A 908647-nucleotide genomic window follows, 5' to 3' on the forward strand; every position below is an offset into this window, starting at 1 on the left:
CGGGCACTGCTCCGTCCCCCGTGCCGGTGAATCCGCAATCGGCGAAGGCTCTCGCCTTGTCCTCTCCGCCGAACTCGACGCGCTCGTAGAGGGCCACGGTGGCGATCTGGTCGTCGCCGAGCCGGTCGTGGGCAGGCATCCCGCCATTCACAGGCTTTCCCGTGGCACCGTAGGTGGCGCCCACCTCGGTGAGCCAGCGGTCCGAACCGAGACGGATCCATTTCTGCTGATCGGAGCAGGCGGGGAAGTCGATCACCACCTCTTCGAGTGAAGGCCCGACGCCGCCCTGCCCTCGCGCTCCGTGGCACGCCGAGCAGGAATCCCCGTAGACGGTGCGACCGGCACGGATCGGGTCGTCTGCCTCCGCCGGATCGGCACAACCGACAGCGGCCAAGGCGGCGATCACCGCCAGCATGGCGAGAAGCGGGAGGCGCCTGGGCGACATCGGCGGCAGTCTAAGACGGCCCCGTCCGGCAGGCCTTTGCGGCTACTTGTACGATTGCGCATGAAGACTGGGGTGGAGATCTGGGAGGGAGGCACGACCATGTCTCAACACGAGAACCGGCTGCCGTTGGCGGCCCGAACGGTGTTCGTCACCGCTCTGATCCTGTTCGTGGCCACGATCGTCATCGGCATCCTCAACGGAGCCGATCTGTATGAACCCGACCACGACACGCTCATCGGCCACGTCCACGCCGGCACCCTGGGGTGGATCACACTCGCGGTAGCTGGCACCTCGTTCCTGGTGTGGGGCGGGACCGGGGCGACGGCCATCGCCCGGGCGTTGTCGGGGGCGGTGACCCTGTACGTGGCCGCGTTCTTCGCCGGCGATGCCATCCCGGGCGACCGCATCGCTCGACCCATCGCCGGCACCCTGCTCCTGTTGGTGGTGATCTGGTTCCTGGCTTGGGTCACCAGGGCGAACCGGACGGCAACGGGATCGTCGGCGGCAAGGATCGGGCTCATCCTCGCCTGGTGGTCGATGCTGATCGGCGCCGTGTTCGGGATCGTCCTCGGGATCGCCATCTCACGGGGGGAGGTCCCCGGCCTCTCCGACAAGGTGGCCGACTCGATCGCCGAGGCGCATCCTCCGGCGATGGTGATCGGCTTCCTGCTCCTGGCGGCGATGTCCCTTATCGAGTGGCTGATCGGCGGGGGGAAGACCGGCCGATCCGGGTCGATCCAGATGTGGCTGACCTTCGTGGCCGGAGTCCTGGTGAACATCGGCTTCATCACCGGGCGCGAAGAGGAGATCGTAGGTCTTGCCAACCTGCTGATGATCGTGGCCGTCGTGATGCTGGTCTGGCGCCATAGGGCGATGCTGACCCCGGCGTCATGGAAGGGGGCCGGAACCGGAGCCTTCCCGCGAATCGGTGTCGCCTTCCTCGTGGTCTACCTCGGTCTGATCACGGCGCTCGTGATTCAGATCACAAACGGGAGCCTGGATGTCGACGCCTTGACCGAGGTTCAGGAAGGCCTCATCCTCACATTCGACCACGTCATGTTCATAGGAGTGATGACCAACCTCCTCTTCGGGGTCCTGGCGGTGCGACTCCATGGGGCCAGCAACAGTGCTGTCGATCGCATCCTGCTGTGGGGGGTCAACGTCGGGATCGCCGGGTTCGCCACCGGGCTGATCTTCCTCAACGCGCCCATCAAGCGGGTGTTCACGCCGCTGATGGGGACCGCCCTGCTGGTGGGCATCGTGGGGTATCTGATCGAGCTGCGACGAAACGGCGCCGCCGCCTAAACCCTCGGTTCGCGGTCACCGAGTCGTGTCGAGCCGTCGCTGTGGGGCGTACGGGGGGATCTCGACGGGCTCCCCCCGCCGAACCAGGTCCTGAATCCGATGCCAGGTGATCGGATCGAAGAGATCGGCATGCACCGTCTCGAAGATCTCCCGTAACGGCTCCGGCAGACCGAGGAACGAGCGGAACTCCTCGGGGAACACGTCGGCAGGTCCGGCGCCCCAGGTCGGTCCCGAACGCATCTCGTCCTCCGGGTGCTCCGGCTCGGGGATCCGACGGAAGTTGACCGTGGTGAGGAGTGCCAGCTCGTCGTAGTCGTAGAACACGACCCGCCCGGAGCGGGTGACGCCGAAGTTCTTCACCAGCATGTCGCCCGGGAAGATCCCCGAGAGTGCCAGGTCGCGCACCGCATCACCCATGTCGATCAGGGCCGCCGCCGCCTGCTGCGACGGCCGGGTTCGCACATACACGTCGAGTGGTGTCACCCTGCGCTCCACATATGCATGGTGCAGCACCACCCTGCTTCCGACCGCCTCGACCGAACGGCCTGCGGTGGAGAGCAGCTCGTCGAGCAATCCGGGTTCGAAGCGGTCCCGATCCAGCTCGAGGTGTTCGAACTCCCAGGCGTCGATGAGACGCCCGGCGCGGTCATGGCCGAAGACCAGGCGGTACCGTTCCATGACGGCGCGCCGGGTGGTCTGCTTGGGAGCGGGAAACGAGTCCCGGATCACCTTGAACACCAGGTCCTGCGACGGCATGCCGAAGGCGACCATCACCATCCCGGGCACACCCGGGGCTCGCTCGAATCGTTCGCCACTGGACTCCAGGAATCCGATGAGGTCGCCGTACAACTCGGTCTTGCCGTGCTTGTCGAATCCGATCGAGATCCAGAGCTCGGCGCGTCGCTTGCGAGGTAGAAGGCCGCTCAGGAACTCCACCAGGGCCGCCGGGTCCTCCGTCTCGACGTGGAAGTAGGACCGCGTGTAGGAGAACAGGATGGATACGTCCTGCTCGTCGAGGAGGACGGCCTCGACGCGGGCACCTTCGGGGTGGTTGCCCACGGCGAGGACGATGGGAAGCGCCGGTCCGTCCTCAGGAAGCAGACGCCCCACCAGGTAGCCGCCCAGGCCGCGGTAGAACGGCTTCACCGCCATCTCCGCGGCCACGGGGCCGGGTGGGATCGCCCCGGCGATACGCTCGCCTACGAGGAGGGCGTCACGGACGGGATCCTCGAAGGCGACACCCGGCGACACCGAAGCAATGATCTTTCCGACCAACTCGGGAGCAGGGGCGCTCGGGATGGGCAGGCTCACCGGGTCGCCCCTTCCCTCCCGTGGTGGCGCCTCCCCGGAGACGAACTCGACGTCGCGGGCCACGCCGACCGTGCCGAACAGCCGCCTCGTGATCGAGTTGAAGAAGGTCGCAGCCAGCGGGGCGTCGTGCCGTCCTGCCAGTTCGGCAGCCAGCCTGCGCTTCATCTCGGCCCATACGAACCTATCCCCGGTGCGGCCGCCCATGGCTGCGGCTACGGCTTCCTCCAGTCGGTCGATCGCCGCCCGATAGGAGCCGAGACGCCGCGTGGCGTCGGCCTGCATCTCTCGCCATTGCCTGGAGGCGAAGTGGGTACCGGCGCGGGCGGTGATGCGGTCGAATTCGCAGCGGTGGGCGGCGTAGGCCTCCAGGATCACCGACAGTCCGGCGGCCGCCGGGTCGCCAGGCCCGACGTCGGTCATCCCACGAACTGCTCCTCCTCGGTGGAGCCGGTCAGAGCCAGGGTGGCGGCACGACCGCCGGCCACCACCTCGGCCACCAGGTCGAAGTACCCGGCGCCGACCTCCTGTTGATGTCGCGTCGCCGTATAGCCGTCATCCTCCATGGCGAACTCGTCCTCCTGGAGGCGGACGTAGGCCGGCATCCCGGACTCGGCATAGCCCTTCGCCAGAGAGAACATCGAGGCGTTGACGGCGTGAAACCCGGCCAGGGTGATGAACTGGAACTTGTAACCCATCGCCGCCAGGTCCCTCTGGAAGGAGGCGATGGCGGAGTCGTCGAGGTGTCTCTTCCAGTTGAACGACGGCGAGCAGTTGTAGGCGAGCAGCTTGCCCGGGAAGCGCAGGTGTATGGCCTCGGCGAAGCGCTCCGCCTCCTCCCGGTCGGGATGGGCGGTCTCGCACCACAGCAGGTCGGAGTACGGGGCGTAGGCGAGCCCCCTGGCGATGGCGGCATCGATCCCACTTCGCACCTCGTGGAACCCCTCCGGCGTGCGCACGCCGGTGAGGAACTGCCGGTCGGCCTCGTCAGCGTCGCTCGTGAGCAGCGTCGCCGAGTTGGCGTCGGTGCGCGCCACCAACAGGGTGGGCACGCCCGCCACATCGGCGGCCAGTCGAGCGGCGGTGAGGGTTCGCACGTGCTGAGAGGTGGGGACCAGCACCTTGCCACCCATGTGCCCGCACTTCTTCTCAGAGGCGAGCTGATCCTCGAAGTGGACGGCGGCGGCGCCCGCCTCGATCATCCCTCGCATGATCTCGAAGGCGTTGAGTGCGCCTCCGAAGCCGGCCTCGGCATCGGCGACGATGGGTAGGAAGTAGTCGACGTCTCCTCCCCCGCCCGCCCACTGGATCTGATCGGCGCGCCGCAAAGCTGCATTGATCCGCCGCACCAGTGCCGGGGCGCTGTTCGCCGGATACAGGCTCTGATCGGGGTAGGTCTCACCGGCAAGGTTGGCGTCGGCGGCGACCTGCCAGCCGGACAGGTACACCGCCTCCAGGCCGGCCTTGGCCATCTGCACCGCCTGGCCGCCGGTGAGGGCGCCGAGGGCGGCGACGAAGTCGCGCTCGTGCAGGAGGCTCCACAGGCGTCCGGCAGCGAACATCGAGTAGGGCAGCTGGGGTGGGTGCGAGCCCTGCAGGCGTACGACGGCGGCCGCCTGGTAGTCGCGCGTCACCCCCTCCCATCGAGGGTCCTCTGCCCAGGAGCGGGTCATGGCGGTGGCGCGGGCTTCGAAGTCGGACACGGCTCTCACCTCAGATCAGATCGTATGCGGGAATGGTCAGGAAGGGGATGAACTCGTCGGCGAGCGCCACCTCGAGGAACAGGCCCAGGGCATCGTCGAGACGTGGCGGCGGCTCGGCGGCCTCGATCCGGGACACCTCCTCGGCGGCGATCGCCCTCACCAGCCCATCGGTGATGACGGTGCCATCGTCCATGACCGCCCCATGGCGAACCCACTGCCACACCTGGGTGCGGGAGATCTCGGCGGTGGCGGCATCCTCCATCAGGTCGTCGATGGCGGCGGCGCCGACGCCGCTCAGCCAGGACGCCAGGTACCGGATTCCCACCGACACGTTCTGACGCAAACCAGTCTCGGTGATCAACCCACCGGGGACGGCCACATCGAGCAGGGCGGCGGCGTCGGGGGTGACATCGTCGCGAAGCCTTCCGGCCTGGTTGGGCCGGCCGTCGAGCACGGCGTCGAACTCGGACATGGCGGTGGCCACCAGGTCGGGATGGGCCACCCAGGTTCCGTCGAAGCCGTCTCTCGCCTCGCGCCGCTTGTCGGCGGCCACCTGCTCCAGAGCCCGCTCGGTGACCTCCGGATTCCGCCGGTTGGGAATGAACGCCGCCATGCCGCCGATGGCGTGGGCACCTCGCCGGTGGCATGCCCGAACCAGCTGTCGGGTGTAGGCGCCCATGAAGGGCACGGTCATCGTGATCGAGCCGCGGTCGGGAAGCACCATCTCGGGGCGGTTGCGGAAGGTCTTGACGATGCTGAAGATGTAGTCCCAACGCCCGGCGTTGAGGCCGGCACAGTGCTCCCTCAACTCGTGAAGGATCTCCTCCATCTCGAAGGCTGCGAGGACGGTTTCGATCAGCACGGTGGCTCGAATCGTTCCCACCGGCAGGCCGAGCACCGCCTCGGCGTGGAGGAAGAGGTCGTCCCACAGCCGAGCCTCCAGATGGCTCTCCATCTTGGGCAAGTAGCAGTAGGGCCCGCTTCCCCGGCGCACCAGTTCGGCGGCGTTGTGGAAGAGGTAGAGGCCGAGATCGAAGAAGCCGGCGGCCATGGGCACGCCGTCGACCAGGGCGTGGCGCTCGACGAGGTGCAGCCCCCTGGGCCTCACCATCAGAATGGCCGTCTCCTCGGCGAGGCTGTAGTGCCGGCCATCGTCGGTGGTCAAGGAGATCGCCCGGCGCACCGCATCCCAGAGGTTCACCTGCCCGTCGATGATGTTGTCCCAGGTGGGAGCGTTGGCGTCCTCGAGGTCTGCCATGAAGACGCGAGCCCCCGAGTTGAGGGCGTTGATCATCATCTTGCGTTCGACCGGCCCGGTGATCTCCACGCGGCGGTCGAGCAGATCATGGGGAGGGGGGCTCACCTTCCAGTCTGCTGCCCGAAGCGACTCGGTCTCGGGCAGGAAGCCGGGCAGCTCGCCGGCGTCCCATCGGCGTTGGCGCTCCTGGCGCATGGCCAGCAGTTCGGTGCGACGGCCGCCGAATCGGTGCTCGAGCGAGGCCAGGAAGTGCAGTGCCTCCGGGGTGAGGATCTCGGCGCGGCGCCCAGATGCGGCTCCGGTGATCTCTACGGAGTCGAGCATTGGCCTCCGGGGGCAGGGGCGCCGAGGATACAGGATGCACGGGTACCTGCCCCCAGCGCATCGACTGCCGCATGCACGACCGTCGGGCGTCCAGCCGACTCCATGCGGGTTTGCCCCACCGCCGGTCGGCGTGGAAGCGGCCTCGATCACCGCTCGCCGACGAATAACCTGCCGCTGTGACCACCGAGCACCTCAGGGTGTCGCCGAAGGCCGGAGCGACTCTCATCGTGAGCCTCGCCTTCGCCTCGGCCGGGATCACCGCCCTCTTCCTCGGGATGCGGTCGGTGATGGACATCGGCGGGTTCTGCGCCGAAGGTGGCCCCTACGTCATCGAGCACCACTGCCCCGATGGGGTCGCCGGGGTCATGGTGGGTTCGATCTGGCTGGGAGCAATCGCCGCCATCATCTACGCGGTTACTGCCGCCCGCGCCCGCATCCCTTCGTTCGTCGCCTTCTTCTGGCCGGCGCTGTTCGTGTCACTGGGCTGGAACTTTCTCGAGTACTCGTTCGATCCGCCCGTCGGCTCAGGGCCGGTGTGGGGGTGGCTGATCCCTGGAGTCCTCTTCGTCCTCATGGGCGCCGTGCCGCTGTGGCTCTGGATAAGGATGGGAGGCTTCAGCGCCGGCGGCATCCGATCCGGGCGAACCGAAGTGGATGGCCCCCACATCGGCCCTGTGGTGGCGCCGTTCCCGGTGGCGGAGGCACCGCCGTCGTCCGAATCCATCGAGGGCCACGATCTGGTCGCCACCCTCGAACGCCTCGACGAACTCCATCGCTCCGGCTCCCTGAGCGATGACGAGTTCGCCAAGGCGAAACGGAGGCTGCTCTCATGAACCGCCGAGACTGGATCTGGGTTGGAGTCCAGGCGGCGGCGGCAGTGGCAGGAGTCTGGTTCGGACTCTGGGCATTCGGAACCATCACCGGCTAGGGCAAGGCCGTCCCCGGGCGGTGGTACCGGCGCTACTTCGCGGGCTCGCTCTCCGCCTCAGGCACGTAGAAGTGGTCGGCATCCTGACGCCGGAGTGCTGCCGCCTTCTCCCGGTGCAGGGTCGTCGAACGACTCAGGTCGCGATACACCTGCTCCACGCCCTGCTTGGACTTCGACCAGTTCCGCGCGTTCGGTGCCGCCACACCGATCGCCCCGCCGGCGGCGAGCGAGTCCTGGTCGGCACCGAGGAACACGAACACCCAGCCACTGGAGCGGCGGTGTTCGATCAGTGGGAGGACGTCGGCCCGGCTGAACTCCCGGCTGGCATTCTCCAAGCCGTCGGTGAGGATCACCACGACCTGGTCTTCGGCGGGCTCGCCGTCGACTCTCCTGCGGGCGACTTCGGTGTCGATGCGGGCGATCATCCTGCCGATGGCATCGAACAGGGGCGTGGTGCCTCGGGGCCGGTACGCCTCCCGCGCCAGGGGTTGCACGGTCGTGATGTCGGTGCCGTCGACCAGCACCTCGAAAGGGTCTTCCGAGTCGAACTGGGCGAGCGTGAGCCGAGCCTCGCCTCGGACCTTCTGCTGCTCGCCGAGGTAGGCGTTGAAGCCGCCGACGACGTCGTCGGCGATCGAGGCCATCGAGCCCGACCTGTCGAGTACGACGGCGATGTGTACCGGGGTGTCTGTGGTCATGTGGTCTTCCTCCTTCAGCCTCATTGATACCAGCGGCGTGCGACAGAAACGCACAGGGGCGGTTCGGAGCAGAACTCCCCTGATTCGACTCCGTGCGTAGACATTATTATTCTGCTGACGTCGAAACGTGTCAAATGGGGCAACCAGCCTCACATTCCTATCCCGGAGCGCCTATGCTGCGCCGATGGCCACCGAGGCGACCGGTGCCGACTCCGGGTTCTACGAGGCTCTGGGCAGAAGCATCCAGGTGCTGAGGACCGACCGGGGGCTGAAGCGCAGGGAGCTGGCGACCCGTGCCGGCATCTCGTACTCCTACCTGGCCTCCATCGAGAACGGGAACAAGCAGCCGTCGTCGTCGGTGCTCATCGCCATCGCCGAGGCACTCGGACTTCGCAGCCACGAGCTGATGGCGGCTGCCGAACAGCGCCAGGAGCGGGGACCCCTCACCACCGAGTACCCGTCGTGGCTCACCGGGGATCGCCGGCCGTCGTCGCAGGGCGGGCCACCTCGAGCGCCGGTGGCCAGGACCGAGGGCCCCGACCTCGCCGCTTTCCTGGATGAGATGACCGACCTTGCAGCCCCCCTCGATCCACACGAGCGAGAGGTGCTGCTGCGCCTTGCCCGAAAGTTGGCCCCGCGCGAGCGCTGAGGCGCCTGCCGACCCCTCTCGATAGCGACTGCCCGCCCGACCCCTCTCGGCCATCGATCGCCGGGTGCGCCAACCGATCAGGTGCTCGGACGCCGGACGACCGGGATGAGGTGGCCGCCGCTGACCGACGAGCGGTGCCCGTCGTCCCAGAGCACATGGACGGTGGAGCCCTGCACCCCGAGGACGCGACCCTCCCGTCCCACCTGCCCGACCTTCCTGGTCAACTCCCGGAACCGCATCCCCTTGCGAAGCCTCATGTGTGCGAGCGTAAGCCATCTCGTGCCGAAATGGGGGGCCGACAGTGAGCAAGACTCACTCGCCGACATCGACCAGGATGAATTCGCAGGCGTGCTCCTCCATCCACTCCGCCACTCCTGCGACGCCGACCAGACCGAGATGCCTGACGACGTCATCCACCAGATGGAGCACGAGCCGGTCGTGGCCGTCGTCGACGGTCATCTCGCCGTCCTCCGACTGAACCACCAGCGTGTCGGGACCGAGCGAGAATCGAATCAGAGCGCCGGAAGCCTCGCCATGTGCCGACAGCGCTAGGTCGTGCAGCCAGCGAGTGAGCACCGCCCCGTCGTCGAACAGTGTGAGCAGCCCGGCGAGCACCACCGAGTCGACGTGGTCTGGATGCACCACGACCATCGTCACCCGGTCCCGGAGCAGCAGCGGACCGCCGACCGTGTAGACACCGTGCATGTCCTGTCCGTGAGCGCCGAGGCGCACCTGATGGCTCCCGCCGCGGCCGAACACACCGCGCGTCCAGACGAAGGTCCTGCAGTCCGGGCACCGATGTGTCGGAGCGGCGTCGGCGACGGCGCAGTCGGGGAGTTCGACCCCCCGGGTCGCCTCCCTGGGCGAACTGGAGCCGGGCACCCCGTCTCCGACGACGGGCTCCAGGCGACCCTTGCCGCACCCCGGACAGGGTCGTTCACTGCTCATGTGTCGACCGTATCCATCGGGGGTGACCGAAACCGGCTTCGACCCGCCGGCCGGCGCCGTCTTCGACCGACGGCGGACACGATCCATTGCCGCACCGGCTCCCCTTCCTACAGTTGCGATGGACAGGAGGAGGTCCCATGGCCCGACCCACTACGTATGCGACTCCGATCTGCATCGCCCTCACCGTCCTCGCCGGCCTCGGGATCCTCCTCGGACTGCTCACCGAAACGGTGCTGTATCCAATCGCCTTCGTGGTGCCGGCCGTGGGCTACGAGGCTTACCGGACGGAGGGCGCCTCCACACGATGGGCATCATGGCTGCTGGCAGTGCTCACGATCTCATTGATCGTCGTCAACGTCTTCGACATCTCGTACGACCTGAGCACTCTCCTGGGTTCGTCCAGCGCCACGGTCGGCGGCGAGGAGGTGCCACTCGGAGATGTCGCCGTTGTGTTCCCGGCGGCCATGGGGGCCCTGGCCGTGGTCCTCTGGACCCGTACCCGCGGCATCTACACGAGATGGTTGGCGGCCATCGTGTTCGTCACCGCGGCTGCGATCGTCTACCTCACCGCACCGGAAGCCCTCGGCGACCTGGTAGATCGCGTGATCTGACCGCCACGGCGGCACCGGGCGGGACTTCGGCGACAATCCCGGCCCACACAGGAGGTGTTCCATGCTCGAGGCGCTTCTCGGTGGGCTCGCCGCCGGGTTCGGCATCGCCATCCCGGTCGGGGCCATCGCCATCCTCATCGTCGAGACCGGCATGCGCTGCGGGTTCCGCTGCGCAGCCTTCGCCGGGGCAGGCGCCGCCACCGCCGATCTCCTATACGCAACGGCAGCAGTGTTCGGCGGTGCCGCCATCGCCTCGGCTGTCGAGGCCTCGGCGACGCCGTTCAAGTACGGGAGCGCAGCCATCCTGGCGCTGATGGCTTTCGCCGGGCTCCGCAAGGCGCGGCGATCGCGATCGGCCGGTCTCACCACCTTCGACCAGGTTCCGAACCGGGGCGAGCTGCTCCGTACCTACGGGAAGTTCCTCGGCCTGACGGTGGTCAACCCCCTCACCGTCGTCTACTTCACCGTATTCGTGGTAGGGCTGGGCATCGCCGAGAGCCTCGACGCCACTCAGGGAATCGTGTTCGCCGGATCGGCCTTCGCCGCATCCCTGTCGTGGCAGACCCTGCTGGCCGCCATCGGCGCCTCGGCACACCGCCGACTGCCCGATCGCTTCAGGTTCATCGCCTCGGTTGTAGGCAACCTGATCGTGCTCGGTCTGGCAGTGCTCGTGGTGACGCGGTAGGCGTCACTTCTCATTTGCGCGCCCAGGCCATCACGTCGTCGACGATCATCGTGTGGCCGGCGGCATCTGCGTAGAGGATGAACCCGAAAGTCCCGGCGGTGGCAGCAAGGGTGCCATTCCAGGTGGTGACGGCGACCCCATTGATGCTCACCGTCACCCCGCCACCATCGATCACGATCGATACCGCGGTGGCCTCCGACGGGTCGAATCCGGCCTCCGCCGGGATCCGGGCCTCCGAGACCTCCATCAGGTTCACGACGCCGTCGGCGGTCCCGAGCGAGACGAACTCCAGGAACCCGGTCTCCGACGCCGGGTTGACCGCTATCGAGAGGTAGTGGCGATCAGGGTCGAGGAACAACAGCACACCGAATCGAGTCCCGGTTCCCCATGCGTCCGAGGTGAGGGTGAACTGGAGCTTCGCCAGGTCCAGCGCGACCGGGTACTCGAACCGCCCCACACCCGACTGGGTGGCCGTGATCCGGCCCCTGCCGTCGGCCGTCACCTCCAGAGTCGCCGACGGATCGATCACGGCGAGCGGTGACGATCCCTCGAACGAATCCTCGAAGTCGGGAGGGATGGTCGTCGTCGTGGCGACGACCGTGGTGGTCGCAGCAGGCAAGGCCTCTGTGGTGGTCACGGCGGCCGTGGTCGGAACCGCCGTGGTCGCCGCCAGGTCGTCAGGGGCAGGATCACCGTCCGCCATCAGCACCCAGATCAGGGCGATCACGAGCACCAGCATCGCCCCCGAGGCGAAGGCGAGCCACGGGCGGAGGTCGGCCGGCGGCGCGGGCGGCGGCGGAGGAGGCTCGATCATGGCCGCAGCCTACGCCTCCGACTCTGGCACAACCCCCAAATCCTCAACAATCGGCCACAACCGGCCGAAGATCAGCCCATGCCGTCACGCGACGCCACCTTCGCCCGTGCCGTCCTCGACTTCCTCCGCAAGGCAGGGACCGAGAGGTCGACCGGCCGCGTGGTGGCCGAGATGTTTCGGTTCTTCGCCGAGACGTTCTCGTTCGATCGGGTGACCCTCTTCCTGGCCCGGGGACCCGATCGCCGGATGGAGCCGTTCGTGTCCGAGTACGCCGACGGCAGCGCCGACCCAGCCCTCTACGACGAGTGGCGAGCGCTGGACCCGGAGAAGTTCCCCCTCATGGATCGGATCCGCGACGGGGTCGGCTCGATGCTGGTCACCGACCCGTTCTCACCAACCGACGGCCTGCCCCCCGAGGTCGTGCAGCGCTACGACATCCAGCCGTTCGTGGTGTTCGCTCTGAGTCGCGACGGCGAACTCATCGGCGTGCTCATGGTCGAAGGCGACGTCGACACGCTTCGCCGCCATCAATCGGAGACCGCCGAGCTCGCCGACCACGTCACGACTGCACTGGCCAACGCTCGAGCGTTCGAGGACGAGCACAGACGGGCGAGCGATGCCGAGGCACTGCTCGAAGTGGCGAGCGTCCTCACCAAGACCACCGAGCTGACCTCGGTGCTCGCCGCAGTGGCCCAGAACGCCGCCCGGGTGGCCCACTTCGACCGATGCTCGGTGTTCCTGGTCGACGAGGCGACCGGTGCCCTGCAACCCACGATGAGTCAGTTCGCCGACGGCCACGTCGACGAGGCCGCCTGGGAGCGCTTCGTCGGCACCCGCTTCGAGGTTCCTCTCGCCACCGCCGTGATGAGAAGCGGCATGCCCCAGGTGATCGACGACCCGGAGAACCAACCCGACCAGATCCCGATCGAGTGGGTCGCCCCGTTCGGGATCAAGACGATGCTGTTCGTCCCCCTCAGCGCCTGGGGCCAGAGCTTCGGCGTGCTGGTGCTCGACCGCCGCCGTCGCGATCGGATCGGCGCCAAACAGATCCGGGTGGCACAGGGGGTCGCCTCCCAGGGGGCGGCCGCAATCGGGATCGCTCGACTGCTGGCCAGAGAACGAGCGGCGATCGCACGCCTCGAAGAGCTGGACCGGCTCAAGACCACCTTCGTGGCGGCGGTCTCCCATGAGCTGCGCACTCCGCTCACCTCGATCATCGGCTTCGGAGCGATCCTTGCCGACCACGTGCACGACGATGAGGGGAAGGAGTTCGTCTCGCTGATCCACCGCGAGTCGGCGCACCTTGAGTCCCTGATCAACAACCTCCTGGTGACCTCCCGCCTCGAAGCCGGCCTGCTCCGTTACGAACGGTGCCAGGTCGACGTGGGTTCTGTCATCGAGGAGGCCGCCGAACTGGTGAGAACGCTGTATCCGCACAGAAGCATCGAGCTGAACCTCGAGCCCGACCTCGTCATCCAGGAGGGCGACGCAGGCCGGCTCCGCCAGGTGTTCGTCAACCTGCTCCAGAACGCCGCCAAGTACACCCCTCAGGAGTCACCGGTGGAGGTGTCCATACGGCGAGACACCGAGTCCGGCCTCGTGGTCCGTGTCGACGACCGCGGCGACGGTATCCCCGAGGAGGAACGCGAGGCCATCTTCGACCGCTTCCGCAGGGGCCGGGACCAGACGGTTCAGGGAACCGGGATCGGCCTCTACCTTGTCCGCACCCTGGTCGAGGCCCACGGAGGTCGGGTCTGGGTCGAGGCCCGACCGGACGGTCCCGGTGCAAGGTTCGTGGTCACCCTTCCCGTGTTCGCCTCATCGGCGGAGATGGCCTGGGAGACGGCAGCAGAACGGATCGAGGTCGCCTAGCGGCTACCGGGGCTCGACCGTGAAGTAGTCGACCACCAGCCGGTTCCCCGCCGCCGAAGCGGTCACCAGGAACCCCAGGCGGCCGCTCGTCGTCGGCACCGGTCCGGCGTACTCCGTGACCAGCACCGAGTTCAGGCTCACCCGGACCACTCCTGAAGCGGTCTCGAGGGACAAGACGTTGTAGTCGTCGGCCAGGAATGCTGCGCCGGCGGGAATCCCGGTGACGACCGGATCCCCCCATGCGCCGGCGAGGAACGGCGCCACGAGGATGGTGCCCTCGATCTCGCGCACCTCGACCACCAGGAAATCGGTCAGGGAACCGTCGGAGGGATCGTCTGCGAACAGCATGACGCCGACCGCCCCGGCGGCGGTGCCCACATCCGACCGGAATCGCATCTCGATGATGGCGTCACCGAAGGGCTCCGGGTAGAGGACGGGAATCACCCCGGTGGTGCCTGCGGTCACCTCGGCCCTGCCATTCATGACCTCGACCGTCACCACCGATGCATCAAACGGTGACACTGCAGCAGTCGGCCCGTCGAACTGGTCGCCGATGCCGGGGATGGTGGTCGTGGTGGTCGTCGTGGGGGCTTCGGTGGTGGTGGTCGCCTCACTCGTGGTGGGCTGGGCGGTGGTCGTGGTCGTCCCGATCGTCGTTGCCGGCGGCAGAGTCGTCGCCCCCGGCTCGGTCGTGGACACGACGGTGGTCGAAGTGCTCGCCGTGACCGGCTCGCCGTCGTCCTTCAGCAACACCCCCCACACGACGCCGATGACGGCCAGGGCGGCGGCGCCACCGATCAGGTACTGGATCCACTGCGGCATGCCGGCTCCGGCGCCCGACGATCCGGATGGCGGGGGAGGAGGCGGGGGCGGAGGCGGCGGGGTGGGCGTCCGGCCCGACATGGCCCCGGCACCAGACGGTGGGGGCGATGGTGGAGGGAGTGGTGCGTCGGCCATTTGGCCGGAGGCTACCGGCTTCCCAGGGCGGGTGCTGTTGGCGGGGCAGCATCCGGCACAGGTCAGGCGACCGGCCCTACCCCAGGAGGTGACCCGAAGGGCCGGAGGGGCAACCGCGCGACCCGGCCTACAGCAACACCGGGCATGACCGGTGTTGCTTCTGCCCGCCCTCCCGGCTTGGCCGCTCTCCCTTACAGTTGGTGGACCGACCGGTTCGCCCTATCGGCAAACGCCTTGACTGCGCCTTTCTTCCAGCAGGCCGTACTCTTGCGCCGGTCATGCACAGAGCCCTGTCCCTCTCCGCTGGTCTCGCCCTGCTGCTCGCCGCCTGTTCCGGATCGGCGGCGTCGACGCCTGCGACCACAGATCCCCCTGGGACAACCGTGCCCACAACGAGCACCTCGACGACGGTCCCCGATGCCGCCGCCACGACCACCTCCGAAGCGCCGGCCACCACGACTACATCGACGACGGTCGCCTCGACCACGACCTCCTCGACCATTCCCCTTCCCGTGGACCCCGACCTGGAACCGTGGGCCGGCCTCTTCCGCCAACCCACGACGTTCACCGGCTACCTCCTGTTCGAGCCGAACGGCGTGGTGCGTGCGGGCGAGGCCGTGGACAACCTGCCCGTCATCGGGCGCTGGGACTACGACGAGGCGGCCGACGCCATCGTCTTCTCCGACTTCGACTTCGGCGATGGATGCGGAGGCGAGCAGGGGCGGTACGCCCGCGACTCGGCTCCGGGGGGCAGCAGGAGACTGACTCTCATCGAGGATCCGTGCACGGCGCGCGTCGAGTGGCTGATCCAGGCCGAGTCGTCGTGCCAGTGCCTCATCTACCTGAGGGTGGATCTCCCGGAGGACGCCGAGGAGACCGAAGCCACCGAAGAGCAGGCCTGAGGCGGCTCAGCCGGGGTGGCGCCGCCGGGCCTCGGCGATGACGGACTCCGCAACTTTCACCCCGCTCCACCCCAGCGCCGCCGTCTTCTTGCCCTCCAGGGCGGTGTACACCTCGAAAAAGTGCTCCAGCTCGCGCCTCAGGTGATCGGGGAGATCGGCGACATCGTCGGTCCCGTCCCAGCGTGAGTCCCCAGCAGGCACCCCGATGACCTTGTGATCGGGAAGGCCCTGGTCCTCCATCAGGAACACGCCCAGAGGCCGCACCCGCACCCTGCACCCGGGGAACGTCGGCTCTGCGGTCAGCACCATCACGTCGAGAGGGTCACCGTCCTCGGCGAGGGTGTCGGGAATGAACCCGTAGTCCGCCGGATATCGGGTGGCAGTGAAGAGCATCCGGTCGAGAAAGATCTCTCCGGTCTCCGGATCCATCTCGTACTTGTTGCGGCTCCCGCGTGGGATCTCCACCACCATGGTCACGACGGTCGACAAGGTCCCTCCCGCTCGGCTGTTCTGCACCATCGTGGCACGATCCCCTGCCAGCAGATGGCGCCGGATGCGCTACGCGCTCCAGGGGCCGCTATCATTGGTGACGGCTGCGTGGTTGGTGAGCGTTGCGTCTCGAGAACCCAAAGCCGACACTCGATCAAATCGATCGGGTGGGGACTCGAGAAAGGGACCCAAGTGAATCTATTTGTGGGGAATCTCCCCTATACGACCACCAGCGAAGACCTGGTGAGTCTCTTCTCCCAGTACGGAACCGTGGAGCGTGCGTCCGTGATCAGCGATCGCGACACCGGACGCTCCCGCGGCTTCGGCTTCTGCGAGATGCCCGATGCCGACGGCCGCAAGGCCATCGAGGCACTCGACGGGTACGAGATGGACGGCCGTCGAATCAACGTCAACGAGGCGCGTCCCCGCACCCGCTGACCCGTGGCCGCTTGGCGGCCCGTCGTCCTACAACAGCTTGGTCGGCAGCGATGTCACCGGGCGCCACTCCTTCGGCACCGCCGAGGGCGGCATCAGGCGGCGGGCCGCAGCGGCGACCTCCTCGACGGTGACCCCGTCGAGCACGACATCTGCGACCACCCGGCTCCCCCACTCCGGATCGGCGGCGCCGGTGACCCGGGCGTCGACGACCCCGGGGACCATCCGCAACGCCGACTCCACCGCGGTCGGATGCACCTTCTCGCCACCGGTGACGATCACGGCGTCGGCGCGACCCAGGACCACGAGCCGCCCCCGATCATCGATCTCGCCTAGGTCACCGGTGCGCAACCATGTCCCCGGTTCCCGAGTCTGCTCACCCAGATACCCGGGAGACACCATCGGTCCACGCACCTCCACGCGCCCATCCTCCCCGATGCGAACCGCGGCTCCGTCGATGGGGCGTCCTGAGGTCCCCAGGTCGATCTGCTCTTCGCCCGGTGCGACCGTGGCCACCTGAGAGGTGGTCTCGGTCATTCCGTAGGTCTGCAGGGCGGGGATGCCGGCGTCCATGGCCCGTTCCAGCAGGTGGCGGTCGGCGGGACCGCCACCCACCAGCACGCCCCGAAGAGTCTTCGATCCGACCGCGCCGGCGGCGAGGAGACGTCGCAACATGGTCGGCACCACCGATGCGAATGCGGCGCCTTCGAGCAGCCCCGCTGCCCGCGACGGGTCGAAGGTCGGTTCGAAGAGCACCGGTGCCCCCTGTTCGGCTTGCCGCCAGAGGATGGAAGTCCCGCCGACGTGGAAAGTTGGAAGCACCGCCAGCCAGCCGTCGTCGGGGCCGTTGCCTAGCCGCTGTGCCGATCCGGCAACCGAAGCGGCGATGTTCTCCCCCGTCAGCACCACGCCACGCGGTTCCCCCTCGCTTCCCGAGGTGAACACCACGAACCGGCACGGCCCCGGCGGACCGGTGCCCGGAAGATCCGAGAGCGGTGTGCGATCGAGGAGCCGATCGAAGGTGGCTTCGTCCAGGGTCGACCACAACCCTCTGGCGCCGGAGAGCCGCGTCAGGCGCATCGAGAGATCCGGCGGCCAGGCAGGATCGACCGGAACCGCCGTTGCACCGCCGCGCGGAATCCCCCACAGGGCGGCGGCCGCAGACGGGTGGCGCTCGCCCCAGAAGGCGACGGCGCCGCCCTCCAGCCCGCTCTGCACGACCACGGTGGCGACGACGTCGGCGGCGCGATCCAGCTCGGCGTAGGTGATCACCCGTCCCGGTGTGACCAGTGCCGGGGCCGCCGGGCGGTCGGCGGCGGCGCGACGCAACCAATCCATGCGGTCAAGCTATCACCACGAGCCGATGACCCCGTTCTCCGCAACTACCATCGACTGCCCGTCACCCCCACCGGAGCACCATGTCCTTCGACTGGAAACCAAAGGGCGAGTACACCGACATCCGCTACGAGACGATCGATGGAATCGCCAAGATCACGATCTCCCGGCCCGAGGTGCGCAACGCCTTTCGTCCCACCACGCTGTTCGAGCTGAGCGCAGCCTTCGAGGTCGCCCGCGACGACCCGGATATCGGGGTGATCATCCTCACCGGCGAGGGCGATCTGGCCTTCTGCTCGGGAGGCGACCAGCGGATCCGGGGGGACGCCGGCTACCTCGACCCTGCCGGAACCCCGCGCCTCAACGTCCTCGACCTGCAGGTGCAGATGCGGCGACTCCCCAAGCCGATCATCGCCATGGTCGCCGGCTACGCCATCGGCGGCGGACACATCCTCCACCTCGTCAGCGACCTGACCATCGCCGCCGACAACGCCGTCTTCGGCCAGACCGGCCCCAAGGTCGGCTCCTTCGACGGCGGCTACGGCGCCGGCCTCCTCGCCCGCATGGTCGGCGACAAGCGGGCGCGGGAGATCTGGTACCTGTGCCGCCAGTACACCGCCGACGAGGCGTATCGGATGGGGATGGTCAACAAGGTGGTCCCGCTCGCCGAGCTGGAGGCCGAGACCGTTGCCTGGGCCAAGGAGATCCTGGAGAAGTCGCCGCTGGCGATCCGCATGATGAAGGCTGCGATCAACGCCGCCGGCGACGGCCTCTCCGGCCAGCAGCAACTGGCTGGGGACGCCACCTTGCTCTTCTACCTCACCGAGGAGGCGCAGGAGGGACGGGACGCCTTCGTCGAGAAGCGCAAGCCCGACTTCGGGAAGTTCCCCCGGCTGCCGTGAGGGCCTGGCTGGTAGCCGCCCGGCCGCCCACCCTGCTGGCGGCGGTGGCGCCGGTGCTGGTCGGGAGCGGGTTGGCGTGGGGCGACCGGGTGTTCCGCCTCGATGCCTTCCTGGTCACGCTGCTCGCCGCACTCCTCATCAACGTCGCCGCCAACTTCGCCAACGACGCCTCCGACCATGCCCGCGGCGCCGACGGGCCGGAGCGGATCGGGCCACCGCGTGCCGTGGCGTCGGGACTGCTCACCCCCCGCCAGGTGTGGGCGGGAACCGCCGTCGTGTTCACCCTGGCCGCCGGCTGCGGCCTCTATCTGGCGTGGATCTCGGGGTGGCAGGTGATCGCCATCGGTGCTGCCGCCATCGTGGCCACCCTCGCCTACACGGGCGGCCCCTGGCCGTACGGCTATCGCGGCCTGGGCGAGGCGTTCGTGTTCCTCTTCTTCGGCGTGGCGGCGGTCGTGGGGAGCCGCTTCGTCCACGATGCCACCGCCCCCAGGGAGGCCTGGGTACTGGCAGTGCCCGTCGGCCTGCTCGCCGCAGCCATCCTCACCGCCAACAACACGCGCGACATCGACACCGACGGCGCCGCGGGCAAGCGCACCATGGCGGTGCGCCTCGGACGGCGGGGCTCCCAGATCATGTTCTGCTCGCTTCTGGTGTCCGCCTTCGTGACGATCGGGATCGCAGTCGCCTCGGGTTTGGTGTCCGCCGGGGCACTCCTAGCCATGGTCGCCCTTCCCCTGGCCATCGTCCCGGCACGGCTCGTGCTCACCGAGGAGAGCGGCCCCGAGCTGGTCAGGGCCCTCAAGGCCACGGCGAGGCTCCATGCCGCGGTCGGCCTCTTGCTGGGCGTCGGGGTGGCGCTCTGAAGATCGACCCCGGGCAACACAAGTAGCCTCCACACGGTGACCGAGCGCAACGCCGCCTTCGCCTCGACCCTCGTCGACGCCCTCCACCGGCTCGGGGTGGACCATGCCTGCGTGTCTCCCGGCTCCCGGAGCACGCCCCTGGCACTGGCCGTGGCCGACTCCCCCATCACCGACTGGTCCCACCACGACGAGCGCTCCTCGGCGTTCTTCGCCCTCGGTGTCGCCAGGGCGACTGGACGCCCCGTGGCGGTGATCACCACCTCGGGAACCGCCGCCGCCGAGCTCCACCCGGCACTGGCCGAGGCGAGGGCCGCCCGGGTGCCGCTGATCGCCATCACCGCCGATCGTCCGTTCGAGCTGCGCGACGTCGGTGCCGCGCAGACGATCGACCAGCGGGGGCTGTTCGGCCCAACGGTGAAGTGGTCGCACGACACCGGGGTGCCCGATCCGGCGTTGGTGCCGTACGGTCACGCCGCCTCCCTGGCGGCTCACCTCGTCGCCGAAGCCGGTGATCCGCCGGCGGGACCGGTGCATCTCAACCTCCGCTTCCGAGAGCCCCTCATGGGCTCGGTACCGCCGGATGCCACCCTCGTCCCCGAGATCCTGCGCCCGCGGGTTCGCCCGGACCCCGCGGCCGTGAACCGCCTGGCCGACCTGGTCTCGGGCCGGCGCGGCCTTCTGATCGCCGGACCCGACGCCGATCCGGGAACCCCAGGTGCCGCCACCGCCGCTGCCGCCGCACTCGGCTGGCCGATCCTCGCCGACCCGCTGAGCGGGGTGCGCGCCGGAGAGCATGACCTCTCACGGGTGCTCGCCGCCTCCGACGCCCTGGGATGGGCCGGCTTCCTCGATCGCGTCTCGCCCGAGGTCGTGATCCGCTGCGGAGCAATCCCGACCTCGAAGCCGGTGGTCCACTGGCTGGCGGAGCATCCCGATGTGCCTCAGGTCATCATCGACACGGCAGGTTGGCGCGATCCCGGCGGCTCCGTGAGCCTGGTCGTGCGGTCAGATCCGGGTGCCGCCCTGTACTCCCTGGCCAAGGCGGGACCCGACCCGGCCGGCTCCGATTGGTGGAACCGTTGGGCGGCCGCAGATGCAGCTGGCGCCGAAGCACTTCACTCGACGATCGATGCCGCCGGGTTCCCCAACGAGCCCGCCGTGGTCCGCACCGTCGAGGCCGCTCTCCCCTCGGACACGATGCTCTGGGTCGCCTCGTCGATGCCGGTCCGGGACCTCGACGCCGTGATGCGGCCTTCGCCGCGGCGACTCCGAGTGATGGCCAACCGCGGCGCCAACGGAATCGACGGATTCGTCTCGACGGCGCTCGGGGCGGCCGCGGCGGGAGGCGTCCCCGTGGTCGCCCTCGCCGGCGACCTGTCGTTGATCCACGATGCCACCGCCCTGGCCACCGCCAGCCGTCTCGGCATACCGCTCAAGGTGGTGGTGATCGACAACGACGGCGGCGGCATCTTCCACATGCTCCCCCAGGAAGGTCATCGCCACTTCGAGCGGCTCTGGGGCACCCCGCACGGCCTGGACCTGGCGCGTGTCGCCGAGGCGTTCGGGGTCGAGGCCGAGATCCTTGACGAGGCGGAGCGCCTTGCGTCGTCGGTCGCCTCTCCGAACGACCGGCCGCGCCTCATCCTGGCCCGCACCGACCGATCGGCCAATGCTGCCCTCCACCGGCAGATCCGCGAGGCCGTGGCCGCCGCCCTGGATGGTCTCTAGGAGAGGACCTCGACGATCGGGGCCAGCTTGAGGCGGGTCTCTTCCAGCTCGGCTGCAGGCTCGCTCTCGGCAACGATGCCGCTCCCGGCGAAGGCGGTCACCCGATCACCCCGCACCAGGGCGCAGCGAAGGGCGATCGCCAACTCTCCGTCGCCGCCGGAGTCGGCCCAGCCCACGCCGCCGGTGTACCAGCCGCGGTCGAAACCCTCGATCTTGGCGATGAACGCCACGGCCTCGTTGCGGGGATACCCCCCGACCGCGGCAGTCGGGTGCAGTGCCCCCGCCAGCTCGAGGAGCCGGGAAGAAGTCGTGCCGCCGATCGGAGTAGCCAGGTGCTGCACACTCCCGAACCGCTCGAGGCGCGGCGACGGTGACCGGTGCAAGGTGGTGACCAGGGGCTCGAGCCGGGCCATCGCATCCTCGACGACGATCTCGTGCTCCCACCGATCCTTGTCGCTGGCCAACAGGGCCTCGCCGAGCCGCCGATCGCGACCGGCATCGGGGTCACGCCGCGCCGAGCCTGCGAGGGGGCTCAAGTGGAACGTCTCGCCTCGCCGCTCGACCAGCAGTTCGGGACTGGCGCCGACGAACGCTCCCTCACCCTCCTGCCAGGCGAACACCCGGCAGGACGGGTGCAGGTCGCGCAGCCGGGCAGCAAGATCGAACGGGTCGATCGGCAGGGACCGCTTCACGGTCACCGAGCGGGCGAGCACCACCTTGCGCATGGCACCGGCGCGGATGGCGGCGACCGCCTCGTCGACTTCGCCCAGATACTCGGACGGGGGCGGCCGTTCCTCCATCTGTGGCGGGGTGTCGTCCGGGCGGCTCCGTGGCGCCTCCACCCTGGGCATGGTCGCCAGCTGCCCGAGCACGGCCTGTCCGTCCGAACCCGGGGCGAGGACCAGGACGAGGCGGGTTCGCCCGCCGTCACCGATGACCGCCACCTCCGGCACCACGGCCGTGGCTGCGCCGAACCCCTCCCACTCGACGGCGGCGGGGCCGGCCTCGTCGAAGGAGAACCCGATCAGGACCGGGAGGTCTCTCTCGAGCCCGACGATATCGGCGTCGATGGCGCCGAACCTTCCATGACCGGATGCCGAGAATCGGCGGGCCACGCCGAGCGCCCCGATCGCCCGGCCCTCGGGTGACGAAAAGCAGGCGGCGAAGCCAAAGGCCGACGCACCCGAGCGGACCAGATCGAACGGATCGAGGTCGAGTTCGACCTCGACGCGGCGGAGTCCGCCACCCGAGGCATCCGAGATCCCGGCGGCGAGCGTTCTCAGGATCCGTTCCGACAGCAGCATGGGCCAGCGATGCTACCGAGCCGCCGATGGTGCGCCGGCCGGGCCATCAGGAGAGCGGGTAGGGCTTCTCCTGCTTCTGGTCGTCCACCTGGAAGGTGAGGTGACTGTCCACCCTCACCACTCCGGCAATGCGGCGAGTGAGCTCTTCGAGCAGGTTGGCCTCGGTTCGATTCTCCAGTTCGCCTCTCAGGGCGACCACACCATCGCTCACCGTCACCTCGATGGCGTCGGGTGGCAGGAACAGCAGGCGGCGCACGATGTCCTCGCGCACCTCGTCCTCGATCACCTCATCGGGCTTGGTGAACGCGCTCATCACGTCGGCGCGGCTGATGATTCCGACCAGCACGCCGCCACCGTCGATGACCGGAAGCCGGTTCACCTTTCGGTTGGCCATCACGCGGGCCGCCTCGCCGAGGTTCGTGTCGGGGGCCACGGTCAACACCTGTTCGGTCATCACCTCGCCCACGGTCTCGGCTCCGGGGTGGGCCGGGGGCTGGTCGCCGAAGAGTGCGTCGAGGAGGCTGAAACGGTAGGGCTGGTCACGCGTGGCCTCCTGGCGGAGGAAGTCGCCCTCGGTGACGATCCCGACCAGGCGACCGTCGCCATCCACCACCGGAAGCCCACTGACGCGGGCGTCGAGCATGGCACGCGCCGCCTCCTTGAGGCCGGTCTCCGGCGTGGTGGTGATCGGCTCCGTGGTCATCAGGTCTCGAACCTTCATCTCACTCCTCCTGGTAACGAACCACTAGTACGTCACAGCGGGCATGGTTTGCCACACGATGGCTGGTGCTGCCCAGGAGCAGCGACGCCAGGTCGCCCCGGCCCCTGCTGCCCACGACCACCAGCTCGGCCCCCACCTCGGCGGCATGCTCGACCAGAGCGTCGGGGGGATACCCCTCGATGTCGATTCGCCGCACCTCCACGGTGGCGCCTTGGAGCGCAGGCGCCATCCTCTCCCAGACCGCATGCCGCTGGGCGGCGGCGAACTCCTCACCGATGGTCGGCACCCCACCCATCGCCGCCAGCACTGTCACCGGGACATGGGTGACGTGCACCGCATCGACGCTCGCCTCGAGAACGGCGGCATAACGAAGCGCCGTCCGCAGCGCATTCTCGGCGGTGGGACTGTCGTCGACACCGACCACGATCCTCATTGCGGCCACTGCTCCGGTGGATAGCGGTTCTCGTGCTCTGCCGCCACCCGGGCGACGTACGCCGCCGCCTCGGCACGACGGCTCATCTCCAGCTTGGCGAGCACGTTCGACACGTAGTTCTTGACCGTCTTCTCGGCGAGGAACATCTCCTCGGCTATCTGCCGGTTGGTGAGGCCGACGGCGATGTAGTCGAGGATCTTGCGCTCCTGCTTGGAGAGCCGGGCCAGCAGCGGATCGGCCGTCTCCTCACCCCGGATTCGCCTGAAGACGCGTTCGGTCATCTCCGGATCGAGCAGCGACTCGCCGCGCCCCACCTTGTGGATGCTCTCCACGAGTTCGTTGCCCTTGATCTGCTTGAGCACGTACCCGGAAGCCCCGGCCATGATCGATGAGAAGAGTGCCTCCTCGTCGGCAAAGGAGGTGAGCATCAGCACCCTGATCTCGGGCCAGCGCGCCCGGATCTCCCGACACGCCTCGATCCCGGAACCGTCGGGGAGTCGCACGTCGAGGATCACGATGTCGGGCTGGTCGAAGCCGACGCGGCGGATCGCTTCTTCCACCGAGCCCGCTTCACCTACCACCTCGATACCCTCGTGGCCGTCGAGCAGGGAGCGCACCCCCTGCCGAACCACCTCGTGGTCGTCCACCAACTCGACCCGCAGGACGTCTTTCACATGCCCACGATATCGCGTCACGGCACCCAGGCACCGGCCCATCGGGGACACTGTTCGAAGGGACCATGGTCACACCGTGGACGGTAGGGATGCCGCCAGGCGCGACCCGTAGACTCCCGGTCGATGGTCGACTTCTCGTCGGAGCGAATTCGGGACCTGGTGGTGGCGGCGGCCAACGTCGCCGGACAGATCGATCTCTCGTCGCTGTTGCACTCGACGGTCACGACCGCCGTCGAGCTCACCGGCGCCCGTTACGGGGCGCTGGGCGTTCTCGGGGAGCACGGAACGCTGGTCGACTTCGTCCATGTCGGCATGAGCCCCGAGGATGCCGCCCGCATCTCCCATTTCCCGAGGGGCGACGGCGTGCTCGGCACCATCACCCGGCGGGCCGAGACCGTCCGGCTCGAGGATGTCGCCGATCACCCCGACTCGGTCGGATTCCCGGAGCACCACCCGGCGATGCACTCCTTCCTCGGCGTTCCGGTGCGGGTCGGCGACCGGGTGTTCGGCAACCTCTACCTGACGGAGAAGGAGGGCGGGTTCACCGACGCCGACCAGACCCTGGTCGAGTTCCTGGCGGTCACCGCGGGCGCCGCCGTGTCCACCATTCGCCTGCAGCAGCGGTTGAGGCGCGCCGCACTGCAGGAGGATCGGGAGCGGATCGCTCGCGACCTCCACGACTCGATCATCCAGGACCTCTTCGCCCTCGGCCTCGACCTGCAGCGCGCCTCCGGCCAGGTGCGCTCGGAACCGGAGTCGGTGGAACAGCGCCTGGCATCCGGTGTCGACCGCCTCGACGACGCCATCGCCTCGCTGCGCCGGTACATCTTCGACCTGCGTCCTCCTCTGTGGGCCCGACCCGAGATGGATGTCGAGCTGCGCCGCCTGGTCACCGACATCTCTGCTCCGTACGGGATCGCGGTCGGCGTCGAGGTCGACTGCCCGCCCCAGGTGCCGGAGCCGCCCCTCAGCGACCACGTGCTCGCAGTGGTGAAGGAGACGGTGAGCAACGCCCTGCGGCACGCCCGAGCGTCGAGCATCGACGTGCGTGTGGCCTGCGACGGCTCCCGGCTGCTGATAAGCGTCGTCGACGACGGCGTCGGCTTCGATCCGAGCGTTCAGTACGGCGGTCTCGGCCTCCCCAACCTGGTGAGACGGGTGAACGTCGTGGGCGGCGAGTACAAGCTTGACAGCGCCCCGGGGAAGGGAACCGTGGTGATGGTGTCCCTGCCCTTGAGCGCCAGCGGAGCGGACCCGACCGGGTCGGAGTGAACGCCCGGACGGGACCGTCGGCCTGGTCCGATCGACGTTCGACCCTGGCGACGTCAGGAGTTTGGTGGGCAGAATGACGGTGATGGCGCGGTACGCCTACGACTTCGACCACCCCGGCGAGCCCGATCCCGACCTGCTCGGCGGGAAGGGGGCCGGGCTGGCCACCATGACCCGGCTCGGGCTTCCGGTACCCCCCGGGTTCACCCTCACCACCGAAGCCTGCCTGCTCACCCTCGAGGAGGGCGGGCTTCCCGAGACCATGTGGACGGAGGCGGTGGACGCGGTGCGCCGCCTCGAGGAACGGACCGGAAGGCGGCTGGGGGGCGACGGCGGCAGAGCGCCGCTGCTGCTCTCGGTGCGGTCGGGCGCCCGGTTCTCGATGCCAGGGATGATGGACACCGTCCTCAACCTGGGTTGCACCGCCGGGACGGTCGACGCCCTGATCGCCTGGTCCGGGAACCCGCACTTCGCCTGGGACGCCGCCCGGCGGTTCGTGCAGACCTACGCCAAGGTCGTGCTCGGGATCGACGAGATGAGGTTCCAGGAGGTGCTCACCGACCTGCGTGAGCGCCGGGGGGTGCCCGACGACGCCTCTCTCACCCCGGAGGACCTCGAGGAGGCCGAGTCGAGGTTCCGCCGGATCGTGGCGGAGGTCGGCGAGGAGATCCCCGCCGACCCTCTCCACCAGCTGCACGCCGCAGTGGAGGCGGTGTTCGGCTCGTGGAACAACAGGCGCGCCCGCGAGTACCGCCGCATCCATGGGATCTCCGAGAGTCTGGGGACCGCCGCCAACGTGCAGATGATGGTGTTCGGCGATCTGGGCGAGGATTCCGGGACGGGGGTGTGCTTCACCCGCAACCCGGCGACCGGAGAGAACCGCCCCTACGGCGACTACCTCCCCGACGCCCAGGGGGAGGACGTGGTGGCGGGGATCCGCAACACCCTCGACCTCGACGCCCTCGCCGGGCGCCACCCGCAGCACCACGCCCAGCTGGTCGAGGTGATGGGGACGCTGGAGGGTCACTACAAGGACATGTGCGACATCGAGTTCACAATCGAGCGCGAGGTCTTGTGGATCCTGCAGACCCGTGTCGGGAAGCGCACCGCCGCCGCCGCCGTGCGGATGTCGGTGGAGATGGAGTCCGAGGGGCTGATCGACCGCCGCACCGCCCTGCTCCGGGTGGATCCCTCGACGCTGGAGCAGCTTCTGCATCCCCGGCTGGTGGAGCCGGTGGAGGCGGACCCGATAGCCACCGGGCTCAACGCCTCGCCGGGCGCTGCCCGGGGCGAGGCGGTGTTCGACGCCGACCGCGCCGTCGAGGTGGCGGCCACCGGGACGCCGGTGATCCTGGTGCGGTGGGAGACCACCCCGGACGACATCCACGGGATGGCAGCGGCTCAGGGGATCCTCACCAGCCACGGCGGCCGCACCAGCCACGCCGCGGTGGTGGCCCGGGGAATGGGGATCCCGGCCGTGACCGGCGCCGGGATGATCGCGGTGGACCAGGCGGCCCGACGGTTCACCGTCGACGGGGTCGTGGTGTCCGAGGGCGACATGATCACCCTCGACGGCGGGACCGGACGGGTGTACCTGGGCGGCCTCCCGGTGACCTCACCGGAACCGGGACCCGAGCTCGAGGTGCTGCTCTCCTGGGCCGACGAGATCCGCCGGCTCGGGGTCCGGGCCAACGCCGACGACGGTCCAGGCGCTAGGGAGGCGGCCCGCTGGGGTGCGGAGGGGATCGGCCTGGCCCGCACCGAGCACATGTTCATGGGCGACCGCCTCCCCGTGGTGCGCCGGGTGATCCTGCAGGACGAGCCCGAGGCGGCCCTGGCCGAGTTGCAGCGCCTGCAGGTCGGCGATTTCGAGACGCTGCTCGAGGCCATGGACGGCAAGCCGGTGGTGGTGCGCCTCCTCGACCCGCCGCTTCACGAGTTCCTCCCCTCGCGCCTCGACCTCTATGAGGAGCGCGCCGCACTGACCGCCGCCGGGGGCGACACCGTGGAGGTCGACCGCATGGTGGAGGCGGTGAAGCGCCTCGAGGAGGCCAACCCGATGATGGGTCTGCGCGGGGTACGCCTCGGCGTGGTCCGCCCCGAGCTGTATCGGGCTCAGGTGCGCGCCGCCCTGGAGGCGGTTCGACTGCGGCTGGATGCCGGGGGCGACCCACGGCTGGAGATCATGATCCCGCTGGTGGCTACCGGGGCCGAGCTCTCGCTGATGGAGGGGATGATCCAGGAGGAGGTGGCTGCGGTCGGCCTGGAGCGCGAGGTGCCGGTGGGGACCATGATCGAGATCCCCCGCGCCGCCCTGTGCGCCGGCGAGCTGGCCACCCATGCCGCCTTCTTCTCGTTCGGGACGAACGACCTCACACAGATGACTTTCGGTATCAGCCGCGACGACGCCCAGGAGGCCTTCCTGCGGCGATACCTGGACGAGGGCATGCTCGCCTCCGACCCGTTCGCCACCCTCGACATCGCCGGGGTGGGCAGGCTCATCGAGATCGCTGCCGCCGAGGGTCGGGCGGCGCGGCCCGGCCTGGAGCTGGGAATCTGCGGCGAGCACGGCGGCGACCCGGCGACCATCGCCTTCTGCGAGCGGGCAGGGCTCGACTACGTGTCGTGCAGCCCGCCCCGGGTGCCGATCGCCCGGCTGGCGGCGGCCCAGGCGACCATCGGCGGGGAGGCCGGCCGGGCCTCGGTGTGAGGGGGGCGAGGGCACACTCAGGTGCACACGCGGGAAGCTTGGGCGAAGCCACCCGAACCAGACCCGCCTCCTCCTGATTCGCTTGGTGACAGCGCCGGGGTACGTGTACCGGGGGCACCCGAGATACCCTGCTCTACTCGCCCATGATTGACAGCGAGAGTTGCACCACGATTCGGTCAGCGGCACCACCTTGTCGCGGGCAGCCCACTCCGGGGCGATCACGGAGCTGTCTAGTTGGATGATGCACTCAATACCCAAGCCCGTAGCAGCGCTGACATGGTCTCGGCCATTGACAGGAAGTGGCACAGGGTGTACGCTGACGGAGTAAGGGAGGATCCGTGGGAGGGTTCGTCGGCCGCATCCTTCAAAGCAGACTGGTCGTTTCCCTCGGCCTCGCGTGGTCGCTCTTTGTCGTTGGATCGGTCGTAGCACCGTCCATCGCTCTTGCCTATTCCCATGGTTACGCATATCCATCGGGCTGCGACGCCGATGTCGACATCTATCGGAACCCGTATCTCGACTCCGATCCCCACAGCCTGTACGGGACCTGCTGGACTCGCCGCTACTCGCCGGGATACACCGCCGGCGGGCTCACTGCTTGGGTTCAAGCCTCCATCGACGGCGAGGGCTACTCATTGACAGTCGACGGGTACTTCGGGCCGGCGACTGAGTCGAAAGTCAAGTCCTGGCAGACAGCTCGCGGAATCACATCCGATGGCATCGTCGGCAACAACAGCTGGGTTCGAATGGACGAATGGGGAACCGTCAGGGCCTGGACCCTGGTCGGGACCTGTGGCTCCCAGGGCACACCTGGTGTCCAGTACCTCAAGAACGAACATCCAACAGACCCATTTCTCGCAATCCGGCCGTGTGCTGGAGCAGTCAATGGGGTCCCCAACGGTAGTTACTGCCTCCAAGTTGACACTTCCTGGTACTACGTGCGCGCAGACGCCACGCCTCCCGGGAGTTGGCCTGGCGACGACTGCCTGCCGATCTAGGAGGGATTCGGGCCGATGATTAGAGGTCAAGGCGAACAACCTGTGAGGAAGGGTCGGCAAGTCTCAGGGCCGATTGCCGCGGCTATGGCCATGCTGCTCATTGCCCCTGTCGTCGCGATCGGCGCGGTGAGTGCCGCCGGCGACGATCCGCCTCCGCAGACCAAGGAACTACACCTGAGTTCCAATGCCCGGGACCTGGCGTCGGTCTCCGAGGGCCTCTCCCCCAACCTGGCGCCCGACTCTGCCCCGGCCACGGCCGTCGGCCTGGAGGAGCTGACGCTGACGCCGGCCGAAGCCGCCCAAGCCTTCGGGGCCACCGACCCTGCCGCCGAGGCCCTCAGGAGGACCCGCACACCGGCGGACCAGGCACCCGCGCCCAATGAGATTCGCGCCGCACTCGCTCTGATCGAGTCGGCGCTGTCTGAGCGTGGCGCCATCGGTGGCGCGATCTTCTGGCCTGGCTGGGGGTTCGGCTACCGGGGCACGGCTCCCGGGTTTCAGACCTGGGTGGACGTCGATGTCTACCCGAGCATCGACGGTTCCCTGGAGCTCATCGCCAGACGCGAACTGGCGGCCTACTCGATGGTCGAGGAGGACCTCCCGCCGGATACACCGGCCGGCCGGGTCTGGCTGGGCGAAGGTGTCGCCTACGGTCACAACTCGGGTGACGACCCCGATGAGTGGGTCGCCCTCGAGATCGGCTCCGAGCTCTTCCTCGTTCGGGTCTTCCATTCCGGAGGCCTCGAGAACCTGATTGGCCCGGATGCCTTCCTGCCGCTCGCCCTCGACCTCGTCGAGGTGCTGAGGGAGGTCGGGATGGCCCGAGACACACTCGCCTCGTCTCCGGCGTTCCAGGCAGACCCCTTGCTCGGACAGAAGATGCTGGTGGCCCTGGTCACCGACTGCGAAGACATCTGCGGGCCCGTTTCGACCCGAGGTCCCGATCGGTAGATCGGCGACGACACGGTAAGGGTGGCGAGGATGGCACTCGGCCGCGCCGGTTGGCTGCGGGCCACCTCGTCAAGACCCTCGGGCTTGGCACTGCACCTCGGGTCAATTATCACCCGGTGCCAGAGGGTCAGCTTTCAGGCGGTGTTGACAGACCAAGCGAAGCCAAGATGCACGGCCGGGGACTTCAAGCATCCGGCTGGCCATCTTCCCAGTAACAACCGTCCGGAGGTGCGCGTTAGAGCGTTTCCTCAAAGCAAAACTGGTCTGGCGAATTCGCGGTGACCTAGCAACTTCTGCGTGCGCCTGGATCGTCCGTTCCCCAGCCCCTCCTATGCACACACCAGAGCCTCACGCGATGGAGAAGGCTCGCCCGCGATCCGGTGCCCTAAGTGTAATCGCTCTGCTCTAGCGACGCGCGCTAGGTCGAGCGCGCCGTCGAGGCGGAGACGATCGGCGGTTGGATCCGGATTGGGGGCAGGCACCTTGGCGAATGCGTGCTGACTCGGCTTCGCTGGAGAGGTCAATCGCGACGGCTTCGATCGACTGCAACCGCGGTTGCCGCGATATCTTTCAATGGCATCAACCGACGCCACACCTCATACTGGTTGCATTAGGCAATACGCGGGGCATTGCCACGAAAGGGAGAGGCCACAAGGGAGAAAGGGTACGCAAGATGTTCAGGCCCGTTGGAATCCTGACTCGGCCGTGGACTCGCTCGAGATCAGCCACGGCCCGAGTCTTGGCCGTTGCAGCGCTAGTAGGCATCGCATCGATCGCGTTTGTCGCTGCTGCTCCCCCGGCGGCGGCTTCGAACTGCCCATACCCGGGGGGGGCCGACCTCCCAGACTGTATCAACCCGAACGCTTACTGGGAGTGCGGCGGCGCGTCAACGATCAGGTCGGTTGACACCCTCATCGGGGTTCTGGAACTCAGATACAGGGGCGTCCTATGTGCGTCGGGGTGGGCGCGGATCATTACCGCAAGTTCCTTCTCGATGCTATGGACGGCTCGCGGCAATGGTGCATACACTGGCGACACTCTCGGCCTGACGTACAAGTCGGGCAACAGCAACTGGTCGGGGACACTCCACAGGCCCAGCGCAAACACCCTCAAGGCGTTCCTTTTGCGAGATATTTGGCACGCGCCGGACGCCACGGCTTGGGGATGATTGCGTAGCGGCTGAGTCGATGGGAGACAGTGGCCGTCGTTGCCTCAAAGTGCTGCTGTTTGATTGGCTCACCCAACCTCGACCCGTAGCACTCGCCAGCTCCTAGCATTAGGGAGCGTGCAGACATTGGAATCAGGTACACTATGATGTCCCGCGCTCCACGAGTGGTTGCCATGGCGTTGGCGCTATGGACGTTCACGGCCGCATGCGGCGAAGGCGCGCATCCCCCGGGACAGGCGGATGGCGTTTCGGAGGGCTTCGGGATAACGTCTGCTTACGCGGGGGTGGACGCGCTCGGCGACGCGGAGAGCATCAGTCCACTTCTCGACTTCCTCGGCGGAGGTTTCGCCACCGCTGATCATCGACTTGCCGAGGAAGAGCGGCTGGTGGCCACCTGCATGGGCGATCTGGGATGGCTCTATTACCCGATCGACCCTACCGCTGACGTCCAAAACGAACCGAGGACGGTCGGCGCCCGGCTGGAGTGGCGTAGGCAATACGGTTTTGGCCTCGCCATCGCGCCCGGCCCTGGTACGCAGCTTCAAGACACTCTGAATGCCAACAGTGCGGTGTGGGATGGACTCAGCGCTGAGGAGAGGGTCGCGTATCTTCATGATCTTGACGGCGGGGTGTCCGAGACAGATTCTCCGGACCCCGAGTCGTGTCGCGGGCGCGCGCAGGCAACGACAGGCGCTCCGATACGAGATTCCGGTGTCCTGAGGATTGTCAGCCAGGAAATCGCCGCAATTGAATCTAATCCCGAGCTAGTGGCTCAGAGGCGTGCGTGGGTGGCCTGCATGTTGGAACGGGGCTTCGACTACTCAGCAGAGGGCCTAATGGTCGTCCAACTGTCGGCGGCGATGGCGGACTCTCCGAGCGTTGATGAATTCCTCGCGCTCGAGGTCGCGGCGGCAGTGGCGGATCTCGAATGTGCGCGGGTGACGATCTGGCCAGTGCAGGTCCGCCTGGAGACGGAGATCGTGCAAAGGATCGTCGATGAGTTCCCAGAATACGCTCGGCTCGGGCAGTAGGACTGCAGCCCCTTGGCTGGCCGGTTGGGAGTCTCCCAGCATGGGCGAAAGGCGGCGGTGCCATGCGTAGGGGAACCTCGGTCTGGCTGTTGTGGCTTCTGGTGTCTGGGCTGCTGGCGGGCGGAGCCTGGTGGGCTGGTTCGCGAGTGAAGAGCCCGGCACAGGCGGCGGCTGATGCGTTGCCGGGCGAGCCTTCAGTAATCGTCGCTGAGGTGGTGTTGCGGCGGCTTTCGGACACCGTCGTTGCTTCGGGCGAGGTCGTGTCGCCGAACCCGACTGCGGTGACGGCGCCGCTACCCGACGGAGCATTGTCGGCGGTGGTGCTCTGGGTCCCTGCGGAGGGGGACGAGATCGCAGAGGGTTCGGTGGTGGCGGTGGTGTCGGGAAGGCCGGTGATCGTGCTGGGTGGAGAATTCCCGTTGTACCGGGACCTTGAGCGCGGCATGGAGGGCCCCGATGTGTCCCTGATCCAAGAGGCGCTGATACGTCTCGGCTATCTGGATGCGGAGGCGGACGGCGTCTTCGGGCGTGACACAGAGATTGCAGTCGCCGCGTTGTATGAGCATCTTGGATTCGATCCATCGCCGCCCCCGGGGGCCGGCGGGGATGGGATGCCGTCTTCGAAGGCGCCGAAGCTCCGGATGTTGATCGACGAGATAGTGATCGTCGAGGGGTTGCCGGCGATTGCCGCGGCCATCGAGACGGGCAGAGGACAACGCGTGGACCCCAGTAGCATCTTGGTGAGGCTGGTGCGAGGTGAGCCGCTGGTATCGGTAACGGTGAGGGGGGCGCCGTCGAATTCGGTGGTACCAGGCTCGTTGGCTCGGGTGTTAGTGGACGCCGCCGGACTGGAGACAGTCGGTGAAGTGGTGTCGGTGGGTGAGCAGCAAGCGGACCTGGGCGAGGGGATTTCGCGTGAGGTCATCCTCGCGGTGCGCGGGCTCGAGGCGAGACACGTGGGGATGCTCGCCCGGGCAGTATTGACGACGGCGGAGACCGAGGATGAGGTGCTGGCGGCGCCGGTGGCCTCAGTATTCACCGATGCGTCCGGCGTGTCGAACATCATCTTGGTGATCGAAGGCGTCGAGGTCAGTATCCCGGTAACACCAGGGCGGGTGATCGGCGGATTCGTGGAGTTAGTCGATCCCGATGAGCGGATCGAGCCGGGGCTGCCGGTCGTCGTGGGATGGCGGTGAGCACCGGGGCCTACATCCGGCTCGTGGGCGTCGCGCGGACCTACGAGGCAACTAGGCCGGTGGAGGCGCTCAAGGATTGCCACCTGGAGGTCCTGCCCGGGGAATTTGCGACGGTAATGGGTCCGAGCGGGTCGGGAAAGTCAACGTTATTGAACGTGATCGGACTGTTGGATCGCCCTACGGCAGGGGTGTATTGGCTCAACGATGAAGACACATCTCGACTCGATGAGCGGGCTAGAACGAGACTTCGAGCGTCGGCTCTCGGGTTCGTCTTCCAGGCGTTTCACCTCATCTCTCATCGCAGCGCCTTGGAGAACGTCGAACTGGGATTGGTCCATCGCGGCGTCCAACGAAGGGAGAGGATGGCGCGCGCTGAGGCCGCATTGGTGGCGGTGGGTCTCGAGCACCGCCTCGGGGCGCTGCCCTCAACGCTGTCGGGAGGTGAACAGCAGCGGGTAGCGATTGCCCGGGCTATCGCCGGGCGACCCTTGGCACTGCTGTGCGACGAACCCACCGGCAACCTTGATTCACGGGCTACCGATGCGCTGATGGCCCTCTTCCATCAGCTCAATAGCACCGGGTTGACGGTGGTGATCGTCACCCACAACCGGGCAGTGGCTGAAGGGAGTGACCGGGTGATCCTGGTCCGCGACGGCATGGTCACCCCCGACCGCTTGGTGGGTCGCTGAGGTGCGGCTCACCGACGTCGTCACTGAGGCGTTCGCATCGATCCGGGCGCGGCCTCTTCGGACCCTGCTCACCATGGCCGGTACCTTCCTCGGAGTCACCGCGGTGGTCACCACGCTCGGCCTTGCCGAGACTGCTGGGCGGCAGGTCTCGGCGCGGTTCGACGCTTTGCGAGCGACCGAGGTCCGGCTCGCGCTCTCTCCTGGACTCGACGCCTCCCAGCTCCCCCATGACTTTGCTGAGCGGCTTAGCGACCTCAACGGCGTTGTCGCCGTCGGCTCTGTCTCCGAGAACGAATTCAATGTCCGGGTGACCATGACAGCGCTTGGCGGAGTTGGTGCCGCCGGGTTCGCCGGGCTTGTGAGCATCTCTCCTGGTACCGAGGCGGCTCTCCGATTCGACCTCGCCGAGGGTCGTACATTCGACCTATTCCACCATCAGCCGGGGACTGACGTTGCGATCGTTGGCTCCGGGGTCGCCACCCAGCTCTCGCTTCCGCCACTCTGGACCCATCCGGTGGTTTACGTGGAAGGCCGGCCCCTTACAGTCGTCGGGGTGCTGCGCAGCGCTCCGACCGAACCACGGAGCCAGGGGTGGATCATGGTGCCCGAGAGCCAGGCCGAAGGCGAGGCCGGGCGCCGGATCGTAATCATCCAAACCGAGCCAGGAGCGGCGCAGACGATCGCCCGTCAAGCCGGCCCCGCCCTGCGGCCCGACGCCCCCCACCTACTGGTCGCCGCTGCACCCCCGGATCCCCGAACCCTGCGCATGGCCGTTGAGTCCGATACTCGATTTGCCTTCCTCGTCGCCGCAGGGATCGTGCTCCTCATTGGCTCCCTAAGCATTGCCACTGGCACCCTCGTTGCCGTGCTCGAACGTACCTCCGAGATCGGGCTGCGGCGTGCCGTCGGTGCGACCCCCCTTGACATCGCGTCTTTGGTGCTCACCGAAGCCACGATTGTGGGTGCCCTCGGCGGAGCCTTCGGCGCGAGTGTCGGGATCATCGCCGTCGTTGCTGTCGCCTCCCGATCCGAATGGACTCCCGTCCTTGACCCCGCTGTGCCTTTCGTTGCTGTCGCCATCGGCGCCGGCGCGGGCCTTCTGGCAGGTTTGGCCCCCGCTATCCGAGCCAGCCGCATCGAGCCTGTTGAGGCCCTGAAGCGGTGATCGCGATGTATCGCCACTCGGTCCCCTGCACTCTCTTCGCGGTGACGAATTCCCGTTGCACACTCAAGTTGCGTTGCACACTCAAGTTGCGTTGCGCACTCATGTAGAGGCGCGGATCGTCGCTCATCCTCGAAGACCTCAAGCCGAGACTCGACCGCTGAGCCAACCGCGTCCTCCCGAGAATCAATCGTATAGCGCTGATAAGGCGAGGCGAGGAATTGTCTTCGATCGGCCGCCGCCGGCCATGTCCGGCTCTTCGGAAACGAGTAACCCATGGCGCTCGATAACCCCTCGAACCTGGAAACTGCAATCACACCACCGGCAGCAAGGAGGAGGCCCGAGCCGATTTCGATAGGGGGAGGCTGATGACTTCTGTGGATGAGGCAGATCCGAGCGCCTCTCCGTTCCGTTCTAGGATGCCGAAACCCTTGTGTACGAGCTTCAGGCGGCTCGGCACCCGACAATGGCGGCGGCAGCCTGCCGAGTCGTCCTGACTCGACGGGCTCGGTCCCAGGTCCGGTCGGAGGCGGGCCAACGACACTCCGATTGCACGCCCGAGACGACTGCTTCGAGTCGGTCATGCCATGATCATGAGAGTGAAACCACGCCTGGTCGTCTGCCTGAGCATGGCCCTGCTGCTGGCGGCGTGCTCCGACGGCGCTGGCGCAACGGCGGCGACCACCGCCCCCGCCGGGGCGTGGACGCCCGCGCCGGGAACCACCTGGCAGTGGCAGTTGACCGGCACCATCGACACCGCCCTGGATGTCGCCATGTACGACGTGGACCTCTTCGAGGTCGACGATGCCGCCATCGAGCGACTCCACCGGGAAGGGCGCATCGTGGTCTGCTACTTCAGCGCCGGGTCCGTGGAGCAGTGGCGACCCGACGCCGAACGGTTTCCCGACGCCACGATCGGCAAGCCCCTCGAAGGCTGGCCGGACGAGCGATGGCTCGACATCCGGGCGATCGACGACCTCTCCCCCGTGCTCCTCGACCGGCTCGATCTGGCCCGGGCGCGGGGTTGCGACGGCGTCGAACCCGACAACGTCGACGGGCACCTCAACGACACCGGCTTCCCGCTAGTCGCTGCGGATCAGCTGGCGTTCAACCGGTGGCTGGCCGACCAGGCTCACGAGCGCCAGCTGTCGATCGGCCTGAAGAACGATCTCGACCAGGCTGAGCCGCTGGTCGATCACTTCGACTGGCTGCTGGTGGAACAGTGTGTCGAGTTCGCCGAATGCGACGCCGCCCACCCGTTCCTGGAGGCCGGCAAGGCGGTGTTCGCCGCCGAGTACGAGGCCGCCACGAGCGAGGCGTGCGCCGTGGCCCGTCGGCTCGGCCTCTCGCTGATCTTCAAGGACCTCGACCTGGGACCGGAAATGGAGACCTGCGCCGCCGGAGGCGACTGACCTATCGGCCGGACCGTGATGGCCCCCACGTCGACCGTCACCACGGCTGCGTGACTCCCGTCCTAACCGAGCGCCTCCTCGCAGACCCCCCAGTCGATGCTCCCCCAGTCATCAAGGGTGACGCTCCGATCCCCCTGGTAGATCACCCAGCCGTCGGCCAGGGCGGGGGTGGTGATCGGCCCGGCGAACTGCTCACAGAGGGCGGCGGAGGCATCGGCGGCAGTGCCGAACTCAGCCGTCAGCGTCCGCACGTCGGCCGGCGTGGTGCAGTCGATCCCGCCGTGACGGAACTCGCATCCCGGGATCCCCTCGGCGATTGCCTCGGTGCCCCGCACCGAGATGATCCGCAGCACGCCGTCGGAGTACACCCCGACTCCCTGATACGCCTCCTGGAACGAGGACACCCCGGGGCCAAACTCGGCGGTCGTGCCGGGACCCGAGCCGGGGACCGCCGAGGGCGAGTCGGACGAGAGCCACCCCGCGCCCTGAGCGACGAGGACGGTCCCCCCGACCACGGCCGCGACCACCGCCACCTTTGCCGCCACGGTGAGGCCGCCGAACCAGGTCACGCCGGTCGTCACCCATCCCCCCGCGGCTGCTCCACCCGCCGCTGCTCCACCCGCCGCTGCTCCACCCGCCGCTGCTCCACCCGCCGCTGCTCCACCCGCCGCTGCTCCACCCGCCGCTGCTCCACCCGCTGCTGCTCCACCCGCTGCTGCTCCACCCGCCGCTGCCGACCCTGCGGTCAGGCCCTCGATCGAGACCTTGACCAGGGTGCCTGCCTCCATGGCGGACTGCACCGCCGCCGTGGCGGTGCCACCCCACCCGGCGATCGCCTTGGATGCAGCTCCCATGCTCACCGCCACCCCGCGGATCACCACCGCAGGCGAGACCCCCAGCTGGGCGGCGATAGCCTCCACCTGGGCGGCCACGGCGGCCGGCCCCTGACGGCCGGCCATGGCTATGGACTTGAGTGCATCGAGGGTCAGGTTTGCGATCGTCCCGCCCGAGCCGTCCACCATGTCGACCACCTCTCTGATTGCGCCGAACCGGGAGGCTACCAAGCGGTGTCGAACACCGCTCTCAGAACACCCGCTCGGTTGCCGGGATGTCGCGACGACCCGGAAGCCTGCCATGCTCCACGGCGTGGATCCTCATTCGCAGGTCGACGACCCGCAGGCCCTCCCCCGGGCCCAGCACCTTCACCGGGTTGAGGTCCATCTCGGTGATCTCGGGGAGGTCCTCCACCAAGTTGGAGATCCGCAGCAGGGTCTCCCGCAGCGCAGGCAAATCGCCCGGCTCACCGCCCCGATAGCCGTCGAGCAGGCGCGACGCCTTCACCTCGCCGATCATCTCGGCGGCGTCGGTGTCGGTCAGGGGATGGATGCGGAAGGCGACGTCGCCGATCAACTCGACGAACACGCCCCCCAGGCCGAAGGCGATCAGCGGGCCGAACGACGGGTCCTCGGTCATGCCGATGATCACCTCGTGACCGCCGGGGACGAACTCCTGCACCAGCGCGCCCGTGGCGTCGGCAGCCACCGAAAACACCCGGTCGAAGGCGGCGGCGACGGAGTCGTCGCCCTGCACCCCGAGGGCGATCCCGCCCACGTCGCTCTTGTGCAGCACCGAGGGCGCCACCACCTTCAACACCACCGGGCCCTCGATCTCGGCGGCGATCGCCACCGCCTCGTCCCCGGTGGCCGCCACCCGGGACCGTGCCCGGGGGATGCGATAGGCGTCGAGAATGGCCTCGGCCTCGGCCGGCTCCAGCCAACCGCCGTCATCGCCCATGCGGGCGAGGGCGGCATCGACAACCCGGCGGGCCGCAGGCCGGTCGGCGTCGTCGAAGTGGACCACCTCGCCCAGTGGCCGCCGACGCCAGTCGGCGTAGCGCACCACCCGGGCCAGGGCTCGCGCCGCCGACTCGGGGAACGGGTAGGAGGGGATCCGGACCTCGCCCGGCGCCTTGGGTGGCGTCGTGTTCACGTCGGCCTCCATGTATACGCCGATCACGGTCTTGGCATCGGGCGACTCTGCCACCACCTCGGCCACCGCCGCCTGCACCGCCTGCAGGCCACCGGGTGCGGTGGGGATGAAGATCACGATCACGGCGTCGACCTCATCGCTGTCGAGCAGGGCTCCGAGGCAGTGGCGGTAGTTGTCGGGCGAGGCGGAGGCGATCATGTCAACCGGGTTGCGCACCGAGGCCTCGGGGGCGAGCCCGTGGCGGAGCCGCTCCTGCAACGCCTCGGAGAACTCGGGCACCACCAGACCCTCCGACTCGAGGGCATCGCTGCCGAGGATGGCGGGGCCGCCGGCGTTGGTGAGAATCGCCACCCTGTCCCCCGCGGGTAGCGGCTGGTTGGCCAACAGGGTGGTGACGTCGAACAACTCCTCCAGGGTGTCGGTGCGAATCACGCCGGTCTGGCGGAAGAGGGCCGACACCGCCCCCTCGATGCTGGCCAGGGCCCCGGTGTGGCTGCTTGCGGCCCGCGCCCCGGCCCCGGTCCGCCCCGACTTCACCGCCACGATCGGCTTGCTGCGCCCGATCCTGCGGGCGATGCGAGCGAAACGGCGCGGGTTCCCGAACGACTCCAGGTAGAGCAGGATGACGTCGGTGGCCGGGTCACCCTCCCAGTAGAGGAGCAGGTCGTTGCCGGAGACGTCGGCCTTGTTGCCCACCGAGACGAAGGTCGAGATGCCGATGTCGAGGCGTCGGGCGTGGTCGAGGATGGCGATCCCGAGGGCGCCCGACTGGCTGGACATGCCCACGTTCCCCCGGGGCGGGAACACCGGGGCGAAGGTGACGTCCAGCCGAACGGTGGGGTCGGTGTTGAGCAGGCCCATGCAGTTGGGGCCCACCATGCGCATCCCTGCCTCACGCACGATGTGGAGGAGCTCACGCTCCCGGGCGGCGCCTTCGGGCCCGGTCTCGGAGAACCCTGCGGAGATGACCACCAGGCCCCGCACCCCCTTCTCTGCACACTGGCGGGCGACTTCGAGCACGAAGCGGGCGGGGACCACGACGATGGCCAGGTCTACCTGGTCGGGGACGTCGAGCACCGACGGGTAGGCCCGCACCGCCCCCACCGAGGTGGCGCTCGGGTTCACCGGGTAAACGGTCCCGGCGAACGGCCCGCGCAGCAGGTTGGCCAGCAGCCGCCGGCCGATCGAGTGCTCCTCGCGGCTGGCGCCGATCACCGCCACCGACTTGGGGAAGAACACCGGGAGCAGCGACGCCGCCACCCCCACCTGCTCGTGGGCGCCGGCCTGCCTCTCCACCGCCTCGGTGGTCTCGGTGGGGAACTCGACCGTGTACACGCCCTGCTCCAGGTCGCGGTGCATGGTGTACCCGGAGCCGCGGAACACCCGCATCATGGCGTAGTTGTCCCCGAGCACATAGGCGCGAAACGAGCTGATCCCGTGGTCGGTCGCGTAGTTGGTGAGGTGCGTGAGCAGGTGGGTGGCCAGGCCCCGCCCCTGGTGGGCATCCTCCACGGCGAACGCCACTTCGGCCGCCGTCGGATCGTCGGACGACCGGTCGTACCGTCCGACGGCCACCATGTCCGAGCCGACGAAGGCGGCGAACGCCATGCGGTCGTCGTAGTCGACATTGGTGAGGTGGTGCAGCTCCTCGGGGGTGAGGTCGTTCTTCAGGTGGAAGAACCGCTGGTACACGGTGTCGGTGCTCATCCGATGGAACATCTCGTGGAGCGACTCGGCGTCGTCCGGGGTGACGGGGCGGATGTGCGCCATGCCGCCGTCGCGCAGCACCACGTGGAACTCGTACTCGGCCGGGTACTGCGCCATATCGTGGATTCTCGCAGAAGCGGGCGCCCCGGGGCACTAGAGCCGGACGCGCCGGGGCCCGGCGCATTCTTGTCGTGCGCCGGGCCCCCTGTTCGCTCAGCAGCAGCCAGCACCACCGCCACAGCAGTCGCTGTCGCAGCAGCCGTCGCCACCAAGGGCTCTCGGATCACCGATCATCTCGACCTCCTCCCATATAGACGGAGATCGATATGTTGACACACATATCGACATCTGTCAATATGTTCTGTGATGACCGAGATCTGCTGCTCACCCATCCTCGAAGAGCCTCTTTCTTCGGCCGACGCCGACGACCTGGCGGCAAGCTTCCGCGCCCTCTCCGACCCCAGCCGCCTACGCCTGCTCTCCCTCGTCGCCGGCCACGGCGAGGTGTGCGCGTGCGATCTGGTGGAGACGGTCGGGCTCTCCCAACCCACAGTCAGCCACCACCTGAAGGTGCTCACCGACGCCGGGTTGCTGGTCAGGGAGCGGCGCGGCAAGTGGGTCCACTATCGGGTCGACCCGGATGCGGTTGAGTCACTGCGCTCGGTGCTCGCCCCGGCGCACCCCGAGGTGCTGCTCCAGGTGGGCCTCCGCTGACCTAGGTGTGCATCGCGGGGAGGTTGTCCCTGAGGATGCTGGTGGGGGTGGCCCATCCGAGTGATCCGTGGGACCGGTGATGATTGTAGGAGCGGATGAATCCCTGGTCGGCCGCGGCGCGTTGGGTCTCTGAGGTCCAGGGCCGGGTGTAGGCCCATTCTTCCAGCAAGATGCGGTGGAAGCGTTCGATCTTGCCGTTGGTCTGGGGCCGATAGGGCCGGGTCCTTTTCGAGGTGGTGCCGGTGGCGACACACGCCCGGTGCCACAGGCCGGAGCGGTAGCACGAGCCGTTGTCGGTGATCACCCGCTGCGAGGTGATTCCGATGGACTGATACCAAGCGGCGGAGCGTGCCCAGAACCCGGCTGCGGTGACAGCCGGCTCATCGTCGTGGATCTCGGAGTAGACGATGCGGCTGCGGTCGTCGATCGCCGAATGCAGGAACCTGTAGCCGACCTGACGGATCTTGGCGCCCTCGCCGGCGTAGCCGCGTCCTCGGGTCCGCCAACCGCCTCCGGGTGGATCCCGGCGAGTTTCTTGACATCCAGGTGGATCAGCTAATCCGGTGTGTCAGGCTGATAGCGGCGCGGAGCAGGCCTCGAACCGTCAGCTCGGTCGCCTCGATCCTGGCGTCCCAGCCCCTCAGCGTTGAGGATCGCCTGCACCGTCGAGGCCGCCAACCCGACCTCGAAGCCGATATGGGCCGCACCCACCTGGGTTGCCGACGCAACACCAGCACCCGGTCACGGATCGGCTGGGGGGTGCGGAAAGGGGATTGACAGGTTGGCCGGGGGGGGATATTGTGAGTTTATGGCAGCCGTATCAAAGGTACGGGTCTGGGTTGCTGCCGTGGTGATCCTGTCACTGACACTTCTCCCGGTTCCAGCGGATGCTCACACACAGTGCGCTCACAACACGTCGGCCATCGGATCGTCACCCGCAGTGTGGAACAACAACTGGTGGATCGGCTACAACACTTCAGGGACGATCCAATGTCTGTACAACAGCAACTTCACTACCGGGGTGCAGAGGATCAACTGGGCGCAGGGCTTCCGGCAGAGCGGGATTGATGGGCAGTACGGGGCACTGACGCATCAGGACGTTCGGTCGTTCCAGTCCTTATACGGCCTCGGTGTCGACGGGTTGGTCGGCCACCAGACGTGGCTGAAGTACGCGAGCCGGATCACCTACTACTCGAGCTACCTCGGTTTCGAATCCTGGAAGACCACCACGGGCGGCAACATCTGGTTCGGTCACAGGACTTCAACCGGGCAGTGGTACGTGCTCAACCTTGCTGGCAGCAACTGGGCAACATTTGACACCAGCGGACCAAGTTGACCCACGGGAGGTTCGAAGTGGCGGCGAGACCCCGCAAGGTTTGGATAGTCGGAATCGCGACGGCGGCCACCACCCTGCTTTTCGCTCTGCCACTCGGATGGGCCCGAATCGGTGGTACCGGCGAAAGCGACTCGCCGCGAGCATTCTCATCTCCTCCGAGGGAAGAGCTCGACGCTCCAGGCGCAGCAGATTCGGTTGCACTCGATCCGGTGGTTGTAGTCCCAAGTTCCGATGAGATCCCCCTCAGCGACTTCGGCCTCGACGCCGAAGATCTACGGCCACAAAGTATTGATCGCCCTGACCCTTCCCAACTGCCGCCTCGGGGCAGCGCGGCGGCCGAGTTTCTTGCTGCCGACCTTGGCCCTCCGGCCTGGTACACCCCGCCACCGAACCCCATCTTCTCAACCTACGAGCTGGCGTTCGAGTACGGGCCCGACCGAGTACTCCGCGTGGAATGGATCGAGGATGACGACCCAGCCCTGTTCCTCAGCCGTCTCACACCCGGCTACACGCTGGAATCCATCGGCGGCATCGAAGTCGCGGTCGTGCACGACTTCGCCGGAGTCCAGATCAACGTTCACCCGGGTGAGGTGTGGGTGCGGGTCAGCGTCGACGTCGCTTCGATCCCCCCTTCGTCTCGCATCGAAGCCGCCGAGGCGAGTGAGATCAAAGAATTCGTATTCAAACAACTGCCAGGGTTGTTGTCCGCTCTCGGCGTCTAAGACCTCGGCGTCTAAGACGCATAGACAGGGAGCCGAACTCTCCTCGAGTGACATTCACGCACGCTGGGCGAAGCAGGCGAGTACACGCTTCAGAAGCGGTGTACCTGGGAGCTCTACCCCGGGGTGCGGGAGTGACACATGAGGCAGCACACCGACCCTGTTGCGGTTTCTGCTGCGGGCTACTGGCTGCCGGACCACCGTCCGGGGTTGCAGATTCGAGAACGCGCGAGTCGGCCCTTGCCCGGTCAAGTGTCCACCAGGAGGAACCGCGTGATGGATCGTCGCACCCGGTGCGTTGTCGTGTTCGCCCTGCTCATGGGCGCCTGCGCCTCGGCCAATACCGCGCCGGCGACATCGTCGGTGTTGACCACTGCCTCGGCATCCTCGCTCCCGACCACTGCGGACCCTGCCGAGACGCAGCCGGCGCCAACGGTCGTCTCAGCGACGACGGGCAGCTCCAATTCGACCTCCACCACTGCCGCGCCAACAACCACGATCGACCCGATGGCGCCTGCCCGGGAGGCATTCCTGGTGATGGAGATCGAGTGGGAAACCAGTTCCGACATCGCCCGCAACACGCACGGCGACGGGAACATGGTCCTGTGGGAGGATCAGCCCGACTGGTGCGCCGACCAGGCGATCGTCGATGCGAGTTGGGCAAGCGACGTCGCGGGCTACGCCTGGCCGCCGGAGCTTGCGGCGAGCGCGGACGCGCTTGTCGTAGCCCTGACCGTCCGGAGCGGCGTCTTCGAGGAGTGCTCACGGATGCCCGGGACATGGGACGGTCAGATGCCGATCGGCGACCGAATCGATGCCGCGTACGTTGGACTCAACACCGCGCGGGACGACCTCTGCTTGGGCCTCGGCCTGCCCCGCATCGAGTAGTCGGACTGAGTGTGCCTTACCGACGGGTTGCCCCTTCGTCACTCACGCCTCCCCTCTGATCGTGGAATCGACCATCGGGGCACAGCAGCGGCCTCATTGGGCGTTGTGACTCTTTGGCGACGGCTCGCTCCCCGCACCCGACCGAGTCCTGCGGCCTCCGCTCAGTCGGCGAGCAGGGTCACCTCGATCCAGCCCTGGCCCGCCGATTGCACGTGATGCGGGTCATCCCATCCGTCAGGATCCACATCCGGATCCCAGTAGGCCAACGCCATCAGCGAAACGCCTCCGATGGTGAACTGCGCATCCTGGCCGTCGTCGCTGGCGAGGGGGCGTCGCAGCTCCCACACCCAGGTCCCCGGCGCATCGTCGGTCGGATCGGTGTGGGTGAAGACGCCCAGAAGGTGGTTGTCAGCGCCGGCCCCGCCGTCATCGTCGCGGGTCTTGGGATCGGAAGCCCACTCGTCATCCAGGATGCACTTGGCATAATTGCCACCGAACCCGGCCTCGTAGCCTCCGGAGGAGTCACCTCCTTGGTCGACCTCGGGACCACAGTCGAGCTCCCAGTGCCAGACGTCCACCAGGCCGAGGCTGGTGTAGGTCGGCTCCTCCCCAAGCGAATCGGTGCCCATGTGAGGACCGGCGGCCACCTCGACTGCCCACATCACGGCCATCGCTGCCGACTGGTGCCGATCATCGGGGTCGTAGTCGTAGTCGTCGTCGATGGTGAACAGGACGTATACGAACTCGTCGTCGTGAGCCACCCGAACGTTCATCGGCCTGGGCTCGACCTCCTCGGTGGCGATGGGCTCGAGCATCAGATCCAACCCGGCGACACCCTCCCAGTCGTCAGCCCGGCCGTCGACCACGATGGCGGCCGCGGGTGCTTCGACTCTCAGTACCCCGTCGTCCACAGTGGTCGTCGTCGCCCCGGTCGTGGAGGTGGTCGTGGCGATCGGTGCCGACGTCGTGGTGGGCGCTGCCATGGTCGTGGTGACCACCGGGGGCCGGGTCGTCGTGGCGGCGGTCGTGGTCGTCGCCGCGCCATCGTCGTTGCCGCAGGCCGCGGCGATGAGCAGAACCACCAGGGCGAGTGAACGAGCGGGCCGGACTCTCATCTCTTTGCTCTCCTCGGATGAAGGCTCTGCCGGCACGGCATTGCACAGAACACTGTTCGGGCGACACGACCCTCGCGGGCCGAAATCGCCACCGATGGCCTCCCCGACCGGGGCGGACTGCACCTACGCCAAAGCCACCAGGTCGAGCAGGCTCTCGTCGAAGTACACCGAGTCGCCCTCGGGCATCATCACCGCCCGATCCGGGCCCAGCGCCGCCACGAAGTCGGTGTCGTGGCTCACCAGCACCACTGTCCCGGCGTAGTGCCGCAGGGCGACGAGAAGCGCCTCCTTGGCCTGTGGATCGAGGTTGTTGGTGGGCTCGTCGAGGAGCAGCAGGTTGCGCCCTGCCACCACCAGCATCGCCAGGGCCAGCTTTGTCTTCTCCCCACCCGAGAGGGTGCCCGCATCCTGATCCACCTTGTCGGCGAGGAGGAAGTGTCCCAGCACCGAGCGAAGGGACAGGTCGGTCCATCCGCCGCCCACCGAGCGCACGTGGTCCATCACGCTCACGCCGGGCCGGATCTGCTCGTGCTCCTGGGCGTAGTAGCCGAGGGTGGCGTTGTGCCCCAGCCGGACCTCGCCGATGTCGGCGGTCTCCTCGCCGGCGAGGATGCGGAGCAGGGTGGTCTTCCCGGCGCCGTTGAGCCCCATGATGATCAGCCGCTCCCCGCGCTCCAGGTGTAGACCGACGTCGACGAACACCACGTTGTCGTCGAACGCCTTGGCCAGCCCGACCGCCTCCAGCGGAATCCGGCCGGAGGGATCCGGCTGGGGGAAGTCCACCTTCACCCGCTTCGCCCGACCCGCCACCTCCACCAGCCCACCCTTCATCCGGTCGGCCCTGGTCTGCATCGCCTTGGCTCGCTTGGCCATCTTCTCCGTGGCGTTCTTGAACCGCCGCACGGTGGTCTCCAGCTGCTCGATCTGACGCTGCCGCACGGCGTTCTCCCGGATCCTCTGCTCCCGACGCCGCTCCCGCTCTGCCAGGTAGAAGGAGTAGTCGCCCCGGTACCCCTCCAGGGCGCCGTTCTCCAGAGCCAGCACCGAGGTGATGGCGGCGTCGAGCAGCGGCAGGTCGTGGCTCACCACCAGCAGGGCGCCCCGGTACTCGGTGAGGAACCCGACCAGCCAGGCCTTGGCGTCTAGGTCGAGGTGGTTGGTCGGCTCGTCGAGGAGCAGCACCTCGGTCTCGGCGAACAGGATGCGGGCCAGCTCCACCCGCCGCCGCTGGCCACCCGACATGGTCCGCACCGGCTGGGCCATCTCGTCGTCGGTGATGCCCACGGCGGCGGCGAAGCGGCGGGCCTCGGCCTCGGCGGCGTAGCCCCCCACCACCTGGAACTCGTCCTCGAGGCGCGAGTAGCGCCGGATCAGCCGGTCTCTCTCCTCGCCGGTGGCCGACTCCATGCGGCGGCGGGTGTCCTCCATCCGGTGTTGCAGCCGGCCCACCTCGCGGGCGGCGAGCACTCGTTCCAAGCCGGTCGCCTCGGCGGGTTCCAGTTCGGGAAGGGCGGCCTCCTGGGAGAGGTAGCCGATGCGCCCGGAGCGGGCGATGGTCCCGGCGGAGGCCGGCCTCAGTCCGGCCAGCGTCTTGAGCAGGGTGGTCTTGCCGGCGCCGTTACGGCCAACGAGGCCAACCCGATCGCCGGGATGCAGGGCGCAGTCGGCGTCGGTGAGCAGCACCCGATGGCCGGCCTCGATGGAGACGCCGCGGGCGATGATCACGGGCGGGTACCGGTCGGGACGGCAGGTGGCGTCGAGCGGACGCGGGTGGTGATGGAAGGCATGGGGATCGAAGACCTCGGGGTTCGTCCCGGCCCGGCGCCTTCGATCGGCGCCGGGCACGGGTCGGTCTTCCGGGGCGGCATGGTATCAAACCGGGTGCGAGGCCGCCCTGGCTACCGCTCCACCTCGAACCGTTGCTCGTGCCATCGTTCGGCCGCAGAAATGGGGGCGGACCTAGTGGCGATGGCGAACATGCCTTCCGGATCGCCGCCGATCGATCTGATGGCGTCGACGACGAAGTTGCGTGCCGCGGTGGCGGCGAGGCCCTCATCTGTGGCGGAGACCTCGACCTCGACCTCGACCTCGCCGGTGTTGAGGGTGGCGCCGACCGCCGAGTCGAAGACCACGCCGTTCTCGGCGACCGTCATGGCGCCCATCAACCGATCGGCTGCCGACTCGAGCCGTTTCTCTGGCAGCGGACCGCCGCCCACGTCGGTGACGAGGAAGCCGAAACGAAACCCGAACCTCATGGGCCCGCCTTCCAGCACGTGTGACGCTCCAGCCATCGTAAGAGGCGTACGTGGTAGTTGCGGCCGGGAGTCGGGTGCACCGCCCGCCAGTGCCTCTCCGGACACGGTCAGTAGATCTTGAAGTAGGTGTCGCCACCGCCGGTCACACGCCAGCCCAGACTCTCGGCTTGGCGTAGCACGCGCTCCAGCTCCGTTTTCGAGTGTCTCGGTCGAGCCACGAAGACGCCCCAACTCCTCGCCTCCACGGATCGCCTCGCTCAAGGTATCCCACGAAGTCGGCCGAGAGAAGGGATGCCCGCGACGCTTCCGATCAGCCGAGTAGCGGCCCCAGTGCCCCGGCCACCACCTCCAGGCCCTCGACACCGGGAGGCGCCGGGACCGCAACCCGGTCCACTCCGGCCGCGGCTAGCCGCTCCACGGCGTCGGGCGAGGGGGCGGCGCCCATGGTGACCTCCAGGGCCGCCGGGTCGCGCCCGGCCCGCTCCGCCCACTCCCGCGCCGTCGCCACCAGGCCTGGGAGCGCCTCCAGGTCGGTGCCTGCCGGGAAGAAGCCGTCCCCGAGCTCACCGGCGCGCCGCGCCGCCCGGGGGCTGTGGCCGCCGACCACGATCGGGACCGGCCGTTGCACCGGCTGCGGCCGCAGGTACACCTCGTCGAACTCCACGAACCGCCCGGAGTACGAGGCGCGCTCTTCGGTCCACAGCGCCCGCATCGCTGCCACGTACTCGTCGGCGCGCGCCCCCCGTCCCGTGAAGGGCACGCCGATCGCCCGGAACTCCTCCTCCAGCCACCCGACACCGACTCCGAGGATCACCCGGCCACCGCTCAGATGGTCGAGGGTCGCCACCTCCTTGGCCAGCACCAGCGGGTTGCGCTGGGGGAGGATGATCACCCCGGTCGCCAGGCGGATCCGGCTGGTCGCGGCGGCAGCGAAGGCGAGCCACACCAGGGGGTCGGGCGAGGAGAAGTCCTCGCGGCCGCCGGCCATGCGCCCGCTCCGGCTGTACGGGTACGGCGACCGGTACCCGGCGGGCACCACCACGTGCTCGATCGTCCAAAGGGACTCGAACCCGAGCGCCTCGGCCCGTGTCGCGTACTCGCCCGGGTCGTCGGCGGCGACCGAGTTGGCGTAGGCGAGTCCGATCCGCATGCCCGGGGGAGGGTAACGGAGGTGACGGCGGTCGGCGGGGGCGTATCCTCGGGCCGTGTCCGAGATCCTGTGGGAGCCGTCCCCGCAAGCAGTCGAATCGGCCCTGATCACCTCCTTCGCCCGCCGGCTGGGTGGCTTCGACGACTACCACGCCCTGTGGCGCTGGTCGATCGATAACCGCGGCGAGTTCTGGCAGGCGGTGTGGGACGACTCCGGTGTCATCGCCGAGCATCTTGCCGACCGTCCGATCGGCGCCGAGGGGATGCCGGGCACCGAGTGGTTCCCGGGTGCCCGCCTCAACTTTGCCGAGAACCTGTTGCGCCACATCGGTTCGGACCCCGCCATCGTCCACGCCTCGGAGTCCTCGGGACCGGCCACGATCTCGCGTGACCAACTGCGTGCCCTGGTCGCCCGGGCCCGGGCCGGGCTGCTGCGGCTCGGGGTGCGCGGCGGGGACCGCGTGGCGGCCCTGCTCCCCAACCGACCCGAGGCGGTGATCGGGGCGCTGGCGGCGTCGTCGATCGGCGCCGTCTGGTCGTCCTGCTCACCGGACTTCGGGCCGACCGGCGTCATCGACCGCTTCGGGCAGATCGAGCCCAAGGTCCTGATCACCGCCTCCGGCTACGAATACAACGGCAGGCGCCACGACGTGACCGCCACCGTGGAGCGTGCCCGCCGGGAGATCCCGGCGATCGAACATGCGGTGGCCGTGGGCGAGCCACTAGCCGGGGCCATCACCTGGGACGACCTGCTCTCCGAGGACGGTCCTCTCGAGTTCGCCGCCCTCCCCTTCGATTATCCCCTCTACGTGCTCTACTCGTCGGGGACGACGGGCAGGCCGAAGAGCATCGTCCACGGCGCCGGAGGCACCCTGCTCAAGCACCTCTGTGAGCACCGCCTCCACTGCGACCTGCGGCCCGGGGACCGCCTCTTCTGGTTCACCACCTGCGGGTGGATGATGTGGAACTGGCTGGTGAGCGGGCTCGCCTCGGGGGCCGCCATCGTCCTCTACGACGGCAGCCCCTCGCACCCGTCGCTGGAGACGCTGTGGCGCCTAGCCGACCAGGCCGGGATCACCCACTTCGGCGCCAGCCCCCGGTTCCTGGCCGCCAATGCCAACGCCGGGATCGTGCCCAGGGAGGTCGCCCGGCTCGACACCGTGCGATGGCTGGGCTCCACCGGAGCCCCGCTCAACCCCGATCAGTTCGACCGGGTGTACGCCGACGTCAAGGGCGATGTCCAGCTGGCGTCGATCAGCGGCGGCACCGACATCATCGGCTGCTTCGCCCTCGGGGTGCCCACCCTCCCGGTGCGGCGCGGCGAGCTGCAGGCCCGGGCGCTGGGGATGGCGGTCGAGGCCTGGGACGAGTCGGACCGGCCGGTCGTTGGCGAGAAGGGCGAGCTGGTGTGCACCAGGCCCTTCCCGTCGATGCCGGTTGGATTCTGGGGCGACCCCGACGGCAGCCGCTACCGGGCCGCCTACTTCGAGGAGCACCCGGGGGTGTGGACCCACGGCGACTTCATCGAGATACGGCCCGAGGGGGGTGTGGTCATCTACGGGCGCAGCGACACCACCCTCAATCCGGGCGGGGTGCGGATCGGGACCGCCGAGCTGTACCGGGCGGTGGAACCGATGGCGGAGGTGGCCGACTGCATCGCCGTGGGAAGGGACGTCGACGGCGACGTGGAGATGATCCTCTTCGTGGTGCCCGCCCCCGGCGTCGCCCTCGACGACGACCTGATCGCGCGGATCAAGCGCCGGATCCGGGAGGAGGCCTCCCCGCGACACGTCCCCCACCGGGTGTTCCAGGTGGGCCAGGTGCCGTACACGATCAGCGGCAAGAAGGTGGAGAAGGCGGTGCGGGCTGTCGTTTCCGGCGAGCCGGTCACCAACCGCGACGCCCTGGCCAACCCGGAGGCCCTCGACGAGTACGCCCGCTTCGCCGGCGGGTGAGGGCCGGTGCTCGCCGCCACCGAGCGCTCCCCTACCATCCCCCCACCCGAGCGAAGGGCAGCGAACATGAACCCCGACCTGGCCGCCCTGGCCGACGAGTACTGGCAGTTCGTCCTCGAGACCTCCCCCACCCAAGCGATGATGTTGGGGGACCACCGCTTCGACGACCGCTGGGAGGAGACCTCCCGCCAGGCGGAGGACGCCGAGATCGCGGCGCGCCGCTCCTTCGCCGCCCGCGCCCAGGCGATCGATCCCGCCGGGCTCGACGGCGAGGAGCGCATCACCCGCGAGGTCATGATCTTCCTCAACGAGAAGAACGCCGACCTGCTGGAGACCAGGTTCGCCGAGCTGTCAGTGAACCACACCATCGGCCTGCAGGCGATGCTCCCGGTGGTGGTGCCGCAGCTCCCCATCACCGAGCCCGCCCATGCCGAGGCCATGCCCACCAAGATGAGCGGCCTCGCCCAGGCTCTGCGCGACGCCGCCGAGCGCCTCCGCCAGGGGGTGGCCTCCGGACGCACTCCGATGCGATCCACCGCCCAGAAGACCGTGGCCCAGGTGGACGGCTACCTGGACATGCCGACCCGAGACCATCCGTGGAGCCGGTTCCGGGCACCCCAGGGTTGGGAAGGAGGGGCCGCCTGGCGTGACACCGTCGAGCGATCCCTGCGCGACGAGGTGCTCCCCGCCCTCAAGGAATGGCGCGACACCGTCGCCGACCAGGTGATCCCGGCCTCCCGCGACGACGATCAAGCAGGGGTGTGCTTCCTCCCCGACGGCGAGGAGACCTATCGCCGCGCCGTCGCCTTCTTCACCACCACCGACCGCACCCCCGAGGAGATCCACCGCACCGGGCTGGAGCAGATCGCCCGGCTCGCCGACGAGTACCGGGCGCTGGGCTCCGAGGTGCTGGGCACCACCGACCTGACCGAGATCTTCTCGCGGCTGCGCGACGACCCGGCTCTGCACTTCGAAGACGGGCCTTCGATCGTCGCCGCATCCGAGAAGGCCATGGCCAAGGCGAAGGCGGCGATGGGCGACTGGTTCGGGCGGCTCCCCGAGGCGGACTGCATCGTGTCGGAGACCCCGACCGGCCCCACCGCCTTCTACTTCCGGCCCGCCCAGGACGGCTCACGCCCCGGGATCTTCTTCGTCAACACGGCCGATCCGACCCGGTGGGGCCGCTACGAGATCGAGGCCATGGCGTACCACGAGGGGATCCCGGGGCACCACCTGCAGCTGGCGATCAGCGGCGAATTGGAAGATGTCCCCGAGTTCCGCAAGCACGCCTTCATCGCCTCCTACGCCGAGGGCTGGGGCCTGTACACCGAGCGGCTCGCCGACGAGATGGGCCTGTACTCGGGACCGCTGGAGCGGATCGGGATGCTCTCCGCCGACTCGATGCGCGCCGGGCGCCTGGTGGTCGACACCGGGATCCACGCCATGGGCTGGTCACGCCAGCAGGCCATCGACTACTTCCGGGAGAACTCACCGATGTCGCAGGCCACCATCGAGGGCGAGGTGGACCGCTACATCGGCATGCCCGGCCAGGCGCTGGCCTACATGATCGGCCGCCTGGAGATCCAGCGGATGCGTGCCGAAGCCGAAAAGGCCATGGGTGGGCGTTTCGACATCAAGGGGTTCCACGACACCGTGCTCGGCTCCGGTCTGGTTCCGTTGGGGACGCTGGACCGGATGGTCACGGAGTGGGCGGCGGCTCGCTGACCCTCCCCGTCAGTAGCCGCCGACGCTCCCGGTGATGCGGATGGCGATGGCGCCCGACAGCTCGTCGCCGCGGTCGTTGACGACGGTCACCGGGATCGAGATCGGACCTGCCCTCAGGTCGTCCAGGGAGACCTCGGCGCTGACGCTGCCCGTCCATCGCTGTCCGTAGCGCGAGCCGCGGCAGTAGCCGTCGACCTCACTCCCCTGGGTGAACGAGATCTCGACCTGAACGGTCACCTGCTCTCGCCACTGCGCGGTCTGTTCGAGGCTCTGGGTGGTGACGAGGCAACGGTCGTCGCCTCGCAGGTCGACGCGGCCGCCGCTCGACCCCGAGAACATCACCTCCGCCCGATGGACCTGGGAGTCGCCCCCCAGCGCATTTCGCAAGCCGACGATGTAGCGCACCGGCCAGCCTTCGGTGGTCACCCAGCCGTACCAGGGGTAGCCCTCGTCCCCCTCCCTCACGGTGGCGGCGAAGGTGACCGTTTCGCCCTCGTGGTCGGTGGCGGTGACGTTCACCGCGTACTCCCGCAGCGTGCACAGGCCTTCGAAGTACAGGAGGAACTCCTGGCGGAACTCGTCCACGACCTGCTCACGGCGTTCACCGAGCAGGCATGGGTCGTCGTCGGCGCCGTAGATGCGCGCCGAGATCCGCACCGGGCGGTCGAAGGCGAGCTCGACCCGCACCCGGTCGCGGCCCTCCGCCTCAACCCCCGAATTGAACATGTCGAGGCGAGGCTCCGCCGGGAGCACCGTCGGCACGGTGGGGGCCGGGGCGAACGACTCCGGACCCCGCACGAACCAGTCGTCCCAGCCGGCGGCGGCCCCCTCGTATGTCTCGACGAAGAGCGCCACCTCGGGCCCCGGGTAGACGGTGGTGGGCGGATCGCAGGGCCCGAACGACGAGCCGCAGAGGCCGCTGGCGCGCTCCTCGTCCAGCGTGACGAAGACCACGCGCAGGCCGGGCTCGGCATCGGGCGAGGTGCCGACGGCGATGGAGCGGCGCAGCCCCGAGGTGGTCTCGAACTCGAGGACGGTCACATCGGGCTGGGCGTAGCCCTGGTAGTCGCAGACCAGGCGGGCGTCCCTGGGGACGTGCCAGATGCCACCGCGTTCGATGTAGGCGGCGGGCACGGTGCGGCTGCCGTCGCAGCCACTGACCCGGATGGAGTCGGCATCGACGCCCCGGGCGGTCGGGGCCCAGACCGACTGCACCTCGATGCGGGTGACCCTGCGGTCGGGGGTGATCACCCAACGCGACTCGCGTTCGGCGACGGTCGACGCGTCGAAGGAGCGGGTCGGCGACCGCATCCACCACATGCAGATCAGGTAGCCGCGCCCCTCGCGCAGGTTGAGGCTCCAGAACTGGTAGGTGTCGTAGGCGGGGTCGTAGGGCCAGTCGGGAGCGGAGACGATCTCCTCTCCCATCGACTCGTCCCCGGAGTATCCCGAGCCGATGCGGTACCCGGTCTCGGGGAGCGGGACCACCCATTCGCGCCCGCCGCCGAACCCGAGCCGCGATCCGATCGCCGCCGACTCGATGTCGGTGCAGGAGAGGCCCTCGGAGGCTTCGATGGCCCGCAACACCGTGTAGTGCTCGCCGTCGCCCTGCACCGGCATCGCCACGGTCACCTTGTACCCGGCCAGGGGCGCCACCGTCACCGGCGGCCGGCCGCGCTCCTCGCTCGTGAGAAAGCTCAGCCGCGCAGTGTCGGTCTCGCCGGTGATGCTGGTGGCGGTGACCTCGAGGGTGAAGGAGCGCTGCGCCCTGCCGCCGTCGAGGACGAAGCAGTGGTGGACCTGATCCCGACCGTAGGCGGGGCCGCCGGTGGTGAGCATCAGGTCGAGCCAACGGCCCAGCTCGGGATGCGGGGCCACGCTGGTGTCGACGATCGCCACCCCGGTCTCCGACCCGGAGCCGTCGCTCGGGCGGTAGGTGATGGTCATGCGCGACGGCTGGTTGGCCATGATCATCAGCGGGTACTGCCCGGGCCGCAGATCGGGGCGGTCCGGGCAGCGCTCCCAGGTGCCCGGGATGTAGAGGGAGTCCTGGATCGAGAAGACGCCGGGGTCGCCGGGGCCGTCGTAGTCGGCGAGCACCGTGCCCCCGACCCCCGGCGGGCAGACGGCGTCGTCGCCATGGTCGGCGCAGAAGTCGAGGAAGCGGGCCCACGGGATGAGCGGCTCGTCGAAGAGCAGGCGGCCGAACAGGCCGGGGTCGATCTCGAAGTCGAACCCCGGGTCGGGTGGCGGGGAATCGCCCTCGCCCACCGGCTCGCCCGGCTCGCCGGGGGCGCCGTCGCCGGCCGGGGCCGTGGTGTCGGGGACGGTGCCGAAGCCGGGATCGCCGGGACCCGGGCCCGGGGCCGTGGTGTCGGGGACGGTGCCCGAGCCGGGATCGCCGGGACCCGGGGCCGGGGCCGTGGTGTCGGGGACGGTGCCGAAGCCGGGATCGCCGGGACCGCCGACCGACTCGGAGCCGCTCGCCGCCTCCAGGTCGACCGGGTGGTACTCGGCGGCGACCTCCGCCGGCTCCCATGGGCGGGCCGGGTCCTCGAGCGCCGCCAGGTCCTCCTCCGAGGTGATCGGCTCACCGGCGAGGAGCGGGATCACCTCGCCGGTGAGCGGCGGGACGGTGAGGGGAAGGTCCTCGGAGCGGAGGGCGTCGGCCGCCCATGCCCCGACCAGGAGGGCGAGGAGGAAGGCGCCGGCGGGAAGGAGGAGGCGTCGCATCATTCGAAGGTGCAGTCGTTGAGGGTGACGGAGGTGGAGCGCTCGGCGGTGCGGCCCAGGAGGTCGCGCACCCGGACCGTGACCGTGATCGGGAGGGACGAGAGATAGGGCACCACGTTCGGGTCATCGGCGTCGAACGGGCCGAGCGTCGCCTGGTAGTACTGGCCCTGGGCCGGGGTCATGTCGACGCTCCCCGAGATGCCGCCCACCGACCAGTAGATGCGGACCCAGGAGACGCCGGCGGGGGCCGAGATCGGGGCGGAGATCGCCGTCTTGGTGGGCTCGTCGGGCGGGGCTGCCCCGCAATAGTCGGTATAGGGCGGTCCGTAGGTCGTGTACCCCTCCCAGATCTGGGAGCGCTGCGAGGTGACCGTCCCCACCGAGGGCGGCGGCGCCGTGGTGGTGGTCGCCGGTGCCGTCGTGGTGGTGGCAGGGACCGTGGTCGTCGTGCCCGGGACCGTGGTCGTCGTCGTCGACGGTTCGGTGGTGGTGGCGACCGGCACAGTGGTCGTGGTCGTGGTGGTGGCCGGCTCGGTGGTGGTGGTTTCACCGGGGATGGTGGTCTCGACGACGGCCACCACCGGGACGGCGCAGGGGATCACCGGGAGGTCGCCCAGGTCGGCGTCGGGGGTGAGGTGGTCGGCCCGCATCCACACCCGGGAGTCGGACGACCGTGGGGACCGCACCTGCACCCACTCCCCGGTGGCGTCGCGCCCGGTGGCGAACACCCGATCGCCGCGGTGCAGCACCCCTAGGGCGTCCTCGTCGGGGCAGTGGGAGTAGGAGGCGGTGGCGTCGGCGGCGATGGGTGCCGGATCGGCGGCCAGGCTCAGGGCGCCGGTGAGACCGAGCACCGCCCCCAGGACGAGGCCGGCCCCGCCGCCGATGGCGAGCAGGAGCAGCGGCTGCGCCGCACCGGACTCCGACCGAAGCCTCATCGTCCCTCTCCTGGTCGCCTGGAACCTACCACCCGAACGATGCGCCAGGAGGGCCGAAAGGTTGACGCGGCGTTGCGGAGAGACCCGACGAGACGCCGCCGCCGGGTCGACCCGGGTATCCGGATCACGCCGAAGGGGTGAGCGCCGGTCGAGAGAGCGGGGTGCCCGGGGAGGGACTCGAACCCCCACGCCCCTTGCGGGACAGCGGATTTTAAGTCCGCGGCGTCTACCGGTTTCGCCACCCGGGCGGGCACGCCGAGGATAGGCCCGGCGCAACCGGCCGTCCTGGCAACCGGCCGGTCCGTATCCTGTGCCGGTGTCACCGGAGGACTTGGAGCAGGTCGTCACCCTACGCGACGGCACCCGGGCCCTGGTCCGGCCGATCCGTCCCGAGGACAAGGCGGCTCTGGTCGCCGGCCTGGAGCGCCTCTCCCCCGAGTCCCGCTACCGGCGGTTCCTGCGGCCCGTCACAACGCTTTCGGAGAAGGAACTGCGCTACCTGACCGAGGTGGATCACGCCGACCACTTCGCCTGGGTGGCGGTGGCCGCCGACGAACCGGGCACACGCGGTCTCGGTGTGGCCCGTTACGTGCGGGATCGATCCGACCCGCTGGTGGCGGAAGCGGCAGTGGCGGTGCTCGACGATCACCAGGGGAAAGGTTTGGGCACCATCCTCATGCGGCTGCTGGTGGCCACCGCCCGCGAGAACGGGATCCGCACCTTCCGGGGCTGGGTGCTGGGGGACAACCTGGCGGTGTTGCGCCCGCTTACGCGGATCGGGGCGCGTCGCCGACCTGACCAGGGCGTGCTGCGGGTCGAGGTGGACCTGGACGACGCCTTCGACGGGTCGTCGATCCACGAGGCGTTGCGGGCGGTGGCGGCGGGTGAGATCGAGCCGACGCCCGGGGACACCATCTAGAGCGTCGGGCCTCCGCGGCATGGTGCGACGGCGGTCCGACAAGGTTCCCTCCCCCGGGAGGTGGCCCGAAGGGCCGGAGGGGGCACAAACGCGACAGGGGTCTGTCAAGGGCTGCCCCCCCTCCCCGCTTCGCCGTACTCCCCCCTGCGAGGGGAGGAAAGATTGACCGCAGAGCCGACGACAACGTTCCCTCCCCCGGGAGGTGGCCCGAAGGGCCGGAGGGGGCACCCGCGCGACCAAAGGGTGGTCAGGGTCTGCCCCCCTCCCGGCTCCGCCGTACTCCCCACTGCGAGGGTGAGGAAAGAACCAGCCCCTGCAGGCTTCGCTGCACTCCCCTCCGAAGGGGAGGAACGATCCCTACCCCCCCAAGACCACGTCTCCACGGTCCGTGCTCACCACGACACGCCCGATCCCGGGCGGCCCGTCATCCTCCACCAGTCCCGGCACCTCCGACACCAGCCCGGCAAGAGTTGCCGGCAGCCGTCCCACGGTCACCGAGGCGATCCCCCGCGGCGCGATCGTGTGCGGGGCACTCGCCTCGCCGGGGTGATCCCCCGGCGCCACCTGCCACTCGATGAAGAATGGCAGACGTCCCGGGCCGAGCATCCCGGAAAGCCCGGCAAGCAGCCAGGAGAGCGTTCGCCCGTCCGGGGTCGCCCTGCTCATCGGCAACGGCTCCTCCCCGAGAGCCGTCGCGATGGGCCCGATGTCGTCCGTACGGAGACACAACGATGTCGGATTCGGCTCCGACGAGGCGTGTTCGAGCACGAATCGGCCTAGGGGACTTCGATCGGCCTCAGCGGGTTCGACCACCGCCATCAGCTCCAGGTAGGCGGCGCCCAGAGGCACGATCCGATTGCCGGTGCCGTGACCGGGATGACGCCCGCCAGGGATGGACGCCAGCCCGTGACGCTGCAACATCTCCTCGGCGGCCCGGTCGAGGTCGTCGACCATCAGGATCACGTGGTCGATGGCGATCACGATCGCAGCCTATCCGTGCCAGGATCGGGCCCATGAACCCGTCCGAACACCGCCGGCTCGCAGTCGATCTCAACAACGCAACGTGGGAAGTCCTCGCCGCCGGGGGTCCGCCCGATGACCATGACGCCCGAGACCGCTTCCTCTACGGTGCATACGCCTCCGCATACCACTGGTCGCAGGCCGAGGGGGCGACCGTCGCCAACCGGGTGCGGGCCGAACACCTGGTGGCTCGGGCCGCCATCGCCACCGGGCGCCACGTGGCCGGGTTGGACCACGCCATGCGTTGCCTGGAACTCTGCATCGCACATGGCGAGGAGGTCGAGGACTGGGACTTCGCCTTCGCCCACGAGGCGATCGCCCGGGCACTCGCCGGTCTGGGGCACCGCCGTGACGCCCGCCGCCACCATCGTGTCGCCGCTCAGCGCGGCGCCGAGATCGCCGGCGCCGAGGACCGCCGCGTCTTCATGGAGGAGTTCGCCCGGGGTCCGTGGTTCGGGCTCATCTGACCGGCCCTGGTAGTTTCGCCCCATGACCGAAACGGCAAGGATCTACCTGGCGGGCGAGTGGACCGAAGGAACGGGCGACACTCACCACGCCCTCATCAGCCCGGTGACCGGGGAGCACGTCGCCGACGTCCCCCTGGCCTCGGCCGCCGACATCGACCGTGCCGTGGCCTCCGCCCGGGAGGCCCAGGATGAGTTCCGCCACTGGTCCGCCTTCGAGCGGGCCGACCTCTGTCACCGGATCGCCGACGCCATCGAGGGACGGGTCGAGGAGATCGCCCGGCTCCAGACCCTCGAACAGGGCAAGCCGTACCACGCCGAGTCGCTGACCGACATCGAGGAGGCCAACGAGTACTTCGTCAACGCCGCCGAGGACGTCAAACGCCTCACCGGCGAGGTGATCCCCACCACCGACCGCAACAAGCGCATGTTCACCTTCCGCAGGCCGGTGGGGGTGTGGACGGCGATCACCCCGTGGAACTTCCCGGTGACCATCCCCCTCGAGTACATCGGACCGGGGCTGGCGGCCGGGAACGCCGTGATCGTCAAGCCGCCCGAGTTCACCTCGCTCGCCCTGCTCAGGCTGGCCGAGGCGTTCGACGAGGCCGGCGTGCCCAAGGGCCTGATCTCGATCATCCCCGGCGGTGGCGCCATCGGAGACGCCCTGGTCACCCACTCCGGCATCGATGCGGTCGGGTTCACCGGCTCCAGCGAGACCGGAAAGAAGATCATCTCCCGCATGGGCATCAAGCGCTCCATCATGGAGATGTCGGGGAACGGCCCCACCGTCGTCACCGACGACGCCGACGTCGCCGCAGCCGCCACCGCCGCCGTCTACGGCGCCTACTACAACGCAGGGCAGGTGTGCTGTGCCACCGAACGGGTGATAGTGGTCGACGCCGTTCACGACGCCTTCGTCGAGGCGGCGATGAAGGCCTCCGAGGTGGTGCGCCTGGGCAATCCGTTCGACGAGGCCACCAACATGGGACCGCTCAACAACGAGCCGACCGCGCACAAGATGGACCGCCACATCGCCGAAGCCACCGAACGGGGGGCCGAAGTGCTGCTCGGGGGAGGACGGGCCGAAGGGTTCCCGACACCGCTCTACTACCGCTTCACCCTGGTCGACCGGGTCCCGGAGGACAGCATGCTGGCGAAGGAGGAGTCGTTCGGGCCGGTGCTGCCGATAATCACCGCCCGGGACGACGAGGAGGCGGTGGCGATCGCCAACCGCACCCACCTCGGGTTGCAGGCGGCCGTCTTCACCTCCAGCCTCAGCCGGGCCTTCTGGTACGCCGACCGGATCCGTTCGGGCACGGTGGTGGTGAACGACTCCACGGACTTCTGGGAGACCTTCCAGCCGTTCGGTGGGGCGGCGGGCACCGAGACCGGCTGGGGCCGGGGACGAATCGAGGAGTTCACCGACCTGCAGACGCTGGTCATCGACATCGGGTAGGGGCGGGGTGGCCCGAAGGGCCAGACGGGGCACCGGCGCGACACGAGTCTGGCGACGCTCCCTCCCCAGGGAGGTGGCCCGAAGGGCCGGAGGGGGCACAAGCGCGGCCAAGGCGCTCGCAGAGTCTTCCCCGCTACTCCGCCAAGCCCGCCACGATCCCGTCGAGCAGGTCGCTCTCCGACACCTGCACCTCGGGGAGGCCGGAGAGCCGCAGCGCCTCCACGGCGATCACCGCACCGGCGAGGATCACCGGGGCCCGTCCCGGGTCCAGCGACGGGATGGCCGCAGTCTCGGCGATGTCCAGCCGGCGCAACATCGCCACCAGCGCGACGAGGTCGGCGAGGCCCAGGACCGCTCCATGGACCCACTCCCGGTCGTAGCGCTCCAGCCCGAGGTGGATTGCGGCCAGCGAGGTGAACGTGCCCGCCACTCCGATCATGCGCTCCGGACGACGGGGCAGCCTCACGCGTTCGGCGAAGAGTCGGCCCACCATGCCCGCAGCAGCCGCGACCGCCTCCTCGGACGCCGGACGGTCGGGCAGCGCCCGGTCGGTGAGGCGGACCGACCCGATGGGCACGCTCACGGCGTACCCCTCCTCGCCCATGATGAACTCGGTGCTGCCGCCCCCGGGGTCCACCACCACCGTCGACGACCGGCCCGGCAGACCGGCGAGCGCCCCGGCGTACGAGAGGGCGGCCTCCTCCTCCCCAGTGATCACCTCGACGGGATGGCCCAGCGCCTGGGTGGCCCGCGCCAGGAAGTCATCGGCGTCCGAGGCAGTACGGGCGGCAGCGGTGGCGACCGCGCGGACCCGGCTCGCCTCATGCCGGCGCAACAGGCCCCCGAACTCGGTCAGCACGGAGATGGCAGCCTCGACCCCGTCGGGTGAGAGCCGGCCGCTTCGCTCCATCCCCCGGCCGAGCCCGACCACGACGGTCTCACGGATCTCCCGTCCTCCATCGACCTCGATGAACAGGCGGACGGTGTTGGTGCCGACGTCGACGGCGGCGCGGGTCACTTCGGTTCCCGCCACCCCTTGTTGGAGATCACCTCGCCGGCCATGATGATCACGCAGGGAACGGCACAGTCGAGCGGTTCGATCTTCTGTGCCACCGCCTCACCGACCGGGTTGTCGTTCCCGGCGGCGTGATCGGCGTAGTGGGCGTGCAGGCACTTCACCCCGTTGTGGGTGCCGCCCACTCCTCCGCTCGGTCGCGGCGAGGCGTGGGGCGGAGTCGCGGCGTCGCGCTCCTCGGCGTATCGACGGTGCGCCTCATCGAGGCGGTCGCGGAAGTTGGCATCGCTGGTGGCACGCCACTCCATCTCGGTGACGCCTCCCTCCCCTTCCAGCCGGCCGATCCGCCGGGTCGCCAGAGGGCAGGTGAGCCAGTAGCGCGTCGGAAAAGGCGTCCCGTCCTCGAGAATCGGAGGCACTCTCGACACCACGGGCAGTCCCAGGTGACAACGAGCCACCACGTCGGCCGGGGCCCGCGGCGACCGTCCGATCTGGACGGCCATCACCGCCCGGTCATCCATCGGAGAGAAGATCCCGGCCGGTGATGAAGTCCCAGAGCTCCCGCCACCAGGAAGTGCGTTCCGGCAGCGCCGTCGGAGGCCCGGGAAGGGTCGACTCGGCCTCAGGCGTCGATTCGGCGACGTAGGCGATCTCGCCTGGCTTCACAAGGCCGAACTGCTCGCGGGCGATCCGCTCCACCTCGCTGGTCGTCAGCAGGGCCGCCACCTGCTCCTCGAGCCGGCGGTTCTCCTCGATCAGGGCGTCGCGCTGGCGACGGGCCAGGTCGAGCGTCGCCTCCTGGGCGACCACCTGACGGAAGGGGACGATCCCCGAGGCGATCGCCAGCGCCACGACGATCATCCCCATGAGCAGCGAACCGAACAGCCCGAAACCCTTGCGCTGTTCCATCAGACACCCCTCCGATACGGATCGGTACCGGCGTAACGCGCCCCGGAGCCCAGCCCCTCCTCGATGCGCAGCAGCTGGTTGTACTTGGCGGTTCGCTCCCCACGGGCGGGGGCGCCGGTCTTGATCTGACCGGCGTTGGTGGCCACCACCAGATGGGAGATGAAGGTGTCCTCGGTCTCGCCGGACCGGTGGCTCACCACCCGCCCGTACCCGGCGCCCTCAGCCATCTCCATGGTCTGCAGCGTTTCGGAGAGGGTGCCGATCTGGTTCACCTTGACCAGCACCGAGTTGGCCACGCCACCGTCGATCCCTCGCTGCAGCAGATCCGGGTTGGTGACGAACACGTCGTCCCCCACCAGTTGGATGCGGCGGCCGAGGCCGGCGGTGAGCTCGGCCCACCCGTCCCAGTCGTCCTCGGCGAGGCCGTCCTCGATGGAGACGATCGGGAACTCGTCGACCAGCCCTGCGAGGTACTCCACCATCTCGGAGGTCTTGCGCGCCCTGCCTTCGAACTGATACCTCCCCTCCCGATGGAACTCGGTGGCGGCGACGTCGAGGGCGAGGGACACCTGACTCCCTGCCTCGTATCCGGCGGCTGCGATGGCCTCCATCAGCAACTCCAGGGCACTGCGATTCTCCGGCAGGTCGGGAGCGAAACCGCCTTCGTCGCCGACGTTGCTGCTCAGGCCCCGGCCCGCCAGGACCTTGCGCAGGGCGTGGTAGATCTCGACCCCGGCGCGCAACGCCTCCCGGAAGGTCCCGAAACCGGACGGCACCAGCATGAACTCCTGGATGTCGATCGAGTTGGCGGCGTGGGCGCCCCCGTTGAGCACGTTGAGCATCGGCACCGGGAGCAGCCGGGCGGCGGGACCACCCAGGTAGCGGTACAGAGGCATACCGGTGCCGGCCGCAGCCGCCCGGGCGTTGGCCAGCGACACCGCCAGCAGCGAGTTGGCCCCGAGACGCTCCTTGTTGGGGGTTCCGTCCAGGTCGCACAGCGCCTGGTCCAGGGAGGCCTGGTCGGTGGCGTCCCGGCCGACCACTGCGGGCGCGATGACATCATTGATGTTGGCGACGGCCCGCGTCACACCCTTCCCGCCGAAGCGGGTCCCGCCGTCCCGAAGCTCGATGGCCTCGAGTGCCCCCGTCGAAGCTCCCGATGGAACCGCCGCACGACCGAAGTGGCCGCCAGCAAGCACCACCTCGGCCTCGACGGTCGGGTTCCCCCGGGAGTCGAGGATCTCGCGGGCCCGTATCGAGGTGATCTCAGTCACGGGCCCTCCTTCCAACCGAAGGTACTACGAATGCGCGCAACCGGCGAGGAAAGTCGCCTCCACCGGTCACTCCAACTCCTTGGCCCGCTCCCATGCGGCATCCATCTCGTCGAGGGTCATGGAGTCCACGTCACCTGCGGCCTCCACCTGCCGGAACCGCTCCTCGAACCGGGCGGTGGCGCCGCGCAGCGCCTGCTCGGGATCCACGTCGATACGGCGGGCGAGGTTGACCACGGTGAACAGCAGGTCGCCCACCTCGTGGGCGGTGTCGGAGCCGTCGGCGAGGACCTCGGCCAGCTCCTCCTCCACCTTGGCCACCACCCCGGCCAGGTCGGGCCAGTCGAACCCGACCCCGGCGGCTCGCCCCTGAAGTGCCAGGGCACGCGCCAGGGCGGGTAGCGAGGAGGGCACCCCGTCGAGCAGCGACTCCCGGCCCTTCTCGTCTTGCTTGATCCTCTCCCAATTGGCGATCACGTGGTCGGCGGTGGGGGCGTCGACGACGCCGAAGACGTGCGGGTGGCGGGCGATCAGCTTGCGACGGATGCGTTCGGCTACCTCTTCGATCCCGAACACCCCCGCCTCGGCGGCCAGGGTGGCGTGGAACACCACCTGGAGCAGCAGGTCGCCCAGCTCCTCCTCCAACTCGAGGTATCCGGCGACGTCGGGATCTCCACCCGGTGCATCCGCCGGCAGCGCCTCGATCGCCTCCAGGGCCTCATGCGCCTCCTCCAGGAGGTGACGGGCCAGGCTGTGATGGGTCTGCTCCCGATCCCACGGGCACTCCCGGCGCAGGCGGGCGTTGGTGCGCACCAGACCGGGCCAACCCGGCGTCTCCACCTCGAGGAACAGCGAGACCCGCAGCCCGGCGTGTCCGGCCCTCAGGTCTGTGAGAGCCACCGTCTCCACGACCTCGCCGTCCCCCCCGAGGTCGGCGAGGCGGGTGATCGGCGTCTCGGCGGCGAGCACCTCGAGCAGCCCGTCGCGCACGGCGTCCAGGGAGGCCGGCGTGTCGACCTGGGCGATGAGCGTGGGGAGGTGAAGCAGCAGCGGCTGGGGAAGGTCGTGGGCGTCGAGCACCTGCAACCCCCGCTCCAGCGGGTCCAGGCCCAATCGGAGCAACGCCAGATCGAGGAAAGACTCCGCCGGCAACACCTCCACATCGGAGCGTTCTGCCAACAGCCGCACCGTGTGCTCACCCACAAGGGGACTTCCCGGGACGGCGTAGACGACCGGTCCGCCTTCGGCAATGGATGTGACCCGATCGGCGATGCCGCGGTACACCGAGGCGAAGTCCTCGCCGGCCTCGTACAGGTCGTCGCACGGGAGCACCTCGCGCCGGGCCGCCAGGTCACGGGCGGCGGGGTGCTCGATGGTGCGCACCACCACCCGTCGGTCGGGGTCGAGCAGCAGGCCGAGTGCCCGTGCGTCGAGGCGGTCCAGGCCCGCAGGTCCCAGGCCGACCACGACGATCGAGGCGGTCACCTCACTCCGTCGGAGGGGTGATCCCCAGCGGCGACCAGGTGCCGTACTCCGCCTCGACCACGACGTCGGCCTCTTCCAGCTTGAGGTTGAACCAGTCGCTCCACATGGCGTCGCCCACCTCCGCGGGGAAGAAGGCGAGGGGATCCGCCTCCACTTGCTCCCGGGTCGGTGCCGTCCGGTCGGTCACCAGGATCACGTGCCAGCCGAACTCGGTCTCCACCGGGCTGGTGACCTCGTCCAGGTCGGCCTCGACGGCGGCGTTGGCAAACTCCAGCACGTACCGGGAGGCGAGGTTGCAGCCGAGGTCGCCGCCGGGCGAGGTGTCGGTCGACACCTCGTCGGCGACGGCGGCGAACCCCTCGCCGGCCTCCAGCCGGCCGATCACCGTCAGGGCCTCCTCTTCGGTCGCCACCAGGATGTGACTGGCGCACACGGTCGTAATCAGGGCGGGTGAGGCGAACAGGTCGTCGATCGTCGTCGGGTCGCTCACGAGTGCGCCCACCACCTGGTCGCGCAGCACACCGATCTCGGCGTTGAAGCGCAGCATCCCGCGACCGGCATTGGGTACCCCCAGGTAGGTCTCGGGGGTGACTCCCCGGGCCTCCATGTCGTCGATGATGGCGGAGTAGGTCTCGTCCACCAGAGCCTCGTCCAGCACCAGGGAGAGTTCGGCCTCCATCGCGTCGATGAGGACCGCCTTGGCGACGAGGGCGAACACGGCGTTCTGCAGGCCTTCGTCCTTGGGCACGGCGCCGCCCTCGTACAGATCGGCGACGTCGTCGAGGGTGATCTGGGTGTCGACGCCGATGGTGGCGACCAGGGACCCTCCCGACGAGCAGGCGACGGCGAAGGCGGCGAGCAGGGCAATGGGGGCGGCGAATCTGCGCAGGGGAATCACTCCGAGTCGGGGGGCCACATTGTACGGATGAACTCGGTCAACTCCGAAGCCGGCCGCCGCCCCAGCGGGACGAACAGCATCTTCTGCTTGGCCTGGAGCACCGCCCGGGGCGACAGCCTCTGCAGGCGCACCTCCTGGCTGGCGGCCAGGGTGACCGGTGTCATCCGGACCTCTCGATGCAGCGCCAGCACCTCGGTGAGACCGACCCGCAGCGCCTCCACCCGCAGCCGAGCCACCTCGATCAGGGTCTCCGCCCGCTCCGGAAGCGGTCCGAAGCGGTCGACCCACTCGGAGACCACATCGTCGACACCCCTCTGGGTGGTGGCGGCGGCGAGGCGGCGATACGCCTCCAATCGGGCGTCCTGATCGGCCACGTAGCCGTCGGGGAGGTGCGCCTCCACCGGCAGCTCGATCCTCACCTCGGCCGGGGGAGGCGCGGCGACGATGCCGGTCTCCAACTCCCCCACTGCCTCGGCCACCAGCTCCATGTAGAGATCCAGCCCGACGGCGGAGATGTGGCCCGACTGCACGTTCCCCAGGACGCTCCCGGCACCCCTGATCTCCAGGTCGCGCAGCGCCAACTGGAACCCGGAACCCAGGTCGGCGAACTCGCCGATCGCCTCCAGCCGCCGGTGGGCCTCCTCGGTGAGGCGGTGGTCGGGCGGATGGAACAGGTAGGCGTACGCCCTCTGTGTGGACCGGCCCACCCGTCCCCTCAGCTGGTAGAGCTGGGCGAGGCCGAGCAGGTCGGCGCGCTCCACGATCAGCGTGTTCACCTGGGGAAGGTCGAGCCCCGACTCGATGATGGTGGTCGCCACCAACACGTCGTGCTCCCCCGCCCAGAAGTCGAGCATCACCTGCTCCAGCTGCCCCTCCGACATGCGGCCGTGGGCGACGGCGAACCTGGCTTCCGGAACCAGGGCTCGAAGCCGGGCGACGGCGTGATCCATCGATTCGATCCGGTTGTGCACGTAGAACACCTGCCCGTCGCGCAGCATCTCCCGCCTGATCGCCGCCGACACCGTCGACTCCTCCCAAGGGCCGATGAAGGTGAGGATGGGATGCCGGTCCTCGGGCGGCGTGGCGATACGCGAGACGCTGCGGATCCCGGTGAGTGCCATCTCCAGCGTGCGCGGGATCGGGGTGGCGGTGAGGGTGAGCACGTCGACGGAGCGGCGCAGTGCCTTGATGCGGTCCTTGGCGGCCACACCGAAACGCTGCTCCTCGTCCACCACGAGCAGCCCCAGGTCCTTGAAGGCCACGTCGTCGCTGAGAAGGCGGTGGGTGCCGATCACCACGTCCACCGACCCGTCGGCGAGTCGCTTGACCACGGCGCGCTGCTGGGCTGCGGTCAGGAACCGGCTCAGCGACTCGACCCGGATCGGGTACGGGGCGAACCGGTCGGAGAAGGTCTGATGATGCTGCTGGGCGAGCAGGGTGGTGGGCACCAGCACCGCCACCTGTCTGCCGTCCTGAACCGCCTTGAAGGCGGCGCGCACCGCCACCTCGGTCTTGCCGAACCCGACGTCGCCGAACACCAGGCGATCCATCGGCGCCGCCGACTCCATGTCGGCCTTCACGTCCTCGATGGCGGTCAGCTGGCCCGGGGTCTCCTCGAAGGGGAAGGCGGCCTCGAGCTCCCGCTGCCACGGGCTGTCGGCGGAGAAGGCGTGGCCGGCGACCCGGGCCCGCGCCCGGTGCAGCGACACCACCTCCTCGGCCACGGCGGCCACCTCGCGCCGAACCCGGGACCGCGTCTTCTCCCAGTCGGAGCCACCCATCCGGCTGAGGCGCGGCGACTCGCCCCCCGAGTAACGCCGCACCGCCGCCAGCTGGTCTGTGGGAACGTAGAGGCGGTCCTCCCCGGCGTAGGCCACCAACAGGTAATCGCGCTCCACGCCGCCGATGCTGCGGGTCACCAGGCCTTCGAAGCGGCCGATCCCGTGGCGGCGGTGCACCACGAAGTCCCCGGGCCGCAGGTCGGCGTAGCCGTCGCCGGGAGTAGGACCGCCCGCCACCACTCGCCGGTGTGCTCTCCGCCTGCCGGCGATCTCCTGCTCTCCCAGCACAGCCACCCCCAGGTCGGGAGCGACGAAGCCCTTGTGGACTCCGGTGGCGATCACCGAAGAACCGCCTTCGACGACCTCGAGGCGCTCCAGGTCCAGGCCGTGCTCGTCGAGCACCCGAGCCACCCGGTCGGCGGCGGCGGTCCCGTCCATGGCCACCACCACCTGGGTGTTGCCGCCGATCAGGGCTCGCAGGCCTCGTGCCACCGATTCGGGATCCCCCGGGGTGGCGTCGAGGCCGGTGATGGTGATCCCGGGTTCTCCGGGTCGGGCGGCGGAGGCGGGGACCTGCAAGGTGCGCCCCTCCGGGACGACCGCCGCCAGCGGAAGGAACAACGAGGGATGCGCTCCCGCCTCGGGCGCCCCCGCCCCCCAGGTGGGGGCCAGGGCACGAGCCAGTTCGTCCTCCTCGGCCACCAGATCGGAGGCGCGATCCGCCGCCCGGGTCGGGTCGAACAGCACCACCCGGGTCGACCCGGACGCTTCGTCCAAGACGGTGGCCTCCGGGGCGAGCCATGGCAGCCAGGACTCGATGCCGGGGAAGGAGATGCCGTCGGCGATGCGATCCCAGGTCGGCGCCGCCCATGGGTCGGTGCGGAGCAACGCCCGCGCCGCCTCGGCCATCACCCCTTCCGGGCGCACCTCTCGGGCCGGATAGGCGGTCACCGCCGACACCGGCTCGAAAGATCGCTGGGTGGCGACCGAGAACGCCGTGATCTCGTCGACGGTGTCGCCCCAGAAGTCGATCCGGACCGCCTGGCGCGACTGTGCCGGATAGAGATCGACGATCCCACCCCTGACGGCGAACTCTCCCCTCGCCTCCACCCGGTCGGTGCGCTCGTAGCCGATGGCTGCGAGCCGACGCACCACGTCGTCGAACTCGACCTCGGCCCCTGGGCTCAGCTCCACCGGCTCCACCGGCGACGGGGAGAGACGCTGAACGACGGCCCGCACCGACCCCACCACCACCGTCGGACGCCCCAGGCGCAAGGCGTGTCGCGCCTCGGCGCGCAATGCCATCGTGCTCAGGTTCGGCGAGACGTGTTCGAAGGGAAGCGTCTCCCATGCGGGCAACAGCAAGACGTTCGCGGTGAAGAGCTCCAGGTCGTCGACCAGGTCCTCGGCGTCTCTCTCGCCAGGGACGATGGCCAGGATCGCGCCTTGTGACCGCCACGCCATCCCTGCGAGGAGGAAGGATCGGACGCCGGGGGACGCGACGAAGCGCCCCGACTCGGGGATCGGGGGATGGTCGCGCCAGCGCGTTACGAGCGCCGCCAGTGGGGCGGTCATGCGACGAGAGAGGGTAGAGGGGCGGGAGCCGCATCGAATCGCCCGTGCGGCCCCACCCCCCTCCCTCGACCTCGCCCGCCCGCCGGATCGATCACCCGGCCAGGTTCACCGCGCCGCTCCCGGAGTCGTCATGGCGAAAGCGCGGCCACCAGGCATCGCCATAGCCCTCCAGACCGGCATCGGAGATGACGCTCACCGTGCCGTCGGTGGCGACCACGAAGATCGAGCCGTCGACGATCACCGGGCTCGAGACAACGGGTGCATCGGTGCCGAGCTCGTACGCCGCCACCAGCTCGCCCTCCGTGGACACGACCCGCAGCTCGCCGCTGACCGCGAACAGCACCACGGAATCGTCGGCCAGCACCGGTGTCGACGTTCCCTGGCCGGGGGCGGTGTCGAGCAGCGTGCCGGTGCAGTCCGGCGTCACCTTCCACAACTCGGCGGTCCGCCTGGCGCCGTCGGGGACCGTGATCGAGACGTAGGCGTTGCCCTCGGCATCGATGGTCACGCCCTGGTAGTAGCCCGCGGCCATCAGCGGCCCCACCTCCACCTCGAAGGCGCACATCTCCTCGAGGTTCTCGTCGAGGTGGAACAGGGCGTAGGTGTTGCGGTCGTCGACGGCGTGGGCGAACTGCACCCAGAGGGTGCCGTCCATCGAGATCACGATCTCGCCGGCCACGGCGTCCTCGTCGGCGTTTCCGGCACCGGTGCGATGGCATCCCTCGTCGCCAGGGTCGAACGAGGCGACGACCTCGAGGGAGGCGTCGAGCTTCACCACCGAGCATCCGTACAGGTACTCGTCATCGGAGTCGCCGTGATGCTGCGGGCCGCCACCGACGTACAGGTATTCGCCATCGGTGGTGATACCGGCGCCCACCCAGGACCGGAACCCGTCCTCGGTCGCCAGCCGGGCGACGATCGTCCCATCGGACGTCATGCCGTACAGACCACCACAGGTCTCCTTGATCGGATCCTGGCAGTTGTCCTCCGGGGTGTTGATCGTCCCGAAGTAGTAGGTGCCGTCCAGGTACACCCCGGACGAGTCGCTCACCACGCTCAGCTCCTCGTTGGTGGCGATCACCTCGAACGTGGCCGGATCCAACACCTGGACCGCACCGCCGAACGTCGTGTTCCAGAACAGGAGTCCCTCGGCCTCCACCAGGGCAGGCGTCGCCTCCCCCGTGTACCCCTCGGCGAGGACGTGGAGCGTTCCGGTGGAGAGGTCGTAACCGAGCAGCGTGGCCGACAATGCGTCGCGCGGCTCGCATCCGTGCCCATGATCGTGCATCGACCACACCAGCATCTCGTCGACCACGATCGGCGACGAGGTGACGTAGGTGCATTCGGTGGCGGGGATGGTGACGTACTCCACGGATCCGTTGGTGCCGTAGACCAACCCTTCCGCCTCCGGGAACTCCGACAGCGCCGGATCGCCCGGCGGATCGGTGGTGCTGGTCGATGCCGACACCGTCGTAGTGACGGCGTCGTCGGGCGCCGAAGCCTCGGAGCCGCCGCAGGCGGCCAGCAGGGTGATGGTGAGCAGGGCTGTGATGAACCGGGTCATGTTCTCCTCCAATCGATTTGGTGAGGCTCGGCAGGCAGGGTCAAAGGCGGGTGAAGCGAGGATGAGCTCGGGATGAGACCCATGCGAGGCCGAGAACGCCCGGGGCGGCTCAGGCAGTGGGGTCGAGGACGCCCTGATCCCGATACCAGTCGACGGTCTCGGCGAGCCACACCTCGGGAGGCGCGTAACGCAATCCGAGGTCCCGCTCCGCCCGGGAGCCGTCGCACCGGTGACCGCGGCGGACGCTGCGGGCCATGTCCCGGCAGTACCTGGGGGTGCGTCCCACGATCCGTGCCGCCGCCTCGGCCACGGTGGCGCCCGGCATCAGCATCCACGGCGGCAGATACCGCACCCGATGCTCGACGCCGCCGATCACGGCGAGCAGTGCCACTGCCTCCTCAACGGTCGGGTTCCAGCCGCACACCAGGTACCGCTCACCGGGCGCGCCGCTGGTCTCGGCGAGCAGGTGTGCCTCGACGGTGTCTCCGATCGACACCAGAGGGAGGCGGGTGCGTATCGCCCACCTGAGCCGACCGTTGAGATAGTCGATGAAGATGCGAGCGCTGCCGTGGACCCGGCCCGGACCCTGCACCGAAGACGGATTCACCGCGACCAGGTCGACGCCGAGGCGGGTGGCGGCATCGAATGCGGCGCGCTCGGCCAGCCACTTGCTCTCGGCGTAGCGGGAGACCCACCTGCCGTCGGGGACGGTGGACTCGGTGGCCACGGCGCCCTCCGGCTCCCCGATGGCCGCCAGAGACGAGGTGTGGACCACGCGTCGAACCCCGGCGGCTGCTGCGGCCCCCACGGCGGCGCGGGTGCCCTCGACGTTGATCCGGAGCTGCTCCGGATCACACATCGCCACCTTCCCGGCGACATGGAACAGCGTGTCACAGCCCCGCATCCCCTCCCGCCACTCTCCCGGCTCCAGCAGGTCGCCTCGCACCGGTTCGGCGCCCAGGGCCGCCACCAGCCGGGCGGACGACTCCGAGCGGGCCAGGGCGAGCACCCGCCTCCCCGAACCCGCGAGGCGGCGGATCAAGGCGGAGCCGATGAAACCGGAGCCTCCGGTGACGAATGCGTCAGGCACGCGCTCGGTCGGAACGCAACACCACGGCGAAACGCGAGAAGTACCCGTACCCCGACATCAGGGTGACCGCAACGGCGGCGAGCATCACCCACTGGTCGGGATAGAACCCCCCGAACGTGACCGAGGGACGGAGCAGGGCGAGGAAGATCGCCATGTACTGCACATTGGCCTTAGCCTTGCCCCAGAACGAGGGCGGGACCGCGACCCCGTCCATGGCTGCCACTCCCCTGAGCCCGGAGACGGCGATCTCGCGGCCCACGATGACGAACGCCGCCCACGCCCAGGCGCGGCCCACCGCCACCAGACCGAAGAGGGCTCCCGACACCAGGAGCTTGTCGGCGATCGAGTCGAGAAAGGCTCCCAGGGCGGTCGTGATCTGCCAGCGCCGGGCCAGGTACCCGTCCGCCCAATCGGTCATCGAGGCCACCGCCATCAGTGTGGCGGCGATTCCGAAAGAGTGGTCGATCGGATCGGTGGGAAGGATCAGCGCCAGGATCGCCGGGATCAGGGCGATGCGAAGGTAGGCGAGGCCATCTGGGATCGACATGGCCCGGCGATGGTAACGATGGGAACCCCGGGAGGAGTGCCGGGGCTACTCCACCCAGCCGAACGACTTCTCCACGGCGCGGTGCCAGCCGGTGGTGAGGCGGGCTCGCGCGGATGGGTCCATCGCCGGCTCCCAGCGCCTTCCTTCGCGCCACAGGGCTCGCACCTGGTCGAGCCCGTCGAAGAACCCGACGGCGATCCCGGCGGCGTAGGCGGCACCGAGGGCGGTGGTCTCGGTGACGACCGGGCGCACCACGGGCACGCCGAGGATGTCGGCCTGGAACTGCATCAGCATCTCGTTGCCCACCATTCCACCGTCGACGAACAGGGTGTCGAGCCTCACCCCCGAGTCGGCCTCCATGGCGGCGATCACGTCGGCGGTCTGGTAGGCCGTCGCCTCGAGGACTGCCCGGGCGAGGTGCCCGGCGGTGGCATGGCGGGTGAGGCCGGCGACCACGCCTCGGGCATCGCTCCGCCAGTACGGGGCGAACAGCCCTGAGAAGGCGGGCACGAAGTAGACGCCGCCGTTGTCGGGGACGGTGGCGGCGAGGGCCTCCACATCCTCCGCGGCGCCGATCAGACCGAGGTTGTCTCGCAGCCACTGGACCCCGGCGCCTGCGATCGCCACCGAGCCTTCGAGGGCGTACTCGGCGGGCCGTCCCGGGAACTGGGAGGCAACGGTGGTGAGCAGCCCGGCACGGCTCTGCACCGCCTCGGGCCCGGTGTGGAGCAGCAGGAAGCACCCTGTTCCGTAGGTGTTCTTGGCGCCTCCGGCCTCGAACGCCGCTTGGCCGAAGAGTGCCGCCTGCTGATCGCCGAGGACCCCGGCGATCGGCACCCCGTCGAGCACCCCGACACCTTCGCCGAACGGCCCGACACTGGGGAGGATCTCGGGCAGGGCGGTGGCGGGCACCCCGAAAGCGTCGAGGAGGTCTGCCTCCCACTTCAGCGACCCGAGTCCCATGAGCATCGTGCGAGATGCATTGGTGACGTCGGTGACGTGGGCGCCGGTGAGGTTCCACAGCAGCCAGGAGTCGATGGTGCCCAGCGCCAGGTCACCGGATGCGGCGGCATCCCGGACGGCGGGCACCTCGTCGAGCAGCCAGCGCATCTTGGCGCCGGAGAAGTAGGTGGCCAGCGGGAGGCCACACCTGGGCCGGAACCGGTCGACGCCGCCCGAGGCGGCGAGGGAGTCCACCATTTCCTGGGTGCGAGTGTCCTGCCAGACGATCGCCGGCGCCAGCGGCATCCCCGACGAACGACTCCAGGCGACGGTGGTCTCGCGCTGGTTGGTGATACCCACCGCCGCCAGGTCGCAGGGGCCGATACCCGCCGCCGCAAGGGCGCCGCCGATCACGACCCGGGTGGCCTCCCAGATCTCGCCGGCGTCGTGCTCCACCCAACCGGGGCGGGGGCAGATCTGGCGGTGCTCACGCTGCTCCATGGCCACGATCGACCCGGCGCCGTCGACCACGACGAACCGCGTCGAGGTCGTCCCCTGGTCGATGGCCCCGACGAACTTCACGGGTTGTCACCCTTGGCGATGCCTAGGCGCGCCGAAGCGTCACCGGCCGCCTGACGGGCCTCCTCGCCACCGGCCTCACCGAAACGATGGAGCACCGCGGCGCCGGCGGAGACCATCAGATCGACGTCGTCTCGCTCCCGCTCGGTGAAGCGCCGCAGGACGAAGTCGGCCGGATCCTGGCGGCCGGGGGGCCTGCCCACTCCGATCTTGAGCCGCCACACGTCGCGACTTCCGATGGCGCGCATGACACTGGCCACGCCGTTGTGACCGCCCGAACCCCGTCCGTGATGGAAGCGCAGCCTCCCGAAGGGGAGGTCGATGTCGTCGTGGACGAGGATCAGGCCGGTGGGGTCGGTCTTGTACCACTTGAGGAGCGCCACCACCGGACCGCCCGACTCGTTCATGAAGGTGAGGGGAAGGGCTGCGACGGCGGGCACCCCGCCGAGGGAAAACTCGGACACGTCGGCCATGATCTTGCGAGGAGCCCGACGGAACTCGGTACCGACGGCTGCGGCGACGACCACTTCGGCGCCCACGTTGTGACGGGTGCCTCGATACTGATCGCCGGGGTTGCGCAGGCCGACGACCAGCAGGGGGGAGGCGGCCGATGTCGAGCGGCGTCTCATCGCCGAGCGGTCCCGGCGGTCGGGTGCGGCCTGACCGGCCGCACCGCGTCAGCCCTCGTCCCCGGCCTCGGGTTCGGTGCCCTCGGCGGCTTCGACATCCCCGTCCTCGCCCTCGGCTTCCCCCGCATCGCCCTCGGCCACCGCCGCCTCCTCGACGACGCGCGGGATGGCGACGGTCACCAGGTCTGTCTCGGGATCGTCCAGGTACTCGACGCCCTCGATGACGGGAAGATCCGCCACCTTGAGGGTGGTGCCGAGCTCCAGGTCCGAGATGTCGACGGTCACGTGCCCCGGGATGTCCATGGGCAGCGCCCTCAGGTTCACCGCGGTGCGGATGGTCTCCAGGATGGCGCCCTCGTTCTTCACCGCCTCCGGCGTGCCGATGAACTCGAGCAGCACCTCTGCGGTGATCGCCTCGTCCAGCGAGATGCTGATGAAGTCGACGTGGGCGATCTCTCCGCGCACCGGATGCCGCTGGATCTCCCGGGCCACCGTGAGGTACGGCTTCTTGGACCCTTCGACGGCGAGGTTGATCAGGGCGTTGGACCCGGCCTCGGTGTGCAGGGCGGCGTGCAGATCGCGCCGGTTCACCGACACCGAGATCGGGTCCAGACCCCGACCGTATAGGACCGCGGGAACCTCGCCTGCGACGCGCCGACGACGCCCGGGCCGGCTCCCGGTTTCGGTACGCGCATCGGCGCGCAGGGTCACCTGATCCATGACATGAACTCCTAGGAGGAAGTGCGGGAATCCATTATCGCCCACGGGGGGCCATTGACCAAAGTGGGGCAGGTCTTCGAGCAGAGATCGCAACACTTATGTTGTAGAGTGAGGGCATGACCATGGCAGGGACTCTCATTCGCGAGGCGCGAAAGAGAGCCGGCCTCAGCCAGGCGGCACTCGGCCATCGCCTGGGCGTGCCTGGATCGGCGATCGGCCGCTGGGAGCGGGGCGAGGTCGATCCCGGGTTCGACTCGGTGCTGCGAACGGTGCGCGCGACTGGGCTCGACCTGACGCTGGCGCTCACGCCGAGCGACGATCACGACGTGACTCTGATCCGCCGCACCCTGAGCCAGACTCCACAGAGTCGCCTCGAGGAGATGGTGACCGCGGTGCGGGCACTCGACCGGATGGCAGCCGCATCCCGTGGCTGAGTACGACCCGGTCGGGATCCTGCGGGTGCTCCACAACCACAGGGTCCGCTTCGTTGTGATCGGCGGAGTGGCGGCCCGGCTCCGAGGGGCACCTCTCATCACCCAGGACCTCGACGTGACGCCTGCCGCCGACCGGGCAAACCTGCGGGCGCTCGCCGAAGCGCTCACCGCCCTGGGGGCGCGGCTGCGCACCCCGAAGGAACCCGACGGCGTTTCCTTCCCCATCACCGCCGAGATGCTGGCTGCTGCCGACGCGTGGACGCTCATCACCAGCAGAGGCGATCTCGACCTCGCGTTCACCCCGGATGGGACCGGCGGCTACCGGGACCTGGCGGCGAGCTCGGACATGCTCCAGGTGAGCGACGACCCGCCGCTGCGGGTGTCGGTGGCTTCCCTGGCCGACGTGATCCGGTCGAAAGAGGCCGCAGGGCGGGCCAAGGATCGCGCCGCCATGCCCCTGCTCCGCCAGACCCTCGAGGAGGTGGAACGGGCCAACGGCCCCTCGTGAAGGGCCGGCCGCCCCCTGGGTCGGCCCGAGGGCAAGCGATACGTTGGCCTCGTGAGCAACGAGTTCCCCGTCCTCAGCGCTGAAACGATCGCCCCCGGGATCGTCCGGCTGCGCCTGCAGGCGCCCCGGGTCGCCCGCCATTGGAGGCCGGGGCAGTTCGCGATCGTTCGCCCCGATGAAGACGGGGAGCGGATTCCTCTGACCGTGGTCGAAACCGACCCCGACGGCTCCATCGTGCTGGTGATCCAGGCGGTGGGCGCCACCACCGACCGGCTATGCGCGATGGTCGCCGGCGACGCACTCGCAGACTTGGCCGGGCCGCTGGGAAGTCCCACCGAGGTGGACCACTTCGGAGGGGTGGTCGTGGTGGCGGGTGGGGTCGGCGCCGCAGTCGCACTTCCGGTCGCTCGGGCACTGGTCGAAGAAGGGAACGAGGTGACGGCGATCCTCGGCGCCCGCAGCGCCGACCGGGTGATCCTTGCCGCGGAGACGAAGGCCGCAGGCTGTCGCGTGATCGTGGCCACCGAGGACGGCAGCCTCGGAATCCAAGGGATGGTCACCGACGCCCTGGGCGACTTGCTGGCACGGGAGGGCCGAGTCGATCGGGTCTTCACCGCAGGGCCGATACCGATGATGGCGGCGGTGGCCGAGGCGACCCGTCGGCACGGGATCACCACCATCGCCAGCCTCAACCCGATCATGGTCGACGGCACCGGGATGTGCGGTGGATGCCGGGTGCGCATCTCCGGCGAGATGCGGTTCGCCTGCGTGGACGGGCCCGAGTTCGATGCCCATGCCGTCGACTTCGACACCCTCGCTCGGCGCAACGCCGCCTACGCCGCCTGGGAGGCCGACGCCCGGCGGGGTGCCTGCCGGGAGGTGCCGGCATGACACCGATGTCGACCCGGGAGCGGATGAAGATCCCCCGCCAGGAGATGCCGCTGCGCGACCCCAAGAAGCGTCGCCGGGACTTCGAGGAGGTCGCCCTCGGACTCGACCCGGATGTGGCGCGCCTGGAGGCGGCCCGGTGCCTGGTCTGCCGCCACCCCACCTGCGTCGATGGGTGCCCCGTACGGGTCCGGATCGACCGGTTCCTGCCCCTGCTCGCCGAGGGCGACCTGGAGGGGGCGGCGCGGGTGGTGCACGAGGACAACGCCCTGGCGGCGGTGTGCGGCCGGGTGTGCCCCCAGGAGTCGCAATGCGAGGGAGCCTGCGTGCTGAGCCGCAAGGGGGTTCCGGTCGCCATCGGCGCCCTGGAACGCTTCGTGGCCGACCATGGGCCCAGGCCCGAGCCGGGGACGGCGGCAGCCACCGGCCGGAAGGTGGCCGTCGTGGGGAGCGGCCCGTCCGGCCTCACCTGCGCCCGGGACCTGGCACGGCTCGGCCACTCGGTGACCGTCTTCGAGGCACTGCATCGCCCGGGAGGCGTTCTTGCCTACGGAATCCCCTCGTTCCGCCTCCCGGGTGACGTGCTCGACGAGGAGATCGCCTTCCTCGAGGCGCTGGGCATCGAGTTCGTCACCGACGCCGTGATCGGGCCCGGCGAGACCATCGACGACCTCTTCGTCGCCGGCTACGACGCCATGTTCCTGGGGGTCGGCGCCGGGCTGCCGCGGTTCCCAGACCTCCCCGGCGAGGACCTGGTCGGGGTGTTCAGTGCCAACGAGTTCCTCACCAGGATCAACCTGATGGGGGCCGGCCGCCCGGGGGCCGCCACCCCGATCCCGAACATGAAAGGGGCCAGGGTGGTCGTGGTCGGGGGCGGGAACACGGCCGTGGATGCCGCCCGCACCGCCCTCCGCCTCGGCGCAGCCGAGGTGCGGATCCTCTACCGCCGGGACCGACCCGACATGCCCGCCCGCCTCGAGGAGGTGGAGCATGCCCTGGAGGAGGGTGTCCTCCTGGAGGCCCTGGTGGCTCCCGTGGACTTCGTCGGAGACGGTGGAGCGGTGACCGGAGTCCGTATCGTGTCGATGCGGCCCGGCGACCCGGATGCCACCGGGCGCAGGCGCCCGGAACCCGTTGCGGGCAGCGAACGCCAGATCGCCGCCGACCTGGTGGTGGTGGCGATCGGCAACGATCCCAACCCTCTCCTCCTCCGCACCACCTCCGAACTCGACCGCACCGACCGGGGAACCATCGTGGTCGACCCTGCCACCGGCTCCACCAGCATCCCCGGTGTGTGGGCAGGCGGAGATGTCGTCACCGGCGGGGCGACCGTGATCCAGGCGATGGGCGCCGGTCGCAGGGCGGCGGCGGCGATCGATGCCCACCTCCGGGAGGAGCCGGTCTCGAATCGGGCAGGCGCCAACCCGGCGGGCCTCCCCATCACCAGGAGGGACTCTCGGTCGGGACCGGTTACCCGTAACCGCCTGCTTCCTTCGCGGGTCGAATCGTCGCCGGCAAGAGAAGGGACGACGGCATGAAGTTCGACAAGATCTGGCAAGTAGTCCTCGGCGTGTGGCTCATCTTCTGGGGAGCCCTGACGATGGACTGGATCTCGTTCAGCAGCGCCGGGGACATCCTCGGCATCGGCGCCCTGGCGGCGGGCGTCCTGACGATCCTCGACAAGTAGGGCGAATCGACCGGCGTCAGCCGGCCACGAACGACAACCTCACCTTCCTGGTGGGGTTGTCGCCGTTGGTGTCCACCAACACCAACGACTGCCATCTGCCGAGCATCAGGCTCCCGTCGACGACGGGGACGGTGATCGACGGGGCGAGGAACGCCGGGATCACGTGGTCGGCCCCATGACCGGGGGCACCATGCCGGTGGGCCCAGCGGTCGTCACCTGGGAACAGTGACTCCAGCGAGGCGAGCAGGTCGTAGTCGCTCCCCGCACCGACCTCGACGATGGCCAGTCCGGCGGTCGCATGGGGCACGAACACGGAGAGCAGCCCATCGCCCCGGCCCGAGACGAAGCCGGCGGCCTCCCCGGTGAGATCCACCACCGCGGCACGAGGGCCGGTCTCCACACCGAGTTCGATCGAGTCCATCAGTCCTGGACCGACTCCATGTAGGTGCGCACCTCGGGCATGGCGGTCATCTTCTCGTAGAAGAAGTTGTTCACCAGGTTGAGGAGCAGGTCTCGCGCCTCCTCGACCACGGCGGTGTCGACCCCGCGCTCGGCGGTGACCCCATCCCGGATTCGCAGTAGCTGGCCGACCAACTCCTCCTCCTCCACCCCTTCCAGGGCGCGAATCACCTCGATCAGCGCCCGGTCGGTCTGATCGATCACCGTCTTCGGATCGACCTGCGACCCGGGACCGGACGCCTCCTCGATCGACCGCACCAGGGCGTACAACTGGTAGAGCACGGTCGCCGGCTCGTCGAAGATCTCCCTCAGGAACGCCGCCTCCACGTACCGGCCGTCGAGGCGGAAGATGTTGTACATCCGCTTGGCCGCCTTCCCCACGTTGGCGTGGTCGGGGTCGAGGTACTTGCGCACCTCCTTCTCCAACTGGGCCACGTAGTGATCGAGGGCGTCGGCGGAGACATGCTGCGACAGCTTCTTGAACAGGGGCACCTCGTCGGTGTTGAGGTACACCTCCTGGAAGTAGGGATCCAGGTAGCCGTCGAGGGGCGTGATGGTGCCGTCGGGCGCCTCCCAGGTGACATCGAGCATGTTCGACGCATTGGCCACCTGCTTGCGCACGGGATCGGCCACGATCCAGTCGAGCTTGCACCACCCGGGTTCGATCGCCACCTCATCCCAGGCGATCACCACCGGTGCGCCCTCGGGTGTGGCCGCTTCGATCTCGCCCCGCACCACCTCGTCGGCAAGCCAGGCGATCGGAGTGCCCTTGCGCATCATGTCGCCGTTGCGAAGCACATCTGCCGGGTACTGGCCGAACTTGACCTCGATGAAGCGGTGGGTGGGGCCGTGCATCGTCGCCAGCGCCTTGGCCCGCATCACCCGGGCCAGGATGGCGCATGCCTGCTCCCGGGTGGGTGCTATCACGTTGACCCGCTCGAAGAAGTCGGCGTCTCCCGGATAGGTCTGGATCTTGGACTGTGCAGCCGAGCCGGAGAGGGCCAGGGCGGTCTCCACCACACCCTCCTCGTCGGGGATCTCCACCAGGGCGCCCACCTGGCGGAAGTAGGCGAGATCGTCGGCGGAGAAGTCGAGCATGGCGATGCGATGCCCGAACACGCCGTCGCGATGGTCCAGGGTCACCTCGTCGCCCGTGGGCGTGGTCACTGCCTCCAGCCACTGGGCCGCCTCGGCGGGGTCGAGGTCGACTCCGGCCTGTGAAGCCGACTCGATGATGCGCTGCAGTTCGGGTGTGGTCATGGTTCGAGAGTACGCCTCCGGGCGAGGGGGGACCACACGATGTGGTCCCCCCACATCCAGGCCCCCTAGAAGGAGGCCACCTTAAGTTCGAAGTTCGTGGAGTCGAGGTAGGCGATGACCGGGTTCCCCGAGACGTCCAGGACCATGGATGAGTACTTGCCCACATCGTCTGCGGTGTCGATCGAAATCATCGTCTCGTCACCTCCGGCACAGTTGGCGTCGTTGCACGACACCAATTTCAGATCGTAGTTGGTGAGGCTCCAGTGCGAGATCACAGGACGGCCTGCAGCATCCAGCACCAGCGAAGAGAAGAGGCCGACAAGCTCACCGGAACCATCGACCAGCTCGATGGACTCGTTGCCCCCATCGCAGTTGGCGTCGTTGCAGTGAGCCAGCTTCAAGTCCCAGATGGTGGTGGCCGCATAGGAGATCACCGGGAACCCAGACGCATCCAACACCAATGAGGTATACGCGCCGACGCTGCCACTCGAGTCCACCGTCTTGGGTGACTCTCCCCCAGGGGCACAGTTGACGTCGTCGCAGTGCACCAGCTTCAGATCGTCGGTCGTGGAGTCGAAGTAGGCGACCACGGGCTTGCCCGAGGCGTCCAGCACCAGCGAAGTCCACAGGCCCACGTCGTTTGCCGATGAGTCCACCGTCTGGATCGACTCGCCGCCCCCCGCACAGTTCGCATCGTTGCAGTGCGCCAGCTTCAGATCACCCGTGGTGGCGTCGTAGTAGGAGACCACCGGGAAACCCGAGGAGTCCAGCGCCAGCGACGAGTACTGGCCGACGTTGTTTGCCGATGAGTCCACCGTCTGGATCGACTCGCCGCCCCCCGTACAGTTCGCATCGTTGCAGTGCGCGAGCTTCAGATCACCCGTGGTGGCGTCGTAGTAGGAGACCACCGGGAAACCCGAGGAGTCCAGCGCCAGCGACGAGAACTGGCCGACATTGTTCGCCGACGGGTCCACGGTCTCGATCGACTCACCACCACCCCAGCACACGGGATCGTCGCAGTGGGCGACCTTCAGATCCCCGTTGCTGACGTCGTAGTAGGAGACGACCGGGTTCCCGAACGCATCCAGAGCCAGCGACGTGTACTCGCCCACCATGCCCGACGAGTCGACGGTGTGGGTGCTCCAGTTCCCCGACAAGGCCGGTCGACACACCACACCCTGGCGGTCGCGTCCCGCCATCACCTCACCATCCCCACACGGAAACGCCTGCTGTGAGATCGCAGCCGCAGTCGCATACCGGTTCGAACCCGACACCCGGATCACCGTCGGACCGAACGACAGGCCCTTCAACGTGTTCTCCACGCTGGTCGAGACCACCGCCGTGCCCCCGACGATCACGATCAGCCTGGGCTTCAGCCGGTTCAACTCCGCCGTGGTTTGCGACGGGACCGCATCTGTCTGGACCAGCAGGATCGGCCCGTTGCCCAGCGCAGCAGCCGGACCCGCGCCCAGGGCGTCTGGGAAGTTGGTCCCGGTGGCTATGTAGACCACGTCGGCGCCACGGGGATCAGGGGATTCCGCAACCGCAGCACCGACACCAATCACCCCGGCGATGAGCACGAAAGCCATCAGCCAGGACAGGGGGAAACGACGCGACATGAATTCACCTCTCGCTCGTGCCCCCGACCTGTGATGCGCACCGGAATCTACGCCTCGAGAAGACATCGCGCCCAACGAGCGCAGTGAACTCGGCTCGGAACACCAGCCCTGGAACCTCGAACTCGGGAGGCCTGGGGGGACAGCACCCTGCGGTCCCCCCAGGCCGTTCGTCAGAAGGAAGCCACCTTCAGCCTTGCGTTCGTGCCGTCGTAGTAGGAGATGACCGGGTTCCCCGCGCGGTCGAGCACCATCGAGAGGTGCGCCCCGACGGAGCCGGCCGAGTCTGGCGATATCTGCTTCTCATCGGCGCCGGCACAGTTCGGATCGTTGCACGACACGAGTCTGAGATCGCTGCCGGAGGAGTAGTAGTAGGCGACCATCGGGTTGCCGGCGGCGTCGAGCACCAACGACGAGAAAGCACCGACATCACCGGCCGAGTCCACCGTTTCAATCGACTCACCCCCCGGGGCACAGTTGGCGTCGTTGCAGTGCGCCACCTTCAGTGCCGTGTTACTGATGTCGTAGTACGAGATCACGGGGTATCCGGACCGATCCAGTGCCAGCGAGGTGTACCAGCCAACTGCACTCGAGGAGTCAACGGTCTGGATCGACTCCCCACCCGGCGCACAGTTGGCGTCGTTGCAGTGCGCCACCTTCAGGGTGGCGGCATCGAGATCGTGGTAGGAGATCACCGGGAACCCCGAGGCGTCCAAGACCAGCGAGATGAAGTAGCCGGAAGCACCGGCGGTGTCGACGGTCTGGGGCGTCTCGTCCCCGCCCGCACAGTTCACATCGTTGCAGTGCACCAGCTTCAGGTTCTCATTGCTGCTGTCGTAGTAGGCGATCACCGGGAACCCCGAGGCATCCAACACCAGAGACGTGTACTCGCCTACGTAGCCCCCCAGATCCACGGATACGATCGACTCGCCAACTCCGTCGCAGTTCGGGTCGTTGCAGTGCGCCAACTTCAGATCCCCGTTGGTGTAGTCCAGGTAGGAGATGACCGGGAACCCCGAGGCATCCAATGCCAGCGAGGTGAACCGACCGACATCACCGGTCGAGGCCACCGTCCGGACCGATTCGCCACCTCCTGAACAGGCCGGATCATCACAGTGCGCGACCTTCAGGTTCCCATCGATGACGTCGTAGTAGGAGACCACCGGGTTCCCGAACGCATCCAGGGCAAGCGATGTGTACGTGCCCACAGAGCCGGTCGAGTCCACCGTCTGGGTGCTCCAGTTCCCCGACAACGCAGCACGACACACCGGACCATGCCGGTCGGTTCCCGCCATCACCATGCCCGCATCACAAGGAAACGCCGACTCCGAAATCGCAGCCGCAGTCGCATACCGGTTCGACCCCGACACCCGGATCACCGTGGGACCGAACCCCAGTCCCTTCAGCGTGTTCTCGACGCTGGTCGACACCACCGCGGTGCCCCCCACGATCACGATCAGATGCGGCTTCAGGCGGTTCAACTCGGTGGTGGTCTGCGACGGAACCGCATCGGTCTGCACCAGCAGGATCGGCCCGTTACCCAGGGCAGCAGCCGGCCCCGCACCAAGGGCGTCGGGAAAGTTGGTCCCGGTGGCGATGTAAACCACGTCGGCGGCCTGCGGGTCCGGCGAATCCGCAACCGCAGCACCGATGCGAAAGGTCAGCCCGCCGATCAGCACTACGGCCAGCAGCCAGGACAGGGGGATAGAACGATGGGCACGCAACATGGTGGCGTCCTTTCGATCAGGCGCCACGGGTCGGGCGCTGAGATGACGGTAGGCGCAGAGCGACGGACCCACGCCACCGCCGTAGCCCTCGAAGGAAGGATCCTGGCATGCAGCTCGTCTGAGCCGTCAGCCGATCACCGCATGCATCAGACGTTCTCGCCCATGAAGATCGCCGACACCGACTCGTCGGTGAAGATCGCCTTCAGGGTGTCGGCAAGAAGCGGGGCGATCGAGAGCACCACCAGGTTGGGGAGGTCGGCGGCGTCGTCGGGCACCGGCAAGGTGTTGGTCACCACGACCTCGGTGAGCGGCGAGTTCTTGATCCGATCGGCGGCGGGAGGCGACAGGACCCCGTGAGTGGCCAGGGCCCGCACCGTGAGAGCGCCCGCCTCCATCAGCAGGTCGGCGGCCTTCACCATGGTCCCGGCGGTATCGATCATGTCGTCAACGATCACACAGTGGCGTCCCGAGACCTCGCCCACCACCTGCAGCGCCGCCACCTCGTTGGCCCTGTCCACACGGCGGCGCTTGTGCACGAACGCCACCTCTGCGTCCAAATGCCGGGCATACTTCGACGCCAGCTTCACCCGACCCGAGTCGGGCGATACCACAGTCAGCGGCCCGTCGATCCGGCCCAGGTGTTGCAAGAAGGTGGGCAGGGCCGTCAGCGAGTCGAACGGCTTGGAGGTGAACCCCTGGATCTGTGTCGAATGCAGATCCACCGAAACCAGTCGATCGGCGCCTGCGGTGACGAAGAGGTCGGCCATGAGCCGGGCGGTGATCGGCTCCCGGGGCATCCCCTTCTTGTCCTGGCGCGCATACCCGAAGAAGGGCACCACGGCGGTGATCCGCTTCGCCGATGCCCGCTGCAGGGCATCCATCATGATGAGCTGCTCCATGATGTGGAAGTTGATCGGATGGCTGTGGCTCTGCAGCACAAAGCAGTCGGCACCGCGCACGCTCTGGGTGAAGCGGATGCAGATCTCGCCGTTGGCGAAGGTGGACCGATCGACGCCGCCGAGCTCGACCCCGAGCAGGCCGGCAACCTCCTCGGCGAGCGCCGGGTTGGCCGAACCGGAGAACAGCATGAAGCGCTTCCGGTTCTTGGTGTTCATGCCCTCAGTCGCCTTCCGTCTTGGTCAAACGGGACCTGCGCTCAGCGTAGCCCGGCAGCTCTCGCTGCTGCGAACGCTCCACCGCCAGCGCCCCGGGAGCGACGTCCCGGGTGATGACCGAGCCCGCCCCGGTGTACGCGCCGTCACCCACTTCGACAGGAGCCACCAACATGGTGTCGGAGCCGATGAACACGCCGTCGCCGATCACGGTGTGGTGCTTACGCTCACCGTCCCAGTTGCAGGTGATCGAGCCCGCCCCGAAGTTGCTCGCCGAACCGATGGTTGCGTCGCCCACATAGGAGAGATGCGGCACCTTGCTCCCCTCCCCCACCTCGGACGCCTTGATCTCCACGAACGTCCCCGCCTTCGACCCGCGTCGCATGACCGTCCCGTGGCGAAGCGAGGCGAACGGCCCCACCTCTACCTCCTGCTCGACCGTCACCCCGCGGAGCACCGAGTACCAGACATGGGATCCGGCACCGATCGTGCTGTCGGCGGCGAGGACCTGAGGCCCCACGATGGCACCGGCAGCCACACGGGTCGCCCCCTCCAGATGGACACCCGCCATGAGGCGGACCCCTGCCTCGAGGGTGACGCCGGCGTCGACGAAGGTGGTGGCCGGATCCTGCATCCACACTCCCGCCTCCATCCACGCCCGGTTGATCCGCTGCCGCATCACCGCATCGACCTCGGCCAGTTGGGTGTGGGTGTTGACGCCGAGCGCCTCGGTGTGGTCGGCGGCAGCCAGTGCCACCACACCGCCGTCTGCAGCGAGCAGGGCGATCACGTCGGTCAGGTACTCCTCGCCCTTGGCTCCCTGGGGGCGAATCTCCGCCAGGGCCTTCTCCAGGGCATCGGCCCGGAAGGCGTAGGTGGACACCGCCACCTCGTCGATCTTCCTGGTGGCCTCATCGGCGTCGGTGTGCTCGACGATGGCAACGACCGACCCACCCTCTCGCACCACCCGCCCGTACCCGGTGGGATCGGGGAGGTGGGCGGTGAGCATGGCCGCTGCAGCACCCGAAGTCTCGGCAAGTGCCAGCAACGACCTCAGGGTGTCCACCCCCATCAGCGGGCTGTCCCCGGGGAGGATCAAGACCATGTCGTCTGCGGCGGGACGCTGCGCCTTCAGCGCCACGCGGGCGGCGTGGCCGGTTCCCCCCTGCGTCTCCTGAACCACCGGCACCGCCGCATCGGGAAGGGCGGCGGACACCACATCGGCGCCGTGCCCCACCACCACCGCGACCTGATCGGCCCCCGCCCCGAGCGCCGCATCCACAGCCCAGGCGACGATCGGTCGCCCCGACACGGTGTGCAGCACCTTGGGTAGATCGCATCGCATCCGGGTGCCCTTGCCGGCGGCAAGGACGACCGCCCGCACGCTCATGTGTGGCTCTCCTCGATCGATGGCTGGGGGGACAGGGCTCGAACCCATTCCTAGGGGACCAAAACCCCTCGTGCTGCCGGTTACACCACCCCCCATCGGGGCGCCCGAGTGTACCGGGGGTCGAGCCAGGGGCCGCAGCCACGATGGCGACACTCACCCCTCGTCGTCGATCCTCCACCCCCGGTCGGCCGGCGCTCCAGACCATGCGGAACGCACCGGTGGCGTCAGGCCTGTCGCCTCGGCCGCCTCCTCGGCGTCGGCGAAGAAGGCGAAACAGGCAGGACCGCTCCCGGACAGCAGGACGGGACGCCCCCAGGCCAGGGCCAGATCGGCCATGAAGTCGCCCAGGTCGGGGCGCAGCGAGAGAGCGGCGGGCAGCAGGTCGTTGACCAACGGGCCCGCCTCCCGCAGCGACGGTGGCAGATCGCGGCCCCCTGCGGGGCTGCGATCCTCGGGGGCTTCCAGGTCGTCCCACCTGCGGTACACCGCGGCGGTCGACAGTTCGAAGTCTGGGACGACGACGGCCAGGAAGAAGTCGGGCGTGAACGCCGCCTGAGCGATGCGCTCGCCCCTCCCCTCCATCCAGGCCGAACCTCCCACCAGGCAGAAGGGGACGTCCGAGCCCAGGCCGGGGGCGAGGCCGGTCAGGGAATGGTGGCCGACCCGGAACAGGGCTCCCGCCGCCACCAGGGCGGCGGCGGCGTCGGCACTTCCCCCACCCAGCCCGGCCGCCACCGGAATCCGCTTCTCCAGGTGGAGCCGAACCGTTGCGTCGGAGCCGGCGGCAGAGCGAACCGCCTCGACTGCCCTCCACGCCAGGTTGGAGGTCTCGGCCACCATGCTCCCGTCGACGGTGAACTCGTCCCCATCGCTCGGCACAAGGCTCACCCGGTCGGCCCATCCGATCGACTGCACCAGCGACAGCAGCGGGTGGAACCCGGAGTCGTCGCGCCGCCGTACCCGCAGCGAGAGGTTCACCTTGGCGAAGCCTGAGACGATCACGATCCCCGCACCAGCCTCAGCCAGCCCTCGGGCGCCACATCCTCGGGGCGGTCGGTGGGGGCGACGCCTGCGGCCAGCATCGCCGCCTCCGACATCACGGCACGCAGGGACGACCGCAGCATCTTGCGCCTCTGCCCGAGGGCGGTGGCCGCCAGTGCGATCGCCTCCTCGGCGAGCGGGTGGGCCGGCCGGCGATCGATCAGCGCCACCGCCGACTCCACCTTCGGGACCGGAAAGAAGAGGTGGGGCGGCACCCGCAACACCACCCTCACCGTGGCGTTGAGACCGACGACCACCGAGGGAAGCCCGTAGGTGCGGGACCCGGGGGCGGCGGCGAGCCGCTCCACCGCCTCGCGCTGCAGCATCACCACCAGCCGGGTGATGCGTGGCACATGCCTCAGAACGTCGAGCACGATCGGTGTGCCCACGTTGTAGGGAAGGTTGGCCACCATCACCCACTCCCCCGGAGGAAGTGCGGTCTCGAAGTCGACGGCGGCGGCATCCTCGAAACGGACCTCGGCGGCATCACCCACGGTCTCGTCGAGCACCTCACGGAGGGAGCCGTCCACCTCGTACGCCACCACCCGGGCGCCCGCCTCCGACAGTGCCCGGGTCAGCGTCCCGGCGCCGGCGCCCACCTCCACCACCTGTGATCCCGAACCGACCCCGGAGATCTCGACGATGCGGCGCACCACGTTGGGCTCGGTGAGGAAGTGCTGCCCCAGATCGCGCCGCAGGTGCACCCCGTGTCGCTCGAGCAGGGCCCGGGTCTCCGTTCTCCCCAGAGGCTCAACCGACACCGAACACCCGCCGGGCCGTGGCCGAGGTCGATGCCGCCACCTGCTCCGGAGTCATCCCCCACACCTCGGCCAGCGCCTCCCCCACCCGCACCACGTTGGCCGGCTCGTTCGGCGCATGGCGATCGGGAGGCGGCGTCAGGAAGGGGGTGTCGGTCTCCACCATGGTGCGGTCCGGGGAGCACTCACCGGCGGCGAGGCGCACGGTGTCGCCGGTCGGATAGGTGATCGGGCCGGCGAAGGAGAACACCACCCCCAGGCCGGCGAAGCGCCGCGTCCAGCGCCGGCCCCCGGTCCAGCAGTGCAGGACTGCGCGCCGGCCGGCGCCCGTGTCCTCGAGGATGTCGTAAGCCTCGGCGAAGGCATCACGGCAATGCACGATCAGCGGCTTGTCCAGCGTGATCGCCAGCCCGACCTGGGCTCGAAATGCCTCCACCTGGGCCGAGCGGGGAGACAGCTCGCGATAGAAGTCGAGGCCGCACTCGCCCACCGCCATCGCGCCTGCGGCCAGGCCATAGATCCGCTCGGCTTCCGCGGGCCAACGCTCGGCATCATGGGGATGGAGCCCGGCAGCGGCGAACACCACCCCCGGGAAGGTGGCTGCCAGCAGCATCGCCGCCTCGGAGGAGGCGGCGTCCGTGCCCGGGTCGATCATCCAGTCGACTCCCGCCGCTGCGGCGCGGGCGACCAGCAGGCCCGGGTCCTCGTCGGACATGTGGAGGTGACAGTGGGTGTCCACCCACATGGTGCTAGCCGTCGAGACGGGGGAAGAGGGGGTCCCCCTTGGTGACGGTGGTCTCGGGGAACACCCCGAACACCGCCGTCTCGGCCAGCGGCGGGAGTTCCGGTGACCCGGGCAACCCCAGCATCCCCCAGAGCCGGGCGGCGGCCGAAGGCATCACCGGAGAGATCAGGATGGCCCCCACCCGCAGCGACTCGAGAGCGGCGTTGAGCACCTGGTCGAGGCGCCCCGCCTGATCCGGGTCCTTCGCCAGCCGCCAGGGTGCGGTCGCCTCGACGAAGGCGTTGGCGGCGCCGAACAGACGCCACACCCCCTCCAGTGCCTGCTTGGTGCGGAACTCGGCGAAGCCCTCCATGGAGCGAAGGGCGTCGGCGGCGGCCACCACCAGCGACTGCTCCTCAGGCGCCGAGTGGTCGGCAACTGCCGGCACCCGTCCGTCCCGGAACTTCTCGGCCAGGTTGAGCACCCTGCTGGCGAGGTTCCCCAGGTCGTTGGCGAGGTCGGCGTTGAACCGCTCGACCATCCCCTCCCAGGAGAAGCCGGCGTCGGGGCCGAAGGAGACGTCGCGCAGGAAGTGGTAGCGGTAGCCGTCGACCCCGAAGGTGGGCACCAGGTCCTGGGGCAGGATCTGGGTGGCGTTCGACTTGGACATCTTCTCCCCGCCGACCAGCAGGAAGCCGTGGGCGGCGATCTGGCGTGGTAGCGGGATACCCGCCGAGAGCAGCATCGCCGGCCAGTAGACGGCGTGGAACCGCACGATGTCCTTCCCCACCAGGTGGCACCAGGCGGGCCACTGCCGGGCGAAACGCTCGGGATCGTCGGCGAACCCCGCAGCCGATGCGTAGTTGATCAGGGCGTCGAACCACACATAGGCCACATGCCCAGGGTCCCAGGGCAGGGGGATTCCCCAGGTGAGCGAGGACCGGCTCATCGAGATGTCCTCCAATCCCTGTTCGATGAAACCGACCACCTCGTTTCGCCTGGTCTCGGGCACGATGAACTCCGGATGGGCGGAGATGTGGTCGAGCAGAGGTTGGGCGTAACGCGACAGCCGGAAGAACCAGTTCTCCTCGGCATGGACCCCGACGGGACGCCCATGCACCGGGCAGTTCCCGTCGACCAGTTCGTCCTCGGTGTAGTAGGCCTCACACCGGACGCAGTAGGGCCCCTCGTATCGGGCGAGATAGGTGTCGCCACCGTCATGCATCCGCTGGAGCAGGGTCTGCACGGTCTGACGATGTCGAGGCTCGGTGGTGCGGATGAAGTCGTCGCACGAGATATCGAGCAGGTCCCAGGTCTCCCGAAATCCATCGACGATGTGGTCCACCCACTCCTGCGGCGCCATGGCGTGCTCGGCGGCGGCAAGGGCGATCTTCAGGCCGTGCTCGTCGGTACCGGTGACCAGATAGGTCTCCTCGCCGACCAGCCTCCAGTACCTGGCCACGGCGTCGGCCAGCACCGTGGTGTACGAGGTGCCGATGTGCGGCCGATCGTTCGGGTAGTAGATGGGGGTGGAGAGGTAGATCATCGGAGGTCCCGCCAGCGTAGCGGCAGGGTTCGCGGCCTCCCCCTGGTTAGCATGATGCGACAGGAGGGCCGTCGACTCTGGACAAGCGGGCGGCTCGGGAGGACATAAGTGAGCACTGGAATCGTGCGCAAGATCGACGACCTTGGAAGGATCGTCGTGCCGGCCGAGATGCGACGCACTCTTGGGGTGAACGTCGGGGACGAGTTGGAGATCCTCCTAGAAGGAGATCACATCGCGATCCGGCCTCGCTTCCCCACGCTGATACGTGAGTTCAGCGTGACGGAGTCGACCCGGCTCGACGTACCGGGCAACCCGGTCGAGTTGGAACCCGGCGACTACATGGTGCAGCGGATCAACCGGAAGCGCTAAGACAAGCGACCCTGGCAGGCCCCGGCCCGGCTCAGGCGACCACGGCCCGGTAGAGGTCGCGGCGCGACACGCCCGTCTCCTGTGCCACACGGCGCACCGCCTCTGAAGGGGCGACGCCGGAGGCGACGAGGCGGCGTGTCGTCGTGATCGCCGCGGTCAGGTCGGGCGCCGACGAGGTGCCCGGTCCGAGCACGACGGTCACCTCGCCCCGCACCCGGTCCATCCCGCCCCAGTGCTCGGCAGCGGCGTCCAGATCGCCCCGCCACACCTCCTCGTGCAGCTTGGTCAGCTCGCGACAGACCACGCAGGCTCGGTCCCCTTCGTGAACCGCTGCCAGATCCGCCAGATCGGCGGCGAGCCGGTTGGGTGAGGCGAAGAACACGACCGTGCGGGCCTCGGCTGCGATCCCGGCGAGCCGCTGCGATCGCTCCCGCCCCCGGCGGGGCAGAAACCCTTCGAACACGAACCTGTCGGCCGGCAGTCCGGACAGCGCGATGGCCAGGGTGACGGCGCTCGGGCCGGGCACGCCGGTGACGGTGCCGCCCGCTTGCAGGGCGGCGCGGACCGCGCTCAGACCGGGATCGGCGACACCCGGTGTCCCGGCGTCGGTGAGCAGGGCGACCGTCTCGCCTGCGGCGATCCGGGAGGCCACCTCCCGACTCCGCTCCTCTTCGTTCCCCACGAAGTAGGAGCGCACCGGACGGTCTACACCGAGTCGATCGAGCAGCACCCGGGCGCGACGGGTGTCCTCGACGTAGATGACCTCGGCGGCGGCCAGTGCCTCCCCCAGTCGGGGCGGGGCATCGCCGAGGTTGCCGATGGGCCCGGCACAGACGATCAGGGTTCCGACCATGTGGCGAGGTTAGGAGGCAGGGAGTCACCGCCTCGCCTCTCCACCACCAGGACCGCTCTGGGTGCGGGCAATCCCACATGCGGGGGCACCTCGAGCACGAGGCGGGCCCGGAGGCATGTGGCGATCCGGCCCGGCAGCACGGTACGGGCGACAAGCACGCGGCCGCCCCTGGAGACGAACACGACCCCGAGTGGCGCGGCCATCCCGAAGGTGTGGACCGAGCGGCCGGCCATGACGAGACCGAACGGCCCGGCCGCCGGTCTCAGGCCCCGCCGGCGCAGCCGGCGGCTCCCGGCCGGGAGCAAGGGTCCCGAGCACCAACCAGTCGACGGCATCCCTGGATTCGCCACGTCTCGGTTCACTGGTACCCTCCGTTCATGGCCAACGCCAAGCGACGCAAGATCAAGGCCCGCCGCCAGAAGGCGAACCACGGCCGCCGCCCCAACGCCGGCCGCGGCTAGCCCGGCGATTCCTCCCGTTCAAAGGTAGGGGTTCCGGCGCGCCCGTGGAACCACGAAGCGCCGGAGGCTGACGCGACGAAGGGGCCCCGAAGGGCCCCTTGTCCGTTCGATCCGGGTTGTCGTTACTTCTGGCCGGGCAGCTTGAGCCCCGCCTCCTTGATGGCGGTGAAGGCCGCGTAGGTGGCAACCGCTGCGGCGGCGACGCCGATGAACAGGCCGAACTTCACGGCCGACGACTCGGTCAGCCAGCGCAGCACGATCAGGACCAGCCCGCCGGCGGCCAGCAGAAAGGCCAACTGCTCGGCCTTGAACTGACCGGCGGTGACGTCCTGCTTGCCCATCGCCTTGAGCACGATCACCGCCGCACCGGCGGCGGCGATCAGGCTGCCGCCGAATGCGAGGAATCCCGCGTCGAAGGCGTTGGCGTTGAAGCTGAACACCCCGTACCAGGGCAAGAACAGATTCACGATGAGAACGGCCCCGGCGATGAGCGCCATCTTGGCCGTGTTCGAAAGCTTGCTGAAGTCCATGATCCCCCGATCTCCTCGGTTGGCTGATTCATGGCATTCAAGCAGGAAGGTGACCGCCGTGCGGCGAGCTCAGCCGCCCAGCCCGGCAACGAGGTTCTGCCCGGTTGCCGTGTCCTCGGCGGCGACGAACAGGACTTCGCTGCCCTGCAGTCTCACGTAGGCGAATCGTGCACCTCCGGAGAAGGTGGTCACCCCTTCGTCCGTCGACCGCGGCGAACCGACGTCCATGCGGGCGGCGATGCTCTCCTTCAGGGAGGTGGCCAGCTCTTCGGCATCGCGAGGAGTGTCGCCGCGAAAGAGGTAGGCGAAGGCGATGCTGGTGCCGCAGGTCCCGTCGCCCTCGCAGTCGAGGGAGCCGGGCCAGTAGATCCGATAGCGGTCGCCGCCCCACCCGGCGGAAGCCACCACCGCCTCACCGCGAGGAACTCCGTTCAACAGATAGAGGAAGGTGTTCCACTCCCCGAAGGTTCCCTCCTCGAATACCTCGTATCCGGTGATCTCGACTTCGGGGAGCACCACCTCTACCGCCGGCTCCCGGATCAGGTACTTCTCGGGATGCAGCACCTGCTCGGTGGTCTCCGGCAGCAGTTCGTATGCCTGGTTCACGCCGGCGACGTCGCCCTCGGTGATCAGGCGCTCGACGAAGCCGAACCCGGAGTCGTAGGGGAAGGTGAGGTCCTCGCCGAACCACGCCGGGAGCGAGTCCATGACGGTGGTGTCGGTCGCCAGCGACTCCTCGACCGCCTCCAGTTGCTCGGCCACGGGCAGGGTTTCCAGGTACACCAGCTGAAAGTAGGTGGCATCACCCTCGGCCAGGGCGGAGATGGCAACCGCCCTTTCGAACTGATCGGACTCCCAGTACTCGTCGGAAACGGCGGCGAATCCGTAGTGCTGATCGGTGAGAGCGTGGACCAGTTCGTGGACCACGATCGACTCGGAGAGGGGGGAGAGGCTGGAGCCTCCCATGATCACCATCTCGCCGGTGTCCGAGTCGTAGTAGCCGCCCACCTGTTCGGCGTAGAGGTCGGTGTAGGCCTGGCCCAGGTCGACGGTCCCGTCGAGCAGGCCGAGCACCTCGTAGAGCCGCTGGGCCACGGCGACGTCCTCCGGGGTGAGGTCCTCTTCGATCTGGTCACGCACCCGCTCGGCGAGCTCCTCGGGCGTGACGATGGTGATCGTCGGACTGACCACGAACTCCAGGCCGCGGATCTGCTCGGCGGCCTCGACCAACACGGCGATCTCCTCTTCGAGTGCGGCAGCGTCGATGGATGTGGGCACGCTGGTGCTGGTGTCGAGCGAGTCGTCACCGCAGGCGGCGACGACGATCAGCAGGGCGAAGATGGGGAGGAGGCGGCGCATCCGGGCCAGGTTAGGTGGTAGCGGCGCAATCCCATCACACTGGCCCTCAAGATTCGATGCGAAAAACGCCGATGGGTGAAGGAACAGGGAGGTTTCGCATGACGACTGCCAGGACGATCGTCGCCGTGGCTTGTGTGATGGCGCTGGCCACGCCCGCACTCGCCGTCGAGGACCCGGGAACCACCGACGCCGAAGATCCGGTGAAGGGCATCACCCTGCCGCTCGCAGGGGCCTTCGGCATGGACGCGGAGGCTCTAGCCGCCCTCCACGAGGAGGGGCTCGGGTACGGGCAGCTCTTCAAGATGAGCCTGTACGCCGCCGCAACGGGCCTCGACTTCGACGCGATCCTGGCGCTGGCGACCGTGGACCCGGAAACCGGGGAGACCGAGTTCTCATGGGGCACTCTGTGGGCTGCACTCACCGATGAGCAGCAAGCCGCCCTCGGCGACCTTCCGCGCAACCTGGGCCAGGTCGTCTCGGAGGCGAAACGCCACCACGGACGCGATGCCCACCGGCCCGATCATGCCGGCGGGCACGACGACGATGGCGGGGACGAGCCCGAGCCGGTCGCCGCAGAGCGAGGCAAGGGGAAGGGCAAGGGTCGGGGCGGCCGGAACGGCTGATCGAGTCGATCGGACCGGGCTGGTCTCGCCTGCCGCGAACCCGGTGACCCGTGCGTTGCCGCGACGCCGGCGAGAATCCATCGACACCCGGATCAGGGCCGACTTCTACCGGCTACGTGGGCTGGGCCGCCGAGGGACTCCGCTCACCTGCCTGGCGGGGAAACTCCGTCGACGAAGTCGGATGAGACCGTCCGGCCACCTGTGAGAATCCAGCCCGATGCACCAGGGAGATCACCGACGGGCACTGATCCTCGAGTGGACCACGATCGCCTGGAACTCGGGGGAAGTGTTCATCACCATCGCCCTCGGGGTTGCCGCGCGTTCGCTGGCACTGATCGCCTTCGGTCTCGACTCGGTCGTGGAGGTGTTCGCCTCTCTGGTGGTGGTGTGGCACATCGGCAAGGCCGGATCGGAGTTCGCCCCACGCACCCGCCGCGCCCTGCGGCTTGTCGGGGCCGCCTTCGCCGTTCTGGCCGTGCTCCTGGTCGTGGGAGCGGTGCGGGTCCTCGTCGTCGGCCATGAGACCAACGACTCACCCTGGGGAATCGCATACCTGGGACTTACGGCGGTCGTGATGTTCGTGCTCGCTGCCGCCAAGCGGCGGGTGGCGCGCAGGCTCGACTCGGAGCCGCTTCACGCCGAGGCGACCATGACCACTCTCGACGGTTTCCTCGCCCTATCCATCCTCGGCGCCCTGGCGATGGACGCCACCCTCGGGTGGTGGTGGGCAGACCCGGTGGCGACTCTGGTCGTGGCCGGGGTCGCCGCCAACGAGGCGCGGGAGGCGTGGGAGGAGGCCGAGGGCTGAGGGGGTGCGTTCCCTCCCCCGCAGGGGGAGGTGGCCCGAAGGACCGGAGGGAGCAACCCGCGACAGAGGTTTCGTAGGATCTGCACCCCTCCCGGAACGCCGCGAGCCCGCCGAAAAGGCGGGCTCGCCAGTGGAGGTGAGGGGATTCGAACCCCTGGCCTCTTCCGTGCGAGGGAAGCGCTCTGCCGGGCTGAGCTACACCCCCTGGGGGAACCTCGATTGTAGGGCGGGTGCCGCCCGGCCCCGATCCCCGGGTCGGCCACCCCGACGCCCAAGCACCGGCCGGGGTCATGAGTGCAACACACCGATCAGCCGATCCTCACCCGACCAACGAACAACGGGACCCGGCTAGAGGACCCGCACCTCCTCGTCCGCCCCATGGGACGGCAGCGGCCTTCCACCCTGTTGCGCCTGCTTTATCTGCAGGAGCATGGCTATGTATCCGGCGAGGGCCACGTCGACTGCCAGGTTGAGGAACAGGAGCAGGGTCGACCCCGTGATCAAGGCGAGGATCAGGGTCAGCGGCACGGCGGCACCCAGGACGATCAGTGCGAGACGGCGGCGCGCCAGGACCTGCTGCCGGGCGGTGATCGCACCACCCGATGAGCGGCCCCGCATCTGACGCGGAACTGGTCTTCTCGTCGCCACTTGGCCCCAAGTATGTCCGGAAGAGCCCGGGAAGGCGAGCCAATCCGGGATCAGTGGCCTGCGGGACCCCCGGCGGCAAGCCGCACTGCATGCGGAAGCACCTCGACCACCGCCCGCAGCGACTCCTCGACGCCCACAACCGAACCCGGCAGGTTGACGATCAGTGTGCTCCCGGCGACGCCACTCATGCCCCGCGACAACATCGCTCGCGGGTCGTGCGTCATCCCGACTGCCCGCATCGCCTCCGAGATCCCGGGTGCCGGCCTCTCTACGACCAATGCCGTGGCCTCCGGCGTGAGGTCGCGTGGCGCCAAACCGGTCCCGCCGGTCGTCACCACCAGGTCCAGACCTTCTGCCACCGCCTCTCGCAGTGCGACGGCAACACTCTCGACCCCGTCGGCGACGACGCTCACCTCCACCTCGAACCCGGCCTCGAGCAGGATGGCGGCGGCGGCTGGGCCCGATCGGTCTTCGGCCGTGCCGGCCGCCACCCGGTCGGAGACGGTCACCACCCTTGCCCTCACCGGGACCACTCCCCCGACTTGCCGCCGTGCTTGGCGACGAGCCGGACCGGGCCGATCTCGGCGCCCCGGTCCACGGCCTTGATCATGTCGTAGATGGCGATCACCCCCACCGACGCCCCGGTGATCGCCTCCATCTCGACGCCGGTGCGGCCGACGGTGGACACGGTCACCTCCAACCGGGCACCTGCCGGGTGCTCCTCGACGGTGACGGAGATGCCGGTGATCGGCAACGGATGGCACAGCGGGACGAGTTCGGAGGTGCGCTTGGCCCCGTTGATGGCGGCGATCCGGGCGACCGCCAGGGCATCGCCCTTGGGGAGCGTTCCGCCGAACAGCGCCCGCCGGGCTTCGTCGCCCATCGTGATGATCGCCTCGGCCACAGCGACCCGTTGCGTCTCCGGCTTGGTGGAGACGTCCACCATGCGGGCGTTGCCCCGCTCGTCGATGTGCGTCGGCTCAGTCATCTTCGGCCTCCTCGAGGGTACGCGTCTCGGCGGCGCGCCACATCTCCACAGTCACCACCTCGCCGACAGCCACAGTGCCGACGCCGACCGGAACCACCGCGAAGGCATCGGCCGCTGCGAGGGCGGAGAGCACGTTGGACGACTGCCCACCCGCAGGTCGCACCGATCCGTCGTCATCGATTGCTACCCGCACGAACACCACCTTTCCCGGATTGGTCACCAGGTCCTCGGCGGCGATCGCCCGCATCCGGGGTCGGAACAGCCGAATCGCTCCTAGCCGTCGCAGCATGGCCGGCCGCAGGAACTGTTCGAAGGCGACCGCCACCGAGACCGGATTCCCCGGCAGCCCGAAGAACGGGGTCTCGCCGAGGAACCCGAAGGCGAAGGGCTTGGCGGGCTGCATCGCCACCTTCCAGAACTCGACCCGACCCAACTCGCCCAGCACCTGCTTGACCAGGTCGTGAGCTCCCATGGAGACCCCGCCGGTGGTGACGACGGCGTCGGCGGTGGAAGCCGCCTCCTCGAGCGTCGAGCGCAGCAGCCGGGCGTCGTCGGGGATGATGCCGAGGTCGCGTACCTCCATGCCGGACTCGTGGAGAAGGGCGGTCAGCATCGGACGGTTGGAGTCGCGGATGGTGCCGGGGCGCAGCGTCACCGCTTCGGACGGGAGTAACTCGTCGCCGGTGGAGGCCACGGCGACCACCGGGCGACGCCTCACCCGGGGAAGCGTCACCCCAAGGGTCGCCAGCACGCCCATCGCTGCGGGACCGAGCCTGGTGCCTGCCTCCAGGGCCACCGCTCCCGATGCCAGATCCCCGCCAGCGGGTCGCACGTTCTCCCCGGTTCGCACCGCACGCCGAATGGTCACGGTTCCGGACTGCTCCTCGGTGTCCTCCACCATGACCACGGAGTCGGCACCATCGGGCATGGGTGCCCCCGTCATGATGCGGATGGCGGTGCCGGTCAGCACCCTATGCGAAGCCACCCTGCCCGCAGGGAGGTCCTCGACCACCACCAGCTCGATCGGCACCGAGACCAGGTCTACGGCCCGCACCGCGAAACCGTCCACCGCCGAGTTGGGGAACGGCGGAACGTCATGGGGCGCCACCACGTCGGATGCGAGCACCAGGCCGGCGGCCTCCGCCAGCGGCACCGAGATCACCGGCAGCGGCACCATGGCTTCGACCACGGTCCGCCTCGCTTCGGCCAGTGCCCTCACGGCTCGATCCGGTGCTCGGCGTTGCGCAGCAGTCGATCGATGTTGGCGCGATGCCGGGTGACCACCAGGACGGCGATGAGGGTCGCCCAGGCCAGAGTCCATCCCCTCTGCCCGACCACCCACAGACCGGGCACCAGGGCGGCGGCAACGGCGATCGAGGCGAGCGATGCCCGTTTGGTGACGGCGACGATGGCAGCCCACACGGCGAAGAGGATCAGGCCGACGAGGGGCTCCACCCAGAGCACGGTCCCGGCCGTGGCGGCCACGCCCTTGCCTCCCCTGAACCGGTGCCATACGGGGAAGCAGTGCCCGAGGACTGCGGCAAACCCGGCGGCGATGGCTGCCGGATCGCCACCGGCGGTGCCACCCATGGCGGCGGCGGCGATCCCCTTGCCCAGATCGCCCAGCATCACTGTGGTGGCGGCACCGCGGCCCATCGTCCGCAGCACATTGGTGGCACCCGGATTGCCGCTTCCGCTGGCGTAGATGTCGACGCCGCGCACCCGGGGGAGGATCACCCCGAAGTCGATGCTTCCGAGCAGATAGCCGCCGACGACGGCGGCGATGGTCCAGGGGCTCACGATCGGCGAGTCTATTAGGGGTGGCGGTGGCCGGCCCTACGATGGGCACCCGATACGGAGGAGCCATGGCGGAGGCCCGGGTGGAGCGCGAGTTCGAGGTTCGGCGGCACTCGGAGCGCGGCTCCTACGACCGCTCCGTCATCGAAGCCATCCTCGACGAGGCGATGTTCTGCACCGTCGCCTTCGTCGACACCGGTCAGCCGGTGGCGATCCCCACCATCCACGCCCGAGATGGCGACCGCATCCTCATCCACGGCTCCGTGGGCTCCCGGATGATGCGAACCCTGGCCTCGGGCGCCCCCTGCTGCGTCTCGGCGACCCTCCTCGACGGCCTGGTGCTGGCCCGATCGGCATTCAACCACTCCATGAACTACCGAAGCGTCGTCCTCTTCGGATCGGCCACGATCGTCGACGACGACACCAAGGAGGAAGCCCTGCGGCAGTTCACCGAGAAGCTGATCCCCGGGCGATGGAGCGCGGCGCGCCCGCCGTCGCCGAAGGAGCTGCGCACGACCATGGTGGTGGCGATCCCGATCGAGAGCGCCTCGGCCAAGGTGCGGTCCGGACCGCCCGAGGACGAACCTGAGGACATGGAACTCGAGATCTGGGCGGGGGTGATCCCCTACCTGGTGTCCCCAGGCCCGGCGGTCCCGGCGCCGGAGATGCCACCCGGGACACCCTTCCCCGATCACCTGTCGCAACGGTTCCCGTCGCCGGCCTGAGCACTCCCACCCTGCGGCAGCCCAGCGGCCGCCCGCTGCCGCCGTCTGCGCGCCATGTGAGGCCTCGGCGTCCTGGAAGAGACCACAGAATCGAAGAGCGCGGCCTGGTCGACCTGGCTACCGTCGGAGTAACCCGTCGTCACTTGAGGAGGGGAAGATGGATACTTCACATCGCCGCCACGAGATCCTCGTCTGGTTCGTCGCCCTAGCGGTCACCATGGCGTTCAGCCTGATGCTCGTGCGGGGTGGCGCCCCGGCGCCGTACGGCGGACAGCCGGAAGACACCTCGGCAGGAGCGGCTGGGGAGTCGTTCGCTCCCGGTGAGTTCGTGCCTTCCAGCACGCCGCGGACCGTGTACCTGGCGACGGGCCTCAACTACCCCGATGCCCTGGGCGCCGCCGCCGCCGCCGGTGTGGCCATGGGGCCGGTGCTGCTGGTGCAGCAGAACTCGATCCCTTCGGAGACCCTCGCCGAGATCAACAGGCTCGCACCGAACCGGATCGTGATCGTCGGCGGCACCGCGGTCATCTCCGACACGGTGAAGACGACGCTGGAGGGCCTCGCCTTCTCGCCCACGGTCGACCGCATCGCCGGCGCCAACCGGTACGCCACGGCGGCGGCACTCTCCGCCGACGTCCACCCGACCCGGGGCTTCTACCCGCGGGCCACCTGGTCGCAAGCGGACGGGCCGGTGGCCGGTACCGACTTAGCGCAGACCGCCGCCTCCGTCGACCACACGACCGAGCTGCCAGGGATCTACATCATCTCCGGGTCTGCCGACCTCTATGCCACCGGGTCCGACGCCTTTGTCGAGTGCTCCATCTACGTGAACGGCGTGGAGATTCCCGAGTCCGAACGCCAGCTTTCCTTCGCTGCGGGGGCAGGAGCGAACGAGTCCAACTGCGCAACCGATGCCGCGTACGTCGCCGCCACCGCGGGCACTTACACGATCTCCCTGGTCATCGACTACGCCGCGGCCAGCACGTCTTTCGACGAGCGGGGAGTGTTCGTCACCTGGATGCCTTACTACCCGGGATCGTGACCCGCACAAGAAATCGAAGCACTCGCTCACCGGATCACGCCAAGTCGAGTCACCTCGACTCGGTGAACGCGTGTCCCTGATCCTCGCCGGTAGGCGGAGATCGGTGTCGAACGAGAGGAACGCCTCTGCTCCCTCCTCCCCGGCGCCGTAGCCGAAGGCAGGACGCGTGGAAGGGAGTGACCTTCGCCCCGGCATGCACGAGGCCGGCGGTGTTTCTCGTCCCCGCCAGGCCCCGAGCGCTCGATGTCGGGGCCGACCGCCACCGGGCCTCACTGCCCGGTCGACGGGCGAAGCGGCCTACGGAGTCCTGTCAGCGCGGTCGGGACTCGCCCTCCCGGTTGAACGCAAAGGCATGGCCCCCTCCTCGACGTGGCCACGGACGACCGCCCCACCCCTTCACCCCGAGGCCTGGGGTCGATACCTTGCCCCGGTGTACTGGCTGCAGCCACCACCACACCTGCGTCGTGCCGCCGCCGCCCTCCTGATCGTCGGCGCATTTCTCTGGGACCTGCGAGGGCCGGCATCGGTCCCCCACCCCTTCGTCGCCCGTCCGATCTCCAGAGGATCTGCCATCACCGCCGACGACGTCGAGTGGCGATCGATCACCGCGGGGGCACTCCCCGCGCCGGACCTCGAGGGGGCGGTGGCGGCGGTGGACCTCACCGCAGGCGACCCGCTCATCCCGGCCGTCCTCTCCGGCGGGGTCTCGGTCCCGGACGGGTGGTGGGCGGTATCGCTAGACGCCGGGCGCCACGCCACCCCCGGCCTCGAGGTCCTGCTGGTGGTCGTGGACCCGCCGGTCACCACCACCGGCATCGTGATCGAGGCCCAGCGGGGGGACCGCCTCTCCCTCGACTACCGGCCCGCCCTGGTGGCGGTACCGGGCGATGTGGCCGCCGTGGTGGCAGCCGCCGACCACGCCGGCCTCCTGGTGACGGCGGTGCGGCCGTAGCCCCGACCCCGGGTAATGTCTCCCGGTGCTGATCGCCGCCTTCTGGGGCCTGGTCCAGGGCCTCACCGAATTCCTCCCCATCTCGTCCAGCGGGCATCTGGTGCTGATCCCCGCCCTGCTCGGCATGGACGAGCCGGATCTGGCCACCACCGCCGTGCTCCACCTGGGCACGCTGCTCGCCATCCTCTGGTACTACCGCAGCGACGTAGCCGGCCTCGTGCTGCGCCCCGTCTCCAGGTCCAGCAGGCGGATCTGGTGGCTGCTGATCCTCGGAACCATTCCGGCGGCGGTGATCGGCCTCACGCTGAAGAGCCCGATCGAGGTGGTTTTCTCCGAGCCATGGCTCGTTGCCGTCTGCCTGATGATCACCGGGGTGTTGCTGCTCGGGTCGCACTTCCTGCCGAAGGGCCGCCGCCGGGTCGAGGACGCCCGCTCGGCGGACGCCGGGGTGGTGGGGATGGCCCAGGCGTTCGCCCTGCTCCCCGGTATCAGCCGCTCGGGGGTGACCATCACCGCCGGGATGGCGCAAGGCCTCAGCCGCACCGAGGCCGCCCGATACGGCTTCCTGCTCGGGATCCCGGCCATCGCCGGCGCCGGCACCCTAGAGGCCATCGAGCTGATCGACAGCGGCGGTTTCGAGGCCAGCCTCCTGGTCGGCACGGCGGTGGCCGCCGTCACCGGCTACGCCGCCATCTCGGTGCTGATCCGACTCATCGGCCGCTTCGGCCTGCTCCCGTTCGCCCTCTACTGCCTCGCCTTCGGCGCCGCCTCGTACCTCCTGGTCTGAGGCAGGTCACAGGTCGAGAAGCCGAGTGAGGGTCGTGGTGACCAGCCAGGTCAGCACCGGGAGCACCAGCGCCGTGGAGAATCCCCTCAGGGTCGCCGTCTCCCAGGGCCAGACCGAGGCCTTGCGCACCCTCGTCCGCTCCGCCTCCAGGGCATCGAGGGCGGCACGGGCAGGGGCGACGTCGCCGTAGCGACCGGCATCGATGACCCGGTGCACCTCGGAGGTCACCACTGCGATCCTGCCCTGTGCCTCCCCCTGTAGTGCTGCCTTGGCCTCGACCAGGCGGCGGCGCATGCCGAGCAGCGGGGTGATGAATGCCGCCACCGCCACCAACCCCGACCCGGCCAGGAAGGTGATCCAGACCGGGTTCTCGAAGGTCGAGGGATCCGTGGCCATCGCATACGAGACGTTCACCAGCAGGTAGACACCGGCCAGGACCGTCACCCTGGCGAAGGCGTGAGCCGGCCCGGTGGCGAACAGGTCGACGTGGGCGGCTCGCCGGTGCAGCCGCGCCACAGCCGACAGAACCCGGATCAGCTGCACCACCACCATCAGGAACAGCGACACGCTGGCGCCGAGCGTGATGGCGACGACCACCCCGACGAAGAGCGGGTCCGATCCGGCCAGTTCGACCAGCGCCGGATCCGAGACACCGGCGAGCACCCCTATGCCGAGTCCCACCAGGCCGGTGATGAGAGCGGTGCGACGCGGCATGGCCACCAATGAGCGACGCAGCGAATCGGCCTCATCGTCACCGTCGGCCAGAGCGGGGCGAAAGCTGTCGAAGGCGCGGCCTGCACGGACGCCGAGGTATCCGTACATCGCCAGGGCGAAGACACCGTAGAAGGTGCTCAACAGCTGCAGCCGCAACTGGTAGGTGTCATCGGCATGGTCCAGCCACCAGGACCCGGCGACCACCGCCGCCGCCAGGGCCCACACCGTCAGCAGCAGGGCCCACCAGGGGACCCGCCTGCTCGTCGCCGAGGCGATCAGACGATCCAGCCAGCCCACCTTCATCGTTCCTCCTCATACCGCATCCGACCTTCCCTCCCGCACCGAAGGTGGAGCGTAGGGTCGGAGCAAGTCACCGTGCCCTCACAGGCGGTGACGAGGCAGGCGGCGGGCAGGCGGTGGAGAACGGAGTATCGCACCGGTCACAGGGGTATTGCCCCGACAACTCCGATGCAATAGGTTGCCGCCATGCAGGTGCGCCACCGAGGCGCACGGCTGGCGGTGCCCCTGACAATCATCCCGCTCCTCGTCGGGATCGCATGGCTGCTGACCTCCGTCCCGGTCCGGGCGGACGACGGCTGCGTGCTCACCCCATCTGGGATCGACTGCGGGTTCCGGGGCAGCACGACGTCGACCTCCATGGCCGTGGCGACCGGGTTTTACCGCTATCTGCGGATGCGAGAGCACCCCACCGTCGGCACCTGCTGGCAGTGGTACCGGGAGCCTCCGGGCTGGGACCGCTGGAACTGGAGCCACTCGGTGGCGATCACGATCGCCCAGCGGGACCACCCGGAGTGCCCGGCATGGGGCTGGCGGGTGGTGTCGGTGTCGACGCGGGCTTGGGCCATCTTCCGATCCTTCCCCCTATCCGGTCCGAGCCTCGACGTCAGGCCGTCGATCGGGATCGCCAACCTGGCCACCGTGATCGCCGTGGGGCGCCCCGCCGAGTTGCGGCATCGGGAGCGGCTCCCCGACGGGCGCATGCTGGAGGTACGCGCAGCCGTGGAGACCGTCCGGATCGACTGGGGTGACGGAGCCACGACCACCCTCTCACCGGGCGAGGCTTCCGGGCCCGGCGCGCTCCACGCCTACGCACTCAAGACCTGCACCGCCGCCTACCGCCGCAGCCATCCCTCGGGACGCAACTGCCACCCTGCGCTCGACTCCTACCCGATCGGCGTGGTGCTCTCATGGAGGGGCCGATACAGCACCGGAGGCGCCTGGACCAACCTCGGAACCCTGAACCGATCGACCACCCTCGGCTACGACGTCGACGAGGTGGTGGGCATCCCGGTCGCTCCCTAACCTCCCAGGCGTGCATCGCACTCCGATCGAGGTCCGCTGGGGCGAGCTCGACCCCTATCACCACGTCAACCATGCCGCCTACCTCTCCTACATGGAGCATGCCCGCGTCGCCGTCCTGGACGCCGCCGGATGGGGCATGGAGGAGCTCACCGCCCGCGGCTACATGGTGTTGGTGGTGCGGGTCGACGTGAAGTTCGTCCGACCGGCCGCCGCCGGCGACCGGCTGGAGGTCCACACCAGCGTTGTCGAGATCGGCGCCTCGCGCAGCACCTGGTCGCAGACGATCGTTCGCGGTGAGGAGAGACTGGTGGCGGCCGAGGTGCAGGCCGCCTTCACCGATCTCGAGGGGCGCCCGGTACGCGCCCCGGAAGATCTGCGTGATGCACTGAAACGCGTTGCCGGGTCCGACAACGACCCGCCGAACATCTAGCCTGGGGCCGTGGACATCGAGTACCGCCCGCCCCGCCCCATCTTCCTCGGGTTCGCCCTGGTGACGATCGGCACGCTGTTTCTGCTGCGCGAGCTGGAGGTTCTCCCCGACGTCTCGGTGTGGAGCATCGTCTGGCTGGCACTCGGAGGGTGGCTGCTGATCGGCACCCTGGCTGGGAACAGACGCGGATGGTTCTGGCCCCTAGCCCTCCTGCTCATCGGGTCGTTCATGCTGTTGCGCGACCTCGAAGTGATCAGCCGCGGGGTGGCTATCTGGCCGATCGTGGTCCTCGCCTTCGGGTTGGCGATCCTGCTCGAGGCGGTGGGCCCCAAGTCGAAGCGGGATCCCTGGCACCACTGACCGGCTCGACGGGGCCGGCCAACTACTCTCGCCGGGCGTGACCACTTCTCCCGCACTCACCGGTCTGAGCGCCGAAGAGGTCCGCCGCCGGGTCGCGGCAGGTGCCGTGAACCGGGTGCCGTCGGGCCCGAGCCGGACCGTGGCCGAGATCATCCGGGCCAATGTGGTCACCCTCTTCAACCTGCTGCTCGGGGTGATGCTGGCTGTGATCCTCATCGTCGCCCCGCCCCAGGACGCCCTCTTCGGCGGGGTGCTCGTGGCCAACGCCGCCATCGGGATCGTTCAGGAGCTGCGGGCCAAGAAGACCCTCGACAGGCTGGCACTGCTCTCCGCACCCAAGACCACCGTGATCAGGGACGGGCGGAACCGCGACATCGCCGTGGAAGACGTCGTGCTCGACGACCTGCTCCGGGTGGGCGCCGGCGACCAGATCGTCGTCGACGGGGTGGTGCTGGTGTCGGACGGCCTGGAGATCGACGAGTCCCTGCTCACGGGAGAGGCCGATCCGATCCCGAAGGAGCACGCCGACGAGATCCTCTCCGGGTCCTTCGTCTCGGCGGGGTCGGGGGTCTTCAAGGCCCGCAGGGTGGGAGTCGACGCCTACGCAGCCCGCCTCGCCGCCGAGGCCAAGCAGTTCACGATGGTCCGGTCCGAGCTCCGTGGAGGAATCGACAAGATCCTGGCGGTGATCGGCTGGGGCATGGCGCCGACGATGGCGCTGCTCATCTGGTCTCAGCTCAAGGCGAACGATGCCCTGAAGGAGGCCATCAGGGTGGCGGTGGGCGGCATGGTGGCCATGATCCCGCAGGGGCTGGTGCTGCTCACGTCGGTCGCCTTCGCCGTGGGCGTCGTGCGCCTGGGAAGGCTCCAGGTACTCACCCAAGAGCTCCCCGCCATCGAGATGCTCGCCCGCGTGGACGTGGTGTGCTTCGACAAGACGGGAACCCTCACCGAAGGACGCATGACGGTCGACGGCCTCCACGTGTTCGACGATCGAACCGACCTGGAGCAGGCGCTCGGTGCGCTCGCCGCCGCCGACACCAGCCCCAACGCCACCATGCGCGCCATCGCCGAGGCCTTCCCGGAACCCGTGGGCTGGTACCCGGAGGCCGTGGTCCCGTTCGCCTCGTCCCGCAAGTGGAGCGCCGCCTCCTTCGGCCGGCTGGGCACCTGGGTGATCGGCGCCCCGGAGATGATCCTGCCCAACGACCTCAGGGTCGGTCGGGAGGTGCTGGCCATGGCCGGGGCCGGGAGCCGGGTGCTGCTCCTGGCGATGAGCGGCACCCCCGTCACCGGCGAGAGCCTCCCGCCGGACCTCGAGGCGGCGGCTCTGGTGACGCTCTCCGACGTGGTCCGGCCCGAAGCCGCCGACACACTGCGGTTCTTCGCCGAGCAAGGCGTGGAGACGAAGGTGATCTCCGGAGACCACCCGGACACGGTGGCGGCGATCGCCCGCAGCGTCGGACTGGAAGGGCGGGTGGTCGACGCCCGCGACCTCCCAGAGCAGGGACCCGAACTCGTGCGGGCGGTCGAGGAGGGGCGGATCTTCGGCCGGGTCACCCCCCATCAGAAGCGCGCCATGGTCGGCGCCCTCCAGTCCCGCGGTCATGTGGTGGCGATGACGGGTGATGGCGTCAACGACGTGCTCGCCCTGAAGGACGCCGACATCGGGATCGCCATGGGATCCGGCTCGTCGGCTTCGCGGGCCGTCAGTCAGTTGGTGCTCCTCGACGGCAACTTCGCCACCCTCCCGTCGGTGGTCGGCGAGGGCCGCCGGGTGATCGCCAACATCGAGCGGGTGGCCAACCTGTTCGTGGTCAAGACCGTCTACGCCTTCCTGCTCGCCGTGCTGGTGGGGATCTTCTCCCGACCCTTCCCCTTCGTTCCCCGCCACCTCACCCTGGTGGGAACCCTCACCATCGGGGCACCCGCCTTCTTCCTCGCCCTCGCGCCGACCGCCGCCCGCGCCCGACGCGGTTTCGTGGCCAGGGTCCTGCGGTTCGCCGTCCCGGTCGGAGCCCTCACCGCCGCCTCGGCATACCTGGCGTACGAACTGGCGATCTCCGAGGAGGTCTCCCTGCTGCGCGCCCGTACCCTGGCGACCATCGTGCTGGTCTCGATCGGGCTCTTCGCCCTGATCATCAACTCCCGCCCGCTCACTCCCGGGCGCCGCCTGCTCATTGGCACCATGGCCGGCATCTTCGGATTAATCCTGCTCCTCCCGTCGTGGCGTGCCTTCTTCGAGCTGGAGATGCCCCGCCCGCTGGTGCTGCTCGCCGGGGTCGGGATCATCGCCATCACCGGATCGGTCATGTACTCGGCGCTGCGAGCCGTCGGCTGGCTGCGGCTGGCGCCGGAGTGGCTCCGCACCCCGTTCGAGGGAGAGGGCCGCTGGAACGGAGTGCGCGACGGGATTCGGCGGCTTCGCGAGCGGGCGGCACGGGTGGGCCGCCCAATGGACCCGGACTAGGCGATCATCACCTCGAGAAGACCGTGCGCCTCGCGCAACGCCGCCACCACCTCGTCAGGGGTGTCCGCCTCGGCGAAGAGGAACCCGAGGTAGCGGTCGCCCTCGGGGAGCCGGCGGATCGACCTTCCCGGGGGGATCGTGATCTCGATCCCGGTGATGCCCGGGACCTCGGCGACGGCCTCCGTCCCCCGAACCCCCAACAGGACGCCATCGGCGGGGATGGGAAGCATCATCGCCCCCGAGGCCGTCGCCCGGCGGCGCATCCCGCGTCGGTTGAGACCGAGGGCCGCTCGCAGCAACAGCACCTCGAGGCTCTGCCCGAGCAGGCCGAACCGCAGCGACCTCCCGCACAGCCCGCCGATGGAGCGTGCGGCGACCTCGACCAGGCGCGGGCCATCCGGTGTGAGCCGGACCTCGGCGTGTACCGGGCCGTGTGCCAGGCCGATCGCCGCCACACCAGCGGACACCAGGTCTTCGACCTCCCCCTGGACGGCAGCTGAGTAACGCGACGGCGTTACATAGATCGTCTCCTCGAAGAAGGGCCCATCGAGGGGATCGGGCTTGTCGAAGATGGCCAGCACCTCGAGACCGCCGGGAGTCGCCAGAGCCTCGACGGCCACCTCCTCTCCCCGCAGGTACTCCTCGACGAGCAACGGAGGCGACCCTCCGGCCTCGGCGATGATCACCGAGACCCGCTCGAAGGCCGCCTCCACCGCCGGGGCGTCGTCGGCTCGGATCACACCCCGGCTGGCCGACAGGCCCCGTGGCTTGAGCACCACCGGGTACCCGATCGCATCGGCGGCGGCCACGGCGGCGGCCGCGTCTTCGGCCACGGCAAACCGGGCCTGGCCGACTCCGGCTTCGCCGAGCAAGCGCCTCATCTCGGCCTTGTCGCCAGTGGCGGCAACTGCCTCCGGCCGATCGTGCGCAAGCCCGAGCCGGGCGGCGGCCAGGGCTGCCACCATCACTCCGCCGTCGTCGACCCCGAGCACGGCCTCGACCCCGTGGCGCTCCGATGCCGCCACCAGGCGCGCTGCCGCCTCTTCGGGGGCGTCACAGGAGATGGGCACCACCTCGAGGATCCGGCCCGATATGGCCGGCAGGTCCCCGTCCGAGGCCACGATCAGGTCGACACCGAGCTCCTCCGCCGCGGCGACGAAGTCGGGACCGCGGTAGGAGTGGGACGGGATCACGAGACCGACGACGGGCACGGCCCCATGTTGGTCGGTTGTGGTTGAGTAACCGGCAGCCGGTATCGTCGGCCCGGATGCCGATCGAGGACCGCTCCGTGATCGAAGTGACGCCCGAGGCCGCCGAGGCCATCCTCGGGATCAGGGCGAACGAGCCGGACGCCACCGACCTCGCCCTCTCGGTCGCCATCGCCGGCGTCAGCGGACCCAAGTTCACCTACGAGCTCACCTTCATCCCCATCGCCGACGCCGGGGGTGAGGATGTGATGCAGGTCTTCGGCGACCTCCCGGTCGTGGTACCTGCCGGCAGCGTGGAACGCCTCACCGGTGCGACGATCGCCGTCTCGGCCGACGGCCTCGCCATCGACAACCCCAACTCGCCCAGCCCCCGGATTCCGACCGGCGATCTGGCCGGGCTCGAAGGGCCACTCGCGGAGCGGATCCAGTCCCTGCTCAGCCAGAGGATCAACCCGGCGATCGCATCCCACGGCGGATTCGCCGAACTGGTGGCGGTCGAGGCGGACACCGCCTTCCTGCGCCTCGGCGGAGGGTGCCAGGGCTGCGGGATGGCGCAGGTGACCCTGCGCCAGGGAATCGAGGTCGCCATCAGGGAGGCGTTCCCGGAGATCACGCGGGTCGTGGATGTCACCGATCACGCCTCGGGCGAGAACCCCTACTACGAGGCCGCCAAGAAGTAGGCGGCGGTCAGCCGGCCTCGATCCGATCGATGCGCTCGACCAGGCCCCTGATCTGGTCGGCGAACGCCTGGCGCCTCTCGAGATCCTCGATGGATCCCGATACCAGCAGGCCCCGATTCTCGGCGAGCCGGATGGCCGACTCGAAGAGCTCGGTGGAGACCGCCTCGGGACTGCGAATCCGACGCTGCGCCCGGTACTGGTCGCCGAGGGCGAGGGTGGCCGCCACGAGGCGCTTGCGATCCACCTCCACCCGGTAGTCACGGGCCACGAGGGCGTCGGCGATCAGCAGATACGCCTCGAATATGGGACGCAGAATCCTCCCGGCGGCGGCGGGGCGAAAGCGACAGCGCACCTTCTCTCCCCCTCCGGCGATCGCCTCCTCCCAGTCGGGACAGTGGGAGGCGACCTCGCTCGCCACCTCGTCCCGGAACCGATCCTTCTCCGAGAAGAAGAACTCGAACTTGAGGAGGTCGCGCAAGGCGGCCAGCTCGGCCCAGAAGCGGGCGAGGGCGTCCTTGCCGGAAGGCACCCCGGCCAGGGCCACCTCGGCCACCGCGGTGGTGACGAAGTGATGGACGATCGTGTTGCCGTAGAAGGCTGCCGCAAGGTGCTGATCCGCCCCGACCGAGTAGACGGTCTCGGTGCCCCCATCCCACCGGGTGACGACCCCATGCTCCGCCAGGGCGTTCAGGGCGCCGGCCACCTCATCGGGATCGTCGAGATCGATCCGCTGGGTGACCGGGAGCTCCTTGGCTTCGACGTAGGTGATGAAGTCGCGCAGCTCGTGGAGGGTCTCGTCCACGGTGAGCGCCCGATCCGTTCCCAGCAGCGCCAGCGTCACCAGGGAGATCGGGGTGATCGGCGTGACCCGGTTGATCCTCGCCGAGACCTCGAAGGCGAGTTTGGCGATCTCGAGGTTCACCGACTCCGGGTCGGGCTCACCTCCGGCAGGGTGCCGTCCCAGAGCCTCTCCGAGCAGGATCGGCTCGCCGAACGAGATGTGGATGCGGCCGTAACGGCGCCGCAGGCTGCGCAGCGCTCGCAGCATCCAGGAGAAGGACTCCTTCTCCTTCGCCCGTCCACGCTGCTCGGCCGCATGGGCACCGACGTCCTGGATCTGGTCGTAGGCGATGGAGATGGGGACCAACACCACGTCGTCGCTGGAGCCGCGCCGCCACGAATCGACCACATAGGAGAGCATCCCGTAGCGCGGCGGACGCAGCTTCCCGGTCCGGCTGCGGCCGCCCTCCAGGTACCACTCCAGCGGGAAGCGGCGGGCGAGCAGGTAGTCGATGTACCTCCTGAGCACGAACTTGTAAGGCTCGTTGTCCTTGAAGGTCCGCCTGATGAAGAAGATCCCATGGCGCCTGAGCAACGGGCCGATCGGGAAGAAGTTCATGTTGATCCCACCGGCGGTGTGGTTGGGCGGCATCCCGTTCTCATATAGGACGTAGGTGAGCGCAAGGTGATCCAGGTTCGACTTGTGGCTGGGCAGGAATGCGAGGGGGTGTCGCTGGCCGAGGGCCGCGATCCGCTCCAGCACCTCGCGGTCGTAACGGATCCGCGGCTCGTACCCCATCGTGTACACCATCCGCACCAGCGCCGCCACCAGGTCGATGACGAAGGTGCTGGGCGTGGCGGCGATCTCCTTCAGGTACCGGGCCGACCTGGCTGAGAGGTCGACCGGGTCGTCACCGGTGCGACGCGCCAGGTCGTCGAGTCCCGCCTGGAACGAAGCCGACTCGAGCAGATCCTCGGAGAGGAAGCGAGGGACCTTGTACCGGTTGCCCCGCAGCCGCCGCTCCCGCACCTCCAGGGCGAGGGCACCCTGGAGGGCGACGAACTCGGTGAATCCCGCTGCGGCATCTGGGTGCTGCACCCGCTCCGCCACCCAGCGGGCCCGGAGATCGCCCAGCGTGGCGGTTTCGGCGGCGATGACGGTCACCCACGAGGGCTTGATCCGCAGGATCAGATGTTGCAGCAGCCGGTTCGGATCGCGGGGGTCGCCCAGGGTGATCAGGTCGACGAGACGCGGAACCCGGCGCGACCGACCGTGAGGCATCCACGCCACCCGCAGCGGCACCATGAGGGCGTCGCCACCCGATTCGATCGCCTCACGAAGTTGCTCGAGGCCGCGTCGGTGACGGCGCCGCCGCCGCGAGGGCGGGAGGGTGACGACCCGAAACTCACTGGCGGGACGGTTGCTCTCGATCCACCCGTCGATCAGCCGGTTCTCGAGGGGACCGGAGGCATCGACGAGGAAGCAGACCGGAAGCCCCCCCGGGTCAGGAATGGGGGGATCTGCGGGTGGAACCAGGCGCAGGGTCACCCAGGGAGTGTACGCAACGGCCCCCCCGGCCGACACCGAAGCCGCCGAGCGGTCGGCAGGGTCTCGCGGGCTCGGGTCAGCGGGGGCCCATGCGGGCGGCGGCGTCGAGTCGTACCACCTCGCCGTTGATCAGGGCGTTCTCGCAGAGATGCTGAGCCAGAGCGGCGAACTCGTCGGGACGTCCCAGACGCCGCGGGAACACGTGCACCGCGGCGAGGGACTCGCGCACCTCGTCGGGCATCCCACCGACCATTGGAGTATCCATGATCCCCGGTGCGATCGTGTTGACCCTCACCCCGATCGAGGCGAGGTCCCGGGCCAGGGGAAGGGTCAGCGATGCCACCCCGCCCTTGGATGCCGAGTAGGCGGCCTGGCCGATCTGACCCTCGGTGGCGGCGATCGAAGCGACGTTGACGACCACTCCGCGCTCGCCGTCATCGTTCGGCTCGTTGTGGGCCATGTGGCGCGCCGCATTGCGTGTGACATCGAATGTGCCGATCAGGTTGACCCGGATCACCTTCTCGAAGAGGTCGAGGGGGAACATCTCACCGGTCCGGGTCACGACCCGGTGGGCGGGAGCGATCCCGGCGGCGTTCACGCATACGTGGATGCCGCCCATCGCCTCGGCGGCTGCGTCCACCCCACCGATCACCTCGTCGGGAACGGTGACGTCGCCCGCCACGAACCGGCCCGAGATGGCGTCGGCGACATCGGCTCCGTGCGAGCCGGGAAGGTCGAAGATGGTCACGGTGGCGCCGGCGGCGGCAAGACGGCGGGCAGTGGCCTCGCCGAGCCCGCTGCCGCCACCGGTGACGAGGACCTTGGCACCCTTGATCTTCATTGCTACCTCCTAGGCATGTCCCGGGGGACGGGGGATGTCGGCGAGAGCCCGGTGGCGGTCGGCGACGATCCCCTCTGCGATCTGTTCCAGTGAATCCATCAGCCACAGGTGGGCCGCGGCACCGGGACGGTAGTCGGCCTCGGCCATGCCCTGGATGCGGCCCTGCTCCTGCAGCTCGCGTACCCCGCGGAAGTTGTTCTTCGGTTCGGTGGTGTACACGCCAAGGGTCTTGCCGCCCCTCTCGTTGACGATCGAGAAGCAGGGCACGTCGGAGGGGCCGTCGGCGATGTAGATCATGTTCTGGATGGGCACCCTTCGTTGTTCCGGTCCCATCCGGGCGTTGACGTCGAGCCCCGGGGTCACGTTGACCCCCTTGTTGATCTCGAAGATGGCCCTGGTCTTGGCCGTGTTGTCGATCATGTAACCCACGTGGGACACCGGCTGGGACGACCGGTCGACGTCGAGGTGCTCCTGATACCGGGGAGGGGCGAGCTTCTCGATGAAGGTGTTGGCCCAGATCCCGTCGAGGTGGGGGGCGACCACCGAGCCTTCGATCATGGGGCGGATCCCGGTGGACACGACATGATGTTCCACGACGATCCCCTCCCGCTCGTATCGAGGCTCCCCCGCCACGAGGTCGCGCGTCGCCTGCATGAACTCGGGGATGCCGGGCGCCGGCTTCAGCCTCGCCCCGAGCTCACGGAGCCGGTCGTTTGTGAGCCCGGCGAAGATCCCGGCCTCGACGTAGGACAGCACGTGGAGCAGGTAGACGGAGTCGCGCGCCACCAGGGTCCCACGGGAGGCGTAATGGTCCACCAGCCCGTCCACCTCGGCCCAGAAGGAGCCCTCGTCCACGCCGTACTCGGCGAACAGCACCTCCTGCTGGTTGCCCGGGATGAGGGTGCGGTCGAAGTCCCACAGGAAGGCGATGACCGTCTGGGTGTACAGAGGTACCGGCATTGCCCCCTCAGGGTACTTCCGGTCCTCCGAACCTAACCGCTTCATCGTCGGGCCACCACGGCTGCAGCGTCGCCCCGGTCCCCCGGAAGGCCCGATGTGCCTCACCCATGCGAAAGGCCGGGACCAGAACCACTACCCGCCATCCCGCAGCCACCGCCCCGGGGACGGTCTCGGCCAGTTCGTCCAGGTCCTGGGCCTCGTGCGGGAACCACTCGACCAGACCGCGCCCGGCGACGATCACGGCGACACCTTCGAGGTCGGGCGCATCGGCGAAGCGTGCCAGTGGGGTCTCCACGACCGCACCGTCGTGATAGAGGTGGAGGGACGCCGCCGTGGTGGCGGCTACCCGATGCGATGTCTGCTGCTGGACCGGGGCCAGGACCATGTCGCCTCCGTGACCGGATTACAAAGATGTAGTTTACCCGGAGCCGGCGACAGAATGTGGCGGGAGGGGATGGAGCGAGGCAGACTGCCGCCATGACCATCGCCCTCACCGACGACGACCGCGCTCTCCTCGCCGGCGAGTCGGGGGAGGCGGCCGCCCTGGCGATGCGGATCCTGGTGGAGATGGCAGGGATCTCCAACGCCCGCAGGTTCATCGCCGTGACCTCGGCCCACATCGATTCCTGCCTGTACCACGGTGACGCCGGGCTCGACTTCGCCGAGCGCCTCGCCGGGTGGGGGGCACGGGTAGCCGTATCGACCACGCTCAACGTCTCCTCACTCGATCTGCTCCATCCCGATCTCGTGGATGCAGACGACACCCTGCGCACCAAGGCCCGCCGCCTGATGGCCGCCTACGTCTCCATGGGTGGGCTCCCCACGTGGACCTGCGCCCCCTACCAGGCGCTGCAGCGACCCTCTCTCGGGGAGCACGTGGCCTGGGCCGAGTCCAACGCCATCGTCTTCGCCAACTCGGTGCTCGGAGCCCGTACCGACCGATACGGCGACTTCACCGACATCTGCGGCGCCATCGCCGGCCGCGTACCGGAAGCCGGCCTGCATCTCGACTCCGGGCGTCGGGCGCGCTCGGTGTTCCGCCTCGAAGGAGTGCCCGCCTCGATTCTCGAGTCGGAGGTGATCTACCCGGTGTTGGGCCACCTGGTGGGCCGGGCCACCGGAACCCTGGTCCCGGCAATCGTCGGGCTGTCTCCGGATGCACCCGAGGACGGGCTGAAGGCCCTCGGGGCGGCGGCGGCGTCGTCGGGTGGGGTGGCCATGTTCCACGCCGTGGGACGAACCCCCGAGGCGCCCACTCTCGAAGATGCTCTTGGGGGTGCGGCGCCGTTGCTGGAGGTGTCCGTGGACCCGGCGGCACTGCGCCGGGCACGCGCCGAACTCACCACCGATGCCACAGGGCGCCTGGGAGCGGTGAGCGTCGGCACCCCGCATTTCTCGATCGAGGAGTTCCGAAAGCTCGCCGCCCTGTTCTCGGGCCGGCGGGTGGCGCCGGGCGTCGAGTTCTACGTCGGCACCTCCCGCCAGGTGCTCGCCGAGGCTGCGGCCGACGGGTTGATCGACCCCCTGCGGGCAGCGGGGGTGCAGGTGGTGACCGACACCTGCACCTACATCACGCCGGTGATCCGGGACACCGAGGGCGTGGTGATGACCAACTCGGGGAAGTGGGCGTACTACGCCCCCGGCAACCTGGGCCTGGACGTGGCTTTCGGCTCGCTCGAGGACTGCGTCGAGTCGGCGGTGCAGGGAAGGATCGTGATCGGGGGATGGGATGGCTGATCGGATGCTGGTGGCCGGTGAGGCGGCCGGGGACGCACTGGTCCTGGACGAGCCGCTCTCGATGTGGGGCGGCCTCGACCCGAAGACCGGCGAGATCATCGACCGCAGGCACCCGCAGTCGGGTTCGGTGGTCACCGGAAGGGTGCTGGTGATGCCGGTCGGCCGCGGCTCCTCGTCGGCCTCGAGCGTGCTCGCCGAGGCGATCCGCCTGGGCACCGCCCCGGCGGCGATCGTGCTCGCCGAGCCCGACGGGATCATCGCCGTAGGGGCGATCGTGGCTCGCGAGATGTACGGGCGGGCGATGCCGGTGGTCGTCACCGACGAGGAGCGCTACCGGGCGATCGGCGACGGGCAGCGAGTGGAGATCGGTCCACAGGGGTTGCTCGGGACGGCGATGGCCTAGCGTTCTGCTCCGAATGCCCGCCTTCGACCTGAGACCGATCGATGCCGCCGAGGCACTCGGGCTCCGACGGGCCCTGCTTCCCGGATCGGAGGCACATCCGGGTGACGAACACGAAGACAGGCGCCACGTAGGCGTGTTCAAGGGTGAGCAGCTCGTCGGCGTCGGAACGGCCCACCCGCAGCCGATGCCAGGAGGCCTACATGCTGGTGCCTGGCGGATACGGGGCCTGGCCGTCGAGCACGGTCACCGCGGTCGGGGACTGGGAACGCTTCTCCTTCAAGACCTCTTCGACCACGCCACCTCGCTCGGTGGCACCCTTGCCTGGGCGCTGGTGCCGCCGGAGGCGGCGGGATTCTTCATCCGGCACCGTTTCGATGGCTCGGCTATCGACGATCGGATGCGTCTGATGTCGGTCGCCATCCGCCCGACCACCCGCTCCTGGGCGATCTGAGCCGAGCCTCGATGGAAACCGGCGTGCCGAAGGGCTTCCTGGCCGGCTCATCTTGAACATCTTCGCCGCGCGTGGCATCGTTTGGGCCTGTGAGCGACCAGACGATCGGCAAGCTGGCGGGTGGCAGGCCGCGCCGGACCTACGGGGCCGGGCGCATCTGTTCCACCAAGGGTTGCACCACCCAGCTCTCCGCATACAACAAGAATTCACACTGCTGGACCCATTTCCAGCCGATCCCGAAGCCGGCGCGCATCCCCGCCGACAACTGATCCGGATCCCCGTCGACACGCCGCCGCATTGGGGCGTTCTCGGCGGGCGCCGTCAGAACTCGAGCGCCACCGCCGCCCAGTGAAACCCTGCGCCGAACGCGGTGAGCACCACCAGGTCTCCGGCGACGATGCGGCCCGCCGACACCGCCTCGGCCAGCGCCAGGGGAACCGTGGCCGACCCGGTGTTGCCGAACCGATCGACGTTCACGTACACCTGCTCCTCACGCAGCCCCAGCTTGGCTCGCACCGAATCGATGATCCTCAGGTTGGCCTGATGTGGGATCACCACGGCGATCTCCTCGCGTAGGCGCCCCGCCATGGACACGACCTTCTCGGCGGCCTCCGACATCCGCTTCACGGCCTGGCGGTACACCTCCCGCCCGTTCATCAGGATCTGCTTCTGCTCGTTGCGCTCGGCGGCCTCGAGGGTGAAAGGCCGCCGGGTGCCTCCGGTCTCCACCATGAGGATGTCGGCTGCGCTGCCGTCGGTGCCGGCATCGGCGGCGACGATCTCGGCCCGCACCCGGTCGCCTTCCCCGACGACGACGGCCCCGGCGGCGTCGCCGAAGAGGACGCATGTGGCACGGTCGCTCCAGTCCATGATGCGCGAGATCACCTCCACGCCCACCACCAGGATCCGCTTCGCCGCCACCTGCACCCGCGTCCTGGCGATGTCGAGGGCGAGCACGAAACCGGCGCAGCCGCTGCCGCCGAGGTCGTAGGCGATCACCTGCCGGGCACCGATGCGGTGCTGAAGGTGGGCGGCGGTGTCGGGCGTGTACACCTCGGGGGTGTCGGTGGCGACGATGATCTCGTCGATGTCGTTCGGGGTGAGGCCGGCATCGGCGATGGCCTTCTCGGCGGCGTGGGCGGCGAGGTCGAGGGTCGACTCGTCGTCGGCGGCGAACCGGCGCTCCCGGATGCCGGTGCGGCTGACGATCCACTCGTCATCGGTGTCGACGAGGCGCGACCACTCCTCGTTGGTCATTACCCGCGACGGCACGTAGGAGCCGAAGCCCATGATCCCGATCCGCTGCGTCATCATGGCTCCCGTAGCTTGCAGTCCCCGAGGTTACGGGGTTCCCGGTAGGACCGTCGGCGTAGGCGCATGGTTACCGATCGATTCGGCAGCGCCGCAACACCAGACGACAATGGCGGTCCCCTCAGGTCACGGAATGGAACTCTTCCTCGGTTCGCTGGCAATCTTCGGCCTCCGCATCGGCGACGTCTCGATCTCATCGGTACGCATCGTCACCCTGATGCGGGGGCGTATCTGGCTGGCGGCGCTGCTCGGCTTCTTCGAGTCGCTGTTCTGGGTGAGCGCCGCCGCCATCGTGTTCACCAACCTGGACCATCCCATCCGGATCGTCTCGTTCGCTGCCGGGTTCGCCGTCGGAACCCTGCTCGGTGGGTACGTGGAACGCTGGGTGGCGATGGGATCGGCGCTGGTCAGGGTGATCGCCCCGGTGGAGGATCCGCCGGTGGCACCTGCGCTGCGAGCGGCCGGCTTCGCGGTGACGGTCCTCAACGCCGAAGGCAGGTACGGGGAGGTGCGACTCAACTTCACAGTGCTCCCCAGGAGAAGGGTGAGGGAGCTGATGACGATCGTCGATCAGGTGAACCCGGCGGCGTTCGTCACCGTCGAAGAGGTCCGCATCGCCGAGATGGAGCGGATCAAGCGAAGCTCGGCGATCCGGAAATAGCGAGAGGGAGCGGGTCGCCCCGCTCCCTCCTCTCGAACCAACACCGATCAGCCGCCGAAGATCTCCGCCCATCGATCGGCCAGAACCGAGTCGTAGGTCAGCGAGTATCCGCATCCCCACACCCAGATCTCGGACCCCGAGATCAGGTATCGCTGCCCCACTTCCAGGCCCGGCCCGGTGAGCGCCAGCGAGGTCTCGCCGACCAGCCCGTCGCCCCGGAAGGTCGCCTCGGCGCCTTCGCCACCCTTGAACCAGCGGTGCACTTCGAAGGTGACCAGCACCTCGGTGGCCTCGAGTCCGTCTTCGGTGCCCTCGGCGACGTCGATCGACTTGACCGTGCCGTCGAAGGCGAACTCCTGCTGGGCGAGGGTGGCCTCGTCGAAGGCGAGGCAGATCGCCATGGCGTCGCTGCCGACTGGCACGCCGCCGACGACCGGCTCCGGGGCGTCTTCGCCGAGAAAGGCCACCGCCCCCACGGCCACCGCCGCGGCTACCGCCAACGCTCCGCCCGCCAGCGCCAGTCGGCGGCCTGTCCGCCCCTGAGGTGCCGAGGCGCTCGCCTTGTGTTCCATCGTGTCCATGCTCACAACCTCCTGGAAAAGGGCCCTTGCGTGGACCCCGGTGGTGTCCTGTGGCGCGTGATGCCGGTCGAGCGGATCGGCGCGGCGCAGCGTCTCCTGGGGATCGCCCTGGAACCTCCGCCGGCTCATCTCCGTCTCTCCTCCTGCATGTCGACGCCCCTCACACCGTCAGGTGTCCGGGAGGGGTCCTGCGATTTCACTTCCTCTGCGCCGGCGCCAAGTCGAGCCAGCTGTCGGGCGAGGCGGCGACGGGCACGGTGCAACCGCACCGCCACATTGGCCGGTGTCGTGGCGAGCACCACGGCGATCTGGTCGTTGTCCAGGTCGTCCCAGGCGGAGAGGGTCAGGATCTCCCGATCGTCGGGGCGGAGGCGCTCCAACGCCCCATGCACCGCCTCGAACTCGGGGGGCGACGCCTCGGACGGCGGGGTGAGGCGCTCCTCGAGGCGGGCACGGCGATCCCGCGACCGGTACTGGTTGGCGAGCACCCGTCGCGCCACCCCGAACACCCATGGGATGCGCGCCGGGCCTTCCGGGATCTCGTCGAGGCGGCGCCACACCACCAGGAAGGTCTCGGACACGGCGTCCTCGGCATCGGACCGGGTGTCGCTGCGGCGCAGGCAGTAGGCCATGACCCGCGGGTAGGCGGAGTCGAAGAGTTGGCGAAATGCCTCTACGCGGCTCGGGTCGGATCCTTCTCCCACAGCTGTTGGACGGAAGCGCACGGGATGGGGTTCCCGCGTGGCACCATGGCGGGAATGGACGAGAAGCTCATGCGCATCCTCCTCGTGGTCGGGGCCGTGGTCGTCGCCGTCGTCCTGTTCCTGTGGGTGCTCAAGGTCATCTGGTGGCTGACGATCGGGGTGGCCGTGGTGCTGCTGATCGGCTTCCTCCTCAGGGAGAAGGCGTAGGAGGGCAGGGCACTACCCTGCTGTGCCGAAGCCTGCCATGGCCCGGCCCCCGTAGCTCAGGGGACAGAGCAACGGTTTCCTAAACCGTGTGTCGGAGGTTCGAGTCCTCCCGGGGGCGCCTTGTGATGTCGCGAGACATCCTGCACACCTCGAACGGGGAGGTGGCCCCAAAGGCCGCAGGGGGCAGAGGCGACAGACGTCTCACAACGTTCCTTCCCCCGTAGGGGAGGTGGCCCGGAGGGCCGGAGGGGGCGAGACGCGACACACGCCCACGCAGGACCTGCCCCCCTCCCGGCTTCGCCGCACTACCCCTGCGGGGTGAGGTGTGGACGGCTTCTCACTCGTAGGGGATCGCCGTCACCTCACCCGGCTCGACGATCACCACGAGGTGAGAGCCCACCGCCGAGTCGATGGCCCGAACGATCGCCCCGACATCGCCGCCGGCACCATCCGATCGCCTCAGCAGCCGCACCCTGACATTGGCCCGCTCTTCGATCTCCTCGATGTCGACGTCGCCCCCGGCCACCAGCATCACCGCACGGCGCGGCGCTCGCGTCTCGACCTCCCGCTCCGAGCGATAGACCAGCCAGTGGTACATCGAGGAGACCCCGGTGGTGAGCAGCAACGCCACCGGCATGTCGATCTGGCGAACCATCGCCTCGTCGACCACCTCTTCGAACAACGCCCGGAACACGACCACCAGGAGGGAGATCAGCGCCCCGAAGGCGACGGCGGCCCCCACCCCGAACACGGCGTACAGGTACACCCGCCGGGTCACCGACTCCACCTCTCCATGGTTCTGGGTGGCGAGGCGCTGTACCCGTCGCCAGGTCACGGCCCACATCGGCACGCCCACCACCAGGAGGGTGATGGCGGTGAGCAGCACGTCGCCACCCACCCGCTCGTCCACCACCGACGCCGGAGCCAGGGCATCGAAGACGGCAAGCACCAGGATGGCGAAGGCGACGGAGACCGTTCCCAGGCCGACACCGGTGACGATGTAGTCGTAGATCCGGTCGATCTCGTTTCGATCCCGCCGGGCCGAAGCACCGAGAACCCCCCGGTGATACCGCCACGAGGCCAACCCCACCGTCCCCAGGCCCAGCGCCGGGGCGACCTCCCGGAAGTGGTCGACAGCGCTCATCCCGGGCGATCCGAGGAACCACTCGAGCACCAGGAACACGAGCAGGCCTGCGGCCACGACGGTGGCGATCAGCCCCACCATCACTCCGAGCAGCAGGACGTAGGCGTACCAGCCCTCGCTCCGAGTGGAGCCAAGCCCGTGCCCCAGCCAGTGCCATCCCCACACCGCCCCGCCGATCACGATCCCGGTGGCCGCCAGCCACATGTCGCGGCTGTCGGGGGCGATGACCAGACCATCCGGAGCAGGAAAGAAGCGCCTCACCACGTCGTCGACGAAGAAGGCGACGGCGGCGCCCAGTACCCAGAGCCCGACGGCGGAGGCCAGCCACATGTGCAGGAAGGGGAACAGCACGGGCTGGATTCGCCGCCACACCCGCCAGTGTGAGGCCCACACCGCCGCCCAGACCAGGAGGCCGGCCACCCCCTCGGCATGCCACTCCCAGGCGACGAGACCCTCGGTGGCGTCGAAGGCATGGACCACGACCAACGACACCGAGAGCACGAGAGTGGCGTTCAGGTAGAGCGCCCATGCCACAGAGCCCGCTTCGGTGGGATCGGCGGAATGGGTGGCCAGCACCCAACGCCCCAGCAGGGCGAACACCGGCAGGCCGACCACGGTCATGGCCAGAGGTGACGCGATCTCGGCGCCGACACGATCGCCCCCCGATCCAAAGGCGATCGCCAGCAACTCGACCATGCCGATGGCACCCACCAGCAGGGCGGCGAAGCCGAGCAGGTAGACGAACAGGCGGCGCACCGAGAACCCACCGCCCGGCGGCGGCCCGTCGCCGCGGCGCCGGGCCAGGGAGGCGATGATGAACACGATCCCGCCGAGGACGATGAGCGGGATGAGGCCGGCGATCACCGTCTACCTCCAGGCACAGTTGTACAGCGGCCAGAAGGCGTCCTTCACCTGCCAGGCGTCGCCGGACATCTCCATCGTCAGCCAGGTGGATGTCTCCCAGCCCTCACCGGGGAACGGGTCCAGGTCGAAGCGACGCGGCTCCAGGCGGACGTCGATGATCACCTGATCGCCCTGGACGGTCACGGCGTCGAAGTAGACCGCCCCGAACTCATCCAGCGAGACGGCGAACTCGGCGAGGCTGCACTGCTCCCTCAGGTCGGGCGAGAGCATCCCGTAGGCGGTGGAGGTGTCGCCGGTCATCATCGCCCGTAGGTAGGTCTGAGCCGCGGCTTGCGCCGATCCCTCCGGGTACTCCACCTCGCGCAGACTCTTGAGCATGGCGACAACGACGATGGCGCCGACAACGACGATGGCGACGGCGGCGAGGAAGACATCGTTCACACGCCGGGGCGCGGACTCGCTCACGATGTCATCGTAGGTTTTCCTGGACTGCGGCGTGAGGGGCGAAATGCCCTGCGGTCAGTCCGGGGCACTCGGTGTCCTACGGGGGCGCGCTGAGCCTGACGCCGGGCGACCTGCGCGTCGACGGCTCCTCGCGCTCTTGCCCCCCTACCGGCTTCGCCGTGCTCCCCCCTGCGGGGGGAGGAAAGACGAACTTCCTCCCGGTGTCCCCTTACTCCCCCCGCGAGGAGGAAGAACGCGGATGCCTGCAGGGCCGACGGCGCCGTTGCCTCCCCCGGAGGGGGAGGTGGCCCGGAGGGCCGGAGGGGGCACGAGCGCGACACAGGTCTCCCAAGATCTGCCCCCCTCCCGGCTTCGCCGTGCTCCCCCCTGCGGGGGGAGGAATGACGAACTCCCTCCCGGCTTCGCCGTACTCCCCCCTGCGGGGGGAGGAGAGAACCGGCATGTCCCCATCCAGGCTGCCGCCGTCGGTGAGGTGCCGGTGGTGTTGCTCATCCCTCTTCTCGCCGACCGTTCCCCCGGGTCAGATCGAACAACAGCACTGCCGGCTTGGCGGTGAGCTTCACGAACTCGACGAGACCCCTGCCCACGAGCCCGGGAACGGCGCCCAGGCGCGGTCCGCCGATGAAGCCGCGACGCCCGAAGTACGCCCACAGTCCCACCGCCACCAGGACCATCAGACCCAGGACCGCCGGGTACGCCCACCGCCACTGCAACTCGGGCATGTGGGCGAAGTTCATCCCGTACACGCCGGCGATCAGCGACAGCGGGAGCACGATGGCGGCGAAGACGGTGAGCACCTTCATCACCTCGTTGGCCCGCTCCGCCATCGTCCCCCGGTAGGCCTCCAGTGCGCTGCCCAGCAGCATGCGGGCACCCTCCAGGATCTCGGTGAGGCGGGCGTGATCGTCTGCCACGTGGGCGAGACGCCGTCGCGCCGGCTTGCCGATTCCGGGCAGTGACTCGCGCACCAGGGTGCGCAGAGCGTCGCGCTGCGACAGCGTGATCTGTCGAACCGTCTGGGCGTCGCGCCGAAGAGCGAGGACGTCGGCCGGCACGCCCGGATCGCCGAGCACGGCCCGGTCCTCCAGTTCGGCTATCCGTTCCTCCAGCCCGTCCACCAGGGGAAGGTATCGAGCCGCCCCCACCTCGGCCATCCTCGCCCACAACAGGTCCGGACCAGCCCCGGCGAGAACTCCCGGTTGGAGGACGAACTGGCGGCCCCAGGCGAACGACGGCAGATCCTCACGGTGGAACGTCACCAACAGGCCGTCGCCCAGGAAGGCGTCGTGCTCCACGACCGCCAGCCGTTCCGCCTCTCGTGCCGAGAGGGCATGGCCGACGACCAACGTGTAGTCGGGGTGCTCTCCCACCTTGGGGAACTTGGACCAGTCGAGGACGTCCTCGACGTCGAGTGGGTCGAAGCCGAGAGTGGCGCCGATCTCTTCGACATCCTCGTGCGTGAAGTCGTAGACGTCGAGCCAGAGCCAGCCGCCGGCAGCCCGCACCTGGGCCAGGTCGGTGGCCGTCACCTCGACTGCCGTCTCGGCCCCGGGGGCTGAGTGGAACAGGTGCTGCACAGGTCGATTATCGGCCTGATCGGCCTCGGTGCCCGGTATTGCCGACGCGATGGCGGGGCCCCGAAGGGCCCCGCCACCAGCAGCCTGCCGAGGGAGGGTTACGGCAGGAGGACTGCGTCGATGACGTGGATGACGCCGTTGGAGGCGGCGATGTCCACGGTGACGACCTTGACCGAACCGTTGAGGATCACCTCGCCGTCGACGACCTCGATGGTGATCTCAGAGCCCTGAACGGTGGCCGCCGAGTCCAGGCCGACCACGACGTCGCTGGTCACGGCGCCGGAGACGACGTGGTACAGCAGGATGTCGGTGAGGGAAGGGATGTCGGCGAGCAACGCCTCGATGGTCCCTTCGGGGAGCATGGCGAAGGCGTCGTCGGTGGGGGCGAACACGGTGAACGGCCCCTCACCCTGGAGGGTCTCGGTCAGTCCGGCAGCCTCGACTGCGGTGAGCAGCGTGGCGAACGAACCCGCCGCCTCGGCCGTCTCCACGATGTCCATCGCCTCGGCCGGGGGCGCCGGCGGCAGGAGGACTGCGTCGATGACGTGGATGACGCCGTTGGAGGCGGCGATGTCCACGGTGACGACCTTGACCGAACCGTTGAGGATCACCTCGCCGTCGACGACCTCGATGGTGATCTCAGAGCCCTGAACGGTGGCCGCCGAGTCCAGGCCGACCACGACGTCGCTGGTCACGGCGCCGGAGACGACGTGGTACAGCAGGATGTCGGTGAGGGAAGGGATGTCGGCGAGCAACGCCTCGATGGTCCCTTCGGGGAGCATGGCGAAGGCGTCGTCGGTGGGGGCGAACACGGTGAACGGCCCCTCACCCTGGAGGGTCTCGGTCAGTCCGGCAGCCTCGACTGCGGTGAGCAGCGTGGCGAACGAACCCGCCGCCTCGGCCGTCTCCACGATGTCCATCGCCTCGGGCATCGGGGCGGTGGTGGTGGTAGTCGCCACCGTGGTGGTCGGCGCGGCCGTCGTGGTCGTCGTCGCGTCGTCGTCGCCGCATGCGGCCACGACCAGAGTGAAAGCGGCCGCCACCAGGGCGATCCGGCTCAAACGGTTGAACATGCATCTTCCTTTCGGTTCGACCCCATCCAGGAAGGACGGGGTGATTTAGTGCTAAAGAACCAATCACGCCCGATTCCTATTCCCGAAGCCGAAGGAATCCGTGGCCGGTCTGCCATCCTTCACCGGGATGACCGGCGCACCCCCACCCCACCGACCGGCTTCTGCCACCTCCCGACCTGCAGCCGGAGGGCGACTCGGGCCGAACCTCCCCTACCTCCTGGTGACCGTCATCGCCGGGAGCGCCCTGACCGGCTATCTGTTGTTCGCAGAGCCCTTCACCGACGGCCCGGGGACGACATCGAGCCTGATTGCCGTTTCGACTACTGGCACCCCGGAAACCACACTCCCGGGCGCGCCGTCCACGACCACTCAGGGGACTGGCACCACCCAGCCCGTGCTCTCGCCTGACGCCGGGCCTCTTCAGGGCCTGGCTCTGCAGACCCTGGCCACAGGGATCCCGTTCCCAGTGTTCGCCGCCTCGATTCCCGGAGACCAGCGGGTCTTCGTCCTGGAGCGACAGGGCCGGGTACGTCTGATCGACCCCGATCTCGGCCTGCTCGAGACGCCGTACCTCAACCTGCTCGACCGCGTCGGATCCGGGGGCATCGAGAACGGACTGCTCGGCATGGCGTTCCACCCTGACTTCGCAGCCAACGGAAGGCTCTTCGTCTACTACACGGACGCTTCGCTCAACTCGAAGGTCTCCGAGTTCCAGGCGGACGGAGTCGACACACCCACGGTGAGCGCATCCACCGAGCGCGTGATCCTCGAGGTTCCCCAGAGCGGAATCCGTCACCGGGCGGGAATGCTGCAGTTCGGACCCGATGGGTACCTCTACATCGCTCTCGGTGACGGGGGTATGGGAGATCACGCCGCCCAGGACCTGACGACCCATCAGGGGAGCATCCTGCGAATCGATATCGACTCGGGCGATCCGTACGCCATCCCCGCGGACAACCCGTTTGCCGCGGGCGGGGGTCTGGCCGAGATCTGGGCATACGGGCTACGCAATCCGTGGAGGTTCTCAATCGATGACGGCCTCATCTACATCGGTGACGTCGGCCAGTCGGAGTGGGAGGAGATCAATGTGCAGCCACTCACCTCGGCAGGGCTCGACTACGGCTGGCCCAATTTCGAGGGAACCTCCTGCTACAAGCCAACCGACGGGTGCGAGATGACCGGCTGGGTGGCACCGACACTGGCCTACACCCACGAGGAGGGCTGCTCGGTGACCGGTGGTTACGTCTACCGGGGAGTGTCCATCCCCGAGCTGGGTGGCCACTACTTCTACGCCGACTGGTGCAACGGCTGGATCCGCTCTTTCCGTTACGAAGGCGGCGAAGCACTCGACCAGCAGGACTGGTCCGAGGACCTCGACGGTGCCGGACAGGTGTCGAGCTTCGGCATCGACGGCAGCGGCGAGCTGCTGGTGGTCGACTCCAACGGGAGCGTGCACCGGGTGGTGGCGGAGAGATAGCGGAGCGCGGATTTCCACCGTCCCCCAAGTGAGGTGGCCCGCAGGGCCGGAGGGGCAATACGCCACAGGGCCCACATCGAGGCCGATACACGACCCGGGTTGCGTCTGCCCCCCTCCCGGCTCCGCCGTACTCCCCCTCGGGGGGAGGAAAGACCGGCCCCCCGACCCGGCTTCGGGGTACTACCTGGATGCTCGGTCAGACCGGGAGGCCGAGGCTGCGAGCGATGATCAGCCGCTGGATCTCCGAGGTCCCCTCCCCGATCTCCAGCACCTTGGCGTCCCGGTAGAGCCGGGCCACCGGCGAGTCGTCCATGAACCCGGCGCCACCGAACACCTGGGTGGCGGTTCGCGTCGCCCGTACCGCCGCCTCCGAGGCGAACAGCTTGGCCTGAGCGGCCTCGCGGTGAAACGGCCGGCCGGCGTCGCGCAGCCAGGCGGCCCGCATGGTGAGCAGACGGGACGCGTCGACGTCGACCTGCAGGTCCGCCAGGGGGAAGGCCACGCCCTGGTTGGCGCCGATCGGCCGGCCGAAGGCGGTGCGCTCCCCGGCGTAGGCCAGGGCGTGGTCCAGGCATGCCTGGGCGACTCCGACCGACATGGCGGCCACCGCGACCCGTCCCTCGTCGAGGATGGCGAGAAACTGCGACAGCCCCCGCCCCCTGTCACCGAGCAGGTTCTCGGCGGGCACCCGACACTCCTCGAGCCTGATCCCGTGGGTGTCCGAGGCGCGCCAGCCCATCTTGCGATAGCCCGGCTCCACGATCAGCCCCGACGTGCCCGCAGGCACCAGGATCGTCGAGATGCCCTCGTCGCCGGTGCGGGCGGTGATCGTCACCAGCGAGGTGATGGGGGTCCCCGAGTTGGTGATGAACGACTTCGCCCCGTCGATCACCCACTCATCGCCATCGAGCCGGGCCCGGGTCCGGGTGGCTCCCGCGTCGGAGCCGGCGTCGGGTTCGGTGAGCCCGAATGCGGCCAAGGCACGCCCGGCAGTCAGATCCGGTAGCCACCGCCGCTTCTGCTCGTCGGTGCCGTAGTGATGGATTGGGGTGGCCCCCAGGCTCACCGCCGCCTCCAGGGTGATCGCCAGCGACGAGTCCGCCCTGGCTATCTCCTCGACCGCCACACAGAAGGTCGCCAGGTCGGACCCGGCTCCCCCGTGTTCCTCGGCGAAGGGGATGCCGAACAGCCCGAGCTCGCCCATGGCTCGTACCGTCGCCAGCGGGAACTCACCGGTGCGGTCCCACTCGGCAGCATGCGGGGTGATCTCGGCGGCTGCGAACTCGCGCACCACCCGCCGCAGCGTCTCCTGCTCCTCGGTCGGCTCGAAATCCACGAAACCTCCATCCGGCTAGGAGGAGAGGCTATCCCAACCCAGGATGCCACCCGTCGGCGGGGACCGCCGCCACCCGTTCTAGCGTTGCGAAGTCGTGATCCGTCTCATCGGCCTGGCCGGCACCATCACCATCTCCTTCTCGGCGATCTTCGTCAGGCTCGCCGACGTCGCACCGACCACGGCCGCCTTCTTCCGGGTCGGATACGCCGTCCCGGTCCTGTTCTTGATCCACCGGTTCGTGTCGGACGGCCGCAGCCGCCGGCAACGGCTGATGGCGTTCGGCGCCGGCGCGTTCTTCGCCGCCGACCTGATCAGCTGGCACCTGTCGATCCGCTACATCGGCGCCGGCCTCTCCACCGTCGTGGCCAACTCCCAGGTGCTGTGGGTGGGCATCCTCGCCTGGATCCTCCTCGGCGAGAAGCCGACCAGGGCGTCTTTCGCCGTGGTTCCCCTGATGTTGATCGGCATCACCCTGATCGGCGGGCTCGGGCGCGACGACGCCTACGGCGTCAACCCGGGGTTGGGGGCGGTGCTCGCCCTGGTCGCCGGGCTCTGTTACGCAGGGTTCCTCATGATGCTGCGCTCGTCCAATCGGGGGATGGCGCATCCGTCCGGCCCACTGCTCGACGCCAGCTTCAGTGCCAGCCTGATCCTTCTGGTGGTGTCACCGCTCGACTCGGGCTTCGACCTGGCCTTTTCCTGGCCGGCGCACGGCTGGCTGCTCGCCCTGGGGGTCGTCATCCAGGTGGGCGGGTGGATCATGATCACCGCCACCCTCCCCAGGCTCCCCGCCCTGGAGACCTCGGTGATGCTGCTGCTGCAGCCTGCGCTGACCGTGATATGGGCGGGAATCATCTTCACCGAGGACCTCTCCTGGGTGCAGTGGTCCGGGGTCGTCCTGGTGATGGGAGGCATCCTCGCCTCGGCCCTGGCCGGAGCGGCCCAGATCAGACGAGCGGGCGCAGCCAGGGCCCCAGCCGGCTGAAGAACCGCGATCTCGGTTCCACCGCGTCCGCCCCCAGGCTACGCGCCCGGATCATGGCCAGGTCGTCGACATGGGGACCGAAGGCAAGGACCTTCACACCTGTGGCGGCGAGATCGGCGATCACCGTGCCGGCGTCTGGGTGCTCCAGATCGACGACCGCCTGGCGGGAGGTTTCGGCACCCGCCGTCGGGAGCCGCACCACCCGATAGCCGACGCTTCCGGCGATCCCCTCGATTCGTTCCAGATCGAGCAGATTCGAAGCCAGGGCCAACAGCACCGGCCTGACTCCGGCCGCCTTGGCGGCACCCCAGGCGGCGTGGGCACTCCAGGCCTCATCACCGAGAGCCTGCGACGACGCCGGGGCAAGGTCGTAGGAGTCACCGGGGAGGGCGGCGACGGCGGCCTGATCACGATCCGGCTCCACCACTCCCGCCGCGGCCAACGCACGATTCGGCCCCTCCATCGCCTCCTGGAGCACCTCCAGAGGGCCGCGCCGCTGCGCGGCGAAGGGCAGCACCAGGAGCTCGGAGAGGGCGGCATCGAGGCGCTCCACCGCAGACTCCACCGCTCCCGGGATCGGAGGCCACTCTCGAGTGGCAAGCAGACCCTCCAGGTAGGGGCGAAAGGCATCGAGGAATGCCCGATGCAGTTCGGCGGCGACTCCATCCACGCCGGGAGCGTAGGCGACATGGCGTCGCCACCCTGCCAGGTAGAGTCAGCCGCACACGACAAGAAGGGGTTTCTGATGCGTCGATTGATGGTCGTGGCGTCGCTGCTGGCATTGGTCGCGGCCGCCTGCAAGATCGAGACGAATTTCGGTGTCGCCATCAATGCCGATGGGACGGGCACGATCGTCGCCGAGGTCGGGTTCGACGAGGAGGCCGCCGGCTTCTTCCTCGAGGGCGACACCGATCCGTTCGAGGGGAACGACCTCTCGGATTGCCCAGGCGCCCGCACCAGCGAGGAGACGCGGGGCGACATGACGTTCTACATCATCGAGTGTGACGTCGACGACCTCGCCGAACTCCAGGACGCCGCTCTCGAAGGCGAGAACTCGCTGCTCTCCGACTTCCAGATCACCGTCACCGACGATCTGATCACGGTGACCGGGTCGGCCTCTGCCGAGGAGAGCCTCGGTGACGACGTGGAGGGATTCGATCCGGCGACGCTGGAAGACTCCTTCTCGGCGAACCTGCTGATCACCATGCCGGGGCGGATCCTGGAGCACAACGCCGACTCCCAGGACGGCAACACGCTCAAGTGGGCGATCCCGATCCTCGGCGGCACGCTCGACGTCAGCGCCTCGTCGGACCCCAAGGGCAGCCCGGCAGGTGGTGGCGGTGGCGGCATTCCGGTGTGGCTGATCGCCGTGATCGCCGTCGTCGTGCTCGGTGCCGGCTACTGGTTCATGACGCAGAAGAAGGGTGGAGGCGCCGCCCCGGCTGCCGCCGGTGAAGGCGACTTCCCGCCCCCGCCACCCCCGACCGAGTAAGTGCACCTCGTCCTGATCGACCTGGTCCCGGCCCTCCTCTCGTGGGAGGGCCGGGACCTTTCCGAGGAGCCGACGGTCGCTCCCGGCGCTGCCCACGCCCTCGGACACCTCTTCGACCGCTACCAGGTGATCGGAGTGGCCGACGCCGGCCTCTCGGCCGGGCTGCTCCGTCGGCATCTGGAACGCGAGGGTCTCGCCAACCACTTCGACACGGTGCTCACAACGGCGGCCCACGGACCCAGGTTGTCGGCGCGCACGCTGCGCCGCATCGTGGATGCCGTGGCGCCCGGCGAGCGCCCCGGGGTGGTCACCGGCCGCCCCGATGTCGCCCACCAGCTGGCGCACTCCCGTTTCACCGTCGTGCTCACCACCCAGGAGGAGTTCGAGGGGGTGCCTGATGCCCTGGCAGCGATAGAAGAGGGGCGAATCACCCCCTGAGCGAGCTCAGGCGAGCTCGATGCGCATCCGCTTGTTGCCCTTGCCCTTGCTCTCGGTCCCGACCACCCGCACCGCTCCCACCTCGGTGGTGCTGGCGACGTGCGTGCCACCATCCGCCTGCTTGTCGATGCTCCCGATCTCGATGATGCGGATCGGGTCCACCCACTCCGGGATCAGGTTCACCTTGGTCCGGATGAGGTCGGGGTCGGCGAGGGCCTCGGACCGCGGAAGGAAGCGCACCGTGACCGGATGCCCCTGGGCAAGGGCCGCGGCGAGACGCCCCTCCACCTCACGGCCGAACTCCACTGAGATCCCGTCCAGCTCGAAGTCCATGCGGGCGACTCCGGGCTCCATGTTGCCTCCGGTCACCTTGGCTCCGAAGTCGCGCCAGATCACCGCCGAGAGCACGTGCAGGGCGGTGTGCGTGCGCATCAACAGGTGTCGCCGCTCCCAGTCGATGGTCGCCGTCACCGATGCCCCCATCGGAGGAGGATCGCCCTCGACGAGATGTCGCACTCCCGACGGCCCCTTCACCGTGTCGACCACCCGCACCGAGCCTGCGTCCCACTCGATGAGCCCGGTGTCGCCCGGCTGGCCGCCGCCCCGGGCGTAGAACACCGTGCGATCCAGCACGACGCCATCGTCGCCGGCTGCGATCACCATCGCTTCGGTGCTGGTCAGATAGGCGTCGCGGGAGGCCAGCTCTTCGGTCACCACACCCTCCGGGTCGGACGGCCGCACCCTACCGCCATGGAGAGACGGCGACGAGACGCCCAGAGGCCACCGCCATCCCGTCGACCCGCAACATGGCCAGCCCGGGCCCCGCCGCATCCACCTGCACCGGGCCGCAGTGGAACCGGGCCGGAACGGCTTCGTCGACGAGAGAGCACGATGCTCGAGATCTGCCGACCGTGATCTCGATCGCACCCGTGGGTGGATCGACCATGGGCAGGAGGGTGATGGTGCATCCGACCGAGACCTCTCGCCAGGCCACGGTCGAGCACTCGACGGTCGCAGCCTCTGGGAAGAAGTCGGCGCGACCGTTCCACATCGCCAGCACGGTCTCGACGTGACGCCGGTTCACCGACCCGAACACCGGCAGCGCCGAGTTCATCAGCGAGTCGACAGAGGGCCGCACCGACTCGTCGGTACGTGTCGAGTAGCAGCCTCCGGGCACGAAGTCGATAGCCAACTGACCATCGAGCACGGGTGGTGGCGTCGCCCGGAAGCGCTTGAACGCCAGCCGATACTCCTCGATGAACGGGTCGACCTCGCCGACGAGGTCCGACCACCACTCTTGCGCGGTGGCTAGATCCGGGGCGCAGTTTGGGTATCCGTAGGCGACCTGGCGCCCCTCCTCCGAGTACTCGTCGCGCAGGTCGAAGATGGCGTGACCCCACTCGTGCGTCAGCGTCTCGGAAGCGAACACCTCGCCCTCGGCGGGCACCGCCAGGTACACGGAACCGAACCGGAGCCCGTCACGACGAAGGTCCACCGGTCCGAAGGGGGCGCTGAACGACGGCCACAGTGCCTCGGACCGACCGAACCTTCCAGGGCCGAGGACATCGACGACGGTCACCTGGACGTCGGGGAGGCCGAAGTCGGGTGCCGGGCGGTCCCATCCGACCGGCGGCGAGGTGTGATCGAGAGCCCTGGCATCGACCAGGACGTCGTCCAGCATCCATAGGTTGAAGAGGTGGCGCGACCTGGCCAGAGGAGATGTGGCAAACGGGCCGAACCTCACGGTCCACACGCTCTCGCCGGGATCGCTCACCAGTTCATCGTCGTAGCCGACCCCCACCGGACCGTCCCACCCGAGCAGCAGGCTCACGATCTCCAGCGCTTCCTGCGGTGTGGTGTCCCCGGTCGGAGCGAACACCACGTTGATGCGATCGGCAGCGGCGAGGTTCCATCCGGGAACCACCTCGATCAGTTCGCCGTCTCCCACCTGGAAGGGCACTCCTCCGGGAACGACCTCGCAGGTATCGGAATCGAACCCGAGACAAGGCGTCACCAGGTATCGACCGGGTGGCAGGGCCTCGACCTCGAGGGCGACCGGGGAGTAATCCTCAGAGCCAACGGGCGGCAACGGCAGGATGCCCATCGGCTCGGCGTCGCCCCTGCGACTCACCACCGCCCACGCCGGCAGATGGCGCTGCGGTCCGTCCACCCACAGTCGAAGTGGATTCTCCGGGAACACGTATGGCTCGCCGAACCACTCGGGCGTGAAGGTGACCGGATACGCCGAAGCGTCCCGAACCACGAACTCGGCGAGGGTCCCGGTCCTGGTGCCCCCCACGATCAAGGAGACCTTCCGGCTGCCCACCCGCCATCCGACGTCGATGCTGCGACACACCAGGTGGTCGCCCTCGACCACACACGACGGCAGATCCTCCTCCGTCGACCCGACACCCACGTCGACGACGTGAGGCCCCCAGGGGTCGAGGTCCGAGTTCTCGAGAAGAGGGAAGCGACAGTCGACCTTCTGCCCGGTGAGCACCTCCCCAGGCGTGCACTCGCCGGGGCCAACGTCGGAGGCAGCGAGATAGTCGGCGGCATGAGCCGGTGCCGGGGCGACGAGCACCGCGGCGACCAGTGTCAAGACGGGGAGAAGGTGAGATGGTGACGTGGCGACCTCGGGTCGAGTGTAAGTGCACGGCGGCTTTCGACTGCCGCCCCGCCGCCTCAGGCGCCCTCGCCTTGCTCCTCTGCACCGGAACCGGCGGCCACCACCTCCCACGGCTCTCCCAGCACCCGGGTCCGCCACAGATGGCCCGCGACGATCTTGGTCGACGCCATCACCGGGACCGCCAGGAACACCCCCCAGAATCCGCCCAGAGCGGCGCCCAGGATGAGCCCGAGAATGATCAGGGCCGGATGAAGGCGCACGGTGGCCCGCAGCACCGTCGGGCTGATGAAGTGGTTGTCAACCTGCTGGACGATCAGCGCCACCATGCCCGCCCAGGCGGCCGTCTGCAGGTCGCGGGTGGCCAGGGCGACCATCACCCCGAGGGTTCCGCCCACCCACGGGCCGACGAACGGGATGATGTTGAGGAACCCGGCGATCATCCCGATCAGCAGCCAGAACGGCAGACCGACCAACCAGAACCCGAACGAGGTCATGAAGCCCACGATCAACGCCACCATCAACTGCCCGCGCAGGAATCCACCCACCGCGGTCCCCAGGCGTCGTGACACGAAGACGATCTCGGCCCGATGCCTGGCGGGGATCAGTGCCATCGTCTTGGCGCGAACTGTCGGAAGGTCGAGCAACACGTAGAAGGCGACCACGGGAGCGAGCAACAGCAGCACCGCCGCCTCGAGCACCGACAGGGTGATGTCGGTGATCCGCCTCAGCTGGTCGCCGAAGAAGGTTCCTCCGTCACCGGCGAGGCGCTCCCTCAGCTCGTCGTAGTCGGGCAGATCGATGCCCAGGCCGAGGCCCTCCGCGAACTCCTCGACGTCGAGGACGAGGTCGTCGTAGATGCTGGGGAAGTCGTCGGCGAGCTGGCCGGCCTGCTCCCCGATCGAAGGGGCGATCAGGAAACCGACGAGGGTGAGCACGCCCATCAGCACCAGGTACGAGAGGCACGATCCCATCCAGCGCGCCATCCCCCGGCGCTGCAGGCGGGTGACCACCGGGTTGAGCACGTAGACGATGGCGATGGCGATCACGACGGGCGGCACGATGATCCAGACCCGTCCCAGCAGCCACAGGCATGCGGCGAGCAGCAGCAGTGTCCCGAGGAGGCTCCATGCGGCCACCCCCAGCGAGCGCAGGCGCTCGGTGCTCATCCGGGTCGGCTGTCGCCGGCGTGCTTCTCCCGGATGCGACGCTGGGCGTCGCTGCGAACTCGCCGCATGCGGCGAACCGTCAGCGGAGCCGTCCGTTCGGCGGAAGGGTCCTCGCAAAGCCGGCGAAGCGCCTGGTAGTAGGTGGTGGCGCTGATCCCCAGGTACTGGCGGATCGCCAGGTCCTTCGGCCCGGGGTACAGCCACCAGGACCCCTCGAACTCAAGGATGGCGCGGTCGCCCTCGGTCAGCATGCCGTGGTGATGGTACGAGCGGCTCATGACCCTTCCTGGGATTTCGCGACCCGGACGGATCGACCGCAGCGGTCGGATGTCGCCGATGCATCCGGACAGCACCGCCCATGGCATCGGTGCCGGCCCCGGTTCAAGATTGCCGGCACTCGCTGCCGATGAAGATCGCAGGGAAGGAGGCCGCTTGAGGAGGATGCGAGCTGAGGACGGCGCCACCATGATCGAGTACGCGGTCATGGTCTCGCTGGTGGCGATGATGGCCTTCCTCGCCGTGCAGCTGTTCGGCGCGGCGGTGCTCGGCCTGTTCTCCGATGCCGTCGACGTCATGCCCTGACCACACCGACCCGGTACCCTGACGATCCCGCCGGGTTAGCTCAGTTGGTAGAGCACCTCTCTTGTAAAGAGGATGTCGCCGGTTCGATTCCGGCACCCGGCTCGCGATCCCCGTCCCGGCGGGGACGACGGTCAGCCGACTCCGCTTCCTGGGCCGAATCCCCGCACCCTGGCCACCTCGTACACCGCCAGCGCCGCCGCCACCGAGGCGTTGAGGCTCTCCACCGGTCCCAGCAGCGGGATCGATGCGATCACGTCGGCTCTCTCCCCCACCAGCCGGCTCACCCCGCCGCCTTCGGCGCCGACGACGATCGCCACCGGCTCCGCCAGCAGGTCGAGGCCGAACAGCGACCGCTCGGACCCGGCGTCCAGGGCCACGACCCACACCCCCAGGTCTCGAAGCGACGACACGGCGTCGGCCACCGAAGACACCTCGACCAGGAGAAGATGCTCCAGGGCCCCTGCCGCCGACTTGAAGGCCGTGGCGCCGAGCGGGGCACCCCGGTGACGGGAGAACACCATCGCCCCGAAACCGGCCGCCACCGCCGTCCTGGCGATCGCACCCACGTTGCGCGGGTCCTCGAGATGGTCGAGCACCAGTACCGCCGCCGGCGTGGAAGCGGCCACCGCCTCGTCCAGGGAGACGGGCCGGATCGGGCGACATGTCGCCAGCACGCCCTGGGGCGCATCGGTGGCTGCCGAGCGACGCACATCGTCGACCAGATCGACGGGAACGCCGGCGGCCCGCGCCCGGTCGAGCATTTCGCCGAGGGCGTTCGCCCGCCCGCGCTCCACGGTGAGACGGGTCACTCTTCCGGCGCCTAGGGCGGCGTCGACGGCGTGAACGCCCTCGACGCTATCGCCGATGCCAGGTGGTGCCATCGGCGCCATCCTCGAGAACTATCCCCAGCCCGGCCAGGCCGTCCCTGATGCCGTCGGCGACGGCGAACTGGCGGAGGTGGCGCGCCTCGGCGCGCCGGGCGATGAGTGCCGAGATCGACGACTCTGCATCCGAGCCGGGGACACCGAACTCGGTGGCGAGTTCCGCCAGCGACAGTTCCAGGTCCGAGACGTCGACCGCAGGCTCGTCGATGGCGAGCACCCCGGTGATGACGTCGTAGGCGGCGACGATCGACGCCGCGTCCTCACCGGCATCGAGCAGCCGGTTCCCCTCGCGAACCGCATCGAACAAGGCCCCGATGGCGGCGGCGGTGTTGAAGTCGTCGTCCATCGCCTGGCGAAAGGCTGCGATCGTGCCCTCGTCGGGTGGCGTCTCGCCGGGATCGCCGGCCCGACGACGGAACGACCAGAGGCGATCGAGGGCGGCATCGGCGTCGTCGAGCAGATCGGGGGCGTACTCGATGGGCTGGCGGTACTGGGCGCGAAGGTAGAAGAGCCGCAGCACCTCGGGGCGGTGCCGTTCCAGCAGCTCGTCGAGCGAGACCACGTTCCCCTCCGACTTGGACATCTTCTCGCCGCGCAGGGTCACCATCCCGTTGTGCAGCCAGTACCGGGCGAACGGGGCCGATCCCTCGGCGGCCTCCGACTGGGCGATCTCGTTCTCGTGATGAGGGAACACCAGGTCGAGCCCGCCGCCGTGGACATCGAACCCGAACCCGAGCTCCTCGGCGGCCATCGCCGAGCACTCGATGTGCCAGCCGGGCCGGCCAGGACCCCACGGCGAACTCCACTCCGGTTCGCCAGGCTTGGAAGCCTTCCAGAGGGCGAAGTCGAGCGGATCGTGCTTCAGCTCGCCGGGTTCGATGCGAGTGCCGCTGCGCATCTCTTCGACATCGCGCCCGGAAAGGCGCCCATACTCGGGGAAGGAGCGCACCGCGAAGTAGACGTCCCCGTTCGCCGGGTAGGCATGGCCCCCCTCGATGAGCCTCTCGATGAGGGCGATCATCTGCGGGACGAAATCGGTTGCCCGGGGCATGACGTCGGGCGGCAGCACCCGCAAGCGGCGATAGGCCTCGAGGAAGGCGGCCGTGGCCCGTTGCGCCACCGCGGAAGTGGTGACACCCTCGGCGGCGGCGGCGGCGATGATCTTGTCCTCGACATCGGTGATGTTGCTCACGTGCCGAACCCGATGCCCGGACCAGGTCAAGTAGCGCCGTATGACGTCGAAGGCGACCGCCTGGCGCCCGTGGCCGACGTGGGGAGCCGCCTGAACCGTCGGCCCGCACACGTACATGGACACCTCTCCGGCGACCCGGGGGGTGAACTCCTCGACATGCCGGCCCATCGTGTTGTAGATGCGCATCGACCGGCGATGGTATCGCCGGTTAGCCTCGCCCCGTGCCCCACCCCTCGGGAAGACCCTGGATCGTCGCTCACCGCGGCGCCTCACTGGTCCGAAGGGAGAACACCGTCGAGGCGTTCCTCGAAGCCGCCCGTCTCGGTGCCGACGCCGTGGAGATGGATGTCCGCCGCACCGCCGACGGCGGACTGGTTGTGCATCACGACCACACCATCCCGGGATGTGATCGGCCGATCGTGGCCATGACCCGGTCCGAGGTGGCGATCATGGCTCCCCACGTCCCGGACCTGATCGATGCCCTCGCCGCCTGCGAAGGGATGTGGGTGGATCTCGAGATCAAGAACTCGCCCTTCGAACCGGACCACGATCCCGACGACCTCGTACTGGCCGGCGTGCTGCCTCTCGCCGACGGCGGAGTCCTGATCACTTCGTTCAACCCGGTCACGGTCGAGCGAGCAGCCGCCGCCGGCGGGTGTACCGGCTGGCTGCTCCCGCGTGGAGTCGACCCGCTCGATGCCCTGACACGGTGGCCGGGGCACGAGTTCGTCCTGCCCTCCGTGGCGGCGATGGGTGGCGTCACCGCCTCCGCAGTGGTCGAGTCGGCGACGGCGGCCGGGGTCGAGGTCGGGGTATGGACGGTCGACGACCCCGATGAGATTCGCCGCCTGGCGGCGTGCGGCGTAGGGATGATCTGCACCAACGCACCGGATGTGGCCCGCTCAGCCCTCGACGACCACCGCTACCGCTGAGGCGGCGATCCCTTCGTCGGCACCCAGGAACCCCATGCCGTCGGTTGTGGTCGCCTTCACCGAGACGACGTCCCGTGCCAGACCGAGTGCGGCTGCCAGCGAATCCCGGATCTCCTGGCGATGTGGCGCCACCCGTACCGTCTCGGCGACCACCGTCACGTCCACCGAGGAGGGGGCGAACCCGGCCGCTTCGAGGCGACCGACGGTGTCGGCGAGCAGGGCCATGCTGTCGGCGCCTTCCCAGGCAGGATCGTTCGACGGGTAGTGGGTACCGAGATCCCCCAGGGCGGCGGCACCGAGCAAGGCGTCGATGACGGCGTGCGCTGCCACGTCGCCGTCGGAGGTGGCCTCCACACCGCGGGTTGCGTCGACGACCACCCCGGCGAGAAGCACCTTCCCCGAAGGAGAGAAGCGGTGGGCGTCGAAGCCCCAGCCAACCCTCACGGCAGCATCCTCGTCAGCAGCTCGAGATCGCCGGGCCGGGTGACCTTCAGGTTGGCGGGATCCCCGGCGACCACGGCGACCCGCCCTCCCCACAGTTCCACCAGGTAGGCGTCGTCGGGGGCATCCCCCGGATGGGCCGCATGTGCCGCTCGCAGCGACTCGATCACGAACCCCTGAGGGGTCTGCACCGTCGCCAGGCCGTCGCGCTCGACGGTGCCCTCCACGACGCCATCCCCGACGCGTTTGACCGTGTCGGTCACATCGAGGGCGGGCACGACGCCGTCGACGTCGCCGACCCCGAGCCGGGCGATGACGGAGGTGACGAGTTCGGACCCGGCCAGCGGACGCGCTGCGTCGTGAATCACCACATGGGTGGCGTCTGGGGGAAGCGCGCTCAGGCCGGCCGCCACCGAATCGCGCCGCCGATCACCGCCGGGGATCCCACCAGGAATGGGTCCCACGACGATCACCTCGTCGACGCCGCCGGCTTGCAGGGCATCGAGCGCCCACACCCAGAGCGGGCGGCCGCCGAGAGTGGCCTGGACCTTGGGCCCGCCGAAACGCTCCCCGCGCCCGGCGGCCAGCAGGATTCCGTGGACGATCACGCCGCCAGTCTGCCGAAGAAGAGGCGGCCGATGCTGGTTCGCAGCGCCCCGGCGATCTCGACGACGACGGTGTCGCCCACCAAGGAGGCCGCCCCCTCCACCACCACCATCGTGCCGTCGTCCATGTACCCGACTCCTTGGCCGGGCTCCGAACCGGGCCGTTCGATGAGGAGCGATACCTGATCGCCCGCCATGGGGCCGCCACGCAGCGAGTCGCCGAGCGACTGCACATCGAGCACCGCCACACCCCGCAGGGCGGCGTGGCGGGCCAGGTTGTGATCGGTGGTCGCCAGGGTGGCATCCAGGTCGGCGGCGAGGGCGATCACCTTGGCATCCACATCGGGAAACTCCGGGTACTGGCGTGGATCCACCCGCAGCTCGATCCCGGGCACCGTGGTGAGGGCATCGAGCACATCGAGGCCCCGGCGCCCACGCTTGCGACGGTTGATGTCTCCCGAGTCGGCGATCCCCTGCAGCTCCTCGAGCACGAATCCGCCGATGCGCAGCTCGCCCCTCACCAGGCCGGCGCGGGCGAGTTCCAACAGCCGACCGTCGATGGCCGCCGAGGTGTCGACCACGAAGCAGTCCATCCGGCCCACCGGTTCGGACGGGGCGGTGCGGCGGCTGCCCAATCCGGCGGCGGCAAGCAGATCCTCGGAGCGGGCGGCGAACACTCGGGCTCCGAGAGCGGCGAGGACGATCACCAGGAAGGCGGCGATGAACCAGCCGAGGATGTCGGGGAGCAGCACGATGGCAGGCACGGCGCTCACCGCTCCGAGAAGCAGGCCGGCGATCAGGCCGAACCCTCCAGCGAAGAGTTGGGCCCCGCTGGCATGCTCCAGCGCCACCGGTGCGCGATCGATCCCGCGTCGCACCAGGCGTCCGATCAGGCCACCGGCCACGTACCCGATCCCGGCGCCGATGACGGCCCCGAACACGGCAGAGGTGTCGGGATCGCGCGCCACCTCCACCCAGTCGGGCGCTCCCTGGCCGACCAGGTAGCCGGCTGCCGTGGCAGCGAGCGTCACCACCAGGCGCACGGCCTCGATGATCATCTCATCACTCCGCTTCTTCGGCTTCTACCTTTGGAAGTGCCCGATCGAGACGCTTCATTGCATCTTCTTCGGTCAGTTTCAGGGCGAACCGAAGCTCGGAAGCGAGAATCAGCCGGGCCTTGGACAGCATCCGCTTCAGTGCCGGCGAGATCCCCTTGGTCTGCTGGGCGAAGGTCAGGTCGCGAACCACCTCGGCGACCTGATAGATGTCGCCACTGTTGATCTTCTCGGTGAGCAGCTTGTACCAGCGGCTCCAGTTGGCTCCGGCCTCCTCGGGCTCGGTGCGGAACACGGCCAGGACCCGATTTGCGGCCGCCTTCGAGATCACGGGGCGAACGCCGAGGTCCAGGGCGCGTGAAGCCGGGACCCTCAGGATGAGCTGGTCGATGGCCACCTGAAGCACGTAGAACTCGGCCGACTTGCCCTCGAACGGACGCTTCTCGATGTCGATGATCGTGGCGGCCCCGTGATGGGGGTACACCACCTTGTCGCCCTTGGCGAACGGCAGCACCACCTTCTTGGAACGCCTCGGGGCCGGGGCGGTTTCCGGCTTCGCCGCAGGCTTCTTCGCCGCAGCAGCCTTGGTGGCAGGCTTCTTCGCCGCAGCAGCCTTGGTGGCAGGCTTCTTCGCCGCAGCGGCCTTGGCCGGAGCCTTCTTGGCCGCAGCGGCCTTGGCCGGAGCCTTCTTGGCCGCAGCAGCCTTGGCCGGAGCCTTCTTGGCCGCAGCAGCCTTGGCCGGAGCCTTCTTGGCCGCAGCAGCCTTGGCCGGAGCCTTCTTGGCCGCAGCAGCCTTGGCCGGGGCCTTCTTGGCCGCAGCAGCCTTGCTCACCGCAGGGGCGGGCGTGGCATCGGGGGTGTTCTTCTTGGCGCTCATGCCTCAGGGGGGGGACGGGGCTGCCATCGTAACGGCTTGCGGTGCCGCCTCCCGCCACCATCCCCGCAGCGGATGCCAAGGAGACCCAATCACCGCCGCCCTCAGTCCTCCTCGAACTCCCAGGTGCGGGTGGTGTCGAGCAGGCGGTCGAAGTAGTGGCGAAGCTGGCGGGCGCGCGCCCTGCCCACCCCCTCCACCTGATCGAGCTCGGCGACCGATGCAAAGAGCAGCTTCTGCAGGGTGCCGAAGTGGCTGATCAACGAACCCTTGACGGCCTCCGGGAGCCTCGGGATCCGCTCCAGGATCCGATAACCCCTCGGGCGGGCCGGGCTCTCCATCGGCCCCAGGTCGAGCAGGCCGGCGACCCGGGTCTCATCACCCAGGTGTTCCGTGGACAGGGTTTCGAGGACCGCCAGCGGCTGGGGCTGCTTGGGCGGGTACTTGCGGCTGTAGTCGCCGTAGACCATGGCGGCCATCTCGGTGACCCCGGAGAGCAGGTCGAACAGCTGCAGCCGGATGAGCTCACCCTCGCCGCCCAGCTCAACCGCGTAGTGCTCCAGGTCGGTGCCGATTCGATACACCAGGGCGGCGCGCTGCAGGAACTGCACGACATCCCTGTTGACCACGATGTCATCCACCTCGAGCTGGGTGAGCCGGTCCTCATCGTCGGAAAGGCGGCGCCGGAATCGTTCCAGGGTGAGGAGATTCTGGTTGGCCTGGGCGAGCAGCACGGTAGGGCTGAGAAGCTCGAACTGGGACCGGCCGGCGTACACGGTGACCGTCTGGCGATCCTCGCTGATCACCACGACCGGCCGTCCGGTCTGGATGGCGGTCCGCTCGGCGGTGCGATGCCGGGTCCCGGTCTCGTTGGTGACGATCGACGGATCCGGGATCAGGTGCACGTTGGCCCGATAGATCACCTCCGCCCCTTCGTCGGTGATCACGGCGCCATCCATCTTCGCCAGCTCGGCGAGGCGGGCCGGACCGAAGTCGGCACCGTTGAGGTGGAAGCCCCCGGTGCAGATGGACTCGACGTCCCGGCCGTAGCCGAGGACGATCAGGGCGCCGGTCCTCTGGCGGAGAATCAGCTCGATGGCGTTGCGCAGCGGTGTCCCCGGGGCCAGGGCGCGCCTGATGTCGAGAGTCGGGTCCTTCGTGGGCATCCGGCGGCGAGGCTACTACGAGCGGCCGGAACCGGCTCCCCGCAACCCGGCCTCGGCCAGGATCTCCTCGATTCGAGCATGCCCGTTGCCGCCTGCGGCGTACACGCTGGCGATCCCGAGGCGCTTCACCTCGGACCGGCGCTGATCGCCGTGGGCCACGGTTCGCACCTCGCCGGTGAGGCCCACCTCCCCCCATGCGGCAGCGGCGCCGATCCCGCGATCGAGCAGCGAAGAGGCCAGAGCCAGCGCCACCGCCAGATCGGCTCCCGGGTCGCGCACCCGGATCCCACCCACCACCGCCACGTAGACGTCATGGGCAGAAAAGGAGAGCCCTGCGTGGCGTTCCAACACCGCCACCACCTGACTCACGCGCGCCGCCTCCAACCCCTTGACGGAACGGCGCGGCTGCGGGGCCGTGGAGGCGATGACCAGCGCCTGGACCTCCAACAGCAGGGGACGCCTGCCGTCGACGGCCGGGAACACCACGCTGCCGGGGACCGACCCGAGATGTTCGGAGAGCAGCAGCCCCGCCGGGTCGACGACCTCCACGAATCCCCCATCTCCCATCTCGAACAGGCCGACCTGGTGGGTGGGTCCGAAGCGGTTCTTGAAGCCGCGCAGCAGGCGCAGTCCCCTCTCGGGATCGCCCTCCAGGTACAGCACCACGTCGACGGCATGCTCCAGGAGCTTGGGGCCGGCGATGGCGCCCTCCTTGGTGACGTGCCCGATCAGCACCAGCGGGGTGCCCGACTCCTTGGCGTGATGAATGAGCCTTGCCGCCGCCTCGCGCACCTGTGCCGGCCCACCCGGGGTGCCTCCCAACTCGCGGGCGGCGATCGCCTGCACCGAGTCGACCACCAGCAGGTCGGGCCGCACCTCGGTGGCGGCGGCGATGATCGAGTCGACGTCGCTCTCCGCGGAGAGCATGACACCGGGATCGGCTATCCCCAGCCGGCGCGCCCTGAGCCCCACCTGGTCCAAGGACTCCTCGGCCGACGCCACCAGGCACCGCCCTCCGCCGGCAGCCAGCGAGGCGGCCGCCTGGAGCAGGAGGGTGGACTTGCCGACGCCGGGCTCACCGGCGAGAAGAATGGCGGCCCCGGCAACCAGGCCACCGCCGAGCACCCGATCGAACTCGTCGATGCCGACCGGCCTGCGGGCCGGGGCGGTGGCGCCGGCATCGCCCACCGGGACGACTCGGGCGGCGGGGCGCCCCTGGCGTCCCCTGGCCGAGCGGGACTCCACCTCGGTGAGGCCACCATCGGCGCGGCACTGGGGGCAGAACCCCATCCACTTTGGGCTCTCGTAGCCGCACGATTCGCAGCGGTACCTCACGCGCCGAGGCTACAGACGGCGTGCGACGAAGAACAGGCCGAGGGCGATGATCCCGACGAGGAGGACGACGCCGCCCACGTAGCCCAGGGCGGTCCACTGTTCGGCTTCACGAATCGTGGCGAGCATCTGAAGGGGAGGTCGAGATCCGTGGCACAATAGCCGCTCGCATCCGATCAGCCGGAGAACACAGGCGCGCATGGGAAAAGACGACACTCTGGAGCCGTTCGACGACATCTTCGAGCCGTTCGGGCTGGAAGGGGCGCCGGCGGGAGACGCCCCCAAGGAGGTGCCGATTCGGCGCCCGACGACCGTGCCGGCACGGGGGCCCGACGCCCTGGTGTGTGCTTCTTGCGGGAGCCCCAACGATGCTGCCAACCGTCACTGCGAGAGATGCGGCGCTCGCCTGGTCCGCTCGCAGATGCCGGTCGCCCCGCAGCCGATGCTGCGCACAACCGCCGGCGCGAGAGCCCTCATCGTGCTCTCCGCAGTTGTTCTCGCCGTCGCCCTCATGGCGCTGGTGGTCAATCTCTTCAGTGGCAACGGCACGGCCGAACCGACCGAGACCACCCTGGCGTCGAGCAGCTCGATCGTCCCGGTCGCCATCACCGAGCTGCAGCCGATCCGGGTGAGCTGCACCGCGGAACTCGAAGCGTTCCCGTGCACAGCACTCATCGACGGCGACCCTTCGACATCGTGGAACGGTCCCGACGGTGGGATCGGCGCCGAGATCACCTTCTTCTTCTCCCCGCCGGTGCAGATCACCGAGATGGTGATCCAGAACGTCCAGGACGAGTGCCGCTTCCTGCGCAACCATCGAATGAAGGGGGTGGAGGTCCTGGTGAACGACCTCACCCAGGCCGCGGTCAAGACCCTGGACGACAGCCGCAGCGAGCAGCGCATCGAGATCCGGTCGCTGAGCACCTCCAGCCTCACGCTGCGCATCACATCGGGGTACATCGGCCAGACCTGCGACGGCAAGGAGCCGTTCGCTGAGATGGCGGCCGAGGACGTGTTCTTCTGGGGCCGACCCACCCCGGAGGGTTAGGCCCGGAGGCGAGGCAGGATCCTCAGTCCTTGATGTACGGCTTGCCGTCCGCCGCCGGCGGACGGCTCCGCCCCACGACGCCGGCCACCACGACGATCGTCACCACATAGGGGACCATCGACAGGAACTCCGACGGGATCGGTGTGCCCAGGACGCCCAGCTTCTGCTGGATGGCACGGGCGAAGCCGAACACCAGGCCGGCGCCGAGTGCCCCGAACGGCATCCAGCGGCCGAAGATCATCGCCGCCAGCCCGATGTAGCCGATCCCTGCGGTCAGGTTCTCCTCGAACCTGGAAACCTGGGAGAGCGTCAGGAAGGCGCCACCGAGCCCTGCGATCAGACCGCCGAGGATCGTGGCGCGGTATCGGACCCGGAAGACGTCGATGCCCACGGTGTCCGCCGCCTTGGGATGCTCCCCGACGGCCCGGGCCCTGAGGCCCCACCTCGTATAGAACAGCCCGAAGTGGAGTACGGCGACGATCCCGAACATGGCGTAGACGAGGATGTTGTGGTCGAAGAACACCGGGCCCAGCACCGGGATGTCGCCGAGGACGGGGATCTTGAACGAGGTGAACCGTCCCGGCGAGTTCAGGCTCGGAGACGCCGCCAGCACCCGTCGCGCCAGGAAAGAGGTCAGCCCCAGGGCGAACATGTTGATCACCACGCCGGCGATGATCTGGTCGATCCGGTACCGGATGGCGAGCACGGCGAGGACGGCGCCGAGAACTGCCCCGGTCAGGATGGCGGCAAGTAGGCCCACCCAGATCCCCCAGGCCGATCCGACGATGGTGCCCACGAAGGCTGCGGTGAGCAGCTGCCCCTCGATGGCGATGTTGATCACCGCCACCCGCTCGCTGGTCAGACCGGACAGGGCCCCGAGCGTCACCGGCACCGACAGGATCACCGTGGAGCGCAGCATGCCCACCAGGCTGAACTGCTTGCCCACCGCCGCCCAGGTGAGGAATGCCAGGGCGAAGAGGGTGAGACCGACCGCCAGGGCGACGTTGGTCCAGCGCAGGTGTGAGCGCCGCAACACCCAGCCCCCGAGGAAGGCGATGACGGCGGCGGCGACCAGCGACAGCCAGCGCGCATCCACCACCCAGGCGAGATCCTGGAACCGACCTCCGGGCAGAGACAGGTTGAAGGTGGATCGCGCCCCCGCTTCGGCTCCGAACCCGAAGGCCCATGCGGTGAACCCGGCGAGCAGGAGCATGACGATGCCGATGGCGGTCGCCCGCCGCTGCTCGGGCGTCGCCCGGGCGGTGGCCTTGGGGACCGAGGTGGCGGGGCTGTCGGTCACGCTCCCCACCCGGTCGAGATCACAGGGGTCGTCTCCTGATCGGGCGTCTTGATCCGATAGATGGCCCGCACCAGAGCGGGGGCGGCGATCATCACGATTATCAGCGCCTGGAGCACGAGGACCAGATCGATCGGAATCCCAGCCGCCCCCTGCATCTCGCGACCTCCGGCTCGCAACGCTCCGAAGAGCAGGCCGGCGAAGAGGACCCCGACCGGCTGCGAGCGCCCGAGGAGGGCCAGGGCGATGGCATCGAACCCGATCGAGCCGGCGAAGTTGGAGATCCCCCGATACGGCTCCAGGCCGAGGACATGGTTGGCGCCGGCGATGCCTGCCAGACCGCCGCTCACCGCCATCACGCCCACATAGATCCAGGCGACGCTCATCCCGGCGTACCTGGCGCCGGTCGGGTTGTATCCGACGGCGCGGAACTGGAACCCGATCGTGGTGCGGTACATCAGCCACCAGGTGAAGGCGACGGCGGCCAGGGCTATCAGGAAGCCGATGTGAACGCGGTAGCCGTCGAGGAGCGTGGGGAACCGGGCGGACTCGAGAGCCGGCCGGGAGATCGGATCGTCCCGGCCGGGCTGCTGAAAGATGCTGGACTTGAGCAGGTAGTCGACGAGGAAGACGGCGACGAAGTTGAGCATCATCGTCGTGATCACCTCGTGGGCGCCGGTCCTCGCCTTGAGCAGTCCGGTGATCCCGCCCCAGACGGCCCCGGTGACGATGGCGGCAAGGATGGCCAGCGGGATGTGGAGGACCATCGGCAGCGAAACGCTGAACCCCACCCACAGGGCCGCCATGCCGCCGACGAGGATCTGGCCGTTGGCACCGATGTTGAACAGACCCGCCTGGAAGCCGACGGCCACGGCCAGGCCGGCGAGGATCACCGGGGTGGCGGCGAACAGGGTCTCCGTGATCGCCCTGGTGGACCCGAGGGAACCGGCGAACAGCGCCCGGTACGCATCACGGATCCCGGTGACCGTCGACCGGAAAGCCTCTCCGGGGTCGTCGCCCCAGAGCCGCAGGGTGTCGATGTCGGTGACGGCGATGATGATCGCTCCCACCACCAGTGCGGTCACCACGGCCAGGAGGGGGATGAGCAACGCCCGGCGGACCGAGGTCCCGACGCCGGTGATCCGCACGAACCACTCGGGCCGGCCGTCGGGGCCTGAAGGCATCGATGTCACGAGGCGACCACCTCCCGCTCGCCGAGCATGGCCAGCCCGATCTCGATGGGGCTGGCGGAGGGGTCGAACTCCGCCACGATCTTTCCCCTGAACATGACCAGGATGCGGTCGGAGAGGGCGAGGATCTCCTCCAACTCCGAGGAGACGATCAACACCCCAACCCCCTGGTCGCGCTCCTGGACGATCCGTCCGTGGATGTACTCGATGGAGCCGACATCGAGCCCCCTGGTGGGCTGGGAGGCGATGAGCAGCTTGACGTCGCGGCCTACCTCGCGGGCGACGATCACCTTCTGCTGGTTCCCACCGGACAGCGTGGAGACCAGCGTGTCCACGCCCGGAGTGCGCACGTCGTACTCCTCCACCAGGCCCTGTGCCCGCTCATGAGCTTTCGCCCAGTCCATCTGGATGCCGCGCGAGACCGGACGCTCGTAGTAGGAGTTGAGGATGATGTTCTCGGTCACGGTGAAGGGGAGGACCAGGCCACTCTCCTGGCGGTCCTCGGGCACGTGCGCCACCTGGCGTTCGTGAATCGCTCGCGGCGAGTGGGTGGTGACGTCCTCGTCACCGATGCCGACCGTCCCATGGATCGAGGGGCGCAGCCCGGTGATCGACTCGACCAGCTCCGTCTGGCCGTTGCCCTGAACGCCTGCGATCCCCACGATCTCGCCTGCTCTCACCTGCAGGGTCACGCCATCGACGGCCCGGCGGGAACGGCTATCGAGAACCACCAGGTCCTCCACCGACAGCACCACATCACCCGGTGTCGCCGGCTTCTTGTGGACCCTTAGATCGACCGGGCGGCCCACCATGAGCTCTGCCAGCTGCTCCTCGTCGACCTCAGAGGGCAGGACCTCGGCGACGGTCTTGCCCCTCCGCATGATGACGATTCGATCGGCGACCTCTAGGGCCTCGCCGAGCTTGTGGGTGATGAAGACGATGCCCTTTCCGTCGGCCTTCAAGCCGTTGACGATCTCCATGAAGCTCTCGACCTCGGCCGGGGTCAGCACCGAGGTCGGCTCGTCGAAGACGAGGAACCTGGCCTCGCGGACCAGCACCTTGATGATCTCCACCCGTTGCTGGACGCCGACCGGCAGGTTCTCCACGATGGCGTCGGGGTCGACTTCGAGCCGGTAGCGGGAAGAGATGTCGGTGACCATCTTGCGAGCCCGGCGCATGTCGAGCCGACCCATCCCCAGGACCGGCTCGTCGCCCAGGATGACGTTCTCGGTCACGGTGAAGACCGGAACCAGCATGAAGTGCTGGTGAACCATCCCGATGCCGGCAGCGATGGCGTCCCCGGGACCGCCGAACACCCGATCTTCGTCATCGATGCGTACTCGGCCGGAGCTCGGCGTGTACAGCCCGTACAGGATGTTCATCAGGGTGGTCTTGCCCGCCCCGTTCTCCCCCAGGAGGGCGACGATCTCGCCCTCCTGGACGCCGAGGTTCACGTCGTCGTTGGCGAGGACGCCTGGGAACTGCTTGGTTATCCCGATGAGCTCGAGTCCGGGCATGGGGGCAGGATGCTAGGAGGTGCGCTCGGGCGTCGCCAAAGGAGAGGGCCCTCCCGAAGGAGGGCCCTCTCCGATTCAGTCGGTTGGGTTGCGGCTCAGTAGCCGACGTCGTAGAACGGCCCGCCGACGGTCCCGGCCTCGATGTCGGCCAGGAGCTGGTCGACCTCGGCCGCCAGCTCGTCGGAGACCCGATCGTCCCAATCGTGGTACGGGGCGAGCCCCACACCGTCGTTGGCGAGATCGCCCAGGAACGCCCCGGGCGTCCAGGTGCCGGCCGCCTGATCGGACACGGCCAGGGTGATGAACGGCGCGATCGCCTTCTCCACCGTGGTCAGCCAGAGGCCCTTGTACTGCTCGGGCATGGCGAAGTAGGCATCGGCGTCGACCCCGATGAGGGCGGCGTCCAGGCCGAGGTCGATGATGGCATCGCCTGCAGGCAGGTTGATGGCGCCACCGACCGGGATGATCACGTCACAGCCCTCCTGGAACATGCTCTCGGCGGTCGACCTGGCCAGAGCCATGTCGGTGAAGCTGCCGGTGAACGTTCCGTCCTTGGCCGCGGGATCCCAGCCGATCACCGTGATGTCGGCACCCTTGACGTCGGCGTAGTGCTGAGCGCCGCGGGTGAATCCGTCCATGAAGATCGACACCGTCGGGAAGTTGGCACCCCCGTAGGTGCAGATCACACCGGTCTGGCTGACGCCGGCGGCGAGGTACCCGGCGGCGAACGACGCCTGGTCGGTCTGGTAGACCAGCTCACGCACGTTGGGCAGGCCCAGCGGGGCGAAGTTCTCGTCGGTCAGCACGTTGTCGATCATCGTCCAGATGATCTCCGGATGGGCCTGGGCGTTGATCGCCGTGACCTCACCCAGGGCGAACCCGACGGTCACGATGTGCTGGCATCCCTGGGCGACCATCTGGTCGATGTTGGGCTGCCAGTCGGAGGCATCGTCGGACTCCAGATAGAACGAGTCGGGCGTGGCGACACCGGCGGTCACCGCATCCTGAACTCCCTGCCAGGCGCTGGCGTTGAAGCTCTGGTCGTCGACCCCGGCGAGGTCGGTCACGAGACATGTCTTGATGGCGTCGCTCGATGCGGCCGTGGTGGTGGTCTCCTCCGCCGCGGTCGTCGTGGTGGCATCGTCGTCACCGCATGCGGCTACGAGCAGTGCGAACACAGCCAGCAGCGCGACGAGATGGAAGCGCTTTGTCATTGGTGCAATCTCCCTTGGATTGGTTTCGGTCACACGTTGGGCGACCAACGAGAGATTGTAGGCGACCAAGGGCGTCAGCGCACCCTCCACCCGCCTGTCGGGGTCGGTGAAGACCGCATCATCCTTCCCCCGGAACCAGGTCGCCCCCGGCCACTGCGACCGCCAGCTCGGAGAGCTCTGCGGCCAGTTCGGCGGGCACATCGGGTGCGGGAGGGAACGGGCCAAGGACGACTCCCCGGTTGGCCAGGTTCCCCTCGGACGATGCCACGACACCGCCGGAGCGCAGGAACTCGGCAACGGCGTCGACCACCATCTGCTCGAAGTCCTTCACCACGGACGCCAGGGCCACGGGCGAGCAGACCGGCATCCGGGCGGCGAGGTCGGTGTGGGTGAGGACCAGCCGGACCTCGGCCCCGCCGGCGTTGGCCTCAGAAGCAGCCTCGCACGCTCCCCTGCTCACCGGCAGGGCGGCCGGGAGGATCACGTCGGCGCCCCGGGCGATCAGATCGGCGGTCGCCGCCCGATCGGCGGCCATGTCGTCGAAGGTTCTGATGAAATCGCCGCTCGTCCCATCCCAGCCGAGCACACGCGTCACCGTGCCGTGGACGGAGTCGTGATGCCCGGCACCGAGACGGAACCCCTCCATGAAGTCGGTGGAGGCGGCGATGGGGAGGGAACCATAAGTGCCGACCACCCCCGTCTCGGTCACGCCTGCCGCCAGGTAGCCGGCCAGGAATGCGCCATCGACAACACGGAAGGTGACCCCGGCGACGTTGTCGGGTGGCGGATCGCCCCATGGCTCGAACGGCCCCACCGGGTAGTCGAGGATGACGAAGGCGACATCGGGGTGGTGCCGAGCCGCCTCGGACGTGGCGACCGCCAACTCGAAGCCGACGGTGATCACCAGGCCGCACCCGTCGTCGACGAGCGCCCCGATCTCTGCATCCTGGTCGTCGGGCCCCGAGGTCTCCGCCCACCGCACCGCCACATCGAGGTCGGCGGCGGCGCGCTCCATGCCGCGCCATGCAGCCCGGTTGAACTGGCCGGCGGGGCCGGTGGAGTCCATTACCAGGCAGGCGACGCCGGCCGGCGGCGGCACGGTGGTGGTCGCCGGCACGGTCGTTGTTGCCGGCAAGGCCGTGGTCGATGTTGCCGGCAAGGGATTACCGCCTGTAGAGGTGGTCGTCGAAGCCTGAGGGCCCGCCTCACCGCATGCCGCCACGAGGAGTGCCGCCATCACGACCATTCCCCTGGTTCCTGTCATCGCCTCGAGCCCCCGTCGCGTCAGCGGCGGGCGGGAGAGTACACCGGGCACCTCGGGGCCTCCGGGATGAGCGGCCGCCGGCACCCGCCGGATCGGCAGGTCATCGGGTGGGTCCATGGTGCCGCCCGACGAGACGAAAGGGTCTCGGGCCTCAGCCTTCGCTCTCGGCCAGCTCGACCATCGGCTGATCCGGGGTCTCCACGGCGGCAAAGGCGAGCTGGTCGGGGGTATCGGGGTCGACCTCGACCAGGATCGTGGACCGGGCCGGGAACTCGCCGAACAGGACCTTCTCCGAGAGCGGGTCCTCGAGGAGACGCTGGATGGCGCGTCGCAGTGGACGGGCGCCGAGCTGCGGGTCGTAGCCGCGCGTCGCCAGCATCGCCTTGGCGTCGTCGGAGAGCACCAGTTCGAGCGCTTGCGACTTGAGCTGCTCCCGCACCCGGTTGAGCATCAGGTCGACGATCGACTTGACCTCGTCGAGTGTGAGCTCGTGGAACACGATCACCTCGTCGATCCGGTTGAGGAACTCGGGCCGGAACTGCTTCTTCAGCGCCTCGGTCACCTTCTCCTTGATCTTCTCGTAGGAGACCTCCTCGGAGTCGGCGGCGAACCCGATCGCCTTGCGCTTCAGGTCCTGTGTCCCCAGATTGGAGGTCATGATGATCACGGTGTTCTTGAAGTCGACGGTGCGCCCCTGGGCATCGGTGAGGCGCCCATCCTCGAGGATCTGCAACAGGGTGTTGAACACGTCCGGATGCGCCTTCTCGATCTCGTCGAAGAGGACCACGGAGAACGGCTTGCGACGCACGGCCTCGGTGAGCTGACCGCCCTCGTCGTACCCGACGTACCCCGGCGGCGAGCCAACCAGCCGGCTGACGGTGTGCTTCTCCATGTACTCGGACATGTCAAGCTGGATCAGGGCGGCGTCGCTGCCGAACAGGAACTCGGCGAGCGCCTTGGCGGTCTCGGTCTTTCCCACTCCCGAAGGGCCCAGGAAGATGAACGACCCCGCCGGCCGCTTCGGATCCTTGAGGCCGGCGCGGGTGCGTCGGATCGATCGGCTCACCGCCTGAATCGCCTCGTTCTGGCCGACGATGCGGTTGTGCATCTCGTCTTCCATGCGGAGCAGCTTGGCGGTCTCCTCCTCGGTGAGGCTCTGCACCGGGATCCCGGTCCACTGAGCCAGCACCTCGGCGATCTGCTCCTCGTCGATGATGGAGGTGGCGAGCTCGGCCTCTTCACCCCCCCGCTCCTCGAGGTCGCTGCGCTCGGCGACCAGGTTGCGCTCCTGGTCGCGCAGCTGGGCGGCCCGCTCGAACTGCTGGGCCTGCACGGCATCTTCCTTCTCGCCCCGGATCGAGGACAGCTTCTTCTCGACCTCCTCGAGCTCCGGAGTGGCCGGCTTGCGCTTGATCCGCATGCGGCTGCCAGCCTCGTCGATCAGGTCGATCGCCTTGTCGGGGAGCTGACGGTCGGCGATGTACCGGTCGGCCAGGTTGGCCGCCGACACCAGGGCCGAGTCGGTGTAGGAGGCACGGTGATGGGCCTCGTACTTCTCGCGCAGCCCGGTGAGGATCTGGATGGTCTCGGCCACGGTCGGCTCCTCGACCTGGATGGGCTGGAACCGCCGCTCCAGGGCGGAGTCCTTCTCCAGGTACTTGCGGTACTCCTCGAGCGTGGTGGCGCCGATGGTCTGCAGCTCGCCACGCGCCAGCATCGGCTTGAGGATGCTGGCGGCGTCGATGGCGCCTTCGGCGGCGCCGGCGCCGACCAGGGTGTGGATCTCGTCGATGAACAGGATGATGTCGCCCCTGGTGCGGATCTCCTTCAGCACCTTCTTCAGGCGCTCCTCGAAGTCGCCGCGGTAGCGCGACCCGGCGACCAGGGCTCCGAGATCCAGCGTGTAGAGGTGCTTGCCCCTGAGCGTCTCGGGGACGTCGCCGGCCACGATCCGCGAGGCGAGACCTTCGACGATGGCGGTCTTGCCCACACCGGGCTCGCCGATGAGGACCGGGTTGTTCTTGGTCCGCCGGCTGAGGATCTGCATCACCCGCTCTATCTCACGCTGCCTGCCGATCACCGGGTCGAGCTTGCGCTCCCGGGCGTACTGGGTGAGGTTGCGGCCGAATTGGTCGAGGACGGTGGAGCCGGATGCCTCGCCGCCGCCGCCCGACGACGAGCCGCGCCGGCCACCGGACGGAGGCTCCTCGCCCGACTCCTCGCTTCCGGAGCCCTGGAGCAGCTGGATGACTGTCTGGCGAACCTTGGGCATCTCGGCACCGAGCTTCTGCAGCACCTGAGCGGCGACCCCCTCGCCCTCGCGGATCAGCCCGAGGAGGATGTGCTCGGTCCCGATGTAGTTGTGGCCCAGCTGCAGGGCCTCGCGCAGGGAGAGTTCCAAGACCTTCTTGGCACGCGGGGTGAACGGGATGTGGCCGCTGGGAGCCTGCGCCCCCTGGCCGATGATCTCGACCACCTGGCTTCGAACCGACTCGAGGGAGATGCCCATGGCTTCGAGCGCCTTGGCGGCGACGCCCTCACCCTCATGGATGAGGCCGAGGAGGATGTGCTCGGTCCCGATGTAGTTGTGGTTCAGGAGCCGGGCTTCCTCTTGCGCCAGGACGACGACCCGCCTGGCCCGGTCGGTGAAGCGCTCGAACACTTGCTGATCACTCCTCAGATGGCAATGGCGCACCCGGGGTTCCCCCCGGAGGCGCCCCTTTGACTATAGCGGTGAGCCGTTACAAAACCGGGGCGGCCACAAATCGCTCAACGATCGTTTCGGCGGAATCCTTCCCGAGGTGAAGCGCCGTCTGCAAGAGCGCGATCAATCGACCTGGCGGGGCCGGCGCCGACGCACCGCGCGGCGGCCGACCGGGGCGAATCCGCCTCGATGAGAGCCTGCCGGGAGCGGCCTGCCCACCTCCACTGCCAGTCGACGCCTGGTGTTCAGATGCGGGAAGAACCGCTCGTCGCCACCGCGCAGCGGGCGAAGCTGATCGAACCAGGTCGCCTCGGGATCGAAGGCGGCGAAGAAGGGACGCCCCACCAGGTCGGGGTCGCGGGCCTGGAGGTACTCGAGCACGAATGCGTCCTGACCGTCCACCCGGGCGATGCCGGAGATCCTCACCTTGCCGGGGGTGGCCGACATCGACGGGCCGCGTACGGTGCGGCCCAGTCCGGACACCTTGCTCACCGCCCTTCGGTACATCTCCCAGCACTCCACCAGCGGCACCTCGAAGTAACGGCGGGCGCCGGTGTCGCGCTCGACGAACATGTAGTAGGGAACGCATCCCAGCTGAACCCCGCGTCGCCACAGGTCGCGCCAGATTGCTGCGTCGTCGTTCACATGACGGATCACCGGGCTCTGCATTCTCACGTTGGCCCCGGTGGAGCGGATCCGACGCACCGCCTCCCGGGCGACCCCGGTGGAGAGCTCCACCGGGTGCGAGTAGTGACCCATGATCGCCAGGTGCTTGCCGGCTGAGGCGACCTCCTCGAAGAGGCGGAGCAGGTCTTCGGCGTCGTCATCCGACACGAAGCGCTGCGGCCAGTAGGCGACCGCCTTGGTCCCGATGCGGATCGAGGTGACGGTCTCGACCTGCAACAGCGGCTCCAGGTACCGACGCAGGACCCTGGTCTTCATGATCATCGGATCGCCCCCGGTGAAGAGCACGTCGCTCACCTCGGGATGCCTGTCCAGGTAGGCGATGAGGCCCGCCACCTCGGGCGCCCCGAAGCGGAGGTCCTTGGGCCCGACGAACTGCGCCCACCGGAAGCAGAAGGTGCAGTAGGCGTGGCAGGTCTGGCCTCGGTTGGGGAAGAAGAGGACGGTCTCGGCGTACTTGTGCTGCAGGCCGGGCAGCGCCACACCGTCGAGCTGCGGGATGTTGTCGGTCATCTGCCCGGCAGGATGCGGATTCAGCTCGAGACGGATGGCGTCGGCAGCGGCTTCGATGTCGTCGTCTCCGACGCCGGCCTCGAGCAGTGCTTCGATGGCGGAGAAGTGCTCCGGATCCAGCATGCCTCGCTGCGGGAAGGTGAGCTGGAACATCGGATCGTCCGGGACCCGGTCCCAGTCGATCAGCCGATCGACCACGTACTGGTTGGTGCGAAACGGCAGAACCCTCGCGACCACGCCCACCGAACGCTTGACCGACTCCGGGAGCCGCCCCCACTGGGGCAGCCGGTCCACGTTGGCGAGGGTGATGGCACGATACCTGCTCGTCTCTTCCACCTGGTTTCGACCCTACCAGCGGGCACCGGCAATGTCGGATCGACGATGGAGCGGCCGCCGAGGCCTGTGCCGCCGCGGCGTAACATCGACCGATGGAACTTCCCCCGATACGCGACCTGGTCGGCATCGATCGGGTGTGGTCGCGCCTGGAGCGGGTGGAAGAGCGTCTCCGCCAGGTGACCACCTCGGACGACCCGTTCCTGACCGGGATCGCCCAGCACCTGCTCGACGGCGGCAAGCGCTACCGCCCGATGCTGGCCCAGGTGACGGCCGAGATCGGAGGGGGTGACGGGGAGGAGCCGGTCGAGGCCGGGGTGGCGGTGGAGCTGGTCCACCTGGGAAGCCTGTACCACGACGATGTGATCGATGAGGCGTCCTCGCGCCGCGGCACGGTGTCGGTGAACACCAACTGGACCAACACCATCGCCATCCTCGCCGGTGACTTCCTGCTCGCCCGGGCCTCGGAAGTGGCGGCGCCGCTCGGCCCCGAGGCGGTGGCACTGCTGGCGCGCACGTACGCCCTGCTGTGCGAGGGGCAGATGCTGGAGTTACAGGCGGGCAACGACCTGGATACGCCCGCCGAGCGCTACTTCACGGTCATCGAGAAGAAGACCGCCAGCCTGATCCGCACCTCGGCGCGCCTAGGCGCCATGGCCGGCGGGGCCGATGTCGAAGCCGTGAAGGCGGCCACGCTGTGGGGGCACGAGGTGGGCATGGCCTTCCAACTGACCGACGACGTGCTCGACCTGACCGCCACCGAGGAGTTCCTGGGGAAGCCGGCCGGCTCGGACATCCGGGAGGGAACATTCACGCTCCCGGTGATCGACGCCCTGGCGTCGCCGGACGGAGCCGCCATCAGGAGTCTCCTGGACGGGGGCAAGCCGTACCCGGACGAGGCAGTGGTCGCCGTGATCGAGATCATCAGGACCGGCGGGCACACCCGGGGTGCGCTGGCCGAGGCGAAGCGCCGCATCGCAAGCGCCGCCGAGGCCGCGGCGTCGCTGCCCAGCCGTGAGGTCGCCGAGGTGCTCACCGGGCTCGGCGACTACCTGGTGGAACGGGTGGAGTCGGCGCCTGCAGCCACCGGCTGACGAGGGTTGGCCGATCCCGGCAACCCTTCTCGGCGCGGTGACGACCGAAGGGGCCAGGTCGCCTGGGCCGTGGGAACCCGGGCGGGCCCTGCACCACGCGAGGGAGTCCGCGACCCTTCGGGACCCCTGTCGTGAGTTGACTGCCACTCGGTTCGCGCTCCATGCTGTCCCGTGTCGCCCTAATCCGTCCGGCACGGTCGGGGTCGATACGATCCTCGGAGCGGCCCCGATCCCGTTGGAACCACCGCACCAAGAGTCAGAGAGGCCTGCGATGAGCGAACAGGGGTGGAGCGAGTTCCTCGCTGCTGACGGATTGGAGGACTGGGTGGTGCTGCACGGCGGAGCGACGGCGGCGTTTCGAGTCGATTCGCTCGGCGATGCGGCACGGCTGGCGGAGGCCGTAGCGCGCCTACCAGGCATGGGGGAAGCAGGCGCTCTGCTGACGGTCTCGTCTGACCACCTCACGATTCGACTGACTCGCGACGTCTGGGAACTCGAGTCACGCCATCTCGAACTGGCGCAGACGATCTCGGTGATGTCTCGCGAGCACGGTGCCGCTGGTGACCCGGCAGTGGTGCAGGAAGTCCAGCTGGCCATCGCGGCGAAGCCGAAGGAAGCCGATGTCGGCTTCTGGCGGGCAGTACTCGGATACGCGCCGATGGCAGACGACAACGCGGTGGACCCACTCGGCCACGGATCGACGGTCTGGATGCAGGAACTCGATGAGGCGAAGCCGCTGCGTCACGCAATGCATGTGGATGTCTCCGTGGGGCGCGAGCACGCCGAGGCGCGCCTTGCAGCTGCGCTCGCTGCCGGCGGCCGCATCGTCGACGACTCGCACGCACCCGGACACTGGACTCTCGCCGACCGCGCCGGCAACCGTGTGTGCATCGCTGCCTGGCCCGACGGATCGACGAGACCCAACTAGGGCAGCCACATCCGGGTCAGGAGTGCTTCGGGGCTCCTGTCAGGACTTCGCCAGACTCGCGTTTACCTTGCGGGTACTCAGTTCCGGCTTTACCAAGTCGCAACCGCCACCGGAAGAGTGAACGGCTCCGCCAGATGTCTCGACGTAGGCGAGCGTTCTACATCGGTCGGCGCGGGACCGGGCGGACCGGCAGTGCTGTGAGCGTGTCGCCCGTCTCCGACGCCAACGACCGCTCGAGCAGTGTGAATAGGCCGACGATGTCGGGAGCCTCGAAGACCCGATATCTGTGTCGGCCGATGTTTCGTTGGACCAGTACGCCGGCGCCGGTGAGTTGACTGATCGCGCCCGAGGCCGCCACTCTTGAGCGCTGAGTCAGTGCGGCCGCAGTCTCCACGGTCAGGAGCGGCACCCCGGGAAGCAGCCGAAGCAGCAAGTCGGTCGTCGAGTTGGCACGCACCCCCCCGAGACGTCCACGCCACTGTCCTTCAATGTCGTCAATCGTCCCGGCGTATCGCGTCGCGTCAGCGCTCGCACGCTTGGTCGCGGTCGTGAACACGCGCAGCCAGTCATGCGTCGCGCTCGAACGCTCGGGGCTGTCGGGTGCGTGGATGTGCCGGAAGGCGGTCAAGCCGCCCACATAGGCCTGTGCCCAAGTTGCGAGGATCAGGCTTATCGGGGGCACGAAACGCGGCGCCAGTCCTCGGCGACGCAACACCACATGGACCAGGGCGCGGCCGGTTCTGCCGTTCCCGTCGATGAAGGGGTGGATCGTCTCAAACTGAGCATGGACGATGGCGGCTTGCACTACCGCTGGATGCTCGTCACCGTTGAGATATGCCACCAGGTCATCGAGAAGGTCGGGAACACGGTCGGGTGGCGGTGGAACGAAGGCCGCCGAGCATGGGTTGTAGCCGCTGCCACCGATCCAGTTCTGCTGCGTCCGGATCTTCCCTGCTGAGGCGGCATCTGAAGCTTCCATGAGCAGGCGATGAATCGCCAGCAGGTCTTGGAGTTCAAATCGCTTTGGGGAGGATGCGCGGTCGATGGCGTCGGTCATCGCGGAGATGTTCGCCATGATCATTGCTGCTGCTTGGTCCGCGGCGTCGCTGCCGTGAGCCAGGAGCGCTTCAGCGCGCATGAGTCGCTGCGGTGATGCCTCGATTCCTTCGATCCTTGACGACGCAACTGACTCGGCACGCAGGAGGAACCTGGCTAGTCCTTCGAGGCTCACATGGGGTGCGTTACCGGTGTTGAGCTGGCGGATCGCCGTCTCGGCATCCGCGATGTCTGCTGCCAGATCAGCGGGGATACTGAGACCCCATCCCACCACCGGATCGGGAATGTATGCGTCGTACGAGCATCCGCCACGGTCGCGCCGGCTCGCCCCCTCAAAGTGAGGTTCCCAGCGGCACCTGATAAGTGAAGCCATGGACTACCCCTAACGAAAGGTTACGGCACAACCTTATCTTAGGTTGAGTGCTAACGAAAGGTTATGACACAACCTTAGCTTAAGTTGGATGTGGGTAAAGGTTCCTGGCCGCGTGTCTCGGTCAGTCGAGCACTGCTGCGACCGAGGGTCGCGCACTGGAACCCCGAAGTAGGCCCAAGGAGGCGGCTGCTGCGGCAGCAGCGGGGGCGGCGGCATGAGCATGACCACGACCACGACCAGGAAGATCCGCCGAGCCAGGATGAGATAGAGGTCAGGTGTCCCTCGGGACCCCTGTCACGACTTCGCTGACTATGTCGCCTTCACACTCTCGCCCTGAAGGCTTCCGAAAAACGCGCAGGCCCCTCGATTCAAGCGGGCGCGTGCGGACACCGATGTGTCACAATGTGGACAGACCCAGGGGAAGGATGATCATGCACGACACGGCGCCATCCGCTGCTGTTGAAGCCGCTCTGCAGGACGCAGAACGGCTCTACGACCGATACATCGCCCTTGCAAGCCTCGCTGAGGCGCAGGCTCTTAGAGAGCTTGCTTCGGAGACGGTGTCGGACAGCCGCCCCGACGAAGCTCCCGAGCCGCCGCCGGCCGGTCTTGTGATCTCGGCGGGTTCACGCGACCTCGCGTTCCACTGATTCATGGCTGCCTGGAACGACCTTCTCAGCGAGTTCAACGGGCAGCCTGACGACGCAGCAAGGACCGCCTGGTTCAAGGCGGAATTCGCTTCATCTCTGCAGCGGATCTCGACCATCCGCGACGACTCCAACGTCCTGATCTACTCGTCGGCGTTCCTCCACAAGCCTCAGGCACCCGCCCACAAGCTCCAGATCAGCCCGGAGGACTTGAACGGGTTCATGTCCGTCGTCTACGGCATGAGTTGGTCAAAACCCTTGACGCTTCTCCTCCACACGCCTGGCGGAATCACTAACGCGGCCGAGACGATCGTGCGATACCTGCGAGCCAAATTCCCACACATCGAAGTCGTCGTGCCCGCCTACGCGATGTCGGCCGGAACGATGATCTCCCTCGCATCAGACCGAATCATCATGGGGCACCAGAGTCAACTCGGACCTATCGACCCCCAGATGCCAGTCGGTGGCGGCCGCTTCGTCTCGGCCAGAGCAGTCGTGGATCAGTTCGCCAAGGCCAAGGAAGAGATCACCGACGACCTCACCCTTGCTCACATCTGGGCGCCGATTCTCCAGTCACTGGGCCCCTCACTCCTCCAGGAAGCCCAGAACGCCCTAGACTACGGGGAACGGATGGTGGCGGAGTGGCTCGCCGAGTGGATGCTGAAGGGCGACCCTCACCGTGTGAGCAAGGCTGCGAGCATTGCTGAGCACTTCAACGACGCGACCCAACACAAGAGCCACGGGAGACGCATCGACAGAGCTGAGGCGGCCTCAAAAGGCGTGGTAGTGGAGGCGCTTGAGGACGACCAGGACCTCCAGGACGCGGTACTCACGGTGTACCACCTTGCCACGATCCTCATGGAACACAGCCCGGCGGCGAAGCTCATGTGGACCCACCACGACCGTCAGTGGATCATGAACTGGGGAGCCGCCCCGTAGGTCGACCTGTCCGCGCCCACCTGGCGACGACGACAAACAGGGGGTTGGGGAGCCCCTCAGCACCCCTATCAGGAGTTGGCCGTACCTTTGGTGCTCTTTGCGCTGCCAATCACCTGAATCAGCCGTCTGTCAATCATGCCCGATTAGGGTTGGGACCGATGCTCGCGATCGCCATCAAGTTCGGTGAATACCGCTGGGAAGGCTGGGGGGAGATCGCGGTGCTCGTCGCTGCGGCGGGCATGGTCATCGGCTTAATCCCAACGTTGCTGCAACAAGTCGGGGAATGGCGACGCGGAGAGTGGAGCGGCCCCAAGTTCGTCCTGGTCTCCGTGCTGCAAGTCGTCCTTGCCATAGTCCTTTTGCGATGGGCCATCGCGCTCAGTGGGCCGCAATGACCTCGAAGATGTACCACACGACCGGCTAGCGGTGCGTACGGCTAGCGGGTGTCTCGGCTCGCTCAGATAGTCCTCACGGGCCGTTGCCACCAGCTCCGCCAGGAGCCCCTCGGGGCCCCTGTAATTCCGCTTGCTTTCCACGACACACGCGAACTTGATCAAGCGACGGCGTGACCGACGTGCCGACATGTGTTCAAGCCCAGATATCGTCGCCCTCACCCTCCACCGGAGGCCGTTCCGCCCACCCCGCACTCCTCTTGAGGCCATAGTCCCAGAGCACCTCGGCCATTTCCGACATGCCCTCAGCGTCGAGGCAGGGCGCATCCTCCAAGCTCCGGCTGCCGTCGAATCCGAATGCGTATCGAGCCGCCGTGCTCCGTGGGTCCCATCTAGAAATGTCGGCGACAAATCCACGGATAGAGCGCTCCACCTCATCCTCGGACGCTCGCAACGGATCGTCGGGCGGGAGCAGCTCGAGGATCTCTGCCAGGTCGTGCTCCTTCCCCACGACTTCCCCAGTTACCTCCGCGACGATCCGCTTAAGGACAAGCTCCCCAAGGTGTCGAAGAGCAAAGAGGGCCACCCGCGGAAAGTTGCTTTCGAGCAGGTACCCCACCGAGGCTTGCCACTCAGACATCAACTGAACCTCCCCGGGTTTCTTGGAGGCTCCGACCTTTGGGAGGATGGAGCCATGACACGGAGACAGCAGGGGAAGTACCCGAACGAGGTGCGCCGTCGGACGGTGCGTCTGGTGTTGGAGCATCGTGACGAGTACGCCTCGGAGTGGGCGGCGATCACGTCGATAGCGGCCAAGTCGGGGATGACGGCTGAGACGTTGCGCAAGTGGGTGCGCCAGGCCGAGGTCGATGAGGGCCGGCGGCCGGGGGTGACGTCGGAGGAGTCGGTGCGGGTCCGGGAGCTGCAGCGCGAGAACCGGGAGCTGCGTCGGGCCAATGAGATCCTCAAGGCGGCGTCGGCTTTCTTCGCGGCGGAGCTCGACCGCCCACAGCAGAGATGATCGGGTTCATCGACGCTCACAAGGGGCGTCGCACTGAGGGTCTTGTTTGGGGAGTCGAGCCGATCTGCGCGGTGTTGCCGATCGCTTCTCAGACCTACTACGCGGCCCGGTCCCGGCCGGCTTCGGCGAGACGGCTGCGCGACGAGGCCCTCGAGGCCGAGGTGCTGCGGGTATGGGAGCAGAACTACTCGGTGTATGGGGCCCCGAAGATCTGGGCGCAGCTGAACCGAGAAGGCATCATCGTGGCCCGTTGCACGGTGGAGCGTCTCATGCGCCGGTTGGGTATTCGCGGCGCCATCCGTGGCGGAGGACCCCGGACCACGAGAAGCGACCCGGCCGATGAGCGTCCCGCCGACCTGGCGGATCGCGACTTCACCGCCGAGGCTCCCGACACCAAGTGGGTGGCGGACTTCACCTATGTGCGCACCCGTTCGGGGTTCGTGTATGCGGCGTTTGTCATCGACTGCTACGCACGAGCCATCGTGGGCTGGAACGTGGCGCGGCGCATGACCACCGACCTGGTACTCACCGCACTCGAACAGGCCATCTGGGACCGACTCGGAGCCGGCGTCGTGGCCGGTCTCGTCTGCCACACCGACGCCGGAGCGCAGTACTTGTCGATTCGTCACACCGAACGACTCGCTCAAGCCGGCATCGACCCGTCGGTGGGATCCATCGGCGACAGCTATGACAATGCCCTGGCGGAGTCGATCATCGGGCTCTACAAGACCGAGCTCGTCTCGAACCTAGGACCCTGGCACGGCTGCGACGATCTCGAACTCGAGACCCTGCTCTGGGTCGACTGGTGGAACCACCGTCGACTCATGGGCACCTCCACCCCCACCGAGAAGGAGGCCACCTACTACCTTCAGAACACCACCATCGAAGCGATGACACTCAAGACATGAAGCCTCTACCAAACCCGGGGAGGTTCAGCCCTCGGTGGCTTGGACCCAGATCCCCAGCACATGCTTGACACCGTCGATGTCGACCCCGACGGCGATGTGTGCTGCCTTGTTTCGCACGTGGCCGCCGTCGCGGACCTTGACGATGATCGCATCGAGGTAGACCACCGGATACAGCGCCTCGAGCGGTCGAGACTGCCACGCCAACACCTCGTCGCAGACCGCGTCGGTGATCTTGGAGATCGTCTCGGCGCTGAGTTCGGTACCGATCGTCGACGCAAGGTGATGGCCGATGTCACGGATCGTCATCCCGCCGGCATACAGCGACACGATCATGGCGTCGAGCCCATCGAGACGCCGGATGCCTTTGGGGACCAGCATCGGGGTGAACGTGCCGTTGCGATCCCTGGGGACCGCCAGCTCGATGTCGCCGATCTCGCTCGCCACCGTCTTGGGAAACGTGCCATTTCGCGAGTTCGCAAACTCCGACGCCGCCGGATCGCCACGGTCGTAGCCGACATGATCGCTCAGCTCGGCCTCCAGGCCCCGTTCCAGCGGCGCCTTCAACATCCCCTGCAACAAGCCCTCATGACCAGTCAGCGGCTCCCCCGCGTCGATCCGGGCAAAGATCTCATCAAGCGCACCGGACTCCTTCAACGAATCGGCAATCTCGCTCTGGCGCCGACGACGCTCCTCGCGCTCGGGGTCTGGCTTGGTCATCATGGCCTCCCATCGGGTAGTGACCCGGACCGCTTACACAAACCATTAGACACCCCCGTCCACGACCCCACCGAGGTTCCAGACGCCGGCGCCGGCGGTCTCGAACTCGGAGAAATCGGCCTGCCAGAGCCGGTTCCGTCTCGCTGGGGGGTCGATGAAGGTCTCCTTGCGGACCCCGGCGAGCCGACGGACCTCGCCGGTGTAGTTCGCCGGTAACACCAGTCCGTTGCGGGCCAGCACCCGGTACATCGTCGAGTCCGACACCGGTCCCGCCTCGATCTGTCCGATACCGACTCGCCTGAGCTCAGCCAGCTTGCGATGCCCCCATCAGTCAGCGGCCAGTGTCTTGGCGTCGGCCTCGATGGCATCTTGGGTCGGGGTCGGCCACGGGCCCTTCGTCTTGCTCGAAGCGGCCCGCCACCGATACCAGGTCGGCCGCGGGATCCCGGTCACCGCGCAGAACCCGGTGACGGTCATGTGTGCCTCCTGGCGGATGACGTCGAGTTCGTCGAAGCTCCATACAGCGAGCCCCCCTTTTTCCAGAGCCGCAACTCCATGTGAGCCTCACCCAAAGCGGTGTTGAGCTGCTCGATCTCCGCAGCCAGCTGCTGCTCCCGACCTGACGGGCCAGAACGGCCGCCCGCCTCGAGGGCTCCTTGGCCCCCGGCGAGAAACTGATCACGCCACTTCGAGATCGACACCGCCGAGGTGCCCTCCCGGCGCGCAGCCTCAGCGATCGAGACCTCGCCACGTAACACGGCGAGCACGATCCTCGTCTTGTCCTCCACGGACTTGGTGGGCTGATGGCCCATCAGGGTCCTCCTTCAGGTCAGCACCAAACCATGACCCGTCTCAAGAATCCTGACACGCGACAAACTCGACACACGCGTCAGCCCCGAGCGAACGCTCGACATTCACGGCAGCATCCCCACCGATCGACACCTCACCATCGACAGCGAAGTTTCAACAGGTGTCCCTCGGGACCCCTGACCTCTCCCCGATCGGCCCCCCCTTACAGAACCCCACCCAGGGCGAGCCCGGCAGCGGCGGCACTCAGCCCGGAGGCGAGCGGCACCACCAGGTCGACCACCGCCCGGTGCGCCCCGCCATGACCCTCCACCCACAGCAGGGTCGCCTCCACCGTCCAGGTGGAAAACGTGGTGAACCCGGCAAGGGCCCCGGCAAGCAGCGCCGTGGCCATCGCCCCCAGGTCCACCCCGACCACCACTCCCATCCCGAACGAACCGACCACGTTGACCAGGGCGGTACCCCACGGCCACTCCGTCTCCAGGCGCCGCTGCACCGCCCCCACGGCCACCAGCCGGAGGACCGCTCCCACCGCACCGGCGGCCACCGCCACCAGCGTGGTCATCGCCACCTCCGGGTTCGGATCCCGACGGCGGCGGCCACCACACCACCCAGCACGGAGAGAGTGAGATACCACACCGTCGTCGCCGCCCTACCCGCCTCCCACATGGTCACGGCGTCGACGGTCAGCGCCGAAAAGGTCGTGGCCGCGCCCCCGACACCCACCACCCAGAAGGCCATCGCCCCCCGCCTGCCGCGCAGCCTCGGGATCATGGCGCCGACCACAGCAGCACCGGCCAGGTTCACCGCCAGCACCCCCCAGGGGAACCCGTCGGACGGAAGCAGGCTCACCACACCGAGACGGATCGAAGAACCGACGGCACCCCCGGCGAGGACCAGGGCGAGCAGGCGTGGGGTGGGAGGTTTGGTGATGGGCATGGCCGTGGTCTCGTGTAGGAGCCATCAGCCATGCGGCGGTTCCGGCGAGCTCCATCGCCTGGAGCAATGGTAACCCCGTCCGAAAATCGCTCAGCCCTCAGAACGCAGATGGGGGAAGAGCAGCACCTCGCGGATCGAAGCCTGGTCGGTGAGCAGCATCACCAGGCGGTCGATCCCCATCCCCATCCCCCCGGTCGGAGGCATCCCGTACTCCAGCGCCCGCAAGAAGCCCTCGTCCATCGGATGCGCCTCGTGATCCCCTGCCGCCCGAGCGGCGGCCTGCGCCTCGAACCGGCGACGCTGCTCCACCGGGTCGTTGAGCTCGGAGAAGGCGTTGGCCAACTCGGCCCCGGCGACGATCACCTCGAATCGCTCGGTCAGGCCGGGGCGGGAGCGATGCCGGCGCGCCAGCGGCGAGATCTCCTCGGGGAAGTCCATGACCACGGTCGGCTCCCACAGGGTGGGCTCCACGCGCTCCTCGAACACCTCGGCGATGAGCCGTCCTGTGCCCCACCCCGGCTCGGCCTTCACCCCGGCCGACCCGGCGAGGCGGGCGGCATCGGCCGCCGGCATCTCCGGATCCCACTCGGCGCCGGTCGCCTCCGACACCGCCCCCACGTAGTCGACCCGTCGCCACGGCGCAGCCAGCGACATCTCCCGACCCTGATGGACGATCTCGGTGGTGCCGACCAAGCGCTGCGCCGACTCCACCACCAGGGCCTCGGTGAGGTCGGCCATGTCCCCGTAGTCGGCCAGCGCCTGATACACCTCGAGCATGGTGAACTCGGGGTTGTGCCGGGTCGAGATCCCCTCGTTGCGGAACACCCGGCCGATCTCGAACACCCGCTCCGCCCCGCCCACGATCAGGCGCTTCAGGTGCAACTCGAGGGCGATCCGGAGGAACATGTCCTGGCCCAGGGCGTCGTGGTGGGTGACGAACGGCCGTGCCAGCCCCCCCGAGGGCACCGCGTGCAGCACCGGTGTCTCCACCTCCAGGAAGCCCCGGTCCACCAGGGAACGACGGATCGAGTCGACCACCGCCACCCGGGACCGCATGACCCGGCGGGCCTCCTCGGTGACGATCAGGTCGAGGTAGCGCTGCCGGTGGCGCTTCTCCACATCCTGCAGCCCGTGCCACTTCTCGGGGAGCGGCCGCAGGCCCTTGGACAGCAGGGTGAGCTCCTCCACCCGGACGCTGAGCTCGCCCCGCCGGGTGGTGATCACCTCACCCGAGGCGCCCACCCAGTCGCCGGCATCGAGTTCGACGAAGGCATCGAATCGATCCCCCATGGTGTCGGCCTCGGCGAACATCTGCAGGTCGCCGTCGCCGTCACGCAGCACGGCGAAGGCGAGGCGTCCCACATGGCGCAGGTTCATCACCCGGCCGGCGACCGTCACCCGCTCGCCGGTCGCGGAGCCGGCGGCGAGGTCCCCGAACCGATCACGGACCTCGGCGGTGGTGGCCGACCTCTCGAACCGCACCGGGTAGGGCTCCACCCCGGCCTGGCGCAGGGCATCCACCTTGGCGAGACGCGCCGCGGTGAGCCGGTGCTCCTCCAGGTCGCCGGCTTCAGACATGGCCGGCGTTCATCTCGTAGATGAGGCGCAGGCCGTCGAGGGTGAGGTTGGCGTCCACGATCTCCACGGTGCGGCAGTGGGGGACGATGGTAGAGGCGAGACCCCCGGTGGCCACGACCGCGGCGCCGTCGCCCAGCTCGGCGAGCAGCCGCTCCACGAGGCCGTCCACCAGCCCGGCATGCCCGTAGACGAGCCCGCTCTGGATCGCCTCCACCGTGTTCTTCCCGATCGCCGACTCCGGAGGCTCGAGGTCGACCCGGCGAAGCGCCGCCGTCGCCGAGATCAGGGCGTTGAGCGAGACCTCCAGCCCCGGGGCGATGGCACCCCCGACGTAGGCCCCGGAGGCGTCCACGGCGTCCATGTTGGTGGAGGTGCCGAAGTCCACCGAGAGCACCGGTGTCCCGTAGCGATGGGCCGCCGCCACCGAGTTCACCACCCGGTCGGCCCCGACCTCGCGCGGGTTGTCGATGTTGATCGGCATCCCGGTGCGCACCCCAGGCCCGACCACCACCAGGTGGCCGTCGACCAGATCCTCGGCCACCTCGATCATCGCCGCCTTCGCCGCCGGCACGACTGCGGAGAGAGCCACGCCGTCGACGTCCTCCAGTCGGTGCCCGTCTTGACGCATCAACCCGGCGAAGAACAGCTTGTACTCGTCGGCGGTGCGATCGCGCACCGTGGACAGACGCCACGAGTCGATCAGCCGCTCCCCGTCGAACAGACCCATGACCGTCTGTGTGTTCCCGACGTCGATCGCCACCAGCATCATGCCCCTCCCATCATCGAGGGCCCCTCGAGCCGGGACCCCCTGTCGGACGACCCGTCCGGCTCGAGGACGATGTTGTCGATGAGGCGCACCGGGCCGACGGTGGCGGCCACGGCGAGGAAGGCGGTGCGGTCGAGCCTGTCGATGGGGCGGGCGGTGGCGGCATCCGCCAGGGTGGCGTACTCGACGACGGCGCCGGCGACGGCGACGGCCTCTCCGGCCAGGCTCTCCAGCGCGGCCGCCGAACGCTCCCCGGCGGCGGCGGCATCGGCGGCGGCGAACAGACCTCGGGAGAGCCCGAGTGCCGCCTGGCGGTCCTCGATGAACAGGTTGCGGCTGGACAGGGCGAGGCCGTCCGGCTCGCGCACCGTCGGGACACCGACGATCTCCACCGGAAACGACAGGTCGGCGACGAGCCGGCGCACCACCGCCAGTTGCTGGGCATCCTTCTTGCCGAAGGCGGCGACTTCGGAACGCAGCCCGGCGAACAGCTTGGTCACCACGGTGGCCACACCCTCGAAGTGACCGGGGCGGCGGGCACCCTCCATGCCCTCCGATACCTCGGCGACCCGTACCCGTGTCAGCGGAGTACGGGGGTACATCTCCGCGGAGGCGGGGGCGAACACCACGTCGACGCCGGCGCGCCGGGCCAGTTCGACGTCACGCTCCAGGTCGCGCGGGTACCGCTCCAGGTCGGCGGGACGGTCGAACTGGAGCGGGTTGACGAAGATGCTCATCATCAGCGTGTCGCATGCGGGCCTGATGGCGGCAGCACAGGCCAGGTGACCCTCGTGGAGGAATCCCATCGTGGGAACCAAACCGACCCGACCCCGGCGTGCCCGCCGTGCTTCGGCGAAGGTGGCAACCACGATCATCCCAGCGCCTCCTCGATCTCCTCAGAGGTGCCCGCAACCTGGGCGACGGCACGCACCGCGGCGTCGAAGTGCGCTGCGAACTCGGGCAGGGCGGCGCGCACCGCCTCCACCTGGGCTCGCACCGTGCCCACGTCGCCCCGGGCGATCGGGCCGGTGAGGGCGGCCTCCGGGCCGAGGTCGAGTGTGTTGGCGGTGATCGCCTGGATCAGGGGCGCAGCCGCGGCGAACTCGACCCCGGCGGCGGCGAACAGGCGGCGCGACATCTCCCACGACGCCACCGGAAAGTTGGCGGCGGCGACGGCGGCGGCGTGATACAGCGGCTTGGCCCGGTCGGCGAGGTCGAAGGGACGGGCTCCGAGCGAGGCGGCGAAGGCGAAGAGGCGATCGGCCAGCATGTCGTCGTCGCTGGTCACCGCCACCCAGGCCCCGGCCAGCCGGGCCGCCCCGACCTCCGGGGTGGGCAGGGTCTGCAGCGGGTGGAACGAGGCGATGGGCACCGAGAGCGGACCCAGGGCATCGACGGGGGTGAAGCCGGAGAGGTGCGCCGCCCCCGACACCGCCCCCTCCCGCCCGGCAAGGCGCCGCGCCACGGTGGTGATGGCGTCGTCGCGCACCCCGATCAGCAGCAGGTCGGCGCCGGGAAGCGGCCGGTCCCACTCCAGCACCGCCGACTCCAGCCGGGACGCCGCCGCGGCGGCCGCATCGCGTCGGCGCGCCAGCACGCCGACGATTCGATGCTCGGCGGAGGCGGCGGCCAGGGCGACGGCGAGGCCGGCCCTGCCCGGCCCGACCAGGATCAGATCCATGCGTGTTCCAGTCCTCGGGGGTACCGGACGCCCATCAGTCTACGGGGCGTGGCCGAGGTGCCGGGCCGCCGGCACCTCAGGAGAGGCCGCGCGAGTCCTGCTTGAGTGCCGTGTCCACGCCCGCCGCCGAGGCGAATGCCAGCAGCCGCAGCGCCCCGGTCGCCTGTGGGGAGACATCCAGAAGGTAATTGTCGGCGGTGGTGAACAGGGTCTTGGCGAGGCCCTCCCACGTCTTGGTGATCCGCCCGACCTCGGTCCCGGCGGCGTCGACGATGGCGAAGTTCCAGGCCCGCCAGTTCTCCGCCTGGATCTCCCCGATCTTCTGACCGGTGGCGTCGTGCAGCCCGAAGCGGATCTTGCCGAAAACGTTCTGCTGCTGGATGGTGCCCACCTGGCTGCCGGCGCCGTCTGACACCTCTAGCGACGACTTCATGAACTTGCGGGGGCGGGTAAGGCCCAGCACCTTGTTCCCGTCGGCGTCGTACACCGAGAGGGTATGGGTCATGAACTGGTCGAGGCTGGAGACAAACCGGGCCACCTTCTTCAGCGTCGACTGGCCCTCCTGACGGATCACCCCGATCTCGTTGCCCTCGGTGTCGCGGATCAGGTACTCGTTGGTCAGCTCGACGAGCTTGGCCTTCTGGTTGATGACGATCTGGGAGTGGTCGAGGAGGCTCATGTCGACGAATCTAGCGAGGATCCGCCCCCGTCCGGCGACCACCACTCCCCGGGCACCCGTCGGCACTCCTGGGCGGCGACCCCATCGAGCAGGGTACCGACGGGCCCATGGCCCGGGATCTGTGCCTCGGGCCACACCTCGGCCAGCGGGGCCAGCACGAAACGGCGTTCGCCGAGCCTGGGATGGGGAACACGCAGGCCCGGAACGTCGATGGCGGCGTCGCCGTAGAGGAGCAGGTCGAGGTCCAGCGACCGCGGCCCCCATCGCTCACGCCGCACCCGCCCGGCGGCGACCTCGATCCCCAGGCAGGCCTCCAGCAGTGGTCGCGGCCCCCGCACGGTGTCGAGCAGGACCACCGCATTCAGATACTCCCCCTGCGGCACCGGGCCCACCGGGGCGGTCTCCCACAGCGACGACACCGCCTCGATCCGGCCCAGCGTGGCGAGGGCGTCGACGGCGCCGATCAGGTGGCCCCTCCGAGCGCCGAGGTTCGAGCCGAGGCCGATGGCGACCAGCGACTCAGGCTCCCGTCGTCATCGGGATGATCGCCCTCGCCTCCGGGCCCAGCGGTCGCTTCAGGATCTCCTGGATGAGCACGGTGGCGGCTATGGGGTCGGCCACCTTGCCGGAGTGGACCAGGAAACCGGCAAGCACCCCGGCGAGGGTGTCGTCGACGATGTCGCGGTGCAACAGCAGCACCCGATGCGGATCGGACAGCAGCGAGGACATGGTTGCCAGCACGCGCAGCACTCCGGCCGGCGTGAGCTCCACCAACGGCTCGTTGACCGCCACCATGCCCGCCTCCTCGTAGGCGGCGATGTTCTGGTTGCCCTCGAGCAGGGTGAGCACTGCGTTCACCCCGGTGGCCCGCAGCCAGGCGATCTCCTCTTCGCGACGCACCCGGCGATGCTGGAAGCCGTAGCCTCCGATCCTCTCGGAGACGGCCAGGCGGCGGGCGATCACCCAGGTGAATTCGCGGGGTTCGAGCCCGGTCGTCATCATTTGGCGCCCCTGACGATAGCGTCGGCCACCCGGGCCGCACGGAGCCCGCCGAGTGTGTCATGGACCCTGATCATCGTGGCCCCGGAGGCGATAGCCATGGTGTGGGCGGCCACCGTGGCCGGGTCGCGCTCCCGTGGAGGCACACCGCCGATCACCCGATCGATGAACGACTTCCTCGAGGCCCCGACCAGAACCGGGTGTCCGGAGTCCGCCAGGGCGGCGACACCGTTGGTGAGAAGCACCAGGTTGTGCTCCAGGTCCTTCCCGAATCCGATCCCCGGATCGAGACAGATGGCGGCCTCGGCGACCCCGGCAGCAATCGCCGCACCGGCCCGTCGCAACAGGTCGGCTCGGACCTCCTCCACAACGTCGTCGTAGCGGGGCTCGGACTGCATGGTGCGCGGCGTTCCCCTCATGTGCATCAGGATCAGGCCCGCCCCGGCGCCGGCCACGATCTCCGCCATGGCCGGATCGCCCAGGGCGGTGACGTCGTTGATCACCGCCGCCCCGGCTTCGAGCGCCGCGGCGGCCACCTCCGCCTTGGAGGTGTCCACCGAGACCACCACACCGGCGGAGGCCAGGGCGGTCACGACCGGGAGGACCCGCCTCGCCTCCTCGTCGGCGTCGACCCCCTCCGCTCCGGGACGGGTGCTCTCACCGCCCACGTCCACCATGTCCACCCCCTGAGACCACATCTCCAAGCCGCGACGAACCGCAGCCTCGGGGTCGAAGTGGTCTCCGCCGTCGGAGAAGGAGTCGGGGGTCACGTTGACCACCCCCATGACCAGCGTGTGGTCGGCGTTGCCGAGAACGCCGCCGCCCACCTCCCAGCGAACCGGCCGAAAGACGAAGGAGAAGGTCAGGATCTCCCGATCTCGTCGGTGGAGGCCATCAGGGCGGCGACACCCGACTCGGCGGTCACCCCTTCGGGAGCCTGGATGCGCATCTTCCCGTTGGAGGCGTGCTCCCACTTGGGTACGTCGTGGAGCACCTCGGCGACCTCGGCGGCATCGAGCGTCTCGCGTTCGATCAGGGCCTCGGCCAGGCGGTCCAGCGCCTGGCGATGGGTGGTGAGGATGGTGTGGGCCTCGTCGTGGGCCTGGCTGATCAGGTTGCGGATCTCCTCGTCGATCAGTGTGGCCACCTCTGCCGAGTACTCCTGGTGACGGGCGTAGTCGCGGCCCAGGAACACCTCGGCATCCGGACTGCCGTAGGTCATCGGCCCCACACGATCGCTCATGCCGTACTCCATCACCATCCGCCGGGCCAGCGTCGTCGCCTGCTCGATGTCGTTGGCGGCGCCGGTGGTGGGATCGATGAACACCAGCTCTTCGGCGGAGCGTCCCCCGAGCATCATCGCCAGCTTGTCGACCATCTCGCTGCGCCGCATGTAGTTTCGGTCCTCGTGGGGCACGGCCATCGTGTAGCCGCCGGCGCGGCCACGGGGGATGATCGTCACCTTGTGAATCGGATCGGTGTTGGGCAGGGCGAAGCCGACCAGGGCGTGCCCGCCCTCGTGGTAGGCGGTGATCCGCTTGTCCTCTTCGGTCATGACCCGGCTGCGCCTCTCCGGCCCGGCGATCACCCGATCCACCGCCTCGTCGAGTTCGGCCATCCCGATCGTGTCGCGATTCCGCCGGGCGGCGAGCAGGGCGGCCTCGTTGATGGTGTTGGCCAGGTCGGCGCCGGTGAACCCGGGGGTGGACCGGGCCAGGGAGTCGAGGTCGAGATCGTCGGCGAGCGGCTTGCCGCGAGCGTGGACGTCGAGGATGGCGCGCCGACCCTTGATGTCGGGTCGATCGACGACGATCTGCCGATCGAACCGGCCGGGGCGGAGCAGGGCGGGATCCAGGATGTCGGGCCGGTTGGTGGCGGCGATCAGGATCACGCCTGTCTTGACGTCGAACCCGTCCATCTCGACCAGGAGCTGGTTGAGGGTCTGCTCTCGCTCGTCGTGGCCGCCGCCGAGGCCGGCGCCGCGATGCCGGCCCACCGCATCGATCTCGTCCACGAAGATGATCGCCGGAGCCTGCGCCTTGGCCTGCTCGAAGAGGTCGCGCACCCGGCTGGCGCCGACGCCGACGAACATCTCCACGAAGTCGGACCCGGAGATGGAGAAGAACGGCACGCCCGCCTCGCCGGCCACGGCCCTGGCGAGCAGGGTCTTGCCGGTCCCGGGGGGCCCGTAGAGAAGCACACCCTTGGGGATCTTGGCCCCCATCGCCCGGAACTTCTGCGGCTTGGCGAGGAAATCCTTGATCTCCTGGAGCTCCTCGACCGCCTCCTCGGCCCCGGCGACATCCTTGAAGGTCACCTTGGGCATGTCCCGGCTCACCTGCTTGGCCTTGGCCTTGCCGAAGGCCATGACGCGGTTCCCGCCGCCCTGCATCTGCATCAGGATGAAGATGAACACCCCGAAGATGAGCAGGTAGGGCAGGATCGTCCCCAGGAACCACTCCAACATCCCCGGGTTCTCCGCCTCCGACTCGACCTTGATCCCGTTCTCCAGCAGCAGGGCGGTGAGGTCGCCCTCGTACCCGTCGGGGAACCCGGTCTCGAAGGAGGTGCCGTCGGTGAGGGTGCCCTCGGCGACGTTCGACTTCTGCTTGATCACCACCTCGGCGACCTCGCCGGAGACCACCTTGGACGTGAACTGGTCGAGGGACAGCTCCTCGGGGGCGGTGGCCGAGGACACGAAGGTGTTCACCAGCATGATGGCGACGGTGATCACGAGGAGGTAGACCAGGGCGGTCCTCACCGTGCGGCTCAAGGCGCGTCACCTCCGGCCCCGGGCGGGGCGATCGACAGGGTCCACATGCTATCCCGGCGGGGGGCCTAGATCGGAGACCGCCCCCCGAGGCGGTCAGGGGGCGCCGTCGTCGACCATCAACGCCACATGCGGCAGGTTGCGCATCTTCCCGTACAGGTCGAGCCCGTAACCGATGACGAAATCGGCGGGGATCTCGAACCCGACATAGCGCACGTCGAGGGGCACCCGCTGGATGCCCGTCTTCAGCAGGAGGGTGGCGATCTCGACGGATGCCGGCTCTCGCACCTCGAGATTCCGGCGCAGGTAGTCCAGGGTGAGGCCGGAGTCGATGATGTCCTCGACGATGAGAACGTGGCGTCCGGCGATCTCGGCGTCCAGATCCTTGAGGATGCGCACCACCCCCGAGGTGGTCGTGGCATGCCCGTAGGACGAGACCGCCATGAAGTCGATGTCGAGCGGAAGGCGGATCTGCCGGGCGAGGTCGGCCACGATCATGAAGGCCCCCTTGAGGACCGCCACCAGGAGCAGATCCCGTCCGGCGTAGTCGGCGGTGATCTGCTCGCCCATCTCGGCCACCCTGCTGGCGATCCGCTGCTCGTCGAGCAGCACCGGGCCCACCCTCATCCTCTCTCCTTCTTCGCCCGCATCATGACCCTTCTTCCGCCGTCGCTTGAAACCCGGACCCCGACCACCCAGGCGATTCTCCCAGACTCCTCCACGACCGGCCATCGGCTCCGCAGCCGGGGCGGCACCCCGGCCTCCCGCAGGGCTTCGACGACCGACTTGTGCCCCCCGACGATCGCCACCCGGTCGCCGGGCCGGGATGCCCGGATGGTGATCGGTCCCGAGACCGGCACCGCCACCCCTCCCGAGCCCGTCTCCACGGTCCATGGGCCGAAGCGGGCCACACCGGGAACCGGCAACGACACCGGTCCCGGCGGATCGGGAGGCGGGCCTGCCAGCGCCACGAACGGGCCCTCCCGGCGGACCGAGAGCCCGCCGGGAACCTCGCCTCCCGGATCCCCGGCAGCCACCGCCAGCACCGTCTCCACGGCCCGAGCCACACCGCCGTGTGGGCCGGCGAGCAGCCGCAGGGCGCGACGCACCACCCGCGATGCGATGGGGCCCGGGAGCAGCGACAGGGCGGATGCCGGGATCAGGACCGCCTCCTCGTCCCGGCGCAGGGGCACGGCGGCGGCACGGGCGTCGATGAGGGCGTCGTCGGCGGCAAGCAGGGCGCCGGTTCGCATCAGGGCCTGGCGAAGGCGCCGGTTGTAGGCCTCCTCCAGCATCGGAATCGTCTCCAACCGGAGCCGGTTGCGGCGGATCCCCATGTCGAGGTTCATCGGGTCGTCGACGAAGGGCAGCCCCAGGGCCTCGACGGCCGCCCGCACCTCGGCACGGCCGAGAGCGAGCATCGGACGGACGAAGCGGCCCCTTCGCACCGGGACCCCGGCCAGCCCGGCGGAGCCGGCGCCCCTCAGCAGATTGCCGAGGACGGTCTCCGCCTGATCGTCGCCGGTGTGCCCGGTCAGGATCCACTCGTCGGAGGCGGCATCGATTTCCAGGGCCTCCAGACGCACTCGACGCAGGTCCGACTCGGTGGGGGACGCCGGACCGGCGGGGATCACGGCATGCTCCAGCCCGAGGTGTGCTGCGGCCTTGACGGCCGCCTCGACCAGCGATGCCGATGCGGGCAGGCGGTGATCGACGGTGACCGCCCGCACAGGAGGTCGCTCCGCGACCGCCCAGGCCAGGAACACGCTGTCGGCTCCGCCGCTGAGCGCCACGATGGATGGCCCGGGAGGCACCTGGCGGAGCACCAGGTCCCGCAGGGCGAAGGGGGTCAAGCCACCCGAGCCAGCCATCGCTCCGGGTTCCGGACCTCGTCGAGCGTGGGCAATGCCTCGGGGCCGCTCCAAACGGCGTCGAGGGCGCCGAAGCCGGCCTTTCGCTCCACCCCCAGGATGAAGCGCTCCCCCAGCTCGTACTGCTTCATCTTCATCTCCAGCCCGGTCAGCCGGAAGAAGGCGGCGGTCCTCGGGTCGTTGCGGCGCTGCTTGAGGACGCGCGACATGCGGTCGAGCCCCACCAGCTCCCGGGCGCCGATCCGGTCCATGACGACATGGCCATGGCCTTCGAGAAGCGACATCAGGGCCTGCACCTGGTCGATGAGAAGACGCTGCCCAGGGGATGCCAGCAGGCCCATCAGCCCCGTCTCGCCGACGACGGGCCTCCCCTCGCGCCCCGCACGACGCATCTCGTCACGGAGCCGCTGCATGCGGCCTTCCTCCGGTTCGGCGGACTCCACGAGTCCCTCCACGAGCGACAGGAAGTGCTGGCGAAGCCAGGGAACGCCGGTGAATTGGAGCCGGTGGGTGCACTCGTGGAGCACCACCCAGAACCGGAACTCCTCGGGACGGAACTCGTGCTGCCGCTCCATGTGCAGCAGGTTGGCCCCCACGAGGAGGATGACGTCGCCCGACTCCTCACCCTCAACCGGGACGACCAACTCGTACTGCCCGAGGACCCGCTTGGCCAGGACCCCCACCAGGGCGCCCACCTCGGCCCCGAGCAGGCGTCCGGCGAGCCGGGCCCCGATGCCGCGCCGGCCGGGTGACGCCAGCTTGCTCTCGGCGGGACCGAGCAGCCGTCCGAAGGAAGCCAGGTTCGCCTCAGCCCACTCAGCCCGTGTCACCAGGCGGACGGCGGGGTCGCCGGCCCAGTCGAGTCCGGTCTCGGCGGAGGTGAGGGCGGCCGCCCGTTCCACCAACTCGGGAGCGCGACGATCCAATGCCGCGAAGTGATAGGTGCCCTCCAGGGGATGGTCGCCGGCCAGCCGCCGGGCGACCCGGGCGGCCAGCGGCCAATCGACGGCGCTCACCGCACGACGCGGTAACGGCCCCGCACGCGTACCCCGTACCCGACGACTACCCCGGCGACCACGAGGCCGCTCACGAGGAGAACGGTGGGGATGAGGAAACGAAAGGTCCAGTCGGCTTCGCTCGGAGGCGGCGCACCCTCGTCCACCACCACCGCCGGCCCGTCACCCGGCGGGACCGTCTCCTGGGCGAGTGCGGGTGCCATCGCCAGAGTGAGGAGTAGTGAGATCAGAGCCAGGAGACGGATGAGCCGTGACATCGGCGTCAGGATACCCCGGCCGACGGGAACCGCCGCTCGCTCGGGTCGGGGCTCAACGGCCGTCTCGGGCCAGGCTCAGGACTCGGGAACGACCCGACCCCGCAGTCGGGGGAACCGCGTCGGAGCGTGGGCGTAACAGAAGGTCCTCTTGTTGTAGCGCGAGAGCAGGGTCTCACAGCCCTCGTGGAGGCAGACGCGCCCCTCGTCGAGCTGCTTCGGCGCCCTGGTCCTCGCCTGGACTCGATTCCCCTTGATTATCTCCGACATGGTCTCACCCCTCGGTCCCGTCGTCTTGTATCCGAAGAAACGCCCGAAGGCGCTGCTCCAGTTCCCGGGGGATCTCTTCCCGGCACCCTTCGGCGACACGCACCTTGAGCTTACGCTCGAACACGAACCCATGCTCACATGGCGGGCATGCCCGCAGGTGACGCCTGATCTTCCAACGACGGTAGATAGACGTCTCGCCGTCGAGGAAAGTGTAGAGATGGGCCTTGGCTTCGCCGCAATTCATGTGCCGGTGCCCTCACGTTGGCTGGCGAACTTCCACAACGCCACCTGCAGGGCTTTTCTTCCGCGGTGCAGGCGCGACATCACGGTACCGATCGGAACGCCCATGATCTCGGCGATCTCCCTGTAGGAGAAGCCGTCGACGTCGGCTAGCAGCACGGGGATGCGGAAGTTCTCGGGCAGATCCTCGACGGCGGCCTTGATGTCCTCGTCGACGATCCGTTCCAGCGCTTCGTCCTCGGCCGAGCGGCTGGCGCCACCGGTGCTCCCCTCCTGCCCGAGCCGCTTGAACAGGTAGAGGTCCTCCAGCTCGCCCAGCTCCACCTCGTCCGGACGGCGAGCCGCCCTCCGGTACCGGTTGATGAAGGTGTTGGTCAGGATCCGGTACAGCCATGCCTTCAGGTTGGTGCCCGCCTCGAAGGTGTGATACCCGCGAAAGGCTTTGAGGAGAGCCTCCTGGAGCACGTCTTCGGCATCGGTGGGATTGCGCGTCATTCGCACCGCCGCCGTGTACAGCTGCGGCAGGTACTCCATGACGTCGTCTTCGAACTTGGCCCTGTCGGCCATCGGGCTCCTCGGTGGCCTCGGAGCCGGAGCGGGGATTTGAACCCCGGACCTGCTCATTACGAGTGAGCTGCTCTACCCCTGAGCTACTCCGGCGTGGCGGCAAAGGGTAACCGATGACAGGCATCGGGCAGGCACGATGGGCGTCGAGCAACCGCCCTCGACCGGGCAGCATCCGAACCCCTCGACCCCCGCCACGAATGAGCAAGTCGACCGCTTCGGCATCGCCTGGCTCACCGCCTGCCGCAGCGCAACACCACCCGACCCTCGACCAGGCATACGTCGCACCCATCGACCCCCTTCGAGACTTCGACGCGTCCAACCACTCGGTCGATCCGCCCAGACACTCTGGAGCAGGAGATTCGCGCTCAGTCCCATCCTGCACCTGTGAGGACGAAGAGGATTCCAGTTCGCTGGTACGAACGGTGACTTTGGAGTCGAAGCCGCTCGGCTCTATGGCACACGTAGAACACGAACAGGGTCACGCCGGGCGGCCACTACGGCCGGGGGAAGGGCTGCCGTCACCGCGGCGAGAACCGCCAGCACCGCCACCGCGAGTACGAAGGTCGGATCGGGTGCATCGCCGGTGAGACGCCATGCGATTCCACTGCCGATCGCCGATCCCAGGAGCGCGCCGAGCGACCCGGTGACTGCGGTCTGGAGGGTCACGAGTCCCATGATCGTTCCGCGGCCTGCGCCCAGAGCGCGGCGCCGCCCGAAGTCGCGCCGGCGGGACGTGGTCGCTCCATGCATGTTCAGCGACACCAGAACCAGTCCTGCACCCAGCACACTGAGGACCAGATCTCGGCCGTACTCACCCAGTTCGCCTTGCACCGCAGCGCGAATCCGAGCCAGATCCTCCGAGGTCTGCACGACCACGAGATTCGGATCCTCGGGCCCCAGCACCGCGAGAACTGCCTGCGTCACAGAAGCCACGACCTCTGGACTCTCCGCCAACACGTAGATCGATCTGACGACCGCGCTCGGATCCGACGGATCGGTTGCGACCAGGAGAGACCTATTCAAGAATGCCACCGGATCGTCGGCTTCGAACCGCCCAACCACAGCCAGACCTGCTCCTTCTGCGGCTGCCACGCCGCCAGCGGGGAGCTGTAGACCCATCACGGCCTGCGCCTCGGTTCCAACGACGACAGTGCCCGGCTCTCGATCCCATGCGAACAGCGAGATCGCCGTCGGGACCTCGCCATAGAGCACCCGTGCCGGTGCCGGCCGCCCCCCAGGGACGCCCACCGGCCTCACATCGAACGCTGGCCCCAACCCGAACACCCACTCCACGGTCGAAAGGCTGCCGATTCGAGTCACTGCCTCTTGCGTCAGTCCTGCCGCCCCTTGCGGGTCCGTTATGACTATGGACCTGGTCCCCGCCTCGTCGATCTGAGCGAGTACCTGCCGCTCCGCTGCCACGGTCTGGCCCGTCGTAGCCAGGATCACCGCGCACACCGCACCCACGATCAGCATTGTCACGGCCGACGGCACCGGCTGGCTCCTTGCCACCCGAGCCGCCTCAGCTACCAGCCCTATCAGCCTCACAGCGCCAACACCTCATCGCAAGCGGCCACCACCTGCGCGTCATGGGAGGCCATGATGACGGTGGTCCCGTCGTCGCGGGCACTTCTGCGAAGAGCTTCGATGACCATCCGAGCCGTATCGATGTCGAGATTGCCGGTGGGCTCGTCCGCCAGGATCACCGACGGCCGGTTCAGCAGGGCCCGGCACATGGCCACCCGCTGTGCCTGGCCGCCGGACACCTCGCCGGGCTTGTGATCTGCGCGCAGGCCCACTTCGAACCGCTCCAAGAGGTTCTGAGCCCTGACCAGGGCTTCTTTGCGTCTCATTCCGGAGTAAATGGCACTCTCGAGCACGTTGTCGATGACGCTCCGAGTGGGGTCCAAAGAGGCATCCTGGAACACGAAGCCGATCCGTCGGGCCCGCACCACGGAACGGATTCGATCCGGTCGCGTGCCGAAGTCCTCACCACCGATGATGATTCGACCCGACCATGGCGTGAGCAGCAAACCGAGCAGATAGAGGAGCGTCGACTTCCCCGACCCCGACCTTCCGGTGATCCCGGACACCTGACCTCTGGGGAAAGGCCACGACAGCCCCGTGAAGATCGGCTCGACCCGGCGATAGCCGAACGCCAGCTCCCTGACCTCGATCATCGCTCGGCAGGGGTTGGCGTGCTCGGCAGTGCCACGACCGTCCCGGCGTCGATGCCCTCGACCACGGCCAACCCCTGGGCCGACACCAGAATGCGAATGTCGAGCCGATCCCCGGCCTCCGTCATCACATAGGGCTGATTGCCGGCGTCGACTCGGATCGCCGCCACGGGGACCACCGGCCCAACGGTCGGGGGTATCACCACGATCTCGACCGTGAAGTTGGTCGTACGTCCCACCTGGACCCATTCGGCACATTCGTTCCCACAGATCGGCCCGCCGCTCTGCGAAGTCAACTCAAGGGTGAGCCGGGACGACTCCCGATCCTCCAACGCGCGTTCGATGTGACCCTCCCACACACCATCCGGATACGACACCTCTGCCCGTGCCGACAGGGGCACAAGGCTCCGCTGCTCCAGCGACAGTGGCACCGTGAAGGTCGGATGCGACGGCATCGCCAACACCAGCTCCTCGCCACCGCTAAGTGGTACCCCAACACGCAGCGATTCCGCCAGAGCGAAACGCGCCGGAAGCTCAGGGACGAAGATCACATCCCCCATCCGCACGACTCCGTCGACCGGGGCCCCCAGGGACGCCTGCCAGTCTCGAACTGCTGTACGGGTGCCCACTCCGAATACGCCGTCGACTTCACTCGACAAGAACCCGTGTTCAGCCAGCAACCGCTGCAACTGCGCCACGTCGGGACCTCGTACACCCAATGAGAGGTCCCGAAACGCCGGCACCTCACCTTCCGCCACCACCACCGGACGCAGATCCACCGAGTACAGCACGGTCCCCGCCGTCGCCTCGTCACCTGAGGAGAACTCCACCGAAGTGACGATCCCCTGAGCGGCGTTGCGAACCCCAGGCACGAGCTGCCACTCGGCCACCGCCGTGAAACGCAGCGACCTGCCCACTTCCCCGACGGCAACCTCGTAGGTGAGTTGCTCCGCCCCGGCTGCCAGAGGATCCTCTGGCGGCAACAGCACCCGCCGGCCTGCCCAAAACCCTGCCCCACCAGCCAGGCCTACCACGACCAACGCCAGCACGAAACGGCCGACTCGGGAGCTCCCACCGAGGTTGCCCCTCACTGTGGAGCCTTCTCGATGGCTGGCAGGGGTTGAGCGTCACCTCGAGCCGATTCGCCGGTCGGCAGCAGGGCCGCTGGGTTATCAGACACCAAGGGGTGACGGTCACCTGAGCAGAGCGAAAGAACCGCGTGCCAGCCGTGCTCGCCCTTGACGTCAGGCGGGGCCGGCACGATACGGTGGGTCGTCCAGCAGTGGTTGATCGGTCCGACGGCCACCTGTCTTCTCGGGTGAATCAGCCGCATTCTTTCCCTGACTCCGCAGGGTAGGAAAGTGCCTTGTGGGATGCATCTTCGTGCACCGTCTCGATCTTCCCGCGCCGCTGGTAGTCCATCCGGATCACCCGTCGATTCCATCACACACCCGAACCTTCGAGAAGCGAGTGCCGCGGCTCTCTGCCCGCAGCAATCCCCATGGTTCCGGTGCCAGGGCGGAAGCGCCGCGGGTGATCAATCGCTCAGCCATGGGCCCACGATGTCGTTAGACAAGGCCCATCCTCTTGGCGACGAGGATGGCAGCCGGGACACTGCTCGCGTCGAGCTTCTCGCATATCCTCCGGATCCGGCGACGAGCGGTTCTCGGCGATAGGTGCGACATGGCTGCGATCTCGCCGGGTCGACGACCTTCGACCAGGGCCTGCAGGATAACGGCTTCGGGTTCGGAGAGTTCGGTGTCGAGACGGCTTTCCCGGGCGATACGACGAGCATCATCGCAGGCGAGAAGCACGTCCCCGGTCAGGGCAGCATCCAAGGCTTGAACGATCCGAGATGGGGGGTCCGACAGGGAGCTGACCCCATCAGCTCCTAGCCGAAGGGCTCTCAGAAGCAACCTCACATCAGGCTGGGGGACGATCGCGATGGTCGTGACATCGTCAGAGTGAGCCGCCTCGGCCAGGCGGTCCCAGGACGAGACGCTATCCACGCACACCAGGGCTGCTCTCCGCCCGGCCAGGTTGAGCCAGCTGCGCCAACCGAGCTTCTCTACCGACTGGTAGACGAACCGATTCGAATCGAGAGCCTGGGCGACCGCTTGACAGAAGGTAGGGATTGGATAGAGGACGGTCACGGGCAGTTGCCACGGACCATCTGCCGGTCTCGTCGCCACAACGGAATCCCTCCCGAATGTGCCCCAGAGCACACTCCGCATGCCACCCCTCGCTGCGGAATCGCCCTGAGATGGCTTGGCATCAGGCTACCAATCTTTGTGAACTTGCGCGCCGCCTGGATGAACCCCCACCACCCGGCTGTCGCACGTTGCCATGTCGGCCGAAGGGCCCAGCCGGCGAAGTCCTTGGCATCGACCAACCCGTAGACCACTCCCTCACTGGTTCTCCGCTGGGGAAGACGAACCGTCATGGCATTCGCCAGCTCGCTCTGCATCGCCGACTGCATTGAGATCACCGAGTATCGGCGAGTCCCTACCGTCGCCTCGGCATCATCCCCGCCAGCGGATCACCGGTGCACCGCGCAGTCTCATCTCTGTCGGACGACTCCTTGGCCAGAACGGCCAACGTATTCATCAGGGCGGTCACCAGATTGGCCGTTGGGGCCATGCGGTTGGCTCCGGTGGCGGCGGCACTGGCCCAGCGCCCTGCGTTACGGTCTCGATCCGAAACGCGCTGGGCAGTCCCGATGAACGAGGAGGCACTACCAATGCATGGTGCAGGAAAGGGGAACGCGTCGCCCCCACAGATCGTTCCGCTCAGGAGGAGGCTCGCCTTGACGCTGGCGATACTGGCACTACTCACGATGGGGCACCCAGGTGTCGCAAACGCCGATGACGGGCCTGGACAGCAGTTCTACTCGACTCTGACCTGTCAGAGCGGTTGGACCGTCCGCATTTACAGCAGGGCCGAGAACTGGGTCGAGTACTCGTGGAAGCAGGGTGGGTACGCCTCCAGCTGGAACCCCTATGGGAACTACTGGGAGGTGAACACCTGGCACGGATCGACCTGGGCTGTCGTCGAGTGGGACCATCATCGCGTCTACTCGGGTCGAACCTGCAAGCCTGTAATCTGAGACCGTCACGCCGGCGATCTACAGCTTGAAAGGGCGAGACAGGATGCATGGTCTCGGGAAGGCCCCATCCCGGACAGTTGCCACTCTGATCTCGCTGATCCTGGTCGCTGGATCCGGCTGCGGACCTACCGGGCCAGCCGCCCCCGAGCTTCCCCGTTGGCCACCGACCGGACTCGCTCCGGACGAGTTCTTCTCGCGCCTCGAGGTCTGCCTGCGTGAACACGGCTATGCAGTAACCGTCGACTTCGTCCAGTACAGCGTGGAGTTCCATCTGTCAGATGACTCCCAGGTGGCACACGCACGAGAAGCGCAGCGCGAGTGCATCGAAGAGGTCGATCCATCCTTCCTGTCCGTGCCGCCACCGATGAGCGAAGAGCAGCTGCGAGCTCTCTACCCTTACATTGCCGCAAGAGCAGAGTGCCTCGCCGATCGCGGCTACCCACTGGTGGAGTTGCCGACTTTCGATGCCTTCGTAGATCTAGGCGGTCGCTTCGATCCTGCAGGTGAATTGCATCAGATGGGTGTGTCGCTCGATTTCGCCGACGTCACAGAGTGTCGCCAGCAGCACCGCCCTGGCTGGTTCGCCGGCTGACGATCGAGTGCTGCCACCTCCCCGCAGCACCGCAGATCGCGACGAACACGCAACACGCCGTCTCCGATCAGGTCGTCGTAACCAGGCCAGGCGCGTCGCCCGCACCCCGAAAGACCGGGGGTAAGTAGAAGATGTCGGCCCCCTCAGACCGCCTGCTCGCGCCTGCCGTCCGGGTACACCACCTGGAGCGTGGCGCCGAAGATGCCCGGGGCGTCCAGCAATCGCATCTCCATGAAGGTCATCCCCGGGTAGTAGGGATCCTCGTAGAGCTCGGCGACAACGTCCTCGGGCAGCAGGGCGGCGATCTTCAGCATCTCGCGCCGGTCCTCCGGGGTCGATCCCACGAAACGCAGCTCCCCGGCGGCGTCGAGACGCTCCACCAGATCGGCGGCCACGTCCCGCCGCCATTGCCGGCGCGAACGTCCTTCCTGGAACAGCGGCATGTCGGTCCTCGCCCGAGAATGACAACGCCGTGATTCTGGCGGCCATCGCCTGTCGGGTGCGGTATTTGCAGACGAACGGCCGCCACCCGCCGTGATCGGCACCTCTCGACAGGCCTCGGCGTCAGCGGGGCACCTTGGCCCAGGGAAGGTCCTTGTCGACCCTGGGCTCACCTGGCAGGCCGAGCACCCGCTCCCCCAGGATGTTCTTCATGATCTCGGAGGTGCCGCCTTCGATCGAGTTCGCCCGGGCCCGCAGGAACGCCTTGGTCCTAGGGTGCACCGTGAACTGATCGGGCCGGGTCTCCTCGTACGAGTCGTACAGCATCCCGTCGGCGCCCATCAGTTCCACCGTGTACTCGTAGATCCGCTTGTTCAACTCGGCGTAGACCAGCTTGGATGTCGACTCCTCCGGCCCCGGCGTGCCCAGACGGCGGTTGTGGGCCGCCCTCAGGTTGGTGAGGCGAGCGGCCTCCGCTTCGACCCACAGGCTCATCAGGTGATCCCTGGCCGCCGGGTCGTCGTGGCCGTACTCCCTCCAGGTCTTCACGGCGACACCGATCGGGCCGGTGCCTCGCGGGGCGACGGCGGCGCCGATCGCCACCCGCTCGTTCATCAGAGTGGTGAGGGACACCCGCCAGCCATCGCCCACGTCACCGATCCGGTTGGCATCGGGAACCCGGGCATCGGTGAAGTACACCTCGTTGAACTCCGCCTCGCCGGTGATCTGGCGCAGCGGCCTCACCTCCACCCCCGGCGACTCCATGTCGACGATGAAATAGGTGAGTCCGAGATGCTTGGGGACGTCCGGGTCGGTGCGGCACACCAGCATCCCCCACTTGGCGACATGCGCCAGAGTGGTCCACACCTTCTGACCGTTGACCACCCACTCGTCGCCGTCGCGCACCGCCCGGGTCCCCAGCGACGCCAGATCGGATCCGGCGCCGGGCTCGGAGAACATCTGGCACCAGATCTCCTCGGTGGTGAACATGGGTCGCAGCCAGCGACGCTGCTGCTCCTCGGTGCCGTGGGCGAGGATCACGTGGGCGCCCATCCCCACACCCAGGGCGTTGTACACCGCAGGCTGGGGGGCACGGGCTGCGGCGAGGCGCTCCTCGACGACAGTCTGCAAGCCCCGGTCGATCCCGAGACCGCCGAGGCCCTCCGGGAACCACACCCAGGCCAGGCCCAGGTCGAAGCGCGCACCCAGGAACTCCACCCGGTCCCCGGCAGGATCGTGCTCGGCCAGGAGTCGATCGAGCAGCGAGTCGACCCTCTCGATCACCGCCGTGTCAGTCATGGCATCCCTCCGCTGGAACCGTGGTCCCAATGTTGCCACAGACCGGGACGGGCGCCTCCGTCAGCCGGCGAGGGCGGCGGCGAGGGCCTGCTCCAGGTCGGGCTGGTGCCAGCGGAATCCGTCGGCCTCGAGCCGGGCGGGCACGACGCGCTGGCCTTCGAGCACCAGGGCTTCGGCCAGTTCCGACCCGAGGATCATCCGCAGCACGAACGAAGGGATCGGCACGACCGTCGGCCGGCGAAGCACCCTACCCAGGGCCTTGACGAACTCCCGATGGGTGACCGGCTCCTGAGCCACCAGGTTGACCGGCCCGGACAGGTCGGACTCGAGCAGATGGCGGATCGCCGCCACCTCGTCCTGCAACGAGATCCAGGACCACCACTGGCGTCCCCTGCCCACGACACCACCCAGCCCCCATCGGTACGGACTCAGCCACCGCGGCCCGAACGGAGCGAGCAGCCGACCGAGTGCGCCGCCTCGGGTGGAAAGCACTATGCCGCTGCGCAGGTGCACCACGCGCCCTCCGGCGGCGGCCGCCGGAGTCGTCGCCTCCTCCCAGGCGGCACACAGCCGCGCCAGGAAACCGTCTCCTGCTGCTGCCGTCTCGTCCAAGACTGCGTCGCCTCCGTCGCCGTAGTAGCCGACCGCCGAAGCGTTCAACAGCACGGGCGGCGAACCCATCTGCGCCACCGACTCCGCCAGGAGGCGCGTCGAGTCCACCCGGCTGGCCCACAGGGCCCCCTTCTCGGCATCGGACCACCGGCGCTCCCCGATGCTGCGGCCCGCCAGGTTGACCACGGCGTCGACCCCGGACAGGGCGTCGGTGGGGAGATGGCCTCGCCGGGGGTCCCAAGAGACGCCGTCGGCGGCGGTCTCGGGCCGCACCAGGCGGCGCACCCCGTGGCCGTCGGACCGCAGTGACCGGACCAGCGCCTCTCCGATGAGGCCGCTCGAGCCTGCGACGACCAACTGCATGGGGTGAGGCTATTACGAGACGAACCGATACCGCTCACCGACGCATGACCGATCGTCGCTTGGCAGAACACCACTTCGGCCAGGAGTCAGGCCCGGGAGATCGCCTCGCCGACCCGGCGCACCCACTCGGCGGTCATGGCCGTCACCGGATCCGGCTCCCTCTCGAAGTCCCCCGGATGGATGGGTGCGCCGCGAACGGCCCGCACCGAGGCCCGACGCGGCCGGGTGGCTTCCCTTCCCATCACCAGGTCGGTGCCGATGAGCGTCACCGGCACCAAAGGCACTCCGGCGCGCCGCGCCAGCCATGCGGCACCGCGCTTTGCGGGCCTCTCGCCCCACTCCCAGACGCGTTCCCCCTCGGGGAACACGCCGATGGTCTCCCCGGCGGCGAGGTCGGCCAGTGCCGTGCGCAACGCCCCCAGGGGCGCTCGGGTGCGGGACACGGGGATGGCGCCCACCCGGCCGATGAAGGAGTCAAAGAGACGGGATCTTCCGAAGAGCTCGTCGACGGCGAGGAACCGGATCGGGCGGCGGGCGGCGATTCCGACCATCACCCCGTCGACATGGGAGAAGTGGTTGGCGGCGACCACCACCGGTCCCGAGGGCAGCGGCGGGCCCTCGGGTTCCAGGTGCAGCCACAGCCGGGCGATGGCGGCGGCCGGAGGTCGCAGCACCTGCCAGACGGCACGCCCCCCGAACGGGAAGCCGGGTTCAGTCCGAGGTGCCAAGATCGGAGAAGAGGGCGCCGAATGCGAGGCGGGGACGCTGGTTCGCCTGCAGCGACTCCGCCGCTTCCAGGACGCGCCGTGCCCTGGCCACTGCCTTTCTCGGAGCCACCGATGCCAGCTCCGGGCCGGGGACGTCACGGTTCCGCACCGGGCCACCGAAGGAGGCGACGGCCGCATCGCGATACCAGGAGGCGAGGATCTCGAGGCCGCCCAGGTGCAGGGCGGAGGCCGCCCGACGGCGTTCCCTCTCGTGTCGATCCTTGAGGGCGCGGACGTCACGCTCCTCACTCTCGGCGACGCCGACCTCGGCCTGCTGTTGGTCGATCAGGCCCTCGAGCAGCGGATCGGCGGCGGACTCCATCTCCCGAGCCAACCGCATGGCATCGCCGGGCCTGGTGGTCACCTTCGACGGGACCGCCAGCCAGGCAGATCGGAAGGCCGCCACCTCCGAACGGGTGGCGAGCAGGGCCGCCAGGCCGGGGCGACCTCCGGAGGCGGCGACCGCCCTCTCGGCCTGTGCGCCATCGACCCCACGTTCGACCAGTCCGGACACGATCTCGTCCTCGGGAACCCTGCCGAAGAGGACCGTGCGACAACGGCTGGCGACGGTGGCGGGCAGGTCGTCGACGCTCTCGGCGACGAGGACGAAGATCGTGGATGCGGTCGGCTCCTCGAGCGTCTTCAGCAGGGCGTTGGCGGCCTCATCGTTCATGGCGCCCGCCTCCTCGAAGACGAACACCTTGCGCTCGCCCTCTACCGGCGTGCGCACCGCAAGGGATACCGCCTGGCGGGCCCTCTCCACCGTCAGGGCGCTGCGACCGTCGGGGTCGATCAGGATCAGGTCGGGGTGCAAGCCGGCAAGCGCCCTGCGAGCACACTGTTCGTCGTCGCCACAGAGTACGAGCGTGGCGAAACGCCGGGCCACCGTCGCCTTTCCCACGCTTCCCGGTCCGACGAAGAGGTAGGCGTGGGCCGGGGCCGAGAGGTCGCCTTGCAGCATCTCGATGACCGCGGCGTGGCCGATGACACCATCGAAGCCGGTCATGGTGCCTCCACGGCCTCGACGATCCGCTCCACGACCTCATGCAATGGAGCCGATGCGTCCACCACCAAGAACCGATCGGGCTCGGCTTCGGCGATCCGGTCGTAGGACTCGGCGACCCTCCTCTGGAAGTCGAGACCCTCCGACGAGATGCGATCTGCCGCCACCTCTCGATCCAGCCCGCGCTCCGGGTCGAGCCGGAGCAGAGCCACCATGTCCGGGACCACGCCCCGCAGCGCATAGCGGTTCACCCGCTCGACGGCCTCGACACCCAGCCCGCGGGCCGCCCCCTGGTAGGCGATCGACGAGTGGTAGGACCGGTCCGAGACGACGAGATCCCCGCGCTGCAGTGCCGGAGACACGACGTCGGCGGCCAGCTGGGCGCGCGCCGCGGCGAAGAGCAACGCCTCCGTCCAGTCGTCGAGCGACGAATCGCTGCCGAGCAGGATGTCGCGTATCCGTTCACCCGCCGGGGTGCCGCCGGGCTCCCGAACCAGGGTCACGGCGTGCCCCCGCTCCTCGAGGGCGTCGGCGACCATTCGGGCAACGGTCGACTTCCCCGCCCCGTCGATCCCCTCGATCGCCAGGTAGCGAATCACTTCGCACCGTTCCCGTCGATGCTGTCGATCTCGGCGGTCGGCTCGCCACCGGCAAGGGTCTTGCGGTGACGGCGGAACGCCTCCACCGCCGCCCCCACCACCGGCCGGTTCCCGATGTGGCCCAGGTCGATCAGCTCGCGTCTCACCGTCCACAGGAGCACCAGGCCGCTGCCGACCATGATCACCCCTCCCATCAGCAGGACGTCACGCTCCCCCGCAGCCAGGATTCCGGGCAGCACCCCTCCCATGAGATCGGCCGCGGGAAGCGCCACCATCATGGCGGTGAGAAGACCGATGCGCATCATCGAGAACAGGGCGGCGAAGGTGCGCCCCCGCAGTGCGTCGTCGGTCTCTTCGTGGAGGTGGGCGAAACCCAGGACGTAGGCGGAACCGGCGCCGACCCCCATGAGGGTCACCCAGCTGAGCGCCCCGATGAGCGTCTTCACGAACGCCGCCGACGCCAGCGAGGCGCCGGTGAGGAGCAGGGCGAACCCGAACATGACGTCCTTGTGCCGGAACCTGGGCCCGAAGATGGTGACCAGGACGATTCCGGTGCCGGCGCCGAGGCCGAATGCGGTGAGCAACGCCGGGAAGCCGACGGCGCCGGCTTCGAGGACCTTGGAGGCGAACGGCTTGCCCAGCACCACGATGATCCCGCCCGAGGCGAGGGCGACGGTCATGGCAAGCACGACCGGACGGATCCTGCGGTTCGATGCGACGAAGACGACCCCGTCGCGCAGGTCCTTCAGCGCCGCCGTCGGATTCCAACGCCGCTTGGTGCCGTCCCGTCGCCGGCGCGCCGGGGAGCGCAGGGAGGGCAGGGTGAAGATGATCATCGCCGACAGCAGGTAGGTGACGGCGTCGACCAGGAAAGCGAGGCCCTCCTGGGTGCCGGGGAGGAGGCCGCCCAAGGTGAAGTCGGCGCCAAGCGGTGCCAGCGCCATGAAGATCGCCGCCCCGAGCGGGAAGGTGCCGTAGGCGGCGCTGAGGGAGAGGCTGTTGGCCTGAACCAGCTCGGATCTGGAGACCAGGGTGGGAACGGTCGCCTCCTTGGCAGGCTGGAAGACCAGGGTGAGCCCCTCGAGCGCCAGGTTGACCAGCACCAGCGACTGGATCGAGTCCACGAAGGCGAGGGACATGACGAGCAGGGCCCGGCCGATCTCGCAGAAGAGCATCACCTTCTTGCGGTCGAGACGGTCGGCGACGATCCCCCCGATGGCGGCGAAGAACAGGCCGGGCAGGATGCGCGAGGTGAGGGCGAGGGCGATCCCGCCGCTGCCTGCCAGCTCTTCGGCCAGGGAGAGCGTTGCCAGGATCGCCACCCAGTCACCGGTGCTGCTGATCAGACCGGCGCGCCACAGGCGGGAGAACGGTCCCGATCTGATCAAGGCCCAGGCGGACCGGGGGGGAGCGGCGGTCACCGGCGGCAGGCTATCAGAGGCATGAGCGATGCCTACGCCGCAGGCGGCTTGCCGTCCGTGACCGGCTTGCCCTCGGACTCGAGACGGGCGCGGCGGGCCGCGAGCAGCTCGGAGGCACGCTCCGGGGTGATGGTCTCCGGGCTGTCGCCGGTCCTCAGGGAGGCGTTGACGCCGCCGTCGGTGACGTACGGCCCGAAGCGCCCGCTGCGGACCGTGATCTGCCATCCGGTGCCGGGATCGACGCCCACGATCCGCCCCGGGCTGGCCGCCGCTCGCCCCCGGCCCCGCTTCGGCTGTGCCAGCAGGTCGACGGCCTCGTCAAGGGTGACGGTCAGGATCTGCGCTTCGCCCGCCAGGCTGCGGGTGTCGTCGCCTCGCTTGATGTAAGGGCCGTAACGGCCGTTGGTGGCCAGGATCTCGTCTCCGGTCGACGGGTCGACACCTACGACACGGGGAAGAGCGAGCAGGGCCAGCGCCTCCTCCAGGGTCACCGTCTCCGGGCTCATCGAGGCGAACAGCGAGGCCCGCTTCGGCTTGGCGGCGGTGCTGCGTCCACGCTTTGGCGGCGACTTCTTGGGTGCAGGCGCCTTGGCGGCTCCCGATACGGGGTCTTCGCTCGCATCGGGCGCCACGGCAGCATCCGGTTGGAGATCGGCATCCTCGCCGGGGTCCTCCCCCAACTGGACGTAGGGCCCGAAGCGGCCGGTGCGGACGAACACGGTCAGCCCGGTCTCGGGATCGGTCCCGAGGGCACGGTCGCCCTGGGGCGCCTCCAGTATCCGGAGTACGTTCTCGGGTGTGAGATCGTCGAGCGAGGTGCCTTCCGGGATCGAGGCTCGACGACCGTCACCGGCTTCCAGGTACGGCCCGTAGCGCCCGTTGCGCACCACGACGCCGTCGATCCCGGGCAGCAAGATCGTGTTGATCTCTCTTGCGTCCCCGCCTGCGATCGCCTGGGCGACGACCTCCTTCAGACCGGGATGGCCGTTGCCGCGATAGAACTCCTCAAGGTAGGGGACCATCTCCCCCTCGCCTCGAGCGATCTCGTCGAGCTCCTCCTCCAACCGGGCGGTGAACTCGTACTCGACGAGATGACCGAAGTGGCGTTCCAGCAGCCCGACGGTGGAGAAGGCGTCGGCGGTGGGCACCAGGGCCGCCCCCGACTTGGTGACGTACCCCCGATCCAGGATCGTCTGGATGATCGCGGCGTATGTCGAGGGGCGCCCGATCCCCAATTCCTCCAGCTTCTGCACCAGAGAGGCCTCGGTGTACCGGGCCGGTGGGCGGGTCTCGTGCCCGACGGCCTCCAACGACTCGATGGCCACCGCCTCGCCCTCCGACATCGAAGGCAGCCGCCGCTCGCGATCCTCGAGCTCGGCCTCGGGGTCGTCGGAGCCCTGCACATACGCACGCAGGAAGCCGGGGAAGGTGATCGTCCGCCCCGAGGTGGCGAACTCGGCGTCACGGCCGGAAGCGCCGGCCCCACCCAGACGCACCGAGAGCGACTCGCCCTTGGCGTCCTGCATCTGCGATGCCACCGTCCGTTTCCAGATCAAGTCGTAGAGAGCGGCCTCGTCGCGACTCAGGTGGCGTCGCACCTGATCCGGGGTGCGGAAGGACTCGCCCGCCGGGCGGATCGCCTCATGTGCCTCCTGGGCGTTCTTCACCTTCGAGGCGTAGAGGCGCGGCCGGTCGGGCACGAACTCGGCCCCGAAGAGGGAGACCGCCTGTGATCGCGCCGCCGCCACCGCCGCGTCTGAGAGGGACGTGCTGTCGGTACGCATGTAAGTGATGAAGCCGTTCTCGTACAGGCGCTGGGCCAGGCGCATCGTCTGCTGGGAGCCGAGCCGCAGCTTGCGACCCGCCTCCTGCTGCAGCGTCGAGGTTCGGAATGGGGGCTGGGGCTTGCGGGTGTACGGCTTGCGGACCAACGAGCGGATCTCCAGGGTGGCCCCTTCGAGGTCGGTGACCACCGCCCGTGCCGCATCCGCGTCGAGCACGAGGACATCGCCGCCGGAGCCCTCGTCGGACGGGGCCGCCTCGGTCGGGGCCGATTCCTCCGCTCCGGTCTCCGAGCCTCCCCCCGACCTGAGAGCGCCTGCCGCGTCGAAGTCCCGGCCCACTGCCACCCTCACGCCATCGAGTGAGTGCAGCGTCGCCTCGAATCCCCCGGCGTCGACCGTGAAACGTCCGTCGACACTCCAGTACCCCGCCGCCTGGAACTCCATCCGCTCCCGCTCCCGCTCCACCACCAGGCGGATCGCCGGGCTCTGCACCCGGCCCGCAGAGAGGCGAGGGCGGATCAGCCGCCACAACACGGGCGACACCTCGTACCCCACCAGCCGGTCGAGGATGCGGCGGGTCTCCTGGGCATCCACCAGGCGCCGATCCAACTGGCGAGGGGTCTCCACGGCGCGCCTGATGGCATCGGCCGTGATCTCGTGGAACACCATGCGACGCACCGGGACCTTGGGCTTGAGCACCTCGAGCAGATGCCAGGCGATCGACTCCCCCTCCCGATCCTCATCGGTGGCGAGGTACAACTCGTCGGCGTCCTTGAGCAGGGACTTCAGGTGGGAGATCTGTTTGCGGCGCTCCGCGGGCACCACGTACAGCGGCTTGAAGTCGTTGTCGACGTCGACACCGAGGCGCGCCCACCCCTCGGAGCGCTGGGCAGCCGGGATCTCCTCGGCCTTGCGCGGGAGGTCGCGCACATGGCCGATCGACGACTCGACGACGAAGCCGGAGCCGAGGAAGCCGGCGATGGTGCGTGCCTTTGCCGGGGATTCGACGATGACGAGTTTCACTCTGGGCCGGATGCTCTCGGGGTCGAGGGAGGGAACGAACTGGGTCCGGAAAGCCGGATCCGGTCAGTAGGTGTACGCCTGGCGGAGGGTGAATGTCAAGAACGCCCGGTCGTGGCGTCTCCGCCGAGGCCCTCCTCGAGCCGCGCCAGCACCGCATCCCACGAGTAGATCCGGGCGGCGCGGGCGGCGCCGGCAGTGCCCATCCGAACGCCCAGGTCGGGGTCGTCGAGGAGGAGACGAAGGGCCTGGGTGAGGGTGTCGAGCCCATCCACGACGAAACCGGTGACGCCCGCCTCGACCGTCTCCGGTGCTCCCCCCGAATCCCCGGCGACCACGGGGAGCCCGCTCGCCGCCGCCTCCAGGTACACGATCCCAAAGCCTTCGGCCTCCAGTCCGAACCAGCGCGACCGGCAGGGCATGGCGAAGACGGTCATCTCCCGGTACAGCCCGGGGAGGGCGGCGTAGGGAACGCCCACCTCGAAACGAGTGGGGACCTCGAGGCGGTCGGCCAGGCGTCGCAATGCCTTCTCGTCTCGCCCCCTGCCCACGACCAGCACCTCCACGGGCCGCCCTTCGGCGCGCAGCCGGGCGGCGGCGCGCAGCACGCGACGCTGCCCCTTGCGGGGCACGAAGCGGGACACACACCCCACCACCGGCGTCACCGGAGTCGCCGCCGCCGGCGAGAACTCGGGCCCCACGCCGGCACCGAGGGTGACCACCTCCCGATGGGTGAGACGGCGCACCCGACCGGCGATGAACCCGGAGACGCCGAAGAGGAAGTCGGCCCGCCGCAACGGGTAACGCACGAGCCGGCGCAGACCCGGAAACGCGGCGGGAAGGGTGACCTCGGCGCCGTGACACAGGACGGCGTAAGGGACCCCCGTCTCGCGACGCAGTGCCGGTCCGGCATGGGCGAGCGGATGAGGGGCGCCGAAGAGCACGACGTCGGGGCGAAACTCGGCGATCTCGGCGGCGATCCAACGGCGGGTTCGTCGGGTCGGCCACATGAACCGACGCCGCCCGCGGCGCACCGCGGGGTCGGCGGTGGCTTCGTCGTCGCGCGGCGCCAGCACCCGGACGTCGCCACCGAGGGCCGCCACCAGCCCGGCCAGGTACTGCTGGATCCCGCCGGGCCGGGGCGGGTAGTCGTTGGTGACCAGAAGCACCCTCATGTCGCCGAAAGGTTGTAATCGACCAGGCGGAGCCTCCCGTCGATCCGTTGCACATGGGTGATGCTGGTGTTTCCCGGAATGTCGAGCAGCCGCTGCTCCGGCCATCGCAAGCCGAGGACCCGCCCCGCCAGCGTCCAGATGGCGCCGCCGTGGGTGAACAGGGCGGCGCGCTCGGCCCCGACGACCTCGGCCACCCTCTCCACCACCGCCTGCATGCGGGAGCCGGCCGCCTCGAAGGTCTCTCCCGAGCCGCCGCGCGGATCGTCCCGCCCCTCCTCGAACACCCGATGCCACTCGTCGGCGAAGCGCTCCTGGATCTCCGATGTGGTCAGGCCCTCCCAGGTGCCGAAATCGATCTCGATCAGGTCGGACTCGAGCTGGACTTCGAGGCCGAGCCGGGCGGCGTAGGCGGCCGCCGTGGTCCGGGTGCGCTCCAGGGGCGAGGAGAGGATCCGGGATGCCGGGGGGAGAGCGGACGCCGCCGCCGCCGCCTGCACCCGGCCATGGTCGCTGAGAGGGCCGTCGGTTCGGCCGTGCCACTGGCCCGAGCGGTTGGCTTCGGTCTCGGCGTGACGAACCAGCATCAGTGTGCCGGCACCGTCGGGGAGCGAGCCGGCGTGCCGGGCGTCGTTGTAGGTCTGCAGGTGGAATCGATCGCCCGCAACCACCGTCTGGGTGATCGAGGCGTTGCGAACCCGCTCCAGCGGCCATGGGCGCGCACCCGGCCCGAAGCCGAGCCGGTTGCCCATCACGGCGTGAACGTTGCCGCCGTGGGTGACCACCAACACCCTCGATCCGTGGGGCGTCGACTCGACCAAGGCGTCGAGGGCGCGCTCCACACGGGCGGAGAAACCTGGCCACGACTCGCCGCCGCCCATGGCGATCGGCTCCCCCGACGACCAGGCGGCAGACTCTTCGGGGTAGCGCTCCACGACCTCGTCGCGGGTGAGCCCCTGCCACCGGCCGATGTCGATCTCCCGCCAGGCCGGATCGGGGACGGCATCGAGGCCGGCCAACGCCGCCGTCTCCATGGTGCGGGGGAGATCGGAGACGATCACGCGATCGAACTCGTACCGGCCAAGGCGCTCTCCGAGAGCCTTGGCCTGGGCGCGTCCCCTCGCCGACAGCCCGTGACCGCCTTGGCCTTGCCAGACGCCACCGGCGTTGGCGTCGGTCTCGGCGTGGCGAACGAAGGTGATCTCGATGCTCAGGCGATGGCTCCGCGGTCGGGGTCGTAGGCTAAACCCATGCTCCACGTGCTCAATCTGCAGGCCGAGCCGGGCGGTCCCACACTCCCAGACGACGCCGGGGCGGCCTTGGTGTGGCTGGTGTTCGCCGGGATCATCACCGGCCTGTGGATCCTGGTGAGCCGCACCCGGCGCCGCGCCGAGCGCGAGTTCTGGGAGCGCAAGCGACGCCAGAACGGTTGAGGGCGGCCCTCTGGTTCCTCGCCCGGTCCTCGCCTAGACGAAGGCCGAGGCGAAGATCAGCGAGACGATGGTCATCACCTTGATGACGATGTTCATCGCCGGACCGGCGGTGTCCTTGAAGGGGTCCCCGATGGTGTCGCCCACGACCGCCGCCTTGTGGGCGTCGGAGCCCTTCCCCCCGTAGGCACCGGCCTCGATGAACTTCTTGGCGTTGTCCCAGGCGCCACCGGCGTTGGCCATGAAGATGGCCAGCAGGAACCCGGTGATGAGCGCCCCGGCGAGGAACCCACCAAGGGCCTCGGGGTCGATGAACCCGATCGAGAGCGGCAGGATCACCGCCAGGGCACCCGGGATCACCATCTCCCTGAGCGCCGCAGCCGTGGAGATGTCGACGCACCTGGCGTACTCGGGCCGGGCGTCCTCGCGGCCCTCGCGCAGGCCGGGGATCTCGCGGAACTGACGCCGCACCTCCTCGATCATCTGATTGGCGGCCCGGCCCACGGCCTTGATGGTGAGGGCGGCGAACAGGAACGGGAACATTGCGCCCAGGAACAGGCCGACCGTGGTCTCCACCCGGATGATGTCGATCACTTCGAGGCCGACCGCCTCCTTGAAGGTGAAGAACAGGGCAAGGGCGGTGACCGCCGCCGAGGCGATGGCGAAACCCTTGGCCACCGCCGCCGTGGTGTTGCCCAGCGAGTCGAGGGCGTCGGTGGCCTGGCGCACCTCCTTGGGGAGGTGGGCCATCTCGGCGATGCCGCCGGCGTTGTCGGCGATCGGCCCGTAGGCGTCCACCGAGACGGTGATTCCCAGCGTGGCGAGCACGCCGATGGCGGCGATGGCGATCCCGTAGATCCCGCCGTCGGCAAAGGCCAGCTCACCCGCCCAGTAGGCCCCGGCGATGCCTGCGGCGACGACGATCACCGAGAACGCCGCCGAGCGCATCCCGTCGGCGATGCCGGCGAGCACCACGGTCGCCGGGCCGGTCCCCGACTGCTTGGCGATGTTCTTCACCGGCCTCCAGTGATCTGAGGTGAACATCTCGGACAGCTGGCCCACCGCCAGCCCGACGGCGAGCCCGATCACCACCGCCAGGAACAGCCCGAGGGCGTTGTCCACGTCGGCCTTGTCGCCGAACATCCAGAAGGACAGCCCGAGCACTCCGAGCACGGTGAGGCCGGCGGCGGCGTAGGTGCCCCGATGCAGGGCCGCAGCCAGGTTGTCGCCGCGGGGTCGCACCAGGAAGGATCCGAGGATGGATGCGCCCATTCCCACGGTCGCCACCGCCAGGGGGAACACCAGCGCCATCGCCTGGAAGTCGGTTCCGGCGAAGACGAATGCGGCGAAGGCGATGGGGGCGATCAGCGAGCCCACGTACGACTCGAAGAGGTCGGCGCCCATCCCGGCGACGTCGCCGACGTTGTCCCCCACGTTGTCGGCGATCACCGCCGGGTTGCGGGGGTCGTCCTCCGGGATTCCGGCCTCCACCTTCCCCACGAGGTCGGCGCCGACGTCGGCAGCCTTGGTGTAGATGCCGCCGCCGACGCGGGCGAAGAGGGCGATCGAGGAGCCGCCCAGGCCGATGGCGGTCAGCACCTGGAACGGCTGGTCGACCTCGAGCCACTCCACGAAGACCAGATAACCGAGCGCCAGTCCGAGAAGGCCGAGCCCGGCGACGGAGAAGCCCATCACCGCCCCGCCCCGGAAGGCGAGCGGGAGGGCGAGGCGCACGCCACCGACGCGCGCCGCTTCGGCGGTGCGGGTGTTGGCGGCGGTGGCGATCCGCATCCCGGCGAATCCGGCGGCGGCGGAGAGGATGGCGCCGAACACGTATGCGATGGCGCCCCACGGCCGGCCGTAGTCGAGGAGCAGGAAGATCAGGGCCGCCATGGCGACGACGAAACCTGCGACCCAGGTGTACTCGCGCCTGAGAAAGGCCATGGAACCCTCGCGGATCGCGGCTGCGATCTCCTGCATCCGCTCGTTGCCCGGAGGCGCAGCCAGCACCTTGCGGGCGTACCAGACGGCGAGCAGCAGGCCCAACGCGCCGGCGGCGACGGCGGCGTACAACCAGAATTCGGTTTCCACGGGTCTTCCTCCACGACGATGCGGTGGCGGAAGTATAGGAAGGGAGTCTCAGCCCCTTCGCCCGACCAGACGCGGCAGCACTCCCAGCGCCAGCATGAGGCCGCCGACGATCACCGCCCAGGGGCGCCACGGGTCGTCGATCTCCCGCTCGGCCGCCTCCAGGACCACGGAGTGGACCTCCAGATACGACTCTCCGCCCCGCTCCTGGTCGTGGTGCCGCCACTCTCCCGTGGCCACCACGATCGGCCCCCGAACCCGATACCCGCCGGGGCGCTCCACGCCGAGAGCGTCGAACTCGGCATTGGGGATGCGCGCCCCGATCCCCGAGTTGGAACCGGCGACGGGGTTGCCCTCTCCCAGCGGAGCGTCCACATACGGGTCTCCGTTGATCTGCACCCACACGTGAACGTCGCGGCGCATGAAATCGCCGACCAGCTCGCCGCGTACGGTGATCTCACCGACCAGATCCGAGTCGTAGGCGGCGGAATCGGCGAGGAGATCGGTGACCGCCACCGTGTCGCCGGCCAAGGCGGGGGCAGCGGCCAGCAGGGAGGCGGCGGCGAAGGCGGCGATCCGGAACCTCATCGGCCCCGCACCCAAGCCACGATGAACCCGACCAGGGCGAACACGGCCACGAACTCGAGCCTTCCCAGCCACATCTGCCCCATGTAGGTGACCTGGAGCAGCACCGGCATCGAACCGTCGGTGATCCCGACGCTGAGCCCGACGTTGGCCCCGGCGCTCACCGACTCGAACAGGGCCGCCTGAAGCGATGCGCCATGGGCGATCCCGACCCCGGTACCCACCAGGTACATGGCCACGTAGAGCAGGGAGACGGTCAGCACCGCCTGGGCCAGGGCCGGGGTGAGCCGACGTTTCCCGCCCTGGCGGTAGGTCTGGGCGACCACGGCGTGCTGGGGGAGCAGCACCTGGCGAACCTGGTCCCGGATCACCTTCAGGGTCAGGCCGACCCGCAACGACTTGACCCCGCCGGCGGTCGAGGAGGCCATGCCTCCGAGGGCCATCGCCACCGCTATGCCGCCGAAGGCGAGGCCCGACCAGGCGGCCATCTCGATCGAGGGAACGGTGGCGAATCCGGTTCCGGTGTGCGCCGAGAGCACGTGGAACAGCCCCTGCCGGGTGAGCCCGACGGCGTCGGTGTAGATGCCCAGCGCCGCCAGGCCCCCCAGCGTGACCACCAGGGCGGCGACGAAGGTGCCGACGATGGTGCGGGTCTCCAGGTTGCGCATGGCATCACGGCTTCGGCGACGCCACAGGGCGAAGTGGAGCCCGAAGGAGAGCGCCCCGGCCACCATGAGGATGGCCGCCACCGCCTCGAACCACACCGAGTGGTAGTAGCCGAGGCTCGTCGACTGGGGGGCGAACCCACCGGTGTCGAACCCGGCGAAGAAGATCATGAGCCCATGGAAGAGGGCGCGGATCGGATCGAGACCGACGAGGAACACCCCGACGAGGGCGAGGAGCGCCACTCCGAACACCAGGTGCACCAGGCTCACCGCCCAGATGAAGCGTGCCGTCGAGGTGACCGACGGGAAGATCTTCTCGTCGCGGGCCTCCCCGTAGTAGAGGGTCATCCCGGCGCCTCCGGCGAACAGCGAGATGGCGGCGAGCACGATGCCCTGCCCGCCGAGGAAGTGCAGCAGATGGCGCCAGAAGTTGAGCGACGGGGCGAGATGATCGAGGTCCTGCATCACCGAGAGCCCGGTGGTGGTGAGCCCGCTGAGGGCGTCGAACACCGCGTCGAGAGGGTCGGCGAAGTGCCCCGAGAGCCAGAAGGGGATGGCCCCGATTATGGGCACCAACAGCCATGTGAGCGCCACGACCACCATCCCGTGCGACCAGTCGAGCCGCGACTGCTGGTGGCGCAGCGAGGTTCCGGCGGAGCCGAGCACGGCGAAGACGCCCGCCATGAGGACGAACGACGAGAACGGGCCCCACTCCCTCCCGATGGCCGCCCAGGCGGCCGGAAGCAGCGATGCCGCCGCCATCACGGTCGAGATACGCCCCAGGAAGTGGCCGATGAGGCGAAAGTCGTCGGCGTCGGGGCGAACCAGCATCAGACCAGGGCCAGCGCCACCAGGGCGATGACGAAGGCGATGGCGACAGACACCCCGACCGCCGCCGCCTCCCAGCCGAACACGGTGAGGCCACTGAGCAGGCGCGTACCCCAGGAGCGCCGCGGCCGGGTCACGAGCCGTTCCCGCAGAGGGTGTCGCGCACCTTGGGCTCCAGGTCCAGCGAGGTCACGGCGACGACCCGGTCACCGGGCCGGATCACGGTGGTGGCTCCGGGCACTGTCGCCAGGCCCTCCGGGTCCACCACGGTCACCACCAACGACTGGCCGGGGAGGTCGAGGTCGGCGATCCGTCGCGGCGGGCACGACGACGGGATCTCCACTTCGATGAGGCTTATCGCTCCGCCGCCGATGAGGGTCACCCGCTCCAGCTGCTCGCGGTCGATCTCGCGTTCGATCACCTCGCCGATCAGGTCGGTGACGGCGACCACCGGGATCCCCAGCGCCTTGAACGTGGCCCGGTTGCGCGGGTCGTTGAGCCGAGCAAGTGTGCGCCGCGCCCCGAGCGTGGTCCCCAGCTCGCAGGCGACCAGGTTCACCTCGTCGAGCCCGGTCACGGCGAGGAGCCAGTCGGCCCGGGCCACCTCCGCCTCGGTCAGGATCGCCGGGTCGGTGCCGTCGCCGCGTATCACCAGCACTTCGACCTCCTCGGCAAGCCGCTCGGCGTGGGCCACGGACTCCTCGACGACCACCACCGAGTTGCCCGTCTCCACGAGCTGACGAGCGACGTACCCGCCCACCTTGCCACCGCCGACGAGCACCACCCTCATGTCTCGCCCCCTTCGGCGGCGAGGAAGGCCCGCAGCTCCCGCTCGGATCCGAGCTTCACGCCGGCGACCACTATGTCGCCGCTCTCGAGTGCCATCTCCGGGTCGCCCACCATCACCTTGTCGCCGCGACGCACAGCAGCCACCCGGAGCCGTCCCTCCCTCTCCAGGGCGCGAATGGTGACCCCGGAGGCGTGGTCACCGACCACCATCTCGAGCACCTGGACGTCGCCGCTGGGGAACGACACGTGGTAGGCGAAGTCGGGCTCGCGGATCCGCTCCACCATCACCTGGGCGACCAGGTGGGTCCCGGCCACGAAATCGACGTTCAGCGCCCGGTACGACCGCTCCCGAGTCGGATCATCGAGGCGGGCGATCGAACGCGACACACCGAACACCTCCTTGGCGATCTGGGCGGCCATCAGGTTGGCGTTGTCGGAGTTGGTGACCGCCAGGAAGGCGTCGGCATCCTTGATCCCGGCCTCGATCAACACGTCGACGTCGTACACCATCCCCTGGTGAAAGGTGCCGTCGAAGGAGAGGCCTAGGGCGTCGGCCGACTCGGGGCGGCTGTCGACCACCGATACGTCGTCTCCCGCTCCGGAGAGGAGCAGGGCAACCTGGCGGCCCACCCGACCGCAGCCCGCGATGACCACCCGCATTGTTGCGAGTGTAGGAAGCCGAACTGCAGCTCCGGCGCCACCTGCGGCCGAGACGCCTCAGGCGAACAGCTTCTCCAAGGAGCGCACCGCCTCGGGGAGCACGATGGCGATCAGCCGGTCGCTGGCCTCGATGACCGTGCTGCCGTGGGGGATGAAGGCGGTATCGGCGCGGATGACGCCGCCGACGATTGCCGATTTGGGCAGGCTCACCTCGGTGAGGGTCTTGCCGATCGCCGAGCTGGCGGCGCCCACCTGGAGCTCGATGGCCTCGGCTTCGGTGTCCTGGAAGGTGGTGACCGAGTGGATGGTGCCCCGGCGAACCAGGCGCAGGATCTCGTTGGCGGCGGCGAGTCGCGACGACACCCCGGTGTCGATGCCGTGACCGGCGAGCAGGGAGACGTACTCGAGCCGCCGGAACCGAGAGATGGCGAAGGGCACGCCCAGGCCCTTGGCCACCAGGCAGCCGAGGATGTTGATCTCGTCGCGACCGGAGAGCCCGAGCACCACGTCGGCCTTGGCCACGCCTGCACCTTCGAGCACCCGGGTGTCGGTGGGATCACCACAGATGACCTCGAGGCGACCCCGGCGCTTGGTCAAGGAGCGACAGGCCTCGGAGTCGGCATCGACCAGCGTGGTCTCGATCCCGGCATCGGCGAACTTCTCGGCGGTGAGCACGCCCAGCCGGGTGGCACCGAGGATGACGGCCCGACGCGCCGGGTGCTCGCTCACCCCCATGAGGCGAAGCGCCTCGCCCGACGAGTTCCCGGAGGCCACCACCAGGACGTGATCCCCGGCCTGGACCATGGTGTCCGCCCGGGCGATGAAGGTGGCGCCGTCGCGCACCTTGGCGGCGACGATCCAGTCCCAGGCGGTGACCCGCTGCCGCAGAGCCCGCAGGGTGATCCCGTCCAGAGGCGAGTCGGGCTGCACCCGCCCGCCGAACAGGCCGATCCTGCCGTCGGCGAACTCCCTCACCTCGGACACACCCGAGTGGCGAGCGAGCAGGACGAGCTGCCGGGCCAGCGCCTCAACCGGATCGATGACGATGTCCACACCCTGGGCCTCGAGGCCGTCGCGCAGCGTCGGATCCTGGACTCTCGCCACCCGCCGCTCCACGCCGAGCCGGGCCGCCGCCCCGCAGGCGAGGACGTTCACGGCGTCGGACGAGGTGACGGCGATGAGCAGGTCGATGGCAGCGACGCCGGCGCGCTCCTGGGCCTGGATGCTGGCGCCGTTGGCCACCACCACGCGACAGTCGACCCGCTTCTCCAGTTCGGATGCGGCGACCGGATCGACCTCCAGGACCAGGACCGAGTGCCCCTCGTCGGTGAGCCTCGCGGCGAGGTGGGAGCCGACGGTTCCGGCCCCGACGATGGCGATGCGCATGTGACCTCGAAAGGGTGGGGAGAGAAAAACACTAGCGACCCAGCGGTGGCAGTCATCGAACGACCCCACCCCCCGCGGCCACTACTCTGCCTCATCGTGCCGCCACCGCCGCCTCCGCGCGATCACGTCACATGGATCACCTCGGACCGGGCCCTCCCCAGCCGGTTCGTGCGTCCCCTGCTGCGCTTCGCCCACGTCGAAGAGGTGGGGGGCATCGTCCTGCTGATCTCGGCGGCCATCGCCCTCTTCTGGGCCAACGCTCCCTTCGGCGACTCCTACGAGAGTTTCTGGAACACGCCGATCGAGTTCACACTGGGTTCATTCCACATCGAAGAGACCCTTCGCTTGATGGTCAACGACGGCCTGATGACGATCTTCTTCTTCGTCGTCGGCCTGGAGATCAAGCGGGAGCTGGTGACCGGCGACCTTCGCAACCCCAAGGCTGCTGCCCTCCCGGTGGTGGCGGCGCTCGGCGGCATGATCGTCCCGGCCGCCATCTTCCTCGCCTTCAACGGCGGCACCGACGCCTCGCACGGCTGGGGAATCCCCATGGCCACCGACATCGCCTTTGCCGTGGGGGTGGTGGCACTAGTGGGTCACCGGGTTCCCATCGGAGCCAAGCTGTTCCTGCTGGCCCTGGCGATCGTCGACGACATCGGGGCCATCCTGGTGATCGCCGTCTTCTACACCGAGGACCTCGCCATCGGTTACCTGACGGCGGCCATCGTCACCCTGGTCGTGATCAGGCTGTCGGCACGAGCCCACGTCCGATCGATCCTCTTCTACGCCGTAGCCGGCACGGTCGCCTGGTTCTTCCTTCTGGAGAGTGGCGTGCACGCCACCCTCGCCGGGGTGGCGCTGGGGTTGATGACCCCGGCACGGGCGATGTACACCGACCGTGAGTATCACGAGCGGGCTTCGCGCATCCTCGACCGATACGAGTTCGACGCCTCCGCCCCCAGCGGACCCGACCGGGTGGATCACGAGGCGCTCGCCCTGGCCCAGATCGCCCGCGAGTCGGTGTCGCCGCTCGCCCGGATCGAGGACGCCCTCCTCCCCTGGTCTTCGTTCCTCGTGGTTCCCCTGTTCGCCCTGGCCAACGCCGGGGTCTCGTTCCGCGGGGTGAGCCTCGCCGATTCGATCACCCATCCGGTCGCCCTCGGCGTGGCCCTGGGCCTCCTCGTGGGGAAGATGGTCGGGATCACCTTCTTCGCCTGGCTGGCGGTGCGCCTCCGGCTGGGGGTGCTCCCGCTGCACACCCGGTGGGGCCACATCGTGGGCGTCGCCACGGTCGGCGGGATCGGCTTCACGGTGGCGCTGTTCGTGGCCTCACTCGCCTACACCGACCCGACCGTCATCGACCTCGCCAAGACCGGCATCTTCGCCGGCTCGCTGGTCGCCGGCATCACCGGGTTCCTGCTGCTCAGGTTCCTCCCCGCCGGGCGTTCACCCAAGGGCCCGTGAGAGCGGGCACCGCACTCGCCGCCTGGACGCTGCTCCTGGGCGCCTGCGGCGGGGGTGCAGCAGCGACCAGCACCACGGTTCCTGCGGAGATCACGACCACCACGCGTTCGGCGACGACGACGGTGGCCGCCTCCTCCACGGAGGCGACGCTCGGACCGCCTCCCGAGACCCGCGCGGCGGTGACGGTTGCCTTCGAAGGCGAACCGGCTGCCGGCGCCGCCGTCGCCGGGTTCTACGCCTGGCTCGGGGACCGTTCGCGCCTGCTTCCCGACGTCCCGTTCGGCCTGGTGGACCATGTGTGGGCGGTGTCCTTCACCGAGGACGTCGACCTCGTCGGCAGCCTCTACGCCGCCGAGACCGAGGAGGGAAGCGTGGCGGTGGCGCGGGTGGACGACGACGTGGTGCTCCTGGTCGACGACGGCTCGGGTTGGAGGGTCGTCGGCGCCGACCTGACCCGCTTCGATCTTGGGCCTTGGTACGGCGATCCGATCCGCCACGTGCTGGTGCTCGGGTCCGACGCCCGGCCCGGCGAGTCGCAGCGCCTCTACCGCGCCGACAGCATCCACGTCCTCTCATCCAACGTCGATGCCCGGGCCGGGGCGATCATGGGGTTTCCCCGCGACACCCTCGTGGAGGCGTCGTACGGGGACGACAAGTTCACCCATGTCAACGCCGTCTCCGAGACCCACTCCGAGGAGATGGTCGAGATCGCCCGCAGCCTCTCCGGGCTGCCGATAGAGGGCTACCTGATCACCGGATTCAGCGGGTTCACCGCCCTGGTGAACGACTTCGGCGGAGTCCAGGTCCGGGTTCCCTACCCGATGGTCGACTGGCGGGCCGAGGCCAACCTGGTCGCCGGGCTCCAGCGGCTCTGGGGGGCGGCGGCGCTGGCATTCAGCCGGGTACGAAGCATTCCGGGAGGGGACTTCACGCGCTCGCTGCATCAGGGAGAGGTGATCGCCGCCGCCCTCGCCGCGATCCACGAGAGGAGCGTGACCGATCTGCCCGCACTGGTGGCGATCCTCGCCGATCACACCTGGACCGACCTCACACTGGAGCAGCTGCTCACCCTCGGGGCCCAGGCGTTCTACATCGACCCCGAGAAGGTGGGCAACGTCGTGTTGCCGGGTCGCTCGCAGCTTGTGAAGGGAGCGTCGGTGGTCGTCCTCGAGGAGGCAGGGGCCGAGAAGATCTACCGGGACCTCGACGACGGGAAGCTCGACGAGGCCGGGTGATCGGGCCGGATCGACCTCCCGGCCGCCGCCTCAGCGGCCCGCACGAGTGAGAACGACGAGCGAGAGGTAGGCGAGACCGCTGAGCGCCACCGCCAGTAGCACGGGGGCCGGGCCCAGCGGCACCACCTCGAAGAGGGCGGCTCCGACCGGCGTGTACAGCACGGCTGCCTGCAGCGCCACCGAGCCGGCGAGGGCCAGGGCGAGGGAGCGGTTGGGACGATCGCCCCGGGCCCGGACGGCGTAGGCGGCGGCCATCTGCACCAGGACCAGCGTGGTGAACACGGTGGTCTGCACCTCGGGCCACTCCAGGTCGAGGCCGTAGTGGGCCACGACCAGGGCGGCGAGGGTGGCCCCGGCCAGGATCACGCCGCGGGCCAGGAGATCCGGCCATCGCTTACGACCCAGGATGTCGCGCTCTCGATCCGGCGGACGGGCCATGACGTCGTCCTCCGGCGGGTCGACGCCGAGGGCGAGTGCCGGGAACCCGTCTGTGACCAGGTTGACCCACAGCAGCTGCGTCGCCAGCAGGGTCTCGCCCAGGCCCCCGAAGGCGAGGAACCCGACCACCATCACCAGGACCTCGGAGAGGTTGCCGGCGACCAGGAAACGCACCACCCGGGTCAGGTTGGCGAATATTGTGCGCCCCTCGCGCACCGCGGCGACGATGGTTGCGAAGTCGTCGTCGGCAAGGACCATGTCGGACGCCTCCCGGGCGACGTCGGTGCCACTCCCCATCGCCACCCCGATGTCGGCGGCGCGAAGTGCCGGAGCGTCGTTCACGCCGTCGCCGGTCATGGCGACCACCGCCCCCCGCCGCTGCCACGCCTCGACGATCTTCACCTTGTCCAGTGGGTCGATCCGGCTGTAGACCAAGACGCTCGGAGCGGCCTCGGCGAGGTCGGCGGCGGTCGTGGTCCGCAGGCGGCTTCCCGGCATCAGCGTCACGTCGCCGGCCTCCTCGGGGATGATGCCGACGCTCTGGGCGACGGTACGCGCCGTCACCTCGTGGTCGCCGGTGACCATCACCACTGTGATCCCGGCGCCCTGCGCCTCGGCGACGGCAGGCGCCGCCTCCGGACGGATGGCATCGGAGATGCCGACCAGGGCCAGCAGCACGAGGTCGCTCTCGGCGTCGTCGATCGTGGTCGGGGGGGAGTCGACGGTCTTCTCGGCGAGAAGGAGTGTTCGCAGGCCGTCGGCAGCCAGGTCCTGTGCTGCCTCCAGCACCCGGGCCCGCTCGCTCTCGTCGAGAGGGAGATCCCCGGCGGCGCCGGCGACCCGAGTGCAGCGTTCCAACACCGACTCCGGGGCCCCCTTTACCGCCACCCGCCATCCTCCGGAGGCCCGGTGCACCGTCGCCATACGCTTGCGGCCCGAGTCGAAGGCGAACTCGTCGTGCCGGGGAAAGGCGCCCCTGATGGCCGCCGGGGCGAGCCCGGCGATGACAGCAGCCTCGACCAGGGCGACTTCGGTGGCGTCGCCCAGCCAGCCTCCCGGCGCATCCACGGCATCGTTGCACAGCACCGCGACCTCGAGGAACCGGGGTACCCGCCGGTCGTCGTCGAGAGAGGCCAGAGACCAGGCCTCACCGGACACGTGGACCATCTGCACCGCCATCTGGTTGCGGGTGAGGGTGCCGGTCTTGTCGGTGCAGATCACGGATGCAGCACCGAGGGTCTCCACGGCAGGCAGTCGCCGCACGATGGCGTTGCGACGCGCCATGCGCTGCATCCCTCCGGCGAGGGTGATGGTGACCACCGTGGGCAGGCCCTCGGGAATGGCGGCCACGGCGAGCGCCACCGCCGTGAGGAACATGGTCTCGGCCGGGAACCCCCGGACCGATCCGCTGGCGAACACGAGCACGGCGGTGGCAGCGGCGACGAGTGCCAGGCGCTTGCCGACCCGGTCCAGCTCCACCTGGAGCGGAGTCGCCGGTTCGGCGACCTCCATGGCGGCAGCGATCCGGCCGAACTCGGTGCGGGCTCCGGTGGCGGTGACCACCGCCCGGCCCCGTCCGCTGGCGACGGTGGTGCCGGCGTGGACCATGCCTCTTCGATCCCCGATGGCGACCCCCACTGCCACCGCTGTCACGTCCTTCGCCGCGGCGAATGACTCGCCGGTGAGCATCGACTCGTCGACCTCGAGATGGGCGGATTCGACCAGCCGGGCATCGGCCGGGACCACCGAACCGGCTTCCAGGGCGATGACGTCCCCGGGCACGATCTCGGTGGCGGGGACCATCCGGGTCGCCCCGGATCGCCGGACGACGGCATCCGGCGCCGCCATCGTCTCCAGACGGGACATGGCGGCCTCGGCACGGAACTCCTGGGTGAACCCGAGCAGGGCGTTGAGGACCACGATGGCGGCGATCACTCCGGCGTCCACCCACTCCCCCAGGGCGATCCCGCTGACGGCTGCGGCAGCCACCAGGACCATGGCCAGCACGTCGGCGAACTGGTGGGCGAGCAGCCGCCACCACGGCGTCCTGGACTCGGGCTCGAGTCGGTTGGGGCCGAACTCGACGAGCCTACGCCCCGCCTCTTCGTTGGTGAGCCCTGCGGTGAGGTCGGTGCCCAGCGCCGCCGCCACCTCGTCGGCGGCGAGGTTGTGCCAGGCGGCAGTGGTGGGCTCCACGCCATGACGATACGGCTCCGGGGTCTGAGGGAAAAGCCGCCGACCACACCCACGACGGCACTGCAGCCCGCCGGCCTCCGACCCAGGCGGGTCGTATCACGCCGACGGGCTGCGGTGGCCGGGATCTCCGCCGGTTCAGTCTCCGGCGATGAAGAACTCCCAGGTGCCGTCTTCGAGGATCCCCACCCGGTACCCGACGTACCCACCGAACTCGGCGAAGAAGGCGAAGTCCTCGTCGTCGTACAGGGGACGCAGGGCTGCCCGATCGGCCTCGGGGACGTCGGCCCACTCGGGCCCGAAGGCCGACGGCCACACGTAGTAGAGCGGGTTGCCGTCACCGCCGATCGTGCCGTACGGCCTGGCCAGCAGCCCGGCCAGGTGGTACATGGGCCGACCGCCACGCGCCTCGTCCTCCTGCCAGAAGGCGATCGGGTCCTCGTCGGCACCGAAGGTGTAGGAGAAGCCTTGCCCCAGCAGCCGGTCCAGTTGCTCCCAATCGCACTCGATGGCGGCTTCCCAGATGGCGGCGCGCTTCCCGGCGACGGCGGCGGGGAGGGTCTCTTCCTGGTCGTCGATCGGGACCATCCCGGCATCGGCACCCGAGCACTCACCACCCATGGGAGGCAGGGTGCCCGTCACCACGGTGTCGTCGCCGCCCGGGACCAGCCACACCCGGTGCTCCCGGATGTTCGTCTGACGCCCATCCTCGGCTGATGCCTCCCAGGCGACCAGGCTGCCCCACTGCTCCTGCTCCACCTCGTAGGGGATGGACACCTGCCAGTCACCGCGACACCCCGTCCCGCAGGTGGCGGTGGCGAAGCCCTCCCACAGGATGAGGCCGTCGCCGTCGGTGAGGGCCAGGCTCACCGTCGCCTCGAACACGTTGGCACTGCCGGAGACGACCAACGGGTTGCCGGTGCCCGCAGGGTCCCCTTTCCCCACCCCGAGATGTGCCGGCGTCTCGATGAACACCGGCGGGAGCAGGTCCTCGAATCCGGCTCGAGTGGCGGGGTCGTCGACGATCACTCCCTCGCCGCCGAAGACGGTGGTGGGCTCACCTTCGATCTCGAAACGCACGCCGGTCACGCCATCGATGGCGGTGAGGGTGTACACGACCTGTGCCAACCGGGCGCGCATCGAGAACGACCCTCCACCGGATGCGAACTCGGTGGAGAGGTCGACCACAGCAGTACCCCCATCCATCTCGACCGAGTGGGCGACCGTGTCCGATGGGATGGCACTGCTGAGCGCTGGAGTCCCCTCCGACTGACCCGGGGTCGGGCTCGCCAGCAGCGCCCGAAGGGCGACGAGTGCAGGAGAGGAGGCCTGCCCGCTGTCCGAGAGCGTGGCCGACCACCCGGTCATGTCGACGGGAACCAGGAATGGCCCGGCGGCACCCTCGGAGACCTGGTCCATGAAGAGGTAGACGACCGACTCGACGTCGACCGGCACGGCAACGGTGGTGTCCACCCCATCCGAAGTGGCCGGGGCGAGGGTGGTCGACGACCCGCCGTCGGCGAACCCCGGCTCTGGGCCGCTGCGCAGAAACCACAGCACCCCGAACCCGGTGACCATCACGGCGATGGCGGCAACGGCCGCAGCCACCCAGCCCGGCATCCCGGCGCGTCGGCTCCCCGACACGATGCGATCGGCGACCGACATCGGCGCCCCGGGGAGCCCGTCGGACGGAGCAGGGTTGCGGCGCCTCATCTCGTCGAACGGGTCACGGCTCATCTCACACCTCTCTCCTGATCCCAGACCTCCGCCAGCCGGGCCCGGGCGCGATGCAGCCGCACGGCGGCCGCGTTCTTGGAACAGCCGAGTGCCCTGCCGATGGCGTCGGGGCCGAGGCCCTCCCACGCCGCCAGCATCAGCACCTCTCGATCGGATTCGCGGAGAGACTCCAGGACGGAGCCGAGCCCTGCCGGGTCGTGCTCGAGCCGACCTGCTGGGGCGTGGGCGGCGGCGCGAACGTGCAGGCGGTCCCGACGCCGATTCGCCCGCAGATGCGAGGCGACCACGCGCCGTGCCACGCCGTACAGCCAGGGCAAGGTCTCGGGCTCGGCCGGGACCCCTCGGATCCGCCGCCACGCCACCGTGAACACGTCGGCGGCGGCGTCGGCGGCGGCGTCGTGCCCGATCCGACGCGCCGCGTACCCGAACACCGCCCCGTAGTGGGTGGCGAACACGTCGCGAAACGCCTCTTCGGGCGACCATCGACCGGACCGGCTCACTGCCATGGCGCTCTCCATGCTCCTACATGTCCGGCAACTGCCGGGGATTACGCGGTTGGTCTCCGACGCCACTCGGGCCTCCTCGAGGGGCGTTTCGATCTCGACGGGCCCGGGATGCCCTGCGCGGCACCCACCGGACTCTCTGCCCACCTTGGACCGGGAGACGCCAATCTCCTGTTGCCCAAGACGGAAACTGCGGTCACCGGGGGCCTTGCCCATCACCGATGATTCCCCGCCGGAGTGGTGGTTCCAAGAAGGGATCAACAGCGGACGGGAGGCAAGCCTGGCTCGAACCGCCAGGAGAGGTCATCTTGCGGGGGCAAGACCGAACCTCGCGCCCTGCATGGTCTCGACCCAACGCCCGGCTCGGTGGCGGCGTAGGGTTCGACTCCACTTGCCAAGGAGAGCAACATGTTGGGACTCCGACTGCGCAGAAGGGACCTGGCCTGGACGGTCGCCCTCCTGACGGTCGTCACCGCGGTCTGGGTGGCCAGAGGCGACGTCGCCGAGGCCGGCGCCGAGCAGGGTGTCAGCGTCGACCTGGTCTACGTCGCGGTGGCGACCAACTACCCGGATTCGCTCGGGATCGGTCCTGGGGCGGGCGCGCTGGCCACTCCCGTGATCCTGGTGCCAACCGACCCTCCGATTCCGTCTGTCACCCAGACCGAGCTCATCCGCCTGGACCCGAAGAAGGTCGTGATAATCGGGGGTGAGTCGGCGATCTCGGCGGCGATGCAGAACGCCCTGGAGTCCCTGCTCCCCACGGCCACGGTGGAGAGAATCGGCGGGGCGAACCGATACGAGACCAACGCCCTCTTCGCCGCCTCCGTCTACCCGATCGAGTCCTGGTCGTCCGTGGCTGCGGCCGCCTTCACCGTCACGCAGGACTCAGCCGGCTTCGCCAGCGGGACCCAGGCATACTCCACGAGCGGTGGGACCCTCTACGCCTCGATCGACCTGCCCCACGGTGCCGAGATCCTCGAGCTGAAGGCCATCGGTTACGACTCGTCGGTGCTCGAGTTCGAGGTGGCCTTGGGACGGTCCGGGATGACTACCACACAGGAGATCGCGTCGGTGTCGTCGGCCACCAGCGGCGGAGACACTGCTTTCGCGACGATGACGATCACCGCCGGCAGAGAGATCGTCGACAACGAGAACTGGGCCTACTGGGTGAGTGCCGGTCAGACCGCCAGCAACAGGACCGTCTACGGAGTGATGGTGCGCTATCGACTGGGTGCACCGGGGGCCTGAGCGGACGCCCGCGCCGGGGTCCTCGGACCCCGGGCCGGGCCGCTCATCCCAGGAGCATCGCCGGGACGAACTCGGCCTTGCTGCGGGCGGTGACGCTGAACCGCCCCAGGGGCCAGACCTCGACGTCGACCGCCACCTCCACCTCCACGGTGCGCGGCTCCCACGAGGGGTCGGGCGGGCAGACGCACCAGACCATACGAGCTCCGTTCATCTCGGCGAAGCGGGTCGCCTCCTCGGCGGCGGTGCCCCTTGCGCCGAACGCCTGGAAGGTGACCGGGGCCGCCGCCAGGGCGGCGGCGTCGGCGGCGGCCGACGCCTCGGTGCGAGCCCGCATCCAGATGGCGACGTCGGCGATCCCGACTCCGAGCACGAGGGCGGCGGCGATCACCGCCACCAGGGTCACCGCGATGCTGCCCCTATCGGTCACCGTTCGACGCGCATCACGGCGCGCCCCATGAGGACCACGTCGAATCCACCGAACACGGGGGCCGCCACCCGATGCCGGATGCGCACCACCACCTCGGCGGCTCCACCGACGAAGTGCTCGCGCGACACCGAGACCCTCGCCCGCCCCGCCGCCTCGGGAGGAAGCGACCGCTTCACGGCGGCCACCGCCCGATCCACCTCGGGTGAGGTGGCGGCCTGACGCGCTCCCTCTCGGGCGGCGTGGGCGACTTCGATCTGGGTGCGGGCCACCACCGCCACCTCGACGACGGCGAGGAGCACGACGAGGACCAGCGGGAGCACCAGGGCGAACTCCACGGCGGCGCTCCCCCGCTCACCCGCCGGCAAACCCGCGCACCCGGTCGAGCACCGCCTCGAAGAAGGAGGGCAGCGCGTCCGACCCGGAGACCCAGGAGATCAGGGCAAGGGCCACGACGGCTGCGGCAACGATCACCAGGGCGTACTCGGCGGTCGCCTGACCCGATTCGGACATGATGGCTCCTTTCATCAGGGGAGGGTGAGCCGCGCCAGCGAGTGGATCAGGGCCGGGCCGACGGCGAGAACGACGAAACCAGGAAGGATGAGAAGCGCCAGCGGCAACAGCAGGCGCACCGGCAGGCGTCGGGCCGCCGCTACCCGCGCCGAGTGACGGGTGTGGCGTTCCTGTTCGGCGTGGGCGGCGAGGGCAGAGGCCACCGGAGCTCCCGAGAGCGCCGCCGAGGCTGCCACGCGGCACACCGGGGCGAGCCGACCCGAGGCCGCGGCAAGGGCGACGGAGGTCCCCGAGTGATCCATCTCGGCCAGCAGGAGGTCGACATCGTGGCCGACCCCGGGATGGACATGGGCGACCGCTGCCTCGAAGGAGCCCCGCACGGTGCGACCCGAGGCCACCCCCACGGCGAGCAGGTCGGCGAGGAGCACGAGGTCGCCGTCGGCGGCTCGCTCGACCCTGGTGACGGCGGCTGCCCGGCGCCACCGCACTGCGGCGATCGCGACCACGCCGCATGCCATGGCTGTCATCGGGCTAGCCAGCATCAGCCAGGCCGAGCCGGCTGCCAACACCGAGTGCAGCCCGGCGCGCTCCGCCCAGAGGCCGGCCAAGATCGCCGCAGCCCCGGCGATCATGCCTCCGCCCTCTTCACCATCGCCACCACCGAAGCCACTCCGAGCACCTGCAGGACGACACCAACGGCCACCACGAGGCCGACAACCGGGTCGTCTCCTGCCGATAGCCGACCCGAAATGACCAACCCGGCCAGGAGCAGCGCCGGGAGGCCGGCGACGACCCATGCCGATGCCCTCGCCTGGGCGGTCAGCGCCCGGCGTTCACGCAGCAGCTCGCCCTCACGGCCGGCGCGCAGAGCAAGAGACTGCATCATCGTCGCCGCCGGACCGCCACTCTCCGAGGCCAGCAGCCAGGTGGCGGCCGCCGCTCGCCCGTTCACCGGCAGCGCCTTGCCCAGCATCCTCGCCACGACGGGAGCGGGAAGCCCGGCCACCGCCGCCCGGGCCGCACCCGAGAGATCGAGGCGGGGAGCATGCCCGACGGCCGCGGCGAGGGCGGAGCGCAGCGAGGCGCCGGCGGTCAGCTCGGCGGCGAGAGAGCGCAGGAACACCGCCTCGTCGTCGGGACCGGCCCGGCCACGAGTGGCGCTCCGCCGCCCCCAGACGACCCATCCCGCCGCAACGGCCAGTGCCGCCCCCGGATGGGCGAAGACGAGCCAGGCGCCGACGGGCAGCCACCAGGGAGCACCCGACACCACACCGGCTGCGACGACCACTGCCATCAGCATCGCCAGACCTCCTCGACGGCGTCCTCACCGACCCGCCCCACCGATACCACCCGCCTCCCGCCTCCACGCCGTTCCAGGTACACGACCAGGTCGATGGCGCCGCGCAGCATGCGACGCACCGCCACCTCGGGCACCTGGTGGGCACCGGAGACCGCCAGGGTCTCCAGACGCCACAGCGCCTCGTCCGGGCCACCGGCGTGGACCGTTCCCATCGATCCTGCGTGCCCGGTGCTCATCGCCTGGATCAGGTCGAAGGCTTCGGGCCCGCGCACCTCCCCGACCACGATCCGGTCGGGGCGCAGCCTCAGGGCATGGCGAACCAGGGTGCGCAGGGTGATCTCGCCGGCACCCTCGGCGTTGGGTGGCCGAGCCTCGAGCCGAACCACGTGCCCTGAGAGGCGAAGTTCGGCGGCATCCTCGACGGTGACCACCCGCTCGTCGGTCGGAATCTCCGCCGAGAGCACGTTGAGAAGCGTGGTCTTGCCCGATCCCGTTCCGCCGCAGACGAGGACGTTGGCCCGACCGATGATCGCCTCCCTGAGCAGACCGGCGCCCTGGTCGTCGATTCCGCCGGCATCGATCAGCCCGGAGAGCGAGGCGATTGCGGCTCGGAATCGGCGGATCGCCACCACTGGCCCGTCGACGGCGGCGGGAGGGATCACGGCGTGGAGCCGGGAGCCGTCCGGGAGGCGGGCGTCGACCGCCGGGGAGGCTCGATCGAGCCGCAGCCCGAGCGAGGCGATCACGCGCTCCACCGCGGCCACCACGGCATCGGGACCGGAGAAGGCGACCGCCGCCCTCTTCAACACTCCAGAGCGCTCCACCCACACCTCGTCGTGACGGTTCACCAGGATGTCGGTGACCAGCGGGTCGGCGAGCAGCGGCTCCAGAGGGCCGAGACCGACCAGCTCGGCCACGACGCGATCGGCGACGGTGAGGTCGAGTGGCGCCTCCTCGGCTGCGAGCAACACCGCCGCACGTCCGACGTCGGGACGACGCAGCGGGACGCCTGCGGCGACGATTCGCTCGACGACACGGCTCACCGCGTCCACGGGAAGCTCCATGCCGAGTGCCAGGCGGAGACCCAGGGGTCGCTCCCGGCGGGGCGGCGACCGGAGATGAGGGCCGTCACGGTGGTGACCCGGGGCACCGGCAGACGCACTCCCGGTGCCGGGAGCCGGACCCACGCCGGGGTGGCCTGGAACACAGCCGGCTGTTCCGGCAGGGGAAACAGGCTGCCGGGCAAGAGGAGCCGAACCGGGACCACCGGCATGGGAACGCCGACCGGCTCGGGACGCGGCGGGAGCCGCAGCACCACCCGGGGATGGGCGGCGAGCAGCGCCTCCACCACCGGGGCGGCACGAGCCGGCTCCACCCCGCCGTTGCGAAGCACGGCGACGCCGGGTCGCGGCTGCAGGTCGCGGCGGCGGGGACCGGTTTCGACCATGTCTGCCAGCGACCTCTCCCCCGGGTACCGGGGCCCGCCCCGGTCCAGGTCGATCACCAGAGCCGATCCGGCGGCGAGCGCCAGACCGAGTGGTGCGAGCGCGCCTAGAAGACCGTCCTCCGGCGTCCAGATGGCGAGCGCCGGTGTCATGGCAGATGGCTCCAACGAGAGGATCCGAACCTACGGCCGCGTCGGGCCCGCTTCAAGGGGGCCGTGCGCAGGACCCCCCCGGCCGTACAATCTGCCCATGGCCACCGGCGCCGCCTTCTTCGACCTCGACAAGACCGTGATCGCCAAGTCGTCGACCCTCGCCTTCACCGGCCGGCTCTACAAGGCGGGAATGCTGGGCCGCAAGACCCTCCTGCGCGCCGCCGTCGGCCAGGTGATGTACATGATCTTCGGCGCCGACGAAGACCAGCTGGGCAAAGCGCGCGACCGGATGCTGTCGCTCACCGTGGGATGGGATCGCGCCGAGGTGGAGCGGATCGTCGAGGAAGCGCTCGAAGACGTGGTGGCCCCCCTCGTCTACGCCGAGGCGCTTTTCCTCATCGACGAGCACCTCCGGGAAGGCCGCCGGGTGTTCATAGTCTCCGCCTCGCCTGAGGAGGTGGTTCGACCCCTGGCGCGATACATCGGGGTGAGCGACGTCATCGCCACCAAGGCGAGGGTCGACGCCGACGGTCGATACACCGGCGAGGTGGAGCTGTACGCCTACGGCCCGGAGAAGGCCCGCGCCGTGCGCCAGGTCGCAGAGGCCGGGGGCATCTCGCTCGAGGGCTCGTACGCCTACTCGGACAGCACCACCGACCTGCCACTGCTGGAGGCCGTGGGCCACCCGCACGCGGTCAACCCCGAGAAGGAGCTGCGGGCCACCGCCACCGAACGGAGCTGGCCGGTCCTCGAGTTCCGGCGAAGGGTGTCCCTCACCGAGCGCCTCACCCAACCGGTGCCGCTGATCTCGGGCGCCGGCCTGGCGGCGATCGTCGGGGCCGGCATCGCCTGGGCCATGATCCGGCGAAGGCGCTCCGTCTAGGCGATCACCGACCGGCGCGGATCTCCGATCCCTTGAACGACCCTCCCGTGATGGCCGAGATCACGCACACGTCGAAGATCCCCGCCAGGAACGGGACCGCTCCCACGACGGGGACCACGACACCGGCCGCTCCGTCGAGCCCGAACAACCCCCATGTGATCAGGGCTGCGCCCGCCAGGACCCGAGCCACCCTTCCCGCCGGCGAGGCGATGACGCCCAGTACCTTTCTCATCCGCTCCTCCTCGTCTCGGCCACGATCTGCGGCCGGTCTTCGGTCCCAGGATGACAGGGACCATCGTTGGGCGACCGGGGTCCATGGTCCCGGCGAGCGTGCCGATGGTCCGGATAGGGGAACATGGTGAGCCGGGCCGATGTTGATCGCGAGGAACCGATGGCGAACAAAGAGCGGATGATCAAGGCGGACGAGGCGCTCCCCGGCCGGCACAGCCCGATGAGGGTGCCCGAGCATCACGCCGTGCTGAGCACCCCCCTGAGGCCGCCGTTCCCGGCGGGGATCGAGACCGCCGTGTTCGCCATGGGCTGCTTCTGGGGTGCCGAGAAGGAGTTCTGGAACATCCCGGGCGTGTACTCCACCGCAGTCGGCTACGCCGGCGGGTTCACCCCCAACCCGACCTACGAGGAGGTCTGCTCGGGCGGCACCGGCCATGCCGAGGTGGTGCTGGTCGCCTTCGACCCGGAGATGGTCTCCTACGAGAGCCTGCTGCGCCTCTTCTGGGAGCGGCACGATCCGACACAGGGGATGCGCCAGGGCGCCGACCGCGGCACCCAGTACCGATCGATGATCCTCGCCAACGGCGACGGGCAGCTGCAGCAGGCCGATGCCAGCCGTCGACGTTTCCAGGAACGGCTCACCGCGGCCGGCATGGGCGAGATCACCACCGAAATCGGCGCCCTCGGCGAGTTCTACTTCGCCGAGGGGTACCACCAGCAGTACCTGGAGAAGAACCCGGCCGGTTACTGCCCGGATCACTCCTGCGGAGTGAAGTACACCTGAGGCAGTCGCCCTAACCTCTGAGGCGTGACGTTTCCATCAGAGCCGGCCGGCTTCCTCGACGCCTACGGCGACGCCTGGCAGCGCCGTGAACCGGAAGGGATCGCATCCTTCTACGAATTCCCGGCGATGGTGGTGACCCCGGGTGGGGTGGTGCACCTGGCCGACGCCGGCGAGGCGGCCGGCCACTTCGGTCGGATCGTCGCCGCCAACTGGGACGACCTCGCCCATCCCTGGCCGGTGACCGACCTCCAACTGCAGGAGGCGGGGGGCCACGCCGTCCTCGCCTCGCTGCGCTGGGTGGGAAGGGCGCCCGACGGCACGCCGCTGGGCGACCACGCCCACACCTACCTGCTTGCCGACACCGGAAGCGGGTGGCGGATCCTCGCCGACGTGGTGCACGCCTGAACCGGGCCGATCACGCCTTGTTCGTGCCCGGATCCTCCTCCCAGTGACCGTCATGGTGCCGGCGAAGCATGACCTCATGGCCGCCCGGGCAGTCGGGCCGGTGCCACCAGCGGACCTTGGCCGGCGCCAACCAGTGGGCCCGCAACGACCCATGCTCACAGTGTCGGGCGCGGTCCCGAACCGCCATGACCTCACCCATGGGACTCACCCGCCTGGTCGACGACCTCACGCAACTCGGCGGCTTCACGCGCCGCTGCGAGCCGCGCACTGGAGAGCCGGGGCACGGCGTAGACCAGCAGGACGGCGTGGATCGCAGCGGCCACGAAGAAGGGCCAGCGGAGGGCGTCGCTGCGACCGACCAGCGGCGTGAAGGCCGCCACCACGAGCCCGCCGAGGATGGAGCCGATGGGCATCATCCCCCACCCAAAGAACCGGTAGACGCTGTTGACCCGTCCCAGCAGGGCGTCGGGGATGATCGTCTGGCGGAACGATACGGTGATCACGTTCCACACGACACCGGTGAACATTCCCATGAGGAACATGAGGAACACCGTCCACCAGCGGTCGGTGGCCCCGATCACGGCGCTGCTTGCACCGCCCACGACGATCGTCATGTACAGCGCCGGGCCCCTGCCCATCTTGGCGGCGACTCGCGGCGCCAGGATCGAGCCGAGAACGCCACCGATCGCCCCCGCCATCATCATCACCGAGAAGATGAAGGCGGCCACCGAGTCGGCCCCGAAGGCGGACGCCACCGGGCGAAGCACGCCGGTGAACAGACCGGTCTCCATGTCCAGGTTCTCCTGGGCGAAGAGGATGAAGGTGGAGAAGGTCATCATTCCCAAGGCGTTGAGGATGCCGAGGATGATCGCCATCGACCGGAGCACCGGGTGACGCCACAGCCAGGCGAATCCCTCTCTCACCTCCCCCTTCCAGTCGACCTTGACGCCGTTCTGCGCCTCGGTGCGGCCCGACGACCGGAACTCGCCGGAGATCAGGAAGACGAGCCCGGCGGCGAGGGCGAACCCTCCGGCGTTGAGGAAGAACGGGAGGGCGAACCCGATTCCCAGCAGCAGGCTGCCAATCGGCGGCCCGACGAACGAGTTCATCACCATCTCGGCGCCCCAAAGGGTGCCGTTGGCTCGCTCCAGGTTCTCCGGCTTGACGATGGAGGGCAGGAAGGTCTGCGCCGAGTTGTCGCGCAGGACCTCGGCCATCCCCATGAGCAGCACCACGACCAGAAGCAGGGTGTACAGCCCCAGGTCGGTCGACACCGAGACCCCGGCGGCGACTTCGGCCGGAGAGGGCAGCCCGCTCTGGGCGGCGAGGACGGTGAAGGCCACGGCGAACACCAGCCCGGCACGCACCACATCCATCGCCACCATCAGCTTGCGCCGGTCCACCCGGTCGGTGATCACGCCTGCAGGGAGCGTGAACACCAGCCAGGGAAGCCTGGAGGCGACGGCGATGAGGGAGATCAGCACCGGGTCGCGGGTGACCGCCGAGGCCAGCCAGGCGTGGGCGATGAACCCGATCCCATCACCCAGGTTGCTGAAGACGCTACCGGTCCACAGCCTCCAGTAGTTGCGGCTCAGCTTGGGACGGGCCGGGGTCTCGACGGCGGCGGTCACTGGTCGTCCTCCTTGAGGGCGGGTCGGTCGGTCGGGTACATGGCTGCCAGGAATCCGTACACGACGCCGCCGCCGCGGGGCTCAGCGGCGAAGCGCTCGGCGATCTCGATCACCTCGGCGGCGAACTCGTCGAGCCGCTCGGCGGGGATCCGGGCGTGGCGCAGGGTCACCATCGCCGTCTCTGCCTCCCGAGGTGCACGCAGCTCGGCCATCGCCTCCAGGAAGAAGCCGTGCCCGACCGGCGCCTTCTCGCCCATCGAGGGGAACACATAGGTGCGGGCCAATCTCCCGTAGAACTTCTCGGTGATCGCCCGCACCCGCCGGGTGCGGACCACTGCGATCAGACCGGCGTCTGCGAGGACCTTGACGTGGTATCCAACGGTGCCCTTGGGCTTCCCCATCGCCTCTGCAAGCTGCTGGACACTGGCGGGCCGCTCGGCGAGGAGGATCATGATGTCGGTGCGGGTCGGCTCGTTGAACACCGCAGCCTGCTCCGGGGTCATCATGAAGGTGCGTTCCCGCGATTGGTAGGTCTCGGTCATCGGATTATGGTCGGGATTGATCGACTATACGGTATCTATCGACCATTCGTCAACGCCCAACCGATACCCTCGGGCGGTGACCCGAATCCACGCCGTGGCGGGCGACATCACCGTCCAGGAGGTCGACGTCATCGTCAACGCCGCCAACCCCCACCTCTACCACGGGGGTGGCGTGGCGCTGGCGATCGCGCGGGCGGGAGGCCCGGTGATCCAGGAGGCGTCCGATGCCTGGGTGGCAGAGCACGGGCCGCTCACCCCCGCAACGGCGGCGGTGACCTCGGCAGGCTCCATGCCGGCCCGCTGGGTGGTTCACATCGCAGGGCCCATCCATGCCCCCGATCAGGACAACGCCGGCCTGCTGGCGGCGGCGGTGGGCGCGGCACTGGACGCCACCGCCGAGGCCGGGGGGCGCACCGTGGCCATTCCGGCGATCTCGGCGGGCATCTACGGGTACCCGGTGGCCGAGGCCACGGCGGTGATCGCATCCACCGCTCGGGCCTGGTGCGCCGAGCAACCCGGGCTCCTCGACGAGGTACGCCTGGTGGCGTTCGGGACCGAGGCGCTGGAGGGCTTTCGGGAGGGGCTCGAGGCGGCCGGCCTGCACTGAGGCGGTCGGACAGGACCGCACCGACGGCTGCCAGAATCGACTCCATGTCCGACCGACCGCTGGGGAAGATCGTCCGCCTCCAGGTGCAGACCGCGGCCATCAAGACCAAGGGGATCGGCTACGACCCGGCACCGATCCTCGAGGTGGAGGAGCTGGCGGTGGGCCCGCTCGGGGCCACCGGGCTCCACCAGGCCTCGTGGGTGGTGGACGTCCACCACGGCGCCCATCCCCGGTCTCGTGGCGGAGGCAAGCGGGCACTCTCCGTCGGGTTCACCGGCCACTACGACCGGATCGCCGCCAGGTTCGGATCGGCCCCGCTCGGCTGCGCCGGGGAGAACCTGCTCGTGTCCCATCCGGACCGGGTAGTCCTCGACGACCTGGCCGGTTCGCTGGTGGTCCACACCGCCGAGGGTGAGGCGGTCCTGGGTGGCGCCCGTGTCGCCGCCCCCTGCGCCGAGTTCACCTCGTGGGTCAAGGGGCTCGACTCGGTGCTCCCCAAGACCGATCAGCCCGACGACGTCGCCTTCCTCGACGATGGGATGCGGGGCTTCATCGTCGACGTGGCCCGGCTGCAGGCGCCGATCGTGCTGCGGGTGGGCGACGAGGTGGTGGTCCGGCCCGACCGGTAGGCTGGCCGGGATCGTCACCCGATCCCCAGGACCTCATTGAGCAGGTCGGGACGGTCGGTCACTATCCCGTCCACCCCAAGGGCGAGCAGTTGGCGCATCCGCTCGGGGTCGTTCACCGTCCACACGTGCACCTGCTTGCCTCCCCTGTGGGCGGCATCGATCAGCCGCTTCGAGGCGAGGCGGTCGGGCACCTGCAGGGCGTCGGCCCGCCCCCGGACCCGGGCCCCTGCGACCGCCGAGGTGACGGCGCGCGACACCTCCCTCGGTCCGGCTGAGGTCGCCACCCTCCCTTCCGTGATGCGGCGGAACCTCCGGATCCGGGTGTCGTGGAAGGATCCGATGAGAACGCGGTCCTCGACCCCCAGCCGCAGCACCTCGGTCGCCACCGCCTGCTCCACACCTCTCTGCTTGAGGTCCAGATTGAGCATCACCTCGGGGAAGGACCGCACCACCTCCTCCAGCAGAGGGATCCCCACACCCTTGCCCCTGTAAGGGAACTCGCCTTCGGTCGCGAAGTGGTGGGCGGCGTCCAGCCGCCGCAACTCCTCCCAGCCCCGCTCCCACACCCTCCCGACACCGTCGGTGAGCCGTTCCAGCCGGTGGTCGTGGAAGATCACCACCTTCCCGTCCCGGGTGAGGTGGACGTCGGTCTCCAGGTAGCGGTAGCCGAGGTCGACCGCCCCCTGGAACGCCGGCATGGTGTTCTCCGGCCACAGGACCCGCGACCCCCGATGGGCGAACCGGATCGGGTGCTCATGGGCGAGGTAGGGCTTCACCGTCGATCCCTTGGGAGGGGTGCCGAGATCGCCGGTCTGGGGAAGGGCCCGATCGACCGAGCGCTCACCGCACCACCCTCCCCGCCTTGACCACCTTCCAGGCGAGCTCGGTCCCGGGCCGGTAGGGGATGTGCAGGTGTGAAGGGGCGTCGAGCACCACCAGGTCGGCAACGGCCCCGGGCACGATCCACCCCCGGTCCTCCATACGCAGCGAGAGCGCCCCGCCCCTGGTGGCCGCCCACAGCGCCTCCTCGGGGGTGAGGCCCATCTCGAGAGACGCCAGGGCCACAACCAGCGACATGCTCTCCACGTTGGAGGTGCCCGGGTTGCAGTCGGTGGCCAGGGCGACGGTCACCCCGGCATCCCACAGCATCCGGCCCGGAGCCTGCGGCGCCCGCATCGAGAAGGAGGCGGCGGGCAACAGGGTGGCCACCACTCCGGCGGCGGCTAGGGCGGCGGCGTCTTCGGCGGTGGCATGGTCCAGGTGGTCGGCCGAGGCCGCCCCGATCTCGGCGGCGAGCACGGCGGCTCCGGTGTGGGTGAGCTGTTCGGCGTGGATGCGCACACCGAGCCCGAGGCCGGCGGCCGCAGTCAGTATCCGGCGGGCATCGTCGACGGTGAACGCCCCCCGGTCGCAGAACACGTCGCAGAACAGGGCGTATCCCGCCGCCGCCGGGAGCATCTCCCGCAGCAGGCTCTCGACGTACTCCGTGCGCTCCACCCCGCGGGCGGGAACGTGGGCACCGAGGAAGGTGGGGATCACGGTGAGTCCGGTGGCCTCGGCGACGGCGCGGGCCGCGACCAGCATCCGCACCTCGGTCATCGGGTCCAGCCCGTACCCCGACTTGACCTCGACCGTGGTGGTGCCCGACAGCAGCATCCGCCGCCCTCGAGCCGCCGCCCCGGCCACCAGGTCGGGAAGGGTCGCCTGGCGGGTGGCCGCCACCGTCGCATGGATGCCGCCGCCCGCCGCCAGGATCGCCTCGTACGACTCGCCGCGCAGCCGGCGGGCGAACTCGTCGGACCGGTCGCCGGCGAACACCAGATGGGTGTGGGAGTCGACGTACCCGGGGATCACCGCCCGTCCCTCGACGTCGAACGACTCGACCTCACGGAGGTGGGGCGGGACCGTGGACGCCGGGCCCACCCAGGCGACCGTCCCGTCGGCGATGCCGATGGCGGCTTCCTCGACCACACCCAGCTCGCCGGGAGTCCCGGAGGAGTTGGTGACCAGGCGGCCAATCCCGGTGAGCAGCCAGTGCCCGGAGGACTCCCCTTCGGCCTGCACGACCTCGAGCCCGGTCATTCGACCATCGGCAGCCGGACCCCGCGCTCGGCAGCCACCCGCAGGGCGATGTCGTAACCGGCGTCGGCGTGGCGCATCACCCCGGTGCCCGGGTCGTTGGTGAGCACTCGCTCCAACCGCAGCGCCCCCTGGTCGGTCCCGTCGGCGACGACCTGGGCGCCCGCATGGATCGACTTGCCCATCCCCACGCCCCCGCCATGATGGACCGCCACCCAGGCGGCGCCGGAGGCCGTGTTGAGAAGGGCGTTGAGGACCGGCCAGTCGGCGATGGCGTCGGAGCCGTCGAGCATCGCCTCGGTCTCCCGATAGGGAGAGGCCACCGAGCCCGAGTCGAGGTGGTCGCGCCCGATGACGATCGGGGCGACCACCTTCTCGTGGCGTACCAGTTCGTTGAAGGCGAGCCCGGCGCGGTGACGCTCCCCGTAGCCGAGCCAGCAGATGCGCGCCGGGAGCCCCTGGAACGCCACCCGCTCCTGTGCCATCTTGATCCAGCGGTGCAGCGCCCGGTCTTCGGGGAACAGGTCGAGCACCGCCCGGTCGGTGGCGGCGATGTCGGCCGGGTCGCCGGAGAGCGCCACCCAGCGGAACGGACCCTTGCCCTCGGCGAAGAGGGGGCGGATGTAGGCGGGGACGAACCCGGGGTAGGCGAAGGCGTCGGCGAAGCCTCCCAGCCGGGCCTCCCCCCTCAGGTTGTTGCCGTAGTCGAACACCTCGGCGCCGGCCTCCATGAACCCGACCATCGACTCGCAGTGGCGCGCCATCGACTCCCGGGCGTCTTCGACGTACTTGCCGGGGTCCTTCTCCCGCCAACGCGGGGCGTCATCCGGATCGATCCCCTCGGGGACGTACCCATGGAGCGGGTCGTGCGCCGAAGTCTGGTCGGTGACGATGTCGACCTCGACACCCCGCCGCAGCAGCTCGGGGAAGACGGTGGCGGCGTTGCCCACCACTCCCACCGACAGGGGACGGCGTTGCCTCTTGGCCGCCAGCACTCGCTCCACGGCGTCGTCGAGATCGACGGCCATCTCGTCCAGGTAGCGGGTCTCGATGCGACGCCGGATGCGGGTGGCGTCGACCTCTACACACAGCGCCACCCCGTCGTTCATGGTGACCGCCAGCGGCTGCGCCCCTCCCATCCCGCCGAGGCCGGCGGTGAGGGTGAGGGTTCCCGCCAGGGTCCCGCCGAACCGCAGCTCGGCGATGGCGGCGAAGGTCTGGAAGGTCCCCTGCAGGATCCCCTGGGTGCCGATGTAGATCCAGGAGCCGGCGGTCATCTGCCCGTACATGGTGAGGCCGGCAGCCTCCAGCTCCCAGAAGTGCTCCCAATCCGCCCAGTCGGGGACCAGCAGGCTGTTGGCGATCAGCACCCGGGGGGCCATCTCGTGGGTGCGGAACACCCCCACCGGCTTGCCGGACTGGACGAGCAGGGTCTCGTCGAGCTCCAGGTGCGCCAGGGTGCGCACGATGGCGTCGAACGCCTCCCATGAGCGGGCGGCCCTCCCGGTTCCGCCGTAGACCACGAGGTCGTCGGGGCGCTCGGCCACCTCGGGGTCGAGGTTGTTCATCAGGCAGCGCAGTGCCGCCTCCTGCAGCCAGCCACGGGTGGTGAGAACCGGCCCGCGGGAGGCGCGCACCGGTCGGGGACCGCTCATGTCCTCAGGCTACCGGGGTGGTCCAGGGAGCATGGAGCGAGCCACGCCTCATTTATGATCCGGGCGATGCACCGCCGCCAGCGCTTCACCGTGGGTCTGCTGATGGTCGCCGCCGTCGCCTGCAGTGCCGATCCACTGCCGCTGGGGGGCGGCGGTGAGACCGACGAGATCGCCCCGGCCGAGGCGGCGGCGACCGTGCTCGAAGGGCGCTGGGGGGACCGCCTCGGCTTCTACGCCACGATGGCGTCCCTTGATGCCGGCTACTCGGGAGACCAGGTGATCGAGCACGCCGGGACGGTTGCCGCCGATGGATCGATCCCAGGCGTCACCCCGGCGTTCGAGCCCCAGGGGGCACTCAGCCCCACCGGGCCCAACGGGGAGCCGCCACCTGGCGCCTTCGGCTCCCCTGGGGGCATCCTCGGTTCCGGTCGCAGGATTCCCCTGCTGGCGGACGGGTCCACGCCGCGAGACCAGTACGTGTCCGACCTCGGCTCGTGGCTCTCGGACGGCTTCGACGCCTGGTCCAGCGCCGACTCGGAACCGGATGACGCTCCATCCGAGGATGAGCTCAGGCTCACCGAGAACATCCTGGTGCTCACGATCATGCTGGGGAGGGTGGGCTACTCCGCCGAGCAGATCCTGGAGGCGCTGATCCTCGACGGCTTTCGCGTCACCGGGCCCTGTGTCTGGGTGGAGGGCAGCGCCGGGCCCGAGCTGCCGCGCTTCCTCCCTTCGCGAGCCTCGGACGAGGACACCGGGACGCTCGACCCGTTTGCCGAGGTGTGCCGCCAGGCGATCTTCGTGGACGACGGAACCACCACGAGCACCACGAGCACGACGACCACCACCTCCGGAGCACTGCCGGGAGGCGTCGACGGCCTCTATCTCGGCACCGTGCAGTTCAATTGGGCGAACCAGGACCTGTCGCTGATCGAGAGCAGGGTCGAGATCGTCGTGAGCGGGACCGCCATGCAGGTCTCCCTCGAGTACACGATGCGGTACCCACCGCGGTACGTGGAAGGCGAGGCGGTCTGCTGGCTGGTGATCCACGACACCTGGAGCGGCACGGGAACGATCACCGGCACGTCGTTCGAGGCGGTCATCCAGGCGGGGAGCCGCGAGATCCTGGAGCGCGAAGGGGCCGAGTGCGGCACCGGTCCGAACTGGAAGACCGACGTCGCCGACGACGTCGCCGCCGAGATGGCAGCGGAGCCCGACTGGCCCTTCACGGGGACCCTCCAGGATGGGACGCTCACGGGAGGCACCTTCCAGGGCAACATGGAGGTGGTTGCCATCCGGGAGTGACCCGGGCCTGCTGAAGGGGCGTACCCGTTACCGCCGTTCGCCGTCGCCCCCCTCCGTTCGCGACAGGTCGTGAGCCGTGACCGAGGCGCGGGACGAGTGGCGTGGCGACCCCACCAGACGCGGGGCGAACGGCCTCGAGGCCGAGGCGTCCGGCGCAACCTGCTCGCCGACCACCGGGGTTCGTTCTCGAGCTGCACAGCATCAGTCCGGTGAGCGAGATCGAAGGCAAGGTGTCGAGTGGGGTTTCACCATCCGATCGCCAACGCGCCGCATGCGGCGGCGAGGCGAACCGCCCGGCCTTCAGCCCTTCCTGGGCGAGCCGGTTGCGAGAGCGGCGATGGCCCGGGGCACATCCTCGTCGCGGACCCGCACCGCCACGCCGTTGGAGAACGCCAGCTCCGGTCCGGTGCCGCCGGCATCGTCTGCCACCACCAGAACCTCGATGCCCCGTCCGCGCAGGACCGCCCCGATGACCTCGGCATCGGGTCGCGAGTAGGCGACGTGGACTGTCGTCCAACCCATGAAGTCCTCCTCGACCCAGTATGGCGTGGTCGCCCCGTGATCGGTCACGCCACCGCCGACTGCTCCCCGAAGGCACACCATGCGCCGTCGCCATCGGATGGTCACTTATCGTGGGAGGGTGACCGAGACCCGATACGAGTGGCGCGGCGACTTCGCCAATCACGAGGTGAACGCCATCCACGCCGAAGCATTCGAGCATCGCCTGATCGACGACGACTGGAGGTCGATCACCGAGAGGCACAGCCTCGGCTGGGTGACCGCCCGCGAGGGTGATGCGCTGGTCGGGTTCGCCAACGTCGTCTGGGACGGGACCGTGCACGCCTGGCTGCAGGACGTGATGGTCGCCTCCGCCGCCCGCCGCCGGGGAATCGGCCTCGCCATGATCGGCCTGGCGACCGAACGAGCGAAGGCGGGAGGATGCGAGTGGCTGCACGTCGACTTCGACAACGACCTCCGCCCCTTCTACTTCGACGCCGCCGGGTTCGTACCGACCAATGGCGGGCTCATCGACCTGACCAGAGTCGACTGAACGCGCCGGCCTCACGGCCGACGGCCCGAGGTGGCAGGCACAGTCGCTTACGAGATGGCCTCGTCGGTCTGACGTCGGCGGAGACGGCCGAGTTGGTCACAGCGCGGCGTCGGCTCCGTGAGCTTGAGACGGAGGTGGCGATCCACCGGCGCGCTACGGAGCTGTTGAAGGGCGAGGCCTCCCCAAAAAGGCGATTCGCGGCGATCCGGGTGATGGCCGCAGAAGGACTCCCCGTGGAGAAGGCCTGTCGACTGTTGGGCGTGTCAGTGTCGGGGTACTACTCGTGGAGGGACCGGCCACCGTCGGTTCGGGCGATCCGCCACGCGTGGCTGACGGAGTTGATCGCCAAGGCCCACACCGATTCGCGGGGCACCTACGGGGCGGCTCGTGTCCACGCCGAGCTGACCCTCGGTCAGGGGATCACGGTCGGTCATCAGGCAGTGGAGATGCTGATGCGCCGTGCCGGCCTGCAGGGCCTCACCGGGCGGCCCAGACACCGCAAGGTTCCGAACCTGGCAACGTCGTCTGATCTGGTCGACCGGTCCTTTGGCCGCGACGAACCAGATCGCCTTTGGGTGACCTACATTACCGAGCACCGCACGCGCGAAGGCAAGGTCTACTGCGCCGTCGTGTTGGACACCTTCAGCCGCCGCGTTGTCGGATGGTCGATCGACTCATCGGCCACTGCCACGCTGGTGACCAGTGCCCTCGGGATGGCGATCGACCAACGAGCCCCAGTCGCCGGCGCGACCGTGATACATAGCGACCAGGGCACGCAATTCGCATCGTGGGCGTTCACCCAGCGCGCGATCGATTCGGGACTGTTGCCGTCGATGGGATCGATAGGCGATTGCTACGGCAACGCGATGATTGAGTCGTTCTGGAGCCGAATGCAGGTCGAACTGCTCAACACGCGGCGGTGGAGAACGCGGCTGGAGCTGGCCCGCGCGATCTTCGATTACCTCGAAATCTGGCACAACCGCCAGCGCCGACACTCATCGCTTGGCATGATGACACCGATCGAGTTCGAATTTCGACATCAACCCACACCGGCAGCATGAATCCAACAACCGGCCTCCGCCAAACCCAGGGTACCCCAAAGCCTTCGGGAAACCCGGACGGGTTCACTACTCCGCAATGGAGACAGTGTGGGGGCGCTGGATGGACCGTGCCGCCCCCGCGTCTCATGGTTGAGGACAGATCCCGTTGATTCGATCCCACTCAGCCGGGTCAGGGGGATCGACAGCCAAGTATGGGTGCCATACACCGGGTTGCTCCAAGAATGCCTCTAGCGACGGAGCGGGAGGTGGGAAGTACCCTTCCATCACCAGGCAGCGAGCGGTCTCAACGAGCTGCCAGTAGAAGGCGGTGAGCGCATCCTCGTCCATGGGGGCGACGACGCCGAACCTGCGGTCCATTTCCGTAAGGCACCCAGCTTCTGCGGCTTCGAATGCGGTGACCTGCGATTCCGGCGTGTTGTACATGAACATGCCGCCGGACTCACCTACCGGGGGGAACCCCTTGTCCGTTAGACAGTCAGCCATGAACTCGTTCCGCGACTGCACCTGGATCGCGGGCGGCTCCGTGGCTCCGGTGGGGTCATCCGGCGCGGCACTGCAGGCGGTCAGTATCACGACCACCGCGACCGCGAAGACTGAGGCCATGGGTCGGAAGGTTGACACCAACTGCCCCATCGGGTTCTGGTCAGGTCCGCTCATGCGGCCCGCCTGCCCACCGCGCCCAGGCTCGTCGAGACTCACGGAAGGTGGAGGCCGGGTTGTCTCGTGTCGTTAGAAGCATGACGCATACGAACCCGAGTAACTCCAATTGGCCTCGTACAACGAGACCAACGCCTTCAGCGTGTATGAATGAGTCCCGGTGAACCCGTTCCAGTAGACCTGCGTAATCCGATAACCCGAGTTGCTGTCGGTGACGTAGTAGCTGTCGACATAGTGGCGATGGTTCATGTCGGAGTAGATCCGCGTCTTCACTTCGTTCGCAAAGGGATCGTCGCAAGTCACTGTGCCGGACTCATAAGTCTTCCAGTAGGCAACCGCCCAAGCGGCCGACGCTACACCTAAGAGCAGGGTCGACACGATGATCATTACCACGAACTGCCGACGGGCCATTGGAGCCTCCGTCGTCTTGGGTACTGAATTGCTTCAAACAATAGCTTCGCCAATCTCGATTGTGGGTGTCGTAGAGCGATCGCGGGCCTGGAGGCAGGGACCGCTCACGAGGTCGCCCTCGTTAGACTTGAAGAGCCACCATCCAGAAGGGGCTGCATCCACATAAAGGCCGGTCGGGTGATGTGGTCGGCGCTGGTCGGTTGGGTGTTCGAGGTCCGTCGTGAAATCGTCCCCATGTCACGGCACCCGGAGCACCTTCACCGGGTCACGGTGGGCCGCGACCACGGCGGGGGGTAGGGCGGCGGCGATGGTGGCGATCACCGCGAGTACGGCGACGGCGACCGCGAAGGCGGGATCAGGGAGCTGATGGGTGAGCCGCCAAACCACCGAGGTCCCGACGGCGATTCCCAGGGCGGCACCGAGGACGCCGGTGATGGCGGTTTGCATGGTGACCAGGGCGATAATCGCTCCCCGGCTGGCGCCGAGGGCGCGGCGGCGGCCGAAGTCGCGGCGGCGGGTCGTGACTGCCCCATACATGTTGAGTACCACCAATACCAACCCGGCACCGAGGATCATCAGGACGAGTCTCCGCCCGTACGTACCGAGTTCGCCGGCGACGGCGGCGCGTATCTGAGCAAGGGACTCGGATGTCTGCACCCTGAGGGAGGACGGGTCCGAAGGTCCGACCACCGCCACCACTGCGTCGGCGAGTGCGGCGACCTGGTCGGGTCGCTGGGCGAGCACGTGGATGGTCCGCACCACCGGGCTGACTACAGCGGGGCCTGGGGCGGCGAGAATCGACCGGTCGAGATGTTCGAGCGGATCTCCCGCATCGAACCAGCCCACCACCGCGTAAGAGGAGCCATCGGAGGACTCCACTCCGCCGGCTGGCACCCGGAGACCGAGGAGTGTCTGCGCCTCCGGCCCGACGAGCGCGGTTCCCGGGGCGACGTCCCACTCGGAGTATGCGACCTGGGGCGGGATCGTCCCGTATATGGGCCTCAGCGCCACCGGCTCACCCCCTGGGATTCCGGCGGCCCTAACGTCGGATGCCGGTCCCAGCCCCACCACCCACTCGAGCCCCGAGAGGCTTTCGATGCGGCGTACCGAGTCGGGGTCCATCCCTGCCCGGCCTTCGGTGTCGGTCAAGGTGATCGATCGGGTGCCCGCATCGTCGATACGGGAGAGGATCGCGTTTTCGGCCTGGATGGTCTGCCCGGTGGTCGAAAGGATCACCCCGCACACCGCGGCCACGATCAGCGTCGTGACCGTCGAGGCGACTGGCTGAGCCCGGGCCACCCGTACCGCCTCAGCGAACAGTCTCATAGCGCAAGCACCTCGTCGCAGGCGGCGACCACCTTGGGGTCGTGTGAAGCGATCACCACCGTCGCTCCGTCAGCATGGGCGAGCCCGACCAGGGAGTTGATCACGACGCGGGCGGTATCCGTGTCGAGGTTGCCGGTGGGTTCGTCAGCGAGAACCACCCGCGGCTTGTTGAGCAGGGCCCGGCACAGGGCAACCCGCTGCGCCTGCCCACCGGAAACCTCGCCCGGTTTGTGGGCGGCTCGAAGACCCACATCGAAATGGACCATCAACTCACCGGCTCGCGCCACCGCGACCCGACGGCGCATCCCGGTGTAGAGGGAGCCTTCGATGATGTTGTCGAGCACGCTGCGGGTCGAATCCAACGCGGCGTCCTGAAAGACGAACCCTATCCGATCGGCCCGAACCCTCGACCGTACCCGATCCGAGCTAGCCCCCAAGTCCTCGCCGTCGAAGGCAATCCGACCCGACAACGGCGACAGCAGTAGCCCCAGCAGGTAGAGCAGCGTCGACTTTCCGCTCCCCGACCGCCCGGTGATCCCCGTGACACGGCCAGCGGGGAACGCCCAGTCGAGTCCGTCGATGATCGGCTCTCCCCGCTTGTACCCGAACGACAGACCGGATATCTCGATCATCGGTGGCCTACCCACCCGGCGGCGAGGTCACCCGGATCAGGATCACGGTGCCGACCTCGATGCCCTCGACCACCGCGATCCCCTGGGCTGACTCGACGATATCGATGTCTATGCGCTCGCCCGCAGGTGTGGTGACGAACGGTTGATTGCCGGCATCGAGCTGGATCGCCGCCACCGGCACCACCGGGCCCACCGTCTCGGGAATCACCACGATCTCCACCAGGAAGTCGGTAGGCCGCTCCAACTCCACCCACCGCCGACACCCGGCCCCACAGATCGGACCACCATCAATGGTGGTGAGGATCAGATCGAGACGGCCGATCGCGGGGTTCTCCACGGCGCGTTCCACCCGGCCCTCCCAGACGCCATCGGGATAGGTGACGAACACTGTCGACGACAGAGGCACCAGGGTCCGCTGCTCGACCGATAACGGCACCCGGAACACCGGATCCGACGGCACCTCCAACACCAACCGCTCACCGCCCGAGACCGATGCCCCCACCACCAGTTCCGAACCCAGCGCCACCCGCACCGGTAGCTGCGGCACGAAGATCACATCACCCCGGCGTACCACCCCGTCGACCGGCACCCCCAGCGACCCCTGCCACGCCCGCACCGCGGCACGGGTAGTCACCCCGAACACTCCGTTGATGTCACCCGTGTAGAAGCCCAATTCGGTCAGCAGTTCTTGCACCTGGGCGACATCGGCTCCGGCGACGTTCAAGGCCAAATCACGGAACGCCGGCACCGGTCCCACTGCAACCACCACCGGCCGCAGGTTCACCGAGTAGAGCGTCTCTCCGACCGCAAGCTCGTCGCCCGACGACACGGCCACCGAAGTGACCACCCCGGCAGCCGAGTTCCACGCCAGGGGACGCAACTCCCACTCAGCCACCGCGGCGAACTGCAGGGACCGACCCACCCGGCCCTCGGCCACCGTATAGGTCACCGGCTCAGAAACACCCTCCAACGGATCTTCCGGCGGCACCAACACCACCCGCCCCGCCCAGAACCCGGCAGCACTGACCACAGCGAGACCAAGGATGACGATCACCGTCCGGCCGGTCCTCATCGTGACTGACTCCTCGGCGCAACTGCGGGCAGGCTACCCGGCTGGCTGCGTCATCGGGATGATCGGATCACCCGGGTCCCAGGTTGACCAACCGCCCGGTGGTGTCTGGGGGCACGCCATCTGGATGGAGTCCCAACCCCCGCCTCCCGCTATTCCCGCATACGGATTCCATGGACCGGTCTGATAGCTCTCAATACAGAGATCCACCGAGGGCGGGTCGGATGGCCTGACCCCCTGAGATTGGTCCACTCGTGGCGAGAGACCGAGACCCACAAGTGTGGGTGAAGGAGGATCATCACGATGGCGAGACGACGACATACGCCGGATCAGATCGTCCGGAAGTTGCGGGAGGCGGATCGGCTTGTCGGGGAGGACGCCGATGTGGCTGCCGTCGCCAGGCACCTCGAGGTGTCGGAGGCGACGTATCACCGGTGGCGCAACCAGTACGGCGGCCTGAAGGCCGACGACTCCAAGCGCCTCAAGCACCTCGTGGTGAGAACCGGCGGTTGAAAAAGATCGTGGCCGACAAGGAGCTCGAGATCGACGCGCTGCGGGAGATCGCCCGGGGAAACTGGTGAGCCCGTCGCGGCGACGCCGGGCCGTGGACATGTTGGTGTCCCGGTTGGGGTTGTCGCAGCGGCGGGTGTGTCGGATCGTTGGTCAGCATCGTTCCACCCAGCGTCACGCCCGCAGCGAGCCGGATCCGGATCGTGGTCTGCGCCGGTGGCTGGGGGACTTCGCCAAGCGGCATCCCCGCTGGGGATACCGCCGGGCTCATGCCGTGGCGGTTCGAGAAGGGCACCTGGTCAATCGCAAGAAGGTCCAGCGCCTGTGGCGCGAAGAAGGACTACGGGTGCCGCAGAAGAGGCGCAAGCGGCAACGGCTGGGTGACTCCACCACCCCGGCGGATCGGCTGGCCGCCGAGCATCCCGATCATGGGCGCTGGACTACCAGTTCGACGTCACCGTCACGGGACGGACCATCAAGATCCTCCACGTCCTCGACGAACACACCCGGGAGTCGCTCAGCGATCTGGTGGCGTATTCGCTCGACGCGGATGCCACCGTCGGTGTCGTGGACAAGATCGTCGGGCAACGTGGAACCCATCGCCGCTTCATCCGCTGCGACAACGGACCCGAGCTCACCGCCAACGCCCTGCGCGACTGGTGCCGGTTCACCGGAGCCGGCACCGCCTACATCGACCCCGGCGCACCGTGGCAGAACCCGTGAGTCGAGTCCTACGGATCCCGGATGCGCGACGAGCTGTTGTCCATCGAAGCGTTCGACACCCTATTAGAAGCCCAGGTCCTCATAGCCGACTGGAGAGAGGAGTACAACGGGCACTCCGCGTTTCGGCGGGGTGTGATGGTGGCGAGGAGGTTCCAGTTGGGTCTGTCGGCGAAGAGCAGGGCCCGGATCCGGTAGTTGGGGAGGCTGGTGATCCCGAAGGCGGCCCGCTCGAGGCCACGATCGTCCGGGTGAGCAAAGCCCCGGTCTGCCTTCTCCCGAGCACCTCCGAGGCGTGCGCGGCGAGCCTGCTCCTCGGTCCAAGCCCTGGCGGGACCTGGGTGTTGCACCCCCGCCCTCAACCCACCTGGTCGAATTCGCCTCGTTCGATCAAGTCGGCGATGGCCTCGATCGAAGGCCCCGGCGGGCGGTCCCGGTCCAGACGGGGCACCACGGTGCGGATCAGGTCGCGTACCGCAGCGGTGGTCGGGGCCGGACGCAGCGGCTGGCGCCGGTCGATCCCCTCTGCCGCACACATCAGCTCCACCGCCACCACCCGCACCGCGTTGTCCAGCACCATCCCCAGCTTGCGGCCCGCCCCCCATTGGTGATTCCACTCAGGAGCCTCCGCCACGCCCCAGGACACACCAGAGCCTCCAAGAGGCCCAGGGTGATTCAAGCTCCCAGTTTCAACCTGGCTTGACAATGTTTGCCTGGATCGCGTATCTTGACCGCTGTGCACGATTCAGGCGTGCCGTTATCGCCGCGCGGAGGTGGAATCGATGTACCAACAGCGGAAGATGGCTCGCCAAGTGCGCGTCCTCGTGGTCGCCGTTTCTATTGTTGGGTCCATGCTGGCCGTATCGGCGACGGCATGGGGCCACAGCTGGAATTTCGAGAGTTGCCAGTTCGCGGGAACCAACTGGATGTCCGGCGGCAACGGCAACTCGAGCACGACCGAACTCAATCCCGACGAGTGCGACTACCTCTGGACCAGGCTTCAGTTTCGCACGGAAGGCTACTGGTTCTGGTCGAGTGCTGCCTACAGCTACGAAAACCTTGGCCAAGTGGTTCGGACGGTGTATCTCGTCCAGACCATCGGCGACAGCCAACACCGGGCCCAAGACAACTCCAGCAAGAACTACAGCTCGACGTACACCCACCCGTAGCGATGCAGCTAGGTGAAGCGGGAGTCCGCCGTATCGTCGCTTCAGCCGCAGTTGCGGTGCTTGGGCTCACCGGCTGCCAAGGAGGATTGGAAGTCGGTGACGCCATAGCGCGAGAGGCTGAGCTCGGGGGACTCCACGAGGCTGCCGTGGCGGGAGGATTCGAGTTTCAGGCGGAGATCCTCTCCGATGGGTTGGTGAGCTACGCCGAGTATGAGGCGGCTGTGTTCGCGACCATCAGCTGTCTGCGGGAGCAAGGTCTGAGAGTCCTGGGGCCAACAGAGTCGTCGGATGGACTTCTGGCCTACTCGTATGGTGGGGCCGAGACCAAGAAAGAATCAGACGCCCAAGTTGTCATCGGTGATGAGTGCGAGAGTCGGTATCTGAATTATGTCAGCGGAGGTTACAAGATCCTCCATGCTCCGAGCGCTGAGGAGATGCAACAGAGGCGCCTCGAGTATGCAGAATGCCTCCATGATCGCGGATACGAGATTCATGCTGGGGCCACCGGTCCGGAGATGGACGAGCTCTCATCAGCAGTAGATGACTTGACCTGCGCCATTCGGTACAGCGACACCATGGTGATCTCTGGGTACTAGGTGCTCTGGGTCGGGCCTGACGGGAACGCTTGTGTCGTACCGAGTTTCGACATCCTGATTCGATCGAGAATGTCAACCGGATCGCGCGCCCTTGATGGCACTCCGCGTTTCAGCGTGGTGTGATGGTGGCGAGGAGGTCCCAGTTGGGTCTGTCGGCGAAGAGCAGGGCCCGGATCCGGTAGTTGGGGAGGCTGGTGATCCCGAAGGCGGCCCGCTCGAGGCCCTGATCGTCCGGGTGAGCAAAGCCCCGGTCTGCCTTCGCCCGATCACCTCCGAGGCGTGCGCGGCGAGCCTGCTCCTCGGTCCAAGCCCTGGCGGGACCTGGGTGTTGCACCCTCGCCCTCAACCCACCTGGTCGAACTCGCCTCGTTCGATCAGGTCGGCGATGGCCTCTACGGACGGCCCCGGCGGGCGGTCCCGGTCCAGGCGGGGCACCACGGTGCGGATCAGGTCGCGTACCGCAGCGGTGGTCGGGGCCGGACGCAACGGCTGGCGCCGGTCGATCCCCTCTGCCGCACACAGCAGCTCCACCGCCACCACCCGCATCGCATTGTCCAGCACCATCCCCAGCTTGCGGCCCGCCCCCCACCCCATCGACACGTGGTCCTCCTGCAGGCCCGACGTGGGCACGCTGTCCACCGAAGCCGGATGGCACAGCACCCGGTTCTCGGCCACCAGCGCCGCAGCCGTGTACTGGGCGATCATGTACCCGGAGTTGAGTCCGGGCCGGGTGGCCAGAAACGGGGGCAACCCCGCCGACCGCGCCGGGTCCAGGATCCGATCGGTGCGCCGCTCCGAGATGCTGCCCAACTCGGCTACGGCGATTGCGGCGAAGTCGAGGGCGAAGGCCAGCGGCTCGCCGTGGAAGTTCCCCGCCGACACCACCTCGCCCCGATCCCCGAACACGATCGGGTTGTCCACCACCGAGCCCAGCTCGACACGCGCCACCGACTCGCAGTGGGTGAGCACGTCACGCGCCGCCCCATGAACCTGAGGGGCGCAGCGCAACGAGTAGGCATCCTGAACTGCATGGTCGAAGTCGTCGCGATGGCTGGCCACGATCTCGGAACCCGCCAGGGCGCCGCGGATGCGACGAGCCGACTCCACCTGCCCCGGATGCGGGCGCAGGGCATGCACCTCCTCGGCGAAGGGCCGTTCGCTGCCCAGCAGCGCCTCCACGCTCGCGGCCGCCGCCAGATCCGCCGCATCCACCAGCCGGCGTGCCCGCTCCAACGCCAGCACCAGCATCGCCAGCATCCCCTCGGTGCCGTTGAGCAGGCTCAGGCCCTCCTTCGGTTCCAGCACCAGCGGTTCCAGGCCGGCACCGGCGAGAGCATCGGCGGCAGGCATCACCACGCCGCCCGCCCGCACCGTCCCCTCCCCGATCACCGGCAGCGCCAGGTGGGCGAAAGGGGCCAGGTCGCCCGAAGCCCCCACCGATCCCTGCGACGGGACGACGGGCAGGATGTCACGCTCCAGCAGTTCGAGGAGCCGACGCACCACCTCCACCCGCACCCCCGAGTATCCCTGAGCCAGGGTGCGCGCCCGCAGCAGCAGCATCGCCCGCACCTGCTCGTCGGGAAGCGGCGGCCCCACACCGGCGGCATGAGATCGAAGCAGGGCCACCTGCATCTCCGCCGACATCTCGGGCTCCACCCGGGTGCTCGACAGCGCACCGAACCCGGTGGTCACCCCGTACACCACGGCGTCGCCAGCCACCGCCTCGGCGATCACCCGCCGCGCCGGCTCCAGACGACCCTCCACGTCCGGGCCGAGAACGACGCGGGTCTGGCGATGGGCCACTGCCACCACGTCGGCCGGATCCAGCGGATCGCCGGTGACGACGACGGTCACGACCCCTCCCGGGAAGCCAGCCCTGACACGAACGCCAGGAAGGCGGTGGCGGCGTTGCGCACCGTGATGCCATCACGGTCTCGTACCGGATCCACCTCCACGAAGTCGGCGGCGGCCACGGCCGGATGGCCCCCCGCCGCCCGGCAGGCGGCCGCCAGCTGCCGGGGGTTCATCCCCCCCGGTCGCGACCCGGGGCACCCCGGGGCGAAGGCCTGGTCGAGGACATCGACGTCGACGTCGACGAAGACCCAGTCGCACCTCCGCCCCAGGTCGTTCAAGGCGCTCGTCACCGCCCATCCCGCCCCCACCTCGTCGACCGTGGTCATGGTCACCACCTCCACCCCGTGGTCCCGGCACCAGGCGCGGTACTCCTGCGAGTTGGCGAACGAGTGGATCCCCACCTGGATCACCCGGCCGTCGGGAAGGCCGTCCTCGATCAGCCCCCGGATCGGACTGCCGTTGGTCGGCCCGCCCTCGGTGAGGCGGACATCGTGATGGGCGTCGAGGGTGAGGATCCCCACCCTCCCCAGGTCACCGCCGGCGAGGCCCTTCACCAGGGGGCGGGTGATGGCGTTGTCGCCGCCGAGGAAAGCCTTGACCGGCCCGGCGGGAAGCCCGGCGGCGAGCCGCTCCACCTCACCGGGCATGACGTGCATGTCGAGACCCTCCACCGGCCAGTCGCCCAGATCGGCGACGGTCACCCGGCGCAGATCGGCCTCGGTCTCCCCGTCGAACACCGACATGCCGCCCAGGGCGCTGCGCACGGCGCCGGGGCACCGCCACGCCTCGGACGGGCTGAGCGACGCCGACGACGACGGCACCCCGGCCACCAGCAGGTCGGGAGAGGAAGAGGCCGATGCCAGCCAGTCGTCGGCTCTTGGCCACAGAGGATCGGAGATCGCCATCAACCCCGAGGCTACCGGCAGCAGCGGGCCGGGAGCGTCCCCGCCGGTAGGGTTGCGCCATGACCGCCGACGGTCCGCTCCGGGTTGCGGCGAGCCTCACCATCCCCGCAGCCGAACTCAGATGGCGCTTCGACCCGTCCGGAGGGCCCGGCGGTCAGCACGCCAACAAGACCTCCACCCGCGCCGAGGTCTCGTGGGAGGTGGCCCGCAGCGAGGCGGTCACCGAGGAGGTCCGCTCCCGCCTCCTGGAGCGGCTTGGCGGCCGAGCCCCGGGCGGGGTGATCACCATCGCCGTCGACGAGACCCGGTCCCAGTGGCGCAACCGGGTCATCGCCCGGAGACGGCTGGCCGCCGTGCTCGACGAGGCGCTGCGACCCGAGGCGGAGCGGGTCGCCACCAGGATTCCGGCGTCGGCCCGTCGCAGGCGCCTGGAGCGCAAGAGGCGGCGGGCCGAGCTGAAACGAGGGCGACGAGCACCCGAACCCGACGAGTGAGCCGTGATCCGCGTCGGAGTCCCCTCAGGACGAGGGTCAGGCTCCCGGTGCCTGATGATCGACCCGGGCCAGATGGGCGCGGGCGTGGGCGATCGCCTCCTCCGAGGTGACGAAGAGGTGGTCGCGGTTGCGGCTGATCAGGTCGAGCACCCCGGCACGCTCCAGCATCGTCTCGGGCTGTGGCTGGAGGCCCGACACCAGCACCAGGATCTTGCGCCGCTCCAGGGCCTCGACCAGGTTGCGCAGGGCGGTGAGCCCGGTGGCGTCCATCACCGGGACCCGCCGCATCCGCAGGATCACCACCTTGATGTCGGAGCCCACCTTCAGCACCTGGTCGAAGAAGCGGGTGGCGGCGCCGAAGAACACGGGCCCATCGATGCGGTAGGCCATGATCGCCTCCCGTCCCAGCTCCACCTCCTCGCGTACCTCGTCGGCGGTGTCGTGATGCTCCCCATCCGAGCCCATCAGGCTCTCCGGCTGAATGCTGAGCAGCCGGCTCATCCGCACCACGAACAGTGCCCCGGCGGCGATCATCCCCACCTCGATGGCGAGGATGAGGTCGAACACGATGGTCACCCCCATCGTCAGCACGAGCACGAAGGCGTCGGAGCGCGTCGCCCGCAGAATGGTGCGCGCCGCATGGGACTCCACCATCCGGATCGCCACCACCATCAGGATCCCTCCCAACACGGCGAGCGGGATGCGGGAGGCGAACGGCGCCAGGAAGAGCACGATCACCCCCAACGCGACGCCGTGGACGATCGACGCCATCCGGGTGCGGGCCCCCGAACGCAGGTTGACGGCGGTGCGGGCGAGAGCACCGGTGGCAGGCATCCCGCCGAACATCCCGGCGGCGACGTTGGCCAGGCCCTGCCCGAACAGCTCCCGGTCGGGATCGTGCCTCTCCTCGATGGTCTGCCCGTCGGCCACCACCGCCGAGAGCAGGCTCTCCAGGGCGGCGAGGATCGCCACCGCCAGCGACACCCGGGCGAGATCGACCACCGCTCCCACCGACCAGACGGGAAGGGCGGGTGCCGGCAGTCCCCGCGGCACACCGGACACCCGGGCCACGGAGTCGAACCACGGCAGCAGCGACACCCCGACCCCGGCGAGGAGGGCGACCACACTCGCCGGGACCGCCCGCACCCGAGGGATCCGGGCCCACAGCGCCATCACGACCGCCGTCGACACGCCGAGCACCAGTGCGGGGGCGGTGGGGGTCTCGAAGAAGGCGGCCACGGTGCGACCCGCCGAGATCAGCGTCGACTCCGCCGGCTCCCCCGAGACGCCGAGCACCGACGGCAGTTGCTGCAGGAAGATGATCACCGCGATCCCGTTGGTGAACCCGGTGATCACCGGCCAGGGCACGAATCCGATGTAGCGCCCGATGCCTCCCGCCGCCATCGCCACCAGGATCGACCCGGCGATCACGGCCACCAGCGGGAGCGCCCCCGCCCCGTGCCGGGCGACGATCGGGATCAGCACCACCGCCATGGCGCCGGTGGGCCCGGACACCTGGAAGTTGGACCCGCCGAACACGGCGGCGACCACGCCGGCGACGATGGCGGTCACCACTCCGACCCCGGGGGCTGCGCCGACGGTCACGGCGAACCCGAGTGCCAGCGGCAGGGCGACCACCGCAACGGTGAGCCCCGCCACCAGGTCGGAGGCGAAAAAGGACAGGCGGTAGTCCGAGCGTCGGGGCAAGAGGGAGCGAAGGCTCACGGCGAGACGGAACTCTAGGTGTGCGCCGCCCCGCTCGAATCGGGCCCCAAGAGGCCCGTCAGCCCTCGGCGCCCCCGGTGAAGTTCCAGGAGTCGAGGCGCAGCGAAGGCGCCCGCACCAGGCCGGGACCGAACTCGGAGTCGGCGTAGCGCAGGTCGTCGCCGACGGCGGCCACGTTCCCCGGCCCCAGCGCCTTCACGAACGACTGGGTGAAGCGCAGGTTCGTGATCGCCCCGGTGATCACGCCGTGCTCGATCATGAAGGTCCCGTTGCGGGTCAACCCGGTGACGACCTGGCTCTTCGGGTCGAGGATGCGGCAGTAGTTGAATGTGGCCACGTACACGCCGCGTTCCACGCCGGCGATCAGGTCGTCGACCGACGCCGCCCCCGGCCGCACCACGACGTGGCCCGCCAGCGGGCCGTATGCGCTCGACTGCTCCCAGGCGTGACCGGTGGAGTTGGCCCCCACCTTGCCTGCGGTGCGACGGTCGTGGACGACGGCGGTCGTGACCCCGGCGTCGACCAGGGTCAGCGGCGCCTTGGCCACACCCTCGGCGTCGAAGGGAGCCCCCACGGCTTCGCCGTCCAGCGGGTCGTCGACGATGGTGATCGCCGGGTCGAACTGCTGGTCGCCGATGGCGACGAACGACTGGCCCTCCCCCACCGCCTTGCCGTTGAACCCGTAGAAGTCGAGGAAGATGGCGATGGTGGCCACCGCCTCCGGGGCAAGCACCACTTGGTACTCGCCCGGCTTGAGGTCGAAGGCGTTCATCCCCCGTCGGGCCCGGTCGGCGGCGAGGGCGCCGGCGGCGGCGCCGTCGAGGGCGGCGAGGGCGCGCGAGGTCTGATGGGCGGAACCGGCGCTCTCCCCGGTCTGATGGATGCCGTCGATCGTGGCGCGGCTTCCCCGGTAGGAGCCAGCCCGGCCGTTGCTGTTGGCAAACGCCGCCTCGAAGGAGTCCGAGTCGCAGAACCCGGCCGCCAGCATCCCCTCGCCGGCTGCGACGAAGTCGGCCACCACCCCGGCGCGGCCCGCAGGGGTGGCATCGACCGTCGACGGGTCGGAGAAGTCGCCGTCGCCGGCGTGCCCGGCAGGAGCCACCCCCGGCCAGTCGTGGTCGACAGGCTGCGTGGCCGCCACGGTGAGTGCGTCCTCGGCGAGCCGGGCGAGGGAGGCGTCGTCGGCCCGGTTGCCGGTGACCGCAGCCACCCTGCCACCGTCGGCCACCCGCAGGCGCACCCTGGTGTATTCGGACCCGACGTTCTGGTGGATGAAGGAGTTGGCGAACCGGGTCAGCTCCTCGCGACCGAAGGTGACGATCGCCTCGGCCTCGGCGCGGTCGCCCACCATCTCGACGACACGGCGCGCCGCCTCCTGCGGGTTCATCCCCGCACCCCCACCCTCACCTCGGCGAACCGGCCCGGTGATGCCGAGTGCCCGGTGTGGGCCACCTGCATCGGCTGGCCCTTGCCGCAGTTGGGGGTGCCCCAATGCACCCACTCCGCCGCCCCACCGAGCATGTCCAGCTGCGCCCAGAAGCGGGGTGTGATCCCGGTGTAGGTCGGGTTCTTGATCATCCTCCCCAGCCGGCCGTCGACGATCTCCCAGCCGATCTCGCAGCCGAACTGGAAGTTGAGCCTCTTGTCGTCGATCGACCACGAGCGGTTGGTGGACATGAGCACCCCCCGCCGGGTCTCGGCGATCATCTCCTCGACCGACGAGGCCCCCGGGAGCAACCCGACGTTGGTCATCCGCACCATCGGCAGCCGGTCGTAGCCGTCGGCTCGCACCATCCCTCCCGGCGGGAGTCCGGCGATGGCCGCCGAGTCGCGCCCGGAGAGCACCCCCACCCACAGCCCGGCGTCGACGATGGGCACCCGTTGCGCCGGGGTCCCCTCGTCGTCGAACCCGAAGGTCCCCAACGCCCCGGGAAGGGTGGCGTCGGCGGTGATGTTCATCAGGTCGGACCCGTAGCGGTGACGGCCCAGCTCTTCGAGGCGTAGGTGCGAGGTCCCGGCGAAGGCCGCCTCCCATCCGAGTATCCGATCCAGCTCGATGGCGTGGCCCACCGACTCGTGGATCTGCAGGGCCAGCTGGCTGGCCTCGAGGATGATGGTCATCTCCCCTTCGGGGCACTGCTCGGCGTCGAGGAGGGCTGCTGCCTCCTCGGCGATGCGGCCGGCGTTGGCGGCGTACTCCCACTTGCGCACCGTCTCGTACCCGCCGGTCTCGTACTGGCCGAACGACTGCGGGTAGGAGCGGCGCTGGGTCTCCGACTCGCCGATGGCGGTGGCGTCGAATCCGCCGCCACACTCCACGAGGTGCTGGTGGATGCGGTGGCCCTGGGAGGACACGAACCACTTGTGGGTGTCCCACGCCCCGAACGACGCTCGGGCGAGGCGGATCCGGTCGACGGCCGCCATCTCCTCGGTGACCGTCACCAGCAGATCCACCTTCTCGGAGAGCGGCACCTCGAGCGGCGGTTCCTGGTGCGGGGTCTCGTAGGAGGCCTCCACCACCGGCACGTCGGCCAGCTCAAACAGCGGTCCGGGCACGGCGGCCGAGGCCTTGGCGATCTCGGCGGCGCGATGTCCTGCCGAACGCAGGCCCTCTGCCGACAGGTCGTGGGTCCCGAAGAAGCCCCAGGATGATCCGAACATGGCGCGTACGCCCACGCCGACCGACTCGATGCGATCCAGGCCCTCCACGTTGCCGTTGAGCACCTCGATGTTCTCCGCCCTGGCCTCCACGAAGCGGGCGTCGGCGTAGGTGGCACCTGCGGCCAGGGCCGCCTCCACTGCTGCTGTTGCCGGGTCGAACATGCCGGAGGCACGCTACCCGATCGGACGGGAGGTTCCCACCCTCAGATCCCGGTGGCGGTGTCCACGATCAGCTCGTCCACCACCGCCTGCAGTGCCTCCCGGTCCGACGCGCCACCGCCGAGAGCGCTGCGATATGTGGCCACCTGTCGGTCGGCGCTGGTGCCGGTACCGACGATGTCCCGGGCGCCCTCCACCTCGGCCAGGCATCCCAGGGCCTCGGCCTCCTCCCCGACCAATTCCACCAGCTCGTCGATCAGGTCGGCGAACGGGACCAACATCCCTCGACCGAAGTCCATCAGCTCGGCCTCGGTGCCGTACCGTTGTGCCCTCCACACGTTCTCGGAAACCAGCATCGGGGCGTAGTTGCGCCACCGCTGGTTGCGCCGGCGCAGGCCGTAGAGCATGGCCAGGATCGACTGGTAGAGGGCGGCGACGGTGATGCCGTCGTCGAGCCGGGTGCACACGTCGGCGATCCGCATCTCCAGCGTCTCGTAGCGGGCCGAGGGGCGGACATCCCACCACAGCTTGGTGGCGTCATCCATCAGACCCGCCCCCACCAGGACATCCAGGTGGCGTTGGTACTCGGCCCAGGACGAGAAGTGCTCCGGTAGCCCGGTTCGGGGCAGGGAGCGGAACACCGAGATCCGGTACGACTTGAGTCCGCTCTCCAGGCCGTGCCAGAACGGAGACGACGTGCTCAGTGCCAGCAGGTGGGGAAGGAAGTAGGAGACGCCGTTCATCAGGTCGATCCGCAGCTCGGGGTCCTCGATCCCCACGTGGACGTGCATCCCGCAGATCACAAGGCGGCGGGCGACCACCTGGAGGTCCTTGGCCAGCATCAGGTACCGCTCCTTCTCGGTCACCTCCTGCTCGGCCCAATCGGCGAAGGGATGCGTCGAGGCGGCGATGAGCCGCATCCCGTGAGCCTCGGCGACACCGATCAGCTCGCCTCGCAGCCGCGCCAGGTCGCTTCGCGCCTCGGGAACGGTGGCGCACACCCGGGTCCCCACCTCCACCTGCGCCTTGAGGAACTCGGGGGTCACCTGCTGGCCGAGGATCTCGCGACAGGCGTCCATCACCGCGTCGCCCGGATCGCGCACCAGATCGCGCGTGACCGGGTCGACCAGCAGGTACTCCTCCTCGATGCCCACGGTGAAGGCGGGACGCGGCGGCATTCATCTCCTAATCGGCTGGGCGAACCATACCGAGCGACCCGACGCGTCGGACTCCCCGGGAGTACCGTTGCGTCATGGCTACCAAGGCAACCACCCCGGAACCGACACCGCTTGACAAGATCGCCGAGTGGGCGCGCGCCGAAGAAGGCGTCTCCGTCGCCGACGACGGCACCATCACCGTGGAGGGGGACAGCGAGCTGACCATCGCCGTCAGCGCCGACGACGAGCGCATCTCGATGGTGCACGAGCACGCCGAGACGACCTCGGATCCGGCTCGAGTCGCCGCAGTGCGCGCCGCCCTGCCCGGACGGGGCTCCCCGGTGACCGGCACGCTCAGTGCCGGTCGTACCCGCCTCACCGCCACCCTCACCTCCACCCTGTACGTCGACGGGCTGAACCGCCAGGCGTTCGTGACCGGCCTCAACGGGCTGATCGCCGCAGCCGACGCGCTGACCACGGCTTCGGCCGATAGCAGGCGGCAGGGCACCGCCGCCCCGACCGCCGGTGACGAGGCCGTTGCAGACCTCGTCGAGTCTGCGGCCGATGCGGTGGCAGGCGAGGCGGGATCGATCGTCCAGGAAGCCCTGTCGGAGGAGGAAGCGGCTGCACTCGCCGAGGCGGAAGAGGCGGAGGCCCGCGCCGCCGCCGAGGAAGCGGCGGCCCAGCAGGCGGCGCGCGCCGCACAGGCCGCCGCGACGGTCGGGGCCGCTGTTGGCGCATGGTCACCCACCCACAAGGTTCCCGAAGGTGGGATGCGGGCCTGGCCTGAGCCGAATCCTGCCCTGCCGCCGGCAGCCGACCTGCAGGCCCGAGTCGAACTGACCATCGCCGAGAAGCGTGGGGACTGGGCTCGGGTGGTCGGGTCCAACGGATGGACCGGATGGGTGGACGCCAGGAGGCTGGCCCCGATCGGAGCCGCGACGGCGACCCCGGCCTCGTCGGCCGCCGGCGCTTCCGGAGCATCGAGCACGACGTTCCCGATCGCCGCCATAGGCGGAATCGCCGTCGCCATCGCCGCCTTCCTACCCTGGTTCAGCCTGGACACGTTCGACGCCAACAGCTTCGAGGTCGCCCTCCCGTTCCTATGGGACCTTCATGCTTCCGGTCAGCCGGCGCTCGGATACCTGGTGGCGGCGCTCGGGGCCCTCGGCCTGCTGGCTCCGTTCGTGGAGCAGATCCCGAGCGGGGCCCGGAGGTTCGCCGGTGTCGCCTCGGTGGCGGTCGCCGCCCTGTAGGTGTTCCAGGTGAACCGAGGGCTGGGCACCGGGCTCGGTGACACGATCGACACCGTCGGCTACGGGGTGTACGTCGCCCTCGCCGGCGGCCTGGCGTTGATGGCTGCCCCGACGAGCAAGCCCTGAGCGGAAGCCCCAGCAGCGACTGGGATCCGGACGGCTACCTCCGCTTCGGCGGGGCACGGTTCCGTGCCTCCCTCGATCTGGTCGATCGCCTCGTCGGCTCACCGCCCGGCGTCGTGTGGGACCTGGGATGCGGCACCGGGGAGATCACAGAGGCTCTCGCCAGACGCTTTCCGGCTGCTCGGGTGCTCGGAATCGATTCGTCACCGGAGATGCTCTCGCGAGCGCGTGAGCGGCAGGGAGTGGAGTGGGTACAGGGCGACATCCGGACCTGGGACCCCGATGGACCGGTCGATCTGATCTTCTCCAGCGCCGCACTCCATTGGTTGCCCGGTCACGCCGGGCTGTTCCCCCGGCTGTTCTCGAGACTCTCGCCAGGCGGAAGGTTGGCGGTTCAGATGCCCCGCAACTTCGCCCAGCCGTCCCACACGCTTCTGGCAGAGACGGCCCGGGGCGCCAGGTGGGCGGATCGCCTCTCTCACCTTGGCCGGCAGGCACCGGTGGCGTCACCCGACTGGTACCACGACCTGCTGCGGCCCCTGGCCTCTGTCCTCGACGTCTGGGAGACCACCTACCTGCAGGCGCTCACCGGTGACGACCCGGTGGCGGCCTGGACCCGGTCCACCGCGGCGCGCCCTTACCTGGAGGCACTGGGCAGCGACGCCGAGGCGTTCATGGAGGAGTACTCGGCTCGGCTCCGCATGGCCTACCCACCACGCCCCGACGGGGTGACGCTCTTCCCCTTCACCCGCCTCTTCGTCATCGCCGGGGCCTAGCGTTCGACCATGGACCCCGAAACCTACGATCGAATCCTCTCGCTGCGAGTGACGCGGGAGTTTCAGGAGCGTCCCCTCACCGGGGACGAACTGGACGCCATCCTCGAGGCAGGCCGGTGGACCGGATCATCGAAGAACGTCCAGGGATGGGTGTTCGTGGTGATCGAAGGGCAGCGGAGCCTGGACTCCGTCGCCGAAGCCGGCAGGTTCACCGATCCGGTTCGGAACTCGGCGGCGACCATCGCCTTGGTTCGCACCGCCGCAGGAAACGACTTCGACATCGGGCGGGCGGCGCAGAACATGATGCTGGCGGCCGACACCATGGGGATCGGCTCGTGCCCGATCACTCTCCACGATGCCGAGACGGCCGGCCGAGTCCTCGCGCTCGGTTCCGACGAGGAGTGCCGCTGGGTGATCGCCTTCGGATTCCCCGACCGACAAAGGGAGGCGGAGTCCAGGGAACGGCGACGTGCCTCGGGAATGGCCGGCCGCAGGGCGCGTGAAGAAGTGTTTCGCCGGCTCGCCGACCAAGACGGTCAGCCTCGCAGCACCTGAACCATCTCGGCGAGGATCGCCACCGCGATCTCACCCGGCGTCACCGCCCCGATCGCCAGGCCGACCGGGCCGTGGAGCCTGACGAGGTCGGCCTCGGCACAGCCGGACGCCAGAAGACGCTCCAGACGCTCCCGGTGGGTAGAACGCGACCCGAGCACCCCCACGTAGCGCGGATCGGCGCCGAGTACCGCCGGGAGCAGCGAGTCCTCGAACCGGGCGGCGTGAAGCAGGGAGACCACGAAGCATCCCCCCTCCAGCGGCCGCCGCTCCAGGAGGTCGGCGGGCCACCCGACATCCACGGCGTCGGCGTCGGGAAAGCGATCGGGGCGGGCATGGGTCGGCCGGGGATCGCCGACGACGACCCGATAACCGGCAACGGCGGCCATCCGGCACAACGCCTCTGCAATCGGTCCCGCCCCGAAGATCCGCAGCGTCGGCGGTGGCGCCACCACCTCGAAGAACACCTCCACCCCGTTCACCAAGGCAAGCATCGAACGGCGAGAGGCCGCCGCCTCTGCAACCCGGCGGCGCAGACCGTCCTCCATCCCCGATGGAAGATTGCCGGCGAGTCGTTCTCCAGAGTCGTCGAACAGCGTTCGGATGCCGATGGCATCGCCGCCGAGGACGGTCGCAAGAACTCCGGTGAGCCCTTCGGCGGCAAGGCGGGCGGCGGCGGAAAGGGGATCGGTCACCAGCGGTCCACGAACACCCGGATGGTGCCGCCGCAGGCGAGGCCCACCTCGAAGGCTGCGTCGTCGGAGATGCCGTAGTCGAGAAGCCGGGGTGGGCCGCCGCCGATGACCTCCTGAGCGTGGGCGATGACGTCGCCCTCGACGCATCCGGCGCTCACCGAGCCGTGCACATCACCCGCCGACGACACCAGCAGGCGCGACCCCGGCGGGCACGGAGCAGAACCTTCGACGGCGACCACGGTGGCCGCCGCCACCGTCCTGCCCTCTGAGGCCCAGGCATCCCGCACCGCCACGTCGTCTTGCAGCCCCATCGGGCAAGTATCCCAGGACGCACAACACCCCGGGGCCTCCTATCCTCCCGGGGCCACCTCCGGTCGCCCCCTCCATGCGCAGCTCCTTCGACGCACTCACGGTCTTCGACCCCCGGCGCAGTCGACGCTTTCGTCGTCGGCGCAACTGGGGTCAGCTCACCCTGCGACTGCTGACCGTCCTCGCACTGGTTGGAACCCTGGTCGGAGGCTGGGTGATCTTCCGCTCCATGACCGGCATCGATCCGGTGCCACTGCGGGTGCTGGGAGCCGAGGGCCGGCCCCTGGGCGGGGCGCTCGTGGCAGGCGACAACGGGGCCGAAGCAGCCACCGATGCCGGCGGCCTGGCCCGCCTGCCCTTTGAGGTCCCGGCGACCCTCACCGTCACCGCCGACGGCTACGTACCCGCCGTGTTCACCGTCGAGGCCCTTCCCATCCAGGGAGCGTTGGCCCTTCAGATGGAGCCGCTGGTGCTTCAGGGGCGGGTCGTCGACAGCAACGGGAACGGCGTGGTCGGAGCCGCCGTCACCATCGGGGAGCACTCCGTGACGACCGGGCAGTTCGGGGCGTTCGAGATCGTCGAGGCCATGCCGGGCACGGTCAGGGTCGAGAAGGCAGCCTGGGAGCCTGCCGAGGCCGAGTGGGATGGCAGCCGCAAGCGATTCGACGTGACCATGGACGCCTTCATGGTGCGGGCGCTGCGTGTCGAAGAGGACACCGCCGGCGACGATGCCGCCTTTGCCCGCATCCTCGACATGGCCGACGCCTCCACGGTGAACGCCCTGGTGTTCGACACCAAGGAGGAGGAGGGGAAGGTGCTTCACACCTTCACCGATTACTCCGAGCCCCAGTCGATCGGGGCGCTGCAACCCACCTACGACGCAGCGCAACGACTCGCCGAGATCGAGGAGCACGGGTTGTATGCGATCACCCGGATCGTCGTGTTCCAGGACCCCTACGCCTCGCGGTTCCGCAACGAGTGGGCACTGCACAACTCCGAGGACGGCGGGACCTGGGTGAACGACAGGGGGCTGGGCTGGATGGATCCCACGGACAGAGGCTCGTGGGAGTACCCGATCCAGTTGGGGATCCACGCCTGCCGGCTCGGGTTCGACGAGATCCAGTTCGACTACACGCGTTTCCCGACCGACGGCGACATCGAAACCGCCGTCTACGACGACCCCGCCAAGGACACCGCCGAGGGCCGGGTCGAGGTGATCGCCGCCTTCCTCGCCGAGGCCAGGGAGCGGATCAACGCCGAGGGGTGCGCGGTCTCGGCCGACGTGTTCGCCATCGTCATGTCGGTGCGGGACGACCAGGGCATCGGACAGAAGGTGGAGGAGCTGTCCCACGTCGTGGACGCCATCAGCCCGATGGTGTACCCCAGCCACTACGGGCGCGGGTGGCTGAACCTGGAGAACCCCAACGACCATCCGGCGGAGGTCATCGGCGAGGCTCTGCGCTCCGGCATGATCCGGCTCGAAGGCGGGGCGCTGCTGCGCCCCTGGATCCAGGGCTTCTCGTGGAGTGCCGACCAGGTGCGCGAGGCTATTGCCACCGTCGACGACCTGCACATGGGCTGGATGCTCTGGAACCAGCTCTCGCTGTACGAGGAGGAGTGGCTGCCGCCCGATCCGAGCGGCTAGGCAGGTTGCGACGGGTCGAAGTGGGTCACGCGACCGGGACGGAGTCGCCCCAGCACCGCCACCACCTCGCCGGCCTGCCTGGCCGACGAGGCCAGCGCCACCGCCGACGCCGCCAGCACCCCTGCGGCGATGCCGATCCACAACACCAGCGATGCCGGCTTGCCCCGCATCCATCCGGCTTCGAGGCGATGCCAGGCGACCTGGTCGACATCGCCGATCGGGAATGCGTGGATGAGGTCCTTCGGCTTGCCGAGGCCGGCGATGCTCCACACCAGGACCCGGTGGTCGGTGACGGCGAGCAGCCCGCCGCCGCCGGGTATCGCCGGCTCAACCGGGGGCCGCTTCGCCACATCGGGCAGCGGCCTCGCCTCCGCTTCGGCAGCGTCGCGCTTCTGGTTACGGGCGTCCCAGGCGGTGCCGATGGCGGCGCCGATCAGGCCACCGGCGACGACTCCGGAGGTGGCGCCTGGGCTCGCCACCCGAAACGGGGAAGGGAAGACGTTGACCGCAGCCAGCACGGTCTCGCCCGGGGCGACTCCGGGGGCTCGAGCGGCCCTCTTGCTGAAGTCGACCACCGTCCGACCCTCAGAGCGGGATCTGCATGCCCTCGTGGGCGGCGTCGGTGAGAGGGAAACGGGACCGAGCGGCGGCGCGGAGCGCATCGATCTGATCGTCGTCGCGATCGGGATCGTGGCTGGTGAGGACGAGGCGGCCGACCCCGGCGGCGAGCGCCGCCTCTGCGGCGGCTTGCCAGTCGCTGTGACCCCAGCCCCTCCTGGCTCCGGCGCGCTCCTCGGGCGTGTACTGGGCGTCGTGGATGAGGACGTCGGCTCGATGAGCCAGCTTCACCAGCCTCTCGTCGGCCTCCGGCTCTCCCGCCTCGTGATCGGTGGCGAGCACCACGGTCTTGCGACCCTCCAACCGGAATCCGGCCACGCCTTCGGGATGATTGAGCATGGCGTGGCGCACCCGGATGGGGCCGACGTCGATGCTCTCCTCCAGAACGCGCACCCGAACCGTGGCTGCGGCCTCGTCGAGGGTGACCGGCCACCAGGGGCGACAGATCACCGAGTCGAGGCACTCCTTGGGCTGCTGTCCCTCACACTCGGCACCCCACACGTCGACCATGTTGCCGGCCGCGAACAGGGGAGCGAACACCGGCAGCCCCTGGATGTGGTCCCAGTGGAAGTGGGTGAGCAGCAGTGAGAACCGCTGGGGTGCCTCCCGCCCCGAGACCATCTTGGCCAGCCGTCGCAGGCCCGTTCCGGCGTCGATGACCAGATGGTGGTTGGGCTCCACCTCGGCGAAGTAGCAGCTGGTGTTGCCGCCGTAGCGCCGGTAGGCGGGGCCGGACACGGCCGCCGACCCGCGACATCCGGCGACGTGGAGGGTGGTTCCGATCATGGCCGCATCCGGCCGAATCCGACCACGGCCTCAGTCGGAGAGGGCGGCGTCGGTGTCACGCAGCCGACGGGCCAGTTCCGACATCATCTTCACCCCGATCTCGGGGTGGGAGGCGATCATCGCCCTGAGGTCCCACTGGGTGATCACCAGGCAGCGGGTCGGCCCGGTGGCGACGACGTCTGCCGTGCGAGGGGTGTCGTCGAGCAGCAATGCCATCTCGCCGAAGTAGGCGCCGGGACCGAAATCGGCGAGCACCAGATCGCCCTTGCGGGCCTGGGCGCCGCCCTCGAGAACCAGGTAGAAACCGCGCCCGCCCTCATGGCCGTCACGAATGATCTCGTCACCGGCGGAGAAGGTGCGCTCCTTGGCCGTGGAGAGAACGCTCTCCAGATCTCGATCCGAGAACCCGGAAAAGAGGCTGGTCTGCTTCAGAAGTTCGGCGGCTTCCATCTACTCCACCTGTTCGGTTCGGGCAACGATATCCCACCGAAGCCCCCAAGGCGCAACTCGTGGCATCACCGGGCGCCACGCGCCGACCGCAAGGGCGAGAGTGTGCCCAGCGACTCGGCCACCACCACCGCCTGATCGCCGCTCTCGAGGCGGAAGCCGACTTCGGGGTTGGTGTAGGTCTTGCCGTTTCGCGCCACGGCGAGCAGGGTGGCTCGATGGTCCCCGCGCATGCGTGCCGACAGGGCGTCGATGCTCAGGCCGACGTACTCGTCGGGGAGAATCACCCGATACAGCTCCGAGCCCTCGCCACCCGAGACGATGTCGGTGACCAGCTCACCGAGACCGGGGTACATGGCGGTTCGGGCCAGCAGGTGGGACGCGAGGCGCGAGGTGACCAGCAGCTCGTCGACGTTGGTGCGGCGGAGGTGAGGGACGTGACGCGGGTTGTTCACCTCCACGACGGTCCGCACCTGGGGAGCCAGGCTCTCGACGGCCAGCACGATCAGGATGGAACGCATGTCGGCGGCGTCGGAGCTGTCGGTGGGACAGACGATGACGGCCTCACAGGACGCGATCCCCGCCCGTTCGAGGTCCTCGACCGAGGTGGCGTCCCCGCGCACGAAGTAGGCGCCGTCGCCGGCGGGGTTCTTCTCACTGTCGTGGAGGACGACGATCCGGGCTCCGAACTCGTCCTTGCGCAGCTCCTCGACCAGGTCTCGAGCGGTCGAGTTCCAGCCGCAGATGATCACGTGCCCGGAGTAGCCGGCTGCTCCCATGCCCTGTCCCTCCTTGACGAGAAAGTCGATCACGAACCCGACGACGGCCCCGGTGACGGTGGCCAGCATCGCCACACCGAACAGTGCCAGCAACCAGTGCACCGTCCATCCCCAGGGGGTGGATACGTAGGAGATGTCGCCGGCGTCGAGGATGGTCATGATCGACCAGTAGAAGGAACGGCCGATCGACGAGATCGTGCCCTCCTTCTCCGCGAGCGTCACCGCCAGCGTGGCCAGGATCACCACGATCAGGCTCGCCAGAACCAATGGGCGCAGCACCCGGCCTCCGGTCTGCTTCCGGACGCGGCTCAGGTGCCACCGCAAGCGGGTGAACAGCATGTCGCCCAACCTCCCCTGGGAACCAGATCATACGGCCCCTGATCCCCCGTCCCGTTCAGACTCATGGGCCGGGCGCATCATTTTCGGCCCGGGCCAAAAGGCCCTATCCGCCCAGCCGATACGCCGCGACCCTGATCGGCGCAGGGAGGTCGGCGGGACGCCGGCCCGGCCCGCACAGCGCCCCCTCCTGTGAGTGGTGGGCGAGCGGACCGCCGGCCTTCCTTCTCCGCCTTCGCCCTCGTCGGGGAGCGAGACGTCTGCCATGCTGATTCCGTGGTGACCGTCGCCATCCTCGCCGGAGGTGCCTCGCGCCGAATGGGCCGCGACAAAGTCACGTTGCCCCTGGGCGACGGCACGATGATCGACCTCGTGGTTGCCGCCTGCTCCGGCCACGAGGTCCTGTGCGTGGGCCGGGAGGTGCCCGGCCTGGCGCACGTCGCCGATGCGGTCCCCGGCCGAATGGGCCCTCTCGCAGGACTGGTGGCCGCACTCGAGGTGGTCGACGGGCCGGTGGTTCTCGTTGCAGCCGACCAGCCCTGGCTGCGAGGCGAAACCGTTGCCGCCATCGCCGCCCGACCCGAGGACCTCCCCGTGGTCCCCATCGATGCCGCTGCCCGCCAGGTGCTGTGCGCCCGCTATCCGACATGGGTGCTGGAGCAGGCTCGCAACCTTCTGGTCGAGGGTGGCGGGATCAGGCGGCTGCTCGACCAGGTCCCGTTTCTCGGTGTCGAACGAAGCGAGTGGTCGCGGTGGGGGGAGGACGGCCGGTCGTGGTTCTCGGTGGACACCCCCGAGGACCTGAAGCGGGGTCTGGAGGCATTCGGGCAACCAGGACGCCCGTCGATCCCCGATTCGTGATGCCTGCCTAGGTCGGCTCGAAACGAGCGGTGAAGTGCCTCAACCAAGGTGCGCTCTTCACGATGCGCAGCCCGCCGATCTCATCGACACGGTTCGCCACGGCCAGGACGACCTCCGCCACGTAGTCGATGTGGCTCTGGGTGTATGTCCGCCGGGGCACGGCGAGCCGGACCAGCTCCATCGGAGCGGGTGTCTCTGTTCCGTCCTCGCCGGCAACTCCGAACATCACCGATCCGATCTCCACTCCACGGACCCCGCCCTCTCGATACAACTCGATGGTCAGCGCCTGGGCCGGGTACTGCGACTGGGGAACGTGAGGAAGCAGTGCCTTGGCATCGATGTAGACGGCGTGGCCTCCCGGCGGCCACACCACCGGAACTCCTGCGTCCCGGCACTTCTCGGCCAGATACTCGGTGCTGCGGATGCGGTAGCGCAGGTAGCGCTCGTCCAGCACCTCGTCGAGACCGATGGCGATCGCCTCGAGATCGCGTCCCGCCAGCCCGCCGTAGGTGGGGAACCCTTCGGTGAGGATGAGCAGGTTCCGACAGCGCGCCGCGAGGTCGGCGTCTCGCATCGCCAGGAAGCCTCCGATGTTGGCGATGGCGTCCTTCTTCGCCGAGAAGGTGACCCCGTCCACCAGGGAGAACATCTCGGAGGCGATCTCTCGCGGGGTCCGGTCGGCCTGGCCCGGCTCGCGCAGCTTGATGAACCAGGCGTTCTCGGCGAAGCGAGCCGCATCCATGAAGAACGGGATCCCGTGGCGATCACAGACCGCACGCACGTCGCGCAGGTTCTGCAGGGAGACCGGCTGTCCGCCCCCAGAGTTGTTGGTCACCGTGATCATCACCAGCGGGATCCGGTCGGCCCCGACCTCGGCGATCGTCTCTTCGAGGACGGCCACGTCCAGGTTCCCCTTGAATGGATGATCCAGCGTCAGGTCTCGCCCCTCGGGAACGACCATGTCGCGGGCCTCGGCACCCTGGTACTCGACGTTGGCACGGGTGGTGTCGAAGTGCGTGTTGTTGGGTATCACCTTCCCCGGCCCCGCCAACTCCGAGAACAGGATCCACTCGGCGGCGCGGCCCTGATGCACCGGGATCACCTCGGGAAGACCGGTCAGTGAGGTCACCGCCTCGTAGAAGCGGTCGTAGGATCGGCTGCCGGCGTACGACTCGTCGCCGATCATCATCCCCGCCCACTGCGCCGCCGACATCGAGCCGGTGCCGGAGTCGGTGAGCAGGTCGATGGTGACCTCGTCGGCATGGAGACCGAAGAGGTTGTACCCGGCACGAAGCAACGCATCCTCCCGCTGTTGCGGGGTGGTGAATGCGATCTCCTGGACGCTGTGGATCCGGAACGGTTCGATGATTGTGCGGTAGGGCATGGCTCTCCCGATGACGACGGCACCACGCTAGGGGACCGGGAGCCGGCTCCGATCGACCCGCTAGCCTCGACTGGATGACCGGACCTCTGATAGCGGTGTTCGGCTCGTCGCAGGCGCTACCCGGAGACGGCCTCTACGAAGAGGCGGTGCGCTGCGGGGACCTTCTCGCCCGGTCCGGTTTCGGGGTCGTCACCGGAGGCTACGGCGGCGTCATGGAGGCTGCGGCACGGGGCGCCCGCCTGAGAGGCGCCAGGGCGATCGGCGTGACCGTCCCCTCGGTGTTCCCCGACCGGCCCGGAGCCAACGAGTTCGTCTCCGACGAGATGCCGACCACCCACCTCATGGAGCGCATCCATGCCCTCACCGATCTGACCGAGGCCTGGATCGCCATGCCCGGGAGCCTGGGCACGCTCGCCGAGCTGGCGATCGCATGGAACCTCGCCTTCGTGGCTCGATACTCGGCGACGCCGCCCAAGCCGTTGGTCACCGTGGGCGAGGTGTGGGCGGCTCTGGTCGATCACCTTGCCGGCTCGGTGGGCGCCGACCGCAGCCTGGTGATCACCGCCCGGGACGTCGACGAGGCCGTCGCCGCAGTGGTCCGCCTGATCCCGGGAAGGGCTCACCCCGGAACCACCGCGGCACCGGGCCGTTCGTAGAATCGGCCGATGCCCGACACCACCTTCTTCCTCGGCGGCACGATCGACCCCACCACCGGGGCCCGCAGCGGAGCCGAGATCAGGTACCCGGCCTCCCACCTCACCACCCATGGGGTGATCGTCGGCATGACCGGCTCCGGAAAGACCGGGCTGGGGATGATCTACCTCGAGGAGGCTCTGCGCAACGACATCCCGACGCTGGTCATCGATCCCAAGGGTGACATGACCAACCTGTTGCTCACCTTCCCCGAGCTGGCGCCGGCCGACTTCGCCCCGTGGGTTGATGCCGGTGAAGCCAACGCCCAGGGCTCAGACGACCTCGCCGCCGACACCGCAGCCCTGTGGAAGAGCGGGCTGGAGTCGTGGGGCCTCTCCGGCGCCGACATAGCGGACCTCCGCAGAAGGGTGGGCATGACCCTCTACACACCGGGGTCGGCGGCGGGGATCCCCCTGAACGTGCTCGGCTCATTGGCCGCACCCGGGGGTGACTTTGCCGAGGACTCCGAGACGTTTCGCGACGAGATAGAGGGAATCGTCTCCGGGTTGCTCGCCCTGGTCGGGGTCGCATCCGACCCGCTGTCGGGCAGAGAGCACATCCTGCTCGCCAACCTCGTCGAGCGATCCTGGATCGCCGGAGAGGACCTGAGCCTGGAGTCGCTCATCGTCCAGGTGACATCTCCCCCGATGCGCCGCCTCGGTGTGTTCGACATGGACACCTTCTTTCCGGAGAAGGACCGCCTCGCCCTGGCGATGCGGCTCAACACGCTGGTGGCGTCGCCATCCTTCGCCGCCTGGCGCACTGGACCTGCGTTGGACCCGGCCACGATGCTCTGGGATTCCACCGGGAAGCCTCAGGCTGCGGTGCTGTACCTGGCACATCTCTCCGAGGACGAGCGCCAGTTCGTGGTGACCATGGTCCTCGGCCGACTGATCACCTGGATGCGCTCCCAGGCCGGAACCGGTGACCTGCGCGCCCTGGTGTACATGGACGAGGTGTTCGGGTTCGTGCCGCCGACGGCCATGCCCCCGGCGAAGAAGCCGATCCTCACTCTGATGAAGCAGGCAAGAGCCTTCGGCGTCGGCATGCTGCTCTCCACCCAGAACCCGGTGGACCTCGACTACAAGGCGATGTCGAATGCAGGCACCTGGTGCATCGGTCGCCTCCAGACCGAGCGCGACAAGGCCAGGATCCTGGAGGCGTTGCAGTCGGCGGCCGGTGGCACCGACATCGGCTCACTCGATGCCCTCATCTCCGGGCTGGGCAAGCGGCAGTTCCTGCTCCACGACACAAGGGAGAAGGAGCCGGCGCTCTTCACGACGCGCTGGGCGATGTCGTACCTGAGAGGCCCACTCACCCGCGATCAGGTGGCGGTGCTGGTCGGAGACGACGCCCGCCGCCACCAGGAGCACACGCCGCAACCGGTGGCCCTCCCCCATGACGCATCGCCGGTGGCACCGCAACTGGCCGGCCGGGCCAAGCACGTGGACCCGGCGGCACCGTGGCTCGATGCCATCGGGGCCAACGCCACTTCGAAGACGTTCGCCGTTGCGCTGGCGGCGCGCGTCCGGCTCACCTTCGACGACACCGCTGCCGGTGTGAACCACACGGAGGAGTGGGAGGCCGTGTTCCAGCCACTCACCGATCCCTTCGACCCCGAGGCAGGATTCATCGTGGACCACGATCCCCGCGACTTGCGCGATCAGGCTCCCGATGGGGCGGCCTACCTGACCCCGGAAGTGCCCGCGGACCGGCAGGCGTGGCTGGCGGAGGCGGAGAGATCCATCAGAGACCACCTCATCGCGACCCGCACCTTGCACACACTGCGCAATCGGGCCCTGAAGACCTACGGACGAGTCGGTGAGTCGCCCGAGGCGTTCATGGAGCGCTGCCGGTCGATGGCCCACGAGCAAGCCGACGACGCCATCGTCGCCATCAAGAAGCGCTTCGATGCCCGCATCGAACGGGCCCGTGACCAGATCGAGGCCGCCCACCTGGCGGCACGCCAGGCACGACTCGATGCCGAGACCCGTCGCCAGGAGGAGGTGGTGTCGGGTGCCGGCACCATCCTCGGAGTCCTCATGGGCCGTCGCAACAGTCGATCGATGTCGACCGCCACCTCCAAGCGTTCGATGACCCGGCGCGCCGAACAGCGCGCGCACACCGCCGACGCCAAGGTTGCCGCTCGATCCGAAGCGTTGGAAGATCTCGAGGAGGACTTGGCCGAGGCGATCGATGAGGTCACCGAGGAGTGGCTCGCCAAGGCGGCCGAAGTCGAGGTGCTGGAGATCCCGCTCGAGAAGAGCGATGTAGTGGTGGAGACCCCGGTGCTCATCTGGGTTCCGGTGACGGGCTGACCCTCACCTGAGCCCTAAACCACCGCCCCAGGGCAGCCGATGATTGAGCCATGACCGCATCGGTGACGCCAATCCACCTGGGCACGGCACGCCTGGCGCTGATGCGCGTCGACGAGAGCACGGACGAGACCGCGGCGCGCGTCCGGGTGACCCTGGCCTGGGACGGCGACGAGCACGCCGGCACCTCCGACGGATCGCCCAGCGACCGACGGCGGCCCGCCCTGGTGGCGGCCGCCACGCTCGATGCCGTGGCCTTCCTCGGTGGAGGGTTCACCCTCGTCGACACCGCCACCACGAGAGTGGGCGGGGCCGACGTGGCGTTGGTCGCCGTGGACGATCTCGAAGATGGTCGCCGCCTGTTCGGCACCGCACAGATGGAAGCGGACAACCGCCAGGTGGCATTCGCCCGGGCCACCCTCGACGCAATAAATCGAATCCTTCCCCACCAGGCCTGATCACCTGCCTGCCGGCATCCCGCTACGCTCCGTGGGCATGCCAGGACGCCCGGTTATCGTTTCAGTCGTCGACGACCCCGAGAACGGTGACAGCCGCGTCACCGTGACCCTCGACTGGGAGGACCGCGCCTGGGAGGGGCATGCGGCCGGGCCGGGAGAGCAGCGGGTGCGCCTGGCCGGAGAGGCGACCCTCGACGCCGTTGCCCACATGGTCGATGGGATCTCACCCCTCGAACTCCTCGCCATCGCATCCACGGGCCTTGGACCCGCCAGCGTCGCCCTGGCACAGGTTCGCTACGGCGACGGCGACGTCCTGGTCGGATCTGCGATCGAGACCGAACCCGACGATCGGCTGGCGGCGGTGCGAGCCGTCATGGACGCCATCAACCGGCGCCTGGAGCGCGACCTCTAACCGACGGGTGTCTCACCCTCGCCGAGGATCGCCCACAACAGGTCCCGAATGCTGACGATCCCCAGCAGCTCGCCGTCTGCCATCACCGGCATGTGCCGGTAGCCGACCTCGAGCAGCCAACGCGCCGCCTCGTCGACGTCGACGTCGGGAGAGAATGTGTCCGGCGCCTCGGCCATCCACTCCGAGACCGGAGATGTTTCCGGATCGGCGCCGGCAGCCAGGGCACGGACCAGGTCGCGCTCGGTGATGATCCCCACCAGCTTGCGGTCGGCGATCACGCCCAGGCTTCCCACACCGTCCTCGACGAGGGCACCGGCTGCATCGCCCAGGGTCGCCTCGGTGCCGATCATGACCGCCGTCCCGCCCACCAGTGAACCGAGCTTCATGTCGTCGAGCGTAGCGAACCACGCCCGCGTCGGTCCGGGGCCATCCGGCCCCATGTGTCCGAGGGCCGTCAGACCAGATCCTGCTCGCGGATCCCGAACGACGGATGCCGGAGGCGGCACAGGGCGAGCTTCTCCAGCTGACGGATGCGCTCCCTGGTGAGCTTGAACTCGTCGCCGATCTCCTCGAGGGTGCGGGGCACCCCGTCCAGGAAGCCGTAGCGCAGGGCGAGGATCCTGCCCTCCCGTTCGGGGAGCCGGGCGATCGAGCGGCGCAGCGAGTCGGCGATGTCGCCCTCTTCGGTGACCCGAACCGGGTCGACGGCATCCTCATCCTCGATGAAATCGCCCAACTGGGCACCGTCCTCGCCCACCGGCTGCTCCAGTGACACGGTGTCGGCGACGCCAAGGGCGAGCTCCACCTTGTCCACGGTGACGCCCGCCTCCTCGGCGATCTCCTCGGGACGCGGATCACGGCCCAGTTCGGCCTTGAGGCTGGCCTGGGCGGCTCGAACCGCCGCCAGCGTGTCGTGGAGGTGCACCGGGATGCGGACGGTGCGCGACTTGTCGGCGATGGCACGGGTTATCGCCTGTCGAATCCACCAGGTGGCATAGGTGGAGAACTTGAAGCCCTTGCGCCAGTCAAACTTCTCGACGGCACGAATCAGACCCAGGTTGCCCTCCTGGATGAGATCGAGGAAGTCGATGCCCGACGTGTTGGCGTAGCGACGGGCGTTGGCGACCACCAGACGCAGGTTGGCGGTGAGGAAATCGTCCTTGGCCTGCTGCCCCTGGCGCTTCGCCCGCTTGAGCTCGACCTCTTCCGCCTTTCCCTTGAAGTCGCCGGCGTCGAGACGGCGCGCCGCGTCCTCGCCGGCTTCTATCCGCTGGGCGAACTCGACCTCGTCCTCGGCGGTGAGCAGGTCGTACTCGCCGATGGCACTCAGGTACTGGCTGACCAGGTCGGTGGTGAGGCGTCCGCGCTCATCGGTGAGCTTGTTTCGATCCCGATCGCGCCGCGTCTTGGCAACTGCCATGGATGTCACGTGTCCTCTCGGAAGCCTTGATTCAGGAGAGTGGGCAGGCGGAGATGCCCGCCCGGAAACTTGTGAACTTGATCACAAGCATCGGCTCTCGGTCAATATGACACAGCTCCCACCGTTTGTGAACCCCCGAATCACAGAGATATTCCCGATCCGGGCCGGGTGGGGCCTCGTAGAGGGCCCTCAGTCGTACCGGAGGCTCTGCAAGACGCGATCGAGCTCGGCACTGCCGCTCGGGCCCACCGTGATCACCTGGACGAGGAGCACGAACGCGTCGTCATCGGGGGCGACGGCGGCCACGAAGAAGTCGCTTCCGACGGGGCCGCAGTCGGACCACCACTCGGCGAAGCCCGCCAACCCGGCGAGCTCGTACGGCTCGGATCGACCCTTGACACAGTCCCCCTGGTACTCGCCAAGCGCCTCGGACGGCGCCATGGTGCCGGTCACCCCGATGAAGACCCCCGGCGTCTCCCACCCGGCGAGCCATGCCTGGCGGTCGACCGAGGCGCTGAGGGCAGGGCCCACCTCCTCGCCTTCGCGCATCCAGCCCCCGGTCGCCACATCGTCCCAATGGGAGGGAACCTCGACCTGGATCGTCCCGGAGTCGTCGGTGATGGCTGTCCAGCCGTCCGCAGGGGAGCCGAACGAGGTCGAGGTCGGGTCGACCACCGATGTCGAGGACGCAACCGGCAAAGACTCACCACCGGAGCGGCCCACGAACAGCAAGACGGCGAAAACCAGGGCGACCACGCCGAACAGGCCGGCGACCAGGGCGAGAAGGCCCGGGAGCCGGGAGGGTGCCGTCGTTGGCCGCTCGCCGATGCTCACCCGGAGATTCTCGCCCCCTGCTCCCGTCCATGCGAACGCCCTCCGGCAAGAATCCGATCCTGCTTACGATCGCTCGGTGAGTTCCCGCAATCGGCTGGCCGACGCGACCAGCCCATACCTGCTGCAGCACGCCACCAACCCGGTGCACTGGTACGAGTGGGGCCCGGAGGCCTTCGACGCCGCCAGAAGACGCGACGTCCCCATCCTGCTCTCGGTCGGCTACGCCTCATGCCACTGGTGCCACGTCATGGCACACGAGTCGTTCGAGGATCCGGCCACCGCCGAGCTGATGAACCGCCTGTTCGTGAACGTCAAGGTGGACCGGGAAGAACGGCCCGATGTGGACCGCATCTACATGGATGCCGTTCAGGCATCGACCGGTCGCGGCGGATGGCCCATGACCGTGTTCCTGACCCCCGGCGGCGAGCCGTTCCATGCCGGCACCTACTTCCCCAAGAATGACCGGCCCGGAATCCCGTCCTTCACCCGGGTGCTCATCGCCGTACGCGACGCCTGGGATGACCGCCGTGGCGAGGTGCTCAGCCACGCCGACCGCCTGACGGAGACGATCCGGGCCGAACTGCCCGCGGGAGACCCCATCTCGACCGGCACCCTGCGCGCAGCATATGGAGCGCTCGCATCGAACTTCGACCGGGTCCAAGGCGGATTCGGCGGCGCCCCAAAGTTCCCTCAGGCCCCGACCCTGGAGTTCCTCCTCCGGATCCACAAGGAGGAGTGGGCGCCAGAGGCGGCAACGATCCTCGACACGACCCTGAGCGGGATCGACAGGGGCGGAATCCACGACCACGTCGGTGGAGGCTTTGCTCGCTACTCGGTGGACGCCACCTGGAGCGTGCCCCACTTCGAGAAGATGCTGTACGACAACGCCCTGCTCACTCGCCTCTTCGCCCGATGGCACCAGGTGACCGGCGAGACCCGCCACGCCTTCGTGGCGCTGGAGACGGCCGCGTACATGCTCGAATCCCTGCGCCTGCCCGGGGGAGCCTTCGCCACGGGAGAAGACGCCGACTCCGACGGCGAGGAGGGCACGTTCTACGTGTTCACCGAGGGTGAGGTGTTGGGTGCCGCCGGCGAGCACGGCGTGCCAGTGTGTCGCCACCTCGGCGTGACGGCTCGAGGCAACTTCGAGGGACGCAACGTCCTGCGAGTCGCCGAGCCCATTCAGGTCACCGCCGATGCCACCGGCATCGAAGTGACCGAGCTGGAGGCGGCGGTGCGGGCCACCCTTCGCAACCTCGCCCTGGTCAGAGCCGGTCGCAGCCGTCCCGCCATCGACGACAAGGCGATTGCCGCCTGGAACGGGTTGGCGATCCGTGCCCTCGCCGAGGCATCGGTGGCGCTCGGCGCCCCCCATCTCCTGCAGGGCGGAATCGACGCCGCGCGTTTCGTGCTGGCGGAGATGCGCGCTGGCTCCGGGCGACTGCACCGGACCTGGCGCCAGGGCCGGTTCGGCCCTCCCGGTTTCTGCGACGACTACGCCGCCATGGCGTTGGCCTGCTTCGCCATCTACCAGGCGACCGGGGACGAGGCATGGTTCTCCGAGGCGGCGCAGCTCAGCACCGAGATGGTCGACCTGTTCCATGATCCCGGCCGCGGATTCTTCGCCACCGGGCACGATGCCGAGGCCCTCGTCGCCCGGCCACACAACCGGTTCGACAACCCGACACCTTCGGACAACTCGTTGGCGGCAGAGGCCCTGCTGCACATGGCGGCCTTCACCGGCGAGGGCAAGTGGCATGATCTGGTGACAGAGGTGCTCGCCGCCGGCGAGGCCATGGCGTCGAGCCATCCATCCGGTGTCGGTCACCTGCTCGCTGTGGCGTGGACGAGTCTGGCTCCACCCCTCGAGGTGGCCATCGTGGGACCGGAGATCGAGCCGCTGCTGGCGGTGGTCGACGAGACCTATCGACCTGAGGTGTTCCTGGCTCGCGGCGGCGTCGACTCCGTGGTCCCACTGCTGCAGTCCCGACCACCGGTTGACGGCCGGGCGACGGCGTACGTGTGTCGCGGCTTCTCGTGTGACGCCCCGGTCACCGAACCTGGCGCCCTTCGTTCTTCCCTGAGCGCGAACAACACACCGACGACCCCCGTCTAGATTGGCCCCGTGACCAGCCGGAACGGGTCCACCATTCGTCGCGCCGCCCTGGTGCTGATCGTCGTGGGCCTCGCCGTGGTCGGATGGACCGGGTTCCGAATCTGGCGAGCATGGGCGGGCATCGAGCGTGTCGCATTCGACCCCAAGGCGGCCGCCATCGCCATCGGAGAGGGAAAGGGCTCTCCCGACACCTCCCTTCCGGACGACGAGGAGCCTTCGGAGCCTCTACCGGAGGCGGGCGTCTCCGCAAGCGGAGATCAGTTCGCCGTCGCTGCAGCCAAGACCGCAGACGAAGCGATGGACGTCTACCTGATCATCGGATCCGACGAGCGGTACGAGGGCGCCAGCCGGCGCGCCGACGTCATCCTCCTCTTCGTGGCGCCGACCGATGGCAGCGGCACGCTGCTGGTCTCGATCCCCCGCGACCTGTATCTGCGCAACCCGTGCACCGGGAAGATGAACCGCATCAACGTCAACCTGAACGGTTGCGGGAGCGCCGCCAATGGCCCCGAGCAGGTGGCGATCGCTGTGGGCGAGTACACGGGAATCGAGGTCGACCACTTCATCGTCTTCGATTTCGACGGGTTCCGTGCCGTCGTCGACCGCGTCGGTGGCGTCGAAGTGTGCACCCCCTACGCCGTCAGGGATCCCAACACGAGTCCGGTTGCGCTCGACCTTCCTGCGGGGTGCAGCATCGCCAATGGCCACCAGGCCCTGGCATGGGTGCGATCGAGACACACCGAAGGGTTCATCGACGGAAGTTGGCGGCCCCTGGCGGTGTCCGACCTGACCCGCAACCAGCGGCAGCAGGAGATCATCCTGCAGGCCCTGGAGAGCCTCGGCGACTTCGGCGACATCTCCGAGCTCACCGCTCTCGTCGAGAGCGTCTCGGATGCCTTCGCCGTCGACGAAGGGCTCGGCCTCGGTGATGCCATCGCCTTCGCCTGGAGCCTGCGAGGCATGGATCCGGCGACGATCACGCGGCCGGTCATCCCTGTCGCCAACTGGATCGACCCGACCGGGCGCTGGGTGCTGGTTCCCCAGGCGACGTTCGAGGAGGTGGTGGTGGCGGCAAGGCCCGACCTCGGCGGCTACTTCGAGGGCTGACCTCCCCACCGCATCGTTCTTCTCGACTTAGGATTGACCCTCAACCGATGGGGTGAGGCTGTGGACATCGACCAACCGACGGGAAACGGGGAGCCATTCCCGACCTTCGACCCAGAGTTCACGCGGCGCCCCTCCGGATCGCCGTCCGGGCGAGGAGGTGGCTCTCGGCGACCCCCTGCCGCCGGACAACCCAACCCGTGGCTCGTCGGGCTGGCCGTCGCCACCGTGCTCGCCGCGGTGAGCGTGATCGCCTTCGGGGTCTTCGGTGGGGGGGGCGACTCGGACTCGGCTGCCGCCACCACGACCAGCGAGGCGGCGTCCGGGGACGGAACCACCACCGTCCCCGACGGTGCGACCACCACCACGGTCCCCGGAACCGACACCTCGGTGACGCTCGCCGATGGCGGCACCGACGGGGCGATTCCCTCCGTGGGTGATCCGATCCCCCTCAACGATTTGAAGATGTCGGCCGACGACATCGGGCCCCTCGACTTCGGCGACGACGGCGACGAGGTGCTCGGCCGCCTCGTGGCCACGTTCGGACAGCCGACCGACGACACGGGCTTCTTCGTCGGCTCGGGCTCCTTCGGCGAGTGCCCCGGCGACGGCATCCGCGTGGTGCGGTGGGGCCCGCTCAACGTCGTGATCAAGGGACAGCCCGGGGACAGCGAGTTCGTGTCCTACCGTCTCGACCTGCGATACGGCGGCCTCTCCTCCGATACCACCGACATCTCCACCTTGTCCGGACTGCGGGTGAGTGACACCGTCGAAGAGCTGACCACGATCTACGCCAGCTTCTACATCGAGTACGTGGTGGACGAGGACGCCGGGCTGGTGTTCGTGCTCAAGGAGTCACAGAACGCTCCGGTGCTGCTGTGGGGTCCTGTGGAGTCGCAGGCGCCCGATGCCCGGGTCACCGGCATCTACTCGCCGAACTCCTGTCAGACGCAGGCCGCGACCGGCTGATCGGGTTCGAGGCGTGATCGCCCACCAGGGGGGTTGGGACGAGATCCTGTGGTTCCTGCTGCCGGTTCTGCTCGTCCTCGGATGGGTGCGGTGGGCGGAGCGGACCGCCCGTCGTCGCCGGGATGCGGAGGAGGCCCCCACTACAATCGCCGGCAGCGAACCCGACCAGTGAGGAGACCGTGACCCGACGCACCTTTGCCGCAGCGGCGGCCGGAACCGGGGCCGGCGCCTTCCTGGGGATTCTCGCCCTTGCCCTGGCTGCCGGCCAGGTGGCGACCTCGGGGCTTGGAGTCACCGAGAGCGGCGCCCCCACCTTCGCCGTGACCCAGGCGGCGATGTACACCTACCTTCTGCTCGCCGGAGCCGTGGGTGGATCCCTCGTGGCCCTGGTGGGACGGTTCGCAGGGGCGAACGACGAGTCGCGCCACGGCCCGAACCCGGTCGCGCTGCTAGGGGCGGTTTCCGGTGCCGTTCTCGCATTCGCCACCGCCCGAACCGCCGTCGGCATCGGCGGCGACATCACAAGCGGCATCGTGTCGATCACCGTGTTTCGGGCCGCCATCTTGAGCCTTGTGATCGGCGCCACCACCGGCCTCACCGTCGCCATCGCCGCCGAGCGCCTGGGGCGACCCGCCGCCCTGGGAGTCGACGGCGAGGCGGCCCCGGCATCGGCGGGCGCCTTCTTGCGCCACGCAGCAGTGTCAGCCGGACTACCCATCGCCGGGCTGCTGGCGGCGGTCGCATCCGCCTTCGGCATCAGCCGGATCCTCCTCGGGGCGGACAGATCCATCGCCCTGGCCGTCTTCGGCGGACTGGCGGCGGCGCTGCTCGCCGGCGCGGCATTCGTCGCATCGCGGACTCCCCGGCGGAGATCCCGCGACTGAGAGCGTGCTCAACCGGTCGTGGCGTCGGTGAGCGCAACCGCCACCAGCACGCCACCTTCCTCCCGGTAGGTCACCCTGACCGGAAAGCCGTCGCCGAGATGCTCGAACAGGTGTGACAACGGCACGCCGCCGGTGAAGGACTCCAGCTCGGCCCCGACTCGAAAGAGCAGCCTCCGACCGTCGGTGGCGACGATCTCGAACGCCCGCACCTCGGTCAGATCTCCGTCGACCGCCACCACGACACCGTCGACGCGCTGTGCCCCGCCGGCGCAGGCGACCAGCAAGACGGCAGCGATCAGCAGTAGGCGTGTCGCCCTCATGAGCCGGTGAGGGCACGGCCGGCCCGGTCGGCGCCTTCCTCTTCGCCGGCCCAGCGGAACCAGATGATGGCGATCAGCGTCCAGAGGAACAGCCCGCCGCCGACCTTCATGATGAGCCCGGCGATCAGCTGGTCGGTGAGCACCGGAAGGCCCCACAACCGAGGCAGGTCGGCGTACGCCGGGTACACCGGACCCGAGGCGAAGGTGAGAAAGGAGGCCGGGATCGTGGGAACCAGGGACTGCAGGAAGAGGTAGCCGATGGCGAGTGGTGGGGCGAGGGCGGGTGTGTCCGGAATCGGTCCGATCACCGGCCACCACATCAGGATCGCGGTCACGACCAGGGCCAAGTGAGCACCCAGGTGGAACGCCTCGGAACCGAGCATGCCAGCGACCACACCCGGGGCGTGCAGCCCTGCCAGCACCGCATTGAACAGGACGAGCGCCACCAACGGTCGGGTGAGGAAGCGAATGGCGGGCAGCAGCGGACGCACCACGAGGCGCATCAGCCACCACGGGATGCCCAGCAGCAGGGCCGGTGGAAACACGAAGGAGAGCACCATGTGCTCCGCCATGTGGAACGAGAAGAGGCTGCCTTCGGCAACGTCGTGCACCGGCCACCCTTCGACGGCCAGGAACAGAGAGATCGCCAGGGCGAACCAGGTCACCTGCCTGCGGGTGACCGGCGACCCGTCACGGGGTGCGTGGCTCCGCGCCAGGCGGGTCACCCCGTACCAGTAGCCGGCGACGAGGGCGACCGCCACACCGAGCGTCTCCGGGTGGAGGTGGAACGGGAAGTGATCGAGGCCGACCCTCACCGGATCACCCGATGAGGACCCCGAAGGTGAAGAGCACGGCGCCGAGCAGCAGAGGGGCGGCGAAGGCGCCGAGTAGGAAGAGGTTCCGGTAGATGGGGCGATCGAAGCGCAGGTGCATGTACCACCCGACCACCAGGGCGAACTTGACCACAGCCATCGTCAGCAGCAGCGGAGCCAGAACACCGTCCAGGAAGTCGAGGTAGGTGACCGCCACCTCGGCGGCGGTGATCACCGCCAACAACCCACCGATCATCCAGTAGTCACGGGGCCTTGGATGGGTGTGCGATGCGGTCATGGCTCACACCTGCAGCAGGTAGACAACGGTGAAGATCACGATCCAGACGATGTCGACGAAGTGCCAGTAGAGCCCCACGATCTCGACGTTCATGCCCTCGTCGTCGCGGTACCTCCCGCCGAACGACATGAAGGCCGTGACCAGCAGCATGAGCACGCCCACGGCCACATGGGCACCGTGGAGCCCGGTGAGCAGGTAGAACGAGGAGGCGAACGGACTGGTGGTGACGGTGAGCCCGTGCTCCACGAACTCGGTGAACTCGAACACCTGACCGGCCAGGAAGACGGTGCCGAGCAAGGCGGTGGCGATCAGCCAGATTCGCATGGTGCGCCGATCACGCCGGGAGGCTGCGTGATGGGCCAGCACCATGGTCAACGATGACATCAGCAGGATGAAGGAGGAAACCGAGGTGAACGGGATGTCGAAGACATCCGATGCGGCCGGTCCGTCACCGGTGCGGCCCCGGTACAGCAAGAAGGTGGCGATCAGGGTCCCGAAGAAGAGGCACTCCGAGCCCAGGAACACCCACATGGCCACCTTCCGGGCGTGTCCGGCGTCGTGCCCACCCGAGTGAGCCTCGACGGCGTGCTCGCTCATTCGTGCTCCCTTCGGGTAAGCGACTCCATCGACCACCCGAACAACCCCCACATCGTGATGACCGCTCCCGTCCCGACGGCGAGCAGGCCCCAGGGCAGGTACACCGCCCCGATCGCGGTGACGAAGATGCCGAATGCCGCGAGCACCGGATGGTACGAAGGCGATGGCAGGTGGATGGGCTCGGTCGACACCGGGGACTCGACGGGCGCCTCCCGAGCCACCGGGTTGCCCGAATCGTCCTCGACGTACTTGCGATGCCAGAAGTCGTCCTCGGCGACCACCGTCGGGATGATGTCGAAGTTGTGCTCCGGCGGTGGCGACGGGATCGACCACTCCAGAGTGCGGCCATCCCATGGGTCGGGCCCGGCGATCTCGCCGCGGGTCCTGGTGCGCCACCAGTTGGCCAGGAACACGAGTACCGCGGTGGCGATCGTGAAGGCGCCCACCGTGGCCATCATGTTCCACATGTCGAAACCGAGCCCCTCGGGGTAGCGGTAGGTGCGACGCGGCATCCCGTTGAGCCCGAGGACGTGCATCGGCCCGAAGGTGAAGTTCATCCCCACGAACATCAGCCAGAAATGCCATTTGCCGAGGCGCTCGTCGAGCAGGCGCCCGGTGACCTTGGGCCACCAGTAGTACACACCGGAGAAGATCCCGAACACGGCGCCTCCGAACAGCACGTAGTGGAAGTGGGCCACGACGTAGTAGGTGTCGTGCTGCTGGGCGTCGGAGGGAACGATCGAGTGGGTGACCCCGGAGAGCCCGCCGATCACGAAGAGGAAGATGAACCCCAGTGAGAACAGCATGGCTGTGTTCAGCCGCAGCGACCCGCCCCAGATCGTGCCCAGCCAGTTGAAGATCTTCACGCCGGTGGGCACGGCGATGAACATCGTCGTCAACCCGAACGCCGCCTCGGCGACCGGGCCCAGGCCGGCGGTGAACATGTGGTGTGCCCACACCCCGAAGCCCATGAACCCGATCGCCATTCCGCTGAAGATCACGAACGACCGGCCGAACAGCGGCTTGCGGCTGAACGTGGGCAGCACCTCCGAGACGATTCCCATCGCCGGGAGGATGAGCACGTACACCTCGGGGTGCCCGAACAGCCAGAACAGGTGCTGCCACAGGATCGGCTCGCCACCCATGGCGGCGTCGTAGAAGGTGGTTCCCAGATTGCGGTCCATGAACACCTGGAAAAGGCCGACGGTGATCATCGGGAGCGAGAAGAGCAGCAGGAACGAGACGACGGTGGCCATCCAGGCGAACACCGGCATCCGCATCAGGGTCATCCCGGGCGCCCGCATGGTCAGCACCGTCGTGATGAAGTTCACCGACGACAGCACCGACGCCAGCCCGAGGACGATCAGGCCGAGTGCCCAGTAGTCCATCCGGACCACCTCGGGCACCTGCGTGGAGAGTGGGGCGTAGCCGAACCATCCGCCATCGGGAGCGCCGCCCAGGAAGAACGTCAGGGTGAGGAACAGCCCGCCGAACACGAACACCCAGTAGGAGAGAGCGTTGAGCCGAGGGAAGGCGACGTCGCGCGCCCCCAGGAGTATCGGCAGGAAGTAGTTGGTGAAGGCGGCGGCTGCAGGCATCACCACCAGGAACACCATCGTGGTGCCGTGCATGGTGAACATCTGGTTGTAGGCGTCGGCGCTCAGAATCTCCCCGTTGGGGGTCGCCAGCTGCAGCCGGATGAGCAGCGCCTCGGTTCCCCCGACTACGCCGAAGGCGATGGCCGTCACCCCATAGAGGATCCCGATTCGCTTGTGGTCGGTGGTGGTCAGCCACCCCCACAGGCCTCGCGGCCGGACCACGGAATCGACGGAAGCGGCGGTGTCGGTCGTCACGGCCATCGGATCACTCCAGGCTCTCGAGGAGGGCTATCAGATCTGCGATCTGCTGCTCGGTGAGGCCCAGGTCGGGCATCCCCAGCACCCGGCCCGCCTCCAGGTCGTTGAGGTCGGGGCTCATGGGCTTCAGCGAGGACGGATCCCGCAGCCACTCCCTCAGATGGTCCGTGGTGTTGTCGATGGTGGCGCCTCCGAACGAGGTGCGGGAGGCGAAGTGGGTGAGGTTGGGTGCGAAGAGCCCGCTCGCCGACGTGCCGTCGATGGTGTGGCAAGAGGCGCACTGTGTCTGGAACACCTCCCAGCCGGCGGCGGCAGGTCCCTCGGCCGGAATCGATGCCGGGGAGGCCTGAGCCACGGCCCAGGCCTCGAACTCTTCGGCGCTGGTGACGAACACGCGCTGGCGCATGTCGGCATGTGCCAGGCCGCAGAACTCGGCGCACTGCCCGACGTATGCACCGGTCTCCGCCGCCTCGAAGCGGATGTTGTTGATCCTGCCGGGGACGGCATCGCGCTTCCCGGCGAGGCGCGGAACCCAGAACGAGTGGATCACGTCCGCCGAGGTGAGGCTCAGGTAGACGGTCCGGTCGACCGGGACCCACATCTCGTTGGCGGTGGTGATCCCGTACTCCGGGTAGTGGAACTCCCACCACCACTGGTGTCCGGTGACCGTGATCTCCAGGGCGTCGTCCTCCGGCCCGGGCGCGGCGCGCACCTCGAACAGCGTGGCGACGGTGGGGACGGCGACGATCGCCAGGATCACCGCAGGGAGGATGGTCCAGGCGATCTCGAGGCGAGTGTTGCCGTGCACCTGACGCACGGGACGGTCGGTGTCGCCACGCCTGCGGAAACGCAGGACCGCGTATGCGAGAGCGAGGCTGACCAGGGCGAACACGCCGGTGGCTATCCAGAAGACCAGCCAGAAGAGGGAGTCGACCTGCTCGGCGATGGGGCCCGCCGGGTCGAGAGAGTTCTGTGGGAGATCGCCCCCGACGATGCGGCCCAGGTTGGTCGGATCGTCACCGGAGCAGGCGGCGAGCAACCCGAAAGCCAGGACCAGCAGGACCAGGGTTCGTCTCGGGCGATCGATGACACGATGGGACACGGCGGTCTTCGCTCCCTGCTCCTCAGCCGGCCTCGGGCATGCTACTCACGGCGACATGGTGCAAAGAAATCATTCGCCTAGAGCGTTCGTCAGCTCTTCGGGGGTCACGACGCCCTCGAATCGGGCCGTCACCACACCGGTGGCATCCACCACGAACACCCAGGGCTCCGTCGGCAGGCCCCACTCCATGACGGCTGGAGCCACGACGAGGTTCGCCGGGTCCAAGAGGTTGGTGAACACCTCGACGTGGACGAAGTTCACCCCGGGATGATCTGGCGCCATGGCGGCGACGCCGTCGAGGGTCGGCCCGCAGGTGGCGGTCGTGCAAAACGCCGGAGTGGCGAACACGATCACCGAGGGTCGCCCCGAGGTGACCGCATCGGCCACGCTCATCCGGTACAGGTCGGGCTCGGGGTCGTCATCGGAGGTGATCTCGGAGAGTGGAGCGTCGGCCAGGGTCGGGGTCTGCGACCGGGGCGCATCGTCGCCCACCGCCACCGTCGCCGGACGGGCGTTCACCTGCACCGGGAAGGCCTCCAGCGCCGGCCCACCATCCGGGGTGATGCGCACCATCCAGAGGCCGGAGCGGTCGAACTCGACGGTGACGGCGTACAGCCCGCTCCTCCCCTCGACCGCCCAGATGAAGCGGCCGGCCTCGCCCTGGACCCGATCCTCCGAGCCCTCCGGCCAGACCTCGACGGTCACCGGGACGTCCGGAGATGCCAGGCGGGTCCCATCCACATCGGAGACGGCCACGAGGAGCCGCTCCTCGCCCACCGCCAGATCGCTCGAAGCCGCCAAGCCGAAGGCGTCGGCAGGGAACGGGCCGGTGTCGCCACTGCCTCCGCAGGCGGCGACGATGACCATGAGCAACAGGAGATGCCGGCGCACTCGCCTCAGGCTAGGCCCGACCCGATCCTCAGGACACCTCTCACACCACCCGGTTCACCCAGGCGGCCTGCCCGTGATAGGCGTCCAGGTTGCGCGCCACCAGACCGGCGAGGGCGTCGCCGAAGCCGGGAGAGGCGCCCGCCTGGTGCGGGCTGATCAGGACACCGGGAAGATCCCACAGCGCAGAGTCCTCGGGAAGCGGCTCCTCGGGGAAGACATCCAAAGCGGCTCCGGCGAGGGTTCCTTCCCGCATCGCCGCGACCAGCGCATCCTGGTCGACGACCCCTCCCCTGCCCACGTTCACCAGCCAGCCTCCGGCGAGGGCCTCGATCTCGGAGCGGCCCACCAGGCGTTCGGTGTCGGGCGACCCCGGCAGGGCGATCACCACGACGTCGGAGCGACGAAACACCTCGAGGGTGGACCCGGGCGGAAGAACGTCGCTCGCCACTCCCCGATACGCCTCAGGACTGCGCTTGGTTCCGATCACGGTCATCCCGAACGCCGCGGCGCGCACCGCGATCGCCTCGCCGATCGTCCCCAGCCCCAGGATCCCCATGGTCTTCCCCTCGATCTCGTCGACCCGGCTCCACCTCCACTCGTGCCGGGGCTGCCGAACGGCGGCGAGGGCGATGCCCCGCGTCATCGCCAGCAGAAGACCCATGGCGTGCTCGGCGACCGGCACGTGCTGCAATCCTCGCCCCGAAGTGAGCACCGTCCCGTTGGCGCGCAGCGCCTCGATCGGGAACTGATCGATGCCCGAGGACACCGACTGCACCCAGCGCAGATCCGGAGACAGCCACGAATCGTCCCACCGGAAGGTGACCAGGATCGGGACTCTCGCGAGTGCTCCGGCCACGGCGCCGAGGTCGCCCACGATGGTGGCGTCGACGCCGGGGACGGCGGCGACCCTCTCCGGCACCCCGCTTCCCCAAAGCGGGCCGATCACCAGCCTCGTCGCCTCCACGAGCGTCGACGGTAGCGGGGGGCGGGGAGCGCGTTAGCCTCGGTCGTGGAGGCGTCCGAGTGCCTGGTGGGCTCCCCGGTCTTCAAAACCGGAGGCGGGTCGCGAAACGGTCCGCGGGGTTCGATTCCTCGCGCCTCCGCCGCCAGGGAGGTGGCCGGTCGGAGCCTCTCTAACCTCGCGGGGATGAGTTCCTCTGCGAAGGCTCCTTCCCGGCCTCTCCACCGGCTCTGGAGATACGCCGCAGGGCACCGTGCCCAGGTGATGCGCGCATCGGCCTGGTCGGTGCTCAACAAGGCGTTCGACATCGCCCCGCCGATGCTGATCGGTGCCGCCGTCGACATCGTGGTCCGGCAGGAGGGCTCGGTGCTCGCCTCATTCGGTGTGCGCACACCGCGCTCGCAGATCGTCGTCCTGGCGCTGATCACCTTCGGGATCTGGCTGTTGGAGTCGCTGTTCGAGTACCTGCACGGGGTCGCCTGGAGGAACCTGGCCCAGACCATCCAGCACGAGCTGCGGATCGACGCCTACACGACGATGCAGACCCTCGAGCTCCGATACTTCGAGGACCGGGCCACCGGCGACCTGATGGCGGTGCTCAACGACGACGTGAACCAGCTGGAGCGGTTCCTCGATCGCGGCGCCAACGAGATCCTCCAGGTCCTCACCACCGCCATCCTGATCGGGGCGATCTTCTTCTACCTGGCTCCCGGGATCGCCTGGCTCGCCTTCCTGCCGGTGCCCGGGATCCTGTGGGGATCGTTCCGGTTCCAGCGCCGGCTGGAGCCCCGGTACGCCGCGGTTCGACACCAGGCGGCGGCGGTCAACGCCGAGCTCTCCAACCGCCTCGGTGGGATCGCCACCATAAAGGCGTTCACCGCCGAGGACGACTCGGTGCGACGCATCGCCGTGGAGAGCGAGCGATACCGCGCCGCCAACCGGGGTGCCATCCGACTCTCCAGCGCCTTCTCTCCGCTGATCCGCGTTGTGATCCTGGTCGGGTTCACCGCAACCCTGGTGTGGGGCGGCTTTCGTGCCATCGACGGCAGCCTCGAGGTCGGCGCATACAGCGTGATGGTGTTCCTCACCCAGCGACTCCTGTGGCCACTCACCCGACTCGGGGAGACCTTCGACCTGTACCAACGGGCGATGGCGTCCACCAACCGCATCCTCGACGTGATCGACACCGCCCCCGCCATCGGTGACGGCACCATCCAACTGGAAGCGGGCGAAGTGAAGGGGGAGATCCGGTTCGAGGACGTCACCTTCGGCTACCAGGCGTCTCACCCGGTCCTGCACCGGGTCTCCCTGGAGATCCCCGCCGGCAGGACCACGGCGTTCGTCGGCGCCACCGGGTCGGGGAAGACCACCCTGATCAAGCTGCTGCTGCGCTTCTACGACGTCGACTCGGGCCGGATCACAGTCGACGGCCACGACCTGCGCACACTCTCCACGCGACACCTCCGTCGGAGCATCGGCCTGGTGAGCCAGGACGTGTTCCTCTTCCACGGCACGGTCCAAGAGAACATCGCCTACGGCCGACCGGAAGCGCCGTTCGAGGAGATCAGGGCTGCGGCAGAGGTCGCCGAAGCCCACGAGTTCATCGAGTCGCTCCCCGACGGGTACGAGACGATCGTCGGCGAACGGGGGCAGAAACTCTCCGGGGGCCAGCGCCAGCGGGTCTCCATCGCCCGGGCGGTGCTGCTCGACCCGCCGATCCTGGCGCTGGACGAAGCGACCTCGGCGGTGGACAACGAGACCGAGGCGGCGATCCAGCGTTCCCTGGAGAAGCTCTCGATGGGTCGCACCACCATCGTGATCGCCCATCGCCTCTCCACCATCCGCCACGCCGACCTCATCTACGTCCTCACCGACGGGAGGGTGGTCGAGACCGGCACTCACGAGGAACTGGTGGCGATGGGCGGTGCCTACCGGGGCCTGTGGGACGTCCAGACCGGCGAGGCGGTCCCCTGGCACGTCGACGGCGGCGAGTAGGCGAGAAGGGCTGCGTTCCTTCCCGAACGCGCCCTGGCGCACGGCTCCTGCGATGATTCACCCATGACCGACCGCCCGGTGAGCCGGGACCGCCAGCGCCTCACCGCCACCGTCACCGACGTCACGGTGGAGCGTCAGCGCGCCGTCCTGGTCTCCCTGGTCACCGAGGGAAGCACCATGGAGGACGCCGAGGAATCGCTCGAGGAGATGGAGAGGCTCGTCGACACGGCGGGCTCGGTGGTCGTGGGGCGGGTCGTACAACGACGGCTGCACCCGGACCCGGCCACCTATGTCGGCAAGGGAAAGGTGTTCGAGCTGACCGCCCTGTGCCGCTCGAGCAACGCCGACCTAGTGGTGGTGGACGGAGAGGTGACGCCGATCCAACAGCGCAACCTGCAGCAGGCCCTGGAGGTCGACGTGGTCGATAGGGTTGCGCTGATCCTCGACATCTTCGCCCTGCACGCCACCAGCAGGGCGGGCATGGCCCAGGTGGAGCTGGCTATGAACCGCTACCGACTCCCTCGGCTTCGCGGGAAGGGCGTCGAGATGAGTCGCCTCGGGGGAGGGATCGGCACCCGGGGACCCGGCGAGACCCGACTGGAGGTCGACCGGCGACGCGTCCAGACCCGTATCTCACAGCTGGAGCGCGAGCTCGCAGGCCTGGCCACCACCCGCGCCACCCAGCGCAAGGCCCGACGCCGGGCGGCGATTCCGGGGGCGGCTCTCGTCGGGTACACCAATGCCGGCAAGTCCAGCCTGCTCAACGCTCTCACCGGTGCCGAGGTCCTCGTCGAGGACCGCCTCTTCTCCACGCTCGATGCCACCGTTCGCAGGCTCCCGCTCGCTTCGGGCAGGGAGATCCTGCTCACCGACACCGTCGGGTTCGTTCGCGACCTGCCCCACACCCTGGTGGAGGCCTTCAGGTCCACCCTGGAGGAAGCCGTCGACACCGACCTGCTGCTACACGTCGTCGACGCATCGGCGACCAACCCGGAGCGCCAGATCGCTTCGGTGCGCAGCACGCTCCAAGAGATCGGAGCCCACACCCTCCCCGAACTGCTGGTGCTCAACAAGATCGATGCCGCCGAGACTGCGGCCGTCCGAAGGCTGCGGGAGCTCCACCCCGATGCGATCCCCGTCTCCGCCGCGACCCGACAGGGCCTGGACGACCTCCGCGAGCGGGTCGAGTCGGCGCTGGCGCCGACCCTGGTGGACCTCGAGCTGGTTATCCCGTTCGATCGCGGCGAGATCGTCTCCTTCCTCCACCGTGAGGGTGAGGTGCTCTCTGAGGCCCACGCCGGGGAAGGGACCCGGCTCAAGGTCCGGCTGCCGCGGAGGCATGTCGCGGCGGTGGCCGCCTTCGAGGTGTGAGGGTCACCGGTCCGGGGTCACGTCCTCGACCCGGTTGACGAACACCCACTCCGCCACAGGCTCCACTGCGGCCAGCAGCCGGTCCCGTTCGTCCTCGGACCAGTGCACCAGGAGCACCGCATGACGGCGGCCCCCGACCTCGGTGAAGACGATCAGGTGGGCATCGGGATCCTCCGCGGCCACGCCGGCGGTGGCGATCGTCGGCGACGGGTCGGCACCCTGGATCACCAGCAGCCAGGTGGGGGTCAAAGCGGGAGCAGCCGGTCGAGCAGCGGGTCGAGGCGGACACCGTCGGGGAGGCTGCCGTAGACGGCGCCCGGGTCGGCGAGACGCGCCCTCAAGAAGATGTCGGCCACCGGATGCGGGGCATGACGCAGCAGCAGCGAGGCCTGCAGGACGAGGGCAGCCTCTTCGACGAACCGGCGCGCCGAGCCCTCCTCGACCGACCCGATTCGCGACCGAAGCCCTGCCAGCGCGTCGTCGAAGCGGGGGTCCGCCCCACCCGCCAGGGCCAGCTCCTCGAAGAAGGCGTCGACCGCTTCGCTGCGCCCGGATGCTCGCAGCACATCCAGTGAGATGACGTTGCCCGACCCCTCCCAGATCGAGTTGAGCGGGCTCTGGCGAAACAGGCGGGGAAGCCCCGACTCCTCCACGTACCCGGAGCCGCCCAGGCACTCCAGCGCCTCTGCGGCGTGGCCGGGGCTGCGCTTGGTGAGCCAGTACTTGACGATCGGCGTGGCCATGCGGGCGAACTCGGTCTCACCCCGGTCGTAGGCGCCGGCGAGGCGCATCACCGTGGCGGTGGCGGCCTCCGACTCCAGGGCCAGATCGGCGAGCACGCTGCGCATCAGGGGCAGTTCGGCGAGAGGCTTTCCCCAGGCGGCGCGATGCGAGGCGTGATGTGCGGCCTCGACGACGCCATGTCGCATCTGGGCGGCGGCGCCCAGGGCGCAGTCGAGCCGGGTTCGATTGACCATCTCGATGATGGTGGCCACGCCGCGGCCCTCGTCGCCGACCCGGTAGGCGAGCGCACCTTCGTACTCGACCTCCGAAGAGGCGTTGGAGCGGTCCCCCATCTTGTCCTTGAGGCGCATGATCAGCATCCCGTTGCGGGTGCCATCGGGGCGCCAGCGAGGGAGCAGGAAGCAGGTGAGGCCTCCGGGCGCCTGGGCGAGCACCAGGAACACATCCGACATCGGGGCGGAGCAGAACCACTTGTGCCCGGTGAGGAGGTACTCGTCGCCCGAGGTCGGTCGGGCGATCGTCGTGTTGGCTCGCACATCGGAGCCGCCTTGCTTCTCGGTCATGGCCATGCCTGCGGTGAGGCCCGTCTTCTCGAACCAGGGGACGTTGCGACCGTCGTACCGGCGACGAACCAGGGCCGGCTCCCACAGGGCCGTCAGGTCGGGTGCGGACCGCAGGGCCGGTATCACCGAGTAGGACATCGACAGCGGGCACATGTGGCCGTAGTCGACCGGGCTCCAGACGATGGTCTTGGCGCAGCGCACCACGTGGGCGCCTGACCGATCGTCGGCCCACGCCGCGCCATGGAGGCCGCGCGACACGGCGGCATCCATCAGGTGGTGATAGGCGGGGTGGTACTCGACGGAGTCGATTCGACTCCCGAAGCGATCATGGGTGTGGAGCACGGGACGGTTGGCCTCCGCCAGCCGGCCCCACTCCCTGGCCTGCTCCGACCACACGAACCGACCCGCCTCCGACAGCTCGTCATCCGCCCAGGAGGCGCCCTCGCGGGCCACGGCCTCGACAAGCGGGTGGTCGCTCCGATACCCGTCGAACCCGTGCAGTGGGGGCGGCTGGTTGAGGACCTCATGTGTGGAGGACATAGGCGATCACACCTTTCGGGAGCGCTCCAGGATCGGATCGAAGTAGCGGGCGAGCTCGGACTCCAGCTGCTCCAGCGACTCGATCACGAACAGGTCGCGAGGCTGCTCGTGGGTGACATCTTCCTGACCGATCAGGTTCTCGATGGTGAAGTCGCGATAGTTCATCCTTCCCGCGGCTGCGTTGTCGAACTCGTCGCCTCCCGGGAGCAGTCCGGCGCCGAACACCTTGAGCCCGCCTTCCTCCCGCTTCATGCCGAACTCGGTCGAGTACCACGCCAGCCGCTTCACGTTCTCCTTCTCCTCGTCCGAGGCAGCCGACAGAAAGGCGGAGGCGAACCTCTCCTGGATGCGAACGTACTGCGGAAGCATGAAGAAGGGCAGGTGCCCGAAGGCGTCGTGGAACATGTCGGGCTCGAGGGTTCGACCGAGTGCGTCCCGAGACCGGATGTGGTGGGTCATGAGGAACTCCCGGCGATCCAGGTGGCGATACCACTCGTCGGCGTCGGCGGTCCGGGCACCGGTACGCACCACCCTCCAGCCGGTTGCCGAGGAGACCCTGGAGTCGAGGTGGTGAAGTGGCGGCACGAAGTCGGACGGCAGGGCCAGCAGTTCGAACCCCTGGAGATACTCCGAACAGGCGTGCTCCCGCACCCGTGGTTCCTGGCGCCGGTACATCTCGGCCCAGGTCTCGTTCTGCTCGGTTGTGAAGACGATGTCGGCCATCGCAGGTCGAAATCCATGTGAGGCGTCAGGGGAATCTACCCATCAGCGGTCGAAGATCCTGCAGGGCTCAGTCGGTGACCACCTGGTCCAGTGGACGGCGCATCTCGTAGGCGGTGGAGATGATCTCGTATCCAAGCCCGGTGTACAGGCCGAAGGCACCGGTCGGGTTGTCGGTGTGCACACCGAGGGAGACCTCGTCCATGCCCATGTCGGCGAACATCTGCATGCTCTCCACGATCAGCGCTCGGGCGACACCGCGGCCGCGCCACTCGCGCTGCACCGAGATGCTCTCCGTGTAGCCGCGACGCCTGCCGAAGAGGGCGTTCTCCTCCTCGTTGACGTAATTGAGGACCTGGCCGGCGATGGCATCCCCGTCGAAAGCCACCTTCCACAACCCGGGGTCGGCGAGCGGCCATTCGAGCCAGCGCCGATACGACTCCTCGGTGGGGTCGGAATGACCGACGTGATCCCGGAACGCCCTGTCGTCGGCCTCCCAGACGGCGCGCATCGAACCGACCGGTCCGATCTCCAGTCCGGCAGGCAGCCGGGCCTCGGGGATCGGCTCGTGCAAGGAGCGGGTCATCTCGACGTAGGTCTGGGTACGGCGATACCCCCGGCCTTCGAGCAAGGCGAGCCGTTCGGCCTCACCTTCATCGACGTAGACGGTGAGGTGCTGCGGCCGATCGTGCGGTCGTTCGACGGAGACCTCGGTGAGGCGGTGCTCGCCCCAGTCGCAGAGCGCAGCCAGGACACCGAGTGCCCTTCCCTCCGGCCGAAGGAACTCGGCATGCAGCAGGATGCGATCCCCGGTGGCCGACTCCACCCACCAGGTGACCCGTGCGTAGCCGACGATCTCGCCACCGAGTTCCACGACGATCAGGTCGGTGTCGGGGTCACAGTTGTCCAGGTGCCTGTAGGAGCTGGTGAAGGCTTCGAGCGTCTCCAGGACGAGGATGCCGTCCGCCTGATGGGAGGCGTTGTAGGCGGCGAGCATTCCGGCCAGGTCGGCGTCACCCCGATACCGCCGGAACTCGACGGCGGAGATCGGCTCCGGCAGCTCGGCCATGATCAGGTGCTCTCCGCCACTGCGGACAGCACCGCCTGATGCATCGCACCGTTGGTCGCCAGCAGTCCGCGATTCCGGGTGAGCATCGCTCCGGTGGTCAGGTCGAGGGGTGCCCCGTCCAGATCGGTGACCGTTCCGCCAGCTCCGGTGAGCACGGCGATGCCCGCTGCGTGGTCCCACAGCCGCTCCCGCCATTCCGGGTTGTTGCGGGGACGGACGTACACCTCGGCGATGCCGGCCGCCACTGCGGCGTACTTGGCCTCGCTGTCGATCCGCACCCAGCCGCCCCCCAGCCCCACCCCGTCGATCAGGCCTTGGAGGAACTCGGGATCTCCGTGAGACGGCTCCACGCTGCCGAGAATCCGCGCCCGCCCCGGGTCGGCGACCGTGGAGACGGCGATCCGCCTCGGGCTCCCGCCGGCGAGCGCCTCCACATAGGTCCCCATCCCCGGGCCGCCCCACACCATCACACCCTGCATCCCGGACAGTTCGAGGCGAGGGCACCCGAGAACGCCGGCCACCGCCATCCCGTCCACGATCAGACCGACGGCGACGGCGAACTGGTCGCCCCGCAGATACCCGCGGGTCCCGTCCAGGGGATCGACTGCCCAGGTACGCAACCCGCCTCTCCCGCGATGATCGATCCAGGCGAGCACCTCGTCGTCAGAGACCCCGCGGCCGAGGACGCCCGACACCGCAGCCGCCACCTCGCCTTCGACCCCGTGCCGCGTCACCTGCCGCGAATCCTCCTCTGCGATCACCGTGTCACGCGGATACTCCGTGGCGAGCACTCCGAGCAGCACCGCCTGAGCGCCGAAGTCGGCCACCGTCACCGGCTCACCTGCATCCTTGGAGTACCCGGCCGGTCCGTCCGCCTCGACGGCGAGGCAGAGTCGAGCAGCCGAACGCACGGCCGACCGCATCACGTCGATCTCGCGGGTGAACGCTGCTGCAAGCACGGGGAGATGATGCCATGCCCGACGGCCCCGCCCCGATCGCGGGTAGCTTGCGAAGATGCGATACCTCGACGCCACAGCCACCCGCCGGGCGCTCACGATGAGTGCGGCCATTTCCGCCATGGAGCGGGCGTTCGGAGACGACCGGCAGTCTCCGATCCGCACCCGCCTCGGGCCATCGCTGTTCATGCCGGGGAGGGTCGGATCGGACACCGGGGTCAAGGTCGTCTCGACCGTCCCGGGCCGGCCGCTAGGGATCGTCGCCGTGTTCGGAGGCGACGGAGCCTGCCGGGGCCTGGTCGACGGGCCGACGCTGACCGCCATCCGCACCGCAGCCGGAGCCGGCCTGGCGACCCGGCTCCTCGCCCGACCCGACGCCAGGACGATGGCGATGCTCGGAGCAGGAGCGATGGCCTACGACCAGGTGGTGGCCGTACGCGAGGTCCGGCCCATCGACGAGGTCTTGGTGTGGAGCCGGGTCCTGGAGCACGCCGAAGCGCTCGCCCGTCGTCTCGACGCCACGCCGATCGCCGATCCATCGCAGGCGGTGGCCGAGGCCGATGTGGTCACCACCGCCACTCCGTCCACTTCTCCCCTGTTCGACCCCGAGGCGCTGAGGCCAGGCACCCATCTCAACGCCGTCGGGGCGTTCACGCCGGAGATGTGCGAGATCCCGCCCGCCGTGGTGATGGCAGCTCGCGTGTTCGTCGACGACTTCGACGCCGCCGCCTCCGAAGCCGGTGACCTGCTCCGAGCCGATCGCCAACCCGACGGCACGGTCGCTGATCTGCTCGCCGGCCGGGTCCGGGGCCGCACCTCGGCCGATCAGGTGACCTTCTTCAAGTCGGTCGGGATCGCCCCCCAGGACGTCGCCGCAGCCGTCGCCGCCCTCGACCGCGCCGAGAAGGAGGACATCGGTCTGCTCTTCGGTTGATGCGTCGCCGCGTAGGCTGGAGCCATGGCCTCACTGTTCACCAGGATCATCGAGGGCGAGATCCCGTCCCACGCCGTGTACGAGGACGAGTACACCTTCGCCTTCCTCGACATCAATCCGCGGCGCGAGGGGCACACGCTGGTCGTGCCGAGGCGGCAGGTGGACTATCTGTTCGACCTTCCCGAGGAGGACTACCTCGCCCTGTGGCGGGCCTGCGGGAACGTGGCGACCGCCCTCAAGGCCGTCACCGGCTGCAGGCGGGTGGTCGTCATGGTGCTCGGCTACGAGATCCCCCATGCCCATGTGCACCTCATTCCCTCCGAGTCCCTCGCCGACGTTCCGCTGCCGCCCGTCGACGAAGCCGCCGCCGGGCGCCTCGCCGAGACTGCTGAACGGATCCGAGCGGCGGCGGGCTGAACCACTCGGAAGTTCGCCCGGCTACATTTCCTGCCAGTAGAGGGAGGTCGATGCCCCGAGTGGAGCACGCCGATGGTTCAGGTCAAGCCGGTGTGGAGCCGATCGCGAGGGCGATTCTGGCGGCCAACCAGCGCGAGTTCCTCAGGGCGGCCCGCGGCCAACGGTTCGCCTTCGCCACGATGAAGTGGCTGTTCCTGGTCGTGTTCCTGATCTCGCTGGGGGCGATGATCGCCGCCGTCCGCCTCGCCTCCAACCCTCCTGCAGCCGGGTACGACTGGGCGTACGCCGGCACCGTGGCAGCCGTCGCCGCCATGGCGGTGATCCTCTTTGCCCTCGTGCTCTACATGCGCCCCATGGCCACGCTTGAGCGGAACTCGGTCGTGCAGTCGTTCCTAACGGTCGTGGTCAACTCGTACTGGACGCGCCTGCTGTACACGGCGGACGCCGCCGACGTCGACGCCCACCTCGAAGGGGCCACCGCCTACACCGTGGGGCACCTCGGGGCGCTCCTCGACCGGCAGATCCTGGGGGCATCGCGCTTCATGGACCTGGTGAAGAAGGCACAGGACGACGCCGACCTGGATCCCGGGGCGTACACCTCGCCGCTGTGAACGCCTTCGCCCGGACGCGTCGACCGTCCGGCGCTCAGTCTTCGGTGTGCTCCAACACGCAGATCCGGGGCAGCGTGCGGTGCCGCTCGGCGAAGTCGAGCCCGTACCCGACTACCCATACGTCGGGGATGTCGAACCCCAGGTAGTCGATGGGCACATCCACCTCTGCGCGGTCGGGCTTGCGCAGCAGGGTGCAGGTCTTGAGCGACGCCGGAAGGCGGGCCCGCAGGAGACGCAGCAGGTAGGAGAGGGTGTGGGCAGTGTCCACGATGTCCTCGATCACCAGCACGTGCTTCCCCCCGATGTCGTGACGCACGTCGAGGATGAGGCGCACCGCGCCCGGGTCCTCGCTCTCGCGATCACCGTATGACGACACCGAGATGAACTCGACCCGATGCGGCGTCCGAATCCTTCGCGACAGGTCGGCCAGGAATAGGAACGACCCCTTGAGGACGCCGATCAGAACCAGCTCGTCCGAACCCGCGTAGTCCCGGTCGATCTCACCGGCGAGCTCGGCGACTCGTGCGGCGATCTGCTCCTCGTCTATCAGGGTGGTGAGGGATTCCACCGGGCGAGGATACCGGGTGCCCCGACGCCCGCCGTGGCCTGTTGACGGCTGCCCGAGTTCCTGCGAGAGTCGATCCGTCCTCGATGGGAGGACGAAGGAGGCCCACGATGTTCAGGAACCCGACCCAGGTCCGCTGACCCGGAGCGTCGCCTGAATTCGTGCGGCCCGCCGGCGGCGAGCAGCTACCCACCCCCCCTGGTGGCGCGCCCGCGCCACCTCCCGCTTGAGGAGATCGATGATCCCGGTGCGCGCCTACTGGCGCCTCTTACGAAGGTACCTCCGCCCGCTGCGAGCCCGGGCGGCGGTCATGGCCGCCCTTCTCCTGACCGGCATCGCCTTCCAGGTGATCAATCCTCAGCTGATCCGGGCCTTCATCGATGGGGCCCTGGAGGGCGCCCCCACATCGGAACTGCTGGCGCCTGCCATCTGGTTCGTCCTACTGGCGGTGGGCCATCAACTGCTCAGTGTCGCCGCCACCTACTTCGCCCAGCAGGTCGGCTGGTCCGCCACCAACACGATGCGCACCGACCTGACCGCCCACCTCCTCGACCTCGACCTCTCCTTCCACAAGACCCGCAGCCCGGGCGAGCTGATCGAACGCGTCGACGGCGACGTCACCACGCTCTCCAACTTCTTTTCGGCGTTCGTGGTGCACGTGATCGGCAACCTGGTCCTGGTGGCGGCAGTCGTCGCCCTGATGTGGCGGGAGCATCCGTGGCTGGGCATGGGGATGGGCCTGTTCGCCACCGCGGCGATGGTCTTCATGATCCGCATCCAGGCGCTCGCCGTGCCCTGGTGGCAGGCGGTTCGAGCGAAGCGGGCCGAGTTCTTCGGGTTCCTCGGCGAGCAGCTGGGAGGCACCGAGGACATCCGTGCCAACGGGGCGGTTCCCTACATGATGCACCGGTTCACCTCCTTCCACAGGGAGTGGCGCCCGCTCGAGGTGAGGGGTGAGCTCGGGTTCGGGCTCCTGTGGGGGTCGTCGATCACGGTCTACGTGTTCGGTCTGGCGATGGTGTTCGGTCTCGGTGCCAGGCTGCTCGGCGAGGGTGCCCTCACCGTGGGAACCGTCTACCTGGTCTTCCACTACACGGAGATGATCCGTCATCCCATCGACCAGATCCGCACCCAGATGCAGGACCTGCAGAAGGCGGGGGCCGGCATCGCCCGGGTCGAGGAGATCTTCGCCGCCACGCCACAGCTCGAGGAGAACGGGACGGCATCGCTTCCCGACGGTCCCCTTGCAGCGGATCTTCGGTCGGTGACCTTCCGCTATCGCGACGAGGCGTCCGACGGCGAGATCGTCCTCGACGGGGTGAACCTGAGGCTGGCGCCGGGACGGGTGCTCGGGGTCCTCGGCCGCACCGGCTCGGGGAAGTCCACACTGGCCCGGCTGCTCACCCGCCTCTACGACCCCGTCGCCGGCGAGATCCTGCTCGGAGGCGTCGACCTTCGCCGGGTCCACCGTGACAGCCGGCGCGCCCGGATCGGCATGGTCACCCAGGAGGTGCAGCTCTTCCGGGCGACCGTCCGTCAGAACCTGACCTTCTTCGACGGCACCATCGAGGACACCCGTCTGTGGGAGGTGCTGTTCGACCTCGGGATCGGGGACTGGGTGGCGGGACTTCCCGAGGGCCTGGACACCATGCTGGAGTCGGGTTCGGGAGGGATCTCGGCCGGCCAGGCACAGCTGCTCGCCTTCACCCGGATCTTCCTTCGCGACCCGGGCCTGGTCATCCTCGACGAGGCGTCTTCGCGTCTCGACCCAGCCACGGAGATGCTCATCGAGAGGGGTGTGGCCCGCCTGCTATCGCGCAGAACCGGGATCATCATCGCCCACCGGCTGGCCACCGTGGAACGGGCCGACGACATCCTCATCCTCGAGGGTGGGCGCGTCGCCGAGCACGGCCCTCGAGAGGCCCTGGCGGCCGACCCGAACAGCCGGTTCGCATCGCTGCTGCGAACCGGGATCGAGGAGCTGCTGGCATGACCGGACCCATCGAGCCCCGCGCCGTCCCCACCGCCCGTCTCGGCTGGCGCCTGATCACCTTCCAGAAGGCGCGCTATGTGGCCAACATCGCCGCCTGGGCCGCCATGTGGGTGATGCCGGTGATCCCGGCGATGATCACCCGCAACTTCTTCGACTCCCTGGGTATCGACACGGCCAATGGCCCGTCGGTGGCGTTCCTGGTGGCGTTGGTGCTGGCCTACGGGGCGGGAAGGATCTCCATGGTCATTGTCGGCGTGTGGACCTGGGCGAACCTCGGGTTCCGCATCGCCACCCTGCTCCGGCGCAACATGCTGAAGCGGATCTTCGATCTCCCCGGGGCCCAGTCGATGAAGGAGTCCCCCGGCGACGCCATCAGCCGGTTCCGCGACGACGTCGACGAGAACGTGGAGTCGTTCGGCTGGTCGGTCGACATGCTCGGCCTGGGGCTGTTCTCCGTCGTCGCCCTGTGGATGCTGGTGTCGATCGATGCCGGCCTCACCCTCGCCGTGTTCGGCCCCACCGTGGGCATCGTCTACGTGGCAGCCATCGCCCGGCCCAGGATCAAGCGGTACCGGGAGGCGGCGCGTGAGGCGACGGGCCGGGTCACCGAGGCCCTCGGGGAGACCTTCGGGGCGGTTCAGGCGATCAAGGTGGCCGGGGCCGAGGCTTCCATCACCGAGCACGTCGCTCGCCTCAACGACATCCGGCGCGACGCCACGGTCAAGGACAAGGTGCTCACCTCGATGCTGGAGTCGCTGTTCTGGAACACCATCAGCATCGGGACCGGGATCATCCTCATCCTGGCCTCCGGAACGATGCGTTCGGGGGAGTTCACGGTGGGCGAGTTCGCCCTGTTCGTCTACTTCCTCGGGTTCGTCACCGACGCCGTGTTCTTCCTCGGCCTCTTCATCGCCCGCTACCAGCAGGCATCCGTCTCCTTCGCCCGGATGCTGGCGCTGATGGGCGACGAGGTCGATCCGATGGCCCTGGTGGAGCATGTCGATCTGCAGCTGCGGGGACCGCTCTTCGACCCGGAGGTGGTGCCGCCACACCTGGCGCCGCTCGAGCACCTCGAGGTGAGCGACCTCACCTTCCGGTATCCGGGCACCAACGAGGGCATCACCGACGTGGGTTTCGGCGTTCCGGCCGGGTCCTTCACGGTCATCACGGGCCGTGTGGGCGCCGGCAAGACCACGCTCCTGCGGGCCATACTCGGCCTGGTCGAGGCCGATTCGGGAACCGTCTCCTGGAACGGCGAGGTCGTGGAGGACCCCGCCGGCTTCTTCGTCCCGCCTCGCTCGGCGTACACGCCGCAGGTGCCCCGCCTGTTCTCGCTTGCCCTCATCGACAACCTCCTGATGGGTCGCGACGACTCGGTGCGTCAGGTCGAAGAGGCTGTGAACTCGGCGGTGATGGCACCCGACGTCGCCGCCATGCCCGCCGGCCTGGACACGATGGTGGGACCCATGGGAGTGCGCCTCTCCGGTGGCCAGATTCAGCGCTCGGCAGCGGCGCGCATGTTCGTGCGCCGTCCCGACCTGCTGGTGTTCGACGACGTATCCAGCGCCCTTGACGTCGAGACCGAGCGCATCCTCTGGGAGGGCCTGTTCCGCGACCGGTTGGGGGTCACCTGCCTGGTGGTCTCGCATCGCCGGCCGGCGCTGCAGCGGGCCGATCAGATAGTGGTGATGGCCGGGGGCCGCGTCGCCGCCGTGGGCACCCTCGAAGAACTCCTCGCCTCCAGTGCCGAGTTCAGGGCGATGTGGGAGTCGCCCGGCGAAGACTGAGGCCGCCACCCGGCGACGACAAGGTCAGTCGTCGGTGACGCTGAACCCGTCGACCTCCATCGACTGGCCGGGCCATCCGACCAGCACCACGCCGACGTGCCCGGAGGTGAACTCGATGGGCGGATCGAACTGCTGCGCCAGGGCGCCGTTCACGTAGATCGACACCATGCCCCCGCTGGTCACCACCTTGATCGTCGTCCACTGGCCGGCGAGGAATGCGCTTTCGGGCGGCAGAGCCTCACTGGCTCCATCTTCTTCTATGCCCACCCTTTCCCAGAGGACCAGCTCTCCGGCGAAGGGCCGGATGCCGACGCCGAAGAAGTGATCGACGACGGCGTCGGAAGGATCATCGGCGAACAGGGCGATCCCGCCGAAGGTCCAATCGCCGGGTGGTGCCTGCCACCTGACGGACGCCTCGATCGTCACCGTGTCGTCGACCGCCGTCGGGTACAGCGCCATGAAGGTCGCCGGGTCGGTCTCCGTTCCCTCGGTCACCGTGATGATGGAAAAGGAATCACCGAGGCTCAGCGTCCCGGCACCCGGCAACGCCACCAGGCAGGTCGACCCTTCGAACCCGTCGAAGATCACCTTCCCCGACGGCAAATCGGAACACGGCGGCGGAGGTTCCGTGGTCGTCGTCGGCGGCAGTGTCGTCGTGACGACCGTGGTGACCGTCGTCTCCTCGGTGGTGGTTGCCGACTGCTCGGCACCATCACCACGGAGAAGGAGAACGATGAGCGTCACCAGGAGTGTGAGAGCGACTCCGGCGAGCAAAGGGATCCAGGTCGTGGTCAGGTTGCTCGACGACGAATCGGCCACTTCTTCATGGGGCGGAACGCCGGGCGGGGGCGGTGGTGGAACCGACGAGCCTTGGGCTGACGGATCGACCTCGCCAGGCGGATCGATCGGGGGTGGTGGGGGTGTGGTCACGATCTCAGGGTATTCGGATGGCGTCTATCGCGCCGGGCGTTCTCACGTGTAGCCGATGACTGGGAAGATCGCTGTTGGCCGAGGCACCGAGTCCTCTCATGAATGCGGAGCCCCGCAGGGCCGACGGCGGCTTTTCCTCCCCCGAAGGGGGGTGGCCCGAAGGGCCGGAGGGGGCACCAGCACGACGAGGCGTGTGTCGCGTTCCCTCCCCCGAAAAGGGGGGTGACAAGACGCTTCCCTGCATGGCCGTGCTTCTACCTGCGGGAATCGGAACACGACGTCTCCTCTCACCTCTCAGCCGCCCGACTCACGCTCCAGGTGCTGGTGCCGGCCCGGCACGGGACGGTGGGCCGGGTCCTCGATGAAGAAACCCCCGTCGGTGAGATGGAGGAACGACTGGCCGTAGGCTTCGGAGAGGTGCTCCAGGGTCAACACCTCTTCGGGTGGACCGGCCGCCACCACCCGCCCGGACAGCAGCAACACCCAGTCGGAGGCCGCCGCCTCGTTGAGATCGTGGGTGGTGATCACGACGGTCCGGCCAGCCGCCTGCTCCTGATGGATCACATCGTCGATCGCTCGCGCCGAGGCCAGGTCGAGCCCGGTGAGCGGCTCATCGAGCAGCAGGACGTCGTGCTCCTGCGCTATCCCCTGGGCGACGAACACCCGCTGCCGCTGCCCTCCCGAGAGCTCGTGGAGGTGACGGCCGGCAAGGTCGGACACGCCCATCCTCTCCATCGCCGCCATGACGAGCCGGCGATCGTGCGCCTTGAGCCGCCGATATGCGCCGACGGTTGCGTAGCGGCCCATCGTCACCACCTCGCCGACGGTCACCGGGAGCGACTCGTTGACCTTGGTGGACTGCAGCACGTAGGAGATCTTCGGCTCTCCGGCTACCTGCAGAGAGCCGGTCGCCGGAGACAGCAGCCCGGCGATGGCATGAAGCAAGGTCGACTTGCCCGATCCGTTGGGACCGATGAGCGTCGAGACCACTCCCTCCGGGATCACGAAGTCGGAGGCATCCAGGGCCAGGCTGTTCCCGTAACGAAACGACACCCCGACGCCGGTGACCACAGGGCTCAGGCGCATCGGGCACACCTGCCCTCGATCTCCAGGACATGGTTCGCCGCGGAAAAGCCCGCCCGATCGGCGATCTCGACGACAATCGACTCCAGGTCCTGCTCCTCCACCGCGGGTACCGCCACGTCCTCCACCGCACCGCAGGTGACGCACACCAGGTGGTGATGATGCCCCGAGAGCCACTCCGCCGGTTCGTAACGGGTGACGCCGCGTGCCCCGTGATGGGGGGTGAGGACCCCGGCGTCCTCGAGGACGGCGAGCGACCGGTAAAGCGAGGAGAGGGGGATGGCAGCACCGAGCAGATCATGTACCTCGGCAGCAGACTTGGGCCCGTCGGCGGCGAGGAGGGCGCCGACCACCGCCCGCCGCGACGGCGTGAACCGAACGCCGCGCTCCCTGAGCCGTTCTTCCACCCGAGAGTCGGTTGGCATCGTCGATCGCTCCTGATATCGTCCACGGCGATGGTAAGAATGATTCTCAATATCGTCAACCCGTTGGGAAGCCGCAGTGCGGTCGTCATGGCCCTGACACTCTCGCTGGTCGTGGCGGCATGCGGCGACGAGACCGAAACCTCCGACGATCGCCCGTTGGTGGTCGCCACCACGACGATCCTGGGCGATCTGGCACGCCAGGTGGTCGGCGAATCGGCGCGAGTGGAGGTCCTGATGCCGATCGATGCCGACCCTCACGACTTTCAGCCCTCGTCGGGCCAGGTGGCCCTGCTCGCCGACGCCGAGCTGGTGGTGGCCAACGGCCTCGGCCTCGAGGAGGGACTCGAAGACGCCATCGAGTCCACCGCCGGAGATGGCGTGACCGTCCTCTGGCTGGCCGCGGCCCTGAATCCGATCCCGTTCGCCGATCACGGCGAGGAAGCCGAGAACGGCAGCGATCACGGTGACCTGGATCCCCATGTATGGATGGATCCACTCCGAATGGCCGAAGGCGCTCGCCTGCTGGCCGCAGCCCTCGAAGAAGCCGCTCCCGGCGAGGACTGGACGACACCGGCCGAGGCGTATGCGCAAGAACTGCTCGATGCCGACCGACAGATCACGGAGATCCTGGCGGTGGTCCCCGACGAGAGACGGCTGCTGGTCACCAACCACGACTCACTCGGCTACTTCGCAGCCCGCTACGGGTTCGAGATCCTGGGAACGGTGATCCCTGGCGGCTCGACCACCGGCGAGCCCTCCTCACGGGATCTGGCCGCCCTGGCCGCCCTCATCACCGAGGCCGGAGTGCCGGCGGTCTTCTCCGAGACCACCGCACCCCAGAACGTGGTCGATGCGATCGTCGCCGAGGTGGGCACGGAGGTCGCGGTGGTCGACCTGTACTCCGGTTCCCTGGGGCCGGCGGGCACCGAAGCCGACACGCTCATCGGAATGCTCGTGGAGAACGCCCGCCGGATCGCCGGGGCCCTGTCATGATCCCGCCGACACCCGGGAGGGGCCCGTGGACTGGCTGACCGAACCGTTCTCCCACGCCTTCCAGCAACGCGCCCTGCTCGGCGCCGCCCTGGCGGCCGTGGCCACCTCCACGGTGGGGATCTGGGTGGTGGTGCGCGGGATGAGCTTCCTCGCAGACGCCCTGGTCCACGGCGTCGTCCCGGGAATCGCCCTGGCTGTCCTCTTCGGGTTCGACCCAGCCCTGGGAGCCGCCGCTGCCGCCCTGGTCATGATCGGTGGGATCCGCCTGGTGCACCGCCAGACTCCCTTCTCCGAGGACACCGGTATCGGGCTGCTGTTCGTGGGAATGCTCGCCCTCGGCGTCATCCTCGTCTCTCGAACCGCTTCGTACAGCGTCGCCCTCAACTCGATCTTGTTCGGCAACGCCCTTGGGGTCACCGTTGGCGACATCGTCTGGCTGGCTGTGATCGCCGCCGTGGCGCTCGCCGTGTCGCTGCTGTTCTATCGGCGCTTCCTGGTCCTTGCGTTCAACGAGCAGAAAGCGGCTCTGCTCGGGCTCCGCCCCGGCCTGTCGCACGCCGTGCTGCTGGGGCTCACCACCCTGGCGATCGTCGGCGCCTTCCGCACCGTGGGTACCCTGCTCGTGTTCGGGCTGCTGGTGGGCCCTCCCGCCACTGCCGCCCTTCTGGTACGCAGGGTCCCGACGATGATGGCGGTGTCGATGGCGATCGGCGTCGCCTCGGCCGCACTCGGGCTGTTCATCTCATATCACGCCGACACTTCCGGCTCGGCCACGATGGCACTGGTCCCGGTGGTCGGCTTCTTCCTCGTCCTCACCGTCAAGGGCGTGCTCAGAGGGGTGACTCGAAGCCCGGTTCGATGACGGTCCCAGGGACCGAACTTTGGCGAGTGCCCGCATCCAATTAGGGTCTCGCCCTCCCGAACGCACCAGGAGATGACATGAGATCTCGACACACTGGTTTCGCCGCCATCGCCGTTCTCGCGCTGATCGTGGCAGCATGCGGTGACGACGCCGCACCAAGCACCGCGGCAACCACCGCCTCCACGGCGGCCGCATCGACAGACGAATCCCTCGAAGACTCGATCGAGGACATGGTCGAGGATCTCGAGGACCAGCAGGCGGCGGTCGGTGGCGGCGGCGCCACGCTCACCGTCGGCGACAACACCTGGACCTTCGACTCGGTCCTGTGCGCTTTCGGTCCTGAGCAGATCGGGCAGGAGGACGCTGTGTTCGTGCTCTCCGCCATCAAGGACGGGCTCCAGTTGTATGTCTCTGTCGACGGATTCGGCGACAGCGTGAGCATCGACGACATCTCCGACTTCGAGAACCCTTCGGTGAGCCTGTCTGCGTTCGATGCCGAACAAGGCTCCTTCGTGGCGATCGACGGCAAGAATGTCAGCGCCCAGGCGGAGTTCCTGGACAGCCTGTCCGATGACTTCGCCTCCTACCCCGGGACGCTCCAGGCCACCTGCCCGTAGCCGGAAGCCAAGGCACCGAGCCGCAGGAGCCCAGCCCTACGCTGGGCCCATGAAGAGGGTCGTCGTCGTCGGTGGCGGCATCGCCGGTGCTTCGGTCGCCTACGAGCTGGCGGCCGAAGCCACGGTGACCGTCCTCGAGCAGGAGGTCACCTGCGGTCACCACTCCACCGGGCGTTCGGCTGCGATCTTCACCGAGTGCTATGGCGACGAGGTGGTTCGCCGCCTCGCCATCGGGAGCCGAAGGTTCCTCCAGGATCCGCCAGACGGATTCACCGACGCCCCTCTCGCCACGCCGCGGCCCCTCCTCTTCGTGGGTGGACCCGAGGACACCACCGCCCTCGATGCCGCCTTCGTGGAGTTCAAGGCACTGGTGCCCTCGATCGAGCGGCTGGACGCCACCGGGTGCGTGAAGGCGTGTCCGATCCTGCGGCCCGATACCGTCATCGGAGGGGTGCTCGAGCCGAACGGCGCCGACCTCGACGTGCACGCCCTGCACGCCGGGTTCCTCGGCGGCATCCGCCGGCGTGGTGGACGCGTCCACACCGGCTCACCGGTGGTCGGACTCGAGAGGAGAGGCGAGGCCTGGCTCGCCTCCACCCCGTCGGGCGTCTTCGAGGCCGACGTCGTGGTCGATGCCGCCGGCGCCTGGGCAGATCGCGTGGGTGCCCTCGCCGGGGCCGATCCGATCGGGCTGACCCCGATGCGGCGCACGGCGTTCACCTTCCCGGCACCCGAAGGAGCGTCCACCTCCGGTTGGCCCATGGTCATCGACGTGCACCACGAGCAGTTCTATTTCCGCCCGGAGGGCCGGTCGCAGCTCCTCGCCTCGCCATGCGACCAGACGCCGATGGAGCCCCACGACGTCAGACACGAGGAGCTCGATGTTGCGCTCGGCATCGAGCGAATCGAGTCGGTCACCACGCTGCGGATCCGGTCCGTCGCTCACGCCTGGGCCGGGCTGCGCTCGTTCGTGGCGGACCACCGGCCGGTGAACGGGTGGGACCCTTTGCTCCCCGGCTTCTACTGGCTGGCGGGACAGGGGGGTTTCGGGATCAAGACCTCGCCCGCCATGGCCCGCTTCGCCGCCGGGCTGATCCTGCGCGGGACCGTTCCCGATGACCTGACGGCGATCGGCCTCGCCGTCGGTGACCTCTCGGTCACCCGACCAGGTCTACACGATGACATCACCTCGCCGTCACCCTGAGGTCAAGCGGCCCCGATAGTTTCGGCTCAGTGATCACGGCGCCAGCGCTCAGACCGGCACGTCCAGCAGAGGCAGAAAAGATCGCCGATCTGCTGGCGAGGGCCTACGCCGCAGACCCGGTGTTCCTCTGGCTCCTGGAGCGCCGGGCTGCATCCACTCTGCCACGGCTGTTCAATCCGCTGGTGAGGTGGTTCGCCCGGGGTGGATCGGTGACGGTCGCCGCTGATCCGGTTCGCCTTCTCGGCGCCGCCGTGTGGTCTCCGACCACCGGCAGGCGGCCTCCGGGCACGACCTGGGGGGGTCTGTTTCCCGGGCGAGGCGGCGACCCCTTGGTCCGCCTCCTCTGGTCACACTCCGCTCGGGAGCGTCAACCAACCCGCCCCCATCGGCACCTCGTGCTCCTCGGGGTCGAGCCAGGACTCGGCGGTGAGGGCAGCGGCACCCGACTGCTCGCCGCGGGCCTCGCCGGATGCGATGCCCGTCGGCTAGGGGCCTACACCGAGGTCAACACGCCGAGTGCCGTCGGCTTCTTCCTCGGCCACGACTTCGAGGTGGTGGCCGAGGGGCCCCTCATGGCCGGTGCCCCCGACTCCTGGGGGCTGTGGCGACATCCCCGGTAGGACCTTCGGCCCTCCCCGGAGCCACCGCTCCCGATAACCTGGCGCCAGGCAGCAGTCGCGCCACGCCACCCTAGGAGGACACCCATGGCGAAGTGGAGCGACATCGACGCCTCCGGCCTGCATCCGGAGAGCCTGATGATGACCTACGGGTACCGACCCGAGTGGTCGGAGGGGGCGGCGGCCCCTCCCATCTTCCAGAACTCGACCTTCGTGTTCCCCTCGGCCGCCGTGGGAGAACGCTGCTTCGCCGTGGCCTACGGCCTCGCCGCCCCTCTCCCCGACGAGCACCCGGACCTCATCTACTCGCGAATCAACAACCCGGACCTCGAGATCGCCGAGGATCGCCTGGCGCTGTGGGATCGCGCCGAGACCGCAGCCCTGTTCGTGAGCGGCATGGCGGCGATCACCACCACGCTATGGGCACACCTGCGACCCGGCGACGTGATCGCCGCCTCCTCCCCCATCTACGGCGGCACCCACCACTTCATCGAGACCGTGCTGCCCCAGTTCGGGATCGAGTCGGTGCGCTTCGACCCCGACGCCAAGGCCGGCGACGTGATCGCAATGGTCGAGGCCACGGGCAGGCCGCTGGGCATGGTGTATGCCGAGACCCCAGCCAACCCCACCAACGCCCTGATCGACCTGGGGATGTGCGCCGAGGTCGCCGCCCGATTCTCGACGCCGGCACGGAGGGTGCCGGTGGCGGTGGACAACACCTTCCTGGGGCCTGTCTTCCAACGCCCCCTGGAGCACGGAGCCGACATCGTGCTCTACTCGGCCACCAAGTATCTGGGTGGCCACGGCGACCTGATCGCCGGCGCCGCCGTCGGGGCGAAGGCGCTCCTCGATCCGATCCGTGTGATGCGCACCTTCACCGGCAACATGCTCACGCCGTTCGTCTCCTGGCTCCTGATGCGCAGCCTGGCCACGCTGCATCTGCGCATGGAACGGCAGGCCGACAACGCCCAGAAGGTGGCCGACTTCCTCAGGGGGCATGCGAAGGTGGAGTCGGTCAACTACCTGGGTCACCTCGAGTCCGGCGACCCCGGCCACGACCTGTACCGAAAGCAGTGCCTCGGGCCCGGGGGGATGATCTCCTTCGAGGTCGCCGGCGGGAAGCCGGAGGCGTACCGCTTCCTCGATGGCCTTCGCCTCTTCAAGCTGGCGGTGAGCCTGGGCTCGGTGGACTCCCTCGCCGAGCATCCGGCCACCATGACCCACTGCGAGGCGGGCAAGGAGGCCAACGACGCCAAGGGGATCACCGAGTCGCTGATCCGGATGTCGATCGGGGTGGAGCATCCCGACGACCTCGTGGCCGACGTGAAGCAGGCCCTCGAAGCGATCTGAGCGGCGGTCGCCGCTGCGGTACCGTCGGCCCATGAGGATCACCGTCTGCGAGCTTCCCGCCGATCCGGCGCGCCTCGACCCGGCATGGGATGGGCTGGTCGAGCACACCGCCGCCCACCGGCCCGACCTGGTGGTGCTGCCCGAGATGCCGTTCTACGCCTGGCTGGCGGCCAGCAGCGTCGTCGATGCCCACCGATGGTTCGCCGCCGTCGCGGCACACGAGGAATGGCTACCCCGCCTCGCCGACCTGGGTGCGGCGACGGTCGTCGCCACACGACCGGCGATGATCGGCGATGGGCCGCGCAACGAGGCCTTCGCCTGGACGCCGACCGGCTATCTGTTCCTCCATCACAAGCGCCATCTGCCCGACGAGGACGGCTTCTGGGAGGCCTCCTGGTACGAACGGGGGCCGTCCGAGTTCGTCGCCGTCGACACGCCGGCGGGGAGGCTGGGGGCCATGGTGTGCACCGAGATCTGGTTCACCGACCATGCCCGGAGCTACGCCCGGCAGGGCGTCGACGTCGTGGTGTCGCCGCGGGCGACCCCGTGGTCGAGCCGCGGCCGCTGGCTGGTGGGTGGCCGGGCGGCGGCGATCATGGCCGGAGCGTTCTGCGCCTCCTCCAACCGGTCCGGAACGGGCGAGGACGCAATGCGCTGGGCAGGCACGGGCTGGGTGATCGACCCCGAGGGTGATGTCCTGGCCACCACCGACGGGGACAACCCCTACGCCACCATCGAGGTGGATCTCGCCGCCGCCGAGGCGGCGAAGTCGACCTACCCCCGCTACGTGGAGGAGTGAGGTCGGGAACGGGATGGTTTCACGTGCGCCAGACTTTGCCAGGCATGCTACGGTTCCGGCGATGGTGGCGAGGCGCCCCCTGGTGGCCGTATTGGGGCTGGAGCCAGCGTTCACTGCTGGCCTCGAATACGCCGCTCAAGATCGATTCTGTGTCGTGACCACTGGGCAAGCCGCGCTTGGAAGTGTTGATCGCTTCCTCGCTGCCCTTGCACTGGACTCAGCCGGGGACAACGGCCTCGCCACGCTCGTCGCCCGGTTTGATCCGAAGCCGGTGGTTGCGATCACAAGGGAGGACGACCCGAGCCATTGGGTGGAGGTGATGGCTAAGGGTGTCGCCGGTATAGCCCCATACGCCGATACTCCCGAAGGCATTCTGGACGTACTGAGCCACTCGCTCAGGGGTATGTTTTTGCTCCCCGTCGGCATCCTCAGGTGGGTCGTGGATCGGGTACATCAACCTCCATCAGGACTCCTGTCCGACCGCGACACCCGAGTGCTCGTCAGGCTGGCCCGCGGCGACACTGTTGCAGACGTGGCGACCGCCGAGGCATGTGCCCCCCGGACGATGCATCGCATGCTCGCTCAGCTCTACGCCAAGATCGGGGTCGATCGTATTGACGGCGCCCGGCGACTGGCGATCCGATGGGGGTTCGCAGATGACTGAACCTGGACGCGCTCGCAGCGCAGCGACCAAGCGCGCTCTCGGCGCGATCGCACTCTCCGGCGTTGCCGCGGCCGCCGGGTTCTGGGCCGGTCGGATCGTGTTCCTGCCCCCTTCCGATCCGCTGGACGACACTCCCGAGCCCATCACATATACAGTCGCCCAAGGTGAACTGGAACGATCATTGCGATTCACCGCCGTCGCCGAGTGGCGACTCATTCCGACGGCGCGCAATGCCAAGCAGGGGGTCGTGACCACGGTCGAATTCCACTCGGGTGGTGTCGCAACGCCAGGGCAGATCATCTGCACTGTCGACCTACGACCCATCGTCGTGGCGGAGGGCAAGGTCCCGGCCTTCCGTAGCATGTCCCTCAACGCACGGGGTGCCGATGTCGCGCAGCTGCAGACCTTCCTTGCCGACCTCGGACTCTTCACACAGGAGTCCGACGGCGTCTTTGGAACGTCAACCCGTGCCGCGGTGATGGAGTGGCAGCGGATGCTCGGCGTCCGTGCCGACGGGATCGTGGGTCTGGGCGATGTGGTATTCGTCCCGACGCTACCCGCCCATCTCACCCTGGACCCCAACTTCGTTCCAGGCACGCCGTTGGCCGGCGGTGAACCCTTCCTCTCACTGGTCCCGGACGCTCCCGAGTTCCGCGTGCCGCTCGCCCAAGAGCAACTGAGGCTCGTCCCCCTCACCGCTCAGGTCCGCGTGAGCTACGCGGACGGTGAGTGGAGCGGGAGGATCGAGCAAGCGGTTGAGGATTCGGGCACCAACCTCGTCAATCTCCTGCTCACGGCGGAGGACGGCGGTCCAGTGTGCGGCGGGAATTGCACTCGTTGGGTCGACCTGGGAGCACCGACCGACTTTGACGTCGAGATCGTCGTGATTCCACATACCGTGGGCCCGGCGGTGCCCGTGGCGGCCATACACTCCGATGCCGGCAATCAAACCTATGTCATCACCTCGGATGGGACCCGGATCGACATCACCGTCGTGGTGGCCGCGAAAGGGATCGCAATCGTCGAAGGCCTCGACCAGGGGACGGTGATCGCTCTGCCGATTGTCCCGGTGGGGGGCTGATGATCGAAGTCGAGGATCTGTCGTTCGGGTACCGGCGGACACAGCCCATCCTCGAGCATCTCTCTTGGTGCATTCCTCCGGGTCTGATCTCCGGGGTGACCGGTCAATCGGGGTCGGGCAAGTCGACATTGCTGTACATCCTCGGCCTTCTGCTGTCTCCCTGGAGCGGAAGGATCGTCGTTGACGGCGAGGACGTCGGCGCAGCATCTGACGGCGTCAGATCGCAGATCCGAGCGCGGCGAATCGGCTTCGTGTTCCAGGACGCCGCCCTTGATCCAACCAGAACGGTCGTCGACAACATCGTCGAAGGATCCCTCTACTCGGGAATGGGAAGAAGGCGGGCGATCCGGCGTGCCCACGAGCTCTTGGAGAAGTTCGATGTCGGGTTGCGCGCCGAGCACAGGCCGGGCGAGGTGTCGGCGGGCCAGGCTCAGCGCGTCGCCTTGTGCCGAGCGCTGCTCCCAGAACCACGCATCATCCTGGCAGATGAGCCGACCGGCAACCTGGACACGGACACCGCTGCGGTGGTGCTGGCAGCGTTGAGATCGCTCTCCCATGGTGACGGCGCCACCGTCGTCATGGTCTCACACGACCCGACAGTCGTGGTCGCGTGCGATCGAGTGCTGACGCTTTGAGGGTCATCAGGTACGCTCTGGAGTCGGCACGGGTGGCCCGAAGCCAACCGGTGTCCTCCGTCGTGACGATGCTCGTCGTCGGAAGTGTGTGCGCGGTCATCCTCTCCACGACGGGACAGACCGAGGCGGCAGAACGCCAGGTGATCGCCCGCATCGATGAGGCCGGGACTCGATCGATCGTGGTCACCGACGTTCAAGGCGGAGCCGGAATCCCTCCTTCGGCGGTCGGGCGTATCGAGCGCCTCGCCCACGTGGAGTGGGTGATCGGGCTGGGTACCGCCTTCGATGCTCGACCAGTCGGAGTGCCCGGCGGAACGCCGATCCCCATCCGCTTCCTCTACGGCGACATACCACCGGTGGTCGAGATGTCCCCATGGACCCGCGACATTGGAACGGTCGTCATCGGGCCAGAAGCCCAAGCAACCCTCGGACTGCTGGTCCCGGCCGGAGGTGTCGTCACCGGCAACGATGACCACCTCGCGGTCGTCGGATCGTTCCACCCCTCTGAGCCATTGGCCTTCCTCGAGCAGTCCGGTCTGGCAGCCCCGGACCCGCACGACGAGCTGCCATGGGTACGTACCATCTTCGTATCGGTGGAGCGGCCAGAAGACGTCACGTCGGTGACGCAAGGAGTCCTCATGGTCCTCGGGGCCAACGACCCGACCCAGGTGTCAGTCGAAACGTCGAGCAACCTCGCGGCGGTCCGGGCTACGGTGGAGGGTGAACTCGGCTCGTTCGGTCGCAACCTCGTGCTGATGGTGCTCGGAGCGGGAATCGTGTTGGTAACGCTCACAACCTACGGGTCGGTGACGGCAAGGCGTAAGGACTTCGGACGCCGCCGAGCTCTGGGGGCAGAAAGGGCAACGATCATCGCCCTGGTGACGCTTCAGGCGACAATCACTGGGAGTCTTGGTGCGGCCCTGGGGTCGCTCATTGGTGGCGGCATCGTTTGGAGGCTCACCGGTGAGCCCCCGAACGCCGGATTCGCAACGGCGGTGGCCACACTCGCCATGCTGGCCACGATCATTGCTGCCGCACCGCCAGCGATGATCGCTGCTCATCGAGACCCGATCAGGGAACTGCGAGTGCCCTGAGAGCGCTTCGGTTGCACGACCCAGGGGAACCTCGGGCGGAGTGATGCACCTGCCCCTCGGGAACGGCGGTGGCGCGGGCCACGGCCATGTGCAACACGTCGACGACAAGCTCGACGCCAGCACGGTCACCATGGACAATCCCAGGATGTCCCGACGACTCAGATCCTAGGTTCCAGCGACATGCAGCGGATCCTCGCCGGCAGGAAACTGGGCCAGGCACGCCACGCGCCGTTGGTCGGGCCCGTCGGCGGTGAGGTTCTGAACCAACAAGGCAGCAGCCGTGGCGATGTCGGGACGCCGCCACCGCCACTTCTTGCGGAAAAGCACCCACACCGGGCCGCTTCTTGCCATCGACCGAGCCACCCGGCTCTGGCTCACCCCGAAACCCCGGCGGGCTTCCCCCCCGCTTCTCCGAACACTTGGCCTGTGGGCCCCGAGAGAGGAGAAGTCGTGCCTGCACCTCATCCACCTGAGTTCCGCCAGCGGGCGGTGGAACTGGCCCGGGAGGGCTCGAGGCCGATCGCCCTGGCTGCCCAAGACATCGGGATCTCGGAGTCGTGTCTTGGTATCTGGCTTGTCCACGCCGATGTCGACGAGGGGAAGCGGGGGGTCTGTCGACCCCGGAGCGGAGAAACTGGCCCGGCTCCGCAAGGAGAACCCGGTGCCCAAGATGGAGCGTGATCTACTCTCTCGGGCCGCAACCTTCTTAGCCTCGGAGAATGCCCTGCCGAAGTGATCAATCGGTTGATGGACGCGAACAAGGCCGACTTTCCGAGCCGGTTCATGGCCGAGCGGCCGGAGGTGTCCACCAGCGGGTTCCATGACAGGCGGGCACGGCCGTGTGATCCCGCGGCTCGAACGATCGCCGATGCCGCCTTGAGCGTGCTGATCATCGAGATCCAGGATCGATCCCGGGGCACCTACGGGTCGCCTCGAGTGTGGACCGACCTCAGGTTGGGTCTGGGGATTCGGGTTGGTCGTGAGCGGGTCGAGCGGCTGATGCGTCACGCCGACCTGGCCGGGATGACGGGGATGTCCGATCGTATCGTGTAAGCGGTCCGGACCTCTACCCGATAGGAGACCACGATGACCAAGCCAGACTCCGAGAGCGAGGAGCGTCGCCGGCGCCAGAGCGAGATCGCCGATTCGTTGAAGGAGTCCGGGGCGCTTCTTCAGATCTTCGCCCGGATCGACGCGGGGGAACTCCTGACTGGTCATGTCCCAGGTCCTCAACGAGACCCCGTCGCTACGGCCCGAGACCGGCGCCGTAGTCGTGCGGGCTCTGAGGGCATCGAGCCTCGAGTTCGGACGACGTGTTGCTGACATACCGCCAGGGAACCCATTCGACGTCGGGATAGTTCTCGACGAACGAATCGACCGACGGCGGGTCCGGAATGTCGTAGCCTTCTGCCTCGAGGCATGGCTTGAGTACGTCGACCCAGAACGTGTAGATGTTCTCTACTTCGACCCCTGACTCGACCCCATACTCTGGAATGCTGAGACCGGCGACACATCTCGCGAAGCCGACCTGAGCCGCTTCGTTCTGTTCGAAAGGTATGGCCAGCCACGAGATTCCGGTATCTCCGATAGGCTCCACAGGCCAGCCCTGGTCGCGCATGCACGCTATCTCGGCCGCTGTGACGAGGCCCCAAGGGACCTTGGAGTACGGGTAGGCTGAGTAGTCGCCATAGCCGTAGATCGGATCGACCTGTTCGATCAAGACCTCGAATGGTGGGAGGCTGGAAGTTGCCTCCTCTCTCTCGCTGGTGGGGAGAAAGGTCGCGTTCGGATCAGACTGCTCGACACCGACTGTGGTCGCGGTGCCACCTTGTCCGATACACGCCGCTCCAAGGACTATCACGGCAATCGATCGCACGGTCGCCGTGATCGGCCGACTGGCGAGGCGTTGCCAAGTCTTCCTTTTCACGGCGCTGCATCCATTCCAATCCAGTGATGGAGTGCTGTCTCCGACTCAATAGCAGTAAGAGAAGGTAAGCCCATAGTTCATGTACCCGTTGGTTTCCGCCTTCCATGATGTGCTCTGCAGACCGCTCAACGAGTAGCGTGCCTGGAGGAACACGCCATTGTTGTAGGTCCCGATCAGGTGACCGAGCGGGGCGTAGTGCCTCGTGGGGCCCGTCGTCTCCGACGTGACCCCCACATACCACGAGGCGGGGCAGCTTCTGGTTCCCTGCTTCGAGCCAGTGGCCATGGCTGGCACGGCCGAGAGAAACGCCAACAGGACGACACCCACCGTCAGTCTTGAACCAAGTCGAGATCTCGAATGCATCGATCAACCTCCCATTCTCGTCAAGCCATTCCCTGCTCAAGCTACGCCAAGATCGCGAGCGATCGCAATGACAATCGGTGGCGGCCGGACCGACGCCCATCGGCAGTAGCGCCGTCACCGGGTTCTTGAGAAACGGCAGCCGGGGAGTGTGTGCCACTGACGGACCGACCCGCATGGTCCGAGCACTTCGCGCTGGCTGTTGGCGAGCACTCGCGTGGGACATGGAGTGCAGTAGACGCACCTGGTCTTGGCGTCTTCCCCAAACCGCCGCGGCGCGTCTTGGCCAGAGCGGGTCGGAGGCATGGATGACCGGCCGCAGCGCCTCTAGCCTCGCGGGCGTGACCCGGCGACTGACCGTCCTCCTCGGCATGATCCTGGCTCTCGCCGCCTGCGGCGACGACGGCGCCGACACCACGACCTCGGCTCCGACGACCACCGAGCCGCCGGCGACCACCACCACTCTTGGAGGAACCACCACCCCGGCGCCGGACACGACTGCCACGCTTCCCACGACGCCCACGACCGTGCCTCCCCCGCCGCCTCTCGGCGAGGTGGGGATCGCCCTGGTGCCCGTCGCCGCCGGCCTCTCCAACCCGGTGCTCGTCACCGCCCGTACCGGCGACGACCGGCTGTTCGTCGTCGAGCAGCCGGGGGTGGTGCTCGCCCTCACCCCAGGAGGCGACCGCGAGACGATCCTCGACCTCCGTTCCCGGGTGGAGTACGGAGGTGAGCAGGGCCTGCTCGGACTCGCCTTTCACCCCACCGACCCGGACCGCACCTTCCTCCACTACAGCGCCGCCGGAAGCGGCGACACGGTCCTAGAGGAGTTCGACCTCACCACCGGCGAGTCGGTGGGAGTGGTCCTCACCGTCGCCCAGCCGGCCGGAAACCACAACGGGGGGATGATCGCCTTCGGCCCCGACGGGATGCTCTACGTCGGGCTCGGTGACGGGGGCGGCGCCAACGACCAATACCGCCACGGCCAGAACCGTGACAGCCTGCTCGGGGCGATCCTGCGCATCGACGTCGACTCGGCCTTCCCCTACGCCATCCCCGCCGACAACCCCTTCGCCACCGACGGTGGCGCCCCCGAGGTGTGGGCTTACGGCCTGCGCAACCCGTGGCGGTTCTCCTTCGACGGCGACGACCTGTGGATCGGTGACGTCGGCCAGGGCGAGTGGGAGGAGGTCTCGATGGTCTCCATCGACCAAGGCGGCCACAACCTGGGCTGGTCCGTCTACGAGGGGACTCACTGCTTCGGAGCGGCTGCCCTCTGTGTCCCCGACGGGTTCACCATGCCGGTGTTCGAGTACTCCCACGATGGCGGCCGCTGCTCGATCACCGGCGGGTACGTGTACCGGGGCTCCGCCGTCCCGGGCCTCGCCGGGGCCTACCTCTTCGGGGACTGGTGCACCGGTGAGGTCATGGGCCTTCGGATAGGAGATGACGGCACCGTCGAACGTCGCGCCTTTTCGGTGGACGCCCCTCGGATCACCTCCTTCGGGGTCGGTCCCGACGGTGAGGTATACCTGACTGCAGGCGACTCGGTGTTCCTGATCGTCGCAGGCTGAACCGGCCCGCCCGCCGTGGTGACCGTGGTCGCTCGGTGACCCTTGTCGAGTGTTGGGGGTGGCCTGGCCCCCACTCCGAACCGCACTTGCTGGCTGTCGGCGGCTCGTGACCGTCGATCTGAAGGCGTGTGATGGTGAACGGGCATCCCCCCTTGCACTTTGTCATACGATCCGTATATTGCTCCGTATGACAACCCCGGTGCCTACCCGGTTCACCGAGGCGGAACTCGCCCTCATCGACGAGCTCGTGACCAAGGGCATAGGAGACAGTCGATCGGCCGTGATCCGCCGAGGCGTTCACCACCTCGCCGACGCCGTTCACCGAGCCCAGATCGGTGCCGCCATCGCAGCGTCGTATCGGGAACGGCCCCAGGGCCCCGAGGACGACGCCCTTGCCATGTCCAACGCCATCGCGATGACCGAGGCGGAACCGTGGTAGCCCAGACCGAGATCTGGTTGATGGAGACGCCCAACCAGAAGCGCCGACCGGTGCTCGTCATCTCGCGCGACGAGGTCATCCCGGTCCTTGCCAACATCATCGTGGCCCCCATCACGAGCACGATCCGCAACATCCCCACCTGTATCCCGGTCGGACCCGATGAAGGCATCGACCACGACAGCGTGGCCACATTCGACAACCTCGCCGCCGTGCCCAAATCGGTGCTCACCAGACGCCTCGGCAAGCTCGGCGCCGACGGACGCCGGCTCATCTGCGAGGCCCTCGCCGCAGCTGCCAACTGTTGACCGATCTCGTCGATCCCCTCCACAGCGGGGACGCATCCGGAGAGACAAGTGCCATTTCGGCGCGCCCCGGCATGCGGACGGTCGGCGCCCCTTCGAGACCCCTGACTGTGAGGATGACACTCGTAGCTCGGTGCGTGTGCTGGGCTGCTGTTGGTGGCGGCGATACACCCGCCCACCCCCCTTCCCACCGCGTCTGCCTCCCGGGCACGCCCAGGGAGTCGCTGATACTCTTACGGTGTCCGCCTGCGGGGCAGGGCGGCGTGGTCTGCGGAGGGACTGATGGCACGCCTGCCGCGCGCACCGACGCTCTTGGTGGTGGTGCTCCTCCTCGCCTCCGTCGTTCCCACAGCCCTCGCCGAGGTGGGCTGGAGCCGTGCCGCCCGGTTCGGTGGCGACAACCAGACGGTGGCCTGGGCCTCGGCGATGGACCGGATGGGCAACGTCTACGCAACCGGCGTCCTCAACGGGACCGCCGACTTCGACCCTGGCGGCGGCACCTTCAACCTGACCAGCGCCGGCGCCCAGGATGTGTTCGTCGCCAAGCTCACCCCCGATGGTGATCTGCTCTGGGCGCACGCCATCGGCGGAACCAGCTCCGACGAGGGGATGGGTATCGCCACCGACCCGGCGGGGAACGTGTACGTCACCGGATACTTCATGGGCACCGTCGACTTCGACCCCGGCCCGGGCACGTCGAACCTCACCTCGGCAGGCGACCAGGACATGTTCGTCCTCAAGCTGTCCACCGACGGCGACCTGCTCTGGGCAAAGCGGATAGGCGGAGCGGGCGCCGACACCGGCTCCGCGATCGCGGTCGATCGCGGCGGCAACGTCCTCACCACGGGCTACTACACGGGCACCGTCGACTTCGACCCGGGCGCCGGTGAGGCCAACCTCCCCGGCGTGGGCGACACCGACGCCTTCGTGTCCAAGCTCGATGCCGACGGGACCCACGTCTGGGCTCGACTCCTCGGCGGCACCGGGCCGGACGAGGGCATGGCGGTCGCCACCGACGCCGCAGGCAGCGTCTACTCGGCGGGCCGTTTCAGCGGCACCGTCGATTTCGACCCGAGCGGTGCAGTGAGCAATCGCACCTCGAACGGAGGGATCGACGGCTACGCCTGGAGGCTCGACCCGGACGGGTACCTTGAGTGGGCCGCCCCGCTCGGCGGCGCCGGAGACGACACGGCGACGGCGATCTCGGTCGACCGTTACGACTTCGCCGTCATCGGCGGGAGCTTCGCGGGTACGGCCGACCTCGATCCTCATCCCACCGAGACCTTGAACCTGGTCTCCGCCGGCGGCCTCGACGCCTTCCTCGTTCGGCTCGATCAGAACGGCGAGCTCTCCTGGGCCAAGCGCGCCGGTGGCGTCAACGACGACGAGGTCACCGGTGTTCACCTGGGCGGCGCCATCGAATCGGCGACCGCAACCGGCACCTTCTCGGGAACGGTCGACTTCGACCCCGGCCCCGACACCGCCTCGTCGGCCTCGGCCAATCCCGCCGGGTTCGTGTGGAAGCTGAGCGCTCTGGGCGACTACGAGGACCACGGGGCGATGTCGGGCACCGGAACCGTCCGATCCGAGGGCCTCGGCTGGGACGGCTCCGGCGGCTTCGCCGCCTCCGGCCGGCTCTTGGGGACCGCCGACTTCGACCCGGGACCGGGCGTGGCCGAACTCACGGCGAGCGGACCGCTCGATGCCTATGTCACCACGATCGGAAAGCCGACACTGCTGACCCACATGGGCAGCAACCGCTACCACACAGCCTCCCTGGTGGGCTCCTGGGCATTCCCACGCGGCCCCAAGACGGCTTTCGTCGCCGTCGGCACCAACTTCCCCGATGCCCTCGCCGGAGCGGCGGTGGCCGGCCTCTTGGATGCCCCCCTCTTCCTGGTCCGTTCCGACTCTATCCCGTCGGAGACCCTCACCGGGATCACCAACATGGACCCGGACTCGATCGTCGTGCTCGGAGGGACCACCGCAGTCTCCCAGGTCGTGTTCGACCAACTCACCGCCATCCAGACCAACACCGTGCGCGTCTTCGGGAGCAACCGCTACGCCACCGCGGTGGCGATCTCCCAGCTCGGGTTCCCGGCGACCGCCAGGACCGTGGTGATCGCCACCGGGCTCAACTTTCCCGACGCCCTCGCCGCCGCGCCCGCTGCCGTCGTATACGGCGGTCCGGTGCTGCTCACCGATCCGAACACCGTCCCGCAGGTGGTGAGGGACGAGATCACCCGCCTGGCACCGGAACGGATTGTGGTCGTCGGCGGAACGGCGGTGATCTCCGACGATGTCGTGAACGCCTTGAAGGAGATACAGCCCAACACGGTCCGCATCGCCGGCGCCAACCGCTACGACACCGCCATCGGCCTCGCCCAGGACGCCTTCCCCGACGGTGCCAGCCGGGTGACGGTCGCCACCGGCCTCGCCTTCCCCGACGCCCTGGCGGGGGCGGCGGCGGCGGGGGCCTGGCGGGGGCCGATCCTCCTCGTCCCCGGGACCAGCCTCCCCGCTGCGGTGTCGACCGAACTCCTCCGTCTCGACCCGTTCCACGTCGACCTGCTCGGAGGGGACGCCGCGATATCGCCTCTGGTCCGCTACCAGATCGGTGCCCTGCTGTTCGGCTGGTGACTCAGAGCGCCCGGCACCAGGCGTCGTAGTCGACGAGCGGCGGCGGGCGGGCCTCGTCCCCGCAGGCGGGGCAGTCCCGAAGCCGCTCGAACCGCAGCGTGGTCGACTCGCCGGAGAGGGCGTCGTGGATGAGCAGCCTTCCCACCAGGGCGTCGCCGGCACCGACCAGGATCTTGATGGCCTCCACCACCTGCAGCGAGCCGATCGCCCCGGTGAGCGCCCCCAGCACCCCGCCCTCGGCGCAGTCGGCCACAGTCCCCGGATCGGGTGGCAGCGGATACAGGCAGCGGTAGCACGGCCCCCGATAGGGGTCGAAGACGGTCACCTGGCCCTCCCACCGGTACACCGAGGCGTGCACCACCGGCACCCGCAGGTGCAAGGAGGCATCGTTCACCAGGTAACGGGTCGGGAAGTTGTCGGTCCCATCGATCACCACGTCGTAGTCCGACATCACATCCAGGGCATTGCCCGCCATGAGGGGTTCCTCCCTCGGGAGCACCTCCACGCCGGGATTGAGGCGGCACAGCGCCGCCGCCGCCGAGGCCACCTTGGGCTGTCCGATGCGGTCGGTGTCGTGGATCACCTGTCGCTGCAGGTTGGAAAGCTCCACCCGGTCGGAGTCGACGATCCCGACCGTGCCCACGCCGGCGGCCGCCAGGTACAGGGCGGCCGGTGACCCGAGCCCACCGGCCCCGATCACCAGGACCCGGGCGGCGGCTAGTCGCTCCTGGCCCGCCCCCCCGATCCCGGGCAAAGCGACGTTGCGGGCGTAGCGGGCCGGCCCGGTCCCTTCGGGAAGCATCACCTCCCTTCCCTCGATCCTCCACAGGACGATCCCCCCACTCATGGAGGCGACCCTCCCGTACCCCATCTCCCGCAGTTCGAGCCCGGCGAGCAGCGACCGCCTGCCGGTGGCACAGAACAAGACGATCTCCGCATCCCGATCGGGCGCGGCATCCGCCACCTCGTCGGCGAGCCGCTCCCACGGGACCGCCAGCGACCCGGGGATGGTCCCGGCGACGATCTCGTGGTCGTGCCGGACGTCGATCAGCACCAATCCCCCTCCGAGACGCTCCTCCACGTCACCCGGGGTGACCTCGGGGACGCGGAGCCGCGCCTCCTCCATGCGATCGACGAAGGCGGTCACTCCCCTGCCTCCAGGGGTTCCTCGACCGGCACTCCTTCGACGATCCTCCACGCCCGCATCTCCGGATGGCGGCCTTCGAGGCCGACGATGACATCGATCCATTCGCCTCCGGGAGCACCTGCCATGTCCGTCGCCGAAGGCAACGCCGGGCCGGCGGGATGCGAGTGGAAGGCGCCCCGGATCGTCCAGCCGTTGGCGTCCGCCATGCGCACCACGCGATGGTGCTCTGCCGGGTCGATGGTGAACTCGACGGTGGACTGATCGGCGTTGGGCACGCAGTACGCCTTGCGCAGCACACCCTCGGTGTCGAACGCCAGCAGGCCACAGGCTTCCATCGGCCGCGCCGCCAAGGCTCGCTCCAAGACTTCGACACGGACTAGATCGGTGATGATCACGGCGTGACGCTACCGCGGCCACGCCCACAGGTGGCCGGGCGCAGTGACCGGCCACCTGGCTACTCTTTGCCCCGTGAACGAGCAGATGACCCGAATGTTCGAGGCGGCCTCGCGGCGCACCGTGGCCGTGCGCACCGCCGAGGGCAAGCCCCTCGCCCGCCTCAAGCTCCTCCATGCCGCGGCGGTCGCCGCCGCCGGGATCGTGATGGCACCCCGCCTCACGGCGACGGCGGTACTGGGAGCAATGTTCAAGGGGCTGCGGCTCGAGGTCGAGGAGCAGGTGGACCAGCAGCCCGCTGCCGCCTGATCATCACGGACGGGGCGGCCCGTCCCTCTCCACCAGCAGTCCGGCGACGAACACGGTCTGGGCCGCCAGGGCGGCGGCGCCCGCCACCGCCAAGCCGACCCGGGCATCGATGGTCAGCGTCACCGGGATGATGGCACCCACCACCCAGGCGAGCTGGAACAGTGTCTCCGAGCGGGTGAACGCCGCTCCCCGGCCATCGGGTGCCACCCGACTCTGCAGCAGCCCGTCGAAGGCGAACTTGGCCGTGCCCCAGGCGAGACCGGCAGCCGCCGCCAGCGCCGCCGCCGCCGCCAGGCTGAAGAACTGACCGGCCACGAATGCGGCGGCGGCCTCGATCGCCAGGGCGGCCACCACCATCGGCTCCTCTCGCAGCAGCCTCTCCAACGCCGGGCTGATCAGGGAGGCCAGGCCGTACCCGAGCCCGGCGGCACCGATGAGGGCGGCGAAATCCACCCCGCCCGCCTCCTGGCCCCGGAACTCGAAAGCCAGCAGCAGGAGGAGGAAGCCGTTGATGAGCCGCACCCCGGCGGTGGCGAGACGGGAGAGCCGCAGCGAACGGGTCGCCCCCGAGGTCATCGGTTGCATCACGTCGTCGGGAGCGAGAAAGGTCCGGTCGCGACGCGCCGCATCACGCGGATCGGGGAGACCCAGGCTGGTGAAAGCGGAGAACCCGAAGAACACCGCCGCCAGCGCCAGCGCCAGAGACGGCTCGATCGAGACCAGTGCCGCCCCGATCGGCAGCACCACGGCACCGGCGTAGATCCCGATGCGGGCCAGAAAGGCGTTGGCGCCCACGAGGGCGACCGGCTGCGGCAGCGCCACCGGAAGCATGCTGGAGCGGGCGATCCCGTAGAGGCGTGACAGCACCAGCATCCCGAAGGCGAGCGGGTACAGCCAGAGGGTGGTGAGGCCCATCATCATCACCACGGCCAGGATGGTTCTCAGGCTGGATGCGATGGTCAGAGCCGCCCGGTAGACGCCGCCGAGACGGGAGAACAGCCCACCCATGATCGGGGCGATCACCGTGAACGGCACCAGCGTGAGGCCCAGGTAGAGGGCCACGTTTCCCCGCGCCTCGCTGGTGGGAACGCTGAAGAACAGGGTTCCGGCGAGGGCCACCGCCACCAGGGTGTCGCCGGCGACGTTGGCCGCCCACGACACGGCCAGCTGCTTGAAGGCGGGCCCGTGGCGGCTGAACATGGCGTCCACCCGCTTGGCGGCGGCACGCGCCGTCCTCCTCGTCATGCCGGCAGACGGCCGGTCGTTCATGCCGGGACGACCGCGAGATGTCATGGAGACGAACTTAGCCAACCAGGGCGACGACGCCTCAGAGCAGACCTGCCGCCAGCTCGGCCAGCGGGCTGCGCACGGTCCGCTCCAGGGTCACGTGGCCGAACAGCCGGTTGCCCTTCATCTTCTCGATCAGCGCCGCCGCCCCGCCGAACGGTGAGACGTACGGGTTGTCCACCTGGCTGAAGTCCCCGCAGAACACCACCTTGGCGTCTGGGCCGATCCGGGTCAGGATCACCTTGAGCGTCGACAGCTCCAGGTTCTGCGCCTCGTCGACGATCACGAACTCTCCGGTGATCGACCGGCCCCGCAGATAGGTGATCGCCGCCAGCTCGAGGGCGTCGCGCTCCATCAGCTCCTCGAGGGCCCCTCGAGCCGCCGCCGGGCCGCCCTCGGCGAACAGGGCGTAAAGGTTGTCGTGCACCGCCGCCATCCACGGGGCGAGCTTCTCGTCGAGGTCCCCCGGCAGGTAGCCCACCTCCTGACGGCCCACCGCGATCAGGGGTCGATACACCGACACCTTTCGGTAACGGCCGGCCTCCAGGACCTGCTCCAGCCCGGCCGCCAGAGCGAGGAAGGTCTTTCCCGTTCCCGGCGGGCCCATCACCGATACCGCCGGGATCTCCGGATCCAGGAGCAGGTCGAGGGCGAAGGCCTGGCGCAAGTTCTTCGATTCGACCCCGAAGACGCGGCGGCTGCCCGGAACCCGCACCACCACCGTCTCCGGCTCCAGATCCACCACCTGTCCCACCGCCGTCTGCGATGCCGAGGCGCGCAACACGACGAACTGGTTGATCAACAACCCGGACACTCCCGGCAGCACCACCTTGCCATCGATGTAGATCCGATCGACGGTGGCGGCCTCGACGTCCACCTCGGCGACGCCGGAGTAGGACTCGTCGACGGCGACCGTGTCGGCGCGATAGTCCTGGACGGCGACCCCGAGCTGCGCCGCCTTGATACGAAGCGAGGCATCCCTGGTGACCAGCACCGTCTCCCTCGACTCCATCCGATCGGCCAGCTCCAGGCAGGTGGAGAGGATCCGGTGGTCGGGGGTGGCCGGGTCGAGCACCTCGGGGAGGCGCCTCGAGTGGATCCCGTTGATCTCGATGCGCAGCGTGCCGCCGGAAGGCAGAGGTGTCGCCTGCGAAAGGCCTCCGGGCCGGGACGCCCCGTGCTCTTCGAGGAGGCGAATGGCGCGACGGGCGTTGGCGCCCACCTCGTCCATCAGGGTCTTCTTGCGATCCAGCTCCTCGATCACCGCCAGGGGCAATACCAGGTCGTGCTCATCGAAGCGGAACAGTGCCCCCGGATCGGCGAGGAGCACACAGGTGTCGAGAACGAAGGTCCGTCTGTCGGGGCCCGCCGCCACGGGCCCAATCTTGCCGGTGACGGGCCCGAGGTCAAGGATCCCCGTGGCGGGACCCCGGAAGCGGCGTTACGGTTCCCCGGTGCGTGTCGCCGTGATCGGAGCCGGATCCTGGGGAACTGCGGTTGCAGAGATGTGCGGCCGCGCCGCCCCCACCAGCCTGTGGGCGCGCCGCCCGGATCTGGCCAGGGCGATCGAAACGGAGCGATGCAACGACGCCTACCTCCCCGACGTGGCGCTCCCCGACTCGGTGCGAGCCACCTCCGATCTGGGGAAAGCCCTGGACGGTGTCGAACTGGTGGTGATGGCGGTGCCATCCCACGGCTTCCGTCCGGTGCTCCAGGAGGCGGCGCCGCTGGTGCCACCGGGCACGCCGATCCTCAGCCTCACCAAGGGGATCGAGCAAGGCACGCTGCTGCGCATGACCGAGATCGTGGAGCAGGTACTGCCCCAAGCCGACCCCGCCAAGGTCGGCGTCCTCACCGGCCCCAACCTCGCCGCCGAGGTCGCCGCCGGGCAGCCCACCGCTGCGGTGGTCGCCGTCAGGGATCCGGCCACCGCCGCAGAACTGCAGGGCCTCCTGATGACTCCCACCTTCCGGGTGTACACCAACCCCGATGTCGTCGGCTGTGAGGCGGCGGGTGCCCTGAAGAACGTGATGGCCATCGCCGCCGGCATGGCCCACGGACTGGGCTACGGCGACAACTCCAAGGCGGCACTGGTGACCAGGGCCCTGGCCGAGCTCACCCGCCTCGGGATCGTGCTCGGCGGCAACCCGCTCACCTTCGCCGGTCTCGCCGGGATGGGCGACCTCATCGCCACCTGTTTCTCGGAGAAGAGCCGCAACCGGCGGGTAGGGGTGGCGCTCGGCGAGGGACGGTCCCTCGACGAGATCGTCGGCGAGATGCGCATGGTCGCCGAAGGCGTGAAGACCACCGAGGCGGTGCTGGCCCTGGCCGATCGGCACGGCCTCGACATGCCCATCGCCCGCATGGTCGGGGCGGTCCTCTACGAGGGACGCTCCCCGGCCGACCTGGTGGAAGGTCTGATGACCCGGGAGGCGAAGGCGGAGCTGCACGGGATCGGCTGACCGGGGCGCATACTCCCGATGCCGCCCTAGCCTGGCCCGGGCAGCATGAAGCATCGCCCCCCGATCGTCAGGGCAGTCGCCCTCGTCGCCGCCATTGCGGTCGCCGCGGCACTTCCCGATGCGCCGGCAGCCGATGCCGGCGAAGGGGCGCTCTTCCACCTAGGGGACCGCGGTGCCGGTGTCATCGACCTCCAGGCCCGGCTCCTCGATGCCGGCTTCGACCCCGGGCCGAGGGACGGCGTCTTCGGGCCCAAGACCAGGCAGGCGGTCTCCTCCTTCCAGACCAGCCGGTCACTCCCGGCGACCGGCGAGGTCGACCAGGCCACCTGGGATGCATTGGCCGCATCCCCTTCGGCTCCGAGCCTGGCGCCCGGCGACCGGGGTACCACCGTCGCCGACCTGCAACGGCGCCTGGCGGCGGCAGGTCATGATCCCGGTCCGATCGACGGCATCTATGGAGGCAAGACCGAGGCTGCCGTCCGGTCCTTCCAGACGGAGTCCGGCCTGGCGGCGACCGGTCGGGTCGACGCTGCGACCTGGGACGCCCTCGGCGCCGGGTTCGACTCGCTCGAGCCGGGGGACACCGGAGCCCGGGTCTCGGAGGCACAGCGCATGCTCGCCGCCGCCGGTCACGATCCGGGCCCGATCGACGGCAAGTTCGGCCTTCGCACCGCGGCGGCGGTGCGGTCCTTCCAGAGTGTCGCCGGATTGACCGCGACCGGATCGGTGGACTCGGCGACCTGGACGGCGCTGGTCGCTGCCGGGGAGGGGTCGGAAACCGTCGTGCTGCGCCGGGGCGACCGCGGGGAGGCGGTACGCGACCTGCAGACGAGGCTCGCCTATGTCGGGATCAGCCCCGGAACCATCGACGGCGTGTTCGGCAGCCGCACCGAGGCAGCGGTCGCCCGGTTCCAGAAGACGTTCCGGCTGCCCGGGGAAGGCGTCGTCCACGAAGGCACCCTGACCCGTCTCGCCGAGCACGAAGGCAACGTGGCGCGCGGATACGCAGCCGGATACCAGCCCGGCGCCGGCGCCGAACAATGGCGCCCGCTGGTGACCGAGGTGTTCGCCCGCTGGGGCCTCGACGAGACGGTGTGCGCCGACCCGGCTCGTGCCGAGACCTGCGTGCCCTCACAGGTCGATGCCGCCATCCAGATCATGGCCTGCGAGAGCCACGGGATCCCGTTCTCGGTGAACGTGACCTCCGGGGTGACCGGATTGTTCCAGCATCGCCTGCAGTACTGGCAGGCCCGCGTGGAGCGGGTGCGCCAGCAGTTCCCGGAGTTTCCCGTCGACGCCTCCCCGTTCGAGCCGGAACACGACGCGATGGTGGCGGCGCTGCTCGTCTGGGAGTCGCGCGGCGCCCTGCTGCGCAACCTCGCAGACGGCCGGCCGATGAGCGACGGTCCCAGCCCGTGGAGCCACTGGAGCTGCCGGCGCGTGCTGGGCTGAGGGTCAGTCCAGCGACTCCAGGGCGCCCTCCGCCAGCGGCCCCACGAGGTCGCCGAGAACCGCGAAGCGTTCGTCGCGGGTCTGGCCGCGGACCCACCGGATGTGGATCTGCTGGAGGATGACGGCGATGCGGAAACTCCCCAAGGCGCGATACCAGTCGAGTTCGCCGAGGTCGAGACCGGTCCTGACTGCGTAGCGCCGGGCCGCCTCCTCGGCGGGCATCACCACCCCCGGGGCGGTGGCGTCGGAGGTGACCATCCGAGTCTTCGACCCGGTCCCGCCCCAGTAGCTGAGGGCCGTGCCCAGGTCGACGAGGGGATCCCCCAGGGTGGCCATGTCCCAGTCGAACACCGCCACCACGTCGCCGCCCGAACCGATCATGGTGTTGTCCAGCTTGAAGTCGTTGTGCAGCAACACGGCGCGCTGCGGAGCAGGCACCCGTGACAGCAGCCGCTCACCCAACGCATCCATCGCCGGCACCTCGTGGTGTTGCGCTCGAATCCAACGCTCGGTCCAACCCTCCACCTGACGGGTGGTGAAGCCCTCGGGCCGCCCCAGGTCGCCGAGGCCGAGGACGACATGGTCGACGAGATGGAGGTCGGCGAGAGTGTCGACCAGGTTTCCGGCGACCGTCCTGCGGCCGGCTTCGGTGCCGTCCACGGAGGGTGGCCACTCCTCCCGTATCACCTCGCCCCGCCGGCGTTCCATGACGAAGAACGGCTTGCCCATCACCTCGGGGTCGCCGCAGAAGTGCAGGGCCTCTGGTGCCTGTGGGAAGACGGAGTGGAGGACCGAGAGCACCCGGTACTCGCGTGCCATGTCGTGGGACCTGGGGGCGACCTCCCCTAGCGGCGGGCGGCGCAGCACCAGTTCCACGTCGCCTGCCCGTGCCAGATAGGTCAGGTTGGCCTTGCCGCCGGGAAACTGCTCGAAGACGATCGACGAGTCTCCCAGCAGGTCAGGCAGGTTGCGGCGGAGGTGGTCCGCCACCCGCTCCTCGTCGAACCGCTCGTCGGGTCGAATCGGAGCAGTGTCGCTGCTCACTCGGCCGCAGGCACCGCCCCTCGGGCGGCGTCCTCCTCGGGCGACACGATCGGCGTGCGGCGGCCCACGACCAGCCAGGCGACCAGGCCGAGGGCCAGCAGCGATGCCGTCAGCCCGGTCCACTGATTCCAGGTGAACGGGCCGGCGGTGGCATCGGCCCCGGGAAGGTCGGTGTTGCGCACGAAGTCGATGAGGAACCGCTGCATCCCGTACCAGGCGGCCCACACCAGGATCAGAACGCCGTAGCGGATGCGCGACCAGTTACGGGCCAGCAGGTAGAGGAGTCCGAGCAGCAGGGCGGCACCGAAGAGGTCGTAGAGGGCGGCGTGGTGGTACGGGCCGCAGTCGCCTGCGGTCTCGCACAGCACCTCCAGGCCGTCGTGCTGTGGTGCCAGGTCGTAACCCGGCTTCACCAGGTATCCGAGGAAGAAATCGGTGCGGGCACCGAGGTGCTCGACTATGAACAGGTCGCCGATCCGCCCGATCACGGTGCCGATGGCCAGCCCGAAGGAGGCCATGTCCATGTGGGCGGCGACGTCGATGCCCAGCCGCCGCATCCGCCAGGCCCCGACCAGGATCCCGCCGGCGAACCCGCCCATGATGGAGAAGGTGCCAAAGGGACGCAGCGCCTCCACCAGCCCTTCGTCGAGATGGGCCGGAACCGTGAAGTAACGCGCCCCGACGAGCGAACCCACCAGCGCCCAAGTGAGCACCGAGGTGATCTTCTCCTCGTCGAAGCCCCGGCGGCGGGCCTCCCTGATCATCAGCATCGCCCCCACCAGGAATCCCACTCCGGCCATGACCCCGTGCAGCGAGAGGCGGATCGGGCCGATCTCGAAGATCGGAATCGGCGGGTAGGAGACGGAGGCCAACATCGGGCCGAACCGTAACAGCGCCGATGGGCCTACAAAGCGGCCCAGGCGGCCACCACCAGGGCGATGGCGCCGAACACCGTCGTCGCCAGGTACACCACGTCCATACCCTTGGGCCGGGGCCGGGCGGCGAGCGCAGCCCCGACCAGTGGAGCCAGGGTGAGGACCGAGGCGATCGCCAGCGTTCCCCGATCGGTCATGCTGCCCTGAGCACGTCGAGAGCGATGCTGCCGAACAGCAGCGCCAGGTACAGGTTGGAGTAGCGGAAGGCGCCAAGGGCACGGTCGGGACGGCCTCGAAGGCGCCAGGCCGCCGCCACCAGGCCGGACCCGAGAACGATCGCGGCCACCGGGTAGATCGGTCCCAGCCCCGCCACGGGAGCGAGCAACAGGCTGACACCGACCACCGTGATCGAGTAGAGGACGATCTGCGTGACCACCGCTTCCTGACCGGCGACCGCCGGCAGCATCGGCACGCCGGCGGCGGCGTAGTCCTCCCGGAACCGGATCGCCAACGCCCAGAAGTGGGGCGGGGTCCAGAAGAACACGATGCCGAACAGTATCCACGCCTCGACCGCCGTGGTCCCGGAGACGGCGGACCACCCGATCAACGCCGGTGCCGCCCCTGCGGCGCCCCCGATCACGATGTTCTGCGGCGTAGAGCGCTTCAGCCCGAGCGTGTACACCAGCACGTAGAAGAGGAGCGCTCCGGCGGCGAGGGCGCCGGCGAGCGGCGTGGTCGCCACCGCCAGCAGGCCGACGCCGGCCACGCCGAGCACCAGCCCGAGAAGCAGAGCCTCGGAGGAGGAGATCCGCTGGCTGGGAAGCGGTCGCTTGCGCGTGCGCGCCATCCGGGCGTCGATGTCGCGATCGATCACGTTGTTCAGCGCGTTGGCCCCACCGGCGGTGAGGAACCCTCCGGCCAGCGTCGCCGACACCAGGCCGTTGCCCGGCCACCCACCCGCCGCCATCACCATTGCCGGAAGTGTCGTGATGAGCAGCAACTCGATGATGCGGGGCTTCACCAGCGCCGACCAGGCGGCGAGACGGCCGCTCACGAGGCGACTCCGGCGCGTCTCAGGTTCCCGACATTGAGCAGGTCGGGGAGTACGATCACCCGCAGAAGGGAGTCGAAGACCATGAAGAAGATCCTGCTCCTCCTCATCGTGGTCGCGGTTGGCCTGCTGATCGCCAAGCAGTTCACCAGCCACGAGCACTGAGCCGAAACCCTGTCGGCGGCCTCCCACCATCGGGAGGCCGCACGCATCTCGACGCCGATCACCCGGAGACGAACCCGGCGATGGCCTTGGCGATCTCCTCGTGATGGGTGAGCACCGCCTCGTGACGCCCCCCGACCACCTCGTACACCTGTGCGTCCGCGATGGCGGCGGCGGTGGCGTACTGCCTCGCCGGAAGCACCAACTGATCCTCGGTCGGGATGACGCACAGCGTCGGTATCCGAATCCGTGACACCCGGTCGCGGGCGTCGAAGCGGAGGATGGCGAATCCGGCCTCGTAGTAGAGGTCCGGATCGCGTTCCATCAGCGACTGCCACAGCCAGGCGGAGTGCTCGGGAGGGATCACCCCGGCGAGCATCATGTACCGATGGGCGAGGCGCGGCAGGAGAGTGCGGTCGATGCGGCCCAGTGCCCTGCCTGCCACCAGGAGCGGCACCCCCACCGAGCGGGGTACGAACGAAGGGTGTGCGGCGGTCGCTCCGAGCACCAGCCGGGTGACCCTGCCCGGATGTCGCAGCACGAGCTCCTGAGCCACCATTCCCCCCAGCGAGTACCCGACGACAGGGACGGCGTCCAGTCCGAGCACGTCGAACACCCTGGCCACGTCGTCGGCGACGTCGGCCACCTCGAAACGACTGCGGATCCGGTCGCTGCGGCCGTGGTTGCGCAGGTCGATGGCGACCACCCGATGGCTGGTGTCTAGACCGGAGCGAATCCGATGCCAGGTGGCGTGGCTGTCGTACAGCCACCCGTGCAGCAGGACCAGCACAGGGCCGTCGGCCGGTCCCGACTCGCGCACGAAGAACTCGTGGCGACCGGCGAGCACGGTGCGTCCCGTGGGGCCCGAAGGCCGCTCCTGCGGCCCGGAGGCCGCCGGAGAGCTCTCCTTGCCGAAAAGGCGCCACAGCACCCATCCCACGAGCGCAGTCAGGACGAGGTTTCGCCGCTTCACGACACCGAGCCTAGGTGTCGCCGGAATGCAAATCGTCTACGGCGAAGGCGTGTTCGGTCACGACCCGGCCCTCGATGACGTGCTCCCGCACGATCCGCTCCATCACCTCGGGGGTGACCCGTCGATACCAGACGCCCTCGGGGTACACGACGGCGATCGGCCCATCCTCGCAGATGCGCAGACAGTCGACCTTGGTCCGCAACATGATCCCGTCTCCTGGCTCACGCACTGGGTCGGCTGTGGGATCGTCCCGCCATGGGGGCGGCGGCGACGCCAGGCCCAGCTCCTTGCTCAGCCGCTTGAGGTGGATCCAGGTCTCACGGCTCTCGGGGACGGAAGAACAGCGGGGCACCGTCTGGTCGGCGCAGAGGAACACGTGACGGCGGAGGCGGCCTATGGAGAGGGCGTCGGCGATCGCGGGGAGCCGGTCGGTGTCGGTCACGTCACCACCACGGTACCGGGATGCTCCTCTGTGAACTGCCCGATGACGGCCACGAACACGGCCTCCCGGGTGAGCCCGGCGAGCAACGGGATCGCCGCGGCCTCGGCGACGGCAATGAGGAGCCCGCCGCTGGTCTGGGCGTCGGCGAGAAGGATGCGGCCCGCCTCGTCGACATCGCCGAACTCCGTGAACCCCGAAGCGTGCTCCAGGTTGCGGCGCGTGCCGCCCGGCACGACGCCCTCGGCAGCGAAACGGAGCGCCCCGGGAAGGATCGGCACCGCCGCCGCATCGAGCCGAACCCCGACGCCGTCGAGCATCTCACCCAGATGTCCAAGGAGCCCGAACCCGGTGACGTCGGTGGCCGCCGACGCCCCGGCGGCGACTGCGGCACGGCCGGCGCGATCGTTGAGCGCCACCATGGAGGCCACGGCCGCCGCCCGCTCCGCAGGCCCGGCAAGCCCCCGCTTGATCGCGGTGGAGATCACACCGGTGCCGATCGCCTTGGTCAGGAGCAGCAGGTCGCCTGCCCGAGCCCCACGGTTCCTCAGGATGCGATCCGGATGCACCAGCCCGGTCACCGCCAGACCGAACTTGGGCTCCGGGTCGTCGATGGTGTGACCCCCGACGATCGTCACCCCGGCGGCGGCGAGGACCTCGGCCGCCCCGGCGAGGACCTCCCCCAACAGTTCGAGCGGGAGCGCCTCACGAGGCCACCCCACGATCTGCAGCGCCGTGATCGGGCGCCCGCCCATGGCATAGACGTCGGACAGGGCGTTGGCGGCGACGATCCGACCCCAGTCGTCGGGCTCGTCGACGATCGGTGTGAAGAAGTCGACGGTCTGGACCAGGGCGGCGTCGTCTGAGACCCGGAACACACCGGCGTCGTCCGACCCCTCGATCCCGACCAGCAGGTCGGGATGATGGACCGCATCCAGGTTCTCCAGACGGCGCAGGACCTGCGCCAACTCACCGGGGGCGAGCTTGCAGGCTCAGCCGGCCCCGTGCGAGTACGACGTCAAGCGCTCCACGGTCACCTCCTTCCCGCCCGGAGTGTACGAACGTGCTGCCGTCGAGCGATCGAGGCGTCACCGCCTCCGGCTACATTCGGCCGGAGATGAGCCGCTCCGCCAAGATCGCCTTCATCGGGTCCCACTCGGTGCGAAAGACCAACGCCGTGCACTCCTTCGCCGGCGCAGTCGGGCGCAGCGGACGAAGCGTCGAAGTGGGTCGGGAGGTGGTTCGCTTCAATCCCCTCGGCCTCAACGAGGGAGCGTCCGCCGAGGCGCAGCTCTGGGTGCTGGTCACCCAGATCCAGCAGGAGCTGGAGCTTGCGGACCGATGCGACGTCCTGGTCACCGATCGGGCGGTGGTGGACAACTACGCGTACTTCCTGCGTGTCACCGACGGGGCCGATCCCTTCGGCGTCGAGGCCCTGGTGAGACGATGGGCCTCCACCTACGACCTCTTCGTGCGGCTGCTCCCCGACGTCGCCCTCCAGGCCGACGGCGTGCGCTCGGTCAACGACGCCTTTCGCCAGGAGATCGAAGAGATCCTGGACCGGCTGCTGCCCGACTTCATCGCCGATGAGAGGCTGATCACCATTCCGGCTTCCCAGGTGAGCGACCGATTCGACTGGGGCGCCCTGGTGGAGCGTCTCTTCACCGAAGAGACGGCGGGCGCCGTACCGGGCCCGACCTAACCTGGCGAGATGATCGGGGTCGAGGAGTTCCGTGCCGAGGCCCGGGATTGGCTTGCCGCCAACGTTCCTCTTCGCAGCGGTGACGACAACCCGGCGGTGCTGTTTCCCGAGAGGCGCGACGAACCCGCCTATGTGGCCGAGGCCAAGCGATGGCAAAGGCGCATCGCCGAGGCCGGGTTTGCCGGGATCACCTGGCCCGGCGAGTACGGCGGTCGCGACCTGACGACGGCGCACCAGGTGGCCTGGGTACGGGAGGCCGCCGCCTACGACCTCCCCCTCGAGCTGTTCGCCATCGGCGTGGGCATGGGAGGGCCCACCGTGCTCGCCTGGGGCACCCTGGAGCAGAAGGAGAGGTGGCTGCGCCCCATGCTGCGCGGCGACGAGATCTGGTGCCAGCTGTTCTCCGAGCCCAACGCAGGCAGCGACGTCGCCGGCATCCAGACGCGTGCAACCGCCGACGGCGACGAGTGGATCGTGCACGGACAGAAGGTGTGGACCAGCGGCGCCCATCTCTCCAGGTGGGGGATGCTGATAGCCCGCACCGACCCGGAGGCACCGAAGCATGCCGGGATCACCTACTTCATCCTCGACATGGAACAGCCCGGGGTGGAGGTGAGACCGCTGCGACAGATGACCGGCGGCGCCAACTTCAACGAGGTGTTCCTGGATGGAGCCCGGATCCCGGCCGCACAGATGCTCGGTGAGCCGGGAATGGGCTGGTCGGTGGCGCTGACGACGCTCATGAACGAGCGCACCTCGATAGGTGCCCTTGGTGGCCTGTCCAGTGGAGCCGGGATGGCGGCCCTTCGTCGGCTCCTCGGCGAGGTCGAGGACCGCCTCCGAGCCGATCCGATGCAGGACACGGTGACCCGGCAGGCTCTAGCCGACATCTACGTGCGCGCCCGCGTGCTCGAGTTCCACGGGGGGAGGATCCTGGCCAAGATGGAGCGGGGCGAGATCCCCACCGCCGAGGGTTCGGTTGCCAAGCTCGCTCTCGGCGACCTGCTCGAGAGGCTCGCCTCCTTCGGTGTGGGAGTCCAGGGAAGCACTGGGATGCTCGCCGGGGACGACGCCATCGGCGACGGCCAGTGGACGCAGGTGCTTCTGGGATGGCCCGGGCTTCGTATCGCCGGAGGCACCGACGAGATCATGCGCAACGTCATCGGCGAACGCGTCCTCGGCCTCCCTCGAGAGCCGCGTCCCACCGGCACCTGACCCCCACCGGACGGTCATCGGGATGTCGCTCACAGCCGGTTAGCATTCCGACCCGGTGACCTCCCCCAGGGTCACCCACCCGCAGGCGCTCGTGCCCCCCACGAGGGCCTGCCACCCACCGGGATCGGCCCGCGGCTGCCTTGCAGTTGCGGGCCGATCCTCTTTCTCCGTGGCAGGAGACCTGCCCCGCCTCCCGAACGCGGTGCTTGAATCGGCCCGGCATGAAGATCCGTCTGCGCCGTCCCCGCGACCTCGCAATCGCACTGCGCGAGCTGGCCCGTCGCCGCCCCGATGAGGCCGCCGACTACCTCGATGCCCACGAGGAGGAGTGGGCTTCGCTCGCCGAGGCCGACCCCCAGAACGCCGCCGACATCCTCGAGGCGATCCCGGAGGAGGACGCCGCCGACCTGATCTCCGAGCTGACACCGGGTGAGGCGGCCGAGGTGCTCGAGGAGATGCAGGACGCCGCCGCCGCCGACATCCTCGAAGAGCTGACCGCCGCCGAGGCCGCCGCCGCCGTCACCGAGCTCCCGCCCGAGGAGGCTGCCGACATCGTCGGTCTGATGCCCGAGGACTCGCGTCAGGCCATCTTCGAGGAGATGGATGAGGAACGGGTCGAGGAGATCCTCGACCTGCTCCGGCACCCGCCGGACTCGGCGGGCGGACTGATGACCCCGGGTCCGGCGACGCTGCCATCGGGGATCACCGCCGGCGAGGCCATCGAGGCTTTGCGGCGCCTCCACGAGGGTCTCGAGGAGATGAACTACGTCTACGTGACCGAACTGGATGGCCGGCTCACCGGTGTGGTCTCGTTTCGCGACCTGGTCTTCGCCCGGCCACTCACCTCCCTTGCCGAGGTCATGGTCCCCAACCCGGTCGCCGTGGGGCCCGAGACCGACCGAGAGGAGGTCGCCGAGCTGATCCAGCGATACGGGCTGTTGGCGCTGCCGGTGGTCGACGAGGCCGGGGTGCTGCTGGGCATCGTCACCATCGACGACGTGATCGAGGCGGTGCAGCGTGAAGCATCCGAGGACATCGCGGCGATGGTCGGCGCCGGCGTCGAGGAGACCATCTACACCACCTGGTACCAATCGGTGCTTCACCGGCTCCCCTGGACGGTGTTCAACCTGGCGAGCGCCTTCTTCGTGGCCCTGGTGGTGAGCCGCTTCGAGCCGGTGATCGGGCGGATCGCCGTACTCGCCGCCTACATGCCGGTGGTGGCATCGGTGGGTGGCAACAGCGGGGCCCAGAGCCAGGCGGTTGTGATCCGCTCGATGGCGGTCGAGGAGATCCCTTCGCACATGGTCCGCCGCCTGTTGGGCCGGTCGCTCCTGATCGGGTTCGTGAACGGCCTGGCCGTGGCCGCGATGTCGGGGTTGGTGGCTGCCTTCTTCACCGGGCGGGCAGACATCGGCGTGGTCATCGGGCTGGCCGCCCTGGCCAACCTGGTGATCGCCAACCTGGCGGGGAGCGGAATCCCCCTGCTTCTGCATCGGCTAGGGCAGGACCCGGCGATGGCATCGAACATCTTCATGACGATGATCACCGACATGGTCGGGTTCGGCGGGTTCCTGGCGATCGCCACGCTGCTGCTCTGATACCGGCGGGCTGCCGCCGCTCAGGAAGACCCCGAGCGTGACGATGGAGGGGCCGGGGGGTGCCTGGTCGACGACCGCCGCTGGTAGCGTGGCCCGGCCCTCACCGGGAGACGCCGACCTTGCGGATCTGGGATCAGGTGCGCCGCATTGGCCGCGGAGTGCGGCGATGGCCCACGAGGACCATCGAACGCGGCCTTGTGGAGTCGCCCTACCACGCCCCGGAGGTGGAAGCCGGGGTCAGATCGGAGCTGGCCGCTCCCTCACCGACTGCGGCGGGCCAGGACAGATTCGACGCCCGCCGCATCGCCGTGGCGATCGAGTACATCCGCCGATTCGACCTCTCTCGGGGGACGGTGATGGAGGCGGGGAGCCTCGACAACCCGGCGGCCCGCCTGATCTGGGAGCGGTTCCCCGATGCGCGGCCTCGACCGGCGCTCAACGACTTCCGGAAGGAGCCGCTGCAGTTCGAAGACGGCTCGGTCGACTCGGTCGTGTGCCTGGAGGTGCTCGAGCACCTCTCCGACATCGAGTACCGCCACGCCACGACGCTCAGCGGGCTGTTCTACTTCCTGGAAGAGGTGTACCGGGTGCTTGGCGTCGGTGGACGGGCACTGTTCACCACACCCAACGCGGCATCGCTGCTGACCATCGGAAGAGCCCTGGAACACGAACCACCCATGCAGTACCCGTGGCACTTTCGCGAGTACAGCGTCGGCGAGCTGCGTCGGATCCTGGAGCACGTCGGGTTCCGCGTCGTTTCGTTGCGCACCGAGTTCGTGTGGAGGACCTGGGACCTGGGCCGTCTCGCTCGATCGGTCTCCCGGCTCGGCCACTCGCTCGAAAACCGGGGGGATGACATCTTCGCAGTGGTGGAGAAGCCGGCCGAGAGGGTCCGACCTCCCCATGGCCTCGATCTCCCAGTGTGAGGGGAGGTCACCGACGCGGCGCCAGGCGGGCCGGCGCCCGGCGACGGCTACGGATTCGTTGGAGAGAGAAGGTGGCCCCGACCGCGCGGTTCTGCTCGGTCACGGCCATGCCATAGGCTGCGAACGCCACAGGAGGTGGGATGGGCAGAGCGCGACTCGAGGCTTCCCGGCAGCAGATCCTGACCTTTCGCAGGAGGGTGGGTGCCCTCGATCGACGGCTGCCGGAAGGCAGCGAGTCCCTGCGGGCCGCCGCCTGGGCGGGCCTGCAGGATTCGATGCCGCGGGCGGCGCTGCTCTCGATCAACGCCCGTGTCACCGCCACGGATCCACGAGCATGGCAGCACCACACTCTGGTGCAGGTGTGGGGTCCGCGCTACAGCGCATACGTGGTGGCCGAGGTCGATCGGCATGTGTTCACGATGGGGCGTCTCCCCGACTCCACCGCGGCCCGGCGACGCGCCTTCGAGCTCGCCGATCGGCTCGAGGCCCTGCTCGACGGGGCGGAGATGGAGTACGCTGCCGCCGGTCGCGCCCTCGGTGAGCCACCCAACAGGCTCCGGTACGCCACCACCAGCGGGCGGGTGCTGATCAGATGGACGGGTGCCGGCCGGCCCACCATCAGGGCGGTGCCGGCACCCTCGGTCGATGCCCAGGTCGCCCGGCTCGAGCTGGCGCGCAGGTACCTTCGCGTGTTCGGTCCGGGCAGTCACCGATCCTTCGCCACCTGGGCCGGGGTCACACCGAAACAGGCCGCTGCCACTCTCGCCGCGCTCGGTGCCGACCTGATCCCTGTGTCGACTCCGCTGGGCGAAACCTGGCTGTTGGCGGACGATGAACCCTTGCTCCGACTCTCGCCGGAGTCTTCTCCCGAAGCCCGACTCCTCCCCAGCGGCGACGCCTACTACCTGCTCCAGGGACCGGACCGGGGCCTTCTCGTTCCCGACGCCCGGCATCGTTCGACGCTGTGGACCTCCCGGGTGTGGCCCGGAGCCGTGCTGGTCTCCGGCGAGATCGTCGGGACCTGGCGTCGGGCGCAGCACCGGATCACCATCAGTCCTTGGCGACGTCTGTCCACCGCCGAGTCGGGGAAGGTGGAGGCCGAGGCGGCTGCACTGCCGCTTCCCGATGTCGAAGCGGAGGTCGCGATCGACTGGGAGAGGTGACACCAGGACACCCGCTCCCGAACGACGCCAACCCGGCCGGGCGTCCGATCCGCTCGGCGAGCAGGACGAGCTCCCCTCTCTCAGAACATCGGCTCGCCCGGCAGCTCGCTCGCCTGTCTCACCCACTCGGCGAACTGCGCCTCGTCGAAATCCCCATCCTCGAAGACGTGGAGGTAACGCACCGACTCCATCTTCGACTCCACGGGCGGGAGGGGCCGAAGCGATGAGCCATTGAAGAAGGCCACCTTCACGTACCTGGAGATGCAGTGGAAGTTCAGGAACCAGCCGGCGCCTTCGATCCCGTAGAACGGCGAGTTCCACCTCACGGCCTTGCGGACCTGGGGCACCGTGGCGACGACCAGGGCGTCGAGTCGGCGTCCCACGTCACCCTTCCACCCGGGCATGGCGGCGATGTAGGCCTGCACGGGAGCATCGCCGTCGCCCTTGGGCATCTGCGGGTTGCCGCCGGTGAGGAGAACCGGTTCCGATGCCTTGGACGACTTCTTGGATCCGACCATGACCACCCCCTCGGTGCTCGTCGTGCCCGTCAGGGTAGGAGGGCGGACTTGCTGGCGTCCCGACGGCGCTGCGCACTCGGGGCTCGCTCGACTACGGGACTCAGTCGCAGGCGACGGCGACGGCGAGCGCCTCACAGATCTCTCGCATGCGGCCGCCGCTCAGACGGCCGAGTCTCTCGGTGAGCGTGCCGATGGAGACGCTCTCGACAGAGTCGAGGTTCACGGCCGAGTCGAGGGGCACCGGATCGCGCCCTGCGCTCAGAATCACTTCGCTGGGCAGGCGACGAACCCTCGTCGTGCATGGGGCGACCAGCGCACGTCGAAGACGCGGGATCGCGGGATCGCGGGAGAGAACGACGACGGGACGCCGGCCTATCTCCGGGAGCTCACACCACCACACCTCGCCACGAGCAGGCAGGTCCCTCACGATCGTCCTGCGGCCTCGCCAAAAGACGCCAGGTCCCCCCAGGCGTCCGGTTGGTCGAGAGGGTGCATGTCGTACGCCTCATAGGCGCGATCGAACTCCGCTGTCCGGTGGCGGCGAAGGAGTGCTTCGAGCGCCTCGTCGAGGAGGGTGGCGTCGTTGGTTCCGACCCGCACCTCCCGCGCCCTCGTCAAGAGAGCCTCATCGACGGTGGTGCTGACACGGATTCGCGGCATGCCACAAGCATGCCACACCTGTGGCATGGAAACAACGGGGTCGACCGCGGACGCCACAGGTGACGGCTTCGTTCCCCACACACGCCCGGCCCCTCACTCCTCCAGGTCGACGAAGTGGACCGCCCGATAGCGCTCCCTGAGCTCGGCCATCGTGTCGTCGCCGGGGGTGGACTCCCAGGCCCAGCGGGCCAGGTCGAGCTGCGGCTCCCACCCGGCGCTGCCCAGTGCCTCGTCGACGCCGTTGCGCCAGTCGGGAAAGTCTCCGAGTCGGGACGAGTACCGGCGAGCCAGCCGGATCGCCAACCGGGTGGCCCGTCTCAGAGCCTTCATCGCCGTGCGGTCACCTTCGACCGCTGCCGCTGCTTCGGTGAACCACTCGCCGAGCAGCACCTCGTCCACGGTGTCAGGCTGTTCGATGGCAGTTCGGTACAGGTCGTCGACCAGGGCGGCGGCAGACCTTCCGCTCACACCGCCGCCGAGATCTCCGCGAGCAGGTCGGGGTAGCGGGCGAGGTGGGCACGGCGCTCCTCGTGCAGCCGGGACACGATCTCGGCGTACTCCGCCGAACGCCCCTGCTCCTGGTAGAGAAGAGACGGACGCAGCAGGCCTGCATCCTCGACCCCGGGCACCGACACCGCCACGTGGTACCCGAAGTCTGGATCCTCGTCCCACTCGACCGTTCCCGAGGCGACTGCGGCGACGATCGCCCCCGAAACCCCAGGGGTCACCTTGCGCGACCTCTCGTCGTCATCCGGCCCCCCCACGCGACCCGTGTTGAGGACGAACACCTCCAGGTCACAGGTCTCCAGGATCTCGCGCAGCCGGTTTGCCTGCCACTCGTGGCGATACACGAAGAACGGATTGGTTCCGGGCACCCTGAGGAACTTTCCGGCCTCGGCCTTACCGCCGGCGCTGGTGCCCTGCGTCTCGCCGAGCATGAAGTAGGCGGCGGCCTGGTCCCTGGTGAGGCGGGCCACGGCAGGGATGATGTTGGCGTTACGGTTGAGGATCAGCATGAAGTCGGCCCGATCCACCTCGGCGGGCGGCAGGAACCCCGGAATGTCGCGCCCCGAGATCACGGCCCTGCCGTTCTCGGTGTGGCTGCGATCGCTCCAGTCGACCCGGCCGTCCGGCCCCACCGCCACGTTCTCCAGGTACGACCCCGGTCGGGTGGCACCGTGCCAGACGGCGGGCTCCGAATCCGGGCTCAACCCGAACACCTTGGCGAAAGTGCCCGCCTCGGTCCCGTACACCCGGCCGCCGGGGAACAGGGCCACGAAGTCGTCCTGCACCGGGCGCCCATTCCCCGCCGGGGAGAACGTCGTGGTCGTCTTGCCGGTGCCGGAGAGCCCGACGACGAGACCGACCCTGCGATCCGGCCCCTCCCCCATCACCCGCAGGCCGCTGTGCATCGCCAGGCCACCCCGTCGGTACATGGCGGCGTCCCACATCCGCAGGCCACCCATCTTCGACTCGCCGAAGTAGTCGGAGTTGAGCACCCGGGTCACACCGGCCTCCAGGTCGACGGCGATCACCCGATCGTCGGGGTACCCCGGCGCCGTCAGGTTCGGCGTGTAGATCACGGTCAGCTCGGGCTCGGCGTCGTCGTCGGCCGGGAAGAAGAGAAGCCTTTGCTTGGCGGCGATGTTGGCGTTCGACTTCTCGACGACCAGCCGGGTGCGCATGCGGGCATCGGGGTGATCGCCGATGTACCCGTCGAGCACGATCACGTCGCACCCGGTCAGGTACTCATCCTGGCGGACGGCCAGCGCCTGGTACGCGGCGCGGTCGATTGTGGGATCGGTGTGGCGCTCCGGCGTGTCGGAAACCACGAAGGTGGACGACTTCGACCGGGCGGTCACCGAGGTGATGACATCGAGGTTGTCGTACTCGGTGACATGCGCGTTGGGCTGGGTCTCGGCCAGTCGGCGCAGCTCCTCGCCGCCCGGGTTTGCCAGCGCCGATCGCGTTCTGATCTCCATCGGAACCTTCCGAAGTCGGGAGGCGACAGTCTACGGAAGGTGTGAGGGGTCGCGTCCTGCCGGTCCGATCCCACCCGCCACGGGCGAACCTGCGATCGCGGGCCGTCGCTCCGGCCGGTCACGTACGCTCGCGCCGTGATCCGCACCATCCAGGAAACCCTGGCAGGCACGCCGTGGGGTGATGACGAGCAGGGTGTCGAGCGAGCCATCGAGAGGATCGCCACCGGGCCCGATCCGACCGGCACCGCCACCCGCCTGGCCCGCGTGCTCCCGGCAGCCCCGGCCCTAGCGTCCGAGTCTTCCCGAGATCCTCTTCTCGCCGAGGCGCTAGTCGCCGTCTGCTCGTCGGGCCGTGCCCTCACCGCGGCGCTCACCGCCCTCGGCGACGATGCACTCGAGCCACTGCGTTGGGCCTCCCCGCCGGCTCCCCGAATCGAGGCAGCGGGTCCCGATCCCGGTCTGGCCATCCGACGCGGGGTCAGACGACACATGCTCGGAGTCGCCGCACTCGATCTGACCCGCCGCATCGACATGCCCGCCGCCGGCATCGCATTGGCCGACCTCGCCGACGCCGCCGCCGATGCCGCACTGCGCTCGGTGGCCCGGCCCGGCGACCCCTCGATGGCGGTCGTAGCCCTGGGAAAGTGGGGTGGCCGCGAGCTCAACTACGCCTCCGACATCGACCTGGTCTTCGTCCACGAGGGGGATGAGGCTGCTCTCGCCGCGCGGCTCGCCGAGCGCTTCATCGCCATCCTGTCCTCCCGCACGGCCGACGGCATCGCCTTCAGGGTCGATCCCGACCTGAGGCCAGAGGGTCGGGACGGCCCCCTCTCGCGGACGGTCGAATCATTCCGCGCCTACTGGGAACGGTGGGCCCACACCTGGGAGCGCCAGGCCATGCTCAAGGCGCGCCCCGCCGCAGGCGATCGGGCGCTGGGGACTGCTTTCGTGGAGGCGTCGCTGTCGTTCGTCCATCCTGAAGTGCTCCCCCACGATGCGGTCAGGGAGATTCGGGCCATGAAGATACGCAGCGAGCGCCTCGTATCCGGAGCCGCCGACGAGCTGAAGCGGGGGGTGGGCGGCATCCGCGACATCGAGTTCGCCGTTCAGTTGCTGCAGTTGGTTCACGGCGGAGCCGACCCCCTGCTGCGCTCCGCCAACACCCTCGATGCTCTGGCCAGGCTCGGCAGCGGCGGGTACGTGGACCCGGCGGATACCGAAGAGCTGTCGGACTCCTACCGCTGGCTGCGTGACCTCGAGCACCGCATCCAGCTCCAGGATCTGCGCCAGACCCACACGGTCCCCGGTGGCGGCGCGGCGCGTGAGCGCATCGCCAAGCTGATGGGGTACCGCGACCGGCCAGACGCCTCGGCCGTCGAAGCCTTCGAGGGTGAAATGGTCGAACGCCGCTCAGCAGTACGCGACATCCACCAGCGGCTCTTCTACCGACCGGCGTTGGAGGCGTTCGCCAGTGCCCGCCGGGACGGCAGGATCGACCGCCAGATGGCCGCACTCGGCTTCACCGACTCCGAGGCGACACGCGCCGCCGCCGCCGACCTGACGGCGGGCCTGTCGCGCAGGAGCCGCTTGATGCGTCAGGTCCTCCCGCTCATGATGGAGTGGCTTTCGGCGGCGCCGGACCCCGATCTGGGATTGGCGCAACTGAGACTCCTGGTGGCCGGCTCCGGTGACAACGGCCTGCTCATCGCCGCCCTGCGCGACGACCCGGGAGTCGGTGAGCGCCTGTGCCGACTGCTGGGAACGGCGCGCCTGGCCGGTCGGCTCGTCGATCGGATTCCTTCGGCGCTGACCCTGCTCGGCGATGACGTCGCCCTGGGCACACCTCCCGAACCGTCGTCGCTCCGTGCCGAGGCGCTAGGACGGGGGGCGATCAGGCCGGACCACGCCGAGACGATCGAGTCTCTGCATCGATTCTGGGGCGAGCGGCTCCTGGTGACGATGGCCGCCGACGTCGCCGGCCTGTCCGACGTCCAAGAAGTGGGACGCCGCCTCTCAGACGCCGCCGACGCCCTGGTGGAGGCGCTCCTGGCCGCCGCCATCGACGAGGTCGGTGCCGGCGGTCTCCAGGCACCGCCGATGGCGGTGATCGCCATGGGCAGCTGGGGCGGCCGCGAGCTCACCTACGCAGGAGACCTCGATGCCCTGGTCGTCTTCGATCCCGACGCCGGTGACGAGGAAGCCGCATCCCGGGTCGCAGAGGTACTCGTCGGATCTCTCGCCGCTCCGTCACCAGGTGTCTCTCCACCGGCGGTCGATCTCGACCTCAGGCCCGAAGGCCGCAAGGGGGCACTGACCCGTTCCCTCGCCGCCTACGAGGCCTACTGGGACCGGTGGGCCCTCACCTGGGAGTTCCAATCGCTGCTGAGGGCTCGTTTCGCCGCAGGCGACGCCGCCCTCGGCGATCGGTTCGTCGCCGCCGCCACGGTTCGGGCGCATCCCGCGAGCTTCGACGCCGACCGCGAGGTACGGTCGATGAAGCTGCGCGTCGAGAAGGAGCGCATCCCCCTCGGCGAGGACCCCGACTTCCATGTCAAGCTGGGCAAGGGCGCCCTGTCCGACGTGGAGTGGACCGTTCAGCTCCTGCAGATGAGACACGGCCACGCCCACCCGGCGATTCGGACCCCCGCCACCCTCGAGGCGTTGCGGGCCCTCGCCAGGGGCGGCCTGGTGCGCCCCTCCGACGCCGCCGCACTTGAGGCCGCCTACCTGTTCTGCGCCCGGGTCCGCAATCGCCTGGCGCTTCGCGCAGGGCGGACGTTCGACTCTCTCCCCACCGACCCCGACGAGAGCGCCGCACTCGCCCGCTCCCTCGGATACGAGATCTCACCTCGCACGGCGCTACGTGAGGAGTACCGCAGGGTGACCCGGCGCGCCCGCAAGGTCGTCGATCGGGTGTTCTACGGCCGGAGTTGAGGCGAGCCGGCCGGCACCATCAACCGCTGTCAGCCAGGGCGGCGTGGATGGCCTGCACGGCCCTCATCATGGCGGCGAACTCCTCGGGGAGGAGCGCCTGGGCACCGTCCACACGGGCCGTGTCCGGAGAGGCGTGAACGTCCACCATCACCCCGTCGGCGCCCGCCGCCACCGCAGCACGCGCCAGTGCCGGCACCAGCTCGCGGCGACCCGCCGAGTGTGAAGGGTCGACGAGGATCGGAAGGTGGCTGATGCCCTTCACCACGGGAACAGATGAGAGGTCGAGGGTGTTGCGGGTCCTCTGCTCGAAGGTGCGGATTCCGCGCTCACAGAGGACCACACCATGGTTCCCCTCCTTGTACACGTACTCGGCGGCATAGAGCCACTCGTCGATCGTGGCGCTCATCCCCCGCTTCAGCATCACCGGCTTCGGCTGGCGGCCCACCTCGGCGAGCAATGTGAAGTTGGCCATGTTGCGCGCTCCGATCCGGATCATGTCGGCGTACGACGACACCAACTCGACGTCTCGAGGATCGAGGACCTCGGCGACGAACGGCATGTCGAACTCGTCGCGAGCCTCGGCGAGCAGCTGCAGTCCCTTCTCCCCGAGACCCTGGAACGCATACGGGGAAGTCCGAGGCTTGAAGGCGTCCCCCCTGAGGATCACACCCCCGGCGGCCCGTACCGCAGCCGCCGCGGCGAACAGCTGTTCACGGCTCTCCACGGCACAGGGACCGGCGACCACCACCAGCCGATCCCCACCGACAGGAACCCCGCCGACCTCCACGATCGAGTCCTCAGGGTGGAAGTCGCGGCTCACGAAGCGATGGCTCTGCAGGATCGGGACGGCCCGCTCCACACCGGGGAACGCCTCCCACGGCACCTGCTGGATGGCCGACCGGTCGCCGGCGGCACCGATCACCGTGCGCAGGGCGCCCTCCGACACGTGCGCCTCGGCGCCGAGATCCCGGAGCCGGTCCACCAGATGCTCGATCTGGACGCCGGTGGCATCGCGCCGCATGACGATGATGATCGAGTCGTCCTGGCCGGCCAAAGACCGCTCCTTTCGGTGTGGCGAGGATAACTGAGGCCTGGGAGCAGGCCATCCCTCGCCGCTTGCATTTGCTAGCACTCCGCTGTTACACTGCTAACACAATGAAGACGAGAGTGAGCGAGGTCGGAGAGTTCATCCGCCAACAGCGCGAGCGAAGCGCCATTTCGATGCGCAAGCTCGCCGAGCGGGCAGGGATCTCCAACCCGTACCTCAGCCAGATCGAGCGGGGCCTTCGCAGGCCGTCGGCAGACATCCTCAAGGCCATCGCCCGAGGGTTGTCGATCTCGGCGGAGAGCCTCTACGAGCGGGCCGGGTTCCTCGACGGGACGCCTCGTCCCGAGGTCGAGGACGCCATTCGCACGGACGCGGCCCTCACCGAACGTCAGAAGCAGGCCCTCACGGAGATCTATCGCAGCTTCGTGGAGGGATTTCGAGAGGAGAGAGAATGAAGGAAAAGGTCACGGAGATCCGCCAGCGCACCGCCAAGGTGGCAGGTGCGGTGGGAACCTCCGCCAAGAAGGCCGCCTACGCGGCCATCGGGGCACCGGCGGTCGCCCGTAAGCGCATCGCCGCCAACTCCGACAAGTGGCGCAAGGGCGTTCGCAGTGAGTTCGACACCTGGGTGGCCGCCGGTGAGCGGCTGACCACCGAGATGCGGGACGGCAAGATGGTCGAGGACCTGAAGGACAAGGTCGATCTCGACCAGCTGCAGGACCGCGTGGAGAAGCTGCGCGATCAGCTCGAGGACGTGCTCGCCGGCTGGCGCGCCAGTTTCATGCCCGAGAAGTCCGCCACCGCGGCGAAGAAGCCGGCGGCGAAGAAGCCGGCAGCCAAGGCTCCTGCCAAGGCCCCGGCGGCGAAGAAGCCGGCAGCCAAGGCTCCTGCCAAGAAGGCGAGCGCTGCCACCAAGTCCTGACCACCCGGATGCGCACACGACCGAGGGGCCCCGTCACAGGGGCCCCTCGACGCGACCGAAGCGCCTAGTACTTGACGACCGCCTCGAGGCCGGACGCCGACTCGATCCAGCCCTCGACCATCTTCGACGTGGGGAGCCGCCTCACCAAGCGCTTCTTGGTGTTGACCTCGACCATCTTTGCCAGGAGGTTGGCGGCGTTGCGAGTCCGCAACTCCTTGACCGTGTCGACACCGGCCGCCTCGAGCAGATCGGAGTACTCCTCGCCGATCCCCTTGACCCGCATGAGGTCGGCTCGATTGACCCACTCCAGGACCTGGGCATCGGTCAACCCGGCGTTGGCGGCAACTTCCTTGCGGCCGCCGCGAGTGGCTCCTCGCTTGAGCAGCGCCTCGGTGGTTCGGATGCCCGCCTTGCGAAGTTTGGTGGCGAACTTGGGTCCGATGCCCTCGATGGCATCAATTGAAGGCATTGCAGTCCTTTCCGTCACGGGGCCGGTGTCAGGCGTCGCCCGGGGGCGTCGCATTCGCGAGCCTAACCTCCCGCCGGAGGCGATGGCCTGCGGCCGCCTCTGCCGGCGGTGAGGTCGGTGACATCGTCCTCGGTGTCGAGATCCCCGGGAGCCCTGTGATCGACGCGGACCTCGTGGACCCAGTCGGTGTGTGCCTTCAGCAACCCGGCGGCGCCGACATCCCCCTCCAGGGCCATCAGGCGATCCCACAGCCGGCGACGGAAGAGCACCGGGTTGCCCCGCTCCCACCGGTACACCGGGACCAACGCCGGGCGATCGCTCTCCTCGGCGGCGGCGAGCAGGGCATGCGGAACATCGGTCGGGATCTCGGGCTGGTCACCGAGCACGACGAACGCCTTCTCCACGTGAGGGTGACGCGTCAGGAAGTCGAGACCGACCCGCAGGGATGAGGCCATGCCCTCCTCCCACTCCTCGTTGAGCAGGACGACGGCGTCACCGAACTCGACGGCGTCGAGGATCTCGTCGGCGTGCGCACCAAGCACCACCACGACCAGATCCACCGGCCAGGACCGCACCGACGCCACCACCTTGGCCAGCAGCGGCCCGTCGCCATAGGGCACGAGCTGCTTGGGGCGCCCCAATCGGCGGCTGGCGCCGGCCGCCAGGATCAGGGCGGCGGTCGTGGGATTCATTCGTCGCACAGTAGCCCCGCGGTGCGCGTCCACCAGGAAGTGCCGATTGCGGTCGCCGCCGGGCTCCCGGCGTGGCAATCTTGGGGGCTGCATGTCACCTTGGAGGTTCAGTTGATCGTCGGTGTCCCCCGCGAGATCAAGACCGAGGAGTACCGCGTCGCCATGACGCCCGTCGGAGCACGCGAGCTGGTCGGTCACGGACATCGCGTCCTTATCGAGTCAGGTGCGGGCACCGGATCGTCGATCACCGACGACGACTTTGTCGCCGTGGGGGCCGAGGTGGTGCCCACCGCGACAGAAGTCTTCGCTGCAGCGGACATGATCGTCAAGGTCAAGGAGCCCCAGCCCTCCGAGATCGCCATGCTCGAGCCGCGCCACGTCCTGTTCACCTACCTCCATCTGGCGGCGTATCCGGCCGAGGCCAGGGGCCTGCTCGACTCCGGGGCCACCGCCATCGCCTACGAGACGGTTCAGCTGCCCAACGGTGCCCTGCCGCTGCTCGCCCCGATGAGCGAGATAGCCGGGCGGATGGCGGTGCAGGCGGGAGCGCACTTCCTGGAGCGACCACGGGGGGGTCGCGGCGTTCTGCTCGGTGGCGTCCCCGGAGTGGCTCCCGGTCGGGTCACCGTCCTCGGCGCCGGCATGGCGGGCCGCAACGCGGCGATGATCGCTGCCGGGATGGGTGCCGAGGTGGTGGTGCTCGACGTCAACCTGATGCCGTTGCGTCACCTCGACGAACTGCGCTGGGGAAGCGTGTTCACCGTGAAGTCTTCGATCCTCGCCATCGAGACATACGTTTCGACCTCGGAGCTGGTCGTGGGTGCAGTTCTGATTCCGGGTGCTCGCGCCCCGATCGTGGTCAGCGAGGAGATGGTGAAGGGGATGAAGCCGGGGAGCGTGCTGGTCGACATCTCGATCGACCAGGGGGGATGCATCGCCACCGCTCGGGAGACCACGCACAGCGATCCGGTTTACGAGCAGCACGGAGTGATCCACTACGCCGTGGGAAACATTCCGGGGGCCGTGCCCAACACCGCCACCTACGCCCTGACCAATGCCACGCTCCCCTATGTGGTGGCGCTGGCCGACGGGGTGGCTCCGGCGATGCGTCGCCACCCGGAGCTCCTGGGGGGTGTCAACGTCGCAGCCGGCCAGGTGACCAATCAGGCAGTCGCCGCCTCACTCGGGATGGAGACGGTCGACGCCTCAGCCGCCCTCGGGCTCTAGCCCAACACCTCCACCAGACGGTCCTGCAGATGGCCGAGGTAGAGGAGCAGAGCCATCTCGGCGTCCTCCGCCGGCTCGGACTCGTCCTCCCAGCCGTCGTCCTCCACGCCGAGCGCATGGGCCAGGAGGAGGCGGGCCTCGCCTATCACCCGCAGCCAAGCCTCGGCCTCGTCGGCGTCGATTCGCTCCCGACCCAGGCCGGAGAGGAACACGGAGCGGTCCTGCTGCCGCGCCTCCTCCAGGGAGGCGCCGACCAGGTCGCGGTACCTGCGGTCGGCCGCTTCATCGTCGGGGTGAGCGACGTATGTGAGCCTGCCCCCGGCGTCGCCGCCACCATCCAGCATCTCGGGGAGCGCGGCCAGGGCCGTGCGCTCCAGGTCACCGAGACGAACCACGATCTCTCGCTCGTCCCTGGCGAACGGGCCCCTCACGTCCGCTCCAACGTCGCCCACAGCCCGTGATGGTGGAGGCGATGGCAGTCGAGCTCGGCCTTCTCAAGGGGGCCGCTCGACACCACCGCCCTTCCCTCGTGGTGGACCTGGAGCATGAGGCGGGTCGCCTCCTCCAGGGAGTGGCCGAACAGCTTGCGGAACACCCAGACCACGTAGGACATCAGGTTCACCGGATCGTTCCACACCACCACCTGCCAGGAGCGGTGGCGAGCGGTCGACTCGTCGACTTCCGGGGTGTCTACGCGTTCGGGGGCGACGGTCATCGTCGCTGATCTGCCGGGCGCTCCGAGAGCCTGGAGGCCAGCCGCTGGGCGTTGAGCCAGTCCTCGAAGTCGAGGCGGGCGACCCGCCACTCACGGCCCATCTTCACCGCCGGCAGCTCGCCGCTGCGCAGCACCCTGGTCACCACGAAGGTGGATACGTCCATGTACTCGCAGATGTCGGCCACGGACAGCCACTCCTTGCCGACGTCGACCACGATTCGTTCCACACGCGCAGGGTACCGCCGCCTGGATGAGCGTGGAAGTGGGCCGGCTTCGGGGTGGAACATCGAAAAGAATTCGCGAGAATCCGCTAAACCGGCGCGCACTAGTGCCGATTGACTAGTCACGATGGACCCGCGCGAGACGACACTGGTGCGCTTCCCACTGATACGGCGGTTCCCCAACGGTGCGCCGCTGGCAGTCGGTGTCGTCCTCGCCACCGGGATCGCCGGCCTCGACTGGTGGTCCGGACCCGCCTACTCGCTGTCCCTCCTCTACGTGCTGGCGGTGATGGCCGTCTCCTGGATCGGAACCCGTCGCCACGGCATCGTCGTCGCCGCCCTCGCCGCCGGCGAGCAGATGATCGCGGGCTCCGGCGTCACCGTCCTGGCGCGCCTGTGGAACTCCGTGATGCTCGGCGGCGTGCTGATGATCGTCGCCGTCATGCTGTGTTCGCTGCGCCGTTCCCTCGTGGACCAGCGCCGCCACGCCACGATCGACAACCTCACCGGAGCCATGAACCGCAGGTCGTTCGCCATCATCGCCGAGCGCGAGCGGCTGCGGGCCGGTCGCGACGGCAGCCCCCTCACCATGGCCTACTTCGACATCGACGCCTTCAAGACGGTGAACGACGCCCACGGCCATGCCCTGGGGGACCGGATCCTGGAGGCGTTCGCCGAGGCCGTGGAGTCCACGATTCGCGGCACCGACCTCTTCGCCCGCCTCGGCGGTGACGAGTTCGTCCTGCTCCTCCCCGACACCGACGCCCACCGCGCCATGGTGGCCGTGGACCGGGTCCGGCAGCGACTCGCCGCCACCTGCGTGGTCGACGGCAGCCCCCTCACCACCTCGGTAGGGGTCGCCACCTTCCGGTTCCCGCCCCACTCCGTCGATGCCATGATCGCCGGCGCCGACGAACTCATGTATCAGGCGAAGCAGCGCGGTGGCGATACCGTGGTCGGCATGGTGTTCATTGGACCGTGGGCGCGCTGGTCGGACACGATGGCCGCAGGTGAACCCCATCTGGTCCCGGCACAGCGACTGCCGGTCGACGTCCGCTGAGTCAGCTCAGGTCCGGCTGGGCTCCGGGACAGCCGGCTCCGCTTCGCGCTCGAGGCCCGGCGGCTCCTCGAACTCCGGCCGCTTTTCGTCGGGGAACTCCATCGGCTCGACGATGATCACCCGCTTCTGCTCACCTATGTCCATGTCTGTCTCTCCTTCTCAATGAGGAAGTCACCTATCCCGGGTTGGCGCCATCGGCGGAACATACGCCCCCGAACGCACGTTTGGCAAGGTCGATCCGAATCGTTTTCGCACCCCAGACCGGCCCGGGTGGCCGGGTGCGAACGTCGCCCGCCCGGACCCGGCACTGCGGCCACGACGCCCTCGACCGACAGTGCCTGGAGCCGTCCACCGGGTAGAAGGGCCCGCGCCGAGAGTGCTTCCGACCCTGGCCGCCATGTTGCCGGCCCGATACCTTCACCGCGAGAAGGAGATCACGATGCGAGTTCTCGTCACCGCAGCCAGCAAACACGACGCCACCGGCGAGATCGCCGAGGCCATCGGCCAGACGCTCTCCGACCACGGCGTGGAGGCGGTGGTGACCCCGCCCGGCGAAGCTCCCGGCCCCGAGGGTTTCGACGCCGTGGTCCTGGGCAGCGCCGTGTACGCCGGGCACTGGCTGAAGCCCGCCCTGGCCTACGCCGAGGAGCACCAGGATGCCCTTGCCGGGCTGCCCGTGTGGATGTTCTCGTCGGGCCCGGTGGGTGACCCACCGCGTCCCATTGAGGAGCCGGCCGACGCCGTTCGGGTGGCCGGCGAGATCGGCGCCCGGGAGCACCGCCTCTTCTCCGGTCGCCTCGACCCGACGATCCTCGGGCGGGGCGAGCGCCTGATCGTCAAGGCGATGCGGGCCCCTCAAGGTGACTTCCGGGAGTGGGCGGCGATCACCGGGTGGGGCACCGGAATCGCCGCCGAGTTGGGCGCCTCTAGGGCGAGAAAAGAGACGTGATCGCACCCGAGTTGGTCACCGCCCGCTCCGGCCCGGCCTGGCGAAGCCGCCTGGTGACGGGCCTCGGTCTGCTCACCATCCTCCATGGCGCCATCCACATGATGGCTCCCGCCGACATCTGGGACCTGGCCGAGTTCGAACAGGAGGTATCCCCATCGGTCGAGTTCGGTGGGGCAGCGCTCGACGCCCTCGCCGTGGGATGGACCATCACCGCCCTGATCCTCGCCTTCGCCGGGGTCATGCTGCTGTTGCGGCGTCCCTCCTGGTCGATCCCCGCGCTCACCGGGGTCGCCGTCTCGCAGGCCCTGATCGTCCTCTGGTGGGGATCGGCCTGGGTGGGGACCATCCCCAACGCACTCATCCTGCTCGGTGTGGTGCTCGACCGGCGTCTACGGCTCACCGCGCGATGACGCCCGCTCGCGAAAACATTCCCGCGGCGACCCCCTTGAGTGGCCGCCTCACGGCTGATACGTAGACGCTGCCGCCACCCGCCGACCGGCGGGGCACTCCCCTGGCTGCCGAAGAAAGGGGACGCGTGGACGTCAGCGGCCATCCCGACCTGGTCCACATCGGCCGCCTGCTGCGCGACCGAATGGACCGCACCCTCGAGGCGGAGATGGAGGCGGCCCGGGCCGCAGCCCGACGCAACCGGACCCTGCGCGAGATACTGCTCGCCGCCGAAGACGCCACCGAACGGGTCTGCCTCACCTCCAGCGACGGCGCCGCCCACCACGGCACGATCACCGCCGTCGGCTCCGACCATGTCGAGCTCACCTCCGGACCGGGCTCCCGGATACTCTCCCTGGCCCACCTGGTGGCGGTCGAGTGGCAACGATGAAGGCGGTTCGCCTCGACCTGCGCCTGATGGCGGCCTCCGCCCTAGCCCTCATGGCAGGCCTCGCAGTCCATCTCGCTACACGACCAGAACCAACGACCGAGGTCCTGGTGGCGGCGACGGTGCTGCCACCGGGGGTTCCCCTTGCCGAACTCGAAGTCGACACGAGGTCGCTCCCGCCACTCCCCGGGCTGGTCGAAGCCTCTCGCCTCGATTCCGTGTCACAGCACTCGCTGCTTGCCGCCCTCGCCCCCGGCGAGCCCCTCCTCGAATCCCTGCTCCTTCCGCCGGGCGATCGTCCTGACTCCGTGGCCCTCACCCTCGATCCGTCCCAAGCGGTTCAGGGTGACCTGCTTCCCGGGGATCGCGTGGACATCTACGCCTCGGGCGACGAGGGCACCGCGCAGATCGCCTGGGATGTGCTCGTGCTCTCGGTCGGCGCATCCAGCGGGATGGCCGGGGAACAGGTGGCCCTGGTGCTCGCTGCCGACCCCGACCTCGCCGCGGCGATCATCGCTGCCGCCGCCGGGTCGCGCATCGACCTGGTGAGGAGGGCGCGATGACGCTTCGCGTGGCCACGGTGCTGTCGGCCCGGGAGTGGGAGGCTCGACTCGTGGGAGCGGCTCGCAGCACCGCGGCCGTTCGCCTCGTGGTGCGGGCCTTCCGGCCCGACGAGATCCTGGAACGCGGCTCCGAGATCGATGTCGTCGTGGTCGGCTCCGAGGTCCCCTGGGCGACGACGGCGCGAATCGCCGCCTGGTCGCGCAGCGGGCTGCGGGTGGTGGGAGTTCACCCGGCTGGCGACCGGCCCGCCTGCGAGCGCCTGAAGGCAGGGGGTGCCGATCTGGTGATCCCCGATGACCTCCCGGCCGAGGCCATGCTGCGCGAGATCCGCCTCCTGGAGCCGGCGTCGAGCCGAGCCGCCGTCGAGTTCCCCCTGGTCGCGGTCACCGGTCCGCGGGGGGCTCCCGGCCGCACCGAGGTTGCCCTGGCTCTGGCCTGGCTGATGGCGGGCCACGGGATCGTGGTCCTCGCCGACGGCGACCTGGAGGCGCCCGGCGTCGCCATCCGAATGGGTGTGCCACCGCGTCCCGATCTCACCGATGCCGTGGACGAGGTTCACGGATCGGGATCGATCTCGTCTGACGCCCTCCACGCCGTGGGCCGCCTCCGGGTGCTGCCCGGGTCGCATCGACCGGGTGAGCCACCTCTGCGCATCGAGCCGGTCCAGGACGTCCTCGATGCCATCCGCTCCGACTCGGGCGTCGTCGTCGACTGCGGGCCGTGGCCCCTGCGATCGGAGTTGGTCAAGGCCGCCACCACCGCCGTCGTGGTCGTCGACTCGTCACCGCGCGGGATAGTGCGCGCCGCCGGGATGCTCGCCGAGTGGGCGGGACCGCCGCCCTGCCTGGTGCTCAACCGGCTGCCGAGGTCGGGCCGTGAAGACGCCGTGCTTGCCACCCGCCGTTGGACGGGGCTCGATCCCGTGGCGCTCATCCCCGACACGCCCCGGGTGGCTGCGGCGGCCCGGGCGGGAGCACCACCGGCCCGCCCGCTCCTGAAGCACCTCCACGCGGTGGCCGGCCGATGACCGGGTTCCTCGCCGACGTGCTCGCCGATCCTCTGGTCGAAGAGGTCATCGTTCACGGCGGAGAGCGCACCTTCGTGGTGCGCCAGGGCGAGAAGCGACTTCTGCCCATCGTCTCCGACCCCGACTCGGTGCGAGACCTGGTCGAGCGTCTCCTGAGCGGCACCGGAAGGCGGCTCGACCTGGCCAGCCCGATCGTCTCCGCACAGCTCCCCGATGGCAGCCGCCTCCATGTGACCGGACCGCCCGTGACCCGACCCGGAAACCTCAACGTCCAGATCCGGCGGTTCGTGGTCGCAGCCTCGGGCATGGAGGAGCTGGCGCGCCGCGGCAGCGTCCCATCCGAGATCGCCGAACTGCTCGCGACGGCCATCGCCGACGACCGGACGGTGCTGGTGGCGGGAGCGCCGGGGGCCGGCAAGACGACCCTCGCCGGGTGTCTGCTGGCAGCGGTGCCTCCCGACCGTCGCGTCGTCACCTGTGAGGAGGTCTTCGAGATCTCGGTCGAGCTCCCCGACATGACCCGCATGCAGACCCGCGACGAGGGCCTCGACGGAGGAGCCGCCATCACGCTGCGCGATCTGGTGCGGGCGTCGCTGAGGCAGCGCCCCGACCGCATCGTGGTCGGAGAGGTGAGGGGTCCCGAGGCTCTCGACCTCCTACTCGCCCTCAATGCCGGGTGCTCCGGGCTGGCCACGCTCCATGCCAACTCGGCGATCGACGCCCTCGACAAGCTGGTCGGCTACTGCGTGCTCGCCGGCTCCAACGTGTCCATCGACTACGTCCGCTCGGCCCTGGCGGCGGTCACCGACCTGGTGGTGTTCCTGCGACGCAGTCCCGAAGGCAGGCGGGTCGAGGAGGTCGCCCAGGTCACGGGATGGGATGGAGCGTGCTGGACCCACGAGATGCTCTACCGGGCGGCCGGAGGATGAGGATGGTGGCAACCGCAGCGGCGACGGGAGCGGTCCTGGTGGCGCTCGGCTCACCGTGGTCGGCGGAAGTGAGGTTTCCCCGGCCGGGCACCCTGGGTGTCGGGCTCGTCGCCGGCGTCACTGCCTTCTTGGTCGCAACGGCCCTGGGCCTTCCGCTGGGCGCCACCCTGATCGCCGGCCTGACGGCGGCGCCGGCTCCTTCGTGGTCGATGCGCCAGGCGGCGGGTCGCAGGGCACGCACCGCCGCCGAGCGCTGGCCCGACTTCCTGACCGCAGTTCGCAGTCGCCTTGCCACCGGAGCCTCGATGCCGGAGGCGTGCGCCGCCGCCGCCCGGCACCTCGGCGGCGCCTTCGCCTGCCTCGACCGGGGACCGGGACAGCCGTTCTCGACGACCATCGCCCAGGCCCGCCAGACCTGGTCGGACTCGCTTGCCGACCGTGTGCTCATGTCCCTGGAGGCTGCCGAGACGGCAGGCGGACCCACAGTCGGTGCGGTCCTGGGATCGCTAGCCGCTTCGGTCGCCGACGACCTTCGGCTTCGCCGCGCTCATCACGCCGCACTCACCGAGCAGCGGCTCACGGCAGCCGTTGCCCTGCTGGCGCCATGGGCGATCCTGGTCCTCTCCATCCTCACCAATCCCACCGCCGCCGAGGCGTTCGCCACGCCGACCGGCAACGCCATCGTCGGCGGAGGAGCCATCGCCACCCTGGTCGGCTTCGCCATGGCACGCCGGGCGGCGCGTCTGTCTCGACCCCCGCGGGTGTTCTCGTGACCGCCCTATTGGCAGCGGCGGCGGTCGGCCTGGCGACCATGGCGATCAGGCCGGCGCGGGTCCATCCCGGCAGGTATCTGCAGGCCACCGACTCGCCCGGGAAGACGGTGAGCCGTCGGTCGTATCGGCCCCCGCCTGCGATGCTGTGGGGAGGTGGTGCCGGTGCCGCCCTGGCCACCAGCACGGTGCCCGACCGCATCCTCCCTCTCGTCGCTGTCGGTGGTCTCGCCGGGCTCCTGGTGCGCCGGGCCATCAGCAGCACCCGGGCCGATCGGCGGGGACGCAGGCTCGCCCAGGAGGTTCCCGCCGTGGCCGACGCCCTCGCCCTGCGCACCCTCGCGGGCGACTCCGTGGCGGGGGCCATCCACGGTGTGATCCGGCGCTGCAGAGGCGTTGCCGCCGAGGAGCTGAGCGCCGTGCTCGCCCTGGAGGGTGGACTCGAGGATGCACTGCGCCAGGCGGCCCGGGACAGTGCCCATCCCTCGGGAGCCCGACTGTGGGACCTGCTCGCCCATGCCCATCGCACCGGGGGCAGGCTCGCCGAAGCCTTGTTCTCCCTGGCGACCGACCTGAGGGCGACGCTGGCCGCCGATCTCACCGCCGAGGGGGGACGGCGCGCCCTCGCCTCCTACGGGCCGATCCTGGCGTTCATGGTGCCGGTGACGATCGTCTTTCTCATGTACCCGACCCTCGCAGGGCTCAACGCCCTGTCCGCCCGACCATGAAAGGAGCCCGTGATGAGTTCGACGTTGCATCGAGACGACAGTGGGGTGACCACCGTGGAGTGGCTGGGGATGGCGGCGATCGCCGTGCTGGTGATCGCCATCCTGCTCCCCCAGGTTCGCTCGGCGGCCAGCAGATTGTGGTCGTCGATCGTCAGCCAGCTCACCGGCTTCCTCGCCTAGAACGGGGAAGCGCCATCCTCGAGGAGACAGTGGGCATGGCGATCACGTTCCTGCTGCTCACCGTGCTGGTCCAGGCCTCGACGGCCCTGGCGGCACGATCGGTGGCCGATGCCGCCGTGGCGGCCTCGGTCCGCCGCCTCTCCCTGCCGGGTGCCGACCTGGCCGGGGAGGAGCGTCGGCTGGCCCAAACCCTGGAGTCGGTGGTGCCCGGGGCGGCCGGGGTCGGCGTGCGCCTGTTCGCCGGGCCGACTTCGACCTGGGGCATCGCCACCATCGAGTGGAGGCCACCGGGACCGCTGCTGGTGCCGATCACGCTCCACTCCCGAGCCGAGGTACCGCGTGCCATCCCCCCGTGATCGCGGCTCGGTGCTGATCGCCGACCTGGTCCTGGCGTCCGCAGTGGTGGTGCTGGTGGCGGCGGCGACGGCTGCCGCCGGCCGGGTCTCCGTCTACCAACAGGAACAGCGTGAGGCGGCCCGGGTGGCCGCCGTGACCGCCGCCCGCACCGGAGACGTACCGGCGGCGGTCGCCGCGGCCGGACGGCTGGCCCCGGGCCGAAGCGTGGCACTGAGCGCCGGCGGAGGCAGGGTGGTTGCCCGCCTCACCGGGAGCGTTCGGCTCGCCCACCCCGAGGGCGCCGCAAGCCTCACCATCACCGAGACTGTCGTCGTACCCATCGCCCCGTACCGATCCAACCGTGGCTGAACGCGGCGCAGTCCACCTGACGCTGCTCGCCCTGCTGCTGGGCGGGATGCTGATGCTGGGGCTCGCCGTCGACCTGGCCAGGTTCGCCGCGACCTGGCGGGAGGCTTCCCACCTGGCCGCCACCTCGGCCGAGGCAGGCGCCGGCTGGATCGACGAGACGGCTGCCCGCCGGGGGGAGTTGGAGGTCGATGCCACCCGATCCCGTGTCGCGGCCACACAGGTGGCGTCGGGCTCCGGGAGGTCGGTGCTGATCTCGGTCACGCCGGCACGGGTCTGCGTGCGGGTCTCGATCCCGGTGCACCCCACCCTGCTGGCGATGGTGGGCGCCGCCCCTCGCCAGGCATCGGCTGTGGCGTGCGCCGAGCCGCGCCGGGGGTGAGGTCAGACACCATCGGGTGCCACCTGCCGAGCACACACCTCCGTCGCTCGCTCGGAGATCCCACATTCCGGGGAAGCTTCCCTCGAGTGATGGAAAGGCGGTTTCCATGCATCGCCGTAACTGATAGTATCACGTACGACGCTAGTTGGTGACAGATTCCAATCATGTTGTTCGAGACACCTGAACTCCAAGGCCCCGAACTGCAAGTCCTCGACCAGTTGCGCAAGCTCCGGGAGGACTTGCGAATCTACCTGCATGAACCGCGACGCTGGCACGGTCCACTTCGGCGCCAGGCGTTGGCGCGCGCCATCCAAGGTTCGAACACCATCGAGGGCTACAGCGCCGAACTCGACGACGCTGCTGCCATCGCCCTCGGCGAAGACCCGCTCGACGCCGACGAGGAGACACGCCTCGCCTTGAGGGGGTATCGCGAGGCGATGACATTCGTTCTGCAGATGGCCGACGATCCGGACTTCAGGTTTGGCGAGCAACTCATTCGCAGCCTCCACTTCATGATGTTGAGCTACGACCTCTCCAAGCGACCGGGACGCTGGAGGCCAGGGGCCGTCTACGTTCACCACGACCAGACGGGGGAGATCGTCTACGAGGGAGCGCCAGCCGAGGAGGTGGTCGATCTCATGGCAGAGCTCCTCGACGACCTCAATGGGACCAACGACACGCCGGCAATGGTGCGAGCAGCGATGGCCCACCTCAATCTGGTTCTCGTGCACCCATTCTCAGACGGGAATGGCCGCATGGCTCGATGCCTGCAGAGCCTGGTACTGGCGAGAGAGGGAATCCTCTCACCGGTCTTTCTGAACATCGAGGAGTACCTTGGCCGCAACACCCAGGCCTACTACGACGTGCTCGCTGATGTCGGCGGTGGATCGTGGCAGCCCACCCGGGACGCTCGCCCGTGGCTTCGATTCGCGCTGACCGCGCACCTGCGCCAAGCACGCACCTGGTTCCAGCGCGTGAAGGAGACCGAACGGCTGTGGGGCGAACTCGAAGCTCTCGTTGCTCACCACGGTCTTCGGGAACGTTCGACCGTCGCGCTCTATGACGCAGCGATGCGATTCCGAGTTCGTAACGCGACTTACCGGGCGGCATTCGATGAGGCCGATGATGAACTCAGTGACCAAGCGGCGGGCCGAGACCTAAGGGCACTTGTCGACGCGGGACTCCTGGTGAAGAGAGGAGCGAAGCGAGGCACGTACTACGTCGCGTCCCCGAGGCTCGCAGCTGTGCGGAAGGCCATCGTCGAGAAACGAGGTCCGCGTGACGATACGGACCCCTTCGCCGGAACCGGATCGTGACCGCAGGAGAGCCTTCTGGGGCAACACCACATCTCCCGCCTCACGACAACCTCGATGACGCCGTGCGTCCCCGGGGTGGCGATGCCTCGCCGGGCGCCGGTTCCGCCTGCTCGGCACCAGCCAGGGTGACCACGACAGTGTGACCACGGGCCGCGCCGCCGGCCCACTCGTACCCCACTCCAGCGAAGTGGGGCAGCGCTGTCTCCGCTCGAAGGCGCCGGCCAGGGGGAACAGACAGCCGGCAATCGCGGAGCCGGGATCCTCCTCGTGCGCCAATCCCCAAGCGTGACGCTCCGGACGACGAGAATGCCCGGTCATGAGGCGACGCGGCGTGTTTCTCATGACGATCCTGGTGTTGGCGGGAATCCTCGTCCTGCTGCTCCTCCAACGCGGCGACGCTCCGCTGGCGGTGGCCACGACCACGACGACCGCCACCGCCACGATGCCCCGCGCGGTCGCCACGACCACGACGACCGCCACCGTCACGACGCTGCGCTCGGTGGCCACGACCACCACGCTGCTCGGCACCTCGGACCCGGCGGCACTGGCCTACTTCGCCGAGATCGCCGGTGACTCCGAGTACGGTGGGTCGGGATCCAGCATCCACAAGTGGCGTACCGACATCCGAATCGCAGTCCACGGCGGTCCTACCGGGGCTGATCTTGCCGCCCTCGACGCGGTGATCACCGACATCGACGCCATCGTGGACACGATCGACTTCGAGATCGTTCAGTCCGGCGGGAACGTCGACCTTCACTTCACCCCGACCTCCGAGTTCTCGACGATCCTCCCCCAGTACGTCTCGGGCAACCTCGGCTTCTTCTGGGTCTGGTGGGACGACGCAGGCTGGATCACCGACGCCGTGGTGCTGGTCTCCACGACCGATGTCGACGAGACCGAGCGGGCCCACCTCCTGCGCGAGGAGCTCACCCAGATGCTCGGGCTCATGAACGACTCCTACTCCTACCCCGACTCGACGTTCTATCAGGGCTGGACCTACGTCACGGAGTACACGCCCCTCGACGAGGTGATCATCGGGATGCTCTACGACCCCAGGGTCTCGGCGGGGATGACCGTCGCCGACGTGATCGACCTGTTCGGATCCTGATCGAAGTCGGTCGCCTCATCCAGGCGGCGACCGGCCTCCGCACTCCGCCGCCACTGGATGGGCCTGCCTCGATCTCCGGGTCACGCCCTCCCCGGAAACCGAACAGCGTTGGGCCCTGGAGAGACGACCTTCCCGACGTCGATCAAGCCCGTGGGCACCCGGGGTGCAGTCATGTCTCGAAGAGTTGTTTCACCTCGCTGGCCACCGCCTCGGCCCGATCGGCGGCGCGCAGGGTGAGCAGGAAGGTCGATCCGCCGCCGTGGGTGAGGTCGCCGCCCATGAGCCTTGCCAGGTGCCGCGAGAGCCAGAGACCGACGCCGGTCCCGGTGGGGAGATCGCCCAGGTCGGCGGAGTCGTCGAGGAACAGCATCTCGACCGAGCTGTCGGGAACGCCGGAGCCGGCGTCGGCGATCGCCACCAGGACCTCGTGCTCCACCTGCTCGATGTGGACCGTGACCGGCGGCTCTCCGTGCGTCAGGGCGTTGGCCAGCAGGTTTCGCAGGATCTGACCCAGGCGGGCCCGGTCGGCGGCGACGGCGCCGTCCCCGGAGATCGAGAAGGGGGCATCACGCACCAGGGTAAGGGTCTTGATCACGGTGCTCGCCTCGGCGGCTACCGAAGGCACGACTCCGATGGTGATTGGCACGTCGCCACCCTCGGTGAGCCGGGTGGCGACCAGCAGGTCCTGGACGATGCCCTCCATGGCGCCGGCCTCCTCGAGGACGATGCCTGCCATCTCTGCCAGCTCTGCGTTCGACATCTCCCCTACCCCCGATCGCAGGATGTCGGCGAACCCGACCACCGAGGTGAGCGGGGTGCGCAACTGATGGCTCACGGCGGCGAGGAAGCCGTCCTTCGCCCTGGAGGCGCGTCGCAGGGCTGCGGAGGCCTTGCGCTCCCGCCACCGGGCGACCGAGAGCAGGACCAGAGCGGTGAGCATGAAGGCGAGCAGTGTCGCCGCCAGCGCCACCCCGACGACCGTGGTGGTCGACACCGTGCTCGTGGTGGCGACCACCTCCAGCCGCCAGACCTTGTCCGCAACCGCCAGGGTGCCGATCCAGGTGTCCGACAGGGGGCCGACGATAGGCTCGCCTGGGGAGACGACCAGAACCCGAACCTCGTCGCTCAGGGACCGGGGCACTGCCGCCGCCAGGACGTCGGAGAGGTCGATGGCCACGAAGATCAGCCCATCGAGCTCGCCATCGTGGGTCATCGCAGGCAGCCACACCGCCAGGCCGTCCTCATCGGTCTCCCCAGGAAACGCCACCAGCCCCCTTGCGGTTGGCAGGCTCCGTGTCAGCGCCCGCTCCACGACCTCGACCGATTCGGGTCTGGAGCCGACGTCGAACCCCCACCTGATGCCCGAACCGAACGGCACCACATAGTCGACTGCGTAGTGGAGCGGGCGCGGCGGGGACGGCACCTCCTCGCCGTCGACGAGGTCGAACAAGAAGGCCCCGGGCACCTCTGCACCGAGCCGATCCTCGAACTCCGCACGGTCCCGCTCGGTCACCACGCGCAGCAATCCGACGCTGACCAGGCCAGGGATCTGCGGCTGGCCGACGAACACCCGGAACTCGTCACGGCTGACCGACTCGCTGGAGCGGAACAGCGCCTGCAACGCTTCACCCTCGGCCACCGCATCCAGGATCAACCCGTTGGCGGCCGCTCCGATTGCGGATCCGCGAGCATCGCGTACTTCCCCGGCCTCCGCCCGCTCGTTCTCCAGGTAGGTCCAGGCGAGAACCACCGAGATTGCGGCGAAGAGGAACAGGAGCAGCAACGCCAGCCGGACGCTGAGGAGGCTGCGACCGTTCCGGGTGTCGCGTTGGGCCATGGGATATCTCATCGGCACGAACCATTACCTGGTTGACCGCTAAGCGTAGGCCTGGCGAGCCACAGCGCACCGCCACGGGCCGACTTCAGCCCTCGGCGACTTCCTCCGAAGGCTTCAACTCGACGGCTCCTAGCCTGGCCCTCGCCATCTCGATGTAGGCCTCGGATACGTCGTACCCGACGAAGTGCCGGCCGCTCTCCGCAGCCGCCACCGCCGTCGTCCCCGACCCGACGAACGGGTCCAGGACCAGATCACCCTCGAACGTGTACAACTCGATGAGGCGGCGGGGCAGCTCCACCGGAAACGGCGCCGGGTGGCCGATACGCCGAGCCGAGGCCGGGGCGATGTTCCACACCGAGGTGGTCGCCTCCAGGAACTCGTCGCGACCGATGGTGTCGGTCCCGGTTCGGGTGCGACGATACGGACCCTTGCCGGCCACGAGCACGTACTCGTGGACGTCGCGCAGAGTGGGGTTGCGGGCAGACCTCCAGGATCCCCAGGCACAGGAACCGCCGGCGCCAGCCGCTTTCACCCAGATGATCTCGCCCCGCAGCGAGAACCCGATGTCGGCCAGCAGCCCGGCGACGTGGTGGTTCAGCGGCAGATACGGCTTTCGGCCCAGGTTGGCCACGTTCACCGCTGCCCTGCCCCCGGGCTCGAGCACCCGGAAGGTCTCCTTGAGCACCCGATGGAGCAGATCCAGATAGTCGGAGAGGGAGAGGTCCTCGTCGTACTCCTTGCCGACGTTGTACGGAGGCGACGTGACCATGAGGGCCACGCAGTCGTCGGGGATCTCGACCATGTGCTCCGACGACCTGCAGAACAGCCGGTCGAGGAGTCCGGGCGGCGGCTCGACCGCCTCACCGGATACCGGGTCCGGGGCGTGCTCCAGAAGACGCCTCCGATAGAAGGCGGCGGCATCATGGCTCTCGCGCTTACCCGCGCCGAAAGTGGTGGTTTCGGTTGCCACCCCGGCATCTCCTCCCGCAAGGAGCCGCCACCGTAGCCAAGTTGTCCACAGACCCTGTGGAAATCCGGCGGGTGGTTCGACTCAGGCGGTGCGAGCGAGCGACGGGCTTCCCGCCACGGGGCTCTCCACGCGTGCATCCTGCAACAGGTGGATCACCTGCTGCCAGTCGAAGGCGATGGCGCACGCCCCACAGAAGTTGTGATCGCCGCGGCGAACCTTGCCGGGTTCGCTGCATCGGGAGCAGGTCATGAGCGAGTCTTCGGCAACCAGGCCACCCGGCTTGAGCGACTCCTGAGCGCGACCAGATCGCCGCCAGGAGCGCGAAAACGACCTAAAGAGGGGCATCCGTGGAGACGATGGTCTGCGCAGCAACGACGACCACGTGGAGCATCGAGCATGACCAATCAGGAGCACATCGAGCTCACCGGGCACGCATTCGCCCGCCGATTCGCCAACCTCTGCCGGTCGAGTCGTCGCGCTTCGGGCCGAACGCTGCGCTCCCTGGCCCGACACAGTGCTGGGCACTGGGATGTCCGCTCCCTGAAGGCCATCGAGGCCGGCACGCACCCGCTCGACGAGTCTCGCGTCGCGTCTCTGGCCGCCCTCTATGGCGTGGACACCACGACCATCCTGCCCGAGCGGCTGCCGCCGGTCATCGCCAACGGGACCATCACCATCGCCGGCGTCTCGGTCGACTACGACCCCCACAGCTCGACATCGCTGCTCACCGCCTACCTCGACTTCGTCCGGGAGATGCGCGACCAGCGTCGCGCCCCGTCGATCGAGGTGCGACGGGCTGACATCGACGTCCTCGCCGCCGCCGTCGGGCAGTCCGGGGAGATCGTCACCGAGCGCCTCGGTGCTCTCATGGGCGCCACCCAGGACCAGCGTCGCGCCATGCTCGCCATGTTCGCTGCCGGAGCAACCGTCATCACCCTCGCCACCGGTGCCATCGCCCTGGCACCCCAGAGCGTGAGTCCATCGGCGCCCGCCACCGAACGGTCGGTCCTGGTGTACGAGATCGAGACCGAGACGATCGACAGCGGAGCCACGACGCCGGCCGAGGTCACCGGAATCGACGGCACTTCCTGGTCCACCAACTGGGCTTGGGAGGACTTCGATGGCGGAGAAGAGGACCAGGCAGACCGTGGCGAGTCCCATGAGGATTCCGAAACCGGACAGTCCTCGCCTGTCGCCTCTGATCAGGGAGACCAAGGAGACACCGGGGAGGAGGGCGACACCGACGACTCCGACGACTCCGACGACTCCGACGACTCCGATGACTCCGACGACTCCGGCGACCAGGACGACACCGGCGACCAGGACGACACCGGCGACCAGGACGACACCGGCGACCAGGACGACACCGGCGACCAGGACGACACCGGCGACCAGGACGACACCGGCGACCAGGACGACACCGGCGACCAGGACGACACCGGCGACCAGGACGACACCGGCGACCAGGACGACACCGGCGACCAGGACGACACCGGCGACCAGGACGACACCGGCGACCAGGACGACACCGGCGACCAGGACGACACCGGCGACCAGGACGACACCGGCGACCAGGACGACACCGGCGACCAGGACGACACCGGCGACCAGGACGACACCGACGACACCGACGCCACCCAGGCCCAGGCGACCACGGCACGGATCTATGAGGCCACCACCTCGGTGCCCGACAAGCCCGCCAACCAGAAGTGGATCGCCGACGTCGAGGTCAAGGTCGCCAACACCCTTGACGGCAACTACAACGCCAACAAGATCCGCAACGCCACGGTGACCGCGACCTGGGCCGCCGGAGACCAAAGCGGCACCGTGACCTGCAAGACCAACAGTGCTGGAGCCTGCCGGCTGCGGGTCACCAAGCTGCCCCCCACGGTGGGACAGGTCACCATCACCGTCACCGGCATCAGCGCCGACGGCTACACCTACGACGCCGCCGCCGACACCGCCAACACCTGGACCATCGACCGTTACGACGCCGCCACCCAGGCCCAGGCGACCACGGCACGGATCTATGAGGCCACCACCTCGGTGCCCGACAAGCCCGCCAACCAGAAGTGGATCGCCGACGTCGAGGTCAAGGTCGCCAACACCCTTGACGGCAACTACAACGCCAACAAGATCCGCAACGCCACGGTGACCGCGACCTGGGCCGCCGGAGACCAAAGCGGCACCGTGACCTGCAAGACCAACAGTGCTGGAGCCTGCCGGCTGCGGGTCACCAAGCTGCCCCCCACGGTGGGACAGGTCACCATCACCGTCACCGGCATCAGCGCCGACGGCTACACCTACGACGCCGCCGCCGACACCGCCAACACCTGGACCATCGACCGTTACGACGCCGCCACCCAGGCCCAGGCGACCACGGCACGGATCTATGAGGCCACCACCTCGGTGCCCGACAAGCCCGCCAACCAGAAGTGGATCGCCGACGTCGAGGTCAAGGTCGCCAACACCCTTGACGGCAACTACAACGCCAACAAGATCCGCAACGCCACGGTGACCGCGACCTGGGCCGCCGGAGACCAAAGCGGCACCGTGACCTGCAAGACCAACAGTGCTGGAGCCTGCCGGCTGCGGGTCACCAAGCTGCCCCCCACGGTGGGACAGGTCACCATCACCGTCACCGGCATCAGCGCCGACGGCTACACCTACGACGCCGCCGCCGACACCGCCAACACCTGGACCATCGACCGTTACGACGCCGCCACCCAGGCCCAGGCGACCACGGCACGGATCTATGAGGCCACCACCTCGGTGCCCGACAAGCCCGCCAACCAGAAGTGGATCGCCGACGTCGAGGTCAAGGTCGCCAACACCCTTGACGGCAACTACAACGCCAACAAGATCCGCAACGCCACGGTGACCGCGACCTGGGCCGCCGGAGACCAAAGCGGCACCGTGACCTGCAAGACCAACAGTGCTGGAGCCTGCCGGCTGCGGGTCACCAAGCTGCCCCCCACGGTGGGACAGGTCACCATCACCGTCACCGGCATCAGCGCCGACGGCTACACCTACGACGCCGCCGCCGACACCGCCAACACCTGGACCATCGACCGCTACGACGCCGCCGAGGAGGAGCCATCCGCGGATGACACGGGGGACCAGGGCTCAGAGCAGGGCGGGGACCAGGGGGCGGACGGTGACCAGTCGGACTCGGATCCGGGTAACGGGTCAGGGAACGACAGCCAGTCCCAGGACGATGACACCGGCTCCAAGGACTCCGACTCCGACAAGGACCAGGGCAAGGGCAACGACGACAAGACGGCCCAGGACGACGACACCGGCTCCAAGGACTCCGGCTCCGACGCCGACCAGGGCAAGGGCAACGACGACAAGACGGCCCAGGACGACGACACCGGCTCAAAGGACTCCGACTCCGACAAGGGCAAGGGCAACGACGACAAGACGGCCCAGGACGACGACACCGGCTCCAAGGACTCCGGCTCCGACTCCGACCAGGGCAAAGGCAACGACGACAAGTCGAAGGACGAGTAGCGGCCGCTCAGTCGAGCGAGCGTTCGGCGAGCAGTGTGGCGATATCGGCCACGACCACCTCCGACCCGATCTCCTTCACCCCGTCGTCGAGCATGATGAAGCAGAATGGGCACCCGGTGGCGATCACCTCGGCTCCGGTGGCCACCGCCTCCTCGGTCCGCTCGACGTTGACCTTCTTGCCCGTGTGCTCCTCCATCCACATCTGAGCTCCGCCGGCGCCGCAACAGAAGGCGTTGGTGCCGTTGCGCGGCATCTCCACCACATCACCGACCAGATCCAGGACCCGGCGCGGGGCGGCGAACACGTCGTTGTGCCGGCCCAGGTAGCAGGGATCGTGGAACGTCACCTTCGTCTCGCCTCGCTTCGGGCGGATCCTTCCCTCCTGGATGAGACCCATCAACACCTGGCTGTGATGCATCACCTCGTACTCGCCCCCGAACTGCGGGTACTCGTTGCTCAGCGTGTTGAAGCAGTGCGGGCACTGCGTGATGACCTTGGTGACACCGAGGTCGTTCAAGGTGGCGACGTTCTGCAGGGCCAACTGCTGGAACACGTACTCGTTGCCTGCCCGCCGCGCCGGATCTCCAGTGCACAGCTCGAGCGGCCCCAGGATGGCGAAGTCGACACCTGCCTCATGGAGCAGACGGGCGGTCGAGACCGTCACCTTGCGGCTCCGATCGTCGAAGGAGCCCGAGCACCCCACCCAGTACAGGTACTCGGCGGTGACCCCGGGCTCACCGAGACGCTTGATCTCGAAGTCGAGGCCGGCAGCCCAATCTGCCCGACTCTGTTGGCTCATCCCGTAAGGGTTGGACGAGTTCTCCAGAGCGATGAACGTCGAGCCGAGTTGCTGCGGGAACTCACCCGCCATGAGCGTGAGGTGACGGCGCATGTCGAGGATCTTGTCCAGTATCTCGATGTCCACCGGGCACACCTCGTCACATGCCCGACATGAGGTACAAGCCCATATCTCCGCAGGGGTGATCCTCTCGAACACCGAATCGCTGCTCACCGTGATGGCGGCATCCATGCCGAGCGGCGGTGTGATCCCTGGATCGGCCGTGGCGGCGGCCACCTCACCGAGCTTGAGGACGATCTCGCGTGGGTCCAGGGGCTTGCCGGTCTGGTTGGCCGGGCACACCGAGGTGCACCGTCCACAGATGGTGCAGGCGTCCGTGTCGAGCAGCTGCTTCCAGGTGAACTCCGAGACCAGGGCCGCTCCGACCGTCTCGACATCGGTGGCCTCGAGCAGGTTGGGCATCTCCCGCATCGCCCCCTTGGGTCGCTCCCGCGGGGCGAGGGCCATGTTGAGGGGGGCGGTGAACATGTGCCTCAACTTCGTCGTCGGGATCACAACCAGCAGAGCGAGGAACGAGACCACGTGGCCGATCCACAACGACTGGTGGAGCCCGGCGGCCGACCCGGCAGGGAAGGCGGCGCTCAGCGGGTACCCCACGAACGACCAGGTCTCGAATCCGGGCCGACCGTCCACGGCGATGCGGGCCGCCTCGACCAGGAGCCCGGTGACACCCACCAGGGCGAGCAGGCCGAGCACGACCGCATCCTCGGGCCGGGTCTTGGTCCGGGCCCGCAGCGGGCGCACCACATACCGGCGGGTCGCCGCCAGACCCAGGCCACCGAGGAAGACCAGCCCGGCGGCATCCAGGATCGCCGAGTACCCCTGGTACACCCGGCCCTCCAAGAACTTGAGACCGGCAGGGGCGATGTGATCCAGCTCCAGGGTGACGGTTCCCAGGAAGAGGATCAGGAAGCCGTAGTAGATGGCGGCGTGGGCGAGGCCGGAGTCGGGCCGCTCCAGCACCGAGCGCTGGGACAGCCCCCGCTCCAACTCCCGGATCCGCCGCCACCACTGGCCGGCTCGGCGCTCGTCGGCGCCGCGCGCCCAGTTCCGCGCCCTGACGGCGAACAGCCAGGCGAACAGCCCCAGGAAGGTGGCGGTCGCCAGGTAGAAGAGGGCGACCACGGCGTCGGGCACGTTGCCGAACACCACCCTGCCCACCTCCGGATGCGGATGCTCGGGAAGGGATCCCAGCCACCAGAGGAGCAGCGTGCCTGCGGGCAGGGCCACCACCAGTGCCCATAGGACCCGGACCATCCAGCGCGGCATCTTCCCTCCCCGGCGGCGACTGCGTCCGGGAGTCTAAGAGGGAAGGGCCGACCCTCGGTGCAGCCGCCTTCTCAGCGAGGGCGACCCCACGACCCTCGGCGTTACCCTGAGCCGCCGATGATCCGCGGCCTCCTCATCCTCGCCCGGCCCCTCGACTCGGCTTCGCTGGGATTGGCGGTGGTGCTGGGAATGCTGATCGTGTCCGGTGGCGAGGTCGAACTCCAGACGCTCGCCGCCGGCTTCGGAACGGGCTTCTTCCTCCTAGCCGGCGCCGACACCATCAACGACGCCGTGGATGCTCCGATCGACGTCCTGGTGAAGCCGTGGCGACCGATACCCAGCGGGTCCGTACCCAAGCGCATCGCCGTGGCCGTCGGGCTCACCGAGACCGCAATCGGCCTCGCCCTGGCCGCAGCCCTCGGCGCCCTCACCTTCGCAATGGCGCTGCTGGGGGCGTGCCTGGCCGGCGTGTACTCCTGGCGACTGTCGCGACTCCTGGTGGTGAAGAACCTGACCGTGGCCTTCACCCTGACGCTGGCTCTGGCGGCGGGCGGGGTGGCGATCTCCACCGACTGGCCGTCTTTGATGTGGTGGCTGCTGCCGGTGACCCTCGTGGCGACCTTCTCGTTCGAGGCACACAAGGACCTTCTCGACGCCGCCGCCGACCGGGAGAGGGGCCGACGCACCATCGCCAACTCGGTGAGCCCCCGGACCGCCCGCAGCATCGTCGCCGGCTCCTATGGCATGGCGTTCATCGGGGCCGGGCTCCTGGTTCTCCTGGAGCCTCTTGGAGCCGTCTACGGATCGTTCCTGGCGGTGGCGCTCGTCCTGCTAGGCACCGGGCTGTTCCTGCTCCGCCTCCCGACCGTGGAGCGCTATCGGGCGTCGTTTTTGACGATCAACGCCGCCTTCCTGGCGGCCATGACCGGCATCGCCCTCGACGTCCTCTGAAGCGAACCGAACGGGCTCTCCGACGAACGACATCGGGGCCGGCACCACGCCGGCCCCGATGATTTGACCAAACGGACCCTAGAGACCGAGTTCGGCCTTCAGCTCCTCGAGCTTGGCGTCTGCCTGGGCCATGGAGACCGCCTCGCGCAACTCGATCTCGGCCCCGTCGGGGGTCGCCTCGCGTAGCTCGGCGGATGCCATCGCCTCGGACTTGCGCTTCTCGATCTTCTCTTCGACCTTGTCCAGGCTCACCGCCTCGTCGTCCATGGTGGCCGAGATCGATTCCAGCGCCTTGTTGACCGACTCCTGCATCTTGGCCTGCTGCAGCGAACCGACCAGTTCCATCTGCTTGGCCGCCAGCTCCTGAAGGCGCATGGCGTTCTGCTGGACCGCCTTCTTGGCGTCGTCGGCCTGACCCTGAGCCGCCTCGTACTGGGCCTTCAGCGAGTTCAGGTTGTTCTCGGAGGCCTGCAGCTTCATCGCCATCCCCTGGGCGGACTTGGTCCACTTGTCGGTGGCGGCGGCGTCCCCGGCGGTCGAAGACTCCTGTGCCTTGAGCAGAGCCTGCTTGGCCAGTTCGCGCGCCTCGCCGGCCTCGGAGGCCGCATCCTCGATCTTGCTCTCGAGCTGGATGCGATGGGCGAGAACCTTGGCCGCCTGGTTGCGCAGCTCCTGATCGCGCTTCTTGGCCTCATGGATGGCCTGCTCGATCTCGATCTCGGGGTCCATCGCCGCCTCGGTCTTCACCCGGAACAGCGTCTTGATGTATCCCCACAGCCTCTTGAAGAAACCCATCGATCCTCTCCTACGGTCGGTGCGACGAGTGTAGAGGACAAACCCGCCCCGGCTGGCGTCAGCGGTTGCGGCTGCGGGTGTTGCCCGAACGCGACCTGGATCCGCCCGAGGACGAACGCGAGCTCGAACCGCTGGAGCGAGTCGTGCTGCGGCGGCTCCCGCCTCCGGTCGACCAGGTGGAGCGAGACCGCACCGTGGGTCGCGAACGTCCCCAGTCGTAGGCGGCACCCTGGCCCACTCCCCCTGTGATCACCGTGAACACGTCCAGCCAGTCGAACCCCCCACCTCCGTACGAGCGGGGCGCCATCGGGGCAGGGACGCGCCTGCCGCCGACGTCGATCATTCGCGGCTGCGGCTGCTGACCACGACGCAGCTTCTCGGCATCCTCCCGGCACACCCGCACCGTCTGGCTCCCGGCCGCGGTCTTGATCTCGGCGGTCTCGGTGGCGTTGGGGTGGTTCGGATCGAAGAAGCAGGCGTAGCGCTCCTCCTTCGGGGGCTGCGGCGGAACCGGTTCGCCGGCGACGATGGCGGCGGCGGCATCCAGCTGCCAACGCGCCTCGTTGATCGTCATGGACAGTTCCTCCAGGGCCTTCAGGTCGGAAGCGGCGGCCAGAGCGGTGTCGGCCGCGCTGTAGGTGGCGCTCGCCTGGCGAAGGTAGGTGTCGTCCTGGCGGTCCGACGACGCCGAGACCAGATCGGTGATCTCGATGATCTTGTTGGCCATGTACGCGAGCTGGGACGAGATCTCGGCGCGCGCCTCTTCGATCACCCGGGCGCGCCCGGCCGCAGCCGACTTGTTGCCGCGCTTCACCGCCCAGACGACCAGCAGGACCAGACCGCCGACGATGATCAGGAAGATCCACAGGCCGCTCCCACCGCCCGGGGCCCCGGACCCGGGAGCCGCCGTGGTGGCCGTGGTGGTGCCGGTGAGGACGTCGACCACGGCGGATACGAACGCCTCGTCACCCTGGCCCGAGGGGGCACGCGATGAGGCCAGGAAGCCCTCCTCGAGGGCCCCGTCCAGGGAGGCCTCGTCGAACTCGGTGGATGCCATCCCCTCGCTCGAAGCCGAGAGGACCAGCACCGTCCCATCGGGCACACGATCCAGGACGGCATCGGCGAAGGTCACTGCGCCACCGGCCGGGTCGGCGTCGAGCAGGACCACCATCAACCGGACGCCGGTGTTTCCGGCGCGATTGATCGAAGCGTCGAGCGCGCTCCGGTCCGCCGAGAGCCCCGGTTCGACGTAGAGGCCGGTGACCGACACCTCGTCGGCGACTTCGTCCACTGCGGGGGTGGCCAGGGCGGCGGGTGCCGTGAGGACGATCAGGGTCAGGGCCGACAGGGCGATGCGGAGTCTCACGGCGACAACTCTAGAGAGGCGGCAACGTGTTGCTGCTCCACGGGCAGCCGGGAAGAAGGGGGGTCCGCTGAATCTCAGATCGAGGCGCCGACCCCGAGGTCGGCTGCCGCCATCGCCAGGGCGCGGTCCCTGGTCCACAGCCCCACCCCGGCCAGGAGGGCAGAGGCCAGCAGGTGGACGTCGACCCACCCCAGGCCCCGACCGGCTAGGCGGTGCCGCTCGAGCACCGACATGGCCTCTTCGTGACGGGCAACGGGCGCGGCGTCGAGCCTGCGGAGGAGCGAGAGGACCTCACCCCGACTGCTCGAGACCCCACAGGCCATCTCGCCGACCACGAACGGATGGGTCACCACGACCCCGTCGGCAAGGAGCGTCCCCAGTCGATCCTCCCCGCCACGCAGATGCGCGACCCAAACCGATGTGTCGACCAGCATGGATCAGGCGGTCCGGCGACGCCTGCCGGGGATGCGGCGGGGTCGGATCCACCCAGAGCCGCCAGGCGGCGGGCACTCTCTCGTGCGATCAGCGCCCGCAGGCCCGCTCGCACCAGCGGACTTGCCTTCGATGCCGGAGAGCCGGCGTGCCTCGTCGAGGAGATCCTCGGCGATGATGAGGGTGGTTCGCATGCATATGCGTATGCCAGTCTGATATGCAGAGTCAAAGGGCCAGAACTTGGAGAGCGGCGCTGTCGGAGGATCGCCATCGAAAGTCGTCCCTGGTTGCCGGCGGTGAGTCGTCTATCGACCGCAGCCGGCTGCGAGGCGTTCGCCCGCTACCGCCCGAACAGGGCCCGGAAGAAGAACCACAGGTTGGCCGGCCTCTCGGCGATGCGCCTGGTCAGGTACGGGTACCAGGCCTCGCCGAAGGGGATGTACACCCGCATGTCCCGGCCGTCGGCGACAAGCTGCTTCTGTAGCTTTCCCCTGATGCCGTACAGCATCTGGAACTCCCACGGCGCCCTGCGCTCACCGGCCAGGGCGAGTGCAGCCCGAACCCGGCCCTCGTCGTGGGTGGCGACCGCCGGCATCACGCCCTCGGCCGCCATCAGCGTCTTCAGCAGGGCGTCGTAGGCGGCATCGATCTCACCCCGGCTGCGAAGTGCCACCTCCTCGGACTCGTCGTAGGCGCCCTTGCACAGGCGGACGTGCCCCCCGAGGGGGATGATCCGGTCCAAGTCGTCCGGGGTGCGCCGCAGGTACGCCTGGATGGCGACCCCCAAGTTCCCGTGTGCCCGCTGGGCACGCTCGTAGAACCCGAGGGTGGTCTCGGTGAAGGCACTCTCCTCCATGTCGATGGTGACCGTCAGCCCGAGGGCGACGGCACGCGATGCGATTGCGTCCAGGAGGCGCTCGCACAGGGCCTCGTCGAGCCCCATGCCCAATTGGGTGAGCTTCACCGACACGTTGGCCGCCAGGCCTTCGGCGGCGATCCTCTCCAGGCAGGCCAGGTACTCGGCCCCGGCCCGCTCGGCCGATTCGGCGTCGGTGACGTGCTCCCCGAGTAGATCGAGCGAAACGACCGCCCCGCCTTCGATGACCCTGCGGGCGGCGTCCACGGCCTCGTCGAGGGTCTCTCCGGCGACGAAGCGCAGAGCGACCCTTCGACCCACCCGGGTGCGGGTGAACAGCCGCCGCACCCAACGCCAGCTGGTCACCGCCAGGACGACACGGATCACGAGGCCTCTCATGACCGTCCGGCGGCCCTCTCGCCGAGCTCCCGGGACCGCTGCGCCGCCGCCCGCACCGCGTCCTCGACCAGCGCCCGGAAGCCCCGCTCCTCCAGGATGTGCACCGCTGCCGCCGTGGTCCCGCCAGGGCTGGTCACCTGCGCCCGCAGCCGGGCCGGTGTCAGGTCGGACCGGGCGAGCAACAGGCCGGCGCCCCGGATCGTCTGCTCGACCAGCTTCTCGGCGGCGTGCCAGGGCAGCCCCTCGCGGATCGCCGCCTCCACCAGGGCCTCGGCGAGGATGAACACATAGGCGGGCCCGGTGCCCGACACCGCGGTGACCGCATCGAGGAGCGACTCGTCGAGGATCACGGTCTCGCCCACCGCCGCCAGCACGGTCTGCGCCCGACGCATTGCCTCGTCACCGGCATGGCTTCCGGCGGCGAGAGCGGTCACCCCTTGGGCGATCTGAGCCGGCGTGTTGGGCATCGCCCGCACGACGGGAACTTCGCCGAGAGCCGCCTCGAACACCGCCGTGGGTACGCCGGCCGCCAGGGAGACCACGACCTGATCGGGGCCGATCGATCCCGAGCACTGCTCGAGAAGGCGCGGGACGTCACCCGGCTTCACCGAGACCACGACGACATCGCGTCCGACGGCGGCGGCGGCCGGGTCGAGCAGGCAGGAGCAGCCGATCGTCTTCTCCACCTCGGCCCGACGCTCCTCGCGACGGGCCACCAGTGCCAGCGAGTCGATCGTCCACCCGGCGGCGAGCAGCCCGCCGGCCAGGGCCTCGCCCATGGCGCCAGCACCGAGGATGGCCACTGTGGGATGCGGGTTCACGGGGGCGAGTGTACGGAACGCCAACCGGCACTCGGCGACACCGGGCGGCTGCCGCTGCGCGGCGATCGTCGGGAACCCGCGAGAATGACCGGATGCCACCGATCGGCCAACAGATCACCTTCCTGTACGTGTCCGACCTCCATCGCTCCGCCGGGTTCTACGGCGGCACGCTGGGCCTGGAGATGGTGCTCGATCAGGGCGACTGCCGCATCTACCGGGTGGGTGGCGACGCCTACCTGGGAATCTGCGAGCGAACCGGCGATCACGCGACCTCAGGGATGCTGCTCACCCTGGTCACCGACGAGGTGGACGACTGGCACGAACGCCTGGTCGAGGCCGGTGTGACCGTGGAGCAGGCCCCGGCCACCAACGACACCTACCGCATCCGGCACGCCTTCTACCGAGACCCCGACGGACACCGGGTCGAGGTGCAGCGCTTCGACGACCCCGACTGGAGCGGAACCCCGGGCTAGAGGGTGGGCTCCGGCCGGCCCGGTCATTCGTCGGCAACGGGCTCCGGCGGACGCCTGGCGAGTATCCACCCGACCAGGGCGGCGAAGAAGAGGATCAGGACGTCCCCCGTGTAGCGGTAGCGCGGCTTCGCCCAGTAGATGGCCGTTCTGAGGAACCAGATGGAGCCGATCAACGGCAGGATCAGGGTCCACATCTCCCGGGTCCATCTCCTCAGCGCCAGGACCGAGAGGGCGCCCATCACCAGGGTGGTGGCGGCGCTGAACCGCAGCGCCTCCTCCAGGAGCCTGATGCCGAACACCTCGCGCCGGACGATGAGGGACGGATCGTTGCGGTCCCCGTTCCCGGCCACGTAATGGGTGCTCCAGTACAGGGCGTACTCCGGATTCGCCAGCAGTTGAAGCGTCCCGAAGGGGACGTTCTCGAAGATCCGCAGCGGGTTCTCGCCCAGGTACTCCCAAGCCAGCTGCCAGCCGAGCCGATTGGCCTCCCGGTTGCTCAGCCCCTCGAACGGCTGGCCTTCCGGGTACCAGCCGTAGATGCCGGTGTCGTTGTGGGCGAAGTAGAAGTTGATCCCGGCCCCGGTGGAGAGGCCGCTTCCGACGTCCTCCACCGATGCGTTCCGAACCTGCCAGGGCACCACGACCAGGAACACGCCTGCGATCAACAGTGGCACCGCCCGCAGGGACTGTCGCCACGTTCGGGAGGGCGAGCCCAGGAAGACGAACAGGAGCAGAGCGGGCAGGTAGAAGACCCCCTCGCCCCGGGTCAGCATCGCCATTCCCAGGACGGCGCCGGCGGCGAACAGATGCCGGCGTCCCGCACCTTCGTTCCATCTCAGCAGGAGCAACAGGGTGATCATCACCAGGGCCACGAACAGGTGCTCGGTGGCCAGGACCGGCGAGAAGAACACGAAGAGGGGCAGGCCGGCGAACATGCCTGCCGCCGCCAACGCCGCCCCCCGGCTTCGAAGCACCCGCGTCCCGACTGCGTGGATGAGGGGAATGGTGGCAGTGCTCAGCGTGGCCATCCCCACCGCCAGCCAACGGTCCGAGCGCGACACGACCGCCCAAACCGCCAGGTACAGGGGCTGACCGGGTAGATAGAAGGTCGTCTTCTCCGGGTACCCCAACTGCCCATGGTCGAGCAGCCCGAATGCGAGCTCCTTGTAGAAGTGCCAATCCGAAATCGGCTGCGGGTCGGCGTACAGGATCCAGGAGAGCCGGACCAGGAAGCCGGCGGCGACGATCACCACCAGCGGGCGGTTGGCGGCGGGCAGTGACGAGAGTGCCCGACGTGGCGCGCTGGGGGTCATCGAGAGGCACGATACAGGCCCACTCTGGCCGGGGCCCGGACCGGCCAGCCGGATGATCACGCCGCATGGGTTGAACGGTTGCGCACCCCCGTGTCGCCAATCCTTCCGAGAAGGTGGCCAATCCCAGGGACTAAACCAGGTCGCGATTAGCGTCGAAGAACACTCGAAGCCCTCCGCGACGCGAGGAGCGGCGATGAGAGCGAGATGCAGCATCTTCCTGTTGTGCGCGGCCGTGATGGCGGTCGGGCCGACGGCACACGCCTCCGCGCCCGAGCCGGAAGCCCTCCCCTCGTTCAACGAGTCCCCCGGATGCGACGCCCTGTACGGAGTCAGCGGCCCGCTTGCCGATGAACCTGGACTGATCCCCATGTCGGCGCCGGTGTACGGGCCCTGGGGGGACTTCTACGGCCGCACCATCGCCCAGATCCACTCCCAGCTGGTGCCGGTACAGCTGCCGGGTCAGTCGAAAACGCTGTACGTGCATCAGCGCGTCCTACCCGCCTTCCAGCAGGTGCTGGCCAACCTGGCCGCCGAACAGGCTGCGGGCAACACCTACCCGATCACCTCGAACACGTGGTCGTGGAGCCGCTACACCATCTCCCCCACCCGCAAGATGTCGTTCCACGCCGCCGGAGCGGCGATCGACGTCAACTCCCCCGCCAACCCCTATCGCGCCGACAACGTCCTGATCACCAACATGCCCGACTGGTTCGTCAGGGCCTGGACCGACGCCGGCTGGTGCTGGGGTGGCCAGTGGCAGACCATCAAGGATCCGATGCACTTCTCATGGAAGGGCCCGATCCACACGCCGGGGTTCGTGATGCCGCCGCCACAGCCTCCGCTCGTGGCGGCAGCTCCTTTCACCGCCGAGGTGAGCTACGACGTGCGGCTGCCGCGTCTCGCCGAGAGCGACCGCTTCACTGTGGCGGACATCGATCGCGACGGGGCCGCCGACGTCGTCCGCCTGTCGATCACGAACACCGGCAAGGTCAGCCTCCACGCCGCCACCGCCCGCAACGACTTCCACTGGACGGAGAACTGGGGCACCACCGCCGCTGCTCCCACCGATGTGTCGGCCCAGGCGATGCTGGCCGACCTCACCGCCGACGGACGGCCCGACCTGGTGTTCGTCCGATCGGACGGCAGCGGCTCGATCGTGCTCGAGGGCTTCGCCCACACCGGGGGTGGCACCCTTCCCACCCTGGCGCCGATCACCACCTACGCCCCGTACGACCCCGAGGCGGTCCACTTCATCGACGACCTCGACCGCGACGGAAAGGCCGACCTGTTCGTGGTCCGACCCGGAAACCCGGCCACCGTCGAGGTCTGGCTAGGTCCCGGGTTCGACGACGTCGCCGCCGCCACGCTGACGGCCGTCCCGTTCACCGGCACCCGGTTCACCATCGGGGACCGCGACGTCGACGGCGTTCCCGACCTCTACGCCCTCACTTCAGAAGGCTCGCTCGTCGCCCACACCGGTGCATCGGGGTTCACCTCGACCATCAACTCTTCGACCGGTCTCGGACAGGCGTCGGAGCAGGTTCACGGGGCCGACCTCGACGGCGACGGCCACACCGACCTGATGCTGGTCGGTGCCGACGGGGCGATGAGGCTTCGCCGAGGCGGCGACTCCAGCCACTATCCCGGGGCCTGGCACCGATTGCGCACCCACCGGGTGACCCGGATCGGCGGCGACACCCGCTACGCCACCGCGGCCGCCATCTCGGCGCTCGAGTTCCCCAACCCGAACGGCGTGACCACTGCGTTCGTGGCCACCGGGGACGACTTCCCGGATGCCCTCTCCGGCGCCGCCGTCGCCGGAAAGCTGGGGGCGCCGTTGCTGCTCACCACGACGCTCGGCCTTCCCGCCGTGACCCGCATCGAACTGGAACGGCTGCAACCAGACCGGATCGTCGTGCTCGGCGGTGAGCAGGCCGTCGGCCCGGAGGTGGTCGAAGCACTGGAAAGGATCGCCCCGGTGACCCGACTCGCTGGAGCCACCCGTTACGCCACCGCAGTCGAGATCTCGCGGTTCGGCTTCCCCGACTCGGCACCGGCCGACAGGGTGGTCGTCGCCGCAGGGACCGGTTTCGCCGACGCCCTGGCGGGAAGCCCGGCGGCGGTGGCGTGGAACGGCCCCCTGCTGCTCACCGAGCCCGGCGCCCTTCCCGACGTGGTCCGGGCCGAGATCGAGCGCCTCCAGCCGGCCGAGATCGTGCTCCTCGGCGGAACCGCCGTGGTCTCGCCGGCGGTGGAGGCCGAACTGGCGCTGCTGGCACCCACGAGGCGAATCGCCGGAGGTGACCGATACGCCACATCGGCCGCCCTGGCCGCAGAGGCTCTCCCGTCGGCCGATCGGATCTTCCTCGCCACGGGAGACGACTTCCCCGACGCCCTCGCCGGAGCGGCGGCCGCCGCCGCGTCGGGTTCACCGATCCTGCTGGTCGGCACCGACAGCGTTCCACCATCGGTACGGACGAGGATCCTGGCAATGGGGACCTACGAACTGATGCTGCTGGGCGGCCCCGCCGCAGTCTCGGCCGATGTCGAGTCGGTGATCGCAATGCTGGGCATGTAGCCCAGCCTGGGCCCTGGAAATCAACCAGTCTCGGGAAGAGGCATGACAAGATCCCCGGCGTCGGCGACGTCACCGAGGAGGCACGCATGTGGTCCCGCACCGTTCCAAGCAGGCGCGAGCTGGTGGCCTGGGCCCTCGCCATAGGCCTCACGGTCTCGACGGTCGCGGCACTCCGCTCCGACCAAGCCGCCGATGCCGCCGGCTCAGGCCCCGCCACCGGCGTCGCCTACCTCGCCACCGGTGCCAACTTCCCCGACGCGCTGGGGGCGGCGGCCACCGCCGCCCTCGGGCTCGGACCGGTGCTGCTCGTGAAGCAGAACGAGATCCCGACGCGCACGATGGAAGAGCTCTACAGGCTCACGCCGCCGACCATCTACATCGTGGGCGGTACCGCCGTGATCTCGAGCGGGGTCGAGGCCACGCTCGGGGCACTCCCGTGGTCGCCCGCCGTCGTCCGCATCGGAGGCTCCGATCGCTACGACACCGCGGCCGACCTCTCAGAGGCGCAGTTCCCGACGACAGGCCTGTACCCGCGAGCCGCCCATGTGAAGGCCGAAGGCGGCCTCGCCGGCACCAGCTCCGGCACCGTGACCCTGCTCACGCTCACGATCGAAGCCCCGGCGCCCGGCATCCTGATCGTGAACGCGGGAGCCGACTTCCTGGCCACCAGTGGCACACTCGGGGTGAATTGCTGGATCGATGTGGGTGCGGCAACGGTGCCGGGCTCCAGCCGCGAACTCGACCTGGACTCCACCAACATCGCCGACGGCATCTGCACGACCCAGGCGGCGCTGATCGTCGACGACGGCACCCACACCGTGGAGTTCGAGGCGCAGTACTTCACCACGGGCTCCGCCTACTCGCGGACCCTGACCGCGGTCTGGTACCCGTTCGACGGCGAGGGCGCGGTCCCGATACCGGTTCCCTGAACTCCTGCCGTCGAGTTTCGGCGGGTCGGCGCCCATCCCGCGTGGTGGCCCGGAGGGCCGTGGGTCGTGCCTGCGTCCGGCTAGTAGTACTGCCCCGGCAGAGCCTGCATCAGCCCACTTCGCGGCCAAGGCACCCGATCCACAGGCAGAGCGAGCCGCTCCCGACGGATCCCAACCACTCCCTGCGGAACAGCCATCACCCCGACGGCCACCGAGCGATCACCGATCAACTCGAAACAGCACTAAAGGGCACCGGTGACTAGCCCGATGGACCCTCTGACCATGGTCATCACATCGAAGAGGCCGTGGCGAGACCAACTCAGGAGAGCGTGATGACCATCGACAACCCCAACGTTTCCCCTGTTCCACGCCTGGCATCGGTGCTCGCCGCGGCACTGCTCGTCGTGACGGCACTGCTCTGGGCGCCACCCGCCACACAGGCGGCGGCGCCGGCGCCGGGGGGTCCGGTGATCCTCGACGGCAACGACCCGGCCGACCACACCGCCTCGGTCACGCAGTACATCCGCGACGTCTACTCCAGCCTCGACTCCAATCTGGCGTCCGGCTACTCGCACAACTCGACCGTTGCCGTGATCGGAACCTGCAAGGCGATGCTCGACTCGATGACCACCGGCGAGACCTTCGAGCAGTTCGACACGGCACTCGAGGTGGAAACCCTCTTCTCCGGCATCGCCACCAACAACTACAAGCATGTCCACGTCTGCTCCGACGACGACGGGACACTCCCCCAGGCCGTCGAGGACGAGCTGGACAAGTGGGGGGCGGCGATCGCCTTCCATGTCAACCGGGGCGGCGGGCTGTTCGCCACCGGGCACTCCTTCAACTGGTTGGGAGACCTGTTCCCGACGGTGACGGTCACCTACGGGGGCACCGGCTCTTCGTACGTGACCGCCGACGGCGCCACCTTCTTCCCCAACATGACCGAGAACCAGCTGGTCAGCGCCATCAACCACTACACCTTCGGCAACCTCACCGGAACGCCGCTGCTCCCGCTGCTCACCGAGCTCACCGACGGCGGAGGCAAGCTGGTGGCGATCGGCGGGGCCAACGTCCGCTTCCCGCAGATCTCGTTCGACGGCCCCGCCAACGCCGAGGTGGGCACCACCGAGACCTTCACCCTGACCGCTGCCGACGCCGACGGCAACGCCCTGGTCGCCACCGACTTCTCGTGGGAGATCACCGGTGTCACCACGGCCGCCGGTTCCGGCACCGCCACCACCGACACCAATGGCGAGTACCAGTTCACCTTCGCCGGCCACTCCGTGGGAACCACCCGGATCGCCGTCACCATGACCCTCTCCGGTGGCGGATCGGCCGGGTCGGCGATCACCACATCGTGGATCAACGTCCCGGGAGCACCCACCATCACCTCGGCGGTGGACGCCGCCGGTGACGGCGTCGTCCAGGTGTCATGGAACGCCCCGGCGGACGACGGGGGCAAGCCGATCGTCGACTACGTCATCGAGTACTCGACCAACGGGAGCGACTGGATCCCCTTCGTCGACGGCACCTCGACCTCCACCTCGACCGAAGTGACCGGCCTCATCGACGCCATCACCTATCAGTTCCGGGTGGCGGCCATCAACGGCGCCGGACAGGGAGCCTGGTCCGATCCCGCCACCGGTACAGGCGTCGGGTCCCCGACCGCCCCCGACCTGCACACCGCCGGAGGTGGCAACACCGTGGCCGAACTCGACTGGGACGCGCCCACAGGGGACGGTGGCGACACCATCACCGGCTACGTGGTGCATTACCGGCCAGCCGGGCCGTACGGCTGGAGCGACCAGAGCATCGGGTCCGCCGCCCAGACCTCCACCACGCTCACCGGACTCACCAACGGCCAGGAGTACGAGGTGCGGGTTGCCGCCATCAACGGCCAGGGGGCCGGGGCGTGGTCCGTCATCCGCACCGTCACCCCGTTCACGGTCCCCGGGCCGGTCGTCGACCTCGGCGTCACCGCCGGACCGGGGAGCCTGGTGTTCGCCTGGGCGGAGCCCGTTGCCGACGGCGGATCGCCGGTCACCGGGTACACGGTCACCACCGACTTCGCCAGCGGATGCACGCCGGAGCACTGGCACCCGGAGGGTGATCACGTCGCCCACTGGTGGCGCTGCACGGTCACCGGCCTGGTCGGAGGCACCGAGTACACCTTCGGGGTGGCTGCGGTCAACCCCGCCGGCGCCGGCGCCGCCACCGAGCTGGCGGGCACCCCCGAGCAGGGAGCCTCGGTGGGCAGGTTCGGCGGGAAGCACCGCTACGAGACCGCCGCCCTGCTCTCCGGCGGCGAGTTCACCGATCCGGCTGCCGTCGATGTGGTGTTCATCGCCACAGGGCTGAACTTCCCCGATGCCGCCGCCGGGGCGGCGGCGGCAGGCAAGCTCGGCGCACCGCTGCTGCTCACCTCACCCGAGGGCCTGACGCAGGAGATCCGCAGCGAGCTGACGCGCCTCGATCCGTCGACCATCGTGATCCTCGGCGGTGTCGCGGTCGTGCCCGAATCCGTTGCGGAAGAGCTGGCAACCTATGCCCCGACGGTCAGGCTCGCCGGCCCCAGCCGATACGAGACCGCCGTCGAGATCAGCCGTCAGGCGTTCCCGACGGACGGCTCGGCGGCGGTGGTGATCCTGGCCAGCGGCGAGAGCTTCGCCGACGCCCTGAGCGCGGCGCCGGCCGCCACCAAGCTCGGGGGGCCGGTGCTGCTCACCAGGCCCGACGAGCTGCCCGGGTCAGTGCGATCCGAGATCGTCCGGCTCTCCCCGGACCGGATCATCATCCTCGGCGGCCCGGGAGCGATCTCGGATGCGGTCGTCGCCGACCTGGCCGGGCTCGCCCCCGACATCGATCGGATCTCCGGAGCCACCCGATTCGACACCGGGACCGCCCTGAGCGCCGAGGCGTTCGCCGGCGGAAGCTCCAAGGTGTTCGTGGCCACCGGCTGGCAGTTCGCCGACGCCCTGGTCGGGGCGGCCGCCGCCGCCGGTCAGGGAGCGCCGATCCTGCTGGCGACCCCGGGGAGCCTCCCGCAGGGAGTCGCCTCGGAGATCACCCGCCTGGGGGCGATCACGATCGTGATCCTCGGTGGCAACTCCGCCGTCGACTCGGCGGTCCAGCAAGCCCTCGAGGCCCTGCTCGGGCTCTGACCGGGGGCAGATTCGAAGCGAGGGGCGGGCCGGCAGCATTGCCGGCCCGTCCTTCGTGCGCTCACACCGGCCGGCGGCCGATGGCGGCGTAGGAGAGCCCGGCGGCCGCCGCCCGGGCGGGGTCGACGAGGTTGCGAAAGTCGACCAGGACGGGCCTCTCGAGCACGGCGGCGAGCCGCTCCAGGTCGAGGGCGGCGAACTCCTGCCACTCGGTTGCGATCACGGCCGCATCGGCTCCGCCGACGGCGTCGTAGGCGTCGAAGGCGTACTCGACCTCTTCGGGAAGCACCGACCGTCCCCGGTCCATCCCCTGTGGGTCGAACACCCGCACCGACGCCCCCGCCGCCACCATCTCCCTCACGATCTCCACCGCAGGGCTCTCCCGAACGTCGTCGGTCTCGGCCTTGAAGGTGATGCCGAGCACCCCGATCTTCTTGCCGGCGATCGGGGCCCCGATAGCAGCCTCCACCTTCCCCAGCATGCGGTGTACCCGCTCCTCGTTCACCGAGAGCGCCGCTCCGACGATCCGGGAGCCGGTGCCGAATGAGTCGCTGGTGTGACGCAGGGCGTGGGTGTCCTTGGGAAGGCAGGCGCCGCCGAACCCTGGGCCTGCCTTCAGGAACGCCGGGCCGATGCGCCGGTCCATTCCCAGCCCCGCAGCCACCTCGTCGATGACGGCGCCGGAGGCCTCGCAGAGGTCGGCCATCTCGTTGATGAACGAGAGCTTGGTGGCCAGGAAGGCGTTGGCGGCGTACTTGATCAGCTCCGCAGACTCGATGGCGGTGACCATGAACGGAACCCCGGCATCCACCTGCGGCCGGTAGGCATGGCGCATGGCCTCGGCAGCGGCATCGTCGTCGACCCCGACCACGATGCGGTCCGGACCGAGGAAGTCGGCGACGGCGGCCCCCTGGCGGAGGAACTCGGGATTGGAGGCCATGTGGAATCGGAGTTCGGGGCGAAGGGAGGCGAGCCGATCGCCCACCTCTCGCGTGGTGCCCACCGGCACAGTCGACTTGACCACCACCGTCACGCCAGGCGACAGGTCGGGGGCCATGGCTCCGACCACATCCCACACCTGGCTCAGGTCCACTCCCCCGTCGTCCAGACGGGGAGTGCCCACGACGATGAACACCGCCTCGGCGGCGGCGTGCGCCGGCCCGGCCTCAGAGGGCAGGAGGAAGCGCAGCCTCCCGGAGCCGGACCCGGCGGCGAGCAACCCATCGAGGCCCGGTTCGTACATCGGCGACCGGCCGGCCCGAAGCGTGGCGACCCGATCCGGATCGCGCTCGACGCAGGCGACGTCGTTGCCCAACTCGGCGAAGCCGGCGGCGGTGACCAGCCCGGCGTATCCGGCTCCGATGACGGTGATCCTCAACTGGGTCGCTCCTCAGAAGGCGGCGCGAGAGTAGTGGGGGGTCCGGGATCCGGTTCTCCGAGAGGTGCCACACCAGGCTTCGGGCCGCCCGCTCAGGTCTCCGACGCAGGCTGCCGATGTCGATGGAATACACCGCATAACGGCGGACCACACCTAGGGTCGGTCCTCCCGGAGCCGACCGGGAGTGCATCCGACGACGAAGGCCGGTGCTACCGATGATCGGCAGAAGGACCCTGCAGAAGACCCTCGCCATTGCCATGGCGCTGCTCGCCGCGCTCCTCCCGGCTCCGGCGTCGGCCGTCCCGCCCGAGACCGAGATCGTCATCGACGGCGGCGGGTGGGGTCACGGGATCGGCATGCCCCAGTACGGCGCCCAGGGCATGGCCGACCAGGGCGGGTTCACATACGACCAGATCCTCTCGTACTGGTACACCGGGATCGGGTTCGGGACCGCCTCCGGCGTCGCCGGCACCCCGGTCCCCGATCCGCTGCGCATCGGGATCAACTACGTGCTGGTGGGCACCGAGTACCAGTACCGACCCTTCCTGTGGCAGGACTTCACCGCCATCGGCGGCAACGTCTCCATCTGCCTGCCCGGCGAGACCCTCGGCGGATGCTCCTTCACCGCCGCACCCGGCGAGACCTGGCGGTACGCGTGGAACGAGTCAGAGGGCCACTGCGAGATCACCCAGAACTCGGTGTCGGTGTACCAGCACGCCACCGACTGCGGGGTCAGCCTGCAGTGGGGTGGCCAGCCCGACGTCCGGGTCCAGTTCCCGGGCAGCGACGTCGGCCGCACATTCGCCCGGGGGAGGGTCGAGTTCATCGCCCCGGTGTCTCGCCAATGGAACGGAGTCAACCGCACCGGGTTCCACATCAACATCGTCCTCTCGCTCGAGGAGTACATGTACGGGATCGCCGAGGTGCCGGTGTCCTGGCACATGGAGGCGCTGAAGGCCCAGGCGGTGGCGGCGCGCACCTACGGGGCATGGAAGTCGCGCGGCGGCCTCAGGTCGGACTGCTCCTGCCACCTGGTGTGGGACACCAACGACCAGTCGTATCGCGGGTGGCACAGCCTGAACGAGGGGAACTCCACCGACGGGCACCGCTGGCGCGCCGCGGTCGACGCCACCGCCGGGCAGGTGGTGATGTACCCGGCGGGCACCAACAACATCGCCGAGACCTACTACTTCTCGTCCAGCGGCGGTGCCACCGAGAACGTCTGGGAGGTGTGGGGAAGCGGGACGCAGTACCAGCAGCAGTACGCCTACCTGGCCACCAAGCCCGACCCGTGGAGCGCCCTCTACGCCACCACCCCGACCGAGTACACCAGCATCCGGTGGCGGCACACCCGCACCGCCGCCCAGATCGTGACGGCACTCACCTCGGGCGAGCAGCCGGCGTTCGGGGGCCTCACCGAGGTGATCGCCATCACCGTCGAGGCGCACAACTCCTCAGGGAGCCCCAGTCGCATCGAGGTCAAAGGACTGGTCGGGGGGCAGGTGGTCACCAAGCAGTTCGTCAGCCGGGCCCCGGCCGCCGGCGAAGGCACCATCGGGACCCTGCGCTCCCGTCTCGGACTGCGGGGCCACTACATCTACTCGTTCGTCGGGTTCCTGGAACCGGAACGCTGGGCCGGGGCCAACCGCTACGAGACCGCCGCCGAGGTCTCGCGCCAGACCCATCCCGACGGTGCCGAGGTGGTGTACCTGGCGGTGGGGACCAACTACCCGGATGCCCAGGCCGGGGGACCGGCTGCGGCGGCGGAGGGGGCGCCCATCTTGCTGGTCCAGGCCGATGCCCTCCCCTATGCCACTCGTGTCGAGCTGCAGCGTCTCGCCCCGCAGACGGTGGTGGTCCTCGGTGGGCCGGCTGCGATCGCGGACTCCGTCCTGACCGAGGTGTCGAACACCCTGCCGGCGGCCGGGGTGACCCGCCGCGCCGGCGCCAATCGCTACGCCACCGCAGTGGAGATCTCCAAGGCCGCCTTCCCCGACGGGGCGACGACGGTGTTCGTGGCGACCGGCGAGAACTTCCCCGATGCCCTGGTGGCGGCGCCGGCTGCCATCGCCGCCGGCGGGCCGCTGCTCCTGGTGCCATCGGGTTCGCTGCCGAGCGTGGTGGCCACCGAGATCCAGCGCCTGGCGCCCGACCGGATCGTCGTCGTCGGCGGCACGGTTGCGGTGAGCCCGTCGGTGTTCACCGCCCTGCAACCGCTGGCGCCCACCGTGGAGCGGATCGAGGCGCCCGATCGCTACCAGCTGTCGGCGGCGGTTTCTGCGGCCACCTTCCCGGCCGACACCTCCACCCTGTACGTGGCAGTGGGCACCGACTTCCCCGACGCCCTCGCCGGAGGTCCGGCCACCTACCTTTCGCCGGGACCGGTGCTCCTGGTCAAGACGGGTGAGCTGCCGACTGCGGTGATCGCCGAGCTCACTCGCATCGGACCCCGCCGTATCGTGATCCTCGGCGGAACGGCGGTGGTGTCGACGGCCGTCGCCGAGTCGCTGGCCGACTTCATGCGGTGAGGAACCTCGCAGGGCGGCGCAAACGCCGTGCGCCGGAGGCCGCCGCCCCCATAATCGGCGTCGCGGAGAGAGGGAGACCGATGAGGCGCGGCGTGGTCATCGTCCTGGTGCTGCTCGGCGCCTCACTGCTCCCGTCCGCAGTGGACGCCGACGAACCGCAAGGGAGGCGTCACGAGAGGCTCGCAGGAGAACTGCAGGATCTCGTCGTCGGCCGACCGGCCGGCATCGCCAACGAGGGCTTCTCGGCGGATCGCATTCCGGTGACCGTGCTCCCCAGCGGCTCTGCGAAGGAGACGGCCGCGGCGGTGGAGGCGGTGGGGGGCATGGTGCTGGCGGTAACCGGCGGCTCGGTGATCGCCCAGGTGCCGGTCGGCTCGCTGCTCGCCCTGGCCGATCACGCCGCCGTCGGCTTCATTGCGGCGAGCGCCACCCCCCACACCGAGGGGAACGTCTCGGAGGGCGTGTCGCTCCACGGCGCCGCCGGCTGGTTCCCCGAGGGGATGGACGGGTCCGGCATCCAGGTGATGGTCGTCGACCAGGGTTTCGTCGGGTACTCGACCGCGGTGGCGAACGACGACCTGCCCGTTGCCAAGGGGACGAGGGTCGGGCCCACCTGCGGAGGCGGTTCGATCGAGACGGCGACCAACCATGGGACCGCCGTGGCCGAGATCGTCCACGACATGGCGCCCGGCGCCGAGATGTTCCTCTACCGCACCTGCTCCAGCGGCGACGGCTCCGACCTGGTCGCCTACGCCGCCTCCAACGGGATCGACGTGGTCAACCAGTCGCTCGGGTTCTTCAACACCGGCCCCCTCGACGGCAGCGACCCGGTCGGGTACCTCTGGCACATCGACCAGATCGTCGACTCCGGGGTCGTATGGGTCAACTCGGCGGGCAACTACCGCCAGCAGCACTGGCTGGGCACCTGGACCACCGGCACCGATGGCCGCCTCGACCTCGACCCGGGGCCGACCCTGAACCAGGAGATCACGGTCTCGCCGGCACCCGCCGGCCAGACCGTCTACCTGCGCTGGGACGACTGGCCGACCACGGACATCGACCTCGACCTGTTCCTCCTCGACGGTGGGGTCGAACTGGACTCGTCGACCCAGGATCAGAACGGCAGCCAGCCCCCTCTGGAGGAGGTGACCACACCCTACGGCGGCACCTTCACCATCGAGGTCCGCCTCGGAGACGACGAGAGCGCGGCGTCGATACCCCCGACCATGAAGATCGACATCTTCGCTCCCGGGACCGACATCGAGGCCGCCCTCCAGGTGCAGGAGTCGAGCCTCAACGACGCCGCCGCCCTCAGCAGGGTGCTGGCCGCAGGGGCGGCATACCGCGGGACCGCCATCCAGGAGGTGTTCTCCTCCGAGGGGCCCACCTGGGACGGCCGTACCAAGCCCGACCTGGCCGGGTACGACGGGGTGTCCACGATGCAGTACCCGTTCGGGTTCTACGGCACATCGGCAGCGGCCCCGCACGCCGCCGGGTCGGCCGTCCTGGTGCGCTCGGCGTTCCCGTGCCTGTCCGAGTCCGAGACCCGGGCCCTCCTCGCCACGCTCGTCGCCGACGCAGGGGTTCCCGGGCCCGACAACGAGTACGGCACCGGGATCGTCACCCTAGGCGACCCCGGCTCGGTGGCGTCGTCGTGCGTCATGCGCCGGCACGCCGGGGCGGATCGCTTCGACACGGCGGCCAGGGTGTCGCGCGCCGTGTTCCCCGGCGGGGCATCCACGGTGATCGTCGCCACCGGGAGGGACTTCCCCGACGCCCTCTCCGGGGCCGCAGCGGCCGCCCGCTTCGGGGCGCCGATCCTCCTGGTCGACACCGACTCGATCCCGGGATCCACGGCGAGCGAGCTCTCCCGCCTCTCCCCGGACGACATCCTGATCCTCGGCGGAACCGCAGCCGTGTCGGGCAGCGTGGAGACGGCCCTCGCCGCCTACTCCACCAACCCGCCACAACGCATCGGAGGGAGCAACCGCTATCACACCGCCGCCCTGATCAGCCAGGCGGCGTACCCCGACCCGGGTCCGGTCACCACCGTGTTCGTCGCCACGGGGACCGGCTTCGCCGACGCCCTCGCCGGCGGTCCCGCCGCCGCCCACCTCGACGCCCCGCTGCTCCTGACCCGACCCGATTCGCTCCCGTCGGAGACGATCGCCGAGCTGAACCGGTTGCAGCCGGAAACCATCGTGATCCTCGGGGGGACCGCCGCCGTGTCCACCTCGGTGGAGACCGCCCTCGCCGCCTACGCCACCGAACCTCCTGTGCGTCGGGGAGGCAGCAACCGCTACGACACCGCCCGGTTGATCGGCGAGTACGCCTTCCCCGACGGCTTCACGCCACTGCACGTGTACGTGGCGACCGGCACCAACTACCCGGATGCCCTGGCCGGCGCCGCAGCCGCCGCCAACCAGGGCGCCTCCCTGGTGATCACCGACCCGGCGGCACTCTCCGGTCCCACCCGCACCGAGATCGTCCGAATCGCTCCCGAGGCGCTCACCATCCTCGGAGGCTCCGGCGCCGTGGAAGTGGCCGTCCAGGTCGAGATGCAGACCCTGATGCACTGATCGGTTGGGCGGCCGCCCGACCCGATTGACGGGGCACAACTTCGGAGATGGGGCATCCTGGCCATTCAAGGCGCGCGATGCCTGCTGCCGATGGAGACTCGATGCCGCGTCACCGATTCGAACGAGCCCTGTACCGGGGCATGCTGGCGGCGCTGCTGCTGGCAACGGCAGTGGCGGCCCCTGCCGCCGCCCACCACGGACCCCCCTACCCGAGTGGACCCGACCACGAGCACGGCGAGATGGTTCAGTACCCGATGGTGTTCCCGGTGGACGGGCCGAACTCCTTCACCGACACCTTCTACGCATCCCGATGCTGCGACCCCGGAGAGATCCATCACGCCGCCGACATCATGGCCGCCAAGATGGTCCCCATCCTCGCCACCAACTCGGGCACCATCAGGTACATCAACTGGTCGTCGAATCCCGACAACCCTTACCCGGGCAACTGCTGTTCGATGGTGATCGACCACGACGACGGCTGGTCGACCTGGTACATCCACCTCAACAACGACAGCCCGGGGACCGACGACGGCCAGGGCTGGGGGATCGCCGACGGCCTGGTGCCCGGCGTCCACGTGAGTGCCGGGCAGCTGATCGGGTGGGTGGGCGACTCGGGGAATGCCGAGGGCACCAGCCCGCACCTCCATCTCGAACTGATCGACCCGCATGGTGTCCGGGTCAACCCCTATCAGGCGCTGCTCGACGCCGAGGCCGGGGCGGCGATTCCCTGCGAGCAGACCGACGTGGTGTGCCGGATCTACGGGGCCGACCGCTATGCCACCGCTGCGGCCGTATCGCAGGACTCCTTCCCCGGCGGCGCCGGCATCGTGTTCATCGCCACCGGATCCGACTTCCCCGACGCTCTCGCCGGTGGGGCGGTGGCCGCACGCCTCGGTGCGCCCCTGCTGCTCGTCGGCGACGACCACCTGCCGTCTTCGACCACCGCCGAGCTGGCCCGCCTCGAACCGAGCCAGATCGTGCTCCTCGGCGGCACCGCCGCCATCTCCGAGACCGTGGAACAGGCATTGGCCGGCTACGGGCAGGTGATCCGCCTCGCCGGCGCCTCCCGCTACTCGACGGCTGTGGAGGTGAGCAAGTTCGGCTTCGGTGACGGCGCCCCCGTCGTGCTGGTGGCCACCGGAAGATCCTTCGCCGACGCCCTCGCCGGCGGGCCGGCGGCAGCGGCACTGGGCGGTCCGGTGCTGCTCACCGAGCCCGACGCGCTGCCCGGAGTAGTGCTCGACGAGATCACCCGGCTCGACCCCGCCGAGATACTCATCCTGGGCGGCACCGGAGCGGTGTCGGCCGAGGTCGAGGCGATCCTCGGTGCGGTGGCGCCCACCCGGCGCGTCGCCGGCGGCAACCGCTACTCCACCGCCGCCGCCATCTCCGCCCTTGCCTTCGGCCCCGAGGTGCCCCACGTGTACCTGGCGGTGGGGAACAACTTCCCCGACGCTCTCGCCGGGAGCGCCGCCGCCGGCCTCGCCGACTCGCCGCTGCTCATCGTCGAACCGGGGAGCCTGCCAGGCGTGATCGCCTCGGAACTGCTCCGCCTGCTGCCGCAACGGGTCACCCTGCTCGGCGGGGGCGGGATCATCTCGACGGCGGTGCAGCTGGCGGTGATGGACCTCCTGGACTGAGCCGGATCAGGTGGCGCAGGTCGGGCTCGGCACCAGGGGACGCACCACGGTGATGCCGTGATAATCGGTTCCCATCGCCGAGGGGGGTCGGGTGACGGTGAACTCCAGCAACGGCAGCAGGGCGGCTGCGCTCACCACCGGCTCCCCGGGAAGACGGCACTCGACACCGAACCACAGCACGTCGCCACCCGCCGCCGCTGCCTGTTCCATCAGCGGAGCCAGGGCATCGACCGGACCCACCACCACCGGGTTCCCACAGAAGATGCGCAGCGGCGGCCCCCAGATTCGGGTCTGCGGGGAGGTTTCGGCGAACAGGACCGAGTCCGGGGGAATGGCGTCGCAGACCGACAGCAACAGGGCATGGCCGCCTGCCTGCTCCGAGGTCTCCACGACGGGCAGGAGCCTGATCACCGGGGTCAACGCCACGGCGACGGCCACCACCGCGAAGCCGGATCGCAGCCTCCCCGGACGCATCGATGCCGCCACCGCGGAGAGACACCAGGACCCGGCCACCACCAGCCCGGGCACCACGACCGGGATGAACCGGCGCATCGCCCAGGGTTGGACCGGGTTGATCACCGGGTTCCACAGGTACACGACTGCGGTCATGGCCATCAGCCCGCCCAGCAGGATCGCCCCGGAGTCGAGCCGCGACACGGCGCGGCGCGCCACCATCACCAGACCTGCGAGCCCTGCCAGCAGCATCGGGCCCAGGTACCACCACAGCCAGACGCCGGTCATCTCGGCGAGGGTGCGCGTCCCGTCCCCCTCCGCTCCCTCGGCGGCGAGCAGGTCGCCCACGAAGGGTCTGATCCCGGTGGTCGAGCGCACCGGAGGGCCGAGGGGCCGCACCACCCACACCAGGAGGATCCAGGCGACGAGGGCGAATGTCGTCAGTCGTGTCAGCAGGGTGCGATGCCTGGAGAGCCACGGGGCCAGGCTCTGTCGCCGCCAGGCGATCACGAGCACACCGCCGAAGCCGGCGGCGAGGAGCAATGCGACCTGGGCGAGCCTGACCCGTTGCGCATCCCAGTAGGTGGGGCTGAACACCATCAGATCGGCGAAGGCGACGAGGGCCACTGGGATCAGTGCGGCGATCGCCGCCACGGCGGCTCGCCCGATCGGCTCCTGCCGGATCCGTCCCCGCAGCGCCGTCGCCGCCAGCAGCATGGGCAGCACCGTGGTCACCATGAGGGCGTCGATCCGCACGCACAGGGCGGCGCCGAGCATCAGCCCGGCGAGAAGCCCTTCGGCGCGCCTGCTGGACGAACGCAGCAGCAGCCAGCCGGAACCGAAGATCAGGGCGAGGGTCAGCGGTTCGGTGTAGGCGTCACGGGAGAAGTGGACGAACACCAGGTTCACCGACATCGAGGCTGCCGCCAGCAGCGCCCACCACCGGCCCATCAGCGCCGTGGCGAACAGGTAGACGGCGAGCAGTGCGGCGGCGCCGAGGAGCACCGGCGCCAGGAACAGGCCTCCGGCTCCGCCGATTCCGGCCGCCACCGCCAGAACGACCGGGAGACCCTGGAGGAACTGCGGCGAGAGCCGGCCGTCCCCACGATCGTCGAAGAACCCGCTCATCGAGAAGCGCCCAACGCTCTCGGCCACCAGATCGGGCGCGAACTCCACCGTGGGATCGCCGTTCTCGGTCAACCACCACGCCGTGTTCACGTACACCCCCGGATCGCTGCCCGGGAAGACGTGTTGGGAGGCGTTGCCTGCGCCGAGCACTACCCATGTCGCCAGCAGAGCCAGGAGGACCAGGTCCGGGAGCGCCGGCCGGCCACGCTCCCCGGGGTGGCGCCACACGACCGCGGCACAGGCGATCCCCCCGAGAAGGCCGAAGGCGGCCGCCAACAGCGGGCTGAACAACCCGAGGAGGATGGCGAGCACTCCCGCCACCACACCGACGGCGAGACCCCCGAGCACGAATGCGCCGGCTATCTCGGCCGGCCCGGAGCCGGGGGCCGGTGGCGAGGGAAGCGTGAGGCGCCTGGCGCCCGGGAAGCGGTTCACTGCGGCGCCGAACGCTAGTGGTCCCGACCCCAGCGCCATCGCCGGTAACCTCGAAGGCATGCCCTCTGCCACCACCGTCTCGGTGCTGGTGCCGGTTCTCGACGAGGCAGCCCACATCGAGGAGTGCATCGCCTCGCTACGCGCCCAGGACCACCCCGGAGTCGTCGAGATACTGGTCGCAGAAGGCGGTTCCACCGACGGGACGGTCTCGATCCTCGAGCGTCTCGCCGCGGGAGCGCCCCCGGTGCGGGTGGTCCCCAACCCGCATCGCAATCAGTCTGCGGGCCTCAACCTGCTGATCTCGCTGGCGGCCGGTGACGTGGTCACCCGGGCCGACGCCCACACCCGTTACGCCGCCGACTACGTCGCACGCAGCGTCGCCGCCCTGGAGGCGTCCGGGGCCGATCTGGTGGGCGGTCCGATGCTCCCCGAAGGCTCCACGCCCAGGGAGGCCGCCATCGCCGCCGCCATGCGGTCGCCGGTGGCGGTGGGGAGGACCGCCTTTCGACGCTCGGGCGCCTCGGGCGAGGTGGACACGGTGTACCTGGGGACGATGCGCACCGAGACCGCCCGCCGCATGCGGGGCTACCGCAGGCTGCCGTCCGGTGTCGCCGAGGACGCCGATCTGGCGTTTCGAATCCGGAGAACGGGCGGGCGTGTGGTGCTCGATCCCTCCATCCGCTCGTCCTACCGGCCGCGAAGGCGTCTGCGCGACCTTGCCCGGCAGTTCTTCCGCTACGGGCGGGGGAAGGCCGAGATGCTGTATCTCAACGGTCGGTTCCCGTCGTGGCGGCCTCTGGCCCCTCTGCTCCTGGTCCTCGGTGTCGGCGGCACCACCCTGCTCGGAGTGACGACCGGCGTCTGGTGGCCGCTGGTCGCCCTGGCGGGTGCGTGGCTGGTCACCATCGGTGTGGGTTCGGTGCGGAGCCCACGGGTCCCGACCACTGCGGCTGCCATCGCCATCATCCACGTCGCCTACGGGGCCGGACTCCTCCGTGGCCTGGTCGCCGGCAGGCGGGCGCTGTCACGCATCCCCGCGGTGGGGGGTGCGCCGCCAGCCGGTGACGCGACGGCTCGCCACCTGGACCGGCACCCACAGGATGGCCAGTCCGGCGAGTAGCGGATACCGGATCACCCATCGCCACGGAACCCGTTCCCGCAGCAGGAACGGGATCGGGAACAGGAACTGGGCGGCGGCAGCCACGGCCCACACCGGCCAGCCGAGCAGTGCGTCGCCGCCGACGACGGCCGAGACGATGGCCAGCAAGGCGGTGAGCAAGGCGGTGAACGCCCGCCCGGGCTGGATCAGCCGGACGGCGTGGTCGATGTGTGCCCAGCGACGTCGCGCCAGCCCAGCGCGCAGCAGGGGGAAGAAGTGACGGCGCGCCACCTGCCTCCTCCCCGCCGCCCAGCGCGCCCGCTGTCGGACCGCCACCGTCGCGGTGGTGGGCTTCTCGTCACGCACCCGGACATCGTGCATCCATGCGACGTCGACGCCTGCGAGTGCCAGGCGCACCCCCAGGTCCTGGTCCTCGACCAGCGAGTCGGCGAACCCTCCTGCGGCCTCGAGGGCTTCCGTGGTGAACGCCATGCCCGTCCCGCCCAGGTCCACGGTCCACCCCAGGTTGTGGCGGGACAGCTGCACCATCCGGTTGCTCGCCCAGTAGGAGAGGGCCGAGGCGAGCGCCACCCACGATCCGTCGGGCCGGGTCACGTCGAGGTACGCCTGGACGGCGGCGGCGCCCCGGTCCACCTCGTCGGAGATGCGCCCCAGGAGGTCCGGCGGCACTCGATTGTCGGCGTCGAGCACCACCAGGATCGATTCGGATGGAAGCGGGCGCTCCTCGAGGAACCACGCCAGCGCCGCCCCTTTGCCTCCGCCACCGGTACGCCGCTCCAGCACCGAGGCCCCGGCAGCCGACGCCGCGGCGGCGGTCGCGTCGGTGCAGCGATCGGCGACCACCCAGATGCCGTCGGGGGCGGTCTCGCCGGACCGCAGGTCGCCGACCAGGGAGGCGACAACGGCCTCCTCGTCGTGAGCCGGGATCACGACGACGAGTCGCCGGCGCCTGTCGCCGCGGGGCGCCGGGGCGGGCGTGCGCCAACCGGCCACGGAGGTGAACAGGGTGTATCCGACCAGGGCCAGGAGCACCGCCTGAGGGAAGAGGGCCAGGATCCGGGCCATCGTTGGAGGGTACAACCCGTTGCTCCCGGGGCGCGCCAAGATGGGCCGATGCCCGACGCCCCCTTCCCGCGCCCACGGACCTGGACGCAGGCGCTCAAGGCGAGACCCCGTCCGAGCCGATGACAACCTTGTGAAGCGCCTCCTCGTTGCCCTGGCACTCGTCATGGCCGCCGCCCCGCTCCCCCTGACGGGGACTCCCGAGGCGCGCGCCGCGGGGGCCATCGTCGGGACCGGCACGGTCCACGCCGGCTTCTACTCGTCGCAGTGGGAATCGACCGACGACATCGACGCCATGGCGGCCTGGGCCGGACGACGGCCCACCTTCGTGGGCACCTTCCACCACATCTACGAGTCGGAGGGAACCTGGTGGTCGCAGAACACCGCCTGGGTGCTCGAACAGGCCTGGCAGGCGCAGGGAACACCGGTGGCCAGCCTGGGGATCGACCACTCCGCCTACAGCATCGCCCGCGGTGACCACGACGCCGACATCGTGAAGTGGGCCAACCGTCTCAAGGCGTGGCTGGAGACGCCCGGCGGGCCTCCGAGGAACGTCTTCATCGCCCCGCTGCAGGAGCAGAACGGCGACTGGACCCCGTGGGGATGCGATCCCGAGAACTTCAAGACGGCGTTCGCCCGAATCCGGTCGCTGATCCTCGGGGTCGGCATCGACCCCACCCAGGTCCGTTGGGTGTGGGCGCCCAACGGATGGACCTCCGACGTCGGTGCATGCAACGGCAAGTTCCTCGCCGACTACTACCCCGGTCCATCACTGGTCGACGTGATCGGGTACTCGGCGTACCGCTGGAGTGGCGAGTCCGTGTACAACTCCGTGGGCGGAGTGGCGGACGAGCTGCGCGCCATCGATCCGAACAAGCCGTACCTGGTGCTGCAGACCGCCGCCGGTCCCACCGCCGACCGCGACCAGTGGATTCGGGATCTCTTCGTGTGGGCGGCCAACGATCCCAACGTGGTCGGGGTCGTGTGGTTCAACTTCCTCGACGTCCAGGACTTCCGGGTGTGGGCATCACCCACCGGTCCCGGCCTTGCGCCCGGATGGAAGGACGCCTTGAGCGGCTCGTTCACCACCCACACCTGGCCGCTCACCGACTGGTTCCAGGGCGGAACGCTGCCGTTCAGCCCGGTGGGAGAAGGGATGCTCGCCGAGAGGTTCGCCGGGAGCAGCCGCTACACGACGGCGATCGCCGTCAGCCGCGAGACCTTCGCTCCGGGAGTACCGGTCGCGTATGTGGCAACCGGCCTCGCCTTCCCCGATGCCCTGGCCGCCGCGGCCGCCGCCGGAGCCCAGGGCGGGCCGGTTCTCCTGGTGCCGGGCACGACGATATCCGGTGCCACCCTCGACGAGCTGAAGAGGCTCGATCCGAAACGAATAGTGGTCGTGGGCGGGGAAGCCGCCGTCTCCGATGATGTGGTCGGAGCACTGATGGGTGTTGCCCCCACGGTGCGATTGGGCGGCTCGAATCGCTTCTCGACGGCGGCACTCATCGCAGACGACGCCTTCGATGCCGGCGTGCCGATCGCCTACGTCGCCACGGGCAGGGACTTCCCCGACGCCCTCGCCGCCGCCGCCGCGGCAGGCGCCCAGGGGGGACCGGTGCTGCTCAGCGAGAAGGACTCCCTCCCTGCAGCCACCCGCAACGCCTTGATCTCGCTACAGCCTGAGGAGATCGTGGTCGTCGGAGGCACCAACGCCATCGGAACGGCGGTGGAGGCCGAACTGGCGACCCTGGCGTCGACGCGCCGCGTTGCCGGCACCAACCGTTACGACACCGCGGCCAAGCTCGCCGACTTCGTCTCCGCTCCGAGCACGGTGTTCGTCGCCACAGGACTCTCCTTCCCCGACGCCCTGGCCGGCGCCGCCGCCGCCGGGGCGCTCGGTGTGCCGCTGCTCCTCACCCAGCCCGACGCGGTTCCCGGGCCGACGAGCCTGGCCCTCCGGAGTCTGAGCCCGGACAAGGTGGTCGTGCTCGGCGGAACGTCGGTCATCGGTGACTACGTGAGCATGCTGCTTCGCCAGGCAGCGGGGTACTGACGGGGCAGTTCGCCCCGAGCCGCGTTCCCTCCCCCGCAGGGGGAGGTGGCCCGAAGGGCCGGAGGGGGCACGGCGCGACCAGGCCTACCGCAGGACCGGTTCATCGCGGCCGTTGCTCTTGCCGCCCCCCTCCCGGCTTCGCCAGACTCCCCCCCGCAGGGGGAGGAAACACCCGCCCGACAGGCTGAGGAACGCGTTCCCTCCCCCGCAGGGGGAGGTGGCCCGACGGGCCGGAGGGGGCACGGCGCGACCAGAGCCCACACGAGGCCTGCCCCTCCCTTCGAACCGCTACCGTCGGGCACCCAGGCCCGGGAGCCCGGATGCGGATCCTCATCGACGTCCTCCATCCCGCCCACGTCCACTTCTTCCGCCACTTCCGCACCTCGATGCTGGAGCGGGGACACGAGGTGGTGGTGACCGCACGCGACAAGGACCTCACCCTCCCGCTGCTGGGATCTCTCGAGATCCCCGCCGAGGTGCTCTCCACGCAGCGGCGAGGCCGCCTGGGCCTGGCTCGAGAACTGCTCTCCCGCACCCGACGCCTGACCCGCCTGGCCCGTGAGACCCGACCCGACGTCATGGTGGGGATCATGGGCCCCAGCATCGCCCTCGCCGGCCGCCGCCTCCGCATCCCGGCCGTGGTGTTCTACGACACCGAGAACGCCGGGCGGACCAACCGCTGGGTGTACCCGATGGCCGCCGCCGTGTGCACACCGGACTGCTACCGGGGCCGGGTGCGGGGCAACCACATCACCTACCCCTCCTACCACGAGCTCGCCTACCTCCACCCCGACCGCTTCACACCCGATCCCGCCGCACTCGGAAGGGCAGGCCTCGAGCCGGGCGAGCCGTACTCCCTGGTCAGGTTCGTCGGCTGGCAGGCCAGCCACGACATCGGCGAAGCGGGGCTGGGCGGAGACGCCAAGCGCAGGCTGATACACCGCCTTCAGGAGGAGGGCCGGGTGCTGATCTCGTCCGAGGCGCCGCTGCCCGAAGACCTCGCCGCCCACGCCTACACGGCCCCGGTCGAGGACGTCCACCACCTGATCGCCCTCTCCCGGATCGTCGTCGGGGAGTCGGCCACGATGGCCTCGGAGGCTGCGGTGCTCGGAATCCCCGCCCTGTACGTGGCCGACACCGGGCGCGGGTACGTGCAGGAGCAGCAGGACCGCTACGGCCTGGTGCGCCACACCCATCCCGGCGACGAGGCGGAGACCCTCGCCGCCCTGGACGGACTGCTCGCCATGGGCGGGGACGACCTCGCCGCCCGAAGGGCCCGCCTCCTGGCCGACAAGATCGATCCGACGCCGTGGATGGTCGAGTTCATCGAGGGTCGCCGGTGGGAGCGGTAGGGGCGTCCTCGAGCCACGACGAGACGCCGGCCAGCACCCCCACCGAGGTCAGCCCGGTGACCCGGATCACCAGCGCCACCAGCACCCCCACGGCGGCTCCGGCGTCGAGGAGGCCCCCCGCCATTCCGGCGGCGAGCTCGGTGACTCCGATCCCGCCCGGGGTGAGGGAGATCACGGTGATCACGGTCGTGGCGGCGTAGAGCACGATCCCGGTCACCACGGGATCGGGGACGGCAAGCCCCGAACAGACGGCTACGAAGGCGGTGGCGCCGGCCGCCTGGGTCACCAACGACACCGCCAGCACCGACCGCAGGCGCCCCGGAGTGCGTCCCAGCTCGACGAAGCTCTCGGCGAACCCGGCGAGCGCTCGGGAGAGCGGCGAAGTGGTCGCGCCATGGCGTGACCGCCGCACTTGCGGCAGCAGAACCATGAGGGCCAGGATCGCCAGCCCCATGGTCCCCACCATCGCCCCGGCCACGGCCGAGCCTGCCGCCAGGACCACCAATCCCGCCACGATCAACACCACCCCGTTGCCCAGCCAGGACACGGCGGCGACGCTCCCGAAGAAGGCGGAGAGCGGAAGCCCCGCCGACACCCTCAGGTGGGCGGCGCGATACGCCATCCCCGCCTGGGGGATCACCGAGTTGAGCAGGCGCCCCACGGCGAAGATCCGGTGCCACCGCCAGCGGCCCACCGACTCCCGGAAGCGTGCGGGGAGCACCATCCGGTACCTGATCGAGTCGGCGACGACGTTGACCGCCTGCAGGCCGAGGACCAGGGCCAGGGTGGTGACCGAGAGGCCGCCCAGCGCCCCACGCGCACCCTCGTCGGAGACGACCAGCACCACCGCCGCCGCCATGGCGACCAGTCCGACGATCATCGATACCAGCCGCCGTGCCCTCATCGCCCCGCCTCCTCCAACACCGCCACCATGCGGTCGACGCAGTCGGACCACTCGAACCGCTCCCGCACCCGGCGGCGGGCCGCTTCACCCATGCTGCGGCGCAGTTCCGGATCGGCGGCGAGCCGTGCCAGCGCCGCGGCGAGAGCATGGGGGTCACCGGGCGGGACCAGCAGCCCGGTCTCACCGTCGACCACCACATCGGTCACTCCGCCCACCGCAGAGGCCGCCGCCGGGATCCCGGTGGCGCCGGCCTCGGCCAGCACGACCCCGAAGGATTCGGAGCGCGACGGGTTGGCCAGCACGTGGAAGGTGCGCATCAGGGCGGGCACCTCCTCGTGGGGCACCTCTCCTAGCCACTCGATCCGGTCGGCGACCCCCAGCCTGCGGGCGCGTCGCCGCAGACGACCGAGCATCGGCCCCGACCCGGCCATGACCAGCGACGCCCCCGGCTCCGCCGCCGCCAGGCGGGCGAACCCCTCCACCAGCGTCGACGGGTCGTACCGACGCCGCAGGTGTTTCACGAATCCGACCCGGAAACCCTCGCCTGGGTCGGAACCCGGACGGAACACCGTGGTGTCGACCCCGAACGGGACCACAGCCACCGACGCCCCGGGCCCGGCCACCTCCCCGACTGCCCCGGCGAGAAACTCGGACGCCACGGTGACGGCCCGGACGCGGCGGAGCACGAACCGATTTAGCCAGCGCTTCGGGCCCGGCACGGGGCGGTCGCCACCCACCAGGTCGGAGCCCCAGACCGTCACCACGAGTGGGCGCAACCGGGCGAGGACGGCGATGGCCCCGTGGGTGACCGAGTAGTGAGCATGGATCAGGTCGGGCCGGATCCGTCGCGCCAGCCGACGCACCGTGAGAAGCATCCATGGGTAGGAGAGGAGCGGCCCGATGAGGCCGGACCCCACCCCGACCCGATGCACCGTCACCGCCGGGATGACGGCGGGCCGGATCGACGCCACGTGCACCTCCCACCCGCGACCCGCCAGCGCCTCCGCCCAGCGCCGCGTGTGGGGTGACCGGGCATTGGCGAGCATCAGCACCCGCACCGGCGCCTCAGGTCGACTCGTCGGAGGCCACCGCCGGGATCACCGAGGTGGACCTGCGGTTGAGCTGCACCAGGAGGTCGGCGATCAGCCCGGTCACCATGAGCACCCCGGCGAGTCCGAGCAACACGATGGTGTTGGTCCCCACCCGAAACTCCTTGTCGATCAGGTCGTAGATCAGCTTGCCGACGCCGGTGAGGCCGATCACCACAGCCGCCGGGCCGAACACCCGGAGTGGCTCGTAGGAGAGGGTCATCCGCACCACCTGGAGCAGGAAGCGGCGAGTGTCGGCCCACCAGTGGAACTTGGACTTCCCCCGTCGCGGGGCGTACTCGATGGGCACGTAGCGCACCGAGTACCCGTTGGTGAGGAAGGTCATGGTGAGGGTGGTGACGCAGGAGAACCCCTTCGGGAGGAGATGGAGGAACTGGGCCCCCACCTCGCGGCGGAAGGCCCTGAACCCGGAGTTGAGGTCGGGTATGCGCACCCCGGTCAGGTAGGAGGCGAGGCGACGGATCAGCCACTTGGCGGGCCTGCGCAGCAGCTTCACCGTCCCCTCCTCGGAGCGCCGCGCCCCCACCACCTGGTCGTGCCCCTCGAGGGCGTCCACCAGCTCGGGGATGCGATCGTTGGGGTAGGACATGTCGGCGTCGCTCCACACCACGACGTCGCCCCGGGCGAGCATGGTCCCGTAGCGCCGCGACGACCCCGACCCCCGGTTGTGGGCGAACCGAACCAGGCGGATCCCGGGGATGGCTCGCAGCTCCTCGGCGGAACCGTCGGTGGACCCGTCGTCGACCACCACGATCTCGTAGGAGTAGCGGGAGGCGTCCATGGCCCGCCGGATGCGGGTCACCTCTTCGGCCAGGTGCCCGGCCTCGTTGAACACCGGCAGCACGATGGAGACGTCGCAGCGGGTGTCGGCCGGGCCCATGTCGATGGAGGCTAACGGAGGCCGGCCCGACGGCGGGCCCAAGCCATCCCACCCGCCGGGCTACATTCCCCCCGTGTCCGCAATCGACGAAGCCACGCCGCGAACCGCGACGGCCGGCGGGCGCACCTTCGCCGACCGCATCTTCCTCGCCTTCGTCGCCCTGCTCCCCCTGCACACCGTCCATCTCGAGGCGTGGATCTCGTGGAAGCCCTGGCTGGTGATCCTCCTGGTGCTGGTGGCGATGGACGCAGTCGCCGGGTTGCGGGGCCGGCGCTGGCCGTGGCACCGGCGGCTCTCCATAGGGGCCGGAGTGTTCCTGGCGGCCGCCGCCGCCTCGTGGTCGGGTGCGGCACCGGAGCGGTTCCTCCGGCTCTGGCTGGCGCTCGTCGTGGGCAGCGCCGTGATGCTCGTCGTCGCCCGCCGGATGCAACCCCCGGGTGCGCTGTTCGACGTGCTCCGGGTCGTGTTCTGGTCGGGTGCGGCGATCGCCGCCACCGGCCTGGTCGTCTCGATCGCATCGGTGGGCGGATTCGGCGAGGGAGCGGTCCTCGGCCTCAACGACCTGCCGCTGGTGGATCGGGTGGCCACCCGCATCTACCGGGCCGAGGGGATGGTGGCGGTCACCAACTGGCATCAGGACCCGGGGTACGCCGCCGCCTGGCTCAACCTGTGGTGGGTGCTCGGGTTCCTGGCGGTGCGCCGCGGAGCGGGCTCCGGGAGGAGGTGGCTCGACGCCGCCGTGATCGGAGGTCTGTGGTTCGGGGTGATCATGACCCTGAGCCGGACCGGCCTCCTGGGCACGGCGGTGGGCGCCGTCGCCATCCTATGGCTGCATCGCAGGCAGATCCCCGACACCCTGCGGCTGGCGGGGGCAGCCGGGTTGGCCACGCTGGTTCTGCTCGGTGCGGTGTGGATGATGGATCGCGACGGGGTGGGCGGAGACCTCACCACCGGGCTGTCCTTCCGCTTCGCCCAGGGGTTCAGCCTCGGTCCCGGCGACATCGATTCGGGTGGAGGCGACTACTACTACAACGATTCCAGGTCGGTGGTGTGGCCGATCTACTTCGACTACTTCGTGGAGCACCCGATCCGGGGGGTGGGCCTGGGCACGGGATGGGAGGAGGCCATCCAGGAGCCGCACAACATCCTGCTGGAGCTGCTCGGTGAGATGGGTCTGGTCGGCCTCGCCGGGTTCGCCTTCCTCTTCACCGGCGTCCTGGGCACAGCCCGCAACCCGGTCGGCCGCATCGCACTGCTGGTGGCGCTCACCGCGGCAATGACCCAGACCGTGCTGTTCGAACCCACCTGGTGGTTCGCCGCAGCCCTGGCGACGGCACCCGACGGATAGGACAAGAGTCAGCCGGAGGCCGGGCCGGACCGCCCGCCGGCTGCGGCCAAGGTGAGACCGACCAGGGCCACGCCCTCCCCGGCCAGGAACCCGGAAGCGACCCGCACCTGGGGGTCCCCACTGGTGGCTGCGATGGTGACTCCCGCGGCGACGATGGCCACCATCCAGACCAGGGCCATGACACCGGTATCGCCCCTTCCCACCAGGATCTGTGTGGTCACCAGACCGACCATGGCCAGGATCACGGCGGCCCCGGCCAGGCCGGCCACCACGGCCGCCGGCCTGAAATCGACCCCGTAGAGGACCTCCACCACCCAGGGCCCCAGCACCGCCGAGATCGCCCCCACCAGGGCGGCGCCCGCCATCCCGCCGAGGGCGAGCATCCGGGCGAGGCGCCCCAGCCGGGAGTGGTCCCCGAGGGCGGCGTGGCGGGTCATGAAGGGCAGGACCCGGGCGATCAGGTTGTAGGAGGCGCTCATCGGACCCCGGAACAGGGTGGTGGTCACGAAGAAGACGCTGATCGCCGCCGAGGTGGCTCCGAGCGCCCCCACCACCAGCGGCCCGGCGGCGAGGATGGTCTGCGAGGCGGCGGTGGCCACCAGGAACCCGCCCATGAAGCGTCGGTCCGATCCGGCCTCCACCTCCAAGGGCGCCGAAGCATGGGACGGATCATGGCGGAAGGGACGCACCGCCAGCACCACCAGGGGCGACACCACCAACGCCCAGGCGAGGGCCACCGGGCCCCATCCGGCGAGCACGACCACGACGGTCGCCGCCAGCTTGCCCAGGGCATCGAGGCCGACCGCGATCCCGTATGCCACGAATCGGCGACGACCGGCGAGAAACCCCCGGGCGACGATGAGCAGGCCGTGACCCGGGAACATCAGCGCAGCCACCGGAACGTACCCGGTGTCGCCCCCGAGCAACGACCCATTGGCGGCAAAGGAGAAGGCGATTGCGAGCACCGTGGCCGAGGTGAGCACGGTGACGATCACCGGCCAGGACGAGGCGAGGGCGTCGCTGCGGCCGCCCCCCAGGGTGAGCCGCCGGATCACGAGCTGCTCCACCGGTATCAGGAAGATGGTGAAGCCGAGGAAGAGGACGGTCCACATCACCGAGACCGGGGCGAAGGCGTCGGCGCCCACCGCCCGCCCGCCGATCGCCTGCACCAGGTAGGCGGCGAGGGCGCTGAACACCGTCCCGGCGATCATCACCGTGGTTCCGGTGCGATCCTGACGGGACCGGGAGCGTTCCAGCGGGTTCGAGGTCCCGCCTTCGGACGAGATGGAGGTCACCGGCGGGGACGATACACGCACCCGCCGACGGGTCCCGGTCACCCGGTCCGGTGCGGTGGCCCGGGTCGCCCGTAACATGGGCCGGCCTTCTCCGGAGCGAACGCATCATGGGCTCCCCATCCACAGCACACCCCCAGGTGGCCGTCGTGCTCGGCACCCGGCCCGAGATCATCAAGCTCGGGAACCTCGTCCGGCTGCTGGGCGACTCGGCGGCCGTGGTGCACACCGGGCAGCACTTCGACACCAACCTGTCGCGTGTCTTCTTCGAGGCGTTCCGCCTGCCCGACCCGGTCGCCCACCTCGGCGTCGGGGGCGACACCCGTGCCGCCCAGATCGGCCGCGCCACCAGCGCCCTCGGCGAGTGGCTGCGGGCCAACCCGGTGGCGGCGGTGGTGGTGCAGGGCGACACCAACTCGGCTGCGGCCGGCGCCCTGGCCGCCAACGCCTGCGAGGTCCCCCCGGTCCACGTCGAGGCCGGGTTGCGCTCGTTTGACCGTCGCATGCCCGAGGAGCACAACCGGGTGGTGGCCGACCACCTGGCGGAGCTGTGCTGCGCCCCGACCACGGTCAACCTGACCAACCTGCGCGCCGAGGCCATCCCCGAGGAGCGGATCGTGCTCACCGGGAACACGGTCGTCGAGGCGGTGATCGACCTCCTCCCGCCCGCCGAGGAGCGAGCCGCCCTGCTCACCCACCACGGGGTCACGGCGTCGGGGTTCGTCCTCAGCACATTCCACCGGCCGGAGAACGTCGACGACCCCGAGGTGCTGGGGACGATCCTCTCCGAGCTGGCAGCACTGCCCCTACCGGTGATCCTGCCGCTGCACCCCCGCACGGCGGCGCGGGCGGGAGGCGACCCGAGGCTGGCGTCCCTGCTGGGGCGCCTGGTGGCAGTCGATCCGCTCGGGTACCGGGAGTTCCTCGGGCTGGCCGCCGAGTCCGCCCTCCTCATCTCAGACTCGGGCGGGGTGCAGGAGGAGGTCTCGGTCCTGAAGCGCCCGGTGATCGTGGTCCGCCGCTCCACGGAGCGGCCCGAGGTGATCGGTACCTTCGCCGAGCTGGTCGGGGCCGGGCCGGGCATCGGCGAGCAGGCCCGGGCCTGGCTGGGCGACCTGGCAGCGGTGCACGACCGTCTCGCCGGGCTCCCCAGCCCCTATGGGGACGGGACCGCATCGGAGAAGACGGCGGCGGCGATCCGGGAGCGCTTCGGTGCGTGACTCGCTGCGCCGATTGCTGCGCCCGCCCCGGCCCGAGCCACTGCCGGCGCCACACCTCGGGTTCGGCGCCTGGACCGACCTCCGCGGCGAGGTGCTCGGGGTGTGCCACCCGCAGTGGCGGGGTGTGCGGACGGCGGCACACGCCTTCGGAGACCCGGTGGCGGAGACCGCCGACGCCGGCGCCCACGCCGAGGAGATCGTGGCCGGGGCGGCGGCCTCGGGGGTGGGGACTCTGGTGGTCCACGGCTTCCCTCCCGGCGCCGGCCGGCTGCTGCGCACCGCCCGCGATGGGGGCATGGCGACACGGGTGACGGTGCACTCGTCGATGGCGCAGCACGTCGCCGAGGCGGGCGAGGCGGCGATGATGGACGAGGTGGTGGAGCTCGCCAGGGAGGGGGTGGTCGATCGGATCGGGTTCGTCAAGGCGGGCCTGGCCGAGGTGTTCTCCGCCCTGGGGCTGCCGGCGATGCACACGCCGAACCGGGCGCCGCAGATGCCGGTGATCCATCCCTTCGACCCGGGACCGGACGGCCCCCACTTCGGTGTGTTCGGCGACAACTACTGGCGCAAGAACGTGGGCACCCAACTGGGGGCGGTCACCCTGCTCGGGGGAACGGCGCATGTGATGATCCGCCCCCCGGCGCGATACATGGCGGCGATGACGGTCCGCGAGCACGGCGAGATGGACCGGGAATCCTTCCTGTCGGTTCAGGCGGCGATGGATCTCAACCTCTACGCCACCCTTTCCGAGTGCCATCCGATGGGACCGCTGGAGTCGTTCCTGTCGGGGGTCCCCGCCCTTCTCTCCCGCACCTCCGACCTCTTCCGCTCCGACCGGGGCCTGTGGGAAACGGTCACGATGGACAGCCCGGACGACCCGACCCTGGTGGCGGGGGCGGCACGGCGCTTGCTCGACGAGGGTGAGGATGTCGTCACCCGGGCCCGGGCGTGGATAGCCGCCGCAGACGCAGAGGCCCGGGAGCGGTGGGCGCAGTTCCTGTCGTGAAGATCGCATTCGTCCCCCACGGCTACCCCCCATCGGTGGGCGGCGCCCAGAACCTGACGCGGGGTCTGGCCCTCGCCCTGGCGGGTCGGGGGCACGAGGTCCACGTGATCGCACCCGCCGCCGCCGACCCCGAGCACTTCTACACCCCGGGGTCGCCGCTGCTGCCACCCGGGGACACGGGAGACGGCCCGGTGCGGGTCTCCTGGATTCCGGTCGGCGTCCGCCGGCTACTCCCGTTCGGGGGACACCCCGCCGACCGGTACCACCGTGCGGTGCGCAACCGGTACCGCCGCGGCCTGCGCCGGGCGCTGGAGCGGATCCGGCCCGAAGTGGTGGTGACCCTCCCCCACCTCTTTCCAAACGTGGAGGAGGTGCTGACGCTGCGCCCCGGCGCCGACTGGCGGCTGGTGTTCGCACCCCACCTCCACGAGGAAGATCCGCACTGGCAGGTGGAGCGGGTGACTGCGGCTGTGACCGCGGCCGACGCGGTGATGGCACTCACTACCCACGAGCGGGACCGCCTGGTCGCCGCATACGGGGCCGATCCGGCGAGGGTCGGGATCGTGACCCCGGCGGTGGCGGCGCAACCGATCCCACCGGAAGCGACGCCAGATCCGGTGGTGCTGTTCCTGGGCCGCCGTTCGGCGTCCAAGCGGGTCGAAGTGCTGCTCGAGGCCATGGAGTTGGTCCGCGTACATGTGCCCGGGGCCCGGCTGGTGGTGGCGGGTCCGCCGGGGACCGGCGACCCCACGGCCGACGGGACGCCGGACCACGTGACGACGGTGGACACGATCACCCCTGCGGAGCGCGACACCCTCATCGCCTCGGCGCGGGTGGTGGCCACCGCATCGGTCATCGAGTCGTTCGGCATCACCACCTTGGAGGCATGGGCTCTCGGCCGGCCAGTGGTGGTGGCGGACACACCGGTGGCGCGCAGCCTGGTCCGCCATGAAGTGGACGGGCTGGTGGCAGGCCGCGACCCGGCCGGCATGGCGAAGGCGATCGTCCGACTGTTGACGGATCCCACCGAGGCCGCCCGCTTCGGCGAGGCCGGCCGGCGGCGGACGCTCACCGAGTTCACCTGGAACCGCTCCGCCGACGCTCTGCTGGCCCTGATCGCCACCACCGAAGAAGGATGACGGCCGTGGGGTGTGACCGTCTGCGATGCTCGCCGTTAGCCTCGCAGCGACCCGAGGACACCCGATGCAGCTGATCGCCACTGCGATACCCGAAGTGCTCCGCCTCGTCCCCGATCCCCATCGCGACGAGCGCGGCTTCCTGGCAGAGACCTTTCGCGCCGAGTGGTTCCCCGGCGTCACCTTCGTGCAGGAGAACCACTCCCTCTCGAGCACCGTCCACACGCTGCGGGGGCTGCACTTCCAGACGCCCCCCATGGCCCAGGCCAAGCTGGTGCGGGTCGTCCGGGGGAGGGCCCTGGATGTCGCCGTTGACGTCAGGAGGCGGTCGCCGACCTTCGGGAGCCATGTGGCGTTGGAACTGGATGCGGTGGGACGGGAGTCTCTGTTCGTCCCCGCCGGTTTCGCCCACGGCTTCCTCACCCTCGAACCGGACACCGAGGTGCTCTACAAGCTCACCGTCTACCACTCACCGCGCCACGAGGGCGGCATCCGCTGGGACGATCCCGAGCTCGGCATCCGCTGGGGGGTCGATGACCCGGTGATCTCACCTCGCGATGCGGCGCTTCCGGGGCTCGACAGTTGGACCTCACCGTTCGAGCACCGAACATGAGCACCCGCTGGCTGATCACTGGAGGCGCAGGATTCATCGGGTCCAACCTGGTTCGCCACGTCCTCGACCGGGATGCCGACGCCGTGGTCACCAACCTCGACCTGCTCACGTATGCCGGGGTGGAGGCCACCGTCGCCGAGTTGGACCAGATCGAGCGACACACCTTCGTCCGCGGGGACGTGCGCGACGTCGAGGTCGTCGACCGGCTGATGAAGGATGCCGACCTGGTGGTGCACTGCGCCGCCGAGACCCATGTCGACAGGTCGATCACTGGACCGGTCGGCTTCCTCGACACCAATGTGGTCGGAACGGGGGTGGTCGTCGACTCGGCCCGCCGACACGGGGTGCCCCGCTTCGTCCACGTCTCCACCGATGAGGTGTACGGATCGCTCGCCGTCGGCTTCGCTTCGGAGGGGCACAGGCTCGACCCCTCCTCCCCGTACTCCGCCTCCAAGGCCGGCGCCGACCTGCTCGTCGCCTCGTACGCCAGGACCTTCGGCTATCCGGCGATCGTCACCCGCTGCACCAACAACTTCGGCCCCTACCAACACCCGGAGAAGGTGATCCCGCGGTTCGTGACCAACCTCCTCGAGGGCGACAAGGTCCCGCTCTACGGCGACGGGGGCCACGAGAGGGACTGGCTGCACGTGGGTGACCACTGCCGGGCGCTGGCCCTGGTCGCCCGAGAGGGGACGCCCGGTGAGATCTACAACATCGGAGCCGACAACCACCTCACCAACCTGGAGCTCACCCGCCGCATCCTCGCCGCACTGGGCGAGGACGAGTCGATGATCGAGCACGTTCCCGACCGCCCGGGACACGACCGCCGCTACGCAGTCGACTCGTCGAAGGTCCGCGCCCTCGGCTGGCGGCCAGAGCACGACTTCACGGAGCACCTCGAATCCACCATCGACTGGTATCGACGCCGGCGGGACTGGTGGGAGCCGCTGCGGGGGGCATCCCGATGAAGGGCCTGGTCCTTGCCGGGGGCACCGGGTCGCGCCTGCGGCCGATCACGTTCTCGATGGCCAAGCAGCTGATCCCGATCGCCAACAAGCCGATCATCGAGTACGGGCTCGAGCACCTCGCCGACGCCGGGGTGCTCGACGTCGGCGTGGTCGTCTCGCCCGAGACGGGCGGCGCCATCAGGAAGGCTGTGAGCGAGCCGGCGCGACGCCTCGGGCTCGAGCTGGCCTTCATCGTCCAGGGCGAGCCGCTCGGCCTCGCCCACGCCTTGCGCACCGCCCTGCCCTTCGTCGACGGCGACGATTGCCTCATGTACCTGGGCGACAATCTGGTGAAGCGGGGCATCACCGAGGTGGTCACCGAGTTCGAGAGGGAGCGCCCCAACTGCCAGGTGATGCTCTCGCGCGTGGCCAACCCGTCGGCATTCGGGGTGGCCGAGCTGGCGGACGACGGCGCCATCAGGCATCTGGTGGAGAAGCCGATCGACCCCCCTTCGGACCTCGCCCTGGTTGGCGTGTACCTGTTCGACGCCACCATCGCCGAGGCCGTCGAATCCATCGAGCCATCCCCACGCGGGGAGTACGAGATCACCGATGCCATCCAGTATCTGATCGACACCGGACGCAGCGTGAGGGCGTCGATCGTGACCGACTGGTGGAAGGACACCGGCACCCGGGAGGACCTCCTTGCCGCCCAGAGGCTCGTGATCGCCGAGGTCGCACACGATGTGCAGGGTGAGGTCACCGGCAGCCGGATTGAAGGCGGGGTCCACGTCGGCGCGGGTGCTCGCGTCATCGACTCCACCCTTCGGGGCCCGGTGGTGATCGGCGACGGTGCCGAGATCGTGCGAAGCACGATCGGCCCCGAGACCTCGATCGGGGCCCGGTGCCGGATCATCGGAGGTGGGGTCGAGGGTTCGATCGTCATGGAGGATTCCTGCATCGAGGGCTGGCGCATCAGCGCCTCGATCGTGGGCCGGGGGGCCTCGCTCCACGGTGACCCACCCGAGGGCATCGTCACGGTGATGCTCGGCGACCAGTCGGAGATCGCCGGGCCGTGATCGTCGTCACCGGGGGCTCCGGCCAGCTGGGCACCGCCTTCCGGAGCCTGCTTCCCGATGCAGCCTTTCCCGAGCGCGACCTGGTCGACCTCTCGGACCCGGACGACCTGCCCGAGAGGCTCGCCGCTCTGCACCCCACGGTGCTGATCAACTGCGCCGCCTACAACGCCGTCGACCAGGCCGAGAGCGAACCACAGTTGGCGATGACCATCAACGGCACCGCGGTGGGGGTGATGGCCCGCTTCGCCGCCGAGGCCGGCATCGCGTTCGTCACCTTCTCCTCCGACTACGTCTTCGACGGCGAGGCCGACGAGCCCTACCTGGAGTCCTCGCCGACGGCCCCCATCAACGCCTACGGACGCTCCAAGGAGGAGGGCGAAAGGGCCGCCAGGGAGGCAAACGCCGGCGCTCTCGTGGTCCGCACCTCGTGGGTCCTGTCGCGCACGCATGAGAGCTTCTTGACGCGGGTCCTGCGGCTGGCGGCAGGGCCGGGGGCGGAGGTCGTCTCCGATCGGTGGGGCTGTCCGACGCTGGCCGACGACCTGGCGGAGGCCAGCCTTGCCGCTATGAACGCCGGAGCGACCGGGATCCTCCACCTCACCAATACGGGGCCCACCACCTGGTTCGACCTGGCCCGGGAGGCGGCGGCCCTGGCAGGCCTGCGGGAAGGCGTCGTCACCCCGGTTCCGGCGCACCGGCGCGTGGAACCGGCCAGGCGCCCCCGATACGGAGTGCTGGGGTCCGAGAGGGTCGAACCGCTCGGCCTGACACCAGTTCCACCCTGGCGGGAGCGACTGCCCGAAGTCATCTCCGCACTGCGCAGGGCAGGGCTACTCGAACCCTGATCCCTTGGGTTCCCCGTCGCTCCGCCGTCCGCGCCGCTTGAGGCGATCGAGGACCCATCTCAAGGGTCGGGTGAGGCGCCAGATCGTGGACCGCTCCATCTCGTCGGCACGAGCCGCCCTGACCCGGAGTGCACCCACCTCGGCGCGGCTGGCGCGCGCCTCCAGCACCAGATCGGACACCCGGCGTGCCATGCCCGGGGGCAGGGGCATCTCATCGAGCCGAGAGAGCACCCGCTCCCTGGCCGCAGCCCACACCTCAGGCCCGAGACCCAGCGATGCGCTCCCGTCGACCCAGAACCGGTACAGCGAGGTGGTCCGTGCGGTGTCGTGGATCCCGAGGACGAGGACGGCTCGCATCAGGAAGTCCCAATCCTCGAGCACCTCCAGCTGCTCATCGAAGCGAAGACCGGCGGCGGCGGCCGCGACGCGGGGTACGGCCCAGGCGCAGATGGGTGTGGCGTTGGCTCCGAGGTGGGAAAGCAGGTCGAACGGGTCGCAGTAACGCGCCTCCTCGTCCGCGACCGGGACCAGGAACACTCCGGGCTCGTCGGCCCGAGGGCTGCGGACGTCGACCGCCCGGCACCAGGCGCGGATGACCCTTCCCGGGGCTGACTCGGCGCCGGCCACGAAGTTGGAGGCCCAGTCGGGATCGACCACGTCGTCGTCGTCGAGGAAGGCGACCAGGTCGCCGGTGGCGACCTCGAGGCCGGCGTTGAGCGGTGCGGCGCGCCCCTCTGCGGTGACCTGGAGCAGGGAGACCTTCGCAGCCAGGGCCTGGACGCCGACCGAAGCCACCGCTCGCGCCGCGTCGAGGGCCGCCGGGTCTGCGCTGTGGACGGCGAGCAGGACCTCGTGGATCGGCTCGCTCTGCGAGGAGAGGCTGTGCAAGGCCTCGGAGAGTCCCAGGGGACGACTCCCGGTGGTGCGCACGATCACCGAGAGGCGCGGGCGGCGGCCTGCGGAAACCCCCATCGTCTCAGAACTCACTGCTTCGCTGTTGCGACTCAAGGGGCCTCCCGGGGTGACACGCCCGTGCCCGGCGCGAAGGCCGCCGAAGCCGGCGACACCTTCCCCCTGGCGCGGGCCCTAGTGAGGTTACCGGGAGGCTTCATCCGGCCGTGACGTCCCTCGAGTGCGCGCCACACCGCGATGGTCTACCAGGCGCGGCCGCAGCCGGGCCATCCGCTCCGCCCTGCGGCCGGGAATGGGCGCCATCCGCTGCGAAGGGTCGAGGGAGAGGTGCGGGTTGTAGTGGGGGTCGGGCTCTTCGAGCACCCGGCCCCACCGCGCCCGCATGAGGGCGATCGCCGCCGCCCCGCCTGCCTCGGCGGGGTCGCGGGTGCCCATCTGGACGTGGGTCAGGGGGTAGGTCGGGTCGTACATCAGGTCGCCACCGAGGTGGCGCCGCAACCGCAGGCAGAGGTCGACATCCTGGAAGTCGATGGGGAGCGCCTCGTCCAGACCGCCGACAGCGGTGAAGTCGCCGGACCGCACCAGGAGGCAGGCCCCGGTGAGGCAGGCGACCTCGCGCGCCACGTCGGGCAAGCCGCCCGGGGCGAGGGAATCGGGCTCGTGGAGCCCGACGTGACCGACGATCCCGCCGAGGCCGAACACCATCCCGGCGTGCTGGACGGTCCCGCCGGGGAACAGCAGCTTGGGTCCGACACCGACCACGCCGGGATCGTCGAGCCAGCCGGACAGTTGCAGGAGCCAGTCGGGATGTCTCACCTCGACATCGTTGTTGAGCAGCAGAAGCAGCTCCGCTTCGGGACCGGAAGCTGCGCCCAGGTTCACCAGACGGGAGAAGTTGAAAGGCTCGTCGGCAGCCACGACCGTCACCCGGGAGTCACCCGACAAGCGCTCCAGGAGGGCCAGGGCGGCGGCGTCTCTCGTCCCGTTGTCGACGAGGATCAGGTGCAACGAGACTCCCCTCGTCGAACCGAGCACACCGGAGGTCGCCCGTCGCAACAGTTCGGGCCGGTCGCGGGTCGGCATCACGATCTTCACCGAGGCACGCCGAGTCGGGGGTCGAAACCGCATCCGGCGGATCCCTGACGCCTCCGCAGTCACCTCGCCCGCGATGCCGCGACGATCCATTGCCGCCTGCGCCGCCCCGATCCCGTCGGGTGCCGCAGCCCGTGAAGTGCGCCGCGAGAGGATCATCGGGATGTGGGCCACGCGCAGCGGCATCTCGGAAAGGTGCAGTAGGAGGTCCAACCCGCCACCCGGGCCGGCGGGCGCCCCGGGGGGGCCCAGCCGGGCGAGGGCGGCAGACGAGACGGCGAACACCGAGCCGGCCAGGTCGTGCCCGAGGAGCATTCGCGGTGACCAGGCCGGCCTGAAAGGAGGGATCTCGAGCGCACCTTCCGAACCGTCGACCTGCTCGTCGCCATAGATCAGGTCGGCGTCGGTCGACGCCAGCCAGGCCAGGGTGTGAGGTGCGAGCACGGTGTCGCCGGTGACGAAGACGGTGACCCTGCCCCCTGCCACGGTGGCCGCCACCTCCAGGGGGGTGTCGGCGGCAAGCTGACGCGCCGGGAAAGGCAGAACCGCAGGAGACCCCCCGACGATCACGACCGAGGCGGGGGTAAGCGACTGCCGCTGAAGTGAGGCCGCCAGTTCGGTGGAGGGCAGCCCCCCGACCTCGACGACCACCCCAATCTGGCCTCGCCGCCGCCTGGGCAGGAGCCCGTCGTACGCCTCATGCCACCGCTCAAAGGTCGCCTCCTGCGAAGGCAGCGGTGAGCCGGTCAGACGCCAACGCACATACCCGGGCAGGGCGCGCAGCCGGCCCAGGAGTCGCGTGGTCATGAGCGGTCTCGCGTTTGCCTCAGCGGCAAGAGGCCGCGACCTACCCCGATCCTCAGATCACTCTCCACTGCCGAACATGTTCCCAGGTCACGGACTCGCCGGGAGCTCGGGCATGTACAGGGTCCACCCGATCTCATCCATGGGTACTGCAACCCAACCATCGAGAAACGAGCCTGCCGGTGGCGTCGAGACGGCCAAGACGAAAGCAGCCGAGCCCGTTGCCTCAGCCTGGGTGATCAAAGCAGGCGATTCGATCTCACCGTTGCGGTAGATGGTCCCGCGACAGCCCGACCAGTACTGCAGCTGTGGATACCCGTACTGGCTGGCGAATACGCACGACCTTCCGGCCGCCTCATTGGCAAGACGATCCGCCAGAACCGCAGCCACCGCACGAGCTTCGACCTGCTCCCGATCGATTCTGACGGCGACCGAACCGTGCCACCACGGGGACGCCAGGAGCGTGGCCACAGCAACAAGCCGGACCCAGCCGAGCCGCACCCGGCGTAGCCCATGGAGGAGACCGACGCCGGCTGGAACGGCCAGCAGCGCGTAGGTCGGTGCCAAGAAGCGCGGGGCCGTGGCTCCTATACCAAAGAAGAAGAAGCCAGCGACAGCAACACCTGCAGCCCCTACCAGCACGACATCGGTGCGGCGCTGCGCCAATAGTGCGCCCAAGACGGCAAGCAGTATCAGGATGACCCACCAGATGAGGCCGGACCATGGGATGCCACCTGACCGATCAGGACCGATCAGTGGCCCGTCCAGGAGCCGTGCATGTTCGGCCACATTCATCGAGAGCCCCGAGACGACCGACTTCGAAGCCGCTCGGGCCCTCGCCAGCGGACCCCCCCAACGCACGAATGCCTCCACGACCCATGGCAACGCCCCCAGTGCGGCACCACCCGAAATGGCAAGCGCAGGCGCTACCCGCTTACCAGGGCCAACCGCGATTCCCGCGAGCAGGACGACAACCAAGATCGCCGTTTCGACAGGACGCAACGAACCTGCAAGTGCCCCCCATAGGACCACTGGAATCCAACGCGAACCATCCGCGCCAACTCCTCTTAGCCTCAGTGCTGAACCAACCAGTCCGACAGCGGCTAATGCAAGGATCACGTTGGGTTGGATCTCGGATCCGTAATAGATCGCGATCCAGCTTGACGCGAAAATCCCGGCAGCGAGTGCCGCAGCCCTCCCGGTGAGCGGGCGCCACTCCGAGAACGCACCAACGATCAAGACCGAGGTAACCACCGCCAGGTACCAACGCACCGCATGCAGGTCAACCCCCGTCGCGCTTGCTGGTGCCACCACGTACGTGATCCCACGGGACCTGTGAGCGAAGAGGTTGAGGGCAAGGCGGCCGGGTGTCACTTGCGAGAGATAGACGGCCTCATCCCACTCAAGCAGTCGAGCCTGGGTTGTCAGGAGTACCTGAAGCGCCAAGAAACCCACTCCGGCGAGGACCAGCCAGGAGTGCCGTAGCCGGGACAGGCGAGCGAACAACGCTGGCCAGGTGTTCGAGTGCGCTGACATGCTTGTGCTGACTCGGTTCAGGGACGCCCGCGAGCCGAGACTAGAGGATTTCCATATGCTCAGGTACCGTTGCCCACCGACGCCCTCCCTACAGCGAAGCACACATGCCAACGGCGCTCATCACAGGAATCACCGGCCAGGACGGCAGCTACCTCACCGAACTGCTTCTGGACAAGGGATACGAGGTCCACGGGATCATCCGGCGTTCCTCATCGTTCAACACCGGTCGGATACTCCACCTCTATCAGGACCCACACAAGGAGGATGTCAGGCTGCACCTCCACTACGGAGACCTGGCCGACTCCTCGCATCTTGCACGCCTCATCACACGCATCCGACCCGACGAGATCTACAACCTGGCCGCCCAGAGCCACGTCCGGGTCAGCTTCGACGTGCCCGAGTACACAGGCGACGTCACTGCGCTGGGAGCCATTCGCCTCCTCGAGGCGATCCGGGAGGCCGATCACTCCTGCCGCTTCTATCAGGCTTCGTCCTCGGAGATGTTCGGCAACAGTCCTCCCCCCCAGAACGAGGCCACGGCCTTTCAGCCCACCTCGCCGTACGCCGTTGCCAAGCTCTATGCCCACTGGGCGACCATCACCTACCGGCTCTCGTACGGCATGCACGCCTCCACCGGCATCCTCTTCAACCACGAGTCACCTCGCCGCGGCGAGACGTTCGTCACCCGCAAGATCGCCATGGCGATCCCCCGACTGCTCATCGGGGAGCAGAAGCTCCTCTACCTGGGCAATCTCGAGGCGCGTCGCGACTGGGGGCATGCCCGCGATTACATGGAGGCAGTACATGCCATCACCAGGCATCCGACCGCTGACGACTTCGTGATCGGAACCGGCGTCGACCACTCGGTTCAGGAGTTTGTCGAGGCCGCTTTTGGACTGGCCGGACTCGATTGGGAGAAGCACGTTCGGATCGACCCCCGCTACTTCCGACCCGCCGAGGTTCACGCCCTTCGAGCCGACGCCGCCAAGGCGGCACACGACCTGGGCTGGAAGCCGAGGACCTCCTTCGAGGATCTGGTGCGCGAGATGGTGGAGGCGGAGATGCTCGCCTGCGGTCTGTCGCTGGAGACCGGAGGCGCAACGAGAGAGGCAGATGCTTGAAGATCGGACTGGTGATCCTCAACAAGAACGAACAGGACGCACTCCCGGTGATCCTCCCGCAGATCGACAGGCAGGCGGTGGAGTATGTGGTCTGTGTGGACGGCAACTCCACGGATCGTTCGCGCGACATCCTCGCTGAGCACGACATCCCGGTGCTCGCTCAGCCATCCCCCGGTAGGGGTGAGGCCTTCCGGATCGCCTTCACCGAGCCGCCCGAGGGAACCGACGCCATCATCTTCTTCAGCCCCGATGGCAACGAGGACCCTGCCGACATAGGCCGATTCCGCTCCTTCCTGGAAGGTGGCGCCGACATGGTGATCGCATCCCGCATGATGAAGGGTGCGGTCAATGAGGAGGACGCCTCCTGGTGGCGTCCCCGCAAGTGGGCGAACCTCGCCTTCGACTGGCTGGCCTGGCTCACCTGGGGTGTGTGGCGTCGCCAGTACCGGATCAGAGACGCCATCAACGGCTATCGGGCGATCACCACCGAAGCCTGGGGCCGGCTACGGGCGGACGGCGAGGGCCACACGATCGAGTATCAGACCTCCATCCGGGCGTACAAGCAGAGGATGAAGGTGGTGGAGTTCCCAACCGTCGAGGGTCAGCGAATCGGCGGTGAGATCAAGGCCAAGTCGTTGATCACCGGTTGGCGATTCATCAAGCTCTACTTTCGCGAGCTGTTTCGCCGGTGATCGATGCCGTTCCCGGGTCAAGATCCCGCTTGGCGGTCTTCGCCGTCGTGGCGGCGATCACGTTCTCGCTGATCGCGTTCATCGTGGGAATGGTCGAAGAACCGTATCACATAGACGAGCTGCGGCAGGCTGGGTATTACGAGCGACCGATCTCGGGCGTGATCGAGCAGTCGATGGCCCAGGATCAGCCCCCTCTGGACGCCATCATCGGCTCTGTCACCCAGAAGGTCGTCGGGGTCGGTGACATCCGGCAGCGACTCCATCCGGTCGTCTTCGGCGTCGCCGCACTGATCCTGTTGGCGACCCTGCTGTGGCAGGAGGGCCTGCGGCTCGGCGCCGCCGCAGCCGTCCTCGCCCTGGGAACGGCGCCACTGGTCGTCAGCTACATCGCCTACGCCCGGCCATACGCATTCCCCCTGTTCCTCGAGATCGCCTTCGTGTTTTCGGCCACTCGTTGGCTGGAGTCGGGTCGCTGGTGGCACGGCGCCGTGCTGACAGTCACCGCCATGTTGTTGCCGCTGTCGCGCGCCGTCGAACCCGGGATCTTCCTCTTCCTTGCGTTCGGATCGCTGTTCGTCTTTCACAGGCTTGGACGCCTCCCGGCGGGGGGCGCCGCTCTGCTCCCCCTGGTGGCCACCGGTGCTGCGACCCTGCTCGTGGCGGCACCCGTTTCCGTCGCCCTCCTGGACGAGGTGTCCGCCTACACCGATACTCAGCAGGTCGACGTCTTGGAGAGACTCGGGAGGCTGGTAACCGACCTACCCGCAGCCCTGGATGGGGCATTCAGACCTGCATGGATCGCACTCGCCATCATCGTCTTCGCCGGATCGATTCCCAAGGTGAGGAAGCGCCTCTTCGAACTCTGGTGGATCTGGCCCGTGGCCCTCATGCCGCTGGGTTTCGCAGCGGCCTTCATGATCACCGCCCGACCGAGCCAACCGTTCTACGAGCGCTACGCCTTCTCCTGGTGGCTCCCGTTCGCCGTCATCTTCGGCTTCGTCACCGAGTGGGCCATCGAGAGGAGCGGCGCGCCGCTGGGGAGGGCCGCCGTGGGGGTCACCCTCTCCGCCTTCCTGGCGATCGGCGCCGTGGCGCTCGTCGACGACCTCCGCACCGACGAGTGGGGCGACTACGAACCACTCACGATGCTGGTCGAGCGCACAGCCACCCCCGAGACGATCGTCTTCTTCGACAACGTCCGACCGCTGGGGGCGTACCGCGCCGGGTACGCGGGTCGAGGTCGCTACGGCACCCACCCAGGCACGATCATGCGCTGGGTGGTAGAGAATCCAGGGCTCGTTGGACCACAAGCACCCTTCCTGATCGCCCTCAACGGGCCTGCGGTCGAAGTGGCCGACTGGACGGCGACCGAGGCCTCACCAGGCATGGTGCTCTACACCCCGGACCATCCTGTGGCCGGGCCCAGCGAAGCGGCGCACTGGCTGGTCGAGTTTGGCCGAACCTTCCCGACGGCCGACGGCGCCTACCTGCGAATCGCCGGGGCCGCCCTGTACGACCACGCGGGAGAGACCGATCGAGCATGTGCCGAGGTGGCGGCGCTCCTGGAGACCGATCCGAGCCTGGCCGAAGTGGTAGAAAGAACCGTCAGCGGGAAGCCGCTGGCAGCCACGCTCGCCGCCTGCCCAGAAGGAGCGTGATCTCAGCCGATGACCGTGGATCGCACCAACCGCATCAGCGAGCGCTACTACGGGACCCACGGCACCGCCGACTCGCAGGACCACGAGCGACGACGGATCCACTGGCTGTGCTCGCAGGTGACCGGAAAGCGGGTGCTCGACGTCGGCTCATCGCAGGGGATAGTCGCCATCCTGCTCGCCAGGGAGGGCGCCTCCGTGGTCGGCGCCGAGATCGACGAGACGGCACATGCCTACGCCCTGGCCGAACGCGGGGCTGAGCCTGAGGCGGTCCAGGATCGTCTCGAGTTCGTACTCACCGACGGATCCTTGAGTCCTTTCGAGGACGACTCCTTCGACACGGTCGTGATGGGCGAGGTTATCGAGCACCTGATCGATCCCCGGGCCCTGGTGGATCAGGCTCGTCGCGTGCTCGAGGCCGGAGGCAGGCTGGTGATCACCACCACCCTCGGCCTCTTCCCAGATGTGGATCACAAGGAGCCGCTGCTGCCCAGCGATCTGGTCGATCTCTTCGGCGACTGGTTCGACCTGAACGACTCCACCTACGTCGCCTTTCCGGACGGCCGGTTCAGCCACATCGGGATGTCGATGACCCTGCGCTCCTCGCCGGGCGACGAAGCGTCTCGCAGCCGCTTCCTGCCCCCACTGCAGGAGCTCACCGAACGCTGCCTCCTCGACGTGCAGCGGGGCGCCGAGCAGGCCCGTCTGAGGTATCTGTCCGCCGCCGAACGGGCTTCGTCGGCCGAAGCGGAGGCGCAACGCGGGCGCCAACTCCTCGCCGAGGCGCGGCATCGCCTGGGGACGGCCCGGTCCCTCCCTCCTCCCGAGCCGCGCCCCGAGGCGATAGCACTGCAGATCGCAGCCGCCCAGGATCGACATTCCGATGCGCGTTACGAGGCAGACGTGCTCAAGTCCTGGAGGGCTGCAAGGCTGGGCATGGCCCTCGGCGGGTCCGGCAGTCTTCGGGGACTCCTCGGACTCCCCCGGCGCCTGGGGCGGGCGCTGCACCGCATGCCGGCACCCAAGCCTCCTATCCACACCGATGTCCCCACCCTCACCGCCACCCTTGCCGGGGTGACCAGATGGCGGGAACGGCACGACTTCCCGTGGATCAGGGTCCTCCAATGGGGGTCGCCTGCGCCGACCTTCGCCACCGTGGCCCGTCACCTACCCCTGCCCGAAGGCGCCGGCGAACTCGACGCGGTCCTGGAGGAGGGGATCGACATGCTGATCCTCGAGCCGGGTGGTCAGGCGCCACCTCTGGAGGCCATTCACGCCGTCGCAGCAGCCGGCGTCCCGGTGGTGCTGCTCGCCTCCACCCACGACGACCTCGGCCTGGCCCCACTGGCATCGCTGGTCGTCGCCGAAGACCCGATGATCGCAGCATCGGCCCGGCGGCACGCCGGGGTGGAGGTACTCGCAGTTGCGCCCTGCGTCGATGTCTCGGTGGCCAACCCGATCGGTTGGAGACGCGATCCCGAGCCGAACGTGGCCCTGATCCTGCCTTACCCCGACCTGCCCTCTCGCAGCCTTGCCGACGACCATCTGGTCGCAGCACTGGAGTCGCGACTCGTGGTGTACGGCACCAGGGCACGACTCCCGCGACGCCTTCGCAGGCGCGCCCGACCCGAGGTGACCTCGACACGGATGCTGGCGGAGATCGCCAAGCGCCACGCCGCCGTCTTGGCGCTCCCTGACATGTACGGCACGGAAGCCGAGTTCGTCGGTGCCGTTCTGAGCGTTCTGGCGGCGGGAACGCCCGTGATCACCCCCGGGTCGGCCCTGCTCTCGGAGATGCTCCCCCTCGACGCAGTCCTCGGGGTTGCCTCGGGTGAGGAGGCCGGCGGCGTGGCGGAGCGCCTCGTGGCCGACCCGATCGAGCGGGAGCGCCGGGGCGTCATGGGACGCCGGCCGGTGCTGTCCAACCACACCACCCGGCAGCGCTTCGAGCGGATCCTGACGGCGCTGCGGATCCCGGGCGACACCACGGAACGCATCTCGGTTCTCCTCGCCACACGCCGACCGGGCTTCCTCGACAGGGCGATCTCCAATGTCGAACGCCAGGCCGGGGTGGCCATCGAATTGGTCCTCGTCCTCCATGGCGGAGGCTTCCAGGATGCGGAGGTCGAGCGGCTCACGACGAACCGACCCTTCCCGGTGAAGGTGGTCCGGGCGCCGGCCACCTGGACCTTCGGCGACTGCCTCAACGCCGGGCTGGCGGTGACGACCGGCGAGTTCGTCACCAAGATGGACGACGACGATTGGTATGGGGCGGAACACCTGGCCGACCTGCTGATCGCCCACCGGTTCTCGGGCGCCGACATCGTGGGGAAACCGGCGGCCTGGCTGCACCTGGAGGCGACCGACCAGACCGCCCTTCGCCCCACCTGGGTGCCCGAGCGCTTCCAGCGCCATGTCGCCGGAGGCACCATGTTCATGCGGCGCGAAGTCGTCACCCGGCTCGGCTTCGAACGCCGGCACAAGAGCGTCGACGTTTCGCTGTACCGCCGGGCACGCGACGCCGGATGCAGCATGTACGTCACCCACGCCTTCGGGTATGTCCTGGTCCGCCACGGCGACCACACCTGGAAGGTCGAGGACGGTGAGATGCTTGCAGGCACGGAACACCTCTGGGAGGGACGCCGCCTCGATCTCGCCCTCGTCGACGAGGGGGGACGATGAGCGGCAGGCCAGCATCACCGCCACCACCGGCGATGGTCCCGGGCAACGATTGGCGACTCCTCGAACCATCCGCACTGGGGCGCTGGCGGCCGACCCTCCCGGTGACGGTGGTCATCCCCTACTACGAGCGGCCGGGTCCCCTCCGCCTGGTGCTCGCCGGTCTCACCGCCCAGTCCTACCCGCGGCACCTGATCGAGATCGTCGTCGCCGACGACGGCTCCACGGCACCGCCCGAGGTCGACGGGATCGAGGGGCTGCCGACCACCACGGTGGTGGCTCAACCCGATCTGGGGTTCCGCCTAGCCGCTGCTCGCAACCTGGGCGCTCGCCATGCCGGAGGGGAGATCCTCGTCTTCCTCGACTCCGACATGATCCCCGCCAGAACCCTGGTCGAGGCGCACGCCCGATGGCACCACGCCGCATCCGGCCTGGTCACCATCGGGATGCGGCGCCACGGCGACTTCACCGGGGTCGAACCCGACGCCGTCGCCGGGGCGGTCGCCGGCGGGACACTGGAGTCTCTCGCCGGCACCGGCCCCCACGAGAGGCCCGCATGGATCGTCGACCACCTGCGAAGAACTGAAGACCTAACCCGCCACTCCGAGGATGCCTACCGAATTGCCAGCGGCGGCAACCTCGGGGTCTGCCGCAACCTGTTCGAGGAGGCCGGCGGATTCGATGAGTCGTTCAAGCAGTGGGGAGGCGAGGACAACGAGTTCGGCTACCGGCTGATGCAGCTGGGAGCGGTGGTGATCCCGGAGCCGGCGGCGCTGGCCTGGCATGACGGTCCCGGCGAAGAGCCTTCCGAGCAGGAGATGCGCTCGCTGCGGTCGCAGCGGCGGCGGCTGCGACACCTGATCGCCGACCCCGGGTACCGCCAGCCGGCACCGGGAAGGACCTACGAGCGACCGGCCGTCGTCGTGGAGGTGCCGGCCGACGGAGCCACCCTCGGTGTCGTCGAGGCGTGTGTCGGCACCATCCTGGCCGGCGACTTCCACGACCTCGTGGTGGCGGTGACCGGGGTAGGCGCCGAGGACGCAGTCGCCCTACACCGCGAGTTCGACCCGGATCCGCGGGTGCGGGTCGACCCCGGCGTCGAGGAGCTGGCCGCCCTGGAGCGATTCGCCTGGATGGTGGCCCGGCTGAGTTCGCCCACCCTGGTCGGGCCATGCTCCCTCGGCGCCATCGTGGATGTCATGAAGGCCGACGGCCCGGGTGTGGTGCGCGCCGACCTCGGTGGCGCGACCATGGACTGCATCAAGGTACGGGCGCGAGCCCGGGCCGAGATGGCACAGGCGATCGCCCCCGTGCCCGAACGACGCGACATTGCGGCCAATCTGTTCGGGAGCGCCGACTTCGAACCCGAGTCACTCGGACCGGTGATACGCCCCGATTCCGCCCACCTGCTGGCCGAGAACCGGTCGCTGCGGGGGTACGCCGAGTCGCTTTCCGGGCGCAAGGCGATCCGCATCGCCGACCTGCTCGGACGGCTGATGCGTCCCTGGCGGTGGCGCAGGCGTCGTTCCTGACGAGCCGATGCATCTAGTGTCCCCGGCATGATCCTCGTCACCGGTGCCACCGGATTCGTCGGCAGGGCGGTCATGGGGCGCATGCCGGAGGCCACCGGAGTGTCGACCCGCGACCTCGACCTGCGCCACCCGGAGGCGGTCACCCAGTACTTCTCCGATCATCGCCCGGAGGTCGTGGTCCACCTCGCTGCTCGTGTCGGGGGGATCCTGGAGAACACCGATCACCCCGCCGACATGATCCTCGACAACGTGCTCATCGATGGCGGCGTCCTCGGGGCGATGCGCCACTTCCCCCCGCGACACGCAGTGACCATTCTCTCCGCGTGCATGTACCCGGACTCGGTGGACGAGGACCTCTACCCGATGACCGAGGACCTCATAGACCGGGGGCCGCCACCGCCCTCCAATGCCCCGTACGCCGGTGCCAAGCGAGCGTTGTGGTACGCCATCACCGCCCTCCACGACCAGTACCGGATCCCCTACACCGCCCTGGTCCCGGTGAACATCTATGGGCCGTTCGATCATTTCGGATCCCGAAAGTCCCACTTCCTGGCGGCGGCGGTGCACAAGATCGAGGCCGCTCGTGAAGCAGGCGATCCCGAGGTCGAGTTCCTCGGCACCGGCCGCCCGATCCGTCAGCATGTTCTCAACCTCGACCTCGCAGCCCTCATCGCCCACCTCGTCGAGACCGGACCTCTCGACGCCACGGTGAATGTGGGGCCGGCCGAGTGCCAGTCGATCGCCGAACTCGCACACCTGGTGGCCGAGGTCGCCGGCTTCGAGGGCCTGATCGTGTTCCCGGGTACCGGGCCGGATGGCCAGTACCGCAAAGACGTCGATGTCTCGCGCCTCCACTCCATGGTCCCCGGGTGGGCCGACATCGAGACCCCCCTGCGCGACGGGATCGCCCTCACCGTCGACCGGTATCGCCAGGATGCCGGTGATGCCGCAGGCACCGAAGCGCGATAGCCCGTCGATGGAATCGACACTGCAGCTCGTACTCGCGTTCCGCGACGCCAACACATGAGGGCGTCCTGGAGAGTTGGCGAGGCGGTCGCCACCCTCGACCTGCGTCTCGATCCCGACGATCGGGCCGTAAGTTCCGGGCAGGAGGGTGCCCGCGTCCGCCTGGCGGGCACCGAGTCCAGGTTCGAGGCCGAGATCGGCGGCACCGTGCACCCCGACCTCTTCGCCCTCCTCACGCTGGCACTCGCCGGGCCCTTCATCGCCTCGCGCCTCGACCTCGACCGCGGGGTGTCGCCCGAGTTCGCCGACGAGGTCGCCAATGCCCTTGGCTTCGCCGTCCGGCCGGTAGATCGTTCGACGAGCCCACGATCTTCGGGGGGTACGATCGGAATCTCGTTCGGGGGGGGAACCGATTCGACGGCCGCCGCCCTCGCGCTCCCCGCCAACAGCCCACTCATCCACCTTCGCCGGCTCTCCAGCCGGCGCGTTCCCAACCTCCACACCCGCTATCGGGCCGACGTCCTGGAAGCGGTGGTCAAGCAGTTCTCCGGCTTCGGGCGCCAGGTCCACATCGGATACAGCGACTGCGAGTTCCTCGTCGCCGCCCCCCATCCCACCCTGGCCTCGTGGCCGGGGATCGCTGCCATCTCCATCCTCCTCGCCGACCGACTCGACCTGGGTGGCATCGCCGTCGGCGCAGTCCTCGGGTCGGCGTACATGCCCAACGGACGCTTCCGCGAGATCCCTGCCGGAGAGGCCTGGCGTCGACTCTTCGATGCCGTCGGGCTCACCCTGATCCGCCCGGTCGCCGGCCTCACCGAGGTCTCCACCAGCCGGATCGTCGCCGCTTCACCGTACCGAGGGATGACACGATCCTGCACCTTCGGCGGCCCCGATGCCCCTTGCTTCTCCTGCATGAAGTGCCTGCGCAAGGAGCTGGTGGTGGCGGCTGCCGCCGGGCGCGAACCCGACCGGCGGCTGCTTCGCAACCTCACCGCAGATCATCCCGTCACCAGGGAGCTGGTGGCGGGGACCGCCATCCCCGGGCTCAACGTGATCGAGTACCTCCTCAACCGGGTCGACCTGAGGGGCCATCCTCTGGAGGCGGCCGTCGAGAGGCTTCGCCACCCACGGGAAGACACCGAGTGGGTGGGGCGCCACTTCTACCCGGCGATCCCCGAGAACGTACCGAAGCGATTGCGTCGAGACGTGACCGATGCCATTCACTCGGTGGTGGAGCCGATGACCCCGGGAGACCTGGAGCTGGTCCGCAGTTGGGATTCCACGAGCCGATTCGGACCCTCGGCTGACCGCTGAGATCGAGGATGGCCGCCTCGCCAGGCACCAGCCCATGCCGAGCCGGTATGGTGCCCGGCTGGGAGATACATGCGCGCCGGATTCCGCCACCAGGGAGACCACGCCGTCTTTCGGCTCGATCTCCTACCCGGAGAGGCGACTGCTGCCGTCGGGCAATACGACATGCGGATCGCGCTGACGACGGGTCAGTTCCGGGTCGAACTCCCTCGACGGGTTGATGAGCCCCATCCCGATGTGGCGGCCCTTTCCGCCCTCACCGCAGCCAGGCCCTGGACCGCCCGAACCCTGCGTCTGGATCGGGGCGTCTCGGCCCACTTCGCCGGGACGGTCGAGGCCGCTCTGGGGATCTCGGTCGAGCCCATCGACCCGATGCTGCCGCGACGAGAGCGGGGGAGCCGGACCGCACTCCTCTACTCGGGTGGACCCGACAGCCTCACCGCCGAGACGCTGCTCGGGCCCGGCCTGGCGTTCATCCACATGACCCGGGCGAAGCACCCGCGTGTCCCCAACCGGGCCACCCATCACCGGGACGACATCGCCCGGGATCTCGCCCGACAGGCCGCCGGGCGCGGCGAGGAGGTGCACTTCATCCGATCCGACGTCGAGTTCGTCTGCTCACGACCTCATCCCACATTCCCCCATGCCATGACATGGGCCCTCGGTCCCCTGCTTCTCGCCGATGATCTCGACCTGGGCGGCGTGGTCTACGGGCTGGACCTCTCCCACATGTACGTCGGCCGGGGGTTTCGATGGCGCCCCTTCGCCGCCGAGGACGATCGCTGGGTGCGCGTGTTCGCTGCAGTGGGGCTGGAGATGCTGCTGCCAGTGGCCGGTGTCTCCGAGGTGATCACCACCAGGCTCGGCGCCCGGCACCGCCTCTCCGACCTCTCCCGGTCGTGCACCCTTGGCGACCGGCGCGGCCCCTGCCTGGGATGTGTCAAGTGTGCCCGCAAGGAGCTGCTCAAGGCGGCGGTCGAGGCACGCCCCATGACCGTCGAGGCCCTCGACCGACTCGCCGCCAGCCCGAGGGTGGTCGAGTTCCTCTCGCGAACCCCGGTGCAGAACCAGCACACCTTCGAGTACGGCCTGGCCCGCGTGCCCGGCCTGGAGGGATCGGTGTTCCAGCCACTGCGCGACGCCCTGCGACCGACCGTCGAGGACACCTTGTGGCTGGAGGCGATCTACGGGCCAGCTCTGAACCTCCTGCCCGCCGAGGAGGCCGCCCGCCTGGTCGCCCGGGCCGCGGCGGAGGGCGTGCGGTTCATGACCCACGACGAGGAGGCACGCGTCGAATCGTGGGTGGCCCGCTCCGGAGCCGCCGGTAGTGCCCGGAACCTCACACCAGCCGGCTGATCGGATCGGTCTCCAGACCGATCGTCGCAGCGACCCGGTCGATCTCCTGCCACATCAGCACCTCGGTCTGCAGGATCAACTCGATGGCTCGGCCAGATTCGACTGCGAGGCGATGGGCCTCGAACAGCTTCTTGCGCATCTCGTGCGGGTTCTCGGCGGCAATGAAGTCCGATCCCTTGCGCGCCAACCCTTCGATACCTGCCATAAGGCTGCCGACCTCGGCACGGAGGCTCTCCAAATCGGCACGGGCATCATCGACCTCGGCGCGCAGAGCAGACAGCAGCTCCTCGGCCTGTTCCAACGTGGCGTACCTCCGGTCGAGGGTCGCCTTGGTGCGTTCCCGCAGCCTGCGGATCATGATCGAAGCCTCCTGAAGTCCTGGGCGAGTGTACGGGCCGCCGTTGGGCCGGCCCTAGTCTCGCCCGATGCGGGTCTCCGTCAGGTGGGAGGGCGCCACCGCCAGGTTCCGGATCGACCTCCTCCCAGGGGAAGAGTTGAGGGGCACAGGTCAGTTCCACATGACCGTCGAACTCGTGGCGCAGCAGTTCCGCCTCACACTTCCCGAGCCGATCCCCGAACCCCACCCCGATCTCGTGGCCCTGGCGGCGCTCACCGTGGCCCGGCCCTGGACACGGCACACCATGATGGTCGAAAGGGGGGTGTCCCCCCGGTTCGCCGAAGCAGTGGAGAGGGCTCTCGGTATCGAGGTGTGCCCCGTCGACTCCCACCTGACGTCGCGCACCCCGGGCCCCGGAAGAATCCTTTCCTACTCCGGCGGGCCGGACAGCATCGCCTCCCGCCTCCTGCTCGGCCCGCTCCCCCTCTGGCACCTTGTACGGGTCACATCGCGGTCGGTGCCGAACCGCGCCGGACACATCACCGCCGGGGTGACCCGCCGCCTCGTCGAGAGCGCCGCCGGCCTGGGCGAGGAGGTCGTGCTGGTCGAATCCGACCTCGAGTTCGTTGCAGCCCGTCCCTTTCCCACCTATCCGCAGACCGAGGCTGTGCTGGCAGGCCCGGTACTCGCCGCCGACAAGGTCGGCCTGGGGACTCTCGCCCTGGGCCGGACTCTCAACGGCACATATGTCCTTCCTGAGGTAGGGGCCCGCCGTCCCGACCCCGAGATGGCCTGGATCGAGGCGTTCGCCGCCGCCGGCGTGAACCTGGTGTACCCGGTGGCTTCGATGTTCGAGGTGGTGACCCGACCCCTGGCGTCCCGGACACCGCTCGGCACCCTGGCGCGCTCGTGTGCAAGAGGCAACTACTCCACGCCGTGCCTCTCATGTCGCAAGTGCGCGTGGTCGCAGCTGCTCCTCGCCGCTCTGGACGAACGGCCCATGGAACCGACTGCCCTGAAGCGGTTGGCCGCTTCGCGGGAAGTGATCGCCGACTTCTCCGGAGGGCCTCCCTATCCGTCCCAGCCCGTCCTCGAGTACGCCCTGGCGCGGGTTCCCGAGCTGGAGGGAACCGTGTTCGACGAACCGCTACGAATCCTCAGGCCAACCCGCGAGGCGACGGCCTGGACCGAGCGCTACCACCCGGGGGCGATCGCCGAGATGGCCGCCCCCATCGGGCAGGAACTGACCGTCGCCCTCGAAGGCGCCGGCGTGGAGCCGATGACCCCGCGAGAACAGGAGATGCTCCTCGGCTGGGTGGCCGAACCGGCGGCACGTACGACCGACAGTGGTCAGCCGAGCAGGGGCTCCTAGTCTCGCGCCAATGCGTGTCGCCGTCGGCGTGGAGGGGCACGAAGTCCTATTCCGCCTGGAGCTACTTCCGGGTGAGTTGCCGCGTGGCCACGGCCAGTTCCACATGGAGGTCATCTTCGGGGTGCCCGAGTTCCGGGTGAGGCTGCCGATGGCACCCGGCGACCTGCACCCCGACCTGGTGGCGCTCACAGCCTTGACCGTCGTGCGGCCCTGGTCGCATGAGCTGCGGATGGTGGGATTGGCCGTGTCTCAGAAGTTCGCAGGCGCCGTTCATCAGGCGTTCGGCATCGAGGTCGGACCCGTCGACCCGGCACTGACTCCGCGTAGAGCCATCGGGCGACCGGCAATCTCCTACTCGGGGGGACCCGATTCGATGGCGGCAGAGTCGCTGGTCGGTCCGGGGATCCCGTTGATCCACATGGTGCGCATCCCACACCGTCGGGTTCCCTATCGCACGGCCCGCCACCGGGGCGACGTCCACAGGGCGCTGGTCGAACATGCCCTCGCCGCTGGCGAGGAGGTCCACTTCTTCGAGTCGGACCTCGAGTTCGTGGTGGTTCGTCCTCACCCGACCTTCCCTCAGTGGCCCTCGATCCTCGTTGGCCCGATCCTCCTGGCAGACCTGCTCCAGCTGGCAAGCATCACATACGGGCGGACACAGAACGGGATGTACCTCGACGAGGGGCGCCGGTTCAACCCGGCTGCCGACTCCGAGCTCGCCTGGGTGGAGGTGTTCGCGGCCGCCGGACTCGACCTGCTGTACCCCACGGCCGGCCTCTCCGAGGCCTCGACCCTGCGCCTCGCCTCACGGCACCGACTCGGTGATCTCAGTCGTTCCTGCATGCTCGGCGACCATCGCGGCCCGTGTCTCACCTGCCGCAAGTGTGCCCTCAAGGAACTGCTGCGAGCCGCCATCTCGGGCGCTCCTCTGCCCTTCGAAACCGACCGGAGGCTCGGCGCTTCTCCGTCCGTCGTCGAGTACCTGGAGACACCTCCCTACTACCACCAGTACCTCCTCGAGTACGGGCTGCCCCGGGTGCCCGGGATCGAAGCCACCGTGTTCGGCCTCGCCGCCCGCCATCTGCGGTCGACGGTCGAGGAGACCGCGTGGATGGATCGCTACTACCCGCCAGCTCTCGACCTGCTACCCGGGCCGCTCGCAAACCAGGTGGAGTCGCGGCTGCTCGAGGAGGGCATCGAGGTCATGACCGAGCGAGACATCGAGCTGTTCGAGTCCTGGCACCCGGGTCGAGCCCTCCGCGCCGATCGGCAGCCTCAGCCGGCGGCGCTCGACCCTTCGTAAGCGGCGACCACTTCCTCGACCTCTCCCTGCATCTTCACCCGTCCATGGTCGAGCCACAGGACGCGCTGGCACAGCTTCCGAATCGTCGGCATGGCGTGGGATACGACGATCACCGAGGCGCCGCTGTCGATGAGGTCCCGCATCCGCTGCTCCGACTTCGCCCGGAAGCTCTGGTCGCCCACCGACAGCACCTCGTCGACGATCAGCACGTCCGAGACGGCATCGGTGGCAACGGCGAAGGCCAGCCGGGCGACCATTCCCGACGAGAAGGCACGGGTGGGCACATCCACGAACTCGGTCAGCTCCGCCCACTCCATGATCCCGGGGAGGCGCTCTCGCATCTCGGCCTGTGACCTGCCGAGCAGCGCCCCGTAAAGCATCACGTTCTCGCGAGCCGTGGACTCGGGGTTGAATCCGGCACCAAGGGAGATCATCGCCGCAACGGTCCCCCGCACCACCACTCGACCGCTCGTCGGCGGCAACACCCTGGCGATCACCTTCATCAGGGTGCTCTTGCCGGCGCCGTTTGGTCCTATCACGCCGACGATCTCGCCTGGCCGCACGGTGAGCGTGACACCATCGAGTCCCCAGAGCACTTCGCGCTCCACCTGCCCCTTGAAGAGGTTGATGGCGAACTCCTTGAAGGTCCCGACCCGCTGACGGTCGAGCCGGTACGCCAGGCGCACGTCGGTCACTTCGACTGCGGGGACGCTCACAGCGACACCACCACGTTCTTCCAGTTGCGGGAGAACACCCACACGCCGAGGGCGAAGGCCAGCAACCCGCTTCCGACGGCTACTCCCACGGACGCCCAGGAGAACAGGTCTCCATAGGCAAAGGCGCGGAACATCACGATGTGGTGATAGAGAGGGTTGAGGTCGAGGAGCACGCGCCAGCCTTCGGGGATGATCTCTGCGTAATAGAAGGTCGCAGCCATGTAGGTGGCGAGTTGGGTGAGGACCTTGACCAGGTCGAACACGTCGTAGAAGAGCACAGCCAGTGAGGCCACCACCAGACCGAGGCCGGCGACGAAGAGGAGCATGGCCGCGATCGACACCGGGACGAACAGGAACGTGATGGGGATCCCGACACCCTGCACCAGTTGGATCAACACCAGCGGCACCAGGCTGATCATGAAGTTGATGGCAGCGGCGATGGCGGCGGCGAAAGAGAAGACTTCGGGCGGAACGAACACCTTCGCCAGTACGCCGCGGGCGTCGACGATGCCGGAGCCGGCGGCGCCGATCCCCTGCGCGAAGAAGCCGGCGAGAAGCACCCCCGCCGTCAGATAGACGATGAAAGGCGCCGCCCCTCCGGGCCGGTCGAACAACTGCGAGAACACGATCCAGAAGACCGCCACCGTCAGCAATGGGTTGAGAAGCGTCCACCACACCCCCAAGACGGACCGCTTGTAGCGCACGGTCAGGTCGCGGGTGACCAGGAGGCGGATCAGGCCTCGGTACTCCCAGAGGTGGCGCAGCTCGGTGAAGGGGGCTCGCCGCTGCGCCGAGTCGTATAGGGCAGCAGATCTCGCGACCAACTCAGCCTCACGATCGGGTGTTCACGCCGGGGGGCGCCCCGCGACACTACTAGGGGTCGGGGGCTTCGAGGCCTCATGCCCAGTCACGGCGGCTTCGGTGGGCTCTACGCCGGGGTGGGTGGTGGTCTGAAGGGGTGGTGGGGGCGCAAGCGCGACCTGCCTTGTGGCAAGCCCGATTCATTACCGATGCTGTTTCTGCCCCCATCCCCCTTCGGGGTACTCCCTCCGACGGGGGGAGGAAAGACCGAGCGAAGGGCCGACGGCGACGTTCCCTCCCCCGTAGGGGGAGGTGGCCCAGAGGGCCGGAGGGGGCAGCACGCGACACAGGTCTGGCGACGTTCCCCCCTGCGGGGGGAGGAGAGACAGGACCGACCTTGCAGTAACCACTCCGGTGGGGGGAGGAAAGCACCGCCCGACCCCCGACGCCTCATCTCTAGGATTGATCGTCGCGTGGGCGACGGGGGAGCATGACCGACGCAACCGATCAGCCGACCCTGCCGTCCTGGGCGCGAACGGCGCTGGTCGTCGGCCTCCTCTACGCCTTTCTCGCCGGGGTCAAGGCCCTCGAATCCGGCATCGGTGGCCTCGGCGAAGGATTCACCGATCGCATCTTCGAAGGCGTCTCCAACCCGTTCGCCGGCCTCTTCGTGGGGGTCCTGGGCACGGTGATCGTCCAATCGTCCTCGGTGAGCACCGCCACCATCGTCGGCCTGGTCGGTGCCGGCACCCTCTCAGTCGAGGCAGCGGTCCCGATGATCATGGGCGCCAACATCGGCACAACGGTGACCAACACCCTGGTCTCAATGGGGTACATGCGCGGAGGGCACGAGTTCCGACGGGCCTTCGCCGGGGCCACCATGCACGACTTCTTCAACCTGATCTGTGTAGCCGTCCTGCTCCCGATCGAGCTCGCCACCGACTTCCTGGCGCGTACCGCCACCTGGCTCACCTCGGTGTTTCGATCCACCTCCGTCGGTGTCATCGGCCACGGCGATAGCCCCATCAAGGTGGCGGTGGGGAAACCGGCAAAGGTACTGTCCGGGCTGCTCGAGGACATCGGGCTCTCGCCGAGCGCCGTCGGCACCATCCTCCTCGTAGTCGGCTTGGTGGTCATCCTCGTCTCGCTCGCCGCCATCACCCACAACATGCGGCGACTCATGATGGGCGGCATCGAACGATCCATGAACGCCGTGCTGGCACGAGGCGGCGGCCTCGCCGGCATGGCGGTCGGAGTGGTGATGACGGTCGCCGTGCAGAGCTCGAGCATCACCACGTCGATCCTGATTCCCATGATCGCCGCCGGAGTGCTCACCATCCCCAATGCCTTCCCCATCACCCTCGGCGCCAACCTGGGGACGACGGTGACGGCTCTCCTGGCGTCATTGGCGGCCACTCGCCCCGAAGGGCTCACCATCGCACTGGTGCACCTCCTGTTCAACGCCGTCGGGGTACTCATCGTGTACCCGGTGGCCCGAATGCGGCGGATACCGATCGCCCTGGCCGAGGGCCTGGCGCGCGCCGCCGACGAACGCAGATCCCTCGTATTCCTCTACGTGGTGGGAGGATTCGTCGTCGTACCTCTGCTCGGTGTGCTACTTCTTCGTTGAGAGGAGACGGACCATGGTGCTGGAACTGTTCAAGGGCGGGGGCGACGAAGGCCTAGCCGTCACGTCGGCCCGCATCGCCGAGATGCTGGTCGACTGCAGGCACACCTTCGACCTGGCGTTCGGCGCCCTCCTCGACGGGGTGGAGCCGGCGAGCGTGGGGAAGGAGGTTCGCAAGACCGACGTGGGGGTCAACAAGGCCGAACGCGCCGTCAGGCGCGAGCTCCTGGTACATGTGAGCGTGCGGGGGACGACCGCCAACATCCCGATGGTGTTGGCGTCGATGAGCGTGGTAAAGGATGCCGAGCGAATTGGCGACTACGCCAAGAACATCTGGGACCTCGCCGCAGAAGGGATCGACCTCTCCGACGCTCCCGACCGTGAGGTCCTCTCCGGATGGCGGGATCGGGTCTCGGCGGCCATCGGCGAGGTATCTCGCGCCTTCGTGGAGCGCGACACGGAGTCGGCCCACCGGCTACTCAAGGAGTTCGACGGACTCCTCGACGAGTGTGACCAGATCATCTCGGCCCAGATCAACTCGACCGGATCACCCAGGGACGCCGTGCCACGCGCCCTGCTGTTCCGCTATGTGAAGAGGATCGTCGCCCATCTGATGAATGTGCTCACCTCGTTGGTGATGCCGCTCGACCGCCTCGACTACTACGACGAGAAGAAGGCCGACCGGGACTGAACGCGGCGTTTCCTCCCCGACGGGGGAACGCGCGACATTGGCCTGGCGACAATCCCTACAGCCTGCGTTCCGACCGGCTCCAGTGGATCACCGGCCTAACCACCACCCGGGCCGGCTCGCCGGGAGACTGCGGCTGCACCACACCGGTGGCAGCGATCAGGTCCTCCACCCGACGCTCCCAAGAGTGCTCCTCCAGGGCCCGACTCCGATCGGGCCGAGGCGCCGAAAGGGCAGACTCCACCGCGACCAGGAACTCCGCCGAGCGATACACCCCGTCCATCCCGTCCAGGGAGCGCAGGGGTGGCGCCGCCACCGGCACTCCGCACGCCAGGTACTCGAACACCTTCAGGGGGCTCACCGCGTGCGTGGTTGGCGAGACAACGAACGGAAGCAGGCCCACGTCGAACCGGCACACGTAGGCGGGCAGATCCGCCTGCGCCTTGAGCCCGAGGAGATGGACGTTCCCCGGCAGCGGCCGCCGCCGCGCCGGCGGATCGCCGATCAGCACCACTCGACCCTCGGGCCACCTCTCGGCCACCGCCGCCACCGCCTCCCAGTCGAGCCAGTCCCCGTAGAGCGAGCCGTGATAACCGAACAGCGGCCCATCCCCGCGGGGGAGATCCTCGGGAGCCGGCCCCGGCTCGACACCGAACACGTCGGCGTTGACCGCGTTGGGGATCACCACCGTCTCCCGACCAACCGCAGCCGCCACCGGCATCAGATCGGGGGCGGAGACGACCACGGAGTCCGCCTGGCGCAGGAACCTCTCCTCCACATCGCGCCGGTACCAGTCGCCGCCCAGGGCCGGGTCCGACCACAGGTCGATGACGTCGTAACACACGGACCATCCTTCCAGTGGCGCCGCCACCGCATCCAGGTAGGCGGGCGCAGGGACCTCCACCAGGATCAGACCCCCCCGGGCGGCGCGCGCCAACAGGGTCGGCAGGTGCACCTGATCGGCGCGCTGCTGCTCCAGGCGCAGATGGACGAACCGGAGTCCGAGATCGACCGACTCGTGGGTGCCTGCCAGGGCGACGAACACCACGTGGAAGCCGCGCCGGAGCGCCTCGAGGGCGATCTGGGCGCCACGCCCGCCGCCACCCACGTCGTGGATCGGCACCGCCGCCAGCACCACCACCACCGGCACCTCGATGGGGTCATGGCGTCGGGGATCGACCTCGGCCGACACCTCGGGAATCAGCGCCAGCCGATGCCCGGCGCCGGCCATCCGGTGCCACAGCCCGGTCAGGTCGTCGCCTTCCCCGGCGCCGACGTCGGCCATCACCTCGGCGGAGACCAGGGCGGCACTCGGCTGCAGGGAGGGCTCCACGCGGCGCCGCCCCACCAGACGGGGCCTGTCGGTGAGAGCGGCGAACGCTGCCGAGGCGCCGCTCGCGGCTATCGCCCGTCGCAGGGCGGGCAGCCGGGAGGCATCGCCGAGAGCCACCGGATCCCCCCGGGGAGCACCACCTCCCGGCAGCGCGCCGACGCGATAGGTGTCGGGCGTGGTCGCCAGCCACCGCCGCACCTCCCGGTCTGACGAGACGAACACGTCGACGTTGCTGCGCACCTGGCGCGAGTGCTGATGCAGCCGGTAGCGGGCCATGATCCGATCGGGCACCAGCGGACGGATCAGCCGCTTCAGCCACATGGGCATCACCGCACCGCCCAGTCGGGGATCCGCCCCGCCTCCTCGGGCCGATGGCGGACCACGGTCATCCCCTCCGGCACCACCCCCGGATCCACCATCCACTCGGGATCGGGACAGGAGCCGACGGCCAGGTCGCCGGCGGGGAGCCCATCCGGGAGTGTCCACGGGCCGGATCCGGGATCGACCACCGCCCACCGCCGCCACACCGGGATCCCCGCAGCCACCCGGCAGGCGGCGCCGGGTGCTGATTCCAGGGCGTCGGCCACCCGCACCAGGTCGGCGACGGTGACGCTCCGGCCCCGGACGTCGGCCAGGTACTTTCCCCTACTGCCGGTCACCGCGGCGCACAGCCCGGCCGTGGCGTCGACCGGCACCACTTCGGCGGAAGCCCCACCGTCGATCCGGGTGCCGCCGTCGGTCAGCAGCACCAGCAGCGGATACCACTCGGCCTTCAGCCGCTCCAACTCCGAGCGGCGGTACTGGGCTGGGTGACGGGCGATGATCCTCCCCGCCGCCTCCTCGAAGTCTGCCTCGCTCTCCACCGACATCGACACCCCGTGCTTGCGGTACCGGTAGAGCGGCCGGGGCACCCGCACCTGGCCCCACCCGGCGGCGTCGAGCCGCATCCACATGTCCCAGTCCTCGTGCCCCTTGCGCATGGTCTCGTCGTACCCCCCGGCCGACTCCCAGGCGGCCCGGCGCATCAGCACGCACTGCAGCACACCGTTGGAGAGGCGCTGCCAGAAGGGATTGAAGGGACGGGTCGCCCACATTCCGTACACGTCGCCGAACAGCACCGCCCAGCAGTGGGCGAAGCCGGCTCCGGGGTCGCCCTCGATGGCGGAGAGCAGGGTGGACACGTACTCGGGCAGCAGCTCGTCGTCGGCGTCGAGGGTCACCAAGAACTCACCCCTGGCCGCAGAGATCCCGGCGTTGCGCGCCCCGGGCAGCCCCCGGTTCTCCTGTCGCAGCAGCCGGATGCGGGGCCACTCTCCGAGGCGGTCCAGCACCGCAACGGTCTCCTCATCGGTGGAGCCGTCGTCGACGAGGACGATCTCCCACGACTCGAAGTCCTGTTCGAACACGCTGCGCACCGCCCCCTCCACCCACCGGCCCTGCTCGAAGCAGGGGATGACGACGCTCACCCGCGGGGTCTCCACATCGGGGAACTCCCCGGCCGCAACGCGCCGCTCCAGACGCCGCCACTCCCGCTCCCGCTCCCGCCGCTCCTTCTCGGCAGGCCAGGAGGCGGCGCTGCGGTACCGCTCCTTGATCCGCCGCGGGACCACCCACACGGCGAGCCGGGCGAGAGGCGCCGGCAGGATCCTCAACAGCCGGCGAGCCACGCCGGCCCCGCGCGGCGGTGGGGGCTCCAGCAGGCCTGCGACGCCCTGCACGGCCGCCGTGGCCAGGCCGGCCTGGCTCTGGTGATGACGCGGCGCCGGGAGCCGGCCCCGGTAGGCCTCGACCGGGTCCCCCACGGCCGGCGCCGCAGCGGCAGCGAGACGACCGAGGCGTTCCAGGTCGTCGGCGGCGGCCCGCAGCGCCGCCTCCAGGCCCCGCACAGTGCCGTCGTACTTGGCTACGCCCACCGCTTCGTCGAGCCCCGCAAAGGCCGGGATCTCCGGGGCGATCACCGGCAGGCCGGCCCGGCGGACCTCGTGCAGGGCGGCGCAGAACGTCTCGAACCGGCTGGGCACGATCACCGCCCAGGCCGTGGCCATCGACTCCAGGGCCCGACGCCGGGGGAGCGCCCCCTCGAACCTCACTCCGCTCCGCAGGCGATCCGGTATCCGGTCGATGAGCATCTCGACCATCGACCGGTTCTCGGTGGCCGACCAGCCGTCCCCCCCGATGAAGCGCACCCGAACCCCGTCCATGTCGTCGAACAGTGGGAGCGCCGCCTCGAGGGCGTCGTGAGAGCCCTTGACCTCGCTCAGCCGCCCGTACACGACGAACTCGGGGGCCGGCGCCGGAGACCAACGCACCGGCGACACCACCGGCACCGGCGGCGGACCGACCACGATGCGCACCGCCTCGATCCCGTAGCGTTCTCGGGCCCACCCGGCCAAGGCGGCCGAAGGGGCGATGACGACGTCCGCCATCCCGAACACCGTCCGCTCCATCTCGGCGAGCGAATCCAACGGGGGCGGCAGTGCACCCATCGCCGCCCCCATCGCCTCCACCGGGCCGTGCAGGCGGACCCCGATACGGATGTTCTCCATGCCCAGCTCGTTGCGATGGGTGAGAGCCCACCAGGCGGGAACGTCGAAGTCGGGGAACTCGACCAGGGAGGGAGGCTCGCCCTCACCGAGCAGGGTCGCCAGGGCCTCGGCGAGCAGCCGGGACCGCTCCACGTACCACCGCAGGGATCCATCCGGCTCCGGGAGGTCGACGACGCTCAGCTCGAACCTGTCATCTCGGACCTGACCGGCGCCGGGAGCACCGAGCAGGACCTGCACCCGGTTGCCGGCCGCCGCCAGGCGCGCCGCCACCTCCGCCACCACGACGCCCGCCCCTCCCGGGTACGCGGGCTCCAGCTCGGAGGTCACGAACACGAAACGCGACATCAGGGCACCCTCCTCGACCCCTGTCGGTCCAACCGCTCCAGCAGCGGGGCGATCCTCTCGTCCCAGGAGGCGCCGGCGGCGGCGGCGCGCAGGGCCGCCCGCCCGTCGTCGTCGACCTCCAGTGCCGTGTGCAAGGCGGCGGCGAAGGCGACCGGATCGGCAGCCACCGCAACCCCCGGAACCCCTTCGCAGGCGGGGAGTGGTGTCGACACGACGGGTACCCCGGCGGCGAGGAGCTCGAACAGCTTCAGGGGACTCACCCCTCGGGTCATGTCGTCGACCACGAACCAGATGGCACCCACGTCGAAGGCGGCCACATAGGCAGGGATCGCATCGCTCGGCCTCTCACCCAGCGACACCACGTTGCGCGGCATGGCATCGAGATCCGACCGCACCTCCGGGGACACCGGACCCACCAGCACCAACCACCAGTCGGGGTTGTCGGCGGCGACCGCCGCCAGCAGGTCGAAGTCGAACCAGCGGGCGACGGCGCCGTGATACCCGATGATCGGTGCCGTGTCGGGAAGGTCCGGTGGACGCTGCGTGTGTGCAGCGAAGCGATGCAACTCGACGCCGTTCTCGACGAGCAGGATGTCGTCGCGCTCGGCGCCATGGCGGTCGGCCAGCACCGGCGACGAGGCGATGACGACGTCGGCAGTCTCCATGACAGCAGGATGATGGGACCGCACCCGGCTCGGTTCCGGCATGCCGACCTCGTCGGCGTCGTAGATGGACAGGTCGTCGAGCACGTCGTAGACGATCACGGGATCATGGAACCGCGAGAAGAGATCCCGGAGCGGGGCGAAGTGGGTGTAGAGGATGGTGTGACCGGCCGGAACCTCGTCCAGGGACGGCACGATGGTCACACCGTCGGCGACTCGCCTCCGGGACTCCCGGGGATCGACGAAGAACACCGGATGGCCCGCCCGGGCGAAGGCGGCCAGCAGGTACTGCGGACGCTGGCGCATCACGTCCCACCTCGCCCAGGTGGGGAGGTACACGACGGGACGCAACGAACCGGATGCGGGGGGCGGGCCGCCGGGCGCGCCCGTCATCTGACGGCGCAGCCGTCGCATCCCCGGAACCCGGCGCAGGGAGCGCCGCAACGGCCCCGGAAGCCGGTATGCCAGGCGAGCGAACCTTCGCCCGATTCCACTCACCGGCCACCGCGTCGGCGTCTGCGGCTCGGCGAACCACCGACGGCCGGGAGGAATCGCCCCCGCCAACGGCTCGGGCACGGGTGCGATAGGTGGGGGGTCAAGCCGGTTTCGGCCACGCCGGGACAATACCGGTGAGTGGGGGTAGCGCCGGGGAGTCCACTAAACCACCGGGCAATGGCGCCCGATGATCCCCACATGCTCGTCTGCGCCAACTGTGCACGGCCGATCCGGTTCCAGGGGGCCGGATGGGGTCATGTGGACCCGGCAAGCCGCTGCACCAGCCCCAAGGTCGCCTGGCCGCCGCCGACGAGCGGTGACGACGAGCCGGATCGGCGTCAGTCCCCCTCTTCCCGCCGCTCCTCGTAGGGCTCGAATCCGGCCCACTGGTAGGTGAGCAGCCCGCGTGGATGCTCCCGGCTCGACGATCGCACCCACACCCGATCCGGTTCATGGTCCCAGGCGGTCTCGACCGCCGACGCCAGCAGCATCTTGCCCAGGCCCCGCCCGATGAACTCGGGAGCCAGGCCGAAGCGGGCGAGCTCGACCTCGCCGACGGCGCGGCGATCCAACTCGAAGAACCCGGCCGGGACCCCTCCGATGAAGAGCACGAACACCTCCACCGCAGGATCGGCAAGCCTTTCGATCAGTTCGGCGTCGGACCTGGTGTCGAGCCCGGGCCAGCCCCAGCCGTCTCCCACCGTGGCGTGCAGATACCGGTAGAAGCGCGGGTCGGGCTCCTCGAGGCGGAGCAGCATCCCCGACCGGTGCGGCCGGGTAAAGGTCAGAGACGGACGAGAACGCATCTCCAGGTAGGTGGTGATCACCTCTGCCATCGGGCCTCCGGGGCCAAGTGTGGCCCGCCCCGGGGCAATGCTCAACCGGAACCCCGGCGCGGCGGGCCGATCTCTATGATCCCGTCTCCATCAATACGACCCGTTCGGGGCGGCGGGCCTGCACCCAAAGGAGGGCCGTGTCCGCCGTTCCCACACGCCGAGAGTTGATCGCCTGGCTCGCCGCATTCACATTGCTGATCACGGTCGTCGTCGGCCTGAGGATGGACGAGGCGCGCTCGTACACTGTTGGGCCATCCACCGCCGTCGCCTATGTGGCAACCGGCGCCAACTATCCCGACGCCCTGGCGGCCTCGTCGGCGGCGGCGCTCGGCCTGGGCCCGGTGCTGCTCACCGAGAAGGACTCGATCCCATCCGCAACCATGGGCGAACTCACCCGGCTCGATCCACAGAAGATCTACCTGATGGGCGGGACCGCTGTGATCTCTTCCGGCGTCGAGAGCCAGCTGGTGACCCTCTTCGGCGCCGGCCGGGTGGAGCGGATCTCCGGCAACAACCGCTACGAGACCGCCGCCGCCCTGTCGGCGGCCACCTTCCCCACCAGTGGCCTCTATCCGAGGGCGGCGTATGCGGCCAACGACTCTCTTCCCGACGGCACCGGCGGCGAAAGCCAGATCCTGCTGACCTTGAACATCGATGCACCGTCTCGCGGCTACCTGCTCATCGACGCCGGGGCCGACGCCTACTACGGTCCGGCGCTTGCCAGCAGGTGCTGGGTGGCGGTCGACTCGAGCGCCCCGGTCACCGGATCCGTGCGCTACTTCACCCTCAACGGCAGCCTCGCCGACAACGGCGAGGAGGACTGCACCACCGAGGTCGGCGAGATCGTGGACGCCGGGACCCACGTGGTCACCTTTCGCACCAATGCCGCGGCGGGAGTGAAGTTCAGTGGCGGCGCCCTGACGGTGCTGTGGGTGCCATTCGGACCGTTCGGGGAGCGACCCTGACGGCGCCGACTGCCGCACCGCTGCGGCATCCGACGCGGTGACCGCACCGCGACCTGCCCCGCCTCAACCGGAGTGTCCGATGGTCACCAGGACCGGGCGATGCGCCGACCCGAAGGCCGGGCCGGTGTGGCGACCTTCGGATCCCAGGCCGGCGGTGTGAAGCAAGTGGTCGATGGGGATCGAGAGCGGTCCCCATCCGTCGGGCCATGTCGGCTGAAGCCCCGACCCGGCGAGGGTGTCGATCAGGCCGCCCCGCTCGCGGAGGGTGACGAAGGCGTGGGACCACGGTGTGGCATTGAGGTCCCCGACCACCACCACCTCGCCGTCGCGTCCCGCCACCCAGTCGGCGGCGTCGGAGAGCATCCGGTCGCGACGCCCGGATCGAGCGGCATCGGTGGGCGACGGCGGGTGCAGCCCGAGGATCTCGATGCGCTCGCCGTCCAGGTTGACGGCAAGCGCCGCAGCCTCGCCTCCGAGGCGGACCTCGACCACCCCGGGGAGCAGCGAGGGTCGCGCCAGCACGGTCACCCCGGCCACCCGGCCGCGAGGCACGATGGTCACCAGCCGCAGCGGCAGGTCGGCGGCGCGGATGGCGTCCTCCCACTCGAACGACGACTCGAACAGGAAGACGACGTCGGGATCCTCGGCGGCGATGAATCCGACCACCTCCTCCCGGTTCGGGTTGCTCACCCCGACGTTGAACACCATCACCTCGATCCGGTCGGCTCCCGTGATGCCGGGACCGCCGAACAACAGGTGGGGCACCACCACGACGGCGTTGACCACACCTGCGGCCAGGACCAACACGGCCAGGCCCCGCTGCCCGGCCAGAGCCACCAGACCGAGCAGCAGGGTGATCGCCGCCAGCTGCGGGCGAAAGTTGGCGGCGAGGTCGAGGAACCACACGAGCGACCCGAAGAAGGCGAGCAGCCCGAGCGCCGCCGGGACCGTTGCCATCCACCCGGCCACGAGGCAGACGCGGCGCAACGGCGATCCCGCCGCTGCGGGTTCGATCAGGACCGCCCCCCGGCTCGGATGAGCAGCGTCCGGTAGAAGGAGACGGCTGCGGCGGCGTCGGCGACACGCACCCGCTCCCCGGTCCCGTGGACCCGGCCCAGGTCCTCGGTGGTCACCTGGAACGGGGCGAACCGGTACACGCCGTCGGCGATCGGGGTGAAGTACCGCGAGTCGGTTGCCCCGAGCAGGATCCAGGGGGTGGGGGTGGCGCGGGGGAAGACCTCGCCCACGGTGGATGCGATCAGGTGGAAGCCTTCGGTGTCGGTCGACGAAGGCGGGGCCGGATCGGACGACTTGCCGAAGTCGATGGCACGCACCCGGACCTCGTCCCCCACCACCGACCGGACGTGATCGATCACCCCGGTGGCGGTGTCCCCGGGAAGGATCCGGAAGTTGACGATTGCCGAAGCCTCCTGTGGCAGCACGTTGGATTTCACCCCTCCCCGGATGACGGTGGCCGCCGCCGTGGTGCGGATCAGGGCGTTGGTCTCGTGGGATCGGGTGAGGAGCCGCTCGATGAGCTTGCCGGTGATCTCCAGCCGGCTCAGCATCCAGCGCCGGGGACCCCGGCTCACCGATGCCAGCACCTCGAAGAACTCGCGCTGCGGTCCCAGGCGGGTCGGCATCGGGTTGTCCTCGATGGCCTTCACCGCGGCCGCCACCCGACCCACCGCCGTGTGCGGCGGCGGCATCGACGAGTGCCCGCCCTCGCCGGAGGCGCTGATCTCGAGATCCAGTGAGGCCTTCTCGCCGATGCCGATCAGGCCCAGGGGCGGCACGCCGGGCATCAGGTCGGAGACCACGGCGCCGCCCTCGTCGAGCACGAACCGGAGCCGGACGCCGCGTTCACCGAGCATCTCGGCCACCACCGCCGCCCCCCGGGCACCACCCACCTCCTCATCGTGGCCGAACAGCAGGTGGACGGTGGAGGCCGGGGTGAAGCCTTCGCCGAGCAGGGCCTCCACCGCCTCCAGGATGGCGATCAGCGACCCCTTGTCGTCGAGGGTTCCGCGGCCCCATAGGAACCCGTCGGCGACCTCCCCCGAGAAGGGGGGCTTCTCCCAGTCGTCCTCGGTCCCCTCCTCGACCGGGACCACGTCCTGGTGGGCCATCAGCAGGATCGGCGAGGTCGTGGGATCGGACCCCTCCCAGGTGAAGAACAGCGTGTGCCCGCCCACAACCTCCAGGTGGAGGCTCCGGTGGACCAACGGATAGGTCTGGGCGAGGAAGGCGGCGAACTGCGTGAACGGTTCGGGGTCGAATCCATCCTCGGACGACATCGTGGGGATGCGGACGGCGGCCGCGAGGTGCTCGAGGAAGGCGGTGCCGTCGGCTGCAGGCGCCACCGCAGTTGTCGGCACCTCGCCTGCTTCGCGGCCACCGCTCCATCGCCGGCGCAGGGCGGCCGCAGCGGCGGCGCCGACCCCGACCCCGGCGATGATCCCCGTCTTCTTGCGCGAGGTCATGGGGGGATGGTACGTGGTTGCGATCGGCGGGGCGTGCTCGGTGGCCGGGCGCCGGTCGGGTTATCTTCCGTGGCGATGCACTGGCTCGACCGTGCCGCCGAGTTCACCACCGCCCGGCTCCCCACACACAAGCGGGCCTTCCACCTCGGGTGGGGGGACGGCGGCGTCGTCGACTGGTACCTGGAGAACGCCGGGCGGGTGCCCCCGATCGCCGATGCCGAGGTCCGCCTGCGTCCGGCGCGGCGCAGTGGTCGAGTGGTGATGCGCGACATCTGGTTCGAGAGCCCGTTCGACATGCTTCCCGAGGCAATCCGCCGGGTGCAGGCTCGCTGGCTGTCCCCGATCCCCGAGGCGGACAGGGTCGTCCTGCTCCACGCCGCCTGGAACGACGAGGACTACCGCACCCGGATGCGGATCGCCGGCGACCTGCTCTCGCGGGGGATCGGCGCCGTCATCGTGCAGCATCCCTACTACGGGGAGCGGCGGCGCAACGGTGCCCTGGGCACACCGGTTCCCCTGGTGAGCGACTTCTGCCTGATGGGACGGGGCGGGGTGCTCGAGGGGCGGGTGCTGGCGCGGTTCCTCCACCGGCGCGGCCTGCGGGTAGGGGTCGCCGGGTACAGCATGGGGGGCAACATCGCCGGGTTCGTGGGTGCCCTGGTCGATTTCCCGGTCGCCATCGCCGCCGTGGCGGCGCCGTACGCCGCCGGACCGGCATTCATGCACGGGCTATTGCGCTCGGCCATCCCATGGGAGGCGCTGGGCGGCGAACACCCCGAGGTGGTGGAGCGCCTCTCGAGGGTGCTCCACGCCGGATCGATCCTCAACCATCCTCCGCCACCCCACACCGCCGCAGCCGTGCTCCTTGCCGGGACCAAGGACGGCTTCGTGCCCACCGCCGCCACCCAGGCGATCCATCACCACTGGCCCGGTTCGAAGATGGAGTGGGTCAACGCCGGGCATGCCAGCCTTCTGTGGCGCAAGAGGGACCTGATCGCCGCCACCATCGCCGAGGCACTCGACCGGCTCGATCGGCTCGGGGGGTCGCCCCCCGATGAGGGGTGACCTGGGGGGCGAAGGGTGCGAGGAGAGCCTGGCGGAGTTCCCTCCCCGGGGAGGTGGTCCGATGGGCCGCAGGGGGCAGCGTTCCCTCCCCGGGGAGGTGGCCCGAAGGGCCGGAGGGGGCACTGGCGCTACCAAGGTGTGCGACGCGACCCGTTCAGAATGCGTAGCCTGCCGGGAATCACAGGGGCGCACTCACAGGAGGGGGCAGTCAGGAGACTGCCATGTTCGCTCGTCCATCGATCCGGCCGATTACGTCGGTTCGAGTCCTGCTCGTCGTGCTGGTGACCGCCCTCGTCGGGACCCTCTACCGGGTGGCGGGAGCGGACTCACCTGATCCTCAGGCCGCCGAGGTGGCTTACATCGCCACCGGGACCAACTTCCCCGACGCCCTCGGTGCCGGCCCTGCGGCTGCACTTGGCAACGGCCCGATCCTGCTGGTCCAGACCGACTCGGTGCCGTCGCAGACCACAACCGAGCTGAACCGGCTGAAGCCCAGGCTGATCGTGATAGTCGGGGGCACGGCGGTGGTCTCGACGACGGTGGAGAACACGCTGAAGGGCCTGTCGTTCGGTCCGACCGTGATCCGGGTTTCGGGATCGAACCGGTATGCGACTGCGGCTGCGATCTCCGAGTCGGCGTTTCCGTGCGCCGACGGCGACGTGATGGCTGGACGAGACCGCACCGGTGTGGTGTGCCGCCCGGCGTTGTCGGGGATGTGGAACACCCAGAAGGTCGTCGAGACAGGGTTCGTCGGCTACGACACCTCGCTGGCGATCGACGCCTTCGGCAATCCGGCGATCTCCTACTACGACGGCACCACCACCGACCTGATGCTGGTCAGGTGTTCGGATCCAGCTTGTGCCGGGTCCAAGACCATCACCACTGTGGACCCCAATCTCTCGAACGGTCGCTACTCGTCGCTGGTGCTGGACTCCTCGGGCTTCCCGGTGATCTCCTACCACGACGCCAGCAGCGGCTTCCTGAAGCTGGCACGCTGCTCGAATCTCACCTGCACCGCCAAGACGCTGACCACGGTGGATGCGTCGTTCTCCGTCGGCAGCCACACCTCGCTGGCCTTGGACTCGTCCGGGCTCCCGGTGATCTCCTACCACGACGCCGACGGAATGGATCTGAAACTGGCCCGCTGCTCAAATGCCACCTGCAGTTCCGCAACGCTCGTGAGCGTGGACAGCGGATCGGCTGAAGTCGGCTGGTTCACATCGCTGGTCCTGGACTCGTCGGGGTTCCCGGTCATCTCCTACTACGACATGACCAACACAGCTCTGAAACTGGCCCGCTGTTCTGATGCAACCTGCACCGCGAGGACGCTGACGACGGTGGACTCGAGCGGCGATGTCGGATTCGAGTCGTCGGTCGCCCTGGACACGTCGGGGTTTCCGGTGATCTCCTACCACGACGGGACCAACGGAGATCTGAAGCTGGCACGGTGCACCAACTCGGCATGCACCACGAACACGCTGACCGTCGTGGACTCGACCGGCACGGTCGGGCGCATGTCCTCCCTGGTACTCGACAGGTCGCGCTTCCCGGTGATCTCCTACTACGACGGCAGTAACGAGGACTTGAAGGTGGCCCGCTGCTCCAACGCGACCTGCTCATCGGCGACGATCACCACGGTGGACTCGGCTGGAACCGTCGGGTTCTACACGTCCCTGGCGCTCGACCCCGCCGGCAATCCGGTGATCTCCTACCAGGACTTCTCCAGCGTCGACCTGAAGCTGGCTTCGTTCTGAGCGCCTGGTGAGAGGGGTTGGGGCCGGGCGGGCCGGCCCCAACCTTCCACGCCCCGGCCGCGCGCCGCTCGCCTATTCTCTCGTCTCAACGCGGCCCCGCCACGGGCTTACCAAGGAGGGGAACATGTCCCTGTCGAAGCCGCCGGCGCTTCCGCTCCGTGCCCTGCTCGTGGTGCTGGTGACCCTCATGGCCGGTGTGCTGTACGGGGTGGCGGGGGCGGACTCGCCGGATCCCCGCGGCACCGAGGTGGCTTACATCGCCACCGGGACCAACTTCCCCGACGCCCTGGGTGCGGGCCCTGCGGCTGCACTTGGCAACGGCCCGATCCTGCTGGTCCAGACCGACGCCGTGCCTTCTCAGACCACGGACGAGTTGAACCGTCTGAAGCCGCGCCTGATCGTGATCGTGGGTGGCACCGCAGTGGTGTCGACAGGTGTGGAGAACACGTTGAAGGGCCTTTCGTTCGGTCCCACGGTGCTGCGGGTGTCGGGTGCGAACCGGTATGCGACGGCGGCTGCGATCTCGGAGTCGGCGTTTCCGTGTGGTGATGGCGAGGTGATGGCGGGAAGGGACCGCTCGGGTGGGGTGTGCCAGGACCCGCTTACGGGAATGTGGAGCATCCAGACGGTGGATTCGGGAGGAGATGTAGGCATCTACGTGTCGCTGGTCCTGGACGCCTTCGGCGATCCGGTGATCTCCTACCGCGACGAGACCAACACGGATCTGATGTTGGCGCGCTGTTCGGATCCGGCCTGTTCGGGTACCAAGACGATCACCACGCTGGAGTCGTCGAACTCCTACTACCCGTCGCTGGCCCTGGACTCGTCCGGGCTCCCGGTGATCTCCTACTACGACGCCGGCCCGGATGATCTGGAGCTGGTGCGGTGCAACGACCTCACCTGCGGTTCGAAGACCACGACCACGGTGGATTCCAGCGGCTCCGTCGGTCTGCACACCTCGCTGGTCCTGGACTCGTCGGGCTTCCCGGTTATCTCCTACCGCAGCTTCTCCAGCGGTGACCTGAAGCTGGCCCGGTGCCACGACGCCACCTGCACCACCAAGACGATCGCCACCGTCGAGGACTCCTTCGACACCGGCTACTGGACCTCGTTGGTGCTCGACACCTCCGGGTTCCCGATCATCTCCTACTACGACGCCTCCGCCCGGGATCTGAGGCTGGCGCGCTGCGCCGATCTCACCTGCTCGTCCAAGACGCTCCAGACGGTCGACAGCGAGGTCTTCGATGTCGGCAAGTACTCGTCGCTGGCCCTGGACCGGTCCGGGTTCCCGATCATCTCCTACTACGACGTCACCAACGCCGACCTGAAGGTCGCCCGATGCAGCGACGCCGCGTGCACGACCAGCGTCCGGACCGCCGTCGATCCGGGGAACTTGGTGGGAACGTACACGTCGCTGGTTCTCGACGTCGCGGACAACCCGGTGATCTCCTACTACGACGAGGCCAACGGGGACCTCAAGCTGGCCCACTGCAGGAACCCCGCCTGCACGAGCGGCACCGTGATCGTCACGGTCCCCTCACTCGGCGATGTCGGCAAGTACTCGTCGCTGGCGCTCGACCCTGCGGGCAACCCGGTGATCGCCTACTACGACGGCTTCAACACAGACCTGGCACTGGCTTCGTTCTGAGCGGAGCGTGAGGGAGGTGGGCGGGTCGGCCTGCCAGCCCCGAACGGTCACCGCTCGGCCACCTCCATACGGAGGCTCGGTGCCCGGTACTAGCCTCCCGCCCCATTGCGACCCCGATGTGGGGCGAGACAGGAGGCAGTGATGTCCGTGCGCGCGTCGATCCGGCCGAGGGGTTTGCTCCTTGCGCTGCTCGTCGTGTTGGTGACCGCCCTGGTGGGGACTCTGTATCGGGTGGCGGTCGCAGATGCACCTGATCCTCAGGCCGCCGAGGTGGCTTACATCGCCACCGGGACGAACTTCCCCGACGCCCTCGGTGCCGGCCCTGCGGCTGCACTTGGCAACGGCCCGATCCTGCTGGTCCAAACCGACTCGGTGCCGTCGCAGACCACAACCGAGCTGAACCGGCTGAAGCCCAGGCTGATCGTGATAGTCGGGGGCACGGCGGTGGTCTCGACGACGGTGGAGAACACGCTGAAGGGCCTGTCGTTCGGTCCGACCGTGATCCGGGTTTCGGGATCGAACCGGTATGCGACTGCGGCTGCCATCTCCGAGTCGGCGTTTCCGTGCGCCGACGGCGACGTGATGGCTGGACGAGACCGCACCGGTGTGGTGTGCCGCCCGGCGTTGTCGGGGATGTGGAACACCCAGAAGGTCGTCGAGACAGGGTTCGTCGGCTACGACACCTCGCTTGCGCTGGACGCCTTCGGCAATCCGGCGATCTCCTACTACGACGGCACCGCCACGGACCTGATGCTGGTCAGGTGTTCGGATCCGGCCTGCGCCGGGTCCAAGACGATCACCACCGTTGACCCGAATCTCTCGAACGGTCGCTACTCGTCGCTGGTGCTGGACTCCTCGGGCTTCCCGGTGATCTCCTACCACGACGCCAGCAGCGGCTACCTGAAGCTGGCACGCTGCTCGAATCTCACCTGCACCGCCAAGACGCTGACCACGGTGGATGCGTCGTTCTCCGTCGGCAGCCACACCTCGCTTGCCCTGGACTCGTCCGGGTTCCCGGTGATCTCCTACCACGACGCCGACGGCATGGATCTGAAACTGGCCCGCTGCTCGAATGCCACGTGCAGTTCCGCGACGCTCGTGAGCGTGGACAGCGGATTGGCCGAGGTCGGCTGGTTCACGTCGCTGGTCCTGGACTCGTCGGGGTTCCCGGTGATCTCCTACTACGACATGACCAACACGGCTCTGAAACTGGCCCGCTGTTCGGATGCCACCTGCACCGCGAGGACGCTCACGACGGTGGACTCGGGAGTCGATGTCGGCTTCGAGTCGTCGGTCGCCCTGGACACGTCGGGGTTTCCGGTGATCTCCTACCACGACGGGACCAACGGAGATCTGAAGCTGGCACGGTGCACCAACTCGGCATGCACCACGAACACGCTGACCGTCGTGGACTCGACCGGCACGGTCGGGCGCATGTCCTCCCTGGTACTCGACAGGTCGGGCTTCCCGGTGATCTCCTACTACGACGGCAGTAACGAGGACTTGAAGGTGGCCCGCTGCTCCAACGCCACCTGCACGGCCAAGACCGTCGTCACGGTGGACTCGACCGGAAATGTCGGCATGAACACATCACTGGCCCTGGACCCGACCGGCAACCCGGTGATCTCCTATTGGGACGTGACCAACAACGACCTGAAGCTGGCCTCGTTCTGAGTGCTCGGTGAGCGGGGGTGGGGCCGGACGGACCGGCCCTGCCCCGCTCAGGTCTCCTGGGGGTCATCACGCCGACCGGGCCGTGCCCGACGGCCTAGTCTCCGCCGTCGAGATGACCCGATCCCGGGTCGAGACAGGAGGCTGCGATGCCCGCGCGCGTGTCGATCCGGCAGACGGGCCCGGTTCTCGTCCTGGCGGTGGTGGTGGTGACGGCTCTGGTCGGGTTGCTGTACCGGGTGGCGGTGGCGGATTCGCCGGATCCCCGCGGCGCCGAGGTGGCTTACATCGCCACCGGGACCAACTTCCCCGACGCGCTGGGTGCGGGCCCTGTGGCTGCACTTGGCAACGGCCCGATCCTGCTGGTCCAAACCGACTCGGTGCCGTCGCAGACCACAACCGAGCTGAACCGGCTCGAGCCCAGGCTGATCGTGATCGTCGGGGGCACGGCGGTGGTATCGACGACGGTGGAGAACACGCTGAAGGCCCTGTCGTTCGGTCCGACCGTGATCCGGGTGTCGGGTTCGAACCGGTATGCGACCGCGGCTGCGATCTCGCAGCAGGCGTTTCCGTGTGCCGATGGTGAGGTGATGGCGGGACGAGACCGCAGCGGTGTGGTGTGCCGCCCGGCGTTGTCGGGGATGTGGAACACCCAGACGGTCGACTCGACCGGGACCGTCGGCTGGTACCCGTCGCTGGCTCTGGACGCCTTCGGCAACCCGGTGATCGCCTACTACGACGCCACCAACCATGATCTCGAGCTGGCCCGCTGTCATGATGCCGGCTGCACTGGCAAGACGCTCACGACTGTTGATTCGTCCGGCTTCGTCGGGAAATACCCGTCACTGGCGTTGGACGGGTCCGGGTTCCCGGTGATCTCCTACCACGACGAAAGCAACGGCGATCTGAAGCTGGCCCGGTGCTCGAACCTCAATTGCACCAGCAAGACGCTCACGACGGTGGACCCCGACCACGCGGGCTGGTTCACGTCGCTGGTGTTGAACGCATCCGGAAACGCGGTGATCTCCTACTTCGACTACACCAGCACGGACCTGAAGCTTGCCCGCTGCGAGGACGCCAACTGCACCACCAGCACACGGACCACGGTCGACACGACCGACAACGTCGGCTGGTACACGTCGCTGGTGTTGGACGCGGCCGGGCTCCCGGTGATCTCCTACCTCGACGCCGCGTTCGGGAGCCTGGAGCTGGCCCGCTGCTCCAACGCGACCTGCACGACAAAGACGCTCACCACCGTGGATGCTGCCGCCGGCCTCGGCTCCTACACATCGCTGGCGCTGGATGCATCGGGCTTCCCGGTGATCTCCTACTACGACGCCATAGAGGCCGACCTGATGGTGGCCCGCTGCTCCAACGCGACCTGCACGACCAAGACGCTCACCACGGTGGACTCGGCCGGCACCGTCGGCTTCGAATCGTCTCTGGTGCTCGACCCCACCGGGAACCCGTTGATCTCCTACTACGACCTCACCAACCAGGATCTGAAGCTGGTGCGATGCTCGAACGCGACCTGCACGTCCAGGAAGATCGTCACGGCCGACTCGACCGGTGACGTCGGCTGGTACACCTCGCTGGTGCTCGACCCTGGAGGCAACCCGGTCGTCGCCTACTACGACGGCAGCGGCCTCGACCTCCGGGTCGCCTCCTACTGAGCGCCCGGTGAGCGGGGGTGGGGTCGGACGGGCCGGCTCCACCCCTTGGGGGTTGTGGCGACGCGACGGGTTCTGGTTGCGTAGCCTGCCGGGACGCACAGGGGCGCACTCACAGGGAGGGGGCAGTCAGGAGACTGCCATGTCAGCTCGTTCGTCCATCCGGCCGATGGCGCCGGTTCGTGTCCTGCTCGTGGTGTTGATGATCCTGGTGGGGTTTGGGGTGGCGGGTGCGGATTCGCCGGATCCCCGTGGCGCCGACGTGGCTTACATCGCCACCGGGACCAACTTCCCAGACGCCCTGGGTGCGGGCCCTGCGGCTGCTTTGGGCAGCGGGCCGATCCTGCTGGTCCAAACCGACTCGGTGCCGTCGCAGACCACAACCGAGCTGAACCGGCTCGAGCCCAGGCTGATCGTGATCGTCGGGGGCACGGCAGCGGTCTCGACGACGGTGGAGAACACGCTGAAGGGCCTGTCGTTCGGTCCGACCGTGATCCGGGTGTCGGGTTCGAACCGGTATGCGACTGCGGCTGCGATCTCGCAGCAGGCGTTTCCGTGCGCCGAGGGTGAGGTGATGGCGGGACGCGACCGCCAGGGTGTGGTGTGTCGTCCGGAGCTGTCGGGGAACTGGAGCACCCAGGAGGTCGACTCGACCGGGACCGTCGGCGCTTACACGTCGATCGCTCTGGACGCCTTCGGCAACCCGGTGATCTCCTATCACGACTCCACCAACACGTCGTTGAAGCTGGCGCACTGTGACGACCCGGCGTGTTCGGGTGGTGGCGAGTCGATCGTCACCGTGGACAACACCGCCAATCTCGGCTACTACACGTCGCTGGCTTTGGATTCTTCTGGGTACCCGGTGATCGCCTACTACGACGCCACCAACACTTCGTTGAAGCTGGCACACTGCAACGACCCGAACTGTTCGAGTGGTGGCGAGTCGATCGTCACCGTGGACAACACCGCCAATCTCGGCTGGTACACGTCGCTGGTGCTCGACTCCTCCGGGAACCCGGTGATCGCCTACCACGACGTCACCAGCGCCTCGTTGAAGCTGGCGCACTGTGACGATGCGAACTGTTCGGGTGGCGGCGAGTCGATCGTCACCGTGGACAACACCGCCGATGTCGGCTACACCCCGTCGCTGGTTCTCGACGCCGCCGGGAACCCGGTGATCTCCTACTACGACTCCTCGAACTCCTCGTTGAAGCTGGCGCACTGCAACGACGCGAACTGTTCGAGTGGTGGCGATTCGCTCGTCACCGTGGACAACGATGCCGAGCTCGGCCGGTACACGTCGCTGGTGCTCGACTCCACCGGGTACCCGGTGATCTCCTACTACGACAACGCCAACACCTCGTTGAAGCTGGCGCACTGCAACGACGCGAACTGTTCGAGTGGTGGCGATTCGATCGTCACGGTGGACAACACCGCCGATGTCGGCTGGTACACGTCGCTGGTGCTCGATTCCGCCGGGAACCCGGTGATCTCCTACTACGACCTCACCAACTCGGCCCTGAAGGTGGCGCAGTGTGACGACGCGAACTGTTCGGGTGGTGGCGAGTCGATCGTCACCGTGGACAACACCGCCACCGTCGGCTGGGACTCGTCGCTGGTGCTCGACCCGGCCGGCAATCCGGTCGTCTCCTACTACGACGCCACCAACGGCGACCTGAATGTGACCTCGTTCTGAGCGCCCGGTGAGAGGGGGTGGGGCCGGACGGACCGGCCCTGCCCCCCGGAAGCCCCCACACATCTCGGGGAGGCCGCCCTCCCGAGCCGGCAACCGGTGTCATGTCGGGCCGCCACCGCGCCTTGCGGTGGGGACGCTCCCCGCCCAAGTCAACGGCGGCTTCGTGCACACCGACGCCACCACCGAGTTGCGCGACCATCGCTGGCGCGGATCGGAGATGGAGGTGCCGACTCCGGCCACACCGCACACCTGTGGCGCGAGCGGGACCTGATCGCAGCTTCCGTCGCCTAGGCGTTCCGCCGGCTCGGTCGCCTCGGTGATGCCCCGTTGCCGAAGACGGCGGATAGCCTGGGCGGGTGAGCGAGACCCGGGTCGAGGTGGCGGGGCGCACCGTGCGGGTTTCCAGCCCCGAGCGCGTGCTCTTCCCCGAGACCGGGATCACCAAGCTCGATCTGGTGGGCCACTACCTCCGGTGTGCCCCCGGTGCCGTGCGAGGGGTGTGGCGGAGGCCGACCTCCCTGAAGCGCTGGCCAGGAGGAGCGTCACACGACTTCTTCTTCACCAAGCGGGCACCAGGGGCGATCACCCACTCCCACCCGGTCCGGTTCCCATCCGCTCGGTTCGGGGTGATGCCCTACGTCGAGGACGCCACCGACATCGTGGAGCAGGTGCAGCTCGGGGTCATCGACCTGAACCCGTGGAACGTTCGCATCTCCGACCTCGACCATCCCGACGAGCTCCGGTTCGACCTAGACCCGACCCCGGGGTTCGGCTTCGAGCACTGCAGCGCAGTCGCCGGGGAACTCCGAGTCCTCCTCGAGGAGATTGGCCTGATCGGCTGGCCCAAGACCTCCGGATCGCGTGGCATCCACGTCTACGTGAGGATCGAGCCTCTCTGGGATCAGTTCCAGGTGAGGCGTGCCGGCCTTGCGTTGGCGAGGGAGTTGGAGCGACGCACCGACCTGGTCACCACGGCGTGGTGGAAGGAGGAGCGCTCCGGGGTGTTCATCGACTACAACCAGAACGGCCCGGACCGTACCGTCGCCTCGGCGTACTCGGTGCGCCACACCGGCCTGGTGTCGACGCCGTTCGCATGGGGGGAACTGGACACGATCGACCCGACGGCGATGACCATTCCAGAGTTCGCCTCCCGATGGGAGGCTGTCGGCGACGTGACCGCCGGAATCGACGCGGCCTCCGGAGACCTCTCGCCGGTGATGCGGATGGTCGATGCCGACGAGGATCGGGGCTTGGGGGACGCCCCCTGGCCACCTCACTTCCCGAAGATGCCCGGGGAGCCTATGCGCGTCCAGCCGAGCCGCCGTCGACCCGAGAAGTGAGCCACCAACCTGGTGGAAGCAACGGACCACCGGGGCAAGACGCAGCGTAGGTCTGGCGACATGCCCTCACCCGGGAGGTGACCCGAAGGGCCGGAGGGGGCACAGACGCGACACGGCTCATGGCAGGCTCGGGTATGGACCGCCGTTGCTTCTGCCCCCCTCCCGGCTTCGCCGGACTCCCCCCTACGGGGGGAGAAAACACCGGGCAGGAGGGACGACATGCCCTCCCCGGGCGGTGGCCCGAAGGGCCGAAGGGGGCACAGACGCGACCAGGCATGTGCCGCGTTCCCTCCCCCGCAGGGGGAGGTGGCCCGAAGGGCCGAAGGGGGCACAGACGCGACCAGGCATGTGCCGCGTTGCCTCCCCCGCAGGGGGAGGTGGCCCGAAGGGCCGAAGGGGGCACAGACGCGACCAGGCATGTGCCGCGTTGCCTCCCCCGAAGGGGGAGGTGGCCCGGAGGGCCGGAGGGGGCACAGGCGCGACACGGCATGTGCCGCGTTGCCTCCCCCGAAGGGGGAGGTGGCCCGGAGGGCCGGAGGGGGCACAGGCGCGACACGGCTCATGGCAGGCTCGGGTATGGACCGCCGTTGCTTCTGCCCCCTCCCGGCTTCGCCGGACTCCCCCCTACGGGGGGAGGAAACACCGGCCCGGGAGGTCGACATGCCCTCCTCGGGAGGTGACCCGAAGGGCCGAAAGGGGCACAGACGCGACCAGGCATGCGCCGCGTTCCCTCCCCCGCAGGGGGAGGTGGCCCGAAGGGCCGAAGGGGGCAACCCGCGACACGGCTCATGGCAGGCTCGGGTATGGACCGCCGTTGCTTCTGCCCCCTCCCGGCTTCGCCGGACTCCCCCCTATGAGGCAAGGGAGGAAGACGGCGCTCAGGCCCCCACCACCGCCGAGAATCCCAGGCCAGACGGACGCTGCAACTGTTCCATGGTGCAGTCCCTTGCCTCCTTGTCGGGTCGCCAGCGCTCGAACCTGGTGGCGTGCCGGAAGCGGCCCCCTGTCAGCTGGTCGTATGAGACCTCGACGACCAGCTCCGGTCGGACCGGCACCCACGAAAGGTCCTTGTCCCCGCTCCACCTGCTCTCGGCGCCAGGCCGCCGCACCGCACCGTCGGGACCGAACGCGTCGGCGGCAACCATCCCCTCGAGCCGCTCCATGATCGCCACCCGATCGCTCGCCGGGAACCCGGAGCAATGTCCGATGAAGTGCAACCCGGCCCCGGCGTACAGACCGAGCAGGATCGAGCCCACGCCCGTACCGACGGTGTGGAGGCGATAGCCGCCGACCACGCAGTCCACGGTTCGCCGATGCTTCACCTTCACCATCGCCCGCTCACCCTCCCGGTAAGGAGCGTCGATCGCCTTGGCCACGATCCCGTCGCAGCCCGACGCCTCAAGCTCGTCGAACCAGCGCTCGGCGACGGTGCGGTCAACGGTGGAAGGCGTCAGGTGCCACCTACCTGGCATGGGGAACAAGGATTCGAGCTCCGCCCTGCGGCGCGTGAACGGCTCGCCCCTCAGGTCCTCGCCCCCCACCGCCAGCAGGTCGAAGGCGACCAGGTCCGCTGGGGTCTCCAGTGACAGCCTCTCGATCCGCGACGTCGCCGGATGGATCCGGTTCTGGAGGCCATCGAAGTCGAGTCGGTCGCCCTTGACCACCACTACCTCACCGTCGACCACGGTGCCGGCAGGCAGACCCTCGAGCGACGGCCCCAACTCCGGGAAGTAGCGGAGCAGCGGCTTGTGGTTGCGGGAGTCGAGGCGCACCGGCACGCTCCAGGCGATCGCCCTGAAGCCGTCCCACTTGGGCTCATATGCCCAGTCGCCTTCCGGGATGGCATCCCGGGTGCGAGCCTCCACCGGGGTGATCGGCGGCAGAAACGGGTGTGCCATGGAATGAGGCTATGCCCACGACCGTCGCAAGCGATGGGTGATCGTGGCGGCGCCTCCGTCCGCTCAGACGAACACCGGAACGACGGCGAAGTACCCGACGATCAGGGCCACCGCCTCGACCCTGCTCACCCGCCGACCGGTGTGGAGGAACCACCACACGATCACGGAGCACACGGTGGCGGCGATCACTGCGGTCACCCGTACCGAGACGTCATCGACGAGTGCCGGTTCCACCGTCATTGCCAGGCCTCCCACGAACAGGGCGTTGAACAGGTTGCTGCCGAGAAGGTTTCCCAGGACGAGGTCGGTCTCATGGCGACGGGCCGACTGCACCACGGTCACCAACTCCGGGAGCGAAGTCCCGACCGCCACCATGGTCAAACCGACGAACCCCTCGGAGAGCCCCGCCCGTCCCGCCAGGTCCAATGCCCCCCAGAGCAGGGCCTGGGCACCGGCAAGGGTGCCCACCAGGCCCAGGCCGGTGCGCAGCACCTCGACACGGGTCGTTCGCACGGCCGGCGTGACCAGGTCGTCGAGCTCGAGACCGACGGGGTCGCGCCCACTCATGGCCGACTTCAGGAGGACAACCACCACGATCACCATCGCCGCGACGAGAAGTGCTCCCAAGAGCCTGTTCGGCACCTGCATCGCCAGGCCGAGGCCACCCGTCGCCACCAGCGCCAGGGGGGCCTCGCGCCGCACAACCCCGGAGGTCACAGTGAGCGGTGTGATCAGTGCACCGATACCTAGGAGGAGGGAGAGGTTGGCCAGGTTCGAACCGAGCACGTTGCCCGCTGCCACCTCGACCCTGCCCTGGCCGGCCGCCAGCAGCGAGACCAGCAGTTCGGGTGCACTCGTACCGAACCCGACCACTACCACGCCGACCACCACCGCCGGCACACGGAGCAGCCGAGCGAGTGCGGCGGCACCGATCACGAACTGATCGGCGGCGTAGGCGAGCAGCAGGACTCCGAACGCTACGGCGGCGATGGCGAGCAGCATCGTGTGCAGAGTAGAGGTGGGTGATCCGGGAGCCAGGCCTGTCGGGCGGGGACCATCGGCTCCATGGGTCTGACGACATGCCCTCCCCCGAAGGGGGAGGTGGCCCGAAGGACCGGAGGGGGCGCCTGGAATAGCGGTAGAGTGTCCGGGAATTGATAACGAGTCACTCAGGTTCTACACTACGCAGACACTAAGAACATACCCGGAAGGCGTCGCCGCGCCCATCGGATCAAGAGGAGCATCATGTCGCGAGCAGTCGGAATCGATCTCGGCACCACAAACTCCGTGGTCGCCGTCTACGAGGGCGGCGAGCCCACAATCGTCGCCAACGCCGAAGGGGCGCGCACCACGCCATCCGTCGTCGCCTTCTCCAAGGGCGGAGAGGTGCTGGTCGGCGAAGTGGCCAAGCGCCAGGCGATCACCAACCCGGACCGCACGGTCCGCTCGGTGAAGCGCCACATGGGCACCGACTGGTCCATCGAGATCGACGCCAAGTCGTACAGCCCTCAGGAGATCAGTGCCCGCATCCTGATGAAGCTGAAGCGGGACGCCGAGGCCTATCTGGGATCGCCGGTCACGCAGGCCGTGATCACAGTTCCCGCCTACTTCGGCGACGCCCAGCGCCAGGCCACCAAGGAGGCCGGACAGATCGCCGGGCTCGAGGTCCTGCGGATCATCAACGAGCCAACCGCCGCCTCCCTGGCCTACGGGCTCGACAAGGAGGGGCAGGATCAGACGATCCTGGTCTACGACCTCGGTGGGGGCACCTTCGACGTCTCGGTGCTCGAGATCGGCGAGGGCGTCTTCGAGGTGAAGGCGACCGCAGGAAACACCAGCCTGGGCGGCGACGACTGGGACCAGCGGGTCATCGACTGGATCGCCAAGCAGTTCAAGGACGAGCACGGCGTCGATCTGTCCAAGGACAAGATGGCCCTGCAGCGCCTCAAGGAGGCGGCGGAGAAGGCGAAGATCGAGCTGTCCCAGGTCGCCTCCACCGACATCAACCTGCCGTTCGTCACCGCAACTCCTGACGCCGAGGGGAACATGCAGCCGCTGCACCTCCAGGCGACGCTGACCCGCTCCGAGTTCGACCGGATCACCAAGGACCTCGTCGAGTCCACCCGCAAGCCGGTGGAGCAGGCGATCAAAGACGCCGGGATCAAGGTGTCGGACATCGACCATGTCATCCTCGTCGGCGGCTCGACCCGCATGCCTGCGGTGCAGGACCTCGTCAAGTCGCTGACCGGCAAGGAGCCGCACAAGGGCGTCAACCCAGACGAGGTGGTCGCCGCCGGCGCCGCCCTGCAGGCGGGAGTGCTCAAGGGCGACGTCAAGGACATCCTCCTGCTCGATGTCACCCCGCTCACCCTCGGCATCGAGACCATGGGCGGCGTGTTCACCAAGATGATCGAGCGCAACACCACCATCCCGACGCGCCGTTCCGAGATCTTCACCACCGCGGCGGACAATCAGCCCGAGGTGGAGGTCCACGTGCTCCAGGGCGAGTCCGAGATGGCGGATCGCAACGCCAGCCTGGGCCGGTTCAACCTGACGGGCATCGCTCCGGCGCGACGCGGGGTGCCTCAGATCGAGGTGACCTTCGACATCGACGCCAACGGCATCGTGGCCGTGTCGGCCAAGGACCTGGGCACCGGCAAGACCCAGCAGATCACGATCACCGGGGGCACCGCACTGCCCAAGGACAAGATAGAGGAGATGGTCCGGGAGGCCGAGGCACACGCCAACGAGGATCACGCCCGACGCCTGCTGGCGGACGCCCGCAACCGGGCCGACCACGCCGGCTACCAGGTCGGGGCCCAGCTCGAGGAGCACGGAGACAAGCTCTCCGCCGAAGAGCGCGCCGCCGTGGACGACAAGGTGGCGGCCCTCAAGAAGCTGCTCGAGGATCCGGCTGTCGAGGCCAGCGATCTGGACTCGGCCACCGACGACCTGCTCGGCGCAGCCCAGGTCCTGGGGCAGAAGATCTACGAGGCGACTCAGGCCGAGGTGCCGGCCGGTGACGACGACGACGTCGTCGAGGCCGAGATCGTCGAGGAGGGCGAGGGCTCGTGAGCACGGCCGACGAGACCGCCGACGAGGTGGTGGTCGGCGAAGTCGTCGACCTCCCCGAGATCGACCTCGGCGGTTCATCCGATGAGAACGGAGCGCCCCCCGAGGCGGCGGCTCTTCTCGACGACCTGCGGCGGGTGGCAGCCGACTTCGAGAACTTTCGCAAGCGGACCGCACGGGAGCGAGAGGATCTGATCGCCAGGGCCTCACAGCGGCTGGTGGAGAGGCTGCTCCCGGTGCTCGACTCGTTCGACTCCGCCTTGAGCGTCGAGGTGGACACCCCGGCCGCCGAAAAGTTGCAGGCCGGTATCCGCTCCACCCATCAGCAGCTGCTCGACGTCCTCAGGGCCGAAGGCCTGGAGGTCGTGGGCGCGACCGGGAAGCCGTTCGATCCCGAGGTCCACGAGGCGGTGGCCGGCGGCGGAACCGGCCATCTGGTGGTCGGCGAAGAGCTCCGCCGCGGCTATCTGATGCGGGGGCGGGTCATCCGGCCGGCACTGGTGGCGGTTACCGCCTCCGACCCGTCAGAGGAACCGGAGACGATGTGACCCCAAGGCGCGAGTGGCTGGAGCGCGACTACTACGAGGTGCTCGGCGTGAGTCGCGACGCGCCCGCCAAGGAGATCAAGAAGGCATACCGGGCCTTGGCGCAGAAGTACCACCCGGACAACAACCCCGGGGATGCCGGGGCCGAGGCCCGATTCAAGGAGGTGGGCGAGGCGTATCAGGTCCTCTCCGACCCCAAGGATCGCGCCGAGTACGACAGGGTGCGCGAGGCCTTCAGTCGAGGCGCCTACGCCGGAGGCCCCGGAGGACAGACCCAGTACGTCCACGTAGAGGACCTGGGCGACCTGGGAGACCTCCTGGGCAGAGCCGGATTCGGCGGGTTCGGCGACATCTTCGGCGGTGGGCGAACCCGCCGGCCACAGCCCGGCGCCGATCTGGAGTCGGAGATTCGGCTCTCATTTCACGAGGCCATCGAAGGCGTCACCCGCAAGGTCGCGGTCGACCGGGGTGGCCGGCGAAGCGAGGTGACGGTGAAGATCCCGTCTGCCGTCGACGACGGTGCCCGGATCAGGGTCCGGGGCAGGGGGGAGCCCGGGCGCAGCGGCGGGCCGGCCGGTGACCTTTATGTCCGGGTTCGGGTCGCCGACCACCCGGTGTTCACCCGCCTCGGACGCAACCTCAAGGTGAAGGCACCCATCTCCTACCCCGACGCCGTCCTGGGGACCACCATCACCGTGCCCAACCTGACCGGCACCGTGACCCTCAAGGTCCCGCCGGGGACCCAGCACGGCACCGTGCTGCGCGCCAAGGGCAAGGGCATCGAGACGCCACGCGGCACCGGCGACCTCCTGGTCGCCGTGGAGGTACAGATTCCCCAGCAGGTCGATCCCGACCAGCGCGAGCTGCTCGAGCGCCTGCGAGCCCTGGAGACAGAAGCCAGCCCGACCCACCTGGGGGTGTGACCATGGTCAGCGATTCCCAAGAAGCCGTGTACATCATCTCGGTGGCCGCCGAGCTGGGCGGGGTTCATCCCCAGACACTGCGCATCTACGAGCGGCGTGGACTGCTCAACCCGTACCGCACCCCGGGTGGAACCCGGCGCTACTCCGACCGCGACCTGGAGCAGCTCGGCCTCATCCAGGAGCTCACCGCCGAAGGGGTCAACCTGGAGGGGGTCAAGCGGATCATCGAACTGCGCGATGAGATCGAGCGCCTGCAGCATCAGGTGAGCCGCCTGCGGCGTCTTCTCGGCGAGGCCGAGCAGCGGAATGCCGCAGGCGAGAGACCGCCGTCGGTCATGGGAGGCAGGCGAAATCTGCCCGACCTGCCCCGCGGCGACCTGCTCGACCGATGACCATCCCCCTGGTGGGCGGGGTCCCCGCGATCTCCGCCCACCAGATGCGCCGGGTCGACGAGATCATGATCGACCAGCTCGGCATCGACCTGCCGCGGATGATGGAGAACGCGGGCCTGCAACTCGCCGCCCTCGCCCGGCGCAGATACCGGTTCGACACGGTGGCGATCCTGGCCGGCAGCGGCGGCAACGGTGGCGGCGGCCTGGTCGCCGCCCGCCATCTGGCGAACCGCGGCGTGACGGTGACGGTGACCACCGGCCGTCCGCCCGGCGTGATGACCGAGGTGCCTCGCCGTCAGTACGACATCCTCGAAAGGATGGGGGTGCGCATCACCGACGAGCCGGAGGCCGCCGACCTGGTGATAGACGCCCTGATCGGCTACTCGTTGACAGGTGACCCGCGGGGGCGGGCCGCCGACCTGATCGCCTGGGCCAACGGCCAGCCCGCCCCGGTCCTGGCGCTCGACGTGCCCTCCGGTCTCGACGCCACCACCGGTCGGGTGGGCGACCCATGCGTCGTCGCCGATGCCACGCTCACCCTGGCCCTACCCAAGACCGGCCTCGAGGCGGCACCGCACATCGTCGGGGCGCTGTATCTGGCCGACATCTCGGTCCATCGCTCGGTGTACCGCGAGATGGGAGTCGACCTCGTGGACCCGTTCTCCGCCGGGCCGATCGTGCGCCTCCGCTGACCGCTGCCGAGCTGCGGACGCGAAGGGGCCCCGGCCGGTGGCCGGGGCCCCCAAACGCCAGGGAGGATGGCGTCACACGCTCAGGCCTGCACCTCGACGCCCCGCCAGAAGGCGATGCGTCCGGCGACCCTCATGGCTGCCGGGGAGGGATCCGGGTAGTACCAGGCGGCCGCAGGAAGCGTCTCGCCACCTACGACGACGTCGTGGTATCGGGCGGCTCCCTTCCAGTGGCAGACCGAAGACCGGTCGCTCGGAGCGAGCAGGTCCTGGTTCACCGACGCTTCGGGGAAGTAGTGGTACCCGTCGACGACGACCGTGTCGTCGCTCTCGGCTATCGCCACACCCCTCCAGACCGCCTTGGCCATGAACGCTCCTTGCTTCCTTCCCCGGGGAACGCCCAATCGCGCGGAGTCATTCCCCTTCGCCGGCTGGGCGCCCGGTTCGGGCGATCAGGGCGTTCACCGGCCTCACCACGAGGAAGAACAGTGCCGCCGCCACCAACACGAAGTTGGTCACCTGGGTCAGGAACCTGCCGTAGTGGAACACGGCGTCGTTGATCTCGAAGGTGAGCCCGTCGAACGACGGCTCGCCCACGATGGCTGCAATCAGCGGCATCAGCATCCCCTCGACCAGGGCGTTGACCACGGCGGTGAAGGCCACGGCGAGCACCAGGCCCACCGCGATCTCGATCAGGTTTCCGCGCATCAGGAACTTCTTGAAATCGGTGAACACTCGCTTCCCTTCCTCGACGTGGGCGGATGCTACGGCTACACCCCGGGCGGCGACGGGCCGATGAGAAGGCCGATGGACAACGCCGCCGACCTGCGAGTGCTCCTCGGCTCGGCCCACCCTCTGGTGTTTGCCGTGGTGCGAGATGAGACCCGGTTCCTCGACCTGCTCCGACGCGAGGCGGGTTCGGTCGGGGCACCCGTCTGGGTGTGGACGGCGGCCTCGGGACTTGCCCGGGAGGGTCACGGACCCCAGTACGGCACCCGCGATCCGGTAACGGCGCTCGCCCTTGTATGCGACCTCACCGAACCCGGGGTGTTCGTGTTCGCCGACGGTCACCACGCTCTCGCCGATCCGGTGGTGGTCCGGGCCGTCAAGGACGCATCGGCCCGGCTGCGGCCGCTGCAGACGATCGTGATCACCGGGCCGGAGCGCAGCATCCCCGTCGAGCTGGAGCCGATCGCCACCGCCTGGGAGCTGCAGCCACCCGACGTGGCGGCACTCAAGCAACTCGTCCGTCGCACCGTCAACCACCTCGCCAGGCGCGGGCACGCCATCCTCCTCGACGACGCCGGCCTGGATGCCCTTGCAGCCTCACTGCGCGGACTCGACCTGGCGGCGGCGGATAGAGCCCTGCAACGTGCCGTGCTCGTGGACGGACGGCTCGACTCCGACGACCTGTCGCGGGTCAACGCCGAGCGATTCTCCGGTCTCGGACTCGACGGCGTGCTGGAACTGATCGAGAGCGAGCATCGGAAGCTCGATGCGGTCGCCGGCCTGAACGGCCTCAAAACCTGGCTGGCGACACGCGGGGCCGCCGTCGGCTCGGCCCGCGCCAGGGATCTGGGGATCGACCCGCCGCGCGGGGTGCTGCTCACCGGGATCCCCGGCTGCGGCAAGTCGTTCGTCGCCAAGACCCTGGCCGCCACCTGGGGCGTTCCTCTGTTGCTGCTCGATCCGGCTCGTCTGTACCGCAAGTACGTGGGCGAGTCCGAGCAGCGGCTGGAGCGTGCCCTGGAGGCGGCGACGGCGATGGCGCCCAGCGTCCTGTGGATCGACGAGATCGAGAAGGGCTTCGCAGCCGGTGACGGCGACTCCGGCGTGTCGACGCGCATCCTGGGGACGTTCCTGCGGTGGCTGCAGGACCGGCCCGACGGTGTGTTCGTGGCCGCCACCGCCAACGACGTGTCGGCCCTGCCCCCAGAGCTTCTGCGCAAGGGCCGCTTCGACGAGGTGTTCTTCGTCGACCTGCCCGAACTCGACGCCCGCCTCGCCATCCTTCGCGGTGAACTCGAATCGCGGGGCCATGATCCGGGTCGCTTCGATCTGGACCTCCTCGCCGAGGCGATGGAGGGATTCTCCGGTGCGGAGATCCAGGCCGTCGTGATCGGGGCCCTCTATCGGGCCTTCGCAGCCGACGCCCTCCCGTCCGACGACGACCTGCTCGCCGAGGTCAAGTCGACGGTGCCCCTCTCCCGCAGCCGCGCCGAGGAGGTGTCGGCGCTGCGCGCCTGGGCCCGCGGGCGAGCGGTCCCCGCCTGAGCGCCGGTTCTCTCAGCCGACCTGGATCTCGAACAGCGGCAGACCCGAGCCTTCCAACTCGGCCTCGAAGATGCCGGGAACATCGGCGATGAACCGCAGGACCGCCGGGGTCCCCGGCTCCATCTCCAGCATGATGTCGTATCCGTGCAGGTGGATGGCGTCGGCCACGTCGGCCGTGATCGTCACCTCAACGAAGTCGCCCACCGAGGCGCTCAGTCGCCCGTCGATGCCCGACACCGTCCCGCCGGCGACCGTGATCGCAGCCGTCACGTCCGGCATCGTCGCCTCGCCCGACACCTCGAAGACGCTGCTGCCGCCGATCACCTCGCCCCCCGCCGTGTAGTCGGCGTGGGCGTTGTTGGCCAGCGTCACCCGGGCGGTGTGGGTGCCGGGCTGCAGGTCGGCGACCTGGACGATCGATTGGTACGCCATCGAGATCAGCCGATCGTCCACCCAGACGTGGGTGTGGCCCTGTCCCGGCACATGATCGATTCGATCGGGTGAGGAGAACTCGAAGTTGGTGATCTCGGCCCGCACCTCCCAGAGCCCGGGAGTGTCAGCCTCGGTCACCGTCACCTCGACGGTCGGGACCTGGCCGCCATCCCACTCGAACCCGGCGGACACGCCGTGATCGTGCTCGTGGTCATGGGCGGCGGTCGTGGTGGTGGTGGCCGCGGTGCCGCCGCACGAGGCGAGCAGCACGGCCAGCAGCGCCGGGACGGTGATTCTGTTCCACATGGGCGGGGAGGCTAGGCCGGTTCGGGGGAGACGCATGTCATTGCACGAACCGAGCCGTGACCCGACTGTCAGACATCTATTGCGCCTACACTCAACTTTTCTGGAATGACTAGGATGAAGTAGATGTTGTGGGGAAGGAAGGAGGAGCGATGGATCCGAATCGGTTGACCCGGCGTGCCGCCGAGGCGTTGGAGCGCGCCCGTCGCGAGGCCGAAGCGCGAAGCAACCAGGCGATCACCACCGAGCACCTGATGCTCGGGATCCTCGCCGATGGCGAGGGAATCGCCTATCCCCTCCTAGCCGCCGTCGGTGCCGACCCCAACGCCCTGCGCTCGCGTCTCACCGAAGCCCTGGACCGACTCCCCCGCGTCCACGGCGGGACGGAGGCGGCGGCCGACAAGTTCCTGGCCTCCACCCTCACCGATGCCGACAGAGAGCGCACCCGCCTGGAGGACTCCTACCTCTCGGTCGAGCACCTGCTGCTTGCCCTCGCCGCAGGCCGAACCCCGACCGGTGACGCCCTGCGGGCCGTCGGCGCCGATCGCGACGCACTCCAGGCGGCCCTCGGCCAGGTTCGGGGACCGCATCGGGTCACCTCTCAGGATCCGGAGGCCACCCTCCAGGCGCTGCAGCAGTACGGACGCGACCTCGTCGACCTGGCGCGTCAGGGCAAGCTCGATCCGGTGATCGGGCGAGACGAGGAGATCCGGCGAGTCATCCAGGTCCTCTCCCGACGCACCAAGAACAACCCGGTTCTCATCGGAGAGCCTGGTGTGGGCAAGACCGCCATCGTCGAGGGCCTCGCCTCGCGCATCGTCGCCGGCGACATCCCCGAAGGCCTGAAGGGGAAGCGGCTCATCGCCCTCGACCTGAGCGCCATGGTGGCGGGTGCCAAGTACCGGGGTGAGTTCGAGGAACGCCTCAAAGCGGTGCTCGACGAAATCCGGGCCTCGGCCGGCGAGATCATCACCTTCATCGACGAGATGCACACCATCGTCGGCGCCGGGGCGGCAGAGGGCGCCATGGACGCCTCCAACATGCTCAAGCCGATGCTGGCGCGCGGTGAGCTGCGCATGATCGGCGCCACCACGCTGGACGAGTTCCGCAAGCACATCGAAAAGGATGCCGCCTTGGAGCGGCGGTTCCAGCCGGTCCTGGTCGAAGCGCCTTCGGTCGAGGAGACCATCGGGATCCTGCGAGGCCTCAAGGAACGCTACGAGGTCCACCACGGGGTGCGGATCACCGACTCCGCCCTGGTGGCGGCGGCGATCCTCTCCGACCGGTACGTCACCGGTCGCCACCTGCCCGACAAGGCGATCGACCTGATCGACGAGGCTGGCAGCCGCCTGCGGATCGAGATCGACTCGATGCCCGAGGAGATCGACGAGCTGGAACGCAGGCGACGCCAGCTGGAGATCGAACGGGCCGCCCTGCGCAAGGAGACCGACACCGCCTCCAAGGAGCGACTCGACGCGCTGGAGAGCGATCTGGCCGAGACCACCGAGGAGGTCAACCGCCTCACCGCCCACTGGAACCGTGAGAAGGAGGCGATCGCCGCCATCCGCCACGCCAAGGAGGAGATCGAGAGTGCCCGGTCCGAAGCGGAGCGCGCCGAGCGCGACGGGGACCTGCAGCGCGCCTCCGAGGTTCGCTACGGCAGCCTTCCCGGCTTGGAACGGACGCTCGCCGAAGCCAACGAGAACCTGCAGAAGCTGCAGGCCGGCCTCACCATGCTCAAGGAGGAGGTCGGCGAGGAGGACGTCGCCGAGGTGGTGAGCCGCTGGACCGGCATCCCGGTCACCCGCCTGATGGAAGGGGAGATCGAGAAGCTGGTGCGCCTCGAAGACCATCTGCACCGGCGCGTCGTGGGACAGCACCAGGCGGTGGAGGCGGTGGCCAACGCCATCCGGCGGTCCCGCGCCGGTCTCGCCCCGAAGGGCCGTCCCATCGGATCCTTCCTCTTCCTCGGCCCCACCGGGGTCGGCAAGACCGAGCTGGCCCGGGCTCTCGCCGAGTTCCTCTTCGACGACGAACGAGCCATGGTCCGCATCGACATGTCCGAGTACCAGGAGAAGCACACCGTGAGCAGGCTGATCGGGGCGCCGCCCGGATACGTCGGCTACGACGAGGGCGGCCAGTTGACCGAGGCGGTGCGCCGACGCCCCTACTCGGTCGTCCTCCTCGACGAGGTGGAGAAGGCCCATCCCGACGTCTTCAACACCCTCTTGCAGCTACTCGACGATGGGCGCCTCACCGACGGCCAGGGCCGCACCGTGGATTTCTCCAGCGCGGTGGTCGTGATGACCTCCAACCTGGGGTCCGAGCTCATCGATCCGGATCTGCCCGACGAGGTGGTACAGGACCGTGTCCTCGGCGTGGTGAGGAGTCACTTCCGCCCCGAGTTCCTCAACCGCCTGGATGAGATCGTCGTGTTCTCCCGTCTCACCCGTGAGGAGCTCGCCGAGATCGTCGAGATCCAGGTCGAACGACTGCAGGGCCGCCTGGAGGGCCGCCGCGTGAGGCTGGTGCTGACGCCCTCTGCGACCGAGTGGCTCGCCGAGCAGGGATACGACCCGGTGTACGGGGCACGCCCCCTGCAGCGTCTCATCCGCAAGCAGATCGAGGACCCGCTGGCGATCGCGTTGCTGGAAGGACGGTTCGAAGACGGCGACGAGGTGACCGTCGACACCGACGCCGAGGGGCTCACACTCCGATAGTCGGTCGGCATGAGGGTTGTCGCCCTACCATCGGACCATGGCCTCCAAACGCTCCTCCGAACTGGCGATACCGATCCTGGGCGGTGTGCTGGTCGCCCTGATCGCCCTCCTGCTCATCGTCCTGCTCACCCGTGACGATGGGCCTGCGGCTTCGCCGACGACATCGGAGGCGACGACCACCACGGCCGCCGAGGGGACGACCACGACCTCCGGGGACATGACCACCACCACGGCCGGCGTCACCACCAGCGAGGCGGCCACGACGACCACCGCCAGCACCACGACGGTGGCTGCCACCACCACGGCCGCCTTCGGTGGGGACACCGCCACCAAGTCGAACTCGACCATCACCGGCAGCCCGGGAGGGAGCCTCACCGACGTTCGGCTCGGGCAGCACCCGGCCTTCGTGCGGGTGGTGTTCGAGTTCGTGGGCAGCGGCGAGCCGATCTGGGACGTCGGCTACGCCTCTCCGCCGTTCGTCGGAGGTGGTTCCGGCGAGGTGGTGCCGGTGGACGGCACCCATTTCCTACTGGTGCACGTGGCTCCCGGAGCCCGCTACGACTCCGACTACAACCTGACCTACCTGGGACCGACCGAGATCGACCCCGGCTACCCGCCGATCGACGAGGTGGTGTTCGTCGACGACTTCGAAGCCGACATGACCTGGGTCATCGGTCTGACCGGTGAGCGGCCGTTCCTGGCGTATGTGCTGCAGAGCCCGCTCCGCCTCGTGATCGACATCGCGGCGCCGTAGGGGCGTCTTCTTCTCCCGAGAAGCGGAGGGGGCACCACGCGACCCAGGTCCAGCAAGGCCTTGTTCATGACACATCTTGGTTCTGCCCCCCTGCCGGCTTCGCCGTACTCCCCCGTGTGGAGGGGGCCAAGGCGCTACCTTGCTTCGCAAGGGAGCAGGTGCTATCTTGCAACGCAAGACAGTGGAACGGACCAGCCAACTGCTCAAGGGTGTGCTCGACATGTGCCTTCTCGCCGTGATCGCCGAGGAGCCGTCCTACGGCTACGAGATGGCGCGCAAGCTGGAGCACCGCGGCCTCGCCCTCGTCGGTGAGGGCAGCATCTACCCTTTGCTCAGCCGGTTACAGAGCCGGGGATTGGTCGAAACCTTCATGCAGGACTCCAACGAGGGCCCTCCACGCAAGTACTACCGCATCGCCCGAGAGGGCAGCAGGCAGCTCGCCGCCTGGATCGACGAGTGGAGATCCCTGGCGGACTCGGTGTCGAGCGTGATCGGTGGAGGTTCGGCATGACCGACCACTCGGTCATCGAGAGCCTCACCAGCGACTGCGAGCGGTACTGGAAGGCCGCAGGCCTCCGCCGGCGCGAGGTCGAGGAGATGCGCCTCGAACTGGAGCGCCACCTCCTCGACGCCGCTGCCGAGGGCCGCGACCCGCGCTCGGTGGTGGGTGACGATCCCGCGGTCTTCGCCCGGGAGTGGGCCTCCGAGAAGCGCGGCGGCTCCGACGGGCTCCCCAAGTGGGAAGAGGTGTTCCGCGCCCGCCGCAGAGGGCTTCGCTGGACCGACCTGGCGATGCTCGGTGCAGTCGGTGTCGGAATCGCATTCGCTCTCACCACCAGAAACGAAGGAGGTAGCACCGTGGACAACGAGACCTGGCGCTGGATCTGGGTTGGAGCCGCCCTGTTCCTGGCCTTTGCGGAGATGGCCACCGCCGGCTTCTTCATGTTGCCCTTTGCCGTCGGTGCCCTCGTGGCCGCCGTGCTGGCCTTCGTCGACGTGGCCCCCGCCGCCCAGATGGGGGTGTTCATCGTCGTGTCGACCGCCTCGCTCATCCTGCTGCAGAAGTTCGTTCGCAAGGAGGACGAGAAGCAGCCGCCCGTCGGCGCAAACCGACTGGTCGGCCAGCGAGCGGTGGTAGTCGAGGCCCTCGACAGGGTCACCGGGATGGGCCGGGTCCGCATGGAGACCGAGCTCTGGCGGGCGGTCCCGGCTTTGGGCGTGGAGGACCCGGTCGCCGAAGGAACCCATGTCCGCGTGATCGACGTGACGGGAACCCGCCTGGTGGTGGAACCAATCGACTGAGGGCGACGCCCTAGAAGGAGGAGACCTGATGGACCAGATCGACCCGACCCTCGTGGTCCTGATCGTGATCGGCATCGCCTTGCTGCTCTACGCCGCCAAGGCGCTCAAGATCGTGGCCCAGTTCGAGAAGGGCCTGGTGGAGCGGTTCGGACGCTTCGAGAGGATGGTGGACCCGGGACTGCGATTCATCGTCCCGTTCATCGAGCGCATCCGGCGGGTGGACATGCGCGAGCAGGTGGTCGACGTCCCGCCTCAGGAGGTGATCACCAAGGACAACGTGGTGGTCACCGTCGACGCCGTCGTGTACTACCAGGCGACCGACCCGGTGAAGCTGAAGTACAACGTGGCCAACTTCATCCTGGCTGCCACCAAGCTCGCCCAGACCAACCTGAGGAACATCGTCGGGGAACTACAGCTCGACGAGGCGCTCACGTCGCGCGACATGATCAATGCCCAGCTGCGCTCGGTGCTCGACGAGGCCACCGACGTGTGGGGCACACGGGTGGTTCGAGTGGAGATCCAGCGGATCGACCCGCCGGCGGACATCACCGAGGCGATGCACCGCCAGATGAAGGCGGAGCGCGACCGACGCGCCACCGTGACCGAGGCCGAAGGCGAGAAGCGGGCGGCCATCCTCCGGGCCGAAGGAGTGAAGGAAGCGGACATCCTCGAGGCACAGGGTCAGGCGCAGGCTATCAAGGAGGTCGCCGACGCCGAGCAGTTCCGGCTGCTGACCGTCGCCGAAGGCGAGGGCCAGGCCATCGAGCGGGTCTTCCAGGCGATCCACACCGGTGACCCGACCCCCGACCTGATCGCCATCCGCTATCTGGAGGCACTGCAGAAGATCGCCGACGGTCAGGCCACGAAGATCTTCCTGCCCGCCGAGATGAGCGGCATCCTGGGCAGCATCGGAGCCATCAAGGAGCTGTGGACCGACGATCCGCAGGCGAGCGGCAAGAAGTAGCCGGTCCCGGTGCGGGCGCGCATGCCCCGCACCGGGCTTACTCAGATGAGGCGGCCCGAGTGTTCCCGAACCGGGATGCCGTCGATCACCCGCTGCGGTCCGAGCCGGCTCAGGTCGAGGGCATGGGGCAGCCCGAGGATCGACTCCGCCAGGTGACGGCCCACTGCGGGAGCCTGTTGGAACCCGTGGCCGGAGAACCCGGTCGCCATGTACAGGCCGCTCATCCCGGGCCAGCGCCCGATGATGGCGTTGCCATCCAGGGTGTTCACCGCGTACAGGCCTGCCCACGAAGTCTCGACCCGCAGGCGGTCGAACGCCGGAAGGTGGGCAACCAGTTCCGGCCACACCCGATCCTCGAACCTCCCACGCGAGGCCGGAGTGAAGTCGTAGCCGACCGGGTCGTCGGGCAACGACCAGGCCATGTTCCAGATGCACTCCGACACCGGGATGGCGTACGCTCCAGAGGGAAGGAACACCGCCGGCATCCCGGCGGTCGGCACCGTGGAAGCCACCACGTAGACGGTGCGGCGCACCGGGACCACGGGGAGGTCCACCCCGATCGGCAGCAACAGGTCGGCGGTCCATGCGCCTGCGGTCACCAACACCGCCCCTGCTGCCAGGTCGCCGTCGCCAGTGCGCACCCGGGGAGCAGGGCCGCCGGAGTCGACAAGTGCCAGAGCCTCGGTTTCGGCGTACTCGACCCCCATCTCGATCGCCTTGTTGCGGTAGCCCCTGAGGACGGCGGTGGGATCGACGCCGCCGTCGCTCCTCCCCAGGGTGCCTCCTGCCAGCCCTTCGGTTCGCAACGACGGGAAGACCTCGGCGATGGAGGCTGGCTCCAGCCACTCGACGTCACATCCGAGCGACCGTTGCAGTTCCAGGCCCTGGAGTGCGACCTCCCGACCCGCCTCGTCGACCAGGAACAGGTTGCCCTCCCGACGGGGAGCGGACTCCGGCCTGAACGCCGTCGTCGCCATGTCCTCGGAGAAAGTGGCCATCACCTCCATCGTGTGTTGCGAGATGCGGATGTTCTCCTCGAGGTTGAACTGGATCCGGACGTTGCCCTCGGAGAGGACGGTCGAGGCGTATCGGTAGGAGGCATCCCGTTCCAACACCAGCACCGAGATCGCCGGGTCGAAACGGCGAAGGTGGTAGGCGGCGGAGGAGCCCATCACCCCTCCACCCACGATGACGACGTCGTGGTTCATCGGCTGCCCATCGGAGCGGAGGGCGACGATACAGGCACATCGTCGGACCCGGGGCGTATCGTGTCCCCATGGAGATCCTCTTCGTTGCCGGAGTGGCGGTGATCACGCCCGATCCCGAGGCGAGCGCCCGCCTGTATCGCGACGCCCTGGGGCTTCCGCTGGAGGACGACGGCGGCTATCTGCACTCCGCTGATGTGGGGGGCGTCAAGCACTTCGGGGTGTGGCCGCTGCCGGCGGCGGCTCAGGCATGCTTCGGAGTCGACGACTGGCCCCCCGACATCCCGCCGCCGTCGGCCACGATCGAGTTCGAGGTGGCGGACGTGGCGAGTGCGGCGGCCGAACTCGAAGCCAGGGGATACCGGCTGTTGCACCCGGCCCGCACCGAGCCCTGGGGTCAAACCGTGGCCAGGCTCATGAGCCCGGAGGGCCTGCTCGTCGGGCTCTCCTTCGCCCCCTGGTTCCACGAGTAACCCTCAGGGACGGCTCAGCTCACCCCAGCGATCACCCGCAGCCAGGTCCACGATCGTCCACGCCATGGCCAGGGCGCCGTCGCGCATCGCCTTCTCCCCATCGGGGGTGATGGTATGGGCGGCGAACTCGGGCTGATGGTTGACCGCGCCCCCGGTTGCCATCCCGATCATCGGGTGGATCGACGGCACGACGTGGCTGACGTTGCCCATGTCGGTGCTGCCCGCGGTCGAAGAGGGCCGGTCCTTGGACCTTCCCATCTTCCGCCCCAGCGCTTCGCTGTTGGCGGCGAACAGCTCCACCATCAGCGGCTCACTGAGGATGTCCTCGTACTCATGCCCCGACTGCGAGTACTCGACGGTGCACCCGGTGGACGCCGCCGCCGCACCTGCCATGGCCTCGAACCGGTCGACCAGGACCGCCAGGCGCTCCTTGGTGAGCGCCCGCACGTACCACTCGGCCTCCACCCGGCTGGGGATGATGTTGGGGGCGTCGCCTCCGTGGGTGACGATCCCGTGCATCTTGTCGGTGGGCAGCATCTGCTGACGGAATGTGGAGACGTTTACGTACAGCTGGACGAAGGCGTCGAGGGCGTTGATCCCCTCCCAGGGGGCGGCCGAAGCGTGTGCGTCCTTGCCCCGGAAGATCACCTTGAAGTGCTTGATGGCCAGGGCGACCGGGTCCACCTCGTCCTCGGGAGCGGGGTGGATCATCAGCGCCGCGGCGGCGTCGGCGAACGCTCCGGCATGGATCAGGTCCACCTTGCCGCCCTTCGCCTCCTCTGCCGGCGTGCCCAGGACGGTGATGCGGAAACCCAGCTCTTCGGCCAGGTCCTTCACCGCCACGCCGGCGCCCAGAGCCGAGGTGGCGATGATGTTGTGGCCGCAGGCGTGGCCGACACCGGGCAGTGCGTCGTACTCGGCGCACACGATCACCTCGGGGCCCGACGAGCCTGCCCTGGCGGCGAAGGCGGTTTCCAGCCCGAACGCCGGGTACTCGACGGTGAAACCCTGGGCCTCGAGGAACCCGGCGAGTCGCCGCGACGACTCGCGCTCCTCGTAGGCGACCTCGGGGTTCTGATACATCCAGCGGCTGATCTGCTTCAGCTCGTCCTCGACCGCTTCGAACCGGCTCACCGCCCGCTGCTTGGCATCCATTTGGGTACTTCTCCCCGGGTGATCGACGATGTCCGGACCGTACCATCGCCGCAGGAGGTGAACATGGGACATTGGGAGGAGGTCCTGGTCGATCTCAGGGCGCCGTCGAAGGAACTGCGGGAGCACATACCGGAGGTGTACAAGGGGTTCGCCCAGATGCACTCGGCCTCGCTCGCCGACGGTGCGCTGTCGACCCGGACCAAGGAGCTGATCGCCCTGGCGATCGCGGTGGCGGTGCGCTGCGACGGGTGCATCTCGTCTCACGCCAAGGCGGCGTTCCGCAACGGGGCGACACCCCAGGAAGTGGCCGAGACCCTGGGCGTGAACCTCATGATGGGGGGTGGCCCGGCCACGATCTACGCCCCCCGCGCCTGGGAGGCGTACCGGGAGTTCGCCGAGAAGGCCGCAACCTCCTGAGCCCGGGCTCGCCAGGCATTCTCCGATCCCGGCGGCGGTATCCTCGCGCCGTGCCCCGGATTCGCGCCGCCAACATCGCCGCCCACAAGGAGGCCACCCGCCGCGACCTGCTCGAGGCCGCCGGCGCGCTGTTTCGCGCCCTCGGGTACCAGGACACCGGGCTCTCGGACATCGCCTCGTACGCCGGCATCGGCCGCACCACCATCTACGAGTACTTCTCCGACAAGGAGGACGTGCTCGCCACCCTGGTGGAGGAAGCCATGCCCGGGGTCATCTCCGGGATGCTCGCCGACCTCCCGGAGGAGGTGGGAGCGGGACCTCGTCTGGCCGAGCTGCTGGTCCGGGGGACCGCCTTCGTCTCCACCGATGAGGCGCTCGGCGCCGAGCTGATGCGCCAACTACCCGTCCTCTCCCCGGCCACCCAGCGCCGGATCCGGGCCGCCCACGCCCCGCTGGAGCACGAGATCGTCGCCCTGTGCCGGCAGGGCATGGAGGAAGGGGTCTTCAGGCGGCTCGACCCCGAGGAAACCGGCCGACTGGTGTTCGCCGTGATGACCGCCGCATCGCAGAGCCTGATCCGCGATCGCGACGCCAAACAGCGGATGCACGAGGCGGCCGACACGCTGGTCGCCTTCGTGTTCCGGGGCATCGCCGCCACCTGACCTCGCCGGGCCAAAGGTCCCATCGGCTCGGGACCGTTGCCCCTGGCAGGTAATTGTTGAGTCATGGACTATGCCACTATGCGACTCGAGGTGATGAAGAAGAGTGAACTGGCGCTGCAGGCGCTGCGCACCATGAGCGCCACCGACGGCAACCTCGGCGGCAGCGATCTGGCCGACCGGCTCGGAACCACCAGACAGTTCCTCCCCCAGGTGCTCGCCCCTCTGGTGCGGGCAGGCTGGGTGGAGAGCATTCCTGGCCCCGGCGGCGGATACCGCCTCGCGGCCGACGTCTCCCGGCTCACGCTGCTCGACCTGATCGAAACCGTCGAAGGACCGCTTGACGACGGCCACTGCGTCCTGCGGGGCCGCCGGCAGGAGTGCGACGAGTCGTGCGCGCTGCACGACGCCTGGACCGAGGCCCGCGACCTACTGCGCTCCCGCCTCGGCGCCGCCCCGATCATCGGGGCATGAGATCTCCCAACTGGAGAATGAAAGGAGAAGCAAGACAATGAACGACGGCTTCTGGCAGAAGGCGTGGCAGTTCGCTCTGCTGTTCGCCGTGATCGCCATGCTGGCGGCATCGATAGTCGTCCAGCAGGGTGACCTGTCCCGGGCCGACGTGCGCGAGATGATCGCCGAAGAGGGGCTCGGCGGGGACGGGGGCGGCAGCGATGCCTACCCGTCCGACCGGGACATCCGGCCCGTACTTACCCCCATCGCGCAGCTCACGGCTGCGCCCGACGACGAAATCCACGCCACGTACGCGCCGAACGTCCCACCAGCAGCAGACCGCTCGGAGCAGCGGATCTGGCAAGTCCACATCGAATCGATCGAAGGAGTGTGCCCCCTCGACCCGGCAAGCGGGGTGACCACCACGATGTGGGGGTTCCGACTCGCCGGCGACGACGAGGTCGTCTGCGGATCGCCGGGACCGGTCCTGAGAGGCCGGGTCGGAGACGTGGTCGAGATCACGCTCACCAACCTCGACGGGAACACCAACCCGCACAACATCGACTTCCACGCCGTGACCGGCATGGGTGGTGGCGCCGAGGCGCTCAGCGTGAACCCGGGAGAGTCGGCCACGATCCAGATCAGGCTCCTGTACCCGGGCGCATTCATGTACCACTGCGCCTACGGCGACGTGCCGGTTCACATCGCTCACGGGATGTACGGCATGTTCATCGTCGACCCGGAGACACCGCTGCCGGCGGTGGATCACGAGTGGGCGATCATGCAGTCGGAGTGGTACGTCGGCGAACCCGATGCCAGCGGCTTCGCCTCCATGGATCGGGCGGCGATGTTGGCCGAGGAGCCGAGGTACGTCACCTTCAATGGCCGCACCGACGCACTCACCGGTGACAACACCCTGGAGATGGAGGTGGGCGAGGAGGCGAGGATCTACTTCGTCAACCAGGGGCTCAATCTGAGCTCCAACTTCCACCCGATCGGATCCCACTGGGACGTGGTGTATCCGGAGGCGGCCACCCACCCTGCCAACCCCGTGATCCGGGGCTCGCAGTCGACGCTGGTGGTGGCCGGAGGCGGTACGGTGGTCGAGGTCGACGCCCTGGTGCCTTCCACGATGATCCTCGTGGACCACGCCCTGGTGCGAACCTTCTACAAGGGCGCCATCGGCACCATCGTGGTCTCGGGGGACGAGCAGCCGGAACTGTTCGGCGTCCTCGAGGCGGGATCGGGAGGCGAAGGCGGCCACGACATGACCAGCGACACGACTGTTGCGCCGGCGGATGGCGCTCAGGTGGTCATCCCGAGCGGCGCCTGGGATCCCGCCAACGCAGCCAGTGCCTACGACCCGATCGAGATCACAGTCGAGGCGGGCACCACGGTGACCTGGACCAACGACGACACGATGGTGCACACGGTCACATCCGGCAGTTCGGACGGCTCGATCGGCTCGCCTGACGGCTTGTTCGACTCCGGCTTCCTGAACCCGGGAGACACCTTCTCCTTCACGTTCACCACGCCGGGGACCTACGAGTACTACTGCACCCCCCACCCGTGGATGCGGGCTCGGGTGACGGTCACCGAGTAGGGGCGACAGACCGTCGAGAGTGCGGCCCGGGCCCGATGGCCCGGGCCGCATCGCGTCGGCGTAACCTCACGCCATGACCCGCACGCTCTTCACCAACTGCAGCATCTTCGACGGCAGCGGCAGCGATCCGGCGCCTGGCGACCTGGTCGTGTCCGAGGGACGGATCCTCGAGGTGGGGACCGGGCTCGACGGCGACGAATCGATAGACCTGGGCGGCCGCACGCTCCTGCCGGGTCTGTTCGACTGCCACGTCCACGTGATGATCTCCCACATCAACCTGTTCGCCTTGATGCAGCGTCCGTTCTCGCTCGGATTCTACGAGGCGGCCGCCAACCTGAAGGCGACGCTCGAGGCGGGGATCACCACGGTGCGCGATGCCGGCGGGGCCGACCTCGGAGTCAAGGCCGCCGTAGACGGTGGTCTGATCCCCGGGCCGCGCATGCAGATCTCGCTGGGGATGCTCAGCCAGACCGGCGGTCATGGTGACGGGTGGCTTCCCTCCGGCCAGCGCCTCCACCTCCTCCAGGCGCATCCCGGTGTTCCGGCGACGATCGTGGACGGGCCCGAGGAGATGCGCCAGAAGGTGCGCCAGCTGATCTCGATGGGGGCGGATGTGATCAAGGTGGCCACTTCGGGCGGTGTGCTGTCACCGCGCGATGATCCGCGCCACGCCCACTTCACCCCGGAGGAGCTGTCGGCGCTGGTGGAGACGGCCACCGGCCTGGGCCGATGGGTGATGGCCCACGCCCAGGCCTACGAGGGCATCAAGAACGCCGTTCGCTCCGGTATCCGATCCATCGAGCACGGCATCTACCTCGACGACGAGGCCATCGGCCTCATGCTGGAGCGGGGGACCTTCCTGGTCCCCACACTGGTCGCCCCAACCGGGGTGATCCGTGCCGCCGAGGCGGGTGCAGCCATTCCCGAGGAGTCGGTGCGCAAGGCGCGCGACGTGATCGAGACCCATCGCGACTCGTTCCGCAGGGCAGTGGAGGCCGGGGTGAAGGTGGCGATGGGCACCGACAGCGGGGTCACGCCACATGGCGAGAACCTCGACGAGCTGGTTCTGATGGAGGAAGGCGGTATGACCCCCGCCCAGGTGCTGGCGGCGACCACATCGGTTGCGGCCGAGTGCATGGACGTGGCCACCGATCGGGGCACGATCGCTCCCGGGATGCGCGCCGACCTGACGGTGGTCGACGGCGACCCCTATCAGCTGGCCGGGCTGCGGGCCCGCATCGCCGCCGTGTTCAAGGACGGAAGCCTGGTCGCCGGCGCCGTCTGAGAGGTTCCGAAGTCCGATGTATGCAGCGCCGACGCTATCGTGGCGCCCTGAACAAGCGACTCCGGAGAGCCACTCCCGTGGAAGAACACACGATCGCACGGCGTGCCACACGCCGTCCCGAAGGGGCCATGTCGGTGCTGGCAGTTTCTGATGCGCCGTGCATCCGCACCGAGATCCTGCACTTTCGCACCAACACAGGCAACGAGTTCTGGGATCTGACCGAGATCACACGCGAGGTCGTCGCCCGCAGCGGCGTCCGCCATGGTCAGGTGACCGTCCACACGCCTCACACCACCACCACGATCGTCCTCAACGAGTCCGAGACCGGATTCTTGAACGACTTCCGGCGGATGATCGACGGGATGATCCCTGTCGAGGGTTACTACGAGCACGACGACCACACCCTGCGCACCGAGAACCTGCAGGAGGACGAGTTCCTCAACGGCCACGCCCACTGCCGGCAGATGCTGGTGGGATCGGCCAGCGTCACCATTCCGGTGGTCGACGGCGAGGTGCTCCTCGGCACCTGGCAGAAGGTGCTGTTCGGAGAGTTCGACCAGGCGCGGGAGCGCCGTGTGGTGGTTCACGCCCAGGGAGTGTGAACCCGGCCCCCGGTCGCAACCGGCGAGGCTTCCCGGATCGCCCTGGCCTTCATTGATCGAACCCTTCAGGCGGCGCCACTACCATCCCGGCGTATACCAGGGAGCCTGATGCCGGCCACCGTGGTCGTCGGCGCCCAGTGGGGCGACGAAGGAAAAGGCAAGATCGCCAACCTGCTCGCCCAGGATGCGGACCTCGTGGTCCGGTATCAGGGGGGCAACAACGCAGGTCACACCATCGTCATCGGCGACGAGACCTTCGCCCTCAGCCTCATCCCGTCCGGGGTCATGTACCCCAACGTCACCCCGGTGATCGGCAACGGCTGTGTCGTCGACCCTGCCGTCCTGCTCGCCGAGATGGAGATGCTTCGCTCCCGCGGCATCGACCCTTCGGCGCTGAAGCTGTCGAGCAACGCCCACCTGATCATGCCCTATCACCGCAAACTCGATGCCGTGAAGGAGCGCTTCCTGGGCAAGGAGCAGATCGGGACCACGCGACGCGGGATCGGCCCCGCCTACCTCGACAAGTTCGCTCGTGTCGGGATCCGGATACAGGACCTGTACGACCCGAAGATCTTCCGCGACAAGCTGGAGGCGGTGGTCAAGGAGACCAACAAGATCCTGGTCAAGGTATACAACCAGCTGCCGTTCGACCCCTCCGAGATCGCCGAGGAGTACCTCCGGTACGCCGAGACGCTGGCGCCGCACGTCGAGGACACCGCCCTGTTCGTGTGGCGGGCGATTCGCGCCGGAAAGAACGTGATCTTCGAAGGCGCCCAGGGTGTGCTGCTCGACATCGACCACGGCACCTACCCGTTCGTCACCTCGTCGAACCCCACACCGGGCGGGGCCCTCACCGGGGCAGGGGTCGGACCTGGCGACATCGACCGGGTGCTCGGGCTGACCAAGGCCTACGTCTCTCGCGTTGGTACCGGACCCTTCCCCACCGAGCTCTCCGACGAGATCGGGGAGACCATGGTCCGGGTCGGAGGCGAGTACGGCACGGTCACCGGGCGGCGCCGGCGTTGTGGCTGGCTGGATGCGGTGGCGCTGCGCTACTCGGTCCGGGTCGCCGGGATCACCGAGTTGGCCCTGATGAAACTGGACGTGCTCTCCGAGTTCGACACCATCCGCATCGCCGACGCCTACCTCTCCGAGGGTGTCACCTTCGACGAGTTCCCCCGGCAGCAGCGGGTGCTGTACCACTGCGACCCGGTGTACGAGGACATGGAGGGATGGCGGACCGACATCTCCGAGGTTCGCTCGTGGGAGGACCTGCCCGAGACGGCGCAGGCCTACGTGGAGCGTGTGGAGAGCCTTGCCGGCGTGCCGATCCGGCTGATCTCGGTGGGACCGCAACGCTCGGCGACGTTCGAGAAGCAATGATCGAGCGCTACTCCCTACCCGAGATGTCCGCCGTGTGGTCCGAGCCGCACCGCCTCGCCCTGTGGCAGCGCATCGAGTCTCTCGCCGCCGAGGCGTGGGCCGCCGAAGGGACGGTACCCGCCGCCGCGGCCGCCGCCGTCGCCGCCGCCCCGCCGGTGGATCCAGAGGCATGGAAGGCCCGCGAGGCGGAGACCCGTCACGACGTCGCCGCATTCGTCGATGTGCTCTCCGCATCGGTCGGCGAGCACGGCCGATGGGTGCACTACGGCCTCACCTCCTCCGACGTCCTCGACACCGCCCTCGCCGTCCAGTTGGGCGAGGCGAGTGGTCTCCTGCTCGCCAGGACCGCATCCCTGTTCGATGCTCTGCGGCGGCGCGCTGCCGAGCATCGCCACACGGTGACCGTGGGCCGCACCCACGGGATGTGGGCCGAGCCGACCACCTTCGGCCACAAGCTGGCCGGGTTCGGGTTCGAGACGGCGCGCGCCCACCGGCGTCTGCGCACTGCCGCACGGGCGGTGGCGGTGGGCAAGCTGAGCGGGCCGGTTGGGAACCATTCGACGGTCCCGCCCCAGGTGGAGCGTCACGTGCTCGAAGCCCTCGGCCTGGAGCCCGAGGATGCCGCCACCCAGGTGGTCGCCCGCGACCGGCACGCCGAGTTCGTCTGCGCCCTGGCGGTGGTCGGAGCCGGCCTGGAACGCCTGGCGACCGAGGTCAGGCACCTGCAGCGACCCGAGGTGGGCGAGGCCGCCGAGGCGTTCTCCGAAGGGCAGAAGGGGTCTTCGGCGATGCCCCACAAGCACAACCCGATCCTCTCGGAGAACGTGGTCGGGATGGCGCGGCTGCTGCGCGGCTACGCCACGGCCGCCATGGAGAACGTCGCCCTGTGGCACGAGCGTGACATCAGCCACTCGTCGGTGGAACGCGTCATCCTGCCCGACGCCTGCCTGGTGCTCGACTTCGCCCTGGCCCGCACCACTCGCATCGTGGAGGGACTGGTGGTGAACCCGGAGCGGATGCGGGCCAACCTGGAGGCGGCACAGGGAACCGTTTTCAGCCACGCCGCCCTCCTCGCCCTGATCAGGTCCGGGTCGGGGCGCGACGAGGCCTACCGCCTGGTCCAGAACTCCGCCGGTGACGCCCTGGCAACCGGCCGCCGGCTCGACGAGGCGCTCGCCGACCGCCTCCCTGCCTCCACCTTCTCCCTCGACGAGTACCTGGGTCACGCCGGCGACTCGATCGACCGGCTGCTGGCGCTGGAACTGGATGCCGGCGACTGAGCCACGATCGCCGGACGGGGTGCACCCCCGGCTTCGAGGACACGACGGCGGAAGCCGCTGATGCCCGACCCGATGCATCGACGGGCGGTGGTCCTGGCGCTCGTCGTGACCGTCCTGTGGTCCTCCTCCTGGGTGATCATCAAGCTGGGGATGGACGACCAGGGCCTGCGCCCCATCACCTTCGCCGGTCTTCGCTACTCCGCCGCCGCCCTGGTGCTGCTCGGAGTGACCGCCAGCCGGCCGGCGGCCCGCGCCGCGATGAGGGCGGTAGGCCGGTCCGAGATGCTGACCCTGATCACCCTGGGGGTGGTGCTCTACGCCGTGGCGCAGAGTGCCCAGTTCATAGCCCTCGACCTCCAACCGGCTGCCTCCACCGGGCTGGTCCTGGCCATGACCCCACTGCTGGTGATGGCCGCCTCGCAGCGTTCCCTCGCCGAGGCTCCGGCGCGCAGGCATCTCGCCGGCGGCGTGCTGGTGGCCATCGGAGCGGTTCTCTACTTCTCGGGAGCGCTCGAGGCGACCGGACCGGGCATGGCGGCAGCCATGGTGTGCCTTGCAGCCAACGCAGTGGGTTCGCTGTTGGGACGATCGGCCAACCGGGCCCATCACACCTCGCCGCTGGTGGTCACCACCGTCTCCATGTCGGTGGGGGCGATCCTCATGCTGGGTGCCGGGATCGGCCTCGAGGGTGTGCCTTCCCTCAGCGCCGTCGGGGTGCTCATGATCCTGTGGCTGGCGGTGGTCAACACGGCGCTCGGCTTCACCCTCTGGAACGCATCGCTGCGCCACCTCACCGCCGGCGAGTCGGCAGTCATCAACAACACCATGCTGGTGCAGATCGCAGTCGCCGCCTGGATCTTCCTCGAAGAGGTGCCGGGACCGCTACAGGTCGCCGGGATCCTGCTGGTCACCTACGGGGTGGTCCACAGCCAGCGCGGCTGAGCGGATCGTCTTGCGCAGCAGGATCGGGTAACCGACCACGACCACTCCAGCAAACAGGAACCACTGCACCGCATAGGCGATGTGGGGACCCAAGGCGATCTCGGGGGTGGGAGGCAGCAGCGGCGCAACGCCCTCGCCGCCCACCTCGGTGGCGAGCAGCAGATAGCCGTCGAGAAGCAGGTACGAGGCGAACGGCTGCACGATCCACGGGTCGATTCGCCGCACCACTTCGCGCAGGCCGCCGGGATCGTCGCTTCCCTTCTCGGCGGGCCACAGCGTTCCCTCGATGGTGAGCACGCCCTCGGGTGGACCGGGCATGTCGGCTCCTGCAGGGATCCACCCCCTGTCGACCAGCACCCCGAACCCGTCGGCGAACACGAACGGGGTGAGCACATGGTGGCCCGACACCCCCTGGCGGGAACGCAACACCGAGACCTGCAGGGCGGCGTCGAAGGCCCCGGTGGCGTAGACCCGCTGGTACGCCGCCTCCTCCACCTGCTCGATGGGGGTGGGCGCCACATCCTGGGCGGAGGCGACCTGGTCCCGAATGGCCACCTTCTCGGCGTGGCGATCCAACTGCCACAGCCCGAGATCGACGAACCCGACGACGGCGATCACCGCCAGGAGGTGACCGACCAGCCACACCGGCCGCAGGAGGACCTTCATGAAGGGATCGTATTGGTCGAGAGACCCCGGCGGTCGTCGGGGTGGAGCGGATCAGCCGGCAGTGTCGGCCTCCTTCGGCGCCTCGATCAGCAAGCCCTGCAGGGCATGGCCTACGAGGCCCTGGTGGTCGAAGAGACGGCTCTGTGCCAGGCCGATGCCGCCTGCGAGATCGGTGCGCGAGTCAAGGCACACCCACTCGCCCACCGCCGGGCGCAGCAGATGGACGCTGAGGTCGCCGTTGATGAACAGCCAGGTCCAGGGGACCACCCGGCTCATGCCGTTGCCGAAATCGGAGAGCGCCGCCACCCGTTGCAGCGGTGAGGGCTCCTCCCCGGCGAAGAGAGGCCTCATCAGGCGCATCCATACGGTGGCGGGACCGGTCTCGTAGAAGTCCCCGGCGACGAATCGGGCCTCAACCGCCCTGCTGTGGAACCACTCGCCGTCCTCCTGCCTGATCCGGTACGGCGCAAGACCCTCCGGGTCGGGTGGCACCGGGAGCGACGGGTGCTCCGGGACCGACACCTCCTTGGACCGGATCCGCAGCGCCGATGCCCGGGCCATCTCGTCGTCGTCCACCAGCAGCGATGCCTCGACAACCTGGATCCGCCTGCCGTCGCGCACCACCCGGGTGGCGACCCGCATCGGCCGTGTCGGCACAGGGCGCATGATGTCGACGGTGAGCCTGGTCACCGTCATCTCCACGACGGCGGGAACCCTCTCCACCGCTCGGGCGAACAGCGCCGCCACCGGCCCCCCGTGCAGGGCGTCCTCGTACCAGCCGGCGCGGGCGATGGGCGTGGGAACACAGACTTCGCCGTCGACCTCGAAGACGGCCCCGCTCACACCGGCTCCGCGAAACGTCGCAGCTCGCGCCGGGCCACCGACCGGTTGTGCACCTCGTCGGGCCCGTCGGCGATGGAGAGGCTGCGGGCATGGGCGTACAGCTCGGCGAGGGGGAACACCTGGCTCACCCCGGCGCCGCCGAGCGTCTGGATTGCCCGGTCGATCACCCAGGCGGCCATGCGGGGCACCACCACCTTGATGGCGGCGATCTCGATGCGAGCACCCTTGACCCCGACGGTGTCGATCAGCCAGGCGGTCTTCAGGACCAGGAGCCGGGCCTGCTCGATGCGGATGCGCGACTCGGCGATCCAGTCCTGGACCACCCCGTGCTCGGCGATCGGCCGGCCGAAGGTGCTGCGCCGCAGGGCGCGCCGGCACATGATGTCGAAGGCCCGCTCGGCCATCCCGATGAGGCGCATGCAGTGGTGGATCCGGCCGGGCCCGAGGCGCGCCTGGGCGATGGCGAACCCGCCACCCTCCTCACCCAGCAGGTTCTCCTTGGGGACCCGGACGTCGTCGTAGTGGATCTCGGGGTGCCCGCCCCGCTCGTGGTACCCGAACACCGACATGTCCCGGAGCACCTTCACGCCGGGGGCGTCCATGGGCACCAGCACCATGCTCTGGCGGTGGTAGGGGTCGGCGTCGGGGTTGGTCACCCCCATCACGATCGCCACCTTGCAGCGCGGGGACATGGCCCCGCTCGACCACCACTTGGTCCCCTGGATCACGTAGTAATCGCCATCGGACTCGATCCGACAGGCGATGTTGGTGGCATCCGACGAGGCCACCGCCGGCTCGGTCATCGAGAAACAGGAGCGGATCTCGCCTTCGAGCAGGGGCTCCAGCCATCGTTCCTGCTGGTCCCGGGTCCCGAACATGGCGAGGATCTCCATGTTCCCGGTGTCGGGGGCGGAGCAGTTGGTCGCCTCGGGAGCCAGGTAGGGGCTCCAGCCGGAGATCTCCGCAAGCGGGGCGTACTCGAGCACCGAGAGCCCGGCGCCACGGGGATCGTGGGGAAGGAACATGTTCCACAGCCGGCGGCGGCGGGCCTCCTGCTTCAGTTCGACCAGGACCGGGGGGATGTCATGCGGATCGGCGGCCGCAGCCACCTCCGTCTGGTATCTGGTCTCGGCGGGAAGGATCGCCTCGTCCAGGAACGCCTTCATGCGGTCCTGCCACTCCTGCGCCCTGGCATCGAATCCGAACTCCACTGATTCCCTCCCGGGGGGTCGGGGTGAGTGTAAGGGCAGCCCCGCCGGGGAAGGTCGTGTCGCCGCGCGCTGCCCGTTAGGGTTCCGCCGGTGACCGCCACCCCGCCCGCCACCTGCTACCGCCACCCAGATCGCGCCACCAGGCTCTCCTGCTCGTCCTGTGGAAGACCGATCTGCGTCGAATGCTCGCGCGACTCGGCGGTGGGACAGAAGTGCCCAGAGTGTGCCGCCCCCGAGGGGAGGCATCGCGTCGTGACCGCCGCCCAGATGCGGGGCCGGCGGGCGGCGCCGGTCGCCTTTGGCCTGATCGCAGTCAACGCCGCCATCTACCTGCTGGGACAGATCGACCCCGAACTGGGCCGCCGGATGTTCGCCGAGGGCGCCCAGCACCCGGCCCTCATCGACTCCGGGGAGTGGTGGCGCGCTCTCACCGCCGTGTTCCTGCACGGCAGTCTCACCCACGTGTTGTTCAACATGTGGGCGCTCTACCTGTTCGGTCCTGCCCTCGAGATCCGCTTCGGCTCGGCGGCGTTCGGGGCGATGTACCTCGCCTCCGGGCTGGGCGGCAGCGCCGTCTACCACCTGGTGGGTAGGGAGGCGTTCGCCGTCGGCGCTTCGGGGGCCATCTTCGGGCTGATGGGGGCCCTGCTCGCATCCACCTACCGGCAGCGGCACACTCCGGCCGGACGGGCCGTCTTCTCCCAGCTGACGATGCTGCTCGCCATCAACCTGCTGATTCCGGCGATCGTCCCCAACGTCGCCTGGGAGGCCCACCTGGGCGGGTTGCTGGCCGGCGCCCTCATCGCCTCGGGGTGGGACCGCCTCCCCATCTCCGGTCCGGGCGCCACGACGCGCCGGGTCGCCGTGGCGGTGGCGGTGGCGGTGGTGGCGATCGCCGTCATCCTGCTCTGAGCGGACGGGCGTTCACCACCGCAGAGGCGTACCCTCGCGTCGTGCCCGACCTGCTCGACCTCATCCGGCAATCGGTGATCGGCCGCGACGACGTCGTGGCGGGGCCGTTCGGCCCGCGCCGGGTCACCTACGCCGACTACACGGCTTCGGGCCGGTCCCTGGAGTTCATCGAGGACTTCATCCGGGATCAGGTGCTCCCCCTCTACGCCAACACCCACACCGAGTCGTCGGGCACCGGGCTGCAGACGACCCGGCTGCGGGAGGACGCTCGCCGGATCGTTCGGCGCTGCCTGGGCGCCGGGCCGGAGCACGCCGTGGTGTTCACCGGCAACGGCTCCACCGGGGCGATCGACCTGATGGTCCGCATCCTCGGCATCCGGCTCCCCGCCGAGCTCGACGAGCGGCACGGCCTCGCCGGTCACATCCCCACCAAAGACCGCCCTGTCGTGTTCATCGGCCCCTTCGAGCACCACTCCAATGAGCTCCCGTGGCGCGAATCGCTGGCCGACGTGGTGGTGATACCGGAGGACGCCGACGGGCACGTCGATCTCGCCGGCCTCGAGGAGGCGCTGGTCGCCCACTCCGACCGGCTGCTGCGGATCGGCTCCTTCTCGGCGGCGTCCAACGTCACCGGGATCACAACCGACACCGCGGCGGTGTCCTCGCTGCTCCATCGCCACGGGGCGCTCTCGTTCTGGGACTGCGCCGCAGCCGCACCGTATGTGGACGTCTCGATGGGTCCGGTCGACCCCGACGACCCACTCTCCTACAAGGACGCCGTGTTCATCAGCCCGCACAAGATGATCGGCGGGCCGGGCACCCCGGGCCTCCTGGTGGCCCGCAAGGAGCTGTTCGCCAACCGCGTCCCGGCGGTCCCCGGTGGCGGCACCGTGGCCTTCGTCAACCCCGATCACCATCGGTACCTGGACGACATCGAACATCGGGAGGAGGCGGGCACGCCCAACATCGTGGGTGCCATCAGGTGTGGGGTGGTGTTCGCCCTCAAGGAGGCGGTTGGCACCGAGGCCATCAGGGAGCGGGAGGAGTCGTTCATCAGAAGGGCGATCGCCTCCTGGTCGCAGAACCCGAACATCGGCATCCTCGGGAACCCGGATGCCGATCGCCTCTCGATCGTGTCCTTCGTGGTGACACATGGCGAGCGGCGCCTGCATCACAACTTCGTCGTCGCCGTGCTCAACGACCTCTTCGGTATCCAGGGTCGGGGCGGATGCTCGTGTGCCGGGCCGTACGGCCATCGTCTCCTCGGAATAGACCTCGAGACCAGCGAGGAGTTCGAGGGAGTGATCGCCCGCGGCTGCGAGGTGATCAAGCCGGGCTGGGTGCGGGTCAACTTCAACTACTTCATCGGGGAGGACACCTTCGAGTTCATCCTGGCGGCGGTGCACCTGGTGGCCGACCTCGGCTGGCGGCTCCTCCCCCAGTACGCGTTCGATCCGGCCACGGCGCTGTGGCGGCACCGGGCGGCGCCGGAACGGCCGCCACTGAGCCTCGACGATCTGCGCTTCACCCCTGAGGGGCTGGTCCACCCGGACACGAGGCGCACCGCCGGAACCGAGGCCATGGCGGAGTACCTGCAGGAGGCGCGGCGCATCATGGAGGATGCGGCCCCGATCGACGGCGTGACGCACTTCGATGGCGGTCCGGAGTTCGAAAAGCTGCGCTGGTTCCCGCTCCCCGAGGAGATCCAGGGCGAACTGGCCCGGGGCTGAAGGGAGGCCTTCCCCTAGTCGACGACCCGGCCCCGCCAGGGTGGCGGCTTGGGAAGCCCGGCGTCCTCCAGCAGCATCGAGGCATGTGCCCGGTAGTGGAACACCAGCTCGCCCATGTCTCGACCGCCGAGGAGGGTGGGTCGCTCGGGATCGCCTTCGGGTGGCAGGGCGCCGATGGCGGCCAGCAGCTCGTCGTGGGCACCTTCGTACTCCGACCGCACCCGTGACGGCGAGGCGTCCTTCCACTCGGCGTACACCGCGTCGTTGAAGGCCTGCCAACCCGACGGGTACGCGAGCCGAGGGGCACGCGACACGACGCGGGCGTACCGCCTCTCCCAGGCGGCGATGTGAACCAGGTGGTCGGCCAGGGTCCACCCACCGCCGACGACCCTTCCCAGATCGCCGTCTTCGGCGATCGAGAGGCCAAGTTCGCCGAGGACCCGGTGCCAGCGTTCCCGCCGATCTCGCAGCTTGCGGAGCAGTGTGTCCCGAACCATCACCGTCAGGGTATCCGGGAGTGTCCCGGCGGGTGCAGGAGGCCGCCGGTGTGCGACCGCCGGGAGCGTGCCGTAGTCTGCCCCGGACACGGCGACCGGGAAGGACCGAAGGTGGCGGCCACGGTGGAGAGATTGGCGCCCCCCGACAGGGGTTGGCGTTACCACCTGCGCCACCAGACCCCGTGGTCGCGTCTCGTGCTCGCCGCCTCGATCGCGGTGCTCGCCTTCTTCCTCATCGGCTCCATTGCCGTGCTGACCGCCCATGGCTGGACGCAGACCTGCCCGCCGGATGCCACCCGCCTCGAGTGCTCGCCGTCCGACCCCCTGGCCGAGGGCCTCAAGTCGGCGGGACTGGGCATGGTCTCGCGGATCACGGTCGTCGCCGGTCTGCTCGTCGCCGTCATCGGCTTCGCCGCCCACCGGCGCATGCCGACGAGGTCGGCGCGCGAGGCGATGATCGCCGCCGGGGTGCTGTCGATCCAGGCGGTGTTCCTCGCCGGCGGCCTCCTCTGGTTTCGGGGGACCGACGTCGACCGCTTCGCCCGCAACTTCCTCAACTTCGCCCTGATCGGACAGAAGGCGGGTCTGGCGTGGGACACGGTCATCGCCGAATGGGGCTCGATCATCGGGCTGTCGGCGCTGTGGGCGGCGATCCTCGGGGGCCTGACCGCCGCCTACTCAGCATGGAAGAGGCTCGGGCGACGACCGGTGGTGATCGCTGCCGTCACCGGAGCGACCGGAGGGGCACTCTGGGGCCTGATGCGCCTCGCCCATGTGCCCTCCTTCATCAAGGGCGCCCAGAACACCCTGGTGCTCTCGGCGGCGGGCGCCGCCCTCGGCTTCGGGCTCGGCCTCGTCCTCGCCCTGTTCACCATGTCCAAACGATCGGTGGTGCGCGCCCCGGCGAGGATCTACATCAACTTCTTCCGGGGCACCCCTCTGATCTGGCAGATCTCCTTCGCCGGGATCGGCCTGGTGCCTGCCCTCCGGCTCGACCTCTCCATGTACTCGATCGCCATCCTGGTCCTCGGGCTCAACCTTGCGGCGTACTCGGCGGAGGTGTACCGGGCCGGCATCCAGTCGCTGGAGCGAGGCCAGATCGAGGCGGCCCGTACCCTCGGGCTCACCTACGCCCAGTCGATGCGGTACGTCGTGGTCCCCCAGGCGATTCGCCGGGTCATCCCCCCGCTGCTCAACGAGTTCGTGATCCTCATCAAGGACACCTCCCTGGTGTCGGTACTGGGGCTCACCGTCGCCCAGAAGGAGCTCCTCGGCATCGGCCGCGACATCTACTCGTCGACCTTCGACGCCACCGCCTGGCTGGGTGCCGCCGCCGGGTACCTGATCATCACCCTGCCCATGATCCGGATCGTCACCACCGTCGAACGACGCCTGCGTTCCGGCCTGACCAGCGTGATCGGATGAGCGGATGAGCACCAACGACAACCTGATCCGGCTGGACGGCATCCACAAGTGGTTCGGAGACAACCACGTTCTGCGCGGCATCGACCTCGAGATCACCCCGGGGGAGGTGGTGGCGGTCATCGGTCCCTCCGGGTCGGGCAAGTCCACGCTGCTTCGCACCATCAACATGCTCGAAGAGCCCACCGAGGGCCGGGTCTACTTCGAGGAGGTGGAGCTCACCGACATCCGCACCGACCTGAACGACATCCGCACCCACATGGGGATGGTGTTCCAGCAGTTCAACCTCTTCCCCCACCTCACCGCGTTGAGCAACGTGATGCTGGCCCCCCTCAAGGTCCTGCGGCTCTCCAAGGATGCGGCCGAGGCCCGCGCCCGGGAACAGCTCGAACATGTGGGCTTGGCGGAGAAGGCCGACTCCTACCCCTCGCAGCTCTCGGGAGGCCAGCAGCAGCGGGTTGCCATCGCCAGGTCCCTGGCCATGCTCCCCCGGGCAATGCTCTTCGACGAGGTCACCTCGGCACTCGACCCGGAGCTGGTGGGCGAGGTGCTGGGCGTCATGAAGGGACTCGCCTCCGAGGGGATGACGATGGTCGTGGTCACCCACGAGATGGGGTTCGCCCGGGAGGTGGGAACCCGTCTCATCTTCATGGACGACGGGGTGATCGTCGAGGACGGTGACCCGAGGGAGATCTTTGCCAACCCGACCAGCGACCGCACCCGGGCGTTCCTCAGCGAGATCCTCTGAGGGCGGGAAGCCCCAAGCGTGCGGAGAGGTGCGGGGTGCTTCGGGAGTTCTGGCGGGAGTTCGCGGCGGTCAGTCACATCACACCTGCCTCATGGCACCCCCTCCCAACAACCCTTGCCGCAGACACGACACTGGTCTGCAATAATCTGCTAGACAGGGCGATTGCTCGGTGATACGATTCGGCCGGTTGGTGAGTCCGGTGGAACTTCAGGTGCGCATCCGGGCGACGCCAGGTACGGGGAAGAGTCCGACGCTTGGGATGCGCCCCTCACTCGCCGATCGAGGAGGCGCCACATGTCAGGCGACATCAACGGGTACGGGTGTCGCAATCCCCGTTACTCGCATTGGCGCCTCGCCAGCCGAAAGATGTCGCGCCCCGCGGCGGCGATGCTCTTCGGCCTTCTACTGGCCCCGTTCTTGTCCATCGGCATCGCACTCGGCCACACACTCACTGGACCGACCGTCCAATGGAATCAACCCGGTGGCTGGTGCTCCCTCAACAGGCCGGAGATTGCTGACACCAGAGATGCGAGGTCGTGGCAGAGAGCGTACGGAACTCCATGTCTCAGCGCGTACACAAACCCCACCGGGAGCCTCCAAGTCCGCGCCAACATGTACAAGAACGGCGCGTGGTGCGGCACCACTGGCTGGGCCGCGAACCCGTCACCGGTTTCCTCCAGCACGTATTTCGGAGTGGGTTCGGTTCTCTGCTCCGGGAGCGGCAGCTTCTACGTTGGATCGGACAACGCACGGAACGTCGGGGGCACCTGGTACTACTCATCGAGGGTTTACGGCTACGCACACAACTTCTAGGAGGCGCAGATGCGATCTATCTCAAGGGGCGCTCGGCGCTCGGCGATCCATGCGATCGTGCTCGGAGTCACCCTGACAGGGCTGGTCGTAGGGGTGCTCACTTCCCAGGCGGCCACCCCAGCCGTGCCGCCCGGGACCGGGGCTGACTCATACCCCGATTGGATCGACCCCGACACCGGCCTCGTGATCTACGACCGGTTGCCCGAGTTTCTCCCGGTGTGGAACCGGACATCGACCGCGATCGCCGGCGTCGTCCACCGCGACTACATGTTCCCGCCGCTCACCGAGGTCGGCGAGGGTGCCTTCACCGGCCCGCCGCCAGCCGATGAGACATGGCCGGTGCTCGACCGCGAGGGCGGTGTTCTAATCGGTCACATCCTTCCCGGGATCGGCTTTGTCTCGATTGGTGAACAGGAGGCGGGTTTCCTCCCCGAGCGAATCACGCCCACCACCGTGGTTGGTAGCCCTCAGCCTTGACTCAACCTGGTCGAGAGTGCGCTGGTCGAACCGTGGGCGTGACGTCCGCGGTTTCGATCATGCCGCTGGATCACTTGAGAGGGTGGCGCGGTACTCGGCATCGTCCCGAGTCCGCCACCCGGCACGACCGGCCGACGAGGTTCCCGTGTGATGAACTTGTCGTCGAGAGGCCCCCGCCTTAGGCGGGGGCCGTCTCACGCGGCTCGTGACCTGGGACGCCAGGACGGGTCCTGCTCGGGCCGGAGCCCTAGCCTCTGCCCCCTGGAAGGGTGCTTGGGCGGTCTGGAGCGCCCGAGAGCACTCTCAGACCTCTCCCCCTCGACTCCTCAGCGAGATCCTCTGAGGGCGGGAAGCCACCTCGCGGAAAGGCAAGGATCCCCCCGGCACCCAGACCTCGCCGGGTCCTGTGCCGGAGACCCACCATGGCCGAGTGACATGACGCCGGACGCCGAGCCCCAGCAAGACTGCCCCAGGATCGACCGGCAATGTTCCCCGGCCGAAGCACATCGGGATGCGATGCCGAAACACCGCCCACCGAATGCGATCACTTCGGTCCCGACTGATCGGCCTGGGTGCCATCGAGATCGAAGACGAAGAGGCGGGTGACCCAGACCGTGTCCCCTCAGTGGTCCGGGTGGGGGACGGCCACAACCGTGAGATCCTCGATCCCGCTGAAGTCTCGGGGGTTGCAGGTGTGAATGGGCAGGTTCATGGAGATGGCGATGGCGGCGATCATGGCGTCGTAGGCACGTGCCGTAGGTGTGCGCCCGGCGTGGTGCAGCCCGGCGGCCACACGGCCGAAGCTGCGCGCTGCAGCAGCGTCGAAGGGGAGTGGATCGAAGTCGGCTTCGGCTTGTTGGAGGTGGGCCTGACGGGCAGACCGCTCCTCGTCGTTCGAGGCCACGAGTGGCCCCACCGAGAGTTCGGCAAGGGTGATCGTCGTTATTAGAGGTTCTCCGGGGAGCGTACCGGTATCCGGGATCCGACCAAGCAGGATGAGCGTGCTGGTATCGAGGATCCCGCGGGTCATCGATCAGAGAGCAAGATCGAGGACCCGGTCGAGGTCGTGACGCAACTGGTCGGGGTCGACGGGTGGAAGTCGCCGGCGGCGGGCGACGAGCACATCGAGCGGGATCGGCTCCCGACCCAGCGGCCGCAGCTCGGCGACGGCCTTCCCGGCGCGGGTGATGGTGAGCCGCTCGCCCTTGGCCGCGCGGTCGACCACGTCGCCCCCGTGGTTGCGTAGCTCCCGGATCGAGACTTCCGACATGCCGGTACCGTATCACGCGTGATACGGTTGAGCTGGATCCCCCGGGGTCACGGCACTCCGAGGTTGTGTAGAGCTCAGGGACTCCGCCGGGCCCATGCAGAAACCTCCCGACCTCCAGTTGGGTCGGAGACGGAAGATCAGGGCTCGATACGCTTGATCGACGGCACCCGGTCGAGTGCACGATCGAACGAGGCGACTTGTGCGACTCCGGTCACCTCCGCAGACGCAGCGAGGTAGGCCTCAGCGAAATCGACACCGTGCACCTCGTAGATCTCGATCGATCGAAGCAGCAGGGCCGGATCGAGCGTGCGCATTGCCGGAAAGGCGATGACGGCGCGGATCAGCTGTGCCAGATCGGCCCGTTGCACCTCGTAGAACGACTCGAGCACATTGACGGTCTCGGCCACGATCACATCCGCGAGCAGTAGTTCGCCCGAAGATGCCAGGAACGCCTTGGCCCGGGCGGCCAGGTCGGGAGGATCGCCGGTCAGGTGTCGGACGATGACGTTGGTGTCGACGAAGGCCGTCACCGGTCCGCCCGAGCGCGCCGGGTATGAGCGCGGACCTCGTCCCAGGCAGCACCGCGACGACTTGCAGGCACGTCGACGGCGCCGGCGAGATCGAGCAGGTTCGGAGTCCGAGCAAGTACGGCGCGGTGCTGCTCGACCCGGAACACGACCTCGTCACCTTCGGCGATGCCAAGGGCTTCCCGAACGGCCTTCGGGATCGTGATCTGACCCTTCGAAGTCACTCTTGCGGCTGCATCCATCGGGCGTGTCTCCTTACTCCTTCTCACAAGTAAGGTACCTCGCACTGGGACCCGGAACAACCACACAGTCGCCGCAACGGGATGCCGGATGGGGTCGGATCCCGCGGGACCCCATCTCAAGGCTGGGCCCGGCCGGGTTTCACCCTTGTGATCGAATCCTGAGCTCGAGATCCTCCCGCCCGGCTATCCCGCGCCGAACCGCGTCTCATCCCACCGTCAGTGGCACCTTGGTCATCGATGGCTGCTCATGACGACTCCGGGAAGATCGGTGAATGCCTCCGGGTCCGCTGTGATCACTGTCCGATTGGTGGCTCGAGCAGTGGCGGCGATGAGAAGATCGTGGGCGCCTCGAGGACGGCCCGATTGGCGCACGAAGACGAGCAGCTCGGCGTGCTCGACGGCGACGCGACGATCGTAGGCGATGATCGGGATCGACTCGATGATCTCGTCGACGAAGGCAGATCGCGCCGCCCGCCGCTTACCCGACGCGAGCCGGACGCCCACGAGCAGTTCAGCGACGGTGACCGCCGCGATAGCCAAGTCGTCATCGTCGCCGATGATTCCGTCGAGGTCGACGTCGCCGCGCTCGACGTCGACGAGAAAGGTCGTGTCGGTCAGGAGCAGGCTCATCCCCGCTCTTCGATCTCCAGCAGTCCTCTGACCCGTGCAAGATCGTTCGGCCAGGCCGCGTCCGGAGAGTGCCGACGCAGGATCGACTTCACCTTCGCACCCCGACCGCTGGAGATGGCTTCCAGGTGTGCCACCGCCTTGCCGCGACGGACAATCGTGTAGTGCTCGCCGCGGTGCTCAACCCCATCCAGCAGGTCGGAGAATCGACGTGCCGCATCGGTTGCGGTGATATCTGGCATGCAATCAGATTATCAGATAAGGACCTGGTTGTGCACCAGCTCTCGGCGCTGCCGGCCGGATCCCCGAGCCGTATCCTCGACCGCGCACTCTTACGGGGCTCGACCCATCACGTCGACGCGCCACCCGGGGGACGAGGACCGTCAGGATCGCTTCGGGACCCCTGTAGAAACCTTCCTAGCATCGCCTTCCAGTTGGGCATCGCTGCCGGGACGAAGGGGTCGAGTTGGCCGTCGCATCACGTGGGGCAGCGCTCAGGCTCGACGGTGGCGTCGACCCCTTGATGTAGCGCATGCACGCCCGTATGCTGTGTTGCATGCAGAGCACGAGCGTCCGGATCGATACCGCCACTCACGAGGAGCTCAAACGCCTTGCGTCCGAGCTGGGAACCACTGTCGGCGACACCGTCGCCCTGGCGGTACGTCGCCTCCGTCAGGAACAGATCGGCAAGGAGTTGAGGGCATCCCTCACGCCGCAAGAGACCCGGTGGCTCGATGCCGACCTCGGGTGACGTCGTCGGGCTCGATCTCGGAAGCCCGAGTGGTCGCGAAGCAGGCTTCCGGCATCCTGCCGTCGTCGTGACGGCACAGCGGATACTCGATGCCTCGCCCAGCGTGGTTCACATCGTGCCCCTCACGTCGGTATCGCGGGGATTCGGTTCTGAGGTCTCTATCGAACCCGATGATCAGAACGGGTTGGACCGGGTCTCGGCCGCTCAATGCCAACACATCCGGGCGGTCTCACCAGATCGCGTCGAACAGGTCACCGGGAACGTCGGACCTATCGTTCTCTCTCAGATCCGGGAGATGATCGGACTCATCCTCGACCTCCCGGCCTAGCAGGGTGAGATCGAGCCCCTCGGGACCCCTGTCAGGACTTCGCCGCGATCCATTTCGAGCTTCGGGCGCCGTCGCGCACCCAGTCTTCCTAGGGTGACCGCCGAGAGTCCTGACCCAAACACTTGGTGTCGTCGAGTGGTTCTCGGCGAGATCGCCCACCCTTCAGAGTGCCGGATCTGTTTCGTATGGGTGCATTCGGGATGTCGCGGTGCCATTCTGTGTGCATGGACGCCGCGGACGACACTCCCCACCGAAACGAGTTCGAGCCGGTCGGTGGTGAGTGGTCCGGAGTCCTGTTCGCGAACCGAACCGTCGGATACAGCCCACGGCTCACTTGGACCTTTACGGTTCAGTACAAGCCGATTCGTCGTGACTACGGCACGACAGAGCCGAGTCTGACAGTCGATTGGGTGCCCTTCGACAAATGCTCTTGGCGGAGCTTGGCGGGCAACCACGCCAGTAGTAGCCGATTTGACGAGCCAATCGAGGCCAGCGTCTACTTCTTCGACCACCATCGGTACGACAGCAGTGAGATCTGGATTCTGGAGCAGAGGGGCACCGAGGTGCGTGTGCGTGCAGAGGTTCGCGGCGACCTTGACGGGCTCGGGTTGGATGCCTTTGAAGTCGACCACCGTCTCCGCTTCCGAGGGATCTACGTGCAACCAAGCACCCTCCCGAACAGCACCGAGGAGGCAGAGTCTCTGCTTTCGAAGTTCACCGACACCAGCGGCTTGGCCGGAGTTCGGCGTCAACACAACTACCTGTTTAGACCCACTGATTCCGAACCGTAAGGGGCGCCGCTTTCGTGCCCTCCGGGGTACACGCACCCGAGCAGAAGAGCACGCGGCCCCTCGGGACTCCTGTCAAGACTTCACTGTCATTCGATTTCACCTCGTGCCTATCCGGTCAGACAACGATGGCTGACGGGCGGTCGGGTCGGGACCACTAACGCCGCCTTGGGAGGGCAGTGATCCGTGCTGTTCGACGAGGCGCGCCACGTCAGTTTCAAGGTCCGGTCAAGAGTGCGTCCAAATGCCCGCGTGAGAGCGGTGTAATCAGCGTCGCAACTGGATGCCGCTGTGCAATTTGACGCCGTGTTCCTGCTCTAGGAGGTCGCTTTCATTAGAAGTTCTGCCGCAGATGGTGCAGGGCGTTCCGAAGCAGGGATACTCATTCCACTGGAAGTCTCCGGCGCCGATGCGCGGTATTCCGCACTCACTACACCCCCACATGGTCGAGCCATCTATTCCCGAAACATATGACGCAGGCGTATGTCCATTGTTGGTGAAAGGATGTTGATCGGCATTGGGGCGCGTGGTCGCAGGTTGGGACCCGTCCTTCTCTTTCGCGGGCTTCTGGTTGAACCAACTCCTCAGAGAGTCAAGCGCCCATGACGGCAACAACTTCTCAGCGATCGCCCATCCAACCGCTGCGGCGTACTGCGGCTGCCCGCCGCTGACGTTCATTTGGAGCGCATGATCGGCGATCGACGACGACCACCAAGCGGCCCACCCCGCCCCACTGTTCGTCAACAGATCGTCGAGCGCCTCGTGGACAGCGCCGATGTCGGGCTCACCGCCCGCCACGGCGACTGCAATCTCGCGGGAAAGCACCTCGTACGTTTCGTACATAGGAAGGAAACGACCAACGAGCTTGGAGCCAGTTTCTGCCGTCTTCGGACTGAAGCCAACGATGCCATCGCCGTGGGGACCCCCAACCATGATCCAGTCGACTGTCGAGAAGACCTTGGCTTGCTCGAAGGGATCCTGAGCCGGCGGACCGTCAGGGTATTCCGCGGTCTCGCGTACGACCTCCAAGAGCAACATACAGCGGAAACAAATGAACTCTCCACCCGTCCTTGATCCGCAAACAGAACAGCGACCTTCTGACGTCATGGGCGGACGCTACACCCGACCGTCGGACGTGGGCACCCCGGAAAGCGTCAAAGATCGAGTGCCTCGGGACCCCTGACCTCCCCGATAGGGGTGACCGCTAACAGCACCACCCCACCCGGTGTCGACTTCAGCGTGCGACAGTGATCCAGGTCTGCCGTGCGTAGGCGAGGACGTTGCCTTCCTCGTCGGCGATGGCGGTCCCGGCGTACGACTTGCGGCCATCCTCACCGAGCCGCCATGCGTAGGACAGGTATGGGCGATCCGGCGCCAGGGGAACCATCACTCGCGCCGCCATCCTTCCCAGGACCACAGGTGTGGTCACCAGGTCGCGCGCCGTGACCCAGGCTCCGGGACAGTCGAGTGCCGCCCACACGATCCCGGGGGCCAGCGAGCCATCCACCAAGGGGGCGTCTTCAGGGGCGATCCACGGTGAGGCCACCATCTGGCGGCCCTCCACCCATCCCGTCCACAGGTGCAGACCGTCGTCCCGGTCGGTGCCGCAGGCGAAGCACGTGGCGAACTCGTGGTGGTCGAACCCGGCGTAGCGCGACGAGGCGTCTGCGGCCTCGTCCATGGTCGGGGGTGGCGGCACCTCGAGGTCCCAATCCACCACCCTCGCCTCGGCCACCAGTCGATCGCCGTCGTACACCCCGGTGACCCCTTCGACCGTCTCCACCCGAATTGGTGTGTCGAGGGGCGGTGGGAGGCGGAGTGTGACCTCGGCGCCGTCACCGACGAGCGCAGCGATCTCGCCGCAAGCGTACCCACCGTTGGCCGACCCGGGAGGGCCGTTGAACCGTGCTGGGAGCACCAGGGTCGTGGCCTCGATCAACACGACCGACCCGGCTGCAAAGGATACGAAACCGTCACCCGGTCAGTCCCGGAAGTTGACGAACTGCAGAGGCAGCCGAAAGTCGAGTTCCCGCAACTGGGCGATCACCTCCTGGAGGTCGTCCCTCTTCTTCCCGGACACCCGAACCAGGTCGCCGTTGATCTGTGCCTGAATCTTCGAGTTCACCTCGCGGATCCGCTTCACCAGCTCACGCGCCGCCTCCATGTCGAGGCCCTTGTTGAGGGTGTGGACCGCCCGGTAGCGGCCTCCGCCGATCGGACTCGGGTCACCCCAGGCGACGGCCTTGAGCGACACCTTGCGACGGATCAGCTTCTCCTTGAGGACCTCGTCGGCCGCTCGCAACCGATCCTCGGTGGCCGATTCGACGGTCACGGCGTCGTCGCCGAGCGTGAACCGGGTGCCGGTGTCCTTGAAGTCGTAACGGGTGGCGGTCTCGCGACCCGCCTGGTCTACGGCGTTACGCACCTCTTGAAGGTCGACGAGTGAGACGACGTCAAACGTGGGCATACAGGCTCTCCCCATGGCGGATGTCGCGGTGGCCCCAGGCCGTTTCCGGCCCGAAGCGCCGCCGCGCGTGCCATTATTCCAGGATGCAGGGAGTCACCCCCCGCGACAGCAGACGGCATCTGTTCGCTGCACCCTGACGGTCGCTCACCGTCCCGTCCTCTTCGACCATTCTTCGTAAGGAGCGACCGTCCATGAGCAGCAGCCTCGTCCAGCGACATGAAGCCGTATACGCCCCGGTGATCACCTGGGACTCAGACATCGAGATCGTCTCGGCGTCGGGATCCTGGGTGACCGATGTCGAGGGGGAGCGATACCTCGACTTCGCCTGCGGCATCTCGGTGGTCAACTCCGGCCACAACCATCCCGCGGTGGTGGCCGCCGCCCGCGACCAGCTCGATCGGCTGTGGCACGCCGGAGGCGCCTTCCGCTACGACTCCCTGGTGACCGCCGCCGAAAAGGTGGTGGCCATCACCCCACCGTCGATCGAGCGGATCTTCTTCATGAACTCCGGCGCCGAGGCGGTGGAGGCGGCGATGAAGATGGCGCGCAAGGTGACCGGACGTCAGGGCATCGTCACCTTCCGCGGGGCGTTCCACGGGCGCACCATGGGCTCGGTCACCTACACCACCTCCAAGGCCAAGTACCGCCAGGGATACCACCCGCTCCTCCCATCGGTGTTCGTGACCCCGTTCCCCCACCCGTTCCACTGGGGAATGTCCGAGGAGGAGGCCACCGACCACGCCATCCTCGAGCTCGAACTGAAACTGGCCCACGAGATCACCCCGGGTGAGGTCGCCGCCTTCCTGGTGGAGCCGGTGCAGGGGGAGGGCGGCTACTACCCGGCTCCGCAGCGCTTCATGCAGCGGCTCCGGGACCTCGCCGACGAGCACGGGATCCTCCTGGTGCTCGACGAGATCCAGACCGGGTTCGGCCGCACCGCCCGATGGTTCGCCTCCGAGCACTACGGGGTCGAACCCGACGTCCTGGTGATGGGGAAGGCGATCGCCAACGGGCTGCCGCTTTCGGCGGTGGGCGCCCGCGCCGAGCTGCTCGACGCCTGGCCACCCGGGTCGCACGGCACGACGTTCGGTGGCAACCCGGTGGCCTGTGCCGCCGCCGCTGCCAACATGGACGTGCTCGCCGGGTTGATCCCGGGCACCCAGGCCCTCTCCGATCACGCCTTCTCCCGATTCGGCGAGCTGCAAGGGCGCCATCCCACGATCGGCGACGTCCGCGGGCTGGGCCTGATGATCGGGATCGAGCTGGTCAAGCAGGGGAACGAGCCCGACCCGGACGCCTTCGCCTTCCTGGCACAGCACGCGCGCGATCGCCGGCTGCTCATCCTCGACTGCGGCCCGTACGGCAACGTGATCCGGTTCATCCCGCCGCTCTCGGTGACGCTCGACGAACTGGACATGGCGATCGACGTCATCGACGAGGCGCTCACCGAGTACGAGCGGCGGGCGTGATCACCCTGTGGGATGGCGCCGGGGGGCCCCCGGTCGTCGCCTTCGGAGGCAACGCCCTGCTCCCCGGTGGCGAGGAGCCAGGTGCTGCGGCGCGCAACGCCGCCGCATTCGCCGAAGTGGTGCTGCAGCTGCTCTCCCCGGACGCCGGCCTGGTGCTCGTCCACGGGAACGGCCCGCAGGTCGGAGAGGCGTTGATCCGCAACGAGGCGGCAGCCACCGAGGCCCCCCCATCACCGCTCGACGTGCTGGTCGCCGAGACCCAGGGGGGAATCGGCTACCTGCTCGAGCGTGCCCTGCTCAACGCCCTGTCCAGGGTGGGTGCGCCCAGGCCGGTGGTGACGGTGGTCACCCAGGTGGTCGTGGACCCCGACCATCCGGCGATGGCCCAACCCACCAAGCCGGTGGGCCCGTTCTATCCGGCAGGCCATGGCGCATCGGTGGCTGCGGTGAGGGGCTGGACGATGGTGGACGTCCCCGGCCGGGGACTTCGCCGGGTCGTGCCGTCCCCACCGCCCATCGAGGTGGTCGAGACGCCATCGATTCGGGCGCTGGCCGAGGCAGGCGCGGTCGTCATCGCCGGAGGGGGAGGAGGGATTCCCGTCGCCAGGCACTCGGGCGAGCTTCGAGGCGTCGAGGGGGTGATCGACAAGGATCGCACCGCAGCCCTCATCGCGCGGTCCATGGATGCGTGCGGCCTGCTGATCCTGACCGAGGTGGACAACGTCTACACGGGTTTCGGCACCGAGCGTCAGGCCGTGCTGCGTCGGGCCGCGGCGGCGGAAGCGCGGCGACTGCTCGCCGAAGGCGAGTTCCCACCCGGGTCGATGGGGCCAAAGGTGGAGGCGGCGGCCGACTTCGCCGAGACCACGGGTCGAGACGCCGTGATCACCAGTGTCGCCGCCTTCGGAGACACCCTCGCCGGCACAGCCGGCACCAGGATCACTCCCTGAGCAGTGCCTCCAGTGTGGCGATTCCCGATTCGGCGTCGCCGGCCCAGGCATCGCCACCGAGCTCGGCTGCAACTGCGGCATCGACCAGACCTCCGCCGACGACGATCGGACCGACCCCGGCGCGGCGCAGCTCGGACACCAGCGACCGTGCGTTGCCCAGTGAAGTCGACGCAGTGACGCTCACCGCCACCGCATCGATCGGAGCCGCCTGCTTTGCGGCCCTCACGAACTCGTCCACGGGGAGGTCGGCTCCGAGATCGACGACCTCCCATCCGGCGGCGCGCAACAAGTCGGCGGCCATGCCCACGGCCAGGGCGTGTTGCTCCCCTGGCGGAGTGCCGATGACGACCTTGCCCCGCTTGCGGCCTGGACGGTTGAACCTTGGTCCCAACCTTCCCATGAGGCTGCCGGCGACGACGCTGGCCCGATGCTCCTCGGCGACGGAGAAGTCACCTCTCGCCCATCCATCACCTATCCGGCGCAGGGCGGGGGCCAGGACGTCCACGTAGAAACGAACCGGGTCGAGGCCCGAGGCCAGGGCGCTCTCGACGACACCCCATGACCCCGGTCGGTCGCCCGCCAGCAGACGATCCTCGAGACGCTCTGACCATGGGGCGGCGTGTGTGCCGGTTGGCGACCCGGCGGGAGGGTGGAGCCGGGCCAGGTCGGAGTGCCGGACGATCCACCGGGAACCGACCTTGGTGGCCGGCAGCCGGCCGGTGCGCACGTACTTGTACACCGTCATGTAATGCACGCCCAACGTACCCGCACACTGCTGCAGGGTGAGGCCCCCCGGCGACACGGAAGAAGGTTCGGTCATGACTGTCGTGTCAGATACTCCGAGGTGAACTCGCCACGCAGCCGACGGAACTTGGCGGGAGCGTGGGTGAAGCAGTGGGTGGCCGAGTTGTACCGGCTGAGCTTGGTGTCGCAATCGGCATGTGCACACACCCGGTCCACCCCGAAGGTCCGGGGCCGGCGACGGGCGCGGCCCGCCGAGGTCGCTCGCATGGTCTCCTGCACGCTAACTCCTCTCGCGGGAATTCGTTAGTACTAAACCACTGAAGCAGTTGCACTATTCCCGCATCAGCGGCGGCGACCCGCCCGGATGCGAAATTCCCGCGACACCCCCCCAACCGATGTGACCGCAACCCAGATGGCGGCGGCGATCACGCCCAGCTGCAGCCAGTCCCCGGCAGCGGCGTACACGGTGCGCCGCGAGGTCTGGAGATTGACCACACCCTGGAGCAGATCCTCCGTGAACAGTTCCGTGGTGCGAGGGATCGACCCGTCGGCGCGCACGATTGCCGACTTTCCGGTCACGGCGACATGTACCACGTCGACGCCGAGGGAGGCGGCCGACATCCTCACCATCCCCAGGAGCTGATCGGAGGCGGAGCCGGCTCCGAAAGATCCCTCGTTGGTCGCCACCACCATCAGTTGGGCCCCGGCGTTGACCGTCGCCCGCATGTAACGGGCGAATGCGCCCTCGAAGGAGATCACCGACCCGAAGAGCCCCGACCCACCGTCCACGGTGAGCGGGAAGGCGGTCGCCTCACTGCCCCGGTTCATGTCGTTGGGCACCTGGTCCAGCTGCGGGATGAACTCGAAGATGCGCCGGAACGGAACGAACTCACCGAACGGAACCGGGTGACGCTTCAGGTACTCGTCGACGATGACGCCGTCGGGGCCGAACACGACGTTGTAGTTGTCGAAGGTCCCCGGATTGCTGGGGCGGGTCCCACCCGCCAGGAGGGCGGCTCCGATTCGCTGAGCCTGGCCGGCCATCGAGCTGCGCACGGCGGCGTTGAAGGTCGGGTTGGAGTCGCCTCCGAAGGAGTCCTCCCCCCACACGACCAGATCGGCGCCGCTGGTCTCGATGATCGAGGTGAGTGCCATGTGGCTGGAGAAGATGCGGACCTTCTCGTCGGCGCAATGAACCCGGGGACACGGCGAGTTCCCCTGAACCAGGGCCACCCGCACCGCCGGGCCGGAGGCATCGGGGGCGAAGAAGGCGCCGAGCACGGTGAGCAGCACGATGGCGCCCGCAGCCAGCTCGAGAGGCCGTCGATCGTGCTCGTCGTCGAAGGTGAGGACCAACCCGGCGGCGGCTGCGATCACGAGGACCGACCACCCGGAGGCCCCGATCCACTGGGCCGCACCGCGCGGCCACGCCAGGGTTCCCACCGGGTACCCGAGGGAGCCCCAGGGGAACCCACCGAGCGGCCAGCGGTCACGGAGCAGTTCCCACAACGCCCAGCCGCCCACCGCCGCCGCCCACCATCGCCACACCGACCATCCGCGTGCCAGGTACATGAGCAGGCCGTAACCGGTGGCCCACAGGCTCATGACGATCGTCAGGGGGAGCCATGCGACCGCACCGAGCACGAAGATCCAGGAGAGCAGCGACCCGTAGAAGACGAACCCGAACAGGAACCCCAGCCAGCCCGCTTCCCGGGCGGTCTCGACGCGGCGAAGCGCCCACAGGAACGGGGCGGGTGCCACGAACACCAGAAACCCCCAGTCGAGGGGGGGAAAAGACATCCACATGAGCAGTGCCGAGATCAGCACCGCGACTACCTGACGCATGCCGGGAGCGAGGGTAGTTGTGGAGTGGCTCAAGCCGATGACGGCCCAGAGCCGGCTCCCGGGCCTGCCTACCCTGGCCCGATGGACGACCTGGCGCTGGCAAGAGGGGCTTCCGCGGTCGCGGCAGGCATCATCCGGGATTGGGGCACCAGGGCGAAGGCGACCCGCTTCAAGGGAGAGGTCGACCCGGTGACCGCCGCCGACCGTGCGGCCGAGGAGGCGATCGTGGCGATGATCTCGCGCCATCGTCCCGACGACTCGATCCTGGCCGAGGAGGGCGGGGGAAACGGCGGGGGTGGACGGCGCTGGGTGGTCGACCCGCTCGACGGAACCGTCAACTTCCTCCACGGCATACCTCACGTGGCGGTGTCGATCGCTCTCGAGGACGAGAGCGGCACCCTGCTGGGCGTGGTGCGGGACGTCTTCCGAGACGAGGAGTTCCTCGCCGAACGCGGCGGCGGAGCCACCCGAGACGGTGAGCCGATCCGGGTGTCCGGGTGCACCGAGCTCGACCGGGCACTGGTTTCGACCGGGTTCCCCTACGACCGCCACGAGCGGCCCGGCGAGTACGCCCGCCACGTGGAGTCGGTCCTGCGACGCACCCAGGGTCTGCGCAGGGCAGGGGCCGCCGCCCTCGACCTGGCCTGGGTGGCCGCCGGCCTGCTCGACGCCCACTGGGAGTTCCGGCTATCGCCGTGGGATGTCGCCGCCGGATTCCTGTTGGTGACCGAGGCCGGGGGCTCGGTGATCGGGTTCGGGTCGGAGCCGAGCCATCTCGCCTTCGTGGCCGGATCGCCGGCGATCGCACCCCTCCTGCGCGACCTGATCTCGGAGAGTCGATGACCGCCCGCCTGGTGACCGCTGACACCGTCCTCGGCTTCGAGCCGGGAACGGATGCCGTCCTCGTCGAGGCGGGACGAATCGTCGCCATCGGCAGCGCTGCCGCGCTCCGTCGACCCGGCCTGATCGAGGTCCGCCACCCCGGCGGCACCATCGCTCCCGGGTTGCGAGACGCCCACCTGCACCCGGTGGGACACGCCGGTGCGCTGCGCCGCATCTCGCTCAAGTCGGCCTCCGACTTCGGAGACCTCTCTGCCAGGCTCCGCGCCGCTGCAAAGGTCCTCCCCGCAGGCACCGCCCTCATCGCCCTGCGCCTCGACGACGAGTCACTGGCCGAGGGCAGGCTGCCCGACCGGACCATGCTCGACGCCACCGTCCCCGACCGGCCGGTGCTCCTCATCCGCTACTGCGGCCACATCGCAGTGGCGAACACCGCCACGCTGGAGATCGCCGGGATCGGCATGGACACGTCCGAGCCGGTTGGCGGTTCGATCGACCGAGGCGAGAACAGGGCGCCCACCGGTATCCTGAGGGAGACCGCCGTCGACCTGGCGATCGCCGCCGTGGAGCCGCTTGCCCCTCCGATCGAGCCCGACGACCTGATCGCCGGCGCCGCCGGCCTCGCCTCGACCGGCCTCACCGGGGTCGGGGCGATCGTGTCCACCGAGGCCGGATGCTGGGGCGCCGCCGAATCGGAGCTCGACCTGTTGTTGGAGGCGGCATCGCGCATACCGATCACGATGACCGTGTTCGTCTCCGCCGCCACCGCCGAGCAGCTGGAGTCGGCCGCCACACGCCTCCACGCCGCAGGCGGTCGCCTTCGCTTCGGAGGCCTGAAGGTGTTCGCCGACGGAAGCCTCGGCGGGCACACGGCGGCGATGCATCACGGGTTCGCCGACCGGCCCAAGGAGAGGGGCACCGACCGGCTGGATCCGGCCTGGTGCCTCACAATGTCCCGGCTCGCCCTGCGGCTCGGCGGCGGTGTCGCCATCCATGCCATCGGCGACCGCGCCAACTCGGGTGTGCTCGACGTGATGGAGACGCTGATCGCCGAGGGAGCCGACCCCGGGCTGCTGCGTGTCGAACACGCTTCGGTCCTGACCGAGGCCGACGTGGCCCGGTTCGGCCGCCTCCAGGTGACGGCGTCCGTCCAGCCGGCCTTCCTTGCGTCGGAGACGACCTGGTTGGAGAAGCGGGTGGGCAGCGACCGGCTGGCCCTCACCTATCCGTTCCGCTCGCTGCTCGAGTCCGGCGCCCCACTGGCCGGCGGATCGGACTGCCCGGTGGAGCCGCCGCACCCGCTGTACGGGGTGGCTGCGGCGCGGGACCGCTGCGGGATCGTCCCCGAGCAGGGCCTCGACGCCGCTTCGGCCTGGGCGATGTTCACCGGGGGGTCGGCTGCGGCGATCGGCGAGTCGGCCGCCCTGGAGCCGGGCGCCCCGGCGACCTTCACCGTGCTCCCCCTCGACCCGCTGCTGGCCACCCCCGACGATCTCAGGCAGGCAGAGGTCCAGGCGACGTACGTGGGGGGATCGTTCGCCGGCCCGACGCCGGAGGCAGTCGCCTGGAACGAACCGACTCAGTGAGCTCGTCGCCGAGGCTCAGTGGTAGAGCCTGACCAGGCTCTCCACAACGGCCGCGGGACGCTCCGCACCTTCGATCTCGATCGTGACCTGGTTTTTGAGCTGCACGCCCCCCTCGATGGGGGTCGCCTCGAGAAGCACGACCCTGCCCCTGATGCGCGAACCCACCCGCACCGGGGTGATGAACCGCACCTTGTCCAGCCCGTAGTTGACTGCCATCCGCGCTCCCTCCCCGAGGGAGCGCGTCACGTCGCGGGTGAGCGGGGTGAGCAGCGAGAGCGTCAGGAATCCATGGGCGATCGGCCCACCGAACGGCCCGGATTCGGCCGCCTCGCCGGCCTGGTGGATCCACTGGTGATCATCCGTGACGTCGGCGAAGGCGTCGACGCGCTCCTGGGTCACCTCCAGCCAGTCGCCGACGCCGATCTCCTCACCGACACGCGATTCGAGGTCGTTCATCCTCGCTCCCTCAACATCTCGAGGATGGCCTCGGGGGTGGTGTGCTCCCCGGTCTCCTTCTTCGAGTAGATCAGCTCACCGTCGACGGTCACCTCGAACACGCCTCCCCTGGAGGGAACCATGATCAGGTCGGTGATCTGTTGCTCGAACTCGCTGAGAAGGGCATCGACCATGCGCACGGCACGGTCCCGATAGCTTCAAGCGACGCAGTACTCAAGGGTGATTTGCATGAGGGAATGGTAACGGGGGGCTGCTCGCAACCGGGGCGCGACACCATGCTTCCTACAATCGCCCGGTCGATCCGGAGAAGGCATGGAGTATCGGGAGTTCGGCGGGACCGGGATGCGGGTGAGCCGCTACGGGCTGGGCACGATGATGCTCGGGGCGTGGGGCAACCCCGATCACTCCGAATGCCACCGCATCGTGGCACGCGCCATCGACGCCGGGATCAACCTTGTCGACACCGCCGACGTGTACGCCGGCGGCGAGAGTGAGGAGATCGTCGGCGAGGCGTTGCGGGGCCGTCGAGACCAGGTGATCCTCGCCACCAAGTTCCACAACCCGATGGGCCCCGGCCCCAACGAGCGGGGAAACTCCCGCCGCTGGATCGTGCAGGCTCTCGAGGCGAGCCTGCGTCGCCTGGGCACCGACTGGATCGACATCTACCAGGTGCACCGCTTCGATCCGTCGACCGCCATCGAGGAGACGGTCGAGGCCCTCTCCGACCAGGTGCGGGCCGGAAAGATCCGCTACTGGGGCACCTCGATGTTCCCTGCGGGGCAGATCGTCGAGGCGGCGTGGGCGGCCCAGCGCAACTCCGCCCTTCCACCCCGATCCGAGCAACCCCTCTACAACGTGTTCGCCAGAGGCATCGAAAGCGACGTCCTCCCCACCTGCCGCCGCCACGGCATCGGTGTCACCACCTGGAGCCCTCTCTCGGGAGGCTGGCTCACCGGGAAGTACACCCGCACCGATCCCGCACCCAAGGGCAGCCGGGCGGAGCGGTTCCCGCAGTACTTCGACGCCGCCAACGAGGTCAAGCTGGGAATGGTCGAACGGCTGTCGGCGGTCGCAGCCGACGCCGGCATCAGCCTCACCCACATGGCACTCGCCTGGTGCGGGGAGCACCCGGGGGTGAGTGCATCACTGCTCGGGCCGCGTACCGAAACCCAGCTCGAAGATCTGCTCGGAGCCGCCGAGGTGACCCTGGATGCCGCCACCCTCGATCGGATCGACGAGATCAACCCGCCCGGGGTGCTGATCAACCCGCACGACCAGGACTGGTCGCCACCCGACCTGGAGCCCATCGCCCGCCGCCGGATCCCGGTTGCGGACACCGGCGTGGTTTCATGAGGCCATGAAGACCGCCCCCACACTGCTGCCCGATGCCCTGAAGGAGATCCTCGACTCCACCCGGGCCTTCGCCCATCTCACCACGCTGGACCCCGACGGGTCGCCCCAGGCCACCGCCATGTGGGTGATGCGCCAGGACGAGATGATCCTGATGAACACCGCCGAGGGACGGCGCAAGCACCGCAACCTGCAGCGCGACCCGCGGGTGGCCATCTCGATCTCCAAGCACGACGACCCATACTCCAACTTCTCTATCCAGGGCCGGGTGGTGGAGATGCGTACCTCCGACGGTGTGGAGGTGATCGATGCCCTCGCCCGCAAGTACCTGGACGGCGTCGATCGCTACCCGTGGCTGCAGCCGGGCATGGTGCGCGTCACCCTGGTGATCGAGCCCACCCGGATCGCCGCCAACGGCTGACGACCTGGCATCCCCCAGGGTGTGAAAACGGCATCTGAGTCGGGCTGGTGCTCGCAATAGCTTGTGAGCGTGCGAGCGACGAGACGCTGGCGTGACTACCGGACCCCCAGCGGACGAAGACCGGTCAAGCGGTTCATCGATGGGCTGTCAGATGCGGATGCCGCTGCGGTGGTTGCTGCCATGAAGGACGTGCAGGTATACGGCAACGAAGTCGCCCATCACCTCGACGGTGACATCTACGAGGTGCGCGCTGCTGGTCACAAGCAGTCATTCCGCGTCCTCTATGCAACGGAGGGCAAGGAGGACCAAGTGCTTCTAGCCCTCGAAGCAATCTCCAAGAAGACCAAGAGGACTCCCCTGCAGACCATCCAGCTCGCGAATCGAAGGCTTGCCGACTGGCGGTCGCGAGGCCGGAAGCAGCAGTGAGGTGCCATATCATATTTGATATCTCGCTGACGATATGTCAGGGTGTTGTCTGAGGAGCAAGGGAGAAGCGCGATGACCGACTTCCTGACCGAACTCATCGCAGAGCGAAGCGAAGCGAACGAACACTTCGCCGAGTTGGTGGACGCCGCCTTCAAGCGTCGCGAGCTCGTTCGGCAACTTGCCGCGATTCGCACCGAGCTCTCGATCTCCCAGACAAGGCTTGCTTCACTGATGGGAACGTCACAGTCGGCGGTCGCGCGACTCGAGTCAGGCGACACCGACGCCCGTGCCTCCACGCTCGCACGATATGCGGCCGCCCTGGGGCGGCGAATCGAGTTCGAGATCGTTGAGGAGACGACCCCCAGGACCGACGGCGGGCCCCGAAGGCACCGCCAGAAACTCGCCCCCGCCTGAGACTGCTCCAGCCCAGGGCTGGCCTGTCGGCACGCAGAACGGCACCTTGCCCTCTGTCAGCGTGCGGAAATGACACCAGGTAACGCGTTGACCCAATCGACCCGACGACTTATGCTGTGGCATAAGAAGGAGGAGCAGATGAGTCTTCCTGCGCGACTGCGTGCGACAAGAGAGGCCATCGGACTGACGCAGGAAGCTGTGTCCCGGATCTCAGGCATCGCCGCGCCCAACCTGTCGAAGATAGAGAACGGCGGGTCTGACATTCAGATCAGCACCCTGATGCGAATCCTGGATGCGATGAACCTGGATATCGAGTTCGTCCCCCGAGATGCCCCCATCTCCCTTCAAGACGTAATCGCCCAGTCCGAACGGGGTCGGAAACGTCTCAACTCAAAAGGGATCGCCCCGTCTGATCCTCAGGCGCGACTGAGTGCGAAGCGAGCTCGTGGCCTCGATGTCTCGGTTGAGCAGTCCTTACTGACGCGAAGTGCCTGACGACACGGCCTCGCCGGTTGACCTTCTCCGTCGTGCCGCCGAGGCGAGCATCGGTTCGACAGAACGAAAGCTGCTGACCGCCGCCGGGTTTGGTGAGGCTGCGCTTGATGCCCCCGTCCTCGTTGGCGGGACGGCGGTTGAACTACATACGGGCGCATATCGGCCCACGGACATCGACCTCGTCGGCTACCCCAAGCCGGGCTCGGACGCGATCCTTGCTGAACTCGGATTCGAGCGAGAAGGGCGACACTGGCTCTTTGCCTTCGCCGACCGGGAGACTCTCGCGATCGAGGTCCCAGGTGACCGCCTTGCCGACTTCGCGCGGGAGCCGCCGCTCGTGATCGACCTATCGCCGGGGCAAATCGCCGTCATCGGCCTCAACGACCTGCTGATGGACCGCCTGCTGCAGGCCACCGGAGGCGAACCGGTCACCATGGACGAGGCCGTCAGATTGGCGACGGCAGCGTATGAGCGAATCGACTGGGAAGACCTCTCGGCCCGATCAGATGCAGCTGCCCAGGACGAGACGCTCGCCGGAGCAAGCCTTCCAGCAGTCCTGGCTGCGGTCAGACGCACTGCCCGAAAGCAGCTACGGAGGTGAATGAGCCGTGCTGGTTGGAAGCTGTCGAAGGTGAATCCCCACCCTCGGTCAGCGTGCGGGAATGTCACTTGAGCAAGTCAGGTTCCTGTTGGTCAGGGGGATCGGTCCTCTTCCAGGCGCGCCACGAGCCCAAACGCGACGTGTCCGCAAACACGGGGGTAGTCCACCAACTCCAGCCACCGAGCCCTTCTCCTCACCCCACGGATGGCATCCTGATCCGCCGAGCCAAGGCACCCACCGCGTCACCGGGCAGATCCACCTTTCGACCCGCCGTGCCGCTACGCGCCAAGGCCCTCGATGATCCGTTCGGCGTCTGCGGTACTCAACGCACCGTCGATGGTGACCAGGGTGCCGCCGATGACGCCCCAGGCGTGCGTGGGAAGGAGAGTGCCGGAAGGTGGTGCGATCGTAAACTCGCCCCCGGCTGTCTCGAAGGCGTAGGTACCCTCGATGACGGCGTCTCCCCTCTGGTTCCACGGGTCGGCCGACGCCTGGACGCCAAGGGCGGGTCGGAAAGTGATCGTGATGCACGCGGTCTGGTTTCGGTATGCCAAGACGGCGACCTCTGACGTTCCTTCGAGCAGGCTGAGCGGCTGAGCCGCGAACGCCCGGAGGCTGAGTACGAAACCTTCCGGTATCCAACTTGGGTCGTAGACCTCGACGCCGAGACCGCTGAAGCTTGGAACCAGAGAGAAGCCGCCTTCGAATCGGGTCGGCCCTTGTCCCCCGGCGACAGCAGCTGCGGGGTGAAGGGCGTCGCGCGAGATCGTCTTGATCATGACCCCTGAGTCGAGGTCGTCGGCGATCGTCTCGCCGTTTGACATGGTGGTGGTGACTTCGACCACGGCCCAGGTCTCCATGTCGAGCGTCACCGTCCGACTGGTCTGATAGGGCAGGCCCAGCTCGACGAGAACAGGGTCGGGTCCAATCGGCAGCTCGATGACGAACACGGGCCGACCATCACGGGAGGCGTAGACGCCGGCGCCGGTGGCCATGGCCTGTGCACCATGGGCCTGATAGGTATTGAGCTCCCTGCGGTAAGGGTCGGGGAGATCGGGACCGCCGTCGACGACCCCAGTGGTGATCGTGATCGAGTTGTCTTCCGCCGTGAGCTTCACCAGTTCGCGGGTCAGATCCATCGCATCCCACGCATACACCGAGTGCCCGGGTCGCTGGAACAGGATGTCGCCCGACGCCGCGATCGCCATCCCGCGCGCCTCGGTCACCGTGAGGGGGATGGCAGAGACACCGCCCGTGGTCCCAGGCACGTCCGGTGCCGATGTGTCGGAGGCGCCGGTCGTCGACGTCGAAGGGTCGACGATGACTGTCGTCGACCCACCAATCGATCCTTTAAGTGTCGGGTCCCCGAGAAAAGCCGCCCAGCCCAGGGCGACGAGGACCGCCAGACCTACGGCTGCCAATCCTCCTATACGCAGGGCCGACCGGATCTTGACACGCATGGTCTGTCTCCCTTCGGGCTAGCTGCTGCATCCGCTGTAGTCGCCGTCCCAATGGGATGCCGTGCAGTACCGGACGTGAAGATGGTGGTCGTGGCCTGTCAAGGGCTCGACGATCGTGGGGAACCAGGTCTCGAAGTCAGGGTCGTTGTAATAGACCAGGTCGATCATCTGATATGAACCGAAGGCGGCTCCTTGCCGGATGTCCCAGAGGAGCGCCTTGGTCTTGGCTTGCCTATACCGAGTTGTGTTGGTGTACAAGATGCCGCGGCCCGTGGTGCATTGGTCGTAGCTTCCGCTCAGTATCGTGATGATCCCGATGTCCACGTCCATCCCTCGATCGTGCGAGTCGTGCGGAGAGAATGGCATTTCACCGTGTTGATGAGAGAGGTCCCAGAAGGGCAGATCTCCGGCGGCCTGGTCGTTGAAGTAATAGCCAGCGCGTTCAACAGCAGCCACGGTGGCGGCCGTACCCCACGACTCGTTCTCGGGCTGTGCGCCCAACCCCCCGGCTGCGCAGGCGTACGCGGTGACGGGCATGAGCCTGTAGTGCCACGTGAGGTGTTCCCACACCTCGTCGTCGACCACGCCGTCGTTTGTCATCCCGTGGAGCGATTGATAGGCCTTGACGGCGTTGAGGGTGCCCGTACCGAAAGCGCCATCGACGAGGAGGTAGGACCAGCCCGGATTGGTGGGATCGCGCTTGCTGTTGAGCAACCACTGGAGAGCCTGCACCGCGTAGTTGTTGGCTCCCTGGGTCAGCGTTGGTGTGAGGACTGGCCACGTTCCCGGCCCAACAATCCCATCGGCTGACAGCGGAGGATGCGCCTGCTGAAACGAGATCACGTTTGACTTGGTTCCCGAGCCGAAGACCCCGTCAAGTGCTGGCGCGTAACCGTGATACCGCAGCAGCATCTGAACCGCCATGACATTGGCGCCGCGATGATTGAATTGAGTTGTCGGCCAATCCGGAACGTCAGTCGATCCCGCCATGCCGGTCCCGGCTATCCCGAAAACCAGGACTAAGGAAGCAACGACGGTGAGCGCGCCTCCGGTTCGCGGCTTCGACATCCCTTGCCCCCTCCATCCGGTAACGGAGCTGAGCGTGAATCTCTACACACGATGGCAACACCGGGGCTCACGCACAGAGCCATATGGCACTTACTGATCCGGCAGGGTTCGGATCGGGCAACAACCCGAACACTGCGGGGCAGCGTGGGGAGCGCTCGCCCGATCGGGCTGCGCGAAATGCTCGATCGGTTGATGCCATGACGGTTCACCTGCACCTGCGACGGCTGCGGGTGGTGGAGGTGGCGTCAATGTGCCGGAGCGGCCTGATGTCGTAGTGGAGGACGCTCGTGCCGTGGTCGTTGTGCGTCTTGCGTGTTGAGGACCCGAGCAGCGCAAGACCGGCGTCGGCTGCGGGTGGGCGCTCGGAGTGTCGTGGCATGGCCGTCGCAGACGGTGCCAGATGCACCGGAACGCGCTTTTCGATTCCGTCGGATGAGCCCATCGCCATCGACCAGTTCGTCTTGAATCGGCACCTTCACTGTTTGGGTGACTGGCCATGATCCAGACCGCCATGATTGCCGGGTCGATCCTCACACGCCAGGGGCTGGGGCGACCCCTCACCGGTATACGGGTATGCCGGCGCAACTGTGTTGCACGTGCGTGTGGGTTGAAAGGGGGTCGGTGCGCCGGCGGCCTGCGCGTCTCGGTGGCGTCGTCGCGGCTGGCGTGGTGGTGTGACGATCTTGGGGCATCGGTCTGCTCCTCTGCGATCAGCAGTCGGGTGATCGTGCCGGTGAGCCCTTTCACCCGGTTATCAGTGCTGTTCCGGAAGTGGGAGGTTGCGGCAGCCGAGTGCGCCGCTCAGGCGGTGTCAGACATGTCTCCGGAACGTCCGACATGTCTCCGGAACGATCCGTCCGACATCTCCCCGGTCAATACACCGGTTGCTGACGGCGGGCTTGAAGGGTTTGTGAAAGGCCTTCTGCGACTCGGTTGAAAGGGCTCTCGCCGATGATGCGGGGATGGAGCAGGTGGAACCGTGTCGCCAGCGGAGCCCTGGGGCGATGCGCGGGCGTTGGCTCACGATGCGGTGGTGGTGGCCTGGGTCGTGGAGAGCACGGCCCGTCAGGGGGTCTCGGTCAAGGTGGTGGAGCCGGGGGTGGTGGGGCGGGTGGCGGTGCTGTTCCGCGAGGGCGGGAGGCGGGTCAGAGCCGCCAGGTGGGGTGGAGGCGGGAGGGGTCGAAGCGGTTGCGACCCTGAACCGCCGGGTTGACGACAAGGTGATCGAGAACGGTGGCCACTATCGCCTGTTGACGGGAGAGGGGGAGGTCGGTCCAGGCGTCGGCGAGGGCCTTCGAGTTGCCGGCGTAGTCGTCGATGCGATTAGTACGGGAGACCCGCGACAGGCGGCGCTTGGCTGCGTCGATGCGGGCCTGGATGGGTTGACGGGCCGCCGCCCATTCGGTGTGGCTGATGGCCCGGTCGGCGTAGTCCCGGGCGAGTTGCTCGAGCATGGCGGTGTCCTCGGCGACGGCGATGGCGAGCCGGTCGTGCTCTTGGTTGGCCTGGCGGGCCTCGGTGAGGGCTCGGGCCAACTCGGGGGTGTCGAGGCGGTAGAGGACGGCCTGGGTGAGGAAGCTCTCCACCGGCTCGGCGTTGATCGCCATCCGCCCACAGCCGGAGAATCCGGGGCCGGAGGCGCAGACGTAGCGGCGGACCCCATCGGCCCGGGGCCGCGACACCATCTCCGAGCCGCAGCGGCCACAGCGCAGCAAACCGCCGGTGAGCAAATAGCGGCGGGGGGCCCGGCGGGCAGGGCCTGCAGCCCGTGGCCGGCGGCGGGCCCGGAGCCGATCCGACTCTGCGGGGGTGATGATGGCGGGCCACTCGGCGTCTCCGGTGATCTCCCCGTGATGCTCCCGCCTCCCCGAGATCCGAGCCGAGGCCAGCATCCGAGCCAATGTCGTGGGGGTCCACTCCCCACCGACGCTGGTGGTGACGCCCCGGTCGTTGAGGTCGACACAGATCGAGCGGGCCGACTCCCCCGCCAGAGCACGTTTGGCGGCCTCACGGATCACCTTCGCCTCCCCGGGCACCACGTGAGGGCGATCCGGGGTGTATCCGTAGGGGCGGGTGCCGCCACCGGAGACCTTGCCTTTGGAGGCCAGTTCGGCGTGTTTGCGGCGCAGCCGGTCGGCCGCCTTGTCAGACTCTCCGCGGGCGATCACCCCACCCAGTCTGGCCACCATCCGACCCTGCGGCGTCGTCAGATCGACATCCCCGGCCCGCACCGTCCGAATATCCACGAGCGAGGCGGCGTCGCACAGGTCGATGAAGTCCTCCAACTCCCGGGGACTGCGATGCAACCGATCGGGATGCCACACCACCAGGGCGTCCACCATCCCCGCCTTGATGTCCCCACAGAGCCGCTCATACTCGGGACGCCGCCTCCCCGAATAGGCCGACACGTCGTTGTCGACGTAGACCTCGGCCACCGGCCAGCCCAGGGAGCCGGCGAGGGCCTGGCAGTCCTCGATCTGCCGCTCCACCCCCAAACGAGTCCCATCAGGGTCTGAGGAGATCCGGGCGTAGATCGCAGCAGCGTGAGCCACCAGATGATATTAACACACTCTGGCCTCAATCACTGCAATCACCCCAGAGCAGCGTCGAGGTCCTCGATAAGGTCGTCGGCGTGTTCGATCCCCACCGAGAGCCGGACCAGATCCTCGGGAACCTCCAGCGGGGTTCCCGCCACCGAGGCGTGGGTCATCGCCGCCGGCACCTCCAGCAGCGACTCGACACCGCCGAGGCTCTCGGCGAGGAAGAACAGCCGGGTCCTCTCGGCCAGCGCCCTGGCGGCATCGGACCCACCGCGTGGCCGGAACGAGACCATCCCCCCGAAGCCGGACATCTGCTTCTTGGCCAGGTCGTGTCCGGGGTCCGATTCGAGACCCGGGTAGTACACCTGGGCCACCCGCTCGTCGGTCGCCAGGAACCGGGCGATGGCCATGGCGTTGGCACAGTGACGCTCCATCCGCACCGCCAGCGTCTTCATGCCCCGCAGCACCAGGAAGGCGTCGAAGGGCCCCGGGACCGGCCCGGCTGCGTTCTGCAGGAACCGCAGCCTCTCGTGGAGTGCGGCGTCCCCTGTGACCAGGGCGCCCCCCACCACGTCCGAGTGGCCGCCCAGGTACTTGGTGGTCGAGTGGAGCACGACGTCGGCCCCCATCTCCAACGGCCGCTGAAGGAATGGGGTGGCGAAGGTGTTGTCGACCACCAGCAGGGCGCCGGCATCGTGAGCGGCGGCGGCGACTGCGGTCACGTCGTACACCCGAAGCAGCGGATTGCTCGGTGTCTCCAACCAGACCAGACCGGTCTCCGGCCGGCAGGCGGCGGCCACCGACTCGGGATCGGACGGATCGGCCACACTCCAGGAGAAGCCCTGGCCGGCCAGGACGCGGGCGAAGAACCTGAAGGTCCCGCCGTAGGCATCGTCGGGAAGCACCACGTGCCCGCCCGCCTCGAGCAGATAGCCGAGAAGAGCCGTCGCCGCCATACCCGAGGCGGTGGCCACGGCGCCTCCCTCTTCGGCGCCCTCGAGGGCGGCCAGCGCCTCCTGGAGGGCGCTGCGGGTCGGGTTGTCGGTGCGGGAGTACTCAAAACCCGAGTGCTTCCCCGGCGAGTCCTGGGCGTAGGTGCTGGTGGCGTAGATGGGGACCACGACGGCCCCGGTCGTCGGATCCGGGTCCTGGCCGGCGTGGATCGCCCTGGTCTCGAACCTCACAGTGCCTCCTCGAAGCCGTGCTCCCTCATCCACTCGTCGGAGAAGATCTTGGACAGGTAGTTGCGACCCCCATCCGGCACGACCACCACCACCAGGCGGTCCTCGTACCGGCGGGCCGCCCGCAGGGCGCCCTCCACGGCCATGCCCCCCGAACCGCCTGCCAGGATCCCCTCGACCCGCACCAGCCGCCGGGTCATGGCGAAGGCCTCGGCGTCGGAGACCACCTCCCACTCGTCGACCACGGTACGGTCGAAGGTCTCCGGCCAGAAGTCCTCACCGACACCCTCGGTGAAATAGGAGTGCACCCCTTCCGGCCCGGCGGCGGTGAAGATCGAACCGACCGGGTCGACCCCGACCACCACCACCCCGGTCCCCTTGTCCTTGAGGTGCCGGCCCACGCCGGAGATGGTTCCACCGGTACCGACCCCGGCGACCAGCACCCCCACCTGCCCGTCGGTCTGATGCCAGATCTCGACGCCCATGGTCTCGGCCTGGGCCTGCGGGTTGGCCGGGTTGGAGTACTGGTCGGGACGGAAGTGGCCCGGGCGCGACGCCAGGTCCTCGGCCACCGAGTAGTAGGAGCGGGGGTCCTCGGGGGTGACCTCCGTGGGGCACACCACGACCTCGGCCCCGTACGCACGCAGCAGGTCCCGCTTCTCCGGGGACTGCTTGTCGGCCATCACCGCCACCAGGCGGTACCCCTTCAGGGTGGCCGCCATCGCCAGGCCGACCCCGGTGTTGCCCGAGGTGGGCTCGACGATGGTGTCACCGGGTCGGAGCCGGCCCTCCTGCTCGGCGGCCTCGATCATGGCCAGCCCGATTCGGTCCTTGGATGAGCCACCCGGGTTGAGGGCCTCCAGTTTGGCCACGAGGTTTCCCGGGGGATGGAGACGGGCGAGGCGCACCAGGGGCGTGCCCCCAATGGCGTCAAGGACGTCGGAGCGAATGTCCATCACCGGCCAGGTTAGGTGCCCGCTCGGGAACAGGACCGGGGTCTACCCTCGCCCCGTGGACCGCAGCCCCGACGCCGCCGCGATCGCCGCCGCCACACCCGACGACCGGGACCGCTGGATCGACTTCATCAGGGCCTTCAGCATCGGAGTGGTCGTTCTCGGGCACTGGCTGGTGGCAGTGGTGGTGTGGCGCGACGGCTCGATCTCCGGGTTCAACGTCATGGAGGCGATCCCCGGACTGTGGCCGCTCACCTGGTTGTTGCAGGTGATGCCGCTGTTCTTCTTCGTGGGCGGGTTCTCCAACCTGGTGAGCCTGCGTTCGGCCCGGCGGCGGGGCGAAGGCTACGCCGGGTTCCTGCGGGGCCGGTTCGATCGCCTGATGCGTCCCACGCTGGCCTTCCTGATCCCTGCCGTGGCGATCGTGGCGACACTCGACGCCCTCAACGTCGCCGACGACGCCGTGTTCCCGGTGGCGACCCTGATAACGGGACCGCTCTGGTTCCTGGGGGTGTACATGATCGTGATCGCCCTGGCGGTGCCGATGGCGGCGCTGCACGACCGCTTCGGCGCCTGGGTGCCGTCGACGCTGGGGCTGATCGCCGTGGCGGTCGACATCGCCCGTTTCGCCGGCGACTTCTCCGGCATCGGCTTCGTCAACTACCCGGTGGTCTGGCTGCTGGCGCATCAACTCGGCTTCCTGTACGCCGATGGGCGGCTCCGGCCCGACTTCGGAAGATGGCTGGCTCCGCTCGGCCTTGCCGCTCTTGTCGCACTGGTCGCCGCCGGCCCCTACCCGGCCTCGATGGTGGGGTTGGCGACCGACGAGTTCTCCAACATGGATCCGCCGACACTCGCCATCGTGGCCCTGCTCGCATGGCAGATCGGCCTCGCCCTATGGCTGCGCGCCCCCGTCACCCGGTGGCTGGAGAGTCCTCGGGTGTGGACGGCGGTGGTTGGGGTGAACTCGGTGATCATGACCGCCTTCCTCTGGCACCTCACCGTGCTGGTGATCGCCATCGGTGTGCTCTATCCGCTCGGGTTTCCGCAGCCGGAGGTGGGGACCACCTTCTGGTGGCTGCTGCGACCGGCATGGATCGGCGTGCTGATCGTGCTCCTCGGGGCGCTGGTCGCCGTCCTCGGTCCGATCGAGCGCGTCGCTTTGACCCGACGCCGGCCGGCGTCGGAACGCTCCCCGGGAAGCGCATCGCTGGCGGTGGTGGCGGCAGTGGCCACGCTGTGGGGGGTGCTCGGGTTCGCCATCGGCGGCCTGCATCAGGTCTTTTCGCCAACAGGCGACACCCTGCTGGTGTTTCGGCTCAACCCCTTCCAGAACCTCATCCACCTGGCCTGGGGGGCCATGGCGATGGCGGCGGCGGTTGGGGCGTGGCGAACCGTTGCCCGCGCCGCGGCACTCTCGGCGGCATTGGCCAGCGCCCTGGCGGCCGCCGGGCCCCTGCTGCGCGCCGGGTACACCGAGAACGTTCTGGCTTCGAACGCCGCCGCCGACCTGCTCCACGGCGGATTGGCGGTGCTCTCGCTGGCCGCCTGGTGGCTTGCCCGGCGCCGGCCGAGCCGGGTGGATACCGGAGCCCACCGCCCCACACGTCAGGTCTGACCCCTCCCCCGGTGGGGTAGGGTCGTGGTATCATGAGAGGGTGGAGAGGACCCACCCCATGCAGGCAGACAAGAAGCAGTCGGCGCTCAACCGCCTGAAGACGGTTCGCGGTCACCTCGACGCCGTGGTGGCCATGGTGGAGGACGAGCGCTACTGCCCCGAGATCATGAAGCAGGTCTCGGCGCTCCAGGGGTCCCTGGAGAAGGTCAACCGGGTGCTGCTCGAGAACCACGTCGAGACCTGCGTGATGCACGCCGTCGCCGAGGGCCGCACCGGAGAGATCGTGGATGAGCTGATGGAGACCCTGCGTTACACGCCCGCCATGACCGGGCCGAAGGAGGAGACATGACCGAAACCAAGATCTCGGTTCCCGAGATCCACTGTGACCACTGCAAGATGTCGCTCGAGGGCGCCCTTGGGGCACTCACCGGCGTCACCCGGGCCGCCGTCGACGTGCCCAGCGCCACCATCGACGTCGCCTTCGAGGACCCGGTGACCGTGGACGACCTCATCGCCGCCATCGAGGGCCAGGGCTACGAGGTGGCCTCGGCCTCCTGACATGGCCGAACGCGACGCCCTGGTCTTCGACGTCGAGGGCATGACCTGTGCCTCGTGCGCTCTCAGGATCGAGCGCGTCCTGGGCAAGCTCCCCGGGGTCGATCAGGCCGTGGTCAGCCTGGCGGGCAAGGAGGCGCGGGTCACCTCCGACGAGACGGTCGATCCGGAGGCCCTGGTCGCCGCCGCCGAGCGGATCGGATACCGCCTGACCCCCGTGGTCGCCGGCGCGGAGCGGGAGAGCCTCGCCGATCGCTACGACGCCGAGACCCGGTTCCAGGCCCGAATGGCCTTGGGGGCGGCGATCTTCACCCTCCCGGCATTCCTGCTCACCATGTTCGGGCCGGAGGCGAGGTGGGTCGAGGCGGCGGTGTGGGCCCTGGTCACCCCGGTCGAGTTCGTGTTCGGCTGGCAGTTCCACCGCAACGCCGTCATCCGCCTGCGATCGGGCGGGGCAAACATGGACACCCTGGTCAGTATGGGAACGCTGGCCGCCTACTCCTGGTCGGTGTGGGCCTTCTTTGCCGGCGAGCACGTCTTCTTCGAGGTGGCGGCGGTCATCGTCGCCTTCCTCCTCCTGGGGCGCTTCTTCGAGGCGCGCAGCAAGGGAAGCGCATCGCAGGCGATCACCCGACTCTTGGAGCTCGGCGCCCGCCACGCCCGGGTGCTGCGCGACGGCATCGAGGTCATGGTCCCGGTGGATGAGTTGGTCCCGGGGGACCGCATGGTGATCCGCCCCGGTGAGAAGGTCCCCACCGACGGGGTCATCGTCGACGGCGGATCCTCCCTCGACGAGAGCATGCTCACCGGCGAGTCGATGCCGGTGGGCAAGGGCGTGGGCGACACCGTCTTCGGGGCCACCATCAACCAGTTCGGCGTGATCATCGTCGAGGCGACACGCGTCGGCGCCGAGACCGCTCTCGCCCAGATCGTTCGCCTGGTGGAGGACGCCCAAGCCACCAAGGCCCCGATCCAGCACCTCGCCGACCGGGTCGCCGGGGTGTTCGTGCCCGCCGTGCTCCTCATCGCCACGATCACCTTCACCGCCTGGCTGGTCCTCGACGGAGAGCTGGAGGCGGCGGTCCGCGCCTCGGTGGCGGTGCTGATCATCGCCTGCCCCTGCGCCTTGGGCTTGGCCACCCCGACGGCGATCATGGTGGGCAGCGGCCGCGGTGCCCAGCTCGGGGTGCTGTTCCGCAACTCCGAGGTGTTCGAGCGGACCCGCACCATCGACACCGTCGTCTTCGACAAGACCGGAACCCTCACCCGCGGGGCGATGACCCTCTCCGGCCTGGTGACCGACCTTCCCGAGCAGGATGTGCTGCGCCTGGTGGGCTCGGTCGAATCTGCATCCGAGCACCCGGTCGCCCGAGCGGTGGCGCTCGGCGCCGAGGAGGCCGATGTCGTCCTCACCCACCCTTCCGAGTTCTCCGCCCTCCCCGGCCTCGGTGTGCGAGGAACGGTCGACGGAACCGAGGTGATCGTGGGGAGGCGCAAGCTGATGGCAGAGGTGGAGCTGCTAGTACCCGACCGCTACGAGGCGGCGATGGCCGCCATGGAGGCCGAAGGCCACACCGCCTTCCTCGCCGGATGGGACGGCGAGGTCCGGGCGGCCCTGGCGGTGGCCGACACCCTGCGCGACTCGTCGGCAGGAGTGGTGAAGCGCCTACGCGCCTCGGGTCGCCAGGTGGTGATGATCACCGGGGACAACCGCACCACGGCCGAGGCGATCGCTTCTCAGGTCGGTATCGACGAGGTCATCGCCGAGGTGCTCCCCGGCGACAAGGCGGTCGAGGTGGAACGGCTGCAGAGGACTGGCCGCCGCGTCGCCTTCGTCGGCGACGGCGTCAACGACGCCCCGGCACTCACCGCCGCCGACCTGGGCATGGCGATCGGCACCGGCTCCGACGTGGCGGTGGAGGCCGGACAGGTGGTGCTCATGTCGGGAGACCCGGCCCTGGCCGAGGTGGCGCTCGACCTGGCTGCCGCCACCTTCCGGGTCATCAAGCAGAATCTGTTCTGGGCGTTCGCCTACAACACCGCCGCCATCCCCCTGGCGGCGCTCGGAATGCTCGACCCGATGATCGCCGCCGCCGCCATGGCCGCTTCGAGCGTCAGCGTCGTGGGCAACTCGCTGCGACTGCGTCGATTCAGAATCGAGCGGTGAGCATGTCGCGACCTTCGCCCAAGCGAAACCCCGCCCGCCCGGCTCCGAGAAGGAGTGGGCGCCCGAAATGGCCATGGATCGCCCTCGCAGCGGTGGCCGTCGCCGGCATCGTCGCCATCGCCCTGACCGCCGCCGGCGAAGGCGGTGACGCCTCGGCCACGACGGTCGATCCCGCCGAGATCGCCCTCGGGGCGGACCTGTACGCCGCCAACTGCGCCGAGTGCCACGGCGCCGACCTCGATGGCACCGAGTCGGGGCCTCCGTTCCTGGACCTGATCTACGCCCCGAACCACCATGCCGACGAGGCCTTCCAGAGGGCCGCCGCCTTCGGCGTCGCCCCGCATCACTGGGGCTTCGGGCCGATGCCCCCGGTCGAGGCCCTCACCCGTGACCAGGTCGCCCTGATCGTCGCCTTCGTACGCCAGGCCCAGGCGGACGCCGGGATCGTGCGCGACCCCAGCCACCCCTGATCATCCCTCGGTGACGATGATCGTCACCTCCCCGTCGGAGCGGATGCTGCACGCCCCGCCGAACCTCCCGGGCGTGGAGAACCGCTGGGTCAAGGTCTCCCCCGGTCCGACGAAGAAAGGGCCGAGCAGGTGGCCGCGGTCGTCCTGGTTGACGATCCGCAGCATGTCGCCCACCTTCACGTCGAGACGGGCGGGGATCAGGTCGATTCGCTCGCCGGCCTCGATTCGCTCGCCGGTCCCCTCCGGGATCAGGTAGTCGTGGTCGTACCGGATCTCCCCACCGGCGTCGCCCCCCGACCCGTCACAGCCCGACCCGAGCGCGAGCAGCACCAGGGTGACGAGCGCCACCGGACGGAGCCGCCTCACGGATCGATGACCTCGGCGACCACCACGACCTCGCCGGCCTTCTCGAAGACCAGCGTCAGGTCGAAGGTGGAACCGACCTCCAGCGGTTGGGCCAACTGGAGCAGCATCACGTGGTACCCACCGGGGACGAACCGGACGGTCACCCCGGCCGGGATCTCCACCGAGTCCACCTCCTGCATCCGCATCGGGCCGGCACCCATGCCGTGACCCATGGTGGAGCCGGCTCCCATTCCCATGGTGGTTCCGGGCATCTCCGCCTCCACCGTCTCGTGGATCTCCACCATCGCGGCGACGTCGGCGGAGACGGAGGCGCCGATCAGCCGGTCGTCCTCGGCGCCGCCGGTGACGTCGAAGTACACCGCCCCGGCGTCCTGCATCATGGCGCTGGCCCGGGCCCACACGTCGTCGACGACCACAGCCTGAGGCCCGGTCGTGGGGGCGGCATCATCGTCGTCGCCACAGGCGGCGACCGTCAGCAGGAGCACTGCCACCGGCACCACCCGGAGCCACTTCCTAGTTGCGTTCATCCCCTATTGCTCCTTGATCAGGTGTTCGATGTCGGCGGCGATGTCGACCCGGTCGGTGCCGAAAGGCCACGCCAGGAGCAGTCGCCCCGTCTCGTCCACGACGTACAACCATGCGGAATGGACCACGTCCACTCCACCCTCGTCGTCCTCCTCCACCGAGTAGTAGGCGCCGAAGGCACCCGCCACCTCTGCGAGCAGATCCGAATCGTCGATGCGCAGCCCCCTCCCTCGAGGAAAGAAGGTCTCGACGTAGGCGGCGATCACCTCGTCGGAGTCCCGTTCCGGGTCCACCGTGACCATCGCCACGCCGATCCGGTCCGCCAGATCGCCGACTGCGGCCAGGGCGCCCCTCAGGTCGGACATCGAGGTGGGGCAGATGTCGGGACACGAGGTGTACCCGAAGTAGACGATCAGCAGGCCGCCTGGATCGGCGAGGAACTCGAAGTCCCCGTCGTCATCGGGGACCTGCGCCACCGCCACCACCGGTGCCGGCTCCCGAACCGCACCCGCCGGGACGTAGGGATCGCCTCCACATGCCGCCAGTACGACGGCAAGCAGGGCGGCGACACGAAGTCGCGCCAACGATCGTCGGGGCGGGACCAAGCCGAGCACAGCGACAAGGATGCGACCGATCCTCGGGCCGATGATCAGGCGAAGGTCCCGACCGCGGCGCCGATGGTCCCACGACCAGATCCCCCGCCACACGGCCCGGTTACGCTTCGCCGCCGATGTCCCATCCCCAGCCGCCTCCCGAGCCGGGCGACCTCGCCTGGCGGCCGTGGACCGCCGAAGACGCCGACACCCTGGCCCGCCACCTGCTCAGGGTCCACGAGGCCGAGCGCCTCGACCACGTGGCCGGGCCCGACGTGCTGCGCTGGCTGGCGACCCAGCCCGGGTTCGATCCCGCCACCGATTCCATCGCCGCCTTCGACCCCGCCGGGGAGGTGCGGGCGGATGCTGGCGCCTGGGCCCACTTCGCGGACCAGGGCGCACGCGCCTTTCTATGGGTCGACGTCGATCCCGGGTTCGAAGACCTGCGCCCCTTCCTCCTCTCCTGGGTCGAGGCGCGGGGCAGGGAACGCCTGGCAGAGGCCACTGGCGACGGGGATCGGGTACTGCGGGTGGCCGTGGAGGAGCATCGCCTGGCACTTCGCCAGGCGGTGGAAGCGGCCGGGTTCGATTCGCAGCGCTCGTTCGTGATCATGCGCCGGCCGCTCACCGGCCTGCCACCGTCACCACCGCTTCCGGATGGGATCGAAGTGGTGCCTTGGTCGGAGACGATCGACGAGAGGATCCGCCAGGCCAACAACGAGGCGTTTCAGGATCATTGGGGAAGCCTCCCGATGAGCACCGAGGCGTGGCACGGGGGTTTCGCCGGGTCCGACACGTTCCGCCCGGACCTCAGCTTTGCCGCCCTCGACGGCGAGGTCGTCGTCTCCTACTGCATGGTGGAGGTGGATACCGAAGACAACGAGCAGCGAGGGGTCGAAGAGGTGTACGTCTCGCGGGTCGGCACCCGAAGATCGCACCGGGGCCGACGTCTCGCATCTCTACTCATCTGTCGCGTGATGGAAACCGCCGCCTCCGGAGGGGCCGACACGGTTGCCCTCGACGTCGATGAGACCTCACACACCGGGGCGACCGCGGTCTATGCCCGACTCGGTTTCGCCGTGGAGTCGCGCAGCATCCACTACCTGAAGTCGGTCTGAAGGCAGCCAGCGCGGATCCCGACGCCTCCCTACCCCTGAGCGACGTTCGGGTATGGTCGTGGCGATGGACAGCCTCGAGCGGCATCATCGTCCACGACTCCGGTCGCCCGCCGCCCTTCTGGCCTGGCGCGGGTGGAACGACGCAGCCGAGGGTGCGTCCGAAGCGATCCGCTACCTGCTCTCCCAGAACGACGACCTCATCCCGATGGCGACCATCCACCCGGAGGAGTTCTTCGACTTCCAGGTGTCCCGGCCGGTGGTCGGTCGCACCATCGGGGGAGCACGGTTCGTCGCCTGGCCCGAGACGAAGATTCACGTCCTCAAGGGTCCCCGCCGCGATCTGCTCGTCCTCGACGGCAACGAACCGAACGTGCGGTGGAAGACCTACTGCGAGACCCTGATCGGGTTGCTACGCGAGTCGAAGGTCGGCCTGGTGGTCACCCTGGGTGCCTTCGTCGCCGAGGTGCCCCACACGCGGCCGGTACCCCTGGTCGGGGTGTCCCCCGACCGCCTCATCCTCGAAGAGCACGGCCTTCCCGAATCGCAGTACGTCGGGCCGACAGGAATCCCCGGCGTGATGCAGCAGGCGTGCCTACTGGCGGACCTGAAGGCGGTTTCGATCTGGGCGGGTGCACCCCACTACCTGGCCGCCAACCACAACCCCATGGTGACGCTGGCCCTGTTGCGCAAGGCGGACGAGATACTCGGCTTCGGGTTCGACCTCACCGAGCTGGAACGATCGGCTTCCGAGTACCTGGCTCGTGTCGACGAGGCCATGGCCGACAACGATGAATTCGTCGCCTACCTCCGCAGCCTGGAGGCCGAGACGGAGCCGCCTCCCGACCTCGAAGGTGGCGCCGGGCTGATCGGCGAGATCGAGGACTTCCTCAAGGGGCGGTAGTCCCGTCTGCCACAGACCAGCGGCGACCCTCCCCCGCTGCGAACCGGGCGGCCCCCTCGGCGGCGACACCGATCGATTCCAGGCCGAGCCGGCGCTCTTCCTCAAGGGCGGGTCCCATCGGCACGCCCAGGGTGGCGTACACCGATGCCCGGTCTGATCGCAGCGTCGCCTGCGGGTGGGAGGCGATCTCCTCGGCGAGGTCGAGGGCGGCGGCGAGCTCGGTGTCCGGCGCCACCAGCCGATCGACGAGTCCGATCCGAAAGGCCTCCTCGGCAGGAACCCGGCGACCGGTGAGGATCAGATCGAGAGCGCGGCCCAGCCCGACCACCTGGGGCAGCCGCACCGTCCCGCCGTCCACCAGCGGCACCCCGAACCGCCGCTCGAGGCAGCCGAGCACCGCATCCTCGCCGGCCACCCGCAGGTCGCACCACAGGGCGAGCTCGAGGCCGCCTCCGACGGCGTACCCGGCGATGGCGGCGATCGTCGGCTTGGACACCATCGTCCGGGTCATCCCCAGGAAGCCGGCATCGTCGTCCACGAGGTCGAACGACTTGAGGTCGGCTCCGGAACAGAAGTGACCACCGGCCCCGGTGAGCACCCCCACGGCTGCGTCATCATCCTCCTCGAACCGCTGCCAGGCCCCAGCGAGGGCCAGTGCGGTCGCCCTATCGACGGCGTTTCGCCTCGCCGGGTTGGCGATGGTCACCACCGCGGCGTTGCCGACGTTCTCGTAGTGGACGGTCATGGCCCCTCCAGTCGATGGATACGGACCCGTTTCTACACTCGGTGTGTGTTCGTCGACGACCTGATCCGCTGGTTCCACCTGCTGGCCGCAGCAGTGTGGATCGGCGGGATGATCGTCGTCGCCAGCATCGTGCCCGCCCTGCGCAAGTCCGGCGCCGAACGCCGGCACCTTCAGGCCGCAGCGCGTCGCTTCGGCGCCGTGGCCTGGGTGGCCCTGACCCTGTCGGCGGTCACGGGCGTGCTCCAGCTGTACCGCTTGCAGATCGAGGTCCGCGGCAACACCACGCTGATGGTGAAGCTCTTGCTGGTCGGGCTCGCCGTCGGAGTCGCCTTCACCCACCAGGAGCTGGCGCGCGACGCCACCCCGGCGGTGCGTGGAGCCATGGAGGGGATCCTGCTCCTCATCGGGCTGGGGATCCTCACTGCGGCGGTAGCGCTGTGAGAAAAGGGCGAACCGGATGGCCGGCGGCGACGGCCGCCTGACTACTTCTTCTTGTGACGGTTGGCGCGCAAGCGCTTGCGATACTTGTGCTTGCTCATCTTCTTGCGCCGCTTCTTGATCAGGGAACCCATGAAAGCCTTCGTTCGAACGGGATTGGCCGCCGTAGGTTGCTAGGTCGCGTGTCCAACCGCAAACCCGCCTAGCCTTTCCGCCCGTGCCACCCATCATCGGTATCACCACGGGAAGGCGCCTCGTGGGTCCTTCCCCCGGGCAGGAGTCCGCCCACGCGACCCTCGCCACATACACCACCATGGTGCGGGCGGCCGGGGGCATCCCGATCCTGCTGGTGCCCGGGTCCGACGACGAAGCGAAGCGAGTGCTCGGGCTCATCGACGGCCTCTTGCTCTCCGGAGGCGGCGACGTCGACCCGGCTCGGTACGAAGGAGCCCGGCCCGCCTCCGTGTACGCCGTCGACGGGGCCCGCGACGGGTTCGAGATCACCCTGTCCCGCCTCGCCGCCGAGCGGCGCCTCCCCACTCTGTGCATCTGTCGCGGGCTTCAGGTGATGAACGTGGCCATGGGGGGCACCCTCATCGAGGACATCGCCGACGAGAATCCGGCTCATCTCATCCATCGGATGGACGGCGACGAAGCCCACCAGGCGCGACACGCCGTGACCATCGAGCCCGGCTCGAGCACCGCCAAGGCCCTGGGCAGGGAGCAGCTGGAGGTGAACACGCTGCACCATCAGGCGGTTCGTGCCATCGGATCGGGTCTGGTGGCAACCGGGTTCGCCCCGGACGGCATCGTGGAGAGCCTCGCCCCCGAGGACCCGGAGTGGCCGATGTGGGCCGTGCAGTGGCATCCGGAGTACCTGGGTCCTTCCGACGAGCCCTCCCTGGCCCTGTTCGAGGCCTTCATCCGGGCGGCGGGTGGATAGGCTCGACCCATGCCTGCGAACTTCGATCTCAGTGACCGGGTGGTGGTGGTAACCGGCTCGAGCCGGGGCATCGGAGAAGCCATCGCTCGCGCCGCCGCGGCTGCGGGAGCCGCCGTCGTCCTCGCCTCACGAAAGCAGGATCTGCTCGATGCCGTCGCCTCGGACATCAAGGAGGCGGGAGGGACCGCACTCCCGGTCGCGGCGCACACCGGTCGGCCGGACGAGGTGGACGCCCTCTTCGACCGGGTGATCGCCGAGTTCGGCCGGGTCGATGGCCTGGTCAACAACGCGGCGACCAACGTCTACTTCGGTCCGATGCTCGGAATCGACGAGGCGGCGTGGGACAAGATCTTCGAGGTGAACGTGAAGGGCTACTTCAACTGTGCCCGAGCGTTCGCCTCCCGCAATCAGGGAGGCGGCAGCATCGTCAACCTGGCTTCGGTGGTCGGCTTGCGAGCAGCGCCACTTCAGGGGGTGTACGGGATGACCAAGGCCGCCGTCGTCTCCATGACGCAGAGTCTGGCGATGGAGCTGGGGTCCGCTGCGATCCGGGTCAACGCCATCGCACCCGGACTGGTGGAGACGCAGTTCTCGCGAGTTCTCGTCGAGACCCCAGAGATCCGCGACCACTTCGTGGAGCGCACCGCACTGGGACGCATCGCCCAGCCCGACGAGATCGCCGGCACCGCCATCTACCTGCTCTCTGAGGCCTCGTCATACACCACCGGTCAGGTCGTCGTCGTCGACGGAGGGATGACCTCCACCTGACGACGACGGGAAGGCGGATCAGCCGACCCGCACACCCTCCCGGTCGACCGGCGGTTCCAACACCGAGCCGTGGACGCCGAGCACATCCTCGAAGGCCCTTCTGACGGCGTCGGCCGAGTCCTCGGTGGCCAGCGCCAGGACCGAAGGGCCGGCGCCGCTCCAGCAGGCGTGCAGCGCCCCACCACGGCGCGCCGCCACCATGAGCTCACTCGACACCGGTGACAGTGGTGAGCGCGGCTCCTCATGGACCTCGTCGCCGGCGGCAGCCGCCAGCGCTTCCGGGTCCCCGGTGCGCAGGCCCTCCACCAGAAACGCCAACCGTGCCGCGGTCCTCACCGCCACCTGTCGGGAGACCTGCTCCGGAAGTGCGGCGCGCGCCTCGGGGGTCGCCAACTCGTGATCGGGCACGGCCACCACCGCCACCAGCGCCGGGTGCAGGGCGATCTTGCGCACCTGACCCGCCGGTCCCACCAACACCAGGCCGCCGTGTACGGCGGCGGCGACGTTGTCGGCGTGCCCCTCGGCGGCGGCAGCCGTCCGCAGCACGCGCTCGAGGCGCGTCTCGCCACTCGATGCCTCTAGGGCGGCGGCGGCGGCCACCCTCAGGGCGGCGCTCGATCCGAGCCCGCGGGCGATCGGGATCTCCGACGACACCGTCACCCGATGCGGTGGGGCGGCGCCGGCCACGCCCCAGACCAAGGCCTGCAGGTCCTCATCGGCCAACCCGTCGACACCCACGACCTCCCATCCCTCGGCCATCTCGACGGTCACCTCGGCGCGCACACCCAGCGCCAGGGCGATGACGTCGAAGCCCGGGCCCAGGTTGGCCGACGATGCGGGAGCCGAAGCGGTGATCACGCTTCCTCGCCGAACTCGATGAAGATTCGGGTCGCCTCGGGAGCGACTCGGAAGATCTCCTCCTCGATTCGGGCGGTGATCTCCTCGACCTTCTCGCCGGTGAGCCCTCTCTCGACGGTGACATCCATGTTGACCAGGATCTCGTCCGGCCCGAGGTGCATGGTGAGCAGCCGTTCGACGGTCTCGACCTCGGGGATGGACAGCGCTGCAGACCTGATTGCGGATCGGGTCTGGCGAGAAGCCGACTCGCCCACCAGCATCCCCTTGGTCTCGATCGCCAGCAGCCAGGCGGTGAGTGCCAGCAGGACTCCGATGGTCATCGAGGCGACACCATCCCAGGCCGGGTTGCCGGTGGCGTCGGCGAGGAGCAGCCCGGTGGCGGCGATGGAGATGCCGAGCACCGCCACCGAATCTTCGAAGAGGACCACGAGCAGGGTCGGATCCTTGGCGTCGCGAATCGTGCGCCACACCGCCCGGCTTCCCCGCCGACGGTTGAACTCCTTGAGGGCGGGGCGGAAGGCCACCACGATCTCGAAGAACGCAGCGACGCCGAGCACGACCATGTTGAACGCCAGGCCGCCGGCGGCCTCGTGCGGATGCCGCAGCCGATCGAGACCCTCCATGAAGGCGACCACTCCGCCGCCGACGAACAGGAACACCGCGACCATGAACGCCCAGAAGTATGTCTCCTTGCCCTGGCCGAACTGGTGACGCACCGACGGTCGCAGCCGGCTGTTGCGGCTTCCGCGCAAGAGGAAGAGCTGGTTGCCGCTGTCGGCTACCGAGTGGAACCCCTCGGCGAGCATGGCGGTCGAGCCGCTGATGGCGGCAGCCACGAACTTGAGGATGGCGATGCCGACGTTGGCGCCCAGCGCCAGCAGCACGAGAACCCGCGACTCGGAGGACGACACGGGATCAGGCTACCGGGCAGCCCGGATGCTCCGGGAACAGGCGCCATCAGATGTCGAGGATTCGTACCTCGTCGCGGCTCACCGTGCCCCCCAGCGAGGCGGTGCCGCCATCCCAGGAAAGGAGGATGGTGGATGGCGATCCGATCTCCTCGCCTTGCCACACCTCGCACCGCCCTTGTCTCTCCCCCTCGAAGTGCCGCACGGCGGCCAAAGCCACGGCGGCGCTCCCGGTGGCGGCGTCTTCGGGAACCCCCACCGCGGGGGCGAAGAAGCGGGCCCGGTAGCCGTCGCGATCGGGAGCGGCGAGGTAGCACAACCCCGCTCCCGAGGCCTCGAGGGCATCGAAGTCGGGATCGGCACCCTCGATCAGGCTGGGAAACCCGGGGTCGATCACGAGGTACTCGAGGGGCAGCTCGACCCACCAGGCCGCCATGGGATCGGGCAGGCGGGACATGAGGGCGATCGACTCGGCCTCGGGCGCGCGCCGCACGGCGTCGGGAAGGGGAACGTCCACCCAGACGGCCTCGCCGTCGACCCGGAAGGGCACCTCCCCGATACCGCAGGTCACCTTGTCGACGGTGCCCGGGCCCATCATGGAGAGCACCCACGCCGCACCCACCAGGGGGTGGCCGGCGAAGGGGATCTCGACGCGTGGTGTGAAGATCCGAACCGATGGCGTGCCCTCTTCCTGCCAGTCGATGAACACCGTCTCGGAGAAGGCGAGTTCGGAGGCGATTCGCTGCATTCCGGCGGCGTCGAGTCCGGTGAGGTCGGTGACGACCCCGAGCGGGTTGCCTCCTTCCTCTCCCCTGGTGAACACCCGGAGTACGTAGCAGTGGCGCATGGCGAGCAAAGGTAGCGCAGCGGCGGACACCCGACTTGTGAACCAGCCCCCTACGGGGAACACTTCGCCGATGGACCTCTTCGATCTCGACACCCTCCTCGCACAACTCATCCTGGCTCTGGGGGCAGCGCTGTTGGCAGGCAATGCTCTTGCCCTGATCATGGAGAGGCGCGGTAAGAGACCCGGGGGTGCCTCCGGAGAGCTGCGCAAGGGTCGCGCCTGGTTCCTGCTCGCCGTCGGCCTGGTGATCGGAGTCTGGGGTCTGGCCAGCCTTCTCACGCGCTGACCCGGTAGAATCCCGGTCCTTCGCGGGTGTAGTTCAATGGCAGAACACGAGCTTCCCAAGCTCGGGGCGAGGGTTCGATTCCCTTCACCCGCTCCGATCGTGCAGCACTCCTCCCCTCGCAGGCGGGAGGGTGGCGAAGCCGGGAGGGGGCAGACCCTGCGTGCGCGCATGTCGCGCCTGTGCCCCCTCCGGCCCTCCGGGCCACCTCTCACTACGGGGGATGGCACACGCCACGCGCTCTGTCGTGTGGTCCCCCTGCCGGCGCTCCGGGCCACCTCCCAGGGGAGGGAACGATGCCGTCGGCCCTTCGGGCCTCCGCGATTCCTTGGGGGGAACACCTGCATGGGCGGGTCCCGTCCCCCCGTCGGTGACACCACAAACGAAACCGGGGGCCCGAAGGCCCCCGGGTTTCGTAGGGAGGAACTGTGGCTTCAGGCGTCGCCGCCCATGCCGCCCCGCTTCCAGCGCCGGTAGTGCCCCTCACCCGGCTCGGGGAGTGGGTTGTTCACCATCTCGGTGAGCCGCTCCTCGGCGTTGGCCAGCTTCTCGTCGGCCTCCTCCTGGGTGAGCTTCCCGTCGGCGACGGCCTCATCCAGGCGCTCTCCGATGAGTCCCAGAAGGTGCTCGACGACCTCTTCGCCGCTGGAGCCGTTGGCGACGGCGATCTCGGCGATCGTGTCGTACTCCTCGAGCGCCTCCTTCCACTCCTCGCGATCGAGGCCGAGGAACTCGCCGATCTCGGCGATCATCTTCAGCCCGACACGCCTCTCTCGTGCCTCTGCAGCCAGCGTCGACGCAACCGCCTCCGCCTGCTCCTGGGTGATGGTCCCGTCCTCCACCAGGGAGGCCAGGTTCGCCAGGATGACCGAGTAGCCTCTGGCCTCGCCGGCGGGGGCCTCTTCGTCGCTGGTGGCCGCCCAGGCGATCCCCGACAGGGTCATCGAGGCGACGACCGCCAGGCTGACCACGATCTTTACTGTGCGCTTCATCGGCAACCTCCTTGTCCGTGTGCCTTTCGCACAACCACCACTCTCGGGGACCGCCTTTCGAGCGGCCTGAACCACCCATTACGCCTCGGTGGGAGTTCGATGAGAGAACGATGAGCGCCCCGGCGGGCCCACGGCGCCCGTTGCTGCGCCCTAACCTCCCGGCATGATCCTCTCGGACGTCTCCATCCGGGCGGCGGTCGAGCTGGGCAGGATCGCCATCGACCCGTTCGACCCGGCGATGGTGCAGCCGTCCAGCATCGACGTGCGCATCGACCGCTACTACCGGGTCTTCCAGAACCACCGATACGCCTTCATCGATCCCAAACAGCCGCAGCCCGACCTCACAGCGAAAGTGGAGACCGAGGTCGACCACCCCTTCGTGCTCCACCCGGGCGAGTTCGTGCTCGGCTCGACCCTGGAGGTGGTCGCCCTCGGCGACGACATCGTCGCCCGGCTCGAAGGGAAGTCGTCGCTGGGACGCCTTGGCCTGCTGATCCACTCCACGGCGGGGTTCGTCGACCCCGGCTTCGAGGGACACCTGACGCTGGAGCTCTCCAACGTGGCCACGCTGCCCATCGCCATCTACCCCGGGATGAAGATCGGGCAGCTCTCCTTCTACGAGCTCACCACCCCCGCCGAGCACCCGTACGGCAGTCGACAGGCAGGATCCAAGTACCAGCAGCAGCGCGGTCCCACACCGAGCCGGGCGCATCAGGACTTCGACGCGTGACGGCCACCTCGCCGGCGGGTCGACGGCCGGGAGCCGTGGACCTCGAAGTGATCTCGGCTGCACCCGCGGGGCCAACCCGGCCACATCCCCTGTTGTTCGTCCACGGGGCCTGGCACGCAGCCTGGTGTTGGCAGGACCACTTCATGCCCTGGTTCGCCGCCAGGGGATGGGAATGCCACGCCGTGAGTCTTCGCGGCCACGGAGGATCGCCGAATCCCAGCTCCCTGCGCCGCACCCGCATCCGCCACTACGCAGGAGATCTCACCGAGGTGATCGATTCGCTGCCGGTACCCCCGATCGTTGTCGCACATTCGATGGGCGCCCTGGTGGCACAGCGGGCACTGGAGGGTCGGCGACTCCCCGGGCTCGTGCTGGTGGCGCCGGTCCCGCTCGGCGGTGTGTGGAGGACCACCCTGCGGGTGATCCGGCGCCATCCCTGGAAGTTCCTCAAGGCGAACCTCACCCTGAACCTGTGGCCGATCGTGGAGGACCGTACAGTCGCCGCCAGGCTCCTCCTCGAACCGGACACACCGGTCGAAGTCGTCGATGCCGTCTGGCGGCGGTTGCAGCCCGAGTCGTACCTGGCCTACTTGGACATGTTGCTGTTCGTGAGGGCTCGCCCGGCGCTGGTGCCGACGCCGGTGCGCCTGGTCGCCGCCGGGGAAGACCGCCTGTTCGCAGTGGGTGACGCCCGCAGGACGGCTCAGGCCTACGGGGTCGAGCCCGTGGTCGTCGAGGGTGCCGCCCACGACATGATGCTCGGCTCGTCGTGGGAGGCGGCGGCCGCCGCCGTGGAAGGTGCCCTGGAGAGCCTCTGACCGCGCGGTGGCGGTCCTCAGCCCAACGCCGGGATCACCACCGAACCGTAGGCGTCGATGGTCTCCTCCATCTGGTCGTGCATCAGGTAGACGGCGAACTGGTCGACCCCCAGGTCGCGCAGTTCCTCCATCCGCCTCACGTGCTCCTCGACGGGCCCCAGTACGCAGAAGCGGTCCACCACCTCGTCGGGCACGAAGGCGGTGGAAGGGTTCCCGGTCTTGCCGTGGTGCGAGTAGTCGTATCCCTCACGGGTGGCGATGTAGTCGGAGAGGGCCTTGGGCACCATCGTCCCGTCCGAGCCGTATCGGGCCACCAGGTCGGCGACATGGTTGCCCACCATCCCACCGAACCACCGCACCTGGTCACGCTGGTGGGCGAGGTCGTCCCCCACATAGGCCGGTGCAGCCACGCAGACCTTGACGTCGTCGGGATCGCGGCCGGCCGCCCGGGCGGCGTCCTTCACGAACTTGGATGTCCACTCCACCAGGTAGGGATCGGCCAGCTGAAGGATGAACCCGTCGCACGCCTCCCCGATCAGGGTCAGTGCCTTCGGGCCGTAGCCGGCACCCCACATGGGCAGCCTCCAGCCTTCCTCGATCCACGGAATGCGCACCACCTTGCCGTTGTACTCGACCTCCTCGCCGGCGACCAGTCGCTGGACGACGTCCATGCAGTCGCCCATCGTGGCCAGCGTGGTCGGCTTCTCGTTGATGTAGCGCAAGGCCGAGTCGCCGCGCCCCATCCCGCAGATGGTCCGGCCGTCGTACATCTCGTCGAGCGTGGCGAACAGTGAGGCGATCACCGTCCAGTCTCGGGTCCCGGGATTTGTCACCATCGGCCCGACGATCATCCGCTCGGTCTCGGCGAGCATCCGGGAGAAGATCACGAACGGCTCCTGCCACAGAACGTGAGAGTCGAAGGCCCAGCCGTACCCGAATCCGTTGGCCTCGGCGCGCCGGGTCAGCTCGAGAACCCGAGATGCCGGCGGGTTGGTCTGGAGCACTACCCCGAAGTCCATGCGATTCGCCTCCTCCATGGCCCGACACAAACCCTAGGTCTAGCAAGAAGTAGTACCTCTCGTCTAGGGTCCGGCGGGATCAGGAGGGCTCCCATGCTGTTCCACATCACCCACACCCACGAGCCGGCGCAGTGCCTGTACCGCGATCCGGAGAGGTTGGCGGCCACCTTCGGGGCCGTCCCGGCCGCAATGGAGGCCGCCGGAGCCAGGATGGTGGGATCCTGGGTGAACGGCGCCGCCCACGCCTTCTACTACGTGGTGGACGTCGACTCCCACGAGCAGCTGCTCGCCGGGCTCGACCCGATAGTGGACCGCGGACACGCCGACATCCGGCCTCTCACCGACCTGATGGCGACGGTGCGCTCCCTGCAGGATCGCCGAGGCTGACCGGCCTCGCTACTTCATCTGGGGGAACCCGAGGTTCACCCCACGGTGCGCCGGGTCGGGCCAGCGCGAGGTGATCACCTTCAGCCGGGTGTAGAAGTCGACCCCCTCCTTCCCGTACATCCGGGCCTCCCCGAACAGCGAGTTCTTCCAGCCGCCGAACGAGTAGTACGAGACCGGCACCGGGATGGGCACGTTCACCCCGACCATCCCCACCTGCACCTCGTTCTGGAACTTGCGGGCGGCCCCGCCGTCGTTGGTGAAGATGGCGACCCCGTTGGCGTAGGGGTTGTCGTCGAGGAGCTTCATGGCCTCGTCGTAGGAGCCGACCCTGACCGTGGAGAGCACCGGGCCGAAGATCTCGTCGCGGTAGATGGTCATCTCCGGGGTCACCTCGTCGAAGAGGGTTGGGCCGAGGAAGAACCCCTCCTGTTCGCCGATCAGTCCCCTGCCGTCGGCCACGAGCTTGGCACCCTCGGCGACTCCCTTCTCGATGTAGGAGGCGACGCGGTCTCGATGCTGCTCGGTGACCAGCGGGCCCATGTCCGCCCCCTCCTCCAGACCGGGGGCCACCCTGATCGACTCCATGCGCTGCATCACCCTGGGGAGGAGGTCTTCGGCGGCGTCGCCGACGGTCACCAGCACCGAGATCGCCATGCAGCGCTCCCCGGCCGAGCCGTAGGCGGCCGACACCACGGCGTCGGCGGCGAGGTCCATGTCGGCGTCGGGGAGCACGATCATGTGGTTCTTCGCCCCGCCCAGGGCGGCCACCCGCTTGCCGGCGCGGGTCCCGGTCTCGTAGACGTACCGAGCGATCGGCGTGGAACCGACGAAGGACACCGCCCCGATCCCGGGATGCTCCAGGATGCGATCCACCGCCACCTTGTCGCCGTGTACCACGTTGAGCACGCCGGGCGGTAGCCCGGCCTCCATGAACAGCTCGGCGGAGAAGTTGGCGGCCGACGGGTCCTTCTCCGACGGCTTGAGGATGAAGGTGTTGCCGCAGGCGATGGCGATGGGATACATCCACATGGGGACCATCGCCGGGAAGTTGAACGGTGTGATCCCGGCAACGACCCCGACCGGCTGCCGGATGGAGTAGGTGTCGACAGCGGTCGACACGTTCTCGCTGAACTCGCCCTTGATCAGCTGGGGGATGCCGCAGGCGAACTCGATCACCTCCAGGCCTCGCTGCACCTCCCCCTGGGCATCGGAGAACACCTTGCCGTGCTCGGACACCAGCAGCCGGGCGATGTCGTCGCGGTGCTTCTCCACGAGGTTGCGGAAGGCAAACAAGATGTTGGCCCGCTTGGACAGCGACACATCCCGCCACGACTCCCAGGCTCGGCGCGCCGAGTCGACTGCGGCGTCCACCTGGGCGACGGATGCCATGGCGACCCGCGTCTGAACGGCTCCAGTTGCCGGGTCGTAGACGTCGCCCCAACGCTCGACGGTGCCGGTGTAGGGACCGTTGTCGATCCAGTGCGTGATCTGCTTCATGTGACCTCCCGAATCACCCAGGCTACCGGAGGGCAAACCACACCATCACGGCAGGCGCAACGCTCCCGGGGCTGAGTCGGGAACCAGCGGGTTTCCCGGTGGCACCATCACCGGCCGGTACGGGTCCCCGGACGCCGGCCTGGGGTCGGGATCACCGAGGTTGGGCCAGGCCGCCATGGCCCGTTCCGCCATGGCGGTGATGGTGAGCGAGGGGTTGGCCCCCAGGTTGGCCGGGACGGCGGCACCGTCGACCACGTGCAACCCGGGATGCCCGAAGACCCTGTGATACGGATCCACCACGCCGACGTCCGGAGTCGAGCCGATGATGGCGCCCCCGATCAGGTGGGCGGTGACCGGCTTTCCCATCAGCGACTCGGTGATCGAAGCGGCGGGGTCGCCCCCCATGGCGGCAGCGGCCGCTCGGGCCGCCTCGTGGGCGACCGGAAGCCACCTGGGGTTGGGGGTGCCGTGACCTGGTCGGGACGTGACCCGGGTCCCGAACAAACCCCGCCGTGTCTCCAGCCGGATGCTGTTGTCGGCCGACTGCATCACAAGGATCACGATGCTGCGGCGCGCCCATCTGCGCACCGACAGCGACCGCATCCAGCGCAACGGGGCGCGCACGATGTGCCACAGATAGCGAAGCGGTTGCGGGCCCCGACCACCGGGGACCAGGATCGTGGCCAGCAGGCCCATCGAGCTGCTGCCCTCCGGGTAGCGCACCGGTTCGATGCGAGTTCCCGGCTCAGGGGAGAACGCCGAGGTGATGGCAACCCCCCGGGAGTGGTCCACGTCCGAAGACCGGGCAGTGGCCCCCACGATCGCCTCCGAGTTGGTTCGCACCAGGGCGCCGAGACGATCCGAGATCCGAGGCAGACGGCCCCGATCCCGGAGGCGCAGCAGGAGCCGCGTCGTGCCCAACCCGCCGGCGGCCACCACCACCTGAGAGGCGGTGAAGGTGCGGTGCCGGCGACGCAGCCAGGCGCCGGGACGGCGGGTGACCACCCGCCAGCCGCCATCCGCTTCTATCAGGTCCACCACCTGATGCTCGGCGAGCACCGTGGCGCCACCCTTCTCGGCGAGGTGCAGGTAGTTGAGGTCGAGGGTGTTCTTGGCCCGGAACCGGCAGCCCACCATGCAACCCCCGCACTGCCGGCAGCCGACTCGCTCGGGACCTGCACCGCCGAAGTAGGGGTCGGACACGGCGACGTCAGGCTCGCCGCGATGGACCCCGACACTCACGGCGTGATGGGTCTCCTCCGTACCGAAGTGCCGGGCGACGGCTGCCAAGACCCGGTCCGCCGGCGTGGTGGCGTCGGCCTCCACCGCTCCGAGCATCCGGCGCGCCTGGTCGTACCAGGGTGTCAGCTCCGCACTCCAGTCGGTGATCCCCGCCCACTGCGGGTCCTCGAAGAAGCGCTCGTCGGGCTCGATCAGCGTGTTGGCGTAGACCAGGGAGCCGCCCCCCACTCCCGATCCCGACAGCACCAGCGCCTGGCGCAGCAGGCTCATGCGCAGGATCCCCCTCAGACCGAGGCGGGGGAACCACAGGAACCGGCGCAGGTTCCAAGTGGTTCGGGCGAAGTCGTCGGGACCGAAGCGGCGGCCGGCCTCGAGCACCAGCACCCGATGGCCCTTCTCGGTGAGGCGGAGTGCGGTGACGCTCCCGCCGAACCCGGAGCCGATGACGATGACGTCGGCGTCGTGGCGGGAGGGCATCCCCGGAGGGTACCGGGGTGCGGGTTGCGGGGTCAGCCCCTAACGGCGGCCGCGGCGGGTGCGGAACCGGCGGGAGATCTCCACGTCCGACTTCTGGGTGAGCGTCACCCGGCCCGGCTCGTGCCCGGTGAGGTCGTCGAGGCGGGGATCGTTGCTGAACACCTTCACGATCTCGTAGTTGAGCCCCGAGGCCCTCTGCAGTCGCTGCACGTCCTCCACCTGGTCCCACTCCACGAGCGAAACGACCAGGCCGGTGTCACCTGCGCGAGCCGTCCGTCCCGACCGGTGCACGAACGACTTGTAGTCCTGGGGCGGGTCGTAGTGCATCACCACGTCCACGTCGTCGATGTGAAGGCCGCGGGCGGCGACGTTGGTGGCGACCACGGCGGGTAGCCGCCCCTCGGAGAAGTCGGCCAGTGTCTTCTCCCGGTCCTGCTGGCGCATGTCCCCGTGGAGGGCGCGGGCGTTCACCCCCTCCTTGCGGAGGTTCTCGGCGACCCGGTCGGCATTGTGCTTGGTGCCCACGAACACCAGGGTGCGCCCGGCACTGCCGATGATCCGCGCCGCCACCTTCGGCTTGTCCATGTGGTGCACCGCGAGGAAGCGGTGGGTCTGCTCTTCGACGATCTCTGAGCTGGCCTCTACCTCGTGGCGCACCGGGTCCTTGATGAAGGCGTTGATGAGAGAGCGCACCTCGCCGCCGAGGGTGGCGGAGAACAGCATCACCTGTCGGGGTCCCTCGATACGGCGCATGATCGCCCGCACCTGGGGAAGGAACCCCATGTCGGCCATCTGGTCGGCCTCGTCGATCACGGCGCACTCGACCTCGGCGAGCGAGACCGCCTTGCGCTCCAGGAGGTCGATCAGGCGGCCGGGCGTGGCCACCACAACGTCCGCCCCCTTGCGAATCCGGTCGATCTGCTGCCCCATGGGGGCGCCTCCGTAGACGGCGACGATGCCGAGCCCGGCGGCGGCCGCCAGAGGCTCCAGCTCCTCGGTCACCTGGGAGCACAGCTCGCGTGTGGGCACCAGAACCAGCCCGTGCGGCGATCCGGGCATCCCCCGGGAGATGCGGGTGAGCATCGGCAGTCCGAAGGCGAGGGTCTTCCCCGAGCCGGTCTGTGCCTGACCGCACACGTCGCGGCCGGCCAGGGCGTCGGGGATGGTGAGGGCCTGCACCGGGAAGGGGGATGTGATCCCCCGGGAGCGCAACACCTCCACCATGGCGGCGGGGACGCCCAGCTCGTCGAAGGTGACGGTGGGCGGTTTCGAGATCGTGGTCAAGTGATTCCTTCCAGGCAGCGGGCGCCCTCAGCGGACGCGTGCGACCCGTTGACAACGGCGGAGGTGAGGCCGCCGCAGCGGATCGCGGTCGGAAGCCAAGGGTAGCCAGACGACGGCGACAAACCAGGATCGTGCCATGATCCCGGGATCGAGGCGCCGCCGGCGCCGGGGAGAGAGGGACGGTCGGGTTGCGGCGATTCTGGAGACTGGTGATGCGGATCGGCCGCTGGGACATCGAGGGCGAGGTACCCGACATCCCGAAGATGGTCGTCATCGGCGCCCCGCACACCTCCGCCTGGGACTTCCCCATCGGGATGCTGGCGGTGCGAGCACTCGGCCTGAGGGCGCGCTATCTGGGAAAGCACACCCTGTTCCGCCGCCCCTTCGGGTGGTTCTTCAGGATGCTGGGCGGCATACCGGTAGATCGGTCGGCACCGGGCGGGCTCATCGCCCAGTCGGTGGCCGCCTTCGAAAACGCCGACGAACTGCGACTGCTGATCGCCCCCGAAGGCACCCGGAACGCTCTGCCCCATTGGAGGTCGGGTTTCTACGAGATCGCTCGCGGCTCCGGTGTGCCGGTTCTCCCCGGCGCCGTCGACGGCAAGCGAAGGCGGATCGTGATAGGCGAGCCGATCACGGTCACCGGGGACGTCGCCGCCGACATGGAGAAGATCCGCTCCTTCTACGAAGGCTTCGAGGGGATCAAGCCGGGCAGGGGTGGTTCGATCCGGCTGGCATCGGAAGCCTGACGCCAGCCCGTTTTCGGGTCTCGCCAGCGGCGTCGTAGATTCGCTGGAATGAGTCGCCGAAGAGAAGGAGCCGCTGCCGCCCGGGCCACCTTCGGGCGGACCTTCTCCTCGCTGCGCATCCCCAACTACCGCCTGTTCTTCATCGGGCAGACGGTTTCCCTCTCCGGGACCTGGATGCAGGGCATCGCCCAGTCGTGGCTGGTGCTCGAGCTGACCGGCAGCGGGACCGCACTGGGGCTGGTCTCGTCGCTGCAGTTCCTCCCCGTGCTCCTCTTCGGACCGCTTGGAGGCGTGATCGCCGACCGCTTCGACAAGCGCCGCGTGCTCTACTTCACGCAGGCGGTGGCAGCCACCCTGGCCGCCACCCTGGGGTTCCTGGTGGTCACCGACACCGTGCAGTTGTGGATGGTGTACGCCCTGGCGGCGGGACTCGGGTTCGTCTTCGTCATCGACAACCCCACCCGTCAGACATTCGTCCACGACATGGTCGGCCCGGAGAACCTGACCAACGCCGTCAGCCTCAACTCGGTGCTGGTCAACGTGGCCCGGGTGATCGGGCCGGCCGCCGCCGGGGCGCTGATCCTCACCGTCGGCCTGGCGCCGTGCTTCTTCATCAACTCGGCCTCGTACGCGGCGGCGGTCATCGCCCTGGCCCTCATGAACCCGGAACGCTTTCATCACAGCGCACGGTCGGTGAGGAGGCGCGGCCAACTGCGCGAAGGCCTCCGCTACGTCCGCGCCACCCCGGAGGTGTTGGTGCCTCTGGTGATGATGGCGGTGGTGGGGACCCTCGCCTACGAGTTCCAGGTGGTGTTGCCGCTCCTGGCCAGGTTCACCTTCGGCGGGGACGCCGGCACCTACAGCACCCTCTCCATGCTCATGGGCGTCGGAGCCGTGGTGGGAGGCCTGGCCACGGCCGCCTCCCGGCAGCGGCCGGGGACCGCCCTCGCCGGAACCGCCATCGTCTTCGGGGCGCTGCACCTGGCGGCGGCCACGATGCCGACCCTGGGCGCCACCTACGTGGCGATCGTCCTGGTGGGGGCGGCATCCATCAGGTTCCTCGCCCTGGGAAACGCCACGCTGCAGCTGGCCGCATCCCCCGAGATGCGGGGACGGGTGATGGCGTTGTGGGCGGTCGCCTTCCTCGGATCGACCCCGATCGGCGGACCTCTGATCGGCTGGATCGGGGAACAGATGGGGCCACGGTGGGCGATGGGGCTGGGCGGTGTCGCCACCCTCACCGCCGGGATCCTCGCCTACCCGGCACTGAAGCGGATCATGGGCCGGGCCGAGGAGATCGCCATCCCGCCGCCCAAGCCGCCGGGGTAGGTCCGATCAGGACCCGCGGGGGCGGGCGATGGTCACGCCGGCGTCCCAGCCGGGAGCACGCCCGCCGGCCGGAGGACGGATGTCGTCCATGGGGAACCCGGCGCGGGTGAGCAGCCACGAGATCACCGAGTTCCACATCTCGCCGGTTCGCGCCTGGTCCCGTCCCGATACGGAGGCGCAATACAGAATCAGCGCCGCTCCATCACCAGCGACTGCATGTGAAGGTGGTCGTCGCCCTCCTCCGGGAAGAACGTGTCGAAGGAGATGATGTCGAATTCCTCCCCCACCACCCGCAACAGGGTGTCGTCACTGCGAAAGCAGAAGTAGCGGGGCGGCTGGTAGAAGTCGTCCTCCGGCATCCCCTCCTCGTCGACCCCGCCCCACACCCCCAGGTACACCAGGCCGCCTGGCTGCACGACGGCGGCGACGCCGGCGAGCACCCCGGCCAGGTCGCCAGGGGGAACATGGTGGATGCAGTTCATCATCCACACCGCCCCGAAGGACTCATCGGGGAAATCGAGCCGGTACATGTCGCGCACGTGGGCCTCGAGGCCCTTTCCCCGGCACAGAGCCACCTGCCCGGGCGACAGGTCGGTGGCGACGACGTCGATACCCCGGTCGGCGAACCAGCGGCTGGTGAACCCGACCCCGGCCCCGATCTCGAGCATCCTGCTCAGGCCACGCTCACGGAGCATCCCCAGGAACTGCTCGGCGATCGGCCAGCGCCAGGACGCCTCCCCCATCTCCTCGCGCTGCGCCGCCACGGCGTCGTAAGTGGCGGCGATCGACTCCCGAAACCCGGGGGGTGGTGGGGACGGAACCAGCTTCATGGCAGGCCGAGTATGCCAGGCGGCGCCAGGTGCCCGACTCGTCGGTTCGGCCGCCGGGATGACCCGCCACCACGCCTGGAGGTCTTGTCGGGCACGCGGTGGGCAACATCGGTCGGCTGTGGATAACCTGGCGGCGAGCGGCGTACCCGATGGGAGACCACATGCGACGTTTCCTGGCACCGATCCTGGCGCTGACCCTGATCGCCGGCGCCTGTGGCGACGACGACGCCGCAACGACCACGACCACCACCGAGACCACCGTGGCCGAGACCACGACCACGGTTTCCGATACGACCACCACCACGGTGGGCGAGACCACCACCACTTCGAGCACCCTGCCCGCCTCGCCGATTCTGGCGAGCCAGGGCGACGAGAACGACACGGTGGCCACCATCCAGTTCCTCCTCGACTGTCTCGGGTACGGTGACCTCACCATCGACGGCGAGTTCGGAGCGGCGACCACCGCCGCCGTGAAGAAGGCCCAGGAGGCCCTGGGCCTGGAGGCCACTGGGAACCCCACCGAGGACCTGTTCGCCGTCCTGTGGCGAACCTGCACCCAGGCCCGCATCATCGACCCGGGCGACGATCCGGTCACCGTGATCGGGTACGCCGACCCCGGGGCCCCCGAGGTGTTCCCGATCCCGCTCATCTTCGGGAGCACCCTCACCGTGCAGGTGATCTCGGGTGAGGGCTTGCTGCTCCTGGTCAAGACCGACGACGGCACCCCGCTGGCGACGGTCGACGGCACCTCGTTCCCGGTCCCGGCCAGCGGCGACTACACCATCGAGGTCGGCACCGAGGGCGAGCCGGGGATGTTCACCCTCGAGGTGGGAGTGACCTCCGGGGAGGGCGCCGGTGACTGGATCATCACCACCGACGGCGTGTCTTACAAGGGGACCAAGTTCCCACTGGGCACCGCCGCCGGACCGATGATCACCAAGATCTTCGAGGTACTCGGCCACGGGGTGCGCAGTGACTTCGGCGAGTTCGACACCGGATGGGACGATCCGGCCCAGCCCGGGTTCCGCGGGATCCTCATCGAGGGGATGGCATTCCTGTTCTTCGGGCCCACGCCCGCCGACCCGGGCATCCCGGAGACTTTCGGCAGGTTCCGCTACGTGGGGCCGTCGTTCGACAAGGACGGGAACCCGCGGCCTGCGGGGTGGGTGCAGACCCTCTCCGGGATCACCGTGGGCAACACCCTGGCCGACCTGAAGGAGACCTACGGCAGCAGCGTCAAGCCGGGGAGCGACACGGTCGGGCACTACTACCGCTACGCCTCCTCGGGCAAGGAGGTCTGCTTCTACTTCGGCAAGACCGCCCCCACCGACGCCACCCAGATCGTCGAGATCTCCACTCAGTGCCGGGGGTAGGCCGACCTACCCGGCCTGTTCCTGCAGGGATCGCGTGGCCAGGTCGACTCCGGGCCGGAGTTCCTTCTCGCACGCCGCCGCCCGAAAGGTCTCGACCATCCCCACCGACTCGTACAGCCGGGTGGCGCCGGTGAGGCTCTGGGCGTCCACGTCGAGCGCCACTGCGGTCTTTCCCCGCCGGGCGAGCTCGGCGAAACAGGTCTCCAACAACACCCGGCCCAGGCGGCGACCCCGCCACGGGCGGGTGACGCCCAGGCTGGACACATAGCCCACCGACGGGTCGCCCTCGTGTTCGCCGTACGCCCAGCAGTGGGCCACGATCTCGCCTCCCGAGTAGGCGTTCCACCACAGTGCCGGATCGAACCCGGGCCGTCCCATGGTCATGCGGAATCTCTCCATGCCCACCTCCAGAGGCATCTCGACGAACCCGTAGTGATCCCGGAAGCACTCCCGCTTGGCCAGGTAGGCGGCTTCGTCGTCCACGCCCGGGGTGAAGGTCCGCAACTCCACTCCCTCGGGAGGCTGCGGTGCCACCATGCCCGCCCCGAGCGGTCGCTCCATCTTGAGGCCGTAACGCACCGTCTCGAACCCGGCGGCGGTGAGCAGCGACACCGAGGGGGCGTGTCCGGCGTCGCAGAACGCACCGAGCACCACCCGGGCGTCCTCCGGGGCCTCGCCCAGGCGCTCGCCCGCACGGCCCTCCACCCACTCGACCAGGACGGACCCGATGCCCTGTCCGGTGTGCTCCGGCATCACCGCCCCGAAGGCCTCGGGGGCGACGTGGGGAGGCGTGCTGGAGAGGAACTCCATCCCCGCCAGGTCTCCCGACCCGGACCGGACCAGCATGACGTCGCGCTCCAGGTCGATATGGCCGGCACGAAGGAACCCGGCGAGGTCTTCGGCGCTCACCAGCGCCCGACCCGACTGCGCCACCTGGGTGCGCACGAACTGCTCCGCCATCTCGCCCACCACGTCGGGCTGGGCCGGGGCCACCAGGTACCCGGCGGGAAGTGTGGAACTGGACACAGAGATCTCCTTGTTGGATATGTCTATCAGTATTGAGATTAATAGAGATCGAGCAGAGTGTCCAGATCGAGGCGGCCCCGGCGTTCGGATGAAGGCGAGACTCACCGGTGCGTGATGGCCCGGGGTAGTGCCAGTGCGGCGCCGACTACGACCTCGAGTCGGGTGCCGCCGGCGAATTGCGCTCATGCGGACGGGCCTGCGGCGTGTCCGGGAGCGGGGCGACGGCTGCTTGCGCGGATGGAGCCATCCCGCGGCCGGTTCTCTGCAAGGCCATGGCCTTGGTTCGACCAGGCCCGCTACTCGAGCGTTCGCGTCGCCAGGTCGACTCCGGCCCGGAGTTCCTTCTCGTTGACGGCGGCCCGGAAGGTCTCGACCATCCCCACCGACTCGTACAGCCGGGTGGCGCCGGTGAGGCTCTGGGCATCGACGTCGAGCGCCACTGCGGTCTTGCCACGCCGGGCGAGCTCGGCGAAACAGGTCTCCAAGAGCGCCCGGCCCAGGCCGCGGCCCCGCCAGGGACGGGCGACCCCCAGGCTGAACACGTAACCCGACGCGACGTCACCACCGTGTTCGCCGTACGCCCAGCAGTGGGCCACGATCTCGCCTCCCGAGTAGGCGTTCCACCACAGTGCCGGGTCGAACCCGGGCCATCCCATGTTCTCTCGAAAACTCTCGAGGCCGATCTCGACCGGGACATCGACGAAGCCGTAACTGTCTCGGAACGCCTCGCTCCTGGCCAGGTAGGCGGCCTCGTCGTCCTCCCCCGGGGTGAAGGTCCGCAGTTCGACCCCATCGGGAAGCGCAGGGGGCTCCAGGCCCGCCTGAAGAGGCCTTTCCATGCTCATCCCGTAGCGGACCGTCTCGAACCCGGCGTCGGCAAGGAGTCGTGCAGACGGAGCGTGCTTGTCGTCGGAGAAGATCGTCAGCACCACACGGGTGCCGGCCGGGGCCTCCCCGAGACGCTCGACGGCCCGGCTCTCCACCCACTCCATCAGGAAGGACCCGACTCCTCGGGAGGTGTGGTCCGGCAGAACGGCCCCGAAGGCGTGGGGGGCGACGTGGGGTGGCCGGTTGGAGAGGAACTCGCATCCGGCGACGTCCCCGAACTCCGACACCAGGAGGGCGACGTCCCTGGCGACATCGATGTGCCCCTCCCTGAGGAACGCCGCCGCCTCCGCAGGACTCAGGAACGCCCGCCCGGATTGGGAGTGCTGGGCGAAGGCATACCGCTCGGCGATGTCATCGACGATCTCGTCGGTCGCGGTGACCGCTCGATAGCCGGCCGGTGGTTTGAGGCTGAACATGGGTTTGACGCCACCTCTACCTATCGTTCTCAGGAATGATACAGATCGTGTAGGGTTCCCGCGTGGAGCTGGCACCGGAGATCGAGGCGCTACTCCATCCGGCGCGCCTCCGCCTGGCGCGGGTGCTCTCCGAGCGGTCGCTCACCGTCGATGAGTTGGCCGGGGCCGTGCCCGACATCCCCCGATCTTCGATCTACCGGCACCTGGCGCGTCTCGTCGCCTCCGGCGTCGTGGAGGTCGTGGAACATCGCCACGGCCAGGGAGGGCCGCAGCGGGTGTACCGCCTGGTCGAGGGATCCGGGCAGATCACAACCTCGCAGGCTGCGGAGCTCGGCGTGGCCGACCTCACCCGGCTGTTCACCGGGTTCGTGGGCTCGCTGCTCGCCGACTGGGAGCGCTACGTCGCCACCGATCCCGACCCCGCCGTGGCCACCCCGACCTTCTCCCAGGTGTGGATCGGTGCCGACCGAGCGGAGATGTCGGAGCTCATGGGGCGGCTGCGCGAGTTGATCGAGCCCTACCGAGAACGCCCCGGCGTGCGCCGCACGCTGAGCATCGTCGTCCTGCCCACCGGCGAGGGGGCGGATCGGATCGGGTAGGTGCCTTCCGCCGGTGACCTCCAGGCGGGCGGTGCAAGACCGACGGCGAGGACGCCCTGGCGAACACCCGTTCGTGGTGCTACGGTGCCTGCCCCGTCGAAGAGCAGCATGGAAGAGCGTCCGGGCGATTGGGATCGGTTGGCGCATCACGCCCGGATCCTGCGCGACCTCCACGCCGGAGTGGCCGTGAGCCCGGAGTTCGACTCGCCGGCGATGCGGCGTCGAATCGCAGGCCTCCGGATCACCGAACGCCTCTGCCAGGACCGGCAGGCGGAGGCTTCTCGAAGGCGAGCCGAACTGGAGACCACCCTTGCGGACATCGTGGCCCGGGCACCGCGGGTGGTGCCGGCTCCGAAGCCGCCCCGGTCGACGGTTTTCGTACCGGGCACGACCCCCGGCGCCTCGCCGCCTCCGAGCTTCTGGATGCCTCGGCGCACGGCGCACGACCTCGAGCAGTTCTGGTCTCCGACGGTCGTGCTCGGGTTCCGGGCGTGGGACGTGCGCCGGCAGGTGTGGGGCGCCAAGCGGCCCTGGCTCACCCCCACCTATTGGGCCGGCTGTGTCGCCCACGGCGCGGAGGCATTCGACGACGAGGTACCCCACACCGACGGGCGCTGTGGCCGACCTCCCTGCGGGATCTACGCCACCAAGGCGCCCGAGATGCTGCTCGAGGAACTGGAGAGCGAGGCCAACCGGACCGCATTCGGGCTGGTGGCGCTGTCCGGCAAGGTGGTCGAACACACCGCCGGGTATCGGGCCGCCGAGGCGCGGGTCCTCGCCGTCTGCGTGCGCCAGGGGAACACGGTGATCGAGGTCGCTCCCGAGGACCTGCCCGGATTCTTCGCCGACCCCTGCGAGTTGCTGGACCCGTTGCTCGAGGCCTCGCCCGCCCGGCAGGCGGGAGGGCCGGAGACCGGCCAGGTGTCCGCCACTGTTACCCGCCACCGGGACGGCGGGGAGGCACGCCGGGCAATAGCCCGTCTCCTGGTGTCGGCCTACGACCGATGGGCGGGTGAGGGTCTCACGGCATGACGCCGGCCCGACTGCGAGCCGGGCGAGAGACCTGCCGGACCATGGCGGTGTGCTGGGCGACGGGACGCCACAACCGAGCTCCGGCCGCCTACCACCGTCCAGCCGCACCCCAGGCATCGTCACGAACGGCGACCCCGGCCGTGTGGCAGGTGGCGGGGCTTTCGGCAGGGACACCTTCGAGTCGTGCGACGGGCGCCTCCGCCCTGCGGTGCGCTCCGGTCACTAGCCCTAGATCCGGTAGGTGCTGTTCCCCCGCTTCAGGTACCGGCCGTCGCCCGGCTTGCCGTGATAGGCACCGTCGGACACGACCACCCGGCCCCTCGAGAGCACCGTCTCCACCTTGCCGGTGAGCTCCTTGCCCTCGTAGGCCGAGTAGTCGACCCGCATGTGCTGGTTGGCCACCGAGATGGTGTGCTTCTTGTTCGGGTCGAAGACGACGATGTCGGCGTCGGTTCCCGGTGCGATGGTGCCCTTCTGCGGATACAGACCGAACATCTTCGCCGGCGTTGTCGCCATCAGCTCGACGAACCGGTTGAGGCCGATCCGGCCTCCGGCGACCCCGGCGGAGAACATCGCCTCGAAGCGGGGCTCCACACCCGGCATCCCATTGGGGATCTTCGAGAAGTCGCTCTCGCCGAGGCGCTTCTGGATCCCCAGCTCCGGGTGCTCGTCCATGCAGAACGGGCAGTGGTCGGTGGACACCACCTGCAGGTCGTTGGTGCGCAGGCCGGTCCACAGGGCCTCCTGATGGCCGGCGGCCCGATCCCGCATCGGGGGTGAGCACACGTACTTGGCCCCCTCGAACCCGTCCTGCATCTCCTCCAACCCGAAGTAGAGGTACTGCGGGCAGGTCTCGGCGAAGATGTTGAGGCCCCGGTCACGCGCCGCCTTCACTTCTTCGAGGGCCTCCTTGGCCGACATGTGGACGATGTAGAGCTGGGCTCCGGTGAGCTCGGCGAGCACGATCGCCCTATGCGCCGCCTCGCCCTCCAGCAGGGACTTGCGCACCAGGGCGTGGTGGATCGGGTCGGTCTCGCCACGAGCCAGGGCTTGGGCCACATAGACGTCGATGGCGATGCCGTTCTCGGCGTGCATGCAGATGGTGGCCCCGATCTCCGCCGCCTTCTGCATCGCCCGCAGGATCTCGCCGTCGTCGGAGTAGAACACCCCCGGGTAGGCCATGAACAGCTTGAAGGAGGTGACCCCCTCGTCGCTCAGGATGTCCATCTCCTTGAGCGTCTGATCGTTGATGTCGCCGGTGATCATGTGTAGGCCGTAGTCGATGGCGACGTTGCCGTCCGCCTTGGCGCGCCACGCCTCGTACCCCTCCATGGCCGATCCGCCCTTGGTCTGGACGGCGAAGTCGATGATCGTGGTGGTGCCGCCCCAGGCGGCCGCCCGGGTGCCGGTCTCGAAGGAGTCGGAGGCGAAGGTCCCGCCGAACGGCAGCTCCATGTGGGTGTGCACATCGATCCCGCCAGGGAACACGTACTTGCCGGTGGCGTCGATGACCGTGTCCGCCTTCCAGTCCTGGGTGCCGTGGGCGGCTAGGGCCACCACCTTCTCGCCGTCGATGAGGACATCGGCCGCCATGGTCTCGGTGGCGGTGACGACGGTTCCGTTGGTGATGAGAGTGGTGGGCATGAGGGGCTCCCTTCAAGGTCGGCGATTCGCGATTCGCGATTCGCAATTCGCGATTCGTAATTCGCAATTCGCAATTCGTAATTCGCAATTCGCAATTCGCGATTCGTGATTCGTTCAGCGCGAATCTACTCAGGGTTGCGCCTGGTCGTCGCGGTGGTCGGGCCTGCCTTCGACACCAAGGGGGTTTCCCGCAATCCGTCGGCGTGATAGATGTGCACAGGATGCGCGATCTCGGCAACAGCCGGGTGCTGGACAACGCGAAGGCCCTGGTGCGCACGATCTACGAACTCACCCGGACGCTCCCCGACGACGAGCGGTTCGGACTCACCAGTCAACTCCGTCGCGCCGCCGTGTCGGTTGCGGCGAACATCGCCGAGGGACTCGGACGAGGCTCACAAGGTGATCTCGAGCGATTCCTCCGGGTGGCATCCGGCTCGGCCGCCGAGGTCGTCGTGCTGCTCGACCTTGTCGAGGACCTCTACGGCATACGGGATGACGAAGTTGTCGACGCCATCGAGCACATCCGCCGACAGCTGACGCTGCTCACCCGACGCGTCAACGCGGCACGTTGAGCCCAGCCCGCACGAATCGCGAATCGCGAATCGCGAATCGCGAATCGCGAATCACGAATCGCGAATCGCGAATCGCGCTCACGGATGATTCGCGTCGAGCTCCGTGACCAGCAGGTTGCCCGGGATCAGGGCACCGGTCTCGTAGGTGCCCACCCAGATGTCGTAAGTGCCGTCGAGGGCGGTGATGAAGTCGATCGTCGGGTTGAAGGTGTCGTACGAGTCGTCGGCACACCACCAGTCGCCGGCGGGATCGTTGATCACCATCACGGTGTCCGCAGACGGGTCGTCGGCGACGAAGTAGACCCGCAACGAGTTGCCGGCGGCACCGCTGAAGACCAGCTCGAGGTCGGGCTGGGAGGTGACGAACCCGGCGCATTCGCCTCCCAGGTAGGCGGAGACATCGATGTCGCCTCCGGCCTCCATGGCCAGTGCCTGCGGATCGGGCTCGAAGCCACTGATCAGTTCGGCACTGCCGTAGTTGGCGTCGAGGGCGGCGTCCAGCGCCCCACCGTCCCCGGTCAGGTTGTTGACGTAGAACGAGTTGACGATCTCGTCGGCGGCTGCCAGATCGGCTTCCGAGATCATGGTGATGGCCACGAGCACGGTGAACTCCTCACCCGGGGGACGGGCGATGATCACCGCCTGAGCGGTACCCACACCGTCACAGTTCTCCCACCAGTCGAGCACCCCGGCGTAGGCGCCGTCGTCGTACTCGTAGCGGCCGGCGTAGGTGCACTCGCCGGAGAGGGGGGCGAAGACGTCGAGGATCTCCTCCACGGACCCGACGAGGAGGGCGGTGGCGCCAAAGGTGACGCCAGGTGTCGTCCAGGTGGAGTTCCAGTCGGCGATGCTCGGGGCGGAGGTCACCTGCACCCCGATGCCGTCGGGGCCGGCGTCCAACCCGAACGGGTTGTCCACCCAGGCGCCGCCTTCCACGTCCGACCAGGCCGCCGGAACGTTCACGGTCAGGATCCCGGTGTCGTCGGTGATCGCCACGTACTCGTCGTACACATTGCCGGTCGGCTCGTCGGGGATCTCAGTGGGCGCCTCGCCCTGCTGCAACCCACTGGCCAGGGACAGGCCTTCGGCACGGTTGTCGCCGGGCTTGGTCGTGTCGGTGACCGCCGTCGTCGTGGTAGTCGGGATGGCCGTGGTCACCGGGGCGGCGGTGGTATCGGGGGACGCGGTGGTGGAGCTCGGGGCGGCCTCCCCGCCACAGGCGGCCACAGCGACCAGGAACAGGCCGAGGACGAGTCGAACGAGATGGCGGGACGTGGGAATCCTCCGGTAGATGGACGCGGATGATCGCACTCGCCGGGTGGAAGGCAAAGTTGGCGTGACGATCAGGGACGGGGGCTGCTCCCGTGGCGATCGGCTGTGCGCTCGCTCAATCGCCAATCACTAGTCGCGGTCGAACCACCACTATCAGGTCGCCGGCGCCTCCAGCACGAACTCGGCGAGGAACCGGGTGACTAGCAAGCCGGCGATCGGGGCGATCAGGGCGAAGATCGGGATACGGGTCGGGTCGCTGCCGGTCTCGAACACCGGAGCCGCCAGGCTCACCACCGTCACCACCAGCCACACGGCGGCGGTACTCAGACCCACGATTCGCCAGGCGCTCTCCGGGGCGTCGCGGCGGCCCCGGGCGAACCGGGCGAGCGCCATGGTGGCGAGCGCACCCCACAGCCAGTTGATCGCCACCGACACCTTGAGGTGCTCCTGCTGGCTGCCACTGACGAAATCCGGCGACCACACCGAGGTGACGATCACCGCCATGGCGATCAGCGACCACTGCTTGCTCGGCTTCATTCGACCTCCTTGCACCACGGTACTCCCGAGGAGGTCGCAAGAGACGATGCGACAGTGATGCGGGGCGTCCCGAAGGCTCCCGTGCCGAAGCCCTCAGCAGCCGGTCGCATCGGCCAGGGTGCGGCACGCCTCCGCCATCCGGCGTGGCGTCAGTGCCGTGACCCGACGGCGGAAGCGATCCCGAAGAACGCTGTGCAGGCTGTCGAAGTTGACGACACACTCCGCCGGGACGCCATCGAGATCGGGTGTGAGCATCATCTCAGCCGTCGTCCCCCGCCGGGTGCGGGTGAGAGCGGCCACCACGACCGAGCCGATCCGATCGGCCACCGGATCCCGGGTCAGCACCAGTACCGGACGGTCGCCGCCCGGAACCGCGGCGAACCACACCTCACCGCGACGCATCATCCCAATCCGACCAGTCCTCGGCCGGACCCCAGTCGGAGACCTCCTCGAGGGAGGCCTCGGCGGGGGTGAGTGGGGTCGCCTGCCAGGCAGCCGCATCCCTCTCGGCGCCAAGGCGGGCCAGATGATCGTGCAGGGCAGCCCGGAGCAATTCAGAGCGGTCGACCCCGAGCTGCTCGGCCCAGTCGTCGGCCCGTGATGCCAGGTCGTCGTCCACCCGGAAGGAGAGCATCGTCATACATTGCTAAGTATCATGTATGACAACCCAAATCAAGGGGTACGCGAGCTCTCACGGCCGCATCTCTCATCGCTGCATCGACCCAGGGGTAGACGCGTCCACTACCGAGCTGCGTCGATGATCGCCCTCTCCAGGATCGCCATGCCCTCGTCGGCCTCGTCCTCGGTGAGCGACAGCGGCGGGGCGATCCGCAGGCAGTTTCCGTGCAGGCCGCCCTTGCCGATCAGCAGCCCGCCCTCACGGGCCTTCTCCAGGATCGTCCCGGCGGCACCAGGGTTCGGCTCCTTGCCGCCCGGCTTGACCAGCTCCACCCCGATCATCAGGCCCTTGCCCCGAACCTCTCCGATGATCTCCATCCGTTCGCCCAGATCCTCGATCGCCGACTTGAGCCGACGGCCCACCTTGGATGAGTTGGTCTGAAGATCCTGCTCCAGCAGGTAGTCCAGGTTGGCCAGGGCGCCGGCCATCACCAGCGGGTTGCCGCCGAAGGTGGAGATCGAGTTGGCCTTCAGGCAGTCCATGAGCTCGCCACGGGCGATCACCCCCCCGAGGGACAACCCGTTCCCCAGCCCCTTGGCGAAGGTGATCATGTCGGGCACTATCCCGTGGGCCTGGTAGCCCCAGAAGTTCTCTCCGGTGCGGCCCCATCCGGTCTGCACCTCGTCGGAGATGAACAGGATCCCCCGCTGATCGAGCACCCTCTTCATCTCACCGAAGAAGCCGTCCGGGGGCACCACGAACCCTCCGACGCCCTGGATCGGCTCGGCGATCATGCAGGCCACGTCACCGGCGGTGGCGATCTCCAGCATGTCCTCCAGGTCGGCGACGCAGGCGGCGGTGAACTCGGCGTCGGGCAGGTGCCCGAACGGCGAGCGGTACTTGTAGCCGCCGTGGACGTAGGTGACCTGCACCGGCGACAGGCTGGTCGCCGACCAGGACCGGTTGCCGGTGATGGCGACGGCGGTGAACGACCGCCCGTGGTACGAGTTGCGGATCGCCAGCACCTGGTTCGAGTTCCGGTAGGCGGTGGCCAGCAGGAGTGCGGTGTCGTTGGCCTCGGTGCCGCTGTTGACGAAGAACACCTTGGCATCGGGAATCCCCGACAGTGCCGCCAGGCGTTCGGCCAGCTCGATCTGGCCCTCGATCAGGTACAGGGTCGAGGTGTGGAGCATGCGCGCCGCCTGCTCCTGGATGGCCTTCACCACCGACGGCGTCTTGTACCCGGTCATCGTGGTCAGGATTCCGCCGAAGAAGTCCAGGTACTCGTTGCCTTCGGCGTCGACGACGCGGCGACCGTCCCCGTCGACCAGGGCGATCGGCTGTTGGTAGTAGAGGGCGAGCCAGGCGGGCAGGATCGCCTTGTGCCGGCTCAGGAGTTCGGCATGGGTGCTCATCGTCGCCAGGGCTCCTCGAATCGGGGACCGCGAAGGCTAGCGATGGCAAGCCTGCCCGGAGGAGGTATCAGGTCTCGCCGAAGAGGCGACCCCGCTCGGTGACCACGATCACCGCCGTGGCGGCGACCGCCGCCAGGAAGAAGGCGGTGATCATCGGGGTGACCGTGCCATCGAAGGTGCGGTCGATGAGAGCCCCGAGCACTGTCCCTCCCAGGAGGGAGAACGACCCGATGATCGACGAGGCGGTTCCCGCCACCTCGCCGAGAGGCGCCATGGCGATCGAGTTGGCGTTGGCGATGAGCAAGCCGTGGGCAGCGAGCGACAGGCCGAGAAGGGTGACGAAGGTGACGAAGTCGGGGGCGCCTCCCCCGACGACGGCCACCGCCAGCGTGACCCCGGCGCCGACCACATAGGCGAACAGAGCACCGTGGACGATGCGCCGTGCCCCGATCCGGCTCACCAGCATCCCGTTGAAGAAGATGGCGATCCCGATGACCAAGGCGAGTCCGCCGAAGATGATCGGGAACTGATCGCCCCGGCCGTAGACGTCCTGCCACACCCGCTCCGAGCTGGCCAGGTAGGAGACGAAGGCGCCGAACACGAAGGTGAGCCCCACGGTGTAGCCGACCGCCTGTCGGTTGGTGACCACCAGGCGGGCCGCCCGAGCGATGGGCCGCACCTGGAGGCGGGAGATCCGGTACTCCGGGCGCAGGGTCTCGGGGAGTCGCAGCATCCACAGGAACACGCAGCCGGCGAGGGCGGCACACAGCCAGAAGAGGAACCGCCAATCGAACCAGCGCAGCAGCAGGGCCCCCAGGCTGGGGGCGACGACCGGCACCAGGATGAACACGGCGGCGATGAACGACATGACCCGGGCCATTCGATCGCCCGAGTAGATGTCGCGCACTATCCCCAGCGACACCACCCGCGGGCCCGCCGAGCCGACTCCCCATAGGAAACGAAAGGCGAGCACCCAGCCCAGGGTGCCGGAGAGCGCCGATCCGACTGCGCCCACGGCGAAGATGGCGAGACCGGCGTACAGCACCGGCTTGCGGCCGAACCGATCGGCCAGTGGCCCGTAGAACAGCTGGGCGGCCGCCATCCCCAGGAAGAACACGGTGATGATCGATGCCGCCCCTGCCGAATCCGGGGCCATCCCGAACTCGGCGCGGATCTCGGCGAATGCGGGCAGCACGATGTCGATCGACATGGCGGTGAGCGCCATCGTCGCCGCCATCAGGGCGACGAACTCGATCCGGCCCACCCGGCCGGTTGCGGGTTCACGATGTGTGGGAATCCCGCCAGGTTATTGCCGACTGGAACGTCTGAAATCGGGGCGCCCGGGGGACGTCACCGGATGTAACCGGCCCGGCCTCGTGTCGCGCGACGGCAGCGTCGTCTGCGGCGATTCGGCATGCCACCGTGCCAGGCCATGGCTCCGGAGGGATGCGGCGCTCCGGCGAAGCCTCCATGTCAACTGGTACCTCGCTACCATCAACACTGGTAATCTCCACCCATGATAGCCACCATCGACGCGGCCGGGCGCGTGGTGATCCCCAAGGCGTTTCGCGACGGCCTCGGGCTCACCGGAGGTGAGGAACTCGAGATCTCCGTCCGCGACGGGACGATCCTCATCGAGCCGAAGCCGGTGCCGGTCACCCTCGTCGAGACACCCGACGGGCCGGTGGCAGTCCCCGACCGAACGCTGCCACCTCTCACCGACGACATCGTCCGCGACACCCTTGAGCACGTCCGCAGGTGATCGCCGTCGACACCAGCGTCGTGGTCCCGGCGTTCGCCTCCTGGCACGAGGCCCACGGGGCGGCTATCAGACTCCTCGCGGAGAGCCCGGTGCTCCCGGCACATGTCGCCGTGGAGGCCTACTCGGTGCTCACCCGCCTCCCCATGCCCCACCGGGTGCCAGGCACGATCGTCATCGACTACCTCGATCGGGTGTTCCCGCCAGATCGGCGGCTGACCGCTTCGGCCGAAACACAGATCGAGATCACGCGGAGGTCCGCCGCGGCAGGCGTCGACGGAGGAGGCGTGTACGACGCTCTGGTGGCGGCAACGGTGCTGGAACACGGGGCCACCCTGGTCACCCGCGACCGCCGGGCGGCTCCCGTCTATAGGGCGATAGGAGTCGACTTCAGGCTGGACTCGTGAGGATGCGCGATTCGCGATTCGCAATTAGCAATTCGCTATGCGGAATCCGCAATGCGCGACGCGTCAGGCCATTGGATCGCGTTCAACCTCGGTACGAATCGCGAACTGCCGATCGCGAATCGCTACTCCTCTACCCCTCGACCAGCGGCCCGTAGGCGTCCGGACGGCGGTCCCGGTAGAAGGCCCACTGCTGGCGGACCTCCTCGATCAGATCCATGTCAAGGTCGCGTACGATCACCTGCTCGTCGGTGTCGCTGGCCGCCTCGCCCACCACCTGACCCCTCGGGTTCACGAAGTACGACGAGCCGTAGAAGTCGTTGTCGCCAAGCGGCTCCTTCCCCACCCGGTTGATCGCCCCGATGTAGTACTCGTTGGCCACCGCCGCCGCCGGCTGCTCCAGGTTCCACAGGTACATCGACAGCCCGCGGCTGGTCGCCGACGGGTTGAACACGATCTTGGCCCCGGCCAGGCCCAGCGCCCGCCAACCCTCCGGGAAGTGCCGGTCGTAACAGATGTACACCCCGATCCGCCCCACGGCGGTGTCGAAGATCGGGTATCCCATGTTGCCGGGACGGAAGTAGAACTTCTCCCAGAACCCCTTCACGTGGGGGATGTGGGTCTTGCGGTACTTCCCCAAGTAGGTGCCGTCGGCGTCGATGACGGCGGCGGTGTTGTAGTAGAAGCCCTCCTGCTCCACCTCGAACATCGGGACCACCAGCACCATCCCGGTCTCCCTGGCCAGGTCCTGCATGGCCCTGGTGGTCGGCCCGTCGGGGATCGGCTCGGTGTACGAGAAGTACTCGTTCTCCTGTACCTGGCAGAAGTAAGGGCCGTAGAACAGCTCCTGGAAGCAGAGCACCTGGGCGCCGTCCTCGGCGGCCTGACGGGCGAGGGCGACATGCTTGTCCAGCATCGACTGCTTGTCGCCGGTCCACTCGGCCTGGATGAGGGCGGCACGCACGATGTTCGCCATGGGCGGGTTCTCCTTCGAATCGGCGGGGGCAAAGACTACGCCACCGGCCGGAACATGGCAGGTCTCACCCCGCTCTCACCGCCGTCTTCGGTTCCCCTTGGTCGTTGCCGACGAGAATGCCCGGATGCACAGGACCATCGCCCTCGTGCTCGCCGCCACCATGCTCACCGCCTGTGGCGATAAGGCGTCACCCCCGATCCCAGATCCTTCCGGGCCGGCCCCGGAGGCGACCATCGCCCCCTCATCAACCACGGAGGCGCTGACCACGGTGCCGGAGGCGAGCGGTCTCGCCTGGACACGAACCGACTTCGTGGCCCAGGTCGGAGGCAGCGTGCTCCACGTCTCCGACCTCCTCCTCACCTCAGAGGGCATCCTCGTCGCCGGGTTCTACGGCGAGGGAACCGGCGCCCTGGTAGCCAGCGCCTCTATCGACACCCTCGACTGGGAGGTTTCCCTCGTGCCCGGCGGACAGCAGACGCGCGACATCGTCGAGCTCCCCGACGGGAGCCTGCTCCTAACCGGATCCGCAGCCTCCGGCTTGGCGATCGTGTGGCGCGATTCGGGTGCCGGCTGGGAGCCGGTGGGCACCGACGACCTGCCCCGCCGCGACGCCTCCCTCGGCTGGGACCTGGAGGTTCTCGACGACGGCAGCGTCCTCCTGGCTACCGACTCGCTGGCCAACGACCCGGAGCGGGACAACCCGGCGGTTCACCGTTCCACCGACAGGGGTGACTCCTGGGCGACGGTGGCGATCCTCCCCGGCCTGGGTGCTCTGGCCCTGGCCGAGCTCCCCGACGGCACGGTGCTGGCCGCCACCGAGGAGTCGGCCGAGCACGACGACCCGGCGACCGCCGGACAGGCGTGGGTGTACCGGTCCACCGACGGTGGGGTCACATGGGGCGACCCGGTCGCCCTCCCCGGGGCCAACCGGGTCTACTCGATGACCGTCATGTCCGACGGGAGCGTCTGGGCGGGGACCGGCATCTCCGGTGAGATCCTCCGGTCGGACGATGGCGGTCGCTCCTGGTCCCCCGTCACCCACGTCCCCTCGACGAACATGGCCCGACCGGATGGCGAGGCCGAAGTCCCCGCCACCCGGGTGTACTCCATCCTCGAGCTCGCCGACGGGCGGATCCTCGCCGGCACCGGGAACCAGGCCGGGGAGATCTTCGTGACCTCGGACGGAGGCAATACCTGGGAGCGGACCGGGTCCACCGGCCCCAACAACGTGGTGTGGGGCCTGCTCCAGGCGCCCGACGGCACGATCTGGGCCGGCACCGGGTCCAGCCGCGGCGACCTGCTGCACGGCACCGGCTGACCGAATCCCAGGGACGTCTGGCATGATTCCCGGGTGAGCCTCCCCCTGGTCGTCGCCGCAGTCCTGCTCTTCGCCGTCGGCGCCGCCCACTCGTGGCTCGGCGAGCGCCACATCCTGATCAGGCTGCTGCGCCGTACCGACCTGCCTCACCTCTTCGGTGGCGACGCCTTCACCAAGAGCACGCTTCGGTTCGCCTGGCACCTGACCACGGTCGCCTGGTTCGGGTTCGCCTGGGTGCTGCTGCTCCTCGCCGCCGAGATCGGAACCGACTCCCCCTCGACCGCGGTGCTCGTCTTTACGCCGTACGAAGCTCCGGCCAGGATCGGGGATGCAGTGGCCGCCACCTTTGCCACCAGCGCCGTGATCACCGCTGTGGCGACCCGGGCGCGTCACCTGGCGTGGCTGGTGTTCGCCGCCGTCGCCGTTCTCACCTGGCTGGCCGTCTGAGGTCAGGGACGGCGGACTCGGCCCGGGTCGTGGCCCTGTGCCCAGTAGCCGGCCTGGATCCACTCGAAGTGAAGCCGCCGGCACTCCTCTCGCTTGCGGGTGGCCATCCCCTCCCATCTGCGGTTGATGGCGAAGGCGCCGTCGAAGTCCTTCTCCGCCTGGGCAGCGGCGACCTCCTCGCCCCACTGCCGCATCATCGAGCCCAACTCCTCCTGGCATGCCTCCCAGGCCGCCTCGCGGTCCCGGGCGACCGTGACCCACCATGAAGCGGAGAAGGTGCGCTCCTCGGTGACCGCCGCCGCCGAAGACCCCCCGGCCTTGCAGTCGTGACCCGAGTCGGCGATCGGCTCCCCGCAGTCGGCACAGGTCTCGCTCAAGACTCCTCCGAGGTCTGTGTAGTGCTTCCCCTCTCGGTGGCAGATTAGCCCCACACCGCCTCCGCTGCAGACGAGGAGAGAGGCCCCGGGTGGGAGTCCGCGGGGCCTCTCTTCGTCGCGGCGGCCGGTCCCTATTCGGTGACGGTCATCGGGAACTCGAACACGGTGCCGCCCACGTTCACGGTCACGGTGAACGGCTCGCCGATCGGTGCGCCGGAGAAGAACACCTGCTTCTGCCAGTTCCCCTCGCCGTCGGCGGTGGTCGACCCCGACCCGTAGGCGCTGGTGATGTCCACCGAGGTCCCCGCCGGAGCGGTCCCGTGGTAGATGTCGTAGGGCGGGTCCTCACTGCAGGAGCCGTATGTCTTGTTGGCGGTCTTCTCCACCTCGCCGGGGGCGTAGTGGGAGGTGAACTGGTAGGTGCCCCAGGTCTCACCGTTCACCTTCACGGTCACCGGGAACGGCTGACCGGCGGGCGGCAGGGTGGTGAAGTGCAGCTTCTTCAGCCACTCGATCCCCTCGGTGGTGTAGGACGCCGACCCGTACTCGCTCAGGATCTCGATCTGGGTGCCCACGGGGGCGGTCCCATGGAACTTGATCCAGGGCGATGCATCCCACGACTCGGTGTTGTACTGGTTCACGGTCGTCTCGACGTTGCTGGCGTCGAACCATGAGGTGAACGGATAGGTTCCGTACACCTGGCCATTCACCTTGACCGTCACGGCGAACTGCTGACCGACCGGAGGCAGGGTCGAGAAGTACAGCTTGAAGTAGTACTCCCCGTTGGAGTCGACGGTCATGTCGGCCGACCCGTACTCGCTGATCGCCGCCAGGGTCGTGCCCGGCGCCGCCGTGCCGTAGAACTTGACCCACGGTGAGGCGGCCCAGGACTCGGTGTTGTACTGGGTGAGGCTGAAACCGGAGGTGGTCGTCGTGGCGCTGTAGTTGGACGTGAAGTAGTAGGTGCTCCACTTCTCCCCGTTCACCTTGACCGTGATCGGGAACTTCACGCCCTTGGGGGCGCCGGAGAACCACACCTTCAGGCTGAACTCGCCCGACTCGCCGACCGTCAGGTCCGCCGACCCGTACTCGCTGATGGCAGCGATCGTGGTGCCTGCCGGGGCGGTCCCGTGGAACCGGGTGTACGGATCCTTCGAGTTCGAAGATGTGCCCTCCTGGGAGATGCCGATCGAAGGCGCAGGTGGCGGGCTCATCTCGGTGTGGATCCACAGGAAGTCGAACTCGAACGCCTGCTCTCCCACCATCACCGTGATCGGGAACGGCTCGCCGGCGGGCTGGCCCTCGAACCACACCTTGAGCAGCCAGGAGCCGTGCTCACCAGCAGTCGTCGAGGCCGAGCCGAACTCGGAGGTGGCCACGATCTCGGTCCCGGGCGGAGCGGTGCCGAAGAACTTCTCATAAGGCGTGGTCGAATCGCTCTCGCCGAACACCTGATGGGCCTCGACGACGACCGATGCGGGGTCCCACAGCCAGGTGAACTCGAAGTCGTGGCTGACGCCCTCGATGGTGAGCGTCACCGGGAAGGTGACGCCGGAAGGCGGATCCTCGAACCACAGCTTGAGGCTGAACCGCCCGTCGTCACCCACGCTCGTGGAGGCGCTTCCGTACGGTGAGTAGGCGAGGACCTCTGCGCCCGGTGTCCCGGTGCCGCTGAACTTGGTGTAGGCCTCGGGCCCCGTTGCCTTCGAGTTGCCCTGCCACACACCGGGGCCGGGCGTCCCGTTCTCGGGCAGGGCGACCAGGCCCGGATCTGCCGGGAGAGTCGGGTCGACCGTTGCGGTCTCCTCAGAGGGCGTCTCGGTGATCATCGAGGCCAGCGCCATGGAGGCGAAGGCAATGGCCAGCGCTCCGGCGAGCCCGACGAGCACGGAAAGCCGGTGCCGGCGGGCGACGGCGGGCATCCCCACAGGGCTCACGCCGGTGAGCGAACGCTGCAGAGCAATCGCGGCGTGCTGGGCTCGGGTGTCGATGTTCATGTGCTGTCCCACCTCTCGTCGAGCCGTCGGGCGAGACGCTCCCGCCCGTTGTGGAGATGGACCTTCACCGTGTTCTCGGTGCAGCCGAGGATCCCGGCGATTTCGGCCACCGGGCGATCCTCCAGGTAGTGGAGGGCGATCACCTGCGCCTGACGGTTGGGAAGCCCTCGCACCGCCTTCCAGAAATCGGCGTCCTCGGCCGGAAGCCGCGGCAGGTACTCGTCGCGCGGCTTGAACCGCGCAAGCGCCCAAGCCTCCCGAACCCGGGTCCGGAAGGCCGACACCGCCAGGTTGGACACCACCCGGCGCACCCACGCCTCCGGGCGGTCGAACCCCCCGATGCGGTCCCACTGCTTGTGGGCGGCGAGGAAGGCGTCCTGGGCGATGTCCTCGGCAACGAGGCGGCTTCCCGAGAGTGCGAACGCGAGACCCACGACGGCGCGGTACTCGCGCCGGTAGAAGGACTCGAAGTCGGGGACGGCATGGATCGAGCGGAGGCCTTCGATCTCCTCCGCCGTCCTCTCCGTCATGGAGCGCCACCTCGCTGGCTGAATGGTCATCTCGCGGGTAACTCGCTGTTAGGGGCTGGAAGGTTTACCGGTTTCTTCGGCAACCGTCAGGTCGGCCCTGAGTGGTTCGCCTTCGGCGGCTCTGGCGGAGATCGGGATGCGATCGCAGTGACGTCGGCATGCTCCTGCCTCGGGCGAAGGTTGGACGGGCCTGGCCGGCCTGTGGGGTCAATCGGCTGGCTGCCGCGGCGATAATGTCCCGATGATCCGCTTCATGCTCTCGACGTGGACCGTCGCCTTCGGCTGGGGCTGGTGGGTGATCGCCCCGAAGAGCGGGGTGACGCGTGTCGTCGTCCTCCTGATCCTGACCGCGAGCACCACCGCGCTCGCCCTGATGATGCAGGCCAGGTCGCGGCGCCTGCGAGGAGACCACGAATACGTGACGGCTCGACTCGAGTACCACAGTGGGTTCTCTCGGGCCCGATGGCGTCGCACCGAGACCTCTCGAGGTGACGACGGTGGCAGCGAGTTCAGCCTGGGTGGCTGGTAGGTGCACCGCCCGCGATCCCGGTTGCGCACCGGTAACCTCCCCGCCCGATGAGCACCGCTGCGGTCTCGATCAGGCAGGTCTCCAAGACCTTCAACGAAGGCTCCGCCGACCGCGTCGAGGCGCTGTCGGGAATCGACCTCGCGATCGCCCCCGGCGAGTTCGTCTCGCTCATCGGGCCGTCAGGGTGTGGCAAGAGCACCCTGCTGCGTCTCGTGGGCGACCTGGCCCAGCCGACCGCCGGCGAGATCCTGGTCAATGGGAAGCCGGCCGCTCAGGCCAGGCGCGATCGCGACTACGGCATCGTCTTCCAACAGGCCACCCTCTACGACTGGCGAACCGTGCTGCGCAACGTGGAGCTGCCACTGGAGGTGATGGGTCGTCCCCGCGACGATCGCACCGCCCGTGCCCGGGCCATGCTCGACCTGGTCCAACTCGCCGAGTTCGACCGCCACTTCCCGTTTCAGCTGTCGGGAGGGATGCAGCAGCGCGTGGCCATCGCCCGGGCGCTCTCATTCGAGCCGGGCCTGTTGCTGATGGATGAGCCGTTCGGGGCGCTCGACGAGATGACCCGGGAGCGAATGCAGGCCGAGCTACTTCGCATCTGGTCACAGACCGGCACCACGGTCGTCTTCGTCACCCATTCGATCCCGGAGGCGGTGTTCCTGTCGTCGAGGGTGGTGGTGATGTCCCCCCGACCAGGCCAGGTCTCCGGGATCATCGACATCGACCTGCCGCAACCCCGCGACGACGACACCCGCGAGGATCGGCGCTTCTACGAGAAGCTCACCGAGGTGCGCGAGGCACTGCGCGGGGCCGGATGACCACGCACGTCGCCGGCCGTGCCGGTCGGTTCGGGCTAGTCGCCCGCTACCTGCCCCCGGTGCTCATCTTCATCTCCGGGATCCTCCTGTGGGAGGCCACCGTCCGGATCTTCGACATCAAGGGGTTCATCCTCCCCAAGCCGTCGCGGATCATCACGGTGTTCTCACAGGAGTTCTCGGTAGTCGTCTCTGCGGGCTGGTTCACGATGCGCAAGGCGATGCTGGGGTTCGCCTTCGGAGCCACTGCCGGGGTGGGCGTCGCCCTGGTGACCGCCCGCTGGCCCCTGATCCGCGACGGCGCCATGCCGCTTGCCATCGCCGTCAACTCGACCCCGATCATCGCCTTGGCGCCGATCATGAACAACTGGTTCCCGATCACCAGCATGTGGCCCGGCGCTGTGGTGGTCGCCCTGGTGGTCTTCTTCCCGGTGATGATCAACACGGTGCGGGGCCTCACCGAGGTTCGCCCGGGGTTCCTCGAGCTGATGGACTCCTACGGAGCAGCCCCGCGGGATGTGTTGCGCAAGGTGCGCGCTCCCAACTCCTTGCCGTTCGTGTTCGCCGCATTCAAGGTGGGGACCACTCTCAGCGTGATCGCCGCAGTCGTCAGCGAGTACTTCGGCGGGTCCCGCCAGGCCCTGGGCGTGTACATCTCACAGCAGGCGGCGCTGTTCCACTTCGCCGAGGCCTGGGCGGCGATCCTGGTCGCCTCGTTCTCCGGCCTGGTCTTCTACCTGGCGGTGGTCCTGGCGGAGCGGGCCTTCATCCCGTGGCACGCCTCGGTCCGCAACCTAACGACCTGAGCCCGGCACGACGACCGCCGGCCGCGTAACCTGGCGTCCTGGCCGAGCAGACCGCTTCGCCGGGAGGGAGACAGAAAGTGATCATGAGGAAGAGACGCCTCGCCAGCCTGTTCGCCGTACTCGCCGCCTTCGCCCTGGTGGCGACGGCGTGTGGTGACGACGACGCCGAAACCACGACCACGGCAGCCGCAGAACTGACCAGCGTCAAGGTGCAGCTGCAGTGGGTGACCCAATCACAGTTCGCCGGGTACTTCGCAGCCGTCGACCAGGGCTTCTACGCCGAGGAGGGCCTGGACGTGGAGATCCTCGAGGGGGCGGTCGACATCGTCCCACAGCAGATGGTGGCTTCGGGCCAGGCCGAGTTCGGCCTCGCCTGGGTTCCCAAAGCGCTGGTGTCCAACGAGGAGGGTGCCGACCTGATCAACATCGGGCAGGTGTTCCAACGCTCCGGGACCCTCATGGTCTCCTGGGCGGATTCGGGGATCACCAGCCCGACCGACTGGGAAGGCAAGAAGGTGGGCACCTGGGGGTTCGGCAACGAGTTCGAACTGACGGCTGCCATCGAGCTCTTCGAGGTGACCCCGGCCGAAATCGTCCAGCAGCCGTTCGACATGTCGCTGCTGCTCAACAGGGAGATCGACTCGGCGCAGGCCATGACCTACAACGAGTACGCCCAGGTGCTGGAGGCGACCAACCCGGACACCGGTGAGCTCTACACCCCGGACGATCTGAGCGTCATCGACTTCAACGACCTGGGTACCGCCATGCTCCAGGACGCCATCTGGGTGCGGGCCGACTGGCTCGAAGACGAGGCCAACCAGGACATCGCCGAGCGGTTCCTGCGCGCAACGTTCCGCGGCTGGATCTTCTGCCGCGACAACTTCGAGGAATGCGTGGACATCGTCCTCGACAACGGGCCCACCTTGGGAGCCAGCCACCAGGCCTGGCAGCTCAATGAGATCAACAAGCTGATCTGGCCGTCGCCTGCAGGCATCGGCGTGATGGACCCGCTGCTGTGGGCGCAGACGGTCACCGTGGCCACCGGCCAGGGCGTGATCTCGAGTTCGCCCGCCGACGGCACCTACCGCACCGACCTGGCCGAGGCGGCCGTGGCGAGCCTCAAGGCCGACGGGTTCGACACCGAGGGCAACGGCTTCACACCACGCGAAGTCACCCTCAACCCGGGCGGCGAGTAGGCCCCCGAAACGACGAAGAAGCGGGGCGCCCTCAGGGCGCCCCGCTTCTGTCTGCTCGACGACCCCTCGAGAGGGATCGGCCGCTGGCGACCGCTGGAGGAGGAAGGGAATCCCCCCATGCGTTCCGGTGGAGTGGGACGATCCGGCCGCTCGAGTGCGATATCGGCGGAGGCCCAAATACCTTGAGTGTTTGTTTTCCCTACTCCAAGTGGCTAGTTCCTGGCCTCTCCCTGTCCTTCCCGTAGACTCCGAGGATGCCCCGCCACCTCCTGCGCGCCCTGGCAATCGCCGCTCTGACTGCGTTGGGCTTGGCCGCCATGGTCTGCAGGCGGCCCCACCTGCCGCCTGGGCGCCCGGGTCGCTGGGACCCCGCCTGATGCGGCTGGCCCTGCACCCGACCGGCGAAGCCGGCAGGCGAGCCGGCCTGATACTCCTGGCGGAGGCCGAACTGGTGGCGCTCGGACTGTACGGGTACGACGGTCCACGGATCTCCGATCGTCGCACCATGACGATCGGTGGGCTCGACGGGTTCGACCTGCTGATCACCGACGACCCGGAGCCGACCCCGATCGCCGCCATCGCCGCCGAGGATGGGGTTCACTGTGTCGCCGCCGGGGAGGCGTCGGCGGAGGTGGCCGGCCATTACTCCGCAGCCGGGCTGACACTGCTCGATGGAGTCGGTCTTGCCGGGCTCGCCGCCACGCTCGCCATCCACGAGGCGGCGCGGGTCGAGGATTCGGCCGAGGTCACTGCCGCCTGGACCGTGCCAGGCAAGCCGCTTCGTCGCGGCATCGCCGTCGGATTCCCCGCGCCGGTCGGCGCGCGCTGGGGGCGCCCGACGGCGGGCGGCATCGAGGTGCCCATCGCAGGGGCTTGGGGAGCGGCGGCGGCCACCGTGAGGGGCCGGGTCGATGGCTCCTGGACGGAGCGCCTGGTCGGAGTGGCCGACGATCGGTGGCATCTGGAGGGGATCACCCTTGCGGCAGGGGCGCTGGTCGTGGCCAGGGGACTGGCGCCCGCCGGGCGGAGCCAGCCACCCGACGTCGCCGGCGCCTTTCTCTCGGCCGCTCTTGGGGTCGGCCTGGGCGTCGCCACCCACATCTCCTGAGGGCTGTTCGGCCCGACGGCGTCAGGCGGTTCGTTCCACCTCAGGGGCGACCGGAGGATCAACCGGGTCCATCACCAATGCCGGTCGGGGTGTCGGGATGGCACCTCGCTTGGGCGCCGCCGTCGTCCGGCTACCCGACGGAAGCGTCACCCGGGGACGCGACACCGATGTGCCCGTCGTCTCCTCGAGCATCACCACTTCGATGCCTCCCACCAGATCGGTGATCAGGTTGTAGATCACGGCGCCCAGGGTGAAGAGTCCGGTCAGGAGGATGGTTCCCACCACGGCCAGCACCAGCACGATCCTGAAATAGGTGGCTCCGTCGAGCGTGATTCCGTCGACCAGGCCGACCTGCATCGCCAGATCGTTGATCTTGTCGGGGATTCCGGCGTTGACGAAGATCGCCCAGAAGATCACCATCCCCAGAACGACCGCCAGCGCCATGAGGGCGTTGAACACGGCCGAGACCTTGAGTACGGTCCACGGGTCGATTCTTCGAATGACGCGCCGTACACGCTGGACGGCCATGACGCTCCCGTTCCGGGTCCTGTGAGGTTACCGAGGGTCTCGGACTTTGTGTGGCATCCCAGCGCCTCGCCCCCCCATCAGTCCCCGCCGTCGACCTCTTCCCGCGGCACCAGGGCGAACGCCGACACCTCCGCGCCGGGCGCCGTGTTCATCACCTTCACCCCCGAGGCGTCCCGCTTCTGGCGCGAGATCGTGTCGGTGTTCATGCGGATGACCACGCCGTCCGACGAGGTGACGAAGATCTCCGAGTTGGGAGCGACGGTCCGGGCGGCCACCAGGCTGCCGCGCACCCGGGTGAGCTTCATCGCCTTCACCCCGACACCGCCGCGGGTCTGGCGACGGAACTCGGTGAGCTTGGTCCGCTTGCCGTACCCACCCGTGGTGAGCAGCAGCACCTCGTCACCCTCCTGGTCGGACGCAGCCGAGACGACCCGATCTCCCTCCCGCAGACGGACCCCCCGGACCCCCTGCGTGCCTCTCCCGGTAGCCCGGATGTCGGTCTCCTTGAAACGGATGCCGTTGCCGTCCCTCGTGAAGAGCAGCACGTCGTTCTTGCCCATGGTGGTACGAACCGCGACCACCTCGTCGTCCTCCTGGAGCTTGATCGCCACCAGGGTCGCGTTGCGGCTCTCGTACTCCTTGAACTCGGTCTTCTTCACCAGGCCCTTTCGGGTGGCCATCACCAGGTAGCGCGAGGTCTCGTAGTCGCGGGTGTCGACCACCGCCTCGATCGCCTCATCGGGGCCGAGAGGCATCACCGACTGGGCCAGGACCCCCTTGCCCGTCCGTTCCTTGCGGGGAATCTCATGACCCTTGACCCGATACACCTTTCCCCTGTTGGTGAAGAACAACAAGAAGGTGTGGGCGGTGGTGTGGACCAGATGGGTGATGAGGTCGTCCTGGCGCACGGTCTCCGCCCGCACGCCCCTGCCCCCTCGACCCTGGGTCTTGTAGGAGGAGGCGTTGACCGCCTTGAGGTAGCCGTTGCCGGTGACCGTCACCACGATCTCCTCGTCGGCTATCAGGTCCTCGAGAGACATGTCCCCCTCGTCGGGAATGATCCGGCTCCGGCGTTCGTCGGCGAACTTCTCCCGAACCTCGCGCAGCTCGTCGGCTATCAGTGCCCTGCGCCTCGCCGGGCTCTTCAGCAGTCCCTCCAGGAACTTGATCGTCTTCTGTAGGTCGTCCCATTCCTCGCGCAGCTTGGTGGTCTCCAGGGCGGTGAGCCGGCGCAGCGGCATGTCGAGGATGTGGGTCGCCTGGATCTCGCTCAGGGAGAAGCGTTCCATGAGGGTGGTGCGCGCCACCTCGGTGTCCGCCGAGGCCCGGATGATCGCCACCACCTCGTCGATGTTGTCCAGGGCGATCAGCAGACCCTCGATGATGTGCGCCCGGGCCAGGGCCTTGTCGAGACGGAACCGGGTGCGGCGTTCCACCACCTCCATCTGGTGATCGACGTAGTAGCCGATCATCTGGCCGACGTTGAGCGTGCGGGGCACTCCGTCGACCAGCGCCACCATGTTGACTCCGAAGGTCTCCTGGAGCTGGGTGTTCTTGTAGAGCTGGTTGAGTACGACCTGCGAGACGGCATCCCGCTTCAACTCGATGACGAGGCGGGTCCCGTTGCGATCCGACTCGTCCCGCAGGTCGGCGATCCCGGTGATCTTCTTGTCCTTCACGAGGTCGGCGATCTTCTCCATGACCCGATCGCGCGACACCTGGTACGGGATCTCGGTGACCACGATGGCGGAGCGGCCCTTGCGCACCTCCTCCACCTCGGCGACGGCGCGCATCTTCACCGATCCTCGGCCCGTGAGCAGGGCGTCGCGCACCCCCTTGTTGCCCAGGATGTAGGCGCCGGTGGGGAAGTCGGGACCCTTCACGAACCGGAGGAACTCATCGGGGCCGGCGTCGGGGTTCTCGAGGAAGTGGACCACGGCGTCGATCACCTCCCCCAGGTTGTGCGGCGGAATGTTGGTCGCCATCCCCACGGCGATTCCCGTGGAGCCGTTCACCAGAAGGTTGGGGAACCGCGCCGGGAGGACCCGTGGCTCCTGTCGCTCGCCCGAGTAGTTGTCCTCGAAGTCGACGGTGTCCTCGTCGATGCCGTCGAGGAGCCTCAGAGCCAGGTGGTTGAGCCGGGCCTCGGTGTAGCGCATCGCCGCCGGCGGGTCGTCCACCGTCCCGAAGTTCCCCTGGGGCTGCACCATCGGGTAGCGGCTGGCGAACTCCTGGCCGAGGCGGACCATGGCGTCGTAGATCGCCTCCCCCGAGTGGGGGTGGAACCAGCCCATCACGTCGCCGACCACGCGGGCGCTCTTGCGAAACGGTGCAGTCGGCCTGCTTCCCGAGTCGTACATCGAGTAGAGGATCCGGCGATGCACCGGCTTGAGACCGTCACGTACGTCCGGCAGAGCCCGCGAGACGATCACCGACATGGCGTACTCGAGGAAGGAGGCCTTCACCTCCTGCTCGATGTCGATCAGCTCGACGCGCCCGGTCTCTTCCCTGTCGTCGGTCATCCCTGAAGGCTCCTAGAAGTCGAGGAAGCGGACGTCTTTGGCATTGCGCTGGATGAAGGTGCGTCGCGCCTCGACGTCGTCGCCCATCAGCGTCTGGAAGATGTCGTCGGCGAGAGAGGCGTCCTCCAATCCCACCTGCAGCAGCACCCGGGCGTCGGGGTCCATCGTGGTGTCCCACAGCTGGTCGGCGTTCATCTCGCCGAGACCCTTGTAGCGCTGGATCGCAGCCTTCTTCCCGTTGAGGCCCGCCTTGATCTCCTCGAGCTCCCGATCCGAGTAGGCGTACGAAGCCTCCTGGCCGGCCTTCACCTGATACAGGGGGGGCTGGGCGACGTATACGTAGCCGGCCTCGATCAGGTCGCGCATGTGGCGGAAGAAGAAGGTCAGCAGCAGCGTGCGAATGTGGGCTCCGTCGACGTCGGCATCGGTGAGGATCACCACCCGGTGATACCGCGCCTTCTCCCGCTCGAACTCGTCTCCGATCCCGGTGCCGATGGCGGTGATCAGTGCCTGGATCTCGTTGTTCTGCAGCACCCTGGGAAGACGGGCCTTCTCCACGTTGATGATCTTGCCCCTGATGGGCAGGATCGCCTGGAACTCGCTGTTCCTGGCCTGCTTGGCCGATCCGCCGGCCGAGTCGCCCTCGACGATGAACAGCTCGGACTCGCCCGGGTCCCGGGATGAGCAGTCGGCGAGCTTTCCGGGCAGGCCCGAGGACTCGAGGAGGCCCTTGCGCCGGGTCAGGTCGCGCGCCGCTCGGGCAGCCAGTCGCGCCCGGGACGCCTGCATGCACTTGTCGACGATCGACCTCGCCTCTCCCGGGTGGCGGTTGAGCCAGTCGGGAAGGAGCCGGTTGAGCGCTACCTCCACCAGAGAGCGGATCTCGGTATTGCCCAGCTTGGTCTTGGTCTGACCCTCGAACTGTGGCTGGCGGACCTTGACCGAGATGATGGCGGTGAGCCCCTCGCGAACGTCCTCGCCGACCAGGTTGTCGTCCTTCTCCTTGAGCAGGCTCCGGTCCCTGGCGAAATCGTTGATCGCCCGGGTGAGCGCCTTGCGCAGCCCCTCCTCGTGCGTGCCCCCCTCGACCGTGTTGATGTTGTTGGCAAAAGAGAGGATGTTCTCGGTGTAGGAACTGGTCCACTGCAGGGCGACGTCGATCTCGGCCTCGTCGCCGGTCTCCTCGAACGAGACCACGTGGGGGTGGAGCGGCTCGCGCTTGGAGTTGACGTGCTTGACGAAGTCGACCAGCCCCCCCGTGTAGCGGAAGGTCTCGGACACCGGCTCGTCGCCACGCTCGTCGGTGAGCCGAATCTCGAGACCCTTGTTGAGGAACGCCATCTCGCGAAGGCGCGAGGAGACGATGTCGTAATCGAATGTGGTGGTCTCCTTGAAGATCTCGCCGTCGGGCACGAAGCGGACGGTGGTGCCCGTCTTCCGGGTCGGCTTCCCCTTGATGAGACCAGCCGTCGGGCGGCCCCGCTCGAAGGCCTGGTCCCAATGGAATCCGTCGCGCAGCACGGTGACCTCCATGCGCGACGAGAGGGCGTTCACCACCGACACGCCGACACCGTGCAGTCCACCCGACACCGTGTACGCGCCGGCGTCGAACTTGCCGCCGGCATGGAGTGTGGTGAGGACCGTGGTGACCGCCGGGAGCTTCGTCTTGGCGTGCTTGTCCACCGGAATCCCGCGTCCGTTGTCGGTCACCACCACGGACCCGTCGGTGGCGAGGGTCACATCGATCCGGGTGCAGTAGCCGGCCATGGCCTCGTCGACGGCGTTGTCGACCACCTCCCAGACCAGGTGGTGGAGGCCCCTGGGTCCCGTCGAGCCGATGTACATCGCGGGACGCTTGCGAACCGCCTCGAGACCCTCGAGAACCGTGATGTCCTTGGCCCCGTATGAGGACGCGCTTCTCGCTACCACGATTCTCCTCGGGTCGTCGATCGCCGCCACAGTGCGGCTCCGGTGCTCTCTAGGGCGTCCCCGGGGTTGGGTGCAGTGCTCCCCGAGACGGCCTTCGACATCGATGTAAGTATACCCCCGGGTGGGCGCCTAACGAAGGTCCCCGTCGTCGCGAAAGCCCACGTCAGAGGGCTTTTTTCTGCTTCCGACGGTCAACCTCACCGAGGTCACGCACCCGGAGCCGTAGCGGGCGGCGAGCCTCTCCACCAGGTCGCCGATCCTGAACTTGAGGAGCGAGGCGGCGGTCCCGTCGACGACGCTCAGCACCAACTCGCCGGCGCCGTAGGCGACCGGGACCGAGAGGTCGGAGAACGGCGGGCCGGCGACCTCATCCCACTCGTCGGCGAGTCGAGCCGCGTCGAACTCCTCCGGCATCCCCAACCTCTTCAGCAACTCGGGCAGGCCGTTGCCCACGGGGTAGAGGCCTTCGCTCACGCCGCAACCCTCCCGTCGAGAACGTGCCACGTTCGGCCGCTGAGGGGAACCTCCTCTGGCCGCGCCGAGGTGATGAACACCTGGGATGTAGGCAGCTGACGAACCAACCGCAGGCTGCGTTCGGCGTCCAGTTCCGAGAACACGTCGTCGAGCAGGAGTATGGGCTCCACGGACCTCAGGGTGGCGATGGTCCGGTAGGCCGCCAGCCGCAGCCCCAATGCGATAGACCGCTGTTCTCCCTGGCTCGCCCTGGACCGAACGTCGCGGCCATCGAGGAGGAGGCGGATCTCGTCCCGCTGGGGACCCACCGTGGTCAGGCGCCGCTCCATGTCCGTCTGCCGCGCCTCCGTGAGCGCCTGGTGCAGCCGCTCCCCCATCACCTCGCGATCGGTGCCGGGCTCCACGAGATCGACTCCCCACCCCGCGTACTCCCAGGAGAGAGCAGCCGACTGCTGGTCCATCTCCCGATACGAAGCGGCCGCCTCGGGAGCGGCCAGGACAAGGGCCTCCAGCCTCCTGGCCATCACCACAGATCCGGTCTTGGCCAGGCGCTCGTCCAGGACGTCGAGGGTGGTCGCGTCGGCGCCACGGCCGTGACGCTTCAACAGGGCGTTGCGCTGACGCAGGACGCGCTCCAGCTCGACCTGTTCGACGGCGGCCGCCGGCCACAGCTGCACCGCAAGGTCGTCGAGGAACTCACGCCTGAGCGCCGGCCCCCGCTTCACCAGGTCCAGGTCGTCGGGGAGAAACGCCACCACCGCCAGAACCGCCGCCAGGTCGGACCGTCCGCGAAGGCGCTTTCCGTTCAGGAGCGCTCGTCGCGGACCCGACACGAAGATCTCCACCTCTACGGTCGCCTCGCTCGGACCGGCATCGAACCCTCCCCGGATGATCGCCGACATCTCCCCTGTCGCCACGAGTGCTGCGTCCGGGGAGCGGCGAAACGACGTCGTCGTCGCCAGATAGGAGATCGCCTCCAACACCGAGGTCTTGCCGGCCCCGTTGTCGCCGACGAGAACGTTGATCCCCGGTGCGGGGGAGAACGACAGACTGTCGTAACACCTGAAGCGCTCGGCGGCGAGCCACTCCAGGCGCACCCGACGCCGCCCCTTACAGCCGTACCGGCATCAGCAGGTAGAGGAAGGCAGCTTCGCCCTCCCCACGCAGCACGGCCGGCTTGAGGGGATCGAGGACCTCGAGCTCGATCGTGTCGACGCCGATCGCGGTCACCCCGTCGTTGAGATACCTGTTGTTGAAGGCGATGGTCATCTCCTCCCCGGTGTACTCCGCCTCGACATGCTCGACCTCGCCTCCGACGTCCTGCCTGCTGACGCTCACCTCGACGCCACCCTCCTGGAGGGCGAGCCTGACGGGGATGTGCTCTTCGGCGACCAGCGAGGCTCGGTCGATGGCCTCCAAGAGGGCTCGCCGGTCGATGCGGAGCTTGTTCGGATACCCGTCGGGGAGAAGCCTCCTGTAGTCCGGGAACGTCCCCTCGATCAGCCTCGTGGTCACAGTTCCCCGCGTCGAGGCGAACGCCGCCTCCCGTTCGCCGATCGCCACCTTGATCTGGCCCGAGCCGATCGCCCGCACCGCCTCGCGCAGCGCCCTCACCGGCACCAGGCCGGTGAGGCTCACCTCGGCGGCGGGGACATCTCTCACCGCCAGGCGATAGGAATCGGTGGCGACCATGCGCAGGGCGCCGGCCTGCTCCTCGAAGTGGACCCCGGTGAGGACCGGCCGACCGTCGTCGGAGGCGGTTGCCACCGCCACCTGGGCGATGGCGGACTCCAGCGCTGCGCCGTCGATCTCGACCGCTCCCGACAGGTCCGGATCGGTGAGCTTGGGGAAGTCGTCCACGGGGAACCCGCGGAAGCGGAACACCGGCCCTCCGCCGCTGATCTCCACCTCGCCCTCCTGCGCCTGAAGGACGATCGCCCCCGGGGGCAACTTCCGCACCGCCTCGACGGCGTACCTCGCAGGCAACACGGCCGCCCCATCCTCCAGGACCTCCACCTCGAGCTCCGTGCGGATGGTCAAGTCCAGATCGGTACCCGTGACCGCCAGGGTCTTGCCGACGACCTCGACGTACAACCCCTGGAGGATGGGGAGAGGCGCCCGCGTCCCCACCGCCCGGGCAGCTCGGCTGAGCACGTCAACCAGGTCGTCGCGTTCCGCTCGAATACGCACAGATCGGCCTTTCTCTCTTCTACTTCTCTTCAGTATTCATAAGCCAACAGCAGTAGTAGTAGGGGGTGTGGATTGTGGACGAATCGTCGAATCCGCTGGTCGAGGGTGCATTGGCCCTCCACACACCTGTGGACGAAGGGACCCTGTCTTCCACAGGCACAGATGAGTGGCGGTTGGCCTGTGGACCACTCATCGAGTTCTCCGCAGACTTTGCAACAGGGCTGTGACACGATCGAACAGGGTCGGGTCGATGGTCATGAGGCGGTTGACGTTGTTGACGCCGTGAAGCACCGTGGTGTGGTCGCGCCCTCCGAACAAGCCGCCGATCTTTGGCAGCGAGAGGTCGGTCAACTCCCGGCACAGGTACATGGCGACCTGTCGGGCGCGGGCCAGGGGCTGCCGCCTGCTGGGGCCCTCGAGGTCGGGCATGGAGACACCGAAGGACTCGGCGGTCGCAACCAGGATTCGCTGAGGACTGATCGGAGCCTGCCCATGGGCCGGGCCAAGGTCCTGGAGCACGTCCTCGGCCATGGCCAGGTCGATCGGCTGCTGCGTCAGGGCGGCGTACGCCGTGACCCGGGTCAGCGCTCCTTCCAGCTCCCGAATGTTGTCCACCACCCGGTTGGCGATGAACTCGAGGACAGCCTGGGGGACCTTGACCGGGGCGTAGGCGGCGTTCTTGCGGAGAATCGCCAACCGGGTCTCGACGTCGGGGGGCTGGATGTCGGTGGTGAGCCCCCACTCGAAGCGGCTCCGGATCCGATCCTCGAGTGAAGAGAGCGACCGTGGCGGCCGATCGGCCGAGAACACGAGTTGCTTTCCCGCCTCGTACAGGGAGTTGAAGGTGTGGAAGAACTCCTCGAGGATCTGTTCCTTGCCCTCCAGGAACTGCACGTCGTCGAGCAACAACATGTCGACGCCGCGGTACCGACCCTTGAACTCGTCCATGCGCTTCTTGCGAATCCCGTCGATGAACTGGTTGAAGAACGCCTCCGACGACAGGTAGGTGATCTGCAGGCGAGGGTTGAGGTCGTGTCCGTGCTGGGCGATCGCCTGCAGCAGGTGGGTCTTCCCCAGGCCGGCGCCGCCGAACACGAAGAGGGGGTTGTAGTGGCCGCCCGGCTGTTCGGCGATGGCCATGGCGGCGGCGTGGGCGAAGCGATTGCCCTGGCCGACGACGAAGTTCTCGAACGAGTACTTAGGGACCAGGCGACCGTCTTCCGGTCCGACGCTCCCCCCGGGAGCGATCACCGGGGCCGTCGGCTCCGGCTCCGGTTCGTCGTCCATGATGGGTCCGTCAAAGGCAGGATCTTCGGAGGCGGCGAGCTCGACGACGACGCCGGGGTGGAAGGTCTCGGCGGCCACCTCGGTGAGGAGTTCGCTGTACTTGTCGGCGACCCAACGCAGGTGGAACTCGCTGGGAGCGACGACGCGGACGACGCTGCCGTCCACCTCGAGGACCAGGCTCTCCAGCCATGCTCTCCATGTGACGGGGGTCACGCGGCCCTTCAGTGCGTGGCGAAAGCGCTCCCAATTGTCCGCGGCAGGATGCGGCTCCACGTCCTCCCCTTCTCTCCTTGGCAACGGCCCCTACTCCCATCCGGTTCTCCACAGGACTATCCACAACTGTGGAGAACGACGGATTTCCCGTTCTCGCCCCTGCCGGGTGGTCCGTGCGCCTCCAAACCCGGCTGGTGGGAAGTGACCGGTGGGGCACCCGGTGACCGGCGAGTATATGGAGTGGCTCCGGGAGCCCACAAGATCGTGAAATCCGCGGCTAGACGCCGGCTCCAGTCGAGGTCCGCGCGATGAGACCCCTTTGTTTTCAACGGATTTCGACGACGAGTTTCGCGCCCTCGACAACCGATGGGGTTTCCTGGGTGACGGTTGAGCCTTGGTCTACTTTTCGCGACACACGGCGATTGTTCGCGCCGTGGTGCCTGTGGTGATCCGCCTTTGACATTGCGCCGCCGGCTTCGTACCCTTCCGACCCGACGCATCTTCTCGTCCCGGGACTCCCCCCATGAAGCGCACCTATCAGCCGAACGTTCGCCGCCGCAAGCGGCGCCATGGCTTCCGACTCCGCATGAGGACCAGGGCCGGACGCGCCATCCTCAAGCGCCGTCGGTCGAAGGGCCGTAGCCGCCTCAGCGCGTAGGGCTCGACCCTACGCTTCCCTGACCAGGAGCACCGACATCGGGAGGGTGCGACGGAGTGGAGTCCGGCGTAGGGTCGGCGGCATCACCCTCGTCGCTGCCTCTGGCGAGCCGGGTCCCCCACGGGTCGCCGTGGTCGTTGGTCGTTCTGTCGGATCGGCGGTGCGACGCAACCGGGCCAAGCGGAGGCTCCGGGAGGCCCTGTGCCGGTGCCCGCTCCGAGACGGGCGCGACTATGTGGTCGCCGGCGGCCAGGAGGCGGTCGGTGCGCCGTTCGAGACGCTGGTGTCCTGGCTGACCAGGGCGCTGGAGGAGGAGTGAGAGTGCAGGCAGCAGAAGCCGGAACAGAGGCCCGCGAGAGGCTGGTCGGCGGGCTTCGCCCGTACCAGGCCGGCTGGTGGTTGCAGCGACCGATCCTGGCGTATCGGGCAACCCTGTCCCCTCTCCTCGGCAACCGTTGCCGATACCTCCCCTCGTGTTCGGCCTACGCCTTCGAGGCGATCGACAGGTGGGGGGCGGTTCGCGGGAGTTGGCTTGCGTTGCGACGCCTGGGCCGCTGCCATCCGTGGCGCCAAGGCGGTTTCGATCCGGTACCGACTCGGCCCGGACATCCCGACGAGGAGGTGGGTTGATGTCGTCGATCTGGAACGGGCTCCAGGACCTGCTCGGGGGAACCCTGACGTTCTTCTACGAATGGATTCCCAACTTCGGGATCGCCGTGATCCTTCTCACCATCGCCGTAGGCCTGGTGATGTTCCCGTTGACCCTGAAGCAGACCCGCTCCATGAAGGCCATGCAGGAGATCCAGCCCGAGATCAAGCGTATTCAGCGCGAGTTCAAGGCCGACAAGCCCGCCCAGCAGGCGGCGATGATGGCGCTCTACAAGGAAAAGGGCGTCAACCCGGCTGCGGGTTGCCTGCCCCTGCTCTTGCAGATGCCGATCTGGTTCGCCCTGTTCAGCGTGTTGCGTTCCTTCTCCGCCGCATCGAGCGACCCCCTGAAGTACGTCACCTCGGGCAGCGACCTGGAGGCTGCGATCGCCGCCGGAAAGTCGCTCGACTTTTTGTGGATGGATTTGGCAGTCTCCCCAAACGAGGCCCTCAGTGGCAGCGAGGCGCTGGGGATCAGCGGGAGCTTCATGGGGGCGGTTCCCTACCTGCTCACCATCGCCCTGGTCGTTCTCACCGCCTACTGGCAGCAGAAGCAGACGATGGCCAAGCAGCAGCCCGGACAGCAGCAGCCCGGACAGGCCATCATGAAGATTTTTCCACTCTTCTTTGGTTTCATATCGTTCAATCTTCCCGCTGGTCTCGTGGTGTACTTCGCGGCCAGCCAGCTGTTCCGGATCGGCCAGCAGGCCTTGATCTTGAACCTCGACGACAGGCGGGATGAGCCCGCTGCTCGGCCGGCCAAGGCCAAGGGCGGTGCGCCCGGCAGTCAGGGCCCGGGGCGGGCAGTGGAGACTCAGGCCGAGGCGGCCACACCGCAGCGGCCGGAGAGCCGACGGCCCCAAGGGTCCAAGAAGCGGCGCAACAAGAAGCGCAGAAGGAGTTGACGATGGTGGAATGGGTCGAGGTCGAAGGGCCGAGCGTCGACACGGCGATACAAGCAGCACTCAACGAGCTGGGCCTTGCGTCGAGAGACGAGGCGGACATCGAGATCATCAGGGAGGGCCAGCGCGGTTTTCTCGGCATGGGGGGTACCGACGCCCTGGTTCGAGTCAAGCGCAAGGAGGAGTCGGCCAACAAGAGGCGCCGAGGCCGGGGGGGTCGCCGCAGTGAGGACGCAGGCTCGGGCGGAGCGAAGAGACCCGACGAGGGTCGGCGACCGAGGGTCGGCGACCGAGCGCCGGCAGGTGATTCGCGCTCGAAGGAGAGAGCACCGCGGTCCGGCAGGGAGAAGACCGATCAGCGTCGAGCCAAGGAGGCCCCGGTGCGAACGCCATCATCCGATGATGATCGGGAGGAGATCTCGATCGAGGAACAACAAACGGTGATCACGACATTCCTCAATGGGTTGCTCACTGCATTCGGTCTGGAGGGAACCGTCGCCGGCCGTATCGAGGACGAGGCGATCTTCGTCGACGTGACGGGCGAGCAGACCGAGGCGTTGGTCGGTGCCAAGGGGAGCAACATCCAGGCGACCTTGGAGCTCTGCCGCACCGTTGTGCAGCGGCGCACGATGGCTGGAGCGAAGATCAGGCTCGACATCGCCGGATACTCGGAGCGACGCCGTGAGGCACTCCGGATCTACGCCGCCCGTCTGGCGGAGAAGGTCCTGTCCGAGGGTGGCGAGGTCATGCTGGAGCCCATGAACGCCGCCGACCGCAAGGTGGTTCACGACACGATCGCCGAGATGGAGGGCGTTCGGTCTTTCAGCGAGGGCGAGGAACCGCGTCGATCGGTCGTGATCGCCGCAGAGTGAAGTAGGCAAGGTTCGAATGGGGGGTCGACGGCAGCGTCGGCCCCCCTTCTTGTTTCACGTGGAACACCCGGATGGTACGACACACCGTTTCACGTGGAACACCCGGATGGTACGACACACCGTTTCACGTGGAACACCACCTGAGGGCATCGGTGCGCCGCGAGCCGCGGGTATGCTTGCATGGTGCCAGACTCTTCCGAACTCGCAGCCAGGGCCGCCGAGTGGGCGGGTCATGGCTTCGATGAAGGTCGCGCCGCACTGCTGGAGGATTTCGCCGCCTGGCTGATCGCTGAAGCGATGCCGGCGGGAGGCCTCGGCCCACGCGAAGGGGGCCGCTTGTGGGGGAGGCACATTGCCGACTCGCTCACATTCGCCAGTGCGTGGGAGGTACCTCCCCTCGAGATCCTGGACGTGGGTAGTGGTGTCGGGCTGCCCGGGATCCCGCTGGCCATCCTTTGGCCCGAGACCGAGGTCACTCTCCTCGATCGTGGCGGAAGGCGCATCCGACTCCTCAGGCGAGCCATTCAGGTGTTGGGTTTGACCAACGTCCACTTCGCCCAGGGCGACGTCTTCGACGTGGCGGACACCTGGGTCGGCATCACGTTTCGAGGTTCTGTGAAGCCTCCCGAGGCCGTTGGATTGTCGGCACGGATGCTGGTTCCAGGTGGTGTATCGGTGGTCGGACTCAGCCGGCGAGAGGATCCCCCGGAGCGCGGCCGCGACCTGATCGGCGTGGCCGAAGCACTTGGTCTAGCGGCTCGAATCGAGAGGGTTCCCTCGGAGGTCCTTGACGGAGCCGCCTGGCTCCTTATCATGACGGCCGGTGAATGAACCCGTCTCCCCACACGGAGTCGTAGTCGCCGTCGCCAATCAGAAGGGCGGCGTCGGGAAGTCGACCACGACGATCAATCTGGCTGCGGCACTCGCCAAGAGGGGCGAACGGGTTCTCGTCGTGGACACCGACCCCCAGGCCAACGCCACCAGCGGTCTCGGGGTGGACCGGAGGACCGTGGAGAGGTCGATCTACGACGTCCTGGTGGGGGACACCACCCTCGACGAGATCCTGGAGCCGACAGCGATGAAGAACCTCTTCGTCGCCCCCTCCACCATCGACCTGGCCGCCGTCGAGATCGAGCTCGTTGCCCGATACTCGCGGGAGCGTCTGTTGGCCAACGCACTCTCCAGGATGGAGCAGAAGTTCGCGACAGTGTTCATCGACTCACCACCGAGCCTCGGTCTGATCACGGTGAATGCGCTCACCGCAGCCCATGAGGTGCTGATTCCCATTCAGGCGGAGTACTACGCCCTCGAGGGTCTCACCCAATTGCTGCGGTCGATCCAAGCGATTCAGACCAACCTTAACCCTCAACTCAAGATTGAGGGAGCGGTGATCACCATGTACGATCGGCGGACGACGCTGGCGGCAGATGTGGAGAGACAGGTGAGGGAGTACTTCGGCGATGTCGCCTACGAGACGATCATCCCTCGGGTGATCCGGCTCGCCGAGGCGCCCTCCTTCGGTGAGCCGATCGAGTCCTTCGATCCCAAGAGCGTCGGTGCCAAGGCGTACCGAGCGCTGGCCGACGAGTTCAGGAGGAGACATGGCAGCGCGTAAGTCAGGGCTGGGACGGGGCCTGGAGGCACTGTTGGCGGCCGAAACACCCGTGGAGGGCTACGCCACGCTTCCGGTCGACAGCATCGATCCGAACCGGCGCCAGCCCAGGGAGCGATTCGACAGCGAGGCCCTGGAGTCCCTGGCCGATTCCATCAGGAGCGTCGGCCTCCTCCAACCGATCGTGGTGCGGCCTGCAGGCGCCGACGGCCGCCATGAGCTCGTGGCGGGCGAACGCCGCTTGCGGGCGGCGCGAATGGCCGGCCTCACCGAGATCCCGGCCGTGATCAAGGACGGCGACGACGAGGGACGACTGGTCGAGGCGGTCGTGGAGAACGTGCAGCGCCAGGACCTCGACGTGCTCGAGGAGGCGGCGGCGTACCGAGTCCTCATGGAAGATTTTGGGTTGACTCACGACGAGGTGGCCAGCCGGGTGGCGAAGAGCCGGTCGGCGGTGACGAACACGGTTCGTCTTCTCAACCTCCCCGGAGCGATTCAGGCTCTTCTGGCGGAGGGAACCCTCAGCGCCGGTGCGGGCCGGGCGCTGCTGGGAACCAGCGACATCGCATTCGCCGTGAGAACGGCGCAGCGGGCCGTCGCCGAGGGATGGTCGGTGCGCCAGGTGGAGGATGCGGTACGGGCTCGTGAGAGCGAAGACGGTGATTCGGCGCCCAAGCCGCGACCCCGGGTGGAGCGTTCGGCGCAGATCCTCGCTCTCGAGGAACGCCTGGGGGAACGGCTGGGTAGCCCGGTTCGGATCGACTACAGCAGGCGCGGCGGAGGCCGCCTCACAGTGCGCTTCGGTTCATTGGACGACCTGGAACGGATCTACCGCGCACTTCTCGGAGGCTGACCTTCGGCCGCCGCCTGCAGCCACGACTCGATGTCTCGCACGACAGTCCGGCCGAGTGCCGAATCGAGGCGGGGAAGCGAGACCACCACCGCCGGGGCCCGCGTCGCCCGCAGCAGCGGGGTGTTTCGGCCCAGCGGCTTGACCCCGAGCGCAGCAGCCAACCCTGAGGCGATGGCCGCACCGGCCTCGCTGTGGGTCTGCGCCGACGCGAAGTAGTAGATGCCGGGCTCGTCGCTGTCGGGATGACAGAAGGCGAGAACCATGTCGGCCGCCACCTCGTTCGAGTGATCGGCGCGAAGCCTCTCGGCGGGCCTGGTGTCGGCGGACCGTGACAGTATCGCCTGACCCCCGACGTCGCGCACGGTGAGCGACGCGGCGCCGGCCGCCGTCCAGGCCTCCGCCGCCTCGTGATCGTCGCGACAGAAGGCGTCGATGAACACCCGCTGACCCACCAGGCCCGTCGGAAGTGATGACAGCCACACCCGCTCACGAACATGGTGGCGTCCCATCTTTGCCGTCTCCCTGCCGACCAGGCTCAGCTCGCCCACCATCTCGGGCCCGACGATCCCGTCCTCGCTCATCTGGCGGTTCTGCTGATAGTCGAGCACGGCGCGCAGGGTCGCCGCGCCGAAGATCCCGTCCACCCTGCCGGCATCGAAACCGAGGGCGTTCAGGCGCCGCTGCAGGTCGGCGACGTCGTCGCCGTGGAGCATGGGCATCCGGTGGTAGAGGAGGCGGTCCCCCAGGCGGTGTCCGGCATCGACCATGGTGCGCCAGGTCTCGCGTCCCACCATCCCGTCAGGCGTGAGTCGCCGCGCCTTCTGGAAGGCGCGCACCGCCGACATCGTGCCTTCGTCGAAGACTCCGGGCGGGTCGGGAGCAGTGGAGAACCCGAGCGCCACCAGGCGGTCCTGAATGTCTCGGACCGCCTCGCCGGTGTCACCTACTCGATAGAGCGCCACGGCGCAATGGTCGCAGGACCGGGCGTCAGGAGATGAACTCGGCGAGGTCGGCGAGCATGGCGTGCTTGGGCCGGGCCCCCACGATCCGCTTCTTCTCGACGCCGCCCTGGAACACGATCAAGGTCGGGATGCTCATCACGTCGTACTTGAGGGCGGTCTGCTGGTTGGCATCGACGTCGAGCTTTCCCACCCTCAGCTTCCCCTCGTACTCGGTGGCGATCTCGGCGACGATCGGAGCGATCATGCGGCACGGCCCGCACCACTCGGCCCAGAAGTCGACGAGAACTGGGGTGTCGCCGGCGATCAGTGAGTCGAAGTCGGCGTCGGTTGCGGTGATCGTGTTGTCTCCCATGTCGTGTGCCCTTGCGGGCCTCACCTCCTTGGATGTCTTGGTCTCTTGCGAACAGGGGGCTTCCGGTGGTCGCCCCTACTCCTGGTTCTCCAGCCACCGCTGGGCGTCGATGGCTGCCTGGCAGCCCATTCCTGCTGCGGTGATCGCCTGCCGGTAGGTGTGGTCGACGACGTCCCCGCCGCCGAACACACCCTCCACCGAAGTGGCGGTCCCCTGGAATGTCTTCAGATAGCCCTTCTCGTCCAGGTCGAGTTGACCGCGGAAGAGGTCCGTGTTGGGCGTGTGGCCGATGGCGACGAACACCCCTTCCGTGGCAAGTTCTTCCACCTCGCCGGTCACGGTGTCCTTCAGGGCGACACCGCTCACTGCGGTGTCGCCGAGCACCTCGGCCACGACTGCGTTCCACCGGACCTGGACCTTGGGGTGGTCGAGGACGCGCTGCGCCATGATCTGCGATGCACGGAACTCGTCACGGCGATGCACGACGGTGACCCTGGAGGCGAACCGCGTGAGGAAGAGCGCCTCCTCCATCGCCGAGTCGCCGCCTCCGACCACCACGATCTCCCGGTCCTTGAAGAAGAACCCGTCGCAGGTGGCGCAAGCGCTCACGCCATGGCCGCGCAACTTCTCCTCACCGGGGACCTCCATCCAGCGGGCCGACGCGCCCGTGGACACGATCACCGCTTCCGACCGGTGCTCCTCGTCGCCGACCCACACGCCGAAGGGAGTCGAGGAGAAGTCGACGCGTGATGCGTCGGAGGTGATGAATCGGGTGCCGAACCGTTCCGCCTGTTTGCGAAAGAGGCCCATCATCTCCGGGCCCATGATCCCGTCGGGAAACCCTGGATAGTTCTCCACTTCGGTGGTCAGCATCAGCTGTCCGCCGGCGGCAATGCCTTCGATCACGAGTGGGTCGAGGCCGGCGCGCGCCGCGTAGATGGCGGCGGTCAGCCCGGCCGGACCCGACCCGACGATGATCACCTTCTCGGTCATTGTCTCTCCGCTCTGGTGCGCTTCGCCCACAACAACGCTCCGCCGAGCAGGAATACTCCCCCGACGACGGCGTAGGCGATCTCCATCGATCCCCCACAGTCACACAGCTTGTAGATCAAGCGGTCGGAGAGGCGGAACAGCCCGACCAGGAAGAAGATGAATGCGGTTGCGACCAGCACCATCGCCACCATGCCCAGGGTGATGAATGTGATGACCCGGGCCACGCGATCGACGGTGAGGCTACGGATGCGCTCCGCCAGAGCCTCCAGGAACTCGGCGATTCGCACCGGGAAATCGGGCCCTTCGTCCGCTGGCTGGGTCATGGGCCGAGGTTAGCGTCGACCCGTCGGGGCCAAGGCCAGCGACAGGCACCGCAGCGAGGCGGGTTCAGGGGATCTCGACCGGTGAGGTGCAGTCGTCGACCGGGAAGGCGTAGAGGGTTCCGACTGGGTCGGCTTCGGCAGGCACGGCGAAGTAGACGACGTAGCCGGTGGCCGCGCCGGCCTCCTCTGTGGGCACGTACTCGAAGTGGTCGAACTCGACGTCTGCCAGCAGGGCCCCGGCCTCCTGCGCGCAGGCTGCTTCGGGAAGCGCCGCCGCGGTGAGCGTCGCCAGCTGGTCGGGATCGGAGCGCACTGCGGCCAGTTCGCTCATCAAGACCGTCTCGAGAGGGTCGGCACCAGCGGTGACGGTCGCCGCCTCGGTCGTGGTCACCTCGGTCGCCGCCACCGTCGTGATCGTCGTCGATTCGGAGGTCTTCAAGTCCTCCTCGGGAATTGCGGCAGAAGGCTCCCGCGCGCTCTCGGAGGTATCGGTCCCGTCTTCGGCGGTGGCGACGGCGGCCTCGGCGAAGGTGGTTGCCCCTGCCGAGTCGTCGCCTCCGGAGGAGAGCATGTCGGCAACGGGGACCACCATCACCAGGGCTGCCAGGCCTACTGCGGCGACCCCGATGGCTCCCCACGGAATCCGCTTCTCGCCAGGCGGGCTCAGACGAACTCCTGCGCCCGTTGCCGCGGTCGATCTCCGGTCGAGGATGGCTCCGTCCTCGATACCCAGTGCCGACGCCACCGCCGAGTGCAGGATGGAGCGCTCGGAGTCGGTGAGCGACGGCTCAGGTGCCTCGTGAAGGACGGAGAGAGCCAGGCGCTGGCGGGTGAGCTCGGCCGCCGCCCTGGGGTCGGCGGCGATCGCGGCCTCGAGGGCGGCGGCATCGGAGGGGTCGAGCCTTCCCTCGGCAAGTGCGGCAATGGTGTCCAGGTCGAATCTACGCATCATCGGCTTCATCCCTTTGAGTGTCTGAGGGGTGGTCGCGGTTCCCGAGAGCATCGGCGAGCAGGCGACGACCCCGGAACAGGCGTGACTTGACCGTTCCCACGGGGACGCCCAATGCCTCGGCCACGGTGTGCAGCCCCAGTCCCTCTACGTCGGCCAGGACCACGGCGGCCCGAAACTCGGCGGGCAGCGCAGCCAGCGCCCGTTCCAACTCGGGGCGAAGGTCGGCCGACATGTAGCCGTCCTCGGATGTGGGATCCGCCGGGTCGTGACCTTCGGGGATGGTCTCGACTCGATGGCGTCGCGCTCGGCGGGCCAGGTCGTAGCAGGTGTTGATGGCGACGCGATACAGCCAGGTGGAGAAGGCGGCTCGACCCGAGAACCGGTCTGCCTTGCGCAGTACCGTGATGAAGGTCTCCTGGGTGGCCTCGAGCGCCGTATCCCGATCCCGGAGCATGCGCAGGCAGACGGCAAAGACACGATCCTCGTGAGCGCGCATCAGCTCCTCGAATGCGGCGGTGTCTCCCCGGAGGTACGCCTGTACCAGTTCGGCGTCGCGCTCCGCTCGGTCGGTCACGAGGTCACTCCGCTGAGTCGCCCAGGAGGTAGGCGATCCCGGCGACGCCAGGACCGGCGTGAGTTCCCACGACCGGCCCCAGACGCGCCAGCATCGGTGTCTCCCCGTGGGTCTCGGCCACCGACTCCACGAAACTCGACAGGTCGGCCGGTTCGGAGTGGACCACCGCCAGGCGTCGCACACGATCGCCGAGGTCGGCGAGATGTGCGATGACCGCCTCCAGGGCCCTGCGCCGGGTTCGAACCCGACCCGCCGCCGCCACCTCCCCGTCGGCGAACGTGATCAGCGGCTTGAAATCGAGCAGGCTCCCGAAGAACGCCTGCGCCGGGCCGATACGGCCTCCCCGGCGCAGGTGGTCGAGGGTGTCCAGGGCGGCGAACAGGTTGGAGCCGGCTGCTGCCCGGCGTGCGGCCGCACCCACCTCGTCCAGGCTGCCCCCCGCAGCCGCGGTCTCGGCGGCGTCCAGGGCCACCAGGCCCAGGGCGGCCGACACCAGGCCGGAGTCGATCACCTGTATGGGGATGCCGCCGGGATACTGCTCGGCGGCCAGCGTCGCCGCCTGGTGTGTTGCCGAGATGCGCGAGGAGAGGGTCACCACCAGGATTCCATCGGCCCCCTCGCCGGAGAGCCTGGTGAACGTCTCTTGGAAGCGCCCGATCGAAGGAGCGGCGGTCGATGGAGCCTCCGGTGCCGCCATCAGGCGTTCCCAGAACTGGTCCCCATCGAGGTCGTTGCCGTCGACGAAGTCGTCCTCGCCGAAGCGGATGGTGAGGGGCACCACGGCAATTCGATGACGGGCGATCTCCTCCTGCGGTAGGTCACATGATGAGTCGGTGACGATGCGGATCACTGCAGCCTCCGGTCAGGTGGGTCGATTGTCGCAGGCCCCCCCGAAAGCCGGTGGGATCCGCTTCAGGCGCTGCGAAGGACCTCGAGCGGCTCGTCGAGAGTGTCGAACCCTTCCGCCTCGTACAGGTGCATTGCCGCCGGGTTGTCGTGCATCGTGTTCAGCATGATCGTTCCCGCACCCTGGCGGGCCGCCCAGCGTGCCGCGGCCCTCACCAGCGATCTGCCCATTCCGGTTCGCTGCTGTCGGGGGTCGACCGCCACCCGCTGCAGGTAAGCGAGGCGCGAGCCCATGCCGGCGACGGCGAACCCGCTCAATCCGGACTCCGGGCCCCGCACCACCAGCAGCACCGATACTGAGGTGGCGTTCATCGATTCGGTGAGAGCCGCTGCATCGAAGCGCCAGAACGATGAGAAGGCAGCGGCGTCGATGCGCAGCACCTCGGCGATGTCGTCGCTCCCCCCCACCACGACGAGGTGACCCGGCGGAGGAACCGAGTCCAGTCTTCGCCGCATGAGGGCGAGTCCGGTGTGCGGTGTGAAACCTGCGTCACGCCAGGATCGCTGAGCCGATCTGGGGAGCGGGGGCGAGAGGACGCCTTCGGTTCCGGCTTCGAGCAGGGCGCCGACACAATCGCCGATGAAGCCGGGACCTGCGGTCCGGACGAGACGGAGCTGCGCCATGGGGATCACATCGTTCCATGGTCGCGCCTCGGCGCGGGCCCATCCACGACGAAGCGAGACCGGCCCCGGCCAGGTTCCCTCGATCCGAACGGTCGCAGTCACCGGCGAGATGGTATCGGTGCCTTCGCCCCCTCCCGCCGGAAGACCGTCCTAGCCTCCTTGGGATGCTTCCCGCGCTGATCATCACCGACGACGCCTGCCGTCGCCACGCCACCGGTTACGGTCACCCCGAGCGCCCGGAGCGTCTCGAGGCGGCGTTGCGCGGGGTCGAGGCCTGGGGAGGCCCCTTGGAGTTCGAGACGGCACCACCGGCGACAGTCGGGCAACTGACACTGGTCCACAGTGCCTCGCATGTCGACTACATCGAGCGGTTCTGTGAGTCGGGCGGAGGTTCGCTCGATGCCGACACTCGAGCCGTCTCCGCCTCATGGGATGCGGCGCTGCACGCCGCCGGGGCGGGGCCGGCCGCAGCCGAGGCCATCGACGGGGGTCGCGCCCGGTTCGCCTTCCTGCCGGTCCGTCCCCCCGGCCATCACGCTCGCCCCGATCAGGCGATGGGGTTCTGCCTCTTCAACAACGTCGCCATCCTCGCCGAGCACCTCACGCGGCGGGGGAACCGGGTCGCCATCGTCGACTGGGACGTCCATCACGGCAACGGCACCCAGGAGGCGTTCGAGGCGAGGCCCGACATCCTCTACGTTTCCCTCCACGAGTTTCCTCAGTATCCGGGCAGCGGTTGGACCGACGAGACCGGGGTCGGCGCCGGCGCCGGCACCACCGTCAACATTCCGCTGCCCGCAGGTGCGCGTGGTGACGCCTACGCCGCCGCATTCGACCGCATCGTCGACCCGGTCCTCTCAGGTTTCCGACCCGATCACGTGTTGATCAGCTGCGGCTTCGACGCCCACCGGCTCGATCCCCTGGCCAACCTCTGTCTCGAGACCGACGACTACTCCTGGATGGCGGCTCGCCTCGCCGCCCACGGGACGCCGGTGATCGCCGTGCTCGAAGGGGGATACGACCTGAGGGCGGTCGAGGAGTCGACCTCCTCCCTGCTGGCCGGGCTCCACGGTGCGGCGCCGGCTCCGTCGCCGGGCTCGCCCCGAGCGGCTTTCGGCCTGATCGAGATGGCGGTCCGAGCCGTCGGCCGCCACTGGGATGAGGTTCAAGCCGGAGACAGGGCCGACCGATAGCAATCCCGACTCCGTCGGAAGAACCCCATGAGTTTCCATCAAGCCGCCATCGAGTCGCTGCTCGCCGAGGCCGTGGCCGCCGAGGCGTCCGATCTCCACCTGCGCGCCGGAAGCCCGCCGATCCTGCGCGTCGACGGGGATCTCCGGCTGTTGGACCGACCGCCCCTGACCGAGATCGACGTCGCCACCTACCTCGGGGAGCTGATACCGGATCGGCTCGAGGTGGAGTTCAAGCAGACCAACGAGGCCGACTTCGCCTTCAGTTCGCAGGACGGAGAACGCTTCCGGATCAATGCCTTTCGGCAGCGGGGAAGGTTGACCGTCGCCCTGCGCCTGCTCAAGCGGCCCACCGGAGACTTCGATGCCCTCGGCCTGCCCCCGGTGCTGGAGCGAATCTGCGCCGAACGTCGCGGCCTGGTCCTGGTGACGGGACCCACCGGTTCCGGGAAGTCGACGACGCTTTCAGCCCTGGTGGACCGGATCAACGGCACCCGCCGGGTCAACATCATCACCATCGAGGACCCCATCGAGACCGTGCACGACGACAAGGTCGGGATCGTCAGCCAGCGCGAGGTCGGGGTCGACACCGCCGGTTTCGGCGAAGCGATGCGTCGCGCCGTCCGCCAGGACCCCGATGTGATCCTCATCGGGGAGATGCGTGACGCCGAGACCGTCGATGCCGCCCTCAAGGCTGCGGAGACCGGCCACCTGGTCCTTTCCTCCTTGCACACTCTCGACGCAGCCGAGACCGTCAACCGGATCCTCGACTTCTTCCCCTCCGGGTTGCAGCAGCAGGTGCGGCTGCTGCTCGCCGGGACCCTGAGGGCGATCCTCAGCCAGCGGCTCCTTCCGAGAGCCGAGGGAACGGGCCGGGTGCCGGCGGTCGAGGTGTTGATCAACACCGAGCGGGTGGCCGAGCGCATCGCCGATCCCGCAGCGACCCACGAGATCCCCGACGTGATCGCCGACGGCGCCTTCTACGGCATGGAGACCTTCGACCAGGCACTCCTGCGCCTGGCGGCGTCGGGGGTGGTCACCTTCGATGTGGCCCTGCTCCATGCCACCAAGCCCGCCGACCTGCGGCTGCGCGCCCAGCAGTTGGGCCTGCTCGGCACCTGAGGTGTCTCGGGCCACCTTGCCGGTGGGAGCCGTGCTCCTCCTGGGACATCGGGGCTTGGCTCGCCTTCCTCGTCGGGGCGGCAATACCATCGCCGCATGATCCCGGCCCGGCTTCAGCCCCTGCTGCGCGCCACCGGCGTGCCGGCGCGCGTGGCGCAGCGCTTCGCCGCCGCCGGTCACGAGGCGTTCCTGGTCGGGGGGGGAGTGCGCGACGCCCTGCTGGGGCGGGAGCGGGAGGAGACGGAGTACGACTTCACCACGGCGGCGCCTCCCGACGTCATCCACGAACTGCTCGAGGGGTGGGCACAAGGAGTCGTCACCGTGGGCAAGGAGTTCGGCACGATCGGCGCCAGGCTCGATGGAGTCCTGGTGGAGGTGACCACCTTTCGCAGCGAGGTGTACCGCGACGACAGCCGCAAGCCCTCCGTGGAGTTCACCGACGACCTCGCCACCGATCTGTCCAGGCGCGACTTCACCGTCAACGCCCTGGCGCTGCGGATCGTGCCCGAGCCCGAGATCATCGATCCCCATGGGGGCCTGGTCGATCTCGGTTCCGGTCTGCTGCGTACCCCCCTCTCTCCCGAGATCGCCTTCGGAGACGACCCGCTGCGAATGCTGCGGCTGTACCGGTTCGTCTCGACCCTCGGGTTCGTGCCAGATCCGGCCGCCCTGGCCGCGGCGGCTGCGATGTCGGATCGCCTCGTGATCGTCAGTGCCGAGCGGATCCGGGAGGAGCTGGACCGCCTGATGGTCGGCGACCATGTCGAGGCGGCTCTATGGGGGGTGGTGGAGAGCGGTCTCGCCGAGCACTTCATTCCGGAGATCCCGGCCTTGGCACTGGAACAGGATCCCCGGCACAGCCACAAGGACGTGCTCGCCCACACCATCGCCGTGGTGGGTAAGTGCCCGCCGGATCGGATCGTGCGGCTGGCGGCTCTGTTCCACGATGTGGGAAAGCCGCAGACCAGGGAAGTCGGTCCCGAGGGCGTCTCCTTCCACCACCACGAGGTGGTCGGGGCCCGGATGACGCGCTCCCGCCTCCAGGAGCTGCGCTACCCGAAGGACGACGTCGACGACGTCGTGGATCTGGTGTATCTGCACATGCGTCCCCACACCTTCAAGCTGGGATGGAGCGACAGGGCGGTGCGTCGCTACGTACGAGACGCCGGCCACCTCCTGGAGAGGCTCAACACCCTCGTCCGATGCGATGTCACCACGGCCAACGACAAGAAGGCCCGGCAGATCCAGCGAGGAATCGACGAGATGGAACGCCGGATCGCCGAGCTGCGCCAACAGGAGGAGATCGACTCGATCCGGCCGCCGCTGGACGGACACGCCGTCATGCAGCATCTCGCCTTGGCGCCGGGACCGATGGTGGGGGAAGCCCTAGACATGCTGCTCGAGCATCGTCTCGACCATGGTCCGCTCTCCGAAGAGGAGGCCCTGGGCCTTCTCGACCGTTGGTGGGCCGAACGGCAGCAGTAGGGGCGTCCCGACAAGCATCAGGCGGCGGAGCCTCAGTTCGACGGCAGCTCCTTTTGCGGGCTGGCGTCGGCCGAGTCTCAGGTGGAGGCGGCGAGGCGCCCTTCGAGGAACTCGATGATCGCCCCCGCCACGTCCACGCCGCTGGCTCCTTCGATTCCTTCCAGGCCGGGGGAGGCGTTCACCTCGATCACCAGGGGGCCGGACCGGGACCGCAGCATGTCGACCCCGCACACGTCCAGACCGAGAGTGGTTGCGGCGGCTATGGCGGCGGCCGCCTCGGCCTCGGTGAGCTCGACCGGGTTGGCCGTGGCCCCCCGATGGATGTTCGCCCGGAACTCCCCTTCGGCGGCGACTCGTTCCATCGAGGCGACTATCCGGCCGCCGACCACGAAGGCGCGCAGGTCGGTGTTCTCCGCCTCGGTGATGAACCGCTGCACAAGGATGTTGGCATCGAGCTGCCGGAAGGCTGCGATCACCGACTGAGCCGCATTACGGGTCTCGGCGAGCACCACACCCATGCCCTGGGTGCCCTCGAGCAGCTTCACCACATAGGGCGGCTTCCCCACGACCTCGAGCAGCCCGTCGATGTCCTTCGTCGAGTGGGCGAAGCTGGTCACCGGCAGCCCCACGCCGGCGCGAGCGAGCAGCTGCAGGGACCGCAGCTTGTCGCGCGCCCGGGCGATCGCCTGGGATTCGTTGGCGGTGAGGACGTGCATCATCTCGAACTGGCGCACGACCGCAGTCCCGTAGAAGGTGTAGGCGGCGCCGATGCGAGGGATCACGGCGTCGAAGGCGAGCTCCCTTCCGGCGAGCAGGACCCGGGGGCGCTTCGATGTGATGTCCATGTAGCAGCGCAGGTAGTCGACCACCGAGACCTGGTGACCTCTCATACCGGCGGCCTCCACCAGCCTGCTCGTGGAGTAGAGGGACGCCTGCCTGCTGAGGACTCCGATCCTCATGGCAGGTCACCCAGCAGATAGGAGGCATCCGGATCGACCACCACTCGCCCCTTCATCGCCTCGCGCCCGATGAGCATGCGGTACTGCATCCGGTTGCGTCGCGCCAGATTGACATCGATCGACCAGTGCTCGCCTGCGACTTCGAGGGTGGTGCGGATCACGACGCGCTCCTCCTCGCGCCCGCCCCGTCCCGGATTCCTGATCGTTCGCACGTCCACGATCGGTGCCTCCGCCTCCACGGTGCGGTCGCGATCGAGGTGCACCAGGAACCGAACCCGGTCACCGGAGTCATCGGGGATGAGCCGTACCCGGGAGACGTCTATCGACGAAGAGACGGCGCCGGTATCGATCTTGGCCTCGATGCGCGGGATACCGAGGTCGGGGAGGCCCACCCACTCCCGCCAACCGACGGTCTGCTTGGTCTCCGCAGCGCCGTCGGTCATGGCTTCGGGGGCCTGGGGAAGAAGGCGCTCGTACGACGCACGTACTCCTCGTATCCGGGGCGGCGGCTGGTGATGGTGCGCTCGAGGAGGGTCACCCCGCTGACCCGGAGCAGGAGGAACGACATCAGCAGCGGCCCGACCACCGTCCACAGCGAGGCCGGGCGCGCCACCGCCACCAGGAAGTGACCCCACCACACGGTGAAGTCCCCGAAGTAGTTGGGGTGACGGCTGTACCTCCATAGTCCGCCATCCATGACCGTCCCCGCGTTCTCCGGGCTTCGCTTGAAGCGGACCAACTGAAGGTCGCCCACCGTCTCGAAGAAGAACCCGACCGCCCACACGGCGACACCTGCGATGGCGATCAGGCCGGGAGCGCCGCCGTCGACCATGGCCACCTGCACCGGGAGCGACACCACCCAGGCCAGGAGCGCCTGCAGGAGGAACACCGTCCCCAGGCTGACCGCTGGGAATCGCCGACCCCACCGCCTGCGGAACTCCTGGTACCGGTAGTCCTCGCCCTTGCCCAGGTTGCGTATCGCCAGATGCAATCCCAGTCGCAGTCCCCACACGGTCACCAGGATCGCCAGCAACAACCCCCTGCCTCCGGGGTCTTCGGCGGTGACGAAGGCGGTCCAGGCGATGAGAACGAACCCCGGCCCCCAGAACGGGTCGACTATCGAGGCGTCCCGAACCAGGAGGCTGATCACCCACAACACGGTGAATGCCCCCACCGCCACCAGCCCCGAGGTGAGCAGGACCTGGCTCATCGGCAGGCGTATCCGCGTTCCTCGGCGGCGGCCGCTATCCGCCTGGCCATCCGGGGGAAGACGATGCGGTGGGGGACGAGCAGGCCGTACCAGTAGATGCGTCCGGGGAGCCCCCGGGGTCGGAACCAGGCGGTCTGCACCAGGTCGGCGCCGTGTTCGGTGGGCCGCGTCTCCCACTCCAGCCAGGCTTCGCCGGGCAGCCGCATCTCGGCTCGAAGCCGCAGGCTGGAGCCGGCGACAACGTCTTCGACTCGCCAGAAGTCGATCGCCTCTCCCACTCGGACCTCGGTGGGGTGGCGCCTCCCGCGCCGCAGGCCAACCCCGCCGACGAGGCGGTCGAGCAGGCCACGGATCCGCCAGGCCCAATCCAGTCCGTAGTACCCGGTGCGTCCCCCGATCCGACTGAAGGCCCAGAACAGGTGCTCTGAATCGGTGTCCGTGGGAACGACCTGGCGGTCCATGTACACGGTTCCTCCCGACCAGTCGGGATCGGTGGCAACGGGCGCCGCCGGATGGGAGTCGGCGTCGCTCCATCGCGTGATGACACCGCCGGGAAGCCTGGAGAGGGCGCGCCTGACCGCCTCCCGATACGGGGTGGGCTCGATCTCGACCAGCTCCTGCGGATCGTGAACGACCACCTCCGACCGGAGGCTCTCCACGAGCGGTCGGGCGACGCTTGGGGGGAGCGGCGTCACCAGTCCTATCCACAGCGACGACAGGCGGGGTGTGAGAAAGGGGAGACGCACGAAGCGGCGCCTTCGCAGCCCGGCCTCCTCGGCGTAGATCTGCATCATCTCCTCGTAGGTCAGGACTTCCGGGCCGCCCACTTCGGCGACTTTGGTTTCCGTGGACGGATCCTCGAGCGCTCCGACCAGGATTTCGAGCACGTCGCGAACGGCAATCGGTTGGCACCGGGTTCTGACCCATCTGGGTGTGGTCATCACCGGGAGGACCTCGGTGAGTGAACGAAGCATCTCGAAGGAGAGGGAGCCCGACCCGATGATCACCGCGGCGCGCACCTCGGTCACCGGTGTTGCGCCTTCGGCCAGGATCCTTCCCACCTCGTGTCGGCTGCTCAAGTGGGGCGAGTGCTCGTCGCCTTCGTCCCCCAGGCCGCCGAGGTACACCAGTCGCCCCAGCGTCGATGCCTCGGCGGCGTCGCGAAAGCAGGATGCCGCTCGACGGTCGATCTCCTCGAACCCCTTGCCGGCGGCCATCGAGTGAACCAGGTAGAAGGCGGCCTGGCATCCCTCCATCGCCTCCTTCACCGCCCCCGGGTCGAGGACGTCGCCTGCGAAGACCTCCACCTGATGTCGCCATGGATGCAGCGCCAACTTCTTGGGGTTGCGAGCCAGACAGCGAACCTCGTGGCCCTCCTCCAGGAGGCGGGGCACGAGGCGGCCTCCGATGTATCCGGTGGCGCCGGTGACGAGGATGCGCATGGGGAGCGCGAGGCTAGGCGTCGAGGACGGCTTAGTTGGCGAGAACCGCCGCCCAATGGAAGAGATCGCAGCCGACGGCCGCTACATTCCATGCGATGGGATTTCGCGCCAATGCCTTCGGGAGTTCTGCACTCCACGTTTACCCGGTCCGCCCGGGCATGGCCGAGGGCGCCCGAGCCCTGGTCGCCGAGCTGATGGGCCCCCGCCGGGGTGAGTGGGCCGAATCCAAGCGCCGCCGCGGCATCGGGCGCGTCGCCATGTCGCTGGTACACGAGGACGGCCGCGACCTGTTCGTGACGGCGGTTCAGGGTTCGGCCCCGGTCGCCGGCGTGGCTGCCCTGGCCGGCTCCGAGGATCCCTTCGATGTCTGGCTGCGAGGCCGCATGACCGAACTGTTCGAAGAACCCCTGGCGGTGGAGCATCTCGCCGACACCGCCCCCAGACCGGGACCCTGGCGGGGAATGAGGAGGTTCTCACGATGAGAAGGTTGTTGGTGGTGTTGATTGCGCTCACGGTGGTGTCCACTGCGTGCGGCGACAACGCTTCCCCGCTCTCGGCCACCACGACCACCCGGGCGGCGACCACCACCACCGCCGGTGAGGCGAACGAGTATCCGCAGGAGATCGTCGATGCCTACATGGAGGGGTGCACCGGTGAGGACTCCTACGGCTTCTGCCTGTGCACCATCGAGGAGATCCAGGAGCGGATGGATCTCGCCGAGTTCCTCGAGTGGTCGGAGACCTTCAGCGACTCCGACCCGGTAGCGGTCGACATCATCACCACCTGCGGCGGTACCCCGCCCGGTCCCGATCCGGATCCTGATCCCGATCCAGGCCCGCTGACCATCGACCAGCTGATCTCCCTGTCGATCGTCGACCTCGAGGAGTTCTGGTCGGCGGAGATGCCGGCGGTCTGGGGGATCGACTATCAGCCGGTGGCAGCCTTCGGGCCCTACTACGTGTCCCGTGGCGACGTCCCCGAGTGTGGCGGGCCGCTGGGTCCCGAGTCGTACTCCCAGAACGCCTTCTACTGCTCGGTCGACGACACCGTGCAGTGGGACATCGAGGATCTGATCCTTCCCCTCTACGAGGAGTACGGAGACTTCACGGTGGCCCTGGTGATGGCCCACGAGTGGGGCCACGCCATCCAGGCGCGTTTCGGATTCTCCGACGAGCATCCGACGATCGTCCAGGAGCTCCAGGCTGACTGCCTGGCAGGGGCCTGGACCTTCTACGTCGACTCGGGGCAGAGCCAGAACCTGATCCTGGAGCCGGGCGACCTCGAAGAGGCCATGGCCGGGTTCCTACTCATCGGTGATGGCCTGGGCACCGCCCCCGACGGCCCCAACGCCCACGGTGGCTCGTTCGATCGTCTGACCGCCTTCTTCGACGGGTTCAACAACGGGGTCGCCGCCTGCGACACGTATCAGGAGACCTATCCGCCTGTCGTCTTCATCGAGCTCGACCCGGCGTACAGCGGAAACCTCCCCTACGACACCGCAGCCACCGTCCTCATCGACGCCCTCGAGGGGTTCTGGGCGATCGTCTTCCCCGACGCCTTCGGGATGGAGTGGATCCCCATGTCGGGCGCCTACGAGTACTACCCGTCGAGCGGGGACGTTCCCTCGTGCGGCGGCTTCTTCGAGGACCCCGAGTTCTATCCGGGGAACGCCTTCTACTGCGAGGACGAGGACTTCGCCGCTTGGGACGGGGAAGGGCTGTTCCCCTATCTCTATGACGAGATCGGCGACTTCGCCATGGCGCTGGTCCTCGCCGACCTGTGGGGGAGGGCCGTCTTGGCCCGGCTCGAGTATCCGGTGTTCGGGCCCGAAGCCCAGCTGCAGGTCGACTGCATGGCCGGTGCCTGGACGGCGGCGCTGACCTTTGAGGACAACCCGATGCAGCTGTGGCTCTCGGCCGGCGATCTCGAGGAGGGGATCGCCGGTTTCCTGCTGCTCTCGGCGGTGCCTGGATCGGAGGGAGCGGTCAGCGCCTTCCAGCGCTTCGAGGCGTTCAAGGGGGGAGTGTTCGACGGCATCTCGGCGTGCGGGCTCTGAGGCGATTCGGGAGGGCCGGTGGCTGAGGAAGGCGGCTCGAGCGGCTGGCGACAACCGCTCTATCGGCTGTACGAGAGCCGGCTGGTCCGGTCACTGGACCGGTCGCGGCTCCCCCACCACGTCGGGGTGATCCTCGACGGGCATCGCCGTTACGCCCGCAGGGCCGGAATGGCCGACTACGCCGCTTCCTACCGGGCCGGCATGAACAAACTGGTCGAGTTCCTCGGCTGGTGTCGCGACCTGTCGATAGCCGAGACCACTTGCTGGCTGCTCTCTCGTGAGAACCTGGAGCGACCCGCATCCGAGCTCGATCCCTACTACGACGTCCTGGAGGAGCTCTTCGAGAGGCTTCCCTCGACGCCCGGGGGCAGCGATCTGCGTTACGGCGTCATCGGCAGCCTGGAGCTGCTCCCCGAGCGGCTCCGCGATGCGGCGGAGCGGCTCGAGGGCCGCTCGGGTAGCAACGGCAGAAGGCTCACGATCGCTCTTGCCTACGGCGGCCGCCAGGAGATCGTCGACGCCGTACGCGATCTCGTGGGCAAGCTGGCCGCCGAGGGCCTGGCCGGAGAGGAGATCGCTGCCCGGATCGATGCGGCCGAGATCGGCCGGCACCTCTACACCCCCGACCTTCCCGATCCCGACCTGGTGATCCGAACCAGCGGCGAGTCGCGGCTCTCCGGATTCCTCTTGTGGCAGGCGGCCTACGCCGAGTACTCGTTCGTCGACGTCCACTGGCCCGGGTTCCGTCGGGTCGACTTCCTGCGTGCCCTGCGCGACTTCACCAGCCGTGAGCGACGGTTCGGCCGGTGAGCTCAGCGGAATCGGTGCTGGTGATCTCCGGTGCCGTCTTTGGTGTGGGGGCGATCGTAGGGGGGGTGTTCCTCCTGCGTTGGTCGCGCAGGAGCGAACGCATGGTGGTGCGGCCGCAGCGGCTGCGCCATGCCGTTGCCGGCGACCCGTGGGCCGATCCGATTCGCCCGATGACGGATGAGGGGCCGCCCGGTGGACGGCCCCACACCCGACAGGGAGGTGATCCGACGGCCTGAGGCCTTCGTGATGTCTGGTTCGGTGCATCCAGGGCACACTTGAGCGATTCGATGAATCACCCTCGGCCGCGATCCGTCGTACAGTCTCGACCGTGAACGTGGTCGTCTTCCGCTCGTCGCTGCGCCTGATGTTCCTCGCCCTGCTGGCGGTTCCCGCCATCCTGCTGGCGGTCGACATGATGTGGAGCCACCGCTGGTACCCCGCCCCGGAGACCTGGGATCGGGTGGTCGGCACCACCATCGACGCCTTCGGGAGCACCGTCGAGGTCAAGGAGACGGTGCTCAGCGCCGACGGCCAGGCCCAGCAGCGTCGCGATCGGGCGTTCGGAACAGTGCTCCTCCTCTCCGGTGTGGCGGCGATGGGGCTCTCGGTCAACAGCCTGCTGCGACCGCGACCGTTGCTGCGGGCCGGGGACGAGGGCATCTCGATCCGGGTGGACGGGGCCAGGCACCTTCCGCGGCTCTTTCCGTGGGAGGCGATCGCCGAGATCAGGTCGGGAGTGCGTGACGACGAAGGCGCCGCCTTCGAGGTGCTCTCGATCAGGTTTCACGACGCCGACATGGTTCCGGTGGACCCGGAAGGAGGGTTGGCCGACCCTCCCTGGTTGCATTTTTGGACCGACGACTGGGAGGTACCGGCGCACCGTCTGGCTCCTCTGCTCGAACCGGGGATCCACCGTGCCGCCGGGGCCGGTCGGTGATCCCGGTAGGCGCCCACGTCCCGAGCGACCGGCCGCTGGAGGAGGCTGCGGCCCGATCCGCCGACGCCATACAGATCTTCCTCTCGAGCCCGCAGACCTGGAAGGCCCCACTGCCCCGACACGACGCCGCCGAGCTGGCCGCATCCGGTATCCCGATCTTCGTCCACTCTCCGTATCTGGTGAACCTGGCGTCGCCCAACAACCGGATCCGGATCCCGAGCCGCAAGATCCTCGACGACACCATCCGGGCGGCGGCGACGATCGGAGCCGCAGGGGTGGTGGTGCACGGCGGGCACGTCGGAGACGACGAGGACCTGGCGGTGGGGTTCGAGCGGTGGCGAAAGGCCATGGAGTCGGTGGAGCGGTCGGTGCCGATCCTGCTCGAGAACACGGCGGGGGGCGGCAACGCCGTGCTTCGCGAGTGCGCCAACTATGGCCCCATGTGGCAGGCGATAGGAGAGTTCGGCGTCGGTGTGTGTCTGGACACCTGTCACGCCTGGGCCGCCGGCGAGGACCTGTCCACCCTGGTCGACCGGGTGACGGCAATGACCGGTGCGGTGTCGTTGGTGCACTGCAACGACTCGCGCGATCCGGCGGGAAGCCGCCGGGATCGCCACGCCAACCTGGGAGCGGGCGAGATCCCCGAGGATCTGCTGGTCGGGTTGGTGCGTGCCGCCGGGGCGGTCGCCATCGTGGAGACCCCGGGGGGTGCCGAGGAGCAGGGCCAGGACATCGCCTGGCTGCGGAGCCGGCTGTCGTGACCCGTTGCGGCAACTGGCTGCCGCAACCGAAGCGGTGAAGCGCCCAACGGTCGGCGATAATCGTTCGACGTAGTCGATTGAAGGGCGGTCCGATGGGACGCATCGAGCAGACCCGGCTTCCCGGCGTGGGCATCCGGTACGACTTCACCACGGAGGAGGGTCGGCGGGTGGGTGTCATCCACCACCGGTCGGGCCGCCGCGAGGTGTTCGTCTGCTCCCCGGACGATCCCGATGCCGTGGAGGTGTCGGTGGATTTCAATGAGGACGAGGCGCACGACCTCGTCGACGTGCTCGGGGGCACCGAGGTGGTGGAGACCCTGGCGACCATCCACCGGATCGAGGGACTGGCGATCGACTGGCTCGGCGTGGATCCTGATACCCCGTACGCCGGTCGCACCATCGGCGATGCCCGGATCCGCACCCGCACCGGTGTTTCGGTGGTGGCCGTACTCCGGGGCGAGGATCCGTTCCCGGCACCGGGGCCCGAGTTCACCATCGAGCCCGGTGACGTACTGGTCGTCGTCGGGACCGCCGAAGGAGTCGAGGCGGCACACCAGATCCTCGGATCGGGCTGAGCCGTGGACGAAGGGGCGCGGCTGCTCCTGGAGCTCGGCGGGGTCATCCTCGCCTTGGCCGTTCTCGCCCGCCTTGCGGTGCGGATCGGCCTGTCGCCGATCCCGCTGTATCTGATCGGCGGGCTCGCCTTCGGTGAGGGCGGTCTGTTCCCCGTGGTCACCTCCGAGGAGTTCATCGCCACCGGTGCCGAGTTCGGAGTGATCCTGTTGCTGCTGATGCTGGGCCTCGAGTTCAGCGCCAGGGAGCTGGTCTCCAGCATGCGCTCCACTTTGGGGTCGGGGATCTTCGATCTGGTGCTCAACTACACCCCGGGGTTCGTGGCTGGCCTCCTGCTGGGCCTGGGGACGACGGGCGCCCTGTTCCTCGGCGGCATCACCTACATCTCGTCGTCCGGTGTGATCGCCAAGCTGGTTCACGATCTCGGCTGGATGGGGAACCGGGAGACCCCCCTCGTGTTGATGCTGCTGGTGTTCGAGGATCTGGCGATGGCCGTGCTGCTGCCGATCCTGGCCGCCGTGGCCGTCGGCGGAGCTGCATCGAGTGTTGTGCTCACCGTCGCTGCAGCGCTGATGGCGGTGGCGGCGATCCTGACGATCGCTGCTCGCCACGGAGACCGGGTGAGCCGGCTGATCTTCTCCGGCTCGGACGAGGTCAACCTGTTGACCCTGCTCGGGGTGACCCTGCTCGTCGCCGGGTTCGCCGAGCGTCTCAGCGTATCGGCGGCGGTGGGTGCCTTCCTGGTGGGGATCGGAGTCTCCGGTGACGCCGTGGCCAGGGCACGTGCCCTGCTGTCTCCTTTGCGCGACCTGTTCGCTGCCGTCTTCTTCGTGTTCTTCGCCCTGCAGATCAACCCCGAAGATCTGCGAGGCGTTGCCGTCGACGTGCTCCTGCTGACGGCGGCCACCGTGGGCACCAAGGCGCTCACCGCCTGGTGGGCGGGCCGTCGTTCCGGGATCAGCGGGCGTGGCCGGGTGCGCGCCGCGGCGTTGCTGCTGGCTCGCGGCGAGTTCTCGATAGTCATCGCCGGCCTCGGCCTGGCCGCAGGTGTCGATGGAAGGCTCGGCCCGCTGGCTGCGGGGTACGTCCTGCTCACGGCGACACTTGGGCCGATCATGGCTCGCCTCGCCGGAAGGGGTGCCCGGTAGGGGGCACTCGGACCGCAGCAACTCACCGCCGGAACTCGTCGTCTCGCGAAAACCTTCATCTCCTCGAGTTGACATCGCTATATCGAGCCGATATAACGATTCACACAATGCTCGACATGGCGATTCTCGGACTGCTCCGCGAGGGCCCGGTCCACGGCTACGAGATCAAACAGCGGCTGGTGGATCTGGGGTTCTGGCGGATCTCCTTCGGCTCCGTCTACCCGGCGCTGCGGCGTCTGGAGCGGGCCGGCTTCGTCGAGAGCGCCTCGGGTTCCGGTCGTCGCAAGGAGTACCGGATCACCGCCGAGGGCAAGGAGCATTTCCACGAGATCCTCGAGGACGAGGCCTCGGAGGTGGAGAACACGAGCGCCTTCCGGGTGAGGCTCGCCTTCTTCAAGTACATGGATCCCGACACCCGGATCGGGTTCCTAGAGCGCCGCAAGTCGGTGCTTCGCGAGCGGATCGCGGCGGCACGCTCCTCCATGAGGCACACCGCCGACCGAGTCGATCGCTACACGCAATCGTTGATGGAGCATGGAGTGCGCTCCGCCGAGGCCGACGTGGCCTGGCTGGACGAGCTCATCGCTTCCGAACAGGGGGACGACGACGCCCCCGCTGCTTCCTAGAGGAGGACACATGTCAACAGTCAAGGTCGCCATCGCCGGAGTGGGCAACTGCGCCAACTCGCTGATCCAGGGCGTCACCCACTACCGCGATGCCGACCCGGGCGCCCGGGTGCCGGGCCTGATGCACGTCGACCTGGGCGGGTACCACGTCGGTGACGTGGAGTTCGTGGCCGCATTCGACGTCGACGCCGCCAAGGTCGGCCAGGACCTGTCGAAGGCGATGTGGTGTGGGATGAACGACACATTCCGTTTCGCCGAGGTGCCCGAACTGGGCGTCGAGGTGTTGCGGGGCCCCACCTTCGATGGTCTCGGCAAGTACTACCGGCTGACCATCGAGGAGTCCGCCGCCGAGCCCGTGGACGTGGTCAAGGCCCTGCGTGACTCGGGCGCCGACGTGCTGGTGTCGTACCTGCCGGTCGGCTCCGAGGATGCGACCCGTTTCTACGCCGAGTGCGCCCTGGAGGCGGGTGTTGCGTTCGTCAACGCCATCCCGGTGTTCATCGCCAGCGACCCGGTGTGGGCGCGCCGCTTCCACGAGGCGGGGGTTCCCATCATCGGCGACGACATCAAGTCACAGGTCGGGGCGACCATCGTCCACCGGCAGTTGGCGCGGCTCTTCGAGGATCGCGGCGTCGTGGTGGAGCGCATGAGCCAGCTCAACGTGGGCGGGAACATGGACTTCAAGAACATGCTGGAGCGCGAGCGCCTCGAGTCGAAGAAGGTCTCGAAGACCCAGGCGGTCACCTCGCAGTTCGACCGGGAACTCGCCGACACGGACGTCCACATCGGGCCCTCCGACTACGTCCCCTGGCTGACCGACCGCAAGTGGGCGTACATCAGGATCGAGGGCCGCGCCTTCGGCGACGTGCCTCTCAATGCCGAGCTCAAGCTGGAGGTCTGGGACTCGCCCAACTCGGCAGGCGTGATCATCGACGCCGTGCGCTGCGCCAAGCTGGCGCTCGACCGGGGCATCGGCGGCCCGCTGCTGGCCCCGGCGTCGTACTTCATGAAGAGCCCGCCGGTTCAGTTCCGTGACTCGGAGGCCCACGACTTCGTCGAAGCGTTCGCCGCAGGCAAGGACATGACCGGGGAAGCCCTGGAGGCCTACCTCAAGGGATAGGGCGTCCCGTTCCCGGAAACGAGCTTCGATCCTTCGTCCGCTCCATCAGTAGGCGCCGCCCAGCTTGCGGTGGTCCCACGATGCGATCCGGTCGGGCTCGACGACCACGGCGGTGTTCTTCGGGGCATGGCGCCCGAAGGCCGCCTCCAGCGCCTCGGGTTCCAGGGTGATCGGCTCCGGCCCGACCATGGGGTACTTGGCGGCAAGTCGGCCGTACAACCCGAGCAGGTAGGCGGGGTCATCCTCTCCGTCGACCAGCCTCGCCCTTCCCCGGATCATCACGGCTCGCAGCTCCGGGTAGGCGATCCCCTCTTCTACGAGGACAGTGATGCGGGGGTCCCGGCGCAGGTTGACGATCTTCTGCGACTTGGTGAACGATCTGAAGACGATCGCCCCATCGTCGAGCAGGTACCACATGGGAGCGGTGTGGGGGTGGCCGTCGCCGCCCAGCGTGGTGACGATCAGGGTCATCCCGGCCTCGAGGAACTCGGCGCGTTCCTTCTCGGTCATGGTGATGTCCTTGCGTGCCATCGGGGGTGAAGTTACCCGCCGAATGCCTCCTGGGTCGCGGCCTGTCTACGGAGAGCCCCGCCGACCCCTATCATCGGGAGGGCCCACGGGACCGGCGACAGTTGCGGCGGATCCCACGGAAGGGCGAATCGATTCGAAGACGCGCACGGATTCCTCCAACCCGCAGGGGTGGAGAGAAAGGACGAGAGATGCGCGACAAGATCACGGCCCCCAGCGTCCATGCCGGCAAGGGCGGCCCCCGGATTCGGATGATCACCGCCTACGACGCCCCGTCGGCGCGCATCGCCGACGCCGCCGAGGCCGACGTCATCCTGGTGGGCGACTCCCTGGCCAACGTGGTGCTGGGCCGGGAGACGACGCTCACCGTCACCGTCGACGACATGGTCCATCACACCGCCGCCGTGAGTGGCACCCGACCCCGGGCGCTGGTGGTGGGAGACATGCCCTGGCTCTCGTATCACGTCTCACCGGAGGAGACGGTCCGCAACGCCGGGAGGTTGGTGCAGGAGGGTGGCGCCGAGGCGGTGAAGCTCGAGGGCGGCCGCAAGCGGCTCCCGATGATCGCCGCGGTCCTCGACGCCGAGATCCCGGTGATGGGCCACCTGGGACTGACCCCTCAGTCGGTCCACGCCATGGGCGGCTACAAGGTTCAGGGCAAGCAGGCGGAGGCGGCCCGGGAGTTGATCGCCGACGCCCGGGCACTGGACGAGGCGGGGGTGTTCTCCATAGTGCTCGAAGGTGTCCCCGACCTGCTCGCCGGGCTGATCACCAAGGAGGTGTCGGCGCCCACCATCGGGATCGGTGCCGGGCCCGACTGCGACGGACAGGTGCTGGTGTTCCACGATGTCCTGGGGATGTCGGGCAGCGGCCGCACGCCGAAGTTCGTCCGCCGGTACGCCGACCTGGAGTCCACCGCGGTGGAGGCCGTGCGCCGCTTCTTCGAGGACGTGCAGAAGGGGGAGTTCCCTTCCGACGAGGAGAGCTATCACCTCTCCGAGGAGGCGGCACGAGCGCTTCTCTCAGACTCCTGACCGTCGCCACCCTGGTGGCGGCATGCGCCTCCTCCCCGGCTTCGACCACGCTCGGAGCAGGGCCGACGACGGGTCCGATCATGGTCCTCGAGGAGTTCGGCCGCGCCACCATCGTGATGTCCGGCGAGCGGTGGTCGGTGGCCGTGGCCGACACCCCCGAGCTGCGCGCCCGAGGGCTCATGGGTATCACCGACCTGGGCGACCTCGACGGGATGCTGTTCGTCTTCGAGGAGGACACCCGGGCGGGCTTCTGGATGAAGGACACCCTCATCGCACTCGAGGTCGCCTTCTTCGGCGAGGACGGGGGATTCGTCGACCTGCTGACGATGGAGCCTTGCCGGGCGGACCCCTGCCCGACCCACACCCCGTCTGGTGCCTACCGCTATGCGGTGGAGGCGCCCGAGGGGAGGCTGGCGGCGATCACCGACCTCAGGTTGGATCTCGGCGGCTAGGAGCGCCGGTGTCTCCTCCCCCCGCAGGGGGGAGCACGGCGGAGCCGGGAGGGGGGCAGAAGCAACAGTGGCCTGACTCGGTGTCGCTGCAGGTGATGTCGCGGTTTGCCCCCTCCGGTCCCTCAGGCCCCTCTGCCCCTCTTGGAGACGAGGGAGGTCCCCACGAACACCCGACTTCCGCAACCCGCTCCGGTTGCGATACACTGCCGCCCTTCCCCGAACCTGCCCCGTCAGGGGCCTCTCGCAGATGCGAGTGTCCAAAGGAGGTGGAGCGCATCGTGCGCACCTACGAGTTGATGACGATATTCCGACCGGAGATGGCTGAGGCCGACGTCCGCAAGGAAGTGGAACGACTGTCCGGCGCCCTTGCCGAACGCGGGGCCGCCATCGCGGCAGACGACTTCTGGGGCAAGAGGCGGTTCGCCTACGAGATCGACCACCTCACCGAGGGTTACTACTCGGTGCTTCGGTTCGACTCCGAGCCGGAGGCGATCGTCGACATCGACCGGGCCCTGAGCCTGTCGGACCAGGTGGTCCGCCACAAGTTCGTCCGCCCGGTGTAGCCGTGCGAGTGTCACACCAAGCCCCTTCAATGGGGCCCGTACCCGCACCCTATTGCGCCCAGAGGTGGACCAATGGCATCTAACCACGTGACCCTCATCGGAAATCTCGTCGACGATCCAGAACTCCGGTTCACTCCCGCCGGCATGGCGATGGCGAAGGTCCGCTTCGCAGTGAACCGCCGCTACCAGGACCGCAACGGTGAATGGCAGGAGGACACCTCGTTCTTCGGCGGGACCCTGTGGAGGGAGGCCGCCGAGAACGCCGCCGAGTCGTTGCAGAAGGGCATGCGGGTGATCGTCACCGGCCGCCTCGAGCAGCGGAACTGGGAGACACAGGACGGCGACAAGCGTTCGATAGTCGAGGTGGCCATCGACGAGATGGGCCCGTCCCTGCGTTGGGCGACGGCATCGGTCACCAGGTCGCCGCGTTCCGGCGACGGCGGTGGCGGAGGAGGAGCCGGCGGCGGCGGGGGAGGATCGACCCCTGCCGGCCCGGTGGCCCGCACCGACTACGGGCCCGATGAGGCGCCCTTCTAGAAGACTTCCCCAGGAGGACACATGCCAAGGAACAACAACCCCAAGCCGAAGGTGAAGCGGCGCGCTCCCGAGCGTCTGCGCGGGCGCAACGCCAAGCCCAAGGTGTGCCTGATCTGCACCCAGTACGACGGCAAGGTCGACTTCAAAGACGTCGCCCTCCTCCGCCGTTTCATGTCGGATCGGGTGAAGATCCGCTCGTCGCGGGTGACCGGAACCTGCCCACGATGCCAGCGCAAGGTGGCGGTCGCCATCAAGACGGCACGCGAGATGGCACTCCTGCCGTACCTGGGCCGATGAAGGTCATCCTCATCCAGGACGTGGACGCCCTCGGGCGGACCGGCGACGTGGTCGACGTCGCCGACGGTTACGCACGCAACTATCTGGTGCCCCGCTCCAAGGCGGTGGCGGCGACGCGCGGCGCCCTGCGCGACGCCGAGAAGGTTCGCACGGCGCGCGAGGAGGCCGATCGCAACGCCCGTCAGGCTGCGGACGAGGTCGCCCAGGCGCTGTCGGGCACCACTGTCGTGGTGGCGGCGCGTGCCGCCGACGAAGGCCGGCTCTTCGGCTCGATCGGCGTCAAGGACGTCTCCGAGGCGATCGCCAAATACACCGGCATCAGCGTCGGCAACGAGCAGATCCGTCTCGCCGGCCCCATCAAGGAGATCGGCCTGCATCAGGTCGTCGTCAAGCCCCACCCGGAGGTGGAGTTCCAGATCGTGCTGGACGTGATCCCGGCGTAGGAGGAGATGACCACCGTCGACGGATCCCGCACCGGTTTCGGCCAGGGGGCACCCCACAACATCGAGGCCGAGGAGTCCGTGCTGGGCGCGGTGATGCTCTCTGTCGACGCCGCCAACGTCGCCCTCGAGGTCCTTCGACCGGAGGACTTCTACAAGCCAGCGCATCAATCGGTGTGGGAGGCGGTCGTCGCCCTCTTCGACGGCAACCAACCCATCGACCCGGTCACCGTCGCCGACTGGCTGCGGCGCAAGGACCTGTTGGAGAGGATCGGCGGGGTCGGCTTCATCACCTCCCTGATGGAGGCGGTGCCGTCGACCTCGAACGTCGACTACTACGCCGGGATCGTCGACGAGACCTCGGCCCGCCGCCGCCTGATGCGAGCCGGAGCGGAGGTGGGTGCGTTGGCCGGTCGCGGCGACGTGCCCATCGCCGAGGTGCTCGACCAGGCCGAGGCGGCGGTGTTCGCCGTCGCCGACGCCAAGGTGAGCCAGGGCCTGGAGCCGGTCGGCCCTTCGCTGAAGGTGACCCTGGAGCGAATCGAGGAGCTGGGTGCCACCGCCGGGGACATCACCGGAATCCCCACCGGGTTCCACGAACTGGACCGGATGCTCGCCGGACTGCACCCCGCCAACCTGGTGGTGATGGCGGCCCGGCCCGGGATGGGCAAGTCGACCCTGGCGATCAACATCGCCACCAACGTCTCTCTGGGAAAGCGGGTGTCGGCGGTGTTCACCCTGGAGATGAGCCGCGAGGAGATCGTCCACCGCCTGCTGGCATCCCTGGCATCGGTCGACTCGCAGAAGATCCGCACCGGACAGCTCGACATGGACCGCTGGCGCAAGCTGAGTCAGGCATCCTCGAAGCTCTTCGAGATGCCCCTGTATGTCGACGACTCGGCCGACCTCACGGTCACCAGCATCAGGGCCAAGTGCCGGCGCCTGAAGCGGTCGCTGGGTCTCGATCTGGTGGTGGTCGACTATCTGCAGCTGATGCAGGGCCCGCGCGCCGCCGACAACAGGCAGCAGGAGATCGCCGACATCAGCCGGTCGCTCAAGAATCTGGCACGGGAGCTGAAGGTGCCGGTGATCGCCGTGTCGCAGCTCAACCGGCAGTTGGAGGCGAGGGAGAACAAGCGACCCCGCCTCGGCGACCTGCGCGAGTCGGGGGCGATCGAGCAGGACGCCGACGTGGTCATGTTCATCTATCGCGACGACTACTACGACACCACCAACCCGGAGAACCTCGGCGTCGCCGAGGTGGAGATCGCCAAGCACCGTTCGGGAGCCAGGGGGACGGTGCGCCTCGGGTTCGCCGCCGAGTTCAACCGCTTCAACAACCTGACCCGGGCCGCTCCCCCGATCTGAGGCACCGTCAGACGGGGGTGCCCTCCACCGCAACCGGAGCGCGTCGCCGATTGCCCCGGTTCACCACCAGGTGCTCGGCCAGCGTGACCAGCGAGACGAAGGCGATGCCGAGCAGGGCCGAGACGATGATGGTGGCGAAAAGCTTCTCGGGGCCGCTCACGTAGTAGTACGAGAATGTGAGCAGGGCCCGGCCCAGACCGTCGCCGACCCCGGCGGGGAGCTCGCCGATGATCGCCCCGATGATGCTCGCCGTCGCCGAGATCTTCAGGGCGGTGAACACATAGGGAATCGATGCCGGCACCCGGAGCTTGGTGAGGATCTGGCCTTCGGTGGCGGCGTAGGAGCGCATCAGTTCGAGCGCGTTGGGATCGGGTGAGCGGAGGCCCCGCAGCGAGTTGATGGTGACCGGGAAGAACGTCAGGTAGGCGGAGATCACCGCCACCGAGAATCCGGCGTCGTCGAGGCGGAGGGCGCCCACCACCCACGAGGGCCACGCCCCCGACCCGCCCCAGATCACCACCATGGGGGCGATGGCGATCAGCGGGATGGTCTGCGACACCACCACGAACGGCATCAGGCCCCGCTCCAGCAGTCGGGACCGGGTGAAGAGGGCGCCCAGGGCGAACCCGGCGACGCTGCCCATGACGAACCCGACCGCCGCCCGATGGAAGGTGGTCAGGGCGTTCTTGAGGAGCAGCCATCCGAGGATGTCGGCGTTGCGGCCCCGGCTCACCGGGCGGAACAGGGCGGCGAAGATGTCCTTGACGTGGGGCATCGAGGTGTCGTCGGTGCGCACCGGCAGCCGCACGTCGGTGAAGGGGATGGTTCCGCCGGTGGCCTGGCCCAGTGCCTTGTAGCCCTCCCACATGAGGATCAGGGAGGCCAGGATCGCCAGGAACGATCCCAGCCGCAGCAGCCACCGTGGGATGGCGCGAGGGCGGGGGAGTTCGATGGCGGCCGTCACCGGCGGGATGCTACGCCTCGACGGGTCGGGTCGCCCACCCGGCGGCGATCACCGTGGCGCCCACGAGGGCCGCCCAGGCGATCGCCGCCAGCAGGATGTGGGCAGAGACGATCGCCGCCGATGTCACCTCGGTCACCACGTGCGCACCACCGAGGGCGACGTTCCCGGTGAAGGCGACCGCCCCGGTCGTAAGCCAGTGGCGCTCCGGCAGCCCTCGTCGCCCGGCCCGCCAGGCGGCGACGCTCACCATCGCCCATCCCGCTCCCGCCGTGAGGCGATGCGCCCAGTGCAGCGCCACCTGGCGGTCGACGAACTCGGGGAACACCCTCCCCGACACCAGCGGCCATCCCTCGAAGAACTGGTTGTGCACCGACGATCCGAGGAGCATCGCCCCGTAGGCGAGCATCGCCAGCAGGCCGGCGGTCCAGGCGCGCGCCGCCGATGGAACCATCTCCTGGCGAGGGCTTCGGGTGGCCACCACCAGCAGCACCAGCACCGCCACCAGGAGGAACGAGACCGCCAGATGGACCATCACCAGGTCGCGGTCGAGGTCACCCTTCACCACCATCCGCCCCAGCCAGGCCTGCACGGTCACCACGGCCAGGGCCGTAGAGGCTCCGGCCACCAGCACCGTGCGGCGGCGGCTTTCCCGCCAGGCGGCGATGAGCAGCGCGACGATGAGAAGCCCGACGACGACGGCCAGCCACCGGTGGGACCACTCGATGACCATGTGGTACTCCCAGCGGGGCAGCAGACCGCCGAGCACCCCTCCCTCGCACAGCGGCCACCGGTCGGCACAGCCGTACCCGCTGCCGCTTCCCCGGGTGAAGCCGCCCAGGGCGACCAGGGTCACGGTGGCGAAGAGGGTCCAGCGCGACAGGGTCCGGGTGGTGGGCACGCCCGGAGGGTAGACCCGGTCGGCGCCGGTGACGGGGCCTGCCCGCCGGCGCTAGAGTCGCCGTGCCGGTGAAGAGCCGGTGATGTCACGGCCAGCGAAGTCCGGTGAGAATCCGGCGCTGTCCCGCAACCGTGAAGCCCCCTCGAGGGGACGAGTCGGGTCGCCTGCCGTGTCGTCGGATTGGACACCTTCGGAGGAAGGGTTGCCAGCCAGCAACGGCGCGACAACACCTCCTCCTCGGAATCGAGGAGGTTTTTTCATGAGGAGGACCGCAGCGCTGCTGCTCGCCCTCGTACTGCTCGCCTGCGGCGACGACGCCGCGGTGACCACCACCGCACCAGCCGGGTTCTCGGTGGAGATCGCCGGGATCACCCTGGATGCTCCACCGCAGCGGATCATCTCCGGCTCCCCGACCCACACCGAGATCCTGTTCGCCATCGGCGCCGGGGACCAGGTGATCGCCGTCGACGCCTTCTCCGACTTCCCGGCCGAGGCCGCAGCACTTCCCCGGCTCGACGCCTTCAACCCGAGCGTCGAAGGGTTCGCCGCTCTCGATCCCGATCTGGTGGTGCTCACCTTCGACCCCGGCGAAGTGGTCGAGGGTCTGGCCGCTCTCGGGGTCCCGGCGCTGGTGCTCGACGCGCCGGTCACCGTCGAGGACGTCTACGTCCAGATCCTCCAACTGGGGGATCTCACCGACAACAGGGCGGGTGCCGAGGCGGTGACCGGGTCGATGCGGTCCGACATCGCCGCCCTGCTCGAGACCCTGCCCGAGGCGACCGAGCCGCTCACCTACTACCACGAGCTCGATCCCACCTACTACTCGGTCGGCTCCGACACCTTCCTCGGCTCCCTGTACGGGATGCTCGGGATGTCCAGCATCGCCGACGCCGCCGGCGGCGGCTGGCCCCAGCTCTCGGCCGAGTTCATCGTCGAGGCCGACCCCGACTTCGTGTTCCTCGCCGACACCCTCTGCTGCGGTGTCACCCCGGAGGCGGTGGCGGAGCGGCCCGGGTGGGAGACGATGACTGCCGTGCGCCAGGGTCGGGTGATACCGGTGGACGAGTCGCTGGCATCTCGCTGGGGCCCGCGCCTCGTCGAGTTCCTGGAGAAGGTGGCGGTCGCCGTGCACGCCGGGAGCGACGCCTGACCCGGCGTCGCATTCCGGGCGTCACCCTGATCTCGGTCGGGGTGGTCGCCTTCGTCGCCGTCGTGCTCGGGATCCTCGTCGGGCCGGCGTCGCTCTCGCCGGGAGGCGTGCTGATGGAGTTGGTCGACCGGCTGCCCCTGGTCTCGGTCGACTCCGGTCTCGACGACCGGCAGGCGGCGATCCTGTGGGAGCTGCGCGTGCCCCGGGTGGCGCTCGGGTTCCTGGTCGGGGCGACCCTGTCTCTGGCCGGGGGGGCCTACCAGGGAGTGTTCCGCAACCCCCTGGCCGACCCCTACCTGCTGGGGGTGGCGGCCGGGGCCGGTCTCGGCGCCACCCTGGTGATCGTCGTCGCCGGGTCCGTGTCGGCCCTGGTGCCGGTGGCCGCCTTCGCCGGGGCGGTGGCGGCGGTGGCCGCCGCCTACGTCCTGGGAGCCGCCTCCGGAGGCAGACGCAGTGGCGTGACCCTGATCCTCGCCGGAGTGGCGGTGGCGGCGTTCCTCACCGCAGCCCAGACATTCGTGCAGCAGCAGAACGCCGACACGATCCGCGAGGTGTACTCGTGGATCCTGGGCCGCCTGGGAACGGTCGGGTGGTCGGAGGTGGTGATGATGGCTCCGTACGCAGTCGTTTCGGCGGCGGTGATCCTCTCCCACCGCCGTCTCCTCGACGTACTCTCCGTCGGCGAGGAGGAGGCCCGCACCCTGGGGGTGAGGCCCGACCGGGTGCGGCTGGTCGTGGTTCTGGCCGCCACCTTGGGAACCGCCGGGGCGGTGGCTGTCAGCGGCCTGATCGGGTTCGTCGGGATCGTCGTGCCCCATGCCGTGCGCTTGCTGGCCGGTGGGGCGTTGCGGGTGGTGCTGCCTCTGAGCGTGCTCGCCGGAGGCGCCTTCCTGGTGCTGGCCGATCTGCTCGCCCGAACCGTCTCCAGCCCGGCCGAGGTCCCCATCGGCGTCATCACCGCATTCTTCGGAGGGCCCTTCTTCCTCCTGGTCCTGCGCAACTCGCAGCGGGATGCGCCGAGATGAGCGGTGTCGTGCTCAGAGATGCCGGCGTGGCCTTCGGAGGCAGGCCCGTGGTGTCGGGGGTGTCGACCGCGGTGGAGCCAGGAGGCTGGCTGGCCGTGATCGGGCCCAACGGCGCCGGCAAGACCTCACTGCTGCGTGCCATCGCCGGCACCGTGCGCTACGCGGGGTCGATCCGGGTGGCCGGTGCGGAGGTGTCGGGTCTCGACGCCAGGCGTGCCGCCCGCCTGGTGGCGGTGGTGCCCCAGCACCCGGTCCTTCCCGACGAAATGGAGGTGGGCGACTACGTGCTCCTGGGGAGGACCCCGCACACCGGGTACTTCGGGCTGGAGTCGGCAGCCGACCGGGAGGCCGCGGCCTCCGCCCTGGAGCGTCTCGACGCCGCCCCACTCGCCGGAAGACGCCTGGGAACGCTCTCGGGTGGAGAGCGCCAGCGGGTGGTGCTGGCCCGGGCTCTCGCCCAGGATGCAGGCGTGCTCCTCCTCGACGAGCCTACGGCGGCGCTCGACATCGGCCACGGGCAACAGGTGCTCGACCTGGTGGACGGGTTGCGGGCCGCCTCCGGGATGGCGGTGGTGTCGGCCATCCACGACCTCACCCTCGCCGCCCAGTACGCCGATCGGGCCCTGCTGCTGGTCGACGGGAGCGTCGTCACCGAGGGCACGCCCGCCCAGGTGCTCACCGAGGAGTCGATCGCCCTCTTCCCCGGAGCCAGGGTGACCGTGCTGCGCGGTCCCGGCGGCGAGCCGGTGATCCTGCCCCGGCGAGCCGCGATGGGGCCCGGCTGACCGGGGCGGGACCGGAGAGCGCCTCACCATCTAGGCTCCGTCGTTCGATGTTGCGCCCCGTGTCGATCGCCTTGATGGTCCTCCTCGCTGTGGTGACCGCCCTCCCCGCCGGTGCGGGCGACGAGGCGACCCTCGAGGACCTGCTGGCGACGGTCGAGTCCAGGATCGAGCGGGTGCGGGAGGTTGATCGCCTCGCTCGCTTCGGCGAGGCGGTCGACTCCGGGTTCGAGGACCTCGACCTCCTGTTCGGGACGGTGCGCTCCACCGCCGCCAGGCGTCTGAAGGATGCGCTCGGATCGGAGACGGCCGCACAGGTCCTCGACCTGTCGGCGGGATGGCAGGTCGAGCTCGACGGTGCCGAGCCGATCGGATCCGGCCTCGATCCTGCGTCCGCCCGGGAGGCGGAGCGCTTGGCCGGCGAGTGGGCGGGGCTCCGCCGGGCGCTGTTGGAGCTCCGGGTGGTGGCGGCGGCCAGGGGGCCGGAGCGAGCGTGTCCGGTGGTGGGCGACGAGTACTGGTTCGTCGACGACTGGGCCGACGCGCGCCCGGGCGGCCGTTCCCACAAGGGCACCGACCTGATCGCCCCGATGCGCACCCCGGTGCAGGCCATCGAGGACGGGGTGGTGGTGCAGGCCAGCTGGCACCGATCCGGGGGACGCCAGATCTACATCCGGGCCGACTCGACCGGAGACGTCTACTACTACGCCCATCTCGATTACTGGGAGAAGTGGATCTGGACGGGGACCCGGGTGCGCGCTGGCGACGTCATCGGCCTCCTCGGGCGATCCGGCAACACCGACTCGCCCCATCTCCACTTCGGCTGGATGCCCGGGTCGCGACGGGTCGACCTGGAGAACCTGCAGAACCCGTACCCGTTGCTGCTGGAGATCTGCCCGGACAACTTCGTCCCGGAGTGGATCCCGGCATCAGACGGCGGCTGATCGCCCGGGTCAGGAGCCGGCCAGCGCCTCGAGGACCCCGTTGCTGGCCGGGCCGTTGCCGGCGCCCCTGATGGCGGTGACCGAGATCACGCCCTCGCGTGCGGCCTCGACGTCGGTTCCGTCCAGCCCGTCGGGGCCGGTGACCAGGTCCCCGTAGGCATGGGTGTATACGCCCGGGCTCTGCTCGGCGAACAGCCGGGCGTACCCGACCTCGGCCACGCGGGTGATGCGTCGCTCGGTCGCGTCGTCGGCGTCGTCGGGGATGCCGACGTTGAGCACCTCCCCGGGGACCATGTGGGGGAAGGCCTCGATGGCGATGCCGGCGGCGATGATGGAGACCCGCTCCCACACCGGCATGGCCTCCGGGGTGAGGATCCATCGCTTCCACTCGGCCCACGGCATTCCGCTCGACCCGGTGGAGAAGGCGATGGCCGGCACCCTGGCGATCCCCGCCTCCAGCGCCGCCCCTGCGGTTCCGCTGGACTGCAGGTAGGCGGCCCCGCAGTTGTATCCGATGTTCACTCCGGAGAGCACGAGTTCGGGCCGCTCCGGCAGGACTCCGTTGAGGCCCAACTGCACGCAGTCGGCCGGGTACCCGGTGCAGGCGAACACCGTGATGCCGTCCACGGTGCGCTCCGCGACGTGCACCGGGTCGAAGCGGGTGATCGCCTTGCCCACCCAGGAGCGCTCCCGGTCGGGGACGACCACCGCCACCTCGCCGATCCCGCTCAGGGCTCTGGCAAACGGGAGCAGGCCGGGGGCGTCGATGCCGTCGTCGTTGGTGAGGAGGATTCGCACGGATGCCACGCTACCGGGAACCGCTCCGGCGTCGGATATCGTCAAAGCGGCGACGTTCCACGGGAGGACCCTGACATGCGCCGGATCTCTACTCTGCTGGTTGCCATGGGGCTGCTGCTCGCCGCCTGTGGCGATGACGCCTCATCCACCACCACGACCGGCGGCACCATCTCTGCCGCAGGCTCCTCGTTCAACCCGCGCAACCTGACCTTCACCGCTCGCCTCACTCCGTTCGACGCCTGTGACGCCGTCCTCGCCCACTTCAAGGCCGAGGCGCTGGAGCGGGTCGGACCCTACGGGCTGAGCGGCGGTCCCATGTGGTACGGACCGGTGTTCGCCGAGGATGCCGCCCGGGAAGGAGCCGTGGAGACGACCGCGGCCGCCTCCCTGCCCACCGCAGGCGGCCAGGAGGGCGTCGACTACTCGGGCACCAACGTGCAGGTGGCCGGGGTGGACGAGCCGGACATCGTCAAGACCGACGGCACCCGGATCGTCTCCATCATCGACGGGGTGATCCGCTACGTGGACGTCTCCGGCGACACCCCGCGGCTCGTCGACGAGCTGACCCTCGAGTCGGGGTGGGGTCACCGCTTCTTCCTCAGCGGCGAGCGCGCCATCGTGTTCTCCGCCGGCGACCTGTGGGGGATCCCCATGTTCGCCGAAGACGCCGCTCGCATCGCACCCGGAGGATGGGGCCGTCCCGTGTCTGTGGTCCAGGAGATCGACATGAGCGACCCGTCCAACCTGCAGGTGGTGCGCACCGTCCGCCTCGACGGCACCTATCTGAGTGCCCGCAAGGTGGGCGACACGGTGCGGATGGTCCTCACCTCGTACCCGCACGACCTGCCGTTCGTGTATCCCTCCAACGAGTCGGCCGAGGACATCGCCCTCGAGGCCAACCGCAGGATCATCGAGCAGTCGACGATCGAGACCTGGCTCCCCGGCTACACCGCCTACGACGCCGACGGCCGGGAGACCGGCTCCGGCCTGGTGGTCGACTGCAACCGGATGAACCGCCCCGCCGAGTTCGCCGGGTTCGACACCCTGTCGATCACGACCCTGGACATGAACTCGTCGCTGCAGGTGGGCGGCGGGACCGGGGTCATAGCCGAGGGTCAGACCGTGTACGCCTCCACCGAGAGCCTGTACGTGGCCACCAACGTGTGGATTCCCGAGGACGCCTGGGAACGGTTCGGCACGGAGATGGATGACCTCGAGGAGACCTACCGGACCGCCATCCACAAGTTCGACATCGCCGGTGAGGGGCCGGCCGACTACCGGGCCAGCGGCTCGGTGGAGGGGCACCTGCTCAACCAGTTCGCCATGGACGAGCACGAGGGGTTCCTGCGGGTGGCCACCACCCTGGGCACGCCCTGGGGCAGCGACGACTCCGAGTCGCAGGTGGTGGTCCTGGGAGAACGCGACGGCGAGCTGGCCGCTGTCGGCTCCGTGGGGAACATGGGCGAGGGTGAGCAGATCTACTCGGTGCGTTTCATCGGCGACACCGGGTATGTGGTCACCTTCCGCCAGGTGGATCCGCTGTACGTGCTCGACCTGAGCGACCCTGAGAACCCGTCGGTGAGCGGCGAGCTGAAGATCCCCGGCTACTCGGCGTACCTGCATCCGCTGGGCGAGGGTCGCCTGCTCGGTGTTGGCCAGGACGCCGACTCGGAGGGCCGGGTGCGGGGCGCCAAGGTGTCGGTGTTCGACGTCTCCGACCCGGCCAACCCACGCGAGATCGACTCCTACTCGCTGAAGGACTCCTACACCGAGGCCGAGTGGGACCACCTGGCGTTCCTCTACTGGGAGCCGTCCGACATGGTGGTGCTTCCCCTGTCGGTGTGGGCCGACCAGTTCTTCGGGGCGCTGGTGCTCAAGACCGACGACGGGCTGCGCGAGTTCGGGCGGGTGAACCACCACCGGGACACCGCCGACATGCCCGAGTCCGATTGCGAGCAGGTGGAGGGTGCCGAGGGCTACCTGGGTGATGCCGTCATCCAGGTGTGCGGCGAGGACGACAAGGGCGGCTACCGGGGTCGATCGTGCGAGATCATCCCGCTCGAGGAGGCCCGTGGCTGGCTGGAGGAAGAGGCCGGTATCGATCTGAGCGGCCTGGGTGAGGATGAGCGCCTCGAGCTCTGCTGGCCCGACTACGAGAACCAGGACCCACAGATCGTGCGCTCGCTGGTGATCGGCGACACCCTGTGGACCCTGTCGTGGCGGAGCCTGCAGGCCAACGACCTGTCCACCCTCGAGGTGGAGACCACCATCTGGTTCAAGTAGGCGGTTCGTTCCCTCCCCCTTTGGGTGAGTAGCCCGGGGGGGAGTCCGGCGAAGCCGGGGGTGCCGGTGTTTCTTCCCCCCGCAGGGGGGAGTCCGGCGAAGCCGGGAGGGGGCAGAAGCAACACGGATCGTGGCCCGGTCTTGCTGTAGCACCGGTCGGGTGTTGCCCCCTCCGGCCCTTCCGGCCACCTCCCCGGGGGAGAGACCGCCGCCAGACCATGTGGGCGGCCACGCCACCGCTCACCCCATACACTCCTCAGGGTGTTCGCCCCGATCCGCAGCATGCTCGCCACCCGCCGGGGCGCCCCGGTGGCCCTGCTGGTGGCGGCGTCCTCGGTCTCCCTCCTCTTCGCCGCCACACCGTTCTTGATCCCCGAGGTGGCGGAGCGCTACGGGGTCGCCCTCGGCACCGCCGGGCTGATCTCGGCACTTCAGGTTGGAGGCTTTGCCGTGGTGACCTTCGTAGCCGGCAGGTGGTGGCGTGCCCGCCGGTCGCTCCTGGTGGTCGCCGCCGTGGTCGGGGGACTCGCCGACCTCGCCAGTGCCGCCGGCAGCCACTTCGGTCTGCTCCTGGTGCTGCGTTTCGTCGCCGGGGCCGCCGCCGGGGTGATGACCTGGCTGGCCTGGGCGGAGGCGATGCGTAGCGGACCGTCCATGCGCGACGTGGCCGCCGTCGGCCCCGTGTCGGCATTGCTGGCCGCACCGCTCCTCGGCTGGCTGGCGGCGTGGGGTGGCGACCGTGCGGTGTACCTGCTCCTCGGCGCCGCCACGCTGCCGGTGACCCTGCTGCCGGTGCGGATCCAGCCCAGCGAACGCCGCCGGGGCGCAGCCATGAGCCCGTCGCGGTCCAACCTGGTGCTCATCGCGGGGCTGGGGGTGCTCACGATGGCGGGATCCTCCCTGTTCGTATTCGTCGGAGCCCTCGCCGATCGGGAGATCGCCATGGAGGCGGTGGCCGTCTCCCTCGGATACAGCCTCAACGCCCTCACCGGTCTCATCGGGGCGCGCCGCCTCCCTCGCCCGGCGCGATCGTGGCCGTGGATGGTGGTGATCGTGGCCTCCGCCGGGACCCTGGTGGCGGTGCCCAACCCGGTGGTCTTCTACCTGAGCATGGCGGCCTGGGGTTTCGCCTTCTGGATGGCGGTGCCCGGGGTGCTCGGTGCCATCGCCGACTGGTCCTTGGTGGCCGACGAACGCACCGGCGATGCCCAGGCGGTGATGGCCCTGGGGCGGGCGGTGGGTCCGGCGGTGGGCGGAATCCTGGTTGGCGCGGGGCGGTTCGGCCCCTTGGGTGTGTTCGCCGCCCTCGGGATGGCGGTGGCTGCGGGAATGGTCGGTTTCGTGGAGCGCTACCGGACGGATAGGGCCGGTCCCGTCGGCTCGTCCGGCCTCACCGCTGCCTGAGCGCCGACCGCCTTGCCCTGTCCACCGTCTGGCGGGCGGCCTGGCGGGTCCGCAGGGCGGCACGGGCCGCCCGGGGGAACTCCCGCCCGAGGATGGTGAGACCTCCCAGGATCACCAGCGTCCCCGGCCCCGGGAGGGGCAGCAGCACGATGCCGAGAGCCACCGTCGACCCGCCGATCACAGCCACCGAGGCGCGCCTGGTCTGGCGCCGCAGGCGCCTGGAGAGGTTGGCCTGGGTGATGAGATCCTCGTCTTGATCCACGCCCGGTTCGACTCCGCGGGGGATGTGGTGGTTCCCGGAATCATTCCCGCAGAGCGGCCGCGAAGCGGGCCCCGACCTGACCGACGGGAAGGCATCCACCTCCCGGACGGTTGCAGCCTCCATGACCAGACCGTCCTTCGCCCTGGCTGCCCTTGCGCTGTTCGCCTCCGCCTGCACCGGCACGTCCGGCGAGGATCCCACCGTCACCACCAGTGAGGCGGCCACCACCATCCCGCAAGGCCCGGTGCTCGAGGGGCTTCCGCTCGGCTCGCTTCCCGAGGGCCCTTCCGCCCTGAGCGATCGCAACGCCCCCGAGTTCCCGCCGCCACTGGTCGATGTGTCGGACATCCGCTCCGGGGGCCCGCCTCCCGACGGGATTCCGCCCATCGACGATCCGCAGTTCATCTCGGTGAGCGAGGCTGACGCCTGGCTCGCCGACACCGAGGCGGTGGTGGTGATCGAGATCGACGGCGACGCCCGCGCCTACCCGGCACAGATACTGATCTGGCACGAGATCGTCAACGACGTGGTCGGCGGCGTGCCGGTGGCGGTGACCTACTGCCCGCTGTGCAACAGCGCCGTCGCCTATGGGTGGACCATCAACGGGGTGGTGACCACCTTCGGGACCTCGGGCAGCCTGTACAGCTCGGCCCTTGTCATGTACGACCGGGCAACCGAGAGCCTGTGGACCCATTACGACGGTACCGCCGTGGTGGGCATGCTCGCCGGGACCGTCCTGAAGGCGATCCCCTCGCCCCTGCTCTCCTGGGCCGAATTCAAGGCCACCTTCCCCGACGGCCTGGTGCTCGACCGTGACGCCACCGGGTTCACCCGCGACTACGGTCGCAACCCCTACGACGGGTACGACGACGTCGACAACCAGCCCTTCCTCTTCGACGGGACCGTGGACGACAGGGCGGCGGCGATGCGCCGTGTGGTGGGCGTCACCCTGGGCGAGGAATCGGTCGCCTGGGCTCTCGACGCGCTCGTCGCCGACTCGGCCAGCGCCACGAGTGCCGAAGTGGGCGGGGTCCCGATCGTGATCTTCTGGAAGGCGGGACAGTCCAGTGCCCTCGACGACGTCGCCATCTCGACGGGGCAGGATGTGGGTTCGGTCGGAGTGTTCGTCCGGGTGGTGGAGCGGACCGTCATGGAGTTCGAGGTGGGTGAGGACGGCGAATTCGTGGACGCCTCCACCGGGACGTCCTGGGACATCACCGGGCGCGCCGTCGCCGGCGCGCTCGAAGGCTCCCGCCTGGAGAGGGTCGTGCACCTGGACACCTTCTGGTTCGCCTGGTCCACCTACCGGCCGGGCACCCGGTTGGTAACGGATCGAACCCCGATCAGCGACTGAGGCGACCGGGCCGGAAGAAGGCGAGCAGTTGGGCGGCTGCGGCCCCCACCCCCGCCCCGACGATGGCGAGCCCGACTTCGCCGTCGAGGTCGTCGGCGATCTCCAGGGCGTGGTCGATCGACCACTCGCCCGGTCCGAGGAGGGCGATGGCGACCGCCGCCGCGGCGAGCACGAACACGTACTCCCATCCCTCATCTGGCCGAGCGGTGATCCAGAATCCGGCGTGACGGTGGACCGTCCAGAAGGCGACCGCCATCAGCGACACCAGGCCGGCGGCACCGAGGGAGGTGAGCAGCCCGAAGGCCAGCGACAGTCCGACGCCGATCTCGGCGAACGCCATGAAGAACCATTGGATGTTCGGGCTCTCGAACCCGATCGCTGCCGTCCAGGCGATCGTCTTCTGGCGGTTGCGAAGGTGCTTCACCCCGTGGGCGAGCAGCACCAGGCCGAGGGCCAGGCGCAGGATGAGAAGGGCCAGGTCGGGCATGCCGGTGTCCTTTCGGGGTGTTCCCGGAAACGCCGCGGCACCGCAAGATGTTCCGCTCGCCGCCGGCCTCAGGCGGCGCAGCAGGAGAGGGTGGCGACGTCCTTGCCGAACCCCTGGGCGGCGAGCTTGAGGGCCTCGGCAATGGTGAGGTAGGGGTGGAAGGTGGTGGCGATCTCGTCGATCGTCGCCCGGTACCTGAGCGCCATCACCGCCGCCTGGATGACATCGCCGGCGTCGTTTGCGATCACGTGGGCACCGAGCAGGTGGCCCGACGCCTCGTCGGCGACCAGCTTCACCAGGCCTTCGGTGTCCCCGTCGACGATCGCCCGCGGCACCACCGACATCGGCAGGATCGAGGTGATCACCCGCTTCCCCCCCTCCCGGGCCTGGGCCTCGGTGAGCCCCACCGATGCGACCTGCGGGGAGGTGAAGGTGACCCGGGGCATGGTGGTGAGGTCGATCTTGCGGGTGGTGCCCCGCAGGGCGTTCTCGGCGGCGACGTTCCCCGCCAGGGCGGCCACGTAGACGAACTGGGGGAGGTCGGTGACGTCACCTGCGGCGTAGATCCGTTCGTTGGTGGTGCGCAGGTCGGCGTCGACCACCACCTGGCCCCGCTGGTCGGTCTCCACCCCGGCGGCCTCGAGCCCGAGCCCGGCGGTGCGGGCCCGGCGCCCGGTGGCCATCAGGATACGGTCGGCCTCCAGGCGGACCGGGCCCTTCGGCGAAGACAGGTCCAGCCACGACCGCGACCCAGCCCTTCCGGCGGCGACGATCCGGGCGCCGATGTGGACGGTGGCGCCCTGCGCCTCGAGCCGCCGGGCGATCACCTCGGAGATCTCCGGCTCCTCGAAGGGGGCCACCCGGTCGAGGGCCTCGACGAAGGTGACCCGCGACCCGAGGTGGGTGAACAGCTGGCCCAGTTCGAGCCCGATGGCGTTGGCGCCGACCACGATCAGGCTGGCCGGGACCTCGTCGAGCTCCAGGGCCGTGGTGGAGGTGAGGTGGTCGACGGTGTCGAGCCCCTCGATGGGTGGAATCCACGGTGCGGCGCCGGTGGCGATCAGGAAGCGGAACCCCTTCACCAGGTGCCCGTCCACGGCGATGGTGTCGCCGTCGACGAAGGCGGCGGTCCCGCGGATCAGGTCGATCCCGTGATGGGGGAGCAGGTCCTGGTACTTGTCGGTTCGCATCTTCGCCACCAGGGCGTCCTTCTGCGCCACCATGGCCCGGAGGTCGACGCCCCCTGCCATGGTCTCGGCCCCGGCGAACGGCCCGTGCCCGGCCTTCCAGTAGGCCTCGGCGGCGCGCAGCATCGCCTTCGAGGGGACGCATCCCACGTTGACGCAGGTGCCGCCGATCTCGCTGCTCTCGACGATCGCCACGGTGGCTCCCAGGTCGCGTGCCTTGATGGCGGCGGCGAAGGAGGCCGACCCGGAGCCGATGATCACCAGGTCGTAGCCGGCGCCGGTGGCGTCCGGGGCGGGGTCGGGCGTCGGGGCGATGACCAGGCCGTACCCGACGGCGCTCACCTCCCTGGTGGCGGTCGACATCTCGAAGGCGGCGGTGGGGATGCCGGTGGCGGTTCCCCGCCGCCAGTCGACGGCGACGTCGCCGAGGCCGGCCCGGCCGAGGGCGTCGCCCACGGTGGTCTCGCACCCGTCACAGTGCATCCCCTCTACCTGGAGCTCGATCCGCTCGTTCATCTCGGCGCCTTCCGTTTCGTGACCGGTGGGTTCTCGCCTTCGACGATGTGGCACACGCAGGAGCCGGAGGGCCAGTCGTCGGCGAGGCGGTCGGCTTGCTCCTGCAGCCGGAGCAGCTCCTGGCGCAGCGCCTGGAGCTCGCCGATGCGGGTGTCGATCATCTCCGCCTCCCGGGCCATCGCATGGCGCACGACGGCGCATGGCGCCTCGCCCCGGACCCGAAGGGCGACGATCTCCTTGACGTCGTCGAGGGGGACGCCCAGCCGCCGTGCCCCCCGCACCAGGCGGAGGAGGGCGACGTCGTCGGCGTCGTACCGGCGGTACCCCGCTTCGGTGCGCGCAGGCCGCGGCAGGACTCCCTGCTTCTCGTAGAAGCGGATGGCGGATGGCTCCAGGCCGGCCGCAGCGGCGGCTTCACCGATCTTCACGGGGGTCCTTCCCTGCCTCTCGACAACACCGTAGACCTTGGAGTTACTCCAAGGTCAAGGAGTTTTCGGGATCCCGCGCAATGTCGCCTGACCATGAGGCGGCCGCCTGACGCACCTTCGGCCCGGGGTACTCCGCCGGGATGGTCGACCCGACGGCGGTTCCGAGCGCCTCGGCCGTGGCGCGCCGGGATGAATGCTGGTGGCGATCACCGCCGAGGTCAGGGTGTGTCGAGTTGGTCGACGTGTTCGGCCGTAGGTGATGCGGCGGCGAGGCCGGAGTCGACCGTGACGATCGGCGCCTCGATCCGATCGGCGAGTTCGACGTACAGGGCGTCGACGAGGCGGAGGTTGTGCCTCCGCTGCCAGGCGCCCGTCAGCAGCGGGGCGAGGGGGTGCCGCTCGAAGGGGGCGGCGGCGAGGCGTTCGATCCGTTCGGCCGCGTCGGCGGCCTCCAGGTGGCCGGATCGCTCCAGCCGGCCGAGCGCGGAGAGGACCTCGGCGTCGAAGTGGGCGGGTACGTGCAGCTCGTGTCCGCGAAGTCGAGCGTGGATGGCCTGCGCCCGCCCGCTTCCGAGGAGGATTTCGATCATCGCCGAGGCGTCGACGATGAGCCGCTCAGGCACGGCCCGCCAACTCCTCCTTGGCTGCGGACAAGGCGACGGCGACTGCGTCCCGATCGACGTCGAGTGGGGTGAGACCGGCGACGTCGTCGAGCCAGTCGTCGAGGCGACGAGCGGCGAGCGTCGAGCGGATCGCCTCCTGGGTGAGGCCGGAGAGGTTCAGGCCCGCCGCCTTCGCCTCAGCGGCGAGCTCGTCGGGCAGGTAGACGTTGACCCGCGACATGCGCATAACATACACACCCAACCCGGTATGGGGAAGCCCTTCGCTCTTGCGGCCGGCGGTTCCCCACCCCAGGCCGTCGACGGGTGCCGTCCCTCTACGAGGGCAGGAGGTCCTTCATCTGCTTGGTGATGAGGTGGGCGGCACGCCGGGGCGCCAGCCGGGTGAGCAGGTTCATCATCCGGGAGTCGCGCCCCACGAAGATGTGCAGGCGGCCCTTCTCGATCCCGTCGAGGATGATCCGGGCGGCGTCCTCGGCGGAGGTGGTGCGGTACTCCTTGCCCGAGTCCGCCGCCACCGGCACCTCGACCCCCGAGTTGGCGGTGATGTCGGTGGCGATCGCCCCCGGCAGGATCACCGAGACGCCCACCTCGGTGCCCAGCATCTCGGCGTACAGTCCCTCGCTGAGCAGCTTCACCCCGGCCTTGGCGGCCCCGTACACGGTCTGTCCCGGCACCGGGAGGAACCCGCCCATGCTGGACACGTTGGCGATGTGCGCCTCGGGCCGGGCGAGCAGGTGGGGGATGAAGGCCCGTGCCATGTGGATCGTCCCGTACAGGTTGACGTCGATCACCCGGTCGATGGTGGCCCGGTCGAGGTCCTTGAGCCGCACGAACGGCTGGATGATCCCGGCGTTGGAGATGTAGCCGTCGACGGTTCCGAGGGCGGCGATCACCTTGTCGGGGAGCCCGGCCACGGCGCCGGCGTCGGTGACGTCGACCACGAAGGTGGCGAGGCGGGTTCCGGCGCCGGCGAGGGAGGCGGTCTCCTCCAGGTTCTCGGAGCGGATGTCCACCGCCGCCACCTTGGCCCCCCGGGCGAGCAGGGCGAGCACCAGCTGCCGGCCGATGCCACTGCCGCCGCCGGTGACCACGATCACCTTGCCGTCGAAGTTCATGAGGAGCCTCCTTCTTCGGGACGATTCAACCGTATCGAATCAGGAGCGGCAGGGGCAGTGCCGGGCGTCCCGAGCGACGGGGTCCTTTGGCACCGGGGGTCTCGGCCCGTCCTGACCCCAGGTGAGGCGGTTTCCGACGGTGCCACCCCTTATCATCGGGATCGCATCTAGAGCGGCCCGCATCCGGCGGGCCCGGCAACCTGGGACGGACACCCAAGGTGCCTTCGCCGTCAGGCGGATGTGGCCCGAGAGGGCAACCAAGGTCCGTGTCGCCGCCACCCGACCGGGCGTGAGGCGCCGGTGTCCGTCCCGCGAGAGGAGCGGACATGCCATCGACCTCACAGAGAACCCACCACGTGGGCGGAATGAGCTACACCGGCGGTCACGCCCCGCACTTCATCCCGGCGACCAAGCATCACCGCGACCCGGGCCGGTACCCGGTGCGGCTGGTGGCGATCGAGGGCCGCTGGATACTGGCGGCAACGGCGAATGGCGCACACGAGTGGATGTGGTCGGCACTGGCATCGGAGGCGGCAGAGGAGATCGACGCCAGGTGCGGTGGCCTCGAGGGGCTCCCCGAGTCGTACCGGGCACCCTCCTGGAAGGTGCTCTACGTGCCGATGGGTTCCGGTTGCGCCATCGTGGTCATGGTCACCGACGAGCCCGCCTACTGCCTCGACTGCCCTCCGCGGTGGCGGGCCGCCGATCGCGCCGTGCGTGCCTCGACCGTGCTCCCGGCGCGTCGCCGCCTGGAGAGGTAGCCTCGCCGTGACCGCGGCTTCCCCGGGGGGTGTCGATGTCGACCGACCTGCTGCAGCAGACCTACACCACCATCCTCGACCACATGGTGACCCACCGTCGTGCCCCCCACTACACCGAGCTGGCCGAGGTGCTGGGGGTGCCGATAGAGGAGGCCCGCATCCTGCAGCGGGAGGCGGCGGAGGCGGCCCCGGCGGCCACCTGCTGGATGAGCCACGACACCGACTACGTGGAGGCGTGGGGCCCGTTCTCCAACGTGCCCACCCACGTGCGCATCTCCATCGACGGGGACCACGGCTGGTTCGGGTTGTGAGGGATGGAGTCGCTGGCGGTGCGCTGGCTGGTCCCGGGCAAGGAGGTGGTGGCCGAGATGCCCTGCCTCGACTGCGGCGAGCAGATCCGGGTGGTGATGGGCGACGGCGGGGTGCGGGTAGACCCGGAGACGGTGGTGGGGTATCAGATCTCGCCGTTCGTGCAGTGGCGGGAGGGTTCCGGGGCGTTCAACTGAAGCCGCATGAACCTCTTCCGGTCGGAAGAGCACGTCAGGAGATGGGAGCTGTACTCGCAGGCCAGCGAGGACTACATACTGCCGGTTGCCACCTGGGCGGAGATCTTCAGCGGCCCGCTGTTCACCCAACGCCTGGCACCCGATTACCTGGAGCGGGGCGAGGAGTACGTGGAGGCGTACCACGACGCCCTGCGTGAAGCGGGGAAGGCCAGCCCCTACTGGCAGTACCCGCTGATCGCGGCGATGGACGAGGTGCGGCTCTCCCGGTATCAGGTGGTCGGCGCCTACACGCGGTACGAGACCCGGGTGCTCAACGACCTGAAGGACGCCCGGGTGCGGATCGTCGCCGGGTTGGAGGAGCGCTCCGGGCGGCGGGAGAACCATCTGGTGTGGGCGGCGCCGGGGAGCGGCAAGACCTTCTTCGTGGAGCAGGTCGCCGCCGGGATGGGGGGTGCGGTCCGCTACGTGGAGCTGAACCTGGCTCGCCTGGACGAGGAGGGATTCCGGGCCGGGCTGGAGGGGCTGGCCGGGTTGGAGCCGCCGGTGCTGTGCCTGATCGACGAGGCCGACGCCCACGCCGGCGAGCCCTGGCCGTACGAGGTGCTGATGCCGCACCTGGATGTGAACCTTGGGGGTGGCCATGTGGCGTTCGTGCTCGCCGGGTCTTCGGGGTTCAGCCTGGAGGGGATGAAGCAGCGGATCGGGGGGCGTCCCAAGGGGAGCGACGTGCTGAGCCGGATCCCGGTGGTCAACCAGTTCGTGATCCCGGCGATGTCGTTCGGGGATCGGGTGCTGATCACGCTGCGCCAGTTCGTGGAGGCGGGGAGGCGCCTGGGTCATGAGATCGGCCAGGTGGAGAAGCTGGGGCTGTACTACGTGGCGGTGAACGGGCGGCTGGCCAACGCCAGGCAGCTGCAGGAGTTCGCGGCTCGCAGCGTGGAGCGGATCCCGAGGGGGGACGACCGCATCAAGTACGACCACCTCTTCGTGCCCGGCGACCCGGAGAACAAGCGGTTCTGGATGGAGGTCGGCGGCGTAGCCCGTGATCTGGTGAACTCCTTCGTGACCATCGAGGGGTGAGGGGGGGTGCGGCGGAAGCGGATGCGACACCCTTTTCACGTGTTCGCGGTTGGCCGTCCGCCGTGGTCCGGCCGACTCGCCAGGGGTGCTCGCTCGGGTGTGACGTACGCTGGGGTCACCTGACGTCGTGGCAGACCGGCGCCGTTCGTTCCGAAGTGCTGAGAGCACGAGTGTGGGAGGTCGAGCATGAGGATCACGATTCTCGGGTGGGGCTCTCTTGTTTGGAATCCAGGCAGTTTGCCCATAGACGGACCCTGGCAGGGGACCGGCCCGGTGCTTCCCCTCGAGTTCTCCAGGGTTTCCCGCGATGGCAGGCTCACACTCGTGATCGACCGGGAGCATGGTGATCCATGCCAGACCTACTCCGTCCTGAGCCAGCAGGTCCATCTTGGCGACGCGATCGGGGACCTTTGCCGGCGAGAGGAGACCGAGGAGTCGCGGATCGGCTTTGTCGACCTGGAGAGTGGCGACTGCCGCGGACGGGATGACCTTGCAGTGAAGGCCATCAAGGCGTGGGCCGAGGCCGGCGACATCGACGGGGTCGTCTGGACCGACCTCGAACCGAACTTCGAGATGAAGAGCGGTGCAGCCTTCAGCGTCACTTCGGCTATTCGTTACATCGACGGGCTCCCCGCGACGAACAGGGCGAAGGCCATCGAGTACATCGCTAGGGCACCGGCGAATGTATCCACACCGTTCCGGCGCGCGTGGGCGATCGATGCCTAGAAGCGAAGCCCTCGGAATCGTGGACGGCGTACGCGACGTCATCGGCCCAGTCCATGGCTGCACCGGCCTGACTTGCCTTCACATGTTCCGGAGCAAGCTAGAGAATGCCTCCCTCTCAGCGGCAAGGTCGACGTGGCGGTTGCCAAGGGTATTGAAGAACTCAGATTGTTGCCATGTGATCAGACTTCGGTACCGGGCTGAGAAAACGCCGAGCTCTGAGATCTCGTATCTATTGGTGAAATCCATGAGGGTGTACCCCGCGAGCTGCAGGACCGTCTGCTTGTCGAGGGTTGGCCTATGCATCCCGTCCTTTCCCTTGCGGCCAAGCGATGTCTTCACCTCAAGGAGTAACCCTGCTGCGATCAGATCGGCATCGCCGGACAGGAAGTGTGACCCATCGAAAGTAGGCCCAAGATCCCATCGCCCTTTCCGTCGTGCCAGGGTAGGGAGTAGCACCGATTCGGTCACCGCCCGAAGTTCGTCCAACTGCGTGATTGCGGCGTCAGGCGCCAAGCCGAGTAGCGTCTCGCCTCGGACCCCGCGAGAACTGGGATAGCGTAGGGGCGATCCGGGCTTTACTCCTACCCGGACCACCTCGGTGAAAAGGGCGAGCACCCAGCATCCCCTTGCAAGAACATCGTGGTCCAGCGACGATCCTCGCACTGGCCCCTGGAAGCTGGCAGTGCCACCCCTACCGAAACCCAGTGACGCCGTAAGCTCGCTGAATGCACCCCGTAATCCAGGAAGTCGAGAGAGCATCGCGCCCTGGACGGCGAGGCGTAGGTCAGGTTCAGGGTGTACCAGGAAGCGGACCATCCAGTCGAATGCTCCGCCGAGTGTTCCGAGGTTGAGGTCACCATCACACTTTCGGACAATCAGGGGTCCGACTTGATCCCTATAGGCTTGTTGAAGGTCGCCCACATTCGGAAAGCGATGATCCATGAAGTGACGTACCGGAGAGTTCAGATCCTTCAATGCCGACGTAAGAGATGGCCAGGTATTCCTCATGCGAATACCCAAACGGCCGGTTTCCGTGCCGTGGTCGTTCGACCAGGGAGAAAAGTCAAGGCTCGTGGTGTTGCGGAGGCGTGGCGTCTACTGGAGTCCTCGTGACGCAGGAGTAACACACAGCTACTGGACAGCGTCCTCACTTACGTCTCTCGTCATGACGTAGAAGAGTTGTTGACTCTTGAGTCAACCCCAGCCATGTGAAGCGGATCCTAGCAATCATCGTGTATCCTCCGGGGGTTATCGATGACTGTTGCGCAGCGGCGGTAGGCTCACGTTGTCTAGTAATCTGGTGATTGTCGGGTTGTTGAATCCTGGCAAGTACGATGATGGCGAGTAGGTGTCTGGCATCTCAGACAGAGGCAATGTGGCCCACTACCTCAACGGTACGGACAGATAAGTGTCATTGCAGTCCAGTATTGGACGGCAGCAATCACGGCCATCGAATCGCGTGTCCAACCGGCGGCTTCTGCTGCTGCCCGCGCTTGAGAATCGGACCGATCCCATGCCGCCAATGCCGACGAAACGAAATCCGATTCGGAAAGAGGACTGAGACTGTGAGAGTCACACATGAGGTATGCGCTAGCGACGAGGCCCGCTCTGTCGAACTGGGCAATGGGGAGACCCAACGACTGCGCTTCGTCGACGACAATCTGATAGAGCTGTGCCTCACGCTGGGCCTGACCCATCGGTTTGAGGGTGCCCGTATCCAGGGTTTGGCCAGAGTCCTGGCCTGAGCATGCCGGAGCCGTCAGTCCAAGCAATAGGGCAGCAGTCGAGACTGCGAGAGGTAGTCGACCCATGCAGTCAGTGTAGAAGAGCGGCTGGGAGTCGATCGTCTTGGGGGACGACCGGATCAAGTACGACCACCTCTTCGTGCCCGGCGACCCGGAGAACAAGCGGTTCTGGATGGAGGTCGGCGGCGTCGCCCGTGACCTGGCGAACTCCTTCGTGACCATCGAGGGGTGAGGGGGGGCCCGGGTCACGGCCAAGGGTGTCGGGCTCAACCCGCGTCCGCTGGGCTGCACTTCGTCTATCACCCCACATTGGGGCGATCACAGGTCTATTCGTCTTCGTTCTGGGGTTCGGACTCGGACACGAGACGTTGGGGCGTGGGTGGCTGCCACTCTCGAATCTCTTGGACGACCGTGTCGTAGAAGGTATCGATTAGCCCGAGTACCGATTCGATGAAGGAGCTTTTCCGGCCTGACTTGCGTCCTGAACCCATCGGCGTTCTGGCCACCACCCGAAAGCGACATGGGTCGCGGCGGAGGTCATCGAGGAGTGCTCGCTTGTCTTCGATGATCTCACCAAGTGGGGCTACGGCCGGGGTCTTCACGTTCTTCGGGTAGCTCTCCACCAAGAGATCGGGTGAAGCACCCCCCACCTGGTTCAGGAGCCATGTGACCCGCGCGCGAGCACCGCGATCCTGGGGTGCCCGTACGCTGATCGCGGCGGTGAGCTGGCCCGCTCTGAGGTCCGCCTCCAGCTCCAGATCCCCCGCCGTCTTGGGGATGCGAAGGGTGGCGTCGAGGACTCCGCGTTCGCACAGAGCTGACTTGAGGGCGCGGGACCGGTTCTTACGTTCATCGCCAGCCAGTACGAGTCGCACGTCCTCGCCGACCGCCGAAGAAAGCCTGAGCGCCGCAAACCCGATGAGTCGCTCCCAGGCGGTGACGACTTCTTCAGTCCCCAGGGATCGAGAGTTGAGGGTCTTCGTGGCCGCTGCCTCGCGCACAGCGACCCAGTGTGGGCCCATGTCGTCGAAGGTGAGCGCTCCAGAGTTGGGGTGCTCCAGGTAACGGATCAGCTCATTGAGCAGCCATGACTGTTCGGGATCGTCGATCGGTGTGTGGTCCTTGATCCTCCGGGCTGTGAGGAGAACCTCCGACCAGGAGAGGTGGTGCACCCTGACGGGTGACTTGGCAGTGACTTTGAGACCTGGGGTGGGGTGGCTGCCGTGTTCCGCGGGGATCTCATTCGAGATGGTGATCACAGCGTTCATCCGTTCGGTCCGAGCAATGTCCCAGTAGCGGTTGATCTGGTCGGCGTCGAGGGTGCCCGACCCCGTCTTCACTTCGACCAGGGCCCTCCACTGGGTCTTGCCATATGTGACCACGATCAAGCCATCCGGCCGATCCCTCTTCGAAGCGCCACCGAAGTACACCTCAGTGAACGCCTCGACTCTCGAGCGCTTCGCGCCTGGCGCGCCCATGGGACCCAGTAACGCGGTCGCGAGATCGTTGACGATCGACAGAACGGCGAGGGTGGCGGAGGTTGCCCTCTGCTCCGCTTCAACCTCACTACCGATCCCCGTAACCGGGATGATCCGGGCCACCTTCATCGCCGGAGCTGAACGCCGAGTCATCGATTGTCCGCCCTCTGGGCGCCCATCTGTGCCAAGTGTCGGGTTTCTCTGGCAGAGAGGGGTTTGCCATTCGCGAACGCGGCGTGTCCTGAGTCCCCGGCCAGCGGAATCTTGAAAAGGATCGGCTCTTCTCCACAACGGAGGGGGTCACCGTCGCTACCTGAGCAGGTGCGCATGGCTACGAAGGTAGCAAATTGACACTGGAGCGGTGCGATACCCGACCCGTCACCCGTCTCCGTGGAAACAGTGCAGTGGTCGCGACGGCAGTCCAGCCCACTCTCGCGGCGGTCTCTGCCGCTGCGGCGACCTCCCCGGCCACGGGCCGCTGCCCCTGCGCCGTGATTCGTCGCTCGAGTGGCGGGTGGGACGAGTGCTCAGTGAGGGTCAGGCGTTTGTGGGTGGCGTTCGGCCGTCGCCAGCGCTGTGGGCGACGTCACGGTGATCTCCGCCCGACCGTCGAGGGCGTGGAGGATCTCGGCGAGGGTGCGCAGGGTCATGTTGCGGTCGCCGTTGAGTACCTGCGACACATGCCCCCGCGTGCGACCGAGCCGATCCGCCAGCACGGCGCGCGTGACTCCCTGCTCCTCCATGATGCCGAGGATCATCTCGGTGGTGGCGAGGATCAACCGCTCGGCCTCGAAGGCGGGTGTGGTGGCACCGAGAAGACTTGGGAGCGACCTCATGACGATGCCTTGTAGGTGCTCATGATCAGACGGGCTGCGTTGACGTGCTCGGGTCGATGGGCACGGCGCTTCTTGGTGACACCGCTCAGCAGGGCCACGGTGCGCTGGGTGCCGGGTGTGGTTCCGTAGCACCAGAAGAGACGAGTGTCGCCGGACTTCATCTCGAACAGCCCGTCACCGAGCGGCCGGATCCGCTGGGTGTTGCGGATCCCCTGGGGCCCCACCTGGGCCACCCGGTGGAGCAGCGCCTGGACCTTGGCGAACTCCTCCGGGCGGCGTCGTGCCAGGTCGAGCGGGTACGCCTCCGCCCGGTAGCGACCGGCGGTGTCGGGTGCGATCACGATCCGTGCTCCTGGTCCTTCGAGGATCACCCGGTCTGGCGGCATGGTACCCGGTTTAGGTAGATATATACGAGTCCGCCGCGCCGCGGCCATCGTCTCGCAACGGACAGCCGGGGACCAGCCCCTCGCCACAGGGCCGCCGGGCGCCCACGATGGTCACATCGCCCGGATCCGACCCGCCGCGGGCCCCGGACCGAGCCGACCCGGAAACGCCCTCGCTCACCCGCCGGCGTACTTCACGGTCACCGTGGTGCCCGACTCGGTGCGGGATTCGGTGACGGTCGTCGATCCCATGGTCCCGGTCTGGCTGGTCGCCTCGACGAGGAACTCCCGGCCGGCCTCGGTGCCGCCGACCTCCGAGATCGTGATGGGTCCGATGGGTCGGCCCACGCGCCTCCTCGGGTCCAGGTCCAGGCGGGGGCGGACCTCGATTGGCCGCTGGCCCGACCTCGGGCTCACCAGCCTCTTGGCTTGCGAATCGGATGGCCAGTTCGATCCAGTACCGGGTCGGGAAACTGTGACTGCAGGATCGAATTGACCCGGATGGGCATCGAGCATGCCGGGTGGACGTTCTCGAGCGCCCCTGCAATCGACTTGGATGGGTGGGCGATGATGATGTCCATGTTGAGTTCGTGCTGGACGAGACGGATCGGTTCCGCGAGGTCGGAGTCGTTGGTGATCACGAGTGCTCGGTCGTACTTGCAGCGTGCACCGTCGAGAACGAGGTGTGCGGCGAGGTTCACGTCGGAACCCTTCTCCTCAGGAATCCAGACCCTGACGAAGGTGGTGCCGTCATCGAGCGGATCGACGAGCTTCCGCCTTCTGGCACCGATCCGGAACGACCCTTCGATGATGTCGAGATGGGGGATGGTCCTGAGTGCCTGGAGGTACACGTCCTGCCGCTGATGAGCGCCTGATCCGTCGAAGTCGCGCACCCGGGCCGTGAAGTACTTGATCTTCGCGATCGTGGTGCCAGGTAGCAGCCGAGCCGACAACGCCACGGGGTCGAGCCATCGGCGATTCGCCTTCCCGCGAAGCAGGCCGTAGTAGAGGTTGAAGCCGTCGATGTAGACGGAAGTCGCCATCCCGCAAAGGTAAGTGCAGGGTCATCCCTTGACTAGCCCGTCGGACGCCCCGATAATGAACGGCAACCCACCCGCGTCACTTCGGTGGCCGGGACCGCTTGGCCCGCCGCAAGGCGGGCCTTTGCGCGTCGGGGACAATCTCCGGCCCCTGACACCCCCCTTGCTGCCCCGGTACCCTCCCCGTACCGATGCACCTCTACTCCGGCCCCACCCCGCAGTTCGTCGAGGATGCCACCCTCAACGCCATCGGCGACAAGATCGCGGCATCGTTCTTCGAGCAGTACCGGTATCGGGCGCCGCAGTCCGAGGTGGCGGCATGGCAGAACTCCCTGCGGGCCATGGGCAACGTGGTGCAGCACGCCGGGCTCGACGATCACGGGGTGGTGGTCGAGTGGCAGCTCCCGCTCAGCTCGCGGCGCCTCGATGTGATGCTCACCGGCAACGACGGCTCGGGCCAGCCGCACGGGGTGATCGTCGAGCTGAAGCAGTGGTCGGCGACCGAGCCGACCCATGTGGAGGAGTGCGTCGTCACCTTCGTCGGCGGGCGCAAGCGCGAGGTGCTGCATCCGTCGGCCCAGGTGCTCGGCTACCGCCAGTACCTGGCCGACACCCACTCGGCGTTCACATCGCAGGAGATCGCCCTCAGCACCTGCTCCTTCCTGCACAACATGACGTTCGACGCCGAGTCGGAGCTGTTCGCAAGCCGTCATCTCGACCTGCTGCAGGCGGCCCCGATCTTCACCGGGGATCGGTCGACCGACCTCGCCGGGTACCTGCGGCTGCACCTGGGAAACGGTGGCGGCATCCCGATCCTGGAGACCGTGCTGCGCGGCCGGTACGCCCCGCACAAGCGACTGCTCGACCACACGGCGAAGATGATCGAGGGAGAGCCCACCTACACCCTGCTCGACGAGCAGCGGGTGGTGTTCAACTCGGTGCTGGCCCGGGTGGCCGAGAGGCACGCCACCGGCGAGAAGGCGGTGTTCGTGATCAACGGCGGGCCCGGCACCGGCAAGTCGGTGATCGCCCTGAACCTGGTGGCCGAACTGTCCCGCGCCGGGTACACCACCCACCACGCCACCGGGTCCAAGGCGTTCACCGAGAACGTCCGCAGGGTGGTGGGGCGGCGGGCCGGCGCCATCTTCAAGTACTTCAACTCGTATCTGAACGAGGATCCGGAGATCCTCGACGTGATCATCTGCGACGAGGCCCACCGGATCCGCCAGACCAGCCACAACCGGTTCACCAGGAAGGCGGATCGCACCGATCGCCCCCAGGTGGACGAGCTGATCGACGTTGCCCGGGTGTCGGTGTTCTTCCTCGACGACCTTCAGGTGGTGCGGCCCTTCGAAACCGGGAGTGCCGCCTTGATCCGCGACGCAGCGCGTCGCCGGGGGGTCGAGGTGCTCGACTACGAGCTCGAGGCCCAGTTCCGCTGCGGGGGATCTGACGGGTTCGTGCAATGGGTGGACAACACGCTCGACATCCGCAGGACCCCGCACGTGCTGTTCGGGTCCGAGGATCGGTTCGAGTTCGACGTGGTCGACTCGCCCCGGGAACTGCAGGCACTGATCAATCAGAAGGCGGCGCAGGGTCACACCGCGCGGCTGGTCGCCGGGTTCTGCTGGCCGTGGTCGAATCCCAGCGACGATGGCACCCTGGTCCCCGACGTGAAGGTGGACGACTGGGAGATGCCCTGGAACGCCAGGGCGGAGGCGGCCCGTCTGGCCCCCGGGATCCCCAAGTCGAACTTCTGGGCGTCGGACCCGGGAGGGCTCGACCAGGTGGGCTGCGTGTACACCGCCCAGGGGTTCGAGTTCGACTACGTGGGTGTGGTGTTCGGGAGGGATCTCGTGTACCGGCAGCGGCAGGGTTGGGTCGGCCAGTCCGAGTTCTCCAAGGACTCGGTGGTGCGCCGGGCGGCGAGGGATTCGCAGGAGGCCTTCACCGCCCTGGTGAAGCAGACCTACCGGGTGCTGCTGACCAGGGGACTGAAGGGCTGCTTCGTGTACTTCGAGGACGAGTCCACCCGGGACTTCGTGCTCAGCAGGTTGGAGCTGCCGCCGGCGGGGCAGGAGCCTGCAGCCGTCACCGCCGACGAGCCGGTGCGGGAGGACGCATGAGCGAACTAGACCTGGGGGAGTTGCGGGAGTACCTGCACCGGTTTGCCGCCGACCGGGACTGGGAGCAATTCCACAGCCCGAAGAACCTGGCGATGGCCCTGGCCGCAGAGGCCGGGGAGCTGCTCGAGGTGTTCCAGTGGCTCACCCCGGACGAGTCGGCGGCCCTCACCGATGACCAACGCCGGGCCGCCGCCGACGAGATCGCCGACGTCCTGCAGTACCTGGTCAGGCTGGCGGACGTGCTTGGCGTGGACCTGGGTGTGGAGGTGTGGAGGAAGCTTCGTGAGAACCAGGAGCGGTACGAGGCGGGCGAGGTGCGAGGGAGCGCGGGGAAGAGGTGACCGGCAAGATGTCGCGGTGCCTGTCCCTGGCGCTCTCCGCTGGCCTTGCTCGGTATCGTGAAGCCGACGGCGGCTTGGACGAAGAACGTGGAGGAACAGAGTGATACCTAGATCCGAGCTGATTGAGCCCGTCGTCCCGTACGCGAGATCAGTCAGCCTGCTCTTGAGTGATATGGATGACTACCAGCTCGCTTTGCCAGATTTCCAGCGTGACTTCGTTTGGGATCCGGCGGATGTTCAGTCGTTGATTGCCTCAATCATGATGGGATACCCGTGTGGCGCGCTGCTTTTCCTCCAGCAGTCGGGGGCAAGGGGCATCTTTCGTGAGCGGTGGTTCCAGGGTGTACCGCCCGGGAAGCCCCAAAGTCCGCCGAAGCTCGTCCTGGACGGACAGCAACGCCTGACGGCGTTGTACCAGGCTCTTCGAGGGGTTGGAGACACGATCTACTACCTTGACCTCAAGGCCCTGAAAGACTCGCCGACCTCTGACGATGTGGAGAAGTCGGTCTTGGCTCGATCACGCCGCGGACGAAGTCCCCGCACTCGAGCGGTAACCAAGGTCGACGACCAGGCTCGTCAAGAGCTGTTGCCGGTAGCGAAGATCGTCGATGGGCTTGATGATTGGCTAGAAGCCGTTGACGGACACCGCAACAAGAGGGGTGATCCCGCGGCACGGAAGGCGTTCCGGGAATTTGTAAAGAGCTGGGTAGATCCGGTGAAGCATTACCAGTTTCCAGTCGTGAGCCTGCCGGAAAAGACGAGCCTTGACGCAGTGTGCAAGATTTTCGAGACGCTGAACCTGCGCGGCGTCTCACTCACGGTCTTTGAGCTTCTGACGGCGAGGTTCTGGCCCGATGGCGTCGATCTCCGCGCACATTGGGATAACGCCCAGGCAGAATACCCTCTCCTTAAGGAGTTTGGTGTTGACCCGTACTCGCTGCTGCAGGCGGTTTCCGTGCGTACGACTCGGGCCAGGGTCCCGGCCGGTGAAAAGCCATCTGCATCGGCTCAACGATCGGATGTGCTCAAGTTGACTGCTACCGACTTCACCGCCTATTGGGAGTCTGTTACGAAGGGAGCCGATGCTGCCGTTCGCATGCTCCGCGACGAATGTGGCGTGCTGGACAAGGCGTGGATGCCCTACGCGACCATGCTTGTCCCGCTTTCTGCTATCTGGCACAAGATTTCGGCTGGTAAAGGCCCGGAGCGTGGCAGGCTCGTAGGCCTTGTTGAGCGCTACTTCTGGTGCACGGTCTTCATGAGGAACTACGACCAAGGCGGCAACTCCCAGGCGGGTCGTGACTACGTGGATCTTGAGTCATGGTTTGAAGGCGGGACCCCACCTGAAGCTGTCGCGGGGTTCACGTTTGACATGGAGATTCTTAAGTCAGCGCGTACGAATCTCAAGGCGCTCTATCGGGGGATTGTCGCGATGACGCTGAACAACAAGTGCCGGGACTTCCACAAAGGAATGCCGGTCACTCCAGATTCGATGAGGGAGCTGCAGGTCGAATCCCATCACATATTCCCCCAGGCATGGCTCGCCAAGCACAAGAAGGGTGCTGAGTCGGATCTCATTGTCAATCGAGCCATGATTGACAATGAGACGAACAAGCGAATCGGTGCTCGGCCGCCGAGTGAGTACTTGAGCGAGATTCGCGATGTGCTTCAGGGGATGAAGTGCGATGTCGAAGCTGTGCTCCAGTCCCATGTCCTTCCGCCGATGAGCAGCGACGTCTACTCGGCAGACGCCTACGACGAGTTTGTTCTCGCCCGAGCAGCGCTCTTGCACCGGATGATCAAGGAGCTAGCGACGGGCAGGGCGCGCCAGGCCGCGACCACACGGACCAAGTAGTGTCTTCCTCCGCCCGATTCTGTGTCGGATTGATCCCCTGCTACCCCGCGGGGGGAGGGGGGCACTCGGTGGCCGGAACGAATAGGTGCGACTCTCCAGGTGGCTGGGAGACACCATTGGACACCGGCGACTAGGACTTCTATCTTCTGCCAGAAGCGAGGAGGACAGCTCTGTCTGAGGTTCTGTGGGAGTGGGAGAAGACCGATGCGGGCCGTCCTGGGATGTCCGGCGACCTGGCCAAGATCTTCCGTCATGAAGAGCCCAAGGCACCCGGCATTCTGGCGGTCGGCGATCCCCCGGCGTCTGCCACGTTGCTCGCCCGGGAGGTCATTCAGAATTCCTGGGACGCGGGCATCGAACTCAGCCGGGAGCTCGGCGCCGACGCCCCGGATTTCGCCATGGAGTTTCGATTCCTCGAGCTCACCGGCTCGGATCGCCAAGCCATCGTGGAAGCGATGGACCTCGCTGGTCTCGCTTCTCGCGCAAGTCGGATCGATCGTGCCAAGGTAGGTCTCGCCGGGTCTGACGCCCTTGACTCGATCGGCGACGAAGGCACGCCACTGCGCGTCCTGAGAGTCATCGAACACGGCGCGTCTGGCATGCATGGGCCGTGGGACCAGAACAAGTCCCACATGTTCATGGCCCTTATGAGCATCGGATTCACCGAGAAGGCAAGCGGCGCCGGCGGCTCGTACGGGTACGGCAAGGCAGGTCTCATCAACGGCTCACGCATCCGGTCGGTGCTCGCCTACTCGTGCTTCCGAGAGCGGGCCGACGATCCTGGTGTTTCGCGCCGGCTGCTCGGTGTGACGTATTGGGGACCACACGACCTCGAAGGTGTCAACCATCCCGGCATCGGCACCTTGAGCAGCGGCGCCGCCGGGCGTATCCAACCCTTCGAGAACGAGGAGGCAGACAAGCTGGCTGCTGGGGCCGGATTGCCGGTTCGTGATCCCACGGTATCCGAGCAGCTGGGAACTACTTTCCTTCTCGTCGATCCGTCGGTCGAGCCCGCTGACCTGATCCGGGCGGTGGAGCGGTCTTGGTGGCCCGCGATCCACATGAACGACTTCACGGTGACCGTCGTCGACTACGACGGTGTGACGCTCCACCCACGTCCGATGCAGGACCCCGTGCTCCACTCATTCATCGAGTCGTGGGAGGTCGCCCTCGGTCGGAGTAAGCCGGACAAGGACGGCTGGTACGCCCAGCTGAACGGGCCACAGACCCCGCAGGTGGGCGGCAAACCGCGGTACCCGAATGTGGGGTCGATCGGGTTGGTCGCCGATCTCAGCGGTTGGTCGTATGCCGACACGGTCGCCGACGACGATGATGCAGTAGCGCACCGAAGCCTCGTCGCGCTGACGAGAGGCCCTCGGATGGTCGTCGAATACTTCCAGGTCGGCTCTTCTACGCCGTTCATCAGGGGCTCCTTCGTGGCCGATGAATCGATCGATGAGCTGCTTCGGCAGACCGAGCCGAAGGCACACGACTCATGGCGCGCCAAGGCCGACGACGGCGAGGTGAGCGGTGAGGCCCTGGCCATGGCAGACCACGTCTTGAAGCGCATCAAGCAGACGGTCAACAACCACCGAACCCGCTTGAAGCCGCCGGTCCCCCCGCCTGAGGACATCGACCTGCCCTTCTTCAGCGCGATCGTGCGCAAGCTCATGTCTGGTGGCGGGAAGGGTCCGCACCCTCCACCACCGGACAACCGACCCGTGTCCATCGCCCTGCAGCAGGCACCCCAGGCAACCGAAGCCGGCAAGATCGAGGTAGTCGGCAGCGCCTCGTTCGGACTCACAGATCACGCCGAGACGTCACAAGCCCTGGTTCGCATCTCGATCAGTTACCGGTTCCTCGAGGACGATCGCGTCGGTGAGACGGCGGTCCTGCACGTCACCGCTCCGACTGGATTCGAACTGGAGGACGTCGGGGTCTGGGTGGGTCGACTCGAACGCGGCACTGACGCCGCCTTCTCCTTCCGATCCGAGTCGTACGACCCGCTGTGGACCGGAAGGCTCATCGCGGACGGCGTCGTCATCGAGGTACTGCACGATGCAGATGGGGACGATCGATGAGCCGCGAGACGCGCACGGTCCGTCCTTTCGTCGGCTTGGACAGCCTGAAGCAGGTGCTCGAGGAGACTCGGCTTCTGTTTGGCAAACATGTGTGTCCGGCCGGCGATGGGATCGTGGCCGAGTTCTCGCCGGAGGCATTCGTATCCCTGCCCGTGTCCCTCGAGTGGTCCCAGACCGATGGCGGCTTCTCCGAGTTCGTCGAGAACCTCCTCGAGGCATCTGGCAAGGGCGGGTTCGGCCCGGACGACCTTCACCTGATGGTGATCGCGTCGAGTCCATATCTGAAGATCGCCGACACCCTGATCGATGTCCCGGTCGGACGCGTGTCGGAGCTAGGCCGCGTCACCTCGCTCACGGACCTCCGGCGATCGCCGGCCTTCCGGACTCCGTTTTCCGGATTCGCGCTCGAAGCAAGCGTGATTCTTGCCCACGACCTTGAGCCGCAGCCGCTTCGCCCCTACTTGAAGGGAACCTGGGTCACCAGGGCGAGGTATCGGGTCGAGACCTCCGCAGGGCCAGCGATCATGACGCCGACCCCTCTCACCGACGACACCCGCAAGGAACTCAGCCTCCCGCCCCGGGCCATTCGCTTCGTCTCCTTTGGGGAGCACAACGTGTTCGAGCCGTTCGCTCAGCAGGAGGCCCCCGTGTTCTACGTCGACGAGAAGCTTCTGGCGCAACTCAACGCCAGGCGCAGATCGGCGGCCAGCCGGGCTGTCCAGCTGCAGATGGCGTACGACTTCGTTGGCGCGGTGATCAGAAGGGCGGCGGTGGCGGAGGCGGATGAATTCGGCTCGTACGACGAGTTGCGCTTGAGCCTGGTCGGCAGTGTGGTGAGATTGGTCGCTGGGCCTGGTGCTGCCCCGGCGACGCGTGACCGTCTGGTCGAGATGGTCCGAGAATCGCCCGAGAAGGTGATTGCCGGGGCCGAGCACGCGATCGACTTGCTCGCTGGGTTTGCTGATCTTCTCGAGGACGGTGACTCGTGAGATACCCGGTCCTCACCAGATCGAAGTGCCAGACATTGGCAGTACAGATGGCCCAGGGTCACCGCCCCGCCGTTGCACCGTTCGCCGACTGGCTCGGTACCGGCGATGACATCGACCTGCGCCCGATCGAGCAGGCTGCGAAGGCGATCGAAGGCGAGATGGCGACCTGGACAGACAAGGACCGCGACCGGCTCGAAGGGGTCGCTGCGATCCTGATCCACGGTGCACTGAGCTCGATTCCGATCGAGGTCCTCGACGACCGAGGGTTTTGGAGGTACTTGGCCCTCCGATACTTCTGGGACTTCATCGCCTGGCGTGAAGTCGGACCATTCGAGAGAGGTCACCATGACAAGTACGTGGACGCGAGGTCCAACACCGAGTCGGTGCTGACCCGGATGTTCCTTCGGGCACAAGCCGTTGGTGGTCCTGACCACGCCGAGCTGGCGTCCGCGGTGCGGATGGGCACCGACTTCTGGCGAAGCCATGTGATCCGTGTTCGTACCGGATCGGCACCCGCTGTGACCAGGGCGCTCGCCCGGCGACAGGTCGAAGACCGACTGAAGACCGACGCGCTCCGGGCCGCTGCTCGGCGGCTCAATCGTACGTGGACGAACATCGTGCTCCACACTTACGACGATCTGGAGGCGGCACAGATCGTGGACTCGATCTGGGATGATGGGGCAGATGCATGAGATCGCCCCGCCACTCACCAGGGGTTCGACCCGCGAGGTCTTTGAGGTACATCAACGCACTGTGAGGCACCGGCTCCGATTGGGTGGGCTGGCCGTCGACGCGTCGATTGCAGTCGCCGATCAAGCGCCGATCGATCCGAAGGGAGCGTGGTGGAGGGCATACCTCGAGGGTCGGCATCCTGAACCTGCGCATGCCCTTGGCGGGACCCTGAGGACGGTCGATTTGTTCTGCGGACCGGGTGGGTTGGCAAACGGCGTACAGCTCCTCGCGCAGGAGCTCGGTGTCGAGGCCGTCTCGGAGCTCATCGCCGATCAGGACGAGGAGGCGACGATCATCTACGCGGCCAACCACGCGAGCCGTCGGCGAACGACCGTGCCTGTCAACAACCTGATCGACTACCGATTCGCTGACTCCGGCGGTGGGGCCAGGTTCTCGTACAGGCCCGAGATCATCGTCGACGACGTTCGGCGTGTCGCCGATGGCGTAGACCTGATCTTGGCCGGTCCGCCCTGCCAGGGGCATTCGAACCTCAACAACCGCACGCGCCGGTCGGATCCGCGCAACAGCTTGTATCTGACCGTGCCGGCGTTTGCGGTAGCGGCCGGCGCACCGATGTGCATCATCGAGAACGTGCCAGCGGTGCTCAACGACACCGAAGGCGTGGTCGACACCGCGAGAGCACTATTCAGAAGTGAGGGCTACACCGTGGTCGACGGGATGCTGTCGGCGTCGGCACTCGGCTGGCCTCAGACTCGTACCAGGCACTTCTTGATCGCACGTCGTGATCGTGCGCCACTGCCGTTGACCGACGTGGCCGCGACGCTCAAAGATGAGCCCCGATCTATCTGGTGGGCGATCGCAGATCTCGAGGACAGGGTCGACGGCGACCCCATGACCCAGGTCACCGAAGTGAGCCCCGAGAATCAGGCACGGATCGACTGGCTCTTCGACAACGAGGAGCACGACCTAGCGCTCGAGGTGCGGCCAAAGAGCCATCGCGAGGGCACGTCGTACACCGCTGTATACGGGAGACTTCATCGCGATCGTCCCAGTCCGACGATCACGACGGGATTCATGACACCAGGCCGGGGCCGCTACACCCATCCGACGAGGCGTCGGGTACTCACGCCGCGTGAGGCCGCTCGGCTCCAGGGCTTTCCGGACACCTATGTGTTCGCGCCTGATCCGACGACGCCACCGGTTCGTTCTCAGTTGGCGAAGTGGATCGGTGATGCAGTTCCCATGCCGCTCGGTTACGCCGCTGCGCTTTCGGCGCTGGCTGAGGGGCTTCCAGGTGCGTAAGGCGTGGTCCGACGCCGAGATCCGTGTCGCAGTGGACTCGTACTTCGTGATGCTGATGTGCGAACTGGCGGGAGCGAGTGTTACCAAAGCCGAACACAGGCGTCGGGCGCAACGCCTGCTGCCCGGACGAACTGCCAAGGCAGTGGAGTACAAATGGTGCAATGTGAGCGCGGTGCTGTCCGAGGCGTCGCTCCCTTGGATCGGAGGCTTCAAGCCGTTGTCGAACTACCAAGGCCGGCTGCGGGAGCTCGTGGGGGCCTGGCTTCTCGAGCACCCGTATAGTCGAGATCTGCTCGCGAGCCCGTGACACCAGGGCCACCCGCAGTCAGTTCCGAGGTGCGCGACCGTATGCGAGCGACGCTTCGGCAAGATACGCCGGCGGAGCTGGCACTACGGTCTGCCCTCCATCGTCGGGGTCTGCGGTTCCGAGTGCAGCGGGCCATCGCCGGGCTTCCCAGGGTCCGGCCCGACATCGTCTTCGTGTCGGCGAGGCTCGTCGTGTTCGTGGACGGCTGCTTCTGGCATCGCTGTCCCGACCATGGCACCGACCCGAAGGCGAACGCCGAATGGTGGCGTGCCAAGCTCGATCGCAACGCGGAGCGGGACCGTCAAGTCGCTCAGCGACTTGAGGATCTGGGTTGGCAGGTGATCAGAGTCTGGGCGCACGAGAATCCGCTCGAAGCTGCCGACCGGGTCGCGAGGATCGTCAGGTCGCAGGAGCAACGCGCGTGAGCACACTCGCTCATCTGATCGCAGCGGCAACTCCAGATCCGGCGCATCACAGCCCCATTGCTTGCAGCGAAGTCGGCGGCGTTTTCCTTGATGCAGATTCCTATCGCAGAGTGATCGGCATTCTCGCAGTGTCGCGCTACCAGCACTATCGGGAGGTCGCGGCGGCCGCCCCGACCCTTGAGGATTCGCAGCGGATCATCGGCGCCGCGCGCCGAACCACCATTGACGCTCGATCCGCCAATGATTGGGTCGGCGGCCTCGGCCTTGAGTATCTTCTGGCAATGAGAAGTGGAGGTGGGTCGGGAGATGGCTGAGCTGCTCTGGTTGCCGGGGGCGCAGCCTCCCCAGAACGACGGCGAACGCCGCGTGGTCGAGTACCTGGCCAAAGAGTTGCCGGGCGACGTGCTGCTGGTGCCGGGGATCCAGATGGTGCATCGCGACCGGATCGATGATGTCGACCTGTTCGTGTTGACCCCATGGGGTGCGGTGGTGGTGGAGATCAAGGACCTGGCGGGGCAGGTGCTGATCTCTCAGGACGAGATGGTTGTGGATCGCCAGTACCGTGCGAATCCGGTGTTGGCCACCAACGCAAAGGCCAGGAGGGTCAAGAGCCGGTTGGCTTCGGCGGACGCGACGCTGAAGACGGTGTCTGTGGATTCCCTGGTGGTGTTGGCCCGCAACCCACAGTTCCTGCAGATCCACCCCTCACACCGCGAGCGCGTGGTGCTGTTGGAGCGGGCGGTCGAGATGCTGAGTGATGCCCGGCTGATGGCCCCGATCGCCGATCCCCGTCCTATCGCTGGCGAGACCCGCACTCGCATCCGAGAGCAGCTGGGGCTCGTGGCCCGCCCGATCGAGCCGGGGGAGCGGTTCGGCATCTACCAGACCACCGGGTTGCTGAGATCCGACGACTTCGAACGCATTTGGTCGGGGGTGAACACCTTCACGGGTGAAGAGGTCGAGTTGAGGCACATCGGGTACGCCCGGTTCGTGGACGAGGCGCGCCGAGAGAGGAGGCTGCGCCGAGCCCGGGACGAGGTGCAGGCGATGGCACGACTTCAACCGGATGCGAATCTCGCCGAAATGCGTGATCCTGTGGAGCTCGACGACGGGTCGATCGTGCTGGTGTCCGAGACCCAGGTCGGCCCGAGCCTCGCCGACGCCCTCGAGGGGGATGCCGAGATCCCGCGGCGGGAGATCGTGATGGGTCTCACCCGGGTGCTCGCCAAGGCCCACGACAACGGCATCGTCCACGGGCGACTGGCGCCCAGGTGGATCGAGCTCCGGCCCGACCACGGTGTGGTACTGCGGGGGTTCTCGATCACCGGGGGTGAAGCGGGCGACCCGGCGGTTACGACGATGCTCCCAGAGGACTCCGGATTCCTGGCACCGGAAGTGCTCGGCGGTCCGGCTGGCCCGCACTCCGACCTGTTCGGGCTGGGGAAGGTGATCGAAGCGCTCTGGGACGGTCTCGACACTCCCGACGCCCGCCTGATGCGCAAGATCGCTACCAAGCTCACCGGTGAACGGGTTCCTCGCGCTGCCTACCTCCTCGAAGCGCTACTCGGCGGCCCCGCGGCCACTGACACCCCGGTCGTCGAGGAAATCGAGTACGACGCCGAGGGTCACCTCGAAGCCGGTTCCAAGATCGGCCGCTACGCCGTTCTGGGTTTCATTGGGGCCGGGTCGACCGCTGCCCTGTATCGGGCCTACGACCCCGTGCTGGGCCGCGATGTTGCGGTCAAGCTGTTTCGCTCACCCGGTTCCGAGGAGATCGCACGCCGCGAGTTCAAGGTGCTCCATGGGATCGACCATCCCAACGTCGTCGACGCGCTCGCCATCGACCGCCATCCTGAACTGGGCTGGCACGTCGCGTACGAGTACCTCGACGGGGAACCGCTCAGTTCACTGATCGACGCCGGTGCCCTCGAAGAGGCCGAGGCGATCCACCTCGGCATCGACATCCTCAACGCCCTTTCGGTGATCCACACCTCGGGGTCCGACACGATCGTGCACCGCGATGTCAAACCCGAGAACGTCGTCGTGGTCGCTCGCAGGGGGGCGGTCCTCACCGACTTTGGAGCTTCGGCGAACAATCCCGATGGCCCTGCCGCCGGCACCGCGGAGTACCGGCCACCCGGCCTGTCCCTCGATGCCATCGACGTCGACGTGGACTTGTTCGCCGCCGGGATCGTCATCCATGAGCTCGCCGCCGGCGTGCACCCCTTCGCCGGTCGGGATCCCCGCAGCGGGAGCCTCGACATCGGAAACGTCGGCAGCGGCCTCGCTGCGGTGCTGGGGCAGGCGCTGCAACCGAACCGCAGTGCTCGGTTCGACTCTGCCGCCGAGATGCGTGGCGCGCTCCTCGCTCTCGTCCCCGACGGTTCTGAGCCTTCGTCGACGCCGCCACAGAGGCCGACGCGGGCGCTGCATCGACGGATAGAGGAACTCGTCGAAGCCGGGCGCCTCGATGAAGCCGACGCGTTGTGCCCGCCGGAATGGTCGCGAATGCGGCTCATCATCCAGGCCCGACGCGACCGCATGCGGATCCGTTCCGGCGAGACGGGCGACATACCCACCGACTCCGGAGTCATCATCCGCCGCCTCAGGGAGAAACGGGTCACCTTCGGCTGGACGCCGGCCCGGGCCACCGGCATTTCGGGGGTCGAGACCACCTATGAGATCAGCGGCGGTCACGTGCTCATCGACGTCGTGCTGCGCCGCGCCGACAACGGCGAGACGTGGGTCGGAGCCAGCGAGGCCTATGACTCTCATCCAGTCCTGAAGCGGCTCACCCACGGTCTCACCATTGGCTTCCATTCGGTCGGTCGCGGCCGTCTGCTGGGTCGGCTCACCGAGGCCTATCCCAAAGGCGACCGCTGGGCCGGTTGGCGGAAGCAGTCGGTCGAAGGCCTCTCCGATCTCGCTGGAGTCGATGTCGACGCCGAGCTCAAGGCCGTCGGTGCTCTAGGTATCGGCACCAGGGAACTGCTGATCGGGGACACCAGCAGGGAGCGGTCTCAAAGCGCCGTGGTGTTCCCCTACGACAACTACGAGGTCCCGGTCCTCGCCTATGTGCTTACGCGAGTCGTGCCGTTGGCGCGGGCCGTCGACGTTCTGTAGGGGGTCGAGTTCACGAGACCGAACTCGTCGGTGACCACGGACCCTGGCACGGCTGCGACGCTCTTGGATTCGACGCCCAGCTCGGGGTCGACCCGTGGGGCCACCGTCGGCTCACGGGTACCGCCACCCCGACGGGGACGGAGACCACCTACCACCGCGAAACCCGAGGGACCCCAAAGTCGCCACCGAACCAGGGGAGGCTCACAGACGAGATCATCAGGACGAACGACATCGGGGTTCACGAGACTCGAACGACTCACGTACGCTTGAGGCATGCCGATCGACCCGGACACCGTGTGGCGGCGCATCGTTCACCACTCGGGGCAGGAGTGCCGCCAGATCCGGGGAAAGCCCTTCACGTACCGGGCGCGTGGTCGCACCATCTACCTGGACACCACCAACCGGATGATCAGCCGCACCGCGATCGAGAAGGCGCTGACTCGGGTTCCACTGCGATCGACGTCGGATGTCCAGGACCTCTCGGCTCCGTCCTACATCTACGCCATCCTGATGGACAAGCGCATCAGGCAGAGCGACTGGGCATGACCCGCGCCCGCTCCCTCGAGGCCTGGGCCGATCGGGTGGATGCCGCCGATCTGGTTCCGGCCGATGCCTCAACGATGGAGACCATCGCCGAACTCGTCGGGGAGCGGATCCGGATCGAGGACGATCTGCTCGATGCGGTGCGTCGGGCCCGCCGCCTGGGACGCTCGTGGGCACAGATCGGGGCGATGCTCGGTGTCTCCAAGCAGGCGGCGCAGCGCAAGTACGCCGATCGGGTGTAGCCCCCCTTCCCCGTCACCCCCACCCCCTACACTTCCCCCCGTACATCAAGAGCGGCTCCTCCGGGAGCCCGGCAACCTGGGACGGACACCAAGGTGCCTCGCCGCAAGGCAGATGTGACCCGGTCCTGACCGCAAGGTGGCGTCTCGGCATCGCGGCTTCGCCCATCCCAAGATCGGGTTGACTACGCACGAGACCCTCCCGATAATGAATGCATCCCCTCAGCCGCTTCGGTGGCTGGGTGCGAGACCCGCCGCGAGGCGGGTCTCTGCGTTTGTGGGGGCGTTCATGAGGCGGGTGGCCCCAGGCCGGTGGGCGATTGAAGGCGCCTTGGTCGTCCACCAACGTCTCCGGGAACTGGCAGCCGGCAAGCGTCCCTCGTCGAAGCTGCTTGTAGAACGCAGCAACCCTGCGCAAGTCCCTGCTGGCCTTCACGGGTGGATGCGGATTGACGATCCCGACTGGATAGCCCTGCCGACCGAGAAGATCGATCGGGAGAGTCAGATCCGAGTCGTTCGACATGACGATCGAGGTCTCGCAAGCCCCGGTGAGCGCATCGTGGATGAGGTACGTCGCTAGGTTGACGTCGGAACCCTTCTCCTCCGTGATCAGCACCTCGACTGTTGCAGGGCCACCGCGACGCGGGTGGGCTAGTCGCCTTCTTCTGATGTCCTCCCGAAAGTGGCCCTCATGAATCGATAGGTGCGGGATGGTGCGGAGCGCCCGAAGGTACGTCTCTTGGCGTTGCGGAGTGCCAGGGTCTCCCTCGCGGCCCTGCTCTCCGTTGATCGACAGGGTCGGTGGGCCCGGGTGGACTCGAACCACCGGCCTCCTTCCCCAGATCAGGGAGTGTGGCCAAGGCTCCACTTCGGATTGGCCATGGAGCGCTCGGTCGACCCGGCAGCAGTCAAGGCCCGACGCCTGCGCGGCTTGATCAGGCTGGGAATCTCCGCAGATTCAAGACAGAAGAGGTTGGTGCCTTGGTGGGCCCCGGCAAGGACCTGTCATACTATGGGTGTCAACTTTGCGTTACGCGGTACCGCCACAATGCGTTAAGATCTCGACCATGAAGCCCACCAGCGTCTCCGCGGACATTCGGGGGAGGATCCTTAGCTCACGCGACCGCTTCTGGCGTCCCGAGGATTTCGCGGGCTCGCCCGAGGCGGTCGCCAAGGCGCTGTCGCGTCTTGCCCGTTCGGGTGAGCTACGCCGTGTTCGTCGGGGCCTCTACTGGAGGGGGACCCCCACGCCACTCGGGATGGCGCCCCCGCCCGCCGAGCGCTTGGTCGACGAGGTCGTGGGCCAGCCCGGCATCGGGCCAGCCGGCCCCAGCGCCGCTCTGGCGCTCGGGCTCACCACACAAGTTCCCCGCCTCGACACGATCGCGGTGCCGGGGCGAACGCCGAGACCCGCCCGAGGCGTCCGGTTCGTCAGCCGCAGTGCCAGCACGCGCCGTCGCGACGAACGGCTCCGATCTGCGGAAGTTGCGCTGCTCGAGACCCTGCGCGACTGGGAACGTCTCGTGGAGAGCCCTCTTCCGGAAGCACTGGGACGCATCCAGACTCTCGTCATGACCGGGTCGATCCGACTGGATCGCGTCGTCCGTGCCTCGGCGACCGAGCCGCCTCGCGTCCGTGAGCGCCTCCGCCGGCTGCTCACGGCCCTCGACCGCCCGGACGAGGCGAAGCGAGTCCCCCCGGCGCGCGGCGAGCTCGGCGGCCAGAACCTGGTCCCAGCCACGTGAGCGTGCCCGTTCCGTCGCGGTTCCGGGACCGAGCCGAGTTCGGTCTCACAATCGACGCCGCCGGGGAATGGCTCGGAATCAGCGCCACCGCCGTCGAGAAGGACTACTGGGTCAGCGAGGTCCTCCGCGTGATGGCGTCCGAGTTCGCCGGCGACTTCATCCTCAAGGGCGGGACAAGCCTCTCCAAGGGGTACCGGCTCGTTCGGAGGGTCTCCGAGGACTCCGGAGGATGGTGGGTGGGCCTAACAGGACTCGAACCGTCTTGCCGCCGGGCTCGGTGATCCCAGTGCATGATCCGACTCAGGCGGGTGGGTTCCCAGTCCGGTGATTACGTATTACGATATTGAGATGTGGAGATCCACAGTTCCGCCAACAGGCACGGCATCGACGACGACGCCATCATGCATGCCATTGCCCATGCCGTCACCTTCGTCAATCTGGAGCCAGACGCCGATCCGCCAAAGGGATTGGCGATCGGCCCCGATCAGGCGGGCAACCTGCTGGAGGTGGTCTGGTTGGAGATCTCCGACGACGTGCAGCTCGTGATCCACGCCATGGCGTTGCGGCCGACCTTCTACAACCTGCTCCCACCGGCTGGGGAGGAACACCCATGAATGAGCCGAAGGCGCGGCGCACCCGCACCGGCCGCACGTTGACCGACGAGGTGATCGAACAGCTGGCGACAGATGTCGTCGAGACCGAGTACGACGTCGAGGAGCTCAAGACCAGGCGCCGCCCCGGACGACCGCTCATGGGTGTGGGACCGGCCGAAGTATTCCCGGTCCGGATCGATCCCGAACTCCGGGCCGCCATCGAAGCCCGGGCCGCGAAAGACCACACAACCGCAAGCGATGTGATCCGCGAGGCGATTCGCAGGTTCCTCGGCGTCGCCTAGCAGCTGGTCCCGGGTGAGAACGCCCGCGTAGCTCAGTGCCGCCGGAGGTGGGGGTCGATCCACCTCCATCTCTAAGGGCTGACAACCCATCGTCTCTCGCCTGGATCCCAATCGGATTGTTCCATCTGTGATCCGAAGAGAGGGTCTGCGAATGCGATGACCAGTGCGAGTACCTCGGCGAAGCTCGCTGGGAGGCGATCCTCCAGCTCTTGGCGGCTTCGCCACGCCGTCCATCTGGCCTGGGCCAGCTCCGCGTATCCCCTCAGCACCTCCGAAAGCAGCGGCAGAGCAAAGCTTCGACTTTCGGCGACAGTTCGGATCGCCTTCCGGGCCTCATCGCTGTCGAGGGGCTGTTGACCGGTCAGGAGATAGACGTCGGCGAAATCCCTCCAACGAGTGTTGGCTGTGCCCCTTTGTGCGGCCGTCACAAGCTTCTCGGCGAAGACCATGGACAGGGGGTAGCCATTGATAGGCGGGAGCTGCCCGCCGAGGAGGCGAGGTAGCCGGATGAGTTCCGGCTCCGGCCAGACCGCATCTCCGACATTGACGTCGACCGTCAGCCTGATCTGAGCTGTGTGGAGGCTGCAGCCGACCGCGACGCGCACTCCGGAGTACTCGTCCTCATCGCGGATGGTCTCCGCCCGGAGATCCGCGAGGTCGAACTGGAGACCATCGCTGGCATCGATCCGGAGGATGTCGCTGACGACGTCGGCGATGGTGGCCAGATCGTTGCTGAGGGAGTCGGAATGGATATCGATGTCACGAGTTGGGCGACGCGCATCGAACCTGGCGAGGAGCATCCCTCCTTTGAGGACCAGGTTGTCTCGGTGATCCGATAGCGCGAGACGCTCGAGAAACCCCTCCATCGCGTAGATGACCAGGAACTCCTGGGTATTGCGGCCAGCCTCCCGTGCCGCGTGCTGAAGCTTCCCGTACTGCGAGTGCCCGCGGTTCCCCTGGTCGTCCGTCACAGAAGGACCTGGAGGTCATGACGCAGCAAGCCCTCGGCCTTGGGAAACGACTGTGAGAGCCGGAGGAGATCGGAAGGCTGTGAGGTTCCACGACGAAGCCACCGCTTGAGGGCCTCTCGCCCCAGGTCGTCACCCTCGTTGTGTCGTAGCCGGTAGGCGTCGATGATCGAACGCTCAGGGGAGTAGATGCCGATGGTGAGTTCCGACTCGAGGAGGAGCGTCGAGCGACCGAGCTCGAAGGTATCCGTGCCGAACGAGTGCCAACGAATCCGGATGGGAAGGCGCGGGTGCCAGGTCCCCCGTGGCAGGGCGATGTCGTATCGCGACGGGATCTGGTCTGTCAGGTCGTGATGTGCCAATGCAGACAGGAGACAGAGGGTGGCTCTTGGCGCTGCTGCCGCTATCTCCATCAGGTCGGTATCGGTTGTCTCCCATCCGGCCTTCTTGTAGAGACCATGTCCGATGCGCTCGATATCGCCGCGATCGAGCATCCTGTAGAGGCGCGGGTTGGTGAGCCCGGCATCGCGGGCATCTGACCAGCGGAAGATCGGCCCCAGCTGATCGAGGGGTTCGGTGTCTGAGCGTGCGGATGGCATGGCGTACATAATCCTATACACATATCGGTCATCTGTATAGACAACTGTACGGTCAGGTGGGGGGCGTCATCAGCTTGGGAACGGCTCGCCTGGTGGCCAGTTGTCTCCGAGTCCGAGCGTATCCCTGAACAGGTTCCCACCGGCTGACTCCGAGAGCTCCCCCGTTGCGGTGTCGGCGGTTCTTTGAGTAACGCCGAAGGAGAGAGGTGTCTGGCCGGTCCACGGGTTCGTCCAGAGGACTGGTGTTCGGGAAGCCAGGTACCACGGGCCGAGATTGTCTGCCGCGAGGACGGCGGCTACATGCTCGTCTCGTACTCCCTTGCGCGTGAGCCAGAGCCCTTCTGGCACGTTGCGCCACGAAGGGTTGATTTGGCCGTCGCGAATCATCTCAGGGTGCTCCCACCCGACGCCAAGGAGAGCAAGCGGCCAGGTCTCACTCGAGGCTGTCCAACGAAGGTTCAGGCATGCCAGGATCAGTGGCTCATGGAGTAGGGAGTACCGCTTCGCCTTCTTGTGAAGGGAGCTGGCGATGTCGGCGTGATCGCTCACGAACCGGCCCCGCGCCGGCCCCATGCCGATCCCCTTCCGTGGGCCGAAGCGAGATGGTCTACGCGGAACGAGTTCCAGCGCAATCGACCAGTCAGAGTCATCGAAGGTCCGGTTGTGTCGAGGCGGTTCAACGGCCGGCGGCGCACTGGTCTCGACCTCTGTGATCCAGGCCTCCATCGAGCTTCGCAAGCGGTTGAGCGACGGAGCGGTGCTCGAATCGATCACCGAGACGACATGAAGGATGTGATATTGCGTCTCGAGGCCGGAGTGCATCTCGAGCACTGGTGCCTGTCGCGCATCTGCTGAGCGATCTTGGCGGGGCTCGTTCAGGACCGTGGCCTCGACGATCGCGGACCGGACTCCATCTGAGATCCGGAAGTCGGGTGTCAGGGTGGTCCCGCCGGCCTGAACTTCGGGGTCCACCGTCGGATTGAGGCCGAGGTGGAGGAAGGCCGAATGCAGGGCGAGCTCCCAGTAGGCCCCCCAGTAGTCGTCGGGCCGACCCCGAAGCCGAGTAAGGAGCCTTTGCCGATGGTCTTGCGGGTACTCGGCGAACATCGACTCGAGTACGCCTCGGATCTCGTCCCAGAACGGACCGGCCACCCGATCGAGAAACTGGTAGTGGGTCTCGGTGTATGCGGCCGGCGAACTGTCGGTCCGGTGAGACGTGCTGAAGATCTGATCCATCACCTGCTCGCGAGGTCACAGTATGGATGGGAACTGTGACAGGGCGCGCCGCGGAGGCGTGCGCTCTTTGATAGAGCAACGACGATTGAGCTCGCGCAGGGTGGCGGGAACGGAGAATGCCCAAGTCAGAGCTCGAAACAGGTTGCCACGAAGACCGGCGCCGCCCCCCGCCACAGCGGCACACCCCGGGCGGTTGCCACGAGCCCCACGCCTTTCGCGGCAACCTCAAACCGCCGCGACTCCCCCTTGCCCCGCCTCCACTCGCCTCGACGCGTCGGCGAGTGTGATCGATGAGGGCTTTCGCGGAGGCAAGGAAGTTCACGAGGAGCCATTCAGCTTCCTGGAGCGTTCGATCAAGACTCGACCCGTCCCTGATGTCGAACATCGGGAGCGCGATGTCGGGATCCCTGAGGCTGTCCAGGAATCCCCTGTGGCTCCGCCAGTTCCCCTCGAAGACCCGATAGACACGCTTGAGGGCGGTCACTCGGTGCGCAGCATCTCGAAGAAGGGGCCCCTGGAGCCGCCGGACTATCCCGCAAGCTCTTGATTCCTTGGGTCGGTCACCCATCCATTCTGGCGAGGCACGGTGACGCGAAACTCGAAGGCCATGTCGACACGGAGTTGGTGTTCAGTCCAGTGAAGCCGTCAGCACGAGGAGGGCGACGGTCAGCCCCACCAGCACGGAGGTGAGCACGACGAGCGTCCATGTCAGGCACTTGATCGACCGGCTGCTCGCCCGCATTGCTTCAGCATGTCGCCGCGTGAGTTCAGCGAGCGCACCGGCGCCAGCCGCCCCAGCGTGCCCCGCTGCATAGTCGACGAGCTCCGGCTCGCTCATCTCGGTATAGATACTCATAGGCCAGTGAGACTATCCAAGGACCGCGATCGGCACCCGCGCGATTGCTGAGCGTGACAAGAGTGTGCCACAAGACGCGTCATCTCGTGTCATGTCGTGTCACGCGGATCGGCGCGAAGTCGAGTCTTGGACTCACTGTGTCGTTGAAAACCCAGTGTCTTCGGTGGGCCCGGGTGGACTCGAACCACCGACCTCATCCTTATCAGGGATGCGCTCTAACCGGGCTGAGCTACGGGCCCTCGGGGAACCGGGAGTGTACCAACCCGGGAACTGCCCGATCCCCTCCCGGGGTTCGTAACATGGGTGCCTCAAGGGGATGTAGCTCAGTCCGGCAGAGCACCTGGTTTGCATCCAGGGGGTCAGGGGTTCGAATCCCCTCATCTCCACGCCATCGCCCCCACGGGGGGTGCGGGCGGGCCCCTGCCCGCCACGGTGTCGTCGGCCGAGAGGAGACCAGTCATGCGCAACGCAGTCATCGTCGATGCGGTCCGCACCCCGGTGGGGCGCCGCAACGGGGGCCTCAGGGACATCCACCCGGTCGATCTCGCCTCCATCCCCCTCTCCGCCCTGATCGAGCGCACCGGCATCGACCCGGCGCTGGTCGACGACGTCATCCTCGGATGCGTCTCCCAGACCGGGGAGCAGGCCTTCAACGTGGCCCGCAACGCCGTGCTCGCCGCCGGTTTCCCCGAGGAGGTGCCCGGCACCACCGTCGACCGCCAGTGCGGCTCCGGCCAGCAGGCGGTCCACTTCGCCGCCCAGGGGATCATGGCCGGCGCCTACGACGTGGCCATCGCCGGCGGGGTCGAATCCATGTCCCGCATCCCCATGGGGGTCACCGCCGAACAGGGCCCCGGGTTCCCCTTCGGCCCCAAGATGCTGGCCCGCTACGCCCAAGGCCTGGTCCCCCAGGGCCTGAGCGCCGAGATGATGGCCGACAAGTGGGGGCTCTCCCGTGAGTACCTCGACTCGATCGCCCTCGACTCCCACACCCGGGCCGCCCTGGCAGCCGACGAGGGCCGGTTCGACTCGCAGATCGTCCCCGTGGAGACCCCCGGCGGCCTCATCACCAGGGACGAGGGGATCCGCCGTGAGACCTCGGCCGAGGCACTGGCCTCCCTGAAGCCGGCGTTCAAGGCGGACGGGAGGATCACCGCCGGCAACTCCAGCCAGATCTCCGACGGCGCCGCCGCCCTCCTGGTCATGGGCGAGGACGTCGCCGAGCGCCTCGGCCTCACCCCCCTGGTCCGGTTCCGCTCCTTCGCCGTCGCCGGTGCCGACCCGGTGATCATGCTCAGCGCCCCCATCCCCGCCACCTTCAAGGCGGTGGAGCGGGCCGGGATCGCCCTCGAAGACGTCGACCTCTTCGAGGTCAACGAGGCGTTCGCCTCCGTCCCCGGGGCCTGGCTGGCCGAGACCGGCGTCCCCTGGGAGAAGGTCAACGTCAACGGCGGGGCCATCGCCCTGGGCCACCCCCTCGGCTGCTCCGGAGCCCGGGTGATGACCACCCTCATCCACGAGATGCGCCGCACCGGCGCGCGTTACGGCCTGCAGGCCATCTGTGAGGGCGGGGGCATGGCCAACGCCACCCTGCTCGAAGCCGTCTGACCGTGGATCAGGTGATCCCGGTCGCGATCGCCGTCGCCATCGGCCTTCTGGTGTGGCGCACCGGGCGGTGGGGGGTGCGCCTCCTCGCCCGGCCCGGCCCCGATGAGCCGGACCCCGATGCCGTGGTCGAGGTGGAGGCCGCATTCCGCTGCACCGTGTGCGGGCTGCGCCTCACCGTCACCCACGCCCAGGGGGACGAGATCGCCGCCCCCCGTCACTGTCGCGAGGAGATGGAACCGGCGTAGTCCTGTTCACACCTGTGGACCGTGCTGGGGAGAACTACACCGATGTGATTCGACCGCTCGGTGGTGGTCGAGGTTCGTGGCGGCGGAGGATGGCCGGCGGGCCGGTACGCTGCCGCACCCTTTTCGCCCTGGAGGTGGCATGTCGCATCGTCTGGTCGTCGGTGTCTGCCTGCTCCTGGTCCTAGCCGCATGCGGCGAGGACGCCGAATCCACGACCACCACGGCCGTGTCGACGACCACCACCGTCACCACCGCCGCCGGCGTCGGGACCTCCTGGGAACGAGCGCCCGACGAACAGGAGGCCTTCGGTGGCACCGCCTATCAGGAGATGATGGCGGTGACCGAGGGCGGTCCGGGCCTGGTCGCCGTCGGCTGGCAGGAGACCGACAGCCAGAAGGACGCCGCGGTGTGGACCTCCGAGGACGGCTCCAACTGGCTGCGTGTCCCCTTCGACGAGACGACCTTCGGCGGCGCCTTCGAGCAGATGATGACTTCGGTGGTCGCCGCAGGCCCGGGTCTGGTGGCGGTCGGCTGGACCTCATCGGAGGTCGACGTCGACGCCGGCGTGTGGACCTCTGCCGACGGGCTCACCTGGTCGCCGGTTCCGGCGGACCCGGTGGCACTGGGCGGTCCCGACTGGCAGGGGATGAACTCCGTTACCGTGGGCGGACCCGGCCTGGTGGCTGTCGGGTTCGAGTGGTCGGAAGGCGAGAGGCATGCCGCGGTGTGGACCTCGGTGGACGGTCTCGCCTGGACACGGGTTCCCCACGACGAGGCGGTCTTCGATGGTCCCGGCGAGCAGATGATGAACGCGGTGACGGCCGGCGGGCCCGGCCTGGTGGCGGTCGGCCTCGAGTCGTCCTACTACGACGCCGCTGCCGCGGTGTGGACCTCTGCCGACGGGCTCGTCTGGACACGGGTTCCCCACGACGAGGCGGTGTTCGGCGGCCCCTCCGATCAGACCATGAGATCCGTTACCACCTCCTGGTCCGGCCTGGTGGCCGCCGGCGGGGACGAGTCCGGGGTCGACATGGCCGCCGCGGTGTGGACCTCTCCCGACGGGCTCGTCTGGACGAGGGTCCCCCACGACGAGGCGGTTTTCGGCGGACCCGACTGGCAGCGGATCAACTCGGTGGTGGCGTCGGGAACCCTCGTGGTGGCGGTCGGGTTCGACTGGTCAGGAGGCGACCTCGACGGGGCCGCCTGGGCCTCGTCGGACGGGGTCATCTGGTGGCGGGTTCCCCACGACGAGGCGGCCTTCGGCGGCACCGAGGATCAGCGGATCGAGTACGCGGTGGCCTGGGGCTCCGGTGTGGTCGCCGTGGGCTGGACCGGGTCCGCTGCCGGCCACCGCCCTGCGGTGTGGCTGGCCCGCCCTGCCGACTGATCCTGTCCACACCTGTGGACCGCTCTGGGGAGAACTACACGCGTGTGATTCGACCGCTCAGTGGTAGTTGAGGGTCATCATGAAGCCGACGGCGATCGACGCCAGCCCGGTGTAGAGGAACATGCTGCGCTGCCCCCCCGGCATCACGTCGACGTAGTTGAGGATGATCACCAGCACCCCCACCGCCATCAGCGAGAACATCAGCACCACGTACCAGGTGGGCGAGACCTTGCTCTCCTTGCGCACCGGCGGCGGCGTGATGGCCCGGCTCGGCCTGCGGCGTCCCTTCGACTTCGGCATGGTGCGCAAGGCTAGCGGCCCGGCGGCGGGCTACTCGCCGCAGCCGTACCCGCCGTTGACGTACTCGATGGTGTCGGCGCCGCTGGTGCCGGTGAGGGTCCCCCCGAGGTACTGGAACCCGGCGTCGGGCCTGATCCAGAAGGCGTCGCCGAACAACGGGTCGTCGCTCTCGATGTTCATCGTCGGCCAGATGGCCAACATCTCGGCCACCGTCACCCCCAGGTCGATGCTGTCCGGCGGGCCGGCGGTGAGGCGGGTCATCGCCGGCGAGTAGTAGCCGTACCAGACGAACTTGGGGGCGGTCCCGGCGACGAACGCCTCCACGTCGGAGAACATCAGGGTCAGGGCGTCGCCCAGGAACATCACCTGGCGCACCTGCGTGCCGGGACAGACGCCCAACGAGCCGGAGGAAGTGGGCATCCACCCGGTGTCACCGCTGGGCGGTCCCCAGAGGATCTCGGCGAGGCCGAGGACCGTCTCCGGGTCGGTGCCGAAGTCGGCGAACCCGATTCCCCACGGCTGGAAGAGGGGGGTGGGCACCGGGGGCGGTCCCAGAGTGGGTTCCGGGGCGGTGGTGCCCGGCGCCGCCGTGGTGGCAGGGGCAGACGTGGTGCTCGGCGCCGCCGTGGTGGCAGGGGCGGCGGTGGTGGCAGGCGCCTCGGTGGTCGCCGCCGGCTCGCTGCTGGTGGTGGCGCCTTCGGCCGTCGTCGTGGTCGAGCCGAACGGCAGCCCGCCTTCGTCGTCGCCGCAGGCGGCGGCCAGCAGCACCAGAACGAGCGAGATCGGGATGAAGCGGCGCATGATCCTCCTGTTCGTGCCTGGGGAGCCTATCCGCAGAGCCCGGTCGGCGCGGCTACCGGCGGGCTACTCCCAGCCGCACCCCTGGCCGCCGTCGACGTCGATCAGGGCATGGGCGCCGGTGAGCCCGGTCACGCGCCCGGAGAGACGGTCCTGACCTTTGAACCCGCCGGGGATGTACCAGAACCGCATCGAGCCGTCGAGCTCCGACTGGGACACGGTGGAGCCGGGCCACATCGCCAGGGCGTCGGCGACGCTGGTGCCCACATCGATGCTGAACGGCGGTCCCGAGGTGAGCGGGGTGGTGCCGGTGTACCCGTACCAGATGAAGTTCTCCACTCCGCCGGCAGCGTAGAAATCGCTGTCGGTGAACATCAGCGTGATGGTGTTCCCCAGGTAGGAGACCCGCCGGGCCCGGGTTCCGTAGCAGTACCCGAACCCGAGTGATCCGGAATCGAACACCCCTGAGGTGAAGGGGCCGCTGAACCAGCCGGTGTCGTTCGACGGGGCGCCCCAGATGAGGCCGGCGGTGTTCAGCACTGAGGCCATGTCGTCGCCGAAGTCGGCGAACCCGATCCCCCAGGGCAGGAACTGTGGCAGCGGTACCGGGGGCGGTCCCAGGGTGCCGATCGGATACACCGCAGTGGTGGTGGTCGCCGGAGCGACGGTGGTCGCCGGGGCCTCGGTGGTGGCCGGGGCGGCCGTCGTCGCCGGTGCGGCCGTCGTGGCGGGGGCCTCGGTGGTGGCCGGGGCGGCGGTGGCGGCGATGGTGCTCGTGGCCCCCAGCGGGAGCCCTCCCGAGTCGTCGCCGCAGGCGGCGGCCAGCAGGAGCATCGTCAGAGCGGCGGCGCCGAGACTTCGCATCTTCCTCCACTTCGCAGGTGCGGCGAAAGATACTCCGCCTACGGGCCGAACGCCGGACAGGCTGCCTTGGTGGGGTCGTTCACCGCCAGCCAGTACCTGATCTCGTACTTCCCGGCCACCAGCGGGATCACCTGATCCGGGAGCGGATCGATCTTGCGGATGGTCCCGTCATACAGCCCCGAGGCGTCGTGGCACAGGCCGTCGTCGGTGGTGGCCTGGGTCCAGGTGAACACCGGGAACTCGCCCCTGGCGTTCGGCTCCGCCGGCCCGTCCACAGGCAGCCCGTAGACGTCGACGTCGCTGGGCGCCCGCACGATGTCGAACACCACGGTCACCGTCGAGCCCTTCTCCAGGATCGTGCCCGGCGGCGGGGTCTGCTCCACCGCCCGCCCCTCGCAGGCGTGGCTGTCCAGGCCCGGGTCGGACGAGTACGCGTACTCGTCGACGGCGGTCCCGGTGGCCATCACCAGGTTGGCTGCCGCGATCTGGCTCTGCGCCGTGGCCTCGGTCACCGCCGCGGCGCACGGCGCCGCCCCGCCGGTGAACAGGTTGGGCACCAGGGCGCCCTCGATGCCGATGCTCACCGTCACCGTGGTGCCCACCGGATGGGTGGTGGTCGCCGCCGGGTTCTGCGACACCACCTTTCCGATGCTCGGGTCCCCGGGGGCGAGCAGGGTGTCGGCTCCCTTGTCGAACACCAGGCCGACCGCCTCCAGCTCGGACCGCGCCGTCGACTCCGAATCGCCCGTCACCGACGGGATCACCGCCGTGGTGGCGGCCCGCCCCACCCGCAGCGTCACCTGAGCTCCGAATTCCAGGGTGTCGCCGGCGTCCGGGTCCTGGTCGGCCACCTTCCCCGACAGCGGATCGTTCCAGGCCAGCTCCATCTCCTCGCCGAACACCACCTCGAACCCGAACTCCTCCAGGGTGGCCTGGGCCACCGTCGGGTCCTCACCCACCACCAGAGGCACCACCGAGGGCACAGCACCCTCGCTGACCACCACGGTGATGATCCCTCCCAGGGCCACCGCCTCCCCGGCCGCCGGTTCGGTCTCGATGACGAACCCCTCCAGCACGTCCGCCGACGGGCGGCGCTCGATCACGATCTGCGACGGCTGGAACCCGGCGCCTGCGAGGGTGAACAGGGCGTCGCTCTCGGTCTTGCCCACCACCTCGGGCACGATCAGGGCGTCGGCGCCCGCCGACACCGTCAGGTCCACAGTGGCTCCCGAGAGCACCAGATCGCCCGCCGCCGGCAGTTGCCCGATCACCGTGTCCGCCGGGATCGTGGGCGACGCCTCGTGCTTGATCTCGCCCACCACCAGCCCGGCCGCTTCGATCGCCGCCCGGGCGTCTTCGAGGGTCATGTCGATCACCCGGGGGACGCTGACGTTGGCGGGACCGCCCGAGACCAGCAGGGTCACCTCGGCACCCTCCTCGGCGGCGGTGCCCGCTGCCGGATCGGTGCCGGCGGCCAGCCCGGCGGCGATCTCGAGGTCGGCGACGGTCTCCTCACCCACCCGGGTCAGCCCCGCCTCGTCCAGGGCGAGGCGGGCCTCGGTGAGGGTCATCCCCCGCACCTCGGGGATGGTGAGGCCGGTCGGATCGCCACCACCCCCGACCATCTTGAGGATCAGGATCAGGCCCAGCCCGAGCAGTGCCGCCGCCGCCAGGATCCCGATCGTGATCGTCGTCCGGTCCATCCGGGGCGGCTCGTCGTACACCTCGTAGGCGTCCTCGTACTGGGGCCGGGGCGGTTCGTAGGGCTCCTCGAACGGCGACGCCGCCACGGCGGTCATCACCCGGGTGGGGGCCTCGTTGCTGGGGGAGGCAAGCGGCACCTGCCCGGCGAGCACCCGGCGCAGGTCGTCGGCCATCTCGGCGGCCGACTGGTAGCGGTCGTCCGGGTGCTTCTCCAACGCCTTGAGCACCACCGCCTCCAGGCCGGCGGGGACGTTGGGGTCGCGCCAGGAGGGCGGCTCCGGATCCTGGCGGACGTGCTGGTAGGCGACTGCCACCGGGCTCTCCCCAGTGAAGGGGGGCGCCCCGGCGAGCATCTCGTACAGGACCACCCCCAGCGAGTACAGGTCGCTGCGGGCGTCGGCGACATGTCCCTGTGCCTGCTCCGGGCTGAAGTAGGTGGCGGTCCCGATCACCGCCCCGGTGCGGGTGAGGTGCTCGGTGTCGTCGAAGGCCCTGGCGATCCCGAAGTCGGCCACCTTCACGGATCCGTCCGGGGTGAGCAGGATGTTGGCCGGCTTGATGTCGCGGTGCACCAGGCCCTGGGCATGGGCCGCCGAGAGGGCGGCCGCCACCTCGTACCCGATCTCCGCCACCCGGCGGGGCAGCAGCGAATCCTCCGAGCGGATCACGTCGCGCAGGTTCCGCCCCTGGACCAGCTCCATCACCATGAAATAGGTGCCGTCGTCCTCGCCCCAGTCGTGGACCGCCACCACCCCGGGGTGGGTCAGGTTGGCTGCGGCCTGCGCCTCACGCCGGAACCGCTCCACGAAGGCGTCGCTGGCGGCGTACTCGCCGTGGAGGATCTTGACCGCCACGTTTCGCCCCAGGCGCTCGTCGCGCCCCACCCAGACGTCGGCCATCCCCCCGCGTGCGATGTGGGAGATGAGGGCGTAGCGGCCCAGAAGGACACGGGATTCGTCCACGGCGGGGAATGGTAACCCCAGGTGGTGGAACCCATCGGATGCCGCTCAGCCGGGCGGGCTGGGCACCAGGGTCGACTCGTCGAGCACCCGCACCGGCATCGGCTGGCCGAACCCCTCGCACAGGGCCTCCTCGCCGTCCCCGCACCACACCAGACGCCCGCCGGAAATGGTCGATCGTGGTGTGGTCGAGGTCCCCCGTGACTGGTAGGCTGACCGCCAATCATCCCCGCCGTTCGTCTTCGGGCGAACAGGCGGGGTTTTCAATTCACTGGCGGATGTTGTAGTCGCGAGCGTCTTCGGACGACTGGTAGTCGTCCCGGTCGAGCCAGTGGCATCTCAGGTCAGCCCCACCGACGCGAAGACGGTTGCGACTTCCGGCCGGGCCGCGCCACGAAGCCACCTCCGGCCGCGGGCCGCCTCGAGCGTGGATCTCGAGGGCCGCCTCCAATGCGGGCACCAAATCGGTGTCGTTGGAGAACATGACTCCGACCTCGAACTCGCGCTTGATGCATCCCTGAATGAAATCCACGGCCAGCTGGACGTCCACACCCTTCTGGATCGGCACACCGTTGCGGTAGCGGAGTGTTCGATGCCGCACGACGGCACCGTTCCTCTCCAGCGTTGCGCATTGGCGCATGTGTGCAGCGTATGTACGCGGATCTCGGCTGTTGCTCGGGCGGCCCATGTACAGGCGTGCCTCACCAAAGACGCGGGGAATGCGAGACACACGCCTCGCCGCAATCCGGTGCCCTAGGGCGATGGGGTCGATTTGGCCCCTGGGTCGAGGATCTGCGTCTGTGAAGAACGCCTCCCGAGCGCCTTCGTAGACGTTCTGCCAGTCGTAGAAGACCACGAGGCGGTCGGCCACCTTGCTGGTCAACCAGGCTCGGCTCGAACCATGTCTTCACGAACAGCCGTCTCGAGCCTCCCGAGCACATCCCGGTTGGATCACACCGGGATGGCATTGCGCGTCTCCGCCGTCCGGGTCTCGGTCTCAGCAGTCTCGAATTCGCCGTGCGCCTTCTTGTCCTTCATGAGTAGTGCCAACCATGCCATCGGCCTGTGGCGAGGGGTAGACCTCAAGCTCTACAGGGCGAAACAGCATCTGAACGACCTGATGAACCTTGTCGCGCGTGTCGCGGCACGTGGTGAGTTCTACGACATCACCCGACATCCCGTGGAGGATGCGCGACGCGAGATGTTCCGGTTCGACGTCCGCAAGCCGATACCTGACGATGTTCCCCTCATCCTGGGTGATCTCTTGCACAACTGCCGATCTGCGCTCGATCACATGATTCATGCACTGTGGCTGAAGAATCGGCGAAAAGTGACGTCACGCGAGTTGCGTTTGCTCGGGTTCCCCATCGCCGCGAGCCTCAGCGAGTTCAACCCTGCTGAGAAGGTCGGCGGTGTATCCGCCGAAGCCTTCGCAGTCATCCAGAGGGTGCAGCCCTACAACCGATCTAGACCGGGACGCGACCCCCTCGCCCGGCTCCGTGAGCTGTCGAACGCCGACAAGCACCGCAACCTGAATCTCGCCTTCTGGCAGTTCCAATCGGTCGGGTGGATGGGTGAACCCGACGGGAAGTGGGAGTTCGTGACAGCCGACCGCCGGCTCGAAGACGGCACAGAGATCGCGGCGTTCTGCTGGCGTTCCGAGCCGAACCCGAACATCGACTTCGTCTTCTCCTGCGAGGTGGTGATCAGCGAAGGCCCTCAACCCTTCAATCGGGTCGGGATCGTCGCAGGGAAGATCTGCAAGGCAGTCTGTGATGTCCGCGACTCCCTCGAACCGTTGTTGAGCTAGTCGCAGGTCGCCGTCGCTTGCGACCCTCGCACGGAGCTTGGATGGTTCCGATCCCATGAAATGCCGCTCAGCCGGGCGGGCTGGGCACCAGGGTCGACTCGTCGAGCACCCGCACCGGCATCGGCTGGCCGAACCCCTCGCACAGGGCCTCCTCACCGTCCCCGCACCACACCAGACGCCCGCCGAGCAGGGTCGCCGCCGTCGTGATCCCGAGCAGGCCCTCGGGATCCTCCCCGAACCCAAGCGGGTCGGCGGAGAACACCACCAGGTCGGCCAGCAGCCCCGGCTGGATGCTCCCCCGCACGCCCTCGTCGGAGGTGATCCAGGCGGCGGTGGCGGTGAGCGAACGGATCGCCTCTTCGATGGTGAGCAGCTGCGCCTCCCGTCCCTCCCAGGGCTCGGCACCCGACTCCGACCACCCGGTGACCGCCCCGTACACCATCCGCATCGGCGACTTGGAGGTGGGGCCGAGCACGAACCCCGGTGGCGGGACGTCGACGCTCCCCACGAGCGTGATCCCGGCCTCGATCATGTCCCGCCACCGCCACACGGTCTCCAGCCCGGTGTCGGCGATCATCTCCCAGAAGGGCGGGTCGAACGGGAACTCGGCCTCTATCCCGCCGAGTTGCACGGAGGCGGTGATCCCCAGGGCGACCAGCCTCTCCAGCTGATCGTCGCGCACCTCAACGGCGTGCTCGATGCGATGGCGATGGGGCCTGGGGTCGGCGGCGATCGCCGCCTCCAGGGCGTGGAGCATCTGGTCCATCGTGTCGTCGTCGACCACGTGGGCGGCGATCTGCCAGCCCGCCGAGTGCATCTCGGCCACCACGGCGTCGAGCTCCTCCTGCGAGTACTTGTCGATCGACCCCCAGGCCTCGTCGACGTACAGCTTCACCCCGACGATCCGCAGGTGGTCGCCGATCATGGTCCCGGGGGTCAACCCCAGCCCGCGGAACCACTCGAGGTACTTCTCCTCGCCCTGCGGGGCGTTGAGCGCCATGTAGCCGTCGACCCGGGCCCCCATCTCGCCGACCTCGGCCGCCGCCACCACGCCGTCCCACCAGTAGGGGTCGAGTGCCATCTCGGTGGTGCCGGTCCACCCCCGGGCGAAGAGCGCCTGGGTCACCTCGGGAGCACCGTGCAGGCCCACCCAGGCGCCGCCCCACACGTACCAGTGGGAGTGGGCGTCGATGAACCCGGGGTAGAGGGCGCGGCCCCCCAGGTCGACGACGCTGGTGGCGGAACCTGCCAGGGCCATGACCTCCGCCTCGGTGCCCACGGCGACGATGCTGTCGCCGGTGACCGCCACCGCCTCGGCCAGCGGAGGGTCGGCCATGGTGACGATCGGCCCACCTCTCAGGATCAGGTCCACCCCCGGCGGGAGCGAAGTGGTGGTGGTCGTGGCCGCCTTCGTCGTGGTGGTCGCCGGCGTCGTGGTGGCGGCCAGGGTGGTGGCCGGATCGGCCGAACCGCCGGAGCAGGCGGCGGCGACCAGGCACAGGGCGGCAAGCGCGCCAAGGTACCGGCGCCGGATCACTTCTCTTCCGAACCCGCCGGCGTGGCGTCCACCACCGCCACGGTCACGTTGTCGATGCCGCCGGCGGCGTTGGCCGCCGCCACCAGGGCGTCGGCGGCACCCTCCGGGTCGTCGTGCTCGGTCAGGATGCGGAGGATCTCCTCGTCTTCGAGCAGGGCGGTGACCCCGTCGGAGCAGATCAGCACCCGGTCGCCCGCGGCAAGTTCGTGTTCGAAGACGTCCACCTCCACGGTGTGCTCCAGGCCGACCGCCCGGGTGAGCACGCTGCGGTAGGGATGGGCCTCGGCCTCGGCCTGTGTCATCCGCCCGGCGGCCATCATCTCGGCGACGAAGGAGTGGTCGGCGGTGATCCTGGTCAGCGAGCCATCGTGGAGCAGGTAGGCCCGGCTGTCGCCGACGTGGCCCACCTCCACGGTTCCGTCGCCGTCGAAGATGGCGAGGGTGAGGGTGGTCCCCATGCCGCTGAGGCGAGGGCGCTGTGCCGCCGCCTCCTGGACCGCCAGGTTGGCGGCGTTGACGCGGATGGTCGCCGGCCCGGACACGGTGGCAACCGCTTCGATGGCGGCCGCCGAGGCGATCTCACCGCCGGCGTGCCCGCCCATTCCGTCGGCCACCGCCGCCACCAGGTGTTCCGCCTCGCCTGCGGTCCCGGGGTCGGGGAACACCGCATCCTCGTTCTGGTCGCGCACCAGCCCGGTGTCGGTCCGGGTCGCCCAGCGAAACCGCAGCGGGGCGGCACTCATCGGGGGACGCCGAGCTCGTAGCGGACCCCACCGAACGAGATCACGTCTCCAAGGACGAGCGGTGTCGGTCCCTCCACCGGGCTCCCGTCGACGGCGGTGCCGTTGGAGGACCCCAGGTCGCCTATCCAGGTGGTGCCGGACTCGCGCCAGATGACGGCGTGGGTGCGGGAGACCTCCTCGTGGGGGATGTGGAGGTCGCTGGCGGTCGACCGGCCGGCGACGGCCCGGTTCACCCGGATCTCCAGTGAGGCGGCATCCGGATCGAGGGGATGCAGCGCCGCCCACGCCGGGCGGGTGCCCCTGCGGTTGGAGGCGGCCACCTGGATCTCCGAGCCGCGCTGCCCCGGGTCGATGGTCACCTCCACCTCGACCGGGCCCTCCAGCCGCCAGCCCCGCTCGGTGGCGGTCTCCTCGATGAAGGCGCACAGCTCGTCCTCCACCGCGGCCAGCGCCTCGGAGTCCACCGGTTCGCCCCCCATCGACACCTGATAGCGGTTGGGGATCGCCCATCCCCCGGTCACCTCGCGGATCTGCTCCTCGGCCCGGCGCAGGATCAGGGCGCCCAGCTCAACGGGATGGATGCGGCCGTGGAACAGCCGGGCCGCCAGGCCGTCCACCAGCCGCTCCAGGCGGCGCTCGATTTCCTTTGCCACACCCATCCCGGGAAGGCTAACGGCGCCCGGGGCGCTCCGACCGGCCCGTGGTACGATTCCCGGCCCTCGGGGGCGAGTGGCGGAATTGGCAGACGCGCAGGATTCAGGTTCCTGTGGGCTAACGCTCGTGGGGGTTCGACTCCCCCCTCGCCCACCCCGTGTCATACAGCCCTGCCGTCCGGAAGAAGCGGCGGCGCCGCCTTCTGGCCACACTCGCCCTGGTCGGGTCGTTCCTGGGTATCGCCTACGGCGTCACCCGGGCACAGAGCGACCAGGAGCTGGGGCGCGCCTACCTCGATCGTGCATTCGCCGTGGCCACCACCGCCTCCGACGTGTCGGAGCGCCTCACCGAACTGGTCACCGACGTCGAGTCGCTCAACCGGGCCACACTGCTGGAGAGGCTGGAGTCGATGGAGGCCGACGTGGAGGAGATGGTCGCCCTTCTCGACGATGCCGAGCCTCCCGGTTCGATGCTCGAGGCCAGCCTGTTCCTCAGGATCGCCGCCACCTCCTGGCGGTCAGGGATCAGCGACGCCCGCCAGGGGATACTCGCCCTCTCCTCCAACCCCCTCGACGAGCAGGGGGTGCAGTCGCTCACCCGGGGCCTCACCGACCTGCGGGTCGGCGACCGTGCCTACAGCGGTTTCCGCGGCGCCCTGGGCGACGTCGACACCACCCTCCAGGGCGGGCCGTTGCCATCGGTGGCGTTCGTCCCCACCGCCGACGACTCCCTGTTCGACCCGCGCGACCTGGCGCGGCGGATGTTCGTCGCCGGGACCATCACCCCGGTGAACGACCTGGCGGTCGCCGACCTCAAGCTGGAGCCGGGAGCGGTGGGGGAGTCGGGTGGACTGCCGGTGCTGGCGGTCACCGCCGATCAGAAGGCCGAGGTGACGGTCACCAACCGTGGCAACGTGCCGGCAACGGGGATCGTGGTCCGGCTCTCCCTCCTCTCCAATCAGGGCGGCCTCTACCAGGCGGAACAGGAAGTCCCGAGCCTGGATCCGGGCACCGGGGTCTCGCTGGTGTACTCGGACCTTCCGGTGGTCAAGGGGGACACATACCAGCTGACCGTCTCCTTGCCCGCCGGGGACGACGAAGAGGACAATGACCTGGTGACGTTCCGCTTCCTGGTCAACCCGGACGGCTGATATGGCGGCCCTGATCGTCGCCCTGGTCGCCCTCGCCGTCGGCGCCGTCGCCCTGGTGGTGACCCTGCAGGAACGCCGGCGGTTCGCCAACCTCCCCCGGGACGCCAACCTGCTCGACCAGATTCGCCGCCTCGACGAGGATCTGGCCATGGTGGAGGCTGCGGTGGCCCGGATGCAGCCGGTGCTCAAGTCGCTGGTGGACCGGATGCCGGGGGCGATCCGCTACGCCGCCGTGGTCACCTTCGACGCCAACGACGAGCGCACCGGGCACCTCTCCCGGGCGATCGCCCTGCTCAACGAGCGCAAGGACGGCCTGGTGATCACGCTGCTCCATGGCCCCCGCCAGTCGTTGTTCTTCACCAAGATGGTCGTCGAAGGCGCCGGCGTGGAGCCACTCTCCATCGAGGAGGAGACCGCCGTGCGCCGGGCCCTCGGCGCCGAGTAGCCGGGCCGCCCGCCTCCCGCCGCCGACCTACCATCCCCCCGTGATCGACGTCACCCTGCTGCGCACCGACCCCGAGGCCCTGGCCCGCTCCTTCACCCATCGCGGCCTGGAGGTGGACGTCGCCGCCCTGGTCGCCCTCGACGAGGAGCGACGCAAGGCGCGGGTGGCCGCCGAGGAGATCCGGGCCGAGCAGAACCGGGCGGGGAAGGAGATCTCCCGCCTCTCCGGGGAGGAGAAGCAGGCCGCCATCGCCGCTGCCGCCGACCTCGCCGACCGCTACCGGGAGGCCCTCGCCTTCGCCGACGAGCTCGACGCCCGCTTCGACGAGGTGTGGGTCCCGCTGCCCAACCCGCCCCATGGGTCGGTCCCCAGGGGTGGCGGCGAGGAGGACAACGTCGAGGTGAAGCGGTGGGGCGATCCGCCGGCATTCGGGTTCACCGCGCTCGACCACGTCGACCTGGGCGAGCGGCTGGGCATCCTCGATGTGGATCGCGGGGTCAAGGTGTCGGGATCCCGGTTCGCCTTCCTCAAGGGGCAGGCGGTCCTGCTCGAGTTCGCCCTGGTCCGCTGGGCGCTGGACCGTCTCGGAGCCGAGGGTTTCACCCCGGTGGTGCCCCCGGTGCTGGTGCGCGACCAGGCACTGTTCGGGACCGGGTTCTTCCCCGGGGCCCGGGAGCAGGTGTACGCCGTCGGGGTGTCACAGGAGGATGGGAGCGTCCAGGCCGACGACCTGTTCCTGGTGGGCACCGCCGAGGTGCCGCTGGCGGCGATGCACGCCGACGAGATCCTCCCCGGCGGCGACCTTCCCCTGCGCTACGCCGGGTTCTCCACCTGCTTCCGGCGCGAGGCGGGGACCTACGGCAAAGACACCCGGGGGATCTTCCGGGTTCACCAGTTCGACAAGGTGGAGATGTTCTCCTTCGCCCGCTCCGAGCGGTCGTGGGAGGAGCACGAGGCGCTGCTCGCCGTCGAGGAGTCGCTGATCCAGGCGCTGGGGATCCCCTACCGGGTGGTGAACGTGTGCAGCGGCGACCTGGGCGACTCGGCCGCCAAGAAGTACGACATCGAGGCCTGGTTCCCCGGCCAGGGCGGGTACCGGGAGATCACCTCCTGCTCCAACACCACCGACTACCAGGCGCGTCGCCTGAAGATCCGCTACCGCGACGAGGGCGGCGACCCGACGGTGGCCCACACCATCAACGGCACGGCGGTGGCGGTGGGCCGCACCCTGATCGCCCTGCTGGAGAACGGCCAGCAGGAGGACGGGTCGGTGCTGCTCCCCGAGGTGCTCCACCCCTACACCGGCTTCGAGCGGCTGTCGTGAGCGGTCGGGAGGTGTTCTCCCGGATCGCCCGGCGCTACGACCGGCTCAACCGGATCCTGTCGCTGGGTCGGGACGACGATTGGCGCCGCACCGCCATCGCCCACCTTCCCCCGGGGCGGGTGCTCGACCTGGGGGCGGGGACCGGGGCGGCCAATTCCGACTTCGGCGACCGGGAGGTGGTGGCGCTCGACCCGGCGCCGGGGATGCTCGCCCTCAATCAGGCTCCGCTGCGCGTGGTGGGAAAGGGGGAGCGCCTCCCCTTCCCCGACGGGTCGTTCGACGGGGTGTTCTCCGCCTACGTGGTGCGCAACCTGGACTCCCTGCCCGAGACCCTGGCCGAGGTGGCGCGGGTGCTGCGACCGGGCGGCGTGGCTGCGATCGTCGACCTGGGGCGTCCGGAGCGGGCGTGGAAGCGGCGGTTGCACCGGGCGGGGACGGCGGTGGTGCTGCCCCTCGCCGGTCTGGCGGTGGGGGCGTTACGGGAGTATCGATACCTGCATCGCAGCCTGGACCGGCTGCCGCCGCCGCAGGTCCTCTACGCCGGGGGGCCGCTGCCGGTGGAGCGAGTCTGGAGGATGGGCCCACTCGGGTTCGTCTACGGGGTCGTGCTGCGCAAGCCGGGCGGATGAGGAGCGGAGGGCCGTGGCGGAGGGAGGGGGATTCGAACCCCCGTGGCGACTTTCACCGCCAACACGCTTTCCAGGCGTGCGCACTAGGCCAGACTATGCGATCCCTCCGGAATGGCCGCGAGTGTAGGAGAGGGCATGGACGTCGAACCATATGAGGCGGCGATGCGGCTGGCACTCGAAGAGGCGCGCTCAGCCGTCGAACACGGTGACGTGCCGGTGGGTGCGGTGCTCCTCGACTCGTCCGGGGTGGTGGTGGCCCGGGATCACAATCGCAAGGAGGAGCGGGCCGATCCGACCGCCCACGCCGAGATCCTGGTCCTCTCCGCCGCCGCCCGCGCCGCGGGGGACTGGAGGCTGACCGGCCACACGCTGGTGGTGACGCTCGAGCCGTGCGCCATGTGCGCCATGGCGGCCGTGTGGGGCCGGGTGGAGCGGATCGTGTATGGGGCGCCCGATCTGAAGGCGGGGGCGGCTTGGAGCCTGTACAACGTCCCCCAAGACGAGCGGCTCAACCATCGATGCGACCTGGTGGCCGGGGTGCTCGCCGAGGAGGCGGGGAACCTGCTCGAGGCGTTCTTCGAGGGGCAGCGGGGTCGACCCGGCTGAGCGCCCCTACACTTTCGGCGGCCGGAGCCGATCCCGCATGAGGGGGCGTCGGTCGAGTGGAGGGGTGGCCGAGCGGTCGAAGGCGGCAGTCTCGAAAACTGTTGGGCCGGGTTACCGGTCCCGTGGGTTCAAATCCCACCCCCTCCGCCAGTACGGCTGCCGCCCCAAGGTCTGCGATGATTCCCCGTGGAGGGATGGCCGAGCGGACTAAGGCGGCAGTCTTGAAAACTGCTGGGCCTTTCGGGGTCCCGTGGGTTCGAATCCCACTCCCTCCGCGATCCGTCCCGGAGGGGGCGGCATGGAGAGATGGCCGAGTGGTCGAAGGCGCTCGCCTGCTAAGCGAGTAAGGGGTGTAAAGCCCCTTCGAGGGTTCAAATCCCTCTCTCTCCGCAACTCCTGGGGGTCCGGTCGTGGGTCCGTTTCCCCCTGCATGGGGCGGGGTTTCCTCCCCTTCGCAGTGGGGTGAATCCGTCGCGGCGACGGCCCGGTGTTTCCTCCCCCCGCAGGGGGGAGTACGGCGAAGCCGGGCGGGGGGCAGGAGCAACGGTGATCGGGACCCGGCCTTGCCGTGGGTGATGTCGCGTGGTGCCCCCTCCGGCCCTTCGGGCCACCTCCCCCTTCGGGGGAGGGAACCTCTGCGCCAGCCCTTCTGACCTTGGCCAGTGTTCGCGCACGATGACGACCGTCTTCCACCAAGGCCGCCAGCGACTCATCATCATCGTGTGCCCAGACCTGCCCACTCGCTTCGCGCCGCCGCTCGGGCCAGGAGCCTGCGACGCGAGCAGACGGTTTCGGAGGCGAACCTCTGGGGAGGGATCGCGCGCAGACAGGCCGGTGCCAGGTTTCGTCGCCAGGTGCCGATGGGCGAGTGGATAGTCGACTTCGCCTGCTTCGACCCGAAGCTCGTGATCGAGGTCGACGACCCCTCGCATGACTGGAGGGACGAGGCGGCGCGTACCGCGTACATCGAGTCGCTCGGCTTCATGATCCTGCGATTCGACAACGCCGAGATTGCCGACGACGCAGCGGCCGCCATCAACACGGTGGCCGGCTGGGTCGAGGCACTGCGCCGCGGGGAGGATCCGAGGCTCGACTGAGTAGACGACACTCCCTGCCCACGGTCGGAGTGGTACTCCGACGTGGCGACGGCTCGGTGTTTCCTCCCCCCGCAGGGGGGAGTACGGCGAAGCCGGGAGGGGGGCAGAAGCAACGGTGGTTGGGACCCGGCCTTGCCGTGGGTGATGTCGCGTAGTGCCCCCTCCGGCCCTTCGGGCCACCTCCCCCTTCGGGGGAGGGAATCTCGCCGGACCTGTGTTTCGCCTTGCCCCCTCCGGCCCTTCGGGCCACCTCCCCCTTCGGGGGAGGGAATCTCGCCGGACCTGTGTTTCGCCTTGCCCCCTCCGGCCCTTCGGGCCACTTTCCGGGGGAGGGAATCTCGCCGGCCCTGTGTTTCGCCTTGCCCCCTCCGGCCCTTCGGGCCACTTCCCGGGGGAGGGAATCTCGCCGGCCCTGTGTTTCGCCTTGCCCCCTCCGGCCCTTCGGGCCACCTCCCGGGGGAGGGAACGTCGCCGCCGGCCCTTCGGATCTCCGATCTGATCGCCAGTGGGGAAGGGAGGCTCACGGTTTCCTCCCCTTCGCATGGGCCAGAAACACAGCAGTGATCGAGCCCCCGCCGATCGCTACCCTTCCCTGCGATCGTGCTAGGCGGGGCGCTAGGGGTGCCCTGAACCCGAAACCCTCTATACGCGGGGCCGAATCCCCGCCCGAGGGTCGTCCATGGTCGGGTCAGCGCCGGACACGTGGTGTTGAAGGCCGGGTCCCACGCGGCGGGGCGCCGTGAAACGGGTCAGGTCCGGAAGGAAGCAGCCCTAAGCGGTCAGCCCTGGGTGCCGTGGGTGCGCCTGGTCCGAGCCGTCGGTCCGGAACGCGCCGGTTGTGGCGATTCGAAGGCGGGGTGCACGATCCCTTCAGACGCTTCGGCGCGCCGGTTCTCATCGCATCTTCATCTTGCGGTGGGAACCTTGGGCCGGGGCCGAGCGTCCTCATCGACAGCGAACCAGGAGACACCATGGCTGCAAAGAAGAAGGATGCGGAGGCCACCACGGCGGAGACGGCCCCTGCGCCAGAACCGGCGGAACCGGCCGCTACCCCCGCCGATCCGAAGCAGGACCGCACGATGGTTTGGGCCATGACCTTCCTCGTCGCCGTTGCCGTGTTCGCCGGCGGGTTCGTCATGGGTCGCACCACGGCCGAAGAGAACTCGACGGCGCTTCCTTTCCCGTTCGACGACCTCCCTGGAGAGTTCCCCGGCGACGGCCCGTTCGGCGGGGACGGCCCGTTCGGCGGGGACGGCCCGTTCGGCGGGGACGGCCCGTTCGGCGGGGACGGCCCGTTCGGCGGGGACGGCCCGTTCGGCGGTGACGGCCCGTTCGGCGGATGGGAGCACGGGTTCACCTGCGTGCCGCTTCCGGCACCTGGTGACGGTTCCGGCGACGAGGCGCCTCCGGTCGTGATCGACGCCGGCGGCTACCTCGGAATCGGCGGGGTCGACAGGCGCGCATCGGTCCAGGTGGTGGAGGTCGCCCCGGGCTCTCCCGCCGACGAGGCCGGGATCGAGCCGGGGGATCGCATCATCTCGTTCGACGGTACCGCGGTCGAGTCGATGGACCACCTGGCCCGGATGGTTCGCTCCACACATCCCGGAACCGAGGTGGAGGTCGTGCTCGGTGGCGGTGGCGGTCCCCGCACGGTGACGGTCACCATCGGTGAGCGACCCGACCAGGGCTGAGTGACGCCGGGCAGGGCGATACCCTGCCGGGATGCGCCGGCTGCTGATCGCCCTGCTCCTGGTCGCCGCCTGCGGCGACGGCGCGACGGGTGACCTTCCCTCGGCCACCGATCTGTTGCCGCGCGCCGCCGAGGCGATGGCCTCCGTGGAGTCCGCCGAGTTTCAGATGACCGCATCGGGTGCCCCGGTTCTCGTCACCGGGCTCGGGTTCGTCTCTGCCACCGGCGCCTACGTGGCGCCGGACCGCGCCTCGGCTGCCCTCCAGATGAAGGTCGGCGACCTGACCGTCGAGCTGGCAACCGTCTCGGTTGCAGAACGGACCTGGATCACCGAGCCGCTGACGGGCGCCTGGAACGAGCTCACCCCCGGCACCGGGTTCAACCCGGCGATCGTCTTCGGGAGCGACGGCTGGGTGGCGGTCCTCTCAGGCGGGCTCGCCGACGCCCAGGTCACCGGGAGCCGTGACGGCGCCTATATGGTGGAGGGCACCGCCTCTGCGGAGCGGGTCGACTTTCTCACCGCCGGCCTGGTCGAAGGGCAGGCCGTGCGGATCACCCTGCTGGTCGATGCCGAGACCTCACGGTTGCGCCAGGCCGACTTCACCACCGACGACGATGCTGGCGAGACGTCGTGGCGGATCGTGCTCGGTCCCTACGACGGGCCGCTCACCGTCACGCCCCCGGGCTGATCGTGGGCGGACGGAGACGGGCTTCGGCGGGCGCGGTGCTCGCCGTCGTCGGGTTCGGCGTCTTCGTCGCCGCCGACGACCTGACCGTCGCCACCACGATGCTGCGCCAGATCATCGGCGACCTCGACATCCCCCTGCCCGAAGGGTTCGACCGCGCCGCCTGGATCGTCAACGGATACCTGATCGCCTACGTGGCGGTGATGCCGATCGCCGGTCGCCTTGGCGACGTCTTCGGACGACGGCGCGTGTTCGTCACCGCCCTTGCCCTGTTCGGGATCGGCTCGCTGCTCATCCCCCACGCCACCACGCTGGGACCGTTCCTGGCGGGACGGGTCCTCACCGCCCTCGGAGGCGGGGCGATGGTCCCGGTGGCGCTGTCCGCCGTCGGCGACGTCTACCGGGAGGGGGAGCGGGGCCGAGCCCTGGGCATCCTCGGGGCCCTGGAGACCCTGGGGTGGGTGTGGGGCCCGCTGTTCGGCGCCCTCCTGGTGCGGTTCCTCGACTGGCGCTGGCAGTTCCACCTCAACGTCCCGCTGGCGGTGATCGGCATCGGGCTGGCTTGGTGGGCGATGCGAGACCTGGGTGAGCCACAGCCCGGGCGGCGCCTCGACCTCCCGGGTGCCGCCGCCATGACGATCGGGCTTGTGGCCCTGGCCACCGGCCTCCTCGAGCTGGGCGACATCGCCACCGCATCCGACCTGGCCGGGCTCGGCCGGTCGGGCGGGATGCCGGTGTGGCCGCTGTTCCTGGTGGGACTGTCCTCGCTGGCGGTCTTCGCCGTCTGGGAGAGGCGGGCTCCCGACCCGCTCCTGGAACCTGCCGTCGTGGGCTCGGGGGAGGTGCCGGTGGCCCTCGTGCTGAACCTGCTTCTCGGCGCCGTGCTGGCGGTGGCGATGGTCAACGCTCCGCTGTTCGTCAACCTGGTGGTGGAGAACGACCTGAGGAGGGCGGCGGTGGTGAGCGGATGGGTGCTCACCGCCCTCACCGCTTCGATGGCGCTCACCTCCCCGGTAGGGGGATGGCTCACCGACCGCACCTCGCGGCGTCTCCCCGTCCTGACCGGGGCGGTGATCGCCACCGTCGGACTGGCTCTGGCCGGGTTGCAGTGGCAGGTGGGGGTGTCGGCCTGGGCGATGTCCGCTCATCTGGTCATGGTGGGCGGAGGGTTGGGGCTGATGACCGCCCCCATCACCGCCGCCGTGGTCGACACCGTTCCCGCCGACCGTCGCGGCGTGGGTGCTGCCCTGGTAGTGGTGGCCCGGCTCGTGGGGCTCACGGTTGGCCTCGCCGGGCTGACCGCCTGGGCCCTGCACCGCTACGGCACGCTGCGCAGCGAGATCGTGCTCCCGCCGCTCACCGACCCGGCGTACCCGGACGCCGCCGCAGCCGCCCAGGCCAGTCTGTCGGCGACGGTCCTGGCCGAGACCTTCCTGATCAGCGCCGCCGTGGCGCTGCTGAGCGCCGTCGTGGCCGCGTGGCTCAGGACGCAGAGGGCGTCGACTGCGACTCCACCCACTCGGTGACCAGATCGCCGAGCACCTCCAGCGGCACCGCGCCCGATTCGAGCACGGCGTCGTGGAAGCCCTTGATGTCGAAGCTGCTCCCCAGCGCCTCCTCGGCCATCTTTCGCTGGCGGAAGATCTCGCGTTGACCGATCTTGTAGGCCAGGGCCTGGCCGACGTACCCGATGTAGCGGTCCACCTCGTTGGCGATGTTGTTGGTCGCCAGGGGGGAGTTGTCCTCCAGGTACTCGATCGCCTGGCGGCGGCTCCACCCCATGGCGTGCAGGCCGGTGTCCACCACCAGGCGGCCCGCCCGCCATGAGTCGAAGGCGAGGACACCCATCCGCTCCAGATCGCCCGAGTACAGGCCCATCTCCTCGGAGAGGCGCTCGGTGTACAGCCCCCACCCCTCGGTGTAGGCGGTCATGAGGGCGTGGCGGCGATAGGAGGGCAGACCCTCCAGCTCCTGGGCGAGCGCCAGCTGCAGGTGGTGGCCGGGGATGCTCTCGTGGAAGGCGAGGGCCTCCGACTCGAAGCGGGTGCGGGTCTCGGGCTGGGAGAGGTTGATGAAGAAGATGCCGGGCCGGGAGCCGTCGTCGGCGGGTGGGAAGTAGTAGGCGATGGTGGTGTCCTCGGCGCCGACCTCGGGTACCGGCTGCACGATGCACGGGGCCTCGGGCAGCCGACCGAACCAATCCGGGACCGCCTGGCGGGCCCTCTGCAGAGCGCTCTCGGCGGCCTGATGCACCTCCTCTGCAGTCCGGAAGCGGAGGTCGGGGTCGTTGCGTAGGCGGTCGTAGACGATGGGGATGTCGTCGGTTCCGAGCACCTTGGCGCCGAGGTCGCGGTACTCGTCCTCGAGGGCACCGATCTCGTCGAGGCCGATGCGGTGCACGTCGGCGGCGTCGAGGTCGAGCGAGGTGTAGCGGTGCACCGCCCGCCGGTACACCTCCTCGCCGTCGGGGAGCCAGCACACCCCCGAGCGCTCAGGGGGCCGGGCTGCCGGCAGGATCTCGCCGGCCACCGCCTCCCGATATCGGGCGAATCCGGGGGTGACCGAGTCTGTGATCTGCTCCGCCATGGCGTTGCGCCAGCGCTGTCTCTGCAGGTCGTCCCAGGACTCGGGGAGCGTGATCTGCAGGAACGGGTTCTTGTTCATCGGCAATGCGGCGTAGGCGTCGAGCTGGCCGATGACCTTCTCGACGGAGATCCGGGGCGGAGTGCGGCCGGAGGCCACTCCCTGGCGGTGACGCTCGATCGCCTGGTCGAAGAGCCTGCCCACCTTGGAGGCCTTCTCCACGAACGCCCATGCGTGGGCGTCCTCCATGGCCCTCAGCTGAGGGATCCCCTGAATGATGTCCATGTGGATCCCCAGCATCGGATCCACCGTGATTTCGGCCATCCGGCTCTGCAGGGAGCCCCTGATCCCTTCCACCTCGGCGAGCAGGACGGCGCGTCCTATGCGGTCCTGGCGGTCCAGGTTGATCGGATCGATGGCGGCCGTCTGGTCGGCTATCCCGCCCAACGCCTCGATCAGGGCGTCCTCGCGTTCCCGGGAGAGGTCTTCGACCTCGGCGTCGAACCGATGGTCGCCGAGGAGGCTGGCCCACATCGGGCTGCTCTCCAGGGCGAGGTCCCAGAACCTGCTGCCGAGGCGTTCGAGTTGCTCGTTCATGCCACCTCCCGGGTTGCAGGAACCTTAGGTTCGGCCAGGAGGTGCCTCGCCGCCGGGAGCGACGAGGCACAATCCATCCATGAAGGTGGCCTTCTCGCCCGACAAACGGACATGGCGGCCGTCGCCTCTGGTGGGGCAGGTGGTCCTGGTGACCACCGTGAACGAGGACGGGACCTCGAACGTCGCCCCGAAGTCGTGGATCTCGATGATGGTCCTGGAGCCGCCGACGCTCGTGCTGGGCTGTTCGCTGGGGCACTGGACCGCCAGCAACGTGCTGCGCCAGGGAGAGTTCGTGGTGAACGTGCCGCCGGCGGAGCTCGTGGAGCGAGTCTGGGCAGCGCACGCCCTGCCGCATCCCCGGCCGGTGGAATCGGCGGGTTTCACCCCGATCCCGGCGAGCACCGTGGCGCCACCCCTGGTGGAGGAGTGCCGGGCGCACCTGGAGTGCCGACTCGAGAGGCACCTCGTCTTCGGTGACGAGGTGGTGCTGTTCGGGGAGATCGTGGCCGCGAGCATCGACAGGTCGGTGGTCGAGACCGAAGACCCCTACGAGTCGTTGCACACCTTCTTGTACCTGGAGGGTGGGACGTACGGGGTGGTGGAGCGTTCGCATCGGGTTCGGTAGGTCGGGGCGGCCGCAGGGCCGGAGGGGGCACGGGCGCGACCCAGATCCGGTGACATGCCCTCCCCCGTAAGGGGTGGTGGCCCGGAGGGCGGGAGGGGGCACGAGCGCGACATCACCTGCAGCGACACCGGGTCAGGCTGCTGTTGCTCTCTCCCCCCTCCCGGCTTCGCCGAACTCCCCCCTGCGGGGGGAGGAAACACCGGCCCGAGAGGTCGACGACGGCGTTCCCTGGTTCGGAGGGCCGGAGGGGGCGCGGGCGCGACGATTTCCTGGCGGGGTCTGCCCCCTTCGGGGTACTCCGCGGCGGGGGGAGAGAGGCAACGAACGATTGGATTTTTCGGATGTAGGGTCACCCGATGCCTGAGCAGATCTCTGTCGCCACCATCCTCCTGCTTCTGATCGCCGCCTGCGGAGGGGATGCCGCCCCGGCCACAACATCGAACCCCGCCACCACGACCTCTATTACCCAGGCGGCGACCACCACTACGGCGGCGCACACGAGCTCGTCGACCCCATCGACTTCGACCTCGGTCGCAGTCGAGGCCGCCGACGTCGTATTCCTTGGTGGTGACATCGTCACGATGGACCCCGACCTCGGCACGGTGGAGGCGATCGCCATCAAGGGAGATCTGATCCTCGCCGTGGGCACCGCAGCCGAAGTCGAAGCCCACATCGGCAGCGCCACCACGGTCATCGATCTCGGCGGCCGCGTGGTCGCCCCCGGGTTCGTCGACGCCCACACGCACATCCTCACCGACATGGGCGGGATCGCCGCCGGGCAGGTGCTGGCGCTGGAGAACGGCATCACCTCGCTAGGCGACGCCTCGATCGAGCCAGGGCTCCCGGAGGAGTTCATCGCCGCCTCCGCCAGTGGGGAGCTTCGGGTGCGCACCACGCTGTACCTGACGAGGACCGATCCATGTGGCGACGAGTTCGGTACCTGGTACGAGGCGCTCGCCCCCGATTCGGTGCTCGGCGACAGGGTCCGGGTGGGGGGCGTCAAGATCTTCGCCGACGGGGGCGTGTGCGGATTGCTGGCCTCCAGCGAGGTCTTCCTCGTCGGTTACGAGGTCGGTGCTCCGTATCACGACCTCGAGGTCCTCACCGGGTGGATTCGGGATGCCGACGCCGCCGGTTATCAGGTGATCATCCATGCCCAAGGTGATCTCGCCATCGCCCAGGCGCAGGATGCCTACGCCGAGGTGCTCGCCGGCGGCCCGAACACGAGGCGGCACCGGATCGAGCACAACGCCATCGTCACCGAGGCGGTCGTCACCAGATACGGAGAGCTGGGGATCGTCCCCACTCTGTTCGGCATGTCGTCGGCGTGTATTCCGGACATCGGATGGACCGACTTCTACAAGGAGTACGGGGATAGGCCGATCGACATCGTGCAGGCAAACCCAGGTCTGATCGTCGCCTGGCACGGTGACGACCCGTCTCTGCCGCCGGTGAGTCCGATCATCGAGCTGTTCAGCCTGGTCACCCGGGCCAACATCGCCGAGGACGGCAGCGTGTGCGAGCCGCCCGCCTGGATGGCCGACGGCGGGGTGACGGTCGAACAGGGTCTGGCGATGATGACGATCAACTCGGCGTACGCCTTGCATCAGGACCACCTGGTGGGATCACTGGTCCCGGGGAAGCTGGCCGACCTGATCGTTCTGACCGACAACCTGCTGACCATCCCGGCGGACCGGCTCCCCTCGGTGGAGGTGCTGGCGACCATCATCGGAGGGTCGGTCGAGTACTGCGCTGCCGGCGCCGAGGCCATCTGCCCCGGATAGGGGACCCGACCGAGTCTGGCGAGGTTGCCTCCCGAATGGGGAGAAGACCCGGAGGGAGCAGGGGTGCGACCGTCTCGATCGAAGGAGTTTCGCACAGCACGCCCGGAGGGACTCGAACCCCCAACCTCCGGATGCGTAGATCTCCAAAGGGCGTCCACGAGAGTCCACGCGGCCCGGGGCAACTGGCTTTCGAGTCCGGGGGAGTCCACAGAGGTCTGTACCGATCCACCGAGATTGGCTCCCAGCTTGGCTCCCGCGGCGAGAATGCTGGCTTGCGATGTCGCGATGTCGCGATATCATGACTGAATGGCCAAGCAGACCACCGTACGCCTCCCCGAAGACCTCGCCGAAGACGCCGAAGCCGTCGCCCGAGTCCAGGGCACCAGCGTCAACTCCCTGATCATCGACGCCCTCAGCGCCGAGATCGCACGGGTGCGCCAAGACGAGGACTTCACCAGCCGCGCCACGCGCCTCCTCGAACGCGACCGAGAGCTGTTGGAACGCCTCTCCGAGTGACCCGCTATGTCACGTTGGCCGAGTACTTCTGGCTGGCCGAACAAGTCACCGGGATCGACGCCGACGCGCTTGACCGGACCCCGGTTGTTGGTCCACCCGTTATGAGAGTTCTTCTGGGTGGTTGGTCCGCCATTGCCGGGCGTACTCGGTTGGGGTGAGCATCCCGAGGGCGGAGTGGGGACGGTAGTCGTTGTACTCCTCTCTCCAGTCGGCCACGAGGACCTGGGCTTCTAACAGGGTGTCGAACGCTTCGATGGACAGCAGCTCGTCGCGCATCCGGGACCCGTAGGACTCGACCCACGGGTTCTGCCATGGAGCGCCGGGATCGATGTAGGCGGTGCCGGCTCCGGTGAACCGGCACCAGTCCCGCAGGGCGTTGGCGGTGAGTTCAGGTCCGTTGTCGCAGCGGATGAAGCGGCGATGGGTTCCACGTTGGCCGACAATCTTGTCCAAGACACCAACGGTGGCGTCGGCGTCGATCGAGTAGGTCACCAGGTCGCTGAGTGATTCCCGGGTGTGTTCGTCGACGACGTGGAGGATCTTGATGGTCCGTCCCGTGGCGGTGACGTCGAACTGGTAATCGAGCGCCCACACATGATTGGGATGCTCGGCACGGAGCCGATCCGCCGGAGCGGTCGAGTCGCCGAGCCGTTGCCTCTTGCGCCGCTGTGCGGGCACCCGCAGGCCTTCTTCTCGCCACAGGCGCTGGACCTTCTTGCGGTTCACCGCCCACCCCTCACGCACCGCCACCGCGTGGGCCCGCCGGTACCCCCACCGGGGATGAGCCTTCGAGAACCGCCTCAGCCACCGGCGCAGACCACGATCAGGGTCCGGGTCGCTGCGGGTGTGACGTTGGGTGGAACGATGCTGACCGACGATCGCGCACGCCCGCCGCTGCGACAACCCCAACCGGGACGTCAACATGTCCACGGCACGGCGTCGCCTCGACGGGCTCACCAGTTTCCCCGGGCGATCTCCCGCAGCGCGTCGATCTCGAGCTCCTTGTCGGCCACGATCTTCTTCAACCGCCGGTTCTCACCCTCCAGCTGCTTGAGACGCTTGGCGTCGTCGGCCTTCAACCCGCCGTACTGGTTCCGCCACCGGTGATACGTCGCCTCCGACACCTCAAGATGCCTGGCAACCGCAGCCACATCGGCGCCCTCCCCGACAAGCCGATCCGCCTCCCGCAACTTGCGCACGATCTGATCCGGCGTATGTCGTCGTCTCGCCATCGTGATGATCCTCCTTCACCCACACAGTGTGGGCCTCGGACTCTCACCACGGATGGACCAATCTCAAAGGGTCAGGCCACAGGCACTCCGCCGCGTCGATCATGCTCGCCCAGGGAACCCCTCTGTGGGTCGTCTCCGAGGTGCTAGGTCACGCCTCGCTAGCCATGACGAAGGACGTCTACGGGCACCTCGTGGGCGACGAGAAGAAGGAGGCAACCGAGGCTATCGCCGATGTGCTGTTCGAGACCGACGTGCTACAGCAACACGACACCAGCCACGGAGCCTGACGCGTTCACGCAGCTGACGACTCCATGCAGCGTAGGAGCTTCATCACTCCGGCCCTAACGGGTCGATCGGATCGCCAGGGTTAGTGCAGCGACGATACGGGAACCTCTCCGTCTGAATCCAAGCTCTCGCATCATCTCTTCGATCATCTCGTCCTCGGTTCGAAGGAGCGTGTCGGATTGTATCCACCTCGCAAGTGACGCAAGCTGCTGATGCGAGTAGTCGGTGATCGGCAGACCCCGAGGGACCGTGGGCCTTGGGCCTCGGGTCCGGAAGCTAGGGGTCATGGCGGGCTGCGTGGGACTCGACGACCTTGGCACCGGCTCCTCATCTCCCTCCTCGTCGGACCGGCGTACCGCGTCGCGCCAGGCACCGAGAGCCCGCTGAGTCTCGGCCTCGGGGTTCCGGAACCACTCCGTGGACCAGATGCGGTGGAAGATCCATCCAAGTTCCTCCAAGACTTGCTGCCGGAGGCGATCTCGATCTCGTGCAGTGGTACTTGCGTGATACGAAGCTCCGTCGGCCTCTATGGCGAGAACCATGCGTCCTGGGTACTCGGGGTGTGATGCTGCGAAATCGATCCGGTATCCGCTGACGCCGAACTGTGGGGTGAGCGCAATGCCAGCCGCAGAGAGACGCGCATATACATCCAGTTCAAATGCATCCATCGGGTGTTGTGTGACCACGCCTTCGCCAAGTTCGCTTCCTCCGCTCGCGGCGTACGCCAGATAGTGACGAAGCAGTTCGACGCCTTGGGCAGATGACCGGTTGGGGTCCATGTCGTGCGACGAGAACGACGACACCAACGTCATGCGGCTCCGAGCTCGGGTGACCGCCACATTGAGTCGTCGCTCCCCGCCCTCCTGGTTCAACGGTCCAAATCGGTAAAGCAGACGGCCGTCTGCCTGTTTCCCGTACCCCACCGAAAGGATCACGGCATCGCGTTCGTCTCCCTGAACACGCTCGAGATTCTTCACGAAGAACGGCTCGGGTGCGGCCTCATCGAAGAAAGCGTCCAGCGAGCCGTCGCCATGATCCTGCAGGCGCCGACGTAAGGTCTCCTCGATGTTGTGGGCGTGGTGCAGGCCCATGGCGATTACTCCGAGTGACTCACCCGCCCGGTCCGACGCGTGCTCAAGGATGAGGTCAACAACGCGGTCCACCTCGTCCGGGTTGCTCCTCGTGCTGATCCCCGGGCTGGGACGATGGACAACGTGTACATGGCGCAGGCAGTCTCGACCTGCCACTCCAGGAAACGTCGTGAGAGCGCGGCCGTACAGGTGAGCGTTCGAGAAGGCGATCAACCGCTCGTCGCGAGATCGATAGTGCCACGTGAGCATGTACGGTCTCAGAGGCACCGCCAGTAGCACATCGATGATGGACTCGAAATTGGCCGAGGTGAGAGCCTGATCCATTTCCTCCTCCACCTCCTCGTCGATATCGGTCACCAGGAAGAAGGATGTCGGAGGGAGCTGGCGACGATCGCCAGCGACAATCGCCTGGTGAGCACGACCTAGCGCTCCGACTGCATGGGCAGGGGGCACCTGCGACGCTTCGTCGAATATGACCACGTCGAACAGTGTCCTCTCAGATGGGATGGCCTCAGCAACGAGAAGGGGCGACATTGTCCAGCACGGACGAAGCGCTGTGATGACATTGGGCGCCTGCTCAAGCAGCCCGCGCAGCGGTAGGTGTCCCCGTCTTCGACCTGCCTGAGCCTGGACCAGTCGGTTCTGTTCGGGATGGCCGTCGCGAGTCGCGACGGCTAGCTCAGCTGCCGCCCTCAGCACGCGCGCAGCCGTCGTGTCCAGGTGCTGCTTGTCCAGGTCGCGAAACTCCACAACGCGTCGAGCATGGAGTGAGCCGTCGAAGTTCGCGACATGAGGGTCACGTGCGGCCAACCGGTCATAGATGTTCTTCGCAACCACATAGTCGAAGGCGGCTGAGGCACCATCCACGTCGAGGTGACGACTCCTGACAGCTTCAAGCAGCGTCGTTAGTCCTGCCTCGTCCAAACGACCTTCAAGTTCGCGAAGGCGTGGTAGGCGATAGAGCCAGGCTTGGTCGGCAACGAGGTGATCGGTGGTCGATTGCAGGTCCGCATCGGAGTTGGCCGTCACATCACCCATCGCGACGAATGCGCCGAGCGCGGCCAGACCGTCCTGAAGCGTCTCGAAGGCATCACCGGCTGGTCCCGACTCATGAGCTCCATGTGGCTTGCCTCCGTCGACAGAAGCGACTGACCACTTTGTCTGCTGGTCCGATGCTGCTGCGATCAGCGAATGAAGGCTGCGAGTCCTAACCCTCTTGCCGTCTCTGAGTTCCGCACGCGCCCTCCTCTTGGCGGCGCGATAGCCCCGGCTCGTTGCGTGCGCCCAAGTTCGATAAACGGCGTTCCGGGCCGCCGGGTCCAGGGCAAGACGAATGCCCGTGAGATCCTGATCGAATAGTGACTCCTCGAAGACATCGAGTGTCGCTGACACGGCTGACACCAGCTTCAGCAGCCCGTCCCACTCCTCGATGGTGTCCGGCTTGCCCAGGCCTGTCGCGTTCAACAGCTGCGTGAGATGGTGCCGCGCCCGGGGCAACGAGTCCTGCGCTACGACAAGGGCTGCGTCATATGCCGCGCGTGCATCCTCGCCCGTCCTCACAACCGATACCGCCCAGGGCGTCACATCTGAAGTGAGTCGGGACCCACCGAGCTGGACCCACTCGAGAAGAGCCTCCCGCAGAGCCCGCCGCTCCAGATGCGTCAACTTGTCAACAGCGGCGTCGTTCAGCCTGACCGGAAGGCGGTTCTTCTCGCCAGCCGCAACCAACGCAGCCTGCAGCTCGTATGCCGAAATCTCCCACGGCGGTCTGCGATCATGCATCGCTTTCGCGTGGTCGTTCAGCACACGACGGCGTTCGATCAGGTCGGCATGAAGATCGCCTATCAACGGCTCCGGGATTGAGGCCACTCTTGAGAGCGAGTCACCGAGGAGTTGCGCAAGCTCCTTCTTGCTCTTCACACCGCCATGAAGGTCAAGAACGATGTCCGCGAGACCAACGGCTGTCAGACGCTTGGTAACAGCCTCTATGGCCGCCCTCTTCTCGGCAACAAACAGCACCCGCTTCTTGCGAGCGACAAGCGAGGAGATGAGATTCGCAATGGTCTGCGACTTCCCAGTCCCAGGCGGGCCTTCGATGACGATTGACTCACCCCCTAGCGCCGTGTTGATCGCCCAGTTCTGGCTGGCATCCGCGTCCAGCACGAGGAATTCGTCCGCGGGTGGTGTGGAGTCAGGGAGGGTTCGGTCGACATCGACCACACGCTCTCGCATGGCACGCTGAGCGTCCTCGTCACCGGCGAGCGACGCGATGATGTCGTTTGCGGCAAGCTGCTCGACCGAGCGCTCAAGGTCCATGACCATTGGCATCGTGGCGTAGGCGAAGTTCGCGAGAACGTAGACGTCGCTATCTACCTGGAATCCGGGGATTCGGGAACACATGGCGACAAGCGCACGACACAACGCGGCGACCGCCTCAACCCCGAGGGAGTCTGCCAACCCGTTGGCTGAGAGCTGATCGCTCATGTCGACACCGTGCTCCACCTGGAGGTGGTGGATCAACACAGGGTTGATCACAGGCTCGCCGGCAACAGACACCCTGAAGTCACTCTGTGAGGCGCCTACTGGCGTCAAGGCGATGGGGATCAGAGCCACTGGTGCCGCCGGGGTTGGTCCGTCGTTCTCCCAGGTTGCTCGTCCACCCCCGAGGAACAACGTGTCGATCCCTCGCTCCTCGAGGTTCTCCCTTGCCTTGCGAAAGATGTTCCTCGCGCGCTTCCCGAGGTCCGCTGGATCCTCGTGCGTGGGAAGTAGCGATCGAAGCTCGGTCGGGCGCCCGCCGAGAAGACGGTGAAGAGCCTGCTCGTCCACGTGCTCCAGGTGAGGGCTGACATCCAGCGTGCTCGCCCTAAAGTGGCGGTAGAAGAGAAGGCGGTTTCGTCCGCCCGTATCAATGAGCTGGGTCTTCCACCGTTCAATGGCTTGCCGCACGGTTTCGACCCGTCCCTCGGACGGTGGCGGCCTCGATGCGTCAGCCGGAGAAGGTGGTGGTACTGGCGCGGGGGGTGTCACAACTGGCTGCTTCTCCGACTTCGACGTCGCCTTGCGACGACCTGTCCTGGACCCACGAGAGCCAGTGGCGGTCGTTGCGGCGCTCCCCGCAGATACGGATCGAGTTCCCCGGCACCCGGGGTAGGACGGACACCCCCAGAACTGGCTCCCGCGATTCCAACCGCGACGAGCAGTGCGGAGCACCATACGCCGACCGCATCTGGGGCACCTCGGCTTCCCTCCTGCAACCATCCTCCTGCCTGATTGTGGCCGGGTCCATTCTGGCCGAAACTCTGCGAGCCCGCCTGGGCGCGAGGCGTCCTGCGAAAGATGTCGTGCTGATCGAGGAGATCGTCACTGGCGTGAAGAATGGCTCCCGAGAATGGCTCCCGCGGCATGGCGGCGACTCGAGCGCCGAAACCCCCGCGCGCCGAAACCCCCGCCTGAGCAGGGGTTTCGCGCGGCACGCCCGGAGGGACTCGAACCCCCAACCTCCTGATCCGTAGTCAGACGCTCTATCCAATTGAGCTACGGGCGCTTGGGTGCGAAAGGTACTACGCCGGAGGGTCGAATCGGAAGCCCGGGCGCACTCGAAGCCGCAGCAGCCCGGGAAGGATGCGGAACTCCATGGGGGTCAGGCCGATCAGCTCGCCGTCGGCCTCCACGGGGATTGGCCGGTCGCTCTCGATGCGACCCGCCATCCCGGTCATCTCGATGATCCGCGGGTTGGGAAGGTGGGATCCCTTGTAGATCTTCGGGACCAGGGTGAACGCCTGGCGCTTGGGGCCGGTGTTCACCTGGATCTCGGCGATGCCGTCATCGGTAGTCGAACCAGGCGAGATGTTCATCCCTCCTCCGAACCAGCGGGCATTCGCCACCAGGGCGTTGAACGCCCGGCCCCGGAAGGTCGCGCCGTCGGCGGTCACCTCCAGTGTCGTCTGGCGGTACCGGGCCAGCGCCGGCCAGAAGGCCATCACGTAGCGCGCCCGGCCCACCCGCCGGGGAAGACGCTCGGCGCCCCGCACCACCGAGGCGTTGAGCCCGGCCTCGGCCACGTTGACGAAGTAGCGGGTGAGCGGCTCGCCGTTCCGGCCGATGCAGTCGATCCGCCCCACGTCGAGCGGCACGACATCGCCCGCGATGCCCTCCAGCGACCCATCGGTGTGCGCCGGGAAACCGAAGGTGCGGGCGAAGTCCGCCCCCGAACCGGCGGCGACGACACCGAGAGCCGCCCCGCCGACGGGACGGTCTGCCGCCACCAGACCGTTGACCACCTCGTTGACCGTGCCATCCCCGCCCACCGCCACCACGGTCTCGGCACCACCCTCGGAGGCGCTTCGGGCGAGGTCGGTGGCATGGCCGGCGCCCTCGGTGATCGCCACCGTCGGGTCGATTCCGGCGGCGTGCAGTGCCTCGACGAGGCGGGGCAGCTCGCGTGACACGCGTCCGTTCCCGGCCCGGGGGTTGACCACGAGGGTGAGCGAAGGCACGGCGGGAGGCTACTCAGGGATCGCTACAGGAGCCCGCCAGACCCGCCGACAAGATCCCTGGCGAATACTGAGAGAAGGGGACCTCATGTCCACCCGTCGGGCGGCGCGCATGCGTCGCCGCGTGACATGGTTCGGGACGCTCATGGCAGTGATGGTGGCGGTGGCGATCCCGCTCTACCTGCTGGGAGCGTCGCGCGCCGTCCCCGTGCCGGCACACGCCCTCGCCTGGTGGGCGGTCGCCGTCGGGTTCCTCGCCACCGAGGTGTTCGTCATCCATCTCGACGTGCGCCGCGACTCCCACACCTCGTCCCTGTCCGAGATCCCCCTCCTGCTCGGCCTCGCACTCGCCTCCCCGGAGGCTCTGATCGTCGGAAGGCTGCTCGGTGCCGGGACCGCCCTGGTGCTGCATCGGGGGTCGCGCGGCGTGAAGCTCGCCTTCAACATGGCTCTCTTCTACCTGGAGACCTCGGCGGCCCTGTTCGTGTACCGGACGCTCCTCGCCGATCGGCCGCAGGCATCCCTGGGTGGACTCGCCGTCGGGGCCCTCGCCCTGGTGGTGGCCCTTATCCTCGGTGCGGTGCTGGTGAGCCTGGCCATCGTGCTCAACCAGCCGGGTCGACCCCTCGGAAGCGTGTTGCGCTCGATGGCCGCCGGCCTCGCCATCTCCACGGGCTCCACCGCCCTCGCCGTCGGTGGGCTGGCCCTCTACGCCATGGAGCCGTTGTCGCTGGTGGCCGTGGCCGCACTCGCCGCCGTGCTCCAGGGCTCGCTGCGCCTGTACGGATCGCTCAACACACGCTACGAGAACCTGGAGGCCGCCTTCGAGTTCACCTCGGCGATCGACGGTGCGGTGGACACCGAGGAGCTGGTCGACTCGACCCTGACCAGCGTCAAGGACCTGTTCGATGCCGAGTACGCCGAGGTCGTGTTGTCGCGAGGCGTCGGGTCCACCGTCACCACCCGTCCGGTGGAGGGGCCCGATCGTCTACACCCGGCCCCTCCTGCGGTGCTGGCGGCACTCTCCCAGTGCCTGGCCGCCGGCCACACGTCGTTCCTGCTCTCAGACGCACCCGAGGCGCTGGCCGACCACTATCGGGCCGAGGGCATCGAAGACGCCATGTTCGTCTGCCTCGAGGGCGGGGGAGGGACCGCCACCCTGATCGTCGTGGGGAACCCGCGCGGAGCCGATTTCACCCGCGGCGAGATCGAGCTGCTAGAGACGCTGGCCCGGGAGGCCCGGGTCTCCTTCGAACGGGGGCGCCTCGTCGACCGGCTCCGTCGCGAGGTGGGGCAGAAGGAGTACCAGGCCCTGCACGACGCCCTCACGGGGCTCCCCAACCGGCTCCATTTCAACATCGCCGTCGAGGAGGCCGTGCGGCGTGCCCGCCAGGACTCGACCCGGGTGGCGGTGCTCCTCATCGACCTGGATCGGTTCAAGGAGGTCAACGACACCCTGGGTCATCAGCGCGGCGACTCCCTGCTCCAGGACATCGCCATGCGACTCTCGGAGGCGGTGGGTGGCGAGGAGTACGTGGCTCGCCTTGGTGGAGACGAGTTCGGGATCGTCCTGCGCGAGGTGGACGGAGTTCTCGAGGCATCGGAGTGGGCCCGCAAGATCGGCGACCTGGTGCAGCGGCCGTTCCTCAGCGAGGGTCTCTCGATCCAGGTGACCGGCAGCATCGGTATCGCCCTCGCCCCGGAGCACGGCTCCGACGGCGCCACCTTGTTGCGGCGCGCCGACGTCGCCATGTACGAGGCCAAGTCGGGTGGCTCCACCTTCGAGGTCTACGACCCGCATTCAGACGGATACAGCACCCGGCGGCTCGCCCTGGCCGGGGAGCTGCGCCACGCCATCGAGTCGGGTGAGCTCGCCGTCCACTACCAGCCGAAGGCGTCCCTCGCCGACGGCGCCGTGACCGGGGTCGAGGCACTGGCCAGGTGGCACCACCCCCGCCACGGGATCGTGACCCCCGACGAGTTCATCGTGCTCGCTCAGCGCACCGGTCTGATCCGCCGCCTCACCGAGCACGTGTTGAGGGCGGCGCTGCGTGACATGTCCCGTCTGCGCGGCGCCGGGCACGAACTGTCGGTGGCGGTCAACATCGCCGCCTCGTCGCTCAACGACCCCGAGTTCCCCGACCTGATCGTCCGTCTGCTCGACGAGTATCACACCAGTCCCGACCTGCTCGTCCTGGAGGTGACCGAGTCGACGATGATGGCCGACTCGGCCCGTGCCCGCTTGGTACTCGCCGCACTCGACGAGGTGGGGGTGGGCCTGGCCATCGACGACTATGGCACCGGCTACTCGTCGCTCTCCTACCTGAGCCGCCTGCCCGTCGATCAGGTCAAGGTGGATCGGTCCTTCGTGATGGACATGGCGGTCGACGAGCGTCTCGCCAAGATCGTCACCTCAACCGTCGCTCTCGTCCACAGCCTCGGCATGGAGGTGGTGGCGGAAGGGGTGGAGAACGGTGCCGTCTGGGACCTGCTGCGGGAGGCGGGATGCGACCAGACCCAGGGCTTCTACGTGGCCCACCCCATGGGCCTGGCCGACCTCACCACCTGGCTCTCCTCCGGAATGCAGTTCCATGGCGAGTCCGGCCGGTACGTGGTCCCCGAGGCGTCATCCGATCGGTGACTAGTCCGAAGTGACCATCGGCCGGATGGCACTTCAGGATCCGGGGCGAAGGGTCGATCACATCAGAGCCACATGGACACGATCCACTCCCACTCGACATCGATGCAGAGGGGACGCTCACAGGGCCCCGGCTCCCACCGGGATCAAGCCCAGAGCAGTTCCTGGACCTGATTTTCGATCTTCGATCGTGCCTTTCCGTCACGGGCCCTCCGGGGCCCGTGACTCGTTTCCGCCCCCATTTGCCCTGAAGGTGGCGTCCGGGGGCGCCGATGGATCGAAATGCAGCGGACCTGGCATCATCATGGAAGGCATCTCACCGGGCTCGGTGTCGCCGGCGCCATCACCTGGTGGGCGTTCGGGCTGCAGCGCCCGGTGCCGTTCCTCGACTGGTTCGACCTGGCGGTTCACGAGGCAGGGCACATGCTGGCCATGCCCCTTCCCAGGATCGCCATGTTCATGGCGGGGTCCTTCCTCCAGGTCGCCCTGCCGCTGGCGTTCGCCTGGTACTTCGGTGTGGCGCGTCGCGACCGGCTCGCCGGTGGGTTCTGCCTCGCCTGGGCGGGAACCTCGGCGTGGGACGTCTCGGTGTACGCCGGCGACGCCGTAACCATGCGCCTCCCACTGGTCGGGGGCGGGGAGCACGACTGGGCGTACATCCTCGGCCACTTCGACGCCCTGCACCTCACCGACCGTGTCGCCGCAGGCATCAGATGGGGCGGCCTGGCGATCTCCATGCTGGGCCTGGCGGTGATCCTCTGGAGCTGGTTACGGGAGGTTCGGCAGGCCGAGGCCGGGTCCCGGGTCCCGGACCGGAGCCAGCCTTTCGACTCAGGCGTCGAGGATCCGTGGCTGGCGGCGGCGAGCCTGCCCTTCCATCACGATCGGAGCCGGACTCAGTCGGGTTCTTCGGTGGGCTGAGGCGCCGGCCCGGCGTCGTCGGATGGTGGCTCCGGGGATGCCTTTCGCCCTCCGAGCAGGATCGCCAGGCCGACGGCCACCAGAGCGACCGGCCACAGCCGCTCGATGCGGATCGTCCACACATCGAGTGCGTCGAGCAGGAAGGCGGTGCCGATCACGATGAAGAGCAGGCCGCTGATCAGCGCATCCAGGTGCCGCTTCATCCGGTTCGCACCTCCACCTTGCCGATCACTATGCGGGCGTCGATCTTGAACTCCGGATTCGGGGGCGTTTCGACGACCTCGGGGGAGAATCCCGCCGAGGAGCGCCCGAGCACTAGGACGTCACCGATGCCGGCGGTGCCGCGCACCTCGACCACCGCCCCCTCGGGCACGACGACGACCAATTCCCCCATCACCAGGGACACCTCGATCACCTCGGGGAACTCGGTGGTCCCGGTGAGGTCGATCACCATCTTGCCCACTCCCCAGCGGTACTCGGTGGCCGCTTCGGTCGGAGCCTCGTTTCGCTCCCCGATCCCTCCGGCAAGAGGCACCTCGGCGATCACCTCGATGGCCGCCGAGAGCAACACCAAAATCGTGAGCACCACTCCAAAGCTGATCAGGCCGCCGTGGCGGCCGCTGGAAGATCCGAGCACCAGTGCCAACCCCACGAGGATGAGGGCTGCCGGGAGGATCACCCCCCAGGAGACGTCGACGTCGGTGTACGCCTCGACCAGCCACATGCCGCCGATGGCCACCAGGAGCACACCGGTGACGATCCGGCCCATGCGGCGATCGGTGTTGCCCGGGTGGGTCATCGGCGCATCCCCGTGGTGAGCAGGGCGGCGCCGACGAAGATGAGGATCGCCGGTCCGATCAGCCTGCGCAGCGGTGCGACCCATTCCAGCATCGCCATCACCCCGACGGCCACCAGCACCGCCCCGATCACCAGGCGTGGCGTGGTCAGCCCGGCCGGGCCAGTCGAAGGTCCGGCTTCGTGGCCCTGGGGCTCCTCGGGGATGGCGATCCAGGCGATCACGTAGGCGAGCACGCCGACTCCGGTGAAGGCGAGGGCGACGAACGCGATGCGGATCAGCACGGGGTCGATGGTCAGGTACTCGCCTAGCCCGCCGGCGACACCGCCGAGCATGCGGTCCTCGGTGCTTCGGTAGACGCGCCGCAGGTCGGCTGCCATGTCACCAAGAATAGCGTCGGTGGCCGGACGCTTCCTGGAGTGCGGTTCGATGGCGCCGGGCGCCTAGCTTGGTGTGTCATGGCAGCAAAGATCCGCTCCGGGAACTCGAGGGGATTCGATCCCACCCTCCCTTCGAACCGTTTCGTGCTCGGTGGCTCGGTGGTGGCCGGGGCGGCCGGAGGGTTCGCCGCCCTCGTCGCCGGGGAGCGTCTCGCCGAGGCGGTCGGGTGGGGTGTGGCCTCGGGAGGCGGGTTCTTCATCGCCTGGGCACTCGCCCGCGAGCTGCACCCGGACCGGCCTGGGGTGGCCGCGGTGGCCGCCCTGCTCGGTCCCGTCTTTCTGCTGTTGGATCGCCCCAAGCTTCTGTCCTCCGGGGTCGTGCTGCTGGTCGCTCGCCTCGTCGCCGGCACAACCGGACGGCGGTTCCAATGGGTGGATGCCCTGGTCCTGCTGGTCCTGGCCGGGCTCTCGATCGGCACCCCCGTCGGGACGGCGGTCCTGGCGGTTGCAGCAGCGGCGACGGGTGCCACCTGGTTCGGGCCGAGTCGAGGAGGCCCGGTGGCGACCACGACGATCGCCCTTGGGCTTCTTGCGGCCTGGTCGGCAGCGGCCGTGGAGGGCGGCCTTGTCTGGGGTCTCGAGGCGATCGATGGGGGAGTTGCGCTCTTCGGGCTGGCGGCCATCGCCGGGCCGGTGAAGGTCGTCACCGGCACCGACCGCGAGGGAGGCGTCATCCACCCCGGCCGGGTCCGGGCGGCGCGGGTGTTCGCGGCCGGGACCGTCGCTGCATCCGCGGCGCTCGGCGGCGTCGGTGTGCTGGGGCCGGTGGCCGCCGCCCTGATCGGCACCGCCCTCCGGCCTCGCTGAATCGGCGGATCAGCGGCGGGCGATCCGCTCCCAGTCGCGCAGGGCGAAACGGTCGGTCATCCCCGACACGTAATCGATGGCGGCGGCGGCCGCCCCGGCGTCCTGGTGGCGGTAGGTGTCGGGGACCTCGTCGGGACGCGCCGAGTAGTGGTCCACCAGGTCGCGGATGACGTCGATGGCGTGACGCCGCTGCTCGTCGGCCTCAGGGCGCAGGTACACCCGATCGAACATGAAGTCGCGCAGCAGGGTCATCGCCTCCAGGGCCTCGGGGTGCATGGTGACCGTTCCCGCCTCCACCGACGCCCCCACCACCGCCTCGATCATCACCGCGATCCAGGTCTCCGGCGGCCCAAACGCAGCCACCGCCTCCGCCGGCAGGTCGGAGTAGTCGAGCACCCCGACGCGCACCGCGTCGTGCACGTCGTGGGTGAGGTAGGCGATGCGGTCGGCGTACCGGCACACCATGCCCTCCTCGGTCTCCGGAGGGGGGTCGATCTTCCATGAGTGCGCTCGAATGCCGTCGAGGGTCTCGACCGTGAGATTGCACGGCTCCAGGACCTCGAACACCCGAACGCTCTGGGCGGCGTGATGCCACTCCCCGGCGACGTATGGGGTGAGTGCTTCTTCTCCGATGTGTCCGAAGGGCGAGTGCCCGACGTCGTGTCCCAGGCATATCGCCTCGGTGAGCGGCTCGTTCAGCCCGAGGTAGGCGGCGATGGAACGACCGATCTGGGTGACCTGCAGGGTGTGGGTGAGGCGGGTGACGAAGTGGTCACCGTCGGGGTTGATGAACACCTGGGTCTTGTGCTTGAGGCGACGGAACGCCTTGGTGTGCAGGATGCGGTCGCGGTCCCTCTCGAAGGCGGTGCGGTGCCGGTCCGGCTCCTCGGGCAGCCGTCGCCCGCCGCCCTGCGCCGATCGCGCGGCCCCCGGGGCGAGATGCTCCTGCTCCCACTGCTCGGCGATCTGGCGGGTCCGCCGGATCAGGCGGCTCAAACGATGCGCTCCCGGATGCGGGCGGAGACGAAGTCGAGGGTCGACACCACGATGGCGATGGCCAGCATCTGCACCGCAGCCGCCCGGTACTGGAGCAGGTTGATGTTCTGCTGCAGCAGGAACCCGATGCCCCCTCCGCCGGCGAACCCGATGATCGTGGACATGCGGACGTTGATGTCCCACCGGTAGAGGGTGAAGGCGATGTAGGGCGGAACGATCTGGGGCACGACGGCGTAGACGATGGTCTGCAGCCGGGTGGCTCCGGTGGCGGTGACCGCCTCGATCGGACCGACCAGGATGCTCTCCACCTGCTCCGAATAGAGCTTGGCCAGGGCGGCCGTGGTGTGCAGGGCGAGGGCGATGGAGCCGGCGAACGGTCCGATCCCCACCCAGACCACGAAGACGATCGCCATGATCAGGGGTTCCACGGAGCGGATGCCGTTGAACAGCGTGCGCGCCGCGTAGTAGGTCGCCATGCCTGCCGGGAGCTGATCCCACCGTCGGGTGAGGAACACCCCGACGGCACCGAGCACGGCGCCGAGGAGGGCGGGCGCCCACAGCGTGCCCTCGGCTCCGAACGGCGCCATGGCGGCGTCGGCGGCCATCCCGAGGACGATTCCGAGGAACAGCCCGACGAGCACCCCGGCGATGCCGACCACGAAGCGGATGGCCGTGGCGAGCGCACCCCATCGATCGGGGATGGCGCTGCGGCCGAGCCGGCCCACCACGGCGCCGCCGGCGAGGGCGAGCAGGGCGCCGCCGGCGGTGGTGGCACGAGCGTTGGAGGTGGCGTTCAGCTGGTACAGCCACTGCACCATGGCGCCGATGGCGGCGGCGATCACGGCCACTGCCGCCCCTCCCAGCACCAGGCGCACGATCCCGGCCACCGACGGCCGAAGTCGCTGCCGGACCAGGTGACCGGTCCGGCTGCCGATCATGGCGAACACCACGCCGGTGGTGACGGCGGCGACGACGGTGAGGAATGTGGTGGTGAGGTCGCCGATCACCCGGAAGAACCCGCCGAGGAACCCGAACGCCCCGAGGGCATCCTGCAGGTCGCCCCCCACCTCCAGCAGGAACCGGCCGAAGAACCCGAAGGCGAAGAGCATGGCCACGGCCACGGTCATGCCCACACCCCAGCGAATCAGGCGCTCCCGGCGGGTGGGTGGCGCCTCGTCCTCCTCGGGGAGGGTGGCCCGCAGGAGGGCCCAGGCGGCGGCGGCGATGCCCAGGGCGAGCGCCAGCAGCAGCACCGGTTGGTCGCCAACTGCTTCGACGGAGTCGGTCACCCACCTTCCCAGTTGTCGTCCGACGAAGATTCCCGTGGGGAGGCCGATGATGAACAGCGCCACCGACGAGAGCGGCGCCTTGATGGTGCGCATCAGGTTGCGCGCCGAGAGGAAGGAGAGGGGGATCGCCACCGCCGTGCCCACCGTGGTGGCCACCAGGGCGAGCATCAGGGTCTCGATGATCTTGTCCCAGGTCTCGATCGTCGACTTCGACCAGGTCCAGCCGCCGGTGCGCACCTTGGTGACGAACCGCAGCTCCTGAACGGCGTCGTCGGGACGATCGGGGAGGGTGTAGGTGATCGAGAACGAGCCGGCGTCGTCGGCGGTGATCGAGGTCGTGTTCAGCCTGACCCCCGAGGGCGGGATGAACGAGAGCTGGCCCGACTGGCCGGGAGGGAAGTTGCCGCCGCGCACCGTCACCTCGGACTCGGGCAGAGCACAGGTGGGGAACATCTCGATGAACGGCTCGCCCGCCTGTGGCGCCACCGGCTTGAAGCCGCCCAGGGGGCACGGTGTCATCACCTGCACCGTGACCTGCGCCTCCTCGGTCTCGTGGGTGATCAGGTCGGGCCGGGCGAGGCCCCGGATGATGCGGATCAGCTGGGTCTGGCGCTGCTCGTCCTTGACCTCGGTGAGGTCGACGTCGGTGCGCTCGAAGGCGAAGGCGTAGACCACGACCACGGCGAGGATGGTGAGGACCAGGGTCAAGAAGCGCGTGACCGGGTTGGCGTGCTGCTTCTGGCTCTCCTTGTGGGCCATGCTCAGCCCACCCTCTCCGCGTCCTTGCCGTAGATGCTCCTGAAAACCTCGTCGTCCAAGTCGGCTGGAGCGCCCTCGAACACGATCCGGCCCTCGTTGAGGGCCACCACCCGGTCGGCGTAGCGATGGACCAGGTCGAGGAAGTGGAGGCTGCAGAGCACGGTGACATCGTCGCTCTGGTTGATGTCCTCCAGGTACTGCATGATCCCGTGGGCGAGCACCGGGTCGAGCGAGGCCACCGGCTCGTCGGCGAGGATCATGCGGGGGTCCTGCATCAGCGCCCGGGCGATGCCCACCCGCTGCTGCTGCCCTCCGGAGAGCTCGTCGGCGCGCGCCGTCGCCTTGTCCTCGAGCCCCACCCGGGCCAGCTGTGCATGTGCCTTCTTCAGGTCACTCGCCGGGAACCGGTTGATGAGGCTCATCGCCGGGTTGACGTACCCCAGCCTTCCGGCGAGCACGTTGGTGATCACCTTGGAGCGGTGCACCAGGTTGAAGTGCTGGAACACCATCCCGATCCGTCGGCGGATGCGGCGCAGGTCCTCCTGGTGGGCCAGGGTGATGTCCTCGCCGTTCCACACGATGGTCCCGGCGGTGGGCTCGATCAGCCGGTTGATGCAGCGCAGCAGGGTCGACTTGCCGGAGCCGCTCAGCCCGATGATGGCGAGGAACTCGCCCTCCGCCACCTCGAAGGAGATGTCGTCGAGGGCGAGAACGCCGCCCTCGTAGATCTTGGTGAGGTTCTTCACCTCGAGCATCCGGCCCGGCCCTCCCCCGTAGTGTCGGCTCTTTCTAGCGCATCGGAGTGAGGCACACCTCGCCGACGCCGGGAACGAGGAAGGGGCGGGGCCTTGGGCCCCGCCCCTTCCTCCTCAGGTCGCTGTCGATTACAGGTCGTCGAGGTCGAACCCGAGCGCCTCGAGCAGGGCCCGGATCACGTCGAACTCGGAGTCGTCGGTTTCGGTGACGCTGCTCCACGAGTAGGCGTCGAACGCCGTGGCGAACCCGTCGGGGTCGTCGGCGGCGAAGGCCTTCAGGGCGGCCACTATGTCGCCCTGCAGGTCGTCCGGGAACTCCGGCCCGAAGGCCAGGCCGTCGTTCGGGATCGGCTCGGACAGCGCCAGGATCCGCACCTTCTGGATCACGTCGGGCAGCTCCTCGCGCACGTTGCGGCGGGCGTCACGGGGACGCAGATCGCCGCAGACGAGGTCGCCTTCCACCAGACCGCAGCTCTCGATGGCGTCGGCCGGGATGTCGGCGTTCTCCGCCGTGCCGTCCCAGACGTCGTTGCCGTCGAGGTCGATGATCGGGCTGAAGAACGTGGTGCCGAAGTCGGCCTCGCCGTTGTAGACGGCCTTGACCACGGCGGTGTGCCCGCCGGCTTCGACCGTCTCACCGGGCTCGATCCCCAGCGTCTCGAACATCCCCGAAGGAACCAGGAACCCCGAGGTCGAGCCGCCGTCCGGGTACGCCCACGAGGCGCCTGCGAGATCCTCGATCGACTCGAAGGCGCTGTCGCGGGCGACGATGAACTGGGTCCAGTACTCGGTGTAGTTGAAGCGCTCGGCCTTGAGGACCATCTCGACCCCGCAGAGGTCGTTGGCCAGGACATAGGCCTGAGCCGGGATGAACCCCATGGTCGAATCGGGGGCGGCGCACATGGCCTCCACCGTCGCCGCGTACGAGGTCGGCACCGACACCTCGAAGAAGAGGCCGGTGGCCTCGTTCAGCGCCTCGGCGAGCAGCTCGCCGCCGGCGATGATCTCCTCGGCCGAGACCGAAGGCACGAACAGCACCTGGATCGGGTTGTCCTCGGTGCCGAGGGCGACCGGGGCCGGCTCCTCGTAGAGGACGCTTCCCGCCGGGGCGTCGAACCATGCGTCGTAGATGGCCTGGTAGGTGCCGTCCTCGAACATGTCCTCGAGCGCCGCGTTGAGCTGGGCGAGCAGCTCGGTGCGCTCCGGGTCCACGCCGAAGCCGTAGTCCTCGTCGGTGTCGATCACCTGGACGACCTCGAGGCCTGCCCGGTTGGCGGCCTCGGCGACGGCCGATGGCAAGTCGAAGATCACGCCGGTCACCTGGCCCGCCTCGAGGGCGTTGTAGGTGTCTGGGGCCTCGAGGAACTCGACCACCTCGACGCCCTGGGGCGTCAGGTTGGCCGCGGCCCAGTCGGCGCCGGTGGTGCCGGTCTGGACGGCCACCGAGTCACCGGCGCCGAGGTCCTCGGTGCCGTCGATGAACGGAGTCTCGTCGGTGTTGACCGTGAGCGCCTGCTGCGCCCGGTAGTAGGGAACGGTGAAGTTCACCTGCTGGGAGCGCTGTTCGGTGATCGTCGTTCCCGACGCCACCACGTCGAAGCGGCCCGTGGCCAGCTGGGTGAAGATCGTGTCGAAGTCGGTGTCCACCCACTCGACGGTCAACCCGAGACGAGAGGCCATCTCGTTGATCAGGTCGGCGTCGAAGCCGAGAACCTCTCCGGAGTCGTCGAAGAACTCGAACGGCTCCCAAGGAATGTCGGATCCGACGGTGAGCACACCCTCCTTCTGGGTGAGGCTGCTCGCCGCGGTCGTGGTGGTGTCGGCGGCGGTGGTCGTGGTCGCGGTGTCGTCGTCGCCGCAGGCGGCGGCTACGAGGGCAAGGACCAGGACCAACCCCAACAACCTGCGTACTCGCATGGCTTTGGCTCCTGAATAGGCAATGTTCGGCGGCAGCCGGGGCTGCCACCACCGCGAGGCTATCACCTTCATGTGGCACTCTTCCCGTGGAAAGGTGCCTGATGAGCGGTGGGCTGCGGATCGAGGCCGGTTTGATGGCGGTAGTGCTGGCGGTCACCGACGATCGCCCGCGGGTGCTGACCGTGGTCTCCGATCCGCCTCGCCTGCCGGCAGGGCCCCTGGATCCGGCGTCCGACCGCACCCTGGAGCGGGCGCTGCGCCGATGGGTGGGCGAGACCACGGGATTGGACCTCGGGTATGTGGAGCAGCTGTACACCTACGGAGACGCCGGGCGCGGCGGTGAGAAGGACGTGCGCCAGTTGGCGATCGCCTACCTGGGGTTGGTCAGGGAGGGCCCGTTGGGCGGCCAGGCCGAGTGGCGTGACCTGTACGAGTTCCTCCCCTGGGAGGACCGCCGCCAGGAACCGGGCGGGGTGCCCCCGGCCGTGGGCACCTGGGTTATCGCTGCCGAGAACGAATCTCGGCGCCAGCGTGCGGCGATGGCTTGGGGAGGAGTCGGCTCCTGGGACCCCGAGCGGGCCCTGGAGCGCTACGAGCTGCTGTTCGAGGTCGGCGTGCTTCCCGAGGCGGGTGGTGAAGGCCTCGCCGGACTGCCGATGGGCCTCGACCATCGGCGGGTGCTCGCCCAGGCCCTGGGAAGGCTGCGCGGGAAGCTCCAGTACCGGCCGGTCGTGTTCGAGCTCATGCCTTCGGAGTTCACCTTGAGCGCCCTGCAGCGGGTGGTGGAGGCGGTGGTGGGGCGGCGCCTCCACACCGGGAACTTCCGCCGGCTCCTGGAGCGCACCGGGATGGTCGAGGGCCTGGGCCGGCGCGATGCCGGCACCGGGGGCCGCCCAGCCGAGCTCCACCGCTTCCGCAGGCAGGTGGTGTTGGAGCGGCCCGCTCCAGGGGTGGGCTTGCCGGGAATGCGCACCTCCGGATGAACGGTTGTCGATGGGCGATATACTCGCATTGAGCAAAAGGGAGCCCACATGACCATAGACCTCCTCCCGCTAGAGTCCCTCGACCAAGCCGAGCGGGATCGGCTCGACGAGCGCTACGCGACGCTCTCCGGAGTCGTGCCCGAGGCCGAGTGGGAGGCACAGGCTCCGTACGTCGCTGCCATCGAGCGCCTCAAGAAGGAACGCAACGCGGTGATCATCGCCCACAACTACCAGGTACCCGAGATCTTCCACGGGGCCGCCGACCTGGTGGGGGACTCGCTGGCCATGGCCTACCTCGCCGCCGAGACCGACGCCGAGGTCGTCGTGGTCGCCGGCGTCCACTTCATGGCCGAGACCGCCAAGTTGGTCAATCCAGACAAGACGATCCTCATCCCTTCCCTCGAGGCCGGGTGTTCCCTCGCCGAATCGATCACCGGCGCCGACGTGCGCCTGCTGCGTCAGAGGTTCCCAGGGGTTCCCGTGGTCACCTACGTGAACACCTCGGCCGAGGTGAAGGCGGAGTCCGACATCTGCTGCACCTCCTCCAACGCCGTCGAGGTGGTCGAATCGTTGGGTGTTCCCAGGGTGATCTTCCTCCCCGACGAGTTCCTGGGGAGGTATGTGGCGACCCAGACCGAGGTCGATGTGATCCTGTGGAAGGGTCACTGCATGGTGCACGAACGATTCACCCCGGAGGAGATCCGACGATTCCGGGAGGCCTTCGCAGGAGAGATCGAGGTGCTGGCCCACCCCGAATGCCCGCCGGAAGTGCTCGCCGAGGCCGACTTCGTGGGCTCGACCGGTGGGCTGGTGAATCGGGTGGCGGCAACCAACCCGCCCCGAGTCCTGCTGATCACGGAGTGCTCGATGGCCTCCAACGTCGCGGTGCGGTTCCCCGACACCGAGTTCGTCCGGCCATGCAACCTGTGCCCCCACATGGGACAGATCACCCTGCGGCGAATCTACGAGTCGCTGGTCCACATGAAGCACGAGGTGGAGGTTCCGGCCGAGGTGGCAGGCCGGGCACGAGCCGCCGTGGAGAGGATGCTCGCCGTCGGTCGGGGTCGCGGTGGCTGACCTGGACCGGGTGATCCGCACCGATGCGGTCGTCGTGGGGACCGGGGTCGCCGGCCTGACCACGGCGCTCTCCTTGCGGGGCTTTGATGTGGCCCTGGTGACCAAGACCGCGCTCGGGGGAGGCTCCACCTGGTGGGCACAGGGTGGCATCGCCGCTGCGATATCCGCCGAGGACTCCCCCCGCCTCCACGCCGGCGACACCCTTGCCGTTGGCGCCGGCCTCAATGATCCGGGCGCCGTCGCCCTGCTCGCCGAGAACGCCGTCGCCGGGATTCGCATGCTGCTGGAGCGGGGAGCCCGTTTCGATGTCGATGAAGCGGGCCGTCCCGTGCTGGGGCGGGAGGCGGGCCACTCGGTGCGCCGCATCCTGCACGCCGACGGCGATGCCACCGGGGCCGAGGTCAGCCGGGCCCTGGCCGCCGCCGCCGCAGGGGCCGATCACCTCGAGGTGCATGAGCACACCTTCGTCACCGACCTGGTCGTGGACGGGGGGAGAGTGGTGGGCGTCACCGCCAGAACCGGGGCCGGGGAGCGGATCGCCATCCTCGCCGGATCCGTCGTCCTCGCCACCGGGGGCATCGGCCGGGCCTACGCCAACACCACCAATCCGGTGGAGGTGACCGGCGACGGGATGGCAATGGCCGCTCGGGCAGGCGCTCGGATAGGAGACGCCGAGTTCGTCCAGTTCCATCCGACCGCCCTCGATGCCGGGGTGGATCCCATGCCCCTGCTCACCGAGGCGCTTCGGGGCGAGGGGGCGACCCTGATCGACGACGCCGGGGAGCGGTTCATGCCAGGCGAGCATCCCGACGCCGAGCTGGCGCCGCGCGACGTGGTGGCCCGGGCGGTGTGGCGTCGGATCCGCTCCGGACGCAAGGTGTTCCTCGACGCCACCGCCGCCATCGGCGACGACCTTCCCGAGCGGTTCCCCACCGTGGATCGCCTGTGCCGGGCGGCAGGAATCGATCCGACCCGGGACCCGGTGCCGGTGGCACCTGCTGCCCACTACCACATGGGCGGGATCGCCGTTGGCCTGACCGGGCGCTCCACCCTGCCCGGGCTGTGGGCGGTGGGGGAGGCGAGCAGGACGGGTGTGCACGGCGCCAACCGGCTGGCGAGCAACTCCCTGCTCGAAGGCCTCGTCTTCGGCGAGTCGGTGGCCAGCGACATCGCCGGAGTCGGCGCATCCGCCTCTGTCCGAGTGGGCGAGATAGCCGATCCCGGCCCGAATCCGGAGCCGACCCCCGACGCCGTTGCCGCCGTTCGCGGGGCGATGTGGGAGGGGGTGGGACTGGTGCGCGATGCCGACTCGTTGCGCGGCGCCCTGGCGACGATCGGCCGGGTGACGGCCCGACTCCCTGCCGCCTCGGGCGAGGCCCGCAACCTGGCGGAGGTGGCTGCCATCGTGGCCGAGGCCGCCCTGGCACGGACGGAGTCTCGCGGCGCCCACTTCCGGTCCGATCACCCGCATCCCGACGAGACCCACCTGGAAACCGCGCGATGAGAGAGTTGCTCCCCGCGGAGGGGGAGTGGCGGCCACTCCTGGAGATGGCGCTCGCCGAGGACCTGGGCGAAGCCGGTGACATCACGACGGTGGCGATCATCCCTCCCGAGGCTGCGGCCACCGCACGCCTGGTCGCCAGGGAGCCCGGAGTGGCCGCCGGCGTCCCCATCGCCCTGCAGGCGTTCGCCATGGTCGACCCGGCCGTCACCTGGAGCATCGGCGTCGGGGAGGGGCACCCCTTCTTCGCCGGCACCCTGCTCGCCGAGGTGACCGGCCCGGCGGCACCGATCCTCACCGCCGAGCGGACCGCACTCAACCTGCTGGCCAGGACCTGCGGGATCGCCACCCGTACCGCAGCCGTGGTGGCGGCAGTGGCACACACCGGTGTCGAGGTGGCGGCCACCCGCAAGACCACGCCCGGGTTGCGGGTTCTGGAGAAGTACGCGGTTGTGTGCGGCGGCGGCTCACCCCACAGGTTCGGGCTCCACGACGCGGTGCTGATCAAGGACAACCACCTCGCCGTGGTGGGCTCGGTGGGAGCCGCCGTGGAGGCCGCCCGTCGCCGAGTGGCACCAGGAGTCGTCGTCGAGGTGGAGGTGACCACGCTGGACGGCCTCGACGAGGCGATCGCTGCCGGCGCAGACGTGGTGCTGCTCGACAACATGGATCCGGCGGGACTGCGCCTCGCGGTGGAGCGGGCTGCGGGCCGGGTTCGCCTCGAAGCCTCGGGTGGGATCACCCCGGACACGGTGGTCGCCTTCGCCGAGACCGGCGTCGACGTGGTCTCTCTCGGTTGGCTGACCCACAGCGCCCCTGCCCTCGACGTCGCCCTCGATTTCGAGCCCATCTGAGCCCGGACCGGCGTCACTCGACCCCGGTACCATCGACCCATGGCCGCCTACGTCGCCCTGTACCGCAAGTACCGACCGCAGGGGTTCGCCGACGTCATCGGCCAGGGCCACGTCACCGAGACCTTGGCCCGTGAGGTCCAGTCGGGGAAGGTGGCCCACGCCTACCTCTTTGCCGGGCCCCGAGGCACGGGGAAGACGACGACGGCGCGGATCTTGGCCAAGGCACTCAACTGCACCGACCGACGGCCCGACGGCGAGCCCTGCAACGCCTGTGCCTCATGTGCCGGGATCACGAGCGGATCGTCGATGGACGTCATCGAGCTCGATGCCGCCTCCCACAACAAGGTGGAGGACGTGAGGGACATCAGGGCGAACGTGGGGACCGTGGCCAGCGTCGGCGGAGCGCGCCGGGTCTACATCCTGGACGAGGCGCACATGCTCTCCCGGGCTGCGGCGAACGCCCTGCTCAAGACGCTGGAGGAGCCGCCGGAGCATGCCCACTTCGTGCTCGCCACCACCGAGCCCTACAAGCTGCCCGACACCATCCGCAGCCGGGCGCAGCGGTTCGACTTCCACCCCATCGGGTCGGAGGTCCTGATCGATCACCTGGATCGGGTGGCCACCGCCGAGGCGATGAAGGCCGATCACGAGGGTCTGGCGCTGATCGCCCGTCACGCCGCGGGGAGCGCCCGCGACGCATTGGGCCTCCTCGAGCAGGTGGCGGCCCTCGGTGGCGGGAGGGTGGATCCAGCCGGTGTGGCGCGTGCGCTGGGCCTCGCCGGCGACGACGCCTATGAGCGGCTGGTGCGGGCCGTCGCCTCCCAGGACGCCGTGGCGGGCCTCACCCTGGTGGCGGATCTGGCATCCGGCGGCACCGACCTGCGCCGGTTCATCGCCGACGGGCTCGAGTTGTTCCGGGGGATGTTCCTCACCCAGTACGCCCCGAACGTGGCCGAGATCGTCGACGATTCGGCGGAGAGGATCTCCATGTGGCGGGAGCTGTCTCGGGTGCTCGGCCCGTCGGACGTGCTGCGCTGCATCGATCGCCTCGGGGACGCCCTCGCCGATCTCAGGGAGGGGCGTGAGGAGCGGCTGGTGGTGGAGCTGACCGTGCTGCGTCTTTGTCGCCCTGAGGCCGCCGACGACGTGGCCGCGGTCGTTGCCCGGGTCGATCGCCTGGAGGAGAGGCTGCGGCGCCTGCAGGGAGTTCATCTCGCCGAGGGGACAGAGGCCCAGGGGCGGCAGCCGGCGCCGCCGTCGGCAGCACCTCGGCCGCTGATCCTCGAACAGCAGTCGGCGGCCGAGATCGAAGGCGCGTCGCCACATGGCGCCACCGGGAACGCCGAACCTGCGCCTTCGAAACAGGGCCAACCGGCGCAGTCCTCCCCGGAGGATGACCCACCAGGCGACCTGTCCATCGAGTCGGTGTCGGCGTGTTGGCCCGCCGTGGCAGGGCGGCTGCGCGAGGTGGCCGGTGCCCGCCGCTTCGCCCTGTTCCAGGAGGCTCGTCCCGTCGCCGTCGAGGCTGGCGCCGTGATCCTGGAGGTGCCGGCCAACCTGCCCTTCCACCTTTCACAGCTCCAGGAGGACGACGCCCTCAACGCCATCATCGTCACGGCCCTGGGTGACGCCATGGGCGGCAGGGTGGCCCTGAAGTACCGGGCGGGTGAACCGCTGTCAGCGACGAGCGCCACGCCCGAACCGGGGCGGGTGCCCGACAAGGACTCGCTGGTCGAGTCGGGCGAGGGCGCCATCGACGCCGTCGCTCTGATGACCGATCTGCTCGACGGCGAAGTGGTGGAGTAGCCGGAACAGTCGAGGTCGAGGCGCGCAGTCTCGCTCCGGTCGTTGCCCTACCCTGCTCGAGATGTTCGAGGCCCCGATCCAGAGGCTCGTCGACGAACTGGCCCGGCTGCCCGGCATCGGCCAGAAATCGGCGCAGCGCCTCGCCTTCCACCTGCTCCATGTCGAGCACGAGGATGCCCGGCGACTCGCCGAGGCGATCACGATGATGCGCGAACAGGTTCGTCTCTGCGTGCGCTGCTTCAACGTCACCGATTCCGAGGAGTGCAGCATCTGTCGGGACCTGAGGCGCGACCCGACGCTGGTGTGCGTCGTCGAGCGACCCCAGGACATCGTGGTCGTGGAACGCACCCAGGAGTTCCGGGGTCGGTACCACGTCCTGGGAGGGGCGATCTCTCCGATCGAAGGGATCGGGCCCGATCGTCTGCGGATGCGCGAGCTGGTGGCGCGTGTCGAGGCGGAGGGGATCTCCGAGGTCATCGCCGCCACCAACCCGACCGTGGAAGGCGACACCACTGCTCTCTACCTGGCTCGGATCCTGAAGCCGATCGGGGTCAAGGTGACCCGGCTCGCCAGCGGGCTGCCGGTCGGTGGCGACCTCGATTACGCCGACGAGATCACACTGGGAAGGGCCCTCACCGGGCGCCGCGAGCTGTAGGTCCCGCTCCGATCACTCCGTCGTAGGCGCTGGTCATCTTCCCCAGCCGGTCGAATCGATGGCTGGCCCTGATGAACCGGACGGTCCCGGTTCGGGAGCGCATCACCACCGTGTGGGTCTCGGCGCCCTGCGCGGTGTAGCGCACCCCGTCGAGAAGCTCCCCGGTGGTGACGCCGGTGGCGGCGAAGAATACGTCGTCGGAGTCGACGAGACGGCTCAGCCCCATGATCTCTTCGAGATCAAGGCCGGCTTCGGCGGCGTAGGCGCGCTCCGAGTCGTCCCGGGGCCAGAGCCGACACTGCATGTCGCCCCCCAGACAGTGCAGGGCACACGCGGCAGTCACCGCCTCCGGCGAACCCCCGATCCCGAGGAGGATGTCGATGCCGCTGTCGGGCACGGCGGTTGCGATGGCAGCCGAGATGTCGCCGTCGCGGATCAGACGAATGCGCGCCCCGGCGGCCCGGACCGCCTCGATGTGTGGTCCGTTGCGTGGCCGGTCGAGGATGATGGCGGTCAGGTCCTCGACGTCCTTGCCCAGCGCCTGGGCGACCCTCCGCAGGTTCTCGGCGATCGGGGCCTCGAGGTCGATTGCACCCCGCGCCTGTTCGCCGACGGCGATCTTGTCCATGTACACCAGCCGGCCCGGTGCCAGCATCGAGCCCCGGCCGGCGAGGGCCATCACCGCCAACGCTCCGTGGCCGCCTTCGGCGGTGAGCCGGGTGCCGTCGACGGGATCCACGGCGACATCGAGTTTGGGGCCGGTGCGGTTTCCGACGCGCTCGCCGTTGGCGAGCATCGGGGCGTCATCCTTCTCGCCCTCACCGATGACGACGACGCCGTCCATCGCCACCGTACCCAGGATGGCTCGCATGGCGTCCACCGCTGCCTGATCGACCGATTGCTTGTCGCCGCGTCCCTGGTAGCGGGCGGCTGCCATGGCGCCGGCCTCGGTGACCCTCGCCAGGTCGAGCGCCAGGTTGTGGTCGGCCTCGGTCATGCCAGGACCTCGACGATCAGGGCGTCGCCCTGACCGCCGCCACCGCACAGGGTGGCGGCGCCGATCCCACCGCCTCGGGATCGCAGGGCGTTTATCAGGGTGACCGTGATGCGCGCTCCGGTCGCCCCCAGCGGATGGCCCAGGGCGACCGCTCCCCCGTTCACGTTCACCCTCTCCAGATCGAGATCGAGCAGGCGCGCCGACCAGAGGGCGACTGCGGCGAAGGCCTCGTTGATCTCGACCAGGTCGAGGTCGCCAGGAGTCATGCCCGCCTTCCCCAGCGCCGCCCGCAGCGCCTCGGCAGGCCGTTCGTGGAGGGTGGCGTCCGGCCCGCCGATCTGCCCGTAGGCGAGGATCCGGGCGAGGACGGGGAGGCCGGCTGCGGTGGCGGCGTCCTCTTCGGCCAGGATCAGCGCTGCGGCCCCGTCGGAGATCTGGGAGGCGTTGCCGGCCGTGATGGTGCCGGAGGGGTCGAACGCCGGAAGCAGGCCGGCCAGACCGGCAGCAGTGCTGCCGGGGCGAATCCCCTCGTCCTGACTCACCTCCGTCGGGTCGCCGCCCCGGCGGGGGACTGCGACGGGGGCGATCTCGCCGTCGAACCTTCCGTTCTCGGTGGCCTCGGCCGCCCGGCGGTGGCTCTCGGAGGCCCAGGCGTCCTGCTCCTCCCGCCCGATGCCCAGCGCCTTGTTCTTGAGGTCCGACGCGGCACCCATGGTGCACTGGTCGAATGCGCACCAGAGGCCGTCGTGGTTCATGGCATCGATCAGCCTGGTGTCGCCGATGCGCGCCCCCCAGCGGGCGTCGGGAGCCACATACGGGGCGTTGCTCATCGACTCCATGCCGCCCGCTATCACGAACGTCGACTCACCGAGGCGGATGTTGCGATCGGCCATGGCCACCGCGGTCATCCCCGAGAGACAGACCTTGTTGATCGTGGTGGCGGGAACGGTCATCGGCACGCCTGCTCGCACCGCCGCCTGACGAGCCGTGATCTGACCGGCCCCCGCCTGGATGACGTGGCCGAAGAGGGTTTCGTCCACCTTGGCCGGATCGAGCCCGGATCGCTCCAGGGCGGCACCGATCGCGGCGGCGCCGAGCTCGACGGCCTGCAGCGGCCGCAGGACTCCTCCGAACCTGCCGATCGGGGTGCGAGCGATGCCGGTGACGACGGTTGGCATGGTTGCCTCCTCGGGGTGGGGATGATGGTAAAGCGTCGGCCACACCGCCCGGCGATGACGGCTCAGCCTGTCGTGGTTACCGTTGCTCGCCCATGCTGCCGATCAACCTGCACCACACCGCGATCGCGGTTCGAGACCTGGACGCAACGCTGGCGTCGCTGGCCGGGCTTTACGGCGTCGAACCGATCAGCCGCGAGATGGTTCCCGACCAGGGCGTGGAGGAGGCGATGATCCCGCTCGGAGGCTCCTACCTCCAGGTGTTGCAGCCCTTGGGGCCGGAGACGCCCGTTGGGCGGTTCATCGAGAAGAGGGGGGAGGGTCTGCACCACCTGGCCATACAGGTGGCGGACATCGACCAGGCTCTCGCCCACCTCGAGGCCCAGGGCGCCCGGCTGATCGACCGGACGGCCCGGATCGGTGGCGGAGGGCATCGCATCGCATTCGTCCACCCTCACCAAACGGGCGGCACCCTCATCGAGCTCGTGGAGGTGGAGTGATGGAGATCGTCGGCGAGCCCGGACCACTGCTGGCTGCGGCGATCGTCGCCGCCGTGGTGCGCCTCGAGGAGGAGGCGCGAATGCAAAGCTCCCAACCCCTGGAGAGGCCGATCCAGGCGCGATGGGTGATGGCAGGGATACCGCGACCGGTGCAGTCTCCGTTCGTCGCCCGGCCGGCACCGGTGCTCGGAGTGCGCGATCTGAATGCGACGGGGGCGGCGAACCCCGACGGCTAGTTGACCTCGGCGGCGGCGCGTTCGTCGGCTGCGGGGAGCGTGAAGCAGAACCGGGCACCGATGGGAAACCCGGGCTCGTACCAGACCTCGCCACCCATCGCCTCCACGAGGTGCTTCACCACGGACAGTCCCAGCCCGAACCCCGAGGCCAGGCGGGTGTGACCGCTCGGAACCTGCTCGAACCGCCCGAAGATGCGCTCTCGGTACTCGATCGGGACGCCGGGACCGTCGTCGGCGACCACGACCAGCCACTGGTCTTCGCGCCGTTCGGCCTCGACGGACACCCGATCGCCACCGTACTTGCGAGCGTTCTCCAGGAGGTTTCTCAGCACCTGTTCGACACGGTTGGGATCGGCGTTCACCCAGACGCTGCCTCCGATCGACACGGTCGCCGATCGTTCGCCTCCCGCCGGGAAGAGCAGGTCGGCGATCCGGTAGGCGGCAGGCTGCAGCGGGAAGGCGGTGATGTCGACCAGGAGCCGTCCCGCCTCCAGACGTGGGATGGCGAGCACGTCGTCCACCAGCTTGCTGAGGTGCTCGGACTCGGTGACGATGATCTGTAGGAACTCCTCCGCTTCGGCCGGGTCCAGGTCCCGCCAGGTGTCGCTGAGCGTCATGGCGAAACCTGCGATGTTGGTGAGTGGGGTGCGCAGTTCGTGGGTGACCATCGACACGAACTCGTTCTTCATGTCCGAGGCGCGGCGTTCCGCAGCCACAGCATCCTCCTGGCGGTGTCGTGCTGCCGCCACCGCCGCCGCCGCCGCCGACAGGGAGAGCATCATGCCGGCCAGGAAGATGAGGACAGCACCCCAGATCTCGGGCCCGGCCTCGGAAGCGGCGGGACCCGCCTCGGGGATGTCGAAGAGTTGACGGGCCAACAGGGCTGTGACGAGCGTGCCGATTGAGGCAAGCAGGGAACGCACTCCGGCGAAGGTCACCGATGCGGTGATCAGATAGGCGGCGGCGGCGACGAGCACCACGTGCAGGCGGTCGTCGAGCCCTACGGCGAACGCGATCACGGCGGCATCGATGACCAGTGATTCGGTGATCGACCCGGCGCGACGCCCTCTGAGAAGGGCGTGGAGTAGCGAGACCGAGGCGGCTGCCGCTGCAATCCAGGCGTGGGGGGCACCCGAGGTCTGGGCGAAGACGGCGACGAGCGCCAGCAGCCCCGCCCCGACGATGCGAATCCGCTGGAACAGCGGGCGCAGCGAGGAGTAGTCGACGGCAGCGCCGAGACGCCTGAACGGATGTTCCCGTGTGGCCACGTCTGTACATCGGAAGGCTTTGCCGCCCGCCTTAGGAGAGCATGGCGGGAATGGTTACTCCTGGGGAGTAGTGCGCCTGAGGAGGTCGCGTAGTGCCGGTGCGGCCCGAGTGAGGAAGAGGCGGCGGAAGTCGGTCTGGGGCGAGACGTCCAGCCTGGCGAACCGTTGTAGGTCGCCTTCTGAACGTACGAAGGCGACACCCGGATCTTCGGTGAGCCAGGTCTGGTAGAAGGACCGGTTCTTGTGGTAGCTCACCGGAAGCAGTGCTGTCGGTTTTCCCATCATCGCCGCCACGACTGCTCCGTGAAGCCGGTCGCTGACGACACTTCGAAAAGGAGCGATCCGAGCCACAACACCTTCGAGGTCCTCTTCGAGGGTGACGTCGTGTTGGACTCCATTCGGAGTCAATGCGTGGTCGACGCGTTCCAGACAGGACCCCGGCGTGCGCAGAATCCAGAGACTCTGCTCTCCGCCATGGGCTCTCGGGATCAGATCGGTGGCGAAGAATGCAGCATCCGGCACCAGTGCCGTCCGCACTCCCGCTCTGGCCAGCAGGCGCTCCGAGACGCGGTCGCGCGCCCACACTGTCACCCTCCCATCCACCAGTGCCGGCTCCGGGGCTCTTGCCGACTGCGGCATCACCAGGAATGCTCGTGCCGCTGCGGCGTGCCCTATGACCGCCTGCCGGAGGCGTTCGCTCTCCGCGTAAATGCCGATGTTCCCGCCGCCACTGAACACCACCAGGCCAGGGAAGCGCTCCAGGGCCTCGCCCACCGCCTCCAGGTCGCCAGCCACCGCCGCCGTCTCGAGGGTGCCGTCTGAGTTCCAGATGTCGAGTCCGGCGGCTCTGAGGAATCGCAGGCAGGCGGTCCGGATGAGATCGTCACCCGTGTTGCCTCCGGACGCCCCCAGCAGGATGGCATCGTGAAGCCTGGTCGGGACCGGTCCTCTCGCAAGGGCGGGAGTGGTCACCGTCGCCGCCGGCGGAACCTGGCCCCCAGCCTTCCTGGGAGTCGGCGCAGAGTCTGCCCGGTGAGCCAGCGGGCGTGGTGCGCCCACATGGTGTCGAAGATTCGTTCGCGGTTGGGAAGTAGGAACTCGTGCCCGTCCTCGGCTTCAAGCAAGCCATTCAGGTCCACCGTGAGGCGGGACTTCGCCGAGGAAGACTCGTACGCGTCGACGCATCGTCTCATCGCCGGGATCAGTTCGTGTTCGATCGAACGCTCGGCAGCGAAGGCCAGAGCGTCGCGCCAGTGATCTACCGTGACTTCGTTCAGTTCGGTTCTCAAGACTTCGTCGACACCGATCGGGGACTGCAGCGTCGGGCATCTGTCCAGTGCCCCGACGAGTGCCAGCGCGATCCTGGTTCGGATGCACTTCTCGCATCGATTGCAGTTGAACTCACCGTTCGGGTTTCTCCAACACACCCGCAGGTGATCGAGGGCAACCTGGTGGTCGCCGAGTGCCGTCGCGCGGTCGATCCGACGTGATCCCCATCCGATCGGTTCGATGGCGACCCGATCTGACCCGAACAATGGTGATGTCAGGGGATGTCCACCCCACGGGTACAGGTTCCGGTAGCTTCGGTCGGCGGTCGCCAACAACAATGTGATGCCGTCGCTGGCGACGTGGGCCACCGCTGCCGGCGCCATCAGGTGGTACTGAGTCGCCCAGTCTGCCCAGGGCTCCGAGAACTGGCGTACGTTGGTGTCTGCCAACGCCAGCGGAAGGGAGAGTTCGGCGGCTGCCGAGGATAGATGCCCGATCACCGAGTCGATCAGTGCCTGATCCTGCTCGAGCATGTCCATGGCGCGGATGTAGAGGAGGCCGGTAAGGCGCGGCGCCTCGGTGATCGCCGTGTGAAAAGAGTCAACTCCGCCGCTGAAGAGGGCAAAGGTCGACTCCGGTCTATCGGCTGCGGGGGGCAGGTGCTCGGCCACGATCTCGACCGGTCTGAGGGTCGGGAACCAGCATGTATAGATCTGTTGTAGGCGATGGATGTTCTCGACCAGAGACGGTGACACGGGAGTCTCGGAGACCAGGCGGCTTGCCGTGGCCATCGCCGGCACCAGCGAAGCGAGGAGAAAACCGTCCCCGGGAGATTCCCGGCTGGCAAGCTCCCCGGGAACCTGAAACCAGAGCCTGCGTGGCTCACCTGCGATATCGATGGGGGCTTCGAAGCGAACTTGATCGTCGCCGTCGAATCGGCTTGGTACACGACAGACGACTTCCTCCACGGCGTTCATTCTGGCCGCCGCTCCTTCAAGCGGTCGAGCACCTCGTCGGGAACCACCAGGTCGCCTCGCCCCACGCCTACCTCCAGACCCGGCTTGCGCCGGCCGCCGTGGTGGTCGCTGCCCCCGCTGGGCACCAGGCCGTGTCGCTCGGCCATGGCCGCCATGGCGACGCGCTGGGCCGGGGGGTACTCCCCGTACCAGCACTCCACCCCTGCGATTCCGGCCTCGGCGAAGGCGGCGAACGCCGATCGGAACCCGTCGGCGTCGTCCGCCACGGTGTGGGGGTGGGCGGCGACGGCGACTCCCCCGGACTCGACGATCAGGTCGACCGCCCGTCGCAGCGACCAGCGCTCCCGGTCGCGGTAGGCGGGGGCGCCGTCACCCAGCAGTGCCTCGAACACCTCTGCGTTGGTGGAGAAGAGGCCCTTCTCGACGAGGACGTCGGCCATGTGGGGGCGTCCGATCACCCCCTTTTCCGCCCGATCTGCAACCTCGTCCACCGTGATCGGGTAACCCATGGCGGCCAGGGCTTCGATCATGGCCACGTTGCGCATGCTGCGGAAGCGACGCACTTCGTCGAGGTGCTCGTCCAGTGCCGAGCCGGGGCCCACCCAGAGCCCGAGGAGGTGCATCTTGCGATCGCCCCACTTCACCGACAGCTCGATGCCCGGCACCAGCTCGAGCCTTCCTTCGGCGGCGGCCTCGGCCTCGGGGATCCCATCGAACAGGTCGTGATCGGTGAGTGCCATGGCACTCAGGCCCACCGTTACTGCGGCGTCCACCAGCCGTGCCGGTGGGTGGGTTCCGTCCGAGTAGAGCGAGTGGACGTGGAGGTCTATCGGCACGAGCCGGGGTTCCCGCTCAACGATCCACCGTCACCCGCTCCAGGTACAGCGTCTGCATCGGATATGACGGTTCGGCGGAGCCGGGTCGGAACCCGAGCGGTAGCCGGGCGATCTCGTCGATGACCTCGAAGCCGCCGACCACGCTGCCGAAAACCGAGTAGGCGGCGGGGAGGTCGGTGTCGCCGAGGACGATGAAGAACTGGCTTCCGGAAGTTCCCGGCCCGGCGTTGGCCATCGCCACCACTCCGGCACCGTAGACGAAGCCCTCTTCGGGCAGCTCGTCGGGCAGCCGGTAGCCGGGGTCGCCCATCCCTGATGCTGTGGGATCCCCGGCCTGGATGACGAAGCCGGGCAGGATGCGGTGGGCGGCGGTTCCGTCGAAGTAGCCCTGCTCGGCGAGGAACACGAACGAGTTGACCGTCGCCGGCGCCAGGTCGGAGTCGAGCAGCAGCTCGATCTCACCGCAGGAGGTCTCCAGGGTCACCGCCACGGTGCCGGTGAGGCCCAGCGCTTCGGGTGCGGTGAAGGACATCTGGCGTGCCGGTTCCGGTCTCTCGGCCCCGCAGGCGGTGGGCTGGTCGCGAAACGCCCGATACTCGGGGGTGTCGACGGTGGGGGCGTCGTCGCCGCAGGCGACGATCGCCAAGGCGAATGCGATGAGGGCGGCTCTGGTCTTCACGCGCCCGATGGTATCCCGTCACCGTGTCAGGGAGATCACGGTGCGGGCCAAGGGCTTGTCGCCCCCACTCCTACACTCGGCGCCATGGCTCTCGTCGTGCAGAAGTACGGCGGCACCTCCGTGGGCGACGCCGATCGGATACGCGCCGTCGCCAAGCGGGTGGCGGCGCGCAGGCAGGCGGGCGACGACGTGGTCGTGATCGTCTCGGCGATGGGCCATACCACCGACGAACTGGTACGGCTCTCCGGCGAGGTGAGTCCCGCCCATCACCCACGGGAGATGGACATGCTGCTCACCGCCGGCGAACGGATCTCGATGGCGTTGCTCGCGATGGCGATCAGGGATCACGGGGTGGAGGCGATGAGCCTCACCGGGTCACAGGCCGGGATCCTCACCGACACCTCGCACGGCCACGCCAAGATTCGTGACATCAAGGCCTTTCGCGTCGAAGAGGGTCTGGCGGCGGGGAAGGTCGTCATCGTCGCCGGCTTCCAGGGCGTCTCGCCCGACACCAAGGAGATCACCACCCTGGGTCGAGGAGGCTCCGACGCCACCGCCGTGGCCATGGCGGCTGCCCTCGGCGCCGACTGCTGTGAGATCTACACCGATGTCGACGGCGTGTTCACAGCCGATCCCCGTCTCGTCCCGGAGGCCCGCAAGCTGGACGAGATCTCCTATGAGGAGATGCTGGAGCTCGCCGGGGCGGGAGCGCGGGTCCTGATGCCGAGGTCCGTAGAGTTCGGCAAGCGGTTTGGAGTCCCCATCCACGTGCGGTCGTCGTTCCATGACGGTCCGGGGACCTGGGTCAAGGAGGAGGCGATGGAGCAGGCGGTGGTGAACGGCGTTGCCCACGACGTCTCCGAGGCCAAGATCACGGTTCGCGGGGTACCCGACACCCCCGGGGTGGCGGCAGCCGTGTTCGGGCCGCTGGCCGAGGGTGGCGTCTCGGTGGACATGATCGTGCAGAACGTCTCCAGTGGCGGAAACGCCGACATCTCGTTCACCATCCCCAGGGAGCTGATTCCGCTGGCGGTCCCCATCGCCGAGTCCACCGCCGCCGCGCTTGGGGCCGCCGGCGTCGACGTGGACGCCACCATCGGCCGGGTCTCGATCGTGGGAAGCGGGATGCGTGCCTATCCGGCGGTCGCCGCCAAGATGTTCTCCGTGCTCGCCGCCGCCGGGATCAACATCGCCATGATCTCCACCTCACCCATCAGGATCTCCTGCGTGATCGACGAGGCGGCGGTGGAAGACGCCGTTCGCTTGTTGCACGCCGCCTTCGAACCCCCCGTCGGGACCCCCGGGTGAGCAGCCGCGTAGCCGTCGTCGGCGCCACCGGGGCGGTGGGTCGCGAGATGCTGGCCACCCTCGAGCGTCGCTCGTTTCCGGTCGGCGACCTGCGGCTGTTCGCATCGGGTCGTTCCGCCGGGTCGGTGGTTGCCACCGCCTGGGGCGACGTGGTGGTGGAGGACCTCGCCGGGGCGGACCCGTCCGGGATCGACCTGGCCCTCTTCTCGGCAGGAGGCGACCGGTCGCGGGAGCACGCTCCCCGGTTCGCAGCGGCGGGGGCGGTGGTGATCGACAACTCCTCGGCGTGGCGAAGCGATCCCCGGGTGCCTCTGGTGGTGGTCGGGGTGAACGACGCCACGGCGCACACCCACTCCGGGATCGTGGCCAACCCCAACTGCACCACGATGATCATGCTGATGGCTCTTGCCCCCCTGCACCGGGCGGCCGGCGTCACCGAGGTGGTGGCCACCTCGTATCAGGCGGTGTCGGGGTCGGGGCACAAGGGTGTCGAGACCCTGGAGAGTGAAGCCGCCCACTTCGCCGCCGAGCCCGACCGGCTGCGAACCGGGGACTGGGTGGAACCCCCGCCCGGGTTCTATCCCCGTCCCATCGGCTGGAACGTGATCCCCTTCGCCGGCGCCGCCGCCGACGGCGGCTACACCGACGAGGAGATGAAGCTGGTCTTCGAGACGCGAAAGATCCTCGCCGCCCCGGATGTCCTGGTGGAACCGACCTGTGTCCGGGTGCCGGTGGTGACCGGGCACGGGGTGGCCGTCACCGCCTGGTTCAGGCGTCCCCTGGAGCCTTCGGAAGCCGGTGGCCTCATCGCCGCTGCCCCGGGGGTCGCGTCGTGGAACGATCGCATTCCGACCCCGCTCGACGCCGCCGGCCGCGACGAGGTCCTGGTCGGCAGGGTCCGGGCGACGGTGGGCCGGCCGGGTGGGATCTCGCTGTGGGCGGTGGGCGACAACCTGCGAAAAGGGGCCGCCCTCAACGCCGTGCAGATCGCAGAGGTGCTGGCGGAAGGATGAACGCCCGGCGGAAGCCGCCGGGCGTCGTCTGCTGGTCGGGACGGCCGGATTCGAACCGGCGACCTCATCGTCCCGAACGATGCGCGCTACCAAGCTGCGCCACGTCCCGTCGGGAACCGGGAGTGTAGTCGGCCCGGAATCGGGCACACCGGTGCGCGACCCGGGCTCCTTCAGCGTGAGCGCACCACCCGAACTCGGTCGATGCGGTGCCGATCCATGACTGCGATCTCGAGGGTCAGGTCGGATACCTCCACCAGATCGCCCACCGAAGGGATGCTCCCCATCCGGTCGAGGATGAGGCCCGCCACGGTCGTGTATTCGCCCTGGGGCAGCTGGATTCCGATCGCCTCGGAGGCGTCGGCGATCGGCGTCCTCCCATCGATGAACCACTCGCCGGGCCCCACCGCCACCACCCCCGGCTCGTCCTCGTCGTACTCGTCCTGGAGCTCGCCGATCAGCTCCGAGACCAGATCCTTCATGGTTATGACTCCCTCGATCCCCCCGTGCTCGTCGGTGACGACGGTGAGCGTGAGGCGGTGATCGCGCATCTGGCCCAACAGGTCGAGAACCGAGTTCGACTCGGGCACGTACACCGGCTGCCTGATCACCCGGTGGATCTCGCTGGCCGACGGGTTGGCCGACAACCCGATCAGATCCTTCACATAGAGAACCCCGACCATGTGATCGAGGTCGTCCTTGATCACCGGAAAGCGGCTGTGCCCGGTGGCGGCGACTGCGGCTCTCACGGCATCGATGGTGACCGGCGACTGCAGGGCGTGGATCTCGGTGCGCGGCGTCATCACGTCCCGCGCGGTTCGATCGGCCAACCCGAAGACGGAGTGGATCATCTCCCTCTCGGGCGTCGCGATGTCTCCGGTCCGCTCGCCGAGCGAAGCCATGGCCCGGATGTCGTCCTCGGTGACGGCGTTGCGCGCCTGGCCGGGACCAGCCCGAAACAGGCGCAGCAGGCCGCGGGCGACGGCCAGGAAGAACCGGCTCACCGGGGCGATCAGCCTCGAGAGCCCGAAGATGAACGGCGCCACCATCAGGGCGTAGCGCTCGGGGTACCTGGTGGCGAGGGTCTTGGGAGTGATCTCCCCGAACACCAGGATCACGGCGGTGAGGGACCCGGTGGCCACCCACGGCCCCCAGTCCTCGCCGAGTAGGTCCACGAACAAGACCGTGGCAACCGAGGCGGCGAGGATGTTCACGAAGTTGTTCGCCACCAGCAGCGTGCTCAGCATCCGGTCTGGTTCGGCGAGCAGGCCTTCGACCAGGCGGGCTCGTCGGTCCCCGTCGCGAAGCTTGTGCACCCGTTCGCGCGGCACCGAGATGAGAGCGGTCTCCGACCCCGAGAAGAACCCGGAGAGGACCACGCATGCGGCCAGCACCACCAGGTAGGTCGTTTGCAGACCTGTCAAGACCCACCCCTCCGGGTGTTCGTACTCGGAGGTTCTCCCCGGTCGGTCATCGGAGCACCTGGTCGATGGCGTGACGGAGGTCGGCGGCCCCGAAAGGCTTGCGAATCCAGCCCTCGGCGCCAGATCGCCCTGCCAGGAAGGCGTCGGCATCGCGATCGAGCAGAAGGATCACCGGCGGCGGCTGCTGGTCCTTGCCGGCAAAGGCGTCACGGATCGCCCTGGTCACGGCCATCCCTCCCATCGAGCCGACCTGCATGTCGACGAGGACGGCGTCCGGAGAGGTGTCTTCGACCGTTGCCGCAGCCGAGCGAGGATCAGCCTGAGCGGCGATCCGGAAGCGCCCGTCGCCGAGGGCGGCCGCGACGTCGGTGACCACCCACGGCTCGTCGGCAACCACCAGGATGTCGGTCATGCCGGCAGGGTAGTGGCCGCCGCATCCGTGCCGACACCCCCTTCCTAACATCTCGGAGATGCGCCTCCTCGTCGTCATGCTGTTCGGCGCCCTGCTGCTCTCGCCCAGCGCTTCGGCCCAGGACGCCGAGATGGCGGTGGACGTGGTGGTGGTCTCCGGTCCGATCGATGCCCGCACCGTGCGGTATGTGGAGGCGGCGATCGGGGACACCGACGCTGCCCTGGTCGTCCTGCAGTTGGACGCCGCCGCCGTCTTCGCCGACATCGACTCCCTGACGGCGCTTGTCGCCGATGCCGACGTTCCCGTCGCCGTCTGGGCCGGCCCCGCACCGGGGACCGTGCGTGGCGACGCCCTGCGCCTCCTGGCGGTGGCGCCGATCCGGGGCGCTGCGCCCGGAGTCGTGCTCGGGCCGGCGACTTCGGTGGCCGCGGGTGACGATGCGCCCGGCACCGGCCGTCTGCCGGTCGAGGTGCTCGAGGACGGAGTCGTCGTCGACGGGACCATCCCTGGGCTGGTCGAGTTCGTGGAACCGTCGATCGGTCAGTTCCTGGTCGGCCTCGACGGCGTAGAGGTCGTCGTCAACGGGGCACCCGTCGTACTCGACACCGCCGTCGAGGAACTCGTTGACGGCGTACCTTCACTGAGGCCTGCCGGCACCGTTCGGTTCGTCGAGGAGGGGGTCCTGGATCGGGTGCTGCACACGGCTTTGCGGCCCGAGGCGGCATTCTTCTTCCTGCTCGCCGGTCTGGCTCTCGCCACCTTCGAGTTCTACGCCGTGGGGCCCGGGTTCGCCGCCGGGGTGGCAGTGTTGTTCACTCTCGAGGCCGGGTACGGACTGGCGGTGTTGCCGGTGTGGTGGCCTGCCCTCGCCCTGATCGCCGTCGGTGTGGGTCTGTTCGTCTGGGAGTTCCAGCGCAATGGCTTCGGTTGGCGAACGATCCTGGGAGCCGGAGCGCTCATGTGGGCCGGTCTCGGATTCACCGCCGGTGCGGATGGGATCACCCCTTCATGGTGGGTCGTGTCCCTCACCGTCTTGGGAACGACGACGTTCTTCGGCTTCGCCCTGACGGCGGCGGCACGGGCGCGCTTCTCCACCCAGACGGTGGGGCGGGAGCATCTGATCGGTCGAACCGGCGTCGCCGTCGGTGCCATCGCACCCATGGGAGAGGTGAGCCTGGATGGTTCTCATTGGCGGGCCCGCTCGACCAGGCGCTCGGGTATCGACCCGGGCGATGAGGTCGTGATCGTGGGCATCGACGGGATCGTGCTCGAGGTGGATCCGGCCCCTCAGTCGTGACAGGATTTCCCTGGCGGCCGCTCGGGCGCGGTGGTACCGTCCCGCGCCGCCAACAGGGAGGATGTCACAGTGGGCGACGCGATCGCTGCCGCCGATCGGTCCTGGCAGGGCAAGGGTCTGTGTCGGGGCAACCACGCCTACCTGTTCTTTCCTCCGAGTACCGTCGAGCGCAAAGAGGACCGTGAGAGGCGGGAGCACAAGGCCAAGGCGATCTGTGGCGTGTGTCCGGTGACTTCCGAGTGCATGGAGTTCGCACTGGAGATTCGTGAGCCCTACGGCATCTGGGGCGGGCTCACGGAGACTGAGCGGCGCCAGGTGGCGAGTCGGCGGGCGGCGGCGGTAGGAGTCGGCGCAGATCTCCGCTACGGCGGGTGACCCCGGCCCGGTCCATCCACTCCAACAACGGGATGGCGTGCTTGCGGCTGATCTCGAGGGCGTCGCGGAAGTCGGCCACCGAGAACTCCTCGGGAAGGGCCTTCAGCGACTCGGTCAAGCCGGCGATGGTCTCGGGCAGGTAGAGAAGGTCCTCGGACACCGCCACCAGGTCACCCCTTCTCAGCAGGGCGTGGATCAGTTCCTCGTCGAGACCCAATTCGCCCCGGCGCGGCGGGGCGGCTCCCGCCGCCTCCAGGGTCTTTCTCACCGGCTGCCATGCGGCATCTGAGGACTCGTCGAGCCCGCCTCCGAACCCGACGAGGTGCACCACGGCACCGTTTCGGGCCAGCCGATCGGACCAGGTGACCACGGCCTCGAGGAGCGGAGCCGGGAGCCGCAGCGAGGTGGCCAGCGTGGGCAGCGGCATTCCCGGACGCAGCGGATTCTCCCGGTGGTACCGATCGAGACGGTCGACGGCGGCCGATTCGATCCGTCGCGCCTCATCGCCGGTGGTCGCCAGGTCGCCTGCCATCAGGGCGGGATCCGGAGTTCCACCCCCTGAGTCGGCGGCCAGCTCGCCGAGGGTTGCGCTCCGGCGGGTCGCCAGGAGGGCGTCCGCCCTTTCGTCGGGGGTGGCGGCGGTGCGTAGCCTCGGTAGCGACTCGATCACCTGACGCCGACGAGGGGGCGGTCGCGGGTCGAGCACCACGCCACCGGCGACGACAGCACGGCGCCCCACCTCGCGCAACACGACGTGTTGTCCAGCCGCAACCGGTACCGGGGTGGCGAGGCGGAGTAGTGCTGCGCCCGGTGGGTCGTCGACCAGGGAGAGGCGAGCCGGATGCGATCCACTGCCGATGTGGACGTGGAAGGACCCCCTGTCTCGAAGCGGTCCCGACGGACTGCGTACCAGCCGCAGGTCGACCACGATCCGATCCGACGAACGCCACCGTCCCGGGAGGCCGAGCATGGCGCCGCGCGCCACCTCATCCCTTCCGACCCCGGCGAGGTTCACCGCCGCTCGGTTGCCGGGGGTGATCGAGGGCATCGGCCGATCGTGGTTGTGCAGGCCGCGGACCCGCACCTCGCGTTCGTCCGGGTACAGCATCAGCACGTCGTCCACCGAGATGGTTCCCCCGACGAGGGTGCCGGTGACGACGGTTCCGGCGCCGCCGATGGTGAACGCCCGGTCCACCCACAGACGGGGTCGGTGGAGGTCGGGGGCGGGCGCCACCAGGCCGGCGAGGGCGGTGCGCAGAGCCTCCAGGCCTTCGCCGCGGGGAGCCGCCACCGGGAGGATGGCCACTCCCTCCAGGGAGGTTCCCGCCAGCTGCTCGGCCACTTCGATCTCGGCCAACTCCAGGGTCTCGGAATCCACCAGGTCTGCTCGGGTGAGCGCCACCACGCCGCGGTCGACACCGATGAGGTCGAGGATCGCCAGGTGCTCCTCTGACTGGGGCATCCACCCCTCGTCGGCAGCCACCACGAACAGGGCGGCGTCCACACCTTCGACCCCGGCCAGCATGTTCTTGATGAAGCGCTCGTGACCGGGGACGTCGATGAACCCGGTCTCGAGACCGCCTAGATGCGTCCAGGCAAAGCCGAGGTCGATGGTCATGCCCCGGCGGCGCTCCTCGGCCCAGCGGTCCGGATTCCTCCCGGTGAGGGCCTCGACCAGCGTCGACTTGCCGTGGTCCACGTGGCCCGCGGTGACGACTACCGGCATGCGGCGGCCAGGGCTCCGGCTACGACGGCGTCATGTCGCGCGTCCACCGCCCGCAGGTCGATGAGCAGGCGGTCCCGATCGAGGCGTCCGACCACGGGAGGATCGGAGGCGAGCAGGCGGGCCCGCACCTCGGCGGCGTCGCCGGGTACGACGATCACCGGTCCCGGGATCCCCCGCCCCGGGGCCGAACCCGCACCGGGAAGCGACCGATCATCGGTGACCTCGCCGACTCCGGCAGTCGCGACCACGGCCCGGCATCGCCGGTCGAGCTCGTCGGCATGAATGGTCGCCATCGCCCAGAACGGGACCTCGCCTCCACGACCGGCGGCGTAAAGGCTCAGCGTCGCCGCCAGCGATGCCAGCGCCTCCTTGGAGATGCGCACGGCGCGCGCCATCGGATGGCCGCTGATCCTTCGCACCAGGGCAGCCTTCCCGGCGATGATTCCGGCCTGCGGACCGCCGAGGAGCTTGTCGCCCGAGAACAACACCAGGTCGGCTCCCGCCTCGAGCGTCTGCCTGGCTGCAGGCTCGCCCTCCAGCCAGGCCGGCGGCGGGCCCTCCAGCCAGGGGAGGCGCTCGTCGAGAAGGCCGGACCCGATGTCGGCGACGAAGGGAACCTCCCGTGACCGGGCGAGGTCGGCCAGTGCCCCGTAGGACACCTCCTCGGTGAACCCCTCTACCCGGAAGTTGGACGGGTGCACCTTCAGGATCAGGGAGGCGTCGTCGAGGACCCGGGCGTAGTCGCGCAGCCGGGTGCGGTTGGTGGTGCCCACCTCGATGCTGCGGGCACCGGCGGTGGCGATGATCTCGGGTAGGCGGAACGACCCGCCGATCTCGATCTGCTCCCCGCGAGACGACACGACGTTCCTGCCCCCGGCGAGAGCGGCCACGGTGAGCAGGAGCGCACCGGCGTTGTTGCCCACGGCGAGTGCCGCCTCGCCCCCGGTGAGGGAGCGCAGCAGTGCCTCCACGTACTCGCCGCGACCCCCCCGCTCTCCCGTGTCGAGGTCCATCTCCAGGGCCGAGTACCCGCCGGCCGCCGCCGCGGCGGCAGCAGCCGCATCGGGATGAACCGGCGCCCGACCCAGATTGGTGTGGAGCAGCACGCCGGTGGCGTTGATCACCGGTTCCGGCGCCGTGCGCCGTAGTCGCGCCATTTCGATTCGGGCGCGGTCCTCCGGATCGCCTTCGCCGTCGACCCTCCACTCGGCTATCGCCTGGCGCGCCACCTCGATCACGAGCCGTCGGGGAAGCGTGCCGTCGTCGATGACGCGAGCCAGGGCGTCCACCGAGGGTGGATGGGAGGACATGGGCACAGCCTACCGATGGCCCTATATTCGCCTGGTGGAACCGGCCGCCATCCCGGACGTCGTCCCCAGCCCAGCAGCAACGGTCATCGCACTGCGCAGGGTCTCGGGAGGGTTCGAGGTGCTCCTGGTGCGGCGGGCGCGAGAGGCCCGCTTCATGGGTGGGGCCCGAGTGTTTCCCGGTGGAGGGGTGGACGAGGTGGACCGAGGTCCGGCGGCTTCGGCTGCGGTGCGCTGGTCAGGTGATCCCGATGAGCTGCCGTGGAGGGCCGCGGCCCTGCGTGAGTTGGCCGAGGAGGCCGGGCTGCTCCTCACAGATCGGCCGGTCTCGGTGGACGGCCTGTCCGGAGCCGGTCTCTATGACGCCATCGTCGCCGCCGGCGCCCGGTTCGATGCCGACACCCTGGTCTACCTGAGCAACTGGGTGACACCGCGCGGCCTGCCGAGAAGGTTCGACGCCCGCTTCTACGTGGTGGAAGTGCCTGCCGGGACGGTGGCGGTCTCGGACCGCGTCGAGGTGTACGACGCCGCCTGGGTGACGCCGGCTGCGGCCATCGCCGCCGCCGAGGAGGGCGCCTGGTACGTGGAGCACCCCACCCGGGTCCACCTGGAGATGCTCGCCGCCGAGTCCGGCATCGATGAGGTGCTGGCCATGGCCCGCAGCCGGCCTGCCGAGCGGATCGAACCCCGCATCTACCTGGACGAGGCGGGCGAGTGGTCGATCGCCATGCCCGGCGACCCCGGATACGGCGAGGTCACGCCATGAGGATCGAGTTGGTCCTGGCTCCGAATCCGGGCCCCATGACCGGCCCCGGCACCAACTGCTGGGTCGTCTCTTCTGGCGGCGAAGCCGTCGTTATCGACCCCGGTCCCGACGAGCCGGCACACAGGGAGGCGATCGTCGACGCCTCGACCGGCCTGACCGTTGCCGCCGTCCTCGTCACCCACCTCCACCCGGACCACACCCCTCTGGCCAACCCCTTGGGGGTGTTGCTCGGGGCGCCGGTCATGGGTGCCGCTTCGGGGCCCGGCTTCGACCCGGACAGGACGCTCGCCGACGGCGACCGCGTGGAGTTCGGTGATCGGTCGCTGGAGGTGATCGCGACCCCGGGGCACACACCCGACTCGCTGTCGTATCGGGTCGACGACAGGTTGTTCACCGGGGATCACATCATGGGAGGGTCGACGGTGATCGTGGAGGACATGGCGCAGTACATGGAGTCGTTGCGCAAGGTCCTGGGAATCGGGGTGGAGGCGATCCACCCGGGACACGGTCCGGTGCTCGACCGTCCCGACGATGTCGTGGCCGAGTACCTCGCCCATCGTCTGGAGCGTGAACGGCAGGTCCTGGAGGCCGTGCGGTCGGGCGCCGGGAGCGTCGGCGCCGTGGTGGAGCGCGTGTACGCCGACGTCGATCGGGGGCTCCACGCCGCGGCCGCCATCTCGGTCGAGGCGCATCTGCGAAAGTTGGCCGGCGATGCCCTGGTGCGGTTCCACGGTGCCGGGTGGCATGCCCCTGTGGAGCCCGTGCCATGAGGCGCCTCGCCGCCATCCTGTCCCTGGCCCTGCTGGCCGTCGGCCTCCCCGCGCTCGCCGATGTCTCTCAGGGCGACGTCGATGAGGCGCGCCAGAGGCTGCGCCAGGTGAACGAACAGCTGGCCGAGGAGGTCGCCGCATACGACTCCGCCGTTTCCCAGGAGGCCGTTCTCCGGGACCGGCTCGACCGGCTGCTGGTGGAGCTGACGGCGCGAGAGCGGGAGCTGGTGGCGGCCCGCCGGGCGGCGCGCGACCGGGTCGCCGAGATGTACATGACCGCCGGGGCGGGAACTCCAGACGGGTCGACCGCCGGCGACTTCGGTCGGCTTCCGACCAGATACGTCTATCTGGAGTCGGTGTCGCAGACGGATCGAGGGGTGGTCAACCGGCTCGAGGCTTCCCGAAGGGACTACGAGCATCAGCGACAGCTCGTGGAGGAGGCGGTGGTCGATCAGGAGTCGCTGCGCGGCGAGATGGAGGAGTTGCTCGACCACATCTACTCCGAGCTGGAGACGGCCAACGCCGAGTATCAGGCGGTGAAGGCGGAGTGGGAGGCGCAGGAGGCGGAGCGGATCCGGCGCGAGGAGGAGGAGAGGCGACTTCGCGAGTTTCTCGCCACCTCTACGACCACCCGAGCGACCACGACGACCACCGCCCCGGCGGTCACCACCACGGCCCAGACGACCTCGTCATCCGGAGCGACGACCACACAACCGGTGACCACGACGACCGAGGCGCCTGCGCCCACGACCACGCTGCCGCCTTCCCCGCCGGGCACCAGGGTGTGCCCGGTGGACGGCGCCACCACCTTCACCGACTCCTGGGGTGATCCCCGCCCCGGGGGCCGCACCCACACCGGCACCGACCTGCTGGCCGCAGAGGGGACCCCTCTGGTGGCGATCGAGGCCGGCGCAATCTGGAGCCCGGGGTGGCACTCGGCCGGAGGTCTCGGTCTCTACATCAAGGGCGAGTCGGGCGACACCTGGTACTACGCCCACCTCAGCGCCTACGTGAGCGGGCTCGTGGATGGGATGCCGGTGGAGGCCGGCCAGCGCGTCGGGTACGTCGGTCAGACCGGAAACGCTTCGACGCCGCATCTTCACCTGGGGTGGCAGCCCGGCGGAGGTGCCTATCAGAATCCGTATCCGGTGGTGGCCGGTCTCTGCTGATGCCGACGACTCCGGATCGCCTTTTTCCCTTGTTGGGTTAGCCTCCTGAAGGAATGAATCGCCCTGCTCTGTCCCGACCGATCGTCGCCCTCGTCTCCCTCACCCTGGTGATGCTGGTGGCGGCCCCGGCCTGGGGTGAGGTCACCAAGGCCCAGTTGAGCGAGGCCCGGGAGAAGGTGAACGAGCGCTCGGACAGCCTGGAGGAGCAGCTCGCCAAGATCGATGCCGTCCTCGTCCAGCAGGCGTTGTTCGAGGAGCGAATCGATCGCCTGCGCGAAGACATCGCCGAGCGGGAGCGCCAGATCGCCCTGTCGGCGTTTGCCGCTCGTGAGCAGGCGCGCGACATGTACGTAAACGCGGGCGCATCGGCGGTGACGGCGGCAGGCAGTCCGGAAACGATCACGGTTCTCGGCACCAAGGACGCCTACCTGGAAGCCGTCGTCGACATCGGTGTCGACGCCGTCAACCAGCTGGTGTTCCTGCAGCAGGACCGGCGCGCCCTCGAAGACCAGCTAGAGGCGCTGGTCGGACAGCAGGAGGATCTGGCCGCCGAGCTCTCGGCGGTGTCCAGCGAGATGATGCGGGAGCTCTCCGAGGCCAACGACGAGTACCAGGTGCTGTACTCGCAGTGGGAGAAGGAGGAGGCGGAGCGCAGGCGCAAGGCGGCCGAGGAGGCGGCGCGAAGGAAGGCGGCGGCCGCCGCCGCCGCAGCCCGAGCCAACAACTACGCCTCCAGCGCCTTCGTGGACCCGAGCGGGCGAACCTGCCCCGTGGCAGGGGCCAACACCTTCCGCGACTCGTGGCTGGAGCCACGCCCGTACCGAAACGGGGTACACCACGGCACCGATCTGGTCGCCGCAGAAGGTACTCCGCTGGTCGCGATGGAAGCCGGCTACGTGTACTCGATGGGGTATCACTGGGCAGGCGGCAACGGGATCTACATCCGGGGCAACTCGGGCGACATCTACTACTACGCCCACCTCCAGAAGTTCGCCTCCGGGATCTCGACCGGCGACCGCGTCGGTGTGGCACAGACCATTGGATACGTGGGCTCGACCGGCGCATCCAGCATGCCGCACCTCCACCTGGGCTATCAGCCGGGTGGCGGCGCCCTGGTGAACCCGTATCAGCTGCTGCTCAAGCTCTGTCGGTAGGCGCCCCCGCCGCCACGGCGTCGCCGGGAGTCGAACCCGAGAGCTGCTCCATGAGCACGGCGATGCGGGCGGTGCAGGTTTCGTCGGCGGCGGGCGGCACCAGCTCCACCAGGCGGGTGGCCGCTGCGGCGAATGCTCGTGCCGACGGTGCCTCGGGATCGGCGACGACGACCGGCATCCCGCCGTCCCCGCCCTCGACGACGAGTGGGTCGAGGGGGATGGAGGCGAGCAGGGGGACGCCGAGGTCGTCGGCGAGTTCCTGGCCACCACCCTTCCCGAAGAGGTCGTAGTGCCGGCCGTCTTCGGTGGTGAACCCGGACATGTTCTCGATCACGCCGACCACCGGCATGTAGGAACGGCGTGCCATGTCGGCGACGCGGGCGGCCACCTTCTGGGCGGCGCGCTGCGGCGTCGTCACCACCACCATCTCCGCCTGCGGCAGGAGCCGGGCGAGGGCCATCTGGACGTCGCCGGTGCCTGGCGGCATGTCGAGCACCAGGTAGTCGAGGTCCTGGGGCCAGGCGACATCCCGGAGGAACTGCTCGAGAGCCTTGCTCAGCATCAGGCCGCGCCACATCAACGCGGTCTCCTCGGTATCGACCAGAAGCCCGGTGGAGACGACGTGGATGCCGTGAGCCTGTGCGGGGACGATCTTGAGGTCCGAGTTCGCCTGCAGGCGATCGCCCGCCCCGACCATGCGGGGCACCGAGAAGCCCCAGATGTCGGCATCGAGAAGCCCGACGCGGTGCCCGGCCATTCGCAGGGCCACGGCCAGGTTGACGCTCACCGACGACTTCCCCACTCCGCCCTTGCCCGATCCGACGGCGATGACCCGGGTCAGGGGGTTGACCATCGTCGGTTCTGCGTTCTCACGCGCACGGCGGCGGGCCACCGACATGAGTTCGGAGCGCTGTTCGGCGGTCATGGCGGTGGTGTGGACCTCGGTGGCGACGATGCCGGGCAGGGCGGTCACCTTGCGGCGCACGTCGGACTCGATCTGGTCCCGCATCGGGCAGGCGGCGATGGTGAGAGCGATCCCGACGCGGGCGATCCCGTCGGCGATCTCGATGTCGCGTACCATTCCCAGTTCCACGACGTCGGCACCCAACTCGGGGTCGACCACGCCGCGCAGGGCGGATTCGACGTCCTCGACGGTGGCGGTCTTGATCATGACCTCAAGGTAGGCATCGCCGCTCCGGTACCGGAAGCGTCCACTGGTTAACGAGACGACCGGGCGTATACTTTCGCTCTCACAGGACGGGGAGCAACCATGGAGTCGATCACGATCAAGCCTCGAGGCGCTGAGCCTCAGGTCGTTCTCACCGCGGCGGCCGCCGCCAAGGTCGCCGAGCTGATCGCCCGTGAGGGTGACGAGGCGCTGGGCCTTCGCCTCGGCGTTCGCCCCGGAGGCTGTTCGGGTTTCTCCTATCAGCTGGAGCTCGACGCCAAGGTGGACGCCGGCGACGTGGTGAACGAGTTCGAAGGGGTCCGCCTCGTCGTCGACTCGGAGAGCCTGGAGATGGTGTCCGGGGCAGAGATCGATTATCGCGACGGGCTGCAAGGGGCCGGGTTTCACATCAACAACCCGAACGTCACGCGCTCCTGCGGCTGCGGCAACTCGTTCTCGTAGGGCACCCGCCCCACCTCCCGATTCGGCATCGATGCGTCGCGTTACCCTTCGGGGTCCCGGTCCCGACGAGGAGGATCCATGCCAAAGTCAGCGCCGCCTGCACCCAGGGGACCGCGCCCGGTGGGCCCGTACTCGGTGGTCACGGAGGCCAACGGGTTCGTGTTCATCTCCGGCCAGGTCGCATTCGATCCCGCCACCCAGGAGAGGGATGACGCCACAGTCGCGGCCGAGGCGACGCGGATCATGCGCAATCTGGGGATGATCCTCGAGGACCTGGACCTGGGCTACGACGACGTCGTGAAGACCACCATCTTCCTCACCGACATGGCGGAGTTCGCGGCGGTGAACGAGGTGTACGGGGGGTACTTCACCGGCGCCCCTCCGGCGCGATCCACGGTCCAGGTGGCGGCACTGCCGGTCGGGTTTCGGGTAGAGATCGAGTGCATTGCCGCACGCTGAGAGGAGTTCACCATGGACAGGGATGAGATCTTCGCCGCCCTTCGTATCGACGACGTCGAGCGGGGGGCATTCGCCGGCGGCTGGCTGAAGACCACGGGCACCATCCTCGAGGTGGAGAACCCGACCACTGCGACCACGATCTCTTCGATCGTGCAGGGATCAGGCACCGAATACGAGGCCGTGATCGCCTCGTCGCAGGAGACGTTCCTGCGGTGGAGGATGCTTCCCGCACCCAAGCGCGGCGAGTACGTGCGGCAGATCGGAAACGCCCTGCGAGAGCACAAGGAGGCGCTTGGGGCCCTGATCGCCCTGGAGATGGGCAAGATCGTCGCCGAGGGTGAGGGCGAGGTCCAGGAGATGATCGACATCGCCGACTTCTCCGTCGGCCTCTCCCGTCAGCTCTACGGCCTCACCATGGCCTCGGAACGTCCCCGTCACCGGATGTACGAGCAATGGCATCCGCTGGGACCGGTGGGGGTCATCTCCGCCTTCAACTTCCCGGTGGCGGTGTGGTCGTGGAACGCCTTCATCGCTGCCGTCTGTGGGGACACCGTCGTCTGGAAGCCGTCCTCGCAGACTCCGCTGTCGGCGATCGCCGTCACCCGCATCTGCGAGGACGTGATGAAGGGAACCGGGTTCGAAGGGGTGTTCAACCTCATCGTGGGGCGCGGGGCCGAGGTCGGCGACACGCTGATCAACGATCGGCGGGTGCCGCTCATTTCTGCAACCGGATCCTGCGGCGTGGGTGAGAAGGTGGGGATGGCGGTGGCAAAGAGGCTGGGCCGCTCCCTGCTGGAGCTCGGCGGCAACAACGCCGTCACGGTCCTCGACGACGCCGACCCCGATCTGGTCACCAGGGCGGTCCTCTTCGGGGCGGTGGGAACTGCCGGCCAGCGCTGTACCACGGTGCGCCGCATGATCATCGAGCCCGGGATCAAGGGTGAGGTGCTCAAGCGCCTCACCGACGCCTACGCCCAGGTCAGGATCGGTGATCCGCTCGACCGCAGCACGCTCATGGGCCCGCTGATCAACGCCCGAGCCGTCGACGACATGCTGGCTGCAGTGGGGATCGCCGAGGAACAGGGCGGCAGGATTCTGGCGGGCGGTGGGCGAGCAGCCGTCCCCGGCCTGGGCGGGCACTTCGTGGAGCCGACGATCATCGAGATCGACCGGGGAGCGCCCATAGTGCAGGAGGAGACCTTCGCCCCGATCCTGTACGTGATCGAGGCCGATGGCATCGACGATGCGATCGCGGTGCAGAACGGGGTACGCCAGGGGTTGTCGTCGGCGATCTTCACCGACAGCCTGCGGGCGGCGGAGAGATTCCTCTCCCACGAGGGATCCGACTGTGGGATCGCCAACGTGAACATCGGCACCTCAGGCGCCGAGATCGGCGGTGCCTTCGGCGGGGAGAAGGAGACCGGCGGCGGTCGAGAGGCCGGGTCTGACTCGTGGAAGGCATACATGCGCCGGCAGACCAACACCATCAACTGGAGCACCGACCTGCCGCTCGCCCAGGGGATCGAGTTCGGCTGATCGTTGTGGAGTCGCCGGAGAATGGCCTCTAAGGTGACGGTCCGGCGGTTCCGATGCCGAGGGGGAACGCCTTGAGGTCGACCAGAATGCCAGGCAGCACGAGGATGGGGGTAGCGGTGGCCACCGCCATCGCCTTGCTCGCCATCCCTACCCCTGCCATGGCAGGGTCCAGCAACCTGGAGACCTCCCCCGATCCTGCCTGGGATTCCCCCCCGGCACCCACCCTCGCCGGGTTCACGCTTCCGATGGACTGGTCGCAGCGCACGTCTCCGTGTCCGCGAACGGCCGATGCCCCGCACCTCGAACAGCGCTTGGCATCGTTCGCCCGACCTGCCCTCTGTCCGGGTGACGTGTCCGAGGCGGTGGTCCACCTGCAGCGGCTGCTGACCGAGAAGAAGCTGTACCGCCAGCCGATCACCGGGGTGTACGACACGGCGACGCGCTACGCCGTCGCCGCCTTCCACAAAGTGATCGGACCCGCTCATCCCAACCCGGCGACGGCCGTGGCGGAGTGGCGGGCGGACCCGCCTCCCGAGGATTGGACATCCGAGGACTGGCTGCTGCTGGAGGCCTTCGATCCCCGACCGCCCAAGTTCCGTCGCAACCAGCCCGACCGGGTGGAGAGCGACATCGGGCATCAGGTCCTGTACCTGATCCACGACGACGAGGTGGTGGCGATAATGCCGATCAGCACCGGCGCCGGCCGGGGAACGCGCGGGTGCACGTCCTCGGATACCTGCAGCGTGTCGGTCACTCCCCGCACCAGCAGGATGGTCGGTGGGAGCACCTTCTTCGGTGAGCACGGGTACTCCGCAGGGTGGTCGCCTCGTCCGGGCGACTGGTCCATCTACAAGGCGATCTTCTACCGCGGCCAGTACGGGGAGTGGAACTACGGGCTGCACGGGTACCGCCACGTCCCGCACTATCCGGCCTCCCACGGGTGCACCCGCCTCACCGTCTGGGACATGGACTTCCTGCGTCCCACCACGGCCCGCGGTGCTGCGGACTCGAGGGTATGGGTGGGGATGACCATCCACGTCTGGGACGAGTAGACACATCGTCAGGCGGGATCATCTTTCCTCCCTCTGCAGGGGGGAGTACGGCGAAGCCGGGAGGTGGGCAGACCATGGGAGACCTGTGTCGCGTGTTGCCCCTCCGGCCCTTCGGGCCAGCTCCCCGGGGGAGGGAACTTCGCCAGACCCTCGTCGCGCCTTTGCCTCCTCCGGCCCTTCGGGCCACCTCCCCGGGGAGGGAACGTCGCCGTCGGCCCTCCTGGCTTCGGACCACTGCCCGCAAGACACCAGGCCCGAAAGCATGGGTGGGGATGACCATCCACTTCTGGGACGAGTAGACGCCTCTCACCTAGCCTGGCGGCGATGGATCTGCTCGCCGTCATCCGAACGGCCTCCGGGCGCCTCGCCGGCGCTGCCGCATCGAGGCCGGGTGCCTCGGTTCCCCGGTACCCGGGCTGGACCCTGCTCGACCTGCTGATCCACACCGGAAGTGCCCACCGGCGGGCGACCAAGGTGGTCGCCACGACGGCACAGGAGAAGGTCGAGCGGGAGTTCCCGCCTGACGAGGTGCCCGAGGTGGTGCTCCCCTGGTTCACCGAGGGGGTGGCATCGATGGTGGAGGCCCTCGAGCGAGCGGATCCGATCAGCGAGGTGTGGGGGTTCGGACCGCGTCCCACCGTCGCCTCCTGGATCCTGCGAATGGCTCTGGAAACCGAGGTCCATCGGTGGGATGCCGAGTGCGCCATGGGTTCTTCGAGCCCGATTCCCGCCTGGTTGGCTGCCGCTGGAATCGAGGAACTGCTCGCCCTCTGGGGAGGAGTGATGCCGCTCGAGCAGGCACCCTCGCTGGAGTTGGTCCTCACCGACCTGGGCGAGTCCTGGACGCTGAGCGCGGGGGAGGTAGGTGCACGCCTCGCCCCCGGCAGCCCGAGCGAACCGGGCGACGCCGTGGAGGGCGACGCCTCCGAGATCTACCTGTGGCTGATGGGCCGCCGCGACCTGGCCGGGCTGGTGTGCCACGGCTCGGGGGCCGTGGTCTGGGACGCGGCTTTCAGGGCGCTGCCCGACGCCCGTCGCTAGGTCGACCGCAGCGTCTCCAGCCGATCTGCCAGCAGGCCCAACTGCATCTCCACCGAGGCGAACGAACCACCTCCCGGGGATCGCCGCTCGGCAACCGACGATGCCGGGTCGAGGACTAGGACATCCTCCGGTGCGAAAGCGGGGTGGGCCGCCCTCAGGTCGGCTTCGGTGATGCCCGAGGGGTGACTCGCCACCATCTCTCCCACCACCTGATGAGCCTCCCGGAAGGCGACCCCCCGCTCCACGAGGACCTCGGCCAGGTCGAGGGCGCCCACCCATGGGCCCGGGGCAGGCGGGTGGAACCGGGCGGCGTCGAGCATGGCGGCGAGCACCCGCAGCGCCCCGGCCAGGTCGTCGTCCACCACGAAGAGGTGCTCCTTGTCCTGCTGCAGGTCGCGGTCGTAGGCCAGTGGGAGGCCCTTGACCACCGCCAGCACCCCGGTCAGGTGCCCGATGGCGGAGCCGGCCTTGCCCCGGGTCAGCTCGGCGGGGTCGGGGTTCTTCTTGTGGGGGAGGGCCGACGAGCCGGTGGTGTGCCGGTCGGCGAAGGTGACCCATCCGAACTCGGTGGTCGCCCACAGCGTCATCTCCTCGGCGAGCCGCGACAGGTCGACGAGGGCCTGGGTACAGCAGAACAGGTACTCGGTCACGGCGTCGCGGGAGGCGACGGCGTCCAGGGAGTTCTCGAACACTGCCGGAAGGCCGAGGAGTCGGGCTGCCACCGCGGGCTCCAGAGGGAGGCGGCTTCCCCCCCCGGCGCCGGCACCGAGCGGGGAGACCTCGATCCGGGCGAGGGACGAGACGAACCGATCGGCGTCGCGCAGCAGTGCCCAGGCGTGGGCAAGGAGGTGGTGGGCGAGGGGTACCGCCTGCGCCTGCTGCATGTGGGTGTAGAACGGCACCACCGTCGCTCCGGCGTCTTCGGCCCGTCGGGCCAGGACCCCGATGAGGCCGGCCAGGTCGGCGATCCGGTCGCGGGCCGCCCGACGCAGGTAGAGCCGGAGGTCGAGGGCGATCTGATCGTTGCGCGAGCGGCCGGTGTGCAGCTTCCCGGCCACGGGGCCGATCAGCTCTCCCAGACGCCGCTCCACTCCCGAGTGCACGTCCTCGTCGCCATCCGACCACGGGAAGGTTCCTGCCGCCGCCTCGGCGGCGATCAGTTCCAGCCCCGCGGTGATGGTGGCCACTTCCGCCGCATCGAGGATCCCGGCAGAGCCGAGGGCGGCGACGTGGGCGACGGAGCCCTCAACATCCGCCTCCAGCAGCCTGCGGTCGGCTTGCGACGTCATGAACCCCCACGCCCCCGGGTCGGGCCCCTCGGAGAAGCGGCCTCCCCAGAGGGTCACTCGCCCTCCCCGATGCGCTTCTCCGCCAGGCTGCGCAGCCGCAGCGCCTGCAGTCGGATGAACCCGCCGGCGTCCGCCTGTTCGTATACGTCGTCCGCCTCGAAGGTGACCGTGGCCTGGTCGTAGAGGGTGTGTCGGTCGGAGCGGCGTCCATCGACCGTGATCGCACCCTTGAACAGCCGCAACCTGGCCTCTCCGTTGACGCGACGCTGCACGTCGTCCATGAACGCCTGCAGCGCTTCACGTTCGGGAGCGAACCAGAATCCGTTGTAGATCATCTCGGCGTAGCGCGGGACCAGTTCGTCCCGAAGGTGCTGCACCTCACGGTCCAGGGTGATCGACTCCACGGCACGGTGGGCGTGGTAGAGGATGGTCCCACCCGGGGTCTCGTATACCCCTCGGCTCTTCATACCGATGAAACGGTTCTCGACGATGTCGACCCGCCCCACCCCGTGCCGTCCGCCTATCTGGTTCACCCTCTCGAGAAGCGCCACCGGATCGAGGGTTTCGCCGTTCACCGCCACCGGGGTTCCCTGTTCGAAGGCGACGGTCACCCACTCCGGCTCGTCCGGCGCCCGTTCGGGGTCGGTGGTGCGCAGGAACATCCCCGGCGGCGGAGGGGTCCACGGGTCCTCCAACACCCCGCCCTCATATGAGACGTGGAGCAGATTGGCGTCGGTCGAGTAGGGGCGCTCAGGAGTCACAGGGATCGGGATTCCGTGACGCTCGGCGTAGGCCACGAGATCGGCCCGGCCCTTCAGGTTCCACTCCCGCCATGGTGCTATCACCTTGATGCCGGGGCGGAGGGCGTATGCGGAAAGCTCGAAGCGAACCTGGTCGTTCCCCTTCCCGGTGGCGCCGTGGGCGATGGCGTCGGCGCCGGCCGCCTCGGCGGCGCGGACCAGGCCGCGAGAGATCGCCGGTCGGGCGAGGGCGGTGCCCAGCAGGTAGTAGCCCTCGTAGATGGCGTTGGCTCTCAGCGCCGGGAACACGTGCTGCTCGACGAACTCGGTGCGCAGGTCTTCGGTGATCGCCTCCACTGCGCCGGTGGCCAGCGCCTTGAGGCGAGCCTCCTCGACCTCCTCCCCCTGACCGACGTCGGCGGTGTAGGCCACGACTTCGACTTCGTAGGTCTCGGCCAGCCAGCGCAGGATGATCGAGGTGTCGAGTCCACCCGAGTAGGCGAGCACGACCTTGCGCATCAGGGCACCTCTCCGCCGACGAGTACCAAGGATCGCGCAACGGGACGAAGGGTGCGAAACCGCCGGATCTACGCTTCCCGGGGTCGAGGCCGGAGGGGGCGTGCAGGCGGAGGCATCGGAAGCGAGTGGACCGGGTCGTCTCGCCGAACTCGTTCGGCTGTTCGGCCGGCTGGGCGTAACCGCATTCGGCGGACCCGCGGCGCACATCGCCATGATGCACGACGAGGTGGTCATCCGTCGTCGCTGGATCGACGACCAGCACTTCGTCGACATGATCGGCGTCACCAACCTCATCCCCGGTCCCAACTCGACGGAGATGGCCATGCACGTGGGGCGGCACCGCGCCGGGTGGAGGGGCCTGATCGTGGCCGGAGCAAGCTTCATCCTTCCGGCTGCGGCGATCGTGCTCGCCTTCGCCTGGGTGTATGTCCGGCACGGGAGCACCCCAACCGGCGAGGCACTCCTGTATGGGGTGAAGCCGGTGGTGATCGTGATCGTGCTCCAGGCCCTGCTGAAGCTGGGGCGGACCGCCGTCAAGGGCTGGCTGACCGGCCTGGTCGCCATCGGCGGAGCCGCGGGCTACCTGGTGGGGATCGACGAGGTGCTGCTGTTGGCCGCAGGGGCACTGTTCGTGCTGGCATCGCGGGCGACACCCGGCCCGGGGAGCCTCGTCCTGCTGCCCGTGGCCAGTGGGGGGTGGGTGTCGGCCCCTGCCCTGGCAGATACGGCGTCGCTGGGGACGATCATCCTGGTCTTCCTCAAGGCCGGGGCGTTCCTGTTCGGGTCCGGATACGTGCTGTTCGCTTTTCTTCAGGGGGACCTGGTCGATCGTCTCGGTCTGCTGACCGAGCAGCAGCTGCTCGACGCCGTTGCCGTCGGGCAGTTCACACCCGGTCCCGTGTTCACCACCGCCACCTTCATCGGCTATCTGCTGGCCGGTCTGCCCGGGGCCGGAGTGGCGACCCTGGCGATCTTCCTCCCGGCGTTCCTCTTCGTGGGACTGATGGCACCACTGGTGCGGAGGGCTCGCGACCGGGTGTGGACGGCTGCTCTGCTAGACGGTGTCAACGCAGTCGCCGTGGGTCTCATGGGGGCCGTGACGGTGGTGCTGGTCGGAGACGCCGTGGTCGACGCGGTCTCGATGGTGGTGGCAGCCGTCGCCGGGTTGATTCTCTGGCGGACGCGGCTCAACTCGGCCTGGCTGCTGATGGGTGCCGGGATCGCCGGCCTGATCGCCGGTGCTGCCGGCTGGTCCCCGGGCTAGGCGCTCGCCTCCCAGAGGTGCCGGGTGAGGGCCGCCTCATCGGCGTGACCCCGGAGGTGATCCACGGCGTGGACCAGTGCGAAGGCGGCGGTCATCTCTCTCACCGTTCCGTCGGCGCGCCGGAACTCCCTCACGGTGCCCCAGTCGATCGGCTCCGAGGTGTCGAGGGCGGCGTGGCAGTGGTCGGCCAGGCCATCGATCATGTCCGTCATCGCGTCGGAGTCGACGGCATGGGTGGCGAACTCGCCTTCCCGATCTCGTTCCGGCACCGGGAGGCCCACGGCGATGTGCAGCAGGAGCCTGGTGGCGTGCATGGCGTGTGTGGCCAGCACCGCGATCGAGTTGGCATCGTCGAAGCGCGGTCTCCAGTCGAGGGCTTCGACCGGCAGGTCGGACACGGCGCCTCGCAGCACTTCGAAGGCGTCATCGCAGAGGGTGCGGGCAGCGGCGAGGAGTGGGTCGGTCATCGGCCCAGCCTATCGACCTGCCGGTACCCACTAGCCTGCTGCGACCGAACCACCGATGGGAGTGGCTCATGACCTGGGATCAGGTGACGATCTTCGTCATCCTCGCCCTGGCCCTGGTCATGTTCGCCTGGGGGAAGTGGCGCTACGACCTCGTCGCAGTGCTCGCCCTGCTGGCGGTGACTATCACCGGGTTGGTCGAGACCGAGGCTGCGTTCCTGGGGTTCGGCCATCCCGCCGTGGTCACCGTGGTGGCCGTCCTGGTGGTGAGCAAGGGGCTGGAGCAGTCGGGCCTGGTCGATCTGGTGAGCCGCAGGCTCATCTCCCTCGGCGACCGGGGCACCCTCCAGTTCTTTCTGCTGATCTCGATGGTGACGGTCACTTCCGCCTTCATCAACAACGTGGGGTCTCTCGCCTTGTTCCTTCCGGTGGCGCTGAGGGTGAGCCGGGAGACCGGGCGATCGCCATCCCGGCTGTTGATGCCGATGGCTTTCGCCTCCCTCCTGGGTGGTCTGACCACACTGATCGGCACTCCGCCGAACATCATCATCGCCACCTTCCGCAAGGATGTGGCCGGCACTCCTTTCGGCATGTTCGACTTCTCCGCAGTTGGAGTACCCGTGGCACTTGTGGGCCTGCTGGTGGTGTTCTTCCTCGCCGGGCGACTCGTTCCCGAGCGTCGCAGCGGATCCGAGCCCGGAACCCTGTTCGAGGTGGCGATGTACCTCACCGAACTGCGGATTCCGGACAGTTCCGAGGCCACCGGCATGCTTCTCGGTCGGTTGCTCGAAGGCTCGGACGCTGTGGTGGTCGGCCTGGTGCGCGATGGGCACACGGTCACCGAGGTCGCCATGTTCACCCGGCTGGCAGCCGACGACATCCTCATCGTCGAAGGCGACCCGGCGGCGATCGAAAGACTGCTCGAGAGGTTCGGTCTGGTGCTGGTCGGACGTGGCGCCGGCGAGGAGTCGAACATCGGGGACCTCAAGCTGTTCGAGGCCGTGGTCCCCCCGGCGGCTCACATCGTCGGCCGGACAGCCACCAGCATGCGGCTGCGCGGGCGTTACGGGGTGAACCTCCTCGGCGTCGCCCGTGCCGAGGAGCGAATCCACAAGCGGCTGGCGCAGGTGGAGTTCGCCGTGGGCGACGTGCTCCTCATCCAAGGTCCGGATCAGGCGGTGCGATCGGCGGTGGCCGATCTCGGCCTCCTCATGCTCGCCGAGCGGGAGCTGACCCTGGGACGGAGCCGTCGGGTGGTGCTCGGGGCGGGGATCTTCGCCGCCGCCGTGGCGGCCACCTCGACGGGGCTGCTTCCGGTCGAGGTCGCCTTCTCCGCCGCCGCCGCGGCGATGGTGCTGACGCGCCTGATCACCCTCGACGCCGCCTACCGGGCGGTGGACCTCCCGATCGTGGTGCTCCTGGGAGCCATGTTGCCGGTGGGGGCTGCGCTGGAAACGACGGGTGCCGCCGACCTGGTCGCAGAGTGGGTGGTCGGGGTCGCCGAGTTCTCCTCTCCCGAGGTGGTGGTGGTCCTCCTCATGGTGGTGGTGATGTTCCTCTCCGACGTGATCAACAACGCGGCGGCGGCGGTGCTGGTCGCACCGATAGCAATCCATGTGGCGACGGCGATGGAGGTGTCCGCCGACCCGATGCTGATGGCGGTGGCGATCGGTGCTTCGATGTCGCTGCTGACGCCGATCGGACACCAGTCCAACCTTCTGGTCATGGCACCCGGTGGCTATCGATTCGGTGACTACTGGCGTCTGGGGATCGTCGTCGAGGCGGCGGTGGTGGCCACGGCGACCGTCATGATCCTGAGGGTGTGGCCGCTCGCGGCGTGAGATTCAGGTGATGGCGAAGATGAGACCTGCGATCGCCACCAGGACGGTGACGATCCCCACGAGCACGGGTCCAATCGTCGAGGACTGATAGCTGTTGTCATCCAGCTGATGGTTGACACGAAGGAAGCGTGATGTGGAGGCGATGGCCGCCACGGCACCGAGGACGATGAGCGCCAGCCCCAGGATCTCGGCAGCGACCCCCTCGCTCTCGACCAGCTCGACGGTGAGGATGCCCAGGCCGACGAAGGCCAGAGCGGTTCTCATCCAGGACAGGAAGGTTCGCTCGTTGGCGAGGTGATCCCGTGCCAGGCTACCCACGTTCTCGCGCGGCACCCCCCGGGTGATGTATCTCTTGATGCGCACACCGAGACCCTACCGGGCCCACATCGTCAGTCCCGTGGTCGGTGCGCCGACGGCAGCATCGGCTGAGCCGAAGACGCCGGCGCCGCCCCGGCAGGTCTCAGCCGAAGCGGTAGCCCACCGAGCGGACGGTGGCGATCCACGAGGCCCGCTCCTCGCCCAGTTTCGAGCGAAGCCGTCGCACGTGCACGTCGACTGTGCGGGCTCCGCCGTAGTAGTCATATCCCCACACCCGGTTGAGTAGTTGCTCCCGGGTCCAGACGCGGCCGGTGTTGGTGACGAAGAACCGGAGCAGCTCGTACTCCATGAAGGTGAGGTCGATCGGCACCCCGCCGACTGCCGCCTGGTAGGTGGCCAGGTTGAGGGTGAGGTCCTTGAAGGTCACCACTTCCTCGGCCGCAGAGCCGGTGGAACCCAGGGCCAGCCGAGCGGCGCGCACCCGCACCTCGTCGGCGTCGAGCGGTCCGAGGACGAAGTCGTCGAAGGGTGCATCTGCGAGATCGAGAGTCTGCGAGCGAGCGGCCACCACGAGCACGGGAGCCGGGCAGCCCTCTGCGACCCGTCGGGCGAAGGCAAGGCCATTGGTGGGACGCTCTCCCAGTTCCACCACCACCAGGCCCCACCCCCCCTCGGGTTCCGAGTCGGTGATCGCCGACACCTCGGACACCGACACGGTGGTGAAGCCGGCAGCGCGCAGCGCCGCCACCAATGCCGGCGACGGCTCTTCGGGATGGATGGCTGCGAACATCGGGTGCCCGTCCTCGGTGTGCACCCTCAGAGTATCGGCAGATACTCCTCGAGCTCGAACTTGCTCACATGGCGCTGATAGCGGTCCCACTCGGCTCGCTTGTTGCGCAGGAACCACTCGAAGAGGTGCTCGCCGAGAGCCTCGGCGACCAGCTCCGATCTCTCCATGACGTCGAGGGCTCCGGCCAGGGTCTCGGGGATGCGCTCCACCCCGTTGGCCGTCAGTTCGTCGGCGGTGAGGGCGGAGACGTCGGAGGCGACTTCGGGGGGAAGGTCGTATCCGTTCTCGATCCCTGCCAGGCCGGCGGCGAGGATCACCGAGAACGCCAGATACGGATTGCATGCCGGGTCGGGCGAGCGGTACTCGACGCGGGTCGAGGTCGGCTTCCCCTTCTTGGGCGTCGGAATGCGCACCAGGGCGGACTGGTTGTTGCGGGCCCAGGTGATCCACACCGGGGCGTCGAAGCCGGTGACGAGACGCTTGTAGGAGTTGACCCACTGGTTGGTGACCGCCGTGATCTCCTGCCCATGACGCAACAGCCCGGCGATGAACCCCCGTGCCGCCTTGGAGAGCCCGTACTCGGCACCGCTCTCGTGGAAGGCGTTGCGGTCGCCTTCGAACAGCGACAGGTTGAGGTGGAGGCCGCTTCCGTCGAACTCCTGCAGTGGCTTGGGCATGAAGGTGGCGTAGATGCCGTGCTCCAGGGCCACCTCCTTGATGGCGAGGCGGGTGGTCATCAGGGCATCGGCCATGCTCAGGGCGTCGGTGTAGCGCAGGTCGATCTCGTGCTGGCTGGGTGCGACCTCGTGATGGGACGCCTCGACCGGGATCCCGAAGCTCTCCAGCGCCATGATGGTTCGGCGCCGGTACTCCTGGGCGACATCGAGCGGAGTGAGGTCGAAGTAGCCGCCCCGGTCGAGGGTCTTGGGGTCGGGGCCGGAGTCGGCGAAGTAGAAGTACTCGACCTCGGGGCCGACGTGGAACGAGTAGCCGAGGTCCGAGGCGCGCTTCAGGTTGCGCTTCAGCACCGACCTCGGATCACCCTCGAACGGCTCGCCGTCGGGAGTGGTCAGGTCGCAGAACATGCGGGCGACGCCGGCATGGTCGTCCCGCCAGGGGAGGATCTGAAAGGTGGTGGCGTCCGGGTGGGCCAGCATGTCGGCTTCCTGCACCCGGGAGAACCCGTCGATCGCCGAGCCGTCGAACTGCATCCCCTCGGCGAATGCGGTCTCCAGCTCCACGGGGGTGATGGCGAACGACTTGAGGTACCCGAGGACGTCGGTGAACCAGAGGCGGATGAAGCGGATGCCTCGTTCCTCCACCGTGCGCAGCACGTACTCCTGCTGTTTGGCCATGGTCGTTCCTCCGGCGGGGCATGGTACGGACAAGGCGGCCCGGTGAGAAGAGGCCGCGGCGCCCGGAAACAGAGCGTTAACAATCCGGCAACTGCGCCGTAACCGCCCGTGGGTAGAAACGGTGCGACCGTTGAGATGTCGATTGGAGGAACCCATGGCCGGAGCCAAGGACGTAGTGCGGCGGCTCGCCGACGGCGATTACGAGTTCGTCGATCTCAGGTTCTGCGACCTGCCCGGACAGGTGCAGCACTTCACGGTCCCCGCCTCGGAGGTCGACGAGGACGCCTTCGTGGAGGGCTTCGGCTTCGACGGCTCCTCCATCCGTGGGTTTCAGGAGATCCAGGAGTCCGACATGCTCCTGATCCCCGACCCCGACACCGCCGTGGACGACGCGTTTCGCGATCGGCGCACCCTGATCCTCTACTGCTGGGTGCGCGATCCGGTCACCGGCCAGCCCTATGACAAGGATCCCCGCTACGTGGCCGCCAAGGCCGAGGCCTACCTCAAGGCGACCGGCCTCGCCGACGTCTCCTACTGGGGCCCTGAGGCCGAGTTCTACATCTTCGACTCGGCCCGGTACCACCAGGATCAGAACTCGGCGTTCTACGAGGTCGACTCGGTGGAGGGGGCCTGGAACTCGGGCGTCGACGAGGAGGGGGGCAACCTGGCGTACAAGCCCCGCTACAAGGAGGGGTACTTCCCGGTGCCTCCCACCGACCACTTCCAGGATCTGCGGTCCGAGATGTCGGCGCGGTTGAAGGAGGCCGGGATCCATGTCGAGGTGCAGCACCACGAGGTGGGGACCGCCGGCCAGGCCGAGATCGACATCCGCTACGGCCCGCTGCTGCAGACCGCCGACAAGGTGACCCTGTTCAAGTACATCGTGAAGAACACCGCCTGGCAGCACGGCAAGACGGTGACCTTCATGCCCAAGCCGATCTTCCAGGACAACGGCTCGGGTATGCACACCCATCAGAGCCTTTGGCTGGACGGCAAGCCGCTGTTCTACGACGAGAAGGGCTACGCCGGTCTCTCCGACATGGCCCGGTACTACATCGGAGGGCTTCTCCACCACGCTCCGGCCTTGCTGGCGCTGGCGGCGCCGACCACGAACTCCTACCGGCGGCTGGTGCCGGGGTACGAGGCCCCGGTGAACCTGGTGTACAGCCAGCGCAACCGGTCGGCGGCGATCCGGATCCCGGTGTACAGCCGCAAGCCGGCACTGAAGCGGCTCGAGTTCCGCTGCCCCGACCCATCCTGCAACCCGTACCTGGCCTTCGCCGCCATGCTGATGGCAGGCCTGGACGGGATCGCCAACAAGATGGACCCGGGGGCGCCTGTGGACAAGGACCTCTACGACCTTCCTCCCGAGGAGATGGCAAGGGTTCCGATGGTTCCGGGGTCGCTGGAGGACGCCCTCGACGCCCTCGAAGCGGACCACGACTTCCTGCTGGTGGGCGACGTGTTCACCGAGGAGCTGATCGAGGACTGGATCGCCTACAAGCGGCGCCATGAGCTCGACGCCGTCCGGCTCCGCCCCCACCCCTGGGAGTTCATGCTCTACTACGACTGCTGAGGCCGGCTGCGGTCGAGCGGCGGCGTTAGCCTCCCCTGCGAGCACCCGCCCCGGGGCGCGGAGGTGACCTTTGCGGATTCCCATCTCGCTGCTGCTGGCGATTTCTGCCTTCGGGGTGGCCCTGGTGGCCACGCCGCTGGTGATGGTCCTGGCCCGACGGATCGGGGCTGTGGATCGACCCGGCCCGCGGCGGGTGCACACCAAGCCCATCCCCACGGCGGGCGGCCTGGCGGCGGCGATCGCCGTGCTCGGCGTCGCCTGGGGGGCGCGGTTGGTGTCGGAGCGGATCCGTGAACTCGACACCCGGCCCCTCATCGGGCTGACGCTCGCCGCCGTGGTGATCCTGATCCTGGGCCTGGTCGACGACGTGAAGGGGGTGCGGCCCTGGTGGAAGATCGCCGGGGTGGTCGCGGCGGCGGTGGTGCTGTACGCCTACGGCTACGGGATTCCCCTGATCTCCAACCCGTTCGGCGATGCGATCGGTTCCGGCGTGTTCAACCTGCCGCTGACGATCGGCTGGGTTCTGGTGGTGGTGAACGCCATCAACCTGATCGATGGGCTCGACGGACTGGCCACCGGGGTGGTGCTGATCGCCTCGTCGGCGATGTGGTTCGCCGGGCGTACCAACGGCGACCTCTACGTGATGTTTCTCACCGCCTTGGTGATCGGGGCCACTGCCGGGTTCCTGCGCTTCAACTTCCCCCCCGCCCGGGTGTTCATGGGTGACACCGGCAGCCAGTTCCTCGGTCTGGTGCTGGCGGCGGTGGCGCTGCTGGAGAACCAGAAGGGGACGGCCGCGGTCACCCTGCTCTTCCCACTGGTCGCCTTCGCCGTTCCGGTGGCCGACTCGGTGATCGCCTTCCTCAGACGCGCCTTCGGCGGTGGGTCGGTGTTTCGCGCCGATGCCGAGCACATCCACCATCGGCTGCTGCGCTTGGGCCTGTCCCAGAAGCACGTCGTGTTCGCACTGTGGTTCCTGAGTGCCTACTGCGCCGTCATGGCCGTGATCCTGGCCACACTGGAGCCGGGGCTGGCCGTGGTGCTCGCATTGTTCCTGGGCGTGGGGATCTTCTTCGCCTTCAAGGCGCTCGACTTCCTCGATCGGCAGCTCTCGGGCGGTTCCCGGACAACTCGAGCGGATTGACCGGGAGGGCCTAGCCCTCGGTCGTGCTGCTGCTGCTGGTGTCCCCGCCGGTCGTGCTGGTGGTCGAGGAGTCGACGGTGCCGCCCTGAGCGACGATTCGGAGGTCGGCGATGGCGTCGAGCACCTGCTGCACCTCGACCTTGAACTCCTCCACGGCGGCACGCCGCTGGGTGCCATCGTCGGGGGCCTCCAACCCGAGGACGATGTCCCCCACCTTGGCCGACAGGTCGGACACCTGGACGATCAGGTCGACGTGGGCCTGAGCCAGGAGGGTGGGCACGCCGGCCACTTCGGTCACCGTGTTCTCCCACTCGTCCAACTGGGTCTGCAGCTCGAGGAACCTCGTGCGAGCCTGGGCGTAGGTGAGCCCGGTGTTGATCCGGTCCTCCCAGTCGGTGTTCACCTGGAGGACCTGGTCGCGGTATGCGGTCGCCTGGTTCTCGAACACGTCGACGGTGGCCATGAAGGCTGCGATGTCCGCCGGCAGCGTCGTGGTGGAGCTGGCGGAGTCGGTCGGGAACGGAGGCTCGGCATCGGTCGTGCCCGTCGGATCCGTTGCCGGTTCCAGCGAGTTCACGAAGGTGTAGGTGAGGATCACCATGGCCGCGATGATCAGCGGCAGGATCCATCGACCGTGTCTCGGGTCTTCGATCACCATTTCCGGGGAAACGGTAGTCGCCAGTCGGGCATGCACCGCGTAGCGGCGGGCTGGCTAGCGTGACATCCATGGAGCTGCAGGGTGTCACCGCACTGGTCACCGGGGCCGGTCGTCGGGTCGGTAGGGCCATCGCACTGGGGCTCGCCGGCGCCGGCGCCAACCTGGTGGTCCACTACAACCGCTCCGCCGACGAGGCGGAGGAGGTGGCCGGCGAGATCCGCAGCCTGGGGGTGGAGGCGACCACCGTAGGCGGCGATCTCGGCGGCGAGGCGGCGGCGGTGATGGCGGGCGCAGGCCCGCTGGCACCGGTGCGGGTGCTGGTGAACAGCGCCGCATCGTTCCCTGACGACACGCTCATGGACGTGGATCGAGACGGATGGGACCGGACCTTGGCGGTGAACCTGACCGGTCCCGTGTTCCTCACCCAGGCGTTCGCCGCTGCACTGCCTTCCGACGCCGAGGGGGCGGTGGTCAACATCACCGACTGGCGGACCTCTCGGCCTTATCGGGATCACTTCTCCTACACGGTGGCCAAGGGGGCGCTGGACACCTTCACCCTGGCTGCGGCAGAGGCGCTCGCCCCCCGCATCCGGGTGAACGCCGTCGCCCTGGGTGCCATCCTGCCTCCCCCCGGGCGCGACTCGGCCTACCTCAGGGAACTGGCCCGGGAGATCCCGGTGCAGCGGGTGGGGGGCACCGAGCCGGTGGTGGCGGCGGTGCTGGCGCTGCTCGCCAACGACTTCATCACCGGGGAGATCCTGCGGGTCGATGGCGGGGCACATCTCAGGTAGCCCGGTGTTGCACGGGCGCCCCCGGTAGCCTCGTCGCCATGGACCGTATCGTGATCCGGGACCTGCTGGTGCGCGGCATCGTGGGGATCAACCCGGAGGAGCGCAAGAACCGCCAGGACATCGTGGTCAACCTGACCATGTGGGCCGACATCGCCGACGCCGCCCGCAGCGACGACATCGCCGACGCGGTCAACTACCGGACGGTGGCGAAGCGGATCCTGGAGCACGTCGAGCAGGGATCGCCGATGCTGGTGGAACGTCTCGCCTCGGAGATCGCCGGGATCTGCTTCGACATGGACGAACGGGTGGCCGAGGTGGAGGTGTCGGTGGAGAAGCCGGGCGCCCTGCGCTTCGCCCGCTCGGTGGGGGTGGTGTTGCGCCGGGAGCGTCCCCAATGACGCGGGCCGTGATCGCCCTGGGGAGCAACGTGGACCCGGACCGCAATCTGCCGGTGGCGCTGGCACGGCTCCGGCATCGCCGCGACCTAGTGGTCCTGGACCAGAGTCCCTGCTACCGCTCCGAGGCGGTGGGGAGTGACGGTCCCGACTTCATGAACGCCGCAGCCCTGGTGGAGACTCCGCTCGATCCGGTGCAGCTGCGTTCGGTGCTGCGCTCAATCGAGGCGGAGATGGGCCGGGAGCGCACCGAGGATCGCAACGCCCCCCGTCCCATCGACCTCGACATCGTCCTCTACGAGGGGTTCGAGGGGGAGATCGAGGGCACCGAGATCCCTGATCCCGACTTGGCCACCCTGGCCCATGTGGCGGTGCCGGCCGCCGATGTCGCTCCCGACTGGGAATACCCGGGGCCGGGTTCGACCTTGAAAGCCATCTCGGAGAGGTTCCGTCGAGAGATCGAGGTGTGCATGACAACCGGGATCGTCCGCATCAACGGCCGCTACGCCACCGAGCAGGGGATGGAGGCGACCTCCAACGAGGTCTACGACCCCGAGATGGAGGAGATCGTCGGCCGGATGCTGATCCAGCTCGGCGAGGACCCGGAGCGCGAGGGCCTGGTGCGCACCCCGTTGCGGGTGGCCAAGGCCATGGACTTCCTCACCAGCGGCTACGTCGGGTCCCTGGAGGAGGTGGTGAACAACGCCATCTTCGAGAGCGACTCCGACGAGATGGTCCTGGTCAAGGACGTCGAGTTCTACTCGCTGTGCGAGCACCACATGCTGCCGTTCTTCGGCAGGGCGCACGTCGCCTACATGCCGAACAAGCGGATCATCGGGCTGAGCAAGATCGCCCGGATCGTGGACCTGTTCGCCCGGCGCCTGCAGGTTCAGGAGCGTCTCACCAATCAGGTGGCCGACGCCATCGAGGAGGTGCTCGACCCCCATGGTGTGGCGGTGGTGATGGAGGGGAGCCACTTCTGCATGATGATGCGCGGTGTCCAGAAGCAGGGTTCTTCGATGGTGACCTCGGCGATGCGGGGCGGGTTCAAGACCAACCCGCTGTCGCGTTCGGAGTTCATGGGCCTGATCAAGGCCTGATCATCGACCCCCTTGAGGGTGGTCTCGTGGGGCGATAGGTTCCGCATACAGCCACGCCCCTGACGGGGCTCGGCGCTTCCCTGGACCGTGCGGTCCGCCGTCGCCCCCGTGGGCCCGAGTCACCGGGGAGCCGCATGCCGGGTATCGACGTCGACGAGCGCGAGGACATGGAGCACGTTCCCTGGGCCGATCTGATGGCCCAGGTGGAGCCGGAGGATCGGCGTCGCAAGGCGCTGTATCAGGCCGCCGGGTTTCTGGGGGCGCTGGTGGTGGGGGTGATCGTGGCCCGTTCCTGGTGGGCGGCCCCGGTGCCGCCGGTTCCGATCGCCCCGGGGACCACGATCGTGCCTGCCGAGGGGTCGGGGGGCACCACGCCGACCCTTCCCCTGTACAGCGAGGCGGACCTGATGGCCGACCCGCCCGACCCCTCAGCCCGGGCCGCCATCACCAGGGCCGAGTGGTTCGTCACCGACTTCTTCACTGCGGATCTGGAACCTTCGGGGTCGGCGGAGGTGCGTGCCGCCCTGCCGGGCTGGGTGACCGCCGATCTGGCCCAGGAGGGGTCGGACTCGGTGTCCTACGTGGAGTGGGCGAGGGCGTTTCGCGTCGAGGAGGCAGGTGGGGGCCTGTACCGGGTGGCGGTGGCGTTCCGTGCGTTGGGGGCACCTCCGGATCGGGGGTTCACCCGTCTTCCGGTGCGGGCTGTGGAGGTGCTGGTGGCCGTGGGTGAGGACGGGGGCACCACGGTGGTCGACCTGCCCGAGCCGGTGGCGTTGCCGCCGGGCCCGGAGCCGGAGGAGCCGGGTTGGGTGGAGGGGTCCCCTCCGCAGTCGGTGGTGGATGCGGTGTCGGCCAGGGCTTCGGTGTGGGGGAGCGAGCCGCGGATCCTGTCGGCGGTGCATCTCGATGGCGATTGGCGGGTGGTGGTGTCGGTGGCCGACGCCGTGGGCCTGCGCTGGCCGCTGGCGATGCGGGTGGCCGAGGGGTGAGGCCCTCACACGAACAGCTGCACGTCGGCATCGGCGGCGAAGTCGAGGAAGGCGGCCGCACCTGCGATCTCGCACCCCGGGATCAGGTCCTCCGCCTCGACCCCCATCACCCCCATGGTCGTGGCGCAGGCGAAGAAGCGAACCCCGAGGCCCTGGGCCATCTCGATGAACTCGGGTACCTGCGGCATCCGGGACCGCCGCATCCACCGCTTGAGCATCCCGGTGGCGCCGGCCGTGGCCCCGGGGAGCGCTCCGAGAAGGGTCGGTACCCGGATGGGGCCCGCCGGGTTCCCCACCGCAGCCGCCTTCAGCCGGCGATGCCGCTTGGCGTGCAGGATGTCGAGGCCGTGGAAGGTGAAGTACACCCCTGCCTCCCATCCCATGCTGGCGGCCGTGGTGGCCAGGATCAGCGGGGGGTAGGCCTGGTCGAGGGTGCCCTTCGACGCCACCAGGGCTATCCGTCTGCGACCGACCGGGCCGCCTTCGCCTGCGGGCTGGTCGACCATCACGCAGCCCCCTTCTCGATGCGGAACACCTGGGTGTCGCCCCGGTCCTCCGCCGAGACCAGGCGGTCGCCGCGCTGTCGCGCCATCGCCGGGATGTCCTCGAGGGCCCCGGGGTCGGTGGTGATCAGCTCCAGCACCTCGCCGGGGCTCATCCGGCCGAGCGCCAGTCCCGCCTTGTACACCGGCAGCGGGCACAGCAGCCCGGAGGCGTCCAGGGTCGTGGTTTCGGTCATGCCTCTCTCTCCTCTCATGCGGGGAGACCCTCGTCGCCGAGGAGCTCCGCGAAGTAGCTCGTGTACTTGAGGCCGGAGTCGGGGGAGACCCCGACGGCCACCCCCTTGCCGGCCACCCGGGTGGCGGCATGGACGATCGCCCCGGTGGACGGCCCCACCATCAGCCCCTGCTCCCGCCACAGGCGCAAGGTGGTGGAGTAGGCGGCCTCGTCGTCGACCAGGATCACCTCGTCGACCAGGCTGCGGTCCAGGATCCCGGGCTCGCTCGCCTCGGCGAAGCTCTTCAGCCCGGGGAGCCGGTGACCCTTCTGCGGCTCTATGGCCACCACCCGGATCGATGGGTCCTGCTCCTTCAGGTACCGCCCCACCCCGGTGATGGTCCCGCAGGTTCCGAAGCCGGCCAGGAACACCCGCACCTCGCCTTCGGTCTGCCGCCAGATCTCCGGGCCGGTGGTCTCGTAGTGGGCGCGCACGTTGTCCGGGTTCTCGTACTGGTTGGGCATGGCGAAACGGGTCCCGCCCTCGGATGCGGCCAGTGACCTGGCCAGGGCGATCGCCCCGTCCTTGGGATGGTCGACCGGGCACAGGTCGTCGGGCGTGGCCCACACCTCGGCGCCGAGCATCCGCAGCATGATCTGCTTCTCCATCGGCACCCCGTCGGGGATGGTCACCGTCAGGCGGATTCCCCGCCGCGCCGCCAGGGCGGCCAGAGCGATGGCGGTGTTGCCCGAGGACGGCTCCACCAGCTCCCGACCCGCCAGCTCGCCACGCTCCTCCATCCCCCGGAGCATGTAGGCGGCGGTGCGGTCCTTGATCGATCCGAACGGGCTCATCCACTCCAGCTTGAGGTGCAGGTCGAGCGTCGCGTCGATCGGCACCCGCACCAGGGGCGTCGGCTCGTCCCGGCCGGGGAGCAGATCCTCGATCGTCTCGTATCTTCGGACCGTTCGGTCCGTTCCCAACGCCGTGGTGGTGGTCATGTACTTCCTCTCCAGAAAAGAAAAAACCCGCTCCGGTTGCCCGGTGCGGGTTGGATTCGGCTCTGTCGTCCCGTTCTAGGTGGACACGCCCTTCCGCCCGTCACCGGGGTGGCAACAGGCGCAACAGCAGACGGCTGCGGTGAGGTTCGGCATGTTCACGGAGGGCAACTGTAGGGGGTGCCGGCGCGTGGTCAAGGGGGATTCCTGGTGGCGGGCTAGCCTCGCCGCGGTGCGCCGCTCACCCGAAGGTGGTTTCGAGGATTCCCGTCACCTCGGGCACGATCTCGTCCCAGAACGCCTCGGGCATCTTGGAGACGGTCACGAAGTCGGCAGTCATGAACACCGAGGCGACGCCGGGCACGGAGAGCAGCGGTCCGGCCACGGGGTCGTCCGACTGTCCGACGAACGACCTGGGGGCGTCGAACATGGTGCCCACGGTGAACTTGAGGGCGTTCGGGTTGGGCGTCTGGCTGATGATCACCGGCATGGTGTGTCTCCCGGGGTGGGCCGGGGCATCGTAGTGGCGGGCCGATGCCGGTAGGGGTCGACGTCGGCGGCACCTTCACCGACGTCGCCTTCTGGGACGGCGAGACCCTGATCGCCGCCAAGGTCCCGACCACCCCCGACCAGTCCGAAGGGGTGATGTCGGGGATCGCTGTCGCCGGTGCCACCGGCGCCGCACTCATCCATGGCACCACGGCGGCGACCAACGCCGTCCTCGAGCGGGCCGGGGCCAGGGTGGCGTTCGTCGCCGACGAGGGTTTCGAAAACCTGATCGAGATCGGCCGGCAGGATCGCCCGTCGCTTTACGACACGGCGGTCACCCGACCCGAGCCGCTGGTCCCGGCGCAGATGCGCTTCGGTGCCCCCGGCCGGGCGGCGGCGGACGATCCCGGTGTCGTCGGCGACCTCGACGCCCTGGTGGAGGCGGTTCGGGAGGCCGGACCGGAGGCGGTCGCAGTGTCGCTGCTGTTCGGCTTCGCCCACCCCCAGCGGGAGCGCCGGGTGGCCGAGGCCCTCCGGGAGGCACTGGGGGAGGTTCCGGTTTCGCTTTCCTCCGATGTCGCCCCGGAGGTCCGGGAGTTCGAACGCGCCTCGACGACCATCCTCAACTCCTACGTGGCCCCGGCGACGTGGCGCTATCTGCGGCGGCTCGCCGATCTGGTGACGGCGGCCGGCGCCACTGCGGAGCCGATGGTGATGCGCAGCAGCGGCGGGCTGATCGGCATGGCGGAGGCGTCCCGCCTGCCCGCTTCGATCCTGCTCTCTGGACCCGCCGGCGGTGTGGTGGCGGCTGCGGCCCTGGGCGATGCGCTCGGCCTGGGGACCCTGATCTCGTTCGACATGGGCGGCACTTCCACCGACGTGTGCCGTATCGAAGGTGGCCGGCCCGGGGTCGCCTACCGGCGGGCCATGGCCGGGTACGCCTGCACGCTGCCCTCGGTGGCCATCCACACCGTCGGCGCCGGTGGCGGGAGCATCGGGTGGATCGACCCCGGCGGCGCACTCAGGGTGGGGCCGGCGAGCGCCGGGGCCGATCCGGGACCTGCGGCTTACGGGCGGGGCGGCACCCTGCCGACCGTGACCGACGCCGACCTCCGGATCGGGCGCCTGGGAGCGGGCACCAGGCTCGCCGGAACCCTCGCCCTCGACGCCGCTGCCGCCACCCGGTCGCTGGATGCCGTGGGCGGGCTGCTCGGGATCGGCGCTTTGGAAGTGGCAGCGGGGATGGTCGAGGTGGTCGAAGCCCACATGGAGCGCGCCGTGCGCCGGGTGTCGGTGGAGGAGGGCGCCGATCCGAGAGGTGCCTCGCTGATGGCATTCGGTGGCGCCGGCGGGCTGCACGCCACCGCCCTGGCACGCCGGCTCGGCATGGGGTCGGTTGTGATCCCGCCGCACGCCGGGGTGTTCTCGGCACTCGGCCTGCTTCTCGCCCCGCCCCGAGTGGATCTGTCGCGCAGCGTGGTTCTCGACGGGATGGCCGGACTCGATCAGGCGTTGGGCGAGATCGCCGACGCCGCCCGGAGAGCGCTGCCGTGCGCCCGGGTGGAGGCGTACGTCGACCTCCGCTACCGGGGGCAGTCGCACGAGACGACCGTGGTGGCTTCGCTCGGGGAGAGCCGGGAGGCACTCCTCGAACGCTTCCATGAGGCGCATCAGCGGCTCAACGGATTCTCGATGCCCGGTGAGCCGGTGGAGGTGGTGACGGTGCGGGCGGAGGCGACCGGCACCCCGGCCCTCGACTGGGAGCGGATCCCTCCCCCGGTTCCCGAGGGTGAGGCGGCCGCCGGGTGGCGGACGGTGCTGCTGGACGGATCATCGGTGGAGGCGTCGGTGTGGCGCCGTCCGGGGCTCCGTCCGGGTGACGCCGTGGTCGGCCCGGCGGTCGTGGAGGAGGCCGGCGCCACCACCTTCCTCGGTGAAGGGGAGCGGGCGGTGGTCCACGAGTCGGGCGCCCTCGTCGTGGAGTTGCGATGAGGGTGGACGCCGTGACCCTCGAGGTGGCCCGGCATCGGTTTGCAGCCGTCGCCGAGGAGATGGGGGGCGTGCTGCGCCGCACCGCCCATTCGCCGAACATCAAGGAGCGTGCCGACTGCTCGGCGGCGGTGTTCGTCGCTTCCGGGGAGATGCTCGCCCAGGCGGAGCACATCCCGGTGCATCTCGGGTCGATGCCGGCGTCGGTGGCGGCGGTGATCGACCGATTCGGACCCGACGCCGAGCCGGGCGTCCAGTTCGCCGTCAACGATCCGTTCCACGGGGGCACTCACCTGAACGACCTGACGCTGGTGCGTCCAGTCCATGCCGGCTCCAGGCTGGTGGGCTGGGTGGCCAACCGGGCCCATCACGCCGACGTGGGCGGCGAGGCGCCGGGTTCGATGCCCGCCCATGCCACGCGGTTGGAGCAGGAGGGCCACGTGGTGGCCCCGACCGTGGCGGTGGTCGACGGCCGCTGGGATCGGTCCTTCCTCGACGGCTTCCTCGGGGCCACCCGCACCCCGAAGGAGAGAGAGGGCGATCTCGCCGCCCAGATGGGGGCCAACGAGACCGGCGCGGTGCGCCTCCTGGAGGCGTTTCGCAGCCAGGGCCGGGGCTTCGAGAAGGTGACCGAGGCTCTGCTCGACTACGGCGAGGCTCGCATGCGGTCCGCTCTCACCAGCCTCCCCGACGGGTCGTTCCGGTTCGAGGACTGGATGGAGATGGGCGACGACGATCTGCCGGTGGGGGTCGAGGTGACAATCGAGGGCGACACGCTGACGGCCGACTTCGCCGGTTCGGCGCCGCAGGTGGCGGGGAACCTGAACGCCGTGGAGGCGGTGACCCGCTCCTGCCTGTACTACGCGGTGCGGGTGGTCGCCGACCCGTCGATCCCGGCGAACGGCGGCTGCTACCGACCGCTACGCCTGGTCGCCCCGGCGGGGAGCATCGTGGCGGCGACACCGCCGGTGGCGGTGGCGGCGGGGAACGTGGAGACCAGTCAGCGGATCGCCGACGTGCTCCTCGGCGCCCTGGCCGCCGCCGCCCCCGATCGGGTTCACGCCGCCTCCCAAGGGACGATGAACAACGTGCTCGTCGGCGCCGGGGCGACGGTCTACTACGAGACGATCGCCGGCGGCGAGGGGGGCGGTCCCAGGAGGCCGGGACAGTCGGGGATCCACACCGGGATGACCAACACCCAGAACACCCCGATCGAGTCGCTGGAGACCCACTACCCCTTCAGGGTGAGTCGCTTCGGGCTGCGTCGCGGTTCGGGAGGCGAGGGCCTGCATCCGGGTGGCGAGGGTGTGGTGCGCGAGATCGAGTTCCTGGAGCCGGCCACGGTGTCGCTGATGGGGGAGCGGCGCCGGCACCGTCCCTGGGGTCTCGCAGGTGGCGGTCCCGGGGCGACGGGTGAGGACTGGCTGGTTCGCCGGGATGGGAGGCGGGAGCGACTACCCGGGAAGGTCACCTTCGAGGCGGCTTCTGGGGAACGCCTGCTGGTGCTCACGCCGGGCGGCGGAGGCTGGGGCAGACGCGGATGATCCCCGGCGAGCCGGGGATCATCCGTTGTGGGGTGCCGGCCAGCCCCTGGGCGTACGTCAGCCGGCTTGGTTGTGAGACGGTGGGAAGCTCTGGATCCCCCCACCGTCGTTGCTAGCCGCATCCCCGACAGGGCCGGGGGCGGAATCCTTGGGGGCTAGTGACCGGGACGCAGAATCGCCAGGGCAGGCTGTGCCCACAGGGCCAACATCGTGGCCACCGTGAGGCCGATCACTGTCAGTCTCTTGCGCATCTGTCCTCCTCGCGTCTGAGAAGGATCAGATCGGTATCTCTCGGGCCTATCTAAAGCGCGCGAGAGAAGTGGAGGGAGACCTTGCGCTCAGATCGCTAACGGCTACCGCGTGTGGCGGGAGCACCACCCTGGGTGCGCAAGAGAGCCAAATCGCGCCTGATTGTCGCCTCAGACGCTCCGAGCGCCTCTGCCAAGTCGCCAATCGTGAGCGAACCACCCTGGGCTCGCGCCTCGTCAAGGACTCGGACGATGCGTGCCTGGCGGCGACTCGCACGATTGCGGATGTCTAGATCACCGGGTGTGCTGACCGTGAGAGCAACCTCCACCAGTTCGTCTTCACGCAGCGCCCGCCCACCTGGAGCGTTCGCAGACGCGACGGTCACTTCCATTGTGATGGGCTTCTCGGAGGCCCACCAGTCGAGAATGGAGGCATGATCGGGAACACTCCGAATTGCGGGCTCCTGGTCTTCAGGTTCGAGCGTTTCGACTATCCGAACTAATACTTCGTGTGCGGCCGTGAACTGTTCGTGGCTTGCGCCGTGAAGCCCTTGGGCGTGCAACGCGAGGCCGTGGGCGTAATGGATGAGATGAGCGAGCTCGGTGCCCTCGTGGATGGAATCAACTGCCCGAGTAGTGGCTCCGAGTGCCTCTTCAGGTCGACCCAGATCAAGAAGTGCGCGACCCTGGAGACTCCAGATCCCAACGATGAGATCGTGGAGGCCCACCCTGGATGCGATCTCCTCTGCTTGTTGTGCGAGGCTGAGCGCCTCGGCAGGTTCCCCCGCCTGAAGACGTGCAATAGCGTGCTCTCGGAGCATCTGGGTGGCGAGCCATTGATCACCGACCTCAAGTGCCTGAGTGGTCGCCGATTCGAAGCCGCTCCACGCATCAGACTCACGACCTCGACGCGCGTTGACACTTGCGAGGACGCCCTCGCATTGGGCGATACCTCGCTTGTCGCCTATCTCTACGTAGGTTGCAAGCGCCTCCATGAGGTCGGGCTCAACCTCAGCGCCCTTGCCGAGTCGGCTGTGGCGCATCCAAGCCGCGTTGGACTGCACCAGGGCCCGTCCCCGGGCATTCCCCATCAGCCCGTAGGTGGCGGCGGCGGCATCGAACATTCTCAGCGCATCGCCCAACTGGTTGGTGATCACGTAGAGGATCCCGAGGTTCATCTGGTTGACCGCCTCCCCGTGGCGGTACCCGATTCGCTGCGAGGTCTCGATGGCCCGCAGGTAATCCTTCTCGGCGGTCTCCGGCTCGCCCCGCTCCATGCGCAGGGTCGCCAGCATCCCGTACACCTCCGCCTGCCCACGGGCGTCAGCGAGGTCGCCATAGAGGGCCAGGGCGGCGAGCAGCTGCGACTCGGCCTCACCGAACCGCTGCAAGTCGATCAGGTTCTGGCCCAGCGCGTTGCGGGCGTCGGCCTCCTGTCTGGCGTCGACGCCGCGGAAGTCGGCCGCCCGCTCCAGGTACTCGACGCCCTCGGCGGCGCGCCCGCCGAAGCAGGCGATCATCCCCAGGGCGGTGAATGCCGCCACGATCCGCCCCGGATCGTCCTGCTCCTCGGCGGCAGCCAAAGCCTGCCGTGCGGTCTCCACGGCCTCCTCGAAGCGGTCGAGGTGCGCCAGCCACCACGCCTTGCGGGTGAGAGCATCCACCCGCTGTGCCCCCTGTGCCCAGCGTTCCATCCGCTCCACGGCGTGCTGCTGCTCCTCGCGCCGGCCCAGGACGTCGAGCACCTCGTCGAGGAGTGCCGCCACGGCGAACCGCCGATCGGCCGCCGCCTCCACCTGATCCAGGGTCGTGGACGCCCTCTCCAGATGGACGGCCGCCGTGTCGTAGGCATGGACCCGCATCGCCCGCTCGGCGGCCCGCTCCAGATAGAAGGCGGCCCGCTCGGGGATACGCGCCGCGATGAAGTGATGGGCGAGCAGCTCCACGTCTTCGGGCCGGTGCTGCTCGATGGCCAGCGCCAGGCGCCGATGCAGGTCGAGCCTGCGCGACAGAGGCTGGTCGTCGTAGACGACCCGTCGCATCAACTCGTGGCCCACCGAGTAGCCGTCCTCCGTCGACGCCACGAAGCGCCGTCGCAGCAGGTCGTCGATGGCCGCCAGGGCGGCCTGATCATCCACCTCGGCGGCGGTGACGATCTCGAACAGCGACACCTCGCCGTCGTTGGCCGCCACCAGCTCCAGGGTGCGCCGAGACGCCGGGTCCAGCCCTTCGAGCCGCTGCCGGATCATGGCGTGGACCGTCGGCGTGAGCGGCAGCCGGTCGCGCTCGGACGGTGCATCCTCGGCCTCCCGCTCTGCGGCGGCGAGGTCGTCACGCTCGTACAGGGCGCGCAGCGTCTCGACGATGAACAGGGGAATCCCGCCGGTCTCGCGATGCAGACGCTCCGAGAACTCCCCGCTCACCTCGACGATGCCCAGGCTGCGCCGAATCAGCTCCTCCGTCTGTGCCGGCGAGTACGGCGCCAGCGAGATCCGCTCGCAGTGCGCCAGGCGGTCGAGTGTCCGCAGCAGGTCCCACACCTCAGGGTGCTCCCTGGCCTCGGCGTGCCGGTAGGAGACGGCGATGAGCAGACGATCGTCATCGATCTGCTCGGCCATCTGGGCCAGGGCCTGGATGGTGTCGTCATCGGCCCAGTGCACGTCTTCGAGCACCACCAGCGTCGGGGCGAGCCCGGCCGACCTGCGGAAGGCGGTGGTGATCGCCTCCCGCATTCGGGCCTGCTCATCCGCCCTGTGCATCGGAGCACCTTCGGGAGCGACAGCATCGCCGGCCAAGGCCGGCGCCAGCGGAGCCAGCACCGAGCGCAGCGTTGCGGGGAGGCGGGTCACCAGTTGGCGGGCACGAAGGCCGGGAACACTGGCCAGTGCTTCGGCGATCGGGGCGAATGCACGCCCGCCGCTCGGTGCAGAACGCCCCCAGAGCACGTCCATCCCGCGCCATCGGGCGTCGGCCGCCACCTCGGCCAACAGTCGCGTCTTGCCCACGCCGGACTCGCCCTCGACCAGCACCAATCCCCCGCGGCCGTCGATGGCCTCGTCGAGGCGTCGCGCCAGCTGCGAGCGCTCCGGGTCGCGACCCACGATCGGGGACCGGGTGACCTCCTCGAACAGCGGTGAGCCCTCTGCCGGGGTGATGGTGCGGCCTCCAGAGTCCCGGTCGGCGATCGTCGCCTCGTGCAACTCGATGGTCTCCGCAGAGGGCCGGCTCCCGAGTTCCTCGGCGAGGATGCGGCGGCACTCCTCGAACTGGCGGATCGCCTCGTTGTGGCGCCCGAGGAGCACGGCGATCCGCATCACCCGCCGGTGGGCCTCCTCGTCGAACTCGTCCTCCTGGGCCAGCCGGCGGGCGTGTACCAAAGCCGTCTCGTGGTCACCGCGTCCCATCTCCGCCTCGATGACCCGCTCCAGGGCGGCCAGGAACCGGCTACGAAGGCGGTCCTGGTCGGCGAACAACCAGTCGTCGTAGAACCCGGCCAGCAGATCGCCCCGGTACAGCTCGACTGCCCGCTGGATGGATGCCGGGTCGTCGCCCTCGAGCAGGCGCTCGAACTCCTCGACATCGAGCCACACGCCGGCTTCGGCGTTGAAGCGGACCGTGTCGGCGGTGCCGATCAGATACCGGTGCTCATCGTCACCGCCGATCGTGCTCTGGATCTGCCACAGCGCCTGGCTCAACCGGCGCCGGGCCCGGCTCTCGTCGAAGTCGGGCCAGAAGGTGCCCGCCAGCAGGTCGCGGGTGTGGGGGCGGTCCCGGTTGAGCACCAGGAAGGCGAACAGAGAACGCGCGGCGCGCAGCGGCAGCTGTTCGAGCACCCGTCCGTCCCGGGCCAGCTCGAACCCACCCAGCAGCCGGATCTCGAGCCTCGCCATCATCTTTCACGGTAGTCCCGACGATCCGGGTCCCCCGGTCAGTCGGAGATGTCGACCACCAGGCGCGACGGGCCGGTGAGGGTGTACACCTTGAACGGGCGGTTGGCCACGCTCAGGTTGATGGTGAAGGTCCACTCGCCCGATCCGCCTCCCATCCCGGTGTCGGTGACCGAGACGATGCTCACCGTCCCCACCGCCAGGTTGCCGGCGGTGAAGATGCCGGGGTTGGGCCCGTCGGTGGCCCACACGACCACCTGGATGTGGGTGGCGTCGAGATAGGAGACGTAACAAGCGGGGGGGTCGCCGGCGAAGTCGAAGACGATCCGCCCGAACCCTCCCTGCTGCGAGGGACGCACGTCGGTTACGGCTCCTGCCGCCGGGAAGGAGCCACCCGAGCAGTTCTTGGCGGATGTGTTGCCACCGAAGGTGGTGGTCGTCGTGGCCGCCGTGGTCGTGGTCGCCGCCATCGTCGTGGTGGTGGCCTCGGTGGTGGTGGCCGCCTCGCTGGAGGTGGTCATGGCCGCCTCGGTCGTGGTGGTCTCCGGAACCGTGGTCGCAGGGATGCTGGTCGTGGTCTCCGGCAGCGTCGTCGTCGCCGCAGTGGTGGAGTCACCCGCCGAGTCGTCGTCGCCGCCCGCGAACAGGGCCCACAGCAGTGCGAGCAGCAGCACGGCGATGATGCCGATGAGAAAGCCGAGGATCTTTCGCGAGCGCTCGTCCACACACACCTCCTGGTCGGGCTCACGATACCGCTACAACGGAGCCGCCTTCGGGACCATGATCGGCCCCGGGTAATCTCGACCCATGGCCGCCGGCGATGTCGTATCCGATCTCGAGGCGGCTCTGGGCTCCGACTCCGTCCGTTCCGCCCCGGTGGACCGGCACCTGCTGGGCAAGGACGCCGGCGTCAAGCGGGGCGAGGTGGTTGCGGTGGTCCAACCGAAGGACGCCGCCACCGTTGCCCAGGTGCTGCGGGTGGCGGCCCGTCACGGGGTGCCGGTGGTGGTGCGGGGGGCGGGCACCGGCCTCGCCGGCGGGGCGGTCCCGGCGCAGCCGGCGATCGTCCTGGTCACCACCGCCATGGCGTCGCGCCGGGTCGACGTCGACAACCGGGTGGCCTGGGTCGGGCCCGGCGTCCTCAACCTCGACCTGTCCCGGTCCACCATGGGGGCGGGGCTGCACTTCGCCCCCGACCCGTCCTCCCAGGCGGCTTGCACCATCGGGGGGAACGTCGCCAACAACTCGGGCGGGCCGCACTGCCTGGCGGAGGGAAACACCACCAACCACGTGCTCGGGCTCGAGTTCGTCGACGCTGCCGGCGACATCCACACCGTCGGCGGTGTCGCTCCAGACCCCCCGGGGCTCGATCTGCGTGGCGTGCTCGTCGGCTCCGAGGGAACGCTCGGAGTCGTGACCCAGGTCCTGGTCAGGCTCACCCCCAACCCGCCGGCGGTGCGCACCCTGCTGCTTGCCTTCGACCAGGTCGCCGATGCCGCCGCCACCGTCACCGAGGTGATCGCCTCCGGCGTCGTACCGGCCGCCCTGGAGATGATGGACCGCCCGCTGGTGGCGGCCGTGGAGAACTTCGTCCACGCCGGGCTTCCCATGGAGGCGGCGGCGGTGCTGCTCGCCGAAGTGGCCGGGCACCCCGCCGGGATCGAAGAGGAGGCAGCGCTGATCGAGGCTGTCGGGCGCCGTCACCGGGCCACCGAGGTGAGGGTCGCCGCCGACGAGGCGGAAAGGGCGCTGCTGTGGAAGGCCCGAAAGTCGGCGTTCGGGGCGATCGCCCAGATCGCCCCCAACTACTACCTGCACGATACGGTGGTCCCCCGCACCCGCCTCGTCGAGGTCCTCGAGGCGATCTACGAGATCGCCGAACGGCACGGGCTGCGGGTGCTCAACGCCATCCACGCCGGGGACGGCAACCTGCATCCCAAGTTCGTCTACGACGCCGCCGACGCCGATGAGGCGAGGCGGGTCGTCGAGGCGGCATCGGAGGTGGTGTCGCTCTCCATCGCCATGGGAGGCACCCTGAGCGGTGAGCATGGGATCGGCCTGGAGAAGCGCGACCTGATGCCCCTGGTCTTCACGCCGGTCGACCTCGACGCACAGGCCCGCCTGCGCGAGGCCTTCGACCCCGACGGTGTGTTCAACCCGGGCACCTTGCTGCCCCGGGGCTCACGTTGTTTCGACTTCGGACGCCAGGTGCCGGAGGGCGCCTGGGTGTGACCGCTTTGCGCTCCACCGTCGCCCGTCGGTTCGGGGGTCTGCTCGCCGAGCTCCCCGGGGCGCCCGAGGCCGAGTTCACCTTTGCCCCAACCTCGGCCGAGGACGTGGCCGCCGTGCTCGACTTCGCCTCGGAGCACGGCCTCGCCGTCCTCCCCTGGGGTGCAGGCACCCATCAGCACGGGGACGCCGTCGATGCCGCCATCGTCCTGGGCACCGGTGGGCTTCAGGGCCTCGACTGGCGGCCCGACGACCTCACCGTCGTGGCCGGGGCCGGTGTCCCCGTAGCCGATCTCGAAGCGAGGCTGGCGGAGCGAAACCAGTCGGCGGTCCTCCCCGAAACTCCGGGGGCTGCCACCGTCGGGGGTGTGGTGGCCGCCGGGGTGTCCGGATATCGACGCCTCCGCTTCGGGCCGACACGGGACCGCATGCTCGAGGTCCAGGTCGCCACCGGCGACGGCCGCCTGGTGCGGGGCGGTGGCCAGGTGGTGAAGAACGTGACCGGATACGACCTCCCCCGGCTGTTCACCGGGTCGTACGGATCGTTGGGGGTGATCACCCGCATCTGCCTGAAACTCTGGCCGGTGGGCAACGCCACCGCAACGGTCGCCGTGGACGACCCGGAGATGGCGCTCGCCGTCGCCCACCGCCCGCTTGCCGTGCTGGAGGCACCGGACGGCACTCGTGTGTACCTGTCGGGCACGGCCGGAGAGGTCGAGGCCCAGTCGGCGTCGCTGGGCGGATCCCCGCAACCGGGCCTGGCCTGGCCGGAACCACCTTCGGGCGCGGTGATCCTCTCGATCCGGGTCCCGCCGGTCGCCGTGGGCGAGGCGGTTCGGATGGCTTCCCCCCTGGGTCGGTTCGTCGCAGCCCACGGGGTCGGGGAGGTGGTGGTAGAGGGCGATCGGATCGGCGTCGCCGGGGTCGCCGAACTCCGCGCCTGGGCGGCTGCCATCGGCGGGTGGGTGGTCGTCCTCACCGCCCCACCGGAACTCGGCCTCGACCCCTGGGGGATGCAACCGCCTGCCCTCGACCTGCAGCGGCGCATCAAGGCGGCGTTCGACCCCTGCCGGGTGATGGTCCCCGGCCGGCTGCCTGGGGCACTGTGACCGGCTTCACAACGCCCTGGGCGCCCACTTCCGCCGAGCTCGCCGCCTGCATCGAGTGCGGGCTGTGCCTGCCGCACTGCCCGACCTTCCGGCTGACCGGGGACGAGCGACTCTCTCCGCGAGGGAGGATCAACGCGCTTCGCGCCGTCGGGGGCGGCGTCCTGACCATTGAGCCGTCGGTGGCGGAGGTGCTCGAATCCTGTCTGCAGTGTCGCTCCTGCGAGGCGGCATGCCCTTCGCTGGTCCCCTTCGGTCGCATCATGGAGGGCGGTCGAGCCGAGCTCGCCGCCGCCCTGCCCAGGGCCCGCATCCGCCGGGCGATCGCCGGCCGGTGGATGAGGCGACGCCGCCTCCTCCGTGTCGCCACATTCTTCGCCGCCGTCGGCCAGCGCCTGGGGGGGCGTCGCTGGCTCCCCAAGCGGCTCCGGGTCGGCATGAGGGGCCTGCGGCCTCTGCCCTTTCGATCGGAGCGCTTCGTCGGACGGGAGTTCGCACCCGATGGCGAGGCACGGGGCACTGTCGGGCTGCTCGCCGGATGCGTGATGGAGCCCTGGTTCGGCGGGGTACACCGCGCCTTGATCGCAGTGCTCACCGCCGCCGGGTACCGGGTGGTGGTGCCGAAGGCACAGACCTGCTGCGGCGCCCTGGCGGTGCACGAGGGCCGCGCCGCCGACGCCGACCGGATGCGGGAGGCGAACCGTGCCGCCTTCGCCGGGGTAGACCTGGTGGTGGTCGACTCGGCAGGATGTAGCGCCCACATGCGCGAGCACGAGGTGGGTGTGCCCGTCGAGGATGCCGTGGCCATGGTCGACCGCCTCATCATCGAAGGCCTGCTTCCGCGGGTCTCGGGCGGCGGCGTTCGGGTCGGAGTCCAGGACCCGTGCCATCACCGCCACGTGCAGAAGATCGTCGCCGAGCCGCGGCGCATCCTGCGAGCCGGAGGGTTCGAGCCCATCGATGTCGACCCACACGGCACCTGTTGCGGGGCTGCCGGGCTGTACTCGGTCGCCCAGCCGGCGACCTCGACGATGCTCGGCCGGCGCCGGGCAGGGCAGGCGGCGGACGCCGACGTGGCGGTGATCGCCACCGCCAACCCGGGATGCGAGATGCAGCTGCGGGGCCACATGGAGACACCGGTGCGGGTGGCCCATCCGATCGAGCTGTACGCCGAGGCGGTGGGCCTGATGGGAGCGCAGTAGTAGCCATGGGAGCCCGCAGCAGTTCCGGGCCGTTCCTCGTGCTCGCAGCCGCCACGTTATGGGGCACCACAGGCACCGCCCAGGCGCTGGGCCCGGATGGCATCACCCCGGCGACGGTGGCGCTGGTGCGAATGGCGGGAGGCGCCACGCTGCTGGCTCACGCCGTCACCCGCCACCGAACCGTCCCGCTCCGCTCCCTCTGGGGATGGCCGCTGTTCTTCGCGTTGGCGACCATGGCCGGCTCACAGCCACTGTTCTTCGGAGGGGTGGCTCGAACCGGGGTGGCGGTGGGCACGATCGTGACCATCGGCAGCGGTCCCATCCTCGCCGGGCTGCTCGCCTGGGCGATCCGCCGGGAGCGCCCCGGTCCTCGCTGGCCAGTGGCCACGACGCTGGCGGTGGGTGGTGCGGTCCTGTTGGTGTCGGGGGGCGATGCGGCCGGGATCGATCCGGTGGGCCTCCTCTTCGCCGGCGGCGCCGGCCTCGCCTGGGCGGTGTACCTGGTGGCCGCCAAGTCGCTGTTCGAGGAGCACCCTCCGGTGTTCGTGGCCGGGGTCGTGTTCGCCGGGGCGGCGGTGATCCTCTCCCCGGTCCTGATCGCCGGCGACGTCGCCTGGCTGGGCTCCGGGCACGGGATCGTCACGGCCCTCTGGCTGGGAATCGTGGCGACCGCCCTCTCGTACGTGGCGTTCGCCACCGGCCTGGGAACCACGCCGGTGGCCGCTGCTGCCACCCTCACCCTGGCCGAACCGCTCACGGCGGCGGTGCTCGGTATGACCGTGCTGGGCGAGCCGGCGAGGCTCACCACGATCGGTGGGATGGCGCTCATCGCCGCCGGGATCGCCCTGCTGGCACTGGAGGGAAGGGCGGACCCGGCGCCCCTACCCGGCTAGGGACTTCCGGCCCCAGGCCGGGACCACCGGCCCTGGCGGTCTGCGTGTGAAATGGGCAGAGTCTGTCCGGTACGGAGGGGACGCAAATGGGTCGACCCGTGATCACGGTCGATGGCAACGAAGCCGCCGCCTGGGTGGCGCACCGCCTCAGCGAGGTGGTCGCCATCTATCCCATCACGCCCGCATCGCCCATGGGGGAGCTCTCCGACACCTGGTCGGCGGCGGGACGCCCCAACCTGTGGGGCGAGGTGCCCACGGTCGTCGAGCTACAGAGCGAGGGTGGCGCCGCCGGGGCGCTTCACGGGGCCATCCAGTCGGGCGCCCTGACCACCTCGTTCACCGCCTCTCAGGGTCTGCTGCTGATGCTCCCCAACATGTTCAAGATCGCCGGCGAGCTGACCGGCACCGTGGTCCATGTCGCCGCCCGCTCGATCGCCACACACGCCCTCTCCATCTTCGGCGACCACAGCGACGTGATGGCCGCCCGCACCACCGGGTTCGCCATGCTGGCCTCGTCCTCGGTGCAGGAGGCCCAGGACCTGGCCGCCGTCGCCCATGCGGCCACGCTGGAGGCGCGGATGCCCTTCGTCCACTTCTTCGACGGGTTCCGCACCTCGCACGAGGTGGCCAAGATCGAGCGTCTCACCGATGCCGATCTCACCGCTCTGCTCGACCCGGCGGCGATCGCCGCCCATCGTGCCCGGGCCCTGGACCCGGAGCACCCGGTGCTGCGGGGCACCGCGCAGAACCCGGACGTCTTCTTCCAGGCCCGGGAGGCCTCCAACCCCTACTACGACGCCGTACCCGGGGTGGTAGACGCCGTGATGCAGCGTCTCGCCGGGCTGGTGGGACGCCGCTACCGGCTGTTCGACTACCAGGGACATCCCGAGCCGGAGCGGGTGATGGTGCTCATGGGCTCGGCAGCCGGGGCGGCCGGCGAGGCCGTGGACGCCCTGATCGCCTCCGGCGACAGGGTGGGTCTTTTGACCGTTCGCCTGTACCGCCCCTTCGACGGCGCCGCCTTCCTCGAGGCGCTCCCCCTTTCGGCGAAGGTGGTTGCGGTTCTCGACCGCACCAAGGAGCCGGGCGCCAGCGGCGAGCCGCTGCTCCAGGACGTGTCCACCGTGCTCGCCGGCGCCGCCGCCGACGGGCGGCCACTCCCCCGGATCATCGGCGGTCGCTACGGGTTGTCCTCCAAGGAGTTCACCCCGGCCATGGCGCGGGCGGTGTTCGACGAGGCCTCCCTGGAGCGGCCCCGCCCCCGGTTCACCGTCGGGATCGAAGACGACGTCACCGGCCTCTCCCTCGATGTCGACGCGTCGTTCCGGGCCGAGCCCAAGGGTGTGGTCGGAGCCATGTTCTACGGCCTGGGTAGCGACGGAACGGTCTCGGCCAACAAGAACACGGTCAAGATCATCGGCGAGCACACCCCGCTGCACGCCCAGGGTTATTTCGTGTACGACTCCAAGAAGGCGGGGTCGGTGACCGTGTCCCACCTTCGCTTCTCGCCGGTGCCGATCCGCTCCACATATCTGGTGCAGGAGGCCGACTTCATCGGGTGCCACCAGTTCGGGTTGCTGGAGAAGATGGACGTCCTGGAGCGAGCCGCCGTGGGGGCAACCGTCCTGGTCAACACTCCCCACGGCGACGCCACCTGGGGACGCATCCCGCTGGAGGCCCAGCAGCAGATCATCGACGACAAGCTGCGCCTGTTCGGCATCGACGCCGACGCCGTGGCCCAGGCGGCGGGACTGGGCAACCGGGTCAACACCGTCTTGCAGACCTGCTTCTTCGCCCTCACCGACCTGCTTCCCATCGAGCAGGCGATCAACGCCATCAAGACCTCGATCCGCAAGAGCTACGGGAGGCGGGGCGAGGCGGTCCTGGAGCGCAACTACGCCGCCGTGGATGGCGCCCGTGCTGCGCTCTTCGAGATCCCGATCCCCTCCGAGGTGGAAGGGTCCGTCCGTCGCCGTGCTCCGGTGCCCGCATCCGCACCCGAGTTCGTGCAGCGGGTCACCGGTGAGATCATCGCCGGCAGGGGCGATCGGCTCCCTGTGAGTGCACTACCCGTCGACGGCACATTCCCCACCGGCACCACCCGCTGGGAGAAGCGCACCATCGCCGCCGAGATCCCGATGTGGGACCCGGAGATCTGCATCGACTGCGGACGATGCGCCCTGGTGTGCCCGCATGCCGCCATCCGTATCGCCTACGTCGACGAGGCCGACCTGGCCGGGGCGCCCGAAGGGTTCCTGCACCGCGACCCCGTGGGCCGCGACTTCCCCGGGAAGCGCCTGGTGGTGCAGGTGGCCCCCGACGACTGCACCGGCTGTTCCGTCTGCGCCGAGGTGTGCCCGGCGCACAGCAAGGAGGTGGTCCGCCACAAGTCCCTGGACATGGTGCCCATCGGGGAGCGTCTCGAAGTGGAGCGGGAGCGATTCGATTTCTTCCTGGGGCTGCCCGAACCGGAGCGGCGGTCCATCCCGGTGGCCTCGGTGAAGGGCTCGCAGGCGATCCAGCCCCTCTTCGAGTTCTCGGGAGCCTGCTCGGGATGCGGCGAGACGCCGTACCTGAAGCTGCTCACCCAGATGTTCGGCGACCGGCTGGTGGTGGCCAACGCCACCGGGTGCTCTTCGATCTACGGGGGCAACCTGCCGACCACGCCGTGGACGGTGGGGGTCGACGGCCGCGGTCCCGCCTGGTCGAACAGCCTGTTCGAGGACAACGCCGAGTTCGGCCTCGGTCTGCGGCTCGGGGCGGATGCCCGTTTCGAGGCAGCCGCCCGGGCGGTTCGCGGCCTGGGTGGGGTGTTGGGGGACGAACTGGTGAGGGGTCTTGTCGGGGCCGATCAGAGCGACGATCAGGGGATCTTCGAGCAGCGACAGCGGGTGGCCGCCGCCCGCGAGCGGCTGGTGGGCGAGGACACGCCCGAGGCCGCCGCAGCCCTTCCCCTGCTCGACGCCCTGGTGCGCAAGAGCGTGTGGGCGGTCGGGGGCGACGGGTGGGCTTACGACATCGGGTTCGGCGGGATGGATCACGTCTTCGCCACCGGGCGCGACGTCAACATCCTGGTCCTCGACACCGAGGTGTACTCCAACACCGGCGGCCAGGCGTCGAAGGCGACCCCCAGGGGGGCGGTGGCCAAGTTCGCCGCCTCCGGCAAGTCCACCGCCAAGAAGGACCTGGGGATGATCGCCATGGCCTACGGCAACGTGTACGTGGCGCAGATCGCCATGGGCGCCAACATGACCCAGACCGTGAAGGCGTTCGCCGAGGCGGAGTCGTACCCCGGGGTGTCCCTGATCATCGCCTTCAGCCCCTGCATCGCCCATGGTTACGACCTGGGCGAGATGATGGCCCACCAGAAGGCGGCGGCCGCTTCCGGCTACTGGCCGCTGTATCGGTTCGACCCCCGTCTCGCCGCATCCGAGGAGCATCCCTTCAAGCTCGACTCCCGTGCCCCTGAGATCCCGTTCGCCGAGTACGCCCGCACCGAGGCGCGCTTCTCGATGCTCACCGCCTCGCATCCGGATCGAGCCGAGGAGCTGATGAAGGCCGCCCAGGAGGACATCGACGAACGCCGCCGCTACTACGAGCAGCTGGCCGGCCTGGCTCGGGGGCTGCCCGGCGACGAGGTGACCGGATGAAGCCGGCGCTGCACACCACCTACCTGGGGATGAGGCTGCGCAACCCGTTCGTGCTCTCCGCCTCGCCGATCGGGAGCGACGTCGACCGGCTCCTGCGTTACGAGGAGGCCGGTGCCGCTGCCGTGGTGCTCCCGTCGCTGTTCGAAGAGCAGATCGACCACGACGCCATGCGGATCCACGCCGCCCTGGAGCGGGGAAGCCACTCGTTCCCCGAGGCGCTCACCTTCCTCCCCGAGATGGAGGCGTACAACACCGGGCCGCAGAGGTACCTGGACCTGGTGCGCCGCGCCCGAGCCGAGCTGGGCATCCCGGTGATCGCCTCCCTCAACGGGGACTCTCCGGGCGGCTGGACATCCCATGCCCGCCGCATCGAGGATGCAGGCGCCTCGGCGCTGGAGCTCAACGTGTACCTGATCGCCGCCGATCCCGAGGAGACCTCGGAGCACGTAGAGCGGCGTTACCTGGATGTGGTGGAGGGGGTGCGTCGCGCCACCACACTGCCGCTGGCGGTCAAGGTCGGCCCGTTCTTCTCGGCGATGGCCAACATGGCGCGGCGCATCGTCGATGCGGGGGCCGACGGGCTGGTGCTGTTCAACCGCTTCTATCAGCCCGACATCGACCTGGAGCACCTGGTGGTGAGGCCCGACGTGCAGTTGAGCCAGCCCGCCGACCTGAGGCTTCCGCTGCGCTGGATCGCCATGCTTCACGGCCGGGTGGAGGCATCGCTGGCGGCCACATCGGGTGTGCACGACCACAGCGACGCCATCAAGCTGCTGCTCGCCGGGGCGGACGTGACGATGATGGCCTCTGCCCTCCTCCGTAACGGCCCGGAACGCCTGGCGGAGTGCGTCGCAGGACTGGGTGACTGGCTCGCCGAGAGGGAGTACACCTCGGTGGAGCAGATGCAGGGCTCGATGTCATGGAAGGGCGCCCCCAACCCGGGGGCGTTCGAAAGGGCCAACTACATGGAGACCCTGGCGTCGTATCACCTGGACGCCTGACCGGTGCCGCCGCCCCTTGTGGCCCCTAACACCCGTCGGGTTCGGCGTGTGCCCGCTCCTGCAGGCTCTTCACGTCGGTGATGCCTCCCGCCGCCAGGGCGTTGGCCACCGCCACCCCGGCGCGTACCGTGGTGATGCAGGGGATGGAGCACGCCTGCGCCGCCGCTCTGATGAGGCGTCCGTCCCCGCGGGCACGGCCGCCGCGTGGCGTGTTGATCACCAGGTCGACCTTGCCCTCGTGGATCAGGTGCACCGGGTCCCAGGGGCCTTCACCCACCTTGTCGACATGGACGGCGGCGATTCCTTGGCGCGCCAGGTGTTCGGCTGTGCCGTCGGTGGCGAGGACGCGGAAGCCGAGGCCGGCGAGGGCTCGGGCTGCGGCCACACCGGCCTGCTTGTCACGATTGGCCAGCGACAGGAAGACGGTCCCCTTGGTCGGTAGCCGGATGCCTGCTCCGAGCAGCGCTCGCAGATAGGCGATACCGGCGTCGGGGCCCATACCCATGACCTCCCCGGTCGCCCTCATCTCCGGACCGAGCAGTACGTCCTCATCGGGGAACCGGGACCAGGGGAGGACCGGTGCCTTCACCGCGACGAATCCGGTCTGAGCTCGATCGGGCAGCGCTCCCGCCGCCCGCAGCGCCTCCAGGGTCTCGCCCATCATCACCCTGGCGGCGAGACGGGCCAGCGGTACCCCGGTGGCCTTGGACACGAACGGGACGGTGCGCGAGGCCCTCGGGTTGGCCTCGAGGACCAGGGCCTCGTCGCCGAGCACGGCGAACTGGACGTTGATCAGGCCCCGAACCCCCAGGCCGAGGGCCAGCGCCTCCGTGTGGTGCCGGATCGCCTTCTCCGCCTCCTCCGACAGTGTCTGGGGAGGGATGACGCATGCCGAGTCGCCGGAGTGCACCCCGGCCTCCTCGACGTGCTCCATGATCCCCCCGATGAGGACCTCGGCACCGTCGCACAGGGCGTCGACGTCGACCTCGACGGCGCCCTCCAGGAAGCGATCGATCGCCACCGGCGCTCCTGAGGCGTCCACCTCGGAACCGGCGGGAGCCCCATAGAGGGCGCGCAGGTACTCGGTGAGCTCGTCGGCCGACCAGCACACCCGCATCCCCCGCCCGCCGAGCACGTACGACGGGCGCACCAGGACCGGGAACCCGATTCGGTCCGCCACCTCTTCGGCCTCCACCAGGCTGGTGGCGGTGCCGTGTGCCGGCTGGGGGATGCCCAGCTCCCGGCACAGCGTCGAGAATCGCTGGCGGTCCTCGGCGAGATCGATGGCATCTGCGGGGGTACCCGCTATCGACACCCCGGCGGCCTCCAGGGCGTGGACCAGTCGCAACGGGGTCTGCCCGCCCAGCTGCACGATCACCGCCTCGGGCCGCTCCCGGGCCACCACGGCCAGGACGTCCTCCTCGGTCAGCGGTTCGAAGTAGAGCCGGTCGGAGACGTCGTAGTCGGTGGACACCGTCTCCGGGTTGCAGTTGATCATCACCGACCGGTATCCGGCCTCGGCCAGCGCCAGGGAGGCGTGGACGCAGCAGTAGTCGAACTCGATCCCCTGGCCGATGCGGTTGGGCCCGGAGCCGAGCACCACCACGGTTCCCGGCTCCGGCGGCGGCGCCTCGTCCTCGTCCTCGAAGCAGGAGTAGTAGTACGGGGTCTCGGCCTCGAACTCGGCGGCGCAGGTGTCGACGGTCTTGAAGGTGCGCTCCACCCCGGCATCCGCCCTCATCCGGGCCACCTCGTGATCGGTCATGCCGACGATCCGTGCGATCTGTCGGTCGGCGAAGCCGAGGCGCTTGGCGGAGCGGAGCCTGGCCGCATCCAGGCCGTGGGCCGCCATCTCGACCTCCGCCTCCACGATCTGAAGGATCTGATCCAGGAACCACGGGGAGATGCCGGTTGCCCCGGCCAGGTCGCCCACGGTGGCGCCCGAGCGCAGGGCGTCGGCGACGGCGAGGATGCGGTCGGGCCGGGCCGTGGAGGCCGCCGCCATCGGGTCGGCGGTTCCGGTCGCCTCTTCGCGGCGCGGGTCCAGCCCATCGAGGCCGGTCTCCAGGCTGCGCAACGCCTTCTGCAACGCCTCGGGGAAGGTGCGGCCGAACGCCATGGCCTCGCCGACGCTTCGCATGGAGGTTCCGAGAACGTCGTCCGAGTCGGGGAACTTGGCGAAGTCGAACCGCGGGATCTTCACCACCACGTAGTCCAAGGCGGGCTCGAAGGCGGCCGGGGTGCGGCCGGTGACGTCGTTGGGGATCTCGTCGAGGGTCATGCCCACGGCGAGCAGGGCGGCGATCTTGGCGATGGGGAAGCCGGTGGCCTTCGAGGCGAGGGCCGACGATCGCGAGACGCGGGGGTTCATCTCGATGACGAGGCGCCGGCCGGTCTCGGGATCCACGGCGAACTGGACGTTGGAGCCGCCGGTCTCGACACCCACCGCCTCCAGGCAGCGGAGTGCCTCGTCGCGCATCTCCTGGTACGCCCGATCGGAGAGGGTCTGCGCCGGGGCGACGGTGATCGAGTCGCCGGTGTGCACCCCCATGGGGTCCAGGTTCTCGATGGAGCACACGATGACCCCGTTGCCGGCTCGGTCGCGCATCACCTCCAGCTCGAACTCCTTCCAACCCAGGACCGACTCCTCGACCAGGATCTCCCCGACCGGGGAGGCTGCCAGCCCGAGGTGCGCAACCCTCGCCAGGTCCCTGGGATCGGCGGCGAGTCCGGTGCCGCCTCCACCCAGCGTGAACGACGGGCGCACCATGACCGGGTACCCGATCTCGGCGGCGGTGGCGAGGGCCCCCTCCACCGATCGCACCGCCTCCGCCCGGGGGCATCGCAGGCCGGCTTCCTCCATCAGCGTCCTGAAGGCGCCGCGGTCCTCGGCGGCCCTGATCGCTGTGATCGGTGCTCCGATGATCTCGACACCCAGACGATCGAGCACGCCGGAGTCGTGAAGCGCCAGGGTCACGTTGAGGGCGGTCTGCCCCCCCAGCGTCGGGAGCAGTGCGTCGGACCGCTCCCGCTCCAGGATCGCCTCCACCACCTCCGGGATGATCGGCTCGACGTAGGTGGTGTCGGCGAACTCTGGGTCGGTCATGATCGTCGCCGGGTTGGAGTTGACCAGGGACACCCGGTAACCGTGCCGTCTCAGCACACGCAGGGCCTGGGTGCCCGAGTAGTCGAACTCGCAGGCCTGCCCGATCACGATCGGCCCCGACCCGATCACCAGGATCGACTCGATGTCGGTGCGCCTCATGGCACACCCATCAGGTCGAGGAATCGATCGAACAGGCCCAACGAGTCGTGGGGTCCCGGGGCCGCTTCCGGGTGGTACTGGACCGAGAAGGCGGGCACCTCCAGGCAGCGCAGTCCCTCCAGGGTGCCGTCGTTCAGGTTCTGGTGGGTGGCGGCCACCTCTCCGAATGCGGTTGGCACGCTTGCCGGGAGCAGGTCGGGGGTCGGCAGGCCGTCATGGATGGGGGGTTCCCCGGTGGCCAGCGGCCAGAGGTCGACGGCGAACCCGTGGTTCTGTGCCGTGATCTCGATCCGGCCGTCGTCGAGGCGCCGCACCGGGTGGTTCCCGCCGTGGTGACCGAAGGGGAGCTTGAAGGTGCCGGCGCCCAGGGCCAGGCCGAGAAGTTGGTGGCCCAGGCAGATCCCGAACACCGGGACCTTCCCCAACAGCCCACTGATTGCATCGACCGGACCCGTCAGCGGCTCCGGGTCGCCGGGCCCGTTGGAGAGGAACACTCCATCGGGCCGCAGGGCGAGCACCTCGTCGGCGCTGGCGGCGGCGGGAAGGACGTGAACCCGACACCCGAGGGCGGAGAGTCGCCGGGTGATGTCGCGCTTCATGCCGAAGTCGAATGCGACCACCGTCGCCCGGCGGTCACCCTCCGGTTCGACGGTGTACGGGGTGGCGGTTCCGGCCGTGCTCGCCAGGTCGCTTCCTGCCATCCCAGGGGAGGACCGAGCCAGGTCCAGCAGCTCGGCGGCGGTGGTCCCGGTTCCCATGGCGGCCGGCATGGCCCCCGCCTGGCGGATGTGACGGGTGAGGCGCCGGGTGTCGAGATCGGTGAGGGCGACGACGCCCGATGCCTGTAGCCAGTGCTCGAACTGGGCGGCCGGCCCGGCGTCGGGGAAGGCTCGAGCCGCCGATCGCACCACCAATCCTGCGCAGCGGGCCGACCCCGACTGGTCGTCATCGGGCGAGACCCCGTAGTTGCCGACATGGGTCGAGGTCATGGCGACGATCTGGCCCGTGTACGAGGGATCGGTGAACACCTCCTGGTACCCGGTCATGGAGGTGTTGAACACCACCTCACCGGTGACGACACCCTCGATTCCGAGGGCGATCCCGCGGAACTCTGCTCCATCGGCGGTGACCAGCAGGCCGTCGGTCATCGAGGCGCTCGCAGTGGCGGGAGGGCGGTGAATGCGGAGCGGGCCGCCTTCGGTGGCGGGTGGTGCACTCCTCTGGCGGGCCGGCGCGCCGCCACGACTCCTCCGCTGCTTGCAGTGCCCCGGGCAGGCTGCTCGGGGTCGTTGCCTGCGGACGGTAGCAGCGCCCGCGCGCGCTCCCGGCCTTGGTCTCAGAGAGCCAGGGCGTACACCCCGAGGGGAAGCATCTCGAACCCGAGCCGCACCAGGGGGCCCTCCAGCCAGGGCAGCGCCGGGATCATCACCTTGATCTTGGCCGCCCGTTGCCCGGCAGCCAGGTCCACCAGGGCCAGCGCCATGGCGTGGGCGTCGTCAGGGGTGGTCTCCAGCCAGTTGACCTCCAGCGCCTCGTCGTCCGGGGCGGCCATCGCCCAGCCGGGCCGGCCCTCGAAGAGACTGCGGCTGCGGGCTGCCGCCAGGAGGTGGTCGACCGAGAGGCGGCGCCACACCCATCCCGTGGCGAACAGGCCGTGGGCCGCCCGGGCAAGCTCGCCGCCCGACCAGGAGAGAAGGGCGGGCTCGGCCTCGGCCGATGGTGCGGTCGAGAGGCGCTCGCTCGGCGGGACCCGTCTTCCGCCGTTGCCCTCGGGGACCGGAGAGCCCTCACCAACGGCTCTCCATCCCCGCCTGAAGTCGGCGACCCTGCGGAATCCCATCTTCTCGGCCTGGGTGCGAGCAGCAGTGTTGGTGTCCTCGGTGGCGAGCCGGGCCACGGTGGCGCCCTGGCCGGCCGCCCACTCCCACAGCGACCGGGTGATGGCGCCGGCGAGGCCCTTTCGCCTGTGGTCGGGATGCACCCGGGTGCCCTGCAGCCAGCATTCGTTGGCGCCGACCATCTGGGTGCGGCCCACGGCGACCACGTCGCCTTCTACCTCGGCCACCAGCACCCGAGAGTCGGGAGCCTCCATCCACTCCGGGATGGCCTCGGCCACGTAATCGCCCCATGCGAACGTGTCCGTCGTCCACGAGGCGATGCGGGGAACGTCTTCGAGTCGAGCAGGGCGGATCAGCATCACCGTCAGGGTATTACCGGCCCGGGAGGCGATCGACGGAGGTCAGTACTCGGCGAGTGCCCGCGCCCGAGCGACGATCCCGGCGACGTTGGGCATGAGCTCCTCCTCGAGGGCGCCGGCGAACGGGAAGGTGGGAACGTCCGGCGTGGCGTACCGGCGCACCGGGGCATCGAGCCACTCGAACGACTTCTCCCCGATCTGCGCCGCCACCTCGGCTCCGAACCCGCCGAACTCGTTGTCCTCGTGGACGATGAGCACCTTCGAGGTGCGCCTCACCGCAGCCTCGATCGACGGCCAGTCGAGCGGCTTGATCGAGCGCAGGTCGAGAACCTCAGCTTCGATCCCCTCGGCGGCGAGGATCTCGGCAGCCTCCATCGAGTAGTAGGCCATGGTTCCGTAGGCGATGATGGTGATGTCGCGACCGGACCGCCGCAACGCCGCCTTCCCCAGCGGCACGCGGTACTCACCCCGGGGGAACGGGCCCTTCGCCAGGCGGTACAGCTTCTTCGGCTCCAGGATCATCACCGGGTCCGGGTCCTCGAACGCCGCCCACAACAGCCCCTTGACGTCCGCCGGAGTGGACGGCACCACCACCTTGAGGCCGGGGACGTGGGCATAGAAGGCCTCGATCGATTGGCTGTGGTACAGCGCCCCGTGGATCCCCCCGCCGTACGGAGTGCGGATCACGATCGGGCAGTTCCACTGTCCCGCGGTCCGATAGTTGAGGCGGGCCGCCTCGGAGACGATCTGGTCGAAGGCGGGGTGGATGAAGTCGGCGAACTGGATCTCGGCCAGCGGCCGTCCCCCCGCCGCCGCCATCCCGATGGCGGTCCCCACGATCTGCGACTCGGCCAAAGGCATGTTGAAGCAGCGATCCGGTCCGAAAGCCTCGGTGAGCCCGACCGTCGCCTTGAACACCCCACCCTTGGGATCGGCCACATCCTCACCGAACACTGTGGCGCGCTCGTCGGCGGCGAGGATCTCGTGGAGGGTCTTGTTGACCGCTCCGATCAGGTTGGTCTCCTCACCTTCCGGGGAAGGCTCGGGAGCCGACGCGCCTTCCGTGGGTCGGAACGGCGCCGCGTAGACGTGGGCGTGTGCATCGACGGGATCCGGTGCCGACTCCGACCGCTCCACGGCGGCGCTCACCTCGGCCAGGCACTCCTCGTCGACGGCAGCCTCCGCCTCGGCGTCGAGCAGGCGGTTCTCCACCAGGTACTGCTTGAGGACCCCGATCGGGTCGCGCTTGCGCCAGGTCTCCACCTCCTCAGCCGATCGGTACAGCTTGTCGTCGTCGTCCGAGGTGTGGGCGTAGTGGCGATAGGTCCGGGCCTCGATGAAGCTGGGACCACCGCCTGTGCGGGCCCTCTCCACCGCCTGGGACGCCGCCCGGTAGACCTCGAGGATGTCGTTGCCGTCGATCGACTCCGAGTGGATGCCGTAGGCGGCGGCTCGGTCGGCGAGTGAGCCCGCCACCTCTTGGATCACAGGGACCGAGATGGCGTACTGGTTGTTCTCGATGACCACGACAACTGGGAGGCGGTGGATGGCGGCCACGTTGAGGGCTTCGTGGAAGTCGCCCTCGGAGGTGGAACCCTCGCCGCCCCACACCATGACCACCCCATCGTCACCGGTGCGGCGGAGTTCCATGGCGATTCCGGTGGCGTGCGGGTACTGGGTGGCGATCACCGACGAGTGGCTGAAGATGTTCAGGGCCCGATGCGACCAGTGGTTGGGCATCTGCCGACCCCCGCTGTTGGGATCGGCGGCCTTGGAGAACACGCCGAGGAAGAGCTCCTCGGCGGTCATCCCGAGGGCGAGGGCGGCAGCCACATCCCGGTAGTAGGGCAGAGCCCAGTCCCTGCCCCGCTCCAAGGCGAGGGCGGTGCCCACCTGAGCCGCCTCGTGTCCCGCCGACGACACCACGAACGGCGCCCGGCCCTGCCGGTTGAGCGCCCACATCCGGTCGTCCACCCGGCGCGCCAGCACCATCGTCCGGTACATGTGCAGTGTGTCGTCGTCGCTCAGCCCGAGGGAGAGATGATCGTGTGTCGACTCGATTCCGATGGCCAAGGGTGTTCCTCCGTCAGTTGCGGTCGTCGCCGTCGCGGCGGAACAGCCGCAGGTTGCCGATCTCGGAGATGCGCTCCTCGGCGAGGTCGACGGCGGCCCGGTGCGGGGTCACACCCCTCTCCCGGGAGTTCTCCAGGATCCGCAGCGTGTTGTCGAAGATCTTGTCGATGCGGGCCGCCGCCTTGTCCACCGTGTAACCGCGCAGCTCCTCGCTCACGTTGATCAGACCGCCGGCGTTCACCACGAAGTCGGGGGCGTAGAGGATGTCGCGCTCGGCCAGCCGGTCGGCGTCTTCGGGTTCGGTCAGCTGATTGTTGGCGGAGCCGACGATCGCCTGGCACCTGAGACGGGGAATGGTCTCGGCGTTGAATGCGCCGCCCAACGAGCACGGTGAGAAGACGTCGCATTCGACGTCGAAGATCTGGTCGGGCTCGACCACGGTCACCGATGGGAAGCGCCGCCTGATCGCCTCGACGGCAGGGGGATACACGTCGGCGACCGTGACCCGGCCTCCCTGCTCCACGAATCGGCGCACCAGGTCCGATCCGACCTTTCCGACCCCGAGCACCGCCATGTGACGACCGGTGATCTCCTCCCTATCGAGAAAGCGCAACACCGCTCGAACCGCCGCCATGAGCCCGCGGGCCGTGGCCGGGGACGGGTCGCCCGATCCCCCCTCCTCGACCGGAGTGCCCACCACCCACCTGGTCTCGCGTCGGATGAGTTCCATGTCGGAGGCGTCGGTGCCCACGTCCTCGGCGGTGATGTAACGGCCCCGCAGCGAGTCGACCACGCGCCCGTAGGCGCGCCACAAGCGTTCCGACTTGATCTTGCGCGGGTCTCCGATGATCACCGACTTGCCCCCGCCCAGGTCGAGACCAGCGGCGGCAGCCTTGAGGGTCATCGCACCCGACAGCCGCAGGACGTCGTCGAGGGCGTCGGCTTCGGATCCGTAGGGAAAGAAACGGGTCCCGCCGAGGGCGGGACCCAGTGCCGTGGAGTGGATGGCGATGATCGCCTTGAGGCCCGATACGGGATCGGATCCGAAGACGACCTCCTCGTGACCGCGATCACCGAGAGCATCGAACACACCCAAGGCCGGTTCCTTTCCTGACGAGGACGACTCCGAGTCTATACCCGGGGTCGCCGGTGGCACCCGGGGAGATGGTCACCGGCGTTGGGTACGATGAGCGGATGGCGGTCGCCTCGTACCTCCGCGTCTATCTGCCGGCCGAAAGGGTCGAGGACCTGCTCGAGCACGTGGCCGAGGGGAAGCGGGTCGCTCCGGTGCTCACCCGCGGCGAGTTCGGTTTGTGGTCGGAATCGTCTCGTGACGACGCCTTCGTGATCGAGTTCGAGGGTCGCCGGTACGTGTGCCCCCGACATGCCCGCCTCCGCATGCTCGAAGGCCTGCTCGCATTCCGCAACGCCTACGGCGGATCGCCGGTCGAAACCCTGGTGCCGGAGGGCACGGCGGCCCGTGCCGCCGACGAGCTGGAGCACATCCGGCATCGGCTCCCCGGTGTGCGCAGTCAGATCCTCACCAGCCCGTTCTACGTGCCGCTTCGTTGGTTCGCCGCCTTCGACCCGGGTGAGCGCATGTTGGTCCAGGAGGACGGCGAGGTGGTCTCGATCCTGCATCGCACCCTTGTGCGGCGAGCGTCACGCCGCCTGCGACGGGTGGCCGAGGTCCTCGAGGCGGTGGGTTTCGAGGATCCGGTCGTCGAGCAGATCGAAGATCTTGCCCGCTGGGTGGGCGCATTCCCCGGCGAGGCCGTGCTCGAGCTGGACTACGGGAGCGTCGCGATGCTGTTCACGGCAGCCGAGCTGGCGGTGGACGAGACGGCGGCAGAGGTGGCAGCCTCCATAGACGCCCTCGAGGAAGACGACTTCGAACAGGCGGGCGAGCGCTACGCCGTCGCCGCTTCTCGCTGGGCCCATGCCCAGTCGTTGGGACATGTCAACTGACGGCTACGTCGATCCGGTGGAGCGGCAGATCCGGGCTGCCATCGAGCGGGGGGATTTCGACCACCTGCCTGGAGCCGGCAAGCCGATCCCCGATCTGGCCCGGGAGTACGAGCCCGGATGGTGGGCCAAGCGCTTCCTGGAGAGGGTGAAGGTCGAAGACGCCGCCCGCGACCTGCGGGCGCTGATCCGCAGCGAGATGCCGAAGCTGCGGGTGATGCAGGACCGGGAGGCGGCCATGCAACGCATCGCCGAGATCAACGAGATGGTGGACGAGGTCAATGCCCGGCTTCCCGAGGGCGAGAAGGTCGGCCGGGTCGAGTGATCGAGTCTGTGGCCACCGGCGTGGTCAGGGCCAGGATCGAACTGGCGACCTCCGGTTTTTCAGACCGGCGCTCTCCCAACTGAGCTACCTGACCGTGGCGGGGACGACGGGATTTGAACCCGCGACCTCCGGCTTGACAGGCCGGCGTGAACTCCAGGCTTCACCACGCCCCCAAGTGCCCCCAACGGGATTCGAACCCGTGTTTCCGGCTTGAAAGGCCGGCGTCCTGGGCCGCTGGACGATGGGGGCTGGCCCCGGGCGAGGATACCTGGCCCTCCGTCGTCCGGCCCGAAGGCCCGGCGAGTATATACGTCGCCAGGCCCGGTGAAGGCGGAGGGCGGCCCCCAAGGGGCCGCCCTCTCGCGACACATTGCTTCGGTTTCGCCTCAGGCGGTCTTGCGTCCCATGAGGAGGCCGACCAGCCCTGCGATCGCCCCGGCGATCATGATCCACATGCCGATGCCCATCGAGACACCCTCGGTCCCCATGATGTCGAAGAAGTTGAGCAGTGCCACGCCGGCACCGATGAGCAACCCCAGCCAGCCCACCCAGATGGGGAGTGACTTGCCGGAGAACGTCATGTAGCCGGCGGCGGCGAGCACAACGCCTCCGATGAGTGTGAACCAACCGTCGCCACCGTCCATGCCCGAGACGCTGAGGCCCAGCCCAGCGAGTCGGTGGCCCATGACAGGAACGAACCGATTGCCAGGGCGGCACCCCCGATGATCGTGAGGCCGGCAGCCTGCTTGCTGTCCATAGAAGTCTTCCCCTTCCTAGGTGTCGGACTTGGACATGCTACCGACCTCATAGGGGCGGCGCGGTAGGACCTCGAAGTGGCCTTGCTCGCCTCCAGCCGGACTCGCCAGAGGGTCGACGGTCAGGGGCCGATCACCGGTCCGGTCGGCTCGAAGTCCTCGTCGGTGGGGGTGGCGTACTCGAGGAGCTCCATCACCCGGGTCGTGCCGCCTCCCGACAGGCTGGTCTCCATGAGCAAGGTGAACCCGAGTTGGTCGTCGATGCACTGGCGGTAGGTCTCGGTGGTGCCGGGCGGCGTGTACTGCCAGCAGATTCCGGTTCGTCCGGCGATGGTTCCGTCCATCGCCACAAGTGAGGAGCCGGGGACGTCGTTGCCGGTCGACAAGAGGAGGAAGGAGGCGGCGAACGGCCCCAACAGCCCCTGGATCAGCGCATCGGCGGTCACTCCCGCGAGGACGATGCATTGACCGTCCTCACACATCATCGTCTCCTCACCGTTGGAGATGATCTTCGCCTCCCCGGTGATGATGGAGCTTCGGATGGGGTCGGATGTGGGGTCTTGGGCCATGACCACCGTCTCGGGGTCCTCGTCCTGATCACCCATCAGGTAGGTGAGTCTCAGCGGCGTGGAGGCGTACACGTCGAGCAGCGCCTGGATGTCGCCGCCAACCGTTCCAGAGCCGCCTGCCGCCGTGGTGTCGGTCGCGCCGCCTGCCGCCGTGGTGGCGGTGCCGCTGTCTGCGGCCGTCGTAGCCGCCCCGGCGCCGGTCGTGGTGGTGGCGTCGTCGTCTCCGCAAGCGGCGACGACGAGGACTAGGGCGAGGGCGATCGAGAAGCGGCGCATGAGTTCACTCCGTTGGTCGTCGGCGACAGCCGAGCGTAACCCAAGGCCCGGGCTGCACCCGCCATTTCCGGCCTCAGGCCCGCCGGGTACCTGATGCGCTCGGCGTGTCCGGAGTGTGGCACTGGTTACGCTGCTGCTCCTGGCCGTCTTGGGCGACGCCGGGCCGGTAGCTCAACCAGGCAGAGCAGCGGGCTTTTAACCCGAAGGTTGTGGGTTCGATTCCCACCCGGCCCACCAGCGGTTTCGCTCCTCTCGGCCCGATCCCTGCCCGGGATCGGGCCTCGTCACAGGTGTCGTCATCGAGGGTTGCGTCCCGGCGTTTGGTGTTCGGGTCGCCGCTTGGGGTCGTTGTGGGGGGCTGTGGCGGGGCGATAGAAGACGGTTCGATTCCCACCCGGCCCACCAGCGGTTTCGCTCCTCTCGGCCCGATCCCTGCCCGGGATCGGGCCTCGTCACAGGTGTCGTCATCGAGGGTTGCGTCCCGGCGTTTGGTGTTCGGGTCGCCGCTTGGGGTCGTTGTGGGGGGCTGTGGCGGGGCGATAGAAGACGGTTCGATTCCCACCCGGCCCACTTCGTTCCTCCCCCCGCAGGGGGGAGTACCCCGGAGGGGGGAGGGGGGCAGACCCTGACCGACCTTTGTCGCGTGTTGCCACCGCGCTCCGTCACACCACCAACCGTGCCACGGCTCGGAGCGACCGCGGCTCCGCCGCCGCCTCCCATGGTCGAGCCACCACCTGCCAGGCGAGGGCGAGTGCCCATGCTGGCAGCGAGACGTCGGCCCGGACGGTGAGCCGGTTGTACGACCAGGGGGTCCCGGAGATCGTGGCCACCGGAAAGGCACCGACACGGAGCGACCAACGGCGAGGCCTCGGCTCGCTCACCAGATCGAAGCCGTACCCGGATCCCGAGATCTCCCAACGGCGGCCCCACCACGACCTCCGCACGATCCTGCCCAGCTCTCGGCCGTCCTCGAGGAACACCACCGTCCCCCAGCCTTCGGGACGCATCTCGACGGGCACTGCGCCGATCCGCCCCTGGGACAGGTGGCGGGAAGGGAGGCGAACGAAGGTGCCGATCACCTCTCCTGCGATCAGATCCCAGCGGTTGGAGAGGAACCGGGAGGCGAACCGGGCGTCGCCCATGATCATGGGATGCCTGCGCACCGTCATCCTCCGAATGTAGCCAGGTCGGGCCGCCCCGAGAGGCGACGAATCACTCCGCCGGCCTGCCCGGCGACGTCGGCTGATGAAGCACGTACCAGGCAGCCCATGCCCACACCGCCGCCAGGATCCCCCGGGCGACGGGATGGGGCAGCACCCACACCATCGAGTATCCGAAGGCCAGGCTCATCGCCGCCACCGCCACGACCTTGGTGCGAAGCGGGATCCCCCGGCCGTCGTAGAAATCGGAGATGAAGCGGCCGAAGCGGCGGTGGTTCACCAGCCAGGAGTGGACCCGGTTCGAGGACCGGGCCAGGAGGTAGGCGGCGAGAAGCAGTGGCCCCGTGGTGGGGATCAAGGGAAGGAACGCCCCGGCGACCCCGATGCCCAGGAACCCGACCCCCAGTACGAAGTACACCGGTCGCAGCCATCTACGGATCTCGGCCTCGTGTCCCTTCACGACGGCCGAGGGTATCGGCGCCTTTTTCGACGGGGATTCGGCATAAGCCACTCAGGCGGCTTCGGGCAGAGGCTCCATCGAGAGTCGGACCAGGAAGAACTGGACCACTGGCCCCACGCCCAGGCTGAAGAGGACGGTTCCCACACCGACGGTGCCGCCGAGGAGCCACCCGGCGGCGAGGACGGTCACCTCGATGAATGTGCGTACCACTCCCACGGACACTCCCCGCCGGGCCAGGCCGGTCATGAGACCGTCGCGGGGACCCGGTCCCATTCCGGCCCCTATGTAGAAGCCGGAGCCGGACCCGATCAGCAGCAGGCCCGCCACCAGGAACCCCCAACGCAGGACCATCGCCTCCGGCTGCCGCAACCAGAGCAGGGTGAGGTCGATGGCCACTCCTATCAGGACGGCATTGAGCAAAGTGCCCACGCCGACGCGTTCGCGCAGCGGGATCCACAACAGCAGGACCAGGAGCCCGGTGATGATCCCGACGGTTCCCAGCGGAATCGGGACATGGCGTGAGATCCCCTGGTGGAGCACCTCCCACGGCGGCAGGCCCAGCCCTGAGGCGACCATCAGGGCCAGACCCAGGCCGAACTCGACGAGACCGAGAAACAGGCGCGGAAGGCGCCGGGCGAGTTCGTGTCGATCGGGGAACGGAAGCACGGGTGGATGCTACGACGACACTCGCCGGACCCCGCCCGACGCCGACGGCGTACGCTTCCCGGGTGCGACTGCACCTGATCGACGGCACATACGAGCTGTTCCGCTCCCACTTCGGAGCGCCGTCCCGCACCTCACCCACCGGCCAGCAGGTGGCCGCCGTCCACGGGATCATGTCCAGCACACTCGCCCTGATCGATGGCGGAGCGACCCACCTCGCGGCCGCCTTCGACACGGTGGTCCGGTCCTTTCGCAACGACCTCTATCCCGGTTACAAGACCGAGTCGGGCGTCCCGGAGGAACTGCTCGCCCAGTTCCCCCTGGCCGAGGAGGGGCTCGAGGCCATGGGCGTGGTGGTGTGGCGGATGGAGGAGTACGAGGCCGACGACGCCATCGCCACCGCGGTTCGTCTCTTCGGTGACGCCTTCGAACAGGTGGTGATGATGTCGCCCGACAAGGACCTGACCCAGTGCGTCGTCGGATCGCGGGTGGTCTCGTTCGACCGGCGCCGGGGCGCCTTCGTCGACGAGGCGGGCGTGATCGAGAAGTTCGGGGTGCCTCCCGGATCCATTCCCGACTACCTGGGCCTGGTGGGCGACGCCTCGGACGGGTTTCCCGGCGTGCCCGGCTGGGGTGCCAAGTCGGCCGCCGCGGTCCTCTCCCGATACCGGCACATCGAGCAGATCCCGCTCGAACCCGAGCGCTGGGAGGTCGAGGTGCGGGGGGCGCAGCGGCTCGCCGCGGCGCTACGCGCCAACCTGGCCGATGCCCTCGTCTTCAGGTTTCTCGCCCGCCTGCGCGACGACGTGCCCCTCGACACCACCCTCACCGACCTCGAGTGGCAGGGGGTGCCGCGATCAGCCTTCCTCGCCTTCTGCGAGCGGATGGGGTTCGAGTCGCTCGCTGGGAGGCCGCAGCGATGGCTCGACTGAACCTTTCGACGGTCTAGGGTCGAGGCCATGAAGTTCGGAGCATTCGTCCCCCAGGGTTGGCGCATGGATCTTGTCGGGATTCCCGTGGCCGAGCAGTGGCCGGTCATGCTCGCAGCGGCGAAGCGGATCGAAGATCTCGGATACCACACCGCGTGGGTGTACGACCACTTCCACACGGTCCCCGAGCCCACTCAGGAGTCCACCTTCGAGTGCTGGACCCTCATGGCAGCACTGGCGGCCACGACGCAGCGGGTGAGGCTCGGTCAGATGTGCACGTGCAACTCGTACCGCAACCCGGCATACATGGCCAAGGTGGCGTCGAGCGTCGACGTGATCTCCGGCGGTCGCCTCGAGTTCGCCATCGGGGCCGGCTGGTACGAACACGAGTACCTGGCTTATGGGTACGGGTTTCCCTCGGCGGGCACCCGAATCGCCCAGCTGGCCGAGGCCGTCGAGATCATCAAGCGGATGTGGACCGAGGACGAGGCGACCTTCGAGGGCCGGCACTACTCGGTGCACGGTGCGATCAACCGTCCGCGGCCCATCCAGGAGCCGCACCCGCCCCTCTGGGTCGCCGGCGGGGGCGAGCGCAAGACGCTGCGGGTCGTCGCCGAGCACGCCGACTTCTCCAACTTCGCCGGCACCCCCGAGGCCTTCAGAGAGAAGAGCGCCATCCTCGACAGGCACTGCGAGGAGGTGGGCCGAGATCCCGCCGAGATCGGGCGGACGATCCACTTGCTGATCACGGTGGCGCCCGATGAGGCGACCCTCCAACCGGTGCTGGAGCGCGTCGCGTCCCAGGCGGGAAGGCCGGTCGAGGCCTATCTGCGCAGCAGCCAGGTCGTGGCGGGCACGCCACAGCAGGTGATCGACCGGCTCGGCGAGTACGCCGATGCCGGGTGTGTCGATGTGACCGGATACTTCGGCGACGCCGTCTGGGGTGAGTCCCTGGATGTGTTCGCCTCCGAGGTCGCTCCCGCACTCCGGTAGTGCCGGCGTCGGTCGGGGAGATCGATGCCGACCCCGGGCCAGTCCTCCGCCCCAGGGAGTGGCGACTACACTCGCCCGCCGTGAGCGCCATCGCGATTCGGGGACTGGTCAAGACCTACGGGGAGGTCGAGGCGGTGCGCGGCATCGACCTCTCGGTGGCAGCGGGCGAGGTGTTCGCCCTGCTTGGGCCCAACGGCGCCGGCAAGACCACCACGGTGGAGATCTTGGAGGGCCATCGGGATCGCACCGAGGGGGAGGTCGAGGTGCTGGGGCACGACCCGGGACGCGCCGGGCGGGAGTTCCGGGAGCGGATTGGGATCGTCCTGCAGACCTCGGGGATCGATGGCGAGCTGTCGGTGCGCGAGACCCTGCAGATGTACGGAGCCATGTATCCGCGGCGCCGCAAGGTGGACGAGGTGATCGAGATCGTCGGGCTCGGCGAGAAGGCCGACGCCTGGGTGAAGACCCTCTCCGGGGGCCAGAAGCGTCGCGTCGACCTCGCTCTGGGCATCATCGGCGATCCCGACCTCATCTTCCTCGACGAGCCCACCACCGGATTCGACCCGTCTGCCAGGCGTCGATCCTGGGAGCTGGTCGACAACCTGCGGTCCCTGGGAAAGACCATCCTGCTCACCACCCACTACATGGACGAGGCGCAGAACCTGGCGGACCGGGTGGCGGTGATCGCAGGGGGCAGGATCGTGGCCGAGGGCGCTCCCGACACCCTCGGTGGTCGCCAGGAAGCCCATACCCGGGTGTCGTTTAGAGCCATCCCCGGTTCCACTCCCCCCGCACCCTTCGATGTCCCGCCAGGCAGTGATGGCATGGTGCATGCGGGAGTGGTCGACCCGACGCGAGCCCTGCACGAGCTCACCGATTGGGCGCTGCGGCAGGGGGTGGTGCTCGATTCGCTGGCGGTGACGCGACCGTCGCTCGAGGACGTCTACCTGCAGCTCACCGGCGAGGGCGACCATGGTTGAGGGTCGGGTCTCCACAAGGGTGCTGGCCTGGCAGCAGGTCCGCTACCAGAACCGGCTCTTCTGGCGTACGCCCCTGGCCGCCTTCTTCACCCTCGCCTTCCCGCTCATGTTCCTGCTGCTGTTCGCCACCCTGTTCGGTACGGAGAAGATAGAGATCCCCGGTCGGGGCACCTTCTCGGTGGCTCAGTTCTACGCCCCGGCGCTGGCCGTGTTCGCCGCCGCCACCGCCACCTACACCAACATAGGGATTCAGACCGCCATCGCTCGGGACCAGGGAATCCTCAAGCGGTTCCGGGGAACCCCGCTTCCCTCCTGGACCTACATGGCGGGACGGATCGGGTCGGGCGTATGGATCGCCTTCCTGGCGGTGGCGATCATGGTCGGCGTCGGCGTGCTCGCCTACGACCTGACCCTGGACCCCGCCAAGCTTCCCGCCCTGCTGCTCACCTTTGCCGTGGGCGCAGCCTGCTTCGCCGCCCTCGGGCTGGCCCTGGCTGCGGTTGCTCCCAACGGCGACTCCGCCCCGGCGATCGCCAACGCCACGATCCTCCCGCTGGCGTTCGTCTCCGACGTGTTCATCGCCATGGGGGATCCCCCACAGTGGCTGACCATCCTCGGCAACATCTTTCCCTTGAAGCACTTCGTGCGGGCGTTCCAGGACGCCTTTCAGCCCACGGTCGATCCGCCTGCCTTCGCCTGGGACCACCTGGCGGTGATGGCCGCCTGGGGGGTTGCTGGGGCGCTGTTCGCCATCCGCTTCTTCACCTGGGAGCCGAGGGAGTCCTCAGGCGGCCGGCGGCTCCGGCGACGCAAGATCGCCGCCGGGTGACATGCGGTCCGTATCCGGTTGGAGTCGGGGTCACCGGCGGATAGCGTGGCGCCGCACGCTTCTCACGGGGGAGTCAGATGTCTGAGTACGCCGCCAGGGTGGAGAACGCCACCAAGGTCTACGGAGAGGGCAACGCCGCCGTCCGGGCTCTGGACGGCATCAGCGTCGCCTTCGAGCAGGGGAGGTTCACGGCGATCATGGGGCCCTCCGGCTCGGGCAAGTCAACCCTCCTGCACTGCGTCGCCGGGCTCGATGACCTCACCGACGGCTCGGCGTACATCGGCGACGTCCGCCTCGGCGACCTCTCGGATCGCCAGCTCACCATGCTGCGTCGTGAGAGCGTCGGCTTCATCTTCCAGGCCTTCAACCTGATCCCCACGCTCGATGCTTCGGAGAACATCACGCTGCCGGTGGACATCGCCGGGAGGCGGGCCGACCCGGCGTGGTTCGACACCGTGGTCGACACCATCGGGCTGCGTGACCGGCTGTCTCACCGTCCCTCCGAGCTCTCGGGTGGTCAGCAACAGCGGGTGGCGGCGGCACGTGCCCTGGTCTCCCGTCCCGAGATCGTGTTCGCCGACGAGCCATCGGGGAACCTCGACTCCCGATCGGGTGCCGAACTGCTCGGGTTCATGCGCCAGGCCGTCGACGAGTTCGGCCAGACGATCGTCATGGTGACCCATGACCCGATGGCGGCCGCCTACGCCGACCGCGTGGTGTTCCTCGCCGACGGTCGCGCTGTCGGTGAGCTCCGCCAGCCAACAGCCGAGGGGATCCTGGAGCACCTCAAGTCGATGGCGGGCTGAGCGGTGGCGATGATCGGACTCGGGCTGAAGAGCGTCCTGGCGCACAAGGTGCGGCTGGCGATGACCGCCCTGGCGATAGTGCTCGGCGTCGCCTTCGTCGCCGGCACGTACGTGTTCACCGACAGCATCAAGGCGTCCTTCGACAGCCTCTTCTCCGACGTCGACCAGGGCGTCGACCTCTACGTGCGCGGCGTGACAGAGTTCGGATTCTCCATCCCCATGATCGACGAGGGCCTGGTCGCAGAGGTGGCGGCGGTTCCGGGCGTGCAGCGGGCGGTGCCATCGGTCGACGGCCTCGCTCAGCTGGTGGGGAAGGACGGCAAGCCGATCGGTGGCAACGGCCCTCCGACGCTCGGATTCTCCTATCTGCCGGAGGGGGAGGGTCTCACGCCGGTGGCGTTGCGCGAGGGGGACTGGCCCCGGGACTCCGGCGACCTGGTCATCGACTCCTTCGCCGCCGATGCGAACGGAATAGTCGTCGGGGACGAGATCGAGGTGATCGTTCCCGCAGGGGTGGAAACGTTCACGGTCACCGGGATCGTCACCTTCGGAGACGCCGACAACCTCCTGGGTGCGACGCTGGCCATCTTCGAGTTCGAGACCGCCCAGCGACTCTTCGACGCCACCGACCTGGTGACCTCGATCGCCGTGGTCATCGAAGAGGGGTTCGATGGCGATGCCGTCGGGCTGTCCATCGCCGCCCTGCTGCCAGAGCGGGTCGAGGTGGTGACCGGCGAGCAGCAGACTGCCGACAACCTGGAGGAGGTCAACGAGGGGCTCGGGTTCCTCAACACGATCCTCCTGGTGATCGCAGGCGTGGCGGTGTTCGTCGGCGCCTTCCTGATCCAGAACACCTTCCGGATCATCGTGGCGCAGCGGACCAAGGAGCTGGCGATGCTCCGCGCCGTGGGCGCCACCGGTCGCCAGGTCACCGGGATGGTCGGGATCGAGGCGCTGGCGGTCGGCGTCGTCGCCTCGGCAGTCGGAATCCTCGTGGGGGTGCTCATCGCCATCGGGCTCAGGGGAGCGTTCTCCAGCTTCGGTTTCGGGATTCCGGCGTCAGGCCTGCTGGTCAAGCCCCGCACCATCGTCGTCGGGATGACGGTCGGAGTGGTGGTCACCGTCGTGGCCGCCCTGCTCCCCGCCTGGAAGGCTTCCCGGGTGCCGCCGGTTGCGGCCCTGCGCGAAGTTGCCGCACCACCCCGCTCGCTCGGGCGGCGCATCGTCGCCGGGATGCTGGCCACCGCCCTCGGTGCCGCGTTGCTCCTCGTCGGCCTGATCGCCAAGCCGGGGAACGCCATCACCCTCGTGGGGGTCGGCGCCCTGGTGGTGTTCATTGGGGTCTCGATGCTGGCTCCGCTGGTGGCGCGGCAGTTCGCCCGGTTCGTGGCGGCTCCCCTGGCGAAGCGCTCCCTGGTCGCACGCCTGGCCCAGGAGAACGTGATGCGCCAGCCTCGCCGGACGGCGGCGACCGCATCGGCCCTGATGATCGGTGTCGCCCTGGTGAGCGTCATCGCCGTGTTCTCCGCCTCGGCCAAGGCCGGCGTGTCCCAGGTGTTCGAGGAGGATTTCGCCACCGATTTCCAGATCAGGCTCGAGGGGTTCTCCGATCCCAGGATCACGGGCATGCCGCCGACCCTCGTCGACGAGCTGCGGCTGCTCCCCGAGCTGGGTCTCGTCGTGCGGGACCGGGTGGGCGAGTTCCGGTGGGATGAGACGTCCGCCGAGACGTTCCTCCTCGCCGTCGACGGGCCGTTTCACGAGGTGGTCAACATCGAGATGGCCGAAGGTTCTGCAGCCGACCTGGGACCGGGCCGGGCACTGATCGCCCTGGCCGATGCCGAGCGGCTCGGTGTGGGCGTCGGCGACACGGTCACGTTCCAGGTGACCTCCCTCGAGAAGGTCGAGGTGGAGGTGGCGGGTGTGTTCGACGACGAGGCGCTCGGGGTTCCGCTGATCATCGACATGACCACCTACGAGCAGGTGATCTCGTTCCGGCTCGATCGGTTCGTCTACATCCAGGTGGCCGAAGGCGTCGACCCGGCTGCGGCCAGAGCCGCCATCGAGACCGTCACCGATCGCTACCCGAACGCCGATCTCACCGACACCGAGGAGCTGATCGGGGACATCGAGTCCCAGATCGACGGGCTGCTCAATCTGCTGGTGGTCCTGCTCGGGTTTGCCATCGTGATCGCCCTCCTCGGGATCGTGAACACCCTGGCCCTCTCCATCTCGGAGCGGAAGCGCGAGATCGGCCTGCTGCGGGCGGTGGGCATGTCGCGTCGTCAGGTGAAGCGCACCATTCGAATCGAGGCGATCCTCATCGCCCTGTTCGGAGGGCTGCTCGGCCTGGTCGTGGGGGCGATCCTCGGAGCGGCCGTGGTGCTGGCCGTCGGCCAGGGACTGAAGCTGACCCTTCCCGCCGGCCAGATGTTCGGTTACCTGGTGGCCGCCGCCCTGGTAGGGGTGCTGGCGGCGATGGTCCCGGCCCGACGCGGTGCCAGAATGGACATCCTCGAGGCGATCTCCTACGAGTAGCCGCCGGCGTCTGAGCCGTTTCGCCACCGGGCTGGCTTAACCTCGACGCCATGTGCGGCCGTTTCGTCCAGGCCCAGAGCCCCCGGGCCTACGCATCCCACTTCGGTGCCGAGGTGGCCGGCGAGGACTCGCCTTCGCCGTCGTGGAACGTGGCGCCAACCCGAAAGGTCGGTGTCGTCCTGGAGCGTGACGGGCGTCGGCTGTTCGCACCACTGCGTTGGGGCCTCATCCCCGGCTACGCCAAGGACCCGTCGATCGGCTCGCGCCTCATCAACGCCCGTGCCGAGACCCTCGCCGAGAAGCCGACCTTCAAGGGGGCGTTGCGGACCCGACGCTGCATGGTGCCAGCCGATGGCTTCTACGAGTGGGAGAGGCGAGAGACCGGCGGAAAGCTGCCCCACTACGTGCACTCGGCCGACGGGACCCCGCTTGCGCTCGCCGGCTTGTGGGGAAGGTGGCGGGCGCCCGATGGGGAGCTCATCGATTCCTTCACCATCGTCACCACCCGTCCCAACGCCGTCCTGGCTCCGATCCACGATCGCATGCCGGCGATTCTCCCGCCGGAGAACTGGGAGGCCTGGCTGGACCCCGGCTTCGACGACGTCGAGGCCCTCACCGCAATGCTGGCGCCTGCAACCGAGGGATCCCTCACCGAGCACCCAGTCTCCACGCTGGTGAATCGCGTCGAGAACGACTTCCCCCGGTGCGTCGCTCCGCTGGAGTGATCAGCGCCGGAACGGCACCGAGTGCTCCCAGTCGGCTAGCAGGGTGCGCAGGGCGGTGACGAAGGAGAGCGGCTGATCGAGGATGAGGTGGTGGTGCGCCTCGGGGATGGTCACCACGGGGGAGACCCGACCCATGAGCTCGTACATGTACTCGGCGGTGTCCTGGGGGACCACCACCGAGTGCTCGCCGCGCAGCAGCGCCACCCGGCATCGAACCGCTGCCAGCTGCTCGTTCATCGCCACCAGGGAGTGCGAGAAGAGGTGGTGGTCGAACTTCCAGGTCCAGCCGGCCGCGGTCTCTCGTAGCGAGTTGCGGGCGACGTGGTCCAGCACCCACGGGTCGGGCTCCGGCTGCGGCGGGATCAGGTGAAAGTGGGTGAGGGCGGTCTCCAGGTCGGGGTAGGTTCCCGGGGCCCGGAAGGCGCCGCCTCGGCTGCCCTCCTCCGACTCGGGGTCTGGCTTGCGCACAGGGGCGTCCAGGATCACCGCTCCGGCAAGCAGGTCGCCGTAGGTGGCGGCGGTCTGGATCGTGACCAGCCCCCCGAGGGAGTGGCCGACCAGCACCGGTGGTCCCGGGAAGCGCATCTCCTCGCATACCGCCATCACCTCACGTGCCCACTGCGGATGGGAGTAGCGCTCCCTGCGTCCACTCTCGCCGTGACCGCTCAGGTCAATGGCGACCACGTGGTGCTCGTCGGTGAACATCGGCGCCAGGTGAGCCCACCACTCTGCGTGGGCGGCTCCGCCGTGGACCAGAACCAGCCCGGGACGGTCGGGCTCTCCCCACTCGATGAGGTTGATCCGGCAGCCGTCGACCTCCACCTGGCGCCGACGGCGGTCGGCACCCAGGGCACGCTTGAACCAATCAGGCGCCGGCATCTGCCACCTCCAACTGGGCCCAGGCACGGGCGAAAGCACCCGCGAGCACCTCGGGAGAGTAGGGGCCGCCCGCTGCTGCCGCCTCCTGTGGCGACATGCCCTCGGCGTGTCGCTCCCGGGCCAGCCTGGCCACGACACGCAGCTCCTCCTGCTGGGTGGCGACGAACTCGGCGTCGACGGTGTCGCCATGTCCGGGCACGACCACCCCGCCGCCCAGAGAGACCACCGCATCCAGCGACGATGGCCAGTCGAGAGGGAAGGAGTCGCCGAATGCAGGGGGGGCTCCCTCTTCGATCAGGTCGCCGGCGAAGAGGACGTCCTTGCCGGTGAGCGAGATCACGATGTCGTTGTTCGTGTGACCGCGGCCCGGATGCAGCATCTCGACGGGGACACCGCCCAGCGAGACCGTGGCCCGGCTGGAGAAGGTGAATGCGGGCGGTGTCACCACGACCTCGTCCATCGCCTCGGCCAGGTCGGGAGCGAGGCGCTTCACCTCCTGGCGCATCTGTTCGCCATGCTCGACGAGGGTGGCGGCACAACGCTCGTGGCCCCAGATGGCGGCATCGGGGAACACCTGGTTGCCGAAGGTGTGGTCCCAGTGGTGGTGGGTGTTGATCACCCATCGAACCGGCAGCCGGCTGATCTGGCGCAGGCTGGCTGCCAGGTCCCGTCCCTGGGCGCGGTTGGCCCGGGTGTCCACGATCAGCATCCCACCGTCGCAGACGACGGCCCCGACGTTCAGGTCCAGGGAGCGATGCCGCCGCACCCACACCCGGTCGGCGATCTCACGCCACTTCTCCGTCATGGGCCAAGGGTATCGGCGGGCGAGGCACCCCCGTCCAGGAGCCGTCGCAGGCGGGGTTACGATCGCCCGGTGATCCTGGCCGTGATCCTCCTCGTCTCCGGATTGGTCGCCCTCACCCTCGGCGCCGACCGCTTCGTGCTCGCCGCCGGCCGGCTGGCCCGGATCTGGGGACTGTCACCGGTTCTGATCGGTGCTCTGGTCATCGGGCTGGGGACGTCGGCACCCGAGATGCTGGTCTCGGCGCTGGCGGCGGGGCGGGGCGAGATCGACATCGCCATGGGCAACGTCGTCGGGTCGAACGTGGCCAACATGACCCTGGTGCTCGGCGCCGCTGCCCTCATCGCTCCGGTGTCCTCACGGGTCCACACCATCCGGCGCGAGGGCTTCGCCATGGCGGGCGGCCTGCTGCTGTTGAGCGTCCTGCTTTGGAACCTGGAGCTGGTGCGGTGGGAGGCGGCGATCCTGATCGCGGGGATGTTGGCGGTGGGCGTGGTCCTGGTCGCATGGGCCCGTGACGACGCCGCCAAGGGGCGGCTTCCCGAGGAGCATCGTGTCCCCTGGCGGGGTTCGGTGCGCCTGGAGGCGCTGATCGGAGTGGCGACACTTGGGATCACCCTGCTCGGGGCCGACCTTCTGGTGCGGGGGGCATCGGACCTGGCTCACCGGGCCGGGATATCGGCCGCCTTCATCGGGCTGGTGATCGTCTCGGTGGGAACCTCCCTTCCCGAGTTGGCCACCGCCCTGGCGGCGGCGCGCCGTTCCGAGTCCGACCTGGTGCTGGGCAACGTCCTTGGCTCCAACCTGTTCAACTCGCTCGCCGTGGCCGGCACCGCCGGGATGGTCGGTCCGGGCGTGGTCGACGCCACCTTCCGCAACGCCCTCGGGTTCATGGTCGTCACCGGCATCATCGCCGGCATCTTCGCCCGCACCGGTCGCATCGAGCGATGGGAGGGCCTGGTCTTGCTGGCGGTGTTCCTCGGGTTCGTGGTTCTCGTGGCGTGAGGGAGTCGGCCTCCTCACCGATCGGCCGCGAAACCGTACCCTTGCGGTTGCGATGACCGATTACGAGCGGCTGTCCTTCCTGGACAACACCTTCCTCGCCATGGAAGGGCCCACCAATCCGATGCACGTGGGTGCCACCCTGTCGTTCGCCCCGGGTGGTCTCGCCACCGCCGACGGAGGGGTGGACATCGACTCCGTCCGGGCGTTCATCGGCAACCGACTCCAGTACGTCCCGCGCTACCGGCAGCGGTTGGAGTGGATTCCCATCGAGCGCCATCCGGTCTGGGTGGACGACGCCCACTTCGACCTCACCTACCACGTGCGCCACACCGCCCTGCCCCGTCCCGGCACCGAGGAGCAGCTGCGGATGCTGGCCGGACGCATCCTCAGCCAGCGCCTCGATCGGAACCGTCCCCTGTGGGAGGTGTGGGTGGTGGAGGGCCTCGCCGACGGGGGCTTCGCCCTGGTGAGCAAGGTTCATCACTGCATGATCGACGGCCTTTCGGGGGTCGACCTGCTCAAGGTGCTGCTGGCGCCGTTCCCATCCGACGACCTCGGGGAGCCCGACGACTTCAGGCCGCGACCGGCTCCGACGCCGGCACGGCTGCTCGGCGAGGAGTTGGGGCGTCGCATGCGGAGTTCCCGCGAGGCGGTGCGCGAGGCGCGGCGCTTCGCCCGGGAGTCACGACTCCTCGGTGACGAGGCGAGACAGCGCATCGGCTCCATGGTGCAGTCGGCCCGCTCGGGGTGGCTCACCCGAGCCTCCGAGACCCCGCTCAACCCGCACATCGGACCGAACCGCCGGGTCGACTTCCTGGTCACCGACCTCGAGGAGGTGAAGAAGGTCAAGAACGCCCTGGGCGGAACGGTCAACGACACGGTGATCGCCGCCGTGTCCGGGGCGGTGCGATCGTTCCTGGTCGAGGAGAGGGGTTTCGACGTCGAGGGGATCGACTTCCGGGCGATGGTTCCGGTGTCGACCAGAGACGGGTCCGGCGCGGACCTCCCCGGCAACGCCGTCACCATGTGGCTGGTGCCGCTTCCCATCGACCTCGCCGGAGCCCGGGAGCGCCACGCCGCAGTCGTGGAGCGCACCACCCATCTCAAGGTCACCGATCAGGCCACCGGGGCCGCCCTGCTCACGCAGTCGGCGTCGTTCACGCCGTCGACGCTGCTGTCCCTGGCCGCCCGAGTGGCGGCGGCCACGATCCGGCCGTTCAACCTGACCGTCACCAACGTGCCCGGACCCCAGGTTCCGTTGCACCTGCTCTCTGCTCGACTGCGTCGGATCTTCCCGATGGTCCCCCTCTGGGTGAACCACGGACTCGGTGTGGCGCTGTTCTCTTACGACGGGACCCTCAACTGGGGGCTGGTGTCGGACTTCGACTCGGTACCCGACATCGACCGGTTTGCCGGCCACCTGCGGCGGGCACTCGACGAGCTGTTGGAAGCGGCAGGCTGAGCGACGCTCACCAGGAGCGATCGCCGATGGCGTACAGCCAGCCTTCGAGGGTGCCGACCAGGATGACGCCGTTGGGCGCCACCGCCGGGGAGGAGAGGATCGAGTAGGAGTCCTCGGGTCCCCACTGGCAGAACTCGGCCCCGAACTCGGGCGGGAAGGTCCCGGGCCCGCCATGGTCGCCGAGGAAGATTCTCCACTCGACCTGCCCTGTCACCACCGAGACCGCATAGAGGCCGCCGTCGTGGCGGGGAAGCACCACCTGGCCCGAGACCACGACCGGGGAGGGCCAGTGCGGGTAGCAGTACGAGCCGGTGACCGTGTCCCACACGGTGTCCCCGCTGAGGGCGTCGAGGGCGATCAGCCGGTCCGAGTAGGCCTCGCCGTAGACCAGGAGGTCGCCGACGTGGGCCGGCGAGGATCGGATGTTCCCCCAGTCGTTCTTGAGGCCGGCGGCATCGCGTGCCCGCCACACCTCATCGCCGGTTGCCTTGTCGAGGGCGGCGATGGCGGGCTCGGCGAACAGGTCCTCGCGCAGCAGGGTGATCACCACCAGGTCGCCGACGATGGTCGGTGCGGCGTAGATGCGGGCCAGCGCCCCGGCGGTGTCCTGGCTGCGCACCTCGCGGCGCCACACGATCTCGCCCGAGAGGTCGAACGCCACCACGTCGCGGTTCTCACCGGCCACGACGATGATCTCGCCATCCGTGCTGGCTCCGCCCCGGACCGCACCGTCCACCTGCTTCTGCCACAGGCGCGTGCCGGTGCGAATCTCGTAGGCGGTGACGTATCCGTCGGCATCGCCCACGACCACCATGTCGTCGATGACCAGGGGGTGGCCGAACACCGCCACCCCGAGCTGCTCCTCCCAAACCAGTTCCATGTCGGATGCCGACAGGCCCCAGACCCGACCCTCGTCTCCGGTGGCGACGACGATCCCGTTGCCGAAGGCCACACCGTTGACGTCATGGGTGGCCTGGAAGTAGGCCTTGCGCTCTCCCGTGCCGAGGTCGATGGCGTACACCCCGTCGAGACGGTCCGGGACTCCCTGGAGGACGCCCGCGCTCCCCACGTAGACGGTGTTGTTGGCCACGATCGGACTGTTCAGCCACCCGCTGATCCCCACCTCCTGGCTCCACATGATCTTGGGCGTGGTGATCGTCGGAGCGTCCGTGCACCCCTCTCTGGAGCCCGAGCCCTGGAAAGTGGGCCACTGCTCGGGCGTGGTCTCGCACTCGATGGATACTCCGGCGAGGAGGAGCCCGGCATCGTCCACTGCGACGCCCGCCGGCAGCAGGAGCGTGGGGATGGTGGCGTCTTCCAGCGTGAGCACCCTTCCCACGTCGTCGTCGGCGTCGCGAAACCCCCACCAGTAGATGGACACCGCCAGGAAGGCGACGATCACCAGGGGCAGCACGAGGCGCCCGATCCCGATGTCGCCCTCGAACCCGGCCACGGATCCGCGGGTGCGCCCGCCGTCGGTGAGGAAGCTGGCGTAGTGGTGTCGTCGAGCCATCGGGAAAAAGGTTAGGGGCACCTGGGGCAATCGGATCTGAGGGATCCGGCGAGTACGCTGATCGGCATGGACGTCTCAGAGGAGCGCATCGCCCTCTTCATGGACTTCGAGAACCTGGCGATCGGAGCCCGCGAGGACCTCGGCGGCGCCCGTTTCGAGATGAAGCCGGTTTCGGATGCGCTTGCCGAGCGGGGGCGTGTCGTCGTGCGGCGTGCCTACGCCGACTGGAACCTCTTCGAGGACTCTCGGCGCATGCTGGCCGAACACCACGTCGAGATGATCGAGATCCCGCAGCGGATGGGAGCGAGCCGCAAGAACGCCGCCGACATCAAGATGGCGGTGGACGCCATCGAGCTCTGCTTCGAGCGGGATTACATCACGACGTATGTGATCGCCACCGGGGACAGCGACTTCACCCCGCTGGTCCACAAGCTGCGTGAGCTGAACCGGAGGGTGGTGGGGATCGGCCTGCGGGCCTCCACATCGGCGATGCTTCCCCCGGCCTGCGACGAGTTCCTCTTCTACGAGACCCTGGACGGTGTCGAGTTGCCGCAGCGGGCCGCCCGCAAGCCGCGCCGAGAGGCGGCGCCCGCCCAGTCGCAGTCGAAGTCCCCCGACGTCGGGGCCGACCTGGAGCGCCTGGTCACCCAGACCCTCTCCGGCCTGCAGCGGTCGGGGAGTGGCGTGGTACTCGCCTCGAGCCTGAAGCGCGCCCTGTTGCGCAAGGACCCGACCTTCTCCGAGGCGGATCACGGATTCCGCACCTTCGGCGAGTTGTTGCGTCACCTCGCCGACCGGGGCGTGGTGGACCTGGCCGAGAGCGGGGCGCGCGGCGATCCCGAGGTCACCTTCAAGGCGTCGGGGGGTCAGGACGAGCACGCCTTCGAGTTGTTGCGTCAGGTGGTGGCCAAGGGGAAGGGCCCGGCGGCACTCTCCGGGCTCAAGGATCGGATCCGCAAGATCGAGCCGGCGTTCTCCGAGAAGGACTACGGCTACGGCGGATTCCTGCAGTTCTCCAAGGCGGCGGCGGCCAGGGGCGTGGTCGAGATGGCCTGGTCCGACGACGCCGAGGAGTACCTGCTCACTCTCCCCGAATGAGCCGGCCCATGGCGCTGGTGCGCGCCGTGCCCGATTCCTTCTCCGACTGCGTGACCGCTGCCCCGCCGGTGCCTCCGCTGGACCCGGTCGTGGCGCGAGAGCAGCACCACTGCTACGCGGCGGCACTGGAGGCGGGGGGCTTCGCAGTCGTCACGATCCCTGGCGACGAGGCCCATCCCGACTCGCCGTTCATCGAGGACACGGCGGTGATCATCGACGATGCCGCCCTCCTCACCCACCCGGGCAACCCCTCCCGACGCGGAGAGGTGGCCGGCACCCAGGAGGCTCTGGCCGGCCTGGTCGCCGTGGAGCGGATGCCGGTCGTCGGAACCCTCGACGGTGGCGACGTGCTCCAGGTGGGCCGGACCGTCCTCATCGGGTTGAGCCGCAGGACCGACCAGGCCGGGGCCGACACCCTCGAGGCGTTCGCCCGGGCGCGCCATCGATCGGTGCGGCGGGTTCCGGTGCGCTCGACCCTGCACTTGAAGTCGGGGTTGTCGGCCGTCGACGACGAGACGGTCCTCTGGCATCCGGCGGCCTGCGACCGGGACCTGCTCGACGGCCTGCGGGTGGTCGAGGTGCCGGGAGACGATCCGGAGGCGGCCAACGTGGTCCGGCTTCCCGACGGCGCCGTCCTGGTCGCCGCACACCAGCCTCGCAGTGCCGAGCTGGTCGCCGGCCTGGGGCTGCGACCCGTGGCAGTGGACGTGTCCGAGTTCGCCCGTGCCGATGGCGGCCTCACCTGCCTGTCGCTCCGGATGAGGTCGGTGTACCGGGCATGAGGGTCGTATCCTCCCGACGATGACCGACAGCGAGACGGCGGTACCCGCCGAAGTGATTGAGGAGCCGGAGCCGGACCCGTCTTTCGTGAAGGCGCCCAAGCTGATGCGGATCGCCTCCATGACCAGGGCGATGCTCGACGAGATCCGCCAGGCGCCGCTCGACGACGCCGGCCGGCGGCGTCTCGCCGACATCTTCGACAACTCCATCATGGAGCTTCAGGACGTGCTCAGCCCCGACCTGCGCCAGGAGCTCGACGGGCTGTTCATTCCGTTGGCGGCGGAGACCGTCACCGAAGCCGAGCTTCGAGTGGCTCAGGCTCAGCTGGTGGGATGGCTGGAGGGGCTGTTCGCCGGGATCCAGGCGACCCTTTGGAGCCAGCAGGCGGCGGCCGCCAGCCAATTGGAGCAGATGCGGGTGCGGGCGCTCGAAGCGGGCCGTGCCCGCCCGGGTGACGTGCCCGGGCAGTACCTCTGATGGACCGCCGCCGGCTGCTGCGCCGGCTGCGAACCGTCCCGACAGTCCTCCTGCTCTTCTTGTTGGTGACGATCACGGCGCCGCTGTGGCTGGCGGTCGGGCTGGTGGTCGACCTGTTCCGTCGGATCGGCACCGGCAGGCCGTTCATGGCGGTGAGGATCTTCGCCTTCGGATGGGTGTACCTGGCGGTCGGCGTCGGCGGCCTGGTGCGTCTCCTGTGGGACTGGTTGGTGACCGGCTTCGGCAGGAACGGGGAGGCCCTGTTGGATCGCACCTATCGGATCCAGGAGTGGTGGGCCATCACCCTGTTCGGGGCGGTCCGGCGCATCTTCGGGCTGACCGTTTCCGTGGACGGCCTCGACGATGTCGCTCCGGGCCCCGTGATCGTGATGATGCGCCACGCCTCGATCATCGACACCCTGCTGCCCAACGTGTTCGTGACGACGGGTGCCGGGATCCGACTTCGCTACGTGCTGAAGAAGGAGCTGCTCGCCGACCCCACGCTCGACATCGCCGGGAACCGGCTGATCAACCACTTCGTGGATCGGGCGGGCGACTCGGCCGCCGAGGTGCGAGCGGTCCTCGCCCTGACCGACGGCCTCACGGCGTCCGAGGGGGTGCTCATCTACCCCGAAGGCACCCGGTTCACCGAGGAGAGGCGTCGGCGGATCATCGAGAACCTCGAGGGCCGGGCATCGGAGCTGGCGGCGAAGGCGCGCAGCCTGCGCCGGGTGCTGCCACCGCGGGTCGGAGGCTCGACGGCGTTGCTGGAGAGTGGCCACGACGTCGTGGTCGCCGCCCACACCGGGCTGGAGCCGCTGGCGACCATCCCGGACGCCTGGTCGGGGCGAATCGTCGGCTCGGAGCTGCGTATCCGGCTCCGCCGTTTTCCTGGCGCGTCGATCCCCGAAGGCAGGAGAGGGCGCGTCGATTGGCTCTTCGAGCGATGGGCGGAGGTGGACGCCTGGGTGGGCAGGGCGTGAGCACCGGCGTTTCGCCGGCTGCTCGAGTGGATGGCTGCCAGGCCAGGGACCGCCTGTCTCAGGCGAAGCTCGCCGAGCCGATGTACTCCACCAGCACCCGGTCGTCATCGTCATCGTCAACCGACCAGAGGATGACCCAGGCTTCTCCCGAAGCGTCAAGCATGACACACCACAACGGTGGGTCCTGGAATCTGTGTGCGCGCAGCCACGCTTGGCCGGGGTTCTCCTCGAGAGCATCCAGGATCTCGTCGACGCGGTCGAGCACCTTGTGCCTGCGAGGATCTTCCCTCAAGCGGTCGTATTGGAGGAGGGCAATCTCTGGGCTCAAGAAGACTTCGGCCACAAGCCGACACTACCACAATGCCCCACTACCCTACTACCCAGTTGCCGTATTGTATCTAGTGGGGTAGAGTGCTCGAAGAAAGGGGAACCCGGATGTCAGCCGAAGCCGTAATGGTTGAGCTCGATCAGCGACGCCGACTCAGTCTTGGCAAGATCGGTCATGCGGGTCACAACCGGTACTTGGCGAGCGTCGAGCCCGACGGGACCATCATCTTGAGGCCCGCTGTCGTGATGACCGAACTCGAGGCATCGTTCCTCAGCAACGGCAAGCTCGTCGAGTCGATCCGTCGCCAGCGGAAGGATCCAGGCGCCTACGTGAAGCGACCAAGGTAGGCCGTCCCCCGGCCCGGTGTTCGGGGCGGGCATGTACCCGGGAATCGCCACCCCACGGAGTCCGTTCGGCCGTCAGGGGCCGGTGACCGTCACCGAATCGATCGTCGGCGGGTCGGCGGGGCGATCCTGGGCGTCGGTGGGCAGGGCGGCGATGGCGTCGACCACCTCCATCCCGGAGGTGACCTTCCCGAAGATCGTGTAGGCCTTGGGGAGCCGCAGGTCTCCGAGGCACACGAAGAACTGGGAGCCGTTGGTGTTGGGCCCGGCGTTGGCCATGGCCACGGTGCCCCGGGTGTATCCGCGGGGGTCTTCGAGCTCGTCGCGGAAGGTGTAGCCGGGTCCGCCTCTTCCGGTGCCGGTCGGGTCGCCGGCCTGGATCACGAACCCGGGCACGATCCGATGGAAGATCACGCCGTCGTAGAAGCCGTCGCTGGCGAGAAAGAGAAAGTTGTTGACGGCCCGGGGCGCCTCGGCCGGGAAGAACTCGATGGTGACTTCGCCGAGCGAGGTGTGCAGGGTGGCCGAGTACTCGCCATCGAGGTCGATGGTGAGGTCCGGCGCCGCGGAGTAGGTCTGGGCCATGGGCCGCCTTTCGGATGGGGCGGAGAACCCTAGCCCCCATCTGATGCCGGCTCGCCCACGAATGACAAAATCGTCTTACGCGTCAGTTTGACGCGTAAGGGGTGCCGTCGACGCCGAGGTCGAGCGGATTCGGGCTGCTCAGGCGCCGGGGAAAGCCTCCTGCGGGATGGCGAACACGCTCGCCCCCCCGGCGAGAACGCCCGCACTCCGGCAGGGGACCCCGGTGAGGATTCGCTCGGCGTAGAAGCGAGCGGTGGCTATCCGGCCCTCCAGGAAACCCTCCGGGTAGCCATCGGGCCCGGTGGCGGCGGCGATGGCACCTCGCAGCAGCATCCATCCGCCGAAGGTGTCACCGACCATGTCCAGGAAGTCGGTGGCTCCGGCCAGGGAGTCGATTCGTTCCATCGCCTGCAGGCGGTCTGCGGTGTCGGCCACGGCGTCGAGCGCGTATAGAAGTTGTGCCGCTACGTCGGAGAGGCGCTCGGGAGCCGCCTTCGCCTCAGCCCGGGCCTCCTCGATCAACTCCCGGAATGCGTCGCCGCCGCGCAGCGGGAGCTTCCGGGCGACCAGGTCGATCGCCTGGATCCCGTTGGTGCCCTCGTAGATCGGGGCGATGCGCGAGTCGCGCCACCACTGGGCGATCCCGGTGTCCTCGATGTACCCCATCCCGCCATGGATCTGGATTCCCAATGAGGTCATCTCGACCCCGAGGTCGGTTCCCCAGGCCTTGGAGATGGGCGTGAGGATTGCGGCGATCTCCGCCTCCCGCTCTCGCACCTTGGCCTCGGGATGCCGCTCGGCGAGTTCGACGGCGACGGCGTTGCGGTACATCACCCCCCTCATCGCCTCGATCCGGCTGCGCATGGTCATCAGCATGCGGCGCACGTCGGGATGACGGATGATCGCCGCGTCGTCGGAGCGTTCGCCTTCGGGGCGCCCCTGCCGCCGCTCCTGGGCGTATGCGGCGGACTGCTGGTAGGAACGCTCGGAGAGGGCCAGGCCCTGGAGTCCGGTCGAGAGGCGGGCGTGGTTCATCATGGTGAACATGTAGCGCATGCCCTGGTGCTCCTCGCCTACCAGGTAGCCGACGGCGCCTTCTCCGCCGTCGCCGAAAGACAGCACGCAGGTGGGGCTGCCGTGGATACCCACCTTCTCCTCCAGCGACACACAGGTGACGTCGTTGCGCCGATCGGGCTTGCCGTCGGGGCCGAGGAGGAACTTGGGGACGATGAAGCAGGAGATGCCCCTGGTGCCGGGGGGTGCCCCCGGCGTCCGCGCCAGCACCACGTGGACGATGTTGTCCGCCATGTCGTGCTCGCCCCAGGTGATGAAGATCTTGGAGCCGGTGATCCGCCAGGTGCCGTCGTCCACGGGTACCGCCCGGGTGCGCAGGGCCCCCACGTCGGACCCGGCCTGGGGCTCGGTGAGCACCATGGTGGCGGTCCAATCCCCGGGCACCAGGCGGGGGAGCCAGGTGGCCTTCTGCTCGTCGGTCCCGTGAGCCATCAGCAGGGCGTCGGCGCTGTAGATGAGCATGGGGCACAGGGCGAACGCCATGTCGGCCGACATCACCATCTCCTGGAGACCGACTCCGACCGCTCGAGGCAAGCCTCCGCCACCCCACTCCTCGGGAAAGGCGGCCCCGACCCAGCCGGCATCGACCATGCTCCGATACGCCTGGCGGTACCCGGGGGCGGTGGTCACTGAACCGTCCGGTTCGTGCACGCTGCCGGTGCGGTCGGCATCCCTGGCCAGAGGGGCGATCACCTCGGCGAAGAATCGGCCCGCCTCCTCCAGGGCGCCGGTGAGCAGGTCGCTGTCGAGGTGGGCGAACTCGGGGAGCGAGGTGAGCCGGCCGAGCCCTGCGACGTGCTCCAGGGTGAAACGGATGTCGGTGATGGGGGGGCGATAGCCGCTCATGGCGACGAGGGTAGATCGCCCGGTGTCGGATCGGGGCGGACGGCAAGGCCTTCGACCACCTCGGCGCCGGGGAGGCGGCGGAACGCCTCGGGGTCGAGGGACACCTTCATCGCCCGGCTCCCGCCGCCGACGATGCAGCGGGACAGGTCCATCACGGCGGCGTCGACCAGCACGCGCAGGCCGTCGGGAAGGCCGAACGGGGTGACCCCGCCGATCTCCATGCCGGTCACCTGGCGGGTGAGATCGGCGGGGGCGAAGGAGAGTCGCTGTACCCCCAATAGGCGGCGCACGGCGTGGTTGACGTCGAGGCGGGTGGTGGCGAGGGCGACACACACGGCGTGGACGCCCTCGGGCTTCTTCGATGCCACCAGGATGGCGTTGGCCGACTCGTCGAGGCGGTAGCCGTAGTGCTCGCAGAAGGCGGCGGTGTCGGCGAGGTCGGGGTCGATGGTGAGGGTCTCGAACTCGGCATCCAGCGCCTGGAGTGCCTCCACGACCCGGGTGGCTGTCGGATCCATGGGGTGAGGGTATCCGCCCGGTGGGTCGTCCCGTTACCCTTCGCCCGTGACCCAGCGCCCCGCCCGCGACCTCAAGGGGATGCCGCCATGGGTGCCGCGCCTGCTGGCCACCATCGTGGGCATCGTGGTCGGCATGTGGGTCACCTACAACGTGATCCGCGCCCTGCGCGACCTGATCGTCATCCTGCTGATCAGCCTGTTCCTCTCGGTGGCTCTCGAGCCGGGGGTCAACTTCCTGTCCCGGAAGGGCTGGCGCCGGGGCCTGGCCACCGGGGCCATGTTCCTGGCCCTGGTGCTCTCGGCAGGACTGTTCATCGGGCTGATGATCCCGCTTATCGTCGACCAGGTTTCCCTGCTGGTGGAACGACTCCCCGGGTACATCGAGGACATCTCGGCGTTCCTCGCCCGTTTCGGCATCGACTTCTCGGGGGAGCGCATCGCCGACGCCACCGGGCAGCTGGGCGGCGACCTGAGCAGCTTCGGGAGCGACATCGCCGGGAGCATCTTCGGTGTGGGCAAGACCCTGCTCAACACGGTGTTCCAGCTGCTCATGATCGGCCTGTTCACCTTCTACATGACCGCCGAAGGCCCGCGCTTCCGCAGGGCGGTGTGCTCGGTGCTGCCCCCCAGCCGGCAGATGGAGGTGCTGCGGGCCTGGGACATCGCCATCGACAAGACCGGCGGGTACTTCTACTCGCGGGCGCTGCTCGCCGGGATCGGAGCGCTGGCCGCCTGGGCGACCTTCCGGGTGGTCGGGGTGCCCTTCGCCCTGGCCCTGGCGTTGTGGATGGCGCTGCTCTCCCAGTTCGTCCCGGTGATCGGGACCTACCTGGGCGGGGCGCTGCCCCTGCTCATCGCCCTGCTGGAGAGCCCGGGCAAGGCGCTGGCGGTAGCCATCTACGTGTTGGTGTACCAACAGCTGGAGAACTACCTGCTGGCCCCGAAGATCACGGCGCGCACCATGGCCCTGCACCCGGCGGTTGCGTTCGGGGCGGCGATAGCCGGAGGCACCCTGCTGGGCGCTCCGGGGGCGATCATGGCCCTGCCCGTCGCCGCCACCGTCCAGGCGTTCGTCGCCACCTACATCGAGCGCCACCAGGTGGTCGAGTCGCCGCTGACCATCGAGCCGCCCGACGACGAAGAGGACGGCGAGGCGTAGCCGCCCTCAGCCGAGGGGACGACAGGCTGTGCAGGCCCGGTATCCGGCGGCGGCCGCCTCGGCGGCGCTCCCGAACTCGACCCGGTGTGCTCTGGTGATCCGGCGGGCGTGGCGGCAGGTGGGGTGGCAGAACACCCCGGTCCTGGCGGCGGCGACGAACCGCACCCCTCGCGCCGCCAGCCGCTCGAGCTCAGGCAGGTCGAGGCCCTCGTGCTCGAGCAGCACGCCCTTGTTGGACGGGTCGCCCAGGGAGTAGTCGCCGAGCCGCCCATCGGCCCGCACCACCCGGTGGCAGGGGATGATGATCGGGACCGGGTTGGAGGCGAGGGCGGTCCCCACCGCCCGCATCGCCCCGGGTCGTCCCAGCCTGCCGGCGATCCATCCGTAGGAGCGCACCTCGCCGCGGGGGATGGTGGCGGCCACCCTCAGCACCTCGGCCTGGAACGGCGTGACGCCGCTCAGGTCGACGGCGAGCCGCCCGGGACGGCCGGCCTCGATGGCGGCGTCGAGGTGGCGGGCGATCGGGTCCGGCGGGGCGGGCAGGGCCAGTGCCTGGCGGCCCCTCTGGCGGAGGTACTCGTCGGGGTCGAACTCGTTGGCGAGGCCGACCGAGGTGACACCGCGAGGGCCGAAGGCGACCAGGAGTTCTCCGACGACGCTGGGGCGGGTGACGAAGCCGTCGGCGATCCCGGCGCCGGTGAGGACGGCGGGCAGCAGGTGGTCGGGGGCGGTGGCGCCGAGGCCGGTGAGGGCTTCGAGGATCGGGTCGCGGGTCATCGGTCGACCTCCTGGGGGATGGTGCGGCGCAGGCGGGCGAGGCCGCGATGGACGTCGGACTTCACCGTCCCCACCGGCCGGCGGAGCACCTCGCCGATCTCCTCGTAGGGGAGGCCGACGACGTGGCGGAGAACCACGGCGCGGCGCATCTCCCAGGGGAGTTCGGCCAGGTGCCGGGCCAGGGCGTCTCCGAGGTGGCGGTTCGCGGCCTCGTCCTCGGGGGTGCGATCACTCGCGGCGAGGTCGTCGGGAAGCGGCGAGGGGGTGCCCCGGCGCGCCCGGGTGCGGTAGTGGTTGCGACACAGGTTGATGGCGATGGTCCACACCCACGGGGCGGGCCGCAGGTCGCGGATCCGCTCGGGTGGGTAGGTGCGCAGCGCCCGGTAGGCGCGCAGGAAGGCCTCCTGGGCGATCTCCTCGGCGTCGTGGGAGTCGCCCACCATTCGCAGGACGCCCGAGTAGACGCCGTCCTGGAGGGCCGACACAAGTCGGGGGAAGGCGGCGTCCAGGTCGCCGGCCAGGTCCGCCGGGAGGGTGTCGATCTCCATCGTCGTCATGCTCCCATGAACCCCGTGCCTTGGCTCGGGGTTGCACCTACCGTGAGGCCATGGCCGGATGCTGTGATCCCCGGGGCTATCGCATGGTGTTCTCCGAGCGCGAGGCGAGGCGAGCCGTGAGGCGCTTCGAGCGCAAGGGCCTCGACGCCACCGCCCGCCTCATGGTCGACGCGCTGAGCAAGCGGGGGATCGAGGGCGCCACGGTGCTGGAGGTTGGGGCAGGTTCGGGAACCGCCCAGGTGGCGCTGCTCGAGGCGGGAGCGCAGCGCTCCACGGCTTACGACATCTCCCCGTCGTACGAGCGGGTGGCGGGTGCACTTCTCGCCGGCAGGGGGCTCACGGATCGGGTCGACTGGCACACCGGCGACTTCACGGCCGCCGCCGACGCTCCCGAGGCGGCGGTGGTGTTCGCCAACCGGGTGGTGTGCTGCTACCCGGAGATGGAGCCTCTGGTCGACGCCGCCACCGGTCGTTCCCGGAGGCTGCTGGCTCTCGCCTACCCCCGTGACCGCCTGCGGGTCCGTTTTGGGGTGAAGGTGGTGAACCTGTTCCTGCGCATGCGCAAGGTCCCGTTCCGGGTGTTCGTCCACGACCCCGACTCGATCGCTGCTCGCGTGGAGGCGGCGGGCCTGTTGCCGGTGGCGGGGGGCGAGACCGCCCTGTGGCATTGGAGGGTGTGGGAGCGGGCGGCCTGAGGGCCACCTGGGACGGTCCGGATTCGTAGGATCGTCTCCTCACGGGCCGCTTGACACGGGAGAAGCGCAGCGAGAGCGGGGGAGGTGGGACGGCGAATGGCAGTGGGCGATCCAACCGCGGCGGACAGATACCGAGAGTACTGGGCCTATCTAAGGCACGTTGAGAGCCTTCGCTTCCAAATGGCTGGTGTTGTGTCAGTTCTGGCCGGTGCCGTCCTGGGGTGGGTTCTCACCGACGATGAAGGGCTGATCGGTAGGTTCGGCTATTCCTGGTCGCTTGCACTGCTCGCGGGGATGGAGCTTTTCATCGCGTTCGCTGGTGCCTACATCGTGGAGCACAAGAACAACTACACCTGGTTTCTGGAGCGGATGCGAAGAACCGACCCGGGTGAGGTGTGGCAGAAGCCTCACTTCGAGGTGTTCGGCTGGCTGATGGCCATGTTGGGTCTGGTCGAGGCGGCATTCGCGGTGGCAGGGATCGGGGCGTTCGGCCGCCAGCACTTCTGGTGCCACGGCGCATCGTTAGCAGCCGTGTGGGTGCTCACGATCCTCTACTGGTGTTTCCGGTATCACTGTGGACTGTGCTCGGCACATCCCATCAAAGCGAATGGCAGGTCGCGATGTTGTCCGAAGCGCTGCCGGCCACTTGCCGATTGATAGCCGCCACACCTGAGACGATCTCCGTCCAGTTCGCGACGAGGGGGCAGTGATGTGCGACGGTGAGCCCACGGTCGACGGGTATCTGGCTTCCTTGCCGCCTGATCGACGCCCGGCGATGGAGGAGGTGCGGCGGGTCATCCTCGACAGCTTGCCCGACGGGTACGAAGAGGCGGTGGAGTGGGGGATGCTCTCCTATCGGGTGCCACTCTCCGTGTACCCGGACACCTACAACGGGAAGCCCTTGCTCTACGCCGGTCTCGCCTCGCAGAAGCGCCACATGGCGGTATACCTGATGGCGGTGTACCTGGACGAGGCGGTACGGGCGACCTTCGAGGAGGAGTACCGAGCAACCGGGAAGCGCTACGACGCAGGGAAGTCGTGCATCCGATTCAAGAGGCTCGAAGACCTCCCGCTCGAACTGGTCGCCCGGGCTATCGCCAATCTGCCGGTCGAGGAGTTCGTGGCCCGGGCCAGGGCGGCCCGGGAGGCGAGAAGAAGATGAGGTGGTGTCAGGTCCGGCGCCTCTCGGGGGAGCCGTAGGGTGCCAGGGGCGGCTCGTGTCGGTACTCGGCTGACTCGGGAGCCACTGTGAACAGGACCCCCTGTGCGGATCGCCGCTGCTTGGCCTCTTGGGCCATCTGAGGGAACCGGGCCGCGAACTTTCGGTAAGTGTCGCCCATGATTCGGTGTCCCGCTGAGTGGTCCGTAGCGAAGATCATGTCATACAGCGGACCCCGCGACGTGCGAACGGTATAGGCATGCGTGTAGGTGTAACCGAGGATCCTTTCGACTCGCCAGCGCATGAGGTTGACGTACTCGAACCGGGCCGCACGCGGCCTGATCCGACCTCGCACTCTCTCTTTGTAGATTCGCTGCCAATCATCGGTGCCGAACACGCGCGTGATCCTGTCGGCGAAGTCCGGGCGAAGGGTTCCAGTCTTCTTGAGGAGCCGTGTCATCGAGGCGTGAGGGAACAGCATCCATAGCTCGACCTTGTACTTGCTGGTCGACTGCTTGAACTCTGCGATGGTCCTGAGCGTGGACCACCAGCAATCGGGTCCATCGGGATCGATGAACGCAAACGTCGGTGCCCACGGAGGTAGGTCGCCCTTCGCGAGTATTGCTCTCAGCTCTTCGTTGCAGTCGCCCTGGATGACCTCGAGGTCTCTACCGGGGAAGCGGGATCCCAGGTCGGCGGCGAGTTCGTCGGCTCGAGTGAGTTCGAATAGCCGAAGGTGAGTGAATGGGGGGTCGACCTCCAGGGCGATCTCCGCGCCGCTCTGGAGCGGCTCGCGTGTCTCACGGCTGCGGCTCCCCGGTGTCCCAGCAAAGAGGTCGAGGTAGGTTGTCTCGCTCACCGATTTCGACGCCGTGGTGAATGCGGACAGGTAGTCACGCAGCAATTCCAGCTTCCACTCGGTCCACCATCCCCAGAGGCGCTCGCCGCTCACGACGCCACCGGGACCCGGGGCATCCCGTCGTGAAGGCGGCCGGCGAGGAGGCGGCCACCCGCTTTCGGGGTGCGCCCGCCCCACTGCTTGAAGAAGAAGGGGACCTCGGCAGCGGCACATTGGTCGCGGATATCGAGGGCCCATTGCTCACGCATCGGACGGGCCTGGGGTCCACTCTCGCCACCTACGATGACCCAATCGATGCCTTCCAGGTCCAGCCCCGGCAGCGCACCGAGGAGCGGCTCGAGGCTGAGGAACCGCACTGCGGCCGGCACCCGACGCAGATGGTCGACCCGGAACCGGTAGGCGATGGTCTCCACGCTCACTCCCATCCACACATTCGGCGGCCAGGTCAGCTCCGGTCCGAGCGTGGCCAACCGCTTGGAACGCTTGGTAAGGATCTGATAGGTGTGCCGCGGCGTCGCCGCCATCACCTCGAATACCTCGTAGACGAACGACTCGGGTACCTCCGGGTGGAACAGGTCGCTCATCGAGTTGACGAACACGATGCGCGGCCTCACCCACCGGTGGGGCAGGTCGAGGGTGTCGGGGTGGAGCGTGAGCCCGAACCCGGGTCCCGAGGTGCGTGGGTCGCCGTCCCGCTGGTACTTGGTCGACCCCATCGCCTTGAGCCGCTTGGCGAGGGTGAGCGCGTAACAGTTGTCGCAGCCAGGTGAGACCCGGTCGCATCCGGTCGTCGGATTCCAGGTCGCCTCGGTCCATTCGATGCCGGTGCCGTTGCTCATCGTGGCCTGTGCCCCTTCCATTGGCGCAACGTATGCCGTGGCCGTGACACGTTCCGAACGTTGGTCACCCCACCTCGTAGACCTTCATCACTTCGTCGCCGTAGTGGTTGATCACCTTGACGGCGATCTTGCCGGTCGACGGCTTGGGGAAGGGGCGGCTCTCGGTGCGGTAGAGGGTGGACCAGGCTTCCTCGTCGATCTCGGCCTTGAGCGCCTTCTTCAGGCGGTCGTAGGGTTCGTCGGCACCGGTGAAGTAGGCGTGGCGGACGAAGAACGACTCGCCGTTGTAGTCGGTGTCGATGAACCACACCGCGATGTCGTCCACCGTGTCGGAGCGAATCTCGCCGGTGGTGGGGTCGTAGACGTCGATGCCCCTGACCTCGGCGACCACCTGGCCGTCCTTGCCCACCTCGATGCGGATGTCGGGTTCGCCGAACACCATGAACAGGTTGCCGGCGCCGGTCTTCTTGAGCAGGTCGTCGCCCATGGCCAGGTCGGGGTTCATGCGGGTGGGGAGGATGGTGAGGTCGCCGAACTGGCCGACCATCTGGTCCACCGAGGCGTCGAAGGCGAAGCCGCACACGACGAGCACATCGAACCCGACGCCCTTGACCGCCTCCTTGGCGGCCTCCTTCACCTGCAGCGGTCCCACCGTGCCGTGTTCGGGGCCCACCGAGATCGCCACCCGGCGGGTCTCGCCGGTGGCGTCGGTGTAGGTGGCGGCGCCCTGGATCCACTCGCCGGCGTGAGGCTCGAGGGTGTCGAACGTCATCCGCTCCTGCTTCACCCGGTTCTGGACACCGGCCTTGCGCAGGTTGGCGAGGATCATTGGCACATAACCCTCGCGGCGGGGGTCCTGTTCGGCGGACACTTCGGCGGCGGTGCGTTCCACCGCCTCGGGGTCGAGCACCCGGTGGGGCGACAACGACTCGACGGTGAACCGCCCGGTCACCCTCACCCGCTTGTTGTCCTCGTAGGGTTGGTCGACGAGGAGTTCCTGGTCGGCGTGGCGGGCGATGGCGGCGTCGATCTCCTCGCGGGTCATGCCCTCCGTGATGTCCGGGTTGTTGGCGATCGTGGTGGACGTGATGTGGAGGGCCCGCTTGTAGACGAATCCCTGCTTGATGTCGTCGCCGGTGGGCGAGTCGGCCGGAGGGACATGGGTGATCTCCGCCTCCTGCAGTCGACCCTCCCTCGAGTCGGTAAGCAGGTACCAGGGGTAGCGGGCGGACATCAGCCGGGTGCGGGCCAGGGCGATCGCCACCCGGGAGGTATCGATGGTGATCCAGCGCCGTCCCCACTGTTCGGCTGCGTAGGCGGTGGTGCCCGAACCGCAGGTGGGGTCGAGGACGAGGTCGCCGGGGTCGGTGGTCATGAGGATGCACCGTTCGACCACCGTCGTGTTGGTTTGCACCGCGTAGATCGGGTCGGCAGCACCGCCGAGGTTGTCCCACCAGTTGTCAAGGGCGACAAAGGGGAAATCGTCGTAATACCTTCTGTATCGCCAGGTTGTCTCGGCTGCCAGCAGCCGTCCGGCGAGTCCGAGTCTTGCCATCCCAGGCAACGCGCCGTCATCCGTGATGGCGGAGTGCTTCCACGAGTTCCCCTGCTTTGGCGAGTAGGTCATACCCTCCCAACTGAAAGGGACAGCCTGCGTTCGATAGACGCCTCCCCCAGTGAGGTTCTCCGAAGTCAGTAGGCGTGCTCCTGGTGCCACCCTCGCCAGGCGACTCGGGTCCAGCCGCAGGTCGGCAAGTTCCCCGGTCTCCGCGGCTGGCACAGCCGAGATGGTCGTGATTGTGCCGTCGGGCATCTCGACGAGCCTGAATGTCCTCAAGACGTCGCCTGAATAGCCGCGAGGTGCGAATAGGGGCCGGAACTTTGGACCGGGCCTCGCGCTCCTCGGCTCCTTGGTGTACCAAAGCAGGTAATCGTTAACAGGATCGATGTAGCCAGACCTCTGTGACCCCTTCTTCTTGAATGGAATCGTGACCACGAAGCTTTCGGTGCCAAACACCTCGTCCATCAGGCTGCGAACCACATGCAGATTCGCGTCTCCGATCTGCACGAACACGCTGCCCGACTCCGTGAGCAACTCCCGCGCTGCAACCAGGCGGTCGCGCAGGTAGGCGAGGTAGGAGTGGATGCCTTTCTCCCAGGTGTCGCGGAAAGCCTTGACCTGCTCTGGTTGTCGAACCAAGTCTTTCGCCTCACCGTCGCGCACGTCGCGATCCCGTGTACTCACCTGCCAATTCGATCTGAACTCGATGCCGTAGGGTGGGTCGAGGTAGATCATCTGCACCTTGCCCCGCAGGTGCTCCTTCTCGGCGAGGCTGGCCATCACCAGCAGCGAGTCGCCCAGGATCATGCGGTTCGACCAGTTGGCGCCGTGGTGGTAGAAGTCGAGGACATGCTCGGGTTCGACCCCGTCGAACTGGGCGAACAGGCTCATCTCGGGTTCGCGCTGTGACGAGTCGCGGCGGAGGTCGTCGATGATCACCCGGGGTTCGATCTTCTCCTGGATGTAGATCGGGACGACCGGGACGGCGAGGTCGGCGGCGTCCTGTTCGTCCTTGCCCTGCCACACCAGTTGCGGGTCGAGGGAGGGGTCGCGGGGGTAGAGCATGGTGGAGGGGTGCTTCTCGTGGTCGGCGGCAAAGTCGGCGAGTTCGGCGGTCGGGATGTTGGGACGGGTGTCGCCGTGGCGGAGGGTGTCGACCTGCTTGGTGGTCTTCTTACGGGGCGTGCCGGCCATGGTCAAGCCCCCCGTGCCCCGGCAAGCACGCCGCGAATGGGGCCTTCGGCGTCCCAGGGGTCGGTGATCTCGACGAAGGCCCAGCGGCCGAAGCCGCCGTGGCGGTTGACCGCCGGCACCCACAGGCTGCGGGTCGTGTCCACCTTGGCCTCCTTGTCGCGCTTGCGTTCCCCCGACACCTCGACGATCAGGTTGAGTCCGTCGTCGAGCACTGCGATGAAGTCGGGGTAGTAGGAGCGGTGCTGCCCGTCGATGGTGTAGGGGATGGCGAAGCCGAGAGCCTGGTTCTTCACGTAGCGGTCCACCTCGGGCATCGTCTCGAGCACCTGGGCCATCTTCTGCTCCCACGACTCGGTGTCGGCCACCACATGCGAGATGTGGCACCTGTCGGCGGCAGTGGCGTACACCGGTTTGGTGGTGTCGAAGTCCACGAACGCGGTGGTGCCGACGGCGTCGTTGGGCAGCACCACGGCCTCGATGCGGAGGTCGCCGTCCTCGGACCCGGCGACGGCCCGGTAGATCTTGTCGAGGGCGTCGGACTCGTAGCGGCCGATGCGCAGCAGTTGCGGGAAGGCGCCGTCGGCCAGGTGGACGCACTCGGCTATCCACTGTCGCACGATGCGCAGCAGCTGCGGGAACAGCCAGGGCTTGTCGGCCTCGTCCTCGGTGCGGAAGCAGCGCATCGCCAGCCGCCGGGCGAGGGCGAACTCCACCTGCTGCATCCGCCACTGCTTGATGTCGTCGAGGGTGTGGGTGGCGGTCTCGCCGACGATCCCGGCCACCTCCACCTTCGTCGGCAAGTCGCGGGCGGTGAGGGTGAGATGGTGTTCGGGGGCGAAGTCGGCGTCGAGACGCTCCCCGTCGAGGCGGTAGCGGTAGCCGATGACCCGGGGGAAGGCGATCTCGCGGTCGGCGCGGTCGGGCAGGGCCCGCACCCGGGTGGGCATCGGTCCCGGCTTGGGGTCGGTGGTCTGCCCGGCGGCGGGGATGAACGAGAACGGCACCCCGTACACCTCGGCGTATTCGGCGTCGAAGCGGCCCTCGTCGTTGAGGGTGTAGGCGCGGCGGCGCAGGCCGCGGCCGATCACCTGCTCGCACAGCAACTGGGTGGAGAACGCCCGCACCCCGAGGATGTGGGTGACAGTGTTGGCGTCCCAGCCCTCGGTGAGCATCGACACCGACACCACGCACTTCACCTGCTCGCCGAGGCGGCCCGGCTTGCCCACCGTGTTCATCACCTCACGCAGCAGATCCTCGTCGGTCATCTCGTCGGGGTCGCGGCCGGGGAAGCGCAGACGGATCTCCCGCTTGAACTCCTCGATCTCCGCAGCGGCCGCAGCCTTGAACTCGGCCGACATCGCGTCGCCCGACTCCAACTGCTTGGAGTCGATGAGGATGGTGTTGGGCCGGTCGATCCAGGCACCCCGCTCGGCGTTGGAGAAGATCGGCAACTCGCCGGCCTGCACCACCGTGCCGCCGTCGGGGCCGGGCACCGCGCGGCCGGCGATCCAGTCGTAGACCATCTTCGACACCGAGGTGTTGTTGCACACCACGATGAACACCGGCGGGGTCGACCCGTCGTGGGTGCGGGCCGCGGAGTCCTCCCAGCGGCGGTAGGCCTTCTCATAGTCCGAGTACAGGCTGTGGAGGGCGCCTTCGAGTTCGGCGGGCAGCACATCGGCCTCGGCGTCGGAGGCCTTGCGGCCCTTCCTGGGCAACTGGTCGCGGATGCGGACCCACAGATCGCGGTAGGCAACCCCGTCACCGGCCATCTGGTCGTCGGACACCGGCACCCGGGGCACCTTGACCACCCCGGCCTCGATGGCATCGATCAGCGAGAAGTCCGACACCACCCACGGGAACAGCGTCCCCTCCGAGTACCCCGAGCCGCGCAGGAAGAACGGGGTGGCCGACAGGTCGTACACCGTCTTGATGCCCAGTTTTGCCTGCACCCCCTCCAGGCCCGACAACCACACCCGGGCCTCCTTCTCGCGGGTCTCGGCCTCCTTGCGGTCGTCACCCACCAGTTTCGGCTCGTCGGGCACCGGGTCGGGCTTGCTGCGATAGCAGTGGTGGGCCTCGTCGTTGATCACAACGATCTGCTTCGACGAGGTGCCGAGTTCCCGGGTGACCCGGCGCACCATCTCGTCGGGTGACTCCACGAATGCGCCTTCGGGGAGCAGCGCCTTGTGCACCTTCGACAACTGCTGCTTGGCCCGCTGCTGGAAGGCGTGGAAGTTGGTGATCACGATCCGGGCCCGGCCCAGGTGCTCCCGCAACTCGGGCGGTACCAGGTCCATGACCCGGTAGTAGTTGTTCGGGTCGGACGGCAACACCACCCGCAGCCGATCGCGGATGGTGATACCCGGAGTGACGATCAGAAAGCGATCGGTGAACCGGGCATCCTGCGGCGAGGCCGCCTTGTTCAGCGTATGCCAGGCGATGAGCATCCCCATCACCACCGTCTTGCCCGACCCGGTGGCCATCTTGTGGGCCACCCGGTGGACGCCGGGGTTGGCGTTGGCGGACTCCTCGGCCAGCAGGTTGGGGATCCAGGCGTCACCGACCTTGGTGGCGACCTCGGTGATGTAGATCGCGGTCTCCAGCGCCTCGATCTGGGCGAAGAAGAGGCGGCGCTCCCGTTCGGGGTCGCTCCAGTACTCGAGGAGGCGGCGCGTGGTCGGGGTGACATGAAGCCAGCCGCCGCGGTGCCATAGATCGACCCGCTCCCGGATCCGGTTGATGGTCGGGTTGGGTTCCACGCGGTCGGCGGTCCACTCGGTGTCGAATGCTCGCTGCCCACCCTTCCGCTTCGCCGCCGGGATCGGTACGAAGTACGAGGAGGGTCGGCGGAACTCGGCGATCTCGTCGGTGATCCCGTCGTCGTCGAACTTGTGATGGCGGCTGGGCGCGTCGAACGGCGAGTTCAGAATCGGATTGTCGATACGAACATCCCGCGCCACGGAGCGGAGGGTAGTTACTGGGAGAAGAGGGGGGCGGAGTAACTGTCCATGCCCGGGCGTCGCCTGACGCGCTGTCTCACGCACTCTCCCAGGGTCCATCTGGACGGGCCGAGGGGAGAGCGGGTTCCAATGCTGCAATGTCCGCGATTACGCGGACTGGTACTTGGCTGGCGTCAGCTAGCTGTTCAAGCGTGCGGCCGGAAGAGATGTAGAGGTCGACCGCATTGCGGATAAGCGTGGGGCGCTCAGCGGTGCCAACGGGCCCGGGCTCAGTGCGGCGGCCGAACTGGGAGCTGAACGCCGCCATGGAACGACGGAATCCAGAGTCTGAAACCCGGCCCAAAGTGCGGCACCGGTATAGCAGCGCTTGGATCGAGACACCCCATCGGCCCTTGAGTTCGATGAACCGCGGTAGGTCATACCGGCTGGGCAGCTCATCGCGGATATCGCCCTCGGGCATGAGGAACGCGGCAGCGAACGAGTTGGCCTGTCGCTCCGCATCTGGATTGGCCGGCTCAGCATCCTGGTGCATGACCAGGTGCCCCAACTCATGCGCTGCATCGAACCTTGACCGTTCCTTGTTGTTCTTGTCAGCCGCTAGTACGACCATCGGACGGCTGCCAATGTCACACGAGAACGCGTTTACGCGTTCGGTATCGAGGGTTAGGCGCGTGACCAGGGTCCCTTTCGCCTCAAGATGTCGGACGACATTCGAGACGGGACCGGGTGCGATGCTCCACTCCTGTCGGGTGACAGCTGCTATCTCCTCAATCACCTCGAGACCGGCACCCGCACCAACGTCGAACTGCGGAATACCGACATCGGGGAACTCGACAGACTTCGCGAGTTCCTGTACTAGATCCCAAAGCAGGACTGCATGTGCCAGCGCCATTCTCCGTTCGCGCTGCGTCGTGGATCGGAGGCTCCGGAAATGGGCAGCGCTCCCGACCTCTGGGACGGCGTGCCGGTGAGCGAAGAAAGTTGGCGGAAAGCCCAGCGCGAGCGCTAGTCGCTGCACTGTGATGGGACTCGGTCGAGCAAGCCCGGCCTCGAATTGCGACACGGCCGAAGGCGTTACCTGGATCATGGCCGCGAGGTCCTTCTTCAGGATCCCCGCCGCCGTTCTCGCGAGCTCAAGACGCCGCGGATCGAAAGCCGCAGCAATCGCACGGGCCTTCATGACCTCTCCTAATGCTTCAGGCGAAGTTCGACTTGCGGTTCCTGCAGTTCGTCGTGGGAGGGTAGCTGCGGTGGGGTCCGATCATCCCAGATGCGGCTCGTGCCGCCCCGCTCATCGTCGAGCGCCCACACTCGTTCCACCCATCCCCAGGTTTCGTTGCCGAGGTACATGGTGGGCGCGCCAAGGTGGATGTGCTGGCACCCACCGAGCAGGGGATCGCCGTAGTGGACGAGATGAAGCTCTCTGAGGTCGGCAGGGTTCGATGCCTTCCGCTGGAGCCCCGCCAGATACGCCTCGTCCCATAGTGGCTGATTGGATCGCGCCGCGTGGGCACGTCGGGGCGTTCGCGAGAAATCATAGGCGTATGGATCCTTGCCCATCATCGAGTTGCCGGTGTACACCCCGATCGTGTGGTGACCGACGATCACCCTGAACGACTCGCCAGGGACGCCGGGAACACGACGCACCGTCGACACCCCCGGGATTCCAGCGACCTCCTGCTCAATGTGGTACCAGGCGAGCCGGTACGCACTCGTCCCATAGGTCTGGTTGTCGTAGCCGTCTTCGAGCACATGATCATCGGCCGCCAGGTCGTGTGCCCGTCGCACGGCCTGGATCATGGACGGCAGGAGCCCGGGTGGGAGGTGTATTGGGATCGAGATAATGTCCTCGTACATGGGCAAAAGTGTAGTAGGACCGTGCAATCAACGCAAGAAACTAAAGCGAGTTGCAACCGACTACGAGCACCCCATCGAGTTGCCGCAGTTCAGGCACCGGTAGCACGACCCGTTGCGCACCGTGATGTGCCCGCAGGTGTCGCACAGCGGGGCGTCCCCCATCATGTCGCTCAGCGCCGCCTGCACCGAGGCCATCTGGGTGGCGGTGGCGGTCCTCACCGCCACGACTCCCTCCCTGGCCACGGTGTGCCCGTTGCCGTTGGAGTGACCGTTCCCATTTGCGGTCTCCACCGGCTCCGGGGCCACCGCCGGGTGGCTGATCGGGGCGGTGGCGCCCAGCGGGGAGCCTTCGTCCAGGCCGAGCTGCACCCCGGCGTCGACGGCGATGCCGCTGGGCGGCTCGGGGAGCTCGCCGATGTCCTTGGGTGGGACCTGGACCAGGTCGGTGCGCCCCAGGTACTCGAGCCCCAGCGTCCGGAAGACGTAGTCGATGATCGACGACGCCATCTTGATGTTGGGGTGGCCCTCCACCATCCCGCGGGGCTCGAAGGTCTGGAAGGTGAACGACTCGACGAACTCCTCGAGCGGCACCCCGTACTGCAGGCCCTTGGAGACGGCGATGGCGAAACATCCGAGGATGCCGCGCAGGGTCGCCCCTTCCTTGGCCAGGTCGATGAACACCTCTCCGAGGGTTCCGTCGTCGTACTCCCCGGTCCGCAGGAAGACCTTGTGGCCGCCCACCTTCGCCTCCTGCGTCCAGCCGCTGCGACGCAGCGGGAGCAGGAACCGGGGCCGGTTGACCCCGTGATACGCCTGGCTGGGGCTCACGCCGGGGGCGAAGGTGCCGGTGACCAGTCTGGCCTCCTGCTCGATCGCCTCGGCGACCGCCTCGTCCTCCTCTTCGTTGGTGTCACCCGCCGCCGAAGTCGACGAGAGGGGCTGGCTCGCCTTCGACCCGTCCCGGTACAGCGCCATCGCCTTGAGACCGAGCTTGGCCGACAGGGCGTAGGCCTCCTCGATGTCCTCGACGGTCACCTCGTTGGGCATGTTCGTGGTGTTGTGGTTGACGATCCCGTTGCCGACGAAGGCATGCGTCCCGGGAACCGACAGGTCGAACACCTCTCGTTCGCCGGCGTCACCGACGGCGACCACCGGGGAGAAGTGGAGCCCGTCGGCGAGCACGGTGTGCAGCCACTCGGGGAGGTCCACCCCGGGCAGCGCCGCCACCCGTTCCAGCGTGCGACGCGAGACATGCTCGGTGCGGGGATCGAGCAGGAACGAGAACCGGCTGCGATCTCCCCAGCCGTGTCGTCCCGATCGACCCCGGGGGATCATCTCGTACAGCCGGCGCGGATCGATGCCGGGGACGATGTCGGCGGTGCTCTGGGCGTGCTGGCGGGCCATCAGCTCCTCGGCCCGGGCCGCCTTGTGGGCCTCGGCGAAGGGCACCAGGCGGGCCAGCATTCGGGCGTACCTTCCCGCGGCGTAGACCTCGTCGAAGTCCTTGTCGTACACCGAGTCGTGCTTGGTCACCCGCCCGTGGACCACCCCCAGGTTGGTGAGCACCGCCTGGAGATCGTCGAGGAGACCGTTGGAGGAGACGCAGATCGCCATCCGATCGGTGTGGTCGAGGGTCACATAGCCGTCCAGGAAGAGACCCGACAGGAACGAGAGCACCATCGACCGGGGGGAACGGAGCACGGCGTCGGGGATCCTCTTGGCGGCGGCACCGGTTCCACAGCCGAGGTGTTCCAGGAACTCGGCCAGGGTCTTCGACGACACGACCACGGCCGGGCAGCGATCGACCGGGCGGGTGATCCTCGGCTCCACGCCGAACTCCGACCGCCAGGCCGCCGCCACCCTCTTCAGGACTCCCTCATCGGAGTTGGTGACGGTGATGCTCCAGGTGGAGCGGTCGATGTGGCCTTCGGCGACGTACGCACCGAGCAGGAACGCCAGGTCGTCGGTCATCTCATCCGGAAGCCGCACCGCCTTCTGGTTCCCGTAGGGCGGTGACGGGACGAAGTCGTCGAAGCGGGCGGGCAGCGGCGACCAGAGGTCGGCTCCGTACGCGGTGGCGACCTGGTCGCCCTCCTCGATCTCGTCCAGACGCCTCCACACCAGGTCACCGTCGCGAGCCGTCAGCAGGCGATGGTTGGGGGTGCCGGTGATCCGATGGCCTGACCGCAGCACCGCCGAGCGCACCTGGCGGACACCCCCGTAGTAGAAGGCGTCGGTCTTGTGGGTCCCGTGCAGCGACACCACCTCGATGATCTCGTCCCGGAACGAGTCGGCGGACTCGTCGCGGTGCAGGCTGCCGATCCGGATCAGGCCGTCGCCGGTGGCGAGCAGGGTCTCGCCGGTGACGCACTTCGAGATGGCTCCCGAGATGAACGGCTGCGCCGCCGCCATCGCCCGGATGTGACCGGTGTAGTGGATGAATCGCTTCCCGTGCTTGCCGTTGCGGTTGGCGGTGTCGAACACCGGCAGGTGCTCGGGGTCCAGGTGGGGCGCACCCTCGATGGTCTGCACCCCGCAGATCACCCGGTTCGACTCCTCGATCTCCTCCGGCGTGTATCCGAGTGTGGCCAGCAGGTCGAACTCGAACCCGGTGTACTCGCCCTCGGAGATCCCGAGCCGCTGCAACGCCTCTTCGCCCACGACGAACACGTTGAAGGCGTGGCGCAGCTCGAACACCCCGGGGAGGGTGGCGGCGAAGGCGTCCACCTCGTCGGAGGTGAACCCCTTGGCCAGGAGCGACGCCCGACTCACCGGGGTGTCGCCCTCCAGGGACATGGTGCCCACGACGTGCTCGACGATCTGGCGCCGCTGCTCGGCGTCGTAGCCGAGGCGGCGCAGTGCCGGGTCGATCGACTGGTTGGCGATCTTGAAGTAGCCGCCGCCGGCCAGCTTCTTGAACTTGACCAGGGCGAAGTCGGGCTCGACACCGGTGGTGTCGCAGTCCATGAGCAGGCCGATGGTGCCCGTAGGCGCCAGCACCGTCGCCTGGGCGTTGCGGTACCCGTGCTCCTCGCCCATGGCCACGGCGACGTCCCACGAGTTACGGGCGGCGTCGAGCAGGTCGGGCGGGCAGTGCTCGGGGTCGATCGCCTCGACGTGGTGGGTCACCCCCTCATACTCGGAGGGGTCGGCGGCGTGGGCGGCCCGGCGGTGGTTGCGCATCACCCGCAGCATCGCCTCCCGGTTCTCCGGGTACTTGGGGAACGGGCCGAGCACCTCTGCCATCTCCGCCGAGGCGGCGTAGGAGTCGCCGGTGAGAACGGCGGTGAGCGCCCCGGTGATCGCCCGCGCCCGGTCGGAGTCGTAGGGGACGCCCTGGCGCATCAGCAGCGAGCCCAGGTTGGCGTACCCCAGGCCCACGGTGCGGTAGTCGTAGGACCCCTGGGCGATTTCCTTCGACGGGAAGTGCGCCATGGTGACCGAGATCTCCAGAACCACGGTCCACAGCCTGATGGCGTGCTTGTACCCCTCGACGTCGAACTCGCCGGTGTCCTCGTCCCAGAACGACACCAGGTTGAGGCTGGCCAGGTTGCAGGCGGTGTTGTCGACGAACATGTACTCACTGCAGTTGCTGACCAGCACGCCATTCGCCAGGTACGAGTGGTTCACCGGCTCGGTGAGGTTGTAGGTCACCTCGAACCCGTCGTGCTCTGCCGACCGCAACGCGGTCCAGGTCTTGGTGGCGTAACGTCCGTGCTCGCGCAACATCTGGGTGAGCACATCCTGCTTCTCACTGAGACCGAACCCGATCAGTGCCGAGAATCGCTCGAGGTGGGTTCCCGTGATGCGCAGGTCGAACATCGGGCTCGAGGCGTACGCTTGCACTTCACCATTGGCGTTGGTGTAGGTGAAGCCGTCTCCCCCTCCCTGGACGTCGTAGATGTGTCCATGTATGCCGAAGGTGTCGATCAGCTGCTGGACGTCGCGCAGCAGTTCCTGTGAGGCGCTCGCTAGACCCACGTAGCGGTTCTTGGACCCGGTGTGGGCACACCCGTCGGCGTCGTACAGGCCACGCAGGAAGGCGGCGACGATCGGCTTGGGTGCCGCGAAGATCGACCAGGGGATCCGCTTCGCCGCCGACCTCGACGGGTTCACGCCCAGGGCCTCGAAGAACTTCCGAATCGCACCGCGGCCGGCTCGGAGCTGCATGGTCCCGTTGGACATGCGGACGGGCTTCGGTGCATATCCACCGTTGAAGCCGGCCAACAGCTCACGATGGAGGAGCATGGCCGTCTGCTGCTCGGTCTCGGTGCCGTAGACGGTCACGGCGGCCGAGGCGGTGAGGGATCCATCGCCGACGAGCCACCCGAGGTAGTGCCCGAGCTCTTCGGTCCACTTCTCGGGCAGCTCCACCCGGTAGCGGCGGGAGGTCTGGGCCTGATACACGGCGGGCTCCGTGGAGACCGGGATCGACCACGAGGCCATGCCAAAGTCGACGGGCTGGTCGAGCAGGCGGATCTCGTCGTCGCCACCCAGCTCATCGGCCCGCGCCCACCCGCGGTTGCGGGTCCAGAACCGGTGGTTGGGGGTACAGCGAATCGTGCGCCCGTCGGCGAACTCGAGGCGGAGGATCTCGTTGCGGCCGGTGACCATGACCTGAGTCGGCTGCGAGACACGAACCGTCTCGGCAGGCGCCTCGGGGTTGGTGGCATCGTGCGTGTACACCTCGAACGTCTCGCCGTCCGCCGAGCGACGCACCAGGTCGTCGAACCGGATCAGACCCCGATCGGTGGCGATCCGCGTGTCCGCGGTGAAGCAAGGGTTGGACGCCCGAATCCGGCCGCCCGCCGGCGAGGTGTGCCACTGGTTGATCGCGGTGTCGAACTGGATCCCGGGGTCGGCACAGGCCCACGCCGCCTCGGCGATCTTCCGCCACAGGTGGCGGGCCTTCACGGTCTTCATGACCTTCCCGTCGGTGCGGGCGGTGAGATTCCAGTCGCCGTCCTCCTCGACGGCGCGCAGGAACTCCTCGGTCACCCGCACCGAGTTGTTCGAGTTCTGGCCGGAGACCGTCTGATAGGCGTCGCCGTTGAAGTCGGAGGGGTACCCGGCGGCGATCAGCGCCCGCACCTTGTCCTCCTCGACCTTCTTCCAGTCGACGAACTCCTCGATGTCGGGGTGGTCGACGTCGAGGATCACCATCTTGGCGGCGCGCCGGGTCGTCCCCCCGGACTTGATGGCCCCGGCGGCGCGATCGCCGATCTTGAGGAACGACATGATCCCCGAGGACTTGCCGCCGCCGGAGAGGGGCTCGTTCTCGGCGCGCAGGCTGGAGAAGTTGGTCCCGGTGCCCGACCCGAACTTGAACAGCCGGGCCTCACGGATCCACAGGTCCATGATCCCGCCCTCGTTGACCAGGTCGTCGTTGACCGACTGGATGAAGCAGGCGTGGGGGGCGGGGCGGGTGTAGGAGTCGGGGGAGAGCTCCACGGCGCCGGTCTCCGGGTCGACGTACCAGAAGCCCTGGGCGGGGCCGGTGAGGCCGTAGGCGTGGTTGAGCCCGGTGTTGAACCACTGCGGGCTGTTGGGAGCGGCGATCTGGTTGACCAGCATGTAGGAGAGCTCGTCCTGGAATGCCTGGGCATCGGCGTCGGTGGCGAAGTAGCCATTGCGCTCGCCCCAATGGCGCCAGGTGGCGGCGAGGCGGTGGATGACCTGGCGGGCACTTGATTCGGCGCCCAGCACCGGGCGGCCCTGGTCGTCGACCTTCCAGGTGCCGTCGGCGTTCTGCTGGGGGACCCCCGCCTTGCGGAAGTACTTGGAGACCATGATGTCGGCGGCCACCTGCGACCACGAGGCCGGCACCTCGGCATCCTTCAACTCGAAGACGACCGAACCGTCGGGGTTGGTGATACGGGAGTCGCGCCGCACCCACTCCACCGAGGCGAAGGGGTCCTCACCGGCCTTCGTGAAGTATCGCCTGACCCGCAGCCCGTCTCCCATGATGCCTCCCGTGCTCGCCTCGCCCGCCGCTTCCCGTGGTGCTCCCGAAGAGGGAAACTTGTCCACACCCCCTACATGTTGTGGTGATGGTTCTACCTACCACCACTGCTTGAGGTAACCAGCGATTGTAATTACACGCGTGTCATGCGTCAAGCAGTTTCGGAAACGGCGCGCCGACGCCCATCCGAGTGCGGGGAAGATGACCTCTCCGGGGCCGAAGGGGTCCGCGCACCGGTTGTAGCGCACCGGGGTGGCGTCGGTCAAGGTGACGGGCTGGGGAGTTTTCGCGTCCGCCTCAAGGGAGTGCCGGATGCCACGGATCCGCCCAGAAGAGCGGCGGCGCTGTCGGAGGGAGACTCCGTGGAGGCGCCTGCGCCTCGTAGCCGGCGGCAATGGCGATCAGCGTCTCCTCGGTGAACGAGGACCCGAGGAGCTCCAGGCCGACGGGCAGCCCGGCGTCGGTGAAGCCGGCCGGGACCACCAGAGCTGGCAGCCCGCCGAGCGAGGCCGTGGCGCAGTTGCTCCCCGACTGGCGCTGCCCGATCTTCGCAGCCGGGCGACGGATCGCCGGGTAGGCGAGGGCGTCGAGGTCGTGGGCCTCCATGAACGACTCCACGGCGCTGCGGACCTGCTCCCGCCTCCGCAGGGCGTCGCGATAGGCGGCGTCGTCGATGGTGGCCGACAGGGCCGACTGCAGGCGATCGTCGAGGGACGGGTGGTACATCCCGGTGGCAACGATGGCGGCCAGCGAGGCGAACGGGGCCTCGGGCTGCCCGGCGAGGTAGGCATCGAAGGCGGTGCGGAACTCCCGGAGGAACACCGACGTGGCACTGCCCCTGAGCCCCGCCAGGCCGGGGACGTCGCCGTTCACCACCTCGGCCCCGTGGGCCTCCATCAGGTCGAGTGCCGCCCGGACCTCCCGGACCACCTCGGGGTCGGCGTCGGCGAACAGGGACTCCAGGACGCCGATCCGCTTGCCTTCCAGACCGGTGGGGACCGCCGCCTCCAGGTAGGAACCGTTGGTGACGACGCTCTGCGGGTCGTCGGGGTCGTAGCCGGCGGTGAGGTCGAGCACGATCGCCAGGTCGGCCACCGAGCGGGCCATCGGCCCGACGGTGTCCTCGGAGAAGGAGAGCGGCATCACCCCGGTGCGTGACGAGAGCCCCTGCGTTGGACGTAGGCCGTAGAGGTGGTTGTGGGCCGACGGCACCCGGATCGAGCCGCAGGTGTCGGTGCCCAGGCCCACGGTGGCGAACTCGGCGGCGATGGCGGCGCCGGTGCCGCCGCTGGACCCCCCCGGGTTGCGGGTCGGGTCGAAGGGGTTGCGGGTCTGGCCGCCCAGCGAGGAGACGGTGGTGATGTCCCGGGCGAACTCGTGGAGGTTGGTCTTGCCCAGGATGATCGCCCCGGCGGCGCGCAGCCTGGCAACCTGGAAGGCATCGGCCACCGGGACGAACCCTGCGAGCGCAACCGTCCCGGCGGTGGTCGGCATGTCGGCGGTCCCGATGTTGTCCTTGAGGAGGATCGGGATGCCGTGGAGCGGACTGCGCGGCCCTTGCCGTCGACGCTCGGCGTCGAGGGCGGCTGCCTCTTCTCTGGCGCTCGGGTCGAGGGTGAGGACTGCGTTGAGCGAGGGTCCCCGGTCGTCGTAGGCGGCTATTCGGTTCAGGTAGAACTCGACCAAGGCGACGGAGGTGATCGTGCCGTCTTCCATGGCGTCCTGGATCTCCTGGATGGTGGCTCCCAGGGGGTCGAAGGGGGTGGGAAGGGGGACCGCCGCCAGGGTGGTGGTCGTGGTGGAGGTAGAAGGGGCCACCGTGGTGGTGGCCGCCGGGAGCGTCGTCGCAGCGGAGGCAGTCGGAGCGATGGTGGAGGCGGTGGTCGAAGTCGAGCCTCCACACGCAGCCACCACGAGCACGGCGGCCAGGAAACGGATGAGGGCCCCGGGTGACCCGGGGCCCTCATCACGAACTCGGATCATCAGCCGCCGAGGTCGGCGTCGCCCAGGCAGGCGAAGGCGATCTCGAAGAACTCCTCCGGGGGCTCCTCGGACGCCTCGATGGCGAACTTGATGAACTCCTCCTCACTCCACCGCTTCTCGATCTCGTCCAGGGTGCACTCGCAGAACGCCTGGTTCTGCTCGGTGGTGCATCCGCCCAGGTACGAGTTGCGGATCTCGTCGGAGTAACCCCCGTTGTCGTCGTCGCCGCAGGCTGCGGCGAGCATCGCCACCGCAACGACGGCCACGAGCATCGTGCGCCGGCGCATCATCGTCTCCTCCAGTCGGTTGGCGGTCAGCGTAGACCAGGGAGGCCCAGACTCCGTGGCAGACTGTCGCCATGCCCTCCATCACCTCCGAGATAGGTCGACTTCGCACCGTGATGGTGCATCGCCCCGGCCCCGAACTGGCTCGTCTCACCCCCGAGAACCGGGAGCGATACCTGTTCGACGACATCCTGTGGCTGCAGCGCGCCCAGGAGGAACACGACCGGCTGGTAGGACTGCTCGAGGGCAGGGGGGTCGAGGTGCTCCAGGTGCGGGATCTCCTGCGCGACGTCCTCGACGATCCGGGAACCCGTGGAACAGTGATCGATCGTGTGGTCACCCCGTCGCTGGTGGGAGAGCGCCTCTCCGAGCACCTGCGCCACGAGTTCCGCCAGGCCGACACCGAGCGCCTCCTCGACGCCCTCTTCTCCGGAGTCCTCGCCTCGGAGCTCTCCGACTGGGGGCTAGGGGGGCTTTTCGCCGACTTCGCCGCCGACCGTCATCAGGCGGTGATCAGACCGCTGCCCAACATGATGTTCATGCGCGACAACGCCGCCTGGGTCGATGGCGGACTGGTGTTCTCGATCCTCGCCTGGCCGGTGCGCCGTCCCGAGTCGCTCATCGTGTCCTCCGTCTACCGCAACCACCCTCGGTTCCGGGACGTCGGCTTCCCCGTCTGGTATGGGGACCGGGAGTTCGACACCTTCCCGGCCACAATCGAGGGTGGCGACATCCTCGTGGTCGACGACACCACCGTCCTCATCGGTTCGGGCGAGCGGACCTCACCGGCCGCCATCGAGGCCATCGCCGGCCGGCTCTTCGAGGCCAGGGCCGCCGAGCGGGTGATCGTCGCCCGATTCCCCCGGGAGCGCAGCTTCATGCACCTGGACACGGTCATCACGCTCGTCGATCGGGATGCGGTGAACGTCTTCCCCGGGATCCTCACCGAGATGCAGGTGTTTCGGGTGGAGCCCGGCCCGATGGGCGGACTGCAGGTCTCGGAGACCGATGGGCTGCTGGCCGAGATCGAGGCGGCGCTCGGCACCCACCTGCGGGTGATCACCACCGGCGGCGACGCCGTCGGGCAGGCGCGTGAGCAGTGGGACGACGGCAACAACACCCTGGCGGTGGAGCCGGGTGTGGTGATCGCATACGCCCGCAACGTGGAGACCAACAAGCGGCTGCGAGAGGCGGGCATCGAGGTGCTCGAGCTGGACTCGTCCGAGCTGTGCCGCGGCCGGGGCGGGAGCCGTTGTCTCACCCAACCCGTCGAACGCGACCCGGTCTGATCTGCCGGGACCTTGCGCGACGCGCTGCGGCCCGGGTCGCAGCGCTCGGGCCGCAGGTGCGTGGCATTCTCAGTCCTCGGTCGGATCCGCCTCGGTCTCCGGTGGTGGCTCGTACGCCGCCGGAGGCTCGTACGCCGCCGGAGGCTCGTACGCTGCCGCCGGAGGCTCGTACGCCGCCGCCGGCGGGGCGGCCGGCGCCCCCTTGGGCTTCTTCGGCGGTGCGAACGAGCCCCACAGGACTCCCAGGACCGCCGACACGCCCGTGTAGGTGATGAGCGCCGGGATCGACAGGGGCACGACGCTGAGCACCATCAGCAGCAGACCCACTCCGGCTCCTGTCACCAGCCCCCAGATGAAACCCCTTATCGGGTGACGTTGCAGTGTCATCTCGCTCATCGTCATTCCCTCCAGGAGAGTGCGGGTCGTGCGTTGAACAGCACCCCGGTGAAGCCGGCCGCTGCCAGCATCAGGGCGAGGATCCCGGGTGGGGTGCTCAGCGGGTTGGGCCCGACGAACTGCACCCACCCCTCACCGACGCAGTTGGGCTCCGGGTAGGACTCCATCTCGGGCAGCTCGGCGGCGCCCCACTGGTCCACCCATGCCCCCTTCGCCTTGATGAGGGCGGTGAAGGAGAACGGCAGAAGGTCACCGAAGTCGACAGAACCGGCGTTGCGGTTCTTGTCCCTGGGGTTGGGATCACCGCCGTCGTCCTGGAACACGCCCTCGGCCTTGAGGAACCAGCGGTGGTCGTGGAAGGTCTCCGGGATGCTCGACCCGTAGTAGACCAGCACTCCCCGGGTGTCGACCTTCAGCGGGTTGCTGCGGGTCATCTTCTGGTTGCCGTAGACGTCGTAGAGCGGGTCCGGGCCGCCACGATCGAACATGGCATCGACCGAGTTGCCCTTGTCGTCGTACGAGATGACGACCCCCTTGCAGGGCCCGGTGAGGCTCGAGCCGTCGTCGGCGTCGTCGAAATCACCACTCACCGCTTCGAGGAAGCCGTCCTCGGATACCTCGCCCACCTTGTCGTCCCAGATTCCGGCGATCCCCTCGGGGGGAAGCTCACCGATGTCCGGGATGCCGTCGCCGTTTCGATCCGTGAAGTCGTCGCGGAACTGCTCCGGGATGAACTCCATCAGGTCGACGACGGGTTCCTGATCCTCCTGAGCCAACGCCAGCTGCGGCACTCCCACCACCACCACCATGGCGATGGCGAGGAGCAACCTGCCCAGTCTTCGCATGTTTCCGTCCCTGCTCGTCCTACTGCGGAACGCTAGCCCACGGTCACGAAGGCTGCTCGTCATCGTCGCCGGCGACCAGATCGATTCGCTGACCACAGTCCTCGCAGACGTAGGTGATGACGTCTCCCGGCTCGAAGCCGAGATCGGGTGGCGGTGTGGTGACCCTATGGGCGGTACCGGCGCACTCCATGCAGGTGATGGTTTCGGGTGCCATGGGGGCACAGTACGCCACCGGGCCCGCGGCGGCGAGGGTCGAGGGCTCCAGACGCGCCGGTGCCGCCCCTCGAGGCGGCACCGGCGCGTCGCTGTGGCTCAGCCCTGGAGGGTTCGCAGGTAGGCGACTATGTCGTACAGGTCGGCCTCGGTCAGCGCCGGGTTGCCGCCCTTGGCCGGCATCGCCACACCGGTGGTGTTCTCCGGGTCGGAGGTGTCACGGCCGACGGTGACGAACGCCACCAGATCGGCATCGGACATCCCGCCGATGAACTCGGAGTTCACGAACGGCTTGCCCAGGCCCTCGACACCGACCCCGCCCTCGCCATGGCAGGCGATGCAGGTCCCGTTGAACAGGGCCAGGCCGTTGGTGGCGTCCCCGGTGGCGGCGGCGGTCGTGGTGGTGGCCGCCGTGGTGTCGCCGCCGTCGCCTCCGCCGCATGCGGCGACTGCGATGGCGAGCGCCGCCAGGGCGATCATCGGTCGTCTCATCTGTCTCCCTTTCGTGTTCATGGTGTCTGGTCGTGGGTGGAGTGGTCGTGGTCGGCCGGCATGGAGCCTGCAGTCAGCAGCAGATCGTCCCAGGTCATGACCTCGCCACCGAACTCGGTGGCGAAGCTCGTCGCCCGCTCCCGGGTGGAGAAGGCGGCTATGCCGTGGCCCATCGGGGTCACGATATCGGCGTCGTGGACGAACCAGGCCGTGGCCGCATCGAGCCACTCCGAGGTGTCGTGGTCGTGGACCCAGGCGGCGGTCTCCGAACCGAGCTCGCCCTGGCGCAGACCGTGGGCGAGCATGTCGCCGACGTCGTCGAAGGCCTTGTCCTCCCCTTCCACTTCGTAGGCGGCTGCGAACCGCTCCTCGGAGATGATCATCCCGCACTCGGTACAGACATCCCGTCCGTACACGATCTCGGGGGGTCGGCCGGCGCCGTCGTCGCCGCCGCAGGCGGTGAGACCCAGCGCCAGCAGCAGCAGGAGAGCTCTTCTCATATGTCCTTTCCTCTCGTGAACCGGGCCCATGCCGCCGTCACCGGAAGCATCACCCACAGGACGAGCACCCCGATCAGGATCGGGTCGAGCGCATCGCCGAAGCGGTCGACTGCATAGGTCCCCGCCGGCCCGAGCACGTCGAGCGATCCCTGGAAAGAGGTGAGGGTGGCCAGCCGGAACGCCTCGACCGGATTGGCCGCCGCCGAGAAGAACAGGACCGACACCGGCATCCTGGTGGCGACGGCGGTGCCCATCAGCCCCAGGTCTCCGAGGAAGACCAGGCCCAGCCACAGGAACAGCGCCGAGCCCATCGCCACCCCCGACTTCCGGGTGAACGAGGAGACCAGCATCCCGAGTGCCAGCATCCCGGCGGCGAGCACCCAGGAGAGGGCGGCGATGCGGGTGAAGGCGGCGGCGTCGGCCGCCCCGCCTCGCAGCCCGGTGACCAGCCCGGCGGCGCCGAACCCGGCGGCGATCGTGGCGAACAGCGCCAGCACCAGCCCGAGGTAGGTGCCGAGGAATGCCTCGGTGCGGCTGATCGGGTGGGAGAGCAGGAACCGCAGCGTCCCCCGCTCCTGTTGGCCGGTGATGGCCTGGGCGCCGAGGGTGAGGCCCATCAGCGGGACGATCAGCTGGACCAGGGCGACCAGGGACGATGCGCTCCGGCCGAAGGCCCCGTATCCGGCGACGGTGGCGCCGGGAAGGGCCAGGTTGGCCAGGACCGCGGCCAGGCCGGCGAACGCCGCGGCGTACAGCCAGAACCACCGGTTGCGGATGGCGTCGCGCAGCTCCTTGCGGGCGATCGTGCCCACCAGGGATGCCTCGAAGGCGGGCGGGGCAGCGCGCACGGCCGTGGTCATCGCCACACCTCCAGGTCGAGCACCGCGATCCCGGCGCCTTCGAGGGCGGCGACCGCCTTTCCCTTGGCCTCCGGAGGCAGGTCGACGAGCAGCCCGCGGCCGTTGAGGCGCGCCGTGTATCCGAGCGCCGCCAGGATCAGCGAGGCGGGCTCCACCGCCTCCGGGTCGAGGACCAGGTGGAGCCAGGAGCGCAGACCGAGCCTCTCCGAGAGCTCGTGAGGGGCACACTCGTCGACGGTGCGGCCCTCGTCCATCACCACCACCCGGTCGACGAGCATCGCCACCTCCTCGAGGTGATGCGACGTGATCACCAGCAGCCGATCCGGGCCCCTCAGGTCTTCGAGCAGGCGGACCGTCGACTCGCGCGAGGCGGCATCGAGGTTCGAGGTCGGCTCGTCGAGGAGCAGGACCGGCGGGTCGGGGAGCAGGGCGACGGCCAGTGCCAGGCGCTGGCGCATTCCGCCCGAGAGCGCCCCCACCCGCTTGTTGCGGTGCGGACCGAGCCCGACCCGCTCGACCGCCTCGGAGACGCCGGCGCCTTGCAGGCGGCGCAGTCCCGACGAGAAGGCGAGGGTGTCCTCGACGGTCAGGTCGTCGTAGAACCCCGGGCGCTGGGGCACATACCCGACGAGGGACCGGACCCGTTTTCCCTCGGATCGGGCGTCGAACCCGCCCACCTCGACCGTCCCCTCGTAGTGGAGGAAGCCGAGGATGCAGAGCAGCACGGTGGTCTTGCCGGCCCCGTTGGGCCCCCAGAGGGCGACGGTCGAGCCACCACCGACTTGCAGGTCGAACCCGTCGACGACGGTCGACTTCCCGTAACGCTTGGTGAGCCCCTCGATCCGGATCATGGGCGCAACCTTCGGGCCGGGCGCGACGCCGTCACCAGGAGTGCGGACATGGCGAGCATCGCCAGCGATGCCGAGATCAGGCCCCGGGCGTGGGGCGCCTCCATGCCGGCGACGGGCGGCTCCATCTCCGGCATGGAGATGAGCGGGGCCTCGTCGATCACCTTGGGTTCCGGCCGCAGGGCGGGGAAGAGCCGGGCGGTGAGGGCGATGGCACTCGCTGCCGGGGTCTCGGCGAAGAAGACGATCTCGGGATGCCGGTCGGTCAGGGTCGAGTAGAGATCGGCGAGGCGGTAGGGGATGTCACCGATGCCGTCCCCGTCGGCGTCGTAACCCCCGAAGTCGTCCCAATGGTTGCCCACGCCGTCGATGGTCCACTCATTGCCCGTGAAGGTTCCGGTTCCGCTTACACCCACCTGCTCCCGGTTGTCCACGAAGGCGTTGCCGGAGAAGTGGTTGCGTTGCACCGAGGGTGTGAACAGCACCCCCACCTGGTTGAAGGCGACCAGGTTCCCGCTGAAGTACTGGTGGACGTCGTATCCGACCGGGGAGTTGTCGAGGTAGATCCCCACGCGGTTCCCCACGAAGCGGTTCCCATCTGCGGTGACGCCGTCGACATCCTTGAGGCCGAGCCCGTAACCGGAGGGACCGTGGTTGCCCGCCACCACGTTGTCCCGGAACTCGATGTCGCTCGAGTACATGAGGTAGGCGCCGACCGAGTTCCCCTCGAGTTGGTTCCTCTCGACGATCACACCATGGTCGTACATGAAGTGCAGCCCGTACCTGCCTCCGGTGAAACGATTGTCGCGGACCACGGTCCCGTCCGAGAACCAGATCACGCTGTCGCGACCGCCGGCAACGGTGTTGCCCTCGACCAGCGAACCGGGGCTCTCCCACAGCCTCAGGGCGTCGCCCCTCCGTCCCACCTCGAGATCCTTGGCCCCGATGACGTTGCGGCGCACCACCGTTCCCGGAGACTCCCGCGAGAAGACTCCGAACAACACGTCCTCGAAGACGCAGTCCTCGACGGTGAGTCCGGGTGCCGCCGTGGCGCTGACGGCGGCGTTCTCCCGGTCCAGGGAGTCCCCGGTGGACCGGATCTCAAGGCGCTTGAGGACGACGCCGCCGGAGGTCACCTCGATGGTGTTGCCTTCGCCGAGCCCGTCCACTATCGCCACACCCCCGCCGTCGATCGTGATCGGCTTGTCGATGACGACCCTTCCCCGGTAGGTCCCCGGGGCGAGGGTCAGGGTTCCCCACGAAGGCGTGGCGTCGATCAGGGCCTGCAGGTCGACATTCGCTTCGGCCACGACGGGGGATCCCGACGAGAACGCCAGCGAAGCGGCCAGCAGCGACGCCCCGATCGCCGGGATGAAGGCACTCACGTCTCTGCCGCTTCCTGGCTCTCGATCAGCGGCTTCCAGGCCTGGCGGTGCTTCCACAGCCCGACCGCCGCCAGGACGGCGGCTGCGGTGGCCACGATCAGTCCGATGGCGGGCAGTGCAAGGGTGTCGAACTGGGCGATCTTGGCCGGACCCAGGACGGGGGGCGTGAACTCGCCGACGGCATCGGCGAATGGAGCCGCCGGGTCGAGGTTGTGGCCGAACTTCCACAACCAGTATTGGAGGTCGGCCAGGAAGAAGAGCGGGAACAGCACGGCGGGTGCCACCAGAGGCAGCACCCACCGGCTGTGGATGAACAGGCCGGCTATGAGCAGTCCGGCCAGGGTCAGGATGGAGGCCACGGCCACCGACCGCTCGAAGAGGGCGGCGTCCTCGAAGGAGGCCAGCCCCACGTAGTGGTTGAGGCCTTCGAGTTCGCCGACGTCGCCTTCGAGGCGGTTGACGTAGGCCTGGACGGTGAGCCCGTCCGGATACTGAGGCGCCTTCAGGTTCAGGGTCCAGTAGGGCAGGACCACCGAGACCGCCAGCAGCAGCGCCGAGAGGGTGAACAGCACCGTGGGGGTGCGGTACGCCTTGAGTTCCGACGCCTCCAGGTCCTTGGGGACCCTGGGACCCAGTATCCGGTCGAGCTTCACCTTCCTCACCCTCCTACGGCGTCACCATGAAATAGCCCATCATCTCGAGGTGCAGCGCCGAGCAGAACTCGGTGCAGTAGAACGGGAACACCCCGCTCTGGTCTGCCACGAACTCCACCTTGGCGTACTCCCCGGGCTCGAGGCTCAGGTTGATGTTGTAGCCGGGAACGGCGAACCCGTGGGTGGCGTCCACCGACTGCTCGATGTTGGTCAGGTGCCAGATCACGCGGTCGCCGGCCTTCACCTCGACCCGTTCCGGGTTGTAGTGGCTGCGCACCACGGTCATGAACACCTCGACGGTGTCTCCATTGCGAACCACCCGCTCATCGCCGCTCTTCGGCGCCTCGGGGCTGACGCTCATGGTGTGCGGATCCCAACCGACCTCCGGGTAGATCGACCAGGGCTGAAGCTTGTCGGCCTTGATCATCTGCACGTAATGCGGCTCGCCCCATCCGATCGGCATGTCGTACAGCACCGGCATGATCTCGCCGGACTGGCTGATGTCGATCAGCTGGAAGTTCTGCGGCAGCAGCGGCCCGGGGTGGAAGAAGCGGTCGATCGACCACTTGTTCAGTGCCACCAGCCAGTTGCCGTCGGGCGAAACCGTGTCGCCCTCCGCAGCCACCAGGTGTCCGATGTTGTACTGCACGGGGGTCTTGGTGACCAGCTCCCATGAGTCCGTGTACGGCGGCCCCAGGCTCCATCGAGCCACGGCGCTGTCCAGGAACAGGCTGGTGTACGCGTACCCCTTGTCGTCGAACTCGGTGTGGAGCGGCCCCAGGCCGAGCTCGACCTGCGCCTCCATCACCGAGTCGAAGTCGAGCACCGGGATCCCGAACGGGTCGAGCACCCAGTTCTCCGCGGCGATCGCCGCCTGGATCTTCTCGAACGAGTAGATCGTGACGTGCGGATCGAGCTTCCCGGATACGACGATGTAGTCGCCCTTCGGCGCCACGTCCGCCCCGTGCGGGCTCTTCGGCTCGGGCACGAAGTAGAGGAGGCCCTCATCGATCGTGGTCTGCAGTGGGATCACCGGGAAGCCGTTCACCTCGACGGTGCCTCCGGCGGCGGCCACCGCGGCGGCCGCATCCAGGTTGATCACATGCAGATAGTCGTTGTCACGGGCCGACACACCGGCCTCGAAAGGCGGGTTGCCGTCTTCGATGCCTCCGGTGGCCATCTCGGTGTTGAGCGATCCGCAGAACACCCAGCCTTCCGACACCAGCTTGCCGGCGTCGCACAGGTCCTGCCAGTAGGGCGGCAGCTCCATGGCGAACGAGGCCTCGGGGTCGATCCGGCCTGCCTCTCGGTCGAACTTCCAGAACGTCACCATTCCCCGGTAGGTGGTCTCGTACTCACCGATCGGGGCGTACTCCCAGCCGAGAGGCGTGGCGTACTGACCGCCCTCGATCACCCACTCGGTGTCGGGGGTCACCTTGGTGCCGCCATGGTCGTTGATGGCGATGGGGTTCTTCACGATCTGCTTGGTCTCGAAGTCGCGCAGGTCGATCACGGCCACACGGGCGTTCGCCTTGTCGTTGATGAAGAGGAACTGTCCGTCATAATCCCCCGCCGTCTCCGAGAGCGCCGGGTGGTGGGTGTCGCCCCAGAGGACCTCCTTGCCGTCGACCTGCCCCTCGGCGAGGACCTCCATGGTCCCCTCGGCGCCGTAGCCCCAGCCCTGCCAGGGCTCCGGGGTGAACACGCCGATCAGCTTGAGCAGGCGCATCGAGGGCACGCCGATGACGGCCACCTGGCCGCCCTGGCCGCCCGAAGCGAACATGATGTAGGGGTCGATCTCACCCGACGGCATCCACGTCGTCAGTGCGGCGTCGATCTGGTCCTGGGTGAAGCCCCTCTCGACTGCGATGTCGGACCCGCTACCCGAGTCGTCGTCGCTGCACGCCCCCAGCACCAGCAGGACGGCGAGAAGCGCCACCATGGCGCGACTTCGTCCTGCCCGCAGCCGGGGAGGCGTTGCGTTGGTCATTGGTTTCCTCCCTTTGTCGTCCCTGTACCGCCGCCCGGCGTTCCGGTGTGGTCGAGCAGGGGCACCGCCCGCAGCTCGGCCGCCATCACGTCGCGCGCCCGTTTCCAGGTCTCGTGCAGGGCGCAAGGCTCGGGTGACGGACACGCGGCGTGATGCAGCACGCACTTCCCGTCGTCGACTGGCCCCTCGACCGCCTCGATCAGTTCCAACATGGTTCCCGCCTGCGCCGATGGGTCGAGCCGGTAGCCCCCCGCCGGCCCTGGTTCGGAAGTCACCCAGCCGCTGGTCACCAGCGGTCGCATGACGTGGGGCAGGTAGTGGATCGTGGTGCCGATGCGCCGGGCCAGGTCGGGCCCCTTGAGCCCTCGACCATCCCGGTCGAGGGCGTCGATGGCTCGTTTTGCCAGATCGGTGCGTTGGGTCGCTTCGAGTCTCATTCCCTGAGTTGCGTAGTCCGCAACTTCGTGAACCCTTTCACAAATCCGACCCGGCGCTCAGTGGCCAAGGTCCCCTGGGTACCGGGTCTTTCGACCCGATGGGGCCGGAACGGGATCGCATCGAGCCCGGGCCATTAGCCTGGCCACCATGGCTCCCCGTCGACTCCTTTCCGCCCTGGCGATGTTCGCCCTGGTGGCGGCGGGGTGCACATACGAGTCCTCGGGCACCACGACCACGACCACCGTCGCCGTGGAGGACCGCCCCGCTCCCACCAGCCCGGGATCACTGATCGTGAGCGACCAGCGGTCCGAGGGGTCGTCCGTGACCATCGACTCGGTCGCCTTGCCCTCGCCCGGATGGGTGGTGTTGCGGGCCGACTCGGGCGGCAGCCCGGGGGAGCTGATCGGGATCAGCGACCGACTCCCCGCCGGGTTCATCACCGGCGTCACCGTCCCGCTCCTGATACCGCTGGCGGAGGACGCCACCGTGCACCTCGCCCTGCACGTCGACGTCGACGACGACGGCTCATTCGTATTCGAGCCGCCCGACGCCTTCGTGGACGGCATCGCCACCACCACCGAAGGGGATCCGGTCACCGCGGTGGTGCGGGTGACCCTGTTGCCTCCTTTGAGCCCGGGCGACGCCTTCGTCGAGGAGCAGACCACCGATGGCACCACGCTCGATGTGGCGAGCGCCTTGCTCCCCGCTGCCGGCTTCGTGGCGCTGCATGCCAACGAGGGGGGAGAGCCGGGCGAGGTGCTGGCGGTGACCGACCTGCTCGAAGCCGGCGAGGTGACCGAGTTCGCCTTCGAGGTGGATCCGCCTCTGGCCACCACCGGAATCGTCTTCGTCGTGGTGTGGGTCGACCGGGACGAGGACGGCGTCTTCGCCCCCGGCGAGGGCACCGATGCGGTGGCGATCCGGTCCGACGGCGGACTCGCCGTCGCCGAGGTGGTCATGACGGTCATCCCGACGTCACCTGCCGCCGTAGAGGCCGACGATCAGGAGGTGACGGGAAACAGTTTCGTCGTCGCCTCCGTGGAGTCGCCGGCCACAGGCTTCCTGGAGGTGTTGAGCGACGCCTCCGGCGAACCGGGCGAACGGGTCGCCGTGGTTCCCGTGGGCATCGGCAGTTTCACCGACCTGTCGGTCGACCTGCCGGATGGCTTCACCTCGGGCGACCGGCTGTGGCTCCGCCTGTGGGTGGAGTTCGACGGAGACGGGGCTCTCTCGGCGGGCGATCTCCCCGCCCTCGCAGAAGCGGGCGGCACCGCCATCGAGGTGTCGCTGACGGTGACCGTCATCGAGGAGGAGTAGAGCCCCCTCGGGTGGGCGGCCAGGGTGGCACCCGTCCCAGCATCGAGTGGGGCCGTTCGCAGCCCAGCAGCCCCGCCAGCCAGCCGCCCACCTCGGCGACCCCGTCGTGGTCTACGCCGGTGTCCTCTCCCATTGCGGCGAGCATCGCCGTCAGATCCTCGGTGGCCACGTTGCCGCCGGCCCCGGGGGCGAACGGGCTCCCCCCGAACCCTCCCACGGCGGCGTCGAGGGACTCGACCCCCGACCTCAGTGCCGCAACCGCATTGGCGTACCCGGTGTTGCGCGTGTTGTGGAAGTGGGCGCGCCGCGTGCAGTCGGGCACCGCCTCGGCCACCGCCGTGAAGAGGCGCTCCACGGCCACGGGATTCGCCACACCGATGGTGTCGCCCAGGGCGATCTCGTGACATCCCGCCGCGGCGAGGCGGGAGGCGAGGTCCGTCACCGTCCCCACCTCGACCACTCCCTCGATCGGATCACCGAACGCCACGGCGATCGTCGCCGAGACCCTCAGTCCGGTCGCTCGGGCCCGCTCGATCAGAGCGGCCGCCTCCGAGTTCCGCCTGACGGCTTCGGCTCCGGTGTTCTTCAAGGCGTATCCGTCGGAGGCGTACGCCACGACGTTGACCTCGTCGAGGTCACAGTCCAGGGCGCGATCCATCCCCCGCCCATTGAGCACCAGGCCGATAGCCGAGAAGGAGCGGGGCGTGAGGGCGGCGCTGATCTCTTCGGCGCCCGCCATCTGGGGCACCCGGCCGGGGTCGGCAAAGGACACGGTCTCGATCCGCTTCAGGCCGCAGGCTGCGAGGCGGCGGATGAGCTCGACCCTCCGCTCCGGAGTCAGAACCGCGGTCTCGCTCTGCAGCCCGTCGCGGGGCCCGACCTCGACGATGCCGATCATTGGTGTCCTCGCCTCTCCTGCGCGAAGGGTGGCAGGTCGACCGTGTCCGCGCCGACAGGTGCGACCGTCGGTGTCGGGTTGGACGAGCCGGTGTTGATGACCCCTTCGCACCGGCGGTGGGGTCGAAAGGATCCGAAGTCCCGCTCGGGCCGCTGCGCCCGGGGGCCGATCCTTCCCGGCTCGACGAGCGGGCCGGGGATGGTCCGTTCCACGATGATCTCGTCGAGCCTCACTGTGCCCCTCCGCCGCTGTCGGCGGCATTCTCGCGTGGCTCCGGCGGCAGGGACGGGGTTCGGCCGGCTCGGGTGGGCTTCGTCGAGGAAGCGGTCCGGATCCCCGTGAGCCTCCCGCCGGTGACGACCGGTGGCGGCGGCGCAGCCCGGTTGGCGGGAGGCTGGGCGCCTACCGGGGTAGCCTTTGGGGATGCCGCTCAACTTCGGACTCGGCGGGAAGACCTATCCGTCGGTGACCCGGACCATCACCGCCGACGAGATCGCCGCGTACGCCGCCGCCTCGGGGGACGACAACCCTCGACACCGCCCGGGTCCCGACCAGGTGGCCTCACCTCTGTTTGCGGTGGTCCCGGGCCTGCCGCTGGTGGCGACCGTCGGCCTCGACCCCGAGCTGGGCGTGGAGAACCCGCTGATGATCGTCCATGGGGAGGAGGAGGTCGTGCACCACCGCCCTATCCGCCCCGGTGACGGTCTCACCTTCACTCCGACGCTGCTCTCAGTGGAGGACAAGGGGCGCGGTGCGACCTTCGTGGTTCGGGTCTCCGCCCACGACCCAGACGGAGCCCCGGTCAACGACCAGTACGCCACCGTGTTCGTCAGGGGGGGCGGGAGCGGAACCGACCGTCCCAAGGCGGACCCGCCGGCCGATCCGGTGAAGGGGGCGGCGGTCGCCGAGTTCACCAGCCATGTGGCCCCGGAGATGCCCGCCCGCTACGCCGAGGCCTCGGGCGACCACAATCCGATCCATCTCGACGATGCGGTGGCCAAGATGGTCGGCCTCCCCGGCATCATCAACCACGGCCTGGGGACGCTCTCGTTGGTCGCCGCCGGTCTGGTACGCGACCTCGCCGCCGGCGATCCGGAGCGCCTTACCCGCATCGGCGCCCGTTTCACCGAGGTGGTGCTCCCCGGGTCCTCCCTCTCCACGACGGTCTGGGAGGGGGCCGAAGGTCACCTGTTCGAGACGGTTCGTCCCGACGGCGCGGCGGTCATGACCGGCTGGCTGCAGGTCGCCGACTGATGGCCCGCCTTCGCCTCTTCGCCAACCTGCGTGAGATCGCCGGGACCGGTTCGGTCGAGATCGAGGGCACCACGGTCGCCGAGGTCCTTGCCGGCGCCTCGGAGCGGTTCGGTGACGAGTTCACCCGGGCCCTGTCCCCGGCGGCGGTGTGGGTGGATGGCGATCGTGCCGATCAGGAATCCGCGGTGGGTCCGGCGTCGGAGGTGGCGGTCATCCCGCCGGTCTCCGGCGGGACCACGGTGGTGCGGTCCCCGATCCTCATGGAGATCGGGCTGGTTGCCGCCTTCCTGGCGGCCCTGGTGATCTCCAGTCGCATGTCGCTGCAGTGGTACGCGGTGGCGGTGGTCCTGGTGGGAGGCGTGTGGGTCTTCGACGTATCCACATCGTCCGAGCGGCGCGGCATCCCCCTGGCCCACATACCCGTCCTGCTCTCGGTCGGTGCGGCGGTGGCGGCCTCCTATCGATTCGGGGTGGCCGGGATGGCGGCAGCCGCCGTCGGATCTCTGCTGCTGGTCCTGGTCTGGAGCGTCGCCGTCGCCGGGCTGCGTCCCGTCGACTCCTTCGCCGCCGGCGGCGCCCTGGCGGTGGCGGCCTCGCTGGGATCGTCGGCCATGGTTCTGCTTCGCATGGGGTCCGAGGACCTCACCCTGGTGTTTCTGATGGTCCTGTCGGCCGGGGTCATGGTGGCGTGGCTGTCGGACCGCACCGAGAGGCCTCTCGTCGACCCGCTCGCCGGCCTCGTGGTCGGGGCGGTGCTGGCCGGGGCGATCGGCGGGGCACTCTGGGCTCCCGATCTGCTCGACGCACTCGGAGCCGCCGTCGCCGCATCCATCGCTCTCGTGGCAGGCCGCAATCTCGGGATGCTGTTGCGGGTGGGGGGGCTATTCGCCCCGGGTCCGGTGCCGGGCAGCCTTTCCTACTTCGACGGGGCGCTGCTGGCCGCCACGGCCTTCTGGTCGGTCCTGGTGGTGCTCGCCTGAGTCGGCGATCGACTCGTTTTCGCTCAGATCCGGTCGATGGCCGAGAGCAGGGCCTCGTTCTCCTCCGGCGCACCTGCCGTGATCCGCAGCCAACCCTCGGGAGCCACCGGCCGCACGATGAAGCCGCGGCGGAGGAGCCCGTCGACCACTCGGCCGGCGGCGTCGCCGAAGCCTGCGTAGACGAAGTTGGTCTGGCTGTTGGCCACCTCGATCTCCCGTTTGCGTAGCTCCTCCATCAGGTAGGCGATGGCGGCTGCGTTGCGGGCTGCTCTCTCCCGCACCCGATCCTGATGGCGGAGTGCCTCGGTGGCAGCCACCTCGGCCAGGGTGCCCACGCTGAACGGGAGCTGGATCCGACGAAAGGCGGCGATCAGGTCGGGATGGGCGACCGCATACCCGATCCTCAGCCCGGCCAGCCCGTACACCTTGGAGAATGTGCGGGTCACGACCACGTTCTCCCGGCTCACCGCCAGAGGGATCATCGAGGAGTAGTCGTCGGCGGTGGCGAACTCGGCGTAGGCCTCATCGACCAGGACCAGCACGTGGCTGGGAAGCGACTCGATGAATTCGGTCAGCGATGCCCCCGACACATGAGTCGAGGAAGGGTTGTTGGGGTTGCAGACATAGACCAGGGTGGTGTCCCCGCGAACTGCACCGGCCATGGCCTCCAGGTCGAAGCGGTGCTCCTCATCGAGCGGGACGGCGATGTCGGTGGCGAATGCGGTGCGGGTCCCGATCTGGTACAACCCGAACGAGGGCCACCCGAACACCGCCGAGGTGCCCTCGCCACCCATGGCCAGCGCCGCCACCAGTGCGAGCTCGTTGGACGCCCCGCCGCACCAGATCCACTCCGGTGGCACCGCAAGGTGCTCGGCAAGTGCCGGGGTGAGCAAGGAGCGGGCGTCGTCCGGGTATCGATTGAGGCCGGCCAGGTGTCGGGTGAGCACCTCGATCACCTCGGGGAACGGCGGATCGGGGTACTCGTTGGAGGCCAGCTTGACGACACGATCCAGCCCGAACTCGGCGGCGACGGATGCGATGGAGCGCCCAGGCCGGTAGGGCTCGATGCGGTCGATGTCGCTGCGGAACCTGACGGTCATTCTGAGGCAGAGACCTTAGAGCCCATGGACCCACCTGCGGCCACGGTCCGGGTGGTTCGGTGTCCCGGCGATCATCCGGTTCACCGGGCTCCTGCGCCTGCCGATGGGAATGCCGTGGATAAACCGCACCCGTCCATACCATGAGACCCATGCTCCGCCTTGGTCACCGGCTGGTGGCCCTTGTGATCCTCGTCGTCCTGCCGTCGGCAGGACTGTCCGCCCACGCCTTCGACATCTCCGAGCAGGATGTCGAGGAGGCCCGGCTGGAGAGGGAGGAGGCGGCCCGTCTGAGGGCGGCCGCCCTCACCGACGTCGAAGCGGCGATCGCCTCCTACGAGGCACTCAACGCCGAGCTGCAGGACCTCACCTTCAAGGTGGGAAGGCTCCGTTCCCGGCTCGACACCTATGAGGCGCGCAACAGGGAGCTCCGTCTCCTGATTCGGGATCGTGCCGTCGAGTCCTACATGAGCGGTCCCGAGCGCGACGAGATCGCCAGGGTGTTCAGCCCCGAGGAGGCGCAGCAGTCGATCCTCGCCCGCGAGGTGCTGGCCCTCGCCGTGGACACCGATCGAGCCGCTCTCGACGACCTGATGGCCGCAACCGCCGAGATGGAGCGGCTCCAGGAGGAACTGGCCGCCGACACCGAACGGGTCTCACTCCTGCGGGTGGAGTCGGAGGCGGTGGTGGAGCGGATGAACCAGCTCTTCGCCGAGGCGGCGGCCACCTATCAAGAGGCCGACACCACCTATCAGGAGGCGTCCGCCGCCCTTGCCGAGAAGCGGCGTCGCGAAGAGGAGGAGCGGCGGCGTCGCGAGGCGGAGGAGAAGCGTCGCCAGGAGGTCAGGGCGGCGCTCGGGGCTCCGGCCGAGGGGGTGCCCCTCTACGTCACGCCCGGCTTCATCTGCCCCATCGCAGCCCCCACCTGGTTCACCGACACCTGGGGCGCCCCGCGCGCCGGGGGCCGTCGCCACAGCGGCACCGACATGTTCGCCGCCTTCCGCGCCCCGTTGGTGGCTGTGGCCGACGGCACCGTGAAGCTGTCTTTCAGCGCCCTGGGCGGAAACACGCTCTGGCTGTACGCAGACCATGGCGTCGAGTACTTCTACGCCCATCTGGATGGGTACGCCGACGGGCTGACCAACGGACAGCGAGTGACCAGGGGGACCCTGATCGGCTACAACGGCGACACCGGCAACGCCGCCCCCGGGGCGTACCACGTCCACTTCGGCATCAGGCCGGGTGGAATCATGATGGTGAACCCGTATCCTACGGTTCGTGCCGTGTGCCCCTGAGGGGCGCCACCATCATCTACCCTCCCACTGTGACCGAAACCCGCCGCCGGATCGACATCATCCAGGATCCCGAGTTCCTGGAGTCCCTCGCCGCGGTGCCGTTGGAGGAGCTGAGGGGGCGCCGCACCATGTGCAGCGACCTCGACGTGGAGCTCTCCTTCTATCGCAGGATGATCCACGGTCGGCTCGATCTGCTGGCATTCGAGTTGCGTCGTCGCGCCGGTGAGGAGCACCAGAGCCTCCTCGAGGCCCTGCCGAGGATCCTCTCCGAAGGGGCCTATCTGTCCCAGCCCGGCCTTCCGGCCCGGTCGCTGTCGTTGGATGTGCCCGACATCCCTTCCCCCGGACGCAGGCTGGTGGACCGTGCTCTCGAAGGCGACTTCCTGGCCCGGCTCCCATCACTCGACGACGAGGAGCTGCGCCAGACGCAGGCGTTCCTCGACGAGGTCGAGGCAGACGTCTCCCGGCAGCGGCGGCTGGTGCACGATGCCCTGGACGTGTTGCACCGGGAACTCACCCGCAGATATCGGGAGGGCCTCGCCGACTCGGGCGGGTTGCTGACCTCGGAGTGATGGTCGCCTCCACCAGGGACGGCCTGATCGAGGCCGTGCACCCGGTGTCGGTGGCGGCGGTGGGGCCGGACGGCGCCGTCCTCGCCACCTCGGGCGAGACCGCGCGGGAGTTCTTCATGCGCTCGGCCATCAAGCCGGTTCAGGCCGCCGTCTCGGAGCGATTCGGGACGCCGCTGACGGCAGAGCAGAGGGCGGTGGCCTCCGCCAGCCACGGAGGCTGGCCGGTCCACGTGGCGCTGGTGCGGGCGATGCTCGCCGGCGTCGGACTGGACGAAACGGCACTTCGTTGTCCGCCGGATCGCCCGTCGTCCTCAGGCGCCGACCGGGTGTGGGTCGAGATGGGTGTTGCCGGTCCGCAGCGGGTTCTGCACAACTGTTCGGGCAAGCACGCCGCCATGCTGCGGGCATGTATCACCCAGGGCTGGTCGTTGGAGTACACGCCGGCCGACCACCCGCTCCAGGTGGAGATCCTGGCTATCGCCGAGGAGCTCACCGGGCGACCGGTGGGTCCGGTGGGAGTGGACGGCTGTGGCGTACCGACGATGCGCAGCGACGTGATGGGGCTGGCGCGGGCGTTCGGCGCGGTGGCGACCGATTCTCGACTCTCTTGCGTCCGGGACGCCGCCCGGCGTCTTGCCCCGCTCACCAGGGACGGTGAGGCCCCGGAGGCGACGCTCGCCAGGTGGCTGCCGGTGGTGGCCAAGGGTGGTGCAGCAGGATGCATCGGCGTGGCCTGGGTCGAAGGAGGGATCGGGCTGGCCGCCAAGGCGTGGAGCGGATCCGGCGCCGCCGCCATCGCCGCGGTGGTGACGCTGCTCTGCGACCTGGGGATCCTCGGCGGTCACCCGTTGGAACATCTCGACGAGGTTCGCTCCCCGGTGGTCAAGGGCGGGGGAAGACCGGTGGGGCGTCTTGCGGTCGTGGAGAGATGACCTCCTGGTCGCTTCCGGATGAGTTGGAAGCCACGGCGCCACTCACCGGTCCCTTTCCGCTGTCCGGCTTCGTTGCCGCCTGGTGGGGGGCATTCGGGGTCGGTGATCCTGTGATGGAGCGATCCGAAGAGGCGGCGTTCGCCCTCGTCGTAGACCGGGGGACGGCACGCCTGCCCGGCGACGCCGATCTGACCGACTACCACTCTCCGCTGGGTCAGCACCCCGAGTCCGTGATCGCCGCCACCGTGTCCATGCTCGATCCGGGAACCCGTCTCGTGCTCGACTCCCTTCCGCGCGAGGCACTCGAGGCGGTGACCGCCGGCCTCGAGGTCGCCGGTCTGACCGTTTCCTCGCGTGAACACGCCGTGGCGATGGTCCTCGACCTGCCGGCCGACCCCGATCTCTACCTGGCGCGGCTCGATGCCAAGCAGCGTCATGAGGTGCGTCGCAAGCGGCGCCGGTTCGTCGATGCCGCCGGCGAGCCTCGGCTGGTGCGCGATGCTTCCCTCATCGACCGGTTCGTGTCGATGCATCGTGCCGCCGAGGGCGACAAGGGAGGCTTCATGACCCCGTCGATGGAAGGGTTCTTCGGCTCGCTGCTGAATGAAGCCGGGGCGGTGCTCGACGTCCTCGTCGACGGTGAGGGTCGACCGGTCGCAGCCGCCTTCGGGTTCGAGGACGATCGGGCCTACTACCTGTACAACTCGGCCTTCGATCCCGAGCACGGGGGTATCTCCCCGGGCGTGGTGCTGGTCCACGCCCTCGTCGAGAGGACGATCGCCAGCGGCCGGACCCGATTCGACTTCCTCAAGGGGAGTGAGAGCTACAAGGGTCGGTTGGGGGCGGAGCCTCGCCCTCTCTTCGTGGTGGAGGCAGCGGTGTGATCCGGAGAGTCGCCTTCGTCAGCGTCCACACGTCGCCGCTGGCCACGCCGGGAACGGGCGATGGCGGCGGCATGAACGTGTACGTGGACGCCCTGGCCCGCCACCTGGCCGATCGTGGGGTCGCCGTCGATGTGTTCACCCGACGCGTCGACAGAGATGCACCCCACGAGATCGATGTCGCTCCCGGCTACCGGGTGATCAACGTGGACGCCGAAGGGTCGGATCGGGCAGAGATGATCGGCGCCTTCTCCGAGGGTGTCGCCAAGTGCCTGGTGTCGAGCGACCTGCATCCCGAGGTGATTCACAGCCACTACTGGCTGTCGGGATGGGTCGGAGCGCTCCTCCAGGACGTGCTGGGCATCCCGCTGGCCATCTCCTTCCACACCCTGGGCCGGGTCAAGGAGGCATCCCGCATTCCCGGGGAGCCGCGCCAGTCGCTCGTTCGAATCGCCGCCGAGGCCGAAGTCGTGGCACGGGCCGGATGTGTGATCGCCTCGACCCCTGCCGAGGCCGCCGACCTGATCGAGCACTATCAGGCCAACCCGGAGCGGATCTGTGTGTCGCCTCCGGGCGTCGACCACGGGCTGTTCCATCCTGGAGACCGCCGACTCGCCCGGGAGCGGTTGGGTCTCGGAGATCGCCCGACGGTGGCGTTCGTCGGGCGCATCCAGGCTCTCAAGGGTGTCGACATTGCCGTCGAGGCGGTCGGCCTCCTCGATGGCGTGGATCTGATCGTGGTCGGTGGTCCCAGTGGCCCGTCGGGTCGGACCGAACTCGGGCGGCTGCGTGCCCTGGCGGAGACTGTCGCCCCGGGACGAGTCCGGTTTCTCCCTCCCCGACCCCACGCCGAGATCGCCGATGTGTATCGCGGGGTCGATGCCCTGGTGGTCCCGTCCCGGTCCGAGTCGTTCGGCCTGGTGGCCGTCGAGGCCCAGGCGTGTGGGACGCCGGTAGTGGCGTCGGCGGTCGGTGGGCTGGTGTACTCGGTGGCCGACGGCGAATCGGGCCGCCTGGTGCGCAACACCGACGCCGAAGGGGTCGCCTCCGCCCTGCACCCGATCCTGTTCGACCGCGGCGAGTGGGAGAGGCTCTCGGCCGGCGCCGTGATCCACGCCAGCCAGTACTCGTGGGACGCCACCACCGCCCGCCTCCTCGAGCTGTATCGGGGACTGTTGGAGTGAACCCGAAGCGTCTGGTGGAGGAGGTCACCGAGCGGTGGCTGGCGGACGAAGAATCCGACGTGGTGTGGACCGGCGATCACGAGGGACGGCGAGGTGTCCGGATGCGCCAGCGCACACGCGACTTCACCACCGTCTGGTTCGAGGTCGGCGAACGGACCTTGACCATCGAGGCCGGAGTCCTGCCCGCCCCACGGTTTCGGGTCGAGGAGGTGTACCGGCAGTGCCTGGTTCGCAACCGCCGGACTCGACGGCTTCACTTCGCCATGGACCCCGAAGGAGAGGTGATCCTGGTGGGAAGGATCCCGGTGGAACACCTGGACGAGCAGGAGCTGGATCTGGTGCTCGGCGAGGCCTGGGAGCTGATCGAGGTGGCCTTTCGTCCCATGGTCGCCGCCGGGTTCGGTCGCGAAAAAGATGCCTGACCGTTGGTTGTCGACACGCCTTGTGCACAACTGCCTGTGGATTGCTGTGGACATGTGGGCAAGTCGGGCAGGTGGGCGGACACTGCGGGCGTCGGGGTCGTTCCTGGCGAACTGCGTGGCCGGGAACGCGAAAACCGGTCTGGGGCGAGCCGGTTGACCGCACCGTCTCCGGGCCGTAGTTTCGGAGGTGCAAGGCCCAAGGTGCCGATGCAGCAGAGTGACTCGTTCGGGGAAGTGCGGGGATCGATGCGGTAGAGGTTCCTTGGGCCTTGGCGCGCTCGTCGACCGATCACACGCCGAACATGAGCTCACCGAGCCGTACCCTGCGCGTGTCGAAGGTCTCCGGGTCGATCCGAAGGGTGCCCAGGCGCAGCCCTCGCATCCCTTCGCCGTGCCTGGTCATCACCCGGACCCCTCCGTCGTCGTGTTCCAGGATCCCGAGACCGAGGCAGGTGCCGGTGCCGTCTTGGAGCCCGACGAGTATCCCGTCGAGGCGGGTGAGGTCGAGGCCGTCGGGGAGGGTCGGTGCGAACACGGTGTCGCGAACCCGCCACTTCTGGAGTGGCGGGCCGAGGGCGGCTGCGAAGGCGGCCGCGCGATGCTCCCGGCGGCGCTCAGGATCGGAAGGCCGGACCTCAGGGTCGACCGCCACCAGCACGACTTCGGCTCCGAAGAAGCGCCGCAGCATTCCCGCCAGGGGTTCTGCCTCGGCTCCTCGTTGGAAGGCGACCACCACCTCGGGGCGGCAGAGCTCCATCTTGTGATACTTGAGCGTCTCGCCGGCTACGCCCGAGATGACCCCGGTGGTGTCCACGACGACGAGATCGGCCGATCCCCTGGCATGAGAGGTCAGGGCCGCAGTCGCCACCACCTGCTGCAGGACGACGCGCTCCGGGCCGATCGCTCCCACGAAGTGCAGCCGGTCCGGCTCGATGGCGGCGGTCGGATCGTCACCGGATGAGAAGAGGCGCAGGCCGACGCACGCCGGAGGGCCGACCGTGGTCTGGTCGATGTCGGCGTCGACCAGGGCTGCGGTCGTTCCGTTTCCGATGGCGGCGCCCACGAGGTGGCGGGCGAAGGTCGACTTCCCGGTGTCCCTGGCGCCGAGGAGCATCACGACGCCGCGACCACGGGCCAGGTCGTCGACGAGTCCGGCGTGAAAGTGATCGGCCATGAGGTCCGGGAGGTGGGCGGCCGATCGTAGTTGTCGGAGGTCGCCTCGGATCGACCGGTATCCTCGATCGCCCATGCCCGGACTCCCGGTCTCCTTCCTAAGTGACTTCGGCGCCGTCGACGAGTTCGTCGGCGTGGTTCACGGCGTCATCGAGCGGGTCGCTCCCGGCACCCGGGTCTTGGACGTCACCCACGGGATACCGAGGGGCGACGTCCGGGCCGGGGCACTTGCGCTGCTGCGCGCCGTTCAGTATCTGCCCGACGGAGTGGTGCTGGCAGTGGTCGACCCCGGGGTCGGCACCGCCCGGCGAGCCCTGGGGGTGGATACCGCCAGGGGGTTCTTCGTGGGACCGGACAACGGCCTGCTCGCCCCTGCGGTGGCCATGGTCGGAGGAGCCGGCAGGTTCGTGTCGCTCGAGGCCCCCGAGTTCCGCCTGGCAGCCGCCGGGGGAACCTTCGACGCCCGCGACGTCTTCGCTCCTGCGGCGGCCGTGCTCGCATCTGGCGAGGCGCGTCTGGAGGACCTGGGACCGCAGGTGGATCCCGGATCGATCAGCCCGCTGCTGCTTCCTCTGGTCGAAACCGGGGACGGGTTCGCATCCGGCGAGGTGTGGTGGATAGATCTCTTCGGCAACGCTCAGACCAACGTCTCCCCGGACGACATGGCACTCGCCGGCCTCCTGCCCGGAAAGCCGGTCGAGGTTCGGATCGGGGCGGCGACGCACACCATGGAGTGGGTGAACGGATACGGGGACGGCAGGAACCCGGTGGTTCACGTCGACTCTCACGGCTTGATGACGCTTGCCATCGCCGGGGGGCGAGCCGATGAGCGTCTCGGGCTGCAGGCCGGGTCGTCGGTCGTGTTCAGGTCACCGACACCAGACGAACGACGAACACCACCCCCGTCACCATCAGGGTGAGCAGCAGCAGGATGATCACGATCGTTGTCCCGGGACGCATCGGCAGGGAGACGATATCGCGATGAGCGAGGTGACCTTCATCACGCGCCGCGGCTGCACGCTGTGCTCCGCCGCCTTCCCGCTGGTGGAGGCGGCGGCGATGCGCCGCGGCCACTGCCTGGAAGTGGTCGACGTGGACGATGCCGGGTTGGCATCACGCTACGGGGATCGCGTGCCGGTGGTGCTGCGTGACGGCGTGGAGGTCGCCTGGGGAAGGCTCCGCCGGCGAACGGTGGCGCGCGCCCTGCGCTGAGAGCCTGGTGCTGGCGCGGCCCACCGGATTGGACCTTCGGGGCGGCACCTATATTGCGCGGTGGTGAGCAACATCCCCCGCGTCACGGTGCAGCGACTTCCCGTCTATCTGCGCTGCCTGGAGAGCCTCGCTCCGGATCAGAAGCAGATCTCCTCGGAGCAGCTTGCCGGGCTGGCGGGTGTGCTCGCCGCCAAGATCCGAAAGGATCTCTCCTATCTGCGCCTGCAGGGGGTGCGGGGCGTCGGTTACGACGTCGACCACCTGAAACGGGAGATCCGGATGGTTCTCGGCCTCACACGTGAGTGGGCGGTGGTGATCGTCGGCATCGGCAACCTGGGCAGGGCCCTGGCCAACTACGCCGGCCTCGGGGAGCGCAGGTTTCAGATCGTCGGACTCTTCGATCGTGATCCGAAGAAGGCCGGAACCCGCGTCGCCGGCCTCACCGTCGAACCCGTGGAGTCGCTGGCGTCGGCCATCGCCGCCCGGGGAGCCACCATCGGGATCATCACCACTCCTGCCCATGCGGCCCAGGAGGTGCTCGACGACCTGGTGGAGGCAGGCATCCGGTCGGTGCTCAACTTCGCCCCGACCGTCCTGAAGGCGCCAGACGGTGTGGAGGTGCGCCGGGTCGATCTCTCCATGGAGTTGCAGGTGCTCACCTTCTATCAGGTGCGCACCGGCTGAGACCGGGCTACTCGCCCTCCTGCTCCGCCTCGTAGCGGCTGAGGGCGGTCAGGAACATGGCGAAGAGCAGCAGGGAGGCCAGCATCAGGGCCCCCGGCAGGATCCGCAGCTGGAAGGCGTTCAATCCTTCGACCAGCGTGGGGCGAAGGCCACGGGGCGAGTACAGGGTGTACAGCAGCCCGACGATCGCCAGGAACCCGAAGAACGCCGCTCCCGTGGTGAGGAAGGCGAGGCGCCGACCCAGGTTGGTGTAGTTGATGATGAAGATCGTTCCCCAGAACACCGCCAGCGACGAGATGGCGACGATGAGGCCCCGCACCAGCACGCCGGGGGCGGGGTTGCCGTCCGGTCCCACGTTGTTCTTGCCGACCAGGTTCTCGTAGGCGACGTCGAGCAGCGCCCGGAACTGGGGGATCATCGAGGCCAGCACCAGGACGGTCAGGGCCACCCCCAGCCACTCCAGCCGGGTGAGCCCCTGGTCGTCCTCGTGGATGCGGCGGATCATGGCAGCGCCCTCTCCAGCCTGACTATCAGCATGATGTCCTCGGCGCTGAGCACTGCGCCGAACCCGGGCATCCAGCCGCGTCCGATCCCATTGACGCCGTACGCCACGGCCTCGTCGGACCCCTTGACGATGAAGTCGTAGTGATCCTGCTCCACCGGGAACTGGGTGAGCGACCTGCCGCCGCCGAGGGCGGGGCCGAAGGCGCCCGAGCCGGCGGCCTTGGTGAACTGGAACCCAGCCGACCAGCCGGCGGTGTGGCACCGGGCGCAGTAGGAGTTGTACAGGCCGATGGCACGCCGGGCGTCGGTGACGTTGCCGTCGAATCCGGCGGCGGCGACAGCCTCGACGTCGAAGGCGTAGAGGCGCTCCTGTTGCGCCGTCTCGAGGAACTCGAGTCCGGTGGCGGCTGCGGCGAGCAGGTTCTCCAGGTTGGCCGTGGTGAGGCGAAGGTCGCGCTCGATCGAGTCGAACTCGGTGACCAGAGGCCCCAACAGGGTGAGATCGGGGATCGGTGTCGGTCCATCCATGGTGCTGTAGGCGTCGGTCGGGTCGAAGAAGGCGGCCTCGATCGCGGTGCGTGCGTCCGACGGTGGGGCGGCTGCCACCATCGCCGCCGTGAGCAGGTTGAGCTGGGCTTCGGCGAGGTCGCTGACACCGTCCCGGTCGCCATCGGCGGCGGTCCCGTCACACGGTGCCGCCACCACGGCTGCGCTGGCATCGGTGCAGGTCGCCGGGGAGGTGAGGATCTCGGCGAGCCGGTCGGGGAGGTCCTCGATCATTTCGTACTGATGGGGAACGAGGCGCAGGGCGACGATGTCGGCCGCCTGTGTGGCCACGGCGGCGGCGACCGAGTCGTCGGCCCGGGCGATTCGGGCGATCTCGGCCGTCACCTTCTCGTCGGCCTTGGCCACGACCTCGGACTGGGGGATCTGGATCGACTCCAGGTAGGCGAGCAGCTCGTCGATCTGCTGGCTGTTGAGCGGCCCGCCGCCCTCGACACCCCAGGCCGGCATCGGGGTGCCGGGCCGCCCGTACACCAGCCAGAAGCGGGCCTCTTCCTCGGAGTATCGATAGAAGACATCGTTGACCGAGGGGGCCTCCCACGAGGTGCTCAACCCGCTGCGTCCTTCGATGTAGGGGGCTGCCCCGCCGCCGCCGTCGGCGCCGTGACAGCCCCCGCATCCGTACTCGATCCACCATTCGTGGCCGCGTTCTTCGGCGATGTGTTCGAACCTCTCGGCCGCCGCCGCCTGTCGGGTGCTCTCGTTGAGGTAGTAGATCGGCAGGACGACGGCCATCGCAGCCGTGGCGATCAGGGAGTAGAGCAGGATCTTGTCGAGGCGGCGGTTCTCCAACTCGTCGTCGGTGAGGTACGGCGACAGGTTCGGTGGCGGCGCCTGTCGGCGGTGGGCGACGCGCGTCTGGCGAACCAAGAAGGCGAGCCAGCCGACGACGAGGGCGGCGACCACGGCCAGCACGAAGGCGCCGAGGCCCATCAGGAGTCCTTCCTCAAATGCACGACGGCCCCTGTGGGTACTCGGCCGTCTTCACCGTGGCCCGAGAGGTCTCGATCACCGTCCCGGTGTCGATGACCAGCTGGCCCGACTCGTCGACGCTCAGAGCGAACCGGTCGAGGTTGCGGGGAGCGGGCCCGTCCTCGTACTCGCCGTGGTAGTTGTACTTGGAGCCGTGGCAGGGGCACTCGAACCCCTGGGAGGATTCGCACTGGGGAACCCGGCAGCCCAGGTGTACGCAACGCTGCCACAGGGCCATCAGGCCGCCTTCGACCACCGGCAACCCGTCGAATGAGGAGCCCTCCATCTGCCCCTGGAACGGAACCAGGTACGCCTGAGCGGCCGGGAGGAACAGCGGGCTGACACGACCGTCGGGAAGGAACACCTGGGCGGCGAGATCGTCGAGCTTTCCGGCGATCACCTTGGAGCCGAAACCGCCTGCCTTCAACTTGGGCCACATGAAGCCGAGCGAGAAGATCCCCATCTGGGCCAGGAACAGGCCGAACACGCCGAGGATGCCCCGGTTGAAGAACTGGCGGCGGGTGACCCCGAACTCGTTCGGGTCCACCTCCATGCGCTCCTCGAGCGGGTCCACCGGCACCGGTTCTTCGGCCCCGGGGTCGGCTGGCTCCGGCACCGACACCGGCTGCCGGGCCCGACTCGCCTTGCGGTCGCGCCGCATCGCCTTGCGATCGAGACGGCCCGTGACCGGACCCGGGGCGCCGCCGCGGCGCGCCGCGATGCTGGCGACGGCCAGGCCGCCGATGAGGCCGATGGCGGCGAAGGCGAGGATGACGATCTGGGTGGCGCTCATAGGTCGAAGAAGATCCCGTCTCTCCATGGGAAGGTGAAGTTGAAGCCCTTCCCCCGGTAGAACGACCCGATGATGGTGAGGATGGCCGAGGCCACCACGAAGAAGGTGAACACCATGATGGCGAACTTGCGGTCGGCCGGCCTCGTGGAGCGGTTGCGGTCCACATAAGGGATGAGGGCCAGGCCGGCGAGGCCGAGACCGGGGATCAGCACTCCGGCGATCTGGGGATCGAAGTAGGAGAGCAGCTCCTGAAGGCCGAGGAAGTACCACGGTGCCTTCGACGGGTTGGGCTGGGCGTTGGGGTTGGCCAGTTCCAGCAACGGGGCGTCCTGGAAGATCGAGAAGACGATCAGCAGTCCGAGCACGACCAGCAGGGCGACGAATTCGATGGCCAGCAGGTGGGGCCAGACGTTCACCTTGTCGGTCGGCTCCCGCTTCACCTGTTGGATCGCCTTGGCCTTGACGACGGTGAGCATGCGCTGGGTGCGCACGCCTTCGGGGATGGCGGGAGCCGCCGGGGGGCGAGGCGGGGCGGCGGTGGCGGTGGCGGTGGCGGTGGACGCCGTCTCGCCAACCGCAGCGGGAGCCGGTGCGTCGCCGCCGGTCATCTCGGCCCAGACCTGTTCGAACGGCACGCCGGTGGCCTTGGCCTTCGCCTGGGCCGATCTCCGCAGCAGGTGTTCGGGAACGTTTGCCATGGTGCTCCTTACAACGGCCCCGAGATGCCGCCGTCCTTGCGGACCCGCCAGAAGTGCACGGCCATGAAGATGACGATGAGAAACGGCAGCGCCAGCACGTGCAACACGTAGAAGCGCAGCAGGGTGGGTGCGCCCACCTGGATCCCTCCGAGCAGGACGAACGAGACCTGCTCGCCGAACACCGGGGTGTATCCGCCCATGTTGGTGCCGACGGTCACCGCCCACAGCGCCAGCTGGTCCCAGGGCAGCAGGTACCCGGTGAATGAGAGGAGGAGGGTGAGGAACAGCAGGATGACGCCGACCACCCAGTTGAACTCACGCGGCGGCTTGTAGGCGCCGTGATAGAAGACCCGGGTCATGTGCAGGAACACGGTGATCACCATCAGGTGGGCGCCCCAACGATGCAGGTTGCGTACCAGCTGCCCGAAGGCGATGTCGGTGGAGAGGGCGGCGATGTCGGGGTACGCCTGCTCGGCCGACGGCGTGTAATAGAACATGAGGAAGATGCCGGTGATCGTCAGCACGATGAACAAGAAGAAGGACAACCCGCCGAGACACAGCGTGTAGGAGAGGCGGACCCCGTGGCGCTTCACCTTCACCGGGTGGAGGTGGTACAGGAGGTTGTTCATGATGACGTACGAGCGGTTCCGGGGGCTGTCCGAGTAGCCCTTGCGGAAGGGAGAACCGGGCCGGAACAGCGACTCCCACGCCTCGGAGCCGCGGATGCGGTCGCCGAGGCCGGAGATGCGATCTCCCAGCGTCCTCTTTCCTTCTCCGTTGCTGGCCACTCTTCCTCCGTACCCTTCTCAGTCTCAGTCCCGGCGCGCGGCCGGTCAAATCACGTGTCCTAGAACCGCATCCCGTAGGCGTAGCCGTTCTTGTGGTCGCGCTGGCCGCTGTCCACCTCCCACGGTGTGGCCACGCCTCGGGCGTCGGCCTGGGCGGCCACGGAGCCGTCGTACTTGCCCAGCGAGATGACCCCGGTGGGGCACCGGTCCACGCACAAGGCGCACCGCGTGCACTCGTCCTCGTCCACGACGAAGAAACCCAGGTTGGCGGCGCTGTCCCTGGGATCCCCCACGTTTGCCGCCTCGGCGATGGCGTCGATGGAGAGGTAGTGGATGCACTTCCACGGGCAGATGTCGACGCACCCCTCGCAGAGGATGCACTCGACCTGGTCGATGTGAAGGAATTGCTTCGGCTTCACGGCCGCCGTCAGATACTCGCCCTCGACCAGGGTCAGCTGGTAGTCGTCGCGAAACGGTGGGGTCTCGAACCAGACCTCGGCGCGTGCCACCTCAGCCCCTTCCCTTGACCACGGGGCGGCCGTACACCGAAGAGCCCGGCGTCGCCGCCTGGCCGGCACGCTTCGACCGCTCTTGTAGTTGGTAGGCGCCGACCGCCACCACGATGAGCATGGTGGTGGAGTAGCCGGCGGCGATCATGTCCTTGAGTGCCCCGTAGGAGATGCTCACCTCGTTGTTGAGCATCAGCCACTTGGGGATGGTGAGGAAGGTCTTCTGCTGGGACCAGTCGAGCGTGCCCTGGGCGAGACCGAGGAACTGATTGGGGACGATCCCGAAGAGGATCAACATCTCCAGCGTGAACAGGAAGGCGGCGACCGTCGCCAGCGCCCAGGTGAGCCGGCGTCCGTAGATCCAACCCATGATCGCTCCGCCGAGGGCGATCTGTGAGCCGAGGAAGGCGATCAGCTGACCCGAAGTGGGGATCACCCAGCAGGTGGCCGGGTCGTTCTCGAAGAAGGCACAGCGCGGGATCCAGGAGTAGATGTCTCGGCCCACGGCATCCTGTGCGGCAAGCCCGGTGAAGTGGGCGATCAGCACGCCGATGGTGAAGAGGGCGGCGCCGATGGCAATCCCGAGGATGCCGATCCGCCGCCTCTTGTCTTCCGTCACCGTTGCGACTCCTGTTCAGACCGGGCGGCATTGTACGCAGACGGGTGGGGCCGGGAAACCCGCACCGCCACCCCCGGACCGCCCGTCGCGGTCCTGGGGTGGACTGGCTCCGGGGCGGTCGCTCGCGGGGCTAACCTTCCGCGCCGATCAGGACACGGAGGGAACGGGGAGTGCCAGCGCAGGAGACCGGTAGCGGATTGCCCGAAGCTTCCGCACGCTTGACTTCGGCTCTCGTCAGGTCGTGCTTCGTCGCCGCAGCGGCGTTCCTGATCATCGGGCTCGCCCTCTACGGCCTGGCCGCCACCCAGCTCGCCTGGCCCGGGGTCTTCGAGGGTTCGGCGAACCTCAGCTACGGGCGGTTGCTGCCTGCGGGCTCGGCCGCTCTCGTCTTCGGCTGGCTCACCCTTGCCCTGCTCGGAGTGTCGTTCCATGCGGTCCCGAGGATGGTGGACGCCAGGCTTCGCTCTCCGCTCGCCGCCATCGGCGCCACCGGGCTCATTGCGGTCGCCACCGCCGCCGGAGTGGGGGCGATCCTTCTCGGTGACGGTGAAGGCGGACGGTGGCTGGAGTTCCCGGCGGTGGTCGACGCCGCCCTTTTCGCCGGCTGCCTCGGCGTCGCCGCCCTACTGGTGGCCACCGTGCGGGACGGGTCGGGGGCGGGGCTGCCGGTCGCCGGCTGGTACCTGACCGCCGCACCGGTGTGGCTGTTCCTCACCGTGGCCGTGGCGGCCCTTCCGGCGCTCGATGGGCTTCCCGGCGAGATCCAGTCGGGGTTCGTCGGATCGGCCCTCTGGGGGCTGTGGGCCGGAGCGGCCGGCATCGGCGTCGCCTACTACCTCTCCGGACGGCTGTTACCCGATGCCACTTTCCACGAGAGCCTGGGACGAATCGGGTTCTGGTCCCTCTCCCTCACATGGCTGTGGACGGCGGGACGGACCCTTCAGTTCGCTCCCACCCCCGACTGGGTGGAGACGATCCCGGTGGTCTTCGGCGCCGGGCTGGTCGTCGCCGTGGTGACCGTGGTGGCCGACTTCGCCATGGCCTGGCGGGGGAGACGGGGTGAAGTCGCCGCCGCGCCTGCCCTGCGCATGGTCGGCGTCGGTCTGGTCTTCTTGCTCACCGGCGTGATCGCTGCGGTGGTGGCCTCGTTGCGATCGGTGGCGTCGGTGCTGCGCTTCACGCCCTGGGAGTCGGGCGTGGAGGTGATGCTGTTGCTCGGAGCCTTCACGATGTTCGCCATGGCCGCGGTGATCCACGTCGCCTCCGCAACCCGGGGCAAGGAGTGGGGCCGATCCTGGGGCAGGCTGGCACTGTGGCCGGTCGTGGCCGGAGTCGTCATCGCCGCCGGCAGCCGCTTCGTCGCCGGAGTGCAGCAGGGCTTCGGATGGCTCTCCGGGGTGCAGTCGGGTTCCTGGGCCAACCTGGGCGACGGGTTCGAGGTGTCGGTGGTGCCACTGCAGGGTGCCAACGCCGCTCAGGCAGTGGGCATCGCCCTGGTTCTGATCGGAGCGACGGCATTCGCGGTGCGCCTGGGGAGCCTCGCCGGAGGTGGGGGTGTCACCGAATCGGTTCGGCCCGCTGCGGGAGCGGTGGCGCCCGTCACCGGCCTGCTGCGCGTCGCCGTCGCCATCTTCCTCTTGGGGGCAGTCGGAGCGTTCGCCCTCCCCGCCGTCGACGCCGATGCCGGCCCCACCGAGCTCGCCGAGACCAGCCGCGATCTCGCCGACGACGCCCAGGCCGACCTGGGGCGCCAGATCTACCTCGCCGAAGGCTGCTGGCTGTGCCACACCCAGCAGGTGCGCCAGGTGGTGACCGACGTCGGGCTGGGCCCGGTGACCCTGGCCGGTGACCTGGCCTTCGATCCGGTGGGGGTTGCCGGGTACGCCCGCGTCGGTCCCGATCTGGCCCATGCCGGCGTCAGGCCCAACACCAACGATGTCGCCTTCCTGAGGCGCCACCTGGCCGATCCGCGTGATCAGCGCCCGTGGTCGACGATGCCCTCATACCGGCACCTCAGTGCCGACGAGATGAACGCCCTTGCCGCCTACGTCGCGGGATTGGAGTGACCTTGGACGAGCTGATCGCCGCCGCCGCAGCAGCCACCGGGATGCCCGAGAGCATGGTCAAGCGTTCCGCCGCCGCCCGGGCCAAGGCGCAGGGAACCACCGTCGAGGCCGTCCTCGCCGAATGGGCCGGCGTGCCGGTACCCGAAGGAGCCGCCTCCGCCGCTCCGGCCGGCGAGAAGGCTCCCGCCGACGAGGCCGAGGCGGCCGGGGAAACCGGCTCCGGTTTCGAAGTGGAGGTGAAGGGCGAAGCCCCGCCGGCGTCCAAGGAGCCGGCACCTGCTGCCGAGGAGCCTCGGGATGAGCCTGCCGAGGACCTTGTCGTGCCGGCCGGAGCCATCCCCAGATGGCTGGCCGCCCTCTTCGTGGTGGTGCCGGCGATGGCGCTCGCCTACCTGGCCTTCTTCCCCAACGGGCCCAACTGTGGCGATGCCGGGCTGCTGGCGATCGATCCGGTCTCGGGCGAGGCTGTGAACTGCGACGGCAGCGCCTTCGGATCCAGCGACAAGGACTTCTTCGCCATCGGCCAGGAGGTCTACACCTCGGCAGGATGCACCGCCTGTCACGGAGCCACCGGTGGCGGCGCCGGCACCTTCCCGGCGTTCACCGGCGGGGCCCTGCTCACGACCTTCCCCGGTGGGTACTGCTCGGATCAGACCGAGTGGATCCGGCTGGGGTCGATCGGATGGCCCGAGGAGACCTACGGCGCCCCGGGCAAGCCGGTGGGCGGTTCGGGAAGCGCCATGCCGGGTTTCGGGAGCACACTCAGCGACGAGGAGCTGGCAGCGGTGGCCCTGTACGAGCGGGTGGCCTTCGGGGGCGAGGACCTGGAAGCGGCCGAGGCCGACTGTTTCGCCACCGCAGAAGCCGCTGCCGGGGACTGAAACGGGCGGGCCCTCTAGGCGCCGCCGACCACCCGACCGACCGTCGTGACCGCGGCGGCCACGGCAGCATCGTCGACCCCGAGATGGGTCACCATCCTCACCCGTCCCTGGATTCCAGAGGCGCGTACCCCTTCGAGCCGCAGGGCGTCTAGGAACTCCCCGAGCGTCCTGCCTGGAGGCGGATCGAAGTAGACCATGTTGGTCTCGGGGGCCGACACCGCCAGCCCGACCTCGGAGAGCCCCCCTGCGAGACGGGCGGCGTTGGCGTGGTCTTCGGTGAGGCGGTCCAGGTTGTGTTCCAGCCCATGGAGTGCCGCCGCCGCCAGGATCCCCGACTGGCGCATGGCCCCGCCGTACATGTACTTGAAGCGGGTGGCCTCGGCGATGAACTCCTCGCTTCCGGCGATCGCCGCCCCACCCGGGCCGCCCAGACCCTTGGAGAAGTCCACCCAGATCGAGTCTGCCGGGGCCGCCCAGCGATCGGCCGGCACCCCGGTGGCGACGACCGCGTTGAACAGACGGGCACCGTCGACATGCACCCTCGCCCCGCTCCGCCTCCCCAGGTCGCAGACGGCGAGGTACTCGTCCAGCGGCCACACCGTCCCCCCGGCGAAGTTGTGGGTCTGCTCCAGGCTCACCACCGAAGTCCGGGGCTGGTATAGGCTTCCCGGGTCCAGGGCCGCCCCCAGCTGCTCGGCGGTGAACCACCCCGACTCGGTGGCGATGGGCTCGTAGACGATCCCCGACAGCACCGCCGACCCGCCTGCCTCGGAGCGGAACAGGTGGGCCCGGTGGTCGCAGACCACCGCATCCCCGGGTCGGGTGAGGGCGGAGATCCCGACCTTGTTGCACATCGAACCCGACGGAAGGAAGGCGGCCTTCTCCATCCCGAGGATCTCGGCCACGCGTTCCTCCAGGCGGCGGGTCGTGGGGTCCTCCCCGAGTTGCTCGTCGCCTACATCGGCTTCCGCCATCGCCTTGCGCATCCCGCGGTCGGGAAGGGTGTGGGTGTCGGAGAACAGGTCGATCATGAGGATGGCAACGATAGGGCTAGCCGATCCCGGGAGTGCCGGTGAGACACCTAGCCTGCTGGGCTCCATGGTCAAGAGAGACGTCCTCGTCGTAGGAGGCGGTCCGGGTGGTTCGGCGGCGGCACACTGGCTGGCCCGCGCCGGGTACTCGGTCGTGCTCGTGGAGAAGAAGGAGTATCCACGGGAGAAGACCTGTGGTGACGGCCTCACTCCCCGGTCGATCCACCAGCTCACGGAGATGGGGTTCGACTTCGACGCCGCCGAGTTCCACCGGGTAGACGGCCTGCGGGCCTACGCCGGCGAGCTGGTGCTCGAGATGGAGTGGCCGGACCATCCGGTCTATCCGGCGTGGGGAGGCGTGATCAGGCGTGCCGACCTGGATCAGCAGGTGGCGGGGCTCGCCGAAAAGCAGGGTGTCGAGGTCATCCAGCACACCACGGCGCATCCGGTCATGGAGGGCGGCCGGATCGCCGCCGTGGAGTTGAGTTCGGGTGGCGGGGTCGACCGGATCACCCCCGGGTTCGTGGTCGTGGCCGACGGCTCACTCTCCAGATTCGGCAGGGCGCTCGGAGCGGTCCGGGACCGCCGACTTCCGTACGGCCTGGCGGCTCGGGCCTACTTCTCCAGCCCGATGTCGTCGGACGGGTTCATGGAGAGCCAGCTCAACCTGCACGACGAGGCCGGGGCCACCGTGCCCGGGTACGGGTGGGTGTTCCCGATGGGCGACGGCACCGTCAACATCGGGGTGGGCGTCCTCTCCACATTCCATCGCTGGAAGGAGCTGAACACCTCGACCCTGATGCGGGCCATGGTCGCCTCCGCCCCGCCCCATTGGGAGGTGGGCCCGGAGTCTCAACTGGGTGAGGAACGGGGAGGCAAGCTGCCCATGTCGTTCTCCGTGGGACCGCTGGTGGGTCGCAACTGGGTGCTGGTGGGCGACGCCGCCGGGGCGATCAATCCGTTCAACGGAGAGGGCATCGCCTATGCCTACGAGACGGGGAGGATGGCTGCGAGCCATGTCGCCGCTGCCCTGGAGTCGGGCGAGCCCGGCCGGTTGTGGGGATATCGCGACGAGGTGGTGGACACCTACGACCAGTACTACCGCGTGGCTCGGGCGTTCGTGCGAGCCGTGGGTCGCCCCGGCGTGATGCGCGCACTGACCAGGACCGGGCTGCGCAACCGGACCCTCATGGAATGGACGCTGCGGGTGATGGCCAACCTGCTCCGGCCCGGCGAGCGCCACCTCGCCGAGGCGGCTTTCGGGATGGTGGAGCGGTTGGTAAGGCTGGGCCCCGAGCCGTAGGTCGAGGAGCCTCCTGACCCGAGAATGCGCGAGCGGCGACCGGCGTTCTCCGGCCCCTGGATCGCGAGGGCCCCGTTCAGCGGTCGAGGTCGACCCCGTCGATCGTGACCCCTTCGATCCACCCTCCCTGGCGCCTGTCGAGATCCATGAAGAGCTCGACCATGCCCACGGTGGTGAAGCCCATCGCCTTGAAGGCTGCCAGGGCGGCGGTGTTGCGGGCGACCGGTCGCACGGAGATCGAGGACTCGCCGATCCTGTGGCACTCGTCGAGAACCCGTCCCAGGAGTGCCCCGCCCACGCCTGCGCCGCGGTGGGTCGCGCCGACCACCATCGGCTCGACCTCCACACCGTCGCGATCGGTGCGCTGCAGGCCGACCAGGCCGACCACCACCCCGTCGACGACCGCCACCCAGGTGCCCAGCCGAAGCGGTGATGCCAGATGGCGGTCCCAGTCGCCGCCAGGATCGTCGCCACCGATGCCCGGGGCGCCGTAGATCAGGCGGTGATGCTCGGTGAGTTCCACCCACAGGGAGCGGCAGGCGTCGTACTGCTCCGAGGAGTAGGGGACGATCCGGGGGCTGCTCATCGGGTCAAAGGTAGGCGCCTCCACCGGGAGCAGGGTCCTGGCGCGCAACTGGCCGGCCCCATGGGGGCCGGCCAGTTGGCAACGGTGTCGGTGTCAGGCGACCAGGTCCTGCACCCACGAGGCCAGTGCGATCCCGACGACGGCGAAGCCGGCATCGATGGCGAAGCCGGTCCACGACTTCTTCAGCCAGATCACCGAGCTCACGGCGAAGGCGCCTACCACGAAGATCCCGAGTGCCAGCGACGACATCACCAGCGTCTCGAACGACGCCGGGTTCTGGAACGCCACATGGAGCGCCGGGATGAAGTAGGCGATTCCGATGTTGAGCACGAGGAACTGGACGAACCCGAGGATCATCTCCTTGGGCTCGAACGATCCGTCGGCCGACACGTTGTTCTCCCGTGCCCAGGCCTTGCCGAGGAGCGGCCCGTACCAGAGCCACCCGAGTACGAAGATGGCCACGGTGCCCGCAAGCACCGCCAGCCAGTCGAGGTCTCCGAGCGAGTCGAAGAAGTTGCTGAACGTCACGGTCTTCCCTTCCGGTCGGTTGCAGCCCGGACGCTAACTGACGACGGAGGGCCGCGTCGGGCAGAACGCTCGGTTTCGACCGGCCGGAACGGGGACCTAATCTCCGCCGCGACCGTCACAACCCGGAGACATGTCGCTCACCGCGTACCTCCCCATCGCCATCATGTTCGGGATCGTGGTCGCCTTCGCCGTGATCTCGGTGCTGGCCTCCCGGCTGCTCACCGTCAGCCGGCCCACCCCGGAGAAGCTGGAGCCGTACGAGTGCGGCATCGTCCCACTGCAGGAACCGGTTCAGCGCTTTCCGGTGAGGTTCTATCTGGTGGCGATGCTGTTCGTCCTGTTCGACATCGAGATCGTTTTCCTGTTCGCCTGGGCCGTGGTGTTCCACAGCCTCGGTTGGTACGGGGTCGGCGCCGTGGGAGTGTTCACGCTGCTGCTCATCGAGACCCTGGTGTACGTTTGGAAGCGCGGGGCGCTCGACTGGAACGTCCCCGTGCGGCAGCGGTATCGGGCAGAGGCCACCGAGCCTCTCGGGGAGGCCGCCTAGTGGCTGGGGCGTCGGGGCCGCCGAACCTGCTCACCGCCACCCTGGAGAAGGCGGTGGCCTGGGCTCGTACCCGCTCCATGTGGCCCGCCTCGTTCGGGCTGGCGTGCTGCGCCATCGAGATGATGGCCACCGGCGCCGCCCACAACGACCTGGCCCGATTCGGAATGGAGGTGTTTCGCGCCTCCCCGCGCCAGGCCGACCTGATGATCGTGGCGGGCAGGGTGTCGCAGAAGATGGCTCCGGTCCTTCGCCAGGTGTACGACCAGATGCCCGAGCCCAAGTGGGTGATCTCGATGGGTGCCTGCGCTTCGAGTGGGGGAATGTTCAACAACTACGCCCTGGTGCAGGGTGTCGACCAGGTGGTGCCGGTCGACGTCTACGTGCCGGGGTGCCCGCCGGGGCCACAGTCGCTGATGCACGGCATCCTCACCCTCCACGAACAGGTGCGGGCTGCCGCAGGGAGGCGAGCGTGAGCGAGCGCATCGACGCCCTGGTGGCCGGCTTCCCGGGGGCCTCGGTCGAGGACTCCCTCGGGCAGGCGGTGGTGCGCCTGCCGCGCGAGTCGATGGCCGCCTTCGCCGAGTCGGCACGCGGCGCCGGCTTCGACACCTGGATCGATCTCTGCGGCGTCGATCACCTCACCCGCAGCCCGAGGTTCGAGGTCGTCGTGCATCTGCTCTCGCTCGAACCTCCCGAGTTGCTTCGCATCCTCGTCGGAGTGCCCGCCGAGGATCCGGTGGTCCCCACGCTTACCGGCGTGTTCGCCGGAGCCAACTTCTTCGAGCGCGAGGCGTTCGACTTGTTCGGGATCGAGTTCGAGGGCCATCCCGACCTGACCAGGATCCTGCTCCCCGACGAGTGGGTGGGCCATCCGCTTCGCAAGGACGCTGCGGTGGGATCGGTTCCGGTGCAGTTCAAGGAAGCGAACCGAGCGACGTGAGCAAACCCCCCGACCTCGTTACCGGAGACCTGGAGGCGCCGCATGGCGCCCAGGTCGGCCCGTCGGCTGGTCCCGCCTCCGCAGGCTCCGGCCGCACCGCCATGCACGACCTATGGCTTACCGGCACCGACACCCCTGCCGACCTCGCCGGGTTCACCTCGGAGGGCGGCCAGGAGATGGTTCCCGATGAGTCGGAGGCGACCCGCAAGGCGCAGATGGGCACCTCGGTCCTCGACGACTACGACACCGCCGGCAGCGACGACGACGAGACCCAGATCGTCAACCTCGGCCCGCAGCATCCGGCCACCCACGGGGTGCTACGGCTCCAGGTGGAGATGGATGGCGAGACCATTCGTCGCGTCAAGCCGATCATCGGCTACCTCCACACCGGGATGGAGAAGACGGCCGAGGCCCTCACCTTCATGCAGGGCCCGACCAACGTCACCCGGATGGACTATCTCTCGCCCCTGCACAACGAGCTGTGCTTCTCGCTTGCGACGGAGCGATTGCTCGGTGTCGAGGTGCCGGTGCGCGCCCAGGCGATCCGCATCCTGATGACCGAGTTGAACCGGGTGGCCAGCCACCTGCTGTGGAGCGCCACCACCGGCATGGACATCGGGGCCATCTCGATGATGCTCTACGGGTGGCGCGACCGGGAGCTGGTCCTCGGCTTCTTCGAGAAGACGACCGGACTGCGGATGAACCACAACTACATCCGCCCCGGGGGCGTCGCCGCCGATCTACCCGACGGCTGGGAGGACGACATAACCGGCATCGTCACCGGCGTGGAGCGGGGCCTCGCCGAGTACGAGGAGCTGCTTCTCGGCAACCCGATCTTCCTGGAACGAACAGTTGGCGTCGGGTTGGTCACCGCCGACGAGTGCCGCGCCTACGGGGTCACCGGCCCGGTGGCGCGCGCCTCCGGGATCGACTACGACGTGCGCACCCACTTCCCGTACTCGGGCATCGAGCAATACCAGTTCGAGGTCCCGGTGTTCTCCGGCTGCGACGTGCACGATCGGTTCCTGGTCCGCTTCGAGGAGATCCGCCAGTCCCTCCGGATCGTGGAGCAGGTACGCGACACCATCCCTGCAGGGGACTGGCGCACCGAGGACCGCAAGGTGACGCCGCCGCCCCGGGCCCGCATAGACCAGTCGATGGAGGCCCTGATCCACCATTTCAAGATCTTCACCGAAGGGTTCAAGGTCCCTGCCGGGGAGACCTACCAGGCCGTGGAGTCGGCGCGCGGCGAGTTGGGGATGTACCTGGTCTCGTCCGGAGGGTCGAAGCCGTGGCGACTCCACGTTCGCGGGCCCTCGTTCGCCAACCTGCAGGCGGTTCCGGCGATGCTCGCCGGATCGCTCCTTGCCGACACCATCGCCACCCTCGCCTCGGTGGACACGGTGATCGGGGACGTGGACCGATGATCTGGGACGCCTCCGCCGACGAGCGGGCCGAGGCGATCATCGCCCGCTATCCGGATCGTCGCTCGGCGGTGATGCCCCTCCTCTACCTGGTGATGGGGATCGAAGGACGGCTCACCGAGGAGGGGATGCGGCAGGTGGGGGTCCTCACCGGGATGACTCCGGTGCAGGTGGAGTCGGTGGCGTCGTTCTACAACATGTTCAAGCAGGAGGTGGGCGCCCATCTGGTGTCGGTGTGCCGATCGATCTCGTGTCACCTGCGCGGCGCCGGCGAGGTGCTCGACGCAGCCGTCGATGCCGCCGGCACCCATCCTGGCGGCACTTCGGAAGATGGGACGGTCACCGTCGAGTCGGCGGAGTGCATCGGTGCCTGCGGGGGCGCACCTGCGATCCAGGTCGATTACGAGACGGTGGAAGGGCTCACCCCGGAGAAGGTCGCCGAGCTGGTTCACTGGCTGCGCCAGGCGAAACCCGCCGAGGTACGCGGCGACGACCTTCAGGAGCGTTTCGGCGGCGACCGGGCCTTCGACTGGGGCCCGGAGGAGGAGGCTGCTGCTCGGGGCCCGTTCCCGGCGTTCGAGCCGTTCGGGACGGTGGCGCCGTGAAGATCCTCACCGAACGGATGGAGGCCCACCGCGAGGACTCGCACACCCTGAAGCGGTATCTCGAGACGGGCGGTTACAAGGCACTGGAGAAGGCGCTGGCGATGGAGCCCGACGACCTGATCGCCGAGATCAAGTCGTCCAACCTCAAGGGCCGTGGTGGTGCCGGCTTCCCCACCGGTGTCAAGTGGGGCTTCCTCGCCTCCGCCCAGCCCCGCTACCTGGTGATCAACGCCGACGAGTCGGAGCCGGGCACCTTCAAGGACCGCCAACTCCTCGAGCGGGACCCGCACCAGCTGGTCGAGGGCATCGTCATCACCGCCTACGCCCTCGGCGTCAACCATGCCTTCGTCTACGTCAGAGGCGAGTACGCCCGACCGGCGCGTCGCGTGCAGCGGGCGGTCGAAGAGGCATACGCCGCCGGCTACCTGGGCAGGTCGGTGATGGGGGGAGGCTTCTCGCTCGAGGTGACCGTTCATCTCGGCGGTGGGGCGTACATCTGCGGCGAGGAGACCGCTCTGCTCAACAGCCTGGAGGGGAAGCGGGGAGAGCCACGGATCAAGCCCCCGTTCCCCGCAGTCGCCGGGCTGTACTCCCGTCCCACGATCGTCAACAACGTGGAGACGCTGTCCAATCTGCCCTGGATCGTGCTCAACGGCGGGGCCGCCTACGACGCCATCGGGCCCGAGGGCTCGCGGGGCACGCGGTTGTTCTCTCTGTCCGGCCACGTGGCGCGGCCCGGCAACCACGAGGTCGTCATGGGAATGACCTGGCGCGACATGATCTACGGACTGGGCGGGGGCATTCGCGACGGCCGGGAGCTCAAGTGCTGGATCCCGGGCGGTGCATCCGCCCCCTGGTTCACGCCGGCGATGCTCGACGAGCCGGTCACCAACGACGACGCCGCCCGCCTCGGTTCGATGCTCGGGTCGGGGGCGGTCGTGGTCATGGACGAGACCACCAACGTGGTCTCGGCGGCCCTCAGCATCGTGCGCTTCTTCGCCCACGAGTCCTGCGGGCAGTGCACTCCCTGTCGCGAGGGGACCACATGGTTGGAGAGGATCCTGCAACGGATCATCTCAGGCAGCGGCCGTCGCGCCGATCTCGACCTGCTGCTCGAGGTTGGCGGCGGCATCAGCGCCGGGCTGAGATGGCCGCCGGTGATGACCACGATCTGCCCTCTCGGCCCGTCGGCGGTGTCGCCGATCGTCTCGATCATGACCCACTTCCGCGACGAGGTGGCGGCGATGATCCCGGAGGGGGTGGGCAGCGGTGGCTGAGGTCGTGAAGATCACGCTCGACGGCCGCGAGGTCGAGGCGGAGGCGGGCGAGCTGCTGATAGCCGCCGCAGAGAAGGCGGGCACCTACATCCCCCGCTTCTGCTGGCACGCCCGCATGGACCCGGTGGGAATGTGCCGGATGTGCCTCGTCGAGGTCGAGGGACCACGCGGGCGGATGCTCACAACGTCGTGCACCACGCCGGTTGGGGAAGGGATGGTGGTCCACACCGCCTCCGAGACGGTGAAGAAGGCCCAGGAAGGTGTCCTCGAGTTCCTCCTCATCAACCACCCCCTCGACTGTCCGGTGTGCGACAAGGGCGGGGAGTGTCCGCTTCAGGATCAGACGATGTCGCACGGCCCCGGAGAGAGCCGCTATGTCGAGGAGAAGCGCCACTTCGAGAAGCCGATACCGATCAACGACCTGGTGCTGCTCGACCGGGAGCGCTGCATCCTCTGCGCCCGCTGCACCCGGTTCGCCGACGAGATCGCCGGGGACCCGCTGATCGAGTTCATCGACCGGGGGAACCACACCCAGGTCAACACCTTTCCCGATGATCCGTTCGCCTCCTACTTCTCCGGAAACACTGTGCAGCTGTGTCCCGTGGGGGCTTTGACCGCCAAGCCCTTCCGGTTCAAGGCTCGGCCCTGGGACCTGGAGGCCGCCGAGAGCACTTGTACCACCTGTGCCGTGGGCTGCCGGGTGTCGGTCCAGGCCTCCCACAACGAGGTGGTCCGCATCATTGGTGTCGATGTGGACGCCACCAATCAGGGCTGGCTGTGTGACCGGGGGCGTTTCGGGTTCGAGCACCTGAGGTCTCCGTCCCGGCTCGACACCCCCATGGTGAGGCGGGACGGCGAGCTGGTTCCTGCCTCGTGGCCGGAGGCGCTCGAGGCCGCAGCCGCCGGGCTCGGTGCCACCATCGCCGAACATGGTCCGGGTTCGGTCGCCGGCATCGGCGGCGCCCGCAGCACCAACGAAGAGGCCTACGCCTTCTCCCGGCTCCTGCGCTCGGTGATCGGGACCGGCAGCCTCGACGCCTCTCTGGGTGACGATCCTTCCGCCGACTTCCTGCTCGGTGTCACGCCGCGTGCGGTCATCGCAGACCTGGAGCAGGCTCGAACCGTGCTGGTGTGGGGTCCCGACCTGAAGGAGGAGCTCCCTGTGCTCCACCTCCGGGTGCGCCGCGCCGCCACCGCACTGGGAGCCACCCTGATCGTGGTGGCTCCAGGCGCCACCGGCCTCGACCCGGACGCCGACCACGTGCTTCGGTACCGACCCGGCGAGGGCCCCGCTCTGCTCCAAAGTCTCGCCGCCGGGGAGGGCGACTTGAAGGCGGTCCGTTCGGCACTCGATTCGGGTCCGGTGGTGGCGGTGATCGGGCGCACCGGGGTCACCGACACTCGGGAGCTGCCGGATGCGGTCGCCCGGTTCGTGGTCGGCCTCGCCGACGCCCGGGTGCTTCCGGTCGCCCGCCGCGGAAACCTGTTCGGGGCCCTGGACATGGGGATCTCGCCCGGCCTCCTTCCGGGCCGTCGCCGCGCGGAAGACGCCGCAGCATTGGAGTCCCAGGCCTCCGCATGGGGCTCACCTGTGGCCGGCCCGGGAAGGAACGCCTCCGAGATCCTTGCCGGCATGAGCGACGGCTCGGTACGAGCGCTGCTCCTGCTCGGGTCGGACCCGGCGGGCGATCACCCCGAGCGGCTCCTTGCCACTTCCGCCTTCTCCTCCGGCGCCTTCGTGGTCTCGTTCGACATGTTCCTCAACGACTCCAATCGAAATGCGGCGGTGGTGTTCCCCGTCGACGGGTTCGCCGAGGTGGAGGGCACGGTCACCAACTTCGAGGGACGGGTGCAGAAGGTCAACCGTGTGGCCCCGGGTGTCGGTGCCTCCCGGCCCGCGGTCGAGGCCCTGGCCGACCTCGCCGAGAGGCTCGGCGGTGCCATCCCTGCCTCTGCGGCGCTGCTGGCGAAGGAGATCACGCAGTGCGTACCCGGGTACTCCAGGGTCTCCTGGGAGAGCCTCGACTGGGGTGAGGGTCGCGACGGGGTCGTCATCGAGGAGTCCCTTCCGGGGTACGAGCCGGCCGCGGCGAAGGCCACCGACCCGGGCGCGCTGGCCCTGCACTCGGCTCGCCGGTTGTACTCGGGGGGCACCACGATGATCGCCGGGCCATCACTGGCGCCGCTGCTCGCCGATCCCACTGTCGCCATGCACCCCGACGACGCCGATCGCCTCGGCCTTGCCTCCGGGGACAGGGCCACCGTGAAGAGCGGGGGCGTCACCATCACGGCTCCGGTCGAGATCGACTCGGGCCTGCCCCAGGGCACCGTCTTCGTCCCGCTGACTCCGGCCACCGCTCTGGGCACAGATCCTGCGGTGTCGGTGACCGCCGGAGATCCGTCATGACGGGATTCCTCGAGACCCTGTTCGCCTCGCCGTTCTGGTCGGCAGTGGTGAAATCGGTGGTCGCCTTCGGCCTGCTCATGGTGACCACCCTGCTGCTGGTGTGGATGGAGCGGCGCGTGGTCGCCCTCATGCAGAACCGGTACGGGCCCAACCGGGCGGGTCCTTTCGGCATCCTGCAGACGGTCGCCGACGGCGTGAAGCTGTTCTTCAAGGAGAGCATCAGGCCGCGCAAGGTCGAGCTGGGCCTTTACCTGCTGGCGCCGGTCGCCGCCGCCATCCCGGCGTTCCTGGTGTTCCTGGTGGTCCCGATCGGGGCGCCGATCACCATCGGATCCACCGTCGTCGATCTTCAGGTGACCGACCTCAACGTGGCCCTGCTGTTCATCCTCGCCATGTCCTCGATGGCGGTGTACGCCGTGGTGTTGGCGGGATGGGCTTCGGGATCCAAGTACCCGCTGCTGGGCGGGGTGCGGGCCACCGCCCAGATGATCTCCTATGAGGCGGCGATGGGCCTGGCGCTGGTCCCGGTGGTGGTGCTGGCGTCGGCCAAGCTCGCCAACGGCGTATCGACGATCGGCACGATGTCGTTCTCCCAGATCGTCGCCCTGCAGTCGGGTTCGTTCCGCGGTTTCATCCCCGGGTGGTTCGTGTTCTGGCTGTTGCCTTCGTTCCTGATCTTCTTCGTCGCCGCCGTCGCCGAGACCAACCGGCCTCCTTTCGACTTGGTCGAGGCGGAGAGCGAGATCGTCGGCGGGTACCACACCGAGTACTCGGGCATCCGGTTCGCCCTCTTCTTCCTCGCCGAGTACATCAACATGTTCAACGTCTCGGCGATCGCCGTCACCCTCTTCTTCGGGGGATGGCTCGGTCCCGACTTCGGCCTCCCGTCGTGGATCGCCTGGGCTATGCCCACTGCGTGGTTCCTCCTCAAGACCTACACCTTCGTGTTCGTCTTCATCTGGATCCGGGCCAGCCTTCCCCGGCTGCGATACGACCAACTGATGAGCCTCGGCTGGAAGCGGCTGATACCCCTCTCGCTTGTGTGGCTGGTGCTGTTCGCACTGGTGCGGGCGTGGCAGTCCTTCGGAGCGCCCTGGTCATGAGGAGGCGACACCCATGAGCGGGCCATTCTCCGGATTCCTGGTGACCCTCCGCCAGATGTTCCGACCCAAGGTGACCATCCAGTACCCGGAGGAGAAGCGGGTCAAGCCACAGCGGTTCCATGGCCGTCATGTGCTCAACCGGGCTCCCGACGGGATGGAGAAGTGCATCGGCTGCGAGCTGTGCGCCGGGGTGTGCCCCGCCAGGTGCATCTACGTGCGGGGCAAGGACAACCCGGCGGACGCCCCGGTCAGTGCCGGTGAGCGTTACGGCTTCGTGTACGAGATCAACATGCTGCGCTGCATCTTCTGCGGGCTCTGCGTCGAGGCATGCCCCACCGAGGCGATCACCATGACGCAGCTGTTCGAGATGTCGGTGTCGAGCCGCGAGGACGCCATCTACACCCGTTCGGAGCTGCTCATGGATCCCGACGGCGCCGTGCCCCACCCCCAGCCGGACAGCATCCTCTTCGATCGCGGCGAGCTGCGCATCGCCGACGGGTGGATGCGGGCGACCGCCCCATCCGGGCGGGCCGCCTACCAGGGGGTCGTGGGTTGGAGCCCCACCGCCGGTGTCGGGACCCGGCCGCCGGAGCAGGGCCAGTCGGCCGGCGCCGCTTCCGAGGCCACCGACGAGAGCATCTCACCTGCAGAGAGCGAGGCGGGCGATGGCTGAGACCGTGATCTTCGTCGTGTTCGCCCTGGTCGCCCTCTTCGGAGCCGTGACCATGGTGTGGGCCCGCAACCCCGTGTACTCGGCGCTCGGCCTGATGCTCACCATGTTCTCCATCGCCGTGTTCTACGTGTCCAACGCGGCGCACTTCATCGGCGTGGTCCAGGTGATCATCTACGCCGGGGCGGTGATGACCCTGTTTTTGTTCGTGATCATGCTGATCGGGGTGGACAAGGCCGAGGATCGTTCGGAGAACCTCCCCCTGCAGCGGCCGATGGCCATCACCCTGATCGTCCTGCTGGCCGCCGGAGTGATGCTCGCCGGCCGCCACGCCTGGGTCACCGGTGCCACCGCCACCGTCGGCGGCGCCGAGGGGACCATCGAGGCCATCGGCCAGGAGCTGTTGCGCAACTGGCTGCTGCCGTTCGAGGTCACCGCCCTGCTGCTGATCGTGGCTGCGATCGGCGCCATCTCGCTGGCCCTGTTCCGCGACGGCGAGGAGGCGGGCGAATGACCGTCACCCCCGGCTGGTACATGGCCCTGGCGGCGGTCCTCTTCGTCATCGGGACCGGGGGGATGCTGCTGCGGCGCAACGCCCTGGTCATGTTCATGTCTGTTGAGCTCATGCTCAACGCGGTCAACCTCACCTTCGTGGCGGCGGGACGCGAGTTGGGCGCCATCTCCGGGCAGGTGGCGGTGCTGTTCGTGATGGTGGTCGCCGCCGCCGAGGTGGTGGTCGGGCTGGCGATCATCGTCACCGTGTTCCGCCGCCGCCGCAGCGCATCGGTGGACGAGCTGGCGGAGATGCGCGGATGACCGAAGCGCTCGTCTCCGCAGCCATCCTGGTGCCCGCCGCCGGCGCCCTCCTCCTGCTCTTCGCCGGTCGGAGGATCGGTGAACCGCGCGCCGGGTGGCTGGGGACCGCCACGGTGGCCGTGGCGTTCGCCGGCGCCGCCATCGCCGCCGGTGGCTTCTTCGCCGGGAACGGCGAGACGGTGATCGTGGAGTGGTTCGACTGGCTGCCCGGTTTCGGCGTCACCTTTGCACTGCGCTGGGATCCTCTGTCGGCGCTGATGACCCTGGTGGTCACCGGCGTGGGCTCGTTGATCCACCTGTTCTCCATCGGCTACATGCACGGCGACCCCCGCTTCGCCCGCTTCTTCGCCTACCTGAACCTGTTCGTCGCCTCGATGCTCACGCTGGTGCTGGCCAACGACTTCGCCGTGCTCTTCGTGGGATGGGAACTGGTGGGCCTGTGCTCCTACCTGTTGATCTCGTTCTGGTTCGAACGGGAAAGCGCCGCCGCAGCCGGGAAGAAGGCCTTCATCGTCAACCGGGTCGGCGACGTCGGGTTCATCGTCGCCCTCATGCTGCTCTTCTCCGAGTTCGGCGGGCTCGACTTCGACCGGGTGCTCGAGGGCGCCCATGGCCTCGCCGGAGGCACCGCCACCGCCATCGGCCTGCTGTTCCTGGTGGGAGCGGCCGGGAAGTCGGCACAGCTCCCGCTGTATGTGTGGCTTCCCGACGCCATGGAGGGGCCGACGCCGGTTTCGGCTCTGATCCATGCCGCCACCATGGTCACCGCCGGCGTGTATCTGGTGGCCCGGGCGGCCCCGGTGTTCGCCGCCTCCGAGGTGGCCGGCGCCGCGGTGGCGATCGTCGGAGCGGCAACCGCACTGTTCGCCGCCACCATCGCCCTCGCCCAGAACGACATCAAGAAGGTGCTGGCGTACTCGACGATCTCGCAGCTGGGGTACATGTTCATGGCGGTCGGCGCCGCCGGGTACGTCGCCGGGATCTTCCACCTGATGACCCACGCCTTCTTCAAGGCGCTGCTCTTTCTCGGGGCCGGTGCGGTGATCCACGGCATGCACGACGAGCAGGACATGCGACGGATGGGGGGCCTGGCCCGCCACATGCCGGTCACCTTCGCCACCATGGGGATCGCCTGGCTGGCCATCTCCGGCCTCCCGCCGCTGGCCGGGTTCTGGTCGAAGGACGAGATCCTGGGGACCCTGTTCGAAAGAGGAGGGGGCTGGAGCCTGCTCTTCGGCGTCGGTCTGGTCACCGCTGCCCTCACCGCCTTCTACATGACCCGCATGATGTGGCTCACCTTCTTCGGGACCCCGCGGTGGGCGGACGGAGTCGAGCCCCACGATCCCGGCATGGCGATGAAGGCCCCACTGGTGTTGCTGGCCGGGCTCTCGGTGATCGGTGGCCTGGTCAACACACCGTTCCGCACCGCCCTGGAGCACTTCCTGGACCCGGCGTTCGAGCTGGTCCACCTGGCCCATCCGGCATCGGGGACCACCGCTGTGATGCTGGCAGGGGTGTCGGTGCTGGCGGCGGTCGTCGGGATCGGCCTGGCGGCCATCCGGTACCGGGCCTATCGCCAAGAGCAGGGCGGTCTGTGGCAGATGCTGGGCCGGGGTTACTACGTGGACGACGTCTACGGACAGGTCTTCGCCCGGGCAGGGAAGTTGGGAGCGGCGTGGATGGCGTTCCGCTTCGATGCCGAGGTGATCGACGGAGCCGTGGAAGGCGCCGGTGGGTTGGTGCGGCGGGTCGGGGGATGGCTGCGCCCTCTGCAGACCGGGTTGGTGCGCACCTACGGCCTGGGCGTGGTGCTCGGCGGCGTGGCCCTCCTCGCCTGGTTCCTGACCAGGGGGGCGCTGTGATCCACACCCGGGGCGACCTCTCACCGAAGTGCAGCGATCGCCCGACGCGTCGCTCGCTGGATGCCGTCTGCCAGGCGAGCGAGTGGGAGGGGGTCCGCCCATGACCGGGTTCCCCATCCTCACCGCCCTGGTGGTGCTCCCGGTGGCCGGGGCGTTGGCCCTGCTGGCGATCCCTTCGCGTAGGTCTCAGATCGTGCTTCCGGTGGCGGTGGCCTGCTCACTGGTGACGCTGGGTGCCGCCGGCTGGCTGCTGGTCGAGTTCGAGACGGGGGCGGCCGGGTTCCAGTTCGCCGAGAGGTCGACCTGGTACGAGCCCTGGGGTGTCGGATGGCACCTCGGGGTCGACGGGATCTCGCTGCTGCTGGTGGTGCTCACCGCCTTGCTCTTCCCCATCGCCCTCGCCGCCAGCACCGGTGTGAAGCATCGGGTCCGCGAGTTCGCGGTGGCGATGCTGCTGCTCGAAGCCGGGATCATCGGCGTGTTTCTCGCCCTCGACTTGCTCGTCTTCTTCGTGTTCTGGGAGGCGATGCTGGTGCCGATGTACTTCATCATCGGCATCTGGGGCGGAGAGCGGCGGGTGCATGCCGCCATCAAGTTCTTCCTATACACCGCCCTGGGCTCGGCCCTCATGTTCGCCGGCATCCTGGCCCTCGGGCTGATCGGTGGCGACGGCTCGCCCACCTTCGACTTCGTCGAGCTGCTCGGGGCCGACCTGTCGCGCAACGCGCAGTTCTGGCTGTTCGCCGCCTTCGGGATCTCGTTCGCCGTCAAGGTGCCGGTGTTCCCATTCCACACCTGGCTCCCCGACGCCCACGTCGAGGCGCCAACCGCCGGGTCGGTGATCCTGGCAGGGGTGTTGCTGAAGCTCGGTGCCTACGGCCTGATCCGCTTCAACCTGACGCTGTTCCCCGAGGCGGCGGTCGACCTGGTGCCGGTGCTGGCGGTGCTCGCAGTGATCGGGATCGTCTACGGGGCGATCGTGGCGATCGTGCAGAGCGACATCAAGCGGCTGGTCGCCTACTCCTCGGTGAGCCACCTCGGCTTCGTGGTGCTGGGCATCTTTGCCCTCACCTCACAGGGGCTCCAGGGTGGGGTACTGCAGATGGTCAACCACGGGCTCACCACCGGGGCGCTCTTCCTGCTGGTGGGAATGATCTACGAACGGAGGCACACCCGGGAGATCTCCCAGTTCGGGGGGCTGGCCTCAGTGATGCCGATCTACGCCGGCGTGTTCCTGTTCACCGCCTTCGCCTCGATCGGGCTGCCCGGGCTGAACGGGTTCGTCGGCGAGTTCTACATCCTGGTCGGATCTTTCCTGTCGCTTCCCGCCTACGCCGTCATCGGTGCCTTCGGGGTCGTCCTGGCGGCGGTGTACCTGTTGTGGGCCTATCAGCGGATGTTCACCGGACCCTTGTCGATCGAGGAGAACCGGGTGCTGACCGACCTCAAGGTGCGCGAGGTGTTGATCATGGCACCCCTGATCGCCCTGATCCTGTTCCTGGGGCTGTACCCCAAGCCTGCCCTCGACCGGATCGAACCGTCGGTCGATGCAGTGCTGGAGCGCATCGAACAGGTCACCGACCACGAGGTCCCGCAGTGGGGGTGGCCCGATGACCTGGCCGGGGAGGTGGACCAGTGAACTGGCTCGCCATCTCCCCGCTGCTGGTGGTCGGCGCCGTGGTGGTCGTGCTCCTGCTTGTCGACGTGCAGTGGAGCCCCGGCCCCAGACTGTGGGCACTCGCCGCCGCCGCAGGCGCTATCGGTGGCACAGTCGCTTCGGCGTTCCAGTGGGCGCGTCATGGCGGCGGGGAGGGAAGCCTCGCCTGGGACGGCATGCTGGCGGTGGACGGGTTCTCCGCCTTCGCCGGGATGCTGATCTTCCCGATCGCCGGACTGGCGCTCATGGGGGGATGGCCACTGGTGCGATCGCTGCGCCGGCGCGGCGCCGAGTTCGTGGCCCTGGTGCTGATCGCCGCCGCCGGCGCCCACCTCATGGCGGCCTCGGCCGATCTCGTGATGCTCTTCATCGCTCTGGAGGTGTTCTCTCTCAGCCTTTACGTACTCGCCGGCTTCACGCGGGGGCGTGCTCGGTCGGGTGAGGCAGCGCTCAAGTACTTCCTGCTCGGGGCTCTGGCCTCGGCGATCTTCCTCTATGGGGTGGCGTTGCTGTTCGCCGCCACCGGCACGACTTCGATCGGTGGGATCGCTCGCTACCTGAACTCGACGCTGCTGCTTCGCCCCGGCATCCTGCTCGCCGGGATGGCGCTCACCCTGGTCGGTCTCGGGTTCAAGGTTTCGGCGGTGCCGTTCCACTCGTGGGCACCCGACGTCTACCAGGGGGCTCCGGGCGGGATCACCGCATTCCTGGTGGCCTCGGCGAAGGTCGGCGGCTTCGCCGCCCTGGCCCGGGTGATGACTGTCGCCCTCGGATCACGTCTCGACGACTGGGCGCCGGCGCTGGCGGCGATGGCGGCGGCGTCCATCGTGATCGGCACGCTGTTCGCCCTGGCGCAGACCGACCTGAAACGGATGCTCGCCTACTCGGGCGTGGCCCACGCCGGTTTCATACTCACCGCCCTCGTCGGCGGCGCCGGCATCCCCGACATGTGGTTCTACCTGGCCACCTACACCGTCCAGGTCGTCGGCGCCTTCACCGTCGTGGCCCTGGTCTCGGGGATGGGCCCGGACGAGGCGCCGTTGACCGACTACGCAGGGCTGGCCGGCCGTTCCCCCGGGCTGGCGGCCGGTCTGGGTCTGATGATGCTGGCAATGGGAGGTATCCCGCTCACCGCCGGTTTCGTGGGCAAGGTTGCTGTGTTCCGGGCCGCCATCGACGGCGACCACCTCTGGCTGGTGATCCTGGCCGTGGTGGCAGCGGTGGCGGGCCTCTTCGCCTACCTTCGGGTGATAGTGCTCATGTACATGCAGCCCGCCTCGGGTCCCTCGGCCGGCGAATCGCTCCCGGTGCCGCTCGCCGCCCGGCTCTCCCTGGGCGCCGTCGCGGCGGTTACCGTTGCCGCCGGAGTCGCCCCGTGGCCGCTGCTCGAGTGGCTCGGCGATGCGCTCCCCCTCTGAGCGCCGGCCGGCCGCCCTGCTCGGCCTGACGCTGGTCGGTGCCGTCGTCGCCCTGCCCTTGATGGTCGCCGGGGTGCGCACCGCCAACAGGCTCATCGTGCCCGAAGGAGAGGTGGTCACCGAGGACCTCTACGTCTTCGCCGAGCACACCATCATCGAGGGCGTGCTCCAGGGCGACCTGTTCGTGGTCACCGGTCGCCTCGACGTCACCGGGCGGGTCGAGGGAGACGTCATGGGTCTGGTGGGCGGCCCGGCATCCATCTCCGGCGAGGTGACCGGATCGGTTCGCATCGTGGCCGCCGACCTGGACGTCGGGGGGACGGTGGGGGACGACGTTGCCGCCGTGGCCGGCGAGGCGACCTTCGGCGGGGCGGTGGGACGCGACCTGCTGGCCATGACCGTGCGGCTAGGCGTCGGCGGGAGCGTTGGCCGCGACGTCCGCTCCCACTCCTTCACGGCATCGGTTGACGGCCGGGTGGGCCGCGACGTGCTGCTTCGCATCGACCGCTTGACGCTGGGAGCCTCGGCAGAGGTGGCGGGCGACGTCCTCTATCGGGCCTCCTCCGATGCTGCAGTCGATCCGGGTGCCTCGGTCATCGGGCGCCTCACCCGCATCCGAACCATCACCCCGCTGTGGGCCTCTGCGGTGGGCCGGGTGTTCGCCTTGCTCTCGCTGCTGGGTCTCCTGTTCGCCGGATTCCTGGCCATGTGGGCCTTTCCCGGACTCAGCGCCGGCGCCGAAGAGAGGGTTCGGTCGGCTCCCGGCCGTTCGGCGCTCATCGGCGCCGGGGTGTTGCTGTTGCCGCCACTGATGGTGCTGCCTTTGTTCCTCAGCCTGATCGGAATCCCCGTGGCGCTGCTGCTGCTCGTCGTATGGCTGGTCGCCCTCTTCCTCGGCCCGCTGCCGGCGGTCACGGCAGCAGGCGGTCGCCTGGTTCGGGGCCGCGGCGGTGCCGCTCTGGCGCTGCTCGTCGGCGTCCTGGCATGGCGGGGTGCGATGTGGCTGTTCCCGGTCCTGGCCGGCCTGCTCTATCTGGGTGCCTTGCTCGTCGGACTCGGCGGGTACGGGAGCGCCGCCTGGGCGCTGCGGAGCCGGCACACCGTCCCGACCTCACCCTGAGGGAAAGACCAGGACCTCTTCCACGGCGAAGCGGATTCGATCTCCCGGCTGGTACACCGGGTCGGGTCCGGCGCGCGCCAGCAGACGCCGGCCGCCGTCGAGGTGCAGGGTCACCAATTGGTCGTGGCCGTAGAACTCGCGGTCCACCACCAGCGCCAGGGCGCCTTCCTCGGCCCCGAGGCGCACGAACTCGGGCCGGATCAGCACCTCCACCTGCCCCGTGAGGCCGGTGTCAGCCGGGAACCGCCCCAACGGGGTCTCGACGACACCGACGCCGACCGTGCCTTCGATGAACTCCCCCTCGCCCAGGAACTCAGCCACCCATCGATCACGGGGGTTGCGATAGAGATCGTGCGGCGCCGCCGACTGCACGACCGACCCGGCTCGCATGACCGCCATCACGTCGCTCACCGCAAGCGCTTCCTCTTGATCGTGGGTGACGAACACCGCAGTGGCACGCGCCTCGGTGAGGATCCCCCGGACTTCGCGGCGGACCTTCTCCCGCTGGGGCGCATCGAGGTTGGAGAAGGGCTCGTCGAGCAGCACCACGGCCGGTGAGGGGGCGAGGGCCCGGGCGAGGGCCACCCGCTGCTGCTCACCGCCCGACAGCTCGTGGGGCATCCGGTGTTCCATCCCGGCGAGGCCGACCATGGCCAGCACCCCGGCCACCCTCTCGACCCTGCCCTCCCGGCCCAGGCCGTAGCCGACGTTGCCGCCGACCGACATGTGGGGGAACAGGGCGAAGTCCTGGAACACCATCCCGACCCGGCGTCGCTCGGGGGGAAGGAAGACGGCATCGTCGACGACGGTGTCCCCGGCGATCACCACCGTGCCCGAGTCGGGTCGCTCGAACCCGGCGATCACCCGGAGGGCGGTGGTCTTCCCCGAGCCGGACGGTCCGACCAGGGAGAGGATCTGTCCGGCAGGGACGGTGAGATCGAATCCGTGCAGTGCCGTGACTCCGCCGTACGCCTTGCCGACGGACCGACAGACGATGGCGTCGCTCACGAGCGGCGCACCGAGAGGAGGTACATGGGTATCGCCGACACGGCGATCAACAGTAACGCCGGCCCGGCGGCACGCGAGTACCGCACGGCGTCGGCCGCCGACCAGATGTCGACGGCGAGCGTGGAGAATCCGGTGGGCCGCAACAACAGGGTGGCGGGGAGCTCCTTCATCGTGGTGAGGAACACCATGACTGCACCGGCCAGCAGGCCGCGTCGCACCAGCGGTCCGGTGATCCTGGTCATGACCCGCATCGGGCCCGATCCCAGGCTGCGCGCCGCCTCTTCGATCGAAGGGCTCACCTGGAGCAGGGCGGCCCGGGCGGGTCCGAGGGCCTGGGCGAAGAAGATGGAGGCGTACACCAGTACCAGGATCGTGAGGCTCTGGTACAGGGAGCCGAGATACCGGGAGGCGAAGAAGACCATTCCCAGGCCGACTGTGATGTGGGGCAGGGCGAACACGGCGTAGGAGGATCGCTCCACCCATGACGACGCCGGCGAGGGGTGGCGGGTGACCAACACCGCCGTGGGCAGGGCCAGGGCGGCGGCGATCACCGCTGCCAGCGTGGCGGCGGTGATCGAGCCGGCAACTGCGTCCCAGGGAAAGCCGACGGCGCCGCGCCCGGGGCGTCCCCACCAGGAGATCAAGGAGGCGAGGGGGATGCCGAGAGCGATCACGCCGAGGAGGCCGAGCGCAACGACACCCCCCGCCTTTCCAGCAGGGGAGATCGCGCCTTCGCGCGCCGGGCGGCTCACGGGGCGCCCGTGATACGCCGCCCGGCCACGGGTGGCTCGCTCCGCCCAGACCACGAGGAGGGCGATGAGAACCAGAACCACGGCCAGCACCGCAGCCGGGGTGCGATCGAGCCTCCCGGCATACTGGGCGTATATCACCCTGGTGAACGAGTCGAACCGCATCAGCGAGACGGCGCCAAAGTCGGAGAGCGTGTAGAGGGCGACCAGGAGGAGCCCGGCGGCCACCGATGGTCGGAGTTGTGGCAGGACGATGGTGCGGAAAGCCCGACCGGGACCGGCCCCCAGGCCGCGTGCCGCCTCCTCATGTGCGGGGTCCATGCGTCTGAGTGCGGCCGCAGCGGTGAGGTAGACGAACGGGTAGGTGGACAGCGTGAGCGCCAGAAGTGCCCCGAGGAACCCGCGAGGGGTCGGAATGGTGGTTCCCAGGGCCTCGCTCAGCACTCCGCTCGGCCCGGTGGCGGCAAGGAGGGTGAGGGCGAGCACATATGACGGAATCACCAGGGGGAGCGCCACCGTCACCCGGAACAGGCGCCTCATTGGCAGGTCGGTGCTCTCGGTCAGCCACGCCGCTCCGACGCCTATGGCGGCTGCCAGGGTCATCACCGCCACCGCCAGGGCGGTCGTGTTGAAAACCAGCCGGAGCGTCTCGACGGAGATGGCGATGTCGATGGCCCGGCTTCCGGCGCCGACGACGCGAGCCGCCAGGAAGGCGAACGGGACCACGGCCGGGATCAGGGCGACTGCCGCCGGGATCCACAGCCATGCAGGCGGGCGCCGGCGCGGCAGCGCCCCATCCTCTGCAGGATGGGGCGCAGCCGCCTGGGGTGTCACCACCGCCGGCGGGGTGGTCACAGCAGGCCGGCCTCCGCCACCAGGTCGGTGGCACGGTCGAGGACCGAAGCCAGGTCGGAGAGGTCGATGACGGGCGGCGCCAGCGAGTCGAGGGGCGGCAGCGACGGGTCGGTGGCAACCCCCTCGACCAGCGGGTACTCGAATGTCTCCGTTGCGAAGTGCTCCTGGGCCTCCTTGGAGAGGAGGAACTCGACGAAGCGCTTCGCCGCCTCGGTGCTGTCCGACGAGGCGAGGATCCCCGCTCCGGCCGGCATCACCAGCGACCCGGGCCCCGCCTCGGTGAAGAAGTGGTTGCGGGCGGTGCTGCTTCCCTTGTCGGCGACCAGCCCCAGCAGGTAGTAGTGGTTCACCAGGCCGACCTCGACGGTGCCCTCGTCGGCGGCGGCCACGATCGGAGAGTTGCTCGAGAAGGTCTGCGGCTGGTTGGCGGCGATCGCCTCCAGCCACTCCCGGGTGCCGTCCTCGCCTCGCTCCAGGATCATCGCCGCCACGAACGCCAGGAATGAGCCGTTGGAGGGGGCGATGGCCAACCGGCCCTTCCATGCCGGGTCGGTGAAGCCGTCCACGGTGGCGGGCAGGTCCTCGGGGGAGATCCGGGTTGAGTCGTACACCACGACCCGCGACCGTCCGCTGACGCCTACCCACCGGCCTTCGGAGTCGGAGAATCGGGAGGGGACCATGGCGAGGAGGTCGTCGGGGAGCGTGGCGAACAGTCCCTCCTCGGCGATCGTCCCCAGCGAGGCCGGATCCTGGGCGAGGAAGACGTCGGCGGGGGAGTTGGAGCCCTCCTCCCGCAGCGTGGCGGCGAGGTCGGTGCTCGAGGCGTAGCGGACCTCGACCGTGATCCCGGTCTCCTCCTGGAACTCGGTGATCAGTGAGCCGACCAGCTCTTCGCTGCGACCCGAGTACACGGTGATGGCCTGGTCTGCCGTGTCGTCGTCGCCGCAGGCGACCGCCACCAGGGCCAGGGCCAAGGCGCCAGCGAGCAGGCGAACTCGATTGGTGTTGTGATTCATGAGGGCGAGGTTAGGCACCGAATCCGCCATGTCAAGTTGCCGAGCATCGGATGTTCGGTACCCGAACAAGTGCAGTACCGGCACCGCAGACCTTACGATGGGTCCGGTGAAGGAACAGTTGTATCCGGCGACACATCGCGAGTACGCGGGAGCCATCTGGGAGATCCAGGCCGAAGGAATCCCGGTGATCCAGGCGCGTATCGCCGAGTGGCTCGGGGTGAGCCGGGCCAGTGTCTCCGAGAACGTCCGGAAGCTGGAGGCCGAGGGCCTGATCGAGGTCGGCGCCGACATCCGCCTCACCGAGGCCGGCCGCCACCTCGCCGAGGTGATCGTCCGCAGACATCGCCTCACGGAGAGGTTTCTGACCGACGTGCTCGGCCTCACCTGGGACAAGGTCCATCCCGAGGCCGAGGTGTGGGAGACGATGATCTCCGACGACGTGGAGGCGGCGATGTGGAAGGTGCTCGACCGACCCACCACCTGCCCTCACGGCAACCCCATCCCCGGTTCGGGGTACAGCCCTCCTCCCATGGTGCCTCTGGCCGACGTCGCCGATGGGGCCGCCCGCCCCATCGAGCGCCTCTCCGAGGAGTTGGAGATGGACGACGAGATGATGGGGTTCCTCGACCGCAGCGGCCTGCGCCCGGGCACTCAGGTCGAGGTGCTCGACCGTTCCCCCCAGGGGGCGCTCACGGTACGGATCGGTGGCGGCGAGCCGATCGGGATCTCCCACTACCTAGCCGAGCGCGTGTTCCTGGTGGCGTAGGCGGGTCGATCACCCCCCGGACACCAGCAAGGGCACCCGCATCTCCTCGGCGGTGAGGCCGCCGTGCTGTCCGATGAGCCGCTCGTCGGCGTGGCGATGCAACACGATCTTTCCCTGAGGGGGGAGGAGGACTCCGTCGGGGGCCCGGTCGGCGAACGACCTGTGCCGCGGCCCTGGACCCCACCAATGAGCCATGTCCTGGCGGCTCGCCCACTCCACCCCGAGCTCAGCAGCCAGCGACTCCACCTCTCCGTAGACGAACGGTGCCCGGGGGTCGCCTCCGAAGTCACGATCGTCGTGGGCCCGCTCGGGGATGCGGATCTGGTGTTGCTCGGGTACGTCCACGTGTCCGTGGTCGGCGGTCCCGATCGCCACCGCACCGGCGGGGAGCCGGCGGCACAGCCGCTCCCAGGCCCGACCCGCCGCCACCATCGCCTCGGCGTAGTCCTCCGAGTCCTGTCCGGCGACGTGGGCGGCGAAGTCGACGTGGGGGAAGTAGAGCAAGACCAGGCGTCCCGGAACCCTGGCCAGGTCGGCGGCGGCGTCGGCGGCGGCGTCCTCGTCGTCCCAGGGCTCGAACCGACATCCCCGGTACAGCATGCGGCTCATCGGGGAGTCGTCGAAGTTCCAGGGCTGCAGGGTGACCGGTTCTCTTCCCGCCGCCCGTAACCGCTCCCAGAGGTTGGGGGACGGCAGGAGCCCCTCAGGGTCGAACTCGAGCGGCGCTCCCCACTGGGTGGTCCACTTGATGGTGTTCACCACCAGCCCCGTCTCGGGCAGGCGCATCTGGTAGCCGAGCAGGCCGTGTTGGGCCGGGGTGGACCCGGTGGCGATGGTGGCGAGACTGACCGTGGTGGTGGTCGGCCATCCGGCATCGATCGCTGCGGCCCGGCTGTGGCGTAGCGGTTCCGCCGCCTGGTGGTTGAGTTGGTGATCGCCGAGACCGTCGAACAGCATGACCACGTAGGAGTCGGCCGCAGGGATCGCTGCCGCGACCTCGGCGTGCAGGCCCGGGTTGCGGGCGGTCCCGATCAAGCGCCGCTCCAGCTCGGCGGCGAGGTTGACCAGGGAGCCGCCGTCGTGATCCGGTCCAGGCGGCAGAGTCGGGCTCATGAGCGCAGACCCTAGGCCCGGCGATCACCAGAGCGGGAGGGTGTGGTCTTCCTGAGCCGGCCGGGGACGGCCCAACAGGTAACCCTGGGCCAGGTCGACACCGAGCTTGCCGAGCAGGGCCATCGTGTCCTCATCCTCGACACCTTCGGCGATGGTCTGGTGCCCGAAGGCGCGAGCCAGGCTGACGATCGCCTCGACGACGTTTCGGTTGGCCGGTGTCGAGGCCAGGTCGCGCACGAACTCCATGTCGATCTTGAGGAACGAGATCGGGATCCGCTTCAGATGGGTGAATCCGGCGAACCCGGTGCCAAAGTCGTCGAGCGCCACCTTGCACCCCATCTCGGTGACCCCGCGAGCGAAACGCTCGCCGCGGTCGATGTCCTGCATCAGCGCCGTCTCGGTGATCTCGAACACCATGTCCGCCGGGTCGGCGCCGGCATCGCGCAGGGCCCGATCGATGTGCGGGAGCAGGTCGACGTTCACGATCGACCAGGCGGAGAGGTTCACCTCCACCCGCCTGCCCGATGCGGCCAGGTGGGCAGCCCTGGTGACCACCCAGCGATCGATGTCGGCCACCATCCCGTACTTCTCGGCCACTGGGAGGAACGAACCAGGGAGCACGATCTCGCCCTGGCGGTTTCGCATCCGGATCAACAGCTCCTCTGAGACCTGCTCCCGCGTGGCAACGGTGACTATCGGCTGCGAGAAGAGCGTGAAGCGGTCCTCGTCCAGGGCGTCCTGGATTCGGCCCACCCAGGTGAGCGAGTCGAGCTCCCGGCGCACGCGCGACCGGGCGGTGTGCTCTGCACTGATGTCGCGAAACACCACCACCACGCCGTGGTCACTCCCATCGCCCTGCAGCGGGCCCGCCGAGTAAGAGACCGGAACGATGGTCCCGTCACGGTTGGTGAAGGCACCCTCGCTGCGCAATGGCTCGCCGGTGAGCCTGACCCGCAGCAGGTCGCACTCGCTCTCCGGCAGTGGGGAACCGTCGCTTCGTTGGTGGTGCCACAGCGCATGGGCGCGCTGCCCGCGCACCTCGGCCTCGGTCCAGCCGAGCAGGCGCTCGGCGGCGCGGTTGAGCATCGTGATCCGACCGTCGGCATCGAGGGAGTAGAGGCCCTCGGTCATGTTCTCCAGGACGGTGCGGGAGAGCTCTTCGAGCCTGACCCGATTGGAGATGTCCCTGCCCACCACGCCGACGCCCACGATCTCGCCTGCGGTTCGGACCGGGTAGTAGGAGTTGATCCAGTGGCTCATCTCCCCGTCGGGGCGCCGGCGCGAGACCTCCACGTTGAGCACCGGCTCGCCGGTCTCGGCGACCTTCCGGTACACCGCCTCGAGCTCCTCCCATCCGGAGGGTGAGATCTCGGCGACGTGCCTTCCCCGATGCTCCTCGGTGAGCCCGTGCATCCAGGCCATCGTCTCGTTCCAGCGCAGCAGCCGGAACTCGAGGTCGGTGAAGAAGAGGGAGATCGGGGCGGCGACGGTGACCGCCTCGGTCAGGGCCAGGCTCTCGGCGGCCTGATGCGCCGCCAGGCGCTGCTCGTGGACGTCGGTCCAGGTGCCGATCCATCTGATGACGGCCTCGTCTTCGTCGAGAATTGGGAGGCCGCGGGTCGCCGTCCACCGGTACTCGCCGTCGGCGCGTCGCACCCGGTACTGGTTCTCGTGCACGGCGCCGCCCTGCGACGCATCTCGCCAAGTCGTCTCGGCCGCCTGGCGGTCCTCGGGGTGGACCACCCCCAACCAGCCGTCACCGGTCAGGTCTTGGGCGGGGATCCCGGTGTACTCGACGCCCCGCCGGTTGAAGAAGTCGGTGGCGCCGTCCGGGCGACAGGTCCACACGATGATCGGCATCGAATCGAGCACCTGGTGGATCAGGGCGTCGTCGAGCAGGGCGGCGAGCCTTCGTGGCTTCTTCGATGCCCCTGCGGCCATGCCGATCCTCCGTTGCCTCGGGGCGCCGGATCGATGGTGCAACCTGCCCATGGGCGGCGCGCTGCCATCGTCTCGGCGCCGCCCGCTGGCTGCCGACTCTAGGCCATCCGGCTCATCAGTGGCGGGTTTCGCGATCGTCGGAACGGGGGACTGGCCGGTTTCGGCGCCAGGTACCCCCTTCCTATACTCCCGGCCGGACGCACGGCCCCGAGGAAGACGTGACGGACTACTTCCAGGAATACATCACGGTCGCCACCTTCGCCGCTGCCGGCGTCCTGCTGGTCGCCGCCGCCCTGGGGGCGAGCGCCCTGCTCCGGCCCAAGAAGCCGACCGACGCCAAGCGGCTCACATACGAGTGCGGCATCGACCCCGTGGGTGAGGGCTGGAGCCAGACCCAGATCCGCTACTACGTCTTCGCCCTGCTCTTCCTCATCTTCGACGTCGAGGCGATCTACATCTTTCCGTGGGCGATCAACCTGGAGTCTCTGGGCACCTTCGCCCTGGTCGAGATGGCGATCTTCATAGCGATACTTCTCGCCGGGCTGGTGTACGCCGCCCGCAAGGGGGTGCTTCGTTGGGAGTCCTAGAGCGGTTCGACGCCCCCAAACCGCTCTCCTGGCTCCTCAACTGGGGACGTCGCTACTCGCTCTGGCTCTTCCAGTTCGGGCTCGCCTGCTGCGCCATCGAGATGATGGCCGCGGCCGGCCCACGGTTCGACATGATGCGCTTCGGGATCATCCCCCTGCCGGCTTCACCGCGTCAGGCCGACCTGATGGTGGTGGCGGGAACGGTGACCGACAAGATGGCTCCGGTGGTGCGCAGGCTCTACGACCAGATGCCGGAGCCCAAGTACGTGATCTCGATGGGTTCCTGCTCCAACTGCGGCGGTCCCTACTGGGACTCCTACAGCGTCACCAAGGGTGTAGATCAGGTGATTCCGGTCGACGTGTACGTGCCCGGATGCCCGCCTCGGCCCGAGGCTCTGATGGACGGCATCGTGCTGCTTCAGCAGAAGATCAAGAACGAGAACATCCGGGACAAATGGAACGAGCGCGACCGTGAACCAGTCTGAGGCCACGGAGCGTTTCGCCGAGGTGGCGGGCGCCGGCCGGTTCGCCTTCGAGCACGGCATCGGGAAGCTCTTCGTCGAGCGGGAACGATGGGTCGACGCCCATCGGGCGTTGAAGCCCCACCTCCCCTTCTTCTCGTTCCTCTCCGCCATCGACTGGGCTAACGACCGCGCCGTGGGTGACCCCGCCGAGGGCCCGGTGGAGGAGCGCTACGAGGTCATCTCCCGACTCTCCGATGTCGGTGAGGGCGCCGGTGTGATCCTCTCCACCGACCTGCCCAAGGAAGACGCCCGTCTGGCGTCTCTGGTGGATGTGTTCGGTGGGGCCGACTGGCACGAGCGGGAGGCCGCCGAGATGTTCGGCATCGTCTTCCAGGGCCATCCCCACCTCGAGAAGCTCTACCTCCCCGACGGGTTCGAGGGCCATCCACTGCGCAAGACATTCCCCCTGCTCAGCCGCGAGGTGAAGCCTTGGCCGGGGACGGTCGACGTGGAGGACATGCCGTCCACCGTCAACGCCGAGGCCGGAGACGAGGAGACGGAGGGGGGTGAGGCCGAATGACCGACCGGCATCTCCTCGCCATGCACCGCTCCGACGTCCAGGTCTCGGTGGAGCTGGAGACCCCGGAGATGACCCTCAACCTCGGCCCCCAGCATCCTTCCACCCACGGGGTGCTGCGGATCGTGGCCAGGGTGAACGGCGAGATCATCGAGTCCGCCGATCCGATGATCGGCTACATGCATCGTGGGTACGAGAAGCTCGCCGAGGTGCGCACCTACCCGCAGATCACGGCCCTGGTCAATCGGATCGACTGGGTGTCGGGGTTCGCCAACGAGATCCCGCTGATGGTGGCCACCGAGCGCCTGATGGGTATCGAGGCGCCGCCCCGGGCCCAGCAGATTCGCCTCATCCTCACCGAGATGGCCCGCATCTCCTCGCACCTGGTGTTCCTCTCGTCCTTCCCGGTGGAGCTCGGCGCCCCGACCCCTCTGATGTACGCCCTCCGGGAACGGGAGCGTGTGCTCGACCTCCTCGAGGGTGTGACCGGTGGCCGATTCCATCCCAACTTCAACCGCATCGGCGGGGTGAAGCCGGCGGCAGGTGGCGGGACCAACCAGAAGAAGGTGTCCCAGGATCTGCCCGCCGGGTTCCTCGCCGATACCCGCGCCGCCATGGACAAGGTTGACGAGGTGTGCGACGACATGGTGGATCTGGTCCTGGGCAACGAGATCTTCCAGCAGCGAACCCGGGGGGTGGGGATCATCCCCGCCGACAGGGCCGCCGAGTTCGGGGTGTCGGGTCCGAACCTGCGGGCCTCAGGGGTGGCGTTCGACCTGCGCAAGACCGACGACTACCTGCCCTACGGGGGGATCGAGTTCGACATCCCCACCGGGCGCAACGGCGACTGCTTCGACCGCTACCGGGTTCGGCTCGACGAGATCCGCCAGGCGACGCGGATCATCCGCCAGGCTGTCGACACCATTCCCGACGGCGAACTCCAGGCCAAGGTCCCGCGGGTGATCAAGGTCCCGGCGGGCGAGACCTATGTGCGTGCCGAGAATCCGAAGGGGGAGATGGGCTACTACGTGGTCTCCGAGGGCGGGCGGGGCCCCTACCGGCTCAAGATCCGCTCGGCGTCGTTCTCCAACCTCTCGGTCCTCCCCTGGCTGCTCGTGGGCCAGGTCGTCCCCGACCTGATCGCCATCCTGGGCAGCCTGGACTTCGTGCTGGGGGACGTCGACCGATGAGCCTTCTCGACAACTTCTGGGTGCTGCTGGTCCTCAAGGTGCTGATCATCGCCTTGGTGGTGCCGGGCGTGTCCCTGGTGATCATCTTCGCCGAGCTGAAGGTCTCGGCACACATGCAGAACCGGATCGGCCCGTACTTCGCAGGCGGCCGCTGGGGTTGGGCCCAGCCTCTCGCCGACGGGCTCAAGTTCATGCAGAAGGAGGATCTGATCCCGGCCGACGCCGACCGGGCGGTGTTCAAGGCGGCGCCGATGGTGATGCTCATGGGCACCATCGCCACCTTCGTGGTGATCCCGTTCAGTCCCAAGCTGATCGTGGCCGATCTGGATATCGGGGTCTTCTACCTGCTCGCCATCGGATCGATCTCCAGCATCGCGGTGCTCATCGCCGGTTGGGCGTCGGCCAACAAGTACTCGCTGATGGGCGGGCTGCGCGCCGCCGCCCAGCTGGTCGCCTACGAACTCCCGCTGGTCCTGGCTGTGGTCGGGGTGGTCATCCAGGCGGGGACCATGTCGATGAACGGCATCGTCGCCGCCCAGGCGGAGCCGGTGTTCCTCATCGGCGACTTCGCCATCCGCCTGCCGTTCCTGCTCCAGGGCCAGGTGATCGGGTTCACCATCTTCGTGATCGCCATGCTCGCCGAGCTGAGCCGGACGCCGTTCGACCTGCCCATCGCCGAGTCGGAGCTGGTCATGGGCTACCTGACCGAGTACTCGGGCCTCCGTTTCACGATGTTCTTCCTTGGCGAGTACGCCGGCATGTTCTCGATGTCGGCCATCGCCGCCACCCTCTACCTCGGCGGGTGGTACCTGCCGGGGCTGAGCATCGGGGCCCTCGAGTTCCTCGGGCCGCTGATCCTGATGGCCAAGGTGGGATTCCTGGTGTTCCTCGTCATCTGGTTCCGCTGGACGTTCCCCCGCCTGCGACAGGATCAGCTTCAGTCGTTCGCCTGGCGGTGGCTGGTGCCGCTGGGCTTGGCCAACATCCTGGGTACCGGCATCGCCAAGGTGGTGTTCTGATGCAGAGCCGCATTCCTGGAGTGGGGCTGGCCAAGGGCCTGTGGGTGACGCTGCGCAACCTCTTCAAGTGGCCGATCACGGTCAACTACCCGAAGGAGAAGGAGATCCCGGTTCCGCGGGCACGCGGGGTGATCGCCCTCGACGTCGAGGCGTGCACCGTGTGCATGCTCTGTGCCCGTGAGTGCCCCGACTGGTGCATCTACATCGAGGGCCACAAGGAGCTGCAGCCGCCGAGCAAGCCGGGTGGGCGCCCCCGGAGCAGGGCGACCCTGGATCGCTTCGACATCGACTACGCCCTGTGCATGTACTGCGGCATCTGCGTCGAGGTGTGCCCGTTCGACGCCCTGTTCTGGTCGCCCGAGTACGAGTACGCCGAGGGCTCCATCTCCAAGATGCTCCACGACAAGGAGCGACTCACCGTATGGCTGGGGAAGGTTCCCCAGCCTCCCGCCCTGGAGGCGAAGTGATGGAGTTCTCCGACTGGATCTCCGACGCCCGCAACATCGTCTTCCTGGTGATCTCGCTGGTGATCGTCGCCTCGGCGGCGCTGGTGGTGGTCAGCCGCAACCTGGTCCATGCCGCCCTGGGCCTCGTCGCCGCACTGGCGGGGACCGCCGCCCTGTTCCTCATGCTCGGCGCAGAGTTCGTGGCCTGGACCCTGGTGCTGATCTACATCGGCGCCGTGATCGTGCTCTTCCTGTTCGGCATCATGATCACCCGGGCACCCACCCGGACCGATCCCGTGCGCCTCGATCACGACCGGCGCTGGCCGGCGGCCCTGGTGGCCGCCACCACCTTCGTGACCATCGCCTGGGTGACGACTGCAGCCTTCGGCGACACCACCCTTGGAGAGGGGGTCGTCCGCACCGGCGAGATCGGTGACGTGCTCTTCAGTCGGTACGTGATCCCCTTCGAGGCGGTTTCGTTCGTGCTGCTCGCCGCCCTGATCGGCGGGATCGTCCTCGCCCGGAAGGACCCGGAGCGATGATCGTCAACCAGTTCCTGATCCTCGCCGCCCTGCTGTTCTCCCTCGGGATCTACGGCGTGCTGGTACGGCGCAATGCAGTTCTGGTGCTGCTCTCCATCGAGCTGATGCTGACCGCGGTCAACATCAACCTGGTCGCATTCGCCCAGCACGTCCAGGACGCCCTCCACTCCGGGCAGGTGTTCGCCCTGTTCGTGATCACCGTTGCCGCCGCCGAGGTCGGGGTCGGGCTCGCCATCGTGCTGCTCATCTTCCGCAACCGGGCCTCGGCCAACGTCGACGAGTTGGACCTGATGAAATGGTGAAGTTCGCCCCCCTCATCGCATACTTCGGAGAGGAGGCCCCGCACGGTGCCGAAGCCCTCTCCGACGGCGGCTGGCTGGCTGCCTGGGCATGGCTGATCCCCGTGGTTCCGCTGGTCCTGATGTTCGGCATCGTCTTCTTCGGCAAGCGGCTTCCCAAGAAGGGTTGGGAGCTGGCCGAGGCGGCGATGGCCTTCGTCGCCGTGTACGGCGTCGCCCTGTTCATCGCCAACGCATCCAACGGGATCTACCACGAGGGCTCGGTGGAGATCGCCCGCCTCGGGACGCTGGTGATCGAGTGGGGCTGGGTGGTCGACGGCCTCTCGATCATGATGTACGCCGTCGTGGGCGTGGTCGGCCTGGCGGTGTTCACATACGCCAAGGGCTACATGGAGGGCGACGTCCGCTTCACCTGGTTCTTCGCCGCATTCACCCTGTTCGCCGGGGCGATGCTGGTGCTGGTATCGGCGGCCAACATGATCCAGCTGATCGTCGGCTGGGAGCTGGTCGGGGTGGCGTCCTACCTGCTCATCGGGCACTACTGGGAGGATCACGCCAACAACGCCGCCGCCATCAAGGCTTTCATCACCAACAAGGTGGCCGACGTCGGGCTGTTCATCGGCGTGATCATCATCGGAGTCACCGTCGGCTCCTTCCGGTTCGACGACGTGCTCTCGGCGATCGCCGCCGGCGACAGCGCCCTGGCGCAGGTGGCGTTCTGGGCCGGGCTCGCCCTGTTCATCGGGGCGATGGGGAAGAGCGCACAGTTCCCGTTCCATGTCTGGCTCCCCGACGCCATGGCCGGCCCCACCCCGGTGTCGTCGCTGATGCACGCCGCCACGATGGTGACCGCGGGGGTGTACCTGATCGGCAGGATGTTCCCGCTGTTCCAGACCGAGGGCTTCGCCGTCGACGTGAAGGCGATCATCATCGTGATCGGTGCCCTCACCCTGTTCCTCACCGGGCTCATCGCCCTGGTGCAGAAGGACATCAAGAAGGTTCTCGCCTACTCGACCCTCTCCCAGCTCGGCTACATGACGGTGGCCATGGGTGCCGGTGCCTACACCGCAGGGCTGTTCCACCTCTTCACCCACGCCTTCTTCAAGGCCCTGCTCTTCCTGGCCGCAGGCTCGGTGATCCACGCCGTCCACTCCAACGACATGACCGACATGGGAGGGTTGCGCAAGTACCTGCCTTGGACCTATCGGACCTTCCTGGTGGGCTCGCTCGCCCTGGCGGGGATCTTCCCGCTGGCCGGTTTCTGGTCGAAGGACGAGATCCTGGCATCCATCTCCTACGACGCCGGGCACGGTGGGGGAACCATCGCCTCGGTGGTGCTGGTGGTCGCCATCGCCGGGGCGTTCATCACCGCCTTCTACATGGCGCGCGCCGTCTACCTCACCTTCTTCGGCGAGTACCGCGGCCACGGCCATCCTCATGAGACCAGGATCATGACCTACCCCCTGATCGGGCTGGCGGCACTCTCGGCGGTGGCCGGCCTGGCCAACATCCCCGGGGTGTTCACCGGCTTCACCGAGTGGCTTGCTGCGCGACCCTTCCCGATGGGCGACCACCACGCCGAGTCGATCGACTTCCTCCTCGCCGGGATCGGTCTCGCCGTGGCCCTCGCCGGCATCGCTGCGGGCACCCGGTTGTGGAACCGGCCCGCCGCCTCGCAGGCTGAGCGGGACACCTTCCGCATCCCGGTGCTGTACCCGCTGCTGGAGAACAAGTACTACATCGATGACCTGTACCTGAAGGGCATCGTGGGGCCGATAAAGGGCCCGATAGCCCGGTTCACCAACTGGACCAACACCTACGTCATCGACGCCGTGGTCAACGGCGTCGCCGGTGGCGCCCGGGTGCTGGGGCGGTTCGTGTACGGGGGAATCGATCAAAGGGGTATCGACCTGGCGGTCAACGCCGTGTCGGCGGCGACCAACGAGGCGGGCGAAGCCCTTCGTCACACGACGACGGGCAGGGTCCAGCAGTACGCCGCGGCGCTGTTCCTCGGAGCGGTGCTGCTGGTGGTTGGTTTCCTGATCTTCACCTAGGAGGAGGAGCGAGGAGATGGACTGGTTCGAAAACGGGTGGGGCCTGAGCCTCATCGTGTTCCTGCCCCTGGTGGGGGCGTTCCTGGTGCTGATGCTGCCGCGTGCCAAGGAGCAGGTGGCCAAGCTGACGGCGCTCGGGTTCGCCCTGGCCTCGTTCGCCCTCTCGGTGTACGCCGCCTTCGCCTTCGACCTCGGTTCCTCCGCCGAGTTCCAGATGGGCACCGACGTCTCGTGGATCTCCGCAATCGCGGCGCGTTATCACGTCGGTGTCGACGGCATCAGTCTCCCTCTCCTCATCCTGGCCACGCTGATGACGGTGCTCGCCATCGTCTACTCGTGGAACCACTGGCCCGAGCCGCACAACCCGAAGGCGTTCCTGGTGCTGATGCTGGTGCTGGCCACCGGGATGAACGGCACCTTCGTCGCCCTCGACCTGGTGCTGTTCTTCATCTTCTTCGAGCTGGTGCTGCTGCCGATGTACTTCATGATCGGGATCTGGGGGGATCGCACCAAGATCCGGCTCCCCGGGTTCAAACGCGAGGTGGAGACCCGCCTCTACGCCTCGATCAAGTTCTTCCTGTTCACCCTGTTCGGCTCGGCGTTCATGCTGCTCGGGTTCCTGGCCCTGTACTTCAAGTCGGATCCGCACACCTTCGACATGGTGGCGCTGGCCGAGGCGGGGCAGATGGGCGCCTTCGCCGGGACCTTCGGCGCCTGGGTGTTCGCCGCCCTCTTCCTCGGGTTCGCGGTGAAGGTCCCGATGTGGCCGCTGCACACCTGGCTCCCCGACGCCCACACCGCCGCCCCCACGGTGGGCTCGGTGCTGCTGGCCGCCGTCCTCCTGAAGCTCGGCTCGTACGGGTTCATCCGGATCAGCCTTCCGATCCTGCCCGAGCAGGCGCAGCAGTGGGCGCCTTGGATCGCCGTGCTGGCGGTGATCGCCATCATCTACGGCTCGCTGGCCTGCCTCGCCCAGACCGACATGAAGCGGCTGATCGCCTTCTCCTCGGTAGGGCACATGGGCTTCGTGATGCTGGGAATCGCCACCCTCACCGACATCGGCATCAACGCCGCCGTGATCGGAATGGTGGCCCACGGCCTGATCACCGGGATGCTGTTCTTCCTGGCCGGGTCGATCCAGCACCGCTATCACACCCGGGAGATGGCCCGGCTGGGGGGCAACCAGAAGCTGCTGCCCGTGATCGGCGGACTGCTCGGCTTCACGGTGATGGCCTCGCTCGGGCTCCCCGGCCTGGCCGGGTTCTGGGGGGAGTTCATTGCGCTGCTCGGCTCCTACAACCCGCTCGCCGGCCTGAGCATCGGTGTGTTCCGCACCGCCATGGTCGTCGGGGCGATCGGCACCGTGCTCACTGCCGGCTACCTGCTGTGGATGCTGCAGAAGGTGAACCTGGGCGAGCCGTCGGACGAGTGGACGGGGAAGGATCTGCACGATGCCGACCGGTTCGAGCTGATCGCCTGGACACCCCTGGTCGCCTTGATCCTCGTCATCGGCGTCTACCCGAAGCTGATCTTCGGCGCCACCAACGACGCCGTGGTCTCCCTGGTGCAGAAGGCGTTCGGAGGCTGAGTGTTCGACTACCACGCCCTCGCCCCTGAGCTGATCCTCGGCATCACCATGATGGCGGTGATCGCCGCCGACCTGGTCCTGTCCGAGGGCCGCAAGTACCTGGTGGGGGTGACCGCTCTGGTGGGGATGTCGGCTGCCCTGTTCCCGCTGCTCACGCTGGCGTTCTGTGGCGAGCTGCAGGGTTGTGCCGACGAGGGGGCGCGGGTCCTGTTCGGGGGTTCCTTCGTGGTGGACGACTTCGCCCTGGTCTTGAAGGGGCTGTTCCTGGTGAGCGGGGCGATCACCCTGCTGTTGTCGGTGGGCCATCTCGAGAGCGACGACTACCACCAGGGGGAGTTCTACCTCCTGCTGGTCGCCTCGGTGACCGGGGCGGTGATCATGGCCTCGTCACGGGATCTGATCACCATGTTCGTCGGGCTGGAGCTGGTCTCGATCCCCGCCTTCCTCCTGGCCGGTTGGCGCAAGGGCGACCTCCGCTCCAACGAGGCCGCCCTCAAGTTCTTCTTGACCGGCGTGCTCTCCTCTGCGGTGATGCTGTTCGGGATGAGCCTGGTGTTCGGGCTCACCGGCGAGGTCACCTTCGCCGGGATCGCCTCTCAGACGGCCGCCCTGGACCTCGGCTCGGAGCCGGCGTTCGTGCTCGCCGTGATCTTCGTGATCGTCGGCTTCGGCTTCAAGGTGTCGGCGGTGCCGTTCCACTTCTGGGCCCCCGACACCTATCAGGGGGCGCCGCTGCCGGTCGCCGCCTACCTGTCGGTCGGTTCCAAGGCGGCCGGCTTCGTCGGGCTGCTCACTCTCTGCTACCTGGCCTTTGCCGCCGTGCCCGAGATCTGGGGGCCGATCCTCTGGGTGCTGGCCGCCGCCTCCATGACCCTGGGCAACCTGGTGGCGATGCGCCAGACCAATCTGGTGCGGCTGCTCGGCTACTCGTCGATCGCCCACGCCGGGTTCATCCTGGTCCCGTTCGCCATGGCCGCCACCTACGACGGCGTGGGCCTGGAGGATGCCTTCTTCGGGTCGATCACCTACCTGCTGATCTACGCCTTCATGAACCTGGGCGCATTCGCCGTGGTGATCGCCGGGTCCTCACGGATCCGCTCCGGAGAGGTGGCCGACTGGGCCGGCATGAGCCGCCACTCGCCGATGATCGCCGGCCTGCTGGTGGTGTTCTTCTTCGCTCTCGCCGGGATTCCTCCGCTGGCGGGGTGGTTCGCCAAGTTCGTCATGTTCCGCGCCGTGCTGGGCGCCTTCGAGAGTGGCTGGGCGGTGGCGCTGGCGGCCATCGCCGCCGTGAACGCCGTCATCGGGCTCTACTACTACGCCCGGGTGGTGAAGACCGCCTTCATGGACGACGCCCCTGAGGGGGTGGACGCCGAGGCGACGACCGTGGAGCCGCCTCTGGCGTTGGCACTGGCGATCACCACCGCCGTGATCGTGGTGACCGGATTCTTCCCGCAGATCCTCGCAGTGCTCGGCGATGCCAGCCGGGCCCTGGGGGGCTGATCCGCCTCTCGTCGGTGCGGGTCGGTTGCAGGAACCGTCCGGTGTGTGCCGCCGTCCAAGGGGCATGACCAGACCAAGAGCCGGCGTCATCATCGGCGCCATCATCCTGTCCCTGTCGATCGCCGCCTGCGGCGGCGACGCCGCCGACACCACGACCACGGCACCACCCGCCACGACACTGCCGCCGGTGAGCACCGTGCCGACGACCACTCTTCCCGACGGCTCTGTGATCGCCGTGTTCGAGACGCCCGACGGTGAGACCTATCGGGTGCTGCTCACCGGCACCGCCGCAGAGCAGGCGAGGCAGGCGTTCGCCGCGGGCGAGCGGCCCGGAATCCCCAACGGCGTCATCCAGCCCGGTGACGGAGGCGTCAACACCGGTCACGACTGGCACGTCATCGAGGTCGAGTTCGCCGACTTCACCATCGAGGTCTGCGACGGGACCGTGTCGTACGTGGACGACCTCGGGTACGAGGAGTTCGTCTCCCAGCACGGCGACCGGTTCTGCCCCTGGGCGGCCGAGCTGGTCGACCTGATCGGGGACTGAGACCCGTCTCGGGCGGTGTCGCCGTCCGAGGCGGTCAATGTCCGAGGAGGGTGCGCACCACCACCGTCACCGCTTCGGCGGTCTCACGGTCGATGGCTCCGAGGCCCTGTACCAGTCGCCTGCGGTGCACCGATCGGGTCAGCTCGCATTGGGCGTAGCTGGTCTCATCGAGCCCGGTTTCGGGTGTCGGTTCGATCTCGACGTGAATCGATAGCCCGCGTCGCGCCGTGGTCAGGGGGATCAGGATCACGAACGGGAAGTCTGCACCGAAGGAGGGGTGCGGTCCGATCACCAAGCCGGGGCGCAGCGATGCCGGTTCTCCCGGGTGGGGGTCTCCGAAGTCGACCAGCCAGACCTCGTCAGGCGATGCCATCGGACACCGCCGTCGCCTCCGCGTCCGCCAGGTACGAGCGCCACGCCTCGGGGTCGCCCCTCAAGCCGCTCATCTCCTCCTGAACCTTTTGTGCCAGCTGCTCTCGCCACAGCGCGTCGGCGGCGGAGCGGACGGTATCCATGAGCGAAGCCCCGCTCGCTTCACTGAGACGACGCAACCGGGCGTGGGTCTCGGAGTCGACCCGGATGGTGGTGGTCGCCATGCCACCAGTCTACCAAGCGCATGCGTCCGAGTCTACAGGCTCGTAGGTTCGGCCGGACAGCGCGCCGCCGCCCCCCGGTACGCTGCCCGCAATGATCGGGGTGTACGACTCGGGCGTGGGCGGGCTGGCGGTGCTCCGGGAGATCCGCCGACTGCTACCCGCCGCCGACATCGTGTACCTGGCCGACCAGGCCAACGTGCCATACGGCGAACGACCTCTCCCCGAGATCAGGATCCTGGCGTTGGCGGCGGTGCGTCGCCTGGTCGATCTCGGCGCCGACACGGTGGTGGTGGCCTGCAACACGGCGACTGCCGCCGCCCTCGCCGAACTGCGCCAGGCGTTCCCGGCCGTGGAGATCGTGGGGATGGAACCGGCGGTGAAGCCGGCGGCCGCCACCACCCGCAACGGTCGGATCGCAGTGCTGGCCACCGAGGCGACCTTCGCCGCAGCCCGCTTCGAGGATCTCGTGGGTAGGTACGCGGCCGATGCCGAGGTGATCGCCCACCCCTGCCCCGGCTGGGCGGCGGCCGTGGAGGAGGACTGGCCGGAGGCGGCAGGAGACCGGGTGGCGGAGCACCTGGCCCCGCTGATCGCCTCCGGTGTGGACACCGTGGTGCTGGCCTGCACCCACTACTCGTTTCTCGCCCGACCGATCGCAGACGCCATGGGCCCGAGCGTGACGGTGGTCGATCCGGTCGATGCGGTCGCCCGGCATGCGGCGAGGATCGCCCCTGCGCCAGGTTCCGGGCGGACCACCTACCTCACCACGGGTGACCCGGAGCGGTTGGCCGGCCAGGTGCTTCGCCTGCTCGGGCTCGAGGTGACGGCGGGCCGGGCGTGACGCCGGGGCCGGCAGGCGGGGAGTGATGCTGGAGCGGATCCGCGCCGAGATCGCCGAGTCCGGGCCCATGCCGTTCGATCGGTTCATGGAGCTCGCCCTCTACGACCCCGACGGCGGCTACTACACGACGGGAGCGTTGCGCTCGGAGCGGTCGGGCGACTTCCTCACCAGTCCCGAGGTGAGCCCGCTGTTCGGGTCGACCATCGCCCGGTTCGTCGCCACCGAGAGGGAACGCCTGGGGGAGCCGTTCACCGTGGTCGAGTGCGGCGCCGGGGGCGGGTCGCTGCTGCGGCCGCTGCTCGAGGCACTGCCCGGCGTCGCCGCCTGGGCGGTCGAGGTGTCCCCGGCCGCACGGGAACGCCTGGCGGCGATCCCTGGGGTCGAGGTGGTGGATCGTCTCGACCGGGTTCCCGGCGGTCTACGGGGGGTGGTGATCGCCAACGAGCTGCTCGACAACCTGCCGGCGGCGGTGGCGATTCGGCGTGACACCGTCTGGATGGAGGAGATGGTGACCCTGGGGGAAGGCGGGCTGGTGCCGGTGGAGGTGCCGGCAAGACCCGAGGTGGCCGCCTGGGCCGCCCGCCACGCCGGTCGGGTCCCCGAGGGTGCCCGGGTCGAGGTGCAGCTCGCCGCCGGAGCCTGGGTCGAGCAGGCCCTCTCCGTGCTCGAGGCCGGAACGGTGGTGGCGATCGACTACGGCGACGACGCCGCCGGGCTCCTGTCCCGGCGCACCGAGGGCACGGTGCGCACCTACCGGGGTCACCATCTAGGGCCCGACCCGCTGTTGGATCCGGGTTCGGCCGACATCACCGTCGACGTCGACTTCGGCGCCCTCGCCGATACGGCTCGCGGTTGCGGCGCCGAGGTCGAGGTGATCACCCAGCGTGAGTTCCTGGAGTGCTGGGGCCTGGTGGAGGTGGTGGCCGAACTGCGGCGTGACGAACTGGAGGCGGCGAGGTCCGGGGACGCCATGGAGCGCCTCCGCCTGCGGAGCCGCCTCACCGAGGCCGAGACCTTGCTCCACCCCCGCGGCCTGGGCGACTTCCGGGTGCTGGTGGCGCGGGTCCAGGTGGACGGTGAGGGGGTGCCATGATCACCACGTTCGGTCGCCAGAAAACCACCCTCGGTACCGGCGCGGCGAACGAGCACCGGTGCTAGGTTTCGCCTTCGGCCGAGGGTGCCAACAGCCCCCTGTTGCGGGGAGGCCCGGCCGGAGCGAAGGCCTCCCGAAGACAGGAAGGGAAAACATGAAGCGAAGAATCCTCGTCTCGCTGGTGGCCGCACTGGTCGCCGTGGCGATGGCGGTCCCGGTGAGCGCCATCACCGATGGTGAGTTGGACGGAGACGACCATCCCTATGTCGGGTTGATGGTGGCATCGATTGGTGGTGCTCCGCAGTGGAGGTGCAGCGGCACACTGCTCGACTCGACCCACTTCCTCACCGCCGGGCACTGCACCAGCGGCGCGGATCACGTCGAGATCTGGTTCGACGCGGATGTCGAGTCCGGGATCCCGGGCAACGGCTATCCGTTCACCGGTGATGTCGGTGGCACCCCGTACACCCACCCGGACTATGACGACAATGCCTTCTTCCTCGCCGATCTGGGCATGGTGGTGCTCGACGAGCCGGTGGTGATGTCCGGGTACGGCGCCCTGCCTGCCCAGGATGTCATCGACGGGTTCAAGAGGGGCAAGAAGACAACGTTCACCGCGGTGGGCTACGGACTACAGCTGATCAATCCGGTGTTCGTGCAGGCGGAGCGGGTGCGAATGGTCGCGACGCCGCATCTGATCATGAAGAACGTCCCCGGTTTCACCGGCGACTTCTCCATCCTGCTGTCGAACAACCACTCGACCGGAGGCACCTGCTTCGGCGACAGCGGCGGACCGAACTTCATCGGTGACACCAACGTCATCGGCGGAGTCACCTCCTTCGGGATCAACGGCAACTGCGCCGGCACCGGCGGTGTCTATCGCATCGACCGCGCCGACGACCTGGCGTGGCTGGCCACTTTCGGGTTCTAGGAGTAGTCGTAACTGATGCAGGGAGGCCCGGGACGCCCCGGGCCTCCCTCGCGTCATCCGTGATTGTTGGCCCGTCCCGGTAACCTGAGCCCATGCGCAACAACTTCAAGACCGTGGTCCTGATGGCCACCCTGGGAGCCCTCTTCGTCGGCGTAGGCCAGCTCATCGGCGGGACCGGGGGAGCGACCACCGCCCTGGTCATCGCCGGGCTGATGAACTTCGCCATGTACTTCTTCTCCGACAAGATTGCCCTGGCCGGGGCCCGGGCCAAGGCGGTCGAGGAGCACGAGCTGCCGCAGGTGTATCAGATCGTTCGCTCCCTGGCACAGCGCCAGGACCTCCCCATGCCGAAGATCTACCTGATCGACTCCCCGCAGCCCAACGCATTCGCCACCGGGCGCAACCCGTCGCACGCCGCCGTTGCGGTGACGACCGGGATCGTCGCCCTCATGGACCACGCCGAACTGGAAGGCGTCCTCGCCCACGAGCTGTCGCACGTGCGCAATCGGGACATCCTCATCGCCTCGGTGGCCGCCACCGTGGCCGTGGCCCTGTCCTTCCTGGTGCGGATCGCCTTCTGGACCGGGATGGGGAACGACCGGCGCGAGAACAACCCGGTGTCGGCGGTGGTGGGGATCCTGGCCATCATCCTCGCCCCGCTGGCGGCCATGGTCATCCAGATGGCCATCAGCCGCTCCCGGGAGTACGAGGCGGACCGCAGCGGTGCCGAGATGACCGGCTCGCCTCTGACACTCGCCCGGGCACTCGCCCGCCTCGAGGAGGGCACCTCCCGGATCCCGATGCAGGTCGACCCCTCCACCGCCCAGCTGTTCATCGCCGACCCCCTCAAGGCGTTCGGCCGGCGGGGCTCGGGTGGGATGGGCGGGATGACCCGGATGTTCTCCACCCACCCGCCCATCGCCGAGCGGATCGCCCGCCTCGAGGAGATGGCCCAGGGCGGGCTCATCCGTTAGCCGCCGGGCGGTCCGCCGGTACAGTCCGGATGCAGGCCAGGATGGGGCAAGAATGACCGGGAACGGGATCAAACTGGGCAGATGGTTCGGGATCGAGGTCACCATCGACCTCTCCTGGCTGGTGATCGCCTTCCTCGTCTCCTGGTCCTTCTACTCGGTGTACATCACCGAGTTCCCGACCCTGCAGACCTCGCGCGCCATCGTCCTCGGTGGCTCGACCGCCCTCCTCTTCTTCCTCTCGGTGCTGCTCCACGAGCTGAGCCATTCGGTCGTGGCGCGCTCGCTGGGGATCCCGGTCGAAGGGATCACCCTGTTCGTGTTCGGCGGGGTCACCCGCACCACCCAGGAGGCGCGCTCACCCGGTCAGGAGCTGGCGGTGGCCATCGTCGGCCCCCTGACGAGTGTCGCCCTCGCCGGGATCTTCTGGGCGCTCGTCGAGCTCACGGGTGACCTGTTCGCCCCTTCGGTCGCATTCGGACTGGGCTACCTGGGATGGATCAACCTGGCGGTGGGCGTGTTCAACATGCTCCCCGGATTCCCGCTCGACGGTGGGCGGGTGCTGCGGTCCATCCTGTGGAAGGCGACCGGGTCGGCCGGCCGGGCCACCACGGCAGCCGCCGGAGCGGGCCGGGTGCTGGGTGCCATGCTGATCGCCGTCGGCATCCTGGTGGTGTTCGGCGGAAACCTGGGAGGGCTCTGGTACGCCGCCATCGGATGGTTCCTCATGCAGGCGGCGACCGGGGCCGGGCAGGAGGTGGTGCTGCAGCGCATGCTGCGCGGCGTCACCGCAGGCGACCTGATGTCGCCGAATCCGGTCACACTTCCGGCGACGGCGACGCTGCGCGACGCCGTCGACGACCACTTCCTCCGCTACGACCACTCCGCCTTCCCGGTCGAGGACGAGACCGGCGCAATCGTCGGGATCCTCACCCTGCGGGCGGTGCGGCAGGTGCCGCGAGATCAATGGGAGCTGCGCCAGGCGTGGGCGGCGATGACTCCGATCGAGGATGCCTGCACCGTCGGCGGCGACCTGCCCATGGACGAGGTGCTGCAGCGCCTGCGTGAGCACGACCACGAGCGGGTGCTGGTCGTCGAGTCGGGTCGCGTGGTCGGGATCATCACGGCGCGCGACATCACCCGCTGGGTGCGGCGGTCCGACGAGCTCGGCCTGGAGGTCCCGACCGACGCCTGATCGCCTTTCTCAGGCTCTTTCGGTCGGGGCGGCGGCGGCCGGCCCGGAGGCCTCTCTGCGTTGCAACAGAAGCGCCCCGAGGAGGGCGGCGGCGCCGGTGAACCCGTACCAGAGGTAGAAGGTGGACACCGACGGTTCGTCCACGGCCACCATGATCACCTGCAGTATCAGGGCCAGGGTCGCCACGGTTGCGAATCCGGCGAGCACCGACGACCGCCACCGCAGGGCACCGGCGGCGAATCCGGCGGCAACCACGATGGAGAGCATCACCCAAGCGTCGTCGCTGGCGAACAGCTGGATCGCCTCCAGCCAGGCGTAGACGGCGCCGAGGGCGAACGCGGCGTTGCGCGGCCTCATCGGCCCCGTCGCCCCCATCCAGATCCACACCAGACCGAGCCCGGTGCCGATCAGCAGCGAGACCCAGCTCTGCAGCTCCGGGGTGGATCCGAGGGCGGCAGAGGTGGCGATCGATGCCGGGGTGATCGGGTCGTCCAACTGGAACAGGATGAGCAGCGCCCCGACCACCTGGACGGCGGCTGTGAAGATCGCCACCTGCGTCGGAACGGAAGGGGCACGCCGCCAGACGGCCACTGCGATGACGGCGACCGGTGTCGCCCGGATGAGGGGAGTGAAGTCGCCTGCGTCGAGGTCGAGCAGCAGCAGGGCGAACGCCACCGACGCCAGGGCGTAGCCGGCGAGCAGGACGAACCCACCGCTGCGGCGTATCGCGCCGGCGTCGCCCGCCGTCAGGCGAACCCCTACGGCGAGCAGGACGGCTGCCCCGGCGAGCGAGACCAGCCCGCCGCCGACGTTGTCGATCGTGCCCAGGAAGATGTCTGCCAGTTCTTCGCCGAGGGTCACGTCGAAGGTGAGGATGAGGGTGGCGATCGCCAGGGCGGCGGCGCCGAAGAAGCCGAGAACCTCGACCGTGCGTGGCCCGCCTGGAGCCTCGGGTGATCTGCGGCCCTCGATGCCCTCAGCCTGTTCAAACGAAATGTGGCCGGATCTCACCGCCTCGTGCTGCTGGGTCATGCGCACCTCTCCGCTCGGGTACTCCAGGTTACGCCGGGCAGGCCGAGCGCGCGAGGAGGCTATCCTCCGCTGGCTCCGGGGGGCTGCCCGAGCGGCCAAAGGGAGCAGACTGTAAATCTGCCGGCGTACGCCTACGGAGGTTCGAATCCTTCGCCCCCCACCCACGGCCCCGCTCCGCTCGGTCCGATCCCTGATCGGGATCGGACCTCGTCACCAGGGTTGTCGTCTGGTCTCTTCCAGGCGTATCGGACCGTGGTCGCCGTCGGGAGTCGATCCCGACGACTCGCCTAGACCCATAGAAGACGGTTCGAATCCTTCGCCCCCCACCCACGGCCCCGCTCCGCTCGGTCCGATCCCTGATCGGGATCGGACCTCGTCACCAGGGTTGTCGTCTGGTCTCTTCCAGGCGTATCGGACCGTGGTCGCCGTCGGGAGTCGATCCCGACGACTCGCCTAGACCCATAGAAGACGGTTCGAATCCTTCGCCCCCCACCCACGGCCCCGCTCCGCTCGGTCCGATCCCTGATCGGGATCGGACCTCGTCACCAGGGTTGTCGTCTGGTCTCTTCCAGGCGTATCGGACCGTGGTCGCCGTCGGGAGTCGATCCCGACGACTCGCCTAGACCCATAGAAGACGGTTCGAATCCTTCGCCCCCCACCCACGGCCCCGCTCCGCTCGGTCCGATCCCTGATCGGGATCGGACCTCGTCACCAGGGTTGTCGTCTGGTCTCTTCCAGGCGTATCGGACCGTGGTCGCCGTCGGGAGTCGATCCCGACGACTCGCCTAGACCCATAGAAGACGGTTCGAATCCTTCGCCCCCCACCCACGGCCCCGCTCCGCTCGGTCCGATCCCTGATCGGGATCGGACCTCGTCACCAGGGTTGTCGTCTGGTCTCTTCCAGGCGTATCGGACCGTGGTCGCCGTTGGGAGTCGATCCCGACGACTCGCCTAGACCATAGAAGACGGTTCGAATCCTTTGCCCCCCACGCGGTTTCGCGTGCCGTCATCGATTCGCCGCCTTCCTGGCGGCGAATCTCGTTTCCAGCCTTCGCGTGTTGCCCCCTTCTGCCCTTCGGGCCGCCTCCCCCTGCGGGGGAGGGAATGGCGCCAGACCTGTGTCGCGTGCTGCCCCCTCAGGCCCGCGGGCTCGGGTCGTGCGATAGCCGGTGGTCGGCGCGCCGCGACTATCCTTTCGCCGCCGCCCCCTTAGCTCAGTGGTAGAGCACTTCCATGGTAAGGAAGGGGTCCCCGGTTCGAACCCGGGAGGGGGCTCGGGTCCGGCAAGGTGCAGGGCCTAGAGGTCGGTCCGAGTGGGCCGGCTGCCGGGCGGCGTAGCTCAGAGGTAGAGCACCCGGCTCATAATCGGGTTGTCGGTGGTTCGAGTCCACCCGCCGCTACGAGAACGATCACCAACAGGAGAAGAGTCATGGGTAAGGAGAAGTTTGAGCGGTCGAAGCCTCATGTGAATGTGGGGACGATGGGTCATATCGATCATGGGAAGACGACGTTGACGGCTGCGATCACGAAGGTGTTGTCGGAGTCGGGTGTTGGGGGGACGTCGTTTACGGCGTTTGATCAGATCGATAAGGCTCCTGAGGAGCGTGAGCGTGGGATCACGATCGCGATTGCTCATGTGGAGTATGAGACGGAGAATCGGCATTACGCGCATGTGGATATGCCGGGTCATGCTGATTATGTGAAGAACATGATCACGGGTGCGGCTCAGGTGGATGGGGCGATTCTGGTGGTGTCGGCTGCTGATGGTCCGATGCCCCAGACCCGGGAGCATGTGTTGTTGGCGCGTCAGGTGGGTGTGCCTTACATCGTGGTGTTCTTGAACAAGGTCGACATGGTCGATGATCCCGAGTTGTTGGATCTGGTGGAGTTGGAGGTTCGGGAGCTGTTGTCGGCTTATGAGTTCCCGGGTGATGAGGTTCCGGTGGTTCGGGGGTCGGCGTTGAAGGCGCTCGAGGGTGATGCCGAGGCTGCGGGTCAGGTCCTGGAGTTGATGGCTGCTGTGGATTCGTATGTTCCTGAGCCTCAGCGTGCTGTGGATAAGCCGTTTCAGATGCCGGTTGAGGATGTGTTTTCGATCACGGGTCGGGGCACGGTTGTGACCGGGCGTGTGGAGCAGGGCATGTTGACGGTGGGTTCGGAGGTGGAGATCGTTGGTATTCGTGCGACGCAGAAGTCCACGGTGACCGGGGTCGAGATGTTCCGCAAGCTGTTGGATGAGGCTCGTGCTGGTGACAATGTGGGGTTGTTGTTGCGGGGGGTGGGTAAGGAGGATGTGGAGCGGGGTCAGGTGGTGTGTGCTCCTGGTTCGATCACTCCTCATACCGAGTTCGATGCTCAGGTGTATGTGTTGACCAAGGAGGAGGGTGGTCGTCACAATCCGTTCTTTTCGGGGTATCGGCCGCAGTTCTATTTCCGGACGACGGATGTGACCGGGTCGATCGAGTTGCCTGGGGGTACCGAGATGGTGATGCCTGGTGACAACACCGAGATGCGGGTGACGTTGTTGAACCCGATTGCCATGGACGAGGGTCTGCGGTTCGCCATCCGTGAGGGTGGCCGTACCGTGGGCGCCGGCCGCGTCGTCAAGATCCACAAGTAGGCCGATGGCGGGCGGCGGTCACGCGATGGCCGCCCGCCGACATCACGACAGGACCGAGGACCAGACATGCCTTCCGACAAGAGGCCGCCGATCACGCTCGCCTGCGAGACGTGCAAGCGGCGCAACTACGTCACGACCAAGAACAAGGGAAACACGCGTGAGCGGATCGAGCTGATGAAGTACTGCCGCTTCTGCCGTCAGCACACCGCCCACAAGGAGACCCGCTAACCGCGGCGACCGATGGCACGCCTCGACACCTTGGTCGGGCGCAGGTTCGGGCCGGCCACGTTCCGGGTCACTCCGGAGCGAGTGGCCGCCTTCGTGGAGGCCACACGCTCCGACTCCGAGAGGTGGTCCGAGCACGCCCCGCCGATGCTGGCCAACGCCGTCCTCTTCGCTGTGGCTCCACGCTTCTTGGAGGATCCGGAGGTCGTCGGATACACCCGATCCCTGATCCACTCCGAGCAATCGTTCACCTGGTCGCGGGCCTTGTCCACGGGCGAAGAGTTGACGATCGAGGCCGTCGTGGAGTCGGTTCGATCGCGTGGACCGCTGCACCTCGTCGGGTTCGGCCTCACTGCGGGATCGTCCACCGGGCCGTGGCTGGTGTCGTCGTCGGTGTTCGTGATGGCCGAAGGCGCCGCCGCCAGTGCCGGCGAGGAGCGGGAACCTGGTGTCGGCGAGGGTTCGACGCCGGCGCCGTCGCCAGGAGTTCTACCCCTTCCCGATCCCGGCGAGGGCCTCCCGTGGGTCGATCGCGGTGCCTCCCGGGCCGATCTGGTCAGGTACGCCGCAGCCACCGGTGATTGGAACCCGATCCACTGGGACCACGAGTCGGCGCGTGACGCGGGTCTGCCGGGGACAATCGTGCATGGACTCCTGATGGCTTCCTGGCTGGCCGATGCCGCCACCCGCCACTCACCTGGGCCCCACCCCCTTCACGAGATCGCGCTGCGTTTCCGCAGCCCGCTGCGTCCGGCGACGCCCGCCCGCGCCGGTGGGACCGTCACCTCGAGGGGTCCGGGCTCGGCGGTGCTCGATCTGGTGCTCGAGTCGGGTGCCGGCGATCGACTGGTGACGGCTCGGGCTCGGGTAACGGCATGACCGGGAACGGGGTCGAATCCGAGGAAGCTCTCGTCGAGCGGGCGCGTCGCGGTGACGTGGAGGCGTTCGGCGAACTGGTATGGAGGTATCGCGACTCCGTGTACACGCTCGCAGTGAGGCTGGTGGGGCCCGATCTCGCCCCTGATGTGACCCAGGAGTCCCTGATCCGCGCCTGGCGGGCGATGCCCCGGTTTCGGGGCGATGCCGCCTTGGGGACCTGGCTTCACCGGATCACAGTGAACACCGCCTGGACGATGCGTCGCCGGGCGAGTAGGCACGAGGCGATCCAGCTGGAGGACACCATCCCCGATCCCGGGCGCGGCCCGGAGCACGCCGGGGTCATGGTCGGGATTCGTGCCGAACTCAGGGATGCGCTGGAGCGTCTCACACCGGGCCAGCGGGCGGTGGTCGTGCTCCGTGACATCTACGGGTGGAGTCACTCCGAGATCGGGCGGGAGCTCGGCATCACCCAGACCACCTCCAAGGTGCGCCTCCATCGGGCGCGGCGCCGGCTGCGCGAGATCCTGGAGTCCTCCCGATGAGGAGCCTCACCTGCCGGATGATCTCGGCGCTTCCTACGGATGCCCCTCTCACCGGTGTGTTGCGCAGGCACCGTTCATCGTGCCCCCGATGCCGCGCCGAGGGCGCCGAGACCACCGGCTTGGCCCGGGAGCTGGCCGGAATGGGCGAGGAGACGGTGCCTGCGCCGGAGGGGCTCGCCAGCGGAGTGATGATCCGACTCGGGCCTCAGGACGGTTCCGACCCGCGCCGGCCCCTTGTGGTCCGGCTGATCGTGAGGTGGGCGGCCGCCGCTCTGGTGGCGGTGGCCACCCTGGTGGCGCTGGTCACCGGCCTGTGGACCAGGCTGCGTCGGGGTGCGCCTGGCTCTTGAGTTTGCTTCCAACGGCGGGCAGACCCCTACAATGCCGCCCGTTCGTCCCATGGTTCGCGCGCGGGTTCGAACACCCCAAGGGGCGTAGCTCAATTTGGCAGAGCACTGGTCTCCAAAACCAGCGGTTGGGGGTTCGAGTCCCTCCGCCCCTGCTCGGTGGGCTGGAGGCGGCTCTGCCCGGAGGGGCGGTGTCGCCTTTGTGGAGGGGTCTTCGAAAGCCCGTCAAGTAAGGAAGTCATGAATCGAGAACTGCGCCGATTGCAGGCGAAGGAAGAGGAGAGGGCCAAGGAACGTCGGGCTGCCGCAGTGCAGCAGCGGCGGCGCAAGCAGCGCGTCGGCTTTCGCCAGTTCGTCTCCGAGGTGCGTACCGAACTGAAGCGAGTGGCCTGGCCCAGCCGACGCGAGGTGGTCACCTTCACGCTGGTGACCCTGATCACGGCCGGGTTCGTCACCGCCTTCACGTTTGGTCTCGACATCACCTTCAAACAGGCGATGCTCAAGCTGTTGGAGCTGCGATGAGCGACGAGAACGAGGTCCTCTCGGACGCCGACGCCAATCCGGACAATCCGTTCGCCCGCGCTGCGGCCCTGCTGGCAGCGGCGGTCGCCACCGAAGAGCGGTCGGAGCCCGAGACCGAGGAGGCTTCCGAGCCGGAGGAGGCAGTGGAGGTCGATTCCGCAGGGATCGCCGAGCCGGATGCCGCGGCGGAGGCCGAGCCTGCGGCCGCGACCGACCGGGCACCGGCTGGTTCGGCCGCGCCCGACGCCGACGAGTCCGATGCGGCGGCTCCCGCGCTTCCGGCGAGCCCTTACGATCTCCCCGGCTCGTGGTTCGTGATCCACTGCTACAGCGGGTACGAGAACAAGGTGAAGGCCAACCTGGCGACCCGCATCAAGTCGATGCACATGGAGGATTCGATCTTCGACGTGGCAATTCCCATGGAGGATGTCGTCGAGATCAAGGGGGGGCGCAAGGTCACCATCCCCCGCAAACAGTTCCCCGGCTACCTGCTGGTGCGCATGTACCTGGACGACGAGTCCTGGAGCGTGGTCCGCAACACGCCAGGGGTGACCGGCTTCGTCGGCTCCGGCATCCGTCCCAACCCGCTCTCGCGGCGCGAAGTGGAGCGCATCCTCGGCGTGCGCAAGGACGAGGAGAAGAAGGCGCCTCGCTTCAAGCCCGACTGGGAGGTGGGGGAGACCGTCCGGGTCATCGATGGGCCGTTCGCCGACTTCAACGGTGTCATCGAGGACATCAACCTCGACCAGTCGAAGGTGCGGGTGTTGGTCGACATCTTCGGCCGGGAGACCCCGGTCGAGCTCAACTTCGAGCAGATCCAGAAGTTCTGACCGGTTAGGAGAAAGACGAAATGGGCCGTAAGCGGGTAGCCGCCATCCTCAAGCTTCAGATTCCGGCGGGCCAGGCGACGCCGGCGCCGCCGGTGGGTCCGGCGTTGGGCCAGCACGCCGTGAACATCATGGATTTCGTCAAGGCGTACAACGCGGCGACGGAGAGCCAGATCGGCACGATCGTGCCCGTCGAGATCACGGTGTACGAGGACCGGTCCTTCACCTTCGTGACCAAGACGCCGCCCGCAGCCGTGATGCTGCGCCAGGCGGCTCGCGTCGAGAAGGGATCGGCGACGCCGCACACCGAGAAGGTGGGCAGCGTCACCCGCGATCAGGTTCGCCACATCGCCGAGACCAAGCTGGTGGATCTGAACGCCAACGACATCGACGGGGCCATGAAGATCATCGAGGGCACCGCCCGTTCGATGGGAATCATGGTGGAGGGTTAGCAGCAGACAGTGGCGCCATGGGTGCCGCCCAACACACCAACGGGAGGCCCGCCGGGCCGCGTACCGTGAGGAGAGTCAGAGATGAGCAAGAAGCGTGTCGATGCGACGAAGAAGTTCGATCGCGAGACCCACTACGGGCCGCTCCAGGCCATCGACCTGGTCAAGCAGTTGGCCTCGGCCAACTTCGACGAGACCGTCGAGGCGACCTTCGTGCTCGGGATCGATCCCAAGCAGGCAGACCAGGGGGTGAGGGGCACCGTTTCCCTGCCCCAGGGCACCGGAAAGGCCGTGAAGGTGGCGGTGTTCGCCTCAGGTGAGGACGCTCGCGCCGCGCGCGAGGCGGGTGCCGATCTGGTCGGCGACTCCGACCTGCTGGCCGCCGTCGAGTCGGGGCAGCAGGCGCTCGACTGGGACGTCACCATCGCCCATCCGTCGCTCATGTCCGAGGTCGGGAAACTGGGCAAGGCCCTCGGCCCCCGCGGTCTGATGCCGAACCCCAAGGCCGGGACGGTCACACCGGACGTCGGCAAGGCGGTCACCGAGTTCAAGGGCGGGCGCGTGGAGTACCGCAACGACCGCTATGGGAACGTCGCAGTGGGGATCGGCAAGGTTTCGTTCGAACCGTCGCAGCTCCGGGAGAACCTGTCGGCACTGGTGTCCGAGCTCAACAGGGTCAAGCCGTCCGCCGCCAAGGGCCGCTTCCTTCGCAAGCTGGCCCTGTCCTCGACGATGGGACCGGGAATCCGGGTCGACGTGACCGCCCTGGACGAGCTCAAGGACTGACACACCGACAGGGTGCGCGACCCCTCGTGCTACCCTCCGTGCGACAGCCGACCCGAGACCGTCCGGTGCCCGCAAGGGCCAATGGCCGCAAGGCCGCCGGCGCAGGTGGCGCAGAGACTTCTCTCGCTCCCGCATGGCCTCGCGTCGGGAGCGATTGCGTTTCCGGATCACCGGAAACCAAGTGAGGAGCAACATGCCAAGACCCGAGAAGGTCCAGGCGGTCGCCGACATCAAGGAACGCCTCGAAGGGGCGCGTGCCGTGTTCGTCGCCGAGTACTCCGGCCTCTCCGTCAAGGAGCAGCAGGAACTCCGCCGCGGGCTGCGCGCCGTGGCCGGTGAGTTCAAGGTCTACAAGATGACCCTGGCTCGGCGGGCCGCCACCGAGGCCGGCAGGGATGGCCTGCTCGAACTGCTGGTCGGGCCTTCGGGCTTGACCTTTGCCGACGACGCCGCCTCTGCCGCCAAGGTGCTGCGCGACTTTGCCAAGGCCCACGAGCGGCTGGTGATCAAGGGTGCCCTGCTGGGCACCGAGGTGCTGCCACCGGAGAAGGTCGCCGAGATGGCGGATCTGGAGCCCCGCGAGGTCCTCCTGGCGAAGGTGGCCGGAGTGTTCCAGGCACCGATGGCGAGGATGGCCGGCCTCCTGGCTGCCTTGCCCCGGAACCTGGCAACCGTCATCCAGCAGCTGATCGACAAGTCCCCGGAGGCGCCGGCCACCGAGGCCGCAGCCACCACAGACGAGGCGCCGGCCACCGAGGCCGCAGCCACCACAGACGAGGCGCCGGCCACCGAGGCCGTAGCCACCACAGACGAGGCGCCGGCCACCGAGGCCGTAGCCACCACAGACGAGGCGCCGGCCACCGAGGCCGTAGCCACCACAGACGAGGCGCCGGCCACCGAGGCCGTCGCCAACGATGACGAGACGGCCGACCCGGCCGAGGAGGAATAGACATGGCCACGAAGATGAGCAAGGACGACCTGCTCGAGGTCTTCGCCGGGATGACCGTGCTGGAGCTCTCCGAGTTCCTCAAGGCGTTCGAGGAGAAGTTCGAGGTGACTGCGGCTGCACCGATGGCCGCCATGGCGATGATGCCTGTCGGAGGTGGCGCAGCTGCCGCCGAGGAGGAGCAGTACGAGTTCGACGTCATCCTGAACGCCGCCGGCGACCAGAAGATCCAGGTGATCAAAGAGGTGCGTGCCATCACCAGCCTCGGCCTCAAGGAGGCCAAGGAGTTGGTGGACGGCGCCCCGAAGCCGGTCCTCCAAGGGGTCGACAAGGAGACCGCCGAGAAGGCCAAGGCCACCCTCGAGGGTGCCGGCGCCTCGGTCGAGATCAAGTAGTCACCGAGTCCTTTGGAACGGGGGGTGGGCTTCGGCCTGCCCCCCGTCTGCGTTGCCGAGGGAGAAGGACGCGACACGGCGTGTGTCGCGTTCGTTCCCCCGTAGGGGGAGGTGGCCCGGAGGGCCGGAGGGGACGAGCCGCGACAAGGCGTGTGTCGCATTCCCTCCCCCGACGGGGGAGGTTGCCCGGAGGGCCGGAGGGGGCGAGCCGCGACAGCGCCCTGTCAGGGTCTGCCACCCGCAGGGCCGTCCTTCCTTGACCGACCCTTCCTGGCTGGTATCTTGTCCGGAGACATTCATAGGGACCGCGCCGGTTCTTCGAGGAGCGCCGGTCCCACCGTGCCGGGGTAGCCCCCTGCTATCCTGGTTTTTCGTCGTCGTCATCACCTGTTAGCCTTCACCGTCCACCCCTGCCCGCCAGCGATTCGACATCGAGGAGGAAGCGCCCTTGGCCCGTGCGCGCACCGAGCGGATCTCGTTCGGCAAGATCTCAGAAGTACTCCCCCTTCCCAACCTTCTCGACGTTCAGCACGACTCGTTCAACTGGTTCATCGAGCGCGGCTTGAAGGAGATCTTCGAAGAGGTCTCCCCGATCGAAGACTTCACCGGCAGCCTTGCCCTGGAGCTCACCGACCACCGATTCGAGGATCCGATCCCGGCTCACGCCGAGGAGGGCATCTGGCGTCGCATGACTGCCGACGAGAAGCTCGAGTTCGCCATCGCCGCCGCCAAGGAGCGCGACTCCAACTTCGCCCGACCGCTGTTCGTGACAGCCAGGTTCATGAACCGTCAGACCGGGGAGATCAAGGAGCAGCAGGTCTTCCTCGGCGACTTCCCGATGATGACGCCCAACGGCACATTCATCATCAACGGCACCGAGAGGGTCGTCGTCTCGCAGCTGGTGCGCTCGCCCGGCGTGTACTACGACACGACGATCGACAAGACTTCCGATCGCGACCTGTTCTCGGCCAAGGTGATCCCCGGTCGAGGCGCCTGGCTGGAGTTCGACATCGACAAGAAGGGCACCCTCGGGGTGCGGGTCGACCGCAAGCGCCGCCAGTTGGTTTCGACCTTTCTGCGGGCCCTCGACTTCGCCCAGTCGGACGAGGACATCATCGCCCTGTTCGACGGCGCCGAGGTCGTGCGCGAGACCGTCGACAAGGACACCACGACCGACCGCGAAGAGGCGCTGCTCGACCTCTATCGCAAGCTGCGTCCTGGCGAGCTCACGACCATCGAGTCGGCCCGGAGCCTGGTCAACACCCTGTTCTACAACCCGAAGCGGTACGACCTGACCCGGGTCGGGCGCTACAAGCTGAGCCAGAAGTTCGGAAGGGAAGCAGGAGATCTGGACGACATCGACCGCTATCGGGCGGAAGGTCTCGGGCTGCTGTCGCGCGACGACATCCTCGATGGCATCAAGTACCTGATCAAACTCCATGAGGGCGCCCCGGGCTACAGCCCGGACGACATCGACCACTTCGGCAACCGCCGGGTCCGGACGGTGGGCGAGCTCATTCAGAACCAGATTCGAGTGGGCCTCACCCGTTTGGAGCGCGTGGTTCGGGAGCGGATGACGACGCAGGATCCGGAGGCGATCACGCCCCAGTCCCTCATCAACATCCGTCCGGTCGTCGCCTCGATCAAGGAGTTCTTCGGTACCAGCCAGCTGAGCCAGTTCATGGACCAGCCCAATCCGCTTGCCGGCCTCACCCATCGCAGGCGTCTCTCGGCGCTAGGGCCCGGAGGGCTCTCCCGCGAGCGCGCCGGATTCGAAGTGCGCGACGTCCACTCCTCCCACTACGGGCGGATGTGCCCGATCGAGACTCCCGAGGGTCCCAACATCGGGCTCATCGGATCGCTGGCGACTTTTGCCAAGGTGAACCGTTTCGGGTTCATCGAGACCCCCTACCGCCGGGTCGGGGGCAAGGTCACCAACCAGATCGACTACCTCACTGCGACCGAAGAGGAGCGTCACGTCATCGCCCAGGCCAACGCCGTGCTGCGCGAGGACGGCACATTCGCCGCCGACCGCGTCCTGGTTCGGTCGAGCGGAGGCGAGGTCGACTACGTGGCGCCGACGGCCGTGGACTACATGGACGTGTCGCCCAAGCAGGTGGTCTCGGTGGCGACCGCATTGATTCCTTTCCTCGAGCACGACGATGCCAACCGCGCCTTGATGGGCTCCAACATGCAGCGCCAGGCGGTGCCGCTGCTGCGGGCAGAGGCACCCCTGGTGGGCACGGGCGTCGAGCGCCGCGTGGCCATGGACTCGGGTGAGGTGGTGATCGCCGCCGACGACGGAGAGGTGGTCGAGGTGACCGGAACCCACGTGGTGGTCCGCCACGCCGACCGTCGCGCCGAGTATCCGCTCAAGAAGTTCGAGCGTTCCAATCAGGGGACTTCGCTCAACCAGAAGGTCCTGGTGCGTGAGGGCGACAAGGTGAAGAAGGATCAGGTGATCGCCGACGGGCCTTCGACCGAGGACGGTGAGCTCGCTCTGGGCAAGAACCTGCTGGTGGCGTTCATGCCGTGGCGCGGCCACAACTTCGAGGACGCCATCGTCGTGTCCGAGCGGTTGGTCAAGGAGGACATCCTCACCTCGATCCACATCGAGGAGTACGAGATCGAGGCCCGCGACACCAAGCTCGGTGCCGAGGAGATCACCCGCGACATCCCCAATGTGGCCGAGGAGGCCCTCAGGGACCTCGACGAGGAGGGGATCATCCGCATCGGGGCCGAGGTGGGCCCCGGTGATTATCTGGTCGGAAAGGTCACCCCCAAGGGTGAGACCGAGCTGACGCCGGAGGAGCGGCTGCTTCGTGCCATCTTCGGTGAGAAGGCGCGCGAAGTGCGCGACATGTCGCTCAAGGTCCCCCACGGCGAGACCGGAAAGGCCATCGACGTCAAGGTCTTCCGTCGCGAGAACGGCGACGACCTGCCACCGGGGATGAACGAGCTGGTTCGGGTCTACGTGGCCCAGCAGCGCAAGATCTCCGAGGGCGACAAGCTTGCCGGTCGTCACGGCAACAAGGGTGTGATCGCCAAGATCCTCCCCGAGGAGGACATGCCGTTCCTGCCCGATGGCACACCGGTGGACATCATCCTGTCGCCGCTGGGTGTTCCCTCCCGCATGAACCTGGGGCAGGTGCTCGAGACCCATCTCGGTTGGGCCGCCGCCCGCGGCTGGCGACCATTCGATGGCAAGGGCGCTCCGGCTGCCGGAGCCGATCCGTGGACGACTGTGGCGACTCCGGTGTTCGACGGCGCCCGTGAAGAAGAGATCGCCCAGGTCTTGGAGAGTGCCTTCCCGGCCGAGGACGGCACGCCCCTGATCGACGGTGACGGCAAGGCCATCCTGTACGACGGTCGCAACGGTGAGCCGTTCGACTCGCCGGTGACGGTCGGCTACATCTACGTGCTGAAACTGTTGCACCTGGTGGACGACAAGATCCACGCCCGCTCCACCGGCCCTTACTCGATGATCACCCAGCAGCCTCTGGGTGGCAAGGCGCAGTTCGGCGGCCAGCGCTTCGGCGAGATGGAGGTGTGGGCCCTGGAGGCGTACGGCGCCGCCTACGCCCTCCAGGAGCTCCTCACCATCAAGTCGGACGACGTCAAGGGACGCGTCAAGGTCTATGAGGCGATCGTCAAGGGGGAGAACATCCCCGAGCCGGGTGTGCCCGAGTCGTTCAAGGTTCTGCTGAAGGAGATGCAGAGCCTGTGCCTCAACGTGGAGATGCTCTCTGCCGGTGAAGAGGTGGAGCTGCGCGAGTTGGACGACGACGCCTTCCGCACCGCCGAATCGCTCGGGATCGACATCTCAAGGCCAGAGCGGGGCGACTGACGGTTTTCGTGGACGAGTTCAGAGATACGACCAACAAGGAGTACGGGTGCCGCAGTTCTTCGACGAGCTGAAGATCGGCCTCGCCACCGCCAGCCAGATCAGGGCCTGGTCGCACGGTGAGGTGAAGAAGCCAGAGACCATCAACTACCGGACGCTCAAGCCGGAGAAGGACGGTCTCTTCGACGAGCGCATCTTCGGTCCGACGCGCGACTGGGAGTGCTACTGCGGCAAGTACAAGCGGGTCCGTTTCCGCGGTGTCATCTGCGAGCGCTGCGGCGTCGAAGTGACCCGAAACAAGGTGCGTCGCGAGCGGATGGGGCACATCGAACTGGCGGCCCCTGTCACCCACATCTGGTACTTCAAGGGCGTCCCCAGCCGGCTCGGCTACCTGATCGACATGTCCCCGAAGGACCTGGAGAAGGTGATCTACTTCGCCGCCTACCTCATCACCGACGTCGACGAGGAGCGCCGCCACAAGGACCTCCCCGAGCTCGAGGTGGCGCGTGACACCGAGATCGAGTTGGTCCGCAAGGAGTTCGGCGACTGGCAGGCGACCCGGCTCGAGCGCCTCGAGGCCGAGATAACCGGGATGGAAGAGGGTGGCGCCAAGGCACAGGAGATCTCCGCACACCGTCGCGAGGCCGATCGCGAGATCAAGGATCGCAAGGAGCGCGCCGACTTCGAAGAGGATCTGATCCGCGAGGCCTTCGACTTCTTCCGCGGGATGAAGGTCAAGGACCTGGTCGAGTCGGAGCAGCTGTGGCGTGAGGTGCGCGACCGATACGGCGAGTACTACGAGGGTGGGATGGGTGCCGAGGCGATCAAGGACCTCCTCTCCCGCCTCGACCTCGACGCCGAGATCGCCCGTCTCCACGAGGATCTGGAGGCCAAGTCGGCGCAGCGCCGGCAGCGCGCCACCAAGCGCCTCAAGGTGGTCACCCCGTTCCAGCAGGGCACCAACGGCCTGGAGGCGATGACCCTGGAGGCCGTTCCTGTACTCCCGCCCGATCTGCGCCCGATGGTTCAGCTCGACGGTGGGCGGTTCGCCACCTCCGACCTCAACGACCTGTACCGACGGGTGATCAACCGCAACAACCGGCTCAAGCGACTGCTCGACCTCGGGGCACCGGAGATCATCGTCAACAACGAGAAGCGGATGCTTCAGGAGGCCGTCGACGCCCTGTTCGACAACGGCCGCCGCGGCCGGGCGGTGACCGGTCCCGGCAACCGACCCCTCAAGTCCCTCTCCGACATGCTCAAGGGCAAGCAGGGTCGCTTCCGTCAGAACCTCCTCGGCAAGCGGGTCGACTACTCGGGTCGCTCGGTGATCGTGGTCGGGCCTCAGTTGAAGCTCCACCAGTGCGGCCTTCCCAAGGCGATGGCGCTCGAGCTCTTCAAGCCATTCGTCATGAAGCGCCTCGTCGATCTCGACCTGGCACAGAACATCAAGGCGGCCAAGCGCATGGTGGAGCGGCAGCGTCCCCAGGTCTGGGACGTGCTGGCCAAGGTGATCGAGGAGCATCCGGTGCTCCTCAACCGCGCTCCGACGCTGCACCGCCTCGGCATCCAGGCCTTCGAGCCCGTGCTGGTCGAGGGCAAGGCGATTCAGATCCATCCGCTGGTGTGCGAGGCGTTCAACGCCGACTTCGACGGGGATCAGATGGCGGTTCACCTTCCGCTGTCCGCCGAGGCGCAGGCCGAGGCGCGCGTGCTGATGCTCTCCGCCAACAACGTGCTCTCGCCTGCAAGTGGCAGGCCGATCGTCACCCCCAGCCAGGACATGGTCATCGGCGTCTTCTATCTCTCCGAGCTGGTCGAGGATGCTCCCGGCGCCGGCAGGTACTTCGCCGACCTGGATGAGGCGCAGATGGCCTACGACCTGGGCGAGTTGAGCGTGCATGCTCCGATCCACCTGCGCGTCGGCGATCTCGCCGGCGACCCGGAGCGATACACCGAGCTGCGCGATCATCTGGGGGCACTGATCCCGGAGAAGCCGGTCGACGGCTCCAAGCCCTTCGAGACGACGTTCGGCAGGGCGCTGATCAACACGGCCCTGCCCAAGGACTTCCCATACGTCAACGGGGTGGTCCTCAAGTCCGACATGAGGACCCTCATCGAAGAGGTCATCGACTACTACGACAAGTCGCAGGTCGGGGCGTTCCTCGACGCCGTCAAGGATCTCGGATTCACCTTCTCGACCCGTTCCGGGTTGACCATCGGGCTCAGCGATGTGAAGACCCCGGCGAACAAGGTGCAGATCCTCGAGGCCTACGAGGATCGAGCGGCTCGCGTCGAGGAGCAGTACCAGATGGGGATCATCACCGACGACGAACGCCGCCAGGAGCTGATCGTCATCTGGACCGAAGCCACCGACAAGGTCAAGGATGCCATGGAGGTGAGCCTCAAGGCCGACCGCTTCAACCCGATCGACATGATGGTTCGCTCCGGTGCACGCGGGAACATCATGCAGGTGCGCCAGATCGCCGGCATGCGCGGCCTGGTGGCCAACCCGAAGGGCGACATCATCCCGCGGCCGATCAAGGCGAACTTCCGCGAGGGGCTCTCGGTCCTGGAGTACTTCATCTCCACCCACGGCGCCCGCAAGGGTCTCGCCGACACCGCCCTGCGCACCGCCGACTCCGGCTATCTGACCAGGCGTCTGGTGGACGTGTCCCAGGAGGTGCTGATCCACAGTGAGGAGTCGGAGGATCCGGGCATCGCGGTCCCGGTGCGGGAGAACGGTCGACCGGTGCGCCTTCTTCGCAACCGGATCTTCGGGCGCATCCTGGCCGAGGACGTGAAGGTGGGTCGCACCGTGATCGAGACCGCCTCGGGTCGCAAGCTGAAGGCCGGCGAGCTGATCGATCGTGACGCCATGGTGGCCATCGAGGCCGCCGAGGAGGTGGCGGAGGTCCGGGTTCGTTCCCCGCTCACCGACACCTCGCGCCACGGGGTCAGCGTCGCCTCCTACGGGCTGAGCCTTGCCACCGGGCGAATGGTGGAGCCGGGCGAGGCGGTGGGGATCATGGCCGCCCAGTCGATCGGCGAGCCGGGCACCCAGCTGACGATGCGCACCTTCCACACCGGCGGCGTCGCCGGCGAGGACATCACCCACGGCCTCCCCAGGGTCACCGAGCTGTTCGAGGCGCGAGAGCCCAAGGGGAAGGCGCCGATCTCGGCGGTGGGGGGCACGGTGAAGATCGTGGACGACGAGGAGGGCCGCCGCATCGTGGTCACCGCCAAGGACGAGGAGGCCGAGTACAAGATCACCCGTCGTGCCCGCCTCAGGGTGCGTGACGGCGAGATCATCGAACCGGGTACGCCGCTCACGGAGGGCCCGCTCGACCCCAAGGAAGTCCTCGAGATCATGGGCGTCCGGGCCACGCAGCGCTACCTCGTGGACGAGGTGCAGGAGGTGTACCGCAGCCAGGGCGTGGACATCCACGACAAGCACATCGAGCTGATCGTGCGCCAGATGCTGCGGCGGATCCGTGTGGTCAACCCTGGTGATTCGAACTTCCTCCCCGCCGAGCTGATCGACGGCCAGGAGTTCAGGGAGATCAACCGACAGCTGGTGGCCGAAGGCAAGCGCCCCGCCGAGGGCCGTCCCGAGCTGATGGGGATCACCAAGGCGTCTCTGGCGACCGACTCCTGGCTCTCGGCGGCTTCCTTCCAGGAGACGACCCGGGTGCTCACCGAGGCGGCCATCCAGGGCAAGAGCGACTTCCTGCGGGGCCTCAAGGAGAACGTGATCATCGGCAAGCTGATCCCGGCCGGAACCGGAGCCGACCCGTATCAGTCGGTGCAGCCTTCGCTGCCGGGCGCCACCGTGGTCAGTGCCCTCGGGCTGTTCGGCGAGGCGCCGGCCGGTGTTCGGGGCGAGGACTCTCTCCCGTCCAATCCGGCCGAATGGCTGGCGTCGCTCGGTGGTGGAACCGACGGGGACGACGATCTCGAAGAGGGTGGCGAAGAGGAGTAGCGGCAACCGGCTGGAGCGACCGATTCGCCTGGATTTCCCGCTTTGCGTCGCCGTGGCGCGAGTCGCTATGATCGCACACCGCGACTTCGGTCCCGACCCCCCTTCTCGTGAAGGGTTGGCCCGGCTGCCTCAAGCCGGGCTAGATGCCTGAGTAAGGGGTTCATACGGGTCGACGCCTCCCCTTCGGGGCAGGTTGCCGACTCTCGCCGTGCAGCGTCCCGGGTTCGGGGCTGCGCTGCGCCGACAACGAGATAGTGGAGAGGGCAGAGTGCCGACCATTCAGCAGCTGGTCCGTCAGGGGCGGCAGGAGAAGTCGAAGAAGGACAAGACGCCGGGCCTGGCCGGGGCGCCGCAGCGACGCGGCGTGTGCACTCGTGTCTACACCGTCACCCCCAAGAAGCCCAACTCGGCCCTGCGTAAGGTCTGCCGGGTGCGCCTCTCGACCGGCACCGAGGTCACCGCATACATCCCCGGCGAGGGCCACAACCTGCAGGAGCACTCGATCGTGCTCATCCGGGGAGGTCGGGTGAAGGATCTTCCCGGCATCCGTTACAAGGTGGTGCGGGGAACCCTCGACGCCGCCGGCGTATCCGCCCGCAAGCAGGCTCGTTCCCGATACGGCGCCAAGAGAGGTTCGTAGCCATGCGTCGCGCCCCCGCCGTAGTCAAGCGCCTCGAGCCGGATCCGGTGTTCCGCAGCGTCCTCGTCTCCCAGTTCATCAACAAGATCCTGTGGAAGGGCAAGAAGGACCGGGCGCGTGCCATCGTCTACGGCGCGCTGGAGTTGGTGGAGAAGCGATCGGGTCAGGATCCGATCGGCGTTCTCAAGAAGGCCGTGGACAACGTGCGCCCGACACTCGAGGTGCGATCGCGCCGTGTGGGTGGCTCTGCGTATCAGGTGCCCGTCGAGGTACGCCCCAGGCGTTCGAGCACCCTTGCCGTGCGCTGGATGGTCGACTACGCCCGCAAGCGGCGCGAGAACACGATGATCGAGCGGCTCGCCAACGAGATCCTCGACGCCTCGACGCGTCAGGGCGCCGCATTCAAGCGCAAGGAAGACGTCCACAAGATGGCGGAGTCGAACAAGGCCTTCGCCCACTATCGCTGGTAACACCCCATGTCTACCGAGCTATCCCACCTTCGTCAGTATCCCCTGAGCCGGACCCGAAACATCGGGATCATGGCCCACATCGACGCGGGCAAGACGACGACGACCGAGCGGATCCTCTACTACACCGGTAAGACCTACAAGATGGGCGAGGTCCACGAAGGCGCAGCCGTCATGGACTGGATGGAGCAGGAGCAGGAGCGGGGCATCACCATCACCTCGGCTGCGACGACCTGCTTCTGGAAGGACACCTGGATCAACATCATCGACACGCCCGGCCACGTCGACTTCACGGTCGAGGTGGAGCGGTCGCTGCGCGTGCTCGATGGCGCCGTCGCCGTGTTCGACGCCGTCGCCGGGGTCGAGCCGCAGACCGAGACCGTGTGGCGTCAGGCCGACCGGTACAAGGTTCCCCGTGTCTGCTTCATCAACAAGATGGACCGGATCGGAGCCGACTTCCATGCCGCCTTCGAATCCATCGTCCGTCGCCTCGGCGCCCACGCCGTGGCGGTGCAACTCCCCATCGGCGCCGAGAGCGCCTTCACCGGCGTCATCGATCTGGTGGAGATGAAGGCCCACATCTGGCCCGACGAGACCGGTGAGCGGTGGGAGACCGTCGACATCCCCGCCGAGCACATGGACCAGGCCCGCCAGTGGCGCGGCAAGCTGCTCGAGGCCTGTGCCGAGGTCGACGAGAAGCTCCTGGAGAAGTACCTCGAGGACCTGGAGATCTCCGCCGACGAGGTTCGCGCCGCCCTGCGGGCCGGCACCATCGGCAACCTGTTCGTGCCGGTGCTCACCGGGGCCGCATTCAAGAACAAGGGTGTTCAGCCGCTGCTCGACGCCGTCGTCTGGTACCTGCCGAGCCCGGTGGACCTGATGCCGGTGACCGGTTTCAAGCCAGGTGACGAGGAGGTGGCGATGGAGCGCCGTCCCGCCGACACCGAGCCGTTCTCCGCCATCGCCTTCAAGATCATGACCGACCCCTACGTCGGCAAGCTCACCTACATGCGGGTCTACTCGGGGCACCTCTCCAAGGGCGACAGCGTCCTCAACTCCACCAGCGGCAAGAAGGATCGGGTGGGCCGCCTGCTGCGCATGCACGCCAACCATCGCGAGGACATCGACGACGTGTTCACCGGTGACATCGTCGCCGTGGTCGGTCTCAAGTCGGTCACCACCGGCGACACCCTGTGCGCTCCTGAGAAGCCGATCCAGCTGGAGTCGATGACCTTTCCTGCCCCGGTCATCTCGGTGGCCATCGAGCCCAAGACCAAGTCGGACCAGGACAAGCTGGGTGACGGGCTTCATCGACTCGCCGACGAGGACCCGACGTTCCTGGTGCGGACCGACGAGGAGACCGGCCAGACGATCATCTCGGGCATGGGCGAGCTCCACCTCGACGTCCTCGTCGATCGGCTGCGCCGGGAGTTCAAGGTCGATGCCAACGTGGGCCGGCCGCAGGTCGCCTATCGGGAGACGATCAAGAAGGCGGTGAGCGAGGTCGTGTACCGCCATGTGAAGCAGACTGGCGGTAAGGGCCAGTTCGCCCATGTCGTGATCAGCATCGAGCCCACCGGGCCCGGCGGCGGGTACGAGTTCGTCGACCAGACCAAGGGCGGTGCCGTACCCAAGGAGTACATCCCGGCCGTCGACGCCGGAATCGAGGCCGCCCTCGAGGCGGGGGTGCTCGCCGGATACCCGATCGTCGACGTGCGCGCCGTGCTCGTCGACGGCTCCTCGCACGCCGTCGACTCCTCCGAGATGGCCTTCAAGATCGCCGGCTCGATGGCTCTCCAGGAGGCCACCCGCAGGGCAGGTCTGCAGCTCCTGGAGCCGGTGATGTCGGTGGAGGTGGTGACGCCCGAGGAGTACATGGGCGACGTCATCGGCGACCTCAACTCCCGTCGCGGCCAGATCGGCGAGATGGGCCAGCGCGGCAACAGCCGCGTGATCTCGGCGATCGTTCCGCTCGCCGAGATGTTCGGATACGCCACCGACCTGAGGTCCCGTACCCAGGGACGGGCGGCCTACACGATGCAGTTCGATTCGTACATGCCGGTTCCGGAGGGCATCGCCGCCGAAGTGGTGGCGAAGGTCCGCGGCGAGTGAAACAGGAGACATGACGGATGGGTAAGGAGAAGTTTGAGCGGTCGAAGCCTCATGTGAATGTGGGGACGATGGGTCATATCGATCATGGGAAGACGACGTTGACGGCTGCGATCACGAAGGTGTTGTCGGAGTCGGGTGTTGGGGGGACGTCGTTTACGGCGTTTGATCAGATCGATAAGGCTCCTGAGGAGCGTGAGCGTGGGATCACGATCGCGATTGCTCATGTGGAGTATGAGACGGAGAATCGGCATTACGCGCATGTGGATATGCCGGGTCATGCTGATTATGTGAAGAACATGATCACGGGTGCGGCTCAGGTGGATGGGGCGATTCTGGTGGTGTCGGCTGCTGATGGTCCGATGCCCCAGACCCGGGAGCATGTGTTGTTGGCGCGTCAGGTGGGTGTGCCTTACATCGTGGTGTTCTTGAACAAGGTCGACATGGTCGATGATCCCGAGTTGTTGGATCTGGTGGAGTTGGAGGTTCGGGAGCTGTTGTCGGCTTATGAGTTCCCGGGTGATGAGGTTCCGGTGGTTCGGGGGTCGGCGTTGAAGGCGCTCGAGGGTGATGCCGAGGCTGCGGGTCAGGTCCTGGAGTTGATGGCTGCTGTGGATTCGTATGTTCCTGAGCCTCAGCGTGCTGTGGATAAGCCGTTTCAGATGCCGGTTGAGGATGTGTTTTCGATCACGGGTCGGGGCACGGTTGTGACCGGGCGTGTGGAGCAGGGCATGTTGACGGTGGGTTCGGAGGTGGAGATCGTTGGTATTCGTGCGACGCAGAAGTCCACGGTGACCGGGGTCGAGATGTTCCGCAAGCTGTTGGATGAGGCTCGTGCTGGTGACAATGTGGGGTTGTTGTTGCGGGGGGTGGGTAAGGAGGATGTGGAGCGGGGTCAGGTGGTGTGTGCTCCTGGTTCGATCACGCCTCATACCGAGTTCGATGCTCAGGTGTATGTGTTGACCAAGGAGGAGGGTGGTCGTCACAATCCGTTCTTTTCGGGGTATCGGCCGCAGTTCTATTTCCGGACGACGGATGTGACCGGGTCGATCGAGTTGCCTGGGGGTACCGAGATGGTGATGCCTGGTGACAACACCGAGATGCGGGTGACGTTGTTGAACCCGATTGCCATGGACGAGGGTCTGCGGTTCGCCATCCGTGAGGGTGGCCGTACCGTGGGCGCCGGCCGCGTCGTCAAGATCCATAAGTAACGCGACAAGAAACGAGACCACGCAGATGGCAACGCAGCACAGGATCCGGATACGCCTCAAGGCGTACGACCACGAAGTGGTCGACGAGTCGGCGCGCAAGATCGCCGAGACCGTGGTCCGCACCCAGGCCACGGTGAAGGGCCCGGTTCCGTTGCCGACCGAGGTTCATCGTTACGCAGTGATCCGTGGCCCCCACGTCCACAAGGACTCGCGCGAGCACTACGAGATGCGAATCCACAAGCGGCTGCTCGACATCATCGACCCGACGCCCAAGACCGTGGACTCGCTGATGCGCCTCGACCTTCCTGCCGGAGTGGAAGTGGAGATCAAGACGTGAAGGCGATCCTCGGCGAGAAGCTGGGCATGACCCAGATCTTCGATGAGCAGTCACGGGCCGTTCCGGTGACCGTCATCAAGGCCGGGCCGTGCCGCGTCGTCCAGGTGAAGCGTCCGGAGATCGACGGCTACGGCGCCATCCAGATCGCCTATCGCGAGATGGTGCCCGGCCGGGTCACCAAGCCGATGCGAGGGCACTACGAGCGGGCCGGGGTGACGCCGCACCGCCATCTCGTCGAGCTGCGGGTCGACGACCCGGGCTCGTACAGCATTGGCCAGGAGATCTCGGTGGCCGACGTGCTCACCAAGGGGGGCCGCGCCGACGTCGCCGGCGTCAGCCGGGGCAAGGGATTCCAAGGCGTCATGAAGCGCCACAACTTCAGCGGGCAGGGTGCCAGCCACGGAGCGCACCGCGTCCACCGCGCTCCAGGTTCGATCGGGGCCTGCGCCACTCCGTCGCGGGTCTTCAAGGGGATGCGGTTGCCGGGTCGAATGGGTGGGGAGAAGGTCACGGTCCTCAATCTCGAGATCGTCGAGGTCGACTCGGCGCGCGGCCTTCTCATGCTGCGAGGTGCCGTTCCCGGCGCCAAAGGCGCCGTCGTACTGGTTCGTGAGGCGGTGAAGTCGAATGGCTGAAGCGCCCAAGGCACCCCTGTTCGATTCGGCCGGCAGTCTCACCGGAGAGGTGACGCTCGACGCCGCCGTGTTCGGGATCGAGCCGAACACCGCGGTGATGCATCAGGTGATCACCGCTCAACTGGCTGCCGCTCGCGCCGGCACTTCGTCCACCAAGACCAGGGGCGAGGTTCGGGGCGGGGGCAAGAAGCCGTGGCGGCAGAAGGGCCTGGGCCGTGCCCGGCAAGGCTCTACCCGTTCGCCGCAGTGGAAGGGCGGTGGGGTGGTGTTCGGACCCAAGCCGCGGGACTACGCGCAGCGCACACCGCGCAAGATGCGCCGCCTGGCCCTCTACAGCGCACTCTCCGATCGTGCCGCTTCGGGCGAGGTGAAGGTGGTGTCGGCATTCGACTGGGAGACCCCGAAGACCAAGGCGGCGGTCGCCCTGCTCGAGGGCATGGGAGTCGCCGGCAAGGCCCTGTTCGTGATCGGCCGGGCGGATCGCACCGCCGAGAAGTCGGTCCGCAATCTTCCGCACGTGCGGGTGCTGCCTTCGGACCAGCTCAACGCCTACGACGTCCTGTGGGCTGACACGCTCGTGTTCAGTTCGGCGACGGTCCAGGGCATCGGTGAGCGCAGGTTCCGGGTGGCCGAGGACGACTTCGTGATCGAGGACGACGGGAGCGAGACATGAAGAACCCGCGCGACATCATCATCGCCCCGGTCGTCTCGGAGAAGTCGTACGACCTGATGGAACAGGCCGGGACCTACACCTTCCGCGTGGACCCTCGCGCCAGCAAGACAGAGATCAAGCAGGCGGTCGAGGTGATCTTCAAGGTGAAGGTCACTCGGGTGAACACGATCAACCGCAAGGGGAAGCGCAAGCGCACCGGCTACGTCTTCGGACGCCGGCCGGACTCAAAGCGCGCCCTGGTGACCTTGGCCCCCGGAGCCGAGATCGACATCTTCGGAGTGAAGTAGACATGGCGAACAGGCACCCCCACATGATCTGCCACCGGCCGATGGCCGCCGCCGGTCGCGCCCTGGCCTCGAACCTGCAGGAGGTCGGCTGATGGCAGTGAAGAAGTACAAGCCGACCTCTCCAGGGCGGCGTTTTCGCACCGTCTCCGACTTCGCCGAGATCACCAAGGACTCGCCGGAGAAGAGCCTGATCGCCAAGCACGGCTCCACCGGCGGCCGCAACTCGTACGGCCGCATGACGTCGCGCCACCGCGGCGGCGGTCACAAGCGCCGCTATCGGATCATCGACTTCCGCCGCACCAAGGACGGCGTTCCCGCCAAGGTCGCCGCCATCGAGTACGACCCGAATCGGAACTCCCGCATCGCCCTACTCCACTACCTGGACGGGGAGAAGGCGTACATCCTCGCTCCCCAGAAGGTGGGCGTGGGTGACATGCTCGAGTCGGGTGCCGGGTCCGAGATCCGTCCCGGCAATGCATTGCCCCTGCGCAACATCCCGGCGGGCACCGTCGTGCACGCCGTCGAACTGCGACCCGGAGGCGGAGCCAAGATGGGTCGGTCGGCCGGTGTCGGTATCCAGCTCGTCGCCAAGGAGGGCTCCGTGGCGCTGCTGCGGCTGCCTTCGGGTGAGATGCGCAACGTGCCGCTCGACTGCCGCGCCACGATCGGTGAGGTCGGCAATCCGGAGGCCGAACTGGTCAAGTCAGGCAAGGCGGGTCGCAGCCGCTGGCGCGGAGTGAGGCCCCAGTCACGCGGCGTCGCCATGAACCCGGTCGACCATCCGCTCGGCGGCGGCGAAGGGAAGTCCAGTGGTGGGCGCCATCCGGTGAGTCCATGGGGCAAGCCCGAGGGCCGCACCCGCAAGAAGAAGAAGGCGAGCGACTCGATGATCGTACGTCGACGCACCAAGAAAGGGCGGAGGTAGGCCATGAGCCGATCCCTCAAGAAGGGGCCGTTCGTCGACGAACACCTTCTCAAGAAGGTGGAGCGGGCTGTCAAGAGCGGCGACAAGCGGGTCATTCGCACCTGGAGTCGCCGGTCCACGGTCATTCCGGAGATGGTCGGTCAGACCATTGCGGTTCACGATGGCCGCAAGCACGTGCCGGTTTACGTCACCGAGTCGATGGTCGGCCACAAGCTGGGCGAGTTCGCCCCCACCCGCACCTTCCGTGGCCACGGTGGCGACAAGGCGGCGAGGAAGCGATGAAGGTCCGCGCCCGCGCCTCGTACATCCGGCAGTCGCCGTTCAAGATTCGCCAGGTGCTCGACCTGGTGAGGGGCCTGCCGGTGCCACGCGCCCGGGAGGTCCTGACACTCACCAACCACCGTGGCACCGAGCCGGTCCTGAAGGTCCTCGATTCGGCCGTGGCCAACGCCTCGCACAACCACGCTCTGGACGCCGGCGAGCTGCGGGTGGTCGAGGCCTTCGCCGACGAGGGGCCGATGCTCAAGAGGTTCCGCCCGCGGGCACGGGGCCGCGCCACCAAGATCCTGAAGCGAACCAGCCACATCACGATCGTGGTCGGTGACGGACACGACGAGGAGAACGCCTGATGGGACAGAAGATCCACCCGTACGGGCTGAGGCTCGGCATCGTCACCGACTGGAAGTCGCGCTGGTACAGCGAGAAGGACTACGCCCGCCAGGTGGTCGAGGACTCGAAGGTTCGAGACCTCCTCGATGCGGAACTCGTGCGCGGCGCCGTGTCGCGTGTCGAGATCGAGCGGATCGGGGACAAGAAGGTGCAGGTGGACATCCACACCGCCCGTCCCGGGGTGGTGATCGGGCGCAGCGGCACCGAAGTCGATCGGCTCCGCAGCCTCCTGGAGCAGCTGACCGGGCGCGAGATCAAGATCAACGTCATCGAGGTGCAGGACCCGGAGACCGATGCCCAACTGCTGGCACGCAGCATCGCCGATCAGCTCCAGGGCCGGGTCTCGTTCCGGCGGGCGCTGAAGCGAGCCGTTCAGACGGCGATGAAGGCCGGTGCCCAGGGTGTGCGCGTCGAGGCATCTGGTCGCCTCGGTGGCTCCGACATGGGCCGGCGCGAGTGGTACCGCGAGGGTCGAGTTCCGCTGCACACCCTGCGAGCCGACATCGACTTCGGACAGGCGACGGCACGAACCACGGTCGGCGCCATCGGGGTGAAGGTTCACG

910 protein-coding genes, 26 tRNA genes, 1 other RNA gene, 7 pseudogenes, 4 riboswitches and 1 other annotated feature (2 of these 949 cut by a window edge) are annotated in these 908647 nt (G+C 68.6%); of the genes and pseudogenes, 484 read left to right on the plus strand and 460 right to left on the minus strand.

The genetic code is table 11. The annotated features are described in order from the left end of the window. Positions 1-445, minus strand: partial view of a cytochrome c gene (locus tag QY307_04045; protein ID WKZ83424.1) — the 5' portion only. It extends 14 nt beyond the left edge of the window; only the first 445 of its 459 coding nucleotides appear in the window; its start codon is at positions 443-445; its stop codon lies off the left edge, out of view. A gap of 60 nt (positions 446-505) precedes the next feature. Between QY307_04045 and QY307_04050 the strand changes: the two genes are divergently transcribed. Continuing rightward, positions 506-1750 (plus strand): hypothetical protein, encoded by a 1245-nt coding sequence (locus tag QY307_04050; protein WKZ83425.1) that lies wholly within the window; start codon positions 506-508, stop codon positions 1748-1750. 15 nt (positions 1751-1765) lie between these two features. Here QY307_04050 and aceK read toward each other — a convergent pair whose 3' ends face one another. The 3 genes from aceK to aceB are packed head-to-tail and all read right to left on the minus strand — an operon-like array spanning position 1766 to position 6343. Continuing rightward, positions 1766-3481: a bifunctional isocitrate dehydrogenase kinase/phosphatase gene (gene aceK / locus QY307_04055; protein WKZ83426.1), complete on the minus strand. Its 1716-nt coding sequence runs from the start codon at positions 3479-3481 to the stop codon at positions 1766-1768. Continuing rightward, on the minus strand, positions 3478-4731 hold the full coding sequence (gene aceA / locus QY307_04060; GenBank protein WKZ83755.1) for an isocitrate lyase: 1254 nt from the start codon (positions 4729-4731) through the stop codon (positions 3478-3480). The genes aceK and aceA overlap by 4 nt, the downstream gene beginning before the upstream one ends. Positions 4732-4771: 40 nt before the next feature. Then, positions 4772-6343 carry a malate synthase A gene (gene aceB / locus QY307_04065; GenBank protein ID WKZ83427.1) on the minus strand — a complete coding sequence of 524 codons (1572 nt, stop codon included), beginning with the start codon at positions 6341-6343 and terminating at the stop codon, positions 4772-4774. Positions 6344-6519: 176 nt separating this feature from the next. Here aceB and QY307_04070 point away from each other — a divergent pair, with 176 nt between their 5' ends. After that, positions 6520-7176 carry an SHOCT domain-containing protein gene (locus QY307_04070; GenBank protein WKZ83428.1) on the plus strand — a complete coding sequence of 219 codons (657 nt, stop codon included), beginning with the start codon at positions 6520-6522 and terminating at the stop codon, positions 7174-7176. 127 nt (positions 7177-7303) lie between these two features. Here the strand turns inward: QY307_04070 and QY307_04075 are convergent, their stop codons facing one another. Then, positions 7304-7969 carry a VWA domain-containing protein gene (locus QY307_04075; GenBank protein ID WKZ83429.1) on the minus strand — a complete coding sequence of 222 codons (666 nt, stop codon included), beginning with the start codon at positions 7967-7969 and terminating at the stop codon, positions 7304-7306. 184 nt (positions 7970-8153) lie between these two features. Between QY307_04075 and QY307_04080 the strand changes: the two genes are divergently transcribed. Next, a complete protein-coding gene (locus QY307_04080) occupies positions 8154-8618 on the plus strand; it encodes a helix-turn-helix transcriptional regulator (GenBank protein WKZ83430.1) in 465 nt (154 codons plus the stop codon). A gap of 77 nt (positions 8619-8695) precedes the next feature. Here the strand turns inward: QY307_04080 and QY307_04085 are convergent, their stop codons facing one another. Both QY307_04085 and QY307_04090 read right to left on the minus strand, forming a co-directional pair. Then, positions 8696-8875, minus strand: a complete 180-nt coding sequence (locus tag QY307_04085) for a hypothetical protein (protein ID WKZ83431.1) — start codon at positions 8873-8875, stop codon at positions 8696-8698. A 55-nt stretch (positions 8876-8930) separates the two neighbouring features. Beyond that, the gene (locus QY307_04090) at positions 8931-9566 is read right to left on the minus strand and encodes a hypothetical protein (protein ID WKZ83432.1); all 636 of its coding nucleotides are present in this window, start codon (positions 9564-9566) and stop codon (positions 8931-8933) included. Between the two features lie 137 nt (positions 9567-9703). Between QY307_04090 and QY307_04095 the strand changes: the two genes are divergently transcribed. Beyond that, positions 9704-10177 carry a hypothetical protein gene (locus QY307_04095; protein ID WKZ83433.1) on the plus strand — a complete coding sequence of 158 codons (474 nt, stop codon included), beginning with the start codon at positions 9704-9706 and terminating at the stop codon, positions 10175-10177. Positions 10178-10238: 61 nt separating this feature from the next. Then, positions 10239-10862 (plus strand): LysE family transporter, encoded by a 624-nt coding sequence (locus tag QY307_04100; GenBank protein ID WKZ83434.1) that lies wholly within the window; start codon positions 10239-10241, stop codon positions 10860-10862. 10 nt (positions 10863-10872) lie between these two features. On the opposite strand, the gene QY307_04105 is transcribed toward QY307_04100, so the two are convergent. Continuing rightward, a complete protein-coding gene (locus QY307_04105) occupies positions 10873-11676 on the minus strand; it encodes a hypothetical protein (GenBank protein ID WKZ83435.1) in 804 nt (267 codons plus the stop codon). A gap of 78 nt (positions 11677-11754) precedes the next feature. On the opposite strand from QY307_04105, the gene QY307_04110 reads away from it, so the two are divergent. Then, positions 11755-13548, plus strand: coding sequence for an ATP-binding protein (locus QY307_04110; GenBank protein WKZ83436.1), 1794 nt, complete (start codon positions 11755-11757; stop codon positions 13546-13548). Positions 13549-13551: 3 nt separating this feature from the next. On the opposite strand, the gene QY307_04115 is transcribed toward QY307_04110, so the two are convergent. Then, complete coding sequence (locus QY307_04115) at positions 13552-14370, minus strand: hypothetical protein (protein WKZ83437.1); 819 nt, start codon at positions 14368-14370, stop codon at positions 13552-13554. 413 nt (positions 14371-14783) lie between these two features. Between QY307_04115 and QY307_04120 the strand changes: the two genes are divergently transcribed. Then, positions 14784-15407: a hypothetical protein gene (locus tag QY307_04120; protein WKZ83438.1), complete on the plus strand. Its 624-nt coding sequence runs from the start codon at positions 14784-14786 to the stop codon at positions 15405-15407. Between the two features lie 6 nt (positions 15408-15413). Here the strand turns inward: QY307_04120 and QY307_04125 are convergent, their stop codons facing one another. Further along, positions 15414-15878 (minus strand): inorganic diphosphatase, encoded by a 465-nt coding sequence (locus QY307_04125; GenBank protein WKZ83756.1) that lies wholly within the window; start codon positions 15876-15878, stop codon positions 15414-15416. 210 nt (positions 15879-16088) lie between these two features. Between QY307_04125 and QY307_04130 the strand changes: the two genes are divergently transcribed. Continuing rightward, entirely contained in the window at positions 16089-16334 is a 246-nt protein-coding gene (locus tag QY307_04130; GenBank protein ID WKZ83439.1) for an RNA-binding protein, read from the plus strand. A 27-nt stretch (positions 16335-16361) separates the two neighbouring features. Here the strand turns inward: QY307_04130 and QY307_04135 are convergent, their stop codons facing one another. Next, positions 16362-17669 (minus strand): AMP-binding protein, encoded by a 1308-nt coding sequence (locus QY307_04135; protein ID WKZ83440.1) that lies wholly within the window; start codon positions 17667-17669, stop codon positions 16362-16364. 80 nt (positions 17670-17749) lie between these two features. On the opposite strand from QY307_04135, the gene menB reads away from it, so the two are divergent. From menB to menD, 3 genes are read left to right on the plus strand one after another with little or no spacing between them, the layout of a single operon-like run. Further along, positions 17750-18568 (plus strand): 1,4-dihydroxy-2-naphthoyl-CoA synthase, encoded by an 819-nt coding sequence (gene menB, locus QY307_04140; GenBank protein WKZ83441.1) that lies wholly within the window; start codon positions 17750-17752, stop codon positions 18566-18568. Continuing rightward, positions 18565-19434 carry a 1,4-dihydroxy-2-naphthoate polyprenyltransferase gene (locus QY307_04145; GenBank protein WKZ83442.1) on the plus strand — a complete coding sequence of 290 codons (870 nt, stop codon included), beginning with the start codon at positions 18565-18567 and terminating at the stop codon, positions 19432-19434. Before menB ends, QY307_04145 begins: the two co-directional genes overlap by 4 nt. 36 nt (positions 19435-19470) lie before the next feature. After that, a complete protein-coding gene (gene menD / locus QY307_04150) occupies positions 19471-21162 on the plus strand; it encodes a 2-succinyl-5-enolpyruvyl-6-hydroxy-3-cyclohexene-1-carboxylic-acid synthase (GenBank protein ID WKZ83443.1) in 1692 nt (563 codons plus the stop codon). On the opposite strand, the gene QY307_04155 is transcribed toward menD, so the two are convergent. From QY307_04155 to QY307_04170, 4 genes are read right to left on the minus strand one after another with little or no spacing between them, the layout of a single operon-like run. After that, positions 21159-22466 (minus strand): isochorismate synthase, encoded by a 1308-nt coding sequence (locus QY307_04155; protein WKZ83444.1) that lies wholly within the window; start codon positions 22464-22466, stop codon positions 21159-21161. The genes menD and QY307_04155 overlap by 4 nt on opposite strands. Positions 22467-22512: 46 nt before the next feature. Further along, a complete protein-coding gene (locus QY307_04160) occupies positions 22513-23187 on the minus strand; it encodes a CBS domain-containing protein (GenBank protein WKZ83445.1) in 675 nt (224 codons plus the stop codon). A gap of 1 nt (position 23188) precedes the next feature. Beyond that, positions 23189-23620 (minus strand): universal stress protein, encoded by a 432-nt coding sequence (locus QY307_04165; protein WKZ83446.1) that lies wholly within the window; start codon positions 23618-23620, stop codon positions 23189-23191. After that, positions 23617-24294, minus strand: a complete 678-nt coding sequence (locus QY307_04170) for a response regulator transcription factor (protein ID WKZ83447.1) — start codon at positions 24292-24294, stop codon at positions 23617-23619. Before QY307_04170 ends, QY307_04165 begins: the two co-directional genes overlap by 4 nt. 123 nt (positions 24295-24417) lie before the next feature. On the opposite strand from QY307_04170, the gene QY307_04175 reads away from it, so the two are divergent. The 9 genes from QY307_04175 to QY307_04215 all read left to right on the plus strand — a co-directional run bounded on the left by QY307_04175 (position 24418) and on the right by QY307_04215 (position 36880). Then, positions 24418-25566, plus strand: a complete 1149-nt coding sequence (locus tag QY307_04175) for a GAF domain-containing sensor histidine kinase (GenBank protein WKZ83448.1) — start codon at positions 24418-24420, stop codon at positions 25564-25566. 73 nt (positions 25567-25639) lie between these two features. Next, on the plus strand, positions 25640-28273 hold the full coding sequence (gene ppdK, locus QY307_04180; protein WKZ83757.1) for a pyruvate, phosphate dikinase: 2634 nt from the start codon (positions 25640-25642) through the stop codon (positions 28271-28273). 338 nt (positions 28274-28611) lie between these two features. After that, a complete protein-coding gene (locus QY307_04185; protein WKZ83449.1) occupies positions 28612-29271 on the plus strand; it encodes a peptidoglycan-binding domain-containing protein in 660 nt (219 codons plus the stop codon). A gap of 90 nt (positions 29272-29361) precedes the next feature. Continuing rightward, positions 29362-30222, plus strand: a complete 861-nt coding sequence (locus QY307_04190) for a hypothetical protein (protein WKZ83450.1) — start codon at positions 29362-29364, stop codon at positions 30220-30222. Between the two features lie 1341 nt (positions 30223-31563). Then, on the plus strand, positions 31564-32421 hold the full coding sequence (locus tag QY307_04195) for a hypothetical protein (protein WKZ83451.1): 858 nt from the start codon (positions 31564-31566) through the stop codon (positions 32419-32421). Between the two features lie 368 nt (positions 32422-32789). Further along, entirely contained in the window at positions 32790-33617 is an 828-nt protein-coding gene (locus QY307_04200; GenBank protein WKZ83452.1) for a peptidoglycan-binding domain-containing protein, read from the plus strand. Positions 33618-33733: 116 nt separating this feature from the next. Further along, entirely contained in the window at positions 33734-34306 is a 573-nt protein-coding gene (locus tag QY307_04205) for an ABC transporter ATP-binding protein (GenBank protein WKZ83758.1), read from the plus strand. Positions 34307-34409: 103 nt separating this feature from the next. Beyond that, positions 34410-35471, plus strand: coding sequence for an ABC transporter permease (locus QY307_04210; protein ID WKZ83453.1), 1062 nt, complete (start codon positions 34410-34412; stop codon positions 35469-35471). A gap of 596 nt (positions 35472-36067) precedes the next feature. Further along, positions 36068-36880, plus strand: coding sequence for an endo alpha-1,4 polygalactosaminidase (locus QY307_04215; protein WKZ83454.1), 813 nt, complete (start codon positions 36068-36070; stop codon positions 36878-36880). Positions 36881-36942: 62 nt separating this feature from the next. On the opposite strand, the gene QY307_04220 is transcribed toward QY307_04215, so the two are convergent. Next, on the minus strand, positions 36943-37902 hold the full coding sequence (locus QY307_04220) for a hypothetical protein (GenBank protein WKZ83455.1): 960 nt from the start codon (positions 37900-37902) through the stop codon (positions 36943-36945). A gap of 61 nt (positions 37903-37963) precedes the next feature. Next, positions 37964-40693 (minus strand): GNAT family N-acetyltransferase, encoded by a 2730-nt coding sequence (locus QY307_04225; GenBank protein WKZ83456.1) that lies wholly within the window; start codon positions 40691-40693, stop codon positions 37964-37966. A 249-nt stretch (positions 40694-40942) separates the two neighbouring features. Here QY307_04225 and QY307_04230 point away from each other — a divergent pair, with 249 nt between their 5' ends. After that, the gene (locus tag QY307_04230) at positions 40943-41290 is read left to right on the plus strand and encodes a metalloregulator ArsR/SmtB family transcription factor (protein WKZ83457.1); all 348 of its coding nucleotides are present in this window, start codon (positions 40943-40945) and stop codon (positions 41288-41290) included. Position 41291: 1 nt separating this feature from the next. Here the strand turns inward: QY307_04230 and QY307_04235 are convergent, their stop codons facing one another. Then, the gene (locus QY307_04235; protein ID WKZ83759.1) at positions 41292-41684 is read right to left on the minus strand and encodes an integrase core domain-containing protein; all 393 of its coding nucleotides are present in this window, start codon (positions 41682-41684) and stop codon (positions 41292-41294) included. 546 nt (positions 41685-42230) lie between these two features. Here QY307_04235 and QY307_04240 point away from each other — a divergent pair. The 3 genes from QY307_04240 (at position 42231) to QY307_04250 (ending at position 44233) form a co-directional block, all read left to right on the plus strand. Further along, a complete protein-coding gene (locus QY307_04240) occupies positions 42231-42626 on the plus strand; it encodes a peptidoglycan-binding domain-containing protein (protein WKZ83458.1) in 396 nt (131 codons plus the stop codon). Positions 42627-42835: 209 nt separating this feature from the next. Beyond that, entirely contained in the window at positions 42836-43348 is a 513-nt protein-coding gene (locus tag QY307_04245) for a hypothetical protein (GenBank protein WKZ83459.1), read from the plus strand. 273 nt (positions 43349-43621) lie between these two features. Beyond that, the gene (locus tag QY307_04250; GenBank protein WKZ83460.1) at positions 43622-44233 is read left to right on the plus strand and encodes a hypothetical protein; all 612 of its coding nucleotides are present in this window, start codon (positions 43622-43624) and stop codon (positions 44231-44233) included. A gap of 161 nt (positions 44234-44394) precedes the next feature. On the opposite strand, the gene QY307_04255 is transcribed toward QY307_04250, so the two are convergent. From QY307_04255 to QY307_04270, 4 genes are all read right to left on the minus strand, one after another. Then, positions 44395-45348 (minus strand): hypothetical protein, encoded by a 954-nt coding sequence (locus QY307_04255; GenBank protein ID WKZ83461.1) that lies wholly within the window; start codon positions 45346-45348, stop codon positions 44395-44397. Between the two features lie 123 nt (positions 45349-45471). Further along, a complete protein-coding gene (locus tag QY307_04260) occupies positions 45472-47193 on the minus strand; it encodes an ABC-F family ATP-binding cassette domain-containing protein (protein ID WKZ83462.1) in 1722 nt (573 codons plus the stop codon). A 53-nt stretch (positions 47194-47246) separates the two neighbouring features. Beyond that, entirely contained in the window at positions 47247-47639 is a 393-nt protein-coding gene (locus QY307_04265; GenBank protein ID WKZ83463.1) for a hypothetical protein, read from the minus strand. A gap of 274 nt (positions 47640-47913) precedes the next feature. Next, positions 47914-48753, minus strand: coding sequence for an LLM class F420-dependent oxidoreductase (locus QY307_04270; protein WKZ83464.1), 840 nt, complete (start codon positions 48751-48753; stop codon positions 47914-47916). A gap of 55 nt (positions 48754-48808) precedes the next feature. On the opposite strand from QY307_04270, the gene QY307_04275 reads away from it, so the two are divergent. Then, the gene (locus QY307_04275) at positions 48809-50707 is read left to right on the plus strand and encodes an acetoacetate--CoA ligase (GenBank protein WKZ83465.1); all 1899 of its coding nucleotides are present in this window, start codon (positions 48809-48811) and stop codon (positions 50705-50707) included. A gap of 66 nt (positions 50708-50773) precedes the next feature. Beyond that, a complete protein-coding gene (locus tag QY307_04280; protein ID WKZ83466.1) occupies positions 50774-52432 on the plus strand; it encodes a DUF885 domain-containing protein in 1659 nt (552 codons plus the stop codon). 9 nt (positions 52433-52441) lie between these two features. Here QY307_04280 and QY307_04285 read toward each other — a convergent pair whose 3' ends face one another. The 3 genes from QY307_04285 to QY307_04295 form a co-directional block, all read right to left on the minus strand. Continuing rightward, positions 52442-55165, minus strand: a complete 2724-nt coding sequence (locus tag QY307_04285) for a hypothetical protein (protein WKZ83467.1) — start codon at positions 55163-55165, stop codon at positions 52442-52444. After that, on the minus strand, positions 55165-56103 hold the full coding sequence (locus tag QY307_04290) for a hypothetical protein (protein ID WKZ83468.1): 939 nt from the start codon (positions 56101-56103) through the stop codon (positions 55165-55167). The genes QY307_04285 and QY307_04290 overlap by 1 nt, the downstream gene beginning before the upstream one ends. Positions 56104-56265: 162 nt before the next feature. Then, positions 56266-56351 (minus strand) — tRNA-Leu (locus tag QY307_04295). 68 nt (positions 56352-56419) lie between these two features. Here QY307_04295 and QY307_04300 point away from each other — a divergent pair. Next, entirely contained in the window at positions 56420-57022 is a 603-nt protein-coding gene (locus QY307_04300) for a GNAT family N-acetyltransferase (protein WKZ83469.1), read from the plus strand. Between the two features lie 357 nt (positions 57023-57379). On the opposite strand, the gene QY307_04305 is transcribed toward QY307_04300, so the two are convergent. After that, positions 57380-58003 carry a VOC family protein gene (locus QY307_04305; GenBank protein ID WKZ83470.1) on the minus strand — a complete coding sequence of 208 codons (624 nt, stop codon included), beginning with the start codon at positions 58001-58003 and terminating at the stop codon, positions 57380-57382. 32 nt (positions 58004-58035) lie between these two features. Here QY307_04305 and QY307_04310 point away from each other — a divergent pair, with 32 nt between their 5' ends. Both QY307_04310 and QY307_04315 read left to right on the plus strand, forming a co-directional pair. Continuing rightward, positions 58036-58509 (plus strand): hypothetical protein, encoded by a 474-nt coding sequence (locus QY307_04310; protein WKZ83471.1) that lies wholly within the window; start codon positions 58036-58038, stop codon positions 58507-58509. Between the two features lie 22 nt (positions 58510-58531). Then, positions 58532-59962: an aldehyde dehydrogenase family protein gene (locus QY307_04315; protein WKZ83472.1), complete on the plus strand. Its 1431-nt coding sequence runs from the start codon at positions 58532-58534 to the stop codon at positions 59960-59962. Between the two features lie 133 nt (positions 59963-60095). Here QY307_04315 and QY307_04320 read toward each other — a convergent pair whose 3' ends face one another. The 13 genes from QY307_04320 to QY307_04380 all read right to left on the minus strand — a co-directional run bounded on the left by QY307_04320 (position 60096) and on the right by QY307_04380 (position 74967). Further along, positions 60096-60995, minus strand: coding sequence for an exopolyphosphatase (locus tag QY307_04320; GenBank protein ID WKZ83473.1), 900 nt, complete (start codon positions 60993-60995; stop codon positions 60096-60098). Continuing rightward, positions 60977-61498 carry a DUF501 domain-containing protein gene (locus QY307_04325; GenBank protein ID WKZ83474.1) on the minus strand — a complete coding sequence of 174 codons (522 nt, stop codon included), beginning with the start codon at positions 61496-61498 and terminating at the stop codon, positions 60977-60979. Before QY307_04325 ends, QY307_04320 begins: the two co-directional genes overlap by 19 nt. After that, positions 61491-61886, minus strand: a complete 396-nt coding sequence (locus QY307_04330) for a septum formation initiator family protein (GenBank protein WKZ83475.1) — start codon at positions 61884-61886, stop codon at positions 61491-61493. The genes QY307_04325 and QY307_04330 overlap by 8 nt, the downstream gene beginning before the upstream one ends. After that, positions 61886-63160: a phosphopyruvate hydratase gene (gene eno / locus QY307_04335; protein ID WKZ83476.1), complete on the minus strand. Its 1275-nt coding sequence runs from the start codon at positions 63158-63160 to the stop codon at positions 61886-61888. Before eno ends, QY307_04330 begins: the two co-directional genes overlap by 1 nt. A 66-nt stretch (positions 63161-63226) precedes the next feature. Further along, on the minus strand, positions 63227-64642 hold the full coding sequence (gene mazG, locus QY307_04340) for a nucleoside triphosphate pyrophosphohydrolase (protein ID WKZ83477.1): 1416 nt from the start codon (positions 64640-64642) through the stop codon (positions 63227-63229). A gap of 1 nt (position 64643) precedes the next feature. Continuing rightward, on the minus strand, positions 64644-65558 hold the full coding sequence (locus tag QY307_04345; GenBank protein WKZ83478.1) for a peptidylprolyl isomerase: 915 nt from the start codon (positions 65556-65558) through the stop codon (positions 64644-64646). Then, on the minus strand, positions 65537-68896 hold the full coding sequence (mfd, locus tag QY307_04350; protein WKZ83479.1) for a transcription-repair coupling factor: 3360 nt from the start codon (positions 68894-68896) through the stop codon (positions 65537-65539). Before mfd ends, QY307_04345 begins: the two co-directional genes overlap by 22 nt. Before the next feature lie 91 nt (positions 68897-68987). Continuing rightward, positions 68988-70460 (minus strand): hypothetical protein, encoded by a 1473-nt coding sequence (locus QY307_04355; protein ID WKZ83480.1) that lies wholly within the window; start codon positions 70458-70460, stop codon positions 68988-68990. A gap of 109 nt (positions 70461-70569) precedes the next feature. After that, entirely contained in the window at positions 70570-71550 is a 981-nt protein-coding gene (locus tag QY307_04360; protein WKZ83481.1) for an NAD-dependent epimerase/dehydratase family protein, read from the minus strand. Then, entirely contained in the window at positions 71543-72097 is a 555-nt protein-coding gene (gene pgsA / locus QY307_04365; GenBank protein ID WKZ83482.1) for a CDP-diacylglycerol--glycerol-3-phosphate 3-phosphatidyltransferase, read from the minus strand. The genes QY307_04360 and pgsA overlap by 8 nt, the downstream gene beginning before the upstream one ends. Positions 72098-72142: 45 nt before the next feature. Beyond that, the gene (gene glpK / locus QY307_04370) at positions 72143-73621 is read right to left on the minus strand and encodes a glycerol kinase GlpK (protein ID WKZ83483.1); all 1479 of its coding nucleotides are present in this window, start codon (positions 73619-73621) and stop codon (positions 72143-72145) included. Further along, on the minus strand, positions 73618-74247 hold the full coding sequence (gene pth, locus QY307_04375) for an aminoacyl-tRNA hydrolase (GenBank protein WKZ83484.1): 630 nt from the start codon (positions 74245-74247) through the stop codon (positions 73618-73620). The genes glpK and pth overlap by 4 nt, the downstream gene beginning before the upstream one ends. Before the next feature lie 48 nt (positions 74248-74295). After that, positions 74296-74967, minus strand: coding sequence for a 50S ribosomal protein L25 (locus tag QY307_04380; GenBank protein WKZ83485.1), 672 nt, complete (start codon positions 74965-74967; stop codon positions 74296-74298). Between the two features lie 116 nt (positions 74968-75083). On the opposite strand from QY307_04380, the gene QY307_04385 reads away from it, so the two are divergent. The 5 genes from QY307_04385 to QY307_04405 are packed head-to-tail and all read left to right on the plus strand — an operon-like array spanning position 75084 to position 78484. Then, a complete protein-coding gene (locus QY307_04385; protein WKZ83486.1) occupies positions 75084-75401 on the plus strand; it encodes a helix-turn-helix transcriptional regulator in 318 nt (105 codons plus the stop codon). Then, a complete protein-coding gene (locus tag QY307_04390; protein WKZ83487.1) occupies positions 75394-75909 on the plus strand; it encodes a hypothetical protein in 516 nt (171 codons plus the stop codon). The genes QY307_04385 and QY307_04390 overlap by 8 nt, the downstream gene beginning before the upstream one ends. A gap of 51 nt (positions 75910-75960) precedes the next feature. Next, the gene (locus tag QY307_04395; GenBank protein ID WKZ83488.1) at positions 75961-76800 is read left to right on the plus strand and encodes a sulfide/dihydroorotate dehydrogenase-like FAD/NAD-binding protein; all 840 of its coding nucleotides are present in this window, start codon (positions 75961-75963) and stop codon (positions 76798-76800) included. After that, complete coding sequence (gltA, locus tag QY307_04400) at positions 76797-78335, plus strand: NADPH-dependent glutamate synthase (GenBank protein ID WKZ83489.1); 1539 nt, start codon at positions 76797-76799, stop codon at positions 78333-78335. Before QY307_04395 ends, gltA begins: the two co-directional genes overlap by 4 nt. Continuing rightward, positions 78332-78484 carry a hypothetical protein gene (locus tag QY307_04405; GenBank protein WKZ83490.1) on the plus strand — a complete coding sequence of 51 codons (153 nt, stop codon included), beginning with the start codon at positions 78332-78334 and terminating at the stop codon, positions 78482-78484. The genes gltA and QY307_04405 overlap by 4 nt, the downstream gene beginning before the upstream one ends. Before the next feature lie 16 nt (positions 78485-78500). Here QY307_04405 and QY307_04410 read toward each other — a convergent pair whose 3' ends face one another. The 11 genes from QY307_04410 to metG all read right to left on the minus strand — a co-directional run bounded on the left by QY307_04410 (position 78501) and on the right by metG (position 90117). Further along, positions 78501-78905 (minus strand): YjbQ family protein, encoded by a 405-nt coding sequence (locus QY307_04410; protein WKZ83491.1) that lies wholly within the window; start codon positions 78903-78905, stop codon positions 78501-78503. Next, on the minus strand, positions 78905-80203 hold the full coding sequence (locus QY307_04415) for a hypothetical protein (GenBank protein WKZ83492.1): 1299 nt from the start codon (positions 80201-80203) through the stop codon (positions 78905-78907). Before QY307_04415 ends, QY307_04410 begins: the two co-directional genes overlap by 1 nt. Before the next feature lie 65 nt (positions 80204-80268). Beyond that, the gene (locus QY307_04420; GenBank protein ID WKZ83493.1) at positions 80269-81822 is read right to left on the minus strand and encodes a cell wall-binding repeat-containing protein; all 1554 of its coding nucleotides are present in this window, start codon (positions 81820-81822) and stop codon (positions 80269-80271) included. A gap of 170 nt (positions 81823-81992) precedes the next feature. Beyond that, positions 81993-83546 (minus strand): cell wall-binding repeat-containing protein, encoded by a 1554-nt coding sequence (locus tag QY307_04425; GenBank protein WKZ83494.1) that lies wholly within the window; start codon positions 83544-83546, stop codon positions 81993-81995. A 146-nt stretch (positions 83547-83692) separates the two neighbouring features. Beyond that, entirely contained in the window at positions 83693-84661 is a 969-nt protein-coding gene (locus tag QY307_04430; protein ID WKZ83495.1) for a ribose-phosphate diphosphokinase, read from the minus strand. Between the two features lie 4 nt (positions 84662-84665). Beyond that, on the minus strand, positions 84666-86048 hold the full coding sequence (gene glmU, locus QY307_04435) for a bifunctional UDP-N-acetylglucosamine diphosphorylase/glucosamine-1-phosphate N-acetyltransferase GlmU (GenBank protein ID WKZ83496.1): 1383 nt from the start codon (positions 86046-86048) through the stop codon (positions 84666-84668). A 20-nt stretch (positions 86049-86068) separates the two neighbouring features. Next, positions 86069-86143 (minus strand) — tRNA-Gln (locus QY307_04440). 58 nt (positions 86144-86201) lie between these two features. Then, positions 86202-87050 (minus strand): 4-(cytidine 5'-diphospho)-2-C-methyl-D-erythritol kinase, encoded by an 849-nt coding sequence (gene ispE / locus QY307_04445; protein WKZ83497.1) that lies wholly within the window; start codon positions 87048-87050, stop codon positions 86202-86204. Next, entirely contained in the window at positions 87047-87850 is an 804-nt protein-coding gene (gene rsmA / locus QY307_04450; protein ID WKZ83498.1) for a 16S rRNA (adenine(1518)-N(6)/adenine(1519)-N(6))-dimethyltransferase RsmA, read from the minus strand. Before rsmA ends, ispE begins: the two co-directional genes overlap by 4 nt. Beyond that, positions 87840-88586, minus strand: coding sequence for a TatD family hydrolase (locus QY307_04455; protein ID WKZ83499.1), 747 nt, complete (start codon positions 88584-88586; stop codon positions 87840-87842). The genes rsmA and QY307_04455 overlap by 11 nt, the downstream gene beginning before the upstream one ends. 10 nt (positions 88587-88596) lie before the next feature. Then, complete coding sequence (gene metG, locus QY307_04460; GenBank protein WKZ83500.1) at positions 88597-90117, minus strand: methionine--tRNA ligase; 1521 nt, start codon at positions 90115-90117, stop codon at positions 88597-88599. Positions 90118-90225: 108 nt separating this feature from the next. Here metG and QY307_04465 point away from each other — a divergent pair, with 108 nt between their 5' ends. Next, complete coding sequence (locus QY307_04465; protein WKZ83501.1) at positions 90226-90486, plus strand: AbrB/MazE/SpoVT family DNA-binding domain-containing protein; 261 nt, start codon at positions 90226-90228, stop codon at positions 90484-90486. A gap of 31 nt (positions 90487-90517) precedes the next feature. Here the strand turns inward: QY307_04465 and rsmI are convergent, their stop codons facing one another. The 3 genes from rsmI to QY307_04480 form a co-directional block, all read right to left on the minus strand. Then, positions 90518-91339: a 16S rRNA (cytidine(1402)-2'-O)-methyltransferase gene (gene rsmI, locus QY307_04470; protein WKZ83502.1), complete on the minus strand. Its 822-nt coding sequence runs from the start codon at positions 91337-91339 to the stop codon at positions 90518-90520. A gap of 583 nt (positions 91340-91922) precedes the next feature. After that, the gene (locus tag QY307_04475) at positions 91923-92330 is read right to left on the minus strand and encodes a hypothetical protein (GenBank protein ID WKZ83503.1); all 408 of its coding nucleotides are present in this window, start codon (positions 92328-92330) and stop codon (positions 91923-91925) included. Between the two features lie 69 nt (positions 92331-92399). Continuing rightward, entirely contained in the window at positions 92400-93689 is a 1290-nt protein-coding gene (locus QY307_04480) for a hypothetical protein (protein ID WKZ83504.1), read from the minus strand. A gap of 98 nt (positions 93690-93787) precedes the next feature. On the opposite strand from QY307_04480, the gene QY307_04485 reads away from it, so the two are divergent. Further along, positions 93788-94312: a hypothetical protein gene (locus QY307_04485; GenBank protein WKZ83505.1), complete on the plus strand. Its 525-nt coding sequence runs from the start codon at positions 93788-93790 to the stop codon at positions 94310-94312. A gap of 217 nt (positions 94313-94529) precedes the next feature. After that, positions 94530-95120, plus strand: coding sequence for a cation transporter (locus QY307_04490; GenBank protein WKZ83506.1), 591 nt, complete (start codon positions 94530-94532; stop codon positions 95118-95120). A gap of 131 nt (positions 95121-95251) precedes the next feature. On the opposite strand, the gene QY307_04495 is transcribed toward QY307_04490, so the two are convergent. The 6 genes from QY307_04495 to plsY all read right to left on the minus strand — a co-directional run bounded on the left by QY307_04495 (position 95252) and on the right by plsY (position 98556). Next, positions 95252-95325, minus strand: a tRNA-Ala gene (locus QY307_04495). A 143-nt stretch (positions 95326-95468) separates the two neighbouring features. Further along, positions 95469-95768 (minus strand): hypothetical protein, encoded by a 300-nt coding sequence (locus QY307_04500; protein WKZ83507.1) that lies wholly within the window; start codon positions 95766-95768, stop codon positions 95469-95471. Positions 95769-95818: 50 nt separating this feature from the next. Beyond that, a complete protein-coding gene (locus QY307_04505) occupies positions 95819-96292 on the minus strand; it encodes a MogA/MoaB family molybdenum cofactor biosynthesis protein (GenBank protein ID WKZ83508.1) in 474 nt (157 codons plus the stop codon). Continuing rightward, on the minus strand, positions 96289-96756 hold the full coding sequence (gene moaC, locus QY307_04510) for a cyclic pyranopterin monophosphate synthase MoaC (GenBank protein ID WKZ83509.1): 468 nt from the start codon (positions 96754-96756) through the stop codon (positions 96289-96291). Before moaC ends, QY307_04505 begins: the two co-directional genes overlap by 4 nt. After that, positions 96749-97975 (minus strand): molybdopterin molybdotransferase MoeA, encoded by a 1227-nt coding sequence (locus QY307_04515; GenBank protein ID WKZ83510.1) that lies wholly within the window; start codon positions 97973-97975, stop codon positions 96749-96751. Before QY307_04515 ends, moaC begins: the two co-directional genes overlap by 8 nt. Further along, entirely contained in the window at positions 97972-98556 is a 585-nt protein-coding gene (plsY, locus tag QY307_04520; GenBank protein ID WKZ83511.1) for a glycerol-3-phosphate 1-O-acyltransferase PlsY, read from the minus strand. Before plsY ends, QY307_04515 begins: the two co-directional genes overlap by 4 nt. Positions 98557-98621: 65 nt before the next feature. On the opposite strand from plsY, the gene QY307_04525 reads away from it, so the two are divergent. From QY307_04525 to QY307_04540, 4 genes are all read left to right on the plus strand, one after another. Beyond that, positions 98622-99278 carry a pyridoxamine 5'-phosphate oxidase family protein gene (locus QY307_04525; protein WKZ83512.1) on the plus strand — a complete coding sequence of 219 codons (657 nt, stop codon included), beginning with the start codon at positions 98622-98624 and terminating at the stop codon, positions 99276-99278. 157 nt (positions 99279-99435) lie between these two features. After that, on the plus strand, positions 99436-100320 hold the full coding sequence (locus QY307_04530) for a cell wall-binding repeat-containing protein (GenBank protein ID WKZ83513.1): 885 nt from the start codon (positions 99436-99438) through the stop codon (positions 100318-100320). A gap of 430 nt (positions 100321-100750) precedes the next feature. Then, the gene (locus QY307_04535) at positions 100751-101272 is read left to right on the plus strand and encodes an SAF domain-containing protein (protein WKZ83514.1); all 522 of its coding nucleotides are present in this window, start codon (positions 100751-100753) and stop codon (positions 101270-101272) included. 25 nt (positions 101273-101297) lie between these two features. After that, complete coding sequence (locus tag QY307_04540) at positions 101298-102059, plus strand: undecaprenyl-diphosphate phosphatase (GenBank protein ID WKZ83515.1); 762 nt, start codon at positions 101298-101300, stop codon at positions 102057-102059. A 6-nt stretch (positions 102060-102065) separates the two neighbouring features. On the opposite strand, the gene QY307_04545 is transcribed toward QY307_04540, so the two are convergent. Then, on the minus strand, positions 102066-103076 hold the full coding sequence (locus QY307_04545; GenBank protein WKZ83516.1) for a hypothetical protein: 1011 nt from the start codon (positions 103074-103076) through the stop codon (positions 102066-102068). A gap of 183 nt (positions 103077-103259) precedes the next feature. Between QY307_04545 and QY307_04550 the strand changes: the two genes are divergently transcribed. The 4 genes from QY307_04550 to QY307_04565 are packed head-to-tail and all read left to right on the plus strand — an operon-like array spanning position 103260 to position 107356. Beyond that, positions 103260-104096, plus strand: coding sequence for a hypothetical protein (locus QY307_04550; GenBank protein WKZ83517.1), 837 nt, complete (start codon positions 103260-103262; stop codon positions 104094-104096). 10 nt (positions 104097-104106) lie between these two features. Then, positions 104107-104526, plus strand: a complete 420-nt coding sequence (locus QY307_04555; GenBank protein ID WKZ83518.1) for a thioesterase family protein — start codon at positions 104107-104109, stop codon at positions 104524-104526. A gap of 9 nt (positions 104527-104535) precedes the next feature. Then, on the plus strand, positions 104536-104886 hold the full coding sequence (locus tag QY307_04560; protein ID WKZ83519.1) for a hypothetical protein: 351 nt from the start codon (positions 104536-104538) through the stop codon (positions 104884-104886). 37 nt (positions 104887-104923) lie between these two features. After that, positions 104924-107356, plus strand: coding sequence for an HAD-IC family P-type ATPase (locus tag QY307_04565; protein WKZ83520.1), 2433 nt, complete (start codon positions 104924-104926; stop codon positions 107354-107356). Here QY307_04565 and QY307_04570 read toward each other — a convergent pair. Beyond that, complete coding sequence (locus QY307_04570) at positions 107353-108567, minus strand: ATP-grasp domain-containing protein (protein WKZ83521.1); 1215 nt, start codon at positions 108565-108567, stop codon at positions 107353-107355. The genes QY307_04565 and QY307_04570 overlap by 4 nt on opposite strands. Before the next feature lie 56 nt (positions 108568-108623). On the opposite strand from QY307_04570, the gene QY307_04575 reads away from it, so the two are divergent. Next, on the plus strand, positions 108624-109244 hold the full coding sequence (locus QY307_04575; protein WKZ83522.1) for a NifU family protein: 621 nt from the start codon (positions 108624-108626) through the stop codon (positions 109242-109244). A gap of 7 nt (positions 109245-109251) precedes the next feature. On the opposite strand, the gene QY307_04580 is transcribed toward QY307_04575, so the two are convergent. The 4 genes from QY307_04580 to QY307_04595 form a co-directional block, all read right to left on the minus strand. After that, a complete protein-coding gene (locus tag QY307_04580; GenBank protein ID WKZ83523.1) occupies positions 109252-111573 on the minus strand; it encodes a glycerol-3-phosphate 1-O-acyltransferase in 2322 nt (773 codons plus the stop codon). Positions 111574-111649: 76 nt separating this feature from the next. Further along, positions 111650-112414, minus strand: a complete 765-nt coding sequence (locus tag QY307_04585) for an SDR family oxidoreductase (protein WKZ83524.1) — start codon at positions 112412-112414, stop codon at positions 111650-111652. Positions 112415-112423: 9 nt separating this feature from the next. Further along, positions 112424-113374, minus strand: a complete 951-nt coding sequence (locus QY307_04590) for an HAD family hydrolase (GenBank protein WKZ83525.1) — start codon at positions 113372-113374, stop codon at positions 112424-112426. Between the two features lie 7 nt (positions 113375-113381). After that, positions 113382-113759, minus strand: coding sequence for a hypothetical protein (locus tag QY307_04595; protein ID WKZ83526.1), 378 nt, complete (start codon positions 113757-113759; stop codon positions 113382-113384). 92 nt (positions 113760-113851) lie between these two features. Between QY307_04595 and QY307_04600 the strand changes: the two genes are divergently transcribed. The 4 genes from QY307_04600 (at position 113852) to QY307_04615 (ending at position 116234) form a co-directional block, all read left to right on the plus strand. Continuing rightward, on the plus strand, positions 113852-115111 hold the full coding sequence (locus tag QY307_04600) for an aconitase X catalytic domain-containing protein (protein ID WKZ83527.1): 1260 nt from the start codon (positions 113852-113854) through the stop codon (positions 115109-115111). Beyond that, positions 115104-115514 carry a DUF126 domain-containing protein gene (locus QY307_04605; protein ID WKZ83528.1) on the plus strand — a complete coding sequence of 137 codons (411 nt, stop codon included), beginning with the start codon at positions 115104-115106 and terminating at the stop codon, positions 115512-115514. Before QY307_04600 ends, QY307_04605 begins: the two co-directional genes overlap by 8 nt. 13 nt (positions 115515-115527) lie before the next feature. Further along, the gene (locus QY307_04610; GenBank protein WKZ83529.1) at positions 115528-115965 is read left to right on the plus strand and encodes a GNAT family N-acetyltransferase; all 438 of its coding nucleotides are present in this window, start codon (positions 115528-115530) and stop codon (positions 115963-115965) included. An 89-nt stretch (positions 115966-116054) separates the two neighbouring features. Further along, positions 116055-116234 carry a hypothetical protein gene (locus QY307_04615; GenBank protein ID WKZ83530.1) on the plus strand — a complete coding sequence of 60 codons (180 nt, stop codon included), beginning with the start codon at positions 116055-116057 and terminating at the stop codon, positions 116232-116234. A gap of 52 nt (positions 116235-116286) precedes the next feature. On the opposite strand, the gene QY307_04620 is transcribed toward QY307_04615, so the two are convergent. After that, the gene (locus tag QY307_04620) at positions 116287-117279 is read right to left on the minus strand and encodes a beta-ketoacyl-ACP synthase III (protein WKZ83531.1); all 993 of its coding nucleotides are present in this window, start codon (positions 117277-117279) and stop codon (positions 116287-116289) included. 130 nt (positions 117280-117409) lie between these two features. Here QY307_04620 and QY307_04625 point away from each other — a divergent pair, with 130 nt between their 5' ends. Then, positions 117410-117937, plus strand: coding sequence for a DUF5698 domain-containing protein (locus tag QY307_04625; GenBank protein WKZ83532.1), 528 nt, complete (start codon positions 117410-117412; stop codon positions 117935-117937). Between the two features lie 47 nt (positions 117938-117984). On the opposite strand, the gene QY307_04630 is transcribed toward QY307_04625, so the two are convergent. Together QY307_04630 and QY307_04635 are read right to left on the minus strand one after the other, a co-directional pair. Beyond that, the gene (locus QY307_04630; GenBank protein ID WKZ83533.1) at positions 117985-118647 is read right to left on the minus strand and encodes a hypothetical protein; all 663 of its coding nucleotides are present in this window, start codon (positions 118645-118647) and stop codon (positions 117985-117987) included. Beyond that, on the minus strand, positions 118644-119150 hold the full coding sequence (locus QY307_04635; protein ID WKZ83534.1) for a sigma-70 family RNA polymerase sigma factor: 507 nt from the start codon (positions 119148-119150) through the stop codon (positions 118644-118646). Before QY307_04635 ends, QY307_04630 begins: the two co-directional genes overlap by 4 nt. Positions 119151-119276: 126 nt before the next feature. Between QY307_04635 and QY307_04640 the strand changes: the two genes are divergently transcribed. Together QY307_04640 and QY307_04645 are read left to right on the plus strand one after the other, a co-directional pair. Continuing rightward, on the plus strand, positions 119277-119429 hold the full coding sequence (locus tag QY307_04640; GenBank protein WKZ83535.1) for a hydrophobic protein: 153 nt from the start codon (positions 119277-119279) through the stop codon (positions 119427-119429). A 45-nt stretch (positions 119430-119474) separates the two neighbouring features. Further along, a tRNA-Arg gene (locus tag QY307_04645) sits at positions 119475-119547 on the plus strand. A gap of 219 nt (positions 119548-119766) precedes the next feature. On the opposite strand, the gene QY307_04650 is transcribed toward QY307_04645, so the two are convergent. The 4 genes from QY307_04650 to QY307_04665 all read right to left on the minus strand — a co-directional run bounded on the left by QY307_04650 (position 119767) and on the right by QY307_04665 (position 124552). After that, positions 119767-121437, minus strand: a complete 1671-nt coding sequence (locus QY307_04650; GenBank protein ID WKZ83536.1) for a DUF5671 domain-containing protein — start codon at positions 121435-121437, stop codon at positions 119767-119769. A gap of 3 nt (positions 121438-121440) precedes the next feature. After that, positions 121441-121902 (minus strand): hypothetical protein, encoded by a 462-nt coding sequence (locus QY307_04655; GenBank protein ID WKZ83537.1) that lies wholly within the window; start codon positions 121900-121902, stop codon positions 121441-121443. Positions 121903-122390: 488 nt separating this feature from the next. Further along, positions 122391-123479, minus strand: coding sequence for a magnesium transporter CorA family protein (locus QY307_04660; protein WKZ83538.1), 1089 nt, complete (start codon positions 123477-123479; stop codon positions 122391-122393). A 98-nt stretch (positions 123480-123577) separates the two neighbouring features. Beyond that, positions 123578-124552 (minus strand): fasciclin domain-containing protein, encoded by a 975-nt coding sequence (locus QY307_04665; GenBank protein ID WKZ83539.1) that lies wholly within the window; start codon positions 124550-124552, stop codon positions 123578-123580. Between the two features lie 220 nt (positions 124553-124772). Between QY307_04665 and QY307_04670 the strand changes: the two genes are divergently transcribed. After that, on the plus strand, positions 124773-126029 hold the full coding sequence (locus QY307_04670) for a PQQ-dependent sugar dehydrogenase (protein ID WKZ83540.1): 1257 nt from the start codon (positions 124773-124775) through the stop codon (positions 126027-126029). 196 nt (positions 126030-126225) lie between these two features. Here the strand turns inward: QY307_04670 and QY307_04675 are convergent, their stop codons facing one another. Continuing rightward, positions 126226-127365 (minus strand): acyl-CoA dehydrogenase family protein, encoded by a 1140-nt coding sequence (locus tag QY307_04675; protein ID WKZ83541.1) that lies wholly within the window; start codon positions 127363-127365, stop codon positions 126226-126228. A gap of 94 nt (positions 127366-127459) precedes the next feature. Here QY307_04675 and QY307_04680 point away from each other — a divergent pair, with 94 nt between their 5' ends. Next, positions 127460-128350: a DMT family transporter gene (locus QY307_04680; GenBank protein ID WKZ83542.1), complete on the plus strand. Its 891-nt coding sequence runs from the start codon at positions 127460-127462 to the stop codon at positions 128348-128350. On the opposite strand, the gene QY307_04685 is transcribed toward QY307_04680, so the two are convergent. Beyond that, entirely contained in the window at positions 128313-129020 is a 708-nt protein-coding gene (locus tag QY307_04685) for a hypothetical protein (protein WKZ83543.1), read from the minus strand. The two genes, QY307_04680 and QY307_04685, sit on opposite strands and share 38 nt — an antisense overlap. A 75-nt stretch (positions 129021-129095) precedes the next feature. Here QY307_04685 and QY307_04690 point away from each other — a divergent pair, with 75 nt between their 5' ends. Both QY307_04690 and QY307_04695 read left to right on the plus strand, forming a co-directional pair. Beyond that, complete coding sequence (locus QY307_04690) at positions 129096-129842, plus strand: hypothetical protein (GenBank protein WKZ83544.1); 747 nt, start codon at positions 129096-129098, stop codon at positions 129840-129842. Beyond that, positions 129843-130280: a hypothetical protein gene (locus QY307_04695; protein ID WKZ83545.1), complete on the plus strand. Its 438-nt coding sequence runs from the start codon at positions 129843-129845 to the stop codon at positions 130278-130280. A 6-nt stretch (positions 130281-130286) separates the two neighbouring features. On the opposite strand, the gene QY307_04700 is transcribed toward QY307_04695, so the two are convergent. The 4 genes from QY307_04700 to QY307_04715 form a co-directional block, all read right to left on the minus strand. Further along, positions 130287-130994: an alanyl-tRNA editing protein gene (locus QY307_04700; protein ID WKZ83546.1), complete on the minus strand. Its 708-nt coding sequence runs from the start codon at positions 130992-130994 to the stop codon at positions 130287-130289. 28 nt (positions 130995-131022) lie between these two features. Further along, positions 131023-132882: a hypothetical protein gene (locus tag QY307_04705; GenBank protein ID WKZ83547.1), complete on the minus strand. Its 1860-nt coding sequence runs from the start codon at positions 132880-132882 to the stop codon at positions 131023-131025. Between the two features lie 83 nt (positions 132883-132965). After that, a complete protein-coding gene (locus QY307_04710; GenBank protein ID WKZ83548.1) occupies positions 132966-134075 on the minus strand; it encodes an AI-2E family transporter in 1110 nt (369 codons plus the stop codon). After that, positions 134072-134353, minus strand: a complete 282-nt coding sequence (locus tag QY307_04715) for a DUF3263 domain-containing protein (protein WKZ83549.1) — start codon at positions 134351-134353, stop codon at positions 134072-134074. The genes QY307_04710 and QY307_04715 overlap by 4 nt, the downstream gene beginning before the upstream one ends. 163 nt (positions 134354-134516) lie before the next feature. Between QY307_04715 and QY307_04720 the strand changes: the two genes are divergently transcribed. Then, entirely contained in the window at positions 134517-134657 is a 141-nt protein-coding gene (locus QY307_04720) for a Flp family type IVb pilin (GenBank protein WKZ83550.1), read from the plus strand. 29 nt (positions 134658-134686) lie between these two features. After that, positions 134687-134759, plus strand: a tRNA-Thr gene (locus tag QY307_04725). A 29-nt stretch (positions 134760-134788) separates the two neighbouring features. Here the strand turns inward: QY307_04725 and QY307_04730 are convergent. Together QY307_04730 and cysS are read right to left on the minus strand one after the other, a co-directional pair. Further along, on the minus strand, positions 134789-135538 hold the full coding sequence (locus QY307_04730) for an RNA methyltransferase (protein WKZ83551.1): 750 nt from the start codon (positions 135536-135538) through the stop codon (positions 134789-134791). Further along, complete coding sequence (gene cysS / locus QY307_04735; protein ID WKZ83552.1) at positions 135513-136919, minus strand: cysteine--tRNA ligase; 1407 nt, start codon at positions 136917-136919, stop codon at positions 135513-135515. Before cysS ends, QY307_04730 begins: the two co-directional genes overlap by 26 nt. A 35-nt stretch (positions 136920-136954) precedes the next feature. Between cysS and QY307_04740 the strand changes: the two genes are divergently transcribed. Continuing rightward, positions 136955-137665: a glycerophosphodiester phosphodiesterase gene (locus tag QY307_04740; protein ID WKZ83553.1), complete on the plus strand. Its 711-nt coding sequence runs from the start codon at positions 136955-136957 to the stop codon at positions 137663-137665. Here QY307_04740 and ispF read toward each other — a convergent pair. The 6 genes from ispF to radA all read right to left on the minus strand — a co-directional run bounded on the left by ispF (position 137636) and on the right by radA (position 143141). Beyond that, positions 137636-138109 carry a 2-C-methyl-D-erythritol 2,4-cyclodiphosphate synthase gene (gene ispF / locus QY307_04745; GenBank protein WKZ83554.1) on the minus strand — a complete coding sequence of 158 codons (474 nt, stop codon included), beginning with the start codon at positions 138107-138109 and terminating at the stop codon, positions 137636-137638. The genes QY307_04740 and ispF overlap by 30 nt on opposite strands. Then, positions 138106-138714 (minus strand): IspD/TarI family cytidylyltransferase, encoded by a 609-nt coding sequence (locus QY307_04750; protein ID WKZ83555.1) that lies wholly within the window; start codon positions 138712-138714, stop codon positions 138106-138108. Before QY307_04750 ends, ispF begins: the two co-directional genes overlap by 4 nt. Further along, the gene (locus QY307_04755; protein WKZ83556.1) at positions 138711-139769 is read right to left on the minus strand and encodes a TRAM domain-containing protein; all 1059 of its coding nucleotides are present in this window, start codon (positions 139767-139769) and stop codon (positions 138711-138713) included. Before QY307_04755 ends, QY307_04750 begins: the two co-directional genes overlap by 4 nt. A 4-nt stretch (positions 139770-139773) precedes the next feature. Beyond that, positions 139774-140643, minus strand: a complete 870-nt coding sequence (locus QY307_04760) for a CarD family transcriptional regulator (protein WKZ83557.1) — start codon at positions 140641-140643, stop codon at positions 139774-139776. A gap of 101 nt (positions 140644-140744) precedes the next feature. Next, the gene (gene disA, locus QY307_04765; protein WKZ83558.1) at positions 140745-141806 is read right to left on the minus strand and encodes a DNA integrity scanning diadenylate cyclase DisA; all 1062 of its coding nucleotides are present in this window, start codon (positions 141804-141806) and stop codon (positions 140745-140747) included. A gap of 15 nt (positions 141807-141821) precedes the next feature. After that, positions 141822-143141, minus strand: a complete 1320-nt coding sequence (gene radA, locus QY307_04770) for a DNA repair protein RadA (GenBank protein ID WKZ83559.1) — start codon at positions 143139-143141, stop codon at positions 141822-141824. A 196-nt stretch (positions 143142-143337) separates the two neighbouring features. On the opposite strand from radA, the gene QY307_04775 reads away from it, so the two are divergent. Beyond that, positions 143338-144186, plus strand: coding sequence for a hypothetical protein (locus QY307_04775; GenBank protein WKZ83560.1), 849 nt, complete (start codon positions 143338-143340; stop codon positions 144184-144186). A gap of 22 nt (positions 144187-144208) precedes the next feature. On the opposite strand, the gene QY307_04780 is transcribed toward QY307_04775, so the two are convergent. The 5 genes from QY307_04780 to QY307_04800 form a co-directional block, all read right to left on the minus strand. Further along, on the minus strand, positions 144209-145486 hold the full coding sequence (locus QY307_04780) for an ABC transporter permease (GenBank protein WKZ83561.1): 1278 nt from the start codon (positions 145484-145486) through the stop codon (positions 144209-144211). Beyond that, positions 145483-146667 carry an ABC transporter permease gene (locus QY307_04785; GenBank protein WKZ83562.1) on the minus strand — a complete coding sequence of 395 codons (1185 nt, stop codon included), beginning with the start codon at positions 146665-146667 and terminating at the stop codon, positions 145483-145485. Before QY307_04785 ends, QY307_04780 begins: the two co-directional genes overlap by 4 nt. Positions 146668-146672: 5 nt before the next feature. Beyond that, the gene (locus QY307_04790; protein WKZ83563.1) at positions 146673-148190 is read right to left on the minus strand and encodes an ABC transporter ATP-binding protein; all 1518 of its coding nucleotides are present in this window, start codon (positions 148188-148190) and stop codon (positions 146673-146675) included. A gap of 95 nt (positions 148191-148285) precedes the next feature. Continuing rightward, positions 148286-149404 carry a BMP family ABC transporter substrate-binding protein gene (locus QY307_04795; GenBank protein ID WKZ83564.1) on the minus strand — a complete coding sequence of 373 codons (1119 nt, stop codon included), beginning with the start codon at positions 149402-149404 and terminating at the stop codon, positions 148286-148288. Between the two features lie 118 nt (positions 149405-149522). Then, positions 149523-150470, minus strand: a complete 948-nt coding sequence (locus QY307_04800) for a BMP family ABC transporter substrate-binding protein (GenBank protein ID WKZ83565.1) — start codon at positions 150468-150470, stop codon at positions 149523-149525. Between QY307_04800 and QY307_04805 the strand changes: the two genes are divergently transcribed. Continuing rightward, on the plus strand, positions 150460-150600 hold the full coding sequence (locus QY307_04805; GenBank protein ID WKZ83566.1) for a hypothetical protein: 141 nt from the start codon (positions 150460-150462) through the stop codon (positions 150598-150600). The two genes, QY307_04800 and QY307_04805, sit on opposite strands and share 11 nt — an antisense overlap. A gap of 219 nt (positions 150601-150819) precedes the next feature. On the opposite strand, the gene QY307_04810 is transcribed toward QY307_04805, so the two are convergent. Beyond that, on the minus strand, positions 150820-153330 hold the full coding sequence (locus QY307_04810; GenBank protein WKZ83567.1) for an ATP-dependent Clp protease ATP-binding subunit: 2511 nt from the start codon (positions 153328-153330) through the stop codon (positions 150820-150822). 165 nt (positions 153331-153495) lie between these two features. Next, complete coding sequence (locus QY307_04815) at positions 153496-154905, minus strand: lysine 2,3-aminomutase (GenBank protein WKZ83568.1); 1410 nt, start codon at positions 154903-154905, stop codon at positions 153496-153498. A gap of 92 nt (positions 154906-154997) precedes the next feature. Here QY307_04815 and QY307_04820 point away from each other — a divergent pair, with 92 nt between their 5' ends. Together QY307_04820 and QY307_04825 are read left to right on the plus strand one after the other, a co-directional pair. After that, positions 154998-155996 carry a polyprenyl synthetase family protein gene (locus tag QY307_04820; GenBank protein ID WKZ83569.1) on the plus strand — a complete coding sequence of 333 codons (999 nt, stop codon included), beginning with the start codon at positions 154998-155000 and terminating at the stop codon, positions 155994-155996. A 271-nt stretch (positions 155997-156267) separates the two neighbouring features. Beyond that, complete coding sequence (locus QY307_04825; GenBank protein ID WKZ83570.1) at positions 156268-156924, plus strand: VOC family protein; 657 nt, start codon at positions 156268-156270, stop codon at positions 156922-156924. Positions 156925-157081: 157 nt separating this feature from the next. Here the strand turns inward: QY307_04825 and QY307_04830 are convergent, their stop codons facing one another. Then, positions 157082-158353 carry a Fic family protein gene (locus tag QY307_04830; protein ID WKZ83571.1) on the minus strand — a complete coding sequence of 424 codons (1272 nt, stop codon included), beginning with the start codon at positions 158351-158353 and terminating at the stop codon, positions 157082-157084. Positions 158354-158784: 431 nt separating this feature from the next. Here QY307_04830 and QY307_04835 point away from each other — a divergent pair, with 431 nt between their 5' ends. The 3 genes from QY307_04835 (at position 158785) to QY307_04845 (ending at position 160334) form a co-directional block, all read left to right on the plus strand. Next, positions 158785-159003 (plus strand): hypothetical protein, encoded by a 219-nt coding sequence (locus tag QY307_04835; protein ID WKZ83572.1) that lies wholly within the window; start codon positions 158785-158787, stop codon positions 159001-159003. 3 nt (positions 159004-159006) lie between these two features. Continuing rightward, positions 159007-159939, plus strand: a complete 933-nt coding sequence (locus QY307_04840) for a serine protease (protein WKZ83573.1) — start codon at positions 159007-159009, stop codon at positions 159937-159939. Positions 159940-160097: 158 nt separating this feature from the next. After that, on the plus strand, positions 160098-160334 hold the full coding sequence (locus QY307_04845; protein ID WKZ83574.1) for a hypothetical protein: 237 nt from the start codon (positions 160098-160100) through the stop codon (positions 160332-160334). 193 nt (positions 160335-160527) lie between these two features. On the opposite strand, the gene QY307_04850 is transcribed toward QY307_04845, so the two are convergent. Next, complete coding sequence (locus QY307_04850; protein WKZ83575.1) at positions 160528-160971, minus strand: hypothetical protein; 444 nt, start codon at positions 160969-160971, stop codon at positions 160528-160530. A 54-nt stretch (positions 160972-161025) separates the two neighbouring features. Between QY307_04850 and QY307_04855 the strand changes: the two genes are divergently transcribed. Continuing rightward, positions 161026-162260, plus strand: a protein-coding gene (locus QY307_04855) for an IS3 family transposase (protein ID WKZ83576.1) whose coding sequence is annotated in 2 segments (ribosomal slippage) — positions 161026-161311 and positions 161311-162260 — 1236 coding nt in all. Because the reading frame shifts where the segments join, the coding sequence is not laid out codon by codon here. Then, positions 161310-161441: a sequence feature (AL1L pseudoknot), on the plus strand. It overlaps the preceding gene by 132 nt. Positions 162261-162287: 27 nt before the next feature. Here the strand turns inward: QY307_04855 and QY307_04860 are convergent. The 26 genes and pseudogenes from QY307_04860 to QY307_04985 form a co-directional block, all read right to left on the minus strand. Next, positions 162288-162980 (minus strand): annotated as a pseudogene (locus QY307_04860) (IS256 family transposase). Positions 162981-163022: 42 nt separating this feature from the next. Then, positions 163023-163241: a hypothetical protein gene (locus QY307_04865; GenBank protein WKZ83577.1), complete on the minus strand. Its 219-nt coding sequence runs from the start codon at positions 163239-163241 to the stop codon at positions 163023-163025. Between the two features lie 63 nt (positions 163242-163304). Beyond that, positions 163305-163454 carry a hypothetical protein gene (locus QY307_04870; protein WKZ83578.1) on the minus strand — a complete coding sequence of 50 codons (150 nt, stop codon included), beginning with the start codon at positions 163452-163454 and terminating at the stop codon, positions 163305-163307. Next, the gene (locus QY307_04875) at positions 163451-163789 is read right to left on the minus strand and encodes a helix-turn-helix domain-containing protein (GenBank protein WKZ83579.1); all 339 of its coding nucleotides are present in this window, start codon (positions 163787-163789) and stop codon (positions 163451-163453) included. Before QY307_04875 ends, QY307_04870 begins: the two co-directional genes overlap by 4 nt. 200 nt (positions 163790-163989) lie before the next feature. Continuing rightward, positions 163990-164349, minus strand: a complete 360-nt coding sequence (locus tag QY307_04880; GenBank protein WKZ83580.1) for a CrcB family protein — start codon at positions 164347-164349, stop codon at positions 163990-163992. Next, complete coding sequence (locus tag QY307_04885) at positions 164346-164723, minus strand: CrcB family protein (protein WKZ83581.1); 378 nt, start codon at positions 164721-164723, stop codon at positions 164346-164348. The genes QY307_04880 and QY307_04885 overlap by 4 nt, the downstream gene beginning before the upstream one ends. 8 nt (positions 164724-164731) lie before the next feature. Continuing rightward, a riboswitch (Fluoride riboswitch) is annotated at positions 164732-164791 on the minus strand. Positions 164792-164813: 22 nt separating this feature from the next. Continuing rightward, entirely contained in the window at positions 164814-166301 is a 1488-nt protein-coding gene (gene lysS, locus QY307_04890) for a lysine--tRNA ligase (GenBank protein ID WKZ83582.1), read from the minus strand. Further along, positions 166294-167067 carry a type III pantothenate kinase gene (locus QY307_04895; protein WKZ83760.1) on the minus strand — a complete coding sequence of 258 codons (774 nt, stop codon included), beginning with the start codon at positions 167065-167067 and terminating at the stop codon, positions 166294-166296. Before QY307_04895 ends, lysS begins: the two co-directional genes overlap by 8 nt. Further along, the gene (gene panC / locus QY307_04900) at positions 167067-167942 is read right to left on the minus strand and encodes a pantoate--beta-alanine ligase (GenBank protein WKZ83583.1); all 876 of its coding nucleotides are present in this window, start codon (positions 167940-167942) and stop codon (positions 167067-167069) included. Before panC ends, QY307_04895 begins: the two co-directional genes overlap by 1 nt. Continuing rightward, positions 167939-168748 carry a DUF2520 domain-containing protein gene (locus tag QY307_04905; protein ID WKZ83584.1) on the minus strand — a complete coding sequence of 270 codons (810 nt, stop codon included), beginning with the start codon at positions 168746-168748 and terminating at the stop codon, positions 167939-167941. Before QY307_04905 ends, panC begins: the two co-directional genes overlap by 4 nt. 76 nt (positions 168749-168824) lie before the next feature. Further along, positions 168825-169403 (minus strand): annotated as a pseudogene (locus QY307_04910) (phospholipid scramblase-related protein). Between the two features lie 20 nt (positions 169404-169423). Continuing rightward, positions 169424-169933, minus strand: a complete 510-nt coding sequence (folK, locus tag QY307_04915) for a 2-amino-4-hydroxy-6-hydroxymethyldihydropteridine diphosphokinase (GenBank protein WKZ83761.1) — start codon at positions 169931-169933, stop codon at positions 169424-169426. A 13-nt stretch (positions 169934-169946) separates the two neighbouring features. After that, on the minus strand, positions 169947-170429 hold the full coding sequence (locus QY307_04920; GenBank protein ID WKZ83585.1) for a hypothetical protein: 483 nt from the start codon (positions 170427-170429) through the stop codon (positions 169947-169949). After that, entirely contained in the window at positions 170426-171253 is an 828-nt protein-coding gene (gene folP, locus QY307_04925; GenBank protein ID WKZ83586.1) for a dihydropteroate synthase, read from the minus strand. The genes QY307_04920 and folP overlap by 4 nt, the downstream gene beginning before the upstream one ends. Before the next feature lie 35 nt (positions 171254-171288). Beyond that, on the minus strand, positions 171289-173199 hold the full coding sequence (gene ftsH, locus QY307_04930) for an ATP-dependent zinc metalloprotease FtsH (protein ID WKZ83587.1): 1911 nt from the start codon (positions 173197-173199) through the stop codon (positions 171289-171291). Between the two features lie 93 nt (positions 173200-173292). Beyond that, positions 173293-173823: a hypoxanthine phosphoribosyltransferase gene (hpt, locus tag QY307_04935; GenBank protein WKZ83588.1), complete on the minus strand. Its 531-nt coding sequence runs from the start codon at positions 173821-173823 to the stop codon at positions 173293-173295. After that, on the minus strand, positions 173820-175049 hold the full coding sequence (tilS, locus tag QY307_04940) for a tRNA lysidine(34) synthetase TilS (protein ID WKZ83589.1): 1230 nt from the start codon (positions 175047-175049) through the stop codon (positions 173820-173822). The genes hpt (QY307_04935) and tilS overlap by 4 nt, the downstream gene beginning before the upstream one ends. Beyond that, positions 175046-176083 (minus strand): zinc-dependent metalloprotease, encoded by a 1038-nt coding sequence (locus QY307_04945; GenBank protein ID WKZ83590.1) that lies wholly within the window; start codon positions 176081-176083, stop codon positions 175046-175048. Before QY307_04945 ends, tilS begins: the two co-directional genes overlap by 4 nt. Continuing rightward, positions 176080-176340 (minus strand): hypothetical protein, encoded by a 261-nt coding sequence (locus tag QY307_04950; GenBank protein ID WKZ83591.1) that lies wholly within the window; start codon positions 176338-176340, stop codon positions 176080-176082. Before QY307_04950 ends, QY307_04945 begins: the two co-directional genes overlap by 4 nt. Before the next feature lie 75 nt (positions 176341-176415). After that, on the minus strand, positions 176416-176607 hold the full coding sequence (locus QY307_04955) for a hypothetical protein (GenBank protein WKZ83592.1): 192 nt from the start codon (positions 176605-176607) through the stop codon (positions 176416-176418). 240 nt (positions 176608-176847) lie between these two features. Further along, positions 176848-177414, minus strand: coding sequence for a sigma-70 family RNA polymerase sigma factor (locus tag QY307_04960; GenBank protein WKZ83593.1), 567 nt, complete (start codon positions 177412-177414; stop codon positions 176848-176850). Between the two features lie 21 nt (positions 177415-177435). Next, positions 177436-177507: transfer RNA gene (locus QY307_04965), tRNA-Thr, on the minus strand. Positions 177508-177864: 357 nt separating this feature from the next. Then, positions 177865-178908 (minus strand): ABC transporter permease, encoded by a 1044-nt coding sequence (locus QY307_04970; GenBank protein WKZ83594.1) that lies wholly within the window; start codon positions 178906-178908, stop codon positions 177865-177867. A 50-nt stretch (positions 178909-178958) separates the two neighbouring features. Beyond that, entirely contained in the window at positions 178959-179594 is a 636-nt protein-coding gene (locus tag QY307_04975; GenBank protein WKZ83595.1) for an ATP-binding cassette domain-containing protein, read from the minus strand. Further along, positions 179591-180580: a peptidoglycan-binding domain-containing protein gene (locus tag QY307_04980; protein ID WKZ83596.1), complete on the minus strand. Its 990-nt coding sequence runs from the start codon at positions 180578-180580 to the stop codon at positions 179591-179593. The genes QY307_04975 and QY307_04980 overlap by 4 nt, the downstream gene beginning before the upstream one ends. A 579-nt stretch (positions 180581-181159) precedes the next feature. Then, positions 181160-181744: a LuxR C-terminal-related transcriptional regulator gene (locus tag QY307_04985; protein ID WKZ83597.1), complete on the minus strand. Its 585-nt coding sequence runs from the start codon at positions 181742-181744 to the stop codon at positions 181160-181162. A 566-nt stretch (positions 181745-182310) separates the two neighbouring features. Between QY307_04985 and QY307_04990 the strand changes: the two genes are divergently transcribed. Further along, positions 182311-182697: a hypothetical protein gene (locus tag QY307_04990; protein ID WKZ83598.1), complete on the plus strand. Its 387-nt coding sequence runs from the start codon at positions 182311-182313 to the stop codon at positions 182695-182697. Between the two features lie 259 nt (positions 182698-182956). After that, positions 182957-183289, plus strand: coding sequence for a hypothetical protein (locus QY307_04995; GenBank protein ID WKZ83599.1), 333 nt, complete (start codon positions 182957-182959; stop codon positions 183287-183289). A gap of 143 nt (positions 183290-183432) precedes the next feature. Here the strand turns inward: QY307_04995 and QY307_05000 are convergent, their stop codons facing one another. From QY307_05000 to QY307_05045, 10 genes are all read right to left on the minus strand, one after another. Further along, positions 183433-183732, minus strand: a complete 300-nt coding sequence (locus QY307_05000) for a hypothetical protein (GenBank protein WKZ83600.1) — start codon at positions 183730-183732, stop codon at positions 183433-183435. A 121-nt stretch (positions 183733-183853) separates the two neighbouring features. Next, a complete protein-coding gene (locus QY307_05005) occupies positions 183854-185029 on the minus strand; it encodes an acyl-CoA dehydrogenase family protein (GenBank protein WKZ83601.1) in 1176 nt (391 codons plus the stop codon). A 60-nt stretch (positions 185030-185089) separates the two neighbouring features. After that, positions 185090-186004 carry a TIGR01777 family oxidoreductase gene (locus QY307_05010; GenBank protein WKZ83602.1) on the minus strand — a complete coding sequence of 305 codons (915 nt, stop codon included), beginning with the start codon at positions 186002-186004 and terminating at the stop codon, positions 185090-185092. An 86-nt stretch (positions 186005-186090) separates the two neighbouring features. After that, positions 186091-186678 carry a lysophospholipid acyltransferase family protein gene (locus tag QY307_05015; GenBank protein ID WKZ83603.1) on the minus strand — a complete coding sequence of 196 codons (588 nt, stop codon included), beginning with the start codon at positions 186676-186678 and terminating at the stop codon, positions 186091-186093. 37 nt (positions 186679-186715) lie between these two features. Then, positions 186716-187777, minus strand: a complete 1062-nt coding sequence (locus QY307_05020) for a hypothetical protein (protein ID WKZ83604.1) — start codon at positions 187775-187777, stop codon at positions 186716-186718. Beyond that, the gene (gene tmk / locus QY307_05025) at positions 187774-188373 is read right to left on the minus strand and encodes a dTMP kinase (GenBank protein ID WKZ83605.1); all 600 of its coding nucleotides are present in this window, start codon (positions 188371-188373) and stop codon (positions 187774-187776) included. Before tmk ends, QY307_05020 begins: the two co-directional genes overlap by 4 nt. Further along, positions 188370-189794 (minus strand): MFS transporter, encoded by a 1425-nt coding sequence (locus QY307_05030; protein WKZ83606.1) that lies wholly within the window; start codon positions 189792-189794, stop codon positions 188370-188372. Before QY307_05030 ends, tmk begins: the two co-directional genes overlap by 4 nt. A 32-nt stretch (positions 189795-189826) precedes the next feature. Beyond that, positions 189827-192613, minus strand: a complete 2787-nt coding sequence (gene topA / locus QY307_05035; protein WKZ83762.1) for a type I DNA topoisomerase — start codon at positions 192611-192613, stop codon at positions 189827-189829. Between the two features lie 83 nt (positions 192614-192696). Continuing rightward, positions 192697-193773, minus strand: a complete 1077-nt coding sequence (locus QY307_05040) for a glycosyltransferase family 4 protein (protein WKZ83607.1) — start codon at positions 193771-193773, stop codon at positions 192697-192699. Next, on the minus strand, positions 193770-195029 hold the full coding sequence (locus QY307_05045; GenBank protein WKZ83608.1) for a histidine phosphatase family protein: 1260 nt from the start codon (positions 195027-195029) through the stop codon (positions 193770-193772). The genes QY307_05040 and QY307_05045 overlap by 4 nt, the downstream gene beginning before the upstream one ends. On the opposite strand from QY307_05045, the gene QY307_05050 reads away from it, so the two are divergent. Then, positions 195021-195203 (plus strand): hypothetical protein, encoded by a 183-nt coding sequence (locus tag QY307_05050; GenBank protein ID WKZ83609.1) that lies wholly within the window; start codon positions 195021-195023, stop codon positions 195201-195203. The two genes, QY307_05045 and QY307_05050, sit on opposite strands and share 9 nt — an antisense overlap. 33 nt (positions 195204-195236) lie before the next feature. Here the strand turns inward: QY307_05050 and QY307_05055 are convergent, their stop codons facing one another. From QY307_05055 to trkA, 7 genes are read right to left on the minus strand one after another with little or no spacing between them, the layout of a single operon-like run. Further along, positions 195237-197291, minus strand: a complete 2055-nt coding sequence (locus QY307_05055; protein WKZ83610.1) for a sodium-translocating pyrophosphatase — start codon at positions 197289-197291, stop codon at positions 195237-195239. 48 nt (positions 197292-197339) lie between these two features. Continuing rightward, on the minus strand, positions 197340-197876 hold the full coding sequence (locus QY307_05060) for a hypothetical protein (protein WKZ83611.1): 537 nt from the start codon (positions 197874-197876) through the stop codon (positions 197340-197342). Further along, positions 197873-199369, minus strand: a complete 1497-nt coding sequence (locus QY307_05065) for a TrkH family potassium uptake protein (GenBank protein ID WKZ83612.1) — start codon at positions 199367-199369, stop codon at positions 197873-197875. Before QY307_05065 ends, QY307_05060 begins: the two co-directional genes overlap by 4 nt. Continuing rightward, positions 199369-199503, minus strand: coding sequence for a hypothetical protein (locus tag QY307_05070; protein WKZ83613.1), 135 nt, complete (start codon positions 199501-199503; stop codon positions 199369-199371). Before QY307_05070 ends, QY307_05065 begins: the two co-directional genes overlap by 1 nt. After that, a complete protein-coding gene (locus tag QY307_05075) occupies positions 199500-200156 on the minus strand; it encodes an NAD-binding protein (protein ID WKZ83614.1) in 657 nt (218 codons plus the stop codon). Before QY307_05075 ends, QY307_05070 begins: the two co-directional genes overlap by 4 nt. Beyond that, positions 200153-200815 carry a TrkA family potassium uptake protein gene (locus QY307_05080; GenBank protein ID WKZ83615.1) on the minus strand — a complete coding sequence of 221 codons (663 nt, stop codon included), beginning with the start codon at positions 200813-200815 and terminating at the stop codon, positions 200153-200155. Before QY307_05080 ends, QY307_05075 begins: the two co-directional genes overlap by 4 nt. A 57-nt stretch (positions 200816-200872) precedes the next feature. Further along, the gene (gene trkA, locus QY307_05085; protein WKZ83616.1) at positions 200873-202201 is read right to left on the minus strand and encodes a Trk system potassium transporter TrkA; all 1329 of its coding nucleotides are present in this window, start codon (positions 202199-202201) and stop codon (positions 200873-200875) included. A 96-nt stretch (positions 202202-202297) separates the two neighbouring features. On the opposite strand from trkA, the gene nhaA reads away from it, so the two are divergent. After that, positions 202298-203665, plus strand: coding sequence for a Na+/H+ antiporter NhaA (nhaA, locus tag QY307_05090; GenBank protein ID WKZ83617.1), 1368 nt, complete (start codon positions 202298-202300; stop codon positions 203663-203665). Next, on the plus strand, positions 203662-204900 hold the full coding sequence (locus tag QY307_05095; GenBank protein ID WKZ83618.1) for an LCP family protein: 1239 nt from the start codon (positions 203662-203664) through the stop codon (positions 204898-204900). The genes nhaA and QY307_05095 overlap by 4 nt, the downstream gene beginning before the upstream one ends. A gap of 30 nt (positions 204901-204930) precedes the next feature. Here QY307_05095 and QY307_05100 read toward each other — a convergent pair whose 3' ends face one another. From QY307_05100 to QY307_05110, 3 genes are all read right to left on the minus strand, one after another. Beyond that, positions 204931-207534: a cation-transporting P-type ATPase gene (locus tag QY307_05100; protein ID WKZ83619.1), complete on the minus strand. Its 2604-nt coding sequence runs from the start codon at positions 207532-207534 to the stop codon at positions 204931-204933. 135 nt (positions 207535-207669) lie between these two features. Beyond that, positions 207670-209268, minus strand: a complete 1599-nt coding sequence (locus QY307_05105; GenBank protein ID WKZ83620.1) for a GerMN domain-containing protein — start codon at positions 209266-209268, stop codon at positions 207670-207672. Then, positions 209265-209774, minus strand: coding sequence for a sigma-70 family RNA polymerase sigma factor (locus QY307_05110; protein WKZ83621.1), 510 nt, complete (start codon positions 209772-209774; stop codon positions 209265-209267). The genes QY307_05105 and QY307_05110 overlap by 4 nt, the downstream gene beginning before the upstream one ends. Before the next feature lie 405 nt (positions 209775-210179). Between QY307_05110 and QY307_05115 the strand changes: the two genes are divergently transcribed. Next, positions 210180-211019 (plus strand): cell wall-binding repeat-containing protein, encoded by an 840-nt coding sequence (locus QY307_05115; protein ID WKZ83622.1) that lies wholly within the window; start codon positions 210180-210182, stop codon positions 211017-211019. Positions 211020-211062: 43 nt separating this feature from the next. Here QY307_05115 and QY307_05120 read toward each other — a convergent pair whose 3' ends face one another. Genes QY307_05120 through QY307_05150 form a run of 7 tightly spaced genes read right to left on the minus strand, consistent with a single transcriptional unit; the run spans position 211063 to position 214853 of the window. Beyond that, positions 211063-211446, minus strand: coding sequence for a pilus assembly protein TadG-related protein (locus QY307_05120; protein WKZ83623.1), 384 nt, complete (start codon positions 211444-211446; stop codon positions 211063-211065). Beyond that, positions 211443-211781 carry a TadE family type IV pilus minor pilin gene (locus QY307_05125; protein WKZ83624.1) on the minus strand — a complete coding sequence of 113 codons (339 nt, stop codon included), beginning with the start codon at positions 211779-211781 and terminating at the stop codon, positions 211443-211445. The genes QY307_05120 and QY307_05125 overlap by 4 nt, the downstream gene beginning before the upstream one ends. 16 nt (positions 211782-211797) lie before the next feature. Continuing rightward, positions 211798-211971: a DUF4244 domain-containing protein gene (locus tag QY307_05130; protein WKZ83625.1), complete on the minus strand. Its 174-nt coding sequence runs from the start codon at positions 211969-211971 to the stop codon at positions 211798-211800. After that, complete coding sequence (locus QY307_05135) at positions 211971-212588, minus strand: type II secretion system F family protein (protein WKZ83626.1); 618 nt, start codon at positions 212586-212588, stop codon at positions 211971-211973. The genes QY307_05130 and QY307_05135 overlap by 1 nt, the downstream gene beginning before the upstream one ends. Next, positions 212585-213256 (minus strand): type II secretion system F family protein, encoded by a 672-nt coding sequence (locus QY307_05140; GenBank protein WKZ83627.1) that lies wholly within the window; start codon positions 213254-213256, stop codon positions 212585-212587. Before QY307_05140 ends, QY307_05135 begins: the two co-directional genes overlap by 4 nt. Further along, on the minus strand, positions 213250-214320 hold the full coding sequence (locus QY307_05145; protein WKZ83628.1) for a CpaF family protein: 1071 nt from the start codon (positions 214318-214320) through the stop codon (positions 213250-213252). Before QY307_05145 ends, QY307_05140 begins: the two co-directional genes overlap by 7 nt. Further along, complete coding sequence (locus QY307_05150; GenBank protein ID WKZ83629.1) at positions 214296-214853, minus strand: hypothetical protein; 558 nt, start codon at positions 214851-214853, stop codon at positions 214296-214298. The genes QY307_05145 and QY307_05150 overlap by 25 nt, the downstream gene beginning before the upstream one ends. Before the next feature lie 97 nt (positions 214854-214950). On the opposite strand from QY307_05150, the gene QY307_05155 reads away from it, so the two are divergent. Then, positions 214951-215736, plus strand: a complete 786-nt coding sequence (locus tag QY307_05155) for an HAD-IB family hydrolase (GenBank protein ID WKZ83630.1) — start codon at positions 214951-214953, stop codon at positions 215734-215736. A 4-nt stretch (positions 215737-215740) separates the two neighbouring features. On the opposite strand, the gene QY307_05160 is transcribed toward QY307_05155, so the two are convergent. Continuing rightward, positions 215741-215968: a DUF2892 domain-containing protein gene (locus QY307_05160; protein ID WKZ83631.1), complete on the minus strand. Its 228-nt coding sequence runs from the start codon at positions 215966-215968 to the stop codon at positions 215741-215743. A gap of 159 nt (positions 215969-216127) precedes the next feature. Between QY307_05160 and msrA the strand changes: the two genes are divergently transcribed. Next, positions 216128-216751, plus strand: coding sequence for a peptide-methionine (S)-S-oxide reductase MsrA (gene msrA, locus QY307_05165; protein ID WKZ83632.1), 624 nt, complete (start codon positions 216128-216130; stop codon positions 216749-216751). A gap of 24 nt (positions 216752-216775) precedes the next feature. After that, a complete protein-coding gene (locus tag QY307_05170; GenBank protein ID WKZ83633.1) occupies positions 216776-217156 on the plus strand; it encodes a hypothetical protein in 381 nt (126 codons plus the stop codon). 191 nt (positions 217157-217347) lie between these two features. Here QY307_05170 and QY307_05175 read toward each other — a convergent pair whose 3' ends face one another. Together QY307_05175 and QY307_05180 are read right to left on the minus strand one after the other, a co-directional pair. Then, positions 217348-218787 (minus strand): MFS transporter, encoded by a 1440-nt coding sequence (locus QY307_05175; GenBank protein ID WKZ83634.1) that lies wholly within the window; start codon positions 218785-218787, stop codon positions 217348-217350. After that, on the minus strand, positions 218784-219329 hold the full coding sequence (locus tag QY307_05180) for a winged helix-turn-helix domain-containing protein (protein WKZ83635.1): 546 nt from the start codon (positions 219327-219329) through the stop codon (positions 218784-218786). Before QY307_05180 ends, QY307_05175 begins: the two co-directional genes overlap by 4 nt. A gap of 76 nt (positions 219330-219405) precedes the next feature. Between QY307_05180 and QY307_05185 the strand changes: the two genes are divergently transcribed. Together QY307_05185 and QY307_05190 are read left to right on the plus strand one after the other, a co-directional pair. Then, positions 219406-219936 carry a macro domain-containing protein gene (locus QY307_05185; GenBank protein WKZ83636.1) on the plus strand — a complete coding sequence of 177 codons (531 nt, stop codon included), beginning with the start codon at positions 219406-219408 and terminating at the stop codon, positions 219934-219936. A gap of 44 nt (positions 219937-219980) precedes the next feature. Beyond that, on the plus strand, positions 219981-220565 hold the full coding sequence (locus tag QY307_05190) for a hypothetical protein (protein ID WKZ83637.1): 585 nt from the start codon (positions 219981-219983) through the stop codon (positions 220563-220565). A 14-nt stretch (positions 220566-220579) separates the two neighbouring features. Here the strand turns inward: QY307_05190 and QY307_05195 are convergent, their stop codons facing one another. From QY307_05195 to hutU, 3 genes are all read right to left on the minus strand, one after another. Further along, the gene (locus tag QY307_05195; protein WKZ83638.1) at positions 220580-221341 is read right to left on the minus strand and encodes a glycerophosphodiester phosphodiesterase; all 762 of its coding nucleotides are present in this window, start codon (positions 221339-221341) and stop codon (positions 220580-220582) included. Between the two features lie 64 nt (positions 221342-221405). Then, positions 221406-222647 (minus strand): imidazolonepropionase, encoded by a 1242-nt coding sequence (hutI, locus tag QY307_05200; GenBank protein ID WKZ83639.1) that lies wholly within the window; start codon positions 222645-222647, stop codon positions 221406-221408. Beyond that, complete coding sequence (gene hutU / locus QY307_05205) at positions 222644-224299, minus strand: urocanate hydratase (protein ID WKZ83640.1); 1656 nt, start codon at positions 224297-224299, stop codon at positions 222644-222646. Before hutU ends, hutI begins: the two co-directional genes overlap by 4 nt. 66 nt (positions 224300-224365) lie before the next feature. On the opposite strand from hutU, the gene QY307_05210 reads away from it, so the two are divergent. Beyond that, on the plus strand, positions 224366-225604 hold the full coding sequence (locus tag QY307_05210; GenBank protein WKZ83641.1) for a hypothetical protein: 1239 nt from the start codon (positions 224366-224368) through the stop codon (positions 225602-225604). Positions 225605-225904: 300 nt separating this feature from the next. On the opposite strand, the gene QY307_05215 is transcribed toward QY307_05210, so the two are convergent. Continuing rightward, a complete protein-coding gene (locus QY307_05215; GenBank protein ID WKZ83642.1) occupies positions 225905-226231 on the minus strand; it encodes a hypothetical protein in 327 nt (108 codons plus the stop codon). Positions 226232-226244: 13 nt separating this feature from the next. Here QY307_05215 and QY307_05220 point away from each other — a divergent pair, with 13 nt between their 5' ends. Next, positions 226245-226655 carry a GNAT family N-acetyltransferase gene (locus QY307_05220; protein WKZ83643.1) on the plus strand — a complete coding sequence of 137 codons (411 nt, stop codon included), beginning with the start codon at positions 226245-226247 and terminating at the stop codon, positions 226653-226655. After that, positions 226544-227716 carry an IS3 family transposase gene (locus QY307_05225; protein WKZ83644.1) on the plus strand — a complete coding sequence of 391 codons (1173 nt, stop codon included), beginning with the start codon at positions 226544-226546 and terminating at the stop codon, positions 227714-227716. The genes QY307_05220 and QY307_05225 overlap by 112 nt, the downstream gene beginning before the upstream one ends. 123 nt (positions 227717-227839) lie before the next feature. Here the strand turns inward: QY307_05225 and QY307_05230 are convergent, their stop codons facing one another. The 5 genes from QY307_05230 to QY307_05250 form a co-directional block, all read right to left on the minus strand. Beyond that, a complete protein-coding gene (locus tag QY307_05230) occupies positions 227840-228319 on the minus strand; it encodes a hypothetical protein (GenBank protein ID WKZ83645.1) in 480 nt (159 codons plus the stop codon). Positions 228320-228445: 126 nt separating this feature from the next. Continuing rightward, positions 228446-228784: a hypothetical protein gene (locus QY307_05235; GenBank protein ID WKZ83646.1), complete on the minus strand. Its 339-nt coding sequence runs from the start codon at positions 228782-228784 to the stop codon at positions 228446-228448. A gap of 237 nt (positions 228785-229021) precedes the next feature. After that, complete coding sequence (locus QY307_05240; GenBank protein ID WKZ83647.1) at positions 229022-230110, minus strand: FtsX-like permease family protein; 1089 nt, start codon at positions 230108-230110, stop codon at positions 229022-229024. After that, positions 230107-230742: an ATP-binding cassette domain-containing protein gene (locus QY307_05245; GenBank protein WKZ83648.1), complete on the minus strand. Its 636-nt coding sequence runs from the start codon at positions 230740-230742 to the stop codon at positions 230107-230109. Before QY307_05245 ends, QY307_05240 begins: the two co-directional genes overlap by 4 nt. A 7-nt stretch (positions 230743-230749) precedes the next feature. Continuing rightward, complete coding sequence (locus QY307_05250) at positions 230750-231814, minus strand: peptidoglycan-binding domain-containing protein (GenBank protein WKZ83649.1); 1065 nt, start codon at positions 231812-231814, stop codon at positions 230750-230752. Between the two features lie 300 nt (positions 231815-232114). Between QY307_05250 and QY307_05255 the strand changes: the two genes are divergently transcribed. The 3 genes from QY307_05255 (at position 232115) to QY307_05265 (ending at position 233239) form a co-directional block, all read left to right on the plus strand. Beyond that, positions 232115-232324 (plus strand): transposase, encoded by a 210-nt coding sequence (locus QY307_05255; GenBank protein ID WKZ83650.1) that lies wholly within the window; start codon positions 232115-232117, stop codon positions 232322-232324. 477 nt (positions 232325-232801) lie between these two features. Beyond that, on the plus strand, positions 232802-233044 hold the full coding sequence (locus QY307_05260; protein WKZ83763.1) for a hypothetical protein: 243 nt from the start codon (positions 232802-232804) through the stop codon (positions 233042-233044). 21 nt (positions 233045-233065) lie between these two features. Continuing rightward, positions 233066-233239 (plus strand): hypothetical protein, encoded by a 174-nt coding sequence (locus QY307_05265; protein WKZ83651.1) that lies wholly within the window; start codon positions 233066-233068, stop codon positions 233237-233239. Positions 233240-233399: 160 nt separating this feature from the next. Here the strand turns inward: QY307_05265 and QY307_05270 are convergent, their stop codons facing one another. After that, positions 233400-233675, minus strand: a complete 276-nt coding sequence (locus QY307_05270) for a hypothetical protein (GenBank protein ID WKZ83652.1) — start codon at positions 233673-233675, stop codon at positions 233400-233402. A 178-nt stretch (positions 233676-233853) separates the two neighbouring features. Here QY307_05270 and QY307_05275 point away from each other — a divergent pair, with 178 nt between their 5' ends. Together QY307_05275 and QY307_05280 are read left to right on the plus strand one after the other, a co-directional pair. Continuing rightward, entirely contained in the window at positions 233854-234210 is a 357-nt protein-coding gene (locus QY307_05275) for a hypothetical protein (GenBank protein ID WKZ83653.1), read from the plus strand. A gap of 86 nt (positions 234211-234296) precedes the next feature. Next, a complete protein-coding gene (locus QY307_05280) occupies positions 234297-234806 on the plus strand; it encodes a hypothetical protein (GenBank protein WKZ83654.1) in 510 nt (169 codons plus the stop codon). Between the two features lie 109 nt (positions 234807-234915). Here QY307_05280 and QY307_05285 read toward each other — a convergent pair whose 3' ends face one another. The 3 genes from QY307_05285 to QY307_05295 are packed head-to-tail and all read right to left on the minus strand — an operon-like array spanning position 234916 to position 237565. Beyond that, positions 234916-235140 carry a hypothetical protein gene (locus QY307_05285; protein WKZ83655.1) on the minus strand — a complete coding sequence of 75 codons (225 nt, stop codon included), beginning with the start codon at positions 235138-235140 and terminating at the stop codon, positions 234916-234918. Between the two features lie 8 nt (positions 235141-235148). Next, positions 235149-236660 carry a histidine ammonia-lyase gene (hutH, locus tag QY307_05290; protein WKZ83656.1) on the minus strand — a complete coding sequence of 504 codons (1512 nt, stop codon included), beginning with the start codon at positions 236658-236660 and terminating at the stop codon, positions 235149-235151. Continuing rightward, positions 236657-237565 carry an arginase family protein gene (locus QY307_05295; GenBank protein WKZ83657.1) on the minus strand — a complete coding sequence of 303 codons (909 nt, stop codon included), beginning with the start codon at positions 237563-237565 and terminating at the stop codon, positions 236657-236659. Before QY307_05295 ends, hutH begins: the two co-directional genes overlap by 4 nt. A gap of 59 nt (positions 237566-237624) precedes the next feature. On the opposite strand from QY307_05295, the gene arfB reads away from it, so the two are divergent. Continuing rightward, complete coding sequence (gene arfB / locus QY307_05300) at positions 237625-238059, plus strand: alternative ribosome rescue aminoacyl-tRNA hydrolase ArfB (GenBank protein ID WKZ83658.1); 435 nt, start codon at positions 237625-237627, stop codon at positions 238057-238059. A 36-nt stretch (positions 238060-238095) separates the two neighbouring features. On the opposite strand, the gene QY307_05305 is transcribed toward arfB, so the two are convergent. The 4 genes from QY307_05305 to QY307_05320 all read right to left on the minus strand — a co-directional run bounded on the left by QY307_05305 (position 238096) and on the right by QY307_05320 (position 243782). After that, the gene (locus QY307_05305; GenBank protein WKZ83659.1) at positions 238096-239766 is read right to left on the minus strand and encodes a SulP family inorganic anion transporter; all 1671 of its coding nucleotides are present in this window, start codon (positions 239764-239766) and stop codon (positions 238096-238098) included. A gap of 76 nt (positions 239767-239842) precedes the next feature. Next, positions 239843-241171, minus strand: a complete 1329-nt coding sequence (locus tag QY307_05310) for a metallopeptidase TldD-related protein (protein WKZ83660.1) — start codon at positions 241169-241171, stop codon at positions 239843-239845. Then, the gene (locus tag QY307_05315; protein ID WKZ83661.1) at positions 241168-242607 is read right to left on the minus strand and encodes a TldD/PmbA family protein; all 1440 of its coding nucleotides are present in this window, start codon (positions 242605-242607) and stop codon (positions 241168-241170) included. Before QY307_05315 ends, QY307_05310 begins: the two co-directional genes overlap by 4 nt. Before the next feature lie 41 nt (positions 242608-242648). Then, the gene (locus tag QY307_05320) at positions 242649-243782 is read right to left on the minus strand and encodes a carboxylate-amine ligase (protein ID WKZ83662.1); all 1134 of its coding nucleotides are present in this window, start codon (positions 243780-243782) and stop codon (positions 242649-242651) included. A gap of 74 nt (positions 243783-243856) precedes the next feature. Here QY307_05320 and QY307_05325 point away from each other — a divergent pair, with 74 nt between their 5' ends. From QY307_05325 to QY307_05335, 3 genes are all read left to right on the plus strand, one after another. After that, positions 243857-245017 (plus strand): hypothetical protein, encoded by a 1161-nt coding sequence (locus QY307_05325; GenBank protein WKZ83663.1) that lies wholly within the window; start codon positions 243857-243859, stop codon positions 245015-245017. Between the two features lie 122 nt (positions 245018-245139). Beyond that, the gene (locus tag QY307_05330; GenBank protein ID WKZ83764.1) at positions 245140-245916 is read left to right on the plus strand and encodes a methyltransferase domain-containing protein; all 777 of its coding nucleotides are present in this window, start codon (positions 245140-245142) and stop codon (positions 245914-245916) included. A 9-nt stretch (positions 245917-245925) separates the two neighbouring features. Then, positions 245926-246471, plus strand: coding sequence for a nitroreductase family protein (locus QY307_05335; GenBank protein ID WKZ83664.1), 546 nt, complete (start codon positions 245926-245928; stop codon positions 246469-246471). Here QY307_05335 and QY307_05340 read toward each other — a convergent pair. Together QY307_05340 and QY307_05345 are read right to left on the minus strand one after the other, a co-directional pair. Next, the gene (locus tag QY307_05340) at positions 246453-247163 is read right to left on the minus strand and encodes an XdhC family protein (GenBank protein ID WKZ83665.1); all 711 of its coding nucleotides are present in this window, start codon (positions 247161-247163) and stop codon (positions 246453-246455) included. The genes QY307_05335 and QY307_05340 overlap by 19 nt on opposite strands. After that, a complete protein-coding gene (locus QY307_05345) occupies positions 247160-247474 on the minus strand; it encodes an XdhC family protein (GenBank protein WKZ83666.1) in 315 nt (104 codons plus the stop codon). Before QY307_05345 ends, QY307_05340 begins: the two co-directional genes overlap by 4 nt. 74 nt (positions 247475-247548) lie before the next feature. Here QY307_05345 and QY307_05350 point away from each other — a divergent pair, with 74 nt between their 5' ends. Then, positions 247549-249117 (plus strand): putative glycoside hydrolase, encoded by a 1569-nt coding sequence (locus QY307_05350; protein WKZ83667.1) that lies wholly within the window; start codon positions 247549-247551, stop codon positions 249115-249117. Here the strand turns inward: QY307_05350 and QY307_05355 are convergent. The 4 genes from QY307_05355 to QY307_05370 all read right to left on the minus strand — a co-directional run bounded on the left by QY307_05355 (position 249114) and on the right by QY307_05370 (position 252086). After that, on the minus strand, positions 249114-249692 hold the full coding sequence (locus QY307_05355; GenBank protein ID WKZ83668.1) for a hypothetical protein: 579 nt from the start codon (positions 249690-249692) through the stop codon (positions 249114-249116). The genes QY307_05350 and QY307_05355 overlap by 4 nt on opposite strands. Positions 249693-249702: 10 nt before the next feature. Beyond that, a complete protein-coding gene (locus tag QY307_05360; GenBank protein ID WKZ83669.1) occupies positions 249703-250521 on the minus strand; it encodes an MBL fold metallo-hydrolase in 819 nt (272 codons plus the stop codon). Between the two features lie 30 nt (positions 250522-250551). Beyond that, entirely contained in the window at positions 250552-250971 is a 420-nt protein-coding gene (locus QY307_05365) for a cyclic nucleotide-binding domain-containing protein (protein ID WKZ83670.1), read from the minus strand. A 65-nt stretch (positions 250972-251036) separates the two neighbouring features. Continuing rightward, the gene (locus QY307_05370) at positions 251037-252086 is read right to left on the minus strand and encodes an NAD-binding protein (protein ID WKZ83671.1); all 1050 of its coding nucleotides are present in this window, start codon (positions 252084-252086) and stop codon (positions 251037-251039) included. A 315-nt stretch (positions 252087-252401) separates the two neighbouring features. Between QY307_05370 and QY307_05375 the strand changes: the two genes are divergently transcribed. After that, positions 252402-252944 carry an NTP transferase domain-containing protein gene (locus QY307_05375; protein WKZ83672.1) on the plus strand — a complete coding sequence of 181 codons (543 nt, stop codon included), beginning with the start codon at positions 252402-252404 and terminating at the stop codon, positions 252942-252944. Between the two features lie 7 nt (positions 252945-252951). Here the strand turns inward: QY307_05375 and QY307_05380 are convergent, their stop codons facing one another. Further along, positions 252952-254328: a tryptophanase gene (locus tag QY307_05380; GenBank protein ID WKZ83673.1), complete on the minus strand. Its 1377-nt coding sequence runs from the start codon at positions 254326-254328 to the stop codon at positions 252952-252954. A 74-nt stretch (positions 254329-254402) separates the two neighbouring features. On the opposite strand from QY307_05380, the gene QY307_05385 reads away from it, so the two are divergent. Genes QY307_05385 through QY307_05400 form a run of 4 tightly spaced genes read left to right on the plus strand, consistent with a single transcriptional unit; the run spans position 254403 to position 258206 of the window. Further along, positions 254403-254984: an LOG family protein gene (locus QY307_05385; protein ID WKZ83674.1), complete on the plus strand. Its 582-nt coding sequence runs from the start codon at positions 254403-254405 to the stop codon at positions 254982-254984. Between the two features lie 9 nt (positions 254985-254993). Continuing rightward, positions 254994-257339 carry a DUF87 domain-containing protein gene (locus tag QY307_05390; GenBank protein ID WKZ83675.1) on the plus strand — a complete coding sequence of 782 codons (2346 nt, stop codon included), beginning with the start codon at positions 254994-254996 and terminating at the stop codon, positions 257337-257339. Between the two features lie 50 nt (positions 257340-257389). Further along, on the plus strand, positions 257390-257794 hold the full coding sequence (locus QY307_05395; GenBank protein WKZ83676.1) for a hypothetical protein: 405 nt from the start codon (positions 257390-257392) through the stop codon (positions 257792-257794). A gap of 37 nt (positions 257795-257831) precedes the next feature. Further along, positions 257832-258206, plus strand: a complete 375-nt coding sequence (locus tag QY307_05400; GenBank protein ID WKZ83677.1) for a hypothetical protein — start codon at positions 257832-257834, stop codon at positions 258204-258206. On the opposite strand, the gene QY307_05405 is transcribed toward QY307_05400, so the two are convergent. The 3 genes from QY307_05405 to QY307_05415 all read right to left on the minus strand — a co-directional run bounded on the left by QY307_05405 (position 258203) and on the right by QY307_05415 (position 260460). After that, positions 258203-258592 (minus strand): CBS domain-containing protein, encoded by a 390-nt coding sequence (locus QY307_05405; protein WKZ83678.1) that lies wholly within the window; start codon positions 258590-258592, stop codon positions 258203-258205. The two genes, QY307_05400 and QY307_05405, sit on opposite strands and share 4 nt — an antisense overlap. A 68-nt stretch (positions 258593-258660) precedes the next feature. Beyond that, positions 258661-259626 (minus strand): sigma-70 family RNA polymerase sigma factor, encoded by a 966-nt coding sequence (locus QY307_05410; protein WKZ83679.1) that lies wholly within the window; start codon positions 259624-259626, stop codon positions 258661-258663. 189 nt (positions 259627-259815) lie between these two features. Beyond that, a complete protein-coding gene (locus QY307_05415) occupies positions 259816-260460 on the minus strand; it encodes a hypothetical protein (protein WKZ83680.1) in 645 nt (214 codons plus the stop codon). A gap of 76 nt (positions 260461-260536) precedes the next feature. On the opposite strand from QY307_05415, the gene QY307_05420 reads away from it, so the two are divergent. The 5 genes from QY307_05420 to QY307_05440 all read left to right on the plus strand — a co-directional run bounded on the left by QY307_05420 (position 260537) and on the right by QY307_05440 (position 265533). Further along, positions 260537-262576, plus strand: a complete 2040-nt coding sequence (locus QY307_05420; GenBank protein ID WKZ83681.1) for a thioredoxin domain-containing protein — start codon at positions 260537-260539, stop codon at positions 262574-262576. Positions 262577-262585: 9 nt separating this feature from the next. Then, positions 262586-263683 (plus strand): LCP family protein, encoded by a 1098-nt coding sequence (locus QY307_05425; GenBank protein ID WKZ83682.1) that lies wholly within the window; start codon positions 262586-262588, stop codon positions 263681-263683. A gap of 237 nt (positions 263684-263920) precedes the next feature. After that, positions 263921-264649, plus strand: a complete 729-nt coding sequence (locus QY307_05430; GenBank protein ID WKZ83683.1) for a hypothetical protein — start codon at positions 263921-263923, stop codon at positions 264647-264649. 13 nt (positions 264650-264662) lie between these two features. After that, positions 264663-264821, plus strand: a complete 159-nt coding sequence (locus QY307_05435) for a hypothetical protein (GenBank protein ID WKZ83684.1) — start codon at positions 264663-264665, stop codon at positions 264819-264821. Positions 264822-264828: 7 nt separating this feature from the next. Next, a complete protein-coding gene (locus QY307_05440; GenBank protein WKZ83685.1) occupies positions 264829-265533 on the plus strand; it encodes a hypothetical protein in 705 nt (234 codons plus the stop codon). Between the two features lie 8 nt (positions 265534-265541). On the opposite strand, the gene QY307_05445 is transcribed toward QY307_05440, so the two are convergent. From QY307_05445 to QY307_05480, 8 genes are all read right to left on the minus strand, one after another. Then, positions 265542-265853: a hypothetical protein gene (locus QY307_05445; protein ID WKZ83686.1), complete on the minus strand. Its 312-nt coding sequence runs from the start codon at positions 265851-265853 to the stop codon at positions 265542-265544. Continuing rightward, complete coding sequence (locus QY307_05450) at positions 265850-266668, minus strand: cytochrome c oxidase assembly protein (GenBank protein ID WKZ83687.1); 819 nt, start codon at positions 266666-266668, stop codon at positions 265850-265852. The genes QY307_05445 and QY307_05450 overlap by 4 nt, the downstream gene beginning before the upstream one ends. Before the next feature lie 4 nt (positions 266669-266672). Further along, on the minus strand, positions 266673-266963 hold the full coding sequence (locus tag QY307_05455; GenBank protein ID WKZ83688.1) for a cytochrome C oxidase subunit IV family protein: 291 nt from the start codon (positions 266961-266963) through the stop codon (positions 266673-266675). A 3-nt stretch (positions 266964-266966) separates the two neighbouring features. Beyond that, positions 266967-267560: a heme-copper oxidase subunit III gene (locus QY307_05460; GenBank protein ID WKZ83689.1), complete on the minus strand. Its 594-nt coding sequence runs from the start codon at positions 267558-267560 to the stop codon at positions 266967-266969. Further along, positions 267557-269419, minus strand: coding sequence for a cytochrome c oxidase subunit I (ctaD, locus tag QY307_05465; protein WKZ83690.1), 1863 nt, complete (start codon positions 269417-269419; stop codon positions 267557-267559). Before ctaD ends, QY307_05460 begins: the two co-directional genes overlap by 4 nt. Before the next feature lie 4 nt (positions 269420-269423). Beyond that, entirely contained in the window at positions 269424-270518 is a 1095-nt protein-coding gene (coxB, locus tag QY307_05470) for a cytochrome c oxidase subunit II (GenBank protein ID WKZ83691.1), read from the minus strand. Between the two features lie 69 nt (positions 270519-270587). Next, the gene (locus QY307_05475) at positions 270588-271409 is read right to left on the minus strand and encodes a hypothetical protein (GenBank protein WKZ83692.1); all 822 of its coding nucleotides are present in this window, start codon (positions 271407-271409) and stop codon (positions 270588-270590) included. A 40-nt stretch (positions 271410-271449) separates the two neighbouring features. Then, positions 271450-272373 (minus strand): D-2-hydroxyacid dehydrogenase, encoded by a 924-nt coding sequence (locus QY307_05480; protein WKZ83693.1) that lies wholly within the window; start codon positions 272371-272373, stop codon positions 271450-271452. A gap of 47 nt (positions 272374-272420) precedes the next feature. Here QY307_05480 and QY307_05485 point away from each other — a divergent pair. The 3 genes from QY307_05485 (at position 272421) to hflX (ending at position 275736) form a co-directional block, all read left to right on the plus strand. Next, positions 272421-272512: transfer RNA gene (locus QY307_05485), tRNA-Sec, on the plus strand. A gap of 44 nt (positions 272513-272556) precedes the next feature. Beyond that, positions 272557-274365: an ABC transporter ATP-binding protein gene (locus QY307_05490; protein ID WKZ83694.1), complete on the plus strand. Its 1809-nt coding sequence runs from the start codon at positions 272557-272559 to the stop codon at positions 274363-274365. 63 nt (positions 274366-274428) lie between these two features. Further along, on the plus strand, positions 274429-275736 hold the full coding sequence (gene hflX / locus QY307_05495) for a GTPase HflX (protein ID WKZ83695.1): 1308 nt from the start codon (positions 274429-274431) through the stop codon (positions 275734-275736). Positions 275737-275739: 3 nt separating this feature from the next. Here hflX and QY307_05500 read toward each other — a convergent pair whose 3' ends face one another. From QY307_05500 to QY307_05520, 5 genes are all read right to left on the minus strand, one after another. Next, positions 275740-275985 (minus strand): hypothetical protein, encoded by a 246-nt coding sequence (locus QY307_05500; GenBank protein WKZ83696.1) that lies wholly within the window; start codon positions 275983-275985, stop codon positions 275740-275742. Continuing rightward, positions 275982-277583, minus strand: coding sequence for an acyl-CoA dehydrogenase family protein (locus tag QY307_05505; GenBank protein ID WKZ83697.1), 1602 nt, complete (start codon positions 277581-277583; stop codon positions 275982-275984). The genes QY307_05500 and QY307_05505 overlap by 4 nt, the downstream gene beginning before the upstream one ends. 6 nt (positions 277584-277589) lie before the next feature. Further along, positions 277590-278306, minus strand: coding sequence for a hypothetical protein (locus tag QY307_05510; GenBank protein ID WKZ83698.1), 717 nt, complete (start codon positions 278304-278306; stop codon positions 277590-277592). Between the two features lie 67 nt (positions 278307-278373). Then, entirely contained in the window at positions 278374-279372 is a 999-nt protein-coding gene (locus QY307_05515) for a GNAT family N-acetyltransferase (GenBank protein ID WKZ83699.1), read from the minus strand. A 2-nt stretch (positions 279373-279374) separates the two neighbouring features. After that, positions 279375-280331, minus strand: a complete 957-nt coding sequence (locus tag QY307_05520) for an inositol monophosphatase family protein (protein ID WKZ83700.1) — start codon at positions 280329-280331, stop codon at positions 279375-279377. Positions 280332-280386: 55 nt separating this feature from the next. Here QY307_05520 and QY307_05525 point away from each other — a divergent pair, with 55 nt between their 5' ends. The 3 genes from QY307_05525 to QY307_05535 are packed head-to-tail and all read left to right on the plus strand — an operon-like array spanning position 280387 to position 282290. Next, positions 280387-281262 carry an ornithine cyclodeaminase family protein gene (locus QY307_05525; GenBank protein ID WKZ83701.1) on the plus strand — a complete coding sequence of 292 codons (876 nt, stop codon included), beginning with the start codon at positions 280387-280389 and terminating at the stop codon, positions 281260-281262. A gap of 24 nt (positions 281263-281286) precedes the next feature. Further along, on the plus strand, positions 281287-281679 hold the full coding sequence (locus tag QY307_05530; GenBank protein WKZ83702.1) for an HIT family protein: 393 nt from the start codon (positions 281287-281289) through the stop codon (positions 281677-281679). A gap of 50 nt (positions 281680-281729) precedes the next feature. After that, positions 281730-282290 (plus strand): hypothetical protein, encoded by a 561-nt coding sequence (locus QY307_05535; GenBank protein WKZ83703.1) that lies wholly within the window; start codon positions 281730-281732, stop codon positions 282288-282290. 34 nt (positions 282291-282324) lie between these two features. On the opposite strand, the gene hpt (QY307_05540) is transcribed toward QY307_05535, so the two are convergent. Continuing rightward, entirely contained in the window at positions 282325-282858 is a 534-nt protein-coding gene (gene hpt, locus QY307_05540; protein ID WKZ83704.1) for a hypoxanthine phosphoribosyltransferase, read from the minus strand. 235 nt (positions 282859-283093) lie between these two features. On the opposite strand from hpt (QY307_05540), the gene QY307_05545 reads away from it, so the two are divergent. Together QY307_05545 and QY307_05550 are read left to right on the plus strand one after the other, a co-directional pair. Further along, the gene (locus tag QY307_05545) at positions 283094-284848 is read left to right on the plus strand and encodes an ABC transporter ATP-binding protein (GenBank protein WKZ83705.1); all 1755 of its coding nucleotides are present in this window, start codon (positions 283094-283096) and stop codon (positions 284846-284848) included. Then, positions 284845-286635 carry an ABC transporter ATP-binding protein gene (locus QY307_05550; protein WKZ83706.1) on the plus strand — a complete coding sequence of 597 codons (1791 nt, stop codon included), beginning with the start codon at positions 284845-284847 and terminating at the stop codon, positions 286633-286635. Before QY307_05545 ends, QY307_05550 begins: the two co-directional genes overlap by 4 nt. 24 nt (positions 286636-286659) lie before the next feature. Here the strand turns inward: QY307_05550 and QY307_05555 are convergent, their stop codons facing one another. From QY307_05555 to QY307_05565, 3 genes are all read right to left on the minus strand, one after another. Then, positions 286660-287565, minus strand: coding sequence for a hypothetical protein (locus QY307_05555; GenBank protein ID WKZ83707.1), 906 nt, complete (start codon positions 287563-287565; stop codon positions 286660-286662). A gap of 294 nt (positions 287566-287859) precedes the next feature. After that, positions 287860-288651 (minus strand): zinc ABC transporter ATP-binding protein AztA, encoded by a 792-nt coding sequence (gene aztA, locus QY307_05560; protein ID WKZ83708.1) that lies wholly within the window; start codon positions 288649-288651, stop codon positions 287860-287862. Then, positions 288642-289073 (minus strand): Fur family transcriptional regulator, encoded by a 432-nt coding sequence (locus QY307_05565; GenBank protein WKZ83709.1) that lies wholly within the window; start codon positions 289071-289073, stop codon positions 288642-288644. The genes aztA and QY307_05565 overlap by 10 nt, the downstream gene beginning before the upstream one ends. A 39-nt stretch (positions 289074-289112) precedes the next feature. On the opposite strand from QY307_05565, the gene QY307_05570 reads away from it, so the two are divergent. The 11 genes from QY307_05570 to QY307_05620 all read left to right on the plus strand — a co-directional run bounded on the left by QY307_05570 (position 289113) and on the right by QY307_05620 (position 298989). Continuing rightward, positions 289113-290066, plus strand: coding sequence for a metal ABC transporter substrate-binding protein (locus QY307_05570; GenBank protein ID WKZ83710.1), 954 nt, complete (start codon positions 289113-289115; stop codon positions 290064-290066). A 25-nt stretch (positions 290067-290091) separates the two neighbouring features. Further along, the gene (locus QY307_05575; protein ID WKZ83711.1) at positions 290092-290928 is read left to right on the plus strand and encodes a metal ABC transporter permease; all 837 of its coding nucleotides are present in this window, start codon (positions 290092-290094) and stop codon (positions 290926-290928) included. Positions 290929-291005: 77 nt separating this feature from the next. Further along, on the plus strand, positions 291006-291545 hold the full coding sequence (locus tag QY307_05580; GenBank protein ID WKZ83712.1) for a hypothetical protein: 540 nt from the start codon (positions 291006-291008) through the stop codon (positions 291543-291545). A 49-nt stretch (positions 291546-291594) separates the two neighbouring features. Further along, the gene (locus tag QY307_05585) at positions 291595-292749 is read left to right on the plus strand and encodes an FAD-binding oxidoreductase (protein ID WKZ83713.1); all 1155 of its coding nucleotides are present in this window, start codon (positions 291595-291597) and stop codon (positions 292747-292749) included. 29 nt (positions 292750-292778) lie between these two features. Next, positions 292779-293369, plus strand: a complete 591-nt coding sequence (locus tag QY307_05590) for a hypothetical protein (protein WKZ83714.1) — start codon at positions 292779-292781, stop codon at positions 293367-293369. Positions 293370-293453: 84 nt separating this feature from the next. Next, positions 293454-294716, plus strand: coding sequence for a PLP-dependent transferase (locus QY307_05595; GenBank protein WKZ83715.1), 1263 nt, complete (start codon positions 293454-293456; stop codon positions 294714-294716). A gap of 31 nt (positions 294717-294747) precedes the next feature. Beyond that, positions 294748-295515 (plus strand): carbon-nitrogen hydrolase family protein, encoded by a 768-nt coding sequence (locus QY307_05600; GenBank protein WKZ83716.1) that lies wholly within the window; start codon positions 294748-294750, stop codon positions 295513-295515. Between the two features lie 61 nt (positions 295516-295576). Further along, complete coding sequence (locus QY307_05605) at positions 295577-296179, plus strand: hypothetical protein (GenBank protein WKZ83717.1); 603 nt, start codon at positions 295577-295579, stop codon at positions 296177-296179. Continuing rightward, positions 296172-297260, plus strand: coding sequence for a peptidoglycan-binding domain-containing protein (locus QY307_05610; protein ID WKZ83718.1), 1089 nt, complete (start codon positions 296172-296174; stop codon positions 297258-297260). Before QY307_05605 ends, QY307_05610 begins: the two co-directional genes overlap by 8 nt. Next, positions 297260-297895 carry an ATP-binding cassette domain-containing protein gene (locus QY307_05615; protein WKZ83719.1) on the plus strand — a complete coding sequence of 212 codons (636 nt, stop codon included), beginning with the start codon at positions 297260-297262 and terminating at the stop codon, positions 297893-297895. The genes QY307_05610 and QY307_05615 overlap by 1 nt, the downstream gene beginning before the upstream one ends. Before the next feature lie 50 nt (positions 297896-297945). Then, positions 297946-298989 (plus strand): ABC transporter permease, encoded by a 1044-nt coding sequence (locus QY307_05620; GenBank protein WKZ83720.1) that lies wholly within the window; start codon positions 297946-297948, stop codon positions 298987-298989. Positions 298990-299154: 165 nt separating this feature from the next. Here QY307_05620 and QY307_05625 read toward each other — a convergent pair whose 3' ends face one another. Beyond that, positions 299155-299340, minus strand: a complete 186-nt coding sequence (locus QY307_05625) for a hypothetical protein (protein ID WKZ83721.1) — start codon at positions 299338-299340, stop codon at positions 299155-299157. Between the two features lie 396 nt (positions 299341-299736). Between QY307_05625 and QY307_05630 the strand changes: the two genes are divergently transcribed. Next, positions 299737-300042, plus strand: a complete 306-nt coding sequence (locus QY307_05630; GenBank protein ID WKZ83722.1) for a transposase — start codon at positions 299737-299739, stop codon at positions 300040-300042. A gap of 193 nt (positions 300043-300235) precedes the next feature. Here the strand turns inward: QY307_05630 and QY307_05635 are convergent, their stop codons facing one another. Next, a complete protein-coding gene (locus QY307_05635) occupies positions 300236-300916 on the minus strand; it encodes a hypothetical protein (GenBank protein ID WKZ83723.1) in 681 nt (226 codons plus the stop codon). A gap of 701 nt (positions 300917-301617) precedes the next feature. Here QY307_05635 and QY307_05640 point away from each other — a divergent pair. The 4 genes from QY307_05640 to QY307_05655 all read left to right on the plus strand — a co-directional run bounded on the left by QY307_05640 (position 301618) and on the right by QY307_05655 (position 306231). Continuing rightward, on the plus strand, positions 301618-302850 hold the full coding sequence (locus QY307_05640) for a PQQ-dependent sugar dehydrogenase (GenBank protein ID WKZ83724.1): 1233 nt from the start codon (positions 301618-301620) through the stop codon (positions 302848-302850). 187 nt (positions 302851-303037) lie between these two features. Further along, positions 303038-303289 (plus strand): hypothetical protein, encoded by a 252-nt coding sequence (locus QY307_05645; GenBank protein ID WKZ83725.1) that lies wholly within the window; start codon positions 303038-303040, stop codon positions 303287-303289. Beyond that, positions 303283-303594: a type II toxin-antitoxin system PemK/MazF family toxin gene (locus tag QY307_05650; protein ID WKZ83726.1), complete on the plus strand. Its 312-nt coding sequence runs from the start codon at positions 303283-303285 to the stop codon at positions 303592-303594. Before QY307_05645 ends, QY307_05650 begins: the two co-directional genes overlap by 7 nt. A 279-nt stretch (positions 303595-303873) precedes the next feature. Next, positions 303874-306231, plus strand: coding sequence for a cell wall-binding repeat-containing protein (locus QY307_05655; protein WKZ83727.1), 2358 nt, complete (start codon positions 303874-303876; stop codon positions 306229-306231). 1 nt (position 306232) lies between these two features. Here the strand turns inward: QY307_05655 and moeB are convergent, their stop codons facing one another. Both moeB and QY307_05665 read right to left on the minus strand, forming a co-directional pair. After that, positions 306233-307378: a molybdopterin-synthase adenylyltransferase MoeB gene (gene moeB, locus QY307_05660; GenBank protein ID WKZ83728.1), complete on the minus strand. Its 1146-nt coding sequence runs from the start codon at positions 307376-307378 to the stop codon at positions 306233-306235. After that, positions 307375-307773 (minus strand): M67 family metallopeptidase, encoded by a 399-nt coding sequence (locus QY307_05665; GenBank protein WKZ83729.1) that lies wholly within the window; start codon positions 307771-307773, stop codon positions 307375-307377. Before QY307_05665 ends, moeB begins: the two co-directional genes overlap by 4 nt. A gap of 73 nt (positions 307774-307846) precedes the next feature. Between QY307_05665 and QY307_05670 the strand changes: the two genes are divergently transcribed. Continuing rightward, entirely contained in the window at positions 307847-308080 is a 234-nt protein-coding gene (locus tag QY307_05670; GenBank protein WKZ81591.1) for a hypothetical protein, read from the plus strand. Between the two features lie 3 nt (positions 308081-308083). Here the strand turns inward: QY307_05670 and QY307_05675 are convergent, their stop codons facing one another. Together QY307_05675 and QY307_05680 are read right to left on the minus strand one after the other, a co-directional pair. Beyond that, the gene (locus QY307_05675) at positions 308084-309373 is read right to left on the minus strand and encodes a hypothetical protein (GenBank protein WKZ81592.1); all 1290 of its coding nucleotides are present in this window, start codon (positions 309371-309373) and stop codon (positions 308084-308086) included. Positions 309374-309407: 34 nt separating this feature from the next. Next, the gene (locus QY307_05680; GenBank protein ID WKZ81593.1) at positions 309408-310742 is read right to left on the minus strand and encodes a PhoH family protein; all 1335 of its coding nucleotides are present in this window, start codon (positions 310740-310742) and stop codon (positions 309408-309410) included. A gap of 130 nt (positions 310743-310872) precedes the next feature. On the opposite strand from QY307_05680, the gene QY307_05685 reads away from it, so the two are divergent. Then, positions 310873-311829 (plus strand): NAD(P)H-dependent glycerol-3-phosphate dehydrogenase, encoded by a 957-nt coding sequence (locus QY307_05685; GenBank protein WKZ83765.1) that lies wholly within the window; start codon positions 310873-310875, stop codon positions 311827-311829. A gap of 45 nt (positions 311830-311874) precedes the next feature. Continuing rightward, the gene (locus QY307_05690; protein WKZ81594.1) at positions 311875-313281 is read left to right on the plus strand and encodes a peptidoglycan-binding protein; all 1407 of its coding nucleotides are present in this window, start codon (positions 311875-311877) and stop codon (positions 313279-313281) included. A 3-nt stretch (positions 313282-313284) separates the two neighbouring features. Here QY307_05690 and QY307_05695 read toward each other — a convergent pair whose 3' ends face one another. From QY307_05695 to QY307_05710, 4 genes are read right to left on the minus strand one after another with little or no spacing between them, the layout of a single operon-like run. Beyond that, on the minus strand, positions 313285-314325 hold the full coding sequence (locus QY307_05695; protein WKZ81595.1) for a phosphotransferase family protein: 1041 nt from the start codon (positions 314323-314325) through the stop codon (positions 313285-313287). Beyond that, positions 314322-315200, minus strand: a complete 879-nt coding sequence (locus QY307_05700; protein WKZ81596.1) for a prolipoprotein diacylglyceryl transferase — start codon at positions 315198-315200, stop codon at positions 314322-314324. Before QY307_05700 ends, QY307_05695 begins: the two co-directional genes overlap by 4 nt. A 29-nt stretch (positions 315201-315229) precedes the next feature. Further along, positions 315230-315397, minus strand: coding sequence for a hypothetical protein (locus tag QY307_05705; GenBank protein WKZ81597.1), 168 nt, complete (start codon positions 315395-315397; stop codon positions 315230-315232). Next, positions 315394-316254, minus strand: a complete 861-nt coding sequence (locus QY307_05710) for a heme o synthase (protein WKZ81598.1) — start codon at positions 316252-316254, stop codon at positions 315394-315396. The genes QY307_05705 and QY307_05710 overlap by 4 nt, the downstream gene beginning before the upstream one ends. Before the next feature lie 33 nt (positions 316255-316287). Between QY307_05710 and QY307_05715 the strand changes: the two genes are divergently transcribed. Beyond that, positions 316288-316416: a hypothetical protein gene (locus QY307_05715; protein WKZ81599.1), complete on the plus strand. Its 129-nt coding sequence runs from the start codon at positions 316288-316290 to the stop codon at positions 316414-316416. A 58-nt stretch (positions 316417-316474) separates the two neighbouring features. Here the strand turns inward: QY307_05715 and QY307_05720 are convergent, their stop codons facing one another. From QY307_05720 to selD, 3 genes are read right to left on the minus strand one after another with little or no spacing between them, the layout of a single operon-like run. Further along, complete coding sequence (locus QY307_05720; GenBank protein ID WKZ81600.1) at positions 316475-317386, minus strand: alpha/beta fold hydrolase; 912 nt, start codon at positions 317384-317386, stop codon at positions 316475-316477. A gap of 10 nt (positions 317387-317396) precedes the next feature. Next, on the minus strand, positions 317397-317828 hold the full coding sequence (locus QY307_05725) for a hypothetical protein (protein ID WKZ81601.1): 432 nt from the start codon (positions 317826-317828) through the stop codon (positions 317397-317399). Then, complete coding sequence (gene selD, locus QY307_05730; GenBank protein ID WKZ81602.1) at positions 317825-318793, minus strand: selenide, water dikinase SelD; 969 nt, start codon at positions 318791-318793, stop codon at positions 317825-317827. Before selD ends, QY307_05725 begins: the two co-directional genes overlap by 4 nt. 149 nt (positions 318794-318942) lie before the next feature. Between selD and QY307_05735 the strand changes: the two genes are divergently transcribed. The 5 genes from QY307_05735 (at position 318943) to QY307_05755 (ending at position 324429) form a co-directional block, all read left to right on the plus strand. Then, positions 318943-319527, plus strand: a complete 585-nt coding sequence (locus QY307_05735; GenBank protein ID WKZ81603.1) for an AAA family ATPase — start codon at positions 318943-318945, stop codon at positions 319525-319527. 9 nt (positions 319528-319536) lie between these two features. Then, a complete protein-coding gene (locus QY307_05740; GenBank protein ID WKZ81604.1) occupies positions 319537-320742 on the plus strand; it encodes an acyl-CoA dehydrogenase family protein in 1206 nt (401 codons plus the stop codon). A 221-nt stretch (positions 320743-320963) separates the two neighbouring features. Beyond that, on the plus strand, positions 320964-322340 hold the full coding sequence (gene mgtE / locus QY307_05745; GenBank protein WKZ81605.1) for a magnesium transporter: 1377 nt from the start codon (positions 320964-320966) through the stop codon (positions 322338-322340). 224 nt (positions 322341-322564) lie between these two features. After that, positions 322565-323266, plus strand: coding sequence for a methyltransferase domain-containing protein (locus QY307_05750; protein WKZ81606.1), 702 nt, complete (start codon positions 322565-322567; stop codon positions 323264-323266). 140 nt (positions 323267-323406) lie between these two features. Then, positions 323407-324429 carry a crosslink repair DNA glycosylase YcaQ family protein gene (locus QY307_05755; protein WKZ81607.1) on the plus strand — a complete coding sequence of 341 codons (1023 nt, stop codon included), beginning with the start codon at positions 323407-323409 and terminating at the stop codon, positions 324427-324429. A gap of 80 nt (positions 324430-324509) precedes the next feature. Here the strand turns inward: QY307_05755 and QY307_05760 are convergent, their stop codons facing one another. From QY307_05760 to QY307_05780, 5 genes are all read right to left on the minus strand, one after another. Further along, positions 324510-324947: a DUF1801 domain-containing protein gene (locus QY307_05760; protein WKZ81608.1), complete on the minus strand. Its 438-nt coding sequence runs from the start codon at positions 324945-324947 to the stop codon at positions 324510-324512. A 100-nt stretch (positions 324948-325047) separates the two neighbouring features. After that, positions 325048-325374, minus strand: coding sequence for a type II toxin-antitoxin system PemK/MazF family toxin (locus tag QY307_05765; protein ID WKZ81609.1), 327 nt, complete (start codon positions 325372-325374; stop codon positions 325048-325050). Beyond that, positions 325371-325607, minus strand: coding sequence for a DUF2191 domain-containing protein (locus tag QY307_05770; GenBank protein WKZ81610.1), 237 nt, complete (start codon positions 325605-325607; stop codon positions 325371-325373). The genes QY307_05765 and QY307_05770 overlap by 4 nt, the downstream gene beginning before the upstream one ends. A gap of 93 nt (positions 325608-325700) precedes the next feature. Then, positions 325701-326075 carry a hypothetical protein gene (locus QY307_05775; protein ID WKZ81611.1) on the minus strand — a complete coding sequence of 125 codons (375 nt, stop codon included), beginning with the start codon at positions 326073-326075 and terminating at the stop codon, positions 325701-325703. After that, positions 326072-327589 carry a phosphoenolpyruvate carboxykinase gene (locus QY307_05780; protein WKZ81612.1) on the minus strand — a complete coding sequence of 506 codons (1518 nt, stop codon included), beginning with the start codon at positions 327587-327589 and terminating at the stop codon, positions 326072-326074. The genes QY307_05775 and QY307_05780 overlap by 4 nt, the downstream gene beginning before the upstream one ends. A gap of 135 nt (positions 327590-327724) precedes the next feature. Between QY307_05780 and QY307_05785 the strand changes: the two genes are divergently transcribed. Then, positions 327725-330523, plus strand: a complete 2799-nt coding sequence (locus QY307_05785) for a bifunctional [glutamine synthetase] adenylyltransferase/[glutamine synthetase]-adenylyl-L-tyrosine phosphorylase (GenBank protein ID WKZ81613.1) — start codon at positions 327725-327727, stop codon at positions 330521-330523. A gap of 19 nt (positions 330524-330542) precedes the next feature. On the opposite strand, the gene aroF is transcribed toward QY307_05785, so the two are convergent. Beyond that, positions 330543-331556, minus strand: a complete 1014-nt coding sequence (gene aroF / locus QY307_05790; GenBank protein ID WKZ83766.1) for a 3-deoxy-7-phosphoheptulonate synthase — start codon at positions 331554-331556, stop codon at positions 330543-330545. Between the two features lie 122 nt (positions 331557-331678). Between aroF and QY307_05795 the strand changes: the two genes are divergently transcribed. Continuing rightward, positions 331679-332026: a helix-turn-helix transcriptional regulator gene (locus QY307_05795; protein ID WKZ81614.1), complete on the plus strand. Its 348-nt coding sequence runs from the start codon at positions 331679-331681 to the stop codon at positions 332024-332026. Beyond that, the gene (locus QY307_05800) at positions 332023-332493 is read left to right on the plus strand and encodes a hypothetical protein (GenBank protein ID WKZ81615.1); all 471 of its coding nucleotides are present in this window, start codon (positions 332023-332025) and stop codon (positions 332491-332493) included. Before QY307_05795 ends, QY307_05800 begins: the two co-directional genes overlap by 4 nt. 64 nt (positions 332494-332557) lie before the next feature. Here QY307_05800 and QY307_05805 read toward each other — a convergent pair whose 3' ends face one another. After that, a complete protein-coding gene (locus tag QY307_05805; GenBank protein ID WKZ81616.1) occupies positions 332558-332962 on the minus strand; it encodes a DUF4332 domain-containing protein in 405 nt (134 codons plus the stop codon). Between the two features lie 62 nt (positions 332963-333024). Continuing rightward, entirely contained in the window at positions 333025-333654 is a 630-nt protein-coding gene (locus tag QY307_05810; GenBank protein ID WKZ81617.1) for a nucleotidyltransferase family protein, read from the minus strand. A 111-nt stretch (positions 333655-333765) separates the two neighbouring features. Between QY307_05810 and ald the strand changes: the two genes are divergently transcribed. Continuing rightward, on the plus strand, positions 333766-334881 hold the full coding sequence (ald, locus tag QY307_05815) for an alanine dehydrogenase (GenBank protein ID WKZ83767.1): 1116 nt from the start codon (positions 333766-333768) through the stop codon (positions 334879-334881). On the opposite strand, the gene QY307_05820 is transcribed toward ald, so the two are convergent. The 3 genes from QY307_05820 to QY307_05830 are packed head-to-tail and all read right to left on the minus strand — an operon-like array spanning position 334878 to position 335823. Next, positions 334878-335312 (minus strand): DUF2017 family protein, encoded by a 435-nt coding sequence (locus QY307_05820; protein ID WKZ81618.1) that lies wholly within the window; start codon positions 335310-335312, stop codon positions 334878-334880. The genes ald and QY307_05820 overlap by 4 nt on opposite strands. Then, positions 335309-335596, minus strand: coding sequence for an ATP-dependent Clp protease adapter ClpS (gene clpS, locus QY307_05825; protein WKZ81619.1), 288 nt, complete (start codon positions 335594-335596; stop codon positions 335309-335311). The genes QY307_05820 and clpS overlap by 4 nt, the downstream gene beginning before the upstream one ends. Beyond that, positions 335593-335823, minus strand: a complete 231-nt coding sequence (locus QY307_05830; GenBank protein WKZ81620.1) for a helix-turn-helix domain-containing protein — start codon at positions 335821-335823, stop codon at positions 335593-335595. Before QY307_05830 ends, clpS begins: the two co-directional genes overlap by 4 nt. Positions 335824-335944: 121 nt before the next feature. Between QY307_05830 and QY307_05835 the strand changes: the two genes are divergently transcribed. After that, positions 335945-336877 (plus strand): diguanylate cyclase, encoded by a 933-nt coding sequence (locus QY307_05835; protein WKZ81621.1) that lies wholly within the window; start codon positions 335945-335947, stop codon positions 336875-336877. 6 nt (positions 336878-336883) lie between these two features. On the opposite strand, the gene QY307_05840 is transcribed toward QY307_05835, so the two are convergent. Then, a complete protein-coding gene (locus tag QY307_05840) occupies positions 336884-337021 on the minus strand; it encodes a hypothetical protein (GenBank protein WKZ81622.1) in 138 nt (45 codons plus the stop codon). A 253-nt stretch (positions 337022-337274) separates the two neighbouring features. Here QY307_05840 and QY307_05845 point away from each other — a divergent pair, with 253 nt between their 5' ends. From QY307_05845 to QY307_05910, 14 genes are all read left to right on the plus strand, one after another. Further along, positions 337275-337826 (plus strand): flavodoxin domain-containing protein, encoded by a 552-nt coding sequence (locus QY307_05845; GenBank protein WKZ81623.1) that lies wholly within the window; start codon positions 337275-337277, stop codon positions 337824-337826. After that, positions 337823-338236: a hypothetical protein gene (locus QY307_05850; protein ID WKZ81624.1), complete on the plus strand. Its 414-nt coding sequence runs from the start codon at positions 337823-337825 to the stop codon at positions 338234-338236. Before QY307_05845 ends, QY307_05850 begins: the two co-directional genes overlap by 4 nt. 125 nt (positions 338237-338361) lie before the next feature. Then, entirely contained in the window at positions 338362-338664 is a 303-nt protein-coding gene (locus QY307_05855; GenBank protein ID WKZ81625.1) for a hypothetical protein, read from the plus strand. Then, on the plus strand, positions 338652-339224 hold the full coding sequence (locus QY307_05860) for a hypothetical protein (protein ID WKZ81626.1): 573 nt from the start codon (positions 338652-338654) through the stop codon (positions 339222-339224). The genes QY307_05855 and QY307_05860 overlap by 13 nt, the downstream gene beginning before the upstream one ends. Continuing rightward, positions 339221-340252, plus strand: coding sequence for a hypothetical protein (locus QY307_05865; GenBank protein ID WKZ81627.1), 1032 nt, complete (start codon positions 339221-339223; stop codon positions 340250-340252). Before QY307_05860 ends, QY307_05865 begins: the two co-directional genes overlap by 4 nt. Beyond that, positions 340249-341181 carry an ATPase, T2SS/T4P/T4SS family gene (locus tag QY307_05870; GenBank protein WKZ81628.1) on the plus strand — a complete coding sequence of 311 codons (933 nt, stop codon included), beginning with the start codon at positions 340249-340251 and terminating at the stop codon, positions 341179-341181. Before QY307_05865 ends, QY307_05870 begins: the two co-directional genes overlap by 4 nt. A gap of 2 nt (positions 341182-341183) precedes the next feature. Beyond that, complete coding sequence (locus QY307_05875; GenBank protein ID WKZ81629.1) at positions 341184-341954, plus strand: hypothetical protein; 771 nt, start codon at positions 341184-341186, stop codon at positions 341952-341954. Next, entirely contained in the window at positions 341951-342679 is a 729-nt protein-coding gene (locus QY307_05880) for a hypothetical protein (GenBank protein ID WKZ81630.1), read from the plus strand. The genes QY307_05875 and QY307_05880 overlap by 4 nt, the downstream gene beginning before the upstream one ends. Positions 342680-342691: 12 nt before the next feature. Beyond that, positions 342692-342859: a hypothetical protein gene (locus QY307_05885; GenBank protein WKZ81631.1), complete on the plus strand. Its 168-nt coding sequence runs from the start codon at positions 342692-342694 to the stop codon at positions 342857-342859. Positions 342860-342894: 35 nt separating this feature from the next. Next, positions 342895-343215 carry a hypothetical protein gene (locus QY307_05890; protein WKZ81632.1) on the plus strand — a complete coding sequence of 107 codons (321 nt, stop codon included), beginning with the start codon at positions 342895-342897 and terminating at the stop codon, positions 343213-343215. Further along, positions 343199-343564 carry a hypothetical protein gene (locus tag QY307_05895; GenBank protein WKZ81633.1) on the plus strand — a complete coding sequence of 122 codons (366 nt, stop codon included), beginning with the start codon at positions 343199-343201 and terminating at the stop codon, positions 343562-343564. Before QY307_05890 ends, QY307_05895 begins: the two co-directional genes overlap by 17 nt. After that, positions 343557-343943 carry a hypothetical protein gene (locus tag QY307_05900; GenBank protein ID WKZ81634.1) on the plus strand — a complete coding sequence of 129 codons (387 nt, stop codon included), beginning with the start codon at positions 343557-343559 and terminating at the stop codon, positions 343941-343943. The genes QY307_05895 and QY307_05900 overlap by 8 nt, the downstream gene beginning before the upstream one ends. 164 nt (positions 343944-344107) lie before the next feature. Continuing rightward, on the plus strand, positions 344108-345259 hold the full coding sequence (locus QY307_05905) for a Fic family protein (GenBank protein WKZ81635.1): 1152 nt from the start codon (positions 344108-344110) through the stop codon (positions 345257-345259). Between the two features lie 316 nt (positions 345260-345575). Continuing rightward, positions 345576-346367 carry a DUF2927 domain-containing protein gene (locus QY307_05910; protein WKZ81636.1) on the plus strand — a complete coding sequence of 264 codons (792 nt, stop codon included), beginning with the start codon at positions 345576-345578 and terminating at the stop codon, positions 346365-346367. Positions 346368-346536: 169 nt separating this feature from the next. On the opposite strand, the gene QY307_05915 is transcribed toward QY307_05910, so the two are convergent. The 3 genes from QY307_05915 to QY307_05925 all read right to left on the minus strand — a co-directional run bounded on the left by QY307_05915 (position 346537) and on the right by QY307_05925 (position 349519). Beyond that, positions 346537-348216, minus strand: coding sequence for a CHASE domain-containing protein (locus QY307_05915; GenBank protein ID WKZ81637.1), 1680 nt, complete (start codon positions 348214-348216; stop codon positions 346537-346539). Positions 348217-348289: 73 nt separating this feature from the next. Continuing rightward, positions 348290-349174, minus strand: a complete 885-nt coding sequence (locus QY307_05920) for a site-specific DNA-methyltransferase (protein ID WKZ81638.1) — start codon at positions 349172-349174, stop codon at positions 348290-348292. Between the two features lie 81 nt (positions 349175-349255). Continuing rightward, complete coding sequence (locus tag QY307_05925; GenBank protein ID WKZ81639.1) at positions 349256-349519, minus strand: hypothetical protein; 264 nt, start codon at positions 349517-349519, stop codon at positions 349256-349258. A 51-nt stretch (positions 349520-349570) separates the two neighbouring features. On the opposite strand from QY307_05925, the gene QY307_05930 reads away from it, so the two are divergent. Continuing rightward, complete coding sequence (locus QY307_05930) at positions 349571-352687, plus strand: hypothetical protein (GenBank protein WKZ81640.1); 3117 nt, start codon at positions 349571-349573, stop codon at positions 352685-352687. Between the two features lie 7 nt (positions 352688-352694). Here QY307_05930 and QY307_05935 read toward each other — a convergent pair whose 3' ends face one another. Next, positions 352695-354815 (minus strand): (Fe-S)-binding protein, encoded by a 2121-nt coding sequence (locus QY307_05935; protein ID WKZ81641.1) that lies wholly within the window; start codon positions 354813-354815, stop codon positions 352695-352697. A 117-nt stretch (positions 354816-354932) separates the two neighbouring features. On the opposite strand from QY307_05935, the gene QY307_05940 reads away from it, so the two are divergent. Then, positions 354933-355766, plus strand: a complete 834-nt coding sequence (locus tag QY307_05940) for a UbiA family prenyltransferase (GenBank protein ID WKZ81642.1) — start codon at positions 354933-354935, stop codon at positions 355764-355766. 78 nt (positions 355767-355844) lie between these two features. Here QY307_05940 and QY307_05945 read toward each other — a convergent pair whose 3' ends face one another. The 6 genes and pseudogenes from QY307_05945 to proC form a co-directional block, all read right to left on the minus strand. Then, entirely contained in the window at positions 355845-356561 is a 717-nt protein-coding gene (locus QY307_05945; GenBank protein WKZ81643.1) for a PspA/IM30 family protein, read from the minus strand. 58 nt (positions 356562-356619) lie between these two features. Then, positions 356620-357927: a hypothetical protein gene (locus QY307_05950; GenBank protein ID WKZ81644.1), complete on the minus strand. Its 1308-nt coding sequence runs from the start codon at positions 357925-357927 to the stop codon at positions 356620-356622. A 74-nt stretch (positions 357928-358001) separates the two neighbouring features. Continuing rightward, complete coding sequence (locus tag QY307_05955) at positions 358002-358361, minus strand: PIN domain-containing protein (protein ID WKZ81645.1); 360 nt, start codon at positions 358359-358361, stop codon at positions 358002-358004. 38 nt (positions 358362-358399) lie between these two features. Then, positions 358400-358553, minus strand: a pseudogene (locus tag QY307_05960) (type II toxin-antitoxin system VapB family antitoxin). Between the two features lie 146 nt (positions 358554-358699). Further along, positions 358700-359614 (minus strand): proline dehydrogenase family protein, encoded by a 915-nt coding sequence (locus QY307_05965; GenBank protein WKZ81646.1) that lies wholly within the window; start codon positions 359612-359614, stop codon positions 358700-358702. After that, positions 359611-360435: a pyrroline-5-carboxylate reductase gene (proC, locus tag QY307_05970; GenBank protein ID WKZ81647.1), complete on the minus strand. Its 825-nt coding sequence runs from the start codon at positions 360433-360435 to the stop codon at positions 359611-359613. Before proC ends, QY307_05965 begins: the two co-directional genes overlap by 4 nt. Positions 360436-360527: 92 nt before the next feature. Between proC and QY307_05975 the strand changes: the two genes are divergently transcribed. Next, positions 360528-360908, plus strand: a complete 381-nt coding sequence (locus QY307_05975) for a VOC family protein (protein ID WKZ81648.1) — start codon at positions 360528-360530, stop codon at positions 360906-360908. A gap of 23 nt (positions 360909-360931) precedes the next feature. On the opposite strand, the gene QY307_05980 is transcribed toward QY307_05975, so the two are convergent. After that, positions 360932-362221 (minus strand): glycosyltransferase family 39 protein, encoded by a 1290-nt coding sequence (locus tag QY307_05980; protein ID WKZ81649.1) that lies wholly within the window; start codon positions 362219-362221, stop codon positions 360932-360934. A 193-nt stretch (positions 362222-362414) separates the two neighbouring features. Here QY307_05980 and QY307_05985 point away from each other — a divergent pair, with 193 nt between their 5' ends. From QY307_05985 to QY307_05995, 3 genes are all read left to right on the plus strand, one after another. Further along, positions 362415-364799 (plus strand): cell wall-binding repeat-containing protein, encoded by a 2385-nt coding sequence (locus QY307_05985; GenBank protein ID WKZ81650.1) that lies wholly within the window; start codon positions 362415-362417, stop codon positions 364797-364799. A gap of 86 nt (positions 364800-364885) precedes the next feature. Beyond that, a complete protein-coding gene (locus tag QY307_05990) occupies positions 364886-365728 on the plus strand; it encodes a cell wall-binding repeat-containing protein (GenBank protein ID WKZ81651.1) in 843 nt (280 codons plus the stop codon). A 332-nt stretch (positions 365729-366060) separates the two neighbouring features. Then, positions 366061-368889 carry a cell wall-binding repeat-containing protein gene (locus QY307_05995; GenBank protein WKZ81652.1) on the plus strand — a complete coding sequence of 943 codons (2829 nt, stop codon included), beginning with the start codon at positions 366061-366063 and terminating at the stop codon, positions 368887-368889. A gap of 61 nt (positions 368890-368950) precedes the next feature. Here the strand turns inward: QY307_05995 and QY307_06000 are convergent, their stop codons facing one another. Continuing rightward, on the minus strand, positions 368951-370267 hold the full coding sequence (locus QY307_06000) for a UDP-glucose/GDP-mannose dehydrogenase family protein (protein WKZ81653.1): 1317 nt from the start codon (positions 370265-370267) through the stop codon (positions 368951-368953). A 215-nt stretch (positions 370268-370482) separates the two neighbouring features. Here QY307_06000 and QY307_06005 point away from each other — a divergent pair, with 215 nt between their 5' ends. From QY307_06005 to QY307_06015, 3 genes are all read left to right on the plus strand, one after another. Further along, the gene (locus tag QY307_06005; GenBank protein WKZ81654.1) at positions 370483-372795 is read left to right on the plus strand and encodes a cell wall-binding repeat-containing protein; all 2313 of its coding nucleotides are present in this window, start codon (positions 370483-370485) and stop codon (positions 372793-372795) included. A gap of 80 nt (positions 372796-372875) precedes the next feature. Beyond that, positions 372876-375374, plus strand: a complete 2499-nt coding sequence (locus QY307_06010; GenBank protein WKZ81655.1) for a cell wall-binding repeat-containing protein — start codon at positions 372876-372878, stop codon at positions 375372-375374. Between the two features lie 101 nt (positions 375375-375475). Then, entirely contained in the window at positions 375476-377014 is a 1539-nt protein-coding gene (locus QY307_06015) for a cell wall-binding repeat-containing protein (GenBank protein ID WKZ81656.1), read from the plus strand. A gap of 6 nt (positions 377015-377020) precedes the next feature. Here the strand turns inward: QY307_06015 and QY307_06020 are convergent, their stop codons facing one another. Continuing rightward, positions 377021-379030 carry a glycosyltransferase family 39 protein gene (locus QY307_06020; protein ID WKZ81657.1) on the minus strand — a complete coding sequence of 670 codons (2010 nt, stop codon included), beginning with the start codon at positions 379028-379030 and terminating at the stop codon, positions 377021-377023. A 58-nt stretch (positions 379031-379088) separates the two neighbouring features. On the opposite strand from QY307_06020, the gene QY307_06025 reads away from it, so the two are divergent. Continuing rightward, on the plus strand, positions 379089-380150 hold the full coding sequence (locus QY307_06025; GenBank protein WKZ81658.1) for a glycosyltransferase family 2 protein: 1062 nt from the start codon (positions 379089-379091) through the stop codon (positions 380148-380150). Here the strand turns inward: QY307_06025 and QY307_06030 are convergent. Beyond that, positions 380055-381215 carry a glycosyltransferase gene (locus QY307_06030; GenBank protein ID WKZ81659.1) on the minus strand — a complete coding sequence of 387 codons (1161 nt, stop codon included), beginning with the start codon at positions 381213-381215 and terminating at the stop codon, positions 380055-380057. The genes QY307_06025 and QY307_06030 overlap by 96 nt on opposite strands. A gap of 130 nt (positions 381216-381345) precedes the next feature. Here QY307_06030 and QY307_06035 point away from each other — a divergent pair, with 130 nt between their 5' ends. Together QY307_06035 and QY307_06040 are read left to right on the plus strand one after the other, a co-directional pair. Next, entirely contained in the window at positions 381346-383265 is a 1920-nt protein-coding gene (locus QY307_06035; protein ID WKZ81660.1) for a cell wall-binding repeat-containing protein, read from the plus strand. A gap of 320 nt (positions 383266-383585) precedes the next feature. Further along, positions 383586-384617 (plus strand): DUF354 domain-containing protein, encoded by a 1032-nt coding sequence (locus QY307_06040; GenBank protein ID WKZ81661.1) that lies wholly within the window; start codon positions 383586-383588, stop codon positions 384615-384617. Here the strand turns inward: QY307_06040 and QY307_06045 are convergent. The 3 genes from QY307_06045 to QY307_06055 are packed head-to-tail and all read right to left on the minus strand — an operon-like array spanning position 384589 to position 387510. Next, positions 384589-385521 carry a lysylphosphatidylglycerol synthase transmembrane domain-containing protein gene (locus QY307_06045; GenBank protein ID WKZ81662.1) on the minus strand — a complete coding sequence of 311 codons (933 nt, stop codon included), beginning with the start codon at positions 385519-385521 and terminating at the stop codon, positions 384589-384591. The genes QY307_06040 and QY307_06045 overlap by 29 nt on opposite strands. Then, positions 385518-386567: a glycosyltransferase gene (locus QY307_06050; protein ID WKZ81663.1), complete on the minus strand. Its 1050-nt coding sequence runs from the start codon at positions 386565-386567 to the stop codon at positions 385518-385520. The genes QY307_06045 and QY307_06050 overlap by 4 nt, the downstream gene beginning before the upstream one ends. Before the next feature lie 19 nt (positions 386568-386586). Further along, a complete protein-coding gene (locus QY307_06055; protein WKZ81664.1) occupies positions 386587-387510 on the minus strand; it encodes a glycosyltransferase family 2 protein in 924 nt (307 codons plus the stop codon). Between the two features lie 73 nt (positions 387511-387583). On the opposite strand from QY307_06055, the gene QY307_06060 reads away from it, so the two are divergent. Continuing rightward, positions 387584-388858 (plus strand): O-antigen ligase family protein, encoded by a 1275-nt coding sequence (locus QY307_06060; GenBank protein WKZ81665.1) that lies wholly within the window; start codon positions 387584-387586, stop codon positions 388856-388858. 8 nt (positions 388859-388866) lie between these two features. On the opposite strand, the gene QY307_06065 is transcribed toward QY307_06060, so the two are convergent. Continuing rightward, positions 388867-390153: a hypothetical protein gene (locus QY307_06065; GenBank protein ID WKZ81666.1), complete on the minus strand. Its 1287-nt coding sequence runs from the start codon at positions 390151-390153 to the stop codon at positions 388867-388869. 107 nt (positions 390154-390260) lie between these two features. On the opposite strand from QY307_06065, the gene wecB reads away from it, so the two are divergent. The 7 genes from wecB to rfbD all read left to right on the plus strand — a co-directional run bounded on the left by wecB (position 390261) and on the right by rfbD (position 396996). Further along, positions 390261-391370: a UDP-N-acetylglucosamine 2-epimerase (non-hydrolyzing) gene (wecB, locus tag QY307_06070; protein ID WKZ81667.1), complete on the plus strand. Its 1110-nt coding sequence runs from the start codon at positions 390261-390263 to the stop codon at positions 391368-391370. Further along, positions 391363-392376 (plus strand): hypothetical protein, encoded by a 1014-nt coding sequence (locus tag QY307_06075; GenBank protein WKZ81668.1) that lies wholly within the window; start codon positions 391363-391365, stop codon positions 392374-392376. Before wecB ends, QY307_06075 begins: the two co-directional genes overlap by 8 nt. After that, positions 392373-393515, plus strand: coding sequence for a glycosyltransferase family 4 protein (locus QY307_06080; protein WKZ81669.1), 1143 nt, complete (start codon positions 392373-392375; stop codon positions 393513-393515). Before QY307_06075 ends, QY307_06080 begins: the two co-directional genes overlap by 4 nt. 64 nt (positions 393516-393579) lie before the next feature. After that, positions 393580-394125, plus strand: coding sequence for a dTDP-4-dehydrorhamnose 3,5-epimerase (gene rfbC / locus QY307_06085; protein ID WKZ81670.1), 546 nt, complete (start codon positions 393580-393582; stop codon positions 394123-394125). Then, the gene (rfbB, locus tag QY307_06090; GenBank protein ID WKZ81671.1) at positions 394122-395093 is read left to right on the plus strand and encodes a dTDP-glucose 4,6-dehydratase; all 972 of its coding nucleotides are present in this window, start codon (positions 394122-394124) and stop codon (positions 395091-395093) included. The genes rfbC and rfbB overlap by 4 nt, the downstream gene beginning before the upstream one ends. Continuing rightward, the gene (locus QY307_06095) at positions 395090-396151 is read left to right on the plus strand and encodes a glucose-1-phosphate thymidylyltransferase (GenBank protein ID WKZ81672.1); all 1062 of its coding nucleotides are present in this window, start codon (positions 395090-395092) and stop codon (positions 396149-396151) included. Before rfbB ends, QY307_06095 begins: the two co-directional genes overlap by 4 nt. Continuing rightward, positions 396148-396996, plus strand: coding sequence for a dTDP-4-dehydrorhamnose reductase (gene rfbD / locus QY307_06100; GenBank protein ID WKZ81673.1), 849 nt, complete (start codon positions 396148-396150; stop codon positions 396994-396996). The genes QY307_06095 and rfbD overlap by 4 nt, the downstream gene beginning before the upstream one ends. Here the strand turns inward: rfbD and QY307_06105 are convergent. From QY307_06105 to QY307_06115, 3 genes are all read right to left on the minus strand, one after another. Then, positions 396982-397983, minus strand: coding sequence for a glycosyltransferase family A protein (locus tag QY307_06105; GenBank protein WKZ81674.1), 1002 nt, complete (start codon positions 397981-397983; stop codon positions 396982-396984). The genes rfbD and QY307_06105 overlap by 15 nt on opposite strands. 108 nt (positions 397984-398091) lie before the next feature. After that, complete coding sequence (locus QY307_06110; GenBank protein ID WKZ81675.1) at positions 398092-399807, minus strand: glycosyltransferase; 1716 nt, start codon at positions 399805-399807, stop codon at positions 398092-398094. A gap of 87 nt (positions 399808-399894) precedes the next feature. After that, the gene (locus QY307_06115; GenBank protein WKZ81676.1) at positions 399895-400599 is read right to left on the minus strand and encodes a hypothetical protein; all 705 of its coding nucleotides are present in this window, start codon (positions 400597-400599) and stop codon (positions 399895-399897) included. Positions 400600-401444: 845 nt separating this feature from the next. Here QY307_06115 and gmd point away from each other — a divergent pair. The 8 genes from gmd to QY307_06155 all read left to right on the plus strand — a co-directional run bounded on the left by gmd (position 401445) and on the right by QY307_06155 (position 412655). Beyond that, positions 401445-402461 (plus strand): GDP-mannose 4,6-dehydratase, encoded by a 1017-nt coding sequence (gmd, locus tag QY307_06120; GenBank protein ID WKZ81677.1) that lies wholly within the window; start codon positions 401445-401447, stop codon positions 402459-402461. Next, complete coding sequence (locus tag QY307_06125) at positions 402458-403153, plus strand: glycosyltransferase (protein WKZ81678.1); 696 nt, start codon at positions 402458-402460, stop codon at positions 403151-403153. Before gmd ends, QY307_06125 begins: the two co-directional genes overlap by 4 nt. Positions 403154-403182: 29 nt before the next feature. Next, entirely contained in the window at positions 403183-404811 is a 1629-nt protein-coding gene (locus QY307_06130) for a hypothetical protein (GenBank protein ID WKZ81679.1), read from the plus strand. A 9-nt stretch (positions 404812-404820) separates the two neighbouring features. Beyond that, positions 404821-407490, plus strand: coding sequence for a methyltransferase domain-containing protein (locus QY307_06135; protein WKZ81680.1), 2670 nt, complete (start codon positions 404821-404823; stop codon positions 407488-407490). Further along, positions 407487-409019 (plus strand): glycosyltransferase, encoded by a 1533-nt coding sequence (locus QY307_06140; GenBank protein ID WKZ81681.1) that lies wholly within the window; start codon positions 407487-407489, stop codon positions 409017-409019. The genes QY307_06135 and QY307_06140 overlap by 4 nt, the downstream gene beginning before the upstream one ends. Before the next feature lie 27 nt (positions 409020-409046). Beyond that, positions 409047-409988 carry an NAD-dependent epimerase/dehydratase family protein gene (locus tag QY307_06145; protein ID WKZ81682.1) on the plus strand — a complete coding sequence of 314 codons (942 nt, stop codon included), beginning with the start codon at positions 409047-409049 and terminating at the stop codon, positions 409986-409988. Between the two features lie 54 nt (positions 409989-410042). After that, positions 410043-411302, plus strand: a complete 1260-nt coding sequence (locus QY307_06150) for a DUF6395 domain-containing protein (GenBank protein ID WKZ81683.1) — start codon at positions 410043-410045, stop codon at positions 411300-411302. Positions 411303-411371: 69 nt separating this feature from the next. After that, complete coding sequence (locus QY307_06155; protein WKZ81684.1) at positions 411372-412655, plus strand: DUF6395 domain-containing protein; 1284 nt, start codon at positions 411372-411374, stop codon at positions 412653-412655. Here QY307_06155 and QY307_06160 read toward each other — a convergent pair. Then, complete coding sequence (locus QY307_06160) at positions 412639-413013, minus strand: hypothetical protein (GenBank protein ID WKZ81685.1); 375 nt, start codon at positions 413011-413013, stop codon at positions 412639-412641. The two genes, QY307_06155 and QY307_06160, sit on opposite strands and share 17 nt — an antisense overlap. 67 nt (positions 413014-413080) lie before the next feature. Here QY307_06160 and QY307_06165 point away from each other — a divergent pair, with 67 nt between their 5' ends. Both QY307_06165 and QY307_06170 read left to right on the plus strand, forming a co-directional pair. Beyond that, positions 413081-414364 carry a DUF6395 domain-containing protein gene (locus QY307_06165; protein WKZ81686.1) on the plus strand — a complete coding sequence of 428 codons (1284 nt, stop codon included), beginning with the start codon at positions 413081-413083 and terminating at the stop codon, positions 414362-414364. Between the two features lie 10 nt (positions 414365-414374). Further along, a complete protein-coding gene (locus tag QY307_06170; GenBank protein ID WKZ81687.1) occupies positions 414375-415667 on the plus strand; it encodes a DUF6395 domain-containing protein in 1293 nt (430 codons plus the stop codon). Here the strand turns inward: QY307_06170 and QY307_06175 are convergent. Both QY307_06175 and QY307_06180 read right to left on the minus strand, forming a co-directional pair. After that, a complete protein-coding gene (locus QY307_06175; GenBank protein WKZ81688.1) occupies positions 415640-416383 on the minus strand; it encodes an ABC transporter ATP-binding protein in 744 nt (247 codons plus the stop codon). The two genes, QY307_06170 and QY307_06175, sit on opposite strands and share 28 nt — an antisense overlap. Further along, on the minus strand, positions 416380-417207 hold the full coding sequence (locus QY307_06180; GenBank protein ID WKZ81689.1) for an ABC transporter permease: 828 nt from the start codon (positions 417205-417207) through the stop codon (positions 416380-416382). Before QY307_06180 ends, QY307_06175 begins: the two co-directional genes overlap by 4 nt. A 467-nt stretch (positions 417208-417674) precedes the next feature. On the opposite strand from QY307_06180, the gene QY307_06185 reads away from it, so the two are divergent. Both QY307_06185 and QY307_06190 read left to right on the plus strand, forming a co-directional pair. Then, the gene (locus QY307_06185; GenBank protein ID WKZ81690.1) at positions 417675-418814 is read left to right on the plus strand and encodes a Na/Pi symporter; all 1140 of its coding nucleotides are present in this window, start codon (positions 417675-417677) and stop codon (positions 418812-418814) included. A gap of 13 nt (positions 418815-418827) precedes the next feature. Then, positions 418828-419502: a PhoU domain-containing protein gene (locus QY307_06190; GenBank protein ID WKZ81691.1), complete on the plus strand. Its 675-nt coding sequence runs from the start codon at positions 418828-418830 to the stop codon at positions 419500-419502. A gap of 55 nt (positions 419503-419557) precedes the next feature. On the opposite strand, the gene QY307_06195 is transcribed toward QY307_06190, so the two are convergent. The 4 genes from QY307_06195 to QY307_06210 all read right to left on the minus strand — a co-directional run bounded on the left by QY307_06195 (position 419558) and on the right by QY307_06210 (position 425716). Beyond that, positions 419558-421159, minus strand: coding sequence for a glycosyltransferase (locus tag QY307_06195; GenBank protein ID WKZ81692.1), 1602 nt, complete (start codon positions 421157-421159; stop codon positions 419558-419560). After that, entirely contained in the window at positions 421159-423723 is a 2565-nt protein-coding gene (locus QY307_06200; GenBank protein ID WKZ81693.1) for a glycosyltransferase, read from the minus strand. Before QY307_06200 ends, QY307_06195 begins: the two co-directional genes overlap by 1 nt. Next, complete coding sequence (locus QY307_06205) at positions 423723-424883, minus strand: glycosyltransferase (GenBank protein ID WKZ81694.1); 1161 nt, start codon at positions 424881-424883, stop codon at positions 423723-423725. The genes QY307_06200 and QY307_06205 overlap by 1 nt, the downstream gene beginning before the upstream one ends. A 335-nt stretch (positions 424884-425218) precedes the next feature. Further along, positions 425219-425716 (minus strand): GNAT family N-acetyltransferase, encoded by a 498-nt coding sequence (locus QY307_06210; protein ID WKZ81695.1) that lies wholly within the window; start codon positions 425714-425716, stop codon positions 425219-425221. Between the two features lie 137 nt (positions 425717-425853). On the opposite strand from QY307_06210, the gene QY307_06215 reads away from it, so the two are divergent. After that, entirely contained in the window at positions 425854-426681 is an 828-nt protein-coding gene (locus tag QY307_06215) for a cell wall-binding repeat-containing protein (GenBank protein ID WKZ81696.1), read from the plus strand. A gap of 63 nt (positions 426682-426744) precedes the next feature. Here QY307_06215 and QY307_06220 read toward each other — a convergent pair whose 3' ends face one another. Further along, complete coding sequence (locus QY307_06220; GenBank protein ID WKZ81697.1) at positions 426745-427668, minus strand: endonuclease/exonuclease/phosphatase family protein; 924 nt, start codon at positions 427666-427668, stop codon at positions 426745-426747. A 26-nt stretch (positions 427669-427694) separates the two neighbouring features. Next, positions 427695-429164: a M20/M25/M40 family metallo-hydrolase gene (locus QY307_06225; GenBank protein ID WKZ81698.1), complete on the minus strand. Its 1470-nt coding sequence runs from the start codon at positions 429162-429164 to the stop codon at positions 427695-427697. A 75-nt stretch (positions 429165-429239) separates the two neighbouring features. Between QY307_06225 and QY307_06230 the strand changes: the two genes are divergently transcribed. From QY307_06230 to QY307_06260, 7 genes are all read left to right on the plus strand, one after another. Continuing rightward, the gene (locus QY307_06230; GenBank protein WKZ81699.1) at positions 429240-430229 is read left to right on the plus strand and encodes an alpha/beta hydrolase family protein; all 990 of its coding nucleotides are present in this window, start codon (positions 429240-429242) and stop codon (positions 430227-430229) included. Positions 430230-430450: 221 nt separating this feature from the next. Next, on the plus strand, positions 430451-431983 hold the full coding sequence (locus QY307_06235; GenBank protein ID WKZ81700.1) for a cell wall-binding repeat-containing protein: 1533 nt from the start codon (positions 430451-430453) through the stop codon (positions 431981-431983). 124 nt (positions 431984-432107) lie between these two features. Further along, a complete protein-coding gene (locus QY307_06240) occupies positions 432108-433631 on the plus strand; it encodes a cell wall-binding repeat-containing protein (GenBank protein ID WKZ81701.1) in 1524 nt (507 codons plus the stop codon). A gap of 141 nt (positions 433632-433772) precedes the next feature. After that, entirely contained in the window at positions 433773-435305 is a 1533-nt protein-coding gene (locus QY307_06245; protein ID WKZ81702.1) for a cell wall-binding repeat-containing protein, read from the plus strand. Between the two features lie 146 nt (positions 435306-435451). Continuing rightward, on the plus strand, positions 435452-436975 hold the full coding sequence (locus tag QY307_06250; protein ID WKZ81703.1) for a cell wall-binding repeat-containing protein: 1524 nt from the start codon (positions 435452-435454) through the stop codon (positions 436973-436975). A gap of 139 nt (positions 436976-437114) precedes the next feature. Then, the gene (locus tag QY307_06255; protein WKZ81704.1) at positions 437115-438668 is read left to right on the plus strand and encodes a cell wall-binding repeat-containing protein; all 1554 of its coding nucleotides are present in this window, start codon (positions 437115-437117) and stop codon (positions 438666-438668) included. A gap of 356 nt (positions 438669-439024) precedes the next feature. Further along, positions 439025-440008: an ATP-dependent DNA ligase gene (locus tag QY307_06260; protein WKZ81705.1), complete on the plus strand. Its 984-nt coding sequence runs from the start codon at positions 439025-439027 to the stop codon at positions 440006-440008. A gap of 878 nt (positions 440009-440886) precedes the next feature. On the opposite strand, the gene QY307_06265 is transcribed toward QY307_06260, so the two are convergent. Continuing rightward, positions 440887-441906, minus strand: a complete 1020-nt coding sequence (locus tag QY307_06265) for an ATP-dependent DNA ligase (protein WKZ81706.1) — start codon at positions 441904-441906, stop codon at positions 440887-440889. Positions 441907-441969: 63 nt separating this feature from the next. Next, positions 441970-442908: a sodium:calcium antiporter gene (locus QY307_06270; GenBank protein WKZ81707.1), complete on the minus strand. Its 939-nt coding sequence runs from the start codon at positions 442906-442908 to the stop codon at positions 441970-441972. Between the two features lie 243 nt (positions 442909-443151). Between QY307_06270 and dnaK the strand changes: the two genes are divergently transcribed. The 5 genes from dnaK to QY307_06295 are packed head-to-tail and all read left to right on the plus strand — an operon-like array spanning position 443152 to position 447530. Next, positions 443152-444981, plus strand: a complete 1830-nt coding sequence (dnaK, locus tag QY307_06275; protein WKZ81708.1) for a molecular chaperone DnaK — start codon at positions 443152-443154, stop codon at positions 444979-444981. Beyond that, the gene (locus QY307_06280; GenBank protein WKZ81709.1) at positions 444978-445526 is read left to right on the plus strand and encodes a nucleotide exchange factor GrpE; all 549 of its coding nucleotides are present in this window, start codon (positions 444978-444980) and stop codon (positions 445524-445526) included. Before dnaK ends, QY307_06280 begins: the two co-directional genes overlap by 4 nt. Then, positions 445523-446446, plus strand: a complete 924-nt coding sequence (locus QY307_06285; protein WKZ81710.1) for a DnaJ C-terminal domain-containing protein — start codon at positions 445523-445525, stop codon at positions 446444-446446. The genes QY307_06280 and QY307_06285 overlap by 4 nt, the downstream gene beginning before the upstream one ends. Positions 446447-446448: 2 nt before the next feature. Continuing rightward, entirely contained in the window at positions 446449-446838 is a 390-nt protein-coding gene (locus tag QY307_06290) for a helix-turn-helix transcriptional regulator (GenBank protein ID WKZ81711.1), read from the plus strand. Further along, positions 446835-447530 carry an NAD(P)H-hydrate epimerase gene (locus QY307_06295; protein WKZ81712.1) on the plus strand — a complete coding sequence of 232 codons (696 nt, stop codon included), beginning with the start codon at positions 446835-446837 and terminating at the stop codon, positions 447528-447530. The genes QY307_06290 and QY307_06295 overlap by 4 nt, the downstream gene beginning before the upstream one ends. Positions 447531-447610: 80 nt before the next feature. On the opposite strand, the gene QY307_06300 is transcribed toward QY307_06295, so the two are convergent. Together QY307_06300 and mscL are read right to left on the minus strand one after the other, a co-directional pair. Beyond that, complete coding sequence (locus tag QY307_06300; GenBank protein WKZ81713.1) at positions 447611-447895, minus strand: DUF427 domain-containing protein; 285 nt, start codon at positions 447893-447895, stop codon at positions 447611-447613. 46 nt (positions 447896-447941) lie between these two features. Beyond that, complete coding sequence (gene mscL / locus QY307_06305; GenBank protein ID WKZ81714.1) at positions 447942-448262, minus strand: large conductance mechanosensitive channel protein MscL; 321 nt, start codon at positions 448260-448262, stop codon at positions 447942-447944. A gap of 18 nt (positions 448263-448280) precedes the next feature. Here mscL and QY307_06310 point away from each other — a divergent pair, with 18 nt between their 5' ends. After that, positions 448281-449801, plus strand: coding sequence for an AAA family ATPase (locus tag QY307_06310; protein WKZ81715.1), 1521 nt, complete (start codon positions 448281-448283; stop codon positions 449799-449801). A 12-nt stretch (positions 449802-449813) separates the two neighbouring features. Here the strand turns inward: QY307_06310 and QY307_06315 are convergent, their stop codons facing one another. Continuing rightward, positions 449814-450539, minus strand: a complete 726-nt coding sequence (locus QY307_06315; GenBank protein ID WKZ81716.1) for a hypothetical protein — start codon at positions 450537-450539, stop codon at positions 449814-449816. 149 nt (positions 450540-450688) lie between these two features. On the opposite strand from QY307_06315, the gene clpB reads away from it, so the two are divergent. From clpB to QY307_06340, 5 genes are all read left to right on the plus strand, one after another. Next, entirely contained in the window at positions 450689-453256 is a 2568-nt protein-coding gene (clpB, locus tag QY307_06320; GenBank protein ID WKZ81717.1) for an ATP-dependent chaperone ClpB, read from the plus strand. A 37-nt stretch (positions 453257-453293) separates the two neighbouring features. Then, positions 453294-454010 (plus strand): hypothetical protein, encoded by a 717-nt coding sequence (locus QY307_06325; protein WKZ81718.1) that lies wholly within the window; start codon positions 453294-453296, stop codon positions 454008-454010. A 166-nt stretch (positions 454011-454176) separates the two neighbouring features. Next, positions 454177-454521 carry a PadR family transcriptional regulator gene (locus tag QY307_06330; GenBank protein ID WKZ81719.1) on the plus strand — a complete coding sequence of 115 codons (345 nt, stop codon included), beginning with the start codon at positions 454177-454179 and terminating at the stop codon, positions 454519-454521. After that, positions 454518-455312 carry an NfeD family protein gene (locus QY307_06335; GenBank protein ID WKZ81720.1) on the plus strand — a complete coding sequence of 265 codons (795 nt, stop codon included), beginning with the start codon at positions 454518-454520 and terminating at the stop codon, positions 455310-455312. Before QY307_06330 ends, QY307_06335 begins: the two co-directional genes overlap by 4 nt. Positions 455313-455340: 28 nt before the next feature. After that, positions 455341-456276, plus strand: a complete 936-nt coding sequence (locus QY307_06340) for an SPFH domain-containing protein (protein ID WKZ81721.1) — start codon at positions 455341-455343, stop codon at positions 456274-456276. 41 nt (positions 456277-456317) lie between these two features. On the opposite strand, the gene QY307_06345 is transcribed toward QY307_06340, so the two are convergent. After that, the gene (locus tag QY307_06345; GenBank protein WKZ81722.1) at positions 456318-457484 is read right to left on the minus strand and encodes an FAD-binding oxidoreductase; all 1167 of its coding nucleotides are present in this window, start codon (positions 457482-457484) and stop codon (positions 456318-456320) included. A gap of 68 nt (positions 457485-457552) precedes the next feature. Here QY307_06345 and QY307_06350 point away from each other — a divergent pair, with 68 nt between their 5' ends. Beyond that, the gene (locus QY307_06350; GenBank protein WKZ81723.1) at positions 457553-457954 is read left to right on the plus strand and encodes a VOC family protein; all 402 of its coding nucleotides are present in this window, start codon (positions 457553-457555) and stop codon (positions 457952-457954) included. A 3-nt stretch (positions 457955-457957) separates the two neighbouring features. On the opposite strand, the gene QY307_06355 is transcribed toward QY307_06350, so the two are convergent. After that, positions 457958-459109, minus strand: a complete 1152-nt coding sequence (locus QY307_06355; GenBank protein ID WKZ81724.1) for a M20 family metallopeptidase — start codon at positions 459107-459109, stop codon at positions 457958-457960. Positions 459110-459172: 63 nt separating this feature from the next. Between QY307_06355 and QY307_06360 the strand changes: the two genes are divergently transcribed. The 9 genes from QY307_06360 (at position 459173) to QY307_06400 (ending at position 467733) form a co-directional block, all read left to right on the plus strand. Further along, positions 459173-459526, plus strand: coding sequence for a carboxymuconolactone decarboxylase family protein (locus tag QY307_06360; GenBank protein WKZ83768.1), 354 nt, complete (start codon positions 459173-459175; stop codon positions 459524-459526). A gap of 50 nt (positions 459527-459576) precedes the next feature. After that, positions 459577-460188: a TetR/AcrR family transcriptional regulator gene (locus QY307_06365; protein ID WKZ81725.1), complete on the plus strand. Its 612-nt coding sequence runs from the start codon at positions 459577-459579 to the stop codon at positions 460186-460188. 93 nt (positions 460189-460281) lie between these two features. Continuing rightward, positions 460282-460659 carry an Rrf2 family transcriptional regulator gene (locus QY307_06370; GenBank protein ID WKZ81726.1) on the plus strand — a complete coding sequence of 126 codons (378 nt, stop codon included), beginning with the start codon at positions 460282-460284 and terminating at the stop codon, positions 460657-460659. Between the two features lie 37 nt (positions 460660-460696). Continuing rightward, positions 460697-462241 (plus strand): plastocyanin/azurin family copper-binding protein, encoded by a 1545-nt coding sequence (locus QY307_06375; GenBank protein ID WKZ81727.1) that lies wholly within the window; start codon positions 460697-460699, stop codon positions 462239-462241. A gap of 73 nt (positions 462242-462314) precedes the next feature. Then, entirely contained in the window at positions 462315-463526 is a 1212-nt protein-coding gene (locus QY307_06380) for an amidohydrolase family protein (protein ID WKZ81728.1), read from the plus strand. Between the two features lie 128 nt (positions 463527-463654). Continuing rightward, the gene (locus tag QY307_06385; protein ID WKZ81729.1) at positions 463655-464128 is read left to right on the plus strand and encodes a secondary thiamine-phosphate synthase enzyme YjbQ; all 474 of its coding nucleotides are present in this window, start codon (positions 463655-463657) and stop codon (positions 464126-464128) included. Positions 464129-464236: 108 nt separating this feature from the next. Next, complete coding sequence (locus QY307_06390; protein WKZ81730.1) at positions 464237-465511, plus strand: adenylosuccinate synthase; 1275 nt, start codon at positions 464237-464239, stop codon at positions 465509-465511. Then, complete coding sequence (purB, locus tag QY307_06395) at positions 465508-466791, plus strand: adenylosuccinate lyase (GenBank protein WKZ81731.1); 1284 nt, start codon at positions 465508-465510, stop codon at positions 466789-466791. Before QY307_06390 ends, purB begins: the two co-directional genes overlap by 4 nt. Positions 466792-466851: 60 nt before the next feature. Further along, on the plus strand, positions 466852-467733 hold the full coding sequence (locus QY307_06400; protein ID WKZ81732.1) for a DMT family transporter: 882 nt from the start codon (positions 466852-466854) through the stop codon (positions 467731-467733). Here QY307_06400 and QY307_06405 read toward each other — a convergent pair. Genes QY307_06405 through QY307_06415 form a run of 3 tightly spaced genes read right to left on the minus strand, consistent with a single transcriptional unit; the run spans position 467674 to position 470453 of the window. Beyond that, entirely contained in the window at positions 467674-468399 is a 726-nt protein-coding gene (locus QY307_06405; GenBank protein WKZ81733.1) for an SURF1 family protein, read from the minus strand. The genes QY307_06400 and QY307_06405 overlap by 60 nt on opposite strands. A gap of 51 nt (positions 468400-468450) precedes the next feature. Continuing rightward, a complete protein-coding gene (locus QY307_06410; GenBank protein WKZ81734.1) occupies positions 468451-469242 on the minus strand; it encodes a thioesterase family protein in 792 nt (263 codons plus the stop codon). Beyond that, positions 469239-470453, minus strand: a complete 1215-nt coding sequence (locus QY307_06415; protein ID WKZ81735.1) for an acyl-CoA dehydrogenase family protein — start codon at positions 470451-470453, stop codon at positions 469239-469241. The genes QY307_06410 and QY307_06415 overlap by 4 nt, the downstream gene beginning before the upstream one ends. 90 nt (positions 470454-470543) lie before the next feature. Between QY307_06415 and QY307_06420 the strand changes: the two genes are divergently transcribed. Together QY307_06420 and QY307_06425 are read left to right on the plus strand one after the other, a co-directional pair. Then, positions 470544-471365, plus strand: coding sequence for a rhomboid family intramembrane serine protease (locus tag QY307_06420; GenBank protein ID WKZ81736.1), 822 nt, complete (start codon positions 470544-470546; stop codon positions 471363-471365). Positions 471366-471406: 41 nt separating this feature from the next. Continuing rightward, complete coding sequence (locus tag QY307_06425; protein WKZ81737.1) at positions 471407-473095, plus strand: aminotransferase class V-fold PLP-dependent enzyme; 1689 nt, start codon at positions 471407-471409, stop codon at positions 473093-473095. Positions 473096-473109: 14 nt separating this feature from the next. On the opposite strand, the gene QY307_06430 is transcribed toward QY307_06425, so the two are convergent. Further along, positions 473110-473592: a maleylpyruvate isomerase N-terminal domain-containing protein gene (locus tag QY307_06430; GenBank protein ID WKZ81738.1), complete on the minus strand. Its 483-nt coding sequence runs from the start codon at positions 473590-473592 to the stop codon at positions 473110-473112. Positions 473593-473703: 111 nt separating this feature from the next. Here QY307_06430 and QY307_06435 point away from each other — a divergent pair, with 111 nt between their 5' ends. From QY307_06435 to QY307_06445, 3 genes are all read left to right on the plus strand, one after another. Next, entirely contained in the window at positions 473704-475017 is a 1314-nt protein-coding gene (locus tag QY307_06435; GenBank protein ID WKZ81739.1) for an amino acid ABC transporter permease, read from the plus strand. A gap of 4 nt (positions 475018-475021) precedes the next feature. Further along, positions 475022-475762: an amino acid ABC transporter ATP-binding protein gene (locus QY307_06440; GenBank protein WKZ81740.1), complete on the plus strand. Its 741-nt coding sequence runs from the start codon at positions 475022-475024 to the stop codon at positions 475760-475762. 822 nt (positions 475763-476584) lie between these two features. Then, a complete protein-coding gene (locus tag QY307_06445) occupies positions 476585-477052 on the plus strand; it encodes a hypothetical protein (GenBank protein WKZ81741.1) in 468 nt (155 codons plus the stop codon). A 622-nt stretch (positions 477053-477674) separates the two neighbouring features. Here QY307_06445 and QY307_06450 read toward each other — a convergent pair. The 6 genes from QY307_06450 to QY307_06475 form a co-directional block, all read right to left on the minus strand. Then, on the minus strand, positions 477675-478082 hold the full coding sequence (locus QY307_06450; GenBank protein ID WKZ81742.1) for a type II toxin-antitoxin system VapC family toxin: 408 nt from the start codon (positions 478080-478082) through the stop codon (positions 477675-477677). Positions 478083-478085: 3 nt separating this feature from the next. Continuing rightward, on the minus strand, positions 478086-478322 hold the full coding sequence (locus QY307_06455; protein ID WKZ81743.1) for a type II toxin-antitoxin system prevent-host-death family antitoxin: 237 nt from the start codon (positions 478320-478322) through the stop codon (positions 478086-478088). A 137-nt stretch (positions 478323-478459) separates the two neighbouring features. Continuing rightward, the gene (locus QY307_06460) at positions 478460-478852 is read right to left on the minus strand and encodes a PIN domain-containing protein (protein WKZ81744.1); all 393 of its coding nucleotides are present in this window, start codon (positions 478850-478852) and stop codon (positions 478460-478462) included. Next, positions 478849-479091 (minus strand): type II toxin-antitoxin system PrlF family antitoxin, encoded by a 243-nt coding sequence (locus QY307_06465; GenBank protein WKZ81745.1) that lies wholly within the window; start codon positions 479089-479091, stop codon positions 478849-478851. The genes QY307_06460 and QY307_06465 overlap by 4 nt, the downstream gene beginning before the upstream one ends. A 231-nt stretch (positions 479092-479322) precedes the next feature. Continuing rightward, positions 479323-479721 carry a PIN domain-containing protein gene (locus QY307_06470; protein WKZ81746.1) on the minus strand — a complete coding sequence of 133 codons (399 nt, stop codon included), beginning with the start codon at positions 479719-479721 and terminating at the stop codon, positions 479323-479325. Then, the gene (locus tag QY307_06475; protein WKZ81747.1) at positions 479718-479960 is read right to left on the minus strand and encodes a type II toxin-antitoxin system prevent-host-death family antitoxin; all 243 of its coding nucleotides are present in this window, start codon (positions 479958-479960) and stop codon (positions 479718-479720) included. Before QY307_06475 ends, QY307_06470 begins: the two co-directional genes overlap by 4 nt. 314 nt (positions 479961-480274) lie before the next feature. Between QY307_06475 and QY307_06480 the strand changes: the two genes are divergently transcribed. The 3 genes from QY307_06480 (at position 480275) to QY307_06490 (ending at position 481588) form a co-directional block, all read left to right on the plus strand. Next, the gene (locus tag QY307_06480; GenBank protein ID WKZ81748.1) at positions 480275-480469 is read left to right on the plus strand and encodes a hypothetical protein; all 195 of its coding nucleotides are present in this window, start codon (positions 480275-480277) and stop codon (positions 480467-480469) included. Continuing rightward, positions 480453-480797, plus strand: coding sequence for a type II toxin-antitoxin system PemK/MazF family toxin (locus tag QY307_06485; GenBank protein WKZ81749.1), 345 nt, complete (start codon positions 480453-480455; stop codon positions 480795-480797). The genes QY307_06480 and QY307_06485 overlap by 17 nt, the downstream gene beginning before the upstream one ends. A 224-nt stretch (positions 480798-481021) precedes the next feature. Further along, positions 481022-481588, plus strand: a complete 567-nt coding sequence (locus QY307_06490; GenBank protein WKZ81750.1) for a hypothetical protein — start codon at positions 481022-481024, stop codon at positions 481586-481588. A gap of 264 nt (positions 481589-481852) precedes the next feature. Here QY307_06490 and QY307_06495 read toward each other — a convergent pair whose 3' ends face one another. The 3 genes from QY307_06495 to QY307_06505 form a co-directional block, all read right to left on the minus strand. Further along, the gene (locus QY307_06495; GenBank protein WKZ81751.1) at positions 481853-482692 is read right to left on the minus strand and encodes a hypothetical protein; all 840 of its coding nucleotides are present in this window, start codon (positions 482690-482692) and stop codon (positions 481853-481855) included. Positions 482693-482819: 127 nt separating this feature from the next. After that, the gene (locus QY307_06500; GenBank protein ID WKZ81752.1) at positions 482820-483527 is read right to left on the minus strand and encodes a hypothetical protein; all 708 of its coding nucleotides are present in this window, start codon (positions 483525-483527) and stop codon (positions 482820-482822) included. A 39-nt stretch (positions 483528-483566) separates the two neighbouring features. After that, positions 483567-484052, minus strand: a complete 486-nt coding sequence (locus QY307_06505) for a YajQ family cyclic di-GMP-binding protein (GenBank protein ID WKZ81753.1) — start codon at positions 484050-484052, stop codon at positions 483567-483569. A 191-nt stretch (positions 484053-484243) separates the two neighbouring features. On the opposite strand from QY307_06505, the gene QY307_06510 reads away from it, so the two are divergent. Both QY307_06510 and QY307_06515 read left to right on the plus strand, forming a co-directional pair. Then, a complete protein-coding gene (locus QY307_06510) occupies positions 484244-485521 on the plus strand; it encodes an aminotransferase class III-fold pyridoxal phosphate-dependent enzyme (protein WKZ81754.1) in 1278 nt (425 codons plus the stop codon). Further along, entirely contained in the window at positions 485518-486471 is a 954-nt protein-coding gene (locus tag QY307_06515) for a carbamate kinase (GenBank protein ID WKZ81755.1), read from the plus strand. The genes QY307_06510 and QY307_06515 overlap by 4 nt, the downstream gene beginning before the upstream one ends. Here QY307_06515 and QY307_06520 read toward each other — a convergent pair. From QY307_06520 to lnt, 3 genes are all read right to left on the minus strand, one after another. After that, positions 486461-487291 carry a cobalamin-dependent protein gene (locus QY307_06520; protein WKZ81756.1) on the minus strand — a complete coding sequence of 277 codons (831 nt, stop codon included), beginning with the start codon at positions 487289-487291 and terminating at the stop codon, positions 486461-486463. The genes QY307_06515 and QY307_06520 overlap by 11 nt on opposite strands. Continuing rightward, the gene (locus tag QY307_06525) at positions 487288-487494 is read right to left on the minus strand and encodes a hypothetical protein (protein WKZ81757.1); all 207 of its coding nucleotides are present in this window, start codon (positions 487492-487494) and stop codon (positions 487288-487290) included. Before QY307_06525 ends, QY307_06520 begins: the two co-directional genes overlap by 4 nt. Positions 487495-487557: 63 nt before the next feature. Then, positions 487558-489060, minus strand: coding sequence for an apolipoprotein N-acyltransferase (lnt, locus tag QY307_06530; protein ID WKZ81758.1), 1503 nt, complete (start codon positions 489058-489060; stop codon positions 487558-487560). 81 nt (positions 489061-489141) lie between these two features. Between lnt and QY307_06535 the strand changes: the two genes are divergently transcribed. Both QY307_06535 and QY307_06540 read left to right on the plus strand, forming a co-directional pair. Beyond that, complete coding sequence (locus tag QY307_06535; GenBank protein WKZ81759.1) at positions 489142-489903, plus strand: inositol monophosphatase family protein; 762 nt, start codon at positions 489142-489144, stop codon at positions 489901-489903. Then, complete coding sequence (locus QY307_06540) at positions 489900-491486, plus strand: amidohydrolase (protein ID WKZ81760.1); 1587 nt, start codon at positions 489900-489902, stop codon at positions 491484-491486. Before QY307_06535 ends, QY307_06540 begins: the two co-directional genes overlap by 4 nt. Positions 491487-491501: 15 nt before the next feature. Here the strand turns inward: QY307_06540 and QY307_06545 are convergent, their stop codons facing one another. Together QY307_06545 and QY307_06550 are read right to left on the minus strand one after the other, a co-directional pair. Next, positions 491502-491942 carry a MaoC family dehydratase gene (locus QY307_06545; GenBank protein WKZ81761.1) on the minus strand — a complete coding sequence of 147 codons (441 nt, stop codon included), beginning with the start codon at positions 491940-491942 and terminating at the stop codon, positions 491502-491504. Next, a complete protein-coding gene (locus tag QY307_06550; GenBank protein ID WKZ83769.1) occupies positions 491939-492115 on the minus strand; it encodes an Rdx family protein in 177 nt (58 codons plus the stop codon). The genes QY307_06545 and QY307_06550 overlap by 4 nt, the downstream gene beginning before the upstream one ends. Positions 492116-492254: 139 nt before the next feature. Between QY307_06550 and QY307_06555 the strand changes: the two genes are divergently transcribed. From QY307_06555 to QY307_06580, 6 genes are all read left to right on the plus strand, one after another. Then, positions 492255-493295 (plus strand): aldo/keto reductase, encoded by a 1041-nt coding sequence (locus tag QY307_06555; protein ID WKZ81762.1) that lies wholly within the window; start codon positions 492255-492257, stop codon positions 493293-493295. Between the two features lie 4 nt (positions 493296-493299). Then, on the plus strand, positions 493300-493713 hold the full coding sequence (locus QY307_06560; protein WKZ81763.1) for a PPOX class F420-dependent oxidoreductase: 414 nt from the start codon (positions 493300-493302) through the stop codon (positions 493711-493713). A gap of 69 nt (positions 493714-493782) precedes the next feature. Continuing rightward, positions 493783-494139: a type II toxin-antitoxin system RelE/ParE family toxin gene (locus QY307_06565; GenBank protein WKZ81764.1), complete on the plus strand. Its 357-nt coding sequence runs from the start codon at positions 493783-493785 to the stop codon at positions 494137-494139. Positions 494140-494211: 72 nt separating this feature from the next. Further along, positions 494212-494553 carry a helix-turn-helix domain-containing protein gene (locus QY307_06570; GenBank protein WKZ81765.1) on the plus strand — a complete coding sequence of 114 codons (342 nt, stop codon included), beginning with the start codon at positions 494212-494214 and terminating at the stop codon, positions 494551-494553. A gap of 138 nt (positions 494554-494691) precedes the next feature. Continuing rightward, complete coding sequence (locus QY307_06575) at positions 494692-495048, plus strand: helix-turn-helix transcriptional regulator (GenBank protein WKZ81766.1); 357 nt, start codon at positions 494692-494694, stop codon at positions 495046-495048. Continuing rightward, complete coding sequence (locus QY307_06580) at positions 495041-495649, plus strand: hypothetical protein (GenBank protein ID WKZ81767.1); 609 nt, start codon at positions 495041-495043, stop codon at positions 495647-495649. The genes QY307_06575 and QY307_06580 overlap by 8 nt, the downstream gene beginning before the upstream one ends. A gap of 278 nt (positions 495650-495927) precedes the next feature. On the opposite strand, the gene QY307_06585 is transcribed toward QY307_06580, so the two are convergent. From QY307_06585 to QY307_06605, 5 genes and pseudogenes are all read right to left on the minus strand, one after another. Continuing rightward, positions 495928-497109: a hypothetical protein gene (locus QY307_06585; GenBank protein ID WKZ81768.1), complete on the minus strand. Its 1182-nt coding sequence runs from the start codon at positions 497107-497109 to the stop codon at positions 495928-495930. 18 nt (positions 497110-497127) lie between these two features. Continuing rightward, entirely contained in the window at positions 497128-498177 is a 1050-nt protein-coding gene (locus QY307_06590; protein WKZ81769.1) for a peptidoglycan-binding protein, read from the minus strand. Positions 498178-499322: 1145 nt separating this feature from the next. Then, positions 499323-500729 carry a recombinase family protein gene (locus QY307_06595; protein WKZ81770.1) on the minus strand — a complete coding sequence of 469 codons (1407 nt, stop codon included), beginning with the start codon at positions 500727-500729 and terminating at the stop codon, positions 499323-499325. A 38-nt stretch (positions 500730-500767) separates the two neighbouring features. Next, the gene (locus QY307_06600) at positions 500768-501901 is read right to left on the minus strand and encodes a cystathionine gamma-synthase (protein ID WKZ81771.1); all 1134 of its coding nucleotides are present in this window, start codon (positions 501899-501901) and stop codon (positions 500768-500770) included. Positions 501902-501912: 11 nt separating this feature from the next. Beyond that, a pseudogene (locus QY307_06605) lies at positions 501913-502854 on the minus strand (pyridoxal-phosphate dependent enzyme). A 55-nt stretch (positions 502855-502909) separates the two neighbouring features. Here QY307_06605 and QY307_06610 point away from each other — a divergent pair. The 5 genes from QY307_06610 (at position 502910) to QY307_06630 (ending at position 507661) form a co-directional block, all read left to right on the plus strand. After that, complete coding sequence (locus QY307_06610; protein ID WKZ81772.1) at positions 502910-504469, plus strand: acyltransferase; 1560 nt, start codon at positions 502910-502912, stop codon at positions 504467-504469. Between the two features lie 40 nt (positions 504470-504509). Further along, on the plus strand, positions 504510-504818 hold the full coding sequence (locus QY307_06615) for a metal-sensitive transcriptional regulator (protein ID WKZ81773.1): 309 nt from the start codon (positions 504510-504512) through the stop codon (positions 504816-504818). Next, complete coding sequence (locus tag QY307_06620; protein WKZ81774.1) at positions 504815-505027, plus strand: cation transporter; 213 nt, start codon at positions 504815-504817, stop codon at positions 505025-505027. Before QY307_06615 ends, QY307_06620 begins: the two co-directional genes overlap by 4 nt. Position 505028: 1 nt before the next feature. Beyond that, the gene (locus QY307_06625) at positions 505029-507191 is read left to right on the plus strand and encodes a heavy metal translocating P-type ATPase (GenBank protein ID WKZ81775.1); all 2163 of its coding nucleotides are present in this window, start codon (positions 505029-505031) and stop codon (positions 507189-507191) included. Between the two features lie 92 nt (positions 507192-507283). Beyond that, positions 507284-507661 carry a cytochrome c gene (locus QY307_06630; protein ID WKZ81776.1) on the plus strand — a complete coding sequence of 126 codons (378 nt, stop codon included), beginning with the start codon at positions 507284-507286 and terminating at the stop codon, positions 507659-507661. Here the strand turns inward: QY307_06630 and QY307_06635 are convergent, their stop codons facing one another. The 3 genes from QY307_06635 to QY307_06645 are packed head-to-tail and all read right to left on the minus strand — an operon-like array spanning position 507662 to position 509136. Continuing rightward, a complete protein-coding gene (locus QY307_06635) occupies positions 507662-508027 on the minus strand; it encodes a hypothetical protein (GenBank protein ID WKZ81777.1) in 366 nt (121 codons plus the stop codon). Next, positions 508024-508554 (minus strand): copper chaperone PCu(A)C, encoded by a 531-nt coding sequence (locus tag QY307_06640; GenBank protein WKZ81778.1) that lies wholly within the window; start codon positions 508552-508554, stop codon positions 508024-508026. Before QY307_06640 ends, QY307_06635 begins: the two co-directional genes overlap by 4 nt. Positions 508555-508557: 3 nt before the next feature. After that, on the minus strand, positions 508558-509136 hold the full coding sequence (locus QY307_06645; protein WKZ81779.1) for an SCO family protein: 579 nt from the start codon (positions 509134-509136) through the stop codon (positions 508558-508560). 146 nt (positions 509137-509282) lie between these two features. On the opposite strand from QY307_06645, the gene QY307_06650 reads away from it, so the two are divergent. Further along, on the plus strand, positions 509283-510263 hold the full coding sequence (locus tag QY307_06650) for a GNAT family N-acetyltransferase (protein WKZ81780.1): 981 nt from the start codon (positions 509283-509285) through the stop codon (positions 510261-510263). 64 nt (positions 510264-510327) lie between these two features. After that, positions 510328-511164, plus strand: a complete 837-nt coding sequence (locus QY307_06655; GenBank protein WKZ81781.1) for a PAC2 family protein — start codon at positions 510328-510330, stop codon at positions 511162-511164. Here QY307_06655 and QY307_06660 read toward each other — a convergent pair. Further along, positions 511151-511909: a crotonase/enoyl-CoA hydratase family protein gene (locus tag QY307_06660; GenBank protein ID WKZ81782.1), complete on the minus strand. Its 759-nt coding sequence runs from the start codon at positions 511907-511909 to the stop codon at positions 511151-511153. The genes QY307_06655 and QY307_06660 overlap by 14 nt on opposite strands. 45 nt (positions 511910-511954) lie before the next feature. On the opposite strand from QY307_06660, the gene QY307_06665 reads away from it, so the two are divergent. Further along, positions 511955-512350 (plus strand): hypothetical protein, encoded by a 396-nt coding sequence (locus QY307_06665; GenBank protein WKZ81783.1) that lies wholly within the window; start codon positions 511955-511957, stop codon positions 512348-512350. Positions 512351-512391: 41 nt separating this feature from the next. On the opposite strand, the gene QY307_06670 is transcribed toward QY307_06665, so the two are convergent. Then, entirely contained in the window at positions 512392-512481 is a 90-nt protein-coding gene (locus QY307_06670; protein WKZ81784.1) for an AURKAIP1/COX24 domain-containing protein, read from the minus strand. A gap of 83 nt (positions 512482-512564) precedes the next feature. Here QY307_06670 and QY307_06675 point away from each other — a divergent pair, with 83 nt between their 5' ends. Both QY307_06675 and QY307_06680 read left to right on the plus strand, forming a co-directional pair. Continuing rightward, the gene (locus tag QY307_06675) at positions 512565-513290 is read left to right on the plus strand and encodes a gamma-glutamyl-gamma-aminobutyrate hydrolase family protein (protein ID WKZ81785.1); all 726 of its coding nucleotides are present in this window, start codon (positions 512565-512567) and stop codon (positions 513288-513290) included. Positions 513291-513299: 9 nt separating this feature from the next. Next, the gene (locus QY307_06680) at positions 513300-514058 is read left to right on the plus strand and encodes a glucose 1-dehydrogenase (GenBank protein WKZ81786.1); all 759 of its coding nucleotides are present in this window, start codon (positions 513300-513302) and stop codon (positions 514056-514058) included. Between the two features lie 18 nt (positions 514059-514076). On the opposite strand, the gene thrB is transcribed toward QY307_06680, so the two are convergent. Genes thrB through QY307_06695 form a run of 3 tightly spaced genes read right to left on the minus strand, consistent with a single transcriptional unit; the run spans position 514077 to position 516671 of the window. Beyond that, positions 514077-514916, minus strand: coding sequence for a homoserine kinase (thrB, locus tag QY307_06685; protein ID WKZ81787.1), 840 nt, complete (start codon positions 514914-514916; stop codon positions 514077-514079). After that, a complete protein-coding gene (locus QY307_06690) occupies positions 514913-515827 on the minus strand; it encodes a cation diffusion facilitator family transporter (GenBank protein WKZ81788.1) in 915 nt (304 codons plus the stop codon). The genes thrB and QY307_06690 overlap by 4 nt, the downstream gene beginning before the upstream one ends. Positions 515828-515873: 46 nt before the next feature. Next, on the minus strand, positions 515874-516671 hold the full coding sequence (locus QY307_06695) for a PhzF family phenazine biosynthesis protein (protein ID WKZ81789.1): 798 nt from the start codon (positions 516669-516671) through the stop codon (positions 515874-515876). Between the two features lie 70 nt (positions 516672-516741). Here QY307_06695 and QY307_06700 point away from each other — a divergent pair, with 70 nt between their 5' ends. Both QY307_06700 and QY307_06705 read left to right on the plus strand, forming a co-directional pair. Next, positions 516742-516957, plus strand: coding sequence for a hypothetical protein (locus QY307_06700; protein ID WKZ81790.1), 216 nt, complete (start codon positions 516742-516744; stop codon positions 516955-516957). Positions 516958-516979: 22 nt separating this feature from the next. Beyond that, a tRNA-Gly gene (locus QY307_06705) sits at positions 516980-517050 on the plus strand. A 338-nt stretch (positions 517051-517388) separates the two neighbouring features. Here QY307_06705 and QY307_06710 read toward each other — a convergent pair. After that, positions 517389-517946, minus strand: a complete 558-nt coding sequence (locus QY307_06710; protein ID WKZ81791.1) for a hypothetical protein — start codon at positions 517944-517946, stop codon at positions 517389-517391. 163 nt (positions 517947-518109) lie between these two features. Between QY307_06710 and dcd the strand changes: the two genes are divergently transcribed. Continuing rightward, complete coding sequence (gene dcd / locus QY307_06715) at positions 518110-518676, plus strand: dCTP deaminase (protein ID WKZ81792.1); 567 nt, start codon at positions 518110-518112, stop codon at positions 518674-518676. Positions 518677-518819: 143 nt separating this feature from the next. Beyond that, positions 518820-519494, plus strand: coding sequence for an alpha/beta fold hydrolase (locus QY307_06720; protein ID WKZ81793.1), 675 nt, complete (start codon positions 518820-518822; stop codon positions 519492-519494). Between the two features lie 17 nt (positions 519495-519511). On the opposite strand, the gene QY307_06725 is transcribed toward QY307_06720, so the two are convergent. Further along, positions 519512-520513, minus strand: coding sequence for a TIGR03842 family LLM class F420-dependent oxidoreductase (locus QY307_06725; GenBank protein ID WKZ81794.1), 1002 nt, complete (start codon positions 520511-520513; stop codon positions 519512-519514). Positions 520514-520606: 93 nt separating this feature from the next. Here QY307_06725 and QY307_06730 point away from each other — a divergent pair, with 93 nt between their 5' ends. Beyond that, positions 520607-520900, plus strand: a complete 294-nt coding sequence (locus QY307_06730; GenBank protein WKZ81795.1) for a hypothetical protein — start codon at positions 520607-520609, stop codon at positions 520898-520900. Positions 520901-520909: 9 nt separating this feature from the next. Here the strand turns inward: QY307_06730 and QY307_06735 are convergent, their stop codons facing one another. Genes QY307_06735 through QY307_06745 form a run of 3 tightly spaced genes read right to left on the minus strand, consistent with a single transcriptional unit; the run spans position 520910 to position 525400 of the window. Beyond that, entirely contained in the window at positions 520910-522397 is a 1488-nt protein-coding gene (locus tag QY307_06735) for a CoA-acylating methylmalonate-semialdehyde dehydrogenase (protein WKZ81796.1), read from the minus strand. A 45-nt stretch (positions 522398-522442) separates the two neighbouring features. Beyond that, positions 522443-524116: a GMC family oxidoreductase gene (locus QY307_06740; GenBank protein ID WKZ81797.1), complete on the minus strand. Its 1674-nt coding sequence runs from the start codon at positions 524114-524116 to the stop codon at positions 522443-522445. Positions 524117-524155: 39 nt separating this feature from the next. After that, entirely contained in the window at positions 524156-525400 is a 1245-nt protein-coding gene (locus QY307_06745) for a DEAD/DEAH box helicase (GenBank protein WKZ81798.1), read from the minus strand. A 212-nt stretch (positions 525401-525612) separates the two neighbouring features. Between QY307_06745 and QY307_06750 the strand changes: the two genes are divergently transcribed. Both QY307_06750 and QY307_06755 read left to right on the plus strand, forming a co-directional pair. Further along, positions 525613-526149 (plus strand): lysophospholipid acyltransferase family protein, encoded by a 537-nt coding sequence (locus QY307_06750; GenBank protein WKZ83770.1) that lies wholly within the window; start codon positions 525613-525615, stop codon positions 526147-526149. A 48-nt stretch (positions 526150-526197) separates the two neighbouring features. Next, positions 526198-527478 carry an MFS transporter gene (locus QY307_06755; protein ID WKZ81799.1) on the plus strand — a complete coding sequence of 427 codons (1281 nt, stop codon included), beginning with the start codon at positions 526198-526200 and terminating at the stop codon, positions 527476-527478. 6 nt (positions 527479-527484) lie between these two features. Here the strand turns inward: QY307_06755 and QY307_06760 are convergent, their stop codons facing one another. Then, a complete protein-coding gene (locus QY307_06760) occupies positions 527485-527616 on the minus strand; it encodes a hypothetical protein (protein WKZ81800.1) in 132 nt (43 codons plus the stop codon). Between the two features lie 50 nt (positions 527617-527666). Next, the gene (locus QY307_06765; protein ID WKZ81801.1) at positions 527667-528308 is read right to left on the minus strand and encodes a class I SAM-dependent methyltransferase; all 642 of its coding nucleotides are present in this window, start codon (positions 528306-528308) and stop codon (positions 527667-527669) included. Positions 528309-528469: 161 nt separating this feature from the next. Here QY307_06765 and QY307_06770 point away from each other — a divergent pair, with 161 nt between their 5' ends. Further along, the gene (locus QY307_06770; GenBank protein ID WKZ81802.1) at positions 528470-529681 is read left to right on the plus strand and encodes a peptidoglycan-binding domain-containing protein; all 1212 of its coding nucleotides are present in this window, start codon (positions 528470-528472) and stop codon (positions 529679-529681) included. A gap of 6 nt (positions 529682-529687) precedes the next feature. Here QY307_06770 and QY307_06775 read toward each other — a convergent pair whose 3' ends face one another. Both QY307_06775 and QY307_06780 read right to left on the minus strand, forming a co-directional pair. After that, positions 529688-530707 carry a GNAT family N-acetyltransferase gene (locus tag QY307_06775; GenBank protein WKZ81803.1) on the minus strand — a complete coding sequence of 340 codons (1020 nt, stop codon included), beginning with the start codon at positions 530705-530707 and terminating at the stop codon, positions 529688-529690. A gap of 296 nt (positions 530708-531003) precedes the next feature. Further along, entirely contained in the window at positions 531004-532011 is a 1008-nt protein-coding gene (locus QY307_06780) for a GNAT family N-acetyltransferase (GenBank protein ID WKZ81804.1), read from the minus strand. Between the two features lie 62 nt (positions 532012-532073). Here QY307_06780 and QY307_06785 point away from each other — a divergent pair, with 62 nt between their 5' ends. Together QY307_06785 and QY307_06790 are read left to right on the plus strand one after the other, a co-directional pair. Next, complete coding sequence (locus QY307_06785) at positions 532074-532610, plus strand: helix-turn-helix domain-containing protein (GenBank protein ID WKZ81805.1); 537 nt, start codon at positions 532074-532076, stop codon at positions 532608-532610. Positions 532611-532718: 108 nt separating this feature from the next. Continuing rightward, a complete protein-coding gene (locus tag QY307_06790) occupies positions 532719-533642 on the plus strand; it encodes a hypothetical protein (GenBank protein ID WKZ81806.1) in 924 nt (307 codons plus the stop codon). A 228-nt stretch (positions 533643-533870) separates the two neighbouring features. On the opposite strand, the gene hydA is transcribed toward QY307_06790, so the two are convergent. Then, positions 533871-535286, minus strand: a complete 1416-nt coding sequence (hydA, locus tag QY307_06795) for a dihydropyrimidinase (GenBank protein WKZ81807.1) — start codon at positions 535284-535286, stop codon at positions 533871-533873. A gap of 221 nt (positions 535287-535507) precedes the next feature. Between hydA and QY307_06800 the strand changes: the two genes are divergently transcribed. After that, complete coding sequence (locus tag QY307_06800; protein WKZ81808.1) at positions 535508-535858, plus strand: four helix bundle protein; 351 nt, start codon at positions 535508-535510, stop codon at positions 535856-535858. A gap of 78 nt (positions 535859-535936) precedes the next feature. On the opposite strand, the gene QY307_06805 is transcribed toward QY307_06800, so the two are convergent. The 6 genes from QY307_06805 to QY307_06830 all read right to left on the minus strand — a co-directional run bounded on the left by QY307_06805 (position 535937) and on the right by QY307_06830 (position 540965). Next, positions 535937-537169, minus strand: a complete 1233-nt coding sequence (locus QY307_06805) for a hypothetical protein (protein ID WKZ81809.1) — start codon at positions 537167-537169, stop codon at positions 535937-535939. 114 nt (positions 537170-537283) lie between these two features. Beyond that, positions 537284-537667 carry a hypothetical protein gene (locus QY307_06810; GenBank protein WKZ81810.1) on the minus strand — a complete coding sequence of 128 codons (384 nt, stop codon included), beginning with the start codon at positions 537665-537667 and terminating at the stop codon, positions 537284-537286. A 93-nt stretch (positions 537668-537760) separates the two neighbouring features. Next, on the minus strand, positions 537761-538069 hold the full coding sequence (locus tag QY307_06815) for a type II toxin-antitoxin system PemK/MazF family toxin (protein WKZ83771.1): 309 nt from the start codon (positions 538067-538069) through the stop codon (positions 537761-537763). After that, positions 538056-538307 carry a ribbon-helix-helix domain-containing protein gene (locus QY307_06820; protein WKZ81811.1) on the minus strand — a complete coding sequence of 84 codons (252 nt, stop codon included), beginning with the start codon at positions 538305-538307 and terminating at the stop codon, positions 538056-538058. The genes QY307_06815 and QY307_06820 overlap by 14 nt, the downstream gene beginning before the upstream one ends. A 101-nt stretch (positions 538308-538408) precedes the next feature. Continuing rightward, positions 538409-539701 (minus strand): aspartate aminotransferase family protein, encoded by a 1293-nt coding sequence (locus QY307_06825; protein WKZ81812.1) that lies wholly within the window; start codon positions 539699-539701, stop codon positions 538409-538411. A 67-nt stretch (positions 539702-539768) separates the two neighbouring features. Further along, positions 539769-540965 (minus strand): multidrug effflux MFS transporter, encoded by a 1197-nt coding sequence (locus QY307_06830; protein WKZ81813.1) that lies wholly within the window; start codon positions 540963-540965, stop codon positions 539769-539771. A 252-nt stretch (positions 540966-541217) separates the two neighbouring features. On the opposite strand from QY307_06830, the gene QY307_06835 reads away from it, so the two are divergent. After that, positions 541218-541463, plus strand: coding sequence for an AbrB/MazE/SpoVT family DNA-binding domain-containing protein (locus QY307_06835; GenBank protein ID WKZ81814.1), 246 nt, complete (start codon positions 541218-541220; stop codon positions 541461-541463). Next, a complete protein-coding gene (locus QY307_06840; GenBank protein WKZ81815.1) occupies positions 541460-541867 on the plus strand; it encodes a type II toxin-antitoxin system VapC family toxin in 408 nt (135 codons plus the stop codon). The genes QY307_06835 and QY307_06840 overlap by 4 nt, the downstream gene beginning before the upstream one ends. A gap of 130 nt (positions 541868-541997) precedes the next feature. Here QY307_06840 and QY307_06845 read toward each other — a convergent pair whose 3' ends face one another. Next, positions 541998-542840 (minus strand): nitrilase-related carbon-nitrogen hydrolase, encoded by an 843-nt coding sequence (locus QY307_06845; GenBank protein WKZ81816.1) that lies wholly within the window; start codon positions 542838-542840, stop codon positions 541998-542000. A gap of 124 nt (positions 542841-542964) precedes the next feature. Here QY307_06845 and QY307_06850 point away from each other — a divergent pair, with 124 nt between their 5' ends. Both QY307_06850 and QY307_06855 read left to right on the plus strand, forming a co-directional pair. Beyond that, a complete protein-coding gene (locus QY307_06850) occupies positions 542965-544158 on the plus strand; it encodes a sialidase family protein (GenBank protein ID WKZ81817.1) in 1194 nt (397 codons plus the stop codon). Between the two features lie 33 nt (positions 544159-544191). Further along, positions 544192-544605: a hypothetical protein gene (locus tag QY307_06855; protein ID WKZ81818.1), complete on the plus strand. Its 414-nt coding sequence runs from the start codon at positions 544192-544194 to the stop codon at positions 544603-544605. A 2-nt stretch (positions 544606-544607) separates the two neighbouring features. On the opposite strand, the gene QY307_06860 is transcribed toward QY307_06855, so the two are convergent. The 3 genes from QY307_06860 to QY307_06870 all read right to left on the minus strand — a co-directional run bounded on the left by QY307_06860 (position 544608) and on the right by QY307_06870 (position 547509). After that, positions 544608-544982 (minus strand): hypothetical protein, encoded by a 375-nt coding sequence (locus tag QY307_06860; protein WKZ81819.1) that lies wholly within the window; start codon positions 544980-544982, stop codon positions 544608-544610. A gap of 131 nt (positions 544983-545113) precedes the next feature. After that, positions 545114-546979, minus strand: a complete 1866-nt coding sequence (locus tag QY307_06865; protein WKZ81820.1) for a hypothetical protein — start codon at positions 546977-546979, stop codon at positions 545114-545116. Further along, entirely contained in the window at positions 546976-547509 is a 534-nt protein-coding gene (locus tag QY307_06870; protein ID WKZ81821.1) for a SigE family RNA polymerase sigma factor, read from the minus strand. The genes QY307_06865 and QY307_06870 overlap by 4 nt, the downstream gene beginning before the upstream one ends. Positions 547510-547750: 241 nt before the next feature. Between QY307_06870 and QY307_06875 the strand changes: the two genes are divergently transcribed. The 6 genes from QY307_06875 (at position 547751) to QY307_06900 (ending at position 551966) form a co-directional block, all read left to right on the plus strand. Then, positions 547751-548038, plus strand: coding sequence for a hypothetical protein (locus QY307_06875; GenBank protein ID WKZ81822.1), 288 nt, complete (start codon positions 547751-547753; stop codon positions 548036-548038). A gap of 47 nt (positions 548039-548085) precedes the next feature. Further along, on the plus strand, positions 548086-548859 hold the full coding sequence (locus tag QY307_06880; GenBank protein ID WKZ81823.1) for an ABC transporter ATP-binding protein: 774 nt from the start codon (positions 548086-548088) through the stop codon (positions 548857-548859). Continuing rightward, positions 548856-549662, plus strand: a complete 807-nt coding sequence (locus tag QY307_06885) for an ABC transporter permease subunit (protein WKZ81824.1) — start codon at positions 548856-548858, stop codon at positions 549660-549662. The genes QY307_06880 and QY307_06885 overlap by 4 nt, the downstream gene beginning before the upstream one ends. An 83-nt stretch (positions 549663-549745) precedes the next feature. Then, positions 549746-550858, plus strand: coding sequence for an ABC transporter substrate-binding protein (locus tag QY307_06890; GenBank protein WKZ81825.1), 1113 nt, complete (start codon positions 549746-549748; stop codon positions 550856-550858). Between the two features lie 254 nt (positions 550859-551112). Beyond that, the gene (locus QY307_06895) at positions 551113-551235 is read left to right on the plus strand and encodes a hypothetical protein (protein WKZ81826.1); all 123 of its coding nucleotides are present in this window, start codon (positions 551113-551115) and stop codon (positions 551233-551235) included. Further along, complete coding sequence (locus QY307_06900; GenBank protein ID WKZ81827.1) at positions 551235-551966, plus strand: hypothetical protein; 732 nt, start codon at positions 551235-551237, stop codon at positions 551964-551966. Before QY307_06895 ends, QY307_06900 begins: the two co-directional genes overlap by 1 nt. A gap of 21 nt (positions 551967-551987) precedes the next feature. On the opposite strand, the gene QY307_06905 is transcribed toward QY307_06900, so the two are convergent. The 7 genes from QY307_06905 to dnaA form a co-directional block, all read right to left on the minus strand. Continuing rightward, entirely contained in the window at positions 551988-552494 is a 507-nt protein-coding gene (locus QY307_06905; GenBank protein WKZ81828.1) for a DUF3566 domain-containing protein, read from the minus strand. A gap of 77 nt (positions 552495-552571) precedes the next feature. Beyond that, positions 552572-555016, minus strand: coding sequence for a DNA gyrase subunit A (gene gyrA, locus QY307_06910; protein WKZ81829.1), 2445 nt, complete (start codon positions 555014-555016; stop codon positions 552572-552574). Positions 555017-555028: 12 nt separating this feature from the next. Beyond that, the gene (gene gyrB / locus QY307_06915; protein WKZ81830.1) at positions 555029-556945 is read right to left on the minus strand and encodes a DNA topoisomerase (ATP-hydrolyzing) subunit B; all 1917 of its coding nucleotides are present in this window, start codon (positions 556943-556945) and stop codon (positions 555029-555031) included. Between the two features lie 129 nt (positions 556946-557074). After that, complete coding sequence (locus tag QY307_06920; GenBank protein WKZ81831.1) at positions 557075-557419, minus strand: DUF721 domain-containing protein; 345 nt, start codon at positions 557417-557419, stop codon at positions 557075-557077. Then, entirely contained in the window at positions 557416-558516 is a 1101-nt protein-coding gene (locus QY307_06925) for a DNA replication/repair protein RecF (GenBank protein ID WKZ81832.1), read from the minus strand. The genes QY307_06920 and QY307_06925 overlap by 4 nt, the downstream gene beginning before the upstream one ends. Positions 558517-558529: 13 nt before the next feature. Beyond that, positions 558530-559573, minus strand: coding sequence for a DNA polymerase III subunit beta (gene dnaN, locus QY307_06930; GenBank protein WKZ81833.1), 1044 nt, complete (start codon positions 559571-559573; stop codon positions 558530-558532). A 225-nt stretch (positions 559574-559798) separates the two neighbouring features. Then, positions 559799-561109, minus strand: coding sequence for a chromosomal replication initiator protein DnaA (gene dnaA, locus QY307_06935; GenBank protein WKZ81834.1), 1311 nt, complete (start codon positions 561107-561109; stop codon positions 559799-559801). Between the two features lie 523 nt (positions 561110-561632). Between dnaA and rpmH the strand changes: the two genes are divergently transcribed. The 8 genes from rpmH to QY307_06975 all read left to right on the plus strand — a co-directional run bounded on the left by rpmH (position 561633) and on the right by QY307_06975 (position 566654). Further along, the gene (gene rpmH / locus QY307_06940) at positions 561633-561767 is read left to right on the plus strand and encodes a 50S ribosomal protein L34 (GenBank protein ID WKZ81835.1); all 135 of its coding nucleotides are present in this window, start codon (positions 561633-561635) and stop codon (positions 561765-561767) included. A gap of 46 nt (positions 561768-561813) precedes the next feature. Next, positions 561814-562086, plus strand: coding sequence for a ribonuclease P protein component (locus tag QY307_06945; protein ID WKZ81836.1), 273 nt, complete (start codon positions 561814-561816; stop codon positions 562084-562086). Positions 562087-562166: 80 nt separating this feature from the next. Continuing rightward, positions 562167-562397 carry a membrane protein insertion efficiency factor YidD gene (gene yidD, locus QY307_06950; protein WKZ83772.1) on the plus strand — a complete coding sequence of 77 codons (231 nt, stop codon included), beginning with the start codon at positions 562167-562169 and terminating at the stop codon, positions 562395-562397. Continuing rightward, a complete protein-coding gene (locus QY307_06955; protein WKZ81837.1) occupies positions 562397-563320 on the plus strand; it encodes a YidC/Oxa1 family membrane protein insertase in 924 nt (307 codons plus the stop codon). Before yidD ends, QY307_06955 begins: the two co-directional genes overlap by 1 nt. 2 nt (positions 563321-563322) lie before the next feature. Continuing rightward, a complete protein-coding gene (jag, locus tag QY307_06960) occupies positions 563323-564189 on the plus strand; it encodes an RNA-binding cell elongation regulator Jag/EloR (GenBank protein WKZ81838.1) in 867 nt (288 codons plus the stop codon). 183 nt (positions 564190-564372) lie between these two features. Next, positions 564373-565020 (plus strand): class I SAM-dependent methyltransferase, encoded by a 648-nt coding sequence (locus tag QY307_06965; GenBank protein WKZ81839.1) that lies wholly within the window; start codon positions 564373-564375, stop codon positions 565018-565020. Beyond that, complete coding sequence (locus QY307_06970) at positions 565013-565804, plus strand: AAA family ATPase (GenBank protein WKZ81840.1); 792 nt, start codon at positions 565013-565015, stop codon at positions 565802-565804. Before QY307_06965 ends, QY307_06970 begins: the two co-directional genes overlap by 8 nt. Further along, positions 565791-566654, plus strand: a complete 864-nt coding sequence (locus QY307_06975; GenBank protein WKZ81841.1) for a ParB/RepB/Spo0J family partition protein — start codon at positions 565791-565793, stop codon at positions 566652-566654. Before QY307_06970 ends, QY307_06975 begins: the two co-directional genes overlap by 14 nt. On the opposite strand, the gene QY307_06980 is transcribed toward QY307_06975, so the two are convergent. From QY307_06980 to QY307_07015, 8 genes are all read right to left on the minus strand, one after another. Then, positions 566630-567616: a peptidoglycan-binding protein gene (locus tag QY307_06980; protein ID WKZ81842.1), complete on the minus strand. Its 987-nt coding sequence runs from the start codon at positions 567614-567616 to the stop codon at positions 566630-566632. The genes QY307_06975 and QY307_06980 overlap by 25 nt on opposite strands. Before the next feature lie 25 nt (positions 567617-567641). After that, complete coding sequence (gene trxA / locus QY307_06985) at positions 567642-567968, minus strand: thioredoxin (protein ID WKZ83773.1); 327 nt, start codon at positions 567966-567968, stop codon at positions 567642-567644. A gap of 75 nt (positions 567969-568043) precedes the next feature. Further along, entirely contained in the window at positions 568044-568961 is a 918-nt protein-coding gene (gene trxB, locus QY307_06990) for a thioredoxin-disulfide reductase (protein WKZ81843.1), read from the minus strand. Next, a complete protein-coding gene (locus QY307_06995) occupies positions 568958-569284 on the minus strand; it encodes a hypothetical protein (protein ID WKZ81844.1) in 327 nt (108 codons plus the stop codon). Before QY307_06995 ends, trxB begins: the two co-directional genes overlap by 4 nt. A gap of 64 nt (positions 569285-569348) precedes the next feature. After that, on the minus strand, positions 569349-570245 hold the full coding sequence (locus QY307_07000; protein ID WKZ81845.1) for a hypothetical protein: 897 nt from the start codon (positions 570243-570245) through the stop codon (positions 569349-569351). Then, a complete protein-coding gene (locus QY307_07005; protein WKZ81846.1) occupies positions 570226-570810 on the minus strand; it encodes a sigma-70 family RNA polymerase sigma factor in 585 nt (194 codons plus the stop codon). Before QY307_07005 ends, QY307_07000 begins: the two co-directional genes overlap by 20 nt. A 4-nt stretch (positions 570811-570814) precedes the next feature. After that, positions 570815-571660: a DegV family protein gene (locus tag QY307_07010; GenBank protein WKZ81847.1), complete on the minus strand. Its 846-nt coding sequence runs from the start codon at positions 571658-571660 to the stop codon at positions 570815-570817. Between the two features lie 62 nt (positions 571661-571722). Then, positions 571723-572442, minus strand: coding sequence for a GNAT family N-acetyltransferase (locus tag QY307_07015; GenBank protein ID WKZ81848.1), 720 nt, complete (start codon positions 572440-572442; stop codon positions 571723-571725). 62 nt (positions 572443-572504) lie between these two features. Between QY307_07015 and QY307_07020 the strand changes: the two genes are divergently transcribed. The 3 genes from QY307_07020 (at position 572505) to QY307_07030 (ending at position 576137) form a co-directional block, all read left to right on the plus strand. Next, positions 572505-573533, plus strand: a complete 1029-nt coding sequence (locus QY307_07020; protein WKZ81849.1) for a histone deacetylase — start codon at positions 572505-572507, stop codon at positions 573531-573533. A gap of 27 nt (positions 573534-573560) precedes the next feature. Beyond that, complete coding sequence (locus QY307_07025) at positions 573561-574652, plus strand: PilT/PilU family type 4a pilus ATPase (GenBank protein WKZ81850.1); 1092 nt, start codon at positions 573561-573563, stop codon at positions 574650-574652. A 96-nt stretch (positions 574653-574748) separates the two neighbouring features. Beyond that, the gene (locus QY307_07030) at positions 574749-576137 is read left to right on the plus strand and encodes a CCA tRNA nucleotidyltransferase (GenBank protein ID WKZ81851.1); all 1389 of its coding nucleotides are present in this window, start codon (positions 574749-574751) and stop codon (positions 576135-576137) included. 77 nt (positions 576138-576214) lie between these two features. Here QY307_07030 and rimK read toward each other — a convergent pair whose 3' ends face one another. The 4 genes from rimK to QY307_07050 are packed head-to-tail and all read right to left on the minus strand — an operon-like array spanning position 576215 to position 579748. After that, positions 576215-577096, minus strand: a complete 882-nt coding sequence (rimK, locus tag QY307_07035; GenBank protein ID WKZ81852.1) for a 30S ribosomal protein S6--L-glutamate ligase — start codon at positions 577094-577096, stop codon at positions 576215-576217. After that, positions 577093-577539: a RimK/LysX family protein gene (locus QY307_07040; GenBank protein ID WKZ81853.1), complete on the minus strand. Its 447-nt coding sequence runs from the start codon at positions 577537-577539 to the stop codon at positions 577093-577095. The genes rimK and QY307_07040 overlap by 4 nt, the downstream gene beginning before the upstream one ends. Further along, a complete protein-coding gene (locus tag QY307_07045; GenBank protein WKZ81854.1) occupies positions 577536-578306 on the minus strand; it encodes a DUF1295 domain-containing protein in 771 nt (256 codons plus the stop codon). The genes QY307_07040 and QY307_07045 overlap by 4 nt, the downstream gene beginning before the upstream one ends. Next, positions 578303-579748 carry an SDR family oxidoreductase gene (locus QY307_07050; protein WKZ81855.1) on the minus strand — a complete coding sequence of 482 codons (1446 nt, stop codon included), beginning with the start codon at positions 579746-579748 and terminating at the stop codon, positions 578303-578305. Before QY307_07050 ends, QY307_07045 begins: the two co-directional genes overlap by 4 nt. Before the next feature lie 95 nt (positions 579749-579843). Here QY307_07050 and QY307_07055 point away from each other — a divergent pair, with 95 nt between their 5' ends. The 10 genes from QY307_07055 (at position 579844) to QY307_07100 (ending at position 587779) form a co-directional block, all read left to right on the plus strand. Next, a complete protein-coding gene (locus QY307_07055; protein WKZ81856.1) occupies positions 579844-580230 on the plus strand; it encodes a hypothetical protein in 387 nt (128 codons plus the stop codon). Further along, complete coding sequence (locus tag QY307_07060; protein WKZ81857.1) at positions 580227-581804, plus strand: neutral zinc metallopeptidase; 1578 nt, start codon at positions 580227-580229, stop codon at positions 581802-581804. Before QY307_07055 ends, QY307_07060 begins: the two co-directional genes overlap by 4 nt. A gap of 18 nt (positions 581805-581822) precedes the next feature. After that, the gene (gene uppS / locus QY307_07065; GenBank protein ID WKZ81858.1) at positions 581823-582614 is read left to right on the plus strand and encodes a polyprenyl diphosphate synthase; all 792 of its coding nucleotides are present in this window, start codon (positions 581823-581825) and stop codon (positions 582612-582614) included. After that, positions 582611-582850, plus strand: a complete 240-nt coding sequence (locus tag QY307_07070; GenBank protein WKZ81859.1) for a hypothetical protein — start codon at positions 582611-582613, stop codon at positions 582848-582850. Before uppS ends, QY307_07070 begins: the two co-directional genes overlap by 4 nt. Positions 582851-582942: 92 nt before the next feature. Continuing rightward, the gene (locus QY307_07075; protein WKZ81860.1) at positions 582943-583551 is read left to right on the plus strand and encodes a hypothetical protein; all 609 of its coding nucleotides are present in this window, start codon (positions 582943-582945) and stop codon (positions 583549-583551) included. Further along, a complete protein-coding gene (locus tag QY307_07080) occupies positions 583551-584312 on the plus strand; it encodes a deoxyribonuclease IV (GenBank protein WKZ83774.1) in 762 nt (253 codons plus the stop codon). Before QY307_07075 ends, QY307_07080 begins: the two co-directional genes overlap by 1 nt. 92 nt (positions 584313-584404) lie before the next feature. Next, positions 584405-584887: a cation:proton antiporter regulatory subunit gene (locus QY307_07085; protein WKZ81861.1), complete on the plus strand. Its 483-nt coding sequence runs from the start codon at positions 584405-584407 to the stop codon at positions 584885-584887. Between the two features lie 3 nt (positions 584888-584890). Then, a complete protein-coding gene (locus QY307_07090; GenBank protein ID WKZ81862.1) occupies positions 584891-586033 on the plus strand; it encodes a cation:proton antiporter in 1143 nt (380 codons plus the stop codon). Positions 586034-586149: 116 nt separating this feature from the next. After that, positions 586150-586659 (plus strand): PadR family transcriptional regulator, encoded by a 510-nt coding sequence (locus tag QY307_07095; protein ID WKZ81863.1) that lies wholly within the window; start codon positions 586150-586152, stop codon positions 586657-586659. 10 nt (positions 586660-586669) lie between these two features. Next, positions 586670-587779: an inositol-3-phosphate synthase gene (locus QY307_07100; GenBank protein WKZ81864.1), complete on the plus strand. Its 1110-nt coding sequence runs from the start codon at positions 586670-586672 to the stop codon at positions 587777-587779. A gap of 45 nt (positions 587780-587824) precedes the next feature. Here QY307_07100 and QY307_07105 read toward each other — a convergent pair whose 3' ends face one another. Next, positions 587825-588310: a pyridoxamine 5'-phosphate oxidase family protein gene (locus tag QY307_07105; GenBank protein WKZ81865.1), complete on the minus strand. Its 486-nt coding sequence runs from the start codon at positions 588308-588310 to the stop codon at positions 587825-587827. A 188-nt stretch (positions 588311-588498) separates the two neighbouring features. Between QY307_07105 and panB the strand changes: the two genes are divergently transcribed. From panB to dnaB, 7 genes are all read left to right on the plus strand, one after another. After that, positions 588499-589341: a 3-methyl-2-oxobutanoate hydroxymethyltransferase gene (panB, locus tag QY307_07110; protein ID WKZ81866.1), complete on the plus strand. Its 843-nt coding sequence runs from the start codon at positions 588499-588501 to the stop codon at positions 589339-589341. Between the two features lie 14 nt (positions 589342-589355). After that, positions 589356-589793, plus strand: coding sequence for a DUF192 domain-containing protein (locus QY307_07115; protein ID WKZ81867.1), 438 nt, complete (start codon positions 589356-589358; stop codon positions 589791-589793). Positions 589794-590059: 266 nt separating this feature from the next. After that, positions 590060-590356, plus strand: a complete 297-nt coding sequence (gene rpsF, locus QY307_07120; GenBank protein WKZ81868.1) for a 30S ribosomal protein S6 — start codon at positions 590060-590062, stop codon at positions 590354-590356. A gap of 72 nt (positions 590357-590428) precedes the next feature. Beyond that, entirely contained in the window at positions 590429-590893 is a 465-nt protein-coding gene (gene ssb / locus QY307_07125) for a single-stranded DNA-binding protein (GenBank protein WKZ81869.1), read from the plus strand. 21 nt (positions 590894-590914) lie between these two features. Then, positions 590915-591190 (plus strand): 30S ribosomal protein S18, encoded by a 276-nt coding sequence (rpsR, locus tag QY307_07130; GenBank protein ID WKZ81870.1) that lies wholly within the window; start codon positions 590915-590917, stop codon positions 591188-591190. Further along, positions 591187-591633, plus strand: coding sequence for a 50S ribosomal protein L9 (gene rplI / locus QY307_07135; GenBank protein ID WKZ81871.1), 447 nt, complete (start codon positions 591187-591189; stop codon positions 591631-591633). Before rpsR ends, rplI begins: the two co-directional genes overlap by 4 nt. A 6-nt stretch (positions 591634-591639) precedes the next feature. Beyond that, entirely contained in the window at positions 591640-592998 is a 1359-nt protein-coding gene (dnaB, locus tag QY307_07140) for a replicative DNA helicase (protein ID WKZ81872.1), read from the plus strand. A 7-nt stretch (positions 592999-593005) separates the two neighbouring features. Here the strand turns inward: dnaB and QY307_07145 are convergent, their stop codons facing one another. Together QY307_07145 and QY307_07150 are read right to left on the minus strand one after the other, a co-directional pair. Beyond that, the gene (locus QY307_07145; GenBank protein WKZ81873.1) at positions 593006-593962 is read right to left on the minus strand and encodes an ABC transporter permease; all 957 of its coding nucleotides are present in this window, start codon (positions 593960-593962) and stop codon (positions 593006-593008) included. Between the two features lie 10 nt (positions 593963-593972). Then, positions 593973-594860, minus strand: a complete 888-nt coding sequence (locus tag QY307_07150; protein WKZ81874.1) for a COX15/CtaA family protein — start codon at positions 594858-594860, stop codon at positions 593973-593975. Between the two features lie 68 nt (positions 594861-594928). After that, a riboswitch (adenosylcobalamin (AdoCbl) riboswitch) is annotated at positions 594929-595074 on the plus strand. A 45-nt stretch (positions 595075-595119) separates the two neighbouring features. On the opposite strand from QY307_07150, the gene QY307_07155 reads away from it, so the two are divergent. Genes QY307_07155 through QY307_07170 form a run of 4 tightly spaced genes read left to right on the plus strand, consistent with a single transcriptional unit; the run spans position 595120 to position 598761 of the window. Then, on the plus strand, positions 595120-596010 hold the full coding sequence (locus tag QY307_07155; protein WKZ81875.1) for an ABC transporter substrate-binding protein: 891 nt from the start codon (positions 595120-595122) through the stop codon (positions 596008-596010). After that, positions 596007-597035: an iron ABC transporter permease gene (locus QY307_07160; protein ID WKZ83775.1), complete on the plus strand. Its 1029-nt coding sequence runs from the start codon at positions 596007-596009 to the stop codon at positions 597033-597035. Before QY307_07155 ends, QY307_07160 begins: the two co-directional genes overlap by 4 nt. Beyond that, complete coding sequence (locus QY307_07165) at positions 597032-597820, plus strand: ABC transporter ATP-binding protein (GenBank protein WKZ81876.1); 789 nt, start codon at positions 597032-597034, stop codon at positions 597818-597820. The genes QY307_07160 and QY307_07165 overlap by 4 nt, the downstream gene beginning before the upstream one ends. Positions 597821-597867: 47 nt before the next feature. Then, the gene (locus tag QY307_07170) at positions 597868-598761 is read left to right on the plus strand and encodes a M23 family metallopeptidase (GenBank protein WKZ81877.1); all 894 of its coding nucleotides are present in this window, start codon (positions 597868-597870) and stop codon (positions 598759-598761) included. 9 nt (positions 598762-598770) lie between these two features. Here QY307_07170 and surE read toward each other — a convergent pair whose 3' ends face one another. Further along, positions 598771-599568: a 5'/3'-nucleotidase SurE gene (gene surE, locus QY307_07175; GenBank protein WKZ81878.1), complete on the minus strand. Its 798-nt coding sequence runs from the start codon at positions 599566-599568 to the stop codon at positions 598771-598773. 66 nt (positions 599569-599634) lie between these two features. On the opposite strand from surE, the gene QY307_07180 reads away from it, so the two are divergent. Together QY307_07180 and QY307_07185 are read left to right on the plus strand one after the other, a co-directional pair. Next, positions 599635-601842 carry a beta-propeller domain-containing protein gene (locus QY307_07180; protein WKZ81879.1) on the plus strand — a complete coding sequence of 736 codons (2208 nt, stop codon included), beginning with the start codon at positions 599635-599637 and terminating at the stop codon, positions 601840-601842. A gap of 261 nt (positions 601843-602103) precedes the next feature. After that, positions 602104-603246, plus strand: coding sequence for a hypothetical protein (locus QY307_07185; protein WKZ81880.1), 1143 nt, complete (start codon positions 602104-602106; stop codon positions 603244-603246). Here QY307_07185 and QY307_07190 read toward each other — a convergent pair. Continuing rightward, the gene (locus QY307_07190; GenBank protein ID WKZ81881.1) at positions 603233-603508 is read right to left on the minus strand and encodes a PGPGW domain-containing protein; all 276 of its coding nucleotides are present in this window, start codon (positions 603506-603508) and stop codon (positions 603233-603235) included. The genes QY307_07185 and QY307_07190 overlap by 14 nt on opposite strands. 121 nt (positions 603509-603629) lie before the next feature. On the opposite strand from QY307_07190, the gene QY307_07195 reads away from it, so the two are divergent. Further along, positions 603630-604862, plus strand: a complete 1233-nt coding sequence (locus tag QY307_07195; GenBank protein WKZ81882.1) for a DUF3179 domain-containing protein — start codon at positions 603630-603632, stop codon at positions 604860-604862. Here QY307_07195 and QY307_07200 read toward each other — a convergent pair. The 6 genes from QY307_07200 to QY307_07225 all read right to left on the minus strand — a co-directional run bounded on the left by QY307_07200 (position 604852) and on the right by QY307_07225 (position 609218). After that, a complete protein-coding gene (locus QY307_07200) occupies positions 604852-605349 on the minus strand; it encodes a DoxX family protein (GenBank protein ID WKZ81883.1) in 498 nt (165 codons plus the stop codon). The two genes, QY307_07195 and QY307_07200, sit on opposite strands and share 11 nt — an antisense overlap. Positions 605350-605417: 68 nt before the next feature. Continuing rightward, positions 605418-607052, minus strand: coding sequence for a mercury(II) reductase (gene merA, locus QY307_07205; protein ID WKZ81884.1), 1635 nt, complete (start codon positions 607050-607052; stop codon positions 605418-605420). Continuing rightward, complete coding sequence (locus QY307_07210) at positions 607049-607480, minus strand: MerR family transcriptional regulator (GenBank protein WKZ81885.1); 432 nt, start codon at positions 607478-607480, stop codon at positions 607049-607051. Before QY307_07210 ends, merA begins: the two co-directional genes overlap by 4 nt. 218 nt (positions 607481-607698) lie before the next feature. After that, entirely contained in the window at positions 607699-608070 is a 372-nt protein-coding gene (locus QY307_07215) for a type II toxin-antitoxin system VapC family toxin (protein WKZ83776.1), read from the minus strand. A gap of 25 nt (positions 608071-608095) precedes the next feature. Beyond that, a complete protein-coding gene (locus tag QY307_07220) occupies positions 608096-608323 on the minus strand; it encodes a type II toxin-antitoxin system CcdA family antitoxin (protein ID WKZ81886.1) in 228 nt (75 codons plus the stop codon). A gap of 94 nt (positions 608324-608417) precedes the next feature. After that, positions 608418-609218, minus strand: a complete 801-nt coding sequence (locus tag QY307_07225) for an SDR family oxidoreductase (GenBank protein WKZ81887.1) — start codon at positions 609216-609218, stop codon at positions 608418-608420. Between the two features lie 158 nt (positions 609219-609376). Continuing rightward, positions 609377-609489, plus strand: a riboswitch (SAM-I-IV-variant riboswitch). Between the two features lie 55 nt (positions 609490-609544). Here QY307_07225 and QY307_07230 point away from each other — a divergent pair. From QY307_07230 to QY307_07250, 5 genes are all read left to right on the plus strand, one after another. Next, positions 609545-609979 (plus strand): hypothetical protein, encoded by a 435-nt coding sequence (locus tag QY307_07230; protein WKZ81888.1) that lies wholly within the window; start codon positions 609545-609547, stop codon positions 609977-609979. A 35-nt stretch (positions 609980-610014) separates the two neighbouring features. Then, positions 610015-610290, plus strand: a complete 276-nt coding sequence (locus QY307_07235; protein ID WKZ81889.1) for a hypothetical protein — start codon at positions 610015-610017, stop codon at positions 610288-610290. Between the two features lie 3 nt (positions 610291-610293). Further along, the gene (locus tag QY307_07240; protein WKZ81890.1) at positions 610294-610485 is read left to right on the plus strand and encodes a hypothetical protein; all 192 of its coding nucleotides are present in this window, start codon (positions 610294-610296) and stop codon (positions 610483-610485) included. Between the two features lie 6 nt (positions 610486-610491). Beyond that, positions 610492-611565, plus strand: coding sequence for a hypothetical protein (locus QY307_07245; protein WKZ81891.1), 1074 nt, complete (start codon positions 610492-610494; stop codon positions 611563-611565). Positions 611566-611751: 186 nt separating this feature from the next. Beyond that, positions 611752-612291, plus strand: a complete 540-nt coding sequence (locus QY307_07250) for a hypothetical protein (protein ID WKZ81892.1) — start codon at positions 611752-611754, stop codon at positions 612289-612291. 78 nt (positions 612292-612369) lie between these two features. Here QY307_07250 and QY307_07255 read toward each other — a convergent pair whose 3' ends face one another. Continuing rightward, entirely contained in the window at positions 612370-612804 is a 435-nt protein-coding gene (locus QY307_07255; protein ID WKZ81893.1) for a hypothetical protein, read from the minus strand. Positions 612805-614139: 1335 nt separating this feature from the next. Here QY307_07255 and QY307_07260 point away from each other — a divergent pair. Continuing rightward, on the plus strand, positions 614140-614268 hold the full coding sequence (locus QY307_07260) for a hypothetical protein (GenBank protein WKZ81894.1): 129 nt from the start codon (positions 614140-614142) through the stop codon (positions 614266-614268). Positions 614269-614362: 94 nt separating this feature from the next. Here QY307_07260 and QY307_07265 read toward each other — a convergent pair whose 3' ends face one another. The 5 genes from QY307_07265 to QY307_07285 all read right to left on the minus strand — a co-directional run bounded on the left by QY307_07265 (position 614363) and on the right by QY307_07285 (position 617776). Then, a complete protein-coding gene (locus QY307_07265; protein WKZ81895.1) occupies positions 614363-615643 on the minus strand; it encodes a hypothetical protein in 1281 nt (426 codons plus the stop codon). A 398-nt stretch (positions 615644-616041) separates the two neighbouring features. After that, complete coding sequence (locus QY307_07270) at positions 616042-616350, minus strand: helix-turn-helix transcriptional regulator (GenBank protein WKZ81896.1); 309 nt, start codon at positions 616348-616350, stop codon at positions 616042-616044. Further along, the gene (locus QY307_07275; protein ID WKZ81897.1) at positions 616347-616691 is read right to left on the minus strand and encodes a hypothetical protein; all 345 of its coding nucleotides are present in this window, start codon (positions 616689-616691) and stop codon (positions 616347-616349) included. Before QY307_07275 ends, QY307_07270 begins: the two co-directional genes overlap by 4 nt. Positions 616692-616910: 219 nt before the next feature. Continuing rightward, the gene (locus tag QY307_07280) at positions 616911-617081 is read right to left on the minus strand and encodes a hypothetical protein (protein ID WKZ81898.1); all 171 of its coding nucleotides are present in this window, start codon (positions 617079-617081) and stop codon (positions 616911-616913) included. A 65-nt stretch (positions 617082-617146) separates the two neighbouring features. Continuing rightward, entirely contained in the window at positions 617147-617776 is a 630-nt protein-coding gene (locus tag QY307_07285) for an NYN domain-containing protein (GenBank protein ID WKZ81899.1), read from the minus strand. Between the two features lie 188 nt (positions 617777-617964). Between QY307_07285 and QY307_07290 the strand changes: the two genes are divergently transcribed. The 13 genes from QY307_07290 (at position 617965) to QY307_07350 (ending at position 631800) form a co-directional block, all read left to right on the plus strand. Continuing rightward, complete coding sequence (locus tag QY307_07290; GenBank protein WKZ81900.1) at positions 617965-619899, plus strand: DUF2075 domain-containing protein; 1935 nt, start codon at positions 617965-617967, stop codon at positions 619897-619899. After that, positions 619896-620240 (plus strand): nucleotide pyrophosphohydrolase, encoded by a 345-nt coding sequence (locus QY307_07295; protein ID WKZ81901.1) that lies wholly within the window; start codon positions 619896-619898, stop codon positions 620238-620240. Before QY307_07290 ends, QY307_07295 begins: the two co-directional genes overlap by 4 nt. A 172-nt stretch (positions 620241-620412) precedes the next feature. Next, on the plus strand, positions 620413-622095 hold the full coding sequence (locus QY307_07300; GenBank protein ID WKZ81902.1) for a DUF262 domain-containing protein: 1683 nt from the start codon (positions 620413-620415) through the stop codon (positions 622093-622095). 221 nt (positions 622096-622316) lie between these two features. Further along, positions 622317-624176 (plus strand): hypothetical protein, encoded by a 1860-nt coding sequence (locus tag QY307_07305; protein ID WKZ81903.1) that lies wholly within the window; start codon positions 622317-622319, stop codon positions 624174-624176. Next, positions 624173-625165 carry a hypothetical protein gene (locus QY307_07310; GenBank protein WKZ81904.1) on the plus strand — a complete coding sequence of 331 codons (993 nt, stop codon included), beginning with the start codon at positions 624173-624175 and terminating at the stop codon, positions 625163-625165. The genes QY307_07305 and QY307_07310 overlap by 4 nt, the downstream gene beginning before the upstream one ends. 47 nt (positions 625166-625212) lie before the next feature. Next, entirely contained in the window at positions 625213-625857 is a 645-nt protein-coding gene (locus tag QY307_07315; protein WKZ81905.1) for a hypothetical protein, read from the plus strand. 244 nt (positions 625858-626101) lie between these two features. Further along, positions 626102-627160: a DNA cytosine methyltransferase gene (locus QY307_07320; GenBank protein WKZ81906.1), complete on the plus strand. Its 1059-nt coding sequence runs from the start codon at positions 626102-626104 to the stop codon at positions 627158-627160. Continuing rightward, positions 627153-627467, plus strand: coding sequence for a hypothetical protein (locus tag QY307_07325; protein WKZ81907.1), 315 nt, complete (start codon positions 627153-627155; stop codon positions 627465-627467). The genes QY307_07320 and QY307_07325 overlap by 8 nt, the downstream gene beginning before the upstream one ends. A gap of 41 nt (positions 627468-627508) precedes the next feature. Beyond that, positions 627509-627892 (plus strand): very short patch repair endonuclease, encoded by a 384-nt coding sequence (locus QY307_07330; GenBank protein WKZ81908.1) that lies wholly within the window; start codon positions 627509-627511, stop codon positions 627890-627892. Next, a complete protein-coding gene (locus QY307_07335) occupies positions 627889-628206 on the plus strand; it encodes a hypothetical protein (GenBank protein ID WKZ81909.1) in 318 nt (105 codons plus the stop codon). The genes QY307_07330 and QY307_07335 overlap by 4 nt, the downstream gene beginning before the upstream one ends. Then, the gene (locus QY307_07340) at positions 628199-631015 is read left to right on the plus strand and encodes an NERD domain-containing protein (GenBank protein WKZ81910.1); all 2817 of its coding nucleotides are present in this window, start codon (positions 628199-628201) and stop codon (positions 631013-631015) included. Before QY307_07335 ends, QY307_07340 begins: the two co-directional genes overlap by 8 nt. Positions 631016-631288: 273 nt before the next feature. Then, complete coding sequence (locus QY307_07345) at positions 631289-631561, plus strand: hypothetical protein (protein WKZ81911.1); 273 nt, start codon at positions 631289-631291, stop codon at positions 631559-631561. Continuing rightward, positions 631558-631800 (plus strand): hypothetical protein, encoded by a 243-nt coding sequence (locus tag QY307_07350; GenBank protein ID WKZ81912.1) that lies wholly within the window; start codon positions 631558-631560, stop codon positions 631798-631800. The genes QY307_07345 and QY307_07350 overlap by 4 nt, the downstream gene beginning before the upstream one ends. Positions 631801-631837: 37 nt before the next feature. Then, a riboswitch (SAM-I-IV-variant riboswitch) is annotated at positions 631838-631938 on the plus strand. Between the two features lie 661 nt (positions 631939-632599). On the opposite strand, the gene QY307_07355 is transcribed toward QY307_07350, so the two are convergent. After that, a tRNA-Pro gene (locus QY307_07355) sits at positions 632600-632666 on the minus strand. Between the two features lie 198 nt (positions 632667-632864). On the opposite strand from QY307_07355, the gene QY307_07360 reads away from it, so the two are divergent. The 4 genes from QY307_07360 (at position 632865) to QY307_07375 (ending at position 634437) form a co-directional block, all read left to right on the plus strand. Continuing rightward, positions 632865-633542 (plus strand): DUF6088 family protein, encoded by a 678-nt coding sequence (locus QY307_07360; GenBank protein ID WKZ81913.1) that lies wholly within the window; start codon positions 632865-632867, stop codon positions 633540-633542. Next, entirely contained in the window at positions 633539-633823 is a 285-nt protein-coding gene (locus QY307_07365; GenBank protein ID WKZ81914.1) for a nucleotidyl transferase AbiEii/AbiGii toxin family protein, read from the plus strand. Before QY307_07360 ends, QY307_07365 begins: the two co-directional genes overlap by 4 nt. 69 nt (positions 633824-633892) lie before the next feature. Next, complete coding sequence (locus tag QY307_07370; GenBank protein WKZ81915.1) at positions 633893-634156, plus strand: hypothetical protein; 264 nt, start codon at positions 633893-633895, stop codon at positions 634154-634156. Next, positions 634153-634437, plus strand: coding sequence for a ribbon-helix-helix domain-containing protein (locus tag QY307_07375; protein WKZ81916.1), 285 nt, complete (start codon positions 634153-634155; stop codon positions 634435-634437). The genes QY307_07370 and QY307_07375 overlap by 4 nt, the downstream gene beginning before the upstream one ends. A 71-nt stretch (positions 634438-634508) precedes the next feature. Here the strand turns inward: QY307_07375 and QY307_07380 are convergent, their stop codons facing one another. The 5 genes from QY307_07380 to QY307_07400 all read right to left on the minus strand — a co-directional run bounded on the left by QY307_07380 (position 634509) and on the right by QY307_07400 (position 638335). Beyond that, on the minus strand, positions 634509-635408 hold the full coding sequence (locus QY307_07380; GenBank protein WKZ81917.1) for a nucleotidyl transferase AbiEii/AbiGii toxin family protein: 900 nt from the start codon (positions 635406-635408) through the stop codon (positions 634509-634511). Beyond that, positions 635405-636004, minus strand: coding sequence for a type IV toxin-antitoxin system AbiEi family antitoxin domain-containing protein (locus QY307_07385; GenBank protein WKZ81918.1), 600 nt, complete (start codon positions 636002-636004; stop codon positions 635405-635407). Before QY307_07385 ends, QY307_07380 begins: the two co-directional genes overlap by 4 nt. A gap of 69 nt (positions 636005-636073) precedes the next feature. Continuing rightward, on the minus strand, positions 636074-637240 hold the full coding sequence (locus tag QY307_07390) for a hypothetical protein (GenBank protein ID WKZ81919.1): 1167 nt from the start codon (positions 637238-637240) through the stop codon (positions 636074-636076). Between the two features lie 628 nt (positions 637241-637868). Continuing rightward, on the minus strand, positions 637869-638078 hold the full coding sequence (locus tag QY307_07395; protein ID WKZ81920.1) for a hypothetical protein: 210 nt from the start codon (positions 638076-638078) through the stop codon (positions 637869-637871). A 182-nt stretch (positions 638079-638260) separates the two neighbouring features. Then, positions 638261-638335 (minus strand) — tRNA-Ile (locus QY307_07400). 73 nt (positions 638336-638408) lie between these two features. On the opposite strand from QY307_07400, the gene QY307_07405 reads away from it, so the two are divergent. The 4 genes from QY307_07405 to QY307_07420 all read left to right on the plus strand — a co-directional run bounded on the left by QY307_07405 (position 638409) and on the right by QY307_07420 (position 641336). Next, positions 638409-638482 (plus strand) — tRNA-Ala (locus QY307_07405). Between the two features lie 73 nt (positions 638483-638555). Further along, a complete protein-coding gene (locus QY307_07410) occupies positions 638556-639704 on the plus strand; it encodes a thiolase family protein (protein WKZ81921.1) in 1149 nt (382 codons plus the stop codon). An 11-nt stretch (positions 639705-639715) separates the two neighbouring features. After that, on the plus strand, positions 639716-639949 hold the full coding sequence (locus tag QY307_07415; protein ID WKZ81922.1) for a hypothetical protein: 234 nt from the start codon (positions 639716-639718) through the stop codon (positions 639947-639949). Positions 639950-640088: 139 nt separating this feature from the next. Then, positions 640089-641336, plus strand: a complete 1248-nt coding sequence (locus tag QY307_07420) for a hypothetical protein (GenBank protein ID WKZ81923.1) — start codon at positions 640089-640091, stop codon at positions 641334-641336. Between the two features lie 57 nt (positions 641337-641393). Here the strand turns inward: QY307_07420 and QY307_07425 are convergent, their stop codons facing one another. The 5 genes from QY307_07425 to QY307_07445 form a co-directional block, all read right to left on the minus strand. Beyond that, a complete protein-coding gene (locus QY307_07425; protein WKZ81924.1) occupies positions 641394-641636 on the minus strand; it encodes a cell division protein CrgA in 243 nt (80 codons plus the stop codon). 30 nt (positions 641637-641666) lie between these two features. Then, positions 641667-642437 (minus strand): hypothetical protein, encoded by a 771-nt coding sequence (locus tag QY307_07430; GenBank protein WKZ81925.1) that lies wholly within the window; start codon positions 642435-642437, stop codon positions 641667-641669. Between the two features lie 63 nt (positions 642438-642500). Then, entirely contained in the window at positions 642501-643298 is a 798-nt protein-coding gene (locus tag QY307_07435) for a hypothetical protein (GenBank protein WKZ81926.1), read from the minus strand. A gap of 38 nt (positions 643299-643336) precedes the next feature. Continuing rightward, positions 643337-645964: a Stk1 family PASTA domain-containing Ser/Thr kinase gene (gene pknB / locus QY307_07440; GenBank protein WKZ81927.1), complete on the minus strand. Its 2628-nt coding sequence runs from the start codon at positions 645962-645964 to the stop codon at positions 643337-643339. A gap of 265 nt (positions 645965-646229) precedes the next feature. Then, positions 646230-646817, minus strand: coding sequence for an NYN domain-containing protein (locus QY307_07445; protein WKZ83777.1), 588 nt, complete (start codon positions 646815-646817; stop codon positions 646230-646232). On the opposite strand from QY307_07445, the gene QY307_07450 reads away from it, so the two are divergent. Beyond that, positions 646734-647771: a hypothetical protein gene (locus tag QY307_07450; GenBank protein WKZ83805.1), complete on the plus strand. Its 1038-nt coding sequence runs from the start codon at positions 646734-646736 to the stop codon at positions 647769-647771. The genes QY307_07445 and QY307_07450 overlap by 84 nt on opposite strands. A gap of 67 nt (positions 647772-647838) precedes the next feature. On the opposite strand, the gene QY307_07455 is transcribed toward QY307_07450, so the two are convergent. Genes QY307_07455 through QY307_07465 form a run of 3 tightly spaced genes read right to left on the minus strand, consistent with a single transcriptional unit; the run spans position 647839 to position 650710 of the window. After that, positions 647839-649308, minus strand: coding sequence for an amidohydrolase family protein (locus QY307_07455; GenBank protein WKZ81928.1), 1470 nt, complete (start codon positions 649306-649308; stop codon positions 647839-647841). Further along, the gene (locus tag QY307_07460; GenBank protein WKZ81929.1) at positions 649305-650051 is read right to left on the minus strand and encodes a protein phosphatase 2C domain-containing protein; all 747 of its coding nucleotides are present in this window, start codon (positions 650049-650051) and stop codon (positions 649305-649307) included. Before QY307_07460 ends, QY307_07455 begins: the two co-directional genes overlap by 4 nt. After that, positions 650048-650710 (minus strand): DUF3662 and FHA domain-containing protein, encoded by a 663-nt coding sequence (locus QY307_07465; GenBank protein WKZ81930.1) that lies wholly within the window; start codon positions 650708-650710, stop codon positions 650048-650050. Before QY307_07465 ends, QY307_07460 begins: the two co-directional genes overlap by 4 nt. A gap of 64 nt (positions 650711-650774) precedes the next feature. Between QY307_07465 and QY307_07470 the strand changes: the two genes are divergently transcribed. From QY307_07470 to QY307_07490, 5 genes are all read left to right on the plus strand, one after another. Next, positions 650775-650858 (plus strand) — tRNA-Leu (locus tag QY307_07470). A gap of 4 nt (positions 650859-650862) precedes the next feature. Continuing rightward, complete coding sequence (locus QY307_07475) at positions 650863-651855, plus strand: hypothetical protein (protein ID WKZ81931.1); 993 nt, start codon at positions 650863-650865, stop codon at positions 651853-651855. A gap of 1 nt (position 651856) precedes the next feature. After that, complete coding sequence (locus QY307_07480) at positions 651857-652300, plus strand: DUF4446 family protein (protein ID WKZ81932.1); 444 nt, start codon at positions 651857-651859, stop codon at positions 652298-652300. Between the two features lie 40 nt (positions 652301-652340). Then, positions 652341-653624: a serine--tRNA ligase gene (gene serS, locus QY307_07485; GenBank protein WKZ81933.1), complete on the plus strand. Its 1284-nt coding sequence runs from the start codon at positions 652341-652343 to the stop codon at positions 653622-653624. Further along, entirely contained in the window at positions 653621-654253 is a 633-nt protein-coding gene (locus QY307_07490) for a class I SAM-dependent methyltransferase (GenBank protein WKZ81934.1), read from the plus strand. The genes serS and QY307_07490 overlap by 4 nt, the downstream gene beginning before the upstream one ends. A 14-nt stretch (positions 654254-654267) precedes the next feature. On the opposite strand, the gene QY307_07495 is transcribed toward QY307_07490, so the two are convergent. Continuing rightward, positions 654268-654361, minus strand: a tRNA-Ser gene (locus tag QY307_07495). A 27-nt stretch (positions 654362-654388) separates the two neighbouring features. Here QY307_07495 and QY307_07500 point away from each other — a divergent pair. The 9 genes from QY307_07500 (at position 654389) to QY307_07540 (ending at position 659858) form a co-directional block, all read left to right on the plus strand. Further along, positions 654389-654859: a nucleoside deaminase gene (locus QY307_07500; GenBank protein WKZ81935.1), complete on the plus strand. Its 471-nt coding sequence runs from the start codon at positions 654389-654391 to the stop codon at positions 654857-654859. Positions 654860-654917: 58 nt separating this feature from the next. Next, a tRNA-Ser gene (locus QY307_07505) sits at positions 654918-655009 on the plus strand. Positions 655010-655047: 38 nt separating this feature from the next. Then, positions 655048-655134, plus strand: a tRNA-Ser gene (locus tag QY307_07510). Between the two features lie 25 nt (positions 655135-655159). Then, positions 655160-655249 (plus strand) — tRNA-Ser (locus QY307_07515). 332 nt (positions 655250-655581) lie between these two features. Next, complete coding sequence (locus QY307_07520) at positions 655582-655956, plus strand: DUF559 domain-containing protein (protein ID WKZ81936.1); 375 nt, start codon at positions 655582-655584, stop codon at positions 655954-655956. A gap of 598 nt (positions 655957-656554) precedes the next feature. Beyond that, positions 656555-656821: signal recognition particle sRNA large type (gene ffs / locus QY307_07525), an RNA gene on the plus strand. Between the two features lie 106 nt (positions 656822-656927). After that, complete coding sequence (locus QY307_07530) at positions 656928-657647, plus strand: PDZ domain-containing protein (GenBank protein WKZ81937.1); 720 nt, start codon at positions 656928-656930, stop codon at positions 657645-657647. A 31-nt stretch (positions 657648-657678) separates the two neighbouring features. Further along, positions 657679-658335 carry an LppX_LprAFG lipoprotein gene (locus QY307_07535; protein WKZ81938.1) on the plus strand — a complete coding sequence of 219 codons (657 nt, stop codon included), beginning with the start codon at positions 657679-657681 and terminating at the stop codon, positions 658333-658335. A 2-nt stretch (positions 658336-658337) separates the two neighbouring features. Beyond that, positions 658338-659858 (plus strand): MFS transporter, encoded by a 1521-nt coding sequence (locus QY307_07540; protein WKZ81939.1) that lies wholly within the window; start codon positions 658338-658340, stop codon positions 659856-659858. On the opposite strand, the gene QY307_07545 is transcribed toward QY307_07540, so the two are convergent. Next, on the minus strand, positions 659815-661512 hold the full coding sequence (locus QY307_07545) for a DUF885 domain-containing protein (protein WKZ81940.1): 1698 nt from the start codon (positions 661510-661512) through the stop codon (positions 659815-659817). The two genes, QY307_07540 and QY307_07545, sit on opposite strands and share 44 nt — an antisense overlap. Before the next feature lie 79 nt (positions 661513-661591). Between QY307_07545 and QY307_07550 the strand changes: the two genes are divergently transcribed. The 3 genes from QY307_07550 (at position 661592) to QY307_07560 (ending at position 664437) form a co-directional block, all read left to right on the plus strand. Continuing rightward, entirely contained in the window at positions 661592-662137 is a 546-nt protein-coding gene (locus tag QY307_07550) for a flavin reductase family protein (GenBank protein ID WKZ81941.1), read from the plus strand. 356 nt (positions 662138-662493) lie between these two features. Further along, complete coding sequence (locus QY307_07555) at positions 662494-663921, plus strand: amidohydrolase family protein (protein ID WKZ81942.1); 1428 nt, start codon at positions 662494-662496, stop codon at positions 663919-663921. Between the two features lie 306 nt (positions 663922-664227). Continuing rightward, entirely contained in the window at positions 664228-664437 is a 210-nt protein-coding gene (locus QY307_07560; GenBank protein ID WKZ81943.1) for an Arc family DNA-binding protein, read from the plus strand. Between the two features lie 99 nt (positions 664438-664536). Here the strand turns inward: QY307_07560 and QY307_07565 are convergent. Beyond that, positions 664537-665675 (minus strand): IS3 family transposase gene (locus tag QY307_07565; protein ID WKZ83778.1). Its coding sequence is split into 2 segments (ribosomal slippage): positions 664537-665408 and positions 665408-665675, totalling 1140 coding nucleotides; the frame shifts between segments, so codons are not numbered across the junction. A gap of 158 nt (positions 665676-665833) precedes the next feature. Here QY307_07565 and QY307_07570 point away from each other — a divergent pair. Continuing rightward, on the plus strand, positions 665834-665956 hold the full coding sequence (locus QY307_07570; GenBank protein ID WKZ81944.1) for a hypothetical protein: 123 nt from the start codon (positions 665834-665836) through the stop codon (positions 665954-665956). A gap of 54 nt (positions 665957-666010) precedes the next feature. On the opposite strand, the gene QY307_07575 is transcribed toward QY307_07570, so the two are convergent. The 3 genes from QY307_07575 to QY307_07585 form a co-directional block, all read right to left on the minus strand. Then, the gene (locus tag QY307_07575) at positions 666011-670261 is read right to left on the minus strand and encodes an AAA domain-containing protein (GenBank protein WKZ81945.1); all 4251 of its coding nucleotides are present in this window, start codon (positions 670259-670261) and stop codon (positions 666011-666013) included. 257 nt (positions 670262-670518) lie between these two features. After that, positions 670519-670592, minus strand: a tRNA-Arg gene (locus QY307_07580). Between the two features lie 16 nt (positions 670593-670608). After that, positions 670609-671544: a diacylglycerol kinase family lipid kinase gene (locus tag QY307_07585; protein WKZ81946.1), complete on the minus strand. Its 936-nt coding sequence runs from the start codon at positions 671542-671544 to the stop codon at positions 670609-670611. An 85-nt stretch (positions 671545-671629) separates the two neighbouring features. Between QY307_07585 and QY307_07590 the strand changes: the two genes are divergently transcribed. Continuing rightward, positions 671630-674182 carry an EAL domain-containing protein gene (locus tag QY307_07590; GenBank protein ID WKZ81947.1) on the plus strand — a complete coding sequence of 851 codons (2553 nt, stop codon included), beginning with the start codon at positions 671630-671632 and terminating at the stop codon, positions 674180-674182. Positions 674183-674461: 279 nt separating this feature from the next. Beyond that, a complete protein-coding gene (locus QY307_07595) occupies positions 674462-675100 on the plus strand; it encodes a hypothetical protein (GenBank protein ID WKZ81948.1) in 639 nt (212 codons plus the stop codon). On the opposite strand, the gene QY307_07600 is transcribed toward QY307_07595, so the two are convergent. The 3 genes from QY307_07600 to QY307_07610 are packed head-to-tail and all read right to left on the minus strand — an operon-like array spanning position 675076 to position 676276. Further along, positions 675076-675303 (minus strand): DUF5668 domain-containing protein, encoded by a 228-nt coding sequence (locus QY307_07600; GenBank protein ID WKZ81949.1) that lies wholly within the window; start codon positions 675301-675303, stop codon positions 675076-675078. The two genes, QY307_07595 and QY307_07600, sit on opposite strands and share 25 nt — an antisense overlap. Continuing rightward, positions 675300-675899: a LiaF-related protein gene (locus QY307_07605; GenBank protein ID WKZ81950.1), complete on the minus strand. Its 600-nt coding sequence runs from the start codon at positions 675897-675899 to the stop codon at positions 675300-675302. The genes QY307_07600 and QY307_07605 overlap by 4 nt, the downstream gene beginning before the upstream one ends. Beyond that, positions 675896-676276, minus strand: a complete 381-nt coding sequence (locus tag QY307_07610) for a PspC domain-containing protein (protein WKZ81951.1) — start codon at positions 676274-676276, stop codon at positions 675896-675898. Before QY307_07610 ends, QY307_07605 begins: the two co-directional genes overlap by 4 nt. 78 nt (positions 676277-676354) lie before the next feature. On the opposite strand from QY307_07610, the gene QY307_07615 reads away from it, so the two are divergent. After that, positions 676355-677143, plus strand: a complete 789-nt coding sequence (locus QY307_07615) for a hypothetical protein (GenBank protein WKZ81952.1) — start codon at positions 676355-676357, stop codon at positions 677141-677143. 9 nt (positions 677144-677152) lie between these two features. On the opposite strand, the gene QY307_07620 is transcribed toward QY307_07615, so the two are convergent. The 4 genes from QY307_07620 to phnD form a co-directional block, all read right to left on the minus strand. Beyond that, positions 677153-678139 (minus strand): HD domain-containing protein, encoded by a 987-nt coding sequence (locus QY307_07620; GenBank protein ID WKZ81953.1) that lies wholly within the window; start codon positions 678137-678139, stop codon positions 677153-677155. Continuing rightward, a complete protein-coding gene (locus QY307_07625) occupies positions 678136-680187 on the minus strand; it encodes an ABC transporter permease subunit (protein ID WKZ81954.1) in 2052 nt (683 codons plus the stop codon). The genes QY307_07620 and QY307_07625 overlap by 4 nt, the downstream gene beginning before the upstream one ends. A 2-nt stretch (positions 680188-680189) precedes the next feature. Next, positions 680190-680942, minus strand: coding sequence for a phosphonate ABC transporter ATP-binding protein (gene phnC / locus QY307_07630; protein WKZ81955.1), 753 nt, complete (start codon positions 680940-680942; stop codon positions 680190-680192). 129 nt (positions 680943-681071) lie between these two features. After that, the gene (gene phnD / locus QY307_07635) at positions 681072-682859 is read right to left on the minus strand and encodes a phosphate/phosphite/phosphonate ABC transporter substrate-binding protein (protein WKZ81956.1); all 1788 of its coding nucleotides are present in this window, start codon (positions 682857-682859) and stop codon (positions 681072-681074) included. A gap of 101 nt (positions 682860-682960) precedes the next feature. Here phnD and QY307_07640 point away from each other — a divergent pair, with 101 nt between their 5' ends. From QY307_07640 to recR, 6 genes are all read left to right on the plus strand, one after another. Next, positions 682961-683842: a hypothetical protein gene (locus tag QY307_07640; protein WKZ81957.1), complete on the plus strand. Its 882-nt coding sequence runs from the start codon at positions 682961-682963 to the stop codon at positions 683840-683842. 48 nt (positions 683843-683890) lie between these two features. Further along, a complete protein-coding gene (nadA, locus tag QY307_07645) occupies positions 683891-684919 on the plus strand; it encodes a quinolinate synthase NadA (GenBank protein ID WKZ81958.1) in 1029 nt (342 codons plus the stop codon). Beyond that, positions 684912-686423: an L-aspartate oxidase gene (locus QY307_07650; GenBank protein ID WKZ81959.1), complete on the plus strand. Its 1512-nt coding sequence runs from the start codon at positions 684912-684914 to the stop codon at positions 686421-686423. The genes nadA and QY307_07650 overlap by 8 nt, the downstream gene beginning before the upstream one ends. Further along, positions 686420-687274, plus strand: coding sequence for a carboxylating nicotinate-nucleotide diphosphorylase (nadC, locus tag QY307_07655; protein WKZ81960.1), 855 nt, complete (start codon positions 686420-686422; stop codon positions 687272-687274). The genes QY307_07650 and nadC overlap by 4 nt, the downstream gene beginning before the upstream one ends. A gap of 39 nt (positions 687275-687313) precedes the next feature. Further along, positions 687314-689080 carry a DNA polymerase III subunit gamma/tau gene (gene dnaX / locus QY307_07660; protein ID WKZ81961.1) on the plus strand — a complete coding sequence of 589 codons (1767 nt, stop codon included), beginning with the start codon at positions 687314-687316 and terminating at the stop codon, positions 689078-689080. A gap of 61 nt (positions 689081-689141) precedes the next feature. Beyond that, on the plus strand, positions 689142-689735 hold the full coding sequence (recR, locus tag QY307_07665; protein WKZ81962.1) for a recombination mediator RecR: 594 nt from the start codon (positions 689142-689144) through the stop codon (positions 689733-689735). Here recR and glpX read toward each other — a convergent pair. Beyond that, positions 689713-690732: a class II fructose-bisphosphatase gene (gene glpX / locus QY307_07670; GenBank protein ID WKZ81963.1), complete on the minus strand. Its 1020-nt coding sequence runs from the start codon at positions 690730-690732 to the stop codon at positions 689713-689715. The two genes, recR and glpX, sit on opposite strands and share 23 nt — an antisense overlap. Next, the gene (locus QY307_07675) at positions 690729-691910 is read right to left on the minus strand and encodes an acetyl-CoA C-acetyltransferase (protein WKZ81964.1); all 1182 of its coding nucleotides are present in this window, start codon (positions 691908-691910) and stop codon (positions 690729-690731) included. The genes glpX and QY307_07675 overlap by 4 nt, the downstream gene beginning before the upstream one ends. 92 nt (positions 691911-692002) lie before the next feature. On the opposite strand from QY307_07675, the gene mce reads away from it, so the two are divergent. Both mce and QY307_07685 read left to right on the plus strand, forming a co-directional pair. After that, a complete protein-coding gene (mce, locus tag QY307_07680; GenBank protein ID WKZ81965.1) occupies positions 692003-692407 on the plus strand; it encodes a methylmalonyl-CoA epimerase in 405 nt (134 codons plus the stop codon). Then, complete coding sequence (locus tag QY307_07685; protein WKZ81966.1) at positions 692407-692643, plus strand: hypothetical protein; 237 nt, start codon at positions 692407-692409, stop codon at positions 692641-692643. The genes mce and QY307_07685 overlap by 1 nt, the downstream gene beginning before the upstream one ends. On the opposite strand, the gene QY307_07690 is transcribed toward QY307_07685, so the two are convergent. The 5 genes from QY307_07690 to QY307_07710 form a co-directional block, all read right to left on the minus strand. Beyond that, complete coding sequence (locus tag QY307_07690; GenBank protein WKZ81967.1) at positions 692640-693911, minus strand: HAMP domain-containing sensor histidine kinase; 1272 nt, start codon at positions 693909-693911, stop codon at positions 692640-692642. The two genes, QY307_07685 and QY307_07690, sit on opposite strands and share 4 nt — an antisense overlap. Before the next feature lie 54 nt (positions 693912-693965). Then, positions 693966-694883: a polysaccharide pyruvyl transferase family protein gene (locus QY307_07695; GenBank protein WKZ81968.1), complete on the minus strand. Its 918-nt coding sequence runs from the start codon at positions 694881-694883 to the stop codon at positions 693966-693968. Next, positions 694880-695971: a hypothetical protein gene (locus tag QY307_07700; protein ID WKZ81969.1), complete on the minus strand. Its 1092-nt coding sequence runs from the start codon at positions 695969-695971 to the stop codon at positions 694880-694882. Before QY307_07700 ends, QY307_07695 begins: the two co-directional genes overlap by 4 nt. 182 nt (positions 695972-696153) lie before the next feature. Then, a complete protein-coding gene (locus QY307_07705) occupies positions 696154-696993 on the minus strand; it encodes a PHP domain-containing protein (GenBank protein ID WKZ81970.1) in 840 nt (279 codons plus the stop codon). Positions 696994-697009: 16 nt separating this feature from the next. Further along, on the minus strand, positions 697010-697672 hold the full coding sequence (locus QY307_07710; GenBank protein ID WKZ81971.1) for a peptidylprolyl isomerase: 663 nt from the start codon (positions 697670-697672) through the stop codon (positions 697010-697012). An 84-nt stretch (positions 697673-697756) separates the two neighbouring features. Between QY307_07710 and QY307_07715 the strand changes: the two genes are divergently transcribed. Then, entirely contained in the window at positions 697757-698980 is a 1224-nt protein-coding gene (locus QY307_07715; protein ID WKZ81972.1) for an aspartate kinase, read from the plus strand. Then, positions 698977-699993 (plus strand): aspartate-semialdehyde dehydrogenase, encoded by a 1017-nt coding sequence (locus QY307_07720; protein ID WKZ81973.1) that lies wholly within the window; start codon positions 698977-698979, stop codon positions 699991-699993. The genes QY307_07715 and QY307_07720 overlap by 4 nt, the downstream gene beginning before the upstream one ends. Before the next feature lie 32 nt (positions 699994-700025). Here QY307_07720 and QY307_07725 read toward each other — a convergent pair. From QY307_07725 to QY307_07735, 3 genes are all read right to left on the minus strand, one after another. After that, positions 700026-700102, minus strand: a tRNA-Pro gene (locus QY307_07725). A 61-nt stretch (positions 700103-700163) separates the two neighbouring features. After that, a complete protein-coding gene (locus QY307_07730) occupies positions 700164-701414 on the minus strand; it encodes a hemolysin family protein (GenBank protein ID WKZ81974.1) in 1251 nt (416 codons plus the stop codon). A 46-nt stretch (positions 701415-701460) separates the two neighbouring features. Then, complete coding sequence (locus QY307_07735; GenBank protein ID WKZ81975.1) at positions 701461-701826, minus strand: response regulator; 366 nt, start codon at positions 701824-701826, stop codon at positions 701461-701463. A gap of 58 nt (positions 701827-701884) precedes the next feature. Between QY307_07735 and QY307_07740 the strand changes: the two genes are divergently transcribed. Beyond that, a complete protein-coding gene (locus QY307_07740; GenBank protein ID WKZ81976.1) occupies positions 701885-703123 on the plus strand; it encodes an NfeD family protein in 1239 nt (412 codons plus the stop codon). A gap of 69 nt (positions 703124-703192) precedes the next feature. After that, a complete protein-coding gene (locus QY307_07745; GenBank protein ID WKZ81977.1) occupies positions 703193-703498 on the plus strand; it encodes a WhiB family transcriptional regulator in 306 nt (101 codons plus the stop codon). Here QY307_07745 and selB read toward each other — a convergent pair. Both selB and selA read right to left on the minus strand, forming a co-directional pair. Further along, positions 703416-705224: a selenocysteine-specific translation elongation factor gene (gene selB / locus QY307_07750; protein WKZ81978.1), complete on the minus strand. Its 1809-nt coding sequence runs from the start codon at positions 705222-705224 to the stop codon at positions 703416-703418. The two genes, QY307_07745 and selB, sit on opposite strands and share 83 nt — an antisense overlap. Beyond that, positions 705215-706534, minus strand: a complete 1320-nt coding sequence (selA, locus tag QY307_07755; GenBank protein ID WKZ81979.1) for an L-seryl-tRNA(Sec) selenium transferase — start codon at positions 706532-706534, stop codon at positions 705215-705217. Before selA ends, selB begins: the two co-directional genes overlap by 10 nt. Between selA and QY307_07760 the strand changes: the two genes are divergently transcribed. From QY307_07760 to QY307_07775, 4 genes are read left to right on the plus strand one after another with little or no spacing between them, the layout of a single operon-like run. After that, positions 706533-707297, plus strand: coding sequence for an NUDIX domain-containing protein (locus QY307_07760; protein ID WKZ81980.1), 765 nt, complete (start codon positions 706533-706535; stop codon positions 707295-707297). The two genes, selA and QY307_07760, sit on opposite strands and share 2 nt — an antisense overlap. After that, positions 707294-708067, plus strand: coding sequence for an MBL fold metallo-hydrolase (locus QY307_07765; protein WKZ81981.1), 774 nt, complete (start codon positions 707294-707296; stop codon positions 708065-708067). Before QY307_07760 ends, QY307_07765 begins: the two co-directional genes overlap by 4 nt. Beyond that, the gene (locus QY307_07770) at positions 708064-709236 is read left to right on the plus strand and encodes a peptidoglycan DD-metalloendopeptidase family protein (GenBank protein ID WKZ81982.1); all 1173 of its coding nucleotides are present in this window, start codon (positions 708064-708066) and stop codon (positions 709234-709236) included. Before QY307_07765 ends, QY307_07770 begins: the two co-directional genes overlap by 4 nt. A 53-nt stretch (positions 709237-709289) precedes the next feature. Beyond that, a complete protein-coding gene (locus QY307_07775; GenBank protein ID WKZ81983.1) occupies positions 709290-710390 on the plus strand; it encodes a peptidoglycan DD-metalloendopeptidase family protein in 1101 nt (366 codons plus the stop codon). Here the strand turns inward: QY307_07775 and QY307_07780 are convergent. Then, complete coding sequence (locus QY307_07780) at positions 710374-711561, minus strand: P-loop NTPase (GenBank protein WKZ81984.1); 1188 nt, start codon at positions 711559-711561, stop codon at positions 710374-710376. The two genes, QY307_07775 and QY307_07780, sit on opposite strands and share 17 nt — an antisense overlap. A gap of 99 nt (positions 711562-711660) precedes the next feature. On the opposite strand from QY307_07780, the gene erpA reads away from it, so the two are divergent. From erpA to QY307_07805, 5 genes are all read left to right on the plus strand, one after another. Beyond that, entirely contained in the window at positions 711661-712020 is a 360-nt protein-coding gene (erpA, locus tag QY307_07785) for an iron-sulfur cluster insertion protein ErpA (GenBank protein WKZ81985.1), read from the plus strand. A gap of 78 nt (positions 712021-712098) precedes the next feature. After that, entirely contained in the window at positions 712099-712479 is a 381-nt protein-coding gene (locus QY307_07790) for a Rid family detoxifying hydrolase (GenBank protein WKZ81986.1), read from the plus strand. Between the two features lie 12 nt (positions 712480-712491). Continuing rightward, positions 712492-714015 carry an aldehyde dehydrogenase family protein gene (locus QY307_07795; protein WKZ81987.1) on the plus strand — a complete coding sequence of 508 codons (1524 nt, stop codon included), beginning with the start codon at positions 712492-712494 and terminating at the stop codon, positions 714013-714015. Between the two features lie 86 nt (positions 714016-714101). After that, positions 714102-715067, plus strand: coding sequence for a L,D-transpeptidase family protein (locus tag QY307_07800; GenBank protein ID WKZ81988.1), 966 nt, complete (start codon positions 714102-714104; stop codon positions 715065-715067). A gap of 324 nt (positions 715068-715391) precedes the next feature. Beyond that, on the plus strand, positions 715392-716108 hold the full coding sequence (locus QY307_07805) for a maleylpyruvate isomerase family mycothiol-dependent enzyme (protein WKZ81989.1): 717 nt from the start codon (positions 715392-715394) through the stop codon (positions 716106-716108). Here QY307_07805 and argH read toward each other — a convergent pair. Together argH and QY307_07815 are read right to left on the minus strand one after the other, a co-directional pair. Further along, a complete protein-coding gene (gene argH, locus QY307_07810; GenBank protein WKZ81990.1) occupies positions 716105-717454 on the minus strand; it encodes an argininosuccinate lyase in 1350 nt (449 codons plus the stop codon). The genes QY307_07805 and argH overlap by 4 nt on opposite strands. Continuing rightward, positions 717451-718656, minus strand: coding sequence for an argininosuccinate synthase (locus tag QY307_07815; protein ID WKZ81991.1), 1206 nt, complete (start codon positions 718654-718656; stop codon positions 717451-717453). Before QY307_07815 ends, argH begins: the two co-directional genes overlap by 4 nt. A 100-nt stretch (positions 718657-718756) precedes the next feature. Here QY307_07815 and chrA point away from each other — a divergent pair, with 100 nt between their 5' ends. Then, entirely contained in the window at positions 718757-719920 is a 1164-nt protein-coding gene (gene chrA, locus QY307_07820) for a chromate efflux transporter (protein WKZ81992.1), read from the plus strand. Here chrA and QY307_07825 read toward each other — a convergent pair. After that, entirely contained in the window at positions 719917-720387 is a 471-nt protein-coding gene (locus QY307_07825; protein WKZ81993.1) for a DinB family protein, read from the minus strand. The genes chrA and QY307_07825 overlap by 4 nt on opposite strands. Before the next feature lie 68 nt (positions 720388-720455). On the opposite strand from QY307_07825, the gene QY307_07830 reads away from it, so the two are divergent. Continuing rightward, the gene (locus QY307_07830; GenBank protein WKZ81994.1) at positions 720456-722225 is read left to right on the plus strand and encodes an SLC13 family permease; all 1770 of its coding nucleotides are present in this window, start codon (positions 720456-720458) and stop codon (positions 722223-722225) included. A gap of 3 nt (positions 722226-722228) precedes the next feature. Here QY307_07830 and QY307_07835 read toward each other — a convergent pair whose 3' ends face one another. The 3 genes from QY307_07835 to QY307_07845 form a co-directional block, all read right to left on the minus strand. After that, positions 722229-722588, minus strand: coding sequence for a DUF202 domain-containing protein (locus QY307_07835; protein WKZ81995.1), 360 nt, complete (start codon positions 722586-722588; stop codon positions 722229-722231). Between the two features lie 97 nt (positions 722589-722685). After that, complete coding sequence (locus QY307_07840) at positions 722686-723333, minus strand: response regulator transcription factor (GenBank protein WKZ81996.1); 648 nt, start codon at positions 723331-723333, stop codon at positions 722686-722688. A gap of 26 nt (positions 723334-723359) precedes the next feature. Further along, positions 723360-724688, minus strand: a complete 1329-nt coding sequence (locus QY307_07845; protein ID WKZ81997.1) for a glutamine synthetase family protein — start codon at positions 724686-724688, stop codon at positions 723360-723362. Positions 724689-724842: 154 nt separating this feature from the next. On the opposite strand from QY307_07845, the gene glnA reads away from it, so the two are divergent. Together glnA and QY307_07855 are read left to right on the plus strand one after the other, a co-directional pair. After that, entirely contained in the window at positions 724843-726264 is a 1422-nt protein-coding gene (gene glnA, locus QY307_07850) for a type I glutamate--ammonia ligase (GenBank protein ID WKZ81998.1), read from the plus strand. A gap of 70 nt (positions 726265-726334) precedes the next feature. Beyond that, the gene (locus QY307_07855; protein WKZ81999.1) at positions 726335-727408 is read left to right on the plus strand and encodes an MraY family glycosyltransferase; all 1074 of its coding nucleotides are present in this window, start codon (positions 726335-726337) and stop codon (positions 727406-727408) included. A 10-nt stretch (positions 727409-727418) separates the two neighbouring features. On the opposite strand, the gene QY307_07860 is transcribed toward QY307_07855, so the two are convergent. Further along, positions 727419-728066, minus strand: coding sequence for a hypothetical protein (locus QY307_07860; protein ID WKZ82000.1), 648 nt, complete (start codon positions 728064-728066; stop codon positions 727419-727421). A 68-nt stretch (positions 728067-728134) separates the two neighbouring features. Here QY307_07860 and QY307_07865 point away from each other — a divergent pair, with 68 nt between their 5' ends. From QY307_07865 to QY307_07885, 5 genes and pseudogenes are all read left to right on the plus strand, one after another. Further along, positions 728135-728857: an SDR family oxidoreductase gene (locus QY307_07865; GenBank protein ID WKZ82001.1), complete on the plus strand. Its 723-nt coding sequence runs from the start codon at positions 728135-728137 to the stop codon at positions 728855-728857. Positions 728858-728895: 38 nt separating this feature from the next. Then, positions 728896-729255 (plus strand): dihydroneopterin aldolase, encoded by a 360-nt coding sequence (folB, locus tag QY307_07870; GenBank protein ID WKZ82002.1) that lies wholly within the window; start codon positions 728896-728898, stop codon positions 729253-729255. Continuing rightward, positions 729252-729587: pseudogene (folK, locus tag QY307_07875) on the plus strand (2-amino-4-hydroxy-6-hydroxymethyldihydropteridine diphosphokinase). The gene folB and the pseudogene folK (QY307_07875) overlap by 4 nt, the downstream one beginning before the upstream one ends. 186 nt (positions 729588-729773) lie before the next feature. After that, a complete protein-coding gene (folE, locus tag QY307_07880; GenBank protein WKZ83779.1) occupies positions 729774-730352 on the plus strand; it encodes a GTP cyclohydrolase I FolE in 579 nt (192 codons plus the stop codon). 134 nt (positions 730353-730486) lie between these two features. Beyond that, positions 730487-731341, plus strand: coding sequence for a hypothetical protein (locus tag QY307_07885; GenBank protein WKZ82003.1), 855 nt, complete (start codon positions 730487-730489; stop codon positions 731339-731341). A 5-nt stretch (positions 731342-731346) separates the two neighbouring features. On the opposite strand, the gene QY307_07890 is transcribed toward QY307_07885, so the two are convergent. The 4 genes from QY307_07890 to QY307_07905 form a co-directional block, all read right to left on the minus strand. Then, the gene (locus QY307_07890) at positions 731347-731847 is read right to left on the minus strand and encodes a DsrE/DsrF/DrsH-like family protein (GenBank protein ID WKZ82004.1); all 501 of its coding nucleotides are present in this window, start codon (positions 731845-731847) and stop codon (positions 731347-731349) included. Continuing rightward, complete coding sequence (locus QY307_07895; GenBank protein ID WKZ82005.1) at positions 731847-732080, minus strand: sulfurtransferase TusA family protein; 234 nt, start codon at positions 732078-732080, stop codon at positions 731847-731849. The genes QY307_07890 and QY307_07895 overlap by 1 nt, the downstream gene beginning before the upstream one ends. Before the next feature lie 14 nt (positions 732081-732094). Then, positions 732095-733060: a cysteine synthase family protein gene (locus tag QY307_07900; GenBank protein WKZ82006.1), complete on the minus strand. Its 966-nt coding sequence runs from the start codon at positions 733058-733060 to the stop codon at positions 732095-732097. Positions 733061-733298: 238 nt separating this feature from the next. Next, positions 733299-733547, minus strand: coding sequence for a NifU N-terminal domain-containing protein (locus tag QY307_07905; protein WKZ82007.1), 249 nt, complete (start codon positions 733545-733547; stop codon positions 733299-733301). A 44-nt stretch (positions 733548-733591) separates the two neighbouring features. Between QY307_07905 and QY307_07910 the strand changes: the two genes are divergently transcribed. Together QY307_07910 and QY307_07915 are read left to right on the plus strand one after the other, a co-directional pair. After that, the gene (locus tag QY307_07910; GenBank protein ID WKZ82008.1) at positions 733592-735538 is read left to right on the plus strand and encodes a hydantoinase/oxoprolinase family protein; all 1947 of its coding nucleotides are present in this window, start codon (positions 733592-733594) and stop codon (positions 735536-735538) included. Continuing rightward, positions 735535-737079 (plus strand): hydantoinase B/oxoprolinase family protein, encoded by a 1545-nt coding sequence (locus tag QY307_07915; GenBank protein WKZ82009.1) that lies wholly within the window; start codon positions 735535-735537, stop codon positions 737077-737079. Before QY307_07910 ends, QY307_07915 begins: the two co-directional genes overlap by 4 nt. A gap of 346 nt (positions 737080-737425) precedes the next feature. Here QY307_07915 and QY307_07920 read toward each other — a convergent pair whose 3' ends face one another. Both QY307_07920 and QY307_07925 read right to left on the minus strand, forming a co-directional pair. Beyond that, positions 737426-741220 (minus strand): BTAD domain-containing putative transcriptional regulator, encoded by a 3795-nt coding sequence (locus tag QY307_07920; protein ID WKZ82010.1) that lies wholly within the window; start codon positions 741218-741220, stop codon positions 737426-737428. 35 nt (positions 741221-741255) lie between these two features. Further along, positions 741256-741939: a hypothetical protein gene (locus QY307_07925; protein ID WKZ82011.1), complete on the minus strand. Its 684-nt coding sequence runs from the start codon at positions 741937-741939 to the stop codon at positions 741256-741258. 82 nt (positions 741940-742021) lie between these two features. Here QY307_07925 and QY307_07930 point away from each other — a divergent pair, with 82 nt between their 5' ends. From QY307_07930 to QY307_07955, 6 genes are all read left to right on the plus strand, one after another. Next, positions 742022-743446: an FAD-linked oxidase C-terminal domain-containing protein gene (locus QY307_07930; protein ID WKZ82012.1), complete on the plus strand. Its 1425-nt coding sequence runs from the start codon at positions 742022-742024 to the stop codon at positions 743444-743446. Beyond that, the gene (locus QY307_07935) at positions 743443-744552 is read left to right on the plus strand and encodes an FAD-binding oxidoreductase (GenBank protein WKZ82013.1); all 1110 of its coding nucleotides are present in this window, start codon (positions 743443-743445) and stop codon (positions 744550-744552) included. Before QY307_07930 ends, QY307_07935 begins: the two co-directional genes overlap by 4 nt. Further along, positions 744549-745751 carry a (Fe-S)-binding protein gene (locus tag QY307_07940; protein WKZ82014.1) on the plus strand — a complete coding sequence of 401 codons (1203 nt, stop codon included), beginning with the start codon at positions 744549-744551 and terminating at the stop codon, positions 745749-745751. The genes QY307_07935 and QY307_07940 overlap by 4 nt, the downstream gene beginning before the upstream one ends. Before the next feature lie 5 nt (positions 745752-745756). Beyond that, positions 745757-746644, plus strand: coding sequence for an EamA family transporter (locus QY307_07945; protein WKZ82015.1), 888 nt, complete (start codon positions 745757-745759; stop codon positions 746642-746644). An 86-nt stretch (positions 746645-746730) separates the two neighbouring features. Then, the gene (gene nifJ / locus QY307_07950) at positions 746731-750294 is read left to right on the plus strand and encodes a pyruvate:ferredoxin (flavodoxin) oxidoreductase (GenBank protein ID WKZ82016.1); all 3564 of its coding nucleotides are present in this window, start codon (positions 746731-746733) and stop codon (positions 750292-750294) included. Continuing rightward, on the plus strand, positions 750291-751295 hold the full coding sequence (locus tag QY307_07955; GenBank protein WKZ82017.1) for a dihydroorotate dehydrogenase-like protein: 1005 nt from the start codon (positions 750291-750293) through the stop codon (positions 751293-751295). The genes nifJ and QY307_07955 overlap by 4 nt, the downstream gene beginning before the upstream one ends. A 25-nt stretch (positions 751296-751320) precedes the next feature. Here the strand turns inward: QY307_07955 and carB are convergent, their stop codons facing one another. From carB to QY307_07980, 5 genes are all read right to left on the minus strand, one after another. Beyond that, on the minus strand, positions 751321-754560 hold the full coding sequence (carB, locus tag QY307_07960; GenBank protein ID WKZ82018.1) for a carbamoyl-phosphate synthase large subunit: 3240 nt from the start codon (positions 754558-754560) through the stop codon (positions 751321-751323). After that, a complete protein-coding gene (carA, locus tag QY307_07965) occupies positions 754557-755708 on the minus strand; it encodes a glutamine-hydrolyzing carbamoyl-phosphate synthase small subunit (protein WKZ82019.1) in 1152 nt (383 codons plus the stop codon). The genes carB and carA overlap by 4 nt, the downstream gene beginning before the upstream one ends. A 188-nt stretch (positions 755709-755896) precedes the next feature. Further along, complete coding sequence (locus tag QY307_07970; protein WKZ82020.1) at positions 755897-756757, minus strand: GNAT family N-acetyltransferase; 861 nt, start codon at positions 756755-756757, stop codon at positions 755897-755899. A gap of 42 nt (positions 756758-756799) precedes the next feature. Continuing rightward, entirely contained in the window at positions 756800-758830 is a 2031-nt protein-coding gene (locus tag QY307_07975) for a thiamine pyrophosphate-dependent enzyme (GenBank protein WKZ82021.1), read from the minus strand. Positions 758831-758843: 13 nt separating this feature from the next. Continuing rightward, positions 758844-759926 (minus strand): Glu/Leu/Phe/Val dehydrogenase, encoded by a 1083-nt coding sequence (locus tag QY307_07980; protein ID WKZ82022.1) that lies wholly within the window; start codon positions 759924-759926, stop codon positions 758844-758846. A gap of 98 nt (positions 759927-760024) precedes the next feature. On the opposite strand from QY307_07980, the gene QY307_07985 reads away from it, so the two are divergent. After that, complete coding sequence (locus tag QY307_07985) at positions 760025-760798, plus strand: hypothetical protein (protein ID WKZ82023.1); 774 nt, start codon at positions 760025-760027, stop codon at positions 760796-760798. Further along, positions 760788-761120 (plus strand): DUF1992 domain-containing protein, encoded by a 333-nt coding sequence (locus tag QY307_07990; protein ID WKZ82024.1) that lies wholly within the window; start codon positions 760788-760790, stop codon positions 761118-761120. The genes QY307_07985 and QY307_07990 overlap by 11 nt, the downstream gene beginning before the upstream one ends. A gap of 21 nt (positions 761121-761141) precedes the next feature. Here the strand turns inward: QY307_07990 and QY307_07995 are convergent. The 5 genes from QY307_07995 to QY307_08015 all read right to left on the minus strand — a co-directional run bounded on the left by QY307_07995 (position 761142) and on the right by QY307_08015 (position 762720). After that, a tRNA-Phe gene (locus QY307_07995) sits at positions 761142-761214 on the minus strand. A 1-nt stretch (position 761215) separates the two neighbouring features. Further along, positions 761216-761293, minus strand: a tRNA-Asp gene (locus QY307_08000). Between the two features lie 3 nt (positions 761294-761296). After that, a tRNA-Glu gene (locus tag QY307_08005) sits at positions 761297-761369 on the minus strand. Between the two features lie 137 nt (positions 761370-761506). After that, positions 761507-761806 (minus strand): hypothetical protein, encoded by a 300-nt coding sequence (locus tag QY307_08010; GenBank protein ID WKZ82025.1) that lies wholly within the window; start codon positions 761804-761806, stop codon positions 761507-761509. Between the two features lie 191 nt (positions 761807-761997). Beyond that, entirely contained in the window at positions 761998-762720 is a 723-nt protein-coding gene (locus QY307_08015; GenBank protein WKZ82026.1) for a hypothetical protein, read from the minus strand. Between the two features lie 160 nt (positions 762721-762880). On the opposite strand from QY307_08015, the gene QY307_08020 reads away from it, so the two are divergent. Next, positions 762881-762957, plus strand: a tRNA-Lys gene (locus tag QY307_08020). 425 nt (positions 762958-763382) lie between these two features. Here QY307_08020 and QY307_08025 read toward each other — a convergent pair. Genes QY307_08025 through QY307_08035 form a run of 3 tightly spaced genes read right to left on the minus strand, consistent with a single transcriptional unit; the run spans position 763383 to position 765006 of the window. Continuing rightward, a complete protein-coding gene (locus tag QY307_08025; protein ID WKZ82027.1) occupies positions 763383-763889 on the minus strand; it encodes a hypothetical protein in 507 nt (168 codons plus the stop codon). 43 nt (positions 763890-763932) lie between these two features. After that, complete coding sequence (locus QY307_08030; GenBank protein WKZ82028.1) at positions 763933-764340, minus strand: YbaN family protein; 408 nt, start codon at positions 764338-764340, stop codon at positions 763933-763935. A gap of 51 nt (positions 764341-764391) precedes the next feature. Beyond that, positions 764392-765006: a hypothetical protein gene (locus QY307_08035; GenBank protein ID WKZ82029.1), complete on the minus strand. Its 615-nt coding sequence runs from the start codon at positions 765004-765006 to the stop codon at positions 764392-764394. Positions 765007-765068: 62 nt separating this feature from the next. Between QY307_08035 and QY307_08040 the strand changes: the two genes are divergently transcribed. The 7 genes from QY307_08040 (at position 765069) to QY307_08070 (ending at position 772803) form a co-directional block, all read left to right on the plus strand. Beyond that, entirely contained in the window at positions 765069-765935 is an 867-nt protein-coding gene (locus QY307_08040) for a 5'-3' exonuclease H3TH domain-containing protein (GenBank protein ID WKZ82030.1), read from the plus strand. Between the two features lie 27 nt (positions 765936-765962). Beyond that, positions 765963-766925, plus strand: coding sequence for an LLM class F420-dependent oxidoreductase (locus QY307_08045; GenBank protein ID WKZ82031.1), 963 nt, complete (start codon positions 765963-765965; stop codon positions 766923-766925). An 80-nt stretch (positions 766926-767005) separates the two neighbouring features. Further along, positions 767006-767905, plus strand: a complete 900-nt coding sequence (locus tag QY307_08050; protein ID WKZ82032.1) for an ABC transporter ATP-binding protein — start codon at positions 767006-767008, stop codon at positions 767903-767905. Continuing rightward, complete coding sequence (locus QY307_08055; GenBank protein ID WKZ82033.1) at positions 767898-768734, plus strand: ABC transporter permease; 837 nt, start codon at positions 767898-767900, stop codon at positions 768732-768734. The genes QY307_08050 and QY307_08055 overlap by 8 nt, the downstream gene beginning before the upstream one ends. A gap of 77 nt (positions 768735-768811) precedes the next feature. Beyond that, positions 768812-769540: an ABC transporter ATP-binding protein gene (locus QY307_08060; GenBank protein ID WKZ82034.1), complete on the plus strand. Its 729-nt coding sequence runs from the start codon at positions 768812-768814 to the stop codon at positions 769538-769540. A 9-nt stretch (positions 769541-769549) separates the two neighbouring features. Then, a complete protein-coding gene (locus QY307_08065) occupies positions 769550-772078 on the plus strand; it encodes an ABC transporter permease (protein WKZ82035.1) in 2529 nt (842 codons plus the stop codon). A 50-nt stretch (positions 772079-772128) separates the two neighbouring features. Continuing rightward, a complete protein-coding gene (locus QY307_08070) occupies positions 772129-772803 on the plus strand; it encodes an SOS response-associated peptidase (protein ID WKZ82036.1) in 675 nt (224 codons plus the stop codon). Here QY307_08070 and QY307_08075 read toward each other — a convergent pair whose 3' ends face one another. Both QY307_08075 and QY307_08080 read right to left on the minus strand, forming a co-directional pair. Next, on the minus strand, positions 772804-773682 hold the full coding sequence (locus tag QY307_08075; GenBank protein WKZ82037.1) for an alpha/beta hydrolase: 879 nt from the start codon (positions 773680-773682) through the stop codon (positions 772804-772806). Beyond that, positions 773669-774487 carry an MBL fold metallo-hydrolase gene (locus QY307_08080; protein ID WKZ82038.1) on the minus strand — a complete coding sequence of 273 codons (819 nt, stop codon included), beginning with the start codon at positions 774485-774487 and terminating at the stop codon, positions 773669-773671. The genes QY307_08075 and QY307_08080 overlap by 14 nt, the downstream gene beginning before the upstream one ends. A 69-nt stretch (positions 774488-774556) precedes the next feature. Here QY307_08080 and QY307_08085 point away from each other — a divergent pair, with 69 nt between their 5' ends. Both QY307_08085 and QY307_08090 read left to right on the plus strand, forming a co-directional pair. Then, positions 774557-775489, plus strand: a complete 933-nt coding sequence (locus tag QY307_08085) for a calcium/sodium antiporter (protein WKZ82039.1) — start codon at positions 774557-774559, stop codon at positions 775487-775489. Positions 775490-775541: 52 nt separating this feature from the next. Then, the gene (locus QY307_08090; GenBank protein WKZ82040.1) at positions 775542-776951 is read left to right on the plus strand and encodes a wax ester/triacylglycerol synthase family O-acyltransferase; all 1410 of its coding nucleotides are present in this window, start codon (positions 775542-775544) and stop codon (positions 776949-776951) included. A 7-nt stretch (positions 776952-776958) separates the two neighbouring features. Here QY307_08090 and QY307_08095 read toward each other — a convergent pair whose 3' ends face one another. After that, positions 776959-778464 carry a PQQ-like beta-propeller repeat protein gene (locus tag QY307_08095; protein WKZ82041.1) on the minus strand — a complete coding sequence of 502 codons (1506 nt, stop codon included), beginning with the start codon at positions 778462-778464 and terminating at the stop codon, positions 776959-776961. A gap of 66 nt (positions 778465-778530) precedes the next feature. Between QY307_08095 and QY307_08100 the strand changes: the two genes are divergently transcribed. From QY307_08100 to QY307_08115, 4 genes are read left to right on the plus strand one after another with little or no spacing between them, the layout of a single operon-like run. Next, complete coding sequence (locus QY307_08100; GenBank protein ID WKZ82042.1) at positions 778531-779562, plus strand: NYN domain-containing protein; 1032 nt, start codon at positions 778531-778533, stop codon at positions 779560-779562. Continuing rightward, a complete protein-coding gene (locus tag QY307_08105; protein ID WKZ82043.1) occupies positions 779559-780344 on the plus strand; it encodes an arginine deiminase family protein in 786 nt (261 codons plus the stop codon). The genes QY307_08100 and QY307_08105 overlap by 4 nt, the downstream gene beginning before the upstream one ends. A gap of 19 nt (positions 780345-780363) precedes the next feature. Further along, on the plus strand, positions 780364-780819 hold the full coding sequence (locus QY307_08110) for a DUF2587 domain-containing protein (GenBank protein WKZ82044.1): 456 nt from the start codon (positions 780364-780366) through the stop codon (positions 780817-780819). Beyond that, positions 780819-781802, plus strand: a complete 984-nt coding sequence (locus QY307_08115) for a 1-acyl-sn-glycerol-3-phosphate acyltransferase (GenBank protein WKZ82045.1) — start codon at positions 780819-780821, stop codon at positions 781800-781802. The genes QY307_08110 and QY307_08115 overlap by 1 nt, the downstream gene beginning before the upstream one ends. Before the next feature lie 58 nt (positions 781803-781860). Here the strand turns inward: QY307_08115 and QY307_08120 are convergent, their stop codons facing one another. From QY307_08120 to QY307_08135, 4 genes are all read right to left on the minus strand, one after another. Then, positions 781861-782145, minus strand: coding sequence for a hypothetical protein (locus QY307_08120; GenBank protein ID WKZ82046.1), 285 nt, complete (start codon positions 782143-782145; stop codon positions 781861-781863). Positions 782146-782549: 404 nt separating this feature from the next. Then, the gene (locus QY307_08125; protein ID WKZ82047.1) at positions 782550-783059 is read right to left on the minus strand and encodes a peptidylprolyl isomerase; all 510 of its coding nucleotides are present in this window, start codon (positions 783057-783059) and stop codon (positions 782550-782552) included. A gap of 138 nt (positions 783060-783197) precedes the next feature. Then, positions 783198-784979, minus strand: a complete 1782-nt coding sequence (locus tag QY307_08130; GenBank protein WKZ82048.1) for an acyl-CoA dehydrogenase — start codon at positions 784977-784979, stop codon at positions 783198-783200. Continuing rightward, positions 784976-785497 carry a YbaK/EbsC family protein gene (locus tag QY307_08135; protein ID WKZ82049.1) on the minus strand — a complete coding sequence of 174 codons (522 nt, stop codon included), beginning with the start codon at positions 785495-785497 and terminating at the stop codon, positions 784976-784978. The genes QY307_08130 and QY307_08135 overlap by 4 nt, the downstream gene beginning before the upstream one ends. 46 nt (positions 785498-785543) lie before the next feature. Here QY307_08135 and QY307_08140 point away from each other — a divergent pair, with 46 nt between their 5' ends. Continuing rightward, the gene (locus QY307_08140) at positions 785544-786656 is read left to right on the plus strand and encodes an AI-2E family transporter (GenBank protein ID WKZ82050.1); all 1113 of its coding nucleotides are present in this window, start codon (positions 785544-785546) and stop codon (positions 786654-786656) included. Positions 786657-786662: 6 nt separating this feature from the next. On the opposite strand, the gene QY307_08145 is transcribed toward QY307_08140, so the two are convergent. After that, complete coding sequence (locus tag QY307_08145; protein WKZ82051.1) at positions 786663-787433, minus strand: methylated-DNA--[protein]-cysteine S-methyltransferase; 771 nt, start codon at positions 787431-787433, stop codon at positions 786663-786665. After that, on the minus strand, positions 787430-787981 hold the full coding sequence (locus QY307_08150) for an RNA polymerase sigma factor (GenBank protein ID WKZ82052.1): 552 nt from the start codon (positions 787979-787981) through the stop codon (positions 787430-787432). The genes QY307_08145 and QY307_08150 overlap by 4 nt, the downstream gene beginning before the upstream one ends. 59 nt (positions 787982-788040) lie before the next feature. Here QY307_08150 and QY307_08155 point away from each other — a divergent pair, with 59 nt between their 5' ends. The 3 genes from QY307_08155 (at position 788041) to QY307_08165 (ending at position 789847) form a co-directional block, all read left to right on the plus strand. Next, positions 788041-788685 carry a methyltransferase domain-containing protein gene (locus QY307_08155; GenBank protein ID WKZ82053.1) on the plus strand — a complete coding sequence of 215 codons (645 nt, stop codon included), beginning with the start codon at positions 788041-788043 and terminating at the stop codon, positions 788683-788685. Between the two features lie 294 nt (positions 788686-788979). Then, positions 788980-789342: a hypothetical protein gene (locus QY307_08160; protein ID WKZ82054.1), complete on the plus strand. Its 363-nt coding sequence runs from the start codon at positions 788980-788982 to the stop codon at positions 789340-789342. Positions 789343-789394: 52 nt separating this feature from the next. Next, positions 789395-789847: a DUF1801 domain-containing protein gene (locus tag QY307_08165; GenBank protein ID WKZ82055.1), complete on the plus strand. Its 453-nt coding sequence runs from the start codon at positions 789395-789397 to the stop codon at positions 789845-789847. 7 nt (positions 789848-789854) lie between these two features. On the opposite strand, the gene tcmP is transcribed toward QY307_08165, so the two are convergent. The 9 genes from tcmP to QY307_08210 all read right to left on the minus strand — a co-directional run bounded on the left by tcmP (position 789855) and on the right by QY307_08210 (position 807352). Continuing rightward, positions 789855-790796, minus strand: a complete 942-nt coding sequence (gene tcmP / locus QY307_08170) for a three-Cys-motif partner protein TcmP (GenBank protein ID WKZ82056.1) — start codon at positions 790794-790796, stop codon at positions 789855-789857. Beyond that, positions 790793-791542: a phage Gp37/Gp68 family protein gene (locus tag QY307_08175; protein ID WKZ83780.1), complete on the minus strand. Its 750-nt coding sequence runs from the start codon at positions 791540-791542 to the stop codon at positions 790793-790795. The genes tcmP and QY307_08175 overlap by 4 nt, the downstream gene beginning before the upstream one ends. A gap of 64 nt (positions 791543-791606) precedes the next feature. Beyond that, entirely contained in the window at positions 791607-794297 is a 2691-nt protein-coding gene (locus QY307_08180) for a site-specific DNA-methyltransferase (GenBank protein WKZ82057.1), read from the minus strand. A gap of 2 nt (positions 794298-794299) precedes the next feature. Further along, complete coding sequence (locus tag QY307_08185) at positions 794300-797260, minus strand: DEAD/DEAH box helicase family protein (GenBank protein ID WKZ82058.1); 2961 nt, start codon at positions 797258-797260, stop codon at positions 794300-794302. 76 nt (positions 797261-797336) lie between these two features. Continuing rightward, entirely contained in the window at positions 797337-798440 is a 1104-nt protein-coding gene (locus QY307_08190) for an XRE family transcriptional regulator (protein WKZ82059.1), read from the minus strand. Positions 798441-798448: 8 nt separating this feature from the next. Continuing rightward, entirely contained in the window at positions 798449-799060 is a 612-nt protein-coding gene (locus tag QY307_08195; GenBank protein WKZ82060.1) for a hypothetical protein, read from the minus strand. 117 nt (positions 799061-799177) lie between these two features. Further along, positions 799178-805081 (minus strand): LAGLIDADG family homing endonuclease, encoded by a 5904-nt coding sequence (locus tag QY307_08200; GenBank protein ID WKZ83781.1) that lies wholly within the window; start codon positions 805079-805081, stop codon positions 799178-799180. Between the two features lie 295 nt (positions 805082-805376). Continuing rightward, positions 805377-807062 (minus strand): amidase family protein, encoded by a 1686-nt coding sequence (locus tag QY307_08205; GenBank protein WKZ82061.1) that lies wholly within the window; start codon positions 807060-807062, stop codon positions 805377-805379. Continuing rightward, complete coding sequence (locus QY307_08210; GenBank protein ID WKZ82062.1) at positions 807062-807352, minus strand: hypothetical protein; 291 nt, start codon at positions 807350-807352, stop codon at positions 807062-807064. The genes QY307_08205 and QY307_08210 overlap by 1 nt, the downstream gene beginning before the upstream one ends. A gap of 68 nt (positions 807353-807420) precedes the next feature. Here QY307_08210 and QY307_08215 point away from each other — a divergent pair, with 68 nt between their 5' ends. Further along, positions 807421-808635: an arginine deiminase gene (locus QY307_08215; protein ID WKZ82063.1), complete on the plus strand. Its 1215-nt coding sequence runs from the start codon at positions 807421-807423 to the stop codon at positions 808633-808635. 69 nt (positions 808636-808704) lie between these two features. Here the strand turns inward: QY307_08215 and QY307_08220 are convergent, their stop codons facing one another. The 11 genes from QY307_08220 to QY307_08270 form a co-directional block, all read right to left on the minus strand. Further along, positions 808705-809031 carry a hypothetical protein gene (locus QY307_08220; protein WKZ82064.1) on the minus strand — a complete coding sequence of 109 codons (327 nt, stop codon included), beginning with the start codon at positions 809029-809031 and terminating at the stop codon, positions 808705-808707. A gap of 2 nt (positions 809032-809033) precedes the next feature. Beyond that, a complete protein-coding gene (locus tag QY307_08225; protein ID WKZ82065.1) occupies positions 809034-809876 on the minus strand; it encodes a hypothetical protein in 843 nt (280 codons plus the stop codon). 43 nt (positions 809877-809919) lie between these two features. After that, positions 809920-810090, minus strand: a complete 171-nt coding sequence (locus QY307_08230) for a hypothetical protein (GenBank protein ID WKZ82066.1) — start codon at positions 810088-810090, stop codon at positions 809920-809922. A 98-nt stretch (positions 810091-810188) separates the two neighbouring features. Continuing rightward, positions 810189-810581 carry a cytochrome c gene (locus tag QY307_08235; GenBank protein ID WKZ82067.1) on the minus strand — a complete coding sequence of 131 codons (393 nt, stop codon included), beginning with the start codon at positions 810579-810581 and terminating at the stop codon, positions 810189-810191. A 17-nt stretch (positions 810582-810598) separates the two neighbouring features. Beyond that, positions 810599-811081 carry a nitrous oxide reductase accessory protein NosL gene (locus QY307_08240; GenBank protein WKZ82068.1) on the minus strand — a complete coding sequence of 161 codons (483 nt, stop codon included), beginning with the start codon at positions 811079-811081 and terminating at the stop codon, positions 810599-810601. After that, complete coding sequence (locus tag QY307_08245; GenBank protein ID WKZ82069.1) at positions 811078-811941, minus strand: ABC transporter permease subunit; 864 nt, start codon at positions 811939-811941, stop codon at positions 811078-811080. Before QY307_08245 ends, QY307_08240 begins: the two co-directional genes overlap by 4 nt. Then, positions 811938-812792 (minus strand): ABC transporter ATP-binding protein, encoded by an 855-nt coding sequence (locus tag QY307_08250; protein ID WKZ82070.1) that lies wholly within the window; start codon positions 812790-812792, stop codon positions 811938-811940. Before QY307_08250 ends, QY307_08245 begins: the two co-directional genes overlap by 4 nt. Beyond that, complete coding sequence (locus tag QY307_08255; GenBank protein WKZ82071.1) at positions 812789-814174, minus strand: nitrous oxide reductase family maturation protein NosD; 1386 nt, start codon at positions 814172-814174, stop codon at positions 812789-812791. Before QY307_08255 ends, QY307_08250 begins: the two co-directional genes overlap by 4 nt. Continuing rightward, complete coding sequence (locus QY307_08260; GenBank protein ID WKZ82072.1) at positions 814171-814827, minus strand: cytochrome C; 657 nt, start codon at positions 814825-814827, stop codon at positions 814171-814173. Before QY307_08260 ends, QY307_08255 begins: the two co-directional genes overlap by 4 nt. A 13-nt stretch (positions 814828-814840) precedes the next feature. Further along, entirely contained in the window at positions 814841-816817 is a 1977-nt protein-coding gene (gene nosZ, locus QY307_08265) for a Sec-dependent nitrous-oxide reductase (GenBank protein WKZ82073.1), read from the minus strand. Continuing rightward, positions 816814-817254, minus strand: a complete 441-nt coding sequence (locus tag QY307_08270) for an Rrf2 family transcriptional regulator (protein ID WKZ82074.1) — start codon at positions 817252-817254, stop codon at positions 816814-816816. Before QY307_08270 ends, nosZ begins: the two co-directional genes overlap by 4 nt. A gap of 148 nt (positions 817255-817402) precedes the next feature. Between QY307_08270 and QY307_08275 the strand changes: the two genes are divergently transcribed. Further along, positions 817403-818572 carry a hypothetical protein gene (locus tag QY307_08275; protein WKZ82075.1) on the plus strand — a complete coding sequence of 390 codons (1170 nt, stop codon included), beginning with the start codon at positions 817403-817405 and terminating at the stop codon, positions 818570-818572. On the opposite strand, the gene QY307_08280 is transcribed toward QY307_08275, so the two are convergent. After that, positions 818556-819470: a hydroxymethylglutaryl-CoA lyase gene (locus tag QY307_08280; protein ID WKZ82076.1), complete on the minus strand. Its 915-nt coding sequence runs from the start codon at positions 819468-819470 to the stop codon at positions 818556-818558. The genes QY307_08275 and QY307_08280 overlap by 17 nt on opposite strands. 423 nt (positions 819471-819893) lie before the next feature. On the opposite strand from QY307_08280, the gene QY307_08285 reads away from it, so the two are divergent. Then, positions 819894-820724 carry a MaoC/PaaZ C-terminal domain-containing protein gene (locus tag QY307_08285; GenBank protein ID WKZ82077.1) on the plus strand — a complete coding sequence of 277 codons (831 nt, stop codon included), beginning with the start codon at positions 819894-819896 and terminating at the stop codon, positions 820722-820724. Then, positions 820724-821704 (plus strand): MoaD/ThiS family protein, encoded by a 981-nt coding sequence (locus tag QY307_08290; GenBank protein WKZ82078.1) that lies wholly within the window; start codon positions 820724-820726, stop codon positions 821702-821704. The genes QY307_08285 and QY307_08290 overlap by 1 nt, the downstream gene beginning before the upstream one ends. A gap of 23 nt (positions 821705-821727) precedes the next feature. On the opposite strand, the gene hisC is transcribed toward QY307_08290, so the two are convergent. Beyond that, on the minus strand, positions 821728-822804 hold the full coding sequence (gene hisC, locus QY307_08295; protein WKZ82079.1) for a histidinol-phosphate transaminase: 1077 nt from the start codon (positions 822802-822804) through the stop codon (positions 821728-821730). 149 nt (positions 822805-822953) lie between these two features. Between hisC and QY307_08300 the strand changes: the two genes are divergently transcribed. The 6 genes from QY307_08300 to QY307_08325 are packed head-to-tail and all read left to right on the plus strand — an operon-like array spanning position 822954 to position 828087. Continuing rightward, positions 822954-824096, plus strand: coding sequence for a peptidoglycan DD-metalloendopeptidase family protein (locus QY307_08300; protein ID WKZ82080.1), 1143 nt, complete (start codon positions 822954-822956; stop codon positions 824094-824096). 29 nt (positions 824097-824125) lie between these two features. Next, on the plus strand, positions 824126-824668 hold the full coding sequence (locus QY307_08305; GenBank protein WKZ82081.1) for a hypothetical protein: 543 nt from the start codon (positions 824126-824128) through the stop codon (positions 824666-824668). Next, positions 824668-825600 (plus strand): asparaginase, encoded by a 933-nt coding sequence (locus QY307_08310; protein WKZ82082.1) that lies wholly within the window; start codon positions 824668-824670, stop codon positions 825598-825600. Before QY307_08305 ends, QY307_08310 begins: the two co-directional genes overlap by 1 nt. Continuing rightward, complete coding sequence (locus tag QY307_08315; GenBank protein ID WKZ82083.1) at positions 825597-826484, plus strand: GNAT family N-acetyltransferase; 888 nt, start codon at positions 825597-825599, stop codon at positions 826482-826484. The genes QY307_08310 and QY307_08315 overlap by 4 nt, the downstream gene beginning before the upstream one ends. Continuing rightward, positions 826481-827665, plus strand: a complete 1185-nt coding sequence (locus tag QY307_08320) for a glycosyltransferase (protein ID WKZ82084.1) — start codon at positions 826481-826483, stop codon at positions 827663-827665. The genes QY307_08315 and QY307_08320 overlap by 4 nt, the downstream gene beginning before the upstream one ends. Beyond that, positions 827662-828087 (plus strand): YbjN domain-containing protein, encoded by a 426-nt coding sequence (locus tag QY307_08325; protein ID WKZ82085.1) that lies wholly within the window; start codon positions 827662-827664, stop codon positions 828085-828087. The genes QY307_08320 and QY307_08325 overlap by 4 nt, the downstream gene beginning before the upstream one ends. A gap of 289 nt (positions 828088-828376) precedes the next feature. On the opposite strand, the gene QY307_08330 is transcribed toward QY307_08325, so the two are convergent. Beyond that, positions 828377-829336, minus strand: coding sequence for a Clp1/GlmU family protein (locus QY307_08330; GenBank protein WKZ82086.1), 960 nt, complete (start codon positions 829334-829336; stop codon positions 828377-828379). Between QY307_08330 and QY307_08335 the strand changes: the two genes are divergently transcribed. The 3 genes from QY307_08335 (at position 829335) to QY307_08345 (ending at position 831156) form a co-directional block, all read left to right on the plus strand. Further along, positions 829335-830180, plus strand: coding sequence for an SAM-dependent chlorinase/fluorinase (locus QY307_08335; protein WKZ82087.1), 846 nt, complete (start codon positions 829335-829337; stop codon positions 830178-830180). The two genes, QY307_08330 and QY307_08335, sit on opposite strands and share 2 nt — an antisense overlap. A gap of 61 nt (positions 830181-830241) precedes the next feature. Beyond that, on the plus strand, positions 830242-830472 hold the full coding sequence (locus QY307_08340; GenBank protein WKZ82088.1) for a glutaredoxin family protein: 231 nt from the start codon (positions 830242-830244) through the stop codon (positions 830470-830472). A gap of 63 nt (positions 830473-830535) precedes the next feature. Further along, the gene (locus tag QY307_08345; protein WKZ82089.1) at positions 830536-831156 is read left to right on the plus strand and encodes a redox-sensing transcriptional repressor Rex; all 621 of its coding nucleotides are present in this window, start codon (positions 830536-830538) and stop codon (positions 831154-831156) included. A gap of 7 nt (positions 831157-831163) precedes the next feature. Here the strand turns inward: QY307_08345 and QY307_08350 are convergent, their stop codons facing one another. From QY307_08350 to QY307_08380, 7 genes are read right to left on the minus strand one after another with little or no spacing between them, the layout of a single operon-like run. Next, positions 831164-831661 carry a hypothetical protein gene (locus QY307_08350; protein WKZ82090.1) on the minus strand — a complete coding sequence of 166 codons (498 nt, stop codon included), beginning with the start codon at positions 831659-831661 and terminating at the stop codon, positions 831164-831166. Next, positions 831658-833157: a cytochrome c gene (locus QY307_08355; GenBank protein WKZ82091.1), complete on the minus strand. Its 1500-nt coding sequence runs from the start codon at positions 833155-833157 to the stop codon at positions 831658-831660. Before QY307_08355 ends, QY307_08350 begins: the two co-directional genes overlap by 4 nt. A gap of 13 nt (positions 833158-833170) precedes the next feature. After that, positions 833171-833989 carry a Rieske 2Fe-2S domain-containing protein gene (locus QY307_08360; protein WKZ82092.1) on the minus strand — a complete coding sequence of 273 codons (819 nt, stop codon included), beginning with the start codon at positions 833987-833989 and terminating at the stop codon, positions 833171-833173. Beyond that, on the minus strand, positions 833986-834687 hold the full coding sequence (locus tag QY307_08365; protein ID WKZ82093.1) for a menaquinol-cytochrome c reductase cytochrome b subunit: 702 nt from the start codon (positions 834685-834687) through the stop codon (positions 833986-833988). Before QY307_08365 ends, QY307_08360 begins: the two co-directional genes overlap by 4 nt. 8 nt (positions 834688-834695) lie before the next feature. Further along, positions 834696-835475 (minus strand): selenite/tellurite reduction operon b-type cytochrome ExtP, encoded by a 780-nt coding sequence (extP, locus tag QY307_08370; protein WKZ82094.1) that lies wholly within the window; start codon positions 835473-835475, stop codon positions 834696-834698. Positions 835476-835534: 59 nt separating this feature from the next. Then, a complete protein-coding gene (locus QY307_08375; GenBank protein WKZ82095.1) occupies positions 835535-835984 on the minus strand; it encodes a 4Fe-4S binding protein in 450 nt (149 codons plus the stop codon). A 1-nt stretch (position 835985) separates the two neighbouring features. Next, positions 835986-836603 carry a hypothetical protein gene (locus QY307_08380; protein WKZ82096.1) on the minus strand — a complete coding sequence of 206 codons (618 nt, stop codon included), beginning with the start codon at positions 836601-836603 and terminating at the stop codon, positions 835986-835988. Positions 836604-836821: 218 nt separating this feature from the next. Here QY307_08380 and QY307_08385 point away from each other — a divergent pair, with 218 nt between their 5' ends. Together QY307_08385 and QY307_08390 are read left to right on the plus strand one after the other, a co-directional pair. Then, on the plus strand, positions 836822-838669 hold the full coding sequence (locus QY307_08385) for a cbb3-type cytochrome c oxidase subunit I (GenBank protein WKZ82097.1): 1848 nt from the start codon (positions 836822-836824) through the stop codon (positions 838667-838669). Continuing rightward, positions 838666-839550 (plus strand): c-type cytochrome, encoded by an 885-nt coding sequence (locus QY307_08390; protein ID WKZ82098.1) that lies wholly within the window; start codon positions 838666-838668, stop codon positions 839548-839550. Before QY307_08385 ends, QY307_08390 begins: the two co-directional genes overlap by 4 nt. A 14-nt stretch (positions 839551-839564) precedes the next feature. On the opposite strand, the gene QY307_08395 is transcribed toward QY307_08390, so the two are convergent. Further along, positions 839565-840581, minus strand: coding sequence for a threonine aldolase family protein (locus tag QY307_08395; protein ID WKZ82099.1), 1017 nt, complete (start codon positions 840579-840581; stop codon positions 839565-839567). 67 nt (positions 840582-840648) lie between these two features. Here QY307_08395 and QY307_08400 point away from each other — a divergent pair, with 67 nt between their 5' ends. Further along, entirely contained in the window at positions 840649-841884 is a 1236-nt protein-coding gene (locus tag QY307_08400) for a geranylgeranyl reductase family protein (protein WKZ82100.1), read from the plus strand. 76 nt (positions 841885-841960) lie between these two features. On the opposite strand, the gene QY307_08405 is transcribed toward QY307_08400, so the two are convergent. Beyond that, positions 841961-842470 (minus strand): GNAT family N-acetyltransferase, encoded by a 510-nt coding sequence (locus tag QY307_08405; protein ID WKZ82101.1) that lies wholly within the window; start codon positions 842468-842470, stop codon positions 841961-841963. A 93-nt stretch (positions 842471-842563) separates the two neighbouring features. Next, a complete protein-coding gene (locus QY307_08410) occupies positions 842564-842998 on the minus strand; it encodes a DUF1761 domain-containing protein (GenBank protein ID WKZ82102.1) in 435 nt (144 codons plus the stop codon). A 130-nt stretch (positions 842999-843128) separates the two neighbouring features. On the opposite strand from QY307_08410, the gene QY307_08415 reads away from it, so the two are divergent. From QY307_08415 to QY307_08485, 15 genes and pseudogenes are all read left to right on the plus strand, one after another. Further along, entirely contained in the window at positions 843129-843545 is a 417-nt protein-coding gene (locus tag QY307_08415; GenBank protein ID WKZ82103.1) for an NADH-quinone oxidoreductase subunit A, read from the plus strand. Then, positions 843545-843997: pseudogene (locus QY307_08420) on the plus strand (NADH-quinone oxidoreductase subunit B family protein). Before QY307_08415 ends, QY307_08420 begins: the two are co-directional and overlap by 1 nt. A 17-nt stretch (positions 843998-844014) precedes the next feature. Continuing rightward, positions 844015-844485: an NADH-quinone oxidoreductase subunit C gene (locus QY307_08425; protein ID WKZ82104.1), complete on the plus strand. Its 471-nt coding sequence runs from the start codon at positions 844015-844017 to the stop codon at positions 844483-844485. Beyond that, on the plus strand, positions 844482-845912 hold the full coding sequence (locus tag QY307_08430; protein ID WKZ82105.1) for an NADH-quinone oxidoreductase subunit D: 1431 nt from the start codon (positions 844482-844484) through the stop codon (positions 845910-845912). Before QY307_08425 ends, QY307_08430 begins: the two co-directional genes overlap by 4 nt. Continuing rightward, on the plus strand, positions 845909-846514 hold the full coding sequence (locus QY307_08435; protein WKZ82106.1) for an NAD(P)H-dependent oxidoreductase subunit E: 606 nt from the start codon (positions 845909-845911) through the stop codon (positions 846512-846514). Before QY307_08430 ends, QY307_08435 begins: the two co-directional genes overlap by 4 nt. Continuing rightward, positions 846511-847791: an NADH-quinone oxidoreductase subunit NuoF gene (gene nuoF, locus QY307_08440; GenBank protein WKZ82107.1), complete on the plus strand. Its 1281-nt coding sequence runs from the start codon at positions 846511-846513 to the stop codon at positions 847789-847791. The genes QY307_08435 and nuoF overlap by 4 nt, the downstream gene beginning before the upstream one ends. Next, positions 847784-850198 (plus strand): NADH-quinone oxidoreductase subunit NuoG, encoded by a 2415-nt coding sequence (gene nuoG / locus QY307_08445; protein ID WKZ82108.1) that lies wholly within the window; start codon positions 847784-847786, stop codon positions 850196-850198. Before nuoF ends, nuoG begins: the two co-directional genes overlap by 8 nt. Then, the gene (gene nuoH / locus QY307_08450; GenBank protein ID WKZ82109.1) at positions 850195-851301 is read left to right on the plus strand and encodes an NADH-quinone oxidoreductase subunit NuoH; all 1107 of its coding nucleotides are present in this window, start codon (positions 850195-850197) and stop codon (positions 851299-851301) included. The genes nuoG and nuoH (QY307_08450) overlap by 4 nt, the downstream gene beginning before the upstream one ends. A 13-nt stretch (positions 851302-851314) precedes the next feature. Beyond that, positions 851315-851974, plus strand: coding sequence for an NADH-quinone oxidoreductase subunit NuoI (gene nuoI / locus QY307_08455; protein ID WKZ82110.1), 660 nt, complete (start codon positions 851315-851317; stop codon positions 851972-851974). Continuing rightward, on the plus strand, positions 851967-852485 hold the full coding sequence (locus QY307_08460; protein ID WKZ82111.1) for an NADH-quinone oxidoreductase subunit J: 519 nt from the start codon (positions 851967-851969) through the stop codon (positions 852483-852485). The genes nuoI and QY307_08460 overlap by 8 nt, the downstream gene beginning before the upstream one ends. Continuing rightward, positions 852482-852787 carry an NADH-quinone oxidoreductase subunit NuoK gene (gene nuoK, locus QY307_08465; GenBank protein ID WKZ82112.1) on the plus strand — a complete coding sequence of 102 codons (306 nt, stop codon included), beginning with the start codon at positions 852482-852484 and terminating at the stop codon, positions 852785-852787. Before QY307_08460 ends, nuoK (QY307_08465) begins: the two co-directional genes overlap by 4 nt. Then, positions 852784-854649 (plus strand): NADH-quinone oxidoreductase subunit L, encoded by a 1866-nt coding sequence (nuoL, locus tag QY307_08470; protein ID WKZ82113.1) that lies wholly within the window; start codon positions 852784-852786, stop codon positions 854647-854649. Before nuoK (QY307_08465) ends, nuoL (QY307_08470) begins: the two co-directional genes overlap by 4 nt. A 100-nt stretch (positions 854650-854749) precedes the next feature. Beyond that, complete coding sequence (locus QY307_08475; GenBank protein ID WKZ82114.1) at positions 854750-856288, plus strand: NADH-quinone oxidoreductase subunit M; 1539 nt, start codon at positions 854750-854752, stop codon at positions 856286-856288. Further along, positions 856285-857724, plus strand: coding sequence for an NADH-quinone oxidoreductase subunit N (locus tag QY307_08480; protein ID WKZ82115.1), 1440 nt, complete (start codon positions 856285-856287; stop codon positions 857722-857724). The genes QY307_08475 and QY307_08480 overlap by 4 nt, the downstream gene beginning before the upstream one ends. Then, positions 857708-858844: a hypothetical protein gene (locus tag QY307_08485; GenBank protein WKZ82116.1), complete on the plus strand. Its 1137-nt coding sequence runs from the start codon at positions 857708-857710 to the stop codon at positions 858842-858844. Before QY307_08480 ends, QY307_08485 begins: the two co-directional genes overlap by 17 nt. Here the strand turns inward: QY307_08485 and QY307_08490 are convergent. Genes QY307_08490 through QY307_08500 form a run of 3 tightly spaced genes read right to left on the minus strand, consistent with a single transcriptional unit; the run spans position 858836 to position 862472 of the window. Then, positions 858836-859852: an ABC transporter ATP-binding protein gene (locus QY307_08490; GenBank protein WKZ82117.1), complete on the minus strand. Its 1017-nt coding sequence runs from the start codon at positions 859850-859852 to the stop codon at positions 858836-858838. The two genes, QY307_08485 and QY307_08490, sit on opposite strands and share 9 nt — an antisense overlap. Beyond that, the gene (locus QY307_08495; protein ID WKZ82118.1) at positions 859849-861456 is read right to left on the minus strand and encodes an iron ABC transporter permease; all 1608 of its coding nucleotides are present in this window, start codon (positions 861454-861456) and stop codon (positions 859849-859851) included. Before QY307_08495 ends, QY307_08490 begins: the two co-directional genes overlap by 4 nt. Further along, entirely contained in the window at positions 861453-862472 is a 1020-nt protein-coding gene (locus tag QY307_08500; protein WKZ82119.1) for an iron ABC transporter substrate-binding protein, read from the minus strand. Before QY307_08500 ends, QY307_08495 begins: the two co-directional genes overlap by 4 nt. Before the next feature lie 106 nt (positions 862473-862578). On the opposite strand from QY307_08500, the gene QY307_08505 reads away from it, so the two are divergent. Then, on the plus strand, positions 862579-863238 hold the full coding sequence (locus QY307_08505) for a metal-dependent transcriptional regulator (protein ID WKZ82120.1): 660 nt from the start codon (positions 862579-862581) through the stop codon (positions 863236-863238). Positions 863239-863247: 9 nt separating this feature from the next. Here the strand turns inward: QY307_08505 and QY307_08510 are convergent, their stop codons facing one another. Both QY307_08510 and QY307_08515 read right to left on the minus strand, forming a co-directional pair. Beyond that, positions 863248-864351 (minus strand): alkaline phosphatase family protein, encoded by a 1104-nt coding sequence (locus tag QY307_08510; protein ID WKZ82121.1) that lies wholly within the window; start codon positions 864349-864351, stop codon positions 863248-863250. A 24-nt stretch (positions 864352-864375) separates the two neighbouring features. Continuing rightward, positions 864376-866292, minus strand: a complete 1917-nt coding sequence (locus tag QY307_08515; GenBank protein WKZ82122.1) for an EAL domain-containing protein — start codon at positions 866290-866292, stop codon at positions 864376-864378. Positions 866293-866510: 218 nt separating this feature from the next. Between QY307_08515 and QY307_08520 the strand changes: the two genes are divergently transcribed. From QY307_08520 to QY307_08575, 12 genes and pseudogenes are all read left to right on the plus strand, one after another. Then, a complete protein-coding gene (locus QY307_08520; protein WKZ82123.1) occupies positions 866511-866879 on the plus strand; it encodes an NADH-quinone oxidoreductase subunit A in 369 nt (122 codons plus the stop codon). Next, a complete protein-coding gene (locus tag QY307_08525; GenBank protein ID WKZ82124.1) occupies positions 866867-867364 on the plus strand; it encodes an NADH-quinone oxidoreductase subunit B family protein in 498 nt (165 codons plus the stop codon). The genes QY307_08520 and QY307_08525 overlap by 13 nt, the downstream gene beginning before the upstream one ends. Beyond that, positions 867351-867923: an NADH-quinone oxidoreductase subunit C gene (locus QY307_08530; GenBank protein ID WKZ82125.1), complete on the plus strand. Its 573-nt coding sequence runs from the start codon at positions 867351-867353 to the stop codon at positions 867921-867923. The genes QY307_08525 and QY307_08530 overlap by 14 nt, the downstream gene beginning before the upstream one ends. After that, positions 867920-869110: an NADH-quinone oxidoreductase subunit D gene (locus tag QY307_08535; GenBank protein WKZ82126.1), complete on the plus strand. Its 1191-nt coding sequence runs from the start codon at positions 867920-867922 to the stop codon at positions 869108-869110. Before QY307_08530 ends, QY307_08535 begins: the two co-directional genes overlap by 4 nt. Then, positions 869107-870129, plus strand: a complete 1023-nt coding sequence (gene nuoH / locus QY307_08540) for an NADH-quinone oxidoreductase subunit NuoH (protein WKZ82127.1) — start codon at positions 869107-869109, stop codon at positions 870127-870129. The genes QY307_08535 and nuoH (QY307_08540) overlap by 4 nt, the downstream gene beginning before the upstream one ends. Next, positions 870129-870587: pseudogene (locus tag QY307_08545) on the plus strand (NADH-quinone oxidoreductase subunit I). Before nuoH (QY307_08540) ends, QY307_08545 begins: the two are co-directional and overlap by 1 nt. An 8-nt stretch (positions 870588-870595) precedes the next feature. Beyond that, the gene (locus QY307_08550; GenBank protein ID WKZ82128.1) at positions 870596-871117 is read left to right on the plus strand and encodes an NADH-quinone oxidoreductase subunit J; all 522 of its coding nucleotides are present in this window, start codon (positions 870596-870598) and stop codon (positions 871115-871117) included. Further along, positions 871114-871419 (plus strand): NADH-quinone oxidoreductase subunit NuoK, encoded by a 306-nt coding sequence (gene nuoK / locus QY307_08555; GenBank protein ID WKZ82129.1) that lies wholly within the window; start codon positions 871114-871116, stop codon positions 871417-871419. Before QY307_08550 ends, nuoK (QY307_08555) begins: the two co-directional genes overlap by 4 nt. Further along, positions 871413-873470, plus strand: a complete 2058-nt coding sequence (nuoL, locus tag QY307_08560) for an NADH-quinone oxidoreductase subunit L (protein WKZ82130.1) — start codon at positions 871413-871415, stop codon at positions 873468-873470. The genes nuoK (QY307_08555) and nuoL (QY307_08560) overlap by 7 nt, the downstream gene beginning before the upstream one ends. 16 nt (positions 873471-873486) lie before the next feature. Further along, positions 873487-875058 (plus strand): NADH-quinone oxidoreductase subunit M, encoded by a 1572-nt coding sequence (locus QY307_08565; GenBank protein ID WKZ82131.1) that lies wholly within the window; start codon positions 873487-873489, stop codon positions 875056-875058. After that, positions 875059-876561 carry an NADH-quinone oxidoreductase subunit N gene (locus QY307_08570; GenBank protein ID WKZ82132.1) on the plus strand — a complete coding sequence of 501 codons (1503 nt, stop codon included), beginning with the start codon at positions 875059-875061 and terminating at the stop codon, positions 876559-876561. 64 nt (positions 876562-876625) lie between these two features. After that, a complete protein-coding gene (locus QY307_08575) occupies positions 876626-877108 on the plus strand; it encodes a hypothetical protein (GenBank protein WKZ82133.1) in 483 nt (160 codons plus the stop codon). A gap of 34 nt (positions 877109-877142) precedes the next feature. Here QY307_08575 and QY307_08580 read toward each other — a convergent pair whose 3' ends face one another. Next, complete coding sequence (locus QY307_08580) at positions 877143-877481, minus strand: type II toxin-antitoxin system PemK/MazF family toxin (GenBank protein ID WKZ82134.1); 339 nt, start codon at positions 877479-877481, stop codon at positions 877143-877145. Then, positions 877468-877704 carry a hypothetical protein gene (locus QY307_08585; GenBank protein ID WKZ82135.1) on the minus strand — a complete coding sequence of 79 codons (237 nt, stop codon included), beginning with the start codon at positions 877702-877704 and terminating at the stop codon, positions 877468-877470. Before QY307_08585 ends, QY307_08580 begins: the two co-directional genes overlap by 14 nt. Before the next feature lie 91 nt (positions 877705-877795). On the opposite strand from QY307_08585, the gene murI reads away from it, so the two are divergent. The 5 genes from murI (at position 877796) to QY307_08610 (ending at position 882735) form a co-directional block, all read left to right on the plus strand. Beyond that, positions 877796-878545: a glutamate racemase gene (gene murI / locus QY307_08590; protein WKZ82136.1), complete on the plus strand. Its 750-nt coding sequence runs from the start codon at positions 877796-877798 to the stop codon at positions 878543-878545. 25 nt (positions 878546-878570) lie between these two features. Then, positions 878571-879638, plus strand: coding sequence for an SAM-dependent methyltransferase (locus QY307_08595; GenBank protein WKZ82137.1), 1068 nt, complete (start codon positions 878571-878573; stop codon positions 879636-879638). A gap of 154 nt (positions 879639-879792) precedes the next feature. Beyond that, a complete protein-coding gene (locus QY307_08600; GenBank protein ID WKZ82138.1) occupies positions 879793-880569 on the plus strand; it encodes a trypsin-like serine protease in 777 nt (258 codons plus the stop codon). A 92-nt stretch (positions 880570-880661) separates the two neighbouring features. Beyond that, positions 880662-881543: a zinc metalloprotease HtpX gene (locus QY307_08605; protein ID WKZ82139.1), complete on the plus strand. Its 882-nt coding sequence runs from the start codon at positions 880662-880664 to the stop codon at positions 881541-881543. Positions 881544-881595: 52 nt separating this feature from the next. Continuing rightward, positions 881596-882735 carry a site-2 protease family protein gene (locus QY307_08610; protein WKZ82140.1) on the plus strand — a complete coding sequence of 380 codons (1140 nt, stop codon included), beginning with the start codon at positions 881596-881598 and terminating at the stop codon, positions 882733-882735. Positions 882736-882744: 9 nt separating this feature from the next. Here QY307_08610 and QY307_08615 read toward each other — a convergent pair whose 3' ends face one another. Then, positions 882745-883767 (minus strand): hypothetical protein, encoded by a 1023-nt coding sequence (locus QY307_08615; protein ID WKZ82141.1) that lies wholly within the window; start codon positions 883765-883767, stop codon positions 882745-882747. A 77-nt stretch (positions 883768-883844) separates the two neighbouring features. On the opposite strand from QY307_08615, the gene QY307_08620 reads away from it, so the two are divergent. The 29 genes from QY307_08620 to rpsC form a co-directional block, all read left to right on the plus strand. Then, a tRNA-Tyr gene (locus tag QY307_08620) sits at positions 883845-883927 on the plus strand. A 1043-nt stretch (positions 883928-884970) separates the two neighbouring features. Then, positions 884971-885042 (plus strand) — tRNA-Thr (locus tag QY307_08625). Positions 885043-885095: 53 nt separating this feature from the next. Then, positions 885096-885167 (plus strand) — tRNA-Met (locus tag QY307_08630). Between the two features lie 29 nt (positions 885168-885196). Beyond that, positions 885197-886387 (plus strand): elongation factor Tu, encoded by a 1191-nt coding sequence (gene tuf / locus QY307_08635; protein ID WKZ82142.1) that lies wholly within the window; start codon positions 885197-885199, stop codon positions 886385-886387. A gap of 66 nt (positions 886388-886453) precedes the next feature. Beyond that, entirely contained in the window at positions 886454-886615 is a 162-nt protein-coding gene (gene rpmG, locus QY307_08640; GenBank protein ID WKZ82143.1) for a 50S ribosomal protein L33, read from the plus strand. A gap of 12 nt (positions 886616-886627) precedes the next feature. Beyond that, positions 886628-887491 carry a MaoC/PaaZ C-terminal domain-containing protein gene (locus QY307_08645; protein WKZ82144.1) on the plus strand — a complete coding sequence of 288 codons (864 nt, stop codon included), beginning with the start codon at positions 886628-886630 and terminating at the stop codon, positions 887489-887491. After that, on the plus strand, positions 887488-888033 hold the full coding sequence (locus QY307_08650; protein WKZ82145.1) for a sigma-70 family RNA polymerase sigma factor: 546 nt from the start codon (positions 887488-887490) through the stop codon (positions 888031-888033). The genes QY307_08645 and QY307_08650 overlap by 4 nt, the downstream gene beginning before the upstream one ends. Further along, positions 888030-888383 (plus strand): hypothetical protein, encoded by a 354-nt coding sequence (locus QY307_08655; protein ID WKZ82146.1) that lies wholly within the window; start codon positions 888030-888032, stop codon positions 888381-888383. The genes QY307_08650 and QY307_08655 overlap by 4 nt, the downstream gene beginning before the upstream one ends. A gap of 78 nt (positions 888384-888461) precedes the next feature. Beyond that, positions 888462-888535: transfer RNA gene (locus QY307_08660), tRNA-Trp, on the plus strand. An 85-nt stretch (positions 888536-888620) separates the two neighbouring features. Further along, complete coding sequence (secE, locus tag QY307_08665) at positions 888621-888902, plus strand: preprotein translocase subunit SecE (GenBank protein WKZ82147.1); 282 nt, start codon at positions 888621-888623, stop codon at positions 888900-888902. Then, on the plus strand, positions 888899-889732 hold the full coding sequence (gene nusG / locus QY307_08670; GenBank protein ID WKZ82148.1) for a transcription termination/antitermination protein NusG: 834 nt from the start codon (positions 888899-888901) through the stop codon (positions 889730-889732). The genes secE and nusG overlap by 4 nt, the downstream gene beginning before the upstream one ends. Positions 889733-889752: 20 nt before the next feature. Next, positions 889753-890181, plus strand: a complete 429-nt coding sequence (gene rplK, locus QY307_08675) for a 50S ribosomal protein L11 (protein ID WKZ82149.1) — start codon at positions 889753-889755, stop codon at positions 890179-890181. A gap of 81 nt (positions 890182-890262) precedes the next feature. Then, positions 890263-890964, plus strand: coding sequence for a 50S ribosomal protein L1 (gene rplA / locus QY307_08680; protein ID WKZ82150.1), 702 nt, complete (start codon positions 890263-890265; stop codon positions 890962-890964). 193 nt (positions 890965-891157) lie between these two features. Next, a complete protein-coding gene (rplJ, locus tag QY307_08685) occupies positions 891158-891913 on the plus strand; it encodes a 50S ribosomal protein L10 (protein WKZ82151.1) in 756 nt (251 codons plus the stop codon). Between the two features lie 2 nt (positions 891914-891915). After that, on the plus strand, positions 891916-892305 hold the full coding sequence (gene rplL / locus QY307_08690) for a 50S ribosomal protein L7/L12 (GenBank protein WKZ82152.1): 390 nt from the start codon (positions 891916-891918) through the stop codon (positions 892303-892305). Between the two features lie 448 nt (positions 892306-892753). Next, positions 892754-896152, plus strand: a complete 3399-nt coding sequence (locus QY307_08695; GenBank protein WKZ82153.1) for a DNA-directed RNA polymerase subunit beta — start codon at positions 892754-892756, stop codon at positions 896150-896152. 46 nt (positions 896153-896198) lie between these two features. Continuing rightward, complete coding sequence (locus QY307_08700) at positions 896199-900131, plus strand: DNA-directed RNA polymerase subunit beta' (protein ID WKZ82154.1); 3933 nt, start codon at positions 896199-896201, stop codon at positions 900129-900131. A 268-nt stretch (positions 900132-900399) separates the two neighbouring features. After that, complete coding sequence (rpsL, locus tag QY307_08705) at positions 900400-900771, plus strand: 30S ribosomal protein S12 (GenBank protein ID WKZ82155.1); 372 nt, start codon at positions 900400-900402, stop codon at positions 900769-900771. Between the two features lie 2 nt (positions 900772-900773). After that, positions 900774-901241: a 30S ribosomal protein S7 gene (gene rpsG, locus QY307_08710; protein ID WKZ82156.1), complete on the plus strand. Its 468-nt coding sequence runs from the start codon at positions 900774-900776 to the stop codon at positions 901239-901241. Between the two features lie 6 nt (positions 901242-901247). Continuing rightward, the gene (gene fusA, locus QY307_08715) at positions 901248-903350 is read left to right on the plus strand and encodes an elongation factor G (protein WKZ82157.1); all 2103 of its coding nucleotides are present in this window, start codon (positions 901248-901250) and stop codon (positions 903348-903350) included. Positions 903351-903367: 17 nt separating this feature from the next. Then, positions 903368-904558: an elongation factor Tu gene (gene tuf / locus QY307_08720; GenBank protein WKZ82158.1), complete on the plus strand. Its 1191-nt coding sequence runs from the start codon at positions 903368-903370 to the stop codon at positions 904556-904558. Between the two features lie 25 nt (positions 904559-904583). Beyond that, on the plus strand, positions 904584-904895 hold the full coding sequence (gene rpsJ / locus QY307_08725) for a 30S ribosomal protein S10 (GenBank protein ID WKZ82159.1): 312 nt from the start codon (positions 904584-904586) through the stop codon (positions 904893-904895). A gap of 26 nt (positions 904896-904921) precedes the next feature. Continuing rightward, on the plus strand, positions 904922-905530 hold the full coding sequence (gene rplC, locus QY307_08730; GenBank protein ID WKZ83782.1) for a 50S ribosomal protein L3: 609 nt from the start codon (positions 904922-904924) through the stop codon (positions 905528-905530). Beyond that, positions 905523-906203 (plus strand): 50S ribosomal protein L4, encoded by a 681-nt coding sequence (rplD, locus tag QY307_08735; protein ID WKZ82160.1) that lies wholly within the window; start codon positions 905523-905525, stop codon positions 906201-906203. Before rplC ends, rplD begins: the two co-directional genes overlap by 8 nt. Next, positions 906200-906490 carry a 50S ribosomal protein L23 gene (gene rplW, locus QY307_08740; protein ID WKZ82161.1) on the plus strand — a complete coding sequence of 97 codons (291 nt, stop codon included), beginning with the start codon at positions 906200-906202 and terminating at the stop codon, positions 906488-906490. Before rplD ends, rplW begins: the two co-directional genes overlap by 4 nt. 91 nt (positions 906491-906581) lie before the next feature. Beyond that, complete coding sequence (rplB, locus tag QY307_08745) at positions 906582-907415, plus strand: 50S ribosomal protein L2 (protein ID WKZ82162.1); 834 nt, start codon at positions 906582-906584, stop codon at positions 907413-907415. A 3-nt stretch (positions 907416-907418) separates the two neighbouring features. After that, positions 907419-907697, plus strand: a complete 279-nt coding sequence (gene rpsS, locus QY307_08750; GenBank protein ID WKZ82163.1) for a 30S ribosomal protein S19 — start codon at positions 907419-907421, stop codon at positions 907695-907697. Next, positions 907694-908044, plus strand: a complete 351-nt coding sequence (gene rplV / locus QY307_08755) for a 50S ribosomal protein L22 (protein ID WKZ82164.1) — start codon at positions 907694-907696, stop codon at positions 908042-908044. The genes rpsS and rplV overlap by 4 nt, the downstream gene beginning before the upstream one ends. Continuing rightward, positions 908044-908647, plus strand: the 5' portion of a protein-coding gene (rpsC, locus tag QY307_08760; GenBank protein WKZ82165.1) for a 30S ribosomal protein S3. It continues 488 nt past the right edge of the window; only the first 604 of its 1092 coding nucleotides appear in the window; the start codon lies at positions 908044-908046; its stop codon lies off the right edge, out of view. The genes rplV and rpsC overlap by 1 nt, the downstream gene beginning before the upstream one ends.

This window comes from Acidimicrobiia bacterium (genome assembly GCA_030584185.1).
Taxonomy (GTDB): domain Bacteria; phylum Actinomycetota; class Acidimicrobiia; order Spongiisociales; family UBA11373.

What these genes read in the sequence shown, in the direction of transcription:
- QY307_04125 (WKZ83756.1), bottom strand. Translation starts at nt 15,878, where the DNA reads ATGGTGGTGGAGATCCCACGCGGGAGCCGCAACAAGTACGAGATGGAT.
- QY307_04485 (WKZ83505.1), top strand. Translation starts at nt 93,788, where the DNA reads ATGACGACTGCCAGGACGATCGTCGCCGTGGCTTGTGTGATGGCGCTG.
- QY307_06055 (WKZ81664.1), bottom strand. Translation starts at nt 387,510, where the DNA reads ATGGGCCCGGCCGACACCCGCTGCGACGTCTCCATCGTGCTGCCGGTG.
- QY307_07480 (WKZ81932.1), top strand. Translation starts at nt 651,857, where the DNA reads ATGGCGGCCCTGATCGTCGCCCTGGTCGCCCTCGCCGTCGGCGCCGTC.
- QY307_07550 (WKZ81941.1), top strand. Translation starts at nt 661,592, where the DNA reads ATGAAGGTGGCCTTCTCGCCCGACAAACGGACATGGCGGCCGTCGCCT.
- QY307_06490 (WKZ81750.1), top strand. Translation starts at nt 481,022, where the DNA reads ATGGACGCCGCGGACGACACTCCCCACCGAAACGAGTTCGAGCCGGTC.
- QY307_06560 (WKZ81763.1), top strand. Translation starts at nt 493,300, where the DNA reads ATGAAGACCGCCCCCACACTGCTGCCCGATGCCCTGAAGGAGATCCTC.
- QY307_07225 (WKZ81887.1), bottom strand. Translation starts at nt 609,218, where the DNA reads ATGAACTTCGACGGCAAGGTGATCGTGGTCACCGGCGGCGGCAGTGGC.
- QY307_05065 (WKZ83612.1), bottom strand. Translation starts at nt 199,369, where the DNA reads ATGCTGGTTCGCCCCGACGCCGACGACTTTCGCCTCATCGGCCACTTC.
- QY307_05460 (WKZ83689.1), bottom strand. Translation starts at nt 267,560, where the DNA reads ATGAGCGAGCACGCCGTCGAGGCTCACTCGGGTGGGCACGACGCCGGA.
- mfd (WKZ83479.1), bottom strand. Translation starts at nt 68,896, where the DNA reads ATGACCGCCCCACTGGCGGCGCTCGTAACGCGCTGGCGCGACCATCCC.
- QY307_06810 (WKZ81810.1), bottom strand. Translation starts at nt 537,667, where the DNA reads ATGAAGCCGAGCAAGCAGTGGTCGCTGATCGCCATGGCGGTGATCGTC.
- QY307_04620 (WKZ83531.1), bottom strand. Translation starts at nt 117,279, where the DNA reads ATGATGACGCAGCGGATCGGGATCATGGGCTTCGGCTCCTACGTGCCG.
- QY307_05515 (WKZ83699.1), bottom strand. Translation starts at nt 279,372, where the DNA reads ATGGCCGAGCTGCCGGAGCCGATCTCCGCCGTCGAGTTCCGGCGGTAT.
- QY307_06015 (WKZ81656.1), top strand. Translation starts at nt 375,476, where the DNA reads ATGCCGCGTCACCGATTCGAACGAGCCCTGTACCGGGGCATGCTGGCG.
- QY307_06955 (WKZ81837.1), top strand. Translation starts at nt 562,397, where the DNA reads ATGTCGTCGATCTGGAACGGGCTCCAGGACCTGCTCGGGGGAACCCTG.
- QY307_08105 (WKZ82043.1), top strand. Translation starts at nt 779,559, where the DNA reads ATGAGCCGGCCCATGGCGCTGGTGCGCGCCGTGCCCGATTCCTTCTCC.
- QY307_04410 (WKZ83491.1), bottom strand. Translation starts at nt 78,905, where the DNA reads ATGGACTCGATCGAACTCGGTGTGGAGACCGGCCCTCGTGCCGCGGTG.
- QY307_08230 (WKZ82066.1), bottom strand. Translation starts at nt 810,090, where the DNA reads ATGGCACCCGAAACCATCACCTGCATGGAGTGCGCCGGTACCGCCCAT.
- QY307_08435 (WKZ82106.1), top strand. Translation starts at nt 845,909, where the DNA reads ATGATCTGGGACGCCTCCGCCGACGAGCGGGCCGAGGCGATCATCGCC.
- QY307_06045 (WKZ81662.1), bottom strand. Translation starts at nt 385,521, where the DNA reads ATGAGGGCACGGCGGCTGGTATCGATGATCGTCGGACTGGTCGCCATG.
- QY307_07605 (WKZ81950.1), bottom strand. Translation starts at nt 675,899, where the DNA reads ATGACCCACCCGGGCAACACCGATCGCCGCATGGGCCGGATCGTCACC.
- QY307_07050 (WKZ81855.1), bottom strand. Translation starts at nt 579,748, where the DNA reads ATGCGCATCCTCGTCACCGGCGCCACCGGATACATCGGAGGCCGCCTC.
- folE (WKZ83779.1), top strand. Translation starts at nt 729,774, where the DNA reads ATGGAGGCGACCTCCAACGAGGTCTACGACCCCGAGATGGAGGAGATC.
- QY307_06590 (WKZ81769.1), bottom strand. Translation starts at nt 498,177, where the DNA reads ATGTCGAAGCCGCGAACCGGAGGCGCGCTCACCGTCGTTGCTTCCTTA.
- QY307_05010 (WKZ83602.1), bottom strand. Translation starts at nt 186,004, where the DNA reads ATGCAGTTGGTCGTCGCAGGCTCGAGCGGCCTCATCGGAGAGGCGCTG.
- QY307_07840 (WKZ81996.1), bottom strand. Translation starts at nt 723,333, where the DNA reads ATGTTCGCAGCCATCCATCCCGAAGAGCCGTCGCCGGCATTGGTGGCG.
- dnaB (WKZ81872.1), top strand. Translation starts at nt 591,640, where the DNA reads ATGACCACCGTCGACGGATCCCGCACCGGTTTCGGCCAGGGGGCACCC.
- QY307_05645 (WKZ83725.1), top strand. Translation starts at nt 303,038, where the DNA reads ATGACAACCCCGGTGCCTACCCGGTTCACCGAGGCGGAACTCGCCCTC.
- QY307_07780 (WKZ81984.1), bottom strand. Translation starts at nt 711,561, where the DNA reads ATGATCAAGACCGCCACCGTCGAGGACGTCGAATCCGCCCTGCGCGGC.
- QY307_06505 (WKZ81753.1), bottom strand. Translation starts at nt 484,052, where the DNA reads ATGCCCACGTTTGACGTCGTCTCACTCGTCGACCTTCAAGAGGTGCGT.
- QY307_08585 (WKZ82135.1), bottom strand. Translation starts at nt 877,704, where the DNA reads ATGGCGACCACCACCATCCGGGTCGACTCCGAGACCCACGCCCGGTTG.
- QY307_06850 (WKZ81817.1), top strand. Translation starts at nt 542,965, where the DNA reads ATGCACAGGACCATCGCCCTCGTGCTCGCCGCCACCATGCTCACCGCC.
- selA (WKZ81979.1), bottom strand. Translation starts at nt 706,534, where the DNA reads ATGTCCTCCCATCCACCCTCGGTGGACGCCCTGGCTCGCGTCATCGAC.
- QY307_06780 (WKZ81804.1), bottom strand. Translation starts at nt 532,011, where the DNA reads ATGTTCAGCCTCAAACCACCGGCCGGCTATCGAGCGGTCACCGCGACC.
- panC (WKZ83583.1), bottom strand. Translation starts at nt 167,942, where the DNA reads ATGATCGTGGTTGCCACCTTCGCCGAAGCACGGCGGGCACGCCGGGGT.
- QY307_05315 (WKZ83661.1), bottom strand. Translation starts at nt 242,607, where the DNA reads ATGTTCGACCCGGCAACAGCAGCAGTGGAGGCGGCCCTGGCCGCAGGT.
- QY307_07685 (WKZ81966.1), top strand. Translation starts at nt 692,407, where the DNA reads ATGGAGATCGTCGGCGAGCCCGGACCACTGCTGGCTGCGGCGATCGTC.
- QY307_06890 (WKZ81825.1), top strand. Translation starts at nt 549,746, where the DNA reads ATGAGGAAGAGACGCCTCGCCAGCCTGTTCGCCGTACTCGCCGCCTTC.
- QY307_04325 (WKZ83474.1), bottom strand. Translation starts at nt 61,498, where the DNA reads ATGGATGACCGGGCGGTGATGGCCGTCCAGATCGGACGGTCGCCGCGG.
- QY307_06150 (WKZ81683.1), top strand. Translation starts at nt 410,043, where the DNA reads ATGAGGGCGTCCTGGAGAGTTGGCGAGGCGGTCGCCACCCTCGACCTG.
- QY307_04405 (WKZ83490.1), top strand. Translation starts at nt 78,332, where the DNA reads ATGAAGTTCGACAAGATCTGGCAAGTAGTCCTCGGCGTGTGGCTCATC.
- QY307_07615 (WKZ81952.1), top strand. Translation starts at nt 676,355, where the DNA reads ATGGCAGCAAAGATCCGCTCCGGGAACTCGAGGGGATTCGATCCCACC.
- QY307_05605 (WKZ83717.1), top strand. Translation starts at nt 295,577, where the DNA reads ATGGTGGCGAGGCGCCCCCTGGTGGCCGTATTGGGGCTGGAGCCAGCG.
- QY307_04575 (WKZ83522.1), top strand. Translation starts at nt 108,624, where the DNA reads ATGCCGATCGAGGACCGCTCCGTGATCGAAGTGACGCCCGAGGCCGCC.
- rplK (WKZ82149.1), top strand. Translation starts at nt 889,753, where the DNA reads ATGGGCCGTAAGCGGGTAGCCGCCATCCTCAAGCTTCAGATTCCGGCG.
- QY307_08225 (WKZ82065.1), bottom strand. Translation starts at nt 809,876, where the DNA reads ATGCGAAGACTGGGCAGGTTGCTCCTCGCCATCGCCATGGTGGTGGTG.
- QY307_05135 (WKZ83626.1), bottom strand. Translation starts at nt 212,588, where the DNA reads ATGATCGCCGGGGCTGCGGCGATCTTGGCCGGCCTCTGGGCGGAGCGC.
- QY307_04975 (WKZ83595.1), bottom strand. Translation starts at nt 179,594, where the DNA reads ATGATCGAGGTCAGGGAGCTGGCGTTCGGCTATCGCCGGGTCGAGCCG.
- QY307_06845 (WKZ81816.1), bottom strand. Translation starts at nt 542,840, where the DNA reads ATGGCGAACATCGTGCGTGCCGCCCTCATCCAGGCCGAGTGGACCGGC.
- QY307_06375 (WKZ81727.1), top strand. Translation starts at nt 460,697, where the DNA reads ATGAACGACGGCTTCTGGCAGAAGGCGTGGCAGTTCGCTCTGCTGTTC.
- QY307_08355 (WKZ82091.1), bottom strand. Translation starts at nt 833,157, where the DNA reads ATGGGCCTCGGCGCCTTCGTGCTGGCCGTGGTCGCCGCCCTCGTCGTC.
- QY307_06790 (WKZ81806.1), top strand. Translation starts at nt 532,719, where the DNA reads ATGGAAGAGCGTCCGGGCGATTGGGATCGGTTGGCGCATCACGCCCGG.
- QY307_05155 (WKZ83630.1), top strand. Translation starts at nt 214,951, where the DNA reads ATGGCCACCGGCGCCGCCTTCTTCGACCTCGACAAGACCGTGATCGCC.
- QY307_06725 (WKZ81794.1), bottom strand. Translation starts at nt 520,513, where the DNA reads ATGGACTTCGGGGTAGTGCTCCAGACCAACCCGCCGGCATCTCGGGTT.
- QY307_08300 (WKZ82080.1), top strand. Translation starts at nt 822,954, where the DNA reads ATGCTCCGCCTTGGTCACCGGCTGGTGGCCCTTGTGATCCTCGTCGTC.
- QY307_07410 (WKZ81921.1), top strand. Translation starts at nt 638,556, where the DNA reads ATGCGCAACGCAGTCATCGTCGATGCGGTCCGCACCCCGGTGGGGCGC.
- QY307_04480 (WKZ83504.1), bottom strand. Translation starts at nt 93,689, where the DNA reads ATGCGCCGCCTCCTCCCCATCTTCGCCCTGCTGATCGTCGTCGCCGCC.
- QY307_05390 (WKZ83675.1), top strand. Translation starts at nt 254,994, where the DNA reads ATGCCCGACACCACCTTCTTCCTCGGCGGCACGATCGACCCCACCACC.
- QY307_05595 (WKZ83715.1), top strand. Translation starts at nt 293,454, where the DNA reads ATGGCGAAGTGGAGCGACATCGACGCCTCCGGCCTGCATCCGGAGAGC.
- QY307_05935 (WKZ81641.1), bottom strand. Translation starts at nt 354,815, where the DNA reads ATGCCGCGCTGGATGGTCCGGGTCCTATGGGCACTGGTGGTGGCCCTG.
- phnD (WKZ81956.1), bottom strand. Translation starts at nt 682,859, where the DNA reads ATGCGAGTACGCAGGTTGTTGGGGTTGGTCCTGGTCCTTGCCCTCGTA.
- QY307_06160 (WKZ81685.1), bottom strand. Translation starts at nt 413,013, where the DNA reads ATGATCCGCAGGCTGCGGGAACGCACCAAGGCGACCCTCGACCGGAGG.
- mce (WKZ81965.1), top strand. Translation starts at nt 692,003, where the DNA reads ATGCTGCCGATCAACCTGCACCACACCGCGATCGCGGTTCGAGACCTG.
- QY307_06520 (WKZ81756.1), bottom strand. Translation starts at nt 487,291, where the DNA reads ATGACCGAACCTTCTTCCGTGTCGCCGGGGGGCCTCACCCTGCAGCAG.
- QY307_06225 (WKZ81698.1), bottom strand. Translation starts at nt 429,164, where the DNA reads ATGACCTCGCGCAAGAAGACGGGGATCATCGCCGGGGTCGGGGTCGGC.
- QY307_05370 (WKZ83671.1), bottom strand. Translation starts at nt 252,086, where the DNA reads ATGCTGTTCACCCGCTTGCGGTGGCACCTGAGCCGCGTCCGGAAGCAG.
- QY307_07675 (WKZ81964.1), bottom strand. Translation starts at nt 691,910, where the DNA reads ATGCCAACCGTCGTCACCGGCATCGCTCGCACCCCGATCGGCAGGTTC.
- QY307_05360 (WKZ83669.1), bottom strand. Translation starts at nt 250,521, where the DNA reads ATGATCGGAACCACCCTCCACGTCGCCGGATGTCGCGGGTCGGCGGCC.
- tuf (WKZ82142.1), top strand. Translation starts at nt 885,197, where the DNA reads ATGGGTAAGGAGAAGTTTGAGCGGTCGAAGCCTCATGTGAATGTGGGG.
- nuoL (WKZ82130.1), top strand. Translation starts at nt 871,413, where the DNA reads ATGGTGAAGTTCGCCCCCCTCATCGCATACTTCGGAGAGGAGGCCCCG.
- QY307_08095 (WKZ82041.1), bottom strand. Translation starts at nt 778,464, where the DNA reads ATGGCTCGACGACACCACTACGCCAGCTTCCTCACCGACGGCGGGCGC.
- QY307_07100 (WKZ81864.1), top strand. Translation starts at nt 586,670, where the DNA reads ATGTCAACAGTCAAGGTCGCCATCGCCGGAGTGGGCAACTGCGCCAAC.
- QY307_06455 (WKZ81743.1), bottom strand. Translation starts at nt 478,322, where the DNA reads ATGTCGGAAGTCTCGATCCGGGAGCTACGCAACCACGGGGGCGACGTG.
- QY307_05865 (WKZ81627.1), top strand. Translation starts at nt 339,221, where the DNA reads ATGACGCTTCGCGTGGCCACGGTGCTGTCGGCCCGGGAGTGGGAGGCT.
- QY307_07735 (WKZ81975.1), bottom strand. Translation starts at nt 701,826, where the DNA reads ATGACCGACATCCTGGTGGTTGCCGACGAGCCGTGGGTGGTCACCGAC.
- QY307_04225 (WKZ83456.1), bottom strand. Translation starts at nt 40,693, where the DNA reads ATGGCGCAGTACCCGGCCGAGTACGAGTTCCACGTGGTGCTGCGCGAC.
- QY307_07345 (WKZ81911.1), top strand. Translation starts at nt 631,289, where the DNA reads ATGCCGATCGACCCGGACACCGTGTGGCGGCGCATCGTTCACCACTCG.
- QY307_06650 (WKZ81780.1), top strand. Translation starts at nt 509,283, where the DNA reads ATGTCCCATCCCCAGCCGCCTCCCGAGCCGGGCGACCTCGCCTGGCGG.
- QY307_06370 (WKZ81726.1), top strand. Translation starts at nt 460,282, where the DNA reads ATGAAGAAGAGTGAACTGGCGCTGCAGGCGCTGCGCACCATGAGCGCC.
- QY307_08405 (WKZ82101.1), bottom strand. Translation starts at nt 842,470, where the DNA reads ATGAGCAGCCCCCGGATCGTCCCCTACTCCTCGGAGCAGTACGACGCC.
- QY307_06640 (WKZ81778.1), bottom strand. Translation starts at nt 508,554, where the DNA reads ATGAACGCAACTAGGAAGTGGCTCCGGGTGGTGCCGGTGGCAGTGCTC.
- QY307_05800 (WKZ81615.1), top strand. Translation starts at nt 332,023, where the DNA reads ATGAAGGAAAAGGTCACGGAGATCCGCCAGCGCACCGCCAAGGTGGCA.
- QY307_04785 (WKZ83562.1), bottom strand. Translation starts at nt 146,667, where the DNA reads ATGCCTTCAGGCCCCGACGGCCGGCCCGAGTGGTTCGTGCGGATCACC.
- QY307_08550 (WKZ82128.1), top strand. Translation starts at nt 870,596, where the DNA reads ATGGAGTTCTCCGACTGGATCTCCGACGCCCGCAACATCGTCTTCCTG.
- QY307_05870 (WKZ81628.1), top strand. Translation starts at nt 340,249, where the DNA reads ATGACCGGGTTCCTCGCCGACGTGCTCGCCGATCCTCTGGTCGAAGAG.
- QY307_05975 (WKZ81648.1), top strand. Translation starts at nt 360,528, where the DNA reads ATGCCACCGATCGGCCAACAGATCACCTTCCTGTACGTGTCCGACCTC.
- QY307_08580 (WKZ82134.1), bottom strand. Translation starts at nt 877,481, where the DNA reads ATGGCATCGCCTGACGAGGTCTGGCTGGTCGACTTCGGAGACCCCCAC.
- QY307_04280 (WKZ83466.1), top strand. Translation starts at nt 50,774, where the DNA reads ATGAACCCCGACCTGGCCGCCCTGGCCGACGAGTACTGGCAGTTCGTC.
- QY307_07800 (WKZ81988.1), top strand. Translation starts at nt 714,102, where the DNA reads ATGCCAGGCAGCACGAGGATGGGGGTAGCGGTGGCCACCGCCATCGCC.
- QY307_04960 (WKZ83593.1), bottom strand. Translation starts at nt 177,414, where the DNA reads ATGGCCGACAGGGCCAAGTTCGAAGACGACGTCATGGAGTACCTGCCG.
- QY307_06345 (WKZ81722.1), bottom strand. Translation starts at nt 457,484, where the DNA reads ATGAACCACGACGTCGTCATCGTGGGTGGAGGGGTGATGGGCTCCTCC.
- gltA (WKZ83489.1), top strand. Translation starts at nt 76,797, where the DNA reads ATGACACCGATGTCGACCCGGGAGCGGATGAAGATCCCCCGCCAGGAG.
- QY307_04105 (WKZ83435.1), bottom strand. Translation starts at nt 11,676, where the DNA reads ATGATCGAGCCTCCTCCGCCGCCGCCCGCGCCGCCGGCCGACCTCCGC.
- QY307_07895 (WKZ82005.1), bottom strand. Translation starts at nt 732,080, where the DNA reads ATGACCGAAACCACGACCCTGGACGCCTCCGGGCTGCTGTGCCCGCTG.
- QY307_05690 (WKZ81594.1), top strand. Translation starts at nt 311,875, where the DNA reads ATGAAGCATCGCCCCCCGATCGTCAGGGCAGTCGCCCTCGTCGCCGCC.
- rplA (WKZ82150.1), top strand. Translation starts at nt 890,263, where the DNA reads ATGAGCAAGAAGCGTGTCGATGCGACGAAGAAGTTCGATCGCGAGACC.
- QY307_08250 (WKZ82070.1), bottom strand. Translation starts at nt 812,792, where the DNA reads ATGATCCGGATCGAGGGGCTCACCAAGCGTTACGGGAAGTCGACCGTC.
- QY307_05110 (WKZ83621.1), bottom strand. Translation starts at nt 209,774, where the DNA reads ATGGCAGTGAGCCGGTCCGGTCGATGGTCGCCCGAAGAGGCGTTTCGC.
- QY307_05610 (WKZ83718.1), top strand. Translation starts at nt 296,172, where the DNA reads ATGACTGAACCTGGACGCGCTCGCAGCGCAGCGACCAAGCGCGCTCTC.
- trkA (WKZ83616.1), bottom strand. Translation starts at nt 202,201, where the DNA reads ATGCGCATCGCCATCGTCGGGGCCGGAACCGTCGGCTCCCACCTCGCC.
- QY307_06700 (WKZ81790.1), top strand. Translation starts at nt 516,742, where the DNA reads ATGGACCTCTTCGATCTCGACACCCTCCTCGCACAACTCATCCTGGCT.
- QY307_08335 (WKZ82087.1), top strand. Translation starts at nt 829,335, where the DNA reads ATGCCCGGACTCCCGGTCTCCTTCCTAAGTGACTTCGGCGCCGTCGAC.
- QY307_04525 (WKZ83512.1), top strand. Translation starts at nt 98,622, where the DNA reads ATGGCGGAGGCCCGGGTGGAGCGCGAGTTCGAGGTTCGGCGGCACTCG.
- QY307_08535 (WKZ82126.1), top strand. Translation starts at nt 867,920, where the DNA reads ATGACCGACCGGCATCTCCTCGCCATGCACCGCTCCGACGTCCAGGTC.
- QY307_08415 (WKZ82103.1), top strand. Translation starts at nt 843,129, where the DNA reads ATGTCGCTCACCGCGTACCTCCCCATCGCCATCATGTTCGGGATCGTG.
- QY307_08600 (WKZ82138.1), top strand. Translation starts at nt 879,793, where the DNA reads ATGAAGCGAAGAATCCTCGTCTCGCTGGTGGCCGCACTGGTCGCCGTG.
- QY307_05150 (WKZ83629.1), bottom strand. Translation starts at nt 214,853, where the DNA reads ATGACACCGGCGCTCGCCATCTGGACGCCGGAGGACGGTCTTCTAGGC.
- QY307_07865 (WKZ82001.1), top strand. Translation starts at nt 728,135, where the DNA reads ATGGAGCTGCAGGGTGTCACCGCACTGGTCACCGGGGCCGGTCGTCGG.
- QY307_06575 (WKZ81766.1), top strand. Translation starts at nt 494,692, where the DNA reads ATGAGTCTTCCTGCGCGACTGCGTGCGACAAGAGAGGCCATCGGACTG.
- QY307_06620 (WKZ81774.1), top strand. Translation starts at nt 504,815, where the DNA reads ATGACCGAAACCAAGATCTCGGTTCCCGAGATCCACTGTGACCACTGC.
- rpsS (WKZ82163.1), top strand. Translation starts at nt 907,419, where the DNA reads ATGAGCCGATCCCTCAAGAAGGGGCCGTTCGTCGACGAACACCTTCTC.
- QY307_06660 (WKZ81782.1), bottom strand. Translation starts at nt 511,909, where the DNA reads ATGACCGTCCACTACGAGAACGTCGGCAACGCCGCGGTGGTGACCATC.
- QY307_06235 (WKZ81700.1), top strand. Translation starts at nt 430,451, where the DNA reads ATGTTCGCTCGTCCATCGATCCGGCCGATTACGTCGGTTCGAGTCCTG.
- QY307_05130 (WKZ83625.1), bottom strand. Translation starts at nt 211,971, where the DNA reads ATGAAAGGAGCCATCATGTCCGAATCGGGTCAGGCGACCGCCGAGTAC.
- QY307_06495 (WKZ81751.1), bottom strand. Translation starts at nt 482,692, where the DNA reads ATGACGTCAGAAGGTCGCTGTTCTGTTTGCGGATCAAGGACGGGTGGA.
- QY307_05445 (WKZ83686.1), bottom strand. Translation starts at nt 265,853, where the DNA reads ATGAGGGCGACACGCCTACTGCTGATCGCTGCCGTCTTGCTGGTCGCC.
- QY307_04205 (WKZ83758.1), top strand. Translation starts at nt 33,734, where the DNA reads ATGGGTCCGAGCGGGTCGGGAAAGTCAACGTTATTGAACGTGATCGGA.
- QY307_05655 (WKZ83727.1), top strand. Translation starts at nt 303,874, where the DNA reads ATGGCACGCCTGCCGCGCGCACCGACGCTCTTGGTGGTGGTGCTCCTC.
- QY307_08160 (WKZ82054.1), top strand. Translation starts at nt 788,980, where the DNA reads ATGGAGCTTTTCATCGCGTTCGCTGGTGCCTACATCGTGGAGCACAAG.
- rplI (WKZ81871.1), top strand. Translation starts at nt 591,187, where the DNA reads ATGAAGGTCATCCTCATCCAGGACGTGGACGCCCTCGGGCGGACCGGC.
- QY307_07625 (WKZ81954.1), bottom strand. Translation starts at nt 680,187, where the DNA reads ATGGCCCACAAGGAGAGCCAGAAGCAGCACGCCAACCCGGTCACGCGC.
- folB (WKZ82002.1), top strand. Translation starts at nt 728,896, where the DNA reads ATGGACCGTATCGTGATCCGGGACCTGCTGGTGCGCGGCATCGTGGGG.
- QY307_06770 (WKZ81802.1), top strand. Translation starts at nt 528,470, where the DNA reads ATGCGACGTTTCCTGGCACCGATCCTGGCGCTGACCCTGATCGCCGGC.
- QY307_07420 (WKZ81923.1), top strand. Translation starts at nt 640,089, where the DNA reads ATGTCGCATCGTCTGGTCGTCGGTGTCTGCCTGCTCCTGGTCCTAGCC.
- QY307_07770 (WKZ81982.1), top strand. Translation starts at nt 708,064, where the DNA reads ATGAGGCGCCTCGCCGCCATCCTGTCCCTGGCCCTGCTGGCCGTCGGC.
- dnaX (WKZ81961.1), top strand. Translation starts at nt 687,314, where the DNA reads ATGGCCGCCTACGTCGCCCTGTACCGCAAGTACCGACCGCAGGGGTTC.
- QY307_05240 (WKZ83647.1), bottom strand. Translation starts at nt 230,110, where the DNA reads ATGAGACTGTTCGCTGAGGCGGTACGGGTGGCCCGGGCTCAGCCAGTC.
- rpmG (WKZ82143.1), top strand. Translation starts at nt 886,454, where the DNA reads ATGCCTTCCGACAAGAGGCCGCCGATCACGCTCGCCTGCGAGACGTGC.
- selB (WKZ81978.1), bottom strand. Translation starts at nt 705,224, where the DNA reads ATGCCGGTAGTCGTCACCGCGGGCCACGTGGACCACGGCAAGTCGACG.
- QY307_06195 (WKZ81692.1), bottom strand. Translation starts at nt 421,159, where the DNA reads ATGCCCATGTGGCTGAAGCGGCTGATCCGTCCGCTGGTGCCCGATCGG.
- rplD (WKZ82160.1), top strand. Translation starts at nt 905,523, where the DNA reads ATGGCTGAAGCGCCCAAGGCACCCCTGTTCGATTCGGCCGGCAGTCTC.
- QY307_08330 (WKZ82086.1), bottom strand. Translation starts at nt 829,336, where the DNA reads ATGGGCGATCGAGGATACCGGTCGATCCGAGGCGACCTCCGACAACTA.
- QY307_06655 (WKZ81781.1), top strand. Translation starts at nt 510,328, where the DNA reads ATGGACAGCCTCGAGCGGCATCATCGTCCACGACTCCGGTCGCCCGCC.
- QY307_06110 (WKZ81675.1), bottom strand. Translation starts at nt 399,807, where the DNA reads ATGACCACGCGACTCCTGGGCCGGCTGCGCGCCCTGCCCGGGTATGTG.
- QY307_05230 (WKZ83645.1), bottom strand. Translation starts at nt 228,319, where the DNA reads ATGGCCTCAGTCTTCGCGGTCGCGGTGGTCGTGATACTGACCGCCTGC.
- QY307_08315 (WKZ82083.1), top strand. Translation starts at nt 825,597, where the DNA reads ATGACCTCCTGGTCGCTTCCGGATGAGTTGGAAGCCACGGCGCCACTC.
- QY307_07910 (WKZ82008.1), top strand. Translation starts at nt 733,592, where the DNA reads ATGCCGGTAGGGGTCGACGTCGGCGGCACCTTCACCGACGTCGCCTTC.
- QY307_04415 (WKZ83492.1), bottom strand. Translation starts at nt 80,203, where the DNA reads ATGACCACACCCGAACTGCAGCGCATCATCGAGTCGGCTTCACAGGCC.
- QY307_04075 (WKZ83429.1), bottom strand. Translation starts at nt 7,969, where the DNA reads ATGACCACAGACACCCCGGTACACATCGCCGTCGTACTCGACAGGTCG.
- QY307_06670 (WKZ81784.1), bottom strand. Translation starts at nt 512,481, where the DNA reads ATGGGTTCCCTGATCAAGAAGCGGCGCAAGAAGATGAGCAAGCACAAG.
- QY307_08015 (WKZ82026.1), bottom strand. Translation starts at nt 762,720, where the DNA reads ATGCGCCGCTTCTCGATCGCCCTCGCCCTAGTCCTCGTCGTCGCCGCT.
- QY307_08460 (WKZ82111.1), top strand. Translation starts at nt 851,967, where the DNA reads ATGGCTGAGACCGTGATCTTCGTCGTGTTCGCCCTGGTCGCCCTCTTC.
- QY307_06445 (WKZ81741.1), top strand. Translation starts at nt 476,585, where the DNA reads ATGCGATCTATCTCAAGGGGCGCTCGGCGCTCGGCGATCCATGCGATC.
- rplJ (WKZ82151.1), top strand. Translation starts at nt 891,158, where the DNA reads ATGCCAAGACCCGAGAAGGTCCAGGCGGTCGCCGACATCAAGGAACGC.
- QY307_05810 (WKZ81617.1), bottom strand. Translation starts at nt 333,654, where the DNA reads ATGAATCCCACGACCGCCGCCCTGATCCTGGCGGCCGGCGCCAGCCGC.
- QY307_05405 (WKZ83678.1), bottom strand. Translation starts at nt 258,592, where the DNA reads ATGAAGCTCGGTTCACTGGTGGGCGGGACGGCGGTCATGATCGGCACC.
- QY307_04825 (WKZ83570.1), top strand. Translation starts at nt 156,268, where the DNA reads ATGAGCGAACAGGGGTGGAGCGAGTTCCTCGCTGCTGACGGATTGGAG.
- rpsJ (WKZ82159.1), top strand. Translation starts at nt 904,584, where the DNA reads ATGGCAACGCAGCACAGGATCCGGATACGCCTCAAGGCGTACGACCAC.
- QY307_08235 (WKZ82067.1), bottom strand. Translation starts at nt 810,581, where the DNA reads ATGAGACGACCGATGATCGCCCTGGCGGCGCTCGCCATCGCAGTCGCC.
- QY307_05295 (WKZ83657.1), bottom strand. Translation starts at nt 237,565, where the DNA reads ATGGCGATCTCCGATCCTCTGTGGCCAAGAGCCGACGACTGGCTGGCA.
- dnaK (WKZ81708.1), top strand. Translation starts at nt 443,152, where the DNA reads ATGTCGCGAGCAGTCGGAATCGATCTCGGCACCACAAACTCCGTGGTC.
- QY307_04800 (WKZ83565.1), bottom strand. Translation starts at nt 150,470, where the DNA reads ATGGACTCCACCGGCCCCGCCGGCCAGTTCAACCGGGCTGCATGGCGC.
- ppdK (WKZ83757.1), top strand. Translation starts at nt 25,640, where the DNA reads ATGACGGTGATGGCGCGGTACGCCTACGACTTCGACCACCCCGGCGAG.
- QY307_07385 (WKZ81918.1), bottom strand. Translation starts at nt 636,004, where the DNA reads ATGCCATCCGCACGCTCAGACACCGAACCCCTCGATCAGCTGGGGCCG.
- QY307_07230 (WKZ81888.1), top strand. Translation starts at nt 609,545, where the DNA reads ATGCCATCGACCTCACAGAGAACCCACCACGTGGGCGGAATGAGCTAC.
- QY307_05190 (WKZ83637.1), top strand. Translation starts at nt 219,981, where the DNA reads ATGTCCGACCGACCGCTGGGGAAGATCGTCCGCCTCCAGGTGCAGACC.
- QY307_05245 (WKZ83648.1), bottom strand. Translation starts at nt 230,742, where the DNA reads ATGATCGAGATATCCGGTCTGTCGTTCGGGTACAAGCGGGGAGAGCCG.
- QY307_07595 (WKZ81948.1), top strand. Translation starts at nt 674,462, where the DNA reads ATGCAGCGGACCTGGCATCATCATGGAAGGCATCTCACCGGGCTCGGT.
- QY307_05795 (WKZ81614.1), top strand. Translation starts at nt 331,679, where the DNA reads ATGAAGACGAGAGTGAGCGAGGTCGGAGAGTTCATCCGCCAACAGCGC.
- QY307_05525 (WKZ83701.1), top strand. Translation starts at nt 280,387, where the DNA reads ATGCGATACCTCGACGCCACAGCCACCCGCCGGGCGCTCACGATGAGT.
- QY307_07240 (WKZ81890.1), top strand. Translation starts at nt 610,294, where the DNA reads ATGGAGTCGCTGGCGGTGCGCTGGCTGGTCCCGGGCAAGGAGGTGGTG.
- QY307_04165 (WKZ83446.1), bottom strand. Translation starts at nt 23,620, where the DNA reads ATGAGGATCGTGGTCGGTGTCGACGACAGTCCCACCGCCGAGAATGCG.
- QY307_06270 (WKZ81707.1), bottom strand. Translation starts at nt 442,908, where the DNA reads ATGCTGCTCGCCATCGCCGCCGTAGCGTTCGGAGTCCTGCTGCTCGCC.
- QY307_04160 (WKZ83445.1), bottom strand. Translation starts at nt 23,187, where the DNA reads ATGAAGGTTCGAGACCTGATGACCACGGAGCCGATCACCACCACGCCG.
- glpX (WKZ81963.1), bottom strand. Translation starts at nt 690,732, where the DNA reads ATGACCGAGGCCGACCACAACCTGGCGCTCGACCTGGCGAGGGTCACC.
- QY307_07350 (WKZ81912.1), top strand. Translation starts at nt 631,558, where the DNA reads ATGACCCGCGCCCGCTCCCTCGAGGCCTGGGCCGATCGGGTGGATGCC.
- QY307_04710 (WKZ83548.1), bottom strand. Translation starts at nt 134,075, where the DNA reads ATGAGCACCGAGCGCCTGCGCTCGCTGGGGGTGGCCGCATGGAGCCTC.
- QY307_06465 (WKZ81745.1), bottom strand. Translation starts at nt 479,091, where the DNA reads ATGGATGCAGCCGCAAGAGTGACTTCGAAGGGTCAGATCACGATCCCG.
- rplC (WKZ83782.1), top strand. Translation starts at nt 904,922, where the DNA reads ATGACCCAGATCTTCGATGAGCAGTCACGGGCCGTTCCGGTGACCGTC.
- QY307_04830 (WKZ83571.1), bottom strand. Translation starts at nt 158,353, where the DNA reads ATGGCTTCACTTATCAGGTGCCGCTGGGAACCTCACTTTGAGGGGGCG.
- QY307_08150 (WKZ82052.1), bottom strand. Translation starts at nt 787,981, where the DNA reads ATGGAGATCGACACCCTCCCGGCGGACCTGGCCGGCGACCTGGACGCC.
- aztA (WKZ83708.1), bottom strand. Translation starts at nt 288,651, where the DNA reads ATGCGCCTGAGCCCTGTGGTCACCGGCGTCGGGGTGTCGTTTCGTTAC.
- QY307_08205 (WKZ82061.1), bottom strand. Translation starts at nt 807,062, where the DNA reads ATGATCCGAGTTCGTGATGAGGGCCCCGGGTCACCCGGGGCCCTCATC.
- rpsG (WKZ82156.1), top strand. Translation starts at nt 900,774, where the DNA reads ATGCGTCGCGCCCCCGCCGTAGTCAAGCGCCTCGAGCCGGATCCGGTG.
- QY307_06545 (WKZ81761.1), bottom strand. Translation starts at nt 491,942, where the DNA reads ATGAACGACCTCGAATCGCGTGTCGGTGAGGAGATCGGCGTCGGCGAC.
- QY307_06040 (WKZ81661.1), top strand. Translation starts at nt 383,586, where the DNA reads ATGCGGATCCTCATCGACGTCCTCCATCCCGCCCACGTCCACTTCTTC.
- QY307_06170 (WKZ81687.1), top strand. Translation starts at nt 414,375, where the DNA reads ATGCGTGTCGCCGTCGGCGTGGAGGGGCACGAAGTCCTATTCCGCCTG.
- QY307_05570 (WKZ83710.1), top strand. Translation starts at nt 289,113, where the DNA reads ATGATTCTCAATATCGTCAACCCGTTGGGAAGCCGCAGTGCGGTCGTC.
- QY307_04120 (WKZ83438.1), top strand. Translation starts at nt 14,784, where the DNA reads ATGCACAGAGCCCTGTCCCTCTCCGCTGGTCTCGCCCTGCTGCTCGCC.
- QY307_08280 (WKZ82076.1), bottom strand. Translation starts at nt 819,470, where the DNA reads ATGATCGGCATCGTCGAGGTCGGGCCCCGCGACGGGCTGCAGAGCGAG.
- QY307_06470 (WKZ81746.1), bottom strand. Translation starts at nt 479,721, where the DNA reads ATGAGCCTGCTCCTGACCGACACGACCTTTCTCGTCGACGTCGAGCGC.
- QY307_04870 (WKZ83578.1), bottom strand. Translation starts at nt 163,454, where the DNA reads ATGACCGTCACCGGGTTCTGCGCGGTGACCGGGATCCCGCGGCCGACC.
- QY307_06730 (WKZ81795.1), top strand. Translation starts at nt 520,607, where the DNA reads ATGCTGTTCCACATCACCCACACCCACGAGCCGGCGCAGTGCCTGTAC.
- QY307_06625 (WKZ81775.1), top strand. Translation starts at nt 505,029, where the DNA reads ATGGCCGAACGCGACGCCCTGGTCTTCGACGTCGAGGGCATGACCTGT.
- QY307_07500 (WKZ81935.1), top strand. Translation starts at nt 654,389, where the DNA reads ATGGACGTCGAACCATATGAGGCGGCGATGCGGCTGGCACTCGAAGAG.
- QY307_07265 (WKZ81895.1), bottom strand. Translation starts at nt 615,643, where the DNA reads ATGAAGGTGGCCCGGATCATCCCGGTTACGGGGATCGGTAGTGAGGTT.
- QY307_05335 (WKZ83664.1), top strand. Translation starts at nt 245,926, where the DNA reads ATGGACCCCGAAACCTACGATCGAATCCTCTCGCTGCGAGTGACGCGG.
- QY307_07025 (WKZ81850.1), top strand. Translation starts at nt 573,561, where the DNA reads ATGAGTTTCCATCAAGCCGCCATCGAGTCGCTGCTCGCCGAGGCCGTG.
- QY307_07165 (WKZ81876.1), top strand. Translation starts at nt 597,032, where the DNA reads ATGAGCGGTGTCGTGCTCAGAGATGCCGGCGTGGCCTTCGGAGGCAGG.
- QY307_07000 (WKZ81845.1), bottom strand. Translation starts at nt 570,245, where the DNA reads ATGAAGCCGATGATGCGTAGATTCGACCTGGACACCATTGCCGCACTT.
- QY307_04095 (WKZ83433.1), top strand. Translation starts at nt 9,704, where the DNA reads ATGGCCCGACCCACTACGTATGCGACTCCGATCTGCATCGCCCTCACC.
- QY307_06135 (WKZ81680.1), top strand. Translation starts at nt 404,821, where the DNA reads ATGACCGTGGATCGCACCAACCGCATCAGCGAGCGCTACTACGGGACC.
- QY307_08510 (WKZ82121.1), bottom strand. Translation starts at nt 864,351, where the DNA reads ATGAGCCCGACTCTGCCGCCTGGACCGGATCACGACGGCGGCTCCCTG.
- QY307_04545 (WKZ83516.1), bottom strand. Translation starts at nt 103,076, where the DNA reads ATGAAGGTGGGCTGGCTGGATCGTCTGATCGCCTCGGCGACGAGCAGG.
- QY307_05905 (WKZ81635.1), top strand. Translation starts at nt 344,108, where the DNA reads ATGTTGTTCGAGACACCTGAACTCCAAGGCCCCGAACTGCAAGTCCTC.
- rplW (WKZ82161.1), top strand. Translation starts at nt 906,200, where the DNA reads ATGAAGAACCCGCGCGACATCATCATCGCCCCGGTCGTCTCGGAGAAG.
- QY307_06765 (WKZ81801.1), bottom strand. Translation starts at nt 528,308, where the DNA reads ATGAAGCTGGTTCCGTCCCCACCACCCCCCGGGTTTCGGGAGTCGATC.
- QY307_06740 (WKZ81797.1), bottom strand. Translation starts at nt 524,116, where the DNA reads ATGCCCTCCCGCCACGACGCCGACGTCATCGTCATCGGCTCCGGGTTC.
- QY307_05490 (WKZ83694.1), top strand. Translation starts at nt 272,557, where the DNA reads ATGAGTTCCTCTGCGAAGGCTCCTTCCCGGCCTCTCCACCGGCTCTGG.
- QY307_04355 (WKZ83480.1), bottom strand. Translation starts at nt 70,460, where the DNA reads ATGACCCGGTTCATCACAGCCCTGCTCACCATCACCCTGCTGGCCGCC.
- QY307_05840 (WKZ81622.1), bottom strand. Translation starts at nt 337,021, where the DNA reads ATGGACATAGGTGAGCAGAAGCGGGTGATCATCGTCGAGCCGATGGAG.
- QY307_08180 (WKZ82057.1), bottom strand. Translation starts at nt 794,297, where the DNA reads ATGGCCGGCACGCCCCGTAAGAAGACCACCAAGCAGGTCGACACCCTC.
- rpmH (WKZ81835.1), top strand. Translation starts at nt 561,633, where the DNA reads ATGAAGCGCACCTATCAGCCGAACGTTCGCCGCCGCAAGCGGCGCCAT.
- QY307_07920 (WKZ82010.1), bottom strand. Translation starts at nt 741,220, where the DNA reads ATGATGGCGAGGCTCGAGATCCGGCTGCTGGGTGGGTTCGAGCTGGCC.
- QY307_04875 (WKZ83579.1), bottom strand. Translation starts at nt 163,789, where the DNA reads ATGGGCCATCAGCCCACCAAGTCCGTGGAGGACAAGACGAGGATCGTG.
- erpA (WKZ81985.1), top strand. Translation starts at nt 711,661, where the DNA reads ATGGAGTCGATCACGATCAAGCCTCGAGGCGCTGAGCCTCAGGTCGTT.
- QY307_06265 (WKZ81706.1), bottom strand. Translation starts at nt 441,906, where the DNA reads ATGGCACACCCGTTTCTGCCGCCGATCACCCCGGTGGAGGCTCGCACC.
- QY307_05050 (WKZ83609.1), top strand. Translation starts at nt 195,021, where the DNA reads ATGCTCCACGTGCTCAATCTGCAGGCCGAGCCGGGCGGTCCCACACTC.
- purB (WKZ81731.1), top strand. Translation starts at nt 465,508, where the DNA reads ATGATCGAGCGCTACTCCCTACCCGAGATGTCCGCCGTGTGGTCCGAG.
- QY307_04100 (WKZ83434.1), top strand. Translation starts at nt 10,239, where the DNA reads ATGCTCGAGGCGCTTCTCGGTGGGCTCGCCGCCGGGTTCGGCATCGCC.
- carA (WKZ82019.1), bottom strand. Translation starts at nt 755,708, where the DNA reads ATGACCGACGGCCTGCTGGTCACCGCCGATGGAGCAGAGTTCCGCGGG.
- QY307_07900 (WKZ82006.1), bottom strand. Translation starts at nt 733,060, where the DNA reads ATGACCACCACCACGGCGTTGGGAACGGACCGAACGGTCCGAAGATAC.
- QY307_08270 (WKZ82074.1), bottom strand. Translation starts at nt 817,254, where the DNA reads ATGAGACTCGAAGCGACCCAACGCACCGATCTGGCAAAACGAGCCATC.
- nifJ (WKZ82016.1), top strand. Translation starts at nt 746,731, where the DNA reads ATGGGTCGACCCGTGATCACGGTCGATGGCAACGAAGCCGCCGCCTGG.
- QY307_06900 (WKZ81827.1), top strand. Translation starts at nt 551,235, where the DNA reads ATGCGGCTGGCCCTGCACCCGACCGGCGAAGCCGGCAGGCGAGCCGGC.
- QY307_08485 (WKZ82116.1), top strand. Translation starts at nt 857,708, where the DNA reads ATGCGCTCCCCCTCTGAGCGCCGGCCGGCCGCCCTGCTCGGCCTGACG.
- QY307_04255 (WKZ83461.1), bottom strand. Translation starts at nt 45,348, where the DNA reads ATGAGAGTCCGGCCCGCTCGTTCACTCGCCCTGGTGGTTCTGCTCATC.
- QY307_06695 (WKZ81789.1), bottom strand. Translation starts at nt 516,671, where the DNA reads ATGCGCCACTGCTACGTACTCCGGGTGTTCACCAGGGGAGAGGAAGGA.
- QY307_06385 (WKZ81729.1), top strand. Translation starts at nt 463,655, where the DNA reads ATGTCGGTGCTGGCAGTTTCTGATGCGCCGTGCATCCGCACCGAGATC.
- QY307_04895 (WKZ83760.1), bottom strand. Translation starts at nt 167,067, where the DNA reads ATGCTGGTGGCGATCGACGTCGGGAACACACAGACGGTCATGGGTCTG.
- glmU (WKZ83496.1), bottom strand. Translation starts at nt 86,048, where the DNA reads ATGAGCGTGCGGGCGGTCGTCCTTGCCGCCGGCAAGGGCACCCGGATG.
- QY307_07830 (WKZ81994.1), top strand. Translation starts at nt 720,456, where the DNA reads ATGACCTGGGATCAGGTGACGATCTTCGTCATCCTCGCCCTGGCCCTG.
- rfbC (WKZ81670.1), top strand. Translation starts at nt 393,580, where the DNA reads ATGCAGCTGATCGCCACTGCGATACCCGAAGTGCTCCGCCTCGTCCCC.
- QY307_05160 (WKZ83631.1), bottom strand. Translation starts at nt 215,968, where the DNA reads ATGAGAAAGGTACTGGGCGTCATCGCCTCGCCGGCGGGAAGGGTGGCT.
- QY307_06240 (WKZ81701.1), top strand. Translation starts at nt 432,108, where the DNA reads ATGTCCCTGTCGAAGCCGCCGGCGCTTCCGCTCCGTGCCCTGCTCGTG.
- QY307_06895 (WKZ81826.1), top strand. Translation starts at nt 551,113, where the DNA reads ATGCCCCGCCACCTCCTGCGCGCCCTGGCAATCGCCGCTCTGACTGCG.
- QY307_07985 (WKZ82023.1), top strand. Translation starts at nt 760,025, where the DNA reads ATGGCGGTCGCCTCGTACCTCCGCGTCTATCTGCCGGCCGAAAGGGTC.
- QY307_07765 (WKZ81981.1), top strand. Translation starts at nt 707,294, where the DNA reads ATGAGGATCGAGTTGGTCCTGGCTCCGAATCCGGGCCCCATGACCGGC.
- QY307_07555 (WKZ81942.1), top strand. Translation starts at nt 662,494, where the DNA reads ATGCCTGAGCAGATCTCTGTCGCCACCATCCTCCTGCTTCTGATCGCC.
- QY307_06865 (WKZ81820.1), bottom strand. Translation starts at nt 546,979, where the DNA reads ATGAACATCGACACCCGAGCCCAGCACGCCGCGATTGCTCTGCAGCGT.
- QY307_06820 (WKZ81811.1), bottom strand. Translation starts at nt 538,307, where the DNA reads ATGACGATGCTCTCCTTCCGGGTGGACGACGACCTGGCATCACGGGCC.
- panB (WKZ81866.1), top strand. Translation starts at nt 588,499, where the DNA reads ATGCGCGACAAGATCACGGCCCCCAGCGTCCATGCCGGCAAGGGCGGC.
- QY307_04630 (WKZ83533.1), bottom strand. Translation starts at nt 118,647, where the DNA reads ATGAGCCGGCGGAGGTTCCAGGGCGATCCCCAGGAGACGCTGCGCCGC.
- QY307_08240 (WKZ82068.1), bottom strand. Translation starts at nt 811,081, where the DNA reads ATGAGAAGAGCTCTCCTGCTGCTGCTGGCGCTGGGTCTCACCGCCTGC.
- QY307_07195 (WKZ81882.1), top strand. Translation starts at nt 603,630, where the DNA reads ATGACCAGACCGTCCTTCGCCCTGGCTGCCCTTGCGCTGTTCGCCTCC.
- QY307_07390 (WKZ81919.1), bottom strand. Translation starts at nt 637,240, where the DNA reads ATGGATCAGATCTTCAGCACGTCTCACCGGACCGACAGTTCGCCGGCC.
- QY307_04175 (WKZ83448.1), top strand. Translation starts at nt 24,418, where the DNA reads ATGGTCGACTTCTCGTCGGAGCGAATTCGGGACCTGGTGGTGGCGGCG.
- QY307_07530 (WKZ81937.1), top strand. Translation starts at nt 656,928, where the DNA reads ATGGCTGCAAAGAAGAAGGATGCGGAGGCCACCACGGCGGAGACGGCC.
- QY307_06030 (WKZ81659.1), bottom strand. Translation starts at nt 381,215, where the DNA reads ATGGCCCGGATCCTGGCCCTCTTCCCTCAGGCGGTGCTCCTGGCCCTG.
- QY307_08135 (WKZ82049.1), bottom strand. Translation starts at nt 785,497, where the DNA reads ATGGATCCGACAGCCACCCGGGTCGTGGAGGCACTCCAGGCGCTGGAT.
- QY307_07465 (WKZ81930.1), bottom strand. Translation starts at nt 650,710, where the DNA reads ATGGGTGTGGCAAAGGAAATCGAGCGCCGCCTGGAGCGGCTGGTGGAC.
- QY307_04270 (WKZ83464.1), bottom strand. Translation starts at nt 48,753, where the DNA reads ATGCGGATCGGACTCGCCTACGCCAACTCGGTCGCCGCCGACGACCCG.
- QY307_07570 (WKZ81944.1), top strand. Translation starts at nt 665,834, where the DNA reads ATGACGAAGGACGTCTACGGGCACCTCGTGGGCGACGAGAAGAAGGAG.
- QY307_08650 (WKZ82145.1), top strand. Translation starts at nt 887,488, where the DNA reads ATGACCGGGAACGGGGTCGAATCCGAGGAAGCTCTCGTCGAGCGGGCG.
- nuoH (WKZ82127.1), top strand. Translation starts at nt 869,107, where the DNA reads ATGAGCCTTCTCGACAACTTCTGGGTGCTGCTGGTCCTCAAGGTGCTG.
- QY307_08055 (WKZ82033.1), top strand. Translation starts at nt 767,898, where the DNA reads ATGGTTGAGGGTCGGGTCTCCACAAGGGTGCTGGCCTGGCAGCAGGTC.
- QY307_07300 (WKZ81902.1), top strand. Translation starts at nt 620,413, where the DNA reads ATGGATGACTACCAGCTCGCTTTGCCAGATTTCCAGCGTGACTTCGTT.
- nosZ (WKZ82073.1), bottom strand. Translation starts at nt 816,817, where the DNA reads ATGACCAACGCAACGCCTCCCCGGCTGCGGGCAGGACGAAGTCGCGCC.
- QY307_07040 (WKZ81853.1), bottom strand. Translation starts at nt 577,539, where the DNA reads ATGACCGACGGCGCTGCGGAGACCAAGCAGACCGTCGGTTGGCGGGAG.
- QY307_06540 (WKZ81760.1), top strand. Translation starts at nt 489,900, where the DNA reads ATGACCGCCCGCCTGGTGACCGCTGACACCGTCCTCGGCTTCGAGCCG.
- QY307_08075 (WKZ82037.1), bottom strand. Translation starts at nt 773,682, where the DNA reads ATGCCGGCGCCTGATTGGTTCAAGCGTGCCCTGGGTGCCGACCGCCGT.
- QY307_08515 (WKZ82122.1), bottom strand. Translation starts at nt 866,292, where the DNA reads ATGGCCGCAGGGGCATCGAAGAAGCCACGAAGGCTCGCCGCCCTGCTC.
- QY307_06010 (WKZ81655.1), top strand. Translation starts at nt 372,876, where the DNA reads ATGAGGCGCGGCGTGGTCATCGTCCTGGTGCTGCTCGGCGCCTCACTG.
- cysS (WKZ83552.1), bottom strand. Translation starts at nt 136,919, where the DNA reads ATGCGCATCTACAACACGATGGGCCGGCATGTCGAGGAGTTCACCCCC.
- QY307_07955 (WKZ82017.1), top strand. Translation starts at nt 750,291, where the DNA reads ATGAAGCCGGCGCTGCACACCACCTACCTGGGGATGAGGCTGCGCAAC.
- QY307_05320 (WKZ83662.1), bottom strand. Translation starts at nt 243,782, where the DNA reads ATGCCGCCGCGTCCCGCCTTCACCGTGGGCATCGAGGAGGAGTACCTG.
- nuoL (WKZ82113.1), top strand. Translation starts at nt 852,784, where the DNA reads ATGACCGAAGCGCTCGTCTCCGCAGCCATCCTGGTGCCCGCCGCCGGC.
- QY307_04715 (WKZ83549.1), bottom strand. Translation starts at nt 134,353, where the DNA reads ATGAGCCGCTCGTACCATCACCACGGCATGCTGACCGAGGGCGACCGC.
- QY307_05615 (WKZ83719.1), top strand. Translation starts at nt 297,260, where the DNA reads ATGATCGAAGTCGAGGATCTGTCGTTCGGGTACCGGCGGACACAGCCC.
- QY307_06720 (WKZ81793.1), top strand. Translation starts at nt 518,820, where the DNA reads ATGCCCTGGTTCGCCGCCAGGGGATGGGAATGCCACGCCGTGAGTCTT.
- QY307_04885 (WKZ83581.1), bottom strand. Translation starts at nt 164,723, where the DNA reads ATGCCCATCACCAAACCTCCCACCCCACGCCTGCTCGCCCTGGTCCTC.
- QY307_08025 (WKZ82027.1), bottom strand. Translation starts at nt 763,889, where the DNA reads ATGACGGTGCGCAGGCATCCCATGATCATGGGCGACGCCCGGTTCGCC.
- QY307_06005 (WKZ81654.1), top strand. Translation starts at nt 370,483, where the DNA reads ATGATCGGCAGAAGGACCCTGCAGAAGACCCTCGCCATTGCCATGGCG.
- QY307_05735 (WKZ81603.1), top strand. Translation starts at nt 318,943, where the DNA reads ATGAGCCGCTCCGCCAAGATCGCCTTCATCGGGTCCCACTCGGTGCGA.
- QY307_04475 (WKZ83503.1), bottom strand. Translation starts at nt 92,330, where the DNA reads ATGGACTTCAGCAAGCTTTCGAACACGGCCAAGATGGCGCTCATCGCC.
- QY307_07270 (WKZ81896.1), bottom strand. Translation starts at nt 616,350, where the DNA reads ATGAGGTCGCTCCCAAGTCTTCTCGGTGCCACCACACCCGCCTTCGAG.
- nusG (WKZ82148.1), top strand. Translation starts at nt 888,899, where the DNA reads ATGAGCGACGAGAACGAGGTCCTCTCGGACGCCGACGCCAATCCGGAC.
- QY307_06050 (WKZ81663.1), bottom strand. Translation starts at nt 386,567, where the DNA reads ATGCTCGCCAATGCCCGGTCACCCCACACGCGGCGCTGGGCGGAGGCG.
- rimK (WKZ81852.1), bottom strand. Translation starts at nt 577,096, where the DNA reads ATGAGGATCGGAGTCCTCAGCAGGCAGGCGTCCCTCTACTCCACGAGC.
- QY307_07825 (WKZ81993.1), bottom strand. Translation starts at nt 720,387, where the DNA reads ATGACCGACCCACTCCTCGCCGCTGCCCGCACCCTCTGCGATGACGCC.
- QY307_04665 (WKZ83539.1), bottom strand. Translation starts at nt 124,552, where the DNA reads ATGTTCAACCGTTTGAGCCGGATCGCCCTGGTGGCGGCCGCTTTCACT.
- QY307_04430 (WKZ83495.1), bottom strand. Translation starts at nt 84,661, where the DNA reads ATGAACACCAAGAACCGGAAGCGCTTCATGCTGTTCTCCGGTTCGGCC.
- QY307_05060 (WKZ83611.1), bottom strand. Translation starts at nt 197,876, where the DNA reads ATGAGGTTCCGGATCGCCGCCTTCGCCGCCGCCTCCCTGCTGGCCGCT.
- QY307_07640 (WKZ81957.1), top strand. Translation starts at nt 682,961, where the DNA reads ATGAGCGGTGGGCTGCGGATCGAGGCCGGTTTGATGGCGGTAGTGCTG.
- QY307_05760 (WKZ81608.1), bottom strand. Translation starts at nt 324,947, where the DNA reads ATGGTCGGATCCAAGAAGTCGTCCAAGGCATCGGAACCGGTTCTCCTC.
- QY307_06230 (WKZ81699.1), top strand. Translation starts at nt 429,240, where the DNA reads ATGCACTGGCTCGACCGTGCCGCCGAGTTCACCACCGCCCGGCTCCCC.
- QY307_04990 (WKZ83598.1), top strand. Translation starts at nt 182,311, where the DNA reads ATGAACGAGGAGGCACTACCAATGCATGGTGCAGGAAAGGGGAACGCG.
- ssb (WKZ81869.1), top strand. Translation starts at nt 590,429, where the DNA reads ATGGCATCTAACCACGTGACCCTCATCGGAAATCTCGTCGACGATCCA.
- QY307_07860 (WKZ82000.1), bottom strand. Translation starts at nt 728,066, where the DNA reads ATGGTGATCGAAGACCCGAGACACGGTCGATGGATCCTGCCGCTGATC.
- QY307_08215 (WKZ82063.1), top strand. Translation starts at nt 807,421, where the DNA reads ATGCCCTCCATCACCTCCGAGATAGGTCGACTTCGCACCGTGATGGTG.
- aceK (WKZ83426.1), bottom strand. Translation starts at nt 3,481, where the DNA reads ATGACCGACGTCGGGCCTGGCGACCCGGCGGCCGCCGGACTGTCGGTG.
- QY307_06485 (WKZ81749.1), top strand. Translation starts at nt 480,453, where the DNA reads ATGCCGACCTCGGGTGACGTCGTCGGGCTCGATCTCGGAAGCCCGAGT.
- QY307_04845 (WKZ83574.1), top strand. Translation starts at nt 160,098, where the DNA reads ATGCTCGCGATCGCCATCAAGTTCGGTGAATACCGCTGGGAAGGCTGG.
- phnC (WKZ81955.1), bottom strand. Translation starts at nt 680,942, where the DNA reads ATGCTCGAGGTGAAGAACCTCACCAAGATCTACGAGGGCGGCGTTCTC.
- QY307_05310 (WKZ83660.1), bottom strand. Translation starts at nt 241,171, where the DNA reads ATGAACCCGCAGGAGGCGGCGCGCCGTGTCGTCGAGATGGTGGGCGAC.
- QY307_06315 (WKZ81716.1), bottom strand. Translation starts at nt 450,539, where the DNA reads ATGTGGAACAGAATCACCGTCCCGGCGCTGCTGGCCGTGCTGCTCGCC.
- nuoK (WKZ82112.1), top strand. Translation starts at nt 852,482, where the DNA reads ATGACCGTCACCCCCGGCTGGTACATGGCCCTGGCGGCGGTCCTCTTC.
- QY307_08595 (WKZ82137.1), top strand. Translation starts at nt 878,571, where the DNA reads ATGCTGGAGCGGATCCGCGCCGAGATCGCCGAGTCCGGGCCCATGCCG.
- QY307_04880 (WKZ83580.1), bottom strand. Translation starts at nt 164,349, where the DNA reads ATGACCACGCTGGTGGCGGTGGCCGCCGGTGCGGTGGGAGCGGTCCTC.
- QY307_06140 (WKZ81681.1), top strand. Translation starts at nt 407,487, where the DNA reads ATGAGCGGCAGGCCAGCATCACCGCCACCACCGGCGATGGTCCCGGGC.
- nuoK (WKZ82129.1), top strand. Translation starts at nt 871,114, where the DNA reads ATGATCGTCAACCAGTTCCTGATCCTCGCCGCCCTGCTGTTCTCCCTC.
- QY307_08155 (WKZ82053.1), top strand. Translation starts at nt 788,041, where the DNA reads ATGGCCGGATGCTGTGATCCCCGGGGCTATCGCATGGTGTTCTCCGAG.
- QY307_07295 (WKZ81901.1), top strand. Translation starts at nt 619,896, where the DNA reads ATGAGCGAACTAGACCTGGGGGAGTTGCGGGAGTACCTGCACCGGTTT.
- QY307_05890 (WKZ81632.1), top strand. Translation starts at nt 342,895, where the DNA reads ATGGCGATCACGTTCCTGCTGCTCACCGTGCTGGTCCAGGCCTCGACG.
- QY307_07590 (WKZ81947.1), top strand. Translation starts at nt 671,630, where the DNA reads ATGTCCACCCGTCGGGCGGCGCGCATGCGTCGCCGCGTGACATGGTTC.
- QY307_04905 (WKZ83584.1), bottom strand. Translation starts at nt 168,748, where the DNA reads ATGGATCTGATCCTGGTCGGGCCGGGCAGGGCCGGCCTCGCCGTCGCC.
- QY307_06875 (WKZ81822.1), top strand. Translation starts at nt 547,751, where the DNA reads ATGATCCGCTTCATGCTCTCGACGTGGACCGTCGCCTTCGGCTGGGGC.
- QY307_07795 (WKZ81987.1), top strand. Translation starts at nt 712,492, where the DNA reads ATGGACAGGGATGAGATCTTCGCCGCCCTTCGTATCGACGACGTCGAG.
- QY307_07560 (WKZ81943.1), top strand. Translation starts at nt 664,228, where the DNA reads ATGGCCAAGCAGACCACCGTACGCCTCCCCGAAGACCTCGCCGAAGAC.
- QY307_07990 (WKZ82024.1), top strand. Translation starts at nt 760,788, where the DNA reads ATGTCAACTGACGGCTACGTCGATCCGGTGGAGCGGCAGATCCGGGCT.
- aceA (WKZ83755.1), bottom strand. Translation starts at nt 4,731, where the DNA reads ATGACCCGCTCCTGGGCAGAGGACCCTCGATGGGAGGGGGTGACGCGC.
- QY307_05585 (WKZ83713.1), top strand. Translation starts at nt 291,595, where the DNA reads ATGAAGAGGGTCGTCGTCGTCGGTGGCGGCATCGCCGGTGCTTCGGTC.
- secE (WKZ82147.1), top strand. Translation starts at nt 888,621, where the DNA reads ATGAATCGAGAACTGCGCCGATTGCAGGCGAAGGAAGAGGAGAGGGCC.
- QY307_05020 (WKZ83604.1), bottom strand. Translation starts at nt 187,777, where the DNA reads ATGACCGGCTTCGATGGTGTCATCGGCCACGCCGCGGTCATCGAGATG.
- QY307_06390 (WKZ81730.1), top strand. Translation starts at nt 464,237, where the DNA reads ATGCCGGCCACCGTGGTCGTCGGCGCCCAGTGGGGCGACGAAGGAAAA.
- QY307_08500 (WKZ82119.1), bottom strand. Translation starts at nt 862,472, where the DNA reads ATGAATCACAACACCAATCGAGTTCGCCTGCTCGCTGGCGCCTTGGCC.
- QY307_05925 (WKZ81639.1), bottom strand. Translation starts at nt 349,519, where the DNA reads ATGCCCCTCTTTAGGTCGTTTTCGCGCTCCTGGCGGCGATCTGGTCGC.
- QY307_04690 (WKZ83544.1), top strand. Translation starts at nt 129,096, where the DNA reads ATGCGTCGATTGATGGTCGTGGCGTCGCTGCTGGCATTGGTCGCGGCC.
- QY307_07155 (WKZ81875.1), top strand. Translation starts at nt 595,120, where the DNA reads ATGAGGAGGACCGCAGCGCTGCTGCTCGCCCTCGTACTGCTCGCCTGC.
- QY307_08395 (WKZ82099.1), bottom strand. Translation starts at nt 840,581, where the DNA reads ATGATCGACCTGTTCTCCGACACCCACACCCTTCCCGACCGCGGGATG.
- msrA (WKZ83632.1), top strand. Translation starts at nt 216,128, where the DNA reads ATGGCGAACAAAGAGCGGATGATCAAGGCGGACGAGGCGCTCCCCGGC.
- QY307_07305 (WKZ81903.1), top strand. Translation starts at nt 622,317, where the DNA reads ATGTCCGGCGACCTGGCCAAGATCTTCCGTCATGAAGAGCCCAAGGCA.
- QY307_07285 (WKZ81899.1), bottom strand. Translation starts at nt 617,776, where the DNA reads ATGGCGACTTCCGTCTACATCGACGGCTTCAACCTCTACTACGGCCTG.
- QY307_06510 (WKZ81754.1), top strand. Translation starts at nt 484,244, where the DNA reads ATGAGCAGCAGCCTCGTCCAGCGACATGAAGCCGTATACGCCCCGGTG.
- QY307_07460 (WKZ81929.1), bottom strand. Translation starts at nt 650,051, where the DNA reads ATGAGTGCCGCCCCGCTGCGGTTTCGCTGGGCGACCCGGACCGACACC.
- QY307_04775 (WKZ83560.1), top strand. Translation starts at nt 143,338, where the DNA reads ATGGGAAAAGACGACACTCTGGAGCCGTTCGACGACATCTTCGAGCCG.
- jag (WKZ81838.1), top strand. Translation starts at nt 563,323, where the DNA reads ATGGTGGAATGGGTCGAGGTCGAAGGGCCGAGCGTCGACACGGCGATA.
- QY307_05005 (WKZ83601.1), bottom strand. Translation starts at nt 185,029, where the DNA reads ATGACTGACACGGCGGTGATCGAGAGGGTCGACTCGCTGCTCGATCGA.
- QY307_06405 (WKZ81733.1), bottom strand. Translation starts at nt 468,399, where the DNA reads ATGAAGGTCCTCCTGCGGCCGGTGTGGCTGGTCGGTCACCTCCTGGCG.
- QY307_07180 (WKZ81879.1), top strand. Translation starts at nt 599,635, where the DNA reads ATGCGCCGGATCTCTACTCTGCTGGTTGCCATGGGGCTGCTGCTCGCC.
- QY307_06095 (WKZ81672.1), top strand. Translation starts at nt 395,090, where the DNA reads ATGAAGGGCCTGGTCCTTGCCGGGGGCACCGGGTCGCGCCTGCGGCCG.
- QY307_04315 (WKZ83472.1), top strand. Translation starts at nt 58,532, where the DNA reads ATGACCGAAACGGCAAGGATCTACCTGGCGGGCGAGTGGACCGAAGGA.
- hutU (WKZ83640.1), bottom strand. Translation starts at nt 224,299, where the DNA reads ATGAGCGGTCCCCGACCGGTGCGCGCCTCCCGCGGGCCGGTTCTCACC.
- QY307_04730 (WKZ83551.1), bottom strand. Translation starts at nt 135,538, where the DNA reads ATGGCACCACCTGGCATCGGCGATAGCGTCGAGGGCGTTCACGCCGTC.
- QY307_04420 (WKZ83493.1), bottom strand. Translation starts at nt 81,822, where the DNA reads ATGTCGCGTCGTTTCCCCCTGTCCTGGCTGATGGCTTTCGTGCTCATC.
- QY307_05325 (WKZ83663.1), top strand. Translation starts at nt 243,857, where the DNA reads ATGGCTACCAAGGCAACCACCCCGGAACCGACACCGCTTGACAAGATC.
- QY307_04330 (WKZ83475.1), bottom strand. Translation starts at nt 61,886, where the DNA reads ATGGAACAGCGCAAGGGTTTCGGGCTGTTCGGTTCGCTGCTCATGGGG.
- QY307_06760 (WKZ81800.1), bottom strand. Translation starts at nt 527,616, where the DNA reads ATGTGGAACTCGGTGATCTCGTGGCTGCTCACCCGCGCCGGGTTCCCC.
- wecB (WKZ81667.1), top strand. Translation starts at nt 390,261, where the DNA reads ATGGGCTCCCCATCCACAGCACACCCCCAGGTGGCCGTCGTGCTCGGC.
- QY307_05705 (WKZ81597.1), bottom strand. Translation starts at nt 315,397, where the DNA reads ATGACCGATCGGGGAACGCTGGCGATCGCCTCGGTCCTCACCCTGGCT.
- QY307_07360 (WKZ81913.1), top strand. Translation starts at nt 632,865, where the DNA reads ATGAAGCCCACCAGCGTCTCCGCGGACATTCGGGGGAGGATCCTTAGC.
- QY307_06755 (WKZ81799.1), top strand. Translation starts at nt 526,198, where the DNA reads ATGAGTCGCCGAAGAGAAGGAGCCGCTGCCGCCCGGGCCACCTTCGGG.
- QY307_05350 (WKZ83667.1), top strand. Translation starts at nt 247,549, where the DNA reads ATGCGCAGCTCCTTCGACGCACTCACGGTCTTCGACCCCCGGCGCAGT.
- ctaD (WKZ83690.1), bottom strand. Translation starts at nt 269,419, where the DNA reads ATGGCCGTGACGACCGACACCGCCGCTTCCGTCGATTCCGTGGTCCGG.
- QY307_04610 (WKZ83529.1), top strand. Translation starts at nt 115,528, where the DNA reads ATGCCCGCCTTCGACCTGAGACCGATCGATGCCGCCGAGGCACTCGGG.
- QY307_07700 (WKZ81969.1), bottom strand. Translation starts at nt 695,971, where the DNA reads ATGGCCACGGCAAGCCGCCTGGTCTCCGAGACTCCCGTGTCACCGTCT.
- QY307_06295 (WKZ81712.1), top strand. Translation starts at nt 446,835, where the DNA reads ATGACCATCCCCCTGGTGGGCGGGGTCCCCGCGATCTCCGCCCACCAG.
- QY307_08245 (WKZ82069.1), bottom strand. Translation starts at nt 811,941, where the DNA reads ATGACCACGGCCGTGCGCGCTGCCCCGCCCGCCTTCGAGGCATCCCTG.
- QY307_08090 (WKZ82040.1), top strand. Translation starts at nt 775,542, where the DNA reads ATGACCGATTACGAGCGGCTGTCCTTCCTGGACAACACCTTCCTCGCC.
- QY307_04950 (WKZ83591.1), bottom strand. Translation starts at nt 176,340, where the DNA reads ATGTCACGGCTCATCCGTCTCCTGGCTCTGATCTCACTACTCCTCACT.
- QY307_08360 (WKZ82092.1), bottom strand. Translation starts at nt 833,989, where the DNA reads ATGAGCGCCACCCAGATCGTCATCCTCGCCTTCGCCGCCATCGGCCTC.
- QY307_05250 (WKZ83649.1), bottom strand. Translation starts at nt 231,814, where the DNA reads ATGAGGACCGGCCGGACGGTGATCGTCATCCTTGGTCTCGCTGTGGTC.
- QY307_06800 (WKZ81808.1), top strand. Translation starts at nt 535,508, where the DNA reads ATGCGCGATCTCGGCAACAGCCGGGTGCTGGACAACGCGAAGGCCCTG.
- QY307_07575 (WKZ81945.1), bottom strand. Translation starts at nt 670,261, where the DNA reads ATGGTGCTCCGCACTGCTCGTCGCGGTTGGAATCGCGGGAGCCAGTTC.
- QY307_08310 (WKZ82082.1), top strand. Translation starts at nt 824,668, where the DNA reads ATGGTCGCCTCCACCAGGGACGGCCTGATCGAGGCCGTGCACCCGGTG.
- QY307_07095 (WKZ81863.1), top strand. Translation starts at nt 586,150, where the DNA reads ATGGCGATTCTCGGACTGCTCCGCGAGGGCCCGGTCCACGGCTACGAG.
- QY307_05530 (WKZ83702.1), top strand. Translation starts at nt 281,287, where the DNA reads ATGGCCTCACTGTTCACCAGGATCATCGAGGGCGAGATCCCGTCCCAC.
- QY307_05235 (WKZ83646.1), bottom strand. Translation starts at nt 228,784, where the DNA reads ATGGCCCGTCGGCAGTTCGTGGTAATGATCATCGTGTCGACCCTGCTC.
- QY307_05255 (WKZ83650.1), top strand. Translation starts at nt 232,115, where the DNA reads ATGGCGAGACGACGACATACGCCGGATCAGATCGTCCGGAAGTTGCGG.
- QY307_08400 (WKZ82100.1), top strand. Translation starts at nt 840,649, where the DNA reads ATGGTCAAGAGAGACGTCCTCGTCGTAGGAGGCGGTCCGGGTGGTTCG.
- gmd (WKZ81677.1), top strand. Translation starts at nt 401,445, where the DNA reads ATGCCAACGGCGCTCATCACAGGAATCACCGGCCAGGACGGCAGCTAC.
- QY307_07235 (WKZ81889.1), top strand. Translation starts at nt 610,015, where the DNA reads ATGTCGACCGACCTGCTGCAGCAGACCTACACCACCATCCTCGACCAC.
- QY307_05550 (WKZ83706.1), top strand. Translation starts at nt 284,845, where the DNA reads ATGACCGGACCCATCGAGCCCCGCGCCGTCCCCACCGCCCGTCTCGGC.
- QY307_04080 (WKZ83430.1), top strand. Translation starts at nt 8,154, where the DNA reads ATGGCCACCGAGGCGACCGGTGCCGACTCCGGGTTCTACGAGGCTCTG.
- QY307_04110 (WKZ83436.1), top strand. Translation starts at nt 11,755, where the DNA reads ATGCCGTCACGCGACGCCACCTTCGCCCGTGCCGTCCTCGACTTCCTC.
- QY307_06190 (WKZ81691.1), top strand. Translation starts at nt 418,828, where the DNA reads ATGGTGCTGGAACTGTTCAAGGGCGGGGGCGACGAAGGCCTAGCCGTC.
- QY307_06250 (WKZ81703.1), top strand. Translation starts at nt 435,452, where the DNA reads ATGCCCGCGCGCGTGTCGATCCGGCAGACGGGCCCGGTTCTCGTCCTG.
- QY307_06555 (WKZ81762.1), top strand. Translation starts at nt 492,255, where the DNA reads ATGGAGTATCGGGAGTTCGGCGGGACCGGGATGCGGGTGAGCCGCTAC.
- QY307_08200 (WKZ83781.1), bottom strand. Translation starts at nt 805,081, where the DNA reads ATGGGAGACGGGCTGCGGGTCAGGCGATACTTCACGAAGGCCGGTGAG.
- QY307_08610 (WKZ82140.1), top strand. Translation starts at nt 881,596, where the DNA reads ATGACCGGGAACGGGATCAAACTGGGCAGATGGTTCGGGATCGAGGTC.
- nadC (WKZ81960.1), top strand. Translation starts at nt 686,420, where the DNA reads ATGAGAGAGTTGCTCCCCGCGGAGGGGGAGTGGCGGCCACTCCTGGAG.
- QY307_04385 (WKZ83486.1), top strand. Translation starts at nt 75,084, where the DNA reads ATGACCATGGCAGGGACTCTCATTCGCGAGGCGCGAAAGAGAGCCGGC.
- arfB (WKZ83658.1), top strand. Translation starts at nt 237,625, where the DNA reads ATGACCGCCGACGGTCCGCTCCGGGTTGCGGCGAGCCTCACCATCCCC.
- trxB (WKZ81843.1), bottom strand. Translation starts at nt 568,961, where the DNA reads ATGACCGAGAAGGTGATCATCGTCGGGTCGGGTCCGGCCGGGCTGACC.
- nuoI (WKZ82110.1), top strand. Translation starts at nt 851,315, where the DNA reads ATGAGCGGGCCATTCTCCGGATTCCTGGTGACCCTCCGCCAGATGTTC.
- QY307_08130 (WKZ82048.1), bottom strand. Translation starts at nt 784,979, where the DNA reads ATGAGCGGCTATCGCCCCCCCATCACCGACATCCGTTTCACCCTGGAG.
- QY307_05080 (WKZ83615.1), bottom strand. Translation starts at nt 200,815, where the DNA reads ATGCGGGTGGTCATCGCGGGCTGCGGTCGGGTGGGCCGCCAGGTTGCC.
- QY307_07220 (WKZ81886.1), bottom strand. Translation starts at nt 608,323, where the DNA reads ATGTCGCGGGTCAACGTCTACCTGCCCGACGAGCTCGCCGCTGAGGCG.
- QY307_04115 (WKZ83437.1), bottom strand. Translation starts at nt 14,370, where the DNA reads ATGCCGCAGTGGATCCAGTACCTGATCGGTGGCGCCGCCGCCCTGGCC.
- QY307_07930 (WKZ82012.1), top strand. Translation starts at nt 742,022, where the DNA reads ATGGCCGCCGGCGATGTCGTATCCGATCTCGAGGCGGCTCTGGGCTCC.
- QY307_05930 (WKZ81640.1), top strand. Translation starts at nt 349,571, where the DNA reads ATGACCAATCAGGAGCACATCGAGCTCACCGGGCACGCATTCGCCCGC.
- QY307_06680 (WKZ81786.1), top strand. Translation starts at nt 513,300, where the DNA reads ATGCCTGCGAACTTCGATCTCAGTGACCGGGTGGTGGTGGTAACCGGC.
- QY307_06255 (WKZ81704.1), top strand. Translation starts at nt 437,115, where the DNA reads ATGTCAGCTCGTTCGTCCATCCGGCCGATGGCGCCGGTTCGTGTCCTG.
- QY307_05845 (WKZ81623.1), top strand. Translation starts at nt 337,275, where the DNA reads ATGTTGCCGGCCCGATACCTTCACCGCGAGAAGGAGATCACGATGCGA.
- QY307_04605 (WKZ83528.1), top strand. Translation starts at nt 115,104, where the DNA reads ATGGCTGATCGGATGCTGGTGGCCGGTGAGGCGGCCGGGGACGCACTG.
- QY307_04490 (WKZ83506.1), top strand. Translation starts at nt 94,530, where the DNA reads ATGCACCAGGGAGATCACCGACGGGCACTGATCCTCGAGTGGACCACG.
- QY307_07085 (WKZ81861.1), top strand. Translation starts at nt 584,405, where the DNA reads ATGGGACGCATCGAGCAGACCCGGCTTCCCGGCGTGGGCATCCGGTAC.
- QY307_04835 (WKZ83572.1), top strand. Translation starts at nt 158,785, where the DNA reads ATGCACGACACGGCGCCATCCGCTGCTGTTGAAGCCGCTCTGCAGGAC.
- QY307_08125 (WKZ82047.1), bottom strand. Translation starts at nt 783,059, where the DNA reads ATGGCCCAGACCTACTCCGCGGCGCCGGACCTCACCATCGACCTCGAT.
- QY307_05375 (WKZ83672.1), top strand. Translation starts at nt 252,402, where the DNA reads ATGGGCCGCGACAAAGTCACGTTGCCCCTGGGCGACGGCACGATGATC.
- QY307_06335 (WKZ81720.1), top strand. Translation starts at nt 454,518, where the DNA reads ATGACCGACCACTCGGTCATCGAGAGCCTCACCAGCGACTGCGAGCGG.
- QY307_06475 (WKZ81747.1), bottom strand. Translation starts at nt 479,960, where the DNA reads ATGCCAGATATCACCGCAACCGATGCGGCACGTCGATTCTCCGACCTG.
- QY307_07535 (WKZ81938.1), top strand. Translation starts at nt 657,679, where the DNA reads ATGCGCCGGCTGCTGATCGCCCTGCTCCTGGTCGCCGCCTGCGGCGAC.
- QY307_08010 (WKZ82025.1), bottom strand. Translation starts at nt 761,806, where the DNA reads ATGGGCCACCGACTCGCTGGGCTGGGCCTCAGCGTCTCGGGCATGGAC.
- murI (WKZ82136.1), top strand. Translation starts at nt 877,796, where the DNA reads ATGATCGGGGTGTACGACTCGGGCGTGGGCGGGCTGGCGGTGCTCCGG.
- QY307_04600 (WKZ83527.1), top strand. Translation starts at nt 113,852, where the DNA reads ATGACCATCGCCCTCACCGACGACGACCGCGCTCTCCTCGCCGGCGAG.
- QY307_04155 (WKZ83444.1), bottom strand. Translation starts at nt 22,466, where the DNA reads ATGCTGCTGTCGGAACGGATCCTGAGAACGCTCGCCGCCGGGATCTCG.
- QY307_05805 (WKZ81616.1), bottom strand. Translation starts at nt 332,962, where the DNA reads ATGCCTTCAATTGATGCCATCGAGGGCATCGGACCCAAGTTCGCCACC.
- QY307_06145 (WKZ81682.1), top strand. Translation starts at nt 409,047, where the DNA reads ATGATCCTCGTCACCGGTGCCACCGGATTCGTCGGCAGGGCGGTCATG.
- QY307_08195 (WKZ82060.1), bottom strand. Translation starts at nt 799,060, where the DNA reads ATGATCCAGGCCGTGCGACGGGCACACGACCTGGCGGCCGATGATCAT.
- QY307_06535 (WKZ81759.1), top strand. Translation starts at nt 489,142, where the DNA reads ATGGACGACCTGGCGCTGGCAAGAGGGGCTTCCGCGGTCGCGGCAGGC.
- QY307_05345 (WKZ83666.1), bottom strand. Translation starts at nt 247,474, where the DNA reads ATGGGGCTGCAAGACGACGTGGCGGTGCGGGATGCCTGGGCCTCAGAG.
- QY307_05625 (WKZ83721.1), bottom strand. Translation starts at nt 299,340, where the DNA reads ATGGCAAGAAGCGGCCCGGTGTGGGTGCTTTTCCGCAAGAAGTGGCGG.
- tuf (WKZ82158.1), top strand. Translation starts at nt 903,368, where the DNA reads ATGGGTAAGGAGAAGTTTGAGCGGTCGAAGCCTCATGTGAATGTGGGG.
- QY307_08080 (WKZ82038.1), bottom strand. Translation starts at nt 774,487, where the DNA reads ATGACGGAGAAGTGGCGTGAGATCGCCGACCGGGTGTGGGTGCGGCGG.
- QY307_07395 (WKZ81920.1), bottom strand. Translation starts at nt 638,078, where the DNA reads ATGAGCGAGCCGGAGCTCGTCGACTATGCAGCGGGGCACGCTGGGGCG.
- QY307_08210 (WKZ82062.1), bottom strand. Translation starts at nt 807,352, where the DNA reads ATGATGCGCCGGCGCACGATGCTCGTGGCCGTCGTTGCGGTGGCGATG.
- QY307_05985 (WKZ81650.1), top strand. Translation starts at nt 362,415, where the DNA reads ATGAGAGCGAGATGCAGCATCTTCCTGTTGTGCGCGGCCGTGATGGCG.
- QY307_07170 (WKZ81877.1), top strand. Translation starts at nt 597,868, where the DNA reads ATGTTGCGCCCCGTGTCGATCGCCTTGATGGTCCTCCTCGCTGTGGTG.
- QY307_05040 (WKZ83607.1), bottom strand. Translation starts at nt 193,773, where the DNA reads ATGAGGGTGCTTCTGGTCACCAACGACTACCCGCCCCGGCCCGGCGGG.
- QY307_06870 (WKZ81821.1), bottom strand. Translation starts at nt 547,509, where the DNA reads ATGACGGAGAGGACGGCGGAGGAGATCGAAGGCCTCCGCTCGATCCAT.
- QY307_07290 (WKZ81900.1), top strand. Translation starts at nt 617,965, where the DNA reads ATGCACCTCTACTCCGGCCCCACCCCGCAGTTCGTCGAGGATGCCACC.
- hisC (WKZ82079.1), bottom strand. Translation starts at nt 822,804, where the DNA reads ATGACCGTCAGGTTCCGCAGCGACATCGACCGCATCGAGCCCTACCGG.
- QY307_04955 (WKZ83592.1), bottom strand. Translation starts at nt 176,607, where the DNA reads ATGTCGGAGATAATCAAGGGGAATCGAGTCCAGGCGAGGACCAGGGCG.
- QY307_04795 (WKZ83564.1), bottom strand. Translation starts at nt 149,404, where the DNA reads ATGACAAAGCGCTTCCATCTCGTCGCGCTGCTGGCTGTGTTCGCACTG.
- QY307_06165 (WKZ81686.1), top strand. Translation starts at nt 413,081, where the DNA reads ATGCGGGTCTCCGTCAGGTGGGAGGGCGCCACCGCCAGGTTCCGGATC.
- QY307_04530 (WKZ83513.1), top strand. Translation starts at nt 99,436, where the DNA reads ATGGATACTTCACATCGCCGCCACGAGATCCTCGTCTGGTTCGTCGCC.
- QY307_05365 (WKZ83670.1), bottom strand. Translation starts at nt 250,971, where the DNA reads ATGGAAGCCGCCGAACTTCTGAAGCAGACCAGCCTCTTTTCCGGGTTC.
- QY307_08070 (WKZ82036.1), top strand. Translation starts at nt 772,129, where the DNA reads ATGTGCGGCCGTTTCGTCCAGGCCCAGAGCCCCCGGGCCTACGCATCC.
- QY307_07890 (WKZ82004.1), bottom strand. Translation starts at nt 731,847, where the DNA reads ATGGTCGACCAGCCCGCAGGCGAAGGCGGCCCGGTCGGTCGCAGACGG.
- QY307_04285 (WKZ83467.1), bottom strand. Translation starts at nt 55,165, where the DNA reads ATGCGACGCCTCCTCCTTCCCGCCGGCGCCTTCCTCCTCGCCCTCCTG.
- QY307_05995 (WKZ81652.1), top strand. Translation starts at nt 366,061, where the DNA reads ATGACCATCGACAACCCCAACGTTTCCCCTGTTCCACGCCTGGCATCG.
- QY307_04190 (WKZ83450.1), top strand. Translation starts at nt 29,362, where the DNA reads ATGCTGCTCATTGCCCCTGTCGTCGCGATCGGCGCGGTGAGTGCCGCC.
- QY307_07215 (WKZ83776.1), bottom strand. Translation starts at nt 608,070, where the DNA reads ATGATCGAAATCCTCCTCGGAAGCGGGCGGGCGCAGGCCATCCACGCT.
- QY307_05410 (WKZ83679.1), bottom strand. Translation starts at nt 259,626, where the DNA reads ATGGCAGTTGCCAAGACGCGGCGCGATCGGGATCGAAACAAGCTCACC.
- QY307_05780 (WKZ81612.1), bottom strand. Translation starts at nt 327,589, where the DNA reads ATGGAGATCAGAACGCGATCGGCGCTGGCAAACCCGGGCGGCGAGGAG.
- QY307_06825 (WKZ81812.1), bottom strand. Translation starts at nt 539,701, where the DNA reads ATGAGCACCCATGCCGAACTCCTGAGCCGGCACAAGGCGATCCTGCCC.
- carB (WKZ82018.1), bottom strand. Translation starts at nt 754,560, where the DNA reads ATGAGGCGCACCGACATCGAGTCGATCCTGGTGATCGGGTCGGGGCCG.
- QY307_06815 (WKZ83771.1), bottom strand. Translation starts at nt 538,069, where the DNA reads ATGCGTCGCGGTGAGGTGTGGTTCGCCGCGGTTCCGGGCGGCGACCGT.
- nuoH (WKZ82109.1), top strand. Translation starts at nt 850,195, where the DNA reads ATGACGGGATTCCTCGAGACCCTGTTCGCCTCGCCGTTCTGGTCGGCA.
- QY307_05675 (WKZ81592.1), bottom strand. Translation starts at nt 309,373, where the DNA reads ATGACATCTCGCGGTCGTCCCGGCATGAACGACCGGCCGTCTGCCGGC.
- QY307_06885 (WKZ81824.1), top strand. Translation starts at nt 548,856, where the DNA reads ATGACCACGCACGTCGCCGGCCGTGCCGGTCGGTTCGGGCTAGTCGCC.
- QY307_05835 (WKZ81621.1), top strand. Translation starts at nt 335,945, where the DNA reads ATGGACCCGCGCGAGACGACACTGGTGCGCTTCCCACTGATACGGCGG.
- QY307_08220 (WKZ82064.1), bottom strand. Translation starts at nt 809,031, where the DNA reads ATGAGCGAGATGACACTGCAACGTCACCCGATAAGGGGTTTCATCTGG.
- QY307_05600 (WKZ83716.1), top strand. Translation starts at nt 294,748, where the DNA reads ATGAGGATCACCGTCTGCGAGCTTCCCGCCGATCCGGCGCGCCTCGAC.
- QY307_05685 (WKZ83765.1), top strand. Translation starts at nt 310,873, where the DNA reads ATGTGCGGCCGCGCCGCCCCCACCAGCCTGTGGGCGCGCCGCCCGGAT.
- hutI (WKZ83639.1), bottom strand. Translation starts at nt 222,647, where the DNA reads ATGACCGGGCTCGAGGTCGTGCAGGCCGAAGGGGAGTCCTCCGGGCAC.
- QY307_05210 (WKZ83641.1), top strand. Translation starts at nt 224,366, where the DNA reads ATGCACCGCCGCCAGCGCTTCACCGTGGGTCTGCTGATGGTCGCCGCC.
- QY307_08190 (WKZ82059.1), bottom strand. Translation starts at nt 798,440, where the DNA reads ATGAAGGCCCGTGCGATTGCTGCGGCTTTCGATCCGCGGCGTCTTGAG.
- QY307_04425 (WKZ83494.1), bottom strand. Translation starts at nt 83,546, where the DNA reads ATGTTGCGTGCCCATCGTTCTATCCCCCTGTCCTGGCTGCTGGCCGTA.
- QY307_06975 (WKZ81841.1), top strand. Translation starts at nt 565,791, where the DNA reads ATGGCAGCGCGTAAGTCAGGGCTGGGACGGGGCCTGGAGGCACTGTTG.
- trxA (WKZ83773.1), bottom strand. Translation starts at nt 567,968, where the DNA reads ATGGGAGACAACACGATCACCGCAACCGACGCCGACTTCGACTCACTG.
- QY307_06350 (WKZ81723.1), top strand. Translation starts at nt 457,553, where the DNA reads ATGGAGATCCTCTTCGTTGCCGGAGTGGCGGTGATCACGCCCGATCCC.
- QY307_05980 (WKZ81649.1), bottom strand. Translation starts at nt 362,221, where the DNA reads ATGACCCCCAGCGCGCCACGTCGGGCACTCTCGTCACTGCCCGCCGCC.
- QY307_06155 (WKZ81684.1), top strand. Translation starts at nt 411,372, where the DNA reads ATGCGCGCCGGATTCCGCCACCAGGGAGACCACGCCGTCTTTCGGCTC.
- QY307_08175 (WKZ83780.1), bottom strand. Translation starts at nt 791,542, where the DNA reads ATGAGCAACGGCACCGGCATCGAATGGACCGAGGCGACCTGGAATCCG.
- QY307_06550 (WKZ83769.1), bottom strand. Translation starts at nt 492,115, where the DNA reads ATGGTCGATGCCCTTCTCAGCGAGTTCGAGCAACAGATCACCGACCTG.
- QY307_05580 (WKZ83712.1), top strand. Translation starts at nt 291,006, where the DNA reads ATGAGATCTCGACACACTGGTTTCGCCGCCATCGCCGTTCTCGCGCTG.
- QY307_07055 (WKZ81856.1), top strand. Translation starts at nt 579,844, where the DNA reads ATGGGATTTCGCGCCAATGCCTTCGGGAGTTCTGCACTCCACGTTTAC.
- QY307_06480 (WKZ81748.1), top strand. Translation starts at nt 480,275, where the DNA reads ATGCAGAGCACGAGCGTCCGGATCGATACCGCCACTCACGAGGAGCTC.
- QY307_08605 (WKZ82139.1), top strand. Translation starts at nt 880,662, where the DNA reads ATGCGCAACAACTTCAAGACCGTGGTCCTGATGGCCACCCTGGGAGCC.
- QY307_08045 (WKZ82031.1), top strand. Translation starts at nt 765,963, where the DNA reads ATGAAGTTCGGAGCATTCGTCCCCCAGGGTTGGCGCATGGATCTTGTC.
- metG (WKZ83500.1), bottom strand. Translation starts at nt 90,117, where the DNA reads ATGATCTACCTCTCCACCCCCATCTACTACCCGAACGATCGGCCGCAC.
- QY307_04220 (WKZ83455.1), bottom strand. Translation starts at nt 37,902, where the DNA reads ATGGTGGACGGCTCGGGCGGGACGATCGCAAACCTGACCCTCGATGCA.
- QY307_05965 (WKZ81646.1), bottom strand. Translation starts at nt 359,614, where the DNA reads ATGAGAGGCCTCGTGATCCGTGTCGTCCTGGCGGTGACCAGCTGGCGT.
- QY307_05075 (WKZ83614.1), bottom strand. Translation starts at nt 200,156, where the DNA reads ATGAGGGTGGTGCTCGTCGGCGGTGGCAAGGTGGGCGGGTACGTCGCT.
- QY307_07845 (WKZ81997.1), bottom strand. Translation starts at nt 724,688, where the DNA reads ATGGCCAAACAGCAGGAGTACGTGCTGCGCACGGTGGAGGAACGAGGC.
- QY307_05945 (WKZ81643.1), bottom strand. Translation starts at nt 356,561, where the DNA reads ATGGGTTTCTTCAAGAGGCTGTGGGGATACATCAAGACGCTGTTCCGG.
- QY307_06300 (WKZ81713.1), bottom strand. Translation starts at nt 447,895, where the DNA reads ATGGCCAAGGCGGTCTGGAGGGGTGTGGCGATAGCCGAGAGCGACGAC.
- QY307_05180 (WKZ83635.1), bottom strand. Translation starts at nt 219,329, where the DNA reads ATGACCGAGACCTACCAATCGCGGGAACGCACCTTCATGATGACCCCG.
- QY307_06450 (WKZ81742.1), bottom strand. Translation starts at nt 478,082, where the DNA reads ATGACCCGCGGGATCCTCGATACCAGCACGCTCATCCTGCTTGGTCGG.
- QY307_04625 (WKZ83532.1), top strand. Translation starts at nt 117,410, where the DNA reads ATGGAACTCTTCCTCGGTTCGCTGGCAATCTTCGGCCTCCGCATCGGC.
- QY307_05000 (WKZ83600.1), bottom strand. Translation starts at nt 183,732, where the DNA reads ATGCCGCTGTTCCAGGAAGGACGTTCGCGCCGGCAATGGCGGCGGGAC.
- QY307_04760 (WKZ83557.1), bottom strand. Translation starts at nt 140,643, where the DNA reads ATGAGCGCCAAGAAGAACACCCCCGATGCCACGCCCGCCCCTGCGGTG.
- QY307_08110 (WKZ82044.1), top strand. Translation starts at nt 780,364, where the DNA reads ATGACCGACAGCGAGACGGCGGTACCCGCCGAAGTGATTGAGGAGCCG.
- QY307_04085 (WKZ83431.1), bottom strand. Translation starts at nt 8,875, where the DNA reads ATGAGGCTTCGCAAGGGGATGCGGTTCCGGGAGTTGACCAGGAAGGTC.
- QY307_07915 (WKZ82009.1), top strand. Translation starts at nt 735,535, where the DNA reads ATGAGGGTGGACGCCGTGACCCTCGAGGTGGCCCGGCATCGGTTTGCA.
- rsmI (WKZ83502.1), bottom strand. Translation starts at nt 91,339, where the DNA reads ATGGTCGGAACCCTGATCGTCTGTGCCGGGCCCATCGGCAACCTCGGC.
- QY307_05875 (WKZ81629.1), top strand. Translation starts at nt 341,184, where the DNA reads ATGGTGGCAACCGCAGCGGCGACGGGAGCGGTCCTGGTGGCGCTCGGC.
- QY307_06440 (WKZ81740.1), top strand. Translation starts at nt 475,022, where the DNA reads ATGAGCACCAACGACAACCTGATCCGGCTGGACGGCATCCACAAGTGG.
- QY307_08365 (WKZ82093.1), bottom strand. Translation starts at nt 834,687, where the DNA reads ATGGCAAACGTTCCCGAACACCTGCTGCGGAGATCGGCCCAGGCGAAG.
- QY307_08475 (WKZ82114.1), top strand. Translation starts at nt 854,750, where the DNA reads ATGACCGGGTTCCCCATCCTCACCGCCCTGGTGGTGCTCCCGGTGGCC.
- QY307_07245 (WKZ81891.1), top strand. Translation starts at nt 610,492, where the DNA reads ATGAACCTCTTCCGGTCGGAAGAGCACGTCAGGAGATGGGAGCTGTAC.
- QY307_08645 (WKZ82144.1), top strand. Translation starts at nt 886,628, where the DNA reads ATGGCACGCCTCGACACCTTGGTCGGGCGCAGGTTCGGGCCGGCCACG.
- rplV (WKZ82164.1), top strand. Translation starts at nt 907,694, where the DNA reads ATGAAGGTCCGCGCCCGCGCCTCGTACATCCGGCAGTCGCCGTTCAAG.
- QY307_07885 (WKZ82003.1), top strand. Translation starts at nt 730,487, where the DNA reads ATGCCGGGTATCGACGTCGACGAGCGCGAGGACATGGAGCACGTTCCC.
- QY307_06290 (WKZ81711.1), top strand. Translation starts at nt 446,449, where the DNA reads ATGGTCAGCGATTCCCAAGAAGCCGTGTACATCATCTCGGTGGCCGCC.
- QY307_05565 (WKZ83709.1), bottom strand. Translation starts at nt 289,073, where the DNA reads ATGCCAACCGACTCTCGGGTGGAAGAACGGCTCAGGGAGCGCGGCGTT.
- QY307_06430 (WKZ81738.1), bottom strand. Translation starts at nt 473,592, where the DNA reads ATGGTTCGGGACACACTGCTCCGCAAGCTGCGAGATCGGCGGGAACGC.
- QY307_04195 (WKZ83451.1), top strand. Translation starts at nt 31,564, where the DNA reads ATGGCGTTGGCGCTATGGACGTTCACGGCCGCATGCGGCGAAGGCGCG.
- QY307_07815 (WKZ81991.1), bottom strand. Translation starts at nt 718,656, where the DNA reads ATGCGCAAGGTCGTGCTCGCCTACTCGGGTGGACTCGACACCTCGATC.
- QY307_06360 (WKZ83768.1), top strand. Translation starts at nt 459,173, where the DNA reads ATGGGACATTGGGAGGAGGTCCTGGTCGATCTCAGGGCGCCGTCGAAG.
- QY307_08145 (WKZ82051.1), bottom strand. Translation starts at nt 787,433, where the DNA reads ATGACCCGCGACCCGATCCTCGAAGCCCTCACCGGCCTCGGCGCCACC.
- QY307_05400 (WKZ83677.1), top strand. Translation starts at nt 257,832, where the DNA reads ATGCCAGGACGCCCGGTTATCGTTTCAGTCGTCGACGACCCCGAGAAC.
- glnA (WKZ81998.1), top strand. Translation starts at nt 724,843, where the DNA reads ATGGCCGGAGCCAAGGACGTAGTGCGGCGGCTCGCCGACGGCGATTAC.
- hflX (WKZ83695.1), top strand. Translation starts at nt 274,429, where the DNA reads ATGACCGACCGCCCGGTGAGCCGGGACCGCCAGCGCCTCACCGCCACC.
- QY307_07435 (WKZ81926.1), bottom strand. Translation starts at nt 643,298, where the DNA reads ATGCGAAGTCTCGGCGCCGCCGCTCTGACGATGCTCCTGCTGGCCGCC.
- QY307_08565 (WKZ82131.1), top strand. Translation starts at nt 873,487, where the DNA reads ATGGACTGGTTCGAAAACGGGTGGGGCCTGAGCCTCATCGTGTTCCTG.
- QY307_04380 (WKZ83485.1), bottom strand. Translation starts at nt 74,967, where the DNA reads ATGGATCAGGTGACCCTGCGCGCCGATGCGCGTACCGAAACCGGGAGC.
- QY307_07060 (WKZ81857.1), top strand. Translation starts at nt 580,227, where the DNA reads ATGAGAAGGTTGTTGGTGGTGTTGATTGCGCTCACGGTGGTGTCCACT.
- QY307_05990 (WKZ81651.1), top strand. Translation starts at nt 364,886, where the DNA reads ATGTGGTCCCGCACCGTTCCAAGCAGGCGCGAGCTGGTGGCCTGGGCC.
- QY307_06400 (WKZ81732.1), top strand. Translation starts at nt 466,852, where the DNA reads ATGCCCGACCCGATGCATCGACGGGCGGTGGTCCTGGCGCTCGTCGTG.
- QY307_05115 (WKZ83622.1), top strand. Translation starts at nt 210,180, where the DNA reads ATGTTGGGACTCCGACTGCGCAGAAGGGACCTGGCCTGGACGGTCGCC.
- QY307_06750 (WKZ83770.1), top strand. Translation starts at nt 525,613, where the DNA reads ATGCGGATCGGCCGCTGGGACATCGAGGGCGAGGTACCCGACATCCCG.
- QY307_06245 (WKZ81702.1), top strand. Translation starts at nt 433,773, where the DNA reads ATGTCCGTGCGCGCGTCGATCCGGCCGAGGGGTTTGCTCCTTGCGCTG.
- QY307_06200 (WKZ81693.1), bottom strand. Translation starts at nt 423,723, where the DNA reads ATGTCGCGTTTCGTGTTCGTGACCTCCGAGCTGGAGCCCGCGTACCCG.
- QY307_04790 (WKZ83563.1), bottom strand. Translation starts at nt 148,190, where the DNA reads ATGCCCGGACTCGAGCTCATCGGGATAACCAAGCAGTTCCCAGGCGTC.
- QY307_04050 (WKZ83425.1), top strand. Translation starts at nt 506, where the DNA reads ATGAAGACTGGGGTGGAGATCTGGGAGGGAGGCACGACCATGTCTCAA.
- QY307_04850 (WKZ83575.1), bottom strand. Translation starts at nt 160,971, where the DNA reads ATGTCTGAGTGGCAAGCCTCGGTGGGGTACCTGCTCGAAAGCAACTTT.
- QY307_07600 (WKZ81949.1), bottom strand. Translation starts at nt 675,303, where the DNA reads ATGAAGCGGCACCTGGATGCGCTGATCAGCGGCCTGCTCTTCATCGTG.
- QY307_07105 (WKZ81865.1), bottom strand. Translation starts at nt 588,310, where the DNA reads ATGGCACGCAAGGACATCACCATGACCGAGAAGGAACGCGCCGAGTTC.
- QY307_04135 (WKZ83440.1), bottom strand. Translation starts at nt 17,669, where the DNA reads ATGGATTGGTTGCGTCGCGCCGCCGCCGACCGCCCGGCGGCCCCGGCA.
- QY307_04595 (WKZ83526.1), bottom strand. Translation starts at nt 113,759, where the DNA reads ATGGTCCTGGCCCCGGTCCAGCAGCAGACATCGCATCGGGTAGCCGCC.
- QY307_07200 (WKZ81883.1), bottom strand. Translation starts at nt 605,349, where the DNA reads ATGCCCGACCTGGCCCTTCTCATCCTGCGCCTGGCCCTCGGCCTGGTG.
- menB (WKZ83441.1), top strand. Translation starts at nt 17,750, where the DNA reads ATGTCCTTCGACTGGAAACCAAAGGGCGAGTACACCGACATCCGCTAC.
- QY307_08065 (WKZ82035.1), top strand. Translation starts at nt 769,550, where the DNA reads ATGATCGGACTCGGGCTGAAGAGCGTCCTGGCGCACAAGGTGCGGCTG.
- QY307_05700 (WKZ81596.1), bottom strand. Translation starts at nt 315,200, where the DNA reads ATGTTGGCCTCCGTCTCCTACCCGCCGATTCCGATCTTCGAGATCGGC.
- QY307_04585 (WKZ83524.1), bottom strand. Translation starts at nt 112,414, where the DNA reads ATGAAGATCAAGGGTGCCAAGGTCCTCGTCACCGGTGGCGGCAGCGGG.
- QY307_07715 (WKZ81972.1), top strand. Translation starts at nt 697,757, where the DNA reads ATGGCTCTCGTCGTGCAGAAGTACGGCGGCACCTCCGTGGGCGACGCC.
- pth (WKZ83484.1), bottom strand. Translation starts at nt 74,247, where the DNA reads ATGAGACGCCGCTCGACATCGGCCGCCTCCCCCCTGCTGGTCGTCGGC.
- QY307_07425 (WKZ81924.1), bottom strand. Translation starts at nt 641,636, where the DNA reads ATGCCGAAGTCGAAGGGACGCCGCAGGCCGAGCCGGGCCATCACGCCG.
- QY307_04920 (WKZ83585.1), bottom strand. Translation starts at nt 170,429, where the DNA reads ATGATGACGACCGGGCTCGAACCCCGCGAATTCACCTGGGTGATCGCC.
- QY307_06585 (WKZ81768.1), bottom strand. Translation starts at nt 497,109, where the DNA reads ATGCGTGTCAAGATCCGGTCGGCCCTGCGTATAGGAGGATTGGCAGCC.
- QY307_07315 (WKZ81905.1), top strand. Translation starts at nt 625,213, where the DNA reads ATGGCCCAGGGTCACCGCCCCGCCGTTGCACCGTTCGCCGACTGGCTC.
- QY307_04720 (WKZ83550.1), top strand. Translation starts at nt 134,517, where the DNA reads ATGCGAGCTGAGGACGGCGCCACCATGATCGAGTACGCGGTCATGGTC.
- QY307_07740 (WKZ81976.1), top strand. Translation starts at nt 701,885, where the DNA reads ATGCGCCTCCTCGTCGTCATGCTGTTCGGCGCCCTGCTGCTCTCGCCC.
- QY307_04635 (WKZ83534.1), bottom strand. Translation starts at nt 119,150, where the DNA reads ATGGCCTACTGCCTGCGCCGCAGCGACACCCGGTCCGATGCCGAGGAC.
- QY307_06905 (WKZ81828.1), bottom strand. Translation starts at nt 552,494, where the DNA reads ATGGCCGTCCAGCGTGTACGGCGCGTCATTCGAAGAATCGACCCGTGG.
- QY307_07945 (WKZ82015.1), top strand. Translation starts at nt 745,757, where the DNA reads ATGGGAGCCCGCAGCAGTTCCGGGCCGTTCCTCGTGCTCGCAGCCGCC.
- QY307_04290 (WKZ83468.1), bottom strand. Translation starts at nt 56,103, where the DNA reads ATGAGGCTTCGGTCGGAGTCCGGTGCGGCGCAGCCGCTGCTCCTGCTC.
- QY307_08350 (WKZ82090.1), bottom strand. Translation starts at nt 831,661, where the DNA reads ATGATCCGCCGCATCCACGAGGACGACCAGGGGCTCACCCGGCTGGAG.
- QY307_07430 (WKZ81925.1), bottom strand. Translation starts at nt 642,437, where the DNA reads ATGCGCCGCTTCATCCCGATCTCGCTCGTTCTGGTGCTGCTGGCCGCC.
- QY307_04250 (WKZ83460.1), top strand. Translation starts at nt 43,622, where the DNA reads ATGGATCGTCGCACCCGGTGCGTTGTCGTGTTCGCCCTGCTCATGGGC.
- hpt (WKZ83588.1), bottom strand. Translation starts at nt 173,823, where the DNA reads ATGAGGGTGGGCCCGGTGCTGCTCGACGAGCAGCGGATCGCCAGCAGG.
- QY307_04230 (WKZ83457.1), top strand. Translation starts at nt 40,943, where the DNA reads ATGACCGAGATCTGCTGCTCACCCATCCTCGAAGAGCCTCTTTCTTCG.
- QY307_05740 (WKZ81604.1), top strand. Translation starts at nt 319,537, where the DNA reads ATGATCGGGGTCGAGGAGTTCCGTGCCGAGGCCCGGGATTGGCTTGCC.
- QY307_05545 (WKZ83705.1), top strand. Translation starts at nt 283,094, where the DNA reads ATGATCCCGGTGCGCGCCTACTGGCGCCTCTTACGAAGGTACCTCCGC.
- rplL (WKZ82152.1), top strand. Translation starts at nt 891,916, where the DNA reads ATGGCCACGAAGATGAGCAAGGACGACCTGCTCGAGGTCTTCGCCGGG.
- QY307_08100 (WKZ82042.1), top strand. Translation starts at nt 778,531, where the DNA reads ATGGACGTCTCAGAGGAGCGCATCGCCCTCTTCATGGACTTCGAGAAC.
- QY307_06735 (WKZ81796.1), bottom strand. Translation starts at nt 522,397, where the DNA reads ATGAAGCAGATCACGCACTGGATCGACAACGGTCCCTACACCGGCACC.
- fusA (WKZ82157.1), top strand. Translation starts at nt 901,248, where the DNA reads ATGTCTACCGAGCTATCCCACCTTCGTCAGTATCCCCTGAGCCGGACC.
- merA (WKZ81884.1), bottom strand. Translation starts at nt 607,052, where the DNA reads ATGAACGAGCGGATCGAGCTCCAGGTAGAGGGGATGCACTGTGACGGG.
- QY307_05535 (WKZ83703.1), top strand. Translation starts at nt 281,730, where the DNA reads ATGCCCCGAGTGGAGCACGCCGATGGTTCAGGTCAAGCCGGTGTGGAG.
- QY307_05380 (WKZ83673.1), bottom strand. Translation starts at nt 254,328, where the DNA reads ATGCCCTACCGCACAATCATCGAACCGTTCCGGATCCACAGCGTCCAG.
- QY307_07775 (WKZ81983.1), top strand. Translation starts at nt 709,290, where the DNA reads ATGAATCGCCCTGCTCTGTCCCGACCGATCGTCGCCCTCGTCTCCCTC.
- QY307_06880 (WKZ81823.1), top strand. Translation starts at nt 548,086, where the DNA reads ATGAGCACCGCTGCGGTCTCGATCAGGCAGGTCTCCAAGACCTTCAAC.
- QY307_08165 (WKZ82055.1), top strand. Translation starts at nt 789,395, where the DNA reads ATGTGCGACGGTGAGCCCACGGTCGACGGGTATCTGGCTTCCTTGCCG.
- QY307_08290 (WKZ82078.1), top strand. Translation starts at nt 820,724, where the DNA reads ATGGCCCGCCTTCGCCTCTTCGCCAACCTGCGTGAGATCGCCGGGACC.
- QY307_07545 (WKZ81940.1), bottom strand. Translation starts at nt 661,512, where the DNA reads ATGAACGAGCAACTCGAACGCCTCGGCAGCAGGTTCTGGGACCTCGCC.
- QY307_07805 (WKZ81989.1), top strand. Translation starts at nt 715,392, where the DNA reads ATGGATCTGCTCGCCGTCATCCGAACGGCCTCCGGGCGCCTCGCCGGC.
- mgtE (WKZ81605.1), top strand. Translation starts at nt 320,964, where the DNA reads ATGAAGATCCGTCTGCGCCGTCCCCGCGACCTCGCAATCGCACTGCGC.
- QY307_07310 (WKZ81904.1), top strand. Translation starts at nt 624,173, where the DNA reads ATGAGCCGCGAGACGCGCACGGTCCGTCCTTTCGTCGGCTTGGACAGC.
- QY307_08060 (WKZ82034.1), top strand. Translation starts at nt 768,812, where the DNA reads ATGTCTGAGTACGCCGCCAGGGTGGAGAACGCCACCAAGGTCTACGGA.
- QY307_04265 (WKZ83463.1), bottom strand. Translation starts at nt 47,639, where the DNA reads ATGGCTGGAGCGTCACACGTGCTGGAAGGCGGGCCCATGAGGTTCGGG.
- QY307_06995 (WKZ81844.1), bottom strand. Translation starts at nt 569,284, where the DNA reads ATGACCCAGCCAGCGGACGAAGGGCCCGATTTCCCGGTGCGAATCGCC.
- QY307_08115 (WKZ82045.1), top strand. Translation starts at nt 780,819, where the DNA reads ATGGACCGCCGCCGGCTGCTGCGCCGGCTGCGAACCGTCCCGACAGTC.
- recR (WKZ81962.1), top strand. Translation starts at nt 689,142, where the DNA reads ATGTTCGAGGCCCCGATCCAGAGGCTCGTCGACGAACTGGCCCGGCTG.
- QY307_08575 (WKZ82133.1), top strand. Translation starts at nt 876,626, where the DNA reads ATGACCAGACCAAGAGCCGGCGTCATCATCGGCGCCATCATCCTGTCC.
- QY307_05140 (WKZ83627.1), bottom strand. Translation starts at nt 213,256, where the DNA reads ATGCTGATGGCAGTGGTCGTCGCAGCCGGTGTGGTGTCGGGTGCTCCC.
- QY307_04840 (WKZ83573.1), top strand. Translation starts at nt 159,007, where the DNA reads ATGGCTGCCTGGAACGACCTTCTCAGCGAGTTCAACGGGCAGCCTGAC.
- QY307_08285 (WKZ82077.1), top strand. Translation starts at nt 819,894, where the DNA reads ATGCCGCTCAACTTCGGACTCGGCGGGAAGACCTATCCGTCGGTGACC.
- rplB (WKZ82162.1), top strand. Translation starts at nt 906,582, where the DNA reads ATGGCAGTGAAGAAGTACAAGCCGACCTCTCCAGGGCGGCGTTTTCGC.
- QY307_07330 (WKZ81908.1), top strand. Translation starts at nt 627,509, where the DNA reads ATGCGAGCGACGCTTCGGCAAGATACGCCGGCGGAGCTGGCACTACGG.
- QY307_04590 (WKZ83525.1), bottom strand. Translation starts at nt 113,374, where the DNA reads ATGCCGGTACCTCTGTACACCCAGACGGTCATCGCCTTCCTGTGGGAC.
- QY307_05225 (WKZ83644.1), top strand. Translation starts at nt 226,544, where the DNA reads ATGCGAGTGGCTGCACGTCGACTTCGACAACGACCTCCGCCCCTTCTA.
- nadA (WKZ81958.1), top strand. Translation starts at nt 683,891, where the DNA reads ATGACCATAGACCTCCTCCCGCTAGAGTCCCTCGACCAAGCCGAGCGG.
- clpS (WKZ81619.1), bottom strand. Translation starts at nt 335,596, where the DNA reads ATGACCGTCGCCCCCGAACGCGTAGACACCCCGGAAGTCGACGAGTCG.
- clpB (WKZ81717.1), top strand. Translation starts at nt 450,689, where the DNA reads ATGGATCCGAATCGGTTGACCCGGCGTGCCGCCGAGGCGTTGGAGCGC.
- lnt (WKZ81758.1), bottom strand. Translation starts at nt 489,060, where the DNA reads ATGCGTCAGGTAGTCGCGGTGCTGATCTCGGCACTGCTCATGTGGATG.
- QY307_05395 (WKZ83676.1), top strand. Translation starts at nt 257,390, where the DNA reads ATGACCGCATCGGTGACGCCAATCCACCTGGGCACGGCACGCCTGGCG.
- QY307_07790 (WKZ81986.1), top strand. Translation starts at nt 712,099, where the DNA reads ATGCCAAAGTCAGCGCCGCCTGCACCCAGGGGACCGCGCCCGGTGGGC.
- QY307_05885 (WKZ81631.1), top strand. Translation starts at nt 342,692, where the DNA reads ATGAGTTCGACGTTGCATCGAGACGACAGTGGGGTGACCACCGTGGAG.
- QY307_08340 (WKZ82088.1), top strand. Translation starts at nt 830,242, where the DNA reads ATGAGCGAGGTGACCTTCATCACGCGCCGCGGCTGCACGCTGTGCTCC.
- disA (WKZ83558.1), bottom strand. Translation starts at nt 141,806, where the DNA reads ATGCCCACGAAGGACCCGACTCTCGACATCAGGCGCGCCCTGGCCCCG.
- QY307_07020 (WKZ81849.1), top strand. Translation starts at nt 572,505, where the DNA reads ATGCTTCCCGCGCTGATCATCACCGACGACGCCTGCCGTCGCCACGCC.
- QY307_07045 (WKZ81854.1), bottom strand. Translation starts at nt 578,306, where the DNA reads ATGAGCCAGGTCCTGCTCACCTCGGGGCTGGTGGCGGTGGGGGCATTC.
- QY307_05145 (WKZ83628.1), bottom strand. Translation starts at nt 214,320, where the DNA reads ATGGAGCTTCCCGTGGACGCGGTGAGCCGTGTCGTCGAGCGAATCGTC.
- QY307_06210 (WKZ81695.1), bottom strand. Translation starts at nt 425,716, where the DNA reads ATGGCAGAGGTGATCACCACCTACCTGGAGATGCGTTCTCGTCCGTCT.
- QY307_06570 (WKZ81765.1), top strand. Translation starts at nt 494,212, where the DNA reads ATGACCGACTTCCTGACCGAACTCATCGCAGAGCGAAGCGAAGCGAAC.
- hydA (WKZ81807.1), bottom strand. Translation starts at nt 535,286, where the DNA reads ATGCCCACCACTCTCATCACCAACGGAACCGTCGTCACCGCCACCGAG.
- dcd (WKZ81792.1), top strand. Translation starts at nt 518,110, where the DNA reads ATGATCCTCTCGGACGTCTCCATCCGGGCGGCGGTCGAGCTGGGCAGG.
- QY307_07250 (WKZ81892.1), top strand. Translation starts at nt 611,752, where the DNA reads ATGAGGATCACGATTCTCGGGTGGGGCTCTCTTGTTTGGAATCCAGGC.
- QY307_07340 (WKZ81910.1), top strand. Translation starts at nt 628,199, where the DNA reads ATGGCTGAGCTGCTCTGGTTGCCGGGGGCGCAGCCTCCCCAGAACGAC.
- gyrA (WKZ81829.1), bottom strand. Translation starts at nt 555,016, where the DNA reads ATGACCGACGACAGGGAAGAGACCGGGCGCGTCGAGCTGATCGACATC.
- QY307_05455 (WKZ83688.1), bottom strand. Translation starts at nt 266,963, where the DNA reads ATGACCGCATCGCACACCCATCCAAGGCCCCGTGACTACTGGATGATC.
- QY307_08655 (WKZ82146.1), top strand. Translation starts at nt 888,030, where the DNA reads ATGAGGAGCCTCACCTGCCGGATGATCTCGGCGCTTCCTACGGATGCC.
- QY307_05630 (WKZ83722.1), top strand. Translation starts at nt 299,737, where the DNA reads ATGGACGCGAACAAGGCCGACTTTCCGAGCCGGTTCATGGCCGAGCGG.
- QY307_07905 (WKZ82007.1), bottom strand. Translation starts at nt 733,547, where the DNA reads ATGCCGGTGATCATCAGCCAGACGCCCAACCCGAACGCCCTCAAGTTC.
- rfbB (WKZ81671.1), top strand. Translation starts at nt 394,122, where the DNA reads ATGAGCACCCGCTGGCTGATCACTGGAGGCGCAGGATTCATCGGGTCC.
- QY307_07375 (WKZ81916.1), top strand. Translation starts at nt 634,153, where the DNA reads ATGAATGAGCCGAAGGCGCGGCGCACCCGCACCGGCCGCACGTTGACC.
- QY307_04640 (WKZ83535.1), top strand. Translation starts at nt 119,277, where the DNA reads ATGGACGAGAAGCTCATGCGCATCCTCCTCGTGGTCGGGGCCGTGGTC.
- QY307_06380 (WKZ81728.1), top strand. Translation starts at nt 462,315, where the DNA reads ATGACCCGCACGCTCTTCACCAACTGCAGCATCTTCGACGGCAGCGGC.
- QY307_06115 (WKZ81676.1), bottom strand. Translation starts at nt 400,599, where the DNA reads ATGAATGTGGCCGAACATGCACGGCTCCTGGACGGGCCACTGATCGGT.
- QY307_05955 (WKZ81645.1), bottom strand. Translation starts at nt 358,361, where the DNA reads ATGCTGGTCGACACATCGGTTTGGGTCGCGCATCTGCGTGGCGGGGAG.
- QY307_07970 (WKZ82020.1), bottom strand. Translation starts at nt 756,757, where the DNA reads ATGCTGATCCGCCCTGCTCGACTCGAAGACGTTCCCCGCATCGCCTCG.
- pgsA (WKZ83482.1), bottom strand. Translation starts at nt 72,097, where the DNA reads ATGTCGATCCCAGATGGCCTCGCCTACCTTCGCATCGCCCTGATCCCG.
- QY307_05915 (WKZ81637.1), bottom strand. Translation starts at nt 348,216, where the DNA reads ATGAGATATCCCATGGCCCAACGCGACACCCGGAACGGTCGCAGCCTC.
- moaC (WKZ83509.1), bottom strand. Translation starts at nt 96,756, where the DNA reads ATGACTGAGCCGACGCACATCGACGAGCGGGGCAACGCCCGCATGGTG.
- lysS (WKZ83582.1), bottom strand. Translation starts at nt 166,301, where the DNA reads ATGTCTGAAGCCGGCGACCTGGAGGAGCACCGGCTCACCGCGGCGCGT.
- QY307_05940 (WKZ81642.1), top strand. Translation starts at nt 354,933, where the DNA reads ATGATCCGCGGCCTCCTCATCCTCGCCCGGCCCCTCGACTCGGCTTCG.
- QY307_07760 (WKZ81980.1), top strand. Translation starts at nt 706,533, where the DNA reads ATGGGCACAGCCTACCGATGGCCCTATATTCGCCTGGTGGAACCGGCC.
- QY307_04820 (WKZ83569.1), top strand. Translation starts at nt 154,998, where the DNA reads ATGGAACTTCCCCCGATACGCGACCTGGTCGGCATCGATCGGGTGTGG.
- QY307_05385 (WKZ83674.1), top strand. Translation starts at nt 254,403, where the DNA reads ATGACCGGACCTCTGATAGCGGTGTTCGGCTCGTCGCAGGCGCTACCC.
- QY307_05505 (WKZ83697.1), bottom strand. Translation starts at nt 277,583, where the DNA reads ATGTCCTCCACACATGAGGTCCTCAACCAGCCGCCCCCACTGCACGGG.
- QY307_04090 (WKZ83432.1), bottom strand. Translation starts at nt 9,566, where the DNA reads ATGAGCAGTGAACGACCCTGTCCGGGGTGCGGCAAGGGTCGCCTGGAG.
- QY307_05910 (WKZ81636.1), top strand. Translation starts at nt 345,576, where the DNA reads ATGAGGCGACGCGGCGTGTTTCTCATGACGATCCTGGTGTTGGCGGGA.
- QY307_05510 (WKZ83698.1), bottom strand. Translation starts at nt 278,306, where the DNA reads ATGGCCGACATCGTCTTCACAACCGAGCAGAACGAGACCTGGGCCGAG.
- QY307_06355 (WKZ81724.1), bottom strand. Translation starts at nt 459,109, where the DNA reads ATGGATGCCAAGCAGCGGGCGGTGAGCCGGTTCGAAGCGGTCGAGGAC.
- QY307_05755 (WKZ81607.1), top strand. Translation starts at nt 323,407, where the DNA reads ATGGGCAGAGCGCGACTCGAGGCTTCCCGGCAGCAGATCCTGACCTTT.
- QY307_05105 (WKZ83620.1), bottom strand. Translation starts at nt 209,268, where the DNA reads ATGAGCCGTGACCCGTTCGACGAGATGAGGCGCCGCAACCCTGCTCCG.
- QY307_06025 (WKZ81658.1), top strand. Translation starts at nt 379,089, where the DNA reads ATGCCCTCTGCCACCACCGTCTCGGTGCTGGTGCCGGTTCTCGACGAG.
- QY307_08275 (WKZ82075.1), top strand. Translation starts at nt 817,403, where the DNA reads ATGGCTCCCCGTCGACTCCTTTCCGCCCTGGCGATGTTCGCCCTGGTG.
- rpsR (WKZ81870.1), top strand. Translation starts at nt 590,915, where the DNA reads ATGCCAAGGAACAACAACCCCAAGCCGAAGGTGAAGCGGCGCGCTCCC.
- QY307_06325 (WKZ81718.1), top strand. Translation starts at nt 453,294, where the DNA reads ATGGCCTCCAAACGCTCCTCCGAACTGGCGATACCGATCCTGGGCGGT.
- QY307_06835 (WKZ81814.1), top strand. Translation starts at nt 541,218, where the DNA reads ATGATAGCCACCATCGACGCGGCCGGGCGCGTGGTGATCCCCAAGGCG.
- QY307_04755 (WKZ83556.1), bottom strand. Translation starts at nt 139,769, where the DNA reads ATGATCATCGAGGCCGTGCGCCTGGTGGTGACGCTCGCTGCCACGGCA.
- QY307_05265 (WKZ83651.1), top strand. Translation starts at nt 233,066, where the DNA reads ATGCGCGACGAGCTGTTGTCCATCGAAGCGTTCGACACCCTATTAGAA.
- QY307_08615 (WKZ82141.1), bottom strand. Translation starts at nt 883,767, where the DNA reads ATGACCCAGCAGCACGAGGCGGTGAGATCCGGCCACATTTCGTTTGAA.
- QY307_04550 (WKZ83517.1), top strand. Translation starts at nt 103,260, where the DNA reads ATGCAGGTGCGCCACCGAGGCGCACGGCTGGCGGTGCCCCTGACAATC.
- QY307_07610 (WKZ81951.1), bottom strand. Translation starts at nt 676,276, where the DNA reads ATGGCAGCCGACCTGCGGCGCGTCTACCGAAGCACCGAGGACCGCATG.
- QY307_06340 (WKZ81721.1), top strand. Translation starts at nt 455,341, where the DNA reads ATGGACCAGATCGACCCGACCCTCGTGGTCCTGATCGTGATCGGCATC.
- QY307_07030 (WKZ81851.1), top strand. Translation starts at nt 574,749, where the DNA reads ATGATCCCGGCCCGGCTTCAGCCCCTGCTGCGCGCCACCGGCGTGCCG.
- QY307_04310 (WKZ83471.1), top strand. Translation starts at nt 58,036, where the DNA reads ATGAACCCGTCCGAACACCGCCGGCTCGCAGTCGATCTCAACAACGCA.
- QY307_06185 (WKZ81690.1), top strand. Translation starts at nt 417,675, where the DNA reads ATGACCGACGCAACCGATCAGCCGACCCTGCCGTCCTGGGCGCGAACG.
- QY307_06710 (WKZ81791.1), bottom strand. Translation starts at nt 517,946, where the DNA reads ATGAAGCGCACAGTAAAGATCGTGGTCAGCCTGGCGGTCGTCGCCTCG.
- aceB (WKZ83427.1), bottom strand. Translation starts at nt 6,343, where the DNA reads ATGCTCGACTCCGTAGAGATCACCGGAGCCGCATCTGGGCGCCGCGCC.
- QY307_05770 (WKZ81610.1), bottom strand. Translation starts at nt 325,607, where the DNA reads ATGCCGCGAATCCGTGTCAGCACCACCGTCGATGAGGCTCTCTTGACG.